The organism is Mycobacteroides chelonae CCUG 47445 (genome assembly GCF_001632805.1).
Classification (GTDB): Bacteria; Actinomycetota; Actinomycetes; order Mycobacteriales; family Mycobacteriaceae; genus Mycobacterium; species Mycobacterium chelonae.
This window is the reverse complement of the sequence record NZ_CP007220.1, coordinates 2755754-3678499: the sequence shown is the minus strand read 5'-3', so window position 1 is coordinate 3678499 and position 922746 is coordinate 2755754. Positions and strand designations below refer to the sequence as shown.

Here is a 922746-nt window from a genome sequence, read left to right as displayed (position 1 = left end):
GGCGGCAGGATTGGTGCGTGTTCTTCGATCTGAGTGTGCGAGATTTCCTGGACCGTGCGGAGCTGGTCTATCCCGACCGCGTCGGGGTAGTCGACGAGCCGGTGCAACCGGCGACCTCCTGGGGCGCGGTGACCTACCGGCAGCTTGCCGAGCGGGCGCGTGGGCAAGCCGCGGCACTTGACGGTCTGGGCGTCGGGCCCGGGGAGCGGGTCGCGATTGTCTCGCAGAACAGTGCGCGACTGCTCACCTCGTTCTTCGGAGTTTCCGGGTGGGGGCGCATCCTGGTACCCGTCAACTTTCGGTTGGCTCCCGCTGAGATCGAGTACATCGTCGAGCACTCACGGGCTTCGGTACTGATAGTGGACCCGGAGGTGCGTGGGCTGCTCGACACCGTGCGCGCCACCCATAACTTCGTGCTGGGAGAGGATGACGCCGCGATATTCGGTGAAATCGGTTCACCGCAGGGGGCCGATCCGAGGCCCTGGTCGTGCACCGAATCAGACACCGCCACTTTGAATTACACCTCAGGAACCACCAGCCGTCCCAAAGGTGTGCAACTCACGCATCGCAACATCTGGATCAACGCAGTCGTTTTCGGGTTGCACGCCACCCTGCGTGACGACGATGTACTGCTGCATACGTTGCCGATGTTCCACTGCAACGGGTGGGGGTGGCCGTATGCGGCGACCGGAATGGGTGGCCGGCATATCGTGCTGCGCAAGGTCGACGGTGACGAGATCTTGCGGCGTATCGCAGAGCATGGGGTCACCGTGATGTGCGCGGCACCAACGGTCGTCGATTCTGTGCTGGACGCCGCGGCCCGTTGGCAGGGGCCCATCCCCGGCCGGGACCGGGTTCGGATCATCGTCGCGGGTGCGCCACCCCCGACGCGCACCATCGAGCGGGTGCGTGCCGAACTCGGCTGGGAGTTCATCCAGATATACGGGCTCACCGAGACCGCACCGCTCATCACGATGAATCGCTTTCGGTCCGAGTGGGCCGATCTCGACGACCACCAGCAGGCTCGCATGCTGGGCCGCGCGGGAGCCCCGGCGATAGGTGTGCGGGTATCGATCGCCGAGGACGGTGAGGTGCTCACCCAGTCGAACACGAATCTTGATGGCTACTGGGATCAGCCAGAGGCGACCACGGAAGCGTTGGCGGGCAATTGGTTTCATACCGGTGATCGCGGATCGATGTCCGACGGGTACCTGAGCATCTCGGACCGCAAGAAGGACATCATCATTACCGGCGGCGAGAACGTGTCCTCCATCGAAGTGGAAGATGCGCTGATATCTCATCCCGGAGTCCGGGAGGCTGCCGTCGTCGGAGTGCCCGACGACAAATGGGGCGAGTTGGTTACCGCGGTCGTGGTGATCTCGGTGACAGATCCGGGGATAGATCCACCCACCGGCCCGGATCTCATCGCGCACTGCCGGGAGAATCTGGCCGGGTACAAATGCCCCAAACGTGTCGAGTTTGTCGATTCTCTGCCCAGAACCGCGACCGGGAAGATTCAGAAGTTCAGGATCCGCCAGCAGCTCGCGTGAGACTAGTTCGCAACTCGCCCCTTTGGTACCCCGGTTTTGTCACGATCTAGTGACACGATGGGCTCTATGAGGCAAAGGATCCTTGTTGTCGACGATGACGCGTCATTGGCAGAGATGCTCACCATCGTGTTGCGCGGGGAGGGCTTCGAGACGGCAGTGGTGAGCGACGGTACTCAGGCGCTCACCGCGGTCCGTGAGCTGCGCCCCGATCTGGTTCTGTTGGATCTCATGCTGCCCGGGATGAATGGCATCGACGTATGCCGGGTGCTGCGTTCCGATTCCGGTGTGCCGATCGTCATGCTGACCGCCAAGACCGACACCGTCGATGTGGTGCTCGGCCTGGAGTCGGGTGCCGACGACTACATCATGAAGCCATTCAAGCCCAAGGAGCTCGTCGCACGTATTCGTGCCCGGTTGCGGCGCAACGACGACGAGCCCGCCGAGCTGCTGAACATCGCGGGCATCGACATCGATGTTCCCGCGCACAAGGTGACGCGTGAGGGCGAGCAGATCTCCCTGACCCCGCTGGAGTTCGACCTACTGGTGGCGCTGGCACGCAAACCGCGCCAGGTGTTTACTCGTGATGTGCTGCTCGAACAGGTGTGGGGCTACCGTCACCCGGCCGATACCCGGCTGGTGAACGTCCACGTGCAGCGGCTGCGGGCGAAGGTCGAGAAGGACCCCGAAAATCCGACCGTGGTGTTGACCGTTCGAGGAGTGGGATATAAGGCCGGACCCCCGTGATCTTCAGCTCGAAGCGGCGCATTCAGCGGCGATCGGCACCACTGGTACGCGGACTGAAGGCACTGAGTCGAGCGGTCGGGTTTACCTGGCGCCGTTCCCTGCAGGTGCGGGTGGTGGTGTCCAATTTGGCGCTGTCCTCCCTCGTCATCCTGATTCTGGGATTCGTCCTCACCAGCCAGGTGACCGACCGCATCCTGGAATCGAAGATTCGGGTCGCGACCGAAGAGATGGAGCGGGCTCGCGTCATCGTCAGCGATGACGTCGGTGGCGAGGAGACACGGTCGCTGCAGAGCAGCCTGGAATTGGCCCGCAACCAGCTGCTGAACGGCAGCAAGGGATCCGAAGGCGGCGGCGCCGGAGCGTTCGATGCGGTCCTTCTGGTGCCTGGCGATGGTCCCCGCGAGGCGACGTCGGCGGGCCCCGCCACTCAGATCCCCGGCCCGCTGCGCGAATTCGTCAAGGCCGGCCAGGTCAGCTACCAGTACTCGATGGTGCACACCGAGAGCTTCTCCGGGAAGGCTCTGGTCATCGGCTCGCCGACCACGTCGAAGGTCACCGCGCTCGAGCTGTACCTGGTCTTCCCGCTGTCGAACGAGGAAAGCACGATTTCGCTGGTGCGCGGCACCATCGTCACCGGCGGGGTGGTGCTGCTGGTGCTGTTGGCGGCGGCCGCGCTGCTGGTCGCGCGCCAGGTGGTGCTGCCGGTGCGGTCGGCCTCGCGCATTGCCGAGCGATTCGCCGAGGGACATCTGTCCGAACGTATGCCGGTGCGCGGTGTCGACGACATGGCACGGCTTGCGGTGTCGTTCAACGACATGGCCGAAAGTCTCTCGCGGGAGATCACCCAGCTGGAAGAGTTCGGAAACCTGCAGCGCCGCTTCACCTCTGACGTCAGCCACGAACTGCGTACGCCATTGACCACGGTGCGCATGGCGGCCGATCTCATCTACGACAACCGTGAGGAGCTCGACCCGGCGCTGCAGCGTTCTGCCGAACTGATGGTCAACGAGCTCGACCGGTTCGAGACGCTGCTGAGTGACCTGCTGGAAATCTCGCGGCACGATGCCGGCGTGGCCGAGCTCGCCGTGGAACAGGTGGATCTGCGCGACACCGTCAAGACCGTGGTGGCTTCGGTCAAGCACCTGGCGGACGAGTTGGACACCGAAGTAGAGCTCGACATGCCCGACAGCGAGATCATCGCCGAGGTGGATCCCCGTCGGGTGGAGCGGATTCTGCGCAACCTTGTCGCCAACGCGATCGACCACAGCGAGCACAAGCCCGTCACCATCCGGATGGCCGCCGATATCGACAGCGTCGCCGTCACCGTGCGCGATCGCGGAGTTGGCCTGCGCCCCGGTGAGGAAAAGCTGGTGTTCAACAGGTTCTGGCGTGCCGACCCATCGCGCAAGCGTCACTCGGGCGGCACCGGGCTGGGGTTGGCGATCAGCGTCGAGGACGCCCGGTTGCATCAGGGTCGCCTGGAGGCGTGGGGCGAACCGGGCAACGGGGCGCTTTTCCGGTTGACGGTGCCGTTGGTCCGTGGGCACAAGGTGACCACGAGCCCGCTTCCGTTGAACCCGACGAGCCGCCCGAGTGTCGGTGCGCGCCGGCCGGTTTCGCGGGGAACTCAGCCGGGGGAACGGGGAATCCAGCCGGGGGAGCAGGAGACCACACCAATGCGTACCTCGGGTGCCAAGGCCGACCACGTGCGGGAGTCGTCCTGATGCGCCGCCGGGTAGCCGCGGTGCTGACCGTGGTGGCACTCGGGCTCACCGGCTGTGCCGGAGTACCGTCCTCGTCCTCGCCGCAGGCCATCGGCACGGTGCAACGGCCATTGCCGCCAGGGATGCCGGCACCCACTCCGGGGATGGAACCCGAGACGGTGCTGCGCGAATTCTTGAAGGCGACCGCAGACCCCTCGAACAGGCATCGCGCGGCGCGCCAGTTCCTCACCGAATCCAGTTCGCGGACGTGGGATGACGCGGGCGATGCGGTGCTGATCGAGTCGCCGTCATTCGCCGACCAGCGCGGCGTCGACCGGTGGACGATCAATGTGCGCGCCAACAAGTTGGGCACGCTGTCCGACATCGGGGTTTTCGAGATGCACCAGGGTGATGTTCAGGATCCCCAGTTCACGCTGGTGAAGGCCAATGGCGAATGGCGGATCGATTCGTTGCCCAACGGGGTATTCCTTGACTGGGGTCAGTTTCAGTCCACCTATCGCCGGTACACGGTGTACTTCGCCGACCCGGCGGGTCGCACGGTCGTGCCCGACCCGCGCTATGTGGCGGTCAACGATCCCGATCTGCTGGCCACCGAGCTCGTGTACAAGCTGCTGTCCGGCCCGCGCCCGGAGCTGGTGGGGGCGGTGCGCAACCACCTGAGCGGTCTGCGGTTGCGCGGCCCGCTGACCCGTGTCGACGGCAGCAGGGTGGACGTGGGACGCGGATACGGCGGCGTGCGCGTGGAGCTGGAGGGCAACCTCACGCCCGATCAGCGGACCCGCCAGTTCCTTGCCGCGCAGGTGATTTGGACGCTCTCGCGGGCCGGTATCGCCGGGCCGTACGTCTTGCAGGTCAACGGTGCTCCCCTGGACGAGCAGTTCGCGGAGGGCTGGAGCACCCAGAACGTCGCGTCGACCGACCCCGGCGCATCGGAGGGTGCGGGGGTGGGCCTCTACGGGTTGTTGAACGGGTCCATGGTGACGGTCGACCGTGATGCTGCGGTGCCGGTGCGCGGATCGTTTGGCCAAGTGGGAAACCAGGTTTCGGCTGCACTCTCACGCAGTGGGCGTCAGATTGCCTCGGTTATCCGGGTGCAGGGCGGAGATGATCCGCAGATGTCGCTCTGGGTGGGCGCCAACGGTGCCAACGGCAGCGAGGCGGTCGGCGGTAAGACGCTGACCCGCCCGACCTGGGCGCTCGACGACGCGGTGTGGACGGTGATCGACGGCGGCCGGGTCGTTCGGATAATCCAGGAAGCCACCACATCGATGGTGGCGGTGCTGCCTGTCGAATCATCCGCGGTGGCGGAGAAGTACAAGGGCCCCATCAGCGAATTGGCCTTGTCCCGCGATGGCACGCGCGCCGCGATGATCATCGATGGCCAGGTGATCCTGGCGACGGTGATACAGACCGACAGCGGCGACTACGCCCTGGCACATCCGCGTCGGTTGGGCTATGGCCTCGGGAACTCCGCGGTATCGCTGGCCTGGCGCACCGGCGACGACATCGCGGTGGCCCGCAACGACGGTTCACATCCGGTGGCGAATGTGAACCTCGACGGAGTGAACTCAGATCTGAACGATCAGAATCTCCTGACACCGGTCTCGACGATCGCGGCCTCGCCGGCGGCGATCTATATCGCCGATGCGCGGGGCGTGCTGCAGCTGACGGGATTGGGTACCCCCGAAGTGCGATGGATCGAGGTACGTCCGCTCATGCTGCCGCAAGCGATTCCGGTGCTGACGGGCTAGTTGTCGGGGATCATCTCCGTGGCGAGCAGCGCCTCGGGAATTCCGAAAGCATCGACCAGTGTGCTCAGATGCGGGCGCAGCTCCTCGCACAGTTGATTGACACCGCGCCTGATGGCCTTCGCGCGTTCGGTCGAGACATGCCGGTGCATCAGGAACCATGACAGGTCCGCTTCGAGCGTGCTGTAGACAAACAGATCGCACAGCTTCTCCAATAGTTCCTGTGCGGACTTGCTGTCGCAGCTGTCGATCGCTTCGATGAAGGCTTCCAGCACCACCCGTTCGGTGTGGGCCGAGCCCACTTTGAGGATGTGGTCCTGTGCGGAGTTGAAGACCTCGAAGGGGTCTTCATCATCAGATTGGGCACGCTGCATCCGGGTGGCCGCGGTGCGCAGCAGGTGATCTTCGCGATTGCGCAGCAGTCGCAGCTGGGTGCCCCTGTTGCTCAAATCGGATTCCTCGACGTCCTCGTCGGAAGAGTCCAGGATGGTCTGGATTACCTGCCGGGCCGCGGAGCGTTCCAGGATCACGTCGCGGGCCATGCCTGCGATAAACCGGGTCCAGCCCACAGCATTGAGACCACGCACATCCTCGGCGTAGGCCGACAGGAGTTCCTTGGCCACCAGTTGGGTGAGCACGGTGTTATCGCCTTCGAAGGTGGTGAACACGTCGATATCGCGGCGCAGAATGGTGAGCTGGTTGGCATCGAGATAGCCGGCCCCACCGCACGCCTCGCGGCACACGGTGATGGTGTTCTGGGCGTGCCAGCTGGTCATCGCCTTCAAACCCGCTGCGGCACTTTCCAGCTGGCGCTGCCGGTCCGCGTCCACCTCGTCGGCGGTCTGCACCTCGTGCAGTTCCTCGGTGAGCTCGTTCTGCGCGAATGCCAGTGCGTACGACCGGGCGATCAGGGGCAGTAGCTTGCGCTGATGCACCAGATAGTCGGCGATGATCACCTCGTCGTCGCTGTCCGGCGTGTCAAACTGCTTGCGTACCAGGGCATACCGCGATGCGATGGTCAGCGCCTTGCGGGCCGCCGCACCGGAGGTCGCGGCGACGCTGACCCGTCCGCGGATGAGTGTGCCCAGCATGGTGAAGAATCGCTTGTTCTCATTCTCGATGGGCGAGGTGTAGGAGCCGTCGGCGTTGACGTCCGCATATTTGTTGAGCAGGTTGGCGCGAGGCACCCGCACGTTGTCGAACACAATGCGCCCGTTGTCGACTCCGGCGAGGCCGCCTTTGTATCCGCAGTCGCTGGTGGTGATGCCGGGCAGATCATTGCCCGCCGCGTCCCGGATGGGTACCACGAAGCAATGCACTCCCCGGCCGGATGCCTCTTCGCCAGGCCCGCCGGTGACGAGCTGAGCGAAAACCGCGGCCACGGTGGCGTGCTCCGCGGCGCCACCAATGTAGTCCTTACGTGCCAGCGAGCCCTCCGAGTTCAGAACGAAGTCGCCGGTCTGGTTGTCGTAGGTGGCGACGGTCTGCAGGGCCTGAACGTTGGAACCATGGCCGGTCTCGGTCATGCCGAAACATCCGAGTACGTCCAGATTGATCAGCGGTACTACGTACTGCTTGTGATGAGTTGCGGTGCCGAGGTTTTCGATGGCACCGCCGAACAAGCCCCATTGCACGCCGGCCTTGACCATGAGTGACAGATCCGCGTAGCCGAGCATCTCGATGCCGACGATCGCGGCTCCGACATCGCCGGTACCTCCGTGTTCCTTGCGGAATCCCGCGTGCGGCAAGCCATGTGGAACCAGCTCGCGCAAGATGCGCAGTGAACGCGTCCGAGCCTCCTCGAGTGTCAGTGAGGGATCAGGTAGCAGATCGGCGCGGTTCAGGTACTCGCGGGCGGCATCACGTATCGGGCCGAATCGGCCGTCGAGCGCAACGCGCAGATTCGAGGTGAGGACTTCGGGATCGGCAGGTGCTGTCCGGGTCTCCATATGTCCGAGCCTAGTCAGATCGATCCGACGGCTTGGCGTTCTATGGCAAACCATTTGCTTATACCGACCAGTGGTCTAACATACCGACCAGCGGTCTATTTGGGCAGTGTGAAAGGAGATCGGGACATGAATACTGCGTCCACCACGGTCGATCCGGCCCTGCGTACCCGCGCATTTGCGCGGGTCATCGGCCCCTTTGTCGCGACGGTCACCGTCATCATCGCCGTGCGCGCGGCAGATCTGCGCTTCCTGGGCGACAGCTTCTTCACAGAGCCGATGTGGTCCTGGCTGTTCGGTGCTCTGCTGCTGTTTTGTGGGCTGATGATCATCGCCTTCCATCAGTTTTGGCGAGGACTCGCGCCGGTGATCATCTCGCTGTTCGGATGGTTCCTTGCCCTGCGCGGATTCGTTCTGTTGGCGTTTCCTCAGCTGATGCAGAAGGGGGTCGATGCCTCGGTGCCCGCAGTCGGCCCGGTCCGTTTCTTCTTCCTGTTTCTCACGGTCGTCGGTGTGTACCTGACCTACGTCGGCTGGGTCAGGAAGCGCTGACGTATGCCGCGTGTGGTGAAGCATCCGGAGGTACGCCGGACCGAATTGCTCGATCTGGCGATGGCCCTCTTCCTGGACCGCGGCTACGGGAAGGTGAGCCTCAACGATCTCATCGCCACCTCCGGGATATCGAAAGGTGCTTTCTACCATTATTTTTCCTCTAAGGAAGCGCTGGTGGCCGCGCTGGCGCAGCGCAGCGCCGACCAAGCATTCGAGGTGCTGAATCCGGTGTTCGCCGGGTCGGGCCTGGGCGCGTTGGAGCAGCTGAACGCCGGACTGCGTGCTAGCTATGAGGTCAAGATGGCGCTGGGTGCACCGGAGAGCATCGCGGCGATGAGGTCGATGCTGCGGCCAGAGAACCAGTCGCTGCTGCGCCGGATCTCGGCGATCTGGGAGGACAAGTTTCGTCCCGTGCTTACCGAGCTGATCACCCGCGGAGTCGCCGAGGGGGTGTTCCAGACATTCGATCCCGAGGGCGTCGGTGACATGATCCAGGGTTTCGCGGCCAACATGGGCGCCACCGTGCAGAGGATCGTGGCCGCGCCGGATGCGCGGGCGCGCGCAGAGGCCATCGATGCGGCGGTCCAGCGTCAGCGGCTCTACGGCATCGCCACCGACCGCATTCTCGGGCTACCCGACGGGACGGTTGAAGTGCTGGACCGCCGTCAGATCGAGAGGCTGGTCGCGGCACTCTAGGGCTGACTACTTGTCGGACCCCGCGCGCACAGTGATCTACATGCTCGATCTGGTGCTGCCACTGAACTGTGGCGGATGTGACGCACCCGCCACCCGGTGGTGTTCGGCCTGCGCGTGTGCGTTCACCGCCGAGCCCGTGGTGGTGACGCCGCGGGTCGATCCGGGCGTACCCGTTCTTTCGCTCGGGCGGTACGCGGGCGCTCGGCGGCAGGCGATTGTGACGATGAAAGAGCGCGGTCGTCGCGATCTCACCGCTCCGCTGGGTGCGGCGTTGGCGCGCGGTGTGGCGCAGCTGCTGTGCTGGCATCTCGTCGAGCAGCCGGTGACATTGGTTCCCGCTCCCACTCGATGGACGTCGGCACGCGGGCGAGGCGGTGATCCGGTGACCGCCTTGGCTGCGGTCGCTACCCGGATTCCGGGCGTGCACCTTGCGTCCCTGCTGCGCATGAGGGTGGGGGCGCGCGATTCGGTCGGACTGTCCATTTCGGCCCGGCAGCACAATGTGTCCGGACGCGTCGCGCTGCGCCGGACCCGGAAACCGGACACGGAATTGGTGCTGGTGGACGATGTCGTGACCACCGGCGCCACCGTTACCGAATCGGTCAGAGTGTTGAAATCGGCGGGATTTCGAGTCGCTGCCGTGCTCACGCTGACGTACGCCTAAAGATCGTATGACGATCTCGAAACGACTCTGGCGAATCGGTGGCAAGGCGAGTGAACACGGACTACCGTCGGGGCCAACAAGCTATGAACGTTCCGCGCTTGGGCGGTCGAACCGCCTACCAACATGGGCGCCTGCGTCCGGTTTGGCGGAGGAGGTGGTCACCAACCCCAACGCCGGCGGGCTGCCGTCTCAGCGTTTTAGGCGACTCCGGCGTACTTCAAACATCAAACATGCGCGTCGCCAACATCTTTAGTCCCTAGCGGATGGGTTAAGCGCAAGCGCACTCTCAGTACCGGAGGTATGAGTTGTCAAGCACATCAAAGGCATCCGTTGCACTCGAGGACGGGGAGCGGACAGCCCAAGCCGATATCGTGGTCAAGGGCCGAAACGTGGAAATCCCCGATCACTTTCGAATCTTTGTGAACGACAAACTGTCCCGTCTGGAACGTTACGACAAAACCGTTTACCTCTTTGATGTAGAACTCGAACACGAACGCAACCGGCGCCAGAAGAAGAGCTGTCAGCGTGTGGAGATCACCGCGCGGGGCCGTGGGCCGGTCGTCCGGGGCGAGGCATGCGCCGACACGTTCCACAGCGCCCTTGAGGCCGCCGCCGCGAAGCTGGAAAGCCGGTTGCGACGAGGCCGCGACCGCCGCAAGGTTCATTACGGAGACAAGACGCCGGTATCGCTTGCCGAGGCCACCAAGGTTCTGCCCGCCGATGCCTTCACGCCACCCGCCGAGGTCAATGGCGCACACAGTCACAACGGAGCCGAGGTCGATGACGGCCACGGCCCGGGCCAGATCGTGCGAACCAAGGATCACCCGGCCAAACCGATGACGGTCGACGACGCGCTCTACGAGATGGAATTGGTCGGTCATGACTTCTTCCTTTTCCACGATGAGACCTCGGGTCGCCCTTCGGTGGTGTACCGCAGGCACGCATACGACTACGGCTTGATACGCCTCGGGGAGTAGTTAGGGCGCGCGGATCACCCGCGCACAGGGCCCCCGCACCCGGATCTGGTGTGGGGGCCCTCTTACGTCGCATACTTCGGTGGTGAGCACCGCACGCCGGAATCTCTGTTCTTTATACGGTGCGATCGCGCTGATCGCCCTGGTTGCGACCTGGTGGCACAACGTTGCGTACATCTTGTCCGGCGGGAAGCTTGTCGATGTCGTGACCAGCGCGTATGCGAATCACGTCGCGGGCTCACTGACCAACGACCTGATGCTGCTCACGATCGCGGCCCTTGTCCTCATGGTTGTCGAGACCCGACGGTTGGGTATCAAGCGCACGTGGGTGTACATCGCGCTCTGCTTCCTCATCGCCATCAGCGTCGCGTTCCCGTTGTTCCTCATTGCACGCGAGCGGCGCCTGGCGGCGCTCGCGAATGGCGCGACCGGCGCTCAAGAGTGACTGCTCGGGGAAGCTGGTGCGGGCGACGCCTACGATGGGACTCGCTGAAGTCTGACTAGTCCTAACGAGTACAGGGGTTATTGACGTGCTGTCGAAGTTGCTGCGCCTTGGTGAAGGTCGCATGGTCAAGCGTCTCAAGGGCGTGGCCGATTACGTCAACACCCTGTCCGACGATGTCGAGAAGCTCTCCGATGCCGAACTGCAGGCCAAGACCGGCGAGTTCAAGGCCCGCCTGGAAAAGGGCGAGACCCTCGACGACCTGATGCCCGAGGCATTCGCGGTCGCGCGCGAGGCGTCCTGGCGCGTGCTGAGCCAGCGACACTTCGATGTGCAGGTCATGGGTGGTGCCGCGCTGCATGCCGGAAACATCGCCGAGATGAAGACCGGTGAAGGCAAGACACTCACCTGTGTGCTGCCCGCGTACCTGAACGCGCTGGCCGGTAAGGGCACGCACGTCGTGACCGTCAACGACTACCTGGCCAAACGTGACTCGGAGTGGATGGGCCGCGTGCACCGCTTCCTGGGGCTGGAGGTGGGCGTGATCCTGTCTCAGATGACGCCGCCGGAACGCCGCGAGGCCTACAACGCCGACATCACCTACGGCACCAACAACGAGTTCGGCTTCGACTACCTGCGCGACAACATGACCCACTCGCTCGACGAGTTGGTGCAGCGCGGACACGCCTTCGCGATCGTCGATGAGGTCGACTCGATCCTCATCGACGAGGCCCGCACCCCGCTGATCATCTCGGGTCCGGCGGACGGCGCCTCCAACTGGTACACCGAGTTCGCGCGGATCGTGCCGCTGATGGACAAGGACACCCACTACGAAGTGGACATCCGCAAGCGCACCATCGGTGTGCACGAGCTGGGTGTGGAATTCGTCGAGGACCAGCTGGGCATCGAGAACCTGTACGAAGCCGCCAACTCGCCGTTGGTGAGCTACCTCAACAACGCCATCAAGGCGAAGGAACTGTTCAACCGGGACAAGGACTACATCGTCCGCGACGGCGAGGTGCTGATCGTCGACGAGTTCACCGGTCGCGTGCTGCTTGGCCGGCGCTACAACGAGGGCATGCACCAGGCCATCGAGGCCAAGGAGCGGGTGGAGATCAAGGCCGAGAACCAGACGCTGGCCACGATCACCCTGCAGAACTACTTCCGCCTCTACGACAAGCTCGCCGGCATGACCGGTACCGCGCAGACCGAGGCGGCCGAGCTGCACGAGATCTACAAACTCGGTGTGGTGTCGATCCCCACGAACCGGCCGATGGTCCGCAAGGACCAGTCCGACCTCATCTACAAGACCGAGGAAGCCAAGTACATCGCCGTCGTCGACGACGTGGTGGAGCGGTACGAGGCCGGCCAGCCCGTCCTGATCGGTACCACGAGTGTTGAGCGCTCCGAATACCTTTCACGGCAGTTCACCAAACGCCGCATTCCGCACAACGTCCTCAACGCCAAGTACCACGAGCAGGAAGCCCGCATCATCGCCGAGGCTGGGCGCCGTGGAGCCATCACGGTGGCCACCAACATGGCCGGTCGAGGCACCGACATTGTGCTGGGCGGTAACCCGGACTTCTTGGCGGACACGCATCTTCGCGAACAGGGCCTGGACCCGGTGGAGACCCCGGACGAGTACCAGGACGCGTGGGACACGACGCTGCAGAAGTTCAAGGACGCCGCCGAGACCGAGGCCAAGGAGGTGCAGGAGGCCGGCGGCCTGTACGTGCTGGGCACCGAGCGCCACGAGTCACGGCGTATCGACAACCAGCTGCGCGGACGTTCCGGACGTCAGGGCGATCCGGGCGAGTCCCGCTTCTACCTCTCGCTGGGTGACGAATTGATGCGGCGCTTCAATGGTGCTGCGCTGGAAACGATCCTGACGCGCATGAACGTCCCCGATGATGTGCCGATCGAAGCCAAGATGGTGACCAGCGCCATCAAGAGCGCGCAGACCCAGGTCGAGCAACAGAACTTCGAGGTCCGCAAGAACGTCCTCAAGTACGACGAGGTGATGAACCAGCAGCGCAAGGTCATCTATGCCGAGCGTCGCCGCATCCTGGAGGGTGAGGATCTGCAGCCGCAGATCGAGGAGATGATCACCGACACCATCGCCGCCTACGTCGACGGTGCCACGGCCGACGGCTATCACGAGGACTGGGACTTCGAAGCGCTGTGGACCGCGCTCAAGACGCTGTACCCGGTGAGCATCAAGCCCGAAGAGCTCATCGCGTCCGACACGTATGGCGAAGCCGACGAGCTGAGCCCTGAGGACCTCAAGGCGGCATTGCTTGATGACGCCAAAAAGGCTTACAAGGCAAGGGAAGCCGAGATCGACGGGCTGGCCGGCGAGGGATCGATGCGCCAGCTGGAGCGCAACATCTTGCTCAGCGTGATCGACCGCAAGTGGCGTGAGCATCTCTACGAGATGGATTACCTCAAGGAGGGCATCGGCCTGCGGGCGATGGCGCAGCGTGATCCGCTGGTGGAGTACCAGCGTGAGGGCTACGACATGTTCACCGCCATGCTCGACGGCCTCAAGGAGGAGTCGGTTGGCTTCCTGTTCAACATCAACGTCGAGGTCCAGCAGCCGGCCGACGGAACCGTCGCTCCGCAGGCGGCGCCGGAAGGGCTAGCCGAGTTCGCTTCCGCCGCAGCGCAAGCAGCGCAAGGCGAGTTGCGTGCCAAGGGGCTTGATGAGTCGACGCCAGAGCTGACGTACTCGGGTCCGGCAGAAGACGGCTCGGCGCAGTCCCGGCATGAAGGCGGCGGCGCCTCTGCCTCGGGCGGCGGCACGCGGCGTGAGCGCAGGGAAGCTGCGCGCAACGCGGGACGCACCTCCAAGCCCACCAAGTCACGCCGCAAGCGTTAGCCGTCGGTACGTACCGGGCATCCCGAGGTGCGGGGTGCCCGGTACGTGTTCGTCCCGGCGGGGGTTTCTCGATGCTTCGCAACGCTGTGACAGTCGGGTGGCCGATCTCGCTGCGTTTGTTCCGGCGATCGCCTACCGCGATGCGGGTTCTTTGGCTGACGCTCGTTGGCGCCGACGGTCCGCGCTGATCAAGGTTGAGCCGCAGCTCAGGCGCGCTTTCGATGGATGCTCGCGTTATGGGTTGCCGCGATGGAGTACGTGCGTTACTGTTCGCTACAGAAAACGATCGCTGCAAGATGTGAACATCTGGTAGTAGGCGGGGCGAGCCTGGCAAAGGTTCTCGGATACCTGCCGACTGGATCGAACTTCTGGGCGATCGGGTAAGTACTTCCACGGCGCGGTGGGGTTTGGCCTCGGTCAAAGGATGCTCTGGAATGGCACATCAAGCCGCAGTGGCGGTGCGTGATAACACCCCGCGCGTATCCGCCCCCCATCCGCATCGCATCGCCGAAGTGCGGGTACTGGCCGCATCGCAACGGCTGGCCGCTGAGATCGGGCTATTACCAACAAAATTCGCTACTTAGGTGTCGCTGAAGGCGTCCGATCGTCCAGCGGATGCCGATCATTGCGAGACGGGCCAAGTCAGAGGAAACGGAAGGGCAGAAAGTAACATGCAGACGACGCGCGATTTCACCGACTACTTCACCACCGTCACCGAATGGGTTGCCCGACAACCGGATCGGATTGCCCTGGGCTACCTGGAAGAAGGTGCCGGCGAACTGGCGGAGTGCGCGTGGACCTATGCCGAACTCGTAAGTCATGCCACTGCGGTGGCCGCACGCCTTCGCGAAGACCTGGAGCTTGGGGACCGTGCCCTGCTGCTGTATCCGCCCGGGCTGCCATTCGTCGCGGCGTTCCTTGGCTGCTTGGCTGCCGGAGTCGTCGCAGTTCCCGCGCCTCTGCCTGATGGTCGTGACAAGGCGCAACACCGTCTTGCCGGAATCATCGCGGACGCGGGCACACGCGTTGTGCTGACGGAGTCGTCGGTTGCGCCACTTATCGCGGGATGGGCCGATGCGCTGCCCACGCCGATCGCGCTCATCGCCACCGATACCATTCAGGTCGAGCTGGGGCGCGAATTCGTCCCGGTGCGGTCGGCGCCTTCCGATACCGCCTTCCTGCAGTACACGTCGGGTTCGACCAATGCCCCGAAGGGTGTGATCGTCACCCACGGGAACCTCGTCCACAACGAGCAGGAACTCGGAGCCCGCATCGAGAGTGACCCGTCGTTCTCGATGCTCAGTTGGTTGCCGCAGTTTCATGACATGGGGCTGATCGGCATGCTGCTCTGGCCGTTATTCTATGGTGGCACTTCGCGTTTCCTGTCACCCGTCACGTTTATCAAGCATCCCATCCAGTGGATCCGGGCCATGTCGAAGTACCGGGCGACCGTCGGAGTGGCACCGAACTTCGCCTTCGACCTGGTGGCACGGCGCTGCACGCAAGAGGCGCTCGAGGGTGTGGACCTGTCGTCCGTACGGTCGTTACTCAACGGATCAGAGCCCGTGCAGTGGGCTTCTATCGAGCGGTTCACCACGCTGCTGGCTCCGTTCGGACTCGCGGAGCATGCGGTCACTCCGGTGTATGGGCTTGCCGAAGCCACGTTATTCGTGACTGGCGACCCGCACGGCACGCCGGTTACCACCGCCGTTGTCGACGGGGAGGCGCTTGCCGAAAATCGGTTGGTGGTCGCGGACGAAGGGGTGCCACGCTCCCGAGTGCTGGTTGCCAGCGGCCGCGTTGGCGGTATCGAAGTTTCGGTCGTCGGAGCCGACGGTGCACCTCTTCCCGACGGTGAAATCGGCGAGATCTGGCTGCGCGGAACGAGTGTGGCTGCTGGGTACTGGAACCTTCCGGAGTTGTCTGCCGAGATATTCGGCGCGACACCGATCGGCGGCACGGGCGGCTGGTTGCGTACCGGGGACCTGGGCACCCTGGTCGATGGCAACCTCTTCATCACCGGTCGCACCAAGGACGTCATTATCGTCAACGGCCGCAATCTCTACGCCCATGACATCGAGGCGGCCGCGCGTGCGGCCGCCCCGGCGCTGGCACGCGGGGTGGGCGCGGCATTCGCGGTTGGCACCCCTGAGCGGCTCGTACTGGTTCACGAGATCCGTCCGGAGAACCTTGGTGATGCCTCTCTTGACGACGTGCTCGCGGCGGTACGCACCGCGATATTCGCCGAATTCGCCACCCCGCTCAGCGATCTGGTGCTGGTGGCCAAGGGGGAGGTAGCCCGTACCACCAGTGGCAAGATCCGTAGAACCCATATGCGAGCCTCCTACGAGAAGGGCCGGATCACGGTGTTTGCGGATCCGCGGCTGGCCTCCGCCGGTGGGGACGTCCGGTGACGACATCGATCACGCTCGTGGCACCGCGACGCTTCGAGATTGTCGACACGGTCGAGGCTGCCCTGGGCGATGCCCGCGACCCCGATAACCCCGCCGGTTTCGCAGTGCTGGCAGCACAGGACCGGGATGATACGTTTCCAGCCGACGCCATCGCGATCCTTGACCGTCTTCGTGTCGCCGAGTACTACGTGCCGGCCGCCGACGGCGGTCGTCTGGCTGACTATCTCGAGGTATCTCAACTCATTCGCGTCCTGGCTCGCCGCAGTGTGACGCTGGCGGTCGCCCATGCCAAGACTTTTCTCGGCGCTGCGACGGCCTGGATCGGTGCGAGCGGCGAGCAGCGCGCCCGCCTCGCCGAGCTGGTTCGGTCGGGAGTACCGGTCAGCTGGGGTCTCACCGAGCGCGAGCATGGCTCGGATCTGCTTGCCGGAGACGTCGCCATAGAGAATGGGAGGCTCTCGGGGGCGAAGTGGCTCATCAACAACGCCACCCGCGGCGGCGCGGTAGTGGCCATCGTCCGAACTTCCGCATCCGGCGGACCCCGGGGGTTCGATCTCGTACTGGTCGATAAGACAGCAGTGTCCGGACTCGGAGCGCGGTCGACATTTCGGCACCTGCCCAAAGAACTCACCCACGGCATCCGCGGTGCCGACATATCCGGTATCGAATTCGACGGCGTGCCGATCGATGACGCCGACATCCTGAGTCAACCCGGGCGCGGCCTGGAGAACGTGATGAAGGCCCTGCAGCTGACGCGCACCCTGTGCTGCAGTCTTTCGGTGGGTGCCGCCGAACGTGGACTGCACACGGCCGTCTCGTTCGCGTCTGAACGAGAACTATACGGACGCAGACTGATTGATCTGCCACAGGCGCGACGGGTACTCACTGACGCCTTCGCCGATCATCTGCTTAACGAGGCGATCACCTGTGCCGCGATCCGTTCGATCCACACCCTGCCCGCCGAATTGTCGCTTCATGCCGCCGCAGCCAAATACCTGGTGCCGACTCGTACAGAGGCGCTGCTGGCCGCGTTGCGCTCGTTCGTCGGGGCGCGGGCTGTACTCGACTCCGATGACCCGAGCGCTCCGTCGTTGAGCCGGGTGGAGCGCGACCATCGCATCGTTTCCCTGTTCGACGGGAACACCGTGGTCAACCTCAGCACCCTGATCACCCAGTTCCCGGTGATCGGCCGGGACGACATGCCCGCCGACTCTGCGGCCGTGATCGCGGCGACACCCGCGGCAGACCTGAGCCGGCTGTCACTCATGAGCCGGTCCGGATCGACGCTGCTGCGTGCGCTTGCCGATGCGGTCATCCAGCTCAACAGCCACGATCTGCCCGACGAGTGCATGCGTACGGCATCGGCGCTCGTCGCCGTCTCGCGGGACATCCTGCGGGAGGCGGCCGATGCGCCACGTAACCCCGCAGAGACGCCGAATGCGAGCTTCGTGCTTGCCGAGCGCCTTGCCGCGGCAATCGCCGGGGCCGCGGCGGTGCATGTCTATCTCGCCTACGCGGGGACCGTCGATTCGCCGTTGTGGCAGTCCGGCCTGTGGCTGCGGCTGGCGCTGCCCCGGGCACTTGCCGGGGCGGATCCCGCGGCTCCGCCGTCCGGACCTGACGGCGACCACGATGCCGCCATTGCCGCACTCGAATTGCTGAATCGCGCAGATAAGGGTTTCAGCGTGCTGGCGAACGTGCTCGATGACGAGGCAGGAGATCGAGTATGACCACGGCGATATCCATTACAGCAACCGATCTGGATGAGGCACTCGGTGATCCCTTCTGCCCTGCCAATCCGTACGGTGCCGCTGCGATTCTGGCGGCGGATGAGCGTGCCGAGCGCGCCTCGGCGACCTATCAGGTGCTCGCTGATCTGGGACTACAGCGCATGTTCGTTCCCGTCGAGCTGGGCGGTGACCTTGTCGACATCCCGTCGCTGGTGCGCGTCCTGGCCCCGGTGTTCGGGCGCGATATGGGACTGGGCCTGGGATTCGGTGTCACCACGCTGATGGCGGCGCTCAATGTGTGGCACAGCGGAGACGATCGGCAGCGGCGCCGGGTCGCGGATCAGATATTGACCGGTGCGCCTCTATCGGTGGCTTATCACGAACTCGACCATGGAAATGACATGGCGGCCAACGAAGTTCGTGCTGATGCGACGGCCGGTGGCTACCGGCTATCGGGATGCAAAGAGGTCATCAACAACGCGGGTCGCGCCAGTACGGCCGTCGTCTTCGCCCGCACCTCGGACCGCCCGGGCAGGAGTCATTCGCTGTTTCTGGCGGACCTCGACAATGTGAGGCGGCTCGATCGATTCCGCACCACGGCGCTGCGAACCGCGCAGCTGGGTGGCCTGGAGTTCACCGACCATCCGGTGGGTGTCGAAGACCGCATCGGCCCCGAGGGGCACGGCATCGAGATCGCACTGAAATCGTTCCAGGTCAGCCGGGTGGTGATGGCAGGTGCAGGTCTGGGCCCGGTAGACGTGGCGCTGCACTTGGCGGCCTCCTTCGCGCGGCAGCGTGTCGTGTACGGCCGTCGTGTCGACCAGATTCCCCATGCCCGTACCAATCTCGCGATCGCGCAGTCACTACTACTGGCGGTAGAGGCTGCCGTGACGACGGCGGCAGGGGGCCTGCACACCTCGCCGCAGCATGCCGGTGCGCAGGCGGCTTCGGTCAAATACGCGGCGCCGCTGTTGCTTGAGTACGCGATGGAACACCTCGCGGTGGTACTGGGTGCGCGGTTCTACCTACGTACGGGACCGTTTGCGCTCTTCGGAAAGCACTACCGGGACTTGGCGCCGGTGGGCATCGGCCACGCCGGCAGCACCTCCTGCTTGCTCGCGCTGCTCCCGCAGGTTCGCCATCTGCTCCAGCCGGGCGTTGCCGACCCTCTTCCAGCAGCCGCCGCACGGCTGCCCCGGTTGGACTTCTCGCAACTCGTTTTGCGCAGTGGCGCACCGGATCCCATCGTGTCGTGGACTCCTGCTGCCACACCGCTACCTATCCCGGGTGTGGGTGACCTCGTCGAAGAACAGGCACGGATCCTGGAACGGTTGCGCGGCGCGGCAGAGGCGATGCCCGCGTCCGCGCTAGGTGTGACCGCACCGCCGGCCGCATTCGACCTGGCCGAGCAGTTCACAAAGCGATTCGTCGTAGCCGCGGCACTGGCGGTACGGGAATCCGGCCGGACGGAGTTCGCGGACGCCTGGGTGCGGATCGCGATCGCAGCTGTCGCGGCGCACCGGCGCGGTCGCGCGGCGATCGATCCCGCAGACGTCGACGTGGTGGTGCAGCGGATCGACCGACACCTCGCCGGCTCGCGCTCGTTATTGCTCGACGGGCATGAGTTGCCTCGCTCGATTCCTGCCCTGTGAGCTGAATTCACCTGAACCGAAACCACACCCAATACCGAACCGAAAGAGGAAACGATGACCGCACCCGCTCTCGACGACTGGTTGGCCGGAAAGATCGCAGGCTACTTGTCGATCACCGTCGATCAGGTAGATCGCGACCGCAGCCTTGCCGACTATGGACTGGATTCGGTATACGCCCTGACGCTCTGCGGTGAAATCGAGGACGAGTTCGGCCTGACGGTCGAGCCGACTCTCGCGTGGGACTATCCGACCGTTGACGCTATGTCCGGGCATTTGGATACCCTGCTGCGCGCAAAGGCTTAGGTGCCATGGAAATCGACGTCACAGGCATAGCCTGCCGATTCCCCGGAGCCGACGGCGTGGATGCCTTCTGGGATCTGCTGCTGCGTGGCCGTAACGGAACCCGTGTTGTTCCTGAAGATCGTTGGTGGGCAGATGATTTCGTGTCCTCTACACCGCCATACGACACAGGGAAGATCAACACGCGTCACGGGGCCTTCATCGACGACCCTGAGCGTTTCGATCACGGGTTCTTCGGGATAGCCCCGAGTGAAGCGGCGGCTGCCGATATTCAGCAACGCTTAGTGCTGCAGGCCGCCTACCACGCGCTCGAGGACGCCGGAGTGGATCCGCAATCGCTCCGGGGTTCGACCACCGGGGTATTCGTCGGTGTGATGTCGAGTGATTGGGGTGCGCTGCATCTGACCGACTATGCCGGGATGACACCGCAGCGTGGTGTCGGCAACGGCTACTGCATGCTGGCTAACCGGGTGTCGTACGCGCTGGACCTGACGGGGCCAAGCATGTCGGTAGACACGGCCTGCTCGTCTTCCCTGACTGCGGTGCATCTCGCGGCCGGCGCGTTGCGGGCCGGTGAATGTGACCTGGCGATCGTGGCCGGAGTCAACCTGATGCTCACGCCGATCCTGTCGATCTTCTACACGCAGGCGGGGTTGTCGGCACCCGACGGACGTTGCCGTCCCTTCGCGAAATCCGGTGGTGGCATAGGTCGCGGCGAGGGTGTGGGCGTGGTCGTGCTGCGCCGATCCGAGGACCGTCCCGTTGACGCCCCGGTGCCGTATGCCACCGTTCAGGGCAGTTTTGTCGGACAGGACGGCCGCAGCAACGGCATCACCGCGCCCACCCGCCGCGGACAGGAAAGGGTGATCGCGGCGGCGCTGCGCAACGCCGGCCGTACCGGTGCGGATCTGCATTTCGTCGAAGCGCACGGCACGGGGACAACCCTGGGCGATCTGATCGAGACACAGGCCCTTGGCGCGACCTGCGGAGACCGCGCAGGCCGGGGTCCGTTGGTGGTCGGATCGGTGAAGGGCAACATCGGGCACACCGAGGGTGCCGCGGGGATCGCCGGATTCATCAAGGCATGCCTTTCGATGCATCACCGTACGGTGCCGCCGAGCCTGTTTGCCGATGACGAGAACCCGGCATTGAATCTCGCCGAGCGCAACCTCAAGCTCGCGGTATCGGCTGAGAAACTGCCTCGCGGAGACCTTCTCGCGGGTGTGAGCAGCTTCGGTCTCGGAGGCACCAATGTGCATGTGATTATCGGGTCGGCGCCGCGAGTGCGACGACCGATCCGGCCCGGGGGCATCGGGGTGCTGACGGTATCAGGTAACAATGCCGCCGCCTTGCGCCGTAATCTCGTCCGACTGGTCGCGGGTTTCGGTGACATCGACCATTGGCCGCGTTATTGCTATTCCACGAATCAGGTTAAATCTGGTGGGACGCAGCGGATAGCGCTGGTGACGCGCGATGGCGCTGACCTTGCTGGAGAAACCGAGTTGGCGCTGCATCGCCTGGCGCGGCGTAGCGAGCGGACCCAGCGCCGACGGCCGCGCATCGCGTTCGTCTACACAGGGCAGGGGTCGCAGTACCGCGAGATGGGCCTGGCGCTGCGCGACCAGCATGCGGGCTACGCCGCCGCGCTGGCTGAAGCCGATGCATTGCTCAAGCCTCACTTTGGCAGCTCGGTGGTGCGGGCGATCGAGATCGGCGAGGACCACCTCGGCAGGTCGCTCGACGACACTGCGGTGGCGCAACCCGCGCTGTTCGCACTGCAGTACGCCCTGACGGCGACATTCGCCGCCCACGGCGTGCGTCCGGATGTGGTGCTGGGGCACAGCGTGGGGGAGATTGCCGCCTGCGCGGCCGCCGGTGTGCTGGATCCCGCGGCAGCTGCGGCGTTGGTTGTCAAGCGCGGTGCCCTGATGGGTGCTCTACCGACCGGTGGCACGATGCTTGCGGCACGGCTTTCGGCACAGGAGGCCGCCGAGTTCGTTTCGGGCCCAGTCGCGTTGGCGGCGGTCAACGGTCCCGAGAGTGTGACGTTCTCGGGACCGGTGGATCGCATCGCGGAAGTCAACGCCAATCTCAGTGAACGAGGAGTGCGCACCCGAGAGCTGATCGTCTCGCATGCGTTCCATTCGCCGGCGATGGAGCCGGTCGCGGGCGAACTCGCCGCGGCGGCGCCGCAGCCGGCCGAGGCGCTGGGGGCTGCGATTGTCATTTCGTCGGTTACTGGTGCCCCGGCGGAGGCGGCCGACTTCACCGGAGACTACTGGCGTACCCAGTTGCGCGGAACTGTCGATTTCCTCGGTGCTGCAAGGGCATTGGCTGAGGTAGGGCCGTCACACATCATCGAGATCGGCCCCCGGGCTACCCTTCTGGGACTGCTAGCGGAGGCCGACCTGGTACCGGAGACTCAGCGCATCGCACCGGTTCCGGGTTCTACCGCAACAGGTCTCGATCTCGCTGACGCGCTCGCGACGCTCTGGCAAGGCGGGGTGGATATCGATTGGCGTCCGCTGTACGCCGAGCACGACCGGGTGATCACTCGCCTGCCCGGGTACGTTTTCGCCGACGAGGAGCGGTTCTTTGCCTCCGCGGCTACCGCTGGACCGGTAGCGCATACCCAAAGCGTTCGTACCACAACGGCTCCCGTGCGCGAAGTCGCCGGGGAGGAGATGCTTGACGGTGAGCTGGAATCGGAGGCGGGACTGGTGCACCGAGCCGTGATCCGGGTCCTCGCCGATGTAGGCGGCCACCGTGAGGAGGCGCTGCACGCTGCCGCCGATCTGCGCGACGATCTCGGCTTCGACTCGGTGCAGGCGATGCAGTTCGCTGACCGCATCGTCAACGAGCTGGACATGCCGCGTCTCGACCCGGTGGCAATCCAGGACAACCTGACCACCATTGCCGATCTCACGAAGCTCGTCGCCGGGACAGCGGGCGTAGCACACCCCGAACGCACCAGCATTGGCATCTGATCGCCGCATCAATATCGCATAGATAAGAGGAGAAATGAGCCGCACGACGTACATTCTCAGCACAGGCACCGCGCTTCCCGGTCCAGCGATCGACAACCGGTCGCTGTGCGAGCGCATCGGTGCGCAGCCGGAATGGATCGATACGTTTGTCGGAACCCGCACAAGGCATTTCGGGATCAATCTTGCAACCGGCGAGCAGACACATTCGCTTGCAGACATGGCCACCAGCGCTGCGCGTCAAGCGCTGAGCCGTGCGGATATCGATCCATCCGAAATCGGTTTCCTGGTGCTCGGCACGGCAACTCCCGACCATCTGATGCCGACCTCGGCCAACCTCGTCGCCGACGCCCTTGGCCTGGACCGGATTCCCACGTTCCAGCTCCAGTCCGGATGCTCTGGTGCGGTGGCAGCGTTCGATGTGGGGAGTCACCTGCTTACCGAGGAGCGCCCGCTGGGCCTGGTGATTGGCGCCGACGCTTGCTACAAGCACCTACCGCTTGACCGTGAGTCCAGTTCGGCGATGCCTCCGTCAGAACTGGTCAACTTTGTGTTGTTTGGCGACGGTGCGGGTGCCGCGGTGCTCTCGCTGGACGACACCGATGCGCAGCTGGGAATCACCGCGCTGGTGAATCGGTTCAGCGGTCTCGGTCGCGATCCTGGTCAGCAGATCGAATGGTTCGGACTGGCTGACCGGCACCTGCAACAACCGGGCTTGAACGAGGACTACAAAGCCATCGAACACTGGGTTCCACTGCTTTCCAAGGATGTACTTACCGATCTGCTCGCCACCGCCGGACTGCAGCGGGAAGATCTCGACTATCTGCTTCCGCCACAGCTCAGCGGAAAGATGACCCAGCGCGTAGTCAAGCAAATGGACATTGCGCCGAACAGTCGCGAGATCACGGTGGTGGCTGATACGGGCAACAACGGAAATGCGTTGCCGTTCTTGCAAATCGACGCACTGAGTCGGGAAGTGCAGCCAGGTGAGCGTGCGGCTGTGGTCGCCATCGAATCCAGCAAGTGGATTGAGGGTGGCATGGTTCTGGAGGGTGTCGCATGAGTGCAGATACCGCCACGGTGTCGCGCGCGGTGGCCTTCCCTGATGTGGTGGCGTCCCTCGTCGAAGCAGGCGATGACGCAGTCGCACGGGCGGGTGCGGCGTTGCGCAGGCTGGTCCTCGACGAGCTCCCGGCGGGAACCCCGACTGCACATGTTGCCGTCGCCGGAACATCGACGCTGGGTCCGGTCAGGGCTCCGCTGCAGGGGGCCTTGGCGGCTCGGGGGGTGGCAGCGACAGTCGAGCTCGGCGACTACGGGCGCATTGTCCCCGAACTGCTCGACCCGGAGAGCCCGCTGGGGAACTCCGACGCCACCATTGTGGTGTTGTTGCCGGACGGTGCCTCGGTATTCGAACGTGTGGCGATTCCCTTTACTTCCGCATCTGTCGAAGAAGCTGTCACCGGATTTGTCGATGAGCTCCTCGCGGCGATCAGGGTCTTCCGTGGGCACTCGTCAACCCCGATTGTCCTTCCGACGCTGCTGCTACCGCCCGAACGTTCGGCGATGCTGCTCGACCTACCAGCCCGCACCCGAATGACGGCTGCGTGGGCGCGCGCGAATCAGCGGCTATTGGAGGCCGGTACCGAGATTTCCGGCCTTGTCGCCGTGGACATGTACCAGTTGGCGGCATTCGCCCCGGCTGCTGCCACCGACCCTCGGATGGCTGCCTACGCGCGTTCACGGTTTACTGATCCACTGTTGCTGGCGTACGCCCGCGAGGTCGCCGCCGTGGTGGCGGCGCAGCTGGGCCGGACCTCCAAATGCCTGGTTCTGGACCTGGACGGCACCACATGGGGCGGTGTGCTCGCCGACGTCGGCCCCCTGGGGGTGATTAGTGGAGATGGCCGTGCAGGAGAGGCTTTCGCCGACTTTCAGGACACGGCACGGCAACTGTCCTCCCAAGGGGTGCTGTTGGCCATCGCCTCTAAGAATGACGACGAACTCGTCAGACAGGCGTTGACCGAGCACTCCGGGGTGCGGCTCGGTATCGAGGATTTCGCGATCATCGTTGCCAACTGGGATCCCAAGCCGGGCAATGTCGCAGGCATTGCGCAGGCTCTCAATATCGGCTTGGACTCGCTGGTATTCGTGGACGACAACGCCTCGGAGCGCGGGTCGGTGCGCGCCGCGTATCCGCAGGTGCGCACCGTCGCTGCCGATCCCGACGATCCCGCGCGGACCGTGCCGGCACTACTGCGCGATGGCTTCTTCACCACCCTTCGGTTGACCGACGATGATCGGGCGCGGCCTCAGCGCTATCGCGCAGAGGCAGAGCGCGTCAGCTTTCGGCAGACCGTGAACGCCGTGGACGACTATCTGGCCGGTTTGCAGACCGAGGTCACCATCGGAGCGGCGGACGCAACCGATATCGACAGGCTCTCGCAGCTCACGCTGCGTACGAATCAGTACAACCTGACCACCCTGCGGCTGGATCCGGCTGCCGTGCAGACGTTCTTGGGGCGGCCGGAGGCCATCGTCAAGACCATCCGGTGCGCCGACCGTTTCGGTGACCACGGCTTGGTGGGTGCGCTGTTCGCCGAGATCCACGACGGCCGGCTGGACATCGTGAACTTCGCGATGTCGTGCCGAGTGCTGGGCCGGGGCGTCGAGTCGGCGGCATTGCACATTGTGCTGGCCGAGGGTGTCCGCCGTGGTGCGCGCGTGGCCTCGGGCACATTCATCCGGACCGCCAAGAACGGTCGGGCCGCCGACTTCTTCCGGAGTTCGGACTTCGCGGTGACCGGCGCCGACGAGACCCAGGAGGTCGGCGGCCAAACCACGTACCTCAGGGACTTGGCCACGCTGCCCGGTCCTATTCCGCATCTGACCGTGACCGTCTTTTGAACTGAAGAGGAAAAGCCATGAACGAGAACGAATTCCATACTGTGGTAGTCGACCAGACCGGTCTTGACATCCAAGTAGCCGACCTGAGCACGCCTCTGGACGAGGTATCCGGCTGGGACTCGGTGTATCTGCTTAAGCTCATCACCGCCCTGGAGCAGCAGACGGGGCGCGCCATGCCGATATCGGCGATGTTGGAGGCCACCAGCCTCGATGCCATCCGCCTGGCGGTTCCCGCGTGAGTACGTCCGTTGTGCCGGTGCCGCCGAGGCGACGGCACACCCTGGCATTCCTGCGGGCGATCACGCCGACCGCCCCGGTGCACTTGTCGACCGATATCGATGTCTCCCTATTGGTGCAGCGTCGTACCGCCGCGCCGCGTCGATACTCCTACGTGACGTACATGATCGCCGCGCTCGGGCAGGCGCTCACCAAACACCCCGAGGCCAACGTCGCGGTGGGCGGATCGTGGTTGGCGCCGCGCCTCGCACAGTACGGCTCGGTCGACGTAAAGCTTGCGCTCGACAAGACCGATGGCGGCGTCCGGCATGTGGCCTCGGCAGTTATACGCGATGTGGCGTCGCTGGACGTGGAGAGAATTCAGGCGCACGTCGACAGGCTCCGCGATACGCCGGCCGCTGAGCTCGACGAGCTGGCCGGGTCGCGTCTACTCGACCGATTGCCAACGTTTTTGGGCACGTGGGCCTTCGCGTTCGCGACGCGGCTGTCCAGGCGTTCGGGCGTATTGGGCACCGTGGCGCTCAGCAGTCTGGGGCATGCCGATGTACACGCCTTCCACTCCGATGGCGGCACCGCGGTGACCATCGGGATGGGGGCGATCGCACCGCGGCCCTTGTGTGTTCCCGACGGTGAGGGGAACTACGTAGTACAGGCGCGCTCCGTACTACCGCTGAGTTTGACGTTCGATCACCGTGCCCTCGATGGTGCGGCGGCAGCTGATGTGCTCACCACACTGGCCGACATTCTCCGAGCCGGAGTCATCCCATGATCGACCAGCTCACCGTTCCGGCCCCGGAATCGTCGATACCCCAAGTGGCTGAAGGGGTATTCGTGGCCCGCGCCGAGGTGGCGCACTGGATGGTGGAGCCCGCCTCGCACCGCTGCCTGACCCGTCTTCTCGATTGCGACTATCCCCGGTGGCGGGATGCCCGATCGGAGGACTTCAGGGCTCGGTTCGCCGCGACGCGGCATTTCGCGAAATCCGTGGTGGCCCGGGTCGCCGACCTGCCGGTGGAAGATATCGAACTGCGCCGCTGCACATCGGGCCGGCCCAGTTTCGTAGTCCGGGGTTCGCGCTGCAGCCGAGTGGTGGATGCGAATCTCTCGCACACCCGCGATTCGGCGGTGATGGCGGTAAGTACACGCGGTCCGGTGGGCGTGGATGTCGAGGCCCAGGACCGAAACCTCGACGAAGGGGACTTCGCAAGGGCGATCTGTCACGACGAGGAATTGGGCGAGTACGAGCGGGCACAGCCCCCCGAGCGCCAGCGGTTGCTGCTCGAACTGTGGACGTGGAAAGAGGCGACCACCAAGGCCTTGGGAACCGGGTTGGGCACGGCATTTCCCTCGCTACGCACGGATATCCGGCGTGGCACCGTCATCGACGACCGCGACCAGACGTGGCGGATCCATGCGCTGAGCGGGGGCGGGTATCGAGTGGCGATAGCGAGAAGGCAGGAGGACTGATGCACGAACTGAGCGAACGGGCCGAGCTGGTACGGCTGCACGGCCGCGCACAGGCCATCCCGTCCAGTGAGATCGACCGAATCCTGCTGAGTATCAACTCCCTCGACGACGGCCCGCACGGGTGGGCCACGGTATGGGCGGGGGCGGCAGACGCGCGACTTGCGCGGGGTGACCAAGCCGGCGCAATGGCACGGCTGAACCTTGCCCGGTTTCCCTTCCCGAGCACGCCCGAGGGGCGTCGCGCACATACACGTTGTGTTGCCATAGCCGCGGATATCGCCGCCGGTCAAGGGATTACGCGACTTGACCTCGGCGACTCGGCCGCGTGGTACCGTCCTGCTCCCGATTCAGTGGACACACCGCGGCTGCTGGTCGTGTGTGGAGGCATCGTAAGCATCAAAGAGCAGTGGTTCTCGCTGTTCGGTCTGGGCCGGCGGCTGGGGTTGGCGGTGCTTCTCACCGAACTGCCCGGCGTGGGGGAGCACGATGCTGCCTATGGCTTGGATGCTCCCGAAAGGTTTGGTGCCCTGCTGGATTCGGCGGCCGTTCGGCAGCCGTTCCAGTCGGCGTTCGCCATGGCTCTGAGCTTCGGCGGCACTGTGGCACTGAAGGCCGCCGCGCGCGACACTCGCATCGGAGGTCTGCTGTCGGTAGGACCACCCATCCGCCACTTCTTCCGGGACTCGACATGGTGGCCGCGGGTGCCGCAGACCACCAAGGACGCGCTCATCGCCACCACGCGAGTCGGTGAGCAGGCGCTCCCGCAGGCGTTGGCACCGCTCGCACTCGAAGACAGCGAGCTTGCCGCCATCGATGTGCCGGTCACTGCGGTGGCGAGCCTGCGGGATGAGATCCTGCCGACCGCGGACCCATTGCTCCTGCGCGCCGCGGTGCCCTCGGCGCGCGTCGTTGCCTACGACGACGTGCATGGATCACCGCATCATCTGCTCGATACGCGGCTGCTGACGCTCGCAGCGTTGGCAGAGTTCAGCTCTTCGCGGCATCCGTTGTTGGCCGGTGCCGCACGATTCGCCACGCAGTTGCGCAGATCTGAAAGGACTCTGGCATGACTCGTCTGCTCTGCTTCCATCACGCTGGTGGCGCCGCAACCGCCTTTCGTTCCTGGTACAACGCCGCAGGCCCGGCACTGGACATCGTCCCGGTGGTGCTCCCGACTACCCGTCCGGTCACAGGCCGCCGCATTCACAGGTCGACGAGCGAATTGATCGATCATCTACTGGCCGAGTATGTGGAGCACTTCCGTGAGCCGTACGTGCTTTATGGCCACAGCATGGGCGGGTTACTCGCCTATCTGACGGCTCGGCGATTGGTGCGGAACTCAGCTCACCCGGCGCCGGCAGCATTGATTGTTGCTGCCAGCTGGTCACCCCGGATGAGGCCGTCGATCGATGTAGATAGCTTGGGAGACCGGGAGTTAGTTCAGCTGCTCAACGCGATTGGCGGGGTGCCTGCGGATCTGGTCAAACGTCCCGAATGGCTGGCACCGATGCTCCCGGTCATACGCGACGATCTGCGGATGTGCGGCCTCTACGAGCACGACCACGCTGATGACATGCTGGACATCCCGGTGCATGTGATCGGCGCCGACGGCGATCGCCTCGTTACACCCGAACAGACCGCGGGGTGGGCGGATCTAGGCGAGCGGGTGAGCATCGAATACCAAGCGGGCGGTCACTTTTTCGATGCCGATCCACTGGCGCTGCGGCTCCGGGTCTTCGCGTTGGCTGCGGTTGCGGCGGGCCAACAAAACATCCGGGCGGTGTCCTGATACCCGATAATCGCCCCTGTAGGTTGCTTTAATGGGGGGCATATGCAAGCCTGTGTTTTATAGCGACGAATCGTTGCAATAAGCATCGAGGGGTGACGATTGGGTGGCTGGATGGACGTTCGTGGAAAGAGGTTGTCGTGACGGCTTTTCCGTATCCGGAGCTCGGTGACGAGAAGGAGTCGGAATACGAGCTATTTCCGATCAACCTGACTCGGATGATGCTGCACACGCATGGACAGACGGTCCCGTACCTGAAATACGCGCTGAGCTTCCGCCACGCCAAGATCACGGCACAGCTGCGTGAGCGTGTCATCATTCGGGTCGGTGCTGTCGCTGGTTGTGATTATCAACTGGTGCAACATAAATCGGAGGCTTTGCGGACCGGAACCACCCCGGAGTTGCTGGCAGGACTGATCGACCCGGAGCGTCGGGAGTTCGGCGATTCATCACTCACTGCGCTGGTCGGGTACGTCGACTCGCTTGTTGCGAATATCGGTGCCGAGGAAAATGCCCTGGCTGAGCTACGAAAGCATTTTCCCGACAACGAAATTGCTGAAATCACCTTATTGGCGGGTACCTACGTGTTGTGCGCCTCGTTCCTCAAATCGCTTGGAGTGCAACCGGATGACGGGCCCGTTAAGTGGTCTGCCGTCGATGCGCACATCAGGGCCGGACGGCTCTGATGGGAGATGACATCGCGGTGCTGGAGAGCTACATCCAGCGATGCTCCAACTGGGGCAGATGGGGCCCGCAGGATCAGCTGGGCACGGTCAATCTCATCACTGAAGCGAAGATCTGCGAAGCCGCAGCGCTGGTGAGGGCGGGAAAGACTATCTCGTTGACGATGGCCTACGACGCCGGTGGACCTCAAAACGGTTATCTGGGAAGGGTCAACCCTCAGCTCTACCAACTCACCTCGGGACCGGGTTACCTCGTTGGCGAGCAGCAACGGGTGGAGACGCAGACATTGACCGAATTGCGGAAAACCACCGGCGAACCCACTGCGGGCTATTACGACGACGTTCTCGTCATGCCCACTCAGTCCGGCACGCAATGGGATGCGCTGTGTCACTTCTTCTGGCGCGGAAAGATGTACAACGGACATCGCGTCGCAGACGCAGGTACTGGTGGAAGTCGGAGCAATGGGGTGCAGAACTACACAGGAAGGATCATCACCCGTGGGGTGTTCGTCGACCTTGCCGAACACTGGGGTGTCGAGACACTCGAGCCTGGTTATGCCATCACCACAGCGGATCTGGACGATTATCTGGCGGCGAAGAACCTAGAGATCCGGTGCGGTGACGCGCTGATCATCCGCACCGGCTTCATGGCTGCCCGGCGCGAGAGCTGGGGTGATTACGCCGGCGGCGCCTCGCCCGGATTGTCGCTACATACCGCTCCATGGCTGCGCGACAACGATATTGCGGCTGTTGCTACTGACACTTGGGGCATCGAGGTGTTGCCGAACGAGATTGACGTATGGCAGCCGCTGCACGTGGTCAGCCTGGTGCACACGGGCCTGGCCTTCGGCGAGATGTTCGATCTCGATGTGCTGTCCGAGGACACCAAAACCGATGGCGTCTACGAGTTCATGTTCGTGGCGTCGCCGCTGCCGCTGACCGGAGCATCGGGTAGTCCGGTGTCTGCGTTGGCAATCAAGTGAGGCGGGCGATCCAGTCAGGGGGATAATAGACCCGCCCGCGCCGCTGTCAGTGTGATCTGCGTGGCGTGGATGATCAGCGCGTCATCGATGGGATCGCCTGTCGTGATCGTGCGGTAGAACAGCGGCGCGCGAAACGTGGTGAGGAGCATATCGACATCGCATTCGGCCGGGAGTTCACCGCGATCGATTGCCTGCCTGACGACGGGAGCGGCGCGCAAAACCTGGTGGTCGAAGTACCGCCGGGTTGCCTCGCGAAGTTGTGCGGACCTGAGACCGGCGGTGAGGACGAGCGCGGCGACCTGGCGTCCGACGCCGTCGTTGAGAACTGTGGCGAGCTCCCGGCCGGTCGAGAGCAGATCCGATTCGATGCTTCCGGTTTCTGGAATGGGGATGGCTTCGAGCGACCACGCGGTGAGGGCCTCTACGAGCAGATCCTCAAGCGTCGGCCAGCGCCGGTAGATGGTGGTCTTGTTGACACCTGCGCGGCAGGCGACGGCTTCCACTGTCAGTTCGGCGTATCCGCGCTCGATCAGCTCGCCGAAGGCGGCATCGAGGATCGCCTCCCGGACTCGCGCGCTGCGGCCACCGGTCCGTACTCCCTGCACAGTCTGCCGATTTGCCATTAATCGCCTCCATAAGTTGCGTTAGTGATCCCGGTATGCAACTCTCAGCTTATGGCAACTAACCGTTGCGATAACAGGGAGGGTGGCATGCGATTCATCTTCGAGACCGACGAGTCGTTCTCGTTCGAGACACTGCGAACGGTCGGATACACGGCCTACGGCGGAGCCGATATCGGCGAGGTCGTCACCACCGCGAAACGGATCACAGTGGGCGATTGGGAGTCGTGGTACGTCGAGTGGCGCGCGCTGGCCGACCGGATTGCCGCGATCGCAGAGGAATGTGCGACAGCCGGGCATGCGGTGAGCGCTAGCACCGCCTATCTGCGTGCGTCCAACTATTACCGAACGGCCGAGTTCTTCCTTCGCGACGATCCGGGAAATGATCCCCGTGTACTGGACACTTCGGCGCGCGCCGTCGAGACGTTCCGCAGTGCACCGGAGATACAGGCGCGGTGGAAGCGGGTGCAGATTCCCTATGAAGGAATCCAATTGGAGGGCTATTACCTCAACGCAAGTGGGGACGACCGGGGGCCGACCTTGCTCGCGCACGGCGGATTCGATTCGACCGTCGAAGAGATGTACTTCGCGGTGGGGGAGGCGGCGCGCCGTTACGGCTGGAACTGCCTGATCTTTGAAGGGCCGGGTCAGGGCGCCGCGCTGCGTGCCGACAAGGTGACGTTCCGTCATGACTGGGAAGCCGTGGTGACCCCCGTGCTGGATTTCGCACTCGGCCTGCCTGGAGTTGACCCCGCCCGAGTCGCGTTATTGGGGATGAGCATGGGCGGATATCTGGCTCCCCGGGCGGCTGCTTTCGAGCCCCGGCTCGCGGCATGTGTTGCTTATGACAGTGTGTTCAAACTGTCGGCGGGAATGCCTAAGACACAGCATGACGAGCACAAGCTGGATTCGGCTCAGCGAGTCGCGGCGGTGGGCAATCTGATAGCACATCGGACCGAGGCCCCGAGTTCGCAGCGGTGGGTGCTCTCAAATGCTTTGTGGGTGTTCGGAGTCAACTCCGCGCAGTCGCTGCTCGACGAGGTTGAGAAGTATGACCTGTCTGATGTCGCCCAGAAGATTTCGTGCCCGACGCTGGTATGTGAGGCGGAGAACGACCAGTTCTTCCATGGGCAGCCTTCGATGCTCTACGACGCCCTCCAATGCCCTAAGACCTATCTGAAGTTCACCGAGGCTGAGGGCGCCGGCGAACATTGCCATGAGGGGGCCTTACTGCTGTTTCATCAACGCATGTTCGACTGGCTCGACGACGCCGTCGGCGCCTGAACATACGCGATCTTCAATCCCGTCGAAAGATATTGTCATGAAGGTATTTCCGTGCCTGAAATTCCTTGTCGAGCGCGTCGGATGAGCCGCCGTTCCGCCGTACGGCGCATCCTGGAGGGTGCCTGGATGCCGTTGGTGTCCATCATCGCGGTTGGCTTCGGCGCAGTCGCGATGTGGAAGGTGCACGATTCATCCTCCCCGCCGCCGGTGTTCACCGTCAACGGACCGCAGGCGCCAGACAGTTTCACGCAGAAACGACTCACCTATCAGGTATTCGGCACTGGCAGTGGAGCAATGCTTTCGTATGTGGACGTCTACGGACATCCGCACCAGGCTGACGGCGCCGATTTGCCATGGTCGCACACTGAGGCGACGACTCTCACCGTTGTCTCCGGGAGTATCTCGGTTCAGGTTCGTGGTGGTGAGGTGGGCTGCCGAATCTTGGTCAATGACGTTGTGCGAGACGAGAAGTTCGACGATCATCAGGACGCTGACGTCACGTGCAGGGTCAAGTCGGTATGAGTAACCATGAGATGCCCACGGGCCCGATATCGGTCAGACGTCCGTTGGTCCCGCGTATGGTCCGCGTCCTTGCGGTGCCGATCATCGTCTTCTGGGCGTTCCTGGCTGTGACGACCAATACCTTTGTGCCGCAGGTTGAAAAAGTGGCCGAGCAACTCGCGGGGCCGATGATTCCCCACTACGCGCCGTCGCAGCATGCCATGCTGCATATCGGCGAAAAGTTCCAGGAATCGACGTCGACGAGCCTGACGATGGTTGTGCTGGAATCGCAGGATCGGGTGCTCGGAGACGAGGATCATCGCTACTACGACGATCTGATGCAACGGTTCAAGGACGATAGCGAGCACGTTCAGTATGTGATGGACCTGTGGGGGAAATCGATCACATCGGCTGGCGCGCAAAGCATCGACGGCAAGTCCACCTATGTGCTGCTGCGTCTGGCCGGTGACATAGGCCAGATGCAGGCCAACGAATCCGTCCGGGCGGTGCGCGGCATTGTCGAGAAGCAGACGCCACCACCTGGTCTCCGGGTCTACGTGAGTGGGCCTGCGCCATTGGCCGGTGACACCCTGGACATCGCGAATTCGAGCCTGAACAACATCACCATCATCACGATCATTCTCATTATCGTGATGCTGTTGCTCGTGTACCGCTCCTTCTCGACGCTGTTGTTGCCGCTGGCCGGTGTGTTGATCGAAATGCTTGTCACCAAAGGTGTCATCGCTACACTCGGGCACCTGGGGTACATCGAGCTGTCTTCGTTCGCCGTCAACATAGTGGTATCGCTGACGCTGGGCGCGGGAACCGATTACGGCATTTTCCTGTTGGGGCGATACCACGAGGCACGGTACGCGGGGCAGAGTCGTGAGGAGGCCTATTACACGGCGTACCGCGGGGTGGCGCCGGTCGTTATCGGATCCGGGTTGACCATCGCGGGGGCCTGCTATTGCCTGAGCTTTGCCCGGCTGAATTACTTCCACACCATGGGGCCCGCGGTTGCCATCGCCATGGTGCTCACCATCGCGGCAGCCCTTACCCTGGTGCCGGCCGTGCTCACCGTCGGGAGCTTGTTCGGATTATTCGACCCGAAGGCAAAAGCCAAGGCGCAGTTGTATCGCCGCATCGGAACCAGTGTGGTGCGCTGGCCGGTGCCGATCTTCGTGGCAAGCAGCATCATCGTCATGGTGGGTGCGGTCTTCGTGCCGACGTACCAGGTCAGTTACGACGACCGTGCCTATCAACCAGCCGGCGCACCGGCTAATCAGGGGTTTGCGGCGGCGGACCGCCATTTTTCCAAGAGCAAGCTCTTCACGGAGATGCTGATGGTCGAGTCCGACCACGATATGCGAAATTCCGCGGACTTCATCTCCCTGGACCGGGTGGCCAAGAGCCTCGTGCGCCTTCCTGGCGTGTCGATGGTGCAGAGCATCACCCGCCCGTTGGGTAGGCCGCTGGAACATGCCACGCTCCCTTATCTTTTCACTACACAGGGGAGTGGCAATGGTCAGCAGCTCCCGTTCACCAAACGGCAGAACGGTAATACCGCGCAGCAAGCCGAGATCATGGGAAACACCATCTTGGTGCTGCGGGACATGATTGACCTCACCCAGAAACTTTCCGATGCGATGCACGCGACGGTCATCACGATGGAGGACATGCAGCAGGTCACCGAGGCGATGGATCAGTACGTTTCGAATCTCGATGACTTCATGCGACCGCTGCGCAACTACTTCTATTGGGAGCCGCACTGCTTTGACATCCCCGCGTGCTGGGCCTTCCGGTCGCTGTTCGACATGCTCGACAGCGTCGACAAACTGGCGGCCGACATCAAGGACGCTGTGGCCCAGCTTGAAATTGTGGACAAGCTTCTGCCGCAGATGGTTTCGCAGCTGAAGGTGATGGCCAACGATATGGAGGGCATCAGGGCGCTGATCATCAACACTTACGGAACCTCCGACCTGCAATCGACGCTGACCACGCAGACATTCGACGACATGATCAATGTGGGTCTCGACTTCGACAAATCCCGCAGCGACGACTTCTTCTACATCCCCAGACAGGGCTTCGAGAACGAAGACGTCAAGACCGGGATGCAACTGCTGATGTCGCCCGACGGTATGGCCGCGCGGTTCATGATCACGCACGAAGGCAACGCGATGGGACCCGAGGGCGTAGAACACGTCGAGCAGTTCCCCGAGGCGGTGGGTCTGGCGTTGAAGGAGACCTCACTGGCGGGTGCCAGGGTCTATGTCGGCGGCGCAGGCTCGAACGACAAGGACATCAAGGAGTACGGCGCATCCGATCTGCTCATTGTGGCGATCGCCGCATTTGTCTTGATCTTCTTGATCATGATGTTCCTGACCCGAAGCTTGATGGCACCCTTTGTGATCATCGGCACGGTGGCGTTTTCTTATAGCGGCGCATTCGGTTTGTCGGTACTTATCTGGCAGCACCTCATTGGCTTGCCGCTGCATTGGCTGGTGCTGCCACTGACATTCATCATCCTGGTTGCGGTGGGGTCGGACTACAACCTGCTTTTGGTGGCCCGATTGAAGGAAGAGACGGGGGCCGGGCTCAACACCGGTCTGATCCGGGCGCTCGGAAGTACCGGTTCGGTGGTGACATCGGCGGGTCTTGTCTTCGCGTTCACGATGTTGGCCATGCTCGCCAGTGACTTGCGCACGATCGGCCAAGTGGGCTCGACGATATGCATCGGATTGCTGCTCGACACCTTGATCGTGCGATCGTTTATTGTCCCGTCACTGGTGCGGCTTTTTGGAACCTGGTTCTGGTGGCCGACAAGGGTTTTCGCCCGCCCGTCACGGCGGCAGAGTGCGGGAGTGCAACGGTGATCTCATATGCAACCCTGACGGTGCTGGCGGCCGTGGTGGAGGTAGTGCTGGTTGGGTGCGTCTTCGTGTACGTAAGGCGTCTACAGCGCCGGCGCACCACACCGATCAGCGAGCGCATCGGAAGCAACGCGGCCGTGCTGACGAAGCTTCGCAAGCGGCGGCCGATGTCGCAAGACGAGTTCGATCATGCACGCCAGGTGATCGCGGATCGAGGCTCACTGTTGGTGTACTCGATCCCCGCGGCGATATTCACCCTCGGGTGCTTCTACGTCGCGGGCAGCCTCGAACAATTACACGGCGCGACGCCTTCGGAACGGACGTTTCTTGGGGTGATTCCCATGATCACGTCCACCAGCCTGACCCTGCGGCTGCTCAAGAATATGCAGTTGAAGAGGCGTCTCAAGAAAGCTGAGTCCGCAACCCCGGCACGATCCCAGACATGAGGTACGTACGGTCGTAATCGGCCGTGCACACTGTCGTTACCGGTGCGGTGGCGCTAGGAATGCGGCCAGATCGGGCGTTCACAATCCCAGACGCATGTGCACTACTATGAACGCAGTACCTAATTCCCCGGGGTTTGATGGGTTGAGGAGTGGGCCATGCCACACGGCGATGACGCCGATCAGGATTCGTTCGCAGATCGCCTCAATCGGCTCTTCGCCGAACGAACCAGCAAGACCGGGGTGGAATTATCTCTCTCGCAGTTTATTTCGGACTTCCGCGACCAGACAGGAGTTACCCTGAGCAAGGGGTACCTTTCCGAACTACGTAATGGGGTGGCGCCTGATCCCCGGCTGGATTTGGTGCGTGCGTTTGCCCGGTATTTCAGCGTGGATCCGAGCTATTTCACGGTGGACTCACCGGCTCGTGCCGAGGAGATTGTCGCGCGGGGGGAGCTGATCGATGCACTGCAGGCCGCCGGGGCTACCGAGTTGGGGTTTCGAGCGGCCGGTCTCAGTGCGTCGTCAATGCGCCATATCGCCCAGATAATCAACAGCGTTCGGTCATTGGAGGGGTTGCCGCCCATCGACTAATGATCTGCGTAATGCCTCCGAAGGGCATTGGGCGCGGCGTAAGGTTCGATAGCGGCTGGCTACTCCCAGCATTCGCTTCAGATCATCTCGATAGGCGGCACGTAGGTCGCCTGTCGGCAGTGCGGTCTCGGTCTGCGGGTGGGGCGATGGCTGATTGCTGGCGCGCGACAGCAACACGCTGACGTCGAGTAGTAGCACGACCACGGCGAGGAGCTGCGTGTTCGTCCGTTCGATCGACCAGTAGTCGCGAAGCTGCAGGGTCGGGACCATGCCTAACGCGGGGAATTCGGCGATGCCGGCGCGGCAGAGTGGGCGAAGCCGCCAATAGTTCCCTATGCCGGTGAGCAGCGTCCAGGCAGTGACCATGAGTTGCACCAACGCAATGCCCATCACGTACATGATCGCGCCCGTTACATGTGCCGTGAGCGGTAACAATTCGAGGTTGGCCGGCGAGAGGTAGGACTGCAATACGCCGAATGCGAAGCGCATCGACGCGAATAATGCGATGAGAAATGAACCGCTGGCAACCAGTACCAATCCGATACGCACCATCGGATTGTGGACTCGTCGAATCTGTGGAACGGTGATGACTATGACCAGAATTTTGGCCGCCAGGATTGATATAGCGTAAGTCGAGGAGTAGATCTTTCCCAGGGGCTGGTCCGCGATATTCACGATATAGTTGTATCCGGGTGGGCCCGGATACAGTTGAACGAAAGTCGAGATCAAGATGGCGCAGGCTGTCATCGAGCTTGCGAGCAGCCACCATAGACTTTTTCTGACATAGTCGGGATTTAGCCAACTGAGTGCGAGAAGAATCGTGGAAAAGCTCCATAAAACGCCAAGTAGGTGCGTTATGAGTGCGAATACATGGTCGATCGCCACCAACTCGGCGGCCCGCGAGATGAAGATCAAGGCAGTGGCCTGATAGAAGAGAAATCCGAGTATTAGCGAGCTACTCAGGATGATCGACGTTCCGGGTTTGTGCCGCTGGCGCAGTACGGGGGCGAGCACCCAGATCCCGCCGGCCAGGAACATCAATGCCGCCGTCTGATATCCGATGAAATGCCAATCGTCAGAGACGGTCAAAGAGGCGCCCCCCGGTTAGGGTGTCGGAGATGCGTCGGGCGGCGGCGTGGGGCCTCGCTGTCGGCGAGCGAGATGATTGCATCCTCATGCGTTGTGCCAGAACATGTGCGAATGTCTCGGCCTGGATCTCAAGCGGTTCGAGTAGTTCTTGTCTGAGCATTAGCCGGCACTGTTCACCCTCGATGGAGTTGTCGCCGGCGGTAGGTGGCGACAGCCGATGCTCGAGGACGATATGCCCGAGCTCATGCAGGACGATGTGGGCTTGATGCGCTACCGAGGTCGACTGTTCGTAGAGGACGAGATCGGCGTGGGGGAGAGCCAGCCACAGACCGAAGACCTCTGTTCCCGCGAAGTCGGTCGCGCGCGATTCGATGGGACGACCACGACGGGCTCCTACTGTCGTAAAGATGTCGGCCAACGTAATGGATTCGCCCGAGGAAATAGTGGCAATGCAGAGGTCATCGCAGATCTTTGCGACATCCCGATGTTGAATTGATTTCACCTAGGGTTCCCCCATTGCTTAAACCATTGAAGTAGGGCTCCGCTTACCCATGGCGGGTCTTCGCGCTGTGGGAAATGGCCGACACCCGGGGTAGTTAGTCTGCTGAACCCGTTTGGGAAGTACTGGTTCATCCCTTCGCTAGCAACCGGTAATACGCAGTTGTCCGAATCGCCGTGCAGGACGAGGGATGGGACCGAAATCGCTGTCGCCTGTGCGATCTGATTTTCGTATGGGTCGTCAATGACCGCACCCCACCCCCAGCGTGCCCGGTAGTAGCTTAATGTCACTTCAAGCCAGTCGCTACTTTGTAACGATGTGAACGTGTCATCGAACTCTTGGTCGGAGAATTTCCAGTTCGGCGACCAGTCGCGCCAGATCAGCTCAACGAGTTCCCGCCGCTCCCGCTGCAACAGATCCGATCCGGCCGGGGTGTTGAGGAGCCATTGATACCAGAACCTCTGTGCCTGGAGGGATGAGAGGGTGGGGCCATGGCCGGCGGGGTGCCAGCCCGCCGAGATCGCGGACAGGCTCACGATTCTGTGAGGTGCGACGATTCCACCAGCGAAGGCCGTACGTGCGCCCCAGTCATGGCCGACCAGATGGAATCGTTCCAACTTCAACTGGTCGCACACCGCGAACAGATCACGCAGCAGATCGCCCAGCCTGCCGGTTCGAGGTGTGTCGGCATATCGGAACTTCGTTTGGCCACTTCCCCGCAGAGATGGCGCGTATACCGGGTATCCGGCAGAAACCAGCGCCGGGATCACATGCGTCCACGTCGCGACGGAGTCTGGCCAGCCATGCAAAAGCACAACCGGTGGCTTGTCTGCGGCCTCCGGGTTGCCGTGCCGCTGTACTTCTACGTCCAGAAGCGCCGTCTGAACCGTCAGAGTGTTACCCATATCCAAATGCTATCCACGCGACGGGAATTGGCAGGCTGAAGATTGAAGGCGTTGGGCAGAACTCTGTTTCAACAGGGCCGGGCGATAGGCGAGAGCGGTCGTCACAAGCACCATGGCGAATGCCGAGGCAACGAGGAGCATTGGCACCAGTAGTTGGTGATCGAACGGCAAACCGCCCAGTAGCGCGATTGCGACAACCATCCCGCTCTGTCGGCTGGTGTTGAGCACCGCGGACCCCACCCCGGAGACGGTATGCGGACTGACATGCATGGCGGCAGCGCTCAGCGATGAGGCAAGCACGCCGGATGCCATGCCGATCAATGATGTCGGCACCATGGCCGGAGCTATCTTCTCAGTGAGTGAAAGTACTGCCGCGGCGATGGCGCCAACGCAACCCACCGCGGCCAGCGCCAAGATCGCCTGTCGACGGTTGTCCGGCGTTACCTTCACGGCAAGTACATTGCCGAGGAGCCAAGCGACGCAGCAAATGGACATGATGTATCCGGCGTGATCGGCGCGGAGACCGTGCCGAACCTGCAGAAAGAGCGCGAGCACCAGCAGTGAGCCGTAGGAGGCGAACTGGTAGAAGCTGCCTGCGCAGACGATCAGCAGATATGGGCGATTACGGGCGAGGGCCGGCGGGATCGTCGGCTCGGCGGACCGCCGTTCGACTTGCCAGAGGGCAGCGGCGGTCAGCAGTGCGGTGCCGACTATCGCGAGAGTTGACACACTCGACCAGCCAAGGCGTCTGCCCTCGATGAGCACACTCGCAACACTGGTAAGAAACACGCACAACAAGAGTTGGGAAATCGGATTGAACCGGCGCGGTTGGTCTGCGGGAGTGTTGGCGATGGTCTGTGTCGCCCGCAGCGCGAACGCACAAATGGGAACGTTGATCAGGAAGAGCCAGCGCCAGCCGGCATATTCGGTAATTAGTCCGCTCAGCAGGGGTGCGGAGGCGATTCCGATACCGCCGACGACGCCCCACGCTCCGATCATTGTTGAGCGCCGCCGGGGATCGGGTACCCCCTTGGTCAGGATTGCAAGCGTCATCGGCACCACGAAGCTTGCGCATATCCCCTGCGCAATGCGCGCGACGATCAGCGTCCCTGCGGTGTCAGCGGCCGCGCAAGCCACCGAGGCGGCCAGGAACGCAAGCATTGACCAGCGATACACCTTGACGGCGCCATAGCGGTCCCCGATCGCGCCGGAAACGAGCAGAAACACGCAGAGCGGAATGGTGTACCCGTCGAGAAACCACTGGCCGACTTCGAGTGTCGCATGGAGTTCCTCGGTCGCGGTCGGTAGCGCGACATTTATCGCAGATGCGTCGAAGGCGACGAGGAAATTTCCGATGCTGGCTCCCACGACGCCCATCATCGACAAGGGTTGTACGCGAGCCCGTTCTGTCACGGTGCGCGTTCCGTGGGTTTGCGCGCAGCGATGTCTGCCGGTAACTGGGAGGCGTAGATACTCCAATGAATGGGCGTCGACACCCCGACGGCACGGCCATATCTCAGGACAGCGCCACTTTGATGTTCCAGTTCCGACGGGCGGCCCTCCAACAGGTCGCGGTGCATTGACGACGTGGTGAGTGGATCAAATGCGTGGAAAACAGCCATCATTGAATCGACATCTTGATGTGAGAGAGCCACGCCGTGCGCCTGTCCGACAGCGAGGACTTCGATCATGGCGTCACGAATCAATGCCGCAGTTTCAGGGGTCGTGGAGGTTACTCCGACAGACTGCCGGGACAGCGCGCCGACGCCGCCGTAGGACGAGATAAGCATGAACTTGCGCCAGAGAGTGACGCGGATGTCCTTGGACAGTGTAACGGATATATGCGCCTCGCGCAGTGCGGCAACGATGGAAATAAGTTCTACTGCAAAGGAATTCGATATCGGGCCGATCTCCAGGTGCGCGTGCGCGCCGAGGCAAGTGACTGCCCAGGGTTCGGTCCGTTTTGCGATAACCACACAGGAACAGCCCAATACGTGTTGCGGCCCTAAAACATTGGCGAGATCATCGGCTGCCTCGATGCCGTTCTGGAGCGGCAGTACCACTGTGTGTGCCCCCACCAGTGGTGCGATGGCGGTCGCTGCCGCACTGACCTGCCACGCCTTGACCGCGACGATTATCAAGTCGGCGGTCGGATCTGTGCGAGCCTCAGCGATATCCGCGACTACTTGAATGCCGCTTACCGCCAAGACGTCGCCACTGGTGGTCAGCTGTAAGTCGGACTGGCCGGCGGCAGTCACGGTAGCCGGCCGGCCAACAACGGTCACGTGATGGCCAGCTTGCGCGAGAACGGCCGAGAAATACAGACCGACGCCCCCCGCGCCGAATACCAGCACTCTCACGACGCGACCTTCGCGTGCGCGCTCCCACGATCTCGCAACACCTCCAATGCGCAGTCTCGGACGTCATCGAGACGGACCATTTCCGTGTAGAAATCCTGGATGGCCCGCGACAGGTGGGCGAATTCGGTTCGTTTACGCAGGTGTAACGCATCCATATGCGTGGCCAGTCGTTCATACACCTGGTCGATGAACGAGTCGTCATCGACAGCACTGGAACCAAATTCGCTTTCAGACAGTATCTGGCGGACATACGTCGGAAAGAGGCCGATCCTGTTCAGAAAGTATTTGACTGAACGGGAAACACCAAGGTAATCAGGGACATTCACGATTCCGGCATTCTCGTTCTCTGTCAGAAATCCGCTCACCGCTCTGAAGGGATCGGGGGCGGTGAGGAAAACATCCTCGGACAACCGTGCCGCGCGACACAGCCCATCGAGGTCCGGTGTGCCCGCAGCGACGTGGATGTTGTTTTCTGCGAATATCGCTGCAATACACTCAATTTCGGCCAGCCCGGAACGATTGCCGACTCCGGCGACGCCGCCCTCAATCATCTGGAATCCATGGAACACCGAAGTCAAAGAGTTCGCGGTGCCCAGCCCCCGGTCGTTGTGTCCGTGCAGATAGAAGGTGATATCCGGGTTATCCCGGACAAGGTTGGCGGCCAGCACTGCTGTGGAGTCGGGCACCAGGGTGCCGACCGAGTCGTTGATGCGGATAAGCGAGATCCCCTGTTGACGGCATCGCTCGATTTGTGTGTTGAGGTGCTCGTACTTCTGCTCGTCGACCGTGATGCTGAACGCATTGAGCAGGCTCGAACGCAGCTTTCCGACCCCAATTGACCGGAGTCTCTCGGCCACGCGCTCAAAAAGTCGTTTTTCTGAATCGATTTCGATCATTCCGATGCTCACATAGATATCGGACAAGTAGCTGCTGGGCAGCTCTCGTTCGAGCTGTTCGCACAGGGGTTCCCAAGTCTTGAGGGTCAGGTTGAAGGAGAATGTCGCGTCGGGGGCGATGGTGCTTTCGAGCTGCTGGGCGTCCAACAAGGCGCGGACAAATGATGCCTCGGTAATCCCTGAGCCCACATCGATGTCGGTGATACCCGCATCGGTAATGGCCCGAATCAACTGGATCTTCTGATCGTCCGTGGCGCCGAAAGGAGCGCGTTCACCCCCCTCGCGCATCGTCTCGTCAGAGATCGCGTCGATGGTGAAGTCGCGATAACGGGGGGTGTGTCCTTGGGGGAAAGTGAGCATGGCATTCCTCGGCACTGACGTGTAGGGGATACTGCCTGTCAACTCTGACGGCAATGAATACGACCGTTCGCTATCGCGAACGCTAGGTGTGGCGGTTGTGGATGTCAAGCGCGGCGAAGTGGCATCCGTCAACTCCTGACAGGGTGTGGCAGGGGTGCCTTGGTGGAGTGCGGGCGTCAGCCGAGCTGTAGCGCAACGACAAGCCAGTTGCCCCGGACTGATCGGATTCGTCCGGCGAATGCCCTGACGCGGCCGCCGCGCTCGAAGGTTCCGAAGATCTCCGCGGAGTCGTCCGTACAACGACGGACCCGAAGCTTGCTGAGCCGGGCCGCGGCGGTGGCCGGAATGCGCGATGAGCGTGCCATCACCGCACCGAGTGGCCCGTCCGTGAGCAGTGGGCGCAGCTGCGCAATGGGCCGGCGCCGGTCCATGACCTCCAGGACGCGGCGCATTGCGGCATCGGCGAATGCGACTGCCTGAGGCGATGGAGATTGTTCGCGCAGATGTGTCTGACGTTCAATGCCCGTCGGCCGGGCCCGCGACTGGTGCAACCTCGCTGGCCGCGGTGCCCGACAGGCCGCCGGCAAGCTGGCCAGCACGGGCGCGGGTTCGTAGTCGGCAACCCGGGTGATATAGCGATGAGACATGTTCCCCTCCAGTGAATGAGCCCCCTCATGTGCTCTGCTGGAGAGATGCAGACCTTGCCGATCATGATTGCACAGCCTGCGTCTTGGGCGCCAGGTAATGTTGGCGCAGCGGCGCCGCTGGATGCGAGTGGCGAGATTCTCTGGGGAAGGCGGCGCGGATCGTGGTGACTCGGTTGTCCGCGCTCGACGCATCGTTCTACTCCCGCGAGGACAGCTCTACCCCGATGCATGTCGGCTCGTTGGCGATCATCCGCAAGCCCCGCGGAGGCTTCACGTATGAGGAGCTTCTCGCGCTGGTGGAGAGCCGATTGCCGCAGGTTCCGCGCTATCGACAGAAGGTCAAGGAGATCGGGTTCGGGCTGGCTCGGCCGGTCTGGCTCGACGACGTCGATTTCGACGTCACCTACCACATCCGTCGCTCGGCACTGCCGTCGCCGGGAAGTGATGGTCAGTTGCAAGACCTGGTGGCGCGCTTGACATCTCGCCCACTGGATCGATCGCGGCCGTTGTGGGAGATGTACCTGGTGGAGGGGTTGTCCAAGAACCGCCTGGCCATCTACACCAAGACGCATCAGGCTCTGGTGGATGGTCAATCCGCACTGGAACTCGGACAGGTCATGTTCGACCGGACCGCCCGCACGCCGGACTTCGGGGAGGACATCTGGGTTCCCGGGCATGAACCGAGTACGAACGAGCTGATCGCCGGCGCGGTGTCGGAATGGTTGGCGCGTCCCGGTGCCCGTCTGGAGGCGGTACGCACCGCGGTCGCCGATGCCGCGTCGCTGACGGGTGAGATCGGTGAGTTGGGGGAGCGGATGGTCAAGGTGGTGCGTACCGCGGCTCGCGGTACCGCACCACGCGGCCCGCTCAACCAGCGCGTGTCGCGCAGCAGGCGGTTCTGCGTGGTAACCACCAAGCTGGCCGACTATCGGCGGGTACGTGCCAAATACGATTGCGATGTCAACGATGTGGTCTTGGCGGTAATCGCTGGGGCGCTGCGTAATTGGCTGATGAGCAGGGGAGAGCCGGTCACCACCGCCTCCACGATCCGCGCAATAGTGCCGATGTCGGTGTACCGGGACGGGGATCTGGATGTCCTCGCCGAGGGGGCCGCCACCACGGAGGTGTCGCCTTTTCTGGTAGATCTACCTGTCGGGGAGGGCAACGCCGTGGTGCGGTTGTCCCAGATCGCGCATGCCACCGAATCGCACTCTGCCGCATTTAGTTTGGTGGATGTGCCGAACATGGCCGCGCTCTCGGGATTCGTGCCGCCGACCCTGCATGCATTGGCGGCCCGCGTTGCGACCACGCTGCCCAATCGGTTGTTCAATCTGTTGGTCACGAATGTTACTGGGCCGCAAGCACCTATGTATCTTGGCGGTGCGCGCTTGGCGGAGATCTACCCGGTACCTCCGTTGCTGCGCAATCAGGTGTTGTCGATCGGGCTGACTTCCTACAACGGCGTTGTGTATTACGGGATCAATGCTGATCGCGACGCGATGCCCGATGCTGACATGCTCCCGGTGTTGATCACCGAGGCGCTCGATGAACTGCTGGAGGCGGCGCAGTAATGCAGGTTTATATCCCGGTGACGCTCGCGATGCTGCGTGAACTGGTGGCCGATGGCGAGCTGTGGCCGGTGAACGGCACCGCGTTCGCGGTGACACCGGCGCTGCGTGAGGCCTACTCCGCAGGTGATGATGAGGAGCTGTCCGAGGTGGCGATGCGCGAAGCGGCGATGGCCTCGCTGCGGCTGCTGGCCAACCATGACGGCGAGGGCCAATTGCCGGCCCGGCGGGCGGTGCTGGTGGCCGACGCCGACGATGCCAAGCTGCGTCCCGACCTGGACGATGCGGTGGTGCGGCTGGCGGGCGCGATACCGATGTCCGCGGTGGTGGCCGCGCACGTCGACCTGGCGCAGGCCGAGTCCGATGTGGTGCGCGCGGCCGAGGTGATCGATGCCGCAGATCTGGGCGATGAGGATGCCGAGCTGGTGGTCGGGGACGCTCAAGACCACGATCTAGCCTGGTATGCGACTCAAGAACTACCGTTCCTGCTCGACCTGCTGTAGGCGCCATGACGTGGCCGATTGGCCTGTTTCCGGCCAGTAACCTACGGTAGCGTAGGTTACGCCTGGCTGGGCATCTCCTTCATCACCGGAAGGTCATTGGCTGTGAAATTGTCTTCCTGGCTCGACGCGTCCGCCTCGGGTGCGCCCAAGTCGCGCCATGCCGCGGTAAACGTCTTGCGTGGCTTGGCTTCTCGCATCACCACCCCGCTGCTGCCGGACGACTATCTGAGTCTGGCCAATCCGCTGTGGTCGGCCCGGGAACTACGCGGCCGCGTGGTCAGCGTGCGCAAGGAGACGAGCGATTCGGCGACCCTGGAGATCAAGCCGGGCTGGGGCTTCCACTTCGACTATCACCCGGGTCAATACGTCGGGATCGGCGTGCTGATCGACGGCCGTTGGCGTTGGCGGTCGTACTCGCTGACATCGGCACCCGTGCATGCCGGTGGTTCGGGGCGCACCATCACCATCACCGTCAAGGCGATGCCTGAGGGATTTCTCTCGACACACCTGGTCAACGGCCTCGAGCCCGGCACGATCGTGCGCCTGGCCGCCCCCCAGGGGAACTTTGTGCTGGACGACCCCGCACCACCGGCGATCTTGTTCCTCACCGCGGGTAGTGGCATCACCCCGATCATGTCGATGCTGCGTACTTTGGTGCGGCGGTCGGCGGCGGCTGAGTTACCCCTGCCGGATGTGGTGCACCTGCACTCGGCGCCCACCGAGGCCGACGTGATGTTCGCCGGTGAGCTCGCCGCGTTCTCCGAGGCGCACCCGTCGTACCACTACCATCTGCGGACGACGAGAACACAGGGACGTCTGGACCTTTCAACACTGGCCTCCGAGGTCCCGGACTGGGCGCAGCGCCAAACGTGGGCGTGCGGTCCGGAAGGCATGCTCGACGACGCGCATCGGGTGTGGGCCGACGCCGATCTTGCCGATCTATTGCACCTGGAGCGATTCGCGGTGTCGCGGGCCGCCCCGCACGGGCAGGGTGGTCTGGTCACCTTCGCGCGCAGCGGTAAGCAGCGCGCGGCCGATGCCGCCACCTCGCTGATGGAGGCCGGGGAGGAAGCCGGGGTGCAAATGCCCTTCGGGTGCCGCATGGGGATCTGTCAGACCTGTGTGGTGTCACTGCTGGAAGGGCACGCGCGCGACCTGCGAAATGGCGCCGAGCACGAGCCGGGATCACGCATTCAGACCTGCGTTTCCGCAGCCTCGGGGGATTGCGTACTCGACGTATGAGGTTAACGGTCTAGTAACCTACGGTGCCGTAGGTTACGCTATCGTAGGCACGAACCGGCGAAGGGAGCTCACGGATGGCGATTTCGGATATCCAGGAATTCGCGCACCTCACCGAGGCTGATGTTGAGGCCCTCGGAAATGAGCTGGACGCGATCCGTCGGGATGTCGAGGAATCGCTCGGAGCCGCCGACGCCCGGTATATCCGTCGCACCATCGCCGCCCAGCGGGCCCTGGAACTGAGTGGGCGCGTGCTGCTGGCCGCGAGCAAGAAGCGGTCTGCCTGGTGGGCCGGAGCGGTGACGCTCGGGGTGGCCAAGATCGTCGAGAACATGGAGATCGGCCACAACGTCATGCACGGGCAGTGGGATTGGATGAACGATCCCGAGATCCACTCCTCCAGCTGGGAGTGGGACATGGTGGACCCGGCCTCGCACTGGAAGCAGACCCACAACTACATCCACCACAAGTACACCAATGTGCTGGGCATGGATGACGATGTGGGCTACGGACTGCTGCGCATCACCCGCGACAAGAAGTGGACGCCGTTCAACCTGGGCAACCTCGTCTACAACACACTGTTGATGCTCCTCTTCGAATGGGGTGTTGGCACACAGCATTTGGAGCTTGGCAAGGTAGCTCAGGGGCGGGCGGACAAGGCGGAATTCCGCGCCAAGCGTGAAGAGGCGCTGGCCAAGATGGGCAAGCAGGTCGCCAAGGACTACGTGGCCTTCCCGGCGCTGAGCGCGCTCTCGCCCGCGGGGAGCTATCGCAAGACGGTCACCGCCAACTTGCTGGCCAACGTGATCCGCAACATCTGGTCGAATGCGGTCATCTTCTGCGGCCATTTCCCGGACGGCGCTGAGAAGTTCACCAAACAAGACCTGGAGAACGAGACGCAGGGCCAGTGGTACCTGCGACAGATGTTGGGCAGCGCCAACTTTGACGCCGGTCCGGCTATGGCCTTCATGAGCGGCAACCTGTGCCACCAGATCGAGCATCATCTGTTCCCGGATCTGCCGAGTAACCGGCTCTCCGCAGTGGCGGTACGAGTGCGCGAGCTGTGCGACAAGTACGACCTGCCGTACACCTCCGGGCCGTTCCTGCTGCAGTACGGCAAGGCGTGGCGCACCATCGCCAAGCTGTCGCTGCCGGACAAGTACCTGAAGTACACCGCGGACAACGCGCCGGAAACGCGCAGCGTCAAGATGTTCGACGAGCTGGAGCCGCGCGAGCGGCGCGGGCTGAAGTCCGCGTTCGCGGCGGTGCGTGAACGCCGAAGGGCGCGTCGCAGCATCAACGCCTGACCAGAAACCTAAAGCCCCCGAACGCGCAATGCGTCGGGGGCTTTTAGGTTGGTAACGGCCGGGAGCTATCCCAGGCCGGATACGGAGAGCCACATGGTGGCCCAGGCGGCGACGCCGCAGGCGAAAATGGCTGCCACATTGGCGATTCTACGGACGTAGCTCGTCATCTCTTAACCCCTGACCCTAGTTGGCTGTTTCCGTCGCAGCCACTGATGGAAACGCTAATCGCCATGTGCTGTTCGCGCGATCCGAGGAGGCCTCCGCAACCAAGAGTTAGGCCGTTGTTAACACAGAAAGCAGCTGTCGCACCGCGATCACTCGTTTCGCGGACGCGCCGGTGAGTTCATCGAGGACGCACTCGGGGTCCGAGGGCGGGCCAAGATGTTGGCAGCCACGCGGGCAGTCCTCGATGGCCTCGGACAGGTCGCTGAATGCGGCGAACACGTCTGCGGGCTTGATGTGGGCCAGGCCGAACGATCTGATGCCCGGGGTGTCGATGACCCAGCCCGACGGATGCAGCGGCAACGCCACCGATTGGGTGGATGTGTGCCGGCCCTTGCCGACACCGGTCACCTCACCCGTGGCGCGATCGGCTTCGGGCACAAGCCGATTGACCAACGTTGACTTACCCACTCCGGAGTGCCCGAGCAGTGCGGTGAGACGGCCGGTCAGCACATCCATGATGGGCTCCAGCGGCGCGTCGCGCCCCGCGACGATGACCTGAATATCGAGATCTGCGAACTGTGCCGCGAACGAATCCGGATCTGTGAGATCGGTTTTGGTGAGAGCCAGGATGGGAATGAGGCCCCCCGCGTACGCCGCGATGAGCGCGCGCTCCACCAGCCCGGTGCGCGGCGGGGGATCGGCAACCGCCACCACGATAAGCAACTGATCGGCGTTGGCGACAAAGACCCGTTCAAACGGATCGGTGTCATCGGCGGTGCGGCGCAACACCGTTCGCCGCTCCTCCAGCCGTACGATGCGTGCCAGCGAGTCGGGTCGGCCGGACAGATCGCCCACCAGGCTGACGGTGTCGCCCACCACGATCGGAGTGCGGCCGAGTTCACGGGCACGCATCGCGGTCACCTGTTCGGTGGGGTCGTCGTTGAGTACACACCCCCAGCGGCCGCGGTCCACGGTGACCACCATCGCCGGCACCGCGTCGGCGTGGTCGGGACGATTCTTGGTGCGAGGCCGCGAGCGTCGGCCCGGCCGGATGCGGGCGTCGGACTCGTCGTACTCGCGTGGGCTCAAGAGGCGCGACCGCCCGATTGAGCGAGCATGTCGGCCCACATTCCGGGGAAGTCGGGCAGCGTCTTGCCGGTGGTGGCGATGTCGTCGACGGAAACTCCGGGCACCTTCAGGCCGACGAGCGCCCCTGCTGTGGCCATCCGGTGATCGGCGTACGAGCCCCAGACGCCGCCGTGCAGATCGGTGGCGACGATCCGCAGCCCGTCTTCGGTCTCCTCGCATTGCCCACCAAGAGCGTTGATCTCATGGGCGAGTGCCCTGAGCCGGTCGGTTTCGTGCCCACGCAGATGCGCGATCCCATGCAGTGTGGAGACACTCCCGGGTGCGGCGAGGGCAGCCAGTGCCGCCACCGTCGGGGTCAGCTCGCCAACCTCGCCAAGGTCCAGATCTACACCGCCATAACCAGTCTGGCCGATGACCTCCAGATGGGAATCCGTCAGTGACGCTGTCTGGGCGAACTGGCGCACCACGTCCTCGATCTGGCGGGCGGGCTGAGTGGATTCTCTGGGCCAACCACTGATGCGCACACTTCCGCCGGTGGCCAATGCCGGCGCGATGAACGCCAGCGCGTTCGACAGGTCAGGCTCGATCACCCAGTGGTGTGCGGGAATTGGCTGCGGATCGATGTGCCAGCGTCCGGGGGTGGAATCATCGACCGCGATACCCGCCTCACGCAGCATCGTCACCGTCATGACCACGTGTGGACCCGACGGCAGCACGTCCGCGGTGTTCACCGCCGTCAGACCTTCGGCGAACGCGGCGCCGGAAAGCAGGAGACCGGAAACGAATTGGGACGATCCGGAGGCGTCGACACCGACCTGGCCGCCGCGGACTTGCCCGGTGCCGGCCACCGTGAACGGCAGGTGCTGCCCGTCAATGCCGACTCCGATGGCGCGCAGCGCGTCCAGCAGCGGAGCAATGGGACGGGCGCGTGCCTGATCGTCACCATCAAAAATGGTGGGGGCGTGGCGAAGTGCTGCCACCGGTGGCAGAAAACGAAGGACTGTTCCGGCAAGACCGCAGTCGACCCTCGAGGTGTCCCCGTCGCCGGTACCGGGGGAGATCGTCAGGTCGGTACCGTCGCCGGCGACGGCAAACCCGAGCGCTCGTAACGCTCCGATCATGAGATCGGTGTCGCGGCTGCGCAACGCGCCGGACACGGTGGAGGTGCCGCCCTCGCGCGCTGCCAGCGCCGCGAGCACGAACGCTCGATTGGTCTGCGATTTCGAGCCGGGCATGGTGATGGTCGCGTTGACGGAACCGTCGATCGTCGGTGCCTGCCAGAGTCCGCTTGTCACCGCCCCATTGTCCCGGACGCATACCTGCGGTGTCGGCCCCGGGTGGCACGATGGCGATATGTGCGGACGGTATGCGGTGACGATCGACCCGGCGCTGCTTGCCGCGGAGATCGACGCAATCGACGAGATAAGCACAGCGAGTCAGGCGTCTGGATCTGCACAGCAGCTTCCCGTCATCCCGAACTACAACGTCGCCCCCACTGATCCGGTGCTCACGGTGGTGGCGCGGCATCGCGAACCCGGCGACGTTCCGACTCGTCGTATTCGCGCCATGCGCTGGGGGTTGGTGCCGACATGGGCCAAGGCGCGCGAAGACGGTCGGCCGCAGGCCAAGGGTGCGCCCCTGATCAATGCCCGGGCGGAGAGCCTCACCACGGCCGCGACCTTCCGCGTGGCCGCGCAATCCAAGCGGTGCCTCGTTCCGATGGACGGCTGGTACGAGTGGCGTAAGCAGGAGGGCACCAAGACGGCCTTCTATATGAATGCCGGCGACGATACGCGATTGTTCGCCGCGGGCTTGTGGTCGGTGTGGAAGCCCGCCGAGGACGCGGCGCCCCTGCTGAGCTGCACGATCGTCACCACCGATGCGGTCGGTCCGCTTCAGGAGATCCATGACCGGATGCCGTTGATGCTGGGTGCTCAATCGTGGGATCGCTGGCTCGACCCCGACCGCGATCTGGACCAGAGCCTTCTGCGGGGGGCCGGGGAGGCAACCCGAATCGACACCCGGCAGGTTTCCTCATTGGTCAACAGTGTCGCGAACAACGGTCCGGAACTACTCGCGCCAGACGACGGATCCCAGCGGGTGGGGGAGCAGATCACCCTGCTGTGACGGATGCGGTCACCGCGTTGGTAAGCCGGACCAGATCATCGGGTGCCACTGCCATCTGCAGCCCGCGCTTGCCCGCGCTGCACAGAATGCGCTCCCAGGTCAGGGCCGACGAATCGATGACGGTGGGTAATGGTTTTCGCTGCCCGAGCGGAGAGATTCCGCCTACCACGTAACCGGAACTGCGCTCGGCCGCCGCCGGATCTGCCATGGTGGCCCTGGGCCGGCCGAGCGCGGCAGCGGCGGCCTTGAGTGAGAGCGTTGCGGGTACCGGGATGACCGCGACCGCCAGATCCGCCCCGCGATCCAGCGAGATCAGCAGTGTCTTGAAGATCTGTTCGGGAACCAATCGGGAACCAGCCAACGCGCGCACCGCCTCATCACCGAACGCGTTCTCTCCGGGCCGGTGTTCATACGGCAACAGTTCATAGTCGACTCCGGCCGCGATCAACGCGGCGACGGCCGGAGTGGCTGCTTTGGCGGCCTTGGAACCCACGATCTGGACAGTAGTGCTCCGGGGCCAGTGAATTTCGAGTTGACAGTCGAGATACTTTGGGAAATACCCCGGCATGCGTCGGTGTTGAGCAGTGTGTCCGCAGAGAGCGGACTATGGTCCTCAACACGGAAGGGGTATTGCAGGTGACAATGGCGTGCCTCGAACGTCCGATGTCGGTGCCGATCCGTATGGTCGGTGTCGCTACCGAAAGGACCGCCGTGACAGACACTGCAGATCCCGTTGATCAGCCGATTCAGGTGGATACCAAGGCGGAAACTGAGGCCGAGCGGGCCGCGCGCTTTCAGCGTGACGCGCTCCCGCTGCTGGATCAGCTCTACGGTGCTGCGCTGCGGATGACACGGAATCCCGCCGACGCGGAGGCCCTGGTGCAGGAGACGATGGTCAAGGCGTACGCCGGGTTCGGGACCTTTAAAGAGGGCACCAATCTCAAGGCCTGGCTGTACCGGATTCTCACGAATACCTACATCAATATCTACCGCAAGAAGCAGCGCCAGCCTGCGGAGTATCCGACCGAGGAGATCACCGACTGGCAGCTGGCCGCGAACGCCGAGCACACCTCCACAGGGCTGCGGTCGGCCGAGATCGAGGCACTTGACGGGCTGCCTGATGACGAAATCAAGCAAGCGTTGAATAAGCTGCCGGAAGAATTCCGGATGGCCGTGTACTACGCGGACGTCGAAGGCTTCCCGTACAAGGAGATCGCCGAGATCATGGATACGCCGATCGGCACGGTGATGTCGCGGTTGCACCGTGGCCGTCGCCAGCTTCGCGAATTGCTGGCCGAAGTGGCCAAGGACCGTGGGTTCCTGCGCAACAATGAGTTGGCGGAGGGCCGGGCATGACCGACGGTGAACTGAAGAACAGTGTGGATACGGGTGGCAACTGCGAGGTATCGGGTTGCGCCGAGGTGATCGCGGAGGTGTGGACCCTCCTCGACGGTGAATGCAGCGCAGAGAACAGTGCGCGGCTGCGGCATCATCTCGAAGAGTGCCCGGGTTGCCTGCAGCACTACGGCATCGAAGAGCAGATCAAAACACTCGTAGCCCGCAAGTGCGGTGGAGAAAAGGCACCTGACGGGCTACGTGAGCGTCTTAAGTTGAAGATCACTCAGACCACGCTCATCGAGCAGCGGGCCGAGAACTCCTAGCGCTAGCTGTTGGGACGCTTGCCGTGGTTGGCGGCGTTGTGCTTACGGCTGCGCTTCTTGCGACCACGCTTGGCCATGGGAATCTCCTTACCGATCAAATGGGTTCCGGGTGTGAGCCCGGCTGACATGCCAGCTGCGCGTGGTGCGCGCCGGTGTGTGTATCCAGTCTCTCATGCCGGGGCGGGTGGTTGAACGCGTGGATCCCGTTCGTGTGGTTCGATAATGAGGACCGGTAACCGGATGTCGACGAGAGCGAGGTGGCGCGCAGGTGGCCGAGGAAGTACACGCCGAGATCGTGGCCAGCGTGCTGGAAGTGCTCGTCAAGAAGGGTGACGCGATCGCCGAAGGCGACACGATCGTCCTCCTGGAATCCATGAAGATGGAGATCCCGGTACTGGCTGAGGTGGCCGGAACCATCGGCGACGTGAGCGTTTCGGTGGGCGACGTCATCCAGGCCGGCGACTTGATCGCCGTCATCGACGACTAGATCGCCACCGGATGTCAACTCTCGGTGATCTGCTTGCCGAGCACACCATGCTTCCCGGTGAAGCGGTCGATCATCTGCACGCCGTGGTCGCCGAGTGGCAGCTGCTGGCTGACCTCTCTTTCGCCGACTATCTGATGTGGGTGCATCGCGACGACGACTCCTTTGTCTGCGTGGCTCAGTGCCGACCCAACACCGCTCCGACCATCATCGACAGCGACGCCGTCGGCACCGTCGCGAAGATCGCGGATGTTCCGTTGGTGGAGGCGGCGTTCGCCTCGGGGGCCATTGAGCGGGAGAGCGATTCGGATCTGACCGAGCACGCCTCCGAGTTGAACGTGGAGGCGGTTCCGGTGCGCTGTGGGGACCGGACCGTGGCCGTGCTGACGCACCAGACCGCGCTGGCCTCCCGACTCAAGAAGGGCGTGCTGGAACGCGCGTATCTGGAGTGTGCGGGCGATCTACTGCTGATGCTCACCGAGGGCACCTTCCCGAACGTGGCCGATCAGGCGATGTCGCGCTCCAGCCCCCGGGTGGGTGACGGGTTCATCAGGCTCGACGTATCCGGTGAGGTCCGATACGCCAGTCCCAATGCCTTGTCGGCGTATCACCGCATGGGATTGGCCAGCGATCTGCAGGGACATGACCTCATGGAGGTCACCAAGCCGCTCATCTCGGACCCCTTTGAAGGTCAAGAGCTCGCGGCGCACATCCGCGACGTGCTGGCTGGCGGGCCGAGTATGCGCATGGAGGTCGACGCACGTGGTGCCGCGGTGCTCATCCGTACCTTGCCGCTTATCGTGCGCGGCACGTCGGTGGGGGCGCTGCTGCTGACCCGTGACGTGACCGAGGTCAAGCGCCGCGACCGGGCACTGCTATCCAAAGACGCCACCATCCGCGAGATCCACCATCGGGTGAAGAACAATCTGCAGACAGTGGCCGCGCTGCTGCGGCTGCAGGCCCGGCGCACACAGAACGAGGAAGCTCGCGAGGCGCTTTTCGAATCGGTACGCCGGGTGTCGTCCATCGCGCTGGTCCACGACGCCCTGTCGATGTCCGTGGACGAGGAAGTCAACCTCGATGAGGTGATCGACCGGATCATGCCGATCATGACCGACGTGGCCACCGTCGACACCAAGGTGCGCGTCTCCCGCGAAGGTGCGCTCGGGGTGCTCGACTCGGACCGCGCGACGCCACTGATCATGGTGATCACCGAGCTGGTGCAGAACGCCATTGAGCACGCCTTCGAAGAGGGTGCGCAGGGTCAGGTGGTCATCAGGGCGGAGCGGTCGGCACGCTGGCTCGATGTCGTCGTGCACGACGACGGGCGGGGACTACCCGAGGGATTCAGTGTGGAGACGTCCGACCGGCTGGGATTGCAGATCGTCAGGACGTTGGTGTCCGCCGAGATTGACGGCTCACTGGACATGCGCAGCGACCCGGAGGGTGGAACAAACGCGGTGCTTAGGGTGCCGCTGGGCCGACGTGCCCGCCTGATGGCCTGAAAGCTTTTGCGCGGCAATCAATCCGGCCCAGAGCAGCAAAGAACCCGGCACCAAATTGTGCCGGGTTCTGCAATGCTGCGGCGTTAGACGGCGCTGCGGGCGCGAGCGCGGGCGTTGCGACGCTTGAGGGCGCGGCGCTCATCCTCGCTGAGGCCACCCCACACTCCGGCGTCCTGGCCTGACTCCAGCGCCCAGGTAAGGCACTCTGTCGTCACCGGACAGCGGTTACAGACGAGCTTTGCGTCAGCGATCTGGGCAAGGGCCGGTCCGCTGTTCCCTACGGGGAAGAACAGTTCCGGATCCTCGTCGCGACAGACCGCCTTATGGCGCCAATCCATAGTTGTGCACTCCTTTTTCATCGCGCGCGCCACAAGCGCACGAGATCAATGTTTTTCGGCTGTTAACGCGTGCGTACCAAATGTTTCTGCACTGTTGCTTCCGATCGTTTCACAAGCTCAGCAGAAGTCAATAGCGTGAGTTAACACGTGGTCAATCTCACTCGGGGGTGGTGTCTGCGGACTCCACATTCGTTTGTACTACACTGATCCGATCTGCGCCTTGAATCTGGCGAGATTCCCTCATTTTCCCAGGTGGCTTAGTGCTACTGGTGAGTAACATCACGGCCCGCCGAGGCTCGACTACGTCAAGTAGTACATCCGATCCGCTCCAGGTGTGACGTAGACCGCGTCGCTGCTGTGAGTCGGCTGTGTCCGGAACGGGCTGTCGCCCAACACTATTGCCTTCCCGGCCGGTCTCAGGAGAGGGCGTCTGCGGGTTTTGCCGGGGCCACCACGTCGAGAACGTCGGGTTCGGCGGTGAAGGTCAGCTCGCTGCGGAACCCGAGGAAATCGCCGTCGACCTGCGTGGCGATTGGTGCTGACGCGCGTATCCGCACCCATGCGACGTCGTCTTCGCGCAGTAGGTGGCTGGCTGCGGGACGGTCCGGGCGGGGTGCGCCCACCATGTGGCGGACCAGACGAAGATTGGCCATTACGTTCATGCTCTTCGATGCGAACACGCCCAAACCGCTCTCGAAACCGGTGCCCGGATTTGTCCAGATGGCGCGCTCGTTGGCGTACGTCCACGGGTTGGAATTGCAGATGAACGCGAAGTGGATGCCCTGCTGCGGCTCCTGGCCGGGCAGTTCGACGGTGAGGGTCGGCTGGTGGCGTGCGCCGCGGAAGAAGCTCAGCACCGCACGTGTCACATACCGTCCGGCCGTGACCTGCTTTCCCTTGTTGCGGTGCGCCTCCATCGCGGCGACCACCTCGCCGTCCAGGCCCATTCCGGCGTTGAAGATGAACCAGCGCTCTCCGCAGTGCCCGAGACCGATCCGGCGCCACCGTCGCTGGTCGCGGCGGTGTGCATCGAGCAGATCGACCACCTGATTGGTGGCCTGCACGGGGTCGGCCGATATGCCCAGCGTTCGGGCGAACACATTGGCCGAGCCGCCGGGTACCACCGCGATGGCGGGCAGCGGCCCGGGCGCGGGATGTCCCGGTTGACCGAGCAGGCCGTTCACCACCTCGCTGACCGTGCCGTCGCCGCCGTGTACGACGATGACCGCCGCCCCGTCGTCGGCTGCGCGGCGGGCCAGCTCGCTGGCGTGGCCGCGGTGGTCTGTGTGCAGAACCTGGAGATGCACTCGACTCTCGAGTGCGTGAGCCAGCAGGTCACGCCCGGCCGCCGTTGTCGAGGTGGCATTGGGATTCACGATGAGGACCGCACGCACGGGGCATGAGCCTAGCGGGACCTTCGTCACGCAAGCTGCCCATCGCCACCGCGAAGTGTCCACCTAGGCTTGTCGGGTGACCACAGCCGTTCCGAATACCGTTCGCCGCGCCGGGACGATTGTTGCCGGTGAAGGTGCCGTGGGACTGGTCATCGCTGTGGTCCTGGTGGTGCGGGCGGCCGGTGGCGCCGACCAGCATCTGGTAAACGGGTACGGCACCGCCGCGTGGTTCGCGGTGTTCGGCACCGCCGTCCTTGCGGCGGGTCTCGCCCTCGCCACGGGGAAACGTTGGGGCAGAGGGATCGCGGTGATGATGCAGCTGCTGCTCCTGCCCGTAGCGTGGTACGCGGCCGTGGGATCGCACCAGCTCGCGCTGGGCGTGCCGATCGCCATCGTCGCCGTGGTGGCGCTGGCGCTGCTGTTCAGTCCCACCGCTCAGATATGGGCCAGCGGTGACGAATCCGGTGCCGACGAATCGGACTAGCGGTCCGAGGCCAGCTGTGCCAAAGCCGGGCCCTGCAGCCGGTAAGTGATCCAGTCCGATTGCGGATTCGCGCCGATCGAGTCGTAGAACTTGATGGACGGTGTATTCCAATCCAGCACAGCCCAATCCAGCCGGGTATAGCCGTTGGCCACGCACTCGGCGGCCAGCGCGGACAACAGGGCCTTCCCCAGGCCGGTGCCGCGCTGTTCGGGCTTGACGTACAGGTCCTCCAGATAGATGCCGTGTTGACCGGTCCAGGTGGAGAAGTTCAGGAACCACACGGCGGTGCCACAGACCACCCCGCCTGCCTCTGCGACATGTGCGAAAAGTGCCGGAGCCGAACCAAATAACGCCTTATGGAGTTGCTCCTGGCTGATGTGGCATTCATCGCGCGCCTTCTCGTATTCCGCCAGATCCTCGATGAGGCCGACGATGGCCGGGACGTCCGCTTCGATGGCACGGCGAATCTGGGTGTCACTCACTGTGGGCTCCTAACCCTGCCAATATGGTCCGGAATTTGACGGTGGTCTCTGACAGTTCGTCCTGGGGATCCGATTCGGCGACCAGGCCGCCGCCCGCGTAGGCGCGGATCGCCGTGCCGTCCGCCGACAGCTCGGCGCAGCGGATCGAGACGGCCCAGCGACCGTCTCCGCTGTTGTCGCACCAGCCGACCGCTCCTGCGTAGAACCCGCGATCACCCTCGATGCGTGCGATCAGGTCGGCCGCCGCCTCGGTGGGGGTACCGCACACCGCCGGAGTGGGGTGTAATGCCATTGCCAAATCAAGTGCGGTGGTGGAACTTTGGCGTAACCGAGCGCTGATGGAGGTGCTCAGATGCCAGAGTGCTGCGGTACGACTCAGCGTCGGCTCCGGTGGGACCTGGACATCGACGCACAACGAGGACAGGTCCGCGCGCAGCTGATCGATCACCACGGAGTGTTCGTGGCGGTTCTTGTGCGAGCCCGCGAGGTTTTCGCCCGTGCGCCGGTCTTGCGATGGATTACTGGACCGAGGGGCCGAACCGGCGAACGGGTGACAGATCACCATGTCTCCGCGGCGTTCCACCAACAGTTCCGGGCTGCAGCCCACCATGGTGTGTCCACGGAACCGCTCACCTGCGGGGGAGAGGTCCACGCAGAAACTGTTGGCATCGGGGTCGTTTCGGATCAGCCGATGGGTCAGCACCAAGGCGTCCACCGGGGCATCGGCCTGCAACTCCAGCACCCGCGCAAGGACCACCTTGGACAGGCCCCCGGCGGTGTCGCGCAGCACCTCGACAGCCTCGGTGACACGTCGCAGATGCTCGGAGGGCTCTGGTATTTGGTGTGTCACATGGATATTCGGCATGGTGCCGTAGAACTCGTGGGGTTGCCCGCGTTCGACTGTCGCCGGAACCGTCAGTGCTGCAGGCCTGGAGGTGTCGAAAGGTAGCGCACCCACCAGCATGCGGTGCCGACCTGCGCGCAGGGCCTCTGCGGCACTCGCGACGTCGTCGTAGGCCCTCTCGCGGCCATACGCATACAACGCGTCGGCCGCCCGGGACATCACGAAATGCGGGTATGCGGGCGAGTCGGTGGCCGTCATGGTCAGCTAGACGGTACCGGGTGCCTGTACCCGGTCAGCCCAAGTGCGGCCACCTGGCGCTGGCCGTGCTCATGCCCGCCCACCGCGATCGAGGCCGTGGCCATGCCCAGCCGGGTGCCCTCTTCCAGCGGCAGGTCGATCCACCTGGTCATGAGGGCGCGCGAGAAGTGGCCATGACCGACCAACAACACGTCGCGTCGGGTGAGCTCGGCGGCGATCTTGGCGATCACCCGGTCGGCGCGCGCCTGCACCTGCGCCACCGACTCGCCGCCGGGGCAGCCATGTGTCCACACCAACCAACCCGGGTCGTTCTCGCGGATCTGCGGGGTGGTCAGGCCCTCGTAGTCGCCGTAGTCCCATTCGGCGAGCTCCTCGTCGGTTGCGTCGATCGTCAGACCCGCCAGTTCGGCGGTCTGGATCGCCCGTCGGCGCGGACTGCTCACCACAACCGGATCATTCAGATCGAGATTGGCCAGCACCTCGCGCGCCGCCACCGCCTGGGCGCGGCCGATTTCCGTGAGATCCAGATCGGTGCGACCGGTATGCCTGCCGATCTTTGACCACTCTGTTTCGCCATGGCGTAGCAACAACATTCGGTTCTGGGGGGCAGACACGCACTTGATTGTGCCGTACCGACTTCCGTCGTGATCGTGTTCGGCATGCCAGTATGTGGACGTGACTCGGGTGCTGGCGGTAGCCAATCAAAAGGGTGGGGTGGCCAAAACCACGACGGTCGCGTCCCTCGGCGCGGCGTTGGCCCAGGCCGGCAAGAAGGTGCTGCTGGTTGACCTCGACCCACAGGGCTGTCTGACGTTCTCGTTGGGGCAGGATCCGGACCGCCTGGGGGTTTCGGTGCACGAGGTGCTGCTGGGGCAGGCCGATATCAAGGAGGCGCTGCTCACCACCGCCGAGGATCTGACGCTGTTACCTGCGAACATCGACCTGGCCGGCGCCGAGGCGATGCTGCTGATGCGTGCGGGACGTGAGTACGCGCTGAAGCGGGCGCTCGAATCTCTGGGGGACGACTTCGATGTGGTGATCATCGACTGCCCCCCGTCCCTGGGCGTGCTGACGCTCAATGGTTTGACGGCGGCCGATTCGGTGATGGTGCCGCTGCAGTGCGAGACCCTGGCGCACCGAGGTGTCGGACAGTTCCTGCGGACGGTGACCGACGTACAGCAGATCACCAACCCCGGGCTAACGCTGTTGGGCGCGCTGCCCACCTTGTATGACTCACGGACCACGCACAGTCGCGATGTGCTGTTGGATGTCGCCGATCGTTACGAGCTGCCGGTGCTCGCGCCGCCGATTCCCCGAACGGTGCGCTTCGCCGAGGCGAGCGCTTCGGGTGCCTCGGTGCTCGCCGGCCGCAAGAACAAGGGCGCGCTGGCCTATCGAGAGCTGGCGCAGAGCCTGGTGAAGCACTGGAAGAGCGGCAAGGCCATGCCGACCTTCACCCCGCCGGTGGACTGAGTCGAGCACTCCGCGCGGGCGAACTAACCCAGTGCGAAGACGCGTGATCCGCGTTGCTCCACCAACGTATTGCCGACCACGGCACTGATGACAGGGCTCTTCTCGTCAGCCGAATCACGTTGCACCGCAATGAATTTCCGGAATTCTCCGGTAGTCATGTTGAAGACGTCGATCCCGCCTTGGACGGGGATCAGTAACTCACCGGCCATGGCCGTGCCCGGCCCCAGTGGCTTCTTGGTGGTGGGCAGGACGAATCGGTAGGCGAGATCGAAGCCGCCCAGCACCAGCACCTGATTGCCCGTCCACCAGGTGACGACGTCGCCGGCCTGGGCGGCGGTGTTGGACTGGACCACCTCGCCCGGCAGGGCCGTCGCGCCGACGCGCATTCCGTGGTCGTCGAAGACCACCAGTTCATTGTGGGTGCCGGGCAGATACACGGCCGATCGGGTGTCCGCGACCGCAAGCACCTTGGCCGCGGAGCCGCGTTCGACGCCGGGCAGCGCCGCCGAGTAGAGCTCCTCGGGCTTGTCGTTGTCTTTCGGTGTGGGCTTTTGCAGCGTCAGCCGCAGGGTGGAGTCCTGCGGGCAGGTTTCCAGCACCGCGAGCACGCTGGACCCGACGGCACCCGATTTCAGCGTGCAGTCCACGCGGGGCTGGCTGTTGGGGTTCAGTGGAGCGACGACTCGCCCGTACTCCAGGGTGCGCACCATGTCCGAACGCCACAGTTCAAGCCGGGTGCTGCCGAGCGCCAACACGTAGGTGCCATCGGTCGACAACGACACCTTCGGGTCGTTGGGGCTGCTGCGCAGCGGGCCTCGGCGGCCGGTCTGTCCGTCGATCATGGTGACCTGGCCGCATCCGCGTGCGTCTCGATAGACGGCCACCGCGTCGTCGATGAAGCCGATCGCGCCGCACAGATCGAGATTGCGGCGCGCGTAAGACCACAGCTGGGCCCCGGTTACCGGGTCATGGGCCACTACTTCGTGTCCGTCGGCGCTGACGACCGCGCCGCCGGCGATGACCGGCCCCTTCGTGGCTCCACTGGTGGCGGACCATAGTTCGCGCACCGAGTCGGGAACCCGGGTAGCACTCATCGGGCGTTTGATGTCCCCGGCTGCGGGATGGCTGACGGTGGCACGGGCGTCGCTGGTCCACCAGATCGTGGCACCGGTAACGGCGACCACGACGGCGATCACCGCCGCAGCAATGATGTCGGCCCGGGTGCGCCGCTCCGGTGCGATCACGCCGTGGCGGTGGTGGCAGCGGCCGCGTTGGGACGACGACGGCGCCGACGACGGCGCGCGGCAGCAGGCTGGTCACCTTCGGCGGTAGCCACTGCCGCGGGCGCTTCGGCGACCGCACCGTCGGCGGGCTCGCCCGCTCGGGTGCGCCGACGGGTGCGGGTGCGCTTGGGCTTGTCGCCTTCGGTGCGCTCGGCCCGGGGCTCACGGCGCTTCGGTCCGCCGGCGAACTTGGGGCCGACCGAACCGGCCACATCGGCGGGGATGTTCAGCTCGGTGAACAAATGCGGTGAGGTGGAATAGGTTTCGTCGGGATCGGGTACGCCGAGGCCGAGTGCCTTGTCGATCAGCTGCCAGCGCGCGATGTCGTCCCAGTCGACAAGGGTGACCGCGATGCCGGTGCGCCCGGCACGACCGGTACGTCCGATGCGGTGCACATAGGTCTTGTCGTCCTCGGGGCACTGGTAGTTGATGACGTGGGTGACATCGTCGATGTCGATGCCGCGGGCGGCCACGTCGGTGGCGACCAGCACGGTGATCTCACCGGAACGGAACGCGGACAGTGCCTTTTCGCGAGCGATCTGACCGAGGTCACCATGTACCGCGCCGACAACGAAACCGCGCTCGGCCAGCTCATCGGAGACCTTCTGGGCGGTGCGCTTGGTGCGGGTGAAGATCATGGTGGCGCCGCGGCCCTCGGCCTGCAGGATGCGGCTGACCAACTCGATCTTGTCCAGCGCGTGTGCCCGGTATACGAACTGCTCGGTCGAGTCGTGCACCGACGACGAGTGGGGGGCCTCGGCCCGGATATGGGTCGGGCGATTCATGAACGTGCGGGCCAGGGTGATGATGGCATCGGGCATGGTGGCCGAGAACAGCATCGACTGCCGCCCCGACTCGGCGGATGGCGCCAGCGCCAGAATGCGCTCGATATCGGGCAGGAAGCCCAGGTCCAGCATCTCGTCGGCCTCGTCGAGCACCAGCATCGCCAGGCCACCCAGTTGCAGGTGACCTTGCTGGGCCAGGTCGAGGAGGCGTCCGGGCGTTCCGACAACGACATCGGCGCCGGCGCGCAGCGACTCGATCTGCGCCTCGTACGGGCGTCCGCCATAGATGGAGACGACGCTGAAGTCGCGGTCACCGGCCGACAGGTACTTGGACGCCTTGATCAGGTCTTCGTAGACCTGGATGCACAGCTCACGGGTCGGCACCACGACCAGGGCGCGGGGCGTGCCGTTGAGCGGCCGGTCCTCGACGCCGGTGGCGATGCGATGCAGCAGCGGGACGCCGAACGCGTAGGTCTTGCCCATACCGGTGCGGGCCTGGCCGATGAGGTCGGAGCCGCCGAGAGCGAGGGGAAGGGTGAGCTCCTGGATGGCGAACGGGTGCTCGATTCCGACCTCGCGTAGGGCGCGAACAATCTCGTCGCGGACCCCGAGCTGGGCAAAGGTGTGTTCGATGTGACTCATGAGGGTGTACGTACCTTTCGTGTTTTCGCTCAGCGCGCACGATCGGTAGGTCGGATTCCTAAGATTCCAAGGGGCCGGGCTCGCGTCTATTGGCGAGGGCAGCACGTGCACGCACATTTCCTGTGGGAGAAATCCCTGGGTGCTTCGTGGTCAGGGCGTTCGTCCTGCGACCATGGTAGCGGGTGAGCTGCGTTTTTCCGATTCGCCGTGGTTTGCCGCGCAGATCGGTGTTCTGCCGTGGGCCCCCGACTAGAGTTCCAGACATGAGTACGGACCTCGATCCTCCCGGCGTCAATCAGCTGTTCGCGGTGATCGCGTACGGCGAGATCGCGGCGTTCTACCGGTTGACCGACGAGTCCAAGATGGCACCCGACCTGGCCAGCAAGATCGCCATCGCCAGCATGGCCGCTTCGCAGATGCGCCACTACGAGGTGCTGCGGGATGCGATGGAGGCCAACGGAGTTGACGTCCTGGCGGCCATGGAGCCGTACGTCAAGACCCTGGAGAACTACCACTCACTGACGCTGCCGCGGACCTGGCTGGAGGCCATGGTGAAGGCGTACATCGGCGACTCGCTGGCGGCCGACTTTTATGGCGAGGTCGTGGCCTCGCTGCCGGGTGAATCGGCGGCGGTTCTCAAGTCGGTGCTGGGCACCACGGGGCATTCGGAATTCGTTATCGCTCAGGTGCGCGAGGCCGTCAAGGACAACCCGCAGCAGCGCAACCGGCTCACCCTCTGGGGGCGGCGGCTGCTGGGTGAGGCCGTGACGCAGGCGCAGCACGTGCTGGCCGGACACGATGAGCTTGCCGAGCTGGTGATGTCCGGTGACGCCGGCTTGGGCAACCTCAACGAGTTCTTCGAGCGGCTACAGAAGGCGCACACCGAGCGGATGGCCGTCCTCGGTCTGGCGTAGTGACGAGATCTACTTGGCGCAGCGCGCGATGATGCTGTTGCTGCTCTGCACCGCCAGTATCTGACTCTCGCTGTTGGTAATCGAGCAGTTGATCTGGCTCGCGAAGCTCGTCGCCGTGATCGAGCCGCCGGTGATACCGGGGCTCGGGGTCACGATCATCGTCCAGGGCAGCGAGGCGCCGAGCACGGTCCGCGTTGTGCCATTGCCATCGGTGTAGGTGATCGTGAGTAGGTCGCCCGGTGTCTGGTTACCCGTCACGTAGTACGCGAATGCCGCGGGGGTGATCGGCCGCTGACCTTCCGGCGGAAGCATCGGGTTGGACGGGGGAGGCTCGGGTGCCGGCGCCTCGGTGGACGGCGCGGTGGACGGAGTCTCCTGCACCGGGGTGCTCGTCACGGTTGTCGTCGAGGGTTGTGTCGATGTCGCCGAGGGCGGCGGCGGGGGTGCGGTGGTGGTCACCGGAGTCAGTGAGGGCACGGGTGTGGTGATGGCGGCGGCCGGCGGCTTGTCTTCGCCACCACTGAGCACGACCGCCGTCGCGATGACGGCGATCGCCAGCACGGCGCCGGCGATGGACGCGACCCATTTCCAGTTTTCGTTGGAACCCGGGGGCCGGTACTCGAAGTCCTCGTCGAGACCTGAGTACTCGCGATACTGCGGGCTTGTCTCGGAGTCGTACGGGTCGTCGTAGGGCTCGTAGTCGCTCGTGTACCGAGAATCTCCGCGATAACCGACCATGATCAGCGCTTCCTCTCAGCCCCATATCAAATGTGAAATCTGATGCTGATGTTACTGCTGTGACTTGCGGACTGGCACGATCATGCGAGGTGTGTCGGCGTGAAGCGCGTCGGCTAACCTCGTCGATACGAGCTCGATGGCGGCTCAACAACTTGGAAAGGTGTCCCCGTGGAGATCAAGATCGGTGTCACAGATAGCCCGCGCGAGCTGGTCATTTCGAGCGATCAGACCCCGGCTGACGTCGAGAAGGTCGTGTCCGCGGCGCTGGCCAAGGAATCGGATGTGCTGAACCTCACCGACCAGAAGGGTCGCAAGTACCTGATCTCGGCGGCCCGGATCGCCTACGTGGAGATCGGCGTTGCCGACGCGCGACGCGTCGGTTTCAGCGGCTAGTCCAGCGGCTGCAGCGGAACGTGTGAGAGCCCGCCCCAGGCAAACCCGACGGTCGCGTTGACCGCGTCGTCCTTGGAGATGGGCTTCTCGTTGTCCAGCCAGTAGCGGGCGCTCACCTGGCTGATCCCGACCAGGCCGACGGCCACCATGCGGGCATGGTGGGGGTCCAGTCCGGAATCGTGGCTGACCAGATCGAAAACCGCGTCGGTGCAGGCGCTGATGGCGCCCTCAACGCGCTCGGTGACCTGTGGGACGCCCACCAGATCGTTTTCGAAGATCAGCCGGTAACCCTGGCTGTCGTGCTCGACGAAATCAAAGAACGCCATCACCGCTGCGCGTAGCCGCTGACGGTTGTCCGTGGTGGTGCGCAACGCCTGTCGCACACTGGAAACCAAATTGTCGGCATGCTTGTGCAGCACCTCGAGGTACAGCTCCAGCTTGCTCGGAAAGTGTTGGTAAAGAACAGGTTTGCTTACGCCCGCACGTTCTGCGATTTCATCCATGCCCGCGGCGTGGTAACCGCGGTCGACGAATATCTCACTGGCAGAGCCCACCAGTTGGCCGCGGCGTTCGTCGCGTGGCAGCCGTCCACCACGCCGAGCATTTCCCTGAGTCGAATCTTGCGTCGCCACCGTCGAGTTCACCGTGCCTCGACGGCCGGCCAGATTCGCAAGATCACGCATGTCCTTATCCTCTGCGCGCACACGACTTAATGATCGCGCACGCCATGTCACTCAAACGGCTATTCAATCCGCCTGAACCCGAACTACAGACAGTACTCCTGGCATCCGGCGGCGTGCCCGAGGCGTGATGGCCTGTCGCTATGCCATCCTTGCCCGGTGACCTACGACCGGCACCAATGGGCGCATAATCGTAGGTCCATGCCAGAAACCATGAGTCGACTCCCCGTGCAGGAGTCCTCCGAACGCTACGAGCCACTGCGCGCCCAGCGCGATCCGCTCGCCGAGGGAAGCGGGCGCATCCGTTCCGATCGGCGCGATCGCGATCGCTGGCGCAAGCAGACCTGGCTCGGCCGTTTCATCTCCACCTATGGATGGCGCGCGTACGCCATCCCGTTGCTGGTCGGGTTGACCGTCTTCGTCGGCTACCAAACCGTCACGCAGCGCGAACCCTCACACGCGGGTACCGGCCCCAACGAGCCCGTCGCCGATCCGCCATCCATTGGCGCGTTGGGTGACGCGATCATCGGTGCTCCACCCAAGGGCCTCACGCAGTTCGACGCGACCCTGCCCACCGGCGTGCTGCCGGAGGGGGAGTCGTTCACCGAGGCCGGCGCCAAGTCCTGGCACGTCGTACCGGGTACGACGCCCCAGATCGGGACGGGTGCGGCGAAGGTGTTCGCATACACCATCGAGGTCGAAGACGGCATCGACACCATGGGCTTCGGTGGTGACGATCTCTTCGCGCGCATGGTGACCGAGACATTGGCCAGCCAGAAGAGCTGGACGCATAACCCGCAGTTCGGGTTTGTCCGGATCGACTCCGGCACACCTGATTTCCGGATCTCACTGACCTCGCCGGCGACGGTGCGCGAGGGCTGCGGCTATGAGATTCAGCTCGAAGCCTCGTGCTACAACCCGCGATACGGCGAAAACGGTGACCGGCGCGTGTTCATCAACGAAGCGCGGTGGGTGCGCGGTGCCGTGCCGTTCCAGGGCGACATCACCTCGTACCGCCAGTACGTCATCAACCACGAAGTCGGACATGCCATCGGTTATCGGGTTCACGAACCGTGTGAGCAGGACCAACAGCTGGCGCCGGTAATGATGCAGCAGACATTCAGCACCAACAACAATGACGCGGCGAAGTTCGACGCGGATTCGATCAAGCCCGACGGTAAGAGCTGCCGCACGAATCCCTGGCCGTATCCGATTCCGTAGCGGCAGTCCCGGCTCGGGAAGGGTTGGCATCCCGATACTGTTGATGCAGCTGTAGCCCTTTCAGACAGCCCTGAGGAATTCGAGTTACAGGAGTCACGGTGCCCACATTGCCGCCGTTGGTACGTCCCGCCGCCGATCTGACCCGCGACGAAGTCGCGCGGTACAGCCGGCATCTGATCATCCCTGACCTGGGCGTCGATGGGCAGAAACGTCTCAAGAACGCCAAGGTGCTCGTCATCGGTGCGGGCGGCCTCGGATCTCCGACACTCTTGTACCTGGCCGCCGCGGGTGTCGGCACCATCGGCATCGTCGAGTTCGACGTTGTGGACGAGTCCAACCTGCAGCGCCAGATCATCCACGGCCAGTCCGATATCGGCCGGTCCAAGGCGCAGAGTGCACGTGACTCGGTGCTGGAGATCAATCCGCTGGTCGAGGTGCGGTTGCATGAGTTGCGCCTGGAACCCGATAACGCGGTGAACCTGTTCTCCCAGTACGACCTGATCCTGGACGGCACCGACAACTTCGCGACGCGCTACCTGGTGAACGATGCCGCGGTGCTCGCACACAAGCCCTACGTGTGGGGCTCGATCTACCGTTTCGAGGGGCAGGTATCTGTTTTCTGGGAAGACGCGCCCGACGGGCTCGGCTTGAACTATCGCGACCTGTACCCCGAGCCGCCGCCTCCGGGCATGGTGCCGTCCTGCGCGGAGGGCGGTGTGCTGGGCATCCTGTGCGCGTCCATCGCCTCGGTGATGGGTACCGAGGCCATCAAGCTGATCACCGGAATCGGTGACTCCTTGCTCGGCAGGCTCATGGTGTATGACGCGCTCGACATGACGTACCGCACCATCAAGATCCGCAAGGATCCGGCCACGCCGAAGATCACCGAGCTCATCGACTACGACGCGTTCTGCGGCGTGATCAGCGACGAGGCTTCGGCTGCGGTCGCAGATTCCACTATTACCCCCCGTGAGCTGCGCGAATTGCTCGACGCCGACAAGAAGGTGGCGCTGATCGACGTGCGCGAGCCGGTCGAATGGGACATCGTTCACATCGACGGTGCCGAGTTGGTGCCCAAGTCGACTCTGGAGTCCGGAGCCGGCCTTGCCAAGCTGCCGCAGGATCGTCAGGCGGTGCTGTACTGCAAGACGGGGATTCGGTCGGCAGAGGCGCTTGTGGCGGTCAAGAAGGCGGGTTTCGCGGACGCGGTACACCTCCAGGGTGGCATCGCCGCCTGGGCCAAACAGGTGGACCCCGACATGGTCATGTACTGATCGATGGGAACCAGCAACAGCCACGTATTGCGGGACCTCCCATCTGTGACTGCCGACACGAACTCCGAGCGAACACAATCCAGTTCATTGCAGGCGGTAACGTATCCCGCGTGACTGTGGACCGCCCACCCGAGCACGTGCTCGCGACTTACGGGCTCAGCGGCGTCAAACCAGTCCAGCTAGGCCCGACATGGGAGGGTGGCTGGCGCTGCGGTGAAGTGGTGTTGTCACTGGTAGCGGATCATGCGCGTGCCGCGTGGTCCGCCAAGGTGCGCGACACCCTGTTCATCGACGGGGTGCGTTTGGCTCGGCCGGTTCGCTCCACCGACGGGCGGTATGTCGTATCGGGTTGGCGTGCGGACACATTCGTTGCGGGCGCGCCCGAGCCCCGGCACGACGAGGTCGTGTCGCTGTCGGTGCGCCTCCATGAGGCCACCTCCAAGCTGGAACGTCCCCGATTCCTCACCCAGCCCCCGGTGGCGCCCTGGGCCGATGTCGACGTATTCATCGCGGCCGATCGTGCGGCCTGGGAAGACCGGCCGCTGCAATCTTGGCCCTCTGCTGCCCGGGTATCGCCCGGTTCGCCCGATGGCCAGCGATCCATCGATCTGATCAATCAATTGGCCAGTCTGCGGCGGCCCACCAAGAGTCCACCGCAGCTGGTCCACGGTGACCTGTATGGCACCGTGCTTTTCGCGGGTGCCGCTGCGCCCGGTATCACCGACATCACCCCCTACTGGCGTCCCGCGTCCTGGGCGGCAGGTGTCGCGGTGGTGGACGCACTGTCCTGGGGAGACGCGGACGACGGTCTTATCGAACGCTGGGCGACCTTGCCGGAGTGGCCGCAGATGCTGTTGCGGGCCTTGATCTTCCGGCTGGCCGTACACGCACTGCACCCCCGTTCGTCGGCACAGTCCTTCCCGGGGCTGGCGCGGACCGCGGCGCTGGTGCGGCTCACGCTGTAACGCACATCACTTTCGAGCCTCCATGTGACGTAGTCGGGGATGCTCACCGTCACATGACAGACTCATGTGAGCGAGATGTGATGGCTCGGTCATCGCCAGCAGCGCCGCTGCAACAAGATTTTTCTACCTTGCTTGCATGGCGAACAACACGGCAGCAGCCCCAATTGCACGGCGCGGACGCTGGATTGAGAACTGGGATCCGGAGGATGTCGCCGCCTGGGAAAACGGCGGTGCGAAAGTGGCGCGGCGCAACCTGATCTGGTCGGTGGTCGCCGAACACGTCGGATTCTCGGTGTGGTCCATCTGGTCGGTGATGGTTCTGTTCATGCCGCAGAACGTGTATCACATCGACGCGGCCGGGAAGTTCTTCCTGGTGGCCATGCCCACCCTGGTCGGTGCCGTGCTGCGGCTGCCGTACACCTTCGCCACCGCGTGGTTCGGCGGGCGTAACTGGACCATCTTCAGCGCCCTGGTGCTGGCGGTGCCGACCTCACTCACCTTGTACTTCATGGCGCACCCGGAGACGTCATACACCACCTTCATGATCGTGGCTGCGGTCGCGGGATTCGGTGGTGGAAACTTCGCCTCCTCGATGACCAACATCAATGCCTTTTACCCGCAACGGTTCAAGGGCTGGGCGCTGGGCCTCAATGCGGGTGGCGGGAACATCGGCGTCCCGGTGATTCAGGTGCTCGGCCTGCTCGTCATCGCCACCGCCGGGAACCGTTCGCCGCACTGGGTGGCGGGTGTCTACCTCGTGCTGATCGCCTTCGCCGCCGTGGGAGCGGCGCTGTTCATGGACAACCTGGCGAACCAGAAGACCGACGGCCGCTCGCTCATCAACGTGATGAAGTACCGGGATTCGTGGATCATCGCCTTCCTGTACATCGGCACCTTCGGTTCCTTCATCGGCTTCAGTTTCGCGTTCGGGCAGGTGCTGCAGCTGAACTTCCTTGCCGGGCTCGCACACAGCGGACTGACCCCGGCCCAGGCCGCGGCGCAGGCATCGCTGCACGCCGCTCAGATCGCGTTCATCGGGCCGCTGCTCGGCTCGCTGGCCCGCCCGTTCGGCGGCTGGCTTTCCGACCGCACGGGTGGCGGCAAGATCTCGCTGTACGCCTTTGTCGCGATGATCTTCGGCGCGGGCATCCTGGTGTCCGCCGGAACCATCGACGACCGCACGGCCGGCGCACCCTCCGGAGCCATCATGACCGCCTATGTCGTGGGCTTCATCGTCCTGTTCGTTGTCTCCGGAATCGGCAATGGCTCGGTGTACAAGATGATTCCGTCGATCTTCGCCGCCAAGGCGCATAGCGCCGGGCTCGACGAAACCTGGTCGCGCACCATGTCGGGTGCCTTGATCGGTGTGGCCGGAGCCATCGGTGCGCTCGGTGGTGTGGCCATCAACCTGGTGCTGCGTGCGTCCTACCTCAGCGCCGCAAAGTCGGCCACCATGGCGTTCTGGGTGTTCCTTGCCTTCTATGTGGTCTGCGCGGCGGTCACCTGGTACGCGTACGTGCGGCGCCCGGTGGGAGTCCCCGCGCCGGTAGTTATCGAGTCCAAAGACGAAGTGGCGGTGTGAAAGTCATGAACAAGAAAGTCGTCGTCATCGGCCATGGAATGGTTGGCCACCGATTTGTCCAGGTGCTTCGCGAGCGTGACGCCACCGATCAGTGGCAGGTCACCGTCCTCGGCGAGGAATCCGACGCCGCGTACGACCGCGTGGCATTGTCCTCGTACATCGAGAGCTGGGACCGGGACTCGCTGGCGCTCACCGGAAACAGCTACGCCGATGACCCCATGGTGACTCTTCATCTCGGCGACCGGGTGGTCGGCATCGACCGGGCCGGGCAGACGGTCACCACCGAAGCCGGCACCGTCCTGGATTACGACGCGCTGGTGATGGCCACCGGTTCATACCCGTTTGTGCCCCCGGTGCCCGGTGGCGACGCCGACGGCTGCTTCGTCTACCGCACCATGGATGATCTGGATGCCATCAAGGCCGTCGCCGACAAGTCGCCGGGTGCTGCGGGTGTCGTCATCGGCGGTGGGCTGCTCGGCTTGGAGGCCGCGAATGCGTTGCGCCTCATGGGGTTGGCCCCGCACGTCGTGGAGCTCAATCCCCGCCTCATGCACCTGCAGGTCGATGAGGGTGGCGGTGCCCTGCTGACCCGGCTGGTCACCGAGCTCGGGCTCACGGTGCACACCAGTGTGTCCACGGCGGCCATCGAGAAGGCAGAAGACGGAACGCTGTCCGTACAGCTGTCGGACGGATCCACGATCGACGCCTCGGTGCTGGTGTTCTCGGCGGGCATCCGGCCGCGTGATGAGCTGGCCCGGGAATGTGGGCTCGAGTTGGCCGAACGCGGAGGCATCTTCACCGATGTCGGCTGCCAGACAAGCGATCTGCACATCTATGCGATCGGTGAAGTAGCCGCCATCGAGGGGCGCTGCTATGGGCTCGTCGCGCCCGGGTACACCACCGCCGAGATTGTCGCGGACCGGCTGCTCGGCGGCACTTCCGAGTTTCCGGGCGCCGATCTGTCCACCAAGCTCAAGTTGCTCGGAGTGGACGTCGCCAGCTTCGGTGATGCCCACGGTGCCTCCGACGGCGCCCTGGAGGTCGTCTTCAATGACGCCACCAAGGGCACCTATGCCAAGCTCGTGGTCTCCGATGATGCGCGAACCCTGTTGGGCGGCATCCTCGTCGGTGACGCCAGCGCCTACGGCACCCTGCGGCCCATGCTGGGCCGGGAGCTGCCGGCAGACCCGGCCGCACTGATCGCGCCCTCGGGTGCAGAGATCGGCGTCGGCGCACTGCCCGATGATGCACAGATCTGCTCGTGCAACGCGGTGACCAAGGGCGCGATCTGCAGCGCCATCTGTGAGGGCGCCACCGATGTGCCCGCCCTCAAGGCGGCCACTTGTGCCGGAACATCCTGCGGTAGCTGCATTCCCATGCTCAAGCAGATCCTGGCCGCTCAGGGTGTCGAGCAGTCCAAGGCGCTGTGCGAGCACTTCGCACAGTCGCGCGCCGAGCTTTTCCAAGTGGTGCAGGTGACGGGGATCCGGACCTTCTCGGAGCTGATCGCCAAGCACGGCACCGGAACCGGCTGCGACATCTGCAAGCCCACGGTCGCGTCCATCTTGGCCTCCACGTCCAGCGACCACATCCTGGAAGGGGAGCAGGCCGCGCTGCAGGACACCAACGACCACTTCCTGGCCAACATGCAGAAGAACGGCACCTATTCGGTGGTGCCGCGTCTGCCGGGCGGCGAAGTGACTCCGGAGAAGCTCATCGTCATCGGCGAAGTGGCCAAGGAATTCGGGCTGTACACCAAGATCACCGGTGGTCAGCGCATCGATCTGTTCGGTGCTCGCGTCGAGCAGCTCCCGCTGATCTGGAAGCGGCTCATCGACGCCGGCATGGAATCCGGGCAGGCTTACGGCAAGTCCCTGCGCACCGTGAAGAGTTGCGTGGGTTCGACGTGGTGCCGGTACGGGGTTCAGGATTCGGTGGGCATGGCCGTCGAACTCGAATTGCGTTACCGCGGTCTGCGTTCCCCGCACAAGCTCAAGATGGGCGTGTCCGGATGTGCCCGCGAATGCGCCGAGGCCCGGGGCAAGGACGTCGGCGTCATTGCCACCGAGAACGGCTGGAACCTCTATGTCGGAGGTAACGGTGGCGCCACCCCGGCGCACGCCAAACTGCTGGCCGGAGATCTGGATTCGGAGACGCTGATCAAATACATCGACCGTTATCTGATGTTCTACATTCGCACCGCGGATCGGCTGCAGCGCACGGCGCCGTGGCAGGAGGCGATCGAGGGTGGCCTCGATCACATCCGGGCAGTGGTGTGCGAGGACTCGCTGGGTATCGCCGATGACCTGGAAGCCGCAATGGCCCGCCACGTTGAGGGCTATTCCGATGAATGGGCGGCCGTCTTGGCCGATGAGGACAAGCTGCGCCGATTCGTGTCGTTCGTGAATGCGCCCGAAGAGCTCGACTCCACCATCGCATTCGACGACAGCGGTCCGCGGAAGATTCCGGTGCTCTTGGGCACTCCGGGATTCAGGTCCGCCACCGAGTCCGCAACGTAGCGAACCGGCGGCGGTAATACCCGGGTAACACAACAGGGGTAGACATGACACAACACAACGAGAAGAAAGGCCGGAGATGACAATTCTGGACGCTCGCCCCCGTCTGAGGCGATACCAGTACGTGTGGTCGACGGTCTGTGCGGTGGACTCGCTCACCCCTGGCCGGGGTGCTGCGGTACTCCTTCCGGATGATGTGCAGGCTGCACTGTTTCTGCTGTCCAATGGAGAGCTGTACGCGGTCGGTAACATCGATCCATACGGTCATGCCGCCGTCATGTCGCGCGGTTTGACCGGTGACCGTGGCGGCGAGCCGACGGTGGCTTCGCCGCTGCTCAAGCAGGTCTTCTCGCTAATAGACGGGCGTTGCCTCGATGATGCGTCGCGCCGGTTGCCAGTCTTCGAGGTGCGGGTGATCAATGGAAACGTCGAAATCGGAATGCTCAGGAGCCGACACCGGAACGCGGTTGCCGCGTAACGAACAAGAGCGTCGGCTCGACGGGTTCACCATCGGTGTCACTGCTGCGCGCCGGTCGGAGGAATTGATCGCACTCCTGGAACGCCGGGGTGCTGCCGTCGTGTACGCCGCGGCCATCCGGATCATCCCGCTCGCGGATGACGCGGAGTTGCGAGAGGCCACTGAACTCGTCATCGCCAACCCGCCCGACGTCACGGTGGCCACCACCGGAATCGGGTTCCGTGGCTGGATCGAAGCCGCCGATGAATGGGGTGTGGCTGAAGGTCTCAAGTCGGCGTTGGAGTCTGGGCGTTTGGTCGCCCGCGGGCCCAAAGCCACTGGGGCGATTCGCCAAGCGGGGCTGCGAGAAGAGTGGTCACCCGCGTCCGAGTCGTCAGCGGAGGTGCTGGATCGGCTCCTGGAAGAGGGTGTCGAGGGTCGGCGCATCGCCGTGCAGCTGCATGGTGCCGCCACCGAGTGGGAGCCCATCGCCGATCTCTGTGAAGCGCTGACAATCGCTGGTGCCCAGGTGATTCGGGTGCCGGTATACCGTTGGGAACCACCGGAGGACCAGCGGCCGATGGACCGCATGATCTCCATGGCCATCAATGCCGAGTTGGACGGGATCAGTTTCACAAGTGCCCCCGCGGTGGCATCAATGCTTGGTCGCGCCAAGGCAACCGGGCGATTGGATGAGCTGCTGTCCGCGCTGCGGGGCAGAGTGGCGCCGCTGTGTGTCGGCCCGGTGACCGCGGCGCCGCTGGAAGTGCTGGGTGTGCAGACAACGCAACCCGAAAGAGCGCGGCTGGGCGCGTTGGCTCGGCACGTTGCCGACGAATTGACCAGGCGTGCACCCCGTTTCCATGCTGGCGGGCATGTTGTCAGTGTGCGCAGCTGCGGGATTGCGGTTGACGGCGAGACGCGTCAGATCTCTCCGGCGGGAATGGCGTTGATGAAACGGCTGATGGTGCGTCCCGGTCAGGTGGTGTCTCGCGAAGATCTGTTGGGTGTCCTGCCCGGCGGCGGAGACGACACCCATGCGGTTGAGACGGCGATGACGCGTCTGCGGTCTGCGCTCGGTGCGCCGAAAGTGATTCAAACAGTGGTCAAGCGGGGTTACCGGCTGGCGATCGATCCGACCATGATTGGGGAATGCCGTGGATGAGTTCGTATTGGTCGCACATGGAACGCGTTCGGCCGCCGGCGTGGAGAACATCGCGGCGCTCGCCGAGGCGGTGTCACTACGCATAGGTGCGGTGCGCACCGCATTCGTCGATGTGCTGGGTCCTACCCCGTCAGAGGTGCTGTCGACGATCGAAGGTCCCGCGGTCTTGGTTCCGGCCTTTCTTGCATCGGGATACCATGTGCACCAAGATATTCCGCAGCATGTTGAGCTGAGTGGACATCCCAGCGTCACGGTGACCCAAACGTTGGGGCCCGATCCGGTGCTGGCCAGGGTGATGGTCGAGCGGCTGCGCGAGGCCGGGTGGCGTCATGGCGATGCGGTGGTGCTGGCGGCGGCGGGGTCTTCCGACCCCCGGGCTCGTCATGAGGTGCACACCGCGGCGAGCATGCTGTCGCACCACACTGGGCCCGTCAGGGTGGGCTATGTCGCCACGGGTGAGCCGCGGGTGCCCGACATGGTCGCAGCAGCGCGCGCGACCGGTCGACGCGTCTTCATCGCGTCGTATCTGTTGGCGCAAGGTCTGTTTCAGGAGCGCCTGGCTGCGTGCGGAGCCGATGGTGTCGCACAACCGTTGGGTGTGCATCCCGAGATTGTGAATCTCCTGGTGGGCCGGTTCGCCTCGGCAACTGCGGTGCCGGGTGCGCTAGAAGCCGTGGCGGACGTCGCGTAGCGCGATTCGTCCGTCCACCGCCAGCACACCCTCGGCCCTCAACAGCTCGAGCTGTCGGGTGCGGATATGAGGTGCGGGGCGACCGCTTGCGCCGATGACACGATGCCAGGGCAGGTCGGCCGAGTCAGTTCGCATGATCCATCCGACGATCCGTGCGCTGGAAAGGCCTGCCGCGTCGGCGACATCGCCGTACGTGGACACCCGACCGGCCGGTATCGATGCGACCAGCGAGCGCACCAGCTCTACTTGTTCTTCGGTGACAGCCGCCATGTTTACTCCAGGTGTGACCGTATCGCGGCGGCGGTTTCGGTAGGTCGTGATTGCGACACCATATGGTCGCAGTCGACATCTATCAGCTCGAACCGGTCACCAAGCTTGGCGGCAAGAGCGTCCAGCAGTCCGCTGGTGACATAGGGCGGTGAGGTGCGGGTAGCTCGCAATAGGCTAACGCGAATGATCTTGTCCGGCAAAGTGATATCGCGTGCCAGCTCGCTCCATGCGGTAACCACGGCGGGCAGGTTCATGCGCCAGCCCCACCGGCCGTTCGGCAATTCGATCAGGTGTTCATCCAGTTCTGCCTCGATGACATGGTCCGGCACGTCCGACCACGCTCCCGTGATCTTGTCCGATTTTGCCTCGGCGCGGTCGGTGTAATCCGGATAGGCCACCATCTGCTCGGCGATCTGACGCATCCAGTCACCGTCCAGTCCGATCGCCGGGTCCAGCAGCACGAGCGACTTCACGAGGTCGGGTCTGCGGGCGGCCAGATGCAACGCGGTGGCGCCGCCGAACGAGTGCGCCACCACCACGACGGGCCCTGATTGCGTTTCGTCGAGCACGGCGGCAACCGCATCGGCATGCGCTTCCAGCGACCATGGCGCGGGCGCGGGGGAGCGCCCGTGGCCCAGTAGGTCCACTGTCAGGGTGGGCACATCGGGGAGGTGCTCGTCGAGAAGCGGCGCCCAGCGCTTGCCGTGCCCGGTGAGGCCGTGCAACGCCACGAGACGCGCGGGTTCATCGGGGCCGTACCGGTGGGTCTTCAGCGTCGGTGTCACCCGCGGAATCCTGCCACGATCCGCGTGCGAACTCTGTGCGGGACACCCAGGTCAGGTCCGGTTGTCAGACCCTCATGCTGTGATCTGCACATGCCGACGCCGACCACCTCCTCCCGATCGTGGGACGGTGCGGCGGCAGATCTGCTGAACCCGGCCCGGCAAGGCCGGTTCGTGGTGGTCGGCGGTAGCGGAACCGGCAAGACGAGCCTGCTGGTAGATATCGTGGCGGCGCGGACCGCCGCGGGTGCGAGCCCAGAGTCCATTCTTGTGCTCACCGGTTCCACCCGGGCCAGCGTCGAGCTGCGCAGTCGGATCTCCGCGGCGGTGTTCGAGCGCCGCGGAACCATCGCCATCCGTGAACCGATGGTTCGCACCGTGCACTCGTATGCCTTCGCCATGCTTGCCGCCCATGCCGCCCGTCAGGGCAATCCGCCGCCGCGTTTGATCACCGCTGCCGAACAGGACAGCATTGTGCGGGACTTGTTGTGCGGCAACGCTGAAGACAATGGCGGGTTGTGGCCTGCCTCGCTACGGCCCGCATTGACGACTGCCGGGTTCGCGACCGGTGTTCGAGATCTCATGGCGCGGTGCACCGAGCGCGGTGTGGACGCCAGAGACCTTCGCGCTCTCGGGCGGCGGCACAACCGCCCGGAGTGGGTCGCGGTTGCCGACCTTGCACGGCAGTATGAGGAGGTCATGCTGCTGCGGTCCTCGGTGGGGATGGCGGCTCCACAGGCCACGGTGCCCGCGCTCGGCGCCGCCGAGTTGGTGGGATCGGCGCTGGAAGCCTTCGCTGTCGAGCCGGGAATCCTTGCCGCCGAACGTGATCGGATCGGCCTTCTTCTCGTGGACGATTCCCAGCATCTTGATCCGCAGGCGGCGCTGTTGGTGCGACTGTTGGCGGGGGGCGCCTCGCTGTCGGTATTCACCGGTGACCCCAATCAAACAGTGTTCGGATTCCGCGGCGCCGACGCCCAGCTGTTGCAGACCGGCGCCGACGACGGGGCCACGACCATCGAACTTCACAGTTCGTATCGCTGCGCGGCGCCGGTCGCCGAACTTGCGAACACGGTGGCGAGTCGGCTGCCCGGAAGCTCGCCTGCCCGCGTGATCGACGGGGCGGAGAGCGCTTCGGGGGCTGCCGTACGTCTTGCCGCCGTGCCCACCGAAACCGCGGAGGCATCGCTGGTTGTCGACCTGCTGCGGCGCTCCCACTTGATCGATGGGGTGCCGTGGTCTCAGATGGCGGTCATCGTCAGGTCGGTGCCGCGCAGTGGCGCGGCACTGCGCCGCGCTCTGCAGTCGGCCGGTGTCCCGGTGCACGCGGAGTCCTACGACGGTCCGGTAGCCGCTGTTCCGGCCGTACATGCGTTGCTGCTGGCGGTGTCCTGCGCGCAGGGCAGTCTGAACGACGAGGACGCGGTGACATTGGTGACCGGTCCGATCGGGCGGGTGGATCCGGTAGCGCTCAGGCGGTTACGTCGCCAACTGTTGCGGGCCGAGGAAGCCGCGGGCGGGGATGGAAACAGCGCTGCGCTGTTGCGTTCGGTTCTGGTCGATGCCGAAGACACGCGCCTCAGCGCGCTCACCGACATCCAGGCCGCACCACTGCGGCGCGTGCGTGCGGTGATCGCCGCTGTGCGCGAGGCCATCACGTCCGATGCGGGCGTCCTCGATGTGCTGTGGGCGGCGTGGATTCGATCGGGTCTGCAACGCCGTTGGGACGGGTTGTCGCAACGCGGAGGTCCGCTGGGCGCGCAAGCAGACCGGGACCTCGATGCGGTGTCCGCACTGTTCGACCTGGCATCCGAACATGTGGCGCGCACACCAGGCATCGGAGTGACGGGATTGATCGACCACATCCGTTCGTTGGCGCTTGCGGGTCAGCGCGCGACGGGCGAGCCTGATGCGGTCTCCATCGTCAGTGCGCACGCTGCCGTGGATCGGCAGTGGGATGTGGTCGCGATCCCCGGTGTGCAAGAGGGGCTGTGGCCGAACACCGCACCACGGGGCGGGGTGCTGCGCACCCAGGAACTGATGGATGTGCTGGCGGGCATTGATCACGCCGCGTATGTCGACGGGGCGGCGGTGGCACTCGCTGAGGAACGCCGGCTGCTGCTGCTGGCCGTGGGCAGGGCGGCTCGCCGGGTTCTCGTCACGGCCGTCGACAACGAGAATGCCGATGTGGGCGGCGGTTCCGCGATGGCCTCCCGTTTTCTCACCGAGCTTATGGTCGCGCATCCGCAATGGGTGATGCCGGAACGTCGCGCGGGAGTGCCGGAGTCCCGGACCTTGACCACCGCTAATCTCGTCGGCGAACTGCGGGCCGTCGTCACCGCATCTGCTGGCACCGTGAGCGATGCCCGTCGTCGCGCGGCGGCGCGTCAGCTGGCTCGCCTCGCGGAGGCCGGTGTTTCCGGCGCAGACCCCGGGTCTTGGTACGGGCTCGCCGATGTCAGTAGCGAGGATCCCCTGTGGCATGCCGAGGACGGCCCGGTCCGCTTGTCACCGTCCAACGTCGAGACGCTGATGGCCTGCCCGCTGCGCTGGCTGCTGGAACGGCATGGCGGCACCGATCTGACCGATCCGCGCCGGGCGCTCGGAACATTGGTGCACGCGCTTGTCGGTGAGTATCCCGCGGATACCGAGGCCATGTACCGCGAGCTCGACAAGGCTTGGGAGTCAATGCCGTTCGAGTCGCAGTGGTACGCGCGTAACGAGCTGCGCCGGCATCATGAACTACTGGAGGCCTTCTCCGCGTGGCGTATGGCAACGCGCGGTGAACTCACCGAAGTCGGTCGAGAGATAGGCGTCGACGGAGTGCTCACGCACGCCGACCATCCGCAGGTGCGGCTGGTCGGTCGCATCGACCGGTTGGAACGTGACGCCGAGGGACGTGCCGTCGTCGTCGATATCAAGACCGGCAAGAGCCCCGCCACCAAGGACGATGCGCAACAGCACGCCCAGCTTGCCACCTATCAGGTCGCCGCTGCCGAAGGTCTCATCGCCGGACAACCCGCGGGTGAGCCCGGCGGTGGCCGATTGGTGTACGTCGCCAAACCGAACCTCGATGACGGGGCCACTCAACGCCATCAGGATCCGTTGACACCTGCCGCTCAGCAGACCTGGCGTGACACCATCCACACCGCCGCGGCCAACACGAAGGGACCGCTGTTCATCGCGCGGGTCAATGACGGATGCGGGCACTGCCCGCTACGCGCATGCTGCCCCGTGCAGGCAGATGGGCAGGCGGTGTGCCAGTCGTGAGCACCTACTCTCCGTCCGAACTATCGAGGGCTTTAGGGCTTTTCGAGCCCACCGACGAGCAGGCCGCCGTCATCGGCGCGCCACCTGGCCCGATGGTGGTCATCGCGGGTGCCGGGGCGGGTAAGACCGAGACGATGGCCGCGCGGGTGGTGTGGTTGGTGGCCAACGGCTATGCCACCCCCGGCCAGGTGCTCGGGTTGACCTTCACGCGCAAGGCCGCGGGCCAGTTGTTGCGCAGGGTCAGATCGCGACTGGCCCGGCTGGCGGGAAGCGGGATCATGGCTCCCGTCAGTGCCGATGAACCCGATCCGGTGATCGCCACGTACCACTCCTATGCGGGAACCCTGCTGCGCGAGCATGGATTGCTGTTGCCCATGGAGCCCAACGCGCGGCTGCTGACGGAAACGCAGTTGTGGCAGTTGGCGTTCCGGATCGTCTGTGACTTCGATGGGGATTTGGATACGGAGAAGACGCCCGGTGCGGTCACCGCTCAGGTGCTCGCGCTTGCCGGTCAGCTGTCCGAGCATCTGGTGGACACCACCGATCTGCTCTCCTCGCACGACGAGCTGGAACAGCTGATTCACACTCTGCCGCCGGGCCCGTACCAGCGGGAGGGCCGCCCGAGCGCCTGGCTGCTGCGTCTGATCCAGACACAGCATGAACGAACGCAACTCGTCGCGATCGTCGCCCAGCTGATAGCGCAGATGCGCGCCCGCGGTGTTCTCGATTTCGGAGCGCAGATGTCGCTGTCGGCTCGTCTGGCCGCCGAACACCCCATCGTCGGACAGACTCAGCGAGATCGTTATCGGGTAGTGCTTCTCGACGAGTACCAGGACACCGGGCATGCTCAGCGCATCCTGCTGTCATCGTTATTCGGGCGCGGCGTCGATCACGAGCTGGCGTTGACGGCGGTGGGTGATCCCATCCAGTCCATCTATGGCTGGCGGGGTGCCTCGGCGACCAACCTGCCCCGATTCACCACCGATTTCCCGCTGCCGGACGGCTCACCGGCGCCCACAAGGGAGCTGCGCACCAGTTGGCGTAACCCGCCCGAGGCTCTGCACCTGGCCAATGCCGTGTCCGAGGAAGCGCGGAGACGTTCGGTGGCGGTGCGGCCGCTGCGCCCCCGCCCGGATGCTACTTCCGGCAACATCGCCTGTGCGCTTTTCGGCGATATCGTCGCCGAACGAGAATGGGTCGCAACAAAACTGGCCTCCGTATACGAGAAGGCGCGTCGCGGCGGGAACCGTCCGCCGTCGTCGGCGGTGCTGGTCCGGCGCAACAGCGATGCCGCCCCGATGGCTGAGGTCCTTGCCGCGCACGGTGTTCCGGTCGAAGTGGTCGGCTTGACGGGTCTGCTCGGTCTTCCTGAGGTTGCCGACACCGTGGCGATGCTCCGTCTTGTCGCGGACCCGACCGCGGGTCCGGCTGCCCTGCGGGTATTGACCGGCCCGCGATGGCGCCTTGGTGCCCACGACCTGGCCGTGTTGTGGCGGCGGGCGATGGGATTCGGTCGTGCCGGCTCCGACATGGCAGGGGAGAATGCCGACATACCGTGTCTGGCCGATGCCATCAGCGATCCCGGTGCTCCCGAACAGTATTCGGCGGAGGGCTGGACGCGCCTGACTGCCTTGCGGCGGGAACTGACCGCATTGCGCACCCGGCTCGGCATGCCACTGACTGACCTGATCTGCGAGGTGCAGCGGGTGTTGGCACTGGATGTCGAGCTCATCGCGGGACAACGCAGCGGTGGCCTGGATCAGCTGCGTGCGTTCACAGATGTGGCCGCCGGATTCGCGGAGGCTGCCGACCAGAGCGACCCGGTGGGCGTGATCGCCGCGTTCCTGCAGTACCTGGATGCGGCATGGGAGGTCGAAAAAGGCTTCGCGCCGGTGGAAGTCGCGAGTAGCCCGGGCCGGGTACAGATTCTTACCGTGCATTCGGCCAAGGGTTTGGAATGGGATGTGGTGGCGGTCCCGCATCTGAGTGCCGGGGTGTTTCCCTCGGGTGTGGCCGCGCCGACCTGGCTGACAAGTGCCACCGAGCTGCCCCCGTTGGTGCGCGGCGACCGCGCCACCCTGGGGGATCGTTTCGGGGTTCCGCAGCTGGACACCGAGGGCATCACGAACCGTAAACAGCTCTCCGACGCCATTGCGCGACACAAGGACAGCCTGGCCACTCGCCGGATCGACGAGGAACGGCGACTGCTGTACGTGGCGGTCACCAGGTCGGCCGAGCAACTCTTCGTCTCGGGACACCATTGGGGCCAGACCGGACTCAAACCCAAGGGTCCGTCCGACTTTCTGGTCGAGCTGCGCGATGTCATCGAAGATGCGATCACCCAGGGCATCCCGTGCGGAACCGTCGAGGAATGGGCCCCCGCGCCTGCGGCAGGCGAGCGCAACCCCATGCTCGATCAGACCGTCGAGGCGCAATGGCCCGCCGACCCGCTGGCGGGCAGGCGCGGCGACATCGAAGCAGGGGCACAGCTGGTGCGCGAGGCACTCGCCGATACCGCCGCGCCGGATGAGGACGAGGATCCCGATGGCTGGGCCGCCGATGTCGACGCTCTATTGCGCGAACGAGAGCAGGCCCATCGTCGTCCGGAACGGACTCTTCCCCAGCATCTTTCGGTGACCAGCCTGGTCGAGCTGCGTCAGGATCCGCAGGCGCTCGCGCGCAGGCTTGCCCGCCCGCGCCCCACACGCCCGGACCTCGAAGCCCGGCGCGGTACCGCCTTTCACTCCTGGGTGCAGCGTCACTACGGCTCGGTACGTCTCATCGATTTCGAAGATCTGCCGGGCGACGGCTACGGGGAGTTCGAAGATGCCGAGGACCTCGCGGCCCTGCAGTCGGCGTTCCTCTCCTCGGAATGGGCGGATCGAACGCCCGTCGATATCGAGGTGCCGTTCGAGATCTTCGTCGCCGGGACCGCCGTCCGCGGCCGGATCGACGCGGTGTTCGGACCCGACAGCAGTACAGACGGAAACTGGACAGTGGTGGACTGGAAGACCGGGCATGAGCCGTCGGGTACCGAGATGGAGGCCGCCGCCCTGCAGCTGGCCGCGTACCGGCACGCCTGGGCGGCGCTGCAGGGCATCGATCCGGCGCGGGTGCGCGCGGTGTTCCACTATGTGCGGACGGGGCGCACGGTGGCGCCCGCGGAACTGCCCGAGCTGCCGCGGGCAACCGAACTCGCGAAGCTGACTTCGGAGGCAACTTCGGTGCCAAGTCGCTAGCCAACGCGAATGACGGGCGCCATGTGAGTAGATTGACACCCGTGCAACCGGCGACTCGGACGCGATCGGCATATGGCCGGTAAGTTTCGCCAGCGGTTCCGTGGCATTGACCAGGCGTTGACCGCACAGCCAGACCATGCTCTCGTCGGTGTGCTGCGTATCCCGCAGAACGCTGCCAGCCCATGGCTGGCCATCGGAAAACGGATCCTCATCGCGGTGGGCACGCTCTTCGCCGCGGTGCTCGTGGTGTACGCGGATCGCAGCGGCTACCGCGATGTTGCATCCACCCCGGAGGAAAGCGATCCGCTCAGCTTCCTCGATTGCTTCTACTACGCAACCGTCTCGCTCTCTACCACCGGCTACGGCGACATCACCCCGTACACGGAGGGCGCGCGGCTGGTGAACATTCTCGTGATCACGCCGCTGCGGCTGCTGTTCCTGATCGTTCTGGTCGGCACCACGGTGGAAGCACTCACCGAACGTTCGCGTCAAGCACTCAAGATCCAGCGATGGAGGTCCCGCGTGCGCAACCACACCGTTGTCGTCGGATACGGCACCAAGGGAAAGACCGCCGTCCAGGCGATGCTCTCCGATGGCGCTACCCCGGCCGAGATCGTGGTCGTCGACGAAGACCAGATGGCCCTGGATTCGGCGGCTGCCGCAGACCTGGTGACGGTGCGTGGCAGCGCCACCAAGTCGGACGTGCTGCGGCTCGCCGGTGTGCAAAACGCCAAGTCGATCATCGTGGCCGCCAACCGGGACGACACCTCGGTGCTGGTCACCCTGACGGCGCGTGAGTTGGCACCCAACGCCAAGATCGTCGCCGCGATCCGCGAGGCAGAGAACGTGCACCTGCTGCGCCAGTCGGGCGCCGACTCGGTGGTGGTCTCCTCGGAAACGGCCGGACGACTGCTCGGCATCGCCACCTCGACACCGCGCGTCGTCGAGATGATCGAGGACCTGCTGACCCCGGAGGCGGGGTTCGCGATCGCGGAACGCGAGGTGGAGCGCAGCGAGGTGGGCGGCTCGCCGCGTCATCTCTCGGACATCGTCCTAGGTGTGGTGCGCGACGGCACCCTGCACCGGGTGGATGCGCCCGAGGTCGATTCCATCGAGGCGTCCGACCGTCTGCTCTACGTCCGCAACGCCGGAGCATGACATGACTTTTCGTCTTCGCAACATCCCCCTGCTGTCGCGCGTCGGGCTCGATCGGGCCGACGAACTGCGTTCCAACCCTGAGGAATTGGCGAAGGGTTGGGCCGAGGCGGGACTGATCACTCTGGACGTGCGGGGCCGGGTGAATATCGTCGATGGGCAGGTGGTTCTCGAAGACGCGGCGCGCGTCGGCGATGTGCCCCCGGAGCATGCGGTGTTTCTCGGGCGCATCCCGGGCGGCCGCCATGTGTGGGCGGTGCGCGCCGAACTTGACGACGACAGTGCGCCCCTGCTGGATTTGCGCCGCTCCGGCCAATTGTTCGATGACACCAGTGCGGCCCTGTTGGCCACCGCGATGGCCATGCTGGCCTGGCACGACAGCGCTGGCTACAGCCCCGTCGACGGATCACCCACCACTCCGGCCAAGGGCGGCTGGGTTCGGGTGAATTCGTCCACCGGCCAGGAAGAATTCCCGCGCACCGACCCCGCCGTCATCTGCCTGGTGCACGACGGCGGTGACCGCGCGGTGCTCGGCCGTCAGAAGTTCTGGCCGGAGCGGATGTTCTCGCTGCTGGCCGGATTCGTCGAGGCGGGCGAATCGCTGGAGGCGTGCGTAGCCCGCGAAATCGCCGAGGAAGTGGGCCTGACCGTCACCGACGTGCAGTACCTGGGCAGCCAGCCATGGCCCTTCCCGCGGTCGATCATGCTGGGTTTCCATGCTCTGGGCGATCCATCGCAGCCGTTCTCGTTCAACGACGGTGAAATCGCCGAAGCAGAGTGGTTCACACGCGATGAGGTGCGGGCCGCGCTGGAAGCGGGGGATTGGACCACCGCGTCCGACTCGCGCCTGATGTTGCCCGGGTCGATTTCCATCGCCCGGGAGATCGTCGAATCCTGGGCTTACGCCTGAACCTTCCGCGCCCAGTGTCGACCTTCGGCACGGGGTACTCGCCTTTCCCGCGAAAAGCCGACATTCGGCCACCTGTGGTTTAGACGCCGAGCTTGGCCTTCACCTGAGCCAGCGACGGATTGGTCAACGCGCTGCCATCAGGGAACTTCACGGTCGGCACGGTCTGGTTTCCGCCGTTGACGTTGGCGACATAGTCGGCTGCGGCCGGGTCCTGCTCGATATCGATCTTGGTGTAGTCGATGCCCGCGGCCTTCAGCTGCGTCTCGAGCCGACGGCAATATCCGCACCACGTGGTGCTGTACATGATGAGGCTGGAGTCGCTCGCTGTAGTCACACCGGCATTCAACGTCATACCCCTGATGGGTGTTCCTCCGGGGTATGTGAGATGTCTCAACGCCGAGAACGGGGTCAGCGACCGGTGTTGTCGGCGGTTGCTGCGAAGATGACCGGGTGGCGCGTTCTCTCCTCGATGGTCTCGACGATGAGCAGCGTGCCGCCGTCACCGCGCCGCGCGGTCCCGTCTGCGTGCTCGCCGGAGCGGGCACCGGTAAGACCCGCACCATCACCCATCGCATCGCTCACCTGGTCGAATCAGGGCATGTCGCTCCCGGTCAGATCCTCGCGGTCACCTTCACCCAACGGGCGGCGGGGGAGATGCGCGGCCGCTTACGCGACTTGGGCGTGGGATCGGCTCAGGCCGTCACGTTCCACGCCGCCGGTCTGCGGCAGCTCCGCTACTTCTGGCCGCAGTTGGTCGGCGATACGCGCTGGGAGCTCATCGACAGCAAGTTCACCATCGTCGCCCAGGCCGCGAACCGCGCCAAGCTGAGTACCAGCACCGACACCGTGCGCGACCTTGCCGGTGAAATCGAGTGGGCCAAGGCCTCTTTGATCAGCCCCGAGGCCTATCCGGCGGCGGCCGCCAAGTTCGCGCGAGATACGCCGGTGCCCGCCGAGCAGGTCGCGAAGGTCTACGCCGGTTACGAGAAGCTCAAGGCCCGGCCCGACGGATCAACCCTGCTCGATTTCGATGACCTGCTGCTGCACACCGCGGCGGCCATCGAGAACTCCGCATCGGTAGCCGACGAGTTCCGGGATCGCTATCGCTGTTTCGTGGTCGACGAGTACCAGGACGTGACCCCACTGCAGCAGCGGGTGCTCGACGCGTGGCTCGGCCCCCGCGATGACCTGACCGTCGTGGGTGACGCCAACCAGACCATCTATTCGTTCACCGGCGCCACCCCGCAGTATCTGCTGGGCTTTTCCCGAAGGTTTCCCGAAGCGACAGTGGTCCGTCTCGAGCGTGACTATCGCTCGACCCCACAAGTGGTTTCGCTTGCCAACCGGTTGATTGCCGCGGCGCAAGGACGGGTGGCGGGCAGCAAGCTGCAACTTATCGGTCAACGGGCCGAAGGGCCGACCCCCAGATTCTCCGAACACGACGACGAGGCCGCCGAGGCGAAGTCCGTGGCGAAATCGATTGCGACACTGTTGGAATCCGGAACCCCGGCATCGGAGATAGCGGTGCTGTATCGCATCAACGCGCAGTCGGAGGTGTACGAGGAGGCGCTCACCGAGGCGGGCATACCGTTCCAGGTGCGTGGTGGCGAAGGGTTCTTCACGCGCCAGGAGGTGCGGCAGGCACTGGTGGCGCTGCAGCGTGCCGCGGAGCGAGATCATGCAGATACTACTGTGCCGCAACAGGTTCGGGAGATTCTGGAGCCGCTGGGTTTGTCGGCAGAGGAGCCGCACGGCGCCCAGGCGCGTGAGCGATGGGAATCACTGCGTGCGCTCGTCGAACTGGCCGAGGAAGAATGTGTCCGCCTACCGGAGCTGGATCTGCCGGGGCTCGTGCGTGAGCTGCGGGTGCGGGCCGAGGCGCGTCACCCACCGACCGTGCAAGGCGTGACGCTTGCCTCGCTGCACGCGGCCAAGGGACTCGAATGGGATGCGGTGTTCCTGGTGGGGCTGGCCGACGGCACCCTGCCCATCTCGCATGCCCTGTCGCGCGCCGGCGATATCGAACCGGTCGAAGAGGAGCGGCGGCTGCTCTACGTCGGGATCACCCGCGCGCGTGTGCATCTGAACCTGAGTTGGGCGCTCGCGCGGGCGGCCGGTGGCCGTAAGTCCCGCAAGCATTCGCGGTTTCTCAACGGAATCGCCCCCACCGCGCAACTCCCGGCCGCCGCTACGCCGAGACGTCGGGGCAGCGGTGCACGCTGCCGAATCTGTAATGCGGCGCTCAGCACTCCGGCGGCGGTAATGCTCCGGCGTTGCGAGAGTTGCCCATCCGATATCGATGAGGAGCTCCTTGTCGCGCTCAAGGATTGGCGGCTCAAGACGGCCAAGGAGATGAAGGTGCCCGCGTTCGTGGTGTTCACCGACAACACCCTGATCGCCATCGCCGAACTTCTTCCGGGGGATGACGCCGCCCTGGTGGCCATTCCCGGAATCGGCGCGCGCAAGCTGGAGCAGTACGGCCCCGACGTACTGCGTTTGGTCCGTGCCAGAGCCTCGTAGTTCCTTGTTCAACACGTGTCTAGCGCGCAGCGCAATCTCGTCCTAGGCTCGCCCCATGGCCGACGATGACCTCCGCGATTTCGAAGCAGGCACCTTCACCCACGAGGGCGAAACCAAGATCGTGTTGAGAAAGGGCAGTGGACCGGCGGTGATCGTCATCGCCGAGATGCCCGGAATCACCCCGAAGGTCGCCAACTTCGCACGCGAGGTGGCCGACATCGGCTGCACCGCCGTCATGCCGCACCTGTTTGGGAATCCCGGGCAGAACACGGACCCCCGTGAAGAGGGATGGTTGCGTACCGCGACCTACATAGCGTCTTCGATGTTCCGCGGCTGCGTCAGCCGTGAATTCACGGTCCTGGCCACCGGAAAGAGCTCCCCGGTGGTGGCGTGGTTGCGGGCCCTGGCTCAGAACGAGCACGAGCGCAACGGCGGTCCCGGGGTCGGCGCCATCGGTATGTGTTTCACCGGGGGATACGCGCTGGCCATGGCGGCCGATGACAGGCTGCTGGCCCCTGTGCTGTCGCAACCGTCGCTGCCGTTCGGGCTCACCAAGTCGCATCGCTACAACATCGACATTTCTCCGGGAGACCTGCAGAAGGTCAAGCATCGCTGTCAGCACGACGGGCTCAAGGTGCTCGGTATGCGCTTCACCTCCGACAAGCTGGTGCCGGCCGAGCGATTCCAGTTCCTCAGGGATGAGCTGGGGGACGCGTTCGTTGCCATCGAATTGCCCGGCGACGTGGCCAATCCCCATTCGCCGATGCCGGCGCATTCGGTGGTCACCGAACATCTCATCGACGAGCCGGGTCAGCCCACGCGCGCGGCCCTGGACCAGGTATTGGACCTGTTCCGCTCCCGACTGCTGATATCTGTGTAACCGGAGGTCCGGAAAAGATGCCAGTTCGGAAAAACTGGTTTTGAAGTATCGCCGCAGGTCAAAAATAACTTGTCAACCAATAGATGACCTTTTACTCTGGGCTTCAGGAATTCGCGAGGATTCCGAACCAGACCTGTTCACGAGTGAGTAGACGGAAGGAGGAGCGATGAACACACCCACCAATTACGGCGACACCTTGTGGCGTGATGCCCATGGTGCCTTTGTCGTATCGCCGCTCGCTCCGCCGTCGCTCCTGACGCATGCCGCCGCTGCCAAGCCGGCGGCTCAGAGCATGTCGGCCGTCGGCATTAAGCACCGCGCCGCCGTCGCCGCAGCCGCGAATGTCGCGTCCGTGAATAGGGGATACATCTAGGTAGCCCCGCAACCGCCTCCCAGGCCACGGACCCGACACCACCGGGATCCGTGGCCACTTTTGTTTGAGCCTCAAAACCTCAGACGTGGTTCCGGATCTCGATCGATAAGACACCGATACGAGACCAGCAGTTTTTCAAGGAACCGAAGAGGAAGCAGGTGAACGGACACATGATGACCGTCGAAGTGGAGGCCCGAAGACTCGCGCTACCGTGCCACGTCGCGGATGGGGACCTGTGGTTCGCGGAAAGTCCCGCGGACTTGGAGCGGGCTAAGACGCTGTGCGCGGACTGCCCGATCCGGTCGCAGTGCCTGGCTGCCGCGCTGGACCGCGCGGAGCCCTGGGGTGTGTGGGGTGGCGAGATCCTGGAGCAGGGCGCCATCGTGGCGCGCAAGCGCCCGCGTGGACGCCCGCGCAAGAACCCGCTGCCGGCCGCAGATCCCGCCGCGGCATGACCCGGCATGTTGCGAATGTCGTCGGACTCGACAACCAATGCTCCCCATCGCCCTGTGGCGGTGGGGAGCATTGTTATCAGGCCGTTTTCGCGTTTGGTTCGAAGAACCCCGGCATCCATTCCTCGGCGATTGCCGCGTAGTTCACGTGCGCGCCGAGCTGCACCAGAACCCCGATCATTCCGCCGAGCGTGCGCAGCAGCATGACGTAACCCGGTGGCACCGTCATCTGACGTGCCAGCTTGAATCGTTCGGTGAATCCCTCGTCCAGGAGATCGGTCGACGCCACCGCGGCCTGCTGGAACCATTCGCGCGTGAAATGGAATTCACCGGAACGCAGCGGATCGACATAGGGCCACAGTGGCCGGATGTAGTCCATCACCTGATCCCCGGATAGCTGGACCTCCGGTGGCATGAATCCGAGCTGCTTGATGAGCCGGATCACCTGCTCCCACTGCTCATCTCGGGCCCAGCACAGCACCTCGCCGAATTCGGGCGGAATGCCCCCGGGGTGCTCGGAGACCGCGCCGAAATCGATGATGCCGAAACGCCCATCGGGCAACAGCATGAAGTTACCCGGATGCGGGTCGGCGTGCACCAAGCCGACCTTTTCCGGTGACTTGACCGTGAATTCGAGCATCAAAGCGCCGGCGGAGTCACGCTCCTCGCGGGTGCCCTCGGAGATGATCTTCGAGAGCCGCCGTCCCTCCATCCACTCGGCGATGATCACCTTGGGTGCGCTCGCGACCACCGCCGGCACGAAGAATTTCGGATCTTCGGCGAAGGCCTTCGCGAATGCGCGCTGGTTGGACGCCTCCTGGCGGTAGTCCAGTTCTGCCTCGATGCGGTCGCTGATCTCCGCGACCAGTCTGTCGATATCTGCTTTGGGCGCAATCTGTTTGGCCAGTGGCGTCATCCGCTGGATCAGCTTGAGATCGGCGCGCAGCGCATCATCGGCGCCCGGGTACTGGATCTTCACGGCCACCTCGCGGCCGTCCTTCCAAATCCCCTTGTGTACCTGGCCGATGCTGGCCGAGGCGACGGGCGTGTCGTCGAAGGACTGGAATCGGTCACGCCACTTGGTGCCCAGCTGTGCATCGAGCACCCGATGCACCTTGGCCGCGGGCAGTGGCGGTGCCTCGCTCTGCAGTTTGACCAGAGCCTCACGGAACGGATCGGCGAACTGCGGCGGTATCGCCGCCTCCATCACCGACAGGGCCTGGCCGACCTTCATGGCGCCGCCCTTGAGTTCACCGAGCACGTTGAACAGTTCGTCGGCGGCCTTCTCCAGGAGTTCGGCATTGACCTCATCGGCCGAGGTTCCGGTCAATCGTTTGCCCACCCCGATGACCGCGCGACCGGCCATACCTGCGGGCAGGCTTGCCAGTTTGGTCATTCGGCTGAGCCCGCCGCGGCGAATATCTGCCATGTCACCTCATATCGTTCCGTGTGGCGTCGTTGCCCCACGTCTTCACGGAATGCTAGCTGTTGCTAGCTGGCAGCAACGGGCTCATCCTCGCGGAAACCGGGAACCCAGTCGCCGATGATCTGCGCGTACGGGACCGTCGCGTCGAGCTGGGCCAAAATGCCTGACAGGCTGCCCAGCACCCGGAACATCATGAGATAGACGGGCGGCAGATCCAGATGCCGGCCGGTCTGGAACTGCGCCCCACGCAGGTCACTGGATTTGGCGGCGACCCGCTGCATCCACTTGCGGCTGAAGTGGAACTCATCGGACTTGAGCGGATCGATGAACGGCTTGAGGTACTCGTCGATCTCCTCCGGTGAGACCTCGGTGCGCGGCGGAATGAATCCCTCCTCGCGCATGAGGGGGATGAGCTCATCCCAGATCCCGTCGCGCTCCAGACGCCAGATGGGGCCCAGGTTCGGAGGGAACCCGCCCTCGTGGGTGGCGACGGCACCGAAGTCCATGACGCCGAGGCGCCCGTCGGGCAGCAGCATGAAGTTTCCGGGGTGGGTGTCTGCGTGCAGCAGTCCACACCGGTACGGGGAGCTGACCGTGAACTTCAGCAGCAGACGGCCGCACTCGTTGCGTTCGTCTTCGGTTCCGCTGCTGATGATTTCGGAGAGCTTGCGGCCCTGCATCCATTCGCTGATAACGACCTTGGGCGCCGAGGCCACGACCGGTGACACATAGAACTCGGGGTCGCCTTTGAAGGCCTTCGCGAAGGCCCGCTGATTAGTGGCCTCGATGCGGTAGTCGAGTTCTTCCTCGGTGCGCTCGATCAGTTCGTCGATGATGCTTTTGACGTCTGCTCCGGGCACGATCTGTTTGAACAGCGATGACAACCGTTGCATGGTTTTCAGGTCCGAGCGGACGGCCTCGTCGGCGCCGGGGTACTGCACCTTGACCGCGACAACGCGCCCGTCGCTCCAGACGGCCTTGTGTACCTGGCCGATGCTGGCTGAGGCGACAGGCTTGTCGTCGAAGGACTGGAAACGTTCACGCCACTTGGTGCCCAGCTGTGCGTCCAGAACGCGGTGGACCTTGTCGGCGGGCAGCGGTGGGGCATCGCTTTGCAGCTTGGTCAGCGCCTCGCGGAAGGGTTCGGCAAAGGCCGGCGGGATGGCGGCCTCGAAAACGGAAAGGGCCTGCCCGAGTTTCATGGCCGCGCCCTTGAGCTCGCCGAGAACCTGGAACAGCTGCTCGGCCGCCTTCTCCATCATCTCGGCGTTGACTTCGTCCTTGGACTTGCCGGTCAAACGTTTTCCGACGCCCAGCGCGGCTCGACCGGCGATGCCTGCCGGTAGGGATGCCAGTTTTGCGGCGCGCGCGGCGCGGCCACGACGGATCTCAGCCATGCGTTACATCATGCCGGGGGCGGCGAGAGTCTGACAACGCAGGTTTTCCATCTCACTTAAGTGGCGGCCGGAGCCTTGCTGTCCTCGTGGAACCCTGGAACCCACTTGTCGATGATGGCGGCGTAGTCGACCGGGGCATCGAGCTGTGCGGCGATACCGATCAGGCCGCCGAGGACCCTGAAGAACATCAGGTAATTCGGCGGCAAGTTCATCTGCCGGCTGGTCTTGAACGACTCGAGGAACTCCTGGCTGCGGAAATCGGTGGCCTTGGCGGTGAGCCGCTGCAGCCACTTGCGGCTGAAGTGGAAGGTCTCGTGGTTGAGCGGCTCGATGTACGGCTCAAGGTAGGAGTTGACCTCTTCGTGAGACACGGAGGTTGCGCTCGGTGGGATGAAACCCTCCGAACGGAGCACCTCGGTGAGCTCTTCCCACTTCTCGTCTCGGGCCAGGCGCAGGATCGGACCGAAGCCCGCGGGCAGACCACCCTCATGCGCGGCGCAGGCGCCGAAGTCCATGATTCCGAACCGGCCGTCTTCGAGCAGCATGAAGTTTCCGGGGTGGGTGTCTGCGTGCAGCAGTCCACACCGATACGGCGAGCTGATGCTGAATTCGAGGAGGAAATGCGCACACTTGCTGCGTTCCTCTTCGGTGCCCTTGGCGATGATTTCCGAGAGCTTCCGGCCCTGCATCCACTCGGTGATGATCACCTTGGGGGACGAGGCCACGACCGAGGGGACGTAGAACTCGGGGTCGTCCTTGAAGGCCTTGACGAAGGTGCGCTGATTGGTGGCCTCGATGCGGTAGTCGAGTTCTTCCTCGGTGCGCTCGATGAGTTCGTCGACGATGGCCTTGATATCGGCACCCGGAGCCACCTGCTTGAACAGGGAAGACAGACGCTGAATGGTCTTGAGGTCCGAGCGGACGGCCTCGTCGGCGCCCGGGTACTGCACCTTGACCGCGACGGTCCGGCCGTCCTTCCAGACGGCCTTGTGTACCTGGCCGATGCTGGCCGAGGCGACGGGCTTGTCGTCGAAGGACTGGAAACGTTCACGCCACTTGGTGCCCAGCTGTGCGTCCAGAACGCGGTGGACCTTGTCGGCGGGCAGCGGTGGGGCATCGCTTTGCAGCTTGGTCAGCGCCTCGCGGTACGGCTCCCCGAACTCGGGGGGAATGGCGGCCTCCATCACCGAGAGCATCTGGCCGATCTTCATGGCCGCGCCCTTGAGCTCGCCGAGAACCTGGAACAGCTGCTCGGCAGCCTTCTCGACGAGTTCGGCGTTCACTTCGTCTTTGGATTTCCCGGCGATCCGTTTACCCACACCGAGCGCGGCACGGCCCGCGATCCCGGCCGGAAGCGATGCGAGTTTTGCGGCGCGTGCGGCGCGGCCACGACGGATCTCTGCCATGTGCACATCATGCCCGGTCGTGATGAAGTTAACAAAAGGTGGGTCTTCGTCAATTTCCGCTGAAATAGGCGCCGCACTGGCACAAGGGATGCGCGGTCCAATGCCGGGCCGTCAACGCATGAGTGGACAGGTCGAGCTCGAGCGTCGCGTTGAGCGTTACCAGTGGCCCCGGCGCCTGTCCGCGAATCGCCGACAGCACTCGGTCGATCTGTGCCAGCGCCACCGCCGCAGTGCCCAGCACGGTGGCCGGCGCGGCGACGCCCACGGTCCCGGTGAGTTGAGCGGCCACCGCGGGCCACTGTTCGTCGCGGTCACGCCGATGGCGGTCGGCGCATTCCAGGCAGCTGGTGATACCAGGCAGAACCATGGGCCCAATGAGACCGGTACCGTCGCGCGCTCGGACGGACAGATGCGGCACCTCGGCATCGGCAAGTGCCCGAAGTAGCCGGGTGTCGGCGATCAGGTCATCGGCGAGTATCGCCAAATCTACGTGTTGCCAAGACTTTCCGTGTGCCGATTGGGTTGAGCGCTGGATACGCGCCGAAGTGTGCCGGAGCGCCTCGGCGAGAGCATCGGACAGTGGACCGCGACCAACGAGTCGGATTACCGGCGAGACGGCCGGGACGGATCGGGTGCGCCGGATGACGGCGCCGGTGTCGACCAATTCCTCCAGCAGCGACCGAATGTCCTCGGTGTCATGAAAGTCCTTGACGCACTGAAGGCCAAGGATCTGACTCCAGGTGAGTTCGTCGGTCAGGGAACGCAGCAGCTGGCGTACCGCAGCGGCGGGCGCGGTGCATGAGGGGCGCACGATCACGGCATGACGCGGCATCCACCCGATCTGGACCCCGTCATCCGGCCTCGGCAGCACCGGACGTGCCGGATCGAGGGTGAAGGTCGGCTCACTGGACATGACCCACTGTGGCATATCCGGCGTGCTCGCCAGGTGGCTGAAAGCCGTTTATCCACAGCCGCATTCGGCCCTTGACCAGCACTGAATGTGTGAGCCGCAGATTTCTCCGGTTTTATTCGGATGTGCCCGGATCGAGCTTCTCGATCTGCGCGATCGGATCGTCGATGGCGTCGGTGTCTCCGCCGACGATGCGATCGATAAAGGCGGCCGGGTTGTCCAGATCGCTCGCATCGGGAATCAGATCCGGATGTGCCCAGATCGCGTCGCGCTTGTCCACACCCACGGCGTCGGTGAGCCTGCGCCACAGGTCTGCTGCCTCACGCAACTTGCGCGGCCGCAGCTCCAGGCCCACCAAGGTGCCGAAGGTCTGCTCGGCCGGGCCGCCCGTCGCGCGGCGGCGCCGCAAGGTCTCGCTGAGGGCCGCGGTCGCGGGTATGCGCTCGCCGAGCGCGTCGGTCACCACGGTTTGTACCCATCCCTCGATCAGCGCCAGCAGGGTTTCCAGGCGCTCCAGGGCCTGCTCCTGTTGCGGCGTGGTCTTCGGCTCGAAAATGCCTTGGGACAGAATCTGTTCCATATCGGACGGGTCGCCCAGCGACGCGGGGTTGAAGCCGCGCGCGGCTTCTTCGATGGCGCTCATGTCGATCGAGATGCCCTTGGCGTACTGCTCAAGGGTGTCCATCAGCCGGATGGTCAGCCAGCCCACGCCGCTGAACAACCGGTGGTGTGCGGCTTCCCGGGCGGCCAGGAAGGTCATGATCTCGCTCTTGGACTGTTCGAGGCCCTCGGAGAACGCCTCGATGGCGACCGGAAGCAGAGCCGCCGTGCCCTTGGGGCCCAATGGCAATCCGATGTCGGTGGAGGTCAGCACCTCTCGGGACAGCTGTCCGAGAGCCTGGCCCAGCTGCGACCCGAAGGCCATGCCGCCCATCTGGGTCATCATGCCCAGCAGCGGACCGGCCATGCCCTGGGCCTCTTCGGGCAGGTTGGCCGCCCACATGCCTGAAATCTGTTCGGCGACAGGGTCGACGAGCCGCTTCCAGTTTTCCAGAGTGTTGTCCACCCAGTCGGTTGCGGTCCAGGCGGCGGTTCGGGTGGCCCCGGCGGGCAGCGCGGTGGCTCCGTCGAGCCAGGTGTCGGCCAGGTGCACCGCATCGGTGATCGCCGATTGGGTGCCCTCGGTGATGGGCGCGACGAATCCGATTGAGCTTGAAGCGAGTTGCCGGGCGATGTCGTAGTTGACCGCGCCCGTGGACTGACCACTGGCCGCACCGGCGGCAGCCCCGCTGAACATCTGTCCCAGCTGGGTGAAGATCTGCCCGAGGTCGGCGGGATTGAATCCACCAGATCCGAAGCCGAACGGGTCCGCGCCCGACGGTCCCGAGCCGGGTCCCGGCCGCGCGCCGTCGCCCGGCTCACGGTCGGGGTCGTCGCCAGCAGCGAATCCAAAGGGGAGGTCGGCCATATCTCCACGGTACCGCTGGTAGACATGGCCGGATCACGCTGTCAGTGAACGCACCCGTTTTGGCGTGGGATCAGGCCAGGAAACGCGCCCGCACCTCCGGAGGCGGCAACGGGCAGGTGTCGTACCGCCCGAACACCCGGTATCGGATTCGGGCGACCAGCCGGTAGAGCGCATCGCGGATGGGCCGCGGGACCAGTGCGATGAGGGAGGCTCTTCGGGTGCTGCCGAGATAGTCGATGATGCGCAGCACGCCGTCGGACCGGATATGAATTCGTTCGGCAGGATCCCCCGGATTGTCGACGATCACGAAGGAATCGACACCGACGAGTTCGGGGTGCCGCGCGATCACCTGCTTGCCGTACTCACTGTCGAGGGCCGCGAAGCGCATCGTTCCGACCTTGTCGTCACGCAGGATCTTCTTCACCGCTCCGTTGCACAGTGCGCACACGCCGTCATACAGCAGGACGGGGGCATGATCGTTCATCGGACCTCCACCATGAGACTACCGACGGGGTCCCGAACAGGGCTTGCCATAGGGTGCAGGCATGAATCGCCGCGTAGCGACGCTGCTGGTCGCGCTGGTCCCGATCATCGCCTTCGCGTTGTTGGTGTCGGTGATCACCGTGCCATTCGTGTCCCTGGGACCGGGCCCGACCTTCAATACCCTCGGCCAGGTCGAGGGTAAGGAGGTGGTCGACATCAAGGGCACCAAGGTCGACCCGGTGTCGGGCCACCTCAACATGACGACGGTCTCCCAGCGCGACGGACTGACATTGGCCGATGCGCTGCGGTTGTGGGCGAGCGGGCGTGAGCAGTTGGTCCCGCGGGACGCGGTGTACCCACCTAATCGGTCCAAGGATCAGGTGGACAAGGAAAACGACCTCGAGTTCAAGAAGTCCGAAGAAAGTGCCGAATTTGCGGCACTCGGATATCTCAAGTACCCGACGGCGGTGACCGTTCTGACCATCAGTGATGACGGACCGTCCAAGGGCAAGCTGCAGGAGAACGACGCGATCACCGCGGTGAACGGGCGACCGGTGGCCAACCTGGAGGAGTTCACCGGAGCGCTCAAGGCGACCAAGCCCGGTGAGGTGGTGACGCTGGACTACAAGCGTAAGAATCCCGAGGGCAGCAGTAAGACGGAACCGGTGAAGATCACGCTCGGCAAGAACGGGGATCGTGACTACGGGTTCCTGGGGGTCGGCGTTGTGCAGGCGCCGTGGGCGCCGTTCACCATTGATTTCAACCTGGCCAATATCGGTGGGCCGTCGGCCGGGCTGATGTTCAGCCTCGCCGTGATCGACAAGCTGACGCCCGGTGAACTCGACGGTGGAAAGTTCGTCGCCGGAACGGGAACCATCGACGCCGAGGGCAAGGTGGGGCCTATCGGTGGAATCACGCACAAGATGCAGGCAGCCAAAGACGCTGGAGCAACGGTGTTCTTGGTGCCGGCGGCCAACTGTGCCGAGGCCAAGACGGACGGTGGGCAGGGGCTCACCATGGTCAAGGTCGGCACCTTGGCCGAAGCGGTTGACGGACTCAACACCCTTGATCGTGGTGGTCAAGCGCCCAGTTGTTAGCGAGCCTCACCACTCTCGATGCTGGCCGATGCCCGCTGTTCTGCGGCTACAGTGGGGCTGAGAATCGAAGCGCGAAAATTGAGCCGTGCTTGAACACTCGACGAGGAGCGTAGCGACGTGGGAATGCGGCCGAATGGGGCTCTGCCACGACTGACCCGACGGAGCCGGCGACTGGTCGCCGCGGCGTTGGTGATCGTGGTGTTGTTGTTGATCGGCCCGCGCCTGGTCGACACCTACATCAATTGGCTGTGGTTCGGTGAGCTCGGATTCCGGGGCGTGTTCACGACTGTGCTGCTGACCCGGCTGGCCTTGTTCCTGATCGTCGGAATCTTGGTCGGTACCGTGGTTTTCGCGGGCTTCGGATTGGCATACCGGGCGCGACCCGTGTTCGTGCCCACCAAGGGGCCAGGCGACGCTCTGGCGCAGTACCGTGCTCTGATCCTGTCGCGGGTGCGGCTTTTCGTCATCGGTGTTCCGGTGCTTATCGGTGTGCTGGCCGGCATTGTGGCCCAAAGCTATTGGATGCCCGTACAGCTGTTCCTGGAGGGTGGGGACTTCGGTATCAAGGATCCGCAGTTCGGCCTGGATCTCGGGTTTTTCGCCTTCGAGCTGCCGTTCTATCGATTCGTGCTGACGTACCTGTTCATCGCGGTCTTCATCGCGCTCATCGTCAATGCCTTGGTGCACTACATCTTTGGCGGCATTCGGCTGTCCGGTCGTTCGGGCACGCTGTCGCGCCCGGCACGCATCCAGCTGGTGACTCTTGCCGGAATTCTGGTGCTGCTCAAGGTCGCCGCCTACTGGCTCGATCGGTACGAACTGCTTTCGCACACGCGAGCCGGTAAGCCGTTCACCGGCGCCGGTTACACCGATATCAACGCGGTGCTGCCGGCCAAGCTCATCCTGCTGGCCATCGCGGTGATCTGTGCGGTCGCGGTGTTCTCGGCGCTGGTGCTCAAGGATCTGCGGATTCCCGCGATCGGCCTGGCGCTGCTGCTGCTGTCCTCGTTGGTGGTCGGTGCCGGATGGCCGCTCATCGTGGAGCAGTTCAGTGTCAAACCCAATGCCGCGCAGAAGGAAAGCGAGTACATCGCGCGCAGCATCAAGGCGACGCGCGATGCCTACGGACTGACCGACGACGTCGTGACCTACCGGGACTACAGCGGTACCGCATCGGCGCCCACCGGTAGCGAGCAACTGGCCAAGCAGGTTGCGGCCGACCGCTCCACGATCGCCAACATCCGCGTCTTGGATCCCAACATCGTGAGCCCGGCCTTCACTCAATTGCAGCAGGGCAAGAACTTCTACGCCTTCCCCGATTCGTTGTCGATTGATCGGTATCAGGACAGGAGCGGCTCGCTGCGCGACTACGTCGTTGCCGCACGCGAACTCGATCCGGCCAAGCTTCGTGATAACCAGCGTGACTGGATCAACCGGCACACCGTCTACACCCACGGCAACGGATTCATCGCCGCCCCGGCCAACACCGTGCGCGGAGTGGCCGACAAGCCGGACGAGAACGGCGGGTACCCGGAGTTCCTGGTGAATGCCGTCGATGACAACGGCAAGGTCCTTTCCGACGGCCCGGCGGCGCTGGCTCAGCCGCGCGTGTACTACGGCCCGATCATCGCCAGCGACACCAACGACTATGCGATCGTCGGCAAGAACGGTGACGATCGTGAGTACGACTACGAGAACAACTCCGGAACCAAGAACAGCACCTACACCGGTACCGGCGGCGTGCCGGTCGGCGGTGCGCTGGCACGGACGGTCTTCGGTCTGAAGTACGCCGAACGGAACTTCCTGTTCTCCAACGTGATCGGGGACAACAGCAAGATCCTGTTCAACCGGGACCCAAGCCGGCGGGTGGAAGCGGTGGCGCCGTGGCTGACGGTCGACAGCGGGACCTACCCGGCGATCGTCGACAAGCGCATGGTCTGGATCGTCGACGGCTACACCACGCTGGACAACTACCCGTACTCGCAGCAGACGTCGTTGTCGGAGGCCACCTTTGACAGCCAGGTCGGCAAGACCGGGGGAGCGCTGCCCAACCAGCAGGTGTCGTACATCCGGAACTCGGTCAAGGCGACGGTGGACGCGTACGACGGCACCGTCACCCTGTATCAGCAGGACGAGAAGGATCCCGTGCTCAAGGCATGGATGAAGATCTTCCCCGGAACGGTCAAGTCCAAGAGTGACATCTCGCCGGACCTCGCGCGCCACCTGCGCTACCCGGAGGATCTTTTCAAGGTGCAGCGGACGCTGCTGGCGCGCTACCACGTCAACGATCCGGTGACCTTCTTCTCCACCAGTGATTTCTGGCAGGTGCCGGATGACCCGAACGCGTCCACCGGTTCGCAGCCGCCGTATTACATCGTGGCCAAAGACATCACGAAGAACGACAATTCGGCCTCATTCCAACTGACAAGTGCGCTGAACCGCTTCCAGCGTGATTTCCTGGCCGCCTATGTCAGTGCCAGTTCCGATCCCGAAACCTACGGGAAGATCACCGTTTTGACGGTTCCCGGAACGGTGCAGGGCCCCAAGCTGGTGAACAATGCGATCACCACCGACAACCAGGTGTCCTCGCATGTCGGCATCATCAAGAATCAGAACATCCTGCGGTGGGGCAACCTGCTGACACTGCCGGTGGCCAACGGTGGATTGTTGTTCGTCGAGCCGCTGTATGCCTCGCCGGGCCAGGGCGATCAGTCCTCGTATCCGCGCCTGATCCGTGTGGGCATGTTCTACAACGGCAAGGTCGGCTACGCGACCACGGTCAGGGATGCTCTGGACATGGTGTTCGGGCCCGGTGCCGGTGCGACGGCCACCGCCCCGGCGGCCGAACCCGGAAATGTGAACACGCCGCCGCCCAGCGGTCAGAACGTTCCGATCGTTCCCCCGGCTGCCGTGCCGCCGGCGGGGTCCTCGGAACTGTCCTCGGCGAAGACCGCCGCGCTGCAGGAGGTTCAGCGGGCCATCAGCGAGGTGAAGGACGCCCAGAAGAGTGGGGACTTCGCCCGGTATGGGCAAGCGCTGAAGAACCTTGACGACGCGATGACGAAGTTCACACAGGCCAAGTAATTTCCGCCGAATGTCGACTTTTCGGGCCAAAGTGCGAGATAGAAGTCCGGAAAGTCGACACTCGGCCGAGGCGTTCGTGGGTGCGTAACTGCAGGCCAGGTAAACGATTTGGTGCCACGCACTGCGCCCGGTAACCTTGTGTTCACCACCGCGGGGTGGAGCAGCTCGGTAGCTCGCTGGGCTCATAACCCAGAGGTCGCAGGTTCAAATCCTGTCCCCGCTACTAGGTAAGACGGCCCTCGGAGTCTGACTCCGGGGGCCGTCTTCATTGGGTGGGCAACACTGTTGGGAACATTAGGGTTGCTAACGAGTATTCGATAGCGGATTGGAAACAGTTGGCGCGGCAGACGGATAGCGCCCGAGTCCCAGCCGAAGTGTTCGTTGCGCTTGTTCGCAGCCTCGAAGCGACTGCAGTTATGCCGCGGACACCGTGTGTAGGTCGCCGACTGCCAGCCAGTTGATCGCCTTCGTTCCCTGCCCCCGTTCGGAAATATCCTTCGCGGACTCTGAACTCGAATTTGGAGGCTGGGGGCTTAGGAGGCGTCCAACCCTGCGGGGCCGATATCGAGACGCCTTCGCTTCCAACTACTGACAAGTCGTTGGGTGCGAGCGTCAGTCACCCAGTACTGGCCTGAGATGTCGCGGAAGTATGCGTAGTAGTCGTAGACAGCTGAGTTGAATTGAAGCTGGGGGTGGTAGGCCACGATCTCGCCAGGGCTGAAATGGAGCTCGCTTCCGTCGTGAAAATTTAGGAGCGTATGTCGATCGTGGTGCGAGAAAGTGTCATTTTCCGGCCATGCGAACATCTTGTTGTGCTTCCAACGCTGAGTCGCCTTCTTGGCGATCTGTCTTCTGGGGCGAGACATGACAAGGAAACCATGATCGAACAGTGGCTTGCCGGACAGATTCATCATCTTTAGTTCGGGCGGGCCATGTTCGTACGGGTGTAGCCAGACCAGCACTGACCCAGCTTGCGCGCGTCGTTCACGCTGACGGTCGAAGACGTAATAGACCACTGCCGCCAGCACTGATAGTCCGGTCAGCAGAGCGCCAGCCCAGTCGGCAACAGTGCCCCACACATCAGGGTCAAGCATCGTGCCCTCCTCGGTGATTCATATCTTGGAGGGAGTATCTCAGTGGTCGAGTCACGCTAGTGGTGTTGTTGTGACTCCGTTGGGCGATTCCGACTTGGCTATGGGTACTGCTCATGAAGCCGAAAGCCGCCTCCTGAAACGAAATCCGCCGTTTACCGGATTGCGAGGCGACGGCAAACCAACTCGCGACGGGGGTCATGACTGTTGCCAGCCGCTGCCGGTCCACAGCACAGTTGCACCTCCAGGCGCCCGAACGAATTCGAACGGCTTGCCGTTGTCGCCGATAGTTATACTCCTACGTTTGTTGTTCACGAGAAGATGCAGATCAACGGTCCATTCGTATGCGCGTTCTCGCTCGTCGCTCCACGGGGCCTCTATTACGTTCATGTAGATTTTGGCGGTGCCTCCACTTGACAGCTTGAACGAAAAATTTGTCGAGTCATCATTCACTGCAACGTATTTAGCGCACGGACCGAATGATGAGAGCTCTATGTCGAGTCTTCGCCTTTCGATACTGGCGCCGCCAACGACCCCACTTACGATGATCCCAGCCGGTATCGAAATTTCGCGGCAGTTGACGGTCACGGCATCGACGATTGCGTCCACTTCTTCCCAGGCCGTAAGCGTGACCTCGACCGAATCCGTTCCAGCAGGGATTCCATCATGGTCAACCGCCCACTGGCGTATTGAGAACGCGTCGCGAACACCCCCTGGGTTGAGACTGTCGGTCGAGCCTGGAACGAACATCGGGCAACCGACTGTGTTGTGCGGGGCGTTCGCGAAGATGATCGCGGGATCGTGTTCGACGTGAATCTGGAGGTCAGGCTGTTTTCTGGCCAGCCGCAATAGCTTTCGTCCATACGGGGTTGCTAATCCGAGCCCGTATCCGACCGCCGGCCCAACTGCGCCTTTGAGCCATGGTTCTACGGTGTCGAGGATGCTCATTGAGTGCCTAACTGTCGCTATCCGTCTATCGGATCGGAAAAGTATCCAGTGGCGTATCCATACAGATCAACTGCTTTGTGGTCGAATAGCGTGGTTTCAAATGCAGAGTCGACTACCGCTAAGTTGGCCACTGTTTGAGTGCCGAACCGGGCGTCGGTTGACCCGGCTGCCTGCATCAGGTGTTGCCATGCATCTCTCGAATGATGGATTTCATCAGAAAAAAGGCTAGCCAACGGAATGAAAGACTGAACGCCGGCGGCGATGCGAGCGCCGATTGGAGTGGGATGGCCGCAGAGTTCGCAATGTCCAGCGTAATCCTTTTGGCGGTATTCGTTATTCTTGTCGCGATATATTACAGATGGTCGCCATGCCGTTCGGCGGTCTTCCTCGGTAGAATTTAGCCAGGCCGCCATACTGTTTACATCCTGTGCAAATCGCCACATGATGAATTCTGCTTCTACGAGCTGCCGTAGAAGCGCAGATGCTGGATAGAGATTGCCATGGTCTGCAAGTTGGTACATGCCGCAGGTAAGCGCAGCGCAAGTGACAGTCATCAGCGATAGCGCTTCTAGAGTGTCTCGCGCAGCGTCGGATAGCTCGTCTTCTAGCGCGGCGGCGTGCAGGACGTTCGCTGCATCGTTCCAATGATTGGCGATCTTGAATGCTGCTTGTCGCCTGGCCTCGCACATGTTGATATCGGCGGCGTACTCCTCGGATGCCGCGTCTGCACCTGCGCGATCCGAGAGTTGAACCGAATCATCCTGTTCAGTAAGCGCCACGCGGAGTTTGGCTACGACTGCGTTCACGTGTGTGTTCTCTAGGTTCGCGATCTCGGTGGCCGCGCCGACGGCCAGGTCTCGTGCTACCAGCGCAACCATGATTGTTCCGGTCGATATGGGGTCTGGCAGCCGTCCGGAAATCAATCCTGAAATGAACTGCGTGACATTGTCGACATCGGTATCTGAAAATTGGGCGTCAACATGATTACGCGCCGAGGCCAAAGCGCTAGCGACAGTGCAGCTGTTGGCGTCGCGCAACTGCCGAGCGAGAATCGTCGCCACATACATCATCGGGTCGGCGCAACTTTCGCAAACATCGACGTCCTTTGCGCTGAGCGCGTCGTCGAAATCGTTCGCAAGGCCTTTAAGGTAAGCCAGCAGCAGATCCACCCCTCGCTTGGCCGCTGGGAGTTGGTCACGTCGCATGGTGGTCCTCTCGGTCGAGTGAGACGATGCTGGCGGCCTGCGACACCTCTCGAAGTAGCGCGTCAGCAGGCGCCGGTGAGGGCCCGGAACTGTATTTTCGCCCGAGTATCTGCCCTGGACGCAGCACCTCTCGGTGGGCGTGAGGTTCTGGCGCCAAACACGGACGGCGTGCACGGCGGCGCTGGTCTGTAACCGGGGTTTCTGATGGCGACTCCTCCGATGAATGCGCCAGCGACCGCACGGACTCTTAGCTTCATTGCCCTAAACCTCCGCGTGATCTTGCTTGTGGTGAGGGGAACCTACTCCCGATCGAGATCGATCACTGTCGTTTCACAGGCCTACGTCTGTACAGGTGGACGGAAGGGATGTCAGGTGTTGATCGTGGCGATTACTGGGACTGCCAAATTCGTTGAAAATTGTTGGAACCGGATTGGCTCTAGTGTCGTCGTATCTAGTGAACGAAAGTTGTGACGATGAAACGCGAGGTGAACCGTGGGCGAGTACAAGTTCGACATCAACGGAATGTCCCAAGATGCTCGACAGGAAGCCGCTGAGGCCGCCCGCACCACTTTGAAGTTCAAGGATGGCTACGGCATGGAGCTCGCAGGGGACATGCTGCGGGCCCGGGACTTGGTCGAGACGCAGATTTCAGCGGTGAGCCGTGAACAACAACTCGCGCTCGGGGACCTGCCCTCTGGACAGGCGGCGGCCCAGCACTACGCACAGCAGCGTGCAGCGGCCGTCGATGCGCTGAAGAAAATCTCCACCCATTACAAGAGTCACGCAGACCACTTCATCGCTACGGAGATGTTGTTTCGCAACACCGAGGAACGCAACGCTGGGCGTATAAACCCGTACAAGGACGGAACGGCGACGGTGAAGTACTGATGATGCGGATGGGCTTAGCGTGCGCGGCGGCGCTTTTGATGGCTGGCTGCTCGACATCGACGGGCATTACGAAGCCGGCGGACAGCACCAGTTCAGTGCCGCCTTCGGCCTCGGCCACCGCGAGTTCGCAACCTCAGGTATCGAGCACATTGACGGCCCCGCATCCGCCGCCGAGCCATTGGAATGACGGCACGAGTTACGACCCGTGCTTTGGCTATTCAGCTGAGCAGATTCGCTCTTGGGGTTTGGATTCGGCGAAGGTGACCGATGTAGGCACTCAGGATCCGCAGTTGCGTGGCTGCCAATGGAAGGGTCTCAGTGGCGGTTGGACGGCGGAATTGACGGTCGCTAACACCAAGGTGTCGGCTTACCTGGATCCTGAGCTGTACACCAATCCTCAGCCCATCACGGTGGCCGGCCTTGACGGAGTGATTTACCAGGGCCGTGTCGCTTCGGTACCTACCTGCACCGTGATCCTGCCGTCGCAACAGGCAACAGTCGCTGTTGTCGTGGTGGTTGTGGATGTCCAGGAAGCCAAAGATGTGCCCGATGCGTGCGCGAAATCCAAGCAGATAGCCACTGCGGTGGCGCCGACTCTTCCGAAGTGAAATGGGGTGTGAGTGATGGCTGATGATGGCTGGCAGGGGATGTCGCATCAGGAGATCGTCTCCAAGCTGACTGGGTTGGGTGTGGAGTCGGCGCGAGCGGAAGCTGACCGATGGACCTCCGTTTATGGGGCCGTGTCTGATTCGGTAGATACAGCGATGAAGGTGCGTAGCAAGCTGCTCGATTCCGAGTCATGGTCGGGTGAGGCTGCGAATTCGGCGTACGACGCGGTGGATCGCACCTACAAGAAGATCGCGGACCCGGATACCGGTTTGGCGGCCGAGGCGGGGAAGCTGAGCCAGGCTGCGGAGCAGGATGGAGAGACGTTGATCGCGGCCAGTCGGGTTCCGAACAGCTATCCGGTGCCGGACAAGAACGCTTCGAAGGACGAGAAGCAGCAGGCTCTCAACGCGATTCGTGCTGCGGCGCAAAGCACGTATACCAACCCGATGTCGACGGACCGTCCCAAGGTGACGGACCCCGATGTGCAGCAGCTGGGGGCGATGCCCGGCGATCAGGGCGGTGGCAACGGTGGCGGGGGAGGCAATAGCGGGGGTGGTTCCGGTGGCGGTACCCAGACCCCGCCCGCCACCGACGGACTGGCCAACAAGGACACCAAGCCGCAGCTGGCCGGCGGTGATGCAAAGCAGGCTGGAGCTGGACAGGGGCAAGGTCAGGGTGGTGGCCAGGGCAGCGGTTCTGGTGGTGGTCAGGGATCGGGATCGGGCGCTGGTTCGGGTTCCGGTGGTGCGGGTTCAGGGTTGGGTTCTGGCTCTGGAGGTTCCGGCCTGCCGATCGGTAGTACGACGGCGGCAGGATTCTCCCCATCGTCAACGGGCACCGGCACAGGCGTCGGCGGGTCCGGTTCAGGTGCTGGCGGGCCTGGCGGGTTGAGTGCGCTTCGCGGCGGTGCGGGTCTGCCGGGCGGTGCCGCTGGCGGCAATGGGTCGGGCATCAACCCTGCGGCGGTGGGTGCTGCCGGTGTGCGTGGTGGTGGCCCGATGGGGATGATGGGCGGCGCTGGCGCGCATGGTCGCGGCGGCAAGGGTGAGGACGATGGTGAGAAGGCGACACCGCAGATTCTGATCAATTACGACAACACCGATGAGTTCTTGGGCGATATGCCAGCAGCTTCACCGGGGGTTATCGGTGACTGGTCTGAGCAGGAGAAGGCCGAGAAGGCGGCACGGGAGCGGGAAGTGCGCCGTTACAAGGCCCTTGGCTGGGACGTGAAATTCGAGTGAAATACGTTGTAGCGCAGACAAATTCCGGTGTTTGGTAGGAGGGTGGGGCGTGGCACTTCAGGTTAATCCCGAAGATGTGAACCGGCATGCGTGGGCGCTGATTGATGCTGTTACCGACTCCCGCGCGGATCATGCGCATGACGTCGACAGTGTTGCCGAGGCCGCTGGCGGATGGATCGGCGAATCGGCGCGAGCATTGAACGAGGCGCAGGGCTCCTGGTCGGAACAGGGCGACGTGCTCCACCGAAACTTGGGCGGGCTGGGTACCTGGATGCAGGAAGCCGCCGGTAAGTTCACCGCGCAGGATCAGCGCAGCCGCGACACCATCGCGAAGACCGATGGGGGACACTGATGGTCAGCGTTGCCGAACTGGAGAAGTGGGATCCCAACGCGCTCGTCCAGTTGTTGGGTGTCATGTTCGGCAAGCACAAGAGACTTGCCAACCTTGGGGACACGCTCGACGGCATCAAACGCTCGCTGGAAGGGTGGGGAGGCGATGCCGCCGATACCTGGCGTCATGAACTCGGTAAGCGCCGCACCGACATTGACGAGCAGCAGAAACAAACTCGTGCGGTAACAGATGCGTTAGAGCCCCTCGTCGACCAAGTCGGTCGCGTCGTGACGGACTTCAAACTGCTCAAAGGTGAGGTCGCGAAATTCGGCTGGCAGATCACGCCCGATGGCAAGGTCGTTGGCGATGTGCACGGCGACCTCATGCTGGAAACGGTCCGGGGCAATAAGGAGACCGAGCTCAAGGGAATTCTGGAGCGCGCCAATGCACTTGACCACGACATCGCTGCGGCAATCCGTCGCGCCGTGGCGCCCACCGGAATGCCGGAGGATCCTCAGCAGCCGCCCACGGACGGTTATACGCCGGTGACTGTTGCAATGCTTATGGAAATCGACCCCAACATCAGCGAGGCGAAGGCCAACGAAGTTGTTGGCCCGCTTAATGACATGATGCGTCAGGGCGGTATGAACACGCCTGTCAGACAGGCTGCTTTCCTATCGCAGGTGGCCATCGAGTCCGATCATTTCGCGACGTACAAGGAGTATGCGTCGGGGGCTGAGTACGAGGGGCGCGAAGACCTCGGGAACACGTCGCCAGGTGATGGTGTGCGATACAAAGGCCGTGGCGCCATTCAGGTCACTGGTAAGTACAACTACCAGAAGATCAGCGATGCTTTCGGCGTGGATTTCGTCAGCAACCCTGAGTTACTGGAAACTCCGCAGTACGCATTTACATCAGCCCTCTGGTATTGGAACACCCACAACGGCAATGCCGTTGCAGACACTGGAAATATCACCAAAATTACCGAGATGGTTAACGGCGGCCATCACGCGCTCGACAGACGCACCGTGGTATTCGACAACGCGATGAGAGTTCTTGGGAAATGAGACAACTGGTACTTCTGGTAGCGCTGGCAGTGGTGGGTTGCTCCAATGCCCCCGAGGCGTCCTCGTCTGCGCCCGCGCAACCACCGGCAGCGGCCTGCGATTCCAAGTACACCCGTGACCAGTTCATCGGCACCTGGCTTGATGATTCGAGCACGATCACTCTCGCCGCGGACGGCTCACTCTTGGCACAAGGGGCACCGGGACATTGGGAATTCACCAGCTGGGACAAAACTCCGCAGGAAGCGCCGTCCGGTCAGGGCAATAAGTGCGTGCTGTGGCTCAAGGAGCCTCCGCTCGATCTCGTGTACTTCCCCCTGAATGTCACTCCCGCGTCCCTTTCGATGAGTTACGTCGGTAGGGGAAACACCATCACCTGGACCAAGCAGGGATCGGACTAGCTTGTGAGCAGGCCGCAGCCGCGATTGGATCCGTCGAGATTGGACTTGGCCGCGGGCCTGTATGACATGGCGGCGTGGCAGCTCGATGTGTTCCTCGATGATGCTGCGGGCTATGGGATTTCGTCCCCGGATGCTGCGAGCCTTCAGGCGCTCACGGATCTGATGCGATGGCAGGCTGACGCGTACCGGCGCTACGCGGTGAAGATGCGCGCCGACGATGAGATGGTCGATGCGTACTTCGCAGGTCGTGTGGTCGCACCGAACACGGCAGCGGCCTTCGAAGCGTCATTAACCCGTGACGAGCATCCACCGCTGCCGGAGCGGTCCAACGGCATCGACTACCAGCTGCTGAGGCCCGTACGGGACCTACTCGAAGAGGCGCACGCAGTTCTCTCTCGCGGCTCCAGACCGGCGATGGCCTACGCGGCCAAACAAGCTGCGGCCCTTTACTCCTGGTGTCACCCGCCCCTGTCGGTGTAACGGTCAGAGTTTCTCCACATAGTTGAAAATCGTTGGAACCGAGTAGCTCTCGGTTGGCGTTGTAGTGGATGTCAGCAGACCTCCGACGACGGGAGTGTTCCATGATCGCCACCTGTCAATCGATGCACTCGTTTCGCGCAGAGTGCGTGCGAACCCCTTTGTTGTAGAGGTCGCGCTCTACCGTCCGGGCCGCTCGGCGACGGGGCGGGCGCAAGCGTCAGCCTGGCGTGCGCTCGTATCTGAGGTCAGATAGGCGTGACGCAGTTCAACATGGAGGCATGCCGACCTCGTTTTGGGGCATACGTGTTGCTGGGCCGCCTAGGAATGTCTCAATTCATACATGTACTTTGTGCTCCACTTTGATCCGGTATGCAACGGTTTTGTGCAACATTAGTGAAGCAGCGGTCGGTCAACTTCGGTCATGTTTCGTCGTGTTCAAGCAGGTAATCATGACTGAAGATCACTAAAGACGATGAAAGAAGATGGGTGTGTGAAACCGTTTCAAACCGCGAACGAATCATGCTAGCCATGCTCCTTTCGGGATGTATAGAAGTTTGCCTGCGGCTGGGTGATAGCCCAGTTGACCTGCTGTGATGATGCTTGCGCGTCGCCCATACTTGTGCTGAGATCAATTGATGACGCCCAAGGCGCTCCGCGGTCGGTTCGGTGTGGTGTCAGGTGGGGCGCTGATGTGTCCATTCGGGTACCGTGCGTGCCCGTTTGGGAACACGTTAGTAAGAATAAATGGAGTTTATGAAAGAAGGAAATTGTTATAGACAGATTCGAAAAGGAGAGAATTCGCTCCAGTATTAAAATAATTGAACAACGAGATTGAGTTATAATTGAATTGTAGTAAGCGGATGGCTCGGTGCGGTAACACCGAGCCATCCTGACCGAATACCACTTGAGAGCAGGTTCCAGTCATGTACGAGGCTACGCCACGTCAATCACGAGACACAATCGGTAAACAGCGTCTACCCGCATGCCTGAGAGCCCTGACGCTGACTCAAGGACGCAAAACCAAGTTGTGGCGCGCACCTCGGTGTCGCTGTGAACTGCAGCGACGCGGCGATAGGGCAAGTCGGACTGTTGGTTTGGGAGATCAACGTACACGGCTTGTACTCGGGGGGTCGGCTGTGTTTCATTTGCGTTGGCCGCATCATTCAGTAGGGGTGGTATGTCAAGGCTTCGACGCTAAAGGTGTGGATCGCATATCGATTCACTTGATTGCGCGTATCGATCATCGACTTGACATCGAACGGCATCAGCTTCGGGTAGATAGCCGGGCGCAGATGTCCGACTCGATTTGTGCACGCGCGACTCTCACGAAACCAGTTGGGGCAGTGATCAGAAGCGTCATGGCATTAAGTGGAGTACTTCCGGCGGCCGCCGCGCGCGGAATCTTGGGCGTGAGGGAGTGCGCAGCCGGCCCGTTAGGTTCTCTGCATGAAATCGACACGTGCCCGCGAAACGGGTCTCTACTGCTCACGACGCCTCAGCTGTGGATCCAGGCCGAGGGCTGTGGCAGTTACGGGCGGGGCCGTGCACATGTGCTTGCGGACAGCCCAGCTGGGTTGTCCAATGATGGAGAGAGGCTCGTCGCAAAGAAGTCGCCGTTAGTGGTGGGCGGATGTCGCGGCGCGATCTTACGGTGCAAATTTATGAGCAGAGATTGACAGAGGCGGGAGGTAGGCGGTGGCCACGGCCAGCGGATGCTCGGCGTGTACCCGAACTGTCCTTCGCTTCTCGTTCGAGCAGACATAGCTTGTCATCACGAGGCGAAGTAGTCGAAGCTGAAGTCGATACTGAAGAACCCAACGGAAGGGAGCCGATGCCGCGGAAAAAGTCGTCCGCACAGGGCGATTTGATCATCCACAATTAGATCAGCGGAGACAACCTCATGGGGCCAAACAGCGGATGGCCCCCTTGGTGCGGGAACACCAAAGAGGGGCCATCCAAACGACCAGTGCTCTTAGAGCAGCCCTCAACGACAGTCCGGGAGACCAGTCAGTGGACGACTTTACGCCAAATGACACAGAAGACACAGACCGTGAACGAGGTGCTGTGCCGAACAGATGGGATGCCGCGCTCGCTGCGTGGGTTAGGAGGCATCCTTCACGTATGTGGTCGGATGAATTGAAGGGTGACGTTGTCTACCTGATCCAACGTGACTTTGAACGAATTCACCCTTCAGCCTCGTAACTTGTTGGCGGCACTGTGTTTTCAGTGCAGAGGTTTGGAGCTGCTCCCACCTGACAGATCATCGTCGATAAACCGGAACCCTTCGGTTTCGGGGACATCGGAGACCGACGAGTGTCGGGTGCCAGCGCCTACCGCCTCGAGTTGCGCAAGCAGGGGTTCGAAGAGACGTATGACCTCATCGGCATTATCTGGGTTCGCGGTCGCGATCATTCTGATCACCTGTGACCTGAGTTCAGCCCTCAATTCCTGTGTTGCCGTCGACTCTTCCTCCATGGCGGCCATGACGGGGTCTTGGGAGGGTGACTGCGGAAGGCCTGCTGTGGAGACAGCGAGAACCGACAGAAGCTCCTTGATGCGTTCGAGGGATGCCGCACGCCGCTCGAAGCCTTCGATGAGTTTCTGCAGGGTTTGTGCGACGTCCTCGAGCGGAACACCTGTCTTGATCATTGGATGGGTCTGGAGTGCGGTAGCAGTCTCAGCCTGAACCGGAACAATCGGTGGCAGCGCAGTCAGCTCCGCAACTTCTTCTGGTGTTCGCTCTGGCGCAGGTTTGCGCTCGATCTCTGCGCGACGTAGAAGGAGTTCGAGTTCGCCGGCTGCATCTTCTCGCCCTGCACTGCGAAGTTGCTTGGGTGTTGCGCTGACTGCATACGCCATGCGCGCGAGCGTCTCTGAAGGAGCTCGCACCGCAACACGGGTCTGAGGATCGACCTGCTGATAGCCCTTCGCGATCTGTCGCCAACGGGCTTCGCTCAGGGCGGCCATTTTGGACGCGCGATTCACTGACAGCCGGGGGGTGAGTTCCCGCCGTAGCCGCTCAATCAGCTCGGCTTCTGGTGGTGGAGCCTCTGCATCCATATCGAACACTGTCCTATGCGTTGCCCTACGAAGTCCAGTCTTCGTAGATTCGTGGGTCTACGTAATGACACGCTTGTCATATCCGAACATTACAGGTGAGCGTAGGTACCGGACAATTATTCGTAGTTGTTGTTGTTTTACGTGTACCTACATAGTACCTTCGAACTATGTCAATCAGTTCGCGAACCCGACACGGAGTCTGGCAAGCGCTTCGGGTCGCTCGATCCAAGGATGGTCAGTCCCTCACCGCGCTCGCAGATGTCGCTGCTATGTCGGTCTCCTACCTCTCAGACCTGGAACGTGGCCGTCAACTACCGAGTGTGGAAGCCGTAAGGAAACTTGCGAGCGCGTTGAATGTTCCGGTCTCGGTACTTGAGAGAGAACGGCGTGTCGACACCAATGGCAACGACATCGCGCTTGTCGAGTTGATCCGCCAGATCGTCCGCGAAGAACTTGCGGAGGGCGCGGCATGAGCACCGACATTCAACTGTTCGAGTTCCGCGACTATCCGGTTCGATTCGCAGTCATCGATGGCGAGCCGCACCCAGTCCTCGCCGACCTGTGCGCAGTGCTCGATATTTCCAATCCCAGGAACGTCGCCGCACGCTTGGCCGATGACCAAAGGGGTGTCGCCCTGGTGGACACCCCTTATGGCAGGCGGTCGATGACCGTCGTCAATGAGTCGGGTATGTATGAGGTGATCTTCCGCTCCGACAAGCCCGAGGCTGTCGAGTTCCGTCGTTTCGTCACGGGTACGGTTCTGCCGCAGATTCGCAAGACTGGTCAGTACGGCACGGCTGCAGTGGTTCCGCTGACTCGTCTGGAGTATGCGCGCAAGCTGGTCGACGCCGAGGAACGCGTCGAGGCCGAATCCCGTGCCCGCATCGAAGCCGAGTTGCGTGCAAGGGAATTGGAGGCGCCAGCGTCTGCCTGGTCACACATGGCCGATGCAACTGGCGACTACGGGGTCGCCGACGCCGCGAAGGTCCTATCGCGTGACCCGAACATCAACATCGGCCGTGACCGTCTCTTCAGGTTCATGGCTGTGAAGGGCTGGATTTACCGCGATCGCGGCACCGCATCCTGGAAGGCCTATCAAACCCAAGTCGACTGCGGACGCCTCGTCGAAAAGCTGAACACCCCGTACCTGCACCAGCCATCGGGGGAGATGCGGGTACCGCCCCCGACTATTCGGATCACGCCGAAAGGACTTGCTGAGCTTCATAAACGGCTCGGGGGAGCCGGTCAGCTTGTGCTGATGGCGGCCAGCGCATGAGCACCGTCGACGCCCGCCGAATGTGCGAGACGGTGACCTCACTCGTGCAACTTTCTCCACAATTCCTGGTGCTCCCGCTCCGCGATAACGCCCTCTTCGAGCTCCCGAAACGCAAAAACGAGGCCAGTCAGAACGTCGTCGACGTCGCAGGCTCCGGCCTCGGCATCTCGTCGGCAGCCAAATATTCCCCGTTGGGGCTTGTTTTCAAGCATTGCGGTGCGATGATTGATCTCACGCTGTGGCGTGCTTGCCCGGTATTCGCTTCGCATGAAGGGCGGCGGTCAAATGGCCGAGATTCAGAGCAATGATGAAGTGCCCGACGAACCTCTACCGCCTCCGCCGAAAACGGTGGTAGAGGTTCCTGCTTGGGTGCCGTGGGGTATAGGCGAGGACATCCGAGCCGACAAGCCCGATGGTTATGAACGCACCCAGCAGCTCTAAACCCTTTGACCCTGACTACATCGCACCCGCTGGCAAGGTCTATCAGTTGATGGTAGCCAGCTTCTTGGCCGCCGAGTTCGATCGGAAGAAGACGCTCGAGGCCAGAGGCGCCACTTTGGTGACATCAAGCGTCTCGCTGCTGACACTGGTGACTGCCCTAACCGTGTTGGTTGCCGGGAAGGACTATGTCTTTCGTGACCATCGTGCGTTCATGGTCTTGCTCGTGGCGCTGGCCGCCTTCATCGCCGCGGGCGCCGTGGGGGTATTTGTGCAGACTTACGGGTTCAAGTTCAGGGTGATGGACGCCGCGACATTGGAAGTCCTTGCAAACCAACCGAACTGGGAGCGGACAGCGGACGATGCGGCGAGGAACTGGGTCCACTGGCAGGTCATGTCAATCTGCACTCTGCGTGAAGGTAACAACACCAAGGCCGCACTGATCGGAATTGGTCTCGGCTTCCAGCTGCTGGCCATAGTTCTGCTGGCGGTATCAGTCGGGATCGAATTGTCCGGTCGGCTCTAGTGCTGGACCAGAGAGAGGGCGCGGCCAGGATCTCGTGGAGCACCTCGGGCGACTTCAAGCGCTGTGTGGCCGAACTCGGCAACTACATCTCCGACCTTGTGGGCCTGTGTAACACCTACCGCGTCGAGACTGCCGGTGGCCCGCCCGGCCATGGCAGCGCTGATTGCATTGTTAGGGCTGGTAAGGCAGCTTGGATGCTATTACCCGAGTCTCAGGAAACCCGTTTCGTTCCAACATTCGCCTAATCGTGGCTTCCACGAGTTGGTGCTTCACGGCTGGCCCTGTGACTACCTCGACGAGCGCTTGGCGTTCGAATGGCATTTCCACATACGGCTTGAACATTGTCGCGCCACCCGTCCGGAACTTCGTATCCACCGCTCGCAGCGGCTCGTAAGGCAAGGCCTTGAACGACTCCCCAAGGCTAGATAGGGCAGTCCTCTGAGAACGGCTCTGCCCGCTGAAGTGCTCGGTGATGGTCAGGCGATGTTCTTGCTCGTCTTCAAACGCTGAGTGCTTCACTAGAGGCAGTCGGTGGATCAACGCGTGGGTCTGCCAGATGCAGTTAGCTACCTTGGTGTTGAAGTGGCGGGCGTCGTCATTCTTTCCGGAACACTGCCGCACCATGTCGAGCAGTCCGTCGACCACGCGGTCTCGGGCTGCGTCGCCATAGTTCACCTTTTGCAGGAACGCATTCCAGCGGAGTTCGATTTCTTTACGCCCGCCGTCCGTACCGATCTCGGTCGCGGTCACGGGCTCCAGGTTCCCGTCCGGGTAGCGGCAATACTGGGGCACCTTGAGTACGCCGATTTTGTCAGAGTCGAAACCAAGTGCAACGCCGCGCCCGTTCGCGCCATAGCGACTCCACTGGCTGATCGCATCTGGCAACTCGGTGAAGCACGCGACGAGAACAGCGTCGTCGAAGGCCATCAAGTCGATAGCGTTCATCAACCGGAGCGCTTCAAGTTGAGCCCTATACGCCTCGGAGTATTCACCTGGTTGTGTAGCGAGCTCTTCGAGTCTTCCGACGAACGGTACCCACGTGTAGACCAGTTCTTCCCAGTCGTTTAGGTACCGAAAGTCGGTGGCCCACAGCTTCGCCGCCTCCACGATTTTTTGGAATGCCTCGATATCCGTGTACTGGTAAACGATGCCCACGTGATGAACCTATCGGTCCGCAGAGACTTCGCTGAATACGGCATCTGGCATGGTCGGCGCTACTCACCGCCCGTTTAGGCCTGTCATTGACTAGTCCGATACGGCCTGTGCTAGCTCAACTCTCGGATATCCCAGAGGTCGCAGGTTCAAATCCTGTCCCCGCTACTAGGTACGCAGGCCAGAGATTCAGTCTCTGGCCTGCGTCATTTTTACTCTGAGATGTTCGGCCACTCTCGCTGCCCGGCTCGGTAGCATCCCTGCGATGGCCATCAAGCTCGATAACGTCGGCATCGCCGTTGAGGATCTCGAAGCCGCTGTCGCGTTTTTCACCGACCTCGGTCTCACAGTCCTCGGTCGCGCCACCGTCAGCGGTGAATGGACCGACACCGCCGTCGGTCTGGACGGCAACCACGCGAACATCGCGATGCTTCAGACGCCAGACGGCCATGGTCGGATCGAACTATTCGAGTACATCCATCCCGAAGCAATCGCGTCGAAGCCCACTCTTCCCAACGACATTGGCATGCATCGCGTCGCGTTCTCGGTCGACGACATCGATGAGGCCATCGAGATAGCCGCCAGGCACGGCTGCCATCCGCTACGCGGTGTCGCCACCTACGAGGACGTCTACAAGCTCACGTACCTTCGCGGTCCCAGCGGCATCCTCGTGATGTTCGCCGAGGAGCTGAAGAAGGGTTGAGGGAGGGTTGACGGGCCGACCCGCCGAGACATGGAACGCCGTGGACTCGGCGGTCTTACTGACGGTCGCAAAGCACCGCTGGCCGCGCGGCGAGCGCTATCCGTGGCAGGTGGCGGTTGAGTCCTGCGTCGCGGCGGTGTTCTCGACCTTGACTTTGCCGTTGACGATCAAGCGGCATGTCGCTTCGGCCCCTGCGGACTGGGCGCTGACGAAGTACGGGGGATCGGTGATGTCGCTGGTAAAGGTCCAGGTCCAGGTGCGCTGAGAGCCGTCGACGGGCTGCTCACGCATATGCCCGAGGCTGTCTCGCCAGGTGATCGCCGTTAACGGGCGATCTGAACTGATGACGTAGAGAACAGTGTCCGGGGGCTGCGGAGTGATGGCGAGTGAAGCGCCGAATGCTGTCGCACCGACCGCAGTGGTGCAGACGGTGATCAGAGTTGCTGCGAGTGCCACGGATCAGCCCTCGTCGCTCTCTGGGGTCGAGACCATGAGCTTCATTGCCCGTCCTTATCTTGTTGTGCTGAGGGCACAGTACGCCCGATCACGTTCACGCCGTGGCGATTTGACGGTCTGAATTCAGAGGAATCGATCCCCGTCGCGCGCCTGGACCCCGGCCGCGAGATGATGGGCACATGGGTCTCATCGCGTTACCAAATGCCGTGCTCTCCGATGCCGATATCGCGGACGCACTGAGCCGCGCGGTCCGGGTGATCAACCCCGTCCTGACCGTGCTGGCGCAGTCCGATCCCTTTGGGCTCAAGGAGCGCACTTACGAGTTGGGCGACGGCGACGGAGTCGTCGACAAGGCACTTGATGCCCTGGCCTGCGCTCTGAACACGGTCACCACCCCGGGCACCCGGGCCTGGGAGCAGCTGGACACGCGCGGAAAGGTGCACTGGTGGGTGCAGCGCGTGGGCGCCGTCAACACCGTATTCGTCGCTTTCCCAGGGATTTTCGGTGCGCTCGCGGCACGGCTGCCCGTGCAGGACCTGCTGGGATTCTCCAACCAGGCCATTGTCCTGGTGGCCATTGCCCGCGAGCTTGGTATCGGTGATCACCAGGAGCAGGTCCGGCTGCTGGCGAAGGTGCTGTGCAACCGCACCCTCACCGACGCGGCGCTGGCCGGTGCCGACGATCAGGACCCGGAGACGCCGCGGAGCTGGTCGCCGTTCGCGCTGGCTCGCACCCTGTGGCACCTGGCGGGCATCCTGCGGGCCATCGGCGATGAGCTGGAAAAACGGCCGCAGCCTAAGCCGATTTTCCGTTATCTGGGAATGCTCCCGGCGGTGGGCAGTGTGGCCGGATATTTCGGCGAGTACGGGGCTCTGCGGCGGGCCGCGAGCGCGGGGGAGAAGAGCATCGCCGCGCAGTCACGACCTGCGTACGCCTAACCGCGTCCTAGTCGCCGAGGTTCTCGTCCAGGTGGGCCCGGACGTTATCCCAGAGGTCCAGAACGTCCACGTTGAGCTTCTCCCAGATTTGGATGATGAGGGGGTCGGCCGCGTCCACGAGCCCCAAAAGTAGGTGCCCCGTGCAGATTTCCGTGTGCCGCCTGCTTGTGGACGCGGTCATCGCCAGCTCAAGTGTCTGCTGGGCGCCCGGAGTAAACGCCATTTTCTCGGTTGGCGGCTCCTGGCCCAACGGCACGATCTGCTGAATGACCCGTGACCCGTTCTCAAAACGGACTCCGGCGGTAGCGAGCAGCCGAGCACCCAGGCCGGTGCCTTCGCCGAGCAGACCCAGCAGGAGGTGTTCTGCTCCGAGATAGTTGTGCTGGCGTTCGCGTGCTTCCTCCTGTGCGATCACGATGACCTGTCGCGAGCGCTCGTTGAACAGATGGAACATGACCCTCCCTATCTCCGGCTCAAGGTACATCTTGCCGGAGCTGGGTTCGGTGATGAGTTACTGTCACGGCATGAGCGCTGTGAAGGTCTTGGCTGGAACCGGTTTCGTGGCAGTCGCACTGCTTTCGGGATGCTCGGGTGTCATCAATCAGGGTGGGGATACCCCATGCAAGGACTTCATCGCCGCCGAGGAGCAGAAGCAGAACGACGCGGTGAGCAAGATGCTCAAGGATCAGCGTGGGCGTGATGCCTCGAATCTGGAGATCTCCGCGACACGTACCTCGGTCACGATGTACTGCAAGACGCTGGGGAACGACAGCAGCAAGATCCGCGAGGCACCTCACATCTAGGTAGGGCCTTTCACGCAGTGTTTGCCTGGCCGCGGATATGCCCGGCTGGGGTTGCGGGCAATCGCCGCGCGCTGCGCTGGGCAATCTGGTCACGGCAGTGACAGGAACCACATCCGTTCCTGGGCAGTGATCCGCGTCATCGGGTACGCTCGCGCGGTGCATGACCGAAAACCCCAGGTAGGACTACCATTATGGTCGCTGATGTAATTAGTTGCGACAAGTTGCTCAGTCACCCGCGCGGGCTGGTGTGGGAACTGATCAGCTCACCCGACATGTACCCGATGTTCTTTACCGGCGTCGGTTCCTGCGAGACCTTGATCGAGAACACCGAGACGGGACCCGATCCCGAATACCTGGTGCTGTCGGCCAAGGCCACGGCCCGCGTTCGGCTGATTCTCAGCAACACCAAGGAAAGTCTGGCTATCGAGGGAGTCGACAACGACGGGCTGATCTCTGTCCGGTTGTTCGAGGAACGTTCGGCGCAGACCCGGGTACGCATCACGGTGTTGCGGGCGGCCTCCGTCTTGCCACCCGGCATCAAGAAGCCGAGCGTGGCGGTAAACCAGTGGTTGATGGATGGGCTGGACAAAATCGACGACTATCTGTCTGGCGCGTCGACTTCCACCGTGTCCAATATGGGTGATAACGGAAATATTCAACTCAGCATCGCCCGGCTGATGGTGGGGGTCGGTGTGGTGCGTATCCCGCGCCCCGACCGCGGGCTTCGCCAGTTGGGTTCACTGGCGCGGTGGGGATTCACTCTTCAGGGCGGATACGCGGCCGCGGCGGCCCGTGCCCCCAAGCAGCTCGCGATCGCCGATGACGCCGGACAGCTGACCTTTGAGCAACTCGACCGGCGCGCCGAGGCGATGGCCACCGGTCTGATGCGCGACGGCATCAACGAAACGTCCAAGATTGGCCTGCTGGCTCGGAACAACATTGCCATGGTCGAGTGCCTCATTGCCTTCGGCATGCTCGGTGTGGACGTGATGCTTCTCAACAACGCATTGGCAGCAACCCAGATCCAGATTGCTGTGGCGCGGAACAATCTCACCAAGGTGTTCGTCGACGACGATCTGGACGAACTCGTACGGTACGTGCCCTGGGAGGTCGAGCTCGTCAGCACCGGTCGGCGCAGTGCCATCAATGGCCGCCGCGGGCTCGATGACTTCGTTGTCGCCGACAAGCCGGGAGTGTTGCCGCCCACCCGTCCCGGCCACCAGGTGGTGCAAACCTCCGGAACGTCGGGAACCCCCAAGGGAGCGTTGCGGCCGACGCCGCGTGGGTTCGCCGTCATTGCCGCGATGCTTTCGCGGATGCCGATGAAGATGAACGAGACCATGCTCATCTCGGCGCCTGTCTTCCATGCCTGGGGACTGGGCTGCCTTCAGATCAGCACCCCGCTGCGGGCGACGGTGATCCTGCAGGAGAAGTTCGATCCGGAAGAATGCCTGCGGGCCATCGCCACCCGTAAGGTGACCACGCTGATTGCCGTCCCCGTGATGTTGCAGCGCATCGTCGATCTGCCCGCCACGGTGCGCCAGAAGTACGACACCTCGAGCCTGCGACTGGTTGCCTGCAGCGGGTCGCCTCTGAATGCCTCACTGGTGCAGCGGTTTACCGAGGCATTCGGTGAAGTGCTCTACAACTTCTACGGATCCACCGAAGTGTCCTGGGCTACCATTGCCGACCCTGCGGACCTTGCGATCGCTCCCACCACGGTGGGGCGGCCGCCGTTGGGCACCACCATCGCGATTCTCGATGCCGACCGGCGCCCGGTGCCTCGCGGCGTGACGGGACGAATCTTCGTCGGCAATGAGATGTTGTTCGACGGATACGTCGCCGATCCCTCTCCGGCCTCGGTCAACGGTCTGCTGGACACCGGCGATCTGGGTCACCTGGATGCCGATGGTCGTCTGTACATCGATGGGCGCGACGACGAGATGATCATCTCCGGCGGTGAAAACGTGTTTCCGCGGCCGGTGGAAGACGCGTTGGCCTTCTTGCCGCAGGTTGCCGACGTTGCCGTCGTCGGGACCTCCGATGACAGCTTCGGTCAGCGGCTGTCGGCGTTCGTCGTGCTGCACAAGGACGCCGGTCTCGACGGAGACATGGTGCGCGCCTTCATCAAGAATCGGCTCAGTAAGTTCCATGTCCCCCGCGATGTGTACTTCGTCAACGCACTGCCCCGTACGTCCACGGGCAAGGTCATCAAGCGACTGTTGCTCGCGGACTGCGCGCGCGATGGGATCAGGCCGGAGTAGTCACTCCTGAACGGGGGAGGCGGTCCACCCGCTCCACCGGGAAACATCGGTCAGCACCATCGGGCCGGCTGGCGGAGCTTCTCGATACTGCCGATACTTGTTGGCCAGCAGGCTGATCCAGGCCGGATCGGGCTTGTCGAGTGTCTGGGCGATGCCATCGGCGCGCGCCCACCACAAGGCCGACCAATCCTCGTCGTAATGGTCCACCAGGAAGCTGACGGCGGGATTCGCGGTGATGTTGCGCAGTCGCTGTAAATCGTTGTGCGACTTCGGCTTGTGATCAACAGCCCAGCAGATGACATCATCGGCGACCGCGAAGGTCACCGGAACCAGATGCGGCACAGCCGATGCGTTCACCGTGGCCAGCCTTGCCACCGTCGCCGTTCGGAAACGGCTCCGTGCATCGGCCGGGTCGAGTCGCACGCCTAGTGCGCGCCCCCGTTGCAGATGTTGGCCAGCACGTGGAAGTTGTTGACGCCGTCGAACAGTAGGCCGCCGACGGCAGTGCCACGGTCGATGATCTCGGGGGAGGAGCGCACCTCGGGGGCAGCCACCAGCCACGTTCCGGAGAGGTCGTAGGCGCCGCTCAGGCCGTCGGCGTAGGCGGTGAGCTGCTGGCGGGGGCCGGGTTCGGTGATGCCGTCCAGGTTGGCGCGCACCCCGTCGTTGACTCGCCCCCACATGTCGCGGGCCTGCCCAATGGCGTCGACCTGACGGTCCAGGCCGGAGTAGGCGGGGTTGTCGCCGCGCAGGTACATCAGGGCCTCGGTGACGATCGGGCCGTTGTTGGCCGGATCATCGACGGCCTTGGACATCTGGTTGATCGCGGCGCAGGTCGATTCGTCCGCGCTGGCCACCGGAAGGCCCGCGCCGAACGGAATGATGGAACAGCTCACCAGGGCAAGCAGACCTGACCGAACCCACATATGTCCTCCACAAGATGATGTATCGCGTCGATAGAAACGGGAGCTTAGCCGCCTTTGCCAGACTTCGCTCAGCTGGCTCACAGAACGCTCGTCGGAACCACTGCGGCCCCTCCGGGTGAATCCCGAAGGGGCCGCAATGGATCTTGATCAGTGCATCACTTGAGTTCTGCGGAGCTCAGCCCCAGCAGGCGGCGGGCCACCACCAGCTGCTGGATCTGCTGGGTGCCCTCGAAGATGTCCAGGATCTTCGAGTCGCGGCCCCACTTCTCCAACAGAGTGCGCTCGGAATAGCCAGTGGTGCCAGCCATTTCGACAGCCTTGAGGGTCACATCGCTACCGACGCGACCGGCCTTGGCCTTGGCCATCGACGCTTCCATCGAGTTGGGAATGTTGTTGTCGGCCTGCCATGCGCTACGCAGGGTCAGCAGGTACGACGACTCCCAGTCGGCCTCCATGCGCAGGAACTCGGCCGCGGCCGCGTGCTGGGCGTGGGCAGGCCGGTCGTAGGAGATCTCGATGCCGGCGTCTTCAAGAATCTTGCGCAGTTCCTCGAGCGAGGCCCGCGAGACTCCCACGGCCATGGCCGCGACGATCGGACGGGTGTTGTCGAAGGTGCTCATCACACCGCCGAAACCCTTTTCGGTGTTGATCTCCGGATCGGACAGGATGTAGTCCTTGGGGATCCGCGCATTGTCGAAGCGGATGACCGCGGTGTCGGATGCCTTGATACCGAGCTTCTCTTCGAGACGCTCGATCGTCACGCCCGGGTGCTCACGCGGAACCAAGAAAGACTTGATGGCCGGACGGCCCTTGGTCTTGTCCAGGGTGGCCCACACCACGATGTGGGTGGCGCGCGAACCGGCGGTGACGAAGATCTTCTCGCCGTTGATGACGTACTCGTCACCATCGAGCTTGGCAGTGGTGGTGACCGCGGCGGAGTCCGAACCGAAGCCGGGCTCGGTGATGGCCATGGCGGCCCACACCTTGCCGAACTTGTCGGCGTCTTCCTTGGTCGTCACGCTCGATACCGCGGCGTTGCCCAGCCCCTGGAAGGGGATGGTCAGCAGCAGGCCGCAGTCGCCCCAGCTCATCTCGAGGGCGTTCAGCAGCGCGGACATGTTGGCGCCGTTGACGTTCTGCTTCTCGGTGTTCTCCTCGGCGCGGAAGGCCTCGGCACCGGCGAAGGCGAACGTGCCCGCGGCGGTGACGCCGGCGAACAGCGTCTCCAGGGTGTCCAGCTCGACCGGGTAGGTGTGCTCGGCCAGGTCGTACTTGCGGGAGATCGGCCGTACCAGCTCGGCAGCGCCCTGGTGCCCCTTCTCCTGAACCGCCTGCAACTTCTTGGGGAGTTCCAAATTGATTGCCATGGAAAGACTTTCGTTTAGTAGAGGTTCGGGGCTTAGAGGACTACGACGCCTTCGGCGACACCGATGGCACGCAGGTTGCGGTACCAGCGTTCCACCGGGTGCTCCTTGGTGAAGCCGTGGCCGCCGAGCAGCTGCACGCCGTCGAGGCCGATCTGCATGCCCTTGTCGGTTGCCAGCTTGCGAGCCAGGGCGGCCTCGCGGATGAACGGCAGGCCCTGCTCGGCGCGGGAAGCACCGCGCAGGGTCACCAGACGAAGGCCGTCGAGCTCGATGGCGATGTTGGCGCACATGAAGGCAACTGCCTGGCGGCGGGCGATGGGCTCGCCGAACGCCTCGCGCTGCTTGACGTAGGGGATCACGTAGTCCAGCACGGCCTGGCCGGTGCCGACCGCCAGGGATGCCCATCCGAGACGAGCCAGTGCGACGGCCTCGGAGTAGTCGGACTCTCCGGCTGCGTCCTCGCCCAGCAGGCCTGCGGCGGGAACCGCGACGTTGTTCAGGTTCAGCCGGCCCAGGGCCGCGCCGCGGATACCCATGCTCGGGTCTTCCTCGACGGTGATGCCCTCGGTGCCGGACTCGACGATGAACAGCGACGGGCGGCCGTTGTAGTTGGCGGCCACGATGAACAGCTCGGCCTGCGCCGCAGCGGGAACCAGCGACTTGACGCCGTTGAGGCGGAAACCGCTGGGGGTGCGGGTGGCGGTGGTCTTCAGGCTGAACGGATCGAACAGTGCCTGCGGCTCGGCGATCACGACAGAGGCCTGCGGCACGTTCTCGCCCGCGAACTCCTTGAGGTAGGTGGCCTGCTGGTCGGCGCTGCCCCAGTTGGTCAGCGCGGAAGCCACACCCGACGGCGCCAGGATCGGCAGTGCCAGACCCAGGTCACCGTATGAGAGGGCTTCGGCGACAAGCGAGTTGGTGACGGTCGAGCGCTGCGAGGCGATGCCGTCGAAATCCTCGGGGATGTTGATGGCGGTGACGCCCAGCTCGGCGACCTTGCTCAGCAGATCGGCGGGGTAGGTCTTGTTCTTGTCCGACTCGTAGGCGGCCGGGCGGATGACCTCGACGGCGAATTCCTTCACCGTGTCGGCGATCATCTTCTGCTCGTCCTCGGGAGTGAGGTCGAAGTAGTCGGCGTTCGCCTTGTCGAGGCGCTTGGGGGCGCCCTTGCTGCCGGTCACCTTCTTGAAGGTGCGGTTGGCAACGCCGAGGGTGGTGAACAAGCCCTTCGTGGTCTCGAAGATGCCCTTGTTGAAGGCTCCGCGCAGGTTGTACTTGTCCAGCAGCTCCGAACCCGCGATCGGGGTCAGCACCGCGATGAGGATGTCGATCGCGCCGCGCTTGTGCTTCTGGAGGCCTACGCCGGTCTCGTGTTTCGCCAGACTCTTGCTCTTGGCGGCCTTCTTCTCGTCGCGCGGGGTCAACGTGTTGGTCATGTCACCAGCCGTTTCTGGGGTCAAAGTGGGGTTCTGCCGGAGTAACTGATCGTTACCTTACTCCGAAGTAAGAACCGTATCTTACTAAGCGGTAAGGTCCGCACAAAACGAGGTGCATGTCACACCGATGAACCCCGCGGCACGCGGGAACTACCGCTGCCGAGCGGCGCTGGGAGTGCGAGAAGACGGGCGCTCAGGACAGGGCGCGCAGTACTTCCTCGTGCAGCAATGCGTTGCTTGCGACGGCGCTACCGCCATGTGGGCCGGGTTCACCGGCCAGATTCGTGAAGGTGCCGCCGGCCTCGCGGACCAGGATGTCCAGCGCGGCCAGGTCCCACAACGAGACCTCGGGCTCGGCCGCGATGTCGACCGCTCCCTCGGCCACCAGGCAGTACGAGAAGAAGTCGCCGTATCCCCGGACCCGCCACACCGCGTCGGTGAAGTCGATGAATCGATCGCGCGTACCGCGGTCGGCCCAGCCCGACAGGCTGGAGAACGACAGGCTGGCCGACGCCAGCTGGTCGACTCCGGAGACACGGATCGGCTCGTCCTGGCCGGACCCGACCCGGCGATGGGCACCGAGCCCGTCCGCCGCCCACCACCGGCGGGACAGCGCCGGGGCACTGATCACCCCGACCACGGGTACGCCGTCTTCAAGCAACGCGATGAGCGTGGCCCAGATGGGGACGCCGCGTGCGAAGTTCTTGGTGCCGTCGATCGGATCGATCACCCATTGCCGACCGCTGAAGGCGGCCTCGCCGCCGTATTCCTCACCCAACACCGAGTCTGCTGGGCGGGATCGATGCAGCAGGGAGCGCAGAACCGACTCCACCGAGGTGTCTGCGTCAGTCACCGGCGTCAGGTCGGGCTTGGTGTCCACCCGCAGATCGAGCGCACCGAACCGCGACGTGGTGATTTCATCGGCTGCATCGGCCAATTCGAGTGCCAGCCGACGATCTTCGCGCAAGGAGACGGTGGGCGTCATGCCTGCAGTCCTACCATGGACGTGTGTGGGAATTCGTGGTGCTACTGCTCATCGGCGGCTCGCTGGCTTTCGTCATCATGCAGATGCGACGCGGCAGGCAGGCGCAATCCGGTACGAACGCAGCGCAAGGCACCCTGTTGGTGACCGGGGTCAGCCCTCGTCCCGAGGGGGCGACGGGTGGGCAGCTGGTTACGATCACCGGTGCGATCAATGGTCCGACGGTCGCCGAATACATCACCTATCGGCAGATCGTGCGAGACGTCAACGATTGGCCGCGCATCGGTGACCTGATTCCGGTGCTGTACTCGCCGAAGAATCCCGAGCGGTGGGATGTGTTGTTAGCCCCGCCGCCTGGCGCCACTGCGCAGCAATATCCGAGCGGGCCGCCATCAATCGAAAACATCGATCCGGTGCCTCCACCGCCGCCACCCGCAACGCCGCCACCACCTCCGGCGCCCTTCGAGCGCCCGTCGTCGACGGAGGATCCGGCCAAGAGGCATGAACCGCCGCCGCGGTACTACGAACCTCCGCCGCTGTAGCTAGGCGGTCTGCTGCAAGAAGTTCGCCAATGCGGCGAGACGGTTCTCGGTCTCGCGCTTGAACATTCGCTCCGCGATGGGCTCGATGATCGCCGGTCTACAGGTGAAGGTCATCGTGTACGTCGCCAGCGACATGTCCTCGCGGTGCTCGGCGGCGAGATCGGTGTCGTCACTGTCGATCGATTCATGACGGAGCCGCCCAGGATCCAGCGCGCGGTACAGACGGCCACCTTGCCAACGTCGGCCTTGCCGCCCTCCACCGATGCGCGGCGTAGCAGGGTGTCCCATTCCAGTCGTCGGCCGTAATCGTGGAGCAGGTCGAACGTCCGCTCGCAGCTGGCGGGCATGACCTGTGACACCACGATGTGGACGGTCACGGATGAGCCTCTTGGGCGAAGACCAATGTCATGGCTCGCCGTGTCGTCCGGTTGCGGCGAGCAGATCGGGCACCGTCTCGAGCTTCACCCGGGGGCGGCCCTGTGGCTCGCCGGTTGCGCGTTCATGCGAATCGATGGTCAGCCAATCGGACTGGGACACGATGTGTGGCTCGTGACCCAAAAGCCATTCCTCCAGGGCGGCGGTATCGGGTGCGGCGCCCAGGTCGGCGGTCGTCAGATCCGCGAGCAGAGTGTCGACTGTCTCCTGCGAGTCACTCTTGTTGGTTCCGATGACGCCGACCGGACCACGTTTGATCCAGCCGACTACATACTCGTTCTCGCGGCCCTCGATGCGTCCCGCGTTGTTGAGGATGACCCCGCGCCGGGAATCGAAGGGCAACCCCGGCACCGGAACTCCGCGATACCCGATGGCGCGCACCACCAAATGGGTTGGTAGCGTCTCGCGTTCACCCGTGTCGTGAGCCGCGACGTACCCGTCTTCATCTACTAATTCGTTGTGGCCCACAGTGATTGATTCCACCTCGGCCTCGCCGTGCAGCTCGATGGGGGAGGTGCGAAACCGGAACACCACTCTGCGATGGCCTTCGGTGCGCGGCCGCTCCGAGAATTTGCGCAAGGTGTCGATGTTGGTGCGAGTGGGCTTGGGTGCGGCCGCCAACTGTTCATCGGTGATGTCGGCCAGGTCGTCGGGGTCCACCACGACGTCGACACCGGGCAGATCGCCCATCTCGCGCAGCTCCAGCGGGGTGAAGGTGGCCTGCAGCGGTCCGCGCCGGCCGATGATCACAACCTCGCGGATCGCGTTGTGGTCCAACGAATCCAGGGCGCGATCGGCGATGTCCGTGGTGTGCAGCGTCTCCGGATCCATGCCCAGAATGCGTGCGACGTCCAGCGCCACGTTGCCATTGCCGACGACCACCGCGCGTGCGCCCGACAGGTCGACCGACACCTTCTGGTACGTGGGATTGGCGTTGTACCAACCCACCACGTCGACGGCGGCGATGCAGCCCGGCAGTTGATCACCCGGGATGCCCAGGGGCTTGTCGGACTGGGCTCCCACCGCGTAGATCACCGCGTCGTAGCGCGACGCCAACTCCTCGGCGGTGATCTGTTCTCCCACTTCGATATTGCCGAAGAACCGGAAGCGCGGGTGCGTTGCCGTCTTCTCGAATACCGCGCTGACCGACTTGATCTTGGGGTGATCCGGTGCAACCCCGGACCGAACCAAACCCCAAGGGGTGGGCAGCATTTCGAGCATGTCGACATGCACGTCGAAATCGGGGTGTTTGAGCAGCGATCCGGCGGCAAAGAAGCCCGAGGGCCCCGCACCGACGATGGCGACGTGAACGGCGCGCACCCTCGTCCATCCTTATCTGCCCGCCAGGGGGCAGCGGCTGTCGTCGGCTATGGGCTGGCCGACAGGGGGCTGGCCGCGGTCCTGTGCGGACGGGTTACCCCACCGATGCTAGCGACGGTTACGAGGGTGCGCGGGTAGACCTGCGGACTAGGCCCGCATTTCGTACACGCCGGACAGCGCCTCGACCCGGTTCCAAATCGCGTCGAAGCGTTCGGAATTGAATACGGGTTCTGAAATCACGTCCTTGGCCCACTGCCGTTGGGTTGCGGTGGCCTCGCGCTTGCCGATCAGATCGACCGCGTACTGCGAGAAATCCCGGTTGAGGATCTCGAAGATCTGGTCGATGAGCTGCTCGTCGGCACCTCGCAGCTTGGCCTGCTCCAGGATCAGACCGCCGTAGACCACCAGGGTGAACAGCTCGCCGATGCTGAGCTGCAGATCCAGTCCGGCGCTCTTGATGGCGTCCTTCTCCGCGGCCACCAAGGTGGCCAGCGCCTCGGCGCGCTCGGTGAAGGCCGCGACATTCGGAATGCCGGCGTTCTCCGCGAACGGCTTGCGCCAATCGTGGAACTGGACCTTGCCCAGACCGCTGGCCGGCCCCTGGTTGAACAGGAACTCGTCGTCGCGGGCTTCCAGCTGCACTCCGGGGACTGCGAGGTCCTGGGAATGGTGCAGGTAGGCGGGCATGAACTTGAGGATCAGTGCCAGGTTGACGGCCACCGTGCCCTCGAGCTTGGGCAGGCCGGCCACGTCGATGCGTGCCGCGGTGGTGTAGGTCTCGGCCTCGAATGCCTTGGCCGACATGACATCCCCCAGCAACGCCAGCACCTTCTCGGCCTCGGTGGTGGCCTTCATCTTGGTGACCGGGTTGAACAGCAGGTAGCGCCGATCCTCGGGGCTGGCGGTGCGGAAGTAATCCACGGCGCGCTCGCTGAACAGCTTCATGCCCATCAACCGGGCGTAGGCGTCGACGAACTCGCGGCGCACATGGTCGAACTTGGTAACCGGGCTGCCGTACAGAATGCGGTTGTGTGCGTGGGTGACCGACTCGTACAGGGCGTGAGTCGACAGGCCGATGCCGCCGAAGCACAGGTTGAACTTGCCGATGTTGACGGTGTTGAGTGCGGCGCTGAAGGCGTCGGCGCCGACGTGCAGGATGTCGTCCTCGCTGACCGGGTACTCGTCGAGTTCGAACTCGGCGACGTACATCTGCGACGGCACGACGTTCTTGATCACCGTGTAGTTGGGGTGCTCGCTGTCGGCGAGGAAGAAGACGTACTGGTCCAGTCCGTCGCGGCCCTCGACCCGGCCGAACACCGACACGATGCGGGCGCAGTTGCCATTGCCGATGTAGTACTTGCGGCCCGATGCCTTGTATCCGCCGCCCTCGACGGGAGTGAGCACCAGGTCGGTGGAGTAGATATCGGCGCCGTGGGCCTGCTCGGACAGGCCGAAGGCCGCGACGGCCCCATCGTCGAGCAGATCGGCAGCGCGCTTGCGCGGGTCGGTGTTGGTGCTCTGCCACACCGGCCCGAGCCCGAGCACGGTCACCTGCCACGGGTACCAGTAGTTCAGGCCGTAGAAGCCGAGGATCTCCGACAGCTTGGCCACCCGGGCGGTGTCCCAGCGCTTGTCGGCGTTCCCGGCGCCATCGGCGGCCGGGGTGAGGAAGGTTGCGAACAGCTTCTCGCTCGCCGCGAAGTCCAGGAAGTCCTGGTAGAAGACCTTATCGACATAGTCTTTGAGCAGGCGCGTCTTGCCGCGATTCTCGAACCAGTCGACAGTGGCCTTCAGGAGTCGGCGTGTTTCGCCGTCGAATTCGGCGAAGTCGTCCTGGGTGGGGTGAAGCAGCTCGGTCTTGGGGGCGATGTTCGTATCCTGACTCACGGTCAGGAACTTACCAGTGCGTCAGTTTGGATAGGGAGGGACGGCGATTTGAACAGCGCGTGCACAACCGTCGGTGGGTCAGTTGGCGTCACGCGCCGTGCGACGGTCCACCCGATCACGTTCGTGGGTGCAGTGCCGGTGGCGCCGTCGTCCTAGCCGGGCCAGCGCCATCAGCGCGAGGTCGTCGGCATCCATCGCGGGGCGGTGTGGCACGTAATCATCGAGCAGGGCCACCTCGACGCCCTGCTTGTCCAGGTCATCGCGAATGCCCGCGGTAAACGTCGAGTCGGCGCTGCGGGGTTGAGTGTGGTGTGAAATCCTTTGTGTTGCTAGCGATCTCACCATGATGACGCCGCCGCGGCCGCGATCGGCGATGCGGTGGCCAAATCGATGGGTGAGGTAGAGCGTGCGCATTCGGTTCAGTACGGGTTCGCCGAAGCGGCTGCTGCCGCTGTCTTCGTCGGTGATGCATACCAGCAGGCCCACGTCGATATCGTCGGTCGCCGCGGCGAGCTCGCCGGTGAAGACGTCGGGCGATGCGGTGCGCACGCTCACGCCCGAGGTCACGGCCAGTGTGTAGGCATCGGCCCGTCCGCCGTGCGCCGCGAGCACCACGTTGATGCCGTTCGCGGCGATATGGCGCGCGAATGCGGTCGCCGTTTCGGTCTCTCCGGCCGCGATAACGGCCCATGGCCCGTACCGTGATCTTGGTAGCGCGGCCAGCTGCCGCCCGAAGGAGTACATGTCGTTCGAGTCCCCCGGGTAGCTAAGTAGTTGAGTACTGTATTTCTTGTTGAAATTCGATATATCAAATTCGACGGAATGATAACAGCCGAATAGTCGGATCGGGGTGGAAATGACGAAGTCCGCACCCGCGGTCGTGCGCGCAACGCAGGTTCTCGATTACCTGGCGGCGCGGCCCGTTCAGCCGCTGTCGATGACGGAGATCGCGGAGGCTGTGGGCGTCAACCCGGCATCGACGCTCGCGATACTTCAGGCGCTCACCGAGGCCGGATACATCGTTCGCCATCCCCGCCACAAGACATATTCGATCGGTCCCTCCTTACTGATCACCGGTCATGCCGCCCGGACGCGATTTGAGATCGCCGACGTCGTGGACGCCGAGGTGAAACAACTCGCCACCGCTTTCGGCACGGCGTGTACGGGTTCGATGATCGCGGGGGAGGACGTCGCGGTGATCGCGTCGTACGGTCGCTCACCCAGCGGTGGCAGCTACCAGGTGGGGCAACGCATTCGGCTCAGCGCGCCGGCGGGCCTGGTGTTCATGGCATGGGCGCCCGATGCGGATGTGCGGCAATGGCTGCTTCGCGCTACTCCGGTGATTACCGACGAGCTCTGGGACGGGATGCAGGCCATGCTGGCCGACATTCGCACGCAAGGATATTTCGCGTCCGTGCACAGTGATCGTGTCGACAAGTTCTACATGCAGTTCGGCGAGGCGGCCCGCCACGGCAGCGTCGGCGAGAAGCGCGACATCATCCAGTCGATGCTCGCCGCTCTGTTGGCCCGCATGGGCGAGCCGATCGACTTCAGTGAGCCACGTCGGATCGGGTTTCTGGGGGCGCCTGTGTTCAACGCCGAGGGAGAGGTCGCCGTGATGCTCAGCGTGCTGGGAACACGCGACAGTCTCACCGAAGCCGAGGTCATCGACGCGGGCAATCGTCTGCGCTACAGCGCCGATCACATCACGTCTATCACCCATGGCAGGCAGGGCGCCAGCACCTAGACATCGGGTCGGAATATTGCGCTCCGTCAGCCCGGTAGCCTGAACAGTTGTGGATCTGGACTGCCAAGCCGACATCGCTGACCTCGACACGACCCTCACCACGGTGGAGCGGGTGCTCGACGTCGACGGCCTGCGTGCCCGGATCAAGACACTCGAAGAAGCCGCCGCCGACCCCAACCTGTGGGATGACCAGGCGCGCGCACAGCAGGTGACGAGCCAGCTCTCGCACGCACAAGGTGAGCTGCGGCGTGTGGAAGCACTGCGGCAACGTCTCGATGATCTGCCGGTGCTCTACGAACTCGCCGAGGAAGGCGATGACCCCTCGGTGGTGGCAGAGGCCGACGCCGACCGCGCCAAACTGCGCGAGGACATCGAAGCCATGGAGGTCCGGACGCTGTTGTCGGGCGAGTACGACGAGCGTGAGGCCGTGGTCACCATCCGGTCCGGCGCAGGTGGTGTGGACGCCGCGGACTGGGCCGAAATGCTCATGCGCATGTACATCCGCTGGGCCGAGGCGCACAAGTATCCCGTCGAGGTTTTCGATACCTCCTACGCCGAAGAGGCTGGTATCAAGAGCGCGACCTTCGCCGTCCATGCGCCCTTCGCCTACGGCACGCTGTCGGTCGAGCAGGGCACGCACCGGTTGGTGCGCATCAGTCCGTTCGACAATCAGAGTCGGCGGCAGACCTCGTTCGCCGATGTCGAGGTGCTGCCGGTGGTGGAGACGACCGACCACATCGACATTCCCGAAGGCGATCTGCGCGTCGATGTGTACCGATCGAGCGGCCCGGGTGGTCAGTCGGTGAACACCACCGACTCGGCGGTGCGCTTGACTCACATCCCGACGGGGATCGTCGTCACCTGCCAGAACGAGAAGTCGCAGCTGCAGAACAAGGTCGCGGCGATGCGCGTGCTGCAGGCCAGGCTGCTGGAGCGTAAGCGGCAGGAGGAGCGTGCCGAGATGGATGCGCTCAAGGGTGATGGCGGCAGTTCATGGGGCACTCAGATGCGTTCCTACGTGCTGCAGCCGTATCAGATGGTCAAGGACCTCCGTACCGAGTACGAGGTAGGTAATCCCGCGGCGGTACTGGACGGCGACATCGACGGATTCATCGAGGCGGGAATTCGGTGGCGCAATAGGCGCGATGACTAGCGCCACCGAGTTCAACGCGGCGAGCCTTCGCCTCCACGAGCGCTGGAACACCCTGTGGTCCAGCGAGGTTGGTCGCTGGCTGCTCGACAGTGGTCTGCAGATCGTCATCGCTGTCCTGGGCGCGATGATCCTCGTGCGCTTCATCAACTGGGGTGCGCACAAGATCACCCGCCGGCTGGACCGTTCGTTCACCCAGAGCGATGCGCTGGTGCGCTCCGAGGCCAGTAAGCACCGCCAGGCACTCGCCTCCGTCGTCTCCTGGATCGTCGTGGTGCTGGTCGTTGTCGTCACCACCGTGCACGTCGTCGGGGTGCTGGGCATTTCGATAGGCGGGCTCGCAGGTCCCGCCGCGGTACTCGGCGGCGCGCTCGGTTTCGGCGCCCAGCGCGTCGTCCAGGACCTATTGAGCGGGTTCTTCCTCATCACCGAAAAGCAGTACGGCTTCGGTGATCTGGTGGAGCTCTACGTGCAGGGACAGACCACCGAATCCCGCGGGACCGTCGAGGAGGTCACCCTGCGGGTGACCAAGTTGCGTTCCAGTGAGGGCGAGGTCATCACCATTCCGAACGGGTTGATCGTCAAGGCGGTCAACTTGTCCAAGGACTGGGCCCGCGCGGTCGTCGATATCCCGGTGCCCACGAGCGTGGACCTGGCCCGGGTCAACGATGTGTTGTACGACGTCTGCCAGCAGGCGCTGGTGGACCGTGATCTGTCGCAGCTGCTGCTCGACGCCCCGTCGCTGATGGGTGTGGAGAGCATCGAGGTGGACCGGGTCAACGTGCGCATGGTGGCGCGGTCGCTGCCCGGTAAGCAGTTCGAGGTGGGACGACGGCTGCGTGCCAAGGTCATCGCGGCGCTGGCCAAGGCGGGCGTGGCGTTGGTGGGGGACAGTCGCCCGGTGGTGCGCACCATGTCGTCGTCGAGCTCCGGCGAGCTCAAACGCGACACCAAGCGCGAGGAGGGCCGCGACGAGGGCGTCGACACCAAACCCCAACCGATCGTGAAGGACGAGGATCTCAAATGAGTGAACCTCGCCAGGAACCGTTCTGGGAAAAGCTCCTGTCTTCGGCAGCCAAGATCCGGGCAAAGGTCAGGATCCGCACCTCGACCGCCGTGCTCATTCTTGCGTTCGTCTCGGCGAGCTGGCTGTACGAGATCAACAAGCCGGAGCCGGCGCCTCCGCAGCCGCCGCCGGGATACACCTGGGTGCCCAAGCCCAGTGTCACCACGACCACGCCGCGACCGGTGCCCAGCACCACGAGGCGTCCGACGACCACGACGGCGCCCACCACGACCACGACGACGGAGCCCACCAACACCATCGTCACGACATTTCCGACGCTGACACCGAGCGGAACGCCGCCGACACCCCCGACGACAACTCCACCTCCGGCGCCCGGATGGTTACCCCCCTGGCTGGTCCCGCCGCAGCTTCCGCCACCGCCGGGTGCACCTCCCGCGACGCCTCCGAGTCCCGCGCCGTAGTGCGCCCTCACGGTCATCACGGGTTTCCCGGCTAGACTGGCGTGCCGTGATCAGCCTCGACAAGGTAACCAAGCTCTACAAATCGTCGGCTCGGCCCGCGTTGGACAACGTGAGCCTCGAGATCGACAAGGGTGAGTTTGTGTTCCTCATCGGACCTTCGGGTTCGGGCAAGTCGACATTCATGCGCCTGCTGCTGGGCGAGGAGCTGCCCACCAAGGGCGAAATCCAGGTTTCCAAGTTCCACGTCAACAAGCTGCGCGGCCGCGAAATCCCGCACCTTCGGCAGACGATTGGCTGTGTTTTCCAGGACTTCCGGCTGCTTCAGCAGAAGACGGTGTACGAGAACGTGGCCTTCGCGCTTGAGGTGATCGGCAAGCAGACCGACATCATCAACCGCATCGTGCCCGAGGTGCTCGAGATGGTGAACCTGACCGGTAAGGCCAGCCGGCTGCCCTCGGAGTTGTCCGGTGGCGAGCAGCAGCGCGTCGGTATCGCGCGCGCGTTCGTCAACCGTCCGCTGGTGCTGCTGGCCGACGAGCCGACCGGAAACCTGGACCCCGAGACCAGTGAGGACATCATGGCGCTGTTGGAGCGGATCAACCGCACCGGCACCACCGTGTTGATGGCGACACATGACCATCACATCGTCGACTCGATGCGTCAACGCGTCATCGAGTTAGAGCTCGGCAAGCTGATCCGCGACGAGCAGCGCGGTGTCTACGGGGTAGATAGGTAAGTGGAATAGAACATGCGTTTTGGATTCCTGTTCAACGAGGTCCTCACCGGCCTGCGTCGCAATGTGACCATGACGGTGGCGATGATCATCACCACCGCGATCGCGATCGGGTTGTTCGGCGGTGGTCTGCTGGTGATATCGCTGGCCAAGAACTCTAAGGCCATCTACCTGGACCGCGTGGAGACGCAGATCTTCCTCACCGAGGACCTGTCGGCCAGCGACACGGACTGCAGCAGTGATATCTGCAAGGGCCTGCGCGACGAGATCGAGAAGCGGTCCGATATCAAGTCGGTGCGTTTCGTGAACCGTGAGGACGCATACGCGGACGCCGAGAAGCGGCTGCCGCAGTTCCGGGACCTGATGAAGGACGTGAGCAAGGACGCGTTCCCGGCCTCGTTCATCGTCAAGCTCAAGAACCCGGAGGCGCACGCAGATTTCGATGAGTCATTCGTCGGCAAGCCCGGCGTGAAGGGCGTGCTCAACCAGAAGGATCTGATCGACCGCTTGTTCGCGGTCCTGAACAGCCTGCGTGATGCGGCGTTCATGATCGCGCTGATTCAGGCTGTCGGTGCGGTTCTGTTGATCGCCAACATGGTTCAGGTTGCCGCGTACACCCGGCGCACCGAGGTGGGCATCATGCGGCTGGTGGGTGCCACCCGTTGGTACACGCAACTGCCGTTCCTGTTGGAGGCGGTGATCGCGGCGCTTGCCGGTGTGGCGCTGGCGGTGATCGGTCTGATCGTGGCCCGGGTGACCATCCTCAACGGCGCGTTGGAACAGTTCATTCAGGCCAACCTGATCGCCCCGATCACCTATGGAGATGTGTTCCTCGCATCGATTCAGATGGCGGCGCTGGGCATTCTGCTGGCCGGCGTGACCGCCTACGTGACCTTGCGTCTGTACGTGCGTAGATAGGTCCTGGCGATGAGCAAGAAACCGACCGACGGGCGCCAGATCATCGCGTCCAATCGCAAGGCGCGGCACAACTATTCGATCCTCGACGTCTATGAGGCCGGGGTGCAGCTGGTGGGTACCGAGGTCAAGACCCTTCGTGAGGGTAAGGCGTCTCTGGTAGACGCCTTCGCCACCATCGATGACGGCGAGGTCTGGCTGCGCGCGTTGCATATCCCGCAGTACGACCACGGAACCTGGACGAACCACGCACCGCTGCGGAACCGGAAGCTGTTGCTGCACAGAGCGCAGATTGATCAGCTGGTCGGCAAGGTCCGCGATGGCAACCTGACGCTGGTGCCGTTGTCGCTGTACTTCCTGGACGGCAAGGTCAAGGTGGAGTTGGCGTTGGCGCGCGGTAAGCAGGCGCACGACAAGCGCCAGGACCTAGCCAAGCGGGACGCCACCCGCGAGATCACCCGCGAATTGGGACGGCGCGCCAAAGGCATGTAACCCGAACGGGTTACGCGGCCACCGCCAAGGCCTTCTCGTGTCTGCGCTGGCGCTCGACGGTGACCAGGTAAAAGGCCCATGCGAACGCGAAACTCGTGAAGAGGCTCGATACGAAGTAAAGCCATGGGCGCCGGATGCCGCGGCGGTACCCGTCGATGATCGTCATCAGCGGCAGCAGAATGACATTGCCGATCGTGTAGTCCTGGCTGGCCGAGCCTGCCGCGGGATTGACGAACATCAGCTTGATGTAGTCGATCCAGCCGGTGATGGGGTTGGACACGTGGTATTCGGCGACGTACCGGATGTTGAAGTACCAGCCCAGTGCGATCGAGGCGATGCCGACGGCGTAGTACACGATTTCGAGCAGCGATAACGCGGAACCCGTTGCGGTCCGGGCGAATATCGGTCGATTCGAGGCGACGATGAGCGCGATGACGGCGATTCCGAGGATCGCGTGCACGATGAGCGACACCATGTCCGGAGCCTGACAGCGTCCTGAAGTTTTGTCAATAGTGACATAACTTGTCTGGGGTGATCCTTGCGGTACCTTTCGAGCATGGTCAGACCGGCCCAGACCGTGCGCAGTGAGCGGACGCGTGCCGCCCTTCGGCAGGCGGCGATCGTGCGCTTTCTCGGTCAGGGCGTGGAGGACACCTCGGTAGAGCAGATCGCCGCGGATGCCGGAGTCTCGCTGCGCACCTTCTACCGCCACTTCGAGTCCAAGCATGACCTGCTCTTCCCGGACTACGACCTCGGTTTGGAATGGTTTCGCAGCGCGCTGGACGCCAGGATTCCCGGCGAGCCCATCCTGGAATCGGTGGAGTCGGCGATCTTCAGTGCGCCTTATGACGTCGACGCGGTGGTCAAGATCGCGACGCTGCGTAACCAGGAGCTCGACCGCGCGCGCATCGTGCGGCACATCCGGCAGGTTGAGGCCGAGTTCGCTGAGGTGATCGAGGAGCATCTTGTTCGCGATGGTAATGGCGACGCCAATCCCGATGTGCGCCTGCGCAATACCGTGACGGCGCGCAGCATTGCGGCGGCAGTCTTCGGCGCCATGGATGCATGGATGCTGGGCGAGAATCGCTCGCCTGAGGAGCTTGCACGGCTCAGTCATACCGCGCTGGACTTCCTGAAGGCGGGACTCGGCGACGCATCCTGAAACTAAGTTTTGTCACTATTGACAAAACTTAGGGGCCATGTCAGCGTGAGGCATGGCGGACTTCGAGGCGATCGTGATCGGGGCGGGGCACAACGGACTTACCGCAGCGGCGAAGCTGCAGCAGTCGGGGCTGCACACCCTGTGCCTCGACGCGAAGTTGTACGCCGGCGGTATGGCCTCGACGGTTGAGCTGTTTGACGGCTACCGATTCGAGATCGCCGGATCCGTCCAGTTTCCGACATCTGCCGTCTTGAGTCGCGATCTCGGGCTCGACACGTTGCCGACCGTCGACCTCGATGTTGTGTCCGTGGCACTCAGGGGGATTGGCGATGAGCCGCTCGTCTACTACAGCGATCCGATGAAGCTGTTGACCCATCTCAACGAGGTGCACGGAGCCGAGGCGGTCAACGGCATGGCGGGGATCATGGCGTGGAGCCAGGCGCCCACGAGGGCATTGGGGCGATTTGAGGTGGGGCAGCCGCCGAAAACATTCGATGAGATGTACGCCTGTGCAACAAATGAATTCGAGCGGGCGAGCATCAACGACATGCTTTTCGGATCGGTCACCGATGTGTTGGACCGCTATTTCCCCGACAAGGAGAAACACGGCGTGCTGCGCGGAATGCTGGCGTTCCTGGCGCTCAACATGACCTACCGCGGTCCGGAAACTCCGGGCAGTGCCGCCGCATTGGCCTTCGGGTTGGCGATGCCGGATGCGACCGCGTTGCAGATGAAAAAGCTCCGCGGCGGGATCGGTGCGTTGACATCGCACCTGCATGAGCTTTTCGTCCGGTATGGCGGTGAAGTGCGCCTGCGCAGCAAGGTGACCCAAATCCTGACATCTGACGGTCGGGTGAGCGGCGTCGGTTTGGAAGATGGCTCGACAATTACCGCGCCGGTCGTAATTTCTTCCGTCGCACCGGATATCACCGTGACAGAGATGTTGGACTCCTCGGTTGTTCCACCCGATCAGCGTGACCGGTTCGCGCGGGTTGATCACCGCGGCAGCTACCTGCAAATGCACTTCGCTCTCGACGCGCTGCCGGAGTTCGCCGCGCCGTATCAAGCCCTGAACGTTCCGGAGATGCAATCAACGGTCGGGATGTACAGCACACCCGAGGAGCTGCAGGCGCAGTGGGAAGACTGTCGACGGGGTGTCGTGCCCGCCGATCCCGCGGTGGTGTTCCAGATTCCGTCCCTGCATGACCCGCAGCTGGCGCCCGAGGGTAAGCACGCGGCCTCGGCGTTCGCGTTGTGGTTCCCCGTGGAGACGGGGCACGCCCGATACGGCGAGATGAAGGTGGAGATGAGGGAGCGGGTGATGGACAAGATCTCCCGGCTGGCACCCAATTTCAAGGACACGGTGCTGCGGCACACCACCTTCACACCCCGTCACATGGGCACCATGTTCGGGGCGCCGGGCGGCGACTACTGCTTCGGGCTGGTGCACGCGGACCAGATCGGCGTCAACAGACCGGGGCCACGCGGATACCGGGGTGATCCCTTACCCGTCGAAGGCCTGTATCTCGGGAGCGCGGGATGTCATGGAGGACCGGCGATTTCCTTCATCCCCGGATACAACGCCGCGCTGGAAGTGTTAGCAGACGCGCGCTAGAAGGCTCGGCTGCCCGCGGGGGAGAGCACGAATCCGTGTGGGCCGTCACCGGTGAAATTGTTGGGCAGTAGGCAGATCGTCTCGCGCTGCTCGCTCACGCCGCAGGTGATCACCTTGTCGGTTCCCTTGAGTCCGTAGGTGATCTTCTGGCCAGAGGTCAGCGGCCGATAGGCGCTGGGGTCCACGGGTGCCGGTCCGGCCGGGGATGCGTCGGGCCGCGCGACGATCTCCTGCTGGCCCAGGTCGGCCATGTGGGTCAGGCTCGCGGTCGGAGTATTGAGCGACACCGCGGCGACGTTCTCGTCACCCGCGACGCCGGGAAGCTTGCCCCAGCAGGTGCCGTCGACTCCGGTGGCGCGGGAGTTCGAGGTGATGCGGCAGCGCAGGCCATCGGGGGTGAGGAACTGCACACCCGTGGTGGCGTACGCCGAATACGTCTCAAAGGCAGTGGGCTCGACCGCCGTGTAGCCGTCAAGGCTGGGTACTGACGGCTCGGCGGACGCCTGAGCAGCGAATACGGTTGCACCCGCCGCAATGGCGGCATAGGTACTCAGCAGCATGCGCATGGCGATGACTCCCCAGGTTTGGCGATTTCCCGCACGTTACCGTGGCGTGGACGGGTAATTCGGTGGCTTCATGGATTTGCGGCGGTACGATGGAGTGTCCCACCGAAGGTCGGTGGGGTGACGGGGCTGAAAGGTTTCGACAGCGAGTCTCGACTTAAGGGAAGCGTGCCGGTGCAGGCAAGAGACCACCGTAAGCGTCATTGCAACCAATTAAGCGCCGATTCTCATCAGCGCGACTACGCACTCGCTGCCTAAGCGACTGCGTGTCTGTCAGACCGGGAGCGCCCTCGGCCCGGACCCTGGCATCAGCTAGAGGGACAAACCTACGGGTTCGGTCGCGGGACCCGTAGGGACATCAAACAGCGACTGGGATCGTCATCTCGGCTTGTTCGCGAGACCGAGAGATCCAAGTAGAGGCATAGCGAACTGCGCACGGAGAAGCCTTAATGAACGGCCGTTGGACCCGGGTTCAATTCCCGGCAGCTCCACAAAAGAAGACCCCCCGAATGCCGGGGGGTCTTCTGCTTGAGGCGGCCGTCAGACCCCGAACGCTCCCGGGTAGACGATCTGGCCGCGCGGCGTTTCGCGCTGCGGGTCTAACGCCAGCGCGAGGAACGTGTCATCGGTGACGTCGAAGCCCGCGCTGACACCGAAGGCGGATGCCGGTGTGAATCCGAATCGTGGGTAGTAGAGGGCATGCCCGAGCACCACGACCAAGTTCTCGCCGAGACTGCGTGCGCGCTCGAGGCCGGCGCGAATGGCCGCCGAACCTGCCCCGGTGCGCTGACACCGTGGCAGCACCGCGCACGGCCCCAGGGCCAGTGCGGGTCCTGCGCCCACGGTGCACCGGGTGAGCAGTGCATGGGCCACGATTTCACCCCCGGTGTCGACACTCACGGTGGACAGACCGTCGATCCATGCCGCCGGATCCGCGCGCAACGCATCAACCAAGTCGGCCTCGTCATGGGCAGGGAAGGCCGCGATATTGACCGCACGTATCGCCGAAACATCCTCGGGAAGCTCGGCGCGGGTGGTCCACGTCGTCACGACAGAAATCCTCTATCCGGAGACTAGTCAGCTACCTTGCGGCACTGATGATTTCAGGCATGCTACGTGTCCGGGGCGGCTCACGCATCCCATTATTTGCCAATCGCCACTAGTTCACTTCGCGGCGCGTTTGCACGCCACCGTGATGTACGCGATCTGGTGGTCAACATCGTGGCTCCACGTGACGCCTCCGCGGGTTCCGGCTCCGTCTCCAACGCCGCCACCGGCCTTGGTCTGGGTGGTGGTATCTGCCCACACCGCCGGGCCAATCCGGGTGCCGACTACCGAGCCGGCGTCCAAGGCGCAGTTGCCGATTCGTTCGTACTGAACTTTATAGCCCTGCGATTGCAGCTGGGCACCGAGTTCGCTGGGTGTCTGTGGGGATTTGGGTCCCGCGGAAGCGGGCGCCGCAGACAGCAATGCGAGCGAAGTACATGCCACTGCCGACAGGCCGAGGGTAGATTTGAACATGCCACACCTTCCTGGAGTGGTTCTGAAGGCGTTGGCGGCGGGAGACTTTGGCGAGACGACCGCCGCCAACGCTTTGGGTGAGATTGCACCGTTACACACAACGGCAGCTGAGCTCCATGCATTCCCCGATGGGTGAGGCCACACTCACATAGCCGTTCTCTGGGGTACGGATGTACTCCAAATATGGCTTGCTGCTTTCAAATCCGACGTTGTCGGCGATGACGAGCGCGCCGGGTGCCAGCTTGTCCTCGAGGAGCTTGAGGATCGGCAGATCGAGGTCCGGCCAGCCGTCGAGCAGCAGAAATTCGATGGGCCCCTCAACCGTCTTCAGCGTCTCGCGGGCGTCGCCCTCCAGGATGGTGATCAGGTCGGACACCCCGGCCTCGGCGAAAGTCGCGCGGGAAGCCGCGATCTTCGTGGTGTTCATCTCGGTGGTGATGATGCGTCCAAATCCGTTATCGCGAACGGCGGCGGCCGAATGCAGGGTCGAGATGCCGTACGACAGGCCGTACTCGACGATCGTCTTCGGCTTGGCCGCGCGGACCAGGCTATAGAGCAGCCGTCCGGCATCGGGCGCGATGGGGACGTAAGTGTTCTGGAACAGCTCGACGCGCTCTTCGACGGACTTTGTGTGGAAGGTGTCCCGGTCGACAGGGGGCGCATCATGCGACGCGTTCTCGAAGAGCCGGTCCACGATCGTGGCGAATTGGGGTTCATGAAGTGTTGTTGTCATGCGTTTTAGAATAGACGCAACGTCTCGTCTAGTCTAGAGTGATGATTCGATGAGTGTTGTGAATGAGACGGCGAAGGCTCGCGAGCCCGATGAAGCGCGCCGTCATTTCGGTAACCGCCATGGCCGCAGCGAGACTGCGCGAGAGGCCGTCATTCACGCTGCTGATGATCTGCTGGTCGCCAAGGGCTATGCCGGAGTCACCATGGAGGGCATCGCCAAGGCTGCGGGCGTGGCCAAGCAGACCGTCTATCGATGGTGGAATTCGAAGGCGGACGTGTTGATGGACGTCTTTCTGGAAGATGCCGCCTTCCAGCTCGATCCGCCAGACCTCGGCAGCCTCGAAGCCGACCTGCGGCACCACTTGGCCGCCACCGCACGATTTCTCACCACCGACGACGCTGGTGCGGTGTTCCGGGCCTTGATCGGCCAGTCGCAGCATGATCCGCAGCTTGCCGACGCGTTCCGCGCCCGCTATCTACGTGAGCAGCAGGCGCGCGATCAGATTCCGATCGCGCGTGCGGTGCGGCGAGGGGAGCTGCCGGCCGATGCGGATGTTGCTGGCCTGGCCGAACGGTTGGTGGCGCCGTTGTACTACCGCGTCATCGTGACGGGTGAGTCTGTCGACGGCGGGTTCGTCGACAGAATTGTCAAAGATTTCTTGCAGCGATCGGAATAGTGTCAGCCCAGTTGACATTGTATCTGGCATGACCGAGACAACGCCCAACGATTTCCACGCCAATGTCATGACCGAGATCCGCGAAACAGGCGGTGCCGGCGGCTTCTTTGCGCAATTCGACATGCTGATCCTGCATACCGTGGGTGCCAAGTCGGGCCAGCCCCGTCAGAACCCGATGGCCTATCAGCCGGGCGGCGAGGGTGGCGAGATCTACGTATTCGCCTCCAACAATGGGCGGGAGAACAGCTCCGGTTGGTACTACAACGCGCTGGCTCACCCGGATCGGGTATCGGTGGAGATCGGCGACAACCACTATCCAGTGGCGGTGCGCGATGTGGTGGGTGAGGAGCGCGACAGGATTTACAGGCTCCAGGCCGAGCGCTTTGAGAACTTCGCCGAGTACGAACGCAAGACCACCCGCGTCATCCCGGTTTTGGGGCTCACCCGGGCGGATTAGCGAGCGGCCCTGGCAAATTCACACCGACCTCACAGTGGAACGTTGAGGGAGGACTCGCCGGAGAGGTCGGTGCGCGCTTGCCCCGTTTTGGCCGGACTGTCCAGAACAATGGTCAACTGTTATGGGCGATCTACACGCTGGGCAGGCGCAGCGCTGGGTGCTGCAGAAGGGCCGGCTGGTCGCCGGTATCGCTGCCGCGTTTGTCATGGCCATCACGGGTTTTGGCTGGGCGGGATACAACACGACAGTCGGGCAGATCATCACCTCGCACGTGTTGCCCGGAGTGCTGACACCTGCCGGGCAGGATCAGAACATCCTGCTCATGGGCCTGGATAGTCGGCTCGACCAAAATGGCCAGCCGCTGCCGCAGGAGATGTACGACGCGCTGCACGCCGGTGACGAGACGTCCGGTGGATACAACGCCAATGTGCTGATTGTGGTTCACATCCCGGGCGATGGTGGCCCCATGACGGCGGTGTCGATCCCGCGTGACGACTACGTGGATTTGGCGGGCTGCCCCGGGTCGGTGTGTAAGGGCAAGGTCAAGCAGGCGTACGGATTCGCCTACCAGCAGGCGCTGGACCGGCAGGCCAGCGGCGGCTCCGATGTGGCGGGCGCCAACGATCTGACCGCGCGTGAGCAGGCCGCCCGCGAGGCGGGACGCAAGGCCCAGATCGACACGGTGAGCAACTTTCTGGGTGTGCCGATCGATCATTTCGTGGAGGTGACCCTTGCCGCGTTCTTCCAGATCGCCAAGGCGGTGCAGCCCATCACCGTGTGCCTGAACCACGACACGATCGACGAGTTCTCCGGGGCCAACTTCCACGAGGGCGTTCAGCAGATCGACGCATCCCAGGCGATGGCCTTTGTCAGGCAACGACGGGACGAAAACGACGGCTCGTTTACGGATATGGACCGCACCAGGCGCCAGCAGGCCTTCCTCGTGTCATTGTTGACCGCGGTTCGTAAGGGCGGGGTGATGTCCAATCCCGCTGCGATACGCAACATCCTGAATGTCGCACACGAGAACGTCGCGATCGACTCCGGGCTCAACCTCGTCGACTTCGCCGCGCGCGCCTCGCAACTGACCAAGAGGCCGATGGCTTTTTACACGCTGCCCATCTCTGACTTCGGCCACGATGCCAACGGTTCGGACGTCAACATCGTCGATCTGCCCACGATCCGGCAGATCGTGCACGACCGCTTCTCCGCCGATATCCCTCCCGCGCCGCCCGCTGCGGCCGCGCCGCCGACGGCGGTTTCTCTGTCGGCGCCCATAGTGCTCAACGTTGTCAATGCGACGGACCGGGACGGGCTGGGTGCAGCGATCGAAGATGCCTTTACCGCGCGGGGATTCACGCGTGGTCGGGCGACGACGGCAGAGTCCATGTCGACCGAGAGCTCGATCATGTACGGCTCAGATGCCCAGGAGGGCGCGCAAGCGCTCGCCGATCAACTGCACCTGCCGATGACGGAATCCGGTGCGGTCGCACCCGGAACGGTCCAGTTGACGGTGGGCTCGCAGTTTCCTGCGGACGACTACATTGCGCACCACAGTGCCGGTAAGAAGGCCGATTCGTCGGCGGAGGCCAATTCCAGCGACGTGATGACCGCAGTGGCCGCAACGGGAACCGGTGTTCAGGCGCCAGCGCCGACCGACTTGAGCCAGATGGGTGCTGACGGCGTCGCGTGCGTCAAGTGAGCTGATCAGCCGTTGCGGAAACGGACATGCAAGGCGTGTACCTCTTCCGCGAGATCCGGCGCCGGACCGTCGGTCTCGATATCGGGGGCCACCGCATTGATCGACAGCGCCGCGACCGGACTTGGGGGCGCACCAAGCGCGGTGAGCCACTGCGTCAGCTGGGCCGAGGAGCTGGCGTACACGATCCGTCCTAGACCGACCCAGGCATGGGCCGCCGAACACATCGGGCAATGCTCACCAGAGGTGTAGACGGTGGATGCCGCGCGCTCGCCTGCTGAAAGGTGTTCGGCGGACCACCGTGCGAGTTCGAACTCGGGATGGCGCGTCGAATCGCCTCCACCGACGCGGTTGCGATCTTCGGTCAGCACGGCGCCATCGGGTCCGGTGAGTAGTGACCCAAACGGTTCGTCGCCCGCGTCGAGGGCCTCGGCGGCCAGTTCGACGCAGCGCCGCAGGTGGCGGATATCGGTGTCGTCCATAGCCTTCTCATCGTAATCAGGGGCAATTACCAGGCATTTTGGCGGAACCTCATAAACTGTACTTATGCCTCTCCCTCCGGGCACGCCCGACCTCGACGTGCTGGACCTGCTGGTGTCCGTTGCCGAGACGGGCAGCCTCGGGGCGGCAGCACGCATGCACGGCATCTCCCAGCCCGCGGCCAGCATGCGAATGCGGGCACTGGAACGCCGTCTGCGGCTGGTGCTGCTGGAGCGAGGTCCCACCGGGTCGCGGCTGACCGACGCCGGACTTGCGGTGGTCGGCCATGCCGCCCCGGTCTTGGCAGCAGCGCGCGAGTTCGTTGCGGGCGTGGCGGCTCTGCATTCCGGTCACACGCCCCGCCTGGTGGTCGCCGCCTCGCGCACCATCGCCGATTACCGGATACCGCTGTGGCTCACGGCACTTCGCGCACGACATGCGGATGTCCCGGTGTCCCTCGAAGTTGGCAATACGCAACAGGTGTGCGAGCTGGTGCGGGCCGGAAGCGCGACCCTGGGATTCATCGAGGGACCGCACGCACCTGCCGGCCTGGCCGGGGAGGTGCTGGGCGCCGACGAGCTGGTCATCGTGGTGGGGCAGGGACACAAGTGGGCGCGGCGCCGCAAGCCGGTGACGCTCCGTGAACTCGCCACCACCCCGCTGCTCATGCGTGAGCCGGGTTCGGGAACCCGCGACACAGTCTGGGAGGTGCTGAGCCAGGTGTGTCAGCCGGCGGCACCGGCGGCGGAGTTGGGTTCAGCAGCCGCGATCAAAGCGGCCGCGGCAACGGGATTGGCACCCGCGGTGATCAGCCGCCTCATCGCGGCACCCGAACTGTTGGCGGGGACGCTGGTCGAGGTGACGCTCGCCGACGGTACCGACTTCACACGCCAGTTTCGGGCGGTGTGGCGACCGGGTGCTGCGCCGACAGGACCGGCACGTGCGTTGGTGGACCTTGCGTCGTCGGACGCCTAGGAGGACAGCGACCGTAAGTATCGGCGGCGGAAGACCCGTTGCGCCAACAGAAGCGCCGGAAACACCAGCCGCCAGAATCCGGATGGTGCGGGCTGCGTCAACGAGCGCAGCGTGAGAAACACCGTCCCGTCGCCGTTCCGGTGCACGATGAATGCTTCCTCGCCCGACACGGGATGGCCCGGCAATGTGCCGTACGCAAAACCGCACCGGTTGTTGGTGTTGGTCACGGCGACAACGCGTACCGGCTCGTGAACGCTGAATGGACCCCATCCGAGGCTGATCTGGAACTCGGTGCCCTCATGCGCAGCGCCCTCCGGATTCACCCGGAACCCGCTGCGGCGCTTGACACCCCAGTTCAGTACCGCTTGCGAAGCCTCTTGCCATGCGTGGTTTCCGTGTCCGACGGGGACGGTCTGCTCGAATCGTCGTAGGGCGGACGGGGTGGCTGGCCAGCCACTTTCGGCCAGGCATGTGGCCCCCGCGGGCTGATACGTCAAAGGCTTTGAGCTCATCGGACCTCGCCGATTCTCCGCGCCGTGATGTCGTCGAAGGTCACTGTCTCTCCGCAACTTTCGCAGGCCGGATGGATATGCAGCACCGACCCGCATTGGTGTTCCCAGACGCTGGGCGGGGGGCCCTGCGTGACGAACCTGTCGCCCCAGTCCATCAAGGCGAACAGCACTGGCCGCAGCGCGCGCCCCGATTCAGTCAGCAGGTATTCATAGCGGGGAGGGCGCTGTTCGTACTGGCGCTTCTCCAGCACGCCCGCGTCCACGAGCTTGCGCAGCCTGGCGGCCAGAATGTCGCGGCTGGCGCCGGTGTTGCGAACGATCTCGTCGAACCGTCGACTGCCCAGCATGATCTCGCGCAGGGCCAGCAGGGTCCAGCGTTCCCCGATCACATCGAGGGCATTCGCGATCGAGCAGTTTCTCATAGTCGTGAAATCCAACTTAGCACGTTATGCACTTGGTCACAGTTAGTTGTGAATTCCAACTGACTGCGCGTATACCGGCAGAAGAGGAGTTCAACGGCGAATTCAGGAGGCAGGGCAATGAGAGACGCAGTGATCGTCGACGCGGTGCGTACACCCGTCGGAAAGGGAAAGCCCGGGGGATCACTCTCGGGCGTGCACCCGGTCGATCTACACGCACACGCCATTCGCGCACTCGTTGAACGTACCGGGATAGACCCGGCTCTCGTAGACGACGTCATCAGTGGTGCGGTCGGGCAGGTAGGGGAGCAGAGTTCCAACACCGCGAGGTGGGCGGCGCTGGCCGCGGGGTTGCCCGAGACCACCCCGGCGGTCACCGTGGATCGGCAATGTGGCAGCAGTCAACAGGCCATTCACTTTGCTGCGCAAGGGGTTATCGCTGGTGCCTACGACGTCGTGATCGCCTCGGGTATCGAGTCGATGAGTCGAGTGCCCATGGGCAGCCAGAGCCTGGGCAAGGACTTTTTCGGCTCGGCGGTTGCCGGTCGCTATCCGGAAGGGCTCGTCCCGCAGGGCATTAGCGCGGAACTGATCGCCAAGAAGTGGAACCTGTCGCGCCAGGATCTGGATGCCTTCGCGGCCGAGAGTCACCGTCGCGCCGCACAGGCCTGGGCCGAGGGGAGATTCGCGCGCGATGTGGTGCCGATCAAGGCCCCCACCGTCGATGGCGAGTTGGTTGAGGTACTCAGCGACGAATCGGTGAGGCCATCGACCACTGTGGACGTCTTGGCGGGGCTCAAACCCGCCTTCCGTAATGAGTTGTGGGAGCAACGCTTCCCGCAGATTGAATGGAAGGTGACGGCGGGTAACTCCTCGCCGATCAACGATGGCGCATCGGCTGTGCTCATCACCTCCAGCGAGACCGCCAAGCGCCTCGGGCTGACTCCGCGGGCCCGCGTGCATTCGGTGGCGGTGGTGGGTGATGATCCGTTGTACATGCTTACGGGAGTCATCCCCGCGACCGCGAAAGTCCTTGACCGCGCAGGTCTATCGGTGGCGGATATCGACGCCTTCGAGGTCAACGAGGCCTTTGCCTCGGTGGTTCTGGCCTGGCAGGCGGAGACCGGCGCAGATCTGTCCAAGGTCAACATCAACGGCGGCGCCACCGCCCTCGGGCATCCGCTGGGGGCCAGCGGCGGGCGGTTGATGACGACGCTGATATCGGTGTTGGAGCAGACCGGCGGACGCTACGGCCTGCAAACCATGTGTGAGGCGGGCGGTTTGGCCAATGCGACCATCATCGAGCGGATCTAGCAGGCTGACGTCAGCGGATTACGGCAGTGTTGTGCGCATCAACATCACGTTGTAGGCCGACCACAGCGACAAGTTGAAGTACAGCTCCTTGCCGGTTGTCCACGGATGCAGGTATGGCGCGTAGGGGCCACCCGGCATCTGTGACTCGGTGACGATGACCTGCGGTGGACTCCACGGGCCCTGCGGTGCCGGGGAAGTCGAGAGCAGCACGTCTCCCTGCTTATCGCCGTACATCACCAGGTACTTCTTGAGGTAGGTGTTGTATTGCGCTGACATCTCACCCACCGGGCCCGAGATGATCGGGGTCGCCGCGTTGGGGTCGCCCGGCACCCAGGAGCCCCGGTCGGTGTTCCAGAACTCATGCTTGGCGGCATCGGGCAGGTTGCCGGGCAACGCGCGTGAGACGAAGCCGGATCCGCTTCGCCCGGAGGGGGTTCCGAAGATGTAGATGTAGCCGTCGTTGCCCTTGACGTATGCGGCCTGCTGAAAGTTCTCATTTCCCGGCGTGAAGGGAACCTGGCTGATGGCGTCGGGGGAGGCCGGACGGATGCTCTGCGGAAAGGTCTTCCAGTTCTGACCGTTGTCGTTGGACACCGCGGTCGCCGAGTAGTTGGTGGTCCATTCCCCGGCGCTGTCCCAGCTCTTGATGGACATGTAGTTCATGTACTGCGTACGTCCGACGGAGATGGCGGCCGTGGGAATGATGCCCCGCTCCTGAGCGGCCCACTTGATGGGCGGGATGATCTGCTTGGAGTAGCCCGGGCGTGACTGTGGAGATCCGGCGTACGGGTTGGAGGTCGACCCGTCCGCCACGGCAAGGCCGCGTGAAAGCGACTTGTCCTGGGTGCGCAGCAGGGTGTTGTACCGCCACTGCTGGCTTCTCATTCCGCAGTATCCGTAGGTATCGCCAAAGGCCATCAGCACCTGGCGGCCGGCGGAATCGCCGTTGTCCCACATGATTCCGAGGTCAGTACCGGAGATGCTGAACTTCTGAAGGGTGTTGGCGCCGGTGTCCACTCCGGTCACCCAGCCAACGACCGAAGTGCTCGGGGAGACGGCGGCCTCGGCGGCCGGACCGACGGCAGGAGCCGCGGGAGCGGGAGCGACGGCTGCGGCCTGTTGATCCTGCAGATTGTTCGGTGAGCCGGGCTCCGGGGGGTTGGGCAGGGCCGGCCGTGCCAGCTCCTGAGCCCAACCCGGCTTCTTCTTGGCGCTCTGTTGAGGCAGGACCTGCTTGAGGATGGCCAGCGGCAGCTTGCCCAGCTCCGGCAGTGGGGCTTTGTCATTGGCGCCAGCGGGTCGGCGGCCGATCGGGGGAGCCTGTCCGGGTATGCCTTCGTCGGGAACCGGAGTGGGCGGCTGCAGACCCGCGGCAGGGCCGGTGCATGGGTCGGCATACGCCATGGGCGCAACATCGATGGCGACGCTTGAGCCGATAACGGCCGAGGTCATCAAAACCACGGAGATTCGGCGACGCCTCGACATGTCAGACCTTCCCGGGGCAGGACGCCATCTCGACGTCAGCAATTGACTCCCGTGACGATAGTGGCCTGTGGGGCCAATGTGGCTATTGGTGCATCGATAGGTATGTTCCCGTGACCAGGCCGAAATCAGCCAGGGCGGCGGCCCCTGATTTTTGGAGACCGTGATCAGTTATCTGTAGCGGAGGGCGTTGCTGCGCTCGAATTACCTGGATTTGCCCAGTTTTCCGGCAACCAGTACGGCGCTTGACGTCGCGGACAGCTATCTTGACTGCCATGGCATCAGGGTCGAAGACGCCCACTGTCCGCGTGAGCACTCCCAATGGAATCGTCGAAGGCTTCGTGCGGGGAGGCGTGCGGCGCTTCCGGTCCATTCCCTACGCTCGCCCGCCGATCGGATTGCTGCGCCTGCGGGCGCCGCAGCCGGCTCTGCCGTGGGACGGGGTGCGTGACTGCACCGAATTCGGCGCAGCGGCACCGCAGCGGCGCCGCTACCGGGTGCTGGGGCCCGGGCGCGTGCAACGGGCCAGCGAGGACTGCCTGACGGTCAACGTCGTCACCCCCGATCGCCCGTCCAACGAACCGCTACCGGTGATGTTCTTCATCTACGGCGGCGGTTACCTCCTGGGTAGCTCGGCCACCCCGCTGTATGACGGTGGCTCCCTGGCTCGGCGCGGGTGCGTGTACGTCTCGGTGAACTACCGGGTGGGGGCACTGGGTGCCCTCGATCTGTCGTCGCTGTCCAACCGCGAACACACCATCGACGGCAATCTGTTTCTGCGCGATGTCGTGCTGGCCCTGCAGTGGGTGCATGACAACATCGCGACCTTCGGCGGTGACCCGGCGAATGTGACGATTTTCGGGGAGAGTGCCGGAGCGCACTGCGTGGAGACGCTGATGGCCACCCCCGCCGCCGGTGGCCTGTTTCACCGCGCGATCTGCCAGAGCACTGCTAGCGGTATGGCGGTGCCCGCCGACTCGGCCGCGCTCTATGCCCAGAAATTCGCCCATATCCTCGGTGCCGCACCGGAAGCGGCCGCGCAGGCGGTGCTGGGGGCGACGCCCGCCGAACTGGGGGCCGCCCTCGACGCATTGATTACCGACATCGTGACGAACATGCCCGGCGGGTCGTTCGCGATCGGCCCGTGCATCGATGGTCACTATCTGCCGCGTCACCCCGTCGAGGCCATGGAACACGGTGAGGCACATCGTGTTCCGTTGATCGTCGGGCACAACGCCGACGAGGCCAAGCTGTTCACGCGGGTGCTCAAGATGATGCCGCTGTCCGAGGAGGCGCTGGAGGGGATGCTGATGCGGGGCGGGCCTGTCCATCGTGACCGCATCGTGGCGGCGTATCCGGGATATCCGGGGCGATCCGCGCGCGTCAAACTCGCCGGCGATATGAATTTCTCGACGGCCGCCTGGCAAATGGCGGAGGCGCATCACCGATACGCGCCGGTGTATTTCTACCGGTACGACTACGCGCCCGGGGCGCTGCGGATGGCCGGAATGGGCGCCACGCATGCCACCGAATTGCTTGCGGTATTCGATAGTTACCGCGGCGCGATGGGCACCGTGATGGCGGGAGCTCTTGGCCAGCGTGATGCGGTGCGAGTCAGCAATGATGTGCAACGGCGCTGGCTTGCTTTCGCGCGCAGTGGAATTCCCGGTGATGGTTGGCCGGTCTACGAGCCGCCGGATCGCGCGGTAATGGTGTTCGACCACGCCACGCGCGTGGAGCCGGACCCGGAGGCGACACGTCGCGCGGCGTGGGAAGGCTTCAGCCTCACCCTCTGATTTGACCATTGTGGCCCAACCGGTTGGTTACCTAGGATGTGCCGATGGCAAAGAAGCCCATCCGCATCAACACCGTCAACGGCACCATCGAAGGATTCACCCGAGGCGGCGTGCATCGCTTCCGTGGGATTCCCTACGCCGAGCCGCCGGTGGGTCCGCTGCGCCTGCGGGCGCCACGGCCGGCCCAGCCGTGGACGGGAGTGCGTAAGTGCCGCACCTGGGGTGCAGCCTCCATTCAGCAGCATCGCTTCGCGATCATCCTGCCCGGCAAGCCGCAGAAGCTCAGCGAGGACTGCCTGACTCTCAACGTGGTGGCCCCCGAGGGGCCCGTCAGTGGGCCATTGCCGGTGATGTTCTTCATCCACGGCGGGGGCTATTTCCTGGGCAGCTCGGCGACCCCGCTGTATGACGGCGCGAGTCTTGCGCGCCGTGGATGTGTGTATGTGTCGGTCAACTACCGCCTGGGTGGGCTCGGCTGCGTGGACCTTTCATCGCTGTCGGACGAGACGCACACCATCGACAGCAACCTGTACCTGCGCGACTTGGTGCTGGCGTTGCAGTGGGTGCGCGACAACATCGGTGCCTTCGGGGGCGATCCCCACAACGTGACGATCTTCGGGGAGAGCGCCGGGTCGCACGCCGTGAACACGCTGCTTGCGGTGCCCTCAGCCGCAGGACTGTTCCACCGGGTGATCTGCCAGAGCACCGCCAGCGGGCTGGTGGTCAGCGCCGAGGATGCTGTGGTGAACGCGCGCCAGTTCGCGAAGTACCTGGGCGCGACCGACTCGAACGCGGCCGAAACAGTTCTCTCCGCGAAGTCGAAGAATCTTGTGAAGGCCCTGTTTCGGCTGATCGGATCCGCCAAACATGTACCAGGTCTGTCGCTGCGGATCGGGCCAAGCATCGACGGCGACGTACTGCCTCTCGATCCCGTTGAGGCCATGGAACGCGGTGAGGCACATCGTGTTCCACTCATCATTGGGTACAACGCCGAAGAGGCCACCCTGTTTACCAAGATCCTCAAGATCCTTCCGATCACACCGGATGCGCTGGAGCACGCGTTGTCCAAGGACGGGCCGGAGTTTGTCCAGCGCATTGTCGGTAGTTACGACGGGTATCCATCGGAGAAGGCGCTTCTACAGCTGGCCGGCGACCTGGCATTCGGCACGGCGGCATGGCGCGTGGCGGAGGCGCACGGTCAGTACGCGCCGACCTACTTCTACCGGTATGACTACGCGACGCGCGCCTTACGCCGCTATGGGCTGGGACCCACCCACGCGATCGAACTCCTCGCGGTCTTCGGTACCTACCGGACCGTCGCCGGGCCCATCCTGGCGGGACGCAGGGACCGCGCCGCCGCGCGGGCCGTCAGCGACGAGATGCAGACGCGTTGGCTGTCATTCGCGCGCACCGGGAGCCCCGGCGACGGCTGGCCCGCCCACACGGTGCCGGAGCGCCAGGTGTTGATCATCGATAATCCGTCCAGGCTAGAGGCCGATCCCGACGGAGATCGGCGCCCGCTGTGGCAGGACGCCACCTCGATCGTCTGATTAAGTGGCGGCGGTACCTTGGGCCCATGATCATTGTGACGAGCAACGACATCCCCGGGTACAAGATCGCCGCGGTGTTCGGCGAGGTCTTCGGTTTGACCGTGCGATCGCGGCACATCGGCTCCAACCTTGCCGCTTCGTTCAAGTCCATTGCGGGCGGTGAGCTCAAGGGCATCACTCAGTTGCTGCACGAGAGTCGTCGCGAGGCACTGTCCCGATTGGCGGCAGAAGCCGAGTCGCGCGGCGCGAATGCGGTGGTCGCGTTCCGATTCGAGACCACCGAGTACGCGAACACGGGCGTCGAGGTGTGTGCCTACGGCACCGCCGTCGGCATTCAGCCACTCCAATAGCGACCGTTCGGTAAGACACGGTTCACTTGATCCGGGCAGAATCAGGCGGGTGAGCAACGCGCGCGCCGGACAGCCGGCCCAGCCGGAAGACCTCATCGACATCGCCCATGTGGTGACCGCGTATTACGCGATAGACCCCGACCCGGGAGACGTGGCGCAGCAGGTCGTCTTCGGGACCTCCGGGCACCGAGGGTCGAGTCTCGACGGCGCCTTCAACGAGGCGCACATCGTCGCTACCACCGAGGCGATCGTCGAGTACCGGGCCTCGCAGGGCACCACCGGCCCACTGTTCATCGGTCGAGACACCCACGCGCTCTCCGAACCCGCGTGGACCAGCGCATTGGAGGTTTTGGCCGCCAATGGTGTTGTAGTGGCTGTGGATTCGCGTGACCGGTACACCCCGACTCCGGCAGTGAGCCATGCCATCCTGCGGCACAACCAGGGCAAGACCACGGGTTTGGCCGACGGGATCGTCGTTACCCCTTCGCATAACCCGCCCCGCGACGGCGGGTTCAAGTACAACCCGCCGCACGGTGGCCCTGCCGATACCGATGCCACTGGGGCGATCGCCGCGCGCGCCAACGAGATTCTGCGTTCGGGCTGGCGCTCGGTGAAGCGAGTACCGCTGGCAGAGGCGCTGAAATCCGTGCAGCGGTATGACTTTCAGCAGACATATGTGGACGACCTCATCAACGTCGTCGATCTCGACGTCATCAAGGGTGCAGGCATCCGGATCGGCGCCGACCCGCTGGGCGGGGCCAGCGTCGATTACTGGGCCGCGATCGCCGAGCGCTGGTCGCTGGACCTGACCGTGGTGAACCCGCTCGTGGACGCCACCTGGCGGTTCATGACCCTGGATCACGACGGCAAGATCCGGATGGACTGCTCCTCGCCCGATGCGATGGCCTCGTTGGTGGCGTCGCGGGACAAGTACCAGATTGCGACGGGAAACGACGCCGATTCGGATCGACACGGCATCGTGACTCCCGATGCGGGACTGATGAACCCCAACCACTATCTGGCGGTGGCCATCGACTACCTGTTCAGCCACCGGGACGGCTGGGCCGCCGAGACCGCCGTGGGTAAGACGCTGGTGAGTTCGTCGATCATCGACCGGGTGGTGGCCGGGCTGAACCGAACGCTGCTTGAGGTTCCTGTCGGATTCAAGTGGTTTGTGGACGGATTGATCGGCGGGACAATCGGTTTCGGTGGCGAGGAGAGCGCCGGAGCATCCTTCCTGCGTCGTAACGGATCGGTGTGGACGACCGACAAGGACGGCATCATCGCCGCCCTGCTGGCCTCGGAGATCCTTGCAGTCACCGGGACCACGCCCTCGCAGCGCTACGGGCAGCTGACCGAGAAGTACGGCGCGCCAACATATGCGCGCGTCGATGCGCCCGCGAGCCGCGAGCAGAAGGCTGTGTTGGGCAAGCTTTCGCCTGAGCAGGTCAGCGCCACCGAACTGGCCGGTGAACCCATCGTCGCCAAGTTGACGAACGCGCCCGGCAATGGGGCGCCGATCGGCGGACTCAAGGTTGTCACCGAAAACGCCTGGTTTGCGGCACGGCCGTCGGGCACTGAGGATGTATACAAGATCTATGCAGAATCTTTCCTGGGTGCAGAGCACTTGCGGCAGGTGCAGGACGCTGCCCGCGAGGTGGTCTCATCGGTGATCGGGTAAGCGACTGTCCCGGTAACGAGGCGGACACCAAACCGCGCCTGCCCTGGGAGATCTGGGTCCTGGTTGTCGCGTGCCTGGTGATCGCGCTGGGGTTTGGCGTGGTGGCGCCCGCACTGCCGCAGTACGCTCGCAGCTTCGGGGTGAGCGTCACGGCGGCGACCGCGGTGGTGAGCTCGTTTGCCGCATTCCGCCTGGTGTTCGCGCCGGCCGCAGGCGCGCTGGTGCAGCGGCTGGGGGAGCGCTGGGTCTACATGTCCGGACTGCTGATCGTCGCGGTATCCACCGGGTGCTGCGCCTTCGTGCATGACTACTGGCAGCTGCTGATATTCCGGTCACTCGGTGGTGTCGGCTCCACCATGTTCACCGTGTCGGCGGCCGCGCTGCTGGTGCGCATCGCGCCCGAAGAGATTCGCGGACGTGCGCAGGGGCTGTACGGGTCGAGCTTCCTGCTCGGGATGGTGGCCGGGCCGGTCCTGGGTAGTGCCGTTGTGGGCCTGAGTCTTTCGGCACCGTTCATCATCTACGCGGCGGCGCTGGTGGCCGTCGCCGTGCTGGTCCACTTCGGGCTGCGGCGCTCCACGCTGCTGGAGGTCGCCGACGAGCATCACGGCACTCCGGTGACACTGAAATCCGCGCTGCATCACCGAACCTTCCTGGCCGCGCTGATGTCGAATTTCAGTGCGGGATGGGCCATCTTCGGAATCCGTGGGGCCTTGCTGCCGCTGTTTGTGATCGAGGCGCTGCATCAGCGCCCGGGCGCCGCCGGACTGGTGTTCGCCGCATTCGCGGCGGGAGACGTGTCCACGGCTTTCCTGGCGGGGTCGTGGTCCGATGACATCGGGCGCAAGCCGCTGGTGGTCGCCGGGCTGGTGGTCTGCGGTTCGACCGTGGTGGCGATGGGCTTCACATCGTCGCTGCCGGCGCTCATCGTGCTGTCGCTCATCGGTGGGATCGGCGCCGGTTTGTATGCGTCGCCGCAGCAGGCCGCCGTGGCCGATGTGGTGGGCAGCCGGGGCCGGGCAGGAACGGCGCTGGCCACCTTCCAGATGACCTCCGATGTCGGGCTGGTGATCGGACCCGTCGTCGCGGGGGTCATCGCCGAGCACACGTCGTACGGATGGGCGTTCGTGGCGGGCGGTGCGATGCCGCTGATCGCGGCCGTGGCGTGGGTGTTCGCACCGGAGACGCTGGGGAGACTTGCGTCACCGCAGGTTAGGAGTATGCAGGAAGTAGCAGAGGATGTCGGCGGTCCTGAGCGCTGAGATTTTGAGAGCCCGTCGCCGTGGTGTAACTTCGTCCGAGCACACAACTAAACATGGGGCTATGGCGCAGCTGGTAGCGCACCACACTGGCAGTGTGGGGGTCAGGGGTTCGAGTCCCCTTAGCTCCACCATAACGGGCTTACGCGAACCCCTGACCGTCACGGTCAGGGCGAGTCGGTCCGCTCTGGGAGAACCACCGCTAAGAGCCTCGGCAACGCCGGGGCTCTTGTGTTTTTTGTAGGGACTGGTAACGCGGTTGTAGCTGGTCTGGCGTCGTGTGACCGCTGTGCAGGCGGGGACCGTGTCATGGATCTCGGCAAAAATGGTGTTGTGGTCGGTGATGGCATCTTCGACTTGTTTGGCGGCCAGGTATGGCAGATCGCAGAGGCCGTCTTGACGGGCGTGGCACAGGAAGTAGCGGTGCGAACTACCCGCCTTACATGCCGTAGAGGTCAAGCAGTTTCAGTGTGACGCCATTGGTCCAGCCGAAGCCGTCTTGCAGCGGGTACTCGCCGCCACCCCCAACCCGCGCGTTGTCTCCCTCGACCACGTACTTCTCGACCAGCTTGTCCTCTGTTGAATAGACCTGCTTCACAGTGTCGAGGAAGCGGACGCCGATTTCTTTGGCAAGTGTGGGCTCTCCATAGCGGCGCAAGCCATCGACCGCGATCCACTGCAGCGGCGCCCAACCGTTGGGTGCGTCCCACTGTTGGCCGGTGGTCGTGGTGGTTGTTACCAGACCGCCGGGTTGCAGCAGCGTGTTGCGTGTTGCGATGGCTGTCATCTTGGCGCGCTCGGGTGACGCAACTCCGGTGAACAATGGATACAGGGCGGCCGCGGTGATCGCATCACGCGGCTGACGCAGCTGCCAGTCGTAGTCGCCGTAGTAACCGTGTTCATTCCAAAGGTAGCGGTTGACTGCACCGGCGCGCTGCTGGGCGCGAGTCGAGAAGTTGGCAGTGCACGAGGTATCGCCCGTGATGGTGCAGCCTTTGGCGATTGTCGTCTCAAGTTGGAACATCAAGCTGTTCAGGTCGATTGGCACGATCGCGGTAGTTCGGATGCTCGCGAGCGTCTTGCCGTCGCCGAGCCAGCGTGAGCTGTAGTCCCAGCCGCTCTCGGCGCCGGCCCGTAGGTCGCGCCACACTTCGTTTGCGGGACGGCCGGGTGCTTCCTCGGCGGTCTTGGTGTCTTCGAGATATGACTCATCACGTCTGGTGTCACTGGCGTCCCAGTAGCGGTTGAGGACAGAGCCGTCGGGCATGGTAACTACATGGCGCGCCGCGGTTCCTGGCGGAGTTTCGCGCTCGCCCTGCATCCAGTACTCGTGCTCCTTGCGCAGCGCTGGCAGGTACTTTCGATAAACGCCATCGCCTTCCGCCTGCGCGGCGAGGTCCACCATGTTCGCGAAGAAGGGCGGTTGGGACCGGCTCGCGTAATACGTGCGATTGCCGTTTGGCACATGACCTATCGTGTTGATGAGGTGTGCGAAATTGTCGAGCATGTCATCGACGAGGTCCTCGCGTCCGGACACCTGCAGGCCGAGCATGGTGGAGTACGTGTCCCAGTAATAGCCCTCCTGGAACCGTCCGCCTGGCACTACATACGGTTTGGGTAGCGCGATCAACGAACTGTTCGGCGGCACCGTGACGCTCGCTCGTGTGAGCCTGGGCCACAGCCAGTCGATGTGTTCGCGCAGCGTCTGGTTCGGCGGTGGTGTGATGTGCTCAGCGGTAGGTGGTGTGAAGTGCTGTTCGGTGAACGCCTTGAGGGAAAAGCCCGGTTCTGCTCTTTGTTGCCGGTATAGCTGGACGATTGAGGCCGGGTCGGTATTCAAAGTTGAATCGACAAAAGTCTTTTGATCTGGGTAAAGCCGTGCGCTCTGCACCGCAACGAAGAGATCTCCAAGGAGTTGATTTGGCGGCTGCGGCAGCACCGTATTCGCGGTCGGCCGCGCCGGCTGTGTATCGGCCCGGTTGTCGCTCTCTGTTAGCGAGACGCAGCCCGTGATGGTCATGCAGGCGGTGACTATCGCAAGGGTTTTGCGAAGCAGTGGTGCAGATTTCGGGTTGGTCAACATGGCTGGTGCGGCCTGCCGTAGATGCAACGTGCGTGTCTCCTATTGTGGTTCTTGGGGTTTAGCCGCAGAGGTGACCTTACGGCTGGACAACCGGAAGAAACTCGACGCCCGCGCGATGTGGGCGCCTGCCTCGGTGGTGCAGCGACTGCGCCGTCCGATATCCAGGTCTAGTGCCGTGGATGCCTCTGCTGTGGCGTGGATAAGAGTTTATACGTAGGCCGGGAGTCATGGTGGCGGTCCTGAAGTTGAAGCCACACGAAGACGGAAGTGGCTGATCGCGATTCGCCGAGGGCCCGAAACATCAGGGGCTTGTGGCCCGATCTCGGGCTCGGATGAACCATATACCCCGTGGGGGTATCATTGGGGTTGGGATCGGCCGCACGCGTTTGGAATGGAGGACTGCAGATGGCACACACCCTTGGTCAACGCGCCATGGCAGGGCTCGCCGATGGGCGGGCACTGCACTACATGCGCGGCGGTGCAGGCCAGCCGACGGTGGTGTTCGAATCGGGTTTGGGGGCTTCTCGGTCGGAGTGGGGTCTGGTGGCGCCCCTTGTTGCACAGCATTTCTCGACCGTGGTCTATGACCGCGCGAATCTGGGCCGTAGTGACCCTGATGCCGCGCCGCGCACCCTGGAGCGCCTGACCAGCGATCTCGGCGAATTGTTGACGGCGCTCGGCCGCGGCCCGTACATCCTGGTGGGCCACAGCTACGGCGGGACGATCGCACTGTCTGCCGCGTTGCAGGATCGGTCACACGTCGCGGGCCTGGTGCTGGTAGATCACTCCGATGAACACGTGAATGTCTGCTGCGGATCCCCGCTTAAACAACTGCGCCGGATCGCAGCGGCGGGTCGCTGGTTCGTCGGCCTGCTGCGCCGTTTGCACCTGGTGACGCTGGCGGTACGCCGTGCCGCGCCGGGGATGCCGGCCGACGTGGTGCACGATCTGGTTGCGGAAGATCTGACCGTTGACGCCGAGGGGGCGGCTGACGCCGAGGAGAGGTTCTTCATCGAGGGACTGCAGAGTCTGCGTCGCCGAGGCCACGACCTGGGTGCTGTGCCCGTGACTGTGATTTCGGGAACCAAGACCACACCGTGGGACCGATCCCTGCGTATGGAATTTCTTAAGGCGCATCGGCTTACGGCGGCGCATCTTCGTGCCCGGCACGTGCTGGCCAGAAAATCCGGACACCTCGTAGTGTTCACCGAACCGCAGCTGATCGCCGACGAGATAGTACGCATCGCTGCGCGTGCCGTGCCCGAATCGGCACAACCGCCCGGACCACGCTAAGTACTATGCACCGAAATATTTGTGGTGCAAGAATATTCGCCCGCCGGACCGCCGCACGGATTCCCAGTGCGGCGGGCCGAGCGTGTGGCCTCGATATCGTCTAAGCGACAAAGACGGCAAGTTGCACCCTGATGTCGACTCCGAAGTCGATGAATCCGCGGACGCGGACTCCGCCATTGTCAGGCACCACATTGTGGACTTGGCAGACGGCGTTGCCCTGGAAGGGCACATCCTGGGCGGTTACTTCCGAAGTGGACACCATGACCACACTGAACGGACTCACGCCCGGAATGGCCAGGCGGGTTCGATACCCACCGTGGGATGTAACGACAAACCGCTTCACGATTGCCTGAACGTCGGCCTCTTGGCTGTTGTCTTCTCCCGCAGCGTCCAACGGCTCGGCCACGGTGTCAGTGAATGCCTTCTCGCTAGTTGTCATTGTTCCTCCATGATTTGATGACGTCGGCGGAAATTGTGCTGGACACAATTCCCAATGGGCCCTTTAAATTTCGGCCCCACGACGACCTCAGGCGTGCGTAGTTGACTACCTGAGTTGAGGAGTGGCTGACGGCGCAGAACACCGAGCGCAGGTTGCGCGTCGGTCAGCCGATCGCAGACTTCCGCGCGGCGATACGTCGCCGGATCTTTTGACGTTCGGCTTCCGACATGCCACCCCACATCCCGTGAGGCTCTTCGATCTCCAGAGCGTAGGTAAGGCAGAGCGTTGTCACGGGGCAGCGTCGACACACCTCTCTGGCGTGCTGTTCCCGGAGTCGTCGTTCAAGGGGGCGTTCGTCGTCATCGGAGTAGAACAGGTCATGGTTGGCGTTTCGGCACGCACCCAGTAGCTGCCATGCGAACCCCGTGCTAAGAGCCGTCGTCTCGGCTACCCGAACGTCTTCCACGCAAATCCTTCCCGCGCATGTCCGCTACCTTTAGCGTTGTTGACGGAAACCTCACACGAATTAGTTGCCTTGATGTGAATTAGACGTTGCACCAATGAAATCAACCCTCAGTCGGTGTCGATTCGCCTCACAGGAGCCCAAAAGTGCACACGCATTGCGTAAAGTGCGGCAGAGTGGGCGTCAGGCGGGGTCGATGACCAGCCTGGTTCCGCTCTGCACTGTGATGTGTTAGCTGAGCTATCCGGGACGTGGAGAGGAAGGGCGTCAGGTGATGACCCCGACAATGCGACGAACTTCAGAACGACGTGGTTACCGTCTGTTCGCGTTGCTCGCACTGATCTGTGCGTTGTGCGCCCCGCCTGTGGCCGCGGCTGACACCGTGCAGATCAGCCCGGCGAATGAACGCCGACTCCAAGAGCTACTGGCCGAGCGAAACCGTATCGGAGCCGAGAACCCGGCGCAGCTGAGTGCCGCAGTATCGGCGCTCTTTCTTCATGTGCCCTACGGTGCCAACACCTTGATTGGATCCGCCTCGGTTCCCGAGCAGTTGGTCGTCGAGCTCACGCGCGTGGACTGCTTTACCTACGCCGACTATGTCGAAGCGTTGAAGCGGTCCGGTAATCGCGCCGACTTCATCGCCCAGCTGACACAGATCCGGTACCGCGGGGGTGAAATCAGTTTCACGCAGCGCCGCCATTTCTTCACCGATTGGGCCGCAGACGCGCCCGCCAATGCCGCCGATGTGACGGCCAGCCTGGGGGCACCCGCGGAACAGGTCGCAAAGATACTCAATCTCAAGGATTCCGGCGGAAACTACCTGCCGGGGCTGCCGACACGGCCACGCACGGTCTTCTACATACCGAGTGCCCGTGTTTCCGATGGCGTCATCGCGAATCTTCATGACGGCGATTACCTCGGTGCCTACGCCACGGCGGGCGGACTCGACGTCACGCACGTCGGAATCTTCCTACGTACGCCGGCCGGGCCGGTGCTGCGCAACGCCTCGTCATTGCGGGCGAACAACCAAGTCGTCGATACGCCGCTGGGGGAGTATCTCGGCACAGTTCCGGGAATTGTCGTACTCCGGTCGACTCGATGAAGCCGCACTGGCGCTTGCTTCCGACTAAGGCACGAGGCCCAAGCCATCGGCCGGCGGAGGTTGCCTACGTGAGGCCGGTGACGAACCGGATTCGGCCCTGAACCGTGATGTGGTAGCTGATTCGGTGGATCACCGCATCGCTGTCGCGGACGGCCAGATCTACCAACAGGCCATCGAACAGGTTTTGGAGCGTCTGCCCAGGTTGCAGTCCGATGCCGGTCCGCGTCCGGAAACGCCAACGGTCAACCGCGAATCCGGCGTCGATCGCCTGATGCCGATCGAAGATCGAACTCAGGGTTGCGAAGGGGATGGCGCTGTCCACCTGGAACCACGGGAAGGCCCCGGCAGGAATAGGAATGTTGTGGCGCGTCGTGATCGCCTTGAAGGCGTCGCTCATGTTCGGGGAGATCAACGCTTGGTTTCGTGACCAATCCACGCTGGTCTGTCCGGGCATGTTGACGATGGCGACGCCATTTGTCTGGAAGACAAAGCGTTGATCGACGATCGACGACGGTTGTTACTCGTTGACCGCAAGCGCCACCGGAGTGAAGAAGTGTGACTGACTTTCGAAGTTCGGGATGAGGACCATGATGCACGCGCCTTTCGTCGCCGGATGAATATCGTTCCAGCGCAGGGCCATTGACTGTTGCGCGGCCAACGTTGGTGATGCGACGGTATGCGTCATCGGAGACCATGAGCGCGAGTAGTGCACTACCCGACTTGTGCGTCCGGTCTCAACTCGAGGCCCACGCCTTCGCGCGGTCCAGCTCATCGAGGCCGAACAGCGCGATCTCACCGGGAACCATCCACCCGAGCACGTGCAAGGTATGCGCTACCCATTCTTTGTCGGTCACCACGGCGATTTTCTTGAAGGACGAATGACGCTGAAAGAGCATCCCGAAGCCCAGCTCCAGGTCTTCGGCGAGCCCGCCGGGGCCGAAGCCTTCGTAGTCACTCGCGATGACTTCCACGATCCGCAGCTCATCGGATTTCAGCGATTGTTCGATGGTTGGCGCGAAATCGCGCAGCTCGTCGCCGGCCAACTTGCCAGATACGCGGAATCCGACCACTCCGTCCGGCATATCAGTCAGTGTTTCGATCACTGCGCCTCCTTGCTCGATCGGCGTATTACTGCCACTGCAAGATGACCACAATCGCGGCCCATCGGGAAGGGGTGAATGCGTTCGATGCCCATGCGGGCACAAACTAGGTAATACTCGTACCCAAAATGACGATCCGTTCGAGAAAATGGGAACTGCACCTTGGGCGGGCAGAGCAGAAGGGTTGTGCATGGGAGCTCTTGAGCCTCAATCGATGTCATTTGCCGACGAGGCGCCCTATCGGGTCGACGCTGTCATCGACTGCCCCACGCCCGTCAGCACCGTCTATGAGGTCTTTAAGGACAACCGCGGTGGCGTGAGGTGGCTGGGTTGGTTCGTCACCAGGGTCGAACCGACCTCAGATCCGGAGTACGGCGTTGGCGCCACTAGAGAGGTGACGTTCCTATGGGGGCTGGGCAAGCTGAAGGAGCGATTCATCGGATGGGAAGAGGATCGCCTGTGGTCATTCACGGCGGTCGGCTTCCGCCCCAAGGTTTTCACTGCGTTTGTGGAGCGTGTCCACTTCGAGGCGGTTGACGAGAACAACTGCCGAATCATCTACCGTATGGGCGCGGACTTCGCTCCGCTGTATCGGCCTTTTGCGCCGCTGGTTCTACGTTTTCTGAATCGGGCGATCGTGCCGACTCTTGAAGGTGCGCGAGACATCGCCGTCGCAGGTGGTCGATAGTTCCAGGGTTCCGCTTCTACTAGGGCACCGGCGCGCGCCGGAATCGAGCTTTGAGCGCCATCGCATGTTTTTCCACCACGAACCAGCTCAGTGCTGCAAGCGGCAGGGTCAGCGCAGTGGCAACCAGGAAGAAGATGAATGGTGGCAGGACGGCGAGTCCTGCGACGGCCAACAGCTGCTGGATGGGGAATGCGTAGATGTAGACGCCATACGACAAGTCGTTGCGCAGGTTGAGTCTCTTGTCATGGATGAGGGCGCCGGACACGATGACCACGTAGGCCAGTGGCAGAGCGCCCATTACTCGATAGTTGGAGGTCAGTCCCGAGAGTGCGAGAATCCCAAGGCATATCGCGACAAGCGACCAGCGTGCGGGCAGGGCATCTCGATACTGGTAGAGCAGCGCTCCGGCCGCGAACATCAGCGCGAACCGTGCCACCATCTGCGGAATTGTCTCCATCGCAAAGACCGGGTACGACAGATACGCTGCGGCACATAGGAATAAGATAAATGCGGTGGGAATGACCCATTTCCGTTTCAGTACGCCTGTCACTCCCAAGGCCGCCACCGCTATGTAGCAGACGAATTCGAAGATGAGCGTCCAGATCGATCCGTTCCAGATACCCGGCCACGGGATGTCACGTGGTGTTCCGTCGATACCGGCGTAGAACACGTTGAGGACGGCGTTGTTGAGGAAGTACTCGTACGGTTCAGAGGAGCCCATCAAGCTCGCCGCCGAACCGCCTTGGATCGCGACGCTGATGGGGGCGATGACGAACGCCGTGATCGCGAGGCATATCCATAAACCGGGGAAGATGCGCAAAGCGCGGGCGATGAAGAAATCGCGCGGACTGGGATGGCGCATCCAGCTTGCGGTGATGAGGAACCCTGACAGTGCGAAGAAGCCGTCGACACCTACCTGTGCCAGTAGCCCTTCATATGAGGGGAACGGCAGACGGTGACCGGTGAGTGGCCACGAATGCCACAAGATGACGGTCGTGGCCAATGCGAGTCGCCACGCGTTCAGCGCGTTTTGTCGAGGATCGAATATTTGTCCGAGAGTCATCTGACCCCCTGCGTAGAGCTAGGTGCGCACCCACAAGGTGGCGTTATCGAACTGTGCGGCGAATGCTTACGCCCGTTGCGCGGCCCCGTGCGACCGGGATGAGCGCACCATACGCCCAATCAAGATCATGGATGACGATTTCACGGCCAGATAATTGGAAAACGCCCATTTTCGACGTGGCCGGTCGGTGTAGGCGAGAATTTGATTGATGAAACAGGTAGAGGTACCCGAGGAGCTGGTCGCCGCCGCCGCGAAGGCGCGGACCGTCGCCGTGCTCACCGGCGCCGGCATGTCCGCCGAAAGCGGGCTGCCCACCTTTCGCGATGCGCAGACCGGACTGTGGTCGAAGTACGACCCGATGACATTGGCGACACCGGAAGCCTGGAACGAAGACCCTGGGCTGGTGTGGGCGTGGTATCAGAATCGGCGCATCCAGCTGATGGCGGTGCAGCCCAACGAAGGTCACCGCGCGTTGGCGCAGTGGGGATCTCGCCGTGACGTCAAGATTGTCACCCAGAACGTGGATGACCTCCATGAACGTGCAGGTAGCGCCGAGGTCACCCATGTTCACGGCAGCCTGCTCAAATCGCATTGCGACACCTGCCGGACAGGATTTGACGTGAGTGTCGCCGTGCCCGAGTCCGAACGGGTTGCACCGCCCGACTGCGGCTGCGGTGGGAAAGTTCGACCGAGCATCGTGTGGTTCGGCGAGATGCTTCCTGAGGTCGAGTTCGGTCACGCCGTTGCGCATGCTCAGAACTGCGAATTGATGTTGCTCGTCGGGACCTCGGGCATTGTGTATCCGGCGGCGGGGCTGCCGCAGCTGGCGCTGAGTCGTGGAGCGACCGTTGTCGAGATCAACCCGCAGGAGACCGATCTTTCGGATCGCGCGGATCTCGTGTGGCGGGCCACCGCAGCCACTGCGCTGCCGGCGCTCGTTGAGGCGTTGGCACTGTCCTAACCCCTGCGGGCAAGCTCCCCGCCGGATTCGCCAACATCCTTGCGTGAGATGCGTTATTTTGGATAACGTATCTTGGAAAGCGGGTATTCACCTCAACGTCGAGCTGAATGTGGATGGAGGCGTGCGTGTTTGAGCAGCCAAGGAATGACATCCGATTCGACGGCCGGGTGGCGATCGTCACCGGTGCGGGTGGAGGGCTTGGGCGCGAATACGCTCTACTGCTCGCCAGTCGCGGCGCCAAGGTCCTCGTCAACGACATCGGATCACCCGACGAACTGTTGGGCACCGGGAGCTCCGATACCCCGGCCGATTCGGTGGTCGCCGAAATTCACGCACTGGGTGGTGAGGCCGTCGCCGACACGAACACCGTCGCCACCGGGGATGGCGGACGGGCCATTGTCGCCGCCGCCTTGGACGCATGGGGACGAGTCGATGTCGTCATCAACAACGCCGGAATCGTCGGCCCGATCAAGACATTCGCCGAACTCACCGACGAGGACGTCGATACCGTGCTCGGTGTTCAGTTGCGCGGCCCGTTCAATGTATTGCGTCCGGCGTGGAAGGCCATGGTGGGCCAGGGATACGGGCGGATACTCAACATCTCCTCTAGCAGCATGTTCGGCCAGGGGGAGGCGTGCACCTATCCGACGGCCAAGGCCGGAATGATCGGGATGACAACCAATCTGGGTCTCGCCGGACCCGCGTACGGCATCAAGGTGAACGCGCTACTCCCGGTCGGGTTCACGCGGATGGTAGAGAACATGCCCGAGCCTGCGCGTAGTTGGCTCCGTGACACCTTCCCGGCGGCAGCCGTGGCCCCGGTCGCGGCCTTCCTGGTATCCGAAGATGTGCCATGTTCCGGTATCAGCTTCAGCGCCGGCGGTGGACGTTTCGCGCGGGTTCTCCTCAGCGAGGCGCACGGGGTGACCTCGGCGGACCTCACCATCGAGGAGGTGCGCGACAGATTTGACGCTGCGATGGAAACTGCTGGCGCCACCCCTCTCGCCAATGTGGGTGATGAACTCGCGCTCTATGCGGCCACGTTGGCCGCGCGATGATGGTTTGGCGCTACGGGACAATGCCGCGACCAATTGTCGCATCAGCCCACAACGGTTGACCTAGCACGGATTCGAACACTTGCCGGGGCCCCTACTGAATCGCGTGGGCTCGAGGACTGTGCCGGACGGTCTGCCGACTCGAAAAGCGCAACGTCACTGATCATATTCGTGATGTGGAGCGTCCGGGCCGGCGCGCACCATCGATACCAAGGACCTGACAAGTCGCATGGGTGAGGTGGTAAACGATGGCCGATTTTCGGACAACGGTGTGCATTGTGGGAGCTGGGCCCGCCGGAATGTTGTTGGGCTTGCTGCTGGCCCGTTCTGGCATAGAAGTAGTTGTACTGGAGCAACATTCAGACTTCATTCGGGACTTTCGCGGCGATACGGTGCATCCATCTACTTTGGAAATCATCGCGGAGCTTGGCCTTTACGATGAATTTGAACGACTATCACACCAGAAGGTCTCGACTGTCGGTGTGGTGCAGGATGGGAAGCGTTTCAACATAGCCGATTTCGGTAAGCTTGCTGTTCGCTTCCCCTACATCGCATTGGTGCCACAGTGGGACTTCCTGTCGCTTCTGGCGCGAGAGGCGAAGCAATACGACAACTTTCGGCTTCTCATGTCAGCTCAGGCGTTGGGTGTGACACGCGATCGCGGTCGTATCACGGGAGTCAGGGTGCGTGACCGTTCGGGAGAATTTCGTATCGAGGCGGCACTTACAGTGGCTGCGGACGGCCGTCATTCGGCACTGCGCAAGGATATCGCGTTTACACCGAAAGATCTTGGGTGTGCCCTCGATGTTGTCTTCTTCAGGATACCCCGACTGGAAACGGATCCCGAAGAGGGAATTTGCGTGCGTCTAGGACGGGGAAAGATCTTCGGAGCTACCGATCGCGGCGAGTACTGGCAGATGTCGTACGAGACAAGTCGCGGTGGTTTCGAAGTGCTTCGGCGTCAAGGGATCGAGGCCTTGCGTGCGGACTTGGCACGGTTGGTGCCGTTCATGGCTGACCGAGTTGACGAGATACGCGGGATGCGAGATGTGAGCGTGTTGCAATGCCGTATCGACCGGCTCCGGCGCTGGCATGTACCCGGGCTGCTTTTTATCGGTGACGCGGCGCACGCCATGTCGCCAGTGGCTGGACTTGGCGTTAACCTCGCCATCCAGGATGCGGTAGCAGCGGCAAACATTCTGTGGCAGCCCATACGACTCACGCAGGCGACTGGTATCGAAATTGACTGTGCCGCCTTGGCGAAGGTTCAGCGCAGACGCTGGGCGCCGACAGTGCTGTCACAGGGACTGCAACGAATGGTTCAGCGGTTCGGTATTGATGGCGCCTTGGGCGGAAGGCAGCAGCCGCGGTTCCCAGAGATCCTCGATCGATTCGAAGTGCTGCAAAAGTCCATGAGCCACGTGATTGGTGTCGGGTTCGGGCCCGAGCACGTTCGCTCTCCGCTGTATACCTGCGCTAGATGAGGAGAATGGTTGTGCTGCAGAAAGTTGTGATCGTTGGCGGTGGTACCGCGGGCTGGATGACGGCGTCGTACCTGAAGGTCGCGTTCGGTGACAGGATCACCGTGACGGTGGTGGAGTCAGCGCGGATCGGGGCAATCGGAGTCGGCGAGGCCACGTTTAGCACGATTCGGCATTTCTTCGATTACCTCGGATTGGAGGAACACGAGTGGATGCCATCATGTTGCGCCACATATAAACTGGGTATCCGTTTTCAGGACTGGCGCAAGCCGGGCCATCATTTCTATCACCCCTTCGAACGCCAGCGGGTCGTAGACGGATTCGGTCTCACCGACTGGTGGCTGGACAATCCGAGGTCCGACAGCTTCGATCGCGATTGCTTTTTGATAGGTACCTTGTGCGACAACGATAAGTCGCCACGTCGCCTCGATGGATCGTTATTCATGGATACCGACGGCGAGCACACCGCATATCGAACGACGCTGTCCGAACAGGACACGCAGTTTCCGTACGCGTATCACTTTGATGCGTCACTGCTGGCGGACTTCCTGCGAGACTTTGCGGTACGTCGTGGTGTCCGCCATGTAGTCGATGACGTAGTGGATGTTCTGCAGGACGATCGCGGCTGGATTAGCGAGGTGCGTACGCGCGCGCATGGCAGCATCGAGGGTGACCTCTTCATCGATTGCACAGGGTTTTCCGGCCTGCTTCTCGGGCGTGCAATGGGGGAGCCCTTTGAGTCGTATCAGGGGAGTCTCCTCAACGATCGGGCGGTAGCCTTGCGCGTCCCGACCGACCAGAACGGCGGGCATCTGCCCCCCTACACGACCGCGACAGCCCAAGACGCTGGGTGGATCTGGAGCATCCCCCTGTTTGACCGAATCGGTACGGGCTATGTCTACGCCGAGGATTACTGCAGCCCCGAGGATGCGGAGCGTGCTCTGCGTGACTTCGTCGGCCCCGCAGCGGAAGGGTTGGAGGCCAATCATATTCGAATGCGTATCGGGCGGAGCCGAAGAAGCTGGGTGGGGAACTGTGTGGCGATCGGGCTGGCCAGCGGGTTCGTTGAACCGCTCGAATCAACCGGGATCTTCTTTATTCAACATGGCATAGAGCAGCTGGTAAAGCACTTTCCTGACGAGAACTGGGAGGAGCGCCTGCGAGACTCCTACAACCGCGTGATCAACCGATGTATGGACGGTGTTCGTGAGTTCCTCGTGCTTCATTACTATCTGGCCGCGCGTGTGGATACGCAGTACTGGCGCGACACGAAATCCGTCCAGCTCCCTACCGCTCTCGCGGAGCGGATCGAGCACTGGCGCAGCAAGTTACCCGACGCTGGATCTGTCTACCCCCACTATCACGGATTCGAGCCGTACTCATACGTCTGCATGTTTGTCGGGCTTGGTGGAATCCCGGCACGGCCGGCGGCGGTTGTGCGATATCTAGATGCGACGCGTGCGCAGCGTGAGTTCGACCTGATTGCGCAACAAGCCTCACGTCTGCGGCATTCATTGCCGACCCACCGCGAGTATCTCGCTCAGATGTACTGAACCGCAAGAGCCGACACTCTCACTCGCCCTGAGGGATCGATTCACTACATACGTGTGGGTTCAAGGTTCTGACACCGCTGGCTCTGCGGTCCAGCACCACTGTGATGTCTGGGCAGACGAGTGGTGTGGAGGCTGCCGCTCCGGACGGAGGATGAGAAGTGTACAAGAAACGAAACCCCGAGGAGTCTTCGCGGATGACATTGGCGCCGAATGAAACACACAGCAAGCAGGGGCCCCTGCGCTCAAGGTGCGTGACCGTTATCGGCGCTGGTGTCGCGGGACTCGTGGCGGCGCATGAGCTGGAACAGCGCGGACACCGTGTTGAGCTTCTCGAGGCGCGCCAGACCGTGGGCGGGCGTTTGCATACGCATAGTTTCTCGTTAGGCCGAAAGGGACCAATCGCCGAACTTGGTGCGATGCGGATCCCAGCCCGGCACTGCCGAACAATGAAGTTGATCGATCAGCTCGGGCTCTCTGATCGAGTACGGCAATTCCGCACCCTATTCTCTGATGATTCCAACTACCTCGCAACGCCCGATGGTCACGCTCGAGTACGGGATGCGTCGCCAGCACTGGTAGCCAAGTTCCTTGCCGATAGTGCTTTAAGACAGCGTTATCCAGATGATGCGGTGTTATGCGCATCATGGCTGGCCGCGAGTGTTAATGCTATTGCACCCGATAGGTTCCGCCATGGTCTTGGCGCGGATCTCAATGTCGAGCTGCTTGAGCTACTGCGGCGCATCGATCTAGCGCCGTTTATCGTCACGCGAAGTGGTATCGAGCGTGTTGATCTCAACCGGTTCTTCGCCAACCATCCAAACTTCGCGTACGGAACCAGACTCAGGCTCTTCTTCGCCGATGTCGTTACCGAAACATCATCGGCACTGTTTCGCTTGGAGGGCGGAATCGATCAGATCGCTGTCCGTCTGTCGGCGCGGTTGCGCGGTCCGATCCACCGGGGGAGCCGGGTTACCGGCCTCCATGTGGTGCGCGACGGGGTGTTTGTAGAGACGCATCGCGGACCAAACACTGAGTTGATCCGGCGCGATTGTGTGTTATGCACGGTGCCCTTCTCCGTTCTGCGCGGAATTCGTTTGTCCGGCATGACCGCAGACAAGATGGCGATCATCCGCGATATGCGTTACTGGGCAGCGACCAAGATAGCTCTGCACTGTCGTGAGGCGTTCTGGGAGCGCGATGGGATAAGCGGCGGAGGTTCCTTCACCGGCGGATTGGTGCGCCAGACCTACTACCCACCGGTCGAGAGCGATCCTCGGCTGGGTGCGACATTACTGGCCAGCTACACAATTGGCCCTGATGCAGACGTGCTGGCGCAGATTCCGACGGAGCAACGCCTTGCAATGGTCCGCACGGAACTCTGCAAGATTCATCCGGAGCTTAGTCAACCAAGCATGGTGTGCGGCAAGGTGATGAGGGCGTGGGGCGACGATCCCCTGAGCATGGGTGCGGCTTCGGTCAGGTGGGGCAAGGATTCAGATACAGCGGAGGAAGAACGGGTGCTGGCGGCAGCACCTCAGGGCGGTCTGTTCTTCGCCGGAGAACACTGCTCGTCCGTCCCTGCCTGGATCGAGGGCGCTGTGGAGTCGGGACTGAATGCCGTGAGCCAGATAGACGCCTACCTGCAGTCGACCGGCGTGGGCGCCATGGTTTGTGACGGAGGCCGTGAGGGGGGTGCGGCGTGACTGCGGCTTCAGAACGGTCTGTCGATGTGTTGATCGTCGGCGGCGGGCCCACAGGACTGGCCATGGGAATGGAACTACGATCGCGCGGTGTCGATTTCGTGATCGTTGAGTCTGGCGACGGTACGGTCACGCATCCGAAAGTGAGTGGCATTGGCCCGCGGTCGATGGAGCTGTTCCGCCGCTGGGGGGTCGCGGAGAAAATCCGCCAATCTGGTTGGCCCGGCGATCATTCACTGGATTGCGCATGGGTCACAAAGATCGGTGGCCATGAGTTGCATCGAGTTCGTGGATTCACTATGGATACACGACCGGACTACGACCACACGCCAGAACCGGACGCGATCTGTCCGCAGCATTGGCTGGCGCCTTTGCTTCATGCTGAGCTCGGCATCGCCCCCGCGGGCCCCATCTTGACACGTACTCGACTCGATAGCTTCGACCAGGACGACGAAAGTGTGCGCGGCCGGGTCACCGACGTCGTGACGGGTGCGCAATCGGAAATCCATGCGCGATATATGGTCGCCTGTGACGGTACTTCTTCATACGTCAGGCATGCGTGCGGTATCCCGGCGCCGGCGTTGCACCGGACAGAGACATTCCGCAACATACTGTTCCGTGCGCCGAAGTTGCGCATGCAGCTGGGGGATGCCGCGGCCGGTTTCTACTACCTGATGATGTCCTCCGCGCTGAGGTTTCCTGTTCGGGCGCTTGACGGTCGAGAACTCTATCGATTGACCGTCGGACTGCAGGGCGACCGGGAGGCGATGGATGATGCAGAAGACTTGGTACGGAGAGCAATTGCGTTCAGCACTCCGGTTGAGGTGTTGTCGGACAACGAATGGCGCCTGGTCCATCGCGTAGCGGAGAGATTCCGTCACGGCAGAGTCTTCTTGGTGGGCGATGCTGCGCACACATTGTCGCCATCAGGCGGTTTCGGCATGAACACCGGAATCTGTGGTGCCGCCGACCTTGGTTGGAAACTAGCCGCGACTTTGGCTGGATGGGCCGGGCCCCACCTACTTGATAGCTATACGGTTGAGCGTAGGCCGGTAGCCCTCAGAGGGGTGGAGGAGGCCAATCGGAATCTTGTCCGGGCGATGAAACGCGAGGTTCCGGATGGACTCGGGGATGATTCGGCACACGGTGAGTGGTTGCGCGCCCGAGTTCGGGATGCGCTCGCTGACAGCGAGTTGGCGCGAGAGTTTGATGCGCCCGATATCCATCTTGGTTTCAGATATGAGAACTCTCCGTTAGTGATTCCAGACTCCGAGGTATGCCCTGCGGTGCACGTATCTTCCGGCGCGCAGGACATGCGGCCCAGCACGCGCCCCGGGTCACGTGCGCCGCACGCCTGGTTGGCGACAGGAGCCTCGACACTGGATCTGTTTGGCAATGGATTCGTACTGCTGTGCTTTGCGGCCTCCGGCCGGATTCGACGGGTGGAAAGAGCGTTCGCAGATAAGGGCGTGCCGTTGAAAGTTATTGCTGAGAGGCAGCAGGACATCGCCGAACTGTATGCGCGACGATTCGTACTTGTCAGACCAGACGGGCACGTCGCCTGGCGGGGTGAACGGCCCCCGGTAAACCCGGAGGAACTTGTCGAACGAGTGCGAGGCTCATACTCGAGATGACTGAAATTGCGGATTATGGTGCGCTGCCATCATTTTCATTGACCGGATGGACTCCCGCCGATATCGCGAACCCGTACCCGGTGTACCGCCGGTACCGTGAGGTGTCAACGGTCCATCGCGGTACCGATGGGACGCATTATCTACTCGGCTACGATGAGGTAGCGAAGGCGCTCTCTAGCAGGAGTTTTGGGCGCCGCACAGCTACTGCGGGTCATTCGGGGACTGGTGGCCTGGTTCCGGCTGAGTGCGTGGCTCTGCGGAGTATGGTGGAGAGCTGGCTGGTGTTTCTCGACCCGCCCCGACATACCGAGCTAAGGTCCGTGCTTGCTGGGCGTTTCTCTCCTGCGGTAGTCGCTGGGTTACGGCAGCGCATCGCCGAGATCGCCGCCTCATTGCTTTCACGTTGCGCCCAGGAGCCGGAATTCGATTTGGTACAGGCATTTTCGGCTCCATTACCGATCTTGGTGATCTCGGAACTGCTGGGCGTGCCAGCATCAGACTGGAAGTGGTTACGAGACAGAGTAAAGGCGATTCAGGCGATAAGCAGCAGTCGAAGGTTCACGAGCGGCGTTGAGGTGTTTCGGCTCGCGGACGCCGCAGCGGCAGAACTCAGTGAGTACTTTGTATCGCAGGCGAGGCAGCGGCGGAGAGCGCCCAGAGACGACTTGGTGTCGTTGATGGCGTCCGACAACGTTCTTTCCTCTGATGAAATCTCCTCCAGTTGTGTACATCTCATGTCAGCAGGACACGAAACGACGACGAATATCCTCGGCAAGGCGGTACTGGCTCTCAGCGCAGATCGGGGGCTGCTCAGCCTGCTGCGGGCATCACAGGGTGTGCCGATCTCTGCCGTCGAGGAGCTGGTTCGATTTGATGGCCCGGTCCAGTCGGTGACCCGCTGGGCGTACCGAGACGTGTGCCTGGCGGGGAGCGACATTGCCCGCGGAACTCGGGTGGTCGCAGTGCTGGGTGCGGCCAATCGGGATCCCGCACGTTTTCCTGAACCGGACGTCCTGCGCCTGGATCGCGGTGCGGGCTGCGGTGTTGGGTTTGGGCACGGAATCCACTACTGCCTCGGTGCAGCACTCGCCCGCGTCGAGATTGAGATCGGCCTCGATCTGTTGCTTGGAGTACTCGGTGATTTCTCTGTCAAAAGGGTGGAGTACCCATGCGACATGGTCTTTCATGGCCCCTCGTCGCTTGTACTCTGCCGCAGCTAGCGTTCGCAATGTTGATCGGCGCGAAGCAGAACTTTGTCGAGATGCCCTAGCACGCGGGTGATCGTTTCCCCGCTGAATGGATTGACTATGGCGGCGATATGCCCGTCTGGACGCACCAGGACGAGCTTTGCGCTCTTGGTAGCCCGATATGCGCGGCAGACTTCGGTTTCGTTCGCGGTAAGTAGATGCGTCTTGACTTCGGCGGCGTATCGAGTCGCCAAGAGGTTCCGCAGGTGGGCGGCTTGAAACGGATCGATAGGTCCGATCAAGAGAATGTGATAGTTCGGTGAGTGCGTAAGTGCCATGACATCGCGGGCCGAGCCTCGGGGACTGGCGAGGTTCGCATAGGGTGCCCGATCGCCGGCGTGAGGGCCCCGGCCGCTGGAGTCCGGGTTATCGATGGCGGTACTAGTTCGGTAGGCAATCCATAGCTGGGAGAACATGTCAAAGAACAACTTGCGCACGGGTGGCAGTCGGCAGACCAGCCCAATAACACGCGTTGCCACGTGCGTCCGCATCCACAACGCCATGGGGCTGGTTGATGTCTCTAGCTTGAATCCGATGTCAGTGCGGGAAAGCACGGCGGCGGCGACCGGGCGACGCTCGGTTTCATACGTTTCCAGGAGCGAAGCCGGCGCCTCGTGGTTGACGACCTGTGCAAGCTTCCACCCGAGGTTCACCGCATCGCCGACCGCAAGATTGAGGCCTTGTCCGCCCGCAGGGTTGTGAATATGGGCGGCGTCGCCCACGAGAAACGAGTTGTCGATACGGAAACTCCTGCTGATGCGGCTGTGAAATCGAAACATGGCTGCCCACAGGATCTTCTGCAACTTCGCATCGACCGAGAAGTAGGACTCAAACCAGTGCCGCAGGTCGTTATCGTCGAGACGTGCGTAGGCGTCGTGTGACAGGTTGTCCGCTTCCGGCCCGCGATGAAAGCCTGGGGGCACTACACCGAAGAGCCGATAGCGCCCGCTCGCCAGTGGAAGCACCCCCACGAATCCGCCACGTGTGAGGTTCAGTCGCATCTTTTGTATACCAAGGTTAACCGCCAAGTCGACGTCAGCGAGAAGTCCCTTCTGCGTGTACGTTTCGCCGCCAAACTCCTGACCGGTAAGACGCCGGATTGTGCTGCTCGCTCCGTCCGCGCCGACGAGCCAACGAGTAGAAGTAGTGCTAGCACCCATGGAGCCCACAATGTTCACACGCACTCCGTCGGCCATTTCAGCGATATCTTCTACCGCACTGCGCCATGAGACATGTATGCCATGCCTGGCGAGCGCGGCGACCAGAAGACGTTCGGTTACGAACTGCTCTAGGGAAAGTGCGTAGGGAAACCTGGTTCGTGCCGCCGTTCCTGCGCCTGCCAAGGGCAACTCGCCTACGTGCCTGCCGTTCTCGTGAATGGCTACATGAGTTATCGGTACCCCGCTGGCAACCGCATGTTCGGCGACTCCGAGACGGTCGAAGTGCTCGAGTGTCCGGGCGTGCACGATGGTTGCGCGAGATTGCTGCACGGGCCCGGGCTTTCGATCGACAATCTGTACCCGCACTCCGTGCTGCGCGAGCAGCAGGGCTGTGCATAGCCCGCTCGGTCCCGCCCCCACGACGAGAACGTCACAATCGTAATCTGTTTCCATAGCTCATTCACCTGCTGAACCTGTTGTCTAGTAAGGGGATTCCTGCGGCATTTGCCAGTATTCCAATGCTTGGCCGGGAGCTCATCCTGCGTGTGAAGCGATACACACCACGCATACGCATAGTTTCTATCGCGATGGCACTCAGCTCAGTGCCGGGTGATGAAGCCGGAAGTACCTTCGCGGTATGACCGCTGGTAACCCCAAGGATTCGATTCCGGATGAGACCCCGTATTTCGATGATCTCGCCGAGATGTACGAGAGCTTCACGGCAGTAAGGGACGCACGTACCAGTCCGATTCGTGCATGGCTCGTCGAACATCTCCCCGCAGGTAAGCGCGCACTCGACGTTGGCTGCGGTACGGGCAACAACTGCGTCATGCTGGCCGAACATTACGACGACGTGGTGGGTGTGGACGTCGCCCAGCGCATGCTCGACTTAGCGGCCGTCAAAGAGAGTCGAGTGCCTATCCGGTACGAATGCCGCAGCGCACTCGAGCTGTCCCCAGATGTTGATGGCCGATTCGATCTAGTGATGTCGGTGAACACGGTGTTCCACATGGGGTCGGCGGCGACGGTGCTACCGCGACTGCGCGAACTCGTAGCGCCCGGTGGACGACTGTTGATTGTGGATGTCACACGTCCCGATAGCGATGCTGACACCGGTGCCGCGTACTCCTATGCCTTCGACAATGCCCGCATCGTGTATGAGGCGTCCGGAAGTGCGGAGCTGGCGGCTTCTGCCCTGCGCATGATGCTGCAACCACGGTGGCTGGAAATGAGATCGGTCATTACGCCGCAAACGGTTTCGGAGTTTCTCCGTGACTACAACGCTGTACTGCCGGGTGTACACATCACGCATGACCTGATACCCACTCTGGTCGCAGCTGCCTGGGACGCTGCCTGAGATCCGGAACGGAGTGCATCGATAATGAGCGTGCTCAACGTGCCGAGAGTGCATTTCGCAGGTGTCGCAGTGACGCGCCTGCCGACCGGGCCGCGTAGCGGGCTGCTCGATCTCGCTACCAACCAACCGCTCACTCTTGACGGTCCGTTTCCACTTGAGCGCCCGGCGCGGGAGTACGACGAGTTACTGGAAGCCAGCGGCAGCCGATTCGATCACTCGGGCGTGTTGAAGGCCGACGGTCCATTTCACACCGTGAAGGGATGGAATTTCGGTGGCAATGGGCATTTTTGGATCGACGCACAAGTGGTTTCCTGCGAGCGGGTGGCGGGTGTGGTGGATACCGATGACTTTCTCGTTGGACGAGACCTGGACTTCTGGGGACACTACTGCGAGTACACGGCGAGTACGGCCAATCGGGCAAGGATCTTCGACGTAGATCCTTCGTCAAACTGGACCACAACACTGATGATTGGCCAGTTGGCCCTGGGACGTCTTGGCCGCTCCCATGATGACGGATATCTGCTGACCGGTGACGTCAATGGATACTGCCCTCCGCGTTGGCAGAACTCCCGGCACGTCGACCAGGTCGGTGGTCATCCACTTGCGCAGTGGCTGCGGCGCTCCGCGTTGTTCCAGTTCGCGATAGGCCGCGACGAGGGTCTGCAATGGCTGGAGGGTGCTGGAGTCTCACCGGCCCTTGCAGCGCTGCGTGAATTGATCGATTCCGATGCGGCAGATGGCATTGTGGTCCAGTTTGCGTTGACCGGAATGGCGGCTCCGATCGCTGCCGACGCACCCGATCGGTGGGGGCTGCGCGGAACAATTGGTCCCTGGCATGCCACGGAGTTGCGTACCTACCCTGCGGGCCGATTACTTGCTCCGCGATCAAGGTACGCCGTTGGCGAGGAAGTGTTGCCTCATATGGCGAGCGTTCGTGTGGCGGACTCAGAGGTGACAATGAACCTGGTTACCGCGATTCCTGCCGTGCGACGACAGGTGCGAGACAGCCAGCCGCCAGTCACCCATGTTGACGAATTGATCGATATGGGGGATCTCGAACTACAGACGGCCGCGGGGGAAGTCATCGCCGTGGTACCGCGGAATGCCTATCTCGACGGCAACTATCACCTGACTTCCGGGATTCTCACTGTTCCGAGGCTTGATAAAGGCTCGGAGAATCCGGACGCCGCGCTGCGATTCGTCGGCGCCGGCCGGGTACTGCTGGAAGAAGCCGAGACGGTGGTGCAGTCAGACGACGCGAGTTTGTTCCTCGAGCATCCGAACTCGCGAACTGGCGAGGACTTCGCCGTCGATGTGTCCATACGTTCGTATTTCAGAGGAGAACCCGCGGCCGCCCGGGCGATAGGCATCCGGCAATTCTTCAATCCACGGGCACTACCCATGGATTCGGCGGCGCAGGCAAGTGGCGTGCGTCCGGAAGAGGTGATGATCGTTGCCCTACGCGGGCCAGGCACGGCCGGGTACACGACGAACGCCACCTTGAGTACAAATGCCCACGGTTTTGGAGTTGTCACGGTGAAAGGCATCCGTGCAGGCACCACGCGGGTATTGCTGCAACCTGAAGGAACGCCACCGCCTGGGGCAGAGAGTGCTTGCGGCGCCTACGACAATGACGACCAACTGGGCTATTGGCCTACCGTGGGCAGTATTTCAATACGGGTGCTCCCAGATCGTTGGTACCTGGACGATTTGCATGACAGCGCCATCAGTTTTGACCTCCTGTACCGAGAAGTGCTCGCGTACTACGAGCTGCTGTACTCGTTCATGCGGACAGACGTACTGAGTCTCGCCGATGAGTTCAAGGTTGAGCCCTACGCCCGGCTCATCTGGCATGTCAGCGATCCGGCACATCGCGACAGAACCTACTTCATGCCGTCGACTCGCGATATAAGTACGCCCCAAATCCGGTTGTTGCAAAGGTATTTCCGCGCATGCGAGGCCAGGCGCCAGACTCCGCCTATCCCTACTCGGCGTCGTACCCCCATTGAGCCGATCACTACACGCAACGAGCTGCATGCCGCTCTGGATCAGGCATTGTCGATTGAACTAGCTGTGATGATCCAGTACCTCTACGCGGCCTACTCGATTCCGACTCAGGACGCTGCGAAACGCTATGTAGAAAAGGGAATTTGGACGGAAGGGCAGCACGCTCTGGCGTGCGGCCTTGGGCCGGAGACGCTGGACAACGGATACCGGGGGCTCCTGATGAATGTGGCCAGGGAGGAGATGATTCACTTCCTGGCCATCAACAACATCCGGCTGGCGGTGGGCCTGCCGTTTCAGGTACCACGGTTGGATTTCGGGCGTCTTAACGGCACGCTCTGGACTCCACTCGACTTGTCTCTCGAACCATTTGGGCTTACTGCAGTAGAGCGGTTCGTGGAACTGGAACGACCACACGAGCTGGTGCCTGGCTTGGTGGGCGATCGACCCACACCGCAAAGGCTGTATCGATACGGCTCATTGAGTGAGCTTTACGCCGCGATTCGTGTCGCGATTCAGCGGATACCGGATGTATTGGTGGCCAAGAAGTATCAAGGTGGGGGAGGGCATCACCTCTTCATGCGTAAGTCGGTCAATGCAATCCACCCGGATTACCAGTTGGAAGTCGACGACGTCGCCAGTGCGATATTCGCGATCGATTTCGTTACCGAACATGGAGAGGGCGGAAAGATCGCGTTGCCGAACGCTGGTGAAGAGTCGCATTTCGAGACATTTCTCGGGATCTCTGCGTCGCTTGCCCAAGAACGCGTGAATATACCACGAGCAGAACGTATTCCATGGACTCCGGCATACCCAGTGCTGCGCAATCCGACGCTGCACAGTGCAGACGCCGCAAGGTGCCATGTCACCAATGCACCCGCGCGGGCAGCGATGACAGCGTTCAACCGTTCCTACCAATTGGCCGCGCAACTCATGGTGCAGCACTTTGGCTACTGTCCTGCAGGCAACTTGCGGCGATCTCCTTTGATGAATTGGGCGTTAGACATAATGGTCACCGTGCTGCGCCCTTTGGGCGAGCTGATTGTCACCCTGCCATCCGGGCTGGCAGGAAAGACCGCAGGGCCATCGTTCGAGCTGGACGGTGACCCGCAGTACATTCCGCGTCCCGAAATCGCGATGGCGTGCATGGCCCGTGAAGCAGATGAAATCGCCACGCTGGCCCGGAGCTGTCCTGGATTAACTGTTGCTGTGCCGGATGTTCTGACCTTCTTAGGGGAACAGTTCCGCGCCTTTGCAAGGGGCCAACACTGATGGATGCGCAACGTCTCCAGAGACTGGAACTCACCCGAGCACAATCCGAGCAGTGGATGGCGGTGGATCCTGCTGACGGGTCTGCAGGCAACGTGGCTCACTGCGTTGAACTCACCGGCCCTGTCGACTTTCTATTGCTCGCGCGGGCATGCAATTTCGAGCTTATGGCATCCGGTGTCGACGTGATCAGATTCTCTGAATACGAGGGCCACCCATACCAATGGTTATCTCGACGACCCAGCAGAGACCCGCTTTGGGTGGACTTGACCGAAGAGGCGGACCCGGTCGCTGCGGCGTATTCGTGGATGCGCAGCGATTACACCGAACCACGCCCTATGATGCGTAATCCGCTCACACTATGGGCGCTGATCAAGGTGGGACCAGATCACTATTTCTGGTACGTGCGGTCCCATCATGCCGTGATAGACGGCTACGGCGGCCTCGCGATCACCGCCCGGATCGCCGACTACTACTCGGCGACGATTCAGGGTAAGGAGCCAGCTCCCTATCGCGGCCTCTCGGTGCCGGAACTCATTACGCTGGAACAGGAATACACGAATTCTGAAGATTTCGGGCGGGACCGTGTCTACTGGGCCGAGCGCACGGCCGAGCTGGAAATCGCAGTACATAGTCGCGAGACAGAGACGCGCAGCACGTTGGAGCACCGTGCAGAGGCCGCGCTTAGTGCAGAACTAGGCGTGAGGCTGGATGCTGTTGCCGAGACGGCGGGCACCAGCATTGCCAGGGTCCTGACGGCTGCGCTCTGCGGATTCGAATCAGTGCTATCAGGCCAGGACACGGGCACAGTGGCGCTTGCGATTGCGGGCCGACGGACCACGGCGCTGAAACTCTCCGGCGGAATGATCTCTAACGCGATACCGATCGGTCTCTACTGCGGGTACCCGGTCACCAGAGATGGTCTGATTGAAGCCGCCGCCTCTGCGGTGTCCAGCAGTCTGCGGCATGCACGGTACCGGTTCGAGGACATAAGACGCGACGCCGGTGCCGTGGGATATGGGAGGAATGCATTCGGGCCCACGGTAAACATACTTTTGGCCGAGAACATCGTGCGGTTGGGCATGGCCATGGGGACGTACGAGATTCTTACCTCGGGGAACACCGAGTACCTGCATTTCGACATCTACCGATCTGGGCCCGACAATCTTCTACGTATCAACCTTATTGGGAACGATGCCTTCTTCACCGCAACAGATATCCGGGAGCGGCTAGGTCGGTGTTTGAGGTACCTGCACGAGTTCTTGAGTGCCCCGGGCGACACCCCACTCGGCAAGATCAACACGCTCGATGATGCGGAACGGCGCCGGATGCTTACCTGGGGTAACGGCGATGAGTTCGTGCAGGCTGCCGTTCTTCCCGCAGAGGCCTCGCTCGCGGAGATCTTCCACAGACGGGTGGCCACTCACCTAGACGAGGTGGTGATCCGCAGCGACGGTACTTCGTGGAGGTACCGAGAATTCGCAAGCCGCGTCAATAGGCTGGCTCGACAGTTGATCGAACTGGGTGTTGGGCCCGAGACCGTCGTGGCGGTTGCGATGGTGCGGTCGGTGGACATATTGGTGAGTATGTACGCGGTGATTGTCGCAGGCGGCGCTTACCTTCCCATCGATCCGGCGTCGCCGGAATCCCGCAATGCACATATCGCAGAGGTGGCCGCGCCGCATCTTGTCCTCACGAGGAGTGATGACCCGCATGCACAAGGGTTGCCGGCATCTGTCCCCGTCATCGCGGTCGACAGGATTGACCTGTCGGAGTTCTCCGATCGTCCTGTCGTCGATGCCGATCGAAGGTGCCCACTTCGGCCAGGCCATATTGCCTACATAATCTTCACCTCTGGTTCGACCGGAAGGCCTAAGGGAGTAATGGTCGATCATGCGGCCATCGCGGCCCATCTGGGATGGATGCAAGCGCGATACCACATGAGTTCCAGTGATGTGGTGTTGCACAAAACCCCTGCCACTTTCGATGTGTCGATTTGGGAGATGTTGTGGCCAATTCTATTTGGAGCGCGGGTAGTGATCGCCGCTCCAGATAGGCATACCGATCATGCCTATCTGGAGGCTCTCATAGGCGCAGAGCAGGTAACGATTGCCCACTTCGTCCCTTCCGTGCTGGAGGTGTTCGCGGCCGAGGCTGAGCTATCGGCCTGTCAGAGCGTGCGGATGATCATCTCGTCGGGTGAAGTGCTGCCGGCAGATCTGGCCAGCCGCATACGCGCGGCCGGTATCGAGATACATAACCTATATGGACCCACGGAAACAACCATTGATGTTACTTCACAACAAGTTTCGGAATCGCATACCGATACGGTACCGATAGGCGCGCCCGTCGCGGGTACCCGGCTCTTCGTCCTGGATGGATGGCTGAGGCCGGTACCGCCAGGAGTGCCGGGTGAACTGTATGTCGCCGGAATCCAGCTTGCGCGTGGCTATGTCAACTGCCCGGAACTGACTGCGCAGCGCTTCGTGGCATGCCCGAACGCTGCGGGGGAGCGCATGTACCGTACCGGCGATGTCGTGCGGTGGGATGCGTCAGGGTGCCTGGAATATTTGGGACGCAAGGATTTTCAGCTGAAGTTACATGGAGTGCGCATTGAACCGGGTGAGATAGAGGCCGTCTTGACGGATCATCCTGCTATCGACCGCGCAGTGGTGATAGCGCATTCGGAGGGGCGAGCAAAAGATCACAGGCTGGTGGGATACGTCGTGGCGTCAGGCGACTTCGGCGTGGCTCACGAGCGCGACACAGTACATCGCTGGCGTGACGTCTACGACGAACTGTATGGCGACCGGGCACAAGATCAGCGGTCCCGACCTGGCTTGGGGGCCGAAGACGACTTCACCGGCTGGACTAGCAGCTACACCGGAGATCCGATCCCGTTGGATCAGATGCGTGAATGGCGTGACCTGACAGTGAACCGTATTCGTGAACTCGGCCCGCGACGAGTATTGGAGATCGGTGTCGGCTCGGGACTGATTTTGTCGAAGATCGCACCCCTGTGTGAGGTCTACTGCGGTTCGGATCTCTCGCCCGTGACTGTGGCCCGCCTCGAGGGGCGGCTGCGTGACGTGAAGGAGGCGTGGACTAGGCGCGTTCACCTTATCGTCGGTGCAGCAGACGAATTGAGTGACTACGCCACCGGACGCTTTGACACCGTCCTACTCAACTCAGTGGTGCAGTACTTCCCCAGTGCGCACTACCTGCGGCGTGTTGTTGATCGGGCCCTGCGGGTACTCGCGCCAGGAGGTGCGCTGTTCATCGGTGATGTACGAAGTTTGAGATATCTGCGGGAACTCGAGACCGGGGTGGAGTTAGCACGGGGAAGTGATGGCGATTCGGGCGATGTAGGTCGGCGCGTGCTGAGGCGATTGTCGAATCAGCGCGAACTGTTGGTGGACCCGCACTTCTTCGCCGAGATCGCGCAGGAGTTCCCTGGCGTTGTCCACGACATTCAGCTCAAGCGGGGCAACTCGATCAACGAACTGACTCGTTACAGATATGACGTAGTTCTGCATAAGATGCCTAAACCGACTGTCTCCGTGAAGAAGACGGCGTGCGTGGAGTTCGTCGATATGGATGCCATCAGGTCGCTACTCCCGGGGCGAGGTGTGGAATGCGTTCGAGTGCAGGCTATTCCGCATCGGGGCCTGTTGACCGAAATCCGGGCAGTCGACGAGATGGCGAAAAATGCGAAAGACCTAGCGACAGTGGGGGATCGTGAGGACGGAGCCGCGTGCGGGCCGTCCGAAGGATTGTTGCCAGAAGATCTCCATGCCGCAGCGGCCGACTGCGGCTACTCGTGTGCGGTCACATGGTCGGCGCGACGCGGCTATATGGAGGCCGTCTTCGTGCAGACGTCCGCGCTGAACGGCAGATGCATTGTCGATGCCTACGTCCCCGGTACTTCGAGCCGGTCTGTTACACCGACGTCGAACAAGCCGATGTCTGGTGTCTTAGCCGAGGCCGTGCGCGAGTTCGCCGCGGCACGGCTGCCCGACTATATGGCGCCGTCGGTGATCGTGGTGCTCGGCGAGTGGCCGTTGACCGCGTCGGGGAAGCTGGATCGTGCCGGGCTGCCCGCTCCGTCGATGGTGCAGAACAGGTACCGCGCTCCCACCTCCGACGCAGAGCGGCTCTTAAGCGGCGTATTTGCTGAAGTGCTCGGAGTGGATCGGGTCGGTATCGACGATGACTTTGTCGCGCTGGGAGGGGACAGCATTCTCTCGACGCAGATCGTGGCGCGGGCGCGCAGGATCTCCATGGTGTTCACATCGCGCGATGTACTCGAGAAGCGCACGGTAAGACGGTTGGTCCAGTTCATCACGAGTGGAGAAACAACCCTTGCCCTGCAGGAAGTCTCCGGCGCAGGCGTGGGTGAGATGGAATTGTCGCCTGCGGCCCAATGGTTGATGGAGTTGGGAGGCAACGGTTGCGGCCGCTTCCATCTCTCCACACTCGTCAGATTGCCCAGAGGTATCGATCGGCACTCGCTCGTGTCAGTGCTCACCGCGGTCATCCAACAACACGCCATGATGCGGGCTCGGTTGTGCCGCAAAGAGGTGGGATCCCAACAGGAATGGCGAATAGTTGCAGGTTCGGCGAGCTCGATAGACGTTGACGCGTTGCTGAGCCGCGTCCGGGTTGAGAGTGGTCAGGGTATTCCGGAAGGCGTCTGGGAGGCGGCGGTAAGCGAGTTGAACCCATTCTTGGGCAACGTACTCCGGGCGGTATGGCTTGACCGCGGACCTGATGGTGAGGGCAGCTTGTTGTTGGTGGCGCATCATCTGGTTTTCGATGGGGTGTCTTCACGGATCGTGCTGGAGGACCTGGCGGCGGCGTGGACCGATATCGAGGCGGGACGACCGCTCGCCCCATCGCCGGGCGGTACTTCGATGCGAACCTGGTTGCACGCCTTGCGTGTCGAGGCGAGTTCCGCATCTCGGGTGGCGGAGCTTGCGATGTGGAAATCGATGCTTGACGGGCCAGATCCGTTGCCGGGGATTCGGGCGCTCGATCCGGCGGTCGACACCACCGCGAAAATCCAGCGGGTGCAAACATTTATTGATGCCGAAACGACTTCGGCAATTCTTGGCCCCGGGCTGGCAGGGAAGAAGACTCAGCTTAGCGATATTTTGATGGCTGCGTTGGCAGTCGCCGTGGCACGGTGGCAGGGCCGAAGAGGCGTGGTGCTGCCGTCGGTACTTCTGCGGCTGATAGGCCACGGTCGTCAGGAGCTAGCGGGGGCGGACCTATCGCGGACGGTGGGGTGGTTTAATTCGATATATCCACTGCGGATTGACCTATCCGGCATTCATTTGGACGAAGATCCAGCAGGTAATCCCGATGTTGCCGCAGCGGTACTGGCCGTGGCTCAGCGGGTGCAAAGTATCCCGGATGGCGGTGTTGGGTATGGGCTACTCCGGTATCTGAACCGAGACACCGCACTGGAGTTGCCTGATGAAATGCCAGGCCGGATCTGCTTCAACTATCTCGGTCAAATACAGACCGACGCAAAGGATGCCGGTGCATGGAAGCCAATCGTCGAGGGGCTGTATGAATCCATGCCAGACCCCGGGCTGCCCGCCGCTGCGGCGCTGGACATCACCGCGGTTGTGATCGACGGTCGGATGATTGGGGATTTCGGATTTCCCACGTTGTTGTTTGAGGTGAGGGAGGTGCAGGAGCTGGCCGAATTGTGGGCTGATGCGTTGTCCAGTTTGGTCGTAACACTGAGTAGTAGGTAACGAAGGGCACGAGCCCTTGTTCTATGAGTTGGCAAGGTGCACAGCTGAGTTGATTACATGGCGCAGTGCCTTCTTAACTTGCTTTAAGCCAGGCCCCTGGTTTTGCGATTACGGTTGATCATGGCCTCTTTCTGTAGGGTGGGGCGGATTGCAGCCTTGTTCTTGTTGATTCGAGTTGACCATGACAAGAGGTTGCGGTGGAGAAGGTTAGATGGAGTTCACAGTCATTGCGGCCGTTGCGTGGTCGCGATGATCACGTAAGGCATATCGTCGAGATACTCGAGGTTGCGGCAAAGACACGGCGCTGCAAGATACTTCTGTTGGAGTCTCCGGTCGGCAGCGGCAAGAGCCGGATACTGCTCGAGTCGATGTTGTTGGCCGACCGCCGCGGCTACGCGGTGATCGATGGTCTTCCAGAAAAGCCTCGCGTCATGAAGTCATCGATGACACGAGCCTGCCAGCTCGAGTCTCAAATCAAGGATCTGCTCAGGCGGGGGCCGGTTTTGGTGGCCGTTGATGATCTCCAATGGGTAGACACCCCGAGCGTGGAAGCGTTGTTGGGTTTGGTTGATAGGTTTGCAGGTGTACCGCTGGTGTGGGAATTTGCGCTCAGGCCAGGAGGTTTGGATGATCTCGGCGGGTACTTCTTCAAGGCGATGAGCCGAGATGGGCGAGCCGAGTGGCTCCAGCCGCTGGGAGCGTTATCTGAGTCGGCGATTGCCGAAGTTGTCGGTGACCTGCTCGATGCGGATCCCAGTCACGATCTGGTGAGATTGTGCGAGTGTTTTGACGCCACTCCGCAGGTCACGGTCCAGCTGATTCAGGGGTTGATAGAGGATGGCGCGATCGAGGTAAATCACGGCGTGGCGAAGCTGAAGCCCGAGAAACCTGATCCTTATGCCGGTGAAACTATAATGGCACCAGCATGTTTGGCATCTCTGGTGTCAGATCGACTTTCTGGGCTGCGGGGAGTAAGTCGAGAGGCGCTGCAAGTGGCTGCCGTTCTGGGCCGAGTCTTCTGTCCGGAAGATTTGTCGGAGATGCTCGGATGTTCTCCGGCGGAGTTGGTGGCTCCCCTGTCGGAGGCCGTGGCCGCTGGTTTGATTGTTGCTCAAGCGGTTGACTTCGCCTTTCCGCATGATCTGATTCGCCGCGCGGTGCTGGGTAGCGTGCCGGCTCCCTTGGTCCCGCTATTGCATCGTCAAGCCGCAGCCATGCTGGTCGAACGAAACGGTGGACACACAGAGAGGTCCGCTGTGCATTTGTTACACGGACACGCGAACGATGCGGAGGCGGCTGGGATCATCGCCCGGATCGCTGAACGGTTGATGTCGGTTGCGCCTGAGTCAGCTGCCACCTTGGCATTGCGCGGAATGGAGAAGGCGCCCAAGGGGAGTCGTGTACACCTAAGGATGGCCGGCATTGCGGTCGTTGGGTTGCTTCGGTCCGGCAGCCTAGCTCGAGCGGCCGAAATCGCTGAGCAGGTCATGCACGACCCGTGGGAGGGGGCAGGCGTAATGGTTGACCGGGTTCGGGCGGGCCTGATCACGGCGATGGCACTGCGCGGAGAGACGGATGGAGCTTTGGTGCTGGCATCGAATTCACAAGGTCTTGCCGATGGTCGTGCTGTACGTCGTACCCAGCTGGTGCGGCTGGCGCTTTCGTTCTTTTCGCAGATCGAGTCTGTCGAGACTACGGCCGAGGGGATCCTGTCCGATTCGGCGTCATGCCCAGCCTCTATGACGATGGCGGCGATGTCGATACGTGCGACGGTGTCCTGGCGTCGGGGCAGGGCTTCCGATGCGCTGCGCGCAATCGAGGAATCGGTTGACCTGTGGCAAAGACAATCTGGGGACTCCTTTGATTCCTACCCGTTGTGGCAGAAGGCGTGGATGCTGCTGCGGATGCAGGAATTGGACGCCGCCGACGGCGCGATCGAGGCCCTGGGCCGGGTTATCGAGTCCAGCAGGACAGAAGTGCTGGTCCCGGTCTATTTGTCGCTGCGTGGATGGTGTCGACTCGCCCGCGGCGATATGGCCGGAGCAGAAGTGGACGGTTCCGATGCGTTGAGCTTGTGTTATCGCTACCGGATGCAACTGCCCGTTCCGTGGCTGCACGCGTTTCTGGCATGGACTGCGCTACGCCGTGGCGAGCTGGGCTTGGCATCCGACTGCGTGCAACGCCTCGACGAGTGTCTCCCGCACAATCAGCAGCATCCGTTGTGGGGGTTGCGCTGCCTGATCCGCGCTCAGGTAAGTGCGGCAGGCGGTGAGCCTGGGACGGCGCTCAGAGCTCTGCTCGACGCTGGTGACAGCCTGGAACTGATAATCGCAGACCCTGCGTCTGCCGCGTGGTGTGTGCGGCTGGCGCGGGGTGTCGGCCACGAATCCTTCGCTCGGGATGTAGTACGGACTTCCCGGATGATCAGCGAGCTGAACCCGGATCAGCCATTTTTGGCGGTGGTGGCGGATCACTGCCGGGCACTGATGGACCGTGATGCCATTATCGTCAAATCCCTTGCGGGCCAGTATATGGACCCGTGGGTCCGCGCTTCGGCGACAGAGGACGTCGGGGTGCTGCTGGCAGAAGTAGACCGCGCGACCGCGGTATCTGAACTCAGTGCCGCGATGGCGGGTTACGTGGAGCTGGGCGCGGACTGGGACGCTGCCCGGGTTCGGCATCGGCTGCGCGACCTCGGTGTCCGACGGCGGCATTGGAGTCACACCACGCGTGCATCCACGGGTTGGGCAAGTCTGACCATTGCCGAGGAGAAAGTGGCGCGGCTAGCCGCTGGCGGTCTCACCAATCGCCAGGTCGCGCGAGAGCTCTTTATCTCTGCCCACACAGTGGGGTTCCATCTGCGCCAGATTTACCGCAAGCTGGAGATTCGGTCGCGGGTAGATCTGGCAAGAATCGCGCCACCTGAAGTGTGCGATGTGCTGGGTGGCGAACGGGGAGAAGGATGATCTGTGATTCACCCTCAGGTGATGGGGTTGCGCGGGGAGGCGCATTTGTTGTCGCAGTTGTCGTGCTCATTGCGGCCGTAGCGTGTGTCTCTTCGGGTCCGCGTTCCGCGAAGCCGACCATTTCCCGTGATGGCTCAATGGTCACCTTCCCTGTCGGGGAAGACGTTCTGCAATTGGATCTCCGCGACCTCAGTGTGAACGGAGCGGCGGAGCTTTCACGGGCGACCGCGACACGTATTGGTGCGCCGAGTGCGGTTCAGATAGACGATCGCGGGTCGGCGAAGTGGAGCTATCCGCACAGCGGATTTACGTTTACCGCGACTGCTCGCGGTGCCGGACTCGTTGTCGATGTGACGAGTGATCGAGATCAGAACCTGGCATGGCCCGTTGCGGGCGCCGATGCCACAGACCTGCAATTGCCTCTCGGGGGCGGCGTGAGCATCCCTATTCACTATCCCACCTGGACCAAACCCGAGGTAGGCATCGTGGGCGACCATCCCATACAGGAACTGGCCATGCCAATCTTGGGCTAATCCTACGTGGGCACCGGGGTTAGCTATGTCGTGCCCACGGATCTGGGCTCGACGCTGACCCTGGACTCCAGCCTGGTGGGCACGGTGTCGCACACATTCAGCAAGAGCCGCGGCACCCAGAACTATGCCGTGTTTATGGCGATTACCGACGGATCGCCCACGGCCGCGGCACGGGATTACCGCACGCTGCTCCAAGTGCAGAACAAGTTCGTCACCCTGGCCGACAAAATTAAGGCCAATCCCGACGTACAAAAGCTCATCGGGGCATTTCACGCGTACACGTGGGCGGGTGGGCGTGAACCTGAAACAGTGCTGCGGCTGCATGCGTTGGGGATACGGCGAATGTGGCTTGGGTATGACGACGATGGGGACCCGGCCATGAACTCCGCAGCCGTTGAGGCAGCGAAAGAAGCTGGGTACCTGGTTGGGCCATATGTGTCCTTTGACAATGCCCAAGACCCAGCGGGGGAGATCGATAATCCCGGGTCGCGATGGCCGGCGGGTATCTATCCCAATGCCTGCGTCCACACCGCAGAAGGAAAGACCGTCAACGGTTTTCAAGACCGCGGCTGCTACCTCAGCTCGCAAGCCCTAGCGCAGATGCCTGACCTCGTGCAGGCGCGGGTTCGCTCGCGCACGGCAAACGGTGCCAACAGCGTCTTCGTGGACGTCGACGCGACCGGTGTGACTTTCGATGACTACACGCCGGGCCACCCGATGACACAAGCCCAAGACCGGCGCAACCGCTTGAAGCGGCTCGACGACATTGGCAAGCGGTATGTGCTGGGTTCGGAAACGGTGGGTTCCTGGGCCACGAGCGCCGTGGCATTCAGTCATGGGTCCAGCACACCCATCATTTCCGCCCTGTGGCCCCTTGAGCGGGACAAAGGAATCTGGGGAGAATATTGGGGGGAAGACGGACCCCAGTTCTTCTTCAGGAAAGTTCAGCTCCCGCCGGTGCTGCACGACACGATGTTCAATCCAAAGTATCGAATTCCGCTATATGAGAGCGTATTTCACGACTCGTTGGTCAGCACTGATAGGTGGGAGCTGCCGTTCAACAAGCTCCCTGCCGAGAAGCGGAGTCGGGCGCTCTTAGCGCTGCTCAATCTGGCCCCACTGATGTACGCCTTGAATACGGACACCCTTGACCGTGAAGGGGCTGATTTAGCGGCCCTGCAGAAGTTCTATTCCACGCTGAGCGACACCGCGGGTACTGAACCCCTGTCCACATTCGAATGGCTCACTGCGGATCGACTCGTGCAGCGGACAGTTTTCGGAGACAGGAAGCTCACCGTCACAGCCAACTTTGGTGATGTGCCCTACGCCGATGTTGCCCCGGGTTGCGTGGCGGCAGAACCGGGTGGTGTCTTCTGTACGTGAACTCACCCGGGGTAGGCGGGCAATACCTTCTCCCAGTTTTCGATGTCGCCGCGCACCGGGCGAAAGAGCGGATGCGGGCGCAGCCGCATGGGACTATCGGTCGCTAGAAGGTCCGGGTTACGTTGCGCCAGTTTGGTGTCCAACAGCCAGCGTTCGTAGGCGAGTTGCCCGCGATGAACGTCGATCAACGGTTCGAACGCGGCCGCAGGAAAACCGATGAGCCCACGGTTGAACCGATATCCGCGTTGGTCGGCCTCATTGGCGAGGCCGACCAGGTAGACGCCAATGGCGGCAACTGGCTGTGCCAACGATGCGAACCGGTCCAGCTGCGGGTGGTTGCGGTATCCGCGGGTGCCTCCCTGCAGAACCTTCTGCGCCAAGAGCGTTTCCCGCCAGCACGCGACCAGCCCCTTGGCATCGAGATTGCACGGATGTAGAGACCACAGTCGCATGCCTTCTCTGTACCTGACATCGGCGATGGCGGCCGCGCAGACACGGTGCTACAGGTTCACCAACTCGCGTGACCGCTGCCAGAGTTCCTCTTGTGCGTGCTGGTTGGAGCGGATCCGGACGGCGGGCAGTACGCCCAGGCCCGGGGTCGACGTGAAGAACTGCCCGCTGATTGTCGCGAGGTTGTCATCGAGCACCAGCCGAATCCCCATCCGGGCTCCCTGGTCGGGGCGCCGCACGAACGGTGTGCGTGCGGCCAGGCCCGCCGCAGCGGTGAGGATGCGGCTGTCCCGAACCAGTCCAGTCGAGACCATGCCCGGGCAGAAGCAGTTGACCGTCACCCCGCTGCCCTCCAGCCGCCGCGCGAGTTCCTGGGTGAACAGGATGTTCATCAACTTGGACTGTCCGTACCGGACCTCGGAGCCAATGGCGTTGTAGGAGCGCGGTTCTGCGAATCGGTCCAAGTTGATGCGCGGCCATGATCGGTGTGCCTCGGATGCGGTGATGACGATGCGCGCGTGATCCGCGGCGATGATCGGCTCCAACAACAGGTTGGTCAGCAGAAATGGTCCGAGGTGGTTGGTCGCCGTCATCAGATCAAAGCCGTCCACGCTGGGCTTGCTCGACAGGGAATGGATGCCGGCGTTGTTCACCAGGGTGTCGATCCGGGGGTGTGTCGCGGCGATCTCGCGGGCCGCTGCCCGCACCGAGTCCAGGTCGGCGAGGTCTGCCTGGATGTACTCCGGTGCGGTGATCGCCCCGTTCTCGGCCGCCAGCTCCCGGATCGTGTCGGCTGCCTTGACGGGGTCGCGCGCCACCAGCGTGAGTAGCGCCCCGCGCCGCACCAGCGCACGGGCAATTTCCTTCCCGATCCCGTTGGTGGCACCGGTGATGACGATCCGGGAACCGGCGATGGGGCGATCTGGATATGTGGCCATGATCCTCCTCGGTGAGTGAACTCGGTGTATTCAGATGCTGACGGTATGTGAATATCGTGAGCATTGCAATGGGTGTGCTGCCGTGTCAAGGACACAGATGCGGAAGAGGGTGGCGCGAACTCGACGTCACGATGCGGCACGGGAGGAACACGGGCCTCATTGGCGCGTGTGTCGGACCGCACGTTCACTCAAGACGGGATCGACCCGTGAGCGTTTTGAATAGTGTTGCTGGACTTTAGATTCCGAAAGTCAGCGTGATCTTCGCGCCCGGTTCAAGATGTGCACCAGCGGCGGGATCTTGCGCGACGATCCGGGATTTCTGTTGGGAATCATCCACGGGGACCTCTTTGGTCGTGACGCTCACTCGACCCAGCTTGCGCAGAACCGGCTTCACGTCGGTCCACTGCAAGCCGACGAGCTGGGGCATGACGCCCGGTTGAATCACCGGAACGGTTGCACTCGATGGGCTTGACGGCCCTTCTGGGGTGGCGGGTGTCGAACACCCTGCGAGCAGCCCCCCGGCAATGCAGATCGCGGCCACCGTTCTCATCGAGCCCCTTCCCAATACTTCTGGCGCAAAAGTCCTTTGGCGAGCTTACCGGTGGGGGTACGCGGAAGGGTGTCGGTGAAGTCAAAGCTGCGGGGAACTTTGTATCGGGCAATGCGTTCGCGCAGGAATTCCGTCAGCTCGGCGGCCAGCGTGTCCTGGTCGGCCGAGGGGTCGGCGGGCTGCACCACGGCCTTGACCGCCTCGCCCATCTCGGAATCGGGCACTCCGATCACCGCAACGTCCAACACCTGGGGGTGTAGTGCCAGGGAGTTCTCGATCTCCTGGGGGTAGATGTTGACGCCGCCGGAGATGATCATGAATGCCTTGCGGTCGGTCAGAAAGAGGAATCCGTCGTCGTCGACGTATCCGATATCGCCCGTCGTCGTCCAGGTATCGTGTTCGGGATGGCAAGCACTGCGGGTCTTTTCGTCGTCATTATGATAGGCGAAGGGTCGTTCCTCGCGTTCGAAGTACACCAGCCCGGCCTCGCCGGTTTGCAGCTCTGTACCTTCCTCATCGCAGATGTGCAGCACGCCCAGCGCCGGGCTGCCGACAGAGCCCGGTCGCTTGAGCCAGTTCTCGCAGTCGATGAATGTGACGCCGTTGCCTTCGGTCGAGGAGTAGTACTCGTAGAGGATCGGCCCCCACCAGTCGATCATCGAATGCTTCACCTGGACCGGGCATGGCGCGGCGGCATGGATCGCGACCTTCAAAGACGAAGTATCGTGCCGCAGCCGGGTTTCCTTGGGCAGCTTCAGCATTCGCACGAACATTGTGGGTACCCATTGGCTGTGGGTGATCCGGTACTTCTCGATGGCCGCCAAGGCGTCATCGGCATCGAAGCGTTCCATCACCACGGCGGTGCCGCCCATCGACTGCACAAAGCCGCAGAACCGCAAGGGTGCGGCGTGATAGATCGGTGCCGGCGACAGGTACACGGTGTCGGCGTCGAATCCGTAGAGATGAGCGAAGAGCATCGCGAACGGATTTGGTTCGTCGACCTGCCGATCCATGAGGGGAACCTTGATGCCTTTGGGGCGTCCGGTGGTTCCCGAGGAATACAGCATGTCCGATCCCGCGGGCTGCGAGGGCAGTGGTTCGTCGGCGGCGCCGGCCAGGGCGTCCTCGTATGAGCCGTACCCGGGTACCTCGCCGCCGAACGCGAGACGCTGCGTGACCGCCGGAATATCGTCGAGAATTGCCACGGCCTGTTCGCGCACACCGGCGGCGACCACGAGTGCTGTTGAACCTGAGTCGTTGACGATGTAGCTGACCTCTGCGGGGGCCAGATGGTGATTGACCGACGTGATGTAGAGGCCCGAACGCAATGCGGCCCAGTACACAACGAACACCTCGGGGACGTTGTCGCTGAGCAATGCCACATGATCGCCCTTGCGCAGTCCGGTGTCATACCAGTACCGGGCCAGCCGCCTGGATTGCTCGTCCAATTGTCCGTAGGTGAGAGTGGCTCCGGAGCCTGCCATGATGACGGCGGGCTTGTCGGGGAACTGGGCGGCGTGGGCACCTGGGTACACGGACGAAGACCTTCCGACGGCGTTGTCTGCGGGCGCCGTCGACTGTACTTGACGGGTGTCAAGTTCGATCCCGGGCCCCGCCTCGATTCAATACGAGCGGATGTCTTGTGAGCCTGGTGGCACGCCACGAAGATTCTGGTCCGTGACCGACGAACAGTCCGGCGCCCCGGCACCTACCGAGGGTCAGCCCACAACCTCCCTCATCGCGCGCATCGGCGTCGACTGGTGGGCAACCATCATCGCCGGTGTGATCGCCCTACTCGCGGTGGCCAATGTGCTGCCCACGATTCCGTGGTGACCCGATGACGTCAAAGACCGAGACGCAGAACGCCGACGAGGCGTACGAAAACCCCGAAGCGAGCTTCACCTCTACGCGGCCACTGGACTACGTTCCGGGCATCTTGCTGCTCATCGGTGTGGGCTTGCTGGGCAAGTACGCGCAGATTTGGTGGAAGGACCTCGCCAAGGCGCAGCACTGGACCGTCCCCGACATCGAATATGTGTTGTGGGCCATCGTGATCGGTCTGTTGATCACCAACACCATCGGGTTGCACCGCATCTTCCGGCCGGGCGTGCAGACATACGAGTTCTGGCTCAAGATCGGCATCGTCGCGCTGGGCGCGCGCTTCGTGCTGGGGGATGTCCTCAAGCTGGGCGGCACCAGCCTGGTGCAGATCCTGATCGACATGACGGTGGCGGGCACCATCATTCTGTTGGCGGCCAAGTGGTTTGGTCTGAGCGGAAAGCTGGGTTCGCTACTGGCGATCGGTACCTCGATCTGCGGGGTGTCGGCCATCATCGCGGCCAAGGGCGCTATCCGTGCGCGCAATTCGGATGTCAGCTATGCCATCGCGTCCATCCTCGCGCTGGGTGCGGTGGCGCTGTTCACCCTTCCGGCGATCGGCCACGGGCTCGGACTCACCGACTACGAGTTCGGCCTTTGGGCGGGCTTGGCCGTCGACAACACCGCAGAGACGGTGGCGACCGGGCGCCTGTACTCCGAGCACGCCGGTGACATTGCGACAGTCGTCAAGTCCACGCGCAACGCGCTCATTGGCTTCGTGGTGCTCGGGTTCGCGTTGTACTGGGCGGCCCGCGGTGAGGCCGAGACCCTCGCACCCGGGATCAAGGCCAAGGCGGCCTTCGTATGGGACAAGTTCCCCAAGTTCGTTCTCGGGTTCCTGGCGGTGTCCACCGTCGTCACCCTTGGATGGCTGACCAAGGGGCAGGTCAACAACCTGGTCAACGTGTCCAAGTGGGCGTTTCTGCTGACCTTCGCCGGAGTCGGACTGAACACCAACTTCCGGGAGATCGCCCGCAGCGGCTGGCGTCCTCTGGTGGTCGCGGTGATCGGTTTGGTTGTGGTAGCGGCGGTGTCACTGGGCCTCGTTCTGCTGACCTCACGGGTGTTCGGCTGGGGAGCGCACGTATAGACCTGTGCCCGCAGAGATCTGGAGGCATCCACGCGCGCGGTGCGTCGTCACGCGCGCGTAACCGGGACGGACTGCGTAGGCAACATTGCGTGAGCATCCTGTGCGTCGATGTCCACAGAAGTCGCTGCCTCAGCAGATGTCGGCGTAATCCCCGTAGATGCGCCCGAATCCGGGGCCGCCGAGTATGAGAACGAGCCTGTTCCACCCCATTCGCGACGAAGTCTGACCTCTGTCGCCGCGGTGTGGCTCGGATTCCCGATGATCCTGACCTGCGCGGTGTTCGGCGGTCTGATCGTCTACTCGGTGGGATTCTGGCGCGGCATGTTGGCGATCGCATTGGGGAACGCGGTGCTGACCGGCTACGTGGGCGCCTTGAGCTACCTGGCCGGCAAGACCGGAAAGAACTTCGCGCTCACCGCGATCGGGACGTTCGGGCGACGCGGATACCGCGTGGTCTGTGCGTTCCTGGCAACCGTGGTGCTCGGCTGGTTCGCGTTTCAGACGGGTCTCACCGGCTCGGTGTTGGCAGGCAGCGCCGGATGGGACGCGCGGTGGACTGCTCTTGCTGCGGGTATCGGCTATGTGGCGGTGACGCTGGTCGGTATCCGGGCGCTATCGCTGATCGGTCTCGTCGCTGCTCCGTTGTATCTGCTGCTCGGCGGAGTGGCAATTGTTCTGGCCCTGCGGAATTCGACGCTATCAGACGCCTTTGGGTACGGCGGGGCAGCGGGCGCGACCGCGATGAGCATGGGAGCCGCGGTGACGTTGGTGGTCGCCTGTTTCATCGATTCGGGGAGCATGACCGCGGACTTCACGCGATGGTCACGCAATGGGCGACAAGGCTTTTGGGCGTCGTTCGCGGCTTTCCCGCTGGGCAACAGCATCGCGATGGTGATCGGCGGCGTGATCGTGGCGCTGGGTGCCGCCCGTGCCCCCGCGACGAACGGTGGGAACTTCCTTGGTGCGCTGATCGATGCGGGTGGCTGGCTGGTGCCGGTATCCATCGCATTCGTCTTCGTCAACCTGGGATCGGTGTGCACGCATTGCCTGTACAACGGCGCGGTGGGGTGGAGCCAGCTCACCGGCCACAAGATGCGATTGCTCGCGGTACTGCTGGGCGCAGTGGGGGTGTTGTCGGCGGTGCTCGGGGTGTGGTCGCATTTCGAGCAGTGGCTGACCCTGTTGGGCGTTGTGGTCCCGCCGATCGGGACCGTGCTGATCCTCGATCAGTTGGTGCTGCCGCGATACGGAATGGGTGTGCGCGAATCGGCCGTTCGGTGGGAATCCTTCGGGGCATGGGCGGCGGGTGCGGTGTCGGCGTTGGCCACGCACCTGTGGGCGCCACAGCTTTCAGATGCTCTCGTGGGCATCGGCACCGCTGCGCTGGTCTATGTCGCGGCGCGGCGCATCGTTCAGCAGGGAGCGGCGGTATGACGCGACAGGTCGATGCGCAACCGTATTCGTGGCCGTTCGACGGTCCCGTGGACCCCGAACACACCGCGGTGCTGTGCATCGACTGGCAGGTCGACTTCTGCGGTCCCGGCGGATACGTCGACACCATGGGTTATGACCTGTCACTCACGCGGGCGGGGCTGGCGCCGACGGCTCGTGTGCTCGGTGCGGCGCGCGCGGCCGGCATGACCGTCATCCATACCCGTGAGGGTCATCGGCCGGACCTGTCCGACCTTCCAGCGAACAAGCGGTGGCGCTCGGCCCGGATCGGCGCGGAGATCGGTGTGGCGGGCCCCTGCGGACGAATCCTGGTGCAGGGGGAGCCGGGGTGGCAGATCGTGCCGGAGGTCGCCCCGCTGCCGGGTGAGCCCGTCATCGACAAACCCGGCAAGGGGGCGTTCTATGCGACCGACCTCGATTTGGTGTTACGCACCCGCGGCATTCGATACATCGTGCTGACGGGCATCACGACAGATGTGTGCGTGCACACCACCATGCGCGAGGCCAACGATCGCGGTTTCGAATGCCTCATCCTGTCGGACTGCACCGGCGCGACCGATCCCGGAAATCACGTGGCCGCGCTCAAGATGGTGACCATGCAGGGCGGGGTGTTCGGTGCGGTTGCCGATTCGAATCAGCTGCTCGCGGCGTTTTAGGCACCGGCAGATCAGGGGGTCTTTACACCCAACGTCACGCGATAGGCGACGATGGAGGGGTGAACTGTCAGGAAGTGCGCGAGCAGCTGTCGGCGTGGGTCGACGGTGAGCAGGCAAGCGTTGCGCGCAAGCGTCTGGATGAGCATGTGCTCTCCTGCGCGTCCTGCCGGGAATGGCTGGGGCTGGCGCGCGGGCTGGAACGTCAGTTCGCCTACGCGCGTTCGGCTCCGACTCACGACCTGACCGGGCAGATTCTGGCTGCCGCTGCTGTCGAACCCCTGACCCGCACGGCCCGTTACGCACACTGGGCCCGTCACAACATCAACCGGTGCGCTTTGGTGCTCATCGGGTTGCTCCAACTGGGAGTGGCCGGTATGCAGGTCGCCGGAATCGACTTCGGGATGGTGTCTTCGCATCACCACGGTGCGATGACCGGAGCTCACCTCATGAACGAATCAACCGCCTGGGTGGTGGCGCTCGGTGTGGCCATGGTGATCGCCGGTGTCCGTCCCGCCGCCGCGGCCGGAATGGCAACGGTGCTGGGCGCATTCGCGCTCGTACTCACCGGATACGTCATCAATGACGCCGTCAATGACCAGGTCACGCTGGCCCGGATCGTCAGTCACTCGCCGGTGCTACTCGGATTGATCTTCGCGCTGCTGGTCCTGCGCGATTACCGCGCGGGTCGTACACCGCCCAATCAGCATCGCGCGGTGTTCCTGGATGAAGTGGCTGCCGGGGAGCGGCATCTGCGCTCCACCGACAACTCAGCCGCCTGAGGCTCCGGCGTGACGGCCGGCCACGAATCCCCACACGAGGTCGATGGCGAGGAACGCCGCCAGTGAGATTCCCAGCAGCGGTGTGAACCAACCGATGGCGATCACCAGCAGGGCAAGGGCCACCAGCTCGAGGGGCTTGAGCGCGAGCAGGCCACCCCGCTTCGGCGGCACCGGCAGGCGCCCGCTTCTGGTCGGGCGTCTGCGCCACCACATCAGGTAGCCGCGGGTAATGACGGTGATTAGCCCAATGACGATGAGCGCCACGAGGATCTGATTCGGGATGCCGAACAGGATGCCCATATGGCCGTCGATCGCCCATTCGGTCGATTTCTGCAGCAGTGACCAGTCGGAGAAGTTACTTCGCCCGGTGATCTGTCCGTTCGAGGGGTTCACCGTGATGGTGTCCAGCTGCGTGGGGAGATCGCGCTTGCGCTCGGCTACCAGCCAGGCCGTATTGGGCTCCGGCGGTGGTGTCATCCACAGCGGGCCGCGCAGCCCGGCCTCGTGCACCGTCTGCAGCACCTTGTCGGCGCCAGCCAGCGGCGTTCCTATCGACATCGGGGCGGCGCCATGATGTTCATGCCCGGTCATGGGCTTGGCGGCCGCCGGATCGAGTTCGGTGGACAGCGCCGGCCGGATGGCCTGGGTGATGTTGCCGATATTGGTGCCGGCGTACCGCGACCAGGTGAGCCCTGTTACCGAAAGCGCCAGCAGCCCAACGATTATCCAGACTCCCACGGCGCCGTGCCAGGTCAATCTGCGTCGGCGTGGGGTGGCATCGCGGTCGGGGAGTGCGACCCTGCTCAGCCGTGCGGTGCGGCGGCGATAGCCGATCCACAGGAACAGGCCGCCGAGGGCCACCACCCACAACCAGCTGGCGGCGAGCTCGCTGTAGTTGCGCCCGAACGCGCCCAGATGCAGGTTCCGGTGAAGTTCGTCGAACCAGGCACGCACCGGCAACCACTCGCCATAGGTGGTCAACGTCCCCCGGATCTGGCCGTTGTACGGGTCGACGAACACGGTGCGTGAGTAGTCCGCAGGCACGTCCTCGGTGGCGAAGACGATCCGCGTGGAGTCATCGGGGCGTGCTGGCGGCCGGATGGACGTCACCGTCCCTGCCGGTTGTGCCGCGGTGGCTGCCGCCACCTGTTGTGAGAGTGGCAGCTGCTGGGACCCCACCGAATCGACTTTGAGTTCATGGCGGTACACGGCGGCGTCGACCTGCCCTACCAGCGCATAGGCGAGCCCAGTGAGCGCTGCGACCAGAAGGAATGGCCCAACGAGGAGCCCCGCATAGAAGTGCAGACGCAGTACGATCGGTGCGAATCGCGCCCACGCGGTGTCGGGCTGGGACTCGCGGGCCTCGGGCCGATCCTCGGTATATGTCACGGGATATTGGTCGGATGAACCGGTTAAAGAGTTCCCGCTGTTCACCTCCGAACGTCTACGACATAGAGTAGGACTCGTGGCCACCGGCACCGACGACGATCAGCTGCTTGAACTTGCGCTGTCCGCCGGTCGTGGCGACCAATCCGCACTCGAATCTCTGGTCAAAGCGACCCAGGCCGATGTATGGCGATTTGTCGCCTACCTGGCCGATACCGGTGTCGCGGACGATCTCACTCAGGAGACCTACCTGAGGGCACTCGGCGCACTCCCGCGCTTCGCCGGACGCTCGACAGTGCGCACCTGGCTGCTGTCGATTGCGCGCCGGGTGGTCGCCGACCATATTCGCCACCTGAAGTCGCGGCCGCGAATTGCGCATGGAGCCGATCTGGAAGAGGCCTCGCTGCGCCGCCCGACGCACCGGTTCGAGGAGTTGGTGGAGCTCAAGGCACTTCTCGCCGCGCTCGACGATGACCGACGTGAGGCATTGGTGCTGACTCAGGTTGTCGGTCTGTCCTATGCCGAAACCGCCGACGTGTGCGGCTGTGCGATCGGCACCATCCGCTCTCGTGTGGCCCGTGCCCGAGACGAGCTGATCGGCTGGGCAGAGCCCGACGATATGACGGGCTAACGCGACAAGCGTTCGGCGATCTCCTGGAGGTTGGCCTCCATTCCCACCCGCCAGTCCTGCAAGCGGCGTGACACGATGCGTGCTTCCTTGTCGGGCATCGCCTCGATGGCGGGCGTCAGTCCCGAAGGGCCTGGACCGAGGCGTCCCCACTGCCGGACGATGATTCCGTCGCTTGCCGGCTCGACCTCGAAACCCCAACTCGCCGCATACGTGCCGCCGTCGGAGAGCACGTTCCACACCCAGCGAGACTCGGGCTCCACTTCGGTGATCACCGAGATGGTTTCCCATTCGCTGCCATCGCCACCGTTGGTGCCCTTGAACCGTGCACCGACCGCAACCTGGTCGGCATCATCGAGCCACTGGACATTGATGAGCTCGCCCGTGCAGTAGGTGGGGAAGGCGATATCGGTGACGAGTGCCCACGCCTCCGCTACGGTCCCCGACATCCGTTGTGACACTTCGATAGTGGGGCAGTCCCGGTATCGCATAGGCTGATCTTACTTATGTGATGGAGGACCGGATGCGTATTGGTGTGACGATCGAGCCGCGACTGCCGGGCGCCGCCGACTTTGCCCGGAGCGCGGAGCAGTTGGGTGTCGCCTCGCTGTGGGTGCCCGAGGTGTGGGGATATGACGCCCTGACGGGGCTTGCCTATCTGGCGGCCCGCACCGAGACCATTGGGCTGGGCACCTTCGTGGTCCAGCTCGGGTCGCGCTCGCCGGCGATGCTGGCGACCTCGGCGCTGAGCATTCAACAGCTTTCCGGTGGTCGCTTCCTCCTGGGCGTGGGCGCCTCCGGACCGCAGGTGATGGAGGGTTGGCATGGTGTGCGCTTCGCCAAGCCGGTCCAGACCACCCGGGAGACCATCGACATTGTGCGGATGGTGGCGCGGGGGGAGCGCCTTCAGTATGAGGGACAGGTGTACACGCTGCCGTTACCGGGGAGCGCTGGAAAACCCTTGCGGCCCTTGGTGGCATCGCAGAATGTGCCCGTGTACATCGCAGCCATGGGTCCGGCGAACCTGGCGCTCACCGGTGAGCTTGCCGACGGCTGGCTCGGTAACTCCTTCATCCCGGAACTCGCCGAGGTATTTCTTGGCCCCATCCGTGACGCGGCGGTGTCGGCCGGGCGGCAGCTGGGCGATATCGATCTGGTGGCGCCGGTTGCTCTTGAGTTCGCTGATACCGCCAGCGATGCTGCTGCCGCGGTCAGGCGTCACGCCGCCGGCTATGCATTCACCATCGGCGCGATGGGGGCTTCCGGGCGAAACTTCTACAACGAGGCATTCACTCGGCTGGGATACGGAGAGGGTGTTCGTGCGGTCGAATCACTCTGGCGCGCGGGCGATCGCGATGCAGCCCGCGATGCCGTCCCCGACGATCTGGGTCGTCTCACGAACCTCGTGGGCACCGACGAGATGATTGGCGAGCGGCTGGAACGCTATCGTGCCGCGGGCATCTCGACTCTGCTAGTCAAGCTCGACACGCCATTCGACGATCAGCTGCGGGCGCTCGATCGCCTCTTCTCTCTGCTCTAGAGCGCCGCTACCGCACTGGTGATCGGGGTAGCGCCCTCGGTGAGGAAGAGGATGTCGTGCACCGCGTTCGGCGCGGTCAGCAGTTCGGCCACCACAGCCGCGACATCGGCGCGGGGAACGGATCCACGCTCGATCGCGCTGGCCGACAATGTAACTGATCCAGTGGGGCTCTCATCGGTGAGCAGGCCGGGGCGCAGGATGGTCCAGTCCAGGGCGCTGCGGACGCGCAGGTCTTCCTCGGCGGCCGTCTTCGCGATCACATAGGCGATCCATGACTTGTCACCCTCGGTGGGCGCGGGCTCACCAGCGCCAAAAGCGCTGATCTGAATGAAGCGGCGTACCCGTGCGCGCTCCGCGGCATCGGCGAGCAGCACGGCGGCGGCACGGTCCACGGTGTCCTTGCGCGCCGCCCCGCTGCCCGGTCCGGCTCCGGCGGCGAAGACGGCGGCGTCCGCTCCGGCCAGCGCATCGGCGACTGTGCTCACGTCGGCCGATTCCAGGTCGAGGAGCAGCGGATCCCCACCCCACGCCCGGATGTCGGCGGCATGGTCGGGATTGCGGATCAGCGCGACTGCGGTGTCGCCGCGCTTCGCCAGTAAGCGGATTAGGTGCGCGGCAATCTGTCCGTGGCCACCGGCGATAACGACTTTCTGCGGCATGGTGTTCCTCTCGTGAGTCCACGACCGATAACTCCGACGGTAGTAGGGGCATTCCCGCTCGACCGGTACCTGGTCGGCCTTCTTGCCTACACTGATGGTGTGCGGAGAAGTGTCGAGAACGCAGCTTGATCCCGGTCACCATCGTCTCCGGATTTCTGGGCGCCGGTAAGACGACACTGCTGAACAACCTGTTGCGTAACACGTTGGGTGTGCGAATCGGCGTGGTGGTCAACGACTTCGGTGCCATCAATATCGATGCCATGCTGGTCGCCGGTCAGGTCGACTCCACCATGACGATGTCCAACGGATGTCTGTGCTGTGCCGCTGATGATGACGAATTGGGCGGCATGCTGACCACTCTCGCGGGCCGCGATATCGACGCCATCGTCATCGAGGCGAGCGGACTGGCCGAACCGTTGCCCTTGGTGCGCATGGTGCTCGCGGCGGCGGCCGACGACCACCGGATCGGCTACGGGGGGCTGGTCACCGTGGTCGACACCGCGCAATACGAGGATGTCGTGGCCCGGCACCCGGAGATCGTGCAGCACCTGTCGCTGGCGGATCTGGTGGTCCTCAACAAGATTGACCTGGCCGATGCCGCGGAGCGCACCCACCTGCGTGCCGTCGTCAAGGAACGCAACCTGCGTGCGTCGATCGTGGAGACCACCGGCGCGGACGTCGATCCCCGACTGCTGTTCGACAAGAAGGACCGCCCGGAGCCGATCGGTCAGCTCTCGCTGGAGGACCTCATTCGCGAGGACCACAGCCACCATGAGCACGCCCACCATCACTACGAGACGGTGGAGTTCGCCACCGAGCGGTCTTTACATCCGCGGCGCCTCATCGAGTTCCTCGACAGTCAGCCCGCCGGTGTGTATCGCATCAAGGGTGTGGTGCGGCTCGGCGACAAGACCCTCGCCGTGCACACCGTGGGCGATCACATCAGCATCGAGAAGATGGCCAGGGCGCCCAGGCGCACGGAGTTCTCGTCGGGGGCGAGTTTGGTGCTCATCGGCACGCACCTGGACGGTGACACCATCACCGAACGCCTGCATGCCCTCGTCGACGATCCGCCGGACCCCGATCCGGAACGGTCGATGCTGGTCCTGGGAAAGTATTTGCGCTAATCAGACGCCACGTCTACTGTTGCTTCTCGTGCTGTACTTCTCCGGTCAACTCGTAGTAGCAACCCGCAGCGGGGTCTGATCCAGACCGACCCCTCGCTGTGGGTCGAAGCTACTACCTGTCGGTCACTTTCCCTTTCGGATGAAAGACCGGACACATGCACTCCTCAACAACAATTTCCGATCCGTCAACGGCTCACGATCCGTTCCTGGACCGCTTCGGCGTCCCACTGCCGCGCGGCCTGCGTGAAGAGGCCGGCGAGATGTCCTGGGCCTCGTTCTGTCAGACCTATGAGCGCAGTGGAGGTTCATTGCGGCTAGGCCAATGGTCGGAAGCAGACGGCATTTACCAGGCGACGCTCGCGATCGGTGAGTGCATCGAATCGTCGACGGCCGCGGCGTGCGGGCCCATGGCGGCCCTGACCGCCATGCTGTCCGAGCGCGGGATACGGATGGAGACGCTCAGCTTCCACCAGCTGCACGACGGCGATCAGACTTTTACCTTTGTGCGTGGCACCAACGGAGCCAGCACCGCCTGGGCAATGGGACGCGCGCATGATGCCATCGCGTCATCGCTCAGGGCGGTCACCGCCTGTGCCAATCGTCTGGCCTGCTGACGCCCCGTCGGGTTAGTGCAAGGGGCGCAGGACGATGGGCATGCCGTCGATCGGCAGCGGCATACCGGCGTAGTCCCACTTGGCTTCGTAGTTGGGATGGGCCAGCTCAAACCGGTAGCGGCGTAACAGCCGGTGCATGACGGCCTTGATCTCCAGCTGGCCGAACACCATGCCGATGCACTTGTGCGCACCCCCGCCGAACGGTGAGAACGCGTACCGGTGCCGTTTGTGCTCGTTGCGCGGTTCGGCGAAACGGTCGGGGTCGAACTTGTCCGGATCGGTCCACAGCTCGGGGAGCCGGTGGTTCATGCCCGGCCAGATGTTGATCATGGTCCCGGCCGGGATGTGGAACCCGAGTAGGTCGGTATCGCGCACCGCGGACCGGATGTTGAACGGCAGCGGCGTCACAAGGCGCAGCGCCTCGTTCATCACCAGGTCGAGGCTCTCCAGCTTCTCCAGCGAGTCGATGTCCAGCGGACCGTCGCCGAGTCGGTCCGACTCTTCCCGAACCCGTTCTTGCCATTCGGGATTCGCGGCCAGGTAGTAAGCCATTGTGGTGGTCGTCGACGTCGTGGTGTCGTGCGCGGCCATCATCAGGAAGATCATGTGGTTGACGATGTCGGTGTCCGTGAAGGCGTCGCCCTCGTCGGTCTCGGCGTGGCACAGCGCCGTCAACATGTCTGCGCCCGAGTCTTTTTGGCGCGCAATGCTGACCCGCTCGGCAAAGTACTCCTCGAGCAGCTTGCGTCCCTGCAACCCCTGCCACCATTTGAACGGGGGCAGACCGAAGCGGAAGATGGCGCCGCCGGCGCGGGTGGTCGCTACAAACGCTTTGTTGACCTTCTCGAGCCGCTCGTGTTGTGAATGTGGCTCGTTGCCCATGAAGACCACCGACGCGACGTCGAGGGTGAGTTCCTTGATGGCCGGGTAGAACAGGAACCTGCTGTCGTTGGTTGGCCACTGGGCGACGATCTCGTTCGCGACTGAGTCGATCTGTTCCACATAGCCGGCCAGACGGCTGCGCAGAAATGCCTGCTGCATGATCAGTCGGTGTTCGCGGTGTTCCTGGAAGTCCAGGAGCATCAGTCCGCGGCTGAAGAATGGTCCGATGACCGGAACCCAGCCTTGCTGGGAGAAGTCTTTGTTCGCATTGCTGAACACCGCCTGGGTGGCGTCGGGACCCAGCGCTGCGACGATCTTGCCGATGGGCGTCTGTGACCAGCTGACCGGGCCGCGCTCCTGGTACATGTTGAGTACCCAGTCGATGCCGCCGCGGAACATCTCGATCATGTGCCCGAGCATCGGCAAGCCCTGGTCGCCCATCACCGGCTTCAGGCCGCTTCCGGGTGGTGGCGGAGCCAGCTCGCTCAGTGGCCAGTCCCGATTGTTGAGGTAATTCTCGACGTATGCCATCCCCGGAAGGGTGTTCATGGTGGGAAGACGTCGTTTGGCCTGGTCGATGAGGTAATCGGTGCTGCTGATCGTCGCCATGGGGCGTGGCTCCTTCGCTCGCGACGAGCACATCGGTGTGCTCCAGATCATCTTCGCCACAGGACTTGACGGGTGTCAAGTTCTGTTCATACGGTATTTCAGTGCAAACTGTGCAGGTGGTCAGTCCAGCGCGTAGTGGCACGCAGACCCGTGGCGATCGCCAGCGGGACGCGATCATGACGGCTGTCGCCGAGCTCATCGCGGAAAACCACAGCTTTGCCGACCTTTCGGTCAGCGCCATCAGTGAGCGGGCCGGGGTCGGCCGGTCCGGGTTCTACTTCTACTTCGACAGCAAGTACTCAGTGCTGGCGCAGATGGTGGGCGATGCGTTCGCTGAACTCGACGAGCTCACCGACTACTTCGCGCCGCGTGGTGAGAAGGAGACGCCCGAACAGTTCGCCAACCGCATGGTGGGCAGCGCCGCCGCGTCCTTCGCGCATAACGACCCGTTGATGAAGGCGTGTCAGGAGGCGCGGATCACCGATCCGACGATCGCCGGTCTGCTCGATGATCTCACCGATGTCGTCATCGAGAAGATCATCAAGATCGCCGAGATCGAGGTGAATGAGCGTGGTGCCCAGCCAATCTCGGATGACCTGCCCGCATTGGTGCGATCGCTGGTGGCACTGACCGCGTCGACTGTGTCGGGCGACAGCTCGTTCGTCGGCCGCAACGTAGACCCCGCGCGGGCGCTCGGGGTTATCGAGACCCTATGGCGTGTCAGCCTTTTGGGGCGCTAACTGTGCCGTCTCTGATCGGCGCCGCAATACCGTGCGGCGAACGCCGTAACCGATTGCGCCCAGGACCGTAAGCGCGCCGAGCCAGGGCAGGAGTAGTCCGAAGAGCAGCAGCACACTGTTACCCGCCGATACGAGCCCGTCCCAGCCGCGCTCGATCTGTCCGAAGAACCCCTGATATTTGGGCGGTGTCGGCGGGAGGCCGACTTCTTCGGCCACGAATGTCACGGTGACCGAGCTGTAGGCGACTTGCTCCCCGAGTTGGTTGCGCTGCGCGCGCAGGCTGTCGAGGTCGGCCTGACGCTTGGACAATTCGGTCTCGGCCTGGATCAGGGCTTCGGTGTCTTTGGAGTCCCGCATGATGACCAGCAGCCTGTCGACGGAGGTTTGCAGGGCAGTGATTCTGGCATCCAGGTCGACCCGTTGGGCGGTCACGTCATCGCTCTTGGTGTCAGCGGACTTAACCTTGCCCAGCTCCTTGAGTTCACGAAGAACACCGTCGAGTTTGGCGGCGGGGATGCGCAGCACGATTGAGGTGCGTGCGCGGGCGGCCCCCGATCCGGCGTCCTCCGAACGGCTCTCCACCCGGCCATTGGCGGATTCGGCGAGGCCGGCCGCTTTGTCGGCAGCCTCGGACGGGCTGGAGACGGTGATGGTCATGGTTCCGGTCTTGACGATGTCTCGTTTGGCCTCGATCGGCGGTCCGTGCTGCGGGGCCTGTTGCATCGAGTCGCGAAGCGGGGCCGCCGGGAGTTGTGTGTAGGTGGGCGCCGCGGTGGCGGGGTAGCCGCCTTCCTGGGGCGCTTCAGACCGGGGGTGCGAGCCTCCCGCGCAGGCCGTCGTGGCCATCAGCACTACTGCAATTGTAGTTGCCCAAGGTAACCAACTACGGCGAGATTGCGTGCTATCAATCGTCATCATTCGAAGGTACCGTTTGCTATTGGACCGCGCAGAAATTCAGGATTGACGGCCGGTACGGTTCAGTAATGGCCTATGAATTCACCGGTAAGCGATGCTTCGTCACTGGGGCCGCCAGCGGGATCGGACGGGCCACCGCGCTGCGTCTGGGGCGCGAGGGCGCCGAGCTGTTTTTGACCGATCGCGCCGCCGACGGACTGGAGTCTGTCGTCGAGGAGATCAAAGCCGCCGGAGGGAAGGTCAGCGCCTACCGGGCGCTCGATATCTCCGACTATGACGCGGTGTCCGCCTTCGCGGCCGATATCCTGGCGACCCACCCGAGCATGGATGTCCTGCTCAACATCGCGGGCATTTCGGTGTGGGGATCGGTGGATCGGCTGTCGCATCAGCAGTGGCGCTCGGTGGTCGATATCAACCTGATGGGACCCATCCACGTCATCGAAAGCTTCGTCCCCGCGATGATCAAGGCCCGTAACGGCGGCCAGATCGTGAACGTGTCGTCGGCGGCCGGGCTGGTGGCCTTGCCATGGCATGCCGCCTACAGCGCCAGCAAGTATGGGCTGCGGGGCGTCTCGGAGGTGCTGCGCTTCGATCTGGCTCGGTACAAGATCGGCGTCACGGTGGTTGTACCCGGGGCGGTCAACACCCCGCTGGTACGCACCGTCGACATCGCCGGAGTGGACCGGGACAACCCCGACGTCAGTAAATGGGTGAACCGATTCGTGGGGCATGCCACCTCACCGGAGAAGGTGGCCGAACGGATCCTGCAGGGTGTCCGCCACAACCGCTACCTCGTCTACACCGGGATCGATATCCGCGCGCTGTATCTGTTCAAGCGCACGTTGTGGTGGCCCTACAGCGTGGCGATGCGGCTTGTGAATCTCGCCTTCACGAACGCGCTGCGGCCCGGACTGCAGAAGGCGGGATCGAATCCGCCGCCGTCAGATTCCTAGCGCCACCAGCTGTCGAACGGTGTGACCGGCACGGTGCGCTTGTGCCGGGTCTGTAGGTACCAGCGTTCGATGCGGTCGGCGGCCTCGACGGTGACTGCCTTGCCTTCCAGGTAGTCGTCGATCTGCGCGTAGGTGACGCCAAGCGCGACCTCGTCGGGCAGTGCGGGTCGGTCATCTTCCAGGTCGGCGGTAGGCACCTTGTGGGAGATGCTCTCCGGCGCCCCGAGGTGGGAAAGAATCTGCGCACCTTGGCGTTTGGTGAGTCCAGTGAGCGGGGTGACGTCGACACCGCCATCGCCGAACTTGGTGAAGAATCCCGTGACCGCCTCGGCGGCGTGGTCGGTGCCGACCACGAGGTGCCGGTGCTGACCGGCGACGGCGTACTGGGCGACCATTCGTTCGCGGGCCTTGATGTTGCCGCGGACGAAGTCGGACGGCGTCTCGCCCAGGGCGTCGGTGACCGCGTTGGAAATAGCGTCAGAGGCGTCTTTGACGTTGATGACGATGGAGCGGTCGGGGTCGATAAACCTCAGGGCCACTTGGGCATCGTGCTCGTCGGCCTGCACCCCGTAGGGCAGGCGCACGGCGATGAACTCTGCCTGAACCCCTTCCAGTCGTGACTCCTGCGCCGCCAACTGGCAGAGCCGCCCGGCCAGGGCACTGTCCTGTCCACCGGAGATGCCGAGCACGAATCCCGCTGTCCCGCTGGCCCTTAGATAGTCCTTGAGGAACCCCACCCGTCGCGACACCTCGGCGGCCGGATCGATCGTGGGGGAGACGTCGAGGGCGGACCGGATCTCTTCGCGAAGGGTGCTCATTGCCCGACTGTAGAACGCTGGGTCAGCGTGCGCACACCTTGCACACCAGGTCCTGCCACGCGTCGCCGAGCTGAGCCAGCGACTGGCCGTTGGTGGTGGTGGCGAAGTGCACGTAGCCGGGATCGATGATCGACATCAGGGCATGGGTCTGTGCGTCGAGGTCGCCGGTGCATTCGAGCTGAGCCAGCAGCATCCGGATGTGTGCGCGGACCAGCAGAGTGGGCGGTGCGTTGTGCCAGGCGTCGGCATCGGCAGTGGTGGCGCGGGCGAGGTCGAGGTGCCGTTCCAGGAAGGCGAGTCGCGCTCGTCCGAACGCGATGAGCCGGGTCAGTGGAGGCGCATCGGGCCCCAGCGGCGGTGGACCGAACATGAATGCCTGCTGCTCGATGTGCTCTTCATGGTCCAGCAGGGCCAGCAGCAGCCCGGTGCGGCTGCCGAATCGGCGAAAGAGGGTGCCCTTGCCGACGCCCGCCGCATTGGCGACGGCATCCATGGACATGTTGTCCGGACCGACATCGTCGAGGATCTGACGTGCGGCTTCCAGGAGGCGAACCCGGTTGCGGGTGGCGACGGCACGCTCCCGGGTGGGATTCTGCGCAAGGTCGACAGAAAGCAGGGGTATTTCTTGACCAGGCATAACACCTCGATACTAGCGCCGGGGAAATATACGGACCGCAGTCCGTATTGTAGAACGTGACAGAGAAGCAGGATGTAGGTGCGACAAACGTGCCGCTCTGATGAAAGGTGTTCCCCATGGCAGAGAAGAACGTGCTGGCAATTGTCGGAAGCCTGCGCAAGGCATCGCTCAATCGGCAGCTCGCCGAAGCCGCCGCCGAGAGCGCACCGGCCGGTGTGAGCGTCAACATCTTCGAGGGCCTCGCCGACCTCCCGCATTACAACGAGGACATTGACGGCGACAACGCCCCCGCATCCGTGGAGTCGCTGCGTGCTGCCGTCGCCGATGCCGATGCGGTCCTGCTGGTCAGCCCGGAGAACAACGGCACCGTCTCCAGTGCGCTGAAGAACGCGCTCGACTGGCTGTCCCGCCCGTTCGGCAGCAGCGTCTTCAAGGGCAAGCCCACCGTGGTGATCGGAACGTCGGCCGGAAGGTACGGCGGTATCTGGGCGATTGACGACACCCGGAAGGTGGCCGCCATCGCGACCGCCAACGTCCTTGATGACATCAAGGTGGCCGTGCCGTCCTCGGCCTTCGATGGCAAGCACCCGCGAGAGCACGCCGAAACGGTCGCCGAGCTGACCAAGGCCCTGGACGCATTGACGTCCGTCAACGACTAATTCGCGAAGACATCACTGGCGGTCATGCCCGGTGCCGTGCCGGGTGTGGCTGCCTTTGTCTTCGGGCCTTGGACGATTCAGCTTCTCGATCCGGCCCAGGTTTCTTTCATTGCCGAGACCGACGCGACGCTGATCGCACAAATCACCAGCAGCATCAGCCCGACAGCCCAGTCGCCCAGAGCGTTCTGCAGCGGGCCGGCGATCAATGGCGGGATGGCACCTCCGAAGACGCCGGCCACGTTGAACGCCACACCGGTTCCGCTATAGCGGGTGCCCACGGGGTATGACTCCGGAAGGAAGCTCGCCATCGGCCCGAAGGCGAGGCCGAACAGCACATAGGTGATCGCCATCGCGGCGAGGTAGGCCCAGAATGGTCCGCTGCTTAACAGGGGAGTGACCAGTAACGTCCACGGAAGTATCAGCCCCATGCCGGTCAATATCACCCGGCGCCGGCCAAATCGATCGCTGAGGATTCCGCCGACCGCAGCGGACACCATGAGCACCACGGCCCCGAGCGCGCCTGCGGTGAGGATGGCCGCGCGGGAGAAGTGCAATTCGGATCGGGCGAATCCGGGGAAGTAGGTGTTGGTCATGAAGGACAGCGTGAAAATGATCAGCATCGTCCCGCAGGTGAGCGCCAGCGTGCGAGGGCTCTCTGTAAGCACATGCCGCAGCGGCGATGTGACCAGTTTGTTTTGAGCCTTCGCGTTCACGAATTCGGGTGTCTCGGCGACGTGGAGCCGGATGTACAGGCCGACTGCCACCAAGAGCCCGCTGGCGATGAAGGGTATGCGCCATCCCCACGACAGGAATGCGGGGCTGTTTTCCCCGACCGTGACACTGACGACGAGGAACACCAGGCTGCTGAGCAATAGCCCTGTCGAGCTGCCGATCGGCACAGCGGTCGCGGCGCGGCCACGATCGCGGCTTGGCGAGTATTCGGAGGACAGTAGCGCCGCCCCGCTCCATTCGCCGCCGACCGCGAGGCCCTGCGCGAGGCGCAGCAAGACGATGGCCGTGGGTGCGGCGGCCCCGATGGAGGCGGCGCCGGGAACCAGACCGACCGCCATGGTGGCGAGCCCCATGGTGATCAGCGTGACCACCAGGGTGCCCTTACGGCTGAAGCGATCTCCGTAGTGACCGAACAGCGCGGCACCGAGTGGGCGTGCCAGAAACGCGGTGCTGAAGGTGGCGATGGAGGCGAAGAGCGCCAGAGAATGGCTGAGATTCGGGAAGAACACCGCGGGGAAGACGAGCGCGGCCGCCGTTCCGTAGATATAGAAGTCGTAGAACTCGATGGCCGACCCGACTGCGCTGGCCATGAACACTCTGCGGGGGCTGATGTGCTGCTGCGCAGGGGACGACGTCATCGCGCGGTGATCCGGCTCAGTTCCATGCGTGGCAGCTTAGGGTGCGCGGACGCCGGGTCCTGACGCTGCGGAACATGGCCGGGATGCTCCGGTCCGGCGAACATGTCGGCGTCCGATCAGACCGGGTACCCGGGTACCACTTCTGCGGATGACTCCGTCGCCGACGTGGGACTCTTCCGCTAGATCGGGATCTGTCCCCAGATTCGTCCACAGAACTCCACAGTTTCCACAGACTCGCCAGGCGAAAAGGTTTGCCCGGCGGTAGTCGATCTGCTAGCCGGTGTCGGTGCCCGGTGGTAGACACCACATATGTTCCAGCCATCTCCGAAGGCCTGGACACGCCATGGTTACGACACGCCGGAATTTCAGGGGTGTCAGGTCTCACGACCAGGGAATTTCACGAATGTTGTTCAGAACATCTTGTATGGGTTCCGATTGTCGGACACTAGGTGTAGTGTCTGGAACACCGAAAGGCCGGGAACCACTCCGGGCCGCCCGGCCCGGATTTTCGCCAGATCTTCTGGCTTATCCCGGCGCTCAGCCACCACGGGCGGCGTGGAATTTTCCCGGGTGCTGGACTGCTGAAAACTTTGTTGAGATGTCTATGATCGATTCGCTGAGGAGCTACGCATGAGCATCACCGTCTACACCAAGCCCGCCTGCGTACAGTGCAACGCGACGTACAAGGCCCTCGACAAGCAGGGCATCGAGTACAACATCGTGGACATCACCGAGGTCCCCGAGGCGCGCGATTACGTGATGGCGCTCGGCTACCTGCAGGCGCCCGTGGTGGTGGCCGGTGACGATCACTGGTCGGGTTTCCGTCCGGACCGCATCAAGGCGCTCGCGGGCGCAGTCGCAGTCTCTGCCTAATAAGTAGTAAGTAGTACGGGAGCCGGGCATGGCCCATCTGGTCTATTTCTCCAGCGTGTCGGAGAACACCCACCGCTTCGTCCAGAAGCTGGGTGTTCCCGCCACCCGGATCCCGCTGCGTGGCGATATCCAGGTCGACGACCCCTACGTCCTGATCCTGCCGACTTACGGCGGCGGGCATCCGGTGCCCAGCCAGGCCGGGGGATACGTCCCCAAGCAAGTCATCAAATTTCTCAACAACGAACACAACCGGTCCCTGATCCGCGGGGTCATCGCGGCCGGCAACACCAATTTCGGCGCGGAGTACTGCTACGCGGGCAAGGTCATCTCAGCCAAGTGTGACGTGCCATATCTGTACCGCTTTGAACTCATGGGCACCGCTGAAGACGTGCAGCAGGTGCTGGCTGGACTCGACGAATTCTGGAAGGACACACCGTGGCGCCAACCGCGACAACTGCAGAACCTGTGACCTCTGCGCACGGCTCGGCTCACGGCGAGCTGGACTATCACGCCCTCAACGCCATGCTCAATCTGTATGACGCAGACGGCAAGATCCAGTTCGACAAGGATGCCGCGGCGGCCCGGCAGTACTTCCTGCAGCACGTCAACCAGAACACGGTCTTCTTCCACAATCAGGACGAAAAGCTCGACTACCTGATCGAGAAGGAGTACTACGAGCGCGAGGTGCTCGACCAGTACTCGCGCAACTTTGTGAAGTCGCTGCTGGATCGGGCCTACGCCAAGAAGTTCCGGTTCCCGACCTTCCTCGGCGCGTTCAAGTACTACACCTCCTACACGCTGAAGACTTTTGACGGAAAGCGCTACCTGGAGCGCTTCGAAGATCGCGTGGTCATGGTGGCGCTGACTCTGGCCTCCGGTGATCTGCAGCTGGCCGAGAAGCTCGTCGACGAGATCATCGACGGACGCTTCCAGCCGGCCACCCCGACGTTCCTCAACTCGGGCAAGAAGCAGCGCGGCGAGCCGGTGTCCTGCTTCCTGCTGCGCATCGAGGACAACATGGAGTCCATCGGGCGTTCCATCAACTCGGCGCTGCAGCTGTCTAAGCGCGGTGGCGGTGTGGCCTTGCTGCTCACCAACATTCGTGAGCATGGTGCACCGATCAAGAACATCGAGAACCAGAGCTCGGGCGTCATCCCGATCATGAAGCTGTTGGAGGACTCGTTTTCCTATGCCAATCAGCTCGGTGCCCGCCAGGGTGCCGGTGCGGTGTACTTGCACGCGCACCACCCGGACATCTACCGCTTCCTGGACACCAAGCGCGAGAACGCCGACGAGAAGATCCGCATCAAGACGCTCTCGCTGGGTGTGGTGATCCCGGACATCACCTTCGAGCTGGCCAAGAAGAACGAGGACATGTACCTGTTCTCGCCTTACGACGTCGAGCGCACCTACGGCGTGCCGTTCGCCGACATCAACGTCACTGAAAAGTATTACGAGATGGTCGATAACGGCCAGATCCGCAAGACGAAGATCAAGGCGCGCGAATTCTTCCAGACCCTCGCCGAGCTGCAGTTCGAGTCGGGTTACCCGTACATCATGTACGAGGACACCGTGAACCGGGCCAACCCGATCGAAGGCAAGATCACCCACTCGAACCTGTGCTCGGAGATCCTGCAGGTGTCGACGCCCTCGCTGTTCAACGACGATCTGTCCTACGCCAAGGTGGGCAAGGACATTTCGTGCAACCTGGGCTCGCTCAACATCGCCAAGACCATGGACTCGCCGGACTTCGCGCAGACCATCGAGGTGTCGATTCGGGCGCTGACCGCGGTATCGGATCAGACGCACATCTGGTCGGTGCCCTCAATCGAGCAGGGCAACAACGATTCTCACGCCATCGGCCTGGGGCAGATGAACTTGCACGGTTACCTGGCGCGTGAACGCATCTTCTACGGCTCCGAAGAGGGCGTGGACTTCACCAACATCTACTTCTACACGGTGCTGTATCACGCGCTGAAGGCGTCGAATCGCATTGCTGTCGAGCGGGGTAGAAGCTTCGGTGGGTTCGAGAAGTCGAAGTACGCCAGCGGCGAGTTCTTCGACAAGTACACCGAGCAGGTGTGGGAGCCGAAGACCGAGAAGGTGCGTCAGCTCTTCGCCGATGCCGGGATTCGCATTCCGGCGCAGGAGGATTGGCTGCGCTTGAAGGAGTCGGTGCAGCAGCACGGCATCTACAACCAGAACCTGCAGGCGGTGCCGCCGACCGGATCGATCTCCTACATCAATCACTCGACGTCGTCGATTCACCCGGTGGCTTCGAAGATCGAGATCCGTAAGGAAGGCAAGATCGGCCGGGCCTACTACCCGGCGCCGTACCTGACCAACGACAACCTGGAGTACTACCAGGACGCGTACGAGATCGGTTACGAGAAGATCATCGACACCTATGCCGCGGCCACACAGCATGTGGACCAGGGCTTGTCGCTGACGCTGTTCTTCAAGGACACCGCCAGCACACGCGACGTGAACAAGGCGCAGATCTACGCATGGCGCAAGGGAATCAAGACGCTGTACTACATCCGGCTACGGCAGATGGCGCTGGAAGGCACCGAAGTCGAGGGCTGCGTGTCCTGCATGCTGTAAAGCACTTTTGGTAAAGAAGCGGGCCAGGGAAAATACTCCCTGGCCCGCTTCTTTATTCAGCGAAGGTCTCATCCGCGCTTGCGCTGGATAGGCAGTTTAGGCCCGCCAGGTGGCACGCACCGGGCACAAGCACACGGCGCGGAGCATGACGAGATATCAGCGCCTCCGAATTGGTGTGGGGCAGTGATGAGTAGGCCCTTTTACTGCATCTGCGAGCTATGCGGTGGGCGTGGGACAACTGGATTCATTCGGACTCCCAATACGTCAGTTGGAACTGCGGAGCGAGGTGCTCTCGTCTTTCGTCTACGCGTTTGCCGCTGCTGAGTCCTTCTCGCGCATCGGCATGTCTCTGCGCGAAGCGTGATGTTTGCTACCCGCGTGGACAGTGACGAGCGAACGGGCGTAGTGTCGTGTCCTTGAGGGGGTTGCGCTGATTCGACGGAGGCGATGTGGCGGGGAATGGTGAGTCGACTGAACAGCTGACAGCGGTGGCGGTAGCCCGCGGTAAGGCTCGTTCCGATGGAACCACACAGAAGTTGCCGGTGCGTGATCTTGAACCCGGACGCACTGCTGGATCTGACCTCGGGCACCGACTGGCAGCTTTCGCTGTTGGGGGTGTCCTGGTGGTTGGTGCGGTGGCTGCGCTGCACCACCTGTACCGCAGCGGTGATAGTGCCGCCGAGCTGATTGGCTGGGCCGGGCTGTTGCTGCTGGCCTTGACCGCGCTTGGTGGTGGGATCAAGCTTGCGATGTGGGGCATCAGGCCAGTAACGGCGGCGCTATCTGACGCGGTGAAAGGGCGCCTGTCCGAGCCGCTGCTGGCTGTCGTGGCGGCTGCTGCGGTAATCGTTGGCGGGTTGGGCATGTGGTGGACGTTCCGTGGTGGGTACGCCATCTGGTGGCAGCACCTCACCGGTGAGAGTCAGTGGTCGTTGTCGTTGGGAATCGGCCAGATGCTGGTGGCGGTTCTTGCCGGTGCTGCATTGTTCACCGGCGGCAGGTATATGACCGGCCTGGCTAAGGAGGCTCTCGCTGACTCGGGTCTGCTCATTGAGCGTGACCGGGCAACCGGCAAGCGCCGCGCACCGGAAGGACTGTGGCATCCGGGCCTGGTGGCCGCCTTGATCGGTGGTGGTTTGGGGTTGGTGCTGCTGACTGCTGGGATTACTCCGCGGTTGTATGTGTGGATCACGGGCCCGGATGTGTTTCCTGCGGTGGCGGCGATTGCGGGCACGTTGGTGTGGGCGGTTGGTTCGAATCTGGGGTGGTGGAAAGGCCTTGTGGGTCTGTGGAAGTGGGCCACGGATGCTTCGCAGAAGGCTGGCGCTGTCGCGGGTGTTGTTGCGGTGTTGATGTTTTCGGCAAGTGGTTTGGGTTTGGGGTGGTTTAGTCCGGCGACGGTGCCGCAGGCGCGGGCGGCGTGTCCGCCGGATTGTGGTGGTCCAGGTGGTAGTGATGGTCCGCCTGGGGGTGGGCAGATGTTTCAGCCGCCCAGTCAGGGTGGGCCGCAGATGCCGGACTATCAGGGCGGTATCAACCAGGCGCCGCTGGATCAGAACAGCGGCATCAGTATCTATAACACTCAGGCACCCTCGGTCAGCAACAATGGTGTGAACGGATCCAGTGGGCAGCAGGGGTCTCAGCAGGGATGGGATCAGCCCGCACACGGTACTCAGATTCCGGATTATCAGAACGCGACGCCGTACACCCAAGGACCAGGTAAGCCGAATCCAGATTTCAACGGCGGACAGGCCAATCCGGGATCGCAAGGCGGCCAACCGAACCAGGGCGGGCAGCAGCCAGCCCAACAACCGCAGCAGGGCGTGCAGCAGGCACCTCAGCAGCAGCAGCCGCCGCAACAAGATGCGGGGCAGCAGCCGAACCAGTCACCGGATCAGCCGGATCAGCAGAAGATCGATGACCTGACGCGTCAGCTGCAGGAGAAGCAGCAGCAGTCCGGTCAGGATCGGCAGCGCATTGATGATCTGACTAAGCAGCTGCAACAGCAGGGACAGCAGAAGCAGAGCGGCAACGAGAAACTCCCCAAAGCGCCGTCCAAGGATAAGAAGCAGGACGACAAAGACCAGCAGGATCAGGACGACCAATCAGGCAATAATGACCTGTCGGCGTTGTTGATGGGGGCGGCGTCCACGCGCCGCCGCAAGCAGGACGACCAGTCTCAGCCCGACCAACAGCAGGAGCAGGGTCCGGACACTCAGGCGCTCGCGCAAGACGGCGCGCAGTTGGGGCAGTCCCTGCCTGGAGATATCTCCAATACCGTCTCCGACAGTGTGAATCTGGGTCAATCGGCGGGATCAGCGGCACAGAACTTCGGGTCCGCTGCCCAAGCTGGGGCTTCGCTCGCGTCGTCGGCGCAGTCCGGTGCAGTCAACCCCATGGACGCTGTTGCGTTGGTACAAGGGGTGTCTGGGGGTATCAGCGATACAGCGGACGCCGTGGGCTCCGGGGCTTCGATTGCCTCGACATGGCTCAATGAGGCCGGGCAGGGCGCACAACTGGCCGCCGACGTGAACCCGCAACTCAAACCTCAGGCCGAGCAGATCCAGCAGCTCACCCAGGCCGGTGGCCAGGTCGCCGACCTCACTGGCCAAGTCGCAGGCGGCATCTCCCAGGTGTCCGGTGTCGTCAACACCGTCTCTAGCCTCGGCGCCTCCGGCATGCCCGACACCTCCGGTGCTACGGATGCGTTGTCGGGGACGGCGACCGCCGTCAACGGACCCACCGACGTCCCCAAACCACCCACACCGCCAACTGTGCCGTCGCAATCGTCATCGAGCGTGCAGGCGCTCGATAGCACCACCACTCAGGCACCCCAGCAGCCGCCTCAACCGTCCAACCCTTCCACACCGAAGACCGCCAACCAGACCTCAACCTCTAAGCCACTCTCACCGCTGGAAGCTTCGGCATTCCCGGCACCGCTGCAGGCCCTGAACACGGCGCAGGCCGCCAGCACACCAACGCCGTCCACGCCGAACCCTGCTGCAGGCAGTATGGCCATGTTGCCTGGCGTTCGGGACACCTGGAAGCCGCCGACACCATCGACATCGCCGAGCGTCTCGATGCCGCTGGACCCCAGCAGTACTGAGGGCAAAGCGCTTTTGGACCACGCACGCCAGTACCTATTGGATCAGAAGCTGCCGCCCGAAACCGTTGATGCCCAGATCAACAAGATGGCTGAGCTTTTGTCGAAGCAAAAGCCGGTTGTTTCTTGGGGGCAGGCACCGACGACTAGGCAGCCAGCACCAGGATTTGCTGATGGGTTCAAGGAGGGCTGGGATGGCCTATTCGAAGGGATACGCGACCTTGGAGGCCAGGGCGAGAAGGGCGTCGATGCGATGCCGGATGCGTGGCGAAGTCTACTTGGGAGACTCGCGGACGGCCCTGTGGGTTCGACTGTTCACAGCGTCGAGCAGATCAAGGATGCGCCCAGCCTTGCATACGGCTTCGGGGTTGAGGCAGGGCAAGCAGCTCCAGTCATAGCCACGCTTCCTTTTGGTGGCGAAGGCGCGGCAGTACGGGCCGCAAGACCTGGTGTGGCGAGCGTCGAGGAGATCGGTGGTTGGCTGAAGCAGATCAATAGTCCCGGAATATCGACGCCAGGGCGTGCAGTGAATTGCGGCAACTGTGCGCTAGCGATTGAACACCGGTTGTCAGGCCACGCGCCTGATGCAACGGCTGGCCTGGGCACACTCTCGATTTCCGAGATGGAGGCGGCGACGGGGTTCAAACAGGTGTCGATGAGCCCGGATCAGATTGCACGGAACCTCATTAAGCAGGGGCCGGGAGCACACACGATCGTTGGGGTAGATCGCGCCAACGGGGTTGCAGGGCACTGGTTTAACGCGTATTACGATGGCCAGAACGTGTGGGCGATAGATGGTCAGGTGGGGAAAATATTTGGTTGGCCGCCTAACATGGATGCGCCAGGGGCCCCGGTCACACACTGGGACATGGGCGTCTTGGCAGGCAAAGGGTGATTAGGGTGAGTAGAGAGCAGCAGATCGCGGTCGGTGCTCAGTGCATGAACATTGGCATCGATGCGGCGGAGCAGACCGCTCAAGACCTTGAGTCTGGTTTGATCTTGATCGAAAGTCCACTGCCTAAAGTTGGTGCCGTGGTGGTCGCTCCCGATCTTTCAACCATGTTCGTACCGCCGTTCAATGACGGCAACGATGCGCTCGAATACTGGCGCAGCGGACAACGTACACCGGTCGAAGAGTTCGCTTTGCTTTGGCAGTTACCCTCGGAAACGGTAGGACGCCACTCCCATGTGGCAACCCGTGACGAGAAACTCAGTGTGGCCGCGGGGCTCCTCAATGGGACCCTTGAAGCAGCAGCTGCCCGGGCAAATGACATGGAAGATGGGATCGTCGTGGTCTCAAGCGAGGCCAGAGGCGCGGGTTCGGTGCTGATCGGCCCGGATCTGTCAACGCTGTTCTTCCCTTCCTATGTGTGGCCACAAGAAGCTGTCGCGCAATGGCGTGGCGGCAGGCGCACACCCAAATCGGTACTGGCCGAGATCTGGTCTGGCCGAACTGGCTAACGCAATGTCAGAGCGCCCGACGCTCATGGCCGCGGAGGGGTAATCCGATGACATCAGGCATCGACAACTGGCGTAACAGTTTCGTGGAGCTTGTTGCGCGAATGGCAGCTTCGCCGGAAGTTCAGATCAGCTACCTACAGGAGCTTGGCGTGGGAACTGATGAACTGGCGCTTGAGTTCGAATCTTTGCTTGTGTCAGAACGGCTTTCGTTAACTGATCAGCAGGGTGTGTACGCGCTCGGCGTGGATCGTCTTCTGATCGCGATGTCAGAGGCCCCGGATGTCGGCCAGTGGTCGTATGAGGGGCTGCAGTTGGATGCTCGATGGGATGAAGTCCGGCTTCTCGCCGCCAAGCTCCTCACTTCGTTGAGGGTCTCTCGATGAGGCCCTGGTCCGGTTTCGGTTGCGGTTACCTTGATGACAGCCACGTACGGAACTCGATGTGTTCACGAAGGCTATTGTTCTGCACCAACAGAATTCCCCGTTGGTCGCCGGTTCCCATATGGCAGAGCGCACTTAGGGGCGGCAAAGGCTGATGCAGTGATGCGAAATTTTCAGTGGTCTAGATCGAGGGGGTCAAGATGAGTCAGGCTGATGATCCTGCCGAGTCGGTTTCGATTTGGCAGTGGCGGTTTGATTTCTATGACCAGTACGGGCGCACAGGCTCCACACCCGAATCTGACGCGGCCTATAAGGCTCTACCTTTTGGTGCCAGGGTAATGCTCGGCTGCAATATATTGGCGTTCTTCTTCGGTCCCATCTACTTCTTCGTTAAGGGTATGTGGCGCAAGGGCTTCACTATCCTGATACTCACGTTGGCGATCGGTACCGTTCTGCTCGCGGTCGATGCGTCCGAGACGATGTATCAGGCCGCCAGCGCTGGACTTGGGGGAGTGCTGATGATGACGGCGAACTACTCCTATTACCTTGACCAGATCAAGGGCAGCCGGTCATGGAACCCGTTTGAGGGCATGAAGTAGCGGAAACGGCCAAGGTGAGAACCGAGGCCTTCGAGCGGCCGATTCTCATTCCGCCACGAAGGCATGTAGTCCCACCGAACCCGACTAATCAACAGAGGCACCGATGACACACGCCGAATCGTCGCCGTCCAAGACGAATCGCCAGGAAGTCTCCAAACTCCTCGGCGCGACCGATCCACGCGATTTGGCCCTCCCCTTGTACGGGGCAACATTTGGTCAGGCGATGACTCGGTTCTTCCGTAGTTACGCCCGCTTCTCTGGTCGAGCGTCGCGCAGCGAGTACTGGTGGGTCATGCTGGCACAAACTGCGGCCGCAGGCCTTCTTGTATGTGGAGTGGCCCTCGGGACAGAGAGCTCGCTTGAGCGTATGGGCGTGACCGTGCTCATCGGATTCATGCTGGTATGGGCGATTCCGGCCTGGGCGCTGATGGTCCGCAGGCTCCACGACGCCGACTTTTCCGGGTGGATGGCGCTCCTAGCGATCTTGCCCTACATCGGATCCCTGATGCCGATTATCTTCGGCTTTCTACCTTCAAAGCCGCGTGGAGAATGTTTCGACCGCCGTTGAAGACAGCCAGCGCTTCGACTATGGCCGCTGCCTTAGCTGCTTGCCAGACCTCATTATCCCGACGTCTCCGCTTGAGTGTTGATGGGTTTCAGAACCACGGGCACGTACCCGGGCGAGGACGTCCGGCGATGTTGGACCGAGATCGGAGTAGAGCATTACCGACGTGCGAATTCTGTCTACTATGTCGATATGACTCAGGGGATTTCGCGCCGCTGGCCCAGGGAGTGGGCTGCGCTCGCCGTTTCTGTCATTGCGGTGACCGTCGCCGCGGGAGTTGGCGGCGCAGCCGCGACGCGCGCTGCGGACACCTATGGGCGCCTGCAACAACCTGGTTGGGCGCCACCGGCCTACCTTTTTGGTCCCGTATGGACGGCGCTGTATGTATTGATGGCGATATCGGCCTGGCTGGTATGGCGGTCAGAGCCATCACAGGAAAACCGTGTGCCGCTGATTGTGTACGGCGTACAGCTCGTCCTGAACATGGCGTGGACACCGCTGTTCTTTGGACTTGGCTGGCGGGGAGTGGCATTCATCGAGATCCTGGTGCTATGGGGATTTGTTGCCGCAACGGTGGTGCTTTTCTGGAACCGAAGCCGTTGGGCCGCAATCTTGTTGCTTCCCTATGTGGCATGGACGACGTTCGCGGCGGTGCTGAATTTCTCGGTGTGGCAGCTGAATAGCTAGTGGTCTTGCCTGGACCGGTAACGGTGCAGCGCGATGTTCCGTTCCTCTGCGTGATCGAGGATGGGTGTCGGGTACCCGCGCGCATGGCCGTCGGGGTGTTTCCAGGGTGTGATGGCCGAGGCTCCGGGCAGGTGCCGTAGTTCCGGGATGTGTCTGCGGATGTATTCGCCGTTCGGGTCGAACTTTTGCGCTTGAGCCGTGGGGTTGAAGACTCGGAAGTACGGCGCCGCATCGGTGCCCGTTCCCGCGACCCATTGCCAGCCGTGTGTGTTGGATGCGCTATCGGCGTCGATGAGATGGTTCATGAAGTGCTTGGCTCCATGTGGCCACCAGATGTGGAGATCCTTGGTGAGGAAGCTCGCGGTGACCATCCGTACTCGGTTATGCATCCACCCTTCGGCAAGTAGTTGCCGCATGCCGGCATCCACCAATGGGTATCCGGTTTCCCCGCGTTGCCAGGCCGTGAAGCCCTCGCCGGGTTCGGTATAGGTCAAATGCGCTAGGGCATCGGTCAAGTCGGCGTGCGCGGATTGCGGCTGGTGGTACAGCACGTCGGCATAGAAGTCTCGCCAGGCGAGCTCCGACCTGAATTTGGCGGCGTCCTGGCCTGTGATGGCTGCCAGGTCGGCAAGCAATGTGCGGGGGTGGATCGCCCCGACTTTGAGGTAGGGCGAGATCTTGGATGTGGCGTCCACGTCGGCGCGGTCACGACCGACGGCATACCCGGTCAGCTCGTGTTTGAGGAAGTGTTCCCACCGCGCGCGGGCCGCACCTTCACCTGCGGGAGGCAAAGTGATGCTGCAGCTTTGGGCGAGCTCGGCGAGTAACGACCGAGCGGGGCCTGATTGTGCGGACTTGGGAGGCTTCGCCCAGGGAGGGCTGGTGTTCAGCTGGGCGGGGCGCGGCCAGTGGTGCTCGCGCCAGGCGCGTTCGAACGCGGTGAACACCCGATACGCAGACCCGTCTGATTTAGTGATTCGGCCCGGCGTCACTGCGTAGGGCGAGCCCGTCTCGATCCAGTCCACACCGATCTTGGCCAGCGCGGCCGATACCGACGTATCTCGGCGCCTGCCGAAGGGGGTCGTCTCCCGGGCCACGTGCACTTCACTTGCGCCGACACGTTCAGCCAGCTCTACCAGGACCTGTTCCGGCGCACCGGAACAGAGGCAGAGCCGTCCATCGAGCTGTTGATCAAGGTCAACAACGCTGGCGGCAAGCCACGCATCCCGCGGGCGTGCTGCGCTACCAAGCAACTGCGGGTCCAGGACAAAGACGGCAAGCACATCACCGCTCGCGGCCGCAGCCCGGAGCGCGGGATTGTCGGCCAACCGCAAGTCGCGGCGGGCCCACCAGATAACGGTCACGAACCGATCGGGCTTCCCAAGAGATGCCCCAGGGCGGGGCCGATATTGTGCGTGCGGAAAACATGCTGACGGTCCAATAGCGTTGCCGGAGAGACACGCTGACTTGCCATCGCGAGTTCATCGGCGCCCTCGCGTCCGAGTAGGAGCGCAGGGCCGAAGGCAGGCACTGGTACGACGGCCGGGCGGTGGACCGCCTGGGCCAGTGCGCGCGTGTAGTCGATGTTGCGAACCACGCCGGGCGCCACGGCGTTAACGGGGCCCGATAGCGAAAGGTCCCACAGGCAGCGATGATAGATGTCCACCAAGTCGTCGATGCCGATCCAGGGCAACCACTGGGTGCCGGAGCCCAGGCGTCCGCCCAAACCGGCCCGGAAGAGCGGGAGCAGAAGCTTGAGCGTTCCGCCGCGTGGTGACTGAACTATGCCGGTGCGGACAGTGACAACGCGGGTCTCGGCACCCTCGCCGGCTAACGCTGCCTGCTCCCAACGAGCCACCACGTTGGAAAGAAAGTCTGCCGTCGGCGGGGGAGGGCTTGTCTCGGTGAGCGTTTCGTCGTCTCGGTTCTTCCCGTAGTACCCCACCGCTGAGGCGCTCACGAAGGTACCGACACCTGCGGATGCGGCGGCTCGGGAAAGCAGGCGCGTGGGCTCGATTCGGCTTGAGGCGATCAGCTCTTTGTGCCGCTGGGTGAAGCGTCCGGCGATGGTGGCACCCGCCAGATGGATAACGGCATCAACGCCCTCGAGCGCGGCCGGGTCGGGATTGTCTGGCTCCCAATTTCGCTCCGTAGGACTCTTCGGCTCTCCGCGGACTAGGCGAATCACGCGGTGTCCACCGGTGCTGAGGAACGCGGTAAGTGCGGTGCCCACTAAGCCGGTTGCGCCGGTAACAGCCACCGTCAAGGCGTTTATTCCGTGGTCGGCGGCCCTCCGATGTGCCGCCAGATCCCAGGTGAGTTGCCGGTGGCGATATGCGATGAGGTCGGCGAGAAGGCGCTCCGGAATGGGAGTTTCGATCGTGTCGCGCACCCGCGTGCTGCTATCGCCGACGGGCTCGAACTCGTGAATATGCCGCCAGGGCAACACACCACTGACCGCCGATCGCAGTCCCGTCGCAACTCCTTCGTCGACGAATCGCCGGCCGGGCAGGAACGCTTTCTGATCGTGCCGGGCGACCCAGCGCAAGCCTCCCGGTAAATCCAATACAGCAGTCCCGTCGCGCAGCGAGGCGGCTTCGGTACGCACCTCGACCGGCGCCCACGGTGCCGCCAAGCGATTGAACGCGCCCGGCCTGGAGTACCAGGCGAACACGTCCTCGACGGACGCGTCGACAATCACCGAGCCACTGATACCCATAAGTCTCCGATCACGGGAAGTCTAGTTCCGCCGTCCTCTGCGTGGTCCCTCAGAAGCCGTCGTCGCCCCGTGTGTGGATGGGGACGGCAATCTCGTTGCGTCGAGCGCACGAGAGTGTCCACGGCGGGTCGTAGAACCAGGCTTGGGGATCGCCCGAGGTCTCTATGTTTTTGTTGCGCAGGGTATTAAGCAGCTCATCGGTTCGTCTGGCGACGGTGGCCACCGATCGGTCACCGCTGAAGCGCAGCACCGCGAGCGTCTCGGCAGGCACTTCGGTGAGCCGGATGCTCTCATCGCCCGGAGTGGGCAGGCTTGCCAGCGTCCATTTCGCCGGCATGTAAAACCGGATTATTGAACCGCCAGTTGGACTTGACAGTTGGCTTACTGGGGCCGTCATGGCGATGGTGTCGTTTTGTTGGGCTACTGGTGCGGTCATGGCGATCTTGGCCTGTCTGTGGTTCTTGCCGAAAATGTAACCCGCAAGGCGGCGAAAACCCTCGCTGCGTGCCCGGTCGTCATCGGCCAAGACGGTGGTTTCTGCCGCGATTCGGCTGCTGTACTGCCTGATCTGCACCGAAGCGGTCAGAGGCCGTGACGAGTACCGCGGTTCTTCGGTCCCCGAACGGATTCCGACGATATTGCCCGCGGCTTTGAGTAGTTCGGCCCCCAGAGTCCACAGCGGCACGATGGCACTCAATTTCTTGCTCCTTTCGACGATCGCTACTTCTCGAGATACGGGATGTGCAGCTTCGGGAGGGTGAATTGGGCGACGTCGATGTAGCCGATGCGGAAGTAGTTCGCACATCCGGTGAGGTACTTCATGTAACGCTCGTAGACAACCTCATCCTGGATGGCGATGGCCTCATCCTTGTGTTCCTTGAGTGCTGCCGCCCACAGGTCCAGGGTCTTGGCGTAGTGCTGCTGCAGTTGGTGTACTCGCGTGCAGGTGAAGCCCGCCCGCTCGGCATGCTCTCGCACCATCTCGATGGTGGGGAGGCGACCGCCAGGGAAGATCTCGGTGATTATGAATTTGATGAAGCGTGCCAGCTCGAAACTCAGCGGCAGACCCTTGGCGGTGATTTCGTTGGGGTGCAACCCGGTGATGGTGTGCAGCAGCATGACGCCGTCGTCAGGCAGCGCGTTGTAGGCGAACCTGAAAAAGTCGTCGTAGCGGTCAAAGCCGAAATGTTCGAATGCGCCGATCGACACGATCCGATCGACCTTGCCGTCGAACTCTTCCCACCCGTGCAGCTGGACGCTCTTTGACCGGGTGCTCGAGGACGCCGCCAAAAGCTTCTCGACGTGCGCCTTCTGATTTTTGCTCAGAGTCAAACCGATGACGTTGACGTCGTACTTTTCCAGTGCGCGATTGAGGGTGGCACCCCAACCGCACCCCACATCCAGCAGCGTCATCCCGGGCTCCAGGTGCAGCTTGCCCAACGCCAGGTCGATCTTGGCGATTTGAGCCTCCTGAAGAGTCATATCGTCGCGTTCGAAGTAGGCGCAGCTATATGTCTGGGTCGGGTCGAGAAAAGGACGGAAGAAATCGTCTGACAGGTCGTAATGAGCCTGAACATCGGCGAAGTGTGGGCGAAGCCGCGGTGAGTCTGACATCTGGGCGGAACCTTTCGTAGGCGGTACGGGGGAACGTCTACCTGCTGGCCTTCCTCCCGCGGGCGCACGGGAAGGGCCGCACTCTGAGGGCATGTCTGTGCGGCTTGGTGATAATTCGGTGCCAAACGTTCTCCGGATGGGTCGGTGGCGCAAAAGCTGGACCGCGCCGAGACGCCGCCCGATGGAGGCAGTACCCATCCGCGGGCAGGTTTACTCCGAATACGGGGTGTGAGTGCAATATCTGGCGCCGACGGGTCACGGTCCGTCGCCGTCATCGGCAGTGGGGTGGCCGGACTAACCGCAGCTCACGTGCTCTCTGCCTACGACCACGTCTCGTTGTACGAGGCCGATGGGCGTTTCGGGGGACACGCCCACACTCAGTTCGTCGATGCGGGCCAAGGCGCGCTGACCGCGGTCGACACCGCGTTCTTGGTGCACAACGACCGGACCTACCCCACACTGTGTCGATTGTTCGACGAACTCGGTATCGCCACCTCTGACACGGATATGTCGATGTCGGTGCGCGATGGCAGCACTGGGCTGGAATACGCGGGTGCAAAGGGCGTGCGCGGCCTCTTTGCTTCGCCCGCGACAGCGAATCCTCGCTATCTGTGGATGCTGGCAGAGATCAAGCGCTTTCATCGCCATGCCCGCCGATTGCTCGCTGCCCCCGATGCAGACGACAATGCCCTGAGTCTCGGGGATTTTGTTCGGCAGCTGGGTTTCTCACAGTTCTTCCTCGACCGCTTCCTGACACCACTGGTGGCCGCCGTGTGGTCGTGCCCGCCCGGGCAGGCCATGGCGTACCCGGCGCAGTACCTGTTCAGGTTCCTGGACCATCACGGCATGCTGTCGGTATTCGGGTCGCCGCAGTGGAAAACAGTGGTAGGGGGCTCGCGCACGTATGTCGACGCGGTGGTGCGCGGCCTACACGAGGCATTCACCGATTCCCCTGTCGCCGAAGTCAGACGGATTTCCGAGGGTGTGGTGGTGACAGCTGCGGGGCATCCGCCGAAGGTGTTTGATGCCGCCGTCGTCGCGACGCATCCCGATCAGGCGCTGGCCCTGCTGGCGCAGTCGACCGCTGCCGAGCGCGCGGTGCTGGGAGCCATTGGTTACGTGAGCAATTCCGCACAACTACATACCGACGAGTCACTGTTACCGCGACATCCCCGTGCCCGTGCGTCGTGGAACTACCTGTGTGGCGGAGGTCCCCAGGGCGTCGTGGTGACGTATGACATCACCCGGTTGATGAGACTGCCCGGTCCGCGCAGGTTTCTGGTCACCCTCGGTGGCGAGCATCTCGTAGACTCCGGGGCGGTGCTTGCCGAAATGACCTACCAGCACCCGGTCTATACGCCGCAATCTGTTGCCGCCCAACGCAGACTGCCAAGTCTCAACGACGGCCGTATCGCGTTCGCCGGTGCGTACCATGGATGGGGTTTCCATGAGGACGGTGCCGCCGCGGGCCTACGTGCCGCACAAGCACTGGGCCGGGACTGGCCGGTCGGTGCGGCCGCCAAGCGCGAGCATCGCGTGGGAGCGCGATGAATTCGGCGACGATGGTTCCCTGCCTGTACCGCACCCGGATCATCCATGTGCGGCGTTCACCGGTGACGCACCGGTTCACCTATCGTGGCTACTGCTGGTACATCGATATCGACAAGCCGCCGCGCCTGCCCTTCGGTCTGCGTGCCTTCGCCAATTTCCAAGCACGGGACCATTTCCGGGGCGATGTTGACGACACACTGCGCCAACGTGTGGATCGATTCTTGGCCGCGCACGGGGTAGAACTGGGCGGCGGTACGGTCACCGCGCTGCTGCAGGCACGGGTGTTGGGTCACGTCTTCAACCCACTGAGCCTGTACTGGTGCCATGATCGCCACGGCAATCTCGCCCACATCATTGCCGAGGTCCATAACACCTATGGCGGACGGCACGCATATCTGCTACCTCCAACCACCAATTCCACAGTGGACAAACAGCTTTACGTATCCCCGTTCAACGGTGTCGACGGGCGATACCGGGTTCGGGCTGCCCGCCCCGGCAACACATTGAACATCAGTATCTCGCTGCAGCGCAGCGGCCAGCAGCCGTTCTTCGCCGCGGTGCACGGCACTCGGCGCCGGGCCGGGGTCGGGGAACTGTTGTGGTTGCAGGCCGTTGCGCCCCTGGCGCCACTAATGGGTGCGCTGGCCATCCGTAAGGAAGGGATCAGGCTGTGGCTGAAAGGGTTACCAGTGGTGAAGCGCACGCCTACACGCGAGAGGGAATGGGTAGCGTGAACGGTCATCTCGACAGCGCCACCCCCGATGCGCGTGAAATCAGAGCGCATCGCCAGCTGGATATCGCACCGGTTCCATCCGGGCCGCTGGCAGCGGCACGAGCGGTAGTAGCCGACAAGCTGCTGCGCCGTGCGGCCGCGCGGCTCCCGGTGCGGGTGGTGTACCCGGACGGGTCCGTCGTAGGGGCAGCAGATACGTCCCTGCCCACCATGAGAGTTCGACGGCCGACGGCACTGGCACGACGTCTGGGTCGATCCGGGTTGATCGGATTCGGCGAGGCCTACACGAACGGAGACTGGGACTGCGACGATCTGGCGGGCTTTCTCACTCCATGGGCGGCATCGATGGGGGAGTTGATTCCCCCCGTCTTGCAACGCTTCCGGCATCTCGCCGTGCCGCGCGTCCCGCAAGCTCAGCGCAACGAGCCACCACAGGCCCAGCGCAATGTTGCGCATCACTATGACCTGTCGAACGACTTTTTCTCCCTGTTCCTGGACGAGACACTGACCTACTCGTGTGCGCTGTTCGACCACATCCCGGGCTCAACGGCGATCCTGGCGGATGCCCAACACCGCAAGATCGACCGCTTGCTGGACCACGCACAGGTAGGTCCCGGCACCCGGGTTCTCGAGATCGGTACGGGTTGGGGGCAATTGTGCTTATCGGCCGCTGCTCGCGGAGCGCACGTGCGGTCGGTCACGTTGTCGAGCGAGCAACAGAAACTGGCTCTGCGGCGGGTAAAAGCTGCCGGGCTATCCGACCGAGTACAGGTAGAGCTGTGCGACTATCGAGATGTTCAAGGCCACTATGACGCCATCGTGTCGATAGAGATGCTCGAAGCGGTCGGGTTCGATTTCTGGACAACATACTTCCAAAACATCGACCGATTGCTCAGACCGGGCGGCCGGCTGGCCCTTCAAACCATCACCATGCCCCACGAGCGGATGCTGGCCAGTCGCAACACCCACACCTGGATACAGAAGTACATTTTCCCGGGCGGCCTGCTTCCCTCGGTGCGGGCAATCACCGAAACGACCACTGATAACACGCATTTGCGGACCATCGAGACAATGTCCCTGCGGCCGCACTACGCCGAAACACTGCGGTTATGGAGTCAGCAGCTCGCGGCCCGGCGCGAGAGCGTGCTGGCGCTGGGATTCGACGACGCGTTCTACCGAATGTGGCAGCTGTATCTGGCCTACTCGGAGGCGGGGTTCCGGTCCGGGTATCTCGATGTCCACCAATGGATTTTCCAGCGAGGTCAACAATGAACTTCTTCACCGTGATGGTGTGCTCGCTGTGCGCTGTCGTGGCCGTGCACAGTGTCACGTTCCTGATCGGCTACCGCATAGGCCGTTACAACGTGGTCGACGTGGCGTGGGGCCTAGGGTTCATCGCGGTGGCCGTGGTGTGCACCGCGTTCGGTGACGGTGACCGGCAGCGCCAAGTTCTGCTGCTCGCGCTCGTCGGGATATGGGGGGGCCGACTCTCGTGGCACATGTGGGTGAAGTCGGCTGGGAAAGGCGAAGATCCGCGGTATCGTGACCTGCTTGGTGGCGACTTCTCGGTGCCGCATGTGTTGCGCAAGATCTTCATCATCCAGGCCGCTGCCACGTGGCTGGTATCCCTGCCCGTCCAACGCTCGGCTGTCGAAGGGCCGACCCCCGAGTCGCTGCGCCCCGTGGTAGCCGTCGGTATCGGGTTATGGCTTCTTGGAATGATTTTCGAAGCGGTGGGTGATTATCAGCTGCGCCGTTTCAAACAGGACCCGGCCAACAAGGGCAAGATCATGGAGCAGGGCCTTTGGGCCTGGACTCGGCACCCGAACTATTTTGGCGATGCCTGCGTGTGGTGGGGGCTGTGGTTGATCACCATCACTGGCTGGCAATCGTTGGCAACGGTGCCTTACCCGGTGCTGATGACCTACTTCCTGGTTTACGCCACCGGAGGCCGCCGCACTGAGAAGGCAATGGCCGGTCGGCCCGGATTCGCCGACTACCAACGCCGGGTCTCATTTATCCTGCCACGTCCCCCGAAACGCCAATCGCCATGAACATTCTCCGCGATGCGTTTAGGCTCACGGGCGTGACTGGCGACCTGGATACCCTCTTGCGTAATGTCGCCGACCGTGATTCCGCGGCATTCGCCGCTCTCTACGATCACACCCGCTCGCGTGTATACGGGCTGGTGCTGCGGGTACTACGGGACCCCGGCTATAGCGAGGAGACAACGCAAGAGATCTACCTACAGATCTGGCGTTCAGCCCAAAGCTATGACCCGACTGCCGGATCGCCTCTGGCCTGGATCATGACCTTGGCTCATCGCCGCGCCATCGATCGTGTGCGTTCGGAGCAATCCGCAGCCGACCGCGAGTCGCGCTATGGCGCCGCCACTATCGAGCGCGCCGCCGACGAGGTCACCGAATCGGTGATCCGTAACGAAGAGCAGCGGCAAGTGACCGAATGCCTCGACACACTCACGGATACACAACGCCAGTGCCTACATCTGGCCTACTATGACGGTTTGACTTATAACCAAGTCTCACAACGGCTTGCCGCTAATCTGGCAACTATCAAGTCTCGTATGCGTGACGCGATCAAGGCGCTGCGCCGATGCCTGGGGACATCATGACCGAACCCAACGACCTCATCACTGCCGCCACCCCATACGCACTGCATGCACTGCCCGACGATGAACGAGACCACATCGATCGTTGGCTGTCAGCCGGAGCGACCGAACAAACGCTGTCTTTTACCCAGGAAGTGCGTGCCACACGGGAAACTATGGCGTCCCTGGCGGCAAGTACCGCGGTCGAACCTCCGGCTCGGCTGCGCCCGCGACTGCTCAAGATTGTGGCCCGGGACATCCAAAGAGATTCCGGGGCAAAAGATATCAACCGCTGGAGAGCGCCCTTGGTCGCGGTTGCGGCCGCCACTGCCATCGGTCTCGCGGCGGCTGGGATCGGCACCATCCTGCGGCCCCCGCCACCATCCGCGCAGCAGGTCTTCACCGCAACCGATGTGCGCACAGTCAGCGGCTCCATCCCGACCGGTGGTACCGTGACGGTCGTCTACTCGCGGCAGAAGAACACGGCGGTGTTGGTGATGAACAATGTCGCACCACCACAACCGGGCACTGTTTACCAAATGTGGCTGATCGGCGACCGCGGGCCGGAGTCGGCGGGAACCATGGACACTCAGGCCGTCGCACCGTCGACCACAGCGGTCATACCCCACCTCAACAACTCCACCGTATTGGCATTCTCTGTCGAGAAGGGCAGCGGTTCGACCTCGCCGACGGGCCCGATCATCGCGCAACTGCCGCTGAACCAGTAGCCGACGAGCCGTTGATCTCTAACGGATCAGCGGGCCTTGTCTGCGCGCAGCGCCTTCACGCGTCGCTGTTCGCGTAGCACCTCTTGGTAGCTCTCGCGTTCGGCGATCAGCCAGGGCGGCTTCTCCTCGAGCAGCTGATCGATCTGCTCGGTGGTCAGCGCGCCCTCGACACCCCCGCGGGTGAGACCGGAAATCGAGACGCCCAGCTTGGCCGCCACCAGGTTCTTCGGGTGCGGCCCATGCTTACGGAGGTCTTTGAGCCACTCGGGCGGGTCCGCCTGCAGGGCGGCCAGCTCGGCGCGGGTGATCGGGTTCTCCTGGAACTCCGCAGGGGTCGCCTGTAAGTACACGTCCAACTTCTTCGCCGCGGTGGCGGGTTTCATGGACTGCGCGTTCGGCCTGCTCATGGCTTCAGCCTATCGGTAGCCTGATGCGGTGACCTCGCCCTCGCTCACTCTCGGGTACGTCCCCGGCGGGACGCCTGCGAAGTGGGCCCGTATCTGGGCAGAGCGTTATCCCGAGGTCCCGCTGCAGTTGCGAGCGGTTGCCGCAGCCGACGCGGCGGACGCGGTGCGGGCCGGCACCGTCGATGTGGCACTGCTACGACCGCCGTCCGATTCAGCCGGGCTGGCGGTGATCCCTCTCTACGAGGAGACAACGGTGGCTGTGGTGCCGGCCGATCACCACCTCAGTGCTGCCGACGCCATCACCGCTGCGGATCTCGATGGCGAGCCGACGCTGGTACCCCTCGACGATGTGCTGAACTGGGACGACGCTCCCGGCAGCCCGGTGGATCATCGACCCGAGACCACTGAGGACGCAATAGAACTCGTTGCGGCGGGGCTGGGCGCGCTCATCGTCCCGCAGTCCTTGGCGCGGCTTTATCACCGTAAGGACCTCACGTACCGTCCGGTCACCGACGCGCCCACGTGTCCGGTGGCGCTTGCCTTTCCGGAGGGCGTGCAGTCGGCGCTGGTCGAGGAGTTCATCGGCATTGTGCGCGGTCGCAAGCCAGGTTCATCGCGGGGGCAGGCCGAACCGGCGCCGAAACGTACCGCCCGAGAAAAGACACTGGCCAAGCAGGCCGCCCGCGCCACTGCGGGAAAGGTCGCCCGCAAGCCGGGGCGAACCGAGCGCGGTCGGCGCTGACACCGAGGAAAGTGGTGTGCGCCGGTTAGGCCGGGGTATGTCGTTTCAGGAACTCAGACACCGCTTCTCGAGCAGCAGGAAGCTCGTCGGTCTCTTTCCATCGTTCGATGAACTGCGCATCCGGTACGGCGTCCACAAGTGCGCGACTGGCGATCGCGGGATGGAACCTGTCGTCACCGTTGAGGACGAGCAACGGAACCCGGATATCCCTTAGTTCCGTGTCGGGCACACTGAAGACTCGATTGTCGTTGATGAACAACGCATTCCAATATTTCTGCCATGCGGTGTCGTCGGCTTCGGGGTGCGTGGACACCAGACCTGTCGACCACTCGTCGAATATCTCCCGAAATGTGGCGAGATTGTCGTCCTGGCCGATGGTCTGAGCCACCACCGCGGCGGTGATCCGTTCGGGGGCGGTGGTGGCGAGTTTGGCGATGAACGAGCCACCGATGCACATGCCCAGGACGTGGAAGCGGTCGATGCCCAGGTGATCAAGCAGGCTCAGCTGGTCGGCCGCGTAGGTCGCCCAGGTCTCCCGGCCGGTGACCGGGGCCGAGGACTGGCCTGCGTTGCGTTGATCCATCGTGATGACGCGGTAGTGAGCGGAGAGTTCTTGGATGGGGTTCCATGCGACGCGTTCCCAGTAGGGAATCGATGAGCGCAGGCCACCGGGCGCAAGCAACAGGATGGGATGTCCCGAGCCCTGTTCCTCGTAGTACAGGCTGGTGTTCTCTGCATCGAAAAAAGGCACGTTACGACTCTACTGATCGTGTCTGTTCGGCGATCGGGGTAACGAGGTAGCCCCGCCGCGCGGGTTGTTGTTCAGTACGTGAACGTGCATGCGTAGTGGCTTGTACGGCGTCGGCACGCGATGACGATCATGTCGCGCGAAACCCGTAGCACCGCATCTGTTCGGTCAATTGAGCGGACTCGGGTCTCGGTACTTACTGGATGCTGGTATGACTGCCGTATGACACCCGATGAGTGGCTAGAGGCGTTGCGATCGGGGATTGCGGCGGTCACCGCCACCCGGCCCGAGCATCTGGACCGGGAAGCGCCGTCCTGTCCCGGCTGGGCAGCACGCGATGTGGTCGCCCATCTCGGCGGAGTGCACCGCTGGGCCGTGGGAGTCGTTATCGGTCAAAAGATTCCGTACACAGATGTCGACCCGGACGCGCCGACGGGGGAGGCCGTCATCGGTTGGTATGCCGACCGCGCAGCCAATCTGGTCTCCGCATTGACCTCGAAAGATCTCGATACCCCCACGAAGTCGCCGTTCGGTGAGCGGCCGGTGCGGTTCTGGTATCGCCGGCAGGCCAACGAGGTGGCGGTGCACCGCTGGGACATCGAGCACGCATACCGGGGCTGGGACGCCGACCCCATCGACGCGACCCTCGCGGCCGATGGCATCAGCGAGTGGTCGGAGCTCTTCACACCCAGGCGTATCGGGCGTGACGGCGGCACCCCGGAGGACCTACTGGGAGCGCGAATACTTCTGCACGCCAACGACGCCGGCGGCTCCTGGCTGTTGCGTGCCGATGCTGACGGCATCGGCATCGTGGACGACGACGCGGAACCGGACGCCACGATTACGGCGTCGACGTCTGACCTACTGCTGGCGCTATGGCACCGGGTTCCATTGTCACACTTGACGGTCGATGGAGATGTGGCTCGTGTCGAGCGGGTGCTAGATCTGGTCCGGATCTAAAACCGCAGGGCTGGAACGGCGCACCAACCACGTGGTGATAGTGGCGATGAGCAGCAGCGCCAGGCCAATCCACAGTGCGTTGAGTCCGATGCGGTGGTAGGTCGCTGCACCCAGGACGGCGCCGACGGTCAGGCCCGCCCAGAGCGTGATGTAGCGCAGCCACACCCACCGAGGGCCGCCGAAGAACGCATCGACGAGTCGCTGCCCGGCCTTGACCACCGTGCCGGTGATGTAGGTGAGGCCCACCTGGACTTCGCCGGAGCGCTGGAAAACCGAGTTCATGGAGCCCATCGCGAGTGCCGTCAGGAGCAGCGCCGCGACGCCCGCGCCTAATTCCTGGGTGATCGCCGCCGCCGCCACGGTGCTTGAGGCAACCGCCAGGACGGCGACCCGTTCATGTTGGCCACTGATGCGTGATGCGACCGCACCGACCATCACCCCGATGAAGAACATGCCGATCAAACCGGCTGCCTTGTACGCGGATTCCCAGTGCTGGGTGGCGGTTGATGCCGCCATCCTGGTCGTGTTCCCGCTCATGAAAGACAGGAAGTACCCGCCCAGATGCACGAACCCAATCGCATCGAGAAACCCCGCGACCGTGGATAGTCCAGTGGCGAGCACCATCTCGCGCCGCCGGATCGACCACACGGCGAATCAGTGCTTGTGACCGGGGCCCTGAGCCCGCTTGTACAAGGCCTTGAGCATGTTGTCGCGGAAGGTCGCGTTGTCCATCAGCTTGATGCCCTTGTCGCACAGCCACGGATTGCCCAGCGCGCGGTGCATGATCCGCCCGCGGCGGTACTCCCGGCCCCAGGCATCGTTCATCCGCTGCTGGTAGTTGGTGAAGTCCTGTGGCCCGGCGTTCTGCAACGCCGCCACCGCACATTCGCCTGCCGCCAAACCGGATTCGAGGGCCTTGGAGATGCCGGCGCCACTGACCGGCTTACCCGCGCCCAGCGCGTCGCCGGCGAACAGCACGCCGGGACGCCAGGGCGGCCACGCGGTGAATCCCATGGGCAGGCGCCAGGCGCGCACACCCTTGTTCTTGCGCAGCTCGGCCAGGTCGGGCAGCTCCCACTCCCTGGGCAGCTTCTTCATGTAGGTATCGAGCACCTGCGCGGCGTTGACGTCCTGCCACTTCTTGTAGCTGTTGACGTACCCGATGCCGATGTTGATGCGTCCGGCGCCGAGTGGGAAAACCCAGCCGTATCCGATCAGCGCGTCGTTGTTGTGGTGCAGCCGCAGGTCGATGTCGAGCATGTTGGAGTCTTCGCGGTTGGCTTCCATCTCGGCCCGGATCGCAATCGCGGTGTATCCCTTGACCTCGGAGTCGAGGTTCATCGCGCGCTTGATGGGGGAGTAGGCGCCGTCGGCGACAATCACCGCGTCGGCCGAGATGGTCTCGCGAGATCCATTCGCGGTTTTGACTTCGATGCCCTTGACCAGGTCGCCGTCGCCGATTGGGGCCACTGCCTCGGTGGACTGGCGCACTTCTACGCCTGCGGACTCGGCGTGCTTGAGCAGCAGGGTGTCCAGCTCAGGGCGGCGCACCACATGTCCGTGATCGGGCATACCGGGACGCTTGGGGAAGGTGAGTTCCCAGACGCTGCCGCTGTCCACGCGCACACCATCGACGCGATGGAACTGGGCGACCTCTTGGGCCAGGCCCATTTTCTGTAGGTAGCTCACCGCGCGGGCGGTCAGACCGTCGCCGCACGGCTTATCCCGCGGGAATTCGGCCTTATCGACGAGAACCACGCTGGCGCCCGTGCGGGCGGCTTGCCAGGCCGCGGATGACCCGGCCGGGCCTCCGCCGACTACCGCAATGTCGTAGTGCTTCTCGCTCACGTACTAAATAGTAAGGGCCGAGAGCGCGTCTATTCGCCGTCGGGCTTGGTCACACCCAGGCTCGAACCCGCACGGTTCTCGTATGCGCTGCGTGCGTTGGTGTCGATATCGAGGAACACGCGATCGGTTCCGGTCTTTTTGCTCATGAACCGGCGGACCTTGGTGGGCAGGGAGTTGACGATCGTGGTGACGGCGCCCAGCGGCTTGGGGACAGTGACCTGCACGCGCGGTTTTTCGATGATGCGCACCACGGCCGCGGCGATGTCTTCGGGTTCGACGGGCTTCTGGGCGCCGGTCGAATCGGTGCCTGCGATCAATTCGGTGTTGGTGAAGGTCGGTAGTACGGCGCTGACCTGCACCCCTTGTGGCTCGAACTCGTCGCTCAGCGCGCGGGACAGACCGACAACACCGAATTTGGACGCGTTGTAGACCGCCATGCCGGGGGCCGCCATCAAACCGGCGACCGAGGCGATGTTGACGATCTGACCGCCACGACGCGCCACCATCTCGGGAAGCGCCAGGCGGCAGCCGTTGATGACGCCGTACAGATTCACCTCCAGCATCGACCGGATCGCACCGTCGCTGGTGGACAGGAACGGTCCGATCGGCATGACACCCGCGTTGTTGATGAGTACGTCGACCGGTCCGCCGGCACCGGCGGCCTCCAGGAAACGCTTGAACGAGGCGGGGTCGGTCACGTCCACGGGATGGGCATCGACGTTTCCTTCTTCTTTGAGGCCTTCGACCGCTGCTCCGAGCGCCTCGACATCACGGTCGCCGATCACCACCCGGGCGCCCCGACGCAGCAGCGCGGTGGCGGTGGCGTAACCGATACCGCGTGCGGCACCGGTAATGGCGATGTTCTTGCCCGTGATTTTGTCCATGACCACGGACTTTACACGTGTCAAGTTTGTGTCACCGGGAATTCTGCCGAATGAGTTCGACACGCTTAACCACAACACGTTGTGTTGCGCCGCGATGTCGGCCCCCAGGGGTAGTGTCTGTTCCACAGTCAGCGAATTCCCGCGAATCTGTTCGACGTTCTCCAGGAGTGGTCTCGTGAGTGAAAAACTGAAGCTGGTCAGCCGTGTCTCGGCGATCAACTGGAATCGGGTTCCCGATGAGAAGGATGCCGAGGTCTGGGACCGGCTCACCGGTAACTTCTGGCTACCCGAAAAGGTGCCGGTGTCCAACGACATCCCGTCGTGGAACACCCTGACCGATCACGAAAAGCAGTTGACCATGCGGGTTTTCACGGGTCTGACGCTGTTGGACACGATTCAGGGCACCGTGGGCGCGGTCAGCCTGATCCCTGATGCGATCACTCCGCACGAGGAAGCGGTGTACACCAACATCGCGTTCATGGAGTCGGTGCACGCCAAGAGCTACAGCTCGATCTTCTCGACGCTGTGCTCGACGCGTGAGATCGATGACGCGTTCCGCTGGTCGGAGGAGAACCCGAACCTGCAACGCAAGGCCGAGATCGTCATGGAGTTCTACCGGGGCGACGAGCCGCTCAAGCGCAAGGTTGCCTCGACCTTGCTGGAGAGCTTCCTGTTCTACTCGGGCTTCTACCTTCCGATGTACTGGTCGAGTCGCGCCAAGCTCACCAACACCGCTGACATGATCCGCCTCATCATTCGTGACGAGGCGGTGCACGGGTACTACATCGGCTACAAGTTCCAGAAGGGTCTGGAGCGCGTCGATGAGGCCACCCGCTCCGAGATCAAGGAGTACACCTACGACCTGCTCTACGAGCTGTACGAGAACGAAACCGATTACACCGAAGACCTTTACGACGAGGTCGGGCTCACCGAGGATGTCAAGAAGTTCCTGCGCTACAACGCCAACAAGGCCCTGATGAACCTGGGTTATGAGGCGCTGTTCCCGCGCGAGGAGACCGACGTGAACCCGGCGATCCTCTCGGCGCTGTCGCCGAATGCCGACGAGAACCACGACTTCTTCTCCGGGTCCGGTTCCTCGTACGTCATTGGCAAGGCCGTGAACACCGAAGACGAGGACTGGGACTTCTAGGCCTGCTGTCGGCGAACAGTCCCTCTGTGGGACTGTTCGCTGAGAACAAATGAACGGCCGGTGAACTGTATTGATGTCACCTCGCGCTGTGAACCTGCTGCGGGGACACTATTACCGTGACGAGCACATCGATTATCGGTTCGATCCTGTCCTGGCTGTCGGCCGGATACCCGGAGGGGGTACCTCCCACGGATCGGTTCCCGCTGCTGGCGCTGCTGCGCCGCACCCTGACCGAGGAGCAGGTCAAGGAAGTGGTCGCCAAGCTGACCGATCCGGCATCGTCCGCGCAGATCGATGGTGTGGTGAGCCAGGATGAGATCGAGAAGTTCATCACCGATGTGACGAAGGATGAGCCGACCGCTCAAGATATTTCGCGAGTCGCCTCGCGCCTGGCGGCCGGTGGCTGGCCGCTCGCCGGCGTGGATTCCACCGCGCTCAACGCGTAACTAGAACGCCCAGTTGCGTTCTGGGCTCAGTACGAATCCGTGTGTACCGCGGAGGTCGTCCACCAAACATGCCGTGGTCTTGGGTGCTGGGGTGGCACACGTCAATGTCGTTTGGCTGCCGTCGTCGTTGTGCACAGTGGCGGCTATCCGGACTTGGCGATTGCCGGGTAGCACTGGGACGCGGGATAAGTCGGGGTTGCCCTGCGATTCGCCCACTGTCGCAGGGGTGCCGTTGTTCCGTGCATAGCTACCCAGATCCAGTTGCGCCGACCCGGAGCCCTTAGGTCCGATGCAGGTCCATTGAAAATACGGGTTCCATCCGGCGCTTTCACACAAAACGCCGTCGGGTGTCGCGAACCGATAGACCTTGACGCTGAAGTACTGCCGGGACTCGACGGTGGGGAGCCCGCTGATCTCGGGGAAGCCCGGGGGCGGGTCGGCGGCAGCGGAACCAGCGCTAACGGTTGTCGCGCACAGCAGTGCGACTGAGGCGCACACACCCAGCCTGACGCTGCTCTTCATACATGGAAATCTACCGCCCGCGTGTTGGTGCCGGTGCTGTGGAACCCGACGACGAGGGAACGGTCGAGGGGCGATCGATAATCGTCGAGAGCGGCCCGCCGATTCGGTACTGGGCACCTCGGTGCTCGTCGGGGAGGCGATCACCCCTGCCCAGTAGCTTGTGACGCAATGTCCCTGGTGCGTACTCGTTTTGGTAGGCACCACGTTCGGTCAGCACCGGGACGACGTACTCGATGAAGTCCTCGAAGGTGCCGGGGGTGATCGCGTAGGCCAGATTGAAGCCGTCGACATCGGTTTCCTCCACCCATTCCTGCAGGGTGTCGGCGACCTCGGTGCCCGAGCCGACGACTCGCGGTCCCATCCCGCCGATCTCGCCCCACTCGGCGATATCGCGCACCTTCCACTCCCTGCCATCGTCGGTGGCGGCCTGGAACGCCGCGACTGCCGACAGGATCGCGTTGGAGTCCACATTTCCGATGGGTTCGTCCAGGCCGTAGCGGGCCAGATCCACGCCCATCCAGCCGGACATGAACACCAGCGCGCCCTCGGCGCTGCCGTAGCTGAGCAGCTCGCGGTGCTTGGCGTGCGCTGCTTCGGAGTTCTCGCCAGTGACCACGGTGGTGAGGTTGAAGATCTTGGCGGAGTAGGGGTCTCGCCCGGCGAGCTCAAGCTCGCGGCGGATGGTGGTCACCGTCTGGCGTAGCAGCTCTTTGGTGGGGGCCGCGGTGAACACGGCCTCGGCGTTCTCGGCGGCGAAGCGCACCCCGCGTGGTGAGGATCCCGCTTGGTAGATCACCGGGGTCCGCTGCGGCGACGGTTCCACCAGGTGCACCCCGGGGACGGTGAAATGTGTTCCCTCATGGCCGATGTGATGCACTTTGTCGGGGTCGGTGAAGACGCCCCGTGCGGCATCGCGAACGACGGCGTCATCCTCCCAGGAGCCCTCCCACAGCTTGTAGAGCACCTCCAGGTACTCGTCGGCGTGGTCGTAGCGGGCATCGTGCGCGGGCTGGTCGGTCTGTCCCATATTGCGCGCCGCGGCGGGCAGATACCCCGTGACCACGTTCCATCCGACCCGGCCTCCGGTGAGGTGATCGAGGGTGGATAGCCTGCGCGCGAAAGGATATGGGTGCTCAAATCCGGTGCCCGTGGTGACTCCGAAACCAAGATGTTCGGTGACGAGGGCCATCGCCGAGACCAGGAGCAGGGGATCGGCGACCGGTATCTGCGCCGCCTGGCGGATGGCGGCCTCATCGCTGGCGTCGTAGATGTCGTAGGTGCCGAGCACATCGGCGATGAACAGTCCGTCGAAGCGGCCGCGCTCGAGGAGCTTGGCCAGATTTGTCCAATAGGACAGGTCCTTGTACCGCCACGACTGGTCGTCGGGGTGCCGCCACAGGCCGGGGGATTGGTGCGCAACACAATTCATATCGAATGCGTTGAAACGGATGACGCGGGTCATCCCCTCAGCATCGGCACCCCGACGACATCAGTCACCGGTTGTACTCGGGATGAAACTTACAAAGTGGCGGTGTCGATGACGAACCGGTACCGCACATCGCTGGCCACGACGCGCTCGTAGGCCTCGTTGATGTAGCTGGCGTCAATGACTTCGATCTCCGACCCGATGCCGTGCTTGGCGCAGAAGTCAAGCATCTCTTGGGTTTCCGGTATGCCGCCGATCAACGAACCGGAAATACTGCGCCGGTTGGTCAGCAGCGGGAAGCCGGGGACCTCGATCGGGTTCTCGGGCAACCCCAATTCGACCAGGGTGCCGTCGACACCCAGCAGGCCCAGGTACTTGCCCATGTCCAGGTTCGAGGACACGGTGTTGAGAATCAGGTCGAAGCTGCTGCGCAGCGACTTGAAGGTGTCCGGGTCGGCGGTGGCGTAGTAGTGGCTGGCGCCCAAACGCAGGCCGTCTTCCATCTTCTTGAGTGACTGGCTCAGCACCGTCACCTCGGCACCCATCGCCTTGCCGAGCTTGACGGCCATATGGCCGAGGCCACCAAGTCCGACGACAGCGACGCGCTTGCCGGGGCCTGCGTTCCAGTGCCGCAACGGAGAGAAAGTGGTGATGCCCGCGCACAGCAGCGGCGCGGCCGCGTCCAGCGGCAGGCTGTCGGGGATGCGCAGCACATAGTTCTCGTCCACGACGATGGCCTGGCTGTACCCGCCCTGGGTCTGGGTGCCGTCACGATCCTTGGCGCCGTAGGTGCCCACCATGCCGCGCTCGCAGAACTGCTCCAGTCCAGCGAGGCAGCTCGAACACTCGCGGCACGAGTTGACGAAACAGCCGACGCCGGCATGATCGCCCGGCTTGAACTTGGTTACCTCGGAGCCGACCTCGGTGATAACACCGGCGATCTCGTGACCTGGGACGATGGGGTAGTTGGCGCGGCCCCACTCGTCGCGGACAGTGTGGATATCGGAGTGACAGATACCGGCGAACTTGATGTCGATAAAGACATCGTGCGGACCAACCTCGCGACGTTCGATTGTGGTGGGGACCAGGGGGTCCTTACCGGAAGTCGCGGCATAAGCCGACACGGAGACCATATATGCATCCTTTTGCGATAGTTAACATTGCTACCGATTAAAAGCCTACTCGGCCCCGCTTATTCCTGTCCGATGGGAGAGAGCGCCCAGCGCCCCTCGCCTATCAGCTCCAATTTCTGGGTGTGATGCTGGTCAACGGTGCTGCGATGGCTGACGCTGACGACGGTGCACTCGGGCACCTCGGTGCGGACAAGGCGGTAGAGCGCGAACTCCAGGCCCTCGTCGAGTGCCGAGGTCGACTCGTCCATGAAGACCACCTTGGGTCTGATGAGAAGGATGCGTGCAAAGGCGACGCGCTGCTGCTCACCGGGGGAGAGCACCTTGATCCAGTCGGACTCCTCGTCGAGGCGGTCGACGAGGTGAGCGAGGGACACCTTTTCCAGGATCTGGCGGAGTTCGTCGTCGGAGAAGGTTCCCGACTCGGCAGGGTAGGAGAGCGCATCACGCAGATTCCCCAGCGGGATATAGGGCAGCTGCGAAATGAACATAGTCTCGTGCTCACCGCCGGGGCGGCTCCAATGGCCATCCGTGTACGGCCACAACTGGGCAAGGGAGCGCAGCAGGGTTGTCTTGCCGCCGCCTGATGATCCCTTGATGACAAGGGCATCGCCCGCGTTGAGCTCCAGGTTCACATCATCGATGAGCGTATCGCCGTTGGGTTTACGGACATACACGTTTTCTAAGGTGACACCCTCATCCTGGGTGCCGGGGTCGAGTGAGGGAAGCTCGCGAGATTGTTCATTGGCCTGGAGCAGACCGTCGAGCCGGTTGACGGTGGCGCGATACGACGCGAATGTGTCATACGCGTTGCGGAAGAAGGACAGGTTGTCGTGCACCTGTCCAAAAGCATTGCTGGACTGGCTCAGCGCACCGTAACTGATCTCTCCGGCCATGAGCCGTGGTCCCTGAAGGACGTAGGCGAAGATCGCGGCGGCCTGGGTGACGCTGAGGTTCCATCCAGTGAAGCTGATGCCTCGGCCTACTAGGCGCCAGTAATTGGCAATGATTCCGTCGAATCGTTGTTTGAGCTGACGCGCTTCGGCGCGCTCACCGCGATAGAAGGCGACGCTCTCCGCGGTATCACGCAGGCGGACAAGCGCATACCGAAACATGGCGTTGAGTCGTTCGTTGAGGAAGTAGAGCCGGATGAGGGGGTGGCCGATCCAGAATGTGATGAGGGTTCCGACGATCACGTATAGGTAGGCGAGCCAGACCATCGCGTAAGGCACCGTGACGCCAAATATGTTCATCGTTCCTGAAAGCTGCCACAGAATAATGGTGAATGAGACTAGTGAGATCACAGATTTCGCGGCGCCGAACGCTAGGTGACCACCCGATGTTTGAAGAGTTTCCGGTGACGCATACATCGCGACAAAGTTGTTGATATCAGCCTGGATTCGTTGATCCGGGTTGTCTATCGTGCTGTCGATGAATCTTGATCGATAGAAAGCGCGTTCGTCCAGCCAATTGGTCGTGATGCGATCAGTGAGCCATACCCGCCATCGAATGATAAAGGCTTGCAAGATGTACACGTCGAGCATCGTTCGAGCCACGTGAATGGTGGCCAGGATGGCGAATATTCGAATGGCGTGCCAGAAAGCGGCGCGGGCCTCGGGCATCCCTGCCTTGTCTTTGGCGAGGGATCCGGAGATCGCCTGGATCGATGCCGCGATGTCGAAGTAGTAGTAAGAGAAGACAACCGTCAGGCGCACGCCAGCTACCACCGATAGCAATAGCACCGCTAGGTAGGTCCAGGTGAGACGTGCTTCACTGCCAGTGAAGAAGCCGCTGCTGATCCTCCAGAACTGGCGACCCCACTGAGTGAGTCTTACCAATAAGAAGGCGACCGCTACAAAGCAGACGAAAGTGAGAGGCCATACCCATGCGATCCAGCTGAGCGATCGCCATACCTCCGTGCCCCAGTCGGTCGCCGTCTTCATCGATCAATGTCCTCCGAATCAGTCACTATCCAGTTGACCGCGGAGTGTACGGGCACAGACTGAGCGCGTCCTGGCAACGCGGTTACGGCGCGGGTACGAACCTCACGAACGGTATGGCGCATCCCACCGCGCGATAGTCATCGACGGAGCCGTCGACCTCAAAACCCATCACACGGCTCAGTCGCTTCGCCAACCGCGGACGCTTCATCGCGTAGTTCGCCATGATCTCTCCACCCTCCTCGGTGGACAGCAAGGTTGCTCGCGCACCGTGAACGCGGCTACCCACCTGAATCGTCACCTCGGGTGTCTTGCGGATGTTCTTGTACCAGTCCGCGGCCGTGCCAAATCCCGACGCGGTGATGATGCTGCCGTCGTCCCTGCGCTCGACCACCTCCAGCGCGGCCTGCCGCGGCCGACCGGAGGAGCGGCCCACATGGGTGACCAACATCAGTCTCTTGCTCACCAGGAATCCGAGGTGGGCCCGGAACAACGTAATGGGGAGGCGCCACAGCAGGCGCTGGAAACCGGTTGGCGGATTAGGTTTTTGGATCTTTCTCACGACACTCTCCCTTCAGCTGGATCGGTTCGGCTCATTGCACGTCCAGCAGGCTTTCGAGTAGTGAAAATGCCTCGGCGGTTTCGATATTGGGATCGACTGAGTGGTGCAGCACCAGGCCGTCCATGAAGGCGATGATCAACGTCGCCATCCCGGCCGCGCGGCGCCGGGTCCACTCGGGGTGACGGATCCGTACATGGTCTGCGATCTCCGCGCGTACCTCTTTGAGCTTGGCGGCCAGCGCCGAACCCAACGCGGAATCGCGGGTCGCCCCGGAGATGAGTTCAACTGCCAGACGCATCGTGTGGTCGTCACTCGCAGTCTGAGGGAGTGCGTCACGCATCGTGCGCAGGGCGGTGCGTGTATCGGGAGCATCGAGAAACATCGTCACCAATGGGCTGATCACCAGTTCACAGGTCTGGCGCGCGACGGCGCAGTGCAGGCCCGGCAGTCCGCCGAAGTGGTAATGGATGACTCCGGGGTTGGTATCCGCACGCGCGGCGACTGCTCGGGTGGTCACCGCCGGCCATCCGCCCTCGCACAGCAGCTCGACCCCGGCTTGCACGAGTTGGGCGCGTCGCCGGCCACCACGCTCCGAATTAGGCCGATCGACCAAGTTGGTCATATGGCCAAATTAGCATGTTCCGCGTGCTACGTGCCAGGGAGCTCGCTCGGCAGGGAGTCTCGGCGTGCGGCCACCGCTACCACGATTGCCAGGATGCCGAAAAGTTCTGGTGTGCTGGGGATCTGGTGCATGACAAGTACACCGATCGCGGTCGCGGAGAGCGGGAGAAGCGCCAGGAGTACCGCGAAATGGCTTCGTCCAGCCCGTCGCAGGATCACCTGATCGAGCCCGTAAGGGATGACGTTGGAGAGCACACCCATCAGGAGTCCCAGGACGAGGATGTGAACGACGGGTACCTGACCGTGGATGCCGGCGATGCCCATAGCCAAGGCCGGGGCGGTCACGATCATGGCGACCGTGAAGCCCACCGCTAGCGAGTCTGCCGGGTTGCCCTGCAGCGCAACACGTTTTCCAAGCACGATGTACCCGGCCCAGAACAACGCGGCCAGTAGTGCGAAGGCCATTCCCACGGGCTCGGCGGAAAGCTGTACATCGGCGATCAGGACCACGCCGACGAGCGCGGCCAGTACCGAGAAGCCGTCTCGAAGGGACCGTGAACCGGCGGCGGCCACGACGATCGGCCCCAGAAATTCGATCGCCACCGCGGTGCCCAACGGCAGCCGGTCGATGGCCAGATAGAACGACATGTTCATCAGCGCGGTGACCACGCCAAAGCCCCCCGCCCACCACAACGCCCGGCCCCGCCAGGCCGAGCCCGCAGGCCGGGCGATGGCGAGGAACACGAGCGCCGCACCACATATCCGCAGCCAGGCCACGCTCACCGGGTCGAGCCAGCGGAACAGGCTGACTCCGGCCGCCGCCCCGATGTACAGGGAGGTGCCGCTGACGAGCATGAGTGCCGGCGCGGTGAGCCGGTGGTGCCCGGGTTCAGTCACCGCGCTGCCAAGAGCGTGCGGACCGCGTCCGCCAGATCTTCTTCGAGCCACGCGGGCAGGGCGGGCATGTGGCGGCGTACTGCGGCATACGGCAAGTCCACCACGGCCCGCGTGAGCCGGTCGCGTGAGCGCGCATCGGTGCGGCCGTAGATGGCCCGCGTCAGATCCCGCACGGAGGTGAACAGTGGCTCGTTCATCTCGTCGAGCGTGGAGCCCGCGTCGGTACCCAGGACGTCGGCACTGCGCAGGGAAAGCAGCAACCGGGCGTCCTCGGGGTATGCACGCGCGAAGGCGGGCACCGAAAGGGCTAGTGCCACGGCAATTTCAACAGGATCGGCGGAGGTGCGTAACGCATGGAGGGCGTGCTGGTGAAAGCGCTCAACCGCACGTAGCCACGTTGCCGACATGATGGCCTCGCGGTTGCCGAAGCGGTGATTGAGCGTCCCCGGTGGTGCACCCGAGGCTTCCGCTATCGCCGCAATGGTCGCGGCGCGGGGGCCGCCGTCGAGCAGCAGTGATCGCACCGCGTCAAGGATGGCATCGCTGGTGTGTTTGCGTTCAGGAGCCATCTGGAATATTCGTCCTAATTCTGGTAAATCTGGAATATGGAACATCTATCCTATATTGACGAGCATGCGATTCGTATCGACGCGCCGCGGGGGCAGGTGTGGGAGAGTTTGCGGCGCTACGTGGACGCGGTCTTACGATCCGCCGAGCGCAATCCGCTCGGCGCTGTGTTGGGCACCCGTCCGCGTGCGGGCTTCGCGGTAGACCGCATCGACCCCGAACAACGTCTGAGTTTAACTGGGCGGCATCGTTTTTCGCGGTACAAACTAGTGTTTGAGCTCGATGACGACTGCGGCGGCACTACCCGTCTGCGCGCGCAGACGTACGCGGACTTTCCCGGGGTGCGCGGCCGGATCTACCGCGCGCTGGTGATCGGCACCCGCGGACACGTGCTGGCGACCAATCACGTGCTGCGCTCCGTGAAACGCCGCGTCGTCGATGCGGGTTCGCGTTGAACTCAGCTACGAATTCAGTTCTCGTCGTGCCGATTCCTCGGCAAGTGCCCGCTGGAAGCTCCGGACGAATCCGACCTGAGTCTTCTTGAGCTGGCGTTCCAGCAGGCCCGGCAACCGGATCTTGAGATCCAGGGAGATGTCGGCGGTCAGCCGGGATTCGGGCTCGTCGGGGATGACGGTGAACCTGCTGATGTTGTGGCGCAGGGTTCTGCTCTCCAGCAGCGTGAGCTGGCAGCCGTCGGGATACCACTCGTACTCGGTCAGGGAGTCGTCGGAGATTCCGAGCGTGGAGCTCACCGTTCGCACCAGCCGTGGTGAGCCGTCGTCGAACGATTCGACGACGGTCATGGTGCTGGTGACCGGTGGCCACGTCGGCAGGTGTGGCCGTAGCCAACTGTCGACGGACTCAACGTCCTTGAGTACCTCAAGGACGGTTTCCGGCCGGGCTGCGACGGTGATGTCTAAGCGTTCCTGGATCACGTTCCATCCTTCCGCGGACTGCGGGGAACGTTAGCCCAATATGGGCCCAAATGGGAGCATTTGCGGCAAGTTGATTGTAAATTACCAGTTCAGAACCGGTACTTAAGGTACGGATACTACCGGTAACGGATAGCTTTACGGGGTGCGCTCAAGGGTGAAAACCCTGATCTCACGTCCGGTGCGGCCCTTGTACGCGGAGTACACCTCGAGCATCGCCTCGAAGCGCCGGTAGTAGTCGTCGCGCTCGGGGCCCTGGACAAGGGTTGCGATCACGTCGAAGGTCTGGCCGGCCAGTGTCACCTTGGCGCGCGGGTCGGCGAGCAGGTTCGTGGTCCAAGCGGGGTGCTTCTCCTGGCCGAAATTACTGCCCACCAGCGCGATTCGGTCACCATCGTGCAGATAAAGCAGCGGAGAGACCCGAGGCTGGCCAGACTTGCGACCCGTCGTGGTCAGCAGCAGCGTCGACAAGCCCAGCGGGCCCAGCACGGTGTATCTGCTGCCGGTGCGCTCCATAACGGCCCGGTCCAGTGGCGTCAGTTTCCGGATGGTCCACGAACCCGGTTTGGTGGCGGCGAACTTGGCCGCGACCCGCGACAGCGCACTGTCCGGATTGCCCCAGCGATTCTCGGGAAAACCCTTATCGCTCATGGGATTATCTCCGCCTTGCGGCCCGCGTTGAACCCGATTCGGGTGTATTCGGCGACCCCGGCCGTGGTGTAAGGGTCGGCGGCGATCAGGGCTTCGGCGTCCTGCGCGCTGATATCGCCGGTGACCAGCACGCCCCCGGTGCCGGCCTCGTTGCGGCCACTGATCAACAGGTTGCCTGCCGCGATCTCGCCATCGAGCCACTCCAGGTGCGCGGGGCGGACAGCGTCCACGACATCGAGCGGTTGGGTATAGGTCAGCTGCAGTACGTGGTACATGCCGGGAGCGTAACGCGTGCAGCGACGGGCGCGGGCCGGGCGACCGGGGATCTAGTTGATGGGTCGGTTGACGAACTGCAAGTCATCGAGAATCCCGCGCGCCGCGACAATTCCATCCCCGGTCTGCCAGATCTCGTTGTTGACCGCGAACACCCGGTGGTCGCGGGTGGCGCCGAGCGCCATCCAGGGCTTGGTGCTGAAAATCCGGGCGGCGCGATCCTTGGCCGACGGGCTGGTGAACGAGACGTAGACGATGTCGCCCTCGGCGGCCGAGAAGTCGTCGGTGTCGATCTCGATGAAGGGGGTATCGCTAAACCGTTGGGTGGCAGGACGATCCAATCCCGCTGTGGCGAGCACCGATGCCGGGAAGTTGTTGGCCCCGTATACCCGCACCGTCTGATCGGTGAACTGGACGATCGAGGCCTGGAAGTGTGCGGTGTCGTTCTCGCGGCCCACCTTCTTGGCGGCGTCGACGAAATCCGACCACAGTTTGTCGGTCTCCGCGGTCCGGCGGGTCGCCTTACCTACCAGCCGGACGTGCTCGGCCAGATCGTGTCCCGACACGATCACGGTGGGAGCGATGGCGCTCAGGTCGAGGTAGGAATTCTGCTCCCCATTGGAGCTCAGGATGAGATCCGGCTTGGCGGCGCCGATCTTGGCCAGGTCTGGAGATGCCATCGGGCCGATCGACGGCAGGTCGTGGACCGTCGTGCCCAGGTATGACGGGGGAGAGGTCGCGCGGTCAGTCAACCCGACCCCGACGATGCGATCCTGCAGCCCGAGCGCACACAGGGTGTCGATGGCGCCGCCGTCAAGGACCACAATCCGCTTGGGGTCTTCGGGTACCTCGGTTTCGCCCTGTGCGTGCCTCACCTCGCGTGGCGCGGCGGGGTCGAGGGCCGCCGGATCCTTGGCGCAGGACTCGTCGGGCTTGCGCTCATTACCCAACACGCCCGCGCCGGCAATCCTCGTCGTACTGGTGACCACGGTGCTCGCGGTCTCGTTGGTGGGTTTCTCGGTACAGCCGGCCACCGTCGCCGCCAGTGCCGCCGATATCACGGCAGCGCCCCAGAACCTCACTGTCTGCACCCGGTTGAACTTACCGCGCGGGGTCGTGAACACGCGGGTAGGACCGCGGCAGGGCCCGGTGACCACGTCCGCGCGGATGGTAATCAACCCTAAGTACGACTCTCTGTAGGACCCGCTCCGCGATCGGGGGTGGCGCGGGCTAGGATTCACCCCAGACATGCAGTCACTGGAACGACTGCGCGCTACGAGGAATCGGAGGAGCCGTGACCGCCGAAGCACCCCCCATTGGTGGATTGCAGGCCAGCCGCCCGTTCCCGCCCCGCACGGGCGCGCGGGGCACTCTGATCTATCGCTTGATCACGACCACCGATCACAAGCTGATCGGCATCATGTACCTGGTCGCGTGCTTCGCGTTCTTCCTCATCGGCGGCTTGATGGCGCTGTTCATGCGCGCCGAGTTGGCCGTGCCGGGTCTGCAGTTCCTGTCCAACGAGCAGTTCAACCAGCTGTTCACCATGCACGGCACCGTGATGCTGCTGTTCTACGCGACGCCCATCGTGTTCGGCTTCGCGAACGTGGTGCTGCCGTTGCAGATCGGCGCCCCCGACGTCGCCTTCCCGCGGTTGAACGCCTTCTCCTTCTGGCTGTTCCTGTTCGGCGCCATGATCGGTATCGCCGGCTTCATCACCCCCGGCGGCGCCGCCGACTTCGGCTGGACCGCCTACACCCCGTTGACCGACGCCATCCACTCGCCGGGTGCCGGTGCTGATCTGTGGATCATGGGTCTGGCCGTCGGTGGTCTGGGCACCATCCTCGGTGCGGTCAACATGATCACCACGGTCGTGTGTATGCGCGCCCCCGGTATGACCATGTTCCGGATGCCGATCTTCACCTGGAACATCCTGGTGACCAGCGTGCTGGTGCTGCTGGCCTTCCCGCTGCTGACAGCGGCGCTGTTCGGTCTGGCGGCCGACCGCCACCTCGGCGCACACGTCTTCGATCCCGCCAACGGCGGTGTCCTGCTGTGGCAGCACCTGTTCTGGTTCTTCGGACACCCCGAGGTGTACATCATCGCGCTGCCGTTCTTCGGCATCGTCTCGGAGATCTTCCCGGTGTTCAGCCGCAAGCCGATCTTCGGTTACACCACGCTGATCTACGCGACGCTCGGTATCGCGGCGCTGTCCATCGCGGTGTGGGCGCACCACATGTACGCCACCGGCGCCGTGCTGCTGCCGTTCTTCTCCTTCATGACGTTCCTGATCGCCGTCCCGACGGGCATCAAGTTCTTCAACTGGATCGGCACCATGTGGAAGGGCCAGCTGACCTTCGAAACCCCGATGATCTTCTCGGTGGGCTTCCTGGTCACCTTCCTCTTCGGTGGTCTGACCGGCGTGCTGCTGGCCATGCCCCCTGTGGACTTCCACGTCACCGACTCGTACTTCGTGATCGCGCACTTCCACTACGTGCTCTTCGGCACCATCGTGTTCGCGACGTACGCCGGTATCTACTTCTGGTTCCCGAAGATGACCGGCCGCCTGCTCGACGAGCGCCTCGGTAAGTTCCACTTCTGGCTGACCTTCATCGGATTCCACTCCACGTTCCTGGTGCAGCACTGGCTGGGTAACCAGGGCATGCCGCGTCGTTACGCCGACTACCTGCCCACCGACGGCTTCACCTTCCTGAACTCGTTCTCGACGGTCGGTGCCTTCATCCTGGGTGCCTCGACCCTGCCGTTCCTGTGGAACGTGTTCAAGAGCTACCGGTACGGCGAGGTTGTCACGGTCGACGACCCGTGGGGCTACGGCAACTCCCTGGAGTGGGCCACCAGCTGCCCGCCGCCGCGGCACAACTTCTCCGAGCTGCCCCGAATCCGTTCGGAGCGCCCGGCATTCGAGCTGCACTACCCGCACATGTCCGAGCGCATGCGCGCTGAGGCACATGTGGGTGGCGGCCATAAATAACGGCCGCGATACGCAGCTGTGAGTGACCGCGTCACGGTTCTGATCACCGTCACCGGGGCCGATAAACCCGGCGTCACCTCGGTGCTGATGGGGGTGCTGTCCCGCCACGGTGTCGAGCTGCTGAATGTCGAACAGGTTGTCATTCGCGGCAGGCTCACGCTCGGTGTCCTCGTCAAGGCACAGGGTCGCAGCGAAGCTGTTGAGGCGCTGCAGGACGAGCTCGAAGAGGCCATGCATACCCTCGGATTCGATGTCGACGTCGAATTCGGTGGGGACAGTTCGGTGATTAAAGATCCGTCGACGCACACCATCGTGGTGCTCGGGAGGCCGGTCACGGCGCGCGCTTTCGGCGCGGTCGCCCGCGGGCTGGCCGGTCTCGGCATCAACATCGACCTCATCCGGGGTATCGCCGACTACCCGGTGACCGGCCTGGAACTGCGCGTCACCGTCCCGCAAGCTCAGCTGACCGATGTCGACCTGCACACCGCGATGGCCCAGGTGGCCGCCGACGAGCCGGTGGATATCGCCGTCGAGCACAGCAGTCTGGACCGGCGGGCCAAGCGGCTCATCGTTTTTGACGTGGATTCGACCCTTGTCCAGGGTGAGGTCATCGAGATGCTGGCCGATCGGGCCGGCGCGCGCGAGCAGGTCGCCGCGATCACCGAGGCCGCTATGCGTGGGGAACTCGACTTCGCCGAGTCGCTGCACCAGCGGGTCGCCACACTCGCCGGGCTTCCCGAGTCGGTACTCGACGATGTCGCCGACGAATTGGTGCTCACGCCGGGCGCGCGTACCACCATCCGGACTCTGCGTCGGCTGGGCTACTCCTGCGGTGTGGTGTCGGGTGGATTCCGTCAGGTGATCGAGCCGCTGGCCCATGAACTGGCCCTGGACTTCGTGGCGGCCAATGTCTTGGAGATCGTCGACGGCAAGCTCACCGGCCGGGTGATCGGGGAGGTGGTTGACCGCCCCGGCAAGGCCAAGGCATTGCGCCAATTCGCCTATGAGGCAGGTGTTCCGCTGGCGCAAACGGTGGCCGTCGGAGACGGTGCGAACGATATCGACATGCTTTCGGCGGCCGGGCTCGGCGTGGCCTTCAACGCCAAACCCGCGCTGCGGAAGGTGGCCGACGCGTCGGTGAGCCAGCCGTATCTGGATGTGGTGCTCTTCATCCTCGGTATCACCCGCGCCGAGATCGAGGCAGCGGATGCCGTCGACGGTGGCGTGCGTCGCGTCGATATCCCGGACGACTAGCCGCTGCCGGATCGGGCCTCAGCCCACCATCGCCGAGTCGGAAAGCGGCAGTGCACCGGTCACGGTGTGCCAGGCCTGGGCCAGCAGCTCCACACCGCGTATCAACTGATCGTCATGCTGGGTGAAGGGCACCCGCACGAATCGTTCCAGCGAGCCGCCGACACCGAACCGCGGGCCGGCGGCGATACGAACCCCGAGGCGCGCGGCAGCGGCGGCGAGTGCGGTACTCATTGGGGCGGGCAACCGGGCCCAGATGCACAGTCCGCCTTCGGCTTCCTGTAGCTCCCAATCGGGGAGCCGACGACGCAGCTCGGCCAATACCAGGGCGCGCCGTGCGCGCAGGGTCGCCCGCTGCACGGCCTCCACCTCGTCCGCGTGTTCCAGAAGCTCGGCGGCGGCCAACTGCTCCAGGATCGGCGTGCCCGTGTCCATGGCGGAGCGCACTGCCGCGAGCCGGGCGACCGTGGTGCGGTCGGCACGGACCCAGCCGACGCGCATGCCGCCCCAGAACGACTTCGACATCGACCCGATGGTGACCACCAGATCGGGCCGGGCCACCAGCGAAGCCATGGGCGCGGGGGTCGAGGCCTCGTGCCAGGCACCGACAAGTGACTCATCGACAACGGTGCGGGTTCGAGTCTGGGATATTATGTCCGCCAACGTCTTTCGCTGCGCAAGCGGCATCGTGAGACCGGTGGGATTGTGGTTGTCCAGCACCAGGTAGGCCAGGTTGGGGGCCGTTTGGCGGATGGTGGTCTCCATGCCGGTCATATCCCAGCCGGATTCGCGCTCGTGGGTGTGCATCGGTACCGGAACCGGGCGCCCGCCACGCTGGGTGATCGCATCGAGTGCGCCGTGGTACGTCGGCTGCTCCACCAGGACCCGGTCGCCGGGCTCCACGAAGGCGCCGAGGAGCAAGGCGATGGCCTGCTGGGCGCCGCAGGTCACCATGATCTGATCCTCGGTAGTAGGCAGCCCGCGTCGTGAGAAGTGCTCGGCGATACGAGGGCGCAGTTCTGGAATGCCCACCAGCTCATGGCCGATTCCCCGAAGATGGGTCGGCAGCTTGGTCAGGGCCACCTGGTAGGCGTCCAGTACCGCGGCCGCCGGCGCTGCGGTCGCCGCGTTTTGCAGATCGATCATCGGGGTTGCCAATCCCGTGGTGGCCGAGGGTGATCGGTCGGGTCCGGGCAGGGCGGTAGTGCTGCGCGCGCCCTGGCGGCCGCGCAGATATCCGCTCTCGCGCAGTTCTGCGTACGCGGCGGTGACGGTGGTGCGGCTGACGTGCAGGGCACTTGCCAATGCTCGTTCGCTGGGGATGCGGGCCCCCAGGGGCAGGCGTCCGTCGATGACGAGAAGCCGGATCGCATCCGCCAACGCTCCGTAGGCGGGTCCGGCAGACCCTGCCGTGCGCCATTGGCCGAGGTGACGGGCCAGGGTGTCTGCAACGACCACACGATCGGACATAAAAGCCAGTGTGACTCAACTGGCTATTGAAAGACAAGCCAGTTGGCTCAGAAAATCATGTGGTGACCGGGAAATGGATTGGATGGAGTGCGCGCGGTACCGCGCTGTTGGTGGGTCTGTATCTGTACGGGGTCTCGATGGCACTGATGGTGCGGGCGGGCCTCGGGCTGGACCCGTGGGACGTGTTCCATCAGGGGCTCTCCCTGCGGACCGGAATGAGCATTGGGCTGGCCTCGGCGGTGACCGGTGTTGTGGTGCTTCTCGCGTGGATTCCGTTGCGCAACAAGCCTGGTGTGGGGACGATCGCCAATATTGTTGTCATCGCCGTCGCCGTTGATTCCACATTGGCCTGGTTGTCCGCGCCCTCGGCGATGGCTGTGCGGGTGGCGTTCCTGGTCGGCGGTGTATTGCTGAACGCGATTGCCACGGTGCTTTATGTCGGCGCTGGGCTGGGCCCGGGGCCTCGTGATGGACTGACAACTGGACTGGTTCATCGCACCGGTCGGTCTGTGCGGCTGATCAGAACCACCATCGAGGTCATCGTGGTGGGGACGGGCTGGCTGCTCGGCGGCAACGTCGGGGTGGGGACCGTGCTCTACGCGCTAGGTATCGGCCCCCTCATTCAGGTGGTGTTGCGGCTGCTGCCACGGCGGCTGCTGGCCGTCAGCGGCTGGGGCGTGGTGTTGAGCACGCAGCGTGAGAACGCCGCGTGCGCGGAGCCGTCGAAATCACCTCAGGATGTGGCGGCTTGACTGTGCCGGTCGAGTGACTCGGCATCGGCAAACAACTGATTGCGAACCGCTTCCGGGAGGTCGAGCAGTTTGGATGTCAACTCGGACACCACTGGGTTCTGGGCGAGTTCAAGGGTGGTCAGATCGGCATCCAGCTCGTCCGCGTAGCCACTATCTGTGAAGTAACGGACATCGATGCGGAAAGCGTGCGCGATGCTCTCCAGTGCCTGCAGTGAAGGGCGTCCTCGCTGCCCATTGCGCAGCTGTGACAGATAAGGCGCCGAGACCACGGTGCCGCCAGTGCGCATGAACACAAGGAATTCGCTGTTGGAGTAGGGGCCGCGGCCCGGTGTATGCAGCACCGCGAACACCCGGTTAAGTCTGGCGACGAATTCCTCTTGCGCTCGGGAGTCCTTGAACGGATAGAGGGCATTGCGGTTGCTCTCAGCCGACGAATCAAGTTTTGATGTGCGACTATCTTCCGGACTGTCCGATCCTTGAATTCGCCGGTTGGCATCGATCAGGCGGCCGAGAGCCGTCGTATCGCGACGCAGCTGAGACTGGAAGGCGTCCACTCGGCGACGCCATGCCTTGAGGTCATCCCATACCCATGATCGATCCTCGCCATGAGCTGCACGTTGCTGAATGCGGCATGCCTCGGCATCGAGCTGTGCGATCAGTCGATGGTTAGCAAGCCCGATGTTGTGCACCGTGTCCAGGTAGGGATCCGGATCAAGATCGTTTGTCATATGGTTGCCTAGAATTCCTTCCGAGCTTGCTGACGTATGGATGAGGATACGCGATAGAGGTCTGGGCGCATGGTCAGGACGGCCCGCGAGATGGCTCCCGCTCGCCGCTTGCCGGGCTCGATGCGGCACGATGGCCCCGTGGCCGAAATTGATCCGGACCTTCTGCTCGATTTCCGCGATGTGCTGCTGCGCCGCAATCGCAAGGTGTTGGTAGGCCCGGTTACCTGGTCGGTCGAGCTTGACGAACGGTGGGTGGTTCTCGGCCCCAACGGTGCCGGGAAGACATCGTTGCTGCGGATCGCGGCGGCCATGGAGCACCCGTCATCGGGGGAGGCCGTGATCCTCGGCGAGCGGTTGGGCCGTGTTGATGTTTCCGAGCTCAAGGCGCGAATCGGACTGAGCTCGGCCGCGCTTGCGCAGCGGATACCGGATGACGAAGTAGTGCGTGATCTGGTGGTATCGGCCGGCTATGCGGTGCTGGGGCGCTGGCGCGAGGAGTACGAGGAGATCGATACGGCGCGCGCCATCGACATGCTTGAGACGCTGGGCGCCGAGCATCTGGCAGAACGCACGTACGGCACGCTCTCCGAGGGAGAGCGCAAGAGGGTGCTCATCGCGCGTGCGCTCATGACCGATCCCGAATTGCTACTCCTCGACGAGCCGGCGGCCGGGCTGGACCTGGGTGGGCGTGAGGAACTTGTGGCGCGGCTGGGTGAGCTCGCGGCTGATCCGGACGCGCCCGCGATGGTTTTGGTGACTCACCACGTGGAGGAGATCCCACCGGGTTTCAGTCACGCGTTGTTGCTGTCCGAGGGAGGGATTGTCGCTCAGGGTCTGTTGGCGGATGTGATGACCAGTGAGAATTTGTCCCGCGCGTTTGGGCAGTCGATCGTGGTTGAGATGATCGATGGGCGTTACTTCGCGCGACGCGCCCGGCCCCGCGCCGCACATTCCAGGAGGCAGTAGTGACATCTACCCCCAACGATCCAGCGCCGCCGAAGCCGGCGGCGACTGTCGTACTCATACGTGACGGCGCCGTCGGTGTCGAGGCCTTTCTGATGCGTCGCGATAACGCCATGGCCTTCGCCGGGGGCATGACGGTCTTCCCGGGCGGCGGGGTGGACTCGCGGGATCTGCGGGCGGATGTGCCGTGGGTGGGCCCGGATGTCACGTGGTGGGCCGAACAATTCGGCGTGACACCCGAGCTGGCATCGGCACTGGTGTGCGCGGCCGCGCGCGAGACCTTCGAGGAATGCGGTGTGTTGTTCGCGGGCACCTCGGATACCTCGATCGTCGAGGACGCGGCGGTCTATCACCAGGCGCGCAAGGATCTGTCGGACAAGTCCCTGTCCTTTGCGGAGTTCCTGCAGCGCGAGGGCTTGCTTCTGCGGGCAGACTTGCTGCGGCCGTGGGCCAACTGGATCACTCCGGAGGCAGAACCGCGTCGCTACGACACCTTCTTCTTCGTCGCGGCATTGCCCTCGGGACAGGATGCCGACGGCGACAACACCGAGGCGGTCGCCTCGGGATGGCAGACCCCCGGGGCCGCGATCTCGGCCTTTACCGAACGGCGCAGTTTCTTGCTTCCGCCGACCTGGTCCCAGCTCGACGCCGTGTCCTCGTCCGGTGCGACGGTCGCGGACGTGCTGGCTTCCGTGCGGGAGATCGCGCCGATCATGCCGATCTTGACCGAGCAGGACGGCCGATGGTTCGTCCAATTCGCCGATGTGGACCGCTACGAGGCGGCCCGGCAGGGCGCCGTGGAGATCCCCGAGGTGACCGGGACGGAGCTGACGTGACCGAACCCGAATTCGTGTCGGTGCGCACCGCGCCCGAATACCCCGGCATCGGCACCATCGCACTGTCGCGTCCGCCCACCAATGCCCTTACCCGCCAGATGTACCGCGAACTGGCGCTGGCTGCGGCCGAGGCGAACGCACGCGAAGACATCCGGGTCGTCATTGTCTACGGCGGGCACGAAATCTTTTGCACTGGCGATGATTTGGATGAACTATCGGAGTTGACCGCCGAGGAGATGTCGCGCAGCGCCGGTGACCGGCAGGCCGCGCTGACCGCGGTGGCGGAGCTGGCCAAACCGACAATCGCCGCCATCACGGGGTACGCCTTGGGTAGCGGCCTGGAGCTGGCACTGGCAGCCGACTGGCGGATCGCCGGGGACAACGCCAAGGTCGGTTCGCCCGAGATCCTGGCGAGCATGATCCCGGGTGGCGGCGGCACGGTGCGGTTGGCGCGCGTTGTGGGGCTGAGCCGGGCCAAGGAAATGGTGTTCAGTGGCCGCCTGGTTGGCGCCAAGGAGGCCCTGCGGATGGGGCTCCTGGACCAGATGGTGGCACCCGACGACGTCTACACCGAGGCGGCAGCGTGGGCCCGGCGCTTTGTCGACGGGCCGCCCGTGGCACTCGCCGCCGCCAAACAGGCCATCGACCACGGCTTCGACAGTCCGTTGGCCGGGGGACTGGACAGGGAACGCGAGCTGTTTTGCCAGGTGTTCGCGACACAGGACCGCGTGGACGGGGTGGCTGCTCAGCTGGAGATCGGCCCAGGGACGGCCCGGTTCAGGGGAGCCTAACCAGGCGTTAGGCTGACGGCCATGACGGAGATTTCGGAGCCGACGACCAAGGCCACTGCGGAGCAGGTCGCTGCTGCTTTTGAGGACAACAAACTCGCCCAGATCCTGTACCACGACTGGGAGGCAGAGACCTACGACGAGAAGTGGTCCATCTCCTATGACCAGCGCTGCATCGACTACGCGCGCGGCCGGTTCGACGCCATCGTGCCCGTCGAGGACCAGCGCGAGCTGCCCTACGACCGTGCCCTGGAGCTGGGCTGTGGCACCGGCTTCTTCTTGCTGAACCTGATGCAGTCGGGTGTCGCGCGCCGTGGCTCGGTCACCGACCTGTCGCCGGGCATGGTCAAGGTCGCCACGCGTACCGGCAAGGAGCTGGGTCTGGACGTCGACGGCCGGGTCGCCGACGCCGAGCGGATTCCTTATGACGACAACACCTTCGATTTGGTGGTGGGCCATGCCGTGCTGCACCACATTCCCGATGTCGAGCTGTCGCTGCGTGAGGTGCTGCGGGTGCTCAAGCCGGGTGGACGGTTCATCTTCGCCGGGGAGCCCACCACGGTCGGCAACCTCTACGCCCGCGCGCTGGCGAATCTGACCTGGAAGGCCACGGTCCAGGCGATGAAGCTGCCCGGACTGGAGAGTTGGCGGCGTCCGCAGGAGGAGCTCGACGAGAACTCGCGCGCTGCCGCCCTCGAATGGGTGGTTGACCTGCACACCTTTGATCCTGCAGACCTGGAGAAGATGGCCACCAACGCCGGGGCTGTCGCGGTGCGAACCGCCAGCGAGGAATTCACGGCCGCCATGCTGGGCTGGCCTGTGCGCACGTTCGAGTCGACGGTGCCGCCCGGCAAGTTGGGCTGGGGCTGGGCGAAGTTCGCGTTCGGCGGTTGGAAGGCGCTCAGCTGGGTCGACGAGAACGTGTGGCGTCACGTGGTGCCGAAGGGCTGGTACTACAACGTGATGATCACAGGGCTCAAGTCCTCCTAATCCCTCGAATTCCCGCCGGTGTTCGAGCCTTCCGACGTTGCATATCTGTCGTCGGAGGCAGGCAGTGCGGATCTCGCACGGGCATCGGCGTACACGTTCTCAGCGGGCACCCTGGTGGCCGATACGGCGGCTCTGCGTACCGAATTCGGTAACCGCGCGGCAGTTTTGGCGCAGACGGTGCAGCTGCGCCGTAAGGCGGCGGCCAAGCTGGGCGATGTACAGGATTGGCTGTTTACCGATGACGCGCTACAGCAGGCGACACCTGCGGCAGTGGCGCGGCATCGCGCCGAGCGGCTGGCCGATCGGGTGGTTCACGATGTCACCTGTTCGGTCGGGGCCGAGCTGGCCGCCCTCGACGGTGTCGCCGCGACGGTCATCGGCAGCGATATCGATCCGGTGCGAACGGCGATGGCACGTCACAACATTGGCAGGCGAGTTCTGATCTGTCAGGCAGATGCGCTGGCACCTTCCAGTCGCGCCGACGTGGTGATTGCCGATCCGGGGCGCCGCTCCGGCGGGCGCCGGCGGTTCGACCCCTCGGCATACTCGCCGCCTCTGGACCTGGTGCTGCGGACATACGCGGATCGCGACCTGGTCGTCAAATGTGCGCCGGGACTGGACTTCACCGATCTACGGGAACAGACCGGATTCGATGGCGAGATCGAGGTTGTTTCCCTTGATGGCGGCGTTCGGGAGGCGTGTCTGTGGTCGGCGGGGTTGGCACGGGCGCGCAGGCGCGCCACGGTGCTCTCGACGGCCGGCGACGGCTTCCAGCTGACAGATGCCGATCCCGATGACTGTGCACTCGCCGAGGCGGGCGAGTGGATCATCGACCCCGATGGTGCGGTGGTGCGTGCGGGCCTGGTGCGGCAATACGCTGCGCGGCATGGGTTGTGGCAGTTGGATCCCCGCATCGCGTACCTGTCGGGGGATTCGGTGCCCGCCGGTGTGCAGGGCTACCGGGTGCTCGACGCGCTGGCGTACAGCGAGAAACGGCTGCGCCAGGCGCTCGCCGCACGAGACTGCGGTTCTGTCGAGATCACCGTGCGCGGGGTAGACGTTGACCCCGCGGTGCTGCGCACCAGGATGAAGTTGCGAGGCGGTGTGGCGCTCTCGGTCGTCATCACCCGGATAGGTAGTGACGCAAGAGTATTCGTCTGTGCGGCTAGGTCCCCGGGCGGAACCCGTACACCTGGCCCTCGCTCAGCGTGACGATCACGCGCTGATCCGGTCCAATCGAGATGCCGACCGGGACTCCGGCGGCATCGGGTAGCGGATAGCGGTTGATGGTGGCTCCGTCCGGGGTGTTGAACACCACCAGCGCCAGGCCCTTGTCTCCGTCCTTGACCACGGCATAACCGACGTTTCCGGCGGCCTGGCTGGATGTCGAGAGCGGAACGAGGTCGTCGCGACGCCAGGCGATTTCACCCTTGCTACCGGAGTCTTTGATGGCCACCAGGGTGGCCTTGTCGCCGGTTCCGGCGATGATGGTTCCGTCCGGTGCGACGGAGGGCGGTGTGACGGCGTTGAATCCCAAGGGCAGCGACCATTTCTGGCTGCCATCGAAGGTATGCATCGCGTGGAGCGAACCCTTGCGGTCATTGATGTAGACCGTTTCGCCATCCTGAGACATCACCGGGGAGCCGATCACGCCTTCGTCAATGATCTTGTTGGCCCACTTGTGTTTCAGGGTGATGTGGCCGTCGGCGTCGTACGTGATTCCCAGCAGCACGGGTACGGGTTTTCCTGGCTGCCACAGCGTGGTGACGATGGTGCCGGTTTCCGGGTCGTAGGCGGGGGAGGCGGATACCGGACATTGCGGTCCGGCCGCTTCGCAGTCACCCAGGCCGCGCCGCGGATCGGTCGGATCGACACCTTCGAGCAGATCCATGGGGGTGCCCACGACCTCACCGCGCTGCGCATTGAAGATCAGTATCTGACCGAGGTGCGTGACGATGAGGAGCCGTCCGGGCTCGACGATCTTGGGTGTGGTGGGTGCGCCGATTACTGGCTTGCGCCACCGGATCCACTGGGTGGGGGGAAACGACACCACGGCGCCGGGCTGGCCCATGTAGATGTTGTTGTAGCCGTCGGCGAGCGGTCCCGACCATGGGCTGCCGGTGATCATCCGGGTGCACCAGCGCTGGCGCGCGGCCTTGTTGTTCTCCCACTCCATGAGCGTGCAACCGGCAGGGGTGTCGGCACTGACCGCGATGAAGTTGTCGATGCCGATTGCCGCGGCACTGCCTATCTGGCCCTTGGTGTTCCGGCTCCACTCCAGGGTCAGTTCGCGAGCGCCCTCGGTGGGCGTGTAGCTGCTGTTGTGCGCGTCGGCGTAGCTTGCGGACCAGCCTGGCGCCGCTTTGATGTTGATCCAGGAATCATCGCCGGAGCATCCGGTAACGGTGAGGAGTGTCGCGAAGACCATGCTCGCGAGTACTCGTGCCCGGGAAAGCACGGTGAGACACTCCTTCCTTAGGGGGCGGTCCGGCCCATCGCAGGGTAGCGTGCGCGCTCTGCCGCGTCCCGTAGGCTGTGCGGCCATGACGACGATGTGGGGCGCTCCCCTGCACAAGCGGTGGCGCGGACAGCGCCTGCGCGACCCGGCACAGGCCAAATTCCTGACCAAGGCCTCACTGCGATGGGTGATCGCGAACAAGGCATACACACCGTGGTACCTGGTGCGGTACTGGCGGCTGCTCAAGTTCAAGCTCTCCAATCCGCACATCGTCACGCGCGGCATGCTGTTCCTGGGCAAGAACGTCGAGATCCACTGCACACCAGAGCTGGCCCGGATGGAGATCGGCCGGTGGGTGCACATCGGCGATGGAAACTCGTTGCGCGCCCACGAGGGGTCACTGCGGCTGGGCGACAAGGTGGTGTTCGGTAAGGACAACGTCGTCAACGCCTACATCGATATCGAGTTCGGTGACTCCGCCCTGATGGCCGACTGGTGCTATGTGTGCGATTTCGACCATCGGATGGAAGACATCACCTATCCGATCAAGGACCAGGGCATCATCAAGTCCCCGGTGCGCATCGGGCCGGATACCTGGATCGCCACCAAGGTGACGATCCTGCGGGACACGATCGTCGGCCGCGGCTGCGTGCTCGGCGCTCACGCCGTGGTCAAGGGTGTCATTCCGGACTACTCGATTGCGGTCGGTGCCCCGGCCCGGGTCGTCAAGAACCGCAAGGTGGCGTGGGACGCCTCGGCCGCGCAACGAGCTCAGCTGGCCGAGGCGCTGGCCGATATCGAACGTAAGAAGGCGGCCGCTAACTCACCGGAGTGAGGGTGAACAGCGGGAACACCCGCGTGGTGCGCTTCGTGTACTCGGCGTAGGGCGGGAAGGCCGCCACGGCACGTTCCCACCAGTTCGCACGCTCGGCGTCGTCCGAGATTTCTTCGGCACGGACGGTCTGCACGTTTTCGCCGTCGCGCAGCTCGAAGACCGGATTGGCACGCAGATTCGCGACCCAGGCGGGGTTCTTCGGTGCGCCGCCGATCGAGCCGACCGCGAGGTACACGCCCTCGTGTTCCACACGCATGAGCGGCGCCTTGCGGATCTGTCCCGATTTCGCGCCGACGGTGTACAAGATCACGACGGGGATGCCCTCTAACGTGGTGCCCTCGACGCCGCCGCTGGATTCGTAGATCTCGATCTGCTCGTCGACCCACTGTGGGTTGGTGGCGATGTATTCGAAGGTGAATTCGTTGGTCACCGTGGCTGCAACACCTGCCGTGGGCGTGCTATTTCACGTCAGCCAGCAGATCCTCGATGCGGTTGTAGCTGATCTGCATGCCCACCTCCATGCCGGACTCGATGTGTCCGTCCCGGTGCTCCTTGCAGCTGTGCTGTACCAAGACCCGCATGGTGGTGACCCCGTCGACCTCGTCCAGGGTGGTGGACACCAGGGCCGAGGCATCGGGCATCCCCTCGTAGACCTCGGTATTGACCAATCGGTGGGGTCTGTCGATCTCGTGGTACTCGCCGTGGAACCCGACCTCCATGTCTGGCGCGGATTCGCACGGTTGGCTGACTACATACCGCCATGTGCCACCTACTCGCAGATCGATATCGCAGACCTGCCAGTGCGCGGTCTCGAATCCCCACCAGCGCTTGACCAGATCGGGCTCGGTGAGCGTTCGAAAGACCAGTGCGGCGGGCGCGTCAAATGATCGGGTGATGAGAATCGTTGTATCCGAGGGAAGTTCGACGGTGGCGCTGCCATACCGACTGCTCATGGGGTTTCCTCCTGTAGTTCGGTGAGTAGGTCGTCGAGCCGGTTGAGACGCTCGTTCCAGGTGCGTTCAAACGCGGTCACCCAGTCGTGGACGGGCCGCAGAGCCGCACCGTTGACCCGATAGAAGCGGTGCCGTCCATGTGAGCGCACCCGCACCAGATCGACGGCGCGGAGCACGCCCAGATGCTTCGACACCTGTGGCTGACCCATCCTGGTCCGCGCCACCAGATCGTTCACCGTGACCTCGCCGGTGCCGATGGCACTGAGAAGGTCGCGACGGCCGGCCTCGGCGATCGCGTTGAACGCATCGGCGGTCGTGGGGGTGCGGGCCATGAAGGAAACATATACCGATATAGGTATATGTCAAGCCCGGAATCCTCGGAATATCAGCGGATTGCGGTACCCTGAGCGCGTCGGCGATGCCGACCGAAATCAGTCATTGCGGGGTAGTGGGAAGCTGAGTATGGACAGGCCGATCAAGACCCGCCGTATCAAGTTTCGCTACCAACCTGGTTCGCTGGATCGTCATTTTGTACAAGGTGACCTGGTGTCTAGCCACATGATGGCGATGCTGTCGGCGGTGTTTCCGGAGGGCGAGGAGTTCTTCATCCGGTCGGTCCGGCGTTACTCGGACCAGATCACCGATCCTGAGCTCAAAAAGCAGGTGGCCGGATTCATCGGCCAGGAGATGACACACGGGCGTGAACATCGCGAACTCAACGAGCGCCTGCAGGAGATGGGCTATCCCACCGCGTTCGTGGAGCGGCTGGCTCGGCGGATTTTCAACTTCCAGACCCGGAATTACCCGCCGATCTACACCTTGGCCGTCACGGCCGCGTTGGAGCATTACACCGCGGTCCTTGCCGAGACCTTGCTGACCGATCAGCGTGCCTTGGACATGCTGGGTGAGGGCGAGGTGCGTTCCATGCTGCTGTGGCATGCCTTCGAGGAAGCCGAGCACCGGTGCGTGACCTTCGATGTGTACCGCGCAGTCGGTGGTAGCGAGCGGCTACGCATCTGGGTGATGCGCCGCACCACCATCGCGTTCATCTACACCACATTCTTCGAGACGGTGATCTCGCTGCTGCGTGATAAGGCCGCCTACAACCCGGTTCGCTTGGTGAAAAGCATTGCGGCGTTGCGGCACTTGCCGTTCCTGAGTCGTGAGGTACGTCGCCGCATCGGCGAGTACAACCGTCCGGGATTCCATCCCAACGACTCCGACAATTCCGAACTGATCGAGAAATGGCATGCCGAGCTCTTCGGGGAGAACGGACAGCTGACCGGCCATCTGCACTAGCCGAGGTGATGGTGGAGCGGGAGATCAGGACCAGACGGATCAGGTTTCGTTATCCGGCCGGTTCCCTGCGCCGTCACTATGTGCAGGACGACCTGGGCATGAGTCATGTGGTGTCGGTGCTTTCGGCGGCCTTCCCCGAGGGGGAGGCGTTCATGATTCGTTCGGTGCGCGCGGTTGCCGACCAGCTGACCGATCCTGTGCTCAAGAAGCAGGTGGCAGGCTTCATCGGGCAGGAAGCCACGCATAGCCGCGAGCACCGCGATCTCAACGAGCGGCTGCAGCAGATGGGTTATCCGACCGCGTTTGTCGACCGGGCGACCCGCAGGGTTCTGGAAACGCGCTCACGCTTCTCGTCTCCCCGGTACTGCCTTGCGATGACAGCCGCGCTGGAGCATTACACCGCGATTCTCGCCGAGACCTTGCTGACAGATCAGCGGGCCTTGGACATGCTGGGTGAGGGAGAGGTGCGTTCCATGCTGCTGTGGCACGCGCTGGAGGAATCTGAGCATCGCACGGTGGCGTTCGACGTCTACCAGGCCATCGGCGGAACCAACCGTATGCGGGTATCCGTCATGTGGTTCACCACATTTGGGTTCTTCACCCTTGCCGCATGTGCGTCGTTCATCTCGCTGTTTCGGGATCGGGACTTCTACAACCCCAGGATCTTCTTTCCGAGTGTTAGCCGGATGTTCCGTTCGCCGTTCTTCTCACGTGAGGTGTTCCGGCGATTGATGTCCTACAGTCGCAAGGATTTTCACCCCGATGAGGTAGACAACACCGAACTCATCGCGAAGTGGAATGCCCTGTTGTTTGGCGAGCAGGGGCAGATCGCCGATCATTTGCACTGACCCTCAGTGTGTCAGGTACCGCGTCAACATGTTGACCAGCTCGTCCTCGAACAGTTGCGTATCGACCGGTCGTGGACCGGCCACCAGACGGTGTACCAGTGACTCGATGGTCGCCACCACCATCCTTGCCGCCATGGCTGTTTCGGCTATCCGGACCTCGGGGTGTGTTGCCAGGAGCGTCTCGGCCGCAGCGACGACGGCATCTTCCGACCGATGCAACAAGGCCAGGAACTCGGGTGGGCGCGGCGCCTCTTCGAAGAGCACCCGGTGCAACCGTGGGTTGTCGCGATGGTTGTCGATGGCTGCCCTGACAAAGACTCGCAGGGTGTCTTCGATCGAATTGGGCAGTCCCGCAGACAGATGCCGCTGGATGAGGGCGAACCCTTCCTCGGTGTGCGCGGTCATCAGCTCGACGAGGATGGAGTCCTTGTTGGGGAAGTACTGATACAGCGAGCCGATCGAGATATCGGCCCGCTCGGCGATGCGATTGGTGGTCCCGGCGGCGTAACCGAAGTCGGCGAAAACGTGAGCAGCCGCGTCGAGGATGCGCCGCCGGGTGGCCCCTGCGCGGTCCTGTCGTGGCTGCTTGCGTGGCTGTAGCCGGGTGTTGAGCATGGTGCTGGCACCTTCCCCAAAAGCGAGTACCGCTTATGTGAGTAATTACTCATAATAGTCATTGACCAGCATATATGGAAGGAAATGAGATGAGGACGGTCTATCTGGAAACTGAACTTCCCACCGATGCCGACCGGGTGTGGAGTGCCATGCGATATGCCGGCACCTTCCTGTATCTGTGCCGTGGATTGTTCGGCATTCCCGCGCTGACGGGGCGCACCGACCCCATGCGGGTGGGCGAGATCGGCACTGCATGGCTGTGGGGGTTGCATCTGATTCCGTTGTACCGACACACCATTCACGTGATCGAGGTCGACGAGAAGACCCGTACCGTGCGCACCAACGAGCGTGGCGGCATTCTGCGCACCTGGAACCACACCCTTCATGTGCAACCCCTCGGGGACGGTCGCTGCCGGTACAGCGATTCCATAGACATCGATGCCGGGCCGCTCACCGGGCTGGCAGCCAGGGGAGCGACGGCCATCTTCCGCTATCGACAGCGGCGCTGGCACAAGCTCGTCGACAAGCACCTGCTGCCGGAGGGGCCGGCCTATACCCGGGTGTGACGGCAAGGGCCTCGGGCCGTGCGGTGTGGCAAACGTCACGGCCTCCATGCCCATTCCCGGGAGGAGTCCGACGTGTTAGCGTTTTAAACACTGTTTAAATCACTGTTCTTGCTCCCCTGGAAAGGAAGTCCAGCCGATGAGACGCGTTTCTTCGATGCGTGGCGCCACCATCCGTTTTGTCAGGGCCGCGGCCGTTGGGGCCGTGGTTCTGCCGGCGCTCGTCGGTATCGCTGGCGGCTCGGCGATGGCGAATGCCTTTTCGCGCCCGGGGCTTCCGGTCGAGTACCTGGAGGTGCCGTCAGCCTCGATGGGGCGCGACATCAAGGTTCAGTTTCAGGGAGGTGGCCCTAAGGCTGTCTATCTCCTTGACGGGCAGCGCGCTCGCGAAGATTTCAGCGGATGGGATATCGAGACCACGGCTTTCGAGGACTACTACCAATCGGGTATCTCGATGGTCATGCCAGTCGGTGGACAATCCAGCAACTACACGGACTGGTACCGCCCCGCTAAAGGCAAAGACGGTGTCTGGACCTACAAATGGGAGACCTTCCTCACCGGTGAGCTGCCGCAATGGCTGGCCGCCAACCGGGGGGTCTCGGCCACGGGGAACGCCATCGTCGGGCTATCGATGGCGGGTCCGTCCGCACTGACCCTGTCGATCTACCACCCGCAGCAGTTCATCTACGCGGGGGCTCTCTCGGCGCCGCTGCACCCGTCGGCCAATAAATGGCAGATCTCCATCTCTATGTCCGACGCCGGCGGGTTCAGCTCGGAAGACATGTGGGGGCCCGAGAGCGACCCCGCCTGGGTTCGCAACGACCCGTACCTCAACATCGATAAGCTGATTGCCAACAACACCCGACTGTGGATCTACTGCGGCAACGCGCAGGCCACCGATCTTGATAAGGACCGCAACGGCTTTGAAAACCTCGCGGGCGGGGTCATCGAGGGGCAGGTCATCGACGCCAACAAGCAATTCGCCGATGCCTATGCTGCGGCGGGTGGCAAGAACGCTCACTTCAGTTTCCCCGATGGCGGTATCCACAACTGGACCTATTGGGGTCAGCAGTTGCGCGCCATGAAGACCGACCTCGTGGGTTACCTGACCGGGTCGTAGGGGCGAGCGCCCATATTGACATTTGACCCAGTTTCGTTAACGTAGCCCACTACACCATTCGGTCTAGTCGGTGGAGGGTTGTCGATGGACACGTTCGACGTGGCGATCGTTGGCGCACGATGCGCTGGCGCCTCGCTCGCCATTCAGCTGGCGCGGCAGGGGCTCTCGGTGTGCTTGCTCGATAAGGCTCGATTCCCCACGGACAAGGCTTCGACGCACCTTTTCACGCCTAGTGGCACAGCAGTTTTGGAGCGTTTGGGTGTGCTCGACGACGTCGTGGATGCAGGGGCGACGCCACTGCGGACCATGCGGTTGCGTAGTAACGACGTGAGCGTCACCACCCGACCCGACCCCGGTGTCATCGGAGTAATGCTTGGTATTCGGCGCGAGACCTTCGACCCGATTCTCCTGGAGCACGTCGCCCGTGCGGGCGCTGAGATCCGTACCGGCTGTCGCGTTGACGGTGTCTTGACCGACAAAGGGCGCGTCGTCGGACTGGAAACACAGAGTGGACCCATCCACGCCGAACTCGTAGTCGGCGCAGACGGACAGCATTCGCGAATCGCCGAACGTGTTGGAGCGCGGGAGTATCTGACCACCCCTGGCTCGTACATGCCGACGTGGTCCTTCTACGAGGGTGCGACCCCTCCGTATGACCTGGTGATGGGTCGGGTCGGGGAGGGGAACGGTATCGCGCTTCCGTTGGATAACGGCATCTACATCGCCATGATGGGTACACCGATGGCCAAGGCCGATGCCTTTCTGGCGGACCGTTACGCGAACTTCGATGCCGCGCTGGCACGTTGGCCCGAGATGGCCGAGGCGGTCGCGGGAGCGACGCGCCGGGGGCCGTTGCGCATCCTGCGGCGCTGGCACGGCTACTTCCGAACGGCTGCAGGCCCCGGCTGGGTGCTGGTGGGCGATGCCGGCCATTTCAAAGACCCGGCGCCTGGACAGGGAATGGCCGATGCGTTCCGCCAGAGCGAGTCCTTGGCGGCTCGCATCGTGGCAGGACTGGGCGGCGACACCATCGACAAAGAATTGTTGGACTGGTGGCGATGGCGCGACCTGGATGCAGTGGAAATGTATTGGGCCGCATCAACTCTAGGTGAGCTGACTAATCCTGCGGCCGTCACGGATGCGGCCTTCCGGACTCTGGGCAAGAGCGATGTGGCTTTGGAGCGGATGCTGCAGGCGATCCTGCCGCGTACCGTCAAGCCGCACAGTTCTCTCCGGTTAAGGGACGTTTCGCGGATGGTCGCGTACATTGCCGCAGCGGTGGCCACGAAGCCAGGCCAGTTGACTCCGACGGCCAAAGCGGCAATATGGCAAGCACGTCAAATCGGGAGGATTGCCGTTGCTTACCCGGGGCATCGGATCGGAGCACGCCGATACCGGCAGCTGCCAGTGCTGTCGTCCGGGCTGAGTAACCCGAAGAGTATCGAGTCGCTACGTTCGGTATCCGAAGCAAGTTAGGCGTGGCAGCTTGGCCGCTAACGCCCCGCGCGATGTTTGAATAACTTGGTGAACCAGGCGGATGCGCGTACGAGGCTGCTGGAGGCGACCGAACAGGTGCTGCTCGAAGACGGTCTGGCGGCGCTATCTGTGCGTCGGGTGACTGGACTGGCCGGTATGAACGTCAATGCCGTCAACTACACGTTCGGAAGCAAGGATGCGCTCTTACGAGCTCTCATGCTGAGGATCATGGAACCTGCCCTTGCGGAGCGGAGTCGCCGCCTCGACGAGGTGATACGGACGCCGGGCCATACGGTCGAAGATCTTGTTGTCGCGTTTCTTTCGCCGCATGTGTCTGCCGACGCGCAGCAGATTGCTTTGTTCATGGAAATAGGGGTCAAACCGGTACTCGAGGGCGATGTGCGGTTTGAACAAACCCGGGAGGACATCGTCCAAGAGGGGATAGGCCGGCTGGTCGCGGCGTTATCGCCATTGCTGCCTGAAGTACCTACAGAGGTCCTAGCTTTCCGCGTAGAAACGATGCTCGGCATGTCCCTCATGCACGCTATGAACAGGGACTATCTCGCCGATAAATATGGTCTGGTGAAAGGGGAGCGCAACCAATACCTCATCGATGATGTGGTGCGCTTCTTCTCTCACGGACTGGCGGCGCCGACACAGCTACATCCGCTCCCTGAGTCTTAGATCCTCTGATTCCCAGAGTGTTTGGCGGCGATACCTTGACCGTAGCCGAACACTGTTGATCCAATGAGCACTTGAGGCGTCCAGGGTGCATCAGGTGGATTTACCCGGCGATGAGCCCGAGGTGTGTCTCGCCCACGTTGGTGATGACCAGACAGGCGAGGGTGCCGACCACGATGCTGAGCACCGCGTTGCGTCGCCAGAGATGCATGCCCACTGTCGTCACCACGCCGACGATGGGCCCGGCGCCGTGTGACGGTCCCGTCAGGTTGATCGTCGAAAGGCAATATACGGCAAGAATGGCGGTGGCGCCCAGTGGAATCCAGCGTCCCAGGTCGGCAGCCAGCTCGCTGTTCTTGATGGCGTTTCGCGCGGCGAAGGGTAGAGCCCGCAAGGCGAAGGTGATCACCACGGCGGAGACCAAAGCCACTGCGATGTAAGCGGGTTCAGGCATGGCCTGCCCGCTCTTCCGCGCCGGAGTGGGTGAGGTAGTGCCGGACGACAAGAGTGGCGGTGTAGCAGCACATGGCCACGAGAATCATCGCGCCAGGGGCGATCGCCAGTGCCGCGAGTGCCGCCACCACCGCGAGCGCGATACCCGGGATATCTGGCCGCAAACGGTAGGTGTCAAGAACGAGCACCAAGAACATGGCGATGAGCACGAAATCCAGCCCCTTCAGTCCGCTGAGGAAGGAGGCTCCGGCGAGACCGCCGGTGGTCGCCCCCGCAACCCATGAAAGGTGCAGACCGCATTGGGTCCACAGAATCCGGCGCGAGCTCAACGCCCGGTGGTCCAGCGCGGTGATCAATGCGTAGGCCTCGTCACATAGCGCGAACATGCTGTACGACTTGCCCAGTCGGCTGGCGACTCGGTCAAGGGGGAATGACATCCCGTAGAAGAGATGGCGGGAATTGACGAGGAATGTCGTCAGCGCTATGGCCGGCACTGATGCGCCCGCGGACAGCATGCCGATCAGGATGAACTCGACCGAGCCTGCGAACAGGACTCCGGAGATGATCGGTGCCAGCCACCAGGGGAGCCCATGAGAGGTGACCACGACGCCTAATCCGATACCGAGGGCAAACAACCCTGCCCAGACAACGCCAGCATGGCTGACTGCTTTGACCAGCTCATCCCGGTGTCGAGGCTGTGGCGGCAGCACCTCCTGATTCATGCAGCAATCATAGAGTGGTATGCGAGCATGATGATTGTGCATATTGCTCATAGGGAGGCTATTACGGCAATATAGATGCATGGACAGGCTTGATCGCGCAATAATCAATGAGCTGCAGGTTAGCGGTCGCCTGACGAATCAGGAGTTGGCTGACCGGGTCGGCCTCACCCCGGCACCGTGCTTGCGACGCGTCCGCCGCTTGGAGGCTGAGGGCGTCATCACCGGCTACACCGCGTTGGTGAATCCGGCGGCACTGGGGCGCGACTTCGAGGTGATCATCTACGCCGATCTCGTGGCCAAAGACCTCGCCACTGTGGCGTCCTTCGAGGAGCGCCTGGTCGCGATGGACGAAGTCGCCGAACTCAGGCGCATGTTCGGTATTCCCGACTACTTCATCCGGGTGCAGACCGCCGACCTCGCGGCCTATGAGCAGTGGTTGAGCATCAAGCTCATGGGCGACCCGGCGATCGCCCGCGTTGACTCGCGGTTGACCATGAAACTCCTCAAATCACGCCGCTGAGTGGACGTGACAATCGCCCTGAAGATGGGTTGAGCCCTGTCAGTGCTCATCCGGTGTTGGCGGAGAGGGGGTTTCATCGGGATCTGTGCTCCATGTGGTCGGGAGCATCGGCGTGGTCCTGGTGCCATCCATCGCACCGGTGTCGTTGCCGACGTTCTCGCGCGCGACGAGCCCGGCCGCGGTGGGTGCGGTGGTGGTCTTTGGGATGGTGCCGGCCAACCCGAGTTGTCCAGTGCCGCGGGTTGACGCGGTGCTTTGGCTTTGCGGGGATCTGGGCGGCTCACCGTAGTCGGCATCAACCGTGACGTTCATGTCCATGTACTGCGGTGCTGGGTCTTTCACTCGCGCACCACGTTTGCGCCGAGCTCGCGACCGGGCAGATGCTGCCGCGGCGGCTGCCGCAGAGACTCCGGAGGCCGGGGCCTGGGCCTTGCTGCCCTCATTGAGGGTTGGTCCGAAACGAATGGCGGGCGGTTCTTCGGGATTCACGGCGACGAGGTATGGCGTAAACGCCGCCGTTGCGGTGGTGGGCGCCGGAGCTGGCGCCGGGGCCGATGGTGCAGGTGCCGTCCCAGTGGGGACCGGAACACCTGTGGGCGCCAACGCGATCGCAGGAAGGGACTCTATGTGTTCGCGCTGTACGGGGGCGGTATTGCGGAGCTCAGGCTGAACTTCATCGGCCGGTGCTTCGACGGCGGGGGGCTGCAGATACTGCCAGGCCGCCAAGATCAGTAGCGGCAGCCACAGTGGTGCGGAGAGCAACGCAGCCCAGAACAACCAAAACACCTGCGCAAAAACCAGGTACGCCATCACACCGAGCATCAGCAGGAACGGCAGCCAGGTGGCCAATGCCGCCCCCGGGTTTCGGATGAAATCTCCGATGATTCGGATCAGCGTGCCCAGCGGGTCGCGGAAGAAATCCATCAGCTGATCGATAACGCTGTTGCTGCTGTCCAGTGCCGAACCGGCTTCCGCGGCTTGGGCCTGTGCTGCGAGCCCGGACATGTCAGCCATGCGCAACATCGCGCCGGCGGGCTCCATGATGGGCGGAGAGGGAGTCGCCGGAGGCGCCGACGCCACCGCGGCACTCGAAACCCCTTGGTAGACACCCATGGTGGTGGCGGCCTGCACCCACATGCGGAGATAGTCGGCCTCGTTGAGTGCGAGGGGGATCGTGTTGATCCCAAAGAAGTTTGTGCCCACCAAGATGCCGTGAATCGTGTGGTTCATGGCCAGTTCGGGCAAGGTCGGCATGGCCGCCAACGCCGTGGTGTAGGCCGCGGCGCCTGCCTCCTGCAGCGCAGCGTTGGAGGCGCTCGCTGCGCTCTGCTGAGTCAGCCAGGCCAAGTAGGGCGTATGGCTGGCCACATATTGGGCGGCGCTGGGTCCCTGCCATGCCCCCGCCGCGGCCGCGCTCAGCAGCTGGGTCAACTCCGTTGCTGCCGTGGCGTACTCGGTTGATAGTGCTTGCCACTGCGCTGCGGAAGCCAGCATCGGGCCTGGGCCCGGGCCTGCGCTGAGCAGTGCCGAATGTACTTCCGGGGGAAACGCCATCCATATGGGCGCCGACATCCCCGCTAGCCCCCGGCGCTCATGTGCTCGGCCTTGCTGGATTCGGGCTGAACTGCCCGTTCCTGATTGCTCAACTTACAGCCTTTCCATGATTTGAAGGCTCGCCCGACAACGCATCAGCGCGAGTAAATTAGCATTGGCTTACCTAATTTGTCGAGACCTCCGGTTGCGGGATTGCCTGGGATGACGAATCGAATCCGTTTGAGCAGTGATCATTACGTCGAGGTGCGCGACGATCAGGCTGCATTCGGCTGGCCGAGCCGGAATCTAGTTGGCGTTTGTGGTGATGCGCCATCCGGTGGTGGATTCTTGTTGGCGCCAGAATTCTGAGAAACGGCCTCCGAGAGAGCTGAGTTCGGTGATGGAGCCTTGTTCGATGATGTGGCCGTTGTCGATGAAGAGCACGTGATCGGCGTTGCGGATTGCGCTGAGCCGGTGGGCGATCATGATTTTGGTGCGGGGGCGTGGGTCGTTGTTGATGGCGTCGGTGATTGCGGTTTCGTTTTCGGTGTCCAGGGCGCTGGTGGCTTCGTCGATGAGCAGGACCGGGGCGGGTTTGATGAGTGCTCGGGCGATGCTGACGCGTTGGCGTTCACCGCCGGATAGTGCGGTGCCGGCTTCGCCGACACGTGACTGTTCGGCATCGGGCAGGCGTTCGATGATCTCGTCGACGCGAGCCAGTGTCATGGCTTGGTGTGTTTCGTGGTCTGTGGCGTTGGGGTGTCCAGCTAGGACGTTGTCGCCGATGGGTGCATCGAAGAGGTACGGATGCTGGAAGACCATGCTGACCAGGGCGCGGCGGCTGGCGGTGTCCATTGTGGCGACATCGGTTCCGTCGATGAGGATTTGGCCGCTTTCTGGTTGTTGCAGCCCGGCGATGAGGGCGAGGATGGTGCTCTTTCCGGATCCAGATGGCCCGATGACGGCGGCGGTGGCACCTGGTTCCAGGATGAAGTTGATGTCGTTGAGGACGTGTTCGCTGGTGCTGTCGTAGCGGAAGGTGACGTTGCGGAATTCGATGCGTGGGGCGGGGGTGTCGGGGGATGCGACGGCGTCTCCGGGCTGATCGGCGGCGTCGGTGGTGATGATGGTGTTGAGACGCTCGAATATGGCGCGCGAGTTTTCGACGGCGCCGGCCAGGCCCGCCAGGACGGTGAATGGTTCCAGGAATCGGACCACGATGACCATGAGTGCGACGGCTTCGGGTGCTCCGATCTCACCGCGCACCGCGAGGGCTGTGGTGGTGCCGGCGAGCAGGATGAGGGTGATCTGGCTGACGATGCTGAACAGCAGCTGACCGGGGATCTGAAAGAGCAAGAGCCGCATGGTCGCACCACGTGCTGTCGCGACGGCTTCGCCGGCCTGGCTGCGGGCGGGGTTCACGCGTCGGCTGGCTCGTAGGGCGGCTTGGGTGCGTGCGAATTCCAGGATGCGTTCGGTCAGTGCACTGTGTGCCTTGGTGTCTGCCTCGTCGGCGGTGCGCACGATGCGGATACTGGCCAGTAGCGCGCCGACTATGAGTGGCAAGGTGATGGCGGCGGCGATGCCGAGTTTGTATGAGACGAAGAACAATCCGATGGTGATGGCTGCCGGTAGTAGTGCTGCGCCGATCAGTGGGGTCAGTAGGTTGGCGATGAATCCGACGAGGTCGGGGCCGCCGGAGGAGATGGCTTGGCGGGCCATGGCGGTGCGTTCGGCGGTGAACCAGCTCAGTGGGATGTGGGTGAGCCGGTCGGCGACTTGGTGTTGTGAGTCGTTGAGCAGGGCGAATCCGATGCGGTAGCCGATGCGGGCCAGCGCGGTGTCCACGATCCAGCCGCCGACGGTGACCGCGGTGAGCACGGCGAGCCAGGGCAGTGCGTCGGTGGGGGTGGTGCTGAACAGGGCGCCGAGCAGCGGCACGAGCAGCAGACAGCCCGCGGCGCGAAGTACTACGGATAGCACTGAGAGTGCGCTGTAGGTGTAGAGGGAGTTGCGGTGTGCGGGTGGGATGAGGCGGATCAGGTGGGTCAGCATCAGATGTTCTCTCCGGCAAGGACGCTCGAGGGTTCTTGCAGGCGTGCGTCCCACAAGCGCCGGTAGCGCCCGTTGTTGGATAGCAGCTGCGTGTGGGTGCCGGTTTCTACGAGGTGGCCCTGGTCCAGGACCACGATCTGGTCGGCGTCGGCGATGGTGTGTAGTCGGTGGGCGATGACGAGCACGGTGCGGTTGTGAACGAGCCGGCCCAGGGCTTGTTGCACCAAATATTCTGATTCGGGGTCGGCGAAGGCGGTGGCTTCGTCCAGGATCAGGATGGGGGTGTCGGCCAGCAGGGCGCGGGCGATGGTGAGGCGTTGTTTTTCGCCGCCGGACAGTTGGGTGTTGGTGTCCAGGACGGTGTCATAGCCGTTGGGTAGCCGCAGGATTCGTTCATGGATCTGTGCGTCGCGGGCGGCGGTGTGGATCTGGGTGTCGGTGGCTTCGGGGCGGGCCAGTGCGATGTTTTCGCGGACGGTTCCGGCGACCAGTTGTACGTCCTGGAACACGAATCCGACTTTGGTGTAGAGCTCATCGGCGCTCAGGGCGCGGATATCGGTGCCATCGATGCAGATAGCGCCGCCGTCGACGTCATGGAAACGTGCTAGCAGGGAAGCCAGCGTCGATTTACCCGAGCCGGACGGACCCACCAGCGCCGTCACAGTTCCCGGCCGCAACCTCAGATCCACACCATGAATAACCGGCACCCCCGGCCGATACCCAAACGTCACCGCATCAAACGACACAGATGAGCCACTATCGGCCGCTGCTTTTGCTTCGGTGATGCTGAGTTCGGTTTCCTCGAGGGCGACGGCGATACGGCGTGTGGCCCCTAGACCACCGCGAACATCGTTCAGTCCGTACGCGATTCCCAGTAGGCGGGTGCCGAACGTGGTGCCGAGCACCAGGAATGGCAGCAGGGTCGTGGGCTCCATGGCCCCCGCGACGACCAACAGCGTTCCGGCCCCGGCGATCAACCACAGGAACGTCGTCGGCCGGGTAACAAGATCCATAAAGGTCTTCCTGCCAATGAACGGCCACTGCCATTCGTTGAGAAAGGTGAGATGCAGGTCGAGCTTGCGTTTGAACGAGGACGCTGAGGCTCCGCCGAAAATGCGGATCACCGGCTGGCCTTCAAGATAGGCGGCCGATTCTCCGCTCATCCGTTCGCTCCAGCGCGAGGCCTCGATCATCTTCGGGCCGCTCTGGAATATCAGCACAGCGGCCGTGACGATGTAGATCAGAATGGGCACCAGTAGCAACAGGGTCAGGCGCCAGTCGACGACGAAGAGGTAGATCAGCACCGCCACCGGCCCCACGACGGCGGCCACCGCATCGGGGATCGCGTGAGTGATCAGATAGTGCAGCGACAGGGTGTCGTCCTGAATCAGCTTCTTGACCGATCCCGAACCGCGTTGCGTGAACCACCCCAACGGAACCCGAGAAAGCTTGTCCAACAACTGGCGCTGGATGCTTGTACTGAATCGGATGTCAACAACGTGCAGCCACAGTGTGAGAGCCATGCCGAGCGCGGCGCCGAGTACCAGCAGTGTCAGGAAGATGAATCCGGTGTGCCATAGCCGGGATTGGTCGGCTCCGGCCAGCAGCTGGCGGGTGAGCTCGACGAGCACCACGAACGGTGCCAGCTCGACCATGGTGATGATCGCTTGCAGCACACCACCGGCGATCATCTGCTTCTTGACCGGCGCCAACAACTCCTTCGCCGCCTGCGAACGCCAGCGACCCCGGGGGATCGCGCTACCGGATACCGGTATGGGGTTGTCGGCCAGTGTTTTTGGTGCGGAGGGAGTGGCCAAGCTGGAGGTCTTGGCGTCCAAAGTCGGCGGAGCCTGGGTGTCTCCGCGGCGGCTGCCCATGGCGCGGCCGAAGGTCCAGTAGGAGGCGGCATGTACGTCGGCTTTGGGGAATCCGAATTGTTCTTTGAGGCGCTTGCGCAGATGTTTGAGCGAGCCCCCCTCCGAGCCGGCCCAGGCGTACCAGTTGGACCAGTCACGGGCCTCGATCGCGCCCGCCAGTGAGGTTTCATCGACGCGGTCCACCCAGTGCAGAACCCGCCGGGGATGCTCGGTCAGCGGGATGAGCTCATCGTCGGGGCTGTGGCGTTCCAGATAGACCTCGACATCCACATCGGCGGGCAGCGCGGCCAGGATGGAGTTGATCGCCGGGATAGACGCCGAATCGCCGATCAGCAGGAATCCGGCCGGAAGATCCTCGGGAACCTCAAAACGTGCTGAGCCGAAAGCCACTACCGGAATGGTCATTCCGGGCTGGGCCGCCCCCGCCCACCGGCAGGCGGGCCCGGCGGGCTCGTGGATCACCACATCGATCGCGAACTCGCCGACCTCGGCATCCGTGGAGACGATCGTGTACGCCCGCTGATGCTCAGTGGCGCCACCCTCGGGATCAGGGAACCAGAACCGCAGCCATTCGGCCGGCGTGTGTAGCAGGTCCTCGAAAAGAGTGGGCGCCGACATCGTCAGCCGCACACAATTCGGTGCAACCTGACTGATATCGACCACAGTGGCTACGTGATCACGCGCCCCAAGCCCGCGCAGCACCGCACCCTGGAAACCTCTACCCATGTTTTGCATCCTCTTTCGTGCTGCTCGCATGCGTGACACACTTAGCTCACCCTAACCAAACGAATTGATATAGGCTAGCCTAGCCAAAGTAAAGATGGGCTAATCTATCTGCGGTGTATGGGTGAATTCTATTCGCTCCGAAGCATTTTCGGCTCTGCGTCCAATGCTGTGCGAACCCGAAGATGCAAAAACCGCTGTGATTATGCGGCTTTAGTGGACAGGGGAGGCATACGAATGTCGTCGTCCCGAGCAGGCAATTCGACCTCGGCAGAGCGTTTGCGGTTGTTGCGGGCAGTGCTGACCGAACGTGGGCTCACGGATGCGTCCTCGAGTGCCCGGAGCACGAACATTCAGGCGCGATCGCGCACGGCAGTGGTTCCGTTGTCTTCGACACAGCGTCGGATGTGGTTCGCACAAGCCCTTTTTCCGGAGGGCACGGCATATAACATGCTGGTCGGCCTACGGATTGATGGTCCACTCGATCTTGATTCGTTGCGCACGAGTGTGATCCGATTGTTCGGTCGGCACGCGATTCTGCGGACTCGCTACACCCATGGCCCCGACGGTGAGCTGATACAGCTGATCGAGCAGACCGGGGATATCGCGCTCTCAGTCGTTGACATCGATGACAAGGCGTCGGCGATGCTGGAGGACGCGATCGCGGCTCTCGCGCGGGAGATCGCTGACCGCCCTTTCGATCTCGCCTCAGACCCTCCGCTGCGCGTCGAGCTTTTGCGTGTCTCAGCGCATGTGCATGTTCTGATTCTGGTACTGCATCACATCGCGGCGGACGAGATCACCTGGGATTTGTTGTTCGCTGACTTATCTGCGCAATACGCCTTCGAGACTGGCCAGACTGGCGCTGCGCCAGCGGCTCCGGGCCTCGAATACGCAGACTATGCGGTGTGGGAGCAACAACGACTGCAGCATGGTCATCTCGACAACCAGCTGAAATATTGGGTTGACCGACTCACCCCGCTACCGCCCACCGTAGGCTTTCCGGCGACGACTCAGTCTCCGGAGTCGCACGCTACGGCCAGCGGGCGATACCGGCATGCGCTGCCAGACAGCACCGTTGCGGGCCTGCGAGATCTAGCGCGAATTCACAAGGCCACGCCCTACACGATTGTACTTGCAGGGTTGGCTACGGTCCTGCATCGATACACAGAGGCAACGGATTTGGTGATTGGGATTCCGGCGCTGGTCCGTGATGCGTCCGAAGTCGAAGGCGTGTGGGGCAATTTCACGAACACCCTTGCACTACGGCTGAACGTCGATGGTCAGACGACCTTCCTGGACTTGCTGGGTCGCGCTCGATCAGCCTTTTTCGAAGCTTACGACAACCGTGACATTCCTTTTGAGACAGTCATCGAAAGAGTGGCGCCGCAACGCACAACGGGCCGCTCACCACTGTTCGAGGTTATGTTCGCGGCAACTCGGCCGGTTACGAGTGAGTTGAGTTTGGCCGGAACGACGACGACCGACCTCGGATTGCCCAACCCGGCACCGATGTTTGACCTCGCCATTGACCTGGTCGACGGAGCGGCGTTGGCCGCTACTTTCCGAACCGACAAATACGCACCGGAATTCATACAGCAAGTCCTGGAGCACCTCGCCACAGTGTTGGCCCATGGGGTGGTGAATCCGGAGTGCAGCGTGCGTGATCTGCCTTTGCTCACCGACCAGCAACGACAGCACATCCTCTGCGACTGGAATGCCACCGGGGACACCCGGCACCTCGTCGATATCCCGCTACACACATTGTTTGAGCGACAGGCGCAACAGAACCCGAATGCCATCGCCGTCGTCACCGAGGATGGTCAGCTTAGTTACGGTGAACTGGATGTGCTTGCCGGGCAGTTGGTCTCGTCGATTCGCTCGCTCGGAATCGGTAGTGGAAGCCTTGTCGGAATCAACATGGACCGGTCGGCGGACCTCGTGGTGGCGCTACTGGCCGTGTTGAAGGCCGGTGCCGCGTTCGTCCCGTTGGAGCCTGCTTGGCCGGCGAGCCGGATAGCGGAGGTGTGTACAAACGCTCGCCTCGCGGCGGTGCTTACCCATGGCGATCCTGCGACGCGACTGCCAAGCCTCGAGATACCAGTGCTGAATCTCGACGAGAAACCATGGGACGCAACTCACCACAACGATCCAGCGCCGGGCGTCCAGATGGCCGAGCTCGCCTATGTCGTCTTCACGTCCGGTTCCACCGGCACTCCGAAGGGGGTGATGGTGACTCATGCCGGAATTTGCAACCGACTGCTGTGGCAAGCCGATGTCCTCGGATTCGGGGTCGACGACGCTGCCCTGCACAAGTCGTCGCTCGGGTTCGACATGGGAATCAACGAGATCTTCCTCCCGCTCGTCTGCGGTGCGGCGGTGGTTCTGCCCAAGGTGGGAGCCGAGTCAGATCCGGCATACTTGCTCGAACTGATCGCACGCACCGGTGTCACGTTCATCGACCTGGTGCCGTCGCTACTTGACCCGATGCTGGACCGGCCCGAGTTCACCGAGGCGACTCGCTCGCTGGCTTCGGTGTGGACGGGTGGAGAGGCGCTGAGCCCAGAGCTTCTCGAGCGGTTCCTAACTCGCTGTGAGATTCCCATGTATCACGGGTACGGGCCCACCGAGGCGACTGTGGCGTGCACATACGAGGTCTACCGGGCCGGCTCATCCAGGCACGGTGTGACCATCGGTACGCCGATTGCCAACAACCAGGCCTTCATCCTCGATAGATTTCTCCGGCCGGTTCCGCCGGGTGTATCCGGAGAGCTGTACATCGGGGGGGTGCAGCTCGCGCGCGGATATGTGGAAGACCCGGCCCGCACCGCCGAGCGGTTTGTCGCCGATCCGGTATCGGGCGCACCCGGCGCTCGCATCTATCGCACCGGGGACAGGGCACGTTTCCTGCCTAACGGCACCATCGAGTTCCTTGGGCGAGTGGACAATCAGTTGAAGATCCGGGGCCGCAGGATCGCGCCGGAAGAGATCGAGAACGCGCTCACCGCACACCCGGCCATCCGTCGCGCGGCAGTCATGGCGCAAGGCGATCGATTGGTTGCGTACTGTGCCTGCGAGGACCCCGCGCTGACCTGGCTGCAGCTGCGTGACTGGTTACGTGCGCGGCTGCCGGAGCACCTAATACCCCCGGCCGGAACCATTCTCGACGCGCTGCCGCAACTGCCGTCAGGGAAGATCGATCGCGCTGCGGTGCAACGAATTCCCGTCGAAGTGAGTGCCGCGATCGTTCCCTACCTCGAGCCGCGGTACGCGATGGAACGTGTGCTGGTTGACTTGTGGCTCGCGGTGCTCAAGGTTCCCCGTATCGGCGTTGACGACAACTTCTTCGACATCGGCGGTCATTCGCTGTTACTGGCTCGCGTTCAAGCCAGGCTTTCGGAGCAGCTTGGGCTTTCGGTATCGCTGCTCGACCTGTACGCACACCCGACCGTCGCGGAGCTCGCCACGTATCTGAACGGCGCGCGCGATCAGGGCGCCAAATCTGAAGTAAGCGGTAGCGGCGGTCTCGTCGCTGCGCGCAGTCGAGCTGAGCGTGGGCGAGATGCCCGCGTGCAGCGCCTATCACAGCAACGACAAAGGCGGTAGATCAAGTCATGCAGCACTCTTCGACATCGGCGGAGCAGCTCCAACGGACATGGTTACGGGGTGGAGCTCTTGACCCCGACGGGCATCCGGCGTTGGTGGTCTTCCCGCATGCTGGTGGTGGAGCCTCGTTCTACCGCTCCTGGTTGATCAACCCGGATTTCTCGGTGCATATCGTGCAATACCCCGGTCGCGAGGACCGGATTTCTGAACAGCTCCCCTCGAGCCTGGGCGCGCTTGCCGACGGCGTGGCCGAGGCGTTACTGACTCTGGGGGATCGGCCGTTGTACTTGTTCGGCCACAGCATGGGTGCGCTGGTCGCCTTCGAGGTCGCGCGTCGGCTGGAGGCAGCTGGCAGGTATCTGCAACTCCGGCTGTGTGTTTCCTCGTACACGGCACCGCATCTCGTCCGCAGTGGCGGACTGCGGGATCTAGACGATGACGCATTTATCGCGTACGGGCGTTCGGCCACAGGTGAGGTGAGCGCCGCAAAGGGGCAGGACAGCGCATTCGACGTAGCGGCGTTACGGGATCTGGTCATCTCCGGCATGCGGGCCGACTTCCGGCTGGTCGAACAATATCGAACTGACCCGGAGCCACCCGTGGATGCACCGATCCTCGCACTCTGGGGCAAGGACGAGGCTATCGATCCCGCTGACATGGATCTTTGGGCGCACGTGACCCGCGGTGGCTACCGGTCGGCAACATTTCCCGGCGGGCACTTCTACCTCGCTGCCGAGCGAGATGCGGTGCTGGAGAACGTGCGTCAGTGGTGCTCGGAACTCGATCACGGCTCAAGCCGGGCGACGGCTGACGGTGATTCGGCAACTGGCGATGACCACGAGGTTCGCGACGACGACGTCGCGGTTATCGGCATCGCTGCCCGGGTGCCCGGCGCCACGAATCTGGATGAGTTCTGGGCGAATCTTTGTGCGGGAGAGGAATCGCTCACGCATTTCACCGATGAGGAACTGCTGTCGGCGGGGGTTTCGCCGGAGGAACTCGGTGATCCGCGGCTGGTTAGGGTTCGGCCGATTCTTGCCGATGTGGCCGACTTCGATCCCAAGTTTTTCGCGTACGCCCCGAGTGAGGCACGCTCGATTGATCCGCAGCAACGACTCTTTCTCGAATGTGCTTGGGAGGCTGTGGAATCGTCCGGCTATGACCTGCAGCGGTACGACGGTTCTGTCGGGGTGTTCGGGGGCAGTGCGGGCTCGACCTATTACCGGGCAAATCTGTCGACCGACTACGGGAACCTCAACGGCACCGAGTATCTGCAGACGGCGCTGGCGACCGAGAACGATTTTCTGGCGCCTCGCGTTTCCTACAAGCTGAATCTGCGCGGCCCCAGCATATCGCTGGGCACCGGTTGCTCTACCTCGCTGGTGGCCATCCACCTTGCGGTGCAAAGCGTTTTGTCGGGTGAGTCCGACATGGCGCTGGCCGGTGGCGCCTCCATCACCTTCCCGCAAACCGCCGGATACGTGGCTACCGAAAGCGGCGCCATCTCTACCTCCGGTCGATGCCGTGCGTTTGATGCGTCCGCCGACGGCACATTGGTCGGTGACGGAGTGGGAGTAATCCTGCTGAAACGCGCGTCGAGCGCTGTCGCAGATGGTGATTCTATTCTGGGCATCATCAGGGGAACCGCCGTCAACAACGACGGCGGGAATAAGGCTGGGTTCGCGGCGCCGAGTGTCAGCGGCCAGGTTGAGGTCATCACCGAGGCGCTGGCCGTCGCCGAGGTTCCGGCCGAGACCGTCGATTACGTGGAGACGCATGGCACCGGGACGCTACTGGGCGATCCGATCGAGATCGCCGCGCTGGACAATGCCTTTCGCCAAGCGGGTGACACGCGGACAGAAGCATGTCGACTGGGCACCCTGAAGCCGAACATCGGACACACCGGGCCTGCCTCGGGCGTCCTGGCCCTCATCAAAGTGATACTGGCGCTGCAACATCGGATGTACCCGCCTGCTGTCAACTTCACGGCCCCCAATCCGCAGATTGAATTCTCGAAGAGCCCTTTTTATGTGGGTACGCGCCTGCGACGCTGGAATGCGCCCGACGGAAAGCCGCGTCGTGCGGGAGTCAGCTCCTACAGCATGGGTGGCACCAATGCTCATGCCGTACTGCAGGAAGCTCCAGTTTCACAGGCGCCCACTGCAGTTCAGGACGGTCCGCACCTGCTTGTGCTCTCGGCGCGAACGGCACCGGCGCTCGAGGCTGCGCGGAAGAACCTGGCGCGGCACCTGGAGCAGCATCCCGAACAAGATCTGGCCGCCGTTGCGGCCACGTTGCGCATCGGACGGCGTGCTTTCAAGCATCGGTTTACCGCAGTCTGTGCGGACTCGACGGAAGCGCGGCAAGTCCTCGAAAGCGCGGGATATGCACCATCTCGCGCCGGGATTGCCTCAGACAAGCCCCGCCCCGTCGTGCTCCTGTTTCCCGGGCAGGGAAGCCAGTTCAGTGGCATGGGTGCGCAGCTCTACGCGACATCACCGGTCTATCGCCGGCACATCGACGAGTGCGCCATCCGCTTTGAGCCGCTGATCGGTGTGGATCTGCGCACGATGCTGTGCGGCGAGGGTGACGAGGCCACCGACGCTGCGCTCATGCAGACCCGCCTGACCCAGCCCGCACTGTTCACGGTTGGGTATGCGCTCACCCAGCTCCTCGGTGAGTGGGGTGTGCAACCCGTGGCCATGCTCGGTCACAGCATCGGTGAACTGGTGGCTGCTTGCGTGGCAGGGGTATTCACGCTGGACGAAGCAGTTCAGCTGGCGGCGCTGCGCGGCGAACTGATTCAGCAGTGTGAGTCCGGTGCCATGGCTGCCGTCGGGGCATCGCTCGATGCCGTCACCGCGATGCTTCCGGTTGGGGTATCGGTTGCGGCGGTCAACGGCCCGGAGCAGGTCGTTGTTGCCGGCAGCGCGGAGGGGATCGAAGCGCTCGTGCAGGAGGCGGCGAGTACCGGCGTGCGCTGCACGCGTTTACCGGTGAATCGGGGTTTCCATTCCGCCCTCGTCGATCCGGCGGTCGGCAGTTTCTCGGCTGCTGTGGCGCGGCTGCGATTGCAACCGCCGCAGGTTCCTTTCATGTCCAATGTCACGGGTACCTGGATCACCGGGGCGCAGGCCACCGACCCCGAGTATTGGGGACGGCAGTTGCGTGAGACGGTGCAGTTCGCCTCCGGCCTGGCGGTGCTGTGTGCCGAGTACCCGGATGCGGTGCTTGTGGAGGCCGGTCCCGGTCACACCTTGCGCGGCATCGTCGCGGCGAATACTCAGGAACCGGAGGTCGTTTCGATGCTCGGGGATCGGACCGGTGACAGTGCGACCGTTGCGATAGCGGCAGCAGGACGCCTGTGGGCCGCTGGTGCTGAGCTGGTGTGGCAGCACTTCGGTGCGCCACAGCCGCGGGTGCCTCTGCCCACATATCCGTTCGAGCGGGAGCGGTTGTGGATGATTCCGCCGAAGCCCGTCGCCAGCCGGCCCGCAAGGCAGGCACCGGCGGCGCCTGCCAAACAGGTGTCGACGGTGACCGAGACGGCCCCCCAGGCCGATGTCTCGCCGACCGTGGCGGTCGAGCAGATCTGGTGTGAGGCACTGGGTGTGGCAAGCGTTGAACCGGACGACAATTTCTTCGACCTGGGAGGCGATTCGCTGATCGCCGCTCGCATCGTGACAGCGATAGGGGAGCGCTGCGGAATCAAGGTATCGGTGGCTGAGCTCTGGGATCAGGGCGCGACTCTTGCCGATCTTGTCGATCTGGTGCAGCGACGCTGTGGCAGCAATACCAATGTGGGAGAACAACGTCAGTGACAGTGGATATGGATACACCGACCACCGAGACAGAGTTTGCCGACATTGCCATCATCGGAATGCAGTGCCGATTTCCCGGCGCCGGCGACGTCAGTGAATACTGGTCGCTACTCACGGAAAAGCGTGAAGGCGCAAGATCTTTGGATGACTTAGCGGATGCGCCGGGGTTAGTGCGCCGCGAGGCCGTCATCGAGGGAATCGAACTATTCGACGCCAAGTTCTTCGGTTACCCGCCGGCCGAGGCCGCGATGATAGATCCGCAGCAACGTCTCTTCCTGGAATGTGCGTACCACGTCTTCGAACAGGCCGGTTATGACACGGATCGATACGATGGACTGGTCGGCGTCTACGCGGGCTCCGGGCAGTCGAACTATCTCATCGCGAACGTCCTTCCGCATCTTGGCCTCAGCCCTTCCTCGGCGGACGCGTTACCCGCGGGGTTTGCCAATTCGCCGGGCTCGCTTCCTGGCCGAGTCTCGTACCATCTCAATCTGACGGGTCCGAGTGTTGCGGTGAGCACCGCCTGCTCGACCTCACTGGTTGCGGTGCATCTGGCGTGCCAGGAACTTCTGGACTATCGATGTGACCTGGCTCTGGCTGGTGGAGTGAGCTTGAACCCCCACCCCGGCAAGGGATACCGGTACACCCCGAACGGACCGCTCTCTCCCGATGGCCGTTGCCGGGCCTTCGACGCCGACGCTGCGGGCATGTTCCCCGGCGACGGCGTGGGAGTTGTTCTGCTCAAGCGCTTGTCTGACGCGCTCGCCGATGGTGACCGAATTCGGGCCGTCATCAAAGGAAGTGCGGTCAACAACGACGGGCGCCACAAGACCGGTTTCACCGCGCCCAGCGCCACCGCGCAGAGTGAAGTCATCCTCGCCGCACATGCGGTTGCCGGAGTGGAGGCGAGTTCGATCGGCATGGTCGAGGCTCACGGAACGGGAACACCGCTCGGTGACCCCATCGAGGTGTCGGCACTGACCAAGGCATTCCGGGAATCCACCGACCAGACCGGATACTGCCTGCTGGGCAGTGCCAAGACAAACATCGGCCATACCGACACCGCGGCCGGAGTAGCAGGACTCATCAAGGCCGCGTTGTCCGTCGAGCATGGTGTAATCCCCGCGAATCTGCATTACACCGCCGAGAATCCGCTGCTCGACCTTGCCAACAGCCCGTTCCGTGTGGCCGTCGACACCGTCGACTGGCCTGCGGGAGACGGACCGCGCCGTGCCGGGGTGAGCGCCTTCGGAATCGGTGGCACCAACGTACATATGGTGCTCGAGCAGGCACCGCGCGATGCTCAACGCGACCCGCTCCCAACCGCGGATCGCTCCGAGTCCTTGCTGGTCCTGTCGGCCGCCACCGCATCGGCATTAGACCAACAGGCCGCGCAATTGGCCGACTATCTGCGTAGCAACAGTGAGATTGATCCAGCAGATGTTGCCGACACCCTGCAATTGGGTCGCCGTACATTACCGTATCGGCGTTCGGTGGTGTGCGGGTCGGCGAAACAGGCGGCATCGCTGCTGACCGCTCCCGCCCAGGCCACTCGCGCGAATGACGGTGCAGTTCCGTTGGTTCTGCTGCTCCCCGGCGGCGGGGCGCAATACGTCGGGATGGGTCACGGTCTCTACGAGACCGAAGAGGTGTTCCGGTCGTCAATCGACGAGTGCGCCCAGATCTTGGCGCAGCATTGCGATATCGACCTGCATAGCCACCTGTTTGGCGACGGTGGGCTCGATGAGCAGCGGCTCGATGTGGTGTTTCCGGCCGTGGTGGCTACCGAGTACGCGCTCGCGACTCAGCTCGCGGCGTGGGGGTTGACACCGAGCGCGATGCTCGGCCATAGCCTGGGCGAGTACGCGGCGGCGTGCCTGTCCGGCGTCATCGACATCGACCAAGTGCTGCCGTTGGTTTCGGCGCGTGGGCGATTGTTCGCCCGAATGGGCGGTGCGACCACGAGCATCCTGCTGTCCGCGGCCGATGTCAGCCCATTGTTGAGTGGCAGGCTTGTTGTATCCGGAATCACCGACGCATCGTCGTGTACGGTCTCCGGACCCACCGCCGAGATCGCGCTACTGGAAGAGGAATTGGAACTGCGCGGCGTCCAATTCCAGCGGGTGCGGGTATCGATGGCGGTGCATTCGCCCGAGTTGGATCCCGTGCTCGGTGAGTTCGCCGACATCTTGGCCGGTGTCACGCTGCGGCCACCGCGTGTGCCGTATCTGTCGAATGTCACGGGCACCTGGATTCAGCCCGAGGAGGCAACCGACCCGGGCTATTGGATCCGGCATAGCCGTGAGCCTGTGCAATTGGCCGCTGGATTCGGCGAATTGGCCGGCCTCCAGGGGGCGGTGCTGCTGGAGGTGGGTCCCGGTCAGACATTGACGCGGCTTGCCCAGCCGCAGGGTGACGCGTCGTTTGCAGCTTTCGCCACGATGCGGCATCGCGACGACCGCCGCAGCGATCGGCGTGCATTGCTTGCCGCTGTGGGCAAGGCCTGGGAGCACGGCATCGACATCGACTGGAGTCTGATATCGGGAGGCCGCCGCCCGGCACGTGTCGAGTTGCCCGGCTATCCGTTCGAGCGACAGCGGTACTGGATCGCAGCGTCTGACGGCGCACAGCCACCCGTCCGGCCGAACATGAGTGTTCCGGTGTGGCGTAGCAGTACACCGATAGCTTCCGCCGCAGAGCCGTCCGCGGCACGATGGCTGGTTCTGGTTGACGAGGATCCCGCCACCGCTCGATTCGCCGAGGAACTTGCCAACACAGTCAGCACTGGTGTTGATCTGCTCGGGCCGGGCCTCACACCGGCTTCGACCGAATACCAGCGCATCGTGTTCCTTACCGGTGCGCACGGAACGCGGCCGGATCGCGAGCGATACGTGCAACTGGCGCGCGCGGTCGATGCCGCCGGTTCGGGTGTGGCGGTGCATGTCTGTGTCGGCAACGCCTTCGACGTCACCGGCGTGGAGGACATCGACGTCAGTCATTGGCTGGCAGTTGGCGCCGCACAATGGTTGCGCCGCAACGGCGTAACGCGCGCCGTCAGCGTGGTGGACATGGACCGGACCGATGCCCAGGCGCTGGTCGCGGAGCTGTCGGTTCCGGATGGCGATCGAACGGTGGCTTATCGCAACGGACGGCGATGGGTCCTCAGCAGTGAGCCGGTCGAAGGGGTGGCCGCAACATGGTCGAGCGCCGCGACAGGATTGCGCGCCGAGCCCATTGATGTTGTGGTGCCGCAAGGTTCGACACAGGTGTCGAACGCGCTGGACGACCTGTGCACCCGGTATATATGCGCGCACCTGCGAAGCGCAGGCGTCGCGATGACTCCCGGAACCGAGTACTCGCGCGACGAGTTGATCGCCCGGCTGGGGGTGATACCGGACTACCACAAGATTGTCGATGCATTCCTGCGCATCTTGAGCGAGGACGGCATCGTCTCCAGCGAGAACGGCCGGCTGCGCGTGCTCGATGTGCCGGCGGTGGCCGATGTGCCCGAACTCGGGCGCTGGTGCGCCGATAATCCCGAGCTGGCGACATGGGCCCAGCTGCTGGACCAATGCATGCGCGGCTACGACCAGGTGCTGCGCGGGCAGATCGCCGGCAATGAGGTTGTGACGCCGAACGGAGATGACCGTCTGTATCGGAGCCTGACCGAACAACGCATCGCGCATAGCGATTTCGCAACGTACCGCGATCTGATCGGGACGACACTTGCCGGACTGGCTGCCAACGCCACCCCGGGGCGGCCACTGCGGATCCTCGAAATCGGCGCCGGCCGTGGCTACCTGACGTGGCCGGTGGTCGACGCGCTGCGCGGCGTGCCGGCAGGCTCGGTCGAGTACCACTTCACCGATATCGGACGCTCGTTTGTGGTGGCCGCCCAGCGGCACGCCGAAGCAGAGGGTCTCGATTTCGTCCGATTCGCCTCTCTCGATATCGTCGACGATCCGGCCGGGCAGAGTCTGCCGCTTGCTGGGTTCGACGTTGTCCTGGCGTTCAACGTGTTGCATGTGGCACCGGATCTGCCGACCGCTATCCGCAACACCGCGGCGTTCACCGCTCCCGGCGGCCTGATGTTCTTGCTGGAAGCCAAGACTGAGGAGCGTTGCGACTCGCTGATCGACCCGCTGTTGACCGGATGGCTCGATTTCGACGACGACGTGCGGACGGATTCACCGTTGGTGGCACCCCAGCAGTGGGCAGCGCTACTCGACACGAACGGATTCACCGGCTCGGCCGTCTACGATTCCGGTCCGGCGGGTGACCATGCGTTGATCGTCGCCGAGCGTCCTGAGCCGGTGCTCGTCCTGGATCCGGACTTCGATCGCGCCGTCGCCATGCTGCGTGAGATCGCGGCGTCCGAACCGTCGGCGCAACGCATGCTGCTCACGAGGCCACGTGAGGACTCCCTCGATGCGGCACTGGCCGAAGGGTATGCGCATGGCACACTCGCCGTTCGGCACCGTGCCGGAGTTGGAGACTGGACCTTTGTCGACACCTCTGCGGACGACGAGATGAACGTTCCACCAGACCGATTCGGTGAGGTGCTCGGTGCGCCCGCGGTACCCACGGTGGTTCTGGGTGGTTCGAGTACGGTGGCGACACGTGCTGAGCAGGAGCCGGCACCGGTGCCGGATACGCCTGCTGCCCCATCGGTGAACGTCTCGTTCAATCACCGCCCGGTGCTGTCGACGGAGTACTGCGCGCCGCGGTCGAAATTGGAGGAAGGTATCGCGGCGATCTGGCAGCGCTTCTTTGGGTACGACCGGATCGGTGTCCATGATCGTTTTCTCGAACTGGGTGGCGAGTCGCTATTGGCCATGCAGATCGCCGCGGAGCAGCGCAATGCGCTAGGGATCGAAATGAGCATGCGTCAATTGCTCGAATCAGTCACCGTGGCGGACGTGGCCGCAGCCGCGACAACACCGTCGGACGAGCCCGAGACGTCCTCGAAACCCGCGCCCCCAGCCCGTCGGGGGCGCGCCGCACTGCGTACTGCAGACGGCGTCATTCTGCTTGAGGGAGCGCGAGAGTGACCACTATCGACTACCTTCCCGCATCCACATCGGGGGAGGAGATCCTCCTCTTCCGGACGTCATTCGCCCAGCAGCGAATGTGGTTCCTGAGTCGACTGGACCCGGACAGCCATTACTACAACGTGCCGATTGTTCTGCATTTTCGCGGTGCGGTACGTCCGGACGCACTGCGACGCGCCCTCGCCGAAATGGTTTCCAGACATGAGATCCTGCGCACAACTTTTGTCGAGGTCGACGGCGAAGTGATGCAGGCGGTGGCCGCTGACACGGTTATTACAGTGCCGCTCAAGGAAATCGATTGTTCCAGTACGCAGTCTGTGCCGCCGATACAGCGTCCCGAGGTGCGCGCGGCAGTCCTCGACCTCGTGTGCGCGCCGTTCGACCTGAGTGCCGGACCGTTGCTGCGGGCGCATCTACTCGACCTGCGGGACGGAGAGTTCCTGTTGGTGGTGGCGATGCATCACATCATCGTCGACGGCTGGTCCATCGGTGTGCTGTGCGACGAGCTGCGCCAGCTGTACGGGGCCGAAGTAACAGGTATTCCAGCGGCACTGCCGCCGCTGGAATACCAGATCGGCGACCTGGCAGAACAAGAGCACGACGTGATGTCCGGGCCCGCGCGTGAGCGCCATCTCGCGTACTGGCGGTCGCAGTTGGCCGGCGAGCTGAGCTCGCCTGCGCTTCCGTTCGATCGAGACAGGCCATTGGACAACGTTTTCCAGGGTGCCACCCTAGACTTCACCTTGTCGCCCTCGGACACGGCAGCGATGGCCGCATTCGGGCGGGATATGGACGTGACCGTCTTTGCGACGCTGCTCGCGGCGTTCTACACACTGTTGTACCGCTACAGCGGCTCAGATGATCAGGTGGTCGGCGCTCCGATGGCGAATCGGGAAGACCACCGGGTCTCGGCGCTCATCGGGCTGTTCGTGAACACAATTCCGTTGCGTGCCAGGATCAATCCCTCCGCCGGGTTCGCGGAGTTGGTCAGCCATGTCCGCGAGGTGACTTTGGGTGCGTACGAGCACCAGGAGCTGCCACTTGAACAGATCATCGACGAGGTCGCTCCTGCGCGTCTTCCCGGACGCAATCCGATGGTCGCCGTGCTGTTCGCGATGCAAAGCCCGCCTCCGGCTGACCTTGATTTCGCGGGAACGCCCGTGTCCTTTGTCGGGGTGCCGACAGGCACCACTCGAGCCGATGTGGAACTGCACTTCTGGCCCCTCGGGGAAAGTATCGGGGTGCAGTTCGTCTATAGCACCGAACTATTCGATGCGGCGACGATGGAGCAAATGCGCGACGACTACACCGCGCTGTTACGCGCGGCGATCGCGTCGCCGCACCTGGCGATCGACTGCCTGCCGCTCGGTGCGCACGAAGCACGTGTGGCTCAGAGCTTGGCGCCGGTGCTTCAGCATGTCGAGAGCTCTGTGGCGGTCGTCGATGGCCACGTGGAGCTTACCCACACCGAATTGCGCAGGACTGCAGTGCGATTGGCTGCGGCGATGTCGGGTGCCCATGGCGGGACGGTTGTGCTCGCGCTCGAACGCGGACCAGACCTCGTGGCGGCGTTGGTAGCGGCGGTATCCGCCGGTGCACGCCGTGTCGCGTGGTTACCCACATCGCTGCCGGCCCCGTACCGGGAGCGCTCGCTGCGGGAGCTGGCCCCCGCATTCGTTGTGGACGATGCCGCCGTGGCGCAACTGGGAACCGGCGACGCCCGCCCTGCCGGTGCGCCCGATTCACTGAACACTGATGCGTCGATAGGGCTTCTGGATAGCTATCTCGCTGGCATTCTCGTCACCTTATTGCACTCTGGCAGTGTCAATCTGGTTGATCCGGAACCGGTTCCGGAGGTAGTACTGACCGCCGACCGCCGACTGGCGCCCCCGGGCGTCTTGGGGGAACTATGCGTCGGGAGACCGGGCGAGGCTGTGCTCCCTACTGGGATTCCGGCACGCATGCGCAGGGACTCCTCGGTGGAGATCGCACATTCTTCTCGTGGACGCGCATGGGACGGTCACCGCTGGGCGGACCTGGCAACTGTCGACGCAGTGCTGATGGAGCACGAATTGATCGACGACTGCGCGGTACTGTCACGCCGAACCATCTCCGGCACCACCGAGTTGGTGGCCTATGTAGCAACTTCCGCACCGATCTCCTCGAGACGGTTGTCGGAATTCGCACGCATCGTGCTGCCACCGTCGCTGGTGCCGCGTGCATTCGTTCCTGTTGCCGCACTGCCGGTGACCACGACCGGAGCGCTCGACATCGCGGCGCTATACCGATTGCCGGTGATCGATGACGAGCTGATTGCCCGGTGGTCGGCGCGGCTACCCGAGGCCACCCAGATCCAGGTTGTGCCCGATATCGCCGACACGCCGCGCATTCTTGTCGGCGATCCAGCGCCACCGCCCAAGCAGGCGCCGCTAGTGTCCGCGGCACAACGCGATGTCCACGAGCTATCCATGCTCGATGGCGGGCCGGCGGTCGTGCCTGTCGTGGCGTCGCTACCCGATGCGCTCGTCCGCGCGGCACGTGATGCGTCCACGACAGAGCTGGTCTTTCTTGACGAATCGGGTGCCGAGCGCACACTGACGTACGCGGCGGTACTCGATGCCGCGCGGCGTGTGCTTGGGGGACTACGGGCCGCGGGACTTGTTCCAGGAGATTTGGCGATTGTTCACCTGTCCCGCAACGACGAGTTTGTGGCGGCGATCTGGGGATGTTTCCTCGGCGGCATCGTGCCGGTGCCGGTGGCCCCGAACGCGGTTGGCGGCGCCGAGAAGGCGGCAACGGCCTGGAGCGCACTCAACCAGCCATTGATCATCAACGTGGCCGGGCAGCCTCCGGTACACCAGGCGGCGCGGGTAGTCCCGATCGGCGATCTTTTGGCACACGACCCAGATGCCGCGCACCATGAGCCCGATCCCGAAGCGGTCGCATTGCTCTTGCTGACCTCTGGTAGCACGGGACAGCCGAAGGGCGTGCAGCTGACGCATCGCAACATCCTGAGCCGCTCGGCGGCGACCGCGCAGACGAATGCGTTCGCCCCGGCGGATATCTCGTTCAACTGGATGCCGCTCGAGCATGTCGGCGGCATCGTCATGTCCCATCTTCAGGATGTGTACGTGTGTTGTCAGCAGGTACACGCTGCCACCTCATGGGTGCTGGCGGATCCACTGCGGTGGCTGACCATCGTTGACCGCTACCGCGTGACCAACACATGGGCCCCCAATTTCGCGTTCGGCCTGATCGCCGATCGGTTCGCGGAGGCGCCTAACGCCGACCGATTCGACCTGACGTGCTTGCGGTTCATTCTCAACGGTGGCGAGGCAATCGTCCCACGCATCGCACGCCGATTCCTGCGCATGCTGGAGCATTCCGGCTTACCGCGCACCGCGATGCGGCCGTCATGGGGGATGTCGGAGACATCGTCGGGTGTGGTTTTCTCCCAGAACTTTTCGGTGGAAACCACCACCGACACCGATGAATTCACCGAACTCGGAAAGCCGATCCACGGCACGCGCATACGTGTCGTCGACATGGACAACACGGCCGTTCCCGTCGGCGATGTTGGGCGAGTGCAGATCAGCGGGCCCACCGTTACGCGCGGATACTATGCCGACCCAGAGCGCACCGGGGAGGCATTCACTGCCGACGGCTGGTTCGACACGGGCGACCTTGGCCGGATTCACGGCGGTGCACTCACGCTCACCGGTCGCGCCAAGGACATCATCATCGTCAACGGCGTGAACTACAGCTGCCACGCGATCGAGTCCGCGGTCGAAGAATCCCCGCTAGTGATCAGCAGCTATGCCGCTGCGATCGCGGTACGGCCGCCGGGCAGCGATACCGACGTTCTGGCGATCGTGTTCAGCCCCCAGTCCGGGGCGGTGGACGAGGAGGTCCTCGCCGATGTCCGTAGCCGCGTGTTGGCGGTGGGCCCAAATCCTGATCTAGTCATTCCCGTTCCGCCGGAGAGTATTCCGAAAACCGATATCGGAAAGATTCAGCGGAGCCTGCTGAGACAACGGTTCGATGACGGTGAGTTCGCCGATATCGTGCGCAGGGTACAGACGTCCAGCGCGTCCGCGAACTCCCTGCCAAACTGGTTCTTCCGTCCGATGTGGCACCGGCGTGACCGACTCCGGCCCAGTGCACCGATTGACGGCGCCGTTTTGATTATCGGCGAATCGGGGAACCTTGGCGCACAATTGGCAGACCGGCTGACCGCGCAGGGCGTTCGCGTGGTGCGTGCCACCGTGGCGGACATCGACGCGGGGTTGAGTTCGGTTTCCGGAACAACAGCAATTCGTACCGTGGTGTACCTCGCCGCACCGCGAGCACAGGGTGATATCGCCGACAGTTCCCCAGAACTATTGCCGGTCGGTGTTTTCGATGTGGTCCGCATAGTCCGAACTGTCTTTGACGAAGAGCGGGGCGATGGAACGCCACCGGCGCTGTATGTCATCGGCAGCGGCATCGAGCAGGTCACCGATACGGACGAGGCCGATCCTGGGCTCGCTCCGATTCCCGTGCTGCTGCGCAGTGCGGTAGCCGAAATGCCTGGGTTACGTGTGCGCTTTGTCGACCTGGATCGCACAGATCAGGCTGCCGGCGCCGACCACGTGGCAGGTGAACTGGGCTACTCCACCAAGGACATTGAGGTTGCCTATCGGGCCGGTGCTCGCTGGGTGAAGGGGCTGGAACGGCTGCCCGATGAGCCCACTGCTGGTGTGGCGATTCCTTCTGGGGGTCTGCACCTGATTAGTGGAGGTCTGGGCGGACTCGCCTATGAGCTGGCCCGGCTGCTGATAGAACGCTTCGGCGCACGGGTGCTACTCGTAGGACACCGCGATCCAGATGAGCGGCAATCCGCGGCTTACCAACGGTTACGCGATATCGCGGGCGACGAGGCGGTCCGGTTCGAGGTCGCCGACGTACGCGATGCCGATCAGGTATGGGACGCGGTCACGTCGGCGGAGGATCGCTGGGGCATCCAGCTGTCTGGCATCTGGCATCTGGCCGGCGCGTATCGCGAGCAACCGTTGGCTACCACGACAGAGTCCGATCTCACGGATATCTCGACGGCGAAGGTTGCCGGAGCTCGCGTCCTGCACCATATTGCCTTGCGCCGAAAAGGTATTCGCTTCGTATCCTTTTCGTCGGTCAACGGATTCTTCGGCGGATCCACCGTCGGCGGGTACTCGGCCGCAAACGCCTATCTGGACGCCTTCACCCTGTACCAGCGCCGCAGCGGTATCAGCGCGCACAGTATTGCGTGGACGATGTGGGACCGCGTGGGGATGTCGGCTCAGGTGGAGCATCTGGAGGGCACCCGGGCCAGTGGATACCGTGTTGTAGGCCGCGTCGAAGCGCTGAACTCGCTGCTGGTTGCGCTCGCCCACGATGTGCCCCACGTGCTGGTCGGTCTGGATGACACCAAGTCGGCGATCCGTGCCCGGTTGAGCGGTGTGGCGCCGGCAGGCCAGGTGCTTGTGGCAGATCTGAAGCAGGCCGCGCCAGAGTTTCCAGATGTGCCAGTACGCGACAGATATGACCGCATCGTGCCCACGCGGGTCCAGTCGGCAGGTGTGGCTCGTCAGTGGGTGGCTGCGCGTGACGACACCGAGCGGCGGGTTTCGGCGATCTGGCGACAGGTGCTCGGATCTGACAGCTTCGGAGTGACCGACAGCTTCTTCGATATCGGAGGGAACTCGGTACTGCTGGCCCTTGCGCAGAGGTTGGTGCAGGAGGAGTTCGGTCGGCCGATAGCCCTTGTCGACTTGTTCCGCTATCCGACGGTGTCGAGCCTGGCGGCGTATCTGTCGAGTAGCGAGATCGATACCGAGCCAAGCAATCCCGAGCCCGGCACGGTGAGCGAATCCAACCCGGGCGTGGGTAGCGACCGCGCCCGGATCCGCAAGGAGGCGCGTCGCCGTCGCCGCGCACCATAGGCACTCAGGTGAGTTCTTACATGTAGTGATTTTTCTTTCTGTACTGATTTGAGGAGTGATGACATGGCACAGGTCGATCTGACTGGTGTAGCCGAGACGGCGATGTGGACGCTGTATACCCGCGCCAACGAAGCGCAACGGCCCGATGGAGTCCTGAAGGATCCACAATGCGTCGAGCTGTTCGAAGCGGTCGACTATCCTTTTGAAAGCAAATTCGGGAAAGACCAGACCGGATTGCACGGCGAGAAATCTCGTCTCTTCGACACCGTGGTGCGTAAGTGGCTGACCGAGAACCCCAGCGGCACAATCGTTGAGCTGGGCGCCGGACTGGAGACTCAGTTTCATCGTCTCGACAACGGAACGGTTTCTTGGGTATGTGTCGATCTCGAAGAAGTGATTGCGGTGCGGGGAGAATTCCTGGCTCCTACCGAACGGTGTCGTTACGTCGCGGCCGATGCTCGCGACGTGTCGTGGTTTGACCAGGTAGGGCCCGGGCCCGTTCTCATCACAGCACAAAGCTTTCTCATGTTCCTCCCCGAAGAGCAGGTGAGACAGCTGCTGGTTGCCATCATCGACAGATTCCCTGGTGTGGAAATCGTTTTCGACACGATCTCGCCGGCCATATCCCAGAAGATGGTCAAGGGTTACCGGCCGACTGAAAACTACGAATTTCCGCCAGCGCCATGGGGAATCAAGCGGGACGACATCGCCCCACTACTGCAGCAATGGCATGGGGGCATTTCAAGCGTCGATGTGCGGAGTTTCGGTGCAGTCCACGGAACCCTGAATGTGCTTAAGCCACTGTTCCTTCGGGTTCCGGCGCTGCGCGCCGTCCTGCCAGTTGTGGCACATCTGAAAACGTAAACCTGGTGCGCGCCACCATCTAGGTCCGCATCCTCCGTGTTGGCAAGGGCTCAAGCCCCTGACCAGCGCTTAAAAGCTAAGGGGTCGTGTAGTGCGTGTCGTGTCGTTTGGGTATCAGGTCTGGGGTTATCGGACTTTGCAGGCGTTGATCGATCTGGGGCATGAGGTGGTGCTGGCGGTTACGCATCCCTCGAGTGAGGAAGCGTATAAGGCGATTTGGTCGGCGCCGGTTGATGAGCTTGCGCGTGAGCACGGTATTCCGGTGCATTTGGCGACGCGGGTGGATGCTGAAACCATCGAATTGGTTAAGGGTGCTGAGCCTGATGTCATTGTGGTCAATAGTTGGTATAACCGGATGCCGGTGGAGCTCTATGATTTCCCGCCGCATGGCACGCTGAATTTTCATGATTCGTTGCTGCCGAAATTTACTGGGTTCTCGCCTGTTTTGTGGTCGTTGATCAGTGGTGAGTCCGAGTTCGGGTTGACGGTGCATCGTATGGATAGCGGTTTGGATACCGGTGACATTTTGGTGCAGCATTCCCTGCCGATCGGTCCGGCTGATACCGGCACCGAGTTGGTGTTGCGGGGGATGGATCTGATTCCGGGGGTTTTGGCTGAGGCGCTGGGTGCGTTGGAGTCCGGTGAGGCGCTGTGGCGGCCGCAGAACAAGGCGGAGCGCACGTACTGCCATAAGCGTTCTGAGCGTGACAGTGCGATTGATTGGGGTTGGCCGGCCGAGGATCTGGAGCGGTTTGTGCGGGCGTTGTCGGATCCGTATCCGCGGGCGTTCACTTTCTATGAGGGCGGGCGTATTGAGGTTTTGGAGGCGCGGATTTCCGAGGCCCGCTATGGCGGTACGCCGGGGCGGGTGATCGTGCAAGAAGAAGGCGGGGTGGTGGTGTGTGGCGCTGATGCCTACCGCGTGGGTAACCGCGGGCTGGTGATCACCCGCATCCGAGACGCCGATGGCAACGAGCACAGCGGCCACGAGTACTTCCGGCGCGGGGGATATCTCAACAGCCACACCTGATCCCCAGGTGCGCGTTCAGAGCAACCCATGTGCCCGCAGATCCGATATGTATTTGGTGATGAGCGCGTGGTCGATATGGGGAATGTCGGCGCTGTCATCGTCGCTTCCGATCTTGTAGTTCTGCACCGCTTTTCGGAACTGATCGGTGGGCGTATCGGCGCCGCGGCGCGGGTGGCCCGGGGTGCGGTAGGCGTCCAGGAGCGGAAGAACCGAGCTGCGCCGTTGGTCGTCCGGCAGACCTCTTAGCGCCGTCTCGAAACGCGACAGCCATTCGTCGTAGTCGTCGATGATGTCGATGGTGTGGCCGTCTTCGACAAGCCAATCCACGAAGGTGTCCACCGAGATGCCATCATCGTGCGGGTTCATCACGTCATATGAACGGAATCCCTCGGAGTTGGCCAGCCCCAGGGTGGTGATCGCCTCCGTGACGAAATCTACTGGCAGGCCCTCGTAATGGGCCCGGGGACGGGAGCCGTCGTCGTCACCTTGATAGAAGCTGCGTGGTGCGATTCCGGTCAGTACCAGGCTCAGGAGCATGCGGGTGAAGGCATCGGTGACGTTGAGCTGACCACCGTACTGGCGGTGGGTGAGGATCATGTCGGAGCGGAAGACACTGACCGGCAGACCACATAGGTCGTACGCCTCCCGTAGCAGCACCTCGCCCGCCCACTTGCTGTTGGCATAGCCGTTGGCGTAGCCCGGGCCGATATGCCGAACGGGGCTGACCGTGCGAATGTCCCCGTCCTCGTCGAAATCGGGCACCGCCATCGCGACCGCCATTGTCGACAGATAGGTCACAGGCTTGATCCGCGTCGTCAGCGCCAGCCGAATAACCTCAGCGGTGCCAAGAACATTGGGGCCGAACAACTGGTTGTAGGGCAGTACGTGGTTCACCAGGGCGGCGGGATGGACAATCTTGTCGACTTCGCGAGCCAACTGCTCCCAGGTCGCGTCGTCAATGCCCAGACGTGGCTGGGTGATATCGGCGGCTATTACTCGCAGGTGCCGCCGGGCCAGCGCGCGGAATTCATCGAGCAGCACCTGATCGGTGTGGCCATACGCGGCCTCGAGGCGAGCCAGGGCGTCGTCGTCATCATCACCGCGGACCAGGCAGATCAGCTGGCCACCGGACTGGGCCAGTCGCTGCAGCCACTCCAGACAGAGGAATCTTCCGAGGTAGCCGTTGGCGCCGGTGAGCAGGACTGTGCCCACCGCGCCGGAGAATCGCTCCAGTTCCGCTGCACTGCTGAGTGTTTCGGCATCAATAAACTTGTCGAGAGTGAGTTCGTTCGCGTTGATGACAGTCACATCTGAGCCGTGCACGCTGGCCGCGGTGGCGGCACCGCTTTCTCTCGCGCCCTCGACGTAGGCGGCGAGCTTGCGCAGATCAGCGGCGGGTCCGGTGATCACGCCGACCGGCACCTCGACGTCGAATAGATCGCGCAGCAGGTTTGAAAAGGTCAACGCCGACAGGGAATCTCCACCGAGATCGATGAAATGGTGGTCCGGACGTACCGCGTCCGAAGACATGCCGAGCAGCGCCTGGGCCGCCTCGGTGACGGTCTCGATGACCGGTCGCTGCCGCGCGGTATCGCGCAGCTGTCGTAGCTCTTGGACGCGGGCTTCGGCGAGGTCGGCATAGAGCTGTTCGAGCCGATCGCCGTAGTACTCGATCATCTTGGGGCGTATCGGTTTACCGACGGCCGCGAGCATGCCGCTCTCGATGCTGAACGGCGTGGTCTCGATGATGAATTCGGCGGGAAGCTCATACGAATGCAGATGACTGGCGCGTGCGGTCCGCTGCAGCGATTCCCGGATCGAGTTCTTCAGGTCGACGGGGTCGGGGTGGGCGCGTAAGGCTTCCTCGGTGGGCACGATCACCGCGAGCAGGTACGCGCGTTCGCTGTTCCCGTAGACAAATATCTGGCGGACCAGCGGTGCACCAACGTACACCGTTTCCAGATTCGCCACCGCGACGAACTCACCCTGGGCAAGTTTGATGACGTTGTTACGCCTATCCACGTATACCAGCTCGTCGGGGGCGATCTCCGCCATCACGTCGCCGGTCCGGTAGTAACCGTCGGCGTCGAAGACCTCGGCGGTGACATCGGGCCGCTTGTAATACCCGGGCGTCGCGGTGGCGCTCTTCACCAGCAATTCGCCACGCGGATGGGGCTTGTCGGTGGTGTAGTACCCGAGTTCGGGGACATCGATGAGTTTGTAGTCGAGCACCGGCGGACGAGAGATCTTGCCGTCCCGGAACACGCCGCCGACCTCGGTGAGGCCATACAGGTCGAGCAGGTGGAAGTTGAGAGAGGATTCCAGGAAGGTCTTCATCTCAGGGGATAACGGTGCCGTCGCGAGCATGCCGGCCACCACGCGCCCACCCAGCACGTCCTCGCGCAGTTCGGCTTTGGCTGTGCGATCGGCCGAGTCGGCCTCGGCGCCCTCGGCGATGAGTGCGTCAACACGTGTCTGGTAATGCTGGAACAGCATGTCGACTACCCGCGGTACCACGCCCATGTGTGTGGGGCGGGCCAGCTGCCAGTCCTCGAAGAGCGTCGATAGATCGCTTTCGGGAACGAAATAGCAGGTGCCGCCGGGGATGAAGGCGGTCAGTAGTCCCACTCGGCCCGCGAGGTGGTTGAGCGGCAGGAAGTTGACGTTGATGATTGGGGTATCCCGGTTGGGGGCCGCGCCCGAGGACCAGAAGCGGGTCACCGTCCACTCGGTGAACATGGCGCCCTTGGGGGCGCCGGTGCTGCCGGAGGTGTACATGATCAGCGCTGTGCGCTGGTCGTCTCCGGCCGTGTACAGCACGGGCTCGGGCAGCCGCCGGCCGTTCGCAATAACCTCCGCAAGCGGCTCGACGACGACCCGCATGCCGGCAGCCTGTAGACGCTCCCTTGCGGCGGCGAGCTTCTCACGATGATCGTCGGTGTCGGGCCGGTAGTCGAACACCACCACCCGCTGCAGATCGGTGAGTCCCAATGCCGCCTCTACCGCCAGGTCCAGACAGTCGGCGCTCGCCGCCACCAGCCGCGGATTGGTCTCCTCCAGCATCATGCGCAGCTGGGTCACCGATGCGTTGTGTTGCAGCGGTATCGACACCGACCCGTTCATGAGAGTGGCAAGGTCCAGGGTGACGTAATCGGGGCTGGAGAAGCCGATGGTGGCCACGAAGTCATCGGTACCAATGCGATTCTCGCCGTGCTGCCACTCGGCGAGAATCGCCGAGATGTTGTCGAGAAGCTGTCCGTAGGTGATGGTTTCGAAGGCGGGCAACAATCGATCAACGGTGCGACCGGTGGCGGGGTCGGCGACCGATTCACGGGACCGGAAGCCCATCACCGGGCGTTCGGCGTAGCCGGTCAGCAGCGCGTGAAGCACCTGTGACAACCGCAGGCCGGGCACCAGCAGAGAATCCATGACCTCCGGGTCCGGCCGTGCGGCCCGGAACTGGGGGTCGGACTCGAACAGCTTCGTCGCCAGGGCCGCCGCATCGGTGTCGTAGTTGGCCTGAATATGGGCGGTCATTAGGGGCCTCTCTACCGGTCCGGCAGCGGACGCTCGACGATTACGCTGCGTCCGAACGGTTCCCGTTCGCGACGCTTGGCCGCCACATATACCTGAGCGGTTTCGTCGGCGACAGTCGCCCAGTCGAAGTCCGCGGTGAGACGTGCGCGCGCCGCTACGGCACGTTCGGCGGCACCGGCCGGGTCATCGAGGGTGCGTTTGACGGCATCCGCGATTCCCGCCACATCGCGCGGCGTGAAGGACAAGCCGGTCGCGCCGTCGATGACGGCCTCGCCGAGCCCGCCGACGTTGGATGTGACAAGGGGAGTGCCAGCGGCGGCAGCCTCGAGCGCCACGATGCCGAATGGCTCGTAGTGGCTGGGCAGCACGATGGCGTCGGCGCGGTGCAGCCACTGCAACAGCCCCTCATGGTCCAGATTGCCCAGGAACTGCACGGACTTGACGACCTTGTGCTTACGCGCCTGCTCGAGGAGCCAATCCTGTTGAGTGCCATCACCGGCGACCGCCAACACGGTTCCGGGGTGCGCGCGCCGGATCTTGGGCAGCGCCGCGATGGCATCGTGGATGCCCTTTTCGTATTCAAGTCGCCCGACGAAAAGCAGCACCGGTGCCGTGCCGTCGGAAGGCAATCGGGGAGCGAACACCCAGCGGGTGACGTCGATGCCATTTCGGATGACGTGAACCTGGGGCAGCTCCGGTCCGAACAGCTCGGTCACTTCATCGAGCATCGAGGCAGAGCACGTGATCAGCGAGTCCGATTCGCGGGCCAGCCACCATTCCACCGAATGCACCTGTCGACTGATGCGTCCCGAGACCCAGCCGCTGTGCCGGCCGGCCTCGGTGGCGTGCAACGTCGATACCAGGGGCACGTCGAAATGCTCGGCGAGGGTGATCGCGGGGTGTGCCACCAGCCAATCGTGGGCGTGGACGACGTCGGGCCGCCAATCGCCGGAACCCTTGAGGCCCAAGGCCAATCCGGCGCGGACCATCGCATGTCCCATGGCCAGAGTCCAGGCCATCATGTCGGTGCCGAAATCGAAATCGTGTGGATCCTCGGCAGCCGCCACCACCCGGACGCCTTCGGACATCTCGTCGGATGTCGGGTGACTCGCCGGATCGGTACCTGATGGGCGCCGGGTGAGTACCACCACGTCATGCCCGGCCGCGGCCAGCTCGGTGGACAGGTGATGCACATGCCGGCCCAGCCCGCCGATGACCACCGGTGGGTACTCCCACGAAACCATCAGAATTCTCATTGATGAGCCTCTCGCGCGACGGTCTTGTTCATCGTGGCAGCCTCCGGGCATCAAGCGCGCCGAACAGCCCGTCCGCACGGTTCCAACCGTCGGCCAAACGGATTGCGGCATCGTGCCGTCCACTGGCCAGTGCCGCGGCGATCTCGCGGGTGGCGTGCGCGTGCAGATGCGCGCGGTAGCGCGCGTAGTCGGCCGCCGAGTCCTTGCTGACCATGAAGGGCCAGTCGCTGGAGACGGTCAGCAGTGCCTCACGCAGGATCTGATCGGCTACCCGATTACGGGTGTGCGGTGCGGGTTGTTCGTTGAGTGCCTTGTCCACCGCGGTGAGGGCGGTGTCGACCACTTCGGTGTTCAGCTGCACCAGATCGGCCACCTTCTCGCCGTTCCACACATGCCAGTCCTTACCGGAACCCCATGAGCTGGCAGGCAAGTCGAAAGGCTTGCCCACGTATCCGCCTTCGCGAGCCTGCTCCAGGGTGCCCACCTGGATTCCGGCCTCGGGCAGGGCGCGAAGCACACGTTCGAGCCACATCGGTCCCTCGTACCACCAATGGCCGAACAGTTCGGTGTCGAACGCCGCGATGACATGCGCGGGCCGCCCGATGCGGTCGGACTCGGCGATCAGGCGCTGGCGCACGGTATCCACGAAGTCACGGACATGGACGTCGATGGCTCCGTCGGCACGCTCGGGGTCGTACGGCGCCTTGGCTTCCGGTGCCACATTGCGTCCGGTAACTCGCGCGGGCTTAAGGCCGGTGTCATGGTCGTAGGTGTGGAAGTCGCGGTAGGCGGCATGGCCGGGATAGCCGGACTTCGGTGACCACACCCGGTAACTGACCGTCAGATCGCGCCCGAACGCCACCACATCTGAGTCGCCCACCGGACGGCCCAGTGAGGTGTCTCCCTGCAGAGATGGCCCGTCCACCATGAAGTGGTTGACCCCTGCGGCCGCGTAACCCTCCTCCATGCCCGGGGCGTAGGCACATTCCGGCGCCCAGATGCCGGTCGGTGCATGCCCGAAACGCTGTGCGGCATCGGCCAATCCCTCGCGCAGGGCGAACTCGCGCAGCCGGGGGTGCAGTAGCGGCTGGAATGGATGGGCGAGGGGACCGCCCAGCAGCTCAATCGCCCTTGCATCGATGAGGCTGCGCAGCGGCCCGCTGCCACCATGTCGCCAGTACTGATCGAACTCATCGAGAGCGTTTGTGGCGCTGCGGTATTCGCGGACCCCGAAGGCGCGCAGCATCTCCGGGCTGGAGGCGGTGCCGGGTTCGGCGTCGGTACTGGTGATGGTGGCGGCCTCGAAGGCGCGCAGTTGCCAATTGGCCAGCCAGCTGTGCAGCCCGGTGAGGCAGTGTGGATCATCCAGCTGCGCGGCCACTACCGGTGTGATGCCGAGAGTGATCAGGTTTTCCCGGCCCTCGGCCGCCAGCGTCCGAAGCGCCTTGAACAACGGGAGGTAGGAGGCCGACCAGGACTGATACAGCCATTCCTCGCCAACCGGCCAGCGCCCGTGGTTGGCAAGCCATGGCAGGTGCGTATGCAGCACCATGGTGAACAGCCCAGGAACCTTCTCCGTCACGGAATCACCGCAATGGCAACCAGATCCAGACTCTGGTCAATGTCGCGTTCCCCCGCGTCGATGATTTCGAAATCCTCGGTGGTCAAACCTGTGATGTCCGCGAGCAGATCCTGTGGCCACGGCGCGCCGGCGACCGCACGCTCGATCTGCGCATCGATGATCGAACCGCCGTATTTGGCGTCGAGCTCGCGAAGCCGTGGTCCGTGAAAGACACCGTAAACACCGTCCACCGAAAAGCCGTTTTCCACAAGGAGTTCGGTGAGTTCGGCGGCATTCAGCTCGCGAGTGTGGAACGGATTCAGCGGGGTATCGCGCCCGGGGGAGAAGGTGATGCGATTCGGTGTGCTGATCAGAAGGGAGCCGCCGGGGCTGAGCACGCGGGCGCACTCGCGGATGAACTGTCCCTGGTCCCACAGGTGCTCGATGACCTGGAAGTTCACCACCACGTCCACCGCACCATCGGTGAGCGGCAGGTCCGCCAGATTTCCGGCACGCATGTCCACGCGCGGATACCGGGCCTTCACATGCGCAATCGCCGACTCGTCGTAATCCAGCCCGATGACGTGCTCGGCCACACCGGCCAGCATGTTGGCGCCGTAGCCCTCGCCGCTGCCCGCCTCGAGCACCCTGCGTTCTGCACACAGGCTGCTGAGCCGCTCGTACACCACTTCATGGCGGCGGAACCAGTAGTTCTCCTCGGCGATCCCGGGCACGGTCCGCTCCCCGGTCAGCGCCAAGGCGTCCGGGTCATCGGCTGATGAGCCGCTTGCGCGAAGAGGGTCAGCCGGGTGCGGGTCGGTCAGGTGCGAGTTCATCGTTTGGCAGGCTATCGGGTGAACGCCGTGTCTTAATACTGGTGGCCCAGATCACAGGCCGGAAACCAGGGGTGAACCGGCTATGGTGTACGGGCGAACTCCGTATATTACCCGTGAGTAACTTTGTTCGCCGGATTAGTCACGAAACGTGACAGTGCGACTGGCGTAGTACGGGTGCGCGCGGAACCACCACGCAGCAGATGGCCAGCACACCGCTGGCAGACAGCGAAGAGGAAGGACGATCGGAGACTTATGACGAACATTGCGGTCCTGATCAAGCAGGTCCCAGACACCTGGTCGGAGCGCAAGCTCACCGACGGTGACTTCACGCTCGACCGGGAAGCCGCCGACGCGGTACTCGACGAGATCAACGAGCGTGCCGTTGAGGAAGCGCTGCTCATCAAGGAGCGCGAGGGTGGCGACTCGGTCGTGACCGTCGTGTCGGCAGGCCCGGAGAAGGCCACCGAGGCCATCCGTAAGGCGCTGTCCATGGGTGCCGACAAGGCAGTCCACCTGCTCGACCCGGGCCTGCACGGGTCCGATGCCATCCAGACCGGCTGGGCCCTGGCCCGTGCGCTGGGTCAGGTCGAGGGTGTCGAGCTGGTTATCGCCGGTAACGAGGCCACCGACGGCCGCTCCGGTGCCATTCCCGCGATCATCGCCGAGTACCTCGGTCTGCCGCAGCTCACGCACCTGCGCAAGCTGACCGTCGAGGGCGGCGTCGTCAAGGGCGAGCGCGAGACCGACGAGGGTGTGTTCGAGGTCGAGGCCACTCTGCCGGCCATCGTCAGCGTCACCGAGAAGATCAACGAGCCCCGCTTCCCCTCCTTCAAGGGCATCATGGCCGCCAAGAAGAAGGAAGTTGCCGTGTTGACCCTGGCCGAGATCGGCGTGGAGGCCGACGAGGTGGGTGTCGCGAACGCCGGTTCGACCGTGCTGTCCTCGACTCCCAAGGCCGCCAAGACCGCGGGCGAGAAGATCACCGACGAGGGCGAAGGCGGCACCAAGGTCGCCGAGTTCCTGGTTGCGCAAAAGATCATCTAAGACTCCCTAAATACAGAAACGAGAAAGCAAAGTTATGGCTGAAGTACTTGTGCTCGTTGAGCATTCAGAGGGTGCGCTCAAGAAGGTAAGCGCCGAACTCATCACCGCCGCCCGCGTTCTGGGCGAGCCCTCGGCCGTGGTGGCCGGTCCGGCAGGTACCGCCGCGCCGCTGATCGACGGTCTCAAGGAGGCCGGCGCCGCCAAGATCTACGTCGCCGAGTCCGACGTCGTCGACAATTACCTGGTGACCCCCAAGGTCGACCTGCTGGCCAGCCTGGCCGAGACCGCCAGCCCCGCCGGCATCCTGATCGCCGCGACCACCGAGGGCAAGGAGGTGGCCGGACGCCTGGCCGCACGCCTGGGCTCGGGCCTGCTGACCGATGTCATCGAGGTGCGTGAGGGCGGCAAGGCCCTGCACTCGATCTTCGGTGGCGCGTTCTCCGTCGAGGCTCAGGCCAACGGCGACGCCCCGGTCATCACCGTGCGTCCGGGTGCCGTCGAGGCCGCGCCGGCCGCCGGTGCGGGCGAGCAGGTTGCCGTTGAGGTGCCCGCGCCTGCCGAGAACGCCACCAAGGTGACCTCGCGTCAGCCGGTGGTCGGTGGAGACCGTCCGGAGCTCACCGAGGCCAGCATCGTCGTGTCCGGCGGTCGTGGTGTCGGTAGCGCCGAGAAGTTCAGCGTCGTCGAGGAGCTCGCCGATTCTCTGGGTGCCGCTGTCGGTGCCTCGCGTGCCGCGGTGGACTCCGGGTACTACCCGGGTCAGTTCCAGGTGGGTCAGACCGGTAAGACCGTGTCGCCGCAGCTGTACGTCGCGCTGGGTATCTCCGGCGCCATCCAGCACCGCGCCGGCATGCAGACCTCGAAGACCATCGTCGCGGTGAACAAGGACGAAGAAGCACCGATCTTCGAGATCGCCGACTTCGGTGTGGTGGGTGACCTGTTCAACGTCGCACCGCAGCTCACTGAGGCCGTGAAGGCTCGCAAGGGCTAAATAACCCCATGGAGCCCTGGAGCCGCCACGCCGGCGACATCCAACCTCAGGGGGCGGCTGACGGTATGCCACTGGACTACCCAGAGCCTCGACCACCGAGTCGAGCGCCCTGGGTAGTCCTTTCGGCGTTTCTGGGCACGGTTGTGCTGGGGTTGGTGATTGGCGTCGTCTCCGTCGGGTCTCAGCGCAACATCGTGGGTTTCGCCGTCATGGCCCCGGGGGAGTCCCCGGTGACACGGACGCCGGTGCCTCCCGCACCGACCTCCGGGGTGATCCCGCCTCCCAACGGGTCCACGGGGCCACTCGGCGGCGCGACGTACGGGCCGGGCGAGAAACTCCAGCCCATCTCGATGCCCTCGTACATAGCGTTCGACTTCAACCTGCCCAAGGGGTGGGGGTGTCTGCACACCGAGAACAAACCGCTGGACAAGCGCATCACGTGCATGGACGAGGCCAACGTTGGTGGAGCGGCCGGCTGGATCGGTTCCAGTCGGTGCGCCGACGGATGCGGTAAGTCGATCCAGGACAAGGTGCGCGCGAAGCTACCGGTCGATGCTCAAGCCTGGAAGCCGATCGACGATGTCACGTCCTACGCCCGGATGACAGGAGCCCTCGGAAACGGCATGCGCGTGGTCCGGATCGCGATGACATGCGCCTTTGCCTCGACCTCCGGCGGATCCCGCGACACATTGGCGGTGGCCATGCTCACCGGTCCACCCGAGACCGAAGACACCCTGCAGAAGATCGCGAACGAACTACGTTCGCGAGTTCCGGCCTAGTGCTCGCCGCGCCCTCAGCGCTGGGGCCGAGACAGCAGATTAAATGGCGGAACGTTTCCCAATCCGGCGCCGAGCTGCGACTGTTGTATGCGAGACGAGAAAGGTAATCGCACAATGAAAATCACAGTTGTTGGTGCCACCGGTCAAATCGGTTCGCGGGTGGTTTCTTTGCTCATCGCCGACGGTCATGAAGTGGTGGCGGCGTCGCTATCCGCTGGCGCGAATGTGTTGACGGGCGACGGTTTGGTGGACGCGCTCACTGGATCGAATGTGGTTGTCGACGTTGTCAATTCTCCGTCTTTCGAGGACGGGCCGGTGATGGATTTCTTCACTGCCGCGGCGCGCAATCTCGTTGATGCGGCGAACCAGACCGGTGTCGGTCATTACGTCACACTCTCCATTGTCGGTGCGGATGGTCTGCCGGACAGTGGGTACATGAGGGCGAAAGTGGCGCAGGAAAACATCATCATCGAATCCGGACTGCCGTACACGATCGTGCGGGCCACTCAGTTCCAGGAGTTCGCAGAGTCCATCACCGAGACACTGGTCGTCGGAGACGAGGTTCGCGTGCCTGACGCCCGTATTCAGCTGATCGCCGCAGACGATGTGTCCGCACAGGTGGCCCAGGCCGCGGAGGCCGAGCCGCGCAACGGCATCATCAATATCGGTGGACCGGAGAAGATTTCGTTCGCCGAGATGGCGCAGGCAGTGCTTGACGCGCGTGGTGACGACAAACCGGTGGTGGTCGACCCGAGTGCTACCTATTTCGGGACGCCTGTGGATGACTTCAGTCTGGTCACCGGCGATGACGGGGTGCTGGCGCGGACGAGATTCGCCGACTGGATCGCCCGCCGGTAATCGCGCTGCGCCGCCGCACCGACTCCGCGCCGCGGTTCGTTGTCACCATGAAGCGCAAACCCGGCGAGTGATGTTGGTGCTGGTCGATGGGGAAGGAACCGCTCACGTGCGGCGGGGAGCGAGTATCGGCGTAGCGTCCGTTAGCTCCCCGTTTGCCTTAGGTATTCACTGGCGCAAGCACGCATTTGGAGTACTGAACGCCGCAATTAACGGATCGTGCATGGACACGACACGCTTCCGATGCCGTTCCGCCGCATAACTCGGCGAATCTCGCAGTCATGAGTACCGCTTCAGTTCTCATCGCCGCAGATCAATCCATCTCAGACGTAGCGGAGGGTGCCGGAGGTGCCCTACCGGGTCCTCGGTACACCCTGCTGCTGTCGAACGATCCCGCCGATATTGATGCCGTACAACGGCTTCGATACGACGTGTTCAGCAGCGAGCCCGGATTCCAGCTCGCGAGCACCCCGGCAGCGTTCGAGGGACGCGACGCCGACCGTTTCGACGAGCACTGCGATCACCTGCTGGTGCGTGAGGACACCTCGGGTGACGTGGTGGGCTGCTACCGGATGCTGCCCCCGCCCGGCGCCATTGCCGCCGGAGGGCTTTACAGCGCAACGGAATTCGATATCAGTGGGCTCGATGCGTTGCGTCCCCAGCTGGTGGAGATGGGACGCGCCGTGGTTCGGGGCGATCACCGCAACGGCGCGGTTGTGCTGCTGATGTGGGCCGGAATTCTGGCCTACCTGGACCGTTGCGACTACACCTACGTCACCGGATGCATCTCGGTTCCCATGCAGGACAACCCCGAACACGCACCCGGCAGCCAGGTGCGTGCCGTGCGCGACTTCGTGATGAAGCGGCACGCCGCCGCGCCGGAACACACGGTGCGCCCCTACAACCCGGTCGTTGTCGACGGGATGGGGCTCGACGACATCAAGCCGCCCGCCAAAGTGCAGGTTCCCGCGCTGATGCGTGGATATCTGCGGCTCGGCGCGAAGGTCCTCGGAGAACCCGCCCACGATCCCGACTTCGGTGTGGCCGACTTCATGGCATTGCTCAACAAGGACGAAGCCGATGTTCGTTATCTCAAACGGCTGAGGTCCGTTGGTGCGGCGTCGGAAATCGGCGCGGCGGCCGGCCAGGAGTAACGATGGCACCCGAATTCGCTCACGCCTGGCTGCCGAAGGCAACCTGTGACGACAGCTGCATGCGGGCCAACACCATCGACGAACCAGGGCGGCTCACGCGGACCCTGCGAACCACGACGCGCATTGCGATGGCGATCACGTTGCTCACCTTTGCGCCGTTGCTGGGAATACCACTGCCCGGGCGGGTGCGCTGGCAGCGCGGATACTGCCGGTTGATGCTGCGCTGCCTGGGCGTCCGCATTTCCGTATCCGGCGGTCCGATCCGCGATATCCGGGGTTCCCTGGTGGTCGCGGGCCATGTGTCCTGGGTCGATGTCTTCGCCATCGGCGCCGTGCTCCCGGGCTCGTTCGTGGCCCGGGCAGATCTGATCGATTGGCCCGGTTTGGGCGTCATCGCCCGGATGATGCGGGTCATCCCGATCGAGCGAGGAAACCTGCGCACCCTGCCGCGGGTGGTTGACACCGTCGCGACCCGTCTTCAGGCCGGTCAGACCGTGGTGGCGTTCCCCGAGGGCACCACCTGGTGCGGTCGCGCGTACGGATCGTTCCGCCCCGCGATGTTCCAGGCCGCCATCGACGCGCGGCGGCCGGTGCAGCCGTTGCGGCTGACGTATCACTACCCCGGCGGCGAGCTGTCGACCGTTCCGGCTTATGTGGGCGAAGACACCCTGATGGCCTCCATTCGCCGCCTCACGGCCACACGGATGACAGTGGCGCATATCCAGGTGGCGGGGCTGCAATTGCCCGGTGAGAGCCGTCGTGATCTGGCCAGTCGCTGCGAGGCGGCCGTTCGCGCCGGTGACCGAACCCCGCAGCTCCACAGCCACCCGGAGCACCCGGAACCGATCGCAGCCTGACGCGATTGGACGAGCCCACCTGGGTGGGACCTATCCTGGATGCGTTATGTCTGCTGCTCGAACCCCAGCTGAAGGTGCGGTCTACCTGGACCATGCCGCAACCACCCCGATGCGCCCCGCCGCCATCGAGGCGATGGCGGCCACCATGGCCCAGACCGGGAACGCCGCCTCGCTGCACGGGTCCGGGCGTGATGCCCGGCGCCGGGTCGAGGAATCGCGGGAGTCGATCGCCGCGGCCCTGGGCGCCCGACCGTCCGAGGTGATCTTCACCGCCGGCGGTACCGAAAGCGACAATCTCGCCATCAAGGGCATCTACTGGGCACGTCGCGATGCCGATGCGCGACGTACTCGCGTCATCGCCGGCGCCGTCGAGCATCATGCGGTCCTCGACGCGGTGCAGTGGCTCGCCGATCACGAGGGAGCTGACGTGACGTGGCTGCCGGTGGATGATGCCGGCACCGTCACGGCCGCGGCACTGCGCGCGGCCCTCGCCGACCACGACGACGTCGCACTCATCACGGTGATGTGGGCCAACAACGAGGTCGGCACCATCAACCCCATTTGCGAGTTGGCTTCCATCGCTGCCGAGTTCGATATTCCGATGCATAGCGATGCCATCGGTGCGGTCGGCCAGCTCGATATCGATTTCGCCCTCAGCGGACTGTCGGCGATGAGTGTGGCCGCACACAAGTTCGGCGGCCCGATGGGGGTCGGTGCACTGCTCCTGCGGCGTGAAACCGCTTGTGTTCCATTGCTTCACGGTGGTGGCCACGAACGTGACATCCGTTCGGGCACGCCCGACACGGCGGCGATCGTGGCGATGTCGACCGCGCTTGTCGAGGCCGTCTCCGAACGGTGTGAGGGTTCCGCGACACTGAAAAAGCTTCGGGACGAGCTGATCGATCAGGTGCTGACCCAGATCGAGGGTTCCGTGCTCAACGGTGCTGTCGGAAACGGCAGATTGCCCGGGAACGCGCATTTCACCTTTGCCGGATGCGAGGGCGATTCGCTGCTGATGTTGCTGGACGCCAACGGCATCGAGTGTTCCACCGGCTCGGCGTGCACGGCGGGGGTCGCGCGGCCCTCGCATGTGCTCATCGAGATGGGTATCGACCCCCAAGCCGCGCGTGGATCGCTGCGATTCAGCTTCGGCCACACCTCCGTGGCCTCGGATGTGGCCCGTGCTGTCGAGGCGCTGCAGGTCGCTGTTCCGCGCGCCCGGGCCGCTGCCCTGGCCAGCGCCGGAGGCCGGTCATGAGGGTGCTGGCCGCCATGAGCGGGGGAGTGGACTCCTCGGTTGCGGCTGCGCGCATGGTGGATGCCGGACACGATGTCGTCGGTGTGCACCTGGCGCTGTCGGCGGCACCCGGCACACTGCGCACCGGATCGCGGGGATGCTGCTCGAAAGAGGATGCCGCCGATGCCCGCCGCGTTGCCGACATGCTCGGAATCCCCTTCTATGTATGGGATTTCGCCGATCGATTCAAAGAAGACGTCATCGACGACTTCGTCGAGGCCTACGCCGAGGGGCGCACCCCCAATCCGTGTGTGAAGTGCAACGAGAAGATCAAGTTCGCGGCGCTGGCCGACCGCGCCATCGCGCTGGGCTTCGATGCCGTGGCCACCGGTCACTACGCGCGGTTGCAGGACGGCAGGCTGCGCCGTGCGGTCGACGCGGACAAGGACCAGTCCTATGTGCTCGGAGTGCTCACACCGCAGCAGCTGGGCCGCGCGCTGTTCCCCGTGGGCGATAGTCCCAAGCCCGATATCCGCGCCGAGGCCGAGCAGCGCGGACTGCTGGTCGCGAACAAGCCCGACAGCCATGACATCTGCTTCATTCCTTCCGGAGACACCCAGGCTTTCCTCGGTGCGCGCATCGGCGTGCGTCGCGGGAATGTGGTGGACGCCGACGGCAGCGTGTTGGCCACCCATGCGGGGGTACACGAGTTCACCATCGGTCAGCGCAAGGGGCTCGGGTTGGTAGGCCCTGCCGCCGACGGCCGTCCCCGATACGTCACATCGATCGATGCCGACACTGCCACCGTTCGAGTGGGAACCGTTGAGGATCTAGAGATTTGGGAATTCGGAGGAGAGCCGGTGGTGTGGACCTCGGGGCAGGTACCGGCCGGGCCCATCGAGTGCCAGGTTCAGGTTCGGGCGCACGGTTCGGTGGTCGACGCGGTTGTCGAACCGGGAGCCGAGCGGATTCAGGTCCGGCTGCGTACCGCCCTGCGCGGTGTGGCGCCCGGGCAGACGGTAGTGCTGTACCGGCCAGACGCCGAGGGTGACGAGGTTCTCGGCAGCGCCGTCATCACCCGGTGATTCACAGTGCGGGCACTAGTCGGGCCTGCACGCGCTCAAGTGTCTCGTTCAGGTGCTGGAGCGAGAGTGCATTGTTTTGCCCGAGATGGATTTGAATCTGATATTCAGGCTGGCGATCTCGCCCGAATATCGGCAGCACGACGAATTCCGTTGTCGAAAGCTCACTTTCAAGGGTCGCGGTTACCGACTGTAGGCTGACGATGGTCATGAGGGTGGTGAGCTGTCGAGCGAGCCGAGACGTTGAGTCGACGGACTCGAGCATCGCTGTCAACCGTTCATGCAGCCCGGGATGATTGTTGTCGAAGCGCCACGCGCCGTAGCCGCGCTCTCGGATGTCGGCGAGTACGTGCACGTGCTGGTCGATGTCCGCGCGTGTCAGCCGCGGTTCGACCTCGCGCAGCCACTGGTCGACGGCCGGTTGGTCGCGCCATGCCATGGCCACCAATCCGAATGGAGGGTCGATGGGAAAGCGCTGCCCGAGGTCGAGTTCGGCATCGCTGGGGTGCCCCACCGCATCGATCACTGAGATGTTCCGTGAACCGATCTTCGACAACGAACATGCCGCGCCGAGCATCTCGTGGAGGAACAGCAATGCGTCGCGGCCCTTGTCTAGCAGCGGGTGCTGCCGCCGTAGGCCGTGAACCACCGGGAGTAGTCCACTCCCTAGGGCGTAACGCCGGTCCTCGCGTCTATGCACCCACCCGCGCTGTTCCAGATCATGCAGTAGCAAAGAGCACGTCGACGTCGTGATCGCACAGGCGCGCGCCAGTTCGGTCAGCGTACTAGCCGATGGTGAATCAGCCAGTGCGGTAATGACATCCACGACTCGTTGCGTGGGTGGCGATTTGACCGTTGACATCGTTTGGTCTCCTCCCTACGATCCCTCCGATTATTTCGAACCTACTCTAAATATTAGGAGGATCGTGATCAAGGTAGGCGTATGGGGGCCGGGATCGATGGGTGTCGTCGCGCTCCGGGCGGTGATTGACCATCGCGACCTGGATCTGGTTGGTGTGGTGGTGCACAGCAATGCGAAGGTCGGCCGGGATGCGGGGGAGCTGTGCGGGGCCGAGGCTGTCGGTGTCGTCGCCACAGCTGACCCGGATTCGCTGGTGAAGAGCGATGCGGATGTGGTGATCTATGCGGCGGCCGCCAATGTGCGCCCGCTGGAGGCCATCGCCGATATGGTCTCGCTTCTGCGTGCGGGCAAGAATGTGGTCTCATGCTCGGTGGTGCCTTTGGTCTATCCCGACGCTGTAGATGACGCACTGACCCAGCCTCTGGCTGACGCTGCGCTGGAGGGTGGATCGTCGTTCTTCACGACAGGAATCGACACAGGGTTCGCGAATGATGTTCTGCCCCTGTCGCTGTCTGGAATTTCGCGATCTATCAGCTCGGTTCGTGTGACCGAGATGTTCAACTACGCCACCTATCCCGATGAGGGCGCGGTCTACGAGATTCTCGGATTTGGAAAACCTCCCGAGTTTGAGGCCTTCGCGGCGGCGCCGGGCATCTTTACGTTCGGGTGGGGCCCGACGGTGCACCAGATTGCTCATGGACTCGGCTGCGAGATCGACAGAATCGAAGAAAGCGTGGAACGGCTCGTGGCCGAAGAATCGTTCGAAACGCCAACCGGCCGTGTAGAAGCGGGAACCGTGGGCGCGATGAGGTCGATCCTCACCGGCCATGTCGAGGGTGGCCGAACTATCGTCGTCGACCATGTCACCCGAATGCATGATGACTTGGCGCCGCATTGGCCGCAGCCACGGATATCCATGGCGCCAAGGGATCTCGGTTTCGGTGGTGCCAGTGGCCGCGGCGTCTATCGTGTCGAGATCAAGGGGTCGCCAGACATTCTCTGCGAGCTCGAGCTGGCCGAAGACCACGACCATGACCTCGGTGCGCGTATTGCCGGTGCCGCGCGCATGGTCAATGCGATTCCGGCCGTCTATGCCGCGAAGCCAGGGTTGTTGTCGGCCTTAGACCTTCCGATCATTACCGGTGTCGGGCTGATGGGTGTCGACCCCGGGCTTTCTCCGGACAGCCGTTGCGTGGGAGGTGAAACGAAATGACAACCAATGACGAGATCGTTCGTGAGTTCTGTGGCCTATGGGCATCGATGGACGTAGAGCAGATGATTACGTTCTTCACCGATGACGCTGTCTACCACAATATTCCGATGGAGCCGGCGGTCGGTAGGGAAGCAATCGCGACCCTCCTGAATGGATGGGCCGCGGTGCTCGATGGCATAGATTTTCAGATCCATCAGCAGGTCTCTGCGGGGAAGGTGGTGATGAACGAACGTACCGACACGATGCGTGTCAACGGTGCGGCGGTGCCGCTACCGGTGATGGGAATCTTCGAGCTCGTCGACGGAAAGATCCGGGTATGGCGTGACTATTTCGATATGGGTGAGATGACGAAGGCGTTCCAGGCGGCGTCCGCCTGACGTCTCAGGAAGCCGACGGAATTCCCGCTGAACGCATGGCGATCGCGATGCGTTCGGCGACATACTGCCGTCCCGGTGCGGTCGGGTGCATCGGAATTCCCTCATCGCCTACGCCGGTACCCGTCATCGACACGTAGCGCTGGAAATCGGATGCGCACACGCTGTGGTCGCTACTGGTCGCCGGGATGACAGGGGTGAACCCCGCCTTCGAGGATTCGGAGACGATCGTGTCGTTGAGCTGACGTTGCAGACCATTAAGGAAGGTGATGGTCTCTTGCGTGTTGATCAGGCCGACCAGACATCCCTTGGCGTCCGGCGGAAGGATGGGCAGGTAGCCCACCGTGAACACGCGCGCGTTCGGGGCCGCCTGACGGATGGCGGCGTACGCGCCCGTGAGTTTCGGACCCACCGAGGCGACGTTGGCGCTGAATTGCGCCTTCTTCTCCGGCGGGCAGCTCAGCGCGAACAGGCAGTCGGTGGCGATCTGCTCGAATCCGGCGTCGTTGCCGCCGATGGAGACGATCGCGACCTTGGTGGCCGGGGACAGTCCCGTGTTCTGCGGGCCGCGTGTGGAGGGTGTGTAGACGTCGGTGGAGAGCGCGCCGACACAGGAGTAGTCGGCGAATGTCATCTGCGGGAATGACGTGGCGACCAGATGCGCGACATTGTCGGTCGCCTGGTTGCAGGCGGTGCCGACCGGGCCGGTGATACCGGCGGCGTTAGAACCCGCCGCCATGAACGAATCTCCGATCGCGACCAACTGGGCGCCTGCCACCGGTTCGGCCGACGCGATCGCAGCGCCGGTGACAGTCGCCGCGAACATCGTGGCGATGCCGAACACCGTCGAGAGCGTCTTGACCGCGCGCATGTATCCCTCTCATCCCCGTCGGCCGGCAGACGGCCCCGTCCAATCGTACTGAACGGGATATCGCCGTTTGCCCATGTCGACGTTACCGAGGGTTACACCTTGGCGGCCATCCGCTCGGCGCGCCTTGCCTGACGCTCCAGGTACTTGGTCTTGACCTCTTCGAAATCGCTGGCGGTCTTCTTGAGGCCGGTGATGATGCGGTGCAGGTCTTCGCGGTACCACTCGCCCTCGCCGTTGATGTCGTCACGCTCGAAGATGCGCCACTTGCGCAGCACCGGCTGGACGACCTCGGCAAGGTGTGATTGCGGGTCGTACACGCCGCCGGTGGCGATGGTGACCGCGTTACGGCGGAAGCCGGGGATCGTGTAGCCGGGCATCGTGAAGTTGTCGAGAACCTTGTGAATCGATTTCACCGCCTGGTTGGGTGCGATCTCGAGACCGGCCTCGACCATGTTGCGGTAGAAGATCATGTGCAGGTTCTCGTCATTGGAGATGTGTTTGAGGAGTTCCTGCGCGATGGGTTCGGCACAGGCGACGCCGGTGTTGCGGTGTGAAACACGGGTGGCCAGCTCTTGAAATGACACATAGGCCACCGAGTCGAACAGGCTGTCGGCGAACATGTGGTCGCCGCCCTGGCGGTTCTGTCCGGGGGAGAACCCGCGGGTCATCTGCTCGACACGCAGCTTCTCCAGTTCCACCGGATCGACGGACCGCGTGACGACGAGATAGTCACGAATCGCGATGCTGTGACGCTGTTCTTCTGCCGTCCACCGGTTCACCCAGGTGCCCCATGGTCCGTCCATGGTGAAGTTCATGGCGATCTCGCGGTGATATGCGGGCAGGTTGTCCTCGGTGAGCAGGTTGGTGACCATGGCAACCTTGGCGAGCTCGGAGAGTTTGCATTGCTCGGGATCCCAGTCCTGCCCGCCCAGTGCCTTGTAGTTCTTGCCCTCGGACCACGGGATGTAGTCGTGCGGGTTCCACTCTTTGAACACGCCGAGGTGGCGATGAGTGTTCTCCTCCACCACGGGTTCGAGCTCGTGGAGGAGCTCGAGGTCGGTGTATTCCTTCTGCGGCACGGTGCGGTCCTCGGATTCGGTCGAGTTATCTGTGTCTGAAAGTGACACTTATATTCGACCGGATGGCCGCGCACCGTCCTAGTGACGAAGGTCCTCTACCTGGGGTTGGAAAGTCCCTCCTCCCACTGGTTCCCGAACCGGACGCCGAGTGCGACCCGACGCGGAAATCGCCGCGAAATCCCGCGTTCGATTGCGGCGGGCGACCGGCAACCGGGACCTGTACTTTCAACGGCTATGAATGGCCTAGTCGACCGGTTCTTCCGGATCTCCGAGCGGCAGTCGACGCTGGGGCGGGAAGTTCGCGGTGGGATCGTCACCTTTTTCGCGATGGCGTACATCGTGGTGCTCAACCCGCTCATTATCGGTGGCGAGCCGGGACGCGCGCACAACGCTGACGTGCTGGGCCATGTGCTGCCGGTGGGTCAGGTGGCGGCGGTAACGGCCCTGGCCGCCGGGGTGATGTCCATACTGTTCGGGTTCATCGCCAACTACCCGTTCGCGCTTGCCGCGGGGCTGGGCATCAACAGTCTGCTCGCGGTGTCCTTTGCGTCGCAGATGAGCTGGCCCGAGGCCATGGGGTTGGTGATTGTCGACGGCCTGGTCATTGTGGCGCTGGGTATCTCAGGTTTCCGCACCGCGGTGTTCCATGCCATTCCCGATGAGCTGAAGGCGGCGATCGCCGCCGGAATCGGATGCTTCATCGCATTCATCGGCTTCGTCGACGCCGGGTTTGTGCGGCGCATCCCCGACGCGGCGAACACCACCGTGCCGGTTGGTTTGGGAATCGACAACTCGGTGGCCACCATCCCGACCCTGATCTTCGCCGCTGGCGTGCTGTTGATGGGAATTCTGGTGGTGTGCAAGGTTCGTGGCGGACTGCTCATCGGCATCGTCGTGATGACGGGGATCTCGATGCTCGCGCAGGCGCTGACCGAACGCGGTGCGCAGCCCGCCGATGCCAAGGGATGGAACCTCACCGTGCCCGCGTGGCCGTCCTCGGCGGGCGGCATGCCGGACCTCAGTCTGCTCGGTCAGGTGGACATGTTCGGCGCATTCACCCGGGTGGGTGTGCTGTCGGCGACGGTGCTGGTGTTCGCGCTGGTGCTCTCGAACTTCTTCGACGCGATGGGAACCATGACCGGTCTGGGTAAGGAGGCCGCTCTGACCGACGAGCACGGCACCCTGCCGGGAATCGGACGCGCGCTATCGGTGGAGGGTGTCGGTGCGGTCGTTGGCGGCGTCTCCTCCTCGTCCTCGAACACCGTGTTCGTGGAGTCTGCCTCCGGTATCGCCGAGGGCGCCCGGACCGGGCTGGCCAATGTGGTGACCGGCCTGCTGTTCCTGGCGGCGATGTTCTTCACCCCGCTGTATTCGGTGGTGCCGCTGGAGGCCGCGGCGCCGGCCCTGGTGGTGGTGGGCGCCATGATGATCGGCCAGCTGCGCAGCATCGACCTCACCCGCTTCGAGTACGCGTTGCCCTGTTTTCTGACCGTCGTGACCATGCCGTTTACCTATTCGATCGCCAATGGCATCGGTGTGGGGTTCATCAGCTGGGTGGTGCTGGCCGTCGTATCAGGGGAGCGCGGGTCCCGGCTTCGCGCCGTGCATCCGCTGCTGTACGTGGTGGCGGGATTGTTCGTCGTCTACTTCGCCAAGGGTCCGATCGAATCTCTCATCACCTAACGTTCTCGGGGTGAACATGTGGGCGAAGGGAACTGGCCTCGGCTCTTGGCCGGGGTTACAGGTGCGAGCCGCGACCGAGATCGTGGTGGCCGAGCTATCGCTGCCTCACCTCGTGGAGCTGCCCGCGCGCGGAGTGGGCGCCGATCTGATCGGCCGGGCCGCGGCACTGCTGGTCGATATCGCCCTTGACGTCTCACCTACCGGTTACCGGACGACCGCCCGGCCCGGCGCGGTGGTCCGGCGCGCGCGAGGATTCCTGGACGAGGACATGGACGCACTCGAAGAGGAGTGGGAGCGTGGCGGGCATCGGGGGAGCGAACGCGCGGTGAAGGTGCAGGGTCCGGGGCCGGTGACGCTCGCCGCACAATTAGAACTCGCCAACGGTCATCGCGCGATCACCGACCCCGGAGCGGTGCGAGACCTGACGGCATCTCTGGCGGAAGGGCTTGCGCAGCATCAAGCCACGCTTTCTCGTCGACTCGGTGTTCCCGTACTGGTGCAGGTCGACGAACCCTCGCTGCCCGCCGCACTGGACGGCAGACTGTCTGGAACCAGCATGTTCTCACCGGTGCATCCCGTCGACACGGCGACGGCGACGGCTCTGTTGGACCAGTGCGCTGCCGCGGTGGGTGGTGAACTGGTGGTGCATTGCTGTGCGGCCGACCCTCCTTGGGAGCTCTTGCGGGGCGCCGATATTCGTGGGGTCGCGGTGGATGCCGCGTACGTGGCGGATGCGCAGGCACTCGATGGGCTGGCTTCGGTGCTGGACACGGGCAAGGTGGCGCTACTCGGTGTGATTCCCTCCCTTCCGCCCGCCGTGCCCATCTCATCGGACGTGCTGGCGACCAGTACCGCGGCGCTCGCCGACAAACTGGGCTTCGGGCGCGCGGTGCTGCGGGATCGCATCGGCATCAGTGCCGGGTGCGGCCTTGCCGGAGCCGATCTCCCGTGGGCGCGCAGGGCAACCGAATTGACGCGCAAGGTCAGCGATCTGATCGATGCCGACCCGGACGCGCTGTGATGGACGTCTACCAGGCCATCGCTACCCGCCGGGACGTACGCGCGGAGTTCACCGGAGAGGTCATCGACGATGCGACGTTGATGAAGCTGCTGCAGGCCGCGCATCGCGCGCCCAGCGTGGGGAACAGCCAGCCCTGGGATTTCGTGGTGGTGCGCGATTCCGAGGTTCTGGAGAACTTCGCGGCCCATGTTGCCGAGCAGCGTGAGCGATTCGCGGACAGCCTCCCCTCAGAGCGGCGAAAGACCTTCGATCCCATCAAGATTGAGGGAATCTGCGAAAGCGGTACCGGGGTGGTGGTCACCTACGATCACGGCCGTGGTGGTCCGCATGTCTTGGGGCGGCACACCATTGCCGATGCGGGCCTGTTTTCGGCGGTGCTCGCGATCCAGAACCTGTGGCTCGCCGCGGTCACCGAAGGGATCGGCGTCGGCTGGGTGTCGTTCTATGAAGAACAGTTCCTGGCCGAATTAATCGGCGCGCCAACGCACATCAGACCGATCGCCTGGTTGTGCGTCGGGCCGGTGCGTGAGTTCGCCGAGCGGCCCGATCTGGAACGATTCGGCTGGCGCAGCGGGCGTCCGTTGGAAGACGCCGTGCACTGGGGCCGCTACCGAGAGACCTAGCGTCCCTTGAAGTCGGGTTCCCGCTTCTCGAAGACCGCACCGATGGCTTCCTGCAAGTCCTCCGACGGCAGGAAGGCGGCGTTCCAGGTGGACACGTACTTGAGGCCGTCGGCAACCACGCTTTCGCGCTCGCGGCCCAGCACGTCTTTGACGCCCTGCACCACCAGCGGGGGGTTGGCCGCGATCTCGGCAGCGGTGGCATGCGCGGCCTCCAGCGTTGCCTCGGGGGTGTCGAACACATCGTTGACGAGACCGATCTTCTCGGCCCGAGCGGCATCGATGTCCTTGCCGGTGAAGGCCAGTTCACGCAGGTGGCCATCACCGATGATCGGTGGAAGACGATGCAGCGAGCCAATATCGGCGACAATCGCGACCTTTGCCTCGCGCACACTGAACTTCGCCTCGGCACTTGCATACCGGATATCGGCGGCCGCGATGAGGTCGACGCCCCCACCGATGCACCAGCCCTGCACCGCGGCGATCACGGGCTTGCGGCAGGCTGCTACGGCGGTCACTGAGGCCTGCAGCCTCCGTATCTCGTCGAGGAACTCGGTGCGCGGCCTGGCCAGCGCCTTATCGGCCAGCAGCGGCATGAAGGTGCCCGCCATCGCGGCCAGGTCCAGCCCGTAACTGAAATGGGAGCCGGCGGCCGCGAGCACGATCGCCCGTATCTCCGGGTCGGCGTCGAGTTCGGTGAAGATCAGCGGCAGTTCCCGCCAGAAATCGGGTCCCATCGCATTGCCCTTACCGGGCCCGATGAGGGTGACCTGGGCGATGTGCCCCGTGGTCTCGACGGTGAAGGCTTTCCAGTCGCTCATGTGCGTGAGCCTACGGGTTCAGGCGGGCAGCAGACCCTTGCGGTCCTCGCGGAGCTGCTTGATCACCGACTGCCAGGACATTGCCCAGGACTGCACGTCGTCTCCGGACTGGCTTGTCATGAAACCGCGAATGATGCCGACGAGCACGGTGCGGTCGCCAACATGGGTGTACACCGGGCCTCCCGAATCGCCCTTGGCGATCACCGGACCGTTAAACCTGAACCAGCCGTTGCCAAGTCGGGTTACCGATCCACACGCATCGCCTGTGGTGAAGCCGGTGCGGCAGACCGGCATTCCAATATCGGGAGTAACCGAGTCATCGCGTTCGAGCCGTTGACCGTTGGCCATGACATCGTTGACGGGCAATCCGTCATCGATCGAGATCGCTTCGTAGTCGATGGTGTATTCGTTCTCGTAGACCGGGCCCTCAGGGGGACGGTTGTCGTGGGCGAGGATCTTGTGTCCTATCGCCGCGAAGTCTCCATTGCGAACGATCCCGTCGCCGTTGACGCAGTGCCCGGCCGTGATGCCCACCCGAAGCCCGGGATCGACGAACCCGAGCGTGCAGCTCAGCGAGCCCTGATAGATGAGCATGCCGGGATACACCAGCGGCGGGTCAGCATGAGCCGACGCGGGGTTGGCTACGGGAAGCGCGCACAACACAGCGACGATGGTCGTTATCCAGAAAAACGGGCGCATGAGGGCTAGGGGACAACCATTCTCGCGGGACCGGACGGGCGGTCATCGGAGGGCGCGGGAGGCAGGACCATCGGCGGCGCCTGCGGATTGGGCGGTGCCTGCGGATTGATGGCCACGGGGCTCGCGACCTCGGGGCGGCTCGCGGCCGCCGCAATGTCATTTCGGATCTGCTGTTGCACCGTGGGCCAGGACAACGCCACGGTGGACTCCCGGCGGGTCTGATTGGCGGTGAAGCGCGCGCTCACGATGCCGACGATGGCGGCGTTGCCGGGAGAGGTGACGGTGTACACGGCACTACCGGAGTCGCCGTGGTCGGCGGGCAGGCCGTCGACGAGGAACCAGCCATTACCGAAACCGGCGATGGCACCGCACGCCTCGCCGGTGGTGATTCCCACCCGGCACACCGCCAGGCCATCGCGGGGAACGACTGCCGGGTCGACCCCGAGCCGCAGCCCGTTGGGCAGCACGTTGTTAATCGGCACGCCCTCGTCGAAGGCGATGCCCTCGTAGTCGATTCGGTAGTCGTCGCGGGACAACGGTCCTTCGGGCTTTATGTTGGACTGGGCCACGGCGAGCTGACCGATGCGCACGCCGTCACTGGTGAACACCGGCCCATTGCCGCCACAGTGACCCGCGGTGACACCCACGCGCGCAGCAGGATCCACGAAGCCAAGGGTGCAGCTCAGTGATTCCTTACCGGGTGGGCGCTGGATGATCTCCATACCTGGATAAATCAGCGGGTCCGCATGTGCGGCAGCCGGGTTCGCGAGGCCAAGACCGCACAACACGATGAGGGCCGCGGCCCACACCGGGAACCGTCCCCGCGGTTCGGTCCGTCGACCGTTGTCGCCGACACTGGTCACGCCGTAGCTCTCTGTCTGCCACGTTCACCGTCAATAAAGCCCCGACCAGTGTTAGGAGAGCACGCGGCACGACTCTCCGTGTCGCTACGAGCCTATGCGAATTGGTGGTGGACTGGCGGGGGAACCGTGCTCAGGTAATGGGTTGCCCTGACAGCCCCTTCTTTTCTGTCTTTGCGATGCGAATGGGCGACAGCGTCCGGGAGGATTGCCAATACTCGCACATCATGCGCTGTTGAAGGTCATGCGCGCAGGATGAGAATTCGCCACTTGTGATGTATGAGGGGTCGCTCGAGTTTGCGCCGCGTGTCGACGAGCGAACGTCGATCCCGTCCGGCGGGACCACAGCTGCCCAGGCGTGCACCGTCCCGCGCGCTCATCGAGTCAGACATCGCTGGTCGGCGGTTCGGCGGGAACGTCTTCCGCCGGCTCGCGGGCGTTCTTGGGTGAGTCCGGTGGCATATCCGCGTGTCCCACCCGGTCGATATCGCTCTTGATCTGACGCCAAATTGCCCGCCAGGAGATCGCCATCGTTGCCCGCTGGCCCGTTGACTTGCTGGTTAGCACTTCGGTGGTAATCCCCACGATTGCCGCGCGGCCAGGCTCGGTGATGGCATAGACCGGACTGCCGGAGTCACCGTGGTCGGCGGGAAGCCCGTCGATGACCAAGAGGCTGTCAGTGGTCTCGAGGATGACCCCGCACGCTTCCCCGGTGGTGACACCGCTACGGCACACCGGCATGCCAATTGCCGGCACGATTTTTGGATTGGATTCCAGGACAAGGCCGTTGGGAAGCACGTTGTTGATTGGTATGTCCTCGTAAAAGGCAATGCCCTCGTAGTCGATGGGGGGTTGCTCGGCGAAGCTCTTGTCCTGCGGGGTGGGCTTGAAGTGTGCGATGTCCGCAGTGCCGACGCGGTTGCCGCTGTCGTCGTAGACTGGCCCGTCTGAGTCGAGTGCGCAATGCCCCGCGGTAAGCCCGATCCGAGCGCCTGGATCGACGAAGCCCAGTGTGCAACTCTGTGTGCCCTGGTTGATTCTCATGCCGGGATACACCAGCGGCGCGTCCGCGTGCGCGGTTGCGGCGGTGGGCACAGTCCATATCAGTGCTGCCGCCACCAGCAGGGCCGACGGAGCCGTCGCCGGTGGGAATCTGCCAGCAATACCGAACATTGGTAACCCCCTGTGTTTCGCCAAGCGCCTCAGTGCCAGTGAAGCAATTTTGACTCTTCTGAGTAATCTATGATCATCCACCCACCAGGTTTTGTCGGTGAGTTAGCAAATTCTCAATGAGATCACCAACTTTGTCAAAAGATCGGCGCCGCTGCAGAGGTGCTGAGCCCTGGCTAACGATCAGGGCCAACCGTCGGACGCTGATCGAGCAACTTGATCAGCCGCTTGGTGGCGATCAATCGGTAGGACGCATCGAGCAGCTCGGCGACCTCATCCCAGTCCACATCGGCGGTGCTGAAGTCGAGCCCCAGCCAGCCGTAGGGCCCCATGTACGCCGGGTAGTAGAAGCGCTCGTCCTGGAGGAGTGCGGGGCGCTCGGAATCATCCACCTTGACCAGCACGGAATACGGGTAGGCGATCATCTCGCCCTTGGCGTCTCCTTTGGCGTTGCCGCCGAACATCGCGAAGATCTTGCCGGCTTTGAAGACGGGCCGGCCCCAGGAGATCTGTTCGGCAGCCTCGGGTAGTGCGAGTGCCAACTGGCGAAGTTCCGTCAGGCCGGGATCGTCCTCGGTGAACATGATGGGATGCGTGCCCATGGGCCCATCGTAGGGTTCGGGGACTGTCGGGCGGGTGGGTTAGCCTGCCGATGTGGATCCTGACGTGCAGCGCCAGTGGCGTGAGCTTGCCGACGAGGTGCGTGGGCACCAGTTCCGCTACTACGTCAAGGACGCCCCGGTCGTCTCCGACGGCGAGTTCGATCGCCTCTTGAAGGAGCTCGAGGCGCTGGAAGCGCAGTATCCCGAGTTGCAGACCCCGGACTCACCCACGCAGCTGGTGGGTGGAGCAGGGTTTGTCACCGAATTCGGATCGGCTGACCACCTGGAGCGAATGCTCAGTCTGGACAACGCATTCAGTTCAGAGGAGTTGACGGCCTGGGATGCCCGCGTGCGCGGCGATATCGGGGAAGAACCGGAATACCTGTGCGAGCTGAAGATCGACGGGGTCGCACTTTCGTTGGTGTATGAGAACGGCGTGCTGGTGCGCGGCGCGACGCGCGGCGATGGCCGCAGCGGCGAGGATGTCACCCTGAACGCCAGGACCATCGAGGATGTACCGGAAAGGCTCACGGCCTCAAAGGAATACCCGATACCCGCACTCTTGGAGGTGCGTGGTGAGGTTTTCTTCCGGCTGGAGGATTTCGAGGCGTTGAATGCCTCGCTGGTGGAGGAGAGCAAGCCGCCGTTCGCCAATCCGCGCAACAGCGCCGCGGGCAGCCTGCGCCAGAAGAACCCGGCCATCACGGCCAGGCGGCGGCTGCGGATGATCTGCCACGGGCTTGGCCGCGCCGAGGGGTTCGCTCCGGAGAGCCTGCATGAGGCTTATTTGGCTTTGGGGCAGTGGGGATTACCTGTCTCTACCCACACCACCAAGGTGCGGGGCATTGCGCAGGTTCAGGAACGCGTCAACTATTGGGCCGAGCATCGCCATGATGTGGAACACGAGATCGACGGACTCGTCGTGAAGGTCGACACGGTGGCGCTGCAACGCCGCCTGGGCAGCACCTCGCGCGCACCGCGCTGGGCCATCGCCTACAAGTACCCGCCCGAGGAGGCGACCACCGAACTGCTCGACATCCGGGTGAGCGTGGGCCGGACCGGACGGGTTACCCCCTTCGCGTACATGACCCCCGTCAAGGTGGCCGGATCCACGGTGTCGTTGGCGACCCTGCACAACGCATCCGAGGTCAAACGCAAGGGCGTGTTGATTGGCGACACTGTGGTGATCCGTAAGGCCGGGGACGTCATCCCGGAAGTTCTGGGTCCGGTCGCCGATCTGCGGAACGGGTCTGAACGCGAATTCGTCATGCCCACAACCTGTCCCGAATGCGGCACCGTACTGGCTCATGAGAAGGAGGGCGACGCCGATATTCGCTGCCCGAATTCGCGAAGCTGCCCGGCCCAGCTGCGTGAGCGGGTATTCCACGTGGCAGGGCGTGGTGCCTTCGATATCGAGGCACTCGGTTATGAGGCGGCCATTGCCCTGCTTTCGGCAGGGGTCATCGAGGATGAGGGAGACCTGTTCAGCCTCACCGCCGAGGACCTGCTGCGCACCGACCTGTTCAAGACCAAGAATGGGTCATTGTCCGCCAACGGAAGTCGGCTGCTGGAGAACCTGGACAAGGCGAAACAGCAACAGCTGTGGCGTGTGTTGGTGGCGCTCTCGATCCGCCACGTCGGTCCGACGGCGGCGCGCGCGCTGGCCACCGAGTTCGGTGAATTGGAAGCCATCGAGGGAGCCTCTGTCGAACAGCTGGCCGCCGTCGAGGGGGTGGGTGCCACGATTGCCGCGGCGGTGGTGGATTGGTTCACCGTCGACTGGCATCGCGCCATCGTCGACAAATGGCGCGCCGCGGGTGTTCGGATGGCCGATGAACGTGATGAGTCGATACCGCGCAATCTCGAAGGCTTGTCGATCGTCGTAACCGGTTCACTCCCAGGGTTTTCGCGTGATGAGGCGAAGGAGGCCATCATCGCCCGGGGCGGCAAGTCCGCGAGTTCGGTGTCCAAGAAGACGGCGTTCGTCGTCGTCGGCGATGCGCCGGGATCCAAGTACGACAAGGCCGTTGAGCTGGGCGTGACCATCCTCGACGAGGACGGCTTCCGGGCATTGCTGGCCGACGGGCCTCCCGCCGACTCAGCGTGAAACTGCCCCTAGGGTTTCGGCGGAACCGACAGATCGAATACTCGTAGGTCGCCGTAATCCTTTGAGGAGAAGTGGGTTTCGACCCACTTCTGGACATCATCGGCCACCCGCTTGGTGTCGCCGTCCTTCTGTGGTTGCGGTTTGTCCTGCTCCTTGTCTTTGTCCTTATCCTTGACGGATTCGGCATAGAACTGGACGGTGCCATCCTGCGTGTAATCGATGAACTGCTGCAGCGTGATGGGGTTGTCGCGGCCGGAGAATCCGCCGATCGCCATCACGGGTGCGTTGGTCTCCAACTGAATGGGAGCGGCGGTGCGGGTGTTGGTCGTCGCCACCGGCCATCTGGCGCCCGAATCCTTGATCAACGCGGCCAGTGCCGGATCCAGCGGCGTGGGTGCCTGGCCGCCGAACTTCTCCTCGTTGGCGATCGCCGGGCCGGACGTCGAGAGCCCCCCGACCTTCGGGGTGGTCACATTGGCGATGGTGAACGCGAGCGAGCCTCCCAATGAAACTGCAAGGGCCAGTCCGGCAATGGCATAGCGCAGGCGCACGTTACGTTCGAGTGCGCTAAGGGCGAGGGCAACGGCCGCGAGGATCCCGCCGATCAGCAGAAGCCAGCGCAGCCAGGGCAGCCAGGTCGGTATGCGCCGCAGTAGTACGAAGGCCATGACGGTGGCACTGAGCGTGAGCGCGCTCAGCCCGAACTTGCCGATGGGCTCGGACCGATGCCGCCACAACAGCACCGTGCCGATGGCCAGCGAACCGGCGATGGCAGGGGCCATGGCCGAGGTGTAGTAGGGGTGGAATTGTTTGGCCATGTAACTGAGGACCACGTAGTTGGACACCATCCAGGTGCCCCACAAAACCAGGCCTGCTCCCGCGGGATGGGTGGTGATGGTGCGCAGGCGGCCCAACCAGCCTGCGGTCTGCGGCGTCCTGCTGACGATGACAAGTCCGAGGATCAGCGCGATGAACGCAGTGGGAAGCAGCCATGCGATGTGATCGGCCTGGGTGTCCTGGAACAGTCGGAAGATGCCCGGGGTGCCCGAGAACGAGGGACCACTTCCCCGGCCGCCGCCCATCCCGTTCGAGTTGTCACCGAGCAGGCGGTCCAGGCCGTTGTAACCAACCGCCAGCGTCCATTCACTGTTGTCGGTGGAGTTGTCGACGTAGGGGCGACTGGCTGCCGGGGTCAGCGCGACGGCGGCCATCCACCAACCCGATGCGGCCAAGAGGGCGCCGGCCGCACCCAGAAGATGCATAAGCGTTGTCTTCCAAGGCCATTTCGTGGACACCAGATAGGCCAGGAGCAGGGCCGGAGCCACGAGTAGACCTTCGAGTGTCTTGCACAGGAACGCGAACCCGATACCGACTCCGGCGAGCGCCAGCCAGCCGGCAGCACTGCGTGAGCGCTCGGAATCGATTGCACGCGTGGTGAAGTATGCGGCCACCACCATGCCAAACACCATGGGTGCGTCGGGATTGGAATGCCGGAACATCACCGAGACCACCGGGATGAGAGCGAACAGGGCCGCCGCGAGCAGGCCGGCACTCGGTCCGGCCTGCCGCCGTACCGTTGCGCGAATCAGTGCGGCGCTGACGATCGCGAGGATGGCCTGCGGGATCAGCATGCTGGCGCTGGAAAAACCAAAGATCCTGGCGGACAATCCCATCAACCACAAACCACCGGCGGGCTTGTCGACCGTCACGTAGTTCTGCGGATCGAAGCTCCCGAAGAACCAAGCCTTCCAGCTTTCACTGCCTGATTGCACGGCCGCCGCATAGAAGGTGTTGGACCACCCGTTGTGGCTGATGTCCCAGAGGTACACCACGGTGATCGTCAACAGAATGGCAGCGAAGATGAGCCGTTCACGAGTCTGGCTCATGGACGCGTCGATGTCAGTCACGCCAGTGAGTGTGCAGGGCGACTCAGGGAATTGGCTGTGCCGTTCCTGTGAACAGGCCGCTATCGCACCAAGGTGGCGACGATCCCCGCCAGATAGCCGAGGCGGGCCACCTCCGAGGGCCGAAACTCCGGGCCGCCGGGACGGCCGAGGACCACGGCGGTGTCGCTGGACCCCAGTGGCGCGGCGGCAAGCGTGGTGTCCATGTCCTTCCACAGCTGCGGCACCCATTCGGCAGCGGTTTCCAGGACCTGGGCCCGGCTCAGCGGTAGCCACGGGGCGGCGGTGGCCTGTGTTTCCGGGGCACCGGCGCTGCCCGCCACCCGAATGAAGCCACTGCCTTCCTGCCGCACCACGGTGCACCAGTTCGCGCGCAGCACGTGTGGGGCCTCCTGGGCGAGCACTTCCAGGCGGGCGGATGACGCGGCGGCGGCCACTCTGTCGATCAGTTCCAGCTCGCGGTGTGCCTCCAGCAGCCCGGTGTGCGGGCGGATGGAATGCACATGCACCCCGTTCAAGGCCTCGGCGGCGGTGATCAACGAGTCGGGCATGGAACCGGGTGGCAGGTCGATGACCAGGTCATCGATGGCATACCCGGGACCGCGCTCGACGACGTCGAGGGACAGGATGTCCGCACCCACCGTGCCGAGCGCGACGGCGACCGATCCCAGACTTCCGGGTCGGTCGGCAAGTTGTAAGCGCAGCAGATAGGACGGCACGTCCAACACTGTGGCACAGGTCAGGTACGGCCGCCCTCTAGGCTATCTAGCCGTGAGCGCCATATCCCGTGACGAGGTCGCGCACCTGGCCAGATTGGCCCGGCTTGCGCTGACCGACGCTGAGCTGGATGGATACGCGGGGCAACTCGACGCGATCCTCGGCCACGTCAGCCAGATCAGTGCCGTGTCCACCGATGAGCTCGACGAGGTCGATGCGACGAGTTCTCCGCTTGATGCGGTAAATGTCACACGCCCGGATGTGATCGCCGACTGCCTGACCCCTGATGAGGCGCTGGCTCAGGCTCCTCGGGTGGCCGAGGGACGTTTCGCGGTTCCGCAGATCCTGGGAGAAGAAGAGTGACCGACCTGATCAGGCAGGATGCAGCATCGCTGGCGACGCTGATTCATTCCGGCGAAGTGTCATCCGTTGAGGTGACGCGTGCGCATCTGGATCAGATCGCCAGTACCGACGAGACCTACCGCGCATTCCTGCACGTGGCGGGGGAGCAGGCCCTTGCCGCCGCCAAGGATGCCGACGACGCCATCGCACGTGGCGATCAGCCCGCATCGGCCCTGGCCGGTGTTCCCTTGGCGCTCAAGGACGTCTTCACCACCCGGGACATGCCGACCACGTGTGGGTCGAAGATTCTGGAGAACTGGGTTCCGCCCTACGACGCGACGGTGACCGCTCGGCTGCGCGAGGCCGGGATCCCGATCCTGGGCAAGACGAACATGGACGAGTTCGCGATGGGCTCCTCCACCGAGAACTCCGCGTACGGCCCCACCCGCAATCCGTGGGACACCGAGCGCGTGCCGGGTGGCTCGGGCGGCGGTAGCGCGGCCGCGCTGGCCGCCTTCCAGGCACCGCTGGCCATCGGTACCGACACCGGCGGCTCCATCCGTCAGCCCGCGGCTCTCACCGCCACCGTCGGGGTCAAGCCCACCTATGGCACCGTGTCGCGGTACGGCCTGGTGGCCTGCGCGTCATCGCTGGATCAGGGTGGACCTTGTGCACGTACGGTTTTGGATACCGCACTGCTGCACCAGGTAATCGCCGGACATGACCCGCGCGACTCCACCTCGGTCGACGAACCGGTCCCCGATGTGGTGGCCGCTGCTCGTGCCGGGGCTGCCGGCGACCTCAAGGGCGTACGCGTCGGTGTGGTCTCACAGTTGCGTGGTGATGGGTACCAGCCGGGTGTGATGGCGTCTTTCGATGCGGCCGTCGAGCGGCTCACCGCGTTGGGTGCCGACGTGGTGGAGGTGTCCTGTCCGCACTTCGAATACGCACTTCCGGCGTACTACCTGATCCTGCCGTCGGAGGTGTCCTCCAACCTGGCTCGGTTCGATGCCATGCGGTACGGGATGCGCGTCGGCGACGACGGAACGCACAGCGCCGAGGAAGTCATGGCGCTCACCCGGGCCGCGGGCTTTGGCCCAGAGGTCAAGCGGCGCATCATGATCGGCACCTATGCGCTATCGGCCGGGTACTACGACGCCTATTACGGCCGGGCACAGAAGGTGCGCACCCTGATCAAGCGCGACCTGGAGCAGGCCTACGAACAGGTTGATGTGCTGGTCACCCCGGCGACGCCCACGACCGCGTTCCGGTTGGGGGAGAAGGTCGACGACCCGCTGGCCATGTACCAGTTCGACCTGTGCACGCTGCCGCTGAATCTGGCCGGCCATTGCGGAATGTCGGTGCCCTCGGGACTATCGGCCGACGACGGGCTGCCGGTGGGTCTGCAGATCATGGCGCCCGCCCTCGCCGACGACCGGCTGTATCGGGTCGGGGCGGCGTATGAGACGGCGCGTGGGCCGCTGCCGTCCGCACTGTAGAGATTCACAGGCAATTAGTAGGGATCCGGCCCTTCCAGGGCAGCAAGAGCTGTCATATTTGCATATATGCATATGATGGCCTGGTGCAGTGGTGCAGTGATCGCCGTCAGCGTGGTGGCAGCGGTGCCGGCGGCGTTGGTGATTTCGCAATCCGTTCCCGCGACGCCGCAGACGAAGATCCAGTGCTCGGTGCAGACCGATACCACCTGCGATCACTCCGGCGATCCTCATCTGACGGCGCGACCGAACCCCGGCAACATGGTGCCGCGGGCGACCATCCCGCAGACAAAGACACGCCCCAGCACAGTCTTGCCGCGAGCGTGACCAGCATGACGAGGATGTCGATACGTCGGATGGCCGCGGCCGGTGCATGCGCGGCCGTTCTGGCTGGAGTGGTGGTGACGAGCCGCATCGAGGCCCCGCAGGCGGTAGTGCAGGTGAAACCGGCCGCGTGCAGCGGATCGACGGAGCCCGACTGTCTCGCTCCCGGCGACAATCACTTGTCATCGGCGCCTGATCCGGGGAACGCGCCACCGCAGGCCACCATCGTGACAACCAGGCCAGGCCCCACGGCAGTGCGCCCGGGGCGGTGACCACCCGCGGCGGGAGCTAGGTTGGCATCCGTGGCAGCGGCGCCGAAGCGAGTGCAAGTCAACAGCGGCATTGTTGAAGGCTTTGTGCGGCGTGGAATGCGCCGTTTCCGGGGAATCCCCTATGCCGAACCGCCGGTAGGGCCGCTGCGGCTTAAGGCGCCGCGTCCCGTGCAGCCCTGGGAGGGCGTCCGGCGCTGCACGAGATTCGGTGCGGTGCCCTACCAGCCCAAGGTGTTCACCCCGCAGAAACGTCGCAGCGAGAACTGTCTGACACTCAACGTGGTGACGCCGGAGGAACTACCCGACGGTCCGTTACCGGTGATGTTCTACATCTACGGCGGTGGGTATTTCCTCGGTGCCAGTGCCTCGCCTCCCTACGAGGGATCGATACTGGCGCGTCGCGGATGCGTCTATGTATCGGCCAACTATCGCGTGGGGGCGCTGGGCGCCTTCGATCTGTCCTCGCTGTCCGATGCCGAGCACGTCATCGAAAGCAACGTGTACCTGCGTGATCTCGTGCTGGCCCTGCAGTGGGTTCGCGACAATGTCCGGGCCTTCGGCGGAGATCCGGACAATGTGACCATCTTCGGCGAGAGTGCCGGCGCCAGCGCCGTCGAGACGCTGATGACCACCCCCGCCGCTGCGGGGTTGTTCCACCGCGCGATCATCCAAAGCACCGCCAGTGGCCTGGCCGCCGGCGCCGACACGATCGCGCATGAGGCCCGGCGATTCGCCGAACTGCTTGGGGCTGGCCCTGATAACGCTGCCGAGACGGTCATGAACGCCTCGCCGCGGCAGCTCCTGCGTGCACAGCGCAAGTTGATCGCCGAGGGTGGATTTCCATTCGGGCCTTCGGTCGATGGCGACTACTTGCCGAGCGCTCCCGTCGATGCCATCGAACGCGGTGATGCGCAACGAGTTCCGCTGATCATCGGAAGTAACGCCGATGAAGCCAGGCTTTTCACCAAGGCCATCAAGGTGATGCCGTTATCCGAAGCCGAACAGCTGGAGATTCTTGCGCGCGGAGGCCCTGGGTATCTCGAGCGGATTGTTGGCGCTTACCCGGGATATCCATCGAAGGAAGCCCGGTTGCGGCTGGCTGGAGACATGTTCTTTACCTCTTCGGTGTGGCGGATCGCCCGGGCGCATCAGCAATTCGCACCGGTTTACGTGTACCAGTTCGACTACGCGCCCTGGCCCGTGCGGGCCGCCGGCCTGAACGGCTCGCATGCCACCGAGTTGCTCGCGGTCTTCGGCAATTACCGTGGTCCGGCCGGACCGCTCTTGGCGGGGAGCTTTACTCATCGTGATGCCTCGCGGGTGGTCGACGATGTGCAAGAGCGCTGGGTGGCGTTCGCGCGCAACGGTGTTCCGAGCGAGGACTGGCCGACATACCGAGGATCGGACTGGCCGGTGATGGTCTTCGACCGCGTGACATGCGTCGAGAAGAACCTCGGCGTCGACCGCCGTGATGTGTGGGCGGGGTTCACGCTGAGCGCCCCGCAGCGTCCACCGAAGGCGTCGTAGCGCTGCCGCCCGGCCATGTCACGGGCATGATGGGGCCTATGCGTATCGGAGTGCTTACCGGTGGCGGCGACTGTCCCGGGCTGAACGCCGTCATCAGGGCGGTCGTACGGACCTGTGCCAACCGCTACGACTCGCAGGTCGTGGGATTTCAGGACGGCTGGCGCGGTCTGTTGGAGAACCGGCGCATCCAGCTGGCCAACGACGACCGCAACGACCGGCTGCTGACCAAGGGCGGCACGGTGCTGGGCACCGCCCGCACCAATCCCGACAAGCTGCGTGCCGGGCTGGACCAGATCAAGCAGACCCTCGACGACAACGGGATCGATGTGCTCATCCCGATCGGTGGGGAGGGCACGCTCACCGCGGCGAGCTGGCTCGCCGACGAGAATGTCCCCGTGGTCGGGGTGCCCAAGACGATCGACAACGACATCGATTGCACCGATGTCACTTTCGGGTTCGATACCGCGCTGACCATCGCTACCGACGCCATCGATCGGTTGCACAGCACAGCCGAATCGCATCAGCGCGTCATGCTGGTGGAAGTGATGGGCAGGCACGCGGGCTGGATCGCCCTGCACTCCGGACTGGCTTCCGGCGCGCACATGACATTGATTCCCGAAGTGCCGTACGACGTGGAAGAGGTGTGTCGACTCATCAAAGGCCGCTTCCAGCGTGGGGATTCGCATTTCATCTGTGTGGTGGCAGAGGGCGCCAAGCCGGCCGAGGGCTCAATGGAGTTACGCGACGGCGGAATTGACGAGTTCGGGCATCAGCGGTTTACCGGAGTGGCGCAGCAGCTGGGTGTGGAAATCGAGAAGCGCATCAACAAGGAGGTGCGCACCACCGTGCTGGGCCATGTGCAGCGCGGCGGCACCCCGACACCGTTCGACAGGGTGCTCGCCACCCGATTCGGAGTGAACGCCGCGGATGCCGCCCATGCCGGTGAGTATGGGGTGATGGTGTCGTTGCGGGGCCAGGACATCGGACGGGTGCCCTTGTCCGAGGCCACCCGTCATCTCAAGCTGGTCCCCAAAAACCGCTACGAGGACGCTGCGGCCTTCTTCGGCTGATCGGGCAGGTTCGCCGAGCGCATACCTGGTGTGGATGATTCACGCGATTCACCTCCGTGCGGTATGCGCTCGACGGAGGGGCCTGTTCGGGACGGCCAGCTCAGCCCTCGGGCGGCAAAGCCGACCTATTAGGATCGCAGCATGACAGAACTGCTGGACTACGACGATGTGCTGACCCGATACGAGCCGGTGCTCGGCATGGAGGTCCACGTCGAACTGTCCACGGCCACCAAGATGTTCTGCGGCTGCCCCACCACATTCGGCGCGGAGCCGAACACCCAGATCTGCCCCGTCTGTCTGGGGCTGCCGGGCTCGTTGCCGGTGGTCAACGAGAAGGCCGTCGAATCGGCCATCCGTATCGGGCTGGCGCTGAACTGTGAGATCGCCCCGTGGGGCCGGTTCGCCCGCAAGAACTACTTCTACCCGGACCAGCCGAAGAACTACCAGATCTCTCAGTACGACGAGCCGATCGCGTTCAACGGGTACCTGGACGTCCCGCTCGAAGACGGCACCACCTGGCGGGTGCAGATCGAGCGCGCCCACATGGAGGAGGACACCGGCAAGCTGACGCATATCGGCAGCGAGACCGGCCGCATCTCCGGGGCCACCGAATCCCTGCTCGACTACAACCGGGCGGGCGTGCCACTTGTCGAGATCGTCACCAAGCCCATCGAGGGCACCGGGGAACGAGCTCCGGAGATCGCCCGCGCCTACGTCACTGCGCTGCGGGACCTGTTGCGCGCGTTGGATGTTTCCGATGTGCGCATGGATCACGGGTCCATGCGCTGCGATGCGAATGTGTCGCTGATGCCCACCGGCGCCGACGAGTTTGGCACCCGTACCGAGACCAAGAACGTCAACTCACTCAAGAGCGTCGAAGTGGCGGTGCGTTACGAGATGCGGCGTCAGGCAGCTGTTCTGGATGCGGGTGAGGACGTCATTCAGGAAACCCGGCACTTCCTGGAGCAGGACGGCTCTACCAGTGCGGGGCGCCGCAAGGAGACGGCCGAGGACTACCGCTACTTCCCAGAGCCCGACCTGGAACCCGTCGCGCCGAGCGGCGAGCTGATCGAGCGCCTACGGGGCACCCTGCCGGAGCTGCCCTGGCTGCGGTTGGGGCGCATCCAGCAGGAATGGGGCGTCTCCGACGAGGTGATGCGCGATCTGGTGAACAACGGCGCCGTCGAACTCGTACAGGCCACCGTCGTCGAGGGGGCCAGCAGCGAGGAAGCGCGCTCGTGGTGGGGCAACTATCTCGTCCAGCAAGCCAATTCGCGTGAGGTCGAGCTGGCTGACCTTCCCATCACGCCAAAGCAGGTGGCCGCTGTTGCCGCGTTGATCAACGACGGCAAGCTGTCCAACAAGTTGGCGCGTCAGGTGGTCGACGGTGTGCTGGCCGGAGAGGGCGAGCCCGAGCAGGTAATGACTGCCCGCGGGTTGACCGTGGTGCGCGACGATTCGGTGATCCAGGCCGCCGTCGATGAGGCATTGGAGGCCAACCCCGATGTCGCGCAGAAGATCCGCGACGGCAAGGTGGCGGCCGCGGGCGCCATCGTCGGTGCGGTGATGAAGGCCACCAGGGGACAGGCCGACGCCGCGCTGGTCAAGGATTTGGTGCTGAAGGCCTGCGGCCAGGCCTAATCACACGCTGACTGTCGACTTCTCGCGGCACAGTGCGAGTGAGTATCGCGAAAAGTCGACAGTCGGCGGGGAATCAGTCCAGGTCGTCGTTGGCGCGGGGGAATCCGCCGCCCTTCGGGAACAGCGGGAACACCACGTCCTCGGTGGGGGTGGCGGTACCGAAGTCCTTGTTGATGGAACCGCCCCAGACATTCCCGTCGGCCGAGAGCTTGAGCGCGCGCACGTGACCGTGCTGCTCTTTCTGGCGGAGCACTTCGGGATCGCCGGTGACCGCGCCGGTCTCCGGGTTCTGGCGCACCACGACAGTGGTCTGGTTGAAGACCAGGTTGACCATCACCGAGCTGTCCAACGCGGCGCAGCCTGCGACCCCGGGTTTATCGGGCCAGGTCCACACCGTCGTGATCTTGCCGTCCTTGGTCAGCTTTTGCAGCCGGTCGCCGACGGGCGAGCGGTCGGTGACGTACAGCGCGCCGTTGGCGGCGTCCACGCACATCGCCCCGCCGTCGCCGAGGCCGCTGATCGCGGTGGTCGGTGCGGCCTGGTCGATGGTGGTCGGCTGCTCGATGCGGATCACCTTGCCGGCCAGAGAGTTCGGATCATTGGCTGCGGCCGGATTACCGCCGGTGCCGGTCTGGACCACCAGTGTGGTGGGGCTGATGAACGCCAGCGATCCGGCATTACCGTTGGGGCCCTTGGGAATTCCAGTGAGAATGTCCTTGGGCACATCACCGTCCGCGATGCGAATCACCCGGTTGTCGGTGGGGGTACTGATGTAGGCGTACATCAGCCGGTCCTGCTGGTATGAGGGGGAAAGCACGATATCGGACAGTCCACCGTCCCCGGACGGGTCGACGGGGATGGTTGTCTTCACCTTCGGCTCGGCGCTCGTCGCGATCTCTTTGACGGCACCCGTCGCCCGCTCGGCGACCAAAGCGGTCTTGCCATCGCTGCCCATGATGAGGCCGCTGGTGGCTTCCAGGCATCCCTGCATCACGCCGTCGGCGGCGCACTGCTTGGGAAACGGCTTACCCGGCAACGGTGGCGGCGGGGTGGTCGTGGTCTGGGCTATCCCGCGGCTGGGAACCTCGGTGAACGGCTGATCCTGGGTGGGATCGAACCGCACGCAACCCGAGAGCAGGGTCACCGTCCCGGCCAGCGCTGCCACCGAACCGACAAACAGTCTTCTCCCCGATGGCTCATTGGTCGGTCCCGTCGCGGGATTTGGCCGGATGTCGCCGGCCCTGCGGCTCCGGCAGCGAATGAGCATGCCCGCAAGATTACGGACCTTACGGCGTTGCTCGCCACATTCAGGCCTCCAATGGACTTACTCTTGGGCCGTGACCGGTCATTCGGACGATCCGCAGGTGTGGCGTAAGCCGCCTGAACTGGTCGACCCTGAAGACGATGTGCCGTCGGCCACCTATGGCGGCGATTTCGAGACCACGGCAATCCCGCATTACCAGGGGGAAAAGCTGACGAGCTCCCACGACGTGAAAGAGGTTGGACCGTTGTACGATCCAGCGCCGCTGCCCTATGCCGAACCTGCCACCACCCAGATATCTTCCGAGGCGGTGCAGGCGCGACATGCCGCGCCGTGGGGCACCCAAGACCCGACGGGCGACCGTCGCGGCACCCAAGATCTTGGACTGCTGTTGTTGCGCGTCGGCGTGGGTGCGGTGCTCATCGCCCACGGATTGCGCAAGGTTTTCGGCTGGTGGGGCGGGACCGGCCTCAATGGTTTCGAATCGACGCTGACTGATCGCGGCTTCAAATACGCCGACATCCTTACTTATGTCGGTGTTACCGCTGAGCTCGGCGCCGGGGTCCTGCTGATTCTCGGTCTGCTGACACCGCTGGCGGGCGCGGCCGGGCTGGCCTTCATGGTCAATGTGCTGCTGTCCGACATGGTGTCCGACAAGGCGAACCGGTACGCGATCTTTTGGCCCGACGGGCACGAGTTCGAGCTGTTGATGATCGTCGCGCTCATCGCGGTGATCCTCGTCGGCCCAGGTCGGTACGGGTTTGACGCCGGAAGGGGCTGGGCTCGCAGGCCATTTGTGGGCTCCTTCGCCGCGCTGCTGCTGGGGCTGGGTGCCGCGGCCGCCATCTGGGTGTTCCTCAACGGAACGAACCCACTCGCCTAGATCACCTCTGTCACGCCGATACGTCCTATTTGGTGTCGCGCACTCGAGAAATGCGGCGTAAACCGTAGTTTCGGTGGCGGATTAGCGCGCCTATGAGCCGCCGGTGTTGTTGCTGAATCCGGTGTGAAACCGAATTTTCATGACGAATTCCGCTCTTGATGGGCGAAATGTCAACGGAAAACGTATTCTGCTCGCAGTCCGCCGAGCGAGGAGACGTGTATGAGCTCAGATAACCCCGTCGAGAGCAAGGGACTCAAGGGCGGAGCGCTGGGCCTGATGTCCAGCATCGTGGTCGGGCTGGCGTCCACGGCGCCCGCATACAGCCTGGCCGCCACCCTGGGGTTGATCGTCGCCAGCGGTGGCGCCCTGCTCGCCGGGGTCAAGGCACCCGCGATCGTGCTGATTTCGTTCATCCCGATGTATCTGATCGCGGTGGCCTACCAGGAGCTGAATAAGGCCGAGCCGGACTGCGGGACCACGTTCACCTGGGCCTCGCGGACCTTCGGGCCGATCGTCGGATGGCTGGGCGGCTGGGGCATCATCGCGGCGGACGTCATCTGTCTGGCCAACCTGGCGCAGGTCGCCGGTGCCTACTCGTTCACCTTCGTCGGCGACCTGGGCTGGTCGTCGGCGGCCGGTTTGGCCGACAGCGTGCTGTGGTCCACGGTGGCGGGGGTCATCTGGATCGTGATCATGACCTACATCTGTTATCGGGGCATCGAGGTATCGGCCCGGCTGCAGTACTGGCTGCTCACTGTCGAAGTGGTGGTGCTGATCGCGTTCGCGATCGTGGCCCTGATCAAGGTCTACACACACAACGCCGAGGACTACTCACTGCTGCCCTCGTTGTCCTGGTTCTGGCCGGGCGGCATGGACTTCAGCACGGTGATCGCTCCGGCGGTACTGACGACGATCTTCATCTACTGGGGCTGGGATACCGCGGTGGCCTGCAACGAGGAGTCCGATGACCCCGGACGCACACCCGGCCGGGCCGCGGTCATCTCGACATTCCTGCTGCTGGCCACCTACGCCCTGGTCAGCGTGGCGGCCGTGGCCTTCGCGGGAGTCGGCACGGAGGGAGTCGGCCTGGGCAATCAAGAGAACGCTGCCGACGTGTTCAAGGCCATCGGGCCCGAGCTTTTCGGCGACAGCTTCCTGGGGCACCTCGGAATGCTGCTGCTCTCGGCGTCGATCCTGACCTCGGCGTCGGCCTGCACACAGACCACGATCCTGCCGACAGCTCGCACCACCCTGTCGATGGGTGTGTACAAGGCGCTACCGGAATCGTTCGCGTCGATTCACCGCAAGTACCTGACGCCGTCGACGTCCACCATTGCGATGGGCGCGATATCGATCGTGTTCTACGTCCTGTTCACCGCAATCAGCACCAACCTGCTGACGGCACTCATCGGGTCGGTCGGATTGATGATCGCCTTCTATTACGGGCTCACCGGCTTCGCGTGTGTGTGGTTCTACCGCAAGACGCTCACCGACAGCTTCCGCGATTTGATGATGCGCGGTGTCATGCCGTTGGCCGGCGGAGTCACCCTGAGCGTGGTCTTCGTGTACGGGCTCATTCAATATGCCAAGCCCGACTGGCTCATCGATGACGCCGGTAACAACGTCACCGTCTTCGGAGTCGGCGCCGTGGCGGTCGTGGGTGTGGGTGCGCTGGTGCTCGGTGTGGTTTTGATGTTGTTATGGCGGGTGGCCGCGCCGCCGTTCTTCCAGGGGGAGACGCTGCCACGGCGCAGCGCCGATCTGGTGCTGGCCCCCGTCGGGGCCACCGCCCACTTTGGACTGCCCGATGCGGTCGAGGCGCAACAGACCGTCATCGCCGGTGATCTGTCTAACCTGCCCGAGGGTGAAGTCGCGGTGAACCCACTGACCGGCGAGGAGTTCACTAAGGATTAGAGCGAGGCCAGCGCCGCCTCGGCTGCCGCGGTGGCGTCGTAGTCGGGGATCCAGTCACCGGCCAGGATCGCGGTGAGCCCGGCGGCCTGCTGCTGGGTGCTGAGATCGGTGGCACGGTAGATCGCGCCCGCTTGGCGTGCGTTCTGCTGAATACGACTTGTGCGGTCACGCCGCAGGGACTCGTACAAGGCCAGCCGCTGGGGGACATCGGCCACCGAAGCGCCCGCGAGAACGGTGGCGAGCACGACCGCGTCCTCGATCGCCATGTTCGCGCCCTGGCCCAGATGCGGGGTTACCGGGTGCGCGGCGTCGCCGAGAAGGGTGATGCGGTCAGTTGACCATCGGCCCAACGACTTTCGATCGTAAAGTCCCCACCGGAAGGTTTCTGGAAGTGCGTCGATAATGGCCGGAACGGGGTGTGCCCAATCCGCGAACTCCGCCGCGAGGGCCCGCACATCACCCGGTGCCGTCCACGATTCCTCGGCATCGAGATCGGTGGCCGTGAAGGCCACGATGTTCAGCAACCGTCCTCGGGAGACCGGATAGATGAGGAAACTGCGCCCAGGGCCGAGCCACATCTGCATCCGCTGGAGGTCGACGGAGTCGTCGAGGCGTTCGACGGGAATCAAACCGCGGTAGGCCATGATGCCCTCGCTGGACAGCTCAACGGGGCCTGCGACCGCCTGCTGCACCGCCGAGTGGATGCCATCGGCACCGACGACGATGTCGGCGTGCTCCTCGGAGCCGTCGGCGAAGACGATGCGGGCCCCGTCGGCGGTTTCGATCACGTCCTGGCAGGGGCGCCCGAGGTGGACGGTCCCGGCGGGTAGTGCGCCCAGCAGCGCCTGCTGTAGTTCGCCGCGGTGTACGGGCAGGGAGGTCACCGGGCGTCCCGGGGTGACCGACGGCCACGCAGGCGGCACCGGGACATCTTCTCCGTGCCAGGTGCTCCACACGGTGCGTTCGATTCGCGTGCCGACCTCCCGTACCCGATCGCCAAGGCCCACGGCATCGAGTGCGCGCTGGCCGTTGTTCGCGACGACGACGCCCGCGCCCACCTCGCGCAGTTCGTGCGCCTTCTCATAGACGATGACGTCGATACCGTTGGCGCGCAACGCCGCTGCTGCGGTGAGCCCACCGATTCCGGCGCCGATGATCGCTACACGCATGTTCGTGTCCTTTCGTTGGCTTCGACAATAATGTTAGCATGCTAACTATTGTTATGCTAACCCTTAGACTGTCGGGGTGCCAGGACAACCGAGCGGAAACAGTGCCCGTGAGATCGAAGAGCTGGTGGCGGCCACGGACGCGCTGTACTTCGCGATGCGCCGGGGACGAACGTCGCCCGCGGGGACGCAGGCGGGTATGAGTCGCTCGCAGCTCGAGCTGCTGGCACCGCTGCTGGACCGGGAATCGATGTCGGTGAGTCAGCTGGCCGGGACGGCGGGAGTGGCGGTGCCGACGGCCACGCGCGCGCTCAAGCAGTTAGAAGAACGGGGTGTGGTCGAACGCACCCGCTCGGCATCGGATGACCGGTTGGTCCTGGTGGGCTTGACCACCGCCGGGCGTACGAGGGTGGTCAACGCGCAGGTGGCCTTTCGGGCACGGCAGCACGCGGTCTTCGCCGAATTGGCGGGTGCCGATCGTCGTGCGATGACCACGAGCCTTACCCGGCTCGCGGCGCTCATCAACGACAACTTGGACGCGCGGCCCTAACGTTTCGCGAAAATAGTTCGGTGCCAGTCCTTTTCGGCGGTACCGGTGATATCGCTCATCACATGCTTGATGGTCAGATACTCCTCAAGGGAGTAGTCGGACATGTCCTTGCCGAAGCCGGACGCGCCGAATCCGCCGTGCGGCATCTCGCTGACGATGGGGATGTGGTCGTTGATCCATACGCAACCCGCCTTGATCTGCCGCGAGGCCCGCTGCGCGCGGTAGACATCGCGCGTCCACGCCGAGGCGGCAAGGCCATAGGCGGTGTCGTTCGCCTGCCGCAGTGCGTCGTCGTCATCGGAGAACGCGCGCACGGTGAGTACCGGACCGAAGATCTCGTCGCGGTAGGCCTCGGATGTCTCCGCGACGTCGGCGATCAGGGTGGGCCGGTAGAAGAATCCCGGCAGATCGGGTGAGCTTGCACCGCTGACGATTCGGCCGCCCTGGGCAGGGGCGCGGTCCACGATGCTCGCAACCCTGGCGCGATGGGGGGCCGAAATCAGCGGTCCGATATCGGTGTTCGGATCCAAGGGATCGCCGACGACGATCTTGTTCATCACCTCGCCGACTCCGGCGACGAAGTCGTCGTACAGATCGCGGGCGACGATCGCCCGGGTCGCGGCCGTGCAGTCCTGGCCGGAGTTGATGATCGCGCCGGCGACCGCGCCCTGAATGGCGGCGTCCAGGTCGGCGTCGTCGAACACCACGAAGGGTGCCTTGCCGCCGAGCTCCAGCTGTGTTCGATGCCCATGAACGGCGGCCGCGGCCATTACCTTCCGGCCCACAGTGGTGGATCCGGTGAAGGTCACCAAATCCACATCGGGGTGGCCCGCGAGGGTGCTGCCCACGTCATCGCCGCGTCCGGTGACGACGTTGAGCACGCCATCGGGCAGCCCGGCCTCGGTGGCCAGGCGTGCCAGCGTGAGTGTGGTCAGCGGTGTCAGCTCGCTGGGCTTGATCACCACCGTGCACCCTGCCGCCAGTGCGGGCAGCACCTTCCACACCGCCATCTGCAGCGGGTAGTTCCACGGGGTGATGGTGGCGACCACCCCGGCGGCCTCGCGCCGGATGCTGGAGGTGTGGTCGGGGGAGTATTCGGCCGTGGCCTTACCGTCCAGATGTCTTGCGGCACCCGCGAAAAACTCGACATTGTCGATGCTGCCGGGCACATCGAACTCCGATGCCAGGCGCACCGGTTTACCCGTCTGGGAGACCTCCTCGGACACCAGCGTGTCGGCTTTGGCCGCCATGGCGGCGGCCAGTTTGGCCAGGACAGCGGCACGGTCGGCGGGGGTTGAGCAGGCCCAGCCGGGCCCCGCGGCCCTGGCTGCCGCCACTGCCGCATCGGCGTCGTCGGGGGTCGCCAGGCTTAGTTCGGCGACGGTTGTCCCGGTCGCGGGGTTGATCACGCGATGCGTATCGCCGCGGGTTGTGACGAGGCGGCCATTGATCCAGCTGCTTGGTGCGCTCACCTGGCCACGGTATCGAAAATCGGTGCTTTAGGCCACGGATTCCATCGTCAATAGTCCGCTCTTAACGGTAATTCGTCGTAAAACATTGCAATAGATGACGGAATCCGTGCACAATCGAGCTCGTGACCAACACGAAACGGCGTCTGTTGCGGGTCGCCGATCCGGGTAACGGCTCGGCAGCATTCCAGCTCGATGAGGCTTCCAAAGCGATTGTCGAGGAGCTTCAGCAGGATGGGCGGCGCCCATACGCGACCATCGGTAAGTCGGTGGGCCTCTCGGAGGCGGCGGTGCGTCAACGGGTCCAACGCATGATCGACGCCGGCGTCATGCAGATCGTGGCGGTCACCGATCCCATGCAGCTGGGGTTCGCGCGCCAGGCCATGATCGGCATCAAATGCTCCGGTGACACCACCGAGGTGGCCGACCGGCTCGCGGAGCTGGAGGCGGTCGACTACGTGGTGCTCACTGCCGGAACCTTCGACGCGATCGTCGAGGTGGTCTGCGAGGACGACGACGACCTGTTGGTTCTGCTGAACAAGCAGATTCGTGCCGTGCCCGGGGTGACCTCCACGGAAACCCTGGTTTATCTGAAACTAGTGAAACAACAATACAATTGGGGTACACGGTGACAACCGTCGATGTAGCACGCGAGATCTCCGGCGACCTGCAGGAAAAGGCGTCCCGCCATCTGTGGGGCCACTTCGCCCGCCACGGTGAGGGCATATCGCCGCCCATCATCACGCGCGGTGAGGGCGTGCGGATCTGGGATGACCGCGGTAAGAGTTATCTCGACGGTCTTTCGGGATTGTTCGTCGTGCAGGCCGGGCACGGCCGCACCGAACTGGCGGAGGCCGCCGCCCGGCAAGCCGAGAAGCTCGCGTTCTTCCCGCTGTGGTCCTACGCCACCCCGACCGCGATCGAGCTGGCCGATCGCATCGCCGGGTACGCCCCGGGCGACCTGAACCGCGTCTTCTTCACCACGGGCGGGGGAGAAGCGGTGGAAAGCGCGTGGAAGCTGGCCAAACAGTTCTTCAAGCTGACCGGTAAACCTGGTAAGCACAAGGTGATTTCGCGCGCCATCGCGTATCACGGAACCCCGCAGGGCGCTCTGGCCATCACCGGTCTGCCGGCGTTCAAGGCACCCTTCGAACCGCTGACCCCGGGCGGGTTCCGCGCACCGAACACCAACTTCTATCGGGCCCCGGAGGCCTACGCCCACGATCCCAAGGCGTTCGGGCGTTACTGTGCCGACCGGATCGCCGAGGCGATCGAATTCGAGGGACCCGACACGGTCGCGGCGGTCTTCCTCGAACCTGTGCAGAACGCGGGCGGTTGCTTCCCGCCCCCGCCGGGCTACTTCGAGCGGGTACGGGAAATCTGCGACGAGTACGACGTGCTGCTGGTGTCCGACGAGGTGATCTGTGCCTTCGGCCGTATCGGATCGATGTTCGCCTGCGAGGATTTCGGGTACCAGCCGGACATCATCACCTGCGCCAAGGGCATGACCTCTGGCTACTCGCCGATCGGGGCGATGATCGCCACGGACCGTCTGTTCGAGCCGTTCAACGACGGTAAAACCACTTTCCCACACGGATATACCTTTGGCGGACATCCTGTTTCGGCGGCGGTGGCTCTTGCCAACCTCGATATTTTCGAACGGGAGGGCCTCAACGATCGGGTGCATGAGAACGCCCCGGTGTTCCGGGCCACCCTGGAGAAACTCCACGACCTGCCGATCGTCGGTGACGTGCGCGGTGAGGGGTACTTCTACGGAATCGAATTGGTCAAGGACAAGACGACCAAGGAGACGTTCAGCGGCGAGGAGAGCGAGCGGCTGCTGCGCGGCTTCCTGTCTGCCGCGCTCTGGGATGCTGGCCTGTACTGTCGCGCCGACGACCGCGGTGACCCGGTGATTCAGCTTGCACCGCCGCTGATTTCGGGGAAGCAGGAGTTCGATGCGATCGAGCAGATCCTGCGCGGGGTGCTCACCGAGGCGTGGGCGCGGTTATAGACATGCGAATTCTCATCGTGGGTGCCGGGGGAGTGGGCAGCGCGGCCGCGTTCATCGCGGCCCGTCGCGAGTTCTTCGAGGCGCTGGTGATCGCGGACTATGACATGGCCCGGGCGCAGGCGGTGGTGGATCGGCTCGGTGATCCACGATTCACGGCGGCGCGCATCGACGCCTCCTCGGCTGACGATGTCGCGGCGCTGTGCCGGGAACATCGAATAACCCACGCCCTCAACGCGGTCGACCCTCGATTCGTGATGAGTGTGTTCGACGGGTGCTTCGCGGCAGGCGTGACCTACCTCGACATGGCGATGAGTTTGTCGCATCGCCATCCGGAAAGACCGTACGAACTGCCCGGGGTGATGCTGGGCGATGAACAGTTCGCCGCGGCCGAAAAATGGGAAGCCGCAGGGCTGTTGGCCCTGGTCGGTATCGGGGTCGAGCCGGGTCTGAGTGACGTGTTCGCGCGGTACGCCGCCGACCATCTGTTCTCCGAGATCGACGAGCTGGGCACTCGCGACGGATCCAATCTCGAGGTGCAGGGATACCGATTCGCGCCGTCCTTCTCGATCTGGACGACCATCGAGGAATGCCTGAATCCGCCCCTGATCTGGGAACGCAACAAGGGGTTCTTCACCACCGAACCGTTCAGCGAACCGGAGGTTTTCGACTTCCCCGGAGGCATCGGCCCCGTCGAATGCGTCAACGTCGAGCACGAGGAAGTGGTGCTCATGCCGCGCTGGGTGAACGCCCGGCGGGTGACATTCAAATACGGCCTCGGCGCCGAATTCATCAACGTGCTGCGCACCCTGCGCCTGGTCGGGCTGGACAGCACCGACCCGGTCAGCGTGCACGCCGACGGCCGCGCCGCCGCGGTCAGTCCTCGTGATGTGGTGGCGGCGTGCCTACCGGACCCGGCCGGGCTGGGGCATCTGATGCGCGGGGCCACCTGTGCGGGTCTGTGGGTGACTGGGACCGGCAAGGACGGCAAGCCCCGCGAGGTCTACCTGCATCACGTCGTCGACAACGAGTGGACGATGGCACGTGACGGTGCGCAATGTGTCGTGTGGCAGACCGCCGTGAACCCGGTGGTGGCCCTGGAACTGCTCGCCGAGGGTGCGTGGAGCGGCACCGGTGTGCTGGGGCCGGAGGCCTTCGACAGCCTCCCGTTCCTGGACCGGCTCAATACCTTCGGTGCGCCGTGGGGCATGCAGGACCGTTTGGCCGCCTAGCGCTGAACCCCTTGGTACGGATTCGGCACCCGGCCATTGCTGGCCGCCGACAGGATCGGCAGCGTCGAGAAGGTGACCGCCGGGAGACGCAGCGAGGTGCCGTCGACGAGTTCCGCGCGTGCCCAGGCGTGCCTGTCGAATCCGAGGCCCTTGACCTCTGTCCACGGCAGCGTCCGGGTGCTTGCCAGCGTTCGTACCTGCACTGATTCGGTGTCGACTGCGGTCCGATACCGGACGATGGCATAGGACATGGCGGCGGGGATCAGCAGCAGCGGTGCGAGGACCGGGATGTACAGGACGAACGTCAGGATGCCGAGCGCCAGGAACCCGGACATGAAATGCGCCATCGGCGACGTCCTGATGACTGTGCGCTTCTCCTCGGTCATCCATCCATTGTCCCCGACGGTGAGGCCAGGGCGAGAATTCGGCCCGGAACTCAGTGGCTTCACGCTCGGCGAAGCCGCCCCTAGCAGGGATTTGACTCGGACCTCCAGAAACGACTACCGTACGCGGTGTGAACAACCCCGCCTTGCTCGTAGTAATCGGTATGCGCGTCGACGCGTAGCCCGAGTCCAAGGCAACTCGCGCACACTCGACGCGCAACCCTCGTACAGCAGACCGCTGGCGGGGGTTTTTTGTTGCCATAGGTTTTCAGTACGGACACAACAAGAGGACAGACCACCATGAGTGCACCTGCAAAGCCCAAGCCGGCTTCTGCTTCTGGGCCGGCCCCAGCAGCAGCTCCGGAAGCGAACACCGTCGCACCCCAGCGCGTCACCGGCGCGCAGTCGGTAGTGCGCTCGCTTGAGGAGCTCGGTGTCGAGGTCATCTTCGGTATTCCCGGCGGTGCGGTGCTGCCCGTGTACGACCCGCTGTACGACTCGGTGAAGGTCCGGCATGTCCTGGTGCGGCACGAGCAGGGTGGCGGGCACGCCGCCAGCGGGTACGCCCACGCCAGCGGCAAGGTCGGCGTCATGATGGCCACCTCTGGCCCGGGTGCCACCAACCTGGTCACCCCGTTGGCCGACGCACAGATGGATTCCATCCCGGTGGTCGCGATCACCGGGCAGGTGGGGCGGGGCCTCATCGGCACCGACGCCTTCCAGGAAGCCGACATCTCCGGCATCACCATGCCGATCACCAAGCACAACTTCCTGGTGAACAACGCCGAGGAAATCCCTCGGGTCATCGCCGAGGCTTTCTACATCGCCCAGAGCGGCCGTCCCGGCGCGGTCCTCGTCGATATCCCCAAGGACGTGCTGCAGGCGCAGACCACGTTCAGCTGGCCGCCGCAGATCTATCTGCCCGGCTATAAGCCCGTCACCAAGCCGCACGGCAAGCAGGTCCGTGAGGCGGTTCGGCTCATCGCCGCCGCCAAGCGCCCGGTGCTGTACGTCGGTGGCGGTGTCATCCGCGCGGACGCATCCCCGGAACTTAAGGAATTGGCCGAACTGACCGGCATCCCCGTCGTCACCACCCTTATGGCGCGCGGTGCATTCCCCGACAGCCACGAGCTGCACATGGGTATGCCCGGGATGCACGGCACCGTCGGCGCGGTGGCAGCACTGCAGCGCAGCGATCTGCTGATCACCCTGGGCGCGCGTTTCGACGACCGCGTCACCGGGCAGCTGGACTCGTTCGCGCCGGACGCCAAGGTGATTCACGCCGATATCGACCCCGCCGAGATCGGTAAGAACCGCCACGCGGATGTGCCGATCGTCGGCGACGTGAAGAACGTCATCTCCGAGCTGACCGAAGCCATCCGGAACGACCGCGCGACCGGTGCGACCACCGATCTGTCCGAGTGGTGGGAGTACCTGTCCGGTATCCGCGCGACCTACCCGCTGGGATACGACGCACAGCACGACGGCAGCCTGGGCCCGGAGTTCGTCATCGAGACGTTGGGCAAGATCGCCGGACCCGACGCGGTCTACGTGGCGGGCGTTGGGCAGCACCAGATGTGGGCGGCACAGTTCGTCAAGTACGAGAACCCGCGTACCTGGCTCAACTCCGGTGGCCTGGGCACCATGGGCTTCGCGGTGCCCGCGGCCATGGGTGCCAAGATGGCGCGCCCCGAGGCCGAGGTGTGGGCCATCGACGGTGACGGCTGCTTCCAGATGACCAACCAGGAGCTGGCCACCTGCGCCATCGAGGGCGTGCCCATCAAGGTGGCGCTCATCAATAACGGCAACCTGGGCATGGTGCGTCAGTGGCAGACGCTGTTCTACGAGCAGCGCTACTCGCAGACCGACTTGGCCACGCACTCGCGCCGCATCCCCGATTTCGTGAAGCTGGCCGAGGCGCTTGGCTGTGTCGGATTGCGTTGCGAGCGTGAAGAGGACGTCGCCAAGGTGATCGAAGAGGCACGGGCCATCAACGATCGCCCGGTGGTCATCGACTTCATCGTCGGTGCCGACGCCCAGGTGTGGCCGATGGTCGCGGCGGGCACCAGCAATGACGAGATCCAGGCGGCGCGGGGCATCCGGCCGCTGTTCGACGATGATGAAACTGCGGAGCAGGAAGGGTCACGATGACCAGCACCCACACTCTGAGCGTTCTGGTCGAGGACCGTCCCGGTGTGCTCGCCCGTGTCGCCGCACTGTTCTCCCGTCGTGGCTTCAACATCGCATCGTTGGCGGTGGGCCCGACGGAGCTCAAAGGTATTTCGCGCATGACGATCGTCGTCACCGTCGACGATTTTCCGCTCGAACAGGTCACCAAGCAGCTCAACAAGCTCATCAACGTGATCAAGATCGTCGAACAGGACGAGGAGAATTCGGTGGCCCGCGAGCTGATGCTCGTCAAGGTGCGCGCCGATGCGACGGTGCGGGCGCAGGTCATCGAGGTGGTGAACCTGTTCCGTGCCAAGGTCGTGGATGTATCGCCGGAGTCGGTGACCATCGAGGCGACGGGCACCCAGTCCAAGCTGGATGCACTGCTGCGGATGCTCGACCCGTACGGTATTCGGGAGATCGTGCAGTCCGGCGTGGTCGCGCTGTCGCGCGGCCCGCGGTCCATCGCCGCCGCCAAGTAAAAGTCATAAAGACGTTAAGAGAAGAAGTAAGAAGGGAAAAGCACTGTGGCAGTTGAGATGTTCTATGACGATGATGCGGACCTCACCCTGATTCAGGGCCGCAAGGTCGGCGTTATCGGGTACGGCAGCCAGGGACACGCGCACTCGCTGAGCCTGCGCGACTCCGGCGTTCAGGTGAAGGTCGGTCTGCGCGAGGGTTCGAAGTCGCGCGACAAGGTCACCGAGCAGGGTCTTGAGGTCGACACTCCCGAAGAGGTCGCCAAGTGGGCCGACGTCATCATGATCCTGGCGCCCGACACCGCGCAGGCCGAGATTTTCTCCAAGGAGATCGAGCCGCACCTCAAGGACGGCGACGCGCTGTTCTTCGGTCACGGCCTGAACATCCACTTCGGTCTGATCAAGCCCCCGGCCAACGTCACCGTTGCCATGGTCGCCCCGAAGGGCCCCGGCCACCTGGTGCGTCGTCAGTTCGTCGATGGCAAGGGTGTGCCCGCGCTCATCGCCGTGCACCAGGACCCCAAGGGTGAGGGCCAGGCCCTCGCGCTGTCCTACGCCAAGGGCATTGGTGGCACCCGCGCCGGCGTCATCAAGACCGACTTCAAGGAAGAGACCGAGACCGACCTGTTCGGTGAGCAGGCCGTGCTCTGCGGTGGCACCGAAGAACTGGTCAAGACCGGATTCGACGTCATGGTCGAGGCCGGATACGCCCCCGAGATGGCGTACTTCGAGGTGCTGCACGAGCTCAAGCTGATCGTCGACCTGATGTACGAGGGCGGCATCGCCCGCATGAACTACTCGGTGTCCGACACCGCGGAGTTCGGTGGGTACCTGTCGGGCCCGCGCGTCATCGACGCTGGCACCAAGCAGCGGATGAAGGACATCCTCACGGACATCCAGGACGGCACCTTCGTCAAGCGCCTCGTCGCCAACGTCGAGGGCGGCAACAAGGAGCTTGAGGGTCTGCGCAAGGAGAACGCCGAGCACCCGATCGAGGTCACCGGCAAGAAGCTGCGCGACCTGATGAGCTGGGTTGACCGGCCCATCACCGAGACCGCTTAGTCTCTGTTTATCTGAACGCAAGGCCCCCGCACTCTTAGGAGTGACGGGGGCTTTTGCGTTTTCCGCGGTCGACGTTCAATAGGAATGGTGTCGATCGAATACGCGACGATCTAGCTTTACACCTCTGTTGATTGATCGGGAAGCCTTGAGACACAAGAACTTTGGTGCTTCATCGTCTCGCGACCCCTCGGGTTCAGTGAAGCGCCTGTCAGGACGTGGTGACGCTGGCATGATTCCTAGACATGGGGTCCATAAGTGACCTACTTCGGGGATTCTTCGGTGGTGGCACGGGGTCGACTCGATACCGTCCGCCTGTCTCAGCGGGTGATGTGTGCCGGTGTGGCAAGGGGACGGTCAAAGTCTCGTGGAGTCAGGAGCACGGCGAGTTTCTTGGCTGCACACGGTTTCGCTACGACCGGAGCGGGTGCAACTATGCCTGGCGGCGCGACGGCACTCGGCTGTGACACTAGCCCTGGTTCTGGAGGTGCGGCGCCGCTCCAACCCTTTGGACTCGAATGCGAGGTCGAGCTTCACACCCCTATATCTAGGGGATATGCTTTCGCCGCGACACGCCGAGCCCCCGGGGTCCGACACTCCAACCACCTGTGAAACCACAACCTTGTCATTTGCGAGACATGTTGTGTTCGGTAGAGATGTCGGACACTAGGTGTAGTGTCTTGATCCAGAGTTGAGATGACGAAACCCTCGTCCGAGGTAAGTCTCCGGCCGAGGGTTTAACGCCTTGATTTGTGCATTTTCTGAGGATGCTCTGAGGGACGTTACACGCAAAGCAGATTCTGGGTCGAAAATCGGCCCGGATAGGGGCTTGTGTTTCCGCTCTCTCAACGGGAAGGCGTCATGCCTGCACCACAACCAAAGGATCCGTTAGACGATCCCATAGCCGAATTTGTCCAGGCCATTGATGATTTCTTGTCGGTGAACCTCAACTTCGACACGCCGACACCAATCGATCGCACTGCCCCCAACAAAACGACGTGGGCTGACATCCAGCGCGCCTGGGAGGACCTCAAGCGGGCACTCCGCAAGGCGCACACTTCGTTGGTCGGCGTGCAGCCGGAGGTCATGGAACGACTCGAAGTCGTCGCCACGAGGGGCACTACCGTCCTGGAACTCACGGAAGACCCGTACATCGTTGGTCCTGTGAGCGATCTCTTGGCGTTGATGGAGGAGATGCGCGCCGTCATCACCAGGCTGGAGTCCACGCTCGGGAAGGCCGCATCCGTGCTAGGGGTCTTGGCCCTGCTTTTCGAAGCAGCCGGACTGAAATCCCGCCTCGATCCACTCAGTTCTCGGATCGCCACCGCGCGGGACAACCTGATCGCCTACAACCTGATGCGCCCGCATCCACCCGAATCCGCGTAACCGTTCGACGTCGACGGCGGCATCACTTCTCTTGGTGGTGCCGCCTTCTCGTGTGTGGATGCCGACTCTCTGTATAGCCGTGTCGAGTCTGCAACGTCCTGTCAGGATCGATCCATGGAACGGATGGCACTCAAACTCTTCGCCGTGTGGACAGAGCTTCAATCACTGATGAAGGACTACACGTTGATGGCACTCGAAGGTGACCAAGCGACTGCGTACGCGGAGCGAGAGAAGTACGCCGACGATTTCATCCTGGGCGAATACAAGAAGATCGTTCGCAACGTCTACGGAGTGGCCTTCCCTCATCTTTTCTCGCAAATCTACAAACGTGCTAAGCAGGTCCGCGACAAGCTCGCTCACATGATCGACATTGACTCGATCGAAGGCTCACAGCCACATCGCGTGTTGAAGATAGTGCGCAGTAACGGATTTGAGTCTTATCAAGAGGGCACCTGGATTCAACGGCGGTACATCGAAGACATTCGAGAAGAGGATCTGGCCTACGCGATTCACGCTATGGAGGAAGCTCTTAGCTGGCTTAACATCATCTACAACCTCGGAGCAAGATTCAAAGAACTCGACCCCGCCGACGATGACGTCTGGGACTTCCATTGGGTTCCATGGTGGGATGGTCGGTGGGGCCCGCCACCGACTCACCCCACTGATGGGTATCGCGCACCGGTTGGGCGGTACCGTCACCACCCAGAACCGCGAGGCGAACGCGCGTACTGGGTCGACAAGCGATTTTGGCACGACTTCACCGACCAAGCGGACGATTAACGTCGCCCTCGGCGACATTTGGAGCGTCTGCGTACGCCCACGCGAACATCTATGTGATGTAGACGCACCGGGCACGCGTAATCGACCTCAGCGCCCGATGCGACACCATCGGGTTGACGTGTGGTTATGCCGGTTTCGGCACCCTGTGCCATAGCTGCGTCGACTCCACATAAACCGGCAGCGCCAAAGCCTCTGCGTGGCAGCCTGGTGGCCCCGGGGGTGCCCCCTGGGGGTGACCAATAGAAGGTCCCCCGACCCAGGAGAAAGGGCTGAGTCGAGGGACCTTCGGTCTTGCTAGGCGACAGTGAGCTTCACGCCTGCGCAGGCCTTGCTGAATCCAGCGCCGAAGCGGATCGTCGCGCGAACGGCAACATTGTCGCTGTTGAAGTAGTAGTCGTTGCGGATAGCGACATTCAGCGATCCGTACGCGCTGAGTGTCATGCGCTTGTCGAACCTCAACCACGGCATACTCGAGTGTGGCCATCCCCAGGCAGGTGGATACTGGAACTCGATGATCACCTCCCACGCGACGTCCGTCGCTTCCCGTCTCGCCGCACCCGTCGTTGTGGGTGCGGCGGCGGTCGCGGGTTGTGCGGCGATCTGGCTCGGAGACCCGACAACGCCTGGGGGAGTGCTTCCGGTGTGTCCGTTCAAGGCGCTCACCGGACTTGACTGTCCCGCGTGCGGTGGCCTGCGGATGGTCTACTCATTGATGCACGGTGACGTGCTGGCGGCACTGCGCTACAACGCGGTTGCCTTGGTGGCATTAGGTTTCCTCGCGGTCTGTTTCGTCGCGTGGACGCGCAGCCGCTGGCGGGGAGCCACTGATTGGAGTCCGCCGTGGCTGCGCGGATGGGTGGCGTCGATCATCCTGGTGGTGTTCGCGGCCTGGTTCGTCATCAGGCTGATTCCGATCGCGCCGTTCACCGCGCTCCGAGTGTGAGGGTCTAGGCGGACTGCTCCATAAGTTCGCGGGCGTTCTCTCCCAACGTAATACCGTCATCGCCGATGAACAGTCTCGAGATCTCGCGCGCCATCGGCTCGAGTGTGAACGGCACAAAGGCAGGCTGCGCCACCCGTAGCAGCAGGGCCAGCACCGGGTCGGCGATGCGGGGAATCCCCAAATGACGCCGCACCTTTGGGGGCACCACCGCAACAGACGGCACGGCGGTGACGAGGGTGATCGCGGCGACCGCAGCCGCCGTCAGTCCACCGAAGCCCCGTGCGTTTCTGATCACCGATAGAGCGAATCGCATGCCACCCGGCACAAAACCCTTCACCATCCGGTATTCGGATTCGATCGAGTCGTAATAGGCCTCCACCTCCTCGGAGGTCACCGGCACCGTGTCGGGGTCGGCTCCCATGAGTTCGGCGAATGTCTTGACTTCCAAGAAGAATTGGTCGCGTTCGGCTTTAGGGAGACGCCGGGGGATAAGACGCCCCGGCGCGGGAGTGTTCTCGTAGATCCGTAGTGCCGCATGCATGATCGTCACATGCGCGAAGAGCACCAGGGCCGGGCCCTGCGCATCGTAGGGCCGGTCGGTGCCGGGAATGACACCCTTCATATTGCGGTGATAGTGACGCAGGTGCGCGGCGAGCGCGTCGGCACTTGCGGTGTCGCCGAAGATGATCGGTATCGGGACGCCGGCGGTGCGCTGGATGCGCTTGACGGTGTCGTCGAAGTCGACCTGATTGCGCTTGCTCTTGGTGAACACCGGATCGTGGTTGATCTCGACGGCCTGCAGCCCCTCATGGCTGCCCTCCAGGAGGGCGGTCACCAGCACGATCATCGGTGCCACCGAGGGATGCAGAAACACCTTCCAGGTCACCGAGCCGGGGCCGAAGTAGCCGTAATCCGGGTGTCCGTCGGGGCCGGTGCGTTGACCGGCGGGAGTGGCACCGTCTCCGCGGCGCCAGATTCGGGCTTTGGCATCACCGCGTGGCGGCATGCCCGCCGAGCGTGATGTTGCGGCGTGTGCAGCTGTGCTTGGCATCGTTGCCTCCCAGGGAGCGGTTCGCTTCCTCCTCATTGGAGACGTTAACAACGTCAGTTGTCAACAGTGGCGCGCGCATCTGTTATCGGAGTGGCTCTCGTGTTGTGATCTCTGCCGATGAAACGCCAGCTACAGGCGGTTTGCATCGATCAGGTCAAGGCCCAGGGCGGTGGCGTCGTGGATGACCGCCTTACCGTCACGGCGGCTGCGTACCAAGCGTGCTTGCCTCAGCGCCGAGGTGTGTTCGGACGCTGATGCGGGGCTGATCCCGAGGTTGCGGGCGATATCACCGGTGGTGTGCTCCGCGGTCAGCACGCGCAGTACCGCGGCTCGGGTCGATCCGAGTATTGCCGCGAGTGGGTCGGATTCAGCACCGACACTGAGGGTCAAATCGATGGGGGCGGGGTACGCCAGGACGACCGGCTGCTCGCCGAGCTCACCGACCAGGGGTGGTCCCGCCCAGAAAACGCTTGGCGTCAACACGATGCCGCGGCCACGCAGCGCGATGGTGGTGCGTTGGGGACTGTCGATCTCAAGGCAGTCGCCATTCCATCGTGCGCCGGGGACAATCTTGCCGAGGGCGGCCCGCACACCGTGGCGCGCCATCACGCGTCCCTGCCGGACGAGTTCAATCTGATGGTTCGCCTGGATGTCGGGCCAGTACGGTTCCAGCACCGCTTTGTAGGCGCCTTTCGTCATGCGCCCCAATGCCACAGTGGCTTCGCGATCACCGGCGATGGCATGCCGGAGATACGGTGGCGCCCCGGCACCTTCGGTGGGGCCGCGCCCGAAGACGGCCAACTCTGCCAGCGCCTGCTGCCGATTCAGCTTTTCGATGGACCGCATACCCTCATCGAAGCTGTCGCCCAGCACGGTGGGCGACAGTGACCACGAAAAGTGGCTCACCACTGTACGTCCCGGTGCTGCCGCGATGGGAAATGCTGCCAGTGCGCGACAACGCCACCGCTCGCCCCACGGTGTGCGAATACCTTGCCGTAGTGCTCGTGTCGCGAACTTCATCTCCAACAAGGGCGCAGGCATGGGCAGAAACCTCGTCAAAGCAAGGTCATTCGCCGTGAAGATGAGTCGCAACACGCTGGCCTACAACCCGCTGCGGACCGCTTTGACGAGCATTTCCACACAATATGCCCATACCTGCCCGCACACCCATGAAATGTCTGCGTGGAACTGTCGGGAACGCAAACTACCTGTGAAACCGCATGGGGATGCTGCGCGGTCCCCGGATGGCGGGGGCATCCCTCCAGCTGACGGGGCCAATCACCTCGGGTCCGCGCGCCAGGATTTCACCGATGGCCACCGTGGTCTCCAGCTTGGCCAACGCCGAGCCCAGGCAATGGTGTGCGCCATATCCGAAGGCCAGCGGCGGGGTGCTCTTGCGGCCCAGCCGGAACTCCGCGGGATCGACGAACACCTGCGGATCGCGGTTTGCGGCGGCAATCGCGATGAGCACCGTCTGGCCCTCCCGGATCATGTGCCCGGCCAGATTGTGGTCCTTGGTCGCAACGCGCGCGGTGCCCTGCACCGGACCGTCGAGCCGGAGCAGTTCGGTAACGACCGCCGGGTCGTCGGGGTCGATCTCGTCGGCCAGCCGAAGGCCGTGGGGGCGTGGGGCAAGCAGACGAAGCATGCTCGCGCCCAGTAGGTTTGCCGTCGTCTCATGACCCGCGATGGCGATCATCAACGCCATGGTCACCACGTCTTCCAGCGACAGGTTGATATCGGATGCGATCAGGCTGAGAAGGTCATCTCCGGGGTGTACGCGGCGGTCCGCGGCCAGCGGCAGAAGTTCGGTAGCGAGGGTCGCGCCCGCGGAGGTGCCGGCGAGGACAGTCTCGACGTCGGCGAAGGCCCCGAGCATCTGGATGATGACCGGCGACTCCTGGCGAAGGACGGCTGACGCCGCATCGTCCAGGCCGAGCCACTCGCCGATGATCGCGATCGGCAACGGCAGGGCGATATCGGTCATGAAGTCGAAAGTTTCTCCAGCTTGCGGATATTCGACGACCTGAGCGGTGATGGATTGCACGCCTTCGCGCAGGCCGGCGATGAACCCCGGGGTGAATACGTCGCGGACGGCGCCCCTGAGCTCGGTGTGGTCGGGTCCGTCGACGAAGAGCATGTTTCTGCCGAAGTCGGACAGGTCGAGGTACTCGGGGGCCGAGGCCCGCATCTGCGGGCTGGCGAGGGGATCGCTCGACCATCCGGTGCCACCCAGTACCTCGCGGGCCGGGTGGTAACCCAGAACCACCCAGGTTCCGGCATTCTCGTCCCAGACCACGTCGCCGCGGGCCCGCAGGTTTTCGTAGTAGCGGTAGGGATCCCTTGAATCCCAGGGAATCCGGGGTGCGATGGGGTTAGCAGTGGTCATGGTGATCCAATCCGAAGGGCAGGCCTCGCTCGCGGACCCATCCGACATGCTGTTTACCTAGCGGGGAAATGGCTTCGGCCACACCATCGAGATCATCGAGCAGCGCGTGCGTGTGCACTGTCGCGTTGAGCGTTGCCGAGAGCGCGCTGATGTTCAGATTGATCCGGGCCAGGAACACCAGATCGCTGGGGATCGACATCTGATGCAGCGTCTGGAAGTTCAGCAGGGAACGGGTCGCGCTGTTCGATATCTCACGGGTGAATGTCACCGGCTGAGGGCCCCGGATGTCCTGCACGGTTGCCCCGAGCCACTGAAAGACATCGTGAGCTGACAGCGAGGAGTCGGCGGCGAAGTATCCGGCATCGACCATCAGCTGGCGTAGGTCTTCGCGGCGTTCCTCGGCGGCCGCGCGAATCATCTGCACGAGCCGATAGCGCAAGGACTCGGGCACCACCTTGATGCAGCCGAAGTCGACAAAACCGACGGACCCGTCCATCCCGAACCGATAGTTGCCCGGATGCGGGTCGGCGTGAAACAGATTCGCGTGCCGAAATGATCCGGTGCTGAAACGCCAGATCGTCTCCACCCAAACATCTTTGAGGTCCTGTTCCGCCCGTTGTGCGGCCATCCAATCCAGGCCGTCCAGATAGGTCATGGTGAGCACCCGATTGCCGGACGCTTCAGATATCACCTCGGGTATCCGGATAAAGGGATGGTCCGCGTAGAGCGCCGCGAAGGCCCTGATATTCGCCGCTTCGTGCCGATAGTCCAACTCCTCGGAGATGCGTGCGGCCACCTCGTCGGCCATGAGTCGATGGTCCAGTTGTGGCCGAGGCCCGGCAATACCTGTTGCGAAGCGCAGGAAAGTGGCCATCAGCTCCGCGTTCGATAGATCGTGCTCGATGGCTTGTGCCACACCGGGATACTGGACCTTGACGGCGACCGGGCGACCATCGTGAAGGGTCGCTCGATGCACCTGGCCGATCGACGCCGCGGCGATCGGATCATCGCTGAATTCGGAGAAGAGTTCTTCGACGGATCTCCCAAGATCTTCTTCGAGGGCCTGGCGCGCCAACAAGGGATGCATGGGCGGTGCGTCAGCCTGCAGGCGCGTCAAGGCGTTTTGATATGGGGAAAGCTGGTTGTAGCCGTGGGATGCGATATCGGCGACCGAGAAGATTTGGCCGGCCTTCATCAGGACGCCCTTGGAGTGTCCGAGTAGTTCGGTGTAGCGCTCGGCGGTGCGTTCGTGGAACCGTTCGACGGCGCCGGTGTCCCCGGCCTTTTCGCGCAGGCCCGCGACGAGTCGCCCGCCTGCGGCTCGGGCGGTGAAGCCGGCCAGCGGCATGGTGCGCCGGATTCGGCCGCGCGGGATGGGATTGTCGCTCACAGCTGGACACCAATCTTTGACGGGTCTCGCGGCTCCAATCCGAACGGCAGCCCGCGCTCCCGCACCCATGCCACATGTCGTACCCCGAGCGCAGTGGTGGGCTCGGCGACACCGGTCATGTCTTCGACGACTGCGCGGGCGTCCACCGTGGCACCCAATTTGGACAGGGTTGACCGCACACCCAGCGGAACCCGGACGAAGTAGATGAGATCGGGCGGCAGCGCGATGCGTGCAGACAGTGAGTTCGGGCTGCTGGTGTCCAGGGTGGCCATATTCCGGTTGACCAGTTGGGCCGTATAGGTAACAGGTTGCGGACCAACAACATCCGGATTGTTCTGGTCCATCCACCGGTGCACTTCATCGGTCGTCATGGTGGATCCGGCGGGTATGAACCCGGCTTCGGTCATGATCGAGTGCAGGTCCCCGATTCTTTTCTGCAGGTTGGCGACGATCATTTGTATCCATGCCAGGCGCAGGCGTTCGGGAATGATCTTCACGGACCCGAAGTCGACGATCCCGATCGATCCGTCGAGGCCGAACCGGTAGTTCCCCGGGTGCAGGTCCGTGTAGAACGCCGAGGCGTGTTGCAGAGGGGAGAGGCTGAATCTCCACAGCGCCTCTCCCCACGTGTCTTTGAGTTCACGGCTGGACTGCTGAGCCTGCGCCCAGCCGATCCCGTCCACGTAGGTCATGGTGAGTACCCGGTCGCTGGATAGCTCCGGCACGGCCTCGGGGACTCGGATGAAGGGATGCCCACGGAACAGCTCGTGGAATGAGGCGATGTTGGCGACCTCGCGGCGATAGTCGAGTTCTTCGGCGATCCGTTCCGAAATGTCTTCGGCCGTCGCGCGCAGGTCAATGGCGACGCTGCGACCGAGCAGGGACAGAAAGGTCCGCAGGAAGGTCGTGACGAGTTCGGTGTTCGCGAGATCTTCCTGAATGGCCTGGGCCACACCGGGATACTGAATCTTGACGGCGACCTTGCGGCCGTCATGAAGGACGGCGAGATGGACCTGGCCTATGGATGCCGACGATATCGGCTCGTCGGTGAACTCGGCGTATGCCTTGTCCACCGACAGCCCGAGCTCGGATTCGATGATCCTCCGCGCCAACGCGGGGTCCATGGGCGGTGACTGGGTCTGCAGCTTGGCCATCGCTCGCTCGTACGGGGAGATGCGTCCATCACCCATCGCACTCGTGTCGATGCTCGAGAAGATCTGGCCGGCCTTCATCAGGACGCCCTTGGAGTGGCCGAGTAGTTCGGTGTAACGCTCGGCGGTCTTTTCATGGAAGCGATCCACGGCGCCGGTGTCTCCGGCCTTCTCGCGCAAGCCTGCGACCAGTCGGCCGCCCGCGGCCCGGGCGGTGAATCCCGCCAGCGGCATCGTGCGCCGGATGCGGCCCCGGGGAACCAGGTCCTCTGTCATGACTACCTCCTACCGGTGAGCCAGAGCAGCTGTTAAAGTACTCACTGAGTGACACTAAGTGATTACTTGGGAGACGTCAATGGTTGAGATTTCCACAAAAGAACGCCTGGTCGCCGAGGCCATGAGGCTCTTTGGCGAGCAGGGGTACAAGGCGACTAGCGTCGCCCAGATCGAGAAGGCGGCCGGTCTTACTCCCGGATCAGGCGGGCTCTATCACCACTTCAAGTCCAAAGAAGCGCTGCTGGAGGCGGGCATCGATCGTCAGCTCGATCGCCGGCGCGCGATGCGTGACATTCGCGCGCTATTTGGTGGACTCGGTGACCTGCGTAACGAACTCACCATGATGGGTCGCTACCTGCTGACCGTGCTCGATGAGGAGTCGCAGCTGCTGCAGATCGCATCGAGTGTTCCGGCCGGTCACCTGGCCCGGCTCGATACCGCCTATGCCGCACTCTTCGATGGCCTCTACGCCGAGCTCACCGACTGGGTGCATGGCTGGGCCCCGGACATGGGCAAGGCGCAAGCGGAATCGATTGGGGCGCTGGGCGTCAACGCACTTTTGGGCAAGCGTGCGACCAGTACGGTTTTTCGGGCGCCGACCGCCGCCATCGCCGACGAGGACTACATCGCGGAATGGACGGCTGTACTGGCTACCAGGATCGAATCGCTGCGCTAGTCTCCGCCGGTGGCCATGACACCGGAGACCGTGCCCGTTGAGTCTGCGGTACCGCGCAGCCGGATCGTCGTCGCCTCCATGGTGGGTACAAGTATCGAGTTCTTCGACTTCTACATCTATGCCACCGCGGCGGTGCTGGTGTTCCCAACGTTGTTCTTTCCCAAGGGGGATGACACCGCGGCGCTGCTGTCGTCGTTCGCGACGTTCGGGTTGGCTTTCGTTGCCCGCCCCGTCGGCTCCATGGTGTTCGGGCATTTCGGCGATCGGATCGGCCGTAAGGCCACCCTCGTCGGATCGCTGATGACCATGGGGGTCGCGACCTTCGCGATCGGGCTGCTGCCGACCTTCGATGCCGTCGGCTACTGGGCGCCCGCGCTGCTCTCACTGTTGCGCTTTTGCCAGGGTCTGGGATTGGGCGGGGAGTGGTCGGGGGCCGCACTGCTGGCGACCGAAACCGCCGAAGAGGGGAAGCGGGGCTGGGCGGCGATGTGGCCACAGCTGGGCGCCCCGATTGGATTCTTCTTCGCCAACGGCACCTTCCTGCTGCTGATGCTCGTCATGGGCTTCGACGCCAAGACGGCTACGGCCAACCATGCGTTCCTGTCCTGGGGTTGGCGAGTCCCATTCCTGGCCAGCGCAGTCATTGTGGTTGTCGGCCTTTATGTCCGGCTCAAACTCACCGAGACGCCCGTCTTCACCCAGGCGATCGCCGAGGGCAAGAAGGTGCGCGCGCCGCTGGCCGAGGTGGCCAAGACCTCGTGGCGCCAGCTGGTGATCGGAACGTTCGTCATGCTGGCGACGTACACGATCTTCTACGTCGTGACGACCTGGGCAGCGTCCTACGGAACGGGGAAGGTAGTCGACAAGTCCGGGGTCAAGCTCGCGATCAGTTACGTCGATTTCCTACAGATGCAGCTGATTTCGGTGCTGTTCCTCGCGGCGTGCGTGCCGATATCCGGACGGCTGGCCGACAGGTATGGCCGCAGGCCGGTGCTGCTGACGTTCACCGCCGGGATCATCGTGTTCGGGCTCTCATTCGGCTGGTTCCTCGACCCCTCGACGGTGAACAAACCGATGATGTTGGTGTTCTTGAGTGTTGGAATGGCATTGATGGGTTTTTCCTTTGGGCCGATGAGCGCCCTGCTGCCCGAGCTGTTCCCCACGAATGTGCGCTACACCGGGTCTGGGATCGCGTACAACTTCGCCTCTATCATCGGAGCCGCCGTCGCGCCGTTCATCGCCACCTGGCTGGTGCACGACTTCGGCGTCGCATGGGTAGGGGTCTACCTATCGGTCGCCGGTGTGTTGACATTCGGCGCATTGCTCGTCGCGCGCGAGACCCGGGGGGTGGATCTCGCCGAGGTCTGATTCAGCTGCCCAAGTCGATCGAGGGGAAGTAGATGACCTGCCCCACGGAGAGCTGATCGGGGTTTTCGATGAGGTTGGCCGCCGCCACCATCTGGACCGCGATCTGTGTCCGTGCGGTGTTGTAGTCGCCGTAGTTCTGCTGCGCCAGCTTCCAGAGCGTGTCGCCGGAGACAACGGTGTGGCGCCGGTTGAGCCGAGGCTGGATCAGCACGGAGCCGGGTTCGGGGTTGTCACCGCTGAGCTGATTGGCGATGGCAATCACGATCCAGAGCGTCCAATCGCCGTACCAGCGGTCCGCGAGCACCTGCAGCGTCTCGCCCGGCATCACGGTGTGATGTCCCACGTTGGCGAGGTCCGGCATCAGCAGCCATTCGCCGACAATCAGGTCGCGCTGCGATACACCGCTGGGGCTCTCGAACACCCCGCTCATCGAGAAGCTGCCGTAGAAATGTTCGGCGATTGTGCCCTTGGTGTCGCCCGCCTTGACCTGGTACCGATAGGTGACATACGGGATTTCAAGTTCCTGCCCCACCTCGATGAGATCAGGATCGGACAGATCGTTGACCACCGCGATCACCCGGTAGCGGCGTCCGTCGCCGTAGAACATTTCGGACAGTTTCCACAGGCTGTCACCACTGCGGACCGTGTAGGGGCCGCTGACAGGTAGTACATGTGTTTCGGTCATGCCCATAGCGTCATCTGGGCGTGCGTCCTGGGTCGCGAGTAGTGCGCTACTCGATATGACGGACCGCGACCGCGGTTGTCGGCGACTGTGATGTCCGCCGCTTAGGGCGGCACACTAGGCTATGGCGACGTGAGCGAACGTCCAGTCGTGCTGATTGCCGACAAACTTGCCCAGTCGACCGTCGAAGCACTTGGTGATGGTGTGGAGGTGCGCTGGGTCGACGGCCCGGATCGTCCCGCACTGCTGGCCGCGGTACCCGACGCTGACGCGCTGTTGGTGCGGTCGGCGACCACCGTGGACGCCGAGGTACTGGCAGCCGGCACCAAGCTCAAAATCGTCGCGCGTGCCGGCGTCGGCCTCGACAACGTCGACGTCAAGGCCGCAACCGCCCGTGGTGTCCTGGTGGTCAACGCACCCACCTCGAACATCCACAGCGCCGCCGAGCACGCCGTCACCCTGCTGCTGTCCGCCGCGCGGCAGATCCCGGCCGCCGACGCCTCGCTCAAGGCGCACACCTGGAAGCGTTCGTCGTTCAACGGCACAGAGATCTTCGGCAAGACCGTCGGTGTGGTGGGTCTGGGCCGCATCGGCCAGCTGTTCGCGCAACGCCTTGCCGCGTTCGGGACGCACATCGTCGCCTACGACCCCTACGTCTCGGCCGCTCGCGCCGCCCAGCTCGGCATCGAGCTGCTGACCCTCGACGAACTTTTGGGTCGGGCAGATTTCATCTCGGTGCATCTGCCCAAGACCCCGGAGACCGCGGGTCTGATCGGCAAGGAGGCGCTCGCCAAGACCAAGCCGGGCGTCATCATCGTCAACGCCGCACGCGGTGGGCTTATCGACGAGGCCGCCCTGGCTGACGCGATCCGCAGCGGTCACGTCCGCGGCGCCGGGCTTGACGTGTTCTCCACCGAGCCGTGCACCGACAGTCCGCTTTTCGAGCTCGACCAGGTTGTGGTGACCCCGCACCTGGGCGCCTCGACCAGCGAGGCCCAGGACCGCGCCGGTACCGATGTGGCGGCAAGCGTGAAGTTGGCCCTGGCAGGCGAATTCGTACCCGACGCCGTCAACGTCGGTGGGGGAGTCGTCAGCGAAGAGGTCGCGCCGTGGCTTGAGGTTGTCCGCAAGCTTGGTGTGCTCATCGGGGCCGTCTCCGAGCAGTTGCCCACCTCGCTGTCGGTCGACGTCCGTGGCGAACTGGCCTCCGAAGACGTTGCGGTGCTGAAGCTTTCCGCGCTGCGCGGACTCTTCTCGTCGGTGATCGAGGACCAGGTGACCTTCGTGAACGCTCCGTCGATCGCTGAGGAGCGTGGCGTGAGTGCGGAGATCAGCACGGCCACCGAGAGCCCCAACCACCGCAGCGTTGTCGACGTGCGCGCCGTGTACGCCGATGGTTCGGTCATCAATGTGGCGGGCACTCTGTCCGGCCCGCAGCAGGTACAGAAGATCGTCCAGATCAACGGACGCAACTTCGACCTGCGTGCCGAGGGCGAAAACCTGGTCATCAACTACGCCGACGTGCCCGGTGCCCTCGGCAAGATCGGCACCGTGCTGGGTTCGGCCGACGTCAACATCCAGGCCGCGCAGCTGAGCCAGGACGCTTCGGGCGAGGCGGCCACCATCATCCTGCGTATCGATCGCAGCGCCCCGGATGCCGTACTCGACGAAATCCGCGCTGCCGTCGGTGCGACAACCCTTGAGTTGGTTGATCTTTCATGACAAAGCTCGCGATCATCGCCGGCGATGGCATTGGCCCCGAGGTCATCGGCGAGGCTGTGAAGGTGCTCGACGCGGTACTGCCCGGTGTCGAGAAGACCGAATACGACCTGGGTGCCCGCAGGTACCTGGCCACCGGTGAACTCATGCCCGATTCGGTGCTCGACGAGCTGCGCGGACACGACGCCATTCTGCTTGGCGCCATTGGTGATCCCTCGGTGCAGAGCGGAGTGCTGGAGCGCGGTCTGCTGCTGCACACCCGATTCGCACTCGATCACCACATCAACCTGCGCCCCGCCAAGCTGTATCCGGGCGTGACGGGTCCGCTGGCGGGTAACCCGGTCATCGACCTGGTGGTAGTGCGCGAGGGCACCGAGGGGCCGTACACCGGTAACGGCGGCGCCATCCGCGTGGAGACCCCGCACGAGGTCGCCACCGAGGTCAGTCTCAACACCCGCTTCGGAGTCGAGCGTGTGGTGCGCAACGCGTTCCAGCGCGCCGAGGCCCGCAGCAAGAACCTGACGCTCGTGCACAAGAACAACGTGCTCAAGTACGCCGGTTCACTGTGGACGCGGACCGTCGACGAAGTCGCCACCGAGCATCCGGACGTGCAGGTGTCCTACCAGCACATCGACGCCGCCACCATCCACATGGTCACCGATCCGGGCCGGTTCGACGTCATTGTCACCGACAACCTGTTCGGCGACATCATCACCGACCTGACGGCCGCCGTCACCGGTGGAATCGGTTTGGCTGCAAGCGGAAACATCGACGGTTCGGGCAAGAACCCTTCGATGTTCGAGCCGGTGCACGGCAGTGCGCCCGATATCGCGGGGCAGGGGATCGCCGATCCCACCGCCGCTGTGGTGTCGGTGGCCCTGCTGCTGGATCACCTTGGCGAGAAGGAAGCCTCGGCGCGTGTGGAGAAGGCTGTCGAACAGCACCTGGCCACTCGGGGCGCGGAGAAGCTGTCCACCTCGGCCACCGGCGATCGGATCGCCAGCTTCCTGTAGTCCTGACCGAGTGCGAGCCTCACGCGGAAATCCAGTCGGAAAATCGCGTCAGGCTCGCATTCGGCGTTATTGGGCGGGTTTCTCCAGCTTCACCGGCACCAAACCGACAGCGGCCAAAGGGAACAACGCACACACGGCGAAGGCTGCGGAGAATCCCACCGCCGTGGCGATCGCCCCGAAAACCGGCGGTGCCACGGCGGCGGCCAGCAGCTGGCCGGTGTTCTGTGCGCCCAGGGCGCGGCCGCTCCAGAACGGTCCCGCGATTTCCGCGATCGATGTGTACGCCAGACCGTTGTCGGACACCGTGATCACCGACGCCACCAGCATGACGACGACGCTGATGGACCAGTCCAGTTGATTGGTGAGAGCCAATAGCGCCATGGCGGCTGACGCGGCCACCGCGATGGCCCGGATCGGGCGCATACGTGAACCCCAACGATCAGACCACATTCCGGCGGCAACCCGGCCGAGCGCGCCGGCCAGCTGCGCCACCGTCACCATGATGCTGGCCGCGCCGATGCTCCACCCTCTGTCGGTCACCAGCCACACCAGGGTGAAGGTCCACACGACCACCTGGGGAACCACCAGCAGCACCGACACCGCGTGGATCAGCCACAGCACCCGCGAACCGCGATAGGGGTTGGACAGGTGTTCCTCGGGTGCTTCCGAGCGCGGTGGTCGCGGCGGGTCGATGATGCCCACCAGGCAGATCGCCGAGGACACTGCGCACACGGCCGCCGGGAAGATCAATGCCGTTGCCACACTGTGGCTTTCCGCGATGCGGGGGATCACCAGGGCGCCCAGCGCAACTCCGAGTGGTTGCGCCATCTGGCGGATGCCCATCACCGTGCCCCGCTGGCTCGGTGGGAACCACCCCACCACCACGCGCCCGCTGGCCGAGTTGCACGCTGCCGCAGACGCCCCGCCCAACAGTAGGAAGACGCCCGTGAGCACCAACGACGGTGCCTCGGCTGCGGCGAACGCGGCCAGGGCGGTCAGCGCCAGACCGCTTACCAACGCGATCCGCTCACCGAATCTGTCGATGAGCGCGCCCCATGCGATGAGTGTCAGCACCATCCCGAAGCTGGGCATCGCCGACAGCAGCCCCGCGTTGGCGAGATCCAGGCCGCGTTCGGTGTGTAAGGCGGGGATGAGAAATGCCACACCGTTGATGAAGACATTGGCGGCGGCGGTGGACCCCAGGGAAATGGCCAGCATTGCCCAACGGCGTGCTGTACCAACCTCATCAACACGAACCATGAGTGCCATGGTTCCACATCTATCTCAAATTGTTGAACTACTATCCCAATATATGGGATTTGCTAACTGGCCGTCGCGAGCTTGTCGTGCTGCCGGTAGGTGCGATCGCCCCCGGTCTGCGCCATGCCGCGCGAGACGATCTGACGCCGCGCAAAGTGACCGAATTCCTCACTGATGCGGGTCATACCTGGCAACACGTTGCGGCGTTCGAAGAACCAATTGACCACCGACGTCCCCAGCACCGCGGCCTGCATCGACTTGCTGTCGATAAGCCCCAGGTGATCGGCATGTGTCTTGCCGAGGATGAGGCGGCTGTAGGACGAAAGATAGGCGCGGGAAAGCCGCATGAACGCGGGTTCGTCCGGCATGGACCGGTGTAGCGCCTGCGTCAGCGAGTATGAGTCCTCGTCGGGCAGGAACTCGGTATCGGCCTCCAGCCAGAACAACCGCCAGGTGTCCTCCTCGCTGGTGGGTACGAGTTCGGGGTGAATTCCCATGAGCTGCCCGACATATCGCCAGAAATGGAAGACCGCCTCGCGCTCAGTGTCCGAGAAACTCATGCCCATGGCCTGGCATCCCGCCAGATTGGCCAGCGAGAAGAGCATCAGCGTCCCCGCCAGCTGGATCTGGTTGATCGGGGTGTCCCAGTTCTCGTAGTCCCAGTCATCGCGCCGGTTCATGGCGCCGCGAACCAGCGCGTGCATGAGACGGACTCGAGACACTCCCTTGAAACCGGTGGCGAATCGCTCGAGTCCACCGGGAGAGGTGACATCGATGAGCCATTGCGCCGTCTCGTGCAGCCGGCGCGGGGCCGCGGCCTGCAGATTCAGATTGCCGGTACCGACCAGGGGTTTGTCGGCGCGGGACGAGAGATAGCCCCCGGTGAGGGCTAGGCCGGGCAGTGCCAGGCCCAGGCCCACCACTCCGGTGCGCATGCTGACCCGCGCGGCCAGCTCAAGCTTCGCGTCGTCGAGCCAATACGGCCGGGCATCGACCTGTGTGAAGAACGCGACGAGTTCCTCGGGGGGATTGTCGACCGATTCGATGCCGGACTCCAATGCCATCTCGAACATCCGTCGCCCCTGGCCTGCCGGGAAACGCGCGAACATCGCGACCACTGCATCGGCGAGTGGGTCGCCGACGTGTGCGTACTGACGGAAGGTCTCCCGCTGCTCAGCGGTCGCGCGGATGTCCCGTCCGGCCAGGAAGCGCGTGAACACGTTGAACGGGAACTCGCGAAGCTGCGGCGGGTTGGGGAGCTTCTGCCAGCTCGAAGCCATGAATGAGGTCCTTTCCTCGTTGAACGGGCCATCTGGTGACGATTCTCACCATCTGGTGAGAATCATCACCAGAAAATGCCGTGAGGTCAAGGACCAAAGTGCGACAATCGGCGGATGCCATCCCGGACCTATGGCGGTGCCACTTCCGGTGAGCGACGCGCACGACGACGCGCGGCGCTCCTGGACGCCGCGTTGGATCTGGTCGCCGGTGGCGGCGTGAAGGGGCTGACGGTGCGCGGCGTATGTGCCGAGGCCCGGCTCAACGATCGGTATTTCTACGAGAGCTTCCGCAGCACCGATGAGTTGGTGCTCGCGATGCTCGATGAACAGATGCTGGCGGGATCGGCCGCCATCATCGAGGCCATCGCGAAGAGCTCGACGTCGAAGGATCCGGTGGTACGTACCCGTGCGGCCATCGGTAGCGGCTTGCGATTTCTCACCGCCGACCCGCGTCGGGGCAGGCTGCTGGTGGAATCGCAGGCCACCGAGGGGTTGGCGGCCCGCCGCCGCGATCTGGTCAAGACGCTGGCACAGGTGATGGCCGATCAGGGCCGCGTGCTGCTTCCCGCCGACGATGCGCTGGACCCCGATCTGGACCTGGCCACCTTCACCCTGGTGTCCGGCGGACTGGACTTGGTCACCACGTGGTTTCGTGGGGAACTCGATATCACCCATGACCGGTTGGAGGACTTTCTGGTGGCGTTGGTCACTCGCGCCAACATCCGGGAGGACCAACGTGAGGATGCCGAGGAAGGTGCAAAGCCCGGCAACTAGGCTCATGTAAATGCGCCTAGGACGTATTGCCAGCCCAGATGGTGTCGCCTTCGTCAGTATCGAGGGAGATGACGGCACCGAGACCGCCCGGGAGATCGCCGAGCATCCCTTCGGGACGCCCACTTTCACCGGGCGCCAGTGGCCGCTCGCCGACGTCAGGCTGCTGGCGCCGATTCTGGCCAGCAAGGTGGTGGCCATGGGCAAGAACTACGCCGCCCATGCCGCCGAGATGGGTGGTGCCCCACCGGAGTCGCCGGTGATCTTCATCAAGCCCAACACCTCGATCATTGGTCCGGGTCTGCCGATTCAGCTGCCGCCCAGCGCATCCGAGGTCCACCACGAGGGAGAGTTGGCGATCGTGATCGGCCGGCCGTGCAAGGACGTCCCCGCCTCCCGGGCGGCCGAGGTCATTCTGGGGTACACGATCGGCAACGACGTCTCCGCGCGCGATCACCAGCGTGCCGACGGGCAGTGGACACGAGCCAAGGGCCACGACACGTTCTGCCCGCTGGGGCCGTGGATTGTCACTGATCTTGATCCCTCGGATCTGGCCATCCGCACCGAGGTCAATGGCGAAGTCCGGCAGAGCAGCCGAACCTCGTTGCTATTGCACGATGTCGGCACGATCGTGGAGTGGGTGTCGGCAGTGATGACCCTGCTGCCCGGCGACGTGATCCTTACCGGAACACCCGAGGGCGTCGGCCCCATCGTCGACGGAGATACCGTGAGCGTCACCATCGAAGGTATCGGCACCTTGTCCAATCCTGTTGTGCGGAAGGCGAAGTAACAATGAGTGACACCACTGGATCTAGCAAGGTCCGGGTACGTTTCTGCCCTTCGCCGACCGGTACCCCGCATGTCGGATTGATTCGGACCGCGCTGTTCAACTGGGCCTATGCGCGACACTGCGGAGGCGACTTCGTATTCCGTATCGAGGACACCGATGCGGGCCGCGACAGCGAGGAGAGCTATCTGGCGATCCTGGACGCCCTGCGGTGGCTAGGCCTGGACTGGGACGAGGGGCCCGAGATCGGTGGGCCGTACGCGCCGTACCGGCAGTCGCAGCGCAAGGAGCTGCACCTCGAGGTGGTGCGCAAGCTGCTGGCGGCGGGGGAGGCCTACGAGTCGTTCTCCACGCCGGAGGAAGTGGAGGCGCGCCATCTGGCCGCGGGCCGCAATCCAAAGCTCGGATACGACAATTACGACCGCGACCTCACCGATGAGCAGCGTGCGGCGTTCCACGCGGAAGGTCGCAACCCTGTTGTCCGACTGCGGATGCCCGATCACGACATCACCTGGAACGACCTGGTGCGTGGGGAGACCACGTTCGCCGCGGGTGTGGTGCCCGACTTCGCGCTGACCCGTGGTAACGGAGATCCGTTGTACACGTTGGTGAACCCCGTCGACGACGCGTTGATGAAAATCACTCACGTGCTGCGCGGTGAGGATCTGCTGCCGTCGACACCGCGCCAGATCGCCCTGTATGAGGCCATGATCCGGATCGGAGTCGCCGACTCGATACCGGTGTTCGCGCACCTGCCGTCGGTGCTCGGCGAGGGCACCAAGAAGCTGTCCAAGCGCGATCCGCAGTCCAACCTGTTCCTGCACCGCGACCGCGGGTTCATCCCCGAGGGGCTGCTGAATTACCTTGCCCTGCTGGGATGGTCGATAGCCGACGATCACGACATCTTCAGCCTGTCGGAGATGGTCGCCGCCTTCGACGTCGCCAACGTCAACTCGAATCCGGCGCGATTCGATCAGAAGAAGGCCGACGCCATCAACGCCGAGCACATCCGGCTGTTGGCCCCGGAGGAGTTCGTGGCACGGCTGCAGACCTTCTTTGCCGCCCATGGGTACGAGCTCGGATTGGAGGACAGCGCTTTCGCGGTGGCGGCAGATCTGGTGCAGACGCGGGTTGTGGTGCTGGGCGACGCCTGGGGGCTGCTGAAGTTCCTCAACGACGATGTCTATGCCATCGATCCGGGATCGGCCCGTAAGGAACTGGGGGAGGGCTCGCTGCCGGTGCTGGATGCGGCGATCGGTGCGCTGGAGTCCGTCGACGCCTGGACCACACTTGCGATCGAAGAGGCGCTCAAGGGCGCGCTCATCGAGGGGCTCGAACTCAAACCCCGGAAGGCGTTCGGGCCGCTGCGTGTCGCCGTCACCGGTGCGACGGTGAGCCCGCCGCTGTTCGAATCTATGGAATTGCTGGGTTCCGAACGCACCCTGCAGCGGCTGCGAAACGCTCGGACCTGGGAAAATGAGGTAGAGGGCCAAACCGATTCGGGTTAATCGCCCTTGGTTTGGTAGTCTGCTCGTCGGCTCCAAAGTCCGCTGTCAGCGCGCTGACCTGCGGTTCTGCGAGGCCAATGGGGTATGGTGTAATTGGCAACACAGCGGTTTCTGGTACCGCCATTCTAGGTTCGAGTCCTGGTACCCCAGCGCAAATCATTTGCACGACAAGTGATTTGGTGTGATGCATACCGGTGAGCTAGACTGTCAAGTCTGCGCGCCACGCGCGTTGCACGGAAATGTTCTAGCCCCCGTCGTCTAGCGGCCTAGGACGCCGCCCTCTCACGGCGGTAGCGTGGGTTCGAATCCCATCGGGGGTACCAGCTCTTTTCTGAAACTAGCGCCAGCTCTCGGCGCGGTAATCACCCAACATCCGCAATGCCTCCTCGGTCAGCTCCGGATGACGATGACGCAGGGTCCAGATCACAAATTTGCGTGCTTGATGCGCGCCGGTCTTCGCGACGTCCACCTCGATGTCGAGGGTCTCGGCGCACAATTCACGGATCCGGTCGCCCTGCTCTCCGGTCACCTCGCCGGAACCGAGGTGGTGGACCAGCGCATCGCTCAATGGTCGCTTGATCTTCTTATGACGTAGACCCTCACGGAAGGAGTCGAACGCCTCGCGCGCGAGCCGGCCCACCGCCGTGCCTACTGCTGCGGCGCCGTCGACCCACCCACAGGCATTGCGGGCATGTCGAGCTTGCGGTGATCCCAGGACCGAATGCGGGTAGGGCGCACCCGCACCGCGATGCGCTTGTTGAGCATCGTCTCGACAAATGGCTTCATTTCTTCGGTGTACGGGGCGGTGTACCGCTCGAAGACGCTGATGCCCACCTGGAAAAGCTTGTCCGGGTCCTCGACGATCTCTGCCTGGCCCTCGATCGCCACGCCGCGCAGAGTGTCGTAGGTGAGTCCGTCCTCGATGAGGCATGTGATGGTGGGGTTGCGCTTGAGGTTGACCACCTTCTGCGACTTGGCCTTGGTCTCGAACCACAGCTCGCCGTCGATCACCGCGTACCACATGGCCACCAGGTGCGGCTGTCCGTCGGCGCCGATGGTCGCCATGGTGGTGTTGCGTGAGTTGTTGATGAACGCGGTGATCTCTTCGTCAGACATGACGATCTGCGAGCGCTGATTGGTTCCCATCTTCGGAGCTTAAAGCCGGGCTGTTATCGCCTCTGATGCGGCCACGAGATCGGCGGCCCAGCGAGCGCCTGGCCGCCGGCCCATCCGATCGATGGGGCCGGAAACCGATATCGCCGCAACGACATTGCCATGCCGGTCGCGAACGGGCGCCGACACACTGGCGACTCCCGCCTCCCGTTCGGCGGCGCTTTGTGCCCAACCGCGCTTGCGTACATCGGCAAGAGCACGCTCGGTGAATGTCGCTCCGGGCAGCACCGCGGCCTGGGTGGCGGTGTCGCTGTGGGCAAGCAGAACTTTGGCGCCCGACCCGGCGGACATGGGCAGGCGTGATCCGACCGGCACGGTATCGCGAAGCCCCGCTGGTGGTTCGAGTGCCGCCACGCAGATGCGGACGGTGCCTTCCCGGCGGTAGAGCTGCACGCTCTCGCCGGTGATCTCACGCAGTTTCGGCAGCACCTGGGTGCTGGCGCTGAGCAGCGGATCGTTGACATGTGCGGCGAGCTCGGTCAGCCCGGCGCCGAGCTGCCATTGCCCATCACCGTCACGGGACAGGAGTCGGTGGACTTCCAGCCCTGCTGCCAGCCGGTGGGCTGTGGCCCGGGGGAGCCCGGTGCGCTCGCACAATTCCGCCAGCCCGCAGGGGGAGTCGCCGATGGCCGTCAGGACCTGCACCGCTTTGTCGAGGACGCCGATACCGCTATGCTGTCTCACGGAACGATACTAGCGTTCCAAATAATGAGACGCAATGAGCACGGAGCCAATGATGACTAGTGTCCAACAGCCCCGGACCCTGGCAGAGAAGGTCTGGGACTCCCACGTAGTGGTACGCGGAACCGGTGAGGGTGAGGCCCGAGAGCCAGACCTCATCTATATCGATCTCCATTTGGTGCACGAGGTGACCAGCCCACAGGCCTTCGACGGCCTGCGGCTCGCCGGGCGCCAGGTGCGCCGGCCGGATCTGACGATCGCGACCGAAGACCACAATGTGCCGACGATTGACATCGACAAGCCGATCGCCGATCCGGTGTCGCGCACTCAGGTGGAAACGCTGCGGCGCAACTGCCAGGAATTCGGCATCCGCCTGCACCCGATGGGAGACGCCGAACAGGGCATCGTGCACGTGGTCGGTCCGCAGCTGGGCTTGACCCAGCCGGGCACCACAGTCGTGTGCGGCGACAGCCATACCTCTACACATGGGGCATTTGGCGCACTGGCGATGGGTATCGGGACCTCCGAGGTCGAGCACGTGATGGCCACGCAGACCTTGCCACTGAGGCCCTTTCGGACCATGGCCATCAACATCGACGGCCCCCTGCCGACGGGCGTCACCAGCAAGGACGTCATTTTGGCGGTGATCGCCAAGATTGGCACCGGCGGCGGCCAGGGCTATGTCCTGGAGTACCGCGGGCAGGCCGTCGAAGAGATGTCGATGGAGGCCCGAATGACTATGTGCAATATGTCCATTGAGGCAGGTGCGCGGGCGGGCATGGTCGCGCCCGACGAGACGACATATGCGTATCTGAAGGGTCGTCCGCACGCCCCCGAGGGGGAGCTGTGGGATGCCGCTGTGGCCGAATGGGACTCGCTGCGCACGGACGATGGCGCTCAGTTCGACGCCGAAGTGCACATCGAGGCCAGTACTTTGACGCCTTTCGTCACCTGGGGCACCAATCCGGGACAGGGAGTGCCCCTGAGCGCGGACGTGCCTGATCCGGAGCTGATGGCCGATGAGGAGGAGCGGCTGGCGGCCGAGAAGGCGCTGACCTATATGGATCTCACCCCGGGTACCCCGATGCGTGAGATCCCGGTGGACACCGTGTTCGTGGGGTCCTGCACCAACGGGCGGATCGAGGATCTGCGCGCTGTGGCCGACGTACTGCGGGACCAGAAGGTGGCCGAGGGGGTCACCATGCTCATTGTTCCCGGCTCGATGCGGGTGCGTGCGCAGGCCGAATCCGAGGGACTGGGTGAGATTTTCACGGCCGCGGGCGCTCAATGGCGCCAGGCGGGGTGTTCTATGTGTCTGGGGATGAACCCTGACCAGTTGTCTCCCGGGCAGCGGTGCGCGTCGACCTCGAACCGGAATTTCGAGGGCCGCCAGGGTAAGGGCGGCCGAACCCACTTGGTGTCACCGGCCGTCGCCGCGGCCACGGCGGTGCGGGGAAAGCTCTCATCGCCAGCTGATTTGGCAAAATCCGTAAAATAGGCACCTGCCAAAAGGCACAGAGAGGAAATAGTGGAGGCATTCGACACTCACACCGGAATTGGTGTGCCGCTGCGTCGTTCTAACGTCGATACCGATCAGATCATCCCGGCGGTGTACCTCAAGCGTGTCACCCGAACGGGTTTCGAGGACGGTCTCTTCGCCGGTTGGCGTGCCGATCCCTCGTTCATTCTGAATCAGGAGCCGTTCAACCGGGGCAGCGTGCTTGTCGCCGGGCCCGATTTCGGCACCGGATCGTCCCGCGAGCACGCCGTGTGGGCCTTGATGGACTACGGATTTCGAGTAGTACTGTCGTCCCGTTTCGGAGACATCTTCCGGGGCAACGCCGGTAAGGCCGGTCTGGTCGCCGGACTGGTGGATCAGTCCAACATCGAGCTGCTGTGGAAACTGATCGAGCAGAATCCCGGTTTGGAACTCACTGTGAATCTTGACGATCGGACAGTGACCGCCGGAACGGCGGTGGTGCCGTTTGAGATTGACGACTACACCAGGTGGCGGCTGCTCGAAGGACTGGACGATATAGGCCTTACGCTGCGAAAAGTCGACGAAATCGAAGCTTTCGAGGCATCCCGGCCGGAGTTCAAACCCCGTACTTTGGAGCCCTCCGAGTAGCTGATTGGGCGCCCTTGGGGGCCAAGGGCATTCCTTTTAGGTCGGCAAAAGGCTTAGAGAATTTTGCCGAAATTACGCGTGGCACTTGGAAATCAGGTGCAGTTGGGTTTACCGTGTTCGAAGTCGGTTCAAAGTGGACCACTGGCTTCGGAGGGTTTTACATGAACAAAGCAGAGCTCATCGACGTTCTGACACAGAAATTGGGCTCGGATCGCCGGCAAGCCACCGCCGCGGTGGAGCACGTCGTCGACACCATCGTTCGCACCGTGCATAAGGGTGAGAGCGTGACCATCACCGGTTTTGGCGTTTTCGAGCAGCGTCGCCGCGCCGCACGTGTCGCCCGCAACCCGCGTACCGGTGAGACCGTCAAGGTGAAGCCGACGTCGGTTCCGACGTTCCGTCCCGGTGCACAGTTCAAGGCGGTTGTCTCTGGCTCGCAGAAGCTTCCGGCCGACGGTCCCGCTGTGAAGCGTGGCTCCACCGCCGCCCCGGCGAAGCGTGCCGCCGCCAAGAAGGCAGCCCCGGCCAAGAAGGCTCCCGCCAAGAAGGCCGCCCCGGTCAAGAAGGCTGCTCCCGCCAAGAAGGCGCCCGTGAAGAAGGCAGTCGCCGTTAAGAAGGCTGCTCCCGTCAAGAAGGCCGTGACCAAGGCTCCTGCCAAGAAGGCTGCGACCAAGGCTCCCGCCAAGAAGGCTCCCGCCAAGAAGGCTCCGGCCAAGAAGGGCCGCAAGTAGTTTCAAGACAACATCGGGTCCCACCTCAGGGTGGGGCCCGATGTTGCTTTTGGGGGCAGTGTTGGCGGCTAGCCGCCGGTAGGCAGCGGGCTGTCCAGATGGTCTGCGGCCAGCAGTTTCTGGCCATGCATCGACAGCACCCACATGCTGCCCTTACGGTTACGTGACTTATCGGGGCGGACACCGTCGCGATCTGCCCACCATTGGATGAGATCTGGGATGACCCGTCCCTGAGTGCATACCACCCTGATGCCGTCCGATCCGGCGATTTCGAGAATCCTGCGATGTGCACGCTTTCGATCAGCCCAGTAGGCCTCTTCACTGAGTGCGGGCTCGCTATAGATCACCGTGTTCAGTTCTTCGGCAAGCGGTTCGACGGTCTGCCGGCAGCGCAATCGATCGGCAGCGTGAATGGCGCTAGCGCCGAATGCGAGTAATTGACTGGTAAGCGCTTCGGCCTGGGCGCGGCCTTTCTTGTCCAACGGACGCAGCGTGTCATCGCCGGAATAGCGTTCCTTTCGCCCCGCTTTTCCGTGGCGCACAATGATCAATGTCCGAGTGTCAATTTCGTGCTTTGCGAGATTTCGCAGCACTTTCCGATCAACGGCGTAGCTGACCGTTTTGATCGCCCGCGCCACCGACAGCCACTGAATCTCATCGACTTCATTGTTGGCTTCAAACTTCCCGTCCAAAGCTTGTGCCGCCCAATATCTGACGCGTTTGGTTCCCTGGGCCACCGGGTAACTCACCGATGGCAATCGTCTGCCGAGCCGGGCGCTGAATCCGGTCTCCTCGGCGATCTCACGGACGGCAGCGATGGCCGCCGTCTCACCGGGGTCGAGCTTGCCCTTCGGCAATGACCAATCGTCGTACCGTGGTCTGTGCACCAGCGCCACTTCGATGGCTCCGGCAGTGTCTTCCTTGTACCGCCAGAGTGCGGCTCCGGCAGCAAGGACCGCAGCACCGGTCCGCGTCGTCGGATCGGGCACGAAAGCTCCTTCGGGGGAGAGTTGTTCAGCCGGAAGAACCTGGGCTAGCTCAGGTATGCGAGCGGTGCCGTTTCATCATTTCGACCTGATGGTCGCGCACCTCCTCGCCGTCCGCAGGCGAGGCCAACCACTGACCATCGGACTGCAGCTCCCAGCAGCGGGTCCGGGAGTCCAACGCGGAGGTGAACATATCGTCGAGCTGTGCGGTGAGCTTCGGATCGGTGACGCGTGCAAGCACCTCGACCCGTCGGTCCAGATTACGATGCATCATGTCGGCGCTGCCGATCCAGAATTCATCGATGGCGTTGAAGTGAATGATGCGCGAATGTTCAAGGAACCGGCCGAGAATGGATCGCACCGTGACGTTGCCGGAGAACTCCGGAACGCCAGGTCGCAACGCGCAGATCCCGCGCACCACCACCTCGACGGGAACACCGGCCTGCGATGCCCGGTACAGCGCATCGATGACCTGCTCGTCCACCAACGCGTTCATTTTCATTCGGATGCGAGCATCCTGCCCGGCCCGATGAGCTGCGATCTCCTGGTCGATGCGGTCGATGATCCCCGCGCGAATTCCGTGCGGTGCCACTAACAGGTTGCGGTAGGACACCTTCCGTGAATACCCGGTGAGCGAGTTGAACAGGTCGGTGAGGTCCGCGCCGATCTCCGGCGCGCTGGTCAGCAGGCCGACGTCCTCATAGAGCCGGGCGGTTTTCGGGTTGTAGTTTCCGGTACCGATATGGCAGTACCGGCGGATGGCGGACCCCTCGCGGCGCACTACCAGTGCGGTCTTGCAATGCGTCTTCAGGCCGATCAAGCCGTAGACCACGTGCACGCCGGCATCTTCCAGGGCTCGGGCCCACTTGATATTGGCCTGCTCGTCGAAGCGCGCCTTGATCTCGACGAGGGCGACCACCTGCTTACCGGCCTCGGCGGCGTCGATAAGCGAATTGACGATGGGCGAGTCGCCGGAGGTGCGGTACAGCGTCTGTTTGATGGCCAGGACCTGTGGGTCGGCCGCCGCCTGCTCGATAAACCGTTGCACGCTGGTGGAAAACGAGTCGTAGGGATGATGAACAAGCACATCACCGTCGCGCAGGGTGGAGAAGATGCTCTTGGGGGTCTCGCCCTGACCGAACGCGGGGTGGGTTGCCGGGACGAACGTGGGGTCCTTGAGCGCGGGACGGTCCACGCCATAAACCTGCCACAAGCAGGACAAGTCGAGCAGGCCTGGTACCTGCACCACATCACCGGGATTCACATCCAGCTCGCGCAAGAGCAGCTCGAGCATGTGCTCGGTCATATCGTCGGCGACCTCGAGCCGAACCGGTGAGCCGAACCGGCGACGAGCCAACTCACGTTCCAGTGCCTGCAGAAGATCTTCGTCCCGGTCTTCCTCGACCTCGAAATCCGCGTTCCGTGTGATGCGGAATGCATGGTGCTCCACGACTTCCAGACCCGGGAACAGCGCCGACAGATGCGCGGCGATGAGTTCTTCCATGGGAAGGAAGCGGGCGGTGTGGGCCGCCTGCGCGGCCTCGGCGCCCTCCGGACTGCGCAGCCTGACGAATCGATCGACGTTGTCAGGCACCTTGATTCGGGCGAAGTGCTGGCCACCTGTCTCGGGAACCTGGACGGTGATCGCGAGATTCAGGCTCAGGCCCGATATATAAGGGAACGGATGCGCCGGGTCGACGGCCAATGGGGTCAGCACCGGAAAGACCTGGTCGGTGAAATACGAGGAAAGGTAACTGCGCTCGTTCTCCGACAGGTCCGCCCAGGTGACGACGAAAATGCCGTTCTCGGCGAGTTCGGGCCGTACCGACTCGCTGAATACCCGGGCGTGCTGGACGGAGATCTCCTGCGTGCGCTCACCAATCAGTTTCAACTGCTCACGCGGCGACAGGCCGTCGGCCGAACGCACCGACAGGCCGGTCTCGTCGCGGCGTTTCAGGCCGGCGACGCGGACCATGTAGAACTCGTCCAGATTGGACGCGAAGATCGCCAGGAACTTGGCGCGCTCCAGGATGGGCAGTGATTCGTCGGCGGCCAGGGCGAGCACGCGCGTGTTGAAGTCCAGCCACGAGAGCTCCCGGTTGAGATACCGATCTTCGGGCAGCTCCTCACCCGACGCGATCGTGGTTGCGGCCGGGGGAACGCTGGGTGTGGTCACCCTTGTGATCATAGGGTTATCGGCCCGACTCAGAGCGGCAGCGCTGCCCCCAGTTCGCGGGCCGCGCTCAGATCTTCCGGGGTGTCCACATCACAGCGCAAGCCGGGCCAATCGCCAGTGAGTTCGACGGCCCCCGAATCCCGGTGTCGCCGTGCCGAATCGATTCCGAACAGCGGATTCAGCTCGCCATCGGTGCTGAACAGCGCCGCCGTGCCGGTGCCGTGCCGGTCGGCGACGAAGCTGCGCGAATGGCTGCGGGCCGCCTCCATCGCGGCCGCGAATTCCTGAGCCGTCACCGCAGGAAGGTCGGCCTGCAACACAACAAGATTCGGAGAAGCCGCCCGCAGCTGGGTCGCGGCGCTGCGCAACGCGTTGTTCAGCGGGTCGGGGTGGCCCTCAGGGGTGTCATCGAAGATGAACCGGGCCCCGGCCTCGCCGGCCGCCGCCTTGGCCGCGGGATCGGGGCTGATCACCGCCACGGTTGGGGCGGCGGAGAAGGCCACCGAGATGGCGTGCGTCAGCATGCCCAGCACCAACCGTTCCCGCTCAGGTGCGGGCAGCGACGGCGCCAGGCGGCTCTTCGCGGTCGCCAAGTTCTTGACCGCGATGATCACGCCGAAGTCCGTGCCAGCCTGTCTGCCCACGTACTCCATGGTGCCAGCCCCGACTAGGGTGTCTGCCATGGCCACGGCTGCGGTGATGGGTGCTGGTTCCTGGGGGACCGCGTTGGGCAAGGTGCTTGCCGACGCCGGACACGATGTGCGGTTGTGGGCACGCCGATCCGAACTAGCCGATGAGATCAATGCGACGCACCGGAACTCGGTGTACCTCAGCGATGTGGATCTGCCCGCGTCGATAGTCGCCACGGGAGTGGCCGAAGAGGCCCTGCAGGGCGCCGACCTGGTGCTGTTGGCAGTACCGTCGCAGTCTCTGCGCGCCAACCTGACCCCTTGGGCCGACCTCATCGAACCCGGATCCTCGGTGGTGAGCCTGGCCAAGGGCATCGAGGTCGGCACGCTCATGCGGATGAGTCAGGTCGTCACTCAGGTGCTGGGCACCGATCCGAGCCGGGTTGCCGTGCTGACCGGCCCGAATCTGGCCAGCGAGATCGCGGCGGGCCAGCCCGCCGCCACCGTCATCGGGTGCACCGACTCGACCAGGGCCGTGGCCCTGCAGCGCGCCTTCTCCACGCGTTACTTCCGCCCGTACACCAACGCCGATGTCGTCGGCTGCGAGGTGGGGGGTGCGTGCAAGAACGTGATCGCCCTGAGCTGCGGCATGGCCGCCGGAGTCGGGTTGGGGGAGAACACGATAGCCACCATCATCACGCGCGGTCTGGCCGAGATCACCCGGCTGGGGCTGGCACTGGGCGCCAGCCACACCACGCTTGCGGGTCTGGCGGGGGTCGGCGACCTGGTGGCCACCTGCACCTCGACGCATTCGCGAAACCGGACCTTCGGCATGCGGCTGGGCAGCGGTGAGACGCTGCAGGAGGCACGTAACGCCGCCGGCGGTAGGGTCGCGGAGGGAGTCACCTCCTGTGAGTCCATCTTGGCGTTGGCATCGAGCTATGACGTCGAGATGCCGCTCACCGAAGCTGTTCATGGCGTCTGTCATCGCGGACTGAGCGTCACCGATGCCGTCGCCCAGTTGTTAGGGCGCAGTACCAAACCGGAGTAAACACATGCCAGAGCCAGGGATATCGACCCGGGCCGTTGTGGCCGCCACCGCCGAACCTGTTGCCGGGCAACCTTTTCTCGCGGGGCCGGTGTTCGCCTCCGCTTATCACCTGCCGGTGCCCGAGGATGATTCTCTGGACACGTACGGGCGTGCGTCCAATCCCAGTTGGCGACAATGGGAATCGGGTCTGGCGGCGCTGGAGCGCGCCGATAACGCGCTCGTGTTCGGCTCGGGCATGGGGGCGATCGCCTCGACGTTACGTGCGCTGGTTCGCCCCGGCCAGACGCTGGTGGTCCCGGAGGACGGTTATTATCAGACGCGGCGCTATGCCACGGAAAACCTTGCAGCGCTGGGTATTAACGTAATCGCTGCCAAGTCGGATGAGATCGTGGCCGCCGCTGCGCAGGCCGATGTGGTGGTGGCGGAGACCCCCTCCAACCCGCGCCTGGATGTGGTGGACCTGACCCTGCTGGCCCGTGAGACACACGCACACGGTGGAGTGCTGGTCGTGGACAACACCACAGCCACCCCGATGGGCCAGCTGCCGCTGGAGTTGGGCGCCGACCTGGTGGTCGCGAGCGCGACGAAGGCGCTTTCCGGTCACAGTGACCTGATCGCCGGGTACGTCGCGGGGTCGCGTGAGGATCTGCTGTCGGCCGTCTTACAGGAACGATCGCGCGCCGGGGCGATCCTGGGCCCGTTCGAGGCCTGGCTGGGAGCGCGCAGCCTCGCGACCGCCGGGTTACGGTTCGAACGCCAGTGCCAGAACGCTCTTGCACTGGCGACGATGCTGGGTGAGCACCCCAATGTGGTGTCGGTGCGGTACCCCGGGCTTGCGGGCGATCCCTCCCATCCCGTGGCGTCCGCTCAGATGAGCAGGTTCGGCTCCCTCGTCTCGATCGAACTGGCCAGTGCCGACGCCGTGCATGCGCTGGTGCGTGCCAGCGAGCTATTGGCCGCCTCGACGAGTTTTGGTGGCGTGCACACCTCGGTGGATCGCCGGGCGCGCTGGGGTGACGCGGTTCCAGACGGATTCGCGCGGATCTCCCTGGGCATCGAGGACACCGACGATCTGCTGGCCGACATTGAGACCGCGCTCGCAGCCGGTACGGTCTGACACTGTGAACGACTCCCGGATCAAGGTCGCGCTCGTGTTCGGCGGACGCAGTAGTGAGCACGCGATTTCCTGCGTGTCCGCCGGCAGCGTTCTGCGCAACCTCGACCAGGACGCGTACGAGGTGGTGGCGGTCGGTGTCACCCCCGAAGGTGGCTGGGTGCTGACCGATGGCGACCCGGCGCAGCTGGCGATCAGCGACCGCACGCTGCCGCAGGTCACCGACGCTTCCGGTACCGAGCTGTTGCTCGCCACCGATCCGCGTCGCGCGGGCCAATTGGTCAACGTTGATTCGAGCGCCGCAGGACAGGTGCTGGCCTCCGTGGACGTGGTGTTCCCGGTGCTGCACGGTCCCTACGGCGAGGACGGCACCATTCAGGGTCTGCTGGAGCTGGCCGGGGTGCCCTATGTGGGCGCGGGCGTGCTGGCGAGCGCGGCCGGTATGGACAAGGAATTCACCAAGAAACTGCTGGCCGCTGAGGGACTCCCCATCGGCAAGTACGTCGTGATCCGTCCGCGTGATGCCACGCTGACCGCGGATCAGCGCGAGGACCTGGGACTGCCGGTGTTCGTCAAGCCTGCCCGGGCGGGATCGTCATTCGGTGTCTCCCGCGTCACCGCGTGGGAGGAACTGCCTGCCGCGATTGACCATGCGCGCCAGTTCGACCCCAAGGTGATCGTCGAGGCCGCCATCGTCGGACGCGAACTCGAGTGCGGGGTGCTGGAGTTCCCCGACGGAGACATCCGTGGCAGCGTGCTTGGTGAGATTCGGGTCGAGGGCGTCTATGAGGCTGAGACGGGTGCGGCCGCTTTCTATGACTTCGAGACCAAATACCTGGATGACACCGCCGAATTGGACGTGCCTGCCAAGGTTGACGACGAGGTGAGCGATCAAATCCGCGAGCTGGCGGTGGCGGCGTTCCGGGCGATCGATTGCCAGGGTCTGGCCCGGGTGGACTTCTTCCTCACCGAGGACGGCCCGCTGATCAACGAGATCAACACCATGCCCGGATTCACCACGATTTCGATGTACCCCCGGATGTGGGCGGCCACCGGTGTCGACTACCCGGCACTCCTGGATGCGATGGTGCGCACCGCGCTGGCGCGGGGAACTGGCCTGCGCTGATTCAGCGGGGTAGTGGCAGCGGATCGGGTTTGACAGCCGGTAGTGCCTTTCCGATGGCGTCGGACATCTCGACCAACGGCTCCGTACCTGAACCATCGGGCATGGTCACGGCGATGTAGACGCCGCGATCCACCGCGAACCAGGTGGTGATTCCCACCGCGGCATCGGTGACTCGAAACCATTGCACCCCGTTGATCTGCTCGACCGAGGTGCCAACGGTGAATTCGGCCGGTCGGTCCACACCGCAACGTGCGACCACCGAATCCTGACCCCGGCGCCACGCGGCCGCCGCGGGTGGTTTGGGCTCGACGACCTGCACCCGCTTCCAGTCGCCCGCCATGCCGTCCGGATATGCCTTGGTCATATCCACGCAGAGTGGTGAATTAGCCTGAGGTGCAGGGATATTGGTGATAGCCATGGGTTTCTTATCGTCCTGGAACTGTGCGAACTTCAGGACACCGAAGAGAACGGCCAAGGCTGCGACCGCGCCGAAAATGGCGATACCGATGAGGAGCTTGCGGGGCGGGCCGTCTTCGGATTGCACGGGCCTACACTAACCGAGTGCCAAATCTGGGCGATACCGGCGAGTTCGGCGTGATCAGCCGGCTCACAGCGGGTCGTGTGCCCGGCGCCGACGTCCAGCTCGGCCCGGGTGACGACGCCGCCGTGGTCCGTGCGCCGGATAGCAGAGTTCTGGTGTCGACGGATATGTTGGTGCAGGACAGACATTTTCGCCTCGACTGGTCGTCGTCATCGGATATCGGCCGAAAAGCGGTGGCGCAGAACGCTGCAGATATCGAGGCCATGGGGGGACGGGTCACGGCCTTTGTGGTCGCGGTGGGTGCGCCCGCCGAAACCGACATCGCGTTCCTGGACCAGCTCAACGACGGAATTTGGGCCGAAGCGGCGCGGGTGCAGGCATCGATCGCGGGCGGAGATCTGGTGGCTTCGCGCCAGCTGGTGATTTCGGTGACCGCGCTCGGCGACCTGCAGGGGCGTGCACCGGTGACCCGCGGCGGGGCCGCCGTGGGAGACACGGTTGCCCTCTGTGGTGCGCTGGGCACCTCGGCGGCGGGACTCCGCTTGTGGCAGGACGGTATTGACAAGTTCCCGGAGCTCCGCGCGGTACACCTGGTCCCGTCACCACCGTATGGGCAGGGTGCGGTGGCGGCGCGGGCCGGAGCGACGGCCATGACGGATGTCTCCGACGGTCTGTTGGCCGATCTGGGACATATCGCGGAATCCAGCGCGGTCCGCGTCGACCTGAGCTCATCGAACATGGAGCCGTATCTGGTGCCGCTCGCGGGCGCCTCGGGGCTACTCGGTGCCGACCCGTGGGAATGGATCTTGACCGGCGGCGAGGACCACGCCCTGGTCGCGACCTTTCCCGATGAGGTCCCCGCGGGCTGGATACCTATCGGTCAGGTGACGGCGGGGCAAACGGGCGTGACGGTTGACGGCGCACCCTGGACTCGGGCAACCGGGTGGGATTCTTTTCGGCTAAGTTGACTCTCCGTGACCGCCCGACCTCTCACCGAGCTGGTTGATCCCGGCTGGGCCGATGCACTGGGACCCGTTGCCGATCAGGTGACCAAGATGGGGGAGTTCCTGCGCGACGAGAACTCCTCGGGCCGCGGATACCTCCCCACCGGGGCAAACGTGCTGCGCGCGTTCACCTATCCGTTGGCCGATGTCCGGGTCCTCATCGTCGGACAGGACCCCTACCCGACGCCCGGGCATGCGATGGGTCTGAGTTTCTCGGTGGCCGACGATGTACGACCGGTGCCGCGCAGCCTGGCCAACATCTTCGATGAGTACCAGAGCGATCTCGGTCTGCCCAAGCCGGCCAACGGCGACCTGACGCCATGGTCACAGCAGGGGGTGATGCTGCTGAACAGGGTGCTGACGGTGCAGCCGAGCACCCCGGCCTCGCATCGCGGCAAGGGCTGGGAGATGGTGACCGAATGCGCGATCAGGGCGCTGGTCGCGCGGAACACACCGTTGGTCGCCATTCTGTGGGGGCGTGACGCGGCGACACTCAAGCCGATGCTGGGCTCGAGCGTGCCCACCATCGAATCGGTACATCCCTCACCGCTGTCCGCCTCGCGCGGATTCTTCGGCTCCAAACCGTTCAGCCGGGCCAACGAACTGCTCGCCGGATTGGGCGCCCAACCGATCGATTGGCGGCTGCCGTAATGCGTTGGTCTACGGGTGCATTGACCGCCGTGGGTGGCCTGACGGCGGTCTTGGCGACCGGCGGAACCGCGCTGCGTACTCCGGCGGTAGTCGACCGGCTCAACGCCTGGGCGGTGCGCCACCTCACCGCAGAGCAACGGGCGGACCCGTACTCGGCGATCTTGCCGACGCCGATCGACGGTGACGACTTCTACAGCGACCCGGGCGACCTGAGCCTGCTGGCACCCGGCGAGGTCATTCGCGCCGATACGGTTTCGCCCCGGCTTCCGCTGCGCAAGGCCACCATGCAGCGGATCATGGTGCGCTCCACCGATACCTCGGGTAATGCCGTCCCCGTGACCGCGGCATTGATCGAGCCGGACCGCCCGTGGCACGGACCCGGTTCACGTCCGGTGGTGGTACGCAATCAGGCGATCAACTCCCTGGGGCTCAAGTTCACGCCGTCGTATCGTTTGGCGCACCTTTGGTATCGGGACAATCCGCCGATGTTCCCTTTCCTGTCCGCGCAGAACTACGCCGTGCTGTTCCCGGATCACGAAGGCCCCCGGATGTCGTATGCGGCCGGGAAGATGGCAGGGCACGCGGTACTGGACTCGGTACGCGGAATGCTCTCGGAACGGCCCGATCTCGCCGATTCGCCGATCGTCATGCACGGATACAGCGGTGGGGCCATCGCCACGGTGTGGGCCGCACAGCTGCAGCCGTCCTATGCGCCCGAGCTGCGCATCGCGGCCGCGGCGGCGGGAGGGACCCCCACTGATTACGCGCTGTTGCACGGCAGCATGAACCGAGGTGTCGGGGCAGGGCTCTTCGCCGCCGCCACCATCGGCCAGGCTCGCGAATTCCCGGAATTGGCGACGATTTTCGGGGATTTTGCGCTCTACTGTGCGATCCGCGCCAAGAATTTGCCTCAGCCACCGCTGGCCGCCGCGGGTCTGCTGCGATTCGACCTGGACCTGCTCTCGGCGATCGAGGCGCCGTTCGAATCGGAGCTGGGGCAACACGTTATCCGCGCAAACCGGCCCGGCGATCTGACCCCGACGATGCCGGTGCTGCTGTATCACGGCTCGCGCAGTAAGGCGGTCGGCGATCTGTTCATTCCCGAAGAGGGAGCTCTGGCGTTGCGCGACACCTGGCGCGCCAACGGTGCCGACGTGGACTACTGGGCACTGCCCGGTGAGCACATCACCGCGGACATGCTCGCGATCCCGTGGGTTGTGAGCTGGATTCGAAAGAAACTGCAGGGCTAAGAACGGCTCGCGAGGTCAGGGCCAGACAGGCTTGCGCTTGCCCACGAAGGCGTCGACACCCTCGATACCCGTCGGGCTGACCGAGGCCTCGGCGATGCTGGCCTGTTCCAGGTCCAGCTGTGCGTCCAGGGTGTTGCTCGCGCTCAGGCGCAGGAGCCGACGGATGCGGTTCTGAGCCTCACGCGGACCGGCTGCCAGCTTCTCGGCGGCGGCCACGGCCGTGTTCTGCACCTCGTCGTCGGCGACGACGCGGCTGAGCAGCCCGATGGAGAGCGCTTCGGGCGCCTCGACAACACGATCGGTCAGCAGAATGTCGGCGGCGCGGGCCTTGCCGACGACGCGGGGCAGCGCCCAGGACATGCCACCGTCAGAGGAATATCCGATGCCCGGGTACGCGGCACGCAGCTTGGTCGACTCGCCACCGATGGCGATATCGGCCAGTAGAACCAAGCTCAGCCCGCCACCGGCAGCCCACCCGTGCACGGAGGCCACCACCGGACGATCGGCGGCGTCTACCGCACGCACGAAGGCATGCAGCCGACCTGCGAGGTCGTTGAGCTTGGCTGCTCGGTCTTCGGCACCGGCGAAATCGCGCACGTTACCGCCGGCGCAGAAATTCGGTCCGCTACTGGTCAGCAGGATGGCGCCCACCTCGGCGGGCAGATTCTGCAAGACCGGAACCGCAGCGTCTACTCCTGCGAAGTCCAGCGAGGTACCAGCCGCCGTGGTGGCGATGGTGATGTGCAGAACGCCGTTGTGAACGGCGACGTAGTCAGACGACACGGTGGTCACGCCGCTTACGCGCCGCGGACGACCTTGCCGGCCTTGATGCAGGAGGTGCAGGCGTTGACGCGCTGCTTGTTGCCACCGGGGGAGGTGACGGCGTGAACCGTCTGGATGTTCGGGTTCCAGCGACGGTTGGTACGCCGGTGCGAGTGCGAAACCGACTTGCCGAAGCCGGGTCCCTTGCCGCACACGTCGCAGACGGCAGCCATAGTGAAACTCCTCAAACTCGCGATTCCGGCCAACGACCTGTTCAGTCAGGGTGGCCCACAACCCTGCAAGAATAGCTTGACCGGCCCGTGAACACCAAAATGGGCATAGATGAGCTCTTCGGGGGAAGACCGTCAGACACTGTCAGCATCGGTAGATAGGCTTTCCCACATGCAGCTCTCGGTATTGGACAGCGCTGCGCTGCTCAATTGGGCGCGCGCCTCCGTCGAGGGGTTGATCACCCGCAGTGACGAGATCAACCGGCTGAATGTGTTTCCGGTCGCCGATGCCGACACCGGCACAAACATGCTGTTCACCATGCGTTCGGCGGTGAACGCCGCCGAGGCGCTGGGAGATGGCGCCACGGTCGCACAGGTTGCCGCGGCGCTGGCCCGGGGCGCAGTCCACGGTGCCCGCGGTAACTCGGGGGTCATCCTGTCGCAGATTGTGCGGGGGATCGCCGATGCCGCCGCCGATCAGGACGCCATCGGCGCCGAGGTGTTGCGTCGGGCGCTGCGACAGGCCTCGCAGTTCGTGATCGCCTCGATGAGCACTCCCGTCGAGGGCACCATCGTGTCGGTCTTGGCTGCTGCCGCCCAGGCGGCGGACCGCGTCGCCGATGGTGTGTGTGCCGATGATCTGGTGGGCCTTGTCAGCACCGCCGCCGATGCCGCGGTGGCGGCCCTGGAGAAGACGCCCAAGCAGCTCGACATCCTCGCCGATAACGGTGTGGTCGATGCCGGCGCTCGAGGTCTTGTCGTCATCCTCGACGCCCTGGTGTCGGTGGTGGCCGGGGAACTGCCCACTCGCCGCGAGTACAGCCCGTCACCACCGAAGAACGCACCTTCACAGGTGTGGGTGGCGGGGCCTGGCCGTGGTTCGGGTGGACTGAACCTGGACCCTCCACGGGAACTGCCGCCCGAGTTCGAGGTGATGTACCTGTTGTCCGGCTGTGATGAGCTGCAGATCGCTGACCTACGAACGCAGCTCGACGGGATGGGCGATTCCATCGCCATCGCCGGAGACGGCGACATGGGCTATTCGGTGCACGCGCACGTGAATGACGCGGGGGCCGCCATCGAGGCCGGGATGAAATTCGGGACGCCGCAGTCTATCCAGATCTCATCGTTGCGCGGTGATGTGGGCGGGGGGCACCACGATGGACGGCACCGGCATCGCCGGGTACTGGCGCTGGCCGAAGGTGACGGCGCGGCCACGCTCTTCTCCAGCGAGGGTGCGCAGGTGCTGCGCGTCGATGAACCTCCCGCGAGTGCCAAACGTCTCCTCGACGCGGTCGTCGACAGCGGTGCGCATCAGATCATGGTGCTGCCCAACGGATTGATGGCCGCCGAGGAATTGGTGGCGGTCTGTGCGGCGGCACGCGGATGGGGGATCACGGTCATCCCGTTGCCCTCGGCGTCCATGGCGCAGGGGTTGGCGGCATTGGCGGTGCACGATCCAGAGCGGATCGCTGTTGACGACAGCTACACCATGGCGCGTGCTGCCGGGGCCACCCGATTCGGGCTGGTGCGGGTGGCCACCGAGCGCGCTCTCACCTGGTCGGGAACCTGTGAGCCGGGAGATGCGATGGGCATCATCGGCGATGAGGTACTGGTCTTGAACCACGAAGTGGCTAATGCCACAAAGGCTTTGGTGAGCATCATGTTGTCCTCTGGTGGAGAGCTGGTGACGATCCTGCTGTCGGACCAGGTGGATGAGTCCCTTGCCGAGGCGCTGATCGAGCACACCCGATCGCACCATGGCGGTGTCGAGGTGATGATCTACCGCACCGGGCAACACACCGATGTCGTTCACATCGGCGTGGAGTGACAGGGTATAGATGGCGCAACTTTCCGATCGTCTCGATCATGTATTGGGACACAAGGCATCCGATGTTCTCGACGCCGAATTCGGCCTACTGACAGTCGAGGATCTACTCCATCACTACCCGCGCCGGTACAGCACCGACTTCAGCCTGCGCGACGAGCAGGACGGCGAGCGGGCCAAACCCGGTGAGCACACCACGCTGGTGGGGTTCATCACCTCGGCGGAGCTGAAGAGCATGCGCAACCGCAAGGGACAATTTCTCTCGGTCATGCTGGGGAGCGCGCCACATGCCGTGCAGGCCACCTTTTTTCATCCGCACAAGGTGAAACGTGATCTTGAGGTGGGCAACCGGGTGATGCTCTCCGGAGCGGTCGGGGAGTTCCGGGGTAAACCCCAGCTGACTCATCCCGACTATCTGGTGCTGGAAACCGCGCTCGGTGAGAGCACCACCACGACGCGGGGGAGTACCGCGCTACGCGGTATCGCCGGAAGCGCGCGGGATGCGTCCACGGCCATTTCGGCATTCCAGCGCAATGTGTTTCCCATTTATCCCGCAACCAAGAATCTGGAAAGCTGGGACATCTACCGCTGTATCGACCAGGTGCTGGCGCAGCTCGACCCGGTGCCCGAGGCGCTGCCCGAGGCTGTTTTGGCAGAGCACAGCCTGATGTCCCTCGATGAAGCCCTGCGCAAGATTCACATGTCGGAGGACGCCGCCGAACAGAAGCAGGCGCGCAGGCGTCTGGCATTCGACGAAGCGCTGGGTCTGCAGCTGGCGCTTGCCATCCGGCGCGGCAGCGATCTCGGGTCGGCAGGTCCGCCGATGCCGGCCGCCGAAAACAAGTTGCGGGATGACCTACTGAGTCAATTGCCTTTCGAGCTCACCGAGGGACAACAGCAGGTTGTCGCCGAGATCGGTGTCGATCTTACCGGGGTCAAGCCAATGAACCGGCTGCTACAGGGTGAGGTGGGCTCGGGTAAGACGATCGTCGCGCTGCTCGCGATGATGCAGGCGATCGACGCCGGGTACCAGTGCGCCCTCTTGGCGCCTACCGAGGTGCTCGCGGTTCAACACGCCCGGTCGCTGCGTGCGATGCTCGGATCGTTGGCCACCGCAGGCGAGTTGGGGGCTCCCGACGACGCGACCAGCATCGCGCTGTTGACCGGCTCGATGTCACCGGCGCTCAAGAAGCAGATCAAGGCCGACGTGGCGACCGGACTGGCCGGCATCGTCATCGGAACCCATGCGTTGTTGCAGGACTCGGTGGATTTCCACAATCTGGGTCTGGTGGTCGTCGATGAACAGCACCGGTTTGGTGTTGAGCAGCGGGATCGGTTGCGGGCCAAGGCTCCCGAGGGCATTGTGCCGCACCTGCTGGTGATGACGGCCACTCCGATCCCGCGCACGGTGGCGCTCACCGTGTTCGGCGATCTGGAAACTTCGACACTGCGGGAGCTGCCACGCGGGCGCCAGCCCATCACCACCACCGCGGTGTTCACCCGCGAGAAGCCGGGCTGGCTGGCGCGCGGCTGGGAACGGATCGCCGAGGAAGTGGCTGCCGGGCGGCAGGCCTATGTGGTGGCCTCGCGGATCGATGCCGATGACAAGGACAGCGGCCCGGACGAGGCCGAGGAGAAACGCCCACCGCCCGTCCCCGTCACCGAGTTGTACGAGACCATTCGCGGCTCGCTGCTTCCGGGGCTGCGCATCGGACTGCTGCACGGCCGGCTGCCATCGGAGCAGAAGGATGCTGTCATGACGGCATTCAACGCGGGTGAGCTCGATGTTCTGGTCTGTACCACCGTGATCGAGGTCGGTGTGGACGTCCCCAATGCCACCGTGATGCTGATCATGGATGCGGATCGGTTCGGTATCAGCCAGTTGCACCAGTTGCGCGGTCGTGTGGGCCGTGGCGGCAACAAGGGTCTGTGCCTTTTGGTAAGCCCTTGCAGCCCAGGAGGTTCGGCGGGTCGGCGGCTGCGCGCGGTGCAGGACACTCTCGATGGATTCACCCTGGCCGAGCTGGACCTGGAGGAGCGCCGCGAGGGCGATGTGCTGGGGCGCGACCAATCCGGCCGCGCGGTGAATCTGCGGTTGCTTTCGCTGATGGATCATCGCGACATGATTGAAACCGCCCGGGATATGGCGGTGCGGGCGTGCGCCGAGGATCCCGAATTGACCAGCCAACCGGCGCTGGCGGGTATGGCGCGGCGCTTCCTGATCGCCGACCAGATCGAGTACCTGGACAAGTCGTGAGGAATCGCACCGTTCTCGTCGTCGCTATCGCGGCGGCGATCGCAGTGGTGGTGGCGTATCAGGTATCGGCCCGGTATCGGCTGCAGCGCGCCAATGCTGTTGCCGGGCAATCGAATATTCCGACTCTGGCTCCGGGTGTCGATCCACTGGCCGGGGTATTGGTGGTGCCCAAGAGGGTGCGCGGCAAGGACTATCAGCGCGTTGAGTTCGGCGACGCGTGGTCCGATGACACCGATGCCCCGGGCGGTCACAACGGCTGCGACACGCGCAACGACATCCTGAACCGCGATCTGGCGGACAAGACCTTCGTGTACACCAGCAGATGCCCCAATGCAGTCGGTGCCGGAATGCTGCACGATCCCTACACAGGAGCAATGGTGGGCTTCGCCCGTGGCCCGAAGAGCGGTGAAGCCGTCCAGATCGATCACATTGTTCCCTTGGCGTACGCATGGGACATGGGTGCACGTGAGTGGCAACCCTCCATGCGTTGGCGTTTTGCCAATGACCCCGCCAATCTCATCGCCGTGCAGGGCCAGGCGAACAAGGACAAGGGCGATCAGCCGCCCGCGAACTGGATGCCGCCTAACAAAGCATTCTGGTGCCAGTACTCCATGCAATTCGCGGAAGTAGTTCGTGGATACCATCTTTCGCTCGATGAGCGTTCAGCCAAGGCCATCCGTGAGGCAGCGCAGACCTGTCCACAACCGTTGAATCTGTGGTAGACAGGGACTGAAGCCCGAACAGGTGGTGGTCGTTAATGAAGAGAGTTCGGTGGGGCTGGTTACTTGCCATTGTGGTCATGTGCGCCCTCATTAGTTCGCCCGTCGGTATGCCGTCCGCGGCAGCTGCGGCGTGTCCCGACGTTGAGATCGTCTTCGCACGAGGCACTTTTGAGCCGCCTGGCGTCGGTGGGACCGGCGAAGCGTTCGTGTCCGCGCTGCGCGCACGGACCAAGGGCAAGTCGGTGGAGGTCTATCCCGTCGAGTATCCGGCGTCCCTGGCCTTTGCGACTGCGGCCGAAGGTGTGATCGACGCGAGCAATCGGGTCAAAGACGTTGCCGCGCGGTGTCCCAACACCAAGATCGTGATGGGCGGATTCTCGCAGGGTGCGGCGGTCGTCGCCTACACCACCGCCGACGCGGTGCCCCCGGGGTTCGAGCTGCCGGAGGGGATCACCGGGCCGATGCCACCCGAGGTCGCCGACCACGTGGCGGCGGTAGCGCTGTTTGGTAAGCCGTCCACGGGATTCCTGCAGCGCATCGATAACACGGCTCCGCCGATCAACATCGGGCACCTGTACGCGGACAAGACGGTCGACATGTGCGTCCCCGAGGACCCGATCTGCTCTGCGGACGGCAGCGACAACGCCGCCCACGGTTCGTACGGAGACAACGGGATGACCAACCAGGCTGCCGACTTCGCAGCGCGGCAGATCGCCTCGACGGCGGAGTCGGCCAGCGCTTCTCGATGAGTTCGATCGTCGCGCGATCACGGCGATATTGGATGCTCCTGGCGCCAGGGTGAATTCATCCAGTTCGCGCGACTTCGACTCCGGTGTCGTTCGGTCGTGGTCCAGCGTCAGCGCATCAAGTCAACTCTGCCGAATATGAGACGATCATGTCGCATATGCGATACCGCTAATCGCGGAGCAACCGGGAGGGCCAATGGCTGTGAGTCGTGACAGCTTGTTACATGCGGCGGCCGTCTTCTTGGGGAGACAGCCCGCGGCGACGATGGATGAGATCGCAGCGGCAGTAGGAGTGAGTCGCGCGACGCTTCATCGGCATTTTGTAGGCCGAGCCGCATTGATAGAGGCATTGACCGTGCTGGCGATGACCAATATGGAGTCGGCGTTGGCCGGAGCGCAGTTGACTGAGGGTTCGGCGACCGATGCCTTGGAGCGGCTGGTCCGGGCCTGTGAGCCGATAGCGGACCAACTGGTTCTTATATATGCCCAGTATCAGAATCTGGATCTTCCCGAGACCCTTGATGGCTTTTCAGGTGTTGAAGGTCAGATCACCGCGTTGTTTGCGCGGGGGCAAAAGGGCGGTCAGTTCCGTACCGATTTGACGGCGGTGTGGCTTACCGAAGCCTTCTTCAGCTTGGTCGCCGGGGCGGCCTGGGCTATCCAGAGTGGAAGGGTCGCTCGCCGCGACTTCTCCCACATGATTACCAGTTTGATTCTGCAGGGCGTGAACATTCCGTGAGGCTTCAGCAACCTCTCTGAGGGGCCCTCATTGGCCTCAGTCCTGTTTAGCGTTGTGGGCAGGTTTGTGGTGCCGGCGGACCGCCATGCGCTGCCAGGAACCGTTGTTGTGCACAGAAGGAATCGTAGAGGGGTTGTATGTGGCCCTGTCCGGGCAAGACGAGGTCGTCAATTTCTGATCCTTGCCGACGGAGACTATCGATAAGTTTTAGTGTGCCGGCAGTGGGGACGATGGTGTCGGCGTCCCCGGTAATGATCAAAACGGGACCATTAGTGGGCCCGTTGTCCGGATTTCCATATACTCCCAGACGTTTACTTAACTCTGCAATTGTTCGGGAGTCATGAATAAAGATATCCGCTCCAGGCAGATTTCTTGTGTTATTCAGTAGGTCCGCTAGGCACGTACTGTTTCGCACCTTGTCGACGACTTTCTGTCCTTGCGGCGATAAAATCTCCTCCAGATGTATGTTTTGATCAGCGGCGGCGGCGCCGATCAAGACAAAGAGGTCCAGAGCTGGAGCAAAGGGGTCGGTGTCGGTCCCATCAATCACCGCCTGAAGCGCCGTCTCCGCCGAGTTGCCCGGGGCGATCGCGATCACGGCCTTAAGACCGCTGGGCCGCTGGCCCTTGTCGCCTGCACGTGTGGCGGACAGTGCTGCCGCCCCACCCTGTGAGTGTCCGATAACGAACCAATTCTCAGACAAATGGGGATAGATTTTCCGGACGGCCGGAACAATATCGGCCACGGCATTACCCTGGTCGATGGCGCCCATGTACGTATGGTCACCGGGTGTGCCTAAACCGATGTAATCGGTGGCCGCGACCGCGTATCCCGCATTCAATAACGACTTCACGTACTCCCCGTTGAATTCGCCACCCAACGTGGGGGAGTGGGAGGGTGCGCAGCGGTCCGCGATGCCCACCGTTCCGTGCGCCCAGGAAATCAGCGGCCAACCTCCGGCGGGTGCTTCCCCGTGTGGTATCAGCAAAGCTCCACTGACAACAACATCATGTCCCTGCGAATTCACTGAGCGATAGAGAAGGGTTATCCGATTCGACGCCCCCAGGCTCATATCTGCGCCCTGGCCTGCCGAGGCGACTAAATCGCCACGATTGCCGTCGGGCAAATGGGACGGTACGTCGTAGGTGCCCTGAGAATCCGTAGTCACCTGAAAATTCATCTGCGCCCGGTCCGGTGGCGATTGAGATGAGGCACACCCGACCAAGGCTCCAGTCAAGATCGCCACTCCGGCGACTGCGCCCCATATCCGGTCAAAATCCCTGGACACCACAACCACTCCTTACGCGGGCGCGTCTCGCCCATGCCTGCGCCATGTTCGACTCAAATGATACATAAATGTCTCACCGATGGGAGATCCTCCCTGCGCTGCAAACTTCTGCGAAGACGTCGTTTCCCGGCGCACGAGTCCGCCGGCGGCGACCTGAATCGCATACTGGTCAAGGATCTTTCACTGTGCTGCCCGGCAGATCGCCTCGACGGCGGAGTCGGCTAGCGCTTCTCGATGAGTTCGATCGTCGCCTCGATCACGGCGATATCGGATGCCCCCGGCACCAGGATGAATTCGTCGAGCCCGGCCTCGTGTGCTCCGTCGAGGGTGCGGTTCAGTGCATCGGCGTCGAAATTGGTCAACGTTTTCGGAACATTCTCGGCGATCTGCGGTCCGAAGATGGCCAGGTAGTCACTGGTGAACTGTTTGAGTTCGGACTCGGCGTCGGGGATGCCCAGCGTGTAGAAGCAGCCACTTGAGAGCAGGGGCGGTTCGGCGTGCCCGGTTTCCTGCCATGCCGCCCGCGCCGCCCCTGCCGAGTAGGCAAGCTCCGCAGGCGCGCCGGAGACACTGAACCCGGTGATGCCGTCGGCCCATTGTGCCGCGCGGGCCAGCGATTTCGGGCCGATCGCGGCGGCAACGATGGGCGGACCACCGGCCTGAACGGGGGCGGGTCCCACGGGGTCTGCGCCCTCGAACGGGGGCTCTCCCCGCCACAGCCGCCGCAGCTCTGCGACCTGGTCGTCGAGGCGCTGATGGCGTCGGTCAAAGGACGCGTCCAGCGAGCGGTAATCGTGTTCGCGGCCACCGACGCCTACCCCCAAGGTGAACCGGCCGGCGGACAACACATCCAGCGTCGCCGCCTGTTTGGCGACCAGTGGCACCGGATGTGCCGGCAGCACAGACACATTCGCGAGTATCCGGATTCGCTCGGTGACCGCCGCCGCAGCCGCGAGTGTCACCCACATGTCTTGGTTGTGATACGAGATTCGTTCGCCCGAGGAAATCGTGGAGAAGGGCCCCTCGTCGGCGAGGCGCGCCCAGGTGATCGTCGACTCGCGGGTGTACTCCCGGCACATAAAGGGCAGGGCAATGCCGATATCCATACCGGCAGCCTAGGAGCACTCGCTACGGTTACGGCGTGAGCCTGTTACGTGACCTCGCCCTGCGTGTCAGCACCGCCGCGACACCGCATATCCCGATGCCCGTTCGACGGGCGGCGGCAGGCCGCCAGGTGATCATCGACGGCAACATTCTGGACCCGTCGACCCAGCTGCTGCTGCGCGGCATGGCGCTGCTGGGCGAGGGGGAGATCACCAAGGGTGAGGACGTCGAGGACAGCCGCGCGAACATTCGTAAGCAGTCGGCGTTGCTGTCCTTCAGCACCCCCGTCGGGCAGGTGCGCAACTTCTCCATTCCGGGCCCAGCCGGTCCTATCCCGGTCCGGCATTACCGGCCGGTTGTCGAGGACACGGGTGCGGTGCTGGTGTTCTTCCACGGCGGTGGCTGGGTGATCGGGGACCTGGAGACACACGACCAGGCGTGCCGGCAGACCTGTCGCGACGCGGGTGTCTCGGTGCTCTCCGTGGACTATCGGCTGGCTCCCGAACATCCAGCACCCGCGGCGGCCCAGGACTGCCTGGCGGCCTATCTGTGGGCTGTCGAGCATGCCGGTGAGCTGGGCGCCACCTCGGACAGGGTCGCGGTGGGCGGCGACAGCGCCGGCGGCAACCTGGCCGCCGTCGTTTCGCAACAGGCGCGCGATACCGGGGCGCAACTGCCGCTGCTGCAATTCCTGATCTATCCAGCCGTCGACTTCACCGTGCGCAGACCATCACGCGATCTCTTCGCCGAGGGCTTCTTCCTCACGAAGGCGGCCATGGACATGTTCGAAGGTCACTATCTCGGCGGGTCCGATGTCGAGAAGACCGACCCCCAAGTGTCACCGATTCTGGCCGCGGACCTTTCGGGACTGCCCCCGGCGCTCATCACGACGGCGGGCTTCGACCCGCTGCGCGATGAGGGCAACGAGTTCGCGGCGAAGCTTCGGGCCGCCGGAGTGCCGGTGGACCTGCGGGTACAGGGTTCGCTGATACACGGTTTCTACAACATGGCCCGGCTGCGCGGTGCGCCTGCGGCCGCGGTGGACGAGCTGACGTCGGCCTTGCGCGCACATCTGTCTCGCTAATTCTGCCCGGTAGGCTGTTCGCGTGGCCAAACCGAAGCAACCTCCTAGCTACGACCTCAAGAAGGCGGAGCAGCGCCGAAGCCAGCTGATTCAAATCGCACTCACGGCGATCGTCGTGCTGTTCGCCGCGGGGCTGGTCGGTTTCATCGTCGTCAAGAACAAGAAGGACCCGGGCCCACCCGCTCCGCCCGCAGGTGAGGTGAAGGCAGTCGAGGTGGTCACCCCCGGCCCCGCCAAGCTCGTCACCAAGGAGGGAACCACCGAGCCCAAGGTGGTCCTGACCCTGATCGAGGATCCGATCTGCCCCGCCTGTGCCATGTTCGAGCAGGAGTTCGGGCCTACCGTCAAGAAGCTCATCGACACCGGCGCGGTGCGCGCGGACTACGACATGGTCGGGATCCTGGATGTGCCCCGGCTCAAGCGCGACTACTCGTCGCGGGCATCGGCGGCGGCGTACTGCGTGGCCGACCAGTCCCCGGAGCTGTTCCTCAAGTACCACTCAGCGCTCTACGACCCGAACAATCAGCCCGATGAGGTCAACGCCAAGACCTGGCACGACGACAAGTGGCTGACCGACCTCGCCAAGAGTGTGGGCGCGTCGGATTCGGTCTCCAAGTGCATCAAGGACAAGAAGTACATCAACATGGTCAAGGAGCTGGGTCCGAAGCTCAACATCCAGGCCACACCTACCATTCGGATCAACGGCAAGGACTGGGAAATCGGGAAGGGCACGACCCCCGCTGACCTGGTTAAGGCCGTCACGGACATCACCGGACCCGTTCCGGGCCTGCCGTGACCCTTCGTCCCGCGACCGCCTGGTACGTCCTCGTCGCCGGGGTGGCCGGACTGGCCGCCGCGCTGGCGTTGACCGTTGAGAAGATCGAGATCCTCATCGATCCGACGTACGTTCCGTCCTGCAGCCTGAATCCGATCATTTCGTGTGGTTCGGTGATGACGACCGAACAGGCCTCGGCCTTCGGGTTCCCCAACTCGCTCATCGGCATCGTGGCGTTCACGGTGGTGCTGGTGACGGGAGTCCTGTCGGTCGCCAAGGTGGAGCTGCCGCGCTGGTACTGGGGCGGTCTGGCCATCGGCACGTTACTCGGGGCGATCTTCGTCCACTGGTTGATATTCCAGAGCCTGTACCGGATCGGCGCGTTGTGCCCGTACTGCATGGTGGTCTGGTCGGTGACGATTCCGCTGTTTGTCGTGAGTACTTCGATTGCTTTGCGGCCCTTGGGATCTCAGCGCTGGGCCAGAATTCTGCATCAGTGGCGATGGTCGCTGGTGGCGTTCTGGTTCGCCGCGGTGATCCTCGCAATTGTCGAGCGATTCTGGGATTACTGGATCACACTCGTCTGAACCGATTTGTGAAGTTCAGCGGACGCGCGTTCGCTGAATCCTCACGGTACGGTCTGTGACTATGTTCTCGAAGGTTCTTGTCGCCAACCGCGGTGAGATTGCGATCCGGGCATTTCGTGCCGCCTACGAACTAGGTGCCGAAACCGTCGCTGTCTACCCATATGAAGACCGCAACTCGGGTCATCGGCTGAAGGCCGATGAGGCCTATCAGATCGGTGAGAAGGGCCATCCGGTCCGCGCCTATCTGTCGGTTTCCGAAGTGGTCAAGGCCGCCAAGAATGCCGGCGCCGACGCGATCTACCCCGGGTACGGATTCCTCTCCGAGAATCCCGATCTGGCCGCGGCGTGCGCCAAGGCCGGTATCACCTTCGTGGGACCTCCCGCGGACGTGCTGGAGCTGACGGGTAACAAGGCGCGGGCGATCGCGGCGGCGCGCGAGGCGGGGCTGCCGGTGCTGTCCTCCTCAGAGCCCTCGGCCTCGGTCGAGGAGCTGCTGACGGCCTCCGAGTCGATGGAGTTCCCGGTGTTCGTCAAAGCGGTCGCCGGCGGCGGCGGCCGAGGCATGCGCCGGGTCGCGGAACGAGAGCAGCTGCGCGAGGCGATCGAGGCGGCGAGCCGGGAGGCCGAGTCGGCCTTCGGAGACCCGACGGTGTTCCTGGAGCAGGCCGTCATCAACCCCCGGCACATCGAGGTGCAGATCCTCGCGGACACTGCGGGCAACGTCATCCACCTCTATGAGCGCGACTGTAGTGTGCAGCGGCGTCACCAGAAGGTCATCGAGCTGGCCCCCGCACCCAACCTGCCCGCAGAGCTGCGCGAGAAGATCTGTTCGGACGCTGTCGCTTTCGCGCGACACATTGGATACAGCTGCGCTGGCACCGTCGAGTTCCTGCTCGATGAGCGTGGTCGCCATGTCTTCATCGAGATGAACCCCCGGATTCAGGTAGAGCACACGGTGACCGAGGAGATCACCGATGTCGACCTGGTGGCGAGCCAGCTGCGCATCGCGTCCGGCGAGACTCTCGACGATCTCGGTCTGCACCAGGAGACATTGGCAGCGCCACGGGGATTCGCCTTGCAATGCCGCATCACCACCGAAGACCCGGCCAACGGTTTCCGTCCCGACACCGGCCGCATCACGGCCTACCGCAGCCCGGGCGGTGCGGGTATCCGCCTCGACGGTGGCACAACCCTCGGCGCCGAGGTGGGCGCGCACTTCGACTCGATGCTGGTGAAGCTGACTTGCCGTGGGCGGGACTTTCAGACTGCGGTGGCGCGTGCGCGCCGCGCCGTCGCTGAATTCCGCATCCGCGGCGTCGCCACGAATATCCCGTTCCTGCAGGCAGTTCTCGACGATCCGGACTTCCGGGCGGGGCATGTCACCACCTCATTCATCGAGGAGCGCCCGCAGCTGCTGACGGCCCGATCCTCGGCCGACCGCGGCACGAAGATCCTGAACTACCTGGCCGATATCACCGTCAACAAGCCTCATGGGGCCAAGCCCTCGAAGGTGTACCCGCACGACAAATTGCCGGCGATCGATCTGTCGGTGCCGCCGCCGGACGGGTCGCGTCAGCGGCTGTTGGCCCTGGGGCCCGAGGGGTTCGCGAAGGCGCTGCGGGAGCAGAAGGCGGTTGGTCTGACCGACACCACCTTCCGTGACGCGCACCAGTCGCTGCTGGCCACCCGGGTGCGCACCACGGGTCTACTGGCGGTCGCTCCGTACGTGGCGCGGCTTACCCCCGAGTTGCTCTCGATCGAGGCCTGGGGTGGCGCGACTTACGATGTGGCGCTTCGCTTCTTGAAGGAGGATCCGTGGGAGCGGCTTGCCGAGCTGCGTGAGGCTGTCCCCAACATCTGCCTGCAGATGTTGTTGCGCGGCCGGAACACCGTGGGGTACACGCCGTATCCAGAGACGGTGACCAAGGCCTTCATTCGTGAGGCGACCGCGACCGGCGTCGATATCTACCGAATCTTCGATGCGCTCAACAACATCGAGGCGATGCGCCCGGCGATCGACGCCGTGCGCGAGGTCGGGGGCTCGATCGCCGAGGTGGCCATGTGTTACACCGGCGACCTGTCCAACCCCGGTGAAAACCTCTACACGCTGGACTACTACCTCAAGCTCGCCGAGCAGATCGTCGATGCGGGTGCGCATGTGCTCGCGATCAAGGACATGGCGGGCCTGCTGCGTCCGCCCGCGGCCGCCACCCTCGTGACGGCGCTGCGGTCCCGGTTCGACCTGCCGGTGCATGTGCACACGCATGACACCGCGGGTGGGCAGCTGGCCACCTATCTGGCGGCATGGCAGGCGGGCGCCGATGCGGTGGACGGAGCGGCCGCGCCCATGGCCGGAACCACCAGTCAGCCGTCGCTGTCGGCGATTGTGGCAGCAGCCGCGCATAGCGAATACGACACCGGAGTGTCCCTGACCGCGGTGTGTGACCTGGAACCGTATTGGGAGGCGTTGCGAAAGGTCTACGCCCCCTTCGAATCAGGGCTCCCGTCGCCGACTGGCCGGGTGTACACGCACGAGATTCCCGGTGGGCAGCTCTCGAACCTGCGCCAGCAGGCCATCGCCCTGGGGCTGGGCGACCAGTTCGAGGAGATCGAGGCACGATATGCCGCTGCCGACCGGATGCTCGGGCGTCTGGTCAAGGTGACGCCGTCCTCGAAGGTGGTCGGCGATCTGGCGCTGGCGTTGGTGGGTACCGGCGTGAGTGCCGATGAATTCGCTTCGGATCCTGGTCGTTTCGATATTCCCGAGTCGGTCATCGGGTTCCTGCGCGGCGAACTCGGCGATCCGCCCGGTGGTTGGCCCGAGCCGTTCCGGACTCGCGCGCTCGAAGGTCGCGGTCCGGCTCGTGCGGAGGTTGAGCTCACAGCCGATGACGAGGCTGCGCTCGATGGTGACAGCGCGACCCGGCGGGCGGCGTTGAATCGCCTGCTGTTTCCCGGTCCGACCAAGGAGTTCCTGGCCCACCGCGAGCAGTACGGCGACACGTCGCGGCTTTCGGCGAACCAGTTTTTCTACGGCCTGCGGTACGGCGAGGAGCACCGCGTCAAGCTGGAGAAGGGCGTCGAGCTGCTGATAGGCATCGAGGCGATTTCCGATGCCGACGAGCGCGGTATGCGGACCGTCATGTGCATCCTCAACGGTCAGCTACGCCCCGTGCAGGTGCGCGACCGGAGCATCGACAGCGCGGTAGCCAGTGCGGAGAAGGCCGATCGGTCCAATGCCGACCATGTGCCTGCGCCCTTTGCGGGTGTGGTGACCCTCAATGTGGTGTCGGGCCAGGAGGTTGCGGCGGGCGAGACCATCGGCACCATCGAGGCCATGAAGATGGAGGCCTCGATCACTGCGCCCAAGGCGGGAACGGTTGCACGGGTGGCGCTGACCGAGACCTCTCAGGTCGAGGGTGGGGACCTGCTGGTGGTGATCAGCTGACCCGGATCATCGCCGGTGCCGCGGGTGGACGCCGGATCGCGGTGCCGCCGAAGGGAACCCGACCAACGACGGATCGGGTACGGGAGGCGCTGTTCAGCATGCTGGAGGCGCGCCTCGACTTCGACGGAATCGTGGTTCTTGATCTGTTCGCGGGCTCCGGCGCGCTGGGCCTGGAGGCGCTGTCGCGCGGTGCCGAACATGTGACGTTCGTGGAGTCGAACGCTGCCGCGTCGAAGGTGATCTCGGCCAATATCGCGACGGTGAACCTGCCGGGTACCGAGCTGCGGCAGGCCGCGGTATCGACGTTCCTGTCGACATCACCCAGTCGCGCCTACGATCTGGTTCTTGCCGATCCGCCGTATTCGGTTTCTGCCGAGGAGGTTTCAGCTCTGTTGTCGCGCCTGACGGATCACTGGGTGAGTGACGATGCCCTCGTCGTGCTCGAGCGCGACGCCTCAGGGCCCGAAGCGGTGTGGCCGGACGGCTGGGAGGTGTCCTCGCGCAAGTACGGAGGGACACGGCTCGAGCTGGGATCTCTGTAACTGTCCAGGTAATCCACAGCGCACGTTTACCTATCGAGCGCACACTTCTGGCCATGACCCCGCTGCAGCGATACATCGCCGAAGAGATCGCCACGGACCATGTCGAGGGGCTATTGACGCGGCGAGAGGCCATCCGACGGCTGGCGCTCCTGGGTGTCGGTGCCACCGCTGCCAGCGCGCTGATCGCGGCCTGCGGTAGCGAGAACACACCGGACAACACTTCCGCCGCGACTGCGACGCCGGTCGCCACGTCGCCGCCGCCCGGTGCGGACAAGGTGGTCGCGACCGAGCCGATCACCTGGAGCGGACCCAACAGCACGCTGCAGGGGGCGTGGGCACCGGCGGCGCAGTCGCGTGGCTCGGTACTGGTGATTCACGAGAACAAGGGCCTCAACGACTGGGTTGGTTCGGTCGCGGGACGTCTTGCGGGCGTGGGCTATTCGTCCCTGGCGATCGACCTGCTGTCGGAGGAGGGCGGTACGTCGACGTTCAAAGACCCGGCCGAGGCAACGGCGGCGCTGGGCAAGGCTCCCGCGGAGCGCTTCGTCGCGGACCTGAAGTCCGGTGTGGACGAGATTCTCCGCCGGGTTCCCGACAAACCCGCCGGTGTGGTCGGATTCTGCTTCGGCGGCGGCCTGGTATGGCAGCTTCTGGCTGCGGGGGAGCCAAGATTGGCCGCGGCTGCCCCGTTCTACGGGCCGCTTCCGGACAACCCTGACTTTTCGCGGTCCAAAGCGGCGGTCCTCGCGTTTTACGGTGAACTCGACAAGCGGGTCACCTCGTCGAAGGACGAGGCGGCGGCGGCGTTACAGCGGGCAGGGCTGGTGCACGACATCGTCGTCGAGCCCGGTGCAGACCATGCCTTTTTCAACGACAGCGGTCCCCGCTACAACCCCGGTGCGGCGTCAGATGCCTGGCGGCGTCTGACCACCTGGTTCGGTCAGCACATCGGCTGATGGGCGCTTAGTCTTGCTCACTATGTGGTGTAGAGCGGTAGTGGTGGCGGTGGCATCCGGTGCGATATCGGTCGCCGCCGCCGGTTTCGCACTGGCCGACGACGGAGACGCTCCGGCACCGGCTGCGCCGGAGCCTTCCGCGTCGTCGCCTGTCGCGAACCTGCTGCCCGGAGGCGCGAAGGCTCCGGTCAGCCCATCAGTGGCTAACGATGCCTTGTCCGCCGGTCTGCCGGCTCCGGTCGCGGGCCTGGGAGCGCCGGGCGGTCCATTGTCGGCCGAAGGCCCGCTGTTATCTCCCAACGGTCCGCTGTCGGCCAACGGTCCGCTGACGGCGTCGGGCGGTCCGCTGGCGACCGATGGTCCTGTGCTGTCGCCGACCAGCCCGGTGTCACCGCTCAATGAGATTTGCGGGTCCGGAAACCTGCTGAAGTCGGTGACCGACAGATTCGCCGGAGTCATTCCAGACAGCACATTGACGTCCATGCAGAACCAGCACCCGGTCGGCACGGGCAAGTGCCCCGCGACTCCGCCCGCGGATGATCAGGCCCCGGCCGTTGATCAACCCGGGAATTAGTCGCTCGGGTATTGCCAATCAAGCTGCTTAACAATTGCCCGCACCTTCCTTGATTCGGTCTGCTCCGAAACCATCCGTACCTCCCTTGATTTTGAGTGGCGCCGGGAGCATCATCATTTCTTAATGTGAGCTGAGTCACAGCGATGGTGGAGCTAGTCAAGTAACGGGTGTCGGCAGCGCAAGGAGTTTGACGTGGTGGTGCGGGGTATCAAGGCATTCAAGAAAATCATGCAAACGACATTCGATCCGGAGCTGGTAATCCCGGAAGACATCAGAGTGACAGAACTTACCGGGGATAACAGTCTGCGACGGAAAGATCTTTGTCAGCATCCGATTCCTGCCGATTCCCTGATATGGAAGTATTGGGGGCGTCTTGACGTCATGTATTTCGGTAGTGGGGTATTGGGTCCTATTGCGGGCGCATGGCCGCAGATGGCGAGGGGTACCGCCGGTTCGGTTCTTTTCACTGGTGACAGTTCTTTCCGTGCGCGTGCCGCGATATATAAGAAACGGCGTCAGCAATCCCGTGAGTACATTTATGGATCGGTATACGACGCTCCGGAAGATGCGAAGAAATACGGGCTAAAGACCCGCAACATGCACAAGTCTGTCAAAGGCGCGCTACAGGACGGCACGTTTCATGCTTTGAATGCGGAAACATTCTATTTCGCGCATGTCACCTTCTTTTATCACCACATGCTACTGGTAATCGAGCGACTGCATTTCGGCGGGGCCATGCCGCGCGCGATAAAAGAGCAGATATTTGAGGAATCCAAGGAGTGGTACAGCATATGGGGGGTCGACGATAGTTCTCAGCCGGACACGTACGAAGATTTCGAACGGTATTTGGGAAACATCGAGCGCAACTATCTGGTGAACTCGCAGGTAACTCAGGCCATGTTGGAACAGTTCATGGAGCGCCGGATGGCGCCGCGGTGGTGGCCACCGGTCATGAAGAAATTTGTGTGGCCCTGGCTGGTGGGTCGGCGGCAAGTCGTTCTCGGTAGTTATCCGCCCCATGTGCGGGAGCTGTTCAATGTGGAGTGGACTCCCGAGGACGAGGAGATGCTGCGCCGCTTTACGGCTATGTTCCGGCGGCTCTACGCCGTTCTCGAGCGTGTCCTTCCACTGAAGTTCTTCTACTTGCCGATTGCCGTGGGAGGCTTCGAGCGGGAAGGGATCGATCCACGCAACATCACCCTGGAGTCTGCGCGGCAAGCACTCCGGGAGAATCGCGCCCGCCGCGCTGTGCCGGAAAATGCACCAGCAGATGAGGCGAATGGGATGGTGGCCTCCAGCTGAAGCCCGGCCGCTCAGCTAATCTTCGAGGGTGGGGCCAAAAGGGTGGACATCGCTGAGCGCAATCGTCGCCGTCCTCGTGCTCGGGCTGTCGTTTCTGTTCGGTCAGGCCTACTGGAGTACGCGCGTGATTATGGGAAATCCCGAACCCGCGCATGATCTGCCCGCCTACGCCGAACTTCTGGTGCCGGTGCATGCCGAACGTGCGGGTCAGCTGCCTCGTCCCGAGAATGCTGCCAAGTGGAGCGTGGACGGTATCAAGCTGCCCGAAGGGCATCTGATCATCAGTCCGGCGGGCCGTTCGCTGGCGTGGGTGAGCAATGCTGCGGTGGTTGACATCCAATCGCTCTGGTTGCGGTTGGCGGGCCGTTTCGATCGAACGGGGCTGTGGCCCTTGGCATCCCGTGGGCTGAGTGGGGATTTGCGTCGGCCATGGTCGGATGCCGAAGACCTTCGGCACCTTGTCGAGCCCGCCGATGTTGACGCCGTCGACGCGAAATCTTTTCTTGTGAAGGAGGTTTCGTCTGCCAATGCTGCGGCTGTCGACGTACCGGTTATGCCCATCACGCTCGAGCAGCGCACTCAGCCGCCCCAGCGTGCACTCCCGTTGACCGCAGATCACCTGGAGCAGGGCTCGCTGCTGATTCTGGTGCCGACGGCACGTCCGGCCGACGCGCTCAATGCGTTGGGATGGACACACGGCGTGAACTACGACCTCTCCGAGGTGGCGCTGGCGGCGGTTCTTCGGTCCTGGGAAGACCGGTTCGGCGCGGTGCTCACGAGCGTGGACTTCGACGCCATCGATGTAGAAGTGACCCGACCGCCGGGCGCCGATATCTCGGTACCGGTCGGCTACGAGCACTACGGGTTCTGTCCCGACAACATCGATCAGGGCGCGGGCACCTTGAGCGCCTATGCCCGCCAGATCAGTGGTGCACGAACCTGGAAGTTTTGGTGGGACTAGCGCACTGGCCGAACTAGTCTGAATCGGATCTTCGGCCGGGGTAGACGGGAGGCGCGCATGCGTTACGGGGGCGTTGTCATGGTGGGTGGCGCGTTATCGGCCGTCGTGTGTCTTGCCGGCTGTTCGTCGGGCGGAGGCCTGCGGCATGACTCGCCGGTGAACACTCCGGTGCCGAGCACGGCACGTAGTGGCCAGGCGGCCGGTCCACGTGTTGTTGTCGACGGTGTCGTGAGATCGGTTGAGAATCGGGTCGAATGCGTTACCGCGGCCGATATGACCTTCGTGAACGTCGGTAGCGAGAGTGATGCGATTGCCGCCACGCTGGCAGCGGGCGATAACCCAACGCTGAAGAGTTTGACCCTGGGAATCATCGATGGCCACCCGGTGATGTACAACTCGGGACATGGTGCGACCGAGCCGACGGTGACCAAGTCCGGGCAGTCCTACAAGATTTCCGGCACCGCCACGGCCGGTTTGAGCACACCCGCGACCTTCGAACTTGAGTTCACCTGCCCGGCCAGGAGATAACAGAATCATGGTGAGTCTGTAACGCACCGCACGAATCGCCCCGCCACCGTTGCCGAGGAAATACCCTTAGTGCCATGACTACAAGTGTCGGGCAGGACCTCGTCAAGCACCTCTGGAAGACAGCGGTGGTATCAGGAGTTTTGGCGGTAATCGTTGGCGCCGTGGTGCTGATATGGCCTCAGATCACCGTGCTGGTCGCCGCATACGCTTTTGGCGCATACCTATTGATATCCGGTATTGCTCAGGTCGTTTTCGCCTTCACGCTGCCGGTGTCGTCGGCCGGGATGAGGGTTCTGTTGTTCCTGACCGGCGTGATCTCGTTCGTCCTCGGTGTGTTGTGCTTCAAGGACGAGCTCAATTCGATTCTGCTGCTGGCCATCTGGATTGGTGTCGGCTGGATCGCCCAGGGCATTGCGGGCACCATCACGGCCGTCGGTGACAAGGAACTTCCCGGGCGGGGCTGGCAGATCTTCAGCGGAATCGTCTCGACAATCGCGGGCATCGTGCTCATCGTCTACCCGATCAGCTCGATCTTGACCCTGACGCTGGTCGTCGGTATCTGGCTCATCGTGATCGGCGTGCTGCAAATCGGTAGCGGTATCGGCATTCGCTCGGCCACTAAATCGTCCGCATGACGGGAGCTGTCTGCCCCGGCTCGTTCGATCCAGTGACCCTCGGGCATCTGGATGTTTTCGAACGGGCCGCGGCGCAGTTCGACGAGGTCATCGTCGCGGTGTTGATCAACCCCAATAAAGCGGGCATGTTCACCATCGACGAGCGCATCGAGATGATCCGCGAGGCCACCACCGATCTGCCCAATCTGCGCGTCGAATCGGGGCAGGGTCTGCTGGTGGACTTCGTGAGAGCGCGGGGTCTGGGTGCGATCGTCAAGGGGTTACGTACCGGTACCGACTTCGAATACGAACTTCAGATGGCTCAGATGAACAAACACATCGCCGGTGTGGACACCTTCTTCGTCGCTACCGCCCCGGCGTATTCGTTCGTGTCGTCCTCGCTTGCCAAGGAGGTGGCGACGTACGGGGGAGATGTCTCGGCGTTGCTGCCTCCTTCTGTTCATCAACGACTTCTCGGGAAACTGCGTGGCCAGGCACAATAGAAAACAGGCCGCGCAGAAATAGCCGACACACCGGTCAGCTAGCACGGTCACAGCAGTCACACCAGGCACACTGGTAACAGTGGAAACTCGCGTGAAGGGTGTAGCCGTGTACCGAGTATTTGAAGCGCTCGACGAGCTGGGCGCCATTGTTGAAGAAGCGCGCGGCGTTCCGATGACCGCCGGATGCGTCGTGCCCCGCGGCGATGTCCTGGAGCTGATCGACGACATCAAGGACGCCATTCCCGGCGAGCTCGATGATGCCCAGGATGTTCTGGATGCCCGCGATTCGTTGCTGCGGGAGGCCAAGGAGCATCACGAGACGGTGATCGGCCAGTCGAACGCGGATGCTGAGCAGACACTCAGCCATGCGCGCAACGAGGCCGACCGGCTACTGGCCGACGCCAAGTCGCAGGCCGATCGCATGGTTGCCGAGGCGCGTAACCACGCTGAGCAGACCGTCGGTGAGGCGCGTGACGAAGCGGCCCGCACGCTGGCCAACGCCAAGCGTGAGCAGGAGAGCACCGTTGCCCGGGCCAAGGCGGAGGCAGATCGCCTGGTCGATTCGGGTAACGCGTCCTATGACAAGGCCGTGCAGGAAGGCATCAAGGAGCAGCAGCGCCTCGTGGCCCAGACGGAAGTTGTGCAGGCGGCCAACGCCGAGTCCACCCGACTGATCGATGCGGCCCACGCCGAAGCCGACCGACTGCGTGGCGAATGCGACATCTACGTGGACAACAAGCTGGCCGAGTTCGAGGACTACCTCAACGGCACGCTGCGCTCGGTGGGCCGTGGCCGTCACCAGCTGCGCACCGGCGCTGGTACCCACGACTACGTGCAGCGTTAAGATTGGGTCCATGCCGGGACCTTTCGTTCTTGATGTCCTGGCCCTCGGGCTCGGGCGGCGTCCTGGGTCGATGCAGGAGATCGAGCGCACCATCGCCAGCCCGGTGCGCATCGGCAACGACCTGATCGCGATCCCCGAGGGCGCGGACGTGGATATGGATCTACGTGTCGAAGCGGTTTCGGAGGGCGTTCTCGTCACCGGAACCATCGCCGGAGACCTCGCGGGGGAATGCTCACGCTGCCTGGAGCCGATCACGGGCCATGCGGATGCCTACCTCACCGAGCTCTTCGCGTACCCGGATAGCGAGACCGAGGCGACCACCGAGGAAGACGAGATACACCGGGTTATCGACGGCCTCGTCGACCTTGAACAGACCATCGTCGATGCCATCGTGCCCGACCTGGAACTGGCGCCGCTGTGCCGGCCCGATTGCCCGGGCCTCTGCCCCGACTGCGGCATCGTGATGGCGACCGCCGAAGCCGGTCACCATCACGACAAGATCGATCCGCGTTGGGCCAAACTCGCCAATTTCGGTGACGACCAGTGAGCCCTGCCCCAGAGAATCGGTACGAGGATCTGCGCGCGGCGATTGGGGTAAGGGTCGGTGACGATCTCCTGACGCTGGCGCTCACACACCGCAGCTATGCGTACGAGAACGGTGGCCTGCCCACGAACGAGCGGCTGGAGTTTCTCGGGGATGCCGTGCTTGGCCTGACGATCACCGAGACGCTGTATCACAGTCATCCCGACCGCTCGGAGGGCGATTTGGCGAAATTGCGAGCCAGCATCGTCAATACCCAGGCCCTCGCCGGAGTGGCACGCGGCCTGACCGGCGACGGTTTGGGCGCGCACCTGTTTCTCGGCAAGGGCGAGGAGAACACCGGCGGCCGCAACAAGTCGAGCATTCTTGCCGACGGCATGGAGTCGATCCTGGGTGCGGTCTATGTGGAGCATGGGCTCGAGGTCGCGCGCGCAGTCGTGCTGCGATTGTTCGGCCAGCTCCTGGAGACCGCGCCCAAGCTCGGTGCCGGTCTGGACTGGAAGACCAGCCTGCAGGAACTGACCGCGGAAAAGGGTTGGGGTGCACCGTCGTATGCGGTTACCTCGACCGGACCCGATCATGACAAGGAATTCACCGCCACCGTGATGGTCAACGACGCCGCGCACGGCGTGGGCGTCGGCCGGTCCAAGAAGGAAGCCGAACAGCGGGCGGCCTCGGAGGCCTGGAACGGCATCAACGGGTCAAGTGCCTGAGCTTCCCGAGGTGGAGGTGGTCCGCCGTGGGCTGCACCATCACCTCGTCGGAAAGACCATCGCATCCGCGTCTGTGCACCATGACCGGGCCGTGCGCAGGCAGCCCGGCGGCGCCGTCGAGCTGGCGGGACTGCTTGCCGGACAACAGATCAGCGGTACCGGTCGCCGGGGCAAGTATCTGTGGTTGACGCTGGGCGAGGGACAGGCGCTGGTGGTCCATCTCGGGATGAGCGGCCAGATGCTCATCGGACCCATTTCCCGGCCGCAGCATTTGCGTATTGCCGCGATACTCGATGACGGATCGGTGTTGAGCTTCGTCGATCAGCGCACCTTTGGCGGTTGGATGGTGACCGATGTCGTCACCGTCGATGGAAGCGAGCTCCCGGAGCCGGTCGCCCATATCGCGCGGGATCCGCTCGATGAACGATTCGACGTGTCGGCTGTGGTTACCCGGCTGCGCGGTAAGCACACCGAAATCAAACGGGCGCTGCTCGATCAGACCGTGGTGTCCGGCGTCGGCAACATCTATGCCGACGAGGCCCTCTGGCAGGCGCGCGTGCACGGCCGGCGCCTCACCGATGGCATGACGCGCGCCAAGCTCACCGAGGTGCTCGACAGTGCCGCCGGCGTCATGCGTCTGGCACTCGCACAGGGCGGTACCTCGTTCGACGATCTGTATGTGAACGTGAACGGCGAATCCGGCTACTTCGAACGCTCTTTGGAGGCGTACGGACGCGAGGGTGAGCCATGCCGCCGCTGCGGGCGCGCCATGCGCCGGGAGGCTTTCATGAACCGGTCGTCGTACTTCTGCCCGGGCTGTCAACGGCTGGTTGAACCCCGTTAATAGCGCGTCAAGAGGCCCGATGCGCCCGTCAGGGACGCGTAAAGAACGCAGGTAGTGCCCTTAACCGGGATCATGATTCCTGCGTGGTTGATTTCTGGTACCTGGTCCTGATCGTCGCGGGCTTCGCCTTGTGCGTCGCCGTCGTACGCGGATTGCAGGCGCGATGACCATCGACGTCATCACCAACATTGTGCTGATTATCGTGTCGGCCGCGCTCGTCGTGTATCTGGTGGTCGCACTGCTCGACCCGGAAAGGTTCTAACGGTGAATTCCGCTCTGGCGGCCGGTCTTCAGATCGGCTTCGTCATTCTGGTGCTCGCTATCGCGTACGTCCCCTTGGGGGACTACATGGCGCGCGTTTTCACGGGCCCGCATTCTCTGCGCGCGAGCGGCCCATCAACCGTCAAGCATTCGCTTGTCGAGCGCGTGATCTACCGCGTGGGCCGGGTGGATCCGGAGACCGAGCAGACATGGGTGGGATACACCCTGTCGCTGCTGGGATTTTCGTTCGCGAGTGTGCTCTTCCTCTATCTGCTGCAACGTATCCAGGGTGTGTTACCGCTTTCTGGCGACCTGGGCGCGGTGAGCCCTGCGGTGGCCTTCAACACCGCGGTCTCCTTCGTGACGAACACCAACTGGCAGTCGTACACACCCGAGACCACCATGACCAACCTGACCCAGATGGTTGGACTGGCCGTGCAGAACTTTGTCTCCGCGGCTGTCGGGCTGGCAGTCGCGGTGGCACTGATTCGCGGCATCGTGCGAACCACGGCCGGGGGAGAACTCGGCAATTTCTGGGTTGACCTGGTGCGGGGAAGCCTGCGGATCCTGCTGCCAATCTCATTTGTGGTCGCACTGATCTTGTTGTCCCAGGGCACCATTCAGTCGCTATACACGCATTTCGAGGCGACAGCGCTCGACGGCACAGCGCAACACATCGCGCTTGCCCCGGTCGCCTCGCAGGAGGCCATCAAGGAAGTCGGAACCAACGGCGGCGGCATTCTGGCCGCGAACTCGGCGCACCCCTTCGAGAACCCGACGCCGCTGACCAACATCGTCGAGATCCTCGCCATCCTCATCGTCCCGGTGTGCCTGACCCGCACCTACTCGACGATGGTGGGCGACAAGCGCCAGGGCCTGACCGTCCTGTCCGTAATGGCCACCCTTTTCGGCGGCATGCTGGCATTTGTCACCTGGGCGGAGTCGACTCCGCGCGGCATCGCCGCGCAGGCGGCCGGTGCCATGATGGAAGGCAAGGAGGTCAGGTTCGGCATTCCCGCGACCAGCTTGTTCGCGGTGGCGACTACCGGAACCTCCACGGGCGCCGTAGATGCCGCCCATGACAGCTTCACCGCCGCCGGCGGGGGAGCACTGATCTTGAACATGCTGTTCGGCGAGATCGCGCCGGGCGGTGTCGGCACCGGCCTCTACGGGATTCTGGTGCTGGCCATCATCGCGGTGTTCGTCGGTGGGCTGCTGGTGGGCCGCACACCGAAATTCCTGGGCAAGAAGATCGGACGACGCGAGATCACCATGGCGGCGCTGTCCGTGCTGGTCATGCCGGCCCTCGTACTTATCGGCACAGGCATCTCGGTGGCTCTGTCCACGACTCCCGGATATCAAGGCAACAGCGGAGATCCGGGCAGCGCGCAGTCCATCCACGGGTTCTCTGAGGTGTTGTACGCCTACGCCTCGGCCGCCAACAACAACGGCAGCGCCTTTGGTGGTCTCACGGTGACCAGCCACTGGTTCCAGGCATCCCTTGGCGTGGCGATGTTGTTGGGCCGCTTCCTGCCCATCATCTTCACGCTGGCGCTGGCCGGATCGCTTGCCACTCAGCAGAAGACACCGGTGTCAGCCGGAACTCTGCACACCCACGGCCCCATGTTCGCCGGATTGCATACCGGCACCGTTCTTTTGGTGGCCGCACTCACCTTCTTCCCGGCCCTGGCGCTGGGACCGATCGCCGAGGCTGTCCTATAGTGTCCAAGACCAGTAAGAGCACAGTCGGTACCGGAGTCTTCGACCCCACCCAGTTGGTCAAGGCGCTTCCGCTTGCGGTGCGCAAGCTGGATCCGCGGCATATGGCCCGCAACCCGGTGATGTTCGTGGTGACCGTCGGATCGGTGGCCACCACCGTGCTCGCCGCGCTGCATCCGTCGATCTTCGCGTGGGCCATCACCGCCTGGTTATGGTTCACCGTGGTGTTCGCTAACCTCGCCGAGGCTGTCGCCGAGGGACGCGGAAAGGCGCAGGCGGCGAGCCTGCGAGAGGTCAAGCGTGACACCGTGGCCCGCAAGTTGGTGCGTGCCGACGATAGCGTTGACGGCACGGAGACCGAGGAAGAGGTAGCCGGCAGTTCGCTGCGTCCGGGCGACCGTGTGGTCGTCGAAGCCGGACAGGTGATTCCGGGCGACGGTGACGTAGTGGAGGGCATCGCAACGGTAGACGAGTCGGCCATCACCGGTGAATCAGCGCCTGTGGTCCGCGAATCCGGCGGTGACCGGTGCGCCGTCACCGGAGGTACCACCGTGCTGTCGGACCGGATCGTCGTACAGATCACGGCGGCACCCGGCGAGTCCTTCGTCGATCGGATGATCGCCCTCGTAGAGGGCGCCGCGCGTCAGAAGACACCTAACGAGATCGCGCTCAACATCCTGTTGGCCTCGCTCACCATCATCTTCCTGCTGGCGGTCGTCGCGCTTGGTCCGATGGGCAATTACGGCGGAGAGCAACAGGATCCGATCAAGCTCATCGCATTGCTCGTCTGTTTGATCCCTACCACCATCGGCGCCCTGATGTCGGCGATCGGTATCGCGGGCATGGATCGGCTGGTGCAGCACAACGTGCTGGCCAAGTCGGGGCGCGCGGTCGAGGCGGCCGGTGATATCGACGTCCTGCTGATGGACAAGACCGGCACTATCACCTTCGGTAACCGGCAAGCCACCGAATTCATTGTGGCGCAAGGCATCACGCACGAAGCCCTCGCCCAGGCCGCGCGGGCCTCGAGCCTTGCCGACGAGACCCCCGAGGGTCGCAGCATTGTGGAACTGGCCGCCGGTGGGAGCGAACCCACGGGGAAAGTAAGCGATGAGGGCTCGCAAGAGGGCGAGTTTGTGGCCTTCACCGCGGCCACCCGGATGAGCGGTTTGGATACCACCGACGGCAAGCAGATCCGCAAGGGCGCCGCCGATGCGGTGTTCACCTGGGTGGCAAGCCTATCCGGTGTTCAGGAGGATGACCCTGCGGTGGTCGCGGTCCGCAAGGTCGCAGATCAGGTGGCCAGCGAGGGCGGCACCCCGTTGGTGGTGGCCGATTATGACGGCACCGAGACTCGGCTGCTGGGCGTGATTCGGCTCTCCGACGTCGTCAAACCCGGCATGGCCGAACGCTTCGCCCAGATGCGAGCCATGGGAATACGCACCGTCATGGTGACCGGTGATAACCCGTTGACCGCCAAGCAGATCGCCGCCGAGGCCGGTGTGGACGACTACGTCGCGGAGGCCACCCCGGAGGACAAGCTGGAGCTGCTGCGCCGGGAGCAGAAGGCCGGGCGGCTCGTCGCGATGACCGGTGACGGCACCAACGACGCCCCGGCGCTGGCGCAGGCGGACGTGGGTGTGGCCATGAACACCGGGACTTCGGCCGCCAAGGAAGCCGGGAACATGGTGGACCTGGACTCCGATCCCACCAAGCTCATCGACGTGGTGGCCATCGGCAAGCAGTTGCTGATCACCCGGGGCGCGCTGACCACTTTCTCGCTGGCCAATGACCTCGCGAAGTACTTCGCGATCCTGCCCGCGTTGTTCAGCGGCATCTACCCGCAGCTGGGTGAGCTCAACATCATGCGACTGGCCACTCCGCAGTCGGCGATCCTCTCTGCCGTCATCTTCAACGCCCTGGTGATCATCGCGCTGGTGCCGTTGGCGCTCAAGGGTGTTCGTTACCGGCCGGTGGGCGCGGGGGAGTTGTTGCGGCGAAATCTGTTGATCTACGGGCTTGGCGGCGTGATCGTTCCGTTCGTGGGGATCTGGCTGATCGATCTGGTTGTGCGTTTCATACCGGGAATTGGGTGAGTTGGTAATGACGAAGATCTCCATCGCGTGGCTGCGGCAGTGTGTGGCAGGCCTGGTCGTGCTGCTGTCGCTCACCGTGGTACTCGGTGTCGCGTACCCGGCCGCAGTGTGGCTATTCGGTCGCATCGATTCCAGATCCGCGGAGGGCTCACCCCTTACGGACCGTAACGGCTGTGTCGTCGGATCCGCACTCATCGGGGTAGACCCACAAGCCTCCGGCCCGGACCCCTACTTCCACACTCGGGCCAGTGGCGATCCCGCCGCCGGAGTGCCTTCCAACCAGGGACCGAACAGTGAGAAGCTGAAGACGGATATCGATACTCGCCGAGCCGCCATCGCCCGGCGCGAGAGCGTTGATCCCGCACGGATTCCCGCCGACGCAGTGACCGGTTCCGGTTCGAGTCTGGACCCCGATATCAGCCCGGAGTATGCGGCGCTGCAGATACCGCGGGTGGCTGCAGCCACCGGCGTGGGCGCGGCGCGGCTCGCGGAGTTGGTACAAGCACACACGTCTTCCCGGCAATGGGGCATTCTGGGAGAGCCGCGCGTCAACGTCCCCACACTGAACGTGGCACTGGGCCTGACCGGCCCACCCTGCCGATGAAGGAGAGACGGTGCCTGACGGTCTTCGCGCACGCGGGACTTTGCGGATCTACCTGGGGGCCGCACCCGGTGTAGGAAAGACCTACGCCATGCTCAACGAGGCACACCGCCGGGCCGGACGTGGCACCGATGTGGTCGCGGCAACGGTAGAAACGCATGGTCGCTCCAAGACCGCGGAGATGCTCGACGGCTTAGAGCTCATTCCGCCCAAGGAGACGACCTACCGCGGCACGCTCATGCACGAGCTGGATGTCGATGCGGTGCTGGCCCGCAAGCCGGCGCTGGTACTCATCGACGAGATGGCGCACACCAATGCGCCGGGTAGCCGGAATCCGAAGCGCTGGCAGGATATCGACGAGATCCTGGACGCCGGGATCGATGTGCTGACCACCATCAACGTGCAGCACCTGGAAAGCCTGAACGACGTTGTCGAACAGATCACCGGAATCGTGCAGCGCGAGACCGTCCCCGATGCTGTGGTGCGACGTGCCGAGCAGGTTGAGCTCGTGGACATCACGCCGGAGGCATTGCGGCGCAGGATGGTTCACGGCAATGTTTATGCGCCGGAAAAGGTGGGATCGGCGCTGAGTAACTACTTCCGGACAGGCAATCTGACGGCGCTGCGTGAGCTGGCGCTGCTGTGGCTCGCCGATCAGGTGGACGCCGCGCTTGCCAAATACCGTTCGGATAACAGGATCACCAAGACCTGGGAGGCACGTGAGCGCGTAGTCGTCGCGGTCACGGGCGGTCCTGAATCGGAGACCCTGGTGCGGCGGGCAAGCCGTATCGCCGCCAAGTCGAGCGCCGAACTCCTGGTAGTCCACGTGGTGCGGGGCGACGGACTGGTCGGGGCATCGACGGCGGTCATGGCGCGGGTACGCCGACTGGCCAACGATATTGGGGCCTCGGTGCAGACCGTCACCGGAGACGATGTACCGCAAACGCTGCTCGACTTCGCCCGCGGTGTCAACGCCACCCAGTTGGTGTTGGGTACCTCACGGCGTTCGCGATGGGCCAGGATCTTCGACGAAGGGGTGGCCGCGGCGGTCATCCGAGACTCGGGTGCCATCGACGTGCACATGGTGACGCATGGGCACGCCGGGCCGGTGAGGCTGCGCAGTGGGTCCATGCCGCAGGAGGGACGCAAGCGCCTGATCATCAACTGGCTGGCGGCGATCCTGGTGCCGCCGGCCACCGCGTTGTTCATTCATTTCTTCGACTCCGCGCTCGGGGTCGGCAGCAAAAGCGCGTTGTTTCTCATTGCCGTGCTGGCCGTTTCATTGCTCGGCGGTGTGTCGACCGCGCTGGTGTCGGCCGTCATCTCCGGGCTGCTACTCAACTATCTGTTCGTTTCTCCGCGCTACAGCTTCACCATCGGCGAGACCGACAACGCACTGACCATCCTGATGATCATGGTGACCGCCGTCGCGGTCGCGGCGCTCGTCGACGCGGCCGCCACGCGCGCTCGGCAGGCTCGGCGGGCCGCGCGTGAAGCCGAGCTGCTGGCGCTCTTCGCCGGTGGCGTCCTGGTGAATTCGGATCTCTCGGCCCTTCTAGAGCGGGTACGCACCACCTACAACCAGACCGCGGTGAGTCTGCTGTGCGCGGAGGGACCGGCCGTGGCGAGTGTCGGGGAGCACCCGCCCACACGGGAGTCCGAAGCCGACTCGGTGTTCCGGGTCGACGATGGCGCGTACGCATTGGCGCTCAATGGGCCGCCGGTGCCCTCCGCCGACGCGCGGGTGCTGCAGGTGGTCGCCGGAACGGCGGTCGGTTTGGTTCGTTCGGCGCGGCTGGCCGAAGAAGCGTCGCAGGCCTCTGCCCTTGCCGAGGCCGACCGGTTGCGGCGGGCACTGTTGTCTGCGGTGAGCCATGACTTGCGTACGCCGCTCGCCGCGGTCAAGGCCGCCGTGTCGAGCCTGCGCAGTCCGGACATCGAGTTCTCGCCGGAGGACACCGCCGAACTACTTGCCACCGTGGAGGAGTCGACCGATCAACTGACGGCGCTGGTGGGCAATCTGCTGGACTCGTCGCGGCTGGCGGCGGGGGTCGTCAAACCCCGTGCGGTGCCGGTGTACGTCGAGGAAATCGCCCATCGAGCCCTTCTGGGTGCCACCGAGAACGATCGCAAACGGGTACATCTGGACCTGAACGGTGCGGTGGTTCGGGCAGACCCGGGCCTGCTGGAACGTGTATTGGCCAACCTTGTCGACAATGCGCTGCGATACTCACAGGCAGAGGTGCTGGTCAGCTACGAGGAGGTAGAGGACCGCACGCTGGTGATCGTCGCCGACCACGGGAAAGGGCTGGAGGCGTCCAAACGCGGTGCCGCCTTCGATGCGTTCCAGCGGCTCGGCGATCGTGACAACACAGTGGGTGTGGGGCTGGGACTTTCGGTGGTGAGGGGTTTCGTGGAAGCGATGGAGGGCACGGTGAACGCGACCGATACGGCAGGCGGCGGTCTGACCATGATCGTTGACCTACCGAGTGTCGGAGTGCTGCGATGACACGGGTGCTGGTGGTTGACGACGAACCGCAGATCCTGCGCGCCTTGCGGATCAATCTGTCGGCGCGTGGCTATGAGGTGGTGACGGCCTCCTCGGGGGCGGGTGCTCTGCGCGCGGCCGCCGAGACCCAGCCCGAGGTGGTCATTCTGGATCTCGGGTTGCCGGATATGGATGGCACCGAGGTGCTCGCCGGGCTGCGCGGCTGGACCGAGGTTCCGGTGATCGTGCTTTCGGCACGTACCGACTCGGCAGACAAGGTGGAGGCACTCGATGCGGGTGCCGACGACTATGTGACCAAACCTTTTGGCATGGACGAATTCCTGGCCCGTCTGCGGGCGGCGGTGCGCCGCGGCACACCGGACAGTGCCGAGCCGGTGGTCCGCACCGAAACATTCGACGTGGATCTTTCGTCGCACAAGGTGATTCGCGATGGCAGGGAAGTGCATCTGACGCCTACCGAATGGTCGATGCTGGCGGTGCTGGTGCGTAACCGCGGAAAACTTGTCGGGCAAAAGGAGCTGCTCCACGAGGTCTGGGGCCCGGCGTACAGCTCCGAAACTCATTATCTACGTGTGTATCTGGCGCAGCTACGACGCAAACTGGAGATCGATCCGGCGCATCCGAAACACCTGCTCACCGAGGCGGGGATGGGGTACCGCTTCCAGGAGTGACAGGTCAGAAGGGTGGGCGGCCCAGATCGATCTGTTGAACGTCGGGATCGCAACCCGGACGGTACTTGGGCACCAACTGACCGTAGGTGGCCCGGAAATTGTCGGCACCGACCTTCTCAACGGTTTCCGGTGAGGCCAGCAGAAGATAGATACCCATCGGAGTGATCCGTTTGGTGAAGCAGGTATCGACCACCGTGAAGGTCTGCCGCATGGCGGACGTCGGCACGATCTTGGGATCGCCGGGCGGGATGTACACCAGCTCCTCGATGCGAGGCGCCCACGAACCAGACAACAACTGCGCCCGTACCTCGCTGTACGGACGCAGCAAGAGTGACTCTAGCGCGACTATGGGTTCCGCCGCGGCAGTTGGCGCCGAGAAAAATGAGGCGCAGAAAGCCATCGCGGCCGTGATGGCGGCGATTACATAGCATTGCGGGCGTGACGTCATTATGGGTAGAGCGTACGGGCAATCGGCGCTACACGGGACATAGCTCCCGGGGTGCCGAAGTGCTGATCGGATCAGAGACTGTCGACGGGGTGTTCACCCCCGGTGAGCTGCTCAAGATCGCGCTTGCGGCCTGTAGCGGGATGTCCAGCGACCAGCCCCTGGCCCGCCGCCTGGGCGAGGACTACCAGGTGCGCATCGACGTCAGCGGCCCGGCCGATCGGGAGCAGGAGCGCTACCCGGTGCTCGACGAGAAGATGGTCATCGATCTCAGCGCGCTCACACCCGAGGAACGCGCGCGGGTACTGACCGTCGTGGAACGTGCCGTCGACCAGGTCTGCACGGTGGGGCGCACCTTGAAAGCCGGAGCCGAGGTGAACTTCAGTATTGAGTCCTGAGGTCCGCCTTGACGCCTGGGTGCACGGACATGTCCAGGGAGTCGGGTTCCGCTGGTGGGTGCGATCCCGCGCCCTTGAACTCGGCCTGACCGGATATGCCGCGAACGCACGCGACGGCCGGGTACACGTCGTCGCGCAAGGGGACAAGGCCGAGTGTGAACAGCTGCTTGCCAAGTTGAACAGCGGTGAAACGCCAGGTCGCGTAGATCTTGTGGTGGATAGCTGGCAGCAGCCCGGCGAGCCTGTTTCCGGGTTTAGCGAGCGTTAGCGCCAAGACCGGTATTCTGGCCCGCTGTGCACCTCAAGAGTCTGACGCTGAAGGGCTTCAAGTCCTTTGCTTCGCCGACGACTCTGCGTCTGGAGCCGGGTATCACCTGCGTCGTCGGCCCTAATGGTTCGGGTAAGTCCAATGTTGTGGATGCCCTGTCCTGGGTGATGGGCGAACAGGGCGCCAAGGCCCTGCGCGGCGGCAAGATGGAAGACGTCATTTTCGCGGGGACGTCGACCCGCGCACCGTTGGGCCGTGCCGAAGTGACCCTGACGATCGACAACTCTGACCATGCGCTGCCGATCGAATACTCCGAGGTGTCGATCACCCGTCGGATGTTCCGGGACGGCGCCGGTGAGTACGAGATCAACGGCCAGAGCTGCCGGCTGATGGACGTCCAGGAGCTGCTGTCCGACTCGGGCATCGGCCGGGAAATGCACGTCATCGTTGGGCAGGGGCGCCTGTCGCAGATCCTGGAATCGCGACCGGAGGATCGTCGCGCCTTCATCGAGGAAGCGGCCGGTGTGCTCAAGCACCGTAAGCGCAAGGAAAAGGCGGTTCGGAAGCTTGAGTCGATGGCCGCCAACTTGGCCCGGCTCACCGACCTCACCACCGAGTTACGTCGTCAACTCAAACCCCTTGGCCGCCAAGCGGAAGTCGCGCGCCGCGCCGCCACAGTGCAGGCCGATCTGCGCGATGCACGTCTGCGTCTGGCCGCCGATGACCTGGTGACTCGCCGGGCGGACTTCGACGGAACCAACGATGCCGAGACGGCGCTGCGCAAGCAACACGCGGAGATCAGCGAGAAGCTCGACGTGGCCACCGCCCTGCTGACCGAGCACGAGACGGCGTTGAGCGAACTCATGCCGCAGGCCGAGCTGGCGCAACAGACCTGGTTCCGGCTCTCGGCGCTCGCCGAACGGGTCAGCGCCACGGTCCGGATCGCGGGCGAGCGGGCCAGCCACCTCGATGAAGTCGTCACTGCGCCGACCGGCCCGGATCCTGAAGAGCTGGAGGCCCAGGCGGAGCGCGTGGCCGAGCAGGAACGACTGCTGATCGCGCAGCTGGAAACGGTCACCGAGCAGCTGACCACCGCGAAGGCCGAGTTGTCGGCCAAGGAGGCTGCCGTCGCGCAGGCGCAGCGCCAACACCTGGCCGCTGTCGCTGCCGAGGCGGACCGCCGTGAGGGCCTGGCCCGGCTTACCGGTCAGGTCGACACGATGCGTACGCGACTGGAATCGATTGACGGTCAGGCGCAGCGACTCACCGATGCGATCGGGGAGGCGACGGTGCGCGGCGAGGTCGCACAGACCGAGTTCGACACGGTCAAGGCGCGGGTGGCCGAGCTGGACCAGGGCGAGGTCGGACTGGACGAGCACCACGAGCGCTCGGTCTCGGCGTTGTCGATCGCCAATGAACGCGTGGCAGAGCTGCAGTCGGCCGAACGGCAGGCCGAACGGCAGATCGCCTCGCTCAAGGCGCGTATCGACGCGCTGGCCATTGGCCTGGAACGCAAGGACGGCTCGGCCTGGCTCGCCGAGAATTGCAGTGGTGCAGGAATTTTCGGATCTATCGCGCAGCTGGTCAAGGTGCGACCCGGTTATCAGGGTGCCATCGCGACCGCGATGGGCCCGGCCGCGGACGCGGTGGCCGCCGAGAATCCCGCTGCGGCGCAGGCGGCGGTGGCCGCACTGAAGGCCTCCGACGGCGGACGAGCAGCGATTGTGTTCGGCGACTGGCCCGCACACACGCACACACGTCCGGCGATCGCTCTGCCGTCCGGGGCACACTGGGCGGCCGATCTGGTGGAGGCGCCCGAGCGGCTGGCCACGGCGGTGTCGGCAATGCTGGCCTCGGTGGTGGTCGTCGATGAGCTGGGCGCCGCCATCGAAGTGGTGCTGGCCAACCCATTGCTGCGGGCTGTGACCATCGACGGCGACCGGGTGGGCGCCGGATGGGTTGCCGGCGGCTCCGACAAGAAGCAGAGCACGCTGGAGGTCCAGGCCGCCATCGAGGCTGCGGGGGAAGAGCTGCGGTCCACCGAGACTCAGGTGGGCGAGATTTCCGCCGCGTTGGCCGGCGCGCTGGCGGAGCAGACCGCCCGTCAGGACACTGCCGAGCAGGCCCTGGCCGCTCTCAATGAATCCGATGCGGCCATCTCCGCGGTGTATGAGCAGCTGGGCCGGGTCGGTCAAGACGTGCGTGTTGCCTCCGATGAGGTGAAAAAGCTCACCCTGCAACGTGATCAGCTCGAACTGGGCCGCGCCAAGACGATGGAGGAGCTGGCCGAGGTCGAGTCGCGGTTGCGCAATGCCGAAGAGGCGCCCAACCTGTTCGATGACGAGCCGATTGACCGCGACGACATGGCCATCGAACTGGAAGAGGCGCGTTCGGTTGAGATCGAGGCGCGCCTGGCGGTACGTACCTCCGAGGAGCGGGTGAATTCCGTTCGCGGTAAATCTGATTCGTTGCGCCGTGCCGCGACGGCCGAGCGTGAGGCGCGTGTGCGGGCCGAGCGGGCGGCGGCCAGCCGGATGCGGGCGGCCGCGGTCGCGGCCGCGGTGGCCGAGTCGGGACGGTTGGTTGCGGCTCGCCTCGAACACGTGGTCGCCGCGGCGTCCGCGCGTCGGGACTTGCTCGGCGCGACCCGCGCGCAGCACACCGCCGCGATGGGTGCGGTGCGCGACGAGGTCCGCGAACATACGCAAGGCCTGGCGCGTCTGACCGATGCGCTGCATCGCGATGAAGTTGCCAAGGCCCAAGCGGCCCTGCGTATCGAGCAGCTCTCTGAGCAGGTTCTCGAACAGTTCGGTATGGCCGCCGACGACCTCATCGCTGAGTACGGTCCGCATGTCGAGTTGCCGCCCTCGCAGCAGGAACTAGACGAATACGAGCAGGCCCGCGAGCGCGGTGAGCAGGTGAACGCGCCGCAGCCCATGCCGTTCGATCGGGACACTCAGGAGCGCCGCGCCAAGCGTGCGGAGAAGGATCTACGCGAGCTTGGCAAGGTGAATCCTCTTGCTCTGGAAGAGTTCGCGGCCCTGGAGGAGCGTTACAACTTCCTGTCCACACAGCTCGAGGATGTCAAGGCGGCCCGCAAGGATCTACTCGACGTCGTCGCCGACGTCGACGCGCGCATTCTGCAGGTCTTCACCGAGGCGTACGCCGATGTGGAGCACGAGTTCAAGGGCGTGTTCTCGTCGTTGTTCCCCGGCGGTGAAGGCCGGTTGGTGCTCACCGACCCCAATGACATGCTCACCACCGGTATCGAAGTGGAGGCGCGCCCCCCGGGTAAGAAGGTCAAGCGCCTGTCACTGCTCTCCGGTGGTGAGAAGTCGCTGACCGCGGTCGCCATGCTGGTGGCGATCTTCCGCGCGCGGCCCTCGCCCTTCTATGTGATGGACGAGGTCGAAGCCGCGCTCGACGACGTCAACCTGCAGCGCCTGATCGGCCTGTTCGAGCAGCTGCGTGAGAAGTCGCAGCTCATCGTGATCACTCACCAGAAGCCGACGATGGAGGTCGCGGACGCGCTCTACGGCGTCAGCATGCGTGATGACGGCATCACGCAGGTGGTCTCGCAGCGCATGCGCGGCCTAGAGACCCAGCTCGCGAGCCAAAACACCTAGCGTCTCAGCACGTTTGGCGGGGTCGCCCAGTACCTGGATGGCCACCTGGGTGGCGCCGGCGTCCCGATGTTCCTGGAGCCGGGCCGCGATCTGTTCGGGGGTGCCGTAAGCGATGAGGGCATCCACCAGCTTGTCGCTCCCGGGTTTGACCAGGTCTTCCTTGCTGCCCGCGAAACGCTCCAGCATGGTCAGATAGTTGGTCAGGCCGAGGTACATGTCCAGGGCCTGGCGGCCGAGGGCGCGGGCCTCATCGGCATCGGTGGTCAGTACCACCTTCTGTTCCGGCACGATGATCGCGCCGGGCCCCAGAAGCTCACGCGCCCAACGGGTATGCGATGGCGTTGTGAGATATGGGTGAGCCAGCGCGGAGCGGTCCGCGGCGAGTTTGAGCGACTTCTCGGCCAGCGCGGCGAGCGCCCGGCCTTCCTTGGGAACACCGACTTCGTCGAGAACATTGAGGTAGTCGACGAGACCGGTGTACGGCTTGTAGGCAACGCCGCTATCAATTTCCGGGTGGCCAGCGCCAATGCCCAGAATGAACCGCCCGGGATGAGCGGCCTGGATGCGCTGCCACGATTGGCCGGTTTCCCGGGCGGGCGCCGACCAGATGTTCACGATCGCGGTCACGATCCGGATCCGCTCGGTGGCGGAGAGCAGTGGATCTACCCACGGTAAATCGGCGGGAGGCGAGCCGCCCAGCCACGCGGTATCAAAGCCAAGATTCTCGACCGCCCGCAGCAGGTCGGCATCGACCGTCGCGTAGTGAGTGAAGAATCCGTACGGGGCGAACTCCGGTGTGGTCACCTCACGGCGAACGCACGCGTGCGCCTTGAGTATTCCCTGCGGCTACTTATCGGAGCCGCAGGAGCAGTTGGCCCCACACTGACAGTTGGTGCAGGTGCAGTTCGGGTTGTCGCAGCTCGAAGAGGTCTCGGGCGCGACGGTCTCATTGCTAGTCATGCATATGATGCTACGCCCGGTGAGCTATTCCTTCGCAGTATTACGCCACCAAATGGCCGCGCCGACCGCCACCAGCCCGAGGATGAACAACCACGGCCAGGCACCGTGCAGATACACCCAGCCTGAGATTGTGCGCTGAATCTTCCCGGCCGCGTTGATGATCGGGTCGTCGGGGTTGCCGTTGGCGTGGAACAGCCTGACCTCGTAGCTGCCGTAATAGCCCACGTAGGCGCCGACCACCAGAAGGATGGCGCCGCTGATCCGATTCAGATAGGGCAATGCGCGCCGCATGGCGTTCAGCAGCACCGTGCTTGCCAACGCGGTGGACACCGCCAGCGTGCCCACCACGAGGGTGATACCGGAGGCGTATGCCAGATAGACCATGACACCGTCGAACAGGGAGCCGCTTTCAAAGGTGGTACTGGTGACTGCCAGGAAGGGGCCGATGGTGCAGGACAACGAGGCCACCGCGTATCCCACGCCGTAGCCGAACATGGAGCCCAGCCGGGTGGTGGGGGCGTTCGCATCCAGCACCTTGGGCATAAGCGCGATGATGTCGCGGCCGGACAACAGCCACAGGCCGAGGATCACCAGGCCGATTCCGAAGACCACCGTCACAAACGGCAGATATCGCTGCACCACGGACGCCACCGACACCGTCAACAACCCGAAAACGGTGAAGACCGCGACGAACCCGGCCGCCATCACCACGGTGGCGATGACCGCGCGAGCCAACGCGCGCGACTTCCCGATGTCGGCACCGGGTCCGCGTACCACGAGGGCGAGATAGACCGGCAGTAACGCGAATCCGCACGGGTTGAGCGCGGCGATCAGCCCGGCTGTGAAGGCGAGTGAGGTCAGGTCAGTGCCTTCACCCGGTCGCTGAGCTCCTGTTCGGACATCGACGATGTCGGGTTGTTCACAAAGTCCGAGGTCCCGTTGGAGTTGATGAACAGGTAGGCCGGCTGCCAGGGCACACCGAACTGCCGCCACAACGAACCGTCGGCGTCGTTGAGGTTGGTGAAGTGAAGGTTGTAGCGGGAAATGAATCCCTCCATTTCTCCCACCGAACCGCGGCCGGAGATGCCGACGAAGGTGACGCGGGGATTAGCCGCCGATACCGCGCTCACATGCGGTCCCTCGCCGTTGCAGAATGGGCAATAGGCGGCCCAGAACCACAGCACGACCGGCTTGCCCTTGAGGCTGGCACCGTTGAAGGGCGCGCCCGAGACGGTGGTGCCGGTGAAATCGAGCAGGGAGTCGGCTCGCGCCACGGGCGCCCGCACGATGCCGGCCGATATCAACAACACTGCGACGGCGACCGCCAGGGTCCGCGCCACGGCCCGAAACTTATTACGTCCCCCGAATTGGATATTCATGCCAAGAACCTCCTGGGACCCAAAACACAGCCAACACGGTGTGACTCCCGCAGTGTATGACGGGTCTGGCCTGTTTAGCGGGGGCTTGAGCGGGGACGCAGTGAAACTCGCCGCAGCTGGGCGATCGTGTTGACATCGGCGCAGTGCATGGCGATGCGCAGCTCGTCGAGGAATTGTTCGAGCCAGGCGATCACTGCCTGCGGCGATTGCACCGCCGGTGCCAAGAGAGGGAGCGCGACAGACACGACGCTCGCGCCCAGCGCGATCGCCTTGGCAGCGTCCATCCCGGTGCGTATGCCGCCCGAGCCGACGAGAGGCAGGTGCGGCAGCTCGGCATGCACCTCGACGAGCGCATCGGCTGTCGGGATACCCCATTCGGCGAGCTCGGGGGAGGTGATGGCGCCGAACCTGACGAACTGTTCCACCCGGGCCCAGGACGTGCCGCCCGCGCCGGCGACATCAATGGCCGCAAGACGGCATCCGCTGAGGCGGCGTGCTGCGGCGCCACTGATGCCATGGCCGACCTCCTTGAGGAGCACCGGAAACTCGACCGCGTGAGTCAGCTCGGCGAGCCGATACACCTGGCCGGTGAAATCGGTGTCGCCGTCGGGCTGCACGGCCTCCTGCAGCGGATTGGTGTGCACCGCCAGCGCGTCCGCCCCCACCCGCTGTACCAGGTCGTTGAGCTGCGCGGCGGCCGCGGTGTTGCCGAGCTGTGCCAGCCCGATGTTGCCGATCAGGAGGATGTCGGGTGCTACCTCGCGCACCGCGAACGTCGCGGCGCTGTCAGGGTCGACCAGCATCACCCGTTGCGAACCCAGCATCATGCCGATGCCCAGCTCTTGGGCGGCAGCCGCGAGGTTGCGATTGATGGTGGCCGAAAGTTTCGCGCCGCCGGTCATCGCTCCGATGAGGACGGGAGCGGCCAATCGCTTGCCCAGAAACTCGGTGGACAGGTCAACCCCGGCGAGGCTGGAATTGGGCAACGCCATATACGGCAGGTCGAGTCGTTCCAGTCCCGTGGTTCGGGTGACGTACTGCACTGGATCGCTCAGGCAGGCGTCAATGTGGCGCTTCTTGCGTTCCTGTAACAATGCCCTGGTGCCTTTTGAAGTGTGGATCGCCATTGCGATCGTCGCCGTCGTGGTTTTTGCCGCATTGGTTTTCGGACTGGTGCGTTACCGCTCCCGTCGTATCAGCCTGACACGTTCCGACACAAACGCGGGGATCACCGAGGGTGCCACACCGGCCGACCGTTCCGGCGGATACAGCGCCGGGTCCACCATCACCTTCAGTGAGGGCGGAGCGCAGACAACTCCCGTGCCCAGTGTGGGTGATGACGCCGAAGTTCCGCGGGACGCGCCGCGGCGCACCATCTCCAATGTCCAGCTGCCTGAACCCGCAGCTGAACCGGAACCGCTGCCCGAGCCGGTCACGGAGCCGGAACCGGAACCTACTCCCGAACCCGAGCCCGCAGCTGAGGCCGAACCGGAACCAGAGCCCGACCCCGCGCCAGTGCTCGATGAGATCGCGCCGGTGGCAGGACGCCTCGATCGATTGCGGGGACGGCTGGCCAGTTCGCAGAATGCTGTGGGCCGGGGCCTGCTGGGCCTGCTGGGGGCGGGTGACCTCGACGAGGAATCGTGGGAGGAGGTCGAGGACACCCTGCTGATCGCCGACTTGGGCACCGCGGTTACCACGTCGATCGTGGACAGACTGCGCAGCGAGATGGCCGCGCGCAGCGTACGCACCGAGGCACAGGCGCGGACTCTGCTGCGCGAGGTGCTCATCGATGAGTTGCAGCCCGACCTCGACCGGTCGATCAAGGCGCTGCCGCACAACGACAAACCCTCGGTGCTGCTCATCGTCGGGGTGAACGGCACGGGCAAGACCACCACCGTCGGCAAGCTGGCCCGGGTGCTGGTCGCCGACGGACGCCGGGTGGTGCTCGGGGCCGCGGATACCTTCCGTGCCGCAGCGGCCGACCAGTTGCAGGCCTGGGGGCAGCGGGTGGGTGCTCAGGTGGTGCGGGGTGCCGAGGGGGCCGATCCCGCCTCGGTCGCCTTCGACGCCGTCGACGCCGGGATCCGCGAAGGTGCCGATGTGGTGGTGATCGATACCGCCGGACGACTGCACACAAAGACCGGACTCATGGATGAGCTGGGCAAGATCAAACGCGTCGTGGAACGGCGTGCCGAGGTCGATGAGGTGCTGCTGGTTCTCGACTCCACGATTGGGCAGAACGGCTTAGCGCAGGCCCGGGTGTTCGCTGACGTGGTAGACATCACCGGGGTGGCGCTCACCAAACTCGACGGAACGGCCAAGGGCGGCATTGTTTTTCACGTGCAGCGTGAACTTGGCGTGCCGGTGAAGCTGGTTGGCCTGGGGGAGGGCCCCGACGATCTGGCCCCATTCGAGCCCCCGGCCTTCGTCGACGCGCTGTTGGGGTAGTACCGGGGTTTGGCCGCTGAGCGCGAGTCTCACGCGGTTTCCGGGCCCGATTTTCGCGTCACACTCGCACTCGGCGTGAGTGTCGGGAACCGGTAACAGACGCGAAACACACGCGCGCTCTCTCGGAAACATCCGCTGCGCACTCTGCATGGGCAGAGTTCAAGCTTCAAGATCCCCGAGAGGAATGCCGCTAGTGGATGGTTTCCCGATAATGGGTGTCCCGAATACCGGAGACACTGCGTGGATGCTGGCCAGCGCCGCGCTGGTGTTATTGATGACACCCGGCCTGGCCTTCTTCTACGGCGGCATGGTCCGCGCGAAGAACGTGCTCAACATGATCATGATGAGCATCAGTGCGATGGGCCTGGTGACGGTGCTCTGGGTGCTCTATGGGTACTCGCTGGCTTTCGGCAACGATGTCTCGGGGCTGTTCGGTAACCCGGCGCAGTTCTTCGGACTCAAGGGCCTCATCGGTGGTAATGCTGCCGAGGCTGTGATCGCCGATCCGGCTAATGGGATCGAGGCGGCCGAGGTCGTCAACATCCCGCTGGTAGGAACTATCCCCGCGACGGTGTTTGTGGCCTTTCAGTTGATGTTCGCCATCATCACGGTTGCCCTGATTTCCGGTGCGGTGGCCGATCGGTTGAAGTTCGGATCCTGGCTGTTGTTCGCGGGTCTGTGGGTCACGATCGTGTACTTCCCGGTCGCTCACTGGGTTTTCGCATTCGATGGCGCGGCCGCCGAGAAGGGTGGATGGATTGCCAACCAGCTCAAGGCAATTGACTTCGCCGGTGGTACCGCGGTGCATATCAATGCCGGTACCGCCGGCCTGGTGCTGGCGCTGATACTCGGTAAGCGCAAGGGCTGGCCGGGCACGCCGATGCGACCGCACAACCTGCCGTTCGTCATGCTCGGCGCCGGTCTGCTGTGGTTCGGCTGGTATGGGTTCAACGCCGGTTCGGCGACGAGCTCCAATGGTTTGGCTGGCTCGACTTTTGTGACCACCACCGTGGCCACCGCCGCGGCGATGCTGGGCTGGTTGCTCACCGAGCGCATTCGGGACGGGCATGCCACCTCGCTGGGTGCGGCGTCGGGAATCGTGGCGGGCCTGGTGGCCATCACACCGTCCTGCTCTTCGGTGAATGTGGCTGGCGCCCTTGCCATTGGCGTCATCGCCGGCATCCTGTGCGCGCTCGCCGTCGGCCTGAAGTACAAGCTAGGATTCGATGACTCGTTGGATGTTGTCGGTGTGCACTTGGTCGGTGGAATCGTCGGCACGTTGCTCATCGGTTTGTTCGCCGCGCCCGAGACCGGTGCGGCCGTGGCCGGTCTGTTCTACGGCGGCGGACTAGAACAGTTGTGGCGCCAAGCCCTTGGCGCCGGGGCGGTTCTGCTCTATTCGGCAATAGGCACCGCTATCGTTGCATTCATCGTGAAGTACACCATTGGCCTGCGCATCAGCGACGAGGGAGAGGCGGCGGGAGCCGACGAATCCCAACACGCTGAAGGTGCATACGACTTTGTCGCACTGGGAAGTGGTTCGGTCATCGGCCGCCACAGCAGCGGCAGGGAGGAATGAGGGACATGAAGCTGGTCACCGCGATCGTCAAACCGTTCACGCTGGAAGATGTCAAGACTGGCCTGGAGCAGGCGGGCATCCTCGGCATGACGGTCAGCGAGGTGCAGGGCTACGGCCGGCAGAAGGGCCACACCGAGGTGTACCGCGGTGCTGAGTACTCGGTGGACTTCGTGCCGAAGGTTCGTGTCGAGGTAGTGGTAGACGACAGCGCTGTCGACAAGGTGGTGGAGGTCATTGTGACCGCCGCACGCACCGGCAAGATCGGCGACGGCAAGGTCTGGGTGAGCCCCGTTGACTCGGTGGTGCGGGTGCGCACCGGCGAGCGGGGCGCCGATGCCCTCTAACACTTAGGACGGTAATCACATGGGCGCCGCAACGGACCTCGTGGCCGCCAGGGCGCAGCTGCTCGGTGATAGCGGCCGGCTGAATGCCGGCGCGATTCGCGAGGCGATGACCGACCTCAATGAGCTTTGGCTGACAACCAAGGCCGCTGAGGTCGGCATCACCGACTCCAGTGGATTCGCCATCGTGGCACTCGGTGGACTCGGCCGCCGCGAGATGCTGCCGCACTCGGATTTGGATCTGGTGCTGCTGCACGACGAGAACATCTCGACGGAGACTCTCAGTGAGGTCGCGGACGGCCTGTGGTACCCGTTGTGGGACGCCAATATTCGGCTCGACCACAGTGTCCGCACGGTGGCCGACACCCTGCACGTCGCCGGACAGGAGATGTCGGCGGCATTGGCGCTGCTCGATGCCAGGCATATCGCCGGGGACGCGCAGTTGTCCAGCCTGATGATCGGGGGCGTACGCCAGCAATGGCGTTCGCAGATCCGGACACGACTCGACGAGTTGATCGAGTACACGCAGGCACGTTGGCGGCGCAGCGGCGAGATCGCCCACCGGGCCGAACCTGATCTGAAGTCAGGCCGTGGCGGTCTGCGCGATGTTCAGCTACTTCGGGCGCTGGCCATCGCCCAGCTCACCGATAGCGGGCTGGCGAAGTCGTTCGACGGTGCGCACTCGGTCATCCTGGATGTGCGCACCGAACTGCATCGGGTCGCCGGACGGGAGCGCGATCAACTGCTGGCTCAGTTCGCTGACGAGATCGGCGCGGCGCTGCGTATCGGCGATCGGTTCGATCTGGCCAGAATGCTGTCCGACGCCGCCCGCACCATCAGCTACTCGGTAGATGTAGGGCTGCGGACAGCCAGTAATTCGATTCCTCGACGGGGCATTTCGGCCCTGCGGCGCACGGTTCGGCGTCCGCTAGACGAGGGTGTGGTGGAGCATGCCGGGGAGGTGGTGCTGGCCCGCGATGCTCGTCCCGAGCGCGACCCGTCGCTGATCCTGCGGGTGGCGGCGGCATCGGCGACCACCGGACTGCCGATCTCCTCGTCCACGTTGAGTCGTCTTGCCGAATCGGCACCGGAGCTTCGTGCGCCGTGGCCACGGGAGGCGCTGAAGGATTTGTTGGTGCTCCTGGAGGCCGGTCCGCACGCGGTCGCCACCATCGAGGCGCTGGACCGAACAGGGTTGTGGGGCAGGCTCTTCCCTGAATGGGGGCCTGTGCGGGATCTGCCGCCACGCGACATCGTGCATATCTGGACGGTCGACAGGCATCTTGTCGAAACGGTCGCGCAGGCGAGCGCCTTCACCACCAGGGTCCCTCGCCCTGATCTGCTGGTTCTCGGTGCACTGGTGCACGACATCGGCAAGGGGCGCGGCGGTGATCACAGCGTTGTCGGGGCGGATCTGGCCGTGCAGATCGGTACCCGGCTGGGGCTGTGGCCGTCCGATGTGGACTTGCTGTCCAGGATCGTGCGTTATCACCTGCTGCTGCCCAACACCGCCACTCGGCGCGATCTTGGCGACCCGGAAACCATTGACACCGTGGTCAATACACTCGGGGGCGATCTGCTGCTGCTGGAGCTGTTGCAGCAGCTTGCCGAGGCGGACTCGCTGGCCACCGGTCCAGGGGTGTGGGGCGACTGGAAGGCGTCGCTGATCGGGGAGTTGGTGCGCAAATGCCGGATGGTGATGCGTGGTGAACCGCTGCCCGAACCCGATCCCATTGATCCGGAACTGCTTTCGCTGGCGGCCGACGGTGGGGTTCAGGTGCGCCTGGTTCCTGCGGGGTCGCCACACATGTACACCGTGAGCATGATCGCGCCCGATCAGCGCGGGCTGCTCTACAAGGCCGCCGGGGTGCTGTCGCTGAATTCGTTGCGGGTGTTCTCGGCCTCGGTGGCCAGCCACGCCGGCTCAGCTATTAACACCTTCGAGGTGTCGCCGCGGTTCGGTTCGCCTCCGGCGGCGGGGCTGCTGCGCCAGCAGCTGATCTCCGCTATCGACGGCGATACCGACATCATCGCCACGCTCGATGAGCGCGAACGCGAGTCCGCGCAGTTCTCAACCGGCCTCGTTGGGGATGCGACACCCGCGGTTCCCACCAATTACGTGCCGGCGCCACCGCGCATCCGCTGGTTCGAGCCCGCCGGGAATCTCGACCAGCAGATTGTGGAGATCCGTACCTCCGACGCCCCAGGGCTGCTGGCGCGCATCACCGCGACCTTGGAGCGACACGGCGTGGACATCGCATGGGCCAGGGTCAACACCCTCGGATCTTCGGTGGTCGACACCTTCTGCCTCAGCACCGGTCCTGAGCAGGCAGTGTTGGAGGCAGCCATCGCCTCGGTGTTGCCTGCGGCCGCACCCGAGCCGAAGAAGGCCGCCAGCTAGTCACCCATCGCCGACACGTCGTCTCATGGCGGACACGTGCGATACGAAACCGCCGCCATGCGGCGTGTCGGCGGTGCTACAGCGTCGATATCCTCGCCAGCTAGGCTGGTCGACGTGTTTGAATCGCTGTCTGACCGGTTGACCGACGCCCTTGCTGGCCTACGGGGTAAGGGACGTCTGTCCGACGCCGATATCGACGCGACCTGCCGGACCATCCGGCTGGCGCTGCTGGAAGCCGATGTCGCGCTGCCCGTGGTGCGTACCTTCATCGGGCGCATCAAGGAACGTGCCAAGGGTGCCGAGGTTTCCGGTGCGCTGAACCCGGCGCAGCAGGTCGTCAAGATCGTCAACGAAGAGCTCATCGGCATTCTGGGTGGGGAAACCCGTCAGCTGGCGTTCGCCAAGACTCCGCCGACCGTGATCATGCTTGCCGGTCTGCAAGGTGCCGGTAAGACGACCCTCGCCGGCAAGCTGGCCAAATGGCTTAAAGGACAAGGCCATACCCCGCTTCTGGTGGCCTGCGACCTGCAGCGCCCAGGTGCGGTGAACCAGCTTCAGGTGGTTGGTGAACGCGCCGGGGTTTCCGTCTTCGCCCCGCATCCGGGCACCTCGACCGGCGGCCTGGAGGTCGGCTCGCTGGTCGGCGACCCGGTTGCGGTGGCCCGAGACGGCCTGGCCCATGCCAAGGCTCAACACTTCGATGTGGTGCTCGTCGACACCGCCGGCCGTCTCGGTATCGACGCCGAGCTGATGGACCAGGCCGCCCGGATCCGCGAAGCCGTCGATCCCGACGAGGTGCTGTTCGTCCTCGACGCCATGATCGGTCAGGACGCAGTGAGTACCGCTGAAGCCTTCCGTGCGGGTGTCGGATTCACCGGTGTCGTCCTGACCAAGCTCGACGGTGACGCCCGTGGTGGTGCCGCACTCTCGGTACGCGAGATCACCGGCACCCCGATCCTGTTCGCGTCGACCGGCGAGAAGCTTGAGGACTTCGATGTCTTCCACCCGGACCGGATGGCGAGCCGCATCCTGGGCATGGGTGACCTGCTGTCCCTCATCGAACAGGCCGAACAGCATTTCGACGCCGAACAGTCTTTGGCTGCGGCCGAGAAGATCACCTCCGGAGAACTCACGCTCGAGGACTTCCTGGAGCAGATGCTCGCGATCCGCAAGATGGGGCCCATCGGCAACCTGTTGGGCATGCTGCCGGGTGCCGGCCAGATGAAGGACGCGCTGGCCGCCGTCGATGACAAACAACTCGACCGGGTGCAGGCCATCATTCGCGGTATGACCCCTGCCGAACGAAGCGACCCGAAGATCATCAACGCGTCCCGGCGGCTGCGGATCGCCAACGGTTCGGGCGTGACGGTCTCGGAGGTCAACCAGCTGGTGGACCGTTTCTTCGAGGCACGCAAGATGATGTCGTCGATGGCGGGCCGTATGGGTATGGGCGCCATCAACCGCAAGAGCAATCGCAAGGGCGGTAAGAACACCAAGAAGGGCAAGAAGGGCTCGCGGGGCCCGACGCAGCCGAAGATCCGGGGCGGATTCCCCGGTATGCCGCCGGGTATGCCGGCCGGATTCCCAGATCTTTCCGGGATGCCAGAGGGGCTCGGCGAGCTGCCTCCCGGTCTGGCCGATATCGACATCTCGAAGCTGAAGTTCCCCAAGAACTGAGCCGATGCTCGCACACCTGCGGGGACGAACTCTTCCCTCGGAAGAGCCCATCGATCTGTGGGTGCACGACGGCGTCATAAGCCGGGAACCGATCTCAGGTGCCGACACCGTCTTCGACGGCGGCTGGCTGCTGCCCGGGCTTGTCGATGCGCATTGCCATGTTGGCGTCGGGCCGCATGGTCCGACCTCGCTGGAAGAAGCGGTCGCACAGGCCGAGGCCGAGCGTGACGTGGGTGCACTGCTGTTGCGTGATGCCGGATCTCCGGTGGACACTCGCGGCTTCGATGAGCGAGAGGACCTGCCGCGGATCATCCGCGCGGGCAGGCACCTGGCCAAACCCAAGCGCTACATCCCCGGGTTGCCCATCGATATCGAGGACGAGTCGCAACTTCCGGAAGCCATTGTCCTCCAGGCGCGTTGGGGTGACGGCTGGGTGAAACTGGTGGGGGACTGGATCGACCGCTCCGTCGGCGACCTCGCCCCGCTGTGGTCCGATGCGATTCTCGAGCAGGCCATCGCTGTCGCACACGCCAACGGTGCGCGCGTTACCGCACACGTTTTCGGTGAAGATGCGCTGCCCGGCTTGATCCGGGCCGGGATCGACTGCATAGAGCATGGCACCGGACTCACCGATGACACCATCGCCCTGATGGTCGAGCACGGTACCGCGCTGGTTCCGACCGTCATAAACATCGAGAACTTCCCGGGAATCGCCGACTCCGCAACGAAATACCCGGTCTACGCCCAGCACATGCGCGCTCTCTACGCGGGTCTGCACACCACCGTCGGGAACGCGTATGACGCCGGAATCCCGATCTACGCGGGTACCGACGCCGGCGGCGGGATCGCACACGGGCGCATCTCCGATGAGGTGGCCGCGCTCACGCGCATCGGCATGGACCCCACCGATGCGCTGGGTGCGGCGTCATGGCGGGCCCGGGACTGGCTGGGACGGCCGGGGCTTGAGCATGGTGCGCCCGCCGATGTGGTCGGGTATCACCAGGACCCCCGCGTGGGGCCGCAGGTGCTCTCGCGGCCGGACCTCATCATGCTGCGCGGGCAGATTCGTTAGAGTTCGGCCATGCGTTTTGCCGTGGCGGTGATGATGAGCCTAGGGCTGGCGGTTGCGGTCCCGGCAACCGCTCAGGCGGACACCCTCTGCGGGGAATTCAACACAATGGACGACGCCGGAAAGCTGGCGGCGGTTCAGGAGGCGGCCGCGGGCGGCAATGCGGTGGCCCAGATCTCGCCGAAAGACGCTGTCGCGCTGGCGGTTGCCATGTGCCGGGTGCGGGTGGGCGAAACTGTGCTTCAGGTGCTCAATTCCAAGGTCTAGAGGGAGCCGACGGTGACCTGGCCGTCGTTGGCAAAACCCCAGTCGAACAGGCTCGCGGCCTGATCCCAGTAGGTTGGGCCGCCCTCGTGCACCAGGCCGTACATCATCACCACGACCAGGCGCTTACCGTCGCGTTCGGCGGCTACCACGTAGGTCTTGCGAGCGATGTCGGTGAAGCCCGTCTTACCGCCGATCACTCCCGGATAGCGGTACATCAGCTCGTTCTGGTTGTGCAGCACGCGGCCGGGGAAGTCGGCGGCCGGCTGGCGGGTGATCTCCGCGAATACCGGATTGGCCAGTGCCGCACGGAAAATCACGGCCAGATCGTGCGGGGTGGAGCGCATGTCCATGCCTGGCGCGTCCAGTCCGGAGGGGGAAGCGGTGTGCGTCCCGGTTGCCCCGAGTGCCGCTGCCTTCGCGTTCATCTTCTCGACCGCCGCCTCACGGCCGCCCAGCATGTGAGCGAGGGTGTTGGCGGCGTCGTTACCGGATTCCAGCAGCGCGCCCTCGAGTAGGTCGTGGGTTGTGTAGACCTGTCCCGCCTTGATGCCCACACAGTTGCATTCGGCATGGGAGTCGGCGGCATCGGCCACCACGGTGGCATCCAGTGGCAGCTCGTCGAGTGCGACCAGGGCCAGCAGGACCTTGATGGTGCTCGCGGGTGCATGCGACGCGTAGGGATCGCGGGCGGCGAGGATCTGGCCGGAGTCCAGATCGGCCACCAGCCATGCCTGCGCCGGGCCCTCAGGTGGTGGTGCCGCGGTATCCGCGCGAGCGACACCGGGAACCGTAAGGGCCAAGAGCAGGGCGCTGAGCACTGCGAACGCGCGGTAACGACGGGATAGCGGCAGGGAGGACATCGGCTCCGACACTAGCGCGGAGGGTATCGGGAACATAACCGGACCGCAGTCCGTTTATGGAGTCATGACTAATCACGTGCAGTTTGGATTGGACACGTTCGCCGACGTTCCCGCGGGTATGACCAACCCGGAAGCGATCCGGGCTGTGGTCGAGGAAGGCGTGCGCGCCGATGAGGTTGGTGTCGACATCTTCGCCATCGGGGAGCATCACCGCACCGAGTTCGTGGGGGAGTCCCCGGAGATGATGCTGTCCGCGATCGCGGCGCGTACCGAGCGGGTCACCCTCGCGACCGCCGTGACGGTGCTCAGTACTGACGATCCGGTGCGGGTGTATCAGCGGTTCGCGACCCTCGACGGAATCTCCAATGGCCGTGCCGAGGTCGTGCTTGGCCGGGGGTCGTTCACGGATTCCTTCCCGTTGTTCGGATACGACCTGGCGGAGTACGACGAACTCTTCGAGGAGAAGTTCGATCTCATGGCCAAGCTGCTGCCGGGAGACCCGGTGACCTGGTCGGGGAAGCTGCGCGCCGGGTTGGACAACGTCGAGGTGTATCCCAAGACGGAGAACGGTTTGCGGGCGTGGGTGGGCGTGGGCGGATCGCCGGAGTCGGTGGTTCGCAGCGTGCGGTACCGCATACCCATGATCCTGGCGATCATCGGTGGTGACCCCATGCGATTCGAGCCGTACGTCGACCTCTACCGGCGGGCTCAAGATCAGCTCGGTGTCACCGAGCCGATGCCGCTCGGCATTCACAGCCCGGGGCATATCGCAGAATCCGATGAGGAGGCGATCGCACAGTATTGGCCCGGATTCCGGGAATTGCGCACCACGATCGGGCGTGAGCGTGGCTGGCCGGCGCCGCGGTACGAGGAGTACCTGGCCGAGGTGAAGTCGGGATCGCTGTATGTCGGTTCACCCGACACGGTGGCGGCCAAGATGGCCAAAACCATTCGTGGTCTCGGTGCCGACCGGTTCAGCCTGGTGTACCAGGCGGCGCAGCCGGGGCTGGGCATGCAAAACGTCGAGCTGTATGGCACCGAGGTCATTCCCCGGGTGCGGGACCTGCTGGCTGCGGACGAGGCCGGCGCGGCCTAAGCGAAGTTGTAGGTGGCCAACGCCTTGGCCACCACCTGCCCGGTGCCGTCGGACACGGTGACCTCGATATTCGACAGACGCTTACCGCGGCGGACCACCTGGCCCACCGCGGTAAGGTCGGCGGCCTCGGCCGCCGAGACGTAGTTGACCGTCAATGAAGCCGTTGAGCCGCCGAACTTTTCGGGCACGACGTCGTCGGCCCACGCCGCCGCCATGGCCGCGGTATCGGCGAGGGTCGCGATCGCGCCGCCGTGCACGGTGTGGCCCATGGTGGCCAGCTCGGGCCGGAAAGGCATGCTCAGCACGGCGCGATCGTTGCCGATCTCGGCCAACACGATTCCCAGGTGCTGGCACAGCGGGGAGTACGGGACGAATTGCGTGATGATTTCGGTCCGAGTGGGCATGCTCACAAGTTATGACATCCGCCTGGACCATCGACGAAGTTTCCGACCGCCTGCAGATCCAGCAGCTCCTGGTCGACTACGCGACCGCCATCGACACCCGCCAGTTCGACGACCTGGACGAGGTGTTCACCAACGATGCGTATATCGACTATCGCGCGATGGGTGGGGTGGACGGCGAGTATCCCGACGTCAAGGCGTGGCTGGCGCAGGTGCTGCCGGCATTCCCGATGTATGCGCACATGCTGGGAAACGTGTCGATCAGTTTCGACGACGAAGAGCGCAGCTCGGCCACCGTGCGCAGCCTGTGTTTCAACCCGATGGTTCCGGGCGGCGACACCGAACAGGTGCTTTTTCTGGGACTTTGGTACGACGACGCGGTAGTGCGGACACGGCACGGCTGGCGCCTGACACGGCGCGTCGAGACGAAGTGCTTCAATCGGCTGGTCTAGTCCGGCCTGGTAGGGAACCTGAGTAGTATCCTACGGTGGCATTGAGAACCGCCCGTATAGCGTTGGCGACCTTTGCCGTCATAACGTTGGGATACCTGACGGTGTTGGCTGGATGGCCCGGGATACGTGATTCGGTACCGGCGCCGTTTCGCTGGTTTGGCGCACCGGATTCGGCGTCCACCATCGCTCTCGTGGTCGTGACTCTGGTGGCATTGGGTCTGGCGCTGACGCGCCGTCGGGCGGGGGCTACCGGGGTTCCGGTGGCAATTGCCGCGATCCTGGCGGTGCTCACGCTGGTCCTCGGATTCGCCTCATACGCACGGTGTCACGACGACAGTCATCCGGCGTTCTTCACCCCCCTGCTTTGGGCAGTCGAACTGGTCAAGGGCGGGGACCCCGCTGGCTCTCTCGACGGCGGCCCGTGCCCCGTTCCCATGCCGGCCGCACTGCACATCGCGCGGGTGTCGGCAATGGCAGTCGTGGTGATGTCGGTGGCCGGAGTTGCAGTGGCGCTGTTCCAGGCGCGGCTGCATCGGCTGCGCGTCCGTTTCGCTCGATCGCTCACGGTGATCGTGGGACTCGACGACGATGCCGAACCAATGGTCGCTGCCATCAAACGCTCCATGCGGCGACGTAGTTCCCTCGTTGTGATCACCGACAATCCGGATCGCGACTGCGTGCGCCGCGCCCGCACTGCGGGAGCGGCCATAATGACGCTGGATCTCACCCAAACCGCGCCGCTTGCCGCGCTGGACATCTGGAACAAGCTCGACCGCCTCTACCTGCTGGCGGCCGACCCGTCCACCAATCTGTGGTGGCTCGGCGCCATCAGTGCGCGCGGAGGCGACCACTTGCGCATTCCGCTCGTTGTGCGCATTGACGACCCGTGGCAGGCATCCGCTTGGCGTGCACAGCATTTCGGTGGTGTCCACCATCGATGGGCTGCCGACACCGTCGGAATCTACGAGGTGACGGCGCGGAGGCTCCTTGACCGGGTGATGGCCGCACGCGCGGTCCGAGAGGTGCTGGTATGCGGGTCATCCCAACTGACCACCGCACTCTGCAGCGACATGCTGCAGCGACGTCTCGAACAGCGCTACAGCGGACGTGGTGAACCGACGACATGCACAGTGATCGCCCCGAACGCATCAGATTACCTGCGCGACAATGAGTTTGCCGCGACACAGCTCGGGCATCCGGCGCAGGCCGGCGGCCTGATCGCAGTCGACGAAGAGCCCACCGTAGACGCGCTGCTGCAGCGCCTGCAGGCAGGTGATGCGGAATCGACCGCGGTGATTCTCGTCGATTCCAGCCTGGACGTCAGTGCCGCGACCCGGATCGCGGCACGCCTCCCGAACACCATCGTTCATGCCTGGGACCCGCGAGCCGATGCCAGCGGGGAACGCACCGCACTGTTGGGCCGCCTCTACACCTACCGGTTGAGCCTCGATCTGCCGGGCGGGCAAGCGCACGACGCGTGGGAACGGGCCGCCGAGCTGATCCATAATCGGTACGTCCGCGACAACGAGCGGACCGGTCCCACCGCGCGTCCGTGGGGACAGCTCGACGAGTTCTATCGCGAGTCGAACCGGCGGCAGGTGCGCAACGCATTATGGATGGTGGAAAAGATCGGCGGGCATACCTGGAATACCTGGGGCAGCCCACCCGATGAAGCATCGGCCCCGGCACTGCATCAGCTGGAACCTGCAGAATGTTTGCGCCGTATGGGTTTCGAATTGCCCACCGCCATCGCCATGGCACGCTCCGAACACGAGGATTGGTGCCGCTACTACCGCAAGCACGGGTGGCGGGTCGGACCCCGCCACGACGCGGGGAAGGTCCACGACAAGCTCGTCGACTGGGCGCAGATCGAGGTGGACCCGGAACGGCTCGACGCCGCGCTGGGCAGCCTGGCGGCCACCCTGACAAAGCTGCGCGAGCTGGGCTACCGGTCAGCGCCCGCGACTGAGGACACCGGCTGGGCGGAGTTCCGCCGCGCCGGTGAGGTGCTGGCCCGGCAGCGTCCTACCGCGTGGACATGGACCGCGCAGGACGGCTCAACCATGCGTGCCGAGGCGGGCGACTGGTCCGTTCGTGAGAAGCATCCCAGCACCGATGCCACGGAATGGTCTGTGCGGGATGACATTTTCTGCGCTACCCATGAACACGTCGCGGGCCGCAGGTGGCGTCGGCGCGGTTCGGTACTCGCACGGCCGGCGCGCACCGGTGAGACAGTCGAGTCGCTGGAGGGTAGCGTCACCGCATCCGAGGGCGCGTGGATTGTGCAAGGCGATCACGGAGACATTTGGGTGGTGCCCGGCGACGAGTTCGCCCGGCGATATGTGCGAATCTCTAGCTAGCTCTCGGGGATCGGCAGATCCGGGCAGCCGACAACGTACTCGATATCCGGCGATACCCACCGTTTCCATTGGGCGCGGCTCATGTTCGAAGAAAGCTTGTCGCACAACAGATCCCGCCACCGTGGTGGGCCGGGCCACTGCCAGACCCACTTTTCCTGGCTTGCGAAAATCTTGGTGCCGTCGCCAGAAATCGCGACGGCGAAGTTGTAGTAGCCATCGGGAATTTTCAATGCCTCGCCGAGCGACTGACCGCTGGCCACGTCCCAGATCCGTGCCTCGGTAAATTTGGCGGACGGAGGGTCAGAGCCGGAGACGAGCAGCTGTCCGTCGGAGCTGAACACCAACGTTCGAATCGTCCCGTTGAGGCCGGTGAGCGGCTCTCCCACCATCTGATGTGTCTGCGCATCCCAGATCGAGATTGTTTGATCCATACCACCGGAGGCCAAGAGTCGGCCATTGGGACTAAAGGTAAGTGCCGTGATATTGCCGCCGCCCCAAGGATCACCGATCCGTTTCCCGGTGACCACGTCCCAGGCCTGCATATTGTGGACGTTCGCAGCGACGAGTTGGCGGTCGTCTGGGCTGAATCGAAACGCGGCGACATCCTTTTCAAGGGCGTCGAATTTTTCCACGCCGTCGAACTTCACGTCGATCCGTTTGCCGGTGTCGGCGTCATAAACGGTGATGAAGCGCTCAGCATCCGTTTTGGCGCCTAACGCGTACACGTCGGTAGCGAACCGGGTCCCGTCGGAGCTGATCGCAATCTTCCGGCCGTCCATCTCGTCGGTGCTGGAGACAAGCCGGCCTGTCTGCAGATCCCATACCTGCGCCCGGTAGCGAGACTTGCCTGCATAAGCGATCGCCGCTGCGCGGCGGCCGTCGGGTGTCATGGCCAAGCTGATGGCTTGGTCCAGCTTGGTTACTTGGTCACTCTCGAGGTTCCAGACGGCAGAGGTTCCAAGGTGGTCTCTCTGACCGCCGGGTGCTAGCCCGGTCGTGTACTTCGGCCGATCAGCAGGGGCAGTCAGCGGCCCGCCGAGGTGGTCGTCGGCGTCGGCGCGCCAAATCCGGATGGTCCCGTCGGAGCCCACAGAGACGATCTGGCTGCCGTTGGGAGTAAACGTGAGGTGCCCCTGCGCTTGGCCTTTCATTGGTGTACCGACCAATGAGCCTGTTTCGGCATCCCAGACATGGACGTCATTCCCGATACTCGCGGCGATGCGTTTTCCGTCCGGGCTGTAAGCCGCATGGCCTAGTACCTGGTGGGTGTCGCTGGTCGTCGGGGTCCCGATGGGGGCACCGGTGAACGCGTCCCATTGCCGGATGGCTTGGCTGTCGCTCGTTGCGAACCTGCTGCCGTCCGGGCTGAATTCCGCACCCAACACACTGAGCTTGCGGGTGGGATCCGAGCTGCGGGGATCGGGAATGGTGATCGTTTCACCGATCTGCTTGCCGCTGTCAACCTCCCAGATCCGGCTTGTGTCGTCCCCATCGGTAATGACGACGCGGTGCCCGTCCGGACTCAGCGCCAGGCTAAGCACAATGCTGGTCTGCTCGGGAAAGGTGTTGATTGTCTTCCCGGTATCGGCATTCCACACCTCGACTCGGTAGATCGGCGGACGACCGGCCTGCTCGTTCCAGCGGATCGCGGCGATCCGGGTGCCGTCGGCACTCAAATCGGCCCACCGCCCCTCAAACTGCCGGATCATGGTGTCGGTGTCGAGGTCCCACAGCCCGATCTTTGACGAATTCATGTCCGAAGGATTCAGGGTGAAGGACAGCAGACGCTTCCCGTCGGCGCTGAGCCCGCTGACTATCCCTGCCGCTTGGCCGGTGAGTTCGGATACTTGCTGTCCGGTGGTGATATCCCAGACGCGGATGACCGGTTCGTCCATGCTGCCGGTGATGATGCGTTGGCCATCCGGGGTAACCCGTACCCCCTTGGGCTCCTGGGGGGTACGGATGATTTTCTGCAGGGGCGCGGTGGCTTGGAGTCCGGTCAGCATTCCACCGCGTGCGGCCTCCGGGGCCAAGCGTGCGGCGATTGTCAGTTCTTGCAGTGCCCGGTCATCTGGCCCGCCGCGGACTCGCTTGAAGATTGCGTCGGCATCAGTGGCCAGGCGCAGCGCGACCGCGTCATTGCGCTGGCGGATGGCTTCACGGCGTTGGGTGAATGCGATGCCAGCCGTAACGACCGACAGAATGGTCAAGATTGCCAGTCCGGCGATGGCGAGGCGTCGGAATCTGCGGAAGCGTTGTTGTTCGCGGAGGTCGTCGGAGGCGAGTTCGTATTTGGGTTTGCCGTGGATGGGTGCGGCGATGTCGGTGAGTTTGTCGCGGAATACGGGGTTTTGGATATCCCACGGATTGTCTTGGGAAACATCGATATAGACGGGTTCGGTGCCGAGGGCGTCGGGGACGGCCAGGGCCGGTGGTGATGCGGTGGAATTGTCGGGGTCAAAGCGGCCGTGGCTGTCGTCCCAGATGAGGGTGCCGTCGGCCATGACGAGGATGAGGTTGGTGCGTCCGCGGTGCGTGAGCCAGTAGTCGATTTCTTTGTTGACCCATTCCGAGCCTGCGGAGTTCGGGGAGAGCACCACGACCAGGTAGCGGGATTTGTCCAGGGCCTCAGTGAGTTTGGCCCACAGGCTGGGGCTGGCGGCGAGATCAGTTTTGTCCCGGAACACCCGCAGGGCGTGTAGTCGTCCTAGTTTTCGGCCGATGCTGTGTAGGCCTTTTTGGATGCCTTCGGCCACCGGGGTATCGGCGCGGCTGTAGGACAGGAACGCGTCGTAGTCATACGGGCCGGGCTCAGGAACAGGCAGCTGTGCCGCGTACGCAGGATCCTCAGGTTCGGTCATGGTTACTCCGGTACCGGCAGACCCGGGCAGCCGACAACATAGTCGATATCCGGCGATACCCATTGCTTCCATTGCTTACGGCTCATGTTCGAGGAAAGCTTGTCGCACAACAGATCCAGCCACTTAGCCGGACCGGGCCACCGCCAGACCCTGCTCTTGTTGCGGGTAAGTTCACTGGCGAAGATGCCGGTGTTATCAGGCGAGAATCCCACATCCAACACCTGGCTGGCAGTAGGTGAGAGCGGTCCGCCAATCTGCTGGCCGCTTTCCACTTCCCAGATGCGTACCTCGCTATCGGTGTCGCTGTGTGCACCCGAGGCGAGCAGCTCCCCGTCGGAGCTGAACGCCAAGGAGTAAATGACGTTGGCGTGGCCGGTGAGTGGCTCTCCCACCAGCCGGCGACTTTGCGCGCCCCAGATCCAGATGGTATTGCCCCCTGCTGAGGCCAGCAGTCGGCCGTCCGGACTGAACGCCAGCGCGTTCACGGTGTTGTTAACATTCCAGGGATCGCCGATCAGCTGCCCGGTTTCGGCATCCCACACCCGGATCTGTCCAGAGGTGTCGCCGGCGAAGAGCTGTCGACCGTTAGGGCTGAACCGCACGGCGGAGGTTGTTCCGTCCAGCCCACTGAACTCCCCATCGATGGGATTCCCGGTGTCAGCGTCATACATGCTGATGTAGCGGCCACCGTGCTTTTCGGCATCCGATTTGGATCTGGCGAGGGCGACCCGAGTTCCGTCCGGACTAATCGCAATCCGGTTGTAGCTCGTTTTGTCGTCGGCGCTGAAGACAATATCTCCGGTGTGCAGGTCCCAGACCTGGACCTTATTGAACTTGAGTGTCGCGGCCCGGCGACCGTCGGGCGTGATCGCCACTTTGCCGGCTGTTATCGAGTCCGCCAGATTCGTCACGCGGTTGTCCATGACGTTCCAGACAGCGAGTGGGCTCGAGATGTGATCTACATAGCCGCCAGGCATCATCCCGACCACGTGGATCGGGTACTCGCTTTCCGGGAGGTGCACGGCGGGCGCAGCCGTCGGGCCGCCGAGTCGGCTGTCGGCATCTGCGCGCCAGATACGGATTGTCTTGTCGTTGCTGGTCGAGACGATCTGTTCGCCATTCGAGGTGAAGGCGAGTCCAATGACGGAACCGAGGTGGCCGGTAAGTGGTGCACCAACAGGGATGCCGGTTTCGGCATCCCAAATACGGACTGCGAAGTCGCCCTCGCCGCCCGCGGCGATGCGGGTTCCGTCCGGGCTGTACCTCACTTGGAATACCTGTCCGGTGTGGCCGACCAGCGGGGGGCCGATGGGGGCTCCGCTGAACGCGTCCCACTGCCGAACGGTGTTATCGCTGAAGCCCACGGCGAACCTGCTGCCGTCCGGACTGAATGCCGGGCCAGCACTTAAGTTCCGATAAGCTTCGTCGATTGCGATCGTGTCACCAATCTGTTGGCCGTTGTCGGCATTCCAGATCTGCATGGCGTAACCCAGGCCGACATTGCTGGTTGTGACGATGCGGTGGCCGTCGGGGCTCAGCGCCAGGTTGCGCGGGCTGTCGGATTGCTCGGGAAATGGGCCGATTTGCGTGCCCGTATCGACATCCCACACCCCGATTCGCCAGATCGGTCTTTTGTCCGGTCCAGGCCGGGCCGTAATGCCGGCCACGCGGGTTCCGTCAGCGTTCACCGCTGTCTGTATCCCGGCCATGAACTCTCGGATCATGGTGCTGTTCTGCACGTCCCATACCCTGAGCATTGACAGTGAATCTACTGTGAGCAGACGCTTTCCGTCGGGCGTGAGCCCGACGACCTCCACGGCGGTTTTAGGGGTGCCGGCAAGCTCGGATACCTGTCGTCCTGTGGCCGCATCCCAGATGCGAATAACCGACTGCGTGCCGCCGGTAAAGATGCGGCCGCGGTCTGCAGTGACTGTCGGAGTGGTAGGTGCACGTGGCGTTCCGATGATTTTCTGCAGGGCCACGGTGGATTGGACTCCGCTGAGCATGCCGCCGCGTGCGGTCACCGGGGCGAGTCGTGCCGCGACGGTCAATTCCTGTAGCGCACGCTCATCGCCCCCGCCGCGCGCCCGTTTGAAGATGGCGTCGGCGTCGGTGGCGAGACGCAGTGCGACCGCCTCGTTGCGCTGGCGGATGGCTTCGGAGCGTTGTTGTTGGGCTTCCTGTTGTTTGACGAATGCGATGCCGGCGGCGGCGATTGCGATGACGAGGAGTATCGCTAGTGCGGTGATGGCGAGTCGTCGGAATCTGCGGAATCGTTGTTGTTCGCGCAGGTCTTCGGAGGCGAGTTCGTATTTGGGTTTGCCGTGGATGGGGGCGGCGATGTCGGTGAGTTTGTCTCGGAAGACGGGGTTTTGGATGTCCCAGGGGTTGTCTTGGGAGACGTCGATGTAGATGGGTTCGGTGCCCAGGGCGTCGGGGGTGGCCAGGGCTGGTGGTGCTGCGGTGGAGTTTTGCGGGTTGAAGGCTCCGTGGGTGTCGTCCCAGATGAGGGTGCCGTCGGCCATGACGAGGACGAGGTTGTTGCGTCCGCGGTGCGCCAACCAGTAGTCGATCTCTTTGTTAACCCACTCGGAGCTTGCCGAGTTGGGGGAGAGCACCACGACGAGGTAGCGGGATTTGTCCAGCGCCTCAGTCAGTTTGGCCCACAGGCTGGGGCTCGCGGCGAGGTCGGTTTTGTCGCGGAACACGCGCAGGGCGTGTAGTCGGCCGAGTTTTCGGCCGATGCTGTGTAGGCCTTTCTGGATGCCTTCTGCTACGGCGGTATCGGCACGGCTGTAGGACAAGAACGCGTCATAGTCGTATCCGCCAGGCGCGGTCAGCGGCAGCTCCGCGGCATATGCAGGATCCTCAGGCTTGGTCATGGTTACTCCGGTACCGGTAGGTTCGGGCAGCCCACCACATACTCGATGTCCGGGGATACCCATTGTCTCCATTGTTCACGGCTCATGTTCGCGGAAAGCTTGTCGCACAACAGTTCCGGCCACCGGGCCGGACCCGGCCACTGCCAGACCCTGCTTCCTTTCTTGGTAGCTCCACTGGCGAAGATATTGGTGCTGTCAGAGGAAAATGCCACGCGGAACAGAAACGTATAACCGTCGACGACGGGCAGCGGTTCACCGATCTGCTGACCGCTCGCCACATCCCAGATCCGCACCTCGCCCCTTTTATAGTCTTTGCTGCCGGTCGCACCCGAGACGAGGAGCCGACTATCGGAGCTGAACGCCAGGCTCGAAGGCGGATCGTTGTGGCCGTTGAGCGGCTTTCCTGCCAACCGGTGAGTTTGTGTATCCCAGATCCATATCGTTCCGCGGCCTGCCGAGGCGAGCAGCCGGCCATCCGGACTGAACGCCAGCGCCCCTTGGACGTTGAGGTCGCCGTTCCAGGGATCGCCGATCTGTTGCCCGGTTGCGGCATCCCACTCCCGGAGTGCCCCTTTCGAATTTACGGCGACGAGCTGGCGACCGTCGGGGCTGAACCGAAGTGCGGTGATCGTTCCATCTAGGCCGTCGAACTTGGTGTCGATCTGTTTTCCGGTGTCGGCGTCATACAGGTTGATGAGGCGACCGCCGCGCTTTTCGACAGACGAGCTGGACGCGCCGGTGACGACCCGGGACCCGTCCGGGCTGACGGCAGTTGCGGAGCGGATATTCGTGTCGTCATCGATACTGGAGATCGGTTTGCCGGTGTGCAGGTCCCAGACCTGCAGCTTGTTGAGTGACAACACAGCGGCTCGGCGGCCGTCGGGTGTCATAGCCAATTGCAGATCCATGGAGAACTCCCAGTGGGGCACGTTCTCGCGGAAGTCGGTCACGCGGCCGTCTTCGAGGTTCCAGACGGCAGCCGATCGCGAGATGTCTGTTGTCTCGCCGCCGGGGACCACGCCGACGACTGGAGTGCCTTCCGGCAGGTTGCCGGCCGGGGCGGATATCGGGCCGCCGAGCGGAGTGTCTCCATCTGCGCGCCAGATCTGAATTGTCTTATCGTCGCTGGTCGAGACGATCTGTTTGCTGTCCGCCGTGAAGGTGAGCCCGGTGATCGCATCCAGGTGGCCCGTGAACGGCGTGCCAACCGGGGCGCCGGTTTCGGTATCCCATACCCGTACGGTGTTGTCGCCTGTCCCGCCCGAGGCGATACGGGTTCCGTCGGGGCTGTAGGTCGCCACGAACACGGTGCCGGTGTGGCCGGCCATCGGGGTACTGAGGGGGCGCCGGTGAATGCGTCCCACTGTCGCACGGTGCCCTCGCTGAGGCCCATGACAAACCTTCGGCCGTCCGGGCTGAATTCCGGGCTGTGCACGCCGATGTTGCTGCCGTCCGAGCTGCTGGGACTGGGGATTGCGATCGTTTCACCGATCTGCTCGCGGCTGTCGACATCAAAGATCCGGGTTGCGTCGTTCCCGTCCACAACGACGATGCGGCGCCCGTCTGGGCTCAGTGCCAGCTCGCGTATGGAGTCGGATTGCTCGGGAAACATGCTGACCGGCTCCCCGGTGGCGGCGTCCCACACCCCGAGTCGATAGATCAGCTTCTTGTGGTCTGGCCCCCATCGTGCGTCGACGGCGGCCACCCGGGCGCCGTCGGCACTCATCACCGCGTCGCCCGCCAGCTCGGCCTTGAGCTGCCGAATTATGGTGCTGGTGTCGAGATCCCACAGCCTGACCACGCCAGCCGAGTCCTCGGAGATCAGGCGCTTTCCGTCGGGGCCGAGCCCGACGACCCACAAACCCGTCTTGGGCGTGCCGGTCAGTTCGGATACTTGCTGTCCGGTGGCGGCATCCCAGATGCGGATAACCGGCTCCTCTTTGCTGCCGGTGACGAGGCGTTTGCCATCCGGGGTGACTTTCGGCGCGACGAGGCCGCGGGAGGTGCGGATGGTTTTCTGCAGGATGGCAGTGTTTTGGAGCCCGGTGAGCATTCCGCCGCGTGCGGCCACCGGTCCCAGGCGTGCGGCCACGGTCAGTTCCTGTAGCGCTTGGTCATAGGTTCCACCGCGCACCCGTTTGAAGATGGCATCGGCGTCGGCTACCAGGCCCCGCGCGACCGCATCATTGCGTTGATGGATGGCTTCGTTTCGTTGTTGTTGGGCTTCGCGGCGTTGGATGAAGGCTACTGATGCGGCGGCAATGGCGATGACTAGCAGGAGGGCTAGTGCGGTGATGGCGAGGCGTCGGAATCTGCGGAAGCGTTGTTGTTCTCGGAGGTCGTCGGAGGCGAGTTCGTATTTGGGTTTGCCGTGGATGGGGGCGGCGATGTCGGTGAGTTTGTCTCGGAAGACGGGGTTTTGGATGTCCCAGGGGTTGTCTTGGGAGACGTCGATGTAGATGGGTTCGGTGCCCAGGGCGTCGGGGGTGGCCAGGGCTGGTGGTGCTGCGGTGGAGTTTTGCGGGTTGAAGGCTCCGTGGGTGTCGTCCCAGATGAGGGTGCCGTCGGCCATGACGAGGACGAGGTTGTTGCGTCCGCGGTGCGCCAACCAGTAGTCGATCTCTTTGTTAACCCACTCGGAGCTTGCCGAGTTGGGGGAGAGCACCACGACGAGGTAGCGGGATTTGTCCAGCGCCTCAGTCAGTTTGGCCCACAGGCTGGGGCTCGCGGCGAGGTCGGTTTTGTCGCGGAACACGCGCAGGGCGTGTAGTCGGCCGAGTTTTCGGCCGATGCTGTGTAGGCCTTTCTGGATGCCTTCTGCTACGGCGGTATCGGCGCGGCTGTAGGACAGGAACGCGTCATAGTCGTATCCGCCGGGCTCGGTCAGCGGCAGCTCCGCCGCGTACGCAGGATCCTCCGGTTCGGTCGTCTCGGCACGGTTGTCCATAGTCTGTCCCCCCACTTGCAGCGTTTGTCGTGATAGTAGACAAAGGGGAGCCCGGGTGGCGGACGATTTGGCCTGGTAGGGCGTGTTCTGGCACAATGGCAAACCGTCCGTTGTGCTGGCCATGGCCAGCTGCGGTCAGACCCACGCGAGGCAAAACCGGATCGTGCATGTCCGCACGCATCGCCGAATTGCCGCGTGATACCTCAAGGAGAAGTTGTAGTCATGGCTGTCAAGATCAAGCTCACCCGCCTCGGGAAGATCCGCAACCCGCAGTACCGCATCCAGATCGCCGATGCGCGCACGCGCCGCGAAGGCCGCGCCATCGAGGTGATCGGCCGGTACCACCCGAAGGAAGAGCCCAGCCTCATCGAGATCGATTCCGAGCGTGCGCAGTACTGGCTGTCCGTCGGCGCGCAGCCGACCGATCCGGTGCTGGCCCTGCTGAAGATCACCGGTGACTGGCAGAAGTTCAAGGGCCTGCCCGGCGCCGAGGGCACCCTGAAGGTCAAGGAGCCCAAGCCCAGCAAGCTGGAGCTGTTCAACGCCGCTCTGGCCGAGGCCGACGGCGCCCCCACGGGTGAGGCCATCCAGCAGAAAAAGAAGAAGGCCCCGAAGAAGGCCGAGCAGGACGAGGCCGCCGAGGCCCCGGCCGCGGAAGCCGCCGAGGCTCCGGCCGAATCTGCTGACGCCGCAAGCGAATAGGACCTCAGATGAGTTCTGTGGTGGTCGACGCCGTCGAGCATCTGGTACGAGGAATCGTCGATAACCCCGACGATGTCCGCGTTGACCTGGTGACGAACCGTCGCGGCCGCACCGTAGAGGTTCACGTCCACCCCGACGATCTCGGAAAGGTGATCGGTCGGGGCGGGCGTACCGCCACCGCGCTGCGCACCCTGGTCGCGGGTGTGGGTGGCCGCGGCATCCGGGTCGACGTGGTGGACACCGACCGGTAGCTCCGATGGAGCTTGTGGTCGGGCGTATCGCCAAGGCGCACGGCGTCACCGGCGAGTTGTCGGTCGAAATCCGCACCGACGATCCAGACGAGCGTTTTGCCGTCGGCTCGGTGCTGACTGGGCGGCTGCCTCGGGGCGGCGGTAATCGTGAATTCACCGTCGAATCGGTGCGTGAGCACACCGGAAGGCTGCTGATCAGACTTTCCGGAGTGGCCGACCGTGACGCGGCAGACGCTTTGCGTGGCACCCTTTTCACGGTTGAGGCCGGCGAGCTTCCTCCCCTTCAAGATCCGGACGAGTTCTACGATCATCAGCTCGAAGGACTTGCGGTGCGGACCCGGGAGGGTGCGATGGTCGGAACCGTTTCCGAGGTGCTGCACACTCCGGGCGGCGAGCTGCTTTCGGTGAAACCTCACAACAGGGACCAGCGCGGCGAGATTCTGGTGCCGTTTGTCTCCGCGATCGTCACATCGATCTCCTTGGCAGACAAGGCAATCGAGATAGATCCCCCCGAAGGTCTGTTGGACCTGTCGTGAGCATTCCGGCATGAAAATAGACGTCGTCACGATCTTCCCGGACTATCTGCAGCCGGTGCGGCAGTCTCTGCCGGGCAAGGCTATCGAGGCCGGGCTTGTCGATGTCGCGGTGCATGATCTGCGGCGCTGGACGCACGACGTGCACAAGTCGGTCGATGATTCGCCCTACGGCGGTGGTCCCGGCATGGTGATGAAGCCAACGGTCTGGGGTGATGCCCTGGACGAGATCTGCACGCCGGAAACGCTTCTGCTGGTGCCAACGCCCGCCGGATACCCCTTCACACAGGAGAGTGCCCGCCAATGGGCCACCGAAGACCATCTGGTGATCGCGTGTGGACGCTACGAGGGAATCGACCAGCGAGTTGCCGATGACGCTGCGACCCGGATGCGGGTGCGCGAAGTATCGATCGGCGATTACGTGCTCAATGGCGGCGAGGTCGCCGCGTTGGTAATCATCGAGGCGGTACTGCGGCTGATTCCCGGGGTGCTGGGCAATGCGCTTTCCGCGCAAGAAGACTCACACTCCGACGGGCTCTTGGAAGGGCCGTCCTACACCAGACCGCCGAGTTGGCGGGGGATCGATGTGCCGCCGGTGTTGCTCTCAGGTGATCACGCCAAGATTGCGGCCTGGCGGGCCGAGCAGTCGCGTCAGCGGACGGCGCAGCGTCGCCCGGATCTACTCGGCTTCGATTCGTCCACCGGGGAACATGGTGGAGACGGCCTGAGTTAGCGTGTTGCGCGCCGTCACGTCGTTGGCGGTCTGCAGGGACGACACCACCACGATGAATCGACGGTCGGGACCGACCACGCCGGTCGACAGATGCATCCACGCCGACCCGACACAGCACATCCAGCCCTGCTTCACCGCGACGGGCTCGCCGGGGATTCCGTCCGGGATTCCGAAACGCTGGGGGTAGCCGTCGATGCCGTTGGGCGTCGAACGGGCCAAGTCGTCGACGATGATGTTCGCGCGCTCGGGCGGCAGGCCACCGGTGCCGGAAAGCAGCATGTCGTAGTACTGCACCAGGTCGTTGGCAGTGCTGATGGTGTTCCACCACATCCCGTCGGAGGGCACGGTGGTGGAGGGCAGCCCGTATCGCGCGGCGACCCGGGTGATGATCGAGTTTCCGCCCCCGCGCTGCCAGAAGATCTCGGCTGCGCTGTCATCGGAGGACTGCAGCATCCGGTCGAAAGAGGCGCGATCTGCGGGAGTCAGGGTGACGTCGCCGGTCGATTCCCGCATCAGCAGGTCGTCGGCGATGAACAGCTTGGCCACCGAGGCGATGGCAATGGTGCTGTTGTTGCCGTTGGAGACCACGGCACCGGAGGCGCGGTCCTTGATGACCGCGGTGAGTACGGCGCCGGCACTCTTGGCCTGGGTGGTTGCTGCGATGGTGCGCTCGGGCAGGGTCTCGAAGGATGGGGGGCTTTCCACCTCGAAGACCGGCGCAGGCTCGGCGGGGGCACTGACAACTGCCAGCACCGGGGTAGCCGGGTCGCTGCGCACCGATGCCACACATCCAGAGGTCAGGGCGGTCACTGCAGTGAGCGTTAAGCCCGCAAACAGGTGATGGCCGCGCATAACCTAGACCCCCTCTGCGGTCGGACTCTGAATTGTTACCTATGTGACAGGTGTTCCGGTCACGGTAGCTTACCGGTACTGTCTGGATAGCCGCTGCCCAAGGGGTGCTCGGGTGGGCGATTTCACTGAAAGGGCCCCTGTCTGGCACAATCGGGTAGCTGTCTGCTGCCGCTTGGCCACAAGTCAGACAGAACTACGCAACTACTGATCGGCGCAGGTGCATACCCCGTATGCGACCCGGCCGCGCGATTGAGTCGAGAGACCAAGAGGGAAGTACACCGATGAACACGCTGGACTTTGTCGACCAGGCGTCGCTGCGCCAGGATGTGCCCGACTTCCGCCCCGGTGACACCGTCAACGTGCACGTCAAGGTGATCGAGGGCTCCAAGGAGCGCATCCAGGTCTTCAAGGGTGCCGTGCTGCGTCGCTCCGGTGGTGGCGTGAGTGCCACCTTCACGGTCCGCAAGGAAAGCTACGGCGTCGGCGTCGAGCGCACCTTCCCGGTGCACTCGCCGAACATCGACCACATCGAGATCGTCACCCGTGGTGCGGTCCGTCGCGCGAAGCTGTACTACCTGCGTGAGCTGCGCGGCAAGAAGGCCAAGATCAAGGAGAAGCGCTGACCGAGTCGGCGCTTTCGTGACAGCACCGGTGTCCGGGGAATCAGGGCCGTCTGAAACGTCCGCGCAGACTACTGCCGACGCTCCCGAAACCGAACCAGCCGCTGAGGCATCATCCGCAGCATCGTCGAACGACGAAGACAGCGGCTCCGGCATGCTCAAAGAGGTCGGCGTCCTCCTGCTGATCGCTCTGGTCCTGTACTGCATCACACAGAATTTCATCGCCCGGCCGTATCTCATTCCGTCGGAGTCGATGGAGCCGACCTTGCACGGCTGCCGTGGTTGCACCGGTGACCGGATCATGGTCGACAAGGTGGTGTTCCGGTTCACCGATCCGGAGCCCGGCGACGTTGTGGTGTTCAAAGGCCCGCCCGAGTGGAACGGCAACTACCGATCGATCCGGTCGGACAACACCGCCGTCCGGTACCTGCAGAACGCGCTGTCGTTCATCGGCGTGGTACCGCCGGATGAGAACGATCTGGTGAAACGTGTCATCGCCACCGGCGGGCAGACCGTGCAATGCCGCTGGGATACGGGCCTGACGGTCGACGGCAAGAAGCTCAACGAACCGTATCTGGATCCGGAAACCATCGGTCCCGGTAGCGACATCGACCCCACCAACGCCTGCTGGAGTTTCCAGTTCGGGCCCGTCAAGGTGCCAGAAGGCAAGCTGTGGATGATGGGGGACAACCGGACGCACAGCGGCGACTCGCGCGCACACTGCCAGAGCCTCGAACGTGATGCCGGCCCGGCGATGGATGAGCGTCAGCGCGTCTATTGCACGGGCGACCCGAACATCGGCACTGTGCCGGTGGACAACGTCATCGGCAAGGCGCGTTTCATCGCATGGCCGCCCGGACGGTGGGGCGGCGTCGCATCGGTGAACCCCCAGACCTAGTTCTCGCGGTATGAGTACCAGCTGGCCGCCGCGGACGGTGATTCGCAAAGCATCCGGATTGCGGACCCTCGAATTGACCCTGGACAGAGTGGGTTTGGGGCCTGTCGCCGGTGTGGACGAGGCCGGACGTGGAGCCTGTGCGGGTCCGTTGGTGATCGCCGCGTGCGTGCTTGGCCCAAACCAACGGAAGAGCCTTGCCGCGCTCAATGACTCCAAGAAGCTCAGCGAGAAGATGCGCGAGACGCTGTTTCCCCTCATCTGTCGGTATGCCGAGGCGTATCACGTGGTGTCGGTGCCGGCCGAAGAAGTGGACCGGATCGGCGTGCACGTGGCCAACATCGAGGGAATGCGGCGCGCGGTAGCCGGTCTGGGCGTCAAGCCGGGATATGTATTGACGGACGGATTCCGGGTGCCGGGACTGCCGGTGCCCTCGCTGCCGGTCATCGGTGGCGACGCCTCGGCGGCATGTATCGCCGCGGCCAGCGTGCTGGCGAAGGTCAGCCGGGATCGAGTGATGGTGGCCATGGATTCCGATCACCCAGGGTACGGATTCGCGGTGCACAAGGGCTACAGCACGGCCGTCCATACCGAGGCGCTGCGGCGTCTGGGACCGTCAGTTCAGCATCGACAGTCGTTCGTGAACGTGCGCAATGCGGCGCAGGGAAGTTCACAGGGGGGATAATGGAAAGTCTATGAGCGCTGAAGACCTCGAAAAGTATGAAACCGAGATGGAACTCTCGCTGTATCGCGAGTACAAGGACATCGTCGGGCAGTTCAGCTACGTGGTGGAGACCGAGCGACGGTTTTACCTGGCCAATAGCGTCGAGGTGATTCCACGGAACACCGACTCCGAGGTGTACTTCGAGTTGCGCCTTTCTGACGCGTGGGTGTGGGACCTGTTCCGGCCGGCGCGCTTCGTCAAACACGTGCGCGTGATCACCTTCAAGGACGTCAACATCGAAGAGGTCGACAAGCCAGAACTGCGCCTACCGGAGTAGATCTCCGATAGGCGCAGTTCTGTTCGGCCGTACGTGCTCTACGGGATGCTGACGCAACCCACGTTGTCGACGCATCCGCCGCCGCCACCCGGGCCGCCGTGGCCGCCGCCGACGCCGGGGATATGGCCCCCGCCGCCCTCGGGTCCGCCGCCTCCGGTCGGACCGCCCGGGATACTGCCGCTCCCGCCGCCGGGTCCGCCGCCTCCGGTCGGACCGCCGGGGATGGCGCCGGATCCGCCCTCGGGACCTCCGCTACCGGTCGGGCCGGGTGCCGGGGTGCCTTCCGGTGCACCGCTGGGCGCAGGAACGGTCGTGGTGGTTGTGGTTGTTGTGGTCGTCGTGCTGGTGCTCGTCGGGCCACTGTCGGTGCTCGTGCTACACCCGGCCAGAGCCGCGCCAATAACGATGGCGAATCCGGCAAAAACCTTGGTGGGCTTGACTGTTGGCATTCTCATGTGATGCTCCCGGTTAGAGGTGTGGGGCTTCTTTGATCTTGCTGTTCTCGTTGCCCAACGTCTTGCAGTAGGCCAAGGCGGAGTTCCGTGCTGCGGTGGACTGCAGACCACTGGGGTCTTGTTGGTTTTCGTCCTTGAGCATCTTGATGACGGCCTCATTTTGCGTGGCCTCGTCCTGGGTGAGGTATTCCTTGCAGGTGGTGTCACCACCTTGATTGATCACACTGGAACAGCCCGCCAGCGAGATGGCCGCGACCATACCGGCGGCCACCGCGAGTTTCTTCGAAATGGACGGAATCACTAGGGCCCCTTCTGTTGTGGACTGCTGGGATCTGTTGCTACTCATCGCCTGCCGCTGACGAGGCGCACGAGGAACAAGAGAATGCAGGCGCCCGCGAGTGCAGTGACGAATGTCAGAATCCAGCCGAAGCCGTAGGTGCCGACGTTGAGCAGGCTCAGCAAGAATCCGCCCAGCAGCCCGCCCACGATCCCCACCACGATGTTGAGCAGGAGCCCTTGCTGGGCGTCGGTGCCCATGATCTTGCTGGCCACCCATCCGGCGAGGCCGCCGATCACGATCCATGCGATCCAGCCGATGCCAAAGCCGAGGTGAGCTGCCGCAACATCAGCGGCCAGAGGTGAAATCATGTGTGGTTTCCTGGTTCTCGTGGGAGTGGAGCGGGCTGCTGTGCGGTGTGTTGCTACTTCTCGGCGTCTTCGCGTGCCTGATGCACCGCAGCCTCGGCGCGGGCCTTCTCAGCCTCGGCTTCCTTGGTGGCTACCTCACGCTGAGCTTCGGCCTTGTCCTGCTGCGCCTGACCTTCGCGCTCCAGCGACTCGTCATCGGTGAGCTTGCCGAAGGCTTCCTTGGCCTTGCCCTTGACGTCTTCGACGACGCCCTTGATCCCGGCCTCAAGACCGCTGTCCTTGTTGTCATCGCTCATCTGTCGCTCCTTTTCAGTGCGTGCGCGGTGCAACCGCTCGATGTCGCCTCGTCGTGAGGCGACCAAATCCACCGTAGCAAGGGTTGTGTACTACGTAAACTACTTTGTAAACAAATAGCCGCTGGCCAGCTGTTTAGCTAGCAGAGGTACCGTCGTGGAGGACGGCAAAGCCGCCACGGGATCGCCGTCATAGCCCGAACCCCGAAATGCACGGTGGGAGTGACCGACGCAGTGGACGAGACGGACAACCGAACAGGTGCAGGCACCCCGGAGGGGCGCCGCCCACGATCGCTGACTCGTGCGGAAATCCTCGATACCGCGATCGCGCTGGTGGACCGCGATGGGTTGGATCAGCTGACGATGCGGCGGCTCGGTTCTGCCTGCGGTGTCGAAGCGATGGCCCTCTACCGCCACGTCCATGGCCGCCAGGACCTACTCGGCGGCATTGTGGACCACTTGGTCGAAAAGCTGTACGACGATCAACTCGCTGCCCGACGGCAGGAAGACGGTTGGCAGGACTATCTCGTCCGGCTCGCGCATGGCGTGCGGGCGATTGCCATCGATCACCCTCACCTGTTTCCGACGTTGGCGACCCGGCCACCGGAGGCCCCATGGGTTCGGCCGCCGCTGCGGAGCATGAAGTGGATGGAGACCTTCTTGGACACACTGATCTCCTACGGCTTCGACGACCGGGGAGCAGTGACCGCCTACCGCGCGTACACCACCTTCCTGCTGGGCCAGCTGCTCCTGGAGGTTTCAGCACGAGGCGTCTCGCTGAGTCCGGTGGAAGACGAGCTGCCCGAGAAGACGCTGCGGAGCCTTTCGAACTACCCGAATCTGCAGCGGATGCAGCAACAGCTCAGTGAAGACCACAGCGCGACAGAGTTCGAAGAGGCGCTCGAATCGCTACTTGATCGGCTCGAGGGCAACGCTCCGCGCTAGACCGCGGTCATGGTTTGCTTGGCGCTGCCCCTCCGGACCTGACAGATTTTGGCCGACTGTGATGGGAATTACTCGCCAGCAGGCCATCGTACGAGTTGCGGATCTCTTGGGCGTGTCCCATGCTCGGCCGATGGGTATTTTGCTGATGAGGGCGATGGCGATGTGCACGCGCACGCCGAGGCCGCCGCAGAGCTGATCGTCAGGGGCATGCTGCCCTGACGGGGGCGCCCATTCACAGGCATTCCTCCGTATAGTCAAGGCAATTGACATGGAGGATTCGACGCAGGAGGCGATATGGCACGCCCGCTCCACGAGTTACAGGTCGTTCGCACCGAACAAGTGACTCCGCACATCACCCGGGTGGTGCTTGGCGGTAACGGATTCGACGGTTTCGAGGCCAACGCGGATACCGACAGCTACGCCAAGCTGATATTCCTTCCCGAGGGTCACGAAGGGCCGGGTCCGCGGGACATCGATCAGGCGCGCGACATGCAGGCCACGGTGCGCACGTACACCATCCGTTCCGTAGATGCCGACCGTCGCGAGATCGCGATCGACTTTGTGGTGCACGGCGACGCTGGGGTGGCGGGCCCGTGGGCTGCACGGGCCACGCCAGGTGACAAGCTGTATCTCACCGACTCGCATGGCGCCTACTCACCAGATCCCGCCGCTGACTGGCATCTGCTCGCCGGCGATGAATCGGCCGTCCCGGCGATCACCGTCGCGCTGCAAGCACTTCCAGAGGGCGCCCGCGCCAAGGTGTTCATCGAGGTGGCCGGCCCGCAGGATGAGATCGCCTTCGAGACCCGCGGCGATGTCGAGATTGTCTGGGTTCACCGGGGCGCTGGTGCCGACGAGGTCGACGAGAGCCTGGCGGGGGACAACGCCCCGTTAGTGGCGGCGGTGCGCTCGGCGGAGTGGCTGCCCGGACAGGTGCAGGTATTCATCCACGGTGAGGCCCAGACCGTCATGCACAACCTGCGGCCGTACATACGCAAGGAACGTGGGGTCGCACCGAAGTGGGCCGCCTCGATTTCGGGCTATTGGCGCCGTGGGCGAACCGAGGAGACTTTCCGCGTGTGGAAGCAGGAGCTAGCGGCCGCCGAAGCTACCGTGAGGGAGTGACTCCGCAGCTGACCGCGATTCTCGACGAGTTCGCCGAGCATCTGGCGCTGGAGCGCGGACGGTCGGTACACACCCAACGGGCCTATCGTGGCGATCTCACCTCGTTGTTTGATCACTTGTCGGCGACCAATCCGCAGGCATCCCTGGCCGATCTGTCATTGCCGGTGTTGCGGTCATGGCTCGGCGCTCAAGCGCGGCAGGGTGCGGCGCGGTCTACGGTCGCGCGGCGTACTTCGGCGGTGAAGATTTTCACCGCGTGGGCGACCCGTCGCGGATTGATGAAGACGGATCCTGCGATTCGTCTACAACAGCCCAAATCTCGCCGCACCCTCCCTGCGGTGCTACGACAAGACCAGGCCGTGGCGGCGATGGAAGCCGCGCATTCGGGTGCCGAGCAAGATGATCCGATGGCACTGCGGGATCGGCTGATCGTGGAGATGCTCTATGCCACCGGGATTCGGGTCAGTGAGCTTTGCGGTTTGGATGTGGACGATATCGATAGGTCGCGAAAGGTGTTGCGCGTCTTGGGTAAGGGCGACAAGGAGCGCACCGTGCCGTTTGGAGGTCCCGCCGCCGATGCGCTGACGGCGTGGCTGGAGCGCGGTCGGGCGGATCTCGCCAACTCGGGCTCAGGTGCCGCGCTGCTCCTGGGTGCGCGTGGCCGGCGTATCGATCCGCGTCAGGTTCGCACCGTGGTGCATCAGACCATGTCCGCCGTGCCCGGCGCCCCCGATATCGGCCCGCACGGTCTGCGGCACAGTGCCGCAACGCATCTGCTGGAAGGCGGTGCGGACTTGCGTGTTGTTCAGGAACTCCTCGGGCACTCCACGCTGGCCACCACCCAGCTGTACACCCACGTCACCGTGGCGCGTCTACGAGCCGTCCACGATCAGGCGCACCCGAGGGCGTGATGTCGTGAGGCACTCAGGTGTCGTGCCCGTGTTTCCGTCGGCATGCCCGGGCGGGATTGACGCGACTGGCCCACTGTTGCCGCCGGGTATGGCGGGTTCTTGCCTCCAGACTCGCCTTTTCTTGCCGTGATTGCTTGCGCATCATGCGTTCCACTTCGCGCTGGTAATAGCTCATCGACCCGCCATTACCACCGGCCGCCCACAGGGCCACCACCACCAGGAACAGAAGTACTGCGGCGAACCCGGCTCCCGAAAGCACGGCCGTTACCCGCGGTTCCAAGCGTGCGGTGTGACAATGCTGAGCTGCAGCGGGCCGAGGTTCAATTCGCACCTGTGGTCATCGAGATATCTTGTGCCTAAGCGCATCTCGACAGAGGTGTGGGTTACACCGGTTGATGAAAGACTGCGCCACCGCATGTGTTGCTCACCTGCCTTGGTATTGAGCGGAGTCCGCGCACGTCATCGCGGCGCACCTACGAGCTGTGCATGATTCAGCGGGCCTGGGGGTGCCGTGCCCTGTCGGCCCGCGTCGCGGCTAGCGGCCCTGTCGTGTACCACCACTGGCCACCAGAACCAGCGGCCCAGCAGGGTCGCGATGGCGGGCACGAGGAACGATCGCACGATCAGGGTGTCCATCAGCAGCCCGAGTCCGACCGCCGTACCGAGCTGGGCGATGTTGCGCGCCGGCGCAACGATCATCGCGAACATGGTGAAACCGAAGACCAGGCCCGCGGTTGTCACCACCCCGCCGGTGTTGGCCATAGAGCGGATGACACCTGTCTTGATGCCCGCGTGTATCTCTTCCCGGAACCGTGCCACCAGCAGCATGTTGTAATCGGCGCCGACGGCGACAAGGAACACGAATGACAGTGGCGCCACCGACCAATGCAGCGGGATCCCGACGAGGTCCTGCCAGACGAACACGGTGACGCCCAGCGCCGAGACGTAGGACAGCGCGACAGTCCCGATGACCACCATCGCGGCGACGAGGCTGCGCAGCAGGATCAGTATCACGCAGAACACGAAGGCGAACGCGGCCACGGCGCTGGTGATGAAGTCCTCACGTGTGAAGGCCTCGATGTTCAGCAGGGTGCCGCCCGGCCCGCCGATACTCACCGTGCTGCCTGCCAACGATGTGCTCTTGATGGACTGCAGTGCCGTCGGAATGATCTCGGAGCTCAGGTCCATGGCCTCCTGGCTGAACCCCTCCTTTTCCGGAGTGACGACCATCCGGGTCACCTTGCCGTCGGGGGAGAAGAAGTACGGCATAGCGCTTTTGAAGAGTGGATTCTCGAAGGCCTGCGTGGGTATGAAGAAGGAGTTACTCGGGTCGCCTGCCGTGAAGCTCTTGCTGAGGTCATCGGTGAACTGAGTGATCTCGGTGACCTGAGGCAGCAGAACCTGCAGGGTGCTCTGCAGTGGTGCGATAACCGCGTTGACCTGGGTGATGAAGTCCTTGAGTCCTGGCAACTGCGCACCGAGTGCCGGCAAGGTCTGTGCCAGCGTGCCGGTTCCGTTCACCAGATTGCCGACAAGCCCGTCGAAACGGTGCAGATCGTCGAAGAGGGAGAACCCGGTGAGGGCGGCCTGGCAATAGTCGTTATCGCGGCAGTTCGGGATCCCGCCGATGAAGTCCTCGGCGGGTTTGGCCGTCCCGCGCAACGAGTCGACCTTCTGCACCACGGCGGCCAGGCTGGTGCGTAATTCCGTTGCACCTGAATGTATCTGGGTCGCACCGACGGTGCCGGTGCGCAGCGCTTGCTCCAGGCCCCGCACCGTCAGCGAAAGTTGGCCCACCCGGCCGCTGAGGGCGGTCAGGTCCTCGATGCGCTGCGTCAGCAGTTTGGTCATCTGGGTCAGCCGCCCACCGACATAACCGGCCTGCGCGGGCAGTGTCCCCAGTTCCAAGGGGGCCGCCAGCGGCCGGGTGATGCCCTGCACGTTGCTGATGCCGGGGATGTTCAGTACGGCATTGCTCATTTTCGCCAGGGCGATCAGATCCGCGGAGTTGCGCATGTCGTGGTCTGCTTCCACGATGAAGACGCTGGGGGACATGATATTTGGCGGTAGATGGCGGTCCGAGGCGGCGAAGCCGACGTTCGCGGGGGAGTCACTGGGCTGGGCCTGCCGCTCGTTGTAACTGGGCTGGAACCCGGGCACTGCCAGAAATGCGATCGCGAGCACGGCCAAGCTGCCTGCCAACACCGGCCCGGGCCAGCGCACCACGTACGTGGCGATGCGCCGCCACCGGCGTTGCGACTTCTCCTCGCGCGGCTCGAAGAATCCGAATCTGCTGCCGGCAGCCAGTGCGGCGGGCGCGAGTGTCAGCGCGGCGGCGAGGGTGACCACCACCGCAACCGTGCAGGGCAGCCCCGACGTACTGAAGATGGCCAGGCGGGTGAAGACCATGCAGGCTGTCGCCCCGGCAACGGTGAGCCCCGAGGCGATAATGATGTGTTGCACCCCCGCCAGTGCCGTGTAGTAGGCCTCGACCGGGTCTTCACCGGCTCGCCGTGCCTCCTGGTATCTGCCCAAAAGGAAAATGCCGTAATCGATTCCGGCGCCCAGCACGATCACCGCCAGTAGTGCCGAGGCGAAAATCGACACGCCGATGATTTGGTGTTGGCCCAGGAACGCGACGATGGGCCGGCCGACGGCAAGCCCCGCTCCCGCGACGAGCAGTGGCAGCGCGATGGTGATCGGCGAGCGGTACACCACCAACAAGATGAGGCCCACCAGCCCCGCACATGCGATCAGCAGGATCAGGATCGAGTCGTTGATCGACACCAGCTCGTCGTTCACCACCGCAGACGGACCCGTTAGATGCGCGGTGATTCCCTTGGGCGGCGGGTACTGGGCGATGAGTTCGCGGATCTTCGCGGTCGATTCCATGGCCAGGGCAGTCCCCATGTTGCCCTTGAGGTTGATCAGGACGTATGCGGCCTTCCCGTCGGCACTTTCGTTGGCAGGCGCGAACTGCGGATCGGACCACAGATCCATGGAGGAGTTGACGTGCTTCTTGTCCTGGTTGATCCGATCGAGGATCGACGAGTAGTACTGGTGCGCCTCGGCGCCCAGCGGAGCTTCGCCCTCGAGGAGGAGATAGACAAAGTTGTTGGTACCGGCACCGCCGAAGTAATCGCCCATCTTCGAGATCGCCTGCACGGAGGCGGCGTCATCGGGCAGAAACGAGCGGGCGTGCTGTTTGATCACCGTTTCCAGCTGGGGCACAGCGAGATTGAGAATGCCGGCCGCGCCAAGCCACACCACCAGGATAGGTATGGAGAACCGGTAGAGCAGCCGCGCCAGCAGCGGTCGTCCCGGTGCGGGTGCCACGTCGGCGGGACCGGCCCACAACTTGTCCCATACCTGTACGCGAAACTTGTCCACGAGATTCACGCCACCGCCACCTGACAGGAGACGGCCGATGCGTTGGCCGCGCTTTGGTCACGTGTGAGCCCGTCGATCGTGATGCGACAAGACATCTGCCCCGAACTGGCTTGCGCGACGAGTCCCGCTGGGACGACAAGTTGTTTGGCGTGCAGGGTGGTCTGCCAGGGGAGCGTGCCCGACACTTCGCGTACGGCGCCGTCGACGTCCAAGTAGGACGCCGTGATTGCGCTGCCTGCGGGCCCGTCGAGCCGGTACTCGACGACCTTGTCCCGCGGCTTGCCGATGACTGGAGGCTTGGCCGAATGGCCGATGGCAGGGTCAGGAATGTCGCTGAGCCGCAGATGGGCTATGTAGGCCCCGGCGATACAGAGGACCGCCGTCGATACCAGATACACCCACGCGCCACGCATTCCAGCTCCTCATTGATCCGGTTGGTGAGCGTTGACGTTAACTGGCCGATTGTTAATTTAACAGTTGGTCATATGAACATCACACCGATCGGTCTACTGTGATGCCGCGCACATGAATACTCGGCACGGGAAGGCTCGAGGCTGGTACAAGGGACTGGTGACACGGGCAGGTACCAAGGGCATGCCCCGCGCCGAGCGGGAGCAGCAGATCCTCGATGCCGCGTGCCAGGAGTTCGGCCGCAGCGGATACGCGGGCATGTCCCTGGCGGCGGTGGCATCGGCGGTCGGTGTATCCAAGCCCATGGTGCTGGCGTATTTCGGGTCCAAGGAGCAGCTCTACATCGCGTGCGTGCAGCGCGCCGGAGCGATCGTCGGTGACCACATCGCTGCGGCAATGGAAGCGGCCCCGCCCACACTCGCGTTGCCACGGGCAGTGCTGCAGGCGATCTTTCAGGCGTTGGCACCCCGCCCATCCGATTGGCTGGTGATTTGGGATCAGACGCTGCCTGAGGACAGTGATGCACTGGCGGCTGCCCGGATCGCCAGAATGCGTCTCGCTGCCCTGGCCGGCCAGGGCGTGGCCGCGGTGGGAAGTGCGGCCACCGAGCTGCGCGATCCACAGGACATCGGTGTGCTCACGCAGGGCTGGATGGGGATGGTCGGCGCCATGATCACCTGGTGGATCCGGCACCCAGACCAGAGCGCAGAGCAGATGGCCGAGCGCGCCAGCCGACTGATCACGATCATCGCCAGTGCCGGGATATCCGAGGCGGAGTCGCCCGACGGGGTCGCCACGCCCCGCCCGGGCAAGCCCGTGCGGGGGTCCGGTTCCGGGCAGCCACTCAACGCGGCATTCGACCTTTTCGGTCGCCGTTGGGCCATTCTGGCGCTCTGGGAGCTGCGGTCCGGGTCAAAGACTTTCTCTGAGCTCAGGCAGCATATGAGCGACGTCGGGGAGGTATCGAGCGGCGTCCTCACCACACGCCTGAGCGAGCTGACCGCCGCCCACATCGTGCGCAGCCAGGACGGGCAGTACTCGCTGACGGCGGTGGGCAAGGCGTTGCTCGTCGCGCTGGCCCCGCTGGAATTGTGGGCAAGGGCCTGGTCGAAATCGGTCCGATGATTAGAGTTCCAAGCATGCGCGCCGGAATTCTGGTGGCGGCCACTACCGCCGTCGTAGGTCTCGGACTCGTGGCACCGGGAACGGCGACCGCTGATGTGTACCCGCCGTGGTGGGTGTGCATGGCCAACGGTGGTGAGATGCGCGCGTTCTACCAAGTGGTCACCGAACAGGACGCACTCGACAGATTCCATGACGCGGTCACCAGGCTGTCGCAGGCCACTGGAAAGCCCGCGCACGTCGACATCTGTCAGCCCGCCTGAAGCGGTTTGAGCCGTAGCGGCGTAGCGGCCAACAGTCCCAGCGGATCCAGGTAGTTCGCCGCCGAAGCAGGCCCGCGCAGCGCGCCCCAGTGCAAACAGGCCGCACCATCGCAGCCGGGATGTCCGGGCCGTAGTGTCCCGATGACCGATCCCTCGCTCACGCGCTGGCCAGGCTTGACCAGCGGGGTAATCGGCTCGTAGGTGGTGCGCAGGCCGCCGACGTGTTCTATCGAGACCAGCGTCCTACCGGCGAGAGATCCGGCGTACACCACGATGCCCGGCCCGGCCGCGGCCACCCGCTGATCGGGGAAGCCGGCCAAATCGACCCCGCGATGGCCCCGGTTCCAACGCTCCCGCGGCTTGTCGAAGTGCCGGGTTACCGCAGGTCGAGGACGTAGCGGCCAGCCGAAACGATCACCCGTGTCACCCGGTGCGGTGGTGGCCACGGGGGAGGCGGTCAGCGCCACGGCCAGGATCAGTCCAGGACAGCCGACCCTTCTGAACCTCACGACATCATCGTGACCGGACGATTGTGGTGGAGGAAAGAGCCATTTCGGCCCTGTGGACAACCTCCGGGGTCTGCGCCCGATGCTTCGGTGCGTGGCGAAAAGCACTCGTCGCAGCATGTAAACTCATGACCGCAACTCGCCTAGCGGGTTGACTTCGCGCGTCTGTACACGAACTCGTGACCAGCATGCCGGGCGGTCCCATCCAGGGTTTCCTTCGGGAATCGAGGAATGGGTTCCGGCATCAGCAGACGCTAGGGCCCAGGATCACCCGATCCCGGGCGACAACCGACAAAAGGAACCATGGACTCATGGCTGTAGTAACTATGAAGCAGCTGCTTGATAGCGGCGCGCACTTCGGGCACCAGACCCGTCGTTGGAACCCCAAGATGAAGCGGTTCATCTTCACCGACCGCAACGGCATCTACATCATCGACTTGCAGCAGACGCTGACCTACATCGACAAGGCGTACGAGTTCGTCAAGGAGACCGTCGCCCACGGTGGGTCGGTCATGTTCGTCGGCACCAAGAAGCAGGCTCAGGAGCCCATCGCCGAAGAGGCGACTCGCGTTGGCATGCCTTACGTCAACCAGCGCTGGCTGGGCGGCATGCTCACCAACTTCTCCACTGTTCACAAGCGTCTGCAGCGCCTCAAGGAGCTGGAGTCGATGGAGCAGACCGGTGGCTTCGAGGGACGCACCAAGAAGGAAATCCTCATGCTCACGCGTGAGAAGAACAAGCTTGAGCGCAGCCTCGGCGGTATCCGGGACATGCAGAAGGTGCCGTCGGCGATCTTCGTGGTGGACACCAACAAGGAGCACCTCGCCGTAGCCGAGGCCCGCAAGCTGAACATCCCGATCATCGCGATCCTGGACACCAACTGCGATCCCGATGTCGTCGACTACCCGATCCCGGGCAACGATGACGCGATCCGCAGCGCCGCGCTGCTCACCAAGGTCGTCGCTTCCGCGATCGCCGAGGGCCTGCAGGCCCGCTCCGGCCTGGCCGGTGGCGACGAGAAGCCAGAGGCCGCCGAGCCGCTTGCCGAGTGGGAGCAGGAACTGCTTGCCTCCGCTGTCGCAACCACCGACGACGGTGCTGCGCCCGCGGCCGAGACCACCGAAACCACAACCGAGGAAGGCTAAATGGCGAATTTCACAGCCGCCGATGTGAAGCGGCTCCGGGAACTGACCGGTGCCGGAATGCTCGACTGCAAGAACGCCCTGGCCGAGTCCGACGGTGATTTCGACAAGGCCGTCGAGGTGCTGCGCATCAAGGGTGCCAAGGACGTCGGCAAGCGTGCCGAGCGCGCCACCGCCGAGGGCCTGGTTGTCGCGCGTGACGGCGCACTTGTCGAGCTGAACTCCGAGACCGACTTCGTTGCCAAGAACGCCGAGTTCCAGGGCCTGGCCGACGCCATCGTCGGTGCGGCCGCTGCCGGCAAGATCGGCGAGGTCGACGCCCTCCTGGCCGCCAAGGTCGAGGACGGCCGGACCGTTGAGCAGGCGATCGCCGACCTGGCCGCCAAGATCGGCGAGAAGTTGGAGCTGCGCCGGGTGGCGTACTTCGATGGAACTGTCGAGGCATACCTGCACAAGCGCGCCGCGGACCTGCCGCCGGCCGTGGGCGTGCTGGTCGAGTACACCGGTTCGGACGAGGGTGCCGCGCACTCTGTGGCGCTGCAGATCGCCGCGCTCAAGGCCAAGTACCTGACGCGCGAAGACGTTCCGGCCGACGTGGTCGAGAATGAGCGTCGCATCGCCGAGGAGACCGCCAAGGCCGAGGGCAAGCCCGAGGCTGCGTTGCCCAAGATCGTCGAGGGGCGCGTGACTGGCTACTACAAGGATGTCGTGCTGCTGGATCAGCCGTCGGTGTCCGACAACAAGAAGTCCGTCAAGGCTCTGCTTGACGAGGCCGGTGTCACCGTGACCCGCTTTGCGCGGTTCGAGGTCGGCCAAGCGTAGGTTTCTCAAAACAATTCGGCCCCGCCAGGATTCGTTCCTGTGCGGGGCCGAACTGTTTGTGCGCTAGCCTCGGGCAATGCCAGCTGTCGGGCGCGATGCCAACCGGTACGCCAAAGGCGTAGCCAAGCGTCAGGAGATTCTCGCCGCGGCGTTGAGGGTGTTGGAGCGCGACGGGGAAGCCGGTGCCTCGATGCGTGTCATCGCCAAGGAGGCCAACATCAGCCTGGCCGGGCTCATGCACTACTTCCCGACGCGCGATGTGATCCTCACCGAGATCCAGCGCGATGCCGATGCCAGATTTGAACATTGGTATGGCAATTCGGACACCGAGATCGACCCCGGCGAGGTGCTCGCACAAGCGATGCTCGACAAGGCGAGTAAGCCCGGCTCCGGGACGGTGTATCTCTCACTGGCGGCCGCCGCGGCCGTTGACCCGGGCCATCCTGCCGGTGCTTACCTGCGGGAGAGGTACGAGAGGATGCGCACGCTCATCGCCGAGTACGTGCGAGGGCGCCAAGCCGCCGGTGAGGTTCCCGAGCATGTCGATGCTGAATTCGCGGCGGCGGCGCTGATCGCAGCCGCGGACGGCATTCAGATCCAGTGGATGTCGGATCCATCGATCGACATGGGCAGCCACATGCGGCGGGTGTGGGAGCGGCTACTCGCCTAGAAAACCATACAGTGTATGGTTTTAGCATGAAATGGATCGTCTCCGTAGTGGCATCGGCAGTCGTCGTGGCATTGGGATTGGCTGCTTGCAGCCCGCGGCAGGAGAGTTCGAAGGACGACTCCGCCTGGGATCGCGGGTTCTACTGGGGTACTGCAACTGCGGGCTACCAGGTGGAGGGAAGTGCTCCTGACAGCAATTGGCGACGCTATGTCGATCGCACCGCCGGTAAGCCGGTAGAGCCCGGGGCTGATCCATTAGGGGCTGGCCCGGTCGACCCGTACCGGCAGGCCGATGATTTCCGCCATCGATACGCCGAAGACATCGCCAATGCTCATGCCATGGGCGTCAATACATTTCGATTTGGGCTGGAGTGGTCGCGGGTGATGCCCGAGCCGGGCAAATGGGACGAGAAGGAACTGGCGTACTACGACTCCATCGTCGCGACGCTACGCGAGAACGGCATGACCCCGATGATCACGCTCATGCACTGGGTGTACCCGGGCTGGGTCGCCGATCGCGGCGGCTTCATGAACAACATCGCGGCGTTCGAAGACTTCGCCAAGGCAATCACCAAACGCTATGCCGGACAAGGGGTGCTGTGGGTCAGCATCAACGAGCCGCTGGCTTTCGGGGCGATGGAGGTGCGCACCGGCGCGATCAAACCCGATCAGTTCGAGGGCTTCCTGGATCGTCTTGCGCAGGGTCATCGTGCGGTGTACCGGGCCGCGCACGACGCCGACCCCAAGGCCAAGGTGACCACCAATGAGGCCTACATCCCCCCGGATGTGTTGGCGCAGTTCGCAGGTTTTGGGGTGAAGGGTCTCGAGGGCTCGTTCTTCGACCGGGTCACCGGCAGCCTGGATTACCTGGGCTTCGACTACTACACCGGCACCGCCTTGGACAATCCGGCCTCGGCGCAGAGCATGGCCGCACGCTGGAACATCAAGTTGCAGCCCGAGGACATCTATTACGTGTCGCGGCATTACGCGCAGCGATACCCCGGACTGCCGATCTACATCGTCGAGAACGGCATGGTCACCGATAACGGAAAGCCGCGCTCTGACGGCGTGACCCGGTCGCAGTACTTGGGCGACACCGTCTTCTGGCTGCAGCGGGCCAAGGCCGACGGCATCCCGATCATCGGGTACAACTACTGGTCGTTGGTCGACAACTACGAATGGGGAAGTTACCGGCCACGTTTCGGCCTATACACCGTCGACGCACTGGGTGATCCGGCACTGAAGCGGGTGCCCACCGATGCGGTCCAGACCTACACCCAGATCACCCGGGATGCGGGCACCGCGGCCGGCTATCGCCCGGTGATCCCGGCGGCGAAATGCTCGACGACGGTAGGGCAGGACAGCTGCGCGCCACTTGACCCGAACGGGCCGACGGTGCCGCTGCGCTAACGGCCGAGCAGGAAGTCGCGCTCGGGGTCGTCCGGGGGCACCGCGGGATCGCCGTCGACGATGAGGTCGGCGCGCACCGTGGTGGGATCGCGGCGGAAGTGCGCGTCCTCCTCGTTGAGCCACAATCGCCAGAACTCGCGGAGCTCCTCGCCATCGCGAACCTCCGCCCGGCGCCTACGGGTCAGTTGGTCGGTCTGCACCCAGATCAGCGAACTCAACCAGCGGGCGGCGGCTGCGCGGCCCGAGCCGACGCCCTCGAGAATCAGCACCGACGGCGGCGCGCACTGCTCCGGTGGGCCGAACTCTCGGGTCGTCCAGTCGTAGCGGCGGTACCGCGCCAGGTTGCCGTGCGCCCAGGGCGCGAGAATCTGCTCCTCGAACCGCGGCCACCACCCGAAGAACGTCTCCCAGGACGCGAAGTCGTCGGTGTGCAGCAGCACCGTAGACGGGGTTGTCGCCGAGACCGCTGTGCGTAGTCGTGCAGCAAAGGTGCTCTTACCGGCGGCACCTCTGCCGTCGATGGCCACGACACGCACATCGCCGCAGTGTGGCTCGCTCTCGTTGATGATCGTGGCCAGCCACGCGAAGCTTCGCAGTGGTGCCGGTGTCGCCATGGCGCGAGCTTACTGGTGCTCGGCTAGCCTGTTGCGGTGGACTGGACAGAGCTAATCGGCAGCCTGGCCGGTGTACTGTTCGTCATCCTCGCTGTCCGCCAGAATATTTGGACCTTCCCGGTCGCGATCGTCAGCTCGCTGTTCTACATCGTGGTCTTTAGCCGGCAGACCCTGTACGCCGATGCGGCCCTGCAGGTCATGTTCATTGCGCTGGCCGCTCAGGGCTGGTACCTGTGGCTACGGGGCAGCCCGGATCGGCATGGTGTGGTGGTACGGCGGACGCCACAGTGGGCGTGGCTGCCGTTGGCGTTCTCCCTAGCCGTCCTGGTGGCGGGACTGTATGCGTTCCTGATCACGTTCACCGATTCCAATGCCCCTCAGCTTGATTCGGTGATCACCGGGCTCAGTATCGTCTCCCAATTCATGATGAACCGAAAATGGATCGAGAATTGGGCACTCTGGATCATCACCGACACGTTCTCCGTAGGTGTCTATCTGTTCAAGGGGTTGAACCTGACGGCAGGTCTTTATGCGTTTCTCAGCGTGATGGCCGCGGTCGGGCTATGGAGCTGGCGCAAAGAGTTGCGGAGGGAGACGACCGCCGACTCGGTATGAACACCGTGCTCCTTCCAACATATATCGGACAGGGGGCCTTGCGGCAAGGCCCCGGTCATACCGCACAATCGCTGGCCGAACGTCAGATGCCATGAATGAGAACGGAAACGGGGAAGTCCAGTTGACGACATACGAGGAAGAACTGGAATCCGAGCGGGAGTACATCGCTGGGCTCTATGTGCGGCTCGACGCCGAACGTGCGCGCGTTAAGGGGCGATACCGCAGCACCCTGCGAGCGCCCGTCGATCAGCAGAACGGCGCGGCAATGGTCGAGCGCGACGACGAGGTGCGCGCACTGGCCAGTCAGGCACAACGCTTGGACGTCGCCGACGACGGACTGTGCTTCGGTCGGCTGGATGCAGTGTCTGGAGAGCGCTCCTACGTCGGACGCATCGGTCTTCTGGACGAGACGAACGACTACGAACCACTGTTGATCGATTGGCGGGCTCCGGCAGCGCAGGCCTTCTACATAGCCACCGGGGCCAACCCGGAAAACACTCGGCGTCGGCGCCAATTTCGGACTCGGGGACGTCACGTCGATGCGTTCTCCGACGAAATCCTCGGTCGTCCCGATGGTGAAGACCGCGACGGCGAGCGCGGGAGCATGAGTGATGCGGCGCTGCTCGCAGCCGTCAACGCACCGCGCGGCAACGGCATGCGCGACATCGTGGCGACGATCCAGGCCGAGCAGGACCGGATCATCCGGCTCGATCATCCCGGTGTGCTGGTCATCGAGGGCGGTCCCGGCACGGGCAAAACCGTCGTGGCGCTGCACCGCGTCGCCTACCTGCTGTACACCCAGCGCAAGCGGATGGAACGCCACGGTGTGTTAGTTGTCGGTCCGAATGCGGCCTTCCTCAGCCATATTTCGCGGGTCCTGCCGTCGTTGGGTGAGACCAACGTGGTGTTCACGACGGCGGGAGATCTGCTGCCCGGTCTGAAGGTGACGGCGGAGGACGGAGCGGAAGCCGCGCGGCTCAAGGGCTCGCTGCAGATTCTCGATGTGCTCGCGGCTGCGGTCGCGGACCGGCAGCGGACCCCCGTGGAACCACTGCGCATCCAGCTCACCGATGTCTCGGTGCGCATCGATGCCGATATCGCGCAGTGGGCCATCGAGGAGGCGCGTGCGAGCAGGCTCCCGCACAACGAGGCGCGGACGGTCTTCACCGACGTACTGACGTGGGCGATTACCGAGCGGGCGATCCCACGCATCGGCAAGGGGTGGCTCACACGCGAGGATCGCAAGGCCTGGGAGCACCTGCGCGCGGAGCTGCTGGATGAACTCGGGGATCACGAGGGATTCGCCGCCGCGCTCGATGAGCTATGGCCGATGCTGACGCCGGAGATGCTCTTGTCGGAGCTGTACACCTCACCGGAGCGGCTGCGCGCTGCCGGTGCGGATCCGGCACTGGCACGCCCTGTCGGTGACGCATGGACGGTTTCAGACGTACCCCTGCTCGATGAGCTTGTCGACCTGGTGGGCCGCGATAAGGCCGCGGAGGAGGCGGCTGAACAGGAGCGCAGGGCCGAGGCCGAGTACGCGGCCGGGGTGCTGGACCTGATGACCGGCCGCGAAGACATGATGGACGACGAAGACCACCTCTTCGCCACCGATCTGCTCGGCGCCGAGGACCTCGCGGAACGATTCACCGAACGTGACACCCGCGACCTGGTCGAACGCGCGTCGGCAGACCGGGACTGGACGTACGGGCACATCGTGATCGACGAGGCGCAGGAGCTGTCCGAAATGGACTGGCGAGTCTTGATGCGCCGGTGTCCAAGCCGCTCGTTCACGGTGGTCGGCGACCTGGCTCAACGCCGATCGGTGGCCGGTGCCACCTCCTGGGACGCGATTCTGGCCCCGTATGTGCCGGGACGCTGGCTGTACCGGTCGTTATCGGTGAACTACCGCACCCCGGCCGAGATCATGGCCGTCGCCGCGGCGCTACTTGCCGAGTTCGCACCGGGCGTCCAGCCGCCCGAATCCGTCCGCTCCTGTGGCGTGCGCCCCTGGTCAAGGCATCTCACCGAGGGCGAATTATCAAAAGCCATCGAGGAATTCACGCGTGACGAAGATTCTCGGGAGGGCACCAGTGTGGTGATCGGGCCACCCGGCGTACCCGGCACGGTGCCCGCCTCCGAGACCAAGGGGCTGGAGTTCGACGCCGTGCTGGTTGTGGAGCCGGAACGGATTCTGGCGGATGGGCCGCGAGGTGCGGCCGAACTCTATGTGGCGCTCACCCGCGCCACACAGCGCCTGGGTGTGCTGCACATGGCGCCGTTGCCGCAAGCTCTCGTCGGCCTCACCGAAACCACAGTCGGCCCCGGCGCGGTTCGCCGGGTCGTGCCAACGAGCGTCGCCCAATAGGGCAGGATAGACACCGCCGTCGCGGCCTTCTGATGAGCCGCTTGCGCGATGAGCGGAAGCAGCGGGCCCGATGGCTGAGTTTTGTGCACCGGCTTTGTCGAACCCGTACCGAGGAGGCGTGATGACTCGCGATGTGAGCCGCACCGGATATAAGCGGGTGCTGCTCAAGCTCGGCGGCGAGATGTTCGGCGGGGGAGCTGTCGGTCTTGACCCGGATGTTGTCCACAGAGTGGCCAGCCAAATTGCCGAGGTGGTCCGCAGCGGTGCCGAGGTGGCGGTTGTCATCGGCGGTGGCAACTTCTTCCGCGGTGCGCAGCTGCAGCAGCGCGGGATGGAACGGACGCGCTCGGACTACATGGGCATGCTCGGTACTGTCATGAATAGCCTTGCGCTGCAAGACTTCCTGGAAAAGGAAGGCATTGTCACGCGCGTGCAGACGGCCATCACCATGGGACAAGTCGCCGAACCGTACATTCCGCTGCGGGCCAGGAGGCATCTGGAGAAGGGTCGCGTTGTCATCTTCGGTGCCGGCATGGGATTGCCGTATTTCTCCACCGATACCACCGCGGCACAGCGCGCGCTGGAGATCGGCGCCGAGGTAGTGCTGATGGCCAAGGCGGTCGATGGCATCTTCACCGATGACCCGCGCGCCAATCCTGACGCCGAGTTCCTGCCGGAGATCACGCACCGTGAGGTCATTGATCGCGGACTGCAGGTCGCCGATGCCACCGCGTTCAGCCTCTGTATGGACAATCGGATGCCAATCTTGGTGTTCAACCTGCTTACCGAAGGCAATATCGCCAGGGCGGTCGCAGGTGAGAAGATCGGAACGCTGGTAACACCATGATGAGCCGCTTGCGCGAAGATCATCAGACCCGATGGGAGATCAATCGTGATTGACGAGGTTCTTCTCGACGCCGAGGAGAAGATGGAAAAGGCCGTGTCGGTCGCCCGCGATGACTTCGCGACGATTCGCACGGGCCGTGCCAACCCTGGAATGTTTCAGCGGGTTGTCATCGACTACTACGGCACAATCACCCCCATCACGCAGATCGCCGGCATCAACGTGCCCGAGGCTCGCCTGGTGGTCATCAAGCCGTACGAGGCCAATCAGCTCAAGGCCATCGAGGAGGCGATCCGCAACTCGGACCTGGGTCTGAACCCGAGCAACGACGGCAGCATCATTCGCGTTGCCATTCCGCAGCTCACCGAGGAACGTCGTCGCGAGCTCGTCAAGCAGGCCAAGGGCAAGGGCGAGGACGCCAAGGTGACCCTGCGCAACATCCGGCGTAAGGCCAATGACGAACTGAACCGGATCAAGAAGGACGGCGAGGCCGGCGAGGACGAAGTGGGCCGCGCAGAAAAGGATCTGGACAAGACCACCTCCCAGTACGTGACTCAGATCGATGAGTTGGTGAAGCACAAAGAAGGCGAGTTACTGGAGGTCTAGGGCCCCCGGTAATGACGACCATGGGAGATACCGACGCGGCTCCGGCCCCCGGCAACAGCCCTGCACCCCCTTCGGGGACGAAGTCCCGGGCCGGACGCAACTTGCCGGCGGCTATCGGCGTCGGTGCTGTTCTCGCCGCCATGATCATTTTCTCGCTGCTGTACCAGAAGGAGATCTGGGTCGGCATCATCTCGGTTTTCCTTGGAATCGCGATGTGGGAGGTGACCAAGCGGCTGCGCCAGGCCGATATCTCGGTGCCGTTCATCCCGCTCTTCGTCGGTGGGCAGGCCATGATCTGGCTGACCTGGCCGTGGGGAACCGCCGGAGCGTTGGGTGCGTTTGGCGCTACGGTCGTGGTCTGCATGATCTGGCGCCTGGTCGGGCACGGGCTGAACCAGCAGCCGGTGAACTATCTGCGCGATGTCGCCATCACGGTGTTCGTCGCCGCGTGGATCCCGCTGTTCGCGTCCTTCGGCGCGCTTCTGGTCTACCCGGAAAATGGTGCTGAGCAGGTCTTCTGCCTCATGCTCGGGGTCACCTTCTCCGATATCGGTGGGTACGCGGCCGGTGTGCTGTTCGGTAAGCATCCGATGGCACCCGCAATCAGTCCCAAGAAGTCTTGGGAGGGCCTGGCGGGCTCGCTCCTGGTGGGCACGACCGCGTCGACCCTGGCGGTCACCTTCCTGCTGGGACACCATCCCTTTGTCGGTGTCGCACTGGGCATCATGCTCGTCATCACGGGAACGCTCGGCGACTTGGTCGAGTCCCAGGTCAAGCGCGACTTGGGCATCAAGGACATGGGTACGCTGCTGCCCGGACACGGCGGCATCATGGACCGTCTGGACTCGTTGCTGCCCTCCGCGGTGGCCACCTGGATTGTGTTGACGCTCTTTATCTAGGTTGTGCTCGACGCGGCTGCGCTTCGGTACAGCACCGTTTGATAAATCCCGCTGACGGTCACGGCGGTCAAGACTGCGACCGCGACCCAAAGGCCACCGCACAGTCCGAGGAGGCCGGCGAGCACTCCTTGGCCCACTGCGGCGGCGGCGAAAAGCAAAGCCGCACCCGGCAGTACCAGCACGAGGGCGAAGATACGAAGACCCACCTGGGCTAGGACATTCTTGGCCAGCATGCGCCGCAGGGCGCTCTTGGAGGCCTTGACGGCATCCGTGGTGTGGGCGTCTTGCAAAACTATTGTCGGAAGCACCTGGAATGAGACTGCGCGCCAGACGAGATCGAGAAAACGTCCGATAAAGAGAACGTGCACGAGGCTCCCGACGTATAGGAGATTCTCGTCGATGACACCGATGCCCCAGGTGACGGCCGCATCGATGAGAACCCAGGGGATCAGCCGCCTGCGGTAGCGGGCTGCCGTCCGGAAACCGTTGGCGAAGATCGGCTTTCGATCCTCCAGTGCGGCGTCCACCTGTGTCATGAGGGCCGTGAGCCAGAACATCACGAGGTACCACAAGATGAGGTAGTCGATAGTCAGCGCGGCACGGACGAACTGCGGCGCTGTCTTGTCGATGCCCGGCGGTAGTAGAAGTCCGAGGGTTATCAAGACCACGATGAAGAGCGCGGCGTTGATTCCGGCGGCGACGGGGAAGAGTGCGAGCGTCTTGTGGCGGCGCAGGAGGCGTATCGATGTCTTGAAAATGCCCCACGATGTTGACAGCGCGTTGGAAGAGGCCACACCGAATCCCCTGACACTTAAGTTACCCTCGGTACATTAAGTTACCAGTGTGACACCTGAGGTGTAAGGAAGAGTGACACGCGCCACCTGAACCCGAGATGGCGCAGGCGGCCGTGCCGGTGTGTCTACCGGGTCTTGAGCGCCTGACGCAGGTCTACTCCGGCGAACGGTCCCGGCACATGGCCATCAACGGTGAACCGATACAGGGCGGTCTGAAAGATCCCGGTGAGTGCGGCTCCGATGATGGAGCCCGCCAGGATCCACAGCGCACCGAGTGCCGCGAGCACGCCCGTCACCGCGGTGACATTCGCGGCGACTCCCAGATAGATCAACCCGGCCCCGGGCAGCGTCAGCATTGCCGTGAAAAAGTTCAGGCCCACGACGCCAACGACGTTCTGGCCCCAGGCGTTCTTGAGCGTTTCCTTGGTCTTCTTGACGGCGTCGATCGCGCCGAGATTCTGCAGCACGATCGTGGGCAGCACCTGGAAGGAAACCACCCGCCAGGCGACGTCCAGTAATCGTCCGACGAACGGCACCCGCTCCTCGATGGCGCTGATGATCCACGAGACGACACCGGTGATAAGAACCCAGGGGAGCAGGCGTCCGCCGCGCTGGGCTGCTGCCGATATCCCCCCGGCGACGCTCGGGTCCCCACCCTCCAGCGCGATGTTCGCCTGCGAGATGAGCGCCGCCTGCCAGAACGTCGCGACGTACATCAACACGAAGTACCCGACGGCGAAGACCGGGTAAAAGAGCGGCGGCACCGAATCGCCGGTCGTCGCGGGCAGTAGCAGGACGCCGAGGGTCACCATTCCGATGAGCACAAGCAACGCGGTGAGCCCGGACAAAATCGGGAAGAAGACGAGCTCCTTGCGTGAGCTCAGCACCTTCGCGGATGTCTTGAAGATTTGCCACGACGTCGACAGCGTGCTGGTGACGGCCATCAGATTTCCCCCTGGTCATTGACGGATCAATGAGGCTCAAGATACCAGTGCAGTAGCTACCCGCACGGGTGGCTGGTTTGATGGACACATGTCTCGTCGTGACGTTCAGATCCCGACACCCGACGGGCAATGCCCCGGCACTGTTCACCTACCGGACCAGCCCGGCCCCGCTGTCATCCTCTACCCCGATGCCGGTGGTGCCCGCGAGGTCATGCGCGAGATGGGAGACCGCCTCGCAGGGCTCGGATACGTCGCACTGGTGCCCGACGTCTACTACCGCGAAGGTGATTGGAAACCATTCGATCTGGCGACAGCGTTCGGTGACCCGCAGGAGCGTGGCCGCCTCTTCGCGACGATGGCCACGCTCACTCCTGAGCGCATCGACGCCGACGCGGCGGCCTTTCTGGATTTCCTCAGCAGGCAGCCCGAGGTCACGGGCGACACGGTAGGTCTGACCGGATACTGCATGGGAGGGCGGATCTCGTTGCGAGTAGCGGCGACTCACGCTCCCCGGGTGGGCGCCGCCGCGTCATTCCACGGTGGCAACCTGGCCAAGGCCGACGACCCGAATAGTCCGCACCACCTCGCCGACCGGATCACCGGTGTCGTGCTGGTTGCCGCCGCAGAGCAAGACGCCTCCTTTCCTCCCGAGCAGGAGCAGCTCCTGGCGCAGGTGCTGACCGAAGCCGGGGTGCGACACACCATCGAGATATATCCCGCTCGGCACGGCTTCGCTGTCACGGACAACGCCACCTACGACGAGGCGGCGGCCGAACGGCATTGGCGAGCCCTCGAAGAGCTCTACGGCTCACACCTGGGGGTCTAATGCTCTTCGAGCCCAGGCTGCGGGCCGGAATTCACGATGGCACCATTTCGGTGGCTTACCGGCGCTGGAAGCGCCCACAGGTGAAGATCGGTGGTCGTTACCGCGTCGGCTCGGATCGCATTCGTTCCATGACCGAGTTCGATTTCATCGAGGTCGATGCTGTCGATGAGATCACGGCGCGCGACATCGACGATGCCGACGCGCTACTAGCCGGTTATCCCTCAGCCGCGGCAGCGCGAAGCGATGTCGGTGCGAGCGGAAACGATCCTTTGTACCGCTTGGCGTTTCGGAAGATAGCGATGGCCGATCCGCGTGCGGAGCTGGCCTCCGCGGTGGCGCTCTCGGATGCCGACATCGCCACTATCGACGCGCGATTGAATCGGATGGACCGCAGCGCCGCGCCGGGACCGTGGACTCGCGAGGTGCTGCGGGAGATCGCCCAGCGGCCGCAGGTGCGTGCCAAAGACCTCGAATCTTGCTCCCGCTGGCCCGATTTAGCGACGTTCAAGGTGCACGTGCGCAAACTCAAGAACCTGGGTCTGACCCTGAGTCTGCCGGTGGGCTATCGGCTCTCGCCGCGCGGTGAGGAGTATCTGGCCCGGGCGCTGAGCTAGCAGCTGAATTCCCGGCCGCTGCCGTCCGATGGGGTGATCTCCTTCAAGCAACCGAAGGGCTCGACCCCGGCATCACTGACCCGAATGGCGGACTTGGTTTTGGTGTTCGCGCAGAACAATCCGGAAGTCTCACTGCGGCAAGCGAAGTCCCCGAACGTCAGGCGGCCGCCGTAGTCGAGTGGGTTTCCGTCGCCGCTTTGGAAGGGACCTGGGTCGCCGTGGAGCCCGCCCACGGTGACCTGCTGGCCATTGAAATCTGTCCATCCGCCGACCCAGTTGCCCTCGGTGCCGGCGGGCCGCTTTGGCGGATTCGTGAGGTTGACCAGGCAGGACAGTGTGCCGGGCTCGATGTTGCTCGTCATGCATCGCGTCTTGCCCGACGGAGTCTTGAACGCGACATTTTCCCCGAGATCGGTCTTCTGGCCGTCCTGGCTGGTCGCCGAGTGAAAGTTGGTGGCATTCACCGGCGCTCCCTTGGAAATCCACTGCGCCACAGCGTCGTATGGCGTACCGGCGACGGGCTCCGGCAATTCGATGGGAGTCGTCGTGGTGGTGGTCGTCGTGGGGGCCTTGCTTGTGGTGCTGCTTGACGTTGGTGTGCTGGATGAGGGAGTGGTCGGAGAGACCGAGGCTCCCTTCGAGCATCCTGCGACCAGGAGCGCCGCTCCCAGCATGATCAGACCGCCGTGTAACAGGGCACGCATGCAGCCAGGCTAGCTGGCTGCCACCGACTGACGGGTAGGCGCGGCGGCCGCCACCTCGATTGCGGGATTCTTCTCAGCTGCGGCGGGTCTGCTGGCACGGGCGTTCAGCCAGCAGGCCAGTGCGCCGAGCACTAGCCCGATACCGATGCCGACGTCTACACGCTGGCCGAGAATCGCCCATGACAACAGTCCTGCGACGGCAGGGATGACGCAGAACAGCATGGCCACCGCGGAAGCACCGAACCGGCTCACCGCGTGGACGTACGTGGAGATGCCGAGTACCGCGCTGAACACCACCATGGCGCACACCGCCCAGGTGGCCTTCCATGGGTCATGTACGGCAGTGGGCGTCAGCAGGGCCAACACGCCGGCGGGCACCAGCCCGGCGACGTTCTGGATGGTGCAGTTGACCCGGAAATCCACACCAGCGCAGAAACGCTGCTGGTACACGCCCCCTGCGGCCAGGCCGAGCAGCGCGATCAAGAGCAGCACCAGCACCGTGTCGACGCCGCCCGTCGCGAGCAGTCGGCTGGCGCAGGCGGCCAGCACGGCGACGATGCCGAGCACCAGGGCAAGGACTCGCCATGCGTTGAGCCGCTCACCCAGAAACAGGGCTGCGAGCACCGCGGTGACAACAGGATTCATGGAAATGACGACCGCGCCCAGGACTGCGGGCGCGCCATGTTCGAGGGCCTCGTACAACGCGCAGAACTGCACCGCCTGCATCAACAGGCCGGTAATGACGACGTGTCCGAGTTTGCGACCCGTTGGCCAGGTCGCCTTGGCCAATAGGGCCCAGGCGGCGACGATCAGACCGGCGAAGGTGAAACGGGCGACCAGCACCAGCATGGGTGTCATGGCGGACACCGCGAGCGCGCCAACGGGGTAGCCCAGTGCGTAGAGGAATGTCAGCATCGACGCGAACCACATCGGCATCTTCTGCATGCCTGCCATGGTCGCCGGTCTCGACTGCCGATGTCCAACGATAATTACTGATCAGAATCAATCATGAATCATTATCAATCGATACGCGGAGCCCGGTGTGAAGCGTGTGATCGGCCGACATGGAGAAATATTGATCAAGAATTGTGATCGGACTACGGTGGCAATATGGCGAGTTCGACACTCGATATCGCACCGTTGCGGTCGCTGGTGGCGGTGGCGGATTGCGGGGGATTCCACCGGGCTGCGGCCGTGCTGCATCTGACCCAATCCGCAGTCAGTCAACATGTGCGCAAGCTGGAGGCCGCGGTCGGAGAGCCGGTGGTCCGGCGTTCGGGGCGCGGGGTGGTGTTCACCGATAAGGGTGCGCAGCTGCTGGCGCATGCCCGTCGCATCCTTGCCGCGCACGACAGCGCGGTCGACGATCTGATCGCCGGGCAAGAACGCACCCTGATTCTGGGGGTCACCGAGCACGGCGCGGATTTGATACTGCCCAGCATCACCACTGCGCTGCGCAGTCATCTCCCGGACTGGTCAGTGCGGGTGCGGTTTGATCGCAACCTTTATCTCGCCGAATCCGTGGACCGGGGGAGCATGGATCTGGCGGTCATCCTCGACGGTTCGGGCCTGGATCGGGCCAACGCGGTGGGCACCGTTCGGCTGCAGTGGGTAGCCGCACGTGGCTACAAGGCGAGTTCTGTCGAGCCCCTGCAGGTCGTGACTTTCACCGAACCGTGCACGCTGCGTGCGCCCATGTTCAGCGCGCTGCACACGCTGGGACGCCAGTACCAGATTGTGGGGGAATCACCGGATTTATCCGGGTTGTACGCGGGTCTGCGGTCCGGGTTGGGAATGGCGCTGCTGCCCATCATCGGGTGGCTGCCCGACGGCATCGCCCCGGTCGAGGCCATGCCCGCGGCGAACCTGGCGACTCTATCGGTCGTTGGCCGCCGCGGGCTTGAACCCGGCGTGTATGCCGCGGTGGAAGGGGCTGCACGCGAGGCGCTTTCGGGCGCCGCCGCGGCGATCGCCTAGGTTACTTCTGCGGCGGCCGTGCGCTGAGCCCGCAGCACCGTATCGGCGATATCGAACTCCTCATCGTCTCGCGTAAATGTGCGGTTGCGCGACTCGGCGACGAGGACGCTCCACAGGTCCGGGTCGAGCGTGTCGGCGATGTCCTCGGCGGTGAAGTACCAGTCGGGCAGGTCCGGCCGCCCGATCGCCGCCTGCATGTCCGACGGATGGTGCCCGACGATCAGCAAGGTGCCACCCGGTGCCACTGCTGCGGCCAGCGCGGCGAACACCGGCTCGCGCAGCTTTGTCGGCAGGTGCATGAAATGCGATGTCACCAAATCGAATCGACGACTCGGCTGCCATGTTGTCAGGTCGGCCTGCATCCAGGTGATCCTGTTGGCGAGTTCAGGGTCGGCTCTGGTGGCATTGTCGGCGGCACGAAGCAAGGCGGTCTCGGCGAAATCCATTCCGATGACCTGCCAGCCCTTCTGAGCCAGCCAGATCGCGTCACCGCCCTCGCCGCAGCCGGCGTCGAGCGCGGTCCGTGGCGGCAGTGACGAAACCTCATTGACCAGTTGTGGATTGGCGTTCCCGCTCCATAGTGCGTCGTGCGACCGGTAAAACTCATCCCACGACTTCTCGTCGGACGGCGGGTTATGGTGATCACGCATGTTGTAACTCCTGGGCGTCGGCGACCGCGAGGTCGGCGTTGATGGTTGCGGCGACCTCGGTTCCGGCCGCCGCCGATGTGATGACCTGTGCCTTGATATCGGTGACGTTTCCGGCGGCGTAGATCCCCGGCACCGCAGTGGCTCCCCTGGTGACCGGCAGGTATGTCCCCAACAGATGGTCTCCGAGCCGCATTTCCTGCGCCGTGAGGTGAACCGGCGCCAACATGTCGATGCGCGCCGACACCACCGTCGCGACGACCAGCGCATCACACGGAAGCGCGGCGCCGGTTCCCAGCTCTACTGCGGTGAGCGAATCATCGCTGATTCGCAGTCGTGCGACCGGGCCGTCCACGACGCTGATGTCCCGGCGAGCCAGCTGCGCCGCATCCTCGGGTGATAGCGGAAAATCGTTGTGCCGCAACAGAGTGACATTATCGCTGAGCTGGCGGAAGAGTAGCGCGTGGTGCACCGCTAGTGGGCCGGTGCCCAGCACGGCGATGGCGCGATCGCGCACCTCCCAGCCATGGCAGTAGGCGCAGTGCAGGACGTCACGGCCCCAACGCTCGGCCAGGCCCTCGACATCGGGTAGTTCATCCACCACTCCGGTGGCCACCAGGACGCGGCGGGCTTGCACCGTCGAGGTCGTGCCGTCTGGCCAATCCACCGCCACGTCGAAATGTTTGTCCGCGTGGGACACCGAGGTGGAGCGTGCGTCGTGGAGGGCCGTGCCGTACCGTGCCGCCTCGTCACGCCCGATACCGAACAGCTCGGACGGCGGAGTCGACTCGCGTCCGAGGTAGTTGTGCACCCGGTCCGCCGGTGCGATGCGTGGGTGGTGATCGTCGATCACGACCACCGACCGCCGGGATCGGGCGAGGGTGATGGCCGCCGACAGGCCCGCGGCACCGCCACCGATGATGGCTACGTCCCAGAGTTTGTTCATGTCACCACTATTGGGGCCAATCTGCGAAACACGCAAGCTTTCTTGCCAAAGCAGCAATTTGGCCGCCATCATGGTTGGTATGGACGATCAGAATCAGCGGTTAGAGGCCGTACTTGATGCGTTGGGGCCCCGGCTGCGGGCGCTGCGCCTGCATCGTCAGGTCACCCTGGCGCAGTTGTCCGACACGACGGGTATTTCCGAGAGCACCTTGTCGCGCCTGGAATCCGGTCAGCGGCGCCCCACTTTGGAGCTCCTACTGCTGTTGGCAGAGGCGCACCAGGTGCCGCTCGACGAGCTGGTGAACGCACCGGCCACGGGTGACCCGCGCATCCACCCCAAGCCGTTCAAACGACATGGGTCGGTCTATCTGCCGCTGTCACGTCGGCCCGGTGGGGTGCAGTGCTACAAGCAGATCATCCCGCCACATTCGCCGAAGGGCGAACCGAACCTGAAGGTCCATGAGGGCTATGAGTGGATGTACGTGCTCTCCGGAAAAGTCCGCTTACTGCTCGGCGAGCTGGACCTTATTCTGCCCGCGGGTGAGGCCGCCGAGTTCGATACGCATATCCCGCATTGGTTCGGCAATCCAACCGATAAACCGGTCGAGGTATTGCACATTTTCGGCCCCCAGGGAGAGCGAATGCATGTGCGGGCACGTTCCGGTTCGGGGAACTAGCGCGAGCCTGGGATACTAAGTGGGTTATGTCTGCCGATAAAGGGTCCCTGCCGCTGGTTTTCGACGCGCCGCGTCGGGCCATGCCGCCGCGTCACCTGGCGGATATGACGGCCGAGCAGACGCGTGAGGCTGTGACCGCATTGGGGCTTCCGGCGTTTCGTGCCAAGCAGATCGCCAACCAATACTACGGACGGCTGGTGGGCGACCCCGCGGCAATGACGGACCTTCCAGCAGGTGCGCGCGATGGCGTGGGCGAGGCGCTGTTTCCCCGGCTGCTTCATCCGCTGCGCCAGGTGGCCTGCGATTCCGGGGATACTCGAAAGACCTTGTGGCGCTTACACGACGGCAGCACCGTCGAGTCCGTACTCATGCGCTACACCGACCGCAACACGCTGTGCATCTCTTCGCAGGCCGGGTGCGGGATGGCCTGCCCGTTCTGCGCCACCGGCCAGGGTGGACTGACGCGCAACCTCTCGGCCGCCGAGATCCTGGAGCAGGTTCGCGATGCCGCGGCCACATTGCGCGACGGCGAGCTGCCGGGCGGGCCCGGCCGGTTGTCGAACATCGTCTTCATGGGCATGGGTGAGCCCCTGGCCAATTACAACCGGGTGCTCACGGTGCTGCGCAAGATCACCGCGCCGCCCCCCGACGGATTCGGTATTTCGCAGCGTGGTGTCACGGTCTCGACAGTGGGGCTGGCGCCGGCCATTCGCAAACTTGCCGACGAGGGACTAGGGGTCACTCTGGCGGTGTCGTTGCACTGCCCGGACGACGAGCTGCGCGACACCCTGGTGCCCGTCAATACCCGGTGGGCCATCAGCGAGGTGCTCGATGCCGCGCGGTACTACGCCGATATCACCGGACGGCGGGTGTCCATCGAATACGCGCTCATCCGCGATGTGAACGATCAGCCCTGGCGCGCTGACATGCTCGGCAAGAAGCTGCGAAAAGCTTTGGGCCAGTTGGTTCATGTGAACCTGATTCCGCTGAATCCGACGCCGGGCAGTCAATGGGATGCCAGCCCGAAGCCCGTCGAGCGTGAGTTCGTGCGACGCGTACGTGAGCAGGGTGTTTCCTGCACGGTGCGTGATACCCGAGGTCGCGAGATTGCCGCCGCATGCGGCCAATTGGCCGCGTCCGAGCGCTAGCTAGCGGATACGTCCCGAGCGGCGACCGAAGTAGTCGTTCGCGGTGAAGGCCAGCACGATGAGGGCGAAACCGACACAGAAGATGTCCTCCACCTTGCCCACGTGATTGCCCTTGAGGAGCACCAGCAAGAAGGCCGCGATGGCAAGACCCAGGATGTGGAAGATGCGGGGGTTTTGGCCCGAGAGCCCACGCCCGAACGCTGCGGACGGCACGTCCTCGACATCGACTCCGTCGTGCTTGACAACCTCAGTCGTGGCCACCGCCAGCCCTCCAAATCTCAGACGTCTACTACAGCCCATAGTGTGCCACGCCCATCAGCTCCCGGGTAAGCACACCCCGTGCGAAGGGAAAATGTCGAACTGCGCCGTCCGGTGGGAGTCGCGGGCTAGCCCAGGCCGCACAATATGTAGGTGACACGTAGTTCAGAGGTTTGTCGGGTGTTGCTGCTCGGCAGCACCGGATCCATCGGCACCCAGGCGCTCGAGGTCATCGCCGCCAACCCCGAGCGCTTCGAGGTCGTCGGCCTGGCCGCGGGCGGCGGCAACATCGATCTGCTGCGACAGCAGATCGACGACACCGGCGTCACCAACGTCGCGGTAGCCGATAAGCATGCCGCCGAACGCCTCGACCTACCCGTGCTGAGTGGGCCTGGTGCCGTCACTGAGCTGGTGGAGAACACCGAGGCCGACGTGGTGCTCAATGCGCTCGTCGGAGCTTTGGGTCTGCGTCCGACACTGGCCGCGCTGAAGACAGGGGCACGGCTGGCGCTGGCCAACAAGGAGTCTCTGGTGGCCGGTGGGCCGCTGGTCACCAAGGCGGCGGCTCCCGGCCAGATCGTTCCCGTCGACTCCGAGCACTCCGCGCTGGCGCAATGCCTGCGCGGCGGCACCCGTGGCGAGGTGGCACAGCTGATCCTGACCGCATCCGGCGGCCCGTTCCGGGGCTGGAGCACCCAGCAGCTCGAAGACGTCACGCCGGAGCAGGCCGGAGCGCACCCCACCTGGTCGATGGGGCCGATGAACACCCTCAACTCGGCCTCGCTGGTCAACAAGGGACTGGAACTCATCGAGACCCACCTACTGTTCGACGTGCCGTACCAGCAGATCGGTGTCGTAGTTCACCCGCAGTCGATCGTGCACTCGATGGTGACATTCACCGATGGGTCGACCCTGGCGCAGGCCAGTCCGCCTGACATGAAACTGCCCATTGCCCTGGCGCTGGGGTGGCCGGACCGGGTAAATGCCGCAGCCACGGCCTGCGATTTCAGCACCGCGTCTACCTGGGAGTTTGAGCCACTGGATGCGCAGGTGTTTCCCGCCGTCGACCTGGCCCGGAGCGCCGGAGAGGCGGGGGGATGCATGACCGCCGTCTACAACGCCGCCAACGAAACCGCGGCCGCTGCCTTCCTGGCCGGACGTATCGGATTCAGGTCGATCGTGCGAACAATTGCCGATGTGCTTGATGCCGCAGGCCAATGGGAGGGAACCTCGGGAGAACCCGCTACCGTTGACGATGTACTCGACGCGCAGCACTGGGCTGACCAGCGGGCTGCGCAATTGATCTTGGCGGAGGAAAATCGAACCTGATGGCTGCGTACGCGATCGGAATTGCGTTGTTCGCGCTGGCGATCTTGGTATCGGTGGCGCTGCACGAGTGTGGGCACATGTGGGTGGCGCAGGCCACCGGCATGAAGGTGCGTCGCTACTTCGTCGGATTCGGGCCGACATTGTGGTCCACCAAGCGCAAGAGCAACCGCGGTGCCAACGACATCATCGAGTACGGCTTCAAGGCCGTCCCACTCGGTGGCTTCTGTGATATCGCGGGCATGACCTCGGTGGAACAGCTCACTCCCGAGGAATCCGACCGTGCCATGTACAAGCAGAAGGTCTGGAAACGGGTGGCGGTGCTGTTCGCCGGACCGGCCATGAACTTCCTCATCGGCATCGTGGTCTTCTACGGCGTCGTCCTGTTCTGGGGTCTACCCGACAACAACGCGCCCACACACCCGGAGATCAAGCAGACGAGCTGCGTGGCGGCGCAAAAGAGTGCCGATCCCAAGGACATGGCGACGTGCACCGGGGAAGGGCCAGCGGCGCTCGGGGGCCTGCGCGAGGGTGACCAGGTGCTCGCCGTCGCAGGCAAGCAGCTCAGCACATCCAGCGACATGGTCACCGCGATCCGGGAGCTGCGCGGTCCGCAGGTCTTCGAGATCATCCGCGACGGCAAGCAGCAATCGCTCCTCGTCAACGTCGCCGAGACACAGCGCTGGGATGAGAAGGCAGGCAAGCTCATCTCGGTGGGTGCCGTCGGTGCCTCGCTGGGCACCTACGTGCCGCAGAAGCACTACAACCCATTGACGGCGGTTCCCGCTACCGGAAACCTCATCGGGACCGTTGCCGTCGAAACCGTAAAGGCCATCGGAAAGATCCCCACCAAGGTCGGCGCCCTCTGGGACTCCATCACCGGCAGCGAGCGGGCGATGGACACTCCGATGAGCATCGTCGGTGCGAGCCGCATGGGCGGCGAGACGGTCGAGCACGACATGTGGATCATGTTCTGGATACTGTTGGCGCAGCTCAACTTTGCGCTCGGTGCCATCAATTTGTTGCCGTTGCTGCCGTTCGACGGAGGGCACATCGCGGTGGCCACCTACGAGAAGCTCCGCAACATGGTCCGGTCGGCGCGCGGGCTCGCGGCAGGAGCTCCCGTCAACTACATGAAGTTAATGCCGGCGACATATCTCGTTTTGGTGGTGGTGGTCGGCTACATGCTGCTGACGATCACCGCCGACATCGTCAACCCGATTAGACTTTTTCAGTAGCGATCCAAACGGAGGATCACATGACCAGCCTGGGCATTCCGAGTGCACCGCCGCCGACACTGTCGCCGCGGCGCAAGACACGTCAGCTCATGGTCGGAAACGTCGGGGTGGGCAGCGACTCGCCGGTGTCGGTCCAGTCGATGTGCACCACCAAGACCCACGACGTGAACTCGACCCTGCAGCAGATCGCCGAGCTGACCGCCTCCGGCTGCGACATCGTGCGCGTCGCCTGTCCGCGGCAGGAGGACGCCGATGCGCTCTCCGAGATCGCCCGTAAGAGCAAGATCCCGGTCATCGCCGATATTCACTTCCAGCCCAAGTACATCTTCGCGGCGATCGACGCCGGTTGTGCGGCGGTGCGCGTGAATCCGGGGAACATCAAAGAGTTCGACGGCCGCGTCAAGGAGGTCGCCAAGGCCGCCGGTGACGCCGGGATCCCGATCCGCATCGGCGTGAACGCGGGCTCGCTCGATCCGCGCATTCTGGGCAAGTACGGCAAGGCGACACCAGAGGCACTCGTCGAGTCGGCGCTATGGGAGGCCGGCCTGTTCGAAGAGCACGGCTTCGGAGACATCAAGATCAGCGTGAAGCACAACGACCCGGTGATCATGGTCGCTGCCTATGAATTGCTCGCCTCGCAATGCGATTACCCGCTCCACCTCGGTGTCACCGAGGCCGGCCCGGCATTCCAGGGCACCATCAAGTCGGCCGTCGCCTTCGGTGCGCTGTTGTCCAAGGGCATCGGCGACACCATCCGGGTGTCCCTCTCGGCGCCGCCCGCCGAGGAAATCAAGGTGGGCAACCAGATCCTGGAATCGCTCAATCTGCGTCCGCGGAAGCTGGAGATCGTGTCTTGCCCGTCCTGTGGCCGCGCGCAGGTGGATGTCTACACCCTGGCCAACGCAGTTTCCGCCGGGCTTGAGGGTATGGAGGTGCCACTGCGCGTCGCGGTCATGGGATGCGTCGTGAACGGACCGGGTGAGGCTCGCGAGGCCGACCTGGGGGTGGCATCCGGAAACGGCAAGGGACAGATCTTCGTGAAGGGCGAGGTCATCAAGACCGTGCCGGAGGCGCTGATCGTCGAGACACTCATCGATGAGGCCATGCGCCTGGCCGAGGAGATGGGCACCGAGATCGGAACCGACGGAACTCCTCCTGGCCAGCCGGTCGTGACCGTAAGCTGAACATAGCTCGGCGTAACGGGACACACGGGAGCGATTGCCGATGACGACAACACTGCCGGCGCACGGAGCGCCCGGAGCGTCGTCGTCCGATGCCGTTCGCGTCCTCGGACTATCGGATACCGAGGCGGTGCGTGCGGTCTTGGACGCCGACCCGGTGGCTTCCTGCATGCTCGCCGCACGCGTCGAGGCTCGCGGCGCCGATCCCACGGCCATCGGTGGCGAGATCTGGTCCACGGGAGCGTTGACGGATTCCCTGTGCTTCGTCGGGACCACGATCATTCCTCTGGCAGGCGGTCCCGAGGCCACTCGGTTGTTTGCCGAACGCGCCATTGAGCAGCACCGGATCTGTCCCTCCCTGGTCGGCCCGGCCGATGTGGTGCTCGACATGTGGGGCCATCTCGATCCGGTCTGGGGCCCCGCGCGCGAAGTCCGCGCCTGCCAGCCCCTGCTGGCGATGCTCGACGCGCCGACATGTGCCGTCGACTCCGCGGTACGGCAGGTGCGCGCCGAGGAACTCGACCAGTATTTGAACGCTTCGATCCAGATGTTCATCGGCGAGATGGGTGTCGATCCGCGCAACGGTGATGGCGGCCGTGGGTACCGGCGGCGGGTGGCCGGCCTTATCGAGGCGGGCAGGGCGTGGGCACGTTTCGAGGATGGGCGGGTCATCTTCAAAGCGGAGATCGGATCGCAATCGCGGTGCGTGAGCCAGATCCAGGGCGTATGGGTTGACCCGGAGTTCCGTGGCCGCGGACTCGGCACTGCCGGGGTGGCCGCCGTGGCGGCAGCGGTCCATCGCAGCAGCCGCATCCCCAGCCTGTACGTGAACAGCTTCAATGAAGTGGCCCGTGCGTCCTATGCCCGGGCAGGATTTACGCGCATCGGCACATTCGCGACCGTTCTCGTTAGCTGATTCTGGCGAGCTAGTGCTCGCTACGTCCGTGCGCCTGCGGGGTTTTGGAGGCTCACGGCCATAACATCGACCCGATGTTCAGACGTGTGTGGTCCCTGCCGTTGTTCGGCACCGCCCTGTTGGTGGCCGGCGCGGTCGCGTGCACCCCGCGCCCCGACGGGCCCGGCCCGGTCGCAGAGAAGTTCTTCGAGGCGCTGGCCAACGGTGACACCGCCTCGGCGGCGAAGATGACCGATGACCCCGATGGCGCGAAAGTGGGTTTGGATCAAGCTTTCTCGGGCTTACAGGCAACCTCATTCAAGGCCGCCGTGAACGGATCGCAATACACTCAGGACACCGGTAGCGCCGACGCGACGTACGTCTGGCAATTGCCCAGAAAGCGCACCTGGACCTATAGCGGGCGCCTGGAGATGCTGCGTACCGCGGGCAGTTGGCAGGTCCGCTGGGCGCCGAGCGACCTGCACCCCAAACTCGGTGAGCGCCAATCGCTCTCGCTGCGGACCGATCCAGCCAAGCGGGCAACCGTCAACGAGTCGGGCGGTACGACGGTGCTGGCGCCGGCCAACCTGTACAAGATCTCCTTCGACGCGTCGCAGGCCGGTAAATCGCTGATGAGCACCGCCACCGCGCTGGCCGATGCCATCCGCCCCTACGACGACCAGATCAACGCTGCCTCCCTGGCTGAGCAGGCGAGCGCCCAAACCTCGCCGATGAATCTCATCACGCTGCGCAAGGACGATTGGGACAAGGTTTCCATCGCGCTGGAGACGCGGCCAGGGGCATTGCGACCCGGCGTGGTGATGACACAGATCGCCGATCTGCTGCCTACCGATGATCGCTTCGCACCCGATATCGTCGCGCAGGTCAAGAAGGCAGTACTCGATGAGCTCGATGGTGAGGCCGGCTGGCGGGTGGTCAGTGTCAACCAGAACGGTGTTGACACCGCGGTGCTCAACGAGGTGAAACCCAATCCGGCGCCGTCGAAGACGATCAGCCTGGATCGTGCCGTGCAGAACGCGGCGCAGAACGCAGTCAACACCCGCGGTCAAAAGGCCATGATGGTGGTGATCAAGCCGTCGACAGGGGAGATCCTGGCGGTCGCGCAGAACGCCGCTGCCAATGCCGACGGGCCACTGGCCACCACGGGTCTGTTTCCGCCCGGATCGACATTCAAGATCATCACCGCGGGTGCTGCGCTCGAGCGTGGGATGGCTACTCCGGACACCCTGGTGGGCTGCCCAAAGCGAGTCACCATCGGAGACCGCAGTATCCCCAACTACAACGAGTTCGATCTCGGCACGGTGCCCATGTGGCGGGCCTTCGCGAATTCGTGCAACACAACCTTCGCCAAACTGGCCAGTGAGATGCCGTTGGACGGTTTGACCGTCGCCGCTTCGCAATTCGGCATCGGTCCGGACTACGACGTCGCGGGGATCCCCACCATCTCCGGAAACGTGCCGCCCACCGTGAACCTGACTGAACGCACCGAGGATGGTTTCGGACAGGGCAAGGTGCTGGTCACGCCGTTCGGCATGGCGCTGGCTGCGGCAACCGTCGCCAATGGAAAAACGCCTGTACCGCAGCTGATCTCGGGCCAGACCACCGGAATCACCGGTGAGCGTCCGCCGGTGACGTCCACAATGATCGACGGCCTGCGCGGCATGATGCGCGAGACCGTGCTCAGCGGTACCGCGATGGACCTCAAGGGCGAGGGTTCGGTCTACGGGAAGACCGGTGAGGCCGAGTTCCCGGGCGGTTCGCACGCCTGGTTCGCCGGGTATCGCGGCGACATGGCCTTCGCCACGCTGGTCGTCGGGGGCGGCGGCTCGGAAGCCGCTGTGCGGGCCACCCGGGTCATGTTCCAGTCCCTACCGCCGGACTACCTGGCCTAGTCGGCGCTTGGCGCCAGCACGCAGAATTCGTTGCCCTCGGGATCGCCGAGCACAATCCAGCTTGATTGGCCCTGGCCGATGTCAATTCTGGTAGCGCCATGTGCCAGAAATCGGTCCACCGCAGCCTGCTGGTCGGCACCACGAAAGTCCAGGTGCAACCGGTTCTTGGCCACCTTCCGGTCGGGGGTCCCCAGGAAGAACAAGGACGGCGGATGTCGGTCGGGCTGGAACACCTCGACGGCCCCGTCATCGTCGATCGCGTACGGCCACTCCAGCGCGTCGGCCCACCAACGGCCGAGTGTGGCCGCATCATGGCAGTCGATCACAATCGCTTCTAATGTGAGTCCGGCGGACAGCCCCATGAAGCCGATTGTGCTCGCTGTCGCTAACGTTCCGCCAGGCGATTACGAACTACCATGTAGTAAAACAGCATCCAGGGAGGATCGAGAGCTTGCGCAGAGCATTTCGGAGTGTGCTTGTGGTGACCGGGCTCGCCAGCCTCCTGATGAACGTGGCCATCACCACACCAGCGACCCTCGGCCAGGCAATGGCCGCATCCCCTCGGGGGGTGGCGTCCGTCTCACCCACACCGGGTCAGACGGTGGGGGTGGCCATGCCGGTGACGGTTCATTTCGCGGCCCCTGTCGCCGATCGGCCCGCCGCGGAGCGTTCCATCAATTTCTCCGCGTCGAAGGTTCCGGCCGGGACATTCAGCTGGGTGGACGATGCGACGGTTCGTTTCACTCCTCGTGAATATTGGCCCGCGCACTCGTCGATCACGGTGTCCGTGAACGGCGTGAGCGGTATGAAGTACAAGTTCCAGACCGGCTCGGAGGTACTGGGCATCGCCAGCATCAGCGCGCACACGTTCACGGTCAAGATCGACGGCACGGTCATGCGTGAAATGCCCGCATCGATGGGAAAGCCCAAGCACCCCACGCCGGTCGGCTCGTTCACCGCCCTGGAGAAGCAGAGTCCGGTAGTCATGGATTCGCGGACCATCGGTATTCCGCTGAATGATCCGGAGGGCTACAAGCTGACCGTGTATTACGCGGTGCGGGTCACCTGGGGTGGAGTCTATGTGCACAGTGCCCCGTGGTCGACGGGAGCGCAGGGTAATTCGAACGTCAGCCACGGCTGCATCAACCTGAGTCCCGACAACGCGGCCTGGTACTACAACACCGTCGGTATCGGCGACCCCATCGTCATCAACGCGTAGCGGTCTCGGCAGGCCCCGCTACGCTGCCTTCATGACTGTTCGTGCCGCATTGCGTCCGGGAACGCTGTCTCCCGAGCGCCAGGTTCCCGTGTCGATCGACCGCCCCGAGTACGTGGGCAAGTCCAAGGTCGCGGAAGCCATCGGGGAGCCGTACGTCCAGACACCCGAGGTCGTCGACAAGATGCGCGTCGCCGGCAGGATCGCGGCGCAGGCGCTGGCGCTTGCCGGTGAGGCCGTGGCCCCCGGGGTCACCACCGACGAGCTGGACCGGATCGCCCACGACTACATGGTTTCCCAGGGTGCTTACCCGTCAACGCTGGGGTACAAGGGATTCCCCAAGTCGTGCTGCACGTCGCTCAACGAGATCATCTGCCACGGGATACCGGACTCGACCGTGATCGAGGACGGCGACATCGTCAACATCGACGTCACCGCCTACATCGACGGCGTGCACGGAGACACCAATGCCACCTTCCTGGCCGGGAATGTCTCCGAGGAACACCGCCTCCTGGTAGACCGCACCCGGGAGGCAACCATGCGGGCCATCAATGCCGTCAAGCCGGGCCGGGCACTCAGCGTCGTCGGACGGGTGATCGAGGCCTACGCAAAGCGTTTCGGTTACAACGTGGTTCGCTCCTTCACCGGGCACGGTGTGGGCCCCACGTTCCACAACGGACTCATCGTGCCGCACTACGACGACCCCGATCTGGACATCGTCATCGAGCCGGGCATGACGTTCACCATCGAACCGATGATCAACCTCGGATCGCTGGACTATGAGATCTGGGATGACACCTGGACCGTGGCGACCACTGATAAGCAATGGACCGCGCAGTTCGAGCACACCATGGTGGTCACCGACGACGGAGTAGAGATTCTGACACTGCCATGACCGGCGCCGTGTCTGGCGCGCTGCTGGTAGGGGGCGTCAGCTCCGATGCCGGTAAGAGTCTGGTGGTCACCGGCCTGTGTCGGCTACTGGCCCGCAAGGGGATTCGTGTCGCGCCGTTCAAGGCGCAAAACATGTCCAACAACTCCGTGGTGACGATGGACGGGGGAGAGATCGGACGCGCGCAGGCATTGCAGGCACGCGCCTGCGGGCTGGAACCTTCCGTCCGATTCAATCCGGTACTCCTCAAGCCCGGCAGCGACCGGACTTCGCAGCTGGTGGTACGCGGGCAGGCGACAGGGAACGTCAGCGCGCGTTCCTACATCGAGCATCGCGAGGAACTGCGGCAGGTCGTTGCCGCGGAATTATGTTCGCTGCGTGCGGAATTCGATGTGGTTATCTGCGAGGGTGCCGGCTCGGTCGCCGAAATCAACCTGCGAGCCACCGATATCGCCAACATGGGGCTGGCGCAGGCAGCGGGCCTGCCGGTGGTGCTGGTCGGTGATATCGACCGGGGCGGTGTGCTGGCCCACCTGTTCGGATCGGTGGGCGTGCTCGAGCCCGCGGATCAACGACTCGTCGCCGGATTCATCGTCAACAAGTTCCGCGGTGATCGCACACTGCTGGATCCGGGGCTGGAGCAGCTCGCCGCGCTGACCGGTCGAACCACCTACGGTGTGCTGCCCTACGACGACCAATTATGGCTTGATGCAGAGGATTCGGTTTCTGTGGTGGCGTCGGCTCAGGTGGGCCGCCCCGCCACACCGATCGGGCGGGAGTGGCTTCGGGTGGCCGCGGTGCGCCTGCCCCGAATCTCCAACTCGACCGATATCGAGGCCATCGCCTGCGAGCCCGGGGTGATCGTGCGGTGGGTGGCGCATCCCGCCGACATCGCCGATGCCGATGTAGTGGTCCTTCCCGGCACCAAGTCCACCGTTGCCGATCTTGCCTGGATGCGAGGCAATGGGATCGCCGATGCGGTTGTCGCACACGCCCGTTCGGGCGGCCCGGTGCTGGGCATTTGTGGTGGGTTCCAGATGCTTGCCACCACGATCGACGATCGCGTCGAGTCGGGTGCCGGTGCGGTCAGCGGCTTGGGTCTGCTCGATATCGACATCGCCTTCCAACCGGTTAAGACACTGCGGCACTGGCGGTCTCCGGGGTTGACTGGCTATGAGATCCACCACGGAACGGTCACCCGCTCGGCGGTGTCGCCGTGGCTGACTGAGCATCACGAGGGCGCTGCCCATGGTGCGGTCCGGGGCACCCATTGGCATGGACTGCTGGACAACGACGATTTCCGGCGCACATGGCTCACCGAGGCGGCGTCCGCCGCCGGACGCTCGGGATTCACCGTCGCGGCGGATACCAACGTCGCGGACCGCCGCGCGGCCCAACTGGACAGATTGGCCGATCTCATCGACACCCACATCGACGTCGATGCGCTGGCAGCCGTGTGGCGAGAAGCCGGCCGTCCGGGATCAGACCGGTCGTATCCGGTAATCGAGCACAGTCGGTGATTGGGGCGCGAGTCGAATAGCCTGTGCGGGTGCACCGGGGCTTCAGGAACATCACAGCTATCGCAGCATTCACACTGGCGCTTGTGGGCTGCACCCAGACGGTGCCGGGTACCGCCACATGGCCGGGGGCGCGTATCGCGCAGTCGCTCCTGACGGCCGATGAGCTGCCGCAGGGCGCCAAGTACGACAGGGTTGTCGCCGATCTGGGGCCCGTGACGGTCAACAACCAGCAGGTAATCGGTGCGATGCCCTCGAATCCGCAAGGATGCGCGGACGGTTTGTCGCCCCGTTTGGCCAATGCGGGTAGAGCAGGCCCCGAGAACACCGCGCGATACATCGCGCGGTTCAACGGCGCGAACATCATCGTCAGCCTGTTGCGCGACACCATCGACCTGACCAACGTGCAAGCGGTGGCGACCCGGTGCGCCAAGTACGAGGTGTTCTTCGACAAGAACTCGCCCGGGACACCGATGATCACCGATCCGGTGTCAGGCGGACCTGTCGGTGTCCTCGTCTACAAGCAAACAATGATCATGCCCAAGGGCACGACTTCGCGGTACATGGCTTTCGCGAATGTCCGGGGCGTGGCGATGGTGGCGACATCCTTCGACCTGCGCGATCCGTCGGTCAAGGCAGTCGCGACCATGCCCCATACCTTCCTGGACATCGTGGCGAAACAGGTCGACAAGATCGAACGCACCTGACGGCTCTGGGTGAAAGTTTCCTGAAAGGGCTGGTTAAAAGCCCAACCGGAACGGTCGTACTCAGGTAGCGTGCGCCCATGCCCAAGGTCTTCGCGCAAGCGGCTCATCTATGAGTCCGCCGCCCGAGCTTCGCCCCCCGCGCCCAGGGCCTCCACCTGCGCGTGACGGTGAATTGCACCAGGTCGTCACGATTGACGGCCGAACGGTGCAGGTCAACGTTTCGGGGCCGGATAAGGGAACCACCGTCGTCATGCTGGCCGCGGCCGGGCATTTCGCGCTCAGTTATCGCTCGGTATGCGAGCGGCTGCACACCGCGGGGCTGCGCACCGCGGTGATCGGCCACGACCCACATCTTCATGCCAAGGCCATCACCGGAGTGCTCGACGACATCGGCGTCAAAGTTGCGCTCCTGGTAGGAGATCGTGCCGGCGGCGAGCTGGCCTGGGATCTGGCTGCTAGCAAACTCGACAGGTTTATTGGTCTCGTGGCGATCGACCGCGGACACCCGCGGGTGGCCGACCGTGCCGGGCTGATCCGGGACAAGCACTGCCCGCCGGTGGAGATCAACACCACCGTGTTGGTCACCTCGGACGCGACCCGTGCCATCGCCCGCGCCAGCCAGCGTTTCGTCTACGGCGACTATCGGATTGTCGAACTGATGGGCCGCCGATCGGCGACTCGTGACCTCACTCCGGAACTGGCGGCCGAGGTGGTCCTGCGCAGCAGCTCCTGGTGAGCTAGCTGCCCGCCTCGTACCAGTCCAGCCAGGAGTTCAGCTCCCGGTAGGCCCGTAGGCGTGGTTCCGCGACCGACAAGAACACATCGTGTTTGGCATCGGGGATCGGGATGACCCGTTGATGGTTACCGATGCATCCCGCCCATCGCGCGATTTGCTGAACATCCAGGACCGCATCACCGTGTAGTGCCGCCGCCGGGCTGATGTCGCCCGGGAGGCTGCGATCCGAGCGCAGGATCACGTTGGGTACCCCGACGTCCAGGCCGCGATGTAGTTCTGCGTGCCCACGCCGGATCGCACTGATCCACCCGAACCGCACCGGAAATCCGCCGACCGGCTTCCATTCCAGGTTGTAGTCGAACTCACCGTGGAAATCCTTGTGCAGGCTCGCTCCGTACGCGCCTTCGTGCGGAAGCGGGATCGCCTGTTTGGCGCGGAACCTCGAAATCGCGTTGACGGCCGCGGTGGTGCCGCCGCTGCGGAGGAGGGGACGACCCTGAAGATCCAGCCAGGGGCTGTTGAGGATGAGACCCGAGACATCGCCCAGGCCGGCGGCCACCCGTAGACGGTTGAGCCACAGCGAGACGATCAGCCCGCCGGCGGAGTGCCCGTACACGAGCAGCGGTGCACCCGCGCAGTGTCCGGTGATGATGTTCACCGCGGCGTTGAGCTCGACGTCGTAGAGCGATAGATCGCTGATGTAGTGCGGGGTTTGGTGAGCGCGCCGGGAACGCCCGCATTTACGCAAGTCGAGTGCGAAGAAGCGATAGCCGCGGGCCGAGAAATGTTCGGCAAGCTCGGTGTGGAAGAAGTAGTCGGTATATCCGTGCACCATCAGCACCGCGCGCCCGCTATCCGGCTGAATTTCCGGCCGCACCAGTGTGGCGGTAATTACACCTTCGCCGTCAGGGTCAATGCCCAGTTCAATGGTCTTTCGAAGGTAGCCATCGAGGACATCGGATTCCCATGTCACGGGCATAGCCTAGTTGAAGGAATGACTGAATTACCCGCGCGATAACCTGTGTGTACTCCCCGGTAGTGGCGAAGCGTTGCCACTCCATCAGATTCGAAAAGGACAGTGAACCGGTGTCAAAAGCGCAGGTGGAGCAGACAGACGTTGCCCTGATTGGGTCAGGGATCATGAGCGCGACGCTCAGCGCCTTGCTGCGATTGGTCGAACCGGACCTGTCGATCACCGTGATCGAGCGCCTTGATGCGGCCGCCAGCGAAAGCAGCGACCCGTGGAACAACGCGGGTACCGGGCACTCGGCGCTCTGCGAGCTCAACTACACGCCGCAGAAGGCAGATGGCTCGATCGACATCACCAAGGCCATCACCGTCAACGAGCAGTTCCAGGTGTCGCGCCAGTTCTGGGCCTACGCCGTCGAGAATGGCGTGCTGCCTGACGTCCGCGGATTCCTCAACCCCATCCCGCATGTGAGCTACGTGCACGGAGCCGACAAGGTCGAGTTCCTCCGTAAGCGCCACGAGGCGTTGGTCGGCAACCCGTTGTTCGCGAAGATGGAATTCATCAACGACGACGACGAGTTCGCGCGCCGTCTGCCGCTCATGGCCGCCGGACGCGATTTCTCCGATCCGGTGGGGTTGAACTGGAGCCAGGACGGCACCGATGTCGACTTCGGTGAGCTGTCAAAGCAGCTGGTGGGCTTCGGAGTTCGTACTGGTACCAACGCGATTTTCGGTGTCGAGGTCCGCAACATCAGCCGTGAGAGCGACGGCGGATGGCTTCTCAAGCTGGTCAACGGCCGTACGGGCGAGAAGCGCAAGCTCAAGGCCAAGTTCGTGTTCGTCGGCGCCGGTGGTGGGGCTCTGGGTCTGCTGCAGAAGGCCGGAATCCCGGAAGCTAAGGGCTTCGGCGGATTCCCGGTGAGTGGCGCCTTTTTGCGCACCAACAACACCGATCTCACCGAGGGACACAAGGCCAAGGTGTACGGCTTCCCGCCGCTCGGTGCACCGCCGATGTCCGCGCCGCACCTGGATACCCGCGTGATCAACGGCAAGGAATGGCTGCTTTTCGGACCGTTCGCCGGGTGGTCGCCCAAGTTCCTGAAGATGGGCAAGATCACCGATTTGCCCTCGACCGTGAAGCCCAACAACCTGGCGTCGATGATCGGTGTGGGTCTGACTGAGTTCGGTCTGGTGAACTTCCTGCTGAGCCAGCTGCGTCTGACACCGGACGATCGAATCGACATGCTGCGCGAATTCGCGCCCAAGGCACAGCGTTCCGACTGGGAGCTGATCACCGCCGGGCAGCGCGTACAGGTTATTCGGCCGGCCAAGGGCAAGGGTGGTGCGCTCGAATTCGGCACTATGGTGCTCAATTCGGCCGACGGAAGCATCGCCGGCCTACTCGGGGCGTCGCCGGGTGCATCCACCGCGGTACCCGCCATGCTCGACGTCATGCAGCGTTGTTTCCCTGACCGGTTCGCGAACTGGATGCCCAAACTCAAGGAAATGATTCCGTCGCTCGGTATCAGCCTGTCGGACGAGCCGTCACTGTTCGGTGAGGTATGGGACTGGGGGACACAGGTTCTCGGCCTGGAGCAGTGAGTACGGGGTGGTCCTGGTCGGCTGACCTGGACGCCGCGACGCTCTATGGATTGCTGCGGTTGCGTGCCGAAGCATTCATCGTCGGCCAGAACTGCGCCTATCAGGATCTCGACGGCCGCGATCTCGAACCCGAGACCCGGCATTTCTGGATCAAGAACGAGCACGGCGATGTCGTCAGCGGCCTGCGCCTGCTTGCGGATCCCGGCGGATCGGGTTACTGGATCGGACGGGTGTGCACGGCGGCCGAGGAGCGTGGCCGCGGACACGCGGCGCGCCTGGTCCGTGCGGTACTGACAGAGATCGACGGCGCACGCTGTCGTCTGAATGCGCAGGCACACCTGAAGGACATGTATGGCAAGCTGGGATTCGTGGTCTCCGGTGATGAATTCCTCGAGGACGAGATTCCGCATGTGCCCATGACCTGGATGGCCGGAAATGGCTAGCACCACAGACGTTCCGGGGTATCCGCTCAGTGCGATAGTCGGGCACGACCAGTTGCGGCTGGCACTCGTGCTCTCCGCGGTACGCCCCGATATCGGTGGAGTGCTCATTCGTGGAGAGAAGGGCACCGCCAAGTCAACGGCGGTCCGTGCGTTGACGTCAGTGCTGCGAACAGTCGATGGTGCGCGTCTGGTCGAGTTACCGATCGGCGCGACAGAGGATCGGGTGGTCGGATCCCTCGACCTGCAAAAGGTCTTGCGCGATGGCGAACACGCTTTCTCCCCAGGGCTTCTGGCGCGTGCCGACGGCGGCGTGCTGTACGTGGACGAGGTCAACCTGCTGCACGACCATCTAGTTGACGTGATCCTCGATGCGGCGGCGATGGGCCGGGTGCATGTCGAGCGTGACGGCGTATCCCATTCTTACGATGCGCGATTCGTATTGATCGGCACCATGAATCCCGAAGAAGGAGAGCTGCGTCCACAGCTGCTCGACCGTTTCGGATTCGCGGTCGATGTACATGCCTCTCGCGATGTGGCGGTGCGCGCCGAGGTCATCCGTAGGCGCCTTGCGTACGAGGCTGACCCGGCCGGGTTCGTGACGCGGTACGCATCCGAGGAAGCCGAGCTGGCGGCGCGGATTGCCGATGCCCGGCGCCTGCTGCCGCGAGTCGTCCTGCCCGACGCCGAACTACAGCGTGTCGCGGCATTGTGCGCGGCCTTCGATGTGGACGGGATGCGTGCCGATCTGGTGGTGGCGCGCGCCGCCGTTGCTCATGCCGCATGGCGTGGTGCCGAGGTGGTCGGTGAGCCCGATATCAGGGTGGCCGCCGAGTTGGCGCTGCCGCACAGGCGGCGCCGGGACCCGTTCGACGAACCCGGCCTGGATCCCGAACAGCTTGACCAGGCGATGCGCGATAGCGCGCCGCCGCAGGATCACGGTGCAGGCAACGACGATCCGGATCCCGATCCAGACGGCCCCGGTGGCGGCACGCCGGAACCTTCCGCAAACCCGCCCAAAACCGATGATTCACAGCAGGGTTCGTCGTCGGCACCGGCTCCCCCACGGCAGAGCCCGGCACCTTCTGCGACCTTTCGCGCCAAGACGTTTCGAGTGCCCGGCGTCGGTATGGGAGCCCCGGGACGACGCTCGGCCGCACGCAACCGCACCGGCAAGGTCATCGCCCCGAGCTCCGATGAGGGATTCGGGGTACACGTAATCGGCACGCTGATGTCCGCGGCAGGCCGGGTGACCGAACCCGGCAGACTGCCCAAGCCGGTGCTGTCCGATCTGCAGTGGGCCATCAGGGAAGGCCGCGAAGGCAATCTGGTGATTTTCGTAGTCGATGCTTCCGGGTCGATGGCGGCACGTCAGAAGATGTCGGCGGTCAGTGGTGCCACCTTGTCGCTGCTGCGCGATGCGTATCAGCGACGCGACAAGGTTGCGGTCATCACTTTCCGCGGTCAGCAAGCGGCCATGCTGCTGGCGCCGACGAGCTCGACGCATATCGCGGGGCGCAAGCTGCAGCAGTTCGATACCGGCGGTAAAACACCGCTGGCACAAGGACTTTTAGCGGCTCGCGATCTGGTGGCCCGCGAGCGTGGCCGCGATCCGCACCGCCGTGCGCTGGTGGTGGTGCTCACCGACGGCCGCGCTACCGGCGGGCCTGATCCGTTGGGCCGGACGCGTCGAGCCGCGGGGATGTTGCGCGCCGAACAGGTTGCGTGTGTGGTGATCGATTGCGAGACATCTTTCGTAAGAATGGATCTGGCAGTCACGCTGGCCCAGCAGCTTGATGCGCCGGTGATCCAGTTGGATCATCTGAACGCTGACCGGCTTGCCGGCGTGGTGCGCGGCGCCACCGCCGCCGCGTGAGATAGCGGAGGGGTCTAATGCCACAGGGACAACCGCTGGTGGTGCCCGAGGACGGGCTCACCACCAAGGCGCGACGGAACGCACCGATACTGGCTGTGCACACGGGTGCCGGAAAAGGTAAGTCCACCGCCGCTTTTGGTATGGCGTTGCGGGCCTGGCATCACGGTGCAGACGTCGCTGTGTTCCAGTTCGTCAAGAGTGCGAAGTGGCGGGTCGGCGAGGAGTCGGTCTTCGGTGAGCTCGGTAAGCTGCACGACGAGCACGGGATCGGCGGCTCGGTGCAATGGCACAAGATGGGTTCGGGGTGGTCCTGGTCGCGTAAGTCGGGTACTGAGACCGACCACGCCGCCGATGCGGCCGCCGGATGGGCCGAGATCGCGCGGCGGCTGGCCGCGGAGGAACACGGCTTTTACGTGCTCGACGAGTTCACCTACCCGCTCAAGTGGGGGTGGGTGGATCTGGACGAAGTTGTCGAAGTGCTTCGTTCCCGGCCTGGCACGCAGCATGTGGTCATCACCGGACGCGACGCGCCACAACAACTTCTGGATGCCGCCGATCTGGTGACCGAGATGACGAAGATCAAGCATCCGATGGACCAGGGCCGCAAGGGCCAACGCGGTATCGAATGGTAGAGCGTGGGGTCCGCTAGCGTTCCCGCGGTCGTGATTGCCGCTCCCTCCTCGGGAAGCGGGAAGACCACGGTGGCCACGGGTTTGATGGGCGCGTTGCGGCGGGCCGGGCACGTGGTGGCGCCGTTCAAGGTGGGGCCGGACTACATCGATCCCGGATATCACAGCCTGGCGACCGGTAAGCCGGGCCGCAACCTCGACAGCGTGCTGGTGGGTTCGGAGTTGATCGGCCCGTTGTTCCGCCACGGCGCGCTCGGTGCGGATATCGCCGTGGTGGAAGGCGTCATGGGCCTCTTCGATGGGCGGATCGCCGACGAGAAGGGCTCAACGGCCGAGATTGCCGGCCTGCTTAACGCGCCGGTGGTCTTGGTAGTGGATGTCAAGGGACACAGCCAGAGTCTGGCGGCGCTGTTGCACGGATTCGTGGTGTACGCCGCGGAGGCGGGAGTCAGGATCGCTGGCGTGATTCTCAATCGGGTGGGGTCGGCACGGCATCGGGCGATCCTCACGGCGGCAGTCGAGCGTGCCGGACTATCAGTACTGGGTGCGTTGCCGCGTACCGAGAAGTTGTCGGTTCCTTCGCGCCACCTGGGACTGGTGACGGCTGTCGAACACGGCCAGGCGGCCCTCGATGCGGTGGACGCGATGACCCACTTGGTCGCCGAACATGTGGACCTGCCCGCGATCGTCGCTGCCGCGCGTAGCGACGTGGCGACGGGTGCGTGGGATCCGGTGGACGTTGTCGGTGCCCCGGTGGTCGGCGGGCCGGTGGTCGCGTTGGCGGCCGGTCATGCGTTCACGTTCGGATATGCCGAGCATCGTGAGCTGTTGGCCGCGGCGGGTGCGGTGGTAGCCGAGTTCGACCCGCGCCGTGACGCCCTGCCCGACGAGACCTCCGCCCTGGTGCTCCCGGGTGGATTCCCGGAACAGTTCGCCACCGATCTGTCGTCCAATGAGCCACTGCGTCAACAGGTCCGTGAGATGTCCGGACCGATACACGCCGAATGCGCCGGCCTCACCTACCTGTGCAACGACCTTGACGGGGCTCCGATGTGTGGCGTGATCGACGCGCATGCCCGCTTCACCGACTCGCTTACCCTCGGATACCGCGAGGCGGTGTCGATCACCGGCTCCACCCTCTTTGATGAGGGAGAACGGTTGAGCGGGCACGAGTTTCATCGCACCACGGTCGACTACCGCGACGACACCCGGCAGCCCGCCTGGGCCTGGAGTGCTGCCGGCGGCATCCGCCGCGAAGGGGTGGTGGCGGGAGCAGGGCGCATTCACGCCTCGTATCTACACACGCATCCAGCGGCGAACGCCGGCGCGGTGGCGAGATTTGTGTCACGAGCGATGATGGAGGGGCGTAGACCGCGACTTTGAGCCGAGGGGCCTGGTGGCAGATCCTGCAGAAGGCAGAGATCTGACCTCAGGGCTATTCGCCCTATCAGGGGCTGATGTATGGCCCAGGGATCGCGCGGAAGACCTCGGGTGTCGCTGTCCCGCTCCCATTCCTTATCGGGCCACTCGGGATGCTCTATTCGACGGTCAGCAGTGGGCCGGTCGCGCTCGCGTGGATCCTGTGGTTCTTCATCTGGATCGGCGGCATGATCTGGGCGTACACGGCCGCCGAAGAACACAATTGTCGAACTACGCCTCCGTGCCGCGACGCATCTGCTTAGTCATAGCAGTAGAAACAGCTGCGACAGAAGGTATTTCGATAACAAGGGGCCTTGAGCCCGGAGCTGCGAATATTTTGCCTGGTACCATCGTCGGCATGTCAGGTCGCGGGGTGCCCAAGCACAGGCTGTGCTCCGCAGTCGTATTGGCAATTCTGTGCTTGTTGGTCGGGGGCGCTTGCTTGTTGCCCGGCGATAGTTCGCATATAGCAAATGCGGCAACCCCGATGTCGTTGTATGACACTGCTGAGGTTCATCATTGGGAACCGGTGCAGCATGGCATGGCCGTCACTCGTGCTCGCCACGGGCTGGTTGTACAGCCGGTCTGGCTGCCACTCGCCGTGTCGACCTTTGCGCTTGGCGGCGCGGCGCTGCTGGTTCTGCTGATGTCACGGCGTAGTGCATTATTTTCGCTTGCCTCGGATAGTGCTGGGTGGCAACGACTTCTGTATTTGGGGATCAATCGGCGCTGAGGGAACGCTAGGTCGGCAATTGTTGCCGTCTCTCGTGTATCAAACCCTTCACTAGCCGTGCAACGCCCGTCATCGGTGTGCGTGGACGGCTCCGTATCTGTCGATTGGACCGGTTCTTGTGGTGACTTCTGCCTATGTCTATAGGCCTTCTTTGTTCGTGAACGTGGACCGCGATGTGCGGGAGTCTGGCTCTCCTCTCCTCGTGGCGTACCGCCTGCCTATGGAATGGCGGCTTTCATGATTGCCCGCCTCGTCAGCACAGGCTTCTTCATGGCTGCGTGTGCACTTACAGATGTGGCCCCGGCCGTCGCCGAGCCAATAGATATGGCGTCGCAGCAATATTCGAGGACCACCCGAGACGGATGGCATCTGGAGATACGGTTGGAAAACGAGCGTGTGAACTCCGTGCCCAACCTGGCGGCGGCCGCGAACTCACGTGAGGCATTCATTACGCTCTCGGGTACGGCCACCGCGACCGGTGGCAGCAACCCCATCACCGACAGCCTCTTCCTCATCGGCTACCAGCTGGGTTGCCAGTCCGATGTGTCATCGGGATTGCAGATCGGTGGATCCGCCGGTGTCGCACCGTCAGTGAATGTCGGTGTCCTTCCTCTGCAAACAGTGGGAGTCGGGGGCAGCGCTGGCGTCAGTGGATTTGTGCAAACCGTGGTGCAACCGGGTGTCATTGTGAACCTGCCGCTGGGCAATATGGTTCTGTCGCGGGGCAATACCGGAGCGTTGGATCTGGATAACGTTCATGTGAAGGCCGACGCCTGTGGCGGAGATGTCACCGTGCGGTCCTTTGCCTCGTTGCGTGTGTCCACCGAGACCGGTCACACCGAATTCGCCATCTACGGCGACCCGATCAAGATCTGATGATGAAATTCTTCTGTGCCGCAGTATTTTTGACATGTTCGTTGTGTGGAGCACCGGTGGCCGGCACAGATCCGCTGCCGATAAACCCGATGCCCGCGGTGCCGGTAGCAGTGCCTGGGGGAGTGCCCAATAATCATGCGGCCCTCCCATCGCAACCGTCCTTTGGGCTATCGCCTCCACCGCAGCGCGGTACTCAAATAACGGCCGGGCTCGGCGCGGGAAATACCGCTCGAATCGGTGCCGGAATGACCTCCGGGCAGTTGGAGGACCCAGGTGGGGTAAGGGAAGTAACGGCACCATGATTCGGGCGTGTTGTGTGACAACGATTTTCATCGGGCTCGCCGTTGGGGTCACTACACCGGCAGCGGCGGAGCCACCGTCGCCTCACCCTGCTCCGTATGGTCCGGTTGTCGCTCCAGGGCAGTTGCCTGCGTTGAATATGTCGCGGGGGACTCGGTTGCCGTCCTCGATGTCGGGGGTGCGTGGGCCGCAAATGTCCGGTGGCGTAGACGGGGCCGGACCATCCGGCGGTGTCAAGGTGAGCGCTGGATTCGGAGACGGGTACCGCGCTCCGGACTAATTTGAATCGCGAACATGGCAAAGCGCCTCTCTGCGCAGATACTCAGCGGCTGGTCTTGGCGTTAGGAGTGCGTTCTGGCGACATCGGCGTGCCAGTCCGCCGAGTGTCTGCCATACTTGGCGATAATGAAAACCGTTATCATCATGACGCAACGGGCCACCTCAAGGGCTGATCGAGAGTAGGTTTCGTTAAGAAGCCACGGTGCGTGATGAAGCGTGACTCAAATACTTTGAGCGGAAGGGTGGTTGGCTGATGGTATGGCACGTAGTACTAGCGAAGGCCGCATCGACGGTAGTAACCGGTGCGGTGGGAGTCGCCGCTTATGAGGTTGCGCGCAAGGCCGCCGCCAAGGTTCCCGTCCGTGACGCCAGTGTCACCGTCGCGTCCTGGGGGCTGCGCGGTGTGCGCAAGGCCGAGGAAGGCGCCGAACGTGCGCGACTGGCGATCGGTGATGTCGTCGCGGAGGCTCGCGAACGCATCGGGGAAGAGGCCCCGCCGCCCGTGGTAGGAGAATCCGGTCACGACCACGAGCACTGAGCCGCACATGGTCACTGTCGTATCTGACGCGGCCGGACGCCTGCGTGCCATCGCGACTGAGTTGAGCGGCGATGTGCGGCGTGCCGTGCTGATCGAGGACACGCTGCTGCATGTACAGGGAGTCCGTGCCGTACACGCGTATCCGCGCACGGCCGCGGTGGTGGTGTGGTACTCGAAGGCAAGTGGTTCGGCCGAGGACATCCTCGATGCGCTGGCGCGCGCCCTCGAGGCTCCGGTGCCGGAAACGCTGACGCGAGAACCGCATTCGTCCGATGTGCGCAACGCCGACGTGGTGCGCATGGGTGTGGGCGGTGCGGCCCTGGTGGTGCTCGGACTTCGTCGATATCCCCTGCGACGGCCGCCGCTGCTGGGACCGACCAGTCGCTTGTTGGCAACGGCGGTCACGATTTTCAGCGGATACCCGTTCCTGCGGGGAGCGCTTGCCGCATTGCGCAGCGGCAGATCGGCAGGCACGGATCTATTGGTGTCCGCGGCCACCGTGGCCAGCCTGGTGCTGCGCGAGAACGTGGTCGCACTGACGGTGTTGTGGCTGCTCAACATTGGAGAGTATCTGCAGGATCTGACGCTCCGGCGCACCCGTCGCGCCATCGCGGATCTGCTGTCGGGCAGTCAGGACACCTCGTGGGTCCGTCTCAGGGATGGCACCGAGGTCCAGGTCTCTACCGATTCACTGGCGGTCGGCGACGAGGTGGTGGTGCACGAGCAGGTGGCCATTCCGGTGGACGGCGACGTCGTGGAGGGTGACGCAATCGTCGACCAGTCGGCCATCACCGGCGAAACCCTTCCGGTCAGTGTTGCCGCCGGGGGACGCGTGCATGCCGGATCGGTCGTCATGCGCGGTCGCATCGTTGTGCGGGCCGCGGCGGTGGGAGGACAGACGATCATCGGCCGGATCATCACCCGGGTGGAGCAGGCGCAACGCGATCGCGCGCCGATTCAGACTGTCGGCGAAAACTTCTCGCGGCGATTCGTGCCGGCCTCGTTCCTGCTATCCCTGGGCACCCTGGTGGTGACCAGGGATGTGCGGCGGGCCATGACGATGCTCTTGGTGGCCTGCCCGTGTGCGGTGGGCCTGTCTACCCCAACCGCGATCAGTGCCGCGATCGGCAACGGGGCGCGCAGGGGAATCCTGGTCAAGGGCGGGTCACATCTGGAACTGGCCGGCAGGGTTGACGCATTCGTGTTCGACAAGACCGGAACGCTGACCATCGGACGTCCGGTGGTGACGAACATCGTTGCCTTCGAAGAGGGCTGGGAACCCGAGCAGGTGCTCGCGTACGCGGCAAGCTCGGAGATTCACGCGCGGCATCCATTGGGAGAGGCCGTTATTCGCTCGACCGAGGAACGTCACATCGCAATCCCGCCACACGAAGAGTGCGAAGTACTCGTTGGCCTGGGGATGCGTACCCGGGCCGATGGGCGGACCCTGCTGCTGGGCAGCCCCGCACTGCTGACCAAGGAGAGCGTCCGGGTGACTCCGGAAGCCGACGAGTGGGTAGCCAAGCTCCGCCGCCGCGCCGAGACTCCGCTTCTGCTGGCGGTCGACGGTGTACTCGTCGGACTGATCAGCTTGCGCGACGAGATCCGCCCCGAGGCCGCCGAGGTGCTGCAGGCGCTGCGGTCTTCGGGTGTGAAACGGGTGGTCATGCTGACCGGTGATCATGCGGAGACGGCGCGTGCGGTGGCCGAGGAGCTGGGTATCGCGGAGTGGCAGGCCGAGGTGCTGCCCGAGGACAAACTCCAGGCTGTGAGTCGGCTCCGTAGCGACGGGCATTTTGTCGCGATGGTCGGTGATGGGGTCAACGACGCGCCGGCGCTGGCAGCGGCCGATATCGGAATCGCCATGGGACTCAACGGGACCGATGTGGCTGTGGAAACCGCTGATGTTGCCCTCTCCAGTGACGATCTGCGCAAGCTACTCGATGTACGGGGTCTGGGCAGCCGGGCCGTGACCGTCATCCGGCAGAACTACGCCATGTCTATTGCCGTCAACGCGATCGGGCTGGTGATCGGGGCCGGGGGCGCGCTCTCGCCGGTGCTGGCCGCAATTCTGCACAACGCGTCCTCGGTCGCGGTGGTCACCAATAGTTCGCGTCTTATCGGCTATGAACTCGACAATCGCCGCGCACTCGCGTCGGTGCAACATCGGCCCGCGCCGTCAGCCCTGTCTGCAATGGAGACGTGAGATTCCAGCAGAAGAGGCTGTGTCAGAGGAAATTTCGGGAATCAGGACCGATCCACGGGAGCTTGCACCAGGGGGAGAATCACGTCGTCAACCATGCGGCGCATGTACGTCTCGTCGATGACGGTTCGCTTGAGAGCCGCCGTCAGGCTGAGCCCCAGCGGGATGTCGTAGACGAGTGATAGATCACGATCCCGCGCAATCTCGCCGCGTTCCACGGCTCGGGCGAACACGATCTCCATTCGCTTCTGAGTCTGCGATGCCAACAGATCATCCAATGCCTCCGCCAACGTGGAATCGTTGACGGCTTCGGCGATGATCCCCGCCAGTAGGTTGCCGGTGAGGATACTGCTTTCTTCTAAATCGCTGTAATCCCGTGCCTCGTAGAGAGCATGCAAGTCTGCGCGCAAGCTCCCGGCGTCCGGGACGTCATCGAGTTTCCCCAGTGAGGGCCGTCCGTGCAGGATGGCATCGGCGGTGAGGGCCGCCTTGGAGGACCATCGCCGGTAGATGGCGGCCTTGCCGACCCCGGCGCGCGCGGCGATCTCGTCCATGCTCATCGCGTCGTAACCGTGTTCGGCGAGCACAACGAATGCCGCCTCCAGGATCGCGAGGTCCAAGGATCTGTTCAGACGTCCGGGTGTTCTTTGCCGTTGAATGGCAGTGTTTTTCGTCATCGGGTCCGTGCCGGAGTGTATTCGCGGAGGTTGAGCGGCCACCAGAACCAGCGGCCCAGCAGCGCCGCGATGGCCGGAGTCATGAAGGACCGCACGATCAGGGTGTCGAACAACAACCCGAGGCCGATTGTCGTTCCGAGCTGCCCGACGATGCGCAGGTCGCTAACGACCATGGCGCACATGGTGAATGCGAACACCAGGCCCGCATTCGTCACCACCTTGCCGCTGCCGCCCATGGCCCGGATGAAACCCGTCTTGAGTCCGCCATGGAGCTCTTCCTTGAATCGTGCGATGAGCAGCAGGTTGTAATCCGAGCCCACGGCCAACAGGATGATGACCGACAACGGGACCGCGAACCAGTGCAGATCCATACCCAGCAGGTCCTGCCAAATCAGGACCGAGACCCCGATTGATGCGCCGAGTGAGATCGCTACCGTGCCGACGATGACCAGGGCCGCGACCACACTGCCGGTCACCAACAGCATGATGATGAAGATCAAGCACAGTGATGCGATGCCCGCGAGAATGAGGTCATACTTGGCCCCTTCCTGTAGGTCTTTGTTCGCCGCGGCGGTCCCGCCCAGGTAGACCTTGGCGTTTTCGAGCGGGGTGCCCTTGATCGAATCGGCCACCGCCTCTTTGATATTGCCGACGGTTGCGATCCCTTCCACCGAAGCCGGATTGCCTTGATGGGAGACGGTCATCCGGACGGCCTTCCCGTCGGGGGACAGGAACATCTTCAGGCCGCGCTTGAAATCCGGATTGTCGAACACCTCGGGCGGCAGGTAGAACGAGTCGTCGTTCTTGGCTTCATCGAAGTACTTGCCCATCAGGGTGGAGTTTTTGGTGCTCTCATCCATCTGATTCATGATCCCGGACATGGTGCTGTGCATGGTCAGCAATGTGCCGTGCATGGACTTCATGATGGCAATCATGGGTGGGAACTCGGCGAGCATGCGGGGCATCAGGACATCGACTTTGTCCATGTTCACCAGCATGCCGTCCATGTCTTCGACCATCGCATCGACGCCGTCGAGAGCATCGAACACCGTCCGGCTGGCCCAGCAGATCGGAATGTCGGCGCAGTGCTTCTCCCAGTAGAAGTAGTTGCGAATCGGCCTGAAAAAGTCGTCGAAAGTTGCCATCAGGTCACGCATGTCGTGCATCCGGCCTTGCATGACCTTCATCTGGCCGGTCATGTCGTGCATGATGCCGGTGAGCTCGCGCATCATGTCGTAGACGCGTTCCATGGTGCCGATCAAGGTCCCCATTTGATCGGCCATGGTCAGCATGTCCGCCATGCGGTCCTTCATGTACTTCATGTTCTGGATCTGGCCGGCGCCCTGGAGGCCGATCTGGAACGGTATCGAACTGTGCTCGATGGGTGTGCCCAGCGGCCGGGTGATCGCCTGCACTCGGCCGACGCCACGGGCATGGAACGCCGTCTTGGCAATTCGGTCGATGACCAGCATGTCCGAGGGATTTCGCATGTCATGGTCGGCCTCGATCATGAGCATTTCGGGGTTCATCCGGGCCGGCGAGAAGTGTCGTTCCGCTGCCGCGTAACCAACTTTCGAGGGCACGTTAACGGGCATGTACTGTCGGTCGTCGTAACCGGGGGTGTAACCGGGCAGGGTGAGTAGTCCGATGAGTGCAATCCCCAGTGTCACAATCAGAATCGGTCCCGGCCAGCGCACCACCGCTGCCCCGATGCGCCGCCAACTGCGTTCATCGTGTTTGCGTTTGGGCTCGAACAGCCCGAAGCGGCTGCCTAACGCCAGTACCGCGGGAGCCAGGGTGAGGGCTGCGGCGACGATGACGAGAATGACCAGCGCGCAGGGCACACCCATGGAACGAAACAGCGGCAGACGTGTCAGGCTGAGGCACAGGGTAGCGCCGACAATGGTCAGCCCAGATCCCAAGATGACATGTGAAACACCGGAATACGCGGTATAGAAGGCGGCCTCTCGATCCTGGCCGGATTGCCGCGCTTCGTGATAACGACCTAGCAGGAAGATTACATAGTCGGTACCCGCGGCGATGCCCAGCATCGTGACCATGCTCACGGCATAGGTCGAGAGGCCAATGACATTGAGATTGCCCAATGTTGCGACGACACCCTGCCCCGCCATCAGCTCGACTCCGACGATCACCAGCGCCACGAACATGGTGATCACGGATCGGTACACGAAGAGCAGCATCACGACGACGACGCCCACCGCTATCAGAGTCGTCTTCTGCATGCTCTTGTTGCCGGCCGTTCCGGTGTCCGCGCTTGCAGCGGTTCCTCCGGTGACGTAGGCCTGCACTCCGTCGGGGCCGGGTGTCTCGGCGATGATCTTGCGAACGGCATCCACGGATTCATTCGCCAAGGTGGTTCCCTGGTCTCCGGCCAGGTTCACCTGGACATAGGCGGCTTTCCCGTCGGCGCTCTGAGCGCCCGATGCGGTTAGCGGATCTCCCCAGTAGTCGGAGATGTGTTGGACGTGGGTCGGATCGGCCTTGAGCTTCTTGATGATCTCGTCGTAGAAACGGTGCGCCTCGTCGGCCAGTTCTTGCTTCCCCTCCAACACGATCATGACGGAGCTGTCGGAGTCGAACTCCCCGAAGACCTTTCCGGTGTGCATCATCGCGATCATCGACGGAGCGTCCTTGGGGGACATCGATACCGAATGTGCCTTACCCACTTCATCAAGGGAGGGTGTGACGACATTGAGGATGATGGCGATACCCAGCCAGAAGAGGATGATCGGGATCGACAGGGCCCGGATGATCCGTGCGATTCGCGGGGGGCGCGCGACGTGGTCGCCGCTGCCGTGCCTCATGCGGACTTCACCAGGCAGTAGATGTAGGCGTTGTGTTCGTTGGAGACTCGCTCTACTTTCACCTCGCCATTGACGATGATCCGGCAACCGATTGTGTTGCCGTTGCCCTGGGCCACGATGTTCCCACTCAACGACGGCAAGATCGAGACGATCTTGAACGACCATGGCAGCTGCACGGCGTCGACGCGCGTCGGCTGCGCATCCTCGTTGAAGTAGTTCACATCTGCCATAGCCCCGGGTTCTCCAAATACTTCATATACGAGTGTTTTTGGGTTGTATGGGACGGCATCTTTGGCGTTGTTGTCGGCAGAGGAGGCGAAGGAATCGGCACCGAAAATCCCGCGTACCCGTAACACTGCGAATCCGCCGACCGCGAGCACCGCGGCGATGAGCAGCGGCATCCACACCCGTCTTATGACGCGAAGCATCCCAAACTCCTTTGCGTTCAATGGAATTAGCAGATGATTGGCGGGCTTATGTTGTGGAACTGCCGCAGTTGGTCGAGACGGGCATCTTTGCCCTACACGGAACTGGAGTTCCGCATGATGGTCGGGACGGTACCGCAGTTCCGTTCGGGGCGCGACACGAGTGAGCTAACTATGGCGACCTTTGGGGCGCCATGATTTTCCGTTGCCCGCTCGGACCCCGCGCCGCGGTCGCGTCGCGCCTTGTCACGAGCGTTTCTGCCCGACGCCGGTGGATGCCCGGCCACCTCACCAGTCACAAAACTAATGGCAAGTATGCATCGATTTCTGCCCAAAGCTCGCCTGGATCTTGATTGATAGGGGAAGCGATGAATTTAGGCTCACGGTGAGTAAATTGCATAAATATTTCATAGAGAAGGTCGGGTTAAATGTTCTCGAAATGCTGGCGTATGGCAACACTTGATAGCCTCTATGTTGTGGCATTTAGGCAGCTAGATGGAGTGTTGACCGGCTTTAATGGCAAACAATTATGAGCATGAAAATATTTGTGAATTTCTTGTTTCCCGACTATCAATGGGCTGTTAATGGGGAACGGGGTAGGGGTCTAAAAGTAGTCAATGTGCGATGTCTTCTCACAGTTTCGGCCGAGGCGCTGTGATCCTGATCTCCCGAGTCGCGAATTCCTTTCGCGCACCCTATCTTTAGCCTTGTCGGGTTCTACTGCTAGTTGTCTCCGGTTCTACCAACAGGCAGATTGTCGTGCGCGAGGAGGACGTAGCAAGATGAAAAACGCGTCTGTGACCCCAGTTGCAGTTATCGGGTTGGGGTGCCGGCTTCCGGGTGGGATCGAGTCGCCCGAACAGTTCTGGGAGGCGCTGCTGCGCGGTGAGGACTTCGTTACTGAGGTGCCCCCTGCGCGCTGGGACCTGAGTGAGTACTACGACCCCGAGTCCGGCGTGCCCGGCAAGTCGCCTTCCAAGTGGGGGGCCTTCCTGGATGACGTTGGCGGCTTCGATGCGGACTTTTTCAGCATCAACGAGCGTGAGGCCGTCTCGATCGATCCTCAGCATCGTGTTTTGCTCGAAACATCTTGGCAGGCAGTGGAACATGCGGGACTCAATCCGCGGACCCTTGCTGGCTCGCAGACCGGAGTGTTCGTGGGAGTGACCCACAACGACTATCAGTTGGTGGCCGCGGACGCGGCGGATCTCGGAGGTCCCTACGGATTCGCGGGTACAAACTTCTGCATGGCGTCGGGGCGCATCTCTTACGCCCTGGGTGTGCATGGGCCGTCATTGACGGTCGACGCCGGGTGTGCAGCGGGATTGGCGACTGTGCATATGGGATGTCAGAGCCTGGCGGCGGGCGAAAGTGATCTCGTGCTCGCCGGCGGTGTCAACCTGGTCTTGGAACCCCGCAGGTATGTCGGTGCCTCGCAGCAGCGCATGCTCTCTCCGACCGGGCGCTGCCACACATTCACCGGCGAGGCAGACGGTTTCGTGATGTCTGAGGGCTGCGTCATGATTCTGCTGAAGCGGCTGGACGATGCGGTGCGAGACGGGGACCGGATTCTGGCGATCGTGCGGGGCACGGCGTCGAATCAGGATGGGCGCACAGTGAATCAGTCAACTCCGTCCTCGGACGCGCAGGCGGCCGCATGCCGTACCGCACTGGCGGCTGCCGGTGTGGACGCCAGCACCGTCGGACTCATCGAGGCGCACGGTACGGGCACACCCGTGGGTGATCCCATCGAGTACACGGGTCTGGCGCAGGTCTATGGAGTCGAGGGACCCTGCGCCGTGGGGTCGGTGAAGACCAACTTTGGGCACACGATGTCGGCGGCCGGTGCGCTGGGACTGATGAAGATCATTCTCGCGGTGGAGCATGGCGTGATTCCGCCAAACCTGCATTTCACCGGGATTCCCAACAAGCTTGCCGGTGTCACAACGAACCTTTTTGTGCCGCAATCGGTTATCCCATGGCCCGAGAACATCGAGGGCCCGCGGCGCGCCGGGGTATCGGCATACGGAATGTCAGGTTCCAACGTCCACGCTGTGGTGGAACAGGCTCCGCCCGCCGTGTCTGCGGAAACCAGCGTGGAATCGCCCCTGGGATCGCAGCTGATTTTCCCGGTGTCTTCGACGTCTGCCGACGAGTTGCGCCGGACTGCGGGCAGATTGGCCGACTGGCTCTCTGAAGGTGCCGATGTCCCGATCGGGGACGTGGGATACACCCTGGCACGTCGCAGGGCGCACCGGCCGGTGCGCACCACCGTGGTGGCCAACGACGTCAACGAACTAGTGGCCGGGCTCCGCGAGGTTGCCGGTGACGAGGCCCCATATCAGGCGGCGGTTGCCGAGGATGACCGCGGCCCGGTCTGGCTCTTCTCCGGTCAAGGTTCGCAATGGGCGGCCATGGGTGCCGAATTGCTTGGTAAGGAACCGGTATTCGCCGCGACCATCGCCCGCCTCGAGCCACTGATCCAGGCGGAGTCCGGATTCTCGGTGAGCGAGGCTATCTCGGCGCCGGAGACGGTCACGGGTATCGACCGGGTTCAGCCGACGTTGTTCGCCATGCAGGTGTCATTGGCTGCCGCCATGGCTTCGTACGGGGTGAAGCCCGGAGCGGTCATCGGGCATTCGATGGGCGAGGTGGCAGCCGCGGTTGTCTCTGAGGCCCTGTCGTTGGAAGACGGTGTCAAGGTGATCTGCCGTCGTTCGAAGTTGATGCTGCATATCTCGGGAGCCGGCGCCATGGCTTCCGTCGACCTGCCGGCTCAGCAGGTGGTCGCGGAACTGGCCGATCGGGAGATCGACGATGTGGTCCTGGCGGTGGTCGCGTCGCCGCAGTCGACGGTTGTCGGCGGTGCTACCGAGACAGTGCGTCAGCTCATCGCGGAGTGGTCCGATCGCGGATTGATGGCCCGTGAGGTGGCCGTCGACGTTGCGTCGCACTCACCGCAGGTGGACCCGATTCTGGACGATCTTGCCGATGCCCTCGAAGATCTTTCACCGCGGACACCCGTTGTCCCGCTGTATTCTTCGGTCTCCTTCGACCCGCGCGAAAAGCCTGTCATGGATGCGGATTACTGGGTGGACAACCTGCGTCACACGGTACGGTTCGCGGCGGCAGTGCAAGCGGCGCTGGACGACGGGTACCGCGTTTTCGGTGAGCTGGCACCACACCCGTTGCTGGTGTACCCCGCCGAACAGACCGCACGCAGCCTCGACATCCCCATGGTGGCCCTTGCCGGTATGCGCCGCGAGCAGGAGCTGCCGCATGGGCTTCGCGACTTTGTGGGAGACGTCTATACGGCCGGTGGCGCGGTGGACTTCTCGGTGCTCTACCCAGCGGGCGCCCTCGTGGACGTGCCGCTGCCGAGCTGGACCCGCCAGTCGTACCTGTTGGATCTTTCCGCGCAGGCGCAGGGCCAGAGCAGCCATACCGTTGCCGTCCACCCGCTGCTCGGCGCATATGTGCGACTCACCGAGGAACCTGTACGCCACATCTGGCAGGCCGATGTTGGCACCGAGGCGCAGCCCTGGATCGCGGACCATCAGGTTCGCCATGTGGCGGTGTACCCGGGCGCTGCATACTGTGAGATGGCGCTGTCGGCCTCTGCTGCCGTATTCGGTGAAGGTTCAGTGGTACAGGACATTTCGTTCGAACAGCTGCTGACCTTGGGGGAGGCGACGCCGATATCGGCTACGGCCACGGCGAAGTCTGCCGATGTACTCGAGTTCGTGGTGGATACTCACGACGAAGGTGAGACAGTCAAGCGCGCCACAGCGGTCTTGGGTAGCGGTGACGAGGCCGATGTTCCCGTGGCTTACGACCTAGCCGCGCTACGGGCGGAGCACCCGCACAGCGCGACGGGCGACGAGTTACGAGAGTCGTTCGACGAGCGGGGAGTGCAGTACGGCCCGGCCTTCCAGGGCTTGGTCTCCGCGTACCACGGCGACGAGTCTGTCAGGTCGGTGCTGGCGGAAGTGGCACTGCCTCGGGATGTTCGGGCACAACAGGGCAGTTACATCGTCCACCCCGCGCTCCTGGACGCGTGCTTCCAATCTGTCATCGCGCTGCCGGATGTTCAGGCGGCCAGCAAGAACGCGCTGCCGCTTCCCAAGGGTGTACGCAGTCTGCACGCCTACGAATCCGCGCGTTCCACGCAGTACTGCTACACCCGGGTGACCAAGGTGATTGGCAACGAGGTGGAAGCCGATATCGATCTGTTGGACGGGAACGGCGCCGTGCTGGTTGCCGTGCGGGGCTTCCGATTCGGTACCGGCGCCTCCGACGACGAGCAGCGCGATCAGCTGCTCAACAACCGCCTGCTTGCCATCGAATGGCAGCAGCAGCGGTTGCCCGAGGAAGTATCGGGCGGGCCGCGCCGGTGGCTGCTGGTCAGCACCGGTGAAACCGTGGACCCGTGGGCGTCGGAGCTGATCGATGCGCTGAAACTGCGCAACAGTGAGGTGGCACTGATTCAGTGGCGGCCAGACACCGATCGTGTTGCGGCACTGAAGCTTCTGTACGACCAGCTGGAGGCCGGCGGATTTGACGGTGTGCTGGTCGTCACCGCACCCGGGGCCGCCGCAGGTGCGGACAGGGTGGCCCTGCAAGGAGCCGATCAGGTTCGGCATCTGGTGCGGATAACTCGAGAGTTGGTTGACCTGCCGGGCGAGCCGCCACGGCTGTACGTGGTGACTCGCAACGCTCAGACGGTTGTCGACGGCGACGTGACCAACCTGGAACAGGCCGGATTGCGGGGGCTGGTGCGTGTTATCGGCGCCGAATATCCACACCTGCGTGTCACACACATCGATGTGGACGGCCACACCGCCGCCCAGAACGTGGCGGGCGAGTTGGCTTCCGGGTCGGAAGAGGACGAGACCGCATGGCGCGACGACCACTGGTACCGGGCTCGCCTGAACCTGGGTCCGCTCGGCCCCGACGACTGGCGCAGCACCGTTGCGACACCGGACAATGAGGGTGTGCGGTTCGAAGTCCGCACGCCGGGCGACCTGCAGTCACTCGGGTTCGTCGCCTTTGATCGGGTGGCCCCCGGGCCGGGACAGATCGAAGTCTCGGTCACGGCCACCAGCATCAACTTCGCCGACGTGCTGAACGTATACGGCCGATACTCGAGTTTCGAAGGCCGGCAGGAGCTTGGTGTCGATTTCGCGGGCGTGGTGACGGCTATCGGTGAGGGCGTGACCCAGCATCAGGTGGGTGACCGCGTGGGCGGCATGACGCCGACCGGCGCCTGGAGAAGCTTCGTCGTGGTCGATGCCAACCTTGCCGCGACGCTCCCGGCCGAGGTGCCCGATAGGGAGGCAGCAGCCGTCCCGGGCGCTCATGTCACCGCCTGGTACGGGCTCCATGAACTCGCCAGGATCTCCGCGGAGGACAAGGTGTTGATCCACTCCGGTACCGGTGGTGTGGGTCAGGCAGCGATTGCCATCGCCCGTGCCGCGGGGGCCGAGATCTACGCCACCGCGGGCAGCGAAGAGCGGCGAGAATTGTTGCGCAGCTGGGGTATCAAGCACGTATACGACTCGCGGAGTACAGAATTCGCAGACCTGATCCGTCGCGACACCGACGGCTACGGCGTGGACATCGTGCTCAACTCGCTCACCGGCGCCGCGCAACGGGCCGGAGTGGAACTGCTGACCTTCGGTGGCCGCTTCATCGAGATCGGCAAGCGCGACATCTACGGCGACACCCGGCTGGGGCTGTTTCCCTTCCGGCGGAACCTGTCGTTCCACGCCGTCGACCTTGTCCTGGTATCGAAGACACGGCCACAAGCGATCTACCGCACCCTGACAGCGCTGTACGGGCAGATGGCAGAGGGCGTGCTGCCGTTGCCGGAGATCTCGTCCTCTCCATTGCAGGACGCCGCCGAGTCGATCCGTGTGATGGGTGCTGCGGGACATACCGGAAAGCTCGTTCTGGACCTGCCCAAGGCGGGCGAGGTCGACGCGGTGATCCCGGCGTCGCATGCGCCTGCGTTCCGCCGGGAGGGTGCGTACGTGATCACCGGTGGCCTCGGCGGGCTGGGCTTGTTCCTGGCTAAGAAGCTGGCGGCTGCCGGGGTCGGCCGGATCATCCTCAACGGTCGCAGCGCTCCGAAGCCCGAGGCTGTGGACGCCATTGAGCAGATCCGGCTCGCCGGCATCGAAATCGATGTGGTGCTTGGCGATATCGCCGAACCGGAGACGTCACAACGTCTGGTGGCGGCAGCCACGGAGACCGGGAAGCCAGTGCGCGGCGTGCTGCATGCCGCGGCCCTGGTGCACGATGCCACGCTCGCCAACATCACCGACGAACTGATCGACCGTGGAGACTGGCGGCCCAAGGTGCATGGCGCCTGGAATCTGCACGAGGCCACCGCGGAGCAACCGCTGGACTGGTTCTGCTCGTTCTCCTCGATCGCTGCGCTGGTGGGCTCTCCGGGGCAGGGTGCCTACGCGGCGGCCAACAGCTGGCTGGACGGATTCACGCACTGGCGACGTGCCCAGGGCTTACCGGCAACCGTCATCGCCTGGGGTGCCTGGTCGGAGATCGGGCAGGGCACGCACCTGGCGAACTCGGATGCGGCGATCCTGCCGGACGAGGGTGCCTACGCCTTCGACACCGTGCTTCGGCACAACCGGGCGTACACCGCCTACGCGCCGATGGCAGGCATATCGTGGCTGGCCGACTTTGTCGAACGCAGTCCGTTTGCCCAGGCATTCCGTGATGCGGGTCAATCTCAAACGGAGACAAACAAGTTCCTCGATGAGCTCAAGGCGCTGCCGCGTGAGGAGTGGCCGACCCGACTCCGGAAACTGGTCGCCGAGCAGGTGGGTCTGGTGCTCCGGCGATCGATCGATCCCGACCGATCCCTTCCGGACTACGGCCTGGACTCGTTGGGCAACCTCGAAATTCGTACCCGTATCCAAGCGGACACCGGCGTCCGTATCGGTCCGGCTGATGTATCGACAGTGCGGTCTTTGGCGTCGCATCTGTACGACAAGTTGGCCGATCAGGAATCCGAAGTCGCTTCGTCTTAAGGGGATTGAAATGCGTGGTGGACCAGTAACGGTGTCGTTGACCGACAAGTGGGAGCCGTCTGCGGGATCGGTGATCACGTGGCAGCCTTCGCCGGCGTCGTACGCGAAGGCCCTTGAAGCGCCGGTGAGTGAGATCCCCCCGAGCTTCATGCAGGTGCAGCATCTCCGCACATATCTGCGGCAGGCGGCCAAGGGTCTGGACTTCTCGCGAGTACTCGTCTTCACCTTGGATATGCCGGGGCGGTGCGACAAGAGGGCCATGGGTCATGTGATCAATGCCCACCTGAGGAGACACGACACGTATCGGAGCTGGTTCTCGCTCGACGATGAGCAGAACATCGTTCGGCGCACCATCGCCGACCCGGCCGACGTGGAGTTCGTCCAGGTCAAGTTGGGTGAGATGACCTCCGACGAGGTGCGGGAGATGGTGGTTTCGGAAACCCCGGATCCGTTCCGGTGGGACTGCTTCCGTTTCGGAATCGTCCAGAGTTCAGGACATTTCACCTTCTACTTCAGCGTGGACCATCTGCACCTGGATGCGACCTTCGCGCGGCTGCTGATCATGGAGATCCTCATGGGATACAAGGCCCTGGTTCAGGGCGGTGCCCCCATCGAGCTTCCGCCGGCAGGCAGCTACGGCGACTACTGCATCCGTCAGCATGAGTTCCTTTCCGGGTTGACCCACGATTCCGAACCTGTCCGCGAGTGGATTCAATTCGCCGAGAGCAGTGGCGGGAGCCTCCCGGATTTCCCACTGCCACTGGGCGATCACGGAGTGCCATGCGGCACCTCGATCATCACCGAGCAACTGCTCGATGAGCAGCAGGCGCTTACATTCGAGTCGATCTGTGTCGATTCGGGTGCGCGGTTCATCGGTGGGGTGATCGCAGCTCTCGGATTCGCTGAACGTGAATTGACCGGTACCGATACCTATTACGGAATCACCCCGAGCGACGCCCGCGATGAGGCGGACATGTTTACGACGGGCTGGTTCACCGGGCTTGTGCCCATATCTGCGCCCGTTGACGGGACCTTTACCGCCGCCGCGGTGGCGGCACAGGAATCCTTTGACCGCGGTAGGCAGCTGGTGAACGTTCCGTTCTATCGGGTCCTGGAACTGGCGCCGGAATTGAGCTGGCCCCGGCCGTACCACCCGATGATCAACTTCTTCGACGGTGGCGCTCCGCCACTTTCGCAGTTGTTCACCAACCCGCTGCTCGTCAGCAATCCCATCGGTCTCTACGCGGAGAGCAAGTCGGTGTATCAGCTGACGATCTTCATCTCGCGATTCCCGACGGAGACCACGCTGATGATCGCGTACCCGGACAACCCCATCGCACGGGAGTCGATCACCCGTTACGTAGACCTGGTGAAGTCCACATTCGCTCGGGTCTGCCAGCAGAATGACGTTGTGCCCGCGCGGTAGTCATGTGGACCATCGTTTTGTTGATGGCACTTGGAGTGAGCGTTGAGCCGACCCGGTTGGGATTAACCGTCCTGATGCTGAACAGGCCGAGGCCGCTGCTGCAGCTGTTCGTATTCCTGTGCGGCGCCTTCGTCATGGGGTTGAGCCTGGGGCTGACATTGCTGTTCGTGCTGCGGGTATCGCCGATGGGGCAGTCAGACGTGTCTGGGCCCTATATCCAAGTCGGGCTTGGTGTGCTCGCGTTGGTGGTGGCGGCAGCGCTGGCCATTACGGCTTCGGTTCAGCGCCCTCCCGCTGCGCCGCGTGCCCCGCGAACGGGATTCGCGGACAAGATTGCGAGGCGGGTACGCGGTTTCCTGCAAAACAACTCGCTGTGGGTGGCGGGGGTGAGCGGCCTGGGAATTGCCTTGCCCTCAGCGGACTTTCTTGCGGTGATCGCACTCATCCATGCCTCGGGCGCCACCCAGCCCGTCCAGTCCATGGCATTGCTTTTCTTCAACGCGGTGGCCTTCTCGATGGTGGGGCTGCCGCTACTGAGTTATGCCGCGATGCCCGGGCGGACATACGAGATGGTGACGGCCTTGCACACCTGGGTTCGGTCACGCCGACGGATCGATGTCGCGCTGATTGTCGCAGTCCTCGGTCTGATCATTCTCATTCTGGGGACGATCGGCATTCTGCGGGCGTGATGCCGCTGAGTTCCAGTTGTGGTGGGGGTATCCATTCAGTGGTGCCGTCGGGATGTTTTCGGGTGGTCCAGCCGTGGCTCAGGAGTCGGTGGTGTGGTGGGCAGGCGAGGGTGAGGTTGTCGATGTCGGTGTCTCCGCCGTCGGCCCATTCGGTGATGTGGTGGACTTCGCAGAGGTATCCGGGCACTGTGCAGTCGGGGTGGGTGCAGCCACGGTCGCGGGCATGCAGCACGAGGCGCTGATCTGACGAAGCGATCCGCTTCGTTCGGCCGAGATACAGGGGTCGGCCGTCGTCATCGAAAATGCTCAGGTAGTGGTGGGCATGCCTGGCCATGCGGATCAGATCGCGCATCGGCAACCGGGTGCCGGCGCCGGTGATCGCGATCCCGGCCCTCTCTTCCAATTCCGCCAGCGTGGTGGTGACCACGACGGTGACGGGTAGGCCGTGGTGGGACCCCAGTTCCCCCGAGGCCAAGGCGGCGCGCAGGCAGGTGCGGAAGGCGTCGTGGTTGCGTTGCGCATCGCTGCGAGTGTCATGGTCGACCGCGTCTGGCACGGGTTCACCATCGACCACAGGGCTTCGATCGCTCGGGTTGCACATGCCGGGGGCGGCGAGTTTGGCGAGCACCGCATCGAGGTAGGCGCGGGTTTCTGGATCCAGTAGTCCCGTGATTGGGGACATGCCATCAAAACCCTGCTGCCCAATCGTCACCCCGCGACGGCGGGCTCTATCCGCATCGGAGAACTCTCCATCTGGATTCAACAGGGCCATCATGCGTTCAGCACCCACGCGCAGTTGTTCGGGCCGAAACCGTGCCGCCATGTCGGCCAGTTGTTGTTCGGCGGCCTCGCGGGTCGGGCCGTCCACCACCACCGGCAACCGGTCAAAAAAGCTGCGGATGATCCGGACGTGTTCCTCACCGATATCGCCGCGCCCCAGGGCGCCAGCCACATTCGGCAACTGCGGTGCCAGCACCTCACCGGTGATTGCCCGGCGCGGGGCGAGCTGCTCGGCATCGGCGATGCGGCGCCGGGCCGCTCCCTTACTGATATGCAGCCGCCGCGACATGACGTCCGCGTGCGAGGTACCACCCAACTGCAACGGTGAGGCTTGGGTGATCACCTTCGGAATCAAGCCCCCACACCGGGCCGACAACCGGCGCTGCACCACTTCCAGGCGCGCCATGATCGTCAACGCCTCGACGGCGGTCAGCTCATCGATCGACTCAGCACAGAAGGCATCAACCGCCGCCTCCAACACCTCGATCGAACCCATGTTCGAATGATAGTGATCCCCACCGACAAGATCTCCCGGTTTGGGACACAAGAAACCATTGGGGCAAAAGGGATTCCGGGTCGGGTGTCAGCCTAGCGTCAGTGCCAGAACGACGACACTAATCAGCACGGCCGCAGCGACCACATCACGCCATCCCGGATAGATCGGGTGCGCCGAGATCCGTCCCGCGCCTCCTCGTGCGGTTATCGCGTCACCCATCTCGGTGGCGCGGCGCAGCGAGACGACCATCGCTGCGGTACACAGATCGACGACTTCCGCACGCCGCGAGGGCTTCTCCGGTTGCGGTGGTTGAAGCCTGCGCGCGGCCGCCAACAGTCGGAATTCCTCGGACAGCATCGGAAACATTCGGAACGCCAGGGAAATGGTGATTGCCCAATCGTCGACGGGCACCCGCAAGATGCGCAGGGGACGACACAAAAGTGCCACCGCGGGAGCGATATCGGCGACCTGTGTCGTCCACGAGATCACCGCGCCGAGCCCGATCAGAACCAGCCCCAACGACGTGACGCGCAGGAAATCCAGGAAGCCGCCCATGCCGATGGTGACCGGTCCGAACGTCAACTCGGGCGCGCCACCGTTCACGATCGTGAACAAGCTGCCCGCCACCACAAGCAGACCCACCCACCGCGGGACGGACGGGACACATCTGGGGGAGATGCCGGCAAGTCCCGCCGTCACGAGGATCAGCAGCGCGACAAGTCCGATCGCGGTCCATGACGGCATGACGGTCAGCAACACCGATATCGCCAGCACGGCTAGGAGTTTGGTGCCGGCCCACAGTGCATGGATGGGCGACGGCCCGGGAACGGGCCGCATCAGCATCAATGGACGTCGTTGGCTCATCCGGCGTTCACCAACTCACCCTGTTCCAGACGGATGGTGCGGGGACACAATGGAGCGAGGCTGTCGGTGTCGTGGGAGATCACGACGACGGCTTGACCACCGTTGCGGATGCGTACCAGCAGATCGATGAGATCGGCTTGGGCATCAACGTCCAGACCCGCCAGCGGCTCATCGAGAATCAGCAGGCGCGGCGAGCGGGCAAGCAGTCCGGCCAGGGCGACTCGCCGTAGCTGCCCGCCACTGAGCCGATCGATAAGCACCCCACCGATACTCGGGTCCAGGCTGACCGAGGCCAGCGCGCGATCAATACTCGCGGTATCGGCGACCGAGTACCCGGCGAGTGCGGCCACCGCGGCACCTGCATTCCCCCGGAGCAGCTGTAGTCGTGCGGCCTGGAAGCACAACGCGACCGCGCCAACCTGTTCGGCGGTGGGGCGGCCATCGAGAAGACATTGGCCCGCTGACGGTTCCAGGAGGCCCGCCATGATCCACGCCAGGGTGGACTTGCCGGAGCCGTTGCCGCCGCAGAGCAGTATCCCGTCGCCGGAACGAACCTGCAGTGAAACATCGCGCAGCACCGGTTGTGACCACGGCGTACCGGCCGCATAGTCGAACGAGACTCCTTGCACGTCGAGAATCGTTTCCCGACCGATAGATTCGGTAGGGGATGGGCGTTCTGCGCCTTCCTGACCTTCTCGTACCTCAATACCGCCCAGTGCCACCACACGATCGGCGGCGTCGGCCTCCTGCGGGTAGTGGGTGATGTGCACCAGTCCCAGACGGTGATGGGTGGTGAGTCCGTCGAGCACATTGATGAGCGTCTGCCGACCGTCGTGGTCGACCATGGTGGTCACCTCATCGGCGATGAGCAGCGCGGGTTCGCGCGCCAGCGCCGACGCGACCGCCAGCCGCTGCAGTTCTCCGCCGGACAGACCCGCGGTGTCCCGGTCGCTCATCGCACCCAGGCCCACCTCGTCGAGCAGACCGTCGATGTCGATATCGCGATCGTGCGGCAGCCCCCACACGATGTCGTCGGCCACACGCAATCCCAACACCTGGCTCTCCGGATGTTGCAGGACCAACGCGGTCCCGCCCACCTGGCCCAGGCCCACGCCGCCGGGACGCTCGATGGTGCCGGTGGTCGGAGGAACGCCCGCGAGAAGACGCATGAGGGTGGACTTGCCGGAGCCGTTGGCTCCGGTCACCGCGATGTGCTCGCCGACATCGACGCGCATGCTCACTCCGGACAGGGCATCCCGGTCGGCTCCGGCGTACCGATACCCCGCGCCAGTGAGAACGGTCGGCAGCGGATTGGGCGGGGTGCTCTCGTGTGCCGCGGGCAGCATTCCCACCGAGGACAGGTCGGTGACTTCTTCAAGTCTGCGCAGCACCGGGGTGAGTACCCGCCATCCGAACGATGTTCCGAAGATGACGATGAGCCACACCGAGACCCCGAAGAACCACGGCCAGTGCACGATCCAGCCCTGCACGGCGTGATCCAATCCCGTTGCGGCGCGGCCGAGCAGCGGCACGCCACTCAACAGCGTCGCGAACCCGCCGACGTTGGCGGACACCGCGCCCAGGACAACCTCGCGCAGATTCCTCAAGGCCGCGAACACCCCGACACAGAAGGAGGAGACCAATACACCCCACAGCGCGGCGACAGCCAACATTGTTGCCGCGCCGCGATTCCGGCGCCGCACCTGACCGGCGATCGCACCCATGTACGCACATGTGAGCGCCGAGACCAGCCCGCCGAATCCCGCGATCAGAAAGCTGATGAGGCCGGCGGCGACACATGCGGCCAACGCCACCCGGATGCGATGCCGGTAACACAGCACTCCCATCGGGACCGCTCCCAACCAGGCGAACACCACTGCGCCGGGCAGCACGATAGAGACCACAGCGATCGCCCCCATGAGGGCAGCAGTCATCGCGGCCTGGGCCAACTCCGCTGGTTGCATACGATTCGGTTGCACTGGGACCGATTAGAGCACGGCTAACCCAGCCGCGTGATTCACGTCCACGTAAACTCGCGCGGTGACTCATGACGCCTACCTCGTCGGCCTCCGCCTCACCGGACGCAAGGTCGTGGTCGTCGGCGCCGGATCCGTCGCGCAGCGGCGTCTCGGGCTGCTGATCGCCAGCGGTGCCGATGTCCACGTGATCGCGCCCAGCGCCACGCCGGCCGTTGAAGGCATGGCCTCGATCACCCTCAGTCTGCGGCCGTACCAGGACGGCGATCTCGAGGATGCTTGGTACGCCATCGCCTGCACCGATGACCCAGCCGTCAACGCCGCGGTGGTGTCGGAAGCCGAACGACGTCATATCTTCTGCGTCCGGGCCGATTCCGCCCGGGAGGGTACCGCGGTCACCCCCGCCTCCTTCAATCACGACGGCATCGCCGTCGGTGTCTTGACCGGTGGACAACACAAGCGATCGGCGGCGCTGCGATCGGCCATCCACGAGGCGCTGCAGCGTGGGCTCATCACCGAGACCGCGGACGTGAAGCCCGAAGGCGTCGCGCTTGTCGGCGGGGGACCGGGTGATCCTGATCTCATTACCGTTCGCGGACGCAGGCTCCTCGCGCAGGCCGATGTGGTCGTCGCCGACCGACTCGCGCCCGCCGAGCTTCTTGCCGATCTGGGGCCCCATGTCGAGGTCATTGATGCCGCCAAGATCCCCTATGGCCGCGCGATGGCCCAGCAGGAGATCAACCGGGTACTCATCGAACGGGCGCAGGAAGGCAAGTTTGTCGTCCGTCTCAAGGGCGGTGACCCATTCGTTTTCGCCCGCGGCTACGAGGAAGTCCTGGCCTGCGCCGAAGCGGGTGTGCCGGTGACCGTGGTACCCGGTGTGACCAGCGCGATCTCCGTTCCCGCGGCGGCCGGTGTGCCGGTCACGCATCGCGCGGTCAACCACGAGTTCGTGGTCGTCAGCGGACACGTCGCACCCGGACATCCGGAATCGTTAGTGAATTGGGACGCGCTTGCTGCCCTGAAGGGGACCATCGTGTTGCTGATGGCCGTCGAGCGCATCGAGCAGTTTGCGAAGGTCCTCATCGAGGGTGGCCGACCTGCGGATACCCCCGTGCTGGTGGTGCAACACGGCACCACTGACGAGCAACGCGTGCTGCGCGCGGACCTTGCTACTGCGCCCGAACGAATTCGCTCGCAGGGCATCAGGCCGCCCGCGATCATCGTGATCGGCCCCGTTGCTGCGTATGGCGCCTCTTCGTGACCTAAGGGCACGTTAAGAGGACGGTAAGGTGTCCTGCATGCCTGCCCTCAGCGTCGAGCAGCTCACTCAAAAGGCGCGAGAACTCCTGCCGTCCCGGCACTACTTGTATGCCGTCATCGCGATCGCCGGTATGCAGTTTCTGGCCACCATGGACGGCACCATAGCGGTGGTCACGCTGCCCAAGATTCAGGCTGAGCTGCACCTCAACGATGCCACCCGAAGCTGGGTCATCACCGCGTACATGTTGTCCTTTGGTGGACTGATGTTGCTCGGTGGACGCCTTGGCGACACCTTCGGCCGTAAGCGCGTCTTCATCGGCGGCATCGCATTGTTCACCCTTGCCTCCATCGGGGTGGGCCTCGCGCAAGAGGACATCGGTCTGGCCGTTTTCCGTCTCATCCAGGGAGTGGGCGCGGCGGTAGCCTCGCCGACAGCGCTGGCGTTGGTCGCGACCACCTTCCCCAAGGGGCCGCTGCGCACCGCGGCGGTCGCGGTGTTCGGTGCCATGACGGGGGTGGGCTCCATCGCCGGACTGATTGTCGGCGGTGCGTTGGCCGAGGTGTCCTGGCGACTGGCGTTCCTTATCAATGTGCCCGCCGGGGCACTGATGATCTACCTAGCCGTGCGATCACTGACCGAGACCGAACGTGAACCGATGAAGCTGGACGTCACGGGATCGGTGTTGGCGACCGTCGGCTGTACCGCTGCGGTGTTCGGCTTCACCCAGGGGCCCGACCGCGGATGGGACTCGCCCTACACGATCGTGTCGCTGGCCGTCGCCGCCGTGCTCCTGATCGCCTTCCTGCTCGTGGAACGCACCGCGGAAAACCCGGTGCTGCCGCTCAGCCTGTTCAAGGACCGCAACAGGGTTGCCACCTTCGCGGCGATCTTCCTGGCCGGCGGCGTGCTGTTCACGCTGACCATCACCATCGGCCTGTACATGCAGGATCTGATGAAATACAGCCCGCTGCGCACCGGAATCTCCGCCATTCCATTCGTTGTCGGCATGGGAATCGGCTTGGCTTTGTCGTCCCAACTTGTCACGCGAATGGCACCCCGGGTGCTGATCCTGTGCGGTGGAGTCGTGGTGTTCGCCGCGATGCTCTACGGCTCGACGATCGACCGGACCATCGCCTACTTCCCGAACTTCTCCATGGCCATCTTCGTTGGCGGGCTCGGCATCGGCACCATCGTGGTGCCGGTGATCCTTTCGGCCATCACCGGGGTGGATGCCGACCGCATCGGGCCGCTATCGGCGATCTCCCTCATGCTGCAAAACCTTGGCGGCCCAATCGTTCTGGTGATCATCCAGGCGATCATCACCTCGCGCACGCTCTACCTGGGCGGCGCCAAGGGGCCGGTGCAGAACATGAACCAGGCGCAGTTGCACGCCCTCGATCACGGTTACACCTACGGCCTGCTGTGGATCGCCGGGACCGCTGTGCTGGTCGGGGTGGCGGCGCTGTTCATCAGCTACACCGCAGCCGACGTCGCGCACGCACAGAAGGCACAGACCGCGCACGATCAGGGTCTGGACGAAGAACAGCCGGTCTAGCAGTCCTGCGGGGTGTAGTCCCCGGCGCGGAACAGCAGCCCGTTGGTGATGGGGATGCCGTCATTGACGGTGATGTGACACGACATGCGGAAGATGCTCGGAGGTCCGGCCGCGGTCACCCGAAGAACTGGCGGTGCTCCGTTGAGCTTGACCGTGCGTTCCCAGTAGTACCCGGCGAACGTATGTCCCGACTCTTCGCGGAGCTGATTGCCGTCTTGGTAGGAGACGGTGAAGTCGGCATTGCCGATTCCGATCGCCGACAACGAGTACTTGACCGTGGCCGGGGCGGCATCGGCCGGTGCCGCGACTCCCAAACCGAACATCGCCACCGCCGGAACGATCGCCCACGCACGCATGCGCTCGATGCTAGCCGGAGGCAGCGACAGCGCGCCGATATGCTGTGCAACCGTAACTGACGGTCTTCGCCCGAGAGGCTCAACGAAAAACATGGTCTTCGCCCGAGAGGCTCATCAATGATCACCCGGCTCTCCGAGCTATTCGTACGCACCCTGCGCGACGACCCGGCGGACGCCGAGGTTCCCAGCCACAAGCTGCTCATCCGCGCGGGCTATGTGCGCCCTATTGCCCCGGGTGTCTACAGCTGGCTGCCGCTCGGTCTTCGGGTGCTTCGCAAGATCGAGAACATCGTCCGCGAAGAGATGAACGCCATTGGCGGTCAGGAGATCCTGCTGCCCGCTCTGCTTCCGCGCGCACCCTACGAGACCACCAACCGGTGGACCGAGTACGGCGACTCGCTGTTCCGGCTCAAGGACCGCCGCGACAACGACATGATGCTCGGCCCCACTCACGAGGAGTTGTTCGCACTCACCGTGAAGGGGGAGTACAGCTCCTACAAGGATTTTCCGGTCATCCTCTACCAGGTTCAGACCAAGTACCGGGACGAGGCGCGTCCCCGCGCGGGCATCCTGCGCGGTCGCGAATTCGTGATGAAGGACTCGTACTCCTTTGATACCTCCGATGACGGCCTCAAGACGGCCTACCACGCACACCGCGAGGCGTACCAGCGGATCTTCGGCAGGCTGGGCCTGGACTACGTGATTGTCGCGGCCACTTCGGGAGCCATGGGTGGTAGCGCGTCCGAGGAGTTCCTGGCTGAAAGCCCCACCGGGGAAGACACTTTCGTGCGGTGCGTGGAATCCGGTTATGCCGCCAACGTCGAGGCCGTGATCACCCCGGCTCCGTCCGCGCGGTCTGTGGAGGGCCTTCCTGAGGCCGTCGTGTACGAGACGGGCGATACCCCGACCATCGCGACGCTGGTGGATTGGGCGAATTCGGCTGATCTCGGCGGGACCGTCACGGCGGCCGACACCCTCAAGAACATCCTGCTGAAGGTGCGTCAGCCCGGTGGCGAGTGGGAGCTGCTGGCCGTCGGAGTGCCCGGGGACCGCGAGGTCGATGACAAGCGGCTCGGTGCCGCGCTGGAGCCTGCCGAATACGAGCTGCTCGGTGATGCGGACTTCGCCAAGCACCCCTTCCTGGTGCGCGGCTACATCGGACCGAAGGGATTGATCGCCAACGGTGTTCGCTACCTCGTCGATCCGCGGGTCGTGGAGGGCACCAGCTGGATCACCGGCGCCGACGAGCCCGGAAAGCATGTGGTTAACCTCGTCGCGGGCCGTGACTTCACCCCTGACGGCACCATCGAGGCCGCCGAGGTTCGTGATGGCGATCCCTCACCCGATGGCGCAGGTCAGCTGGTGTCGGCACGCGGAATCGAGATCGGCCACATCTTCCAGTTGGGCCGCAAGTACACCGACGCGTTCACCGTGGACGTACTCGGGGAGAACGGCAAGCCCGTGCGGCTCACTCAGGGTTCTTACGGTATCGGCGTCTCGCGGCTGGTGGCCGTGGTCGCCGAGCAGCAGCACGACGAGCTTGGACTGCGATGGCCTGCCGCGGTATCGCCGTTCGATGTGCACGTGGTCATCGCGAACAAGGACGAGGCCGCGCGGGCCGGCGCCGAAGCGCTGGCCGCCGATCTGGATCGGCTGGGTCATCAGGTGCTGCTCGACGATCGGACGGCTTCACCGGGTGTGAAGTTCAAGGACGCCGAGCTGCTCGGCGTGCCCTGGATTGTGGTGATCGGCCGCGGTTGGGCCGACGGCACCATCGAGCTGCGCAACCGATTCACCGGAGAGGCGCAGTCCATTGCGGCGGCCGATGCAGTGACGTCCGTCACGGCGGCGATTCGGTAGGCGATATTGTAATAGTCATGCCGTCCTTCAAGCTCGCCCCGCTGGTCGAAAGTGATTTCAACACAAGCGATTTCGTGTACACGTTCTCCACGCCCCTGCCCAAGGATGCGGCAACGGTGTGGGCCGAACTCAATGGCGAAAGCCCGCTGCATTGGTGCAAGGCGATCAACAAGATCAGCTGGACTTCGCCGGCGCCGCATGGCGTGGGTTCCACCCGCACCGCCAGGCTCGCGCTCCCCGGTGCGGCAGTGCACGAGCGGTTCATCGTGTGGGAGGAGAGCCCCGAGCGGTATCGCAACGCGTTCACCGTCGAGACGGCGACTTTTCCGGGCACCAAGCGCTTCGGCGAGCTTTATGAGGTGGTGGGCACCGCGACGGGATCGTTGTTCACCTGGAGCTTCTTCATCGAGCCCTCGCTCGGGTTCACCCGCCACCTCAAGCCGGTGATCCGTCGTGGGTTGTCGGGACTGATCAGCGACACCCAGAAGCACTTCGCTTAGTTTTCGTTCCCTCCGGGGAACGCGACACTGGCAGGCGTGATGTCGGAGGCCACCCGCCACCGCGCCGTGCGAATCGCGCTTTCGGTGAGCATTCGCACCGCGAATCCGCGATCGTCACCGTTGTCGGCCTGCTCGGCGACTGCCCGCCAGCGCGCCGCGGTGTCCGCCTCGAGCTGCAGCGCCAGCTTCGTGGCATCGGCGGGGTTCGTCACCGGGAACGGGATCTTGTAACCGGCGGCGGCCACCGGTGCGGGCACGGAGCGGGCACGCAATTTGGCGATGCACTCCTCGCGGCACTGTCGGTGCTCGATCAGGCACTCGGTGACCAGCCAGTTGTTGTCGGGCACCGAGTGCGCGGACACCAGTCCGTACGCGTAGATGGCCGCGTGCTCGTTGGCCAGGGCATCAGCCAACGCGGTGTCGTCGGACGACGAGGCCGGCTGCGGGGTGGGCTCGGTTGTGGTCATGGCAGATCGACCTCGGCTGCCGAGGCGCATGCCGCGCTGATCGAGGCCAGCAGGCCTGCGCGGTATCCGCTGTATTTGGTGGCCAGGTCCATCGCCGATCGCGATGAGTCCTTGAGTTGGGACTTGACCTGATCGACCTGCGGAGGTGATACCGGTGCGGTGGTAGTGCTGGAAGTCGGTGCGTTCGTGGTCGCCCCCGGGACGCGCGCGAGCTCCTTGGTCAGCGCGACGCCGTGCGCGCGGCGGATTGTCGCCACAGCCATCAATGCGGCTGCCGCATCTGGATTGGCGGTGGCCGCCGCGGACGCCGATGCCGCATCGCGCTGCGCAAGGTCGATCTGCGTGAGCAGGTCGTCCACCTCGGGTTTGGTGTCGGGTGCCTGCTGGCACGCGGCGGCCACGACGGCGACGCCGAGTGCGGCCCCGCCGATCAACAGGTCGCGGCGCGACAGGCTTCTGGGCATTCGCCCATCCTGCCAGTGCGCGCGGTTGGCGCATGACAGCCCTCGCCGGGCGTAAGGTGGAGTGCTGGTCAGGACGAGAGTCCGACTAGTGTGTGCAAGCTGAACCGCCCGACAACTCAAGATGAGGAGCCACAATCGCCATGGGGCTGCCATCCGATGACCAGGTGATCGAGCTGCTGGGTCCCGAGTTCTCCCGGCCAGGCGTCGAGATCGAGAGCGTCGTCGTCAACGAAGCCACGGTTCCCGCCCGCATCACCGTGGTGGTCGACTCGGATTCTCCCGTGGACTTGGACGCGGTCGCCGCACTGAGCCGGACCGCATCGGGACTCTTGGACGAGGCGGACACCGGCTGGGAGGCATACGACCTGGAGATCACCACGCCCGGCGTCGACCGGCCGTTGACCACTCCCACGCATTTTCGACGCGCACATGGTCGGCTGGCGCAGATTCGCCTCACCGATGGTGAAGACCTACTCGGCCGCATCGGCATCGCGAACGATGACGGGATACAGGTGGTGCTGCGTAAGCCCGTCAAGGGCACCGGCTGGACCGTGCGTGATCTTGCGTTCTCCGATATCGAGAGCGCGGTGGTGCAGGTGGAGTTCACGACACCCAACCCGCAAGAACTCAATCTGGCTGGGGCAGCCGAAACTGGAGGTGGCGCATGAATATCGATCCCGCGGCGGTAAACCTGATGGCTGCCGATAAGGGCATCACGGTTGACGAGGCGATTGACATCATCAAGTCGGCGCTCCTGACGGCCTACCGGCATACCGACGGCCACGAACCCAATGCGCGTATCGAACTCGATCGCAAGACGGGTGTCGTCCGCGTGCTGGCTCGCGAGACCGACGAGGACGGCAATCTCATCACCGAGTGGGATGCCACGCCAGAAGGATTCGGCCGCATCGCGGCCACCACCGCGCGGCAGGTGTTCCAGCAGGGTGTGCGCGATGCGGAGAACGAGCACAAGTTCGGCGAGTTCTCCACGCGTGAGGGCGAGATTGTCGGCGGTGTGATCCAGCGCGACGCCCGGGCCAACGCGCGTGGTCTTGTCGTGGTTCGCATGGGCAGTGAGACGAAGGGCTCCGAAGGTGTGATCCCGGCGGCCGAACAAGTACCGGGCGAGGAGTATCGCCACGGAGATCGGTTGCGCTGCTACGTCGTCGGAGTGTCTCGCGGTGCGCGTGAGCCGTTGATCACCTTGTCCAGGACGCACCCGAATCTGGTACGTAAGCTGTTCTCGCTCGAGGTCCCGGAGATCAGCGACGGTTCCGTGGAGATTGTCGCGGTGGCCCGCGAGGCGGGGCACCGGTCCAAGATCGCGGTGGCTTCGAAGGTGTCCGGACTCAACGCCAAGGGGGCCTGCATCGGCCCCATGGGCCAGCGCGTGCGCAATGTGATGAGCGAGCTTGCCGGCGAGAAGATCGACATCATCGATTACGACCCGGATCCCGCGCGGTTTGTCGCGAATGCGCTCTCGCCCGCCAAGGTGGTGTCGGTATCGGTCATCGATGAGGCGGGTAAGGCTGCGCGCGTGATCGTCCCCGACTTCCAGCTTTCTCTGGCCATCGGCAAAGAAGGGCAGAACGCAAGGCTTGCCGCGCGTCTGACCGGATGGCGCATCGACATCAGAAGTGATGCAGACGCCGAAAACTAGCGGCAGTAGTACTCAGTAGCCCGTAGGTACTGACCAAAGTCCCTATCGGCACATAACTTGCATCTCATATACAAGTTATGTGCAACTAACGCGATTCACCGACCTGGGTCTGCGCATCGTCATGCGGCTGGCCAATGCAGGGCCGGGCGTTCAGCTGCACACCGATGATCTTGCCGCCCAACTCTGTGTGTCCTATACGCACGCCACGAAAGTTGTTGCCCGACTTTCGGAAATGGGTGCGATCGAGTCCACGCGCGGACGCCACGGGGGAGTGTGCATCACGCAGGGCGGGCTCGACCGTCGGGTCGGATCATTGGCCCGGAAGTTGGAGCGCGACGGCGAGGTCATCGACTGCGAGGGAGGGGTGCCCTGCCCCCTTCGGCACAACTGTCGCCTGCGCGACGCGCTTCGCTCGGCGCAAGAGGCATTCTTCGCCGAGCTCGATCAGTGGACTGTGGCCGAAATCGCCCGTCCAACAATGGAAAGGAAGTAGTCACGTGCTATCAGCAGAGTCGCTGGCAGTCATCCGTCAAACTCTCCCCGCGGTTGCCGGGGCCATTGACGAGATCACACCGTTGTTCTACTCCAAGATGTTCGCGGCGCACCCCGAACTGCTTCGTGATCTGTTCAACCGTGGCAACCAGGCGGCGGGGGAGCAGCCGAAGGCGCTGGCTGCGTCGATCGCGTCATTCGCCGGGATGGTGTTGGAAGGCAATGGTGCCCAATACGATTCGGTGCTGGACAGGATCGCGCACAAGCATGCCTCGCTGGGAATTGTCGCCGAGCAGTATCCGATCGTCTACGAGCACCTGTTCGCCGCGATCGCCGAAGTGTTGGGGGACGCGGTGACCGAAGAGGTCGCGGCGGCCTGGAGCGAGTTCTACTGGCTCATGGCCAATGAGTTGATTGCGCGCGAGAAGGCCCTGTACGGCGCTGCGGGGGTTGCGCCGGGCGATGTGTGGCGGCAGGTTGTGGTGGTACGCCGCCAGCTTGAATCGGCGGATGTGGCCGGGTTCGAGTTACGCGCGGTGTTCGGAGAACTGCCGAGCTTCCTTCCAGGGCAGTACATATCGGTGCAAGTTACCTTGCCGGACGGGGCCAGGCAGATTCGTCAATACAGTTTGTCCCGGGGCGCTCATGAGGGTGGCTGGCGTATTGCCGTCAAACGAATCAGCGCTGGCGGCACCCCTGCGGGTGAGGTGTCGAACTTCATCTACGACAACATCTTCGAGGGGCAACAGCTGCGGGTCTCGGTGCCCATGGGCGAGTTCACTCTCGACGATTCGGCGGATCCGCTGGTCCTGGTTTCCGCCGGTATCGGCTGCACGCCGATCATGGGGATGCTGCAAGAGCTCGTGGCCACCCAATCGCCGCGAGAGGTTGTGGTCCTGCACGCCGATCAGTCGGCGGCCGCCCACGCCTACCGGCACGAGTTGGCGGATCTGGTGGGCCGACTGCCCGCCGGCCAACTGCACACGTGGTACGAACGGGCACATGTGGAGCACCCCGAGCACGGTGTCGGCCGTATGAGCCTGCATCGACTGCCACTGAACCGACTGTCCACGGTGTTCGTCTGCGGCCCGCGGCCGTTCATGTCGGCCATCAATGACGATCTGGTGTCTCTGGGGATTCCGCAGGAGCAGATCAATCACGAGCTGTTTGGGCCCTTGGCGTCGGCTATGTCATGACACGCATCGACGTCGTGGTGGCAGCACTGGCCGCATTCTGGTTGGGCTTGGTGGTGGCGATCTCGTTCATCGAGGCGCCACTGAAATTCAGGGCGCCGGGCGTCACCGTTCAGATAGGGCTTGGGATAGGCCGTCTGGTGTTCGGTGCGCTGAACGCGGTGGAGGGTGTGGTGGCCTCGGCCCTGGTGTTACTGGTGGTGGCCGGTGATCTCTCTGCGGCCACCATCGCCGCGGTTCTTGCCACATGTGCCTGTCTGGCGGTTCAGCTGGTGGTTGTGCGGCCGGCCATGATGAGACGAACCAATGCGATTCGCGACGGAGTCGAGTACGCCGGGCGCAGCCGCCTGCACCTGGCGTATGTCGCGGTCGAGTGCATCAAGACACTTGCGTTGATCGGTGTCGTGGTGCTCGTCGTGGCGGGGGCTCGGTGACCGGAATACAGCCGTGTCATTCGAGGCTGTGGCCCGATTCATAAATAAGGTGTCGCGGACGGTAGACTAAGCCGTGATCCAGCGCGAGACTTCGGCGTTCGCACATGCCCCGACCGGTAAACCGGTACGGACATGCGTCGGCTGTCGGGGACGAGAGTTGGCTGCAGATCTGCTTCGTGTGGTTGCTGCGGATGATCGGCATGTTGTTGTCGATACCCGCCGCAGGCTGCCCGGCCGAGGTGCGTGGTTGCACAGGTCGGCGCAGTGTTATCACCTGGCGGTGAAACGGCGTGCTTTCGCTCGAGCGCTGCGGATCGGCGGAACCCCGGATACCTCCGTGGTCTTCGAACATGTTGAGCAATACCAAGAGATTGGCAACGACAAACAATGAGCACACCGTGAAGCGTCGATGATGATCGTCCATCACAGCTAACACGAGGCACGGCGCCTGAAGCCGCTGCCTCGCAGACAGGAGAGCAGTGGCAGGCAAGGCCCGGGTACACGAGTTAGCTAAAGAACTCGGTGTGACCAGTAAAGAAGTTCTCGCCCGACTGAGCGATCAGGGCGAATTTGTGAAGTCCGCGTCCTCGACGGTGGAAGCCCCCGTCGCGCGGCGACTTCGTGAGGCATTCGGCGGCGGCGATAAGCCCGCCGCGTCCAATGGTGCGCCTGCCGAGGCGGCGGCACCGAAGAAGGCCGGTCCCAAGCCCGGAGCCCCCAAGCCGGCCCCGAAGAAGGTCGCTGAGCCGGTTGTCGAGGCGCCCCCAGCGCCGGAGCCTCCGGCCGCACCGGTGCCCGCACCCGCACCCGCTGCGCCCGCGGCTCCCAAGCCGAGCGCCGCGCCGGCACCCGCTGCGGAAGCAGCCGCTCCCGCACCTGCCGCGCCGGCACCCCGGCCGGGCGCCACGCCCGGCCCCAAGCCCGGTGCTCCTCGAGTACCGCGCGTCGGCAACAACCCGTTCTCTTCGGCACAACCGGTCGAACGTCCGGCTGTGCCGCGGCCGCAAGCGCCGCGTCCCGGAGCTCCTCGCCCCGGGGGAGCTTCCCCGAGCAACATGCCACCGCGACCGTCGCCCGGATCCATGGGTCCGCGTCCGCCGCGTCCCGGCGGTGGTCCCCGTCCCGGTGGCGGACGTCCCGGTGGTCCCGGTGGCGGACGTCCGGGCGGTCCCGGTGGTGGCGGCGGCGGTAACTACCGCGGCGGCGGTGCCGGTGGCGGCGCTCCCGCTGGTGGTCCTCCCGGCGCCGGTGCCGGCGGTTTCCGCGGTCGCCCCGGTGGTGGCGGCGGAGGTGGCCGTCCTGGTCAGCGCGGTGGCGCGGCTGGTGCGTTCGGCCGTCCCGGCGGTGCCCCGAAGCGCGGTCGCAAGTCGAAGCGGGCAAAACGCGCCGAGTACGAGAACATGCAGGCGCCGGTCGTCGGTGGTGTGCGGTTGCCCCATGGCAACGGCGAGGTCATCCGGCTCGCTCGCGGTGCTTCGCTGAGCGACTTCGCGGAGAAGATCGATGCCAACCCGGCCTCGCTGGTGCAGGCGCTGTTCAACCTCGGCGAGATGGTGACCGCCACCCAATCTGTGGGTGACGAGACCCTCGAGCTGCTGGGCAGCGAGATGAACTACAACGTTCAGGTCGTCAGCCCCGAGGACGAGGACCGTGAACTGCTGCAGTCCTTCGACCTCACCTACGGCGAGGACGAGGGCGGCGAAGAGGACCTCGAGGTCCGCCCGCCGGTCGTCACCGTCATGGGTCACGTCGACCACGGCAAGACCCGCCTGCTCGACACCATCCGGCAGGCCAACGTCCGTGAGGGCGAGGCCGGTGGCATCACCCAGCACATCGGTGCCTACCAGGTCCTCACCCAGCTGGACGGCAACGAGCGACTAGTTACCTTCATCGACACCCCGGGTCACGAGGCGTTCACCGCCATGCGTGCCCGTGGCGCCAAGGCCACCGATATCGCGATCCTGGTGGTCGCTGCCGATGACGGCGTCATGCCGCAGACGGTGGAAGCCATCAACCACGCCCAGGCGGCCGACGTGCCGATCGTGGTCGCGGTCAACAAGATCGACAAGGAAGGTGCCGACCCGGCCAAGATCCGGGCGCAGCTCACCGAGTACAACCTGGTGGCCGAGGACTTCGGTGGCGACACCATGTTCGTGGACATCTCCGCCAAGCAGGGCACCAACATCGATGCGCTGCTGGAGGCGGTCCTGCTGACCGCCGACGCGGCGCTGGACCTGCGGGCCAACCCCGATATGGAGGCCCAGGGTGTGGCTATCGAGGCGCACCTGGACCGCGGTCGCGGTCCGGTGGCCACGGTGCTCATCCAGCGCGGCACCCTGCGGGTCGGCGACTCGATCGTCGCCGGAGACGCATACGGTCGTGTGCGCCGCATGGTGGACGAGCATGGCGAAGACGTCGAAGAGGCACTGCCGTCACGTCCGGTTCAGGTCATCGGCTTCACCTCGGTGCCCGGTGCCGGCGACAACCTGCTTGTCGTCGACGAAGATCGCATCGCCCGGCAGATCGCCGACCGTCGCAGTGCGCGCAAGCGCAACGCGTTGGCTGCTCGTAGCCGCAAGCGGATCAGCCTGGACGACCTGGATGCCGCGCTGAAGGAAACCAGCCAGCTGAACCTGATCCTGAAGGGCGACAACGCAGGTACGGTCGAAGCCCTGGAAGAGGCGCTACTCGGTATCGCGATCGACGACGAGGTGCAGCTGCGGGTCATCGACCGTGGTGTCGGTGGTGTCACCGAAACCAACGTCAACCTGGCCTCGGCCTCCGATGCCATCATCATCGGCTTCAATGTGCGGGCCGAGGGCAAGGCGACAGAGCTGGCCAACCGCGAGGGTGTCGACATTCGGTACTACTCGGTGATCTACCAGGCCATCGACGAGATCGAGAGCGCGCTCAAGGGCATGCTCAAGCCGGTCTACGAAGAGGTCGAGCTGGGTCGCGCCGAGATTCGTGCGATGTTCCGGTCTTCCAAGGTCGGCAACATCGCCGGTTGCCTGGTCACCTCGGGCATTATTCGTCGCAATGCCAAGGCACGACTGTTGCGCGACAACATCGTGGTTGCCGAGACGGTCACCATCTCTTCGCTGCGGCGCGAGAAGGATGACGTTGTCGAGGTCCGCGACGGTTACGAGTGCGGTCTGACGCTGACCTATAACGACATCAAGGAAGGCGACGTCATCGAGGCGTACGAACTCCGCGAGAAGGAACGGGTCTAACGTGGCCGATCCGGCTCGCGCGCGGCGACTGGCCAAGAGGATCGGAGCCATCGTCGCCTCGGCGATCGAGTACGAAATCAAGGACCCGAGGCTGACGATGGTCACGGTCACCGATACCCGGGTGACCAACGATCTTCACGATGCGACCGTGTACTACACCGTGATGGGGCAGACTCTGTCCGACGAGCCGGATCTCGCCGGCGCGGCGGCTGCGCTAGAAAAGGCAAAGGGTGTGCTTCGAACCAAGGTGGGTGCCGGGACCGGAGTGAGGTTCACGCCCACCCTGACCTTCGTGCTCGACACGATGGCCGATTCCGCCCGTCACATGGAGGAACTGCTGGACCGGACGCGCGCGGCCGATGCCGCGCTCGCCGAGGTCCGCCAGGGAGCCGTCCATGCCGGTGACGCCGATCCCTATAAGGCGTCTCCCGACGAGGAATCTGCACCCGACGAGGACGATGAGCGCCGTCCCGATTGAGACGGGTGCCGTGGGGGCACGCGTAGACGTAGAGGGTGCGGTGGAGCTCCTGGCCAAGGCCAGGAGAGTGGTGATCATCTGCCACGTGCATCCCGACGCCGATACCGTGGGCAGCGGGTTGGCTCTTGGTCAGGTGCTGGTGGCCAAGGGTGTCGATGTTCAGGTGAGTTTCGGGGCGCCGGCAACACCTCCGGAGTCGGTGGGAACGCTGCCGGGTGCGGAGCTACTGGTCCCACCGCACGAGCTGCGTCGCGACCCCGATCTGGTGGTCACGGTCGACAGCCCGAGCGTGCGGCGGCTAGGTCAACTCAGCGAGCTGGTCGAGGGTCCCGCCCCGGTGTTGGTCATCGATCACCACGTGTCCAATGAGCTCTTCGGTACGGCGAATTACGTTGACATCGAGGCTGATTCGACCACGATGATGGTGGCGCGGCTGCTCGATGCGTGGCGGGTGGACATCACCCCCGAGATGGCCCATTGTCTGTACGCCGGTCTGGTCACCGACAGTGGATCCTTCCGTTGGGCTACCGCGCAGGGGCACCGGTTGGCCGCGCGGCTGTTGGACTTGGGTGCTGACGGTGTGAACATCACCCGTACGTTCATGGACTCACATCCGTTTGTGTGGTTGCCGATCTTGTCGCGTGTATTGGGCACCGCGGAGCTGATTCCCGATGCCGTCGGGGGCGCGGGATTGGTGTATGCCGTTGTTACCCACGATGTCTGGTCTTGCGCGCGCACCGAGGAAGTCGAGTCGATCGTCGATATCGTCCGCACCACCACCGAGGCCGAGGTTGCGGTGGTGTTCAAGGAGATCGAGCCGGACCATTGGTCGATATCGATGCGGGCTCGCTCTGCGGTGGACCTGTCCGCGGTAGCGGGCACCTTCGGTGGCGGTGGACATCGGCTGGCCGCCGGGTTCTCGGCGACCGGCCCGGTCGACGAGGTGGTGGCGGCGCTGGTTCGCGCCCTTGACTGACGCCACCGGCACGGCCGGCATGTCCGGGCTGGCCCGCCGGATCATTGCTTTGGCGGTACCCGCGCTGGGAGTGCTGGCGGCCGAACCGCTGTATCTACTTTTCGATATCGCCATGGTCGGTCGGCTGGGCGCGGTGCCGTTGGCGGGCTTGGCCGTCGGGGGACTGGTGCTTTCTCTTGTCGGGACGCAACTGACCTTCCTGTCGTACGGCACCACCGCCCGCGCCGCACGGCGATTCGGCTCTGGTGATCGTCCCGGTGCGGTTCATGAGGGAGTACAGGCAACCTGGCTGGCGCTCATCATCGGGGCCGCCGTGGTGCTCGTGGTGAATGTGGTGGCCTCGCCGGTGGTCCGGGTTATCGCTGCGGCGCCCGATGTAGCGGCTCAAGGCCTCACGTGGGTGCGTATCGCGATCTTCGCGGCGCCCGCGATCCTGATCTCACTCGCCGGCAACGGGTGGATGCGGGGAGTGCAGAACACAGTCAGGCCGTTGCGCTATGTGATTGTCGGCTTTGCGGTTTCGGCAGTGCTGTGCCCGGTACTGATCTACGGGTTGCTGAGTGCGCCCCGGATGGGTTTGGCGGGGTCTGCCGTAGCCAATCTGGTGGGGCAGTGGCTGGCCGCGATCCTCTTCTTACGCGCCCTGCACGCCGAGCACGTTCACCTTCGGATGGATCCGCCGGTGTTGCGTGCGCAGCTGGTGCTGGCGCGTGATCTGCTGGTGCGAAGTCTGGCGTTTCAGGCCTGCTTCATCAGTGCCGCGGCGGTGGCCGCGCGGTTCGGGGCGGCAGCATTGGCGGCGCACCAGGTGGTCCTGCAGATGTGGAGTTTTCTTGCGCTGGTTCTTGATTCGCTTGCCATCGCGGCACAAACCCTTGTCGGCGCCGCGCTGGGAGCCGGTCTGGTGCCGCAGGCCAAGTCTGTGGCGCGAAGGGTGACGGTGTTCTCGCTGGGCTTCGCGGTGGTGTTGGCGGCCCTTCTGGCGCTCGGTGCGTCGGTGTTGCCGGGGCTGTTCACCTCCGATGCCGCGGTGCTGCATCAGATGCGGGTGCCGTGGTGGTTCCTGGTGTGCCAGTTGCCGATTTCGGGTGTGGTGTTCGCGCTGGACGGAGTGCTGCTGGGTGCTGCCGATGCCCGGTTCATGCGCAACGCCACCATGATCAGCGCATTGTGTGGGTTTCTGCCGCTGGTGTGGTTGTCGCTGGCGTACGGGTGGGGACTGGCCGGAATCTGGTCCGGCCTTACCCTTTTTCTGGTGTTGCGGCTGATGTTGGTTGGTTGGCGCGCAGTGTCCGGACGGTGGGCGGTGCCGGGTTCCGGCTCGTGATCACTGCGTCGGTGGGTACTGCGGATACTGCGGCTGCAGATATCCGGCCGGTGGCGGTGGATATGCCGACGGTGGGTAGCTCTGGTAAACCGGAGGCTGTGCAGCCAAACGTCGAATCTGTCTGATCTGCCCCATGTTTCCGAAGATCGCGATCCAGTTCATGACGAGTATGGACAGAAAGCTCCACCATCCGGCTGCCAGGTTATGGGTCTGCGCATCGCGGTAGGCGGCCTCGCACTGCTCAAGTGTGCCGGTGATCGTGTAGGACCGGGTGCTGAACATGATCAGCATCCCGGTGTGTTTGGTGAGCCGCACCTGGAAGTACCTGGGTGCTGCGGTCGGATACTGCTGTGGATACGACATGAACTCTCCCCCTGATCGTGTAGCTCACCCGATGATATCCGGGGTTTGCCAGGCCGCATCTATGTGATCCAGGTCACTTGCGGGGTATTCTGGGAAACGTTGGATGAGGAGGTGTTTCGAAATGAACCTTGATCGATTTGCCGTGTGGACCGGCTACTTCCTCGGGCTGGTGTCGGTCACGATCACCGCACTGGGGCTGGCGGCGTTGGCCTCCGGACACCACGGCTGGGGAATGGTCGCGGCCATCGCGTTACTCGTCACCGCAGGGCTCGGATTCGCGGTAGTCGGCGGCACGGTGCACCACGATCACAAAGTCCACAAGGAGGCGCCGCACCTGATGTAGGGGTTGAAAGATCGCCGCGATAGATGCTCCTAGAATGTAGCCTTACCTAAGTTAGGTCCATGGATCGATCGAACGGAGCCACTCGCGCCGATGAACAGTCCCACCGGTTATCGAATCGGGCGAGAGATCACCGATGTGGCTGCCGAGGTCGTCGATGCGGGTCCTCCGCCACTGCCCTCATTTGAGGGCACCCGCTACGGACTGCGGACGGTGAATCCTGATAGTGCCGACCCGGACATGCTCAGCGAGTGGTTTGCTCGTCCACATCTGCTCAAGACATGGGAGCAGCCGTGGTCGGCCGCGCAGTGGCGCGAAGATTCCTCATATCGACTAGCCGGGCATTACTCGCTGCCTTGCATCCTCTCGGTAGATGGCGTCGAGGCAGGCTATGTGGAGATGTACCGATCTGCCCGGGATGAGATTGCCCGGATCTACGACGTTCATCCGCACGACACGGGTTTTCACATAGCGACTGCTGCCACCGAGCATCTCGGTCGGGGCGTTATTTCGGAGTGGATCCGGCTACTCCCGTTCGCCGTGTTCCAGGCCGATCCTGCATGTCGCCGGATGATGGGGGACCCAGCGGTCGACAATCCGTCGATTCTCAAGGTGCTCGCCCGCCTCGGGTGGACGGCGATGGGTGAGTTCGATATTCGGCCGGACCGCCGGATTGCGCTGTACCGCTTCGACCGCTAGGCGTTCTGGCTGCGCCCGCGCGCCATGATCGCGGCGCGACGTTCCTCGACACCCTCGGCGATGGAGTTCTGCTCGATCCACCGATGCGCGTCGTCCAGGGCCACCTGTAGGCCGTTGCCGACAAGCTCGGCCTCGATGCGCCGGTAGGAGGCCAGCAGTTCACGTACCGCGGGCTGGTTGTTCCCGGCGATGGTCGCGGCGAGCCGCTTGGCCGCCGGCAGCAGTTCCTCGTGGGCAACCACCTCGGTGACCAGGCCCGTTCGTAACGCGTCCTCGGCCGAGAGGTAGTCGCCGGTGAGGCTCATACGCCGTGCCAGGCCACGTCCGACCGACAGTGGCAGCAGCGTGGTCAGCCCCCAGGTGGGCAGGATGCCAACGCGCGCATGGGTATCGGCGAAACGAGCCTTTTCGGACGCGATCAGGATGTCGCACGCCAATGCCAGCTCCAGGCCACCGGTGACGGCGGCTCCATTGATGGCGCCGATGACGGGCTTGGACAGCTCCGGCCACCACGGATCCAGGGTGTCGGCCCGATCACCGCTGCCCAACTCCTTGAGGTCGACACCCGCGCAGAACACCGGGTCGGCGGCGGTCAGGATCATCACGTCGATGTTGTCGTCGGCGTCGGCGGCGGTGACGGCCCTGACGATCTCGTCGCCGAGCGCCTTGCTCAGCGCATTGCGGGCCTGCGGACGGTTGAGCGTGATGGTGCAGATCCGGTTTTCGGTCTGCGTCAAGAGAATTTGTTCGGTCATGCGTCGATAACCTCCTTGGCGATACGTTCGGCGTGGACGGCGCGGCCTCCGAAGAGTGCCGAATTGCTGACGGCCCGTTTGTAATACAGGTGGGCCGGGTGTTCCCAGGTAAATCCGATGCCGCCATGGCTCTGAATGGCCTTGGCGGTTACCTCTACCGCTCCCGCGGACGCTACCTGCTGGGCAATGCTCGTGGCCAGCGCAGGGTCGTCAAGGCTCGGGTCGTCATGTGACCATGCCGCATGATAGGCGGCGCCACGCACATTCCCGGCCGCTGCTGCCATGTCGGCAAGACGGTGCTTGACGGCCTGGAACGACCCGATGATCCGTCCGAACTGAATTCGGGACTTGGCGTATTCGGTTGTCACATCCAGCATGTGGGCCGCGATACCGGCCTGTTCAGCCGCCAGCGCAGTGGCGGCGACGTCCAGCGCGTGCGATACGGCCGAGGTGCCGTTCCCGACTTCGCCGATCACCCGGGCGGGAGTCGAGTCGAAGTGGATGTTGGCCTGGCGTCGGGTCAGATCCAGAGTGGCCAGGGCATGTCGATCAACGCTCGGCGCGTTCCCATCGACCGCGAAAAGGGTTGGACCCGAGTCGGTGTCAGCCAGCACCAGAATCACGTCAGCGGTGGCACCGTCTGGAACATGCTCGGCATCGCCGGTGAGCTTCCATCCGTCGTCATCGGATTCAGCGGACACTGTGACGGCATCGGCCAGCCGGGTGCGCCCCCCGGCCAGCGTGATCGTCTTGTCGCCGGAGGCCAATGCGGGTACCCATTCGGCAAGGGCGTCTCCGTCGCCACTGGCCACCAGTGCGGCGGCGCCCAGCGCTGCGCTCGATATCCACGGTAGGCAAGCGAGCGCTCGTCCCAATTCCTCTGCGACGATGGATAATTCGATTATGCCCAGGCCCCCGCCGCCATATTCTTCGGGCAGGCTCAGCCCCACGACACCCAGCTCGGATCCGAGGGCGCGCCAGGCGTCAAGGTCGATGGTGCCGGCATCGGCGATCTGGCGTACGTGCTCGGGTGTCCAGACCCGTTCGCACCAACTACGCACCAGCGAACGCAGGTCACCGTGCTCTTCGGTGAACTCGAATTCAGCCACGGGGCACCTCTTTCCATGCTTTGTCGGTGTCGACCCGGATATCGCCCGGTAGCCCGAGAACGCGTTCCCCGATGATGTTGCGCATCACGTCGGAGGTGCCGCCCTCGATGGTGTTGGCCTTGGACCGCAGGAAGGCCCACATGGTGTCGGCACGGCGGTCCTCCTCGACGACGCGCCGCATGTCGTAGGAGGCGTACAGGGTCGCCTCGATGCCTAGCAGTTCGACACAGAAGTCGTAGATCTGCTGGTTGAGCTCCGCGCCCATCAGCTTGCCGATCGACCCCTCCGGACCCATCGGCGCATCGCCCTGGGCGGCGATTCTCATCTGGGTGCCGTAGCGGTTTCCCTCCGAGCGCACGAACAGGTTTGTCAGCTTGGCCCGCAGCTCGGGGGTGTGTAGGTCGGGGCGTTGCTTCCACAGATTCAGTGCATTGCCGATCGATCCGCCGGCGCGACCGTGGTCGAACGCCCCGCCCAGCGCGCTGCGCTCGTTCATCAGCGTTGTCATCGAGACTCGCCAGCCGTCGCCCTCGTTGCCCAGCCGATGTGCATCCGGGATGCGGACATCGGTGAGGTACACCTCGTTGAACTCGGCATCGCCGGTCATTTGGCGCAGCGGACGGACCTCGACGCCCGGATCGGTCATATCGACCACGAAATAGGTCAGGCCGCGGTGCTTGGGCACGTCGGGATTGCTGCGAGCCACCAGCAGCGCCCAGCGTGCCTGATGGGCGCCAGAGGTCCACACCTTCTGGCCGTTGATGACCCATTCGTCGCCGTCGCGTATCGCGCGGGTGGCCAGGCCCGCCAGGTCGGAACCGGCGCCGGGCTCGCTGAACAGCTGACACCAGAGCTCCTCACCGGTGAACAGCGGACGCAGAATCTGCTGGGTCAGCTCGGGTTGCCCGTGTGCGAGCACCGTGGGTGCCGCCATGCCGTAGCCGATCACGTTGATAAACAACGGGTCTGGCATGCCCGCCGCGCGCAGGATGGTGTCGGAGACGGACTGGAGCGCAGGAGGCGCGTCGAGGCCGCCCAGGCCGACCGGGAACTGAACCCAGGCCAGGCCCGCGTCGTAGACGGCGCCCAGCAGCTCGGTAACAGGGGTAGAAGCGGGGGGATGGCTGGCGAGAACCTCGTGCGCGGCGGCGGCGATGCGTTCGCGTAGCGCGCTAGACGGCTCCGATGACGTCACTGGCATGACTTACGTATACACGCGCATGTGAACTAACCGGTGGGTGGGGCATGGCGTCATCGGAATTGTCTTTCTACTGTCGTAGGTATGTGCAGGAACATCACCGAACTACGCGGGTTGGAACCTGCCGCGACCGACCAGGAGATCGAGGCGGCGGCGCGGCAGTACATCCGCAAGATCAGCGGGATTCAGAAGACCTCCGATGTCAATCGGGAAGCGTTCGAGCATGCGGTGGCGGAGGTGACGGCCACGACGATGCGGCTGCTCGCCGTGCTGCCTGCGCGGCGTCAGCCGCCCAAGACGGTGCCCCCGTTGCGGCGACCCGAGGTACAGGCACGCATCGCGGCGCGCGGCTGACCGATCTGATCTCAGAACTTGTAGGCGGGCGCGAGAATGTTTGCGACCCGGCGGTTTTCCACGAGGCAACCGGGGCCGTCGGGGGAGTACTTCTGCGATGCGTAGTACAGCGACTGTTGGACCACGCCATAGCTGGTCTTGAAGGTGATCATGCAGGACACCCACCACTGGTTGTTCCAGTCTGTGGGTTTCATGATGTTGTACTCGGCCGCGCGGTGACCCTGAATGGTTGTCTCCACGCCGTCGGCCGGCAGTGAGTCCTCATACGTGCGCCACACGACGGCCTCGACGGCCAACTGATAGTTGTTGCGCGAGTCGTACCGGCAGCGCAGCCCCTCTTCGGGCGCGGGTGGCGTCTGGTCAAGCCCCGCGGCGGCGATGACCGAGCTGGGGATCTCATAGCAGGGATCAAAGGGACGCGGATCGGTGACCGGGACAACCGGCCATTTGATCGTGGTGGTGGCGGCCCCCGTGCTCGCGGGGCCGGTCATGGGTGCCGTGGAGAACCGCAGCTGGAACGGTGCGCTGGCGGTGTGCTCCGAGGGTGCGGTACGCCAGACCACGAGGCCGCCCAGCGTCAGCGCCATCAGGGCGACGCAGAATCCAGCTCGGACTATGCCTGCCCGTTGGGCCATGCGAATTCACCTCAATCTGATCGGCCGCGGTGCGCCGAAGTCTAGCCGCGTGTCTGGCTATCTCATACGGAACACCGAAAACACTAGAACACGTTCTAGTCCGGGAGTATCGTGACGCCATGGCACGAATTGGGAATTATGCGGATGACGATGTGGCCGGCTGGTTGATGGGTTCGCCCGAGATGGCGCCCGGCTTCGCCGGATTTTCAGACGCGGTCTACAACCGCAGCCGGCTTCCGATCGGGGTACGAGAGCTCGCACGTATGGCGGTGGCCTTCGCGAATGAATGCTCCGTGTGCCAGAACACCCGATTCGTTCAGAGCGGAGAGCTGGACGCCGACTTCTATGCGGACGCCGACCAGTGGCGCACGTCGCCGCGATACAGCGACGCCGAGCGGATCGCCGCCGAATTCGCGCATCGCTTCGCGACCGATCATGTCGGATTACGTGAGGACGACGAGTTCTGGGCGCGAGCCCACGAGCACCTCGATGACGGGCTCTTGACGGACTTGGCGCTGTCCTGCGCGTTCTGGGTGGGAAGCGGACGTGCGTTGCGAGTTCTCGACGTGGGACAGAGTTGCAAGATAAACCTGTAGGTACATTGGCCGGATGACGCAGGAACGGGAGCCCCGGCTGTGGGCGATCAGCGACCTGCATGTCGGGCAGTCGGCCAACAAGTCTGTTCTCGAGGAGCTGCATCCGGCCTCACCTGAGGACTGGCTGATCGTCGCCGGTGATGTGGCCGAGCGCAGTGATGACATCCGGGGCGCGCTGGATCTGTTGCGGCGCAGGTTCGCCAAGGTGATCTGGGTGCCGGGTAACCATGAACTATGGACGACCGCGCGTGATCCCATGCAGATCTTCGGGCAGTCTCGCTATGACTATCTGGTCAATATGTGCGATGAGATGGGGGTCGTCACTCCCGAGCATCCGTACCCGGTGTGGGTGGAACAAGGTGGTCCCGCGACCATCGTGCCGATGTTCGTGTTGTACGACTACACGTTTCTGCCGGAGGGGGCCAACTCGAAGGCCGAGGGGCTCAAGATCGCCCGCGATCGCAATGTTGTGGCGACCGACGAGTTCCTGCTCTCCAGTGAGCCTTTCGCAACGCGCGATGCGTGGTGCCGGGATCGGTTGCGGTACACCAGGAAGCGGCTGGAAGATCTGGATTGGATGACGCCGACGGTCCTGGTGAACCATTTTCCCCTGGTGCGTGAACCCTGTGATGCGCTGTTCTATCCGGAGTTTTCGTTGTGGTGCGGAACTACCGAGACCGCGGACTGGCATACCCGATACAACGCGGTGTGCTCGGTGTACGGACATCTGCACATCCCGCGGACCACCTGGTATGACGACGTCCGGTTCGAGGAGGTATCGGTTGGCTATCCGCGGGAATGGGCGCAGCGCAAACCGTATTCGTGGCTCAGACAGATTCTTCCCGCCCCGCACTATCCACCCGGATACCTCAACGAGTTCGGCGGTCATTTTGAGATCACCGAACAGATGAGGGTGTCGGCCAAGCGATTCCGTGAACGGCTTGCCAAGGAGCGCGCCAGTGACTGATGAGTTGATCGCCTCGGTGGTTCCCGATGTGCTGTCCTCGGCCGAGTTGTATGAGGATCCACCGGGGTTGACACCGCTGCCGGAGGAGGAACCGCTGATTGCCAAGTCGGTGGCCAAGCGGCGCAATGAATTCATTACCGTGCGGTACTGCGCGCGGCAGGCCTTATCCGTCCTTGGCGTACCCGAGGTCCCGATCCTCAAGGGAGACAAGGGGCAGCCATTGTGGCCCCACGGCGTGGTGGGCAGCATGACGCATACCGAGGGATTTCGCGGTGCGGTGGTGGGCCGCGTGGGCGAAGTGCGTTCGGTGGGGATCGACGCCGAACCGCATGACGTCTTGCCCAACGGCGTGCTCAAGTCGATCACCCTTCCGATTGAACGCGATGAACTCGCCGCCCTACCCGAGGGCACGCATTGGGATCGATTGCTGTTCTGCGCCAAGGAGACGACGTACAAGGCGTGGTTCCCGCTGACAACGCGGTGGCTCGGCTTCGAGGACGCCCACATCACGCTCGACCCGGACGGGACCTTCACCTCTCGAATCCTGGTGGACGGTAAGGCCAACGACGGCAGCGTCCTCTCGACGTTCGACGGCCGGTGGATCATCGACAAGGGTCTGATCTTGACCGCCATCGTGGTGCCGTGACCGATCCCTTGAGCCGTGCGGGCCTCGTGATTGTCGACAAGCCCGCCGGAATGACGAGCCATGACGTGGTATCGCGTTGCCGGAGGCTGTTTTCCACGCGCAAGGTCGGGCATGCCGGCACTCTCGATCCGATGGCCACGGGGGTACTGGTCATCGGCATTGAACGAGCCACCAAGATCATGGGACTGCTGACGTTGACCACCAAGTCGTATGCGGCCACCATCCGTTTTGGGCAGAACACCAGCACCGATGACGCCGAAGGTGAGGTGCTGCAAACTGTTTCGGCCTCCCATCTGACCGACACGGATATCGAGGCGGCCGTGGCCCGGCTGCGCGGGGACATCGAACAGGTGCCATCCTCGGTGAGCGCTATCAAAGTGGACGGGCAGCGCGCGTACAAGCTCGCGCGCGAGGGGCAGTCCGTCGAGCTGGCGGCCAGGCCCGTGCGCGTCTCGCAGTTCGATGTGTTGGCGGTGCGGCGGCCGGGCGATGGCTCTGTCGATGTGGATGTGGAGGTCGACTGCTCCTCGGGGACCTACATTCGGGCACTGGCCCGCGATGCGGGGGCCGCGCTGGGTGTGGGTGGGCATCTGACAGCATTGCGGCGCACCAGGGTTGGTGATTTCTCGTTGGAGCGGGCGCGGACTCTCGAAGAGCTTGCCGACGATGCGACGTTGACGCTGGATCTGGACACTGCCTGCCGGGATGGATTCCCTCGACGTGACTTGGATGCGGCGGAGGTCGATTCGGTGCGCAATGGGCGTCCGTTATCGGCTGTCGGCATCGAGGGTACTTACGCGGCGGTGGATGCCGATAATCGCGTCATCGCGTTGTTGGCCGATAAGGGTTCTCGCACCACGTCGGTGGTGGTGCTGCGTCCGGCGAATCTGTAGCGGTCAGTCGGTCGGGCGGATCCACCGGCTTGGCGGGTGCAATTCCCTGGGCATCCACATCAGCGGCTGTCGGTCGGCGAAATGCGGATCGAGCTCGGGGTTCCCGGGGAATCGGCCCTCGCCATCGGGCCAGAGGATCTGCAGGTACCGCACACGGTTGGTCCGGTTGAACCACAGCCCGAACCCGAACTCGTTGTCATACCAACTCGGATCGATGGGCGAGAGCTTGACCTGGTAGTCGTCCACCGCGGGCAGGGCCAGCACATCATCGAACGCCTCGCCGACCTGCAGTGCCCGCCCTTCCTGTGCCTGCTTGGCGACCGCGTTCAGAGCACGCTGCATCATGGTGATGTCGTTGACCCCGTAGATCGCCAGCTCGGGCAGACGCATGGTGTGCCACAGTCCCACGGTGTAGGCAAACGGTGGGCTTTCCTCCGCCGAAGTGGGGCCGATTCCCAGTGCACTCCAACCGTATTCGGTGACGCTGCCGATGATGTCGCGATCGCTGTCGTTGTAGTCATGGCGGTCGCCGTAGTCGACACACAGGAGGCACTCACACGCCGCGTGGTCGGTCATTTCAGTCGAGTACGACCCAAATCGATTGAGCTGCCGGGTTTCCCAGCTCCAGCTTCTTTTCCCCGCTGTCTGGGCCCGCGCTGTCAATGGACACCGAGATGGTTCCCGCGAAGTCCCGTCGTTCGTCGACCGTCACCCGGGCATCCAATGCCACACCGACCGTGTCGAAGTAGCGCAGCATTTCAGGATCTGAGTCGGAGATTCGTGCGACTACGCCGGTGTCACCGTTGGCGCAGTCCGACAGCTGGCGAGCCGGGGGAGTGGGTACCTGCCCGTCGGGGCCGGGAATCGGATCGCCGTGTGGATCGCGCTGCGGGTGACCGAGCTTCGCGTCGATCTTGGCCAGCAGCAGATCCGAGACAGCGTGCTCGAGTACCTCGGCCTCGTCGTGTACCTCGTCCCATCCGTAGCCGAGCTCGTTGACCAGATATGTCTCCAGCAGCCGATGCCGGCGGACCATGAGCACCGCGGCCTTGCGGCCCTGGCTCGTCAACGTCACGGCGCCGTACTTCTCGTGATCCACCAGACCTTGGTCGGCCAGCTTGCGGATCGACTCGGAGGCGGTGCTCGCCGACACGCCCATGCGTTCGGCCAGCATCTTGGTGCTTACCTTCTCGCGCGACCACTCCTGCGCGGTCCAGATCACCTTGAGGTAGTCCTGGGCAACCGTCGTCAGGTCGGTGTCGGCGGATCCGGCGGGTCGGTCGGATCGAGTGGGGCTCACGATGCTTAGCCTAACCAGGCGCCGAGGGATGCTCAGCCCAACCAGGCGCCGCGTCCCGAAAGCCAAGTCGGCCTTCTCGCATCTTCCGAAGTAGGCTTTATGCCGTGCAACGCTGGCGCGGGCAAGACGAAATCCCGTCCGATTGGGGTCGGTGCGTTCTGACGATCGGCGTATTCGACGGTGTACACCGAGGTCACGCCGAACTGATCGGGCGCGCGGTGAAGGCGGCGCGCGAGCTCAATCTCAAGAGCGTCCTGATGACCTTCGATCCTCACCCGATGGAAGTGGTGTTCCCGGGAACCCATCCGGCCCAGCTCACAACCCTGACTCGGCGCGCCGAACTGGCCGAGGAGCTGGGTGTCGATGTCTTCCTGGTGGTGCCGTTCACCCCTGAATTCATGAAACTCTCGCCCGAGCGATACGTGCACGAACTGCTGGTCGAGCGTCTGCACGTGGCCGAGGTGGTGGTCGGGGAGAACTTCACCTTCGGCAAGAAAGCCGCCGGGAATGTCCACATGCTCAAGAAGGCAGGCGAGCGATTCGGCTTCAAGGTCGACGCTGTCTCTCTCGTCACCGAGCATGCGGTCACGTTCTCCTCGACGTACATCAGATCCTGCGTCGACGCCGGCGACATGGTGGCGGCTACCGAAGCACTGGGCCGTCCCCACCGCGTCGAAGGCGTTGTGGTCCGCGGCGACGGGCGCGGGCGGGAACTGGGCTTCCCGACGGCCAACGTGGCGCCGCCGATGTTCGCCGCCATCCCCGCCGACGGGGTGTATGCGGCCTGGTTCACGCTGCTCGGGCATGGTCCCACCATGGGAACCGTCGTGCCGGGTGAGCGTTATCAAGCGGCCGTCTCGGTGGGCAGCAACCCCACGTTCTCCGGCAAGGCCCGTACCGTCGAGGCGTTCATCATGGACACCGCGGCGGACCTCTACGGCCAGCATGTCGCGGTGGATTTCGTGGCGCGGGTCCGCAGCATGGAGAAGTTCGATTCGGTCGACGCACTCGTGGACGAGATGGGGCGCGATGCCCAGAAAGCTCGCACGATTTTGGCGCGAGGCTAGCCCGCCGGTACACTCCAACACCGGTGTGAGCTGCAGTTCGCGGTGGCCCACCAGAAACATTCGACGCGAACCCCAGTGATGGAGAAGCTTGCCGTGGCATTGACTACCGAGCAGAAGAAAGAAATCCTCACCCAGTACGGGCTGCACGAGACCGACACCGGTTCTCCTGAGGCCCAGGTCGCGATGCTGACCAAGCGCATCGTCGATCTGACTGAGCACCTCAAGACTCACAAGCACGACCACCACAGCCGTCGTGGTCTGCTGCTGCTGGTCGGCCGTCGTCGCCGGCTGCTCAAGTACATCGCCAAGGTCGACGTCGCGCGCTACCGCTCGCTGATCGAGCGCCTGGGTCTGCGCCGCTGACTTTGTCTTCTCCTCGGCTGGGTCGTTCTGGAATCCGAGGCGCGGTATCTGTCGCTCTTGTCGTTGTCGGTGCGGTCCTGTTGTCGGCGTGTTCGATGGCAGCCGCCACCGATGGCCTGGCCGTCGGTGACTGCGTCAATCTCAGCGGCACCGATCAGCACGCCAAGCTGGTGAAAGAACCGTGCGGCAGTCCTCAGTCCAATTTCAAGGTCTTCGCCAAGACGGCGACCGATGCGGACTGTCCGCGTGACGCCGACTCCTCGTATTACGCCAAGCGCGGTTTCGGTCGCAAGAGTCAAGCTCTGTGCCTGGACATCGACTGGGTAGTCGGCAGCTGCATGAGCGTCCCCGACAAATGGGACGGTGACCCGGTGCGGGTTGACTGCAACGACGTCAATGCTCAGAACAAGAAACGCGTCACCCAAGTCCTGCAGGAAGTCTCGACTGCCGACGAATGCATCACTGGGCTTGGCTACCCGTACGTCGATCGCAACTTCACCGTATGCGTGGAGGAACTGCCCTGATCAAGGTGCATGGCCGCAAACGCCGCAGGTGATAGGGTGTCTGGGTTGTCATGCTGGTCCCGCCGGGTAACGGGCGGTCTTCGGTAGTGGCTGCCGGGTTCGACGCTTGTGCTCAACGATTTCCCGGCCGCTTCGATCGAACGGCCGTGGCCGATCACCTTCCGGGTCCACTTCGCGCTGGTACGTCCGCGCGCTGACCGCGTGATGGCACGCATGCCCAATGCAGCCACGTGCTGCTCACTGAGAATGTATGAGAGGTATTCCAGAACTTATGTCTGTTACAGAAATTGAAGAAGGCGTTTTCGAGTCCACCGCGACCATCGACAACGGGACCTTCGGCACCCGCACCATTCGGTTCGAGACCGGGCGGCTGGCCCAGCAGGCCGCCGGCTCCGTCGTCGCCTACCTGGATGACGAGACCATGCTGCTGTCGGCCACGACCGCCAGCAAGAGCCCCAAGGATCATTTCGACTTCTTCCCGCTGACCATTGACGTCGAGGAGCGGATGTATGCCGCGGGCCGGATTCCCGGCTCCTTCTTCCGCCGTGAGGGACGTCCCTCCACCGACGCCATCCTGACGTGTCGTCTCATCGACCGGCCGCTGCGCCCGACCTTCGTCAGCGGGCTGCGCAACGAAATCCAGGTCGTGGTGACGGTGCTGAGCCTGAACCCCGCCGACCTGTACGACGTGCTGGCCATCAACGCCGCCTCGGCGTCCACGCAGATCGCCGGGCTGCCCTTCACCGGCCCCGTCGGCGGCGTCCGGGTGGCCCTGATCGACGGCCAGTGGGTTGCGTTCCCGACGATCGAGCAGCTGGAGACGGCCGTGTTCGACATGGTCGTCGCCGGCCGTAAGACCGCCGACGATGTCGCCATCATGATGGTCGAGGCCGAGGCCACCGACAACGTCATCGCGCTTGTGGAAGGCGGAGCAGGCGCTCCCACCGAAGCCGTCGTCGCCGAGGGTCTTGAGGCCGCCAAGCCGTTCATCGCCGCGCTGTGCACCGCGCAGCAGGAGCTGGCCGAGAAGGCCGCCAAGCCCGTCGGCGAGTACCCCCTGTTCCCCGACTACCAGGACGACGCGTTCGCCGCCGTCGCTGCCGTGGCCACCGAGCCGCTGTCACAGGCGCTGTCCATCGCGGGCAAGGCCGAGCGCGACGAGAAGACCGATGAAATCAAGGTCGAGGTTCTAGGCCGTCTGCAGGAGGGCTTCGATGGCCGCGAGAAGGAGATCGGCGCGGCATTCCGTTCGCTCACCAAGAAGCTGGTGCGCCAGCGCATCCTGAAGGACCAGTTCCGCATCGACGGCCGCGGTGTCACCGACATCCGCGCGCTGTCCGCCGAGGTCGCTGTGATCCCGCGAGCACACGGCAGCGCGCTCTTCGAGCGTGGCGAGACCCAGATCATGGGCGTCACCACCCTCGACATGGTCAAGATGGCCCAGCAGATCGACTCGCTGGGGCCGGAGACCTCGAAGCGCTACATGCACCACTACAACTTCCCGCCGTTCTCCACCGGTGAGACCGGCCGCGTCGGCTCGCCCAAGCGTCGCGAGATCGGCCACGGTGCGCTCGCCGAGCGTGCGCTCATGCCGGTGCTGCCGAGCGTCGAGGAGTTCCCGTACGCCATCCGTCAGGTATCGGAAGCGTTGGGCTCCAACGGATCCACCTCGATGGGTTCGGTCTGCGCCTCGACGCTGTCGCTGCTGAATGCCGGTGTGCCGCTGAAGGCTCCCGTCGCCGGTATCGCCATGGGCCTGGTGTCCGATGACATCGAACTGGCCGACGGCACCACCGAGCGTCGCTTTGTTGCGCTCACCGACATCCTGGGCGCCGAAGATGCCTTCGGCGACATGGACTTCAAGGTCGCCGGCACCAAGGACTTCGTCACGGCTCTGCAGCTCGACACCAAGCTCGACGGCATCCCGTCGCAGGTGCTGGCCGCCGCGCTGTCGCAGGCCAAGGACGCTCGCGCCACCATCCTCGAGGTGATGGCAGAGGCCATCGACGCACCCGACGAGATGAGCCCGTACGCGCCGCGCATCACGACGATCAAGGTGCCGGTCGACAAGATCGGTGAGGTGATCGGGCCCAAGGGCAAGATGATCAACTCGATCACCGAGGAGACCGGCGCCAGCATCTCCATCGAGGATGATGGCACCGTCTTCGTGGGCGCCTCCAACGGCGAGGCGGCGCAGGCCGCGATCGACAAGATCAACGCCATCGCCAACCCGCAGTTGCCCAAGATCGGTGAGCGTTTCCTCGGAACCGTGGTCAAGACAACTGATTTCGGTGCGTTCGTGTCGCTGCTTCCGGGCCGTGACGGACTGGTGCACATCAGCAAGCTCGGCAAGGGCAAGCGGATCGCCAAGGTCGAGGACGTGGTCAAGGTCGGCGACAAGATTCAGGTCGAGATCGCCGACATCGACAACCGCGGCAAGATCTCGCTGGTCCCCGTCGGCGACGACGAGGCCGCGGATGCTTCCGCCGACAGTAACGGTGCGGCCGAGGCCAAGCCGGCAGATGCCGTCGCGGAGTAGCGTTCCGAGCGCCGTACGTCGCACGGTCCTTCCGGGTGGTCTCCGAGTAGTCACCGAGGCAATGCCCTCGGTGCGCTCGGCGTCCGTCGGCGTGTGGGTCGACGTCGGCTCGCGCGATGAGGGGCGCAGTGTCGCCGGTGCGGCACACTTCCTCGAACACCTGCTTTTCAAGTCGACGCCCACCCGGTCGGCGGCCGATATCGCACAGTCGATTGACGCCGTCGGCGGTGAGCTGAACGCGTTCACCGCACGCGAGCAGACCTGCTACTACGCACACGTGCTGGACTCCGATCTGGAGCTGGCGATCGACCTGGTGGCTGATGTGGTGCTGCGCGGGCGATGCGCCAGTGAGGATGTCGAGGTCGAGCGCGATGTGGTGCTCGAAGAAATCGCGATGCGCGACGATGACCCCGAGGATCTGTTGGGGGAGGCGTTCCTCGGGGCTCTGTTCGGAGATCATCCGATAGGCCGCAGTGTGCTCGGCTGCTCGGAATCCATATCGACGATGACGCGGTCCCAGCTGCATTCGTTTCACGTCCGCCGGTATCGGCCCGAGCGCATGGTGTTGGCCGTGGCCGGGAACATCGAGCACGATCGCGTAGTGCGCTTGGCGCGCAAGTACTTCAAGTCGCATCTGGATTCTTCGGTGAAGACGGTGGCGCCCCGTAAGGGGAGCGGTCGAGTCACCGCAACACCGGGTCTGGAACTGGTGTCGCGGGACGGCGAGCAGGTACACCTGTCGCTGGGCGTGCGTACCCCCGGACGTGGCTGGCAGTACCGCTGGGCGTTGTCGGTGCTCAACAGCGCGTTGGGTGGTGGGCTCAGTTCCCGCCTGTTCCAAGAGATTCGCGAGCAGCGTGGACTGGTGTACGCGGTCTACTCGACGGTGGACACCTTCTCCGATACCGGAGCGTTGTCGGTGTACGCGGGCTGCTCACCGGAGCGCTTCGATGAGGTGGCCAAGGTGACCTCGCAGGTATTGGGGTCGGTCGTCGAGGGCGGATTCACCGCGGCGGAGATTGAGCGGGCCAAGGGTGCGCTGTCCGGCGGGCTTGTTCTGGGGCTTGAGGATTCGGCGTCTCGCATGAACAGAATGGGCCGCAGCGAACTGAACAACGGTAAGCACCGCACGATTTCGGCGACCCTGGACAAGATCGAGGCGGTGACGGTCGACGAAGTCAATGGCATCGCCCGGCAGTTGCTCAGCGGCCGAGCCGGTGCGGCTGTAGTCGGTCCGTATCGGTCCAAGCGGACGCTGCCGCGCGCACTGCGAACGATGATCGAATCTGCAAGCTAGGTGCGCGTCGGCAAGATATTCTCTTACTGATGGTCGCCAACGCGATCCAGCGCGTCAGAGAACTGGCGGCTGGCAGATACACAGGGATCGCGACCGCGATAATTCTGTTGTCGTGGTTGGGTTTCGCGTTCCTACCGCAGCACGCCACCGCCCACAAGCAAGCGCCCATGGCCGAGCATATGCACGGTATGGATCACGCGAACATGGCACCGATGGCCACGCCGGTGGTGCATCAGCCCGCATTGTGGGTCGCCATCGTCTCCTGGATTGTCATGACCATCGCGATGATGGGACCGGCCACACTTCCCGCGGTCCGGTACGTCGAGCAGAGCGTGCCACGGGGCCGTGGGCGTGCGCTGGTTCTCTATGCGGCGGTCTGGCTCGCAATGTGGACGGTGGTCGGGCTGATCATCACCCTGGCGCTCCCTGCCGCCGCCAACGTCAACCGGTGGTGGTTGTTCGCGGGCGTGCTCCTGCTGACGGCGATGTGGCAGCTCGCTCCGATGAAGTGCCGGGCGCTCGGCGAATGTCACCGCTCGACACCATTGCCCCCGGACGGCTGGTCGGCGGCCAAGGGCCTCATGCGATTCGGAGCAACCAGCGGGTGGGCGTGCATCCGTTCCTGCTGGGCGATGATGCTGACGATGGCCGTCGCGCCCTCGGCGCACCTGGCGTGGATGGTGGGATTGACCGCCGCTGTCACCTGGGAGCGATTCACCCGGTATCCGCGCCGCACGGCATGGCTTCTTGCGGGCCTGTTCGTCGTCGCGGCTGCTGCGGTCGGGGTTTTCGCCATCCAATAGGGTTCGGGCATGGACATCAACGGCAGCGTCGCCATCGTCACCGGAGCCGGTTCGGGAATCGGACAGGCCCTCGCCTGGGGTCTTGCGGATGACGGAGCCAGGGTTGTGGCGGCGGACATCGATGCCGATGCCGTGGCAGCCACTGCCGCGGCGCGGGCGGGCCGCATCATCGGACAGCGTGCCGACGCCAGCTCGAGCGCCGATATCGAGGCCCTCATCGCCTTGGCGGAGAAGGAATTTGGCCCCGTCGATCTCTATGCGGCCAACGCAGGCATTGGCTGTGGTCTGGGACTGGATATCGGCGAGGCCGCTTGGGACCTCGCCTTCGATGTGAATCTGCGCGCACATATCCGGGCGGCAACCTTGCTGACGCCGAAATGGGTGGAGCGCGGGCGCGGCTATTTTGTGTCGGTCGCTTCTGCTGCCGGGCTGCTCACCCAGCTCGGTTCACCGGCCTATTCGGTGACCAAGCACGCGGCCGTCGGTTTTGCCGAATGGTTGTCGATCACGTATGGCGACAAGGGGATCGGGGTGAGCTGTCTATGCCCGATGGGGGTGAAGACCCCCTTGCTTGACGGTCTCACGCAATCCGATGATCCCGCGACCAAGGTGGCCGGTAGCTCGATCACGGCCGCCGGGGCGGTACTGCAACCCGAGGCCGTCGCACGGATCACGCTGGATGCGGTACGTGCCGAGACCTTCCTGGTGCTGCCGCATCCACAGGTGCTCGACATGTACCGGCAGAAGGGCGCCGATTACGACCGGTGGATTGCCGGTATGCGTCGCTACCAGGGCGTACTCGAAGAGCAGGTCAAGTCCTCGTAGTCAGAACACCCGTGCGAATGTGTGATGCAAATCACACATCCATGATTCGTGTGACTAACTCAGCTCTTGTCGTATCGCACCCTCGGCCTGCTAGCGTTGACGTAAGTTAGCAATTCGTCAACGAAGATGAGGGTGGTAACCGCGCACATGGCAGTCGATAACCCTGTTGACGTAGTGGTCGTCGGAGCCGGGATGGCCGGACTGGGGATGGCCGCTCGATTGCGCCAGGCCCGGGTGGAAAGCTTGCTGGTTCTCGAGCAAGCGCCCGAGGTCGGCGGCTACTGGCGGCGCAGCACATTCGCTTCCGCGGCCGGCGACGAGTTGGCGGTGCAGCAGTCGTACGCGTTTTCACCCAACACCTCCGCCCGTTCGGTGTGGGCCACCCGCGACAATGTCCTGTCCTATCACCGTGACCTCATCGCGCGGCATAACCTCGAGCCGGTGCTGCGACTGCGGCATCGGGTGACGGCGCTTGCGTACGAACCCGCGAAGGCCACCTGGCGGATCACGGTGGCGGGTAAGAAATCGATCTTCGCGCGGCGCGTCATCGTCGCGGTTGGCGCCGGAACATCACCGTTGCCACCACATCTCGACGGCATCGAGCAGTTCGACGGCCCCATGCTGAATACGGCGGACTGGGACCCGGACTTCGATTTCACCGGCCGTAATGTGGCCGTGATCGCAGCGGGGGCCAGCGCGGTGCATGTGGTGCCCGAACTGGTCAAGAAGGCGGCACGGGTGCGGGTGTTTCAGCGCACTCCGGACTGGGTGCTGCCGCGCTGGGGCGGAGAATCGTCGAGCACGGCGGGGCGGCTGCTTTCGCGTGCATCGGGATCCATTGCGGGACGGGTGGCTAGCCGTTCGCATGAGGCGCTGCGCCGGGGTTTGGTGTGGCGGGGAATGGGCACCCGGTTCGTCGAGGCGGTGGCCGAGAATCATCTCAACCGCAATGTGAAGGATCCTTGGTTGCGCCGCAACCTGCTTCCGGCCTATCGTGTGGGCAGCCGCCGGGTTCTTTTCTCCGATGATTTCTATTCGGCTCTGCAACAAGACAATTGCAAGTTGGTTCCGTGGCCTGTCACCGGAGTGAGCGCCATTGGAGTGCGATCGGCCGATGCCATGACTCACAAGGCCGACTGCCTGGTCTTCGCGCTCGATACTCCCGAGGTGCTGATCGAAGCACCGTTCGCCATCAAGGGGGTGGACGGCTCCACGCTGGACGAGCAATGGGGTTCCCAGCCGAAGGCCTTCCGCGGCGTGAACGTGCCCGGATTCCCCAATCTGTTCCTGCTCACCGGCCCCGGTTCCGGTTCCAACGCGTTGGCGGGCCTGTCGCATATCGAAGCGCAAATCGATTATGTGGCAGCGTCATTGGCCCTGGTTGATTCGTTGGCATTCGTCTCCATCGAGGTGCGCCGAGAGCCCCTGGAGCGTGAGCAGGCGCGCGCGATACGGCGATTCGATCGAACCACCTGGCGCGATGGTGCGTTCCGCTGGTACAAGCCCACTGAAACCGTCGGTAGCGAGCTTTTCCCTGGTACGACAAGCGAATTCCGGCGTGCGCTAGCCGATCTGGATGCCGCCGACTACAAGATTCTTACCCAGCAGGAACTCGTTTCCGCCAATACGACGAAGTTAGGGGTAGCCCAATGACCGCAGTGCTCCCGGACGAGCTGACCAGAGAGAACACCAAGGACATCTCGAAGAACGACGAGTTCTTCGAGAATGTGCTGGTCAAGATCAAGGCCAGGCAGTGGACCCTGGCGGACTTTGACTGGGGCAAGCCCGGGGCCGAGACCATCAACCCGGAGCAGTTCGACGACCTCAAGCAGTTCATGTCGGACCTGGTGTGGATCGAGCACATCGGTGGCCGGATGATGGGCACGCTGGGTATTACTGCGCCCAGCGACACGCTGCGGGAGATCTACAGCTACTTCCATGCCGAGGAGCAGCGGCACGCCAATGCCGAGATCGCGCTGATGCGCCGGTGGGGCATGCTTGAGGAGGGCGAAGTTCCGCCGCAGTCCGGCGATATCAAGGCGCTGTTGCAGGCGCTGCGCGGGTTCGACAACCTCGGTGACCGCCGACTGCCATTCGTCTACATGGCCACTGTCATCCCGTTCTTCGAGGTCGGGCTCGACGGCGCCGTCCTGAAATTCTTGTCCGGCGAGGTCGAGGATCCGCTGTTCCATGAGGTGTTCGCCAAGATCAACTCCGACGAATCACGCCATTTGGCAATTGGTTTCGCGGTCATGGACATGCTGGGTACCCGCAAGTTCTCCCGGATGCTGGTAGAGGATGTGGCGCCGCTACTCAAGCCGGTGACGATCGTGCGCGCGGTTGGCTTGGCCAACCCGCATGTCATCCGCTTCGCGGGCTTTCTGACGCGGGTGGGTGACGCGATGCGAAACATGGGTATCGACACGATTCTGATTCAGCGTGCATTCGACCGCTATGCCGAATCAGGTGGTCGCAAGAGCAGCAATGCCAGCCGGTTGCCTGTCTTCCGGGTGCTGCGTTACCCCATCGTCAACAGCACCTACTTCACCGACTTCGATCATCCGCTGCATAAGGTGGGGCGTGCGGTGAACAAGTTCAACGACAAAGTGCCGTATCGCAAGAAGATCAAGACACCGACGTGGACCAACGACCTCACCGCGGAGACCGCGGTGTAGGACGTACCTGACCGGCAGAGGAGGGGCTCTGAAGGACCAGATGCACATGAAGTCCTTTATTCCGGTCTTGTTCGTCCGCGACGTCTCCGCGAGCGCGGAGTACTTGAGAACGACACTCGGATTCGCAGTCGACTTTCTCCACGGCACACCGCCGTTCTACGGCGCTGTGTCGCGAGACCAGGTGTGCCTGCACCTACGCTTTGTTCGCCGACCGAACTTCGCCGACCTTGCGGCCTCGGAAAACTCCTTGATCCTGGGTGGGATCGAAGTGCCAGACGTCTGGCCGCTGTTCGACGAATTCAGTGACCGTGGCGCGCTGATCGCCCAGGCCCCGACCAAACAACCCTGGGGTGGAACGGATTTCCATGTCCGTGACCTGGACGGCAACGTGATCTCGTTTGTCAGCTACGAACAGGGCGAGCTGCGCTAGACGAGAACCTTTGCGGGATCGGTGAAGAGCAGCCCGAGATCCTCGGCGACGTGCGCATTCAGCAGGGCACCCTCGTGCGTCGAGAGCCCCTTGGCCAGTGCGGCATCCTGTCGGCAGGCCTGCTGCCAGCCCTTGTCCGCGAGCGCCAAGACGTACGGCATGGTGGCGTTGGTCAAGGCGAAGGTGGATGTGCGGGGCACGGCGCCGGGCATGTTCGCCACGCAGTAGAACACGCTGTCATGCACCGAATAGGTCGGCTCGTCGTGTGTGGTGGGCCGGGAGTCCGCGAAGCAACCGCCCTGGTCGATGGCGATGTCCACGAGCACCGAGCCCGGCTTCATCTGAGCGACAAGCGAATTCGATACGAGCTTAGGTGCCTTGGCGCCAGGAATGAGCACCGCGCCGATCACCAGGTCGGCCCGCTTGACGGCCCCCTCCAGGTCCATGGTGGACGAGTAGCGGGTGCGGATCGTGCCGCCGAATTCGGCATCCAGTTCGCGCAGCTTGTTGAGGTTCACATCGAAAACCGTGACATGAGCACCCATTCCGGCGGCGATCCGCGCGGCGTTGTATCCGGCGACACCACCACCGATGACGACCACGTCGGCGGGGCCGACGCCCGGAACGCCCCCCATCACCACACCGCGGCCGCCCACCGGGGTCATCAGATGGTAGGCCCCGACCTGCGCGGAGAGCCGCCCCGCCACCTCACTCATCGGGGCCAGCAGGGGGAGTGCACCGTCGGCGGTTTGCACGGTCTCGTAAGCGATCGATGTGGTTTCCGACTTCAGCAGCGCCTCGGTGCAGGGCAGGGATGCGGCCAGGTGCAGGTAGGTGAAGAGAGTCTGTCCCCGACGCATCAGGGAGTACTCGGGCTCGATCGGTTCCTTGACCTTGAGGAGCAGATCGGCTTCGGCCCAGACCTGTTCAGCACCGTTGATGACCTGCGCGCCAGCGGCTTTGAAATCTACATCGGATATCGAAGAGCCTTCACCCGCGCCGGCCTGGATGATCACCTCGTGGCCACGGCGGGTCAGCTCGGCCACACCGGCCGGGGTAGTAGCTACGCGGAACTCGTTGTTCTTGATTTCGGTAGGGATGCCTACACGCATGATGCTCTCCTGTTTCGGAACTAAGTCTCGTGTTCAAGTGTGAAGAAGCGTCGGTAAAGGCGCAATAATTATGTGGAAGATTCGGTACATTCCATAAATGACCGCGAAATCACCGGAATCTCGGTACGACATGCCAACCGCGCCGAATGATGTTCGGCGCGTGGATCTTGATGACGTCGACCGCCGCATTCTGAGGGAACTGCATGACGATGCACGTATACCCAACAGTGCGCTTGCCGAGGCCGTGGGGATCGCGGCATCGACGTGTCACGGGCGGGTGCGGCGCCTGCAAGAAACCGGGGTGATCCGTGGATTCTTCACCGATGTCGACCCGGCCGCCGTCGGACGGCCTCTGCAAGCCATGATTTCGGTGAGTCTGCAGGCCAACGCGCGCGGAAAGATCCGTACTTTCATCCGGGACATACGTCAGCTGCCACAGGTCATCGACGTGTACTTCCTGGCGGGTGCCGACGACTACATCCTGCACGTGGCGGCCCGCGACACCGAGGACCTCAGGTCCTTCGTGGTTGAGAAACTCAACGCACAGCCCGATGTCGCGGGCACGCAGACGTCATTGATCTTCGAGCACCTACGTGGGGGAGCCCCTTTGTAGGCGTCGCCGCTCAGCTGGTTGCCGGCGCCGGGTCCTCGACGATGTCGTTCGTGTTGCCGTCCTGGCCCACGATCCCGTTCTCATCCACCTCGTAGACGTGCGCTTCGGCGATGTTGAAGAACGTGCCGACCACGCGAACCCGCCCGGACACCACGGCCCCGGCCAGAATCGGGTGGTGGATAAGACGTTCCACCTGGATCGCCACATTCACGACACCGAGCTGGTCGACTTCGTTGAACCCGTGTGCCTCTGCGCTGGTGCGTGCAGGGTGGTGTTCCTGGAAGGCGATGAGGCTGTCGCGGGCATAGTCGAGCCAGCGTCCCACCGGAGTGGTCGGTGCTTCGGTCGACTCGGACAGCAGTGCCTTCATCGCGCCGCATGAGGAATGCCCGCACACCACAACCGAACTCACGTTCAGCTGGTTGATGGCGAAGTCCAGGGATGCGTCCACCGAGCCATCGGCTGGATCGGTGGGCACCACATTTCCGACATTGCGGATCGTGAACAGGTCGCCCGGTCCACTGGCCGTGATGACATTGGGCAGGATGCGCGAATCGCCACAGGTGAGGAAGAGTGCATCGGGATCCTGGTAGTCGGCCAGTTCGGACACATGCGGTCGCAGCGCACCCGAGCCGCGGCTGTTGTACTCGTTGATGCCATCGATGATCGATGCGCCCACGCCGTTGTCGTCGCTGCGTCGCCACGACCGCCACGGAACCAGACCGACAGCGCGCGAAACGAAATGCCGCTGTGGCCGGGTGGTGTGGGCGTGGTGCAGCTTGGCGTGTGAGGACTCGACGATCATCACGGTGCCGCCGGCAGCCTCATGAGCACGCTTCCAGTCGGAGATGGCCTCCGAGATGGCGTGGTCGACGTAGTCGGCGTTGATGGCCAGCGTGACATGCGCGCCGGGGGGAACCGTGCTGAGGGTCTTGGTCAGCCGGGGCAGCGACAGGAAGCTCAGGGTGCCGTCGAGCTCGACATGCCACTGCCGCGATCCCTCGGTGCCGAACGGGCGGGCGTCCATGTGTGCCCGCATGACCCGGCCCACCAAGATGCCGATGGCCACCACGAGTCCGATGCCCACGCCTTCGAGCAGGTTGAGGAACACCACGGACACGATGGTCACCGCGTAGACCGCCAGATCGCCTGTGCGCCAAGCCAGCTTCATGTGGGCCAACTTGACCAACTGGACGCCGATGATGATCAGCAGACCGGCCAGGGCGGCCTTGGGAATGAGCTGCACCACGCTGCTGAACAGCGAGGCGAACAACAACACCCACACACCGTGCAGGATCGATGAGGCACGAGTCTTGGCGCCCGCGGCCACGTTGGTCGAGCTGCGCACGATCACGCCGGTGATAGGCAAGCCGCCCAGGAAGCCCGAGGCCACGTTGGCGCTGCCCTGACCGATCATCTCGCGATCGAAGTTGGTGCGCGGACCGGTATGCAGTTTATCGACGGCGACCGCGGACAACAGCGACTCGACACTCGCGATCAAGGCGATGGTCAGCACGCCCAAAAGCACTCCGGCCCAGTCTCCGTCGGCCGGACCGATCAGGGTCGGGAAACTGATCGCGTCAAAGAAGTCGCCCGACAGGGAGATCCGCTCGGCCGGGGAGTTGGTCAGGACCGCGAAGGCGGTCGCGACCACGATTGCCACCAGGGCGCCGGGGATCATGCGAATCTTGGGCGGCAGCTTTGGCCAGAGCAGCAAGATCGCAATGACCATGACGCCGATGATCACATCGGGCAGATGGTGATTCAGGATCCCCTGGGGCAGCGCCTTCAGGTTCTGCCACGCGGAGCTTCGCGATGAGCCGCCCATGAGAACGTGGACCTGTTGCAAAGCGATGGTCACACCGATGCCGGCGAGCATGGCGTGCACCACGACCGGCGCGATGGCCAGTGCGGCGCGGGCGATCCGGCTCAGGCCGAACAGGATCTGCAGCAAGCCCGCACCAATGGTGATCAGGCAGGTCATCTGCCAGCCGAACTTGTTGATGATCTCGGCCACCACCACGGTCAGGCCGGCGGCCGGACCGCTGACCTGCAGTGGTGATCCGCCAATGGCACCGGCGACAATGCCACCGACCACAGCAGCGATCAGACCCGCCATCAGCGGGGCGCCGGAGGCGATCGCGATACCCAGAGAAAGTGGCAGCGCGACGAGGAAAACGACGAGGGAGGCGGGGAGGTCGTGCCGCAGATTCTGCAGTAACGACGGCTTCGAAGCCTGCTCGGTGACGGAAGTCGTCATGACAGTAAGCCCTATCGGGAAGAGGGGTCGCTGCAGCTGCGACTAGATGCGCGTGCGCGACAGAGTGGATAGATGGGTGGGTGAGACGCGTATGGCGGCTTCTTTGCCGTCACGGCGACTGCTCAGCGTCGATCTATTCCAATGGTGATAAGGCGTTGTCGTCCCAAATTGTCGGGTGCTCGTGAGAAAACGAACCCCCGCGACACCAAGAGCGCCAAGAGAGTGGCGCCCAACAGTGCTGTCATCACGAACGCGGCCGGAACGGGTATCGAGCCAGGTTGCTGGCGGATCCGTGTAGCGGTCGCGCTGACAGGACTCTTGACGTGCTCGTGGACTTCCTCGGGCAGCAGGTTCGATGCTGGCGAAGTTCCGATGATGGCTGCTCGCCATCCGAACATCTGCCCATGTGTGGCAGGGCCAAGGAAGCACAGGGCCGCAAGAAGAGCGATCGCGACGCCCCCTGCGCGCATGTATCGCTTGCGGCCCGACATGGGCTTCAGAGTACCAGTGTGGGCCTCAAACTGGAGGTATCGCAGCTAGAGATATGTTTCTGAGAGGAACCTGAGAGCGTTGCGTGACCCCGGCAAATGGTTGCCAGAGTCGTGACTACCGTCACAGTTGGTTGCTCGACTGGGCAAAATTACACTCGATTGCCCGATCGAAAAAAGCCTCAACCAGGAGTTGACATCATCGCCTGGCAAATCGATCGACCGATAGACGTAGCGTAGCTCGGGTAGACGCCCGGTGTCGTCCTGGTGAACTTTCCTTGGTGCGGCAACATCGCCATTGACCGGGCGGATGACTGTGTCGCTCTTAGTCGGGCGTCATCTGTGCCCTCTCGGCACCGGGGATTAGGGTGACCGGCGTGACTAATATCGCGACCGGAGTGCTCGGAGCGCAGGGCAAGGTTGGCCAGGCCATGTGTCAGGCCGTTGAGGCCGCCGGGGATCTTGACCTGGTGGCCGCCGTCGACAAAGACGACCCGCTGGAGGCGCTTACCGCGGCCCGCGTCGTCATCGACTTCACCCATCCCGATGTCGTCATGGACAATCTGAAGTTCTTGATAAGCAACGGTATTCACGCCGTTGTCGGTACTACGGGTTTCACCGACGAACGCTTGGATCAGGTGCGGGCCTGGCTGGCCGATAGCCCGGGCACGGCGGTGCTTATCGCTCCGAACTTCGCGATCGGCGCCGTTCTGTCGATGAAGTTCGCGCAGCAGGCTGCCCGATTCTTCGAGTCGGTCGAGGTCATCGAGCTGCACCACCCCAACAAGGCAGACGCCCCCTCCGGGACAGCGATGCGAACGGCACGTTTGATCGCCGAGGCGCGCAAGGGATTGCCGCCGAGCCCCGATGCCACCAGCACGGGGATCGAGGGGGCGCGTGGCGCCGATGTCGACGGGGTGCGGGTCCACGCGGTGCGAGTCGCCGGACTCGTCGCCCATCAGGAAGTGTTGTTCGGAACCACCGGCGAGACATTGACCATCCGCCACGACAGCATCGACCGGTCGTCGTTCGCGCCGGGCGTGCTGCTGGCCGTGCGCAATGTCGCCGCGCGGCCTGGCCTCACGATCGGCATCGAGCCCCTGCTGGAGCTGTAGTGTCCGCCGCAGCCCGGGTCAAGATCCTCATCGCGTTCATGTGCGCGGCGATGGTCGGGTACTTCCTGATCCTGGGCCGTATGGGCGTCACATTGATCGGCACCGGGAAACCGGCGGCGATCGGCCTGGGTCTTGCCGTGCTGATCCTTCCGTTCATCGGACTATGGGCGATGGTCGCCACTCTGCGCGCGGGCTTCGCACATCAACGGCTCGCGAGTCTGGCCTCCGAGTTGGGGCGCGATCTCGACGTGAGTGCTCTGCGCAGGACGCCGTCGGGACGTGTCAATCGTGAGGACGCCGACGCTCTCTTCGCGACGGTCAAAGCAGAGGTTGAGGCCGAACCCGACGACTGGGTGGGGTGGTATCGGCTGGCTCGCGCATATGACTATGCGGGGGATCGGGGTCGCGCCCGCGAGACGATGCGCACCGCCGTGCAGATGCAGCAGGACGCGGCCGGATGAGTCGTCTGCTGATCGTTCACCACACGCCGTCGCCGGCCACGCGAGAACTGCTGGAAGCGGTGTTGGCGGGCGTGAAGGACCCTGAGATCTCCGGAGTTGAGGTCGTGATCAGGCCCGCTCTTGCCGCCACGATTACCGACATGCTGGATGCTGACGGCTACCTGTTTGGCACCACCGCGAATTTCGGATACATGTCCGGCGCCCTCAAGCATTTCTTCGACACCGTCTACTACCCGAGTCTGGATCATGTCGCCACACGTCCCTACGGACTATGGGTGCACGGCAACAACGACACAATCGGCGCGGTGTCCGCGGTGGACAGGATCGCGACCGGGCTCGCACTGGAGAAAGCAGCCGACGCGCTCGAGGTGGTCGGGCCGATCGACGCATCCGTGCGCGAGCAGGCCTATAACCTTGGCGGCACGCTCGCCGCGATCTTGATGCAATGAGGAGACTGGTATGCCCGGACTTGCCGAACTTGCCCTGGGGGCAGCACCCATTGCCGGTGGCGCACTGCTCGGGGCAGTCGCGGGCAATCTGAAACCGCCGGACATCCGGGGTTTGATCGCCAAGGATCTCGACCTGCTCGACCGCATCCCCGAGGAACAGACAGAACGACGCGCGGCGTTCCAGCGCATGATCGATCAGCGGATCGATGATCTCGTTGTCAGTAGTGATCGCGGCCGATCGCTGCGCGAGGCCGCGCTGTCGTACGGCGGTGGCTGGCGTGACGTTCTCGTGTTCGTCGGCGCTGTTCTGTTCACCGTGATCTGGTGGAACGTCGAGCACACCCGGAGCAACTGGCTGGTCATGTTCCTGGTCATGCTGGCGCTGACGCTGGTGGCCGGTTTCTACGCGCTGCGCTCGATATTGCGTTCGCTGCATGGACTGGGCGGCAGGTTGAGCCACCGGTCCCGGGGTTCGTCATAACGGACTCTGATAATTCAGTGGCAAATTCGAATCTGTCATATTCGACATAGTCTGTTATATCGGATTTCAGAGATTACGCGAAGTTAATCGAATGGAATCTCTGGTGGCGCCAGGCATCCACGCACTGGACATAGATTGTGGCTTATCTATTCAGTCCACATGAAATCGGAAACAACTTTGAACGCCACGATACCCGCGACCGATACTGTCGATATTCACCGGATGCTCTCGGTGGCAGAATCGGAATTGAACCATCTGCGCAAGTACACAACCATTTGGTATGTGGCCTGGTTGCGGGGCGATCTGGATATATCCGCACTGCGTGCGGCGGCGACGGCTTTGCAGCACAAGCATCCGTTCCTCGCGGCCCGAGTCGACCCGGTCGGCCGACGTTTTCGGGTAACCACCGAGCCTGTGGGTGACGCTGTGGTGGCCCTGCGGACTGAGCCGCTGGCCGATGTCGCGACACTTCCGGTGTTGTCGCTCGACGACGGAACCTTCGCGATCCTGGTCCATCCCAGGGAAGCAGGTCACGCCGTCGCGGTGGGAGTAGATCATTCGATCGCCGATGCGCGCCTGAGCTATGTCTACTTCTACGAACTGTGGGAGCTCTATACCCAGATCGTGACGGCCGGGGAGATTCCACATCCACAGCGCCAGCCGATTCCTGTGGCGCCGGAGTACGCAATGGAGAGCCGGGGGCTTGTGCGCACCACTCTCCCGGACAAGCATTGGTTCGGCGCTACGTCCTGGGGTGGCCGACAGCAGGAATCCACCGCCGTCTCAGCCCCCGTGCTGGGGTGGAAGCAGCGCTTCGATCCGGAGATCTCCGCCGCATTGCGGACCGCGGCGCGGCAACGTCAGACCACCGTGAACACACTCATCACGGGTGTGATCGCGCTCGCGGAACGCGCGTTGATCTCCGTGGACGCCGACGAGCCGGTGAACCTCGGCTTCGAATCGCTCGTGGACTATCGCCGCCATCTGACGCCACCCGCCGAACTCGGCGAGATCGCCAACGGAATCATGATCGCGCGCAGTCAGGTAATGGTCCGCAGGAATGACGACCCCGTGCAGATCGGCGCTGAGGTGGCGCGTCAAATTCATGAGGACATCGACACGGGTTTTCTTGTGCAAAGCGTCCATCACATCGCCGATGGCGTTTTGACGGGCGGTTATGGACCATTCATCCGTATTACCAACCCCGGTGTACTGCCCATCCCGCCCTTGCCGCAGGACGTGATCCTGGAAGACTTTGACGCCCAGCTGACCACGCCACCGGCCACCATCGCGGGCGGAGTGCCCGCGCCGCAGGCGTCCCGTTACGAGGTCTACTCGATCGGCGATGAGTTCACCATCGTGTGTAAATTTCCCGCCGCGTCGCTTACCGACGACCAGGCGGCCGCGCTGCGCACAGATATCGTCGCGCGGGTCCACGGGCTCGCGATCCGATAAAGGGCGCTGCGCTCTCTGTGCGTCGGAGGCCGGGGATCGTCATGGCCGCAACGTAAGCTAGCTGCGTGCCGGTTCCCACTCCTTACGAGGATCTGTTGCGTCTCGTGCTCGACCAGGGCACGCCGAAGTCGGATCGCACCGGCACCGGTACCCGCAGCGTCTTCGGCCACCAGCTGCGCTACCGACTGGACGAGGGCTTCCCCCTGATCACCACCAAGCGAGTCCACCTGAAGTCGGTGATCTACGAGCTGCTGTGGTTCCTGCGCGGCGAATCCAATGTCCGTTGGCTCCAAGAGCGCGGGGTCACCATCTGGGATGAGTGGGCATCGGAGACGGGGGAGCTGGGTCCGGTGTACGGGGTGCAGTGGCGATCGTGGCCCACCCCCTCGGGCGAGCACATCGACCAGATCAGTGCCGCGCTCGACCTGCTGCGCACCGATCCCGATTCGCGCCGCAACATCGTCTCGGCCTGGAACGTGGGCGAGATCCCGCAGATGGCGTTGCCGCCGTGTCACGCGTTCTTTCAGTTCTATGTCGCGGACGGCAAGCTGAGCTGTCAGCTGTATCAGCGCAGTGCCGATTTGTTTCTCGGCGTTCCGTTCAACATCGCCAGCTATGCGCTGCTCACCCACATGATGGCGGCGCAGGCAGGGCTCGGCGTGGGCGACTTCGTATGGACCGGCGGCGACTGCCATATCTACGACAACCACATCGAGCAGGTCACCGAACAGCTCAGTCGCGATCCCTATCCGTATCCCCGGCTTGTTCTGGCGCAGCGTGATTCGATATTCGATTACGAGTACGAAGATGTCACGGTCGAGAACTATCAGCACCACCCGGCCATCAAGGCGCCTGTCGCGGTATGACGGGGACCATCGGGCTGATCTGGGCACAATCCCGTGACGGCGTCATCGGTGCGGATGGCGCCATACCGTGGCGGCTACCGGAAGATCAAGCGCGCTTCAAGCGAATCACTATGGGACACACGGTGATCATGGGCCGCAAGACCTGGGAATCACTGCCCTCCAGTGTCCGGCCGTTGCCGGGACGGCCCAATATTGTGTTGACCCGCGATGCGTTGTTCGAACCGGACGGAGCGTTGGCTGTCGGCTGTGCGGACGCTGCGCTGGCTGCCTCCGATGAGGCGCCGTGGGTCATTGGAGGCGGCGAGATCTACCGGCTTTTCCTGCCGTTGGCGCAGCGATGCGAGGTGACGGTGGTGGACGCCGATGTGCCGGGCGATGCCCTCGCACCGGAGCTCGACGAGAGCTGGTTGCTGGAGGGAAATGATTGGCAGACAAGTGAATCCGGGTTGCGATACCAGTTCCTGAGTTACCGGAAGGTCGACGTGTGAGGCATGCGCTCCTCCGAGTGGTCATTGTGATGACCGCCGCGGTGCTGGCGCTTACCGGCTGCACACGCGTCGTTGACGGAACCGGGTCGGCCCCCGCCGCCGCCGCGGGCTGGGGCAGTAGCCAAGGTGCCGGTGTGACGGTGGGCGGTGCGGGGGATGTCGCAGCGGGGATTACGGTGTTCGTCGACTTCCAATGCCCGTTTTGTCAGCGATTCGAAGCCGACTACGGCGAGGAGATCACGAAATACGTCACCGAGGGGCGCCTGCAGGTGACCTATAGACCGGTGAGCTTTCTGGACCCGATCTCGGCCAGCGGTGACTACTCATCGCGGGCGTCGGCCGCGTTGTTCCTGATCGACAGGGCGGGTGCGGCCGATGCCGTGATTCTGGGCTTCATTGGGGAGATGTTCCGGAGGCAACCGGTCGAAGGCGTGGGGAACCTCACCAATCTGCAGATCAGCGAGATCGCTGCCGGTGCCGGAGTGACGGGCGATGTCCTGCACGAGATTTCGTCACTTCAGGTCACCGATACCGATCGGCAGCGGACGGCGGGCAATGAGCAGCAGCTGACCGACCACGGTCTGGGCGGTGTCCCTGGTGTCATCGACAGTTCAGGGGAGATGGTCGACCCTTCCGACGCCGATTGGTTGGCCCGCCTCGTGGGAGCCCGGTGAGCCGGTCAGGGTTGAGCATCGTGCAGGCGCGTCGCATCGCGATTGCGGCGCAGGGCTTCACCGACGTGCCAGCGACCCCGGTCACCCGTGCTCACTTGCGTAAGCTCATCTCCAGAATTCAGGTACTACAACTGGATTCGGTATCCGTGGCAGTGCGTGCCCACTATGCCCCGGTGTTCAGCAGGCTCGGGCCCTACGACCGCTCACTTCTTGATGACGCTGCCTGGAGCCACAGCGCGCGTACGCCTCGGCTGCTCATTGAGTATTGGGCGCATGAGGCGGCGCTGATGTCCATTCAGGACTGGCCGTTGATGCGTTGGCGCATGCGCGAGTACCGGCATGGGCGATGGGCGCGAAAGTTCGTCGAGGAGAACCCGGGCCTTGTTGATGAGGTGCTGGCCGCGGTGGCCGAACTCGGGCCGTGTACCGCCGGGCAGATCGAGGCATACCTGGAGCGGGAAGCGCCGAGCCGCAAGGGCCCATGGTGGGATCGCAGTGAGACTAAGTGGATCGCGGAAGCCTTATTCTCTTCGGGCGAGCTGACCACCGACAAGCGCGTCGGGTTCTCGCGGCATTATCAGCTGGCGCACAAGGTGATTCCTGCTGACATCTACCAACGCGAAATCTCCGATGAGGAGGCCGTGCTGGAACTCGCACGCCGCGCGGTGCGTGCGCTGGGCGTGGGAACCGAGGCCGATATCCGTGACTACTTCCGGCTCTCGGCGGGGCAGATCAAACCGGCACTGACCGCGCTCGTCGAGGCGGGGGAAGTCGAGAGGGTGGCCGTCGACGGCTGGAGCGCACCAGCGTATCTGGCTGCCGGGCAGACGATTCCACGTGCCGACCGAGGTACGGCGTTGCTGTGCCCGTTCGACCCGCTGATCTTCTTCCGTCCCAGGGTCGAGCGACTCTTCGACTTTCACTATCGCATCGAGATCTACACGCCGGCACCCAAGCGGCAGTACGGCTACTACGTCTGGCCGTTTCTGCTCGACGGGCATTTGGTCGGCAGGGTCGATCTGAAGGCTGACCGTGCGGCCGGGACGCTCAATGTCATCGGCGCGTTCGCCGAGCAGGGACAGGACCCGGCGCGCATCGCCGGGCCGCTTGCCGAGCAGCTGATCGGTATGGCGTCATGGTTGGGTCTGGGTTCCGTCGCGGTCGGCAGGCGCGGCGACTTGGTCAGGGCGCTGGGCGGCGCGCTTCGAACGACACGGTGATCAGGTCGGCGACCTTCAGCGATCCCATCGCCATCGAGAACGGTTTCACCTGGTACGCCCGCTGCGATATCTCCGTAGTGAGGCGCAGCAGCTGGTCGTCGCCGTCATCGGTGACCGCGAGGTCCAGGTCGACACTCTGTGTGACCCCATGGATCGTCAGCGGACCATGCATGCCGTAGTTCGCGGCTGTTCTGGTGATCGTCTCCGCGCGAAACTCGATGAGGGGAAAACGTTTGGCGTTCAGAGTCTTCAGCGCATTGGATCGCACGATGATCTTCTCGGGTGCCGACAGTGGTGTCAGTCCGCCTTCGCCGCTCTCGACCTGCAACGAGTCCACCTCGACGATGACACTGGCCGATGACGGCCGTTCATCGGGTCCCTCGACTGAGACGGTCCACGTCCCCATGGCGAGCGTCAATCGGTGCCCCATCCGTGCTGCGGGTCCGGTGACGCCGGTGTGCAGGATGAGGGTGCCGTTCTCGGGTCCAAGCGTCCAGGAGCTCACGGGGCCGATCGTAGGGGTGTCATCTATCGCGCTGGCTGGGAGCCGGTCGGCAACGGTTTGCGCCACTGATCGGCGTGCACCTCGATCCTTGTCTTTCCCGAGCCGGACCACGATGTGTTCAGGCCGAAATGCTGCGCCAACTGTACAATTCGCCGGCCGACGAAAGTATCGGTGCGTGCGTGTACCTCGGCCTGCGCGTCCGGGTCGTTCCGGTGATACGCCTCCAGTAGCGCTGCCGGTAACTCGGGGTGAGCACGAAACGCGCTGAACCCCAGATAAAGAGTCGGATCGTCAGAGGCAAGGCGCAGCGCATCTTGTTCGTGGAAATACGTGTACGCCCACTGGTGGTAGTGATACCAATCGGGTGAGTTGGGATTGACGGTGCGCTCGAAGTCGATCTCAGAGGTGGCGCAGGTTGTGCAGCAGGCGAAGCACATACGCGCGAGGATGCCCTCGGATTCCAGCTGAGTGAAGGTGTACTGAAGTCGGCCATAGTCGCCGGTATCGGCCCATGCCGCCTGTTCGGCCAGCCGTTCGTTCCACATCTCGTGGACCAGTGCGGCGGCCTCCTCGGGGTCGATCTGTCCGGAATCGTCCACCCATTCGGCGACGGATTCTTCGACCTCGTCCCGCGACCAGAACCCGGCTACGAGGTACGGGCGGATGAACGCCTGCAGCTCAGCCCGATCGCCAGTTTGCCATTCAAGGATGCGCACATGTCAAAGCTAGCGGTGTGAGTTGCGGAATGCATGCTGAGATGGCGGCGGGAGCGTTCTTGGTGACTGACCGGCCGCGACCGCCGATAGGGTGTTGCGCGTGGCTGAGATCGTGCCGCTGCGCGTGCAGCTGATAGCTAAGACCGACTTCATCGCACCGGAAGACATCGACTGGAGCACCGACGCCGATGGCGGCCCGGCACTCGTCGAATTCGCCGGCCGGGCCTGTTACCAGAGCTGGTCCAAGCCCAACCCGCGCACCGCCACCAATGAGAGCTACCTGCGTCACGTCATCGAAGTGGGGCACCTGTCGCTGTTGGAGCACGCGACGGTCACCTTTTACATCACCGGTATCTCCCGGTCCTGTACGCACGAACTGATCCGGCACCGGCACTTCTCGTACTCACAGCTTTCCCAGCGGTTCGTGCCCGAAGCGGACTCCAATGTGGTGCTGCCGCCCGCGGTCGCGGACGACCCGGAGCTGGTCGAGCTGGTTCGCAAGGCCACCGATGCGAGCCGTGCTGCCTATGTCGAACTGCTGGACAAGCTGGAATCCAAGCTTGCCGACGTTCCCAATGCCGTGCTGCGGCGTAAGCAGGCACGACAGGCGGCCCGGTCTGTGCTGCCCAACGCCACCGAAACCCGCATCGTCGTCACCGGTAACTACCGGGCGTGGCGACACTTCATCGCGATGCGCGCCAGCGAGCATGCCGACGTGGAGATTCGTCGGCTCGCAATCGCTTGTCTGCGCCAACTCACCGACCTGGCGCCGTCGATCTTTGGTGACTTCGACATCGCGACCCTGGCCGACGGTACGGAGGTCGCGATCTCTCCGCTGGTCTACGAGGGATAGAACCGAGGGATACAACACAGCCGCCGGGGGATAACCGCTTGGTCGAGGCGGGTATTCTCATGCCGTGACAGCAGGTGAAACAGTGGCGCGGCTCGGCACCGTGCTCACCGCGATGGTGACTCCTTTCGATGCCGATGGCGCCCTTGACGTCGACACCGCGGTCCGGTTGGCCGCGCATCTGGTCGACGCCGGGTGCGATGGCCTCGTGCTCTCCGGCACCACCGGAGAGTCTCCCGTGACGTCCGACGCCGAGAAGCTGACCCTGCTGCGTGAGGTGGTGGCCGCGGTGGGCGACCGCGCGCGCATCATCGCCGGGTCCGGCACTTACGACACCGCGCACAGCATCAAGCTCTCCCGTGAGTGTGAGGCCGCCGGAGCCGATGGCCTGCTCGTGGTCACCCCCTACTACTCGCGGCCCTCGCAGGCAGGGCTGCTTGCCCACTTCACCGCGGTCGCGGATGCGGTGAACGTCCCGGTCATCTTGTACGACATCCCACCGCGCTCGGTCATCCCCATCGACTTCCACGTCATCCGTGAGCTGGCGGCACATCCGAACATCGTGGCTGTCAAGGATGCCAAGGGCGATCTGCATGGCGGTGCCCAGATCATCGCGGGTACCGATCTCGTCTACTACTCGGGCGACGACCCCCTGAACCTGCCCTGGTTGTCGGTGGGAGCGGTCGGATTCGTCAGTGTCATATCGCATTTTGTTGCCGGACCGTTGCGTGAGCTGCTGGTTGCCTACAACGCCGGCGACGTGGAAACAGCCCGCAAGCTCAATGCGCAGATCGCGCCTGTGACCGAGGCGTGCCGACGACTGGGAGCTGTGGGAGCAGTGAAGGCCGGGCTTCGGTTGCAGGGCATCGATGTTGGCGATCCCCGCCTGCCCAACGTTCCGCCGAGCCCGGAGCAGATCGAGGGATTGGCCGCGGATATGCGCGCTGCCGGGGTGCTGTAGGTGCCGATAACGCCACCCGAAGATCTGCGTGCGCCCGGTCCGCTCGCCGATGGCGCATTGCGCGTCACCGCGCTCGGCGGTATCAGCGAGATCGGCCGCAATATGACGGTTTTCGAGCTGCGTGGGCGCCTCCTCATCATCGACTGTGGAGTGCTTTTCCCCGGCCATGACGAGCCCGGCGTGGACCTGATCCTTCCGGACATCCGGCATATCGAAGATCGTCTCGATGATGTCGAGGCGCTGGTCTTGACCCATGCGCACGAGGATCACATCGGAGCCATCCCTTTCCTGCTCAAGATGCGCCCCGATATCCCAGTGGTGGGTTCGGCTTTCACGCTCGCGTTGGTCGAGGCCAAGTGCCGCGAGCACCGCATCACCCCTCGGTTTATCAAGGTGGCGGAGGGCGAGCGGTCCACTCACGGCGCCTTTGAATGCGAGTACTTCGCGGTCAACCACTCGATTCCCGACGCACTCGCCATCGCCGTACACACCGAGGCCGGGACCATCTTGCACACCGGCGATATCAAGCTTGATCCGCTGCCTCCGGACCGCCGTCCCACCGACCTGCCCGGGCTATCCGGATTGGGTGATCGGGGTGTCGACCTGTTCCTCGTCGACTCCACGAACTCCGAGGTGCCGGGAGTAGGTCCATCGGAGAGCGAGATCGCTCCCACCCTGAACCGGCTCATCGAGACCGCGCGCGGCCGGGTGATCATTGCGTGTTTCGCCAGCAATGTGGCACGGGTGCAACAGATCATCGATGCCTCGGTGGCGCACGGACGCCGTGTCGCGCTCGTGGGCCGATCGATGGTGCGCAACATGGGTATCGCCCGCGATCTGGGCTTTCTCGACGTCGAGGACCGCGACCTGATTAATGTAGAGGCCGCGAACGAGCTTGCACCGCAACGCGTTGTGATGGTTACCACCGGCACACAGGGTGAGCCGATGGCTGCGCTCTCACGTATGGCTCGTGGCGATCATCGCCAAATCACCCTGACTCCTGACGATTTGGTCATCTTGTCGTCATCGCTGGTGCCGGGCAATGAGGAAGCCGTCTACGGCATCATTGACTCGCTTGCGAAGGTGGGCACTCGGGTTGTGACAAACACCCATGCGCGGGTGCATGTTTCGGGACATGCCTATGCCGGGGAGCTGCTCTACCTCTACAACGCGGTACGCCCGCGCAATGTCATGCCGGTGCACGGCACCTGGCGGCATCTGCGTGCCAATGCCGAACTTGCGGTCAAGACCGGTGTCGATGAAGACCGGATCGTGTTGGCGGAAAACGGCGTAAGCGTCGACCTGCACAACGAGCGGGCGCGCATTGCGGGACGGATTCCGGTGGGCAAGATGTTTGTCCACGGCCTGGTCGATGGTGACGTGTCAGATGCCACCGTCGGCGAGCGCCTGGTTTTGAGCAATGGCGGATTCATCGCGGTCACTGTCGTGGTGCGTAGCAACGGGCGCCTGGTCGGCAGGCCGGAGCTGTTCTCGCGCGGATTCTCCGATGACGCCAAGGCCCTGGACCCGGTGACCGAGATGGTGATCACCGAGTTGAATTCACTTGCCGAACAGTCGGTCACCGATACCGGCCGCATCGCGCAGTCGGTGCGGCGTGTGGTTGGCAAATGGGTCGGCGAGACCTACCGCCGCCAGCCCATGATCGTACCGACCGTGTTGACGGTCGACTAAGACTTTTCCGCGAGCACGGTCCGTTCGAGTTCGGTGGTCGAGAGCCTGCGTCCCGCGGGTGCCAGATAACGCGTCTGGAATTCGGGGCCACTGACATCCTCGAGCACTCGCCAGCCGTACTCGGCGAGCAGTGGCGCCACCGCGCCGGGGGAGAGACCGAACATCCATACCTGGCTGCGCATCCGAAAACGTTTGTACAGCATGGTGTTTCCGTACAGGTTCGAACCGTCCATGAAATCGCGTTGCACGTAGGTGAAGGCGAGGCGACTGCCTGTTGCGGCGGTGCTCAGATAGTCGAGCGTCGCTCGAACCGCGGGCTCGGAAAGGTATTGCGTGACGCCCTCCCAGATGAAGAAGGTGCGTGAGGCGCGATCGTGCCCGGCCCGCAGCAGTGCGTCGGACAGATTGTCATGCTGGAAGTGGACGGCCACCAGGTGGACCGACGGCGGTAGAACACCGACCGCCTGCTGGATCGCGCGTCGCTTGGCCACGATGTTCACTGGCTGATCGACCTCGAAGACCGGTATCGATGAGGTTCGGGACAGTCGGCATCCCCGGCTGTCCATTCCCGCACCCAAATTGACGACCGCTTCCGCAATGCCTGCCCACGAGGCCAACTGGTCATCGATGTAACGCTTACGGCACACGAAGATTGACCAGGCGCCTTGGCCGCTTCTCTCCGCCAGCGTGATCAACAGGTTTCGCAGCGTCGTCCATGTGGTGGCACGGACGAACCACCGCAACCCGGTGGGCAGGATTCGGGCCGCCAGGTCGTCGTCGACGATCCGGGACCCGGGCGGCTCGTGCTGCTCGATAGCTGCGATAGCCATGGGGCCGTATGCGGTTTGTGCCGCGGGGTTTCTCCGTGCCATGTTTAGCGCCTGTTGGTGAACCCGGCATCGACGGGGAGTGCGACGCCGGTGACGTACCGCGCATCCTCGGACACCAGCCACGCCACCGCGTTGGCCATGTCCTCGGCGGGCATGAGGACCACCGGTAAGGCATGGCCGGTATCGGACATGCCTTCGGGCGCGCCGTTGGCGAACAGCTCTTCTGTCACCGGGTTCACCAGCATGGGGGTCGCGACACCGCCCGGGTGAATCGTGTTCACCCGGATACTGTGTGGCGCAAGCATGTTCGCATAGGACCGCATGAGCCCGACCAGCCCGTGTTTGGCGGCGGTATAGGCCAGCCCTCCGGGGGTATTCATCACCATGCCGGTCAGGCCGGCCACCGAGCTGGTCAGCACGATCGATCCGCCCGCGCCGCGCTCGACCATCGACGGCCGGGCCACCTCGATCGTGTGATACACCCCGGTGAGGTTGACGTCGAGCACGTCGGTCCAGCCGTCCTCGCCGCTTTCGGGAGTGAGGGTGGCGATACCGGCGTTCGCAATCACGATGTCGACCGGTCCGAGGGCCTCGACACCGGCGTCGAAGGCGCTTTGCAACGCCTGCCGGTCACGCACATCGGCTTCGTGTGCCGAGATGGCGCGCCCCAGGGCATCGACCTCCTTGACCGTGAGGTCGAGGTCCTCCGCGGTGGCCATCGGGTACTCCACGGAAGGTATCTGTGCGCAGATGTCCACCGCGATGACGTTGGCTCCCTCGGATGCCAGCTTGATGGCGTGGGCGCGGCCCTGGCCGCGGGCCGCGCCGGTGATAAACGCGACCTTGCCATCCAGCTTGCCCATATCAGTGGGTCAGATCGCCCTTGGCCGGATCACCTGCGGGAAGCGCTTCGGCGACAACGATTTCCGGCGCCTGACTGAGTAGTGGCCCCACCTTGCCGAACATCGCGGTGACGGCCGGCGCCTTCCCATGCTCTGCGAGTGCTTCGTTGCTCGCCCACGACTCGACGAAGACGAAGCGATCGTGTGCCTCGTGCAGAGAGTAGAGATTGCAGCCCGCCTCGTCGTGAACCTGGGGGATGGTCTCCAGGAGTGCGGCACGAACCTCGTCGCGCTTGTCGGGCTGGGGATACAGGAACGCCACCACAGTGGGCATGGAACACCTCTCGTCGTTGGGAGTGGATCGAATTCCACCGTACCGAAGCCAGCTGGGGCGGCCAGCGGTCGATACGCTGTGGGGGATATCGAGGGAGGGATATGACCGATCACGACCTGGCGAGCGGGCCGCCCATCCGAACCGAGGTTGTCCTCACCGAAGAGGGACGCGGCAAACTTGCAAAGGGCGCGCTTCAGACGGTCGCACGGTCCCGGGGCGTCTGGATTCTGCTCGTCGGGGCCGTGTTGTACGTCGCGTTCTTCTTTGTGTTTGTGGCGGCTGGCGCCGGTGTGGTGATCCTGATCGTGGTGATTGCGGCGGCGGCGCTGATCGCGTCGAGAATCCGTTCTCGTACCCGGCTGTCCATGCAGGCGATACCTGTCGGGACGGTGCAGCGTGCCGAGTTCGGGGCGTCAGAGTTCACGTTCTGGGTACTGCGCCCAACGACGAATGCCTTACTCGGACAATCATTTCTGACCACTCGGCTGATGGTCTTACGGGACTACGCCGAGATCAAGAACATCGTGGTGAACGACAACGCCGTGGGGGTCTTGTTTTCCGCGCGGCCAGGAATGCGTGAAGCCTTCCCCCGCGAACTCTTTCCCGACCAGGCCCTGGCGCTGATGTCCCGCTACACCAAGGTCAGCGGGACGTGGTCGCCTCCGCAGGCACCAGTGAGTTGATCCAGACCGAGTACTCATCGAGCGCGGCGTTGAGACGCTTGCGGTCCACCTGGGTGCCGATCTGCTGGGCGCCGACCAGAATGCTGAATCCGATGCGGGCCAGTGTGTCCGCCCGGACCGGATCGAAGCCGGCTTCGATGTAGCTCTTTGTCAGATGCTTGTGCCGAATCTGGTCGACCCGTTGCATGGCGGCGGCGACATAGCGGTCGGTGGCGGCCCATGCACGAATCGCCTTTTCGGCTTCGTGATCCGCGTCGCGGGCCGTCTGCTCCAACACCGCGAGCCGCTCACGGGGATCGGTCACTGCGTCGACACGCTGGCGTTGCGCGGGGGTGACCTCGTTTTCCCAGTGGTCGATGACGGCCTTGTAGAACTCCGCGCCGCTGCCGAAGTGGTGGTACAGGGAGCCGGTGGTGACGCTCAGGCGGCGGCACACCCCTGTCGTCGTCAATGCGGTCTTCCCGCCCTGAGCGAGCAGCTCGAACGCCGCCCTGAAGTAGTCCAGCTGCGATACCCGTTCCGTCATACCCCTAACCATAGACTAGTCTATTGACCGCAACCATAGATCGATCTATGGTTGCGGCTATGACCATCGAACAGCAATTTCGCGCCATAGTCGCCCGCGATACTCCGCCTTCGTTCGACGAACTGGACTCGCTTTATGAGAATGCCGTCCCGCTCCAGGTTGCGGACGTCCTCGGGGACTGGCGGGGTGGCGTCTTTGGGCTAGGGCACGCCGTCGAGGCGCAGCTCGCTTCCGTCCATTGGGTGGGAAAGTTCTTCGGCTCTGCGGATGACGTCGCACCGATTGTGTGTGCCGATGCGTCCGGACGACGATTCGTCAACGACCTGTTCGGTGGGGCAAGACTGCGCGACGTCGAGTATCGGGGTTCCTCCACGGCCACCATGCAGTACCTCGATCAACCCATGGCCGATCACTTTCGGGGTGTCTCGAATGACATTCTCATCGGCGCGATGGAGCGCACAGGTGGTTCCAAGCCGGGGTATTTCTATCTCGAGCGGCTGCCGGCCGGGGCATCTCCACGACGCCTGGAGTTTCGCTCGCACCAACCACCCGTGTCCGTGCGAGCCGCGGTGTTGCGTGAACCTGCCGGCCGTTACTCGCTGGAGACCGCAGAGATCGAATCGCCAGGTCCGGATGAGGTTCTGGTGCGCTTGGAGGCCAGCGGCATCTGCCATTCCGACATAGTCGTCGGTGGCAGCGCAACCTCCGCTCAGTTGCCCATGGTGCTGGGCCACGAGGGTGCCGGCACTGTCGAGGCCATCGGAGATGCAGTGGTCGATATCGCGGTCGGTGACCGAGTGGTGATGAGTTTCAACTGGTGTGGCGCGTGCACCAACTGTAATCGTGGGCGAATGGCCTACTGCGCTAACTCCGGCTCCCTCAATCTGAGCGGTTTACGCATGGACGGCACCGCAGGCATGCGAGGCATGGGAGGCGCCATTCGCGCACGTTTCTGCGGTCAGTCATCCTTCGCGACGTACGCACTAGCCGCTGCTCACACAGTGGTACCGGTGCGGGCCGATGTTCCCGTCGAGCTGCTTGCGCCACTGGGGTGCGGGGTGCAGACGGGAGCCGGGACCGTGCTCAATGCGCTGCGGCCAGAGCCGGGATCGTCCATTGCAGTCTTTGCCACCGGATCGGTCGGCCTGTCGGCGGTAATGGCCGCCAAACTTGCCGGATGCGCGCGGATCGTGGCAGTGGACCCGATGCCGCAGCGCCGTGCCCTGGCACTGGAGCTCGGCGCGACCGCTGCGGTAGCTCCCGAGGAGGTGAAGACGACGACCGCTGGGGGCGTTGACTATTCCGTGGATTGCATCGGCAAACCCGGGGTACTCCGGGCGGCCATCGCGAGCCTTGCCTCGCCCGGAGTGTGCGCCACCATAGGCCTGCAGGGGGCCTCTGTGCCGATCGAGCTGGATCAGTCGAAAATGGTGGTGCGCGGGCAGACGTTGCGCGGTGTCACCGAGGGCGATGCGGTGCCCCGCACCTTCATCCCGCGGCTCATCGACCATTACCTTGCAGGCGCGTTCCCCATCGACAGGTTGGTCACCACCTACCCCTTCGAGAAAATCAACGATGCGGTGGACGCGAGTCGGCGCGGTGACGCTGTCAAGGCGGTACTGCAGTTTTAGTCCGTGGTCGTTAGGCGCCGACGCGCGGGGCGTGCGGCACCGGGCATCCGGCCGGTGTCGCCGCCGTGGCGTCGTGGTGGGTGTAGGACGTATCCCGCATTCCACCGAGCCTGGCCAGTGCCTGATTGATCACCGTCGCGGACCACCACAACAGTTCGCCATTGCGTTGTTGTGCACGCCGTTCAGCGCCCGGCAGCCTGTCCGTGAGCCGCCGCATCTGGACGTTGGCGTGCACCGCGAGGCCGGTCAGCGTGGTCCACGGTTGGAGGCGGGCGTCGCGCAGGGGAGTAGCGCGCACAAGCGCCCGCACAAGATCCTCGCCGCCGTAATAGGCGGCGACACCCAGAACCGGGGTGAAGACCATTCGGCCGATCCGCCCGGCAATTCCCTTGTCCACGAAGCCGAATGCCGCAGTCATCATGACGTCGGTCCATTCCGAGGGGCCGCCGGCGTAGGCGACCATGTAGTCCATCGTCTCCATGCCCTCGGCCACGGATTTCGGGATCAGCTCCTCGGCGACGCCGAATACGTAGGCGATGTATGCCCAATACATCACGGCTGCTTCCAGATCGGCCATGCTGCGGGTGCGCCCGTGCTGATGGTCGATCAGTGGCGGGATGAGCCCGAAGGTCATCGCGGCACCCATCATCATCGAATTGGAGATCGGGTTGCCGTGGTGGGCGAACTGTTCGTCGCCCCAGGAGCGTCGCAGCCCCGCGCGCACTTGTGCGTGCATCAGCCGAACCAGGACAGTGTCCTTGAAAGGTTGTGAAAAGCGTTCCAGGGCTCCGCGATAGGTCATCTTGCGGAACCACGCGGTGGTCTCCAGATTTCTCCGCAGGGTGTCGTTGACGAATCTTCCGGTCGCTCCGGTTGCGTATGCGACCTCATCGCCCACAAAGGTGCCGAAGGTGTCGCCGAACCCCATGCCGAACTTGGCCGCCAAGGAGGAGTTGTTCCATAGCTGGCGGCCCCGCTCCCAGAGTGCGGGGTCGTACCACGGGGGTGGATTATCGAGCTGCGCGAACAACGCGACAAATTCTGCCGGCGGGTTTTCTATCGATTCGATGCCGTGGTCAAGGGCCCGGGTCAGCATCGCCCGCCCCTGACGCGCGGGCATCTTCCGGATGCGGTCCACGACCGCATCCATCAGCTCGTCGCCCTGCCAGAGGTGATCGGCGAGCAGCCGGGTACGCGCCGTTTCCCTGGGAATCTCGTGGAAGTCCATCCACGGCGCGAGGATGTCTCTGCGAGATTGGGTCCACATCGCATCGAAGCGCAGCCGGGCGGGTGCGGGGCGCAGGTTCATGCCTGCCCGCCAGTAGTAGTCATTGGGATGCGTGCTGACCGGCGATAGGGCGCCATTGCCACTCATGGGGAAAGGCTAGCGAGCGCACGGGCATGTTGGCAACACTCATTGTCAAGTGTCTGGCCGGTTTTCCCGCGCCGGATCGACGGCGTCAATACAATCGGCCTCGCTATTTTGCTGACTCAGTAACCACGAATATCGGGAGGGCTTGGAATGCGGCTGCTGACTCGGATGGTGGCACTCATCGCGCTGGCGCTGGGACTTACTGCCGGATCGCTGGCCTTCGCGATGGCTGATCCAGACATCCCCGGGGACCCGAATCCCTATCCCGACGTCAATAACGCCTCCAAGTTCAAACAGGCCGACTTCGAACAGTTCTTGCGTGATGACACCGACGGAGCGTGGTTTTCGACGCCACGTGGGTTGACGTGTGCCATCTGGATCGACGGAAGCTTCGGCTGCAACGGCTCATTCCCCGGGGCGCCGGCCGGTACGAACCAAGTCGCCTGGTTCCCGGGCGATTGGCGTGCTCATTTCGACATCACCAATGACGCGCTGTTCACTCCGGCGACGCGTCCGCCGGTACTCACGCCCGGTAACTACTTCAACTACCGTGCCGTCAAATGCGCAGTCACCAAGGATCAGGGCGTTTACTGCTTCCGGGGTCACTCGGCGAGCAGCTTCAATGGCGATCAGTTCTATATCGGGGCGAATCAGTCCTGGCTGGGCGAGACCAAGCCGCGTCCCGAGCGCTGAGCCGGGTTTCGTAGGTCACGAGACCGTCTCGGGGCGGCCTCGCGTAGGTGACAAAACATTTGCTTACTAGCGGTTTTAGCCGTGTTGCAGATGGTGCAGATGTGGCTGTTGCGACTAGGCTGTCGCCATGGCGAGTAAGACTGTCAGCCGTTCGCGTGGCCGGAACACCAAATCGGGACCCCGGTCGCGTAACACCGCGCCGACCCGTCGTCCGGCACCGCGTCGGCGTAATCAGCGTCGTAACCAGCATTGGACGACGCCGCTGGTGGCATTGGGCCGAGGGGCGCGTAGCGGGTGGCATGCCTGCGCCCATGGCGTGGGGACGCTGTTCCGGTCCGTGGGCAGGGCTCACGACATCGAACACGGTCACCGGCGCGATGGTGTCGCGCTGGCGTTGCTGGGCCTGGCGTTCGTGGTGGGCGCGAGCTCATGGTTCCACGCCGCCAAGCCGGTAGGCGGCTGGATCGACGATGTCTTCCGCGCGGTCGTGGGATCCGGTGTTGCGCTGGTGCCAATCATCGCAGTCGTCATCGCCGTGTTCCTGATGCGCACCGAGCCGAACCCGGAGGAGCGTCCGCGCCTGCTACTGGGCTTCGCCATGGTCGCGCTGCCGATCCTGGGTCTGTGGCATCTGTTCGCAGGTTCCCCCGATTCCCCAGAGGGGCGAGCGGACGCGGGAGGATTCGTAGGCTTCGTGATCGGCGGGCCCCTCGCGCAAGGCCTCACCGCGTGGATCGCCGCGCCGCTGCTCGTGATGGCGATCGTCTTCGGGGTGCTGCTGCTGACCGGCACCACGATCCGCGACATCCCGGACACCCTTCGGAACATGTTCTCGCCCAGGGACTACGACGAATGGGACGAGGAGTGGGACGACGAGGACTACGTAGAGGACTACGAACCCGAAGACGACTACGAGGCGACGCGTGAATTCACGCGCGGTGCCACCCCGATGGACAACTACCCGCTTGAGGAAGAGGCGGCGGCCCCGGAGCCGCCCGCCGCCCCGGCTCCCAAGCCGGCGCCCGTGGTCAAGTCGACCAAGAAGTCCAAGCCGAAACCACAGATGCCCGTTGTCGATCGGGTGGTCGAGGGCCCCTACGTGCTGCCCTCGCTCGATCTGCTCATCGCGGGAGATCCCCCGAAGGAAAGCAGCGCGGCGAACGACGACATGATCGCCGCGATCACCGGAGTGCTCGAACAATTCAAGGTCGACGCGGCGGTCACCGGTTTCAACCGTGGTCCCACCGTCACGCGCTACGAGGTTGAGCTCGGCCCCGGCGTCAAGGTGGAGAAAATCACCGCCCTGCAACGCAATATCGCGTATGCGGTGGCCACCGACAGCGTGCGCTTGCTCGCGCCGATCCCCGGTAAGTCGGCGGTCGGCATCGAGGTGCCGAATACCGATCGGGAGATGGTGCGACTGGCCGATGTGCTGACCGCACCCGAAACCCGCACGGATCACCATCCGCTGTTGATCGGCCTGGGCAAGGACATCGAGGGCGACTTCATTTCCGCCAACCTGGCCAAGATGCCGCACTTGCTGGTTGCCGGTTCCACCGGTTCGGGTAAGTCGAGCTTCGTCAACTCGATGCTCGTCTCACTGCTGGCCCGCGCCACTCCGGAGGAGGTCAGGATGATCCTGATCGACCCGAAGATGGTGGAACTGACACCCTACGAAGGTATTCCGCACCTGATCACCCCGATCATCACCTCGCCGAAGAAGGCTGCGGCCGCCCTGGCCTGGCTGGTCGAGGAGATGGAGCAGCGATACCAGGACATGCAGGCCAGCCGGGTGCGGCACATCAACGACTTCAACGCGAAGGTGCGCTCCGGCGAGATCACCACCCCGCTGGGCAGCCAGCGTGAGTACCGTCCGTACCCCTTCATTCTCGCCGTCGTCGACGAGTTGGCCGACCTCATGATGACCGCGCCTCGTGACGTCGAGGACGCCATCGTCCGCATCACCCAGAAGGCGCGCGCGGCCGGTATCCACCTGGTGCTGGCCACCCAGCGTCCGTCGGTGGACGTGGTCACCGGTCTGATCAAGACGAATGTGCCTTCGCGGCTTGCCTTTGCGACGTCATCGCTGACGGACAGCCGTGTCATCCTGGACCAACCCGGTGCCGAGAAGCTCATCGGTATGGGTGACGGGCTGTTCCTGCCGATGGGCGCCGGGCGGCCAATTCGCATGCAGGGCGCCTTCATCACCGACGAGGAGATCAGCGCGGTGGTGTCGGCGGCCAAGGAACAGGCCGAGCCCGACTATACCGAGGGTGTCACCGCGACCAAGGTCGGTGGCGGTCCCGGTAAAGAAGACGTCGACCCCGACATCGGCGACGACATGGACGCCTTCTTGCAGGCCGTCGAGCTCGTGGTGTCGAGTCAGTTCGGCTCGACCTCGATGCTGCAGCGCAAGCTGCGGGTCGGTTTCGCCAAGGCGGGTCGCCTCATGGACCTAATGGAGACGCGCGGAATCGTCGGCCCCAGTGAGGGATCCAAGGCGCGCGAGGTCATGGTGAAACCCGAGGATCTCGGCAGTGTGATGGCGTCGATCCGCGGCGGCGGGGGAGCCGACGAGGAAGAAGAAGACGACGGCGCGGTGCCCGAAGACTTCTAAGCGTTCTCGTCGCGCCGCAGTGCGATGGCGTCGCCTACATCGAAGGATGTGAATCCCTCGGGGGCGGCGATCTCCACGATCGGCTCGTCGCGGTTGTCCCATTCCAGACGCAAGGCCGTGCTCATCACCGCATGCATTTCATACATGGCCGTGATGTAGGTGAGTTCCAGGATCTCTTCATCGGAGAGGTGGGCCTTCAACGCGGCGAAGATCCCGTCGGGCACCCGGCCCCCGTCGAGAACCAGGCAGTCCGTGTAGGCCAGCACGGCTCGCTGCGCTGCGGTGAAGCAATCGGCGGTACTCCACGACGGGATCGCGGCGATCATCTCCTCGGACATACCCACCATGCGGCACGACTTGCAATGCTGGGAGAACACAAACTGGCTGCGGCGCGCCCAGCCGGCGCGGGTTTGACCAAGCTCACGCAGAACGGGGTCCAGCTTGCGATCGGGACTGCGGTAGAACGCGAAACCCTGAACCGAGTGCTTCAGCGCCTCGGGCACGAGCGCGAAGACCGTCCACCAGTCACCCGGTGTGCCTGTGGTGGTGCCGGGATCGGAGACCGGATCGCGATCACCGAAGATCTGGTCGTACATCCGATGGACAAGGCGGTCGTCGGTTTCGGCACGGGACACCTGGCGCAGTCGTGGCATGCCTCGATCATGGCCGACGATCGCGCCGAGAATGCCCGATGCGCAGAAATCAGAGGTGGGCGAGCATGCGAGTGTTGCCCAGCGTGTTCGGCTTCACGTAGCTCAGGTCGAGGAACTCGGCCACACCGGTGTCGTAGGACCGGCACATCTCCTCGTAGACCTCGGCCGTCACCGGGGTGCCATCGATCTCGCGGAATCCGTGTTTGGTGAAGAAGTCGACTTCGAAGGTCAGCACGAAGACTCTTTTGAGTTCAAGTTCCCTGGCGACATCGAGCAGGCGGCTGACAATCGCGTGCCCAACCCCCGAGCCCTTGAGCCGGGGGTGCACCGCGATGGTGCGTACCTCACCGAGATCGGACCACAGCACATGCAGGGCGCCACAGCCCACGACGTCCCCGTCGAACTCGGCCACCCAGAACTCCTGAACTGCCTCGTACAGCGTCACAAGGTTCTTTTCCAGCAGGATGCGCCCGGCATAGACGTCGACGAGCGCCTTGATAGCGGGCACATCGGAGGTACGGGCACGACGAACGGTCACCGCGGGAGCCGTGTTAGTCGAGATGCCGGATGTACCTTCAGCGCTCATGCGTGAACAGTAGCTAGCCCTAGAACAGATAGGGTGTTTGACGTGCCGATGCCACCGGAAACCCAGCCTGATTCCGAGGCTTCGGCTGCGCCGGTGCCGGTGGTGAACATTGCCAACATCCTGACAGTGCTGCGCATTCTGCTCGTACCGGTGTTCATCGCTGTCCTGTTCACCGCGGGTGGGCACGAATCCTCCTGGCGCATCGCTGCTTTCGGGGTGTTCGCGCTGGCCATCGCCACCGACCGCTACGACGGCGTGCTGGCCCGCCGGTACGGCCTGGTCACCCCGTTCGGCCAGCTTGCCGACCCGATCGCCGACAAGGCGCTCGTCGGTGCGGCACTGGTAGGGCTCAGCGTGCTCGGAGATCTTGCGTGGTGGGTTACCGCGGTCATCCTGGTGCGCGAGATCGGGATCACGGTGCTGCGTTTCTCGGTGCTCCGCCATGGGGTGATCCCGGCCAATCGTGGCGGCAAGCTCAAGACCATGGTGCAGTCCCTGGCGATCGCCGGGTATCTGCTGCCGCTGACCGGTCATTGGCACACCGCCGCTGCGGTCCTGATGGGGCTGGCGGTGGCTCTCACCCTCATAACCGGCATCGACTACCTGGTGCAGGCGCTGCGGCCTCGGCCCAAATCCGCATCGTCGTAGCCCGCGCGCTGTTAATAGTAGAAATTTTCTGCTATTAACCATCCGGGCAACATTGCAGATCTTGATTGCAGGGTGTGTGGAGAATTGTGTGCCACGATAGATCCTGAGGACAGTTCGGCTCTCTGCAGGTCGTGTCTCCATGTCGCGGTACAGACATCCCATCTGGAGGCACCCGGTCAGGCAGTGGGCACACCGATGAGTTTGACTGGTAAATGATGGAATCGGACACTGAGCGCGATATAGAAGAAGTCATCCCGGCCCGGGCTGCTTATGCCGGTGAACATGTCCGACGCAACGTCATCCTTGATGCCTTGCTTGAAGCGCCGGCGCCGATGAGCGTCCAGATGCTTGCCGAGCAGGTAGGCCTGCATGTTACGACCGTGCGTTTTCACCTCGCGAAGCTGATCTCCTCGGGTGCCGTCAATGTCGTACCTGGCAGCAGCTCGGGGCGAGGCCGGCCACCGGCACACTACGAGGCGGCCCCGCGCTCGCGGCTTTTCACCTTCCTACCTCTCCTTCTTGATCAGTTCGGTAGTACAGAGGCGGCACGCGAACAGCTCGCAGCAAATGCCGGGAGAATCTGGGCGCGGAACCATTCCGCCCACATCCTTCAGATTGACGTACCGGACCCGGCCAGCGTGGCGCTCGAGATCCTCAGCCAGCTCGGATTCCGCGTATCCACGGTCACCAGTATCTTCGGCGAGCACGAGCTAAAGATCTGCTCGTGCCCGCTGCGCGAGATTGCTCTCACACATCCGGAAATTGCCAGCGGAATACAGCGCGGTGCCATCGAGGAGGCACTTGCCTTGACCTCACCGGCGCTCGCGTCCCAGTACTCGGTGTCAATCGTGCCCGATGCGCTCAACGGTGAGTGCGAAGTGATGGTGCGTCTGGTACCCGCATCCCGGAATGGCGGAGGGGGCGCCGGCCCCCCTCCGGCAGAGTGTCAGGTAAGGCTTCCCTTAATTAATTTATAGCATTATATTGCTCCAATGGGCCTCGCCTCGGTGGAGCAATTGGTTAGGAGCGGGGCCGCGAAGGTCGGCTCTGTGCCGATACGTAGCGCCACAACGACCGGTCGCAGTGTGATCCTGGCCGCCCAGGTGCTCAGGTACACCGCGACCGATGCACTGTCAGGGCGGCTGCCGTTCAGCGAACTCATCGTTCAGGCCTGGCTTTTGTTGAAGGTGACGGCCGTGCCGGCGATATTGATGGCGATCCCTTTCGGCGGCATGGTGGCTGTGCAGATCTCAGGCCTCGTCAACCAAGTCGGAGCCAATTCATTGGTGGGGTCGGTCACGGGTGTGGCCGTGCTGCGGCAGGGGGCGCCACTGACAGCCGGCCTGCTGATGGGCGGTGCTGCCGCCGCCGCGATCGCGTCTGACTTCGGGGCCAGAGCGATTCGCGAGGAACTCGATGCCTTGCGGTCGCTGGGAATTGACCCTGTGCAACGACTTGTGGTGCCGCGCGTTCTGGCGTTGCTGCTGGTCACGCCGATTCTGGTCGTGATCATCATCGCGATGGGTGTTGGGGCGGCATTCGTGATTGCGACCGCGTTCAATGGCGTGACACCAGGAAGTTTTTGGTTGTCCTTCGGGTCGTTTACCAAGGTGATCGATCTTTGGTTCACCCTCGGCAAGGGCTTCATTTTTGCCGCGATTGTGGGGGTGGTCTCCTGCCAGCGAGGCATGGAGGCCAAGGGCGGTCCGCGGGGTGTTGCCGATGCCGTGAACGCCGCGGTGGTCCTGAATGTGATCTGCATTGTGGCGGTCAATCTTGCGATCACTCAGTTGCAGACGATGTTCTTCCCGATGGTGGTGGCGTAGATGGCCGGCCAGCCGCAGCATCGTCTCGACGCGCTACCCGCGCGACGTGTCGGCATCGGACACAAAATCCCGATGGCGCTGCTCGAGCCTTTCCGCGCCACCGGGCAGTGGGTGACGTTTATTGCACAGACGGTGTGGTTGCTTCCGGTTACGGTGCGTTTGTACCGGCGTGAGACGTTACGGGTGATGAACAACCTGGCGTGGGGCCGGGGTTCGGTCATTGTCGATGGCGGCGTGATCAGTGTGCTTGCGGTACTTGGCATCGCGGTCGGTGGCATGGCAGCGATCGAGGCATTCTCCATCATGAATCTGATGGGGCTTGGGGCACTCGCCGGCATCATCGGCGGGTGGGGGAATGTCCGTGAGATGGCTCCGCTGGTCGCTGGAGTGGCGTTCGCTTCTCAGGCGGGTTGCCGGATGACCGCGGAGATCGGCTCCATGCGGATCGCGGAGGAAATCGACGCCACCGAAGCCATGGGACTGAGGTCGATCCCGTTTGTGGTCGGTACCCGCCTCATCGGTGGATTGATGTGTGTCGTACCGGGATATCTGCTGGCGCTGGTGGTCAGTTTCGTGACGTGTGACATCGTGATTCGCGTTTTCTACGGCCAGCCGGGCGGCACCTACAATCACTACTTCGTCGAGTTTCTCACCCCGCATGATATCGGTGCCTCGCTGATAAAAGCGGCCACCTACTGCACCGCGGTGACGATAATTCATTGCTACTACGGCTATTTCGCCTCCGGAGGGCCCGTAGGTGTCGGGGAGTCATCGGGCCGGGCTATCCGCGCCAGCCTGGTGACCATCTTGGTGTTAGACCTGGCGACCACCATCATGCTGTGGGGCCTGCGACCCGAATTCGTGTTCAAGGCGTAGGGGGCCACCGTGTTGTTTCGCATGTCAGCAGAGGCTGAAGCGCGCAGGCTGAGCATCATCGGTCTTGCGGTCGCCTTGTGTATTGCCGCACTGGCGCTGTGTGTTGCCTTCAACCCGTGGGCAGATCGGCCGGCGAACCGCCTATCTATCGTGATTGACCTGCCGTACGTCGGTGAGGGGGTGACGGCGGGGGCCCCCATGATGATGCACGGCGTAACTGTCGGAAATGTCGCCGGCGTGTCGACCGTCGCCAATGACAGGGTCCGGCTCGATGTCGACCTGGAGGCCGGCCCCACCGCGGGATTGACGGACACGATGGGCGTGGACTTCCGTCCCGCCAACTACTTTGGCGTAACCGGTATCAATTTGATCGCGGGCCAAGGTGGTAAGCCATTGCACAACGGGGTGCACATCACCGCCACGCCGCAAGGAAACTTCACGCTACAGGCGCTGCTGTACCGAGCGGGCGAGATCACCAACGGTCTGGTGACCCCGCAGCTTGTTGACGTGATTAACCGGGCCACGCGCTACACCGATGGACTCAATCCTCTGATCGAGTCTGTGATCACGGCGGCCCGTGCGGTCGCGGCAGTCCAGACAGTCAGCACCGAGCAGCTGCTGAGAAACACGGCGGGAATCAGTGTGGCATTCCCGGGGTTCGTGGAGGCGGCAACCGTTGCAGGTTACGGCTTCAATCAGCGCTCGGGTTTTGTGAAGTTCAACGTTTCCGCGGCGAACGCGATGCCCGGGCAAGCTGTTGTCCCGGTCGTGGCCGAACCCGGAATGCCTGTCACCGAAGAATTTTGGAACAAACGAGCCCTGCCGTCCATTGATCTACTCGCAAAGGGGTTCTTCGGGGCTGTCGGAAAGCTGTTGTCATCACACACCGGCGAGTTGCTTCCGGTGGTCAACGTGATCCGGACTCTCACTGACACGGTGCCCGGTTTGGTGACACCCGCGGGCCTCAGCGACACCCTGGTGGAACTGCGGACACGTTTCGAGAAGCTGTATGGGGGATCACCGGAACAGCGCGCGTTGCAGGTCCATATCGTGCTCGATCAGATACCTGGTGTGCAGGCTCCGATTAGTGCGATGGGTGGCCCATGATCAAACCCAAGGCTGCACTGTGGCGTTTCATGGTCAGCGGTGCCATTGGGGCCGTGCTGCTGATCTTGATCATCAACGTGCTGCGGCAACCTGTATCCAGTGAAACACGTTCCTATACAGCAGAATTCACTGATGCGTCCGGCCTGCGTCTGGATGCGGATGTTCGCTTTCGTGGGGTGCGTGTGGGCAAGGTCAAGGACATACGGCTGGCACGCAAGGAGGGGCAGAGTATCGCTGAGGTAGAGCTGAGCCTGGACAAGCGCTATGCCGTGGTGTCCAAGACTCGGCTGGCGATCAAGTTCCAATCACTGACCGGGCTGCGCTATCTCGATCTCGCTGATCCCGTCGAGGAGGGGCCCGATGAGAGCGTGGTGACGCGAATTCCGTTGAGCATGACTCATTCTTCGTTCGACGTCACCACCTTGTTCAACGGGTTGCAACCGGTATTGGCGACCTTGAGCCCCAGCGATATTGACAACTTTACGGACAATGTCGCTTCGTTTATGGACGGCAACGGTACTGGTCTTGGACCGATGCTGGACAGCGTCCGAAAACTGACCCAGTTCGTGGCCGATCGACAGCAGGTCATCGCAACTTTGATGCGCAACCTCAGCGCGATCGCGGAAACGTTCGGTGGGCATTCCAGAGATCTGCTACAGATCCTGGACTGGGTAAATCGGCCGGTGGACAACGCGCTCGCGGTGATCGACGAGTTCCGGAAGTCGGAGTTGTACGGGCCGGAGTTCACGTCCGTGACCGTTCAGCTGCTGGCCAATGCCGGATTCACCCCAGGCAAAGCAGACATGGACAAGGGGATTGACCGGGCGATCACGGTGTTTGACGACTACAGCGATGCGTTCAAACGCGTACCGGTGATCTGGGACAACGTCGAGCCGCCCGCGCCTCCCGGGACCCCGGTGCCGTGCTCACATGGACGGGCGCAATTACCTGAATCGATGGACGTACTACTGAACGGTCAACGGGTGATCCTGTGCAATCGCTGAAGAAGCTCGCAAATCCGACGATGGTCGGCCTGCTTGCGCTAGGCATGGTCGCGATGGTGGCACTGGCCGCCGGCATCATCTATGTCAACCCACTCAATCATCGGCCGGTGGTTTTCTACACAGACGACGCCGCATCGGTGCGGCTAGGCGACAGTGTGCGCATCGCCGGCATCACCGTCGGAAAGGTGGACAGCCTCGCGATTGAGCCGAACCAGGTTCAGGTACGCCTGAGCGTGTCGAAGGACGCCTTTGTCGGCGATCAGTCACAAGTTCAGGTTCGGATGCTCACGGTGATCGGTGGCTACTACGTGAACCTGGTGTCGCTGGGCGACAAACCGCTGGGGCAGAAGGCTATTCCGCTGGAACGGGTGACCATGCCCTACAACCTGATGAAAGCACTGGCCGGTGCCACCAAGATCACCGAAAACGTCAATCCGACGCCGATCCGTGAATCACTGGACAAGATTCAGGCCGGCCTGAACGGAACCAACGTGGAGACGCTATCGGCGGTTGTCAACGCAGGCAATGCTCTGACGGAGACGATCGATAAGCAGCGGGGGCAGATCTCACAGATCCTCGATTTGTCGGACGAATACATCGAGTCACTCTCCGGCTACCGCGACAAGCTTAAGGATCTCATCCTGAAAATTTCGATCATGGAGCAGACACTTGTGCTGTACGGCAAGGGATTCGCTGGCGCTCTGAAAGGCATGGGCGACATCTCGGATGCGATCCTGGCTCCCACCGGCAAATTCTGGGTCAACCACCGTGAGGAGTTCATCCAGAAAGTTCGCGAATGGCAGAACCGGGTTCGTCGGTGGGTCGATAACAACAGCAGACTCGTCCCTCGACTGCGCCGGGTGCGTGACAAGCTCGAGCGCGTCCTGGACGCGCAGAACGCACGTCCAGAGCTGCTCGCCACCGATTTGTGCATACCGATGTCCGGAAGCAGCTGCTGATGAATGCGATCGCGGTTCGTCGAACTCTCCGTTGCATGGTGGCCGCCACGATGGCGGTCGTGGCCATCGGAGCCAACTCGTCATGCGCACCGCTAGCTCGGCATGAAGCCTCCTACTGTGCGTTCATGCCTGACGCGATCGGGCTCTATGTAGGTAACCCTGTTACTCAGATGGGTTACCGCATAGGCAAAATCGTCTCGATCCAGCCAGGTCCCAGCCATGTCCGCGTCGGCTTCTCCGTAACCGGAGGACGCGAATTCCCCGGCGACGTCACGGCGGTCATCCGGTCCACCTCAATCCTCGCGGATCGCTCGCTGGAACTGGTCGGCAACTACGCCGGAGGGTCCCGGCTCAACGCCGCCAGTTGTATCCCGCTCAATCGGTCTGTGTCACCGAAGTCGTTGTCGGAGATCATTGGGTCGGCGGACAGCTTCCTCAGCGCCATCAACTCCAGCGGCTCGGAGAACATCGCAGACACAGTTCGTGGGTTAGATCAATTGGCACACAACAATGGAGCAGGGTTCGGCCACTTGCTGACCGTGTCGTCCGACTTGCTCGATGGCCCCGATCGACAGATCAGCAACATCGGCTCGATCGTTCGGAACACCGCGCAGCTGACATCAGCGTTGGAAGACATCACAGGGCCGATGAAGGAGATTCTGCTGGATGCGCCGACCACGACCGTAGACATCGTGACTGCGCTGGACGGCGCGACTCGGCTGGTCGGTGCGGACGCCATCGGAAAGGTTGGTCCACTTATGGAGTTGGTCGCCACACTGGAATCCAGACTCGGGGACGAAACGCAGATCACATTGGACAGAGTGAGCAACGCCCTCCGAAAAATCAGCCCGCACGCCAACGCCCTTGCCGGCTTGTTCAATGGGGTGCCCTGGTGGATCAACACCGCGGCAAATCACTTTAACGCCAAACAGTTCGGCACGTTCAACATCGCTTACCGACCCCCGCTGTTCCGCGTTGCCACCCACGACAAGCTGGCGCTCTGCGGCGCGATGAATGCGTCGATGCCCGGCAGCTGTGCGGACGTCAACGGCCAGCCCTACGCCGTTGACGTTGCGCTGCTGCAGTACGTGCTGCAGCAGGCGAGCCACTCATGAGCCCCCGTCAAATCCGGACAGTGGTTACCGGAGCCGCGACAGCCATGCTGGTCGTTTCTTGTTCGTCGTTATCGGTGAATGCGATACCCCAGCCAGGTGGTAACCATCGCGGCGGCTATGACATCGTTCTGGAATTTGCCAGTGTCCTGAATCTGCCGAATCGTGCGAAAGTGGTCCAAGACGGCGCCACGGTGGGGGTGGTCACCAGGGTCGATCTCAGAAGCAATCACGTTGATGTGACATCGCAGATCGATCCCGGCATCAACATACCGGCGAATGTTAGTGCCACACTGCAGCAATCAACGGTGCTCGGTGATACCTATGTTGCGCTCGAACGTCTCCGGTCAGGTGAGGGGGCGCCACCGGTCACCGCTGGCGGACGAATCCCTTTGGCGCAAACAGTGTCTCCGCCGCAGCTTGAGGACACGTTGGCGAACATGGCGAACTTCGTTGGCAGTGGAGCGATCCAGCGGGTGCAGGACACGATCATCGGCATCAACCGTGTGACCCCGTCGAATCGAGAAGACCTGCGCAACCTGGTGAGCCGGGTTGCGGTGGACCTGGCGGACCTTTCCAACAACGTGGATATGGTCGACAAATGGCTTGACGGCGTATCGAGAACTACCGATGTGATGAGCCGCAACCTGCCTACATACAGGTACTGGTTCTCGCCGGAAGGCATGCTGGGATTCGACCGGTCGACAGTGGTCGCAAGCTACATCGGCACCGTACTTCCGTCGGTCGGGAGTATTTACAGCGGAGGGTTCTGGTTGGTTCCGTTACTTAGGTCGCTGAGCAATGCGGTTGGGGCGGTTCAACAGAGCAAATGGAGCTTCGAAGACGAAGCGCCTAAATGGCGAAAGTTGTTCATCGAGGACTTCTTTCCCGTCGATAAGTACCCCGCAATCAACATCACCTCGATATCCGGGCCCGACGGGCGCGAAATGATTGGCAACGTACAGGATGTGCTGCGCATACTGGGAGCAGCGCCATGAGAGTCGCCAAGAACATACTGTCCTTCGCAATGTTCGCGATGATTATCGCGGTCGCGCTTACATACATCGGGTCGTTCGGTATCCGGCTGGGGTTACCGAAGAATCGCATCAATCTCACGATGGACGTACCGGATAGCGAAGGTGTGGTGGTTGGCTCCAGCGTGCTGCTGCGCGGTGTGGCCATTGGCAAGGTGACCGGTGTTTCGACCTCGGTGAGCAATGCCACCATCGATTTCTATCTCGACCCCGGGCAGCACGTTCCCGTCGACAGTGATGTGCGTCTGGATAATTTTTCTGCGCTCGGTGAAGCCTACGTCGGCTTTCGGCCGCGGTCCGATGACGGCCCTGTGCTGACGGACGGTCAGCGCATCGCGGCGCAGGCGGTAACCGTGCCGCCCTCGATCTCACAACTTGTCGCCACGGTGGTCCGCATACTCAACCAGATGGATCCTGTGCAGCTCAAAAGGATCCTGAATGAAGCGGACGCTTCCTTGCCGGATCCAGGCCGCGTGCTACCCAACCTATCGCGCGCGAGTTTGCTTACCCGAAACATGATGATGAGCATGGACGGAAAAGGGCAGGAACTTCTTGGCAATCTTCAAAATCTGCTGCGTAATGCCGACTGGGTTGGCCCCACTTTGGCAGAAATCGGGCCGCCGTTGCGGGCTGTAGGGGATGGAATATCGGGCGCATTTACCGCCATGATGAATGTTGTCGCCTGGAACAATCCGCACAACGTTCAGCTGTTTCAAAAGTTCCTCGCGCGCCTCCAAAACTTTCTGGACACGCGGGCGCCTGATCTCAAAGTTATTGGTAATGCACTACTTCCGCAGTTCCAGGGAATCGGGGGAGCGTTGATGAACTTCGACACGGCACAAATCCTGAGTAACGCATTATCAGGCATACCGGAAGACGGCGCGATCACGCTTCGTGTATCCATGCCCGACCGCTAGGCCGAGGCCACTCCCATAACCCGAGAGGAAGTTTCATGTCAGTTGTCGATACCGAACCCGAAAGCACGCCTGTGACGGAGAGTCATGACCGGGCTCAGCCAGACGATCCGCCTGCCGATCCGCCTGCCGATCCGCCTGCCGATGTGACTGCCGCAGGCGGTCGTGCGAGTCTGTCGGCTAAGCAGCCACGACAGGTGTCCTTCACACTGCGCAGCGTGATCATCGCGGTCGTGATCCTCCTGCTGACCGGCGTTGCGGTTGCGCTTGGCTGGCTGTATGCCGGTGCGCAGCAGAAGTTGGACGAGCAGGCCGTGGGTGCCGGCAATAGAGTGCGGGCCGAAGAGATCGCTACTGGCTATGCCACGAATGCCGCAGATATGGATTACCAGGACTTCAAGGCGTGGAAAGTCAAGCTGGTCAACGGAACTTCCCCAGATCTGAAGGAGAAGCTGACAAAGGCTGCTGACTCGATGGAGCAGATTCTGGCGCCTTTGCATTGGAAGTCGACGGCCAAGCCTTTGGCTGCAAAGGTTCGCTCGGACGCCGGTGGGATATTCACCGTCGATGCGTTCGTCAGCGTGCTCACCAAGACGATGCAGGCGCCCGAGGGGCTGCAGTCCACTGCTACGTACAGCATCACGATCGACAGCAACAACGACTGGCAGATCACCGACGTTGGTGGTATCGACTCTGCTCTTGGCAAATAGCCTCGGTAGCATGATGATTCGCATCTGGAGTAGCCGGTTGATGGTGGTTGTAGTCGCGACACTGATTTGTTCGGGGGAGGTTCTGACGGCGGCAGCCAGTGCTGATCCGGGTGGCGGCTACGACCCAGTTGCCCACTTCGACCAGCCGCAGCGGCTGCCGGTGATGACTCCGGTGGCCAGCAATTGGCAACCGCAGTTTCCGTTTCCGTTCGATCAGACGAGGCGATACGTGACGTCTGTGGATGTCAACGCGGTACGAGAGATGTGTCAGTGGTTCGACGCTCAATACGATGCCGTGAAACATCAAATCGAGGGACTCAACGACAGTTTGGTCCGCAACAACGGCCATTACGATGCTCCCGGCGTCCAGGAGCAGGCGGATATCGTCATCGCCAACATTGACCAGTCAGTGGATTTCCTGGCTCCGCGGGCACAGGCACTCACCCAGAGCTATGACCACGCGGGTGATATGTATTTCCCTATATACCAAGGGGATAGCTTCTTCGGTCTGTGGCAGCAATTGTCCAATGTCGGTAACGGCATCAAGGCACGTCAACCGACCTGGTTCACGGGACCGTCGTACCACCGGGTCATGCACTGGGGAAGCAAGATCCATCGTTCCCATGCCTGCAGCTGAGTACCACCATCGCACGCGAACGACGAGGAGATGCGTATGTCGACAGTGGAGCCCCGTAGCGGGCGCCGTGACTCAAGACAGGGGCCCGTCATCGTAGTTGTCGCTTCGTTAATGATCTTTAGTGCCGCAACTATTTTCGCTGTGCCGGCCATCGCAGAACCCGGAGCCGAAGTGACGCAGGCTGTCGTCGATGCACGCGGCGGCACCTCGTGTGCACCGCTGCGCCACAACCCGGCCGTAGAGCACGCCGCCGACATCATCAACCGGTCCACCTACTCGTATCTCAACCACACCGCCGAGAATGTTCCGGCCGACGAACCGCACCAGAAGGCGATTGTGAGGGACCTTGGTATCGAGGCGACCAGGACGGCATCGTTTCAGGGCGCGGGTCACAATGTGGCCGATGCCACCAAGGGGATGTTGTTGGAAGGACGTGACGCTTTCCCCGATTGCGCCTACACCGATTTCGGCGTCAGCAGCCTCTACGAAGAACAGTCGGACTTCACCCTTGTCGCGGTTGTTTTGGTAGCGACATGAACCCTGCGAGGACCATGACGCGTTTCCTCGTGGCGGCGGTGTGTGGCGTAACAGTGTTCATGCCGATGGCTCCGCCTGAGGCCTGGGCAGATGATCCCGTCGTCTATGAAGTCCTGTCCGACAGCGTTCAGGTTGCGAACATCGAGTATCAGGCCGTAACCGGCCGGGCAGCTGTCGTGAGCGTGGCACTGCCATGGCGCACTGACGCAATGGTGCGCTCCGTTCGTGGCGCGCCACCGGACGGCAGCCAGCTGCGGGCGGATTGGCGACCCGCCGCCGCGGTTGGCCGGTGGGTGACCGTACGGATCGTCTACCAGGGAAAGGTCGTCTGCCAGAACACGATGGACGTTGGGAATGCCGCATGTTATGGCATCACTCCGCGGATCACGTAGGACGCCATGATGATTCGGGACCGAGATATTGAGAACGATGTCGTGATAGACGATCCGCGTACGGAGTGTGGGCTATGAGACATCGCTGTGCTGCAGTGGCCGCTCTGAGTTTGATTCTTTTCGCGGCAGGTCCGGTCGCGACGGCTCGCTCCGAGCCACCGCCACCGGAGGCCACCTCAGACCCATTCCCCGATATTCGGTACTACGACGAGCTCAACGCCAACGATTTCGCTCAGCCTGGTGGGGTGTGGTTCATCGGGCCGGCCGGACAGAACTGCGGGATTTGGGGCCGTGGCAGCTTCGGCTGCTCCGGCGTGATTCCGGGAGCCCCGGCGGGGACCAACCACATCGGCTGGATCGATGGTGACCGGGCGGTGCACTACGACTGGTCCATGGCCGTCAGATTCCCTGCTGTGGAGGCAGGACAGCCGCTGCCGGCGCGCAGCAAGATCAGCCATCAGGGCACAACCTGCGCAGTAACCCCGGATAACCGAACCTACTGCGAGCGTGGTCCGATGCGTTTCGTCATAGAGCCCACCAGGACCTGGCTGTCGGCCGCATGGACGGATTTGAGCTGGATGGAACTGGGACCGGCTTCGTGTAGCCCACCCGGTGGTGGGCGCTGTTACCGGTGAATCAGGGCCGCATAAAGGGCGGCGTTGAGGCGTCTGTCACTCAAATTTCCGGGAACCTCCGCGTGCGCGGCAACGTTGAGCAAGGCAGACTCAACTACTACGCGGTATGGACGCCGACGTTCAGGACGCAAAGGAGAGACACATGGCGTTGTTGCTTCGAGAGGCCATCGGCGACACCCTGCGGAACGCTCGATCCGGGCAGGGGAGAACGTTGCGTGAGGTGTCGGACTCGGCACGTGTCAGCCTGGGATATCTGTCCGAGGTGGAACGTGGCCGTAAGGAAGCCTCCAGTGAGCTGCTGGCCGCGATCTGCGGCGCGCTCGATGTCCCGCTGTCGGAGGTGTTATCCGAGGTCAGCGCAAGACTGGCGCATCGCGAGGCTGCCGTCGCGGCTTCGCAGCCCGCAGTGACGACAGCGGCCGGCTCACTCAGTGGGATCGATGTCGCGACCAAGGTTGTCATTCCGCAGGTTCGCGCAATGGCGGCCGCCTAACTTACTGTGGCGGTCGCATTGTTTTGCGCCCCGTAGGGGGTGTGGGGATCGGCATGCAACAGATAAGTTGGGACCCACGCAGTCGTAGGTGGCGACGACTACCGGCATCCAAGCAGAAGGCGGATCGATCTCATGGCTAACCCGTTCGTCAAGGCGTGGAAGTACCTGATGGCACTGTTCAACGCGAAGATTGACGAGAACGCAGACCCCAAGGTGCAGATTCAGCAGGCCATCGAGGAGGCCCAGCGGAACCACCAGGCGCTCTCGCAGCAGGCCGCGTCGGTGATCGGGAATCAGCGCCAGCTGGAGATGCGCCTCAACCGTCAGCTGGCCGATGTCGAGAAACTTCAGGTCAATGTTCGTCAGGCGCTGACCTTGGCCGATCAGGCCACTGGTTCGGGAGATGCATCTAAGGCGACCGAGTACAATAACGCGGCCGAGGCGTTCGCCGCCCAGTTGGTTACCGCCGAGCAGAGCGTCGAGGACCTCAAGGCGCTGCACGATCAGGCGCTTGCCGCCGCGGCCCAGGCCAAGAAGGCCGTCGAGCAGAACGCGATGATGCTGCAGCAGCGGATCGCCGAGCGGACCAAGCTGCTGAGCCAGCTGGAGCAGGCAAAGATGCAGGAGCAGGTCTCCGCCTCGCTTCGGTCGATGAGCGAGCTTGCCGCCCCCGGCAACACCCCGAGCCTGGACGAGGTGCGCGACAAGATCGAGCGCCGCTACGCCAACGCCCTTGGTCAGGCCGAGCTGGCGCAGAACTCGGTACAGGGCCGCATGATCGAGGTACAGCAGGCCAGCGTGCAGATGGCCGGACATTCGCGTCTGGAGCAGATCCGCGCCTCCATGAAGGGTGAGGCCCTGCCCACCGGTGGCACCGCGACCCCGGCGCCGGCGGCGGCACCAGAGCAGGCTAATCCCGCTAACCCGCTGGGCCAGCAGTAGTTTTCTCTCTTCTTTCGCTTCAATCCGCCGAGTGGGGACGCAGCCGCGCCCACTCGGCGGATTTGTCGCATGGACAATTCGTCCTCGGCGACCGCCGAATTTTCGGGCACAATGTGAACATGACACCCCAGCCACCCCGTCGCACCGCGGTGCAAGGAGGCTGGGAGCAGCTGCTGCGCCGTGTGGTCAACAACGTCAACGATCTGGGCGAGGAACTCGCCGCACGAATGCGGGTGATGTCCGACAAACGCGAGAAACTGCTGCGGAAGCGTCTACGAGCCAAGCGGTGGAGTATCCGCTGGGCGCTGGCCTGCGCTGCCGGGCTGCTTGTCACGACGGTGCTCGCGACGACCGGCGCACCCCCCTGGCTGCTGATCATCCCGGCGCTGCTCACCGCCGGTTGTGCGATTCCGGCCACGTATCTGTTTGTGCGGTATCGGTACCTCAAGGCTGAGCCGTTGCCGCCGCCGCGGCCCGGAGTGGAACGACGGCTGCCGCCAATAGGTTCGATGGCGCGTCCGCCCATGGCGGCGCTGGATGCCGCCGAGCGCTCGCTGTTCTCTCTTCTCGGAGTGGTGGAGCGCGGCAACATGATTCCCGACAGCGAGGGGCGGCAGATTCTTGCTGCGGCCAATCAGGCTGCGTATGTGATGGCCGCGACCGCCAAGGAAGTGGTATCCATGGAGCGCGCCGCTGTCGCGGCACCACACACCCGTGAGTATCTGCAACCGACCATTAGTGCGTTCACTGCGCAACTCGACACTGGTGTGCGTCAATACAACGAGTTGGTCACCGCGGCAGCGCAGTTGGTGTCGGCCGGAAATGGCGGGGCGGTCCTCGCCTCGCCGATGTCACGCGGTCCGCTTCTCGATGACCTGGTGTCGGCAACCGACCGGCTCACCGGGTGGGCGGGTGCCCTCGACGAACTTGGCCAGCTGTCAGGGTAATCCCCGATCTTTCCCTGATCTTCGCGTTCCGGGGTTCCTCAGGTGCCGATCCGACTGCCAGGCTTGCTCTATCGCAGTCGAGAGAACGGTGGGTACCGGTGTTGTGGAAGATCATTGGCGTGCTGCTGGTCGTGTGGCTGGCGTTTCTGGTCGTGGGCGCCATCTTCAAGCTCGTGGTACCGATGCTGGTGGCCGGTGTGGTGATTCTCGGGGGCGTCATGCTGTACCGCGCGGTCACCGACGCGGACAAATCCCGGCTGCCCTAGAGTCGCGGACGTACAGACGGGAAAACTATCCCCAGCAGGCCCCTCAGGAAACCGAGAGTGACGTTGAGAACGTCGCCGTAGTCACGCCAGAGCGTGATCTTTCCATCATCCGAGTGCTCGGTGACTCCGACGACCCAGAATCCGATGTGTAGCGGGCCCACGATGATCACGTCGGTGCGCTCGGTCATCACGGTGTTTCCGGTGGCGGTGATTCGGTGAATCTTGACGCCAAATCCTGCCCCGGGCCAGTTCGTGGCGGATAACACGCGCAACACAGCCTTGCGCCCACGCACTGCGGGCAGGCCCACATTCTCCCATCGGACATCGTCGGCGAGGACGGACTCGAGCACTGCCAAATCGCCTAGACCGGCAGCGCTCCAAAGGGTTTCGACGGCGGCGGTGGGGTCGGTTCTTGCCAGAATGTCGGTCACCAGCCAACGCTAGCGAGCACCGTCGTGGGGGAGAAGGGGCGTGATCAGATATCGGGGTGTGACCCCAGGTCCGGTCAGCGGATTCGTACGACGGTTTTCAGAACCGCGCCCGCAGCGACGGCACCACGATGCCGATGAGGCCCCGCAGGAAAGCGCGAGATACCGCCGCGAAGTCGAAGTAATCGCGCCACAGGGTGATGGTGTCGCGCTCGCTCACCTCGAAGACACCGCACACCCAGAACTGTGTGCGTAAGGGGCCGAAGCTGAGGGCGTCGTAGCGCTCGTTCATCACGGTGTAGCCGTTGGTGGTGGTGCGCTGAACATCGACCTCGAAACCGAACGACGTGTTCTCCAGCGCCCCGAACAATCGAAGTACAGCCTGTTTGCCGCGGATGGTGGGGAGCCCGACATTCTGATAGACGATGTTCTCGTCCAATACGTCTCGTGCGAAGTCGATGTCGTCGTTCTGTACGGCCTCGAGAAATCGGGTGACAATCGCTCCGGGGTCCAGTCTGGTGGGCGATCCCGCGGTAACCATGAGACTAATTTATGTTAGATAATCTCAGTGCGCCAGAGTCGGTCGCAGTGCGGGAATGGCGATACCGAGCAGGCCGCGCGCGAAGCCAACCGTGATGTTCAGGACATCCGCATAGTCGCGCCACAGGGCGATGGTGCCGCGCGGCGTCACTTCGAACACTCCGCAGACCCAGAATCCGACGTGCAGGCGACCGACGATGAGGACGTCGGTGCGCTCGGTCATCACCGTATTGCCGGTGGCGGTGATCCGGTGAATCTTCACATCGAAACCAACGCCGGGGAGGTTGAGCCCGGACAAGGCACGCATCACCGACGATCGCCCGCGAATCGCAGGCAGGCCGACGTTTTCCCAGCTGACGTTCTCATCCAGGACGGTGTCGATGGACGCCAGATCGCCGAGCCGCATGGCGTCCCAGAGACCCTCGACGATCTCCGTGGGGTTGATGGTGGTGAGAGTGTCCGTCATGCGCCCGACGCTAGCGGCTGTCGAAGGCTTTGGATAGGGGGCTGAACCAGACTTAGAAGCGCGGCCGCAGGGCGGGGATGGCGATGCCGACCAGGCCGCGCACCGTGGCCTTGAACATGTCGAACATGTCGAAGTAGTCGCGCCACAGGGTGATCTTTCCGTCGTCCGACACCTCGAAGACTCCGCATACCCAGAACTGCAGACGAAGTGGTCCGATGACGATGGCGTCGTGGCGCTCGTTCATCACACTGTTCCCGTTGGTGGTGGTGCGGTGGATTTGTACTTCGAATCCGAACTGCGGCTTGGTGAGTGGTTCGAAGACCTTGAGAGTCGCGCGCCGGCCATAGATGGTGGGCAGACCTACGTTCTGATAGACGAGGTCCTCGGCCAGCGCCGATCCCGCGAAGTCGATGTCCTCGGTTTGCAGGGATTCCAGGAATCGGGTGACGGTCTCGGCTGGAGTCAACGTGGAAGGAGCCAGCGTGGCGTCAGTCATGCGTTTCAACCTAGCCCGAATCGCTGTGGCAGGGTAGGGCGGTGCGTGTTGCCGTGGTCGCCGGTCCGGATCCCGGGCATGCCTTTCCCGCCATCGCGTTGTGCCTGAAATTCGGGGCGGCCGGGCACGACCCCGTGTTGTTGACGGGAACGCGCTGGCTCGATCAGGCCCGTGCCGCCGGACTCGAGTCGGTAGAGCTTCTGGGACTGCAGCCCCGGGTTGCCGATGACGACGCAGACGCGGGCGCCAAGATCCATCAGCGGGCGGTCCATATGGCGTTGGCCAATCTCGATCAGTTGGGGCAACTGGCGCCGGATCTCATCGTTTCCGATGTGATCACCGCCTGCGGAGGCATGGCCGGTGAGTTGCTCGGTGTGCCGTGGGTGGAACTCAACCCGCATCCGCTGTACCTGCCGTCAAAAGGATTGCCGCCATTGGGAAGTGGGCTGGCTCCTGGTGAGGGCTTGCGTGGCAGGCTGCGTGACGGGTTGATGCGTCGGTTGACGCAAAGGTCGATCGATGAAGGCTTGCGGCAGCGCTCGCAGGCGCGGGTAGAGATCGGATTGCCCGCCCGCGACCCCGGACCCGTCCGACGGCTGATCGCGACATTGCCCGCGCTGGAAGTGCCGCGTCCCGATTGGCCGGATGAGGCGGTCCTGGTGGGCCCCCTGCATTGGGAGCCCACCGACGCTGCGCTGCAGCCGCCGTTGGGTACGGGACCGGTGGTGGTGATCGCACCGTCGACGGCCTTCACCGGAGCTGAAGGGATGACCGAACTGGCGGTACGGGCTTTGGATTCAGTGGGCGCGCGCGTGGTTGTGTCCGCGCTGGATCCGCCTGCGTCGGGCCTGCCTTCGTGGGCGATTGCCGGGCTGGCGCGTCAGGATCTTTTGCTCGCCGGTGCCGATTTGGCCATTTGCGGTGGGGGACACGGCTTTCTGAGCAAGGCATTGCTGGCCGGGGTGCCTGCGGTGGTTGTTCCTGGCGGCGGCGACCAGTGGGAGTTGGCGAATCGTGTTGTGCGGCAAGGTAGTGCTGAGCTGGTGCGACCGCTGACCTGCGAGGCTATGTCGGCGGCGATCGGCAAGGTGCTGGGTGAGCGGCGCTACACCGAGGCAGCGCGCCGGGCTGCTGCCGGCGCCGCGGACGTCACAGATCCGGTACGGGTGTGCCAGGACGTGGTGGCGGCCCTAAGGTGACCGTGTGCGTCTGACGGAGTTTCATGAGCTTGTCACCGGTCGATTCGGTCGGGTCTACGGCTCGTCGGTACTGGTCGACCATGTGTTGACCGCCCTCGGTGGACGGACGGCGTCGCAGGCAGTCGAAGACGGGGTGGAGCCGCGGGATGTGTGGCGGGCGCTATGTGCCGATTTCGATGTCCCACGCGATCAGTGGTGATGACTCGATGACACGCCGCATCGGCGCGCCTGCTTGATTCGAACAGATGTTCGCCTTACTCTGATTGCAGTCGAAGAGACGATCCGTGCAGGTAGATCGCTTGTCGGTGGGGTCGGTTAGCGTCCACCTCAACCGATCGGCCACCGAATCGGACCGATCTTCGAACACCGAGACGAAATGGAGAACACCATGGCGCAGGCACCGGATCGCGAGAAGGCGCTTGAACTCGCGCTCGCACAAATCGACAAGAGCTTCGGTAAGGGCTCGGTCATGCGGCTGGGTGACGAGGTGCGTCAGCCCATCTCCGTGATCCCGACCGGATCCATCGCGCTGGATGTGGCGCTTGGTATCGGTGGCCTGCCTCGTGGCCGCGTGGTCGAGATCTATGGACCGGAATCCTCGGGTAAGACCACCGTCGCGCTGCACGCGGTCGCCAACGCGCAAGCCGCCGGCGGTATCGCTGCGTTCATCGACGCCGAGCATGCGCTCGACCCCGAATACGCCAAGAAGCTCGGTGTCGATACCGACTCGCTGCTCGTCTCTCAGCCGGATACCGGTGAGCAGGCTCTAGAAATCGCCGACATGCTGGTGCGCTCCGGCGCCATCTCTCTTATCGTGATCGACTCGGTGGCGGCCTTGGTGCCTCGTGCCGAAATCGAGGGTGAGATGGGTGACAGCCATGTCGGTCTGCAGGCTCGTCTGATGAGCCAGGCCCTGCGCAAGATGACCGGTGCACTCAACAACTCGGGTACCACCGCGATCTTCATCAACCAGCTCCGCGAGAAGATCGGTGTGATGTTTGGTTCGCCCGAAACCACCACCGGTGGTAAGGCTTTGAAGTTCTACTCGTCGGTGCGTCTTGATGTGCGCCGTATCGAGACCCTCAAGGACGGCACCGATGCGGTGGGTAACCGCACTCGCGTCAAGGTGGTCAAGAACAAGGTGTCGCCGCCGTTCAAGCAGGCCGAGTTCGACATCCTCTACGGCAAGGGCATCTCCAAGGAGGGGTCGCTCATCGACATGGGCGTGGAGCAGGGCTTCATCCGCAAGTCCGGTTCCTGGTTCACCTACGAGGGTGAGCAGTTGGGTCAGGGCAAGGAAAATGCCCGCAACTTCCTGTTGGAGAACGTCGATGTCGCCAACGAGATCGAGAAGAAGATCAAGGAAAAGCTTGGTATCGGAGCGGTGCTGACCGATGACGAAGTCGTCCCGGCCCCAGTCGATTTCTGATTCTCGTTCCAGGGAATCCCTAGACGAACTGCGAGCCCGGGTCGCGTCGGTCCCCGAAGCCCCGACGCGTGAACCGGTTGACTCGCGGGACGAGCAGGCGTGGTCATATTGCCTTCGCCTGTTGACAAGTCGCGCGCGTACCCGCGCCGAGTTGACCGAAAGGCTCACTCGGCGCGGGTACCCCGATGAGGTTTCCACGCGAATCATGCAACGGTTGGCGACCGCCGGCCTGATCAATGACGCCGACTTTGCCACTCAATGGGTGCAGTCCCGGCATACCTACGCAGGAAAAGGCAAGCGTGCCTTGGCCGCGGAGCTTCGGACCAAGGGAGTGTCGGCCGAGAATGCGGCCGCGGCCCTTGCGCAGATCGACGGGGACGCCGAGCGGTCACGTGCGGCACAGCTTGTCGCCAAAAAACTCCGGTCAGAAAATCTCGACGACGGGGGTATCAAAGCCGCGCGGCGATTGGTCGCCATGCTGGCGCGCCGCGGATACGGCCAATCCATGGCCTATGACGTGGTGAAGAACGCCCTTGCTTCCGAACAAGACCGACGCGACGTCGGCTAGTGGCGCGCGCAGACTGCTTATAGACCGAATGGACGTGCCGGGGCCTCGGGCGGTGGGTTGCCTTCGTCTGGCGCGTTGGATCTCATGCTCATCGACGCTTCGGCCGACGGCGACTGCACGCCCGGCAGGCACGGGACCTGGCGGGAGATCGTCTTGAATGGGCCGATCTCGGTGTCTTCATTGAGCATGGGGAGCGGACCACAGTTCCCCTTGAAGTGCGCGTCCATGGTGAACGGAGTCGGGTTCACGCAGGTGAGATTCATTCCAACCGGTGTCGCGACCTGCAGGCAATCGAAGTTCAACGGAGCTCCGTAGGCCACCGGCGCACCCGTGAGTGCAGCCCCTGCGCACGCCGCTCCGAAAACGGCGGACACGCCAACGGCCAATACGATGTTTCGCATGAGGGTTATGGTAACGAAGTGATACCTGTTACGTAATACTCCGATTGTGATAGTTGAGTAAGAATCGGTCCTGTGATGCAGCTGTGAAGGCTATTTAGGTGTTCTTGGCGTAATGCCGTGCGGCCTTCGCCCTGTTTCCGCAGGTCGCCATGGAATGCCACCGGCGTGCGCCGTTCTTGGATGTGTCATAGAAGAACAGAACGCAGTGTGGGTGAGCGCATTGCTTGATCCGATCGGGGGAGTCGGATAGCAGGGTCAATAGGTTGTCGGCCGCCAGCCAACCCGGAAGCCAATGCGATTCGGGCACCTCGGCGGTGTTCACCGGCCCGTCGGGAGTCAGTGAGCGGCGGATCGCGCCGTGGGAGAGCACCGCGTTGATCTCGTCGCCCTGATCATCCTTCACCGCGTGATAAATGGCGTCGCGCGCAAAGAGCAACGCCTCCTGGGTCTTCTCGTTGGCGGTGCATCGATCATGAAGATTGTTGGTACGCAGCCAGATTCGTACGCCATCAAGAGTGCTGAGCAGATCCTGCAGTCCGTCGCCGCTCATCCACCGGGTGTTCAACAGGTCCAGTGCGAGCGGTTCGCCGAGATGGGGACGTGGATCGGACATGGCCTGAGGCTAGCCGCCTCCTCTCTGGGGGAGTGTGTCGCATGAATTCTAACCGATAAAACTTGATAGATGGTTGACACTGGGATGCTTCGCACTTACGGTCTAACCGGTAACGCAATTTTATTGGTTAGAGAGGATCTCTTATGGGCACTGTCATCGCGCCTCGTGTGGCCACCGGTCATATCGGATTGAACGTCAGTGATCTGGAGCGGTCGGTCGCGTTCTATCGGCAGGCGTTCGGATTCGAGCAACTTGCGGCCAACGAGGACGGCGCACAGCGGTTCGCCTTCCTCGGATTTGATGACGGACCCGTGCTCACCCTCTGGGAGCAAAGCAACGGGGAATTCTCGGCGGCCACACCGGGCTTGCACCATTTGTCGTTCCAAGTGGATTCGGTGCAGCAGGTGCGTGAGGTGGAGGCGGTCTTGAAGGAACTGTCGACGATTTTCGTGCATGAGGGCGTGGTGGCGCACCAGGAGGGCGCATCCTCGGATGGAATCTTCTTCACCGACCCCGATGGGATTCGTCTCGAGGTATTCGCGTCGGCGGGCGTCGAGCAGCATGCGGCGCCAGCCGGCGACGCGCCGACATGCGGATTCTTCTGAGATGACGTACCACTTCGGCGAGCTTGCCGTACAGCGCCGAATGGGGCAGTACGACAGCGCTATTCGAGTCGGGCGGATCATTTCGGCGCAGATACCGGAGGTTGCGGCGGCCTTTCTGGCCGCTCAGCCCCTGGTCTTCGTGTCGGCACGCGATGACGCTGGCCGGATGTGGGCGAGCCAGATCGTCGGGCCACCGGGTTTCGCGCATGCCACCGATGCCCAGACCATCGCGATTGACGGTGTGCCGGACCCCGGCGACCCGCTGGCCGAGCCACTGCAATCGGAGCGCAAGATCGGCATGATCGCGTTGCAGCCGCAGCGCCGGCGCCGGATGCGTGTGAACGGCACCGCCGCGCCGTCGGGGCGGGGTCTTATCGTCACCACCGATCAGGTGTATTCGAACTGCCCCAAGTACATCGCGCGACGCGATGTACTTGGGATCGGTCCGGGGCTGCCCGGAGAGCCGCGCCACGCGACTGCCCTGAACGACGAACAGCAGCAATTGATCTCTGCAACGGATACCTTCATCATCGGCACCGCCGATAAGGAAGGCAATGCCGACGCATCACACCGAGGGGGCAATTCAGGGTTCCTGCGGGTGCTCTCACCACACGAGCTGCGGTGGCCCGATTACTTCGGCAACTCCATGTTCATGACGCTGGGGAACCTGCACGTCGATCCCCGGTGCGGTCTGCTGATCCCGAACTGGCGCAACGGATCAACCCTGCAGCTCACGGGAACCGCACGCCTCAACTGGGATGAGGGCACCTTCGCCCCCGGTGCTCAGTGCTCCGTCGACTTCACCATCGACGAGGTCGTCGAAACCGCCAACTCCAGCCCCTTACGGTGGGGTGAACCCGATCCCTCGCCCGCCAACCCACCTCTCTGACAAAGAAAGACACATCATGCGTCCACCGCTGCCGCCGTTCGACCTCGAATCTGCTCACCAGAAAGTCAGGGCCGCCGAGAATGCCTGGAACACACGTGATCCCGAGATCGTCGCCACCGCCTACACCGAAGATTCGGTATGGCGAAACCGCGACGAGTTCATCACCGGACACGCTGAAATTGTCGCCTTCCTGACCCGTAAATGGGCCAGGGAGAACGGGTACGCGCTGCGCAAGGAGCTGTGGGGATTCCGGGAGAACCGGATGGCGGTGCGCTTTCAATACGAATGGCACGACGAGGCCGGGCAGTGGTGGCGCAGCTATGGCAACGAGTTGTGGGAGTTCACCGCAGAAGGGCTGATGTCACGGCGAGAGGCCAGCATCAACGACACCCCGATCGCCGAGACGGAACGTCGCATCTTCGGTCCGCGCCCGGCTGGTGACGAGTCTCCACTGCCGATCCGGTAGTTACTCCCCGTAATCCCGGCGTAGATCCTGATGGGCGGGATCCACGCCGCGGGTCTCCAACAGGTCCTTGGTGACCAATCCCGGCTCGGGCTGTGCGTGCGGAACCTCTAAGAGGCTCTTCTTCTTTCGGCCTTCACGCAGCTGCCGCTCGATGTTGGTGGCCAGCGACGAGAGCGCGAAGTTGATGATGATCATGATGATCGCCACCACGACGAGCGCCGGCAGATAGTTTCCGTAGTACGACGCCGACCGGATGCCCGAACGCACCACCTCGATGTAACCGAAGGCATAGCCCAGCGCGGAGTCTTTCAGCGCGATGACCATCTGAGAGATCAGTGCGGGCAGCATTGCGGCGATCGATTGAGGGAGCAGGATCAGTCGCATCATCTGTGACTTGCGCATGCCCAGCGCCACCGCGGCCTCGGACTGCCCCTTGGGAAGCGATTGAATGCCCGAGCGCAGGATCTCGGCGATGACCGAGCCGTTGTAGAGGGACAGCCCCGTCACCACGGCAGCGAACGCCAGGTATTCGGACGGGAACACTGCCTGCTGCCCGTACAGGTAGTACGAGAACACCATCAGAATGAGCACGGGGATCGCCCGGAAGAACTCGACGAGGGCGCTGGAAATCCAGCGCACCGTCCGGTGCTCGGAGAGCCGGCCGATGCCGAGCACCGCGCCGAGGACCAGCGCGAAAATGATCGACAGCGCCGCCGCGCTGATGGTGCCCACCAGGCCGGGCAGGATGTAGGTCGTCCACGTGTCGGGCTGCAGGAAGGGCGACCACTTTTCGGCGGTCAGCTGCTCATTGGCGATAAGTGTCCAGATCACCCACGCGCCGACGGCGACCACCAGCGCGGTGAACACGACGGCGATGATCCGATTGACCGCCCTGGCCTTTGGGCCGGGCGCGTCGTACATGACGGTGGCGTTGCCGGTCATCGCTTCACCGCCAATCGCTTTGCGAAGTATCCGAAGGTCAGTCCGATCGTCAACGTGATCACCATGTATCCCGCCGCGATGATGAGGAAGATCCAGACGATCTGATCGGCGAACAGCTCGATCTCCGACCGCATCAGCAGGGCCGCCTCGGCCACCCCGATCGCCGAGGCGATCGAGGTGTTTTTCACCAGCGCGATCAGCACGCTGCCCATGGGGGCCAGGACCGACCGCATGGCCTGCGGTAACACGATGAGCGTCAAGACCTTCCAGAACGGCAATCCGAGGGACCGGGCTGCCTCGGCCTGGCCCAACGGAACGGTGTTGAAGCCGGAGCGCAGCGTCTCGCATACGAAAGTTGCCGTGTACAAAGAGAAGCCGAGAACAGACAGCCAGAAGTTGTTGTTCCTGATGAAGTTGGAGTTCTCGGGCGCCAGCGCGATGCCGAGGTTCTGGTATAGCCCCACCGAACAGAACAAGATGATCAGGGTCAGCGGGGTATTGCGGACCAGGTTGACGTACCAGGTGCCGAAGATTCGCATGATCGGCACCGGTGAGACCCGGCATTCGGCCAGCAGTGTGCCCCACACCAGGGCGCCTATCGCAGAAAAGAACGTCAGCTTGAGCGTCGTCCAGAACGCCGGCCATAGCTGCGGCCCCATGTTCGCCCACAGCGCGTTCATGCGGCCTCACACGCCTTGTCGGCGACGGGCTTCACACCGGTGATCTTCTCGACCGCAGCCGGTGAGGGATCGGGCCGCAGCGCGTAGGTGCCGCCGGTCGCGCGCTTCTCCCAATCATCGATAGTGCTGTCGCCGAGAGCTTCCCGCAGATCGGCATCCCAGGTTCCGCTGGCGATCATCTTGTCGAGTGCGCGGTCGATGGCCTCGATGGCTGCGGTATCGCCCTTGGCCAGACCGATCCCGTACACCTCCCTGGAGAACGGGTCACCGTTTTTCTTCTGTTTCTTGGGTTTCCCGATGCACAACGGCTTGCTCAGCTCGTAGTTCATCTGAATCAGCTTGAACTCACCTTCGTACCGCTTGGCGTACCCGGCCAGGATGGTCTCGTCGGTGGTGAGTGCATCGACCTTGCCCCGCCGCAGTGCTTCTACGCACGAGGAGTACGAATCGAACTCCTGCAGCTGTGTGCCGGCCAGCAGATTCTTGACGTTCTGTGCGGGCGTCGATCCGGACACCGAACACAGCTTCTTGCCCCGGTTGAGGTCGTCCAATGTGGTCAGCGAGTCATCGGCCTTGCGTACCAGGAGCCCTTGGTAGGTAATGAGATAGGGGCCCGCGAACGACACCTTCTGCGCGCGGCTGTAGTTGATCGAGTAACTCCCCGCGATCATGTCCACCGTGCCGTTGTCGATGAGCTGCTCGCGCTGCGCCGACGGCGTCTCATACCAGCGGATGGCCGGGTGCTTGACGCCGAGCTCATCGGCGATGGCGTTGACGACGTACTCGGAGATCTTGACGTCGAATCCGCTCATCTTTTTGTCGGGGTGCTGCAAGCCCACCCCGGGCTGATCGAATTTCGTACCGAGGATGACGGTTCCGCCCCGGATCGATCCAAGCAGCTGACGTGGCTCGGTACTGCCGCAGGAACTGACGAGGGTGGTCACCAAGGCAACTGCCGCCACCAGCGCGGTGTGCCGTCGCATCAGTGCTTGAGCTTCTTCGCGTAAGCGGCCGATCAATGGCCGAGGATCTTTCCGAGGAAGTCCTTGGCGCGTTCGGACTTGGGATTGGTGAAGAAGCTTTCCGGGTCCGTGTCTTCGACGATGGCACCGTCGGCCATGAAGATGATGCGGTCTGCGGCCTTGCGGGCGAATCCCATTTCATGGGTCACCACCAGCATGGTCATGCCCTCTTTGGCCAGCGACACCATGACATCGAGAACCTCGTTGACCATCTCGGGGTCCAGCGCGGAGGTGGGCTCATCGAACAGCATGACCTTGGGGCCCATGGCCAGCGATCTGGCGATCGCGACGCGTTGCTGCTGCCCGCCGGACAGCTGTGCCGGGTACTTGTCCTTCTGACTGGCGATGCCCACGCGTTCCAGCAGCTCGATGGCGTGCTTGCGCGCAGATTCCTTGTCCTTCTTGCGCACCTTCATGGGCGCGAGCGTCACGTTGTCGAGAATTGTCTTGTGTGAGAAGAGGTTGAAGGACTGGAAGACCATCCCTACCTCCGCGCGCAGGTTGGCCAGCGCGCGTCCCTCTTCGGGAAGGGCCTTGCCGTCGATTCGGATGGTGCCGGTGTCGATGGGTTCGAGGCGATTGATGGTGCGACACAAGGTCGACTTGCCCGAGCCGGAAGGCCCGAGGATGACAACGACCTGACCGCGTGGGATTTCCAGGGTGATGTCCTTGAGGACGTGCAAGTCGCCGAAGTGCTTGTCGACGTGCTCAAGGGAGATCATCGGGATGCTTGTTGCGGGGGCGTTTTCCCCGCTCGTTGAGGTGTCGGTGCTCACCGGCATGGTCAGACAATACGGGTTCCCCACACTTCTGCAGCGTGGAACGCAGGGGTCCGCCAATCGAACGACCCGCGATCCGGCACCTCGCCTGACCGGTGTCAGCAAACATCTGCAATACTGAGTCCATGCGGACGCGACGGCGGCCTTCCGTCGAAGGCCCGCGAATCAAGGCGTTCGCAAGAGTTCTCGCATCTGTTCTGTTCATCGCATCTTTTTTGATTGCGGTGATTAACGGGGCAACTACCTGGGGTTGGATCGCGGCGAGTTTCGGGCTGGTATGCGGATTGTTTCTGCTGCCCAGCTCGCTAATGCGTTTGGTCACGCCATCGGGGCAGGTGACCGTCGATGCGGGGCGGCATCTGCGCGACAGCGAGATTCTCGAGCGGCCCCGGCCGCGGCGAGATATCTCCTTTGCGGTCGTCGCCGCACTGATCGTGATGGTCGTCGTGCTCGGTGTTCTCGAAGCATCCGCCGCGCCCGGGCACCCGGAGTCGTGGATATGGGCCGGCTGGTGGATGTGGATAGGTGTGAACGCCGTCTGCAGCATCGACGATTGGTGGCAGGGCTGGCATGTTCCGGAGCGCGGGGTGCGATGAAGCCACGGTGGCGGGTGGCGTTCGACCTCGCTGCGGGGGTGTGTTGGCTGGTGGCGTTCGCCGTCGCGGTCGTATACGGCGCATCATGGTGGCGCTGGATAGTCGCCGTCATCGCGCTGATCGCGGGAGCCTCCACGGTGCTCAACTGGCACGAGATTCTTCGCAGACCCATCCGACCCGAATCGGAATGCCCTCGCTCGGCGGCGTTCTGGTGGGTCATGGGCCTGTATCTGTTTGGCGTCTTCTTCCTGGCGTTGCCCAGCCTGGTGGCCAACACGACGGACAGCATGAATTGGGTGTACCTGGGGTTCTGTCTCTACGGGGTCCAGCAGTACTCCTGCGACGCCGATGAATGGTGGCGGAACCGCCGCACATCGGCGCGAGAAACGGCCTGAACGCGGGCACGTACCATAAGTCCGTGACCAGTACCGTGACTTCCGATCAATCGGCGGTCCGGACGTACCAGGTCCGCACCTACGGCTGCCAGATGAATGTGCACGACTCCGAGCGGGTGTCGGGCCTCCTGGATGCGGCCGGATACGTCAAGGCGCCCGACGGCACCGACGCCGACATCGTCATCTTCAATACCTGCGCGGTGCGCGAGAACGCCGACAACAAGCTGTACGGAAACATCAGCCACTTGGCGCCCCGTAAGGCCGCCAACCCGAACATGCAGATCGCTGTCGGCGGCTGCCTCGCACAGAAGGATCGCGAGGGCATGCTCAAGAAGGCGCCGTGGGTCGACGTCGTCTTCGGTACCCACAACATCGGTTCGTTACCTACCTTGCTGGAACGCGCGCGCCACAACAACGAAGCCCAGGTTGAGATCGTCGAGGCCCTCGAGCACTTTCCCTCCGCGCTGCCCGCTACGCGCGAATCGGCCTACGCGGCCTGGGTGTCGATCTCGGTGGGCTGCAACAACACCTGCACCTTCTGCATCGTGCCCTCGTTGCGGGGCAAAGAGATCGACCGTCGTCCCGGTGACATCCTCGCCGAGGTGCAGGCTCTGGTGGACCAGGGTGTGTTGGAGGTGACGTTGCTAGGGCAGAACGTCAACGCCTACGGCATCAACTTCGCCGATCCCGACATCGCACGTGACCGTGGCGCTTTCGCCGACCTGCTGCGTGCCTGTGGCCGCATCGAGGGGCTAGAACGGGTGCGTTTCACCTCGCCCCACCCGGCTGAATTCACCGACGACGTCATCGAGGCCATGGCGCAGACACCCAATGTGTGTCCGCAGCTGCATATGCCGCTGCAGTCCGGTTCTGACCGCATCCTGAAGGCAATGCGCCGTTCTTACCGCTCCGAGCGCTTCCTGTCGATCATCGACAAGGTGCGAGCGGTCATGCCGGACGCCGCGATCACCACCGACATCATCGTCGGCTTCCCCGGGGAGACCGAAGAAGACTTCGAGCAGACACTCGAGGTCGTGCGTCGGGCACGTTTTTCCAGCGCGTTCACGTTCCAGTACTCGATCAGGCCGGGCACCCCGGCTGCCGATCTTCCCGATCAGCTGCCGAAAGCCGTTGTGCAGGAACGCTATGACCGGCTCATCCTGTTGCAGGAGTCCATCACACTGGAAGAGAATCAAAAGCAGATCGGTCGACAGATCGAGGTGCTGATCGCCACCGGGGAAGGGCGCAAGGATGGTGCTACCGCGCGGATGAGCGGGCGCGCCCGCGACGGCCGGCTGGTGCACTTCCGCCCGCAGGGACACATCGACGGGGAAATGCGTCCCGGAGACATCATCACCGTCGACGTGACCGGCGCGGCACCGCATCACCTGATCGCCGACGGGGGAGTGCTCAGTCATCGGCGCACGCAGGCGGGTGATGCGCACGAAACCGGCAAGAAGCCGTCAACATCAGGAATTGGCTTGGGCATGCCGGCCATTGGAGTCCCGAAGGCGGCAGAGCAGATTGAGGTTGCAGGGTGCGGGCTATGAGTGACGCGGAATCCGGAAAAGAAGACGCCGAATTCGAGGAGTTCCGCAGAGACATCGATGCGGCCGAGAAGAAGGTGGCCGGTGAGATTGATCCGGGCGCCCGCGCCATGGTGGTGGCCGTCCTGGTTTTTGCCTTGCTGCTGACCTTCGTATTGCCGCATACCGGACACGCCAGAGGGTTTGACGTTCTGGTCAACGGCGCGATCGCAGACCAGGAATCGGTGCGGGTGCCGTCCAGGATCTTCGTCTGGCTTGCCATGGTCTTCGGCGTCGGGTTTTCCATGCTGGCGCTACTGACACGCCGCTGGGTGCTGTCCTGGATCGCACTGGCAGGCTCGTTTGTCGCCAGTGTGATTGGCATGCTTGCGATTTGGACCCGTCAGACCGCCGGAGCCGGACATCCCGGTCCGGGGATCGGTTTGGTGGTCGCCTGGATCGCCGTCATCCTGTTGACCTTCCACTGGGCGCGTGTGGTGTGGTCGCGTACCGCCGTGCAGCTGGCGGCCGAGCAGCAGCGCCGCGAGGCCGCCAAGCGCGATCAGCGCACCTTCCTCGATGACGCTTTTGAGGACGACGAGGGCGCGCAGTAACTAGCGCGAGCGGCTCTTGACTGCCGCCACCGCCGCATCGGCCCATTCCTGCCACTGCTTGGCGCTGGCACGGGCCTTCTCGGCATCCTTGGCTTTGCCCGCAGCCTCCGCCTTGGCGGCCTGCTCCTCGAACTGGCGTGCGCGATCGCGGAACTGCTCGGCACGGGCTTCTGCCTCGGGGTCGCCCCAGCCGGACTCGCCGGCCTCGCGCACCTTCTTCTCGACCGCGCGCAGCCGCCGTTCCAGATCGGTCTGCTGCTCGCGCGGCACCTTTCCGATGGCATCCCATTTGTCACCGATGGCTCGCAGCGCCGCCCGGGCAGCATCCACGTCGGTCTCCGGATCGATCTTCTCGGCCTCCACCAGCAACGCCCGCTTGGCGTCGGCATTGGCCACGAATTCGGCATCGCGGGAAGCGGACTCGGCATTGCGCGCCGAGAAGAACTTGTCCTGAGCCGCCTTGAAGCGGTGCCACAGGTTGTCGTCGGTCTCCCGGGGCGCCCGACCGGCAGCCTTCCAGTCATTCAGCAGGTTCCGGAACGCGGCCGCGGTGGCACCCCAGTCGGTGGAATCCGAGAGTGCCTCGGCCTGCTTGCACAGGTCTTCCTTCTTCTCCCGTGCCCCGGCGCGTTCGCGATCGAGCTCGGCGAAGTGTGCGCCGCGCCTGCGGTTGAACGTCTCGCGTGCCGTCGAGTAACGCTTCCACAGAGCGTCGTCCGTCTTGCGGTCGACGCCGTGGATGGACTTCCACTCGTCGAGAATGACGCGGATCCGGTCACCGGCAGCTTTCCACTGGGTGGAGTTGGTCGCCAGCTCCTCGGCTTCGGCGGCAAGCTCCTCCTTGCGGGAGATGCTCGCTGAACGCGCCTCATCGCGCTGTGCGCGCGCCGCCGCGGCCTGGGTGTCTGCGGACTCCACGAGCGCCGACAGCCGTGCCGAGAGCGAGTCCACATCGCCGAGGACAGCGGCGGTGGGCAGCGTCTGCGCCAAGTGCTCGGCAGCGGTCTTGATCTTGCGTGCGTCGCCGGAACCCGAGCCGAGCCGCAGTTCCAGCAGCTGGATCTCCGTCTCCAGGTCTTCGAATCGGCGGCCGAAATGTGAGTACGCCGCGTCGGCATCCCCGGCCTGCCATGACCCGATCTGACGCTCGCCGGCGGAGGTGATCAGCCAGACGGTGCCGTCGTCATCTACGCGGCCGAACTTGTGCGGGTCACCGTGGTGAGCGGCAGGGGCGGGCGCCGATGCCGCGGGACGCCGCGGCATCGGATGAGGTTTCGGCCCCGGCCGGGGGGCGGGGGCAACGCTCTCGTGCTGTGTCGAGAGTTCCGGCTGGGTCTGATCGGACATGAAACCTCTTCCTACAATTGTTGCCGCGCAACACGGCGCCCTAAGCTCACTACACCGTTCATTCAAACAGGTGTCATCGCCGCACGGGCGAACATATGCCAGATGATTCCGCAAGGAGGCCGCGATGTCCCAGGCGGATATCGCGTCGGCACTCGCCGTCGGAGCCGCCGCGGCTGTCGCGTTCGGCGATGTCATCCACCAGCGCACCGCTCACGCCGTGCCCGCCGATGATATCGGCGCGTTGGGTCCCATCACCACGTTATTGCGGCATTGGCCCTGGTGGCTGGGCACGCTGATCAGCCTGGTGGGCTTCGGGCTGCAGGCTGCCGCGCTCGGTGTGGGCTCGGTTGTGCTGGTGCAGACGATCATGGTTTCCTCGTTGCTGTTCGCGCTGGTCATCGAGTCGCGGTGGGCCAAACGCAGGGTTACCGGATACCAGTGGGGAGCCGCGATTCTGCTTGCCGGCGCCATCTCCGTGGTGGTGTCGGTGGGCAACCCGGTGGCCGGCATGCCACATGCCACACCGCAGTTGTGGATACAGGTTGCCGCCGTCATCGGACCCGTCACGCTGCTGTGTCTGGAGGGCGCTCGGCGGTGGCCCGGGCCGCGTCGGGCGGTGCTGCTGGCGGTGGCGTCGGGGATCATGTGGGGACTGATGGCCGTTCTCACCAAAGGTGTTGTCGATTCGCTTGGCCACGGCATCGTCAGCCTGTTGATCAACCCAGAGAGCTACGCGCTGGCGGCCGTGGGCATTACCGGGGTGGCGCTCCAGCAGTCCGCCTTCCACGCCGGGACCTTGGTGGCCTCGCTACCCACGATGACGGTGACCGAGCCCGTGGTCGCCTCGTTGCTGGGCATCTTGGTACTGGGTGAATCGTTTCGCACCAATACCTTTGGCGCCATGATGCTCGTGTTCGCAGTGGTGATCATGGTTGCTGCGACGGCGGCACTGGCGCGCAGCGAGGCGGTCCTGCAGGCGCGGGTCAGTGAAACGACCGGAAATACGCCACCGACGACCCCGAAGGTTTCCTAACGCCGTGGCTCTTTCGATAGCGATCTGCCCGTCGACCCCGCTGCTGGTGCCTGAGCTGGGCGGAGCGGCTGCCCAGGAAACCGCCGAGCTGCGCGAGGCCGCCATCATCGCGGTGCGAAGTCTGCCCACACGGTGGATAGCTATTGGGGCAGGGGACGGACGGTATGGCAGCGAAGTATCGGGCACATTCGCCGGATACGGGGTTGACGTGCATGTTTCGCTGTCTTCGACGATCTCCGGACCCATCCAACTCCCACTGCCGGTGCTCATCGCCGGATGGCTGCGGGCGCAGGTGCCAGCCGCTGCGGTGGAGGCGCGACTGGTCTCGGGCATGGATGGCGCCGCCATCGGGCGGGCATTGCGCGACGAGATCCGCGCGATGCCGACGCCTCCGGGTGTGCTCGTCATCGCCGACGGCGCCAACACCCTCACCGACAAGGCGCCCGGGGGATACCGGCCCGAGTCCGGTGCCGCGCAGCAGGACCTTGTCGATGCGCTCACCCAGGGGGACACGGCCGCGTTGCACCGCGTATCGGATGTCATCACCGGGGGCTCCGCCTACCGGGTGCTTGGCGGATTGGTGGGGTCGGATCAGGTCCAAGCTCAGTGTCTCTACCAGGGCTCCCCGTACGGGGTCGGGTACTTCGCGGGCACCTGGCAGGTGTCGTGATGCGGCCCATTGCGGTCATCGGCCCCACGGCTACAGGCAAGTCGGCACTCGCATTGGATATCGCCGAGCGACTGGGTGGCGAGATCGTCAACGCCGACGCCATGCAGCTGTACCGCGGCATGGATATCGGCACGGCCAAGGTGCCTACGGCCGACCGCAGGGGCATTCCCCATCACATGCTCGATGTGCTCGAGGTGACCGAGACCGCCACCGTCGCGACCTATCAGCAGGAGGCCGTCGCGGCCATCGACACTTTGTTGGCGAGCGGGCATGTGCCCGTGATCGTCGGCGGATCGATGATGTACATCCAAGCGTTGCTTGATGATTGGGCGTTTCCGGCGACCGATGCTCAGGTGCGGGCCCGCTGGGAGCAGCGGCTGGCGGAGATCGGAGTCGCTGCGCTGCACGCCGAACTCGCCGTGCGCGACCCGGCGGCGGCGGCCATCATCTTGCCCACCGACGGGCGCCGCACGGTGCGGGCACTGGAGGTGATCGAGCTCACCGGGCAGCCGTTCGCGGCGTCGGCACCCACCATCGGGGCCCCGCGCTGGGACACCCTGATCGTCGGATTGGACTGGGAGACCTCGAAACTCGATGAGCGGATCGCGCGGCGTACCGACCTGATGTTCGAGCAGGGGTTTGTCGCCGAGGTCGAGCAGCTGCTCGACGCCGGATTGCGCGAGGGCGTGACCGCGTCACGGGCCATCGGATATGCCCAGGTGATCGCGGCTTTGGACGCCGGGGGAGGCTCCGATGATCTGTCGCAGGCGCGGGAACTGACGTTCATCGGCACCCGGCGCTACGTGCGTCGTCAGCGATCGTGGTTCGGTCGCGATCACCGCATCATGTGGCTCGCGGGCGACGGCGGCGATGCAGCGGCACTCTGCGGCGAAATTGAGTCGCGGTGGCGCCTATCCTCGAATACGTGAAGTTCACCAAGGGCCACGGCACCCAGAACGACTTCGTGGTGTTGCCCGACATCCACACCAAGCGGGATCTGACGGTGGCCGCCGTCCAGGCGTTATGCGATCGGCAACGCGGCCTGGGCGCCGATGGCGTGCTGCGCGTGACCACCGTGGGCGCTGCCCTCGAGGGTGGGGTGCTGGAGGAGAAGCCTGCCGGAGTGAGCAGCGAAGACTGGTTCATGGACTACCGCAATGCGGACGGTTCCGTCGCGGAGATGTGCGGTAACGGCGTGCGGGTATTCGCGCACTACCTGCGTTCGGTGGGGCTGGAACACCGGGACGAGTTCGTGGTCGCATCCCTTGCCGGGCCCCGGCCGGTACGTATCAACTCCTGGAGCCAGCTCACGGCCGATGTGACCGTCGACATGGGGCCGGTGAAGGAATTCGGCGCCGGCGAGGCAAGTGTTGGCGGTCGGCGGTTCTCCGGACTGGCCATCGACGTGGGCAATCCGCATCTGGCGTGTGTGGACCCGGATCTGACCGTTGAGGATCTCCGCATGCTCGACGTGGGTGCCCAGGTCAGCTTTGACGAGGTCCTGTTCCCCGACGGGGTGAACATCGAGGTGCTCACGGCCCCCGTGAACGGCACGGACGCTGCCGTCGGTGCGGTGCACATGCGGGTCCACGAGCGCGGTGTCGGTGAGACACGTTCCTGCGGAACGGGAACCGTGGCGGCCGCCTATGCGGCGCTGCGTCATCTCGGGCAGTCGACCGGCGAGATCGTCGTCAACATCCCGGGCGGACAGGTTCGGGTGACGGTCACCGCCGAGTCCAGCTTCCTGCGTGGGCCTTCGATGCTGTTGGCCGACGGCGAGATTTCCGACGAATGGTGGGGCGGCATTGGCTCCTGCGGATAATTCGGATGCGATCGATGAGCCACCGGTGGGAGCATCGGTGCGCGACGAGCGACTCGCGCGAAGAGTAGACAGCAGAGACATGAATTCGACGTCCTATCAGACACCCACCGATGGCGAACTCGCCCTCGAAGACCGCGCGGCACTCAAACGTGTGGCGGGGCTCTCCACCGAACTTGCCGACGTCACCGAGGTCGAGTACCGGCAGCTGCGCCTGGAACGGGTTGTGCTGGTGGGTGTCTGGACCGACGGGACCTCCCAGGAGGCCGACGCCAGCATGGCCGAACTCGCCGCGCTGGCCGAAACCGCAGGATCCGAGGTGCTCGAAGGTCTGATTCAACGTCGCCAAAAGCCTGATCCGGCAACGTATATCGGCTCTGGCAAGGCGATAGAGCTACGGGAGATCGTACTGGCCACCGGTGCCGACACCGTGATCTGCGACGGCGAGCTCAGCCCGGCGCAGCTGGTGGCCCTGGAGAAAGCGGTGAAGGTCAAGGTCATCGATCGCACCGCGCTGATTCTGGATATCTTCGCCCAACACGCCACCAGCCGCGAAGGCAAGGCGCAGGTGTCTTTGGCACAGATGGAATACATGCTGCCGCGACTGCGCGGCTGGGGTGAATCCATGTCTCGTCAGGCCGGTGGTCGCGCCGGAGGTGCCGGTGGCGGCGTGGGTACCCGCGGCCCCGGTGAGACGAAGATCGAGACCGATCGGCGCCGAATCCGTGAGCGCATGTCCAGGCTGCGTCGCGAGATCCGCGACATGAAGAAGGTGCGTGACACCAAGCGCAGCCGTCGGCTCGAAAGCGATGTGCCCTCGATCGCCATTGTCGGTTACACCAATGCCGGTAAGTCGAGCCTGCTGAATGCGATCACCGGAGCCGGGGTGCTGGTCCAGGACGCACTGTTCGCAACACTCGAACCGACAACGCGCCGCGGAACGTTCGACGACGGACGCGAATTCGTCATCACGGACACCGTCGGTTTCGTACGGCACCTACCCACCCAGTTGGTCGAGGCGTTCCGGTCCACTCTGGAGGAGGTGGCCGACGCCGACCTGCTTGTCCATGTGGTGGACGGCTCGGACGTGGCGCCGCTGGCCCAGATCGAAGCGGTGCGTGCGGTCATCAGCGACGTCGTCGCGGATCACGATTCGTCGGCGGCACCGGAGCTGTTGGTGATCAACAAGATCGACGCGGCCAGTGATCTTGCCCTGGCGCAGTTGCGTCGTGCGCTGCCCAAGGCGCTGTTCGTGTCGGCGCACACCGGCGACGGCGTTGCCACGCTGCGCGAGGCGCTCGCCGAGACGGTGCCCCGTGGAGATGTGCCCGTCGACGTGGTGGTCCCTTATGAGCGTGGTGATCTGGTGGCCCGGATCCATACCGACGGGCATGTGCAATCCACCGAGCACCTCGCGGCCGGCACACGGGTGATCGCGAGAGTGCCGCAGGCGCTGGCCGCCAGCCTGCTGGAACTGAAGTAGCGGTTCTAGTCGCGCTCGACAAGACGCGGCGGGATGTACGCACGCACGGGCGGCGGTGTGCCCTCGAACCGTTCGATCTGCACGAGCACGTGCTGACCGGTGCAGCCCTGAGCCAGCGACGAGGTGCCTGCGTCGTCGGTGAGTACGTTCGGGTTCCCGTGTGCGCAGGGCGAATCGGGGTCGGCCGGATCGATCGGATCGAACCATGCCCCGGTGGACAGCTGCACCACGTGGCGCCGCAAGCCCTCGTCGAGAACAGCGCCCGCCAGGCAGGTGCCCCGGTCGTTGAACACCCGCACCACGTCACCATCGGCGATACCGCGTTCGGTGGCGTCGGTCGGGTGTATGCGGATGGGTTCGCGTCCCCGAACCTTCGAGCGTTGGCTAGTGCCACCGAAATCGAGCTGGCTGTGCAGCCGCGTGCGGGGCTGGTTGGCGATGAGGTGTAGCGGGAAGCTTTGGGCGCGTTCTCCGTTCAGCCATTCGGTGGGCTCGTACCACTGTGGGTGGCCACCGCAGTCGGCGTATCCGAATCCGTCGATGGTTTCCGAGAAGATCTCGATGCGCCCGCTCGGGGTGTGCAGCGGGTGCGTGTCCGGGTTGTCCCGGAAATCGGACAGCAGAGTCAGGCCCGGATCGGTGGGCAGCTGCAGGTAGCCGCGCTCCCAGAACTCATCGAAAGATGGCACCGGGAAGTCCCGGGCCCCGGCCCATTCGGTGTACAGGTGGCGAAGCCACTGTGCGGCGGTGCGTCCCTCCGTGAATTGCCCGCCGAACCCGAGCCTGTCGGCCAGAGCCGAGAACGTCGTGTAGTCGTCGCGAGAGTTGGCGTATGGCGGCGCTGCGGCCTTCATGGCCACCAGCAGTGGGTCATTGCGGCTCCCGGAGAAGTCGTCGCGTTCCAGGCTGGTGGTGGACGGCACCACGATATCGGCGTGCTTGGCCATTGCCGTCCACACCGGATCGTGCACCACGACGGTGTCGACGCGCGCCAGGCCGCGGCGCAGCCGCGGCAGGTTCTGATGATGGTGGAATGGGTTGCCGCCTGCCCAGTAGACGCATTTGATGTCCGGCAGCGTGAGCGTTTGACCGTTGTAGGCCAGCGTCTCACCGGGCCGCAGGAGCAGCTCGCTGATGGCTGCCACCGGAATGAATGTCGTCACCGGGTTTGGCCCCTGCGGGAAGGTGGGCAGTGGGCAGTTGATCGGGGCCAGTCCGGCCTCGTTCATCGATCCATAACCGTGGCCGAAACCGCCTCCGGGAACACCGATCTGACCGAGCATGGCGGCCAGGGTGAGCCCCATCCAGGGCGCCTGCTCGCCGTGGCGTACTCGCTGTAGCGACCAGCTGACCGTGACCAGGGTGCGTCCGGCGGCCATGCGCCGTGCCAGTGTCCGCAGCTCGTCGGCTTCCAGATCGCTGATGCTCGCGGCCCATTCCGGGCTCTTGGGCACACCGTCGTCGAGGCCCAGCAGATAGCGTTCGAACCGCTCGTAGCCGGTGCAATAAGTGCTCAGGAACGTCAGGTCTGCGAGCCCCTCCACGGCCAGCACATGGGCCAGCGCGAGCATGACCGCGACATCGGTGCCGGGAACGGGCGCATGCCATTCGCATTCGCCGTCGATGTCATCGCGCAACGGACTGAACGAGACGATGCGGCCACCGCGGGCGCGGAACTTGTCGAGGGCGGCACGTGCCGGATGTGCGGTGGTGCCGCCATGGTTGACACCGGTGTTCTTCAAGGCGATTCCGCCGAATGACACCAACAGATCGGTGTTCTCGACGATGACATCCCATGACGTCGACCTCTTGAAGAGCCCATCGTGGGTGCCGACCACGTGCGGCATGATGACGCCGGTGGCGCCCAGGCTGTACGAATGGCGCGAAAAGGTGTACCCGCCGAGCAGTTTCAGGAACCGGTGCACCTGACTCTGAGCGTGATGGAATCGTCCCGCGCTGGCCCAGCCGTACGAGCCGCCGTAGATGGCTTCATTGCCGTGGGTATCGACGATGCGTCGTAGCTCATCGGCCAGTAGTTCGGTGAGCTCATCCCAGGACACCTCCACGTACTCGTCCGAGCCGCGGGCGGTACTGGGGCCGGGCCCGTCCCGCAGCCAGCCGCGCCGCACCGACGGCGCGGTTACCCGGGCCTGGTGGCGGATCGAACCGGGAATGTTCTGCAGCAGCGGGGAAGGGTCCAGATCCGTCGGGATGGGTGTGACACCGATCACTTCGCCGTCGCGGACCTCGGGCGTGAATGCACCCCAGTGGGTATGTGAAAGCGCCAGCCTGGTCACCCCAATCAGCCTAGGCTTTCTGTCCGTCGAAACCGGGTAGGCGAGTACCAACCGACCAGTGGGTTGGTATACATTCTGCCAAGTACGTAAATCCAAACCGGAAGGTGATCATGGCCGGCGCCGTTAAGTTCAAACGCACCATCTTCGAACCCGAGCACGAACTGTTCCGCGAGTCGTTCAAGACCTTCCTGGAACGGCATGCAGAGCCTTACCGGGAGGAGTGGGACGAGAACAAGATCGTCGACCGCTCGCTGTGGGTCGAGGCCGGCAAGCAGGGCTTTTTGGGCACTGACATGCCCGAGGAGTTCGGCGGCGGCGGACTCGTGGATTTCCGCTACAACGCCATCATCGGTGAAGAGATCACCAAGGCCCGTCAGTCGGGTATCGGCTTCACCCTGCACAACGATGTCGCGGGCCCGTACTTCAGGGATCTGGCCAACGACGAGCAGAAGGCCCGCTGGTTCCCGGGATTCTGTTCCGGTGAGCTGATCACGGCCATCGCCATGACCGAGCCGGGCACCGGTAGTGACCTGCAGGGCATCAAGACCCGCGCGGTCAAGGACGGCGATCATTACATTCTCAATGGCGCGAAGACCTTCATCACCAACGGCATCAATGCCGACCTGGTGATCGTGGTCGCACAGACCGACCCCGAGAAGGGTGCGCTGGGCTTCAGCCTCATCGTCGTAGAGCGCGGCATGGAGGGCTTTGAGCGCGGCCGCAAGCTCGACAAGATGGGCCTGGACGCGCAGGACACCGCTGAGCTGTCCTTCACCGATGTCCGGGTGCCCGCCGCCAACCTGCTGGGTGAAGAGGGCCAGGGCTTCGTTTACCTGATGCAGAACCTGCCGCAGGAGCGCATGTCGATCGCCGTCGTGGCCGCGGCTGCCATGGAAACCATGCTTGAGGCGACCATCGAGTACACGACCGAGCGCAAGGCGTTCGGCAAGCCGATCAAGAGCTTCCAGAACAGCCGCTTCCTGCTCGCCGAGCTCGCGACCGATGCCACGGTGATCCGGATCATGGTCGATGAGTTCATCACCTTGCTCAACAAGAAGGAGCTGACCGTCGAGCAGGCCGCGATGGCCAAGTGGTACAGCACCGAGAAGCAGGTTCACCTGATCGACCGCTGCCTGCAGCTGCACGGTGGTTACGGCTTCATGCGTGAATACCCGGTGGCACGTGCCTACATGGACTCTCGTATCCAGACGATCTATGGCGGAACCACCGAGATCATGAAGGAGATCATCGGGCGTTCGCTCTAGTCGCGGATGCGTATTCGTGACGCCACGGCCGCCGACGCGGCCGCGTGCGCAGCGATCTATGCGCCGTATGTCACCGACACGGCTATTTCGTTCGAGGAGGTGCCGCCGTCGGATGTCGTTCTTGCCGAACGCATCCAGACGGCGGCTCACCGCCATGCCTGGCTAGTCGCTGAGGACGCCGGAGAGATTCTCGGGTATGCCTATGCGGTGCCGTGGAAGTCGCGCACGGCCTATCAGTGGGCTTGCGAAGTGAGCGTGTATGTCGATGGTGCGCGCCGGCAGCGCGGAGCGGGTCGTCAGTTGTACGCGGCTCTGTTGGAGCGGTTGCGCTCCCTCGGCTATCGCACGGTGCTGGCCGTTGTCGTAGTGCCTAATCTGGCGAGCGAAAAACTACACCTGGCAATGGGATTCGAACAGGTGGCGCTGTATCGACGCATCGGTTACAAGCTGGGTAGCTGGCACGACGTGGCACACTTCCAGCTCTTCTTAACGTCCAGCGACGATGCTTCTGCGCCCGGGCCGCCGCCCGGGTCGGCCTAGACTTTGCGGATGACGGTGACGACCTTGCCGAGGATGGCGGCGTCGTTGCCGGGGATGGGCTCGAACAGCGGGTTGTGCGGCATCAGCCACACCTGACCCGTCGTCCGCTTGAATGTCTTGACGGTCGCCTCACCATCGATCATCGCTGCCACGATGTCGCCGTTGTCGGCGACGTTCTGCTGGCGGACCACCACCCAGTCGCCATCGCAGATCGCGGCGTCGATCATCGATTCGCCGACGACCTTGAGCAGGAACAGCGATCCCTCGCCGACGAGTTCGCGGGGGAGCGGGAACACATCCTCAACGGCCTCCTCGGCCAGGATGGGGCCACCGGCGGCGATCCGCCCCAGCACGGGCACGAACGTGGGCTCCGGCAGATCGCCCGAGCCCACCACGTCGGTGGTGGCCGATGGGGAGTGGGAATCATCGATTCCCCGAACATCAACGGCGCGTGGACGATTCGGATCACGCCGCAGGAAGCCCTTCTGTTCGAGGGTGCGTAGTTGATGGGCGACCGACGACGTCGAGGTAAGCCCGACGGCGTCTCCGATTTCGCGGATGCTCGGGGGGTAGCCCCGTTCATTCACCGATGCGCGGATGACCTCCAGGATGGTCCGCTGGCGCTCGGTCAGTGAACCGGTGGCGGGTCCCTTGCTGGGTGTATCGCTCATGGGCCCGAATCTAGACCTGTCGACGACATTTATCAAACATGTGTTCGATGCGTGTCGTCAAAGGTGGCCGGCGGCTCGATCAAATGGAGTGTCGGCGCTGGTCAGGGCCGCTTGTCGGTGGCGGATGCTACAAATCGATCACATGTTCGGACATCGAACACATGATCGAGTACATTCGAACATAAGAGCGAACGGGCTTACCGATCGACAGGACAGGAAGGGCATACAGATGAGCACAAACGTTCTCACCACGCCGCGTCTTCGCACCGCCGAGCACGCATCACGCGAGTGCGCCCCGCAGGCGCGCGCGTACAGCGCCCAATATCCGCTCACCCAGCGCCGGGCGCTGCCGGTGCGCACCGTCGCCTACCGGAGGCCTTCCGGCCGGCCAGTTGCCTACCGGGGTAACGGCATCCGAGTCTCGTCGGTGCCGCATCGGGTGCATCGTCGGAGCCCGGTGAGCCTTAAGGCCACCATCGTTGTCTCGGTGGGTGCCGCCGTGGCCACCATGTGGCTGTTGATGCTCGGCCAGGTCAGCGCCGCCGGAATCGGGGGAGTTGACGTGCCCGACCGCGTGGCGGTTGTCCAGGTCGCGCCCGGAGAGACCCTGGCTGATGTGGCCTCGCGTGTCGCACCGGGCGCGCCGCGCTCGGCGGTGGTGTCCAAGATCCGTGAACTCAATGAACTCGATTCGGCGACAGTGCAAGCCGGTCAGACACTTGTTTCTCCGGTCGGCTGATCGGCGAACGGGCGTGACCTTCGAACGTGCGGGAGCACGGGTATCCTCGACACCGGTCTGGGCGCGTTGCGCTGTGCGTCAGCTCACCCAGCCCAACGACTTGGAGTCCAGAACCGGCGAAGGAGCAGTAATGCACTGTCCGTTCTGCCGGCATCCAGACTCGCGTGTGGTCGATTCCCGTGAGGCGGATGAGGGTCAGGCGATACGGCGACGTCGATCGTGCCCGGAGTGCGGCCGTCGTTTCACCACCGTCGAGACCGCTGTGCTCGCTGTTGTGAAGCGCAGCGGTGTCACCGAGCCGTTCAGTCGCGACAAGGTCATCAAGGGCGTACGCCGTGCCTGTCAGGGTCGCGACGTCGACGACGACGCGCTGAATCTGCTTGCTCAGCAAGTCGAGGATGCCGTCAGGGCCGCCGGATCCCCGGAAATCCCCAGCAATGAGGTGGGCCTGGCCATCCTTGGCCCGCTTCGCGACCTGGACGAGGTCGCGTACCTGCGTTTCGCCTCGGTGTATCGCGGATTCAGCTCCGCCGAGGACTTCGAACGCGAGATCGCCGCATTGCGCGCGCACCGGGACGCGCCGACAGGGTCCTAGACCCAGATGGCGGTGCCGTGCGTCACTAGTCCAACGTCAGTGACTGATCGGCGACGACATGGCCACCGATAGTCACCCAGCCCTCCGGGCTCCATTGCGTGAGAATCTGTGAACCCTTGCCCTGATTGACGATCAGATCACGGCTCAACAGGTCGGTCATCCGTGCCGCCACCGAACCAGTTGCTTCGTCCTCGTTGACGCCCAGGTCGAACGCGAACACCCGCGATCGCACCAGACTCGCGTTACGGTCCTGCCACGCCCACACGCAGTGCAGTAACTCGTCGGCGTAGTCGGAGGGATCGGCAGCATCCACATCGCTGGGGGAGTCCAGCTCGTGGAAATCGGTCTCGGGTGACCACTCGGATCGGGCGCGTATCCACGTGCGGTCGTCGTAGCTCACCTGGAGCACGCCCGCGGGAACTTGGAGGGTGTTGACCGGTGTCCCGCGTTCACGCAGCCACCACGCCAATCCGACTGTCGGATGTCCGGCGAAGGGCAGCTCGGCGGCCGGGGTGAATATCCGCAGATGTGCGGTGTTCGATCCTTCGGCGGGAAGATCGACGAAAACTGTTTCGCTGAAACCCAACCGGGTGGCGACCTCCTGGCGTGCCGACGCTGCGACGTCGGCGCCATTGACGATCCCCAGGGGATTACCGAAGTTGCCTGTCTCGTCGGTGAATACGCGAACAACCGCGACATCAACACTCATGCGTCGACTCTACGTCGCGCGCGCGCCGCGCACCGGGGATACCCCGTGAACTGCGCAATCTTCCGGTACCGCTTCAGCTCTCGTGGCTAGGTGGCGCTGCGCTCGTCGGTGCCCATGGCGTCGAGCACCGCCATCCGGGTCCGTGCGGCCCCACTGATCGTGTGCTCGGTGATGCCGGTGCGCAACAGTCGGCGCAACTCATTCTCGTCGTATTCGGCGGGCTCGGTGGAGGCGATGAATTGGCGAACGATGCTGATGAAACGATCGGGGTCGTCGTGGAAGGGGAAATGCCCGGAGTGCTCGAAGATCTCTAGTGTCGAGCCGGGCATGGCCGCATGGGCGAAATGTCCGTGGCTAACCGGGATCACTAGGTCGTCGCTACCCCAAATCAACTGCACGGGAACGGACTCGGTCAAATAACATCGGTCCAGCATGGTGACCACCTGGCCGCGCCAATCCACCACGGCGCGCAACGTCCGGGTGAACGCGGCCGAGGCCCGGGGCTCGGGCAGGTCGGCGAGAACCCGCAGGACGTCGGGGATGTCGCGGCCCATTCCGGCCCGTCCCAACGTCGCGCCGGCTATTGCGCCGGTCAGCCGGATCATCGGCATGGCCAGCGGTAGTCTGAGCAGGCCGATCGCATCTCCGATGACGGGCATTGACGCACAACGCAATACGATGTTGACGTCTTTGGTCACCCCGCCCGGCGCGACCAGGATCAGGCGCTCTACCAGGTGGGGGAACTGGTAGGTGAACTGCATCGCAACGCCGCCGCCCAGCGAATGCCCGACGACGGTGACCCTTTCGATGTCCAGCACGGCCAGCAAGTCCCGCATGCCATTGGCGTAGGCCGCCACCGAGTAGTCGGCGCGTGGTTTATCCGACTGGCCGTGCCCCAGCAGATCCGGGGCGATCACAGTGAAATGCTCGGCGAGCTGCGCGTGCACGCTGTCCCATGTCGCGGAGTTGTCGCCGATACCGTGGATGAGCAGGAGTGCGGGTCCCGATCCCGCGATTCGAAAGGCGCGCCGGTACCCGTGGATGGTGCGGAACGCCATCCGCGGACGCGTCGATGCGTCGGTGGCCGATTCGGCATTGTCGCCGACATCAGCACCCTCGGTGTGCTCAGTATCCGGCACTGGATGCAGGAGCCGCGGCGGAGGATTCATGTCAAGTATTTTGACCCTTCGCCGCAAATTTGGCGCGGCGAGCGGACAACAGGCTTAGAGAACAGGCCCATCGCCGGACGGATCCTCGCCGAACTTGGCCTGTTCAGCGAGGAAACGCTCGAACTCTCCGGCCAGTTCGTCACCGCTGGGAAGCTCCTCGTCCCGTGCCAGCAACGAGCGATTCTCCTGCGCCGCGACGAAGGCGTCGTACTGGCGTTCCAGTGCCTGGACCACCTGAGCGACCTCTTCGCTGCCTTCCACCTGCTCGTTGATCTGGTTGCGCACCTTGCCGGCTGCCTCGGTAAGCGCCTGCAGATCCAGATCCAGATCGCCGGTCCTGGCGACTTCTTCCAGCAGGCGTTGCGAGGCCTCCGGGTAGTCGGTCTGTGCCAGGTAATGGGGAACGTGGACGGCGAAGCCGACCACATCGTGGCCGTGCTGGGCCAGACGGAACTCCAGCAGGTTGGAGGCGCTGCCCGGGACCTGGACCTCGTCGATCCAGCCCGGGTGCTCGTCGAGGGTCTTGCGGTCGTTTCCGTGTGCGGTCAGGGTGATCGGGCGGGTATGCGGTACCGCCATCGGAATCGCGCCCAGTCCAATGGTCTTGCGTACGCCGAGTTGATCGGCCAGCAGCCGGATCGCGGTGACGAAACGCTCCCACTTCAGATCTGGCTCAAGCCCGGCCAGCAGCAGGAACGGTGTGCCCTTGGTGTCTTTGAGCGCATACAGGTTGAGTTCGGGCGTGGCGTACTCGGTGAAGTGATCGCTCTTGAACGTCATCACCGGACGGCGAGACCGGTAGTCGAGCAGATCGTCGATGGCGAATGACGCGACCAACTCGCTTTCGAGCGTGTCACGCAGATGGGCGGCCGCCAGTTTCACGGCGTGACCGGAGTCGGAGAAGCCCTGCAACGCATGCACCAGAACCGGACCGCGCCCATCGGCGGATGCCAGCTGTGGGCCCGGGAATTCCAGCTCGTACATGCCACTCTGATCGGGTCTGTACGGCTGCTGCTCCCCGTCGTTACTGCTTGTCATGATTCGCCTCCCTTCGCGTCCTCGTCCCACCAGTGTCCCTTACCGGCAGGCAAACGGCGAATGTACCTATGGCCTCAACGGCCCAGGCGGGATGCAAATTCCGGATGCGGGCGGCATTCGCCCAGCGCGAAATCCTTCAGGCCTTGAACTGGTTGAGCGCGCGGATCTTGTTCATCACGTCGAGTGCCGCGACCTTGTAGGCCTCGGAGAACGTCGGGTAGTTGAAAACCGCGTCGACCAGGTATTCGACGGTGCCGCCGCAGCCCATCACCGCCTGTCCGATGTGGACCAGGTCGGTGGCATCGGAGCCGAAGATGTGCACGCCGAGCAGCCTGAGGTCCTCGGTGGAGACCAGCAGCTTGAGCATTCCGTAGGAATCTCCGGCGATCTGACCGCGCGCCAGCTCGCGATAACGCGAGACACCCACCTCGTAGGGAATCGCGTTCTTGGTGAGTTCAACTTCGGTGGCGCCCACATAGGACACTTCGGGGATCGAATAGATGCCGATCGGTTGCAGATCGGTCATGCCTTTGGAGGGCTCGCCAAACGCGTGGTAGGCCGCGAGGCGGCCCTGATCCATCGACGTGGCCGCCAGCGCGGGGAAGCCGATCACATCACCCACCGCGTAGATGTGGTCGACCTTGGTCTGAAAGTTCGCGTCAACCCAGATCCGGCCACGGTTGTCGGCCTCCAGCCCGGCCCGGGCGAGGTCGAGCTGATCTGTCTGCCCCTGTCGTCCCGCGGAGTACATCACGGTATCCGCGGGGATCTGTTTGCCGCTGGCCAATGTGGTCATGGTGCCCGAATCATTGACGTCGACGGCGGTGACCTCCTCGCCGAAACGGAAGGTCACGGCCAAGTCGCGCAGGTGAAAGCGAAGGGCCTCAACGACTTCGGGATCGCAGAAGTCCAGCATCGAGTCGCGTTTCTCCACCACGGTCACCTTGGTGCCCAGGGCGGCGAACATGGAGGCGTACTCGATTCCGATGACGCCCGCGCCGACCACCACCATGGATCCGGGGATGAAGCGCAGATCCAGGATGCCGTCCGAATCCAGGACGCGGCGTTCGTCGAACGCCACACCGGCGGGCCGGGCGGGCTTGGTGCCGGTGGCCAGCACGACGTACTCGGCATGCAGTGTGGTGCGCTCGCCCCGGGAGGGCTCTTCCACTACGACGGTGTGCTCATCGGCGAACCGTCCGATGCCGCTGATCAGGTCGATCCGATTGCGCAGGAGCTGGGAACGCACCACCTCGATTTCCTTACGGATGACGTGTTCGGTGCGGGCCAGCAGATCTTCGGGAGTGATGTTCGCTTTCACCCGGTAGCTCGCGCCATAGAGCTCGCGCTGGTTCATGCCGGTCAGGTAGAGGACGGCCTCACGCAGTGTCTTGGACGGAATGGTTCCGGTGTTGGTGCAAACACCGCCGAGCATGTTGTCGCGTTCGACCACGGCCACCGACTTGCCCAGCTTGGCCGCGGCGATGGCGGCCTTCTGGCCGCCGGGGCCCGATCCGATCACGACAAGGTCGTAGGTGGGGGTTTCTGCTGCCGTGGATGAGCCGCTTGCGCGAAGACCGTTGGTCATGGGTGTACTCAATACGCCGATTCGTCTAACCGTGCATGCCGTCCGTGTCACGGTGACATGAACAGTTGTCCCTACCGAATCTCGCGCGCGCCTCCGGGGGCCCGGGCCGTGCCGATGGCAGCATGTGACCGTGACGGCATCGCGGCTGGTAGCGACGATGGTCGTGGCTGGATGCTGCGCCGCGACATCGCCCGCATGCACGCGGGCAATCGACGGAACGCCCATGGAGTCATCCGCTGGCGCATCGTCCCCGTTGACCACCACCACCGCACCACTGCGGGCACCGGCAGGCCCGGTGGGGGCCCTCCTGCTGGCGCCGACGGACTTCCCGCATCAATATCCAGCCACCACGCTGGATCCTGGTGCCGCCGGTCTGGCGCTGCGCGACATCCGGGGCGTGCCCGATGCGGCTACCGTCGCCCCCACCACATGCACACCGGAACCCGTTCCCGCAGTGCCGCAGGACGCGGCGGTGGCGGTGGGCACCAACGAGTCCGACAATTCGACCATCACGGTGGCGGTACTTCGCGTGCCGCAACCGCTTGCCACCTACAAGACCCAACTGGAACGCTGTACTTCGTATACCTTCACCGACCCGGACCAGGTCACGAGCACGGTGACGGCCTCTCAGGCCGTGGCTCCGCCCATCAACGCCGATGATTCGGTGGCGGTCAACCAAACGGTGTCGCCGTCCGGGGCAGGCAACGGCACACAAACCACCCTGTCGCTCATCGCGCAGATTGCCGATGTTCGAATCCAGGCCACCTACATGACTTTTCAGGGCACCGAGCCCGATGCGGTGCTCCTGGATCAGGCCTTCACCGCGGCTGTACTCAAGGTGCACGACAGCTTCCACTGACATCCGGCTACCGGAGTGACCGTATCCCGTGGGGTGCGATGGAACGGCCCAGATGCTCGATCTTGGCGACGAAGGGCGATGTCATCGCCCGCACGAGCGTGCCGTAGCCGATACCGAAGGCGATCTCGTCTCCGACAACCGCCTGGTGATCACCGAGGTCGACCACCAGATGGTCGCTGCTCATCCCGAGGACCATGATGCCCTCGGGTGGCTGCAGGCCATCCGGGTCCACGTCCTGGCGGCCGAGGGCCAGGATTGCCTGGCGCACAGTCGCACTGCCGGTGCGGGCCGGTGCTTCGCCGAATGCCGCCTGAGCACGATGCCCCCAGGGTTGAGCGGGTTTCATCGCGACCTCGATGACTTCTGCACTCAAGGTGAAGGCATTCGTGTGCAGGCCGGGGATCGGTGTTCGGTACAGCGGGTCGACGCCGAGAAGAATGGCTTCACCGAGCCGGAGTTCGTCGATCCGGCCGACGTCGTGTGTGTGCAGCGCCCAGTTCAGGTTCGCAGAGTTGCCGCCTGAGACAACCTCGAGCGAGATCCCGTGCAGTGCCTCGATGTGGTTCGCGAGCTCCGTAAGGATGCCCATGTTCCGGTCGTCGGGCACGACGCCGCTCTGACAAGCGAGGTTGGCACCGAGCCCGGCGAGCCGCAACGAGGAGTGGCCAAGAACGGCCCGCGCAGCTTCGGGGGCGTCGTCCAGCGCGATGCCCTCACGCAGGTCGCCCAGTTCAACCATGAGCACGACGGCATGTACCCGGTTCTGTTGGGACGCGGCCTTATCGAGCGCAGCCAGGACGACGGCCTCGGTGTTCAGACTGACATCGGCGATGTCAACGATCTGTGCCACTTGGCTGAGCATGGGTGAGCGGATCAACGTGCGTAGCGGTAGGCAGTCGAGGCCGGCCAGCCGAGCGAGGTTCGGTATCCGTGAGTCACCGAGTCCGCGGGCGCCGCCGCGCAGCATCGCCGCACCGACACCCGGCGAGCCCAACACTGCCTTGGTGATGCCGGTGACCCGGATGCCCACCCCGGTAAGCCGATCAACCAGGATCCGCGTGTTCTGCTCGACCTTGTCGAGATCGGTCTCGAGCCGAAGTGTCACACTGGGGTGGTCGCGTTGGCTTTCCCAGCGAGGACAGGGAAAGCCGACAGCACCATCTCGACCAGCTCCGAAGCGGGGCGTGTCAGCGGGTCGGTAACCGGGAGGCCGAGCTCCGAATGATGCTCGGAGATCGCATCGTTCAGCTCGTCGCCGGTCATTTCCTCGTGGTTGATCGTGACCCCGATGACGCGAGTATCGGCGAACGCCTCGATCAGTGCGATCTCGCTGGCTGCGGTCGGCATCGGCACCATGGGGAAGTCGCCGAGCACCTTACGTTTTGGTGCGTGCTGCACGATCACGCCGGCCGGGCGGCTGCCCCGCAGGATGTGGGCCGACGTGATGTACGCGGGGTGGCTCAGCGCGCCCTGGCCCTCGACCACGATCACGTCAGGGTCTTCACCCTCGGACGCGGCGACGACCTGGTGCTCGACTTCACCCGAGCAGAACTGGGGGACCAGCGCGTCCAGCGCCACGCCGTACTTCCCGCCCTGGATCAGGGTGGTCTGACCGGTGCCGACCATGACCGCCCTGATGCCGCGTGCATTCAATGCTTGGACCAGCAAGGTGGCGGTGGTGCGTTTCCCGATCGCCCCGTCCGTACCCAGGATCGCGATTCTTGGGCAGGTGATGTCGAAGATCCGGCCGGAGAACAGGTGTAGGTCGCGCTTGGACTTCGGTTGGCGTACATCGGTGATGGTGACTCGGGCGATCACAGCTGCTGCTACGAATTCGGCATCGTCGTTGAGGAACTCGTGCAGGCCGTTGATGATGTGCATCCCGCGGGCGATGCCGTCTAGCAGTACGAGCCGCTGCTCGTTCGACAGTAGGCCGTCGGCAGGCGCCAGCCCACAGATCAGGTAGTCGGGTACGCGGCCTGCGTGAGCGACGGACTCGGCCAGCGATGCCAGCACCGGGATACCGTTCGCCGTGCCGTCGAGGAGTTTTCCGGCATCGACTCCGGCCCGGAGGCTGTCGATGACACTGAGGATCTCGTACTTCTCCGAGTGCCGCACTAGGCCGTTGGCGGTCTTGCCGTCCTGCTCACCGAATTGTCCCTCGCAGTAGACGATCGCGGTGGAGCCAACAGGCATTGGGAAGGGAGCCGCGGGAAGGATGCCTTCGCTGCGTTCGGAGGCACCGAGAAAGGGGGTACCGCTTGTGAGTGACGACATGGAATCCTCTGAGAAGTCTCAGAGGAGGCGACGGGATCGAGGTGAGGCGGTAAGCCCAACATCCAGCGAGTGGTCTGCCCTGAGGGTCGGCAAGATTACCGACGCCTTGATGCTACCCGATCGGCAATGACGGCCCTGTTTTCGGCGGTGGCCCTGGGTACGTTGTCCACAATCGCGGCGGCATCCACAGGTTCCCGGCGGCGCTGTCACAACGTGAGGTCGCCGTGGCGGCATTGACGGTCCTGGCTGTCACGGTGCGGACATGACATCACTGATTCCCGGACCACTCGGTCGTCCCGACTTTCGATTGAATCGGCCCTCTGCACTGATCGCCGCGTTACCGGCGATGTTGGGGTTCATTCCGGAAGATTCCCTTGTCGTGGTCACACTCGCCGGTGGGCTCATCGAAGCGATACTGCGTAGGGATCTGCACGACCTGGACGGCACCGACTACGCGGCATTCGAGGTGTTAGCAGAGGTATTGGGCCCGGGGCCAGCCGATGCGGTGATCGCAGTGGTCATCAGCGCGGACATGGACGAGCACGAGGCCGGTGACATCATCCGGCGACTAGCGAAACATTTGGAACGTCAGGGTATTTCGTTAATCGCCGGCCATACGGTAGACCGTGTCGGGCCCCAGGGCTGGTGGCGGTGCTATGACGGATGCGGCGCAGGCGGGCCCGTCGACGATCCGGAATGCTCGCCGCTGACCGCGGCGGCGGTACTGGCCGGCAGGACCGTGCATCGCCGCAGGGAGGATCTCGTGGCGCTGATCGCGCCCACCGACACCGCGCGCACCTGCGCGCTGGCGGTTTCCTTGCGGCGGCCGTCTCAGGGACAGGGCGACGGGGCCGTGGTGGACCGGCGTGCCGTCAATCGAGTGATGCGGGCGGCGTGCCAAACAGCGGAACTCCGCTCACTGTCCAACCGTGAGCTGCTGGCGATAGCTCGCTCCCTGACGGTCGTGCGGGTTCGAGACACGCTGTGTGCCTTGGCTGTCGGTGTGCTGTCCGACGATGTGGAACGGTTGTGGCTGGCGCTGAGTCGATTGCTCCCGGACCCCTGGCGTGCGGAAGCGTTGGTGTTGTTGGGATTTAGTGCCTATGTGCGCGGCGACGGTCCACTGGCTGGTGTCGCGCTGGATGCCGCGCTGACGGCCCGGCCGGACCATCGTCTGGGACAGCTCCTGATGTCGGCGCTGCACTCCGGTATGCGCCCCGATGAGATTCGTGCGCTGGCCGATACCGGCTTCCGGCTGGCTCACGAGCTGGGAATCAGCCTGCCGCCCAGGCAAGTCCGACCTGTGAGCTAGACCTTCTCCACCATGACGGCGTGCGCCATCTCATGCGGCAGCTCGACACTTTCATGGCCGGGAATGACGATGATGACGCCCTCGGAGGAGGACTCCACGGTGACGCGCGCATTCGGCACGATGCCAGCGTCCTTAAGGCGCGTCAGCAGATCGGTATCGGCCTGCACGTGTTCGGCCAGGCGGCGCACCACCACGGCAACCTGTGAGCCCCCGGCAATCTCGGTGAGCCGCACGGCGCTCGCATTCTCGGACCGGTCAGGGGCGACACCCAGCTCGGAGAGACCGGGAATGGGGTTACCGAACGGGGAAGTGGTCGGGTTGTTGAGCACGGTGAGCAGTCGGCGCTCGACATCCTCGCTCATCACATGTTCCCAACGGCAAGCCTCGGCGTGCACGTCTTCCCAGGGCAGCCCGATGATGTCGACCAGCAGGCACTCGGCCAGCCGGTGCTTGCGCATCACCGAGACCGCCAGTGCGCGGCCCTTGTCGGTGAGTTCCAAGTGGCGGTCGCCGGCGACGTTCAGCAGGCCGTCGCGTTCCATCCGCGCCACCGTCTGGCTCACGGTCGGGCCGCTCTGCTCGAGCCTTTCGGCAATGCGGGCACGCAGCGGCACCACGCCCTCTTCTTCGAGGTCGTAGATCGTTCGCAGATACATTTCTGTCGTATCGACAAGATCGTTCACCACTCGCCCCTTACGGTCGTGCTTAGTCTACCGATCTACAACGCAAATCGGGGCGCTGCGCTTCCAGAACGCAGCGCCCCGAGGGCAGGGTAGTAGGTCAACTAGCTCGCGTACGAACGCAGGCGTTCTGCGCGGTCGCCGTGGCGCAGCTTCGTCATGACTTCACGCTCGATCTGACGCACCCGCTCGCGAGACAGTCCGAACAGCTTGCCGATCTGGTCGAGTGTGCGGGCCTGTCCGTCATCGAGTCCGTACCGAAGCCGGATGACCTGCTGCTCACGCTCGTCGAGAGTGGCCAGCACGCTGCGCACGTCCGAGTGCAGTAGCTCGGCGATGACGGCGTTCTCCGCCGACATGGCCTCGGTGTCCTCGATAAAGTCGCCAAGCGGCGCTTCTTCGTCGGTACCAACCGGCATGTCCAGGCTTACCGGATCCCGGCTGTGGTCCAGCAGATCCCCGATCTTCTCCACGGGAATGCCGGACTCCTCGGCCAGTTCCTCGTCGCTGGCCTCGCGGCCAAGCCGCTGGTGCAGCTCACGCTTGATGCGAGCCAGCTTGTTCACCTGCTCCACCAGGTGCACTGGCAGGCGGATGGTGCGGCTCTGATCGGCCATGCCGCGGGTGATGGCCTGACGGATCCACCAGGTGGCGTAGGTCGAGAACTTGAACCCCTTGGCGTAGTCGAACTTCTCCATAGCGCGGATCAAGCCCAGGTTGCCCTCCTGGATGAGGTCCAGCAGCGGCATTCCGCGTCCGGTGTAGCGCTTGGCCAGCGACACCACCAGCCGCAGGTTGGCCTCCAGCAGGTGGCTGCGCGCGGCGCTACCTTCCCGCACGATGGCTGCCAGATCCTTCTTGCGGGCCTCGCCGAGGCGTTTCTTGGTGTCCAGAAGGTGCTGGGCGTACAGCCCCGCCTCGATCCGTTTTGCCAGCTCGACTTCGTCCTCCGCCGTGAGCAGAGCAGTCTTGCCGATGCCGTTCAAATACACCCGCACGAGGTCGGCGGCTGGACTTTGGGTGTCCAGATCGTCGGACTCAGTAGTACGGGCCGGACGGGTCGTGGCGTTTGCCATCGCTGCCTCCTAGTTGATCCGTAGGTCTCATGAGTTGCAACGCCCGGGTGGCCCAGAAAGTTCCTGAGGTTCCCAAATGGCGCCGTCACTGACCTGCGGATTTCGAGTTAGCAGCTGAGAATGTCCTGAGAATTGACATAGCTGTCCCTAAGACGGGCCAGCGGAGCCTTCCGGAGGGGTGCGCGGTTGCGGCGGAGGCGCGGGATCAATCGCTCGGCGTTCCGCCGTGGGAAACAGCGAGTGCCGATGTTCCTGGGGCCCGTATCGCCGCGGTTCCTCGGCCTTGCGGGCCGGACGGTCGTTGGCGATGAGCACCGCCATCCAGGGCAGTGGGATCGATGCCGCCAAGATCGCCAGCGAGATCCATCCGTTGTGCCACACGCTGTAGGCCCAGGCGGCGCCCAGTAGTGCCGGGATCCGGAACGCCATCAGCGTCAAATAGCGGCGTACCCGGGCGCGGTGTTGTTCTTCGACCGAGACCGCGGCCGCTGTGATGAGTACAGGGTGGCCGTCGTCATCGAACGACAGCTCTTTTCTCATATCTCCAGGATGTCACAATGTAGGGATGGACACGCAGACGCTCGAGCGTCCGGACACCACCGTCGACGAGAGCACCGACAGTGACAGGCCGAAGGTCTTTCACTACGTCAAGAAGGACAAGATCGTGGAGAGCGCGGTCATGGGAAACCATGTGGTCGCCCTGTGCGGTGAGGTTTTTCCGGTCACCAAGTCGGCCAAACCCGGCTCACCGGTGTGCCCCGACTGCAAGCGCATCTACGAAATGATGAAGAAGGACTAGCAGCCTTCAGGGGCTTTCTCCGGAGCCGCCTCGTCGGGGCTGCTCGGGGCGGTGTTGCCGCCGTTTTGGGGGCTCAGCCATTCCCGCAGCTGCCGGGCGTGGGTGGCCCCGGCCGGCCAGTTCTCCTCGATCGCGGCATTCAGCTCGGCGCCCAGTACGATCGCGAATCCCAGCATGAACGCGAACAGCAAGAACGCGATGGGGGTCGCCAGCGCGCCGTAGGTGTATCCGGTGCGGGTGATCCAGTTCAGGTAGAACCGCAGCCCCAGGCTGGCGATCACGAAGAACGTCACCGCCAGCAGCGCACCGATCCACAGCCGGTGCGAAGGAAGAGGCCGCGGTAGGGATACCCGGTACAGCAGCGTCACCAGGGCCACCAGTGCGATGCCGAAGAGCGGGAAGTAGCCGTAACGCAGCACCGCATTCCACGAGTCGGGTACCACCTCGGCGATCCGTTTGGGTCCGAGGGCGATCACCGGCAAGGTCACCACCGCCATCGCCAGCGCGGCGACGTACAGGCCCAGCGCAAAGAACCGCTGGCGCACGGGATGGCGCAGGGGTGTCTGGTCGTGCGCCTCCACCACGGAGTCCACAAAGCTAGATATCGCCGAGGACCCTGCCCACAGTGAGATGACGAATCCGATGGAGACCACCTCGCCGCGCCCGTCGCGCATGATGTCGACGATGGTGGGCTCGATGATCTCGGTGACCACGCTCTTGCTGAAAACACTGTTGGCCACCCGCAGGATTCGCTCCTGGATCTCGGGCAGCGTGTCCGGTCCGAACAGCGGCCCGACGAACGTCAGACTCCCCAGGATCCCCAAAAGAAGCGGCGGTAGTGACAACACCTGCCAGAAGGCGGCCTGCGCCGACTGCGCGAAAATCGAGTCGTCCCAACTCTTTACGGCCGTGCGGCGCATTACGTGCAAGACGTCTCGACCGAACGAGAAATGGCGTGGCTTATCACTCATGGCCACACCAGCATTCCTGATGGGATGGTCAGCAGTACTTACCGGGGGTGAAACCGCGGTGACTAATCCTCGTCCGGACCGCTGATGTACAGCACAGCCGACATCGCACTCAGCTTCTCGGAGTGCTCATTGGCGTGGTGCTGGCAAAAGAGCAGCTGCGCTCCCGACGGGAGTGTGGCGCGGACTCGAGCAGCCGCACCGCAACGATCGCAGCGGTCAGCCTTCGTCAGCTCTGGACTGGTCAGAGTTGCGTTCATGGCTCCTCCGTATCTCTCCTGAGCTTTGCGGTCCGGTGAACCGCTCGGCGCCTATGTATGTACTTTGTCAGACGTTTGGGGGGTTTCGGTTGTTCCCCGCGTGTGTCCGGTGTGTCGCGGCTCACGTCGAGGGCGTTACAGCGTTGAGGCAGGCTGGTGTGATGCAGTCGATGCCGCCGGGTGAACCCGAACTCGTTCACATCTGTTCCGTCGAGGAGTGGGCGTTGGCGGGTGAACAGGGGGAGCATCGCCCCACGTCACTGGCCGAAACGGGATTTGTTCATCTTTCCGAGCCGTACCAGGTTCACCTTCCGGCCAACCGCTTGTATCGCGGAAGGTGTGATCTGGTCGTATTGTCTGTTGCCCTGAATCTGCTGGACTCTCCGGTACGTTGGGAACCGGGCGTGCCGAGCGACCCCGAATCGATGCTGTTCCCTCATCTATACGGACCGCTGCCGATCGCCGCAGTTACTTCCGTGGCGAACTTCCGGCCGGGATCGGATGGCTTTTTTGAGCCGCTGGCACCTAAGCACTTCCTAAGCTATCAACGTGGTAGCTAGACTGGCGTAGTTCGTCGGTCTTGAGATAAGGGGGTAACCGCGGTGGCCTCTTCAAATCACCCGCTTAAGACCGTGCTGGCCGATGAGCCCGCGGTTGGCGCCTCGTGGCGTCCAGAGCTTGCTGCGATGTTCAACCAGGGGGCCGTCACCGACGACGCCCTGAGCCTCGCCTTCACCGAGATCGTCGCCGAGAACTTTCGCCCCGGAGCGCTGCCCGTCGAACTGACGCGCCTTCGTGAGGCGGGCACCGTCGTCGTGCCGCACGGCGTGTCATTGGGTCTTGCCGGAGCCGATCTGCCAGACGCCAAGCGCGTCAAGCACCTGGCCGCCCTCGCCGCGGAGCTCAATGCTCCGATGGTCAGCGAGCATGTCGCGTTCGTGCGGGCAGGCTTCGAAAGTGGAGGCCAGCACGGCGTCCTAGAGGCGGGGCACCTGGTGGCTCCGCCGCGCACCACATTGGCTTTGGATGTGTTGGTGGACAACGTTTCCCGAGTGCAAGACGACCTCGGTGTGCCGTTGGCGCTGGAGAATGTGGCGACCACCTTGCAGTGGCCCGAGAACGAGCTGAGCGAGCCCGACTACCTGCGGGAACTATCCCGGCGCACCGGCTGTTGGCTGGTGCTCGACGTGCCCAACCTGTATGCGACGGCGGTGGCCTCGGGCACTGATCCCATCGCGATGCTGCGCCGTTTCCCGATCGAGCGTGTCGCGTACGTGCACATCGCCGGTGGCCGGTTCGAGGGCGATCTGTACTGGGATACCCACTCCGACACGATCATCGATCCGGTGGCCGATCTGCTCACCGAGTTCGTGGTGCTCACCTCGGGCCGCGGCCTGGGCGTGCTGATCGAACGCGATGGATCGATCGACGAAGCCAGCGTGAGCGCCGACCTTTCGGTGGTCCGCCAGGCGATCAAGGCCGGTGTTGTTCATGCTTGACAACCGCGAGGTCTTGCGGCGTCGTCAACTGTCGGTGCTGTCGGACCTGCTTGCCGGTAATGCCCCGTCGGGTTTCGACGAGTACACGGCGCTGACCGCCGGTGTGCAGCTGCGGAGTAAGCGGCGTTTCGACGTCGCCAACGCGGTGCCGTGGCTTGCTGAACTGCCCAACTGGGAGTACGAATTCGAGCAGTACGCGCGCCTGCACTCCATGCGGTGCTGCGTGCTGTGTGACGCCAAAGAGTTCCGCACATACAGCTACGAACTGCCGCGTCTGCGCGACTGGATGATGGACCGCGAGGTCGCCGAGGGGCTTCGCCGGATCGCCCTAGTGCGTCGTGGTGGTCGGCGGGAGCTTCAGATCGCATTTGGAAAGAAGCTGCGTTACTTCGCATTACGGCCGGAGCGGGCTGAGGCATGATGACCGCTGTCATCGTCATAGTGACGGTGGCAGCGCTGCTGGTCGTCGGGCTGGGATTCCTGGTGGTGACCAATTCGGGTAGTCGGCCGCGAAACGACCCTGATGCCCCGGATCATCAACAGACCGGATACTCGGGCGCCAGTTACGGGCCGGATGCCGGGAGCTAGCCAGTAATGCTGGACGCGTGCAGGTTTCGCACCGTCGGTGAAGATTGCACCTGTTGTGGATCCGGATAGGTTCCGAGTAGGCGGTCTGCGGTTCCCGAGCTGGTGACGGTAAACCAGTAGTTCTCATTCTTGAAGTGGTGGTACCGGTGGTTTCGCCAGACCGCGCGATAGATCGCGTGGCGGGGTTTGTAGTCGGTATGGACGAGGTAGTGCGTCCACTCGTAGAACACCAGGAACAACGCCACTGTGAGTGCGAAGGTGAGCCCAAGTCCCGTGCGCGGGAACGCAAAGAGTGCGGCCAGGGTCAATCCGATGATCACCACGACCAGACTTGGCCAGGGGATGAACACCAGCGGGATGTCCCGCGGATCCTGATGATGCAGGCGGTGATCACGGGCGAGCCGCGAGTCGATTTTCACCGGCCCCACCGAGCGCGGGCGCCAGTGCAGGATTCCTACGTGGATGAGCCACTCGGCGATAGGCGAGATCGCTACCAGCACAACGGGTGTGATGGCATCGGCGATTGTCCAGTCACCGACGGCGAGTCGCGCACCGAGTAGAGCGGCGGACCATACGACAAGCATCCAGGGGGTGGGGTGCTTGACGAATTCGACAAGGGCATCGCGCAGAGTCATCGACTTACGTGCGGCACGGGTCATTTCTGGTTCTCCGATTCGTCCATGAGTTCCTCCAGGAGTTCGTCAAAGGCCTTGGTGCCCAAGGCAAGCATTGCAACGGCGGCCTCTTGCGCGGCGTCTGGATTTTGTGTGGCGATGGCATCGGCGAGCGCGCGGTAGTGGCCGATGTCGCCGACTTCGGCGGCCATCACGTTGACGAGCACATCCAGCGCCCGCACATAAGAGTCGCGCATGGTGTTGAACACCAGCCGGAAAGCAATCGAGTCGGCGGTATCGATGACTAGCTCCCAGAACCCGAGTGCTTGCCACATTCGTTGTAGCGGATCGTTTTCCGCTTCCAGGTCGGCGGTCATTGTGCGCAGCTGATCTGCGACGCCGGGATTCTGGTGAGATCGTTGTGCGGCCAAGCGTGCCACCTGGGGGCCGATGATGGCCCGGGCCTCGATGACGCTCGCGAGTGTGCGGCGATCCACATCTCCGCCGTAGGCGAGCAGTAGTGGTAGCACGTCGAAGCCGGCGTCGCTGCGGTAATCCCGGATCACCGTGGACCCGCCCTGGCGGATGTGAATCAGGCCCGAGCGCTCCAGTCGGCCCAGCGCTTCGCGGACCGCTGTGCGAGACACTCCGAGGGCTTCGGCGAGGGCGCGCTCGCTGGGCAACGTGTCACCCGGGGTGCGGTCACCGGTGAGGACCTGCGCCGCGAGCTGGCTGAATATCTCATCGGGTATCGACTGCCGGGCGATCGGCTGCAGTGCCATGCCGTCACGGTAGCACCGCGATTGGTAAGAGGTCTAGTGGTCTGACCAATTTAATGTGATGGCATCGGCCTCGATCTCGACCAGCAGCGCTGGATCGATGAGCGCCGACACCTCGACCATGGTGGCTGCCGGGCAGATATCGCCGAAAAACTCGCCGTGGGCCAAACCGACCTCACGCCACCGCCCGATATCGGTGACGAAGATGCGGGTGCGTATGACATCGCCCAGGGTGGCGCCCGCTTGGCTAAGTGCCGACTCGATTCGGCGCAGCGCCTCGCGGGTCTGTTCGGCGATGTCGTCACCGCCGACGGGCGCTTGGCCCTGACGTGCCGCCGTGGTGCCGGCGACGGCGACGTGCGGGCCGACCCGCACCGCACGCGAGTAGCCGACGGCTGCTTCCCATTCGCCGCCTGACGAAATGTTCACGCGTTCCATGGCGGCAGCGTAAGCGGCGGGGAATACCGGCGGCGATCGATTAATTGCACTGCGATGTGACCGGACGCATACGCATCGGAATTCAGCTGCGGCCCGCAAAGGCGCAGAACTACAAACAGTGGCGCGACGCCGTGCTGCGCGCCGAAGACAAGGGAGTGGACGTCATCTTCGGCTATGACCACTTCCATTGGCCCGCAGGAACCCTCAGCAGCGAGGGAGTGGTGCTCGACGAGGTACAGCCCGACGTCAACAACTTCGAGGGCTGGACCGCCCTGGGGTCATGGGCCGAGGTCACCTCGCGGGCGGAGATAGGGCTGCTCGTGACGGGAGTGGGCTACCGCAATCCCGATCTGCTGGCCGATATGGCCCGCACCGTCGATCACATCAGCGACGGTCGGCTGATTCTCGGGGTCGGCGCCGGCTGGTACGAAAGGGACTACACCACCTACGGATATGAGTTCGGTACGGCGGGTTCTCGATTCGATCTGTTCGAGGAGAGTCTGGAACGCATCGAGAACCGGTTGGGTCAGTTGCTGCCGTCGCCCGTGCGTCCCATCCCGATCTTGATAGGTGGTGGGGGAGAGAAGCGCACCATTCCACTGGTGGCCCGGCACGCCCACATCTGGCACGCGTTCGCCGATGTGGACACCTACCGGCGAAAGAACGACATCCTGATCGCCGAGGCCGAACGAATCGGACGTGACCACAATGAAATCGAACGCTCGACCAGCTGGGGGCTGGACCCCGCACGCGGGTTGACGGCCGCGGAGGCCGACGCCTATGCCGAGGTGGGTGCAAGGCTGTTCACCGTGGGCATCGACGCCGACAACGATTACGACCTCTCGGTACTCGATGCCCCGCTGGCCTGGCGCGATTCACGCTCCTAGCGGTTGAATCAGGTAGTGCTCGCCGATCTCCAGCGGGGTGGGTACATCTGCGGTCACCACGGTGGGCGCGGCGGCAGGTGGGAGCCGATTCTCGGGGCGCCACGTGACATCGGAGGGCACCAGGATGAACAGGCCGTCATGATCGCCCACCGGGCCGAAGCCCGGCGCGGGTTCACCGAACGGCAGCAGACCCAGTGTGTCGCGCAGAAGCCGCTGAGTCTCCAGCACATCGGATACCCCGAAGCCGACCTCGCTGAGTGAACGGATATCGCCGACGCCGAATGGACGATCGATGCGGTTGTCGAGGATGTTGCGTTCGATGAGTTCGAGGACGGCGTTGTCGGGGCCGGCGAAGTAGATGCTGCGGGCCTGCCAATGGGGCGCGCAGTCGAATTCGTCATGCCATTGGTTGTCGGTCTGTAAGGGGACCCGTGCCGAGAGCCACTCCTTGGCGGCAGGCAGGCTCCCCGCAGGGATTGTGAAGGCGATGTGATGCGCGCCGTGATATGCCCTACCCGGAACCATCGTCAGGGTGCTGCTCCCGATGCGGACCGTGGCGCGGTTCCCGTCGAGTTGTACCGGCAATTCCAGGGTTTCGGCATAGAAACGTGCGGCCGAGACTACGTCGGTGGCGGTGATCTGTACATCGCGAATCTTCATGACGCCACGCTATGGCCTCATGTTCACTTGAGATCAAGCGAGCGGTTGGAGATCACCCAGAATCGTCGGCAAGAACTCCGCCACCGTGGGATGGATGTGCACGGTGCGCTGAAGTTGTCGTGCGGGCACCCCGTATTGCATGGTGTCGAGCAGGCAGTGCACCACCTCGTCGCCGCCCACCCCGAGGATGGTTGCGCCCAGGATGAGATCGGTGTCGGCATCGACCAAAACCTGCATATAGCCGTCGGTTTCGCCCTTTTCGAGGGCGCGGCCGACCTGACTCATCGGCTTGCGGCCGACGAGTACGGAGTGTCCCGAAGTGCGCGCCTGCGTCTCGGTCATGCCGACGCGCCCCAGCGGCGGATCGGTGTACAGGGCATAGCAGGGCAGTCTGTCGGTGACCCGTCGCGGATCGTCGTCGAGCAGATTCGCGGCCACGATCTCGAAGTCGTTGTATGAGGTGTGTGTGAACGCCCCGCGGCCGTTGCAGTCGCCCAGGGCCCAGATGCCCGGCACGTTGGTGCGCAGCTGGTCGTCGACCGTGATGTATCCACGATCGTCGGTGATGACGCCGGCGTTCTCCAGACCCAAGTCGTCGGTGTTGGGCCGGCGCCCGACCGCGACAAGCACATGAGAGCCGACCACTTCGGGCGCGCCCTGTGTGCAGTCGACGCCGACCCCGACTCCATTGTTCGTGCGGGACAGGCTGATACAGGAGGCGTTGAGCCGGAAGGAGATTCCCTCACGCTCCAGGACTTCCTGGATGATCGCCGAGGCGTCGGGGTCTTCACGTTCCACGAGCCGTGGCCCGCGGTGCACCACGGTGACCTGGCTGCCGAACCGGCGATAGATCTGCGCGAATTCCAGCCCGACATAGCTGCCGCCAATGACGACGAGATGTTCGGGGATGCCGTCGTATTCGATGAGTGAGCTGTTGGTCAACAGCGGAACATCGTCGACACCGGGCCAGTCCGGCACGACCGCCCGGCCGCCGACATTCAGAAACACCTTGTCGGCGGAGATGATTTCGTCGCCGACGGCGAGCTCGGTGGGGGAGATGAAGCGTGCGTGCTCGTGGTAGATAGTGCAGCCCAGATCCTTGAGCCACTTCTCACCGCCATTGCGGGACGGCAGGATCACCGAATCCTTGCGTTCGCGCACGCGGGCCATGTCCATGCTCACCGCGCCATCGACGACCACGCCCCACCGCGCGGCATCGCGTGCCATATGGGCGGCATGCGCGCTGGCGACGAGCGCCTTGGTGGGGCGACAGCCGGTGTTCACGCAGGTGCCGCCGAATAGATGGCGTTCCACGATCGCCACCGTCATCCCCGCGCTGCGTAGGCGGGCGGCCAAGGACGGGCCGGCCTGGCCGGCGCCCACGACGACGGCGTCAAAATGTGTGCTCACGTGGCGAGCACCAGGGTGATCGCCACGGCCGCCGCAACCGTGATCGCATCCTCGGTCAGGGCGGCGGGCAGGTCCTTACCGAAGGCTTCGGCCAGCTTGCCCCGAGCCCAGGCCCCGCCCAGGGTGCCGACCACCGCACCGATGGCGCCGAGCACCAGACCGATGATGAGTCCGGGAGAGGTGCCGCCCGCCAGGGTGCCGAGGACCGCCCCGTAGAAGGCGCCCAGCACCACCCGTGCCGCGAACGCGGGCGGCGCCTTGCGGCTCGGCGTCTTGGGCAGCTTGTCGTTGACGATCTCGCCGACGGCCAGCACCGTGGCGATGATGGCGACGATCAGGCTCGCCAAGAACGATGCCCAGGTACCCTCCACCAGAAGACATTTGGCGAATGCTGCCCAGCTCAAAACGGCAAGTGGCGTCATCGCGCGCAGGCCCGCGACGATACCGATGAGAAGTGCAGCTACATACAAACCGGTCATGAGGTCTCCCGATGCGTTTGGCTGGAGCTTGATGCGCTAGAGCGTAGACCCGCAGGGTGGCTTTTGCGTCAGAACAGTGTCGGGTCGTCGAAACCCGGGGCGTGTTCGAGTCTGAGTAGTTCGCGCTTGGTGACGACACCGCCGTAGGCGGAGAAGCCATGCAGGCTGTGATCGGCGGCGAGCACACGATGGCAGGGGACAAGTAACGGAATCGGATTGCGGCCCAATGACTGTCCGACGGCCTGTGCTGCGCCAGGTGCACCGACGGCTGCCGCCACCTCACCGTAGCTGCGGGTCGAGCCGGGGCCGATGGCCCTTGTCACCGCGTAGACCTCGCGATCGAAATCGGTGATGCCGTCAAGGTCCAGTTGAACCCACTGCAGGTCGTCGTCCTCACCGTCAAGGACTCGCGTCAGGCCGTCGATCGCCTCGGCCACGAAGGGCGGCGGCGTAAGTTCGCTCCCCGGGGGACGCCGGATCCTGGCCAGGGTGGCCGCATCGTCATTCTCGGGCAGCTGCAACGCGACGATGCCGTTGTCGCTCCACGCGATGGCGCAGGCGCCAATGGCGGTGTCGAAGAAGCAATGGCCGACAGTGCTCACGCTGCCCAGTATGGCCGGACCCACCGACACCAAGCCCTAGAGTTATGACCTCGAGTCAAATCAGGCTGCTCGTTGACGGCAAGGTCGTGTCTGGAGTCACTCATGCAGATAGCATCCGCACCGATGTCAGAGAATAGTCGCCCCTTAGAAGTCACGTCTGATACAGACTTGCCGAAGTCCGTGTACCACTACACGGACATAGTTGGTCTGCACGGTATTTGGGAGAGCGGACAGCTCTGGGCCACCGGTTCTCGCTTCCTAAACGACACTTCAGAACTCAAGCTTGGTGTCTTAGTTGTCCGGGGGACGGTGGCGCGTCGTCAGGCTGAGCTTGCGCAGGAGAATCTCGACAATCTGAAACGTGCTTTGGAGGAGGGAGAACCTCCAATGGTTAGTGACATCATCGACGCCTCGAAATCTGCAAATAGGGCAGAAATAGCAGAGTTGGACGAAATTAGCCTCGCCACCAAAGAGGCTGAAAGATATATGCACTGCCATATCGCGTGCCTATCAGAAAAGCGGGACCAGCTAAGTCAGTGGCGTGGATATGCGCGAGAGGGTTACTGCATCGGATTCAATACGCAGATGCTCCTGGAAAGTCTTGGAGAAAACAGAGTTATGCGGAGGGTGCATTACCCCGCGGATGGTGATGAGCGCATAAATGTTGACGAAAACGAAAATCGCTATGAAGCATATGCAAATGAAGTTGTTAACTATGCGAAATCCCTCCGCCAGCGATTACTTCCGTTCGTTGCGGACTGTGACGACGAGCTACGCCGGTGGATGCTATCCAAAGATCTGACTGTGCACGCCGCCTTTCTGAAAGATGGGAGCTTCCGAGAAGAATGCGAAGTCCGAATCGTCGAAGTCAACGGCAAGCCAGATACGTTCACCCCGCATCGATACGGAATGGTGCCGCAGATTTTCATCCCGATTCCGGATGGCTGTATCGAGTCGATAACTATAGGTCCCACGGCCCACAAAGAACTCAAACTTCTTTCTTTGTTTGATTACACGCGAGCAGTACGTTTTAAGAAGCGTGATGGTATGGCCCCTGATAGCGAAATTGCACCCGATATCTGGAATTCCACGATTCCGTTCCGTGATTGGTGAAGCACACCAACGCCCTTCGTCTCGATCCTGGGTATCCGTGAGTAATACTTCGGTGTCGGATGGCATGAAAGTTCTCATCGAGCTAATGTTGAGAATCAATGTGCGAAGTTGGAGGCCCACAGTGAACTGGCCAGTTCGAGTAGTGTTAGTCAGGCTCCCTGCAATACTGGTTACGTGGAGACTCCCGGTAATATCTGGAACCTGCGTACGGAAGAAGAGATTCGGGGTGCCGCCGAGAGCGGGCTTCTCGAGGAGACGCATTACCTCGATCTGAAACGAGAAGTTGCGAAGGGGGACAGCGCCAACAAGGGGCTCGCGAAGGACATCGCAGCGTTCGCGCTCGACGGTGGGACGATCCTCATCGGCGTTGATGAGGACACAGTGCCGCCGTCACTGCACCCCAATGACTTGAGTGGTCTACCTGAACGTGTAGAGCAGATCGCGCGCCTGAAAGTGGATGAACCGGTAATGCTCTCCGCGACGTGCATCCCATCGGCTGAAGATTCAGGGCGTGGTTATCTTGTTGTGCATGTTCCGCCATCACCTCGCGCCCCGCACATGGCTGATGGCCGCTACTACGGTCGCGGGGACAAGACCAACCGGCAATTACCCAATGCTGAAGTGGTGCGACTTCATGAAATGCGAGTCGCTGAGCAGGACGACATCCTTCTCAAAGCGCGCAACGCGATGCTTGCTGAGGCATCGGGCGCGACAACCGATTCGGATCTGATGATGGTCCGGGCCGAGCCAGTGGGCGCGCGCTCGGAGTTCCTAGTCCCCTTGAGCGATGACCAAAACTGGGAAAAGACGGTTCTGAGGCTGACAACCGGAGCTGCAATCCCCGAAATTCAGAATTTCGCGCCGACCCTTCGTCGTCCGAGCACATTTCTCCGCCGCGCGGGAGGGGTGTCCTGCTCTGTCGGCATGTTCGGCGGAGAGCGGTTCGTTGGCGGGGGCGATGCTGCGGAGCTTGTCTTCAATGAATCCGGGACCATCGCACTGATGTTGGAAAGAACTGTTGTGTCGCCCAATCCGAGCATCACTGTCGCATTCGAGACCATGATCATCGGTCATATCGATCTATTGGTTCGCCTATTGCGTTTGATTGCAGATGAATTCAACTTTCATGGCTCCTGGAGAATTGCACTTGTCGTGTGGGGTTTGAATGACGTCGGCTCTTACACCTTGTACGAACGGTCTGGGCTCGGCAGAGGCCAGCGGTACACCGCACCGAACTACGATCGCGTGACGACGGTTTCGCTGCTTGAGTTGCAGTGCCGACCACTAGCCATTGTTGGAGAGCTGGTTTCGCCGTTGCTGCGCAGCTTGGGGAGCCACGGAGTATGGAGACCGTACTTGACGGATGAAGCGGCCGTGGACTAAGCGAGGCTTGGCAGCGTTGTTCGGAGACTGGCTCTCATCGTCACGCTCGGGAGTTGTAATGCTGCAAGGCTCTTGGCGTCCACGCTGCCCAGTATGGCCGGACCCACCGACAAGGTTGTTGTCGCCGGTGGGTCCGCGCCGTGGGGTGTCGCGACCGTCAGTCCAGCGCGCGCCGCAGCTCCGCGATCGCGGCAGCCTTTTCCTCGGCGCTGAGATCGGGATCGCTCGTGACGATCTCGATCTTGTGCTCGATGAACGCGCGCTCATCCGCCCTTTCCCGGTGCCGGCGGCTGAGTTCTTCGAACTCCTGCCGCCGGTCGGCGATGGGCCCGGTACCGGGAGGGGGAGGTGATCCGTTATCACTCATGATCAGCTGCTCCTGCTCGATCAACTCTTCACCACGAAAGAGTAATTCGGGTCCAGGAACAGTGGCGAGAATCCATGTCCGTCATTGCGAATCGTCGAGTCGGCTGCGCGCAGCAGCGCCCATTGGCCCCAGGTTCCGGCCGCATCGCGGCCCACCAGCATCGTGTTGAGGAATCCCAGCCAGCGAGTATTGGTGTAACTGTTCTGGAACGTCTCGACGATCGGTCCCCAGCTGCCCACCCAGCCGGAGGTCTGTTCGGCGGTCGTGGATTGATAGTCGAAGCGGTACACCAGATCCCAACGGTTGGCCGCACGGTTGTGCAGCAGCACCTCGTTGCGCCACCGGTTCGGTGCGATTTCGAACGATTGATTCCAGACGAGCAGGGTCTGCAGACCCCAGCCGTGCGACGAGGTGCTGCGCAGGTACGCCGTCAGGTTCGCGAACGGAATGTCGGTCTGCCAGTGATCCGACCGTGCCCAGTCGAACACCTTGAAGCGGGCGATGTCCTGCGCGTGATAGGAAACGAACGCCTCGACGCCCTTTTGTGCCCGGTTGGTGGCGGTCAGATACAGGTAGTCGGCGACGTTTCCACCGGGCTGGTGCGGGCAGACGATCTCGTAGTAGAACGAGGTACCGCGGGCGAAGCGGGTACGAAAGCTGTTCGTGTAGAACATGCCGTAGCCGACACCGCCCGGAGGTGGGGTTATCCCCGCAGCTAGTTCGGCGATGTCCGCCACTCCGGCAGCCTCGGCCAGTGTTTCCTCGGCCTCGCGGCGGGTGGCCGCCGAAAGCTTCGGATGTGATTGCAGCACAGCCAGCTTCGATGCCAGGAAGGCTCGTTCTGCGTACGGGTCCTTGGCGGTCTCGGCAGTCAGCTTGCGAAACTTGCTGCGCCGGTCGGCGACCTCGCCGTCCAGGGGCGCCGGCGCGGTCACTTCCTTCTCCAGTGTTGCGGTCATGGTGTGTCCTTCGATTCCAGCCCGATGACTGTCACCGGGGTGGCACCATGCTGTGCGAGTGGGCATCCGCTCGACATGCGTAGCGGGCTACTCCATTCGCGCTTCGATCTGTGCGGGTCTGGTTGTGGGCTGTGCTATTTGGGTGCGGGAGCGATGTCCTCGCCGGGCGTGTCCGCCAGCGCCCCTTGGGATTCGGCACCCGCTGCGATCTCGCTGAGATCTCCCGAGGCTTCGGCAGGGGTGAGTGTGGCCTTGCGCCACGTGTACGCGACCAGTGCCACCCAGGCGATGACAATCGCCAGGTAAATGGGTGCACGCACCGAGTCGGGAGTGTCGAAGTACCGCAGCAGGGTGCGGGCGTTGGTGAGCACCAGGATGCCGCCGACTGCGGTGCCTAGCACCACCGAGTTGACGCGCGAGACGAGCCAGGCCGCGATGGGCGCGGCGATCACACCGCCCAGGGCCAGCCCGGCGATCACGATCAGGTTGTTGAAGAACTCGGAGCCGAGGCCGAACAGGAATCCGATGCTCGCCGAGACGGCAACGATGAATTCCGATGCGCTCACCGAGCCGATCACCGTGCGGGGTGCGGCCTTCCCGCTAGTGAGCAAGGTGCTTGTGGTGATGGGCCCCCAGCCGCCGCCACCGGAGGCGTCGATGAATCCGCCGAACAGACCCAACGGGGCCAGGAACCTCGCCGAGAACGGCGTCGTCGGCGCGTAGTTGCCACGCGGCGGGTTCGTGCTGAATCGGTAGATGAGGTAGACGCCGATGGCCAGCAGAATCCCCGCCGTGATCGGGGCTGCGGATTCTGTGGACAACCGTGACAGCACGGTCGCACCGAGGAACGCGCCGATGCCGCCGGGTACGCCCAGCCGCAGCAGGACTCGCTTGTCGACATTGCCGAACCGCCAGTGCGAAACACCTGACGCGAGGGTGGTGGCGACCTCCGCGAAATGTACGGCGGCGCTCGCATGGGCAGCACCGACTCCGGTGAACACCAGCAGGGTCGTCGCCGTGACCCCGAACGCCATCCCGAGCGTTCCGTCGACGATCTGGGCGCCAAGACCCACAAGGGTAAAGATGAGAAGTTTGATCACGAGACGGGCTCCTCGCGGATATTTGTGCGTCTAGCAGGAGTTTCGACAGTAGAGGTGACAGGTTCCGAATTCGCCAGTTGTTCTTACCGTGATCGAAACCTGTGACTGTGCTGTCAGCCCACTGTGAGACCCGTAGGTCCCGTCCCCGCGCAGAGCGGAAAGGACCTAGTCCAGGTAGTCGCGCAGCACCTGTGAACGGCTCGGGTGGCGCAGCTTCGACATGGTCTTGGACTCAATCTGCCGGATGCGCTCACGGGTCACCCCGTACACCTGACCGATCTCGTCGAGCGTGCGCGGCTGGCCGTCGGTGAGACCGAACCGCAGACGCACCACGCCGGCCTCACGTTCGGAAAGCGTCTCCAGCACCGACTGCAGCTGATCCTGCAGCAGGGTGAAGGACACCGCGTCCACCGCGACCACGGCTTCGGAATCCTCGATGAAGTCGCCGAGCTGCGAGTCGCCCTCGTCGCCGATGGTCTGGTCCAGCGAGATGGGCTCACGCGCGTACTGCTGGATCTCCAGCACCTTCTCGGGCGTGATGTCCATTTCCTTGGCCAGCTCTTCGGGTGTGGGCTCGCGGCCCAGGTCCTGGAGCAGCTCACGCTGAATGCGGCCGAGCTTGTTGATGACCTCGACCATGTGCACCGGGATACGGATGGTGCGGGCCTGGTCGGCCATCGCGCGGGTGATGGCCTGACGGATCCACCAGGTCGCGTACGTCGAGAACTTGTAACCCTTTGTGTAGTCGAACTTCTCGACCGCGCGGATCAGACCCAGGTTGCCTTCCTGGATGAGGTCCAGGAACGCCATGCCGCGACCGGTGTAGCGCTTGGCCAGCGAAACCACCAGGCGCAGGTTGGCCTCCAGCAGATGGTTCTTGGCGCGATCGCCGTCACGGCAGATCCAGGACATGTCACGGCGCTGTGCGGCCGGAAGCTTCTCGCCCTTTTCGGTCAGCTCGGTGACGATCTGGGTGGCGTAAAGGCCTGCCTCGATCCGCTTGGCCAGCTCAACTTCCTCTTCGGCGTTGAGCAGGGCCACCTTGCCGATCTGCTTGAGGTAGGCGCGCACCGAGTCCGCAGAAGCGGTGAGCTCGGCGTCCTTACGGGCCTGGCGCAGCGCCTCGGATTCTTCCTCGTCCCAGACGAAATCGCCTGAGGCCTTGTCCTTCTCGGAGGGCTCGTCACCTTCGGCCTCAGCCTCAGCCTCGGGCTCGGGATCGGCGGCAACCTCGGCGAGGTCCGCCTCGATGTCCACGTCGTCGGCGAGGTCGGGGTCCAGATCCTCGCCGGGCTCGATGTCGGCGTCCTCGGGGCTGCCCTGCGGCTCGAGGGAGGGATCGACTGCCTTGGCCGCGGCCTTCTTGGCGGGTGCTGCCTTCTTCGCGGGCGCGGCCTTCTTGGCGGGGGCCTTGGTCGCAGCCTTCGCGGGCGCCTTCTTGGCCGGTGCCTTCTTGGCCGGTGCCTTGACGGCAGCCTTCACCGGTGCCTTCTTGGCCGCTTCGGTTTCCGGAGCTGCTGCTTTCGTGGCTGCCACTGACGCCCTTTCCTGGCTGCTTCGTCGACGAGCATGGGCATGCAAAATCGAGAATTCGGCTGTCTGCTTGATGTTCGCCGCGAACGTGGGGGACCCGCGTGCGGCTAGGTGTTACATCGCTGTCTGCCATTGTAACGACAACACCGCAGAACCTGTGAAAAAGCTAAGGTGAAACGCCAGCGTGTGCCGCCATCGCCGCGCCGACGATTCCCGCCGTGTTCTGCAGAGCGGCGGCCACCACCGGGGTGCGATTGGTCAGCAGCGGCACCCATTTGTCGGCCTTACGGCTAATGCCCCCACCCACGATGAACAGGTCGGGCCACAGTGCGTTCTCCACCGCCTCCAAGACCTTGGTGACCTCGGGCGCCCACTGCTTGTAGCTCCAGTCGTTCTTTTCCTTGACCGACGACGCGGCACGATGCTCGGCCTCCATGCCGCCGACCTCGATGTGTCCGAACTCGGTGTTGGGCAACAGGATTCCATTGTGCAAGACCGCGGATCCGATCCCGGTTCCGAACGTCAAGAGCACGACGACGCCCGACTGATCCTTGCCCGCGCCGTACCGATCCTCGGCGAGCCCGGCGGCATCGGCGTCATTGAGCACGGCAACGGTTTGGCCACCCAATTCGGCGCTGATGATGTCGTGGACGTTGACGCCCAGCCATGATTTGTCGACGTTCGCGGCGGTGCGTGCCTCGCCATGCACGATCACACCCGGGTAGGTCACACCGACGGGTCCGGTCCACGAGAAATCACGCACGACTGTGGCGATGGTCTCTGCGACGGCCTTCGGCGTGGCGGGCTGGGGAGTCGGGTACTTCACCCGCTCGCCGATCATCTCGCCGGTTGTCAGGTCCACGATCGCGCCCTTGATGCCGCTGCCGCCGACGTCGATTCCGAAACCGCGCTGCTCGGACGTGCCGGCTCCCGTCGCGGGTGCGGCCAGTCCGGATTCGGTGGCGGTCATCGGCGCTCCTTGGTTCTGGGTCTATCTGGTTCGCGGATCGGGCCGCGAACACAGCCGGAATGCACGGAATGCGAGTGACACCCTAATGCCCCGGGGGACGCCGCGCGTGTTGCTCGCGCCTGTGCTGCGATAGACGCGTGGGAATCGAAGCGGGAGCGCTGCGTTCGGTGGCGGTACGGCTGGCCTCGGAGGCCGCCGAATTCGTGCGGCATCGTCGGGGAAGCGCCGATTGGGCGTCCTCCGTACGGACCAAGACCTCCGATACCGATCCGGTGACCCTGGTGGACACAGACTGTGAACGGCTGCTGCGCCGCCGGCTATCGGCGTTGCGCCCCGATGACTCCATCCTGGGCGAGGAGGACGGCGAGACAGGCGGTTCGTCGCTGGAGGCCGGCGCGGGGCACGTGCGCTGGGTGATCGACCCGATCGACGGGACGGTGAACTTCGTTTACGGCATTCCTGCCTACGCCGTGTCGGTGGCCGCACAGGTCGACGGAGTGACGGTGGCGGCTGCGGTGGCCGATATCGCGGCCGATCGCGTCTTCTCGGCGGCGTCAGGCCACGGTGCCACGGTGCGTGAGGCCAATGGCCTGCAGTGGCCGTTGGAGTGCAATCCGATCCGGGAGACGCGGCTTGCCCTGGTGGCCACGGGCTTCGCGTATTCGGCGGTGCGGCGAGAACGTCAGGCACAGCTGGTCGCCCAGGTGTTGCCCAAAGTGCGTGACGTGCGGCGGATCGGGTCTGCAGCGCTGGATCTGTGTGCGGTGGCCGAGGGCCGTGTCGATGCCCAGTACGAACATGGGCTGGGACCGTGGGACTGGGCGGGAGGCGCCCTCATCGCACGTGAGGCCGGCGCCGTGCTGGTGTTGCCGGGCAAGGATGCGGTGAGCGCCGACGGCGCCCTCATCTCGGCCGCGGCCCCTGGAATCGCCGAGGAGTTCGGTCAGCTCCTCGCCGATATCGGCGCGATGGCTCCGATTCCCGGCTAGCAGGTGCTCTGGCGAGCCCGGGTGATGAGGTCGGAGTTGGCCTGGTTACCGGACTTGAGGCTGTTGAGCGCCGAGGTGACCGCATTGCCTGAGGCAAGCTCGGTGAACTCACTGCCAAGGGCGAGATCCACCGAGTTGTCGGATCGGTTGTCTTCGATGAATTCCACACACGGCGCGACTAGCGAAAGCGTCAGCGCGTTGGCGTACCCGGACTCCCCGAATCGGATCTGTCCGACGCAGTTCAGGCGGGATCCGCTGGGGTAGAACGGGTCGTTATCGGCGGTCGGTGAGGGGAATCCCAGGTCGCGCAGCGTGGCGGATACGTCCCCGGCCTGACCGGCCTGGCCGTTGGCGTTGAGGACACGCGCCTTGACGTCGTTGAGCATGGCGGGGCTGGTTCCTGACAGCGCGGACCGCGACACCGGCTTACCGATGGTCCCGGAGCCGGGTTCGGTCTGTTGAGCGGGCGGGTTACATGCCGTCGCCTCTTTGACCGGCGCTTCCCGGGTGAGCGCCGAGGCCCAGACGAACACGGTGACGACCAGGAGCGCTATCCCTACGCATAGGGCTGGCAAATAGTTCCGGCGGCGGAACGGGCGCCCGTATTTGTCTACCGAGGTGCCCTCGGTGATGTCTGCGACCACGGATGGCACTCTAGGCCAGCGGACTTCCAGGCGACAGACGACGAAATAGACCGGGCGTCCACTACCGTGTGATGCAAATCACACAAAGAACCGACGAGATCCGGGCACTAATAGTTTGTGATGTCCGTTTCAGCCTGGTACAAAGCCTTGCTGCGCCTATGCAGAAGCTTGATGACGAGATGTTGATAAGGGGATGGACGCATGGCTACCGACTACGACGCTCCGAGGCGATCCGACGCCGACGATGTGTCAGAGGACTCGTTAGAGGAGCTCAAGGCTCGTCGTAACGAAGCACAGTCGGCGGTGGTCGATGTCGATGAGGCGGAAACCGCCGAATCGTTCGAGCTACCAGGTGCCGACCTGTCCGGCGAGGAACTTTCGGTTCGGGTTATCCCGAAGCAGGCCGACGAGTTCACGTGTTCGAGCTGCTTCCTGGTGCACCACCGCAGCCGGCTGGCCAGTGAGAAGAACGGCCAGCTGATCTGCACCGACTGCGCGGCCTGAGGTTCGGCGCTAGTCGCGGCTCAGTCGCGTACTAGCTCCGCAGGGCCGCCAGTACCCGATCGGGGTGGCGGCTGCTCACCAGCCAGTAGGGGGTGGGATCGTCGGCATCGTCGAGTACCACCAAAACCAGCGGGCCGATCCATGCGCGGTGCACGACGAAGGCCGCCGGATCGAGTTGGCGGCCGAGCGCCGCACTTTTCGCGCTGGCCGGGATAGCCGCCGACTTGGCGATGACGCTGACCGGTAAGTGGGCCGAGCCCGCGCGGAGCTCGGGTGCTCCGTCCGGGCCCGTCGTCACCTCTATGCGGATTCTGCTGAACCACAACAAGACTCCCGCGACAATCGCGAACAGGATCGGGTACGGCACCCAGGTGGGCAGCTGCCGCATGCTCTGGTTGATCTCGAGCGCGAGCAGCGTTGCCGCGCCGAAGCCGGGCAGCGCCCACCACCATGGAACCCAGAGCCGCTCGGAGTAGCGGATGGGTGGCGCGTCGCTGGGGGAGTCCGTCACGCGGCCAAGGGTAGTCTGGGCGATCGTGCCCACACCTACGAGATTGGCCATCGTTCGCCTGGACCGCGAACTGCCTCTGCCCTCCCGCGCGCATGCCGATGATGCGGGAGTAGATCTCTATAGCGCCGAAGACGTCGTGATCGAACCCGGTCGCCGGGCGCTGGTGGGCACTGGTATCGCCGTGGCTATCCCATCCGGGATGGTCGGGTTGGTGCACCCCCGTTCGGGTCTGGCTGCGCGCGTGGGTCTTTCGATCGTTAACAGTCCCGGCACCATTGACGCCGGGTACCGTGGCGAGGTGAAGCTCAGCCTGATCAACCTGGACCCCGAGGCCCCTATCGTCATTGCCCGTGGCGACCGGATCGCCCAGTTGCTGGTTCAGCAGGTCGAGCTACCGGAGCTGGTTGAAGTGGATTCTTTTGACGAGGCCGGTCTGGCGGTGACCACCCGTGGCACGGGTGGTCACGGGTCCAGCGGCGGACATGCGAGTTTGTGATGGCTTTACACCGTAGTGGTGGTCTCAACGACCTGGACGATTCGGCCGACGCCTCCGCATCGGGTTCGGACGAATCGTTCGACGGCCCATACGAGATCGAGGATTTCGACAGCCCTGAAGACGCCGGGGTTGGACGCCTGGACCTGGGTTCGGTACTCATCCCGGTGCCCGAGGCCGGCCAGATTCAGGTCGAACTGACCGCCGCGGGCACCCCCGGCGCGGTTTTCGTGCTCACGCCCAACGGGCGCTATTCGGTGGCCGCGTACGCCGCACCGAAATCCGCGGGTCTGTGGCGCGAGATCGCGGGTGAGTTGGCTGAATCGCTCCGCAAGGAGGCCGCCGAGGTCTCCATCGCCGATGGTCCGTGGGGCCGGGAGGTCGTCGGAGTCGCCGAGGGAGGCTCCGTGCGCTTCATTGGCGTCGACGGATACCGATGGATGATCCGCTGCGTGCTGCAGGGTCCTGCCGAGACCTTTGACGCACTGGCCCAGGAGGCCCGCGACGCGGTGGCCGATACCGTCGTCCGTCGCGATGACAGCCCGTACCCCGTGCGGACCCCGCTGCCGGTCGCGCTACCCGAACCGATGCTGGAGCAGCTGCAGGCGGCGCAGGCACAGGCGATGGCCCAGGCCGAAGCCGAGACCGTCGCTCAGGAGCCCGCACCGCAGGACGATCCGACGCCGGCGGCCCGCCGCAGCGTCTCGGGATCGGCCATGCAGCAGCTGCGGTCCACGATCACCGGCGGCTAGTCGGGATCGAACCGGAACACCGACAACGTTCCGGCCAGCGCCTCGAACTCATCCGGAGTGCCGTGGCGCACCAGTCCGGCGTTTTTCGCGAACCGCACGCCCACGGGCACCTTCACGGCGAATACCCGCAGCGCACGCCGCGCTACCTCGGGCGGCACGCTGATGATCCTGACGTGCTGGACACGGTGCCGCCGGGTGAGGGTTCCTGAGCCGGCCGCCGCGGCATTACGCGGCCAATCCGAGCCCGGATAGCCCCCGACCGCGTAGAGGTGACCGTCCATGTCGAACGGTGTGATGGGTGTGGGACGGGGACGGCCCGTCGTACGCCCGGGCACGGTCAGCACCATCGCCGGGCCGGTCGGGATGCCGATGCGGTGAAATGCCCGCACCACCTTGTTCATCGGTTTGAGCCACCGCGGCGGGATGCTGGTCATGGTTGTCACCGGTTCTGCGGTGCGGACTCGGTGCGCGTGAATTCGGCCCGGAATCTGTCGGCCCAGGCGGCGAAGGTCTCTGCGGGACGCCCGAGTATCCGGTTCACCTCCCGCGTGACCACCGCCGGCACCGTGACCGTGGCGGCCTGCATCGCCAGGTACGCGTCGGCGAACTCGGTCGCAAACCCCAGGCCCGCGAAGTGCCGGCGCACGAGATCGTCGGGAACCTGCAGGTACTCCAACGGCCGATGCAGAACATCCCCGAGTACCGCGACGAGGTCGGTGTTAGTGAATGCCTGCGGACCGGTCAGCGGAATGCGTTGCCCGACGAGGTCGTCTGTGAGCAGCGCGTGCGCGGCGATTTCGGAGATGTCGCGGTCCGCGATCGGGGCGCTTGAGGCGGACGCATGCGGTCCGCGGACCAGGTTGCCCGCTGTGAGCTGGCCCGCCCACATCCCGAGAAAATTCGACGCAAAGATGGTTGGGCGCAAGCTCACCCACTCCACTCCGGAATCGACGGCGTACTGTTCCACCTCCTTGTTTCGGTCGCCACGGAACCGTGACGGTTGCCGGGAGAAGTCGTCGTCGCAGTTGATCGCCGAGAGGGCAACCAGGCGGGTAACTCCTTCGCGTACAGCCTGATCCACAAAATCGGCGAGATCTTCCCCTAAAGCCCGGGAGTTCAGGAAGACGGCGGTGGCTCCGCTGATACCGGCGCGCGCCGACTCGATGGTTTTCACCTGCGGAGAGAAGTTCGCGTGCTCGGGGTGTCGGGTGACGGCGCGCACCTCGGCGCCGGCTCTTACCAGTAGGTCCACCAGCGGGCGCCCCACATTGCCTGTTGCGCCGGTGACGAGAATTGTCATGTCGGATACTCCAATTCGGGAGGTTCGGATGGCTCTGCATGTTTTGGCCAAAGCGGCCACATGAGTAGGACGGGACGCGAGCGCGGAAAGTTACGTGAGTTACCCGGTTGGCTTGGTAACTTTCCGGGCCGCGGAATCGTCGTAGTGGCATGAGTTCCTCGTCCACGCACGACGCGCTGGTGGCTGCGGCCTGGCGCGAGCATTACCCCTACCTGGTCAATCTCGCCTATCAGATGCTCGGAGATGTCGGCGACGCCGAGGACTGCGTCCAAGAGGCGTTCGTGCGGCTCGCCCGCGCGGATGAGACGCAGATCGACGAGCCGCGTGCGTGGTTATCGGTGGTGACCGGTCGGTTGTGCCTGGACCAGCTGCGTTCGGCACGCATGCGCCGCGAGCAGACGGGCATCGCATCGATAGTGGAATCCGGTGCACCGCTGTATTTTTCGGCGACCGCAGATCCGGTCGACAGGGTCACTCTGGACGACGAGGTACGAGGTGCCCTCTGGGAAGTATTACGAGCGCTCAGTCCCGGCGAGCGGGTCGCGTTCGTCTTGCATGACGTATTCGGAGTGCCGTTCGAGGAGATCGCTTCCACGGTGGGCCGCCCGGTGGGCACGTGCCGTCAGCTTGCCCGGCGCGCCCGGGCCAGATTCCAGCAGTCCCCATCGCGTACCGGTGATGTCGCCGGTGCTGAGCACCGGGAGCTGATCGAAAAGTTCGTGACCGCCTGCGCCAATGGCGATCTGACCGGACTGATGGAGGTGCTGGATTCCAGCGTCTGGGGGATCGGCACCATCATCGGAGACCCCGCACCGGCGCCGCAGGTCAACCACGGACGCACCGATGTCTCCACGAATCTGCTCATGTACCTGGGCCACGGCGCCACCCTGGTGGGCGGGCCGTTCGGGCAACCGGTTCTGCTGGCCTTCATGCAGCGCAAGCTTTTCGCGGTCGTCACCTTGACGGTGCGCGACGGCCTAGTGCTCAAGATCGAGGCCACGGCCGACCCGGCGGCACGAGGACTCTGACTCAAATATCGCTCAGTGCACCGACGCAGGCCTGCCCCAGGCAGGACGGGTCCGCGCCCAGCTGATCGAGGGCGAACGTGCGCAGTGCCCCCCGCGGTGCCCAGGACGCCCAGTCCTGGCCGACCGCAAGCGGATGTATCGGATCATCGGTGGCCGCTGCCACTGCCAGCGGCACCACCAATCCACGGATGTCGTCGGCAGTCGGGTTCACAAAGCCCGACACCGCATCCATGGCGTTGGGCAGGCCGGGCCATTGGGCGGCCCATGAGCGGGCGAGCTCAGCGCCCAGCCAGGCAGGGCTGCTGGCCTGCATCGCGGCTGTCACCGCTGCCAATCCGTCGGCGCGCAGCGATTCCGCCGTGACCCGGGCAGACACCGAAGCCGGCGAGTTTTCCGGCTTGCCCGTCCACGCGGGCATCGCTGCCAGCACCGCCACCGTGGCCCCGGGGTTCTGCAGCGCCCACGTCAGCGCCACGGCGGTGCCGATGGACATCCCGCCGACAACGATCGGGCCTTTGCGGGCTGCCTGATCGAGTGCCCGCAGGTAGCCGTTGACCAGGTCATTCGGCTCCGGACGTACCGCGATCAGGGCGGCGCCCGCATCGCTGAGCGCGGGGCCGAACGCCCTGGTGATGAAGTCGTCGTCGGAGCCCGTGCCGGGCATGAGAACCGCCGTGTGGCCCTCCAGTTCGGGGGATGGGCCGTGTGCGGCGAGACCGTTGGTGGGCGTCACGCACCTGATCTTGCCCGGTGTGCGGGACACCCCGGGGGCCGCCTGGCATCGGGGCGTGCAAAGGTCTACCGTGGCGGTTGCACCGATGAGCCGCTTGCGCCAAAGAGGCTCCACGAGCGATCACACGATCGGGCATGTTGAGAGGCCAGGACGAGAAGTGGCTACCACAGGCGGTTATCTGCGTCGACTAACTCGTCGGCTGACAGAGGACCTGGAGCAAGTAGACGCCGAGAAAATCGGTGACGACGCCGCCGCCACCGGTGCTCAGCGCGTCATCGATTGTCAGCGCGGCCAAGAGGTCACCATGTGTGGAACGTTGCGCACAGTGGAAACCAACTCCAAGGGCTGCGTGGCCGGCGTAAAGGCCGAGCTATTCGACGGCACCGACACCGTGACGCTGGTCTGGCTGGGTCAGCGCCGCATTCCGGGTATCGAGTCGGGTCGCACCCTGCTGGTGCGCGGTCGGCTCGGCAAGCTCGAGAACGGCGGCAAGGTGATTCACAACCCGTACTACGAGATTCAGCGCTAAGTGCCGGAAACCCCATCGCACGAGCCTCAGGAAGGCTCGGCTGATTCCGACGCGCAGGAGGGCCCGCATCTGAGGATCAGCGTGCCCGGGACCAAGCCCGAGGAGCCGGGAAGCTCGCCGCTGCACGAAATGTGGCATCAGGCCGGGGGTTGGCAGGGAATCGTCTACTCGTCGATTCCGGTCATCGTTTTCGTAGTCGCGGTCAGCGTGTCCTCGCTGATGCCCGCGATCGTTTCGGCCCTGGTCGCCGCGACCCTGATCCTGATTTGGCGCTTGATCCGGCGCGAGTCGCTACAACCGGCGTTCTCCGGGTTTATCAGCGTTGGTATCAGCGCGCTGATCGCCTACCTTCTCGGAGAAGCGAAGGGCTACTTCCTCATTGGGATCTGGGCCAACTTCTTCTGGGGCACCGTCTTCCTGGTGTCGGTCATCATTCGCCGACCGATCGTCGGCTATGCGTACAGCTGGGCGACCGGCGGCGACATGTCATGGCGCGCCAACCGGCGCATCGTGATGGCCTTCGATATCGCCACGGTGTCCTGGATCGTGCTGTTCGCCACCCGATTTGTGGTGCAGCAGTGGCTGTATCTCGCGGGTAACACAGCCTGGCTGGGCGGCACCAAGATCGCAATGGGCTGGCCATTGACGGCCGTCGGGGCGTTGATCACCCTGCTGGTGATCCGCTACGTACGCCGCCACACCGACAACGCGCTCGAGGAATCCCCGAGCGGCCTCTAACCGAGCACGACGCGGTGGAGCTCGTCCTCGATATCCGCGGTGGCGACCAGGATCAGCTCATCGCCGCCTTCGAGGGGCTCATCGGGCTGTACCGGAATAACCCGTGACCCGCGCAGAATCGCCACCAGCACCGCGTCGCGGGGGAGTTCCAGTTTTCGCACCGGCTTACCGGCCCACGGGGTGTCATCGGGGAGGGTGATTTCCACCAGATTGGCCTGGCCGCGCCGGAACTCCATGAGGCGCACCACGTCACCCACGGCGACGGCCTCCTCGACGAGGGAGGCCAGCATGCGCGGGGTGGATACCGCGACATCGACGCCCCAGGCATCGTCGAAGAGCCACTCGTTGCGTGGATCGTTCACGCGGGCCACGACGCGCGGTACCGCGAACTCGGTCTTGGCCAGCAGGCTCAGCACCAGGTTGGCCTTGTCATCACCGGTCGCGGCGATCACCACATCAAAGGTGTGCAGCTCTTCGGCTTCCAGCAGGCTGATCTCGCAGGCGTCACCGAGCCGCCAATGGGCCTCGGGTACCGCCTCGGGGTCGATGTGCTCGGGGTTGCGTTCCAGCAGGGTGACCTCATGCCGGCTCTCGATGAGTTCGCGCGCGATGGAGCGCCCGACGGCGCCTGCGCCTCCGATAGCGACCTTCATCGGGCACCCCCGTGGTCATCGTCGGCATCCTCGCCCGGTGGCTGCGCCGCGATCGCCATCGCCTCGGCGGCGCGCCCCGACACCGCAGAGACGTACACCTCGTCGCTGTCCTGGATGACTGTCTTGGCGTCGGGCAGCAGGCCCGTGCCGAACCGGATGATGAAGGCCGCCCGCGCACCGGTGGCAGTCTCCAGCGCCGTGATGCGCTTACCGATCCATTCTTCGTGCAGAGCCAGTTCGGTAACCACGACCGAACCAGACGGATCACGCCACTTGGTGGTGTCGCTTTCCCTGGTGAGGGCGTGCAGCAGACGATCGGTCGTCCACGGCACGGTGGCGACGGTGGGGATGCCCAGCCGCTCGTAGACGGCGGCACGCTTGGCGTCGTAGATACGGGCCACCACACGCTCGACGCCGAAGGTCTCACGGGCCGCCCGGGCCGAGATGATGTTCGAGTTGTCACCGGAGGAGACCGCGGCGAAGGCCTGTGCCCGCTCGATCCCTGCCCGTAATAGAACGTCGCGATCAAAACCCATGCCGACGATGCGTTCGCCGGTGAATTCGGGGCTGAGCCGGTTGAAGGCGGAGGCTTCCTTGTCGATGATCGCCACCTCGTGGCCGATTCTGGCCAGGCCTCCGGCCAGCGCGGCGCCTACGCGCCCGCAGCCCATCACCACTACTCGCACCGGAAGACCTTTCTGGGTAGGCGTTCGTCTTAGTACCAGTCGCAATACTGAACGCCGCGTCACGGCACCCGACACAGCGATGTCAAGTGAGACCGTACCGCGATTGCTCGCGTGGCCTAATGTTGGCGTTCGTGTCTACGCTTTCCAAGCTGTCGACGGCGGCTCGGCGCCTGGTAATCGGCCGACCGTTTCGTAGCGACAGCCTTGGCCATACCCTGCTGCCGAAGCGCATCGCGCTACCGGTTTTCGCCTCCGACGCGCTGTCCTCGGTGGCGTACGCGCCCGAGGAAATCTTCCTGGTGCTGTCGGTCGCGGGGATGTCCGCCTATGCGATGACGCCGTGGATCGGGCTCGCGGTCGCCGCCGTCATGATGGTGGTGGTGGCGAGTTACCGGCAGAACGTGCACGCCTACCCGTCCGGTGGTGGTGACTATGAGGTGGTCACCACCAATCTGGGGCCTACCGCGGGCCTGACAGTCGGCAGCGCCCTACTGGTGGATTACGTGTTGACCGTTGCCGTTTCCATGTCCTCGGCGATGTCGAACATCGGTTCGGCCATTCCGCTTGTCGCGCAGCACAAGGTCACTTTCGCAGTGGTCGCCATCGTGATCCTGATGTCGATGAATCTGCGCGGAGTCCGCGAATCAGGCGCCGCGTTCGCGATTCCCACGTACGCCTTCATGGTCAGCATGTACCTCATGTTGGGCTGGGGGCTGTTCCAGATCTACGTACTCGGCACCCCGCTGAAGGCGGAGTCGGCCTCCTTCGAGATGCATGGCGAAGGCAGCGGCATCCTGGGCTTCGCGCTGGTGTTCCTTGTCGCGCGGGCTTTCTCGTCGGGTTGCGCGGCATTGACGGGTGTGGAAGCGATCAGTAACGGCGTGCCCGCCTTCCGGAAACCCAAGTCACGCAACGCGGCCACGACGCTGTTGCTCCTCGGCGGCATCGCCATCACCCTTTTTATGGGCATCATCCTGCTGGCCGAGCGCACCGGAGCCAAGATCGCCGAGGACCCCGCCACGCAATTGGTGGGTGCGCCCGCCAACTACCACCAGAAGACCCTGGTCGCCCAGCTGGCCGAGGCGGTGTTCGGTGACTTCCGGATCGGCTTCCTGTTCATCACCGTGGTGACGGCGCTCATCTTGGTGCTGGCCGCCAACACCGCGTTCAACGGTTTCCCGGTGCTCGGATCGATTTTGGCGCAGGACCGTTACCTGCCGCGCCAGCTGCACACGCGCGGTGACCGGCTGGCATTCTCCAACGGCATCATCTTCTTGTCGGCCGTCGCCATCCTGTTCGTGGTGGCGTTCAAGGCGGAGGTGACCGCCCTCATCCAGCTCTACATCGTCGGTGTCTTCGTGTCCTTCACGCTCAGTCAAATTGGCATGGTGCGGCACTGGACCCGGTTGCTCAAGACCGAGACCGACCCGGCGGTGCGCGGTAAGATGATCCGCTCGCGCATCATCAACACCATCGGTTTCATCATGACCGGGGCAGTGCTGCTGGTCGTCCTGGTCACCAAATTCCTTGCCGGAGCGTGGATCGCGATCCTGGCGATGGGTCTGCTGTTCGTGCTCATGAAGATGATCCACAAGCACTACAACACGGTGGCGCGCGAGCTGGACAATCACGAGGGTGAGGTGGTGCTGCCCAGCCGCACCCATGCCGTCGTCCTCGTCTCCAAGGTGCATCAGCCCACGCTGCGCGCCCTGGCCTACGCGCGGGCCACCCGCCCCGACGCACTGGAAGCGGTCACCGTCAGCGTCGATGACCGAGACACCCGCGAGCTCGTCAGGGATTGGGAGACAAGCGATATCAGCACCCCGCTGAAGGTGATCGCGTCCCCATACCGAGAAATCACCCGGCCGATCCTCGACTACGTCAAGCGCATCAGCAAGGAAGCGCCGCGCACGGTTGTCTGCATCTTCATCCCCGAGTATGTGGTGGGGCACTGGTGGGAGCAGGTGCTGCACAACCAAAGTGCGCTGCGACTCAAGGGACGCCTGCTGTTCGTCCCCAATGTGATGGTCACATCCGTTCCGTGGCAGCTTGACTCGTCCGAACGTCGCCGCGAACTCGACAGGCAGTCCGCACCCGGCGACTCGCGGCGAGGGTTCGACTCCTAGATGGCGATCGGCGAAATTCTCGAAGTCCAGACCGGCGGGCCGGCCAACGGGGGCAGCGTGGTGGCCCGGCACGACGGGCGCGTCATCTTCGTCAGATACGCGTTACCGGGCGAGCGGGTACGTGTCCAGATCACCGATGACCGGCAGGCCAGCTTCTGGCATGGCGCCGCCATAGAGGTCCTCGACCCGTCACCGCACCGCATCGACCCGATATGCCCCATCGCGCACGGTAGTGGCGAATCTGGTTGCTGTGACCTGTCTTTCGTCGACCCGGCGTATCTGCGTGAACTCAAGGGCGATGTGGTGAGCCAGCAGCTGGCGCGCCTGGGCAAGTACGAGTGGCAGGGCGCGGCCGAACAGCTGGGAGATGGAGATTCCACCGGGTGGCGTACTCGGGTGCGCTTGGATGTAAATGCCCTGGGCCAACCCGGTTTTCACCGGTATCACAGTGACGAACTGGTGACCGACCTGCGCTGTGCCCAGGTAGTGCCGGGATTGCTCGACGGGCTCGATGAACCGGCTCTCGGTGCGGAGGGGCCGCTGCACGCGGTGATGGATGATCAGGGGCGCCGGCATGTTCTGCGTGGACGTTCGGTGGTCGAGGGTGAAGACGTAGCGGTCCAGAAAGTGGGGGACCGGCACTGGTTGGTGCCGGTAACGGCTTTCTGGCAAGCGCACCGCGACGCGGCGAACACCTACAGCCGGCTGGTCTCCGAGTGGGCCGAGCTGGAACCGGGCATGACCGCCTGGGATTTGTACGGTGGCGTCGGGGTTTTCGCCGCGGCACTGGGAGAAGGGGTGGGAACCAAGGGGCGTGTGGTCAGCGTCGACACCTCCCGGCCGGCATTCCGCAGCGCCAAGAATGCCCTGGGAGACCTGCGACAGGTCAGCATGATCTGCGGATCGGTACGTCACGCCCTGCGTGACCTGGGTAAGGCCGATGTCGCCGTGCTGGACCCGCCCCGGGCGGGTGCCGGCCGTGATGTCATCGGGCGAATTGCCGAGGCGGGCGTACCAAGGGTTATCCATATCGGTTGTGAGGCAGCGGCATTCGCGCGCGATGTGGGCTTGTACCTGGAACGTGGATATCGGGTGCGTGAGCTGCGGCTCTTCGATGCGTTCCCACTGACGCACCACATCGAAAGCTTTGCGCTGCTCACCCGATGAGACAGCGGCAGGCGTAAAGATCTTATAAAGTAGGGCCCTAGGTGTGCCGGGAAGTCTGGTCGGCGGAACTTTGCCCTGCCACAAGGAACGGACACCGAGCCATGCGCCTGCGCCAACGCGTCTTCACCCGCGGATCGTGGGCGGAGTCCTCTCGTGCCGCGGAGATCCTGCGCAAGGAAACCGTCGGTGGTGTGCTGCTGGTCGTGGCCGCGGTGACCGCACTGCTGTGGGCCAACTCGCCGTGGAGCTCCTGGTACTACCGGCTGGGGGCCATCACAGTCGGGCCGGAGCGCTTGCACCTGAATCTCACCTTGGCGGGCTGGGCGACCGACGGGCTGTTGGCCATCTTCTTCTTCGTCGTGGGCGTCGAACTCAAACGCGAGTTCGTGGCGGGCGATCTGCGCGACCCGGGACGAGCCGCGTTGCCGATCGTCGCGGCGGTCGGCGGCATGCTCGTTCCTGCCGCCATCTATCTTGCGGTCAACGCATCCGGTGGTGGCGAGGCCATGCGTGGCTGGGCGATACCGACGGCCACCGATATCGCCTTCGCGCTCGCTGTGCTCGCCGTGATTTCTACCCATCTGCCCTCGGCGCTGCGCACCTTCTTGCTCACCCTGGCGGTGGTTGACGACCTGCTGGCCGTCATCGTCATCGCGGTGTTCTACACCGATGAGCTGCACTGGGCGCCGCTGGGCCTGGCGCTCATCCCGCTCGCGCTGTTCGGGGTGGCGGTGCAGCGCCGTCGCCGGGAATGGTGGCTGCTGGTACCGCTGGCGCTGACGACCTGGGCACTGGTACACGCCTCGGGGGTGCACGCGACGGTGGCGGGTGTGCTTCTGGGATTCACCGTTCCCGTCCTCAGGCGTGATGGCCGTACCGACGTACACGGGATGGCCGAGCGATTCGAGCATCGGATGCGACCGGTGTCCGCGGGTGTGGCGGTGCCGGTGTTCGCATTCTTCGCCGCGGGTGTCACCCTGGGCGGGTTCGCCGGTCTGTGGCAGGCGCTGCTGGATCCGGTGGCGCTGGGCGTGGTGCTGGGCCTGCTGGTGGGTAAACCGATTGGCATCTTCCTCACCACCTACCTGCTGGCGCGATTCACCCGTGCCAATCTCGACGACGACCTCAGCTGGCTCGACATCGCCGGCGTGGCGCTGCTGGCGGGCATCGGCTTCACGGTGTCGCTGCTCATCGGCGAGCTGGCGTTCGGCACCGGGTTGGCTGCCGAGCACGTCAAGGTCGGAGTACTAGCCGGATCGTTGACCTCGGCGGCAGTTGCCTCCGTGGTGCTGCGGCTGCGTAACCGCGCGTATCGGCGGATCGAGGCCAAGGAGACCCTTGACGCAGATCACGATGGAGTGCCCGATGTTTTTGGCTCCGCTCCAAGCGACCGAATCTGAATCGCTGCGTAGACTGACCTGATGCTTGACGACATCAGAGGACCGGGTGACCTGCAGGGTCTCTCGAAGCGAGAGCTGGACTTACTCGCCGACGAGATCCGTGAGTTCCTGATCCATAAGGTCGCCGCGACCGGCGGCCACCTTGGACCCAACCTGGGCGTCGTCGAGCTGACTCTGGCCCTGCATCGTGTCTTCGAGTCCCCGTATGACCCGATTGTCTTCGACACCGGTCATCAGGCGTACGTGCACAAGATCCTCACCGGGCGTTCCGGCGACTTCGACACGCTGCGGCAGAAGGACGGCTTGTCCGGATATCCCTCGCGCGCCGAAAGCGAACACGACTGGGTGGAATCCAGCCACGCCTCGACCGCGCTGTCGTACGCCGATGGACTCGCGAAGGCATTCGAGCTGACCGGCCAACGCCGCCGGCATGTGGTCGCGGTGGTCGGCGACGGCGCGCTCACCGGCGGCATGTGCTGGGAGGCCCTGAACAACATCGCCGCCGCTGCGCATCGGCGCATCATCATCGTCGTCAACGACAATGGGCGCAGCTATGCGCCGACCATCGGTGGGCTCGCCTCGCACCTGGCCGGGCTGCGGCTCACCCCCTCATACGAGAAGGTGCTCGACGAGAGTAAGAAGCTGCTGCGCGGCATGCCGGTGGTCGGACCGCTGGCGTACGCCTTGATGCACAGCCTCAAGGTGGGGGTCAAGGACGCGGTGTCGCCGCAGGTGATGTTCACCGATCTGGGCATCAAATACGTTGGGCCCGTTGATGGCCACGACGAGCACGCGGTAGAGGACGCGTTGCGCCGTGCCCGTGGCTACGGTGGCCCGGTCATCGTGCACGTGATCACTCGCAAGGGGATGGGGTACGCGCCGGCCGAGGACGACGAGGCCGAGCAGATGCATTCCACCGGCATCATCGACCCGAAGACGGGCCGCTCCATCAAGGCGTCGGCGCCGGGCTGGACATCGGTGTTCTCCGACTCGCTCATCGAGGTGGCCAGCGAGCACCGCAACATCGTGGCCATCACCGCAGCCATGCCGGGCCCGACCGGGCTCAGCAAGTTCGGTGAGCGTTTTCCCGACCGGCTGTTCGACGTCGGTATCGCCGAGCAGCACGCCGTCACCTCCGCGGCCGGGCTCGCGATGGGCGGCCTGCACCCGGTGGTCGCGATCTATTCCACCTTCCTGAACCGTGCGTTCGATCAGGTGATGATGGACGTTGCACTGCACAAGCTTCCGGTGACGTTCGTACTGGACCGGGCCGGTATCACGGGAAGCGACGGGGCCAGCCACAACGGCATGTGGGACCTGTCGATCCTGAACGTGGTGCCCGGGATGCGGGTCGCGGCGCCGCGTGATGCGTCGCGGCTGCGTGAGGAGCTGACCGAGGCGCTGGCGGTCGATGACGGACCGACCGCGCTGCGGTTCCCGAAAGGCGAAGTCGGGGAGGATATCCCGGCGGTCGAGCGGCGCGATGGTGTCGACATATTGGCGCGGCCGCTCAGCGGATTGCATGCCGATGTGCTGTTGGTGGCGGTCGGCTCGTTCGCCTCGACGGCGTTGGCGACGGCCGAGAGGCTTGGTAAGCAGGGGATTGGCGTGACCGTCGTCGATCCGCGCTGGGTGCTTCCGGTGCCCGGCCATGTGATCGAGCTGGCTCGCCAGCACCGGTTGGTGGTGACCCTGGAGGACAGCGGCGTGCACGGCGGAGCGGGTAGCGCGGTGACGGCGGCGATGCAGGATGCCGATGTCGACATTCCGGCCCGGAACATTGGTGTGCCGCAACAGTTCCTGGATCACGCATCGCGCGGACAGGTTCTTGAGCAGCTCGGTTTGACCGACCAGCACATCGCCCGCAAGATCACCGGTTGGGTGGCCGCGATGAGCCGCGAGATCGGGGAGAGCACCGTGAACCCGGCCACGCAGCAGGTCGACTAACTCTGAGTCCCGCCTTTCGGCGCGTTCTGCGAGCTATCGAGATTCTGTCAAATGTGCTTGCCGGTCTTCTTGATGGCGTCTATCGCATCGGCCGTGTACAACGCCGGGTCGAGGTAGAGCTGGTACTCGTAAACATCGTTGCCGTTCTTTCTCCTTGCGGTGACACCGACGATTAGTCCCGCGAGGCCGACTCCCATGCCTAGAAACTCCTTATCGTCGTCGCGTTTGGTCGAGTTTGTGATCCAGCGCTGAACATCTTCTGGTCGGAATCCCCAGCGGTAGATCCCAGAGCGCAGCTCGGCGTGGGCATCCTCGATAGTGGCTGGCGCGCTGAACCAAACGATGAGGTCAAGTGTGTCTGCTAGATCGGTGGATGCGAACGTTATGTTCTGTGTGACAACGTTCTCCTCGGCGGAGGGCCCCAAGAAGGTGAATGTGAGTTCGGCGCCGCCGGGGGTGCCAATCATCGGCTCGCTTTTTGAACCCGCGAGTCCCACGGCTTGTCTGGTGAGTTCCCGGTTTCTTAAGTCAAACCGGGCGTGTTTACTGCGTTCGATTTCGGCGATACCGGCCTCGGTAAGCAGTGAAAATCCCTGGTCATTGACAGTAGGTCCGGTCACTTCTTTCCCTTCTCGGATCCAGCCAGCGCAACCACTGACCAGCATCGTTGTGATGAGTAGGAGGCACTGCAACTTCCTCATCGGTGGATCTCAACTTTCCAGCCGTCGATGAAGCGCTTCACGATGTCATCGATTTGGTTGCCAAGCCGCTGACTTTCCATGCGTTGATTAAAGTTCGACTCAATGATTTGGCGCGCGAGGTCCGGATTGTCACGCAGCAGGTTCTGATAAGCGGGCAGGGTGTCCTGAGTGATGAGGTTCCAGCGTTGGTCGGCGTACGAGATGTTTCCGTTGGGGAATGGTGTCTTCACTTCGATCGAGCCGGGGCCCGGCGGGTCGAATTTGAATGTCTCCGGGAACAATTCGGCGTATGAATGCGCACCCGGTATCGATGGGGCTCCCAGCATGGTCATACCCCAAGTGACCACGCCGCCTGTGCCCGGATGGTTGCGCATGCGGTCGTAGTCATCGGCGATTATGTCCCACTGCTCACGATGTAGAAGTTGCGTGTTTCCCTTGGCAATGAGCTCTGGATTCCCTGTTGCTGCTCCATCGGCGATTTCATGCCAGGCTTTTTGGGTGGGCGGGTCCAACAAACCTGCTCTGAACAATCTGTCCGTCTCGGCGGTGCCGCCGTTCAGATACGCCTCATGCATGGCGGCTTGGTCCATGAAGATTTCCTTCTGCATGGACAGCAGGGTTGTTTGGTAGAACTGCAGCTCGCTTGCAGGCATGTTCGCGAGCTGGTGGATTCTATCTTTGATCTGGTCCGGAATCCCTGGGATGTTCGGGAGGTTCGCTTCTATCTGCTTAGCCACTTGCTGCATTTGATCTAAGTCGTAGAACGCCCCGGCGAAGGACGGGCCGATCATGTTGGCCATGCCCGCCCACTGAAGCTCCGGATGGTCTAGGAACAACTTGCCGTAGTACTCGTACACCTTGCGGATGGTGTCCGCATTCGCTTGGGCGCCCTTGGAAGGATCCCATGTCGACGGGTCAATTCCCGCCGCTTCTAACGCCTCTCGTTGCCAGTATCCCTGAAGGAAATTCTTATACATGGGGTCGTTGGGGTCCAGTTGTCCCGCATCGAATGCGGCATCGAGGATTGGTTTGGCCGCATCCGGATGCTCCTTCATCCACTCCTGGAACTCTGCGGATTTGACGATCTGGGCGACTTCCTCCCGCGACTTTCCTTGCAGGGAAGGAGGTTCGTAGTCATCACCCTGGGCCTCGTCTTTTGACCAAGCCTTGATCTCGTCGAACTTGGCATCGAGGTCGAAGGACACGGCTTCGTCCGCCTCGACGAGTTTGTGCCGTCCGTCCTCAACGAGTGCTTGATGATGATCGCGGCGTGCGGGCGCGTTCTTGTCATTGGCCTGCGCCGCTGACAGGGAAACCTTCCACGCATCGGAAACCTCGAACTGCTCGTGTAGCGCGTCATCCACGCGGGCCAAAGCCACGTTGCGGGCATCGCCCATGCGGGTCGCCCCCGCCCGTAACGACGCGACACCGGCATCAATCGCCTTGGCGATCCGCATGCCCATTGAGTGTTCTTTTTGTGCGGCCGCCAGACGGGCGTCGGCCTCCTTGCCACTGCCTCGGCTGTGCTCTTCCTCGGCTTCGCGCAGGGCCTTATCGAGTTGGCCTTCGTAGCTGGTGTTTCCGTTTTCGAGTCCGGTGGCTAACTTGTCCAGAAACGACGGGTCCCATGCGCGCGCTTGCGAAACGGTAAGGCTCATCGTTGTGCTGCCCCGCGTATTGCCGCGGTGTTGGCACCTTCCAAGCTTTCGAAGTTGGCGGCGTTTGCACGTGTGGTCGTGGCCATTGATTGCAGTTTCTTCGCGGTGCCTTCGTACGCCTCTCGTACGGGTTGTGTCGTCGCTGCTGCCGTTACACCAGCTTTACTGCCTGGGAGGGCGCCGGTGGCGCCGGAAGCGTCGTACTGCCCAGCGATGTAGGTGATGTTGCCGGCGATCTCATCGAACCGTGTTGCCAGATCGCGCAAGCTCTCCGGGTTCGTGCGCAGAGTCATGGGTGTTCTCCTGGCCGGGACATAAGTCGTTGATTACTTACTACGACGGGCCCCGGGGTTATTTGGTTCCATGAAAGTTCGGAGCTGTGCACATCGACGAGCCTGGCGTGAATCGCCTGCTCAGTCGGTCAGCGCTTCGGTCAGTATCGGCACGGTCAGTGCCCGCTGCCATGGGCGGGCGCCGTGGCCGGCGAGTAGTTCCTCGACGTCTCCGTTGCCGTCCCAGTCCCAGCAGAGCCGCCGCACGATTTCCGGGGTGACGATGTTTTCCACGGGTACCGAGATCTGCTCGGAGAGCGCCGACAGGGCCGTGCGCGCGGCTTCCAGGCGGGCGTAGGCCTCGGGCTTGCGTCGCGACCACCGCGATACCGGCGGTGGACCGGTGGTGGGTTCATTGACCGGCGGCGGGGCGTCTGCGTTGCGTGCCTTCGCCAGCGCTGCGAGCCATCGGTCGGCCTGCTGTTTCTGCCGGGGGCCGCCGAAGACCGGGAGAGCGATCAGTTCGTTGCGTGTCTTCGGATCTGCCATGGCAGCTTCCACGATTGCCGAATCGGGCAGCGTACGTCCGGGGGCCACATCGCGTGCCCGGGCCAGTTCGTCACGGCTGAGCCATAATTCGCGTACCGCCGCCAACTGTCCGGGCTTGCGAATCTTGTGGATTCCGGAGGTGCGACGCCAGTTGTCCCGTCGGGTCGCCGAGGCCGGTGTGTGGGCCAGGTACTCGAATTCCTGCCGGGCCCACTCGGTCTTGTCTTGTTCGGCCAGAACCTCTGCGATCTTCTCGCGTAGCTCGACGAGCACCTCGACGTCCAGCGCCGCGTAGTTGAGCCAATCGTCCGGTAGCGGACGTTTAGACCAGTCGGCGGCGCCATGTCCCTTGGCCAGACCCAGTCCCAGCAGTCGATGGACCATCGCGGCCAGGTTCACCTTCTCGAAACCGGCCAGCCGCCCGGCTAATTCGGTGTCATAGAGCGACGGCGGTCTCATTTCCAGTTCGGCCAGGCAGGGCAGATCCTGGTCGGCGGCGTGCAAGATCCACTCGTCGGCACCCAGCACCTCGACGATTGGCCCGAGTGCGTCCGGAACGTTGGTCGGATCCAGCAGCACGGTTCCGGCTCCGCGGCGGCGTATCTGGATCAGGTAGGCCCGGTTGGAGTACCGGAATCCCGAGGCCCGCTCCGCGTCGACCGCAAATGCGCCCGTCCCGGATGCCAAACGTTTAGCCGCCATACGGATCTCATCCGTTGAGGCGGTGATCGGCGGCACCCCTTCGGCGGGGCGAAGCAGTGGTGTCGGTTCGGGAAGCTCGGAGTCGGTGTCCATATCTGAGTCAGCAGCGTAGGCGCTAAGCGCGGTGGCGCGACCCCAGGTCGGTCACACCTACCGGTGGTAGGCCCGCCGCATGCTCCAGCACCTCGCAAAATGCTTCGACGTGGGTTTCGATATCGGTGCCGGTGGCGGTCCAGGACGCCCGCAGCTCCAACTGATGGGCGCGCCCCGGGCCGGCGATATCGCCATAGCGGACCGAGGTGGTTGCGGTCACGGTTCCACCCAGCGCCGTCAGATCCGTGGTGCGGGTGTTCAGGGCATCCACGAGCCAGCTCCACGCAACTTCCGGCAGCAACGGGTCCACAGCCTCGGTGGCGTCCAGATCGGCCTGGATGTAGGCGACCAGCCGCATCGTGCCGTTCCACGCCTCATCACCCTCCGGGTCGTGCAGCAGGATTAGCCTGCCAAACGCATCACCTTCGGATTGTTCGGGCACGTTATCGGTGTCGAGGTGCTTGATTTCCGCGCCGAGCGCATAGCTGAACGGAGCCAATCGCTGCGGGGGACGAATAGTGCCCAGCTCGATCTCCGGACGCACGGTCACGGAGTTCATCGCGTCGACCGCCGCGCGGAACGGGGCTGGTTCGGCAGACGTCACAGCAATGGACGGTAGCGCGCTGGGCCGACATGCTCCCGCAGGCGCGCCGTGCAAGGTTGCCATGGCAGCATGGGCAGTGATGACCGGATTGAATGAAGATCGCGCGACGCAGGCAAAAACCCGTCGTGAGCTGCCGCTTTCTCCCTATCTGGCGGCTGCCGCTGGAAGAGCCCCCAGCCGCCCCCCGGTGTGGTTCATGCGGCAGGCCGGGCGTTCGCTGCCCGAGTACCGCGCGGTGCGCGCCGACCACGCCATGCTGGACGCTTGTTTTAATCCTGAACTGGTTTGCGAGATCACGCTGCAGCCGATCCGCCGGCACCAGGTAGATGCCGCCATCTTGTTCTCCGACATCGTGGTCCCGCTCAAGGCGGCCGGGATCGATCTGGACATCGTTCCCGATGTGGGTCCCGTGATCGCCAACCCGGTGCGCACCACCGCCGATGTGGCGAAGCTGCCGCGCCTGGAACCCGGACAGGTCGAGGCCGTCAGTGACGCCGTGCGACTGCTGGTCGCCGAGCTGGGTGCGACCCCATTGATCGGTTTTGCCGGTGCGCCCTTCACGCTGGCCTCCTATCTGGTCGAGGGCGGCCCGAGTCGCCACCATCAGCGCACCAAGGCGCTGCTACAGGGCGATCCGCAGACCTGGCATGCGTTGATGACCGCGTTGACCGATGTCACCATCGCGTTCCTGCGTGCACAGCTCGACGCCGGTGTGGACGCGCTGCAGCTGTTCGACTCGTGGGCCGGCGCGTTGTCGCTGGCCGACTACCGCTCGGCCGTGTTGCCGCACAGCACAAGGATTTTCGATGAATTCGCCCATGAGGGCGTGCCCATGACGCACTTCGGAGTGGGCACCGCCGAGCTATTGGGCGCCATGGGAGAGGCCGGCGCCAGTGTGGTCGGTGTGGACTGGCGCACCCCACTGGATGTGGCGGCGGGTCGGGTCGGCGCTGGAAAAGCCTTGCAGGGCAACCTTGATCCAGCGGTACTGCTGGCCGGGTGGCCCGTGGTGGAGCGCGAGGTGCGCCGGATCGTCGCTGAGGGTCGCCAGGCAGTGGCCGACGGTGCCGCCGGACATATCTTCAATCTGGGACACGGCGTGCTGCCGGATACCGATCCGGTAGTCCTCACCGATGCGGTGGCGCTGGTGCATTCGTTGTGACCTCAGCGGCGCGGTCGTCTTCACCCTCCATTGCCGTTGTGGGGGGCGGTATTTCGGGGCTGACGGCGGCATATCGGCTGCGGTGCGAACTCGGAGATGGTCCGCGCATCACCGTGTACGACCCCGCCGAGCAGCTGGGTGGAATCCTTCGCACCATCACCCTGGGTGAGCACCGGGTCGATATCGGCGCCGAGGCATTCATCACCCGGCGCCCCGAGGTACTGGATCTCCTGGATGAACTGGGCCTGGCCGACCGCCGGATCGATACCACCGGTGCGCGGCCGCTCATTTACGCCGGCGGCAGTCTGCACCCGCTGCCCGCGCGCACGGTGAACGGCATCCCGGCCTCGGGGTCCTCGGTGGTCGGCCTCGTCGACGAGGAGACCGTGGCGCGCATCGACAGCGAGCCTGAGCGCGATATGCACTGGACTGTGGGAGCCGATCCCACCGTTGCCGATCTGGTCTCGTTGCGATTCGGGCCGCAGGTGGTCGCGCGGCTCGTCGACCCCCTGCTCGGTGGCGTGTACGCGGGTTCGGCCGCGACGACCGGCCTGCGGACGGCCGCGCCCGGGATAGCCCGGGCCCTCGACGAGGGGGCGGGCAGCCTGCTGGTCGCTGCCCGCCAAGCATTGCCGCCAATATCGGCCACCGGCATCTTCGGTGCCATCGACGGCGGCTACGCGGTGCTGGTGGAAGCACTCTGGCGCCGCGCCCGCGCCGAACACCGGCGGCTCGCGGTGACCGGCATCGCGCGTGACGGTGAGAGTTGGGCGGTCACCGGCGACGGCGCATCCGAGCACGCGGACGTGGTCATTGTCGCGGTGCCCGCGCCTCGCGCCGCGGACATCCTCGATGCGGTGGCACCCGAATCAGCGGAGGCTGCGCGCGCCGTGCCGGTGGCGTCCTCGGTGGTCGTGGCAATGACGTTGCCCGGCGATGCCCCCATTCCGGCCAACTCGGGCGTGCTCGTCGCATCCGGAGAAGCCCTACACACCAAGGCTTTGACGTTCTCGACCGGTAAATGGGGAATGCGCGGACGAAGCACCCAGGTGGTGCGTTTGTCCTACGGCCGTTTCGGCGACACCGTGGCGCGAGCCACCAGCGACGAGCAGCTGCTGCACTGGGCCGTCACCGACCTCGAAACCGTGCTGGGCGCGTCGGTGACGCCCATCGATACGGCACTGGCCCGATGGATCGACGCCATGCCGCAGTACGGACCCGGCCACGCCGACGTCGCCGACGTCATCCGCGGCGGGTTGCCGCCGGGGATCGCCGTGGCCGGCTCGTACCTGGATGGCATCGGAGTACCGGCTTGTGTGTCCTCCGCCTCTCGAGCGGCACAGGACAGCGTGGCACGATGGGGGCATGGCTAGCCTCGATTTCGACACCCTCAACTCGACCATTCGCTACCTGATGTTCTCGGTGTTCCAGGTGCGCGAAGGAGGGTTGGGCGAGGACCGCGACGGTGCCGCCGACGAGGTGGCCACCCTGATCAAACGGCATGAGGACGATGGTGTCGTGGTTCGTGGCATCTACGACGTGGCAGGCCTGCGCGCCGACGCCGACTTCATGATCTGGTCGCACGCCGAGTCCATCGAGAAGCTGCAGGCGCTGTACAGCGATTTCCGCCGCACCACCGCCCTGGGCCGGGCCAGCACCCCGGTATGGAGCAATGCGGCCCTGCACCGGCCCGCCGAGTTCAACAAGAGCCACATCCCGGCGTTTCTCGCGGGGGAGGAGCCCGGCGCCTACATCTGCGTGTATCCCTTTGTGCGCTCCTACGATTGGTACCTGCTGCCCGATGAGGAGCGGCGCAAGATGCTCGCCGATCACGGTATCGCCGCGCGTGCCTACAAGGATGTGCGTGCCAACACCGTGCCCGCCTTCGCACTCGGCGACTACGAGTGGCTGCTGGCCTTCGAGGCACCCGAGCTGTATCGCATCGTCGACCTGATGCGCGACCTGCGTGCCACCGAGGCACGGTTGCATGTGCGCGAGGAGACGCCGTTCTTCACCGGCCCGCGGGTCTCCGCCGAGGAACTCGTCGCCCGCCTGCCCTAGACCATTTCGCCGAGACCGAGGTTATGGCGAATTTGTGCGAGACGAAACCGCCCCAACCTAGGTTTCGGCGGGCTGCAGGCGCAGCGAGATGGAGTTGATGCAGTAGCGCTGATCGGTGGGCGTGGGATATCCCTCGCCCTCGAATACGTGCCCCAGGTGGCTGTGGCAGTTGGCGCACAGCACCTCGACGCGACGCATGCCCAGCGACTTGTCCGGCTTCAGGATCACCGCGTCCGAGTTGGTCGGGTCGAAGAACGACGGCCAGCCGCAATGGGATTCGAACTTCTCGGTGCTGCGGAATAGTTCGGCCCCGCATGCTCGGCAGGCGTACACGCCCTCGGTCTTGGTGTCGGTGTATTCACCGACGAAAGGGCGTTCGGTGCCGGCGCGGCGCAGCACCGCGAACTCGTCAGGAGTCAGCCGCTCCCGCCACTGCTCGTCGGTCAGATTCACCTTCGGGTCGTTCGATGTCGTCATCGTCCGCTGACTCCTTAGTGCCTATCGCCGCGCTCATCCAGTCTGGATCTAGCCCGCTATCCAGTGTGCCAGCGGCCTTGGCATCCCGATACCGAAGCACCAGCACCATCATTACGACGATCAGCAGCAAGCACCATCCGTAGGTGATCTTCAGATATTCCAGGGCGCGGCCCGTGGTGGGCCAATGCACCAGCAGCCAGCGGTCCATGGAGAAGAACCCGTAGATCGCCAGCCAGGCCGGCCAGTTCCGCAACACCGAATTGGGCAGCACGATCGTCATCACGAACGGGAACAGCGCCATCGAGTAGTAGCCCTGCCCCAGCCCCAGCAACAGGAACGAGGCCGTCAGCACCACACCACCGGTGGTCAGCGCCCAGAACCTGGGGTCGCGGCGGCGGTAGTACTTGTAGAGGAGCCACACACTCACCAGGGCGATCAGTAGGAACGCGACGCGCAGCAGGGCGGTCAAGGGTGCGGGAAGCCCGTAGTACACCGCGTTTCCGGCAATGGAGCTGTTGAAGTAATCGCGGGTTTCACCCAGGTATTTCACGGTGCGCCGCAAGTAGTCCCAACCGTCGACGATCCTGACCTTGTGCGGGCCGAACATCGCTACCGCGTTGAAGAACGCGGGGATGCCGATAGCAGCCACGAACACCCGCCACTGCCGGTTGAGTAGCGGCAACAACAACAGCGGTAACAGCAGCGGTTTGATCACCAGTGTCAGCCCGATCGCGACACCGGCCAGCCAATCGGACTTCGCGTTCCCATTCAGTAGCCAGCGGAAGAACAGCACCTCGAGCAGCAGCATGACGCCGTTGATGTTGGTGAAAACCAGTGTGTTGGTGACACTCTCGGTGCAGAACATGGCCAGTAGTAGCGCAGGCGCGGCCACGGAGGCCAGCGTGAAGTTGAACAGCCGCAGCAGGAAGTAGGCCGCGATCACGATGGCGACGGCGTTGATGCTGATGAACCAGTACCGCGACGCGTCAACGGGCAGATATCCGAACGGGGAGAGCAGCAGTGTGCCGCCGGGTGGATAGATGTAATGCGGATCGACGTAGCTGAAGTTCTCGTTGTACACCGGCTGGTGTCGTTTGAAGGCGATGACGGCCCGGTATACCGGCCCGAAGTCGTCGGTGATGTAGCCGTTGGTGCCCAGCACGTAGGCGCGGTGAATGATCGACATGATCGCGACGGGCCACAGCACCGACCGCAGGATCGTCGCGACCGATGGCGGTGCGGTCGGAGGTTTCAACGAATTCTTGAAGCCCGAAATGAACGTATCGACTGACACCACGCAGGCACCGTACCTTGAGCGCCCAGTGCAGTTCCGGCAAGTACGACTAGGCCGGGCAGAACGTGTCGGTCTCGGGGAGCTTTCCGTCGTTGAGATATGCCAGGGCGGGCGGCTGTGCGCATCCGGTGTAGACAATCGCGCCGTGGCCGATGCCCTGCCACATGACGCGCTTGCTGGCCGCCTTGGCGTTGATGATCACCGCGGCGGTCGCCGAGACGCCCTCGCTGCCGGAGATCGGGTCGTGTTGCCCGCCCAGGATGAGCACGTTGATCTTCAGGTCCTGCGGAGGGTTCGGCTTGGATCCGCTGGGCCATTGCAGGCAGTTCACCAGTTCGAGGGCGGACGTGCGCCCGAACAGCGGGTACTGCTTGCCCCAGGCCACCACCAGCTCGCGTACCCGGTCGGGGGTGGGCCGTGCCAGCGAGTCACTGCACGAGTTCACGAACTGCCCGTCGGAATCGCGCAGCGCGTTGGCCCGGTCCACCAGCGGGGTGAGCGCGCCGCTATCGGGGCCGCGCGCTGCGTTCAGCGCATTCGCGAGGTTCTGCACGACGGCGGTGCCGTCGCCGACCGGATATGCCAACGCGGTGGTGATCGCCCTGACAACCGTCGCCCGCGACCACGGCAGTCCGCCGTTCTGAGCGCGGTTCAGCAGGTCGCCGACGGCACCCGCGGGATCGGGTCCCAGTGGGCAGTTGTTCGCCACACACTGGGCCGCGAATGCGTCGAATGCCGATTGCTGGCCCTTGAGTCGCTGCTCGGCGGCGGCCTCGGCGGTGATGTCGGCGGCCACCGGCGAGTCGAGCATCAGCCGGGCGACCTTGTTGGGATGGGATCCCGCGTACGCCAGTGCGACTCGGGCACCGCTGCCGATGCCGAGGAGCGCCAGGTTGGGCACATCCCATTGGGCGCGGAGCGCCTCCAGGTCTTCTGCGGCGTGCGCGTCGTTGTAGGCGGAGTCGCCGGGGGAGATGGTGTCGGTGCAGTTGGTGGTCGCCGTCTCGACGATCTTGCCCAGACTCGCTACCGGATCGTCTCCGCCACGGTTTTGCGCCAAGTCCCGCATATCCCGCAGATCCCAGGTGTCACGGCATGTGATGGCGTCGGATCGTCCGATACCGCGGCGATCGACCGCGACGACGGGACGTTGCTTGAGCACCTGTGCACCGGGGCCATTGAGCCATGTCGCCAGCTGCACCGAGGAGGGGAGATCCGAGCCGGTGGTGAACACCAGGGGGCCCGCGTCGGCAGGTGTCTGCGAGGTCTTGGCACGCACCGCGCCCAGGGTCACGCTGCCCGGTGCGCCGTTGATCGGATCCAGCGGGGCCTTGTACTCGGCGCATTCGAGCGTGAATGTCGGCGACGTGGTGATGTTGGCGCTGCCGAGCACCTCACGGGTGCAGTCCTGCCAGGACAGGTCGACCTTCGGCTTGTCGATGGACGGCGGGCCGTCCGGCGGCGCTGTGGTGGCGGGGCCGACATTTCCGTGGCCCTCGTCCATGGCGAAATGCGGTCCCGCCGAGGGGCCGGGAGCACACCCAGCCAGTATCACGGCAACCGCCATCGCCCCCGTCAGCCGTGCACGCATGCCGACCACAGTATCGGGTGAATGTTCCTCAAGCCCGGACGTGCCGCGTGAAGAGGTAGCCGTCCGCATCTGCGAGCAGCAACACCCGCCGCCACGACGTGAGTACCTCGGTGGGGCTGGACACGATCCGGGCCCCACCGCCACCGACCGTGGTGGGCGCCACCGTCAGGCACAGCTCGTCGACGAGCTCGGCCGCGAGCAGGGTGCCGAGCAGTGATGGACCGCCCTCACACAGCACCCGGGACAGACCGCGACGGTGCAGCTCCGCCAACGCGGCGCGCAGGTCGACCTTCCCGGCATGCTCGGCAACGAGGACCTGCGCACCGGACACGCGGGAGGCGACGTTCGCTGCTCCGGACGCTGTGGTCACCACGATGGGCGCGATCTCCGACTCGGTGAACAGGGGAGTGCTTGGGTCCACCGTTCCCGAACCCGTGACCACGGCAATCACCGGAACCTCCCCCTGCCCGCGGGCCTGGCGGCGCTGGCGCAGGCCGACCGGCAGATGCGCGCCGTGATACCGCTCGGCCCGCACGGTGCCCGCCCCGACGAGAATCACATCGGCGTTGGCGCGCATGGCCGCGAACACCGCGCGATCGCCGTCGCCGCCCAGTCCGCCGGACAATCCGGTCATCGTCGCCGCGCCGTCCAGGCTGCCAATCATGTTGGCGCGCACGCAAAGTGCATTGCCGTCGGGGTAGTCGTACAGGTCTGCCAGCTCGCTGGGATCCGCGGGCGCACCGGTGGTCAGCTGTGTGAGCTGTATCCCAGCCGGGCCCCGAATCACCTGTTCACCGTCACTGTCGGCCACAAGAAGATCTCAACACGCCGTTACGCTGCCCGTGTGACTGATCCGCAATCCGGTGCCGCATTGACCCTCCAGCACCTTGCTGACCGGCACCCCACCGTCTCCAACGAGCGGCTGATTGCCCAGCTGGTGCCGCCTCCGACGTTCACTTCGGTGAGTTTCGACTCGTACCGGCCCGACCCCAACGAGCCGACGCAGGCCGCAGCGGTGGAATCGTGCCGCGCTTTCGCCCAGGAGGCGACGACCCGCCGTGCGGGTAAGAAGAAGCTGTTCGGCAAGCGCGAGGTGCTGCCCGGGGTCGGGATCTATCTCGACGGCGGGTTCGGTGTCGGTAAGACGCACCTCTTGGCGTCCATCTATCACACCGTTCCCGGCCCCAAGGCGTTTGCGAGCTTCGGGGAATTGACACAGGTAGCGGGCGTTTTCGGCTTCCTGGAGTGCATCGAGCTGCTGTCGGACTACACGGTGGTGTGCATCGATGAGTTCGAGCTGGATGACCCGGGCAACACCACGCTGGTGTCGCGGCTGCTCTCGGAGCTGGTGGCGCGCGGCGTGTCGATCGCCGCGACCTCCAACACGCTGCCCGAGCAGCTCGGTGAGGGTCGGTTCGCGGCACAGGACTTCCTGCGTGAGATCAACACGCTGTCGGCGATCTTCAACACGGTGCGGGTCGAGGGGCCCGATTACCGGCACCGCGACCTACCGCCGGCTCCCGAGCCCCACACCGATGACGAGCTTCGTGAGCTGGCGGCATCCATCGACGGTGCCACTTTCGACCAGTTCGACGATCTGTGCCGGCACCTGGCGAGCATGCATCCGTCGCGGTATCTGACGCTGATCGAAGGGGTGACAGCGGTGTTCATCGCGGGCGTGGAGCAGGTGCACGATCAGGCGGTGGCGCTACGGATCGTCGCCCTGACGGACCGTCTGTACGACGCGGGCATTCCGGTCGAGGCCTCGGGGGCGAAGCTGGACACGATCTTCGATGACGAGATGGTGGCCGGCGGTTTCCGCAAGAAGTACCTGCGTGCCACCTCGCGGCTATTGGCGCTCAGCGCGGCGCCGCTACCGAGTTCTCTATGACCCGCTGCATCACGTAGTCCTTCTCCAGACGCTCACCCACCTGGAATGTTTTGGTACCGCTGCGGTTGAAGCCGTGTTTGGCGTAAAAGCGCTGCGCGCGTTCATTTTCCTGGTTGACGCCCAGCCAGACTCCCGTCGCGCCGCGCGCGGCGGCTTCGGTAAGTGCCGCGTCCATCAGCGCGCCCGCCACACCGGCCTGATGGAATTCGGGCAGCACATACATCTTGGAGAGCTGCATCGCGGGCCGCAGGGTGACGGCCCGCTGCACGTCGGGATCCTCGGCGACGCCGTCCACGAGCATCGCGTACCCGACGATGACGTCGTTCTCGCGTGCTGCCAGTACCCGATGTTCTCGGATGTACTCGTCGAAGTTGCTCGTGCTGAGATTGGCCGCGATGAATGCCGCGATGTCCTCCGGGGTCGAGGAGGGGGGACAGGCGAGCGGGAAGGTGCGGGCGGCGACGGCCGCGACTTCAGCGCTGTCGGCAGCCGTCGCGGTGCTGACCTGAATCGGCATGACCGGCACGCTACCTATACTTGGCGCGGTTCCGAGACTGCGACCCATGTTGATGACCAACCCTGAGGAGCACCATATGACGCGGCGCGTGACGGCCTTCGGCGAGATTCGTGACGCCGTGGTGGGGCAGGGCCTGCGCACACTCGCCCGCACCACCCCCTGGGTGGAAACCGAGCTGGTGGGTATCGCACAGGTGGTCAAGCCCGGGGATGTGTGTCTGGACGTGGGTGCGGCTGCCGGTTTCTACACGGCGGAGCTGGCGCGCCTGGTGGGTGCCGATGGTCTGGTGTACAGCCTGGAGCCGCTGCGGTTCGCCCATGCCACCTCGTCGGCGGCCCTGGGTCTACGCAGTGCGCAGAACGTGCGCCGGCATGCCGTGGCGCTGGGGACCAATCCAGGTGAACAGGTCATGAGCGTTCCGCTGCGCAACGGCAAGCCCATTACCGGCCGGTCCTTCGTCGATGCCGGGGCCGACGGGCTGGGCTCAAACGCCGAGTTCGATGAGCACATCCGAGTGGTTGTCGACACCGAGACGTTCGACGGGTTCTGTGACCGGCTGAGCATCAAGCGGATCGATTTCGTGAAGATCGATGTCGAGGGCGCCGAACTTGACGTTCTGGTCAGCGGCGAGAAGACCCTTGAGCGCACCCGACCGGCGATGATGCTGGAGGTCGAGGATCGCCACATGGAGCGGTTCGGGCGCACCGCCGAGGACATTGTCGCGTGGTTCACGGCGCGGGATTACCGGATGTCGGTGTGGAGCGCCGACTCTTGGCGGCCGGTGGACAAGGTCACCGAGACCTTCCGGAATTACCTGTTCCAGCCCCGCTGAGCAGCTCGCGCGCGGTGTATCAGAGGTCCCACTGGGCCAGGTGAACCTGGGTTTGAGACGACCGCAGCACGATGTGGCGTACCGGTCCGCGATAAACATCCCAGTACACCGCTCCGCTCACGGTCGAACCCTGCGGGGCGTTGCGCAGCGCGTAGTTCAGATCGTCAGGCTCATCGGTGCGTTGCGGCTCGTAGGCATCGCCCGTCTCCGGTGAGATGCCGCCGAGCTTGAGTGCCATCAGCAACGCGTACGCGTTGGGCACCTTGGTCGGACGGATGGTGACGTACGCCTTCCAGATGATGCCGCGCGGGGGAGCCATTCCGGCAGGAACCCCGGTGGGTTCGATGTTGTGCACGGTGACATCGGCGCCGATGGTGCCGTAATCGAAATGCAGTGTCTCGCCGATGTGCCCGATGGGCGCCACGCGCTCGGGTTGCGCAGTCGCGGTTGGCGCCCAGGCCATGGCTATGGCGGCGAGAACGGCGAGGAGCTGGAGGGCGGGGCGTAGACGCACCCAGCGATCTTGGCACACGCCGTGCCGGGGACGGTGCCACATGGCTCTTCCGTATTCGCCCGGTAGGAGGTCGCCGAGGACCTACCATGTCCTGATTGGAGCGGTCCGCCAAGCCGGAGGGGACGTGAGGATGCGCGTATTGGTCACGGGCGGTACCGGATTCGTGGGCGGGTGGACGGCGAAGGCTATTGCCGATGCCGGGCATCAGGTCCGTTTTCTGGTGCGCAAGGAAGCCCGGTTGCACACCACGGTGGCGACGCTGGGGGTCGATGTATCCGACTACACCGTCGGCGACATCACCGACCGGGAGTCGGTCGAGACCGCGCTCGACGGGTGCGATGCGGTGCTGCACAGCGCGGCCATGGTCAGCACCGATCCCACCGAAGCCGACCGGATGATGGCCATCAATCTGGAGGGCACCCAGAACGTTCTTGGCACGGCTGTTGATCGTGGTCTGGACCCGATAGTGCACGTTTCGAGCATCACTGCGTTGTTCCGGCCGGGTCTGCGGACGTTCGAGGCCGACCTGCCCGCCGCGGGAGGCAGCGACGGATACGGGCAGTCCAAGGCGCGGGTCGAGCTGTACGTGCGCGAGCTGCAGGCCTCTGGCGCACCGGTGACCATCACCTACCCGGGCATGGTGCTCGGACCTCCCGCCGGGGATCAGTTCGGTGAGGCGGCCGAGGGCGTGCGCTGGGCACTGTTGATGAGGTCGGTCCCGGGACGCAGTGCGGCGTGGTTGGTGGTCGACGTCCGAGATCTGGCCGCCTTGCATGCCGCTCTGCTGGAGACCGGGCACGGCCCGCGGCGCTACACCGCGGGGGGTCATCGGCTGGAGGTGGACGAGTTGGTGAATCTGTTGACCGAGGCGGCGGGCAGTACGGTGCTGGCCGTTCCGGTGCCTGACTCCGTGCTGCGCGTGGCGGGAACGGTGATGGATCAGGTCGGCCGATATGTGCCGCTGGGTACCCCGATGACCGAGGCAGGCATGCAGTACTACACACAGATGCCCGCGTCCGACGACTCGCCCAGTGAGCGCGAACTCGGGATAACCTACCGCGATCCGGGAGAAACTTTGGCAGACACCATCATTGCGTTGCGTGGACAGAAGGCGACCTCGAAGTTGTTTGGCTTATGGCCCTTCTCCGAATAGAGCGCACCAGCGCGCTGTCCGTGGCTGAAGCGTTCGCGCGCATCACCGACTGGCCACGGCATAGCGAGCACATCCCGCTGACAACGGTGTCGGTGACCAGCGATCCGCCGGCGCGGGTCGGCACCACGTTCGTGGGGCGAACAGGGTTAGGGGCCATAGGTTTTGACGACCCGATGACAGTTACCCGATGGGAGCCGCCGCGCTCGGGGAGTCCCGGTCGTTGCCGATTGGAGAAGACGGGGAGCCTGATCCTGGGGTGGGCCGAGATCGAGGTGCATGCCCAGGGCGGCGGTGCACGTGTGGTTTGGACCGAGGATGTGAATGTTCGAGGTCTGCCCCGGGTCTTCGACCGATTGGCGAAGATAGGCGGGCAGTGGATGTTCGGCCGCGCGATCGACCGATTGCTGCGCTAGCGCGCGGCGCGCCACTTGGCGATGGCGGTACCGATCTCCGTGACGGGTGGCTCGCCGTAGATCCACTCGCGGGCGATGCGATGCCAGTTGCCGGTGACATTGAGCTGTCCGAGTACGCCGAAGGTGTAGAAATCCGCACGGCGAGAGAAGATGTGCTCGGGAGGCAGGTTTTGGCGGCGCATGCCGGAGAACTCGCTGGAACGCGGGTCGACCGCGAGAATCATTGCGCTGGAAGCAATTTCTGGGGTAATGGTCATCTCCTCGTCGACGAGGTTCCATCCCGAAGCCGCGTGGCAGTACTCCAGACAGTCCTGTGGGCTGACGTCTGCATGCGGGTCGATGATCCCGCGCGACACCATCGCTTCATACATGTCCTCGGCGCGGCCTTCGGTGGCGGCGCGCATGATGTGCCGTTCGAAGTCAACGTGTTCGGGGTTCATCCGGTTGTACAGACCGAAGTCCACGAATCCGATGGTGCCGTCGGCCGACCGCAGGATGTTCCCCGGGTGCGGGTCGCCACAGAAGTCATTGTCCTGGAACAGCGATCCGATATAAAACCGGAAAATCAGCTCACCGATCCGGTTGCGCTCATCCTCGGGGAGTGTCTGCATGACAGGGAACGACTGGCCGTCCAGGAACTCCGTCACGAGAACCTGTGATGTGCACATCTCGGATACACAGTCGGGGATCACGATGAAGGGGTGTCCGCGATAGCGTTCGGCGATCTCGTGTTGCGTGCGTGCCTCCCGCAGGTAATCGAGTTCGCTTTCCAAATTCATGGAGATCTCTTCCATGAAGGCCGAATTCGACAGCGTCGGTACCGCTTTGCGCCAGAATTTGGTAAAGAGTGCCAGATTCTGCATGTCCGCGCGTACCGCGTCGTCCACGCCGGGGTACTTGACCTTCACCGCGACCTCGCGGCCATCGTGCAGGACTGCTCGGTATACCTGGCCGATGGAGGCGGCGGCGACCGGAGTCTCGTCGAAATCGCGGAAGCTCTTGTTCAGCTTCCCCAGATTGGACTCGATGATCGGCAGCATCACCGTGAACGGTTCGCGTGGAGCCTGATCGCGCAGTCGCGCCAATTTCTGCCGGAAGCGTTCGCGATGAGCCTCAGGCACCATGTCCACTTCCAGCATCGAAAGCAGCTGGCCGAGCTTCATCGCCGAACCTTTGAGGCTGCCCAGCACGGTTACGAGCTGATCGGCTGCCTGCAGGGTGGATCGTTCCGCGAGTAGCGCGCGCGCCTTTTCGGATCGCCCGATCATGGAGATGCGATTGCTTGCGGTACGCACCGCCTGTCCGGCCGCCAGCTTGCCCAGTGCACGGCCGCGGGTGATGCGTGCCAGGGGGATCCCGTCGGTCATGCGGTGCCGCCGCGTGTGCTGGTGAACGCCAGGTGTAGCGGCTGGTCCGGATCAAGCGTCAGCCCGTTGAACTCGGCGATCGACGCGGCCAGTCCGGATAGCACCGTGGTCAGGTACTCGACGAACCTCTCGATGGGCATTGGTTCGGCACGTTGCTGATTGGGGCCCAGGAACCATTCGGTGGCGGTGCCGATGGCGCCCGCGGCAGAGGTGACCGCCAGGTCGGCGTCGTCGATGTCCACCGTCTCGTCATCGATCGCATTCGACAGTATCTCCGCGATGTCGTGCGTCATCTGCTGCGCGGTCTCCACCAGACGCTCGGTGCCGTCACTGGAATTGACGAAATGACCGTGCACGATGAAGCGCAACACATTCGGGTGATCAGAAATCATGCGGGCGTACTCGTTGGCGCCGTGCTCAACCAACTCGCGAGCCGAGTCGGTCATCAGATTGATCCGATCCATGGCCGCGTTCCACACCATGTCCTGCACGCGTTCCAATACGGCACTGTGCAGGTCGGCCTTGTCTTCGAAATACCGGTACAGCTTGGGTTTGGCGACTCCTGCCTCTCGGGCGATGTCGTCCATGCTGACGGTGGAGCCGTTCGCGTCGATGGCACGAAACGCGGCGTCTAACAACTCTTCTCGGGCAACCTTGCGGCGGTCGCCACGCCGGGCGGCGACGGGGCCGACTTTCGACGCGATGGCTGTACTCACACTCTCCACGCCTCTCATCACCAGTGATGGTACGTGTGCCTGGCCCGTGGTTTGCCGGTTCGGGCGACACACGCGTGCTGCCTATTGTGCTCACGCGGTTCGGTATGGATACTACCAGTAGTACTCAGAGTACTAATATGAATCGCCAGGTCAGACGTCAATGGAGACGTCTCAGGAAGGAGTTCCGTCATGGCTGTTGTCGAGCAGGGCCGGCGAGGTGTCGCGGCGCGCGAGTTGCCCAAGGTGCGCCGGATGAACTTCCGGTTCGGTGATCCGGCCCCCATGAAGAAGCACTACGTCGAGGGCGACATCGTCTTCAGTCACTTGGTGTCGCTCCTTTCCGGCGCGTTTCCTCCCGGCGAGGAATCCTTCATCAGGTCCGTGCGTAACTACGCCGACCAGATCACCGACCCGGTGTTGAAGAAGCGGGTAGCGGGCTTCATCGGGCAGGAGGCCATGCACGGCCGCGAACATCGCAAGCTCAACGAGCAGATCATCGACATGGGCTACCCCTTGGTCCGGATCATGAATTTCGAGGAGGGCAGCCGACGCGAGAAGTTCCTCATCGCGCTGGAGAAACGTGCACCCAAGATCGCGCATCTGGCCATGACGGCGGCCGCCGAGCATTACACGGCGGTGCTTGCCCAGCGGGTGCTCTCCAGTGCTGAGCTGCAAGAGATTCCGATGTCCGCCGAGGTGCACCATCTGCTGAACTGGCATGCCATGGAGGAGATGGAGCACAAGTCCGTGGCCTTCGATGTCTATCGCTCGGTGGGTGGCCCGGAGTCAGTGCGCATTGGTGTGATGTCGCTGATTTGGGCGGGCACGCTGCCCTTGATGACGCTGGCCGTCCTGGCATCGATCCTCACCGATCCGAGCGGATGGAAGCCGCTGGCGGTGCTGCGGCAGACCATCGATGTGTACCGAGGCCCGCTGGTCAAGGGTTTGATGCGCGATATCGCTGAGTACATGCGGCCTGGATTTCATCCGGACGATGTGGACACCGAGGAGCTGCTCGAAAAGTGGCAGGGAATCCTTTTCGGTTCCGAGGGTGAGCTGAATGATCGACTGCCGGGCCGTCGCGCGGTGGGCCAGTGACAGCCGAAGCCATCCGAGTCGCTAGTAGCGATGCCACCGGGAACACCGTCCTGGAGGTCGAAATCTACGGCAGCACACACATTCTGGACTGGCCACCGGGTAAGAAGCTGCTCGACGTGTTGTTGGATGCGGGCATCGACGCGCCGTACGTGTGTCGCGAATCCGCCTGCGCCACCTGCATGTGTTCGGTGCAATCGGGCAAGACGCGGATGCTGATGAACGAGTCTCTCATCGACAGCGAGGTGGCCGAGGGGTTCACGCTGGCGTGCCAGACGCTCCCGGAATCCGATCGGGTACACATCTTTTTCGATGCGTGAGCAAGATCCTCGTGCGTTGTGGCGCACCCGTGAAGGCGCAGCCGGGCCTTCACGGGTGGGCATGAATCAGCAGGGATAAGCTGAGGATCTGCTGATCGGATGAGGTGGATCGACTATGGCGACATTTGACCTGCTGGTGCGCGGGGGCCTGGTGTTCGACGGGACGGGTGCGCCCGGCCAAGTGCTGGACGTTGGGGTGCGCGGCGGCACAGTGGTAGCCATGGCACCGGATCTGTCCAGTGCCGAGGCCGACGAGGTCATCGATGCCCAGGGCAAGTGGGTCATTCCCGGCATGGTCGACGTGCACACCCACTACGACGCCGAGGTGCTGGTCAGCCCGGGACTGGGCGAATCGGTGCGGCACGGTGTCACCTCCGTCATCTACGGCAACTGCTCGATGTCCGCGGTGTACGCCGACCCCGAAGATGTCGCAGATCTATTCGCCCGGGTGGAGGCCCTGCCGTGGGACGCTGTTCACTCGGCGCTCAAGGAGCACAAGGATTGGGACGGGCCACGCGGGTACCGCAAGTTCATCGAGTCACTTCCGTTGGGCGCCAATGTCGCAACGCTGATCGGACACTCTGATATCCGTGCCGCGGTCATGGGACTTGCGCGGGCAACCGACTACGACGAGCGCCCCACATCCGAGGAACTGGCGCGGATGCGCACCATGGTGAGCGATGCGCTCGACGCGGGTTTCGTCGGCTTGTCCACCGACCGGCTGCGGTTCTCCAAGCTGGAGGGCACTCGGTTCGCCGGTCGACAATTGCCGTCTACCTATGCGACCTGGCGTGAGTACGGCGCACTGTATGACGTGGTGCGCCGGCGTGGCGCCGTGGTGCAGTCGAATCTCGACGTGGAGAAGCGGCCCGAGACCGTCATGCACTTCCTGCTCAGTGGTGCCCGCCCGTGGCGTCGCTCGCTCAAGACAACCCTGCTGGCGGCCTTCGACCTGAAAAGCAACAGGTCGGTGATCAAGCTTCTCAAGGCGGCCACCGGTGGCCTCAACCCGCTGCTGCGCTCCCGGGTGAACTTCCAGCTCCTGGCGGTGCCCTTCCATTTGTATTCCGACGGTATGGATTTGGTGATCTTTGAGGAGTTCGCCTCGGGCACGGCGGCATTGGATATCCGTGATCAGCTCCAGCGCGTCGACCTGATCAAGGATGAGGGATATCGTCGCCGGTTCCGCAAGGAGATGGCCCAGAAGTACGGAGTGGTGGCCTGGAACCGCGACATGTACGACACCGAGATCGTCGGATGCCCCGATGAATCTGTGGTGGGCAAGTCGTTCGGTCAGGTGGCCGATGCGCGCGGGGTCCAGCCCGTGGACGCCTTCCTGGACCTGGTGTCCGAGTACCCCGGAAAGGTGCGCTGGCATACCACGATCGCCAATGACCGAACCGATGTGCTCAACGAGGCCATCAAGTACCGCCATTTCCAGCTGGGTAACAACGACTCCGGGGCGCACCTGCGCAATATGTCCTTCTACAACGCGGGGCTGCGGTTACTCAAGCGCGTCAAAGAGGCGCGCGAGGCAGGTAAGCCGTTCATGCCGTTGGAGGCCGCGGTGCATCGGCTCACCGGCGAGCTCGGCGAATGGTATGGATTGGACGCGGGGTGCCTGCGTATCGGCGACACCGCCGATATCGCGGTGATTGACCCTGCGGGCCTTGATGATTCGCTGGAGGATTACCACGAGCAGTACATGGAGGAGTTCGGGGTGTCCCGGCAGGTGTGCCGCAACGACAAGGCCATCGCGGCCACGGTTGTCGGTGGCCAGCGGGTGTACTCCTATGGCACCTTCGTCGAGGGCTTCGGCAGTACGGTCAAGGCGGGCAGGTTCCTCGCCACGAGCTAGCCGAGCCAGCCCATGTTCTTCCCGAACGTCTGGGCGGCGGGGGATAGCGAACCCAGCTCGCTGCTGCGCTGCACGTAACCCTGGATCGCCGTCATGAACTGCATGGGGTTGTAGACGTCTTCCTCGTTGGCCCACTGGTAGTCGCCTGCGTAGCGAAAGATGCTGATATTTGTTGCTTCCCAGATACTTCCGTCGCCCGGGTCCCTCATCCGGTTGACCAGCTCGCAGATGACCCAGCCGTGATCCTCGTCGACGACGTGCCAGTTGGAGAAGTAGTGCGGCATCTCAGCCCCGGGGAACTCCGACATGGTTTGGACCATGGACTCGCGGATGGCCTCCCGGCCCTCGAAGGTGCCATAGGTCGGTTCGATGTAGCTGGCGTCCTCGGCGAAAAGATCCGCATACTTGGCCCACTCGCCCTTGGGGCCTATCTCATCGACCACCCGAAGGTGATGGTCGAACATGCTCTGCAGCTCGTCGCGTGACCACTGTCCCATGGCGGGACCCTAACACCACCGTTCATTCCGAATCCGGGCTTTCGGCGGTATCAAATCGGAATTGAAAGCGGCGCACAGAAATTCGTGCGGCTACAGCAGTCCGAGCTGCCGCAGATCCGTGGCGTACTTGACGATGAGCTCCCGGGTGAGGTGGGGAATATCGGTGTTCTGGGAGGTCTGGACGCCCTCGCGGAATCTGATCGCGGGGAGGAATGCGCCGTTGTGTGCGTGCTGCGGATACCGGTACGCGTGCAGTAGTGGCAGCAGGGAGTGCTGCTTTTGTTTTTCGGGCAGGCCGCGGATGGCGGTGTCGAAGCGGTCGAACCAGTCGCCGTAGTTGTCGATGCGCTGGATGGGATATCCGGCGTCGATGAGCCAGTCGACGAAGTTGTCCAGCGAGATACCGTCAGAATGCGGGTTCACGGAGTCGTACGTGTGGAAGCTTTCGGAAGCGGCGACCGTGATGCCGAGGCAGGTAATGGCCGACGCCGTGAAATCGGCGGGCAGCCCGTCATAGTGGGCAAGTGGGCGTTCGCCCGTTGCCTGTGGCTGGTAGAAGGAGCCGGGTGCGATGCCGGTGGCGATCAGGCTCAGGATGAGGCGGGTGAATTGGTCGGGGACGTTGAGCTGGCCGGTGTAGTGGCTGTGGGCCAGGATCATGTCGGAGCGGAACACCGCGACGGGCAGGCCGCACAGGTCGTGCGCCTCCCGCAGCAGCACCTCACCGGCCCACTTGGCATTGCCGTACCCGTTGGCGTATCCCTCGTCGAGGGGCCTGATCGCACTGATGGTGCGGATGTCAGAGTCCTCGTCGAATACCTTGGGGTCCACCGAGATCGCCACGGCGACGGTGGACAGGTATGTGACGGGTTTGATTTTGGTGGTCAGTGCCAGTTTGATGATTTCCGCGGTGCCAACGACATTCGGGCCGAACAGCTGGTTGTAGGGCAGCACGTGGTTCACCAGGGCTGCGGGGTGCACGATGACGTCCACGGTGTCGGCCAGGCGTTGCCAGGTGTCGGCGTCCAGTCCCAGGTTCGGGTCACCGATATCGCCGGCGAGCACCTCCAGGTGCTTGTCGGCCAGTGTGCGGAAATGCGTCAGCAGTCCGGCGTCGCCACTATCGAACGCCTCCTCCAGGCGCTGGTAGGCGGCGTCGGAGTCCTTGCCGCGGATGACAGCGATGAGCTTGCCGCCGGTTTTATCCAGGCGCTCAAGCCATTCCAACGCTAGGAACCGTCCTAGGTAGCCATTGGCTCCGGTCAGTAACACGGTCTGCGGGGTCCCCGTCGCTCTCGGGAGTGTGGGGGCGGCGCGCAGGGTGGCCTCGTCGATGAACTTGTCCAGAGTCAGGTCGGCGGCACGGATTTCGGTGTGCCCGGCGCCGTGCACCGTGTCGGCGGTGGGCCGGAGTGATCCCGATTCACGGTGCTTTTCGATGATGCTCGCGATGGCCGCCACATCGTTGGCGGCACTGACGATGACTCCGACGGGAACCTCGACACCGAAGATGTCCCGCAGTAGATCCGAGAAGGACAGCGCCGAAAGAGAATCGCCGCCGAGGTCGATGAAGTGCGAGTCCGGGCCCACCTCGGCTACGGATAGGCCCAGCAGTGCTGTGACCGCACGTTGCACGGTCTCAAGGACCGGCTTGCCCTCGTGTCCGGCGGCGTGAAGTGCTTGTAGTTCGAGCGCCTGGGCACTCGCGATATCGGAATACAGCTGTTCCAGACGGGCGCCGTACTTCTCGTGCAACTTCGGCCGGGCCAGCTTGGCGATACCGGTCAATAGGCCGTTGGCGGCGGTGAACGGTTCGGTCTCCACCAGGAAGTCGCGCGGTACCTCGTATGGCTGCAGCTGGGCTTCGCGGGCGACCTGCTGTAGCGACTCGGCAATCAGGCGTTTGAGTAGTTCGTCATCTCCATGGCTTTGGTCGAAGGCCTCGGCGGTGGGTACCACCACGGCCAGCAGGTAGGACCGTTCGCTACTTCCGTAGACACAAATCTGTTGCACCAGTGGACTGTTGGCGTACTCGGCTTCGAGGTTGGCGATCGCGACGAACTCGCCTTGCGACAGCTTGATCACGTTGTTGCGCCGGTCCACGATCTGGATCTTGTCGGGTTCCAGCTCGGCGACAATATCCCCGGTCTTGTAGTAACCGTCCGGGTCGAACACATCGGCGGTGACGTCGGGACGCTTGAAATAGCCGCCGAACACTGACTCGGCTTTCACCAGCAGCTCACCTCGCGGGTGCGGCTTGTCGGTGGAGAAGTAGCCCAGCTCGGGCACATCGACGAGCTTGTAGTCGATGACGGGGGGACGTTGGATGCGTCCGTTCCGGACGATGACTCCGGCCTCGGTGGAGCCGTAGCCGTCGGTGATGCGGGCGTCCAGGCAGGATTCGATGAATGCCGCCAGTTCTTCGGATAGTGGTGCTGATCCGCAGACGATTGTCAAAACGCGTCCGCCGAAAAGGTTTTCACGGATATCGTTCTTGACTTCGGCATCGAGGGTGGCCAGGTCGGCCGCGGAGTCCAGCCCCGCACGGCGTTCGACTTCGTTGCGGTATCGCTGAAAGAGCATGTCGCACACGCGGGGAACGAGCGTCACCACCGTGGGCCGGGTGAGGGTGATGTCTTCGAACAGGGTGGACATATCGCTGGATGCCGCGAAGTACGCAAGACCACCACAGGCCAGGGCCGTGACCAGGCTGCCGCGTCCCATCACATGGCTCATCGGCATGAAGTTGAGGTTGATCAACGGAATCTCGGCCTTGGAGCTCAGGGTGTCGGCCCTCAGCCATGGTTTGGCGACCATCTTCTCGGTGTACGTCGCGCCCTTGGGGGTGCCCGTGCTTCCAGAGGTATAGATCACCAGCGCCAACGGGTCGGTGCCGTCCTCGGCGGTGAACAACGGCGCCTCGGGAAGGGCACGACCGTGCCCGATCACCGCGGACATCACCTCGACCGAGATCGGTAGGCCGGCCTCGGCTATCCGATGTTGCGCCGACTCGACACTGTCGCGCTGCGCATCGACACCGGGGTGGTAATCGAAGACCGTGATATGCCGCAGCGACGGCGTGACGAGCGCTGATTCTATTGCCGCATCGAGTAACTCGGCGCTCACCGCCAGTACCGAAGGCTCTGATTCGGCGAGGATTGCGGTCCAGTTCGATGCGGCCGCGCTGGTCTGCAGCGGTACCGCCACCGCGCCAAGATGGATGCACGCGAGATCGACTGCGGTGTAGTCGACGCTCGTGAAGCCGAGCATCGCGACGAAGTCGCCCGCGCGCACCGGAGTGCTCGGGTCGTGATGCCACGCCGAAGCCAGTGCGCGGGCCATGCCCCACAGTTCCCCGTAGGTGATGGTCTCGAACTCAGGTAGGGGACGAAGTGCCGACCGACCTGTCTCATCGGTGATGAGTTCCTGAACCCGGTGCCCGAGGGCCGGCCGATCGGCGTATCCATCCATGATGGTGGCGACTACCTGGGCGAGCCGCAGACCGGGCGCGGCGACCGCGGCGTCTACCGCAGTATCGGGTTTGGCGGCCCGGAACTGTGGATCCTCGGTGAAGAGCCGCCTGACACGGTCAACCAACCGCTGACGACGTGCTTCCTTGGTATTGGCAGCGGTGGCTTCGATCGTCATATCGGGCAGCTTACGAAACCCTGGATTCTGTAAGTGCGCGGGCTCACCTGGACCTACAGGAGCCCGAGCTGTTCCAGGTCCGTGGCGTACTTGACGATCAACTGCTGCGACAGATGCGGAATGTCCGTGGTGCCGTCTTGCCCGACCGGACCGATTCCGGCGGCTTGCACCGCGTGCTGGAAACGCTTGGCCGGAACCACGCCGTGGTCGTCGGCGCCGGAGGGCTGCTCGAACGCGTGCAGTAGTGGCAGCAGGGAGTGCTGCTTTTGTTTTTCGGGCAGGCCGCGGATGGCGGTGTCGAAGCGGTCGAACCAGTCGCCGTAGTTGTCGATGCGCTGGATGGGATATCCGGCGTCGATGAGCCAGTCGACGAAGTTGTCCAGCGAGATACCGTCAGAATGCGGATTGACGCAGTCGTAGGTCACATACGCCTCCGGGCCCTCCGGCACCTGAGTGCCCAGCGTGGTGATCGCCTCGGCGGTGAAGTCACCCGGTAGCCCGTCATAGTGGGCGCGTGGGCGTTCGCCCGTTGCCTGTGCTTGGTAGAAGGAGCCGGGTGCGATGCCGGTGGCGATCAGGCTCAGGATGAGGCGGGTGAACTGGTCGGGGACGTTGAGCTGGCCGGTGTAGTGGCTGTGGGCCAGGATCATGTCGGAGCGGAACACCGCGACGGGCAGGCCGCACAGGTCGTGCGCCTCCCGCAGCAGCACCTCACCGGCCCACTTGCTGTTGCCGTATCCGTTTGCATACAGCTCGTCAACGGGTCGCACCGCGCTGATGAGCCGGATGTCGGACTCTTCATCGAAGGTGCTCGGATCGACGTACGCCGCGACCGCCACCGTCGACAGATACGTGACGGGTTTGATCTTGGTGGTCAGTGCCAGTTTGATGATTTCCGCGGTACCAACGACATTCGGTCCAAACAGTTGCCGGTAGGGCAGCACGTGGTTCACCAGGGCTGCGGGGTGCACGATGACGTCCACGGTGTCCGCCAGGCGTTGCCAGGTGTCGGCGTCCAGTCCCAGGTTCGGGTCACCGATATCGCCGGCGAGCACCTCCAGGTGCTTGTCGGCCAGTGCGCGGAAATGCGTCAGCAGTCCGGCGTCGCCGGTGTCGAACGCTTCTTCCAGGCGGTGGTAGGCGGCCTGGGCATCTTTGCCGCGAACGATGACGATCAGCTTTCCGTCTGTTTTATCCAGGCGCTCAAGCCATTCCAACGCCAGATAGTGGCCCAGGTAACCGTTCGAGCCGGTGAGTAGCACGGTCTGCGGGGTCCCCGTCGACCTCGGGAGTGCGGGGGCGGCACGCAGAGTGGCCTCGTCGATGAACTTGTCCAGGGTCAGGTCGGCGGCACGGATCTCGGTGTGCCCGGCACCGTGCACCGTGTCGGCGGTGGGCCGGGTACCGCCTGAATGACGTTGCTCGTCAATGAATTGCGCGACACCGCCGAGGTCGTTGGCCGCGCTGACGATGACACCGACGGGAACCTCGACACCGAAGATGTCTCGCAGTAGATCCGAGAAGGACAGAGCCGAGAGCGAATCGCCACCCAGATCGGTGAAATGTGCGTACGCGGCGAGCTCGGCCGACGAGACGCCGAGCAAGGCCTGCGCGGCCTTGAGCACCGTCTCCAGCGCGGGCTTGTCGGGATCGACGCTGTGCAGCGCGCGCAGCTCGGCGGCCTGCTGTTCGGCGATGTCGGCGTACATCTGTTCCAGACGATCGCCGTAGTGCGCCTTGAGGTTCGGGCGAGCCAGCTTGGCGATACCGGTCAGCAGTCCGTTGCCCTGGGTGAACGGTTGCGGCTCGATGATGAAGTCGCGCGGGATCTCGTAGGACTGCAACTGCAGCTCTCTGGCGATGTCCTGCAGGGATTCGGCGATGGTCGCCTTGAGTGCCGTCTCGTCACCCTTGGCGGCGGCGACGGCCTGAGGTGTCGGTACGACGACCGCCAGCAGGTAGGACCGCTCGCTGCTGCCGTACACGTAGATCTGATGCACCACTGGACTGTTGGCGTACTCGGCTTCCAGTGTCGCGACCGCGACGAACTCGCCCTGGGACAGCTTGAGAACGTTGTTGCGGCGATCGACGATCCGGATGTTGTCATGCGCGAGCTCGGTGACGATATCGCCGGTCATGTAGAAACCGTTCTCGTCGAAGACGCCCGCGGTTACCTCGGGGCGCTTGTAGTACCCGAGGAACATGCCGTCCGTCTTCAGCAGCAGCTCGCCCCGTGGATGCGGCTGGTCGGTGGAGAAGTAGCCCAGCTCGGGCACATCGACGAGCTTGTACTCGATGACCGGGGGCCGCTGCACAATTCCATCGCGGAACACCATGCCGGCCTCGGTGGATCCATAACCGTCGGTCAGATGAAGCTCGAAACAGGACTCGATGAACTCGCCGAGTTCATCGGACAGTGGCGCCGAGCCCACCATGACCGCCAGCACGCGGCCACCGAAGAGGCTGTCGCGGATCTCGGCCTTGACCTCTGCGGCCACCGTGTTGGCATCGGCAGTGTGAGCACCGGCCAGCCGACGGTCCACCTCAGTCTGGAACCGCTGGAAGACCATGTCGCAGACACGGGGGACCAGGGCAAGAGCTGTGGGACGAATCAGCTCCATGTCTTCGAAAAGTGTTGACATGTCGCTGGATGCGGCGAAGTACCCGAGGCCACCGGTGGACAGAGTGGAGGTGAGTGTTCCGCGGCCCATGATGTGGCTCATCGGCATGAAGTTCAGGCCGATCATGGGCAGGTTTTCGGTCCCGGCCATGACGTCTTCGCGAATCCACCAGCGGCGCACGATGTTTTCACTATGCATGGCGCCCTTCGGGGCCCCGGTGCTGCCGGAGGTGTAAATGAGCAGTGCCAGCGGATCGTCGCCGGGGGAAGGCGCGTAGAGCGGTGCCGCAGGAAGGTCCGCGCCGCGGGCGATCACCGCATCGAGCGTTTCGATGGCGACACCGGTGCCCGCAAGCCGGGCGCCGGCGGCGTCGAAGGCCTCACGTTGCGCATCGACTTCAGGGGTGTAGTCGAACACCACGACCTGTTTGATCGAGGGGGTCGCGAGTACGGATTCCAGTGCAACGCCGATCAATTCGACACTGACGGCGAGGGTGTTGGGTTCGGCCTCGGCCAGGATGGTGGTCCACTGTGAAGCCGGCGCGCTGGTCTGCAGCGGCACCGCCACCCCGCCCAGAATCATGATCGCCAGATCCAGCACGGTGTAGTCGATGCTGGTGAATCCGAGGGTCGCCACCAGATCGCCGCCCTTGACCGGGTGGGCTGTGTCATGGTGCCACGACGCGGCGACGGATGTTGTCCGGGACCATAATTCACCGTATGTGGTGGTTTCGAAACGGGGGAGCAGACGCTGGATGGTCCGGCCGTCATGGTCGGTGACCAGTTCACGTGCCCGCTCGCCCAGCGCGGGGCGCGCGGCGTATCCGGTCATCAATGTCGCGATGGCTTCGGAGAGGTGCAGACCGGGGCGCAACACCTGCTGGGCGACCGCGGGGTCGGGCAGGGTGTCGCGGAATTGGGGATCGCTCTCGCGCAGATTCTCGATACGACGGGTCAGCTGCTCCAGCTGCAGGTCGGTGTCGTTGTTCACGGTCATGGGCAGCCTCACATCAACAGAGTGTTCTTAGGAAGTCTAAAAAGTAGATTACCTAAACTAACGATATATCCAGATATGGTATTCCTCACAATCGTCCGCCAAGGTCGGGGACGCAAACTCGTCAGATGAGTTGACCGTGAGGCGGTTGCGCAGGAAGTGTGCGATGCGTGGCATAACCGTGCGCGACCTGCAGGGAAGTTGGCGTGGTGGCGCGGATGGTGGTTGCTGCTAGGGAAATGTGCGGAGGCGACTACCTAGCGCGCGGTACGGGTGAACTCCACGATGTCGCGCCACCGGCTTCCGGTAGCCGAGGCGAAGTCGAAGCCCTCTGGTTCGGCCAGGGCCCGCAGCTCGGAGATGCCGAGGCGATCGGGGTCGAGGAAGATTTCCTGGAAGATCAGCCGCCCGCCGGGTTTGAGTGCCTTGTGCAGTGAGCGGATGCACGCCGTCTTGTCGGGGACTTCGCCGATCACGCTGGCGAGGAACGCAACGTCAAAAGACTTGTCCGGGAAAGGAAGTCCATTGCTGGCATCGCCCGAGTGAAATTCCGCGTTCCGGTACCCGGCCCGGTCGAGTTTGTGTTTGACCTTGTCGAGCATCTCGGACTGTATGTCGAACAGGTCGAGGTGGCCGGCGGGGAGTCGCGGGGCTATCTGAACACTGAAGATCCCCGGACCAGGGCCGATCTCCAGCACCCGTTCGTCGCCCCGTAGTGCCAGCCGCTCGGCCACGGCTGCCGGATTGACGAACTTGCGATGAATCGGATTGTCGAGAATGAATGCCGCCTGGTGCGGAAACGGAAAGTCGCCAACCCGGCGTACCTGGCGTACCACGGTGTCCATCCATGTCGTAGGCATGAACTAAGGGTACCCTTACCTGGGTCGCGATGGGGCTCTCGCTAGTGGTGGCCACCACCACTACTGCTGCCACTACTACTGCCACCGCCGTATCCGCCACCGCTGCCGCCGCCCGCACTGGGTGCTTGCGTCGGAGTGCTGTAGGTCGGTGCCTCCCGTGTGGGCGCTTCGCGGGTGGGTGCCACGGTTTCAGGGGCCGATGCGCGCGACGGCTGTGTTTCGCGCTCGACGGGTGTCTGCTTCGCCGGCGCCTCGGCGGTTGGCTGCGGGGCGGGTTCTGTCGTCCGCGGGGCAGGTGCCTCGGACGATGGCGCTTCGTACGTCGGCGTGCTGCGTTGCTTGGTGGGCTCAGGCGCGGCGGACGGTTCGGCCGTCGCCGATGGTGGAGGTGTCGAGACCGTTTCACGTGGCGTAGACGTCGCCGGTGTCTCGTGGGTCGGAGTGGCCGGCGTGCTCGCCGGCGCGGAGGTCTCGTCCTTCGGGGTGGTGGGTGCCGGAGCCACAGATGTGGTGGAGGGGGCCGGTGCACTGGTCGTGGCGCCGCCCGGAGGCCCCGATGTCGGCGTCGGTTCGTGTGACGGTTCGGTGGAGGGTGCCGGGCTCGTCGTACCGGAGGTCGCACGCGGCTCCGAGGAGGGTGCAGGAGTCAGGGGCGGGACCGTAGGCAGCGACGGGGGAGTGAAGTCCTCGGGTACCAGCTTGGGTGGTGCGGTAGGTGCGGGCACCGTCAGTACCGGTGGAGCGGAAGGCTTTACGTCGACGGGTGATGTCGATGTCGGTGACTTCTCGGGAGCCGGAGCCGGGGCTGCGAGCTCCTTACTGAAGTTTCGGACCGACTTGGTCGAGAGGTCCTTGATGAGATCTTGCGACGGGCGGGCGGACTTGTCCTCGGTCAGGAATTGCGCCAGGGACGCATCGAGGTTCACCACGGGTTCGGCCAGGGCCGGGCGATCGGTGATGCGGGCAACGGGCGACCAGTCACGCTCCAAGGGGTTGTCCCAGCCGCGATTGAGATTCCAATCGCGGTACTCAGCGGGGTTGATTCCATGGGACTGGTCCCAGAGATTGCGGCTGTACACCGGGTTGGTGTTCTGGAATTTCCAGTCGTAGTACTGCCGATACGGGTGGTACCTGTCGTACCAGGCCTGGTCGCGAGGGTCGTCGTCGCGGAACTGGCCCCACTCGTTGCGCCCGTCACGATCGCGACCGTCACGGTTGTAGCCCGACCAGTTGTAGCCATCCCAGTTGTAGCCCGCTCGGTCATAGCCCCACCGGTCATAGCCCCACCGGTCATAACCCCAACGGTCGAACCCCATGAAGTCGTATCCGTATCGGTTGAAGCCGGATAGCCCCCAGTTGAACCAGTCCAGGACGTTGTATCCGTACAGCAGCGACCACGACGGGTCGTAGCCGCCCAGATCGAGCAGGTTGGGCGTCAGGGGTGGGGCGACGGGAGCCGGCCAGTCGGCGACGGGATCGACCGGAATCCCGGGAGGCGGCGGAGTGGAGTAAGACTGCGGCGCATTGGGAACGGGTGCGCTCGCTGCGGCCGCATATCCCCAGCTCGGCGGCGATGATGCCGGTGCGGCGGGTCCCACGTTGGCGGCCAGATTCGCGTCGGTGTTCACCTCCGGAGGCGCGGGCAGTGCGGGAAGCTGCTGGGCCTGCTCGGGGGTGTACTGGCGTAGCTGCTGCGTCAGTTGCAGATAGAGGTTCTGCAGAGTGGTGCGCTCATTGGAGGCGGAGATGAATTCCAATCCCTGTTTGGCCTCGTTGAGCGAGGTTCGGGCTTCGGTGAGTTGATCGGGCGAGGGTTGCTTGCCGGTGCTCAGGATGTCCTGAGCGTTCTTGAGTGGGGCGACCACGGCACGTATCGCGACGTCTTGGGAGTGGCCGGTAAAGACGGTTTTGTTCAACGCCCACAGTGAATCGCCGGGCTCGGCGCCGTAGGCCGCGCCCATAAGCACCGCGACAAGCAGGCCGATCAGTGTCCCGAAGGCCGCCGCGCGCAGCTGCGGCTCGCCGGGCACGTACTTGCCCCACCGGTCGTCCGGTTCGGGATGTTCCTCGGGGTTCTCCCAAGCCCGCATCGCCGTGTCCTCGACGGGAGGCGGAACAATCGTCATGTCAACCCTCTGCACTACCGGCGTCCCTGTCACGTCGGGCAGGGACAACTATCAGCACTAATAGATACCGAACTCTAGGTATTCCATCGCCAGGGTAGTCATGGTCGTTACCGATTCTCAGTAGTACTGCATGTCTGCCGTCAGCGATGTTGGGACGCAATCAGTCTCGGTACATCGCCCACAGGGTGGGGCCGTCGGACACCGGTTTGATCTCATCGACGACCTTGAATCCGAAGCGTTCGTAGAGCGGGTTGTTGCGGATGTTCGAGCTCTCCAGATACGCGGGCCCCTCGAGCTGGTCGATCTGGTGTTTGAGGAGTTCGGACCCAATGCCTTTGCCGGGGATGGCGGCGCCGATGGTCGCCAGATACCAGTGCGGGTGTGTGGGACGGACGGCGGCAGCGGCACGCGCCAGGGCAACACCACGCACCACGCCCAGCCGGATCGCTCCGAGTAGCAGCGGGATGGCCCGCATCCGCTGTGCGGCGGGCGGCTCCCAGCTCGGCGGATCCCAATGGGCGGCTCCGACCGCCACGCCGTCTTCGTAGAGCAGGTACTCGCCCTGACCGGAGCCGTGCAGCGCCAGTGAGATGCCACGGAAGATGGCCACGTCTCGTCGGGGATCGGAGTTCACCCATCGGACCACGGGATCCTCTGCGAATGCCGTGGCGATCACGCGGTGGGCAACGGCTTCATTGGTGGAGTCGATGTCTCGGATCTCGCGGGTCATATGTGTTCTACGAGCCCGGGGCGCTGAAGGTTCCCGATTAGGTGTCGGTGTGACGCATCACGAGGGCGGCCGCGAGCGCGGTGGCGACCAGGAGCAGCGTCGACACCCCGGCGACCGCATGGATTCCATCCGTCCATCCGGTTCTGGCGAGCTCGGCCGCGGCGGCGCCGGCCTCGCCGCCGAGATCCTTGGCGCGCGCCATGGCCTGCCCGAGTGTCTCGTGCATGTGGGTGCGTGCGGCGAAGATCGCCGAGGCGAGGGCGCCGAACAGCGCGAGCCCGAAGGCGGTCCCGAGCTCAAAGCTCATCTCCGAGATTCCCGTGGCCTGCCCGGCGCGCTCGGTCGGGGCGGCATTCAGCGCCACCGCCGAAACGAAGGTGAACATAACGCCGGCTCCGGCGCCGACGATCACCGTTGCCGCGATATAGACGCCGACCGGCCCGTGGGGGCCCAGCGCGAGCAGTACCGCGTTGCCCACGGCCATGGCCAGCAGAGACGTCACGAATGTCCAACGCTCACCGAGTAGCCGTTCGATGCGTGCGGCGTCCATCGAGAAGTAGGCGACGGTCAGCGCCATCGGCAGTCCCAGGAACGCGGCGGCCAGCACGTCGAAACCGAGCACCGACTGCAGGTAGAGCCCGGTGAGGTAGGTGGTCGCACCGAAGGTGGCCATCGCGGCGATGGTGCCGACGATTGCCACGGTGAAGGTCCGATTGCGGAACAAGTCGAGTGCCAACAGCGGATGCGGATTCCGCATCTGCTGGCGGACGAATGCCGCGAGCGTCAGTACGCCGATAGCTCCGGTGATCGCCACCACAGGCGAAAAGCCATGTGTGGCCATGGCTTTCACGGCGTAGACAAAGGTCATGATGCCGACCATGGACAATGCGACGCCGGCGAGGTCGAACGGCTCCAGCACCGGGTTTCGGTATTCGGGGATGAGTGCGTTCGCGGTGAGCAGGAGCACGATCAGCACCGGGACGTTGATGAGGAACACCGAGCCCCACCAGTAGTGATGCAACAGCAGGCCACCGATGACGGGGCCGACCGCCGCACCGAAGGAGAACGCTGCGGCCCAGATGCCGACCGCGAGCGCCTTCTGGCGCGCATTGGGGAACATGACACCGATGAGCGCCAGGCTGGCGGGTAGCAGGGTGGCTCCGCCGACACCCATCAGGGCGCGGGCCGCGATCAGGGTCAGCGGTGTGGGTGCGAACGCCGCGATCACCGATGCGAGACCAAAAAGCGTCGCCCCCCACAGCATGAGGCGCCGCCGGCCCCACCGGTCACCCAGATTGCCCATGGTGATCAGCAGACCTGCGAGCAGGAATCCGTACACGTCCAGGATCCAGAGCTGCTCGGCCGCGGTCGGGTTGAGTGACTCGGACAGCCGTGGCATCGCCAGGAACAGCACCGAGACATCCATGGAGACCAGGAAGACCGGCAGTAGCAGGGTCGCGAGCCCGAACCAGGTACGGCGTCCAGCGCGGGCGCCTTCGGGCGTCGCGTTTTCGGTCGCTGTGCTCTTGCAGCTGGTCATGGGGTATCGCTCCGGATGATATTTGTGTGCGTACGGCGTACGCAGTAGACTGGGTACACTGTACGCAAATTGACGAAGGTGGTCAATCGAGTTATGACAGGAGTGCCGTGACCGATCCGCGTCTAACGCTGGAATCGATTGTTGCCCAGGCTATTACGATCGCCGACTCGGATGGCTTGGCCGGTGTCTCCATGCGCAAGATCGCCGATGCCCTCGGAGTGGGGGCGATGTCGCTGTACCGTCACGTGGCCGACAAGGATGCGCTGCTGGTCGAGATGACCGCTGAGGTCACCCGGCGATTCGCCTATCCCCAAGAGATGATGGGCGACCCGGACTGGCGTACACGGGTACGCGTCGCCGTCGAGTACGACTTCAATCTGTACAGCACTCACCCTTGGGTGCTGTTGGCGTACGCGGTGCCGCGCAACGGCATGCAACCCGAAACTCTGGTGTGCTTCGACTGGTTACTGGAGACCTTCAGCCACCTCGGGGTCCCCGTACCCGAGGCGGCGGAATTGGCGTTTCAGGTGTGGAGCTATTCGCAAGGCGTCGGCCTGGGTGCGGTCGGCGGGCAGCTTGTCTCCCCGGGTGCCCGCACCGACTTTTCGGGTTTGTCGGAACTGATCGATGGCAACGTCGGTGTACCGGAGTCCCCGCGACTGGCCGCGCTGGTGGGGGTGGGTGACCTGCCGCAGGTGACCAATCCGCGCGAGGTGATCGTCAAGGGCGTCGAGATCCTGTGCGACGGCATTGCCCGGCGCTACGCGTCCCTATAGATAACCGGCGATGATCGCCGCTTCCTCACGCAGCTGGGCGGCTGCCTCGGCCTGGCCGAGCACGTCGTAGCGTGCGGCTTCGGTGGCCCGGTCTTCGATCTGCGCGTGCAGAATCGCGCGAACATCCGCGGGGGAGAGCACCTTACGGGCCGCCTCCGCTGATCCGAGACCGCTTGCCGCGCTGGCGATATGAGTGTTGTTCTGCACTGTCTGTGTGGCACCGTCCACCGACTCGGCGTTGTCGATCGCGGCGATCGCCGTCCGTAGTGCGCTGACGGCCAGGCTGTCGCGGGTCTTCATCGCTACGGAGAGATCTGCGCGCATGGTTGAGCGCAGCACGAAGGGGTCGTGGTTCGATGTCATGAGGTCTGGAGCCTATGGGGTGGCGAACGGTATCGGCCACCGAATAACCGGCGGCGCCACTGTGGTCAGACGAGGCCGACGCCGTCCTCGTACTCCACGATGTCGACTGTCGAGACCGCGCCATCGGGCATCGCCAGGATCCATCGTTCACCCGAAGCGGTGCTGGGATCCTCGATATCGAAGAGCACCCGCTGGCGCAGTTCACGGGCGATGGCCTGCGCCACCGCCTCGTGAGACCGAGTCACGGGCACGTCGGGCGCCGCGATGATGCACAGCCCCATCCTGAATCCATCCGTGTACTCGGTGATCTGAACATATCCCTGCGGGTCATCGATGGTGTGGCCGTCTGACTCCAGTGCGCATCCGCTTGCCCTGGCGCAAGCCGCCACCACCGCCGCCTCAGAGGCGGCTCGCTCCACGAAAAAGTTCATGTAGCTCGGGTCGTTCACGGTTAGTGCCCGAGGTCAGGCGTCGTCATCGCGTGGCTCGTCATCGGAGTTGTTGCGCCACTCCGAAAATCGGCGGCGTACGTCGCTGGCGACGTCGGTGACCCCTTGTCCGACGACATTCACGACGCCATCGAGGGTGGAGCCGAAGTTGCGTAGTGCGGAGATCAGCGGATCAGTCGATGAATCGAAATTTTCTTTGTATGACCTTGCCGCGGAACGGAAATCAGAACCCAAGTCGGACTGTACGTCGTCTTCGCGCCGCGGGTAGTTTCCGCCGAGTATCGCGCCATATTCGCCGCGGTCGATCCACTTACTCAGTTCGGCGGCCCGCAGCACCGAGAAGGGGTGCGATTGCAATTCCAGGTTGAGCAATTTGAGCACGCCGTCACGCATGTCCCCGGTGCGTTCGTACTCGGCGGCCTGCGCCAGGAAGCGCTGCGTATCCATCTCGTCGAGGCGTGACCCGCCGGCCAGCTTCATCTCCACGCGGATCGCGGTATCCACGTCTTGCCCGCAGAGCATTCCGGCGCGGTCGCCGGAGAGCTCGGACTTGCGCTGCCATTCCATGAGCGCGGCGACGACGGCGCGCAGCGCCCACCCGCCGATCGGCATCCAGCCGAGATTCCCGGCCAGCCGCATCAGGTGCAGCAGCATCGTGCGATACACGGCATGCCCGGACAATGCGTGCCCGAGTTCGTGGCCGACGACGAAGCGCAGCTCCTGCTCATTCATCAGGTCCAATAGGCCGGAGGTGAGCACGATGAACGGTCGGTCCATCCCGATGGTGAACGCGTTGGCGTACGGCCCTTGAATGACATACAGCTCGGGGATTTCGGGGGCGTCGAGGATGCGGGCGCAATCATTGAGGGTGTCATTGAGCGAGCTGAACTGACGGTCGTCGACGCGGATGGCGGTGGCCAGGTACATCAGCCGATGCTGGCGTTCGCGCAACAGTGCGGCCAGCGCCTTGAGGACGGTGTCGAAGCCCTTAAGGCTGCGCAATGTTTGCAGAGCGGCCCGGTCCGCAGGGTGCTCCCAGGCGCGGGTGCTAATTCCGGGAAACTCGATATAGGTACGAGTGGGCAGATCGGACATGGCATTCAACCTATCTGGTTACCTTATTAAGCGCGCGGATCCGGCGACATCAGGATATGCGGCAGCTGTTAGCGGATACCGCGCAGGCAACGCTGGTGCCGATGTCATGTGTCCCCCCGAAATGCTTCTTGTTAGGTCAGACGATTGCGCATTCGTTTTGGTTCCCGCCAGGCCTATCCGTTCCTGCTCCGCAGCTCCTTCTGGTACCACTCCGACTTACTTCTCACCGCGTCCATCAACGTCGGGTACTGGCCGATCCCGTTGGGTCCGTCACCGCCAAGCTCGAAGACGGTGCCGGGTTCGTCACTGAAGTATGAGTGGGCAACGGCGATGGTCATGACGTAATCGTCCTCAGTGCCGAGGACGGGAATCAGTTGGTTGAAGGAATGGGCGCCGAAGTATTCGGGAGTCAGCGACGCGCCTTCGATGTACGCCTTCATGCCCTCCCAGTTCTTCGAGCCGGGCATCGAGTCCGCAAATGAGAACAAGTCATCGAAGCCGCAGAAAGAGCGCAGGCCGTTGGAGACCTGGAGCAGCTCCCGGTGATCGGCGTCGAGGTACAGGCCTCGCTGGCGTTCCTGTGCGCGGATGTCTTTGCGTGTTGCCGGCTGGAGCGGGCCGGGAAGGTCGTACACCGGGTCCTTGTCGTGCAGGGCCTTCTGCTGGTCGGCGAGCATCGCCACGAGTGAGGACCATTGGTCGTGCCGGGCTGAGCTACTGGGGGACACGCACGCGCACAAGAGTGCGGAGATGAGAAAAACTGTCGCGCTGAATCGCATACGGCCCCCAGAGCTCGCACTTAGCGCAAACGATAGCAAACATATGTCCTGAGCGCGGCTGTTATGGGTGCAGGACTGTACGTGACCAGACGGTCACGTTGGTGCGGCGCTGCTAGGGTCCTATTCGATGCCCACACCGCCCACATTCGTCTCCGCGATTCCCCGGTCGGTGGTACTTCGGCTTGTGCCGTTGGCTGGGTTCATCCGGTTCGCAGTGGTGGGCGCGTTGACGTTCGTCCTTACTACTGGTCTGTACTTCGCGCTGGAAGCTTCTGTACTGCAAACCAAGCCAGTGACCGCGTTGACGTTAGCCACCATGGTGGCGACGGTGGTGTCGTATGTGCTCAACCGGGAGTGGTCGTTCGCCGAACGTCGTGGGAGGGCGGCGCATCACGAGGCGTTCCTGTTTTTCGGAATCAGTGCAGTGGCGGTGGGAATCAACCAGATCCCCTTGGCGCTGTCGCGTTATGCGCTCCATCTGCAGGTTCCTCATGTGCAGCCGGTGACGGAGCACGTTGCCGACTTCGTCAGCGGGTCACTGATCGGCACATTGCTTGCAACGGCATTTAGGTGGTGGGCGTTCCGGAAATGGGTTTTTCCCGAACTGCAAGGCGCCGTAAATAATTCGTCGTCCTCGGCCAGCTCCGAGTTCGGCGCTACTGAACCGATCACGTCAGTGTCGTAGGGGAGCGGCGCTCCATTTTCTCGTCTGCGGTTAGTGGCCCGAGCCCATCTTGACAACAGGCGGTGCCAACCTGATCATTGGCCAGGAGTTGACAGGTGTCAGCTACTGCGGTGCGAGTAGTTGGAGAGGTCGTATGCGGGCGGTCAGGCGCATGATCAATGTTCTTACGAAGCCGGTCGGGCTCAACTACCCGTGGACTCCTTCTCTGGCCGAGCGGGTGAGCGGTCGGACGGTGTTGATCACCGGCGCCTCCAGCGGGATCGGGCGGCGACTGGCGGAAAGGGTCGCAGAGGCCGGGGCGATTGCGATTGTCACCGCACGCCGGGCCGGCGAGCTCGACGACGTCGTGCTGGGAATCACCGCGCGGGGCGGTGCCGCGCACGCCGTTTGCGGCGATTTGTCGACCGGTGACGGTGCGGGAGCGGTGGCCACCGAGGTGCTCGAACGCTTTGGTGCGCCGGATATCTTGGTGTTGAACGCGGGGCGGTCGATCATGCGGTCGCTCGCGGAGTCCGAACACCGGCTGCATGACTACGAGCGGACCGTGGCGATCAACTACCTCGGTGGTGTGGGCCTGGTGCTGCGTCTGATGCCGGGCATGCGCGCCCGTGGCTCAGGGCATATCGTGCACAGCTCGTCGATCGGCGTGCTGGGTAACCTCCCCGAATTCTCCGCCTATGTCGGATCGAAAGCGGCCATGGACGCGGTGCTGCGCATCGCAGGCATCGAAAGCCGAGCCGACGGAGTCCGGGTCACTAACATCCACCTACCGCTTGTCGCGACGGACATGATCGCTCCGACCGACTGGAGTCAATATGCGTCGCTGACTTTGGAGGAGGGGGTCGACATGGTCGTCGATGCGATCCGGCGGCAGAGCCGCGAGGTCAACAACCCGCTGGGCACCTTGTACCGGGATTCGTATCGAATCCTCCCCGGGATCGTCAGCCGGGTGCAGAGCGATTACTACCGTTGGTATTCCGGCCGTGGCGGGGGTGCGGATACTCCTGCGGAAGTGATATCGGGCCCGTTGGCGGTAGACCCCAACTGAGTCCTTCGCGTCGATATACTCGCCGACTTATGGACAGCGCGCCTACGACCCTCTCGGTGCCGAGCGGGCCTGCTGAGCAGCCGGGTGTGGACGCACCTGCCCACCCCGACAAGCTGGACGCCTCGCTGCTGCGGATCGCCGGCATATGCGGTCTGGCGAGCGTGATGGCCTTCTTGGACAGCACGGCCGTCACTGTTGCCCAACGCACGTTCGTCACCCAGTTCGGGGCCAGTCAGGCGATGGTCTCCTGGACCATCGCCGGTTACATGCTTGCCTTCGCGACGGTGATCCCGATGAGCGGTTGGGCAGCCGACAGATACGGCACCAAGCGGCTGTTCCTGGGCGCGGTCCTGGTGTTCACGATTGGCTCACTGCTGTGCGCGGTAGCGCCGAATATCTTGCTGCTCATCATTTTCCGTGTCATTCAGGGCGTAGGTGGCGGCATGTTGATGCCGTTGAGCTTCATGATCCTGACCCGAGAGGCGGGCCCGAAGCGCCTTGGCCGCGTTGTCGCGATAGGGGCGGTTCCCTTCTTGCTCGGCCCGATCGGTGGGCCCATCCTGGGCGGATGGCTGATCGGCACCTATGGCTGGGAATGGATCTTCCTGATCAATCTGCCGATCGGATTGAGCGCTTTTGTATTGGCGGCGCTCATGTTCCCGAAAGACCGTCCCGAGCCCTCCGAGAAGCTCGATGTCGTCGGAGCGCTGCTGCTCTCACCTGGCGTGGCCACGTTGCTTGCCGGAATGTTGGCGATACCCGGCCGTGACAGCCTCGCCGACCCGCATGTCCTGCTACCCATAACTATCGGTGCCGCATTGATTTTCGCCTTCGTGGTGCACACCAGAAACCGTGCGTCGCACCCACTCATCGACCTGGGGTTGTTCGAAAACCCGGTGGTGCGGTGGGCCAACATCACCCAGTTCGCCTTCGCCGCCACATTTGTCGGGGCCGGGCTGCTTGTGCCGAGCTACTTTCAGGTGGCTCTGCATCAGACGCCGATGCAGTCCGGGATGTCCATGGTGGCCATGGGAATCGGTCTCGTACTGACTGTGCCGCTGGCAGGGGTGTTCATGGACAAGCGCGGCCCGGGCACGATCGTCTTGATCGGGCTGCCCCTGATCGCGGTGGGCCTGGGGGTATTCACGTACGGAGTCGCGCGGCCCGAGGGCCACTCAGCGATATTGCTGATCGGATTACTGATCATGGGGATGGGTGTTGGCTGCACATCGACACCGCTTTCGGCGGCGTGCGTCCAGTCACTGGCGCCGGCGCGGGTGGCACGGGGTACCACGCTGCTGAGCGTCAACGACCAGGTAGGGGGGTCGGTTGGGGCCGCGTTGATGGCAATGCTGTTGACCACTCAGTTCAATCGTGTCGGAGGTGGAATTGAGCTGGATCCGATGGCGGTATCGGGTGGCGAAACCAATACCCCTGGAATGGCGGCTGGCTCGCCGGTGAACTCGCATTCAGATTTTGCGAGTGATGCATCTCAATTGCTCTCACACGCGTACACAACGGTATTTCTTGTCGCCGTCGCATTAGCGGCCGTCACCGTCATCCCGGCGATCTTTCTACCGCGGGCAGTGGTGGTAAATATCAACCCCTAAGGTGTGCGGCGCTTCTTGTTCACCCGCGGGCAATTGGGCGGCCAGCGACGGGGTGCTAGGGTCCTTGCGCGGCTTAGGGAAGGCTTGCATAACCTGAGAAAACCCTTAAGCTGATCTGCCAGTGGTGTTCAATTGTGGGCTCAAGCCCCTGACCAGCGCTTAAAAGCTAAGGGGTCGTGTAATGCGCGTCGTGTCGTTTGGGTATCAGGTCTGGGGTTACCGGACTTTGCAGGCGTTGATCGATCTGGGGCATGAGGTGGTGCTTGCGGTCACGCATCCCTCTAGCGAGGAAGCGTATAGGGCGATTTGGTCGGCGCCGGTTGATGAGCTTGCGCGTGAGCACGGTATTCCGGTGCATGTCACCACGCGGGTTGATGCTGAAACCATCGAATTGGTTAAGGGCGCCGAGCCCGATGTCATTGTGGTCAATAGTTGGTACAACCGGATGCCGGTGGAACTTTATGATTTCCCGCCGCATGGCACGTTGAATTTTCATGATTCGTTGCTGCCGAAATTCACGGGGTTCTCGCCTGTGTTGTGGTCGTTGATCAGTGGTGAGTCTGAGTTCGGGTTGACGGTGCATCGGATGGATAGCGGTTTGGATACCGGTGACATTCTGGTGCAGCACTCCCTGCCGATCGGTCCGGCTGATACGGGCACCGAGTTGGTGTTGCGGGGGATGGATCTGATTCCGGGGGTGTTGGCTGAGGCGCTGGGTGCGCTGGAGTCCGGGGAGGCGCTGTGGCGTCCGCAGAACAAGGCCGAGCGAACCTACTGCCATAAGCGTTCGGAGCGTGACAGCGCGATCGATTGGAGTTGGCCGGCCGAGGATCTGGAGCGGTTTGTGCGGGCGTTGTCGGATCCGTATCCGCGGGCGTTCACCTTCTATGACGGCGGGCGTATCGAGGTGTTGGAGGCGCGGATTTCCGAGGCGCGTTATGGCGGTACGCCGGGGCGGGTGATCGTGCAGGAAGAAGGTGGCGTGGTGGTGTGTGGCGCTGATGCCTACCGCGTGGGTAACCGCGGGCTGGTGATCACCCGCATCCGAGACGCCGACGGCAACGAGCACAGCGGCCACGAGTACTTCCGGCGCGGGGGATATCTCAACAGCAACACCTGACCCCCAGGCGGTAGAACCGGTGCTGCTCGGCAGGCTCGCAGCGCCGTCGCGCTCAGATCGTGATGATGAGGAAAATCGATGCAAACCAACCCCTTTGACGATGACAATGGCAGTTTTCTCGTTCTGGTCAACGACCAGGAGCAGCACAGCCTTTGGCCGTCCTTCGCCGATGCGCCGGCGGGCTGGCGCGTGGTCTACGGCGACGCGGGCCGCGCGGCATGTCTTGAATACATCGACGAACACTGGCCCGATATCCGGCCGAAGGACCTGCGCCAACGACTCGCGTAGAGGACGTGTCCGCCCAGCGCGACAAGTCATCTCAACGCTGACATTTCAGACGCCAGTTTGCAGGCCCAAGTAGGGAGTTCGTCGTCCTCATGCTCAATTTCGGAACGCAGACAGAAGTTCTCGGACCCCTGACAGCCGCGCAACGGTCGATATGGGTTGCCCAACAACTGCGGCCCGAGGTTCCCTACAATTTCGCCGGATTTGTCACGATCGACCATGACGTAGACGCCGAAAGGCTCATGGTCGCCTGCGAATCGATGGCCGCGCGATTCGGCACTCCCTGTGCGCGGCTGGCCGTTGAGGACGGTGAACCGGTCTTTGTGGTGGACCGTTCGTTCCCGCAGACCATGCATTGCATCGATCTGCGGGCCGAACCCGATGCCGTGGCAGCCGCTCGTCGTTGGATGGACCAGGAATACCGCCGGCCCATCGACTTACTCAGTGAACGGCTCACGCATTTCACCTTATTGCGGATTGCCGACGATCTGTCGTACTTCTACATGCGTACCCATCACGTTCTCCTGGATGGGTACGCCACCAACAATCTGCTGAGGCATATCGCTGATGTGTACTCGGGATCGGTCGCACCGCAGACCGATGTCGATTTCTCGGAGTTCTCCGTGATTCGCGACGCCGACCAGAAGTATCAGCAGTCCGCGCGCAGCGATGCGGATTTCGAGTACTGGAAGAAGGTCTTGGCCGAGCCCGTGGAGACGGCCGACCTTGCGGGCATGGAACGTGTGGTCACGCCGCGCCACCCCCAGGTGCGCGAATTGGTCTGCGACGAGCTGTTGTCGCAGAACGGACTTGGCCAGATCGAGGTAGCCAGAGTCATCGCAACGCTGGCCACCTTCATCGCGAAAACAACGGGACGCCAGAATGTTTCGCTGTCGCTGCCGGTGTCGGGGCGCACGACGGCGGCGCTGAAAAGATGCGGTGGCATGGTGTCCAACCTGGTGCCGTTGTCCGTCACCGTCGATGCCGCGCACACCATCGGAGCGCTCGACGACCAGGTCGCCAGAGCCGTCGTGGGCGCGTTGCGGCACCAACAGTTCCGGCGCTGGCCGGAGCTGGTGGCCGATGCGGGTCGCCGCGACACCAACATTGAGTTCGGTCAGGTCATCAACGTCTTCGATTTCGCGGATGTGTTCTTCTTCGGGCCGTCGGAGGCGGTGGTCAATGTGCTGACCACTTTCCCGGTCCAGGACATCGCCATCAACATCTATCCGCGACCGGGTGGTGGCACCTCACGCATCCAGTTCGCGTGGAACCCTGACAGGTACACGACCGCCGAGATCGACAGGCACATAAACCGTTTGGAATCACTCCTGGGGCGTCTGCTGGGTGCCGACCCCACGGTGGTGGTGGGTGAGCTGCCGCTGCTGGACCAGCGGGAGCACGATCTGGTGCTGTCACAGTGGTCCGGTGCGGGAGTGCAGGCGCAGGTTGGGGTGGCGCCGCAATTGCTGGCGGCGGCAGCAGCCAGCAGGCCGGATGCAGTGGCCGTGGTCGACGGCGCCCGGGAGCTTACCTACCGCGAACTCGATGAATGGTCGACGCGGTGGGCGCGGGTGTTGATCGAGAACGGGGTCGGCCCGGAACGTGCGGTGGGTGTGGCGATGGATCGCTGCGCCGACCTGGTGGTGGTGTGGTGGGCCGTGGCCAAGGCCGGCGGCGTATACGTGCCGGTGGACAACGCTCATCCGGTCGAGCGGATCGCCACGGTGCTGGATTCGGTGGCAGCGGTGTGCGTTGTGACCCGTGGCACCGATGAGGTTTCCGGGGCTGGCGCGCGCCCCGTGCTGCGTATCGACGGCTACGACGTGTCCGGGCAGTCGTCCGAACCCATCACCGATGCCGATCGGTCAGCGGCGCTGCGGGCCGGGAACACCGCGTACGTGATTTTCACATCGGGCTCCACCGGTACCCCCAAGGGCGTGGCCGTTGGTCACGCGGGGTTGCCGGGAGTTGCTGCAGCACAATGCGATCTGCTGAAACTGGGCGGCGATGCGCGGGTGCTGATGGTGGCTTCGCCGACATTCGACGCCTCGGTCTTCGAGATGGTGTGGGCAGTGGGTGCGGGTGCAGCGCTGGTGGTGGCACCGCGTGACGTCTACGCCGCAGACGCGTTGACTGAGTTTTTGCAGGCACAGCACGTCACTGCCGCGGTGTTGACCCCGACGGTGTTGTCATCGCTGGACCGGACGCGGTTGTCGGCGGTACGCACGGTGGTCACCGCGGGTGAGGACTGCCCGCGTGAGCTGGTGGACGCGTGGGCGCCTGATCGGCGGTTGATCAACGCGTACGGCCCCAGCGAGGCGACCATCTGGGCAACCTCCGCACCGACGACAGCCGGGCAGCCGGTCGATATTGGTGCCCCGATTCCGGGCATGCAAACCCTGGTGCTGGACGCGGGGCTGAACGCGGCGCCCATCGGCGTGGTGGGCGAGCTGTATCTAGCTGGTCCGGCACTCGCATCCGGCTATGTGGGCCGCGCGGTGTTGACGGCGGAACGGTTCGTGGCCAACCCGTACGGTCCGGCCGGGCAGAGGATGTATCGCACGGGGGACCTGGTGCGCTGGAACGCCGATGGCGCGTTGCAGTACATGGGCCGGGCGGACGAGCAGGTCAAGATCCGCGGTAACCGCATCGAACTCGGCGAAGTACAAGCAGTACTCGCCGATGTACACGGCGTGGAGCAGGCCGTGGTGACCGTTCGCCAGGACCGTCCCGGCGATCGGCGCCTGGTGGGCTACGTCACCGGCGCCATCGATCCCGCCCAGGCCCGCGCGGCGCTCGGTGATCGGTTGCCGGCCTACATGATTCCGTCCGCGATCATTGTTCTGGATGCGCTTCCGCTCACCCCCAACGGCAAGCTCGACATCCGGGCACTGCCGGCGCCCGAACTCGCGGCCGGCGAGTACCGAGCACCATCGGATGACGTCGAGCTGACGCTCGCTGCCATCTACGCACAGGTCCTCGGGCTCCCGCGGGTCGGCGTGGACGATTCGTTCTTCGATCTCGGCGGAGACAGCATCATGTCGATGCAGGTGGTGTCGCGTGCACGAGCTGCCGGGGTGCTGTGCCGACCGCGCGATGTGTTCGTCGAGCAGACCGTGGCACGGCTGGCCCGCGTGGCCACTCTGGTCACCGGCGATGAGGATGCGGCCGATGACGGGGTGGGCGAGGTGCTCGCGACGCCGGTCATGCGATGGCTGCAGGGTGTGCAGGGCGAAACCGGCCACTTCAATCAGACAATGGTCGTGTCGGTCCCGGCCGCGGTGACCGAAAACGATGTGGCGGTGGTGCTGCAAGCGCTACTTGACCACCACGCGATGTTGCGGCTGCGTGCCGAGGACACCGGTGCGGGAGGGTGGTCGCTGAGCGTCGCCGAGGCGGGGGCGGTGGACGCGCGCGACTGCCTGCGTTGCGTGGACGCCTTGTCCGACGAGGCATTGTTGCAGGCCCGAGACCGACTGAACCCGGCCACCGGGACGATGCTGAGCGCACTGTGGGTGCGCTCCACAGCGCAACTGGCATTGGTCGTGCACCACCTCGCCGTGGACGGCGTTTCTTGGCGAATCCTGCTGGAAGACATCAACATCGGTTGGGCTCAGCATCACGCCGGGCAACCGGTGGCTCTACCGTCGACCGGCACCTCCTTCGCCCGGTGGGCGGCGCTGATCGATCAGCACGCGCGCACCACCGAGGTGGCTGGGCATGCCGAGGCCTGGACGCGGGTGCAGACGACCCCTGCGCTGCTGCCTGCCGTGCAGCCGGAGGTTGACACCTACGCCACCGCACACACGATGTCGGTGTCTGTGGACGCCGACACCACTCGCATCTTGCTGGGTGAGGCCCCTGCGGCGTTCCACGCCGGGGTGGGCGACATCTTGTTGATCGCGTTCGGGCTGGCGGTCGCGCAGCTGACGGGCAACACCGGAGCGACGGTCGGTATCGACGTGGAAGGCCATGGGCGCCAGGAGGACTTGGATCCCAGTGTGACCGCACGGGTCGATCTGTCGCGCACGGTCGGGTGGTTCACCAGTAAATACCCGGTGGCCCTGAGCCTCGGCAGGCTGGACTGGGCGCAGGTGAGCGCCGGCGATCCCGCGTTGGGTGCGGTGCTCAAGGCAGCCAAGGAGCAGCTGCGTGCGCTGCCCGACGGCATCACCTACGGTCTGCTGCGATACCTGAACCCCGAGGTGGATCTCGCTGGGGCAGAACCGGTTATCGGGTTCAACTACCTGGGGAGGCTGGGCGGCGTCGGCGATCAGGGCGGTGAATTGTGGCTGCCGAGCCCAGACGCTGTCGCTGCGGCCGCGGTGACCGCTGCCGTGCCGCTGGCATTGGCTCATACCGTGACCCTGAACGCGGGTGTTTGGGAAACGGGCACCGGCACCGAGCCTCATCTGCAGGCCAACTGGACCTGGGCGTCCTCGATGGACGATGCGCAGATCGGCCGGTTGAGCCAGCTCTGGATCGAGGCGCTGACAGGCATCTGCGCACATGTGCGTTGCGGCGGAGGGGGATTGACGCCGACAGATATCCTGCCCGCATCCCTCACTCAACATCAGATCGACGAGCTGGGGCGCCAGCACCGAGTTGCCGATGTGCTGCCGCTGACGCCGCTGCAGCAGGGGCTGCTCTTCCATGCCACCGCCCATGCCAACAGCGATGATGTGTATGCGGTGCAACTGGACCTCACTCTCGCGGGGGCGCTCGATGCGCAGGGGCTGCGCGACGCGGTGGATACGGTCATCGCCCGACACCCCAACCTCGCGGCCCGCTTCCACCCTCAGTTCGACCCGCCGGTGCAGAGCATCCCCGCCGATCCTGAAACTCCTTGGCAGTACATAGAACTCGGCGGCATCGATATCGACGACCAGATCGAGCAGGTGTGTGCGGCCGAACGCGCAGCGGTCTGCGACCTGACCAGCCCGCCCCTGTTCCGGGTGGCGTTGATCCGGATCGGACACGACCAACACCGCTTTGTGCTCACCAGCCACCACAGCGTGCTCGACGGCTGGTCGTTGCCCATCCTGTTGCAAGAGGTCTTCGCGACTCTGGGCGGGCACGCGCTGCCGCCGGCCGTCCCGTACCGCAGGTTCGTGACATGGCTGACCGAACAGGATCATGACGCCGCGCTCGCCGCTTGGCAGGACGCGCTGGCCGGGTTCGAGACACCAGCGCTGGTGGGCCCGTCGCACAAGCTGGGATCGGGGCGCCGCGAGACTCAATCACTGCGACTGTCCGAGCCGGCCACGCGCGCACTGACCGACCTTGCACGCACACATCACACCACCGTCAACACCGTCCTGCAGGCAGGCTGGGCGCAGCTGCTGGTCTGGTTGACCGGTCAGCACGACGTGGCATTCGGGGCCGCCGTCTCTGGCCGTCCTGCCGAGGTGGCAGGCGCGGAATCGATGGTGGGCCTGTTGATCAACACGGTCCCGGTGCGCGCACGCATTACCGCGACCACCACCACCGCCGGGCTGCTGGAGCAGCTGCAGAGCCTGTCCAATCGCACCCTGGACCACCAACACGTCGCGCTTCCCGAGATTCACCGCGTCACCGGGCAGGACCAGCTCTTCGACACCTTGTTCGTCTACGAGAACTACCCGATCGACCCGGCGGCATTCGAGACGATCTTGGGGACAGGCGAATTGGCCATCGCGGGGTTCTCCAGCCGGGAAGCCACCCACTACCCGCTGGCGCTACAGGTGACACCCGGTCGGGAACTGGCGCTGACCATCGAACATGACACCGAAGTGTTCGATGCCGAGAGCGCCGAGGTCTTGGTTCGTCGACTCGAACTCGTCTTGGCGGCAATGGCCGCAGATCCATCGCAGAGATTGTCCGCGGTGGACGTGCTGGGAGCCGACGAGCGTGAACGTCTGGATGCGATGGGCAACCGGGCGGTGCTGCTCCGCCCGGCGACGGGGACGTCGATTCCGGCGTTGTTCGCGGGGCAGGTGGCGCGGACCACCGATGCGGCCGCGCTAACCTGCAGAGGCCGGTCGTGGACGTACGGTGAGGTTGATCGGGATTCGAATCGACTGGCGCACTATCTGATTGGCTTAGGTGCCGGCCCGGGCCGGTGCGTTGCGGTGATGTTCCCGCGCTCGGCGCAGGGCATCATCGCGATCTTGGCGGTGCTCAAGACCGGGGCGGCATACGTGCCGATTGACCCGGCGGTGCCCGATGCCCGGATCGATTTCGTAATCGGTGATGCGGGGCCGGTGGCCGTGGTCACCACTGCCGAATTGGCGAGCCGGTTCGCGGCGCAGAATGTCGTGGTTGTCGACGTCGATGACCCGGTGATCGGCGAACAGTCCGATGCATCGCTGCCGTCGCCCGCCTCTGACGACGTCGCGCATGTCATCTACACCTCGGGCACGACGGGTATTCCCAAGGGAGTGGCGACAACTCACCACAACGTCACGCAGTTGCTGGAGTCGTTGCACGTCGGTTTGCCGTCGGCGCCGGGGCAGGTGTGGTCTCAGTGGTACTCGTACGCCTTTGATGCCTCGGTGGAAGAGATCTGGGGTGCGCTGTTCCACGGTTCGCGGCTACTGGTCATACCGGAGTCGATCGGTCCGGATGAGTTCCAGGCCTTGCTGATTGACGAACATGTCACGGTGCTGCACCAGACCCCGTCGGCGGTGTCGGCGTTGTCCGTGGAGGCACTCGATTCGGTAGCACTGGTGGTGGCCGCCGAGGCATGTTCGGCCGAGCTGGTGGATCGTTGGGCACCAGGGCGAGTGATGACGAACGCCTACGGGCCTACCGAGACCACGATGTGCGTGACGGTCAGCAAGCCGTTGGCCGCGGGTTCTGGGACGCCGACGATCGGTGGCCCGGTGCCCGGAGCCGCACTGTTTGTGCTCGATGCCTGGCTGCGGCCGGTGCCGGTCGGTGTGGTCGGCGAGTTGTATGTGTCGGGGCTCGGTCTTGGACTCGGTTATGTGAGCCGGTCGTCGTTGACCGCCTCGCGGTTTGTGGCGTGCCCGTTCGTTGGCCCGGGCCAAGAAGGGCTCCGTATGTACCGCACTGGCGATTTGGTGCGGTGGCGTGCCGACGGAAACCTGCAGTACCTGGGTCGCGCTGATGCGCAGGTCAAGATTCGTGGCTATCGCATCGAACTCGGCGAGATCCAGGCGGCCCTTGCCGACGTCGTGGGCGTCGACCAGGCGGTGGTGATTGTGCGCGAGGATCGGCCGGGCGATAAGCGTCTGGTCGGTTACGTCACCGAGTCGGTAGCCGGACTGGTCGATACCGCCGGCGCGCGTGTGGTGCTGGGTGAGCGCCTGCCGCCGTACATGGTGCCGGCCGCGATCGTGGCGGTAGACGCCTTGCCGTTGACGGTCAATGGAAAACTCGACACCCGCGCCCTGCCGGAGCCGCAGTATCAGGAAACCCAATACCGGGCCCCGTCCAACGCAGTCGAGGAGATCCTGGCCGATATTTATGCGCAGGTGCTCGGTCTGGTACGCGTGGGCGTCGACGATTCGTTCTTCGATCTAGGCGGGGACTCCCTGTCGGCCATGCGTTTGATCGCGGCCATCAACAAGTCGATGAACACGCACCTGACCGTGCGCGCTCTTTTCGACACCCCCACCATCGCCCAGCTGGCTCCGGGTCTGCGCACCGAATCGGGCGGCCGCGCGCCGTTGGTGTCGGTACCGCGTCCCGCGGTCGTTCCGCTGTCGTTCTCGCAGCGGCGGTTGTGGTTCCTTGACCAATTGCATGGCGCCTCACCGGTATACAACATGGCGGTCGCGCTGCGGCTGAGCGGGCAGCTGGACCTGGATGCATTGGGTGCGGCATTGTCCGATGTGGTGAGCCGCCACGAATCGCTGCGCACCGTGTTCCGCGATGAGGAGGGCGTGCCGTACCAGCAGGTGCTGCCACCCGAGAGCGTGGAATTCGGCTGGGATGTCGTCGACGCCAGCACATGGCTGCCCGCGCAGCTGGACGACGCGATCGGCGCCGCGGCGCGCCACACCTTTGATCTCGCAGCCGAGATCCCGCTGTATGCACAGCTTTTCACGGTTTCCGATGACGAGCACGTGCTTGTGGCCACGGTGCATCACATCGCCGCCGACGGCTGGTCGGTGGCGCCGCTCATGCGCGACCTGACCGTGGCCTATGCCAGCCGGTGCGGGGGACATGCACCCGACTGGGCGCCGTTGCCGGTGCAGTATGCCGATTACACGCTGTGGCAACGGGATCAGCTGGGCGATCTCGAAGACAGCGAGAGCGCCATCGCCACCCAGGTCGCCTATTGGCAGGATGTGCTGGCCGGGATGCCCGAACATCTCGCGCTGCCCACCGACCGGCCCTACCCGGCGGTCGCCGATTACCGCGGCGCCAGTGTGGATCTGGACTGGCCGGAGGAACTGCAGCAGGGAGTGCGTGCATTGGCACGTGCGCACGGAGCGACCAGCTTCATGGTGATTCAGGCGGCCTTGGCGGTGCTGCTGTCGAAGATCGGTGCCACCTCCGATGTGGCGGTGGGGTTCGCGGTCGCCGGGCGTGATGAGCCGGCGCTCGACGAGCTGGTCGGTTTCTTCGTCAACACGTTGGTGCTGCGGGTCGACGCCGGGGGTGACCCCACGTTCGCGGATCTGCTGACGCAGGTCCGCGCTCGCAGTTTGGGTGCGCTCGAACACCAGGACGTGCCCTTCGAGGTCTTGGTGGAGCGGCTCAACCCCATCCGGTCCCGCAGTAGTCATCCACTTGTTCAGGTCGGGTTGACCTGGCAGAACCTTCCCGGGCAGGACGCCGCCGCGTTGTCACTGGGCGACCTGCGGATTACGCAAATACCGGTGCATACCAACACCGCTCGCATGGACCTGACGTTCTCTCTGGGTGAGCGTTTCACCGACACCGGCGCACCCGCCGGAATCGGTGGTGCGGTCGAGTTCCGCACCGACGTCTTCGATGTGGAGAGTGTGCAGTCGCTGATGGCACGGCTGCGGCGGGTGCTTGAGGCTGTCGCGGCAGATCCTTCGCAGCGGTTGTCGGCGGTAGATGTGCTCGATGCCGCCGAAGGCGCCCGGCTCGATGAGCTGGGCAACCGCGCGGTGCTCTCTGCTCCGGTAACACCGACGTCGATACCGGAACTGTTCGCAGCGCAGGTGGTTCGCAATCCAGCGGCGACCGCGATGAGATGCGGGCAGCGGTCGTGGACCTACCGCGAGCTCGACGATGAATCGAATCGTTTGGCGCACCTGCTCGTTGAGCACGGTGCGGGACCGGGTCGGTGCGTGGCGTTGCTCTCCGAACGCCGTGGTGAGGCGATCGTCGCGATTCTGTCGGTACTCAAGAGCGGGGCGGCGTATCTGCCGATCGCTCCGGCAGTTCCCGATTCGCGCATCGAATTCATGATCAACGATGCACGTCCGATCGCTGCGATAACCAGTGCGGCACTGCGCTCACGTCTGGACGGGTACACGCTGCCGATCATCGACGTCGGTGACTCCGCAGTGAACACCCAGCCCGGCACCGCCCTGGCGGGGCCGGCCCCCGATGACATCGCGCACATCGTGTACACCTCGGGTACCACCGGTATTCCCAAGGGCGTGGCGACAACTCACCACAACGTGACGCAAGTCCTGGGGTATGAGCACCTTGGCGTGCCGTCGGGGCCGGGGCAGGTGTGGTCTCAGTGGTACTCGTATGCCTTTGATGCCTCGGTGGAAGAGATCTGGGGTCCGCTCCTGCACGGTGGCAGCCTCGTGGTGGTACCCGAATCGTTGGTCCCGGAAGACTTCCAGGAATTCCTGGTTACGGAGCGCGTCACGGTCTTGCACCAAACGCCGTCCGCGGCGGCGGCGCTGTCGCCGGAGGCGCTGGAGGGCATGGCCCTGGTGGTGGCTGCCGAAGCATGCTCTGCGGAGATGGTGGACCGGTGGGCGCCCGGACGGTTGATGGTCAATGCCTACGGCCCCACCGAGTCCACACTATGCGTGACAGTGAGTCCGCCCCTGGCCGCTGGCTCAGGCACACCGGCGATCGGTGTGCCGGTCGCCGGCGCGGCGTTGTTCGTGCTGGACACCTCGATGCGACGGGTTCCGATAGGGGTGGTCGGGGAGCTGTATATCGCGGGCCACGGGCTGGGGGCCGGTTATCTGCACCGGTCCGGGCTAACCGCATCGCGTTTTGTGGCATGCCCATTCGCGGGCCAAGAAGGACTCCGCATGTATCGCACCGGGGATTTGGTGCGGTGGGGTACCGACGGGCAACTGCACTACATGGGGCGTGCCGATGATCAGGTGAAGATCCGCGGTTATCGCATCGAGCTCGGCGAGATCCAAACCGCGCTCGCCGATCTCGAGGGCGTCGAGCAGGCAGTGGTGATCGTGCGTGAGGACCGTCCGGGCGATAAGCGACTGGTCGGATACGTCACCGGGACCGTCGAGCCGGCCCAGGCACGAGCCGCGCTGGCCGAACGGATACCGGCCTACATGGTTCCCGCGGCGATCGTGGCCATCGACGCTTTGCCGTTGACGGTCAACGGAAAGCTCGACACCCGTGCGTTGCCGGAGCCGCAGTATCAGGAAACCCAGTACCGGGCCCCGTCCAATCCGGTCGAGGAAGCCCTGGCAGGCCTGTATGCGGACGTGCTGGGTCTGGAGCGGGTGGGCGTCGACGACTCGTTCTTCGATCTGGGTGGCGACTCTCTCTCCGCGATGCGCCTGATCGCCGCCATCAACAAGTCGATGAACACGCACTTGACGGTGCGTGCGCTCTTCGACACCCCCACGGTGAGCAGCCTGAGCGGACAGCTGGACAAGCATGCCAGTGACCCCCGCTATGTGGCCGTGCACGGCTCCGAGGTCGCCGAGGTACGTGCCGCGGACCTGACGCTGGACAAGTTCATCGACGCGGAAACCCTCAGCACTGCAACGACACTGCCGAAGCCCAGCGGGGAGGCGCGCACTGTCCTGCTGACCGGGGCGACGGGCTTCCTCGGTCGCTACCTGGTGCTGCAATGGCTCGAAAAGCTGGAATTGCTTGACGGCAAGCTGATCTGCTTGGTACGGGCCTCATCCGATGAGGAGGCCCGCCGTCGCCTGGAACAGATCTTCGACAGCGGCGACCCGGAACTGTTGCGGCACTTCCATGAACTGGCCGAAGATCATTTGGAGGTCATCGCCGGTGACAAGGGTGAAGCAGACCTCGGTTTGGCCGAGCAGACCTGGCAGCGGCTGGCCGATACCGTTGACGTGATCGTCGATTCGGCGGCCGTCGTCAGTGGCGCGCTGTCCTATGGCGAGTTGTTCGGGCCCAACGTGGCCGGTACCGCGGAGCTGATCCGGCTGGCGATCACCACGAAGCTGAAGATGTTCACGTTCGTGTCGACGGCCAATGTGGGTGATCCGGTCAAACGGGTGGCTTTCACCGAGGACGCCGATATCCGTGACATCTGCGCCACGCGTGCCATCAAGGACACGTATGCCAACGGCTACGGCAGCAGTAAGTGGGCCGGCGAGGTGCTGCTGCGAGATGCTCATGACCTGTGTGGATTGCCGATCGGGGTCTTCCGCTGCGACATGATCCTGGCCGACACCACCTATGCGGGACAGCTGAACTCATCGGATGTGTTCAGCAAGATGATCCTGAGCATTGTGACCACCGGCCTGGCGCCCAAGTCGTTCTACCGCCTTGACGCAGAAGGCAATCGGAGGCGTGCGCACTTCGACGGGCTGCCCGTGGAATTCGTCGCCGAGGCAATCACCACCTTGGGTGTTCAAGTGGTTGACGGGTTCCAGACCTATCACGTGATGAACCCGCACGATGACGGCATCGGTCTCGACGAGTACATCGACTGGTTGATCGAGGCCGGGTACCCCATCGAGCGCGTCGACGATTTCCAGGACTGGTTGCAGCGGTTCGGGACAGGATTGCACGCGCTGCCCGAGAAGCACCGGCGAAACTCGGTGCTGCAGATGTATCTGACGCTGGTGCAGGATCCCGAGCGGGTCAGTCCCATCGTGCCGACTACAGGTTCATTCGCCCCAGCCGATCGGTTCCGTGCCGCAGTGCAGGAAGCCAAGATTGGCTCCGAGAGAGACATTCCTCAGGTCGGGGCGCCGAACATCGTCAAGTACGTCACCGATATGGAGTTACTCGGGATGCTCTAGGCGTCAACCGGCTGCAGTAACTTTCGCACTACTTCGATATCACTGTCGGAATTGCGAAGGATCTGTCCTCGCTTGGTCTCGAAGTCCGAGGCGCTGATGACAACCAGCCTCAAGCCATACTGAGGCAACAGCTCTCGGCGGCGCTGGTCGTACCGCTTACGCTGTTCTCCGCGATGTACACCGGACACAGTGAGTCTGTCGGGCTTGTCGAAATGTGCCACCGGTTCGTCGTGCTGGCGCTCGTTGTATTCGACCACCAGGGCTAGAGGTTCCCAGTAGCCGTCCACCGGCAGTCGAGCTGCACGTCCAGTCTTGGGTGAGACGTCGCCTCGTAGCCAGTCGAAGCGATGTTCGCGACTTGCCGACAGACCTAGGACGGCGTCGCACAGGTCTATTACGTAGTGCTGATCTTTGCGGCCGTATGGCATGTCAGGGATTGTCTTCGGGCGTTGCTCTACGCGTCTACTGGCTGCTGTTCGGCTGCTGGCCCGATGAATTCGAGACCGGCGTTGATCGCGGGACGATGCCGCAGGATTCGGAAGTGCGCCAGGCGCCCGAGTCCCTTCGTCGCCATGAAACGTGCACCGGGCCATGACTGCGCCAGACGCTCGCTCGACGCGTACGGTGTGTCCGGGTCGTCGGGGTCGTGGATCAGCAGCAGCGGGGGATGCCCGGCGGTCGCAGCGACGCGGACCAACTCGGTTTCGGGCAGCGTCATCTCGATGCGGCGCTCGAGCTGGCGCTGCAATCCGGCGCGTATCCGCTTGCCGAAGCCATGGCGTGCGGCGAACAGGTCGAGATAGAGGGGGAAATCGCCCATCGGTGCCAGGTACACCAAGCGGCCCACCGATGCGCCATAGGAGGCCGCGAAGGTGGTCGCGTTGGCCCCCAGGGAGTGGGCCACCACCGCGTGGGCGGGCCCGTGCTCCTTGATGACGGCCGCCACCGCGTGCGCGCACTCGATAAGCGTGGTGCGCCCCGGTGCGAGCGCGCCCCCAGCGGACTCGCTATGGCTGGGCAGGTCGAAGGCGATGACGCGGTAACCGGCCTGCAGCAGCGGCTTGATGAAGATCCCCAGATGCGTGCGCTGCCCGCCCCAGCCGTGGACCAGGTAGACCGTCGGCCCCTCGCCCCATGACTCACCCGCAATCCGGTGCCCGTCCCAATGGGCCTCCAGCGGCTCGCCGGGGGGTACACCGGGCGGCATGCGCAGACTCGATTCGATGACCGGCGGGGTGCACCACAGCTCGACCGCCCAGCGGGATCCGATGGCCGGTGCGAAGCGCTCCAACCACCAGAAAGCTCTGCGTATCCGGTCGGACACCGGGGGTTGGACACCGGAGCCCTCCACGTCGAGGGCGGCCCCCGCGTCCTTGGTGGGTGCGGAATCCGTCTTCTCTCGTTCGGTCACGTCGAAGGAGTCTATTGACGTCCGCAAGAGCTGTGCCAGGCGCGGACCGATCACGGGCCCTGCAGGGAGGCCCGCCCCGCGCTCGTGAGGTCACCGAAGAGACGCAGGCGCGCCAGCCCACCGTCGGGGTAGATGTCCAGGCGCACGTCGGTGACGGGCTGCTGGCTCTCCAGCAGGAAACGGTGCCGGGTGTCGGGCTGTAGTGAGGTGCGTGGCAGCAGCGGAACCCAATCACCCTGGGCGGTCCGGCCTTGCAGACCCGCCGCACCGGGACTGTTGCCCACGAAATACGAGGTGTCGATCTCAGCCAGGCGCAGTACCCCTTCACCGGCGAGCCGCACCTGCACCCAGTCGTTGGCATCGTCGCGGCGGCGTGCGGTTTCCCATCCGTCGCCCATCACCCGGGCAACGCCGGGGAACAACAGATTCTGCGGTGAGCTGTAGAAGCGGTTGGAGCAATCGGTCACCAGACCGCCGTTCTCGATGGCGGCCAGGTCGAACTGCCCGGCGTCAAGGAATCGCGGGTCGGGCCGGCCATGGCCATGCACGCGCAATCGGGCGACTCCGCCGTCCGGGTGCATGGTCAACCGCACATGTGTCCACCGTTGTGTGGAGTGGACGTCGAAGACGTTGCGGCTGTCTCCGTAGACCTTGGTGCGCCCGATAATGCTGTGCCAGTGAGTATTCCGCGCGATATCGTCGGCGGGCGGGTACCCCTCGATCTCGGCGGCATCGACCGATATCTCCGGCGGGTAGTTGCCCTTGAACCACGCGGTGTCGACGACGATGCCCGCGATCACACCGGGGACGCCCAGCCGGACGATGGCGGAGTCGTGGCCGGGCTCGTCCGCAGGGTCGCGCCGGCGCCGCGTCTCCCACCCGTCGTACACCTGTCCCTTGTGCCCGAAGGTCGCGGGCCGGTAGTCGGCGGGCCCGGGCTTGATCAGGTTCTCCTTCTCCGCGAAGAGGTCGTCGTTGGCCCAGATCACCGCGCCGCCGAGCGGCCGCAGCGCCAGATCAGGCAGCATCGTGAAATCTGGCAGCCCGGTGGGTGTATTGCCGGTCATTGCTGGTCGGTATCTCCTGTTGTGGTGCGTTGCACGAGTTGGTCCAGTACCGCCCGGTCGCATCCGGGTGCGATGGCGACCACGTCGTCGGGGGAATAGGCGCCGCAGTCCAGACCACGCAGAACCCCGGCCGCCAAGGCCTGCGCCGTCGCCGGTTCATCGATGACACCGCCGCCCTGCCGTTGCAGGTAGGCGACGATGCGCGGGCCGGCCACCGCGAGCGCGCGCCGGTGAAATCCATAGGTCGCCAGCCAGCGGGTGACTAGATGTCCCGGGTGCATGTCCCAGCCCTGCCAATAGCCGCGGTCGAGCGCGCGGGTGACCAGCCGGTGATGTCTGGTGAGTGCCGACCGCTGCTGTTCGAGGGTGCCGTCGGGGATCACCTGGGTGGAGCCGTCGCATACCCACACTCCGGTCTGCGCGGCGGCGGCGAGCATCACCGCCTTGGCATGATCGGCCACGGGATGTTCCAGTGACTGATGCTCGGCGGCGATCCCGCATGCCGCGCTGTAGTCATAGGTTCCGTAATGCAAAGCGGTGAGGCGCCCCTGCCCAAGATGGATGGCCTTGGCCAGCGTGGCGGTGCCGTCGGCGCCCAGCACTGCTTGCGGGCTTTCGATCTGAAGCTCGAAACGCAGTGAACCATGGGGTAATCCGTGTACCCGCTCGAGTTCGTCGAACAAACGCAGGGCCGCCTCGACCTGAGCCAGCGCACGGAATTTCGGGATGGTGGTGACGAATCCGCGCGGCACGCCCGATGCGCCGTCCAGCACCAGTTCCAATGTGCGCACGCTGCGCCGCAGGTGTAGGGAGGTTAGGCCCTTGATCCGGATGCCCAGTACCGCAGGAGGATTCGCCTCGATCGACAGTGCACGCAAGGTGCGTCCCGCCTTGCGTGCGTCCGCGTCCTCGGTGCTGTCTTCGCGCCAGCCGTAGCCATCCTCGAAGTCCACCCGCAGGTCCTGGACGGGGGAGGAGGCAAGCCGTTCTGAGACGCGGGGCAGGACGCCCTGTGTGTCGAGTGCCGTGAGCACATCCTCGTGGCGCCCGAGGAGTTCGAGTGCGGATTCACCCCACTGCGCGGTGGTCTGCACGCCGGCCAGCGCCGCGCTGACGTACGCGGTGTGGATCGGTTGTGGTTCACTGCGGCCATCGGGGTAGGAAGACGCCAGCTCGGCGTCCAGACCAGCCACCAGCGCTGCGATGGGAGCCAGCCAGTCGGGACCATCGGCCTCTGGTGGATGGGACGTAGAAGCCGCTGACACGGGTCCCATGCTCGCAGACTCGCTGCGGCGGCGCTCAGGCGTGTGCAGCTGAGGATTCCTCCTCGGGCTCGTCGGCGACCTGTTCACCGGCGAGAACCGCGCGCATGCGGTCCTTGTCGAGTTGGCCTTCCCAGTTGGCCACCACCATCGTGGCCACGCAGTTACCCAGCAGATTCACCGACACGCGCATCGAGTCCATGATCCGGTCGGCGCCCAGCAGTAGCGCCACGGCGGCCACCGGGATGGCGCCGTGGCCAATCGCCGCGACGGTGGCCGAGAGTGCCAGGAACGATGAACCCGGCACGCCGGCCATGCCTTTGGAGGTGAGCATCAGCACCAGCACGGCGGTGATCTGTTCTCCGAGGGTCAGGTCGACCCCGAGTGCCTGCGCGAGGAACAGCACACAGATCGACAGGTACAGGGTGGCTCCGTCGAGATTGAAGGAGTAACCGGTGGGAATGACCAATCCGGTGGTCGTCTTGGAACAGCCCGCGTAATTGAGCTTGGTCATGATGCGCGGCAGCACCACTTCGGTGGATGCGGTTCCGAGAGCAAGGAAGAGCTCGTCCTTGATGTAGACGACGAATTTCCAGAGATTCACTCCCGCGAAAATCCGCGTGATCACCGCCAGGACTCCGATGAACAGCAGCGCCGCCGCGTAACAGGCCGCGATGAGCTTGCCGTAGCTGCCCAGCGAGCCGATGCCGTATTGACCCACGATGTAGGCCATCGCGCCGAGCGCTCCCAGCGGCGCCAGCCGCATGATCCATCCGATGATGGTGAAGAAGATGTGGCTGAGGTGGTCGATGAACTCGAGGACCACCGGTGGCCCCGATTCGCCGAACTTGGCCAGCGCCAGTCCGAACAGCACCGCGAAGAACAGCACCTGCAGCAGCGCGTTCTCGGCGAAGGCCGACACGATCGAGGAGGGGATGATGCCGAGCAGGAACTCGACGGTATGGGGCAGCTCACCGTTGTTGGTCTTCTTCGCGATGGCATCGGCCCCCGTCGCCAGAGTGCCCGCGTCGATGTGAAATCCCGCTCCCGGTTTGGCCAGATTGCCCACCAGCAGGCCGAACACCAGCGCAAATGTGGTGACCGCCTCGAAGTAGATCAGGGCCTTGACGCCGATCCTGCCGACGGACTTGAGGTCGCCGACATGGGCGATCCCGAGCACCACCGTGCAGAAGATGATCGGGGCGATCAGCATCTTGATCAGCTTGATGAAACCGTCCGCCAGGGGGTGCAGATCAGCGCCGACCTCCGGCCACAGCCACCCGATAAGTACGCCCGCGATGATCGCCACCAGAAGCTGCACGAACAGCGATCGGTACCAGGGCGGCTTGTTCGCCAGGCGCACCATCTCACTGGCGGGTGTCTCGATGGCGGTCGACATGTGCGCGACCGTAACGACGGCCTGTTTATCGGATGTGAACACGGTATTCAGCCCGTATTACGCACGGTGCGCCCGTGCGGTTCGATAGACGTATGCAACCGGATACCGGCACGGGCCTCGTCATCGGCGCGGTGCTCGCGGCCGGTGCCGGAAGCCGCTACGGCACGCCGAAGATCCTTGCCGAGAACGGGCGCTGGCTCGAACTGGCCGTCGCAGCACTGGATCGGGGCGGTTGCGACGAGATCTATGTGACGCAAGGCGCTGCGTCGGCCGAGATACCTTTGCCCGCACGGGGTATCGACGTCGCGCGGTGGCGCGGCGGCGTGTCGGAATCGGTGCGGGCGGTGCTGGAAGTTGTGCACCCGCGCACAGATGTGGCCGGAGTTCTCATTCATCTGGTGGACCTGCCATCGGTGGGGCGGCCAGTAGTCAGGGCGGTGCTGCACGCCAGTGAGCGCCGCCGATCGGCACTGGTCCGCGCGACATTCGGCGGTCGGCCGGGTCATCCGGTGTACATCGGCTCGGAGCATTTCGGCCGGTTGTCGAGCGCGCTGGCGGGCGACCGGGGAGCCGGGCCATACCTGGCCGCACGCGGCGATGTGATCGAGGTGCCGTGCGCGCATCTCGGCGAGGGTTGCGACCACGATTACCGGCCGTAAATCAGATGCCGCGGCGTGTATCGCATGCCGAGGAGATAGACGGCGAAACCGATACCCGCGCCCACGAACCAGGTAAAGGCGGCCAGATACGCGCTGCCCCAGATCACCGTCGCAATGGCCACCGCGGCACCGACCACCGTCGCGGTCACCGCGACCGGGTTGATACCGCCGCGGTAGTAATACGCCCCCGACGGCGACAGCGTGAACAGATCGTCCACGATGACCGTGCGGCCCCGCACCAGATAGAAGTCGGCGATCAGGACTCCGAAGAGTGGGCCGATCACGGCGCCGAGAATGTCGAGCGTGTAGTGGATGGTGTTGGGGTTGTTGTAGAGATTCCAGGGCGTGATCAGGATCGAGCCGACCGCCGCGATCATCCCGCCGGCACGCCAGCTGATCCGTGTCGGGGCCAGATTGGAGAAATCGAAAGCGGGCGAGACGAAGTTGGCCACGATGTTGATCCCGATGGTGGCGATCGCGAAGGTGAGCACGCCCAGCACCGCCGCGGTGGTGTTGTTGATCTTGTCCACGATCAGCACCGGGTCGGTGATGATGGCGCCGTCCTCGCCGCGTCCGATGACCGTTGCGCCGGCCGACACCGTGCACACCGCCAACACGGCGAAGAACAGGAAGTTCAACGGCAATCCCAGGAAATTGCCGCGTTTGACCTCGTCGAAGGTGCGGCCATATCGGGAGAAGTCACCGAAATTGAGCATGGGACCCGAGAAGTACGACACCACCAGTGCGATCGCGCTGAGCACCGTCGCCGCTGCGGCGAACCCCGTTTTCGGCGGGCCCGACGCCAAGCCGAAATGCACGTTTTCCCAACCGGCCGCGACGACGAGATAGAGCGCAAGTGCCAGCATCACCGCGTACACCGCGGGCCCGCAGAAGTCGATGAATTTACGTATCGCCTCCATGCCGTTCCAGAAGACTGCGGCCTGCAGTACCCACATCAGCAGGAAGCCGCCCCAGCCAAGGAAAGACAGACCCAGAAAGCCATACTCGTCGGCATTGGCGTAGCGGCCCAGCGAGGGCTCGAACTTCACCGCCAGAAGCACGAAGGCCGTTGATGCCAAATAGGTTTGAATGCCATACCAGGCCACGGCGATGAGTCCGCGGATCACGGCCGGAAGATTGGCGCCGCGCACTCCGAACGCGATGCGCGTGGTCACCGGGTAGGGCACCCCGGTCTGTTGCGAAGGGCGCGCCACCAGGTTGCACAGCCAGTACACCGCCACGATGCCGACCAGCAGTGCGAGCAGCACCTGCGATGCTGAGATTCCCAGCGCGAAAAGACTTCCCGCGAAGACGTAGCCGCCGACACTGTGTACATCGGACATCCAGAACGCAAAGAAGTTGTAGCTGGTCCAATTCTGAGTCCGCAGCGGTGCCAGGTCGCCATTGGTCAACGCCGGGTCATAGCCGGGCTTGATCACACTTTCCCCGGCAGCACCGTGTCCGCCGGTCGGGGCGATGGCCTCAGCCGTGAGTGTGCCGCTCACACAACCTCCTCCGAATGTCGACCAGCCAGGAAAGCTGGTGACACCCGAAACTAAGCGGCCGGTGTTGCCACCGTGTTGCGCGGAAACAATATTTTCCCGGATCAGAATCGATCCACCGGAACGTGATTCGATGCGGTGAATCGGGCCGCCTACTATCGTGCGCACGATGGCTCATAACGAGGCTGGACAGGCGGCACCCCGCGACATGGTGGGTTACGGGCGCACGCCGCCACACCCGCGCTGGCCCGGCGAGGCGCGGATCGCGGTGCAGTTCGTGCTCAACTACGAAGAGGGCGCGGAAAACAACGTCCTGGATGGCTCGGCGGGGTCGGAGACGTTTCTCTCGGAGATGGTCCCGGCCGAGGCATTCCCCAACCGGCACATGAGCATGGAATCGCTGTACGAATACGGCTCACGGGCCGGTCTCTGGCGCGTCTTGAGGGTCTTCGAGCGCCGTGGCCTGCCGCTGACCGTCTTCGCGGTGGCGCAGGCGTTGCAGCGCAATCCGGAGGCGGTGGCCGCGTTCGGTGAGCTTGGGCACGAGATTGCCTGTCACGGGCTGCGCTGGCAGTCCTATCAGTTGGTGTCGCCGGATATCGAACGTGAGCACATGGCGCAGGCGGTTCAGATCGTGCGCGATCTCACTGGCGCTGCGCCTCTGGGGTGGTACACGGGGCGAGACTCCCCACAGACCCGGCAGCTAGTGGTCGAGCACGGGGGGTTCACCTACGACTCCGACTCGTACGCCGACGATCTGCCGTACTGGGTTCGGGTGCCCGCTCACGGCGGTGTGATCGACCACCTGGTGGTGCCCTACACCCTGGACACGAATGACATGCGGTTCGCCTCACCGGCCGGATTCCCCAGTGGGGAACAATTTTTCACCCATCTGCGTGATGCCTTCGATTGTCTGTACGCCGAGGGGGAGGCGGGCAGCCCGAAGATGCTGTCGGTGGGTTTACATTGCCGGCTGGTGGGCCGGCCGGCGCGCACGGTTGCGCTCGAGCGGTTTCTCGACCACGTACAAGCTCATGAGGGGGTGTGGATCGCCAGACGACTCGACATCGCCGAGCATTGGCGCCGGATTCACCCCGCCGGTATCGACCCGAACGAATCCAATAGTCCGGCATAGGGTTTGACCGGAGGTGCGGCGAACTCGCCGTGCCCGGATTTACGCAGGCCCATCGACACCAACGATTGCACCAGGTTCACCGCGGCCGCCACGCCATCGATTACCGGGAGTCCGATCTCCGCCGAGATATCCCGGCACAGCCCGGCCATTCCCGCGCAGCCCAGCACGATCACCTCGCTGCCGTCGTCGCGGGCCGCGCGGCGGCATAGTTCTATGAGAATGTCCTTGGTCTGGGGATTGGTTTCCAAGTCCAGCACCGCGATATCGCAACCGTGCACGCCCCGGCAGAAACGTGACATCCCATAGCGTTCGGCCAGATCCCAGGCGCGCCCGGCGGTGCGTTCCAGCGTGGTGACCACACTGAACCCCCGGCCCAGGTGACTGGCCATGTGCATGGCGGCCTCGGCGATACCGAGCACCGGGCCGGTGGCAAGTTCCCGGGCGGCATCGAGGCCGGGATCGCCGAAGCATGCGAGTACATACCCGTCGGCGCCTTCGATTTCGGCGCGGCGGATTTCGGCCAGCACACCGGGCACACTCAACGCCTCGTCGTAATGGCTCTCTATCGATACCGGCCCCATCGCCGGGTTGACGGCGGTGATGCTGGTTCCCGGCCAGGCCGCCGATTCGGCCACCGCCCCGATGGCCTTCGTCATGGCCTCGGTGGTATTGGGATTGATGACGCGTATCCGCATGGCCCACAGGGTACGTCGCCCGCGTAGGGTGCGGGGTGTGGCGTTGTCACAACGCACCGCGTCATGAAACGTTCGCGTTAACTCTGTGTCGCCAGCGATGGCGGCCCGGCGCGTGCGCTGCGAAGATCGGGTGTGAGACGACGGCGATGGAGGGCGAATGTCACGTACGTTCCGCTACCGGAGGCTGATCAACGAGCTGCGCGCCAATCGGTCCGGGCATGACCAGACGAGTGTGCTCGACGGGCTGCGGCGGGCCATCCTGGACGGTGCCGCGCCGCCGGGCTCGATGATCCCCATCAACGAGGTGGCCGACACGTACCAGATCAGCCCGATCCCGGTGCGGGAAGCACTCAAGACCCTTGTCGCCGAAGGACTTGTCAATCATCGGGCCAATGGCGGATACCGGGTGGCTCAGCTCACGCTGCCGGAACTTCGTGAGATCTATTTCACCCGAGGCGTTCTCGAGCGTGCCGCGCTGGCACAGGCCGCGGCGCTGGCTACCTCGGAGGACCTGGATCGAGCGCTGGCCGAACACGAGCTGCTGCAACAGGCGACCGTCGAGGGTGATGCACGGGCCTTTCACCTGCATTCCCGGCGTTTTCACCGCGCCCTGGTGACCCCTTGCGGTATGCATCGCCTGTTGCACATGTTCGAGGCCACGTGGAATCTGACCGAGCCGTTTCAGGTGATGCGGACGGTATCGGCGTCGGATCAACTGCAGCTGCATGCCGACCATGAGGCGATGATCACAGCGGTGGCAAGGCGCGATACCGAGGCCCTGCTCGCAGTGGCGAGCACGCATCACGACCGCTTGGAGTCGGCGATAGTCTCTGCCGCAGGGCAATTGGATGTGATCGTCGATACGTAGCGGATTGACCGGTCGGCAAAATATAGACACCCGGCAACCTGGCCGCAACACGCTCGCTCTAGCGTCGCTTGCGCGGCCGGCGGGTGCGCACCGAGACCAGGGAGGTTCCGCGATGAGGAGAGTCCATCCCGTCGATGAGGTGCCGTCCGCGGGCAAGCTCGTCACGCTGGGCATTCAACATGTGATCGCGTTTTATGCCGGCGCGGTGCTGGTGCCGCTGCTCATCGCGCGCGCCATCGACCTGGACGCCGAGGCGCTGACCATGCTGATCACCGCCGACCTGTTCACCTGCGGCATCGCCTCCATTTTGCAGGCGGTCGGGTTCTGGAAGATCGGTGTGCGACTGCCGCTGCTGCAAGGGGTTACCTTCGCCACCCTGGCCCCGGTGATCAAGATCGCCAATGACCACGGCGGAGGCCGGGTCGGGCTGCTCACCGTCTACGGCGCCGTCATCGCCGCGGGTGCCTTCACCTTCCTCATCGCGCCGTTCTTCGCCCGCCTCATCCGCTTTTTCCCGCCGATCGTGACCGGTTCGGTCATCACGATCATCGGGGTATCGCTGCTGCCGGTGGGCATCGGCGACGCCGTCCGCAACCCGCACAGCCCGGTGGCCGCGCACGATCCCGGCAACGGGCGCTGGCTGATGTACGCGGTGGGCACCATCGTGCTGATCGTGTTGATGCAGAGGTTCTTTCGTGGCTTCTGGAGCACCATCGCGGTATTGCTCGGGTTGATCGCCGGTACCGCCATTGCCTGGCTCGCCGGTGATACCGATTTCACCCGGGTGGGCGAGGCGGGCTGGGTCGGATTCACCTCGCCGTTCGCCTTCGGCGCACCGCGTTTCGACGTCATCGCGGTGGTGTCCCTGATCGTGGTGTTGATGGTGACCGCCGTCGAATCCACTGGGGCGGTCTTCGCGACCGCCGAGATCGTCGGCAAGCGGGTGCGCGGGGCGGATATCGCGGCCACCGTCCGCGCCGACGGCATCGCCACCATGATCGGCGGCACCTTCAACTCCTTCCCGTACACGGCGTTCTCGGAGAACGTCGGTCTGGTGCGCCTGACCGGGGTCAAGAGTCGTTGGGTAGTAGCGGCCGCCGGGGTCATCATGATGGTGTTGGGCGTGCTGCCCAAGACCGCCAAGGTCGTGGAGTCCATCCCCGCCCCGGTGCTGGGCGGGGCCGCGATGACACTGTTCGCGACGGTGGCTGTGGTCGGCATCCAGACACTCGGCAAGGTCGACTTCAACGACCACCGCAACCTGATCATCGCCAGTACCTCACTGGCCATGGGGATGTACGTACAGTTCTCCCAGTCATCGGGCCCGTCGACCGTGCTGGATCGCGGACGTGAGGTTCAGGTTCCCGCGTTGCCGGGAATCGACCAGGCAGTGCCGGGACTGCTGCAGATCCCGTTCAGCACCGGTATCACCATGGGCGCTATCACCGCGATCGCCTTGAATCTGTTGTTCTTCCACACCGGCAGCCGGGGTATTGCGGTGGCGGGCGGCGGCGCCATCCGGCTCGCACAGGTCAACGAGATGACGTTGGAAGAGTTCCGTCGCACCTTCGGCGCACTGGTCCAAGACGTGCACTGGGTTGTCGATTGTGCCTACCGCCAGCGTCCCTTCGCCGACGCACACGATCTACGCAGCGCCTTCCAGGAGGCGATGCTCACCGGTAGCGATGAGGAACAGCTTGAACTCATCAGATCGTTCCCCGATTTGGGCGCCGAGGACGAAGCTGGAGAGATGACGGCCGTCGACCACACCATTTTGCAGACTCTCGACGAGGGCGAGCTGAACAACGTGGTGAGCCTGGCCAATGCCTATCGCGAGCATTTCGGTTTTCCACTGGTGATCTGCGCGCGTGAGACCGAGCGCTATGAGCGGGTGCTGCGCAATGGGTGGAGCCGCATGGAGAACTCCACGACCAGCGAGCGGTCGTTCGCCCTCATCGAGATCGCCAAGATCGCCAATTACCGGTTCGATGATCTGGTGGCCGACGCCAACCCCATCACGACGGCCCGCTTCGGGCGCTTCGAGGACTTCCATGCGGCGCGTTGATTGGCGGGGGATCGAGAGTTTCAACGAGCTCAGCGACGGCCAGGCGATCCACTGGCTCTACGAGTGCTGCGCGTCGCGGATATGGGCAGTGCGGGTCGCTGCAGGCCGGCCATTCCGCGATGAGGACGCGCTGTACCACCGGGCAGATCTGATTTTGGCCGAGCTGACCGACGCGGATGTGGACGAGGCGCTCGACGGGCACCCACGGATCGGGGAGCGGGCCGATAATGCGGCGTCGCGCCGCGAGCAGTCGGGAGTCACCGGTGCTGACGCCGCGGTACTGGAGCGTCTGCGGGAATGCAATGCCGAGTATGAGGAGCGGTTCGGCTACGTGTACCTGGTCTTTGCGAATGGTAGGCCTGCCGAGGAGCTACTGGCGATCCTTCAGGAGCGGCTCAAGAACGACCCGCAGCACGAGCGCCGGGTGATGAGAATGGAATTGGGAAAGATCAATCGCAGCCGCCTGGAGCGGATGCTGGGTCCGGCGGGCAGGCATGCCGATGAGATCGAGACGGAAGGTGGATTGTGACGGGTTTGAGTACCCATGTGCTGGACGCGGTATCCGGGCGACCGGCGCGGGGCGTGCCCGTGACGCTTCTGGACGGCACGGGCACCGAGCTTGCCAACGGCACAACAGATTCCGATGGCAGGATCGCCGACCTTACTAGTGCGGTGCTGGCCGCTGGGCGGTACCGGTTGGTGTTCGACACCGGCACCTGGTTCACCGACAACGGGATCGAGGGTTTCTACCCGGAAGTGATCATCAGTTTCCAGGCGGACGGTGGTGGGCATCTGCATGTCCCGTTGCTGCTGAGCCCGTACGCCTACTCCACCTATCGCGGCAGCTGAGAAAGGAAACGCACCAGTGGCAATCGTCCTCGGAGGCAATCAGTACGGCAAGGCCGAGAATCGGGTAGTCAGGATCTATCGCGACAGCCCGCGTCATGAGATCAAGGACCTCAACGTCGGCAGCGCGCTGCGTGGGGATTTCGCCGCGGCCTACACAGACGGCGATCAGCGCAAGGTGCTGCCCACCGACAGTCAGAAGCAGACCATCTATGCCTACGCCAAGGAGAAGGGCATAGAGACCATCGAGCGATACGGCCTGGACTTGGCGCATCACTTTGTGGACGAGTACGAACCGGTGACCGGTGCGCGGATTGAGATCGATGAATATGCCTGGGAGAGAGTCGTTGTCGACGGGCGCGAGCATGACCACAGCTGGGTTCGCAAGGGGCAGGAGGTGCGTACCGCGGAGATCACCGTCGACGGTGTGGGTGCGGCGCAGCGGAGCTGGGTGATCGGTGGTCTCAAAGACCTGGTTGTGCTGAAGTCGACGGGTTCGGAGTTTCACGATTTTCTTGAGGACAAGTACACGATTCTGCAGCCCACCAGTGACCGGGTGATGGCCACCTCGCTGGTGGCCAAATGGCGCTTTGTCGGTACCGATGTCGACTGGGATGAGACGTATCTGGGGGTCAAGCGGATCATTCTGGAGCGCTTCGCCACTGTGCATTCGCTGGCCTTGCAGCAGACGCTGTACGAGATCGGCAAGGCGATCCTGGAGGCGTATCCGCTGATCGCCGAGGTTCGGCTCTCGGCGCCTAACAAGCACCACTTCGTGTATGACCTGTCACCGTTCGGGCTGGAGAACCCCAACGAGGTTTTCCACGCAGACGACCGTCCGTACGGGCTCATCCAGGCCATCGTGACCCGCGACGACGCTCCGGAGGCCGGGCCGGCCTGGGACCCGCATCTGGCCTGGCTGGTCTAGCAGTCGCGGTCGAGGTAGCCGGTGATGTCGCGCCCACGCACCCGCACCGAGCTGATGGCCGGTTCGCGTAGCCCCATCAGCAGCCGGAACAGCAGCTGTTCGGTGGCCAACTGCTCATCGTCAGACCGGACGCCACGGAAGAGGGTGTCGGCTAACGGTTCCCATCGGTGTGGATCGATGATCAGGAAGTCTGCGTCCTTGCCTTCGTCCAAGTTGCCAAACGTTTCCTCGCGGTCCAGCGCGCGGGCCCCGGCAAGGGTGGCGGTGAACAACAGCTCGGCGGGATGCAGGGACACCGCGGCCGACGCCGGTTCGGACATATGGACTTTGAAGCAGTCGTTCAGTACACGCGTCATCAGCCATTCATCGCCACCGCCCACATCGGTGCCCAGAGCGATGGTGACTCCGCTCTCGACGGTCCGGCGCCACGGCATGGTCCCGGAGCCCAGGAACAGTTGTGAGGTAGGGCAATGCGCTATGGAGGAGCCGGTTTCGGCCATGCGTGCCAGTTCGGCATCCTGGCAATGCACGGCGTGCGCCAGGATGCTCCTGCGGCCCAACAGGGTTGAGCCGCCCTTGCGAGAGCCGGGCAGGAAATGACCGTCATAGGTATCCAGATAGCTGCTCACCCCGAACGTGGAGAGAGTGACGTCCACCTCACCGGTGCCGGGCCGGGCGTTCTCGTTGAGGTGCGAATGGAAGTAGACACCGCTGCCGCGCACCCCGTCGTACAGCTCGCCAAGCGCGGCGAGGGTATCGGGCGTGACAGACAGCGAGAACCGGGGCACCAGCGCCACGTCGGTGAGCGGGCTGCCATGCCAGCGCTCGATTTCGTCGGCACAGAGCTGGATTGCGCGCTCGGTGGTGGTGAGCAGCGGCGCGGCACTGTCGGGCCCGGTGGTCTGCACGCCGCGTCCGCTGACCATCCGCAGGCCCGCGGTGCGTGTCGCCGTGAACAAGGCGGCCTGCGCGTCGGGGAATGCCGAGCCCATCACCATCGCGGCCGTGGTACCGACGGCGATGCGGCGCCGGCAAAAGGTTTCGGCGGTGTGCTGGGCGAGCACCGGATCGGCCAAACGGGCCTCTGCCGGAAAGATGCAGCGCTGCAGCCACTCCAGCAGTTGGCCGCCGCCATAAGAATCGGTGCAGTAGGTCTGCGGGAAGTGCATGTGGGTGTCGACGAAGCCCGGGAGCAGGAAACCGGGGCGATGATCGCGCACCGGCCACGCGGAATATGCCTGCGGCAGTTCGGTATAGGTGCCGCAGTACGCGATCACACCGTCGGAGCTGACCGCCAGCACGCCATCGGGGATCGACTGCAGGTGCGCGGCGGCATCGGCGACACCGGGGGAGCCCGCGATGTGGAAGATATGCCCGCGGTAGACGGTGGCGGCAATCGGGTCCATCGCACCATAGTGCACATCGCACGTCGGGTCCGCAGCCCAAGGGTCACCGGCAGGTCCCGCCGATGAGTCCAATTACGTTGATCGAGAACGTTTTCGTGGCCACCGTGGATCGCGACGGTCGTGAGCTCGACAGTGCGACCGTGGTCATCGAGGGCAACCTGATCGCCGCGATACTGCACGCCGGTCAGCAGAACCCGTGGCAGGCACTGCCCGGCATCGAACGTGTGGATGGCCGTGGCTGTCTGCTCACACCCGGGCTGGTCAACACACACCACCACCTCTATCAGTGGATCACCCGCGGGCTTGCCGCCGATCACACTCTCTTCCAATGGCTCAGCGCCCTCTATCCGGTGTGGGCGGGTATCGACGCCGATGGTCTGCATGTGGCGGCGCAGGGTGCGTTGAGCTGGCTGGCGTTGTCAGGATGCACCACCACCACCGATCACCACTACGTGTTTCCCTCGGGCGCAGGCGATCTGCTGGAAGCCGAGATCGAGGCGGCGCGGGAGGTCGGCCTGCGGTTCGACCCGACCCGCGGGTCGATGGACCTGGGGCAGTCGGCCGGCGGCCTGCCGCCCGACGACCTGGTGGAGTCGATCGACACCGCCCTGGAGGCCAGCGCCGCGGCCGTCGAGCGCTGGCATGACCCCGCACCCGGATCGATGGTGCGCATCGGGCTGGCCCCCTGCTCGCCGTTCTCGGTGACAGCCGAGCTGTTGCGGCAGACGGCGGTGTTGGCCCGCGAGCACGGTGTCCGGATGCACACCCATCTGGCCGAGACCCAGGATGAAACCGACTACTGTGCCGAGCGGTTTGGCTGCAGCCCCTTGGACTACATGGACGAGCTGGGCTGGCTGGGGCCCGATGTGTGGTTCGCGCACGGTATTCACCTCGACGATGCGGCCATCGCCCGGCTGGCAGGCACGGGGACCGGTATCGCGCATTGCCCGACGTCCAACGGGCGCCTGGGTGCCGGTATCGCCCGTACCCGGGAGCTGCTGGCGGCCGGGGTACCGGTGGGTCTGGGTGTGGACGGCGCTGCTTCCAATGAGTCGGGGCGGCTGCTGGAGGAGGCGCACCAGGCGCTGCTGTTCGCCCGCGCGGTCGGAGGGCCTACGGCACTGAGCACACGTACCGCGCTGGAGCTGGCGACGTTAGGCGGAGCCCGCCTCCTTGGCCGTGCCGACGAGATCGGTTCTATCGAGGTCGGTAAGTACGCCGACCTGGTGCTGTGGGACCTGCGCACGCTGGGACACAGCGGCATCGATGATCCGGTGGCCGCATTGGTGCTGGGTGAGGTACCACCGGTGAAATGCTCGTGGGTGGGCGGCCAACCCGTCGTCAGGGACGGGCAGATGCTGACGGTGGACACCGATCGGATCGCGGCCGCGGTGCAGGCGGCGCATCATGGATTGATGGGCAGGGTGCGCTGATGGATCTGCACACCGTCGACTCGGTGCTGATTCCGCGGGACCGCGCTGATCTGGGCGGTCTCGGGATGCAGGACGGCGTGCTGGCGGGCGGCACCTGGCTGATGAGTCAGCCACAACCTGGGCTGCGGCGTTTAGTCGACCTTGCCGGTATGCGCTGGCCGGACCTGGTGGTGACCGAAGAGGGCCTGCAGGTCGCTGCCACCTGCAGCATCGAACGACTCGTCACTGCCTCATATCCCTCCGACTGGCAGGCCACCGCCCTTTTCGGGCAGTGCGCGCGTGCCCTGCTGGCCTCCTTCAAGATCTGGCGCGCCGCGACAGTCGGCGGCAACGTATGTCTGGGTCTGCCCGCGGGCGCGATGATCTCGCTGTGCGCTGCCCTGGATGCCGAGCTGCTCATCTGGCGCCGCGACGGAACCGACGAACGGTGCGCCGTTACCGACTTCGTGACCGATATCAACACGACGGTATTGCGTACCGGTGATGTATTGCGTGCCATCACCTTTCCCGCCGCAGCGCTTACGCAACCGACAACGCTGCGCAAGGTCGCGTACTCCGAGCTGGGGCGCTCCGGTGCATTGGTGACCGGGCGCCTGGACGGCCGCGACATCGTGCTCGGGGTCTCGGCCGCAACGCGTAGGCCATTCGTGCTGCGGGCTCCCGCCGAAACGGAAAGTGTCGCGCGGGCTGTGGCGGCCATCCCGGGCGCGCAGTTCCATACCGATGCGCATGGCACCGCGGACTGGCGGCGTGCGGTCACCGTTCAACTGGCCCGCGAGGTCGCTGATGAGCTGACCGGAGGCCGCCCGTGAAGGTCAACGGTCACATCATCGACACCAGCCCCCGACCCGGGCAGTGCCTGCGTACCTTCCTGCGCGAGCACGGCCACACCGAGGTCAAAAAGGGTTGCGACGCCGGTGATTGCGGTGCCTGCACGGTACTGGTGGACGGGGCATCGCAACATTCGTGCATCGTGCCCGCGCATCGCGTCACCGATGCCGAGATCCTCACCGTGCGTGGCCTCGGGGACGAACAGGGCCTGCATCCCATGCAGCACGGCTTCATCGGACATGCGGGATTCCAGTGCGGATTTTGCACCGCGGGAATGGTCTTGACGGCGGCCACGCTCACCGAGGACCAGACCGAAGATCTGGGAAATACGTTGAAAGGCAACCTGTGCCGGTGCACCGGTTACCGGCCTATTCGCGCGGCCATCTGCGGTGCGGCACCCCCGCAAGGGAGTGTCAGTGCCCCTGCAGCGGCGAGGGTGGTGACCGGCACCGAGCCGTACACCATGGACCAGCTGCCCGCCGGGGTTGGACATATTGCGGTCCTGGGCAGCCCGCACCCGTCGGCCCGTATCACCCAGATCGACATCCAGAAGGCCCGCGACGTGCCGGGGGTGCGCGCGGTGCTGTGTTATCGCGACGACCCAGGTGTGCCGTTCTCCACCGCACGCCATCACGAGCGCACCGACGACCCCGACGACACACTGATTTTCGACCGTGTGCTGCGTTTCGCGGGACAGCGCGTCGCCGCGGTGGTGGCGGACTCGCCGACCATCGCGCACCGGGCGCTCGAGTACATCGACATCGAGTACGAGGTACTGCCGGCGATCTTCGATCCAGAGCTGGCGCAGCAGCCCGGCGCACACATGGTGCATGGGGATAAGGGGTCCGGTGCCAGGATCGCCGATCCCGCACGCAATCTGGTCGCCGAGGTGCACGGTGAGGTCGGTGATGTCGAGGCCGCGGTGACCCGGGCCAGGGAATCGGGGGCGGTGGTCAGCGGCAGCTGGCAGACGGCGCGGGTGCAGCACGTGCACCTGGAAACCCACGGCGCGGTGGGCTGGCAGGACGAGCGCGGGCGGTATGTGCTGCGTACCAGCAGTCAGGTCCCGTTCCTGGTGCGCGACGAGCTGTGTCATGTTTTCGGCCTTGCACGCGAACAGGTTCGGGTGTTCGCACCGCGCGTCGGTGGCGGGTTCGGCGCCAAACAGGAGATGCTCACCGAGGATTTGGTGCTGCTGGCGGTGCGTGTCACCGGGGCACCTGCGGTTTATGAGTTCAGCCGCACCGACCAGTTCACCATCGCGCCGTGCCGCCACCCCATGCGGGTGAATGTGACCGCCGCGGCCGGACCCGACGGGGTGCTGACCGCGCTGGCGGTCGACGTGCTCTCCGATGCCGGGGCCTACGGCAACCACAGCGTCGGGGTGATGTTCCACGGCTGTAACGAGTCGATGGCCCAATACCGCTGCGCCAACAAGCGCGTCGACGCGCAAGCTGTTTACACCAACAACATTCCGTCCGGTGCGTTCCGTGGCTACGGGCTGGGGCAGGTGCTGTTCGGTATCGAATCGGCACTCGACGAGCTGGCACGTGAACTCGGCATCGACCCGTTCGAGTTCCGGCGCCGCAACGCCATCGTCCCGGGAGACCCGTTTGTCAGCTGGGAAGTCGAGGAAGACGACCTGGAGTTCGGTAGTTACGGGCTGGACCAGTGTCTGGACCTCGCGCAGGACGCGCTGGCTCGCGGCGGCGCCGATCCGGCGCGTAACGGATCGACCCTGTCTGCGGAGTGGAAGGTAGGGGAGGGCATGGCGATCGCCATGATCGCGACCGTGCCGCCGCGTGGGCATGTGGCCGATGCGCGCGCCGAGCTGGACGCGCAAGGGCGCTACCGGATTACCGTGGGTTCTGCCGAATTCGGCAACGGCACCACCACTGTGCACGCGCAGCTCGCGGCTGCGGTACTGGGATGCGTACCGGCCCAGGTCGACATTCACCAGGCCGACACCGACGGGGTGGGCCACGACACGGGTGCCTTCGGCTCGGCCGGCACCACCGTCGCGGGTCTGGCCGTGCACCGTGCGGCGGAGCTATTGCGCGACAGAATCATCCGGTTTGCCGCGGCGAAGTTGGCGGTACCGGAATCGCGGTGCGTGTTGGGACCCGACGGCGTGCGGACCGGCGGGGAGCTGCTGGGGCTGGTCGATATCGCGGGCTCGGCGCCGCAGCCGTTGGCCGCACTGGGCCGCCATGAGGGCACGCCCCGGTCGGTCGCCTTCAACGTCCAGGCATTCCGCGTCGGTGTGCATCCGGGCACCGGCACCGTGCGCATCCTGCAATCGATACAGGCCGCCGACGCGGGGGTGGTCATCAACCCACAGCAGTGCCGCGGCCAGGTGGAAGGCGGTGTGGCACAGGCCATCGGTTCTGCGCTCTACGAAGAGATCCTGGTGCAGGACGGCTTTGTCAGCACCACGGCGCTGCGCAACTATCACATTCCGCGACTGGTGGATCTGCCCGATACCGAGGTCTACTTCGCCGACACCTATGACGCGTTGGGGCCGCTGGGAGCCAAGTCGATGAGCGAGTCCCCGTACAACCCGGTGGCCCCCGCGCTGGCCAACGCGATCCGTGACGCCGTCGGGGTTCGGATGCACCGTCTGCCGATGAACGCGGCACGCGTGTGGCAGGCCATCAACGCATCCGGTGCGGGAGCGTCCTCATGAAGAACGTGCTGGGTGATCTGATCGATCTGCTCGAGGGCGGTGGCGCTGTCGCCTTGGCCCGCGTCGTGGAGGTCAGCGGCGCTGCTCCGCGTGAACCCGGTGCGGCGATGCTCGTGACGGCCGATTCGGCGGTCATCGGATCGCTGTCCGGTGGATGTGTGGAGGCTGCGGTCATCGAGACCGCACGTGACGTGCTGGCGACCGGGCTGTGTGTCAGTGAGCGGTTTGGTGTCGACGACGGTATGGCTCCCGGACTCACCTGCGGCGGTGAGATCGAAGTCGTCACCGAACGTGTGGACTCCGACAAAGTGCCACTGCTGCGCCGGTTGCGTGCGCTGATCGAGGCGGGGGAGCCGGTGGGGTTGGTGAGCACGCTGTCGGGGACTCCGGATTGGGCCCTGGTGCGGCCGGGCGAGTCGGCGCCGTGGCCGCAGATCGACGGCAACATCGCGTCGTTGGTGCGGGCGGGGCACAGCGCGGTGGCGGGTGCCGATCGCTGTGAGCCCGATCAATCCGCGCGGCCGCGTGTGTTTGTGCAGGCGTTCGGAGCACCGCCGCGGATGATTCTGGCAGGCGCCAACGCCTTCGTGCGGGCTTTGAGCCACACGGGAAGCCAACTGGGTTACCGGGTGACGGTGGTCGATGCGCGCGAGGTGTTCGCGACGCCGGCACAGTTCCCGCACGCCCATGAGGTGGTGGTCGACTGGCCGCACCGATACCTGCGCGCCGAAGTAGCGGCCGGGCGCGTCGACGGGCGCACCGTGGTGTGCGTGCTCACCCACGACCCGAAGTTCGATGTGCCGATGCTGGCGGCGGCACTGACGACAGCATCGGTGGCATTCGTCGGCGCGCTGGGCTCACGCCGCACCCACATCGAGCGGGTCGCCCGCCTGCGTGAGGAAGGCGTCACCGACGATCAGCTGCGGCGCTTACACAGCCCGCTGGGCCTGGACCTCAATGCCCGCACGCCGGAGGAGACCGCGATATCCATTGCAGCGCAAATCATCGCGGAGACGTCGGGAGGATCAGGGCGGGCCCTGAGCGACACCGAAGGGCCGATTCACCGGTGAGGACTACCGGCTAGGCGGCGCGCCTGGCCAGCCGTTCCCGGTGCCATCTACTCCGCGCAGAGTGGTGCGCCGAGAATCCCTCGTTGGGATGTGTCCCCAGTCGACCGTTGGGTTTGTCGAACTGAACGAACACGTCGAGATCCTCTGGGGACAAACTGAAATCGAAGATCTGAAGATTCTCCGCCAGTCGGCTCGGCGAGCAGGTCTTGGGAATCACCACATGTCCCAATTCGATATGCCAACGCAGGATGAGCTGCGCGGGGGTCTTGTTGTGTTTTGCGGCCAGCGCGGCCAGTGGGGAGTCCTCGGTGGTGCCGATTCCCTGGGCCAGCGGGCTCCAGGCCTCGGTGACGATTTCCCGATCGGAGTTGAACTGCCGCAACTTTCGCTGCTGGAAGTACGGGTGTAACTCCACCTGGTTGATCACCGGTAGTACGCCGGTCGCATCGACGATGGCGTGAACGTGCTCGGGCTCGAAATTGGATACTCCGATGGCACGGATGCCGCCGGACAAGTAGAGCTGCACGATCTGCTGCCAGGCAGTCACATACTGCCCGTGATCCGGTGCAGGCCAATGGATCAGGAATAGATCCACGTAATCGGTGCCCAGCATCTCGAGGCTGCGGGCGAAAGCGCCCGCCACATCAGAGAAATCGTCTACCCACAACTTCGTGGTGATGAAGACGTCTTCGCGTGGTATGCCCGAACGGGCGATGCCCAGACCGACTCCTCGCTCATTGCCATATCTGGTGGCGGTGTCGATATGTCGATATCCGGCGTCAAGTGCTTGCCGGACAATGGTTTCCGCTTCGACATCGGGGATTGCGGCGACGCCGAGCCCGAGCTGCGGGATGTCCACACCATTGTGGAAACGAACTTTCGGGACAGTGCATGGTTGCATGACGGACTCCAATCACTCTGCGGCTGAAGGAGCAGTGGAATTGATACCCGGGAGCGACACGTCCTTGTGACAGTTGAAACTGTAGAACTGTCAGTTGAATTCGGCATCTATGACGCTGCTCACAAAATCGCTGTGAACTTGCTGAAATCGCTGAACAGCAAGGGGTTTCGGTGTCCGCACGACTATTCGATTTACACGATCCTTACGTCGCGAGTGTCGCGATTGGTCCCTGTGCGATGGCAGAAACGAGCGCAGGAGGGGCTTATGCGGTGGCGTTGGCTTTGACCAGGCGGGCCACGGATTGGGCTTTGTCACTCGTGGCGTCGGTGCGTCCGCGTACCGATACGTCGATGATGTACTGCGATGTCTGGATGGCAGCTCGTTGCGTCTGGCGTGGCGCCAGATGCTGCGGGCCGGTCGATTCGGTGACAATCGCATGCACAAAATCTGATGAAATGCGATCCTCTGCAACATTTTTGATTTCCACATTGGTTACCGCACCGGTCCCGGTGCCTCTTGTGGTGAACGGCGTGTCCTGGCAATGCCGCCAGCTGGCCTCCAGGCTGGTGAACCAGGTTCTCGCGCTGCCTGGGGAATCCAGCTCAACAATCTGGATCTCTATCGTCGTGCCCGAACCAGTTCCCCGGATTTTCCAGCGTGTAGACCACTGCTGCTGTATGGCCTGACGTACCGGAGCTTCGGCGAATGTGGTGCCCCAACTGGGTGAGGCAACGCCGAGGCACTCGACAGAACTTGTGCGGGTATCCGCGCTGTGGGCATTGGCTGCCGCGAGGTCGAGCCTTTCGACGCGTGCATCCGAATGGAGCCGGAGCGCCAATAGTGAAGACATCTGGGCATCATCGGGCAGGATCTCGGCCGCGGAACCAACGTGTCCTTGACCCACATTCGCGGCGCCGGGAACCACACACCCGGCCAACAACCCGCCCGCGATGAACAGGCCAGTCAGCTGCACTCGTAGAGCTTGCACCAGCAATTTCTAGTGCGGAAAAGACAGATGGTCAAGCCGCAAAAATCGCCAGATTCTTAGTGCTTCAGCTACCGCTAGGGCGAGAAAGTGAATGCCTACTTCATCCAGGTCCAATGAGAAATGAACACCCGACGGCGAACTGTTCGCAGGTCAACCCAGCGACGAGGTGGGCGCTCTGTGGTTAATGGGATCTGAACTACCGGTTGACGGGTCAGGGGTGGTGGCTCACGCTTATGCCATGTCTGGAATGAGTGAGCAGGCATTGGTGGCGGCGGTCCAGCAGCGGCTGATGGCGATGTACTCGTGGTTGTCGCCCGAACACGTCTCGGCTGTGGTGCAGGGTGCGCACGCACAGTTCGTCGATTGCCGGGTGCGTGAGTTTGTGCCGTTGCTGGTCGAGCGACGCGCCCGCGCGGAGTTGGCGACGGCGAGTTCGTCGAGTGCGGTGACGGCCGAGGGGGCTACCGCGCGTCTCGCGTAGTGGGGTACCGGTGATGCAGGCCGTCGATGAGCCGGTGGGCCTCATAGAGGTCTCTGCGCATGGCGGCGGCCCGGCGGTGGTGATGCCGGTGGGTTGAGCTGTGCTGCGGGGTATGTCGGATGAGGCGCTCGGTCTTGGCCATGTTTTGTGACACTTCGTTGACATGCTCGTAGAGCGATACCAGGAGTGTCCGGGCCTGTGCCACAGAGGCATCCTCAGTCACGTGCGCATTTTTACATCTGATCACTCACGTGTACAGCTACCTGCTAGGCCCGGCGAAAGTGCTTCAACTGCCTGTTGAATGGCCAGTATGGGATGGGCGATCGTGCAGTCTTTTGACCTGGAGAAAAACTGTGGTGCGCGATACTGGGATTGAACCAGTGACCTCTTCCGTGTCAGGGAAGCGCTCTCCCGCTGAGCTAATCGCGCGGGTCTTTATGGAGGTGGAGACGGGAATCGAACCCGTGTGCACGGCTTTGCAGGCCGTTGCCTCACCACTCGGCCACTCCACCGCTAGGGATGCCTGTCTACCCCTTCGAGCGGATGACGGGATTCGAACCCGCGACCCTCACCTTGGCAAGGTGATGCGCTACCAACTGCGCTACATCCGCGCGCAACGGATGAGATCGTCACCCGGTGCGAGTTGAAACAGTAGTCGAACGGAAGGTTTATTCACAAATCCCTTGCGTGCGCGGCCCGTCGGCGGCCGGACTGCGGTGTTTACGGCGTCTCGTGCTAGCCTTTCACCTCGGTTGATCAGCCATCAACGATCAACATTGCGGTCTCGTAGCTCAGTGGAAGAGCACTCGCCTCACACGCGAGGGGTCGCTGGTTCGAACCCAGCCGGGACCACTCCTTGTCTTCGCAGATCAGAGGGCTAATCACCCACATTCCTGACCCTTTTGGGCTATCCAGGGGCTATGTCGGGTTCTTTGCTGGGGTTGCTGCCGACGCATCCTTCACCTACACCCGCCCTGGCGTCGTCCGGGTTGCATCGCTCCGCCAACGGGTGCCAGAAGGCACCAACGCGGCTCGGCTAGCGCAGTAGGGGAGAGGCGCGTCACATCGAAGCCCATTAATGGCCTTTAGGCACCAATTACGTTAATCTCATTGGTGGGAAACGGAACCCATGCACCAGGGCGCGGTGCGCTGAGAATAAAAAGGTTTCGTTTTATGTCTATTCCCACACGGTATTTATCTACCGCCGAAGCTGCCGAATATATCGGCGTATCCAAGAACACCCTTCGGAGCTACGTCACAAAGAAGATAATCCCCGCACATCGCGTCGGAACGCGGCTGTTGAAATTTGACAGAATGGAATTAGACGAGATTATCAAGAGTCTTGGCCGCTGATAATTTCGGCGATTTCCTTCAGTAGCGTCATCCATGCCGCGTACGATCATGGCTCACGTGAGTTGGCTTCCGGCAGAGGGGGATCTATGGCACGAGATTGCAAGATCGGGCGACGAACCATAGGAGCAACGACCACAGGGCTGGTCGTTGCGATAGCACTATGGATGACGGGCTGGGGATGCGGGTTGTGGTACCGCGCGGTACTGCTCACATCTGGAGCATGGTCAGCCATCGCAGCGTGGGCGACATTTGCGGTGGCGATCATTGCGGCGTTCGTTGCGTATGGCCAGGTCAAGGTCGCGCGACAGACACGTGAGGAGCAGGCTCAGCCGAACGTTGTGGCTTACACCGAATCGACTCCTCACCATATGCAATTTCTCGATATTGTCATACGAAATTTCGGCACGACACCCGCATACAATGTAGTCGTAGATGTCAATCCTGAAATTCGTCAATCTCCGGATTATGAAGGGGAAAGGCCTACTTCGATTCAATTCCGCGAGATCAAAACTTTAGCGCCAGGTCAAGAGGTGCGCACACTTTGGGATTACGCGGTTCAGCGCGAAAAATACATAAAGGATCTTCGACAGAAGTACGAACGACGTTTATTGGCGCCTATTGAGTTTCGAGAATTGGAACTAGTATCACGACACGAGGTAGTTGTTCGGTACGAAGATAGTCATCATCGAAAATACGAGATGCCCTCGGTGCTCGATTTTGATATGTTAAGGGATACTCAATTTATTGAGACGCTCGGTGTGCACGACCTAACGAAACGAATAACCAAACAGACTGAACAAATCAAGAAAATTGCCGATACTCTCGGCAATTTCTCCCAGGAGCATAAAGGTATTTGGGTCTATCCGTCTGATGCTGACGGCGAACGTCAATACTGGATCGACCATCGCCAGAGAGTGCGTGAGCAGAACACGAAGACAATGCAACGCATCCGCGAGGCACAAGCGCGGAGCGCAGCGCGTTCCCAGGATGAACCAGATTCGTAGAACATCTCGCGCGCATCGTTCACCGGCTACCGCGTATAGTCGCTCTAGCAGCGGTTTGGGCCGCTGTATCAACGTGAGGGGGTGCGTGGTGTCCGGGTTGAGCGTCGATGCTGACGGCCTACGGCTGGCGGGGGCTCGTAGTGAAAGTCTTGCCGCCGACTTGGCTGGGCCAAGCGCCGCCGCTAGTGGATCGAGTAGCGATCCGACTGTAGGTGCAGTGCAAGCAGTTTCAGCGCTCATTGACGCCGCCCGTGCCGACCACACGGCCTATCTGTCGGGACGTGCGCAAACGCTGGCCTCGGAAGCCTCGGCGTATGAGAACACCGACAAGGGCAGCGCTGGCAAAATCAATGGGTCGGCCTGATGGCGGCTATTGCCCCGGCTTCTATGCCGACAAAATCTGAGATATTGAATTGGTCCACAACTCATTTGGATGACGCGGCTACGCAGTGGGAAAAGGCCGCGGGACAATCTGAGACGGCCTTTTCGCAGCATGTAGCGAATATTTCCGCACCGGGTGGCACTGATTGGACCGGCAAGGCTGCCACGTCGGCGTATGACGACGCGCGCGAGGCGCAAGACACAGTGCGGGTACAGGCGTCGATCTATCGGGAATGCGCGTCCATCGCGCGCCGTGGGGCCGGGGACATCCGGGGAGCCAAAGAAGCCACCATGAACGCCATACAGGAGGCCGAGGGCAAAGGGTATGCCGTCTCCGAGGACTTGCGGGCCACCGACACCCACCAGGGCGGATCGGATAGCCAGCGTGCCACACGCAAGGCCGAGGCGCAGCAACTCACCGAGTTTATGCGTTGGCACGCAAAGGGTTTGGCGTCTACCGCCGCGAAGGTGGCGAGTGAACTCCAAGGCGAGGCTGCGGGGTTGCAGGGTCGCAAGCTCACCGGCGGTGGGGCGCAGATGCTAGGCAACGAAAAATTCAGTCAGGACAGAATTCCGGGCGGTTTGCAATTTCCTCCGGGGCTGTCGGAAGAGCGGAAAAAGGCAATCATCTACGCCGAGGCTTTCGCCGATGGCTATAACGGCGATTATCGGCAATATGAACAAGACTGCACGAATTTCGTTTCGCAAGCGTTGAGAGCCGGTGGATTTAAAGACGTTGGGGACGGCTTGGACGATTGGCATCACGGCGACCCTGATGATTGGTACTACAATAACAACACTTTAAATCCCAAAAATGTCGAGTCTGAGACTTGGTACAACGCGGCCGCGAACCACGACTATTTCACTCAGCATTCAGGACTGGGAGAAACAAAAGGTGTCGTACCAACTCCGGGGCCAACCGGGTATGACCCGTTGGCTCCCTCTAAAGCTGGCTTGACTCCGGGCGATTTGATTTACTACAGAACCAACGAGGGGAAAATTGATCACGTTGCAATGTACGTGGGCAATATGAACGGTGTCGATGTGGTTGATCAACATGCCGACCCGAGGAATGTTCACGATGATTGGTGGCCGAATACCGATGATTTTTGGGGCGGGCCTGCACAAGTCGAATTTGTACACGTGAAATATCCGGGTGAATAGAATTGAACAAAACACGTAAGCTGCGATGGGCACTAGGCGCATTGGCCGCGATCATCCTTTCAGTCGTGGTGGGTGCGGTCATCTTTTTCTTTTTCATTCCTGAGGATGACCCAACTTCTCTGAAAACGTTCCCTGCCGATCAGCAACAGAAAAAGGCGCGACTAATAGTCGATGGCCTGAACACACATGACGTATCAAAGGTTTATGTGGTGCGCGGAAACAACACGACGGACGCAAGAGAAATAGCCGCGCAGAGGCAACAAGACGAGACCGTGCGGGCAGCCATGCCAGCCGCAGGGTGTCAATATGTCCTTAAATCAGTGGACGATAAAGGTGAGCAGGGCACAAAAATAATTGCAGGACTCACAAAAGAACATAGAGTATGGCGTCTAGAGTTAAACGTGGAAGAACAATGTCCGGCACACCCGTTACAATCACGTACGCTCGACTTGGACTTCATTCAATTTATGGCGCACTGGACGCCTGTTTCCTTCGCGAATTAGCGGAATGTGAAACGTCGCCGGGGAGCACAGTCGGAGGCGGAGGACTCCGCTTAATGCTCGACCCGGCGACGCGGGTGTCCGATAGAGAAGGGCATCCCTCTACCGAGCACGCTTTCGGCCAGCAGTCGGCGTAGGGCGCGTGATCGTGGCGCTACCGGCTAGATCGATCCGGATACCTCCTACCGCGTACGCCGCCGACGCTGACACCCCGGCCCGGCTCTTGCTCAGGGTGCGATTGACATTCACCGAGCCGGGAACGGTGGCCTTACGCACCGCCGACCGGGCCGTCTTAGACCCCACAGCCACACCAATCCCAGCCCCGAGAGCTGCACCGGTCACCTTTGTGCCTGCGCTGGCGAATCGGCCTATCCGATCCCGTTTGTACGTGCGTCGCTTCATGGCCGGTCCTGTCATCGTGGAGCGTTGTCGGGGTACAGACCGGGCGGGCCGTCTGCAATGCCGGTGCGGTCGGTGGTCGCTGGCGAGCGACCAGGAGAGCGCCTGGGACATTCCCCCGGCATGTAGGTGAACTCACTGGCCAACCCCGCCTTGGCGGGTATGACCCCGGTAGGTAGGGGGCCGGTGTAGTCCACCGGCACGTATCCCGAATCATGTTGTGCCACAACGCACCACCTAGACCGGAATGAGCGCGGTCGGTGCGGTGTAGGTGCTGCCAGCGGTCACCTGCAAACACACTGCCGCGCCACGTTGACGCACACCGACACCGAAACTGCGCTGGTAGAACGCATCAATGAGCGGATAGCCGGCGAAATTGCCGGGGATGGTTCGCAACCCCTGATAAGCGGTGTTCGGCAGCTCTCGCATGCCAACCACGTTGCGCTCGGAGTTTGGGCCACCGGAAGCGACAATAGCGACGTATCCCGCTGGCACGAAGGAGGTTTCGAGCAGCCAGGCGGGGCCGTACGAACCAAGTACCTCACGACCGTAGTACTCACCAGAAATAGGCTGGCCGACGATATTCTCCGGCTGGAGGTAGGGCGGGGCTTTCACAGATGGAATAAACGAGTGACGAGCAAGTGGCCCTCCGGAACGTGACTCGACGCCCTGGCGCCAAGTCTGAATCAGTTCTGATTCAACAGGATTGGCGATTATTAGCAGCTGAGACGACGAATCTAGACCGTACCCCTTGACGCGAATCAGGTTGAGGGCGTCCTCAATGTCCTGCGAATCAATGGTGGCGTTCTGCGTCGGCAGATAGTGGTTGGTATTGCTGGGGAACTGATTCCCCAAATACGGTGGGGGAGTTACGCCGTCAGTGCCGGTGTACAAACCGAACACGCGCGCGCCGAACTCTTGTGTGCCTTCGGTGGGGTCGAATAGGCGACGAAGGATCGTCCCGGTGACTAGTTTGTTGTCGGACTCCATCACGCCGTTGATTACCGCATCGACTTGGCGACGGTCGGCGCTGCGCAGGAATTTCCACGTGAACGCGGTGCGCAGGTCGTAGTCGTCAAAGGTGTAGCCCAGAAGCAGCGCGTCAGCGGGGGTACCGGCAGATTTCGGTAAACCATGCTCTGTCGCACGCTCAAAAGAAGAGCTGCCGATACTCTGCGGGACTACGTCGGATGCATTGGTCGTTTTAAACGATAGCAATGACGCGATGGTTGTGCGTTCCTCATTGTAGAGCGAAAATGCAGTAATTAATTCTTCCCAGACAGCATTAATATCTGTGCCATCTGCAAGGGAATTAACGAGTACGTCACCACCAGATTGAATACCTTGACGAGCCATTTTAAAAACCTCAAATCATTCTTTACGATTTTCCATCGCGTAATTGAACATACGCGCGGTTCCGTTGACCTCAGAGTACGCCGAGAATGCCGGATTCCAACGGCACGGATAAATATCTGAGCAGGCATATTTCTAGATGGGAAACTATTCCTTACATATACGACAGGGCTAGTGGTGGTTGTGCGAGGTATCGCGGAATATTGACGACTTGAGAGGGTTGTACGTGGCGTGTCGCCAGGGACTATCTTCTCGGTATTTCCCAAAAAAGAAAACTAGGCAGCGATTCGGCAATTGATTTCCCTATAAATAGCGACCCCAATCGCTTCGGGGAGCGAACAAGAACTTAAATAGCTTCTTATCTGCTCCCTGAACTGGGGTTATTGCCCTATTGGAAGGTGGCGCAAGTTCTGTCAAGGCTATTTCCTGGTTAGCTATTGCGTGACGATAGTCGGGTCGCTAGCGTTGGGAATGACAGTAGTACCCGAGCCTTCCTCGGGTTATTTATCTCATAGGAATGAAAGCCAATTATGACTAAGACTAATGGGGCACTTTTATCTCCACATAATGTGAATCTACTGCCAGAGGATCAAATCTGGCTCGACGCGCAGAGGTTTTCGCATGTGCCAACGCATAATCGCCGCGCAGCCGTCGCATTTCTCAACGACGTACTGGGAATCCCGTACAAGAATGGCGCAGTCTTCCGTGCATTTGATGATCGCGAAATCCCCACTGCGTTAGTAAGTGGCGCAGCGTTGGCGAGTCCTCATGACATTGCAAAGTGGGCGCTCGCGAAGAAATACCGTCATCTGACACAAGCCGGATAACCCCGAATCAAACGACTAGAAAGGCAACCTGAAATGAGCATCACACATGAGGCCGTCATTGCAGCGGCGAATAAAGTGGACCAGCGACTGTATAAGAATGGGGTACTGACACCAGGGCGGTTAGAGAAGCTAGCTGGGTTGCTAGAATTCCCAGACAAGCTAGCCTACCAATTACGCACGTTGAAATCTGTATGGTTTCCGTCACCGGCTACGACAGCCGCAAGCGACGGGGCGCTACAAACAAATAGATTCATCAAGAACTACACGGCGGATTTTGGACGGAGATTTCCACGTTTCGCCCCCGCCCAAATCATCTACGGAAAGCACGCTGACAATAGTGTTGTTGCATCGATGGTAGATAGGGCAGTCGAAAAAAGTCATAGAGAATACTTTATGTCGGGTGGTGAGTTAGTACCGCCGACAGGAAAGTATCTCAATCTTGAGCGGGTAAAAGCGGACGATAAAAGTGCATTGATAGCGGGAAAGATGACCTTCGATCAGATCATAGAAAAATGTGACCGCGACGATTACGAACATTATCACCCACACGTAAGAACGGCGATCGGATATGCGTTGGTGGCGCAATACCCACAATACCGCTGGCTCATTCAAAAACAAGACGATTTAGATATCGTTCGAGAGTTAATGAACTACGCCATTATCGGTGCACAAAACAGCAACGTTCACGGCGGTAATGTTGGACCCGGTTGCGATTGGCCGTTATCGCCGGGGTGCAACGGGCGGTTTAGCCAAACGGTACACGTGATCCCTTTTCCACGACTAAGTGAGCTTGCGGTTTTCTGCAAGGTTTGTTCGTCCTGCTGGGACGACTACGTAGCCAAGTATCAAATTTCAGGTGGATATTCGTCGGGATTATCGGCTGGTTGATCCGGCCCATTTAACCGAACAAAAATCTATCCGAATTGTGCGCAAAAAACAGAGCCATCCTCGCCAACGGGGGGTTTGTTGAGGATGGCTCTGTTAGGTATTTGAAAGGCATACCAGAATCCATGGTAACGCAATCCGCCGACAACGGCCAGACCAAGAAACTCACCCGACGCAAAACTAGCAGGCCCGCCACACAGACCGCCTCGGCGGGGTCCTTGCCTGACGTGGCGGGACTGCCCCTTGCCGACGCGGCCCGCGCTTACGGCTCTGCGGGTCTGGCGGTGTTACCGGTGAACCCGGCTAGACCGAAGAATCCCGGCAGCTACGTAGGTAGGGGATGGCCCGACAAATCCAGCTCCGATGCCGAGCAGATCACCGCATGGTGGCAGCGGTGGCCGAACGCCTCTATCGCCATACACACCGGCAAGAGCGGCCTAGTGGCGTTCGATCTGGATATTGACGTACTACCTGATGAGCTGGCGTGGATGCGCGACGGCCTGTTTCAGGCCACTCGCACCTGTGGGGAGCGCGGCCACTACGTATTCGCCACTGCCGACACGTTCGTATCCGGCCACCTCGCCCTGATCAGCGGAACCGTCGTCGGTGAGGTCAGGTCCGGCAACTCGGTGATCGTCGCCGCGCCATCCCCGCACCACAAGGCCAAGACCGAGGGCGGTCAATACCGCTGGCACCGCCCTGGCGTTATCCCTGCACTACCGGAGGCCGCGCACACCTACCTCCGCACCAGCGCACAGCGGCTATCGGCCCAACACCAGGGCGCGGCGGAGCCGATTACCGACGAGACGGTGCGCCAGTTCCTCGCGCAGGCCACCGGAAATAGCCGGCCAAAGGCTTTGGCCGCGCTGGCGCGCAAGGTGTCAGCAGCGCGAGCCGGAACCCGTGATGAAGTCCGCAACGCGCTGCGCATCGCCGCTGGGGAGGCGCGCATCGGTCTGTACCCGTTCGCGGATGCTGTAGACGAAATCGAAAGTGCGGCGAGGGATTCCTATACCGAACGCGGCGACGATTTCGACGCCCATATCGGGCCGCACGAATACAACCGCCTGGTCGTCAACGGCGTGAAATTCGCGCTGTCGAGGCCGATAGAGGATCTGCGCGCCGAGGCCAACCGCCAATTCGGTACCGACCACCGCGACGGCAGAGGCATGTTCGAGAACCTGGATCTGATTCTATCGACGCGATCCTCCAAAATGGTTGCTGGGCAACCTAATACCGCTGTTGAAATGCAGCTTCGGGAGCGTTTTTCGCTGGAATCGGCATTTGAACTGTCCCAACCGGTTCCGCCGATGCGTTGGCTGGTACGTAACGTTTGGCCCGAAAATTCGGCGGGAGTCCTTGCAGGAGAAAAGAAAACGTTCAAATCGTGGAATCTGCAAGCTTTGGCACTAGCGGTCTCGTCCGGTCTTCCTTACTTCGGGTACGACGATTTCGCGGTGCCCAATGCGGCTCCGGTGCTGTATCTGGCCGGTGAGGGTGGCCGCGACGCTTTCGCGAACCGGCACCAGGTGATTGCCGCCCGGTACGGGATCGGTGAGGCCGACTTGCCCGGTCTGCCGTTCGGGGCGATGTTCGACACCGCCGAGCTGACCGACGCCGAGCTGACCGACGCGCTGGCGCGGCACCTGGACCAGATGCAACCGGCGTTGGTGATCGTGGACCCGCTTTACGCCTACCACCCGTCTGGGGTCGATACCGCCAATCTGTACGTGCGCGGTCAGATGCTCGCGAAGGTGCGCGAGTTGATCGAACCGTACGCCGCTTTAGTCATTGGGGACCACTTTAAAAAGCGCAGCAAAAATACCGGTGGAACTGGCAGTGGCGCAATGGATCTGGATGACATCTCTATGTCGGGTATCAGTCAGTGGGCCGATAGTTGGGGATTGCAGTGCCACCGCGACCCACCCGATATCACGACCAACAACTACTTTCTGCAAGTCGAGTTTTCGACGCGGCGCGGCGGGGGCTGTCGTTATGACATTGATTGGACGTTAAATCGCGATTCAAATCCTGATCTGGTGGCGTGGGAAAGCTGCACGTGGAATGTTGTGCCGTCCTACAGTGCCGCCACAGCGATGCTCACCCGTCAGGGCCGCGCAGCGAGTGTAGTTGGAGGACGGCACCGCGAGGTAATGGAGGCGCTGAGCCGGTACGTCGAGCGTGACGACCTTGAGTCAGCAGAGCGGGGCAAGAAGGCCGTCGTGGACCAGTACAAGAACCTGACCGGCGCGCATGGGAAGCGTTTCACCCGTGCTGAGTGTGATGAGGCGCTGGCATCACTGGTGGCGCAGGGGTTTGTTTCCGTGCGCAAGGAAAGCCGTCGAGACGAACACATATCGGTGCGGCCATACCGGCAGACCGACACCGATTCCGAGTTAGTTCCCATCCCGAGCGGCGGTACCGATAGGCGTGAAGGAGAGGCAGATGGTGGTTCAGCCGACGACGTTTAGAACGTCCCGGGACTGTCCCAGAACGTCCCGGGAAATCGCCAGCAAACAGTGTCCCGAACGTCCCGGACGTCCCGTCCCCCTATGGGGGCGGGACCGGGACTCGGGAAGCTGGAAGCAAACTCGGGACACGGGCCGTCAGCGAGCAGGAAATTTAGAGAACGGAAATTATTCGATGGTTTTTCAGAGAAAAACAGTGCCTGCTCAGATGGCGGCATTAGACGGTATTTGTCCGATCTGCGAGAAAGAATCTTATCTGGTTTCCAGGCTGGACAGATTCTTCCATGTTGATGGATCGGAAAACCAGAGCTGTTGGCGCGCCCTGCTTAAAGGAGGCTGGAATGTATAGCCCCGCCGTCCAGCCCGTCGTGCTCCGAAAATGCGGAGCGTGTGAAGACGTGATTTTGGATGAACAAGATACGAGCCATCGGGCCAAGGATTTAACCGATCATTTTGTGATCCTGGGATTAGGGCACGGATACGTGTTCAGGAAATACTTGTGCAGAGAATGCTATTCCAAGGTGTGCGACTGTCTGGGGTTAGACAAGGGTAATCCGTGGGTGAAAAATGCTGAATTTGTGGGGGAGATTGAAGAAGCTTTTGACGACGAAGATTTAGAAGATTTGGAGGACAACGAAAATGAGTGATATTAACGACACTGAAAATACTTCCGAAGTCAGCGAAGAAAATACCGGCGAAGATCCATCGTCAAAATCACGCATCGTCAAGTGGTCTGAGCAGTGGTGGGCCACGAAAGCTAAACCGGGAGTACGTCGTTGCAAAGCACACCGTAAGAATGGAAACCGCTGTCAACGTGCGGCGATCAACGGCGCGAACGTATGTCCCACCCATGGAGGCAGAGCCCCACAAGTGCAGGCAGCCGCACGTAGACGACTGGCCGAGGCTACCGACCACATGGCCCGCGAGCTGCTGAAGATGGCCGTAGACCCTAATGTGAACGACGCCGTGAAGCTCAAGGCGATGACCGAGGCGCTGGATCGAGGCGGCGTGACCACGAAATCGACTGCGACAGTGGAGATTACGGCCAAGCCGTACGAAGAGGTGTTTGACTCTGTCGAGGTCAGCGGGGGCACACGTGCCGATTACCGCAGGTCACGCGGCCTTGCTGATGATTCTGATACCCCACCCGCCTTGGCGTACGGTGCTGATGACATGGCCGCGATATCCGGTTCTGATTCCTTTTTGCCAATTGACGTGGAATTTTCCAACGACGAATCAACCAATGTCAGATCGCAGGCGCAGCCAATGAGCCACGATGACGCTCAGCGCCAGCCGTACGCGACGCTGGCCGGTCAGACGGGGCCGTTCCGCGCCGACCGTGAGGGCGTAGTCACCACGCCTAATCGCTACGACGAACCAACTACCGGCTGTCAGTCGCTAGAGGACGCGTTGGAAGCTCAAGCCCAGATGTACCGAAACGCCGCCGCCACGCGCGGTCTACCGCCAGGGCGAACAGCCCGTGGATAGCCCATTTACGCGATTTGAGTTGGGGAAAGTGGCCCCTATCTGCCGATACGGTCAGGTCTCCCGGCTGGTATCTGACCTGCCGGTTGGAGATCTTGCCTGGAGAGCTTTGATTTTTTCTGCATAGAGTCGGTCGGCTTTCATCGGCGGAAGGTGCAGATTTAGCCAGACGACACTAATGAAAATCGCGAAAGAGCTGACCGTAATCACGAGTTGGGCAATCGGCAGCAGTATGCCCTTGTCAGAAAAGTAGCCGAACAGTCCTAGCCCTAATCCAGTCATCAGGCCTAGTGCTGCCCATACGTGAATTCGTTTGTCCCACTTGTGAGTTGGCGTTATGACTGACTCCAGCGCCCTCAGCTCTCGTAACATCGCGATTTCTAAGGCATTATTTGGGTTGAGTTCTGGAGGATAGTTTTTATGCAGCTCAGTGAGGTTCTTTAGCCGCTCGATTCTGCGGCCCACCGTGTTTGTCAGTGCGAAGATGCCCGCGATGATTGCGGCCAACAGCGGAACCGATGCTAGAAGGATCTGTATCCAGACGGGTGGCTGAGTCGTCATGGCGTCATTGCACCATGTAGTACCGACATTCAGGTGGTGGCTAAGGCAGATAGTTGGTCAGCTATCTCGACAGCGCGGCCTGAGACCTGCCCCTGATAGCGCAGTGAGGCGGTTTGGGTGCTGTGCCCTAGTCGGGCCATGGTCTCGGGCAGATTGGCCACACGAGCGGTCTGGTGGCCTGCGAAGTGGCGCATGTCGTGCAGGCGCATCCCGGTTACCCCGGCACTGGCACATGCGAGCCGGAACGCATCACGCACTACCCGATCGGATACGTGGCACCCACCTCGCACCGGCACGAACAACAGCGCGTCAGGGGCAGCTCCGACGTAGGTATCGAGATGTTGGGCGATGTCGTCCCGGATGTGTGGCGGCACAACAACCGTGCGGCCTTTGCCTGACTTCGGGGTGCTGACGACGCAGCGGTCAGTGGGGTTGTCGGTGCTGCGATGTGTCACACCACGCGCAACGGCAATGATCTCACATCCGACGCCAATATCCTTGCGGCGCAACTCAATTATCTCACCGAACCGCAAACCGCACCACGCCGAAATCAACACCAGCGCTTTGAATTTCGTTTCTATCTTGCTTGCGACGACGGACATTTGAGCGATGTCGGGCACCACGGGTTCGCGCGTGCGTTTGGTGGCGGTTGCGCCGTCGATCATGCACGGGTTGCGTTCTAGGAGTTCGTCTTTCACAGACGTATCGCATATCGCATGCAACAGTTGATATGCGTGTGCGCGATACGTGGGTTTGTCCTTCAGCGTTTTGGCGTACCAGGATCGCACCATCGCTGGCCGGAGATTATTGACGACGACATTTCCGAGCGCGGGGGAGATGTGCTTTTCGAGCAGATTGTTGTAGTGGATTTTCGTGCGCGGCTTTAGATTTCGTTGTTCAATCCAGCGTTTTCCATACTGCTCCAGCGTCTCACGATTAACTTCCGTGGCCAGGTTCAGACGTTCGGACGGGCTGAGCCAGACCAATTGTGTGCCGGAACTACCAACGGGCGGCAGCGATGAAATAGCGTTTTGGATTGCCCGGCGCTCCTGGGTGAGCCATTCCTCGGCGTCGATTTTGAACTCGAAAGTTGTTGGTGCGAAATGACGTACGTTGTCCGGGCCTATATAGCTTGCCTGAAAACGCCCTGATGATCGCTTGCGTATCCAGCCCCAACCGCGATGTCCTTTTCTTCCGGCCATGATGTCCGATCCCTTTCCGGTGCGGGTAAAGCGCTCGCATTTCCGTGACGGGAATGCGGAAGAATCTACTTGATTTCTTACCAGCCGGGGAATCTTACGAACTGCGGCGTTTGCTAGTTTGGGCTATCCGTGGGCTGTGCCAAGCAGTATAGCGCTGGTATCTGTTGGTACGTACTGTTACTTCAAATCTGATGGAAAGTGCTGTTAGACAGGCATATTGCCAGGTCATTGGCAGTAGCCCAAAAGGTCGTCGCGGCTAATTCGAACCCAGCCGGGACCACCAGTTAGAAGTACTTTCTCGCCGATCAGGTGCGTGTAATACGGGGGAGTTCTAGGGCAAGCGGGACGCGCAGTCGAGGTTCTCCAGACCGCAGGGTTGAGTGCTGATGCGCCGATGGTGACATCGTCGGGCGCCGGCACACCGACATCGGCGACCCGCACAATCACGGGCTCGTCGATGGTCGTGGTCGTCGCTACTACGTCTCCGCTTAGTACTGCGCGCGGACTACGCAACTTCGTTGTCCCCTCGGGGTGGCAAGCCTCGTAAGGCGCCTTGGGGCCGTAGATGATTCGGCAGTGCGGACCTAGTTTCGGTGCATGGATTGCCGCCCCGCAGTGGCAGGTCCACGCGTGGCGCCCGACCTGGGTGAATCCCACCCATGGAGTCAATGCCACCCGACAGCGCTGGCCAGATGCGCCCATAGACCGCCGCAGGCCGATGAGACTTCTCGCGATTAGTTGACGCGCCGAACAGCTGGTGACGGCGTCGCCACGTACGGCAAAACCTCGGACATCAAGTGGCCGCTGATTCAGTAGTTGTGGCAGTTGTTGACAGCTCTGCCTACCGGTCCAGAAGACGAGTCCATGATGTCGTCGCTGATGCCCGTCCACTGTTGGTGGCCAAGGGTCTGTTCGAACGCATTCAACTGCTGTTGACGCTGACCTATGGGGGCAGCCAGAACCCCGGCAAGCCCGATCCGCAGCTCATTCTCCAGTTTTGGATCGCGACTGATCTTCCGCCAGATCAAGGGATCATTTTGCTGCAACGACGACATGACCTGCTGCTCAGAGCATGTGGTGGTGTTCAAATCGTCGGCATATGCCTGCCCTGCCATCGCAATGGCAAGACAGGAGAGTCCTGCCGCCATGCCCAAACGCAAAAGCCCCCGGCCGCCCTTGCTCATTCCATTCATGCCCAGCAGCTTAGAAATATTCCGATTCGAGCGCGGCGAGTTGCCAGTATGCGTAGCGGCCAATGGATAGGTGACGCGATATCACGTGCTGACGATGGAGATCGCCCCTTTTGGGACAGTTGAGAAGTGCCTCGTGCGCGATGTCGAGGACGCCGCCGCGCTGAAGGTCGATGCGGACCGGGAATTCATCGGCCCCGCCCCGAAACCACAGCCAGCCGAGACCCAAAGCAACCCCAGCAGTGGTTGCTGCCTCAAGTTGAAGATTTCTGTCCGGCAGTCAATCCAGGCCCTGGCATAGCTACGAATAGTCAGTGAATGACGCGACGAGGCGGCGGTCTGCCGCGACAAGGGGTCAGGACTTGATCATGGTTCAGAGTGCAAGGGTTGTGGCCGCAAGTTTGGCGACGGTGTCGGGAAGCTAGGACCAAACACATGTCGAACCGATACGACCTCGTCATTGTTGGTGGTGGTCCGTCGGGCTCTGCCGCGGCGTGGCAGGCCGCGCGAACCGGCGCACGTGTGGTGGTGCTTGACAAGGCCGCTTTCCCGCGGGATAAACCGTGCGGTGACGGTTTGACCGCACGCGCCGTCAGCTATCTGCAGGGCATGGGGCTCGCCGAGCAGCTCGCCTCGTTCCATCGCGTGAACCGGGTCACTGTGCACAGTCCCAGCACGTGGAGTCTGTCTTTTCCGCGGCGACCCGGCATGCCCGATTACGGTCTTACCGCAAGTCGAAGTGAACTCGATGCCCTCCTGCTCAAGCATGCGGAGTGTGCAGGCGCCGAAATCCGCCAGGATACCGAGGTCGCCGGGCCAGAACTGGCCGCCGACGGCCAGGTGGTGGGGGTCGTACTCAAGGGCGGCGAGAAGGTTTATGGCAGCGCCGTAATCGCAGCCGATGGCGCGTACTCCCCGATCAAGCGGGCACTCAAACTTGATTCGCGGTGCAAGGGCTACTCGGCAATCGCTATCCGCGCCGAGATGCACGCCAAACGTCCGGACAGTGACAGTCTCGACATCTTTCTCAAGCTCCTTTTTCGGGGCGATCAACTGCCAGGGTATGGCTGGGTGTTCCCAATGGGCAACGGCGCCTTGAACATCGGGCTGGGATATCTCAACAGCTACCGGAACTGGCACTCCATTAACGCAACCCAGTTCTTCGACGAGTTCCTGCGAACGCTGCCCTCTGAGTGGGACCTACCACTGATCGCGGACCTCAAGAGAAACAAGAGCGTGCAGGCCTGGCGACTGCCGATGGGCTTCACTGCATGGCCTCCCTGGCGGCCTGGCGTGCTGTTTACAGGGGACGCACTCGGTGCCGGGAAGCCAGCGTCAGGAGCTGGTATTTCGAAAGCCCTCGAGTCCGGCTTAGCGGCCGGCGAGTGCGCCATCGAGGCGCTCACAAACGGTGGTCCGAACGACTTCACAAATTATGGGCAGCGTATGGAAACCGCGTGGGGGCGGGAATATCGCCGCGGTCGTTACATGCACAAATTGGTGGGTCACCCATATCTCGCGCAAGCGGGTGTGAAGCTGGTCGACAACGCCACGTTCCGCGATCGGATGCTCAAGGCGATGTACAAGAAGTCCCAAGGCCCGCGGCACACGTACGACTGAACAGCGCGTTCTCCTTCGCGTGTGGCCGATTCGGTTGCGGGAACAGGACTTCCGCAGAGACCCATGCGAGGAGCCGAAAGAAGCACAGATCCACCGTGTTCCGCCGAGCAGATAGAGAGGTGATTGGGTGGCCACTCCTATTTTCTCGAATAAGCCACACCCTGTATCGCCTGGCGAAAGGCTTTCTAAGACAGTTTCCGGCAAAATAGTGCCCTCTCTCGGGCGCCGTATTCAGGTAATTGAGGGCGCCATCTGTCTTCTGGCTGCTGTAGGAGACCGCGGAGTCTCCTACAGCAGCGTCGACGCGGCCGCGAATGTTCCGCGGGGCACTACCTCGAATCACTTCAGAACACGTGATGCGTTGATCCTGGGGGTATGCGACGAAATCGAGTCCCGGCGACAGTGCTTCTGGAAGGATCTCAACTTTTGTACGGCGTATTTCACGGTGGACACGCTCGCTGAACTACTCACCCAATACCTCGTTACCGTCACCACCGAAGGAACCGCACAAAATGTTCTCGCGCGTGCTCACACGGCGATTATCGGCGCATCGCAACATTGCTCTCAGCTGCAGGACATAACGGCCCGCACCCAGCAGGTCCAGCTCCGCCGAATACACGCCTGGATGTGCCAAATCCACCCCGGAACACCTGAACTAGACGCCCAGATCATCACCGATTACATGTCCGGCTCAGTCAGCCAGCAGCTCTTGGCTCCCAGGGAGGTGTTCCAACCCGAACCGGGCATAACCGCATTGCTGAACAGTCTTAACCCGCCCAGTTAGGGCAAGGGAAGACTGCCTTTGCGGCCAGATGCCGCTTGACTAGCGCTGGTCCAGCTCGGCCAAGAACTCATCGATGGCCGGCCACGTCTCGTTGACACCAGCCGACAGCGCCACCAGTCCGAGGTGACTCGCCTCCACCGTGGTGAACCGAACGTCCGCAGACTTGAGCATCGTCATGCCGTGATGCACACACTGCCACGGTGCGATGGCATCACGGTGGCTGCCGAACAGCTGGATCGGCGACGTCAGAGCCGTCAGATCGAGGGTGTAGCCGGCCACGTTGACCACGCCCGCCGCGATCTCATCGTGATAGATGAATCGGCCCCACATCTGCGAGACGGCCCGTCCTGGATAGCCGGGGAAGGCATCCTGAAACCGGTCGATCACTTCAGCCTTGGCCAAGGCTTCGGTGTTGTCCAGATTGTTCAGGAGGAACCAGGGCCGCTTGATTTCTCGGTCCCATGAGGTCGCGCGGTAGGCGGCCTGTACCACCGGTGCGGGAATACCGCCGAGCGCTCGTAACACCGTGGTGACGGCGTAGCCGTTGGTGCGTTTGGTGATTCGGCGTGCCTCGGGATATCCGGGGATTTGTCCGTAGTCCAGCGGGGTGCCGATGGCGACGATCGAGCGGATCGGCAATTCGCGGTCGGCCGCGGCGGTCAAAAGGCTCAGGGTGCCGCCCAGGCTCCACCCAATCAGGTCCAGCTCGGACTTCCCGGAATCGATAAGCACGCGCTCGATGGCCTGCGGAATGATGTCGGCAAAGAAGGCCTCCAGGCCCAGATGCCTATCAGCCCAGCCGATCTCACCGTAGTCGACGACGTAGGGCGTGCGGCCCTGCTCGACCAGGTGCGCCACCAGCGACTGACCGGGTGCGAGGTCATAGCATGTCGCAGACGCTGCCAGTGGCGGAACCAACAGGACTGGGACAGCGCTGGACTCACGCGGATCGTCCGCACCGTAACGGCGCAACTGGCGATGTGGCTCGTCGAACAGTGCGACATGGCTGGTCGTTGTGGGTGGGCGCACCCCGTCGCCGAGAGTGAGGGCGAACAGGTTCCTCGCTGAGACCGGAATCGAGACCATAGTGAGTTCGTGTGCTCCTTCTTGCCGGCATTGCCCGGCTTATCCATTAGCTCTGGAAAAGGCTTTCAGTAGACCGGCCGGATTTACAACGGTTTGTGGGATGCACGACACCTGGGTGCACGGCCGCGACCACGCCAGGTTGTCTTCGCGTGAGGGCGGCCGTGCCACTCTGGGGATCGCGTGTTGCCATACTTTCTTCGGTCGGGATGAACTGAAGCACGATAGGGGATACATGGGTGCGTTCACCGGCACCGGAGGAGTCACGAGCGCGTTGGCTCTCGGTGACCTAACACGGTGGTGGAGCTCGCCGTCACGCTACGACCAGATGATGGGCTACTTCTCGACGCGCTCCATGCGTGTGGCGCTGCGTGCTGCCGTCGGCGGATGCGCCGGCGCACTGGCCCTCATCCCACTGGCGATGGAGTTTTCGCCGATGGGGCCGCGTACTGGTGTATGGCGTTGGCTCGACATTCTGGCGAGCCTGCTCGCGTTTTTCTGGATGCTGCGCTGGTGGTTAGGGCCGCTGCCGAAGGAATCCGAATCTGTGGTGTTTTCGGTTACTTCGGTTGCCTCGGTGTGCATAGCCTGCTTTGCGGACTCCGACAGGGGCACCGGCATGCACGGCCTTATCTCCTTGTCTCTGATGGCGATCTACATATGTTCCTTCCACGGCGCTCGGCTCATCGTTCTGTACTTGCTTACATCTCTGGCCACACTGACCTTCCTCGCGATTGCGATTGATCTGCAGCAGGGTTGGGCCGTGGCCATGGCAGATTCGGTGGTCACCGCGACGCTGCTGGTTGGTGTGCCGCCGATCATCCATTTCGCACAGTTGGCGCTCACCAGCGACGCCAGGGCGGCCGGGATTGACCCGCTCACCGGGCTGCACAACCGGCGAGGATTCGATGATCAGTCGACGATCCTGGCCCAGGCGGCACGCGCTGAGCGGTCCGAGCTGAGCATCGTCATGATCGACATCGACCGGTTCAAACAGATCAACGATCGGTTCGGGCACGGTGTCGGCGATCAGGTGATCGCCGATGTGGGCTCCCACATCAAGGCGATCTCCGGCAGCGCCGCCGTAGTTGGGCGCGTTGGCGGCGAGGAGTTCTGTGTCGCGCTACTCGGGCCCGCCTCGCAGGCGCGAGCGGTCGCCGACCAGATCCGGGCGGGTTCGGAATCGCTGGATGGCATGGTTACGGTCACGGTCAGTGTCGGGCTTGCCACCAGCGCGCTGCCGTCGAATGCCGATCCGGACAACCTCATTGGGCAATTGATCGCCGATGCCGATCACGCGATGTACTCCGCCAAGCGGCAGGGCGGTAACCGGCTTGAGGTCTGGAGCGTCGCCGGATAGGGCTGCGCCGCTATCCGACACCGGCTGTCGCCCCTGCGGGCTGAGAGAACGCGCGCAGCATGGCGGGGAAGGCCAGGCGTTCCAGCATGCGTGTCTCGGCCAGCTCAGGCTCGACGTAGAACTGTGCGGCCACGCCTTCACGCAGGGCAGTGGCAAGCCGGGCGATGAGCTCGGCATCGATGACCAGTTCCCGCTTCGCGATCGTCATCAGTTCGTTGATGATGCCGGCGGCCTCGCGTCGCAGCCGTGCGTCGTGCTCGGCCAGCACCACCGCGGCGCTCGGCTCACGGATCGCGTACAGCGTGAACTCCATGCTGATGAGATACCAGCGGCGTTGCGCAGGGCCCTTGTCGTCGATGGTGGAGATGAAGGTGCTGATGGGGTCGGGGCTCGTGCGGCATTCTTCCAGCGCTGCCCGCAGCGCGGCGATCAGTTGGTCGCTGCTGGCATCGAACAGGGTGAAGAAGAGTTCGTCCTTGCCCGTGAAGTTCGAGTAGAACGCGCCTCGCGTGAATCCTGCCTTTTCGCAGATGTTTTCGATGCTTGCGCCGTGGAATCCGCGGTCGGCGAACACATCGAGTGCTGCCTCCATCAGGCGGGTGCGGGTCTGTTCGCGTCGGCGCGTCGAACCGGTCGGCATGGGCGCCCCTTCTGTGGTGTGAGCCGTGAGGCGTAGTTTAGATACAGATACGTATCCTACAGTGAGAGCGCGCAAAATAGCTGGTGAATCGATGAAATGCTTGTAGGGCGATTCGGGACCGTCAGCCATCTGGTTCACCTGGAATAGAACACTATTGGCTTCACACTCTTCGGACGCTGCTCCTCTTGACGGGTTTTCCGCGGCGGGGGTAGCTTGTGATCATCAGATACAGATATGTATTGAAAGGTGAGTACATGACCTCCGGAGATGTTGTGATGGACGAAGGGTTGTCCGCGTACATGGTCGGTTCCGCCGATGCCGTCCCGGCGAGTCCGGTACCGGAGGTGACGGTCGAGCAGGAGCGTGATCGTCGACTGCGCGAGTTGGCGGCCGCCTTCCGGATCTTCGGGGCGTTCGGCTTCTCCGAAGGGGTGGCGGGGCATATCACCGTCCGCGACCCGGAGTTCCCCGACACGTTTTGGGTGAATCCCTTCGGTATGAACTTCCGGCACATCACGGTGTCCGATCTGATCCAGGTCGATCACGACGGCAACGTGATCACCGGCAGCCGGCCGGTGAACAGGGCGGCGTTCTGCATTCACTCCGAGGTGCACAAGGCCAGGCCCGATGTGATCGCTGCGGCGCACGCGCACTCGATACATGGCAAGGCGTTCTCATCGCTGGGGCAGCCGCTATTGCCCATCACGCAGGATGCATGCGCCTTCTACGAAGACCACGCGGTGTACACCGACTACCGCGGTGTGGTCAGCGACCTCGAGGAAGGCCGGGCGATCGGATCCGCGCTCGGGTCCACCAAGGCGGTGATCTTGCAGAATCACGGGCTGCTTACCGTGGGCCACTCGGTGGCGGAGGCCGCCTGGTGGTTCATCACGATGGAACGCTCCTGCCAGGCGCAGCTGCTCGCCATGGCCGCCGGTGAACCTCGATCGATCGACCATGACACCGCCGTCTCGGTCTACAACCAGATCGGCACCCCGGTCGCCGGATGGTTCCAGTTCCAGCCGCTCTGGGACGACGTGATCAGGACGGCCCCCGAGGCCCTCCGATGAGGCCCGGAATCGAGGGCAGCTGCATATGAGTACCACGGTCGAGGAAGCCAGAAAGCTCAACGACACCGCGCTGACCATCGACATGCACACCCACGGTCTGAGCATTGTGCCGAGATGGCTGCGCACGTTGGGCGCCAAGACGATAGACATGCAGTCCGAACCGTTGTCGCAGCTGCCGAAGGGCAAGGTGAACCTCGCTATCGTCACCGCGGTCGGGGACGCATTGCTGGGTACCGCATGGCGACTGCGCTCACCATGGAATGGCGTGAAGGCTCAGCTGGAGCTGGCCCGGGCCGAGGCCTCCGCGGCGGGTATCGCGGTGGTGGAGACCGTAGAGCAGATCGAAGCAGGAGACACCGCCACAGTCATGCTCGGTGTCGAAGGCGCCGATGTCGTGGGAGCACAACCGGATCGGTTGATCGAGCTTCACCGCATGGGAGTGCGCGTGTTGGGTCTGGTGCACTACGCGGACAACGCCCTCGGAACGATCGGTACGTCGGTGACCGGGAGCAGGGGCAGCCGGGCAGTGCGGGCCGGACGATACTCCTCGGGCCTGACCGCCCTCGGTAAAGAGGTTGTGGCAGAAGCCAACCGGCTGGGCATGCTGATAGATCTTGCGCATGCCGATGCGGCGACCACCTTGGCCGTCTGTGATCAGACTTCCGCCCCGGTGGTCAGTTCGCACACCGGGGCATTGGCGGTCCATGAATTTCCGCGCTACATCAGCGACGAGGAGGCGCGTGCGATATCCGCCACCGGCGGCCTCATCGGATTGTGGCCGATGGGGTTTCGTGGCGTCGGCATGCGCGACCTGGATGAGTTCGCCCGGCACGCCTCGCACCTGGCAGAGCTGGTCGGTCCCGAGCACCTCTGCATTGGCACGGATATGAACGGCATACCCCGGTATGTCCCGGGGTTCGACGGGCCCACTGGATTTCCGTCGCTTATCGACGCACTATTGCGGACCGGCTTCGATGCGTCCGGGGCAGCCGGGGTTCTCGGCGGTAACGCCCTGCGCGTTCTGAAAGAAACCCTTCCCGGTCCGTCCGGGAGCGGACCTACCTCATAACCGTCTTATTCATTGGTTGGTAAAGGAGTTCGGATGGCCAAGGCTCAGATTGAAACCGGCGCGGCACCCGATCCCGTCGGCGCCTACTCGCAAGCCGTACGCATTGGTGACACTCTGCAGGTGTCCGGGCAAGTGGGGATCAATGCTCAGACCCGATCCCTGGCCGGAGAGACCGTCTACGCGCAGACCGTCCAGACATTGCGCAACATCGAGGCGATCTTGACTGCGGCTGGAGCCGATTTCGATGACGTGCTGATGCTGCGGGTATTCCTTCACACCCCAGAAGGATTCGCCGAGCTGAACAAGGCGTTCGAGGACACCATCAGCAAGCCCTACCCGGCGCGGACAACCCTTTTCGGTGGGCTCCCGCCCGGGCTGCTGGTGGAGATAGATGCGCTCGCGAAGCTTTCCGGGACAGAGGATTAACCATGCGCATTCATCACCTGAACTGTGGCACGATGGCGCCCGTCGGGAAACGGCTCATGGAAGGCGCGGGAGCACCCTGGCAGCGCGGCCGGCTGATTTGCCATTGTCTGCTCGTCGACACCGGAACGCGGCTGCTGCTTGTCGACACCGGATTCGGCCTGCGCGATATCGCCGATCCGGTGGCCAGGATCGGCCGTCCCCTCAAGCTTCTGCTCAACCCTCGGTTCGCCGAATCGGAGGCAGCGGTGCGCCAGGTGCAGGCACTCGGTTATGACCCTGCCGATGTCACCGACATCGTGCTCACCCATCACGACCACGATCACGTCGGCGGAGTCGACGACTTTCCCAATGCGCGTTTGCATGTGCACGCGATCGAAGCAGAATCCATACGCGCGCAGCTGACACTTCACGACAAGGTGCGCTACAGCGGGCAGCCCGAACTCATGGGACGTAGAGAGGGAGACCGCTGGTCCGAGTATTCGATCGGTGGCGATCAGTGGTTCAGCTTCCGCGCCGTGCGGCAACTCCACGGTCTGCCGGAGGAGATCGCGATCATTCCGCTTCCGGGGCATAGCCGCGGTCATGTCGGCGTGGTGATCGACACCGGTGGCATCGGGCGCCCGCGGTGGCTCGTGCACGCGGGTGATGCCTTCATGCACCCCGATGAAATGCTCACAGATCCGCGATGCCCATTGGTGTTCAAGGTGTTTCAGAGCCTGGTGCAGGCCGATGCCACCTCGCGCCTGTACAACGCGCAACAGCTACGTGAGCTGGCCACGCGCGACGATGTGGAGGTCATCAACTCGCACAATCCGTACTATTGGGACCGTGCCCGCGCGACCGCGCAGAGCGTTGAGGTTGGAGCCCAATGAGAATCGCTGTCGCGGGAGCCGGAAGCATCGGCTGTTATGTGGGCGGCAGGCTGCAGGCCGCCGGGCATGACTTGGTGTACATCGGCCGCGCCGCCCTAGGCGAGTCGATCACCGAGCGTGGTCTCGCTCTTTCGGACTATCTGGGTTGGTCGGCGTCGATTCCCGGAGACAAATGCGTGTTCTCCGAAGACATCGATGCGGTGCGCGCCGCCGATGTGGTGCTGGTGACAGTGAAATCGGCCGCGACCGCGGAGATGGCGGCGTCGCTGGCCGACAGGCTGCGCCCCGGAGCTGTGGTGGTCAGTCTGCAGAACGGGATACGCAACCCCACCGAGATATCGCGATACGTCACGCAGCACCGCGTGATCACCGGAATGGTCGGCTTCAACGTCGCGCAGGTCGGGCCGACGCACTTTCATCAGGGCACACAGGGAAAGTTGTCGATCTCTACGGGTGCGGAGTCCCTGGCACAGGCACTGACCGAGAGCGGATTGCCTACCGCCGTGCGTGAGGACATGTCGGCGGTGCAGTGGGGAAAGCTCGTGGTCAACCTCAACAATGCGGTCAACGCACTCTCGGGCTTGCCGCTGAAAGCCGAACTGGGACAGCGAGACTACCGTCTGGTGCTGGCCGCCGCGCAACGCGAGGCACTGGGGCTGCTGCGCCGCGGTAACCAGGCAGTGGTCAGTCCTCTTGCGGCGCCGCTCGCGTTCATGCCCTGGGTGCTGCGGATGCCGGACGTCGTGTTCGCCCGGGTGGCCCGGCAGATGGTCGAGATTGACCCTCAGGCGCGCTCGTCCATGCTGGACGACCTCACCCGTGGCAGGCCGACCGAAATCGACTACATCAACGGGGAAGTGGTCGAGCTTGCCAAGAAGCTCGGCGTCAGTGCGCCGGTCAACGCCGCGCTCGTCAACCTGATCCACCAGGCAACCGCATCCGGTGAGAAGTGGTCGGGGCCAGAACTGCGCCGCGAAATCGACGATCGGACAGCGGCGCATGTGACGACCATCCGGGGGAAATAGACCGCGATGTGACCACGGCGCGAAACATCGAGACCGCATAGGCGCTGTCAGGGGGTTTGGGCCGATCGACTTGGTTTCCAATCGACTTCCAACCTGTCGTCTATAGCGTAAGTAGTCGCGATCGCGGCGATTCGGCGTCGAAAGGTCAGGTGAGGTTATGCGAACCAGCGTTGTTGTGGTTGCGGCAGTCTTCTTAGCGGCAGGCACGTCCGGATGCCAGGCAACAATCAAGCCCGACGGAGCGGCCAAGTCTGTGACCGACATGGTTTCCGGCAAGACGGGATTCACGCCGACAGATGTGACGTGCCCGTCGGGAATGAAAGCCAAGGTTGGCGTCGAGTTCGATTGCCGATTCACCGGCCCCGAAGGGCCTTACACGGCACATATGCGTGTCACCAAGGTCGATGGCGAGAACGTTGAGTTCGCGATCGACTCCAAGCGCGGGTGACCGACACATGGCCTTGGGCCCTGTCGGATCCGATTGTCGCGTACCCGGCTAAACGTAACGGCGGCAATCGGTTTACCGTCTAGCAGGTTAACGCTCCGTAAGCAGCATGGATCTGCTTTCGCGATCGCGTTTCCTGCGCCAGGATGGCCGCATGGCTGAGATCGACCTCTCGCTGTTGGACGTTCCACGAACCGGGCCCATCACAGATCCCGAGGCCTACCTGCGTGCCGCGATCGCCTGGCATTTCGGCGAGGACACCGGGTCGGCGTTCTGGCTGCGCACCGCGCAGACTCTGAACTTCGACCCGTTGACCGACGTGAAGGTTTTCGAGGACCTTCGGCTGTTTCCGAACCTGGTCAACGAACTGCGCGTTGCACCCGTCGAAGACCTCATCCCGCGCGGCTATGGAACCCCGGTGCCGGTGCCCAAGATCTTCGAATCCGGTGGCACCACCGGCGCACCCAAACGCACGGCGCAACTACCCGATTGGGTTGAGCAGGTCACGCAATGGCAGGTCGAGGACTTCACCGCCGGCGGCTTCGTGGCAGGACAGGGTCTGTTGTTCCTCATGCCCAGTGGCCCGCACGGGGTCGGTCATTTCTCGCGTGCGGTCAGCGAGCGGCTGGGTTCGGTGTTCTATCCGGTGGATCTCGATCCACGGTGGGTCAAGAAACTCGCCGCACGCAACGCCACGGCCGAAGTGTCTGGTTATGTTGAGCACGTTCTGGAGCAGGCGCGGTTCGTGCTGCAGACCCAGAACGTGGCGAATCTGCACACCAGCCCGCCGCTGCTGGGCGCCATCGCCCGCGACGACGCCACGGTGGACCTGGTCAACCAGAAGATCCGCTACATACTGATCAGCGGCGCCCACGTAGACCTGGACACTCTCGATCTGCTCCGTGAGATCTTCCCGACGGCCGAGATCGCGATGGCGTTCGGCAGCACAATGATCTTGTCCCAGGCGAGGACTCGCGTTGACGGGGACACTTTTGTTTTCGATCCGCGGTCACCCTACGTCGTGTTCTGGGTGATTGATCCCGACACGGGGGAGTGTGTGCCCTACGGTGAGCGCGGCCAGGTGGTGATGAATCACATTAGCAAGGGCATGTTCATTCCCCACAACCTCGAACGCGACACCGCGATCCGAATGAAGGGCCCGGGCAATCAGATTGGTGATTCCGTCAGTGAGGTGGTCCCGGTCGCCAGCTTTGAGGGCGAGCCGGTGATCGAGGGCGTTTACTGATCGTGATTGCACTTGACGCCCTTGGCCCCGGTGGCGAGTACCGCACCCGAAACCGTGAGGTGATCACCGATGTGGCCGGAGCCCCGGTCGCCGAGCTGAGCATTGTGCCCCCGCTGTATGTGAGCCGCAGCATCCGTGCGCAGCGCAAGGTCAAGTCCTTCCCCTGTGATCGGTGTAACGCCGCGCTGGCAGACGCTGCCGCGATCTTCGTTGACGCGCACCTCGGCGGCCTCGGCTTTGAGCAATACGTCGGGGTGGTCAGCCGGGTGTCGGGGCTACCGATCGCGATTGCGCGGACCAGTGCGCTTGGTGTCGCAGACGCGGTACGGGGCGCCGCTGATTCGGTGGTGCCTGCCCGCCCGATGGGTGCGGCCATCGACTGGCGCGACGAGCGCACCCGGCGAGGAAGCGCGGTGTGGGCGCGCCGCGGTGAGGTGCTCGCCGTGCACGCGTCGGGAAACAGCCCTGGTGTGCACAGCACGTGGGCGCAGGCACTGGCGCTGGGTTATCGAGTGGCCATTCGTCCATCGCGGCGTGAACCTTTCACCGGACACCGGCTTATCAATGCCTTACGCCAGGCCGGATTTCGGCCCGAAGATGCCCTCTATCTACCCACCGACCATGTAGGCGCGGCTGAGATCATCGCCGCCGCCGACCTCGCCGTCGTCTACGGCGGACAAGACGTCGTAGACGGCTATGCCGACGACCCGACAGTGCTGACGAACGGGCCGGGCCGCACCAAGATCCTGATCACCGCCGAACAGGACTGGCGCGACTACCTTGACGTCATCGTCGAGTCGATCAGCGGGCAGGGTGGGATGGCCTGCACCAACGCCACCGCCGTTCTCTACGAGGGCGATCCGCGACCGCTGGCGGAAGCGATCGCCGCCAGGCTGACGACGATCCCGGCGCTTCCGATCACCGATGAACGCGCCGCGCTACCGGCTCAGCCTGTTGCGGCGGCCAGGCGCTATGCCGAGCACCTGGCGACCGTATCTCAGGGCACCACAGCGCTGCTGGGCGCCGAGCAGGTGGTCGCAGACCTCGGCGACGGCTCAGCGGTACTGCGACCGGCAGTACACCTGCTGGCACGACCCGACATCAGCCCACTCAACACGGAGCTGGCGTTCCCATGCGTGTGGGTCTCACCGTGGACACGCGCCGACGGCCTTGCCCCGCTGCGGCATTCCTTGGTGATCAACGCGATTACCAAGGACGAGCAGCTGATCGATGATCTGCTCAACGAGCCGACGGTGGCCAACGTGTACAGCGGCAGGCATCTCACGTCGTACGCGGCGCTGGACGTCCCACACGACGGATTTCTCGCGGACTTCTTGATGCGCACCAAGGGCATCATCCGCGACTGATGTCAGGGTTGAGGTGCCCAGGGGCCGTGGCCGCCAACCGACTCGACGCGGATGCGGGTGAGATACCCCTCGGGAGAGCCGGGCGGCGGGAAGTGCTCGTCGGAGCCCAGCAGGGCGATGGCCAGCTGGCTGAGCAGCTCGGGTGCGCCGCCTTCTACGACCCGAGCGGAACCGGTCACGGACAGGTACTCGCGCTGCTGTCCGGGCTGGCTGGGCGCCAGGATGGTCACGGCAACGTGGGGATCGCGCCGGATGTTGCGCAGCTTCTTGTAGTTGCCGGACAGATGAGCGGCCACCAGCTCGTCGCCCTCGGGTGTGGATTGCAAGGCAACCCACACCACGGACACCTGTGGGGTGCCGTCGGCATTGATGGTGACGAGTGTGGCATCAGCACCCGCCCCGATGAGTGCGCGCGCGGCGTCATGGAGTTCCATGTGTGGTAGCTACCTCTGTGCCGATGATTTCATTCCCGCACGGTGTCAATGTGCAGGAAAAAACCGCGCGATGGCGGGGCGCAGGCGCGAGACCTCGAAGTCGTCGATGGGCAGCGCGAGCTGCTCAAGAACCAGCCCGTTGACGGCGGTGAGCAGGTCGGCGGCAGCTGCCTCCGGACTGCTCACGCCGGCTCCGCGCAGCTCCTGGGCGAAGGCGGCGCGCTGGGTGGTGCCCCATTCGTCAAGGGTGGCCCGCAGGCTGGGGCGGCGAGCGACCTCGAGGAAGAATTCGTAGCGGGCGATTGCCGCGTCGCGGTCATCGGACAGGGTCTCGGTGACATAGCGGGCCAGCCGGTCGATGCGTTCGGAGATCTTCGCGTCGGGCAGCTCGGTGAACAGCGCCCGCACTTCTTCGATCTGCCGGGTGGCCAAGCGCCGCAGCGCTTCCTCCAGGAGCTGATCGAGGGTGCCGAAGTAGTAGCGGGCGATTCCATGAGTTGTCCCCGCCTCGGCGGCGACCGCCCGGTGCGTCACCGCGCGCGCACCCTCACGTGCCAGTAGACGGATCGCGGCATCCAAAAGCGACTCTCGGCGGGCAGCGCCCCGGGCCATGCGTGGCTCGCGCACCGGAGACGTCATGGGCGTCATCGTACTGGCGCACATTTCCTTAAACTTCTCCATTTGGAGAAAATAAGGGATACGGTGGCGCCTATCGACGAACGGCGGGAGGCCTCAATGACCAACACACTCATTACCGGCGCACTGGTGCGCACCTTCGACCCGGCCATCCCCGAGGCTGACGCGCTGGTGCTTTCGGACGGGCGCGTTGTCGCCGTGGGAGATCGGCGGGAGATGGACGATGCGGCCGGAACCGGTGCGCACCGCGTCGATGCCGAAGGCGCCGTAGTACTGCCCGGTCTGATCGACACCCACCCGCATGTCATGCATTTCGGGATGCTCTCCGGTGGACTGGTAGATCTGACCGATGCTGTCGATCACGCGGACATCGTAGCCAGAATCCGCGCGAAGGCCGCGGAAACCGAGCCGGGTGAATGGATCATGTGTACCCCGGTGGGCGAGCCGCACTACTTCATTCGCCGTTCGGAGCGCGACCTGGCCGAGCGGCATCTGCCCGATCGATGGATCCTGGACACCGCCACCGACGCGCATCCGGTGCTGATTCAGGCCTGGGCGCCGCGCATGCCGAATGTGGTGGCCTTCAACAGTGCTGGCCTGCGCACCGTGGGCCTGAGCGCACTCATCCCGGACCGGGTATGTGACGTCGAGATCGAGAAGAACGAGGCCGGTGATCTGACCGGGATCCTGCGCGGACCCGTCACCAACTACTACACCTACGACCCCTTTTGGGGACAGATCCTGACCAAGCTGCCGCGCCCGAGCCTGGAGAACGCCGTCTCCGGAACCCTCGCGGAAATGAGTCGCTATACCGCGCAAGGAATTACCAGCGTGTACGAGGGGCACGCCATGGAACCCGAACACGTGGCGCTGTACCGGCATTTACGCGCGACCAACGCGCTGAGCATGCGGGTGCTGGCGACTCTGGATGTCGAGTCCGTCATCTTCTATCCGTTTGATCCGCTGCCGCAGCACGAGTTCAGCGCCAGACTGCGCGAACTCGCCAGCCAGGCAGTCGATCTGGAGGACGACATGCTGCGCCTCAACGGGCTCACGATGAGTCCGGGCGGCCCATGCTTCTCTGGATACTTCGCGACCTACGAACCGTGCGCCGACCCCTTTGGGCGCCCCACGAGGGGCAAGCGCTTCCTGTCGCTGGACAAGGAGGAAGCATTTGTGCGGTTCTGTGCCACCGAGGGGATCCGTGCGAATCTGTGCCTGGGTGCGTTCCGAGAGCACGACGATTTCCTCGACATCGCCGAACGTGTTGTGCGCGAACACGATTTCCGTGACCAGCACTGGATTCTGCAGCACGCCATGACCATCACACCCAAGCAGGCTCAGCGATACGCGGATCTGGGATTTCAGGTGACCACCAGTGCGGGCTTCGCGTGGGGAAAGGGCGCCATGTATGGCGATCGCATCGGTCGGCACGTGTGGCAAGACCTGGAGCCGCTGCAGCGGTTGATCGACACCGGGCTTGATCTGGCCGGCGGCTCGGACTGGGGTCCGAAGAATCCGTGGGAGCAGATCGAGCTGGCCCAGACGCACCGTTTCGCAGGCAGCGACCATCGCAACGACGGGCCCGACCAGAAGATCTCGAGGCTCGAGGCACTGAAGATGTGGACGACGGGTGCAGCCGCGGTGCTGGGCTGGCCCGAAATCGGCTCACTGACAGCGGGCAACTATGCGGACGTGATCATCGCCGACCGAGATCCGCTGACCTGTCCGCTCGACGAGCTACGCGGCACGCGGGTGCTGCGGACCTACCTCGGCGGCGAGACGGTATACGACAGTGGCGAGTTGACTTCGCCGGCCGCACAATCGCAGGCGGTGCACTCGTGAGCTCGGCAGACAAAGTGCTCGACCGTGTCGACAGTCTTCGCGATGAGCTGCTCGACACACTTACCCACGCCATCGCGCTGCGCAGCGTGAATCCGACCTACCCCGACCAGGACTATGACGACCTGGTGGGCGGCGAATCCGATGTGGCGCGCCTGCTGGCCGGCGTCTACCGGCAGGGCGGAGCCGAAACGGAGCTTTTCGGCGAGGTGACCGGACGAGACAATGTGGTCGGTGTGCTTCGGGGTAGCGGGGGAGGGCGATCGCTGATCTTCAACGGCCACCTCGATGTCGTGCCCGCCAACGACTCCGACGAATGGACTCATGATCCGTTCTCGGGATTTATTGATGAGACCCACGTGTGGGGACGTGGCTCGGTGGACATGAAGAGCGGATTGGTGGCACAGGCTTTCGCTGCCAGGGCATTACGAGAATCAGGTGTGCAGCTGCGGGGCGATCTGATCCTGCAGGGCGTGGTCGGCGAAGAGAACTTCGAACATCACCTGGGTACCTCGGCCGTGCTTGCCCGCGGCTACAGCGCCGACGGTGCGATCATCGCCGAGCCCACCGGGGCGCGACGTCCTCTGACCGTCATGCCGGCTACCCCCGGCGTGCTCGTCATGCGCATCACCGTCAGCGGCCGCTCCGGTCACGCGTCGGCTCGTTCCCTGATGCGCCTCCAAGCGACCAACGCTCCAGATGCCGAACCCGTTGCGGTCAGCGCTATTGATGCCGCGCTGTCGATTCACGCGGCGCTGTGCGGGCTGGAAGTCCAGTGGGAGCAGACACGTACCGACCCACTCTTTGAGCGCGGGCAGTTCACCATCGGTCTGGACGTGATCGACGGGGGTGCCCGCAGTGGCCGCAATGTCGCCTTCATCCCTGACGAAACCGTGCTGGACTACGCGGTCTTCTACCCGCCCGCGGCCGACCTGGCCGACATCCAGGCCGAGATCCTCGAGACGGTGGCCGCCGTTGTCACGGCAGATCCCTGGCTGCGGCGTGAGCCTCCGCGCGTCGAATGGCCGATGCACTATCCGGGCGGGCGAACGGACAAGTGCGACCCGTTCTGCCAAACCGTGATCGCCGCACGCGAAGAGGCTGCCGCCGGGTCCACATTCAGTGGGCCCCCGGAGGTCCGACCATTCCCCACGGCAACCGATCTCACCTGGTTCACCGCTGCGGGGATTCCCGCTGTCGGCATGGGCCCGGGTGCGTTGGCCATGGCACACGCGGTGGACGAGCGCTGTGCGATCGACGAAATAGTCTGTGCCACCAAGGCCTACGCACTGGCCGCGATGCGTTGGTGCGGTGTGCAATGACCGAGACGGCCCAAAATACGCCGGTCGCCCCGTACATGGCGGTCGGGTTGTCGACCATTGTCCACGGCATCGGTAGACGAGACGACATCGCGCGCAACCTGGACAACATCGAGGAGGCCATCCATGCCGCGGTCTCGATTGTGGGCATCAACCTGCCGGTGAAGCTGGTCGCCCTCGCCGAGGGCGCGCTGACCGGCTTTACCGACGAGGTCTTCAACCTTCCGCATATCCGCAGTGCTCGTGAGCTTTTCATTGACATTCCGGGGCCGGAGACAGATCGCCTGGCCGCGCTGGCCCGGATGTATGAGACGTACATCATCGTGCAGTGCAAGGCCCGCTGGCCCGAGATCATCGCAGACCGATTCTTCAACGTCATGGTGGTGATCGCGCCCGACGGTGAGATCGTGCATCGAGCGGCCAAGAATCACGTCTGGTGCCGTGAGCACTCGTGTACCCCGCATGACGTGTACGACCGATGGGTACAGCTGTTCGGCGATGGGATCGATGCCTTTTATCCGGTGCTGCGTACCCCGGACATCGGCGCTATCGGCACGCTGTGTTGCAGCGACGGTGAGTATCCGGAGGCAGTGCGGGCTTTGGCATTCAATGGCGCCGAGGTGGTGTATCGGCCCAGCGAGGCGGTGCCGATGACAGCGGCCGGTTCGGACGCCGGCGGTACCTGGCTACTGCAGAACAGGGCACACGCGCACTTCAACGGTCTGTACATGGTGTGTCCCAACTCCGGACCCGTCTACTCCACACCGGCCACCGAGCATCCGGTCGACATCGCGGGCGGCAACGGTCACATTGTCGACTACTACGGGCAGGTGATCGGGCAGGCGTCTTCGGGGGCGAATGCGATTATCGCGGCGCCGGTGGATGTCGAGGCTCTGCGCCAGTTTCGCGCCATGAATTTGAACTCGAATTGGCTCAAAGATATCCGGACAGAGCTGTTTCGGCGTATGTACGACCGGTCGATCCACCCGGCCAATCTGTGGCTGCACCGTGAGCCGGGGCGCCACGCCGAGGTGGACGATATCTATCGATCCAACATCGCCAGGCTTGTTGACGCGGGAACGTATACCGAACCGGCTCATCGGTTTCCGGGCGCTCGTCATCTGCCGGGGCCCGGAGATGGCGATATGGACGCGGTCCTGGCGAACTGGTCGCCGTAGCACGGCGGGCACCGTCCCGAAATCGTTTACTGCAGAACGGTTGTGGTGTTCGTGCCGTAGGGGACCTGCGGGTTGGTGCCCAGCGGAGTGCGCGGGTTGGCGCCCTCATGGGTGGGCTCGTGAAATCCTCGGTCGTACAGGTTGGTGCCGGGCTGAGTGCAGGCCCCGCCGACCCGCGGTGCGCTGCCCGCGCACGCCGTCCGGCAGCTGTGGTTGTACGGCGTCTCGCCGGCCGAACACACCGGGAGGTCCGCGGCCGCCACGGGGGCGATGAACATCGCGGCCGAGGCACCCAGGGCTCCGGCGAATAGCGCGATGCCAGCGGGCAGGGAAACCATGAGGTTCAGAGCTCCTAAAAAAGCATGAATCGAAGTTGAACAAAAGGTTACACATCATAACGATTCGAATACTCAGAAGGTTTGCTGAGAAGTGCCCCTGTCGGTTTTTTAGTATCAAAAACCCAAGATATGCCCGTCTATTCGGCACGCCGGAATGTAGCTGCGTCCATCAGCCAGCTAACATGTAGGTTACCGGGGGAGGGTTATATGTGTGGCAACTGCTCGGCGGCGCTCACAGCGCGCGTAGGTAGCGCTGAGTTACCACACGTTGTAGCTGCTTGACCACCAGATTGCCCACCCGGACCCACCAGTACGACGGCCTGGAGAATGCGGTTATCTCGACGGAGACAACGTCATTGGATGGATCAAAGCGCACGATGAAGACCTCTTCGCCGGTTTCTGGGTGTCCGCGAAGCGTCCCGTATGCGAAACCGCGCCGATTCGGCTCGTCCACCACGTACACGATGCGGCACAGCGCCCAGAACGGCCACAGCCGCGTCATCACGTTCACGCCGACGGCGGCCTCCGGTGCCGACGTCTGAACCGGCAGCCCGATCCCACGTTGGATACCGAATTGCATGAGGCTTGCGGCAGCCTCGTCGAACCGCGCCCTACCCTTTCCGATCTGCCGAGATTCGCGCACATGGTGATATCCGGCGGGTAACTCGGTGGCCGTCGCGCCGATCTCGGAGTAGGTGAACGGGAGCTGGCTCAGCCGTGCAATATCCACCCCAATAACGTAGGGGAGTATGACCACCGAGGAAGCAGTAACAGCGCATGAGGGTGGCGGGTTCAATCCGCCCGACCCCACCCTCAAGGGCGGCCCCGACTACGGCCGTTTCATCGATGCACTGCGGACTCTGCAGGATCGCGCTCGCGCCGCCCTGCCACCCGATGAGGTGATCACCAATCTGGCCAACCAGCTCGAGGCCATGAACGAGCTGCTGGACCCGTACGAGGTTTCGGAGTGGGACTCGCCCTCGGGCCGTCGCACCGATCTTCCGCTGCGTGGAAACATCCTGCTGGTCCCGATGACAATCGATAGCTTCGACGACGGAGTGCTCACCGGCACAGCCACTTTCGGGCGCTACCACCTGGGCCGAAACGGGGCGGTGCATGGCGGATGTCTCGGCCTGCTCTTCGACACGATCATCGGCACCGGCACGATGCTGCTCACGGACCTGCGCAAGCTGCGTACCGCGTACCTGAACATCAACTACCGCAAGGTCACGCCGATCGAGAAGGAGCTGCAGTTCGACTGCACCCTGGACCGCGTCGAGGGCCGCAAGGTGTACCTGACCAGCAGATTGCTCGACGGCGACGATGTGCTCGCCGAGGCCGACGCTTTGTTTGTGAAGCTCAATCCCGGTCAGCCGTGAGCGGCCGTACCCGTCGGTGGGCCCGATGGCGCGACGGGGTGCGGGACCGTCCGGCATTGAACGTCTTCTACCGCATGGCGGTTGCGATCATCGGTCTGGCAGTGCTGGGTGCGGGCATCATTGCGATCCCCTATCCGGGGCCCGGCTGGGCGATCGTCTTCCTCGGCCTGGCGATTCTTGCCTCAGAGTTCTCTTGGGCAAGAAAGCTTCTCCACGCAGTCAGGGCCCGGTACGACAGGTTCATGGCCTGGTTTTCCACTCAACCTCAGTGGCTGCGGGGGATCGGGGTGCTGTTCACCGCGGCGTTGGTGGTGGTCACGCTGTGGGTGTTGGGTGCGGTCGGCTGGGTCGCCGCGCTGGTCGGAATCGAGGCGAACTGGCTGAAGAGCCCGCTAGGGCTTGGCAGCTGACCTGCGCCGCACCCGATCGATGACGGTCGCCCACAGCACCTTCGAGCCCGCCACGACCTCCGCGCCGGCATCGCGTGCCGAGATCATGCCCTTCATCATCAGCACCGCATCTGCCTTGTTGCGGGTCGAGGCCTTGCTGATGTGGCCGGTATCGAATGGCGGCCGCGGGTCGTACTCGATGCACAGCTGAGTGGCCTCGGCGCGCGGCTGTCCGGCGATCTCGCCGACGAGCCACAGACCAAGATCGAGCCCTGCGGACACCCCTGCGGCGGTAATCACCTTGCCGTCGCGGACGATTCGCTTGTCCCGCTGGGGATTGGCCCCAAAGGTCGTGAGCACCCGCTGCCCGGCCCAATGGCAGGTGGCGTCCTTGCCCTGCAAGATCCCGGCGGCGCCGAGAATGAGCGACCCGCTACATACCGATGCGGTCCACGTCGTGCCCAGGTGAACCTTCCGCAGCCAGGTGAGAACGCCGTCGTCGGCGGCGGTGCTCATGGTGGCCGGTATCGAGCCGCCGATCAGGACGATGTCCGGTGCCGGGGTCTCCTCGAAGGAATGCGTCGCGCCGACCACCAGGACACCGCTATCGGTCACTATCGGCCCCGGCTCGTGCCAGACGAATCGAAACTCGGCATCGGGCAGCCCCCTCAGCATTTCGTAGGGGCCTATCGCGTCGAGCGCCGTCATGCCCGGGTACGCCAGGATCGCTATCTGCATGGTTGCCATGGTTGTCGACCGATCACGGCGGCAGAAGTGGCCAGATAGACAGCATCCAACGAGATATTGCCAACAACGAGTTACGCTCGCCGTATGCATTCCGTTACGGCGGGCTGTTCGGGCGAGCCCCACTCGGTGCCCTTGGGTCGCTCGGGCGAGCCTCACTCGGTGCTCGTCCTCGCCCTTCCCGACACCATCGGGTTCGACCTGGCGACCGCTGTGGAGGTGTTTCGCCGCGTGCACCTTGCCGACGGCACCCGGCCCTACCGGGTGCGGGTGTGCGGAACGGCACCCGTCGTCTCTGCCGGACCGTTCGGTATCGCCACAGACCTTGGGCTTGAGGCTCTTTCGGGCGCTGACACGATCGTGGTGCCCGCGCGCAACGACGTGACCGCGCCCACGCCCGACGGCGTCATCGAGGCACTGCAGGCCGCGTACGCCCGCGGTGCGCGCATCGCGTCCATCTGCGCCGGAGCCTTCACGCTGGCCGAGGCCGGAATTCTGGACGGCAAGCGTGCCACCACGCACTGGCTAGCCGCTGATCTGTTTCGGAAGATGTATCCGGAAGTGCGCCTGGACGCCGATGTGCTGTACGTGGACGAGGGGCAGGTGCTCACGTCCGCCGGTGCCTCGGCAGGGCTCGATCTGTGTCTACACATGATCACGTGCGATCACGGCACGGCGGTGGCTTCCGAGGCGGCGCGGATGGCCGTGGCGCCGCTGCACCGGGACGGCGGTCAGGCCCAATACGTCATCCGGAACCGTCAGCGCACCGAGGCGGGTCTCGGCGAGATGCTGGCGTGGATTGAGCACAACGCCCATCGAGAACTTTCTCTGGAGGACCTCGCGGTCCAGGCATCCACCAGCGTGCGCAGCCTCAACCGGCGGTTTCGGGCCGAAACGGGGCAGACGCCGATGCAGTGGCTCACCGGCGTGCGGGTCCGTCATGCCCAGCAGCTGCTGGAATGTTCGGCGGACTCGGTGGAGTGGATCGGGCGCGAGGTGGGGTTCGGTTCACCTGCGAATTTCCGGGAGCAGTTCCGCCGGCTCACCGGGGTCTCCCCGCTCGCTTACCGGAATACCTTCCGGGCACGATCGGCCTGAGCGGTCTCGGTGCCCATCGGCTGGGAAGGCGCTGGTGCGGACCGATAGCATGAGTTCGCAAACCCCCCGTCTCTGAAGTGGAGAACTGCTGATGACTGCGCCCAACCCGTCTTCCCCTGTGCCCCCTATCCGGGTGCCGGCCGGGACGACGGCGGGGACCGCGGTACGCGAGGCAGGTCTGCCGGGCAAGGGCGAGGACGCCATCGTCGTCGTCCGTGTGGATGGTGCGTTGAAAGATCTGTCCTGGACTCCGGAGGTCGACACCGAGGTAGAGCCGGTTGCGGCCAACACCGAGGATGGACGCAGCGTCATCCGGCACTCGGCCGCCCACGTGCTGGCGCAGGCAGTGCAGGACCTGTTCCCGAAGGCCAAGCTTGGTATCGGTCCGCCGATTACCGATGGCTTCTACTACGACTTCGGGATCGATCACGCCTTCACCCCCGAGGACCTGGCTGCCCTCGAAAAGAAGATGAAGCAGATCATCAAGGAGGGGCAACGCTTTTCGCGCCGGGTGTACGGCTCGGTGGAGGATGCGCAGGCAGAATTGGCCAACGAGCCGTTCAAGCTGGAGCTTGTCTCCGATAAGTCGGGCGCCGACGATCCCGAGGTGATGGAGGTCGGCGGCGACGAGCTGTCCGCCTACGACAACCTGAATCCTCGTACCGGGGAACGGGAATGGTTCGACCTGTGTCGCGGCCCGCACATTCCCACCACCAAACACATCCCGGCGTTCCGGCTCACTCGCAGCTCCGCCGCCTACTGGCGCGGCAATCAGGCTAACGCCAGCATGCAGCGCGTCTACGGCACCGCCTGGGAGTCGCAGGAAGCGCTCGACAAGCACCTCGAACTGCTGGAAGAGGCGTTGCGGCGCGACCACCGCAAGCTCGGTGTGGAGCTCGATCTGTTCAGCTTCCCCGACGAAATCGGTTCCGGTCTGCCGGTTTTCCACCCCAAGGGTGGCATCATCCGCAAGGAACTGGAGGACTACTCGCGCGCCAAGCACACCGCCGCCGGGTACGAATTCGTCAACACTCCGCACATCACCAAGGAAAACCTGTATCAGACCTCCGGGCACCTGGACTGGTACTCCGACGGCATGTTCCCTCCGATGCACATCGACGCCGAACTCAATGACGACGGCACCGTGCGCAAGCCGGGGCAGAACTACTACCTCAAGCCCATGAACTGCCCGATGCACCATCTGATCTACCGGGCACGGGGCCGTTCGTACCGTGAATTGCCGTTGCGGCTCTTCGAATTCGGATCGGTCTACCGATACGAGAAATCCGGTGTGGTGCACGGTCTGACCCGGGTGCGGGGCATGACGCAGGACGACGCACACATCTACACCACCCGTGAGCAGATGCATGAGGAGCTGACGTCCCTGCTGCGGTTCGTGCTGGATCTGTTGTCCGATTACGGGCTCGACGACTTCTACCTTGAGCTGTCGACCAAGGACGAGACGAAATTCGTTGGATCCGATGAGGACTGGGAGCAAGCGACCAAGACCCTGGAGCAGGTGGCGCTCGATTCCGGGCTGCAGCTGGTCCCGGATCCGGGTGGCGCGGCGTTCTACGGTCCCAAGATCTCGGTGCAGGCCAAGGACGCGTTGGGGCGGTCCTGGCAGATGTCGACCATCCAGCTCGACTTCAACATGCCGGAGCGATTTGAACTGGAGTACACCGCTGCCGACGGAACCCGCCAGCGTCCGGTGCTCATCCACCGCGCACTGTTTGGCTCTATCGAGCGGTTCTTCGGTGTGCTCACCGAGCACTACGCGGGTGCCTTCCCGGCCTGGCTATCGCCGGTGCAGGCTGTCGGTATCCCGATCGCCGACGCCCACGCGCCGTACCTGAGCGACATTGTCTCGCAGCTCAAATCGCAGGGCATCCGTGCAGAGATCGATGTCAGCGATGATCGTATGAACAAGAAGATCGTCAACCACACCAACCAGCGCGTGCCGTTCTTGCTGCTGGCCGGCGATCGTGATGTGGAGGCGGGTGCGGTGAGCTTCCGCTTCCGCGACCGTACTCAGGTGAACGGAGTGCCCCGTGATGAGGCCGTGGCCGCCATCATCGATTGGGTGAACAGACACGAGAATGTTTCTCCGACCGCCGAATTGATGAAGCTGGGGTCCCGTGACTGACGAGGACTCGACCATCACCGACCGGGGAGTGGGCGACCCCGATCACCTGCAGCGGCTCTGGACCCCGCACCGGATGACCTACCTGGTGGAGGCGGTGAAGTCGAGTGGGGCGGAGTCCGCTCCGTTCACCGACATTCCCGAGATGGCCGACGAAGACGGTCTGGTGGTGGCGCGCGGGGAGCATGTGTACGCGGTGCTCAACTTGTATCCGTACAACCCGGGACATCTCATGGTGGTTCCGTATCGGCAGGTCGCCGAGCTCGAGGACCTCACCGAGAATGAGAGCCGCGAACTGATGGCGTTCACCCAGAAGGCGATTCGGGTGATCAAGAAGGTATCTCGCCCGCACGGTTTCAACGTGGGACTCAACCTGGGCACAGCGGCAGGTGGGTCGCTGGCCGAGCACTTGCATCAGCATGTGGTGCCGCGCTGGGGCGGCGACGCCAACTTCATCACCATTATCGGTGACTCCAAGGTGCTGCCGCAGCTACTGCGGGACACCCGCCAGCTACTCGCCAGCGCCTGGGAGCAGCTGCCATGAGCGGCTTCCTGTCCCGGGAGACTTTCGCGAAGATCATCAACCCGCTTGCCAGTGCGGTGCTGCGCGCGGGATTCACCCCGGACACCGTCACCATCTTCGGGACCGCTGCGACGGTCGTCGCCGCGCTCACCTTGTTCCCGACGGGCCATCTGTTCTGGGGTGGCATGGCGGTCTGGCTGTTCACCATGTTCGACATGCTTGACGGAGCGATGGCGCGGGCCCGTGGTGGTGGCACCAGATTCGGCGCGGTGCTGGATGCCACGTGTGATCGTGTGGCCGATGGCGCGGTGTTCGCCGGGCTGCTGTGGTGGGCGGCATTCGGTTGGGGATCAACATCTTTGGTCGTCGCCACATTGATCTGCATGATCACCTCGCAGGTGATCTCGTACGTGAAGGCACGGGCCGAGGCCTCCGGACTACGTGCCGACGGCGGGCTGATCGAGCGCCCGGAACGGCTCATCATCGTGCTTGCCGGAGCGATCTTCAGCGGTGGGTTCGGGTTACCGGAACCGCTGCATGTGGCGATGTGGGTGCTGGCGATCGCGAGCCTGGTGACGGTGGCGCAGCGCATGCACGCGGTGCGCACATCTCCCGGAGCACTCGATCTGCTGCCCAATTCCGATGCAGGACAGGACACCGCGGAGACGAATCAGTCATGAGTGTGTGGGGCGAACGCGCTGCCGACTGGGGGTACGCCGCCGGCTGGAATCTGACGCAGGTGACGCCAGATCTGCTTGCCCGCGCCATCTTCGATGTCGGTGCCATGGTGGGTGCCCGTAACGGTGGACCCGAGCAGCTGCGCAAGAACCTGGCCCGGGTGCTTGGCGTGCATCCGCGTGAGGTGCCCGACCGGCTGATGATCGACTCGATGCGTTCCTATGCCCGGTACTGGCGTGAAGCGTTCCGGCTGCCCTCGCAGAACATGGAACGGCTCGCCGGTCGTTTGGACAGCAGTGCGTTCGGGCGTCGAAACATCGACGCGTCCCAGGATTGTGGACGGGGCACCATCATCGCCCTGCCGCACAGCGGAAACTGGGACATGGCGGGGGTGTGGTTGGCCCAAACCTATGGGACGTTCACCACGGTGGCCGAGCGTCTGAAACCCGAGTCGCTGTACCGCCGGTTCCTGGACTACCGGGAAACCCTTGGCTTCGAGGTGCTCGCGTCCAGCGGCGACTCCACCGGGCCGTACGAGACGCTGGCAACGCGCCTACGGGAAAATCGCGTCGTCTGCCTCATGGCCGATCGCGATTTGAGCCGCAGTGGCGTCCCCGTCGACTTCTTCGGCGCAGAGGCGCGGATGCCCGCGGGGCCGGCCCGGCTGGCGATCGACACCGGAGCACGCCTGCTGCCGGCACACTGCTGGTTCGAGCCGCACGGTCAATGGGGGGTGCGGATCCAAGAGCCCATCGATACGTCGTCAGGCGATGTTGCGGTGGTCATCCAGGCGCTCGCTGACGAGTTCGCCGCCAATATCGCCGAGCGCCCGGCGGATTGGCATATGTTGCAGCCGCTCTGGCTCGACGATCTGTCCGAAGAGCGTCGCACCCGTTTGCAGACCTCGCCGGCCCAACCGGCGTCGGAGAACCATCCCGCGCCCGTCCGGGAACCGGAGACTGACGGTCGGGCGGCCCCCCGGGAGACTGATCCCGTTGGTGGGCAGGCGTAATGCGCATCGGGATGGTCTGCCCGTACTCCTTTGATGTACCGGGTGGCGTCCAGTCCCATGTGGTGCAGTTGGCGGAGGTCATGCGGGACCGCGGACACCACGTCAGCCTGCTCGCACCGTCCTCATCGGACGTAGAGCTGCCCGAGTTCGTGGTGTCCGGCGGCAAGGCCGTCCCCATTCCGTACAACGGTTCGGTGGCGCGGCTGCGGTTCGGCCCGGCCACCTATGCCAAGACCCGGCGCTGGCTGGTCGACGGCGACTTCGATGTGTTGCACCTGCATGAACCCAACGCGCCAAGTCTGTCCATGCTGGCGCTTATGGTGGCCGAGGGCCCGATCGTCGCTACCTTCCACACGTCTACGACGAAGTCGTTGACGCTGAGCGTCTTTCAGGCGGTGTTGCGCCCGTGGCACGAAAAGATCGTCGGCCGGATCGCGGTCTCCGAGTTGGCCCGGCGCTGGCAGATGGAGGCACTCGGATCCGACGCGGTCGAGATTCCCAACGGCGTCGATGTCCGGTCCTTTTCCGGGGCGCCGATGCTGGAGGGCTACCCGCGGGCAGGTAAGACGGTGCTTTTCCTGGGCCGCTATGACGAGCCACGCAAGGGCATGGACGTATTGATGGGGGCGCTGCCGAAGATCGCGGCCAGCTTCTCCGATGTGGAGATCCTGATTGTTGGTCGTGGAGATGAGGCCGAACTCCGCACGCAGGCAGGGCCATTGGCCAAGCATCTGCGCTTCCTCGGGCAGGTGGACGATGCCACCAAGGCCTCGGCCATGCGCAGTGCGGACGTCTACTGCGCCCCCAATATCGGCGGCGAGAGCTTCGGCATCGTGTTGGTGGAGGCGATGGCGGCGGGTACCGCGGTAGTGGCCAGCTCGCTGGACGCCTTCCGCCGGGTGCTCCTGGACGGCTCGGCGGGCCGGTTGACACCCACAGGTGATGCGGATGCCTTGGCGGCGGCCATCATCGACGTGCTCGGTGACGATGAGGCCCGCGCAGAGCTGGTGGCGGCAGGCACCGAGGCGGTGCAGCGGTACGACTGGTCGGTGGTCGCGCAGCAGATCATGCTCGTCTACGAGACCGTCACCGCTTCCGGGGCGCGTGTGAAGGTCGACAGTTGGTGACCTTCTCGGCGTTGACCGTCATCGTCATCGCCCTCATCGGCACGCTGGTCGCGCTGGGCCTGCTGTGGGCCTATCTGGTGGCCAACCGGCTGGACCGCCTGCATGTGCGCAGCGACCTGTCCTGGCAAGCCCTCGATGCCGCGTTGGCGCGCCGCGCCGTCGTCGCGCGGGCGGTAGGAGATGCGCTCAAGGACGACCAACTGATCAAACTCGCCGCGAAAGCCGAGCGGGCCGAACGTGACCGGCGCGAGTACGCGGAGAACCAGTTGGCCTCGGCGTTGTCCACCGTGGACTCCGAGCGGCTGCGCCCCGCGCTGGTGGCCGAGCTCGCGGACGCCGAGACGCGGGTGCTGATCGCGCGGCGCTTCCACAACGACGCCGTGCGCGACACCCTGGCCCTGCGGGTGCGCCGACCGGTGCGCTGGTTGCGTCTGGGCGGAACCGCGCCGATGCCAACATATTTCGAAATCATCGACCGCCAGGGTGCGGGTACCGAAGACCCGGCCCTGGCCAACTTCCGTACCTCGGCGCGGATCATCCTGCTCGATGAGGATGGCCGGGTGCTGCTGCTGCGCGGCTTCGATCCCGCCGCCCCCAGCCCGGCGGTGCATTGGTGGTTCACCGTGGGCGGACAGACGTTGCCGGGGGAGAAGCTGTGCGATGGCGCGGTGCGCGAGCTGGTCGAGGAGACCGGCTTATCGGTTCCCTCCGGACGCCTCGTAGGCCCGCTGTGGCGTCGGGTGGCCGTCTTCGACTTCAACGGAACCACCATTCGCTCCGAGGAATTGTTCTTCGTGCACCGGACCAAGAGGTTCGAACCGGCGACGGACGGCCGCACGAATTTGGAGCAGCGCTACATCACCGGGCACCGCTGGTGCGACGCCGGCGAGATCGCCGCGCTCGCGGCCTCGGGAGAGCAAGTTTTCCCGAATCAGCTGGGAGAGCTGCTCGGAGAGGCCGCCACTGCCGCAGATGCGGTGGCCGCCGGTGGGCGCCGCGACCCGATCCTCATCGGGTGAGCCCGGTCACCGCACCTCCCGGGACAAAATCGCTGGTGTGGCCGCATTAGACTGGTGGCAGAAACCGACATCCAGGAGCCCTCAGTTGACTAGCACGACCAACGGAACGTCCCCCGAGACCGGAACCGGCACCGCGCGCGTCAAGCGCGGCATGGCCGAGATGCTCAAGGGCGGCGTCATCATGGACGTCGTTACGCCGGAACAGGCGAAGATCGCCGAAGATGCCGGTGCTGTCGCTGTCATGGCGCTGGAGCGGGTGCCCGCGGACATTCGCGCCCAGGGCGGCGTGTCCCGCATGAGCGATCCGGACATGATCGACGGCATCATCAGCACCGTCAGCATTCCGGTCATGGCCAAGGCCCGCATCGGGCATTTCGTCGAGGCGCAGATCCTGCAGAGCCTGGGCGTGGACTACATCGACGAGTCGGAGGTGCTGACCCCGGCCGACTACACCAACCACATCGACAAGTGGAAGTTCACCGTGCCGTTCGTGTGTGGCGCCACCAACCTGGGCGAGGCGCTGCGCCGCATCACCGAGGGGGCGGCCATGATCCGTTCCAAGGGTGAGGCCGGTACCGGTGACGTGTCCAACGCGACGACTCACATGCGCAAGATCGGTGGCGAGATCCGTCGGCTCACTTCGTTCTCCGAGGATGAGTTGTACGTTGCCGCAAAGGAACTGCAGGCACCGTATGACCTTGTGGTCGAGGTTGCTCGCGCCGGCAAGCTGCCGGTCACGCTGTTCACCGCCGGTGGCATCGCGACACCTGCCGATGCCGCGATGATGATGCAGCTGGGCGCCGAGGGTGTGTTCGTCGGATCCGGAATCTTTAAGTCCGGCAACCCCGAGCAGCGCGCCGCGGCGATCGTGAAGGCCACCACCTTCTACGACGATCCGGACGTGCTGGCCAAGGTGTCGCGCGGACTGGGTGAAGCGATGGTCGGCATCAACGTGGAGGACATCGCGCAGCCGCATCGGCTCGCCGAGCGCGGCTGGTAAAACCATCTGATGGCCGATATCGAAGAGATCCTGACGCTCGAGCAGCTCGAAAAGGACATCTTCCGAGGCAACGTCACCCCGAGCAGCCTGCGCCGCACCTTCGGCGGCCAGGTTGCGGGGCAATCGTTGGTCTCGGCCGTCCGCACCGTCGAGCCGCAGTACCTGGTGCATTCCCTGCACGGATACTTCCTGCGGCCCGGAAATCCCAACGAGCCCACTGTGTTTCTCGTTGATCGGGTACGCGACGGCCGCTCGTTCAGCACCCGTCGGGTCACCGCGATCCAGGACGGGCAGGCGATCTTCAGCATGTCGGCCTCCTTCCAGACGCTGGACACCGGCATCGAGCATCAGGATCTGATGCCGCCCGTCCCGACGCCCGAAGACCTGCCCGATGTGCAGGATGCGGAGGGGTCGTTCAGCCACGACCTCTTCCGGCAGTTCGCTGAATGGGACATCCGGATCGTCCCCGACGAGCTGATGGACCGGAACCCGCGGCTGGCCGCGCAGCAGCGGGTGTGGTTCCGCTGCCGCAAGCAGCTTCCGGATGATCCGGTGCTGCACATCTGCGCGCTGGCCTACATGAGCGATCTGACGCTGCTGAGTTCTTCCAAGGTGCCGCACCGGGACGCGGTACTGCAGACCGCATCCCTGGATCATGCGCTGTGGTTCCTGCGTCCATTCCGTGCCGATGAATGGCTGCTGTACGACGAGACGTCGCCGTCGGCCGGATACGGGCGGGCGCTGACTCAGGGCCGGATCTTCGATCGCGAGGGCCGGATGGTCGCGGCGGTGGTACAGGAGGGATTGACCCGGTACGAGCGCAACCCCGACGAGGCGTCGATCGCCAAGGGGAACATGGCGTGAGCCCGTTGATCGGCGTGCTGGCATTGCAGGGCGATGTCAGGGAACATGTTGCTGCTCTGGAAGATTCGGGTGCAGACGCGCTTGGCGTGCGCCGTCCCGACGAACTCTCCAAGGTGGACGGGCTGGTCATTCCCGGCGGGGAGTCGACCACCATGAGCAACTTACTGCGCGTGTTCGAACTGCTGGACCCGCTCACCGAGCGTCTGCGTGGTGGTCTGCCGGTGTACGGGTCCTGCGCGGGCATGATCCTGCTGGCCAGCGAGATACTCGATACCCGCCCGGATGCGGTGGCGCTGGGAGCGATCGATATGACGGTGCGGCGCAACGCCTTCGGGCGCCAGGTGGACTCGTTCGAGGGTGATCTGGATTTCGTGGGGCTCGATGGCGGGCTGCACGCGGTGTTCATCAGGGCGCCGTGGGTGGAGCGGGTCGGCACAGACGTCGAGGTGCTGGCCACCGCGCAGGGGCATCCGGTCGCGGTGCGGCAGGGCAGTGCGTTGGCGACGTCGTTTCACCCCGAGGTCACCGGGGACCGGCGAGTGCACCAATTGTTCGTCGACATGGTGCGCGCTTCCTAGGTGTCATCGACCGCATACCAGGTGCGGCCGTAGCGCCCGATTTTTCGGCGTGCGGTATGCGCTCGACGCGGTGGTTACCAGCGCAGCATGGGCATCGGGCGCAGCGGATGCTTCAGCGTCCACTGTCCGGCCGTCCGCAATAAGAATCCGTGAAAACCGCCGTATGGCAGTGCCTCCACGACCTCGCGTACATCGGAGCGTTCCAGACCGGTCCAGGCGTAGAGCCCGCGGAACGCATCGACCCGATCACCCAAGCGGAACATCTCGACCCACAGATCGTCCGCTGACCTCAGCTTGTGGTGATCGGCCACCATCGCCTTGACCCGGCCGACGTCGGTGATACCGAACTCCGGCGCCAGCTGCTCGGCCAGTGCCACCGAGGGATCCAGGTAGTCCCAGGTCCCTGCCGTCCAGATGCCGATATCGTGCGTGGCCCACGCCAGCGCGATGTCGGGCGGGGCTTGCGTCATGCCGAGAAGACGGAGCTGGTAGTTCATGCCCCGGTACAGGTGATTGCGGTAATCGGTGAGGCTGTCTCCGACGGTTGACGCGTATCGGTCCAGGACAGTGTCGACAATCGGGTCGGCTACCAGGACAGTCATGTGATTCACCCTAGGTGCGCGAGTACACTCGGGCAGCGCAGAAGTGCGACAGAACCTAGAGAAAGTAGTACAGGGGTACATGAGCGGCCATTCCAAGTGGGCCACCACCAAGCATCAGAAGGCCGTCAAAGACGCGCGCCGTGGCAAAGAGTTCGCCAAGCTGATCAAGAACATCGAGGTCGCCGCGCGTACCGGCGGCGGTGATCCGTCTGGTAACCCGACGCTCTACGACGCCATCCAGAAGGCTAAGAAGACCTCGGTACCCAACGACAACATCGAGCGGGCGCGCAAGCGCGGCGCCGGCGAAGAGGCTGGCGGTGCCGACTGGCAGACCATCATGTACGAGGGCTATGGCCCCAACGGCGTCGCGGTGCTCATCGAGTGCCTGAGTGACAACCGCAACCGCGCTGCCGGTGAGGTTCGGGTCGCGATGACGCGTAACGGCGGCAGCATGGCGGATCCGGGTTCGGTGTCGTACCTGTTCTCCCGCAAGGGCGTTGTGACGCTGGAGAAGAACGGCCTGTCCGAGGACGACGTGCTCACGGCCGTGCTGGAGGCGGGCGCCGAGGAGGTCAACGACCTCGGCGAGACCTTCGAAGTCATCTCCGAGCCCACTGACTTGATCGCGGTCCGTCAGTCACTGCAAGAGGCCGGGATCGACTACGAGTCGGCGGAGGCCAGCTTCCAGCCGTCGATGAGCGTGCCCGTCGACGTCGACACCGCCCGCAAGGTGTTCAAGCTAGTCGACGCGCTGGAAGACAGCGACGACGTGCAGAACGTCTACACCAACGTGGATTTGTCCGACGAGGTGCTCGCCGCGCTCGACGAAGACTGACCTGCAGCCCAGAACGCCAGGGTCACGACCGCGGTGGTGACCAGGACGGCACCGATGGTGTCGGTGAAGTAGTGATACCCGCAGGCGACCTGCCCGAGTAGTCCGAGCATGCTGACGATCGCGGCGGCGATGTACGCCCAAAGGGCTCCGCCGGCGACCAGCACCAGCATCCCCGTCACGGCCACCACGAAGGTGGTGTGGCCGCTGGGATAAGCGAGGTATCCGCCCTTCTCGCGGCCGACGAGCATCTTGGTGGCCTGGGTGGTCCAGTTCGCGATGAAGGGGCAGACGAGAACAACTGTCGCGACCCGCCAGCGCCGCCGATACAGCTCGAACCCGACGCACACCACGAGCACCGGAACCAAGAACACCCAATCGGTGAAGAACAGCAGCCAGCGTGGCTGCACCCCGAACGCGACCTGGGTCGCATCGAAAAACCACCTGTCAAGCGGCGTTGAACCCTTCCCGACGGAGAACCCGAGCACCAGCATCAAGATCACGCCGAGGGGAGGCCACCACTGAACCGTTTTCTCGCTGGGCAGTTTTCCGACAGACACTCCGACGACAGTAATCGGACCCAGACGGCGGGCCCGAATCGTGCCGATGGCCGGGAATCAAATGTCACTGGACGGCGTTACTGTGACGTCAACAACTGTTGGTCAACATCTGTTGACTTGAATGTCAAGCAGGCGTACATATAAGACATCCACGAGTGAGGGGAGGCCGGTCATGGCCACACAAGCAGTCGCCCCGGCGCCTGAAACGACATCCCTGTGGCGCACTGCGCGCGCGGTTCTCGCGCTGCCGGTCACCGTGACGGTTCTGATTCCGCTGGTGATCCTCTACGGGTCCGGTATCCAGGTGCCGTCGTGGATGTCGGATCAGATGTCGATGACGGCGACGGTGATCGGGACCCTGCTGGTGGCCGCCGGCCTGTTCCTGGTGGCGCGCACCGTCATGCTCTTTCATCAGACCGGCAAGGGTTCCCTGGCGCCCTTCGATCCGCCGGTGCGTCTCGTCGTGCGCGGCCCGTACCGCCACATGCGCAACCCCATGATCACCGGCGTCATCGCCATCCTGTTGGGTGAAGCGTTCGCGGTGAACTCCGTTGGTTTGCTGATCTACGCGGCCGCTTTCGTGGCCATCAACGCGATCTACTTCCCGCTGGTCGAGGAGCGCGGCCTGTTGCGGCGATTCGGCCGCGACTACGCCGAGTATGCGCAGCACGTACCGCGGTGGCTGCCGCGGCTGCGCCCGTGGACGCAGCCCGAGGGCGCGCGCTAAGGCGCCTCGCAATCGCAGTCGCAGTCCAGGTAGGCCTGGATGGTCGGTGCGATGAGGTCGATGATCTGTTCGTGCGTCATCGCGGGCACGTTTCCGAGTCGGATGACGTAACGGCACATCGCCAAACCGATCATTTGGGTACCGATCAGCGCCGCGCGTTCCATGGCCCGATCCGCGGTCAATGATTCGATGACCGGAACCATCTGGCAGCTGAAAATCTCCTCCATGCGTGCCCGTGCGGACTCGTGGGACACCGCGGCCCGAAGCAACGCGACCATGGTGTCGTCGGCTTCCCATTGGGTGAGGAAGTGCTGGACCATGCTCGCTCCGAGCTGATCGCGCGGAATCTCAGCTAGATCGTCGGGAAAATGTATGTCGAAGTTGGCCGCAGCGGTGAACAGCTTGGCCTTGTTGCCGTAGTACCGCATGACCAGGGATGGGTCGATGCCCGCGGTTGCCGCGATAGCCCGTATGGTTGCCTTCTCGTAGCCGACGCCCGCGAAGTGTTCCTGGGCGGCCTCGAGGATGGCCGCGCGAGTGGCGTCCGATCGCCGAGGTTCGGTAGACATGCGCTGAGCTTAGGCCAACGGATGTTGACATTTGCAGAGCCCTCGCGTGTTGCTATGCGGAATGGGCGAGCTCTCTCGATATGCTATCGAACAACTGTTCTACGGCGAGAGGGCTGGCGCGTGCGAGTGATGGGAGTCGACCCGGGACTCACCCGGTGTGGTCTGTCCATGGTCGAGGCCTCCTCGGGTCGCAAGGTGGTGGCCCTGGATGTCGACGTCGTGCGCACCCCGGCCAATCAGCCTCTCCCGCAACGGCTTTTGGCGATCAGCGAGGTCGTAGAGCATTGGATGGACACCCACCGTCCCGACGTGGTGGCCATCGAGCGCGTCTTCGCTCAGCAGAACGTGTCGACCGTGATGGGTACCGCCCAGGCGGGCGGAATAGTTGCGCTCAGTGCCGCAAAGCGGGGTATCGAGGTGTATTTCCACACCCCGTCGGAGGTCAAGGCGGCCGTCACCGGCAACGGCCGGGCAGATAAATCCCAGGTGACCGCGATGATCACACGCATCCTGCAGCTGCAGACGGCGCCGAAGCCCGCCGACGCGGCCGACGCCCTGGCCCTGGCAATCTGTCACTGCTGGCGTGCGCCCATGCTGGCGAGAATGGCGAAAGCGGAGGCCGCCGCCGAAGAGCAGCGGAAAGCCTTCGCGGCCCGGATGAAGGCGGTAGCCCGATGATTGCTTCGGTCAATGGCGAGGTCATCGACATCGCGCTCGATCACGTGGTAATCGAGGCCGCTGGCGTCGGATACCGCGTCAACGCCACCCCCGCCACACTGTCGACGCTACGGCGCGGCGCCCAGGTGCGGCTGATCACGGCGATGATCGTGCGCGAGGACTCGATGACGTTGTACGGCTTCACCGATACCGATGCGCGCGACCTGTTCCTGACGCTGCTCGGGGTCTCCGGTGTGGGGCCCAAGATCGCGATGGCCACGCTCGCGGTCTACGACGCGTCGGCCCTGCGCCAGGCGCTGGCCGATGGCGATGTCAATGCGCTGACCCGGGTGCCCGGGATCGGCAAGCGCGGCGCCGAGCGCATGGTGCTCGAGCTGCGCGAGAAGGTGGCGGCAGCCCCCGGTGGCACTACCGAGCTGGGCCGGGGTACCGCATCCCTGGTGCGCACCCAGGTCGTCGAGGCGCTCATCGGCCTCGGATTCGCCGCCAAACAAGCCGAACAGGCCACCGATACCGTTCTGGCTCAAGACAATTCCGAGGGAGACACCTCGACCGTGCTGCGGTCGGCGCTGACATTGCTGGGTAAAACACGGTGAGCCGCTTCGACGAGCTTGACGGCGCGGAGGACGACTTCGACGCCGGTCCCGAGATGTCAGGAGCGCTCACGGTCGGTGAGAACGACATCGACGCCGGACTTCGGCCCAAGTCGCTGCGGGAGTTCATCGGCCAGCCGCGCGTGCGTGAGCAACTGGATCTAGTGCTGTCCGGTGCGAAGAATCGCGGTGGTACTCCCGATCACATACTGCTATCCGGGCCGCCTGGGCTGGGGAAGACCTCGCTGGCGATGATCATCGCCGCCGAACTGGGGTCCTCGTTGCGGGTCACCTCGGGCCCGGCGCTGGAGCGGGCGGGTGACCTGGCGGCGATGCTGAGCAATCTCGTCGAAAACGATGTGCTCTTCATCGACGAGATTCACCGCATCGCCCGGCCCGCCGAGGAAATGCTGTACCTGGCGATGGAGGACTTCCGGGTCGACATTGTCGTCGGCAAGGGTCCCGGCGCTACCTCAATTCCTCTGGAGGTGGCGCCCTTCACGTTGGTCGGCGCGACAACCCGTTCGGGATCTCTGACCGGGCCGCTGCGGGATCGCTTCGGATTCACGGCGCACATGGACTTCTACGAGTCCGAAGAGCTCGAGCTGGTGCTGGCCCGATCGGCGGGAATCCTCGGCATTGAGTTGGGAGTCGACGCGGGCGTGGAGATCGCCCGGCGTTCGCGCGGCACCCCGCGCATCGCCAACCGATTGTTGCGCCGGGTCCGTGACTATGCGGAAGTGCGTGCCGACGGCGTCATCACCGTGGACGTCGCGAAGTCTGCTCTAGAGGTCTACGACGTCGACGAACTCGGGCTGGATCGCCTGGACCGGGCCGTGCTTTCCGCGCTGACCCGCAGCTTCGGCGGCGGGCCGGTGGGCTTGTCGACCTTGGCGGTGGCCGTCGGGGAGGAGTCGACGACCGTCGAAGAGGTATGCGAGCCGTTTCTGGTGCGTGCCGGGATGCTCGCGCGAACGCCGCGCGGGCGGGTGGCCACGGCGTTGGCGTGGACGCACCTGGGTCTTACCCCGCCGCCGCAAGTGCTGGGGCAGGCCGGGCTGTTCGATTGAGAGGACGCTTGAGTCCAGGACGCGCAGGTCCGGGGTTCGCGTCAATTCCACAGAGTCGGATGGCACACTGGTGACTTGTCGCGTGCTTGTTTCACGCAGACCCTGCCTGACCTCGTGAAGACCCAACGGAAAGAATCCCGAAAGCCGCCATGGAATCGATCATCGTCTTTTTGCCGCTCATCCTCGTTATGGGCGCGTTCCTCTTCTTCGCGAACCGGCGGCAGCGCAAAGCTCTGGACGCCACCATCGAGCTGCACGAGTCGCTGGCGATCGGTGATCGGGTGCACACCACCTCCGGCCTGCAGGGCACCATCGCCGCCGTCACCGACGACACCGTGGACCTGGAAATTGCGCCGGGTGTCGTGACGCGCTGGATGAAGCTCGCGATCCGCGACAAGATCGTCGACGAGGCCGAGGACGCCGATGACACCGCTGGCGAGGCGTCGCGCGACGTCGAGAGCTCCGGGGTCGAGCTGACCAAGGAGTAACGGCTCCGCCGCTACTCAACCCTGAAAGCCTCCCGACCCGCCCTCGACAAGCAAGGAGACCGGACACGTGGCCTCGCCATCGGCCCCTGTGCACCCCGCGCGTTATCTAGCTGCCTTCCTGGTATTGCTGATTGGCGCTTACCTGCTGGTGTTCCTGACCGGCGACAAGCACGCCAAACCCAAGCTCGGTATCGACCTGCAGGGCGGAACCCGCGTCACGCTGACGGCGCGCACCCCTGACGGTTCCAAGCCGACCAAGGAAGCACTGACGCAGGCGCAGCAGATCATCAACGCGCGCGTCAACGGACTCGGCGTCTCCGGGTCCGAGGTCATCATCGATGGCGACAACCTCGTCATCACGGTGCCGGGTAATGACGGCAGCGAGGCCCGCAACCTCGGTCAGACCGCCAAGCTCTACATTCGGCCCGTCATTCAGATGGTGCCGGCGCAGCCCAGGGAGAATCCCCAGGCCGGGGCCCCACAGGGCGGTCAGCCGGGCGGCGCTGGCCAGGAGGCGACACCACCGGAGCCCGGTGGTGGGAAGCCCGCACCCGCGGCGCCTTCTCCGAAACCGCAGCCGCGTCCGTACCCGGCGCAAACCACCACGATGCCGCCACCTCCGCCGCCCGCACCGGCGACGCAGCCCGCGACGCCGAATGCCACAACGTCTCCGGCCGCTCCTCCCGCCGATCTGCCGCCCAAGCCGGGAAGCGGTGAGGAACGCAAGCAGCTGATCGACTTCGAGAAGCAGATCAGACAGAGCGAGGATCCGCGGATCCAGATGCTGGCCCTCCAGGTCCAGTCCTCGCGCTGCTTCGACCCCGATGACCCGCTCGCGGGCAACGACGATCCGAACCTTCCCTTGGTCACCTGCGGTGACGACAGCCAGGGCGGCAAGGCCGCCTACCTGCTGGACAAGTCGATCATCAGCGGGGAAGAGATCAAGGACGCCAGTTCTGGACTCGACCAGCAGCGCGGCATCTACGTGGTGAGCATGGAATTCAAGCCCACCGGCGCGAAGATCTGGGCGGACTACACCTCTGCGCATTGGCAGCAGGGCACCCAAACGGCATTCACGTTGGACTCCAAGGTGATCAGTGCTCCGGCCATCCGCGAACCCATCCCGGGCGGCAAGACCGAAATCAGCGGGCAGTTCACGTCCGACTCGGCCAAGCAGCTCGCCGCGGCGCTCAAGTACGGCTCACTGCCACTGTCGTTTGAATCGTCCGATGCCGAAACCGTTTCGGCCACACTCGGATTGACCTCGCTCAGGGCCGGACTGATCGCGGGCGCCATCGGATTGGCGATCGTGCTGCTGTACTCACTGATCTATTACCGGGTGCTCGGCGTCCTGACCGCGCTGTCCCTCGTCGCCTCCGGCGCCATGGTGTTCGCCATCCTGGTCCTGCTGGGCCGGTACATCTCGTACACCCTGGACCTGGCCGGCATCGCCGGTTTGATCATCGGCATCGGTACCACCGCCGACTCCTTCGTGGTGTTCTTCGAGCGCATCAAAGATGAGATACGAGAAGGGCGTTCCTACCGTTCGGCGGTGCCGCGCGGTTGGGCTCGTGCCCGTAAGACGATCCTGTCGGGTAACGCGGTGACCCTGCTGGCCGCCGTGGTGCTCTACGCGCTCGCCATCGGGCAGGTGAAGGGCTTCGCGTTCACCCTGGGCCTCACCACCATCCTCGATGTCGTGGTGGTGTTCCTGGTGACGTGGCCGCTTGTCTACCTGTCCTCCAAGTCCGCGACCCTGTCCAAGCCCGTGTACAACGGGCTTGGCGCGGTCCAGCAGATTGCCCGCGAACGTAAGGCGGCGGCACACGCATGAGCACCAGCAACGACACCGTGAGCAACGGCAACGGGACCGAAAAGGACGTCGTGGACGGCACGGAGAAGGCCACCGCAACGGATGCTAAGTCCAGCGCAGTGGAAACCATCACTGCGGCACCAGAACACGGGTTCTTCTATCGCCTGTACACCGGAACCGGTGCCGTCGACGTCGTGGGCAAGCGCACCCTGTGGTTCGCGATCAGTGGCGCGTTCATGGTGATCGCGATCTTGTCGATCGCGATCAAGGGATTCGTCTTCGGTATCGACTTCGAGGGCGGCACCAAGGTGTCGTTCCCGAAGGGCGAGGCCACCGTCCAGCAGACCGAGGACGTCTTCAGTCAAACACTGGGCCGCGACGCCGAATCGATCGTCGTCACCGGAACCGGTGACTCGGCCTCCATTCAGATTCGCACCGAGACACTCGACAACGAGGAATCGGCGAAGCTCCACAAGGCGCTCTTCGACCGGTTCGCGCCCAAGGGATCTGACGGCAAGCCGTCCATCAACGCCATCAGCGATTCGGCCGTATCGGAGACGTGGGGAGGGCAGATCACCAACAAGGCGCTGTGGGCGCTGGGTGTGTTCCTGGTGCTGTCCGGTATCTACATCGCCGTACGTTACGAGCGCTACATGGCCATTGCCGCACTGGCCGCGCTGGTGTTCGACCTGCTGGTCACCGCGGGTGTGTACTCGCTGGTGGGCTTCGAGGTCACCCCGGCGACAGTGATCGGTCTGCTCACGATCCTCGGATTCTCCTTGTACGACACCGTGATCGTGTTCGACAAGGTCGAGGAAAATACGCACGGATTCCAGCACACGTCGCGGCGCACCTTCGCCGAACACGCCAACCTGGCCGTGAACCAGACCTTCATGCGCTCCATCAACACCAGCCTCATCTCGGTGATCCCGGTGCTCTCGCTCATCGTGGTGGCCATCTGGCTGCTGGGTGTGGGCACTCTGAAAGACCTTGCGCTGGTTCAGCTTGTCGGCATCCTGGTGGGCACGTATTCGTCCATCTTCTTCGCGACCCCACTGTTGGTGGCATTGCGTGAGCGCACCGAGCTGGTGGCGAGCCACACCAAGAAGGTGCTGAGCCGCCGCAAGCCGGACGCCGCGCCCCTTGCCGATACCGGCTCGGGAACCAAGACGGTCAAGGCAGCGGCATCGGCTACCTCCGACACCTCGACGACCACGGTGCGACCCGCGAAACCCAGGCCCGGCGCCCGCCCTCAAGGTAAGCGGAACGTACGGCGGCACTGATGGATTCACGCAGTCCAGCACGGACCGGGGCAAGACGGATCGCTCGAATCGGCGCCATCGCGACCACGGTGCTACTCGCGGCGGGGTTGCTGACCTCGTGTTGGACCTCGGCGGCTAAAACGCTCGACTACGCCGTCGATGGCCGCCTCACGACGTACAACGTCAACAGTGTCGCGGGGAATGCCTCGGCGGGAGCGCAGGCCTTCAATCGAGTGCTCACCGGGTTCGGCTTCCACGGACCGGACGGTCAGGTGATCGCTGACCACGATTTCGGCAGCGTCGAGGTCGTCGGCCGCATTCCGTTGGTGCTCGACTACACCATCAACGAAAAGGCCGTCTACTCCGACGGCAAGCCGGTGACCTGTGAAGACATGGTGCTGTCCTGGTTCGCGCAATCCGGCAGGCTGCCCGACTTCGATGCGGCAAGCACCGCGGGATACGCCGACATCTCCACGGTGGATTGCAAGCCCGGGCAGAAGACCGCCCGGGTGACCTTCGCGCCGGATCGAGCCTTCACCGACTGGACCCAGCTGTTCGCCGCCACCACGATGTTGCCGTGGCATGTGATCGCCGACAAGCTCGGCGGGGGCGTGGACCTGATTGGCGCCATCTCCGCCAATGACATTCCGACACTGCAGAAGATCGCCGAGTTCTGGAACAACCAGTGGAATCTCGGCTCCGATCTGGACCTCTCGAAGTTCCCCTCGTCGGGGCCCTACAAGCTCGACGGATACAACGACGACGGTTCGGTTGTGCTTGTCGCCAACGACAAGTGGTGGGGGAGCCCGCCGGTGACCAAGCGGGTCACGGTGTGGCCCAGCGGGATCGACGTGCAAAAGCGGCTGTCCGACGGTGATCTCGAGGTTGTCGACGTCGCGGCCGGATCAGCCGGGACGCTCACCGCACCTGACGGGTTCGCGCGTACCGAGGAACCCGGTTCCGGTGTGGAACAACTCATCTTCGGCGCCGGGGGATCGGTCGGAGCTCCCGACCTGCGCCGCGCGGTCGCGCTGTGCACGCCGCGTGATGCCATCGCGGGAATCGCCGGGGTGCCGGTGATGAATGCGCGACTGGATACCAGCATCGGGGACTCGTTCGCCTCGGTGGAGGCCGCCGCCGAAGCGGGACGGTTCATGCGTTCGGACCCCGTCGCGGCCCGTGCTGCCGCGGCCAATCGTCCGCTGACAGTCCGGGTGGGGTACCAGGCGCCCAACCCGCGCCGCGCGGCCATCGTGTCCGCCATGGCGCAGGCCTGCGAACCCGCCGGAATCACCGTGCAGGACGTCAGCTCGCCCGAGATCACCCCACAGTCGTTGCGGAACAATCAGATTGATGCGCTGCTCAGCTCCATCGGCGGAGCCCCCGGAAGTGGGTCGACGGGTTCGTGGCTCATGGATGCGTACGCCCTGCGTTCCCGCGAGGGGAAGAACCCGGCGAACTACGCCAACGGCCAGATCGACGGCATCATCGCTGCCTTGGCGGTGACCACCAACGCCAGGGATCAGAGCAGGTTGCTCGCCGATGCTTCGGCGATTCTGTGGAATGACCTGCCGACACTGCCGCTGTACCGGCAACCGCGCGTGCTGATCGCCCCCAAGACGATGTACGCCGCCACCCCGAGCGTCACCCGATGGGGTACCGGCTGGAACATGGATCGTTGGGTGCTGCCCGCGTGACCTCGGCCGACGCCGTGACGGCGCTCATCGACGGGCTGACCCGGAAGGTCGCCGACTTCCCCGAACCCGGGGTCCAGTTCAAGGATCTGACGCCGTTGTTCGCCGACGCCGATGGCCTCTCACAGGTCACCGATGCGTTGGCGCAGGCGGCCTCGGGTGCCACGCTCATCGCCGGTATCGACGCCCGGGGCTTCCTCCTCGGCGCGGCCGTGGCGATCCGCCTCGGGGTGGGCGTCCTGGCGGTGCGCAAGGCCGGAAAGTTGCCACCTCCGGTGCATTCCCAAACCTATGAACTCGAGTACGGCACCGCGGCGCTGGAGATTCCCGCTGACGGGGTGGACCTGACCGGCCACCGCGTGGCGATCATCGACGATGTGCTGGCCACCGGGGGCACGCTCGCGGCGACGGTGAAGCTCTTGAGCACCGCGGGAGCAGAGGTCGTCAGCGCCGGTGTTGTTCTGGAACTCGCTGATCTGGGCGGCCGTGCGGTCGTGGCGCCGCTGCCATTAACTGCGCTCCGTGTGATCTGAGCGTTAATCTAGGCGGTAGGAGGTGAACCGTGGCTGACGAGCAAGCGCCCAGCGAGAATCAGGTCGCGGTCGAATCCCTGCCTGTCGTGAGCGATCCAGCCACACCGACCTCGGATTCGCTGCGGGTCAGCGGCACCATGAGTGCGTCGCGCCGGGTGCGGGCCCGGCTGGCCCGCCGGATGACAGCCCAGCGTGGCGCCGTCAGCCCGGTCCTGGAACCACTGCTTGCCGTCCATCGCGAGTTCTACCCCAAGGCCGACCGTTCGGTGCTGCAGCGCGCGTATGAGGTGGCAGAGAGCCGGCACGCCGAACAGTTCCGCAAGTCGGGCGATCCCTACATCACCCACCCGATCGCTGTGGCCAACATCCTGGCGGAGCTGGGTATGGACACCACCACATTGGTCGCCGCGATCCTGCACGACACCGTCGAGGACACCGGCTACAGCCTGGAGCAGCTGACCACCGAATTCGGCACCGAAGTCGCCCACCTGGTCGACGGCGTGACCAAGCTCGACAAAGTGGTGCTGGGCAACGCGGCCGAGGGCGAAACCATCCGCAAGATGATCATCGCGATGGCGCGCGACCCCCGGGTGCTGGTGATCAAGGTCGCCGACCGGCTGCACAACATGCGCACCATGCGGTTCCTGCCGCCGGAGAAGCAGGCGCGCAAGGCCCGCGAGACGCTCGAAGTCATTGCGCCACTGGCGCATCGCCTGGGTATGGCAACGGTCAAGTGGGAGCTCGAAGATCTGTCCTTCGCGATTCTGCACCCCAAGAAGTACGAGGAGATCGTGCGGCTGGTCGCCGACCGGGCACCGTCGCGCGACACGTATCTGGCCAAGGTACGCGCGGAAATCGTTGCCACGCTGAATGGTTCGCGAATCAGCGCCACCGTTGAGGGGCGCCCCAAGCATTACTGGTCGATCTATCAGAAGATGATCGTCAAGGGCCGTGACTTCGACGATATCCACGACCTGGTGGGTGTCCGGATTCTGTGCGACGAGATCCGTGACTGCTACGCCGCGGTCGGCGTGGTGCACTCCCTGTGGCAGCCGATGGCGGGCCGGTTCAAGGATTACATCGCCCAGCCGCGTTTCGGTGTCTACCAGTCCCTGCACACCACTGTCGTGGGCCCCGAAGGGAAGCCGCTGGAGGTGCAGATCCGTACCCGCGATATGCACCGCACCGCCGAATACGGCATTGCCGCGCACTGGCGGTACAAGGAAGCCAAGGGCCGCAACGCGGTACCGCAGTCTCACGCAGCCGCCGAGATCGACGATATGGCGTGGATGCGTCAGCTACTCGACTGGCAGCGTGAGGCCGCCGACCCGGGCGAGTTCCTGGAATCGTTGCGCTACGACCTGGCGGTGCAGGAGATATTCGTCTTCACCCCCAAGGGTGATGTCATCACCTTGCCCGCCGGATCGACCCCCGTCGACTTCGCGTACGCGGTGCACACCGAAGTGGGGCATCGCTGCATCGGCGCACGGGTCAACGGACGGCTGGTGGCGCTGGAGCGCAAGCTCGAAAACGGGGAAGTGGTGGAGGTCTTCACCTCCAAGGCCGCCAACGCCGGTCCCTCACGTGACTGGCAGACCTTTGTGGTGTCGCCGCGCGCGAAGGCGAAGATCCGGCAGTGGTTCGCCAAGGAGCGCCGCGAAGAGGCGCTCGAGGCCGGTAAGGACGCCATCGCGCGTGAGGTGCGCCGTGGTGGACTTCCGTTGCAGCGTTTGGTTAATGGCGAGGGCATGGCCTCGCTGGCCCGCGAGCTGCGTTACCAGGACACCTCGCAGCTCTACACCGCGGTGGGCGAGGGGCACGTGTCGGCGCGGCATGTCGTGCAGCGCCTGGTCGCTCAGCTCGGTGGTGTGGACAGCGCCGAGGAAGAGCTGGCCGAGCGGTCCACACCGTCGACCATGCCCATTCGGCAGCGGCGTTCCGATGATGTGGGCGTGGCCGTGCCGGGCGCACCGGGTGTGCTGACCAAGCTCGCGAAATGCTGCACCCCGGTACCCGGGGATCAGATCCTCGGATTCGTCACGCGCGGCGGGGGAGTCAGCGTGCACCGCACCGACTGCACCAACGCCGAATCTCTGCAGCAGCAATCGGAACGGATCATCGAAGTGAATTGGGCGCCGTCGGCGTCCTCGGTCTTCCTGGTGGCCATCCAGGTAGAGGCGCTGGACCGGCACCGGTTGCTCTCCGATGTGACGCGTGCCCTGGCCGATGAACGGGTGAACATCCTGTCAGCCTCGGTGACCACCTCGAATGATCGCGTGGCCATCAGTCGATTCACTTTTGAGATGGGCGATCCCAAGCATCTGGGACACGTTCTCAATGTGGTGCGCAACGTCGAGGGCGTCTATGACGTCTATCGGGTGACGTCGGCAGCTTAACCCCGGTCCACCGGCGGCGTCAGGCGGCTAGGCGCCGAATGCCTTGAGCGCGATCCGGGTGGCCGCGGCGATGGTCGGCTTCCCCTGAGTGGACTTCGGATCCTCGGGGACCGTGAGCACCGCGACGACAATCGGCGCACGGCCGGTCGGCCAGATCACCGCGATGTCGTTGGTCTCGCCCTTGAATCCGCTGCCGGTCTTGTCGCCGACCGTCCAGCCGGTCGGGACTCCAGCCCGAATGGACTGGTCGCCGGTGGTGTTGCGCTTCAACCAGTCGGTGAGCAGATCGCGTCCCTGCGCGTCCAGCCCCTCGTCGAGCACCAGTCTGCGCAGATTGGTCACCAGCTGCTGAGGGGTCGAGGTGTCCAGATCACCGTCCGGGATATTCAGCTGATCTTCGGTGCGATCCATGCGAGAGACGTTGTCGCCCAGGCTTCGAACAAACTTCTCCGTCTGCTTGGGACCGCCGAGCTGGGCGATCAACAGGTTGGCGCCGGTGTTGTCGCTGTAGCGGAGGGTCGCATCGCACAGTTCGGAGACGGTCATGCCCTCGGCCACATGCTGGGACGTGACCGGTGCCCACTCCAAGAGGTCGGACTGCGTGTACTGAATCCGCTTGTCCAGCAGCCCCGGTTCACTCAGGCGGCGGTGCAAGATGGCCGACACGATGAAGGTCTTCACCGTCGAGCACATCAGGAAGCGTTCATTGGCCCGGTGGCCCAGGGTGGCGCCCGATCCGGTGTCCAACGCGTACACGCCGACGCGCCCACCGAAATCCTTTTCGAGGGAGGCGAGTTCGGTCGGCGAGGTTGGCTTGTCCTCGCTTCGTGAACAACCAACGGCCACCAGACCGACTGCCGACAATCCACCGACGAGTGCTGTGCGACGCGAGATCATGTCAGTCGAGCTGCAGATCGATGATCTTCACCTCTTGCGCCGGTGCGCCATCGCTCGCGCCACGTGATCCGGGTTTGATCCCGTTCTTGGCGATCTTCGCGAGCGTGTCCATACCGGTCTTGTCGATGGTGCCGAACACGGTGTACTGCGGCGGCAGCTTCGAATCCTTGTAGACCATGAAGAACTGGCTGCCGTTGGTCCCTGGTCCCGCATTGGCCATCGCCAACGTGCCGGCGGGATAGACGACGGCCTGCTGGGCGGCCGGGTCGTCGGCCTTGTACGCGGTGGTTGGGTATTCGTTGTCGAATTCGTATCCCGGACCACCTGAGCCGGTGCCCTTGGGGTCACCGCACTGCAGCACCGAAAGGCCGCCGCTGGTGATCCGGTGGCAGATGGTGTTGTCGAAGTATCCACCCTGCGCCAGGCTGGCGAAGCTGTTCACCGTGCACGGGGCCTTGGCGTTGTCCAGGACCAGGCCGATGTTGCCCTGGCTGGTCTTCACGCTGGCGGTGAGCGTCGGCGGGTCGGTCGGGATCTTGCCGGACCGCGGCATCTGCTTCTCGATGGTCTTGGCGGGCGCGTCGGCCGGCCGGTACTGGCAGTTGGCGCCCACTTCAGCGGACGGTACGAACTTCGGAAGTGCCGGGCCGGTGACGGGAGGCTCGTCGGGCGTCGGCAACGAAGACGTGGGTGGCACATCGACCGTGGAGACCGGGGTGGTGGAGGTGTCCAGAGCCGTATCGGTCTTATCGCTCTTGCTGATGGCCAGCCACGCGGTGATGGCCACCGCGACGACGACGGCGACGACCGCGGCACCGCTGATTGCCCAGATCCGCTGCTTACGGGCGCGCTCTGCACGGTTCTCCAGCTGTCGCTCCAGCTTGCGCTTGGCAGTCTGGCGTCGCTGCTCGTTGGTCGGCACCGGGTTCTCCTTTAGGGCTTCCGTTGAAGAATTTGGGTCGCCAGAGAGTGTGCCAGCCACACCTGAGAGATGGGGCAGGACCCGCCGCCTAAGCTGGTCGGGTGCTGATCACCGGTTTTCCCGCGGGCATGTTCGCCACGAACTGCTATATCGTGGCGCCCCACGAGGGCGGCCCCGCCGTCATCGTCGACCCCGGCCAGGAGGCGATCCCTGGTGTCAAGGAGATCCTCGCCGAGCGCGATCTCACCCCTGAGGCGGTGTTGCTCACCCATGGGCATCTGGACCACACCTGGACCGCGCAGCCGCTCGCCGATGAGTACGGGATTCCCGTTTACATCCACCCCGACGACCGCGTGATGCTCGCCGACCCGCTCGCCGGCATCGGTCCGGGGCTGGCTCAGTTCATCCAGGGCATGGAGTTCACCGAGCCCAAGGAACTTGTCGAGATCGGTGACGGGGACAAGCTCGAGCTCGCCGGGATCACGCTCACCGTCGACCACACGCCGGGGCACACCCGTGGTTCTGTGGTGTTCGGCATCGAGGTCGACAGTGACAACGGACCCATCGACGTGGTGTTCAGCGGCGACACCCTCTTCCAGATGTCGATCGGGCGCACCGATCTGCCCGGTGGGAATCACCAGCAGCTGCTCGATTCGATTGCGGCCAAGCTGCTCACCCGTGACGACTCCACCGTTGTGCTGCCGGGGCACGGTAACGCCACCAGCATCGGCGATGAGCGCCGCGCCAACCCGTTCCTCGAGGGAATCCAGTGAGCGAGAAAACTTTTAGTGCCCCCAAGGGCATTCCGGATTATGTGCCGCCGGACTCCGCGCAGTTCCTGGCGGTCCGTGACGGGCTGCTGGAGCAGGCGCGGCTGGCCGGATACGGCTACATCGAGCTGCCCGTGTTCGAGGACACGGGGCTGTTCGCGCGTGGGGTGGGCGAGTCCACCGACGTGGTGAGTAAGGAGATGTACACCTTCGCCGACCGTGGCGATCGGTCGGTGACCTTGCGTCCGGAGGGCACGGCCTCGGTGATGCGTGCGGTGATCGAGCATGGCCTGGATCGTGGCCAGCTTCCCATGAAACTGCGTTACGCCGGCCCCTTTTTCCGGTACGAGCGACCGCAGGCCGGCCGCTACCGTCAGCTGCAGCAGGTCGGTGTGGAAGCCATCGGCGTCGACGATCCGGCCCTGGACGCCGAGGTGATCGCCATCGCCGACGCCGGGTATCGCTCCCTGGGCCTGACCGGCTTCCGGTTGGAGATCAGCTCGCTGGGCGACGCCTCCTGCCGCCCGCAGTATCGAGAGTTGTTGCAGGAATTCCTCTTCGGCTTGGATCTGGACGACGCGACGCGAGAGCGGGCCCGTATCAATCCCATTCGGGTGCTCGACGACAAGCGCCCCGAGGTGCGGGAGATGACGGCCGATGCGCCACTGATGCTCGACCACCTCTCCGAGGAGTCCAAGGCGCATTTCGATCAGGTTCTGGGCCATTTGGATGCGTTGGGCGTGCAATACGTGGTGAACCCCCGGCTGGTGCGCGGTCTTGACTACTACACCAAAACCACGTTCGAGTTCGTGCATGACGGTCTTGGTGCGCAATCCGGAATCGGTGGCGGTGGGCGCTACGACGGACTGATGGCGCAGCTTGGTGGACAGTCGTTGTCGGGTATCGGATTTGGGCTCGGCGTGGACCGAACCCTGCTGGCTCTGCAGGCCGAGGGTGTGACGGTGGGAGATAGCGGACGCTGCGAGGTGTTCTGCGTGCCCCTGGGGCAGGACGCCAAATCGGCGCTCGTCAAGGTGGCGGCGCAATTGCGCGTCGCGGGTATCCGCACCGATATCGCGTACGGCGACCGCGGGCTCAAGGGAGCGATGCGTGGCGCGGACCGCTCCGGAGCCTCGATTGCGCTGGTCGCTGGGGATCGGGAAATCGGTGAGGGAAACATCGAGCTCAAGACGCTGGCGGACGGAGTTCAGCGGCCCGTGCCGATCGGTTCGATTGTCGACGAAGTAACGGCGCGGCTAGCATCGCGGATATGACACGTATGGGACGTATCACAACAGCTCTGCTCGCCACGGCCGGTACCGCAACGTTGACGCTGTCGTCGATGGCCTTGGCCCCGATGGCGGAGGCGGCACCGCACCAGGTGAAGTATGTGATCAGCTCCGATCGTGACTTCCTGTCGCAGACCCTTGTGCTGCAGAACGAGCCGCCGAGCGCGTCGGCGTATGACTCGGAGTCGAGCAAGTATCTGGTGCGTGCCTCGACCCGCATCGCACCCGATGCTCCATTCGTCGTGGAGACCACGCTGAACGATCCGACTCAGTGGGCATATGTGAGCGCGAGCGCGGCGGCCAAGGCCGTCACCGGCGCACCCGTCTTCCACTGTGAGGTGTACGTGGATGGCGCCCTGGCCACCCAGGCCGATGGCGAAACCGCCGTCACCTGCTCGCTGCGCAAGTGGTAACCCGCTAGCCGGCGAATACGTAGACCCAGGCTGTCGCTCCGGAGCGTAGCGGCACCGAAATGCGTTGGTAGTCATCGACTTCGTACTCATCTGCGGCAGCCAGCTGCTCTGCGGTAATCGAGAAAACCGTGCCAGGGACCTGCGCGGCGGAATCAGCCGACGGTCGCAGGATGGGGTGGCGGTCGCTGCCGCTGGTCGCGATGACATGCGCGTCGGTGATGGTCACGTAGTCCAGATCGAATCCCACGATGGCATCGGCATGTCCGTCCAGTTCCCGCCCGAACGTGGTGCGTTGGACCTCGGCCTGCTGCAGGGTGCCATAGGAGAACAGGAGTTCGGTTGCGGTATCCGTCACGCGGTTAGTCAACCAGGGCATCACGCAGAGCGCATCTGGGTGTTCAGCCGCTGAGGTGCACGACGCCGTCGGGGCCTATCCGCCAGCCGGGGTTATGGGCGATTTCCCAGATCAGTCCGTTGGGGTCCTGAATGTGAGCGTGGAACACGCCGCCGAATTGCCCGGGCTGGGGTGGCTTGAGTACCGTGCCGCCGGCCGCTGCCATAGTGCCCGAGAGTGCGGTCACGTCCTCGGGAGAATCGACGTTGTGGGCCAAAGTGATACCGGAGACTCGCGAATGGTCACCGGGCGCGGCGAGATCTTCGTTGAACTTGTCTGCCAGAAAAAAGCCCAGCAGCTGTCCCGGCGCCGACTGGTAGAAGACGATCTCGCCTTCCACGTCGAGTAGCGGAGTCCAGCCCAACGCGCCATAGAAATGTCGGGTCGCGTCCAGATCCGTTGCGGCAATAGTGACAAAGTGCAACTGCTGCTTCATGAAACCCAGCCTAGTTTTGTGTTCTGACACGGCCAGGGGATTGACAGCGGTATCGAACATATGTTCGCATTGGAGTATGCGGTGGGACGGTCAGACGCTGGCGGCCGACGACGGTGCACTCCCTGGCTTGGAGCGTATCGGTCTGGTGCGCAGCGTCCGTACGCCCGAGTTCGAGGGCATCACCTTTCATGAGGTGTTGTGTAAGTCCGCGCTCAACAAGGTGCCTGCGGTATCGATGCTGCCGTTTCGGTTTACTGTCAACGCGTTTCGCGGATGCGCGCATGCCTGTCGCTACTGTTTCGCGCGTCCGACCCACGAATATCTGGAGTTGGACAGCGGTGCCGACTTTGACAGTCAGATCATCGTGAAGACCAATCTGGTGCCGGTGCTCAGGAAGGAGCTGGGGCGAAAGTCCTGGAATCGTGAGACGGTCGCACTCGGTACCAATACCGATCCCTATCAACGGGCCGAGGGGCGCTATCAGCTGATGCCGGGAGTTATTGCAGCGCTGGCAGATTCGGGAACGCCGGTGTCGATCCTCACCAAGGGCACCCTGTTGCGCAGGGATCTGCCGCTGCTTGCCGAGGCGGCCCAGCAGGTCCCAGTGAGCCTGGGAATATCGCTGGCCATCGGTGACGAGACGCTGCACCACGAGGTTGAACCTGGGGTGCCGACGCCGCAGGCGCGGCTGTCGCTGATCGCCGCGGCGCGTGAGGCCGGGTTTGAACCGCACGTGATGGTGGCGCCGGTGCTCCCGTTCCTCACTGACACGGCGGAGCATCTCGATGACCTATTGGGCCGCATCGCCGATGCCGGTGCCGCTGGTGTCACGGTGTTTCCACTGCACTTGCGCGGGACGACACGCGGCTGGTTCATGTCGTGGGTATCGCAAGCGCACCCCGAGCTCGTCGGTCGATACCGGGAGCTGTATCGCAAGGGTGCGTACGTACCCGCCGAGTACCGGGCGTGGCTGCGTGAGCGTGTCGGGCCATTGGTGCGTAAATACGGGCTGGCATCGCATCGCGAGGAAATCCCAACGAGGCCAACGAAATTGATGCCCGCGCTAGAGCCCACACTGTTCTGACCGCCCCGCCGCAGGGCGGCGGGACTAGTTCAGGTTGTCGGCGTTGAAGGTGTCGCAGGTGCGAAAGTCGCCGGTGTTGTACCCCTGGGTAAACCACCGCTGACGCTGCTCGGATGAGCCATGCGACCACGCCTCGGGGTTGACCCGCCCCGTGGCCCGCTTCTGGATCCGGTCATCGCCCACGGAGGACGCCGCCGACAATGCATCCCGAATGTCTTGCTCCGTCAAGGGTTTCAGGAACGGAACGCCGCTGCCTTCCTGGACCGTGGTCGAGGCATGCTTTGCCCAGACGCCGGCGTAGCAGTCGGCCTGCAACTCGGTGCACACGCCGCCACCTGCTTGCCCCTCGGCGCAACGGTGGTTCTTACCCAGTACGCCGAACAGGTTCTGTACGTGATGCCCGAACTCGTGCGCCACCACGTACTCCTGGGCCAACGGGCCACCGCTGGATCCGAACTGGTCCACCAGCACCTGGAAGAAGCTGGTATCGAAGTACGCGGTTTGGTCGGCGGGGCAGTAGAAGGGGCCAACCTCCGTGGAGGCGGCGCCGCACCCGGTGTTCACCTGACCGCTGAACAGCTTCACGCCCGGCCGTGGGTACTTGGGGCCGAGGATCTGCGTCCACACGGCATCCACCGAGTTCCCGGTGGCGATGATGCGGCAGTCCAACGACTTGTTCGCGTCGGCGCCGGTCTTGCAGTGGCTGAAGTCCTGCGTCTGCTCCTGCGCGGGGCCTGCCTGCTGCTGGCCTTGTTGTTGCAGAACCTGGCTCGGGTCGCCGCCGAGCAGCAACACCACCACCGCGATGAGCAACCCGCCGACGCCACCGCCGATGGCCATCTTGGGGCCGCGCCCCATGCCGCCACCCGAGGTGGTGCTGGTGTCGATCTGCATGCCTTCGTTGAAGGTCATTGGTCTGTCACTCCCGTGTCGTAGCTCTGCCACTCAGCAATCGGCTGCTGCCGGCTGCCGATACCTTTGCATACTCCACAGACGCACGTACCGCTACATGGCGAAGAGTTCATGTCGGGTCCGGGACTTTCCGGCGGGGCCATCGGCTCTGTCACGCTCTTCCGCATTACGATTCGATGCGTGGCCGTTGACGTCGCCCTGCCGACCGTCGTGCGCACGCCGTTGGGGGACCTGCGCGGAACCACCGAAGGCGGTGTTTCGGTCTGGCGCGGGGTGCCGTACGCGCGTCAGCCGGTCGAGCAGCTCCGATTCCTGGCACCTGTCCCATTGGAACCCTGGGACGGCGTACGTGATGCCATCGAGCACGCGCCATTGCCTCCGCAAGGAAAATCGTTCGTGGGCGCCGGCCGGGACGATCCCAAGATTCGCGGCGAAGACTGCCTGACCGTCACGGTCTGGTCGCCGGACATCCACGCAAACCTGCCCGTCATGGTGTGGATTCCGGGGGGAGCCTTTGTGTTCGGCGCCGGGCAGCTGGAGCTGTACAGCGGGGCGCGGCTCGCCGCCAACGGCAACGTCGTCGTCGTCAACGTCACCTACCGGATCGGAGCCCTGGGCGGGCTGGAACTCAGTGCCCTGGGTGAAGGTTTCGACGACAACCTGGCGCTGCGTGATCAAATCGCGGCGCTGACGTGGGTGCGTGACAACATCGCGGCGTTCGGCGGCGACCCCGACCGCGTCACGATCTTCGGCGAGTCGGCCGGGGCGACATCGGTGCTGGCACTGCTGGCGAGTCCGGCGGCAGGGGGTCTGTTCGGGCGTGCCATCGCGCAGAGCCCGGCGTTGCCGCTGATTGCCGACAAGGCCCTGCGGGATCGGCGTGCACATCGATATCTGGAACTGCTCGACGTGACAGATCCCAGCCGGCTCAAGGTCCTGCCGCAACGGGAGCTGCGTCGGGGTGCGGCCAAGTTGCAGATCGAGAGCGCGACCGAGACTCCGGTCCTCGGCTACGGGCTGACGCACGGTACCGATCTGCTGCCGCATCACCCGGTTGAGGCGGCGCGACGCGGCGAGGTGCACCAGGTACCCCTCATCATCGGGTCCAACAGTCACGAGGCGTCGATGTTCGCGCGCGTAAAACCGCCGATGCTGCCCACCACGGAGCCGACCGTCAACGGTTATTTCAACCGGATAGGCCCGGAGTATCAAGACGCGATCATTGCCGCGTACCCGCAGTATCCGAGCCGTGCGGCGCTGGTGGCGGTGGGTTCCGATGCCATGTTCGCCGCGCCCATGTGGGCCTTCGCAGATGCCTATAGCGCCTTTGTCGACACCTATATGTACAGGTTCGATCACACGGCATGGGGTTTACGTCTCCTGGGCCTGGGGGCCACCCACGGCAGCGAAATCGTGCATGTGCACCACAGCTACGGCTCCTTCGTCGGGATGCTGCTGAGCCCACTGGGCGCACGGATGATGCCCTCAGTCGGGCGCCGCATGCAGCGAGCCTGGCTGGATTTCGCCACCGGGGGCAGCCCCGACGACTGGCCGCTCTACGGTGCGGACGGCAGGCGCACCCGAATCATCCGGTCACGTTCCGACGTCACGATCGAAGATCCTGACTCGGTGCGCCGTATCGCCTGGGCTCAGGTGCACTGAGTCTCGACACGGCGCCCCGACAAGGCAACGAACGCGGGCCGCTAGGCTCAAACGTCTAACACTGGCCTTTTTGTACAACAAGCACTGTCGAAGGGATCTTTTGTGCTGCGCACTCACGACGCGGGGACGTTGCGGGAGTCGGACGCCGGACAGCGTGTGACGCTTGCCGGCTGGGTGGCTCGACGGCGCGACCACGGCGGCGTCATCTTCATCGATCTGCGTGATGCCTCCGGCGTGTCTCAGGTGGTGTTCCGTGACGACGCGGTGCTCGAACAGGCGCATCGTTTGCGCGCGGAATTCTGTGTCGAGGTCACCGGCGTGGTCGAGGTCCGGCCCGAGGGCAACGCCAACGCCGAGATTCCGACCGGCCAGATCGAGGTCAACGCCGCCGAGCTGATCGTGCTCAACGAAAGTGCGCCGCTGCCGTTCCAGCTGGACGAGACCGCAGGTGAGGAGGCGCGCCTGAAGTATCGCTATCTGGACCTGCGCCGTGAGGGGCCGGGTAACGCAATCAGGTTGCGCTCCAAGGCAAACGCTTCGGCACGTAATGTGCTGGCACGCCACGATTTCGTCGAGGTGGAAACTCCCACGCTGACGCGCTCAACCCCAGAAGGCGCGCGCGACTTCCTGGTGCCGGCCCGTCTGCAGCCGGGCAGTTTCTACGCGCTTCCGCAGAGCCCGCAGCTGTTCAAGCAGCTGCTCATGGTCGCGGGCCTGGAGCGGTACTACCAGATTGCGCGCTGCTACCGGGATGAGGACTTCCGGGCAGACCGCCAGCCCGAGTTCACCCAGCTCGATATTGAGATGAGCTTCGTGGACCAGGACGATGTCATCACGCTCGCCGAGGAGATCCTGGTCGCGCTGTGGGACCTGATCGGCTATCACGTGCCGACCCCGATCGCCCGCATCACCTACGCGGAAGCGATGCGTCGTTACGGCAGCGACAAGCCGGATCTGCGATTCGGACTGGAGCTGGTGGAATGCACGGAGTACTTCTCCGACACCAGCTTCCGGGTGTTCCAGGCGCCCTATGTGGGTGCGGTGGTGATGCCCGGGGGCGCGGATCAGCCGCGCCGCACCCTGGACGGCTGGCAGGAGTTCGCCAAGCAGCGCGGACACAAGGGTCTGGCCTACGTTCTGGTGGGGGAGGACGGCGCCCTCGGTGGCCCCGTCGCCAAGAACCTGACCGACGCCGAACGGGACGGGCTGGCGGCCCACGTCGGCGCAAAACCGGGTGACTGCATCTTCTTCTCTGCCGGCGGCGTCAAGTCGTCGCGTGCCTTGTTGGGCTCGGTGCGCGGCGAGGTCGCGCAGCGTCTCGGATTGATCGATCCGGATGCGTGGGCTTTCACCTGGGTGGTCGACGCCCCCCTGTTCGAGCCCGCAGACGACGCGACAGCGGCCGGTGACGTGGCCGTTGGCTCGGGCGCCTGGACCGCGGTACACCACGCCTTCACCTCTCCGAAGCCGGAGTCGGAGAACACCTTCGATACCGACCCGGGATCGGCCCTGGCCTACGCCTACGACATCGTGTGCAACGGACACGAGATCGGTGGCGGATCGATTCGTATCCATCGCCGCGATATCCAGGAACGCGTCTTCCAGGTGATGGGCATCAGCAATGAGGATGCCCAAGAGAAGTTCGGCTTCCTGCTGGACGCCTTCGCCTTCGGTGCACCGCCACACGGCGGCATCGCCTTCGGCTGGGATCGGGTGACCGCGTTGTTGGCGGGTACACCCTCGATTCGCGAAGTCATCGCCTTCCCGAAGTCCGGTGGTGGTGTCGATCCACTCACCGATGCTCCGGCACCGATCACGGCCGCACAGCGCAAAGAATCGGGAATCGACGCAAAACCGGAGAAGGCGGAGAAGCCCGGAAAGCCTGCGGACGCGTAGCCCGTCGTGCTGCACGTTCGGGTCATCGCACCCGCCGATCTCTCAGACCAGGTGGTGGAGTTCCTCTCCACCACCACGGGAGTCGCTCATATCGTGCGGGTGCCCAAGGCGGCCATCGCCCCGGCCGGCGATGTGATCACGGCCGATGTGGCTCGCGAGACCGCCAACGATGTGCTGGACGGACTTAAGTCGATCGATATCGACAAACGGGGATCGATCACCGCCGAAGTGCTCGACACGGTGATCTCGCAGACCGCCTATGAGGCAGAGGACGACGCCGAAGGTGACCCCGCCGACGCAGTCATCTGGGATGAGCTGATTGGGCGCACGCGCGAAGAATCCACCCTCAACCTGACCTTTCTGGCCTTCTTGTGTCTCGCCTGCCTGATCGCTGCGGTCGGCGTGGTCACCGATTCGCCGGTCACCATCGTCGGTGCTATGGTGGTCGGCCCGGAGTTCGGTCCACTTGCCGCGCTGGCGGTTTCGATTGTGCGGCGGAATTGGTCGCTTGCCCGCCGGTCGCTGCTTGCATTGGTGGTGGGATTCCCCGTGGCGATGGCGGTGACTGCCGTCGGGGCGCTGGCCGCCGAGGGCGCTGGGTGGGTGACCTTGAAGAGCGTGCGTGAACTGCAGCAGGTCGACTTCATATTCCAGGTGGGGCCGTTCTCACTGGTGGTCGCGTTGTTGGCGGGCGCGGCCGGCATGCTCTCGTTGATGTCGGCGAAATCGGCCGCGCTGGTGGGTGTCTTCATCTCGGTGACCACCGTGCCCGCCGCGGGTTTCGCGGTGGTGGCAGCGACCGTGGGGGAATGGGAGATCGCGGGGCTGTCCGCCCTGCAACTGGCGGTCAACCTCTTCGGCATCGTCCTGGCCGGGGTGCTGGTGCTGCTGGTGCGGCCCCGCGGGTTGCGCTAGGCGATAGCGCCGATATCGGAGACCCGCTGATCGAATTCCTGATCGGGGTCGCCGTGAGCAAGCGCGGGATCTCCGTACTCGTGGGGCCGTGAGACGAAGACGGTACCCATACCGATCGCTCGTGCGGCACGCAGATCGTACGGGTGTGCGGCCACCATCGCCGCCTCGTGGGGCTGTATGCCGAGGTAACGGAGCGCGCGGCGGTATACCGCCGGGTCCGGTTTGAAGCTGCCAAACACTTCTGCGGTGAGCACCGCGTCCCACGAAATATCCAGGCGTTTAAACAGATTCACCATGGTAGCCATGTCGGTGTTGGACAGCGTGGCGACGACGGTCTGCGAACGCAGACCTGCCAGCCCGGTGGGTACGTCCGGCCAGGGAACGAGGCGCTGCCAGCCCGATGCGACTGCCTCAGCAGTCGCGGAGTCAGGGCGCCGCAGCCCGAATCTCTCACAGACGTCGGCGAAGCCGTGCGCATACAGATCCTGTACCCGCGTCCAGCCATCTACCGACTGTGCCAGGTTGGCGACGCGGTCGAAATAGTCTGCGCGCCAGGCACGGGTGAACGCGGCGGCATCGATGTCGGGGTCGTACTCGGCAACCGCGCGCGACACCGGCTCAAAGAAGTCCAGCAGCGTGCCCTGCACATCGAACAGGTATGCCTTGTACCGCAATGTGACTCCGTTCAGTAGGTGCTCTTGGGTGGGTCGGTGCGGGTGATGCCGGCGACCTCGATGGCGGGAATCGACGACGGGCCGCGATAGCTCTGTCCGCCGGGTACGGTCCCGGTCACCGAGATCCAGGTGTTTTCGGGAAGCGTCGATGCCGATGCGGCAGCGGGGCCGGTCATGTGCAGCCGGGCCAACTGGGCGTCGGCGGCACAACAGACGATGACTATCTTGGCCAGGTCGGTGCGTTCACCGTCTTTGAAGGTGAAGCCGGTGACAGTGATTGTGCGCCCGCTCAATGTGTCCGAGGAACCTGCCGCGATGCGCATCAGAATCTCTGGCAGCGGCACCGACGGTGCATCGCCGGGTGGCAGTGGGGGAAATGCCCGCCGGGGCGTGTTGACCGAGGCGGAGATGTTGGCCGGCGCGATCGATCGAGCGCTCAGGGCCGGGGGCACGATGAAGATCAGCAGGACGATTGGTAACACCAGAAACCATGTGGCGCCGTGCTTGTGGCTGTGCTCCCCGTGACCGTCATGGTTGTGATCATGGTCGGTGTGGCCGCGGCGCACATCGCGGATGATCGCAGCTAGACCTAGTCCGATCACGATGACCGCCGAAGAGGCGAGCCACGGCAGCAGCCCGGGTTTGACGTAGCGCGTAAAGGTTCCGGTCACCGCGATCATGGCCACACTGACCCCCAACAGGATCAGCAGGGTGTTCTCCGTATCGCGCCTCATGAGGTTCCCAGCACAGCCAGTCCGACGGATGTCGCGACGACGGTAGCCACCACGAATGTCACCGGTGCGAACCGGGCCGCGAACGCTCGCCCGAACACCCCCGACTGCATCGCGATCAGCTTCACGTCGACGGCCGGTCCTACCACGAGGAACACCAAGCGCGGGATCAGCGGCATCATCGTGATGCTGGCGGCGACGAAGGCGTCGGCTTCCGAGCACAACGCCAGCACCACGGCCAGCAGCGCCATGGTCACCACGCCGACGACAAGGTTTCCCGCCAGATGCTCGAACACCCAGGGCGGTACCAGCACGTGCAAGGCCGCCGCGGCCACCGCCCCGATCGCCAGGTACGAGGCCGCCTGCAGAAAGTCGTGTCGCGCCGCCTCGGTGAATGTCGTCCAGCGGGAGCCGGATCCGGCGTGGGCTGCGGGCAGCTTGCGGGTGACCCAGCTGTCGCGCCCCCACCGCGACCACACCATGCCCATGATCACCGCGGTGAGCAGTGAGGCCATCGCGCGCGCCAGCACCATCTTCGGCTGGCCGGGGAACGCGACCGCGGTAGCGACCAGCACCACGGGGTTGATCGCCGGCGCCGACAACATAAAGGTCAGTGCGGCGGCTCCGACCGATCCCGGCCCGTACAGCCGGCGTGCCACCGGCACCGATCCGCATTCGCAGCCGGGCAGCGCAGCGCCGCCAACTCCTGCCACCGCCACCGCGGCAACGGACCGGTTTGGCAGCCACCGCGCCAGACGTTCCGGGGTGACGAACGTCGCGACGAGCCCGCTCACGATCACCCCGAGTGCAAGGAAGGGGACGGCCTGGACGAACACCCCACAGAACACCGTTCCAGCGGTCGCCAGCTTCTCGTTGGCGTCGACGATCCCGCGTAACCGGCTGGCAGCCAGGGCCATCAGGATCAGAGCCACCACCAAGACCTCGGTCGAGCCGAACCAACGTCGTTCCCGGGAGGCGGCCACCGTCATCCAGTCATCCTGACAGTGCAACCTGAGAACCCGGCGCAGCGGTGGCACTCTGGTGGGGTGACTGATGACACACCCTTCAACGAGCAGCCCACCGCGGTGATCAATGAATTCAATGACGGCGTAACCCAGGAATTCCGTGCCAACGGCGGACAGGTCGGCGGTCAATTCGCCGGCGTTCCGATCCTGCTGCTGACCAACACCGGCGCCAAGAGCGGAAATACGCGTCTGAATCCGCTGGCCTACTTCGACATCGACGGCAAGATCTACGTCGTCGGTTCCTTCGGCGGTGCGGACAAGGATCCCGCATGGGTGCATAACCTGCGCGCACATCCACATGCGCATATCGACATCGGAACTGACGGTTACGACGTGGTGGCCCATGAGCTTTCACTCAGCGAGCGCGATGCGCTGTATCCGAAGGTTGTTGAGCAGGTTCCCGTGTTCGCGGACTATCAGGAGAAGACCGACCGGGCAATTCCGATCTTTGAACTGCGACGTCACTAACCGGAAGGGTCGCCGATGAGCTACCGGTAGAGCGTCTGCGCGGCCTCTGCGGGCCTGCGGGTTGGCAGTGCGCCGATTCGCAGGCCATGCGGGTGAGGCCAGGTTATGGTGGGATCAGCCGATGGGCATCAAGGTGGCGCTGGAGCATCGGACCAGCTACGCATTCGACAGACTCGTGCAGGTGCATCCGCACGAGATTCGGTTGCGCCCCGCGCCGCACACCCGCACACCGATCGAGGCGTACTCGTTGCGTATCGCCCCCGATGATCACTTCATCAACTGGCAACAGGATGCCTTCGGGAATTTCCTTGCCCGCGTGGTCTTTCCGAACCGGACCCGTCGACTGTCGATCACGGTGGGGCTCATCGCCGACCTGAAATCGGTTAATCCGTTCGACTTCTTCATCGAAGAGTGGGCCGAACGCATCGGTTTCGCCTACCCGCCCGCGTTGGCCGCCGACCTGGAGCCTTATCTCAAGCCGGTGGACGAGTCCATTCCCGGCTCGGGGCCCGGTGAGCTGGTCCGCGCGTGGGTGGCCAATTTCACGATGGCGCCCGACACACGCATCATCGACTATCTCGTCACCATCAATCAGGCGCTGTGCTCGGATGTCGGCTACGCCGTGCGCTTGGAGCCCGGGGTCCAGAGCCCCGACACCACGCTGGCGGTGGGTATCGGTTCCTGCCGTGACACTGCCTGGTTACTGGTATCGATTCTGCGGCAGAAGGGTCTTGCCGCTCGCTTCGTGTCCGGGTACCTGGTCCAGCTGACGTCGGATATCGCCGCCATCGACGGGCCTTCAGGTCCGGTGGCCGACTTCACCGATCTGCACGCCTGGGCTGAGGTCTACATCCCCGGCGCGGGGTGGGTCGGTCTGGACCCCACATCGGGACTGCTGGCGGGGGAAGGGCACATACCGCTCTCGGCGACTCCGCATCCGTCGACATCGGCCGCAATCTCCGGCGCCACCGACGTGTGTGAGTCCACGCTCGATTTCTCCAACACGGTGACCCGTGTGCATGAGGATCCCCGAGTCACGCTGCCCTACACGGCATCGGCGTGGGAGGCCGTCACCGCGCTGGGTGCGGAGATCGACGTCCGGCTTGACAGCGCAGGGGTGGGGTTGACGATGGGCGGAGAGCCGACCTTCGTCTCGGTCGATGACCAGGTTGCCGAGGAATGGAACACCGCGGCCGATGGACCTCACAAGCGGGTCCGTGCCTCAGATCTGACTGCACGCCTGAAATCGCTGTGGGCCCCAAACGGTTTGGTACAGCGCAGTCAGGGAAAGTGGTATCCGGGTGAGCCCTTGCCGCGGTGGCAGATCGGCTTGTACTGGCGGCGCGACGGCCAGCCGCTGTGGTCTGACCCCGATCTGCTGGCCGACCCGTGGGCCGAGGACCGGCAATGGTCCACGCCCGAAGGTGCCGACCGTGCGTTGTTACTCGCGCTGGCCGGCGATCTCGGGCTGCCCGAGAGTCAGGTGCGCGCGGCATACGAGGACCCGTTGACCCGATTGGCAGCGTCGGTTCGCCGTCCGGCGGGAGATCCGGTACCAACGGCTGATGACCTAGCGCCGCAGGAGGATTCGGCGGAACGGCGTTCGGGGCTGCTGGCACGCCTGGACGAACAAGTGACCCGGCCGGCCGCGCATCTGCTGCCACTGCACCGCGGGGAGGACGGCAGCGGCTGGGAAAGCGCCGACTGGCAACTGCGGCGCGGCCGGATCGTGCTGACGGAGGGACGGTCTCCGGCAGGTCTGCGGCTCCCACTGGCCGCCATCTCCTGGAAGCCGGCCCCACACTCGGCCGAGGCTGATCCGCTCAGCGCTGCAGCCGAACTCGATGCACAACGATCCGGAAACGCCGCCGTAGTACCCGCGGACGGTGTACCCACCACGGCCATGGTTGCCGAGATTCGGGACGGGCTGCTGTACCTGTTCCTACCGCCCCTGGAGAGCCTCGACGATTTCGTCGATCTCATTACCCGCATCGAAGCGGCAGCCACCTGCCCACTGGTGATCGAGGGGTATGGGCCGCCGCCGGACCCTCGGCTCGAAGCGATGAGCGTGACTCCCGACCCCGGGGTCATCGAGGTCAATGTGACCCCCACCGGGAGCTTCGCCGAGCAGTCCCACCAGCTCGAGGTGTTGTACGAGGAGGCACGGAAAGCGCGGCTGACCACCGAATCGTTCGACACCGACGGCACCCACACCGGGACCGGAGGGGGTAACCACATCACGCTGGGGGGCCGGACCCCGGCGACGTCGCCGTTGTTGCGGCGGCCCGATCTGCTGGTCTCGCTGCTGACCTACTGGCAGCATCACCCCGCGTTGTCGTATCTATTCTCGGGACGATTCGTCGGCACCACCTCGCAGGCCCCGCGTGTTGACGAGGGGCGCGAAGAGGCGCTGTACGAGTTGGAGATCGCCTTCGCGGAGATCGAGAGATTGACGACGTCGCCTGACCCCGACCGCTCTGCGGACGCCGCGCCGTGGCATGTGGACAGGGCGCTGCGGCACCTACTCACCGACATCACCGGGAACACCCATCGTGCGGAGTTCTGCATCGACAAGCTGTACAGCCCCGACAGTGCGCGCGGGCGTCTGGGCCTGTTGGAGCTGCGGGGATTCGAGATGCCTCCGCATTTCCAGATGGCGATGGTCCAGTCTCTGTTGGTGCGCGCGCTGGTCGCCAAGTTCTGGGAACAACCCCTGCGGGCGCCGCTGATACGACACGGCGCAAACCTTCATGGCCGTTACTTGTTGCCACACTTCATCATTCACGATATCGCCCAGGTTGCCGCCGATCTGCGCGCGCACGGCATAGCTTTCGAGACCAGCTGGCTCGATCCTTTCACCGAGTTCCGGTTCCCACGGATCGGCACCGCGGTGTTCGACGGTATCGAGGTTGAACTGCGCGGGGCCATCGAACCGTGGCGGGTGCTGGGGGAGGAGGCGACCGCAGGGGGCACCGCGCGCTACGTGGATTCCTCCATCGAACGGGTGCAGGTGCGGGTCATCGGCGCCGACCGATCCCGGTACGTCATCACCTGCAACGGTCAGCCCATCCCACTGCTCTCGACGGCAAACCCCGATGTGCAGGTGGCCGGAGTCCGTTATCGGGCCTGGCAGCCGCCCAGCGCTCTGCACCCGAGCATCACCGTCGATGACCCGCTGCGATTCGAGCTCATCGACACCGCTAACGCCCTGTCGCGTGGAGGCTGTACGTACCACGTATCGCACCCGGGCGGCCGTGCGTATGACGATCCTCCGGTCAATGCGGTGGCGGCCGAAGCACGCCGCGGTCGGCGTTTCGATGCCACCGGTTACACCACCGGTCGTGTCGATTTGTCAGACTTGCGCGAGAAACAAGCCCGCATGTCCACCGATGCGGTCGCGCCCGGCATCCTGGATTTACGCCGTGCGAGGACGGTGGGACGCAGGTGAGAGAGCGGAACAGGAAGGAAGGTAGCGACGGTGGCAGCACCTGCTTCGGGGGCTCCCGCCGGACCCGGCTACCCGTTGACCGATAACCCGCTGATCGCGCAGTACCGCAGCGCTCGCGCCCAGGGAGCACTGTTCGAGGTCGGACGGCGGGGCAGTCAGGCAGGGTACGACGAGTTCCTGGCGCCCGACGGCGACGTCCGCCCGGCCTGGACCGACTTGGCCGACGCCATCGCGCAACGCGGCCGTCCTGGTTTGGACCGTCTGCTGGATCGTGTCCGCACTCTGGTCGACAGTGACGGCATCACCTACATGGATCCCCGGCGCGTCCCGGGATCTGTGTCCGGGCCCGATGCGCCCACCCATCCGGTGCCGTGGCGTCTGGATGGGCTTCCGCTGTTGCTCGACCCCGCCGACTGGAACGTGCTGGAGGTTGGTCTCACCCAGCGGGCCACGCTGCTGGACGCCGTTCTCAGCGACCTCTACGGGCCTCAGGAACTGATCAGTTCCGGCGCGTTGCCTCCGCAGCTGCTCTTCGCCCATCCCGGTTACGTGCGTGCCGCCCACGGCATGGCCCTGCCCGGTAGGCATCAGCTCTTTCTGCTCGGATGCGATATCGGCCGCACGGGCGCCGGAGACTTCCGGGTGAACGCCGACTGGACGCAGGCGCCCTCGGGTGCCGGGTATGCGATGGCGGATCGCCGTGTGGTCGCCCACGCCGCTCCCGACCTCTACGAGAAGGTTGCGCCAAGGCCGACCTCATCCTTCGCGCAGGCGCTGCGCCTGGCGCTCATCGATGTCGCTCCCGAATCGGTCGAGGATCCGACGGTGGTCGTGCTCAGCCCAGGCATCCACTCCGAGACATCATTCGACCAGGCCTACCTCGCGTCGGTACTGGGTTTTCCGATGGTCGAGTCCGCGGATCTGGTGGTACGCGACGGCAAGCTCTGGATGAGGTCACTGGGCACCCTGCGCCGCGTGGACGTGGTGCTGCGCCGTGTCGACGCCGGCTACTCCGATCCGCTGGACCTGCGGGCAGACTCGCGTCTGGGGGTCGTCGGCCTGGTCGAGGTGCTGCGCCGGGGTGCGGTCACCGTCGTCAACTCGCTGGGTAGCGGGATACTGGAAAACCCGGGCCTGGCCCGTTTCCTGCCGGAATTGTCCTATCGCCTGCTTGACGAGCCGCTCGCGTTGTCGGGCGTCCAGACCTGGTGGGGCGGCGTCGATGCGGAGCGATCGCACCTGCTCGCGAACCTGGGCACGCTGTTGGTCAAATCAACAGTGTCGGACGAGGTCTATACCGGACCGTTGCAGTCCTCGGAGACATTGCAGACATTGCGGGCACGTATCGAAGCGGCCCCCTGGCGCTGGGTCGGTCAGGAACTTCCCGAACTCTCGGTGGCCCCCACCTACCTGCGGCCGGGAGCCCTCACCGCGGCACCGATCGGCATGCGGCTGTTCACCGTTGCGCAGCGCGGTGGGTACGCGCCGATGATCGGTGGTCTCGGTTATGTCGCCGCTTCGGGATATTCGGGATCGACACTTAACAGCCTTGCCGCCAAAGATATCTGGGTCCAGCAGCCGGATCGCGATCAGACCGAGCGGGCACTGACCGTCGCGCCGCTGGATCTGCCCGCCGGGCGATTGGCGGGCGCCGACGCGGTCAGCTCGCCGCGCGTGTTGTCCGATCTATTCTGGCTCGGGCGATACGGAGAGCGTGCCGAGAATCTCGTTCGGCTGTTGTCTGTCACCCGGGAACGGTTCCACGAGTATCGGTATCGGCAGTTCATGGAGGCCAGTGAATGCGTCCCGGTGTTGCTCAAGGCGCTCGGTGACATCACCGGCACCGACACCGGATCCGAAGATTTGGGAACCCAATTGTGGTCGCTGACGGTGGACAAGGAACGGGTCGGTTCCCTGGCCCAATCGGTGGAGCGCCTCGGCCTGGCCGCTCGTGCGGTTCGCGACCAGATGTCCAACGACACCTGGATGGTGCTCGGTGGCATGGACCGGGCCATTGCCGCGGCGGCGGCCGAGTACGACGACAGCACGCGTTCGGGAGGCAACTCCACCCGCGCCGATGACACGGTGCTCGCCGCCACCCAAACGCAAGTATTGGCAGGGCTTCTCGCGCTATCCGGCCTGGCGGCGGAGTCGACGGTTCACGACATCGGCTGGACGATCATGGATATCGGAAAGCGCATCGAGCGTGGCCTCGGCCTGACGGCGCTGTTGCGTTCCACGCTCACTACGGTCCGCGGCCGCGCAGCCGACCAGTCGGTCACTGAATCCACGCTGGTGGCGTGCGAGTCCTCGGTGATGTACCGTCGCCGCACCCGCGGCAAGATCAGCCTGGAGGCGGTCGCGGACCTGCTGCTGTTCGATGCTGTGAACCCGAGATCGCTTCTGTATCAGGTGGAATCGCTGCGCACCGACCTTAAGTCGCTGCCGAGTGCCTCGGGAACCTCGCGTCCCGAGCGGCTAGTGGAGGATCTGGTGACGCAGTTGCGGCGGATCGATCCGGCCGATCTGGATACCGCCGGTGAGGATGGACAGCGCGATACGCTCGCTGAAACTCTCGACAACGTGCATCAGGCATTGCGCGAGTTGTCCACCGTGGTCACCAGGACACACTTGTCCATGCCGACCGGGATGCAGCCACTGTGGGGACCCGACACGACACGGAGGCTGCCGTGACCGACGGTCTTGACCCAAGCGGCTCAGCGGTGGTCCGGTATCAGGTAACGCACCGCACCCTGTACCAATACTCCGACGATGTCACAAGCTCCTATGGCCGTGGCTATCTCACGCCGCGTGACACCGATTGGCAGCGTTGCGAATCGAACGAGCTGATCGTCGAACCGGAACCCTCTGACAGTTCCACCGGTAGAGACCTCTACGGGAACCTCAGTTCGTACTTCCACGTCACCACGCCACACCGCGAGCTCAGCGTGACTGCCCGGTCCATCGTCGACGTCAGTGCCCCGTCGCCACCCGGCGCGGGGTGGGAGCAGGCATGGGAGCTGGCCCGTCCGGCATACGCGGAATCGTCGGGGGCGGGTGCGCTGGCCACCGAGTTCGTGCTGGATTTGGTGCCTCCAGAGATCACCGAAGACGTAGAGGCCTACGCCGCAGTGAGTTTCACGACGGGACGGCCGCTCGGGGAGGCCGTCGTGGACTTGATGGGCCGCATCTATCGCGATTTCCAGTACCGGTCGGGATCCACCACCATTTCCACCAAGGTCAGCGAGGTGCTGGCCGCGGGGGAAGGCGTCTGTCAGGATTTCGCGCGCATGGCGGTGACCGCGCTGCGCACCCAGGGACTCGCGGCACGTTACGTATCGGGGTACCTGGCGACGAATCCGCCGCCGGGACAGCCCCGCCTCGTCGGCGCCGACGCCACCCATGCCTGGGCGGCGGTGTGGGTTCCGCCCGACGGATGGGTCGCGTTCGACCCGACGAATGACACCGTCGCTGACGAGCGGTACGTCACCGTCGCGTGGGGTCGCGATTACGCCGACGTACCGCCTCTGCGCGGCATCATCTACACCGACTCCGAAAGCAGCACGATCAAAGTGTCGGTGGACGTCGCACCGTGTGAGGAGAGCCCCGCGCATGCGTGACTTCATCTGCCCACAGTGCGGTCAGCATCTGGCGTTCGAAAACTCGGTGTGCCTGTCCTGTGGCAGTCATGTCGGGTTTTCGCTCCAGGACAAGGCGCTGTTGGTTATCGCCAACGACGACGGACCCGGTTTCGTCGACTCCTATGATCACCGCCTGTGTGCGAACCTGCATGTGGCCGAATGCAATTGGCTGGTGTCCGGCACAGGGTCGGGCACGTTATGCGCGTCCTGTGAGCTCACGCGCACCCGGCCCAACGACTCTGACAGCACAGCCCTGCCTGCGTTCGCGGAGGCGGAGAAGGCCAAGCGCCGGCTCATCGCCGAACTCGCAGAGCTGCGGCTACCGGTGACGGGGCGTGATGTCGACACCGAGTTCGGGCTGGCCTTCGATCTGCTTTCCAGTGAGCAGGAACCGGTGATGACGGGACATCACAACGGAGTGATCACCCTGGATCTGGCCGAGGGCGATGACGTGCATCGCGAGCAGCTTCGCATTTCCATGGATGAGCCGTATCGCACCCTGCTCGGACATTTCCGTCACGAGATCGGGCATTACTTCTACTACCGGCTCGTCGGGGAATCTGCGGACTATGCCGAGAGATTCCGTGCGCTGTTCGGTGATGCGGATGCCGACTACCAGGCCGCACTGGACCGCCACTATCAGCAAGGTGTGCCCGAGGGGTGGGAGGCGAATTTCGTCTCCTCCTATGCGACCATGCATCCCGCCGAGGACTGGGCGGAGACCTTCGCGCACTATCTGCATATCCGTGACACGTTGGACACCGCCGCTTCCTTCGCGCTGGCGCCGGCGGGCGGCACCTTCGATCGCCGGGTTTTGGGGCCCAGCGGATTCGACACCATTATCGAGATGTGGCTGCCCCTGGCCTGGTCGCTCAACATGGTCAACCGCTCCATGGGGCGCGATGACCTGTATCCCTTCGTGCTGCCCGGTCCGGTGCTCGAGAAGATGCGTCTGATCCACGAGGTGGTCATGGCGGCCGGGGATGCTGCCGCGTAACTACCCGCCGGGGGTGGCAAATACGAAGAGTGCCATGAACGCCACGTTGATGAAAAAGGTGGCTTCCACGAGGCTCACGGTAATGAAAAATGGTGTGAATAGACGGTTCTGAGATTCAGGCTGGCGCGCCACTCCGGCAATGAGCTGTGCTCCAGCCATGCCGTCACCGATACCGGCGCCGATCGCGCCGCCCGCGAGCGTTATCGCTCCGGCCAGTAGTGCGTTGCCCATGAGTAGATCAGTAGCCATGAAGTGCACCTTTCATCGTTGTGGCGTCCAACATCGCAGCGATGATCATCACCGCTGACCCGATACCGTCCTCATCGTTAATCAGTCGCGAGAGACGTTGGGCTTCTTGGCGATACCGTGATTCAGTAATCGCCTGCGTAATCGATGCCGAGAGCTCGTCGGCTCGAAGCGACACGCGCGGTAGCGGACTGGTGGCTGCACCGGCTTGAGACAGCCGTGCGGCCCAGAAGGGTTGGTCCATGATGCCGGGCACGGGAACCGAGGGGACACCGGCGCGCAGTGCGGCTGCGGCGGTGCCGGCGCCGCAGTGGTGGACGACAGCGGCCATTCGCGGAAACAGCCAGGCGTGCGGAACATCGTCGATGGTGAGGATGTCATTGCCCAGACCGGCAAGTCCGGCCCATCCGCGTTGCACGACCGCTCGGACCCCGGCGGCATGTGTCGCGGCGGCAATGATCTCCGAGAGTTCTGGCCCCCGGGATGTGGCGGTACTGCCGAAACCGAGAAAGACGGGAGCGGGTCCCTTCTTCAGAAATTCGTCCAGCTCTGTTGGCGGTAGCCAGGTTTCGTCACTGGCAGGCCACCAGTAGCCGGTCTGGTGCCAGTGATCGCGCCAATCACGGGGACGTGTGACGACATGCCGGCTGTATCCGTGCACGATGGGCCAGCTGTTGGCTCGGACCCCCTGATATCGACGCCGCGACGCGGGGGCAAGTCCGAGGTGGTGGCGCAGATCGTTGATGAGCGGGGTGTAGATCCGTTCACCCGACTGGGCAAGGCGCCATACCAACCGATTCCCGTACCCGCCGAACGAACGGATGGTGAGCGGTGGGGGTGCAAATTCTGTAGTGGGGCAAGCTGGTTGGAGTGCAAGTCCTGCGCTGGGTATGCCCAGGGCCTCGGCAACGTGATACCCCAGCAGAGTGCCCACCGGGCCCTCTGCCAGCAGGAGATCGGCATCGTGCGCGGTGCTGGCCATCGCCTCGCCGACTCCCACAAGTCCGGCGCGCATCTCAGCGAGAGCCGCGCCCGAAGGGCGCATCCGGGCGCCGTCCACGAGTGCCTGACCGTGTTGGGAGTCCCGCGTTGCTGTCTCGGTATCACCGGGCAACGGCCGAAATTCCAGGCCAGAGGCGCGCACCAGCTGTGCGTAGGGATGTTGCGCGGCAATGACCACATGCGCAGATAGGCTGTCGCGCAGTCGAGTTCCCAGCCCGGTCAGCGGTGCGACGTCTCCGCGGGTGCCATACGCGGAGATCACGATCGTCGTCATCGCACTGCACCTACGGCTTTGGTGAACATGTCGACTAGTTGCTCCCCGTATCCGATCGCGTCGTAGTCCGCGTCGCGGCCCAACTCCCATACGGCGCCATCCAGGGCGGCTCGTAAGGCGTTCTTCATGAACCGGGGTGATACCCGTTGGAACTCGCCGGTCGCGATGCCGTCGACGAAGATCGCCTCGGGATCCATGGCGGCGAACTCTGCGGGCGGCGCTGTGCCGGAGGCGGCCTGGTCGAATCGGAGGCCGTCGGCGCTGCGATAACCGGTGATGATCTCCAACAGGGCTATCGCGGCTACCCGATTGCTCACGATGAACGCGATGTTGGCTCTGATGTAGGCGGCGAGGCGTGCGGTCGCGGTGGACTCTGTGTGTACGGCAGGCACGATTGCGGTGGCCGCCTGGGTAAAGACATCGACCATCACGGATTCGATGACCTCGGTTTTCGACGTGAAGTGGTACAGCACCGCGCTCTTGGCCACCCCCACGTGCTCGGCGATTTTCGCCAGCGATGTCTGCGGATATCCGACACCGGCGAGTACCTCGATGGCCCCGGCCACTATCTGTGCTCGTCGGGCCCGTTCGGTGAACGTCAACGTCTCTTCAGACCGCATGGTCTTAAATTAGACCGATCGGTCAGAACACGCAAGGGTGATACCCATCGCGTTGATCGGCAAATGCGTGGAGGTGAATACCGGGAGGAATGTGTGCCGCCCCACAGTCTTATAAAGACGAGGTAAGGTGAAGCGGTAATGACGACACTATTGGCAGACCCCGTCGCGCAGGTTATCGCCACAGCCGAGGAGTTGCTCTCCAAGCGCGCGGGGGCAACCGTCACGTTGGCTGAACCCGAGGATCTCGGTGGCAGCGGGCCTGCGATCGTCCTTCGGGTCCGCGCGGTGCAGAACCCTTTCGCGTTGCCCAAGTCCATGGTGATCAAGCAGGTCCCCGAAGGGGGATCCGAGGCCGCCGTGCTCCGTGAGGTGGTGTCGTATCAGTTCGCAAACTCGTTGACGGCCAAGCATCGGCCCGGCCCCGAGCTGGTTGCCTACTCCATTGCCGAACGGCTCATCGTGCTTACCGATCTAGGTTCTGCGCCGACCATGTCAGAGCTACTGGCGGAGCGTAATCGTGCTGCGATCAACCATGCGCTGATGGCGTGGGCGCAAGCCCTAGGGCGGATGCACGTAGCCACTGTGGGGCGTGAAGGTGACTTTGCTGCGCTGCTCAGGCGCATCGATGTGAAGAAGACAGATGTCGACCCGTCGCAGCAGCGCATCGGTGGGGCGGAGACCATCGACCCACTGCAGCAGATCCTGAGAAGCGAGTACGCCCTCGAAGTGCCGCCTGCACTGATTTCTCGTTTACAGCAAACAGCTGAGCTTTTCGGAAAGGGCGGCGTTCGCGCCTTCAGCCCCTCCGAGGTCGCCCCCGACAACATCCTCGTCACCGAACATGGTGTCCGGATTCTTGACTACGAATGGGGCGGATTCCGCGACATCGTGCTGGACATCGCCCACGCACTCACCGTCTACCCGGAGTTCCTCGGTGCCGCCGAACGTGAGGAAGTCGCCGAGCTCGATGATGCGATGACCGAAGCGTGGCGCTCCGACGTGGTGTCGATCGCTCCCGGGCTGGCCGATGACGAGACGCTCGCGCGGCGCGTCCTGGATGCGCGACTGATGTGGGTGTGGCTGGCCACTCACGAGTACTTCACCATCGACGTCGATCTCGACGACGAGACTGTGGCCTTCGGGAATCCCGCGCCCACCCATGCCGCGCTGCTGGGGCGATGGGTAGCGCTACATGCGGCCGCTGAGCGTGTGGGCGACCCCATTGTCGCCGGTCATGCCACCGACGTTATCGCGGCGCTGCGCGGCGAATCACTCATGGAGGACTGAGTTCTCCGGGTTTCTGTCTGGACGTAGCCGACATGCCATGTCTTGCTGGGTGCGTCGAGGATTGTTATTTTCTGCGGATGCATAGTCGGCGGGGTTTAGGCATACCCCGTTTCGGCGTGCTTGCACGCCGGTCGAGAAACGCAGAGATCGGAACCGCCGTCGATGGAGTGTTCGCTGTTGCACCGGCAGGCACATCCTCGCTGATGACGCTCGTCGAGATGTGGGGACTGCAGCGCGGCAGACCAATTGCGATCGAGGACGGGCGGTTGCCCGTCGGGGTTTTTGGGCAGTGGTTGTCCTTCCCGGACCGGGACGTGCTAAAGGTCCGATCAGAGGAGTTGTCGCGAGAGCGGACTATTGCTCATGAACTCGGTCATATGGTCCTAGGTCACCGTGGGCGGGCGATCACCGAGTACGCGATAGCGCACATGGAGGCTGCCTCGGTAGATCTGGTGGCCTTCATGCTGCAGCGATCGTGTGACGAAACCCGCGCGTGGCCCGATGAGGAAATCGATGCAGAATGTTTCGCGGGTCTGGTCTTACGCCGTCTGGAACGAGCGGGTGCGGCCGGGGAGTCGTCTCGGCGACGCATTGACGACATGTTCTGCTGAATGGTTCTGGCGCTTGGCTATTGAACTGGGTTCCTCGGCATAAATGCATCGGCGAGGACCTGGATCCACTCGGTATTCGTCAGCTCTGGTGGCGCGTGAAGCCATGCGGTGCTCATGCCTGATGGCGATTGTCCCTGGATCCAATCAATAACTGCCTGTATATGTTTCGTGCGATTTTCAGGGGGTGAAGAAGCCTCACGCGGCAGATCGCGGTACTGCGCGAGCAGGCTTAGGCCATCCTGAATTTGGTCAATCCATTCCGGTGGCACCGCCGTTAGGCCCACCCCGAACTGCCGCGGCGGAGCCAGCCCCGGGAATAATTCGATCAATGCATCACGTAAGGGCTGAAGTCGGCGCAGCGTGTGGCGCACTTGGCGGTGCAATGCCGCCGGGGGCCACGTCAGGGCCGAAATGGCAAGTGCAGCACCTGCCGTAATGGCGCTCGTTTGCACGGTTAGCCCACACCATGCCGGAGGTGAATATCCATTCCACTGGAACAGCTCGGCGCAGATTCCGCGAGTTACGACCGCAATCGCGACCGCGCCGCCGGCGGCTCCAAGCAAGCCCAGGCCTATGCCGGCCGGCGTGTGGTCCATCCGCCGCATCGCGAGTAGGGCGAGATGGGCTAACACGGCGGCGGCAAAGATGTGGCCGATGAGAGTGGCTGCTAAAAGGCTGAGTGAGTCGCGGCGTGGCTCAGTCAGGTAGGTGAAGAAGTCACTCCCGCCCGGTGTTGATTCCGTCGAAACGGTCAACGCTGCAACGGCTACGAACGTAATCGTCGCTCCCGCAACGAGTCTCTGGATCTTCTTGCGACGAACCGGGCGATCGGCCTGACCGCATGCCTCAAAGACAAGTACCCATGCGCTTGCCGACGCTACGACACCGATCCCTCCCGCGGCATGAAAGGCTTGTAGTTTCGGCGATAACGCCGCCCAAATTGGCTCGATATCACACAGTGCCCACGGCCAGATGGATACTGCAAAAATCGCGCTTGCCGCTAATGCAAGCGACGGTCTACCTGTCCACCATCGCCACCCGCGGTACAGAACAGCTGGTGCGGCAAAGGCAAGGACCAGAAGCTCCACCGCTTGGCAGTGATCCCAAAACCAGCGCATAGCCATCTCGTGCACTATGAGTCAGCAAATGAAGAATGTCCATCGAAAGTTGCCTTCGAACGGTGTACGCCACGCGACTTGCTGGTGCTCTCCACCGTCCGCCCGCCGGTCGAAAAACGCCGATTCGGTGGTGGCCACCCGCACCCACACGCATGCGGTCCCGGTCACGGTCTAATCACGCGGGCGCGTCGTAACGCGATGGGATCTCGACACATTCCTACGATCGCCGGGTGGCTGATCGCTATGGCACCGACATCTTGTCCAACAACCCGCACGCTCCGCGGCGTCCGCAATCGACCGAGGTCGCGGCGATAAAGGGTTTGGTCGTGGAGGATGCCCAGACGGGTTTTGTGGGCGCGGTGGTGCGCATCGAGTACGGCCGGATGGACCTGGAAGACCGGCACGGACGAGTTCGTGGCTTCCCGGTAGGCCCGGGATACCTCATCGACGGTAAACCGGTGATCCTCAAGGAGCCGTTGCGGCACACCCCTACCAAGGAAACCCGGAGCGCGTCGGGATCGGTTGCCGTTCACGGCCTCAAGGCGCGCACGGCGTTGGCCAGCCGGATCTATGTCGAGGGCCGTCACGACGCCGAACTCGTCGAACAGGTGTGGGGTCATGACCTGCGCGTCGAAGGTGTGGTCGTCGAGTATCTGGGAGGGGTCGATGACTTGGCCGCCATCGTGAAGGAGTTCCAGCCGGGACCGGGCCGCCGACTCGGAGTTCTGGTCGACCACCTCGTGAAGGGGTCGAAGGAGTCACGTATCGCCGAAACGGTGCAAAAGGGTCCCTATGGCGAGCACACCCTGGTGGTGGGGCATCCGTTCGTTGACATCTGGCAGGCGGTCAAACCCGCTCGGATTGGGCTGCATGCCTGGCCCACCGTGCCGCGGGACATCGAGTGGAAGCACGGCATCTGCCAGGCGCTTGGCTGGCCGCACGGCAGCCAGACCGAGATCGCCGAGGCCTGGCGCCGGATTCGCGGCAAGGTGCGCACCTGGACCGACCTGGAGCCCGCCCTGATCGGCCGTGTTGAGGAACTGATCGATTTCGTCACCCAACCGGCGGGCTGAAGCCGTCGGCCCGACGTGGTAAGCCTGAGACGTGTCAGACAGCCTGTTCGACGTGCCCGGGGGCGCTTTCGAGTCGGCCCCGGCGGATGCCGGGGTGCCGCCCAACGCGCCCCTGGCCGTCCGGATGCGTCCCGCCGCGCTCGATGAAGTGGTGGGACAGGGGCACCTGCTCAAACAGGGTTCGCCGTTGCGTCGCCTCGTCGACGGCTCGGGTGCTGCCTCGGTCATCCTGTATGGACCTCCGGGTACGGGGAAAACCACTCTCGCATCCTTGATTTCGGGTGCCACCGGGCGCCGGTTCGAGGCGCTGTCCGCATTGTCCGCCGGAGTCAAAGAGGTGCGGGCCGTCATCGACGATGCCCGCCGCGCGGCCGTTCACGGCCGTCAGACGGTGCTTTTCATCGACGAGGTGCACCGGTTCTCCAAGACGCAGCAAGACGCGCTGCTTGCGGCTGTGGAGAACCGAGTGGTGCTGTTGGTGGCCGCCACCACCGAGAATCCCTCTTTTTCCGTAGTGGCGCCGCTGCTCTCGCGCTCGCTGATCCTTCAGCTGCAGCCATTGGGCGACAACGATATTCGAGAAGTACTCACGCGTGCGATCGCCGATGAGCGCGGGCTCGGCAGTGCGGTAGCCGTGGATCCCGAGGCGCTGAGTCTGCTGGCGCAGCTCGCCGCGGGCGACGCACGACGCGCTCTGACTGCCCTCGAGGTCGCGGCGGAGACTGCGGGAGGAGCGGGCGGCACCGTGACCGTCGAGGTGGTGGAGCAGTCGGTGGACCGCGCTGCCGTGCGCTACGACCGTGACGGCGATCAGCACTACGACGTGGTGAGTGCCTTCATCAAATCGATCCGCGGGTCCGATGTGGATGCCGCGCTGCACTATCTGGCGCGGATGCTGATCGCGGGGGAGGACCCGCGCTTCATCGCCCGGCGACTGATGATCCTGGCCAGCGAGGACGTCGGGATGGCCGATCCCACCGCATTGCCGGTGGCGGTGGCGGCGGCGCAGACGGTGCAACTGATCGGGATGCCGGAGGCGCAGCTGACGCTGACTCACGCCACCATTCACCTCGCCACCGCGCCCAAGTCGGGTGCGGTGCCCGCGGCCCTGGGGGCGGCGATGGGCGACATCCGCGCGGGCAAGGCCGGGCTGGTGCCGCCTCATCTGCGTGACGGCCATTACAGCGGGGCGGCCAAACTCGGCAATGCCGTCGGCTACCTGTACCCGCATAACGACCGCGACGGGGTGGTGGCACAGCAGTATCCGCCCGATGAGTTGGTCGGTACCGATTACTACCAGCCCACCGATCACGGCACCGAGCGTGACATCGGATCACGGCTGGACAAGCTGCGCGCCATCATCCGGCGTGGGCTGAAAAGGCCCTGAGTTCTGATCGAGTGTGCGGATTCTGTCGGTTCTGGCCAGAAAATCGACACAAATCGCACACTCGGCATACTGAAGGCATGGCGTTACGTATGCGTGTGGCCGCGGGCGGGCTACTGGCATCGCTCGCAGTGATGGCAGCGCCCGCCGTGGCGTGGGCAGACCCCGAACCCGAACCGGGGCCCGACCCGATCCTCGAAGATCCAGGCCCGCCGCCACCCGCACCGGTTGATCCGTGGGTGGAGCAGTACGGCCGCGATGTGGGCGCTGGCGCCGCCGGTAATGCCGCCGAGGCGGGAGCCGGCATCTTGTTGAGCCCGTTCCTGGGGCCGTTCACCGGGCTGGCAACCGCGCCGATCGGCGGAGCCGTCGACAGCTCGATCCGCGACGCTCCGTACGGCTAGCGCCGGACCGCGATTGCTATGAGGCAAGCCGGAGCCTGTCTGTCCATGTGGAGGGACTGTTCACGGTTAGCTCGGTGAATTGTGACGGAGCAGATACCTGGTGGCGGTACCTGGTGACCTTGGCGTATACCGGCGGTAGGTGGACACACCGGTAGGGTGGTCCGGTCAGATTCCCCAGCTACACGCAAGGACGACATGCAGACACACGAGATCCGGAAGCGATTCCTGGACCACTTCGTGAAGGCCGGTCACACCGAGGTACCGAGCGCTTCGGTGATTCTCGACGACCCCAACCTGCTGTTCGTCAACGCCGGCATGGTCCAGTTCGTGCCGTTCTTCCTGGGGCAGCGCACGCCGCCGTACAACACGGCCACCAGTGTCCAGAAGTGCATTCGCACGCCGGACATCGATGAGGTGGGCATCACCACCCGGCACAACACCTTCTTCCAGATGGCCGGAAACTTCTCCTTCGGCGACTACTTCAAGAGCGAGGCGATCCGGCTTGCCTGGACACTGCTGACCAACCCGCTGTCCGAGGGGGGTTACGGCTTCGACCCGGAGAGGCTGTGGGCCACCGTCTATCTCGACGACGACGAGGCCATCGGGCTGTGGCAGGACATCGCCGGGCTGCCGCTGGACCGGATCCAGCGCCGCGGCATGGCCGACAACTACTGGTCCATGGGCATCCCCGGTCCCTGCGGTCCGTGCTCGGAGATCTACTACGACCGTGGCCCCGAGTACGGCATCGAAGGTGGCCCGGAGGCGAACGAGGACCGCTACATCGAGATCTGGAATCTCGTGTTCATGCAGAACGAGCGCGGCGAGGGGACCTCCAAGACCGACTTCGAGATACTCGGCCCACTGCCGCGTCAGAACATCGACACCGGCATGGGTGTCGAGCGCATCGCGTGTCTATTGCAGGGTGTCGACAACGTCTACGAAACCGACCTGGTGCGCCCCGTCATCGACTGTGTGGCAGCAGTTGCCCCGCGCGGGTATGGGCAGGGCAGTCACGAGGACGACGTGCGCTACCGCGTCATCGGCGACCACGCCCGCACGGCGGCGATCATCATCGGCGACGGGGTCAGCCCCGGCAATGAAGGCCGCGGCTATGTGCTGCGCCGCCTGCTGCGCCGGATCATCCGCTCCACCAAGTTGCTTGGCGTCGAAAAGCCCATGATGGGTGAGCTGATGGCCGTGGTGCGTGACGAGATGGGCCCGTCGTACCCCGAGCTGGTGACCGACTTCGAACGCATCAGCAGAATCGCCGTTGCCGAGGAGACCGCGTTCAACCGGACCCTGGCCTCGGGTTCGAAGCTGTTCGAGGATGCCGCGGACAAGACGAAAACGGCAGGAAAAAGCACACTTTCGGGTAGCGACGCGTTCACCCTGCATGACACTTACGGGTTCCCCATCGAGCTCACCCTCGAAATGGCCGCCGAGGCCGGGCTTTCGGTGGACGAGAACGGCTTCCGTGAGCTGATGAATGAGCAGCGGCAACGCGCCAAGGCCGACGCCGCTGCGCGCAAGCATGCCCACGCAGACCTGACGGCATACCGCGAACTCGTGGACGCGGGGCCCACGGAATTCACCGGATTCGACGAATTAGATTCGCAGGCAACGATTCTGGGCATCTTCGTCGACGGCGCCCGGGTGCCGGTCGCCTCGGCGGGCGCCGAGGCGGAAATCGTGTTGGACCGCACCCCGCTCTACGCGGAATCGGGCGGCCAGATCGCCGACATCGGATCCATTCGCGGCGACGGGACGAACGCAACATCGCAGGCGAAGGTCTCCGATGTCCAGAAGATCGCCAAAACCCTCTTCGTACACAAGGTCACGGTGGAATCCGGTGAGTTCGTCGAGGGTGATCAGGTGGTGGCCTCGGTGGATCCGCAGTGGCGCCACGGCGCCACTCAGGGCCACTCGGGCACGCACATGGTGCACGCCGCGCTGCGGCAAGTACTGGGGCCCAATGCCGTTCAGGCGGGCTCGCTGAACCGGCCCGGATACCTGCGTTTCGACTTCAGCTGGCAGGGCGCGCTCTCGGAGGCACAGCGGCAAGAGGTCGAGGACGTGGCCAACAAGGCGGTCGAGGCCAACTATCCCGTCAACACCTTCATCACTGATCTGGACAAGGCCAAGGCCATGGGAGCGATGGCGCTGTTCGGCGAGAACTACGGAGACAACGTGCGCGTTGTCGACATCGGCGGCCCGTTCTCGCTCGAATTGTGCGGTGGGACTCACGTGGCCAACTCCTCCCAGATCGGACCCGTGACGCTGCTGGGAGAGTCTTCGGTGGGCTCGGGCGTGCGCCGGGTGGAGGCCTATGTCGGCCTGGACGCGTTCCGCTACCTCTCGAAGGAACGTGCCTTGATGGCCGCGCTGTCCTCAAGCCTGAAGGTGCCCTCCGAGGAGGTTCCCGGCCGGGTCGCGACTCTGGTGGAGCGCCTGAAGGTGGCCGAAAAGGAGTTGGAGCAAACACGTTTGGCCTCGGTAAAGGCCTCCATCTCGACGTTGGTGGACAACGCGGAACGCCTGAGCACGTCGGCCGGCACCGTCACCGTGGTGGCGCACCGGCTGCCCGACGGGACCGGCGCGGGTGACCTGCGCAGTCTGATCGGAGACATTCGGGGCCGGCTCGGCAGTGACCCCGCCGTGGTCGCGCTGATCGCAGCCGGCGAGGGCTCGGTGCCCTTCGTGGTGTCGGTCAACCAGGCCGCTCAAGATGCGGGGCTGCGTGCCAACGACCTCGTGGGTGCCATCGGATCGGCCGTGGACGGACGAGGCGGCGGTAAGTCCGACACGGCACAGGGGTCCGGTAAGGACTCCTCCGGCATTGACGCGGCACTGCGGGCGCTGCGTGAACAGATCCGCCAGGCCTGAACCGAGTGCCCGATAGCGAAGCTCCTGCCCCTGATCGTCCAGGCCCGGACGATCCGGGCCGCGGCCGTCGTCTCGGCGTGGATGTGGGCACCGTCAGAATAGGAGTCGCATCGTGCGACCCCGACGGAATTCTTGCCACCCCGGTCGAAACGGTCGCGCGGGATAATAAGGAAGACAGTGATTTTCGCCGCATCGTGGAATTGGTCGAGGAGCTGAGCGTGGTAGAGGTCGTTGTCGGCCTGCCACGCAACCTGCGCGAAGGTACGGGGGCCTCGGCGCGCGATGCCGCAGGGTTCGCCCGGGAGCTGAGCGAGCGAATCGCGCCCGTGCCGGTGCGCTTAGTAGACGAGCGTTTCACTACTACTACCGCCCAGCGTTCCCTGCGTGAGGCAGGAGTACGGTCTCGTCAGCAGCGCGGCATCATCGACCAGGCGGCAGCGGTGGCCATTCTGCAGGATTGGCTTGAGCAGCGTCGCCGGTGCGGCAGTGAAGGGGGCACGCGTTGAGCGACTGGCGCGATTGGGACGATCGCCAGGAGCCCGACGACGACTGGGGAGGCGGTCGCCGGGCCGTCCCGGTGGCGGTGGGTCCGCGTCCTCGCGAGACCCGTCGTGAGCGGGCGCGCCGCAGGGCTGCGGCGCGGCGTCGCCGTAACGCCGGACTGGCGGGTCTGGCGCTGGTTGTCATCATCACCGTCGCTGCCGTTGTCGGCGGAGCAAAGCTGTGGGACAGCCTCTTCGGTGCCGACGCCCCCGTCACCGACTACTCGGGCTCCGGGGTCAAGGACTTCGTGTTCGAGGTGCATCGCGGCGACACCACCAAGGTCATCGGACAGCGGCTGAAGGACGAGGGAGTGGTGGCCACTCCGAGTGCGTTCACTGATGCCGCGCAAGGCAATCAGGCCATCGCCGCGATCCAGCCCGGCTTCTACAAGCTGCGCACCAAGATTCCCGGCAAGGACGCCGTCGCGCGTCTGGCCGAACAAGACAACCGGGTCGGTCTGCTCGTCATCCCGGAGGGCCGTCAGCTCGATGACGTCTCCGCGGTGGCCAATGGCGCCGTTACCGAGGGCATCTTCACCCTCATCGCGCGTGCTTCGTGTGTGGACCTGGACGGGGACAAGCATTGCGTGGCCGCTTCGGACTTACGGCAGGCCGCCACGACGGCCTCGCAGGCCGAGCTGTCGGTCCCGCAGTGGGCGTCCAACGGAGTCAATGCCGTGCGCGACGACCACCGCCGCCTCGAGGGACTGATCGCCGCTGGGCGGTGGGACTTCGACCCGATGGCCGAGCCGGAGCAGATTCTGGCCTCCCTCATCCGTGAGAGCAGCGACCAGTACCAGCAGCTGGGGTTGCTGCAGGCCGATGCGGCCGGGTTGTCGCCCTATGAAGTGCTGGTGGTGGCCTCGCTGCTGCAGCGGGAGGCCAAACCGCGCGACTTCGCGAAGGTGGCGCGGGTGGTCTACAACCGGCTGGCCAAGCATCAGAAGCTGGAATTCGACTCCACGGTGAACTACCCGTTGGACCGCCAAGAAGTCGCGACGACCGATGACGACCGCGAGCGCAAGACGCTCTGGAATACCTATGTGTCGCAGGGGCTCCCGGCTACCCCGATTTCTTCGCCGAGCCCCGAGGCGCTTCAGGCGGCCGAGCATCCGGAGCCGGGGGACTGGCTGTACTTCGTCACGATCGACGCCGAGGGCACCACGTTGTTCACCGCCGACTACAACGAGCATTTGGCCAACATCGAGCTGGCCAAGAAGAACGGCATTCTGGACAGTGCGCGATGAGCCTCCCCGGCGTAGAGCATGAGCACGGCTGAGGTTCGCCGCGCCGCGGTGCTCGGCTCACCGATAGGGCATTCCCGCTCGCCCGATTTACATCTGGCCGCCTATCGCGCACTGGGGCTGACCGGCTGGACATACGAACGCATCGAGTGCACGGCTGAGCAGCTGCCCGACGTGGTGGGAGGCGCCGGGCCCGATTGGGTGGGTTTCTCGGTGACCATGCCCGGCAAGTTCGCCGCCCTGGAATCGGCGTCGAGTTGCACCGAACGTGCGCGGCTGATCGGTGCCGCCAACACCCTGGTGCGTACCGATGACGGTTGGCATGCCGACAACACCGACGTCGATGGCGTATCCGGGGCACTGCGCGGCGCGGGAATCGAACCCGCGGAGCGGGCAGCCGTGATCGTCGGCGCCGGCGGTACCGCGCGGCCGGCCATCGTGGCGCTGGCGGCAATGGGTATCAAGTCCCTGACGGTGGTGGCCCGGGATGCGACCCGCGCGCACGGAGCTCTGGAGCTGGCGCAGCGAGTGGGCCTGCCGGCCTCCGTGATTGGTTTCGAGGACGCCGCCCTGTCCTCGGTGTGCGCATCGTCCGGCGTGCTGGTGAGCACCGTGCCGGCGGAGGCGGCGGCACCCTATTCGGATTCCCTGGCCGCGGCCCCGGCGATTCTCGACGTTATCTATCACCCGTGGCCCACCGAACTGGCAGCCACGGCACACGATCGGGGAGCAGCGGTCGCCGGCGGTTTGGAGATGCTGCTCAACCAGGCGTTCACCCAGGTAGAGCTGTTCACCGGGCAGCCCGCACCACGTGCGGCGATGGCCGCCGCCCTGCGCTGAGCACCCGGTAATCCGGCGTTGCCGGCGGCTGGCCGTCGGGCAGATTCAGACTCACGAGTAGATGCGACCTGCGGGAATCAAATTTATGGGACTTTTGGTCCCATCAGATGTTGCATGGGATGCCGCGTCCCAGTAAATTGGTGGGTAATTCGAGGAGGAAGCAATGCCGCTTTACACCGTCCCCGGGCCGAGCGACTTCGACGCGGAGTACCTGCAAACCCTGCACACGCTGTCCGAAGGTTCGGTGCGTCTGCACTTCGATCCCTTCACGGACATCGACTGGGACGCGCCCGATTACCAGATCGACCGCAACGACCCCCGCTGGGTGCTGAACCCCGAGCTGGACACGCTCGGCGCCACGCAGTGGTACCGGGATCTGCCCCTCGACCGTCAAATCGAGATCGGCCGCTGGCGGCTGGCCAACAGCGTCAAGGTTGGGCTCGCCTTCGAGAGCATTCTGATCCGCGGCATGATGCAGTACCTCATGAAGCTGCCGAACGGCTCGCCTGAGTTCCGCTACTGCCTCCACGAGATGACCGAGGAGTGCAACCACATCCAGATGTTCCAGGAGCTCGTCAACCGCATCGGTGACGACGTCCCGGGCATGCGCAAGTGGTTCCGCAGGCTCTCGCCGATAATCGGCGTGGCAGGCGGTTGGGCCCATGTGGTCCTCTTCATCGGCATCCTCGGCGGCGAAGAGCCCATCGATCACTACCAGAAGTCGTTGATCCGCAAGGACGTCGACCTGCCGCCGGCCGTCCGGCGCACCATGGAAATCCACGTGGCCGAAGAGGCGCGGCACATCTCCTTCGCCGGTGAGTTCCTGCGCGTCCACATGCCGCTGATGAGTGCGCGCAAACGCGCACTGTGCACCCTGCTGTTCCCGGTCGTCATGAAGCTGCTGGCCAACGAGATCATGATTCCGCCACGGACCTTCGCCGCCGAGTTCGGCATCCCGCGTGAGGTTTTCAAGCAGGCCTTCTGGCGCAGCGAGCACGCGCGTCACACGCTTGCCGAGTACTTCGGAGACATGCGCAAGCTCACCGAGGACATCGGAATGCGGCCGTGGTGGGTGCGCCCGCTGTGGAAGGTGCTGCATATCGATGGCCGTCCGTCGCGATACCGGAGCGAGCCCGACCGCTCGCCCGTGGGCACGCCTCTAGCGGTTGGCGCCTGACAGTTCGGCGATAGCCGCCATCAGTTCGGTCTGCGGGTCCAGGGACACGCCCATCGAACGCCCGGCCCCGTCCAGCACGTACCAGACGTAGTTCGCCAGATCCTCGACGATCTCGGTGCGACTGCGCACGGGGTCGTTTTCCCGCAACCATCGGGAGAGGGTCCCCTCGACCATCGTCACCACCGCGTAGGTGACCGATTCGAAGGGGCTGTAGTCGATCCCGAGTAGCTCGGTGATCGGAATCAGGACCCCGCGGACACGCTGCTCCATGCGCACCTTGACCGTACTGACCGCATCGACGGCGGGATCCTCGTCGGTGGTGCCGGAGCCCATGAACTCGTAGCGATGGGGGTAATCGGTCATCCAATCCAGCACCGCGCGAATGGTTCTGGTGGCAATGTCGTTGATGGAACCTCTGGTGACATCGAGCTGCGACGAGATTGTCGTATCGAAGTCCTCCATCAGATACGAACGAATGCGCCGATCGAGGTCCTCGCGCCCCTCGAACTGCCGGTACACCACAGACTTGGCCAGCTCGGCCCGTTTGGCGATCGACTGCACGGGAATCTCGGTGCCGGGCGGCGTTTCGTCGAGCAGTGCTACGGCCGACTCCACGATGCGGGTCTGGCGGGCGGAGTTGTGCCGTTCCCAACGTGCCTCATGCCCAGTGAGCGAGCGTTCCTTGGCATTGGTATCCGGCACCGCCCGATTCTATCGACCCACCTCCGGCTTGGATGCCACACAGAAGATTCGGCGGAATCCAAACGGAGTCACCTCGCCGGAGCGCGGATAAGCCTGGCGCAGCAGTCCGGCGTACTCGGACTCGAACTCGGCGAATTCGGCGGCCGACAGTGCCGACACGACGGGTCTCAGCCCCGTGCCATGCACCCATCGCAGCACCGGATCCTCGCCCGCCAGCAGGTGCACGTATGTGGTTTCCCAGGCGTCCGGAACCAGACCGGCGGAAATAGCCAGGCGCGCATAACCTTCGGCGCCGTCCGTGCTCTCGGTTCCACGCAGCACACCGTCCAATCGCGATAGCCATCGTGGCGATTCGGCCACCTGGCGCATCAGCGCATGCGAGGGTGCGCCGAAGTTGCCCGGAACCTGAAAGGCCAGATATCCACCCGGATTGAGTTGCTCAGCCCATGCGGAGATGAGCTCGCGGTGCTGTGGAAGCCATTGCAAGGCCGCATTGGTGAACAGCACGTCTACGCCATCGGCCCGAAAGTCCGCGATATCGCCTTGCTCCAGACGCAGATTGGCGGGCAAATCAGCGGGTGCGGTGGCCAGCAGCTCGGCGGAGGAATCCAGTCCCAGCACCGATGCGCCTGGCCACCGGCGGGCCAATTCGACGGTCAAGATTCCACTGGCGCAACCCAAGTCAACGACAGTGCGCGGAGCCGAGGCCGGTATCCGGGACAGCAGTTCGTAGAACGGGCGACTGCGTTCATCTCCGAAGCGGCTGTATTCCTGCGGGCTCCACAATGTCTTCGTCACTACTCCGAATCTAGCCGCGCGGCGCTACATTCCCCACATGATTTACGGGGTGGGGGCGGCGGTGCTGTGCTGGATGGCGGCGCTGTCATATTTCGACATCAGGTACCGAAGGCTGCCGAACTGGCTCACGCTGCCCGCGGCCGCCGGGATCGTCGTGGTGGCGATGTTCGACCGCAATCCACCGATGCTGGTCGGCGCGGTGGCGTTGGCGATCGTGTACCTGGCCGCGCATCTGCTCTCGCCACGTGCGATGGGGGCCGGGGACGTGAAGCTCGCCTTCGGGACGGGGGGATTGTCGGGGGCGTTCGGATTGGACACGTGGTTTCTGGCAGCGATCGGTGCGCCGCTGTTGACCGGCCTGATCGGTGTGCTGCTCATAGCGTGCGGGCGCCGGGGAGTGGCGGTTCCGCACGGACCGTCAATGTGTCTGGCCACGGCGTTAGCGACCGGGCTGACGGTCCTCGTACCGGGCATCTGACAAAGAACCATCCACTGTCCCGATCGATTTGGAAGACCGACCTGCCCGCATGGGACAATGGTGCACGTGTTGCGCTGGATCACGGCAGGTGAATCGCATGGACGCGCGTTGGTCGCGGTACTGGAAGGCATGGTCGCCGGTGTCGAACTGACATCGGAGGACATCGGTAGGCAGCTGGCGCGTCGCCGCCTGGGCTACGGCCGGGGTGCGCGGATGGCTTTCGAGGCCGATCAGGTCACCATGCTCGGCGGCGTGCGCCACGGACTGACCTTGGGCGGCCCGGTTGCCATCGAGGTCGGCAACACCGAATGGCCCAAGTGGGAGACCGTGATGTCTCCGGACCCCGTGGACCCCGCCGAGTTGGAGAACATCGCGCGCAACGCGCCGCTGACCCGCCCCCGTCCCGGGCACGCCGACTACGCGGGCATGCTCAAGTACGGATTCGATGACGCGCGCCCGGTGCTCGAGCGGGCCAGTGCGCGCGAGACCGCGGCGCGTGTGGCGGTGGGCACCCTTGCCAAGGCTTTCCTGAAGCAGGCCCTGGGAGTCGATGTCATCTCGCACGTCATCTCCATCGGCGACTCCGAGCCCTACGAAGGTCCGGTTCCGGGCGCCGCCGACCTGGATGCCATCGACGCCAGCCCGGTGCGGGCATTTGGCGAGCAGGCTCAGTCTTCGATGATCAGCGAGATCGAGGCCGCCAAGAAGGACGGCGACACCCTCGGTGGCGTGGTCGAGGTAGTGGTCGCCGGTCTGCCCGTGGGACTCGGTTCGTTCATCAGTGGACACGACCGGCTGGACAGCCAACTGGCGGCAGCGATCATGGGTATCCAGGCGATCAAGGGCGTGGAGATCGGTGACGGTTTCACCACCGCGCGCCGACGGGGCAGCGCCGCGCACGACGAGATTTACCCCGGCCCCGACGGCATCCTGCGCTCCACCAATCGCGCCGGCGGGCTGGAAGGTGGCATGACCAACGGTCAGCCGCTGCGGGTGCGGGCGGCGATGAAGCCCATCTCCACCGTGCCGCGGGCGTTGGCGACCGTGGACATGTCCACCGGCGACGAGGCGGTCGCGATTCACCAGCGCTCCGACGTGTGCGCGGTCCCGGCCGCTGGCGTGGTCGCCGAGGCGATGGTTGCGCTGGTGGTTGCCCGTGCCGCACTGGAAAAGTTCGGTGGAGACTCGCTGTCCGAGACGAAGACCAACGTCGGCGCGTACCTGGACGCGGTGGCGCAGCGGGAGCCACGCCAAGAGTCTTCCGATGAGCAGCTTGCGCGAAGAGCGGCTAACACAGCGGGATGAGCCCCAAAGCCGTCCTTGTCGGACTGCCCGGATCGGGTAAGTCCACCATCGGCCGTCGCCTGGCAAAAGCGTTGAACGTCAACGTCTATGACACCGACATCGGCATCGAGGCGCAGGCCGGCCGCACCATCGCCGACATCTTCGCCACCGATGGGGAGCCGGAATTCCGGCGTATCGAAGAATCGGTGATTCGGCAGGCGCTTGATCAGCAGGACGGGGTGGTCTCGCTCGGCGGTGGCGCCGTGCTCACTCCAGGCGTCCGGGAAGCACTCACGGGGCATACCGTGGTGTACCTGGAAATCAGTGCCGCGGAAGGAATCCGACGCACCGGAGGAAGCGTGGTGCGTCCGCTGCTGGCTGGGCCGGACCGCGCCGAGAAGTACCACGCCCTCATCTCGCAGCGAGTTCCGCTGTACCGAGAGGTCGCCACCATCAAGGTCAACACCGACAGGCGAAATCCCGGCGCAGTGGTCCGGACCATCGTGTCCCGGTTGGAGAACCCAGAGGCTGGCACCACAGCTTCCTCACGGCGGCGACGCCCCCGACGACGTCCCCGATCGCGGCGCCGTACCTCCGGTACTCCCGCGGCAACCAAGAGCGATACCCCCGGAACCGAAACTAAAGGAAGAGCCGACAATGACTAGCGCCGAGCCGACGACGATCACCGTCGAGGTGAACCCGCCCTACCCGGTTATCGTGGGAACGGGTCTACTGGGTGAGTTGGTGGGCGCGCTCAAGGGCTCCGACAAGGTGGCGATACTGCATCAGCCCACCCTCGCGGCGACCGCCGAGGAAATTCGGAAGACCCTGGCCGACACCGGAATCGATGCGCATCGGGTCGAGATTCCCGACGCCGAGGCGGGCAAGGATCTGGCCGTGCTCGGATTCATCTGGGAGGTACTGGGCCGCATCGGCATCGGGCGCAAAGACGCCGTCGTCAGCCTGGGGGGAGGGGCCGCCACCGACACCGCCGGCTTCGCCGCCGCCACCTGGTTACGCGGCGTGAAGGTGGTGCACGTACCCACCACGCTGCTCGCGATGGTCGATGCCGCGGTCGGCGGCAAGACGGGCATCAACACCGAGGCGGGTAAAAACCTCGTCGGCGCATTCCATCAGCCGGGGGCGGTGCTGGTGGACCTGGCGACGCTCGACTCGTTGCCGCGCAACGAAATCGTCGCCGGTATGGCCGAAGTGGTGAAGGCAGGATTCATCGCCGACCCGGTCATCCTTGAGCTCATCGAGGCCGACCCGGAGGCCGCGATCGATCCGTCGAAGCCGGTGCTGCGCGAGCTCATCGAACGTTCCATCGCGGTCAAGGCCAAGGTGGTGGCCGCCGACGAGAAGGAAGCCGAGCTACGCGAGATCCTCAACTACGGTCACACCCTCGGTCATGCCATCGAGCGACGTGAGCGGTACCGGTGGCGCCACGGCGCTGCCGTGTCGGTCGGTCTGGTATTCGCAGCCGAACTGGGGCGCTTGGCCGGACGTCTGGACGACGAGACCGCCGATCGCCACGCGCGGGTGCTCTCGGCGCTCGGATTGCCGACACGTTATGACGCCGACGCGCTGGGACAGCTCGTCGAATCGATGCAGGGCGATAAGAAGACCCGCTCGGGCATACTGCGATTCGTGGTGCTTGACGGGTTGGCCAAGCCGGGACGACTGGAAGGCCCCGACCCGTCACTGCTGGCCGCCGCGTACTCGGTGGTGGCAGGTCCGACCACTGGTGAGGGAGTGATGTTGTGACGATCCAGGTTCTCAACGGCCCCAATCTTGGCCGCCTTGGTAAGCGGGAGGCCGCCGTCTACGGCAGCGTCACCTATGAGGAGCTGGTGTCATTCGTCCAGGCCGAAGCGGACTCGTTGGGTGTGGATGTCCAGGTGCGGCAGACCGACAGCGAAGCCGAATTGCTCGGCTGGATTCACGATGCCGCCGACGCCAAGGATCCGGTGATCCTGAATGCGGGCGCATTCACCCACACATCGGTTGCACTACGGGATGCGTGTGCCGAATTGACGGCCGGATTGATCGAGGTGCATATCTCGAATGTGTATGCACGCGAAGAGTTTCGGCACAAGTCGTACCTCAGTGCGTTGGCCACCGGGGTGATTGTCGGGCTCGGCGTGCAGGGATACCTGCTGGCGCTGCGCTACTTCGTGACGTCCACTTCGTCCTGAACCGCCTGGAACACGTCGGTATCCGACTGCTGCAGCGCGGCGTGCTCCTTTTCCTTGCGGTCCACTAGCAGTCGGCCCGCGAATACGCCGACCATGGCGGGTCCGAACACCAGCAGCGCCACGAATGCCGCGGTGGTGGTGAGCTCGGCCAGGATGCCCGCCGCGTAGATCCCCTCGTTGAACAGGCTGATCAGCCAGATCACCAGGCCGCTGACCGCCCCGGCGAAGATGCCACCCAGCAGCCACCACATGGCCAGATCTTCACGGCGGTCCGGATCGGGGTTGCGCCGGGCATCGCCGCGGCCGTCGGTGATCGCCCAGACCACCACCGCTGCGACGAACACCAGAACCAGCGTGATGTTGATGAGGGTGCCGTGGGTCTCCCAGACACTGATGGCCAGGCCCTGTATCACGCGGACCAGCACCATAAAGACGGCGAAGACGGCGCCACGGGTAAGCCATTGCGCGGTCATGGAACGTGTTCCAGCTTCGGGCATGGGCCCAGCGTATCGCGGTACCGTCGACACCTATGACGACCGTCCTCAGCCATATCGATCGCCGGGAACGACTGCGTGAGGGACTGCGCGCCGACGGACTCGATGCGCTTCTGATCACCGACCTGGTCAACATTCGCTATCTGACGGGTTTCACGGGGTCCGCCGCAGCGCTTTGGGTGGCCGCGGGCGACGGAGCGGATGAGAAGGCGACCGTGTTGTGCACCGATGGCCGCTACCGCACCCAAGCCGCCGCGCAGGTTCCGGATCTGCGCGCGCTGATCGACCGTGGCTACGGCGCGGCGCTGATCGCGTCGGCCGCCGCCGGGCGCGCGGGATTCGAAAGCCACGTGGTCACCGTCGACGGATTCGACAAATTGAGTGCGGCGGCCGGGGACGTCGAGCTGATCCGGGCTCCGAACCGGGTGGAGAAACTCCGGGAAGTGAAGGATGAATCCGAGGTACTCCTCCTCGAAAGAGCCTGCGCTGCAGCAGATACCGCGTTATCTGCCTTGATCGAGACGGGCGGGATCCGGCCTGGGCGCACTGAGCGTGATGTCGCCCGCGACCTGGAGAACCTCATGTGTGAACACGGAGCCGACGGCGCGTCGTTCGAGACCATCGTCGCGGCCGGCTCGCATTCGGCGATACCGCACCACCGACCCACCGACGCGGTGCTGGCCACCGGCGACTTCGTAAAGATCGACTTCGGTGCACTGGTCGCCGGATATCACTCGGACATGACCCGCACCCTGGTGCTGGGATCGGTGTCGCCGTGGCAGCAGGAGATCTACGAACTGGTGCTGGTCGCACAGGCGGCCGGACGGGAGGCCCTGGCACCCGGAGCATCGCTGAAGGGTGTGGACGCCGCGGCCCGCGATGTCATCGCCGCCGCCGGATACGGACAGAACTTCGGTCACGGTCTCGGCCACGGTGTGGGGTTGCAGATCCACGAAGCACCGGGTATCGGTGCCGGCGCCACCGGTACACTGCTTGCTGGCTCGGCGGTGACAGTCGAGCCAGGGGTCTACCTGCCCGACCGGGGCGGAGTCCGGATCGAGGACACGCTCGTGGTGCGGCCCGATGGGCCGGAGCTATTGACCCGGTTCCCCAAGGAACTCACCGTCATTAATTGAGTAGTACTGAACAGTTACGCAAGGAGATAGACGACTGTGGCTTCAACCGCCGATTTCAAGAACGGCCTGGTGCTCAACATCGATGGTCAGCTGTGGCAGATCACCGAGTTCCAGCACGTGAAGCCCGGTAAGGGACCGGCGTTCGTGCGCACCAAGCTCAAGAACGTGCTGTCGGGCAAGGTCGTCGATAAGACCTTCAACGCGGGTGTGAAGGTCGAGACCGCGACCGTCGACCGGCGCGACACCACCTACCTGTACCGCGACGGCGACTCGTTCGTGTTCATGGACAGCCAGGATTACGAGCAGCATCACCTCACTCCCGAGCTGGTCGGCGACGCACACCGGTTCCTGCTGGAGAGCATGACCGTGCAGGTCGCGTTCAACGAGGGCGCGCCGCTGTACATCGAGCTGCCGGTGTCGGTCGAGCTGGTGGTGACGCACACCGAGCCGGGCCTGCAGGGTGATCGTTCCAGCGCGGGCACCAAGCCGGCGACGATGGAAACCGGCGCCGAGATCCAGGTGCCGTTGTTCATCAACACCGGTGACCGCCTCAAGGTCGACACGCGCGACGCCAGCTACCTCGGCCGCGTGAATGGCTGATAGCGGTTCGACCGGCCGCGCCTCCGCCAAGGGCGGCCGCCGCAAGGCGCGTAAGCGGGCAGTGGACCTGCTGTTCGAGGCCGAGGCGCGGGATATGACGGCAGCCGCGGTGGCCGATGAGCGTCGCGGCCTGGCGGAGGCGAAGCCCGACGTGGAGCCGCTGAACCCCTACACGGTGACGGTCGCGCACGGTGTCACCGAGCACGCCACGCACATCGACGAGCTGATCTCCTCGCATCTGCAGGGCTGGACGCTGGCCAGGCTGCCCGCGGTGGACCGCGCGATTATGCGCGTCGCGGTGTGGGAGCTGCTCCATGCCGAGGACGTGCCCGAGGTAGTGGCTGTCGACGAAGCGGTCGAGCTGGCCAAACAGCTTTCCACCGACGAGTCACCGGCGTTCGTGAACGGCGTGCTGGGTCAGCTCATGCTGGTGACCCCGCACATCCGGGGTGGCTCGGCTTCCAGCTCCGCGGAATAGGTCAGTCGAGGCGTATCTCGAACACGGGGATCACCCGGTCCGTCAGAGTCTCGTACTCGGCGAATCCGGGTGCACGCTGTTTGACGATGGCGAACACTCGATCACGCTCGGCGCGGGGGAGTTCGACGGCCGTGGCCTTTGTTTTCGGGTTGGCGCCGATCTCTACGGCGACATCGGGGTTGGCGCGCACATTGGCTACCCAGGCGGGGTTGTTGGGACGTCCAGCGGCCGAGCCCACGATGTAGGCCTTGCCGTCGATATCGAAGTAGGCCAACGGGTTCACGCGTTCGGCGCCCGATTTGGCTCCGGTGCTCGTCAAGAGCATGAGCGGAAAACCCTCGAATTGGCCGCCGACCTTGCCGCCGTTGGCGCGGAACTCGGCGATGTTGGCCTCGTTGAATGATTGCTCGCTGCCCGATGGTTCGGTCATGGTCGCCTCGATTCTCTCGGTGATGTCGCGAGCCTATCGGCCGGTCCTGGGTGCGATCCGGGCAGCAACATGGATGGTAGGCACGTACCTCGACTCAAATATGTTGAGATGCGCTAGTCGGGGTGTTCTGCCACTATTAGCTGTGTGGGAGCCTGGGGTGCTGGACCGTTTGACAACGATGACGCTGCCGACTTCCTGGGGGATCTCAGGCAGAGCGATGATATCGAGCTTCAACTGGCGCGATGCTTGCGTCTGGCGAATGCTGACTACCTCGAGGCGCCAGAGGGGTCAACGGTGGTCGCTGCCGCTGCGGTGATTGCCATCCGATGTTCAGGCCAGGTCGATATGCGTGTGGGGCAGTGGTCGGAAGCGGTGGCCGACATTGTCATAAAGCAAACTCAAGCATATGCGCTTGCGGTGCTGGCGCGCGGCGCGATCGCCCGGGTACAGGCTTCGGGCAGTGAGCTCGCCGATCTGTGGACCGATGCGGATCCAGCCGAGTGGGTGGCCGAGGTGACAGCCATCGAGCGTTCACTGCGCGATGTCGAGGGCGATGGGTACCAGGACTGGGCACCGTATCCGGACCTCACCAACGCCGCGACCGTCGGACTCCGGGACCCGAAGGTGGCGCTCGATGCGCTGCGGGCGGTGGTGGACATCTCGGAGGTGTCTGCCTTCGTTCTGGATCGTGAACCAGCTGAGCAGTCGGAAGGTCTGTGGCAGGAGGTGGCGCTGACCGACGGCCGCAGGCTTGTGATGTGGCACGGCGAGGACAAGTCCGGACTGCTCGGATCATCGGAGTTCACCTCATCGATCCGGGTGATTCCGCTGGGCGCGATCACCGACCGTCAGCTGAAGACGACGTATCAACAGCTGGGTGCGGAGCGCTCGCTGCTCGCCGTCGAATTGTGGCTCTCGACGGTGACTCCAGAAAAGAGTCGCGCGGTCTCGATCTCGGAAACCGAGTGGGAAGTGCAGGATTTCTACTTCGCCAAGTCGATCGTGGACGGCGGTCTCGCGCAGATGGAGCGGCTTCTTCAATTCGGACGGGCGGTGGCACAACGTGTTTGACAGAGATGCCGACTGGGCGGCAATCCCGCATTTGGGTGCTGCGATTGGCGTTTTCACGCCGCATGCCTGGATGGCGATCGATCAACTACGCCGGGTGGTCGACGTAGCGCAGGTGGGCACCTTCCTGCTGAACCGAGGCTGCGAGCATGGGTCGTGGGGTGAGAAGTGGTGGTACGAGATTGCGCTGGTCGACAGCGGGCGGCTCATTCTCTGGTTCGTTAGGGAAGGGCACTGCGCGGGGCATGAGGAGCGGCCCCCGCATCCCACGATATCGGTGACCCTGCGCACCATCCCGCTGTCCGAAATCACCGATAAGTCCTTGAAGGTCGACTACGACGTCGCTCCGGATGGTGCCGTGACCATGACGACGGTTGACCTGACGCTGTACACCTCGACTACTACGCGTACCGTCAAGGCTTCGCTGGAGGAATACCGGCACAGCATCGAGAACTTCCAGTTCTCAAAGTACTCCAGTCATGGTGTGGCACAGATGAATCGACTCATCGATTTCGCGCACGCGCTGTCCCGGGAGATGCACTGATCAAATGTCAGGCACATTGACACGCGCCGCCGGATTCGGCATCCTGGGTCCATGACCGAGAACCTGCAAGACATGTTCGAATCCTCGTATCGCGGTGAGGCACCCGAGCAACTCGCCGCTCGGCCGCCGTGGAGCATCGGGCAGCCGCAGCCCGAAATCCTGACACTCATCGAGCAGGGCAAGGTGCACGGCGACGTGTTGGATGCCGGGTGCGGGGAGGCCGCGACCGCTCTGTACCTCGCCGAGCGAGGCCATGCGGCCGTCGGCCTGGACGCCGCGCCCACGGCGATCGAGCTGGCCAAGGGTTACGCGGCCGAGCGCGGCCTCACCAATGTCACCTTTGACGTCGCCGACATCTCGAATTTCACGGGGTACGACGGGCGCTTCGGGACGATCATCGACTCGACGCTGTTCCATTCGATGCCCGTCGCCTTGCGTGAGGGATATCAGCAGTCGATCGTGCGTGCCGCGGCACCGGGCGCCACGTACATCGTGCTGGTTTTCGACAAGGCGGGCTTTCCCCCGGATATCGACGGGCCCTATCCCGTCACCGAACCCGAGCTGCGCGCGATCGTGTCCAAGTTCTGGACCATCGACGACATCAGCCCGGCACGGCTGTACGCCAACGGCGAGGGATTCAAGGACGGCGCGGCACAGGGCTTCGCCGAAGTCCGCGAAGAGCCCAACGGCCGAGTCTCGATGGCGGGCTGGCTGCTACAGGCACACCTGGACTGACCCGGCGCTCACAGTGCGGCGTAGACGGCCTGCGCGAACTGAATGTGCAACAGCTGTAGACGCAGGGTAGATGTGCTCGCCAACGCGGCTTTGGGGTCCAGGTCGGGCATCCGCCACTGCGGCAAGAACATGAGGATCGCATCGGCCTTCGGATCGGCGTGCCACCATGTGCCGAACGCGCCAGGCCAGCCGAAGGTCCCGGCGCCGCCGGGGCCGAACAATGCGGCCGCATTCGGATCCAGGACGACCGACAAGCCCAGGCCGAAGCCGCGTCCGGTCCAGTACGGCAGGCCGAATGCCGGCAGCTCCCGCTGAGCGGGCGTGAGCCGGTTGGCGCGCAGGGCCGCCGTCGACTCCGGGGAGAGAATGCGTACCCCGTCGGCCTCGCCGCCACCCAGCAGTGCCCGCGCAAAGGTCAGGTAGTCGCCTGCGGTACTAGCCAGCGCACCGCCGCCACGACACAGCGCGGGGGCCGAAGTGGGCATCGAGGTGAGATAGCCACGATCGGCCGCCACGACCTGGTCGTGCTCGTCGAGGCCATACAGGCGTGCCAGTCGTCCGGCCTTGTGTTCGGGAACGAAGAAGTCGGTATCTGACATGCGCAGCGGATCCAGGATTCGTTGACGCAGCAGCTCGTTGAGTGGCTGCCCGGCCGCGCGCGCGATTAGTAACCCGAGGACATCGGTGGAATGGCTGTAGTGGAAACGCTCTCCGGGCGGGTACACCAGCGGCAGCGCGGCGATGGCCGCTATCCATGCGTCGGGCTCACTGAACGTCGCCGTGTGCAGCGGCTGATAGGCCTTCGCGATAGCTCCGGTCGCGATGAAGTCGTACGTCAGACCGCTGCGGTGGGTCAGCAGATCCTCGACCGTGATGGTGCGGGGCGCGCGAAACGTGTCATCCAATGGCCCGCCCGGATCTTTGAGCACCCGCATATCGGCGAACTCCGGCAGCCATGTGGTGATCGGGTCGCTCAAGCGGATCGTGCCGTCGTCGACGAGGGCCATGGCTGCTGCGCTGATGACGGGCTTGGTCATGGACGCGATGCGGAAAATGGTGTTCTCGGCCATGGACAGGCCTGCCTCGACATCGCGGTAGCCGGTCGCGGCTAGGTGTTTGAGCTGCCCACCCTGCCACACCAGCGTCACCGCTCCGGCCAGGATGCGGTCATTGACCGCCGCCCGGATCGGGGCAAGGGCGGCGTCGAAGGCGGAGTCGGGCTGGGGCATAACTCCATCCTGTCAGCCGAGGCCGGTGGGCGCCCGGATGCTAAGCTCCCTGGCGATAAGTGACATCCTTTAACGATCCGTCCAGTGAGGCGGAGAAGGAGGTCTCGCGTAAGCGTGGGCGCATTACCAGAAGGACGCGAACTGTTGTCCGCCGCAGATGTCGGCAGGACCATCTCGCGTATCGCGCATCAAATCATCGAGAAGACCGCTCTTTCCGATTCCAGTGACGCGCCCCGCGTCGTGCTGGTCGGTATCCCGACACGCGGCGCGACCCTGGCCAAACGATTGGCCGCCCACATCACCGAGTTCTCCGGTGTCGAGGTGCCCGCCGGATTCCTGGACATCACGCTCTACCGCGACGACTTGCGCAACAAACCCCACCGACCGCTGGAACGCACCTCCATTCCCGAAGGTGGGGTCGATGGTGCGCTGGTGGTGCTCGTCGACGACGTGTTGTTCTCGGGCCGCACCGTGCGCTCGGCGCTCGACGCGCTGCGGGATCTGGGCCGGCCGCGTGCGGTGCAGCTGGCGGTGCTGGTTGATCGCGGGCACCGTGAACTGCCGCTGCGCGCCGATTACGTCGGCAAGAACGTGCCGACCGCACGCTCCGAAGACGTCAAGGTGCTGCTGGCCGAACACGACGGCTGCGACGCCGTGGTCATCAACAGCGCGCAGGGGGAGGCCTCGTGAAGCATCTGCTGTCGGCTGCCGACCTGACCCGCGACGAGGCGACCGCGATCCTCGACGACGCCGACCGGTTTCTGCAGGCTCTGGCGGGACGCGAGGTGAAAAAGCTGCCCACCCTGCGCGGGCGCACCATCATCACCATGTTCTATGAGAACTCCACGCGGACAAGGGTTTCCTTCGAAGTGGCGGGGAAGTGGATGAGTGCGGACGTGATCAACGTCAGCGCATCCGGTTCCTCGGTGGCCAAGGGTGAGTCGCTGCGCGACACCGCCCTGACCTTGCGTGCGATCGGCGCTGACGCGTTGATCGTCCGCCACCCGGCCTCCGGAGTCGCCGCGCAGCTTGCGCAGTGGACGTCAGAAGGACTGGCCGACGGACCCGCTGTGGTCAATGCCGGCGACGGTACCCACGAACATCCGACACAGGCACTGCTTGACGCGCTCACCATTCGCCAGCGGCTGGGCGGTCTGGAAGGTCGCCGCGTCGTGATCGTCGGGGACATCCTGCACAGTCGGGTCGCTCGCTCGAACGCTCTGCTGCTCAACACGTTCGGTGCCGAGGTGGTGCTGGTAGCTCCACCTACGCTGCTGCCCGTCGGCGTCGAGACGTGGCCGGTGACGGTCAGTCATGATTTGGATGCCGAGCTACCGGGTGCCGACGCGGTGCTGATGCTGCGGGTGCAGGCCGAACGTATGACCGGTGGCTTCTTCCCCTCGGCGCGCGAGTATTCGGTGCTGTACGGGTTGTCCGAGGCCCGGCAGCGGCTGCTCTCCGAACACGCGGTGGTGCTGCATCCGGGCCCGATGCTGCGCGGTATGGAAATCGCGTCCTCCGTGGCTGATTCTTCGCAATCAGCTGTTCTGCAACAGGTATCGAATGGAGTGCATATCCGCATGGCCGTGCTGTTCCACCTGCTGGTCGGGTCCTCCGATAGCTCCGAGGCGGTGCCCGCATGAGTGTCCTGATCAAGGGGGTACTGCTGTACGGGGAGGGCGAGCAGGTCGACGTCCTCATCGAAGACGGCCAGATCACCCGCATCGAGGCCGGTATCGGAGCGGGTATCGAGACGGAAGTCGACACCGCCATCGAGGCGCCGGGGCAGGTGCTGCTGCCGGGATTCGTCGATCTACACACGCATCTGCGCGAACCGGGGCGTGAAGACACCGAGACCATCGACTCGGGCTCGGCGGCAGCGGCTTTGGGTGGGTACACCGCCGTCTTCGCGATGGCCAACACGAACCCGGTTGCGGACAGCCCCGTGGTAACCGATCACGTGTGGCAGCGCGGCCAGCAGGTCGGATTGGTCGACGTACATCCGGTGGGCGCCGTCACGGTAGGGCTGGAAGGCAAGCAGCTCACCGAGATGGCGATGATGGCGCGGGGCGCGGGCCGGGTGCGGATGTTCTCCGATGACGGCAAATGCGTGCATGATCCGCTGATCATGCGGCGCGCTCTCGAGTACGCCAAGGGCTTGGGCGTGCTCATCGCACAACATGCCGAGGAACCGCGGCTCACTGTCGGATCGGTGGCGCATGAGGGGGCCCACGCGGCCAAGTTGGGCCTGACCGGATGGCCCCGCGCAGCTGAGGAATCCATCGTCGCGCGGGATGCCATCTTGTCCCGTGACAGCGGCGCTCCGGTGCACATCTGTCACGCGTCCACCGCCGGCACCGTCGAGTTGCTCAAATGGGCCAAGGGGCAAGGTATTTCCATCACCGCCGAGGTGACACCGCACCATCTGCTGCTCGATGACGGCCGGCTGGCCTCCTATGACGGCGTGTATCGGGTAAATCCGCCGCTGCGGGAGTCGACCGATGCTCAGGCATTGCGTCAGGCCCTCGCCGACGGGGTGATCGACTGTGTGGCAACCGATCACGCACCGCACGCCGATCACGAGAAATGCTGCGAGTTCGCGGCGGCCCGCCCCGGAATGCTCGGGTTGGAGACTGCGCTGTCGGTGGTCGTGGAGACCATGGTGAAAACAGGATTGCTGACTTGGCGCGATATCGCCAGAGTGATGAGTGAGCGGCCGGCGCAGATCGTCGGTCTGCCCGATCAGGGGCGTCCGTTGGCAGTCGGCGAGCCCGCCAACCTGACGATCGTTGACCCCGACGCCACCTGGACCGTCAGTGGCGACGGATTGGCCAGCAAGTCGGCCAACACCCCATTCGAATCGATGACGTTGCCTGCCATCGTGACCGCGACGCTGCTGCGCGGCCGCATCACCGCACGGGACGGCAAGGTGACCCAGTGAACCACGGCGACTTCATCGGTGCCCTCATCATGGCGGGCGCCTCGCTCACCTTGACTGTGCTGCTCGCCCGCCTGATGTGGCGCGGCTGGCGCGCACGCGGCCAACGTCAGATCGACACCGTGGGGGAACTGCCCGTGGTGCCCGCCGAGCGCGGCGACATCGTCATCGATCCCGCGGACGGCCTCTACGTCGGCAGCACCATCGCGCCGGACTGGCAGGACCGAATCGCGGTGGGCGACTTGGGCTACCGCGCGAACGCCACCTTGACCAGATACACGGGCGGGATCCTGCTGGAACGCAGCGGCACCGCGGACATCTGGATCCCCGCCGATGTCATCACCGAGATCCGTACGGCAAAGGCGCTGGCGGGCAAGGTGCTCACCCACGAAGGAATTCTTGCGATCCGGTGGCGGCTGCCCTCGGGCACCGAGATCGACACCGGATTTTTGGCACGACCGCGAAGCGAATATCAGGAATGGAAGCAGGCGTCATGAGTGACAAGGCGGTGCTCGTTCTCGAAGACGGGCGGGTGTTCACCGGTAAGCCGTTCGGGGCGGTGGGTGAAACTCTCGGCGAGGCGGTGTTCTGCACGGCCATGTCGGGTTACCAAGAAACCCTGACCGACCCGAGCTATCACCGGCAGATCGTGGTGGCGACAGCGCCGCAGATCGGCAATACCGGATGGAACGACGAGGACGACGAGAGCCGCGGCGGAAAGATCTGGGTCGCCGGATACGCGGTGCGCGACCCCTCGAACCGGGTCTCGAATTGGCGTGCCACAGGGTCCCTGGATGATGCCCTCAAGGGACAGCACATCGTCGGTATCGCCGGAATCGACACCCGGGCGGTCGTCCGTCACCTGCGTACCCGCGGGTCCATGAAGGCGGGCATCTTCAGCGGGACAGTTGCCGACGCGCCCACCGACTTCCTGCTGTCGCGGGTCAACGGCCAGCCCTCGATGCTGGGTGCTGACCTGGCAGGAGAGGTGAGCACCGACGACACCTACATCGTGGAACCCGATGGCGCGCATCGGTTCACCGTGGCCGCTCTGGACCTGGGGATCAAGACCAACACCCCACGCAACTTCACGCAACGCGGTATCCGCGTACAGGTGGTGCCCTCGTCCATCAGCCCGGACGAGCTGCTCGCACTGGCGCCAGACGGCGTGTTCCTGTCCAACGGGCCGGGGGACCCGGCCACCGCGGATCACGTGGTGGCGGTGACACAGGCGGTGCTGCAACAGAAAATCCCGCTGTTCGGCATCTGCTTCGGTAATCAGCTGCTGGGCCGGGCATTGGGCAGGTCCACCTACAAGATGACCTTCGGGCATCGCGGCATCAACATCCCGGTCATCGATCACGCGACGGGCCGGGTCGCGATCACCGCGCAGAACCACGGCTTCGCCCTCGAAGGTGAGGCGGGTGAGCAGTTCGATACGCCGTTCGGGCGCGCCGAGGTAAGCCACACCTGCGCCAACGATGGCACGGTGGAAGGGATCCGGCTGTTGGACGGATCGGCTTTCTCGGTGCAGTACCACCCGGAGGCGGCGGCGGGACCTCATGACGCCGAGTACCTCTTTGACCAGTTCGTCACGGCACTTGAGAATCGGGGTAATCGCTGATGCCACGTCGCACAGACCTCAACCACATCCTGGTCATCGGTTCTGGCCCTATCGTGATCGGCCAGGCCTGCGAGTTCGACTACTCGGGCACCCAGGCCTGCCGTGTGCTGCGGTCAGAGGGGCTACAGGTCAGCCTCGTCAACTCGAACCCGGCGACGATCATGACCGACCCGGAGTACGCCGACAACACCTACGTCGAGCCGATCACCGCTGAGTTTGTCGAGAAAGTCCTTGCCGCACAGGCGGAGAAGGGCAACAAGATCGACGCGCTGCTGCCCACGCTGGGCGGCCAGACCGCGTTGAACACCGCGGTCGCGCTCTACGAGAACGGTGCACTCGACCGGTACAACGTGGAGCTCATCGGCGCTAACTTCGAGGCAATCCAGCGCGGCGAGGACAGGCAGCGGTTCAAGGACATCGTCGCGAAGGTCGGCGGCGAGTCGGCGAAGTCCCGCGTCTGTTTCACCATGGACGAGGTCCGCGATACCGTTGCCGACCTCGGATTGCCGGTCGTGGTACGCCCATCCTTCACCATGGGTGGCTTGGGCTCCGGCATGGCCTACACCCCCGAGGATGTCGAGCGGATGGCGGGCGAGGGACTCTCGGCGTCGCCATCGGCGAATGTGCTGATCGAGGAATCCATCTACGGTTGGAAGGAATTCGAGCTCGAGCTGATGCGCGACAGCCGCGACAACGTGGTGGTCGTGTGCTCGATCGAGAACGTCGATCCGATGGGCGTGCACACCGGAGACTCGGTGACGGTGGCTCCGGCGATGACGCTGACCGACCGTGAGTATCAGAAGATGCGTGACCTCGGCATCGCGATCCTGCGCGAGGTCGGGGTGGACACGGGCGGCTGCAACATCCAGTTCGCCATCAACCCGCGCGATGGTCGCCTTATCGTCATCGAGATGAACCCGCGCGTATCGCGCTCCAGTGCTTTGGCTTCCAAGGCAACCGGATTCCCCATCGCCAAGATCGCGGCCAAGCTGGCGATCGGGTACACGCTCGACGAGATCGTCAACGACATCACCAAGGAGACTCCGGCCTGTTTCGAGCCGACTCTGGACTACGTCGTCGTCAAGGCGCCCCGATTCGCCTTCGAGAAGTTCCCCGGTGCCGACGCCACCTTGACCACCACCATGAAATCGGTGGGCGAGGCGATGTCCTTGGGGCGCAACTTCGCTGAGGCGCTCGGGAAGGTCATGCGCTCGCTGGAGACGTCCGCGGCGGGCTTCTGGACCGACAACGCGAAACCCATCGAGGACCTGGACACGTTCCTGCAGGAGCTGCGGGTGCCGCGTGACGGGCGGCTCTACGGCATCGAGCACGCGTTGGGTGCCGGTGTCTCCGTTGAGCAGGTGGCCGAGATCACCGGCGTCGACCCGTGGTTCGTTGAAGAGATCGCGCAGATTCACCAGCTCGGTACCGAGTTGCGTGAGGCGCCGATTCTTGACGAGGAACTGCTGCGCAGGGCCAAGCACTACGGGCTCTCGGATCGCCAGATCGCGGCACTGCGACCGGAATTGGCGGGGGAGGACGGGGTGCGGTCGTTGCGCCACCGGATGGGAATCCGGCCGGTGTACAAGACGGTCGACACCTGCGCCGCCGAATTCGAGGCCAAGACCCCGTACCACTATTCGAGCTACGAGCTGGATCCGGCCGCGGAGTCTGAGGTGGCCCCGCAGACCGAGCGGCCCAAGGTGCTCATCCTCGGGTCGGGCCCCAACCGCATCGGTCAGGGTATCGAGTTCGACTACAGCTGCGTGCACGCGGCAACCACGTTGTCGCAGGCCGGATTCGAGACCATCATGGTCAACTGCAACCCGGAAACGGTGTCCACCGACTACGACACCGCCGACCGCCTGTACTTCGAGCCGCTCACGTTCGAGGATGTGCTGGAGGTGTTCCACGCCGAAAATGAGTCCGGCCGAGGTGGACCGGGTGTTGTCGGTGTGATCGTGCAGCTCGGCGGACAGACCCCGTTGGGGCTGGCGAAACGTTTGGCCGATGCGGGCGTGCCGGTGGTGGGCACCAGCCCGGCGGCCATCGATCGCGCCGAGGACCGCGGCGTGTTCGGGGATCTGCTGGTATCGGCCGGTCTGCCGGCGCCACGATTCGGCACCGCGACGACCTTCGAGCAGGCCAGGCAGATCGCCTCCGATATCGGCTACCCGGTACTGGTGCGACCGTCCTACGTGCTGGGTGGACGGGGCATGGAGATCGTCTACGACGAGGACACCCTGCACGGCTACATCACGCGGGCCACCCAGCTCTCACCCGAACACCCCGTGCTGGTCGACCGCTTCCTCGAGGATGCCATCGAGATCGATGTCGACGCGTTGTGCGATGGCACCGAGGTTTACCTCGGCGGCGTCATGGAGCACATCGAGGAGGCTGGTATTCACTCCGGCGACTCGGCGTGCGCACTACCGCCGGTAACCCTGGGCCGCAGCGATATCGAAAAGGTTCGCAACGCCACCGAGGCCATCGCGCATGGAATCGGAGTGGTCGGCCTGCTCAATGTGCAGTACGCGCTCAAGGACGATGTGCTGTACGTCCTGGAGGCGAACCCACGTGCGAGCCGAACGGTTCCGTTCGTGTCGAAGGCCACCGCGGTTCCGTTGGCCAAGGCGTGCTCCCGGATCATGCTGGGCGCCACCATTGCCGGTCTGCGCGAGGAAGGACTGCTGCCCGCTGACGGTGACGGCGCCACCCTGCCACCGGGTGCTCCGGTAGCGGTCAAGGAGGCCGTGCTGCCGTTCCACCGTTTCCGCAAGGCGGATGGCAGCCAGGTGGATTCCCTGCTCGGGCCGGAGATGAAGTCCACCGGTGAGGTCATGGGCATCGACGCCGATTTCGGTAGCGCATTCGCGAAGAGTCAGACCGCCGCATACGGGTCGTTGCCGAAGGAGGGCACGATCTTCGTCTCGGTGGCCAACCGTGACAAGCGCTCTCTGGTGTTCCCGGTGAAGCGACTGGCCGATCTCGGATTCAAGGTGCTCGCGACCGAAGGTACGGCAGAAATGCTGCGCCGTAACGGGATACCGTGCGAAGAGGTGCGCAAGCACTATCAGGGCGCCGAGGACGGATTGCCCCCTCGGTCCTCGGTCGACGTCATCAAGGCCGGTGAGGTCGCGATGGTCATCAACACCCCGTACGGGAACTCCGGCCCCCGTGTCGACGGATACGAGATCCGTTCGGCCGCGGTGTCGATGAACATTCCGTGCATCACCACGGTGCAGGGCGCGTCGGCCGCGGTGCAGGGGATCGAGGCGGGTATCCGTGGGGATATCGGCGTGCGGTCGCTGCAGGAACTCCACGCGGGCTTGCGATGAGCCGCTTGCGCGAAGAGCGGTGGGTCCGGTGACGTTCGGCGCACGGCTGCAGGCGGCCACCGCGTCCCGTGGCCCGCTGTGCGTGGGCATCGATCCGCATCCTGAGCTGCTACGCGCCTGGGGGCTGGACGCCGACGCGTCGGGTCTGGCCCGGTTCAGCGATATCTGTGTGGAGGCCTTCGCCGAGGTGGCGATCGTCAAGCCGCAGGTGGCGTTCTTCGAAACCTATGGTGCTGCAGGGTATGCGGTGCTGGAACGGACCATCGCGGGGCTCCGCGAGGCTGGTGTGCTGTTGCTGGCCGATGCCAAGCGCGGGGACATCGGATCAACGATGGCCGCGTATGCACAGGCTTGGCTGGGCGATTCACCGTTGAGCTCTGATGCGGTCACTGCCTCGCCGTATCTGGGCTTTGGATCATTGTCTCCGCTGCTGGACCTGGCGCGTGAACGTGACCGTGGCGTCTTTGTCCTTGCCGCGACCTCCAATCCCGAGGCGCCACCGGTGCAGCGGGCGCTCGCCGGGGAGCTGACCGTCGCACAGGCGATGGTGGACCAGGTGGCCGCGCTGAACGCCAAGGAGGCCGGTCCGGGATCTGTGGGTGTCGTGGTCGGGGTCACCGTCACCGATCCGCCGGATCTGTCGTCGATCGGCGGCCCTGTTCTTGTGCCGGGGCTCGGGGCACAGGGCGGTAAGCCCGAGGATCTGCGTGGCTTGGGTGGGGCTCCGGGATCGCTATTGTTACCGGCGGTCTCGCGTGAGGTGCTGCGCGAGGGGCCCGACGTCGCGGCGCTGCGTGCGGCCGTGTCGAGGCTGCGGGACAGCGTCGCCTATCTGCGTGCCGAATGAGCAAGCGAGAATTGATTCTCTGAAGTATTCGCGTTGCTGTGCAACGGTTTTCGGCAAAGTGCGCGTGCGGCCGCCAGTGGTATCAGTGACGCCACGACAACCCAGCGTCCGATGGGTGTGAACCCGCCCCAGAGCGGATTGATCACATAGATCCGGGTGTAGACGAGCGTCAGTATCGCGCCGATCAGCACCAGGACACCGACCGCGATATCGCGTCTCGTGCTCATCGAGGGCACCGGACGGTCCCACCACGGCAGCGCACGACGTTCTGTGGCCCGCAGTGGGACGAAGAACACGGCCACGATGGCGCAGACGATGACCAGCCGCAGTACGTTCCCAGGCCAGTACCAGGCGTCGCGAGGGCTTACCAGTCCGATGCGAAGGGCCAGGTAAACCCCGTAGGACAGCAGGAACGTCACCACCCAATGCCATAGGTAGATCGTCATGCTGCCGCTATTGCAGACCTGGAGGAACGTCCATGTCCGCACCCCCTGCAGCCAGCGGTTGATGGCCGGGGCGAAAGCGATGACCAGCATGCATTCGAGAATGGCGCTGACCGCGAGCAGCAGAGTCGGCGGCATGTTGGCGATCAGCCCGGACGGATAGGGCCCCAGGATGGCCAATGCGACGGTGACACCCAATGCGACGGCCGCGGCCGCCATGGCGACCCGGCGGGGGACCAGGGCGCGCTGATAGGCGATACCCAATGCGGCGGGTACCAACCACATGAAGATCATGTTGATCCAACCCGTCATCACCCAGGTATCGGTGACCACGCTGATGGTGTCCACCAGGGCTGTGAGCAGGCACATCGTCGCGATGAACCAGCCCAGTTGGCGTCCGGTGCGAATGCGGGCCAGCCACGGCATGAACGCAAGTGTCAGCAGATACGCGCCGACGTACCAAAGCAGCTCGATATGTCGCATCTCGAGATACAGGAGTTGTCTGGAATTGCCCATGGTGATGCGCAGCAAGGTGGTCACCAGTGCGACGAAGACGAGGAAGTAGAACACCGGGCGAAAAAGCCGCGTCGTCCGGCTCATCAGAAACTGCCCCCAGGACCTGCCGGATTCCCAGGAATGGAGATTTGCTGCCGCACCCGCAAAAAAGAACAGGGGCATCAACGGGATCAGCCAGAATAGCCAATGCACGTTGTAATTCGCGGACATGGCTGGTTTGCCCTTGACGATAGTGGGGCTGCCCGCGAGGACGTGATAGGCCACGACGGTGGCCAGTGACACGAGCCTCACGGCATCCAATACCCGATCACGCTCACGTGATGGGCGCGTGGAATCACCCATATGGCGCACCCTACCCAGCAACTGCTGTGCCTTGCTAAACAACTTCCCGGGCGCCTGCTCGCCGGCATTCTCACCTGCGCCTCTTCAACTGAACGTTGACGGGTCGCGACACGCGCAACACGAGATTCACACAAGATTTTCAGTTTGCCCTCATGGCAATCACGGTTTGCTTGTCTCCGGTTCAGGTACAAGAATCGGCGGTGTTGTCAACTCTGCGTGAAACATACTGTGCGGCAATATCATTCAATCTTGACCTGCAGAAATGCCGGGTCGGAACGCATGGAAGCGATGGTTGCTCGGCAGGATCGCCTGCGGCCCCTCTAGCAGGCGATTTTCCCCGAGATGAGGGGGGTGGGGTTCACATATGTCGGTTGGCGTGGGTACGGTCGCTGTCGCTGGCTGGTTGTTTTCCAGCCGATCAGAAAAACCGACGAGTTTCGTATGAGACGGAGGAATCGTGGCCCTTCCACAGTTGACTGACGAGCAGCGTGCCGCCGCGTTGGCGAAGGCGGCTGCCGCCCGCCGCGCCCGGGCCGAGCTCAAGGAGAAGCTCAAGAAAGGCGGCACCAATCTCAAGCAGGTGCTCAAGGACGCCGAGACCGACGAGGTCCTCGGCAAGATGAAGGTTTCCGCACTGCTGGAAGCCCTGCCCAAGGTCGGCAAGGTCAAGGCGCAGGAGATCATGACCGAGCTGGAGATCGCCCCGACCCGCCGTCTGCGTGGCCTCGGCGACCGTCAGCGCAAGGCGCTGCTGGAGCGGTTCGACTTCTCCTGATCTTCTCCAGATGACAGCTTCGACGAGGGGCCGGGTAGTAGTCCTATCCGGCCCCTCAGCCGTCGGTAAGTCCACCGTGGTGCATCGGTTACGCGATGACGTGGATGGTCTTTTCTTCAGCGTCTCCGCCACCACCAGGGCCCCGAGGCCCGGTGAGGTGGACGGCGTGGACTATCACTTCGTCACCACGGAGGAGTTCCAGCGGCTCATTGACACCGGTGCGCTGCTGGAATGGGCCGATATTCACGGCGGCTTGCAGCGTTCAGGAACCCCTGCGGCGCCTGTTCACGAGGCGATGGAGGCCGGCCGGCCGACCCTCATCGAGGTCGATCTGGCCGGTGCCCGCGCCATCAAGGCGGTACTTCCGCAGGCGCTGACCGTCTTCCTGTCGCCACCGAGCTGGGATGCGCTGGTGCAGCGGCTTACCGGCCGGGGCACCGAATCGGAGGCCGTGATCGCCCGGCGATTGGAAACCGCCGAGGTCGAAATGGCGGCTCAAAGCGACTTTGATGTCGTCGTCGTCAATGACCAGTTGGAAAATGCCTGCGCACAGTTGGTATCGTTATTGGTCGGACGTTAATCGGCAGCGCATGAACAAAGACTGCGAATACCGCGCCCGCCATATTCAGCGCCATATACCTATCCAGGAGATTTCTTAGTGAGCACCTCCCAGACTGACGTCATCGTCGAACCGGGCACCGAAAGCTACGACGCCGCGCTCGACACGCCGCTGGGTATCACCAACCCGCCGATCGACGAGCTGCTGGCGCGGGCTTCGAGCAAGTACGCGCTCGTGATCTACGCAGCCAAGCGTGCACGCCAGATCAACGACTACTACAACCAGCTGGGCGATGGCATCCTCGAGTACGTGGGGCCGCTGGTCGAGCCGGGTCTGCAGGAGAAGCCGCTGTCGATCGCGCTGCGCGAGATCCACGGCGACCTGCTTGAGCACACCGAAGGCGAGTAGAAGCTGCGATGAGCGGCTCGCGCGAAGAGCATCGGGCCTGAGGTCCGGCTGTGTCGCGGATCATCGTCGGAGTAGGCGGGGGAATCGCCGCGTACAAGGCCTGCACTGTGGTGCGCCAACTCGCGGAGGCCGGACACAGCGTCCGGGTCGTACCGACCGAGTCGGCCCTGCAGTTCGTGGGTGCCGCCACCTTTGAGGCGCTCTCGGGTGAGCCGGCGCGAACCGGGGTGTTCGACGATGTTCCGCAGGTCCCGCATGTGCGGCTCGGGCAGGACGCAGACCTTGTCGTGGTCGCTCCTGCCACTGCCGATCTTTTGGCCCGCGCGGCCACTGGCCGTGCCGACGATCTACTGACCGCAACCCTGCTGACCGCGCGTTGTCCGGTCCTGTTCGCGCCCGCGATGCACACGGAGATGTGGCAGCACCCCGCAACGCAGCAGAATGTGGCGACATTGCGGAGCCATGGGGCTGTGGTCTTAGAGCCCGCGTCAGGACGCCTTACCGGCGCGGACACCGGTCCGGGCCGCCTTCCCGAGGCCCAGGAAATCACGGCCCTGGCCCAGCTGCTGCTGGCGCGAGCCGATGCTCTCCCGCACGATCTGGCAGGTGTGCGCGTCCTGGTCACGGCCGGTGGCACCCGGGAGCCTCTGGATCCCGTGCGCTTTATCGGAAACCGCAGTTCCGGTAAGCAGGGATACGCGATCGCGCGGGTGGCCGCACAGCGCGGCGCCGAGGTCACGCTCATCGCGGGCCATACCGTCGGGTTGCCCGACCCGGCCGGAGTCGACGTCGTGCACATCAGCTCTGCCGCGCAATTACAAGATGCGGTGACCAAACACGCGCCGGCGGCCGAGGTGTTGATCATGGCGGCCGCCGTGGCCGATTTCCGGCCCGCGCACGTTGCGACCAGCAAGATCAAAAAGAGCCACGGCGCTGACGGTGAGAATCCCGTCGATGCGCCCATCGAGTTACTGCGTAACGCCGACGTGTTGGCGGGGGTGGTCCGTGCGCGCTCAGACGGACAGCTGCCCAGGATGCGGGCCATCGTCGGGTTTGCGGCCGAAACCGGTGACGCCAACGGCGACGTACTGTTCCACGCCCGCGCCAAGCTGACGCGCAAGGGCTGTGATCTGTTGGTAGTCAACGCAGTTGGCGAGGGGCGAGCCTTTGAGGTGGATAGCAACGATGGATGGCTGCTGTCCGCTCAACCTGGTGGTGAGATCGCCGAAGTCGTGTTGGAGCACGGCACCAAAGTTCTGATGGCAAGCCGTATTGTGGATGCCGTCGCCGGACTTTGTCAGTGAACCTGACAACCCGGCATGGCCTCGATATCAAATCGTCGGCCATAATGATTAGGACACGTAACGATCTGAAAGGGGCTGCGCGGTGAGCTCAGCGGGACGGCTTTTCACCAGTGAATCGGTGACCGAAGGGCACCCGGACAAGATCTGTGATGCCATCAGCGACTCGATTCTCGACGCGCTGCTCGCACAGGACCCCAAGTCCCGGGTCGCGGTGGAGACGCTGGTGACCACCGGTCAGGTCCACGTCGCCGGCGAGGTCACCACCTCCGCCTACGCCGACATCCCCAAGATCGTGCGCGATCGCGTGCTGGAGATCGGGTACGACTCGTCGTCCAAGGGCTTCGACGGGCACTCCTGCGGTGTGAACATCGCCATCGGTGCTCAGTCTCCCGATATCGCGCAGGGCGTCGACACCGCTCACGAGGCCCGTGTGGAGGGTGCTGCTGATCCCCTCGACGCCCAGGGCGCTGGAGACCAGGGTCTGATGTTCGGGTATGCCATCAACGACACTCCCGAGCTCATGCCGTTGCCCATCGCGCTGGCGCACCGCCTCGCGCGGCGTCTGACCGAAGTCCGCAAGGACGGCCTGCTGCCGTACCTGCGCCCCGACGGCAAGACCCAGGTCACCATCGAGTACGACGGCCACAAGGCCGTGCGGCTGGATACCGTTGTGCTCTCGACGCAGCATGCTGCGGACATCGACCTGGAAAACCTGCTCACTCCGGATATCCGCGAGAAGGTCGTCAACACGGTTCTGGACGAGCTTGAGCAGGAATCGCTGGACATCTCCGACTACCGGCTGCTGGTCAACCCGACCGGAAAGTTCGTGCTGGGTGGTCCGATGGGTGACGCCGGCCTGACCGGCCGCAAGATCATCGTCGACACCTACGGCGGCTGGGCCCGCCACGGCGGCGGTGCGTTCTCCGGTAAGGACCCGTCAAAGGTGGACCGGTCGGCTGCGTACGCCATGCGCTGGGTCGCCAAGAACGTGGTGGCTGCCGGGCTGGCGGATCGCGTCGAGGTGCAGGTCGCCTACGCCATCGGCAAGGCCGCCCCGGTGGGCCTGTTCGTCGACACCTTCGGCACCAACAAGGTCGACCAGGCCAAGATCCAGAAGGCCATCAACGAGGTATTCGATCTGCGTCCGGGTGCGATCATCCGCGATCTGGATCTGCTGCGACCGATCTACGCGCAGACTGCCGCATACGGCCACTTCGGCCGCACCGACATCGACCTGCCGTGGGAGCGCACCGATCGGGTCGATGCGCTCAAGTCCGCCATCTAGCCTCTTCACAAAAAGCGCCGGGCGTGAACATTGCTCACACCCGGCGCTTTTTGTCGTCGCTGCACTCATAGGAGGTAGGGGAGCAGCGCTTTTCGCTCGGCCGGATAGTCGGTGAACTTCTCCTGATACCAGCGGTGGGTGGCCAATGCGCGTGGGATCAGATTGCCGGCCGTGATCAACAGGATGACGACGCCGGGGAGAGCCCAGGTGAGCAGGGCGAAGCCGGACCAGGCGATCAGCTCGCCCAGATATGCCGGACTGGTGACGAATCGGAAGCCGCCGCCGAACGGGATGCGATACTCGGCGCCGCCGGGGTTCTTCTTGTCGCGCAGGTTTCGCACGATCGACTCCGAACTGAGTAGCAGAGTGAAGCCGCACAGATAGACGGCCAGGCCGAGTAGGAATCGTGGGTCGTGCAGCCAGGCACGGTTGTACTGCCCGAAGAAGTCGTGGCTGAAAAGGGTTCCGTTGAGGTATCCGTGCATCGACGTGACGAGCATGCCCATGACCACCACCGAGACGTTGAACGTACTGCGCTTGCCGGGTACCTGGCGGATGGCGAGCGGGAAGTACCAGCCGCGGTTGGCGTAGTGCAGCAGCCATATTCCGGCGAGAACCACTGACGTGGGCTCGAAACGAGCAGGTCCGGTCAGATAGCAGACGAGAAACACCGCGGTCGCCGGAATCTCCATCAGCCACCAGCCGAGTTTCGGGTTCAGATTGAGGCCGAGCTTCGTCGTCGAGAATCGCCCGTACGAGCTCTGGGCGAAAAGACCTCCGATGATCACGAACGCCGCGAAACAGAAGGCCGCCGTCAGCACGGTGTCGTACGTGGTGTTGCCGGTGTACCAGTGCATGGCCATTCCCTCGGTGAGCGGGCGGCATCGCCCGGATGTGTGCCGCAAAACTGTAACGTGTTCTACCACGCGTGCACCTTGCCCGGCGCGAGCGGCCAACCGCCGGGGTGCGTGCCGGTGTTGTGCGGATTGGCGCGCGCGCCGGGCAAGGTGCGCATAGAGTCTGTCAATGACGGTGATCAGAGCCGCACTGACGCAAGCGACTTGGACTGGCGACAAGGAATCGATGCTGGCCAAGCATGAGCGTTTTGTCGCCGAGGCGGCGTCCGCTGGCGCCCAGGTGATCTGCTTCCAGGAGCTCTTCTACGGCCCCTACTTCGGGATCGTGCAGGATAAGAAGTACTACGAATACGCCGAGTCGGTGCCCGGTCCGGTCACTGAGCGGTTCGCGGCGCTCGCCAGGGAACACCACATGGTCATGGTGCTACCGGTGTACGAGGAGGAGCGTCCGGGAGTTCTCTACAACACCGCTGCGGTCATCGACGCCGACGGCACCTACCTGGGAAAATACCGTAAGCATCACATTCCTCACCTTGATCGTTTTTGGGAGAAGTTCTACTTCCGGCCCGGAAATCTCGGGTACCCGGTGTTCGACACCGCGGTGGGAAAGATCGGTGTCTACATCTGTTACGACCGACATTTCCCGGAGGGCTGGCGTAATTACGGGCTGGCCGGAGCCGAGCTGGTCTTCAACCCTTCAGCCACCAAACCTGGACTGTCCAATAGGCTTTGGGAACTGGAGCAGCCCGCCGCGGCGGCGGCCAACCAATACTTCGTCGGTGCCAACAACCGGATAGGAACCGAGAACGGCGAATTCGGGGATCAGGCCGTGACGTTCTACGGCAGTTCCTACTTCGTCGACCCGCGCGGTAACTATGTCGGTGAGATCGCTTCAGAGAGTGCCGAAGAGATCGTGATTCGGGATCTGGACCTGTCCGTGGTCCGTGAGGTGCGGGGGGACTGGCAGTTCTATCGGGATCGCAGACCGGACACCTACGACCCGATCGTCGCTCCGTAGGAGGCCGGCGATGGCTACGATCCTGATCAGGGGCGGCACCGTGGTAACCGCGACAGGTCGCGGTGCCGCAGATGTTCTGGTTGATGGCGAGAAGATCGCGGCGGTCCTACTGCCCGGCAGCACGCTGCTCGGTGTGGATCTGGCCAACGCCGTCGACATCGTGGTCGAGGCCGCCGGTAAGTACGTGATTCCCGGTGGCATCGATGCCCACACCCATATGTCGATGCCCTTCGGTGGTACCACGGCCTCGGACGACTTCGAGACCGGGACGCGTGCCGCGGCCTGGGGCGGCACCACCACCATCATCGATTTCGCCGTGCAGAAGTACGGTGAGCGGCTTGAAGATTCGCTGCAAACCTGGCACGAGATGGCGGCGGGTCAGTGTGCGGTGGACTATTCCTTTCATCAGATTGTGGGCGACGTCAACGATGCCTCGTTGGCGGCGCTGCATCGGTTGGCTGACGAGGGCATCACCAGCTACAAGATGTTCATGGCGTATCCGGGGGTCTTTTACAGTGACGACGCGCAGATATTGCGCGCCATGCAGGTGGGCGCAGACACCGGGCTGATGACCATGATGCATGCCGAGAATGGCCCCGCCATAGATGTTTTGGTGGCTCAATTACTTGCGGCCGGCAAGACGGATCCGTACTACCACGGCATCGCCCGGGCCTGGCAGCTGGAGGAGGAGGCCACGCACCGCGCCATCATGCTGTCCAATCTGACCGGTGCGCCCCTATACGTCGTACACGTCTCGGCCAAGCAGGCCGTCGCGCAGTTGGCCGCCGCACGTGATGCCGGCCAAAACGTGTACGGGGAGACCTGCCCGCAGTATTTGTACCTGTCTCTGGAGGACAACCTGGGTGCGCCCGGGTTTGAGGGAGCCAAGTGGGTTTGTTCGACCCCGCTGCGGTCCAAGCGCGAACACCACCAGGACGAGATGTGGCGCGCGCTGCGCACCAACGACATCCAGATGGTCTCCACGGACCATTGTCCGTTCTGCATGAAGGGGCAGAAGGACATGGGCCTGGGTGACTTCTCGAAGATCCCCAACGGGATTGGCTCGATTGAGCACCGGATGGATCTGCTGTACCAGGGCGTCGTAGATGGCCGGATCACTCTGGAGCGGTGGGTCGAGATCACCTCGACGACCCCGGCACGAATGTTCGGGCTGTATGGCCGCAAGGGAGTGGTCGCGCCGGGTGCCGACGCGGACATCGTTGTCTACGATCCTCGCGGACACACCTCGATCGGGTTGGGCAAGACCCATCACATGAACATGGACCACTCGGCGTGGGAGGGATATGAGATCGACGGGCACGTCGACACAGTGCTCTCCCGCGGGAAGGTGATCGTCGACGGCGACGAGTATCTGGGCGGTAAGGGGGACGGTGCTTTCGTGCGCCGCGACCTGTGTCAATACCTCATCTGAGGTCGGTCGATAGAGAGGGCCTGCGATGGACTTCGGGGTTGTCTTGCAATGTGATCCACCGGCGGCGCGGACCGTACAGCTGGCGAAACTCGCAGAGGCGCATGGCTTCACCCATCTGTGGACCTTCGATTCGCACCTGTTGTGGCAGGAGCCCTACGTGCTCTACAGCCAGATCCTGCATGAAACCACGCGGATTGTGGTGGGCCCCATGGTCACCAACCCGGCGACGCGGGACTGGACCGTCACCGCGTCGCTGTACGCCACCCTGAACGACCTGTATGGGAACCGTACGATATGCGGAATCGGCCGTGGCGATTCGGCGGTGCGGGTGACTGGCGGCGCGCCCACGACGTTGACCACACTGCGCGAGTCAATCCACGTCATCAGGGAGCTCGCAAACTCGCGGCCCGTCGAATACCACGGTGCCACCATGCAATTCCCGTGGAGTCGAGGATCTGAACTTCAGGTCTGGGTCGCGGCATACGGCCCCAAGGCGCTCGCCCTGACCGGTGAGGTAGCCGACGGGTTCATCCTGCAGCTGGCCGATATCGACATCGCACGGTGGATGATCGGGGCGGTGCGTGATGCCGCCGCGGCGGCCGGACGTGACCCGGCGGACGTGCGGATCTGCGTGGCCGCACCCATGTATGTGGGATCGGACTGGACGCATATGCGCGAGCAATGCCGATGGTTCGGCGGAATGGTGGGCAATCACGTCGCCGACATCGTGGCCAGGTATGGATCCAACGGTCAAGTGCCACAGTCTCTTACCGACTACATCAGCGGGCGCCAGGGATACGACTACAACCAGCACGGCCGGGCCGGGAATACTCACGCGGAGTTCGTGAGCGATGACATCGTCGATCGCTTCTGCGTGCTCGGCACCGCGGCGGATCACATCGCAAAGTTGTTGGAGCTCAAGGCGCTGGGGGTGGACCAATTCGCCGGATATCTGCAGCACGACAACAAGGAGGAGACACTGCGGGTGTACGGAGAGACGATTATTCCCGCTCTGTCCCAACACATCACGGCGAAGAGCTGATGACCACAACAGAGGGAGAGCTCGCGCCGGTATTGGCACCCGGCAGGCTGAGTAACGAAGACCTGGCGCCCACGACGGCCGGGCAGGCCACCTGGCGCACCTGGGACATCTTCTGCCTCTGGATGACCTCGGCGCACAGTCTTGGCAGCTATGGATTCGCCGTGGGCATGCTCGCGCTGGGGCTGACAGGCTGGCAGACCATGCTTGCGCTGTTCACCGGGGTACTGGTGCTCTGGGGCGGAAGCAACCTGATCGGGATCGCCGGCCAACGGCTGGGGGTGCCCTTCCCGGTTTTCGCGCGCGCCACCTTCGGAGTCTTCGGCGCCAACGTGCCGGCACTGCTACGGGGACTGGTAGCCATCTTCTGGTACGGAATCCAGACCTATCTGGCATCCACGGCGGTCATCGTGCTGCTGTTGCGGCTGGATCCCGGGCTACGGTCCTGGACCGAGCCGACGTTCCTGGGTTTACACGCATTGGGATGGGCCGCGTTCCTGACGCTGTGGACCGTGCAGCTGGTGATCCTCAACTACGGCATGGAGATCGTTCGGAAGGCATCCGATGTGGCGGGGCCGGCCGTCTGGATCGGGATGATCGCGCTGGCGATATGGATGCTTGCCAGTGTGGGCTGGAGCATTGACTTCGGTGCGCGCGTGGGCCCGCCGCTGGCACCGGGGCCCACGGTGCTGGCCTTCGCCGGCGTCGCATTCCTGATGGTCGCGTTCATGGCAGGCCCCCTGGTCAATTACGCGGACTTCGCACGCTTTGCCCCGAGCAGGCGGGCGATCCTGCGGGGAAACGCACTGGGGATCCCGCTCAACGAAACTGCCTTCGTGGTGATCTCGATCGTCATATCGCTTGCCGCGCTGAAGAAGTACGGCAGTGCGATGACTGACCCCGTGGAGTTGGTCGCCGATATCGACTCCGACGCCATCGTGGTGGTCGCGGCGATTCTCTTCGCCATCGCCACCGTCGGCATCAACGTGGTGCTCAACTTCGTGTCCCCGTCCTACGACATCTCCAATGTCGCACCGAAATACATTTCGTTTCGTACCGGGGGCATCATCACCGCGGTCCTGTCGGTCGTGGTGCTTCCCTGGAAGATCTGGGGGAACGAGGCCGCCATCGTGTACTTCCTCGGCGGGGTCGGCGCGCTCATGGGTCCGGTGTTCGGAATTCTCGTGGTGGACTACTACCTGCTGCGTCGCCAGCGTACGAACACCGCCGACCTGTACTCCGAGTCCACCGAGGGCACCTATTACTACACCCGCGGGTTCAATCCCGCGGCGCTGATCGCACTGAGTGTTTCCGGTGCGGTGGCGGTCGCCATCGCGCTCGCTCCGTCGGCACAGAGCCTGACGGCACTTTCGTGGCCGGCCGGAGCGCTGTTGGGGGGCGCGCTGATGTACGCGTTGAGCCGGGGAGCGGGCCGGCTAGCCGTGCAACGCCCTCCTGAGGGCGGCCAGTGAACGGTCGCGCTCTTCGGTAGCGGCGGGCACGATATCGGCGTAGCCCAGGTAGCCGTGGATCAGGGTGGGGGCGTTGTGCAGCTCCACCGGCACGCCGGCCCCGCTGAGCAGCTCGGCGTACGTGGCGCCGTCATCGCGCAGGGGATCGAACTGCGCGGTCCCGATGAACGCCGGGGCCAACCCCTCGAAGCTCTCTGCGCGTGCCGGGACCAGCGTCGGACCCGCGGTGGCCGGATTGGTGTCCCCGAGATACCACTTGCTCAATCCCGCGACCGCCTTCGTGTCCAGGACGGGTGCCTCGGCATTCTCGATCATCGACGGCAGCGTCACGTCGAAGGTGGTGGCCGGGTACCACAGCACCTGGAAGGCCAGCGGAATGCCGTTATCGCGGGCCAGCTGAGCCAGCACCGCGGACAGGTTTCCACCGGCGGAATCGCCGCCCACAGCAAGACGATCCGGATCCCCGCCGATCTCTGCGGCGTGTTGGTGTACCCATTGCAGCGCGGCCCAGCAGTCTTCGACCGCCGCCGGGTAGGGATGCTCCGGTGCCAGTCGATAGTCCACCGACACCACCACGGCGTCGGCCTGCACGGCCGCGGCGCGGCCGACCGCGTCGTGGGTATCGAGGTCGCCGATCACCCAGCCACCCCCATGGATCAGCACAAACACCGGGTGCACTCCGTCCGCGGACGGAGAGTAGATACGTACCGGTATCTCACCCGCGGGGCCCGGGATGGTGCGGTCCTCTACCTTGGCCACCTCGATCCACGGCGGGCGCGCCGTGGCGATCGCGCGATACGCGTCCCGGGAAGCCTGCGGCCCGTCCGGCGAAACGAGCTGAATCGGAACAGCTTCCAGGATCTTGAGGATGATCGGGTCGATGCCGGTTTCGGTGGCGGTCATGCCGTCACTGTAACGGGTGCTGACCTGCGAGTCGGGGGCGTCTGCTAGAACCACCAGGTGACTGCGACGCGGGTGGTGGCCGAGCACGAGCCGGTTGCTCGGGTCCTGCCGCTGCTCACCGTGCCGCATCTCGATCGTGAGTTCGACTATTTGGTGTCCGCGGAGCAATCCGACGACGCCCAGCCCGGAGTGCGGGTGCGGGTGCGGTTCCATGGCCGGCTGGTCGACGCGATCCTGCTGGAACGCCGTTCCGAAAGCGATCACGCGGGCAAGCTCGGGTGGCTGGACCGCGTCGTATCACCGACGCGGGTGCTGACGCCGGATGTGCGCAGGCTCGTTGACGCGGTGGCGGCCCGATATGCGGGAACCCGCGCCGACGTGTTGCGACTCGCCCTGCCGCCACGCCATGCGCGGGCGGAGAAGGAAACTCGCCCGGCGGCCGCCGATGACTTCGAGCCCCCAGCGGTCGACGGCTCGCGCTGGGCTCGTTACCAGCGTGGCGAGCGTTTTCTCGAGGCACTGTCGCAGGGCCGCGCCGCACGCGCGGTGTGGCAGGCGCTGCCCGGTGAGGCCTGGTGTACTCGCCTCGCCGAGGCGGCGGTGGCCGCATCCGGCACCGGCAGGGGAGTGCTGGCAGTCGTCCCGGATCAGCGCGATATCGATGCGTTGTCCGCCGAGTGTGTGAAACATATTGGGGCACCGCGTGTTATCGCGCTTTCGGCGGAACTCGGACCTGCGGAGCGGTATCGGCGCTGGCTGGCGGTACTGCGTGGAGATGCGACCGTGGTGATCGGTACCAGAGCCGCGGTGTTCGCCCCGGTGGCCAATTTGGGTCTGGTGATGGTGTGGGACGACGGCGACGACAATCTCGCCGAACCCCGTTCGCCCTATCCGCACGCCCGCGAGGTGGCCATGCTGCGCGCACATCAGCTGCGATGCGCGGCGGTGATCGGTGGGTACGCGCGCACCGCTGAATCGCAGGCACTGGTGGAGAGCCGCTGGGCACACGACCTGGTGGCGGCCCGTCCTGTGGTGCGCAGGGCCTGCGCGCGGATCAGTGCTCTCGACGACAGCGGGTACGCGCAGGAACGCGATCCGGCGGCCCGTTCGGCGCGGCTTCCCATGGTGGCGCTGACGGCCGCGCGCGATGCGTTGAAGCGCGGGCACTCGGTGCTCGTGCAGGTGCCCCGACGTGGCTACGTTCCGGCGTTGGCCTGCACACGGTGCCGCACTGTCGCGCGGTGTCGTCACTGCACCGGCCCTCTGGCTTTGGAAGGGCCAGGCGGCCCCTCCAACAATGTCAGCCCCAGCTGCCGATGGTGCGGACGCGTAGATGCTGACCTGCATTGCGTCCGCTGCGGCTCCAGTGCGGTTCGGGCCGTGGTGGTGGGTGCCCGCAGAACGGCCGAGGAACTGGGCAGGGCACTGCCAGGGTTTCCGGTGGTGACCTCCGGTGGCGGCGAGGTACACACCACGGTCACCGGACCGCCGAGCCTGGTGGTGTGCACGCCGGGGGCAGAGCCCATGACACCCAACGGTTATGGCGCGGCGTTGCTCTTGGACGCATGGGCCCTGCTGGGGCGCCAGGACCTACGTGCCGCGGAAGACACGTTGCGGAAGTGGATGGCAGCCGCGGCGTTGGTGCGCGGACACGAAGAAGGTGGCGCCGTGGTCGTGGTCGCGGACTCCACACTGCCCACGGTGCAGGCACTCATCCGGTGGGACCCGGTGGGGCATGCCGCCGGCGAATTGGCCGCGCGCGCAGAGGTTGGGCTACCGCCGCAGGCGCACATCGCGGCCATCGATGGGCCCGCCGCAGCGGTGGCTGCCCTGGTTGACACCGCGGAACTGCCCGACGGCGCCGAACTGTTGGGACCGGTTGATCTTCCGGTGGGAGCGCGCCGGCCGGCCGGGATATCCGATGGTGTCGAAGTGGTGCGCATGCTCGTACGCGTGCCGCGCGCAGCCGGGTTGGAGATGGCCGCGGCTTTGCGCCGTGGAGTGGCAACGCTGAGCGCCCGGCGCGACGCGGAACCTGTCAGAGTGCAGATCGACCCGCTGCATGTGGGCTAATCGGGCGAACCTCAGGTGTTAGCGGCGACGAGCGCGGGGCCGGCGCTGATGCCCTGGGCGAAGGTCTCGACGATATAGCCGATGAGATCGTCCCGACTAAGAGTCCGCGAGGCGCTCCACCAGTTGATCGTCATGAGCACACCGCCCACCGCGAGCCGCGACCAGATCGGCGCCAGCTGTCGCATGTGATCGCCGGGGAACTCGGCCTGCAAATGTTCCTCGGTGACCTGCGCGATGAGGTCGAACACTCCGTGATCGAGCCGCTCCTGCGCGGTGAGGTCGCGATCGAGCGCGATGTACAGCTCCGGTTCCGCGGTGATCCAGTCGATGACGATGTCGGCAAATGCCCGGGTCTGGTCGCGTATATCGCCGACCATGCTGTCTCGCCACGAACCGGAGATCAGCCGATCGGCGTGCCGGCGACTCAACGCCCGCAGCATGTCCGCCTTGGTGGGAAAGATTGCATAGCAGGCGGACCGGGCGAATCCGGCCTCCCGGGCAACCTCGGCGATGGAGACGGTGCCTCCCGTGTTACGAATCGCGCGCTCCGCGGCGTCAAGTAGTTCTTCTGCTCGCAGTTTGCGATCATACGGAGCGCCACTCGGCCGGCCTCGTCCTCTGGTAGCCATCGAAATCATGGTATCGGATGTATCCAGACTTAGTGTCGCTCTGCTCGGCGAACCATGTGCACGGTTCTGGGGGTGGCCGACGCGCCTGGGATTCGATGTGGACGGTGCATCCTTCCTAGACTGGCTCGGTGCGCATAGTGTTCGCCGGTACTCCGGCCCCGGCGTTGCCGTCTCTGCGAAGGCTGCTGGCCTCCCGTCACGAGGTGGTCGCGGTACTGACGCGGCCCGACGCCCGTGCGGGCAGGGGACGGGCCGCGGCCGCGTCGCCGGTGGCCGAGCTGGCCCGTGAGCATGGGCTGCCTGTACTCACACCGTCGCGGCCCAACGACGAGGAATTCGTCAGTGAGCTCACCGAACTCGCTCCGGACTGCTGCGCGGTGGTTGCCTACGGCGCCCTGCTGAAGCCCGAACTGCTCGCCGTGCCTACTCACGGCTGGGTGAACCTGCATTTCTCGCTGTTGCCCGCGTGGCGCGGTGCCGCACCCGTGCAGGCATCCATCGCGGCCGGGGATGAGATAACAGGTGCCACGACATTTCTCATCGAGCCCGCGCTGGATAGCGGGCCCGTCTATGGAGTGGTCACCGAACGGATCACCGCCGGTGATACTGCCGGTGCGCTGCTGGGTCGGCTCGCCGAATCCGGTGCGGGGCTTCTGGAATCGACAATGGACGGGATCGAAGACGGGGCACTGGTGGCCGTGCCGCAGCCGGCCGACGGAGTGAGCGTCGCACCGAAGATCACGGTGGAGCAGGCACGCATCCGATGGGAGCTTCCTGCCCACGCGATAGATCGCCACATCCGCGCCATGACACCCGAACCCGGTGCCTGGACCACCATCGGGGACATTCGTATCAAGGTTGGACCGGTGAGAATAGATGTGGATGTGCACGCCGAGGAACTACCACCCGGAGCCTTCGCGGTCCGCAAGCGTGACGTGCTGGTGGGCACCGGCACCGCACCGATCGCGCTCGACGAGGTGCAACCCCAAGGTAAGAAGCTGATGAACGCCGTCGATTGGGCGCGCGGCGCCCGGCTGGACGCGGAGGTGCGCGCACTGTGACTACCCGCCCGCCACGCCGACGGCCCAACCAGGATGCGCGCCCGAAAGAGCGTGCACGCCAGAAGCTTGATCCGGCACGTCAGGCCGCGCTCGACGTACTACGCGCGGTATCGCGCCAGGATGCGTATGCCAATCTGGCCCTGCCCGCGCTGCTGCGTGAACGTGGCATCACCGGGCGCGACGCCGCCTTCGCTACCGAACTCACCTATGGAACGTCCAGGGCCCGTGGTCTTCTCGATGCGGTCATCGCGTCGGCCGCGGGCCGCACGATCGACCAGGTTGACGAGGGGCTGCGTGATCCCTTGCGGCTGGGGGCCTACCAGCTACTGCGCACCCGCGTGGAACCACACGCGGCACTGTCCACCACGGTGGATGCCGTGGCCGTCGAATTCGACCAGGGCAGAGCCGGTTTCGTGAATGCGGTGCTGCGGACGATCTCGCGCCGCGGCGAGCAGGAATGGGTCGATGAACTGGCCCCACCGGAATCGGACAGGATAGGCCGACTCGCCTTCGCGACCGCCCACCCACGATGGATCGCTCAGGCGTTCTCCGATGCACTTGGCCCTGCGGCAGGCGAGCTTGCCGATGTGCTCGCCAGCGATGATGAGCGTCCCGTGGTTCACCTCGCCGCACGTCCCGGGCACATCGACGCGGTCACGCTGGCCGACGAGGTGGGCGGCACCGTCGGCCGATACTCGCCCTATGCCGTGTACCTGCCCGGCGGAAATCCGGGTCGGGTCGACTCGGTCCGCGACGGCCTGGCGCAGGTGCAGGACGAAGGCAGTCAGCTGGTCGCGCGCGCGACCGCGTTGGCGTCGCTGGACGGAACCGACGAGCAATGGCTTGACCTGTGCGCGGGCCCTGGCGGCAAGACCGCGCTGCTGGGCGCACTGGCGGCAGAGCGTGGAGCGCACGTCACGGCGATCGAGGTCGCTGCCCATCGTGCCGAGTTGGTGGCCGCAGCCACGAAATCCCTGCCGGTGACGGTGCTCACGACGGACGGGCGCGAAAGCGGTTTGGTGCCCGGGTCCTTCGACCGCGTGCTGGTCGACGCCCCGTGCACGGGACTGGGCGCGTTGCGCCGCCGCCCGGAAGCCCGCTGGCGCCGTCAACCGGGCGATATCCCGGCGCTGGTCAAGTTGCAACGCGAATTGCTTTCCAGTGCCATCGAATTGACCCGACCGGGCGGCATCGTCGTGTACAGCACCTGTTCGCCGCACCTGGCCGAAACGGTGGGTGTGGTCTCCGATGCGGTGCGCCGCCACCCGGTGACGGCCGAGGACGCCCGTGCGGTGTTCCCCGGTGTGGACAGACTCGGCGATACCGATGCGGTGCAGTTGTGGCCGCACCGGCACGGCACCGATGCCATGTTCACCGCCCTCCTGCGTAAACACGCATGATCCGGCACATAAGCTGAACGGCATGTCTCACCGCGCTCCCATGATCGCCCCGTCGATCCTGTCCGCCGATTTCGCACGTCTCGCCGATGAGATGGCGGCAGTGGAAGGTGCCGACTGGCTCCATGTGGACGTCATGGATGGGCACTTCGTCCCCAATCTGACACTGGGTCTCCCAGTCGTCGACAGCCTGCTGGCGGCAACCGATATCCCAATCGACTGCCATCTGATGATTGACAATCCTGACCGGTGGGCGCCCGGATACGCCGAGGCGGGGGCGCACAATGTGACCTTTCACGCCGAGGCCACAGACAATCCCGTCGCCGTCGCCCGTGACATTCGGGCGGCGGGCGCCAAGGCCGGTCTCAGCATCAAGCCAGGTACACCTCTGGATCCATATCTGGAGGTGCTCAAGGACTTTGACACGCTGCTGGTGATGTCGGTGGAGCCGGGATTCGGCGGACAATCCTTTATCGCGGGCGTGCTCGACAAGGTGCGCGCGGTGCGTAAGCTCGTCGACTCCGGCGAGCTGACGGTGCTCGTGGAGATTGACGGCGGCATCAATGCCGACACCATCGAGCAGGCCGCCGAGGCCGGCGTCGACTGTTTCGTGGCTGGTTCGGCCGTTTACGGGGCGCAAGACCCCCAAGCGGCGGTGCGGGCTTTGCGTGAGCAAGCCGCCAGGGCGGCAGCACATTTGGCCCGCTGATATGACCAAACCGATTGGCCTCGACGCCGCCATGGATCTGGCGATCCGGGCCGCCGAGGAAGTCAAGGGCAGTACCTATCCAAACCCGCCCGTCGGTGCGGTGATCCTGGATGCGGCGGGGGTGGTTGCCGGGGTCGGTGGTACCCGCCCGCCCGGACAGGAACATGCCGAGGTGGTGGCGCTGCGCCAGGCCGGTGACGCAGCGGCAGGCGGTACCGCCGTCGTGACCCTGGAGCCGTGCAATCACCAGGGAAGAACCGGCCCCTGCGTGGATGCGCTTGCCGCTGCGGGTATTTCACGTGTCGTCTACGCCGTCGCCGATCCAAATCCACAGGCGGCCGGGGGAGCGGAGCGCTTGCATGCGCTGGGTATCGACGTCATCGATGGCGTGGGCACAGAGCTGGTCTCGGCAGGAACGCTGCGCGAATGGTTGTACAAACAACGTACCGGGCGTCCCCATGTCACCTGGAAGTACGGCGCCAGTGTCGACGGGCGCAGCGCCGCCAATGACGGCACCAGTCAGTGGATCACCAGCGAGCAGTCCCGCGCCGACGTGCACCGGCGCCGCGCGTTCGCCGATGCCGTTCTCGTGGGTACTGGCACCGTCTTCGCCGACGATCCACAGCTCACTGCGCGCACGCCCGAGAACGTGTTGTTTCCCCACCAGCCGCTGCGCGTCGTCATCGGCATGCGCGAGGTCTCCTCGGATGCAAAAGTATTGAACGACGACTCGCACACCATGGTGATCCGCACCCACGACCCGGCCGAGGTGCTTGCGGCGCTGGCGGACCGAACCGACGTCTTCCTGGAGGGTGGACCGACGTTGGCCGGGGCCTTCCTGCGTGCCGGTCTGGTGGACCGAATCCTGGCCTACCTCGCCCCAATGCTGTTGGGTGGCAACGTCCCCGCCGTGGAGGACGTGGGCGTCACCACCCTGTCACGCGCGCTGCACTGGGAGTACGACCAGATCGAACGCATGGGACCCGACGTGCTACTGAGCCTCGTTCCCCGCCTTGCGGTGTGAACCGATGAACAGCGCGATCACCGCGCCGATCACACAGACGATTGCCGTGATCGCGAACATCTCGCTGTACATCTCGCTGTAGGCGGTGATGCTGCGGTTCAGGAGCCGCATTTGTAGCTCCATGAAATTCGGCTTTCCGGTCGGCTTGGGTTCCTTGGCGGCCAGCGCATCGAAGTTCTGGTAGAAGCGGTGAATACCCCAACCGCCGAGGGCAGCCATGCCGATGAGCATGCCCGTCATTCGAGCCACCACCACGAGGGCCGAGGCGATGCCGTGCTGAGCGGCGGGCACAACGCGGAGAGCCGCGGATGACAGCGGTCCGATCACCAGGCCCAGACCCACACCGGCGACCACCAGGTCGGTGTCGAGCCGGGGCAGCGTGAAGAGCCCGAAGTTGTGCACGGCATCCAACACATCTACCGGCCAACCGGAGATCAGGTAGTACCCGAACGCGGCGATGAGCAGGCCGACGACGGCGATGATCCGATCGCCGAATCGGGTCGCGAGCCAGCCACCGATCACCGCCCCGATCGGCAGTGCGACAAGGAAGCGGGACAACAGGAAGACCGCGTCGGCCTTGTTCATCTGCAGCACTCCCTGCCCGAGCAGCTCGATGTTGACCAGTGTCACCATCAACGCCGCACCGGCGGCCAGGGACGCGGCCAACGCCGCGAAGAACGGGCCGAACCGCACGCCTTCTGGCTTGATCAGCCGGGTTTTGGCCCGCGATTCCCAGAGGATGAACGCCAGGAATGCGACCCCAGATCCGATCAGAACCGGCAGGGCCCACTCGGGTAGTGCCGAGACTTTCGGATCGGGGCTGTACAAGCCCACCACCAGCAGCGCCAATGCGGCGGCCAGCAGTGCGCCCCCGACGACGTCCACCTTCGGCCGATTCGGGTCGTGCTGGTGTGCGGGCACGCTGAACTGGACCAACACGATGGCGATGATCGCCAACGGCACGTTGACCCAGAAGATGGCGGTCCAGTGGCCGAACAGCCATACACACAGCACGCCGTACAGGGGGCCGAGCACGCTGCCCAGTTCCTGGGCGGCACCGATACCGCCGAGAACGGTCGCGCGATTGCGTTGCGCCCACAGATCGGCGCCCAGAGCCAGCGTGACTGGAAGCAGCGCGCCACTGGCCACACCCTGAATGATGCGGCCCGTGACCAGCATCGTCAGGTCGGTAGACAGCGCCGTGACGACCGAACCGATCGCGAAGCCCGCCAGCGCCAGCTGCAGGATGAGACGACGGCCGAATCGGTCGGAGGCCTGTCCCAGCAGCGGCATTGCGGCGATATATCCGAGTAGGTAACCCGTGACGATCGGAGTGACCTGCTGGATGTTGTTCAGCGCGATGCCGACGGTAGTCATGATGTCGGTGAAGACACTGACTACGACGTAGGTGTCCAGGGCGCCCAGGAGCACCGCCAGGCTTCCGGCGCCGATGGCGATGCTGCGATGCCGCAGGGGTAGGGAGGTACCGGGCTCCTCCGTCGCTGTGTGCGTCACAGGGCGGGCTTGTCGACCGTGACCGGCTTGCCCCAGTCGGACAACGACATCTCGATGGTGTTACCCGGCGAGGTGTCGACGCTGATCTTGGTCAGCAGGTGCTTGTCGTCCTTCTGGATCCACGCCTTGGCCGGAATGTCGGCGGTGAGCGTGGTGCCGCCGGTGAAGGTGTTCAAGGCGTCCTTGTTCATCGTTCCGGTCACGAGAACCGAATCGACACCGTCGACGGTCTCGACCTTTTGGGACTTGGCATCGGTGATGTTGGCCAGCAGGTTGGCCAGCCCCTTGTTGGGGTCGAGAATCAGCCCGATGTCGTAGATGTCCTTGACCGGTCCCATGCTGGAGTACGCGCTGCCGAGCTGCGCGAACAGCTCGCCGTCGACCACGACGAACGGCAGTTCCAGCCCCCCGGTCTTGGCGGTGCCCTTGGCGGCCACGGCGGGTGTGGTGGTCAGATCGCCGGTCAGGTCCGACAGCTTGAGGGTCGGCTTGTCGCCGGTGACCTTGAGCACGATGTGCGTGCTGGTCTGGGTCTTGGTGGTGGCCGCCGATTCGCTGAGCAGCGTGGCGGCCTCGGGCAGGCTGGGATCGGCCTTCTCGGTCTTGGAGCAGCCGGCCAGGGCGATGGCGGCGACGGCTACGGGGATAAGGGCGAGTCGGATGCGGTTGCGCATGGGACCGATCGTAGAGGCTGACCGCGACCACTGGGAGGCTCGCGACACGACGATGTTGCTGGCGATGAAATTGACACCCCAGCAATCCGACGCCCTGCTCATTTGCAGGGCGGGATTGTCAACCGAGGGCTGGTTGTGGTGAAAAACGTGAGCAGAGCACTGGCATGTGGCATGTCCACGGTCGCCGCTGCCGCCGGCATTCTCGTTGCTTCACCTGCGCTTTCATTCGCCGATCCAGCCTCGGAAACTCCGCCCAAGATTGTCGCTTTCCCGGGCATGTCGATTGTCCAGGGGGATAGCCGTTGCACGCTCGGCTATGTCGATCCGATATCGCGAATCGGTCTGACGGCGGGACATTGCAACGCCACCGGAGCGGTCACCGATCTGGGAGGGAACCGTGTCGGCGAGGTGCTGCTGATGAGCCGGAACCTGCCAACAGGCGGAGCGATCGGCCCCGGCGACGTCGTCTCGGACTATGAGGGCATCACGTTCGCGCCCGGGGTCGAGCTGAGCAGCAACCTGCCCAACGGGGTTGCGCTGCGCATGACCCAGAACGCGGGCCCCGAACCCGGGCTCCCGGTGTGCCTGATGGGCTCGGTGTCGGGCGAGACGTGCGGCAAGGTCGATGCGATCAACAACGGCTGGTTCACCATGACGGATGTCGGTGGGCAACATGGTGATTCGGGTGGTCCGGTGTACACCATCACCCAGCCCGGCCAGGCATTGCTGGTCGGCATCTACTCGCTGCGGTGGGGTGGAAAGCCCGCGGCCATGTCCTGGTCGGCGATATCCGCACAGATGCAGTCGCAGTTGGTGGCGCAGATCCCGGCTGCCGGGCCGGGTAACGGCGGTCCACCGCTGCCTGCCATGCCCACCCCGCCGCCGGTCGACGCGGTGCCCGCCGCGGCCTAGGCTTCGCCGGCTCATTTCGCGTTCGTACAGGGCGCATTGCGTTTTCTATTCTGGTACTGTGGCGCCGTTCTGGGGCCATTATTAAATTTGCTGAGCCTTCAGAAATTCCACAATGTCAACCATTGTGATCACACTGAATTTTGGAAGGTAGACATGAAGCGCATTGCCATTGCTCTCGCAGCCGTCGCGATAGCCATGGGGACTGTAGGGTGCTCCGCGAGCGACGATCGTGGGGGAAACATCGTGCGTATCGGCACCACAGAGGCGGGTAAAGACTCGTGGGACGTCTTTGTCGAGGAAGCAGGGAAGGCGGGAATCAAACTCGTCACCACCAACTTCACCGACTACAGCCAGCCCAATGTGGCACTCACTCAAAAACAGATCGATGTGAATCTATTCCAGCACCTTCGTTTCCTGGGTGAATACAACGTTGCCGATAACGCGAATCTTGCGCCGGTCGGTGCCACCTATATCGTGCCGCTCGGACTCTATTCGCAGAAGCACAAGCTGATTGCGGACATTCCACAAGGCGGACAGATCGCGATTCCCAACGACCCGCCCAACCAGGCGCGCGCGCTGTTCGTGTTGAAGGCGGCCGGGCTCATCGCGCTCAAGGGTGGTCGGACGACACCGAGTGTGGCCGATATAGACAGGGGTGCCTCCAGGGTCACCGTGACGCTGGTGGACGCGGCGCAGACCGCGTTGTCTCTCAAGTCGACCGACGGCGCCGTCATCAACAACACCTATCTGGCGCAGTCGAATATCGACCCCAAGAGCGCGCTCTACGCCGATGACCCGGCCAGTCCGGGCGCCGAGCCGTACATCAACGTCATCGTTGCGCGCGATGAGGAGAAGGACAATCCGACCTATCAGAAACTCGTCGATGTCTTCCATTCCCCGGCCGTCACCGAGGCATACGCCAAGGAGAGCAAGGGAACTCAATTGACCGTGACAAAGAGTGGCCAGGACTGCGCGTCCATTCTGGCGAGGATCGAGCAGCAGATCCGCGCCGAGAAATGACGGGAGCGGCGCCGCTCATCCGGTTCGAGAACGTCAGCAAGACGTTTCGGGTGGGCAAGAAGACCGTCACCGCCGTCGATGATGTATCGCTCGACATCGACGCGGGCGACGTGTTCGCCATGATCGGTTACTCGGGGGCGGGGAAGAGCACCCTGGTACGTCTCATCAACGGACTGGAGCGACCCAGCTCTGGTCGCGTGGTGGTGGACGGAGCCGAGGTGAGTGCCCTCGGGGAGCGCGAATTGCGCAGTCTGCGTACCGATGTGGGCATGATCTTTCAGCAGTTCAATCTCTTTCGGTCCCGGACCGTGGCGGGAAACATCGCCTACCCGCTGCGGGTGGCCGGGTGGACGGCCGAGAAGCGCGCCGCGCGAGTCGCCGAGCTGCTGGAGTTTGTCGGCTTGGGTGAGAAGGCCAAGAGCTATCCGGATCAGCTTTCCGGTGGGCAGAAACAACGTGTCGGGATTGCGCGTGCACTCGCGACATCGCCATCGATCCTGTTGGCCGACGAGGCCACCAGCGCTTTGGATCCCGAGACCACCGGCGATGTGCTGCAACTGCTGCGCACGGTGAACGACGAGTTCGGAGTCACCATCGTGGTGATCACTCATGAGATGGACGTGGTGCGTACGGTCGCCGATCGTGTCGCGGTGCTCGCCGATGGCAGGGTCGTCGAGTCCGGGACAGTCTTCGATGTTTTCTCGGCGCCGCAGAGTGAGGCGGGTAAACGCTTTGTCGGCACGGTTCTGCAGAACACGCCGAGTGCCGCAGATGTCGCACGAATAGCTCAGCGGCATAAGGGAAGCATCGTCTCGGTGGAGATCAGCGAGGGCGTCCAGATAGGACCGGCGCTGGCGCGTGCCACCGAGCTTGGGGTGCGTTTCGAGGTGGTCTACGGAGGTATCACTACTCTTCAGTCGCGCTCCTTCGGAAACCTCACGCTCGATCTTGAGGGTCCTGATAGTCAAGTGGCACAGGTTATTTCGGACTTGTCCTCGGTAACGACCATCCAGCAGGTGAGGCGATGACGACGAATTGGGAGCGGTTGCGCCCGCAATTGTTCGAGGCCTTTGGCGACACCCTGTACATGGTGTCGATCACCCTCGTAGTGGGCGGCGTGATCGGTCTGGGCTTGGGAGTGCTGCTGTACACCACCAGATCCGGTGGGCTGCTGCAGAACCGGGTGTTGCATACGCTGCTCAACGTAGTGGTGAACATCGTCCGGCCCATACCGTTCGTGGTGCTGATTGCCGCACTCGGACCGATCACACTTGGGGTGGTGGGGACAACCATCGGCACCACGGCGGTGGTGTTCGTGATGATCGTCGCGGCGTCCTTCGCGATTGCGCGCATCGTCGAACAGAACCTGGTGACCATCGAGCCCGGGGTCATCGAGGCGGCGCGTGCCGTTGGTGCCGGGCCGCTGCGGATCATCGTGACGCTGTTGGTGACGGAAGCGCTCGGACCGTTGATTCTCGGCTACACCTTTGTGCTCATCGGGATTGTGGACATGTCCGCGATGGCAGGATTGGTGGGCGGTGGCGGTTTGGGCGACTTCGCGATCGTGCAGGGATATCAGCGTTTCAACTGGCAGGTGACGATCGTGTCGACCGTCATCATCATCGCGCTGGTCCAGGCGGCGCAGTTCTTTGGAAACTATCTGGCGCGCAAGGCGCTTCGGCGATAGTTACGCGGGAGGTGTCGGCACGGCGGGCGCAGGTGCGGGCGGTGCACCCGGTGCGGGCGGCGCCCCCGGCGCAGGAGCAGCGCCCTCGGGCGCCTCGGGTGGGGTCCAGTGCCACTGTTCGGGGGCGGGCGCCTGCGAGTCGTCGCCCAATCCGGGAATGCGCGTTCCGGGAGGCGGGGCGGTGCCGGGCAGCGGCTGGTTGAGTGATTCCTTGGTTCCGCGGCCCACGATGCCGCCTCGCCACTGACCGTCCTGAACGCCCCGAACGAGCCTGCCCAGGTAGTCACCGCCGGAGATATCGGCGTTCTCTTCTCCGGGGTTGACCCCGTAGATCTCGCCCTTGCCGGGCTCGGCGGGCTTCAGGTTCTGCGGCAACAGGTACTGGTTGTTCAGCGCCCTGGTGTTCGGGGTGACAACGGGAGTCTCGACACCCGGTGCCGCTGGTGCTGCCGGTGCCGGATTCTGGCCGATCAGATTGGGATTGCCCACGATCGCCAGGTTGGTGGGTATGCCACCGGGGCCCTGTTCGGTGCCGGAGAGGGCGAGCGGATTACCGATCTGCGACGGCGGTGGCGGCTCCGGAGGGCCGGGAGGTGCCGCGGGGGCGGGCGCCGGGGCCGGCTCCGGTTCCCCGGGATCGGCGCCAGCGGTTGCCGCGGAGGAGAGCAGTGCACTAGCGGCAAGAGCCGCAGCCACCCCGATCTTCACGATGGACGGACGATCGGGGTTTCTCATGGCTGCGTCTCCTGTGCGCTGGACTTGATCGGACGGTCTGAACTAGACGGTCTTCGTGACGCCGTAGTAGGCGACGATATCGTCGTTGTCCTTGGACGAGCTGGTCAGCACGGCATACGAACGCAGGAACGACTGGCCGATGCAACCGTCGATCTTGATGTGCACGTCCTTGAGGGTGATGCGTACTTCGCTGCCCTTGTACTTCTTCTTGTCGACCGAGACGTTGATGACCTCACCGGGCTGGGGGTGCACCTCGATCTGGCCCTGAATGGGCAAGCCGAGGCTGCCGATGCCGCCGGTAGTCAGACCGACGTTCAGACCGATGGAGCCATTCAGCTTGACGGTGTTCAGGCTGATGCCGCAGCCGATCTGGTAGCCGGCTTCCAGCGTGCCGCCGGACAGCTTGGTGCTGCCGCCGCCCTTTGCCGAGCCGGTGAACGTGCCACCGGCGAGGTATTCGCGCGATGAGGTGGCGGTAGTCAGCGGTGGAATAGGCAGCTGGGTCTCATCCTTGGCGCCGACCGTCAGGGTCCAGCCGTCAGGGGTCTTGACGATGCCCGGATCTTCGGAGCCGACGACACCGTTGTCCGGCGGCGGACCGTCGGCGGGTGGCGGTGGGGCGTCAGCGACGGGCTGTACGGGTGGTGGGTCATCAGTGGGGTCCGCCAAAGCGAACGGAGCCGACGCCGCGAGCGCGCACACGGCAGTCAGGGTGACGAGACTCTTGAGCATGGGAATGGGGCCTCTCGTGGTCTTTTGTGGTGGGACGGCTGAGTGAGTTTCGGTCATCAACGTCAGACGGCCTTGGTGACACCCATGTAGGTGACCACGTCATCGGTGTTTTCGGTCGAGCTGGTGAAGGTTGCATACGAGCGGATGAAGGACTGTCCGACGCAGCCGTCGATCTTGATGCGGAAGCCGGTGATAGTGGTGCGTGAGGTGGTGCCCTCGAAGGACTTCTTGTTGACAGGGACGATAGTCACCGTGCCGGGCCTCAGGCCGACCTTGATCTGGCCGACCACACCGGCGCTGGCGGAAGGGACACCCGCCATGCTGATGGAGGGCTGGAGGCTGACACCACCCATCAGCTCCACGGGGCCACCGGTGATACCGCAGCCGATCTGGTAGCCGGCCTCCAACGTTCCACCGGCCAGCTTGGTCTTGCCGGAGCCCTTGACACCACCGATGAACGTGCCGCCCACCAGATACTCGCGGGAGGACAGCGCCGTCGTGAGGGGCGCCACTGGCAGGATGGTTTCATCCTTGGCGGCGACGGCCAGGATCCAGCCGTCTGGGGTGGATAGGGTGCCCGGCTCTGCCGACTGCAAGAAGCCATCGTCGACGGGCGGGGGAGGTGGCGCATCGGCCACCGGCTGCACGGGCGCCGGATCATCACCAGGTTCGGCCAGGGCGAGGGGCGCCGTCGCGGCGAGCGCGCATACAGCAGTCAGAGTGACAAGACTTTTCAGCATGGTGCGGTGGCGCCTCTCATTGTGTGGTGATGTCCATGACTTCTGTGAGGAAGCTGTCCCGACGAATGTTCAGGGTGCCGGATTGCTAAACGGTTAATGGACGGACAACAGTTATCGCCCAATGTCTATCCATTTCGTACGTCGGTACACACCGTTCCAACCGCGATGATTTGAAACGCGAAAAGCCTTCTGCCTCGGCGATTGTGACGAAAACCACTGGTGTCGTTACCGGTTCACGGCGATCGTTTGGGACTACCCCGTAGGGGTACCCAGCACACTTTTCAACGGCCAGTCGAATTTCGCGCCGTATAACGGTTGTTCAACTTTCGTTCACACTTGTGACAATTCCGCAACTCACCATCGAATATCGGTGCCGCCCTAACGCGACGTCTTATGGAATTCCCGGTACGGTCACGGCACCAGAGAATCTGGAGAGGAATCGATGAGGTCACTACATCTGTGTCGCAAGGCGCTCGTGCCCACGCTGGTTGCGATCGGTATGGGGCTGGCGGTTGTCCCGTCGGCGTATGCGGAGCCCGATCAGCCGGATCCTTCGGAACAACCCGCTCAGCAGACTGTTGTAGCGCCCGGGCCCGCCATCGCGTCCGCGCCGGCACCTACCTCCGATAGCGCCACTCCGGCGGCCATCGAGGCGTGCGCCAAATTCGCGACGGCACTCGATTACGCGGCCACCAACTACTCCGATTTTGCCGACAACCTGGCCGGTATGGAGGGCAACTACAGCGACACGTATGTCTCGTCCAGCAATGGCACGGGACGAGCCGCGCTCCGTGAGGCTGCATCTTTCGCCAATGAGGCGGCAAATACCCCGGAGCTTGACCCGGCGATCGCCGATCCGATGCGTTCGTGGGCGACGAACGCCAACAAGCTCATGATCCTCATGGGCGTCCGGGCACCGGTCGATGGTGTCAATGGGAAGGCCAACGACCTGAACACCGACGCGCACAACGTTCAGATGGCCTGCGCACTGGCGGGGACGCACGCTTAGCCCGGCGCGTTCGTCCTAGTCTGGTTCCATGTTCACTGGAATCGTTGAAGAGCTTGGCGAGGTCCTGGGCAGGGAGGATCTCGGCGACTCTGCCCGCCTCACTGTGCTCGGCCCGCTGGTTGTCGAAGACGCGAAACACGGCGATTCGATAGCTGTTAACGGCGTCTGCCTGACGGTGGTCGAGGTGCGCCCCGGAGGGGTCTTCACCACCGACGTCATGGGGGAAACGCTGTCGCGCTCGAGTCTGGACAAGATCGGAACCGGCACGAAGGTCAATCTTGAGCGCGCGGCCGCGGTCAACAGCCGGCTCGGCGGGCACATTGTTCAGGGGCATGTCGACGGCACCGGGAACGTGCTCGCCCGCACTCCGTCGGAGAACTGGGAAGTGGTGCGCGTCTCACTGCCCGCGCAGGTGGCCAGATACGTCGTCGAAAAGGGCTCGATCACCGTGGACGGGGTCTCACTGACGGTGTCGGCGCTGGGGCCGGATTGGTTCGAGGTGTCCCTGATTCCCACCACATTGGGTTTGACGACGCTCGGATCTGCCGAGGTGGGGACGCCGGTGAACCTCGAAGTGGATGTCATCGCCAAATACGTGGAACGCCTGCTCGAGCACCGTTCCTAGCTCCCCGGTTCCGCTGAGTGAACAGCGCTCGAATCGTTCGATTCGCGGTGGTTCATAATTAACATGCCCACACGCCCCTAACGAGAGTGGTCCCCATGACCAGGTTGGACAGCATCGAACGCGCTGTCGCCGATATCGCCGCCGGTAAGGCCATCGTCGTCGTCGACGATGAGGATCGGGAGAACGAAGGCGATCTGATTTTCGCCGCGGAAAAGGCCACCCCGGAGTTGGTGGCGTTCATGGTGCGATACACGTCGGGCTACCTCTGCGTGCCGCTGGCCGGAGAAGACTGTGATCGCCTCGGACTGTTACCTCAATACGCGGTGAATCAGGACAAGCACGGCACCGCATACACGGTCACCGTCGATGCGAAAAATGGTATCGGGACCGGGATTTCGGCGTCCGATCGCGCGGCCACGATGAGGCTGCTGGCCGATGCGACGAGCGCGCCCGATGACTTCACCAAGCCGGGTCACGTTGTTCCGTTGCGCGCCAAGGATGGTGGGGTGCTGCGGCGTCCGGGCCACACCGAGGCCTCGGTGGATCTGGCGAAGCTGGCGGGGCTACGGCCCGCCGCGGTGATCTGCGAGATCGTCAGCCAAAAAGACGAGGGCGCGATGGCCCAAACCGAGGAACTGCGGGTCTTCGCCGACGAACACAACCTTGCCCTGGTATCGATCGCGGACCTGATCGAGTGGCGGCGCAAGCACGAGAAGCATGTGGAGCGGATCGCGGAGGCGCGGATTCCCACTCAGCACGGAGAGTTCCGCGCGGTGGGCTACACGAGCATTTACGACGACGTCGAGCATGTGGCACTGGTGCTGGGCGATATTTCCGGGCCCGAAGGCGACGGCAATGATGTGTTGGTGCGGGTGCACTCTGAGTGTTTGACCGGCGACGTATTCGGTTCTCGCCGTTGTGATTGCGGTCCGCAGCTGGACGCGGCAATGGAGATGGTGGCCAAGGAGGGGCGGGGCATCGTGCTCTACATGCGCGGCCATGAGGGGCGCGGTATCGGCTTGATGCACAAGCTGCAGGCCTACCAATTGCAGGACGCCGGCGAGGACACCGTGGATGCGAACCTCAAGCTCGGTTTGCCTGCCGACGCGCGTGACTACGGTTTGGGCGCGCAGATTTTGGTAGACCTCGGGGTGAAGTCCATGCGGCTGCTGACCAACAATCCCGCCAAGCGCGTGGGGTTGGACGGGTACGGCCTGCACATCATCGAACGGGTGCCCCTGCCGGTGCGCGCCAACTCGGAGAACATTCGATACCTGCGCACCAAGCGGGACCGGATGGGGCATGACCTGGCTGATCTTGACGATCACCCTGAGGCCGACGGCGCGTGAGCGGCGAGGGCATCCCGTCACTGAAGGTCGGTGACGCATCGAGTCTCAGCTTGGCGATAGTGGCCAGCACCTGGCATGACCAGATCTGCACGGCGCTGCTGGAAGGTGCCAAGCGGGTTGCAGCCGACGCGGGGATCGATCGTCCGACCGTGGTCCGGGTTCTGGGTGCCATCGAGATTCCCGTCGTGGCGCAGGCGCTGGCCCGTACCCATGACGCCGTCGTTGCGCTCGGGGTCGTAATTCAGGGCGAGACACCGCATTTCAACTACGTGTGCGATGCGGTGACCACCGGGCTGACCCGTGTATCCCTGGATACCAGCACACCGGTGGCCAACGGGGTGCTGACCGTGAACAACGAGCAGCAGGCCCTCGACCGTGCCGGTCTACCGGAGTCCTCCGAAGACAAGGGTGCCCAGGCGGCGGCGGCCGCGCTCGACACTGCGCTGACACTGCGTCGGCTCCGTCAGCCGTGGACTGAGGCGTGACCGAATCGCCACGGGACGGCGCGTGGGAACTCGTCCTCAAACCGCATCTATCTCCGTACTTCGTGTACGCCGCTGCCTTCATCATCGCGGCCGCACATGTCGCGGTGGGGGTGCTGCTCAAGATCTCGCCCAATAGCGGGGTGATCTTCAAGACCTCCGACCAGATCGGTATCGCGTTGGTGGGCTTTGTCATCGCGGGTGTGGTCCTCATGTTCGCGCGCCCGCGGGTACGTGCCGGTGTGGTGGGTATCGAGGTACGTAATGTGCTGGGTCCCAAACTCATCCCGTGGTCCGAGGTAGTCGGAGTCTCATTTCCCGCCGGTGCGCAGTGGGCACGGCTGGACCTGGACGACTATGAATACGAGCCGTTGATGGCGATTCAGGCCATCGACAAACAGCGCGCCGTCGACGCGATGGACGCACTGCGCGGGCTGGTGGTCAAGTACACGGAGCCGTCAACGGCCTAGCCAGTCATGAGCGGGCCGGCCGGCCATCTCACTCAGTTTCCGGTTCTGGCGGCGATGTCCACGTATCGTGTCAATATCGACCGTGCCTGCGAATATGGCCAGGGCAGAGAGCTTGGAGAACGTGGCGACTACGAGAACTACCGCGCGCCGCGGGGGTGTTCGGGCGTCGCTGGCGTCCGTACGTAACGCCCACGACCTGTTTGTGGCGGGCCAGGTAGACGGTTCGTATCTGGAATCAATACCGCTGCCGCGCCTCGTCACCGAAAGCTGGCAGCGGAGTTTGGCGACCGGCGTCGATCCCGACCGTGGTCCCGGCGAGGCGGCCGCCGCGCGGAGCCTGACCGAGCTACGCAGCAGTCATCCGCTGGCTGGCGCGCTGCCCGTCATCCGTCGCCTGCTCGTGGACCACGCCACGGACTCGGGCGTACTTGTCGGAGTGACCGCTGCTGACGGCGCACTGCTGTGGGTCGAGGGCGACGCCGGTGCGAGCCGCAAGGCGGCGTCGATGAACTTTGTGCCCGGTGCCGACTGGAGCGAGCGGGCCGTGGGCACGAACGCCCCGGGTACCGCCCTTGCCCTGGATCGGGAGGTGCAGATCCGTGGCAGCGAACATTTCTGCAGGTTGGTCCGGCCATGGTCGTGCACCGCGGTGCCGATACACGACCCGCTGACCGGCGAGCCCCTGGGAAGCATCGATCTCACCGGCGGTTCGGCCGTTGCATCGGCCCAGACTCTGGCCTTGGTGCGTGCGACGGCAGTCGCCGTCGAGCATTTCATCGCCCTGAACTACCCGCAGCGCGGCCAGTCGGAAAGTGGTGTCGAACCGCGTCTGACACTGCTCGGCGCGGACCGCCCGATTTTGCATACCGACGGAGGACAGCACCGGCTGTCCGGTCGTCATGCCGAGATCATGGCGCTATTGCTGCGCCACCCGGAGGGTCTGAGCGCCGACCATCTGGCGATACTGCTCGACGAAAATGATCTCGACGTCGTCACTATCCGCGCCGAGATGTCCCGATTGCGGCGCATCGTCGGTGATGAGTTGATCGGGTCCCGCCCCTACCGGCTGCTCGAACATGTGGAAAGCGATATGGGTGATGTCTTCGCCGCGCTTCGATCCGGTGATGTAGCCAGGGCGATGGACCACTACTCGGGCCAGCTGTTGCCCCGCTCGGCAGCGCCGGCCGTTGCGCGGCTGCGCCTGGAGCTGAGCACCAGCCTTCGCGGCGCCGTACTTGCCGACGGTGATCTGCAGCTGCTGCGCCGTTGGCTCGACCTGCCGGAGGCTCGCGATGACCGCCAGGGATGGCAGGCGTTGCACGATCATCATGGTGCGGGCGCTGTCGGCCGCTCCGCGGCGCGCGGCCATCTCATTGCGCTGGACTCCGATCTCGCCTGAGCACCGCCCCTGTTGGCCGAAAGTTGCAACCGTGCTGCAACGGGCCAAAACCTACCTTCAGTGATCACCGACACATGTGATGTCTTGAAGGTAGGAGAACGCCGTGACTGTTTACGCCCGCCCGGGTGCGCCGGGATCGCTGATGACTTTCGCATCCCGCTACGAAAATTTCATTGGTGGGCAATGGGTTCCCCCGGCCGAGGGCCGATACTTCGAGAATCGCACGCCGGTGACCGGGGAGGTGTTCTGCGAGATACCGCGTTCCGGCGAGGCCGATGTGGAGAACGCTCTCGATGCCGCACACGCCGCGGCCCCCGGCTGGGGCAAGACCTCGCCTGCGGATCGGGCGCTCATCCTCAACAGGATTGCCGACCGGATGGAATCCAACCTGGAGTCCATCGCCGTTGCCGAGTCGTGGGACAACGGCAAGCCCATCCGGGAGACCCTGAACGCAGATATCCCGTTGGCCATCGATCATTTCCGGTACTTCGCCGGTGTCCTTCGGGCGCAAGAGGGTTCACTCTCGCAGATCGACGAGGACACGGTCGCCTACCACTTTCACGAGCCTCTCGGCGTGGTCGGGCAGATCATCCCGTGGAACTTCCCGCTGCTGATGGCGAGTTGGAAACTCGCCCCGGCCATCGCCGCGGGCAACACGGTGGTACTCAAGCCTGCCGAACAAACCCCCGCGTCGATCCTGTACCTGTTCTCTCTTATCGGTGATCTTCTGCCTCCCGGTGTGGTGAACATCGTCAACGGGTTCGGGGTGGAGGCGGGCAAGCCACTGGCATCCAGCAGCCGGATCGCCAAGATCGCGTTCACCGGCGAAACCAGCACCGGCCGACTGATCATGCAGTACGCCAGCCAGAACCTGATCCCGGTCACGCTGGAGCTCGGCGGCAAGAGTCCCAACCTCTTCTTCTCCGACGTGATGGTCGCCGGTGACGACTTCCAGGACAAGGCCCTGGAAGGGTTCACGATGTTCGCGTTCAACCAGGGTGAGGTGTGCACCTGCCCGTCGCGGAGCCTGATACAGGCCGACATCTTCGATGAGTTCCTGGAACTGGCCGCCATTCGCACCAAGGCCATCCGCCAGGGTGACCCGCTGGACACCGAGACGATGATGGGGGCACAGGCCTCCCACGAGCAGCTGGAAAAGATCATGTCGTACATCGACATCGGCAAATCCGAAGGGGCACGGTTGGTTACCGGCGGTGACCGGGCCGACCTCGGCGGCGATCTGTCGGGCGGTTACTACGTGACACCCACGGTCTTCGCCGGCACGAACTCGATGCGGATCTTCCAGGAGGAGATCTTCGGGCCGGTGCTGGCCGTGACCTCCTTCGCGGACTACGACGACGCCATCGCCATCGCGAACGACACTCCGTACGGGCTGGGTGCCGGAGTGTGGAGTCGCAACGGCAACATCGCCTATCGCGCCGGGCGTGACATCAAGGCCGGCCGGGTGTGGACCAACTGCTACCACCAGTATCCCGCGCATGCCGCCTTCGGCGGCTACAAACGGTCGGGTATCGGCCGCGAGAACCACAAGATGATGCTGGATCACTACCAACAGACCAAGAACCTGTTGGTGTCCTACAGCTCCAAGGCCCAGGGCTTCTTCTGAGCAACGCCACCGGCGACATCACCCGAAAGCGAAGTCATTCAACTGAATTGATCTGTGGAGAGCAAGGAAACGATATGGCGACCACCAAGCACGGCCTCGTCGAGGAGCATCTGGAAAGCGCGGACTATCTGCGCAAGCGCCAACTCAAATCGGGGAGCGCGGGGTGGCTGCTGCTGGCCGGCCTTGGCGTGAGTTACGTGGTGTCCGGCGATTATTCGGGCTGGAACTTCGGCCTCGGCCAAGGTGGTTTCGGGGGGTTGGCCATCGCCACGGTGGTGATCGCCGGTATGTACCTGGCACTGGTGCTGGGGATGGCCGAACTTTCCTCGGCGCTGCCGACGGCGGGCGGCGGTTACACCTTCGCGCGCCGCGCGCTCGGCCCATGGGGCGGATTTGCCACGGGTACAGCGATTCTCATCGAGTACTCGATCGCTCCGGCCGCCATCGCCACTTTCATCGGCGCGTATGTCCAATCGCTGGGTCTGTTCGGCATCACCAACGGATGGTGGGTCTATCTGGCCGCTTATGCGTTGTTCATCGGGATCCACCTGTCCGGGGTTGGCGAGGCGCTCAAGGTGATGTTCGTGATCACCGCGATCGCCTTGGTGGGCCTGCTGATCTTCGCGGTTGCCGCGGCCGGCCAGTTCGACGTTCACAATCTCACCAACATCGCGGTAGATGCGGGTGCGGCCGGGTCCTCCAGCTTCCTGCCACACGGATACCTGGGCATTTGGGCGGCCATCCCGTTCGCGATCTGGTTCTTTCTGGCTGTCGAGGGTGTTCCGCTGGCAGCGGAGGAGACGGCCAATCCGGAACGCAATGTGCCGAGGGGGATTATCGCGGCGATTGGCGTGCTGTTGGTGACCTGTACGATCGCACTGGTGCTGACCACGGGCGCCGGTGGCGCGGAACAGATGTCGGATTCGGGCAATCCGCTGGTCGAGGCGCTCGGTCATGGCACTGCCGCCAAGCTGGTCAACTACATCGGCTTGGCCGGACTCATCGCCAGTTTCTTCTCGATTATCTACGCATACTCACGGCAGCTGTTCGCGCTCTCCCGCGCGGGCTATCTCCCGACGGTGCTGTCGGTGACCAATTCGCGGAAGGCGCCCACGTTGGCGCTGATCGTCCCCGGACTTATCGGGTTCGCACTGTCGTTGACGGGGCATGGCGACCTGCTTCTCAACATGGCGGTCTTCGGTGCGGCCCTGAGCTATGTGCTGATGATGGTCAGCCACATCGTGCTTCGCGTGCGCGAGCCCGCCATGCCGCGGCCGTACCGTACCCCGGGTGGTGTGGCCACCACCGGCTTTGCTTTGGCCATCGCGGTGCTGGCGGTCATCGCGACCTTCCTGGTCAACCCGGTGGCTGCGGGCTTGTGCCTGGCGGTGTTCGCGGCATTCATGGTCTATTTCGCGCTGTACAGCCGCCACCGTCTGGTGGCGAATTCGCCCGACGAGGAGTTCGCGATGCTGGCGGAGGCTGAAAGCGAGCTCACGTGAAATACCGGCAACAGGTCGCGGGGGTCAGCTACGCGTTCGACGGGCTGGTGGACGTGATGGCCAAGGCGACCCCACTGCGATCGGGTGACCAACTGGCCGGCTGCGCGGCGGATTCTGATGCCGAACGGGCAGCCGCCGCATGGGTTCTCGCGGACCTGCCGCTCGACACATTTCTCAACGAAGCGGTGGTGCCCTACGAAACCGACGAGGTTACCCGGCTGATCATTGACAGTCACGATCGTGGCGCCTACTCGGGCATCGCGCATCTGACGGTCGGCGGCTTTCGGGATTGGTTGCTGCAGAGTGCCTCCCGCGACGACGGCGCTCAGCGCATCGCTGCCGTGTCTGCCGGGGTAACCCCGGAGATGGCGGCGGCAGTCAGCAAGATCATGCGCAATCAAGACCTGGTGGCGGTCGGGGCGGCGATGCGGGTGAGTGCGGCCTTCCGCACCACGGTCGGTGGAGTGGGGACGCTGGCCACCCGGCTGCAGCCGAATCACCCCACCGATGATCCCCGGGGTGTCGCCGCGGCCGTGCTCGATGGGCTGCTTCTGGGGTGCGGTGACGCGGTGATCGGTATCAACCCGGCGACCGATTCGCCGGAAGCCACCTCGGATCTGCTTCATCTGCTGGACTCCATCAGATCGCGCTACGACATTCCGACCCAGTCATGCGTCCTGTCGCACATCACCACCACCATCGGATTGATCGAGCGGGGCGCGCCGGTTGATCTGACGTTCCAATCGATCGCCGGGACCGAGGGCGCCAATTCTGCTTTCGGAGTGAATATTGCGCTGCTGCGTGAAGGCCGCGATGCGACCCGGGCGCTGCGGCGCGGGACCGTCGGTGACAACGTCATGTATCTCGAAACCGGGCAGGGTTCGGCGTTGAGCTCCCACGCCCACCTGGGCACCGGCGGTAAACCTGTCGATCAGCAGACCCTCGAGACGCGTGCCTACGCGGTGGCCCGCGATCTGCAACCGTTCTTGGTCAACACCGTCGTCGGATTCATCGGGCCGGAATACCTCTACGACGGTAAGCAGATAATCCGCGCCGGATTGGAGGATCACTTCTGCGGCAAGCTGCTTGGTCTGCCGATGGGTGTCGACGTCTGCTACACCAACCACGCAGAGGCCGACCAGAATGACATGGACACACTGCTGATCCTGCTTGCCGCTGCCGGGGTGGCATTCGTCATCACTGTTCCCGGCGCCGACGATGTCATGCTCGGCTACCAGAGTCTGTCGTTTCATGATGTCCTGCAGGCGCGCCGGACGTTGGGCTTGCGTCCGGCACCCGAGTTCGAACAATGGCTGCGTGCCATCGGAATGATCGACGAAGCCGGCGCTCTCACCCCCTTTGACGTGACGAGCTCGCCGCTGCGTGCGCTGACGGCATCGGGTGCCTGATGACGACAGGTGATGTGGCCCGCCAAAAGTTTTGGAAAGAGCTGCGGGTGAACACCCAGGCCCGGATCGGTCTGGACCGGGCGGGCAATGCGCTGCACACGCGGGATGTGTTGGACTTGGCTGCCGCACACGCGGCCGCCCGTGATGCGGTCCACGTGCCCCTGGACACCGAGCGTCTCACCGCCGAAGTCGGTGGTATCGGATTGGGGACACCCACGGTGGTCACCAGCCAAGTGAGTTCGCGCGCAGAGTATTTACGCAGACCCGACCTCGGGCGGTTGCCGGCGGACTTATCGTCGGTGCCGCGGGAAGGGGCCGATATCGGATTCGTGCTTGCCGATGGACTGTCGCCCACGGCCCTCATGCGCCACGGCGTCCCGCTGCTGTGCGAGCTCGTCCTTCAGCTCGGAGTTTCCTACAGCTTGGCCGCGCCCGTGATCGCTACGCAGGCCCGGGTGGCGCTCGGCGATCACATCGCCGCGCAGGGGCGGTACCGAACGCTGATTGTCATCATCGGCGAGCGGCCCGGCCTCAGCGTTGTCGACAGTCTCGGCATCTATCTCACGCATTTGCCGCGTCCGGGTTGTACCGATGCTGACCGCAATTGCATTTCCAACATCCACCCGCCGGACGGGCTCAGCTACCGGGAGGCCGCGCACATCGCGGCGAGTCTGGTCGGTGGTGCGCGCCGGTTGGGCCGTTCCGGCGTGTCACTCAAGGACACTTCGCGTGCCGGCGCGATTGACGGGGCCGGACAGAGCGAGTTGCGCTGATCTGGGTGCTTACCCCGTGTCACCCATGACGAGGCCCTCGCGGCGTGGATCCGCACCGCCGATCCATCCCTGGCCTCGTCGCACCAGCGCCGACAGCCCACTGGACTGATCGGCGATGTCGACAGTGTGTCCGCGACTGCGCAGCCCTTGGACCAGTGGATCATCGGAGCCGTTGTTGTGCGCGTCGATGTTGGGGTGTTCTCCACCGACATTTGTCTTACGTGAGTTATTGGCGCCGAAGTCCACCATGGAAACCGCCTGTTGCGGGTCGAGCCCCCAATCCAAAATGCCGACAAGGGTTTTCACCACGAATTGGATGATCACCGCACCGCCCGGAGAACCCAGCGCCAGCAGCAGGGCGCCACGCTTGCCGGACTCCGCGCGTTCGAAGACCAGGGTGGGGGCCATGGAGCTGCGCGGCCGCTTTCCCGGCTGTAGCCGGTTGGCAATGGGAAGCCCGTCCTTGCCCACGGGCTCGGCGGAGAAGTCGGTGAGCTGGTTATTGAGGATGAAGCCGTCGACCATGTGGAAGGAGCCGAATGCGGATTCCACTGTGGTGGTGAGTGATGCGGCGTTGCCTTGCCTATCGACGACGGTCACCTGGCTGGTGCCGTGTTCGGGAGTGGACACCGCGGCAGAGGCGGGAACGTTGAATTCGCCGGGCCTGGCGGTGCCCATCGTCTTCTCGCCGGAGATCAGCCTGGCACGTGCGGTGAGGTAGGCCGGGTTGAGCAGGGTGTTGGGCGAATTACCCGGCAGTGCCACGAAATCGGTGTCGGCGACGTACTTGTCGCGATCGGCGTAGGCCAGCCGCTCGGCCTCCGCGATGTAGTGCACTCCGTCTACCGTCGGTCTGCCGCCGTCCAGGTCGGCGTCGGTGGGGCGGTAGGAGGCCATCGGAAAGTTCTGCAGGATGCCCAGGGTGGCGGCGACAGCGATTCCACCCGAGGATGGCGCTGGCATGCCGCAGATTTCGTGATCGCGGTATGTGGTGCAGAGGGGTTCACGGCGCTTGGCCGTGTACCCGGAGAGATCGGCCGTCGTCATCAGGCTTGGGGTGCGACCGGACGAGGTGTCTGCTGCCGCCGCGACGATGTCCTCGGCGATGGCACCCCGGTAGAAGGCGTCAGGTCCGTCGGTGGCCACCGCGCCGAGGCTTTTCGCGTAGGCAGGATTGGTCAGCTTGGTCCCCGCGGACTTCGCTGATCCGTCGGGGTTGAGAAAGTACGTGCCCGCCTCGGGGTCGATGGCAAGACCGGCCGCCGAGTCGCTGATGGCGGCGGCGAGGCGCGGGCTGATCTCGAAACCTTCGTCGGCCAATTGAACTGCCGGAGTGAACAAATCGCGCCATGAAACGGTGCCGTGCGCGGTATGGGCGTCGTGGAGTAGACGAAGGATGCCGGGAACGCCGATGGAGCGTCCCGATGATCGGGCATCGGGCATGGGCTTGGCTCTGTTGGCATCATCGATCCAGCGCAGATAGTTTTCGGTCGCGGCCGCGGGAGCCACCTCTCGGCCGTCGTATGCCTCGACGGCACCCGTTTTGGCGTCGTAGTAGACGAGGAAACCTCCGCCACCGATCCCGGAGGATTGCGGCTCGACGAGCCCGAGGACGGCTTGTGCGGTGATCAATGCGTCCGCCGCGGAGCCGCCGTCGCGTAGCATCCGACAGGCCGCCTGGGTGGCCAGCGGGTTGGCCGTCGCGACGGCAAAGCTAGCAGTGCGAACGGCCGTCATGCCCGTGCGATAGCCGGTCGCGACCTCAGGGTTGGTGGAGATATCGCGTTCCCCGGAGGGACCCGCGGTGGCGGTGTTCATGACGGGAACGCCATTGGTGACGATGCTGCACGGCTCGGATCCGGCGCCCGGACGCATTGCGTGGTCGGTCGAGCAGCCCACCGTCACGAGTGCGGCGAGGGCGAGGACGGCTAGCGGTCGTGGTGGAATCCTCACAGTTCCATCACGTTAGCGGCTACCGGGTGAGATCCACCGGGTGGTAGGAGAAACCGATTTCGACCGGCGTGTTGGTGAGTTCAGAACTCCGGGCGGACAGCACCGACTGGCCATCGGGATCGATCGTGACGGTCAGCGGGATCGCGGTGCCCTTGCTGTTGGTTACTGCCGGGGATGCGAACATCCCCACCAGCAGTGGCGGCTGATCCGGACCGGCAGCATCGGATTCGATCAGCAGCGTGGTGTCATGACGCACCCAGTGTGTGCCCGCGGGAAGCGCGAGGTGCAGGTTGTAATCGAACGAGTCGGAAGGATTCTTCTTCACGATGGTGAAGTATTCGCCGCCGTCGACAAGGGGGGTCACCGTGAAGTCGGTGTCGGCAGACCGATAGGTCGCCTCTCCGTCGGGGCCCCATTCGGCGGGCATGAGGGGAGCGCTGTCGGGCAGGTGGATTGTCAGCAGCTCGCCGGGTTTACCGGTCCTGACCTTGATGCCCTCCTGCGCAAAGACGGGAAGTATCGCTGTGCGGGTGGCGGCTTCAGAATTCGGTGCGGGTGCCGGGGTGTCGGGATCGGCCGCGGCGATCGCGGGTGACAAGGCGATCCCGCTCATCGTCAGCAATGCGGTGGCCAGGGAACTAATGCCGAACTTCATTCAATTCGTCCTTCTGTGTCAGCACGCCAGCGTGACGTGGGCGACCTTGGTGGAGACTGGAACTGATGTCGGCCTGTTGCGCATATCACGCGCGCTGGCGACGTTGGAAACCGGCGATTGCTGATTAACGGATTGGACGGTGCAGTTATCTGGATGACCGGATCCGATTCTCGTCACGGTGACGCGATAGCCGCTGGCCTGCAGGCTGTTGATCACCGCATCGGCGTCGTTCGACGGTCGGGCGTGCGCGTGAATCGCCGTCGCCAGAGAAAAGCTGGAAGCCGCTACGAGCAGGACGGGTATGAATCCACCAGGCAATCTACGCACCGTCATAAAGCCCTCACCTTGTAGTTGATTCTCTTTTCAGGCTAGCCGATCACACGCGCCGCGTCTGGAAGCCCGTGATTCTGAGCTGCGTTAAGTGCGGGGCCCAGCCTGGTCGGGTGCGGATATGTGCCGGGTTGTCGCATGAACAGCAATCCAACGATTGAGCCTGACCAAGTAAACAGCTACCCATCAATGGGTTAACAACGTTAGCTCGATGCTACTGTTGTTTATGCGAATAGCCGTGGCGAAGGTGATGTCTGGATATGTGTCGTCGATGCTTATCGGGGGTGTATTTCTTTGTAATATTGCTCACGCAGACCCAAGTGCTGAACCGCCCGACTGCTCGGCTGCTGACTTAGCGGGGATTGTGGCGGGGGTTTCCGCCTCGGAATCGGTCTATCTGCACACGCACCCTGACGTGAATGACTTCTTGTCCGGTTTGAAGGGCAAAAATGCTAAGGAAATTCGTACTGAACTGCGGCAGTACATGAGCTCACACCCGGATGTAAAACAAGATCTTCAGGATATTCGTCGGCCACTCACCGATTTCAAGAGCAGGTGTAGTGCCGAGTCGCTTGAAACAGTCGGCGATTCGGAATAGGGGGCAATGGCGATGCGCAGCGTTGCATTTATCACTGGCCTCCTGAAGCGAGGATCCATCATCGGAATGGCGGCATTGGCGTTGTTTGCCACGGCAAGTCTGAACGTTGCGCACGCGGACATTCCGCCGTGCGCCCCGCACGAAGACCCCGAGCACTATCGATGCAAGATCTACACGGACGATCCATTTGGCGTGTGGGAGTCCGAGGTTGAGCAGGAGCTGCTGGGGATTCCTTGGTCCGACCACTGACGGGCCGGGCCGGACGTGCTCTGCTCGCCAGGGTTAGTCGGACTCCGCGACTAGCCTGGATACGTGCCTGATCCCTCGACCTATCGACCGGCTCCCGGCTCGATACCCGTCGAGCCGGGGGTCTATCGATTCCGTGATCCGCACGGACGGGTCATCTACGTGGGCAAGGCCAAGAGCCTTCGTAGCCGGCTCACCTCGTACTTCGCCGATGTCGCCAGTCTGCATCGGCGTACCCGGCAGATGGTCACCACTGCCGGCAGCGTGGAGTGGACCGTGGTGGGCACCGAGGTCGAAGCGCTGCAGCTCGAGTACAACTGGATCAAGGAATTCGATCCGCGCTTCAATGTGCGCTACCGCGACGACAAGTCGTATCCGGTGCTCGCCGTCACGCTCAACGAGGAGTACCCGCGGCTGTTCGTCTATCGCGGGCCTCGCCGTAAGGGCGTGCGCTACTTCGGCCCGTACTCGCATGCATGGGCGATCAGGGAGACGCTCGACCTGCTTACCCGGGTTTTCCCGGCCCGCACCTGCTCTAACGGAGTGTTCAAGCGGCACAAACAGATTGACCGCCCATGCCTGCTGGGATACATCGAGAAATGTTCGGCGCCCTGCATCGGGCGGGTGAGCGCCGAAGAGCACCGGGAGATCGTTCTCGATTTCTGCGACTTCCTCTCTGGCAAGACGGATCGTCTGGCCCGGGACATGGAACGTGAAATGAACCACGCGGCTAAGGAACTCAATTTCGAGCGGGCGGCACGGCTGCGCGACAACATTTCCGCCTTGCAGCGTGCACTGGAGCGACAGACTGTTGTGTTCGGAGATGGCACCGACGCCGATGTGGTGGCCTTCGCCGACGACGAGCTGGAAGCCGCGGTGCAGGTGTTCCATGTGCGTGGTGGGCGGGTTCGCGGCCAACGTGGCTGGATTGTCGAAAAGTCGGGGGACCCGGGCGATTCCGATCTTGAGGGACTCGTCGAACAGTTCCTCACTCAGTTTTACGGCGACCAGGCCGATCTCGCGTATGTCGCCGACACGGATGCCGACGTGGCTCCGGTGCCGCGTGAGGTTCTCGTGCCGGTGCTGCCGCGTGATGCCGAGGGCATGACCTCCTGGTTGACCGGCCTACGGGGTTCCCGGGTCTCGTTGCGGGTACCGCAGCGCGGCGACAAAAAGGCGCTCGCCGAGACGGTGGAGCGCAATGCCAAAGAGGCCCTGTCGCAGCACAAGCTCAAGCGCGCAGGCGATCTCACCACAAGGTCGGCGGCGTTGCAGGAGCTTCAGGATGCGCTCGGCCTGGAGCAGGCGCCGCTGCGCATCGAGTGCATCGACATCAGCCATGTCCAGGGCACCGACGTGGTGGCCTCGCTGGTGGTCTTCGAGGACGGGCTGTCCCGCCGGTCGGACTACCGCCACTACAGCATCAGGGAGGCTGCCGGGGATGGGCGCTCCGACGACGTCGGCTCCATTGCGGAGGTGACGCGGCGCCGATTCGCCCGGCACGTGCAGGACCAGCAGGTTCACGGTGACGGTGGTCCGGGGTTGGATGTCGCCGGTGTTGCGGCTCCGGAAGGCAGGTCGAGGAAGTTCGCCTATCCGCCCAACCTTTTCGTCGTCGACGGTGGTGCGCCCCAGGTCAACGCGGCCGCTGCCGAACTGAGCGAGTTGGGTGTCACCGATGTCGCGGTGATCGGCTTGGCCAAGCGCCTCGAGGAGGTGTGGGTGCCGGGTGAGCCGGATCCGGTGATCCTGCCGAGGACAAGTGAGGCGTTGTATCTACTGCAGCGCGTTCGCGACGAAGCGCACCGATTCGCCATCACCTTCCATCGCAGCAAGAGGTCCCGGCGGATGACCGCTTCGGTGCTCGATGGCATACCGGGCCTGGGGGAGGCACGCCGGGCCGCGCTCGTCTTGCACTTCGGTTCGGTGGCGCAGCTCAAGAAGGCCAGCGTCGAGGAGATCACCGCCGTGCCGGGCATCGGCGCGGCCACCGCACTGGCGGTACGTGAGGCACTCGTCGGTCCAAGCAATTCGGGGGCGACTTCCGGTGCAATCGAAGCAACACTGCCCGCCATGGTCGAAAATGGAGTCGATGACAATCGATCCCCTTAACCTGGCCAGCGGACCCGCGAACGCCGATATCGACGTCGTCCTGGTCACGGGCCTATCGGGCGCGGGACGCGGCACCACCGCCAAGGTGCTCGAAGACCTGGGATGGTATGTCGCCGATAACCTGCCGCCCGAATTGATCACCCGGATGGTGGACCTGGGTCTTGCCGCGGGTTCACGCATCACGCAGCTGGCGGTGGTGATGGATGTCCGCTCCCGGGGCTTCACCGGCGATCTGGAATCGGTGCGTGCCGACCTGGCCACCCGGGGGATCAGCCCACGTGTGCTTTTCCTGGAGGCCTCCGACGAGAGCCTGGTGCGCCGCTACGAACAGAACCGGCGCAGTCACCCGCTGCAGGGCGGTCAGACCCTTGCCGAGGGTATCGCCGCCGAACGCGCGTTGCTCTCACCCATCCGGGCCTCGGCGGATCTGGTCATCGACACCTCGTCGTTGCCCGTGCCCGCACTACGTGCCGCTATCGAGCGTGCCTTCAGCACCGAAACAGTCGCACATCTGAGCGTCACCGTGGAATCTTTCGGATTCAAATATGGGCTACCGATGGATGCCGATATGGTCGTCGACGTCCGATTTCTACCGAACCCACACTGGGTTGACGAGCTGCGACCGCATACCGGTCAGCATCCGTCGGTGAGCCAGTACGTATTGAGCCAACCCGGCGCGGACGAGTTCCTGGACACCTACCATCGGCTGCTGAACCTCGTCATCGACGGTTACCGGCGAGAGGGAAAGCGCTACATGACAATCGCGGTCGGCTGTACCGGCGGTAAGCATCGCAGTGTCGCGATCACCGAGGCACTGGCCGCATCCTTTGCCCCCGATGAAGACCTGTCGGTGCGGGTACTGCACCGCGACCTGGGGCGCGAATGAACCCCGGTATCGACCAGCCGTTCACGCGCCGCGAACCCCGGATCGTTGCCCTCGGTGGTGGCCACGGTCTGTACGCCACGCTCTCGGCGGCACGACGGCTTACCCACGACATCACCGCCGTGGTGACAGTGTCCGACGACGGCGGCTCGTCCGGGCGAATTCGTTCCGAGCTCGGGATCGTGCCACCCGGCGATCTGCGCATGGCGTTGGCGGCGCTCGCCTCCGACAGCCCGCGCGGGCGCATGTGGGCCACGGCCATCCAGCACCGGCTGGGCGGCAACGGCGGGTTGGCGGGGCACCCGATCGGCAACCTGATCCTGGCCGGGCTCACCGACATGCTCGCAGATCCGGTCTCCGCGCTCGACGAGATGGGCCGCATGCTCGGCATCACCGGGCGGGTGCTGCCGATGTGCCCGATTCCGTTACAGATCGAGGCCGACGTATCCGGTCTGGAGTCCGACCCGCGGATGAGCCGGGTGATCCGCGGGCAGGTGGCGCTGGCGACCACCCCCGGCAAGGTGCGCCGCGTCCGCATGCATCCGGGCAACCCCCCGGCCACCCGGCAGGCCGTGGAGGCCATCATGGCCGCCGACCTGGTGGTTTTAGGGCCCGGGTCCTGGTTCACCAGTGTCATCCCACACGTCCTGGTGCCCGAACTTTTCGCTGCTTTGCAGCAGACCCAGGCTCGCAAGGCCCTGATCTTGAATCTGGCACCGGAGCCGGGGGAGACGGCGGGCTTTTCCGCGGAGCGTCATTTGCACGTACTCTCGCAACACGCGCCAGAGTTCGGTGTGCATGACATCGTCGTCGAATCCGCATCCGCAGATGACACCGAACGCGACCACTTGACCAGGGCAGCCGCCTTGTTCAATGCGCACGTTCAATTCGCTGACGTCTCGCGCCCTGGTACACATTTACATGACCCTGCGAAACTGTCTGCGGTCTTGGATCGAGTACGAACGGGTAGCGCGGCCGCGGCCGCGGGAACAGATGCCGAATCCACGGTGCGCCTGGCAGCGGGGGGCGGGAGCACGCAGCATGGAATTCAGAGAGGGGACACCCCGTGGCGATGACCGCCGAGGTCAAAGACGAACTGAGCCGCCTGGTGGTGACTCAGGTCAGTAGCCGCCGCGCCGAGGTCGCGTCGCTGCTGCGGTTCGCCGGCGGACTGCATATCGTCAGCGGCCGGGTTGTCGTCGAGGCAGAAGTCGACCAGGGCAGCATCGCGCGGCGTCTCCGCAAGGACATCTTCGATCTGTACGGCTATAACGCCGTGGTGCACGTGTTGTCCGCGGGCGGTATCCGCAAGACCACTCGTTATGTGGTCCGCGTCGCCAAGGACGGAGAAGCGTTGGCGCGGCAGACCGGTCTGCTCGATCTGCGGGGCCGCCCGGTGCGCGGGCTGCCCGCACAGGTAGTCGGCGGCAGCGTGGCCGATGCCGAGGCCGCCTGGCGTGGCGCGTTCCTGGCACACGGCTCGCTGACAGAACCCGGCCGGTCATCGGCGCTGGAGGTCAGCTGCCCGGGGCCGGAGGCCGCGCTGGCCCTGGTGGGTGCGGCCCGACGGCTCGGCGTGAGCGCCAAGGCGCGTGAGGTACGGGGCAGTGATCGGGTGGTGGTTCGCGATGGCGAGGCCATCGGTGCCCTGCTCACCCGGATGGGCGCGCAGGACACCCGACTGACGTGGGAAGAACGCCGGATGCGCCGCGAAGTGCGGGCGACGGCGAACAGGCTCGCGAATTTCGACGACGCGAACCTGCGCAGGTCCGCGCGTGCTGCGGTTGCTGCGGCTGCGCGCGTGGAGCGTGCCCTGGAAATCCTCGGCGACACGGTGCCCGACCACCTCGCGGCCGCCGGAAAGCTGCGCGTTGAGCACCGGCAGGCCTCACTTGAGGAGCTGGGCCGCCTCGCCGATCCAGTGATGACCAAAGATGCTGTCGCGGGCCGTATTCGGCGATTGCTCTCGATGGCCGACCGTAAGGCCAAGACCGACGGCATCCCCGATACCGAGTCCGCGGTGACCCCGGAGCTGCTCGAAGAGGCGTAGCAAGTCGCCTCACGCCGAGTGAAAACCGATGGCGAATTGTCGGAGTGCTTTCGTACCCTGAATCGGTGGACTTCGATAAGCAGGTGAAAACCGAAGGGGTCCTTGGGGAAATGCCCGAGGACTCTTCGGGCGAAGAGCCACATCATCAGAGTGCCGGTCTTCCGCGCGCGCTGCGTCCACTGCGGCATCGCGACTATCGACTGCTGACTTTGGGCCTAGCGGTGACCCTGCTGGGCAATGGCATGTGGACGGTGGCGCTCGTCTGGCAGGTCATCCGAATGGGGCTCGGGCCGGCGCAGGTCGCCATCGTCGGCACCACCTTCAGTGTGGGTCTGCTGATCAGCGTGCTGCCCGCGGGTGTCGCCGCGGATCGACTGCCCAAGTTGTGGGTGATGCGGTGCTCGCTGGCCTTGCAGACGGTGCTGATGTTCACCACTGCGACGCTCGCGCTGACCGGTGCCGCCCATATCTGGCATCTGGCGCTCAACTCACTGTTGTTCGGGATCGCCGAGGGCTTCTACATCCCGGCCTACACCGCGTTGTTGCCGAGTTTGTTGCCCGCCGATGAGCTGTTGGCGGCCAACGGAATCGAAGGTGTGCTGCGGCCCGTGATGCAGCTCGCGGCCGGTCCCGCCGTCAGTGCCGCCATCGTCAGTGTGTGGTCACCCGGTGGGGCGTTCCTCTTGGAGGGTGCGCTGGTGGCGGCGGGTCTGGGCTGTCTGCTGCTGGTTCGGCACACCCACGAGCCGGTGGCCGTGCCCGACGTACGTCAGCACCCCGTGCGCCGTGCGCTGGCCGATTTGGCGGAGGGGTTCCGCTACATGGTGCGCACCACGTGGTTCTTCGCCACGCTGCTGTTCGCGATCGGTTATGTGCTGGTGGTCGTCGGGCCCATCGAGATTCTGCTTCCGTTCGTCATCCGGGACCACGGCGGAGACCCTGGCACACATGCCACGGTGCTGGCGTTGTTCGGTCTGGCCGGCGCCGCCGGGTCCTTCATCGTGTCGTCACTGCCCCTGGCCCGTCGGTACCTGACGGTGATGATCCTGATGTGGGGAGCGGGGTCCTTGCCGCTGCTGCTCATCGGGTTCACCGGACGTGTCTGGATGATCGCCCTCGCCATGATCATCGTGGGCGGCACTATGCAGGCGGCCAACGTCATCTGGGGCACTCTGATGCAGCGTCGCGTACCCGAGGAGATGCTCGGCCGCGCGGCGAGCATGGACTTCTTCGTGTCCCTCGTCGGCCTGCCCGCCTCGTTCGCACTCGTGGTTCCGGTCGCGCACATCATCGGCAACACCACGGTGTTCGTCATCGCTGGCGTGGCGCCGCTGGTGTTGGCGGTCATCGCCCACATCCTCGCGCGACTGGGCCGGGACGAAATGGCTCACCCCCTGGGCTAATGTGAGTGCCGATAACGGGTACACCACAGATCAAACAGACAAAGAGGGAGCGCTACGTGACTGTCCGGGTAGGCGTAAACGGGTTTGGCCGGATCGGCCGGAACTTCTTTCGGGCACTGGACGCGCAGAAGGCTCAAGGGATCAACACCGACATCGAGATTGTCGCGGTCAACGACCTGACCGATAACGCCACCCTGGCCCACCTGCTGAAATTCGACTCCATTCTGGGGCGGCTGCCGTACGACGTCAGCCTGGAGGGCGACGACACCATCGTGGTCGGCGACCACAAGATCAAGGCCCTCGAGGTGCGCGAAGG

General features: G+C 63.9%; 888 protein-coding genes, 8 tRNA genes, 1 other RNA gene and 7 pseudogenes (1 of these 904 running past the window's edge). 572 read left to right on the top strand and 332 right to left on the bottom strand.

Translation table 11 applies throughout. From position 1 onward, the window contains the following. Positions 1-17: 17 nt before the first annotated feature. The 4 genes from BB28_RS17995 to lpqB are packed head-to-tail and all read left to right on the top strand — an operon-like array spanning position 18 to position 5769. Positions 18-1550, top strand: coding sequence for an AMP-binding protein (locus BB28_RS17995; RefSeq protein ID WP_046255950.1), 1533 nt, complete (start codon positions 18-20; stop codon positions 1548-1550). Positions 1551-1607: 57 nt separating this feature from the next. Continuing rightward, positions 1608-2294 (top strand): two-component system response regulator MtrA, encoded by a 687-nt coding sequence (mtrA, locus tag BB28_RS17990; RefSeq protein WP_014850711.1) that lies wholly within the window; start codon positions 1608-1610, stop codon positions 2292-2294. Further along, positions 2291-4018 (top strand): MtrAB system histidine kinase MtrB, encoded by a 1728-nt coding sequence (gene mtrB / locus BB28_RS17985; protein ID WP_046254498.1) that lies wholly within the window; start codon positions 2291-2293, stop codon positions 4016-4018. Before mtrA ends, mtrB begins: the two co-directional genes overlap by 4 nt. Beyond that, positions 4015-5769, top strand: coding sequence for an MtrAB system accessory lipoprotein LpqB (gene lpqB / locus BB28_RS17980; protein WP_081252403.1), 1755 nt, complete (start codon positions 4015-4017; stop codon positions 5767-5769). The genes mtrB and lpqB overlap by 4 nt, the downstream gene beginning before the upstream one ends. On the opposite strand, the gene BB28_RS17975 is transcribed toward lpqB, so the two are convergent. Beyond that, positions 5766-7715, bottom strand: coding sequence for an acyl-CoA dehydrogenase family protein (locus BB28_RS17975; RefSeq protein ID WP_046254496.1), 1950 nt, complete (start codon positions 7713-7715; stop codon positions 5766-5768). The genes lpqB and BB28_RS17975 overlap by 4 nt on opposite strands. Positions 7716-7841: 126 nt before the next feature. Between BB28_RS17975 and BB28_RS17970 the strand changes: the two genes are divergently transcribed. From BB28_RS17970 to BB28_RS17875, 21 genes are all read left to right on the top strand, one after another. Then, the gene (locus BB28_RS17970; RefSeq protein ID WP_046254495.1) at positions 7842-8264 is read left to right on the top strand and encodes a hypothetical protein; all 423 of its coding nucleotides are present in this window, start codon (positions 7842-7844) and stop codon (positions 8262-8264) included. A gap of 3 nt (positions 8265-8267) precedes the next feature. After that, positions 8268-8960 (top strand): TetR/AcrR family transcriptional regulator, encoded by a 693-nt coding sequence (locus tag BB28_RS17965; RefSeq protein ID WP_046254494.1) that lies wholly within the window; start codon positions 8268-8270, stop codon positions 8958-8960. A gap of 40 nt (positions 8961-9000) precedes the next feature. Continuing rightward, complete coding sequence (locus BB28_RS17960) at positions 9001-9624, top strand: ComF family protein (protein ID WP_046255949.1); 624 nt, start codon at positions 9001-9003, stop codon at positions 9622-9624. Between the two features lie 305 nt (positions 9625-9929). Continuing rightward, positions 9930-10601, top strand: coding sequence for a ribosome hibernation-promoting factor, HPF/YfiA family (gene hpf, locus BB28_RS17955; protein ID WP_046254493.1), 672 nt, complete (start codon positions 9930-9932; stop codon positions 10599-10601). 82 nt (positions 10602-10683) lie between these two features. Beyond that, positions 10684-11043: a DUF2834 domain-containing protein gene (locus BB28_RS17950; RefSeq protein WP_046254492.1), complete on the top strand. Its 360-nt coding sequence runs from the start codon at positions 10684-10686 to the stop codon at positions 11041-11043. Positions 11044-11128: 85 nt separating this feature from the next. After that, the gene (secA, locus tag BB28_RS17945) at positions 11129-13918 is read left to right on the top strand and encodes a preprotein translocase subunit SecA (protein WP_046254491.1); all 2790 of its coding nucleotides are present in this window, start codon (positions 11129-11131) and stop codon (positions 13916-13918) included. Between the two features lie 434 nt (positions 13919-14352). Beyond that, a complete protein-coding gene (locus BB28_RS25140; RefSeq protein ID WP_157889444.1) occupies positions 14353-14502 on the top strand; it encodes a hypothetical protein in 150 nt (49 codons plus the stop codon). Positions 14503-14589: 87 nt separating this feature from the next. Continuing rightward, positions 14590-16332 carry a fatty acyl-AMP ligase gene (locus tag BB28_RS17940; protein WP_046254490.1) on the top strand — a complete coding sequence of 581 codons (1743 nt, stop codon included), beginning with the start codon at positions 14590-14592 and terminating at the stop codon, positions 16330-16332. Then, positions 16329-18062 carry an acyl-CoA dehydrogenase family protein gene (locus tag BB28_RS17935; RefSeq protein WP_046254489.1) on the top strand — a complete coding sequence of 578 codons (1734 nt, stop codon included), beginning with the start codon at positions 16329-16331 and terminating at the stop codon, positions 18060-18062. The genes BB28_RS17940 and BB28_RS17935 overlap by 4 nt, the downstream gene beginning before the upstream one ends. Then, positions 18059-19714, top strand: a complete 1656-nt coding sequence (locus tag BB28_RS17930) for an acyl-CoA dehydrogenase family protein (protein WP_046254488.1) — start codon at positions 18059-18061, stop codon at positions 19712-19714. Before BB28_RS17935 ends, BB28_RS17930 begins: the two co-directional genes overlap by 4 nt. A 54-nt stretch (positions 19715-19768) precedes the next feature. Next, entirely contained in the window at positions 19769-20017 is a 249-nt protein-coding gene (locus tag BB28_RS17925; RefSeq protein WP_046254487.1) for an acyl carrier protein, read from the top strand. Positions 20018-20022: 5 nt separating this feature from the next. Further along, positions 20023-23001 (top strand): type I polyketide synthase, encoded by a 2979-nt coding sequence (locus tag BB28_RS17920; RefSeq protein WP_046254486.1) that lies wholly within the window; start codon positions 20023-20025, stop codon positions 22999-23001. 34 nt (positions 23002-23035) lie between these two features. Next, a complete protein-coding gene (locus BB28_RS17915; RefSeq protein WP_046254485.1) occupies positions 23036-24061 on the top strand; it encodes a 3-oxoacyl-ACP synthase III family protein in 1026 nt (341 codons plus the stop codon). After that, positions 24058-25905: an HAD-IIIC family phosphatase gene (locus BB28_RS17910; protein WP_046254484.1), complete on the top strand. Its 1848-nt coding sequence runs from the start codon at positions 24058-24060 to the stop codon at positions 25903-25905. Before BB28_RS17915 ends, BB28_RS17910 begins: the two co-directional genes overlap by 4 nt. 17 nt (positions 25906-25922) lie before the next feature. Further along, entirely contained in the window at positions 25923-26144 is a 222-nt protein-coding gene (locus tag BB28_RS17905; protein WP_046254483.1) for an acyl carrier protein, read from the top strand. Then, entirely contained in the window at positions 26141-26911 is a 771-nt protein-coding gene (locus BB28_RS17900; RefSeq protein WP_046254482.1) for a 2-oxo acid dehydrogenase subunit E2, read from the top strand. Before BB28_RS17905 ends, BB28_RS17900 begins: the two co-directional genes overlap by 4 nt. Continuing rightward, complete coding sequence (locus tag BB28_RS17895) at positions 26908-27609, top strand: 4'-phosphopantetheinyl transferase family protein (protein WP_046254481.1); 702 nt, start codon at positions 26908-26910, stop codon at positions 27607-27609. The genes BB28_RS17900 and BB28_RS17895 overlap by 4 nt, the downstream gene beginning before the upstream one ends. Beyond that, positions 27609-28679 (top strand): alpha/beta fold hydrolase, encoded by a 1071-nt coding sequence (locus tag BB28_RS17890; protein ID WP_046254480.1) that lies wholly within the window; start codon positions 27609-27611, stop codon positions 28677-28679. Before BB28_RS17895 ends, BB28_RS17890 begins: the two co-directional genes overlap by 1 nt. Further along, complete coding sequence (locus BB28_RS17885) at positions 28676-29398, top strand: thioesterase II family protein (RefSeq protein ID WP_046254479.1); 723 nt, start codon at positions 28676-28678, stop codon at positions 29396-29398. Before BB28_RS17890 ends, BB28_RS17885 begins: the two co-directional genes overlap by 4 nt. A gap of 137 nt (positions 29399-29535) precedes the next feature. After that, positions 29536-30081 (top strand): carboxymuconolactone decarboxylase family protein, encoded by a 546-nt coding sequence (locus BB28_RS17880; protein ID WP_046255948.1) that lies wholly within the window; start codon positions 29536-29538, stop codon positions 30079-30081. After that, a complete protein-coding gene (locus BB28_RS17875; protein ID WP_046254478.1) occupies positions 30081-31061 on the top strand; it encodes a cyclase family protein in 981 nt (326 codons plus the stop codon). Before BB28_RS17880 ends, BB28_RS17875 begins: the two co-directional genes overlap by 1 nt. Positions 31062-31075: 14 nt before the next feature. On the opposite strand, the gene BB28_RS17870 is transcribed toward BB28_RS17875, so the two are convergent. Further along, on the bottom strand, positions 31076-31684 hold the full coding sequence (locus BB28_RS17870) for a TetR/AcrR family transcriptional regulator (protein ID WP_046254477.1): 609 nt from the start codon (positions 31682-31684) through the stop codon (positions 31076-31078). An 87-nt stretch (positions 31685-31771) separates the two neighbouring features. Between BB28_RS17870 and BB28_RS17865 the strand changes: the two genes are divergently transcribed. The 5 genes from BB28_RS17865 (at position 31772) to BB28_RS17845 (ending at position 37373) form a co-directional block, all read left to right on the top strand. Beyond that, positions 31772-32965, top strand: coding sequence for an alpha/beta hydrolase family protein (locus BB28_RS17865; protein WP_046254476.1), 1194 nt, complete (start codon positions 31772-31774; stop codon positions 32963-32965). A gap of 81 nt (positions 32966-33046) precedes the next feature. Then, the gene (locus BB28_RS17860) at positions 33047-33487 is read left to right on the top strand and encodes an MmpS family transport accessory protein (protein WP_046254475.1); all 441 of its coding nucleotides are present in this window, start codon (positions 33047-33049) and stop codon (positions 33485-33487) included. Continuing rightward, the gene (locus BB28_RS17855; RefSeq protein WP_075874159.1) at positions 33484-36339 is read left to right on the top strand and encodes an MMPL/RND family transporter; all 2856 of its coding nucleotides are present in this window, start codon (positions 33484-33486) and stop codon (positions 36337-36339) included. Before BB28_RS17860 ends, BB28_RS17855 begins: the two co-directional genes overlap by 4 nt. Then, on the top strand, positions 36336-36782 hold the full coding sequence (locus tag BB28_RS17850; protein WP_046254473.1) for a hypothetical protein: 447 nt from the start codon (positions 36336-36338) through the stop codon (positions 36780-36782). The genes BB28_RS17855 and BB28_RS17850 overlap by 4 nt, the downstream gene beginning before the upstream one ends. Positions 36783-36938: 156 nt before the next feature. Further along, positions 36939-37373, top strand: coding sequence for a hypothetical protein (locus tag BB28_RS17845; protein WP_046254472.1), 435 nt, complete (start codon positions 36939-36941; stop codon positions 37371-37373). Here BB28_RS17845 and BB28_RS17840 read toward each other — a convergent pair. From BB28_RS17840 to BB28_RS17810, 7 genes are all read right to left on the bottom strand, one after another. Beyond that, positions 37344-38462 carry a hypothetical protein gene (locus BB28_RS17840; RefSeq protein ID WP_046254471.1) on the bottom strand — a complete coding sequence of 373 codons (1119 nt, stop codon included), beginning with the start codon at positions 38460-38462 and terminating at the stop codon, positions 37344-37346. The genes BB28_RS17845 and BB28_RS17840 overlap by 30 nt on opposite strands. Then, a complete protein-coding gene (locus tag BB28_RS25735) occupies positions 38449-38964 on the bottom strand; it encodes a hypothetical protein (protein ID WP_046254470.1) in 516 nt (171 codons plus the stop codon). The genes BB28_RS17840 and BB28_RS25735 overlap by 14 nt, the downstream gene beginning before the upstream one ends. Continuing rightward, on the bottom strand, positions 38961-39866 hold the full coding sequence (locus tag BB28_RS17830) for an alpha/beta fold hydrolase (RefSeq protein ID WP_046254469.1): 906 nt from the start codon (positions 39864-39866) through the stop codon (positions 38961-38963). Before BB28_RS17830 ends, BB28_RS25735 begins: the two co-directional genes overlap by 4 nt. A 9-nt stretch (positions 39867-39875) precedes the next feature. Continuing rightward, on the bottom strand, positions 39876-41279 hold the full coding sequence (locus BB28_RS17825; RefSeq protein ID WP_046254468.1) for an MFS transporter: 1404 nt from the start codon (positions 41277-41279) through the stop codon (positions 39876-39878). Then, the gene (locus BB28_RS17820) at positions 41276-42220 is read right to left on the bottom strand and encodes a ketopantoate reductase family protein (protein WP_046254467.1); all 945 of its coding nucleotides are present in this window, start codon (positions 42218-42220) and stop codon (positions 41276-41278) included. The genes BB28_RS17825 and BB28_RS17820 overlap by 4 nt, the downstream gene beginning before the upstream one ends. Before the next feature lie 2 nt (positions 42221-42222). Further along, positions 42223-43482 (bottom strand): beta/alpha barrel domain-containing protein, encoded by a 1260-nt coding sequence (locus tag BB28_RS17815; RefSeq protein WP_046254466.1) that lies wholly within the window; start codon positions 43480-43482, stop codon positions 42223-42225. 176 nt (positions 43483-43658) lie between these two features. After that, positions 43659-44129, bottom strand: a complete 471-nt coding sequence (locus BB28_RS17810) for an Rv3235 family protein (protein WP_046254465.1) — start codon at positions 44127-44129, stop codon at positions 43659-43661. A gap of 161 nt (positions 44130-44290) precedes the next feature. Here BB28_RS17810 and BB28_RS17805 point away from each other — a divergent pair, with 161 nt between their 5' ends. The 4 genes from BB28_RS17805 (at position 44291) to BB28_RS17790 (ending at position 48746) form a co-directional block, all read left to right on the top strand. Next, the gene (locus BB28_RS17805) at positions 44291-45700 is read left to right on the top strand and encodes a WS/DGAT/MGAT family O-acyltransferase (RefSeq protein WP_046254464.1); all 1410 of its coding nucleotides are present in this window, start codon (positions 44291-44293) and stop codon (positions 45698-45700) included. Then, entirely contained in the window at positions 45700-46200 is a 501-nt protein-coding gene (locus BB28_RS17800; RefSeq protein WP_046254463.1) for a DUF6912 family protein, read from the top strand. The genes BB28_RS17805 and BB28_RS17800 overlap by 1 nt, the downstream gene beginning before the upstream one ends. 102 nt (positions 46201-46302) lie before the next feature. Continuing rightward, positions 46303-47442: a ferredoxin reductase gene (locus BB28_RS17795; protein ID WP_046254462.1), complete on the top strand. Its 1140-nt coding sequence runs from the start codon at positions 46303-46305 to the stop codon at positions 47440-47442. A gap of 74 nt (positions 47443-47516) precedes the next feature. Next, positions 47517-48746, top strand: coding sequence for a fatty acid desaturase family protein (locus BB28_RS17790; protein WP_046254461.1), 1230 nt, complete (start codon positions 47517-47519; stop codon positions 48744-48746). Between the two features lie 273 nt (positions 48747-49019). On the opposite strand, the gene rsgA is transcribed toward BB28_RS17790, so the two are convergent. Both rsgA and aroA read right to left on the bottom strand, forming a co-directional pair. Next, positions 49020-50000, bottom strand: a complete 981-nt coding sequence (rsgA, locus tag BB28_RS17785) for a ribosome small subunit-dependent GTPase A (RefSeq protein WP_046254460.1) — start codon at positions 49998-50000, stop codon at positions 49020-49022. Continuing rightward, positions 49997-51295, bottom strand: coding sequence for a 3-phosphoshikimate 1-carboxyvinyltransferase (aroA, locus tag BB28_RS17780; protein WP_046254459.1), 1299 nt, complete (start codon positions 51293-51295; stop codon positions 49997-49999). The genes rsgA and aroA overlap by 4 nt, the downstream gene beginning before the upstream one ends. A gap of 58 nt (positions 51296-51353) precedes the next feature. On the opposite strand from aroA, the gene BB28_RS17775 reads away from it, so the two are divergent. After that, entirely contained in the window at positions 51354-52127 is a 774-nt protein-coding gene (locus tag BB28_RS17775) for an SOS response-associated peptidase (protein ID WP_046254458.1), read from the top strand. On the opposite strand, the gene BB28_RS17770 is transcribed toward BB28_RS17775, so the two are convergent. Further along, complete coding sequence (locus BB28_RS17770; protein ID WP_046254457.1) at positions 52114-52620, bottom strand: aminoacyl-tRNA deacylase; 507 nt, start codon at positions 52618-52620, stop codon at positions 52114-52116. The two genes, BB28_RS17775 and BB28_RS17770, sit on opposite strands and share 14 nt — an antisense overlap. A gap of 149 nt (positions 52621-52769) precedes the next feature. Here BB28_RS17770 and BB28_RS17765 point away from each other — a divergent pair, with 149 nt between their 5' ends. Next, on the top strand, positions 52770-53483 hold the full coding sequence (locus tag BB28_RS17765) for a sigma-70 family RNA polymerase sigma factor (protein ID WP_046255947.1): 714 nt from the start codon (positions 52770-52772) through the stop codon (positions 53481-53483). Continuing rightward, the gene (gene rsrA, locus BB28_RS17760) at positions 53480-53788 is read left to right on the top strand and encodes a mycothiol system anti-sigma-R factor (RefSeq protein ID WP_046254456.1); all 309 of its coding nucleotides are present in this window, start codon (positions 53480-53482) and stop codon (positions 53786-53788) included. The genes BB28_RS17765 and rsrA overlap by 4 nt, the downstream gene beginning before the upstream one ends. A gap of 2 nt (positions 53789-53790) precedes the next feature. On the opposite strand, the gene BB28_RS25845 is transcribed toward rsrA, so the two are convergent. Both BB28_RS25845 and BB28_RS25730 read right to left on the bottom strand, forming a co-directional pair. Continuing rightward, positions 53791-53865 carry a 50S ribosomal protein bL37 gene (locus BB28_RS25845; RefSeq protein WP_085988129.1) on the bottom strand — a complete coding sequence of 25 codons (75 nt, stop codon included), beginning with the start codon at positions 53863-53865 and terminating at the stop codon, positions 53791-53793. Positions 53866-53882: 17 nt separating this feature from the next. Then, positions 53883-54074: a hypothetical protein gene (locus BB28_RS25730; RefSeq protein ID WP_075874160.1), complete on the bottom strand. Its 192-nt coding sequence runs from the start codon at positions 54072-54074 to the stop codon at positions 53883-53885. Here BB28_RS25730 and BB28_RS17755 point away from each other — a divergent pair. Continuing rightward, positions 54057-54275 (top strand): biotin/lipoyl-binding carrier protein, encoded by a 219-nt coding sequence (locus tag BB28_RS17755; protein WP_005056341.1) that lies wholly within the window; start codon positions 54057-54059, stop codon positions 54273-54275. The genes BB28_RS25730 and BB28_RS17755 overlap by 18 nt on opposite strands. Before the next feature lie 11 nt (positions 54276-54286). Continuing rightward, on the top strand, positions 54287-55777 hold the full coding sequence (locus BB28_RS17750; RefSeq protein WP_046254455.1) for a sensor histidine kinase: 1491 nt from the start codon (positions 54287-54289) through the stop codon (positions 55775-55777). A gap of 83 nt (positions 55778-55860) precedes the next feature. On the opposite strand, the gene BB28_RS17745 is transcribed toward BB28_RS17750, so the two are convergent. After that, the gene (locus BB28_RS17745) at positions 55861-56115 is read right to left on the bottom strand and encodes a WhiB family transcriptional regulator (protein ID WP_005056343.1); all 255 of its coding nucleotides are present in this window, start codon (positions 56113-56115) and stop codon (positions 55861-55863) included. Positions 56116-56531: 416 nt separating this feature from the next. Then, entirely contained in the window at positions 56532-57509 is a 978-nt protein-coding gene (locus BB28_RS17740) for a diacylglycerol/lipid kinase family protein (protein ID WP_046254454.1), read from the bottom strand. A 76-nt stretch (positions 57510-57585) separates the two neighbouring features. Here BB28_RS17740 and BB28_RS17735 point away from each other — a divergent pair, with 76 nt between their 5' ends. Next, positions 57586-57993, top strand: a complete 408-nt coding sequence (locus tag BB28_RS17735) for a hypothetical protein (protein WP_046254453.1) — start codon at positions 57586-57588, stop codon at positions 57991-57993. Here the strand turns inward: BB28_RS17735 and BB28_RS17730 are convergent. From BB28_RS17730 to BB28_RS17720, 3 genes are read right to left on the bottom strand one after another with little or no spacing between them, the layout of a single operon-like run. Further along, positions 57990-58475 carry a GNAT family N-acetyltransferase gene (locus tag BB28_RS17730; protein ID WP_046254452.1) on the bottom strand — a complete coding sequence of 162 codons (486 nt, stop codon included), beginning with the start codon at positions 58473-58475 and terminating at the stop codon, positions 57990-57992. The two genes, BB28_RS17735 and BB28_RS17730, sit on opposite strands and share 4 nt — an antisense overlap. Next, on the bottom strand, positions 58468-59577 hold the full coding sequence (locus BB28_RS17725) for an isochorismate synthase (protein ID WP_046254451.1): 1110 nt from the start codon (positions 59575-59577) through the stop codon (positions 58468-58470). Before BB28_RS17725 ends, BB28_RS17730 begins: the two co-directional genes overlap by 8 nt. 2 nt (positions 59578-59579) lie before the next feature. Then, positions 59580-60191, bottom strand: a complete 612-nt coding sequence (locus tag BB28_RS17720; RefSeq protein WP_046255946.1) for an acid phosphatase — start codon at positions 60189-60191, stop codon at positions 59580-59582. Positions 60192-60252: 61 nt separating this feature from the next. On the opposite strand from BB28_RS17720, the gene BB28_RS17715 reads away from it, so the two are divergent. Then, the gene (locus tag BB28_RS17715; RefSeq protein WP_030096939.1) at positions 60253-61050 is read left to right on the top strand and encodes a ParA family protein; all 798 of its coding nucleotides are present in this window, start codon (positions 60253-60255) and stop codon (positions 61048-61050) included. 23 nt (positions 61051-61073) lie between these two features. On the opposite strand, the gene BB28_RS17710 is transcribed toward BB28_RS17715, so the two are convergent. Together BB28_RS17710 and BB28_RS17705 are read right to left on the bottom strand one after the other, a co-directional pair. After that, positions 61074-62294, bottom strand: a complete 1221-nt coding sequence (locus tag BB28_RS17710) for an Rv3212 family protein (protein ID WP_046254450.1) — start codon at positions 62292-62294, stop codon at positions 61074-61076. Further along, on the bottom strand, positions 62291-63760 hold the full coding sequence (locus BB28_RS17705) for a DEAD/DEAH box helicase (RefSeq protein WP_046254449.1): 1470 nt from the start codon (positions 63758-63760) through the stop codon (positions 62291-62293). Before BB28_RS17705 ends, BB28_RS17710 begins: the two co-directional genes overlap by 4 nt. Before the next feature lie 263 nt (positions 63761-64023). Here BB28_RS17705 and BB28_RS17700 point away from each other — a divergent pair, with 263 nt between their 5' ends. Continuing rightward, on the top strand, positions 64024-64674 hold the full coding sequence (locus BB28_RS17700) for a ferritin-like fold-containing protein (RefSeq protein ID WP_030096942.1): 651 nt from the start codon (positions 64024-64026) through the stop codon (positions 64672-64674). Positions 64675-64683: 9 nt separating this feature from the next. On the opposite strand, the gene BB28_RS17695 is transcribed toward BB28_RS17700, so the two are convergent. After that, positions 64684-65412, bottom strand: a complete 729-nt coding sequence (locus BB28_RS17695) for an MmpS family transport accessory protein (protein ID WP_046254448.1) — start codon at positions 65410-65412, stop codon at positions 64684-64686. A gap of 168 nt (positions 65413-65580) precedes the next feature. Here BB28_RS17695 and BB28_RS17690 point away from each other — a divergent pair, with 168 nt between their 5' ends. Continuing rightward, positions 65581-65805 (top strand): DUF3107 domain-containing protein, encoded by a 225-nt coding sequence (locus BB28_RS17690; protein WP_030096944.1) that lies wholly within the window; start codon positions 65581-65583, stop codon positions 65803-65805. Here the strand turns inward: BB28_RS17690 and BB28_RS17685 are convergent. Continuing rightward, a complete protein-coding gene (locus tag BB28_RS17685; RefSeq protein ID WP_046255945.1) occupies positions 65802-66488 on the bottom strand; it encodes an HTH-type transcriptional activator FasR in 687 nt (228 codons plus the stop codon). The two genes, BB28_RS17690 and BB28_RS17685, sit on opposite strands and share 4 nt — an antisense overlap. Before the next feature lie 198 nt (positions 66489-66686). Here BB28_RS17685 and BB28_RS17680 point away from each other — a divergent pair, with 198 nt between their 5' ends. The 8 genes from BB28_RS17680 to BB28_RS17645 all read left to right on the top strand — a co-directional run bounded on the left by BB28_RS17680 (position 66687) and on the right by BB28_RS17645 (position 76356). Further along, positions 66687-67706 (top strand): DUF3152 domain-containing protein, encoded by a 1020-nt coding sequence (locus BB28_RS17680; RefSeq protein WP_044105209.1) that lies wholly within the window; start codon positions 66687-66689, stop codon positions 67704-67706. A gap of 107 nt (positions 67707-67813) precedes the next feature. Beyond that, positions 67814-68980: an adenylyltransferase/sulfurtransferase MoeZ gene (moeZ, locus tag BB28_RS17675; protein WP_191985276.1), complete on the top strand. Its 1167-nt coding sequence runs from the start codon at positions 67814-67816 to the stop codon at positions 68978-68980. Positions 68981-69090: 110 nt separating this feature from the next. Then, a complete protein-coding gene (locus tag BB28_RS17670; protein ID WP_030096948.1) occupies positions 69091-69945 on the top strand; it encodes a TIGR02569 family protein in 855 nt (284 codons plus the stop codon). A 136-nt stretch (positions 69946-70081) separates the two neighbouring features. Continuing rightward, positions 70082-71527, top strand: a complete 1446-nt coding sequence (locus BB28_RS17665; protein ID WP_046254446.1) for a nitrate/nitrite transporter — start codon at positions 70082-70084, stop codon at positions 71525-71527. A gap of 5 nt (positions 71528-71532) precedes the next feature. Then, positions 71533-74046 (top strand): nitrite reductase large subunit NirB, encoded by a 2514-nt coding sequence (gene nirB / locus BB28_RS17660; protein WP_046254445.1) that lies wholly within the window; start codon positions 71533-71535, stop codon positions 74044-74046. 121 nt (positions 74047-74167) lie between these two features. Continuing rightward, complete coding sequence (gene nirD, locus BB28_RS17655) at positions 74168-74521, top strand: nitrite reductase small subunit NirD (protein ID WP_046254444.1); 354 nt, start codon at positions 74168-74170, stop codon at positions 74519-74521. Further along, on the top strand, positions 74511-75665 hold the full coding sequence (locus BB28_RS17650) for a uroporphyrinogen-III synthase (protein WP_046254443.1): 1155 nt from the start codon (positions 74511-74513) through the stop codon (positions 75663-75665). The genes nirD and BB28_RS17650 overlap by 11 nt, the downstream gene beginning before the upstream one ends. Beyond that, positions 75658-76356 (top strand): sirohydrochlorin chelatase, encoded by a 699-nt coding sequence (locus tag BB28_RS17645; RefSeq protein WP_046254442.1) that lies wholly within the window; start codon positions 75658-75660, stop codon positions 76354-76356. The genes BB28_RS17650 and BB28_RS17645 overlap by 8 nt, the downstream gene beginning before the upstream one ends. Here BB28_RS17645 and BB28_RS17640 read toward each other — a convergent pair. Further along, on the bottom strand, positions 76330-76626 hold the full coding sequence (locus BB28_RS17640) for an MGMT family protein (protein ID WP_046254441.1): 297 nt from the start codon (positions 76624-76626) through the stop codon (positions 76330-76332). The two genes, BB28_RS17645 and BB28_RS17640, sit on opposite strands and share 27 nt — an antisense overlap. A gap of 2 nt (positions 76627-76628) precedes the next feature. Beyond that, complete coding sequence (locus BB28_RS17635; RefSeq protein WP_046254440.1) at positions 76629-77411, bottom strand: alpha/beta fold hydrolase; 783 nt, start codon at positions 77409-77411, stop codon at positions 76629-76631. 90 nt (positions 77412-77501) lie between these two features. Between BB28_RS17635 and BB28_RS17630 the strand changes: the two genes are divergently transcribed. From BB28_RS17630 to nudC, 4 genes are all read left to right on the top strand, one after another. After that, complete coding sequence (locus BB28_RS17630; protein WP_046254439.1) at positions 77502-80678, top strand: ATP-dependent helicase; 3177 nt, start codon at positions 77502-77504, stop codon at positions 80676-80678. Beyond that, complete coding sequence (locus BB28_RS17625; RefSeq protein ID WP_046255944.1) at positions 80675-83917, top strand: ATP-dependent helicase; 3243 nt, start codon at positions 80675-80677, stop codon at positions 83915-83917. The genes BB28_RS17630 and BB28_RS17625 overlap by 4 nt, the downstream gene beginning before the upstream one ends. A gap of 72 nt (positions 83918-83989) precedes the next feature. After that, positions 83990-85075: a potassium channel family protein gene (locus BB28_RS17620; protein WP_030096957.1), complete on the top strand. Its 1086-nt coding sequence runs from the start codon at positions 83990-83992 to the stop codon at positions 85073-85075. A 1-nt stretch (position 85076) separates the two neighbouring features. Then, on the top strand, positions 85077-85982 hold the full coding sequence (gene nudC, locus BB28_RS17615; RefSeq protein ID WP_046254438.1) for an NAD(+) diphosphatase: 906 nt from the start codon (positions 85077-85079) through the stop codon (positions 85980-85982). A gap of 79 nt (positions 85983-86061) precedes the next feature. On the opposite strand, the gene BB28_RS17610 is transcribed toward nudC, so the two are convergent. Next, on the bottom strand, positions 86062-86334 hold the full coding sequence (locus tag BB28_RS17610) for a mycoredoxin (RefSeq protein WP_046254437.1): 273 nt from the start codon (positions 86332-86334) through the stop codon (positions 86062-86064). A gap of 98 nt (positions 86335-86432) precedes the next feature. Between BB28_RS17610 and BB28_RS17605 the strand changes: the two genes are divergently transcribed. The 4 genes from BB28_RS17605 to BB28_RS17590 all read left to right on the top strand — a co-directional run bounded on the left by BB28_RS17605 (position 86433) and on the right by BB28_RS17590 (position 90210). Continuing rightward, positions 86433-88502: an ATP-dependent DNA helicase UvrD2 gene (locus BB28_RS17605; protein WP_046254436.1), complete on the top strand. Its 2070-nt coding sequence runs from the start codon at positions 86433-86435 to the stop codon at positions 88500-88502. Positions 88503-88557: 55 nt separating this feature from the next. Next, positions 88558-89382 carry a dienelactone hydrolase family protein gene (locus BB28_RS17600; RefSeq protein ID WP_046254435.1) on the top strand — a complete coding sequence of 275 codons (825 nt, stop codon included), beginning with the start codon at positions 88558-88560 and terminating at the stop codon, positions 89380-89382. A gap of 166 nt (positions 89383-89548) precedes the next feature. Then, positions 89549-89755, top strand: a complete 207-nt coding sequence (locus BB28_RS17595) for a hypothetical protein (protein ID WP_046254434.1) — start codon at positions 89549-89551, stop codon at positions 89753-89755. A 170-nt stretch (positions 89756-89925) separates the two neighbouring features. Further along, entirely contained in the window at positions 89926-90210 is a 285-nt protein-coding gene (locus BB28_RS17590) for a WhiB family transcriptional regulator (RefSeq protein WP_081252287.1), read from the top strand. Positions 90211-90286: 76 nt separating this feature from the next. Here BB28_RS17590 and BB28_RS17585 read toward each other — a convergent pair whose 3' ends face one another. From BB28_RS17585 to BB28_RS17560, 6 genes are all read right to left on the bottom strand, one after another. Next, complete coding sequence (locus BB28_RS17585) at positions 90287-91636, bottom strand: ABC1 kinase family protein (RefSeq protein WP_046254433.1); 1350 nt, start codon at positions 91634-91636, stop codon at positions 90287-90289. A gap of 62 nt (positions 91637-91698) precedes the next feature. Next, positions 91699-93030, bottom strand: a complete 1332-nt coding sequence (locus BB28_RS17580) for an ABC1 kinase family protein (protein WP_030096965.1) — start codon at positions 93028-93030, stop codon at positions 91699-91701. A 56-nt stretch (positions 93031-93086) separates the two neighbouring features. Further along, positions 93087-94436 (bottom strand): ABC1 kinase family protein, encoded by a 1350-nt coding sequence (locus BB28_RS17575; protein WP_030096966.1) that lies wholly within the window; start codon positions 94434-94436, stop codon positions 93087-93089. A 49-nt stretch (positions 94437-94485) separates the two neighbouring features. Then, a complete protein-coding gene (locus BB28_RS17570) occupies positions 94486-95364 on the bottom strand; it encodes a hypothetical protein (protein ID WP_046254432.1) in 879 nt (292 codons plus the stop codon). Between the two features lie 97 nt (positions 95365-95461). Next, the gene (locus BB28_RS17565; protein ID WP_046254431.1) at positions 95462-96814 is read right to left on the bottom strand and encodes a zinc-dependent metalloprotease; all 1353 of its coding nucleotides are present in this window, start codon (positions 96812-96814) and stop codon (positions 95462-95464) included. Between the two features lie 70 nt (positions 96815-96884). Continuing rightward, positions 96885-97298 carry a thiol-disulfide oxidoreductase DCC family protein gene (locus tag BB28_RS17560; protein WP_046254430.1) on the bottom strand — a complete coding sequence of 138 codons (414 nt, stop codon included), beginning with the start codon at positions 97296-97298 and terminating at the stop codon, positions 96885-96887. Positions 97299-97359: 61 nt separating this feature from the next. Here BB28_RS17560 and BB28_RS17555 point away from each other — a divergent pair, with 61 nt between their 5' ends. The 3 genes from BB28_RS17555 (at position 97360) to BB28_RS17545 (ending at position 101701) form a co-directional block, all read left to right on the top strand. Continuing rightward, positions 97360-98394 (top strand): YlbL family protein, encoded by a 1035-nt coding sequence (locus BB28_RS17555; protein ID WP_046254429.1) that lies wholly within the window; start codon positions 97360-97362, stop codon positions 98392-98394. Between the two features lie 117 nt (positions 98395-98511). After that, complete coding sequence (locus BB28_RS17550; protein WP_046254428.1) at positions 98512-101478, top strand: UPF0182 family protein; 2967 nt, start codon at positions 98512-98514, stop codon at positions 101476-101478. Between the two features lie 149 nt (positions 101479-101627). Then, a tRNA-Met gene (locus BB28_RS17545) sits at positions 101628-101701 on the top strand. Positions 101702-102011: 310 nt separating this feature from the next. Here BB28_RS17545 and BB28_RS17540 read toward each other — a convergent pair. From BB28_RS17540 to BB28_RS17530, 3 genes are all read right to left on the bottom strand, one after another. Next, positions 102012-102572: a hypothetical protein gene (locus BB28_RS17540; protein ID WP_046254427.1), complete on the bottom strand. Its 561-nt coding sequence runs from the start codon at positions 102570-102572 to the stop codon at positions 102012-102014. Positions 102573-102767: 195 nt separating this feature from the next. Next, entirely contained in the window at positions 102768-103517 is a 750-nt protein-coding gene (locus BB28_RS17535; protein WP_046254426.1) for a hypothetical protein, read from the bottom strand. Between the two features lie 17 nt (positions 103518-103534). Continuing rightward, the gene (locus BB28_RS17530) at positions 103535-104686 is read right to left on the bottom strand and encodes a hypothetical protein (protein ID WP_046254425.1); all 1152 of its coding nucleotides are present in this window, start codon (positions 104684-104686) and stop codon (positions 103535-103537) included. A 528-nt stretch (positions 104687-105214) separates the two neighbouring features. Between BB28_RS17530 and BB28_RS17525 the strand changes: the two genes are divergently transcribed. Genes BB28_RS17525 through BB28_RS17495 form a run of 7 tightly spaced genes read left to right on the top strand, consistent with a single transcriptional unit; the run spans position 105215 to position 109736 of the window. Further along, positions 105215-105610, top strand: coding sequence for a hypothetical protein (locus BB28_RS17525; protein ID WP_046254424.1), 396 nt, complete (start codon positions 105215-105217; stop codon positions 105608-105610). Beyond that, the gene (locus tag BB28_RS24690) at positions 105610-106218 is read left to right on the top strand and encodes a DUF3558 family protein (RefSeq protein WP_052740278.1); all 609 of its coding nucleotides are present in this window, start codon (positions 105610-105612) and stop codon (positions 106216-106218) included. Before BB28_RS17525 ends, BB28_RS24690 begins: the two co-directional genes overlap by 1 nt. A 15-nt stretch (positions 106219-106233) precedes the next feature. Beyond that, positions 106234-107460: a hypothetical protein gene (locus tag BB28_RS17515; RefSeq protein ID WP_046254422.1), complete on the top strand. Its 1227-nt coding sequence runs from the start codon at positions 106234-106236 to the stop codon at positions 107458-107460. 49 nt (positions 107461-107509) lie between these two features. Beyond that, on the top strand, positions 107510-107812 hold the full coding sequence (locus BB28_RS17510) for a WXG100 family type VII secretion target (RefSeq protein WP_046254421.1): 303 nt from the start codon (positions 107510-107512) through the stop codon (positions 107810-107812). After that, on the top strand, positions 107812-108858 hold the full coding sequence (locus BB28_RS17505; protein ID WP_052740276.1) for a glycoside hydrolase family 19 protein: 1047 nt from the start codon (positions 107812-107814) through the stop codon (positions 108856-108858). The genes BB28_RS17510 and BB28_RS17505 overlap by 1 nt, the downstream gene beginning before the upstream one ends. Continuing rightward, positions 108855-109256: a hypothetical protein gene (locus BB28_RS17500; RefSeq protein ID WP_046254420.1), complete on the top strand. Its 402-nt coding sequence runs from the start codon at positions 108855-108857 to the stop codon at positions 109254-109256. The genes BB28_RS17505 and BB28_RS17500 overlap by 4 nt, the downstream gene beginning before the upstream one ends. A gap of 3 nt (positions 109257-109259) precedes the next feature. Next, a complete protein-coding gene (locus BB28_RS17495) occupies positions 109260-109736 on the top strand; it encodes a hypothetical protein (RefSeq protein ID WP_046254419.1) in 477 nt (158 codons plus the stop codon). A 2223-nt stretch (positions 109737-111959) separates the two neighbouring features. Here the strand turns inward: BB28_RS17495 and BB28_RS17490 are convergent. Then, positions 111960-112796 carry a hypothetical protein gene (locus BB28_RS17490; protein WP_052740274.1) on the bottom strand — a complete coding sequence of 279 codons (837 nt, stop codon included), beginning with the start codon at positions 112794-112796 and terminating at the stop codon, positions 111960-111962. Between the two features lie 167 nt (positions 112797-112963). Here BB28_RS17490 and BB28_RS17485 point away from each other — a divergent pair, with 167 nt between their 5' ends. From BB28_RS17485 to BB28_RS17475, 4 genes are all read left to right on the top strand, one after another. Beyond that, positions 112964-113269, top strand: coding sequence for a helix-turn-helix domain-containing protein (locus tag BB28_RS17485; RefSeq protein WP_070941289.1), 306 nt, complete (start codon positions 112964-112966; stop codon positions 113267-113269). Beyond that, on the top strand, positions 113266-114072 hold the full coding sequence (locus BB28_RS17480; protein WP_046254418.1) for a phage antirepressor: 807 nt from the start codon (positions 113266-113268) through the stop codon (positions 114070-114072). Before BB28_RS17485 ends, BB28_RS17480 begins: the two co-directional genes overlap by 4 nt. Then, a complete protein-coding gene (locus BB28_RS25130) occupies positions 114069-114380 on the top strand; it encodes a hypothetical protein (protein ID WP_126315426.1) in 312 nt (103 codons plus the stop codon). The genes BB28_RS17480 and BB28_RS25130 overlap by 4 nt, the downstream gene beginning before the upstream one ends. Before the next feature lie 110 nt (positions 114381-114490). Continuing rightward, positions 114491-115036, top strand: coding sequence for a hypothetical protein (locus BB28_RS17475; protein WP_064393531.1), 546 nt, complete (start codon positions 114491-114493; stop codon positions 115034-115036). A 171-nt stretch (positions 115037-115207) separates the two neighbouring features. On the opposite strand, the gene BB28_RS17470 is transcribed toward BB28_RS17475, so the two are convergent. After that, positions 115208-116191, bottom strand: coding sequence for a DUF2971 domain-containing protein (locus BB28_RS17470; RefSeq protein ID WP_046254415.1), 984 nt, complete (start codon positions 116189-116191; stop codon positions 115208-115210). Between the two features lie 262 nt (positions 116192-116453). On the opposite strand from BB28_RS17470, the gene BB28_RS17465 reads away from it, so the two are divergent. After that, positions 116454-116891, top strand: coding sequence for a VOC family protein (locus BB28_RS17465; RefSeq protein ID WP_046254414.1), 438 nt, complete (start codon positions 116454-116456; stop codon positions 116889-116891). Between the two features lie 96 nt (positions 116892-116987). Here BB28_RS17465 and BB28_RS17460 read toward each other — a convergent pair whose 3' ends face one another. Continuing rightward, on the bottom strand, positions 116988-117347 hold the full coding sequence (locus BB28_RS17460) for an MmpS family transport accessory protein (protein ID WP_046254413.1): 360 nt from the start codon (positions 117345-117347) through the stop codon (positions 116988-116990). Positions 117348-117478: 131 nt separating this feature from the next. On the opposite strand from BB28_RS17460, the gene BB28_RS17455 reads away from it, so the two are divergent. Further along, positions 117479-118285, top strand: a complete 807-nt coding sequence (locus tag BB28_RS17455; RefSeq protein WP_081252285.1) for a hypothetical protein — start codon at positions 117479-117481, stop codon at positions 118283-118285. Between the two features lie 7 nt (positions 118286-118292). On the opposite strand, the gene BB28_RS17450 is transcribed toward BB28_RS17455, so the two are convergent. Next, complete coding sequence (locus BB28_RS17450) at positions 118293-118739, bottom strand: Clp protease N-terminal domain-containing protein (protein WP_030096975.1); 447 nt, start codon at positions 118737-118739, stop codon at positions 118293-118295. A 52-nt stretch (positions 118740-118791) separates the two neighbouring features. Here BB28_RS17450 and BB28_RS17445 point away from each other — a divergent pair, with 52 nt between their 5' ends. Continuing rightward, positions 118792-119088, top strand: coding sequence for a hypothetical protein (locus tag BB28_RS17445; RefSeq protein ID WP_030096976.1), 297 nt, complete (start codon positions 118792-118794; stop codon positions 119086-119088). A 191-nt stretch (positions 119089-119279) separates the two neighbouring features. Then, the gene (locus tag BB28_RS17440; protein WP_046254411.1) at positions 119280-121352 is read left to right on the top strand and encodes an AMP-binding protein; all 2073 of its coding nucleotides are present in this window, start codon (positions 119280-119282) and stop codon (positions 121350-121352) included. On the opposite strand, the gene BB28_RS17435 is transcribed toward BB28_RS17440, so the two are convergent. The 5 genes from BB28_RS17435 to hisN form a co-directional block, all read right to left on the bottom strand. Beyond that, positions 121353-121775: a TIGR03668 family PPOX class F420-dependent oxidoreductase gene (locus BB28_RS17435; RefSeq protein WP_046254410.1), complete on the bottom strand. Its 423-nt coding sequence runs from the start codon at positions 121773-121775 to the stop codon at positions 121353-121355. Between the two features lie 2 nt (positions 121776-121777). After that, positions 121778-122278 carry a hypothetical protein gene (locus BB28_RS17430; protein ID WP_046254409.1) on the bottom strand — a complete coding sequence of 167 codons (501 nt, stop codon included), beginning with the start codon at positions 122276-122278 and terminating at the stop codon, positions 121778-121780. Positions 122279-122433: 155 nt separating this feature from the next. Next, the gene (locus BB28_RS17425) at positions 122434-123645 is read right to left on the bottom strand and encodes an acyl-CoA dehydrogenase family protein (RefSeq protein WP_030096980.1); all 1212 of its coding nucleotides are present in this window, start codon (positions 123643-123645) and stop codon (positions 122434-122436) included. A 32-nt stretch (positions 123646-123677) separates the two neighbouring features. Further along, a complete protein-coding gene (locus tag BB28_RS17420; protein WP_046254408.1) occupies positions 123678-125081 on the bottom strand; it encodes an acyl-CoA dehydrogenase family protein in 1404 nt (467 codons plus the stop codon). Between the two features lie 193 nt (positions 125082-125274). Then, positions 125275-126066 carry a histidinol-phosphatase gene (gene hisN, locus BB28_RS17415; protein WP_046254407.1) on the bottom strand — a complete coding sequence of 264 codons (792 nt, stop codon included), beginning with the start codon at positions 126064-126066 and terminating at the stop codon, positions 125275-125277. A 23-nt stretch (positions 126067-126089) separates the two neighbouring features. Here hisN and BB28_RS17410 point away from each other — a divergent pair, with 23 nt between their 5' ends. Continuing rightward, positions 126090-126605 (top strand): hypothetical protein, encoded by a 516-nt coding sequence (locus BB28_RS17410; protein WP_046254406.1) that lies wholly within the window; start codon positions 126090-126092, stop codon positions 126603-126605. On the opposite strand, the gene BB28_RS17405 is transcribed toward BB28_RS17410, so the two are convergent. The 4 genes from BB28_RS17405 to BB28_RS17390 form a co-directional block, all read right to left on the bottom strand. Beyond that, the gene (locus BB28_RS17405) at positions 126606-126893 is read right to left on the bottom strand and encodes a hypothetical protein (protein WP_046254405.1); all 288 of its coding nucleotides are present in this window, start codon (positions 126891-126893) and stop codon (positions 126606-126608) included. Between the two features lie 117 nt (positions 126894-127010). After that, positions 127011-128360: an FAD-dependent oxidoreductase gene (locus BB28_RS17400; protein ID WP_046254404.1), complete on the bottom strand. Its 1350-nt coding sequence runs from the start codon at positions 128358-128360 to the stop codon at positions 127011-127013. Between the two features lie 147 nt (positions 128361-128507). Further along, positions 128508-130247, bottom strand: a complete 1740-nt coding sequence (locus BB28_RS17395; RefSeq protein ID WP_046254403.1) for an acyl-CoA dehydrogenase family protein — start codon at positions 130245-130247, stop codon at positions 128508-128510. Positions 130248-130325: 78 nt separating this feature from the next. Continuing rightward, positions 130326-130991: an SDR family oxidoreductase gene (locus BB28_RS17390; protein WP_046254402.1), complete on the bottom strand. Its 666-nt coding sequence runs from the start codon at positions 130989-130991 to the stop codon at positions 130326-130328. Between the two features lie 112 nt (positions 130992-131103). Here BB28_RS17390 and BB28_RS17385 point away from each other — a divergent pair, with 112 nt between their 5' ends. From BB28_RS17385 to BB28_RS17375, 3 genes are read left to right on the top strand one after another with little or no spacing between them, the layout of a single operon-like run. Then, entirely contained in the window at positions 131104-131994 is an 891-nt protein-coding gene (locus BB28_RS17385) for an IclR family transcriptional regulator (RefSeq protein WP_046255939.1), read from the top strand. A 49-nt stretch (positions 131995-132043) separates the two neighbouring features. Continuing rightward, positions 132044-133147 carry a peptide chain release factor 2 gene (prfB, locus tag BB28_RS17380; RefSeq protein ID WP_030096989.1) on the top strand — a complete coding sequence of 368 codons (1104 nt, stop codon included), beginning with the start codon at positions 132044-132046 and terminating at the stop codon, positions 133145-133147. Continuing rightward, complete coding sequence (locus tag BB28_RS17375) at positions 133140-134171, top strand: mechanosensitive ion channel family protein (RefSeq protein ID WP_046254401.1); 1032 nt, start codon at positions 133140-133142, stop codon at positions 134169-134171. Before prfB ends, BB28_RS17375 begins: the two co-directional genes overlap by 8 nt. On the opposite strand, the gene BB28_RS25270 is transcribed toward BB28_RS17375, so the two are convergent. Continuing rightward, on the bottom strand, positions 134164-134649 hold the full coding sequence (locus BB28_RS25270) for a hypothetical protein (RefSeq protein ID WP_064393529.1): 486 nt from the start codon (positions 134647-134649) through the stop codon (positions 134164-134166). The two genes, BB28_RS17375 and BB28_RS25270, sit on opposite strands and share 8 nt — an antisense overlap. A 29-nt stretch (positions 134650-134678) precedes the next feature. On the opposite strand from BB28_RS25270, the gene ftsE reads away from it, so the two are divergent. Genes ftsE through smpB form a run of 3 tightly spaced genes read left to right on the top strand, consistent with a single transcriptional unit; the run spans position 134679 to position 136772 of the window. Beyond that, positions 134679-135368, top strand: coding sequence for a cell division ATP-binding protein FtsE (gene ftsE, locus BB28_RS17365; protein WP_046254400.1), 690 nt, complete (start codon positions 134679-134681; stop codon positions 135366-135368). 12 nt (positions 135369-135380) lie between these two features. Next, positions 135381-136283, top strand: a complete 903-nt coding sequence (gene ftsX / locus BB28_RS17360) for a permease-like cell division protein FtsX (protein ID WP_046254399.1) — start codon at positions 135381-135383, stop codon at positions 136281-136283. 9 nt (positions 136284-136292) lie between these two features. Next, positions 136293-136772, top strand: a complete 480-nt coding sequence (gene smpB, locus BB28_RS17355; RefSeq protein ID WP_030096994.1) for an SsrA-binding protein SmpB — start codon at positions 136293-136295, stop codon at positions 136770-136772. 10 nt (positions 136773-136782) lie between these two features. Here smpB and BB28_RS17350 read toward each other — a convergent pair whose 3' ends face one another. After that, complete coding sequence (locus BB28_RS17350; RefSeq protein ID WP_046254398.1) at positions 136783-137247, bottom strand: DUF2834 domain-containing protein; 465 nt, start codon at positions 137245-137247, stop codon at positions 136783-136785. 81 nt (positions 137248-137328) lie between these two features. On the opposite strand from BB28_RS17350, the gene BB28_RS17345 reads away from it, so the two are divergent. Together BB28_RS17345 and BB28_RS17340 are read left to right on the top strand one after the other, a co-directional pair. Then, the gene (locus BB28_RS17345) at positions 137329-137934 is read left to right on the top strand and encodes a TetR/AcrR family transcriptional regulator (RefSeq protein WP_046254397.1); all 606 of its coding nucleotides are present in this window, start codon (positions 137329-137331) and stop codon (positions 137932-137934) included. Positions 137935-137986: 52 nt separating this feature from the next. Further along, positions 137987-139549 (top strand): phytoene desaturase family protein, encoded by a 1563-nt coding sequence (locus tag BB28_RS17340; protein ID WP_046254396.1) that lies wholly within the window; start codon positions 137987-137989, stop codon positions 139547-139549. On the opposite strand, the gene BB28_RS17335 is transcribed toward BB28_RS17340, so the two are convergent. After that, positions 139546-140115, bottom strand: a complete 570-nt coding sequence (locus tag BB28_RS17335; protein WP_046254395.1) for a hypothetical protein — start codon at positions 140113-140115, stop codon at positions 139546-139548. The two genes, BB28_RS17340 and BB28_RS17335, sit on opposite strands and share 4 nt — an antisense overlap. Before the next feature lie 122 nt (positions 140116-140237). Here BB28_RS17335 and ssrA point away from each other — a divergent pair. After that, positions 140238-140606: a transfer-messenger RNA gene (gene ssrA / locus BB28_RS17330) on the top strand. A 46-nt stretch (positions 140607-140652) separates the two neighbouring features. On the opposite strand, the gene BB28_RS17325 is transcribed toward ssrA, so the two are convergent. The 3 genes from BB28_RS17325 to BB28_RS17315 form a co-directional block, all read right to left on the bottom strand. Then, positions 140653-141162 (bottom strand): GNAT family N-acetyltransferase, encoded by a 510-nt coding sequence (locus BB28_RS17325; RefSeq protein ID WP_046254394.1) that lies wholly within the window; start codon positions 141160-141162, stop codon positions 140653-140655. Positions 141163-141276: 114 nt separating this feature from the next. Beyond that, positions 141277-141633: a hypothetical protein gene (locus BB28_RS17320; RefSeq protein WP_044105227.1), complete on the bottom strand. Its 357-nt coding sequence runs from the start codon at positions 141631-141633 to the stop codon at positions 141277-141279. 91 nt (positions 141634-141724) lie between these two features. After that, on the bottom strand, positions 141725-142366 hold the full coding sequence (locus BB28_RS17315) for an O-methyltransferase (protein ID WP_046254393.1): 642 nt from the start codon (positions 142364-142366) through the stop codon (positions 141725-141727). A gap of 49 nt (positions 142367-142415) precedes the next feature. Here BB28_RS17315 and BB28_RS17310 point away from each other — a divergent pair, with 49 nt between their 5' ends. From BB28_RS17310 to BB28_RS17300, 3 genes are all read left to right on the top strand, one after another. Beyond that, the gene (locus BB28_RS17310; RefSeq protein ID WP_109550507.1) at positions 142416-143042 is read left to right on the top strand and encodes a TetR/AcrR family transcriptional regulator; all 627 of its coding nucleotides are present in this window, start codon (positions 142416-142418) and stop codon (positions 143040-143042) included. Between the two features lie 28 nt (positions 143043-143070). Continuing rightward, on the top strand, positions 143071-143499 hold the full coding sequence (locus BB28_RS17305) for a nitroreductase family deazaflavin-dependent oxidoreductase (protein WP_046254391.1): 429 nt from the start codon (positions 143071-143073) through the stop codon (positions 143497-143499). A gap of 121 nt (positions 143500-143620) precedes the next feature. Continuing rightward, on the top strand, positions 143621-145201 hold the full coding sequence (locus BB28_RS17300; RefSeq protein ID WP_046254390.1) for an LCP family protein: 1581 nt from the start codon (positions 143621-143623) through the stop codon (positions 145199-145201). 5 nt (positions 145202-145206) lie between these two features. Here the strand turns inward: BB28_RS17300 and BB28_RS17295 are convergent, their stop codons facing one another. Further along, positions 145207-145680 (bottom strand): nucleoside deaminase, encoded by a 474-nt coding sequence (locus BB28_RS17295; protein WP_046254389.1) that lies wholly within the window; start codon positions 145678-145680, stop codon positions 145207-145209. Between the two features lie 64 nt (positions 145681-145744). Between BB28_RS17295 and BB28_RS17290 the strand changes: the two genes are divergently transcribed. After that, positions 145745-146653: a LysR family transcriptional regulator gene (locus BB28_RS17290; RefSeq protein WP_046254388.1), complete on the top strand. Its 909-nt coding sequence runs from the start codon at positions 145745-145747 to the stop codon at positions 146651-146653. On the opposite strand, the gene BB28_RS17285 is transcribed toward BB28_RS17290, so the two are convergent. Then, complete coding sequence (locus BB28_RS17285; RefSeq protein ID WP_046254387.1) at positions 146650-147165, bottom strand: DUF1990 family protein; 516 nt, start codon at positions 147163-147165, stop codon at positions 146650-146652. The genes BB28_RS17290 and BB28_RS17285 overlap by 4 nt on opposite strands. Further along, positions 147162-147587: a winged helix-turn-helix transcriptional regulator gene (locus BB28_RS17280; RefSeq protein ID WP_046254386.1), complete on the bottom strand. Its 426-nt coding sequence runs from the start codon at positions 147585-147587 to the stop codon at positions 147162-147164. Before BB28_RS17280 ends, BB28_RS17285 begins: the two co-directional genes overlap by 4 nt. 117 nt (positions 147588-147704) lie before the next feature. Here BB28_RS17280 and BB28_RS17275 point away from each other — a divergent pair, with 117 nt between their 5' ends. Continuing rightward, on the top strand, positions 147705-148898 hold the full coding sequence (locus tag BB28_RS17275; RefSeq protein ID WP_046254385.1) for a thiolase family protein: 1194 nt from the start codon (positions 147705-147707) through the stop codon (positions 148896-148898). Positions 148899-148916: 18 nt separating this feature from the next. Here the strand turns inward: BB28_RS17275 and BB28_RS17270 are convergent, their stop codons facing one another. Next, entirely contained in the window at positions 148917-150383 is a 1467-nt protein-coding gene (locus BB28_RS17270) for a DUF4185 domain-containing protein (protein ID WP_046254384.1), read from the bottom strand. Between the two features lie 272 nt (positions 150384-150655). Here BB28_RS17270 and BB28_RS17265 point away from each other — a divergent pair, with 272 nt between their 5' ends. The 6 genes from BB28_RS17265 to BB28_RS17240 all read left to right on the top strand — a co-directional run bounded on the left by BB28_RS17265 (position 150656) and on the right by BB28_RS17240 (position 157150). Further along, positions 150656-152176, top strand: a complete 1521-nt coding sequence (locus tag BB28_RS17265; RefSeq protein WP_046254383.1) for a carboxylesterase/lipase family protein — start codon at positions 150656-150658, stop codon at positions 152174-152176. Positions 152177-152220: 44 nt separating this feature from the next. Further along, entirely contained in the window at positions 152221-153726 is a 1506-nt protein-coding gene (locus tag BB28_RS17260; protein WP_046255937.1) for a carboxylesterase/lipase family protein, read from the top strand. A gap of 26 nt (positions 153727-153752) precedes the next feature. Next, on the top strand, positions 153753-154076 hold the full coding sequence (locus BB28_RS17255; RefSeq protein ID WP_030097012.1) for a YbjQ family protein: 324 nt from the start codon (positions 153753-153755) through the stop codon (positions 154074-154076). A 49-nt stretch (positions 154077-154125) separates the two neighbouring features. Continuing rightward, positions 154126-155757: a phosphoglucomutase (alpha-D-glucose-1,6-bisphosphate-dependent) gene (gene pgm / locus BB28_RS17250; protein WP_046254382.1), complete on the top strand. Its 1632-nt coding sequence runs from the start codon at positions 154126-154128 to the stop codon at positions 155755-155757. Next, a complete protein-coding gene (locus BB28_RS17245) occupies positions 155742-157019 on the top strand; it encodes an MFS transporter (RefSeq protein ID WP_046254381.1) in 1278 nt (425 codons plus the stop codon). The genes pgm and BB28_RS17245 overlap by 16 nt, the downstream gene beginning before the upstream one ends. A gap of 55 nt (positions 157020-157074) precedes the next feature. Beyond that, a tRNA-Ala gene (locus BB28_RS17240) sits at positions 157075-157150 on the top strand. Positions 157151-157455: 305 nt separating this feature from the next. Here the strand turns inward: BB28_RS17240 and treA are convergent. Beyond that, positions 157456-159099 carry an alpha,alpha-trehalase TreA gene (gene treA / locus BB28_RS17235; protein WP_046254380.1) on the bottom strand — a complete coding sequence of 548 codons (1644 nt, stop codon included), beginning with the start codon at positions 159097-159099 and terminating at the stop codon, positions 157456-157458. Between the two features lie 405 nt (positions 159100-159504). Here treA and BB28_RS17230 point away from each other — a divergent pair, with 405 nt between their 5' ends. After that, the gene (locus tag BB28_RS17230; protein ID WP_046254379.1) at positions 159505-160392 is read left to right on the top strand and encodes an alpha/beta fold hydrolase; all 888 of its coding nucleotides are present in this window, start codon (positions 159505-159507) and stop codon (positions 160390-160392) included. Positions 160393-160492: 100 nt separating this feature from the next. Here BB28_RS17230 and BB28_RS17225 read toward each other — a convergent pair whose 3' ends face one another. Continuing rightward, on the bottom strand, positions 160493-160831 hold the full coding sequence (locus tag BB28_RS17225; RefSeq protein ID WP_046254378.1) for a hypothetical protein: 339 nt from the start codon (positions 160829-160831) through the stop codon (positions 160493-160495). 163 nt (positions 160832-160994) lie between these two features. Next, a complete protein-coding gene (locus tag BB28_RS24680) occupies positions 160995-161297 on the bottom strand; it encodes a WhiB family transcriptional regulator (protein ID WP_046254377.1) in 303 nt (100 codons plus the stop codon). A 271-nt stretch (positions 161298-161568) separates the two neighbouring features. Between BB28_RS24680 and BB28_RS17215 the strand changes: the two genes are divergently transcribed. After that, positions 161569-162396, top strand: coding sequence for an N-acetylmuramoyl-L-alanine amidase-like domain-containing protein (locus tag BB28_RS17215; RefSeq protein ID WP_046254376.1), 828 nt, complete (start codon positions 161569-161571; stop codon positions 162394-162396). 64 nt (positions 162397-162460) lie between these two features. Here BB28_RS17215 and BB28_RS17210 read toward each other — a convergent pair. Then, positions 162461-162985 (bottom strand): annotated as a pseudogene (locus BB28_RS17210) (hypothetical protein). 145 nt (positions 162986-163130) lie between these two features. Continuing rightward, complete coding sequence (locus tag BB28_RS17205) at positions 163131-163499, bottom strand: SpoIIAA family protein (RefSeq protein ID WP_030097035.1); 369 nt, start codon at positions 163497-163499, stop codon at positions 163131-163133. Between the two features lie 211 nt (positions 163500-163710). Between BB28_RS17205 and BB28_RS25120 the strand changes: the two genes are divergently transcribed. Further along, positions 163711-164184 (top strand): SRPBCC family protein, encoded by a 474-nt coding sequence (locus tag BB28_RS25120; protein WP_052740272.1) that lies wholly within the window; start codon positions 163711-163713, stop codon positions 164182-164184. A 19-nt stretch (positions 164185-164203) separates the two neighbouring features. On the opposite strand, the gene BB28_RS17195 is transcribed toward BB28_RS25120, so the two are convergent. Next, positions 164204-165247: an acyltransferase family protein gene (locus tag BB28_RS17195; RefSeq protein ID WP_046254375.1), complete on the bottom strand. Its 1044-nt coding sequence runs from the start codon at positions 165245-165247 to the stop codon at positions 164204-164206. A 208-nt stretch (positions 165248-165455) separates the two neighbouring features. Here BB28_RS17195 and BB28_RS17190 point away from each other — a divergent pair, with 208 nt between their 5' ends. The 7 genes from BB28_RS17190 to BB28_RS17160 all read left to right on the top strand — a co-directional run bounded on the left by BB28_RS17190 (position 165456) and on the right by BB28_RS17160 (position 174851). Then, complete coding sequence (locus BB28_RS17190) at positions 165456-166208, top strand: SIR2 family NAD-dependent protein deacylase (protein ID WP_046254374.1); 753 nt, start codon at positions 165456-165458, stop codon at positions 166206-166208. A gap of 167 nt (positions 166209-166375) precedes the next feature. Next, positions 166376-167266, top strand: a complete 891-nt coding sequence (locus BB28_RS17185) for an SDR family NAD(P)-dependent oxidoreductase (RefSeq protein WP_225422053.1) — start codon at positions 166376-166378, stop codon at positions 167264-167266. A 245-nt stretch (positions 167267-167511) separates the two neighbouring features. Further along, complete coding sequence (locus BB28_RS17180; RefSeq protein WP_046254372.1) at positions 167512-168747, top strand: FAD-dependent oxidoreductase; 1236 nt, start codon at positions 167512-167514, stop codon at positions 168745-168747. 11 nt (positions 168748-168758) lie between these two features. Continuing rightward, a complete protein-coding gene (locus BB28_RS17175; protein ID WP_201257824.1) occupies positions 168759-170297 on the top strand; it encodes a tryptophan halogenase family protein in 1539 nt (512 codons plus the stop codon). A 194-nt stretch (positions 170298-170491) separates the two neighbouring features. Continuing rightward, on the top strand, positions 170492-172000 hold the full coding sequence (locus BB28_RS17170) for a flavin monoamine oxidase family protein (protein WP_075874163.1): 1509 nt from the start codon (positions 170492-170494) through the stop codon (positions 171998-172000). Next, the gene (locus tag BB28_RS17165) at positions 171997-173631 is read left to right on the top strand and encodes an FAD-dependent monooxygenase (protein WP_046254371.1); all 1635 of its coding nucleotides are present in this window, start codon (positions 171997-171999) and stop codon (positions 173629-173631) included. The genes BB28_RS17170 and BB28_RS17165 overlap by 4 nt, the downstream gene beginning before the upstream one ends. A gap of 263 nt (positions 173632-173894) precedes the next feature. Next, on the top strand, positions 173895-174851 hold the full coding sequence (locus BB28_RS17160; RefSeq protein WP_201257823.1) for a cytochrome P450: 957 nt from the start codon (positions 173895-173897) through the stop codon (positions 174849-174851). Here the strand turns inward: BB28_RS17160 and BB28_RS17155 are convergent. Further along, the gene (locus BB28_RS17155; protein ID WP_075874164.1) at positions 174848-176491 is read right to left on the bottom strand and encodes an FAD-dependent monooxygenase; all 1644 of its coding nucleotides are present in this window, start codon (positions 176489-176491) and stop codon (positions 174848-174850) included. The two genes, BB28_RS17160 and BB28_RS17155, sit on opposite strands and share 4 nt — an antisense overlap. Before the next feature lie 184 nt (positions 176492-176675). Here BB28_RS17155 and BB28_RS17150 point away from each other — a divergent pair, with 184 nt between their 5' ends. The 6 genes from BB28_RS17150 to BB28_RS17125 all read left to right on the top strand — a co-directional run bounded on the left by BB28_RS17150 (position 176676) and on the right by BB28_RS17125 (position 191315). Next, positions 176676-177395, top strand: a complete 720-nt coding sequence (locus BB28_RS17150) for a class I SAM-dependent methyltransferase (RefSeq protein ID WP_052740267.1) — start codon at positions 176676-176678, stop codon at positions 177393-177395. A 69-nt stretch (positions 177396-177464) separates the two neighbouring features. Then, a complete protein-coding gene (locus BB28_RS17145; RefSeq protein ID WP_157889442.1) occupies positions 177465-180671 on the top strand; it encodes a ferritin-like domain-containing protein in 3207 nt (1068 codons plus the stop codon). Then, positions 180671-186433, top strand: a complete 5763-nt coding sequence (locus tag BB28_RS17140; RefSeq protein ID WP_075874165.1) for a non-ribosomal peptide synthetase — start codon at positions 180671-180673, stop codon at positions 186431-186433. The genes BB28_RS17145 and BB28_RS17140 overlap by 1 nt, the downstream gene beginning before the upstream one ends. A gap of 320 nt (positions 186434-186753) precedes the next feature. Continuing rightward, positions 186754-189399: a LuxR C-terminal-related transcriptional regulator gene (locus tag BB28_RS17135; protein WP_126315424.1), complete on the top strand. Its 2646-nt coding sequence runs from the start codon at positions 186754-186756 to the stop codon at positions 189397-189399. Between the two features lie 137 nt (positions 189400-189536). Further along, positions 189537-189932 carry a hypothetical protein gene (locus tag BB28_RS17130; RefSeq protein ID WP_052740264.1) on the top strand — a complete coding sequence of 132 codons (396 nt, stop codon included), beginning with the start codon at positions 189537-189539 and terminating at the stop codon, positions 189930-189932. A 30-nt stretch (positions 189933-189962) separates the two neighbouring features. Further along, a complete protein-coding gene (locus tag BB28_RS17125) occupies positions 189963-191315 on the top strand; it encodes a glycoside hydrolase (RefSeq protein WP_126315422.1) in 1353 nt (450 codons plus the stop codon). Positions 191316-191317: 2 nt separating this feature from the next. On the opposite strand, the gene BB28_RS17120 is transcribed toward BB28_RS17125, so the two are convergent. The 4 genes from BB28_RS17120 to BB28_RS17105 form a co-directional block, all read right to left on the bottom strand. Beyond that, positions 191318-191767, bottom strand: coding sequence for a pyrimidine dimer DNA glycosylase/endonuclease V (locus BB28_RS17120; RefSeq protein WP_046254366.1), 450 nt, complete (start codon positions 191765-191767; stop codon positions 191318-191320). A gap of 48 nt (positions 191768-191815) precedes the next feature. Further along, positions 191816-192703, bottom strand: a complete 888-nt coding sequence (locus BB28_RS17115) for an SDR family NAD(P)-dependent oxidoreductase (RefSeq protein ID WP_046254365.1) — start codon at positions 192701-192703, stop codon at positions 191816-191818. Between the two features lie 235 nt (positions 192704-192938). Continuing rightward, positions 192939-193130 (bottom strand): PASTA domain-containing protein, encoded by a 192-nt coding sequence (locus tag BB28_RS25265; protein WP_046254364.1) that lies wholly within the window; start codon positions 193128-193130, stop codon positions 192939-192941. Positions 193131-193249: 119 nt separating this feature from the next. Further along, the gene (locus tag BB28_RS17105; RefSeq protein ID WP_046254363.1) at positions 193250-194788 is read right to left on the bottom strand and encodes an acyl-CoA synthetase; all 1539 of its coding nucleotides are present in this window, start codon (positions 194786-194788) and stop codon (positions 193250-193252) included. 142 nt (positions 194789-194930) lie between these two features. Between BB28_RS17105 and BB28_RS25375 the strand changes: the two genes are divergently transcribed. The 5 genes from BB28_RS25375 to BB28_RS17085 all read left to right on the top strand — a co-directional run bounded on the left by BB28_RS25375 (position 194931) and on the right by BB28_RS17085 (position 199108). Then, positions 194931-195086, top strand: coding sequence for a hypothetical protein (locus tag BB28_RS25375; protein ID WP_046254362.1), 156 nt, complete (start codon positions 194931-194933; stop codon positions 195084-195086). A gap of 4 nt (positions 195087-195090) precedes the next feature. Continuing rightward, a complete protein-coding gene (locus BB28_RS17100; RefSeq protein ID WP_046254361.1) occupies positions 195091-196221 on the top strand; it encodes a YeiH family protein in 1131 nt (376 codons plus the stop codon). Positions 196222-196329: 108 nt separating this feature from the next. Next, positions 196330-197655, top strand: coding sequence for a cytosine permease (locus tag BB28_RS17095; RefSeq protein WP_046254360.1), 1326 nt, complete (start codon positions 196330-196332; stop codon positions 197653-197655). Continuing rightward, positions 197652-198329, top strand: coding sequence for a biuret amidohydrolase (gene biuH, locus BB28_RS17090; RefSeq protein ID WP_046254359.1), 678 nt, complete (start codon positions 197652-197654; stop codon positions 198327-198329). The genes BB28_RS17095 and biuH overlap by 4 nt, the downstream gene beginning before the upstream one ends. Before the next feature lie 59 nt (positions 198330-198388). Then, positions 198389-199108 (top strand): DUF2275 domain-containing protein, encoded by a 720-nt coding sequence (locus BB28_RS17085; protein WP_046254358.1) that lies wholly within the window; start codon positions 198389-198391, stop codon positions 199106-199108. Here BB28_RS17085 and BB28_RS17080 read toward each other — a convergent pair. Further along, positions 199097-200497 carry a PepSY-associated TM helix domain-containing protein gene (locus tag BB28_RS17080; protein ID WP_046254357.1) on the bottom strand — a complete coding sequence of 467 codons (1401 nt, stop codon included), beginning with the start codon at positions 200495-200497 and terminating at the stop codon, positions 199097-199099. The two genes, BB28_RS17085 and BB28_RS17080, sit on opposite strands and share 12 nt — an antisense overlap. Positions 200498-200573: 76 nt before the next feature. On the opposite strand from BB28_RS17080, the gene sigC reads away from it, so the two are divergent. Then, positions 200574-201125 carry an RNA polymerase sigma factor SigC gene (sigC, locus tag BB28_RS17075; protein ID WP_030097060.1) on the top strand — a complete coding sequence of 184 codons (552 nt, stop codon included), beginning with the start codon at positions 200574-200576 and terminating at the stop codon, positions 201123-201125. Here sigC and BB28_RS17070 read toward each other — a convergent pair. Continuing rightward, positions 201122-201613 carry an SRPBCC family protein gene (locus BB28_RS17070; protein WP_046254356.1) on the bottom strand — a complete coding sequence of 164 codons (492 nt, stop codon included), beginning with the start codon at positions 201611-201613 and terminating at the stop codon, positions 201122-201124. The two genes, sigC and BB28_RS17070, sit on opposite strands and share 4 nt — an antisense overlap. 32 nt (positions 201614-201645) lie before the next feature. Here BB28_RS17070 and BB28_RS17065 point away from each other — a divergent pair, with 32 nt between their 5' ends. Continuing rightward, a complete protein-coding gene (locus BB28_RS17065; protein ID WP_046255932.1) occupies positions 201646-202662 on the top strand; it encodes an LLM class flavin-dependent oxidoreductase in 1017 nt (338 codons plus the stop codon). On the opposite strand, the gene BB28_RS17060 is transcribed toward BB28_RS17065, so the two are convergent. After that, positions 202659-203321, bottom strand: a complete 663-nt coding sequence (locus BB28_RS17060; RefSeq protein WP_046254355.1) for an NAD(P)H-binding protein — start codon at positions 203319-203321, stop codon at positions 202659-202661. The two genes, BB28_RS17065 and BB28_RS17060, sit on opposite strands and share 4 nt — an antisense overlap. A gap of 125 nt (positions 203322-203446) precedes the next feature. On the opposite strand from BB28_RS17060, the gene BB28_RS17055 reads away from it, so the two are divergent. After that, complete coding sequence (locus BB28_RS17055; RefSeq protein WP_046254354.1) at positions 203447-204448, top strand: CobW family GTP-binding protein; 1002 nt, start codon at positions 203447-203449, stop codon at positions 204446-204448. Between the two features lie 155 nt (positions 204449-204603). Then, on the top strand, positions 204604-205062 hold the full coding sequence (locus BB28_RS17050) for a 2-isopropylmalate synthase (RefSeq protein WP_046254353.1): 459 nt from the start codon (positions 204604-204606) through the stop codon (positions 205060-205062). A gap of 12 nt (positions 205063-205074) precedes the next feature. Here the strand turns inward: BB28_RS17050 and BB28_RS17045 are convergent, their stop codons facing one another. Continuing rightward, on the bottom strand, positions 205075-206553 hold the full coding sequence (locus BB28_RS17045) for a cytochrome P450 (RefSeq protein WP_046254352.1): 1479 nt from the start codon (positions 206551-206553) through the stop codon (positions 205075-205077). A gap of 116 nt (positions 206554-206669) precedes the next feature. On the opposite strand from BB28_RS17045, the gene BB28_RS17040 reads away from it, so the two are divergent. Continuing rightward, positions 206670-207293 (top strand): TetR/AcrR family transcriptional regulator, encoded by a 624-nt coding sequence (locus BB28_RS17040; protein WP_030097069.1) that lies wholly within the window; start codon positions 206670-206672, stop codon positions 207291-207293. Here the strand turns inward: BB28_RS17040 and BB28_RS17035 are convergent. Then, positions 207264-208139, bottom strand: coding sequence for a DUF4349 domain-containing protein (locus BB28_RS17035; protein WP_046255931.1), 876 nt, complete (start codon positions 208137-208139; stop codon positions 207264-207266). The genes BB28_RS17040 and BB28_RS17035 overlap by 30 nt on opposite strands. Before the next feature lie 137 nt (positions 208140-208276). Here BB28_RS17035 and BB28_RS17030 point away from each other — a divergent pair, with 137 nt between their 5' ends. Then, positions 208277-209161, top strand: coding sequence for an SDR family oxidoreductase (locus tag BB28_RS17030; RefSeq protein ID WP_046254351.1), 885 nt, complete (start codon positions 208277-208279; stop codon positions 209159-209161). Here the strand turns inward: BB28_RS17030 and nadE are convergent. After that, positions 209158-209979 (bottom strand): ammonia-dependent NAD(+) synthetase, encoded by an 822-nt coding sequence (gene nadE, locus BB28_RS17025; protein ID WP_046254350.1) that lies wholly within the window; start codon positions 209977-209979, stop codon positions 209158-209160. The two genes, BB28_RS17030 and nadE, sit on opposite strands and share 4 nt — an antisense overlap. Positions 209980-210001: 22 nt before the next feature. Beyond that, positions 210002-210616, bottom strand: a complete 615-nt coding sequence (locus BB28_RS17020) for a TetR/AcrR family transcriptional regulator (protein ID WP_046254349.1) — start codon at positions 210614-210616, stop codon at positions 210002-210004. A 131-nt stretch (positions 210617-210747) separates the two neighbouring features. On the opposite strand from BB28_RS17020, the gene BB28_RS17015 reads away from it, so the two are divergent. Then, a complete protein-coding gene (locus tag BB28_RS17015; RefSeq protein WP_046255930.1) occupies positions 210748-211275 on the top strand; it encodes an NAD(P)H-dependent oxidoreductase in 528 nt (175 codons plus the stop codon). A gap of 77 nt (positions 211276-211352) precedes the next feature. Here the strand turns inward: BB28_RS17015 and BB28_RS17010 are convergent, their stop codons facing one another. Then, on the bottom strand, positions 211353-212645 hold the full coding sequence (locus tag BB28_RS17010; protein WP_046254348.1) for an MFS transporter: 1293 nt from the start codon (positions 212643-212645) through the stop codon (positions 211353-211355). Positions 212646-213275: 630 nt separating this feature from the next. On the opposite strand from BB28_RS17010, the gene BB28_RS17005 reads away from it, so the two are divergent. The 9 genes from BB28_RS17005 (at position 213276) to BB28_RS16965 (ending at position 222917) form a co-directional block, all read left to right on the top strand. Then, the gene (locus tag BB28_RS17005; RefSeq protein WP_046254347.1) at positions 213276-213518 is read left to right on the top strand and encodes a redoxin NrdH; all 243 of its coding nucleotides are present in this window, start codon (positions 213276-213278) and stop codon (positions 213516-213518) included. Positions 213519-213546: 28 nt separating this feature from the next. Beyond that, complete coding sequence (gene nrdI / locus BB28_RS17000) at positions 213547-213987, top strand: class Ib ribonucleoside-diphosphate reductase assembly flavoprotein NrdI (protein WP_046254346.1); 441 nt, start codon at positions 213547-213549, stop codon at positions 213985-213987. Between the two features lie 53 nt (positions 213988-214040). Continuing rightward, positions 214041-216122: a class 1b ribonucleoside-diphosphate reductase subunit alpha gene (nrdE, locus tag BB28_RS16995; RefSeq protein WP_046255929.1), complete on the top strand. Its 2082-nt coding sequence runs from the start codon at positions 214041-214043 to the stop codon at positions 216120-216122. A gap of 536 nt (positions 216123-216658) precedes the next feature. Continuing rightward, positions 216659-220120 carry a toxin glutamine deamidase domain-containing protein gene (locus tag BB28_RS24665; RefSeq protein ID WP_419952943.1) on the top strand — a complete coding sequence of 1154 codons (3462 nt, stop codon included), beginning with the start codon at positions 216659-216661 and terminating at the stop codon, positions 220118-220120. A 5-nt stretch (positions 220121-220125) separates the two neighbouring features. Beyond that, the gene (locus BB28_RS16985; protein ID WP_046254345.1) at positions 220126-220686 is read left to right on the top strand and encodes a hypothetical protein; all 561 of its coding nucleotides are present in this window, start codon (positions 220126-220128) and stop codon (positions 220684-220686) included. Between the two features lie 47 nt (positions 220687-220733). Beyond that, on the top strand, positions 220734-221069 hold the full coding sequence (locus tag BB28_RS16980; RefSeq protein WP_046254344.1) for a hypothetical protein: 336 nt from the start codon (positions 220734-220736) through the stop codon (positions 221067-221069). A 197-nt stretch (positions 221070-221266) separates the two neighbouring features. Then, positions 221267-221665 carry a DUF2628 domain-containing protein gene (locus BB28_RS16975; protein WP_046254343.1) on the top strand — a complete coding sequence of 133 codons (399 nt, stop codon included), beginning with the start codon at positions 221267-221269 and terminating at the stop codon, positions 221663-221665. A gap of 103 nt (positions 221666-221768) precedes the next feature. Beyond that, entirely contained in the window at positions 221769-222233 is a 465-nt protein-coding gene (locus tag BB28_RS16970) for a DUF805 domain-containing protein (protein WP_046254342.1), read from the top strand. 189 nt (positions 222234-222422) lie between these two features. Further along, positions 222423-222917 carry a TspO/MBR family protein gene (locus BB28_RS16965; RefSeq protein ID WP_046255927.1) on the top strand — a complete coding sequence of 165 codons (495 nt, stop codon included), beginning with the start codon at positions 222423-222425 and terminating at the stop codon, positions 222915-222917. On the opposite strand, the gene BB28_RS16960 is transcribed toward BB28_RS16965, so the two are convergent. The 4 genes from BB28_RS16960 to BB28_RS16945 are packed head-to-tail and all read right to left on the bottom strand — an operon-like array spanning position 222914 to position 227250. Continuing rightward, the gene (locus BB28_RS16960; protein WP_046254341.1) at positions 222914-224281 is read right to left on the bottom strand and encodes a cryptochrome/photolyase family protein; all 1368 of its coding nucleotides are present in this window, start codon (positions 224279-224281) and stop codon (positions 222914-222916) included. The two genes, BB28_RS16965 and BB28_RS16960, sit on opposite strands and share 4 nt — an antisense overlap. Next, positions 224278-225636 carry a TIGR01777 family oxidoreductase gene (locus BB28_RS16955; RefSeq protein ID WP_046254340.1) on the bottom strand — a complete coding sequence of 453 codons (1359 nt, stop codon included), beginning with the start codon at positions 225634-225636 and terminating at the stop codon, positions 224278-224280. Before BB28_RS16955 ends, BB28_RS16960 begins: the two co-directional genes overlap by 4 nt. Positions 225637-225685: 49 nt before the next feature. Further along, positions 225686-226333 carry an SOUL family heme-binding protein gene (locus tag BB28_RS16950; protein ID WP_046254339.1) on the bottom strand — a complete coding sequence of 216 codons (648 nt, stop codon included), beginning with the start codon at positions 226331-226333 and terminating at the stop codon, positions 225686-225688. A 23-nt stretch (positions 226334-226356) separates the two neighbouring features. Beyond that, complete coding sequence (locus BB28_RS16945; RefSeq protein WP_046254338.1) at positions 226357-227250, bottom strand: cyclopropane mycolic acid synthase family methyltransferase; 894 nt, start codon at positions 227248-227250, stop codon at positions 226357-226359. A gap of 237 nt (positions 227251-227487) precedes the next feature. Here BB28_RS16945 and BB28_RS16940 point away from each other — a divergent pair, with 237 nt between their 5' ends. From BB28_RS16940 to BB28_RS16915, 6 genes are read left to right on the top strand one after another with little or no spacing between them, the layout of a single operon-like run. Beyond that, positions 227488-228801 (top strand): NAD(P)/FAD-dependent oxidoreductase, encoded by a 1314-nt coding sequence (locus BB28_RS16940; RefSeq protein WP_419894528.1) that lies wholly within the window; start codon positions 227488-227490, stop codon positions 228799-228801. Continuing rightward, the gene (locus BB28_RS16935; RefSeq protein WP_046254336.1) at positions 228798-229535 is read left to right on the top strand and encodes a DUF1365 domain-containing protein; all 738 of its coding nucleotides are present in this window, start codon (positions 228798-228800) and stop codon (positions 229533-229535) included. The genes BB28_RS16940 and BB28_RS16935 overlap by 4 nt, the downstream gene beginning before the upstream one ends. Continuing rightward, positions 229532-230806, top strand: a complete 1275-nt coding sequence (locus BB28_RS16930; protein WP_046255926.1) for a class I SAM-dependent methyltransferase — start codon at positions 229532-229534, stop codon at positions 230804-230806. Before BB28_RS16935 ends, BB28_RS16930 begins: the two co-directional genes overlap by 4 nt. Then, positions 230803-231588 carry a DUF1295 domain-containing protein gene (locus tag BB28_RS16925; protein WP_046254335.1) on the top strand — a complete coding sequence of 262 codons (786 nt, stop codon included), beginning with the start codon at positions 230803-230805 and terminating at the stop codon, positions 231586-231588. The genes BB28_RS16930 and BB28_RS16925 overlap by 4 nt, the downstream gene beginning before the upstream one ends. Continuing rightward, positions 231585-232166, top strand: coding sequence for a sigma-70 family RNA polymerase sigma factor (locus tag BB28_RS16920; protein WP_046254334.1), 582 nt, complete (start codon positions 231585-231587; stop codon positions 232164-232166). Before BB28_RS16925 ends, BB28_RS16920 begins: the two co-directional genes overlap by 4 nt. Next, positions 232163-232870, top strand: a complete 708-nt coding sequence (locus tag BB28_RS16915) for an anti-sigma factor (RefSeq protein WP_046254333.1) — start codon at positions 232163-232165, stop codon at positions 232868-232870. Before BB28_RS16920 ends, BB28_RS16915 begins: the two co-directional genes overlap by 4 nt. A gap of 26 nt (positions 232871-232896) precedes the next feature. Here BB28_RS16915 and BB28_RS16910 read toward each other — a convergent pair whose 3' ends face one another. Then, the gene (locus BB28_RS16910; RefSeq protein ID WP_030097092.1) at positions 232897-233277 is read right to left on the bottom strand and encodes a DUF5997 family protein; all 381 of its coding nucleotides are present in this window, start codon (positions 233275-233277) and stop codon (positions 232897-232899) included. A gap of 28 nt (positions 233278-233305) precedes the next feature. Here BB28_RS16910 and BB28_RS16905 point away from each other — a divergent pair, with 28 nt between their 5' ends. After that, on the top strand, positions 233306-234019 hold the full coding sequence (locus BB28_RS16905) for a LysR family substrate-binding domain-containing protein (RefSeq protein WP_046254332.1): 714 nt from the start codon (positions 233306-233308) through the stop codon (positions 234017-234019). A gap of 25 nt (positions 234020-234044) precedes the next feature. On the opposite strand, the gene BB28_RS16900 is transcribed toward BB28_RS16905, so the two are convergent. Then, the gene (locus BB28_RS16900) at positions 234045-234770 is read right to left on the bottom strand and encodes an alpha/beta fold hydrolase (protein ID WP_046254331.1); all 726 of its coding nucleotides are present in this window, start codon (positions 234768-234770) and stop codon (positions 234045-234047) included. Positions 234771-234989: 219 nt separating this feature from the next. Here BB28_RS16900 and BB28_RS16895 point away from each other — a divergent pair, with 219 nt between their 5' ends. Then, on the top strand, positions 234990-235727 hold the full coding sequence (locus BB28_RS16895; RefSeq protein ID WP_046254330.1) for a maleylpyruvate isomerase family mycothiol-dependent enzyme: 738 nt from the start codon (positions 234990-234992) through the stop codon (positions 235725-235727). Here BB28_RS16895 and BB28_RS16890 read toward each other — a convergent pair. Genes BB28_RS16890 through BB28_RS16880 form a run of 3 tightly spaced genes read right to left on the bottom strand, consistent with a single transcriptional unit; the run spans position 235707 to position 238459 of the window. Continuing rightward, complete coding sequence (locus BB28_RS16890; RefSeq protein ID WP_046255925.1) at positions 235707-236351, bottom strand: YoaK family protein; 645 nt, start codon at positions 236349-236351, stop codon at positions 235707-235709. The two genes, BB28_RS16895 and BB28_RS16890, sit on opposite strands and share 21 nt — an antisense overlap. A gap of 30 nt (positions 236352-236381) precedes the next feature. Then, positions 236382-237575, bottom strand: a complete 1194-nt coding sequence (locus tag BB28_RS16885; RefSeq protein ID WP_046254329.1) for a geranylgeranyl reductase family protein — start codon at positions 237573-237575, stop codon at positions 236382-236384. A gap of 29 nt (positions 237576-237604) precedes the next feature. Then, positions 237605-238459 (bottom strand): SDR family oxidoreductase, encoded by an 855-nt coding sequence (locus tag BB28_RS16880; RefSeq protein WP_046255924.1) that lies wholly within the window; start codon positions 238457-238459, stop codon positions 237605-237607. A gap of 187 nt (positions 238460-238646) precedes the next feature. Between BB28_RS16880 and nrdF the strand changes: the two genes are divergently transcribed. After that, entirely contained in the window at positions 238647-239609 is a 963-nt protein-coding gene (gene nrdF / locus BB28_RS16875) for a class 1b ribonucleoside-diphosphate reductase subunit beta (RefSeq protein WP_046255923.1), read from the top strand. Positions 239610-239725: 116 nt separating this feature from the next. Next, positions 239726-240055 (top strand): DUF3349 domain-containing protein, encoded by a 330-nt coding sequence (locus BB28_RS16870; RefSeq protein WP_046254328.1) that lies wholly within the window; start codon positions 239726-239728, stop codon positions 240053-240055. Here BB28_RS16870 and BB28_RS16865 read toward each other — a convergent pair whose 3' ends face one another. The 8 genes from BB28_RS16865 to BB28_RS16830 all read right to left on the bottom strand — a co-directional run bounded on the left by BB28_RS16865 (position 240056) and on the right by BB28_RS16830 (position 247722). Further along, positions 240056-240577: a hypothetical protein gene (locus tag BB28_RS16865; protein ID WP_046254327.1), complete on the bottom strand. Its 522-nt coding sequence runs from the start codon at positions 240575-240577 to the stop codon at positions 240056-240058. 10 nt (positions 240578-240587) lie between these two features. Beyond that, positions 240588-242039: an LLM class flavin-dependent oxidoreductase gene (locus tag BB28_RS16860; RefSeq protein ID WP_046254326.1), complete on the bottom strand. Its 1452-nt coding sequence runs from the start codon at positions 242037-242039 to the stop codon at positions 240588-240590. A gap of 56 nt (positions 242040-242095) precedes the next feature. Further along, complete coding sequence (locus BB28_RS16855; protein WP_046254325.1) at positions 242096-243136, bottom strand: NAD(P)-dependent alcohol dehydrogenase; 1041 nt, start codon at positions 243134-243136, stop codon at positions 242096-242098. 59 nt (positions 243137-243195) lie between these two features. Continuing rightward, positions 243196-245076, bottom strand: a complete 1881-nt coding sequence (locus BB28_RS16850; RefSeq protein WP_046254324.1) for an ABC transporter ATP-binding protein/permease — start codon at positions 245074-245076, stop codon at positions 243196-243198. A gap of 82 nt (positions 245077-245158) precedes the next feature. Next, positions 245159-245635 carry a nitroreductase family deazaflavin-dependent oxidoreductase gene (locus BB28_RS16845; RefSeq protein WP_046254323.1) on the bottom strand — a complete coding sequence of 159 codons (477 nt, stop codon included), beginning with the start codon at positions 245633-245635 and terminating at the stop codon, positions 245159-245161. A 31-nt stretch (positions 245636-245666) separates the two neighbouring features. After that, entirely contained in the window at positions 245667-246257 is a 591-nt protein-coding gene (locus BB28_RS16840) for a TetR/AcrR family transcriptional regulator (protein ID WP_046254322.1), read from the bottom strand. Between the two features lie 26 nt (positions 246258-246283). After that, on the bottom strand, positions 246284-247111 hold the full coding sequence (locus BB28_RS16835) for an EamA family transporter (protein WP_419894527.1): 828 nt from the start codon (positions 247109-247111) through the stop codon (positions 246284-246286). A 38-nt stretch (positions 247112-247149) separates the two neighbouring features. After that, the gene (locus BB28_RS16830) at positions 247150-247722 is read right to left on the bottom strand and encodes a TetR/AcrR family transcriptional regulator (protein ID WP_046254320.1); all 573 of its coding nucleotides are present in this window, start codon (positions 247720-247722) and stop codon (positions 247150-247152) included. Positions 247723-247758: 36 nt separating this feature from the next. Between BB28_RS16830 and BB28_RS16825 the strand changes: the two genes are divergently transcribed. Continuing rightward, on the top strand, positions 247759-248175 hold the full coding sequence (locus BB28_RS16825) for a hypothetical protein (RefSeq protein ID WP_046254319.1): 417 nt from the start codon (positions 247759-247761) through the stop codon (positions 248173-248175). Between the two features lie 6 nt (positions 248176-248181). On the opposite strand, the gene BB28_RS16820 is transcribed toward BB28_RS16825, so the two are convergent. From BB28_RS16820 to BB28_RS16805, 4 genes are all read right to left on the bottom strand, one after another. After that, entirely contained in the window at positions 248182-248655 is a 474-nt protein-coding gene (locus BB28_RS16820) for an SRPBCC family protein (RefSeq protein WP_046254318.1), read from the bottom strand. A gap of 135 nt (positions 248656-248790) precedes the next feature. Then, entirely contained in the window at positions 248791-249303 is a 513-nt protein-coding gene (locus BB28_RS16815; RefSeq protein WP_030097111.1) for a nitroreductase/quinone reductase family protein, read from the bottom strand. Then, positions 249300-249578, bottom strand: a complete 279-nt coding sequence (locus tag BB28_RS16810) for a YciI family protein (RefSeq protein WP_030097112.1) — start codon at positions 249576-249578, stop codon at positions 249300-249302. The genes BB28_RS16815 and BB28_RS16810 overlap by 4 nt, the downstream gene beginning before the upstream one ends. Positions 249579-249629: 51 nt before the next feature. Next, positions 249630-250700 (bottom strand): ABC transporter substrate-binding protein, encoded by a 1071-nt coding sequence (locus BB28_RS16805; protein ID WP_225421946.1) that lies wholly within the window; start codon positions 250698-250700, stop codon positions 249630-249632. Between the two features lie 170 nt (positions 250701-250870). Here BB28_RS16805 and ctaD point away from each other — a divergent pair, with 170 nt between their 5' ends. Both ctaD and serB read left to right on the top strand, forming a co-directional pair. Continuing rightward, positions 250871-252568: an aa3-type cytochrome oxidase subunit I gene (ctaD, locus tag BB28_RS16800; protein ID WP_030097114.1), complete on the top strand. Its 1698-nt coding sequence runs from the start codon at positions 250871-250873 to the stop codon at positions 252566-252568. 18 nt (positions 252569-252586) lie between these two features. Further along, the gene (gene serB, locus BB28_RS16795) at positions 252587-253822 is read left to right on the top strand and encodes a phosphoserine phosphatase SerB (protein WP_046254317.1); all 1236 of its coding nucleotides are present in this window, start codon (positions 252587-252589) and stop codon (positions 253820-253822) included. An 18-nt stretch (positions 253823-253840) separates the two neighbouring features. Here the strand turns inward: serB and yczR are convergent, their stop codons facing one another. After that, positions 253841-255289 carry a MocR-like transcription factor YczR gene (gene yczR, locus BB28_RS16790; protein ID WP_046254316.1) on the bottom strand — a complete coding sequence of 483 codons (1449 nt, stop codon included), beginning with the start codon at positions 255287-255289 and terminating at the stop codon, positions 253841-253843. Between the two features lie 62 nt (positions 255290-255351). Between yczR and yczE the strand changes: the two genes are divergently transcribed. Next, positions 255352-256041, top strand: coding sequence for a membrane protein YczE (gene yczE / locus BB28_RS16785; RefSeq protein ID WP_046255921.1), 690 nt, complete (start codon positions 255352-255354; stop codon positions 256039-256041). Here yczE and BB28_RS16780 read toward each other — a convergent pair. Beyond that, positions 256023-256769, bottom strand: coding sequence for a helix-turn-helix transcriptional regulator (locus BB28_RS16780; protein ID WP_046254315.1), 747 nt, complete (start codon positions 256767-256769; stop codon positions 256023-256025). The two genes, yczE and BB28_RS16780, sit on opposite strands and share 19 nt — an antisense overlap. Before the next feature lie 120 nt (positions 256770-256889). Between BB28_RS16780 and BB28_RS16775 the strand changes: the two genes are divergently transcribed. From BB28_RS16775 to BB28_RS16755, 5 genes are read left to right on the top strand one after another with little or no spacing between them, the layout of a single operon-like run. Continuing rightward, positions 256890-257735: an ABC transporter ATP-binding protein gene (locus tag BB28_RS16775; protein WP_046254314.1), complete on the top strand. Its 846-nt coding sequence runs from the start codon at positions 256890-256892 to the stop codon at positions 257733-257735. Further along, positions 257735-258568, top strand: a complete 834-nt coding sequence (locus tag BB28_RS16770) for an NUDIX hydrolase (protein ID WP_046254313.1) — start codon at positions 257735-257737, stop codon at positions 258566-258568. Before BB28_RS16775 ends, BB28_RS16770 begins: the two co-directional genes overlap by 1 nt. Next, entirely contained in the window at positions 258565-259359 is a 795-nt protein-coding gene (locus BB28_RS16765) for an enoyl-CoA hydratase (RefSeq protein WP_046254312.1), read from the top strand. Before BB28_RS16770 ends, BB28_RS16765 begins: the two co-directional genes overlap by 4 nt. Positions 259360-259380: 21 nt before the next feature. Next, the gene (locus tag BB28_RS16760) at positions 259381-260346 is read left to right on the top strand and encodes a class I SAM-dependent methyltransferase (RefSeq protein WP_046254311.1); all 966 of its coding nucleotides are present in this window, start codon (positions 259381-259383) and stop codon (positions 260344-260346) included. Between the two features lie 18 nt (positions 260347-260364). Continuing rightward, positions 260365-261558 carry a THUMP-like domain-containing protein gene (locus BB28_RS16755; RefSeq protein WP_046254310.1) on the top strand — a complete coding sequence of 398 codons (1194 nt, stop codon included), beginning with the start codon at positions 260365-260367 and terminating at the stop codon, positions 261556-261558. Here the strand turns inward: BB28_RS16755 and BB28_RS16750 are convergent. Continuing rightward, the gene (locus tag BB28_RS16750; protein WP_046254309.1) at positions 261512-262804 is read right to left on the bottom strand and encodes an outer membrane protein assembly factor BamB; all 1293 of its coding nucleotides are present in this window, start codon (positions 262802-262804) and stop codon (positions 261512-261514) included. The genes BB28_RS16755 and BB28_RS16750 overlap by 47 nt on opposite strands. A gap of 85 nt (positions 262805-262889) precedes the next feature. Here BB28_RS16750 and BB28_RS16745 point away from each other — a divergent pair, with 85 nt between their 5' ends. Next, positions 262890-263639: an acyltransferase gene (locus BB28_RS16745; protein ID WP_046254308.1), complete on the top strand. Its 750-nt coding sequence runs from the start codon at positions 262890-262892 to the stop codon at positions 263637-263639. Here BB28_RS16745 and BB28_RS16740 read toward each other — a convergent pair. From BB28_RS16740 to BB28_RS16730, 3 genes are read right to left on the bottom strand one after another with little or no spacing between them, the layout of a single operon-like run. Next, on the bottom strand, positions 263623-264069 hold the full coding sequence (locus BB28_RS16740; protein ID WP_046254307.1) for a nitroreductase family deazaflavin-dependent oxidoreductase: 447 nt from the start codon (positions 264067-264069) through the stop codon (positions 263623-263625). The genes BB28_RS16745 and BB28_RS16740 overlap by 17 nt on opposite strands. A 28-nt stretch (positions 264070-264097) precedes the next feature. Further along, positions 264098-264592 (bottom strand): SRPBCC family protein, encoded by a 495-nt coding sequence (locus tag BB28_RS16735; RefSeq protein ID WP_046254306.1) that lies wholly within the window; start codon positions 264590-264592, stop codon positions 264098-264100. Continuing rightward, on the bottom strand, positions 264589-264924 hold the full coding sequence (locus BB28_RS16730) for an ArsR/SmtB family transcription factor (RefSeq protein WP_030097128.1): 336 nt from the start codon (positions 264922-264924) through the stop codon (positions 264589-264591). The genes BB28_RS16735 and BB28_RS16730 overlap by 4 nt, the downstream gene beginning before the upstream one ends. Positions 264925-265054: 130 nt before the next feature. On the opposite strand from BB28_RS16730, the gene BB28_RS16725 reads away from it, so the two are divergent. Together BB28_RS16725 and BB28_RS16720 are read left to right on the top strand one after the other, a co-directional pair. Further along, positions 265055-265891: a metal-dependent hydrolase gene (locus BB28_RS16725; protein WP_030097129.1), complete on the top strand. Its 837-nt coding sequence runs from the start codon at positions 265055-265057 to the stop codon at positions 265889-265891. A gap of 11 nt (positions 265892-265902) precedes the next feature. Further along, positions 265903-266739: a metal-dependent hydrolase gene (locus BB28_RS16720; RefSeq protein ID WP_046255920.1), complete on the top strand. Its 837-nt coding sequence runs from the start codon at positions 265903-265905 to the stop codon at positions 266737-266739. A 3-nt stretch (positions 266740-266742) separates the two neighbouring features. On the opposite strand, the gene BB28_RS16715 is transcribed toward BB28_RS16720, so the two are convergent. Then, complete coding sequence (locus tag BB28_RS16715; protein ID WP_046254305.1) at positions 266743-267354, bottom strand: TetR/AcrR family transcriptional regulator; 612 nt, start codon at positions 267352-267354, stop codon at positions 266743-266745. An 89-nt stretch (positions 267355-267443) separates the two neighbouring features. On the opposite strand from BB28_RS16715, the gene BB28_RS16710 reads away from it, so the two are divergent. The 4 genes from BB28_RS16710 to BB28_RS16695 all read left to right on the top strand — a co-directional run bounded on the left by BB28_RS16710 (position 267444) and on the right by BB28_RS16695 (position 271197). Then, complete coding sequence (locus tag BB28_RS16710; protein WP_046255919.1) at positions 267444-267920, top strand: hypothetical protein; 477 nt, start codon at positions 267444-267446, stop codon at positions 267918-267920. A 136-nt stretch (positions 267921-268056) separates the two neighbouring features. Beyond that, on the top strand, positions 268057-269037 hold the full coding sequence (locus tag BB28_RS16705; RefSeq protein ID WP_046254304.1) for an esterase family protein: 981 nt from the start codon (positions 268057-268059) through the stop codon (positions 269035-269037). A gap of 84 nt (positions 269038-269121) precedes the next feature. Next, positions 269122-270513 (top strand): NAD(P)/FAD-dependent oxidoreductase, encoded by a 1392-nt coding sequence (locus BB28_RS16700; protein ID WP_052740261.1) that lies wholly within the window; start codon positions 269122-269124, stop codon positions 270511-270513. A 48-nt stretch (positions 270514-270561) separates the two neighbouring features. Continuing rightward, positions 270562-271197 (top strand): TetR/AcrR family transcriptional regulator, encoded by a 636-nt coding sequence (locus BB28_RS16695; RefSeq protein WP_052740260.1) that lies wholly within the window; start codon positions 270562-270564, stop codon positions 271195-271197. Positions 271198-271297: 100 nt separating this feature from the next. Here the strand turns inward: BB28_RS16695 and BB28_RS16690 are convergent, their stop codons facing one another. Next, on the bottom strand, positions 271298-271648 hold the full coding sequence (locus tag BB28_RS16690; RefSeq protein WP_046254302.1) for a branched-chain amino acid transporter permease: 351 nt from the start codon (positions 271646-271648) through the stop codon (positions 271298-271300). Continuing rightward, positions 271641-272369: an AzlC family ABC transporter permease gene (locus tag BB28_RS16685; protein ID WP_046254301.1), complete on the bottom strand. Its 729-nt coding sequence runs from the start codon at positions 272367-272369 to the stop codon at positions 271641-271643. Before BB28_RS16685 ends, BB28_RS16690 begins: the two co-directional genes overlap by 8 nt. A gap of 79 nt (positions 272370-272448) precedes the next feature. Here BB28_RS16685 and BB28_RS16680 point away from each other — a divergent pair, with 79 nt between their 5' ends. Then, the gene (locus tag BB28_RS16680) at positions 272449-272889 is read left to right on the top strand and encodes an Lrp/AsnC family transcriptional regulator (RefSeq protein ID WP_046254300.1); all 441 of its coding nucleotides are present in this window, start codon (positions 272449-272451) and stop codon (positions 272887-272889) included. 39 nt (positions 272890-272928) lie between these two features. On the opposite strand, the gene BB28_RS16675 is transcribed toward BB28_RS16680, so the two are convergent. The 4 genes and pseudogenes from BB28_RS16675 to BB28_RS25840 all read right to left on the bottom strand — a co-directional run. Further along, positions 272929-274461 (bottom strand): PPE domain-containing protein, encoded by a 1533-nt coding sequence (locus BB28_RS16675; protein ID WP_046254299.1) that lies wholly within the window; start codon positions 274459-274461, stop codon positions 272929-272931. A gap of 267 nt (positions 274462-274728) precedes the next feature. Further along, on the bottom strand, positions 274729-276477 hold the full coding sequence (locus BB28_RS16670) for an ABC transporter ATP-binding protein (RefSeq protein ID WP_064393526.1): 1749 nt from the start codon (positions 276475-276477) through the stop codon (positions 274729-274731). Further along, positions 276477-278228, bottom strand: a pseudogene (locus BB28_RS16665) (ABC transporter ATP-binding protein); the annotation flags it as partial. The pseudogene BB28_RS16665 and the gene BB28_RS16670, both read right to left, overlap by 1 nt. 98 nt (positions 278229-278326) lie before the next feature. Next, positions 278327-279080 (bottom strand): annotated as a pseudogene (locus tag BB28_RS25840) (siderophore-interacting protein); the annotation flags it as partial. Positions 279081-279314: 234 nt separating this feature from the next. Between BB28_RS25840 and BB28_RS16660 the strand changes: the two are divergent. The 6 genes from BB28_RS16660 to BB28_RS16635 all read left to right on the top strand — a co-directional run bounded on the left by BB28_RS16660 (position 279315) and on the right by BB28_RS16635 (position 299409). Next, positions 279315-282683, top strand: a complete 3369-nt coding sequence (locus BB28_RS16660) for a non-ribosomal peptide synthetase (RefSeq protein WP_075874274.1) — start codon at positions 279315-279317, stop codon at positions 282681-282683. A gap of 8 nt (positions 282684-282691) precedes the next feature. Beyond that, positions 282692-286504 (top strand): type I polyketide synthase, encoded by a 3813-nt coding sequence (locus BB28_RS16655; protein WP_046254296.1) that lies wholly within the window; start codon positions 282692-282694, stop codon positions 286502-286504. Further along, the gene (locus BB28_RS16650; RefSeq protein ID WP_052740257.1) at positions 286501-291555 is read left to right on the top strand and encodes a type I polyketide synthase; all 5055 of its coding nucleotides are present in this window, start codon (positions 286501-286503) and stop codon (positions 291553-291555) included. The genes BB28_RS16655 and BB28_RS16650 overlap by 4 nt, the downstream gene beginning before the upstream one ends. Next, entirely contained in the window at positions 291552-297515 is a 5964-nt protein-coding gene (locus tag BB28_RS16645) for an SDR family NAD(P)-dependent oxidoreductase (RefSeq protein ID WP_046254295.1), read from the top strand. Before BB28_RS16650 ends, BB28_RS16645 begins: the two co-directional genes overlap by 4 nt. Positions 297516-297578: 63 nt before the next feature. Next, on the top strand, positions 297579-298379 hold the full coding sequence (locus BB28_RS16640; protein ID WP_046254294.1) for a class I SAM-dependent methyltransferase: 801 nt from the start codon (positions 297579-297581) through the stop codon (positions 298377-298379). A 91-nt stretch (positions 298380-298470) separates the two neighbouring features. Continuing rightward, the gene (locus tag BB28_RS16635; protein WP_046254293.1) at positions 298471-299409 is read left to right on the top strand and encodes a methionyl-tRNA formyltransferase; all 939 of its coding nucleotides are present in this window, start codon (positions 298471-298473) and stop codon (positions 299407-299409) included. A 15-nt stretch (positions 299410-299424) separates the two neighbouring features. On the opposite strand, the gene car (BB28_RS16630) is transcribed toward BB28_RS16635, so the two are convergent. From car (BB28_RS16630) to BB28_RS16615, 4 genes are read right to left on the bottom strand one after another with little or no spacing between them, the layout of a single operon-like run. Further along, positions 299425-302946, bottom strand: a complete 3522-nt coding sequence (gene car / locus BB28_RS16630; RefSeq protein WP_046254292.1) for a carboxylic acid reductase — start codon at positions 302944-302946, stop codon at positions 299425-299427. An 11-nt stretch (positions 302947-302957) separates the two neighbouring features. Next, the gene (locus BB28_RS16625; RefSeq protein WP_030094161.1) at positions 302958-304202 is read right to left on the bottom strand and encodes a glycosyltransferase family 4 protein; all 1245 of its coding nucleotides are present in this window, start codon (positions 304200-304202) and stop codon (positions 302958-302960) included. 28 nt (positions 304203-304230) lie between these two features. Further along, positions 304231-305784, bottom strand: a complete 1554-nt coding sequence (locus BB28_RS16620; RefSeq protein WP_057968168.1) for a 1,4-alpha-glucan branching protein domain-containing protein — start codon at positions 305782-305784, stop codon at positions 304231-304233. Further along, the gene (locus BB28_RS16615) at positions 305781-306599 is read right to left on the bottom strand and encodes a class I SAM-dependent methyltransferase (protein ID WP_046254291.1); all 819 of its coding nucleotides are present in this window, start codon (positions 306597-306599) and stop codon (positions 305781-305783) included. Before BB28_RS16615 ends, BB28_RS16620 begins: the two co-directional genes overlap by 4 nt. Before the next feature lie 252 nt (positions 306600-306851). Here BB28_RS16615 and BB28_RS16610 point away from each other — a divergent pair, with 252 nt between their 5' ends. From BB28_RS16610 to mnmA, 8 genes are all read left to right on the top strand, one after another. Next, positions 306852-307643: an electron transfer flavoprotein subunit beta/FixA family protein gene (locus BB28_RS16610; protein WP_005056735.1), complete on the top strand. Its 792-nt coding sequence runs from the start codon at positions 306852-306854 to the stop codon at positions 307641-307643. Positions 307644-307677: 34 nt separating this feature from the next. Continuing rightward, a complete protein-coding gene (locus tag BB28_RS16605) occupies positions 307678-308634 on the top strand; it encodes an electron transfer flavoprotein subunit alpha/FixB family protein (protein ID WP_030094158.1) in 957 nt (318 codons plus the stop codon). Positions 308635-308642: 8 nt separating this feature from the next. Beyond that, a complete protein-coding gene (locus BB28_RS25105) occupies positions 308643-309413 on the top strand; it encodes a hypothetical protein (protein WP_126315418.1) in 771 nt (256 codons plus the stop codon). Positions 309414-309527: 114 nt separating this feature from the next. Next, a complete protein-coding gene (locus BB28_RS16590) occupies positions 309528-310271 on the top strand; it encodes an SDR family oxidoreductase (protein ID WP_046254289.1) in 744 nt (247 codons plus the stop codon). Positions 310272-310549: 278 nt separating this feature from the next. After that, positions 310550-311422 carry a GNAT family N-acetyltransferase gene (locus BB28_RS16585; protein ID WP_046254288.1) on the top strand — a complete coding sequence of 291 codons (873 nt, stop codon included), beginning with the start codon at positions 310550-310552 and terminating at the stop codon, positions 311420-311422. A gap of 2 nt (positions 311423-311424) precedes the next feature. After that, positions 311425-312279 carry a lysophospholipid acyltransferase family protein gene (locus tag BB28_RS16580; RefSeq protein WP_046254287.1) on the top strand — a complete coding sequence of 285 codons (855 nt, stop codon included), beginning with the start codon at positions 311425-311427 and terminating at the stop codon, positions 312277-312279. A gap of 46 nt (positions 312280-312325) precedes the next feature. Further along, on the top strand, positions 312326-313537 hold the full coding sequence (locus BB28_RS16575; RefSeq protein ID WP_046254286.1) for a cysteine desulfurase family protein: 1212 nt from the start codon (positions 312326-312328) through the stop codon (positions 313535-313537). Further along, positions 313534-314601 (top strand): tRNA 2-thiouridine(34) synthase MnmA, encoded by a 1068-nt coding sequence (gene mnmA / locus BB28_RS16570; RefSeq protein WP_046254285.1) that lies wholly within the window; start codon positions 313534-313536, stop codon positions 314599-314601. Before BB28_RS16575 ends, mnmA begins: the two co-directional genes overlap by 4 nt. 1 nt (position 314602) lies before the next feature. Here the strand turns inward: mnmA and BB28_RS16565 are convergent, their stop codons facing one another. Continuing rightward, entirely contained in the window at positions 314603-315460 is an 858-nt protein-coding gene (locus tag BB28_RS16565) for a helix-turn-helix domain-containing protein (protein ID WP_046254284.1), read from the bottom strand. A 64-nt stretch (positions 315461-315524) separates the two neighbouring features. Here BB28_RS16565 and BB28_RS16560 point away from each other — a divergent pair, with 64 nt between their 5' ends. After that, the gene (locus BB28_RS16560; RefSeq protein WP_075874273.1) at positions 315525-316673 is read left to right on the top strand and encodes an NAD(P)H-dependent amine dehydrogenase family protein; all 1149 of its coding nucleotides are present in this window, start codon (positions 315525-315527) and stop codon (positions 316671-316673) included. Further along, positions 316670-317050: a limonene-1,2-epoxide hydrolase family protein gene (locus BB28_RS16555; RefSeq protein WP_046254283.1), complete on the top strand. Its 381-nt coding sequence runs from the start codon at positions 316670-316672 to the stop codon at positions 317048-317050. Before BB28_RS16560 ends, BB28_RS16555 begins: the two co-directional genes overlap by 4 nt. A 4-nt stretch (positions 317051-317054) precedes the next feature. Here BB28_RS16555 and BB28_RS16550 read toward each other — a convergent pair whose 3' ends face one another. Both BB28_RS16550 and BB28_RS16545 read right to left on the bottom strand, forming a co-directional pair. Continuing rightward, complete coding sequence (locus BB28_RS16550) at positions 317055-317918, bottom strand: SGNH/GDSL hydrolase family protein (protein WP_046254282.1); 864 nt, start codon at positions 317916-317918, stop codon at positions 317055-317057. Between the two features lie 92 nt (positions 317919-318010). Next, the gene (locus tag BB28_RS16545) at positions 318011-318997 is read right to left on the bottom strand and encodes an acyl-ACP desaturase (protein ID WP_046255913.1); all 987 of its coding nucleotides are present in this window, start codon (positions 318995-318997) and stop codon (positions 318011-318013) included. A 234-nt stretch (positions 318998-319231) separates the two neighbouring features. Here BB28_RS16545 and BB28_RS16540 point away from each other — a divergent pair, with 234 nt between their 5' ends. The 3 genes from BB28_RS16540 to bluB are packed head-to-tail and all read left to right on the top strand — an operon-like array spanning position 319232 to position 322324. Then, a complete protein-coding gene (locus tag BB28_RS16540) occupies positions 319232-320680 on the top strand; it encodes an NCS2 family permease (RefSeq protein ID WP_046254281.1) in 1449 nt (482 codons plus the stop codon). Between the two features lie 16 nt (positions 320681-320696). Beyond that, positions 320697-321701 (top strand): uroporphyrinogen decarboxylase/cobalamine-independent methonine synthase family protein, encoded by a 1005-nt coding sequence (locus tag BB28_RS16535; protein ID WP_064393522.1) that lies wholly within the window; start codon positions 320697-320699, stop codon positions 321699-321701. Further along, complete coding sequence (gene bluB, locus BB28_RS16530) at positions 321701-322324, top strand: 5,6-dimethylbenzimidazole synthase (RefSeq protein WP_046254279.1); 624 nt, start codon at positions 321701-321703, stop codon at positions 322322-322324. The genes BB28_RS16535 and bluB overlap by 1 nt, the downstream gene beginning before the upstream one ends. Here bluB and BB28_RS16525 read toward each other — a convergent pair. The 5 genes from BB28_RS16525 to BB28_RS16505 all read right to left on the bottom strand — a co-directional run bounded on the left by BB28_RS16525 (position 322321) and on the right by BB28_RS16505 (position 326473). Then, positions 322321-323142 (bottom strand): crotonase/enoyl-CoA hydratase family protein, encoded by an 822-nt coding sequence (locus BB28_RS16525; protein ID WP_046254278.1) that lies wholly within the window; start codon positions 323140-323142, stop codon positions 322321-322323. The two genes, bluB and BB28_RS16525, sit on opposite strands and share 4 nt — an antisense overlap. A gap of 18 nt (positions 323143-323160) precedes the next feature. Continuing rightward, on the bottom strand, positions 323161-323841 hold the full coding sequence (locus BB28_RS16520; RefSeq protein WP_046254277.1) for an Rv1815 family serine proteinase: 681 nt from the start codon (positions 323839-323841) through the stop codon (positions 323161-323163). Positions 323842-323846: 5 nt separating this feature from the next. Continuing rightward, the gene (locus BB28_RS16515; protein WP_046254276.1) at positions 323847-324704 is read right to left on the bottom strand and encodes an Rv1815 family serine proteinase; all 858 of its coding nucleotides are present in this window, start codon (positions 324702-324704) and stop codon (positions 323847-323849) included. A gap of 381 nt (positions 324705-325085) precedes the next feature. Then, positions 325086-325874, bottom strand: coding sequence for an Rv1815 family serine proteinase (locus tag BB28_RS16510; RefSeq protein WP_046254275.1), 789 nt, complete (start codon positions 325872-325874; stop codon positions 325086-325088). Positions 325875-326047: 173 nt separating this feature from the next. Next, complete coding sequence (locus tag BB28_RS16505) at positions 326048-326473, bottom strand: MmcQ/YjbR family DNA-binding protein (protein WP_046254274.1); 426 nt, start codon at positions 326471-326473, stop codon at positions 326048-326050. Positions 326474-326525: 52 nt separating this feature from the next. Here BB28_RS16505 and ligA point away from each other — a divergent pair, with 52 nt between their 5' ends. Then, on the top strand, positions 326526-328580 hold the full coding sequence (gene ligA / locus BB28_RS16500; RefSeq protein ID WP_046254273.1) for an NAD-dependent DNA ligase LigA: 2055 nt from the start codon (positions 326526-326528) through the stop codon (positions 328578-328580). An 8-nt stretch (positions 328581-328588) separates the two neighbouring features. On the opposite strand, the gene BB28_RS16495 is transcribed toward ligA, so the two are convergent. After that, positions 328589-330466 (bottom strand): ArnT family glycosyltransferase, encoded by a 1878-nt coding sequence (locus tag BB28_RS16495; protein WP_046255912.1) that lies wholly within the window; start codon positions 330464-330466, stop codon positions 328589-328591. A gap of 80 nt (positions 330467-330546) precedes the next feature. After that, entirely contained in the window at positions 330547-331212 is a 666-nt protein-coding gene (locus tag BB28_RS16490; protein ID WP_030094136.1) for an ACT domain-containing protein, read from the bottom strand. A gap of 43 nt (positions 331213-331255) precedes the next feature. On the opposite strand from BB28_RS16490, the gene gatC reads away from it, so the two are divergent. The 7 genes from gatC (at position 331256) to gatB (ending at position 337873) form a co-directional block, all read left to right on the top strand. Next, the gene (gene gatC / locus BB28_RS16485; RefSeq protein ID WP_030094135.1) at positions 331256-331564 is read left to right on the top strand and encodes an Asp-tRNA(Asn)/Glu-tRNA(Gln) amidotransferase subunit GatC; all 309 of its coding nucleotides are present in this window, start codon (positions 331256-331258) and stop codon (positions 331562-331564) included. Continuing rightward, entirely contained in the window at positions 331561-333042 is a 1482-nt protein-coding gene (gene gatA, locus BB28_RS16480; RefSeq protein WP_046254272.1) for an Asp-tRNA(Asn)/Glu-tRNA(Gln) amidotransferase subunit GatA, read from the top strand. The genes gatC and gatA overlap by 4 nt, the downstream gene beginning before the upstream one ends. Before the next feature lie 96 nt (positions 333043-333138). Further along, positions 333139-333366, top strand: a complete 228-nt coding sequence (locus BB28_RS16475; protein WP_225421945.1) for a hypothetical protein — start codon at positions 333139-333141, stop codon at positions 333364-333366. A 14-nt stretch (positions 333367-333380) separates the two neighbouring features. Further along, positions 333381-333635, top strand: coding sequence for a hypothetical protein (locus BB28_RS16470; protein ID WP_126315415.1), 255 nt, complete (start codon positions 333381-333383; stop codon positions 333633-333635). 30 nt (positions 333636-333665) lie between these two features. Continuing rightward, positions 333666-335162, top strand: coding sequence for a carboxylesterase/lipase family protein (locus tag BB28_RS16465; protein WP_046254271.1), 1497 nt, complete (start codon positions 333666-333668; stop codon positions 335160-335162). A 38-nt stretch (positions 335163-335200) separates the two neighbouring features. After that, a complete protein-coding gene (locus BB28_RS16460) occupies positions 335201-336232 on the top strand; it encodes an ATP-dependent 6-phosphofructokinase (protein ID WP_030094131.1) in 1032 nt (343 codons plus the stop codon). Positions 336233-336373: 141 nt separating this feature from the next. After that, positions 336374-337873 carry an Asp-tRNA(Asn)/Glu-tRNA(Gln) amidotransferase subunit GatB gene (gatB, locus tag BB28_RS16455; protein ID WP_046254270.1) on the top strand — a complete coding sequence of 500 codons (1500 nt, stop codon included), beginning with the start codon at positions 336374-336376 and terminating at the stop codon, positions 337871-337873. 73 nt (positions 337874-337946) lie between these two features. On the opposite strand, the gene BB28_RS16450 is transcribed toward gatB, so the two are convergent. Continuing rightward, positions 337947-339140 (bottom strand): PQQ-dependent sugar dehydrogenase, encoded by a 1194-nt coding sequence (locus BB28_RS16450; protein ID WP_075874272.1) that lies wholly within the window; start codon positions 339138-339140, stop codon positions 337947-337949. A gap of 70 nt (positions 339141-339210) precedes the next feature. Here BB28_RS16450 and BB28_RS16445 point away from each other — a divergent pair, with 70 nt between their 5' ends. Both BB28_RS16445 and BB28_RS16440 read left to right on the top strand, forming a co-directional pair. Further along, positions 339211-340017 carry a DoxX family protein gene (locus BB28_RS16445; protein ID WP_030094128.1) on the top strand — a complete coding sequence of 269 codons (807 nt, stop codon included), beginning with the start codon at positions 339211-339213 and terminating at the stop codon, positions 340015-340017. A 219-nt stretch (positions 340018-340236) separates the two neighbouring features. Further along, complete coding sequence (locus tag BB28_RS16440; RefSeq protein WP_046254269.1) at positions 340237-341931, top strand: APC family permease; 1695 nt, start codon at positions 340237-340239, stop codon at positions 341929-341931. Here the strand turns inward: BB28_RS16440 and BB28_RS16435 are convergent. Continuing rightward, on the bottom strand, positions 341928-343100 hold the full coding sequence (locus BB28_RS16435) for an FAD-dependent monooxygenase (protein WP_046254268.1): 1173 nt from the start codon (positions 343098-343100) through the stop codon (positions 341928-341930). The two genes, BB28_RS16440 and BB28_RS16435, sit on opposite strands and share 4 nt — an antisense overlap. Positions 343101-343176: 76 nt before the next feature. On the opposite strand from BB28_RS16435, the gene BB28_RS16430 reads away from it, so the two are divergent. Then, on the top strand, positions 343177-343647 hold the full coding sequence (locus BB28_RS16430) for a MarR family winged helix-turn-helix transcriptional regulator (RefSeq protein ID WP_064393521.1): 471 nt from the start codon (positions 343177-343179) through the stop codon (positions 343645-343647). Here BB28_RS16430 and BB28_RS16425 read toward each other — a convergent pair. Beyond that, complete coding sequence (locus tag BB28_RS16425) at positions 343644-345119, bottom strand: gamma-aminobutyraldehyde dehydrogenase (RefSeq protein WP_046254267.1); 1476 nt, start codon at positions 345117-345119, stop codon at positions 343644-343646. The genes BB28_RS16430 and BB28_RS16425 overlap by 4 nt on opposite strands. Before the next feature lie 122 nt (positions 345120-345241). Between BB28_RS16425 and BB28_RS16420 the strand changes: the two genes are divergently transcribed. Genes BB28_RS16420 through BB28_RS16410 form a run of 3 tightly spaced genes read left to right on the top strand, consistent with a single transcriptional unit; the run spans position 345242 to position 348359 of the window. Then, positions 345242-345748 (top strand): Lrp/AsnC family transcriptional regulator, encoded by a 507-nt coding sequence (locus BB28_RS16420; protein WP_030094123.1) that lies wholly within the window; start codon positions 345242-345244, stop codon positions 345746-345748. Then, positions 345745-347130, top strand: coding sequence for an aspartate aminotransferase family protein (locus BB28_RS16415; RefSeq protein WP_046254266.1), 1386 nt, complete (start codon positions 345745-345747; stop codon positions 347128-347130). Before BB28_RS16420 ends, BB28_RS16415 begins: the two co-directional genes overlap by 4 nt. A gap of 2 nt (positions 347131-347132) precedes the next feature. Further along, entirely contained in the window at positions 347133-348359 is a 1227-nt protein-coding gene (locus BB28_RS16410; RefSeq protein WP_046254265.1) for a saccharopine dehydrogenase family protein, read from the top strand. Here BB28_RS16410 and BB28_RS16405 read toward each other — a convergent pair. After that, complete coding sequence (locus BB28_RS16405; protein ID WP_046254264.1) at positions 348356-348745, bottom strand: PH domain-containing protein; 390 nt, start codon at positions 348743-348745, stop codon at positions 348356-348358. The genes BB28_RS16410 and BB28_RS16405 overlap by 4 nt on opposite strands. 297 nt (positions 348746-349042) lie before the next feature. On the opposite strand from BB28_RS16405, the gene BB28_RS16400 reads away from it, so the two are divergent. From BB28_RS16400 to BB28_RS16380, 5 genes are all read left to right on the top strand, one after another. Continuing rightward, positions 349043-350893: an acetolactate synthase large subunit gene (locus BB28_RS16400; protein ID WP_030094119.1), complete on the top strand. Its 1851-nt coding sequence runs from the start codon at positions 349043-349045 to the stop codon at positions 350891-350893. Further along, positions 350890-351393, top strand: coding sequence for an acetolactate synthase small subunit (gene ilvN / locus BB28_RS16395; RefSeq protein ID WP_030094118.1), 504 nt, complete (start codon positions 350890-350892; stop codon positions 351391-351393). The genes BB28_RS16400 and ilvN overlap by 4 nt, the downstream gene beginning before the upstream one ends. Before the next feature lie 57 nt (positions 351394-351450). Then, on the top strand, positions 351451-352452 hold the full coding sequence (gene ilvC / locus BB28_RS16390; RefSeq protein WP_030094117.1) for a ketol-acid reductoisomerase: 1002 nt from the start codon (positions 351451-351453) through the stop codon (positions 352450-352452). Between the two features lie 858 nt (positions 352453-353310). Beyond that, complete coding sequence (locus BB28_RS16385; protein ID WP_046255908.1) at positions 353311-353835, top strand: hypothetical protein; 525 nt, start codon at positions 353311-353313, stop codon at positions 353833-353835. A gap of 114 nt (positions 353836-353949) precedes the next feature. Continuing rightward, positions 353950-354615 carry a hypothetical protein gene (locus BB28_RS16380; protein ID WP_046254263.1) on the top strand — a complete coding sequence of 222 codons (666 nt, stop codon included), beginning with the start codon at positions 353950-353952 and terminating at the stop codon, positions 354613-354615. Between the two features lie 294 nt (positions 354616-354909). On the opposite strand, the gene BB28_RS25100 is transcribed toward BB28_RS16380, so the two are convergent. After that, positions 354910-355056 (bottom strand): hypothetical protein, encoded by a 147-nt coding sequence (locus BB28_RS25100; RefSeq protein WP_157889441.1) that lies wholly within the window; start codon positions 355054-355056, stop codon positions 354910-354912. A 70-nt stretch (positions 355057-355126) separates the two neighbouring features. Between BB28_RS25100 and BB28_RS16375 the strand changes: the two genes are divergently transcribed. Further along, entirely contained in the window at positions 355127-355558 is a 432-nt protein-coding gene (locus BB28_RS16375; protein ID WP_046255907.1) for a DUF2752 domain-containing protein, read from the top strand. Positions 355559-355562: 4 nt separating this feature from the next. On the opposite strand, the gene BB28_RS16370 is transcribed toward BB28_RS16375, so the two are convergent. The 5 genes from BB28_RS16370 to BB28_RS16350 form a co-directional block, all read right to left on the bottom strand. Then, a complete protein-coding gene (locus BB28_RS16370) occupies positions 355563-356609 on the bottom strand; it encodes an oxygenase MpaB family protein (RefSeq protein WP_046254262.1) in 1047 nt (348 codons plus the stop codon). Between the two features lie 129 nt (positions 356610-356738). Beyond that, positions 356739-357704: an ArsR/SmtB family transcription factor gene (locus BB28_RS16365; RefSeq protein WP_046254261.1), complete on the bottom strand. Its 966-nt coding sequence runs from the start codon at positions 357702-357704 to the stop codon at positions 356739-356741. A 109-nt stretch (positions 357705-357813) separates the two neighbouring features. After that, positions 357814-358998 (bottom strand): cytochrome P450, encoded by a 1185-nt coding sequence (locus BB28_RS16360; protein ID WP_046254260.1) that lies wholly within the window; start codon positions 358996-358998, stop codon positions 357814-357816. Next, positions 358985-360388 carry an ABC1 kinase family protein gene (locus tag BB28_RS16355; protein ID WP_046254259.1) on the bottom strand — a complete coding sequence of 468 codons (1404 nt, stop codon included), beginning with the start codon at positions 360386-360388 and terminating at the stop codon, positions 358985-358987. Before BB28_RS16355 ends, BB28_RS16360 begins: the two co-directional genes overlap by 14 nt. Beyond that, a complete protein-coding gene (locus tag BB28_RS16350) occupies positions 360385-361815 on the bottom strand; it encodes an ABC1 kinase family protein (protein WP_046254258.1) in 1431 nt (476 codons plus the stop codon). The genes BB28_RS16355 and BB28_RS16350 overlap by 4 nt, the downstream gene beginning before the upstream one ends. Positions 361816-361894: 79 nt before the next feature. On the opposite strand from BB28_RS16350, the gene BB28_RS16345 reads away from it, so the two are divergent. Beyond that, entirely contained in the window at positions 361895-362491 is a 597-nt protein-coding gene (locus tag BB28_RS16345) for a TetR/AcrR family transcriptional regulator (RefSeq protein WP_046254257.1), read from the top strand. 15 nt (positions 362492-362506) lie between these two features. Further along, positions 362507-363859, top strand: coding sequence for an MFS transporter (locus BB28_RS16340; RefSeq protein WP_046254256.1), 1353 nt, complete (start codon positions 362507-362509; stop codon positions 363857-363859). Between the two features lies 1 nt (position 363860). Here the strand turns inward: BB28_RS16340 and BB28_RS16335 are convergent, their stop codons facing one another. Further along, positions 363861-364544, bottom strand: a complete 684-nt coding sequence (locus BB28_RS16335) for a LysM peptidoglycan-binding domain-containing protein (RefSeq protein ID WP_225421944.1) — start codon at positions 364542-364544, stop codon at positions 363861-363863. A gap of 147 nt (positions 364545-364691) precedes the next feature. Here BB28_RS16335 and serA point away from each other — a divergent pair, with 147 nt between their 5' ends. Both serA and BB28_RS16325 read left to right on the top strand, forming a co-directional pair. Continuing rightward, positions 364692-366263: a phosphoglycerate dehydrogenase gene (gene serA / locus BB28_RS16330; RefSeq protein ID WP_109550713.1), complete on the top strand. Its 1572-nt coding sequence runs from the start codon at positions 364692-364694 to the stop codon at positions 366261-366263. After that, positions 366260-367273, top strand: a complete 1014-nt coding sequence (locus BB28_RS16325) for a 3-isopropylmalate dehydrogenase (protein ID WP_046254253.1) — start codon at positions 366260-366262, stop codon at positions 367271-367273. The genes serA and BB28_RS16325 overlap by 4 nt, the downstream gene beginning before the upstream one ends. Before the next feature lie 66 nt (positions 367274-367339). Here the strand turns inward: BB28_RS16325 and BB28_RS16320 are convergent, their stop codons facing one another. Both BB28_RS16320 and BB28_RS16315 read right to left on the bottom strand, forming a co-directional pair. Next, positions 367340-368542 (bottom strand): MFS transporter, encoded by a 1203-nt coding sequence (locus tag BB28_RS16320; RefSeq protein ID WP_046254252.1) that lies wholly within the window; start codon positions 368540-368542, stop codon positions 367340-367342. Positions 368543-368595: 53 nt separating this feature from the next. Next, positions 368596-369813 carry an oxygenase MpaB family protein gene (locus BB28_RS16315; RefSeq protein WP_046254251.1) on the bottom strand — a complete coding sequence of 406 codons (1218 nt, stop codon included), beginning with the start codon at positions 369811-369813 and terminating at the stop codon, positions 368596-368598. A 114-nt stretch (positions 369814-369927) separates the two neighbouring features. Between BB28_RS16315 and BB28_RS16310 the strand changes: the two genes are divergently transcribed. The 5 genes from BB28_RS16310 to BB28_RS16290 all read left to right on the top strand — a co-directional run bounded on the left by BB28_RS16310 (position 369928) and on the right by BB28_RS16290 (position 373202). Continuing rightward, positions 369928-370587, top strand: a complete 660-nt coding sequence (locus tag BB28_RS16310) for a TetR/AcrR family transcriptional regulator (protein WP_030094103.1) — start codon at positions 369928-369930, stop codon at positions 370585-370587. Between the two features lie 10 nt (positions 370588-370597). Beyond that, positions 370598-371374 carry a fumarylacetoacetate hydrolase family protein gene (locus tag BB28_RS16305; RefSeq protein WP_046254250.1) on the top strand — a complete coding sequence of 259 codons (777 nt, stop codon included), beginning with the start codon at positions 370598-370600 and terminating at the stop codon, positions 371372-371374. A gap of 2 nt (positions 371375-371376) precedes the next feature. Further along, positions 371377-372879, top strand: a complete 1503-nt coding sequence (gltX, locus tag BB28_RS16300) for a glutamate--tRNA ligase (protein ID WP_046254249.1) — start codon at positions 371377-371379, stop codon at positions 372877-372879. A 78-nt stretch (positions 372880-372957) separates the two neighbouring features. Then, positions 372958-373029, top strand: a tRNA-Gln gene (locus BB28_RS16295). Positions 373030-373126: 97 nt separating this feature from the next. Further along, positions 373127-373202: transfer RNA gene (locus tag BB28_RS16290), tRNA-Glu, on the top strand. A 14-nt stretch (positions 373203-373216) separates the two neighbouring features. Here the strand turns inward: BB28_RS16290 and BB28_RS16285 are convergent. The 3 genes from BB28_RS16285 to BB28_RS16275 are packed head-to-tail and all read right to left on the bottom strand — an operon-like array spanning position 373217 to position 374736. Beyond that, complete coding sequence (locus tag BB28_RS16285; protein ID WP_046254248.1) at positions 373217-373519, bottom strand: hypothetical protein; 303 nt, start codon at positions 373517-373519, stop codon at positions 373217-373219. An 8-nt stretch (positions 373520-373527) separates the two neighbouring features. After that, positions 373528-374025, bottom strand: coding sequence for a pyridoxamine 5'-phosphate oxidase family protein (locus BB28_RS16280; RefSeq protein WP_046254247.1), 498 nt, complete (start codon positions 374023-374025; stop codon positions 373528-373530). A gap of 9 nt (positions 374026-374034) precedes the next feature. Beyond that, on the bottom strand, positions 374035-374736 hold the full coding sequence (locus tag BB28_RS16275; RefSeq protein WP_030094098.1) for an IclR family transcriptional regulator: 702 nt from the start codon (positions 374734-374736) through the stop codon (positions 374035-374037). A gap of 49 nt (positions 374737-374785) precedes the next feature. Here BB28_RS16275 and leuC point away from each other — a divergent pair, with 49 nt between their 5' ends. The 3 genes from leuC (at position 374786) to BB28_RS16260 (ending at position 377592) form a co-directional block, all read left to right on the top strand. Continuing rightward, complete coding sequence (gene leuC / locus BB28_RS16270) at positions 374786-376231, top strand: 3-isopropylmalate dehydratase large subunit (protein WP_191985275.1); 1446 nt, start codon at positions 374786-374788, stop codon at positions 376229-376231. A gap of 30 nt (positions 376232-376261) precedes the next feature. After that, positions 376262-376861 (top strand): 3-isopropylmalate dehydratase small subunit, encoded by a 600-nt coding sequence (gene leuD, locus BB28_RS16265; protein ID WP_046254246.1) that lies wholly within the window; start codon positions 376262-376264, stop codon positions 376859-376861. 161 nt (positions 376862-377022) lie between these two features. Then, the gene (locus BB28_RS16260; RefSeq protein WP_064393603.1) at positions 377023-377592 is read left to right on the top strand and encodes an HU family DNA-binding protein; all 570 of its coding nucleotides are present in this window, start codon (positions 377023-377025) and stop codon (positions 377590-377592) included. A 68-nt stretch (positions 377593-377660) separates the two neighbouring features. Here BB28_RS16260 and mutT1 read toward each other — a convergent pair whose 3' ends face one another. Genes mutT1 through cofC form a run of 3 tightly spaced genes read right to left on the bottom strand, consistent with a single transcriptional unit; the run spans position 377661 to position 381407 of the window. Beyond that, the gene (gene mutT1, locus BB28_RS16255; protein ID WP_046254244.1) at positions 377661-378581 is read right to left on the bottom strand and encodes an 8-oxo-(d)GTP phosphatase MutT1; all 921 of its coding nucleotides are present in this window, start codon (positions 378579-378581) and stop codon (positions 377661-377663) included. 49 nt (positions 378582-378630) lie between these two features. After that, positions 378631-380787, bottom strand: a complete 2157-nt coding sequence (locus tag BB28_RS16250; protein WP_263854233.1) for an RNA degradosome polyphosphate kinase — start codon at positions 380785-380787, stop codon at positions 378631-378633. After that, a complete protein-coding gene (cofC, locus tag BB28_RS16245) occupies positions 380784-381407 on the bottom strand; it encodes a 2-phospho-L-lactate guanylyltransferase (RefSeq protein WP_046255905.1) in 624 nt (207 codons plus the stop codon). The genes BB28_RS16250 and cofC overlap by 4 nt, the downstream gene beginning before the upstream one ends. Positions 381408-381453: 46 nt before the next feature. Between cofC and BB28_RS16240 the strand changes: the two genes are divergently transcribed. The 3 genes from BB28_RS16240 to BB28_RS16230 are packed head-to-tail and all read left to right on the top strand — an operon-like array spanning position 381454 to position 384674. Further along, positions 381454-382434, top strand: coding sequence for an NAD(P)H-dependent glycerol-3-phosphate dehydrogenase (locus tag BB28_RS16240; RefSeq protein ID WP_030094091.1), 981 nt, complete (start codon positions 381454-381456; stop codon positions 382432-382434). Between the two features lie 4 nt (positions 382435-382438). Continuing rightward, entirely contained in the window at positions 382439-383551 is a 1113-nt protein-coding gene (locus tag BB28_RS16235; protein WP_046254242.1) for a cystathionine gamma-lyase, read from the top strand. 4 nt (positions 383552-383555) lie between these two features. After that, the gene (locus tag BB28_RS16230) at positions 383556-384674 is read left to right on the top strand and encodes a D-alanine--D-alanine ligase family protein (protein ID WP_046254241.1); all 1119 of its coding nucleotides are present in this window, start codon (positions 383556-383558) and stop codon (positions 384672-384674) included. A 1-nt stretch (position 384675) separates the two neighbouring features. Here the strand turns inward: BB28_RS16230 and BB28_RS16225 are convergent, their stop codons facing one another. Beyond that, a complete protein-coding gene (locus tag BB28_RS16225; RefSeq protein ID WP_046254240.1) occupies positions 384676-385218 on the bottom strand; it encodes a DUF3515 domain-containing protein in 543 nt (180 codons plus the stop codon). Positions 385219-385235: 17 nt separating this feature from the next. Between BB28_RS16225 and BB28_RS16220 the strand changes: the two genes are divergently transcribed. Genes BB28_RS16220 through BB28_RS16210 form a run of 3 tightly spaced genes read left to right on the top strand, consistent with a single transcriptional unit; the run spans position 385236 to position 388120 of the window. Next, the gene (locus tag BB28_RS16220; RefSeq protein WP_046254239.1) at positions 385236-386183 is read left to right on the top strand and encodes a thiamine-phosphate kinase; all 948 of its coding nucleotides are present in this window, start codon (positions 385236-385238) and stop codon (positions 386181-386183) included. A gap of 6 nt (positions 386184-386189) precedes the next feature. Beyond that, positions 386190-386870: a uracil-DNA glycosylase gene (locus BB28_RS16215; protein WP_046254238.1), complete on the top strand. Its 681-nt coding sequence runs from the start codon at positions 386190-386192 to the stop codon at positions 386868-386870. Further along, positions 386870-388120 (top strand): lipase family protein, encoded by a 1251-nt coding sequence (locus tag BB28_RS16210; protein WP_046254237.1) that lies wholly within the window; start codon positions 386870-386872, stop codon positions 388118-388120. The genes BB28_RS16215 and BB28_RS16210 overlap by 1 nt, the downstream gene beginning before the upstream one ends. A 15-nt stretch (positions 388121-388135) precedes the next feature. Here the strand turns inward: BB28_RS16210 and BB28_RS16205 are convergent, their stop codons facing one another. Both BB28_RS16205 and rpmB read right to left on the bottom strand, forming a co-directional pair. Beyond that, the gene (locus BB28_RS16205; RefSeq protein WP_046255904.1) at positions 388136-388903 is read right to left on the bottom strand and encodes an enoyl-CoA hydratase/isomerase family protein; all 768 of its coding nucleotides are present in this window, start codon (positions 388901-388903) and stop codon (positions 388136-388138) included. Positions 388904-388917: 14 nt separating this feature from the next. After that, entirely contained in the window at positions 388918-389115 is a 198-nt protein-coding gene (gene rpmB, locus BB28_RS16200) for a 50S ribosomal protein L28 (protein ID WP_005056915.1), read from the bottom strand. A gap of 169 nt (positions 389116-389284) precedes the next feature. Here rpmB and BB28_RS16195 point away from each other — a divergent pair, with 169 nt between their 5' ends. The 5 genes from BB28_RS16195 to BB28_RS16175 all read left to right on the top strand — a co-directional run bounded on the left by BB28_RS16195 (position 389285) and on the right by BB28_RS16175 (position 395404). Beyond that, positions 389285-390943 carry a DAK2 domain-containing protein gene (locus BB28_RS16195; RefSeq protein WP_046254236.1) on the top strand — a complete coding sequence of 553 codons (1659 nt, stop codon included), beginning with the start codon at positions 389285-389287 and terminating at the stop codon, positions 390941-390943. Positions 390944-390953: 10 nt separating this feature from the next. After that, positions 390954-393197 carry an ATP-dependent DNA helicase RecG gene (recG, locus tag BB28_RS16190; RefSeq protein WP_046254235.1) on the top strand — a complete coding sequence of 748 codons (2244 nt, stop codon included), beginning with the start codon at positions 390954-390956 and terminating at the stop codon, positions 393195-393197. Then, a complete protein-coding gene (locus BB28_RS16185) occupies positions 393194-393919 on the top strand; it encodes an HNH endonuclease family protein (RefSeq protein ID WP_046254234.1) in 726 nt (241 codons plus the stop codon). The genes recG and BB28_RS16185 overlap by 4 nt, the downstream gene beginning before the upstream one ends. A gap of 35 nt (positions 393920-393954) precedes the next feature. Then, on the top strand, positions 393955-394668 hold the full coding sequence (locus BB28_RS16180) for a cutinase family protein (protein WP_046254233.1): 714 nt from the start codon (positions 393955-393957) through the stop codon (positions 394666-394668). A gap of 193 nt (positions 394669-394861) precedes the next feature. Beyond that, positions 394862-395404 carry a TetR/AcrR family transcriptional regulator gene (locus BB28_RS16175; protein ID WP_046254232.1) on the top strand — a complete coding sequence of 181 codons (543 nt, stop codon included), beginning with the start codon at positions 394862-394864 and terminating at the stop codon, positions 395402-395404. A gap of 46 nt (positions 395405-395450) precedes the next feature. On the opposite strand, the gene BB28_RS16170 is transcribed toward BB28_RS16175, so the two are convergent. Both BB28_RS16170 and BB28_RS16165 read right to left on the bottom strand, forming a co-directional pair. Next, a complete protein-coding gene (locus BB28_RS16170; protein ID WP_075874271.1) occupies positions 395451-396584 on the bottom strand; it encodes an alpha/beta hydrolase family protein in 1134 nt (377 codons plus the stop codon). A gap of 329 nt (positions 396585-396913) precedes the next feature. Further along, entirely contained in the window at positions 396914-397798 is an 885-nt protein-coding gene (locus tag BB28_RS16165) for an LLM class flavin-dependent oxidoreductase (protein WP_046254230.1), read from the bottom strand. A 35-nt stretch (positions 397799-397833) separates the two neighbouring features. Between BB28_RS16165 and BB28_RS16160 the strand changes: the two genes are divergently transcribed. From BB28_RS16160 to BB28_RS16055, 22 genes are all read left to right on the top strand, one after another. Beyond that, positions 397834-398880 (top strand): alpha/beta hydrolase, encoded by a 1047-nt coding sequence (locus BB28_RS16160; protein ID WP_046254229.1) that lies wholly within the window; start codon positions 397834-397836, stop codon positions 398878-398880. A 22-nt stretch (positions 398881-398902) separates the two neighbouring features. Continuing rightward, the gene (locus BB28_RS16155) at positions 398903-399676 is read left to right on the top strand and encodes a DsbA family protein (RefSeq protein WP_046254228.1); all 774 of its coding nucleotides are present in this window, start codon (positions 398903-398905) and stop codon (positions 399674-399676) included. Then, positions 399673-400242, top strand: coding sequence for a vitamin K epoxide reductase family protein (locus tag BB28_RS16150; RefSeq protein WP_046254227.1), 570 nt, complete (start codon positions 399673-399675; stop codon positions 400240-400242). The genes BB28_RS16155 and BB28_RS16150 overlap by 4 nt, the downstream gene beginning before the upstream one ends. A 61-nt stretch (positions 400243-400303) precedes the next feature. Beyond that, on the top strand, positions 400304-403690 hold the full coding sequence (locus tag BB28_RS16145; protein WP_046254226.1) for a pyruvate carboxylase: 3387 nt from the start codon (positions 400304-400306) through the stop codon (positions 403688-403690). Further along, positions 403687-404232, top strand: a complete 546-nt coding sequence (gene rsmD, locus BB28_RS16140; protein WP_046255903.1) for a 16S rRNA (guanine(966)-N(2))-methyltransferase RsmD — start codon at positions 403687-403689, stop codon at positions 404230-404232. Before BB28_RS16145 ends, rsmD begins: the two co-directional genes overlap by 4 nt. Before the next feature lie 53 nt (positions 404233-404285). After that, entirely contained in the window at positions 404286-405188 is a 903-nt protein-coding gene (locus tag BB28_RS16135) for a dienelactone hydrolase family protein (RefSeq protein ID WP_046254225.1), read from the top strand. A 40-nt stretch (positions 405189-405228) separates the two neighbouring features. Then, positions 405229-405762 carry a hypothetical protein gene (locus BB28_RS16130; protein WP_046254224.1) on the top strand — a complete coding sequence of 178 codons (534 nt, stop codon included), beginning with the start codon at positions 405229-405231 and terminating at the stop codon, positions 405760-405762. Positions 405763-405990: 228 nt separating this feature from the next. After that, on the top strand, positions 405991-407064 hold the full coding sequence (locus tag BB28_RS16125) for an oxygenase MpaB family protein (RefSeq protein ID WP_081252399.1): 1074 nt from the start codon (positions 405991-405993) through the stop codon (positions 407062-407064). Between the two features lie 61 nt (positions 407065-407125). Further along, positions 407126-408025, top strand: a complete 900-nt coding sequence (locus BB28_RS16120; RefSeq protein WP_046255902.1) for a DUF4253 domain-containing protein — start codon at positions 407126-407128, stop codon at positions 408023-408025. A gap of 57 nt (positions 408026-408082) precedes the next feature. After that, the gene (locus BB28_RS16115) at positions 408083-408553 is read left to right on the top strand and encodes a lipoprotein LpqH (protein WP_046254222.1); all 471 of its coding nucleotides are present in this window, start codon (positions 408083-408085) and stop codon (positions 408551-408553) included. 74 nt (positions 408554-408627) lie between these two features. Further along, positions 408628-409188, top strand: coding sequence for an HdeD family acid-resistance protein (locus BB28_RS16110; protein ID WP_046254221.1), 561 nt, complete (start codon positions 408628-408630; stop codon positions 409186-409188). Next, positions 409185-409670 (top strand): pantetheine-phosphate adenylyltransferase, encoded by a 486-nt coding sequence (coaD, locus tag BB28_RS16105; RefSeq protein ID WP_046254220.1) that lies wholly within the window; start codon positions 409185-409187, stop codon positions 409668-409670. Before BB28_RS16110 ends, coaD begins: the two co-directional genes overlap by 4 nt. Positions 409671-409776: 106 nt before the next feature. Further along, complete coding sequence (gene sepIVA, locus BB28_RS16100; protein WP_046255901.1) at positions 409777-410514, top strand: cell division protein SepIVA; 738 nt, start codon at positions 409777-409779, stop codon at positions 410512-410514. A 10-nt stretch (positions 410515-410524) separates the two neighbouring features. After that, on the top strand, positions 410525-411061 hold the full coding sequence (locus BB28_RS16095; protein ID WP_109550710.1) for a YceD family protein: 537 nt from the start codon (positions 410525-410527) through the stop codon (positions 411059-411061). Beyond that, entirely contained in the window at positions 411058-411768 is a 711-nt protein-coding gene (gene rnc, locus BB28_RS16090; RefSeq protein ID WP_046254218.1) for a ribonuclease III, read from the top strand. The genes BB28_RS16095 and rnc overlap by 4 nt, the downstream gene beginning before the upstream one ends. After that, positions 411761-412612: a bifunctional DNA-formamidopyrimidine glycosylase/DNA-(apurinic or apyrimidinic site) lyase gene (gene mutM / locus BB28_RS16085; protein ID WP_046254217.1), complete on the top strand. Its 852-nt coding sequence runs from the start codon at positions 411761-411763 to the stop codon at positions 412610-412612. Before rnc ends, mutM begins: the two co-directional genes overlap by 8 nt. A gap of 163 nt (positions 412613-412775) precedes the next feature. Further along, on the top strand, positions 412776-412874 hold the full coding sequence (kdpF, locus tag BB28_RS16080; protein WP_064393519.1) for a K(+)-transporting ATPase subunit F: 99 nt from the start codon (positions 412776-412778) through the stop codon (positions 412872-412874). A 2-nt stretch (positions 412875-412876) separates the two neighbouring features. Further along, a complete protein-coding gene (gene kdpA / locus BB28_RS16075) occupies positions 412877-414595 on the top strand; it encodes a potassium-transporting ATPase subunit KdpA (RefSeq protein ID WP_046254216.1) in 1719 nt (572 codons plus the stop codon). Next, a complete protein-coding gene (gene kdpB / locus BB28_RS16070) occupies positions 414595-416688 on the top strand; it encodes a potassium-transporting ATPase subunit KdpB (RefSeq protein ID WP_081252280.1) in 2094 nt (697 codons plus the stop codon). Before kdpA ends, kdpB begins: the two co-directional genes overlap by 1 nt. A gap of 7 nt (positions 416689-416695) precedes the next feature. Further along, positions 416696-417292 carry a potassium-transporting ATPase subunit C gene (locus BB28_RS16065; RefSeq protein WP_046254214.1) on the top strand — a complete coding sequence of 199 codons (597 nt, stop codon included), beginning with the start codon at positions 416696-416698 and terminating at the stop codon, positions 417290-417292. Between the two features lie 10 nt (positions 417293-417302). Beyond that, positions 417303-419798, top strand: a complete 2496-nt coding sequence (locus tag BB28_RS16060) for a sensor histidine kinase (RefSeq protein WP_046254213.1) — start codon at positions 417303-417305, stop codon at positions 419796-419798. Beyond that, positions 419795-420469: a response regulator gene (locus tag BB28_RS16055; protein ID WP_030094058.1), complete on the top strand. Its 675-nt coding sequence runs from the start codon at positions 419795-419797 to the stop codon at positions 420467-420469. Before BB28_RS16060 ends, BB28_RS16055 begins: the two co-directional genes overlap by 4 nt. Before the next feature lie 4 nt (positions 420470-420473). Here the strand turns inward: BB28_RS16055 and BB28_RS16050 are convergent, their stop codons facing one another. Then, entirely contained in the window at positions 420474-420917 is a 444-nt protein-coding gene (locus BB28_RS16050) for a hypothetical protein (protein ID WP_030094057.1), read from the bottom strand. Between BB28_RS16050 and BB28_RS16045 the strand changes: the two genes are divergently transcribed. The 3 genes from BB28_RS16045 to smc are packed head-to-tail and all read left to right on the top strand — an operon-like array spanning position 420908 to position 425206. Next, the gene (locus tag BB28_RS16045; RefSeq protein WP_044103998.1) at positions 420908-421312 is read left to right on the top strand and encodes an OsmC family protein; all 405 of its coding nucleotides are present in this window, start codon (positions 420908-420910) and stop codon (positions 421310-421312) included. The genes BB28_RS16050 and BB28_RS16045 overlap by 10 nt on opposite strands. Beyond that, entirely contained in the window at positions 421302-421580 is a 279-nt protein-coding gene (locus BB28_RS24660) for an acylphosphatase (RefSeq protein WP_044103997.1), read from the top strand. Before BB28_RS16045 ends, BB28_RS24660 begins: the two co-directional genes overlap by 11 nt. 26 nt (positions 421581-421606) lie before the next feature. Next, positions 421607-425206, top strand: a complete 3600-nt coding sequence (smc, locus tag BB28_RS16035; protein ID WP_046254212.1) for a chromosome segregation protein SMC — start codon at positions 421607-421609, stop codon at positions 425204-425206. Here smc and BB28_RS16030 read toward each other — a convergent pair. The 4 genes from BB28_RS16030 to fni all read right to left on the bottom strand — a co-directional run bounded on the left by BB28_RS16030 (position 425174) and on the right by fni (position 428588). After that, positions 425174-426010, bottom strand: a complete 837-nt coding sequence (locus tag BB28_RS16030; protein ID WP_046254211.1) for a TIGR03620 family F420-dependent LLM class oxidoreductase — start codon at positions 426008-426010, stop codon at positions 425174-425176. The two genes, smc and BB28_RS16030, sit on opposite strands and share 33 nt — an antisense overlap. Before the next feature lie 180 nt (positions 426011-426190). Next, entirely contained in the window at positions 426191-427075 is an 885-nt protein-coding gene (locus BB28_RS16025; protein WP_191985274.1) for a cytochrome c biogenesis CcdA family protein, read from the bottom strand. After that, positions 427024-427545 carry a protein disulfide oxidoreductase gene (locus BB28_RS16020; RefSeq protein WP_046254210.1) on the bottom strand — a complete coding sequence of 174 codons (522 nt, stop codon included), beginning with the start codon at positions 427543-427545 and terminating at the stop codon, positions 427024-427026. The genes BB28_RS16025 and BB28_RS16020 overlap by 52 nt, the downstream gene beginning before the upstream one ends. Before the next feature lie 74 nt (positions 427546-427619). Next, positions 427620-428588, bottom strand: a complete 969-nt coding sequence (gene fni, locus BB28_RS16015) for a type 2 isopentenyl-diphosphate Delta-isomerase (RefSeq protein ID WP_046254209.1) — start codon at positions 428586-428588, stop codon at positions 427620-427622. A 22-nt stretch (positions 428589-428610) separates the two neighbouring features. Here fni and ftsY point away from each other — a divergent pair, with 22 nt between their 5' ends. The 7 genes from ftsY to BB28_RS15980 all read left to right on the top strand — a co-directional run bounded on the left by ftsY (position 428611) and on the right by BB28_RS15980 (position 437330). Beyond that, positions 428611-429996 carry a signal recognition particle-docking protein FtsY gene (gene ftsY, locus BB28_RS16010; protein ID WP_075874270.1) on the top strand — a complete coding sequence of 462 codons (1386 nt, stop codon included), beginning with the start codon at positions 428611-428613 and terminating at the stop codon, positions 429994-429996. Positions 429997-430207: 211 nt separating this feature from the next. Then, positions 430208-431575 (top strand): ammonium transporter, encoded by a 1368-nt coding sequence (locus BB28_RS16005; RefSeq protein ID WP_046254208.1) that lies wholly within the window; start codon positions 430208-430210, stop codon positions 431573-431575. A 5-nt stretch (positions 431576-431580) separates the two neighbouring features. Continuing rightward, positions 431581-431919: a P-II family nitrogen regulator gene (locus BB28_RS16000; RefSeq protein ID WP_005056967.1), complete on the top strand. Its 339-nt coding sequence runs from the start codon at positions 431581-431583 to the stop codon at positions 431917-431919. Positions 431920-431938: 19 nt separating this feature from the next. Next, positions 431939-434317 (top strand): [protein-PII] uridylyltransferase, encoded by a 2379-nt coding sequence (locus BB28_RS15995; RefSeq protein WP_046254207.1) that lies wholly within the window; start codon positions 431939-431941, stop codon positions 434315-434317. Between the two features lie 114 nt (positions 434318-434431). Then, positions 434432-435994, top strand: a complete 1563-nt coding sequence (gene ffh, locus BB28_RS15990) for a signal recognition particle protein (protein ID WP_046254206.1) — start codon at positions 434432-434434, stop codon at positions 435992-435994. A 4-nt stretch (positions 435995-435998) separates the two neighbouring features. After that, positions 435999-437066 carry an amidohydrolase family protein gene (locus tag BB28_RS15985; RefSeq protein ID WP_046254205.1) on the top strand — a complete coding sequence of 356 codons (1068 nt, stop codon included), beginning with the start codon at positions 435999-436001 and terminating at the stop codon, positions 437064-437066. A gap of 9 nt (positions 437067-437075) precedes the next feature. Next, the gene (locus BB28_RS15980) at positions 437076-437330 is read left to right on the top strand and encodes a hypothetical protein (protein ID WP_030094043.1); all 255 of its coding nucleotides are present in this window, start codon (positions 437076-437078) and stop codon (positions 437328-437330) included. On the opposite strand, the gene BB28_RS15975 is transcribed toward BB28_RS15980, so the two are convergent. Continuing rightward, complete coding sequence (locus BB28_RS15975; protein ID WP_109365276.1) at positions 437327-438202, bottom strand: D-alanyl-D-alanine carboxypeptidase family protein; 876 nt, start codon at positions 438200-438202, stop codon at positions 437327-437329. The two genes, BB28_RS15980 and BB28_RS15975, sit on opposite strands and share 4 nt — an antisense overlap. A gap of 64 nt (positions 438203-438266) precedes the next feature. Here BB28_RS15975 and BB28_RS15970 point away from each other — a divergent pair, with 64 nt between their 5' ends. Continuing rightward, positions 438267-439286: an LLM class flavin-dependent oxidoreductase gene (locus BB28_RS15970; RefSeq protein WP_046255898.1), complete on the top strand. Its 1020-nt coding sequence runs from the start codon at positions 438267-438269 to the stop codon at positions 439284-439286. On the opposite strand, the gene BB28_RS15965 is transcribed toward BB28_RS15970, so the two are convergent. Next, positions 439283-439690, bottom strand: coding sequence for a PaaI family thioesterase (locus BB28_RS15965; protein WP_046254204.1), 408 nt, complete (start codon positions 439688-439690; stop codon positions 439283-439285). The genes BB28_RS15970 and BB28_RS15965 overlap by 4 nt on opposite strands. Positions 439691-439701: 11 nt before the next feature. Between BB28_RS15965 and BB28_RS15960 the strand changes: the two genes are divergently transcribed. Beyond that, positions 439702-440139, top strand: a complete 438-nt coding sequence (locus tag BB28_RS15960; RefSeq protein ID WP_030094039.1) for a nuclear transport factor 2 family protein — start codon at positions 439702-439704, stop codon at positions 440137-440139. A gap of 35 nt (positions 440140-440174) precedes the next feature. Then, on the top strand, positions 440175-442499 hold the full coding sequence (locus BB28_RS15955; RefSeq protein ID WP_046254203.1) for a hypothetical protein: 2325 nt from the start codon (positions 440175-440177) through the stop codon (positions 442497-442499). Here the strand turns inward: BB28_RS15955 and BB28_RS15950 are convergent. The 5 genes and pseudogenes from BB28_RS15950 to BB28_RS25830 all read right to left on the bottom strand — a co-directional run. Continuing rightward, positions 442496-445360: a TIR domain-containing protein gene (locus BB28_RS15950; protein ID WP_046254202.1), complete on the bottom strand. Its 2865-nt coding sequence runs from the start codon at positions 445358-445360 to the stop codon at positions 442496-442498. The two genes, BB28_RS15955 and BB28_RS15950, sit on opposite strands and share 4 nt — an antisense overlap. 2 nt (positions 445361-445362) lie before the next feature. After that, positions 445363-448242 carry a TIR domain-containing protein gene (locus tag BB28_RS15945; RefSeq protein ID WP_046254201.1) on the bottom strand — a complete coding sequence of 960 codons (2880 nt, stop codon included), beginning with the start codon at positions 448240-448242 and terminating at the stop codon, positions 445363-445365. Positions 448243-448244: 2 nt separating this feature from the next. Beyond that, positions 448245-449192: a WD40 repeat domain-containing protein gene (locus BB28_RS15940; protein ID WP_046254200.1), complete on the bottom strand. Its 948-nt coding sequence runs from the start codon at positions 449190-449192 to the stop codon at positions 448245-448247. A 201-nt stretch (positions 449193-449393) separates the two neighbouring features. Then, positions 449394-449570 (bottom strand): annotated as a pseudogene (locus BB28_RS25835) (WD40 repeat domain-containing protein); the annotation flags it as partial. A 1247-nt stretch (positions 449571-450817) separates the two neighbouring features. After that, a pseudogene (locus tag BB28_RS25830) lies at positions 450818-451189 on the bottom strand (toll/interleukin-1 receptor domain-containing protein); the annotation flags it as partial. Between the two features lie 222 nt (positions 451190-451411). Here BB28_RS25830 and rpsP point away from each other — a divergent pair. Genes rpsP through trmD form a run of 4 tightly spaced genes read left to right on the top strand, consistent with a single transcriptional unit; the run spans position 451412 to position 453408 of the window. Then, a complete protein-coding gene (gene rpsP / locus BB28_RS15930) occupies positions 451412-451891 on the top strand; it encodes a 30S ribosomal protein S16 (protein WP_030094038.1) in 480 nt (159 codons plus the stop codon). 8 nt (positions 451892-451899) lie between these two features. Further along, positions 451900-452142 carry an RNA-binding protein gene (locus BB28_RS15925; RefSeq protein ID WP_005081564.1) on the top strand — a complete coding sequence of 81 codons (243 nt, stop codon included), beginning with the start codon at positions 451900-451902 and terminating at the stop codon, positions 452140-452142. A 5-nt stretch (positions 452143-452147) separates the two neighbouring features. Continuing rightward, positions 452148-452678: a ribosome maturation factor RimM gene (rimM, locus tag BB28_RS15920; protein ID WP_046254198.1), complete on the top strand. Its 531-nt coding sequence runs from the start codon at positions 452148-452150 to the stop codon at positions 452676-452678. Positions 452679-452688: 10 nt separating this feature from the next. Then, on the top strand, positions 452689-453408 hold the full coding sequence (trmD, locus tag BB28_RS15915; protein ID WP_046254197.1) for a tRNA (guanosine(37)-N1)-methyltransferase TrmD: 720 nt from the start codon (positions 452689-452691) through the stop codon (positions 453406-453408). Here trmD and BB28_RS15910 read toward each other — a convergent pair. Beyond that, a complete protein-coding gene (locus tag BB28_RS15910; RefSeq protein WP_046254196.1) occupies positions 453355-454260 on the bottom strand; it encodes a serine hydrolase in 906 nt (301 codons plus the stop codon). The two genes, trmD and BB28_RS15910, sit on opposite strands and share 54 nt — an antisense overlap. A 281-nt stretch (positions 454261-454541) precedes the next feature. Here BB28_RS15910 and rplS point away from each other — a divergent pair, with 281 nt between their 5' ends. The 4 genes from rplS to BB28_RS15890 are packed head-to-tail and all read left to right on the top strand — an operon-like array spanning position 454542 to position 456776. Then, complete coding sequence (gene rplS, locus BB28_RS15905; protein ID WP_030094034.1) at positions 454542-454883, top strand: 50S ribosomal protein L19; 342 nt, start codon at positions 454542-454544, stop codon at positions 454881-454883. 16 nt (positions 454884-454899) lie between these two features. Next, entirely contained in the window at positions 454900-455778 is an 879-nt protein-coding gene (lepB, locus tag BB28_RS15900; protein ID WP_046254195.1) for a signal peptidase I, read from the top strand. A gap of 10 nt (positions 455779-455788) precedes the next feature. Continuing rightward, positions 455789-456460: a ribonuclease HII gene (locus BB28_RS15895; protein WP_046254194.1), complete on the top strand. Its 672-nt coding sequence runs from the start codon at positions 455789-455791 to the stop codon at positions 456458-456460. Positions 456461-456470: 10 nt separating this feature from the next. Beyond that, a complete protein-coding gene (locus BB28_RS15890) occupies positions 456471-456776 on the top strand; it encodes a DUF2469 domain-containing protein (protein ID WP_005056986.1) in 306 nt (101 codons plus the stop codon). A gap of 38 nt (positions 456777-456814) precedes the next feature. On the opposite strand, the gene BB28_RS15885 is transcribed toward BB28_RS15890, so the two are convergent. The 4 genes from BB28_RS15885 to mbp1 are packed head-to-tail and all read right to left on the bottom strand — an operon-like array spanning position 456815 to position 458175. Further along, entirely contained in the window at positions 456815-457231 is a 417-nt protein-coding gene (locus BB28_RS15885; RefSeq protein WP_046254193.1) for a hypothetical protein, read from the bottom strand. A 13-nt stretch (positions 457232-457244) separates the two neighbouring features. Then, a complete protein-coding gene (locus BB28_RS15880) occupies positions 457245-457532 on the bottom strand; it encodes a hypothetical protein (RefSeq protein WP_075874268.1) in 288 nt (95 codons plus the stop codon). 41 nt (positions 457533-457573) lie between these two features. Next, positions 457574-457879: a GlsB/YeaQ/YmgE family stress response membrane protein gene (locus tag BB28_RS15875; RefSeq protein ID WP_030094029.1), complete on the bottom strand. Its 306-nt coding sequence runs from the start codon at positions 457877-457879 to the stop codon at positions 457574-457576. A 53-nt stretch (positions 457880-457932) separates the two neighbouring features. Beyond that, positions 457933-458175, bottom strand: coding sequence for a microaggregate-binding protein 1 (mbp1, locus tag BB28_RS15870; RefSeq protein ID WP_046255897.1), 243 nt, complete (start codon positions 458173-458175; stop codon positions 457933-457935). A 231-nt stretch (positions 458176-458406) separates the two neighbouring features. On the opposite strand from mbp1, the gene BB28_RS15865 reads away from it, so the two are divergent. The 3 genes from BB28_RS15865 to BB28_RS15855 all read left to right on the top strand — a co-directional run bounded on the left by BB28_RS15865 (position 458407) and on the right by BB28_RS15855 (position 461153). After that, positions 458407-459117 (top strand): TetR/AcrR family transcriptional regulator, encoded by a 711-nt coding sequence (locus BB28_RS15865; RefSeq protein WP_044104081.1) that lies wholly within the window; start codon positions 458407-458409, stop codon positions 459115-459117. A 294-nt stretch (positions 459118-459411) separates the two neighbouring features. After that, a complete protein-coding gene (locus BB28_RS15860; RefSeq protein WP_046254191.1) occupies positions 459412-460242 on the top strand; it encodes a siderophore-interacting protein in 831 nt (276 codons plus the stop codon). Then, positions 460239-461153 (top strand): tyrosine recombinase XerC, encoded by a 915-nt coding sequence (locus BB28_RS15855; protein WP_101312521.1) that lies wholly within the window; start codon positions 460239-460241, stop codon positions 461151-461153. Before BB28_RS15860 ends, BB28_RS15855 begins: the two co-directional genes overlap by 4 nt. Before the next feature lie 13 nt (positions 461154-461166). On the opposite strand, the gene BB28_RS24655 is transcribed toward BB28_RS15855, so the two are convergent. From BB28_RS24655 to BB28_RS15845, 3 genes are all read right to left on the bottom strand, one after another. Next, a complete protein-coding gene (locus BB28_RS24655; RefSeq protein ID WP_046254190.1) occupies positions 461167-461412 on the bottom strand; it encodes a hypothetical protein in 246 nt (81 codons plus the stop codon). Between the two features lie 200 nt (positions 461413-461612). Beyond that, complete coding sequence (locus BB28_RS15850) at positions 461613-464552, bottom strand: MMPL/RND family transporter (RefSeq protein ID WP_046254189.1); 2940 nt, start codon at positions 464550-464552, stop codon at positions 461613-461615. Continuing rightward, the gene (locus tag BB28_RS15845; RefSeq protein WP_046254188.1) at positions 464549-464956 is read right to left on the bottom strand and encodes an MmpS family transport accessory protein; all 408 of its coding nucleotides are present in this window, start codon (positions 464954-464956) and stop codon (positions 464549-464551) included. The genes BB28_RS15850 and BB28_RS15845 overlap by 4 nt, the downstream gene beginning before the upstream one ends. Positions 464957-465113: 157 nt before the next feature. Here BB28_RS15845 and BB28_RS15840 point away from each other — a divergent pair, with 157 nt between their 5' ends. Next, entirely contained in the window at positions 465114-466079 is a 966-nt protein-coding gene (locus BB28_RS15840; protein WP_046255895.1) for a TetR family transcriptional regulator, read from the top strand. A 14-nt stretch (positions 466080-466093) separates the two neighbouring features. Next, positions 466094-466339 (top strand): hypothetical protein, encoded by a 246-nt coding sequence (locus BB28_RS15835; RefSeq protein WP_046254187.1) that lies wholly within the window; start codon positions 466094-466096, stop codon positions 466337-466339. Here BB28_RS15835 and BB28_RS15830 read toward each other — a convergent pair. After that, entirely contained in the window at positions 466327-466785 is a 459-nt protein-coding gene (locus BB28_RS15830; protein WP_075874286.1) for a M23 family metallopeptidase, read from the bottom strand. The two genes, BB28_RS15835 and BB28_RS15830, sit on opposite strands and share 13 nt — an antisense overlap. 371 nt (positions 466786-467156) lie before the next feature. On the opposite strand from BB28_RS15830, the gene rpsB reads away from it, so the two are divergent. The 4 genes from rpsB to BB28_RS15810 all read left to right on the top strand — a co-directional run bounded on the left by rpsB (position 467157) and on the right by BB28_RS15810 (position 470888). Continuing rightward, positions 467157-467990 (top strand): 30S ribosomal protein S2, encoded by an 834-nt coding sequence (gene rpsB / locus BB28_RS15825; RefSeq protein WP_030094010.1) that lies wholly within the window; start codon positions 467157-467159, stop codon positions 467988-467990. Continuing rightward, positions 467991-468809: a translation elongation factor Ts gene (gene tsf, locus BB28_RS15820; RefSeq protein WP_046254186.1), complete on the top strand. Its 819-nt coding sequence runs from the start codon at positions 467991-467993 to the stop codon at positions 468807-468809. 76 nt (positions 468810-468885) lie between these two features. Then, on the top strand, positions 468886-469479 hold the full coding sequence (locus tag BB28_RS15815) for a TetR/AcrR family transcriptional regulator (RefSeq protein ID WP_046254185.1): 594 nt from the start codon (positions 468886-468888) through the stop codon (positions 469477-469479). A 26-nt stretch (positions 469480-469505) separates the two neighbouring features. Continuing rightward, a complete protein-coding gene (locus tag BB28_RS15810; protein WP_046254184.1) occupies positions 469506-470888 on the top strand; it encodes a family 1 glycosylhydrolase in 1383 nt (460 codons plus the stop codon). Here BB28_RS15810 and BB28_RS15805 read toward each other — a convergent pair. Next, positions 470885-471502 (bottom strand): uridine kinase family protein, encoded by a 618-nt coding sequence (locus BB28_RS15805; protein WP_046254183.1) that lies wholly within the window; start codon positions 471500-471502, stop codon positions 470885-470887. The genes BB28_RS15810 and BB28_RS15805 overlap by 4 nt on opposite strands. Positions 471503-471538: 36 nt before the next feature. Between BB28_RS15805 and pnuC the strand changes: the two genes are divergently transcribed. From pnuC to BB28_RS15780, 5 genes are all read left to right on the top strand, one after another. After that, positions 471539-472117 (top strand): nicotinamide riboside transporter PnuC, encoded by a 579-nt coding sequence (gene pnuC, locus BB28_RS15800; RefSeq protein ID WP_046254182.1) that lies wholly within the window; start codon positions 471539-471541, stop codon positions 472115-472117. Positions 472118-472208: 91 nt separating this feature from the next. Next, positions 472209-474485 (top strand): RNA polymerase recycling motor ATPase HelR, encoded by a 2277-nt coding sequence (helR, locus tag BB28_RS15795; protein WP_046254181.1) that lies wholly within the window; start codon positions 472209-472211, stop codon positions 474483-474485. A gap of 121 nt (positions 474486-474606) precedes the next feature. After that, positions 474607-475332 carry a UMP kinase gene (gene pyrH / locus BB28_RS15790; RefSeq protein WP_030094003.1) on the top strand — a complete coding sequence of 242 codons (726 nt, stop codon included), beginning with the start codon at positions 474607-474609 and terminating at the stop codon, positions 475330-475332. 45 nt (positions 475333-475377) lie between these two features. After that, on the top strand, positions 475378-475935 hold the full coding sequence (gene frr / locus BB28_RS15785; protein WP_030094002.1) for a ribosome recycling factor: 558 nt from the start codon (positions 475378-475380) through the stop codon (positions 475933-475935). Positions 475936-475955: 20 nt separating this feature from the next. Continuing rightward, entirely contained in the window at positions 475956-476834 is an 879-nt protein-coding gene (locus BB28_RS15780; RefSeq protein ID WP_078322223.1) for a phosphatidate cytidylyltransferase, read from the top strand. Here BB28_RS15780 and BB28_RS15775 read toward each other — a convergent pair. Together BB28_RS15775 and BB28_RS15770 are read right to left on the bottom strand one after the other, a co-directional pair. Next, positions 476831-477628 carry a hypothetical protein gene (locus BB28_RS15775; protein WP_046254179.1) on the bottom strand — a complete coding sequence of 266 codons (798 nt, stop codon included), beginning with the start codon at positions 477626-477628 and terminating at the stop codon, positions 476831-476833. The genes BB28_RS15780 and BB28_RS15775 overlap by 4 nt on opposite strands. Before the next feature lie 125 nt (positions 477629-477753). Beyond that, positions 477754-478572, bottom strand: coding sequence for a DUF6159 family protein (locus tag BB28_RS15770; protein WP_046254178.1), 819 nt, complete (start codon positions 478570-478572; stop codon positions 477754-477756). A gap of 88 nt (positions 478573-478660) precedes the next feature. Between BB28_RS15770 and BB28_RS15765 the strand changes: the two genes are divergently transcribed. Both BB28_RS15765 and BB28_RS15760 read left to right on the top strand, forming a co-directional pair. Further along, positions 478661-479398: a dienelactone hydrolase family protein gene (locus BB28_RS15765; protein WP_046254177.1), complete on the top strand. Its 738-nt coding sequence runs from the start codon at positions 478661-478663 to the stop codon at positions 479396-479398. After that, entirely contained in the window at positions 479398-480012 is a 615-nt protein-coding gene (locus BB28_RS15760; RefSeq protein WP_046254176.1) for an ASCH domain-containing protein, read from the top strand. The genes BB28_RS15765 and BB28_RS15760 overlap by 1 nt, the downstream gene beginning before the upstream one ends. Here BB28_RS15760 and BB28_RS15755 read toward each other — a convergent pair. Further along, positions 480009-480716, bottom strand: a complete 708-nt coding sequence (locus BB28_RS15755; RefSeq protein ID WP_052740252.1) for a hypothetical protein — start codon at positions 480714-480716, stop codon at positions 480009-480011. The two genes, BB28_RS15760 and BB28_RS15755, sit on opposite strands and share 4 nt — an antisense overlap. 9 nt (positions 480717-480725) lie before the next feature. After that, positions 480726-481661: a DMT family transporter gene (locus BB28_RS15750; RefSeq protein ID WP_046255892.1), complete on the bottom strand. Its 936-nt coding sequence runs from the start codon at positions 481659-481661 to the stop codon at positions 480726-480728. A 165-nt stretch (positions 481662-481826) separates the two neighbouring features. Between BB28_RS15750 and BB28_RS15745 the strand changes: the two genes are divergently transcribed. Then, complete coding sequence (locus BB28_RS15745) at positions 481827-482693, top strand: LysR family transcriptional regulator (protein WP_046254175.1); 867 nt, start codon at positions 481827-481829, stop codon at positions 482691-482693. On the opposite strand, the gene BB28_RS15740 is transcribed toward BB28_RS15745, so the two are convergent. Continuing rightward, the gene (locus tag BB28_RS15740) at positions 482690-483343 is read right to left on the bottom strand and encodes a class I SAM-dependent methyltransferase (protein ID WP_046254174.1); all 654 of its coding nucleotides are present in this window, start codon (positions 483341-483343) and stop codon (positions 482690-482692) included. The two genes, BB28_RS15745 and BB28_RS15740, sit on opposite strands and share 4 nt — an antisense overlap. Beyond that, entirely contained in the window at positions 483336-484286 is a 951-nt protein-coding gene (locus BB28_RS15735; RefSeq protein WP_046255891.1) for an NAD(P)/FAD-dependent oxidoreductase, read from the bottom strand. The genes BB28_RS15740 and BB28_RS15735 overlap by 8 nt, the downstream gene beginning before the upstream one ends. A gap of 70 nt (positions 484287-484356) precedes the next feature. Between BB28_RS15735 and BB28_RS15730 the strand changes: the two genes are divergently transcribed. Together BB28_RS15730 and rlmN are read left to right on the top strand one after the other, a co-directional pair. Next, positions 484357-484962 (top strand): helix-turn-helix domain-containing protein, encoded by a 606-nt coding sequence (locus BB28_RS15730; RefSeq protein ID WP_030093991.1) that lies wholly within the window; start codon positions 484357-484359, stop codon positions 484960-484962. Positions 484963-484988: 26 nt separating this feature from the next. Continuing rightward, positions 484989-486110, top strand: a complete 1122-nt coding sequence (rlmN, locus tag BB28_RS15725) for a dual-specificity RNA methyltransferase RlmN (protein WP_046254173.1) — start codon at positions 484989-484991, stop codon at positions 486108-486110. Here the strand turns inward: rlmN and BB28_RS15720 are convergent, their stop codons facing one another. Then, entirely contained in the window at positions 486111-486371 is a 261-nt protein-coding gene (locus BB28_RS15720; RefSeq protein WP_046254172.1) for a DUF2631 domain-containing protein, read from the bottom strand. It abuts the gene before it with no gap. Between the two features lie 150 nt (positions 486372-486521). Between BB28_RS15720 and dxr the strand changes: the two genes are divergently transcribed. The 5 genes from dxr (at position 486522) to BB28_RS15695 (ending at position 492921) form a co-directional block, all read left to right on the top strand. Next, positions 486522-487697: a 1-deoxy-D-xylulose-5-phosphate reductoisomerase gene (gene dxr / locus BB28_RS15715; RefSeq protein WP_046254171.1), complete on the top strand. Its 1176-nt coding sequence runs from the start codon at positions 486522-486524 to the stop codon at positions 487695-487697. Beyond that, a complete protein-coding gene (locus BB28_RS15710) occupies positions 487697-488932 on the top strand; it encodes a M50 family metallopeptidase (RefSeq protein WP_046254170.1) in 1236 nt (411 codons plus the stop codon). The genes dxr and BB28_RS15710 overlap by 1 nt, the downstream gene beginning before the upstream one ends. 20 nt (positions 488933-488952) lie before the next feature. Next, positions 488953-490116 (top strand): flavodoxin-dependent (E)-4-hydroxy-3-methylbut-2-enyl-diphosphate synthase, encoded by a 1164-nt coding sequence (gene ispG / locus BB28_RS15705; RefSeq protein ID WP_046254169.1) that lies wholly within the window; start codon positions 488953-488955, stop codon positions 490114-490116. A gap of 40 nt (positions 490117-490156) precedes the next feature. After that, the gene (locus tag BB28_RS15700) at positions 490157-491029 is read left to right on the top strand and encodes a GNAT family N-acetyltransferase (RefSeq protein ID WP_044103990.1); all 873 of its coding nucleotides are present in this window, start codon (positions 490157-490159) and stop codon (positions 491027-491029) included. 74 nt (positions 491030-491103) lie between these two features. Continuing rightward, positions 491104-492921, top strand: coding sequence for a penicillin-binding transpeptidase domain-containing protein (locus BB28_RS15695; protein WP_046254168.1), 1818 nt, complete (start codon positions 491104-491106; stop codon positions 492919-492921). Here the strand turns inward: BB28_RS15695 and BB28_RS15690 are convergent. Next, complete coding sequence (locus tag BB28_RS15690; protein WP_046254167.1) at positions 492918-493283, bottom strand: VOC family protein; 366 nt, start codon at positions 493281-493283, stop codon at positions 492918-492920. The two genes, BB28_RS15695 and BB28_RS15690, sit on opposite strands and share 4 nt — an antisense overlap. Before the next feature lie 116 nt (positions 493284-493399). Between BB28_RS15690 and BB28_RS15685 the strand changes: the two genes are divergently transcribed. From BB28_RS15685 to BB28_RS15665, 5 genes are all read left to right on the top strand, one after another. After that, positions 493400-494140, top strand: coding sequence for a L,D-transpeptidase (locus tag BB28_RS15685; RefSeq protein WP_046255890.1), 741 nt, complete (start codon positions 493400-493402; stop codon positions 494138-494140). Positions 494141-494171: 31 nt separating this feature from the next. Further along, positions 494172-495032 carry a type I methionyl aminopeptidase gene (gene map, locus BB28_RS15680; RefSeq protein ID WP_046254166.1) on the top strand — a complete coding sequence of 287 codons (861 nt, stop codon included), beginning with the start codon at positions 494172-494174 and terminating at the stop codon, positions 495030-495032. Further along, positions 495029-496549: a cobyric acid synthase gene (locus BB28_RS15675; RefSeq protein ID WP_046254165.1), complete on the top strand. Its 1521-nt coding sequence runs from the start codon at positions 495029-495031 to the stop codon at positions 496547-496549. Before map ends, BB28_RS15675 begins: the two co-directional genes overlap by 4 nt. 83 nt (positions 496550-496632) lie before the next feature. Then, a complete protein-coding gene (locus tag BB28_RS15670; RefSeq protein WP_064393601.1) occupies positions 496633-497253 on the top strand; it encodes a hypothetical protein in 621 nt (206 codons plus the stop codon). Positions 497254-497362: 109 nt separating this feature from the next. Further along, positions 497363-497989: an alpha/beta fold hydrolase gene (locus BB28_RS15665; protein ID WP_078285373.1), complete on the top strand. Its 627-nt coding sequence runs from the start codon at positions 497363-497365 to the stop codon at positions 497987-497989. A gap of 1 nt (position 497990) precedes the next feature. Here the strand turns inward: BB28_RS15665 and BB28_RS15660 are convergent, their stop codons facing one another. Beyond that, positions 497991-498968 (bottom strand): alpha/beta hydrolase, encoded by a 978-nt coding sequence (locus tag BB28_RS15660; RefSeq protein WP_046254164.1) that lies wholly within the window; start codon positions 498966-498968, stop codon positions 497991-497993. 107 nt (positions 498969-499075) lie between these two features. On the opposite strand from BB28_RS15660, the gene mqo reads away from it, so the two are divergent. The 11 genes from mqo to BB28_RS15615 all read left to right on the top strand — a co-directional run bounded on the left by mqo (position 499076) and on the right by BB28_RS15615 (position 509856). Beyond that, entirely contained in the window at positions 499076-500560 is a 1485-nt protein-coding gene (gene mqo / locus BB28_RS15655; RefSeq protein WP_046255888.1) for a malate dehydrogenase (quinone), read from the top strand. Further along, entirely contained in the window at positions 500557-501003 is a 447-nt protein-coding gene (locus BB28_RS15650) for a GNAT family N-acetyltransferase (RefSeq protein ID WP_046254163.1), read from the top strand. Before mqo ends, BB28_RS15650 begins: the two co-directional genes overlap by 4 nt. Next, on the top strand, positions 500996-502876 hold the full coding sequence (locus tag BB28_RS15645) for a VWA domain-containing protein (protein WP_046254162.1): 1881 nt from the start codon (positions 500996-500998) through the stop codon (positions 502874-502876). The genes BB28_RS15650 and BB28_RS15645 overlap by 8 nt, the downstream gene beginning before the upstream one ends. Before the next feature lie 17 nt (positions 502877-502893). Next, a complete protein-coding gene (gene cobO / locus BB28_RS15640; RefSeq protein WP_046254161.1) occupies positions 502894-503508 on the top strand; it encodes a cob(I)yrinic acid a,c-diamide adenosyltransferase in 615 nt (204 codons plus the stop codon). 3 nt (positions 503509-503511) lie between these two features. Continuing rightward, a complete protein-coding gene (locus tag BB28_RS15635; RefSeq protein WP_109550703.1) occupies positions 503512-504888 on the top strand; it encodes a cobyrinic acid a,c-diamide synthase CobB in 1377 nt (458 codons plus the stop codon). Positions 504889-505369: 481 nt separating this feature from the next. After that, a complete protein-coding gene (locus BB28_RS25725; RefSeq protein WP_046255886.1) occupies positions 505370-505657 on the top strand; it encodes a hypothetical protein in 288 nt (95 codons plus the stop codon). A 237-nt stretch (positions 505658-505894) separates the two neighbouring features. Further along, complete coding sequence (locus BB28_RS15625) at positions 505895-506533, top strand: MspA family porin (RefSeq protein WP_046255885.1); 639 nt, start codon at positions 505895-505897, stop codon at positions 506531-506533. A 2-nt stretch (positions 506534-506535) separates the two neighbouring features. Beyond that, positions 506536-506835 carry a hypothetical protein gene (locus tag BB28_RS25585; RefSeq protein WP_046255884.1) on the top strand — a complete coding sequence of 100 codons (300 nt, stop codon included), beginning with the start codon at positions 506536-506538 and terminating at the stop codon, positions 506833-506835. Continuing rightward, positions 506832-507113 carry a hypothetical protein gene (locus BB28_RS25360; protein WP_046254160.1) on the top strand — a complete coding sequence of 94 codons (282 nt, stop codon included), beginning with the start codon at positions 506832-506834 and terminating at the stop codon, positions 507111-507113. The genes BB28_RS25585 and BB28_RS25360 overlap by 4 nt, the downstream gene beginning before the upstream one ends. Positions 507114-507365: 252 nt before the next feature. Beyond that, on the top strand, positions 507366-507650 hold the full coding sequence (locus BB28_RS15620) for a DUF1490 family protein (RefSeq protein WP_046254159.1): 285 nt from the start codon (positions 507366-507368) through the stop codon (positions 507648-507650). 7 nt (positions 507651-507657) lie between these two features. Then, positions 507658-509856 (top strand): heavy metal translocating P-type ATPase, encoded by a 2199-nt coding sequence (locus tag BB28_RS15615; protein ID WP_046254158.1) that lies wholly within the window; start codon positions 507658-507660, stop codon positions 509854-509856. Positions 509857-509897: 41 nt separating this feature from the next. On the opposite strand, the gene BB28_RS15610 is transcribed toward BB28_RS15615, so the two are convergent. From BB28_RS15610 to BB28_RS15600, 3 genes are read right to left on the bottom strand one after another with little or no spacing between them, the layout of a single operon-like run. Then, the gene (locus BB28_RS15610) at positions 509898-510530 is read right to left on the bottom strand and encodes a TetR/AcrR family transcriptional regulator (RefSeq protein WP_046254157.1); all 633 of its coding nucleotides are present in this window, start codon (positions 510528-510530) and stop codon (positions 509898-509900) included. Beyond that, entirely contained in the window at positions 510527-513355 is a 2829-nt protein-coding gene (locus BB28_RS15605) for an MMPL/RND family transporter (protein WP_046254156.1), read from the bottom strand. Before BB28_RS15605 ends, BB28_RS15610 begins: the two co-directional genes overlap by 4 nt. Further along, positions 513352-513783: an MmpS family transport accessory protein gene (locus BB28_RS15600; protein WP_046254155.1), complete on the bottom strand. Its 432-nt coding sequence runs from the start codon at positions 513781-513783 to the stop codon at positions 513352-513354. Before BB28_RS15600 ends, BB28_RS15605 begins: the two co-directional genes overlap by 4 nt. A 779-nt stretch (positions 513784-514562) precedes the next feature. Here BB28_RS15600 and pks2 point away from each other — a divergent pair. Genes pks2 through BB28_RS15585 form a run of 3 tightly spaced genes read left to right on the top strand, consistent with a single transcriptional unit; the run spans position 514563 to position 522950 of the window. Beyond that, positions 514563-520835: a sulfolipid-1 biosynthesis phthioceranic/hydroxyphthioceranic acid synthase gene (gene pks2, locus BB28_RS15595; protein WP_046254154.1), complete on the top strand. Its 6273-nt coding sequence runs from the start codon at positions 514563-514565 to the stop codon at positions 520833-520835. Positions 520836-520845: 10 nt separating this feature from the next. After that, the gene (locus BB28_RS15590; RefSeq protein ID WP_046254153.1) at positions 520846-522261 is read left to right on the top strand and encodes a condensation domain-containing protein; all 1416 of its coding nucleotides are present in this window, start codon (positions 520846-520848) and stop codon (positions 522259-522261) included. A gap of 2 nt (positions 522262-522263) precedes the next feature. Next, on the top strand, positions 522264-522950 hold the full coding sequence (locus tag BB28_RS15585; protein ID WP_046254152.1) for a GAP family protein: 687 nt from the start codon (positions 522264-522266) through the stop codon (positions 522948-522950). Here BB28_RS15585 and BB28_RS15580 read toward each other — a convergent pair. The 3 genes from BB28_RS15580 to BB28_RS15570 form a co-directional block, all read right to left on the bottom strand. Continuing rightward, positions 522916-524226: an HNH endonuclease signature motif containing protein gene (locus BB28_RS15580; RefSeq protein WP_046254151.1), complete on the bottom strand. Its 1311-nt coding sequence runs from the start codon at positions 524224-524226 to the stop codon at positions 522916-522918. The genes BB28_RS15585 and BB28_RS15580 overlap by 35 nt on opposite strands. Before the next feature lie 87 nt (positions 524227-524313). Continuing rightward, positions 524314-525090 carry an energy-coupling factor transporter transmembrane component T family protein gene (locus BB28_RS15575; protein WP_046254150.1) on the bottom strand — a complete coding sequence of 259 codons (777 nt, stop codon included), beginning with the start codon at positions 525088-525090 and terminating at the stop codon, positions 524314-524316. Then, positions 525087-527054, bottom strand: coding sequence for an ABC transporter ATP-binding protein (locus tag BB28_RS15570; RefSeq protein WP_046254149.1), 1968 nt, complete (start codon positions 527052-527054; stop codon positions 525087-525089). The genes BB28_RS15575 and BB28_RS15570 overlap by 4 nt, the downstream gene beginning before the upstream one ends. Positions 527055-527130: 76 nt before the next feature. Here BB28_RS15570 and cobA point away from each other — a divergent pair, with 76 nt between their 5' ends. Together cobA and BB28_RS15560 are read left to right on the top strand one after the other, a co-directional pair. Further along, positions 527131-528330: a uroporphyrinogen-III C-methyltransferase gene (gene cobA, locus BB28_RS15565; RefSeq protein ID WP_046254148.1), complete on the top strand. Its 1200-nt coding sequence runs from the start codon at positions 527131-527133 to the stop codon at positions 528328-528330. Positions 528331-528367: 37 nt separating this feature from the next. Then, on the top strand, positions 528368-529885 hold the full coding sequence (locus tag BB28_RS15560; protein ID WP_046254147.1) for an MFS transporter: 1518 nt from the start codon (positions 528368-528370) through the stop codon (positions 529883-529885). Here the strand turns inward: BB28_RS15560 and BB28_RS15555 are convergent. Then, a complete protein-coding gene (locus tag BB28_RS15555) occupies positions 529882-530241 on the bottom strand; it encodes a hypothetical protein (RefSeq protein ID WP_046254146.1) in 360 nt (119 codons plus the stop codon). The two genes, BB28_RS15560 and BB28_RS15555, sit on opposite strands and share 4 nt — an antisense overlap. A gap of 117 nt (positions 530242-530358) precedes the next feature. On the opposite strand from BB28_RS15555, the gene BB28_RS15550 reads away from it, so the two are divergent. Beyond that, on the top strand, positions 530359-532101 hold the full coding sequence (locus tag BB28_RS15550; RefSeq protein WP_046254145.1) for a proline--tRNA ligase: 1743 nt from the start codon (positions 530359-530361) through the stop codon (positions 532099-532101). Positions 532102-532112: 11 nt separating this feature from the next. Next, the gene (locus BB28_RS15545; RefSeq protein WP_046255883.1) at positions 532113-532601 is read left to right on the top strand and encodes an SRPBCC family protein; all 489 of its coding nucleotides are present in this window, start codon (positions 532113-532115) and stop codon (positions 532599-532601) included. Here BB28_RS15545 and BB28_RS15540 read toward each other — a convergent pair. Beyond that, positions 532598-533068: a ferritin-like domain-containing protein gene (locus tag BB28_RS15540; protein WP_046254144.1), complete on the bottom strand. Its 471-nt coding sequence runs from the start codon at positions 533066-533068 to the stop codon at positions 532598-532600. The two genes, BB28_RS15545 and BB28_RS15540, sit on opposite strands and share 4 nt — an antisense overlap. Beyond that, entirely contained in the window at positions 533065-533532 is a 468-nt protein-coding gene (locus tag BB28_RS15535) for a hypothetical protein (RefSeq protein ID WP_046254143.1), read from the bottom strand. The genes BB28_RS15540 and BB28_RS15535 overlap by 4 nt, the downstream gene beginning before the upstream one ends. 140 nt (positions 533533-533672) lie before the next feature. Between BB28_RS15535 and rimP the strand changes: the two genes are divergently transcribed. The 10 genes from rimP to BB28_RS15485 all read left to right on the top strand — a co-directional run bounded on the left by rimP (position 533673) and on the right by BB28_RS15485 (position 543325). Next, positions 533673-534200 carry a ribosome maturation factor RimP gene (rimP, locus tag BB28_RS15530; RefSeq protein ID WP_046254142.1) on the top strand — a complete coding sequence of 176 codons (528 nt, stop codon included), beginning with the start codon at positions 533673-533675 and terminating at the stop codon, positions 534198-534200. Further along, positions 534197-535192: a transcription termination factor NusA gene (nusA, locus tag BB28_RS15525; RefSeq protein ID WP_030093948.1), complete on the top strand. Its 996-nt coding sequence runs from the start codon at positions 534197-534199 to the stop codon at positions 535190-535192. Before rimP ends, nusA begins: the two co-directional genes overlap by 4 nt. Before the next feature lie 79 nt (positions 535193-535271). Beyond that, on the top strand, positions 535272-535685 hold the full coding sequence (locus tag BB28_RS15520) for an RrF2 family transcriptional regulator (RefSeq protein ID WP_046254141.1): 414 nt from the start codon (positions 535272-535274) through the stop codon (positions 535683-535685). Between the two features lie 4 nt (positions 535686-535689). Beyond that, positions 535690-536880 carry a globin domain-containing protein gene (locus BB28_RS15515; protein WP_046254140.1) on the top strand — a complete coding sequence of 397 codons (1191 nt, stop codon included), beginning with the start codon at positions 535690-535692 and terminating at the stop codon, positions 536878-536880. Beyond that, complete coding sequence (locus BB28_RS15510; RefSeq protein ID WP_046254139.1) at positions 536877-537311, top strand: hypothetical protein; 435 nt, start codon at positions 536877-536879, stop codon at positions 537309-537311. Before BB28_RS15515 ends, BB28_RS15510 begins: the two co-directional genes overlap by 4 nt. Positions 537312-537384: 73 nt before the next feature. Beyond that, on the top strand, positions 537385-537702 hold the full coding sequence (locus BB28_RS24640; protein WP_075874266.1) for a YlxR family protein: 318 nt from the start codon (positions 537385-537387) through the stop codon (positions 537700-537702). Positions 537703-537790: 88 nt separating this feature from the next. Then, a complete protein-coding gene (infB, locus tag BB28_RS15500; RefSeq protein ID WP_046254138.1) occupies positions 537791-540544 on the top strand; it encodes a translation initiation factor IF-2 in 2754 nt (917 codons plus the stop codon). A 1-nt stretch (position 540545) separates the two neighbouring features. Beyond that, complete coding sequence (gene rbfA / locus BB28_RS15495; protein ID WP_030093943.1) at positions 540546-541022, top strand: 30S ribosome-binding factor RbfA; 477 nt, start codon at positions 540546-540548, stop codon at positions 541020-541022. Next, positions 541003-541998, top strand: a complete 996-nt coding sequence (locus tag BB28_RS15490; protein ID WP_046254137.1) for a DHH family phosphoesterase — start codon at positions 541003-541005, stop codon at positions 541996-541998. The genes rbfA and BB28_RS15490 overlap by 20 nt, the downstream gene beginning before the upstream one ends. Positions 541999-542017: 19 nt before the next feature. Next, positions 542018-543325: an MATE family efflux transporter gene (locus BB28_RS15485; protein WP_046254136.1), complete on the top strand. Its 1308-nt coding sequence runs from the start codon at positions 542018-542020 to the stop codon at positions 543323-543325. Here the strand turns inward: BB28_RS15485 and BB28_RS15480 are convergent, their stop codons facing one another. Beyond that, the gene (locus BB28_RS15480; RefSeq protein WP_046254135.1) at positions 543326-543688 is read right to left on the bottom strand and encodes a hypothetical protein; all 363 of its coding nucleotides are present in this window, start codon (positions 543686-543688) and stop codon (positions 543326-543328) included. Between the two features lie 121 nt (positions 543689-543809). Between BB28_RS15480 and BB28_RS15475 the strand changes: the two genes are divergently transcribed. Both BB28_RS15475 and BB28_RS15470 read left to right on the top strand, forming a co-directional pair. Next, positions 543810-544031, top strand: coding sequence for a membrane protein (locus tag BB28_RS15475; RefSeq protein ID WP_046254134.1), 222 nt, complete (start codon positions 543810-543812; stop codon positions 544029-544031). A 90-nt stretch (positions 544032-544121) separates the two neighbouring features. Then, positions 544122-544727, top strand: coding sequence for a GNAT family N-acetyltransferase (locus BB28_RS15470; protein ID WP_046254133.1), 606 nt, complete (start codon positions 544122-544124; stop codon positions 544725-544727). Here the strand turns inward: BB28_RS15470 and BB28_RS15465 are convergent. Genes BB28_RS15465 through BB28_RS15455 form a run of 3 tightly spaced genes read right to left on the bottom strand, consistent with a single transcriptional unit; the run spans position 544724 to position 547792 of the window. Then, on the bottom strand, positions 544724-545482 hold the full coding sequence (locus tag BB28_RS15465; RefSeq protein WP_046254132.1) for an enoyl-CoA hydratase: 759 nt from the start codon (positions 545480-545482) through the stop codon (positions 544724-544726). The two genes, BB28_RS15470 and BB28_RS15465, sit on opposite strands and share 4 nt — an antisense overlap. Continuing rightward, positions 545479-546633, bottom strand: a complete 1155-nt coding sequence (locus BB28_RS15460) for an acyl-CoA dehydrogenase family protein (RefSeq protein ID WP_046254131.1) — start codon at positions 546631-546633, stop codon at positions 545479-545481. The genes BB28_RS15465 and BB28_RS15460 overlap by 4 nt, the downstream gene beginning before the upstream one ends. After that, positions 546584-547792, bottom strand: coding sequence for an acyl-CoA dehydrogenase family protein (locus tag BB28_RS15455; protein WP_046254130.1), 1209 nt, complete (start codon positions 547790-547792; stop codon positions 546584-546586). Before BB28_RS15455 ends, BB28_RS15460 begins: the two co-directional genes overlap by 50 nt. An 81-nt stretch (positions 547793-547873) precedes the next feature. On the opposite strand from BB28_RS15455, the gene BB28_RS15450 reads away from it, so the two are divergent. Further along, complete coding sequence (locus BB28_RS15450; protein WP_046254129.1) at positions 547874-548143, top strand: DUF2277 domain-containing protein; 270 nt, start codon at positions 547874-547876, stop codon at positions 548141-548143. Positions 548144-548154: 11 nt separating this feature from the next. Here BB28_RS15450 and BB28_RS15445 read toward each other — a convergent pair whose 3' ends face one another. After that, the gene (locus tag BB28_RS15445) at positions 548155-548778 is read right to left on the bottom strand and encodes a DUF3558 family protein (protein WP_046254128.1); all 624 of its coding nucleotides are present in this window, start codon (positions 548776-548778) and stop codon (positions 548155-548157) included. A gap of 119 nt (positions 548779-548897) precedes the next feature. On the opposite strand from BB28_RS15445, the gene BB28_RS15440 reads away from it, so the two are divergent. Genes BB28_RS15440 through truB form a run of 4 tightly spaced genes read left to right on the top strand, consistent with a single transcriptional unit; the run spans position 548898 to position 551880 of the window. Next, entirely contained in the window at positions 548898-549374 is a 477-nt protein-coding gene (locus BB28_RS15440; protein WP_057966146.1) for a carboxymuconolactone decarboxylase family protein, read from the top strand. Between the two features lie 13 nt (positions 549375-549387). Beyond that, positions 549388-550341, top strand: coding sequence for a metallophosphoesterase family protein (locus BB28_RS15435; RefSeq protein ID WP_030093932.1), 954 nt, complete (start codon positions 549388-549390; stop codon positions 550339-550341). Between the two features lie 4 nt (positions 550342-550345). Then, complete coding sequence (gene pptT, locus BB28_RS15430; protein ID WP_109550735.1) at positions 550346-550987, top strand: 4'-phosphopantetheinyl transferase PptT; 642 nt, start codon at positions 550346-550348, stop codon at positions 550985-550987. Then, positions 550984-551880 carry a tRNA pseudouridine(55) synthase TruB gene (gene truB / locus BB28_RS15425; RefSeq protein ID WP_075874265.1) on the top strand — a complete coding sequence of 299 codons (897 nt, stop codon included), beginning with the start codon at positions 550984-550986 and terminating at the stop codon, positions 551878-551880. Before pptT ends, truB begins: the two co-directional genes overlap by 4 nt. A gap of 3 nt (positions 551881-551883) precedes the next feature. Here the strand turns inward: truB and BB28_RS15420 are convergent, their stop codons facing one another. Both BB28_RS15420 and mntR read right to left on the bottom strand, forming a co-directional pair. Then, entirely contained in the window at positions 551884-552456 is a 573-nt protein-coding gene (locus tag BB28_RS15420; protein ID WP_046254125.1) for a DUF4262 domain-containing protein, read from the bottom strand. A gap of 1 nt (position 552457) precedes the next feature. Continuing rightward, positions 552458-553180, bottom strand: coding sequence for a manganese-binding transcriptional regulator MntR (gene mntR, locus BB28_RS15415; RefSeq protein ID WP_030093924.1), 723 nt, complete (start codon positions 553178-553180; stop codon positions 552458-552460). 104 nt (positions 553181-553284) lie between these two features. Here mntR and BB28_RS15410 point away from each other — a divergent pair, with 104 nt between their 5' ends. The 10 genes from BB28_RS15410 (at position 553285) to BB28_RS15365 (ending at position 563703) form a co-directional block, all read left to right on the top strand. Continuing rightward, entirely contained in the window at positions 553285-554247 is a 963-nt protein-coding gene (locus BB28_RS15410) for a bifunctional riboflavin kinase/FAD synthetase (protein WP_030093923.1), read from the top strand. 93 nt (positions 554248-554340) lie between these two features. Then, positions 554341-554610 (top strand): 30S ribosomal protein S15, encoded by a 270-nt coding sequence (gene rpsO / locus BB28_RS15405; RefSeq protein WP_030093922.1) that lies wholly within the window; start codon positions 554341-554343, stop codon positions 554608-554610. Between the two features lie 17 nt (positions 554611-554627). After that, on the top strand, positions 554628-555134 hold the full coding sequence (lppU, locus tag BB28_RS15400; RefSeq protein ID WP_046255880.1) for an LppU family putative lipoprotein: 507 nt from the start codon (positions 554628-554630) through the stop codon (positions 555132-555134). Positions 555135-555405: 271 nt separating this feature from the next. Next, on the top strand, positions 555406-557673 hold the full coding sequence (locus BB28_RS15395; protein WP_046254124.1) for a polyribonucleotide nucleotidyltransferase: 2268 nt from the start codon (positions 555406-555408) through the stop codon (positions 557671-557673). Further along, positions 557657-558970 (top strand): M16 family metallopeptidase, encoded by a 1314-nt coding sequence (locus BB28_RS15390; RefSeq protein WP_075874263.1) that lies wholly within the window; start codon positions 557657-557659, stop codon positions 558968-558970. Before BB28_RS15395 ends, BB28_RS15390 begins: the two co-directional genes overlap by 17 nt. A gap of 29 nt (positions 558971-558999) precedes the next feature. Further along, the gene (locus tag BB28_RS15385) at positions 559000-559773 is read left to right on the top strand and encodes a copper chaperone (RefSeq protein WP_081252275.1); all 774 of its coding nucleotides are present in this window, start codon (positions 559000-559002) and stop codon (positions 559771-559773) included. Between the two features lie 9 nt (positions 559774-559782). Further along, a complete protein-coding gene (locus BB28_RS15380) occupies positions 559783-560598 on the top strand; it encodes an SDR family oxidoreductase (RefSeq protein ID WP_046254122.1) in 816 nt (271 codons plus the stop codon). Between the two features lie 132 nt (positions 560599-560730). After that, the gene (locus BB28_RS15375; RefSeq protein ID WP_046255878.1) at positions 560731-562251 is read left to right on the top strand and encodes a flavin-containing monooxygenase; all 1521 of its coding nucleotides are present in this window, start codon (positions 560731-560733) and stop codon (positions 562249-562251) included. Then, positions 562248-563273 (top strand): hypothetical protein, encoded by a 1026-nt coding sequence (locus BB28_RS15370; protein ID WP_046254121.1) that lies wholly within the window; start codon positions 562248-562250, stop codon positions 563271-563273. The genes BB28_RS15375 and BB28_RS15370 overlap by 4 nt, the downstream gene beginning before the upstream one ends. A gap of 46 nt (positions 563274-563319) precedes the next feature. Further along, on the top strand, positions 563320-563703 hold the full coding sequence (locus tag BB28_RS15365; protein ID WP_052740250.1) for a VOC family protein: 384 nt from the start codon (positions 563320-563322) through the stop codon (positions 563701-563703). Here BB28_RS15365 and ald read toward each other — a convergent pair. Then, positions 563700-564815, bottom strand: coding sequence for an alanine dehydrogenase (ald, locus tag BB28_RS15360; protein WP_046254119.1), 1116 nt, complete (start codon positions 564813-564815; stop codon positions 563700-563702). The two genes, BB28_RS15365 and ald, sit on opposite strands and share 4 nt — an antisense overlap. A gap of 97 nt (positions 564816-564912) precedes the next feature. Between ald and aldR the strand changes: the two genes are divergently transcribed. After that, positions 564913-565428 (top strand): HTH-type transcriptional regulator AldR, encoded by a 516-nt coding sequence (gene aldR, locus BB28_RS15355; protein ID WP_046254118.1) that lies wholly within the window; start codon positions 564913-564915, stop codon positions 565426-565428. Between the two features lie 10 nt (positions 565429-565438). On the opposite strand, the gene BB28_RS15350 is transcribed toward aldR, so the two are convergent. Both BB28_RS15350 and BB28_RS25580 read right to left on the bottom strand, forming a co-directional pair. Next, positions 565439-567688, bottom strand: coding sequence for a SulP family inorganic anion transporter (locus BB28_RS15350; protein ID WP_046254117.1), 2250 nt, complete (start codon positions 567686-567688; stop codon positions 565439-565441). 122 nt (positions 567689-567810) lie between these two features. Beyond that, complete coding sequence (locus BB28_RS25580; RefSeq protein ID WP_044104072.1) at positions 567811-568086, bottom strand: hypothetical protein; 276 nt, start codon at positions 568084-568086, stop codon at positions 567811-567813. Positions 568087-568562: 476 nt separating this feature from the next. On the opposite strand from BB28_RS25580, the gene dapB reads away from it, so the two are divergent. From dapB to BB28_RS15300, 9 genes are all read left to right on the top strand, one after another. Then, a complete protein-coding gene (gene dapB, locus BB28_RS15340) occupies positions 568563-569291 on the top strand; it encodes a 4-hydroxy-tetrahydrodipicolinate reductase (RefSeq protein ID WP_162269720.1) in 729 nt (242 codons plus the stop codon). After that, positions 569291-569752, top strand: coding sequence for a hypothetical protein (locus tag BB28_RS15335; protein ID WP_046254116.1), 462 nt, complete (start codon positions 569291-569293; stop codon positions 569750-569752). Before dapB ends, BB28_RS15335 begins: the two co-directional genes overlap by 1 nt. Beyond that, positions 569749-570201 carry a flavodoxin family protein gene (locus BB28_RS15330; protein ID WP_046254115.1) on the top strand — a complete coding sequence of 151 codons (453 nt, stop codon included), beginning with the start codon at positions 569749-569751 and terminating at the stop codon, positions 570199-570201. The genes BB28_RS15335 and BB28_RS15330 overlap by 4 nt, the downstream gene beginning before the upstream one ends. Before the next feature lie 10 nt (positions 570202-570211). Continuing rightward, complete coding sequence (locus tag BB28_RS15325) at positions 570212-570682, top strand: hypothetical protein (protein WP_046254114.1); 471 nt, start codon at positions 570212-570214, stop codon at positions 570680-570682. 159 nt (positions 570683-570841) lie between these two features. Next, complete coding sequence (locus BB28_RS15320) at positions 570842-572137, top strand: phthiocerol/phthiodiolone dimycocerosyl transferase family protein (RefSeq protein WP_418038012.1); 1296 nt, start codon at positions 570842-570844, stop codon at positions 572135-572137. Positions 572138-572202: 65 nt separating this feature from the next. Continuing rightward, positions 572203-573003, top strand: coding sequence for a thymidylate synthase (locus BB28_RS15315; protein WP_030093885.1), 801 nt, complete (start codon positions 572203-572205; stop codon positions 573001-573003). Beyond that, a complete protein-coding gene (locus BB28_RS15310) occupies positions 573000-573491 on the top strand; it encodes a dihydrofolate reductase (protein ID WP_046254113.1) in 492 nt (163 codons plus the stop codon). Before BB28_RS15315 ends, BB28_RS15310 begins: the two co-directional genes overlap by 4 nt. Before the next feature lie 29 nt (positions 573492-573520). Beyond that, positions 573521-574165, top strand: a complete 645-nt coding sequence (locus BB28_RS15305; protein ID WP_046255875.1) for a DsbA family protein — start codon at positions 573521-573523, stop codon at positions 574163-574165. Beyond that, the gene (locus tag BB28_RS15300) at positions 574162-575385 is read left to right on the top strand and encodes a winged helix-turn-helix domain-containing protein (protein WP_109550700.1); all 1224 of its coding nucleotides are present in this window, start codon (positions 574162-574164) and stop codon (positions 575383-575385) included. The genes BB28_RS15305 and BB28_RS15300 overlap by 4 nt, the downstream gene beginning before the upstream one ends. On the opposite strand, the gene BB28_RS15295 is transcribed toward BB28_RS15300, so the two are convergent. Then, a complete protein-coding gene (locus BB28_RS15295) occupies positions 575348-575890 on the bottom strand; it encodes a YceI family protein (protein WP_046254112.1) in 543 nt (180 codons plus the stop codon). The two genes, BB28_RS15300 and BB28_RS15295, sit on opposite strands and share 38 nt — an antisense overlap. A gap of 23 nt (positions 575891-575913) precedes the next feature. After that, complete coding sequence (locus BB28_RS15290) at positions 575914-576606, bottom strand: DUF6891 domain-containing protein (protein ID WP_052740248.1); 693 nt, start codon at positions 576604-576606, stop codon at positions 575914-575916. A 100-nt stretch (positions 576607-576706) separates the two neighbouring features. Between BB28_RS15290 and thyX the strand changes: the two genes are divergently transcribed. The 3 genes from thyX (at position 576707) to BB28_RS15275 (ending at position 580109) form a co-directional block, all read left to right on the top strand. Then, on the top strand, positions 576707-577459 hold the full coding sequence (gene thyX, locus BB28_RS15285; protein ID WP_030093879.1) for an FAD-dependent thymidylate synthase: 753 nt from the start codon (positions 576707-576709) through the stop codon (positions 577457-577459). Between the two features lie 82 nt (positions 577460-577541). Next, complete coding sequence (gene dapA, locus BB28_RS15280; protein WP_075874262.1) at positions 577542-578417, top strand: 4-hydroxy-tetrahydrodipicolinate synthase; 876 nt, start codon at positions 577542-577544, stop codon at positions 578415-578417. Continuing rightward, positions 578418-580109: a ribonuclease J gene (locus BB28_RS15275; RefSeq protein ID WP_046254111.1), complete on the top strand. Its 1692-nt coding sequence runs from the start codon at positions 578418-578420 to the stop codon at positions 580107-580109. Here the strand turns inward: BB28_RS15275 and BB28_RS15270 are convergent. Genes BB28_RS15270 through BB28_RS15260 form a run of 3 tightly spaced genes read right to left on the bottom strand, consistent with a single transcriptional unit; the run spans position 580106 to position 582115 of the window. After that, complete coding sequence (locus BB28_RS15270) at positions 580106-580981, bottom strand: SAM-dependent methyltransferase (RefSeq protein ID WP_046254110.1); 876 nt, start codon at positions 580979-580981, stop codon at positions 580106-580108. The two genes, BB28_RS15275 and BB28_RS15270, sit on opposite strands and share 4 nt — an antisense overlap. A gap of 2 nt (positions 580982-580983) precedes the next feature. Beyond that, positions 580984-581802, bottom strand: coding sequence for a mycofactocin-coupled SDR family oxidoreductase (locus BB28_RS15265; protein WP_046254109.1), 819 nt, complete (start codon positions 581800-581802; stop codon positions 580984-580986). A 1-nt stretch (position 581803) separates the two neighbouring features. Then, entirely contained in the window at positions 581804-582115 is a 312-nt protein-coding gene (locus tag BB28_RS15260; RefSeq protein ID WP_030093874.1) for a putative quinol monooxygenase, read from the bottom strand. 101 nt (positions 582116-582216) lie between these two features. Here BB28_RS15260 and BB28_RS15255 point away from each other — a divergent pair, with 101 nt between their 5' ends. Beyond that, a complete protein-coding gene (locus BB28_RS15255; protein WP_046254108.1) occupies positions 582217-582798 on the top strand; it encodes a hypothetical protein in 582 nt (193 codons plus the stop codon). On the opposite strand, the gene BB28_RS15250 is transcribed toward BB28_RS15255, so the two are convergent. Further along, complete coding sequence (locus BB28_RS15250) at positions 582758-583324, bottom strand: TetR/AcrR family transcriptional regulator (RefSeq protein WP_046254107.1); 567 nt, start codon at positions 583322-583324, stop codon at positions 582758-582760. The two genes, BB28_RS15255 and BB28_RS15250, sit on opposite strands and share 41 nt — an antisense overlap. Positions 583325-583383: 59 nt before the next feature. On the opposite strand from BB28_RS15250, the gene BB28_RS15245 reads away from it, so the two are divergent. Then, positions 583384-584955 (top strand): alcohol dehydrogenase catalytic domain-containing protein, encoded by a 1572-nt coding sequence (locus BB28_RS15245; protein ID WP_161581975.1) that lies wholly within the window; start codon positions 583384-583386, stop codon positions 584953-584955. A gap of 10 nt (positions 584956-584965) precedes the next feature. On the opposite strand, the gene BB28_RS15240 is transcribed toward BB28_RS15245, so the two are convergent. Continuing rightward, positions 584966-586330 carry an oxygenase MpaB family protein gene (locus BB28_RS15240; protein WP_046254106.1) on the bottom strand — a complete coding sequence of 455 codons (1365 nt, stop codon included), beginning with the start codon at positions 586328-586330 and terminating at the stop codon, positions 584966-584968. A gap of 147 nt (positions 586331-586477) precedes the next feature. Between BB28_RS15240 and BB28_RS15235 the strand changes: the two genes are divergently transcribed. Both BB28_RS15235 and BB28_RS15230 read left to right on the top strand, forming a co-directional pair. Next, positions 586478-587020 carry a hypothetical protein gene (locus BB28_RS15235; RefSeq protein WP_046254105.1) on the top strand — a complete coding sequence of 181 codons (543 nt, stop codon included), beginning with the start codon at positions 586478-586480 and terminating at the stop codon, positions 587018-587020. Positions 587021-587147: 127 nt separating this feature from the next. After that, a complete protein-coding gene (locus BB28_RS15230; RefSeq protein WP_046254104.1) occupies positions 587148-589637 on the top strand; it encodes an FtsK/SpoIIIE family DNA translocase in 2490 nt (829 codons plus the stop codon). On the opposite strand, the gene BB28_RS15225 is transcribed toward BB28_RS15230, so the two are convergent. Together BB28_RS15225 and BB28_RS15220 are read right to left on the bottom strand one after the other, a co-directional pair. Further along, entirely contained in the window at positions 589634-590290 is a 657-nt protein-coding gene (locus BB28_RS15225; RefSeq protein WP_030093867.1) for a carboxymuconolactone decarboxylase family protein, read from the bottom strand. The two genes, BB28_RS15230 and BB28_RS15225, sit on opposite strands and share 4 nt — an antisense overlap. A gap of 49 nt (positions 590291-590339) precedes the next feature. Beyond that, positions 590340-590876 carry an amino-acid N-acetyltransferase gene (locus BB28_RS15220; protein ID WP_046254103.1) on the bottom strand — a complete coding sequence of 179 codons (537 nt, stop codon included), beginning with the start codon at positions 590874-590876 and terminating at the stop codon, positions 590340-590342. Positions 590877-590918: 42 nt separating this feature from the next. Between BB28_RS15220 and pgsA (BB28_RS15215) the strand changes: the two genes are divergently transcribed. The 19 genes from pgsA (BB28_RS15215) (at position 590919) to BB28_RS25095 (ending at position 605915) form a co-directional block, all read left to right on the top strand. Beyond that, on the top strand, positions 590919-591524 hold the full coding sequence (pgsA, locus tag BB28_RS15215; RefSeq protein WP_052740247.1) for a CDP-diacylglycerol--glycerol-3-phosphate 3-phosphatidyltransferase: 606 nt from the start codon (positions 590919-590921) through the stop codon (positions 591522-591524). Positions 591525-591736: 212 nt separating this feature from the next. Beyond that, positions 591737-592501 (top strand): helix-turn-helix transcriptional regulator, encoded by a 765-nt coding sequence (locus tag BB28_RS15205; RefSeq protein WP_109550699.1) that lies wholly within the window; start codon positions 591737-591739, stop codon positions 592499-592501. 15 nt (positions 592502-592516) lie between these two features. Further along, positions 592517-593350 (top strand): MlaE family ABC transporter permease, encoded by an 834-nt coding sequence (locus BB28_RS15200; protein ID WP_078313544.1) that lies wholly within the window; start codon positions 592517-592519, stop codon positions 593348-593350. 72 nt (positions 593351-593422) lie between these two features. Further along, positions 593423-594226 (top strand): MlaE family ABC transporter permease, encoded by an 804-nt coding sequence (locus tag BB28_RS15195; RefSeq protein WP_046255869.1) that lies wholly within the window; start codon positions 593423-593425, stop codon positions 594224-594226. A 21-nt stretch (positions 594227-594247) separates the two neighbouring features. Next, the gene (locus tag BB28_RS15190) at positions 594248-595333 is read left to right on the top strand and encodes an MlaD family protein (RefSeq protein ID WP_046254101.1); all 1086 of its coding nucleotides are present in this window, start codon (positions 594248-594250) and stop codon (positions 595331-595333) included. Continuing rightward, complete coding sequence (locus BB28_RS15185; RefSeq protein WP_046254100.1) at positions 595330-596337, top strand: MlaD family protein; 1008 nt, start codon at positions 595330-595332, stop codon at positions 596335-596337. The genes BB28_RS15190 and BB28_RS15185 overlap by 4 nt, the downstream gene beginning before the upstream one ends. 20 nt (positions 596338-596357) lie before the next feature. Continuing rightward, entirely contained in the window at positions 596358-597296 is a 939-nt protein-coding gene (locus BB28_RS15180; RefSeq protein WP_109550732.1) for an MlaD family protein, read from the top strand. Further along, on the top strand, positions 597266-598411 hold the full coding sequence (locus tag BB28_RS15175; protein WP_419894504.1) for an MlaD family protein: 1146 nt from the start codon (positions 597266-597268) through the stop codon (positions 598409-598411). Before BB28_RS15180 ends, BB28_RS15175 begins: the two co-directional genes overlap by 31 nt. Positions 598412-598455: 44 nt before the next feature. Beyond that, on the top strand, positions 598456-599406 hold the full coding sequence (locus BB28_RS15170) for an MlaD family protein (protein ID WP_046254099.1): 951 nt from the start codon (positions 598456-598458) through the stop codon (positions 599404-599406). Continuing rightward, the gene (locus BB28_RS15165; protein WP_046254098.1) at positions 599403-600359 is read left to right on the top strand and encodes an MlaD family protein; all 957 of its coding nucleotides are present in this window, start codon (positions 599403-599405) and stop codon (positions 600357-600359) included. The genes BB28_RS15170 and BB28_RS15165 overlap by 4 nt, the downstream gene beginning before the upstream one ends. A gap of 35 nt (positions 600360-600394) precedes the next feature. Then, positions 600395-601066, top strand: a complete 672-nt coding sequence (locus BB28_RS15160; RefSeq protein WP_225421943.1) for a hypothetical protein — start codon at positions 600395-600397, stop codon at positions 601064-601066. A gap of 40 nt (positions 601067-601106) precedes the next feature. Further along, a complete protein-coding gene (locus BB28_RS15155) occupies positions 601107-601703 on the top strand; it encodes a hypothetical protein (protein WP_046255865.1) in 597 nt (198 codons plus the stop codon). Between the two features lie 141 nt (positions 601704-601844). Further along, entirely contained in the window at positions 601845-602240 is a 396-nt protein-coding gene (locus BB28_RS15150) for a hypothetical protein (protein WP_225421941.1), read from the top strand. Positions 602241-602254: 14 nt separating this feature from the next. Then, entirely contained in the window at positions 602255-602632 is a 378-nt protein-coding gene (locus BB28_RS15145) for a hypothetical protein (protein ID WP_419894503.1), read from the top strand. A 74-nt stretch (positions 602633-602706) separates the two neighbouring features. After that, positions 602707-603267, top strand: a complete 561-nt coding sequence (locus tag BB28_RS15140; RefSeq protein WP_046254096.1) for a hypothetical protein — start codon at positions 602707-602709, stop codon at positions 603265-603267. 142 nt (positions 603268-603409) lie between these two features. After that, the gene (clgR, locus tag BB28_RS15135; RefSeq protein ID WP_046255863.1) at positions 603410-603760 is read left to right on the top strand and encodes a transcriptional regulator ClgR; all 351 of its coding nucleotides are present in this window, start codon (positions 603410-603412) and stop codon (positions 603758-603760) included. A 132-nt stretch (positions 603761-603892) separates the two neighbouring features. After that, on the top strand, positions 603893-604702 hold the full coding sequence (pspA, locus tag BB28_RS15130; RefSeq protein ID WP_046254095.1) for a phage shock protein PspA: 810 nt from the start codon (positions 603893-603895) through the stop codon (positions 604700-604702). 119 nt (positions 604703-604821) lie between these two features. Continuing rightward, a complete protein-coding gene (gene pspM, locus BB28_RS15125) occupies positions 604822-605649 on the top strand; it encodes a phage shock envelope stress response protein PspM (protein WP_044103971.1) in 828 nt (275 codons plus the stop codon). Between the two features lie 98 nt (positions 605650-605747). Continuing rightward, positions 605748-605915 (top strand): hypothetical protein, encoded by a 168-nt coding sequence (locus BB28_RS25095; protein WP_044103970.1) that lies wholly within the window; start codon positions 605748-605750, stop codon positions 605913-605915. On the opposite strand, the gene BB28_RS15120 is transcribed toward BB28_RS25095, so the two are convergent. From BB28_RS15120 to BB28_RS15105, 4 genes are all read right to left on the bottom strand, one after another. After that, a complete protein-coding gene (locus BB28_RS15120) occupies positions 605912-606346 on the bottom strand; it encodes a limonene-1,2-epoxide hydrolase family protein (RefSeq protein WP_046254094.1) in 435 nt (144 codons plus the stop codon). The two genes, BB28_RS25095 and BB28_RS15120, sit on opposite strands and share 4 nt — an antisense overlap. 97 nt (positions 606347-606443) lie before the next feature. Further along, complete coding sequence (locus tag BB28_RS15115) at positions 606444-606884, bottom strand: limonene-1,2-epoxide hydrolase family protein (RefSeq protein ID WP_046254093.1); 441 nt, start codon at positions 606882-606884, stop codon at positions 606444-606446. A gap of 24 nt (positions 606885-606908) precedes the next feature. Then, a complete protein-coding gene (locus BB28_RS15110) occupies positions 606909-607349 on the bottom strand; it encodes a limonene-1,2-epoxide hydrolase family protein (protein ID WP_046254092.1) in 441 nt (146 codons plus the stop codon). A gap of 52 nt (positions 607350-607401) precedes the next feature. Continuing rightward, complete coding sequence (locus BB28_RS15105; RefSeq protein WP_046254091.1) at positions 607402-607845, bottom strand: limonene-1,2-epoxide hydrolase family protein; 444 nt, start codon at positions 607843-607845, stop codon at positions 607402-607404. Between the two features lie 41 nt (positions 607846-607886). Between BB28_RS15105 and BB28_RS15100 the strand changes: the two genes are divergently transcribed. From BB28_RS15100 to recX, 4 genes are all read left to right on the top strand, one after another. After that, positions 607887-609044: a glycosyltransferase gene (locus BB28_RS15100; protein WP_046254090.1), complete on the top strand. Its 1158-nt coding sequence runs from the start codon at positions 607887-607889 to the stop codon at positions 609042-609044. Between the two features lie 4 nt (positions 609045-609048). After that, the gene (locus tag BB28_RS15095; RefSeq protein ID WP_030093842.1) at positions 609049-609243 is read left to right on the top strand and encodes a DUF3046 domain-containing protein; all 195 of its coding nucleotides are present in this window, start codon (positions 609049-609051) and stop codon (positions 609241-609243) included. Between the two features lie 189 nt (positions 609244-609432). Continuing rightward, positions 609433-610473, top strand: a complete 1041-nt coding sequence (recA, locus tag BB28_RS15090; protein ID WP_046255862.1) for a recombinase RecA — start codon at positions 609433-609435, stop codon at positions 610471-610473. Beyond that, on the top strand, positions 610439-611041 hold the full coding sequence (gene recX, locus BB28_RS24635; RefSeq protein ID WP_075874261.1) for a recombination regulator RecX: 603 nt from the start codon (positions 610439-610441) through the stop codon (positions 611039-611041). The genes recA and recX overlap by 35 nt, the downstream gene beginning before the upstream one ends. Positions 611042-611058: 17 nt before the next feature. Here recX and BB28_RS15080 read toward each other — a convergent pair whose 3' ends face one another. Then, positions 611059-611442 (bottom strand): hypothetical protein, encoded by a 384-nt coding sequence (locus BB28_RS15080; RefSeq protein WP_046254088.1) that lies wholly within the window; start codon positions 611440-611442, stop codon positions 611059-611061. A 94-nt stretch (positions 611443-611536) separates the two neighbouring features. Next, positions 611537-612055, bottom strand: a complete 519-nt coding sequence (locus BB28_RS15075; RefSeq protein ID WP_046254087.1) for a CGNR zinc finger domain-containing protein — start codon at positions 612053-612055, stop codon at positions 611537-611539. A 143-nt stretch (positions 612056-612198) separates the two neighbouring features. Between BB28_RS15075 and BB28_RS15070 the strand changes: the two genes are divergently transcribed. Genes BB28_RS15070 through BB28_RS15060 form a run of 3 tightly spaced genes read left to right on the top strand, consistent with a single transcriptional unit; the run spans position 612199 to position 614015 of the window. After that, positions 612199-612660, top strand: a complete 462-nt coding sequence (locus tag BB28_RS15070) for a VOC family protein (RefSeq protein WP_046254086.1) — start codon at positions 612199-612201, stop codon at positions 612658-612660. 1 nt (position 612661) lies between these two features. Next, positions 612662-613549, top strand: a complete 888-nt coding sequence (locus tag BB28_RS15065; RefSeq protein ID WP_046254085.1) for a pyridoxamine 5'-phosphate oxidase family protein — start codon at positions 612662-612664, stop codon at positions 613547-613549. Positions 613550-613562: 13 nt separating this feature from the next. Beyond that, the gene (locus BB28_RS15060) at positions 613563-614015 is read left to right on the top strand and encodes a nuclear transport factor 2 family protein (RefSeq protein WP_046255861.1); all 453 of its coding nucleotides are present in this window, start codon (positions 613563-613565) and stop codon (positions 614013-614015) included. On the opposite strand, the gene BB28_RS15055 is transcribed toward BB28_RS15060, so the two are convergent. Genes BB28_RS15055 through gluA form a run of 4 tightly spaced genes read right to left on the bottom strand, consistent with a single transcriptional unit; the run spans position 614016 to position 617381 of the window. Then, complete coding sequence (locus BB28_RS15055; protein WP_081252273.1) at positions 614016-614957, bottom strand: amino acid ABC transporter permease; 942 nt, start codon at positions 614955-614957, stop codon at positions 614016-614018. It lies immediately after the preceding gene. Further along, positions 614954-615637 (bottom strand): amino acid ABC transporter permease, encoded by a 684-nt coding sequence (locus BB28_RS15050; protein WP_030093830.1) that lies wholly within the window; start codon positions 615635-615637, stop codon positions 614954-614956. The genes BB28_RS15055 and BB28_RS15050 overlap by 4 nt, the downstream gene beginning before the upstream one ends. After that, the gene (locus tag BB28_RS15045) at positions 615634-616653 is read right to left on the bottom strand and encodes a glutamate ABC transporter substrate-binding protein (RefSeq protein WP_052740386.1); all 1020 of its coding nucleotides are present in this window, start codon (positions 616651-616653) and stop codon (positions 615634-615636) included. The genes BB28_RS15050 and BB28_RS15045 overlap by 4 nt, the downstream gene beginning before the upstream one ends. Next, positions 616653-617381 (bottom strand): glutamate ABC transporter ATP-binding protein GluA, encoded by a 729-nt coding sequence (gene gluA, locus BB28_RS15040; protein WP_030093828.1) that lies wholly within the window; start codon positions 617379-617381, stop codon positions 616653-616655. Before gluA ends, BB28_RS15045 begins: the two co-directional genes overlap by 1 nt. 182 nt (positions 617382-617563) lie before the next feature. Here gluA and BB28_RS15030 point away from each other — a divergent pair, with 182 nt between their 5' ends. Genes BB28_RS15030 through BB28_RS15015 form a run of 4 tightly spaced genes read left to right on the top strand, consistent with a single transcriptional unit; the run spans position 617564 to position 620569 of the window. Next, positions 617564-618034 carry a hypothetical protein gene (locus tag BB28_RS15030; RefSeq protein WP_046254083.1) on the top strand — a complete coding sequence of 157 codons (471 nt, stop codon included), beginning with the start codon at positions 617564-617566 and terminating at the stop codon, positions 618032-618034. Then, positions 618031-618429: a hypothetical protein gene (locus BB28_RS15025; RefSeq protein ID WP_046254082.1), complete on the top strand. Its 399-nt coding sequence runs from the start codon at positions 618031-618033 to the stop codon at positions 618427-618429. Before BB28_RS15030 ends, BB28_RS15025 begins: the two co-directional genes overlap by 4 nt. A gap of 23 nt (positions 618430-618452) precedes the next feature. After that, entirely contained in the window at positions 618453-619979 is a 1527-nt protein-coding gene (miaB, locus tag BB28_RS15020; RefSeq protein WP_046255858.1) for a tRNA (N6-isopentenyl adenosine(37)-C2)-methylthiotransferase MiaB, read from the top strand. Then, positions 619976-620569 carry an Rv2732c family membrane protein gene (locus BB28_RS15015; protein WP_046254081.1) on the top strand — a complete coding sequence of 198 codons (594 nt, stop codon included), beginning with the start codon at positions 619976-619978 and terminating at the stop codon, positions 620567-620569. Before miaB ends, BB28_RS15015 begins: the two co-directional genes overlap by 4 nt. On the opposite strand, the gene BB28_RS15010 is transcribed toward BB28_RS15015, so the two are convergent. After that, complete coding sequence (locus tag BB28_RS15010) at positions 620570-621916, bottom strand: DUF349 domain-containing protein (RefSeq protein WP_046254080.1); 1347 nt, start codon at positions 621914-621916, stop codon at positions 620570-620572. It abuts the gene before it with no gap. 124 nt (positions 621917-622040) lie between these two features. Between BB28_RS15010 and BB28_RS15005 the strand changes: the two genes are divergently transcribed. The 5 genes from BB28_RS15005 (at position 622041) to hflX (ending at position 626921) form a co-directional block, all read left to right on the top strand. Next, positions 622041-622949, top strand: a complete 909-nt coding sequence (locus BB28_RS15005; RefSeq protein WP_046254079.1) for a DMT family transporter — start codon at positions 622041-622043, stop codon at positions 622947-622949. A 4-nt stretch (positions 622950-622953) separates the two neighbouring features. Beyond that, positions 622954-623619 carry a class III extradiol ring-cleavage dioxygenase family protein gene (locus BB28_RS15000; protein ID WP_046254078.1) on the top strand — a complete coding sequence of 222 codons (666 nt, stop codon included), beginning with the start codon at positions 622954-622956 and terminating at the stop codon, positions 623617-623619. Continuing rightward, complete coding sequence (miaA, locus tag BB28_RS14995) at positions 623619-624548, top strand: tRNA (adenosine(37)-N6)-dimethylallyltransferase MiaA (RefSeq protein WP_046254077.1); 930 nt, start codon at positions 623619-623621, stop codon at positions 624546-624548. Before BB28_RS15000 ends, miaA begins: the two co-directional genes overlap by 1 nt. Then, a complete protein-coding gene (gene dapF / locus BB28_RS14990; protein WP_046254076.1) occupies positions 624545-625441 on the top strand; it encodes a diaminopimelate epimerase in 897 nt (298 codons plus the stop codon). Before miaA ends, dapF begins: the two co-directional genes overlap by 4 nt. A 79-nt stretch (positions 625442-625520) precedes the next feature. Then, a complete protein-coding gene (gene hflX, locus BB28_RS14985) occupies positions 625521-626921 on the top strand; it encodes a GTPase HflX (protein ID WP_046254075.1) in 1401 nt (466 codons plus the stop codon). 5 nt (positions 626922-626926) lie between these two features. On the opposite strand, the gene BB28_RS14980 is transcribed toward hflX, so the two are convergent. Further along, positions 626927-629218: a molybdopterin-dependent oxidoreductase gene (locus BB28_RS14980; RefSeq protein WP_046254074.1), complete on the bottom strand. Its 2292-nt coding sequence runs from the start codon at positions 629216-629218 to the stop codon at positions 626927-626929. A gap of 110 nt (positions 629219-629328) precedes the next feature. Here BB28_RS14980 and BB28_RS14975 point away from each other — a divergent pair, with 110 nt between their 5' ends. Next, a complete protein-coding gene (locus tag BB28_RS14975; RefSeq protein ID WP_046255857.1) occupies positions 629329-630483 on the top strand; it encodes an acyl-CoA dehydrogenase family protein in 1155 nt (384 codons plus the stop codon). A 6-nt stretch (positions 630484-630489) separates the two neighbouring features. Next, positions 630490-631023 (top strand): GNAT family N-acetyltransferase, encoded by a 534-nt coding sequence (locus BB28_RS14970; protein ID WP_046254073.1) that lies wholly within the window; start codon positions 630490-630492, stop codon positions 631021-631023. On the opposite strand, the gene lexA is transcribed toward BB28_RS14970, so the two are convergent. Next, on the bottom strand, positions 631020-631694 hold the full coding sequence (lexA, locus tag BB28_RS14965; RefSeq protein ID WP_046254072.1) for a transcriptional repressor LexA: 675 nt from the start codon (positions 631692-631694) through the stop codon (positions 631020-631022). The genes BB28_RS14970 and lexA overlap by 4 nt on opposite strands. Before the next feature lie 229 nt (positions 631695-631923). Between lexA and BB28_RS14960 the strand changes: the two genes are divergently transcribed. Next, complete coding sequence (locus BB28_RS14960; RefSeq protein ID WP_046254071.1) at positions 631924-632433, top strand: LysM peptidoglycan-binding domain-containing protein; 510 nt, start codon at positions 631924-631926, stop codon at positions 632431-632433. A 130-nt stretch (positions 632434-632563) separates the two neighbouring features. Continuing rightward, complete coding sequence (nrdR, locus tag BB28_RS14955; protein ID WP_030093814.1) at positions 632564-633028, top strand: transcriptional regulator NrdR; 465 nt, start codon at positions 632564-632566, stop codon at positions 633026-633028. A gap of 25 nt (positions 633029-633053) precedes the next feature. Here nrdR and BB28_RS14950 read toward each other — a convergent pair whose 3' ends face one another. From BB28_RS14950 to sthA, 4 genes are all read right to left on the bottom strand, one after another. Then, the gene (locus tag BB28_RS14950) at positions 633054-633737 is read right to left on the bottom strand and encodes a PhzF family phenazine biosynthesis protein (RefSeq protein ID WP_046254070.1); all 684 of its coding nucleotides are present in this window, start codon (positions 633735-633737) and stop codon (positions 633054-633056) included. Between the two features lie 86 nt (positions 633738-633823). Next, positions 633824-634906, bottom strand: a complete 1083-nt coding sequence (locus BB28_RS14945) for an alpha/beta fold hydrolase (protein ID WP_109550697.1) — start codon at positions 634904-634906, stop codon at positions 633824-633826. Between the two features lie 54 nt (positions 634907-634960). Continuing rightward, positions 634961-635944 (bottom strand): proteasome assembly chaperone family protein, encoded by a 984-nt coding sequence (locus tag BB28_RS14940; protein WP_046254069.1) that lies wholly within the window; start codon positions 635942-635944, stop codon positions 634961-634963. Between the two features lie 136 nt (positions 635945-636080). Further along, positions 636081-637532: a Si-specific NAD(P)(+) transhydrogenase gene (sthA, locus tag BB28_RS14935; RefSeq protein WP_046254068.1), complete on the bottom strand. Its 1452-nt coding sequence runs from the start codon at positions 637530-637532 to the stop codon at positions 636081-636083. 124 nt (positions 637533-637656) lie between these two features. Between sthA and BB28_RS14930 the strand changes: the two genes are divergently transcribed. Further along, a complete protein-coding gene (locus BB28_RS14930) occupies positions 637657-638391 on the top strand; it encodes a hypothetical protein (protein ID WP_052740245.1) in 735 nt (244 codons plus the stop codon). A 7-nt stretch (positions 638392-638398) separates the two neighbouring features. Here BB28_RS14930 and BB28_RS14925 read toward each other — a convergent pair whose 3' ends face one another. Beyond that, positions 638399-639496 carry an alanine/ornithine racemase family PLP-dependent enzyme gene (locus tag BB28_RS14925; protein WP_046254067.1) on the bottom strand — a complete coding sequence of 366 codons (1098 nt, stop codon included), beginning with the start codon at positions 639494-639496 and terminating at the stop codon, positions 638399-638401. Next, on the bottom strand, positions 639493-640668 hold the full coding sequence (locus BB28_RS14920) for an N-acetyltransferase DgcN family protein (protein ID WP_191985235.1): 1176 nt from the start codon (positions 640666-640668) through the stop codon (positions 639493-639495). The genes BB28_RS14925 and BB28_RS14920 overlap by 4 nt, the downstream gene beginning before the upstream one ends. A 262-nt stretch (positions 640669-640930) precedes the next feature. Between BB28_RS14920 and BB28_RS14915 the strand changes: the two genes are divergently transcribed. Then, positions 640931-641980 carry a DUF4192 domain-containing protein gene (locus BB28_RS14915; protein ID WP_046254065.1) on the top strand — a complete coding sequence of 350 codons (1050 nt, stop codon included), beginning with the start codon at positions 640931-640933 and terminating at the stop codon, positions 641978-641980. On the opposite strand, the gene BB28_RS14910 is transcribed toward BB28_RS14915, so the two are convergent. The 3 genes from BB28_RS14910 to BB28_RS14900 form a co-directional block, all read right to left on the bottom strand. Beyond that, on the bottom strand, positions 641977-642663 hold the full coding sequence (locus BB28_RS14910) for an iron-dependent transcriptional repressor DtxR (protein ID WP_030093805.1): 687 nt from the start codon (positions 642661-642663) through the stop codon (positions 641977-641979). The genes BB28_RS14915 and BB28_RS14910 overlap by 4 nt on opposite strands. Before the next feature lie 101 nt (positions 642664-642764). Beyond that, positions 642765-643736: a sigma-70 family RNA polymerase sigma factor gene (locus BB28_RS14905; RefSeq protein WP_046254064.1), complete on the bottom strand. Its 972-nt coding sequence runs from the start codon at positions 643734-643736 to the stop codon at positions 642765-642767. Positions 643737-643883: 147 nt separating this feature from the next. Further along, entirely contained in the window at positions 643884-644276 is a 393-nt protein-coding gene (locus BB28_RS14900) for a DUF3099 domain-containing protein (RefSeq protein WP_030093803.1), read from the bottom strand. 25 nt (positions 644277-644301) lie between these two features. Between BB28_RS14900 and BB28_RS14895 the strand changes: the two genes are divergently transcribed. After that, positions 644302-644535 carry a DUF3039 domain-containing protein gene (locus BB28_RS14895; protein WP_030093802.1) on the top strand — a complete coding sequence of 78 codons (234 nt, stop codon included), beginning with the start codon at positions 644302-644304 and terminating at the stop codon, positions 644533-644535. Here the strand turns inward: BB28_RS14895 and BB28_RS14890 are convergent. Together BB28_RS14890 and BB28_RS14885 are read right to left on the bottom strand one after the other, a co-directional pair. Then, positions 644532-645506: a YihY/virulence factor BrkB family protein gene (locus BB28_RS14890; protein WP_046254063.1), complete on the bottom strand. Its 975-nt coding sequence runs from the start codon at positions 645504-645506 to the stop codon at positions 644532-644534. The genes BB28_RS14895 and BB28_RS14890 overlap by 4 nt on opposite strands. Positions 645507-645568: 62 nt before the next feature. Continuing rightward, a complete protein-coding gene (locus tag BB28_RS14885; protein ID WP_030093800.1) occupies positions 645569-645763 on the bottom strand; it encodes a DUF7455 domain-containing protein in 195 nt (64 codons plus the stop codon). 170 nt (positions 645764-645933) lie between these two features. On the opposite strand from BB28_RS14885, the gene BB28_RS14880 reads away from it, so the two are divergent. From BB28_RS14880 to BB28_RS25090, 4 genes are read left to right on the top strand one after another with little or no spacing between them, the layout of a single operon-like run. Beyond that, entirely contained in the window at positions 645934-646323 is a 390-nt protein-coding gene (locus tag BB28_RS14880; RefSeq protein ID WP_419894526.1) for a DUF952 domain-containing protein, read from the top strand. A 42-nt stretch (positions 646324-646365) separates the two neighbouring features. Then, a complete protein-coding gene (locus tag BB28_RS14875; protein WP_046254061.1) occupies positions 646366-647262 on the top strand; it encodes a multinuclear nonheme iron-dependent oxidase in 897 nt (298 codons plus the stop codon). After that, entirely contained in the window at positions 647255-647683 is a 429-nt protein-coding gene (locus BB28_RS14870; RefSeq protein WP_030093797.1) for an SCO6045 C-terminal-like domain-containing protein, read from the top strand. Before BB28_RS14875 ends, BB28_RS14870 begins: the two co-directional genes overlap by 8 nt. Continuing rightward, positions 647680-647850: a hypothetical protein gene (locus tag BB28_RS25090; RefSeq protein ID WP_157889440.1), complete on the top strand. Its 171-nt coding sequence runs from the start codon at positions 647680-647682 to the stop codon at positions 647848-647850. Before BB28_RS14870 ends, BB28_RS25090 begins: the two co-directional genes overlap by 4 nt. On the opposite strand, the gene BB28_RS14865 is transcribed toward BB28_RS25090, so the two are convergent. The 3 genes from BB28_RS14865 to BB28_RS14855 are packed head-to-tail and all read right to left on the bottom strand — an operon-like array spanning position 647847 to position 649681. Continuing rightward, positions 647847-648509 (bottom strand): sterol desaturase family protein, encoded by a 663-nt coding sequence (locus tag BB28_RS14865; protein ID WP_046254059.1) that lies wholly within the window; start codon positions 648507-648509, stop codon positions 647847-647849. The two genes, BB28_RS25090 and BB28_RS14865, sit on opposite strands and share 4 nt — an antisense overlap. Next, on the bottom strand, positions 648506-649246 hold the full coding sequence (locus BB28_RS14860) for a FadR/GntR family transcriptional regulator (RefSeq protein WP_046254058.1): 741 nt from the start codon (positions 649244-649246) through the stop codon (positions 648506-648508). The genes BB28_RS14865 and BB28_RS14860 overlap by 4 nt, the downstream gene beginning before the upstream one ends. Positions 649247-649279: 33 nt before the next feature. After that, positions 649280-649681 carry a RidA family protein gene (locus BB28_RS14855; RefSeq protein WP_046254057.1) on the bottom strand — a complete coding sequence of 134 codons (402 nt, stop codon included), beginning with the start codon at positions 649679-649681 and terminating at the stop codon, positions 649280-649282. Positions 649682-649737: 56 nt separating this feature from the next. Between BB28_RS14855 and BB28_RS14850 the strand changes: the two genes are divergently transcribed. Then, the gene (locus BB28_RS14850; protein WP_046254056.1) at positions 649738-650568 is read left to right on the top strand and encodes an LLM class F420-dependent oxidoreductase; all 831 of its coding nucleotides are present in this window, start codon (positions 649738-649740) and stop codon (positions 650566-650568) included. Here BB28_RS14850 and BB28_RS14845 read toward each other — a convergent pair. The 4 genes from BB28_RS14845 to BB28_RS14830 all read right to left on the bottom strand — a co-directional run bounded on the left by BB28_RS14845 (position 650557) and on the right by BB28_RS14830 (position 653743). Beyond that, positions 650557-651228: a VOC family protein gene (locus BB28_RS14845; protein WP_046254055.1), complete on the bottom strand. Its 672-nt coding sequence runs from the start codon at positions 651226-651228 to the stop codon at positions 650557-650559. The genes BB28_RS14850 and BB28_RS14845 overlap by 12 nt on opposite strands. 33 nt (positions 651229-651261) lie before the next feature. Then, positions 651262-652638, bottom strand: a complete 1377-nt coding sequence (locus BB28_RS14840; RefSeq protein ID WP_046254054.1) for an FAD-containing oxidoreductase — start codon at positions 652636-652638, stop codon at positions 651262-651264. Continuing rightward, complete coding sequence (locus BB28_RS14835; protein WP_046254053.1) at positions 652635-653117, bottom strand: membrane protein; 483 nt, start codon at positions 653115-653117, stop codon at positions 652635-652637. The genes BB28_RS14840 and BB28_RS14835 overlap by 4 nt, the downstream gene beginning before the upstream one ends. 68 nt (positions 653118-653185) lie before the next feature. Further along, complete coding sequence (locus BB28_RS14830) at positions 653186-653743, bottom strand: methylated-DNA--[protein]-cysteine S-methyltransferase (protein WP_046255854.1); 558 nt, start codon at positions 653741-653743, stop codon at positions 653186-653188. Between the two features lie 99 nt (positions 653744-653842). Here BB28_RS14830 and BB28_RS14825 point away from each other — a divergent pair, with 99 nt between their 5' ends. Continuing rightward, complete coding sequence (locus BB28_RS14825; RefSeq protein WP_064393514.1) at positions 653843-654832, top strand: DUF2971 domain-containing protein; 990 nt, start codon at positions 653843-653845, stop codon at positions 654830-654832. Between the two features lie 174 nt (positions 654833-655006). After that, positions 655007-656215, top strand: a complete 1209-nt coding sequence (locus BB28_RS14820) for an AlbA family DNA-binding domain-containing protein (protein WP_046254051.1) — start codon at positions 655007-655009, stop codon at positions 656213-656215. Positions 656216-656372: 157 nt separating this feature from the next. Here BB28_RS14820 and BB28_RS14815 read toward each other — a convergent pair whose 3' ends face one another. From BB28_RS14815 to ppgK, 5 genes are all read right to left on the bottom strand, one after another. Beyond that, positions 656373-656582: a hypothetical protein gene (locus tag BB28_RS14815; protein ID WP_046255853.1), complete on the bottom strand. Its 210-nt coding sequence runs from the start codon at positions 656580-656582 to the stop codon at positions 656373-656375. Between the two features lie 20 nt (positions 656583-656602). Continuing rightward, positions 656603-657541, bottom strand: coding sequence for a hypothetical protein (locus BB28_RS14810; protein ID WP_030093787.1), 939 nt, complete (start codon positions 657539-657541; stop codon positions 656603-656605). A gap of 134 nt (positions 657542-657675) precedes the next feature. Further along, a complete protein-coding gene (locus BB28_RS14805) occupies positions 657676-658641 on the bottom strand; it encodes a sulfite exporter TauE/SafE family protein (RefSeq protein ID WP_046254050.1) in 966 nt (321 codons plus the stop codon). Between the two features lie 165 nt (positions 658642-658806). Then, positions 658807-660249, bottom strand: coding sequence for an RNA polymerase sigma factor (locus BB28_RS14800; RefSeq protein WP_418039948.1), 1443 nt, complete (start codon positions 660247-660249; stop codon positions 658807-658809). A 91-nt stretch (positions 660250-660340) separates the two neighbouring features. Beyond that, positions 660341-661144, bottom strand: coding sequence for a polyphosphate--glucose phosphotransferase (ppgK, locus tag BB28_RS14795; RefSeq protein ID WP_046254048.1), 804 nt, complete (start codon positions 661142-661144; stop codon positions 660341-660343). A gap of 158 nt (positions 661145-661302) precedes the next feature. Here ppgK and BB28_RS14790 point away from each other — a divergent pair, with 158 nt between their 5' ends. Next, complete coding sequence (locus tag BB28_RS14790; RefSeq protein ID WP_046255852.1) at positions 661303-662133, top strand: inositol monophosphatase family protein; 831 nt, start codon at positions 661303-661305, stop codon at positions 662131-662133. Here BB28_RS14790 and cei read toward each other — a convergent pair. After that, entirely contained in the window at positions 662130-662777 is a 648-nt protein-coding gene (gene cei / locus BB28_RS14785) for an envelope integrity protein Cei (RefSeq protein WP_046255851.1), read from the bottom strand. The two genes, BB28_RS14790 and cei, sit on opposite strands and share 4 nt — an antisense overlap. A 201-nt stretch (positions 662778-662978) precedes the next feature. On the opposite strand from cei, the gene BB28_RS14780 reads away from it, so the two are divergent. Beyond that, positions 662979-663281, top strand: a complete 303-nt coding sequence (locus BB28_RS14780) for a DUF4193 domain-containing protein (protein WP_005057245.1) — start codon at positions 662979-662981, stop codon at positions 663279-663281. Between the two features lie 31 nt (positions 663282-663312). Here the strand turns inward: BB28_RS14780 and BB28_RS14775 are convergent, their stop codons facing one another. Next, a complete protein-coding gene (locus BB28_RS14775) occupies positions 663313-663825 on the bottom strand; it encodes a DUF3093 domain-containing protein (RefSeq protein ID WP_075874281.1) in 513 nt (170 codons plus the stop codon). On the opposite strand from BB28_RS14775, the gene dut reads away from it, so the two are divergent. Then, positions 663818-664288, top strand: a complete 471-nt coding sequence (dut, locus tag BB28_RS14770; protein ID WP_165690402.1) for a dUTP diphosphatase — start codon at positions 663818-663820, stop codon at positions 664286-664288. The genes BB28_RS14775 and dut overlap by 8 nt on opposite strands. Then, positions 664288-665037 carry a DUF3710 domain-containing protein gene (locus tag BB28_RS14765; RefSeq protein WP_046254046.1) on the top strand — a complete coding sequence of 250 codons (750 nt, stop codon included), beginning with the start codon at positions 664288-664290 and terminating at the stop codon, positions 665035-665037. The genes dut and BB28_RS14765 overlap by 1 nt, the downstream gene beginning before the upstream one ends. Here BB28_RS14765 and BB28_RS14760 read toward each other — a convergent pair. Both BB28_RS14760 and BB28_RS14755 read right to left on the bottom strand, forming a co-directional pair. Then, positions 665034-665438 (bottom strand): PNPOx family protein, encoded by a 405-nt coding sequence (locus BB28_RS14760; protein ID WP_081252395.1) that lies wholly within the window; start codon positions 665436-665438, stop codon positions 665034-665036. The two genes, BB28_RS14765 and BB28_RS14760, sit on opposite strands and share 4 nt — an antisense overlap. Before the next feature lie 38 nt (positions 665439-665476). Further along, complete coding sequence (locus tag BB28_RS14755; protein WP_046254045.1) at positions 665477-666337, bottom strand: NmrA family NAD(P)-binding protein; 861 nt, start codon at positions 666335-666337, stop codon at positions 665477-665479. A gap of 149 nt (positions 666338-666486) precedes the next feature. Here BB28_RS14755 and sigI point away from each other — a divergent pair, with 149 nt between their 5' ends. Beyond that, positions 666487-667365: an RNA polymerase sigma factor SigI gene (gene sigI, locus BB28_RS14750; protein WP_046254044.1), complete on the top strand. Its 879-nt coding sequence runs from the start codon at positions 666487-666489 to the stop codon at positions 667363-667365. A 1-nt stretch (position 667366) separates the two neighbouring features. Here the strand turns inward: sigI and BB28_RS14745 are convergent, their stop codons facing one another. Next, the gene (locus tag BB28_RS14745; RefSeq protein ID WP_046255848.1) at positions 667367-668029 is read right to left on the bottom strand and encodes an alpha/beta hydrolase; all 663 of its coding nucleotides are present in this window, start codon (positions 668027-668029) and stop codon (positions 667367-667369) included. A 226-nt stretch (positions 668030-668255) separates the two neighbouring features. Here BB28_RS14745 and BB28_RS14740 point away from each other — a divergent pair, with 226 nt between their 5' ends. Then, positions 668256-668627 (top strand): OB-fold nucleic acid binding domain-containing protein, encoded by a 372-nt coding sequence (locus BB28_RS14740; RefSeq protein WP_030093774.1) that lies wholly within the window; start codon positions 668256-668258, stop codon positions 668625-668627. Continuing rightward, complete coding sequence (locus BB28_RS14735) at positions 668628-669365, top strand: DUF3159 domain-containing protein (RefSeq protein ID WP_046254043.1); 738 nt, start codon at positions 668628-668630, stop codon at positions 669363-669365. On the opposite strand, the gene BB28_RS14730 is transcribed toward BB28_RS14735, so the two are convergent. Both BB28_RS14730 and BB28_RS14725 read right to left on the bottom strand, forming a co-directional pair. Then, a complete protein-coding gene (locus BB28_RS14730; protein WP_030093772.1) occupies positions 669362-670018 on the bottom strand; it encodes a potassium channel family protein in 657 nt (218 codons plus the stop codon). The two genes, BB28_RS14735 and BB28_RS14730, sit on opposite strands and share 4 nt — an antisense overlap. Then, complete coding sequence (locus BB28_RS14725; RefSeq protein WP_030093771.1) at positions 670015-670704, bottom strand: potassium channel family protein; 690 nt, start codon at positions 670702-670704, stop codon at positions 670015-670017. Before BB28_RS14725 ends, BB28_RS14730 begins: the two co-directional genes overlap by 4 nt. Positions 670705-670835: 131 nt before the next feature. Between BB28_RS14725 and BB28_RS14720 the strand changes: the two genes are divergently transcribed. From BB28_RS14720 to dxs, 4 genes are all read left to right on the top strand, one after another. After that, on the top strand, positions 670836-672830 hold the full coding sequence (locus BB28_RS14720) for an APC family permease (protein WP_030093770.1): 1995 nt from the start codon (positions 670836-670838) through the stop codon (positions 672828-672830). Next, positions 672831-673997 (top strand): class I SAM-dependent RNA methyltransferase, encoded by a 1167-nt coding sequence (locus BB28_RS14715; protein WP_046254042.1) that lies wholly within the window; start codon positions 672831-672833, stop codon positions 673995-673997. Positions 673998-674098: 101 nt separating this feature from the next. After that, the gene (gene nhaA, locus BB28_RS14710; protein WP_046254041.1) at positions 674099-675397 is read left to right on the top strand and encodes a Na+/H+ antiporter NhaA; all 1299 of its coding nucleotides are present in this window, start codon (positions 674099-674101) and stop codon (positions 675395-675397) included. A gap of 21 nt (positions 675398-675418) precedes the next feature. After that, on the top strand, positions 675419-677344 hold the full coding sequence (dxs, locus tag BB28_RS14705; RefSeq protein ID WP_046254040.1) for a 1-deoxy-D-xylulose-5-phosphate synthase: 1926 nt from the start codon (positions 675419-675421) through the stop codon (positions 677342-677344). A 47-nt stretch (positions 677345-677391) separates the two neighbouring features. Here dxs and BB28_RS14700 read toward each other — a convergent pair whose 3' ends face one another. The 5 genes from BB28_RS14700 to BB28_RS14680 form a co-directional block, all read right to left on the bottom strand. Then, complete coding sequence (locus BB28_RS14700; RefSeq protein WP_046254039.1) at positions 677392-678045, bottom strand: hypothetical protein; 654 nt, start codon at positions 678043-678045, stop codon at positions 677392-677394. Further along, on the bottom strand, positions 678042-679703 hold the full coding sequence (locus BB28_RS14695) for a hypothetical protein (protein WP_052740243.1): 1662 nt from the start codon (positions 679701-679703) through the stop codon (positions 678042-678044). The genes BB28_RS14700 and BB28_RS14695 overlap by 4 nt, the downstream gene beginning before the upstream one ends. Beyond that, positions 679700-679996, bottom strand: a complete 297-nt coding sequence (locus BB28_RS14690; RefSeq protein WP_046254038.1) for a hypothetical protein — start codon at positions 679994-679996, stop codon at positions 679700-679702. Before BB28_RS14690 ends, BB28_RS14695 begins: the two co-directional genes overlap by 4 nt. A gap of 120 nt (positions 679997-680116) precedes the next feature. Beyond that, the gene (locus tag BB28_RS14685) at positions 680117-681319 is read right to left on the bottom strand and encodes an HRDC domain-containing protein (protein ID WP_046254037.1); all 1203 of its coding nucleotides are present in this window, start codon (positions 681317-681319) and stop codon (positions 680117-680119) included. 22 nt (positions 681320-681341) lie between these two features. Then, on the bottom strand, positions 681342-681878 hold the full coding sequence (locus tag BB28_RS14680) for a DUF3000 domain-containing protein (RefSeq protein WP_030093765.1): 537 nt from the start codon (positions 681876-681878) through the stop codon (positions 681342-681344). A gap of 106 nt (positions 681879-681984) precedes the next feature. Here BB28_RS14680 and hemE point away from each other — a divergent pair, with 106 nt between their 5' ends. Genes hemE through hemQ form a run of 3 tightly spaced genes read left to right on the top strand, consistent with a single transcriptional unit; the run spans position 681985 to position 685146 of the window. Next, positions 681985-683085, top strand: coding sequence for a uroporphyrinogen decarboxylase (gene hemE, locus BB28_RS14675; protein WP_162269703.1), 1101 nt, complete (start codon positions 681985-681987; stop codon positions 683083-683085). Continuing rightward, positions 683082-684458: a protoporphyrinogen oxidase gene (locus tag BB28_RS14670; RefSeq protein ID WP_046254036.1), complete on the top strand. Its 1377-nt coding sequence runs from the start codon at positions 683082-683084 to the stop codon at positions 684456-684458. The genes hemE and BB28_RS14670 overlap by 4 nt, the downstream gene beginning before the upstream one ends. Beyond that, positions 684451-685146, top strand: a complete 696-nt coding sequence (gene hemQ, locus BB28_RS14665) for a hydrogen peroxide-dependent heme synthase (protein ID WP_030093762.1) — start codon at positions 684451-684453, stop codon at positions 685144-685146. Before BB28_RS14670 ends, hemQ begins: the two co-directional genes overlap by 8 nt. Before the next feature lie 57 nt (positions 685147-685203). Here the strand turns inward: hemQ and msrB are convergent, their stop codons facing one another. Genes msrB through BB28_RS14645 form a run of 4 tightly spaced genes read right to left on the bottom strand, consistent with a single transcriptional unit; the run spans position 685204 to position 689319 of the window. Continuing rightward, entirely contained in the window at positions 685204-685599 is a 396-nt protein-coding gene (gene msrB, locus BB28_RS14660) for a peptide-methionine (R)-S-oxide reductase MsrB (protein ID WP_191985273.1), read from the bottom strand. Beyond that, on the bottom strand, positions 685556-686920 hold the full coding sequence (locus BB28_RS14655) for a glycosyltransferase family 87 protein (protein ID WP_046254034.1): 1365 nt from the start codon (positions 686918-686920) through the stop codon (positions 685556-685558). Before BB28_RS14655 ends, msrB begins: the two co-directional genes overlap by 44 nt. Positions 686921-686966: 46 nt before the next feature. After that, positions 686967-688508: an alpha/beta hydrolase gene (locus tag BB28_RS14650; protein WP_046255845.1), complete on the bottom strand. Its 1542-nt coding sequence runs from the start codon at positions 688506-688508 to the stop codon at positions 686967-686969. Positions 688509-688536: 28 nt separating this feature from the next. Continuing rightward, the gene (locus BB28_RS14645) at positions 688537-689319 is read right to left on the bottom strand and encodes a pyrimidine reductase family protein (protein WP_046254033.1); all 783 of its coding nucleotides are present in this window, start codon (positions 689317-689319) and stop codon (positions 688537-688539) included. Positions 689320-689352: 33 nt separating this feature from the next. Between BB28_RS14645 and zapE the strand changes: the two genes are divergently transcribed. Beyond that, positions 689353-690399 (top strand): cell division protein ZapE, encoded by a 1047-nt coding sequence (zapE, locus tag BB28_RS14640; RefSeq protein ID WP_046254032.1) that lies wholly within the window; start codon positions 689353-689355, stop codon positions 690397-690399. Here zapE and BB28_RS14635 read toward each other — a convergent pair. Continuing rightward, positions 690368-690916: a GNAT family N-acetyltransferase gene (locus tag BB28_RS14635; RefSeq protein WP_046254031.1), complete on the bottom strand. Its 549-nt coding sequence runs from the start codon at positions 690914-690916 to the stop codon at positions 690368-690370. The genes zapE and BB28_RS14635 overlap by 32 nt on opposite strands. 76 nt (positions 690917-690992) lie before the next feature. Here BB28_RS14635 and BB28_RS14630 point away from each other — a divergent pair, with 76 nt between their 5' ends. After that, the gene (locus BB28_RS14630; protein WP_030093755.1) at positions 690993-691748 is read left to right on the top strand and encodes an FkbM family methyltransferase; all 756 of its coding nucleotides are present in this window, start codon (positions 690993-690995) and stop codon (positions 691746-691748) included. A gap of 19 nt (positions 691749-691767) precedes the next feature. Here BB28_RS14630 and BB28_RS14625 read toward each other — a convergent pair whose 3' ends face one another. Then, complete coding sequence (locus BB28_RS14625; protein ID WP_109550693.1) at positions 691768-692262, bottom strand: DUF1942 domain-containing protein; 495 nt, start codon at positions 692260-692262, stop codon at positions 691768-691770. A 130-nt stretch (positions 692263-692392) separates the two neighbouring features. Between BB28_RS14625 and BB28_RS14620 the strand changes: the two genes are divergently transcribed. Next, on the top strand, positions 692393-693415 hold the full coding sequence (locus BB28_RS14620) for an SDR family NAD(P)-dependent oxidoreductase (RefSeq protein ID WP_046254029.1): 1023 nt from the start codon (positions 692393-692395) through the stop codon (positions 693413-693415). Beyond that, entirely contained in the window at positions 693397-693828 is a 432-nt protein-coding gene (locus BB28_RS14615; protein ID WP_046254028.1) for an SRPBCC family protein, read from the top strand. Before BB28_RS14620 ends, BB28_RS14615 begins: the two co-directional genes overlap by 19 nt. Here BB28_RS14615 and BB28_RS14610 read toward each other — a convergent pair. Continuing rightward, positions 693825-695195, bottom strand: coding sequence for an ABC1 kinase family protein (locus BB28_RS14610; RefSeq protein WP_046254027.1), 1371 nt, complete (start codon positions 695193-695195; stop codon positions 693825-693827). The genes BB28_RS14615 and BB28_RS14610 overlap by 4 nt on opposite strands. Continuing rightward, the gene (locus BB28_RS14605; protein WP_046254026.1) at positions 695192-695920 is read right to left on the bottom strand and encodes a TetR/AcrR family transcriptional regulator; all 729 of its coding nucleotides are present in this window, start codon (positions 695918-695920) and stop codon (positions 695192-695194) included. The genes BB28_RS14610 and BB28_RS14605 overlap by 4 nt, the downstream gene beginning before the upstream one ends. A gap of 180 nt (positions 695921-696100) precedes the next feature. Between BB28_RS14605 and BB28_RS14600 the strand changes: the two genes are divergently transcribed. The 3 genes from BB28_RS14600 (at position 696101) to BB28_RS14590 (ending at position 699184) form a co-directional block, all read left to right on the top strand. Further along, complete coding sequence (locus BB28_RS14600; protein ID WP_046254025.1) at positions 696101-697009, top strand: metal-dependent hydrolase; 909 nt, start codon at positions 696101-696103, stop codon at positions 697007-697009. Beyond that, the gene (locus tag BB28_RS14595; RefSeq protein WP_046254024.1) at positions 697006-697326 is read left to right on the top strand and encodes a 2Fe-2S iron-sulfur cluster-binding protein; all 321 of its coding nucleotides are present in this window, start codon (positions 697006-697008) and stop codon (positions 697324-697326) included. Before BB28_RS14600 ends, BB28_RS14595 begins: the two co-directional genes overlap by 4 nt. A 115-nt stretch (positions 697327-697441) precedes the next feature. Beyond that, the gene (locus BB28_RS14590) at positions 697442-699184 is read left to right on the top strand and encodes an N-acyl-D-amino-acid deacylase family protein (protein WP_046254023.1); all 1743 of its coding nucleotides are present in this window, start codon (positions 697442-697444) and stop codon (positions 699182-699184) included. On the opposite strand, the gene BB28_RS14585 is transcribed toward BB28_RS14590, so the two are convergent. The 7 genes from BB28_RS14585 to BB28_RS14555 form a co-directional block, all read right to left on the bottom strand. Further along, a complete protein-coding gene (locus tag BB28_RS14585) occupies positions 699181-699681 on the bottom strand; it encodes a nuclear transport factor 2 family protein (protein ID WP_046254022.1) in 501 nt (166 codons plus the stop codon). The genes BB28_RS14590 and BB28_RS14585 overlap by 4 nt on opposite strands. 90 nt (positions 699682-699771) lie before the next feature. Continuing rightward, positions 699772-703329, bottom strand: a complete 3558-nt coding sequence (car, locus tag BB28_RS14580; protein ID WP_046254021.1) for a carboxylic acid reductase — start codon at positions 703327-703329, stop codon at positions 699772-699774. A 53-nt stretch (positions 703330-703382) separates the two neighbouring features. Next, positions 703383-706946 (bottom strand): carboxylic acid reductase, encoded by a 3564-nt coding sequence (gene car / locus BB28_RS14575; protein WP_046254020.1) that lies wholly within the window; start codon positions 706944-706946, stop codon positions 703383-703385. Between the two features lie 254 nt (positions 706947-707200). Beyond that, on the bottom strand, positions 707201-707788 hold the full coding sequence (locus tag BB28_RS14570; RefSeq protein WP_046254019.1) for a class I SAM-dependent methyltransferase: 588 nt from the start codon (positions 707786-707788) through the stop codon (positions 707201-707203). Between the two features lie 56 nt (positions 707789-707844). After that, on the bottom strand, positions 707845-709929 hold the full coding sequence (locus BB28_RS14565) for a hypothetical protein (RefSeq protein WP_046254018.1): 2085 nt from the start codon (positions 709927-709929) through the stop codon (positions 707845-707847). Between the two features lie 160 nt (positions 709930-710089). Then, entirely contained in the window at positions 710090-710659 is a 570-nt protein-coding gene (locus BB28_RS14560) for a GNAT family N-acetyltransferase (RefSeq protein WP_030093739.1), read from the bottom strand. A 37-nt stretch (positions 710660-710696) separates the two neighbouring features. Further along, the gene (locus BB28_RS14555; protein ID WP_046254017.1) at positions 710697-712199 is read right to left on the bottom strand and encodes an MFS transporter; all 1503 of its coding nucleotides are present in this window, start codon (positions 712197-712199) and stop codon (positions 710697-710699) included. 107 nt (positions 712200-712306) lie between these two features. Between BB28_RS14555 and BB28_RS14550 the strand changes: the two genes are divergently transcribed. Next, positions 712307-712975 carry a TetR/AcrR family transcriptional regulator gene (locus BB28_RS14550; protein WP_064393513.1) on the top strand — a complete coding sequence of 223 codons (669 nt, stop codon included), beginning with the start codon at positions 712307-712309 and terminating at the stop codon, positions 712973-712975. Here BB28_RS14550 and BB28_RS14545 read toward each other — a convergent pair. The 4 genes from BB28_RS14545 to BB28_RS14530 form a co-directional block, all read right to left on the bottom strand. Beyond that, positions 712970-713338: a GatB/YqeY domain-containing protein gene (locus tag BB28_RS14545; RefSeq protein WP_046254016.1), complete on the bottom strand. Its 369-nt coding sequence runs from the start codon at positions 713336-713338 to the stop codon at positions 712970-712972. The two genes, BB28_RS14550 and BB28_RS14545, sit on opposite strands and share 6 nt — an antisense overlap. A 65-nt stretch (positions 713339-713403) precedes the next feature. Then, complete coding sequence (locus BB28_RS14540; protein ID WP_126315412.1) at positions 713404-713787, bottom strand: hypothetical protein; 384 nt, start codon at positions 713785-713787, stop codon at positions 713404-713406. 15 nt (positions 713788-713802) lie between these two features. Further along, positions 713803-714882, bottom strand: coding sequence for a M48 family metallopeptidase (locus BB28_RS14535; RefSeq protein ID WP_046254014.1), 1080 nt, complete (start codon positions 714880-714882; stop codon positions 713803-713805). 173 nt (positions 714883-715055) lie between these two features. After that, positions 715056-715565: an SMI1/KNR4 family protein gene (locus BB28_RS14530; RefSeq protein WP_191985234.1), complete on the bottom strand. Its 510-nt coding sequence runs from the start codon at positions 715563-715565 to the stop codon at positions 715056-715058. Positions 715566-715788: 223 nt separating this feature from the next. Between BB28_RS14530 and BB28_RS14525 the strand changes: the two genes are divergently transcribed. The 6 genes from BB28_RS14525 to BB28_RS14500 all read left to right on the top strand — a co-directional run bounded on the left by BB28_RS14525 (position 715789) and on the right by BB28_RS14500 (position 732564). Beyond that, the gene (locus tag BB28_RS14525; RefSeq protein ID WP_046254012.1) at positions 715789-716346 is read left to right on the top strand and encodes a GtrA family protein; all 558 of its coding nucleotides are present in this window, start codon (positions 715789-715791) and stop codon (positions 716344-716346) included. 133 nt (positions 716347-716479) lie between these two features. Then, positions 716480-717394: an SDR family NAD(P)-dependent oxidoreductase gene (locus BB28_RS14520; RefSeq protein ID WP_046254011.1), complete on the top strand. Its 915-nt coding sequence runs from the start codon at positions 716480-716482 to the stop codon at positions 717392-717394. A gap of 29 nt (positions 717395-717423) precedes the next feature. Further along, positions 717424-719004 carry a DHA2 family efflux MFS transporter permease subunit gene (locus BB28_RS14515; RefSeq protein ID WP_046254010.1) on the top strand — a complete coding sequence of 527 codons (1581 nt, stop codon included), beginning with the start codon at positions 717424-717426 and terminating at the stop codon, positions 719002-719004. Between the two features lie 181 nt (positions 719005-719185). Continuing rightward, a complete protein-coding gene (locus BB28_RS14510) occupies positions 719186-720124 on the top strand; it encodes a methionyl-tRNA formyltransferase (protein WP_046254009.1) in 939 nt (312 codons plus the stop codon). A 78-nt stretch (positions 720125-720202) separates the two neighbouring features. Continuing rightward, positions 720203-720412: an MbtH family protein gene (locus BB28_RS14505; protein WP_030093729.1), complete on the top strand. Its 210-nt coding sequence runs from the start codon at positions 720203-720205 to the stop codon at positions 720410-720412. 89 nt (positions 720413-720501) lie between these two features. Then, a complete protein-coding gene (locus BB28_RS14500; protein ID WP_052740241.1) occupies positions 720502-732564 on the top strand; it encodes a non-ribosomal peptide synthetase in 12063 nt (4020 codons plus the stop codon). Here BB28_RS14500 and BB28_RS14495 read toward each other — a convergent pair. Genes BB28_RS14495 through dctA form a run of 5 tightly spaced genes read right to left on the bottom strand, consistent with a single transcriptional unit; the run spans position 732561 to position 737703 of the window. After that, on the bottom strand, positions 732561-732992 hold the full coding sequence (locus tag BB28_RS14495) for a hypothetical protein (RefSeq protein ID WP_046254008.1): 432 nt from the start codon (positions 732990-732992) through the stop codon (positions 732561-732563). The two genes, BB28_RS14500 and BB28_RS14495, sit on opposite strands and share 4 nt — an antisense overlap. A gap of 26 nt (positions 732993-733018) precedes the next feature. After that, the gene (locus tag BB28_RS14490) at positions 733019-733975 is read right to left on the bottom strand and encodes an alpha/beta fold hydrolase (RefSeq protein ID WP_109550725.1); all 957 of its coding nucleotides are present in this window, start codon (positions 733973-733975) and stop codon (positions 733019-733021) included. Positions 733976-734025: 50 nt separating this feature from the next. Beyond that, positions 734026-735042, bottom strand: a complete 1017-nt coding sequence (alc, locus tag BB28_RS14485) for an allantoicase (protein WP_046254006.1) — start codon at positions 735040-735042, stop codon at positions 734026-734028. Beyond that, positions 735039-736316, bottom strand: coding sequence for a DUF6986 family protein (locus BB28_RS14480; protein ID WP_081252271.1), 1278 nt, complete (start codon positions 736314-736316; stop codon positions 735039-735041). Before BB28_RS14480 ends, alc begins: the two co-directional genes overlap by 4 nt. Before the next feature lie 25 nt (positions 736317-736341). Beyond that, positions 736342-737703 carry a C4-dicarboxylate transporter DctA gene (gene dctA / locus BB28_RS14475; RefSeq protein ID WP_046254005.1) on the bottom strand — a complete coding sequence of 454 codons (1362 nt, stop codon included), beginning with the start codon at positions 737701-737703 and terminating at the stop codon, positions 736342-736344. A 92-nt stretch (positions 737704-737795) separates the two neighbouring features. Here dctA and BB28_RS14470 point away from each other — a divergent pair, with 92 nt between their 5' ends. After that, positions 737796-738362 carry a nucleotidyltransferase family protein gene (locus tag BB28_RS14470; protein WP_046254004.1) on the top strand — a complete coding sequence of 189 codons (567 nt, stop codon included), beginning with the start codon at positions 737796-737798 and terminating at the stop codon, positions 738360-738362. Here BB28_RS14470 and BB28_RS14465 read toward each other — a convergent pair. After that, positions 738350-740032 (bottom strand): NCS1 family nucleobase:cation symporter-1, encoded by a 1683-nt coding sequence (locus tag BB28_RS14465; RefSeq protein ID WP_046254003.1) that lies wholly within the window; start codon positions 740030-740032, stop codon positions 738350-738352. The genes BB28_RS14470 and BB28_RS14465 overlap by 13 nt on opposite strands. Position 740033: 1 nt before the next feature. On the opposite strand from BB28_RS14465, the gene puuE reads away from it, so the two are divergent. Then, on the top strand, positions 740034-740999 hold the full coding sequence (gene puuE, locus BB28_RS14460; protein WP_081252270.1) for an allantoinase PuuE: 966 nt from the start codon (positions 740034-740036) through the stop codon (positions 740997-740999). Here puuE and BB28_RS14455 read toward each other — a convergent pair. Then, positions 740954-741694: an aspartate/glutamate racemase family protein gene (locus BB28_RS14455; RefSeq protein WP_046254002.1), complete on the bottom strand. Its 741-nt coding sequence runs from the start codon at positions 741692-741694 to the stop codon at positions 740954-740956. The genes puuE and BB28_RS14455 overlap by 46 nt on opposite strands. 157 nt (positions 741695-741851) lie before the next feature. Here BB28_RS14455 and BB28_RS14450 point away from each other — a divergent pair, with 157 nt between their 5' ends. From BB28_RS14450 to pucL, 5 genes are all read left to right on the top strand, one after another. Beyond that, positions 741852-742562, top strand: coding sequence for a GntR family transcriptional regulator (locus BB28_RS14450; protein WP_030093719.1), 711 nt, complete (start codon positions 741852-741854; stop codon positions 742560-742562). Positions 742563-742674: 112 nt separating this feature from the next. Next, positions 742675-744627, top strand: a complete 1953-nt coding sequence (locus BB28_RS14445) for a solute carrier family 23 protein (RefSeq protein WP_046254001.1) — start codon at positions 742675-742677, stop codon at positions 744625-744627. Next, positions 744614-745156 (top strand): 2-oxo-4-hydroxy-4-carboxy-5-ureidoimidazoline decarboxylase, encoded by a 543-nt coding sequence (gene uraD, locus BB28_RS14440; RefSeq protein ID WP_046254000.1) that lies wholly within the window; start codon positions 744614-744616, stop codon positions 745154-745156. Before BB28_RS14445 ends, uraD begins: the two co-directional genes overlap by 14 nt. Further along, positions 745153-745476: a hydroxyisourate hydrolase gene (uraH, locus tag BB28_RS14435; protein ID WP_046253999.1), complete on the top strand. Its 324-nt coding sequence runs from the start codon at positions 745153-745155 to the stop codon at positions 745474-745476. Before uraD ends, uraH begins: the two co-directional genes overlap by 4 nt. 16 nt (positions 745477-745492) lie before the next feature. Next, on the top strand, positions 745493-746401 hold the full coding sequence (gene pucL, locus BB28_RS14430) for a factor-independent urate hydroxylase (RefSeq protein WP_046253998.1): 909 nt from the start codon (positions 745493-745495) through the stop codon (positions 746399-746401). Here pucL and BB28_RS14425 read toward each other — a convergent pair. Then, positions 746398-747807, bottom strand: coding sequence for an amidohydrolase family protein (locus tag BB28_RS14425; RefSeq protein ID WP_046253997.1), 1410 nt, complete (start codon positions 747805-747807; stop codon positions 746398-746400). The genes pucL and BB28_RS14425 overlap by 4 nt on opposite strands. A 62-nt stretch (positions 747808-747869) precedes the next feature. Here BB28_RS14425 and BB28_RS14420 point away from each other — a divergent pair, with 62 nt between their 5' ends. From BB28_RS14420 to BB28_RS14405, 4 genes are read left to right on the top strand one after another with little or no spacing between them, the layout of a single operon-like run. Beyond that, on the top strand, positions 747870-749240 hold the full coding sequence (locus BB28_RS14420; RefSeq protein ID WP_046253996.1) for an 8-oxoguanine deaminase: 1371 nt from the start codon (positions 747870-747872) through the stop codon (positions 749238-749240). Next, entirely contained in the window at positions 749240-750052 is an 813-nt protein-coding gene (locus BB28_RS14415; protein WP_046253995.1) for an FAD binding domain-containing protein, read from the top strand. Before BB28_RS14420 ends, BB28_RS14415 begins: the two co-directional genes overlap by 1 nt. Next, positions 750049-752757: a molybdopterin-dependent oxidoreductase gene (locus BB28_RS14410; RefSeq protein ID WP_046253994.1), complete on the top strand. Its 2709-nt coding sequence runs from the start codon at positions 750049-750051 to the stop codon at positions 752755-752757. Before BB28_RS14415 ends, BB28_RS14410 begins: the two co-directional genes overlap by 4 nt. Continuing rightward, complete coding sequence (locus BB28_RS14405; protein ID WP_046253993.1) at positions 752754-753827, top strand: XdhC family protein; 1074 nt, start codon at positions 752754-752756, stop codon at positions 753825-753827. Before BB28_RS14410 ends, BB28_RS14405 begins: the two co-directional genes overlap by 4 nt. 10 nt (positions 753828-753837) lie before the next feature. Here the strand turns inward: BB28_RS14405 and BB28_RS14400 are convergent, their stop codons facing one another. Next, positions 753838-754728 (bottom strand): aldo/keto reductase, encoded by an 891-nt coding sequence (locus tag BB28_RS14400; RefSeq protein ID WP_046253992.1) that lies wholly within the window; start codon positions 754726-754728, stop codon positions 753838-753840. A 262-nt stretch (positions 754729-754990) separates the two neighbouring features. Beyond that, positions 754991-755716: a sensor domain-containing protein gene (locus BB28_RS14395; RefSeq protein ID WP_126315409.1), complete on the bottom strand. Its 726-nt coding sequence runs from the start codon at positions 755714-755716 to the stop codon at positions 754991-754993. 238 nt (positions 755717-755954) lie between these two features. Here BB28_RS14395 and BB28_RS14390 point away from each other — a divergent pair, with 238 nt between their 5' ends. Then, the gene (locus BB28_RS14390; RefSeq protein ID WP_046253990.1) at positions 755955-756197 is read left to right on the top strand and encodes a three-helix bundle dimerization domain-containing protein; all 243 of its coding nucleotides are present in this window, start codon (positions 755955-755957) and stop codon (positions 756195-756197) included. On the opposite strand, the gene BB28_RS14385 is transcribed toward BB28_RS14390, so the two are convergent. From BB28_RS14385 to BB28_RS14370, 4 genes are all read right to left on the bottom strand, one after another. Next, positions 756178-756420: a hypothetical protein gene (locus BB28_RS14385; protein WP_225421940.1), complete on the bottom strand. Its 243-nt coding sequence runs from the start codon at positions 756418-756420 to the stop codon at positions 756178-756180. The genes BB28_RS14390 and BB28_RS14385 overlap by 20 nt on opposite strands. 131 nt (positions 756421-756551) lie before the next feature. Next, positions 756552-756626, bottom strand: a tRNA-Val gene (locus tag BB28_RS14380). 9 nt (positions 756627-756635) lie between these two features. Then, positions 756636-756709, bottom strand: a tRNA-Cys gene (locus BB28_RS14375). Between the two features lie 26 nt (positions 756710-756735). Further along, a tRNA-Gly gene (locus BB28_RS14370) sits at positions 756736-756808 on the bottom strand. Between the two features lie 169 nt (positions 756809-756977). Between BB28_RS14370 and BB28_RS14365 the strand changes: the two genes are divergently transcribed. The 6 genes from BB28_RS14365 (at position 756978) to BB28_RS25080 (ending at position 760602) form a co-directional block, all read left to right on the top strand. Continuing rightward, positions 756978-757049 (top strand) — tRNA-Val (locus tag BB28_RS14365). A gap of 321 nt (positions 757050-757370) precedes the next feature. Continuing rightward, positions 757371-757550, top strand: a complete 180-nt coding sequence (locus BB28_RS25825; RefSeq protein WP_075874259.1) for a helix-turn-helix domain-containing protein — start codon at positions 757371-757373, stop codon at positions 757548-757550. A gap of 164 nt (positions 757551-757714) precedes the next feature. Beyond that, positions 757715-758554: a hypothetical protein gene (locus BB28_RS25085; protein WP_126315407.1), complete on the top strand. Its 840-nt coding sequence runs from the start codon at positions 757715-757717 to the stop codon at positions 758552-758554. A 217-nt stretch (positions 758555-758771) separates the two neighbouring features. Continuing rightward, positions 758772-758918, top strand: coding sequence for a hypothetical protein (locus tag BB28_RS25355; RefSeq protein ID WP_165673944.1), 147 nt, complete (start codon positions 758772-758774; stop codon positions 758916-758918). Continuing rightward, positions 758918-760099 carry an amidase domain-containing protein gene (locus tag BB28_RS14355; protein ID WP_046253988.1) on the top strand — a complete coding sequence of 394 codons (1182 nt, stop codon included), beginning with the start codon at positions 758918-758920 and terminating at the stop codon, positions 760097-760099. The genes BB28_RS25355 and BB28_RS14355 overlap by 1 nt, the downstream gene beginning before the upstream one ends. 65 nt (positions 760100-760164) lie before the next feature. Then, entirely contained in the window at positions 760165-760602 is a 438-nt protein-coding gene (locus tag BB28_RS25080; protein WP_126315405.1) for a hypothetical protein, read from the top strand. Between the two features lie 633 nt (positions 760603-761235). On the opposite strand, the gene BB28_RS14350 is transcribed toward BB28_RS25080, so the two are convergent. Beyond that, entirely contained in the window at positions 761236-762354 is a 1119-nt protein-coding gene (locus BB28_RS14350; protein ID WP_046253986.1) for a hypothetical protein, read from the bottom strand. Positions 762355-763211: 857 nt separating this feature from the next. On the opposite strand from BB28_RS14350, the gene BB28_RS25575 reads away from it, so the two are divergent. From BB28_RS25575 to BB28_RS14335, 4 genes are all read left to right on the top strand, one after another. After that, a complete protein-coding gene (locus BB28_RS25575) occupies positions 763212-764066 on the top strand; it encodes a hypothetical protein (RefSeq protein WP_225421939.1) in 855 nt (284 codons plus the stop codon). 122 nt (positions 764067-764188) lie between these two features. Then, a complete protein-coding gene (locus BB28_RS14345) occupies positions 764189-766534 on the top strand; it encodes an AAA family ATPase (RefSeq protein WP_046253985.1) in 2346 nt (781 codons plus the stop codon). Positions 766535-766872: 338 nt separating this feature from the next. Next, on the top strand, positions 766873-767178 hold the full coding sequence (locus BB28_RS14340) for a hypothetical protein (protein WP_085230550.1): 306 nt from the start codon (positions 766873-766875) through the stop codon (positions 767176-767178). Beyond that, the gene (locus BB28_RS14335; protein ID WP_046253983.1) at positions 767171-768019 is read left to right on the top strand and encodes a hypothetical protein; all 849 of its coding nucleotides are present in this window, start codon (positions 767171-767173) and stop codon (positions 768017-768019) included. The genes BB28_RS14340 and BB28_RS14335 overlap by 8 nt, the downstream gene beginning before the upstream one ends. Before the next feature lie 51 nt (positions 768020-768070). Here BB28_RS14335 and BB28_RS14330 read toward each other — a convergent pair whose 3' ends face one another. From BB28_RS14330 to BB28_RS14320, 3 genes are all read right to left on the bottom strand, one after another. Continuing rightward, the gene (locus BB28_RS14330) at positions 768071-768577 is read right to left on the bottom strand and encodes a hypothetical protein (RefSeq protein WP_046253982.1); all 507 of its coding nucleotides are present in this window, start codon (positions 768575-768577) and stop codon (positions 768071-768073) included. 29 nt (positions 768578-768606) lie between these two features. Further along, positions 768607-769779, bottom strand: coding sequence for a site-specific integrase (locus tag BB28_RS14325; RefSeq protein ID WP_046253981.1), 1173 nt, complete (start codon positions 769777-769779; stop codon positions 768607-768609). A gap of 809 nt (positions 769780-770588) precedes the next feature. After that, complete coding sequence (locus tag BB28_RS14320; protein WP_126315402.1) at positions 770589-770972, bottom strand: hypothetical protein; 384 nt, start codon at positions 770970-770972, stop codon at positions 770589-770591. 133 nt (positions 770973-771105) lie between these two features. On the opposite strand from BB28_RS14320, the gene BB28_RS14315 reads away from it, so the two are divergent. The 3 genes from BB28_RS14315 to BB28_RS14305 all read left to right on the top strand — a co-directional run bounded on the left by BB28_RS14315 (position 771106) and on the right by BB28_RS14305 (position 773373). After that, complete coding sequence (locus BB28_RS14315; RefSeq protein WP_157889439.1) at positions 771106-771270, top strand: hypothetical protein; 165 nt, start codon at positions 771106-771108, stop codon at positions 771268-771270. A 134-nt stretch (positions 771271-771404) separates the two neighbouring features. After that, on the top strand, positions 771405-772589 hold the full coding sequence (locus BB28_RS14310) for a geranylgeranyl reductase family protein (RefSeq protein WP_046253978.1): 1185 nt from the start codon (positions 771405-771407) through the stop codon (positions 772587-772589). 127 nt (positions 772590-772716) lie between these two features. After that, entirely contained in the window at positions 772717-773373 is a 657-nt protein-coding gene (locus BB28_RS14305; protein WP_126315401.1) for a TetR/AcrR family transcriptional regulator, read from the top strand. A 39-nt stretch (positions 773374-773412) separates the two neighbouring features. Here the strand turns inward: BB28_RS14305 and BB28_RS14300 are convergent, their stop codons facing one another. Beyond that, positions 773413-774459, bottom strand: a complete 1047-nt coding sequence (locus BB28_RS14300; protein WP_046253976.1) for an alpha/beta fold hydrolase — start codon at positions 774457-774459, stop codon at positions 773413-773415. Between the two features lie 232 nt (positions 774460-774691). On the opposite strand from BB28_RS14300, the gene BB28_RS14295 reads away from it, so the two are divergent. Further along, positions 774692-775816, top strand: coding sequence for a GGDEF domain-containing protein (locus BB28_RS14295; protein ID WP_046253975.1), 1125 nt, complete (start codon positions 774692-774694; stop codon positions 775814-775816). Between the two features lie 10 nt (positions 775817-775826). Here the strand turns inward: BB28_RS14295 and BB28_RS14290 are convergent, their stop codons facing one another. Further along, on the bottom strand, positions 775827-776456 hold the full coding sequence (locus tag BB28_RS14290; protein ID WP_046253974.1) for a TetR/AcrR family transcriptional regulator: 630 nt from the start codon (positions 776454-776456) through the stop codon (positions 775827-775829). 254 nt (positions 776457-776710) lie between these two features. Here BB28_RS14290 and BB28_RS14285 point away from each other — a divergent pair, with 254 nt between their 5' ends. From BB28_RS14285 to BB28_RS14250, 8 genes are all read left to right on the top strand, one after another. Then, on the top strand, positions 776711-777526 hold the full coding sequence (locus BB28_RS14285; RefSeq protein ID WP_052740239.1) for a class II aldolase/adducin family protein: 816 nt from the start codon (positions 776711-776713) through the stop codon (positions 777524-777526). A 25-nt stretch (positions 777527-777551) separates the two neighbouring features. Next, positions 777552-778595: a dipeptidase gene (locus BB28_RS14280; protein WP_046253973.1), complete on the top strand. Its 1044-nt coding sequence runs from the start codon at positions 777552-777554 to the stop codon at positions 778593-778595. 33 nt (positions 778596-778628) lie between these two features. Then, a complete protein-coding gene (locus BB28_RS14275; protein ID WP_046253972.1) occupies positions 778629-779021 on the top strand; it encodes a RidA family protein in 393 nt (130 codons plus the stop codon). A 2-nt stretch (positions 779022-779023) separates the two neighbouring features. Next, positions 779024-779893, top strand: coding sequence for an MBL fold metallo-hydrolase (locus tag BB28_RS14270; RefSeq protein WP_046253971.1), 870 nt, complete (start codon positions 779024-779026; stop codon positions 779891-779893). Beyond that, on the top strand, positions 779890-780918 hold the full coding sequence (locus BB28_RS14265; protein ID WP_046253970.1) for a 2-dehydropantoate 2-reductase: 1029 nt from the start codon (positions 779890-779892) through the stop codon (positions 780916-780918). The genes BB28_RS14270 and BB28_RS14265 overlap by 4 nt, the downstream gene beginning before the upstream one ends. A 157-nt stretch (positions 780919-781075) precedes the next feature. Further along, on the top strand, positions 781076-781366 hold the full coding sequence (locus BB28_RS14260) for a DUF4333 domain-containing protein (RefSeq protein WP_046253969.1): 291 nt from the start codon (positions 781076-781078) through the stop codon (positions 781364-781366). 151 nt (positions 781367-781517) lie between these two features. Beyond that, a complete protein-coding gene (locus BB28_RS14255) occupies positions 781518-782609 on the top strand; it encodes a phenazine antibiotic biosynthesis protein (RefSeq protein WP_046255839.1) in 1092 nt (363 codons plus the stop codon). 2 nt (positions 782610-782611) lie between these two features. Next, positions 782612-783976, top strand: coding sequence for an aldehyde dehydrogenase family protein (locus tag BB28_RS14250; protein ID WP_046253968.1), 1365 nt, complete (start codon positions 782612-782614; stop codon positions 783974-783976). Positions 783977-783978: 2 nt separating this feature from the next. Here the strand turns inward: BB28_RS14250 and BB28_RS14245 are convergent, their stop codons facing one another. Together BB28_RS14245 and BB28_RS14240 are read right to left on the bottom strand one after the other, a co-directional pair. Further along, positions 783979-784410, bottom strand: coding sequence for a PPOX class F420-dependent oxidoreductase (locus BB28_RS14245; protein ID WP_046253967.1), 432 nt, complete (start codon positions 784408-784410; stop codon positions 783979-783981). A gap of 45 nt (positions 784411-784455) precedes the next feature. Continuing rightward, positions 784456-785049: a TetR/AcrR family transcriptional regulator gene (locus BB28_RS14240; protein ID WP_064393512.1), complete on the bottom strand. Its 594-nt coding sequence runs from the start codon at positions 785047-785049 to the stop codon at positions 784456-784458. A gap of 96 nt (positions 785050-785145) precedes the next feature. Here BB28_RS14240 and BB28_RS14235 point away from each other — a divergent pair, with 96 nt between their 5' ends. The 4 genes and pseudogenes from BB28_RS14235 to BB28_RS25570 all read left to right on the top strand — a co-directional run bounded on the left by BB28_RS14235 (position 785146) and on the right by BB28_RS25570 (position 789385). Continuing rightward, positions 785146-786891, top strand: coding sequence for an amidohydrolase (locus tag BB28_RS14235; protein WP_046253966.1), 1746 nt, complete (start codon positions 785146-785148; stop codon positions 786889-786891). Then, on the top strand, positions 786888-788210 hold the full coding sequence (locus tag BB28_RS14230) for a M20 family metallopeptidase (RefSeq protein WP_046253965.1): 1323 nt from the start codon (positions 786888-786890) through the stop codon (positions 788208-788210). Before BB28_RS14235 ends, BB28_RS14230 begins: the two co-directional genes overlap by 4 nt. Beyond that, positions 788207-789103 (top strand): annotated as a pseudogene (locus BB28_RS14225) (nitrilase-related carbon-nitrogen hydrolase); the annotation flags it as partial. The gene BB28_RS14230 and the pseudogene BB28_RS14225, both read left to right, overlap by 4 nt. Positions 789104-789202: 99 nt before the next feature. Continuing rightward, the gene (locus tag BB28_RS25570) at positions 789203-789385 is read left to right on the top strand and encodes a hypothetical protein (protein WP_030093635.1); all 183 of its coding nucleotides are present in this window, start codon (positions 789203-789205) and stop codon (positions 789383-789385) included. A gap of 26 nt (positions 789386-789411) precedes the next feature. Here BB28_RS25570 and BB28_RS14220 read toward each other — a convergent pair whose 3' ends face one another. Beyond that, the gene (locus tag BB28_RS14220; protein WP_046253964.1) at positions 789412-789723 is read right to left on the bottom strand and encodes a hypothetical protein; all 312 of its coding nucleotides are present in this window, start codon (positions 789721-789723) and stop codon (positions 789412-789414) included. 232 nt (positions 789724-789955) lie between these two features. Next, positions 789956-790453: a DUF1990 family protein gene (locus BB28_RS14215; RefSeq protein ID WP_046253963.1), complete on the bottom strand. Its 498-nt coding sequence runs from the start codon at positions 790451-790453 to the stop codon at positions 789956-789958. Between the two features lie 19 nt (positions 790454-790472). On the opposite strand from BB28_RS14215, the gene BB28_RS25565 reads away from it, so the two are divergent. After that, complete coding sequence (locus BB28_RS25565) at positions 790473-791102, top strand: PaaI family thioesterase (RefSeq protein ID WP_046253962.1); 630 nt, start codon at positions 790473-790475, stop codon at positions 791100-791102. After that, positions 791099-791512, top strand: a complete 414-nt coding sequence (locus BB28_RS25560; protein WP_046253961.1) for a TIGR02611 family protein — start codon at positions 791099-791101, stop codon at positions 791510-791512. Before BB28_RS25565 ends, BB28_RS25560 begins: the two co-directional genes overlap by 4 nt. On the opposite strand, the gene BB28_RS14200 is transcribed toward BB28_RS25560, so the two are convergent. Further along, on the bottom strand, positions 791495-792229 hold the full coding sequence (locus tag BB28_RS14200) for a DJ-1/PfpI family protein (RefSeq protein ID WP_046255836.1): 735 nt from the start codon (positions 792227-792229) through the stop codon (positions 791495-791497). The genes BB28_RS25560 and BB28_RS14200 overlap by 18 nt on opposite strands. Positions 792230-792322: 93 nt before the next feature. Here BB28_RS14200 and BB28_RS14195 point away from each other — a divergent pair, with 93 nt between their 5' ends. The 10 genes from BB28_RS14195 to pdxT all read left to right on the top strand — a co-directional run bounded on the left by BB28_RS14195 (position 792323) and on the right by pdxT (position 802277). Continuing rightward, positions 792323-793333 carry a GlxA family transcriptional regulator gene (locus tag BB28_RS14195; RefSeq protein ID WP_081252265.1) on the top strand — a complete coding sequence of 337 codons (1011 nt, stop codon included), beginning with the start codon at positions 792323-792325 and terminating at the stop codon, positions 793331-793333. Between the two features lie 91 nt (positions 793334-793424). Next, positions 793425-795479 carry a threonine--tRNA ligase gene (gene thrS / locus BB28_RS14190; RefSeq protein WP_046253960.1) on the top strand — a complete coding sequence of 685 codons (2055 nt, stop codon included), beginning with the start codon at positions 793425-793427 and terminating at the stop codon, positions 795477-795479. Beyond that, positions 795472-796020, top strand: coding sequence for an ATP adenylyltransferase (locus BB28_RS14185; protein ID WP_030093627.1), 549 nt, complete (start codon positions 795472-795474; stop codon positions 796018-796020). Before thrS ends, BB28_RS14185 begins: the two co-directional genes overlap by 8 nt. Continuing rightward, on the top strand, positions 796017-796679 hold the full coding sequence (pgsA, locus tag BB28_RS14180; protein WP_046253959.1) for a phosphatidylinositol phosphate synthase: 663 nt from the start codon (positions 796017-796019) through the stop codon (positions 796677-796679). The genes BB28_RS14185 and pgsA (BB28_RS14180) overlap by 4 nt, the downstream gene beginning before the upstream one ends. Then, positions 796676-797689 carry a phosphatidylinositol mannoside acyltransferase gene (locus BB28_RS14175; RefSeq protein ID WP_046253958.1) on the top strand — a complete coding sequence of 338 codons (1014 nt, stop codon included), beginning with the start codon at positions 796676-796678 and terminating at the stop codon, positions 797687-797689. Before pgsA (BB28_RS14180) ends, BB28_RS14175 begins: the two co-directional genes overlap by 4 nt. After that, entirely contained in the window at positions 797689-798816 is a 1128-nt protein-coding gene (locus tag BB28_RS14170; RefSeq protein ID WP_046253957.1) for a glycosyltransferase family 4 protein, read from the top strand. Before BB28_RS14175 ends, BB28_RS14170 begins: the two co-directional genes overlap by 1 nt. Further along, positions 798813-799835 carry an NUDIX hydrolase gene (locus BB28_RS14165; RefSeq protein ID WP_046253956.1) on the top strand — a complete coding sequence of 341 codons (1023 nt, stop codon included), beginning with the start codon at positions 798813-798815 and terminating at the stop codon, positions 799833-799835. The genes BB28_RS14170 and BB28_RS14165 overlap by 4 nt, the downstream gene beginning before the upstream one ends. 85 nt (positions 799836-799920) lie before the next feature. Beyond that, complete coding sequence (gene pdxS, locus BB28_RS14160; RefSeq protein WP_064393598.1) at positions 799921-800835, top strand: pyridoxal 5'-phosphate synthase lyase subunit PdxS; 915 nt, start codon at positions 799921-799923, stop codon at positions 800833-800835. A 9-nt stretch (positions 800836-800844) separates the two neighbouring features. Beyond that, positions 800845-801699, top strand: a complete 855-nt coding sequence (locus tag BB28_RS14155) for an acyl-CoA thioesterase (protein ID WP_046253955.1) — start codon at positions 800845-800847, stop codon at positions 801697-801699. An 8-nt stretch (positions 801700-801707) separates the two neighbouring features. Next, entirely contained in the window at positions 801708-802277 is a 570-nt protein-coding gene (gene pdxT / locus BB28_RS14150) for a pyridoxal 5'-phosphate synthase glutaminase subunit PdxT (protein ID WP_046255833.1), read from the top strand. Positions 802278-802351: 74 nt separating this feature from the next. On the opposite strand, the gene BB28_RS14145 is transcribed toward pdxT, so the two are convergent. Beyond that, positions 802352-802879, bottom strand: a complete 528-nt coding sequence (locus BB28_RS14145) for a hypothetical protein (RefSeq protein WP_046253954.1) — start codon at positions 802877-802879, stop codon at positions 802352-802354. Positions 802880-802958: 79 nt separating this feature from the next. Between BB28_RS14145 and BB28_RS14140 the strand changes: the two genes are divergently transcribed. Further along, positions 802959-803714 (top strand): YebC/PmpR family DNA-binding transcriptional regulator, encoded by a 756-nt coding sequence (locus tag BB28_RS14140; protein ID WP_046253953.1) that lies wholly within the window; start codon positions 802959-802961, stop codon positions 803712-803714. Here BB28_RS14140 and BB28_RS14135 read toward each other — a convergent pair. After that, on the bottom strand, positions 803660-804271 hold the full coding sequence (locus BB28_RS14135; protein WP_109550689.1) for a phosphatase PAP2 family protein: 612 nt from the start codon (positions 804269-804271) through the stop codon (positions 803660-803662). The two genes, BB28_RS14140 and BB28_RS14135, sit on opposite strands and share 55 nt — an antisense overlap. 172 nt (positions 804272-804443) lie before the next feature. Here BB28_RS14135 and BB28_RS14130 point away from each other — a divergent pair. Then, positions 804444-804905, top strand: a pseudogene (locus BB28_RS14130) (methyltransferase family protein); the annotation flags it as partial. A gap of 89 nt (positions 804906-804994) precedes the next feature. Here the strand turns inward: BB28_RS14130 and BB28_RS14125 are convergent. Continuing rightward, positions 804995-805567: a TetR/AcrR family transcriptional regulator gene (locus BB28_RS14125; RefSeq protein WP_046253951.1), complete on the bottom strand. Its 573-nt coding sequence runs from the start codon at positions 805565-805567 to the stop codon at positions 804995-804997. A gap of 120 nt (positions 805568-805687) precedes the next feature. Here BB28_RS14125 and ruvC point away from each other — a divergent pair, with 120 nt between their 5' ends. The 9 genes from ruvC to BB28_RS14080 all read left to right on the top strand — a co-directional run bounded on the left by ruvC (position 805688) and on the right by BB28_RS14080 (position 816094). Further along, positions 805688-806245 (top strand): crossover junction endodeoxyribonuclease RuvC, encoded by a 558-nt coding sequence (gene ruvC, locus BB28_RS14120; RefSeq protein ID WP_044103943.1) that lies wholly within the window; start codon positions 805688-805690, stop codon positions 806243-806245. Continuing rightward, positions 806242-806841: a Holliday junction branch migration protein RuvA gene (ruvA, locus tag BB28_RS14115; protein ID WP_046253950.1), complete on the top strand. Its 600-nt coding sequence runs from the start codon at positions 806242-806244 to the stop codon at positions 806839-806841. The genes ruvC and ruvA overlap by 4 nt, the downstream gene beginning before the upstream one ends. Positions 806842-806894: 53 nt before the next feature. After that, positions 806895-807908 carry a Holliday junction branch migration DNA helicase RuvB gene (gene ruvB, locus BB28_RS14110; RefSeq protein ID WP_162269719.1) on the top strand — a complete coding sequence of 338 codons (1014 nt, stop codon included), beginning with the start codon at positions 806895-806897 and terminating at the stop codon, positions 807906-807908. A gap of 149 nt (positions 807909-808057) precedes the next feature. Continuing rightward, positions 808058-808396: a preprotein translocase subunit YajC gene (yajC, locus tag BB28_RS14105; protein ID WP_030093611.1), complete on the top strand. Its 339-nt coding sequence runs from the start codon at positions 808058-808060 to the stop codon at positions 808394-808396. Between the two features lie 67 nt (positions 808397-808463). Continuing rightward, entirely contained in the window at positions 808464-810230 is a 1767-nt protein-coding gene (secD, locus tag BB28_RS14100; RefSeq protein WP_046253948.1) for a protein translocase subunit SecD, read from the top strand. Further along, positions 810227-811492, top strand: a complete 1266-nt coding sequence (secF, locus tag BB28_RS14095; RefSeq protein WP_046253947.1) for a protein translocase subunit SecF — start codon at positions 810227-810229, stop codon at positions 811490-811492. Before secD ends, secF begins: the two co-directional genes overlap by 4 nt. Beyond that, positions 811492-813168, top strand: a complete 1677-nt coding sequence (locus BB28_RS14090; protein WP_046253946.1) for an ABC transporter substrate-binding protein — start codon at positions 811492-811494, stop codon at positions 813166-813168. The genes secF and BB28_RS14090 overlap by 1 nt, the downstream gene beginning before the upstream one ends. After that, positions 813165-813698 carry an adenine phosphoribosyltransferase gene (locus BB28_RS14085; RefSeq protein ID WP_046253945.1) on the top strand — a complete coding sequence of 178 codons (534 nt, stop codon included), beginning with the start codon at positions 813165-813167 and terminating at the stop codon, positions 813696-813698. The genes BB28_RS14090 and BB28_RS14085 overlap by 4 nt, the downstream gene beginning before the upstream one ends. 29 nt (positions 813699-813727) lie before the next feature. Beyond that, complete coding sequence (locus BB28_RS14080; RefSeq protein ID WP_030093606.1) at positions 813728-816094, top strand: RelA/SpoT family protein; 2367 nt, start codon at positions 813728-813730, stop codon at positions 816092-816094. Between the two features lie 27 nt (positions 816095-816121). Here the strand turns inward: BB28_RS14080 and blaMAB are convergent, their stop codons facing one another. Together blaMAB and BB28_RS14070 are read right to left on the bottom strand one after the other, a co-directional pair. Continuing rightward, positions 816122-816991 carry an MAB family class A beta-lactamase gene (blaMAB, locus tag BB28_RS14075; protein WP_046253944.1) on the bottom strand — a complete coding sequence of 290 codons (870 nt, stop codon included), beginning with the start codon at positions 816989-816991 and terminating at the stop codon, positions 816122-816124. A 1-nt stretch (position 816992) separates the two neighbouring features. Then, on the bottom strand, positions 816993-817913 hold the full coding sequence (locus tag BB28_RS14070; RefSeq protein ID WP_046253943.1) for a peptidylprolyl isomerase: 921 nt from the start codon (positions 817911-817913) through the stop codon (positions 816993-816995). A 101-nt stretch (positions 817914-818014) separates the two neighbouring features. Here BB28_RS14070 and BB28_RS14065 point away from each other — a divergent pair, with 101 nt between their 5' ends. Genes BB28_RS14065 through BB28_RS14055 form a run of 3 tightly spaced genes read left to right on the top strand, consistent with a single transcriptional unit; the run spans position 818015 to position 820385 of the window. Further along, positions 818015-818686 carry an MBL fold metallo-hydrolase gene (locus tag BB28_RS14065; RefSeq protein WP_046253942.1) on the top strand — a complete coding sequence of 224 codons (672 nt, stop codon included), beginning with the start codon at positions 818015-818017 and terminating at the stop codon, positions 818684-818686. Next, entirely contained in the window at positions 818683-819957 is a 1275-nt protein-coding gene (hisS, locus tag BB28_RS14060) for a histidine--tRNA ligase (RefSeq protein ID WP_046253941.1), read from the top strand. Before BB28_RS14065 ends, hisS begins: the two co-directional genes overlap by 4 nt. Positions 819958-819962: 5 nt before the next feature. Further along, on the top strand, positions 819963-820385 hold the full coding sequence (locus BB28_RS14055) for a hypothetical protein (protein WP_046255831.1): 423 nt from the start codon (positions 819963-819965) through the stop codon (positions 820383-820385). 4 nt (positions 820386-820389) lie between these two features. Here BB28_RS14055 and BB28_RS14050 read toward each other — a convergent pair whose 3' ends face one another. Further along, a complete protein-coding gene (locus tag BB28_RS14050) occupies positions 820390-820740 on the bottom strand; it encodes a gamma-glutamylcyclotransferase family protein (RefSeq protein ID WP_046253940.1) in 351 nt (116 codons plus the stop codon). Positions 820741-820783: 43 nt separating this feature from the next. Further along, positions 820784-821215 carry a VOC family protein gene (locus BB28_RS14045; protein WP_046255830.1) on the bottom strand — a complete coding sequence of 144 codons (432 nt, stop codon included), beginning with the start codon at positions 821213-821215 and terminating at the stop codon, positions 820784-820786. Between the two features lie 76 nt (positions 821216-821291). Here BB28_RS14045 and BB28_RS14040 point away from each other — a divergent pair, with 76 nt between their 5' ends. After that, positions 821292-822299, top strand: a complete 1008-nt coding sequence (locus BB28_RS14040) for an Rv2578c family radical SAM protein (RefSeq protein WP_046253939.1) — start codon at positions 821292-821294, stop codon at positions 822297-822299. A gap of 24 nt (positions 822300-822323) precedes the next feature. On the opposite strand, the gene ypfJ is transcribed toward BB28_RS14040, so the two are convergent. Beyond that, positions 822324-823211: a KPN_02809 family neutral zinc metallopeptidase gene (ypfJ, locus tag BB28_RS14035; RefSeq protein ID WP_046253938.1), complete on the bottom strand. Its 888-nt coding sequence runs from the start codon at positions 823209-823211 to the stop codon at positions 822324-822326. Between the two features lie 111 nt (positions 823212-823322). On the opposite strand from ypfJ, the gene BB28_RS14030 reads away from it, so the two are divergent. The 3 genes from BB28_RS14030 to BB28_RS14020 all read left to right on the top strand — a co-directional run bounded on the left by BB28_RS14030 (position 823323) and on the right by BB28_RS14020 (position 827684). Next, positions 823323-824873 carry a carboxylesterase/lipase family protein gene (locus BB28_RS14030; protein WP_225421938.1) on the top strand — a complete coding sequence of 517 codons (1551 nt, stop codon included), beginning with the start codon at positions 823323-823325 and terminating at the stop codon, positions 824871-824873. A gap of 102 nt (positions 824874-824975) precedes the next feature. Further along, complete coding sequence (gene aspS, locus BB28_RS14025) at positions 824976-826769, top strand: aspartate--tRNA ligase (RefSeq protein ID WP_046253937.1); 1794 nt, start codon at positions 824976-824978, stop codon at positions 826767-826769. 6 nt (positions 826770-826775) lie between these two features. Then, entirely contained in the window at positions 826776-827684 is a 909-nt protein-coding gene (locus tag BB28_RS14020) for a DUF389 domain-containing protein (protein WP_046253936.1), read from the top strand. Here the strand turns inward: BB28_RS14020 and BB28_RS14015 are convergent. From BB28_RS14015 to BB28_RS14005, 3 genes are read right to left on the bottom strand one after another with little or no spacing between them, the layout of a single operon-like run. Beyond that, the gene (locus BB28_RS14015; RefSeq protein ID WP_046253935.1) at positions 827681-828358 is read right to left on the bottom strand and encodes a haloacid dehalogenase type II; all 678 of its coding nucleotides are present in this window, start codon (positions 828356-828358) and stop codon (positions 827681-827683) included. The two genes, BB28_RS14020 and BB28_RS14015, sit on opposite strands and share 4 nt — an antisense overlap. Positions 828359-828369: 11 nt before the next feature. Beyond that, a complete protein-coding gene (locus BB28_RS14010) occupies positions 828370-829092 on the bottom strand; it encodes a TIGR03943 family putative permease subunit (protein WP_046253934.1) in 723 nt (240 codons plus the stop codon). Further along, on the bottom strand, positions 829089-830078 hold the full coding sequence (locus tag BB28_RS14005) for a permease (RefSeq protein WP_064393510.1): 990 nt from the start codon (positions 830076-830078) through the stop codon (positions 829089-829091). Before BB28_RS14005 ends, BB28_RS14010 begins: the two co-directional genes overlap by 4 nt. A 57-nt stretch (positions 830079-830135) precedes the next feature. Here BB28_RS14005 and BB28_RS14000 point away from each other — a divergent pair, with 57 nt between their 5' ends. The 5 genes from BB28_RS14000 to BB28_RS13980 all read left to right on the top strand — a co-directional run bounded on the left by BB28_RS14000 (position 830136) and on the right by BB28_RS13980 (position 838668). After that, a complete protein-coding gene (locus BB28_RS14000; RefSeq protein ID WP_046253932.1) occupies positions 830136-830582 on the top strand; it encodes a nitroreductase family deazaflavin-dependent oxidoreductase in 447 nt (148 codons plus the stop codon). Positions 830583-830703: 121 nt separating this feature from the next. Beyond that, entirely contained in the window at positions 830704-834030 is a 3327-nt protein-coding gene (locus tag BB28_RS13995; RefSeq protein WP_046253931.1) for a transglutaminase family protein, read from the top strand. A 90-nt stretch (positions 834031-834120) separates the two neighbouring features. Then, positions 834121-836724 carry a circularly permuted type 2 ATP-grasp protein gene (locus BB28_RS13990; RefSeq protein ID WP_052740381.1) on the top strand — a complete coding sequence of 868 codons (2604 nt, stop codon included), beginning with the start codon at positions 834121-834123 and terminating at the stop codon, positions 836722-836724. Continuing rightward, the gene (locus BB28_RS13985; protein WP_046255828.1) at positions 836721-837650 is read left to right on the top strand and encodes a transglutaminase family protein; all 930 of its coding nucleotides are present in this window, start codon (positions 836721-836723) and stop codon (positions 837648-837650) included. Before BB28_RS13990 ends, BB28_RS13985 begins: the two co-directional genes overlap by 4 nt. Further along, the gene (locus tag BB28_RS13980; RefSeq protein WP_046253929.1) at positions 837643-838668 is read left to right on the top strand and encodes a zinc-binding metallopeptidase family protein; all 1026 of its coding nucleotides are present in this window, start codon (positions 837643-837645) and stop codon (positions 838666-838668) included. Before BB28_RS13985 ends, BB28_RS13980 begins: the two co-directional genes overlap by 8 nt. Here the strand turns inward: BB28_RS13980 and BB28_RS13975 are convergent, their stop codons facing one another. From BB28_RS13975 to BB28_RS13965, 3 genes are read right to left on the bottom strand one after another with little or no spacing between them, the layout of a single operon-like run. Then, positions 838669-838917: a F0F1 ATP synthase subunit C gene (locus tag BB28_RS13975; RefSeq protein WP_046253928.1), complete on the bottom strand. Its 249-nt coding sequence runs from the start codon at positions 838915-838917 to the stop codon at positions 838669-838671. It abuts the gene before it with no gap. Then, positions 838907-840190 carry a glycosyltransferase gene (locus tag BB28_RS13970; protein WP_046253927.1) on the bottom strand — a complete coding sequence of 428 codons (1284 nt, stop codon included), beginning with the start codon at positions 840188-840190 and terminating at the stop codon, positions 838907-838909. Before BB28_RS13970 ends, BB28_RS13975 begins: the two co-directional genes overlap by 11 nt. Then, positions 840187-840810 (bottom strand): TetR/AcrR family transcriptional regulator, encoded by a 624-nt coding sequence (locus BB28_RS13965; RefSeq protein WP_046253926.1) that lies wholly within the window; start codon positions 840808-840810, stop codon positions 840187-840189. Before BB28_RS13965 ends, BB28_RS13970 begins: the two co-directional genes overlap by 4 nt. A gap of 138 nt (positions 840811-840948) precedes the next feature. Here BB28_RS13965 and BB28_RS13960 point away from each other — a divergent pair, with 138 nt between their 5' ends. Beyond that, positions 840949-842097 carry a kinase gene (locus BB28_RS13960; protein ID WP_046253925.1) on the top strand — a complete coding sequence of 383 codons (1149 nt, stop codon included), beginning with the start codon at positions 840949-840951 and terminating at the stop codon, positions 842095-842097. A gap of 203 nt (positions 842098-842300) precedes the next feature. Continuing rightward, a complete protein-coding gene (locus BB28_RS13955) occupies positions 842301-842708 on the top strand; it encodes a hypothetical protein (RefSeq protein ID WP_052740236.1) in 408 nt (135 codons plus the stop codon). 17 nt (positions 842709-842725) lie between these two features. Here the strand turns inward: BB28_RS13955 and BB28_RS13950 are convergent, their stop codons facing one another. Continuing rightward, positions 842726-843832 (bottom strand): hypothetical protein, encoded by a 1107-nt coding sequence (locus BB28_RS13950; protein ID WP_126315400.1) that lies wholly within the window; start codon positions 843830-843832, stop codon positions 842726-842728. A 224-nt stretch (positions 843833-844056) separates the two neighbouring features. On the opposite strand from BB28_RS13950, the gene BB28_RS13945 reads away from it, so the two are divergent. From BB28_RS13945 to BB28_RS13910, 8 genes are all read left to right on the top strand, one after another. Beyond that, the gene (locus BB28_RS13945) at positions 844057-844899 is read left to right on the top strand and encodes a DUF3097 domain-containing protein (protein ID WP_046253923.1); all 843 of its coding nucleotides are present in this window, start codon (positions 844057-844059) and stop codon (positions 844897-844899) included. A gap of 31 nt (positions 844900-844930) precedes the next feature. Further along, on the top strand, positions 844931-846286 hold the full coding sequence (locus tag BB28_RS13940) for a replication-associated recombination protein A (RefSeq protein ID WP_046253922.1): 1356 nt from the start codon (positions 844931-844933) through the stop codon (positions 846284-846286). Between the two features lie 77 nt (positions 846287-846363). Then, positions 846364-846687 (top strand): hypothetical protein, encoded by a 324-nt coding sequence (locus BB28_RS13935; protein WP_046253921.1) that lies wholly within the window; start codon positions 846364-846366, stop codon positions 846685-846687. A gap of 195 nt (positions 846688-846882) precedes the next feature. Then, on the top strand, positions 846883-849570 hold the full coding sequence (gene alaS / locus BB28_RS13930) for an alanine--tRNA ligase (RefSeq protein ID WP_046253920.1): 2688 nt from the start codon (positions 846883-846885) through the stop codon (positions 849568-849570). A gap of 5 nt (positions 849571-849575) precedes the next feature. Next, a complete protein-coding gene (gene ruvX, locus BB28_RS13925) occupies positions 849576-850076 on the top strand; it encodes a Holliday junction resolvase RuvX (protein WP_030093572.1) in 501 nt (166 codons plus the stop codon). After that, positions 850073-851359, top strand: coding sequence for an endolytic transglycosylase MltG (gene mltG, locus BB28_RS13920; RefSeq protein WP_046253919.1), 1287 nt, complete (start codon positions 850073-850075; stop codon positions 851357-851359). Before ruvX ends, mltG begins: the two co-directional genes overlap by 4 nt. Positions 851360-851377: 18 nt before the next feature. After that, positions 851378-852196, top strand: a complete 819-nt coding sequence (locus BB28_RS13915; RefSeq protein ID WP_046253918.1) for a shikimate dehydrogenase — start codon at positions 851378-851380, stop codon at positions 852194-852196. 163 nt (positions 852197-852359) lie between these two features. Further along, positions 852360-853373, top strand: coding sequence for an AurF N-oxygenase family protein (locus tag BB28_RS13910; protein ID WP_046253917.1), 1014 nt, complete (start codon positions 852360-852362; stop codon positions 853371-853373). On the opposite strand, the gene BB28_RS13905 is transcribed toward BB28_RS13910, so the two are convergent. Both BB28_RS13905 and BB28_RS13900 read right to left on the bottom strand, forming a co-directional pair. Next, positions 853356-854075: a TetR/AcrR family transcriptional regulator gene (locus tag BB28_RS13905; protein WP_046253916.1), complete on the bottom strand. Its 720-nt coding sequence runs from the start codon at positions 854073-854075 to the stop codon at positions 853356-853358. The genes BB28_RS13910 and BB28_RS13905 overlap by 18 nt on opposite strands. 9 nt (positions 854076-854084) lie before the next feature. Continuing rightward, on the bottom strand, positions 854085-854873 hold the full coding sequence (locus tag BB28_RS13900) for a methyltransferase domain-containing protein (protein WP_046253915.1): 789 nt from the start codon (positions 854871-854873) through the stop codon (positions 854085-854087). A gap of 37 nt (positions 854874-854910) precedes the next feature. Between BB28_RS13900 and BB28_RS13895 the strand changes: the two genes are divergently transcribed. The 5 genes from BB28_RS13895 to aroQ all read left to right on the top strand — a co-directional run bounded on the left by BB28_RS13895 (position 854911) and on the right by aroQ (position 858833). After that, complete coding sequence (locus BB28_RS13895) at positions 854911-855351, top strand: prepilin peptidase (protein WP_046253914.1); 441 nt, start codon at positions 854911-854913, stop codon at positions 855349-855351. 66 nt (positions 855352-855417) lie between these two features. Then, positions 855418-856656: a chorismate synthase gene (gene aroC, locus BB28_RS13890; RefSeq protein WP_046255826.1), complete on the top strand. Its 1239-nt coding sequence runs from the start codon at positions 855418-855420 to the stop codon at positions 856654-856656. Continuing rightward, positions 856653-857300, top strand: coding sequence for a shikimate kinase (locus tag BB28_RS13885; RefSeq protein WP_046253913.1), 648 nt, complete (start codon positions 856653-856655; stop codon positions 857298-857300). The genes aroC and BB28_RS13885 overlap by 4 nt, the downstream gene beginning before the upstream one ends. Further along, on the top strand, positions 857293-858402 hold the full coding sequence (gene aroB, locus BB28_RS13880) for a 3-dehydroquinate synthase (protein WP_030093563.1): 1110 nt from the start codon (positions 857293-857295) through the stop codon (positions 858400-858402). Before BB28_RS13885 ends, aroB begins: the two co-directional genes overlap by 8 nt. After that, complete coding sequence (gene aroQ, locus BB28_RS13875; protein WP_046253912.1) at positions 858399-858833, top strand: type II 3-dehydroquinate dehydratase; 435 nt, start codon at positions 858399-858401, stop codon at positions 858831-858833. Before aroB ends, aroQ begins: the two co-directional genes overlap by 4 nt. Here aroQ and BB28_RS13870 read toward each other — a convergent pair. Continuing rightward, positions 858806-859330 (bottom strand): B-4DMT family transporter, encoded by a 525-nt coding sequence (locus BB28_RS13870; RefSeq protein ID WP_191985233.1) that lies wholly within the window; start codon positions 859328-859330, stop codon positions 858806-858808. The two genes, aroQ and BB28_RS13870, sit on opposite strands and share 28 nt — an antisense overlap. Positions 859331-859362: 32 nt before the next feature. Between BB28_RS13870 and BB28_RS13865 the strand changes: the two genes are divergently transcribed. Genes BB28_RS13865 through nusB form a run of 3 tightly spaced genes read left to right on the top strand, consistent with a single transcriptional unit; the run spans position 859363 to position 861541 of the window. Then, entirely contained in the window at positions 859363-860463 is a 1101-nt protein-coding gene (locus BB28_RS13865; protein WP_046253911.1) for a M24 family metallopeptidase, read from the top strand. A 36-nt stretch (positions 860464-860499) separates the two neighbouring features. After that, on the top strand, positions 860500-861063 hold the full coding sequence (efp, locus tag BB28_RS13860; RefSeq protein ID WP_030093559.1) for an elongation factor P: 564 nt from the start codon (positions 860500-860502) through the stop codon (positions 861061-861063). After that, positions 861056-861541, top strand: coding sequence for a transcription antitermination factor NusB (gene nusB, locus BB28_RS13855; RefSeq protein WP_046253910.1), 486 nt, complete (start codon positions 861056-861058; stop codon positions 861539-861541). The genes efp and nusB overlap by 8 nt, the downstream gene beginning before the upstream one ends. A gap of 1 nt (position 861542) precedes the next feature. Here the strand turns inward: nusB and BB28_RS13850 are convergent, their stop codons facing one another. Beyond that, positions 861543-861971, bottom strand: coding sequence for a nitroreductase family deazaflavin-dependent oxidoreductase (locus BB28_RS13850; protein ID WP_046253909.1), 429 nt, complete (start codon positions 861969-861971; stop codon positions 861543-861545). Between the two features lie 144 nt (positions 861972-862115). On the opposite strand from BB28_RS13850, the gene BB28_RS24605 reads away from it, so the two are divergent. Genes BB28_RS24605 through BB28_RS13835 form a run of 3 tightly spaced genes read left to right on the top strand, consistent with a single transcriptional unit; the run spans position 862116 to position 864318 of the window. Further along, positions 862116-863042, top strand: coding sequence for a DUF4259 domain-containing protein (locus BB28_RS24605; protein WP_052740234.1), 927 nt, complete (start codon positions 862116-862118; stop codon positions 863040-863042). Further along, positions 863035-863583 (top strand): hypothetical protein, encoded by a 549-nt coding sequence (locus BB28_RS13840; RefSeq protein WP_064393509.1) that lies wholly within the window; start codon positions 863035-863037, stop codon positions 863581-863583. Before BB28_RS24605 ends, BB28_RS13840 begins: the two co-directional genes overlap by 8 nt. Positions 863584-863634: 51 nt before the next feature. Further along, complete coding sequence (locus tag BB28_RS13835; protein WP_046253907.1) at positions 863635-864318, top strand: class I SAM-dependent methyltransferase; 684 nt, start codon at positions 863635-863637, stop codon at positions 864316-864318. An 8-nt stretch (positions 864319-864326) separates the two neighbouring features. Here BB28_RS13835 and BB28_RS13830 read toward each other — a convergent pair whose 3' ends face one another. Beyond that, positions 864327-865547, bottom strand: a complete 1221-nt coding sequence (locus BB28_RS13830) for a serine hydrolase domain-containing protein (protein ID WP_046253906.1) — start codon at positions 865545-865547, stop codon at positions 864327-864329. Between the two features lie 141 nt (positions 865548-865688). On the opposite strand from BB28_RS13830, the gene pyrR reads away from it, so the two are divergent. From pyrR to pyrF, 7 genes are read left to right on the top strand one after another with little or no spacing between them, the layout of a single operon-like run. After that, on the top strand, positions 865689-866237 hold the full coding sequence (gene pyrR / locus BB28_RS13825) for a bifunctional pyr operon transcriptional regulator/uracil phosphoribosyltransferase PyrR (protein WP_030093552.1): 549 nt from the start codon (positions 865689-865691) through the stop codon (positions 866235-866237). Further along, positions 866234-867190, top strand: coding sequence for an aspartate carbamoyltransferase catalytic subunit (locus BB28_RS13820; protein ID WP_046253905.1), 957 nt, complete (start codon positions 866234-866236; stop codon positions 867188-867190). The genes pyrR and BB28_RS13820 overlap by 4 nt, the downstream gene beginning before the upstream one ends. Next, the gene (locus BB28_RS13815; protein WP_046253904.1) at positions 867187-868488 is read left to right on the top strand and encodes a dihydroorotase; all 1302 of its coding nucleotides are present in this window, start codon (positions 867187-867189) and stop codon (positions 868486-868488) included. The genes BB28_RS13820 and BB28_RS13815 overlap by 4 nt, the downstream gene beginning before the upstream one ends. After that, a complete protein-coding gene (locus BB28_RS13810) occupies positions 868485-868982 on the top strand; it encodes a PH-like domain-containing protein (protein WP_046253903.1) in 498 nt (165 codons plus the stop codon). Before BB28_RS13815 ends, BB28_RS13810 begins: the two co-directional genes overlap by 4 nt. Continuing rightward, on the top strand, positions 868964-870109 hold the full coding sequence (carA, locus tag BB28_RS13805) for a glutamine-hydrolyzing carbamoyl-phosphate synthase small subunit (protein WP_418038687.1): 1146 nt from the start codon (positions 868964-868966) through the stop codon (positions 870107-870109). Before BB28_RS13810 ends, carA begins: the two co-directional genes overlap by 19 nt. Then, the gene (carB, locus tag BB28_RS13800) at positions 870109-873447 is read left to right on the top strand and encodes a carbamoyl-phosphate synthase large subunit (protein WP_046253902.1); all 3339 of its coding nucleotides are present in this window, start codon (positions 870109-870111) and stop codon (positions 873445-873447) included. Before carA ends, carB begins: the two co-directional genes overlap by 1 nt. A gap of 19 nt (positions 873448-873466) precedes the next feature. Then, positions 873467-874294, top strand: coding sequence for an orotidine-5'-phosphate decarboxylase (pyrF, locus tag BB28_RS13795; RefSeq protein WP_046253901.1), 828 nt, complete (start codon positions 873467-873469; stop codon positions 874292-874294). On the opposite strand, the gene BB28_RS13790 is transcribed toward pyrF, so the two are convergent. After that, entirely contained in the window at positions 874276-875595 is a 1320-nt protein-coding gene (locus BB28_RS13790; protein WP_046253900.1) for an acyltransferase family protein, read from the bottom strand. The genes pyrF and BB28_RS13790 overlap by 19 nt on opposite strands. A gap of 457 nt (positions 875596-876052) precedes the next feature. Between BB28_RS13790 and mihF the strand changes: the two genes are divergently transcribed. The 5 genes from mihF to metK all read left to right on the top strand — a co-directional run bounded on the left by mihF (position 876053) and on the right by metK (position 879926). After that, entirely contained in the window at positions 876053-876370 is a 318-nt protein-coding gene (gene mihF, locus BB28_RS13785; protein ID WP_030093544.1) for an integration host factor, actinobacterial type, read from the top strand. Positions 876371-876380: 10 nt separating this feature from the next. Further along, positions 876381-876950, top strand: a complete 570-nt coding sequence (gene gmk / locus BB28_RS13780; protein ID WP_046253899.1) for a guanylate kinase — start codon at positions 876381-876383, stop codon at positions 876948-876950. Between the two features lie 78 nt (positions 876951-877028). Further along, on the top strand, positions 877029-877337 hold the full coding sequence (gene rpoZ, locus BB28_RS13775) for a DNA-directed RNA polymerase subunit omega (RefSeq protein WP_030093542.1): 309 nt from the start codon (positions 877029-877031) through the stop codon (positions 877335-877337). A 50-nt stretch (positions 877338-877387) separates the two neighbouring features. Beyond that, entirely contained in the window at positions 877388-878641 is a 1254-nt protein-coding gene (gene coaBC / locus BB28_RS13770; protein WP_046253898.1) for a bifunctional phosphopantothenoylcysteine decarboxylase/phosphopantothenate--cysteine ligase CoaBC, read from the top strand. A gap of 82 nt (positions 878642-878723) precedes the next feature. Continuing rightward, complete coding sequence (gene metK, locus BB28_RS13765; RefSeq protein WP_046253897.1) at positions 878724-879926, top strand: methionine adenosyltransferase; 1203 nt, start codon at positions 878724-878726, stop codon at positions 879924-879926. A 65-nt stretch (positions 879927-879991) separates the two neighbouring features. Here the strand turns inward: metK and BB28_RS13760 are convergent, their stop codons facing one another. Beyond that, complete coding sequence (locus BB28_RS13760) at positions 879992-880783, bottom strand: phosphatidylethanolamine N-methyltransferase family domain-containing protein (RefSeq protein WP_046255822.1); 792 nt, start codon at positions 880781-880783, stop codon at positions 879992-879994. Between the two features lie 169 nt (positions 880784-880952). Between BB28_RS13760 and BB28_RS13755 the strand changes: the two genes are divergently transcribed. Genes BB28_RS13755 through BB28_RS13740 form a run of 4 tightly spaced genes read left to right on the top strand, consistent with a single transcriptional unit; the run spans position 880953 to position 885744 of the window. Next, the gene (locus BB28_RS13755) at positions 880953-881801 is read left to right on the top strand and encodes a nitrilase-related carbon-nitrogen hydrolase (protein WP_046253896.1); all 849 of its coding nucleotides are present in this window, start codon (positions 880953-880955) and stop codon (positions 881799-881801) included. 10 nt (positions 881802-881811) lie between these two features. Then, complete coding sequence (gene hydA, locus BB28_RS13750; protein ID WP_046253895.1) at positions 881812-883233, top strand: dihydropyrimidinase; 1422 nt, start codon at positions 881812-881814, stop codon at positions 883231-883233. A 25-nt stretch (positions 883234-883258) separates the two neighbouring features. Then, positions 883259-884275: a TIGR03842 family LLM class F420-dependent oxidoreductase gene (locus BB28_RS13745; RefSeq protein ID WP_046253894.1), complete on the top strand. Its 1017-nt coding sequence runs from the start codon at positions 883259-883261 to the stop codon at positions 884273-884275. Beyond that, positions 884275-885744, top strand: coding sequence for an NCS1 family nucleobase:cation symporter-1 (locus BB28_RS13740; RefSeq protein ID WP_046253893.1), 1470 nt, complete (start codon positions 884275-884277; stop codon positions 885742-885744). The genes BB28_RS13745 and BB28_RS13740 overlap by 1 nt, the downstream gene beginning before the upstream one ends. On the opposite strand, the gene BB28_RS13735 is transcribed toward BB28_RS13740, so the two are convergent. Further along, positions 885709-886647, bottom strand: a complete 939-nt coding sequence (locus BB28_RS13735) for an alpha/beta hydrolase (RefSeq protein WP_046255821.1) — start codon at positions 886645-886647, stop codon at positions 885709-885711. The genes BB28_RS13740 and BB28_RS13735 overlap by 36 nt on opposite strands. 57 nt (positions 886648-886704) lie before the next feature. Between BB28_RS13735 and BB28_RS13730 the strand changes: the two genes are divergently transcribed. Next, a complete protein-coding gene (locus tag BB28_RS13730; RefSeq protein WP_046253892.1) occupies positions 886705-888720 on the top strand; it encodes a primosomal protein N' in 2016 nt (671 codons plus the stop codon). An 11-nt stretch (positions 888721-888731) separates the two neighbouring features. On the opposite strand, the gene BB28_RS13725 is transcribed toward BB28_RS13730, so the two are convergent. Beyond that, positions 888732-889298, bottom strand: a complete 567-nt coding sequence (locus BB28_RS13725) for a TetR/AcrR family transcriptional regulator (RefSeq protein WP_046255820.1) — start codon at positions 889296-889298, stop codon at positions 888732-888734. 179 nt (positions 889299-889477) lie between these two features. Between BB28_RS13725 and fmt the strand changes: the two genes are divergently transcribed. The 4 genes from fmt to ribD are packed head-to-tail and all read left to right on the top strand — an operon-like array spanning position 889478 to position 893540. Then, positions 889478-890410: a methionyl-tRNA formyltransferase gene (gene fmt / locus BB28_RS13720; RefSeq protein ID WP_046253891.1), complete on the top strand. Its 933-nt coding sequence runs from the start codon at positions 889478-889480 to the stop codon at positions 890408-890410. Beyond that, positions 890407-891810: an RsmB/NOP family class I SAM-dependent RNA methyltransferase gene (locus tag BB28_RS13715; RefSeq protein WP_046253890.1), complete on the top strand. Its 1404-nt coding sequence runs from the start codon at positions 890407-890409 to the stop codon at positions 891808-891810. The genes fmt and BB28_RS13715 overlap by 4 nt, the downstream gene beginning before the upstream one ends. Before the next feature lie 22 nt (positions 891811-891832). Beyond that, entirely contained in the window at positions 891833-892516 is a 684-nt protein-coding gene (rpe, locus tag BB28_RS13710; protein ID WP_109550686.1) for a ribulose-phosphate 3-epimerase, read from the top strand. Between the two features lies 1 nt (position 892517). Then, positions 892518-893540 (top strand): bifunctional diaminohydroxyphosphoribosylaminopyrimidine deaminase/5-amino-6-(5-phosphoribosylamino)uracil reductase RibD, encoded by a 1023-nt coding sequence (ribD, locus tag BB28_RS13705; protein ID WP_046253888.1) that lies wholly within the window; start codon positions 892518-892520, stop codon positions 893538-893540. On the opposite strand, the gene BB28_RS13700 is transcribed toward ribD, so the two are convergent. Continuing rightward, entirely contained in the window at positions 893508-895055 is a 1548-nt protein-coding gene (locus BB28_RS13700) for an MFS transporter (RefSeq protein WP_046253887.1), read from the bottom strand. The genes ribD and BB28_RS13700 overlap by 33 nt on opposite strands. Next, a complete protein-coding gene (locus BB28_RS13695; protein ID WP_046253886.1) occupies positions 895052-895729 on the bottom strand; it encodes an LppX_LprAFG lipoprotein in 678 nt (225 codons plus the stop codon). The genes BB28_RS13700 and BB28_RS13695 overlap by 4 nt, the downstream gene beginning before the upstream one ends. Positions 895730-895900: 171 nt before the next feature. On the opposite strand from BB28_RS13695, the gene BB28_RS13690 reads away from it, so the two are divergent. The 4 genes from BB28_RS13690 (at position 895901) to BB28_RS13675 (ending at position 899348) form a co-directional block, all read left to right on the top strand. After that, positions 895901-896641 carry an Rv1815 family serine proteinase gene (locus BB28_RS13690; protein WP_030093525.1) on the top strand — a complete coding sequence of 247 codons (741 nt, stop codon included), beginning with the start codon at positions 895901-895903 and terminating at the stop codon, positions 896639-896641. 153 nt (positions 896642-896794) lie between these two features. Then, positions 896795-897661 carry a MetQ/NlpA family ABC transporter substrate-binding protein gene (locus BB28_RS13685; protein ID WP_046253885.1) on the top strand — a complete coding sequence of 289 codons (867 nt, stop codon included), beginning with the start codon at positions 896795-896797 and terminating at the stop codon, positions 897659-897661. Then, positions 897658-898689, top strand: coding sequence for a methionine ABC transporter ATP-binding protein (locus BB28_RS13680; RefSeq protein WP_046253884.1), 1032 nt, complete (start codon positions 897658-897660; stop codon positions 898687-898689). The genes BB28_RS13685 and BB28_RS13680 overlap by 4 nt, the downstream gene beginning before the upstream one ends. Then, a complete protein-coding gene (locus tag BB28_RS13675; protein WP_046253883.1) occupies positions 898686-899348 on the top strand; it encodes a methionine ABC transporter permease in 663 nt (220 codons plus the stop codon). Before BB28_RS13680 ends, BB28_RS13675 begins: the two co-directional genes overlap by 4 nt. Here the strand turns inward: BB28_RS13675 and BB28_RS13670 are convergent, their stop codons facing one another. From BB28_RS13670 to BB28_RS13660, 3 genes are all read right to left on the bottom strand, one after another. Next, positions 899349-900083 (bottom strand): hypothetical protein, encoded by a 735-nt coding sequence (locus tag BB28_RS13670; RefSeq protein WP_046253882.1) that lies wholly within the window; start codon positions 900081-900083, stop codon positions 899349-899351. A gap of 42 nt (positions 900084-900125) precedes the next feature. Further along, positions 900126-900815: an MspA family porin gene (locus tag BB28_RS13665; RefSeq protein ID WP_046253881.1), complete on the bottom strand. Its 690-nt coding sequence runs from the start codon at positions 900813-900815 to the stop codon at positions 900126-900128. Positions 900816-900877: 62 nt separating this feature from the next. Further along, a complete protein-coding gene (locus BB28_RS13660) occupies positions 900878-901555 on the bottom strand; it encodes an MspA family porin (RefSeq protein ID WP_046253880.1) in 678 nt (225 codons plus the stop codon). Between the two features lie 442 nt (positions 901556-901997). Between BB28_RS13660 and BB28_RS13655 the strand changes: the two genes are divergently transcribed. The 10 genes from BB28_RS13655 (at position 901998) to eutC (ending at position 912200) form a co-directional block, all read left to right on the top strand. Next, the gene (locus BB28_RS13655; RefSeq protein WP_046253879.1) at positions 901998-902564 is read left to right on the top strand and encodes a hypothetical protein; all 567 of its coding nucleotides are present in this window, start codon (positions 901998-902000) and stop codon (positions 902562-902564) included. A 28-nt stretch (positions 902565-902592) separates the two neighbouring features. Next, positions 902593-903189, top strand: a complete 597-nt coding sequence (locus BB28_RS13650) for a riboflavin synthase (RefSeq protein WP_046253878.1) — start codon at positions 902593-902595, stop codon at positions 903187-903189. 95 nt (positions 903190-903284) lie between these two features. Then, positions 903285-904538 carry a bifunctional 3,4-dihydroxy-2-butanone-4-phosphate synthase/GTP cyclohydrolase II gene (locus BB28_RS13645; RefSeq protein WP_030093516.1) on the top strand — a complete coding sequence of 418 codons (1254 nt, stop codon included), beginning with the start codon at positions 903285-903287 and terminating at the stop codon, positions 904536-904538. Continuing rightward, on the top strand, positions 904535-905023 hold the full coding sequence (ribH, locus tag BB28_RS13640) for a 6,7-dimethyl-8-ribityllumazine synthase (RefSeq protein WP_030093515.1): 489 nt from the start codon (positions 904535-904537) through the stop codon (positions 905021-905023). The genes BB28_RS13645 and ribH overlap by 4 nt, the downstream gene beginning before the upstream one ends. Then, a complete protein-coding gene (locus BB28_RS13635) occupies positions 905020-905490 on the top strand; it encodes a PH domain-containing protein (RefSeq protein ID WP_046253877.1) in 471 nt (156 codons plus the stop codon). The genes ribH and BB28_RS13635 overlap by 4 nt, the downstream gene beginning before the upstream one ends. A gap of 121 nt (positions 905491-905611) precedes the next feature. Next, positions 905612-906889, top strand: coding sequence for a sigma-54-dependent transcriptional regulator family protein (locus BB28_RS13630; protein WP_046255819.1), 1278 nt, complete (start codon positions 905612-905614; stop codon positions 906887-906889). A 103-nt stretch (positions 906890-906992) separates the two neighbouring features. Then, positions 906993-908516 carry an aldehyde dehydrogenase gene (gene adh / locus BB28_RS13625; protein ID WP_046253876.1) on the top strand — a complete coding sequence of 508 codons (1524 nt, stop codon included), beginning with the start codon at positions 906993-906995 and terminating at the stop codon, positions 908514-908516. Between the two features lie 74 nt (positions 908517-908590). After that, entirely contained in the window at positions 908591-910018 is a 1428-nt protein-coding gene (gene eat, locus BB28_RS13620) for an ethanolamine permease (protein WP_046253875.1), read from the top strand. Further along, on the top strand, positions 910015-911427 hold the full coding sequence (locus BB28_RS13615; RefSeq protein WP_046253874.1) for an ethanolamine ammonia-lyase subunit EutB: 1413 nt from the start codon (positions 910015-910017) through the stop codon (positions 911425-911427). Before eat ends, BB28_RS13615 begins: the two co-directional genes overlap by 4 nt. After that, the gene (eutC, locus tag BB28_RS13610; RefSeq protein WP_046253873.1) at positions 911427-912200 is read left to right on the top strand and encodes an ethanolamine ammonia-lyase subunit EutC; all 774 of its coding nucleotides are present in this window, start codon (positions 911427-911429) and stop codon (positions 912198-912200) included. Before BB28_RS13615 ends, eutC begins: the two co-directional genes overlap by 1 nt. A gap of 9 nt (positions 912201-912209) precedes the next feature. Here eutC and BB28_RS13605 read toward each other — a convergent pair whose 3' ends face one another. The 3 genes from BB28_RS13605 to BB28_RS13595 are packed head-to-tail and all read right to left on the bottom strand — an operon-like array spanning position 912210 to position 915141. Next, entirely contained in the window at positions 912210-914153 is a 1944-nt protein-coding gene (locus tag BB28_RS13605; protein WP_109550683.1) for a gamma-glutamyltransferase family protein, read from the bottom strand. Positions 914154-914172: 19 nt separating this feature from the next. After that, on the bottom strand, positions 914173-914808 hold the full coding sequence (locus BB28_RS13600) for a hypothetical protein (protein ID WP_046253871.1): 636 nt from the start codon (positions 914806-914808) through the stop codon (positions 914173-914175). Positions 914809-914826: 18 nt separating this feature from the next. After that, the gene (locus BB28_RS13595) at positions 914827-915141 is read right to left on the bottom strand and encodes a hypothetical protein (RefSeq protein WP_046253870.1); all 315 of its coding nucleotides are present in this window, start codon (positions 915139-915141) and stop codon (positions 914827-914829) included. 268 nt (positions 915142-915409) lie between these two features. Between BB28_RS13595 and BB28_RS13590 the strand changes: the two genes are divergently transcribed. The 8 genes from BB28_RS13590 to gap all read left to right on the top strand — a co-directional run. Then, a complete protein-coding gene (locus BB28_RS13590; protein ID WP_046255818.1) occupies positions 915410-915736 on the top strand; it encodes a hemophore-related protein in 327 nt (108 codons plus the stop codon). 12 nt (positions 915737-915748) lie between these two features. Next, on the top strand, positions 915749-915985 hold the full coding sequence (locus BB28_RS13585; RefSeq protein ID WP_101312343.1) for a hypothetical protein: 237 nt from the start codon (positions 915749-915751) through the stop codon (positions 915983-915985). Between the two features lie 63 nt (positions 915986-916048). Further along, entirely contained in the window at positions 916049-918094 is a 2046-nt protein-coding gene (gene uvrC, locus BB28_RS13580; protein WP_046253869.1) for an excinuclease ABC subunit UvrC, read from the top strand. Continuing rightward, positions 918066-918980: an RNase adapter RapZ gene (gene rapZ / locus BB28_RS13575; protein ID WP_046253868.1), complete on the top strand. Its 915-nt coding sequence runs from the start codon at positions 918066-918068 to the stop codon at positions 918978-918980. Before uvrC ends, rapZ begins: the two co-directional genes overlap by 29 nt. Further along, positions 918977-920053 (top strand): gluconeogenesis factor YvcK family protein, encoded by a 1077-nt coding sequence (locus BB28_RS13570; protein ID WP_046253867.1) that lies wholly within the window; start codon positions 918977-918979, stop codon positions 920051-920053. The genes rapZ and BB28_RS13570 overlap by 4 nt, the downstream gene beginning before the upstream one ends. Beyond that, positions 920050-921027 (top strand): DNA-binding protein WhiA, encoded by a 978-nt coding sequence (gene whiA / locus BB28_RS13565; protein WP_030093500.1) that lies wholly within the window; start codon positions 920050-920052, stop codon positions 921025-921027. The genes BB28_RS13570 and whiA overlap by 4 nt, the downstream gene beginning before the upstream one ends. Before the next feature lie 179 nt (positions 921028-921206). Continuing rightward, positions 921207-922430 carry an MFS transporter gene (locus BB28_RS13560; protein ID WP_046255817.1) on the top strand — a complete coding sequence of 408 codons (1224 nt, stop codon included), beginning with the start codon at positions 921207-921209 and terminating at the stop codon, positions 922428-922430. A gap of 56 nt (positions 922431-922486) precedes the next feature. Next, positions 922487-922746, top strand: partial view of a type I glyceraldehyde-3-phosphate dehydrogenase gene (gene gap / locus BB28_RS13555; RefSeq protein WP_030093498.1) — the start only. The gene runs 763 nt beyond the window's last position; the window shows 260 of its 1023 coding nt (coding positions 1-260); the start codon lies at positions 922487-922489; its stop codon lies beyond the right edge, outside the window.

What these genes read in the sequence shown, in the direction of transcription:
- mtrA (WP_014850711.1), top strand. Translation starts at nt 1,608, where the DNA reads ATGGGCTCTATGAGGCAAAGGATCCTTGTTGTCGACGATGACGCGTCA.
- BB28_RS17975 (WP_046254496.1), bottom strand. Translation starts at nt 7,715, where the DNA reads ATGGAGACCCGGACAGCACCTGCCGATCCCGAAGTCCTCACCTCGAAT.
- BB28_RS17970 (WP_046254495.1), top strand. Translation starts at nt 7,842, where the DNA reads ATGAATACTGCGTCCACCACGGTCGATCCGGCCCTGCGTACCCGCGCA.
- BB28_RS17965 (WP_046254494.1), top strand. Translation starts at nt 8,268, where the DNA reads ATGCCGCGTGTGGTGAAGCATCCGGAGGTACGCCGGACCGAATTGCTC.
- BB28_RS17960 (WP_046255949.1), top strand. Translation starts at nt 9,001, where the DNA reads ATGCTCGATCTGGTGCTGCCACTGAACTGTGGCGGATGTGACGCACCC.
- BB28_RS25140 (WP_157889444.1), top strand. Translation starts at nt 14,353, where the DNA reads ATGGCACATCAAGCCGCAGTGGCGGTGCGTGATAACACCCCGCGCGTA.
- BB28_RS17940 (WP_046254490.1), top strand. Translation starts at nt 14,590, where the DNA reads ATGCAGACGACGCGCGATTTCACCGACTACTTCACCACCGTCACCGAA.
- BB28_RS17930 (WP_046254488.1), top strand. Translation starts at nt 18,059, where the DNA reads ATGACCACGGCGATATCCATTACAGCAACCGATCTGGATGAGGCACTC.
- BB28_RS17925 (WP_046254487.1), top strand. Translation starts at nt 19,769, where the DNA reads ATGACCGCACCCGCTCTCGACGACTGGTTGGCCGGAAAGATCGCAGGC.
- BB28_RS17920 (WP_046254486.1), top strand. Translation starts at nt 20,023, where the DNA reads ATGGAAATCGACGTCACAGGCATAGCCTGCCGATTCCCCGGAGCCGAC.
- BB28_RS17915 (WP_046254485.1), top strand. Translation starts at nt 23,036, where the DNA reads ATGAGCCGCACGACGTACATTCTCAGCACAGGCACCGCGCTTCCCGGT.
- BB28_RS17910 (WP_046254484.1), top strand. Translation starts at nt 24,058, where the DNA reads ATGAGTGCAGATACCGCCACGGTGTCGCGCGCGGTGGCCTTCCCTGAT.
- BB28_RS17905 (WP_046254483.1), top strand. Translation starts at nt 25,923, where the DNA reads ATGAACGAGAACGAATTCCATACTGTGGTAGTCGACCAGACCGGTCTT.
- BB28_RS17895 (WP_046254481.1), top strand. Translation starts at nt 26,908, where the DNA reads ATGATCGACCAGCTCACCGTTCCGGCCCCGGAATCGTCGATACCCCAA.
- BB28_RS17890 (WP_046254480.1), top strand. Translation starts at nt 27,609, where the DNA reads ATGCACGAACTGAGCGAACGGGCCGAGCTGGTACGGCTGCACGGCCGC.
- BB28_RS17885 (WP_046254479.1), top strand. Translation starts at nt 28,676, where the DNA reads ATGACTCGTCTGCTCTGCTTCCATCACGCTGGTGGCGCCGCAACCGCC.
- BB28_RS17875 (WP_046254478.1), top strand. Translation starts at nt 30,081, where the DNA reads ATGGGAGATGACATCGCGGTGCTGGAGAGCTACATCCAGCGATGCTCC.
- BB28_RS17870 (WP_046254477.1), bottom strand. Translation starts at nt 31,684, where the DNA reads ATGGCAAATCGGCAGACTGTGCAGGGAGTACGGACCGGTGGCCGCAGC.
- BB28_RS17865 (WP_046254476.1), top strand. Translation starts at nt 31,772, where the DNA reads ATGCGATTCATCTTCGAGACCGACGAGTCGTTCTCGTTCGAGACACTG.
- BB28_RS17860 (WP_046254475.1), top strand. Translation starts at nt 33,047, where the DNA reads ATGAGCCGCCGTTCCGCCGTACGGCGCATCCTGGAGGGTGCCTGGATG.
- BB28_RS17855 (WP_075874159.1), top strand. Translation starts at nt 33,484, where the DNA reads ATGAGTAACCATGAGATGCCCACGGGCCCGATATCGGTCAGACGTCCG.
- BB28_RS17845 (WP_046254472.1), top strand. Translation starts at nt 36,939, where the DNA reads ATGCCACACGGCGATGACGCCGATCAGGATTCGTTCGCAGATCGCCTC.
- BB28_RS17830 (WP_046254469.1), bottom strand. Translation starts at nt 39,866, where the DNA reads ATGGGTAACACTCTGACGGTTCAGACGGCGCTTCTGGACGTAGAAGTA.
- BB28_RS17815 (WP_046254466.1), bottom strand. Translation starts at nt 43,482, where the DNA reads ATGCTCACTTTCCCCCAAGGACACACCCCCCGTTATCGCGACTTCACC.
- BB28_RS17810 (WP_046254465.1), bottom strand. Translation starts at nt 44,129, where the DNA reads ATGTCTCATCGCTATATCACCCGGGTTGCCGACTACGAACCCGCGCCC.
- BB28_RS17800 (WP_046254463.1), top strand. Translation starts at nt 45,700, where the DNA reads ATGCAGGTTTATATCCCGGTGACGCTCGCGATGCTGCGTGAACTGGTG.
- BB28_RS17790 (WP_046254461.1), top strand. Translation starts at nt 47,517, where the DNA reads ATGGCGATTTCGGATATCCAGGAATTCGCGCACCTCACCGAGGCTGAT.
- BB28_RS17775 (WP_046254458.1), top strand. Translation starts at nt 51,354, where the DNA reads ATGTGCGGACGGTATGCGGTGACGATCGACCCGGCGCTGCTTGCCGCG.
- BB28_RS17765 (WP_046255947.1), top strand. Translation starts at nt 52,770, where the DNA reads ATGGCGTGCCTCGAACGTCCGATGTCGGTGCCGATCCGTATGGTCGGT.
- rsrA (WP_046254456.1), top strand. Translation starts at nt 53,480, where the DNA reads ATGACCGACGGTGAACTGAAGAACAGTGTGGATACGGGTGGCAACTGC.
- BB28_RS17750 (WP_046254455.1), top strand. Translation starts at nt 54,287, where the DNA reads ATGTCAACTCTCGGTGATCTGCTTGCCGAGCACACCATGCTTCCCGGT.
- BB28_RS17745 (WP_005056343.1), bottom strand. Translation starts at nt 56,115, where the DNA reads ATGGATTGGCGCCATAAGGCGGTCTGTCGCGACGAGGATCCGGAACTG.
- BB28_RS17725 (WP_046254451.1), bottom strand. Translation starts at nt 59,577, where the DNA reads ATGACGGCCACCGACTCGCCCGCATACCCGCATTTCGTGATGTCCCGG.
- BB28_RS17705 (WP_046254449.1), bottom strand. Translation starts at nt 63,760, where the DNA reads ATGAGTCACATCGAACACACCTTTGCCCAGCTCGGGGTCCGCGACGAG.
- BB28_RS17700 (WP_030096942.1), top strand. Translation starts at nt 64,024, where the DNA reads ATGAGTACGGACCTCGATCCTCCCGGCGTCAATCAGCTGTTCGCGGTG.
- BB28_RS17695 (WP_046254448.1), bottom strand. Translation starts at nt 65,412, where the DNA reads ATGGTCGGTTATCGCGGAGATTCTCGGTACACGAGCGACTACGAGCCC.
- BB28_RS17685 (WP_046255945.1), bottom strand. Translation starts at nt 66,488, where the DNA reads ATGCGTGATCTTGCGAATCTGGCCGGCCGTCGAGGCACGGTGAACTCG.
- BB28_RS17680 (WP_044105209.1), top strand. Translation starts at nt 66,687, where the DNA reads ATGCCAGAAACCATGAGTCGACTCCCCGTGCAGGAGTCCTCCGAACGC.
- BB28_RS17665 (WP_046254446.1), top strand. Translation starts at nt 70,082, where the DNA reads ATGGCGAACAACACGGCAGCAGCCCCAATTGCACGGCGCGGACGCTGG.
- nirB (WP_046254445.1), top strand. Translation starts at nt 71,533, where the DNA reads ATGAACAAGAAAGTCGTCGTCATCGGCCATGGAATGGTTGGCCACCGA.
- BB28_RS17640 (WP_046254441.1), bottom strand. Translation starts at nt 76,626, where the DNA reads ATGGCGGCTGTCACCGAAGAACAAGTAGAGCTGGTGCGCTCGCTGGTC.
- BB28_RS17630 (WP_046254439.1), top strand. Translation starts at nt 77,502, where the DNA reads ATGCCGACGCCGACCACCTCCTCCCGATCGTGGGACGGTGCGGCGGCA.
- BB28_RS17620 (WP_030096957.1), top strand. Translation starts at nt 83,990, where the DNA reads ATGGCCGGTAAGTTTCGCCAGCGGTTCCGTGGCATTGACCAGGCGTTG.
- nudC (WP_046254438.1), top strand. Translation starts at nt 85,077, where the DNA reads ATGACTTTTCGTCTTCGCAACATCCCCCTGCTGTCGCGCGTCGGGCTC.
- BB28_RS17610 (WP_046254437.1), bottom strand. Translation starts at nt 86,334, where the DNA reads ATGACGTTGAATGCCGGTGTGACTACAGCGAGCGACTCCAGCCTCATC.
- BB28_RS17600 (WP_046254435.1), top strand. Translation starts at nt 88,558, where the DNA reads ATGGCCGACGATGACCTCCGCGATTTCGAAGCAGGCACCTTCACCCAC.
- BB28_RS17595 (WP_046254434.1), top strand. Translation starts at nt 89,549, where the DNA reads ATGAACACACCCACCAATTACGGCGACACCTTGTGGCGTGATGCCCAT.
- BB28_RS17590 (WP_081252287.1), top strand. Translation starts at nt 89,926, where the DNA reads ATGATGACCGTCGAAGTGGAGGCCCGAAGACTCGCGCTACCGTGCCAC.
- BB28_RS17585 (WP_046254433.1), bottom strand. Translation starts at nt 91,636, where the DNA reads ATGGCAGATATTCGCCGCGGCGGGCTCAGCCGAATGACCAAACTGGCA.
- BB28_RS17580 (WP_030096965.1), bottom strand. Translation starts at nt 93,030, where the DNA reads ATGGCTGAGATCCGTCGTGGCCGCGCCGCGCGCGCCGCAAAACTGGCA.
- BB28_RS17575 (WP_030096966.1), bottom strand. Translation starts at nt 94,436, where the DNA reads ATGGCAGAGATCCGTCGTGGCCGCGCCGCACGCGCCGCAAAACTCGCA.
- BB28_RS17570 (WP_046254432.1), bottom strand. Translation starts at nt 95,364, where the DNA reads ATGCCACAGTGGGTCATGTCCAGTGAGCCGACCTTCACCCTCGATCCG.
- BB28_RS17565 (WP_046254431.1), bottom strand. Translation starts at nt 96,814, where the DNA reads ATGGCCGACCTCCCCTTTGGATTCGCTGCTGGCGACGACCCCGACCGT.
- BB28_RS17560 (WP_046254430.1), bottom strand. Translation starts at nt 97,298, where the DNA reads ATGAACGATCATGCCCCCGTCCTGCTGTATGACGGCGTGTGCGCACTG.
- BB28_RS17555 (WP_046254429.1), top strand. Translation starts at nt 97,360, where the DNA reads ATGAATCGCCGCGTAGCGACGCTGCTGGTCGCGCTGGTCCCGATCATC.
- BB28_RS17540 (WP_046254427.1), bottom strand. Translation starts at nt 102,572, where the DNA reads ATGCTTGACCCTGATGTGTGGGGCACTGTTGCCGACTGGGCTGGCGCT.
- BB28_RS17535 (WP_046254426.1), bottom strand. Translation starts at nt 103,517, where the DNA reads ATGAGCATCCTCGACACCGTAGAACCATGGCTCAAAGGCGCAGTTGGG.
- BB28_RS24690 (WP_052740278.1), top strand. Translation starts at nt 105,610, where the DNA reads ATGATGCGGATGGGCTTAGCGTGCGCGGCGGCGCTTTTGATGGCTGGC.
- BB28_RS17515 (WP_046254422.1), top strand. Translation starts at nt 106,234, where the DNA reads ATGGCTGATGATGGCTGGCAGGGGATGTCGCATCAGGAGATCGTCTCC.
- BB28_RS17505 (WP_052740276.1), top strand. Translation starts at nt 107,812, where the DNA reads ATGGTCAGCGTTGCCGAACTGGAGAAGTGGGATCCCAACGCGCTCGTC.
- BB28_RS17500 (WP_046254420.1), top strand. Translation starts at nt 108,855, where the DNA reads ATGAGACAACTGGTACTTCTGGTAGCGCTGGCAGTGGTGGGTTGCTCC.
- BB28_RS17490 (WP_052740274.1), bottom strand. Translation starts at nt 112,796, where the DNA reads ATGGATGCAGAGGCTCCACCACCAGAAGCCGAGCTGATTGAGCGGCTA.
- BB28_RS17485 (WP_070941289.1), top strand. Translation starts at nt 112,964, where the DNA reads ATGTCAATCAGTTCGCGAACCCGACACGGAGTCTGGCAAGCGCTTCGG.
- BB28_RS17480 (WP_046254418.1), top strand. Translation starts at nt 113,266, where the DNA reads ATGAGCACCGACATTCAACTGTTCGAGTTCCGCGACTATCCGGTTCGA.
- BB28_RS25130 (WP_126315426.1), top strand. Translation starts at nt 114,069, where the DNA reads ATGAGCACCGTCGACGCCCGCCGAATGTGCGAGACGGTGACCTCACTC.
- BB28_RS17475 (WP_064393531.1), top strand. Translation starts at nt 114,491, where the DNA reads ATGAACGCACCCAGCAGCTCTAAACCCTTTGACCCTGACTACATCGCA.
- BB28_RS17465 (WP_046254414.1), top strand. Translation starts at nt 116,454, where the DNA reads ATGGCCATCAAGCTCGATAACGTCGGCATCGCCGTTGAGGATCTCGAA.
- BB28_RS17450 (WP_030096975.1), bottom strand. Translation starts at nt 118,739, where the DNA reads ATGTTCCATCTGTTCAACGAGCGCTCGCGACAGGTCATCGTGATCGCA.
- BB28_RS17445 (WP_030096976.1), top strand. Translation starts at nt 118,792, where the DNA reads ATGAGTTACTGTCACGGCATGAGCGCTGTGAAGGTCTTGGCTGGAACC.
- BB28_RS17440 (WP_046254411.1), top strand. Translation starts at nt 119,280, where the DNA reads ATGGTCGCTGATGTAATTAGTTGCGACAAGTTGCTCAGTCACCCGCGC.
- BB28_RS17430 (WP_046254409.1), bottom strand. Translation starts at nt 122,278, where the DNA reads ATGTGGGTTCGGTCAGGTCTGCTTGCCCTGGTGAGCTGTTCCATCATT.
- BB28_RS17425 (WP_030096980.1), bottom strand. Translation starts at nt 123,645, where the DNA reads ATGGCAATCAATTTGGAACTCCCCAAGAAGTTGCAGGCGGTTCAGGAG.
- BB28_RS17420 (WP_046254408.1), bottom strand. Translation starts at nt 125,081, where the DNA reads ATGACCAACACGTTGACCCCGCGCGACGAGAAGAAGGCCGCCAAGAGC.
- hisN (WP_046254407.1), bottom strand. Translation starts at nt 126,066, where the DNA reads ATGACGCCCACCGTCTCCTTGCGCGAAGATCGTCGGCTGGCACTCGAA.
- BB28_RS17405 (WP_046254405.1), bottom strand. Translation starts at nt 126,893, where the DNA reads ATGGGACACCCTGCTACGCCGCGCATCGGTGGAGGGCGGCAAGGCCGA.
- BB28_RS17390 (WP_046254402.1), bottom strand. Translation starts at nt 130,991, where the DNA reads ATGTACTCCTTCGGGCGGCAGCTGGCCGCGCTACCAAGATCACGGTAC.
- BB28_RS17385 (WP_046255939.1), top strand. Translation starts at nt 131,104, where the DNA reads ATGACGAAGTCCGCACCCGCGGTCGTGCGCGCAACGCAGGTTCTCGAT.
- BB28_RS17375 (WP_046254401.1), top strand. Translation starts at nt 133,140, where the DNA reads ATGACTAGCGCCACCGAGTTCAACGCGGCGAGCCTTCGCCTCCACGAG.
- BB28_RS25270 (WP_064393529.1), bottom strand. Translation starts at nt 134,649, where the DNA reads ATGACCGTGAGGGCGCACTACGGCGCGGGACTCGGAGGCGTCGCGGGA.
- ftsX (WP_046254399.1), top strand. Translation starts at nt 135,381, where the DNA reads ATGCGTTTTGGATTCCTGTTCAACGAGGTCCTCACCGGCCTGCGTCGC.
- smpB (WP_030096994.1), top strand. Translation starts at nt 136,293, where the DNA reads ATGAGCAAGAAACCGACCGACGGGCGCCAGATCATCGCGTCCAATCGC.
- BB28_RS17350 (WP_046254398.1), bottom strand. Translation starts at nt 137,247, where the DNA reads ATGGTGTCGCTCATCGTGCACGCGATCCTCGGAATCGCCGTCATCGCG.
- BB28_RS17345 (WP_046254397.1), top strand. Translation starts at nt 137,329, where the DNA reads ATGGTCAGACCGGCCCAGACCGTGCGCAGTGAGCGGACGCGTGCCGCC.
- BB28_RS17340 (WP_046254396.1), top strand. Translation starts at nt 137,987, where the DNA reads ATGGCGGACTTCGAGGCGATCGTGATCGGGGCGGGGCACAACGGACTT.
- BB28_RS17335 (WP_046254395.1), bottom strand. Translation starts at nt 140,115, where the DNA reads ATGCGCATGCTGCTGAGTACCTATGCCGCCATTGCGGCGGGTGCAACC.
- BB28_RS17320 (WP_044105227.1), bottom strand. Translation starts at nt 141,633, where the DNA reads ATGTTCAAATCTACCCTCGGCCTGTCGGCAGTGGCATGTACTTCGCTC.
- BB28_RS17315 (WP_046254393.1), bottom strand. Translation starts at nt 142,366, where the DNA reads ATGACAACAACACTTCATGAACCCCAATTCGCCACGATCGTGGACCGG.
- BB28_RS17310 (WP_109550507.1), top strand. Translation starts at nt 142,416, where the DNA reads ATGAGTGTTGTGAATGAGACGGCGAAGGCTCGCGAGCCCGATGAAGCG.
- BB28_RS17305 (WP_046254391.1), top strand. Translation starts at nt 143,071, where the DNA reads ATGACCGAGACAACGCCCAACGATTTCCACGCCAATGTCATGACCGAG.
- BB28_RS17300 (WP_046254390.1), top strand. Translation starts at nt 143,621, where the DNA reads ATGGGCGATCTACACGCTGGGCAGGCGCAGCGCTGGGTGCTGCAGAAG.
- BB28_RS17295 (WP_046254389.1), bottom strand. Translation starts at nt 145,680, where the DNA reads ATGGACGACACCGATATCCGCCACCTGCGGCGCTGCGTCGAACTGGCC.
- BB28_RS17290 (WP_046254388.1), top strand. Translation starts at nt 145,745, where the DNA reads ATGCCTCTCCCTCCGGGCACGCCCGACCTCGACGTGCTGGACCTGCTG.
- BB28_RS17285 (WP_046254387.1), bottom strand. Translation starts at nt 147,165, where the DNA reads ATGAGCTCAAAGCCTTTGACGTATCAGCCCGCGGGGGCCACATGCCTG.
- BB28_RS17280 (WP_046254386.1), bottom strand. Translation starts at nt 147,587, where the DNA reads ATGAGAAACTGCTCGATCGCGAATGCCCTCGATGTGATCGGGGAACGC.
- BB28_RS17275 (WP_046254385.1), top strand. Translation starts at nt 147,705, where the DNA reads ATGAGAGACGCAGTGATCGTCGACGCGGTGCGTACACCCGTCGGAAAG.
- BB28_RS17270 (WP_046254384.1), bottom strand. Translation starts at nt 150,383, where the DNA reads ATGTCGAGGCGTCGCCGAATCTCCGTGGTTTTGATGACCTCGGCCGTT.
- BB28_RS17265 (WP_046254383.1), top strand. Translation starts at nt 150,656, where the DNA reads ATGGCATCAGGGTCGAAGACGCCCACTGTCCGCGTGAGCACTCCCAAT.
- BB28_RS17260 (WP_046255937.1), top strand. Translation starts at nt 152,221, where the DNA reads ATGGCAAAGAAGCCCATCCGCATCAACACCGTCAACGGCACCATCGAA.
- BB28_RS17255 (WP_030097012.1), top strand. Translation starts at nt 153,753, where the DNA reads ATGATCATTGTGACGAGCAACGACATCCCCGGGTACAAGATCGCCGCG.
- treA (WP_046254380.1), bottom strand. Translation starts at nt 159,099, where the DNA reads ATGTTGACCAACCCGAAATCTGCACCACTGCTTCGCAAAACCCTTGCG.
- BB28_RS17230 (WP_046254379.1), top strand. Translation starts at nt 159,505, where the DNA reads ATGGCACACACCCTTGGTCAACGCGCCATGGCAGGGCTCGCCGATGGG.
- BB28_RS17225 (WP_046254378.1), bottom strand. Translation starts at nt 160,831, where the DNA reads ATGACAACTAGCGAGAAGGCATTCACTGACACCGTGGCCGAGCCGTTG.
- BB28_RS17215 (WP_046254376.1), top strand. Translation starts at nt 161,569, where the DNA reads ATGACCCCGACAATGCGACGAACTTCAGAACGACGTGGTTACCGTCTG.
- BB28_RS25120 (WP_052740272.1), top strand. Translation starts at nt 163,711, where the DNA reads ATGTCATTTGCCGACGAGGCGCCCTATCGGGTCGACGCTGTCATCGAC.
- BB28_RS17195 (WP_046254375.1), bottom strand. Translation starts at nt 165,247, where the DNA reads ATGACTCTCGGACAAATATTCGATCCTCGACAAAACGCGCTGAACGCG.
- BB28_RS17190 (WP_046254374.1), top strand. Translation starts at nt 165,456, where the DNA reads ATGAAACAGGTAGAGGTACCCGAGGAGCTGGTCGCCGCCGCCGCGAAG.
- BB28_RS17180 (WP_046254372.1), top strand. Translation starts at nt 167,512, where the DNA reads ATGGCCGATTTTCGGACAACGGTGTGCATTGTGGGAGCTGGGCCCGCC.
- BB28_RS17170 (WP_075874163.1), top strand. Translation starts at nt 170,492, where the DNA reads ATGACATTGGCGCCGAATGAAACACACAGCAAGCAGGGGCCCCTGCGC.
- BB28_RS17160 (WP_201257823.1), top strand. Translation starts at nt 173,895, where the DNA reads ATGGTGGAGAGCTGGCTGGTGTTTCTCGACCCGCCCCGACATACCGAG.
- BB28_RS17155 (WP_075874164.1), bottom strand. Translation starts at nt 176,491, where the DNA reads ATGGAAACAGATTACGATTGTGACGTTCTCGTCGTGGGGGCGGGACCG.
- BB28_RS17150 (WP_052740267.1), top strand. Translation starts at nt 176,676, where the DNA reads ATGACCGCTGGTAACCCCAAGGATTCGATTCCGGATGAGACCCCGTAT.
- BB28_RS17140 (WP_075874165.1), top strand. Translation starts at nt 180,671, where the DNA reads ATGGATGCGCAACGTCTCCAGAGACTGGAACTCACCCGAGCACAATCC.
- BB28_RS17130 (WP_052740264.1), top strand. Translation starts at nt 189,537, where the DNA reads ATGGTCACCTTCCCTGTCGGGGAAGACGTTCTGCAATTGGATCTCCGC.
- BB28_RS17120 (WP_046254366.1), bottom strand. Translation starts at nt 191,767, where the DNA reads ATGCGACTGTGGTCTCTACATCCGTGCAATCTCGATGCCAAGGGGCTG.
- BB28_RS17115 (WP_046254365.1), bottom strand. Translation starts at nt 192,703, where the DNA reads ATGGCCACATATCCAGATCGCCCCATCGCCGGTTCCCGGATCGTCATC.
- BB28_RS25265 (WP_046254364.1), bottom strand. Translation starts at nt 193,130, where the DNA reads ATGCCCCAGCTCGTCGGCTTGCAGTGGACCGACGTGAAGCCGGTTCTG.
- BB28_RS17100 (WP_046254361.1), top strand. Translation starts at nt 195,091, where the DNA reads ATGACGTCAAAGACCGAGACGCAGAACGCCGACGAGGCGTACGAAAAC.
- BB28_RS17095 (WP_046254360.1), top strand. Translation starts at nt 196,330, where the DNA reads ATGTCCACAGAAGTCGCTGCCTCAGCAGATGTCGGCGTAATCCCCGTA.
- biuH (WP_046254359.1), top strand. Translation starts at nt 197,652, where the DNA reads ATGACGCGACAGGTCGATGCGCAACCGTATTCGTGGCCGTTCGACGGT.
- BB28_RS17070 (WP_046254356.1), bottom strand. Translation starts at nt 201,613, where the DNA reads ATGCGATACCGGGACTGCCCCACTATCGAAGTGTCACAACGGATGTCG.
- BB28_RS17065 (WP_046255932.1), top strand. Translation starts at nt 201,646, where the DNA reads ATGCGTATTGGTGTGACGATCGAGCCGCGACTGCCGGGCGCCGCCGAC.
- BB28_RS17060 (WP_046254355.1), bottom strand. Translation starts at nt 203,321, where the DNA reads ATGCCGCAGAAAGTCGTTATCGCCGGTGGCCACGGACAGATTGCCGCG.
- BB28_RS17050 (WP_046254353.1), top strand. Translation starts at nt 204,604, where the DNA reads ATGCACTCCTCAACAACAATTTCCGATCCGTCAACGGCTCACGATCCG.
- BB28_RS17045 (WP_046254352.1), bottom strand. Translation starts at nt 206,553, where the DNA reads ATGGCGACGATCAGCAGCACCGATTACCTCATCGACCAGGCCAAACGA.
- BB28_RS17035 (WP_046255931.1), bottom strand. Translation starts at nt 208,139, where the DNA reads ATGGCCACGACGGCCTGCGCGGGAGGCTCGCACCCCCGGTCTGAAGCG.
- BB28_RS17030 (WP_046254351.1), top strand. Translation starts at nt 208,277, where the DNA reads ATGGCCTATGAATTCACCGGTAAGCGATGCTTCGTCACTGGGGCCGCC.
- nadE (WP_046254350.1), bottom strand. Translation starts at nt 209,979, where the DNA reads ATGAGCACCCTTCGCGAAGAGATCCGGTCCGCCCTCGACGTCTCCCCC.
- BB28_RS17020 (WP_046254349.1), bottom strand. Translation starts at nt 210,616, where the DNA reads ATGCCTGGTCAAGAAATACCCCTGCTTTCTGTCGACCTTGCGCAGAAT.
- BB28_RS17010 (WP_046254348.1), bottom strand. Translation starts at nt 212,645, where the DNA reads ATGACGTCGTCCCCTGCGCAGCAGCACATCAGCCCCCGCAGAGTGTTC.
- BB28_RS17005 (WP_046254347.1), top strand. Translation starts at nt 213,276, where the DNA reads ATGAGCATCACCGTCTACACCAAGCCCGCCTGCGTACAGTGCAACGCG.
- nrdI (WP_046254346.1), top strand. Translation starts at nt 213,547, where the DNA reads ATGGCCCATCTGGTCTATTTCTCCAGCGTGTCGGAGAACACCCACCGC.
- nrdE (WP_046255929.1), top strand. Translation starts at nt 214,041, where the DNA reads ATGCTCAATCTGTATGACGCAGACGGCAAGATCCAGTTCGACAAGGAT.
- BB28_RS16980 (WP_046254344.1), top strand. Translation starts at nt 220,734, where the DNA reads ATGACATCAGGCATCGACAACTGGCGTAACAGTTTCGTGGAGCTTGTT.
- BB28_RS16975 (WP_046254343.1), top strand. Translation starts at nt 221,267, where the DNA reads ATGAGTCAGGCTGATGATCCTGCCGAGTCGGTTTCGATTTGGCAGTGG.
- BB28_RS16970 (WP_046254342.1), top strand. Translation starts at nt 221,769, where the DNA reads ATGACACACGCCGAATCGTCGCCGTCCAAGACGAATCGCCAGGAAGTC.
- BB28_RS16965 (WP_046255927.1), top strand. Translation starts at nt 222,423, where the DNA reads ATGACTCAGGGGATTTCGCGCCGCTGGCCCAGGGAGTGGGCTGCGCTC.
- BB28_RS16955 (WP_046254340.1), bottom strand. Translation starts at nt 225,636, where the DNA reads ATGGGTATCAGTGGCTCGGTGATTGTCGACGCGTCCGTCGAGGACGTG.
- BB28_RS16945 (WP_046254338.1), bottom strand. Translation starts at nt 227,250, where the DNA reads ATGTCAGACTCACCGCGGCTTCGCCCACACTTCGCCGATGTTCAGGCT.
- BB28_RS16935 (WP_046254336.1), top strand. Translation starts at nt 228,798, where the DNA reads ATGAATTCGGCGACGATGGTTCCCTGCCTGTACCGCACCCGGATCATC.
- BB28_RS16925 (WP_046254335.1), top strand. Translation starts at nt 230,803, where the DNA reads ATGAACTTCTTCACCGTGATGGTGTGCTCGCTGTGCGCTGTCGTGGCC.
- BB28_RS16920 (WP_046254334.1), top strand. Translation starts at nt 231,585, where the DNA reads ATGAACATTCTCCGCGATGCGTTTAGGCTCACGGGCGTGACTGGCGAC.
- BB28_RS16915 (WP_046254333.1), top strand. Translation starts at nt 232,163, where the DNA reads ATGACCGAACCCAACGACCTCATCACTGCCGCCACCCCATACGCACTG.
- BB28_RS16910 (WP_030097092.1), bottom strand. Translation starts at nt 233,277, where the DNA reads ATGAGCAGGCCGAACGCGCAGTCCATGAAACCCGCCACCGCGGCGAAG.
- BB28_RS16895 (WP_046254330.1), top strand. Translation starts at nt 234,990, where the DNA reads ATGACACCCGATGAGTGGCTAGAGGCGTTGCGATCGGGGATTGCGGCG.
- BB28_RS16890 (WP_046255925.1), bottom strand. Translation starts at nt 236,351, where the DNA reads ATGGTGCTCGCCACTGGACTATCCACGGTCGCGGGGTTTCTCGATGCG.
- BB28_RS16880 (WP_046255924.1), bottom strand. Translation starts at nt 238,459, where the DNA reads ATGGACAAAATCACGGGCAAGAACATCGCCATTACCGGTGCCGCACGC.
- BB28_RS16865 (WP_046254327.1), bottom strand. Translation starts at nt 240,577, where the DNA reads ATGAAGAGCAGCGTCAGGCTGGGTGTGTGCGCCTCAGTCGCACTGCTG.
- BB28_RS16860 (WP_046254326.1), bottom strand. Translation starts at nt 242,039, where the DNA reads ATGACCCGCGTCATCCGTTTCAACGCATTCGATATGAATTGTGTTGCG.
- BB28_RS16855 (WP_046254325.1), bottom strand. Translation starts at nt 243,136, where the DNA reads ATGGTCTCCGTGTCGGCTTATGCCGCGACTTCCGGTAAGGACCCCCTG.
- BB28_RS16850 (WP_046254324.1), bottom strand. Translation starts at nt 245,076, where the DNA reads ATGAAGACGGCGACCGACTGGGGCACGGAGGTATGGCGATCGCTCAGC.
- BB28_RS16840 (WP_046254322.1), bottom strand. Translation starts at nt 246,257, where the DNA reads ATGACCAACTTGGTCGATCGGCCTAATTCGGAGCGTGGTGGCCGGCGA.
- BB28_RS16835 (WP_419894527.1), bottom strand. Translation starts at nt 247,111, where the DNA reads ATGCTCGTCAGCGGCACCTCCCTGTACATCGGGGCGGCGGCCGGAGTC.
- BB28_RS16830 (WP_046254320.1), bottom strand. Translation starts at nt 247,722, where the DNA reads ATGGCTCCTGAACGCAAACACACCAGCGATGCCATCCTTGACGCGGTG.
- BB28_RS16825 (WP_046254319.1), top strand. Translation starts at nt 247,759, where the DNA reads ATGGAACATCTATCCTATATTGACGAGCATGCGATTCGTATCGACGCG.
- BB28_RS16815 (WP_030097111.1), bottom strand. Translation starts at nt 249,303, where the DNA reads ATGAGCGATAAGGGTTTTCCCGAGAATCGCTGGGGCAATCCGGACAGT.
- BB28_RS16810 (WP_030097112.1), bottom strand. Translation starts at nt 249,578, where the DNA reads ATGTACCACGTACTGCAGCTGACCTATACCCAACCGCTCGATGTCGTG.
- yczR (WP_046254316.1), bottom strand. Translation starts at nt 255,289, where the DNA reads ATGTCCGATCGTGTGGTCGTTGCAGACACCCTGGCCCGTCACCTCGGC.
- BB28_RS16780 (WP_046254315.1), bottom strand. Translation starts at nt 256,769, where the DNA reads ATGACAAACGATCTTGATCCGGATCCCTACCTGGACACGGTGCACAAC.
- BB28_RS16775 (WP_046254314.1), top strand. Translation starts at nt 256,890, where the DNA reads ATGCGGCACGATGGCCCCGTGGCCGAAATTGATCCGGACCTTCTGCTC.
- BB28_RS16760 (WP_046254311.1), top strand. Translation starts at nt 259,381, where the DNA reads ATGACGGAGATTTCGGAGCCGACGACCAAGGCCACTGCGGAGCAGGTC.
- BB28_RS16745 (WP_046254308.1), top strand. Translation starts at nt 262,890, where the DNA reads ATGACGACGATGTGGGGCGCTCCCCTGCACAAGCGGTGGCGCGGACAG.
- BB28_RS16735 (WP_046254306.1), bottom strand. Translation starts at nt 264,592, where the DNA reads ATGAGCAGTCGGTATGGCAGCGCCACCGTCGAACTTCCCTCGGATACA.
- BB28_RS16730 (WP_030097128.1), bottom strand. Translation starts at nt 264,924, where the DNA reads ATGGCCCGCACCCCCACGACCGCCGATGCGTTCAACGCGATCGCCGAG.
- BB28_RS16725 (WP_030097129.1), top strand. Translation starts at nt 265,055, where the DNA reads ATGGACAGGCCGATCAAGACCCGCCGTATCAAGTTTCGCTACCAACCT.
- BB28_RS16715 (WP_046254305.1), bottom strand. Translation starts at nt 267,354, where the DNA reads ATGCTCAACACCCGGCTACAGCCACGCAAGCAGCCACGACAGGACCGC.
- BB28_RS16710 (WP_046255919.1), top strand. Translation starts at nt 267,444, where the DNA reads ATGAGGACGGTCTATCTGGAAACTGAACTTCCCACCGATGCCGACCGG.
- BB28_RS16705 (WP_046254304.1), top strand. Translation starts at nt 268,057, where the DNA reads ATGAGACGCGTTTCTTCGATGCGTGGCGCCACCATCCGTTTTGTCAGG.
- BB28_RS16700 (WP_052740261.1), top strand. Translation starts at nt 269,122, where the DNA reads ATGGACACGTTCGACGTGGCGATCGTTGGCGCACGATGCGCTGGCGCC.
- BB28_RS16690 (WP_046254302.1), bottom strand. Translation starts at nt 271,648, where the DNA reads ATGCCTGAACCCGCTTACATCGCAGTGGCTTTGGTCTCCGCCGTGGTG.
- BB28_RS16685 (WP_046254301.1), bottom strand. Translation starts at nt 272,369, where the DNA reads ATGAATCAGGAGGTGCTGCCGCCACAGCCTCGACACCGGGATGAGCTG.
- BB28_RS16680 (WP_046254300.1), top strand. Translation starts at nt 272,449, where the DNA reads ATGGACAGGCTTGATCGCGCAATAATCAATGAGCTGCAGGTTAGCGGT.
- BB28_RS16675 (WP_046254299.1), bottom strand. Translation starts at nt 274,461, where the DNA reads ATGTCGGCGCCCATATGGATGGCGTTTCCCCCGGAAGTACATTCGGCA.
- BB28_RS16670 (WP_064393526.1), bottom strand. Translation starts at nt 276,477, where the DNA reads ATGCTGACCCACCTGATCCGCCTCATCCCACCCGCACACCGCAACTCC.
- BB28_RS16660 (WP_075874274.1), top strand. Translation starts at nt 279,315, where the DNA reads ATGTCGTCGTCCCGAGCAGGCAATTCGACCTCGGCAGAGCGTTTGCGG.
- BB28_RS16655 (WP_046254296.1), top strand. Translation starts at nt 282,692, where the DNA reads ATGCAGCACTCTTCGACATCGGCGGAGCAGCTCCAACGGACATGGTTA.
- BB28_RS16640 (WP_046254294.1), top strand. Translation starts at nt 297,579, where the DNA reads ATGGCACAGGTCGATCTGACTGGTGTAGCCGAGACGGCGATGTGGACG.
- car (WP_046254292.1), bottom strand. Translation starts at nt 302,946, where the DNA reads ATGACCGCCCATATTCAGGCCAACTACGACACCGATGCGGCGGCCCTG.
- BB28_RS16625 (WP_030094161.1), bottom strand. Translation starts at nt 304,202, where the DNA reads ATGAGAATTCTGATGGTTTCGTGGGAGTACCCACCGGTGGTCATCGGC.
- BB28_RS16615 (WP_046254291.1), bottom strand. Translation starts at nt 306,599, where the DNA reads ATGAACTCGCACCTGACCGACCCGCACCCGGCTGACCCTCTTCGCGCA.
- BB28_RS16610 (WP_005056735.1), top strand. Translation starts at nt 306,852, where the DNA reads ATGACGAACATTGCGGTCCTGATCAAGCAGGTCCCAGACACCTGGTCG.
- BB28_RS16605 (WP_030094158.1), top strand. Translation starts at nt 307,678, where the DNA reads ATGGCTGAAGTACTTGTGCTCGTTGAGCATTCAGAGGGTGCGCTCAAG.
- BB28_RS25105 (WP_126315418.1), top strand. Translation starts at nt 308,643, where the DNA reads ATGGAGCCCTGGAGCCGCCACGCCGGCGACATCCAACCTCAGGGGGCG.
- BB28_RS16590 (WP_046254289.1), top strand. Translation starts at nt 309,528, where the DNA reads ATGAAAATCACAGTTGTTGGTGCCACCGGTCAAATCGGTTCGCGGGTG.
- BB28_RS16585 (WP_046254288.1), top strand. Translation starts at nt 310,550, where the DNA reads ATGAGTACCGCTTCAGTTCTCATCGCCGCAGATCAATCCATCTCAGAC.
- BB28_RS16580 (WP_046254287.1), top strand. Translation starts at nt 311,425, where the DNA reads ATGGCACCCGAATTCGCTCACGCCTGGCTGCCGAAGGCAACCTGTGAC.
- BB28_RS16575 (WP_046254286.1), top strand. Translation starts at nt 312,326, where the DNA reads ATGTCTGCTGCTCGAACCCCAGCTGAAGGTGCGGTCTACCTGGACCAT.
- mnmA (WP_046254285.1), top strand. Translation starts at nt 313,534, where the DNA reads ATGAGGGTGCTGGCCGCCATGAGCGGGGGAGTGGACTCCTCGGTTGCG.
- BB28_RS16565 (WP_046254284.1), bottom strand. Translation starts at nt 315,460, where the DNA reads ATGTCAACGGTCAAATCGCCACCCACGCAACGAGTCGTGGATGTCATT.
- BB28_RS16555 (WP_046254283.1), top strand. Translation starts at nt 316,670, where the DNA reads ATGACAACCAATGACGAGATCGTTCGTGAGTTCTGTGGCCTATGGGCA.
- BB28_RS16550 (WP_046254282.1), bottom strand. Translation starts at nt 317,918, where the DNA reads ATGCGCGCGGTCAAGACGCTCTCGACGGTGTTCGGCATCGCCACGATG.
- BB28_RS16540 (WP_046254281.1), top strand. Translation starts at nt 319,232, where the DNA reads ATGAATGGCCTAGTCGACCGGTTCTTCCGGATCTCCGAGCGGCAGTCG.
- BB28_RS16535 (WP_064393522.1), top strand. Translation starts at nt 320,697, where the DNA reads ATGTGGGCGAAGGGAACTGGCCTCGGCTCTTGGCCGGGGTTACAGGTG.
- bluB (WP_046254279.1), top strand. Translation starts at nt 321,701, where the DNA reads ATGGACGTCTACCAGGCCATCGCTACCCGCCGGGACGTACGCGCGGAG.
- BB28_RS16525 (WP_046254278.1), bottom strand. Translation starts at nt 323,142, where the DNA reads ATGAGCGACTGGAAAGCCTTCACCGTCGAGACCACGGGGCACATCGCC.
- BB28_RS16520 (WP_046254277.1), bottom strand. Translation starts at nt 323,841, where the DNA reads ATGCGCCCGTTTTTCTGGATAACGACCATCGTCGCTGTGTTGTGCGCG.
- BB28_RS16510 (WP_046254275.1), bottom strand. Translation starts at nt 325,874, where the DNA reads ATGTTCGGTATTGCTGGCAGATTCCCACCGGCGACGGCTCCGTCGGCC.
- BB28_RS16505 (WP_046254274.1), bottom strand. Translation starts at nt 326,473, where the DNA reads ATGGGCACGCATCCCATCATGTTCACCGAGGACGATCCCGGCCTGACG.
- BB28_RS16495 (WP_046255912.1), bottom strand. Translation starts at nt 330,466, where the DNA reads ATGAGCCAGACTCGTGAACGGCTCATCTTCGCTGCCATTCTGTTGACG.
- BB28_RS16470 (WP_126315415.1), top strand. Translation starts at nt 333,381, where the DNA reads ATGTCGATACGTCGGATGGCCGCGGCCGGTGCATGCGCGGCCGTTCTG.
- BB28_RS16460 (WP_030094131.1), top strand. Translation starts at nt 335,201, where the DNA reads ATGCGTATCGGAGTGCTTACCGGTGGCGGCGACTGTCCCGGGCTGAAC.
- gatB (WP_046254270.1), top strand. Translation starts at nt 336,374, where the DNA reads ATGACAGAACTGCTGGACTACGACGATGTGCTGACCCGATACGAGCCG.
- BB28_RS16450 (WP_075874272.1), bottom strand. Translation starts at nt 339,140, where the DNA reads ATGCTCATTCGCTGCCGGAGCCGCAGGGCCGGCGACATCCGGCCAAAT.
- BB28_RS16440 (WP_046254269.1), top strand. Translation starts at nt 340,237, where the DNA reads ATGAGCTCAGATAACCCCGTCGAGAGCAAGGGACTCAAGGGCGGAGCG.
- BB28_RS16435 (WP_046254268.1), bottom strand. Translation starts at nt 343,100, where the DNA reads ATGCGTGTAGCGATCATCGGCGCCGGAATCGGTGGGCTCACCGCAGCA.
- BB28_RS16410 (WP_046254265.1), top strand. Translation starts at nt 347,133, where the DNA reads ATGCGAATTCTCATCGTGGGTGCCGGGGGAGTGGGCAGCGCGGCCGCG.
- BB28_RS16405 (WP_046254264.1), bottom strand. Translation starts at nt 348,745, where the DNA reads ATGACCGAGGAGAAGCGCACAGTCATCAGGACGTCGCCGATGGCGCAT.
- BB28_RS16400 (WP_030094119.1), top strand. Translation starts at nt 349,043, where the DNA reads ATGAGTGCACCTGCAAAGCCCAAGCCGGCTTCTGCTTCTGGGCCGGCC.
- ilvN (WP_030094118.1), top strand. Translation starts at nt 350,890, where the DNA reads ATGACCAGCACCCACACTCTGAGCGTTCTGGTCGAGGACCGTCCCGGT.
- ilvC (WP_030094117.1), top strand. Translation starts at nt 351,451, where the DNA reads ATGTTCTATGACGATGATGCGGACCTCACCCTGATTCAGGGCCGCAAG.
- BB28_RS16385 (WP_046255908.1), top strand. Translation starts at nt 353,311, where the DNA reads ATGCCTGCACCACAACCAAAGGATCCGTTAGACGATCCCATAGCCGAA.
- BB28_RS16380 (WP_046254263.1), top strand. Translation starts at nt 353,950, where the DNA reads ATGGAACGGATGGCACTCAAACTCTTCGCCGTGTGGACAGAGCTTCAA.
- BB28_RS25100 (WP_157889441.1), bottom strand. Translation starts at nt 355,056, where the DNA reads ATGACACTCAGCGCGTACGGATCGCTGAATGTCGCTATCCGCAACGAC.
- BB28_RS16375 (WP_046255907.1), top strand. Translation starts at nt 355,127, where the DNA reads ATGATCACCTCCCACGCGACGTCCGTCGCTTCCCGTCTCGCCGCACCC.
- BB28_RS16370 (WP_046254262.1), bottom strand. Translation starts at nt 356,609, where the DNA reads ATGCCAAGCACAGCTGCACACGCCGCAACATCACGCTCGGCGGGCATG.
- BB28_RS16360 (WP_046254260.1), bottom strand. Translation starts at nt 358,998, where the DNA reads ATGACCACTGCTAACCCCATCGCACCCCGGATTCCCTGGGATTCAAGG.
- BB28_RS16350 (WP_046254258.1), bottom strand. Translation starts at nt 361,815, where the DNA reads ATGACAGAGGACCTGGTTCCCCGGGGCCGCATCCGGCGCACGATGCCG.
- BB28_RS16345 (WP_046254257.1), top strand. Translation starts at nt 361,895, where the DNA reads ATGGTTGAGATTTCCACAAAAGAACGCCTGGTCGCCGAGGCCATGAGG.
- BB28_RS16340 (WP_046254256.1), top strand. Translation starts at nt 362,507, where the DNA reads ATGACACCGGAGACCGTGCCCGTTGAGTCTGCGGTACCGCGCAGCCGG.
- BB28_RS16335 (WP_225421944.1), bottom strand. Translation starts at nt 364,544, where the DNA reads ATGACCGAAACACATGTACTACCTGTCAGCGGCCCCTACACGGTCCGC.
- BB28_RS16325 (WP_046254253.1), top strand. Translation starts at nt 366,260, where the DNA reads ATGACAAAGCTCGCGATCATCGCCGGCGATGGCATTGGCCCCGAGGTC.
- BB28_RS16320 (WP_046254252.1), bottom strand. Translation starts at nt 368,542, where the DNA reads ATGGCACTCATGGTTCGTGTTGATGAGGTTGGTACAGCACGCCGTTGG.
- BB28_RS16315 (WP_046254251.1), bottom strand. Translation starts at nt 369,813, where the DNA reads ATGGCTTCGAGCTGGCAGAAGCTCCCCAACCCGCCGCAGCTTCGCGAG.
- BB28_RS16310 (WP_030094103.1), top strand. Translation starts at nt 369,928, where the DNA reads ATGCCATCCCGGACCTATGGCGGTGCCACTTCCGGTGAGCGACGCGCA.
- BB28_RS16305 (WP_046254250.1), top strand. Translation starts at nt 370,598, where the DNA reads ATGCGCCTAGGACGTATTGCCAGCCCAGATGGTGTCGCCTTCGTCAGT.
- gltX (WP_046254249.1), top strand. Translation starts at nt 371,377, where the DNA reads ATGAGTGACACCACTGGATCTAGCAAGGTCCGGGTACGTTTCTGCCCT.
- BB28_RS16280 (WP_046254247.1), bottom strand. Translation starts at nt 374,025, where the DNA reads ATGGGAACCAATCAGCGCTCGCAGATCGTCATGTCTGACGAAGAGATC.
- leuC (WP_191985275.1), top strand. Translation starts at nt 374,786, where the DNA reads ATGATGACTAGTGTCCAACAGCCCCGGACCCTGGCAGAGAAGGTCTGG.
- BB28_RS16260 (WP_064393603.1), top strand. Translation starts at nt 377,023, where the DNA reads ATGAACAAAGCAGAGCTCATCGACGTTCTGACACAGAAATTGGGCTCG.
- cofC (WP_046255905.1), bottom strand. Translation starts at nt 381,407, where the DNA reads ATGGAGTACGTGGGCAGACAGGCTGGCACGGACTTCGGCGTGATCATC.
- BB28_RS16240 (WP_030094091.1), top strand. Translation starts at nt 381,454, where the DNA reads ATGGGTGCTGGTTCCTGGGGGACCGCGTTGGGCAAGGTGCTTGCCGAC.
- BB28_RS16235 (WP_046254242.1), top strand. Translation starts at nt 382,439, where the DNA reads ATGCCAGAGCCAGGGATATCGACCCGGGCCGTTGTGGCCGCCACCGCC.
- BB28_RS16210 (WP_046254237.1), top strand. Translation starts at nt 386,870, where the DNA reads ATGCGTTGGTCTACGGGTGCATTGACCGCCGTGGGTGGCCTGACGGCG.
- rpmB (WP_005056915.1), bottom strand. Translation starts at nt 389,115, where the DNA reads ATGGCTGCCGTCTGCGACGTGTGCGGCAAGGGACCCGGCTTCGGCAAG.
- BB28_RS16195 (WP_046254236.1), top strand. Translation starts at nt 389,285, where the DNA reads ATGCAGCTCTCGGTATTGGACAGCGCTGCGCTGCTCAATTGGGCGCGC.
- recG (WP_046254235.1), top strand. Translation starts at nt 390,954, where the DNA reads ATGGCGCAACTTTCCGATCGTCTCGATCATGTATTGGGACACAAGGCA.
- BB28_RS16180 (WP_046254233.1), top strand. Translation starts at nt 393,955, where the DNA reads ATGAAGAGAGTTCGGTGGGGCTGGTTACTTGCCATTGTGGTCATGTGC.
- BB28_RS16175 (WP_046254232.1), top strand. Translation starts at nt 394,862, where the DNA reads ATGGCTGTGAGTCGTGACAGCTTGTTACATGCGGCGGCCGTCTTCTTG.
- BB28_RS16170 (WP_075874271.1), bottom strand. Translation starts at nt 396,584, where the DNA reads ATGAATTTTCAGGTGACTACGGATTCTCAGGGCACCTACGACGTACCG.
- BB28_RS16165 (WP_046254230.1), bottom strand. Translation starts at nt 397,798, where the DNA reads ATGGATATCGGCATTGCCCTGCCCTTTATGTGCCGGGAGTACACCCGC.
- BB28_RS16145 (WP_046254226.1), top strand. Translation starts at nt 400,304, where the DNA reads ATGTTCTCGAAGGTTCTTGTCGCCAACCGCGGTGAGATTGCGATCCGG.
- BB28_RS16135 (WP_046254225.1), top strand. Translation starts at nt 404,286, where the DNA reads ATGACCCCGCTGCAGCGATACATCGCCGAAGAGATCGCCACGGACCAT.
- BB28_RS16125 (WP_081252399.1), top strand. Translation starts at nt 405,991, where the DNA reads ATGCAAACGACATTCGATCCGGAGCTGGTAATCCCGGAAGACATCAGA.
- BB28_RS16115 (WP_046254222.1), top strand. Translation starts at nt 408,083, where the DNA reads ATGCGTTACGGGGGCGTTGTCATGGTGGGTGGCGCGTTATCGGCCGTC.
- BB28_RS16110 (WP_046254221.1), top strand. Translation starts at nt 408,628, where the DNA reads ATGACTACAAGTGTCGGGCAGGACCTCGTCAAGCACCTCTGGAAGACA.
- coaD (WP_046254220.1), top strand. Translation starts at nt 409,185, where the DNA reads ATGACGGGAGCTGTCTGCCCCGGCTCGTTCGATCCAGTGACCCTCGGG.
- BB28_RS16095 (WP_109550710.1), top strand. Translation starts at nt 410,525, where the DNA reads ATGCCGGGACCTTTCGTTCTTGATGTCCTGGCCCTCGGGCTCGGGCGG.
- kdpF (WP_064393519.1), top strand. Translation starts at nt 412,776, where the DNA reads ATGACCATCGACGTCATCACCAACATTGTGCTGATTATCGTGTCGGCC.
- BB28_RS16065 (WP_046254214.1), top strand. Translation starts at nt 416,696, where the DNA reads ATGACGAAGATCTCCATCGCGTGGCTGCGGCAGTGTGTGGCAGGCCTG.
- BB28_RS16055 (WP_030094058.1), top strand. Translation starts at nt 419,795, where the DNA reads ATGACACGGGTGCTGGTGGTTGACGACGAACCGCAGATCCTGCGCGCC.
- BB28_RS16050 (WP_030094057.1), bottom strand. Translation starts at nt 420,917, where the DNA reads ATGACGTCACGCCCGCAATGCTATGTAATCGCCGCCATCACGGCCGCG.
- BB28_RS16020 (WP_046254210.1), bottom strand. Translation starts at nt 427,545, where the DNA reads ATGAATATCCAATTCGGGGGACGTAATAAGTTTCGGGCCGTGGCGCGG.
- ftsY (WP_075874270.1), top strand. Translation starts at nt 428,611, where the DNA reads ATGTGGCGCTTCTTGCGTTCCTGTAACAATGCCCTGGTGCCTTTTGAA.
- BB28_RS16005 (WP_046254208.1), top strand. Translation starts at nt 430,208, where the DNA reads ATGGGTGTCCCGAATACCGGAGACACTGCGTGGATGCTGGCCAGCGCC.
- BB28_RS16000 (WP_005056967.1), top strand. Translation starts at nt 431,581, where the DNA reads ATGAAGCTGGTCACCGCGATCGTCAAACCGTTCACGCTGGAAGATGTC.
- BB28_RS15995 (WP_046254207.1), top strand. Translation starts at nt 431,939, where the DNA reads ATGGGCGCCGCAACGGACCTCGTGGCCGCCAGGGCGCAGCTGCTCGGT.
- BB28_RS15985 (WP_046254205.1), top strand. Translation starts at nt 435,999, where the DNA reads ATGCTCGCACACCTGCGGGGACGAACTCTTCCCTCGGAAGAGCCCATC.
- BB28_RS15980 (WP_030094043.1), top strand. Translation starts at nt 437,076, where the DNA reads ATGCGTTTTGCCGTGGCGGTGATGATGAGCCTAGGGCTGGCGGTTGCG.
- BB28_RS15965 (WP_046254204.1), bottom strand. Translation starts at nt 439,690, where the DNA reads ATGCCCACTCGGACCGAAATCATCACGCAATTCGTCCCGTACTCCCCG.
- BB28_RS15960 (WP_030094039.1), top strand. Translation starts at nt 439,702, where the DNA reads ATGACATCCGCCTGGACCATCGACGAAGTTTCCGACCGCCTGCAGATC.
- BB28_RS15950 (WP_046254202.1), bottom strand. Translation starts at nt 445,360, where the DNA reads ATGACCGAACCTGAGGATCCTGCGTACGCGGCACAGCTGCCTGTTCCT.
- BB28_RS15945 (WP_046254201.1), bottom strand. Translation starts at nt 448,242, where the DNA reads ATGACCAAGCCTGAGGATCCTGCATATGCCGCGGAGCTGCCGCTGACC.
- rpsP (WP_030094038.1), top strand. Translation starts at nt 451,412, where the DNA reads ATGGCTGTCAAGATCAAGCTCACCCGCCTCGGGAAGATCCGCAACCCG.
- BB28_RS15925 (WP_005081564.1), top strand. Translation starts at nt 451,900, where the DNA reads ATGAGTTCTGTGGTGGTCGACGCCGTCGAGCATCTGGTACGAGGAATC.
- rimM (WP_046254198.1), top strand. Translation starts at nt 452,148, where the DNA reads ATGGAGCTTGTGGTCGGGCGTATCGCCAAGGCGCACGGCGTCACCGGC.
- trmD (WP_046254197.1), top strand. Translation starts at nt 452,689, where the DNA reads ATGAAAATAGACGTCGTCACGATCTTCCCGGACTATCTGCAGCCGGTG.
- BB28_RS15910 (WP_046254196.1), bottom strand. Translation starts at nt 454,260, where the DNA reads ATGCGCGGCCATCACCTGTTTGCGGGCTTAACGCTCACTGCAGTGACC.
- rplS (WP_030094034.1), top strand. Translation starts at nt 454,542, where the DNA reads ATGAACACGCTGGACTTTGTCGACCAGGCGTCGCTGCGCCAGGATGTG.
- BB28_RS15895 (WP_046254194.1), top strand. Translation starts at nt 455,789, where the DNA reads ATGAGTACCAGCTGGCCGCCGCGGACGGTGATTCGCAAAGCATCCGGA.
- BB28_RS15890 (WP_005056986.1), top strand. Translation starts at nt 456,471, where the DNA reads ATGAGCGCTGAAGACCTCGAAAAGTATGAAACCGAGATGGAACTCTCG.
- BB28_RS15885 (WP_046254193.1), bottom strand. Translation starts at nt 457,231, where the DNA reads ATGAGAATGCCAACAGTCAAGCCCACCAAGGTTTTTGCCGGATTCGCC.
- BB28_RS15875 (WP_030094029.1), bottom strand. Translation starts at nt 457,879, where the DNA reads ATGATTTCACCTCTGGCCGCTGATGTTGCGGCAGCTCACCTCGGCTTT.
- mbp1 (WP_046255897.1), bottom strand. Translation starts at nt 458,175, where the DNA reads ATGAGCGATGACAACAAGGACAGCGGTCTTGAGGCCGGGATCAAGGGC.
- BB28_RS15860 (WP_046254191.1), top strand. Translation starts at nt 459,412, where the DNA reads ATGGCACGCCCGCTCCACGAGTTACAGGTCGTTCGCACCGAACAAGTG.
- BB28_RS15845 (WP_046254188.1), bottom strand. Translation starts at nt 464,956, where the DNA reads ATGCGTGGCGCGTGGGTGTATCTGGTATCGACGGCGGTCCTCTGTATC.
- BB28_RS15835 (WP_046254187.1), top strand. Translation starts at nt 466,094, where the DNA reads ATGCGCGCCGGAATTCTGGTGGCGGCCACTACCGCCGTCGTAGGTCTC.
- rpsB (WP_030094010.1), top strand. Translation starts at nt 467,157, where the DNA reads ATGGCTGTAGTAACTATGAAGCAGCTGCTTGATAGCGGCGCGCACTTC.
- tsf (WP_046254186.1), top strand. Translation starts at nt 467,991, where the DNA reads ATGGCGAATTTCACAGCCGCCGATGTGAAGCGGCTCCGGGAACTGACC.
- BB28_RS15815 (WP_046254185.1), top strand. Translation starts at nt 468,886, where the DNA reads ATGCCAGCTGTCGGGCGCGATGCCAACCGGTACGCCAAAGGCGTAGCC.
- BB28_RS15810 (WP_046254184.1), top strand. Translation starts at nt 469,506, where the DNA reads ATGAAATGGATCGTCTCCGTAGTGGCATCGGCAGTCGTCGTGGCATTG.
- BB28_RS15805 (WP_046254183.1), bottom strand. Translation starts at nt 471,502, where the DNA reads ATGGCGACACCGGCACCACTGCGAAGCTTCGCGTGGCTGGCCACGATC.
- helR (WP_046254181.1), top strand. Translation starts at nt 472,209, where the DNA reads ATGAATGAGAACGGAAACGGGGAAGTCCAGTTGACGACATACGAGGAA.
- pyrH (WP_030094003.1), top strand. Translation starts at nt 474,607, where the DNA reads ATGACTCGCGATGTGAGCCGCACCGGATATAAGCGGGTGCTGCTCAAG.
- BB28_RS15780 (WP_078322223.1), top strand. Translation starts at nt 475,956, where the DNA reads ATGGGAGATACCGACGCGGCTCCGGCCCCCGGCAACAGCCCTGCACCC.
- BB28_RS15770 (WP_046254178.1), bottom strand. Translation starts at nt 478,572, where the DNA reads ATGGCCGTCACCAGCACGCTGTCGACGTCGTGGCAAATCTTCAAGACA.
- BB28_RS15765 (WP_046254177.1), top strand. Translation starts at nt 478,661, where the DNA reads ATGTCTCGTCGTGACGTTCAGATCCCGACACCCGACGGGCAATGCCCC.
- BB28_RS15760 (WP_046254176.1), top strand. Translation starts at nt 479,398, where the DNA reads ATGCTCTTCGAGCCCAGGCTGCGGGCCGGAATTCACGATGGCACCATT.
- BB28_RS15755 (WP_052740252.1), bottom strand. Translation starts at nt 480,716, where the DNA reads ATGCGTGCCCTGTTACACGGCGGTCTGATCATGCTGGGAGCGGCGCTC.
- BB28_RS15750 (WP_046255892.1), bottom strand. Translation starts at nt 481,661, where the DNA reads ATGCAGAAGATGCCGATGTGGTTCGCGTCGATGCTGACATTCCTCTAC.
- BB28_RS15745 (WP_046254175.1), top strand. Translation starts at nt 481,827, where the DNA reads ATGGCGAGTTCGACACTCGATATCGCACCGTTGCGGTCGCTGGTGGCG.
- BB28_RS15740 (WP_046254174.1), bottom strand. Translation starts at nt 483,343, where the DNA reads ATGCGTGATCACCATAACCCGCCGTCCGACGAGAAGTCGTGGGATGAG.
- BB28_RS15735 (WP_046255891.1), bottom strand. Translation starts at nt 484,286, where the DNA reads ATGAACAAACTCTGGGACGTAGCCATCATCGGTGGCGGTGCCGCGGGC.
- BB28_RS15730 (WP_030093991.1), top strand. Translation starts at nt 484,357, where the DNA reads ATGGTTGGTATGGACGATCAGAATCAGCGGTTAGAGGCCGTACTTGAT.
- rlmN (WP_046254173.1), top strand. Translation starts at nt 484,989, where the DNA reads ATGTCTGCCGATAAAGGGTCCCTGCCGCTGGTTTTCGACGCGCCGCGT.
- BB28_RS15710 (WP_046254170.1), top strand. Translation starts at nt 487,697, where the DNA reads ATGGCTGCGTACGCGATCGGAATTGCGTTGTTCGCGCTGGCGATCTTG.
- ispG (WP_046254169.1), top strand. Translation starts at nt 488,953, where the DNA reads ATGACCAGCCTGGGCATTCCGAGTGCACCGCCGCCGACACTGTCGCCG.
- BB28_RS15700 (WP_044103990.1), top strand. Translation starts at nt 490,157, where the DNA reads ATGACGACAACACTGCCGGCGCACGGAGCGCCCGGAGCGTCGTCGTCC.
- BB28_RS15695 (WP_046254168.1), top strand. Translation starts at nt 491,104, where the DNA reads ATGTTCAGACGTGTGTGGTCCCTGCCGTTGTTCGGCACCGCCCTGTTG.
- BB28_RS15690 (WP_046254167.1), bottom strand. Translation starts at nt 493,283, where the DNA reads ATGGGGCTGTCCGCCGGACTCACATTAGAAGCGATTGTGATCGACTGC.
- map (WP_046254166.1), top strand. Translation starts at nt 494,172, where the DNA reads ATGACTGTTCGTGCCGCATTGCGTCCGGGAACGCTGTCTCCCGAGCGC.
- BB28_RS15675 (WP_046254165.1), top strand. Translation starts at nt 495,029, where the DNA reads ATGACCGGCGCCGTGTCTGGCGCGCTGCTGGTAGGGGGCGTCAGCTCC.
- BB28_RS15665 (WP_078285373.1), top strand. Translation starts at nt 497,363, where the DNA reads ATGAGTCCGCCGCCCGAGCTTCGCCCCCCGCGCCCAGGGCCTCCACCT.
- BB28_RS15660 (WP_046254164.1), bottom strand. Translation starts at nt 498,968, where the DNA reads ATGCCCGTGACATGGGAATCCGATGTCCTCGATGGCTACCTTCGAAAG.
- BB28_RS15645 (WP_046254162.1), top strand. Translation starts at nt 500,996, where the DNA reads ATGGCTAGCACCACAGACGTTCCGGGGTATCCGCTCAGTGCGATAGTC.
- cobO (WP_046254161.1), top strand. Translation starts at nt 502,894, where the DNA reads ATGCCACAGGGACAACCGCTGGTGGTGCCCGAGGACGGGCTCACCACC.
- BB28_RS15625 (WP_046255885.1), top strand. Translation starts at nt 505,895, where the DNA reads ATGATTGCCCGCCTCGTCAGCACAGGCTTCTTCATGGCTGCGTGTGCA.
- BB28_RS25585 (WP_046255884.1), top strand. Translation starts at nt 506,536, where the DNA reads ATGAAATTCTTCTGTGCCGCAGTATTTTTGACATGTTCGTTGTGTGGA.
- BB28_RS25360 (WP_046254160.1), top strand. Translation starts at nt 506,832, where the DNA reads ATGATTCGGGCGTGTTGTGTGACAACGATTTTCATCGGGCTCGCCGTT.
- BB28_RS15620 (WP_046254159.1), top strand. Translation starts at nt 507,366, where the DNA reads ATGGTATGGCACGTAGTACTAGCGAAGGCCGCATCGACGGTAGTAACC.
- BB28_RS15615 (WP_046254158.1), top strand. Translation starts at nt 507,658, where the DNA reads ATGGTCACTGTCGTATCTGACGCGGCCGGACGCCTGCGTGCCATCGCG.
- BB28_RS15610 (WP_046254157.1), bottom strand. Translation starts at nt 510,530, where the DNA reads ATGACGAAAAACACTGCCATTCAACGGCAAAGAACACCCGGACGTCTG.
- BB28_RS15605 (WP_046254156.1), bottom strand. Translation starts at nt 513,355, where the DNA reads ATGAGGCACGGCAGCGGCGACCACGTCGCGCGCCCCCCGCGAATCGCA.
- BB28_RS15600 (WP_046254155.1), bottom strand. Translation starts at nt 513,783, where the DNA reads ATGCTTCGCGTCATAAGACGGGTGTGGATGCCGCTGCTCATCGCCGCG.
- pks2 (WP_046254154.1), top strand. Translation starts at nt 514,563, where the DNA reads ATGAAAAACGCGTCTGTGACCCCAGTTGCAGTTATCGGGTTGGGGTGC.
- BB28_RS15590 (WP_046254153.1), top strand. Translation starts at nt 520,846, where the DNA reads ATGCGTGGTGGACCAGTAACGGTGTCGTTGACCGACAAGTGGGAGCCG.
- BB28_RS15585 (WP_046254152.1), top strand. Translation starts at nt 522,264, where the DNA reads ATGTGGACCATCGTTTTGTTGATGGCACTTGGAGTGAGCGTTGAGCCG.
- BB28_RS15580 (WP_046254151.1), bottom strand. Translation starts at nt 524,226, where the DNA reads ATGGGTTCGATCGAGGTGTTGGAGGCGGCGGTTGATGCCTTCTGTGCT.
- BB28_RS15575 (WP_046254150.1), bottom strand. Translation starts at nt 525,090, where the DNA reads ATGAGCCAACGACGTCCATTGATGCTGATGCGGCCCGTTCCCGGGCCG.
- BB28_RS15570 (WP_046254149.1), bottom strand. Translation starts at nt 527,054, where the DNA reads ATGCAACCAGCGGAGTTGGCCCAGGCCGCGATGACTGCTGCCCTCATG.
- BB28_RS15560 (WP_046254147.1), top strand. Translation starts at nt 528,368, where the DNA reads ATGCCTGCCCTCAGCGTCGAGCAGCTCACTCAAAAGGCGCGAGAACTC.
- BB28_RS15555 (WP_046254146.1), bottom strand. Translation starts at nt 530,241, where the DNA reads ATGCGTGCGTGGGCGATCGTTCCGGCGGTGGCGATGTTCGGTTTGGGA.
- BB28_RS15550 (WP_046254145.1), top strand. Translation starts at nt 530,359, where the DNA reads ATGATCACCCGGCTCTCCGAGCTATTCGTACGCACCCTGCGCGACGAC.
- BB28_RS15540 (WP_046254144.1), bottom strand. Translation starts at nt 533,068, where the DNA reads ATGACCACAACCGAGCCCACCCCGCAGCCGGCCTCGTCGTCCGACGAC.
- BB28_RS15535 (WP_046254143.1), bottom strand. Translation starts at nt 533,532, where the DNA reads ATGCCCAGAAGCCTGTCGCGCCGCGACCTGTTGATCGGCGGGGCCGCA.
- rimP (WP_046254142.1), top strand. Translation starts at nt 533,673, where the DNA reads ATGGGGCTGCCATCCGATGACCAGGTGATCGAGCTGCTGGGTCCCGAG.
- nusA (WP_030093948.1), top strand. Translation starts at nt 534,197, where the DNA reads ATGAATATCGATCCCGCGGCGGTAAACCTGATGGCTGCCGATAAGGGC.
- BB28_RS15510 (WP_046254139.1), top strand. Translation starts at nt 536,877, where the DNA reads ATGACACGCATCGACGTCGTGGTGGCAGCACTGGCCGCATTCTGGTTG.
- BB28_RS15490 (WP_046254137.1), top strand. Translation starts at nt 541,003, where the DNA reads ATGAGCGCCGTCCCGATTGAGACGGGTGCCGTGGGGGCACGCGTAGAC.
- BB28_RS15485 (WP_046254136.1), top strand. Translation starts at nt 542,018, where the DNA reads ATGTCCGGGCTGGCCCGCCGGATCATTGCTTTGGCGGTACCCGCGCTG.
- BB28_RS15480 (WP_046254135.1), bottom strand. Translation starts at nt 543,688, where the DNA reads ATGTCGTATCCACAGCAGTATCCGACCGCAGCACCCAGGTACTTCCAG.
- BB28_RS15475 (WP_046254134.1), top strand. Translation starts at nt 543,810, where the DNA reads ATGAACCTTGATCGATTTGCCGTGTGGACCGGCTACTTCCTCGGGCTG.
- BB28_RS15470 (WP_046254133.1), top strand. Translation starts at nt 544,122, where the DNA reads ATGAACAGTCCCACCGGTTATCGAATCGGGCGAGAGATCACCGATGTG.
- BB28_RS15465 (WP_046254132.1), bottom strand. Translation starts at nt 545,482, where the DNA reads ATGACCGAACAAATTCTCTTGACGCAGACCGAAAACCGGATCTGCACC.
- BB28_RS15455 (WP_046254130.1), bottom strand. Translation starts at nt 547,792, where the DNA reads ATGCCAGTGACGTCATCGGAGCCGTCTAGCGCGCTACGCGAACGCATC.
- BB28_RS15450 (WP_046254129.1), top strand. Translation starts at nt 547,874, where the DNA reads ATGTGCAGGAACATCACCGAACTACGCGGGTTGGAACCTGCCGCGACC.
- BB28_RS15445 (WP_046254128.1), bottom strand. Translation starts at nt 548,778, where the DNA reads ATGGCCCAACGGGCAGGCATAGTCCGAGCTGGATTCTGCGTCGCCCTG.
- BB28_RS15440 (WP_057966146.1), top strand. Translation starts at nt 548,898, where the DNA reads ATGGCACGAATTGGGAATTATGCGGATGACGATGTGGCCGGCTGGTTG.
- BB28_RS15435 (WP_030093932.1), top strand. Translation starts at nt 549,388, where the DNA reads ATGACGCAGGAACGGGAGCCCCGGCTGTGGGCGATCAGCGACCTGCAT.
- BB28_RS15420 (WP_046254125.1), bottom strand. Translation starts at nt 552,456, where the DNA reads ATGACCGACCACGCGGCGTGTGAGTGCCTCCTGTGTGTCGACTACGGC.
- BB28_RS15395 (WP_046254124.1), top strand. Translation starts at nt 555,406, where the DNA reads ATGTCTGTTACAGAAATTGAAGAAGGCGTTTTCGAGTCCACCGCGACC.
- BB28_RS15390 (WP_075874263.1), top strand. Translation starts at nt 557,657, where the DNA reads ATGCCGTCGCGGAGTAGCGTTCCGAGCGCCGTACGTCGCACGGTCCTT.
- BB28_RS15385 (WP_081252275.1), top strand. Translation starts at nt 559,000, where the DNA reads ATGGTCGCCAACGCGATCCAGCGCGTCAGAGAACTGGCGGCTGGCAGA.
- BB28_RS15380 (WP_046254122.1), top strand. Translation starts at nt 559,783, where the DNA reads ATGGACATCAACGGCAGCGTCGCCATCGTCACCGGAGCCGGTTCGGGA.
- BB28_RS15370 (WP_046254121.1), top strand. Translation starts at nt 562,248, where the DNA reads ATGACCGCAGTGCTCCCGGACGAGCTGACCAGAGAGAACACCAAGGAC.
- BB28_RS15365 (WP_052740250.1), top strand. Translation starts at nt 563,320, where the DNA reads ATGAAGTCCTTTATTCCGGTCTTGTTCGTCCGCGACGTCTCCGCGAGC.
- ald (WP_046254119.1), bottom strand. Translation starts at nt 564,815, where the DNA reads ATGCGTGTAGGCATCCCTACCGAAATCAAGAACAACGAGTTCCGCGTA.
- aldR (WP_046254118.1), top strand. Translation starts at nt 564,913, where the DNA reads ATGACCGCGAAATCACCGGAATCTCGGTACGACATGCCAACCGCGCCG.
- BB28_RS15350 (WP_046254117.1), bottom strand. Translation starts at nt 567,688, where the DNA reads ATGACGACTTCCGTCACCGAGCAGGCTTCGAAGCCGTCGTTACTGCAG.
- BB28_RS25580 (WP_044104072.1), bottom strand. Translation starts at nt 568,086, where the DNA reads ATGTTCGGATGGCGAGCAGCCATCATCGGAACTTCGCCAGCATCGAAC.
- BB28_RS15330 (WP_046254115.1), top strand. Translation starts at nt 569,749, where the DNA reads ATGAGTCGTCTGCTGATCGTTCACCACACGCCGTCGCCGGCCACGCGA.
- BB28_RS15325 (WP_046254114.1), top strand. Translation starts at nt 570,212, where the DNA reads ATGCCCGGACTTGCCGAACTTGCCCTGGGGGCAGCACCCATTGCCGGT.
- BB28_RS15320 (WP_418038012.1), top strand. Translation starts at nt 570,842, where the DNA reads ATGAAATCGGAAACAACTTTGAACGCCACGATACCCGCGACCGATACT.
- BB28_RS15310 (WP_046254113.1), top strand. Translation starts at nt 573,000, where the DNA reads ATGACGGGGACCATCGGGCTGATCTGGGCACAATCCCGTGACGGCGTC.
- BB28_RS15305 (WP_046255875.1), top strand. Translation starts at nt 573,521, where the DNA reads ATGACCGCCGCGGTGCTGGCGCTTACCGGCTGCACACGCGTCGTTGAC.
- BB28_RS15270 (WP_046254110.1), bottom strand. Translation starts at nt 580,981, where the DNA reads ATGGCACGGAGAAACCCCGCGGCACAAACCGCATACGGCCCCATGGCT.
- BB28_RS15265 (WP_046254109.1), bottom strand. Translation starts at nt 581,802, where the DNA reads ATGGGCAAGCTGGATGGCAAGGTCGCGTTTATCACCGGCGCGGCCCGC.
- BB28_RS15260 (WP_030093874.1), bottom strand. Translation starts at nt 582,115, where the DNA reads ATGCCCACTGTGGTGGCGTTCCTGTATCCCCAGCCCGACAAGCGCGAC.
- BB28_RS15255 (WP_046254108.1), top strand. Translation starts at nt 582,217, where the DNA reads ATGACCGATCACGACCTGGCGAGCGGGCCGCCCATCCGAACCGAGGTT.
- BB28_RS15250 (WP_046254107.1), bottom strand. Translation starts at nt 583,324, where the DNA reads ATGACGGAACGGGTATCGCAGCTGGACTACTTCAGGGCGGCGTTCGAG.
- BB28_RS15245 (WP_161581975.1), top strand. Translation starts at nt 583,384, where the DNA reads ATGACCATCGAACAGCAATTTCGCGCCATAGTCGCCCGCGATACTCCG.
- BB28_RS15240 (WP_046254106.1), bottom strand. Translation starts at nt 586,330, where the DNA reads ATGAGTGGCAATGGCGCCCTATCGCCGGTCAGCACGCATCCCAATGAC.
- BB28_RS15235 (WP_046254105.1), top strand. Translation starts at nt 586,478, where the DNA reads ATGCGGCTGCTGACTCGGATGGTGGCACTCATCGCGCTGGCGCTGGGA.
- BB28_RS15230 (WP_046254104.1), top strand. Translation starts at nt 587,148, where the DNA reads ATGGCGAGTAAGACTGTCAGCCGTTCGCGTGGCCGGAACACCAAATCG.
- BB28_RS15225 (WP_030093867.1), bottom strand. Translation starts at nt 590,290, where the DNA reads ATGCCACGACTGCGCCAGGTGTCCCGTGCCGAAACCGACGACCGCCTT.
- BB28_RS15220 (WP_046254103.1), bottom strand. Translation starts at nt 590,876, where the DNA reads ATGAGCGCTGAAGGTACATCCGGCATCTCGACTAACACGGCTCCCGCG.
- BB28_RS15205 (WP_109550699.1), top strand. Translation starts at nt 591,737, where the DNA reads ATGATGGAATCGGACACTGAGCGCGATATAGAAGAAGTCATCCCGGCC.
- BB28_RS15200 (WP_078313544.1), top strand. Translation starts at nt 592,517, where the DNA reads ATGGGCCTCGCCTCGGTGGAGCAATTGGTTAGGAGCGGGGCCGCGAAG.
- BB28_RS15195 (WP_046255869.1), top strand. Translation starts at nt 593,423, where the DNA reads ATGGCGCTGCTCGAGCCTTTCCGCGCCACCGGGCAGTGGGTGACGTTT.
- BB28_RS15190 (WP_046254101.1), top strand. Translation starts at nt 594,248, where the DNA reads ATGTCAGCAGAGGCTGAAGCGCGCAGGCTGAGCATCATCGGTCTTGCG.
- BB28_RS15185 (WP_046254100.1), top strand. Translation starts at nt 595,330, where the DNA reads ATGATCAAACCCAAGGCTGCACTGTGGCGTTTCATGGTCAGCGGTGCC.
- BB28_RS15180 (WP_109550732.1), top strand. Translation starts at nt 596,358, where the DNA reads ATGGTCGGCCTGCTTGCGCTAGGCATGGTCGCGATGGTGGCACTGGCC.
- BB28_RS15170 (WP_046254099.1), top strand. Translation starts at nt 598,456, where the DNA reads ATGCTGGTCGTTTCTTGTTCGTCGTTATCGGTGAATGCGATACCCCAG.
- BB28_RS15165 (WP_046254098.1), top strand. Translation starts at nt 599,403, where the DNA reads ATGAGAGTCGCCAAGAACATACTGTCCTTCGCAATGTTCGCGATGATT.
- BB28_RS15160 (WP_225421943.1), top strand. Translation starts at nt 600,395, where the DNA reads ATGTCAGTTGTCGATACCGAACCCGAAAGCACGCCTGTGACGGAGAGT.
- BB28_RS15155 (WP_046255865.1), top strand. Translation starts at nt 601,107, where the DNA reads ATGGTGGTTGTAGTCGCGACACTGATTTGTTCGGGGGAGGTTCTGACG.
- BB28_RS15145 (WP_419894503.1), top strand. Translation starts at nt 602,255, where the DNA reads ATGACGCGTTTCCTCGTGGCGGCGGTGTGTGGCGTAACAGTGTTCATG.
- BB28_RS15140 (WP_046254096.1), top strand. Translation starts at nt 602,707, where the DNA reads ATGAGACATCGCTGTGCTGCAGTGGCCGCTCTGAGTTTGATTCTTTTC.
- clgR (WP_046255863.1), top strand. Translation starts at nt 603,410, where the DNA reads ATGGCGTTGTTGCTTCGAGAGGCCATCGGCGACACCCTGCGGAACGCT.
- pspA (WP_046254095.1), top strand. Translation starts at nt 603,893, where the DNA reads ATGGCTAACCCGTTCGTCAAGGCGTGGAAGTACCTGATGGCACTGTTC.
- pspM (WP_044103971.1), top strand. Translation starts at nt 604,822, where the DNA reads ATGACACCCCAGCCACCCCGTCGCACCGCGGTGCAAGGAGGCTGGGAG.
- BB28_RS15115 (WP_046254093.1), bottom strand. Translation starts at nt 606,884, where the DNA reads ATGGTTACCGCGGGATCGCCCACCAGACTGGACCCCGGAGCGATTGTC.
- BB28_RS15110 (WP_046254092.1), bottom strand. Translation starts at nt 607,349, where the DNA reads ATGACGGACACTCTCACCACCATCAACCCCACGGAGATCGTCGAGGGT.
- BB28_RS15105 (WP_046254091.1), bottom strand. Translation starts at nt 607,845, where the DNA reads ATGACTGACGCCACGCTGGCTCCTTCCACGTTGACTCCAGCCGAGACC.
- recA (WP_046255862.1), top strand. Translation starts at nt 609,433, where the DNA reads ATGGCGCAGGCACCGGATCGCGAGAAGGCGCTTGAACTCGCGCTCGCA.
- recX (WP_075874261.1), top strand. Translation starts at nt 610,439, where the DNA reads ATGACGAAGTCGTCCCGGCCCCAGTCGATTTCTGATTCTCGTTCCAGG.
- BB28_RS15080 (WP_046254088.1), bottom strand. Translation starts at nt 611,442, where the DNA reads ATGCGAAACATCGTATTGGCCGTTGGCGTGTCCGCCGTTTTCGGAGCG.
- BB28_RS15075 (WP_046254087.1), bottom strand. Translation starts at nt 612,055, where the DNA reads ATGTCCGATCCACGTCCCCATCTCGGCGAACCGCTCGCACTGGACCTG.
- BB28_RS15070 (WP_046254086.1), top strand. Translation starts at nt 612,199, where the DNA reads ATGGGCACTGTCATCGCGCCTCGTGTGGCCACCGGTCATATCGGATTG.
- BB28_RS15065 (WP_046254085.1), top strand. Translation starts at nt 612,662, where the DNA reads ATGACGTACCACTTCGGCGAGCTTGCCGTACAGCGCCGAATGGGGCAG.
- BB28_RS15055 (WP_081252273.1), bottom strand. Translation starts at nt 614,957, where the DNA reads ATGACCGGCAACGCCACCGTCATGTACGACGCGCCCGGCCCAAAGGCC.
- BB28_RS15050 (WP_030093830.1), bottom strand. Translation starts at nt 615,637, where the DNA reads ATGAACGCGCTGTGGGCGAACATGGGGCCGCAGCTATGGCCGGCGTTC.
- gluA (WP_030093828.1), bottom strand. Translation starts at nt 617,381, where the DNA reads ATGATCTCCCTTGAGCACGTCGACAAGCACTTCGGCGACTTGCACGTC.
- BB28_RS15030 (WP_046254083.1), top strand. Translation starts at nt 617,564, where the DNA reads ATGCGGACGCGACGGCGGCCTTCCGTCGAAGGCCCGCGAATCAAGGCG.
- BB28_RS15025 (WP_046254082.1), top strand. Translation starts at nt 618,031, where the DNA reads ATGAAGCCACGGTGGCGGGTGGCGTTCGACCTCGCTGCGGGGGTGTGT.
- BB28_RS15015 (WP_046254081.1), top strand. Translation starts at nt 619,976, where the DNA reads ATGAGTGACGCGGAATCCGGAAAAGAAGACGCCGAATTCGAGGAGTTC.
- BB28_RS15010 (WP_046254080.1), bottom strand. Translation starts at nt 621,916, where the DNA reads ATGTCCGATCAGACCCAGCCGGAACTCTCGACACAGCACGAGAGCGTT.
- BB28_RS15005 (WP_046254079.1), top strand. Translation starts at nt 622,041, where the DNA reads ATGTCCCAGGCGGATATCGCGTCGGCACTCGCCGTCGGAGCCGCCGCG.
- miaA (WP_046254077.1), top strand. Translation starts at nt 623,619, where the DNA reads ATGCGGCCCATTGCGGTCATCGGCCCCACGGCTACAGGCAAGTCGGCA.
- hflX (WP_046254075.1), top strand. Translation starts at nt 625,521, where the DNA reads ATGAATTCGACGTCCTATCAGACACCCACCGATGGCGAACTCGCCCTC.
- BB28_RS14975 (WP_046255857.1), top strand. Translation starts at nt 629,329, where the DNA reads ATGGCCGGCGCCGTTAAGTTCAAACGCACCATCTTCGAACCCGAGCAC.
- BB28_RS14970 (WP_046254073.1), top strand. Translation starts at nt 630,490, where the DNA reads ATGCGTATTCGTGACGCCACGGCCGCCGACGCGGCCGCGTGCGCAGCG.
- lexA (WP_046254072.1), bottom strand. Translation starts at nt 631,694, where the DNA reads ATGAGCGATACACCCAGCAAGGGACCCGCCACCGGTTCACTGACCGAG.
- BB28_RS14960 (WP_046254071.1), top strand. Translation starts at nt 631,924, where the DNA reads ATGAGCACAAACGTTCTCACCACGCCGCGTCTTCGCACCGCCGAGCAC.
- nrdR (WP_030093814.1), top strand. Translation starts at nt 632,564, where the DNA reads ATGCACTGTCCGTTCTGCCGGCATCCAGACTCGCGTGTGGTCGATTCC.
- BB28_RS14950 (WP_046254070.1), bottom strand. Translation starts at nt 633,737, where the DNA reads ATGAGTGTTGATGTCGCGGTTGTTCGCGTATTCACCGACGAGACAGGC.
- BB28_RS14945 (WP_109550697.1), bottom strand. Translation starts at nt 634,906, where the DNA reads ATGAATCCTCCGCCGCGGCTCCTGCATCCAGTGCCGGATACTGAGCAC.
- BB28_RS14940 (WP_046254069.1), bottom strand. Translation starts at nt 635,944, where the DNA reads ATGACAAGCAGTAACGACGGGGAGCAGCAGCCGTACAGACCCGATCAG.
- sthA (WP_046254068.1), bottom strand. Translation starts at nt 637,532, where the DNA reads ATGACCAACGGTCTTCGCGCAAGCGGCTCATCCACGGCAGCAGAAACC.
- BB28_RS14920 (WP_191985235.1), bottom strand. Translation starts at nt 640,668, where the DNA reads ATGTCGTCACTCACAAGCGGTACCCCCTTTCTCGGTGCCTCCGAACGC.
- BB28_RS14915 (WP_046254065.1), top strand. Translation starts at nt 640,931, where the DNA reads ATGACATCACTGATTCCCGGACCACTCGGTCGTCCCGACTTTCGATTG.
- BB28_RS14905 (WP_046254064.1), bottom strand. Translation starts at nt 643,736, where the DNA reads ATGGCAAACGCCACGACCCGTCCGGCCCGTACTACTGAGTCCGACGAT.
- BB28_RS14900 (WP_030093803.1), bottom strand. Translation starts at nt 644,276, where the DNA reads ATGAGAAAAGAGCTGTCGTTCGATGACGACGGCCACCCTGTACTCATC.
- BB28_RS14895 (WP_030093802.1), top strand. Translation starts at nt 644,302, where the DNA reads ATGGACACGCAGACGCTCGAGCGTCCGGACACCACCGTCGACGAGAGC.
- BB28_RS14890 (WP_046254063.1), bottom strand. Translation starts at nt 645,506, where the DNA reads ATGAGTGATAAGCCACGCCATTTCTCGTTCGGTCGAGACGTCTTGCAC.
- BB28_RS14885 (WP_030093800.1), bottom strand. Translation starts at nt 645,763, where the DNA reads ATGAACGCAACTCTGACCAGTCCAGAGCTGACGAAGGCTGACCGCTGC.
- BB28_RS14880 (WP_419894526.1), top strand. Translation starts at nt 645,934, where the DNA reads ATGCCGCCGGGTGAACCCGAACTCGTTCACATCTGTTCCGTCGAGGAG.
- BB28_RS14870 (WP_030093797.1), top strand. Translation starts at nt 647,255, where the DNA reads ATGCTTGACAACCGCGAGGTCTTGCGGCGTCGTCAACTGTCGGTGCTG.
- BB28_RS25090 (WP_157889440.1), top strand. Translation starts at nt 647,680, where the DNA reads ATGATGACCGCTGTCATCGTCATAGTGACGGTGGCAGCGCTGCTGGTC.
- BB28_RS14865 (WP_046254059.1), bottom strand. Translation starts at nt 648,509, where the DNA reads ATGACCCGTGCCGCACGTAAGTCGATGACTCTGCGCGATGCCCTTGTC.
- BB28_RS14860 (WP_046254058.1), bottom strand. Translation starts at nt 649,246, where the DNA reads ATGGCACTGCAGCCGATCGCCCGGCAGTCGATACCCGATGAGATATTC.
- BB28_RS14855 (WP_046254057.1), bottom strand. Translation starts at nt 649,681, where the DNA reads ATGGAACGCGTGAACATTTCGTCAGGCGGCGAATGGGAAGCAGCCGTC.
- BB28_RS14845 (WP_046254055.1), bottom strand. Translation starts at nt 651,228, where the DNA reads ATGAAGATTCGCGATGTACAGATCACCGCCACCGACGTAGTCTCGGCC.
- BB28_RS14835 (WP_046254053.1), bottom strand. Translation starts at nt 653,117, where the DNA reads ATGACCGGTTTGTATGTAGCTGCACTTCTCATCGGTATCGTCGCGGGC.
- BB28_RS14825 (WP_064393514.1), top strand. Translation starts at nt 653,843, where the DNA reads ATGTCAGAGAATAGTCGCCCCTTAGAAGTCACGTCTGATACAGACTTG.
- BB28_RS14815 (WP_046255853.1), bottom strand. Translation starts at nt 656,582, where the DNA reads ATGAGTGATAACGGATCACCTCCCCCTCCCGGTACCGGGCCCATCGCC.
- BB28_RS14810 (WP_030093787.1), bottom strand. Translation starts at nt 657,541, where the DNA reads ATGACCGCAACACTGGAGAAGGAAGTGACCGCGCCGGCGCCCCTGGAC.
- ppgK (WP_046254048.1), bottom strand. Translation starts at nt 661,144, where the DNA reads ATGACCGCCACCGAATCCGGACTGGCCGCACCCGCGACGGGAGCCGGC.
- BB28_RS14780 (WP_005057245.1), top strand. Translation starts at nt 662,979, where the DNA reads ATGGCTACCGACTACGACGCTCCGAGGCGATCCGACGCCGACGATGTG.
- BB28_RS14765 (WP_046254046.1), top strand. Translation starts at nt 664,288, where the DNA reads ATGGCTTTACACCGTAGTGGTGGTCTCAACGACCTGGACGATTCGGCC.
- BB28_RS14760 (WP_081252395.1), bottom strand. Translation starts at nt 665,438, where the DNA reads ATGAACAAGGTGGTGCGGGCATTTCACCGCATCGGCATCCCGACCGGC.
- BB28_RS14755 (WP_046254045.1), bottom strand. Translation starts at nt 666,337, where the DNA reads ATGACAATTCTCGTCACCGGCGCAACAGGCAATGTGGGGCGCCCGCTG.
- sigI (WP_046254044.1), top strand. Translation starts at nt 666,487, where the DNA reads ATGAGTTCCTCGTCCACGCACGACGCGCTGGTGGCTGCGGCCTGGCGC.
- BB28_RS14745 (WP_046255848.1), bottom strand. Translation starts at nt 668,029, where the DNA reads ATGCCCGGCACGGGCTCCGACGACGACTTCATCACCAGGGCGTTCGGC.
- BB28_RS14730 (WP_030093772.1), bottom strand. Translation starts at nt 670,018, where the DNA reads ATGAAGGTCGCTATCGGAGGCGCAGGCGCCGTCGGGCGCTCCATCGCG.
- BB28_RS14715 (WP_046254042.1), top strand. Translation starts at nt 672,831, where the DNA reads ATGGCGATCGGCGAAATTCTCGAAGTCCAGACCGGCGGGCCGGCCAAC.
- nhaA (WP_046254041.1), top strand. Translation starts at nt 674,099, where the DNA reads ATGCGCCTGCGCCAACGCGTCTTCACCCGCGGATCGTGGGCGGAGTCC.
- dxs (WP_046254040.1), top strand. Translation starts at nt 675,419, where the DNA reads ATGCTTGACGACATCAGAGGACCGGGTGACCTGCAGGGTCTCTCGAAG.
- BB28_RS14700 (WP_046254039.1), bottom strand. Translation starts at nt 678,045, where the DNA reads ATGAGGAAGTTGCAGTGCCTCCTACTCATCACAACGATGCTGGTCAGT.
- BB28_RS14695 (WP_052740243.1), bottom strand. Translation starts at nt 679,703, where the DNA reads ATGAGCCTTACCGTTTCGCAAGCGCGCGCATGGGACCCGTCGTTTCTG.
- BB28_RS14690 (WP_046254038.1), bottom strand. Translation starts at nt 679,996, where the DNA reads ATGACTCTGCGCACGAACCCGGAGAGCTTGCGCGATCTGGCAACACGG.
- BB28_RS14685 (WP_046254037.1), bottom strand. Translation starts at nt 681,319, where the DNA reads ATGGACACCGACTCCGAGCTTCCCGAACCGACACCACTGCTTCGCCCC.
- BB28_RS14680 (WP_030093765.1), bottom strand. Translation starts at nt 681,878, where the DNA reads ATGAACTCCGTGACCGTGCGTCCGGAGATCGAGCTGGGCACTATTCGT.
- hemE (WP_162269703.1), top strand. Translation starts at nt 681,985, where the DNA reads ATGGCAGCATGGGCAGTGATGACCGGATTGAATGAAGATCGCGCGACG.
- hemQ (WP_030093762.1), top strand. Translation starts at nt 684,451, where the DNA reads ATGGCTAGCCTCGATTTCGACACCCTCAACTCGACCATTCGCTACCTG.
- BB28_RS14650 (WP_046255845.1), bottom strand. Translation starts at nt 688,508, where the DNA reads ATGCGTGCACGGCTGACGGGGGCGATGGCGGTTGCCGTGATACTGGCT.
- BB28_RS14635 (WP_046254031.1), bottom strand. Translation starts at nt 690,916, where the DNA reads ATGCCGATTCAGGTCAGCACCGCGACGGCTGCCGACAGCGCTGAAGTC.
- BB28_RS14630 (WP_030093755.1), top strand. Translation starts at nt 690,993, where the DNA reads ATGACGCGGCGCGTGACGGCCTTCGGCGAGATTCGTGACGCCGTGGTG.
- BB28_RS14620 (WP_046254029.1), top strand. Translation starts at nt 692,393, where the DNA reads ATGCGCGTATTGGTCACGGGCGGTACCGGATTCGTGGGCGGGTGGACG.
- BB28_RS14615 (WP_046254028.1), top strand. Translation starts at nt 693,397, where the DNA reads ATGGCCCTTCTCCGAATAGAGCGCACCAGCGCGCTGTCCGTGGCTGAA.
- BB28_RS14610 (WP_046254027.1), bottom strand. Translation starts at nt 695,195, where the DNA reads ATGACCGACGGGATCCCCCTGGCACGCATCACCCGCGGCCGTGCACTG.
- BB28_RS14600 (WP_046254025.1), top strand. Translation starts at nt 696,101, where the DNA reads ATGGCTGTTGTCGAGCAGGGCCGGCGAGGTGTCGCGGCGCGCGAGTTG.
- BB28_RS14590 (WP_046254023.1), top strand. Translation starts at nt 697,442, where the DNA reads ATGGCGACATTTGACCTGCTGGTGCGCGGGGGCCTGGTGTTCGACGGG.
- BB28_RS14585 (WP_046254022.1), bottom strand. Translation starts at nt 699,681, where the DNA reads ATGGGACAGTGGTCACGCGACGAGCTGCAGAGCATGTTCGACCATCAC.
- car (WP_046254021.1), bottom strand. Translation starts at nt 703,329, where the DNA reads ATGACGATCGAAGCCACCGCTGCCAATACCAAGGAAGCACGTCGTCAG.
- car (WP_046254020.1), bottom strand. Translation starts at nt 706,946, where the DNA reads ATGACCGTGAACAACGACACCGACCTGCAGCTGGAGCAGCTGACCCGT.
- BB28_RS14570 (WP_046254019.1), bottom strand. Translation starts at nt 707,788, where the DNA reads ATGGACACCGTGGTACGCCAGGTACGCCGGGTTGGCGACTTTCCGTTT.
- BB28_RS14565 (WP_046254018.1), bottom strand. Translation starts at nt 709,929, where the DNA reads ATGACGATTGTTCCGCCTCCCGTCGAGGACACGGCGATGCGGGCTTGG.
- BB28_RS14560 (WP_030093739.1), bottom strand. Translation starts at nt 710,659, where the DNA reads ATGACCCGCGAGATCCGAGACATCGACTCCACCAATGAAGCCGTTGCC.
- BB28_RS14555 (WP_046254017.1), bottom strand. Translation starts at nt 712,199, where the DNA reads ATGACCAGCTGCAAGAGCACAGCGACCGAAAACGCGACGCCCGAAGGC.
- BB28_RS14545 (WP_046254016.1), bottom strand. Translation starts at nt 713,338, where the DNA reads ATGACATCGAACCACGACCCCTTCGTGCTGCGCTCAACCATGCGCGCA.
- BB28_RS14535 (WP_046254014.1), bottom strand. Translation starts at nt 714,882, where the DNA reads ATGTCCGATCTGCCCACTCGTACCTATATCGAGTTTCCCGGAATTAGC.
- BB28_RS14525 (WP_046254012.1), top strand. Translation starts at nt 715,789, where the DNA reads ATGCCCACACCGCCCACATTCGTCTCCGCGATTCCCCGGTCGGTGGTA.
- BB28_RS14520 (WP_046254011.1), top strand. Translation starts at nt 716,480, where the DNA reads ATGCGGGCGGTCAGGCGCATGATCAATGTTCTTACGAAGCCGGTCGGG.
- BB28_RS14515 (WP_046254010.1), top strand. Translation starts at nt 717,424, where the DNA reads ATGGACAGCGCGCCTACGACCCTCTCGGTGCCGAGCGGGCCTGCTGAG.
- BB28_RS14510 (WP_046254009.1), top strand. Translation starts at nt 719,186, where the DNA reads ATGCGCGTCGTGTCGTTTGGGTATCAGGTCTGGGGTTACCGGACTTTG.
- BB28_RS14505 (WP_030093729.1), top strand. Translation starts at nt 720,203, where the DNA reads ATGCAAACCAACCCCTTTGACGATGACAATGGCAGTTTTCTCGTTCTG.
- BB28_RS14500 (WP_052740241.1), top strand. Translation starts at nt 720,502, where the DNA reads ATGCTCAATTTCGGAACGCAGACAGAAGTTCTCGGACCCCTGACAGCC.
- BB28_RS14495 (WP_046254008.1), bottom strand. Translation starts at nt 732,992, where the DNA reads ATGCCATACGGCCGCAAAGATCAGCACTACGTAATAGACCTGTGCGAC.
- alc (WP_046254006.1), bottom strand. Translation starts at nt 735,042, where the DNA reads ATGACCGGCAATACACCCACCGGGCTGCCAGATTTCACGATGCTGCCT.
- BB28_RS14480 (WP_081252271.1), bottom strand. Translation starts at nt 736,316, where the DNA reads ATGGGACCCGTGTCAGCGGCTTCTACGTCCCATCCACCAGAGGCCGAT.
- dctA (WP_046254005.1), bottom strand. Translation starts at nt 737,703, where the DNA reads ATGTCGACCGCCATCGAGACACCCGCCAGTGAGATGGTGCGCCTGGCG.
- BB28_RS14470 (WP_046254004.1), top strand. Translation starts at nt 737,796, where the DNA reads ATGCAACCGGATACCGGCACGGGCCTCGTCATCGGCGCGGTGCTCGCG.
- puuE (WP_081252270.1), top strand. Translation starts at nt 740,034, where the DNA reads ATGGCTCATAACGAGGCTGGACAGGCGGCACCCCGCGACATGGTGGGT.
- BB28_RS14455 (WP_046254002.1), bottom strand. Translation starts at nt 741,694, where the DNA reads ATGCGGATACGCGTCATCAATCCCAATACCACCGAGGCCATGACGAAG.
- BB28_RS14450 (WP_030093719.1), top strand. Translation starts at nt 741,852, where the DNA reads ATGTCACGTACGTTCCGCTACCGGAGGCTGATCAACGAGCTGCGCGCC.
- BB28_RS14445 (WP_046254001.1), top strand. Translation starts at nt 742,675, where the DNA reads ATGAGGAGAGTCCATCCCGTCGATGAGGTGCCGTCCGCGGGCAAGCTC.
- uraD (WP_046254000.1), top strand. Translation starts at nt 744,614, where the DNA reads ATGCGGCGCGTTGATTGGCGGGGGATCGAGAGTTTCAACGAGCTCAGC.
- BB28_RS14425 (WP_046253997.1), bottom strand. Translation starts at nt 747,807, where the DNA reads ATGGACCCGATTGCCGCCACCGTCTACCGCGGGCATATCTTCCACATC.
- BB28_RS14420 (WP_046253996.1), top strand. Translation starts at nt 747,870, where the DNA reads ATGAGTCCAATTACGTTGATCGAGAACGTTTTCGTGGCCACCGTGGAT.
- BB28_RS14415 (WP_046253995.1), top strand. Translation starts at nt 749,240, where the DNA reads ATGGATCTGCACACCGTCGACTCGGTGCTGATTCCGCGGGACCGCGCT.
- BB28_RS14405 (WP_046253993.1), top strand. Translation starts at nt 752,754, where the DNA reads ATGAAGAACGTGCTGGGTGATCTGATCGATCTGCTCGAGGGCGGTGGC.
- BB28_RS14400 (WP_046253992.1), bottom strand. Translation starts at nt 754,728, where the DNA reads ATGCAACCATGCACTGTCCCGAAAGTTCGTTTCCACAATGGTGTGGAC.
- BB28_RS14390 (WP_046253990.1), top strand. Translation starts at nt 755,955, where the DNA reads ATGTCTGGAATGAGTGAGCAGGCATTGGTGGCGGCGGTCCAGCAGCGG.
- BB28_RS25825 (WP_075874259.1), top strand. Translation starts at nt 757,371, where the DNA reads ATGTCTATTCCCACACGGTATTTATCTACCGCCGAAGCTGCCGAATAT.
- BB28_RS25085 (WP_126315407.1), top strand. Translation starts at nt 757,715, where the DNA reads ATGACGGGCTGGGGATGCGGGTTGTGGTACCGCGCGGTACTGCTCACA.
- BB28_RS14355 (WP_046253988.1), top strand. Translation starts at nt 758,918, where the DNA reads ATGGCGGCTATTGCCCCGGCTTCTATGCCGACAAAATCTGAGATATTG.
- BB28_RS14350 (WP_046253986.1), bottom strand. Translation starts at nt 762,354, where the DNA reads ATGGCTCGTCAAGGTATTCAATCTGGTGGTGACGTACTCGTTAATTCC.
- BB28_RS25575 (WP_225421939.1), top strand. Translation starts at nt 763,212, where the DNA reads ATGAGCATCACACATGAGGCCGTCATTGCAGCGGCGAATAAAGTGGAC.
- BB28_RS14345 (WP_046253985.1), top strand. Translation starts at nt 764,189, where the DNA reads ATGGTAACGCAATCCGCCGACAACGGCCAGACCAAGAAACTCACCCGA.
- BB28_RS14340 (WP_085230550.1), top strand. Translation starts at nt 766,873, where the DNA reads ATGTATAGCCCCGCCGTCCAGCCCGTCGTGCTCCGAAAATGCGGAGCG.
- BB28_RS14335 (WP_046253983.1), top strand. Translation starts at nt 767,171, where the DNA reads ATGAGTGATATTAACGACACTGAAAATACTTCCGAAGTCAGCGAAGAA.
- BB28_RS14330 (WP_046253982.1), bottom strand. Translation starts at nt 768,577, where the DNA reads ATGACGACTCAGCCACCCGTCTGGATACAGATCCTTCTAGCATCGGTT.
- BB28_RS14325 (WP_046253981.1), bottom strand. Translation starts at nt 769,779, where the DNA reads ATGGCCGGAAGAAAAGGACATCGCGGTTGGGGCTGGATACGCAAGCGA.
- BB28_RS14320 (WP_126315402.1), bottom strand. Translation starts at nt 770,972, where the DNA reads ATGAATGGAATGAGCAAGGGCGGCCGGGGGCTTTTGCGTTTGGGCATG.
- BB28_RS14310 (WP_046253978.1), top strand. Translation starts at nt 771,405, where the DNA reads ATGTCGAACCGATACGACCTCGTCATTGTTGGTGGTGGTCCGTCGGGC.
- BB28_RS14300 (WP_046253976.1), bottom strand. Translation starts at nt 774,459, where the DNA reads ATGGTCTCGATTCCGGTCTCAGCGAGGAACCTGTTCGCCCTCACTCTC.
- BB28_RS14295 (WP_046253975.1), top strand. Translation starts at nt 774,692, where the DNA reads ATGGGTGCGTTCACCGGCACCGGAGGAGTCACGAGCGCGTTGGCTCTC.
- BB28_RS14290 (WP_046253974.1), bottom strand. Translation starts at nt 776,456, where the DNA reads ATGCCGACCGGTTCGACGCGCCGACGCGAACAGACCCGCACCCGCCTG.
- BB28_RS14285 (WP_052740239.1), top strand. Translation starts at nt 776,711, where the DNA reads ATGACCTCCGGAGATGTTGTGATGGACGAAGGGTTGTCCGCGTACATG.
- BB28_RS14280 (WP_046253973.1), top strand. Translation starts at nt 777,552, where the DNA reads ATGAGTACCACGGTCGAGGAAGCCAGAAAGCTCAACGACACCGCGCTG.
- BB28_RS14275 (WP_046253972.1), top strand. Translation starts at nt 778,629, where the DNA reads ATGGCCAAGGCTCAGATTGAAACCGGCGCGGCACCCGATCCCGTCGGC.
- BB28_RS14270 (WP_046253971.1), top strand. Translation starts at nt 779,024, where the DNA reads ATGCGCATTCATCACCTGAACTGTGGCACGATGGCGCCCGTCGGGAAA.
- BB28_RS14265 (WP_046253970.1), top strand. Translation starts at nt 779,890, where the DNA reads ATGAGAATCGCTGTCGCGGGAGCCGGAAGCATCGGCTGTTATGTGGGC.
- BB28_RS14260 (WP_046253969.1), top strand. Translation starts at nt 781,076, where the DNA reads ATGCGAACCAGCGTTGTTGTGGTTGCGGCAGTCTTCTTAGCGGCAGGC.
- BB28_RS14255 (WP_046255839.1), top strand. Translation starts at nt 781,518, where the DNA reads ATGGCTGAGATCGACCTCTCGCTGTTGGACGTTCCACGAACCGGGCCC.
- BB28_RS14245 (WP_046253967.1), bottom strand. Translation starts at nt 784,410, where the DNA reads ATGGAACTCCATGACGCCGCGCGCGCACTCATCGGGGCGGGTGCTGAT.
- BB28_RS14240 (WP_064393512.1), bottom strand. Translation starts at nt 785,049, where the DNA reads ATGACGTCTCCGGTGCGCGAGCCACGCATGGCCCGGGGCGCTGCCCGC.
- BB28_RS14235 (WP_046253966.1), top strand. Translation starts at nt 785,146, where the DNA reads ATGACCAACACACTCATTACCGGCGCACTGGTGCGCACCTTCGACCCG.
- BB28_RS14220 (WP_046253964.1), bottom strand. Translation starts at nt 789,723, where the DNA reads ATGGTTTCCCTGCCCGCTGGCATCGCGCTATTCGCCGGAGCCCTGGGT.
- BB28_RS25565 (WP_046253962.1), top strand. Translation starts at nt 790,473, where the DNA reads ATGACCACCGAGGAAGCAGTAACAGCGCATGAGGGTGGCGGGTTCAAT.
- BB28_RS14200 (WP_046255836.1), bottom strand. Translation starts at nt 792,229, where the DNA reads ATGCAGATAGCGATCCTGGCGTACCCGGGCATGACGGCGCTCGACGCG.
- BB28_RS14195 (WP_081252265.1), top strand. Translation starts at nt 792,323, where the DNA reads ATGCATTCCGTTACGGCGGGCTGTTCGGGCGAGCCCCACTCGGTGCCC.
- thrS (WP_046253960.1), top strand. Translation starts at nt 793,425, where the DNA reads ATGACTGCGCCCAACCCGTCTTCCCCTGTGCCCCCTATCCGGGTGCCG.
- pgsA (WP_046253959.1), top strand. Translation starts at nt 796,017, where the DNA reads ATGAGCGGCTTCCTGTCCCGGGAGACTTTCGCGAAGATCATCAACCCG.
- BB28_RS14175 (WP_046253958.1), top strand. Translation starts at nt 796,676, where the DNA reads ATGAGTGTGTGGGGCGAACGCGCTGCCGACTGGGGGTACGCCGCCGGC.
- BB28_RS14170 (WP_046253957.1), top strand. Translation starts at nt 797,689, where the DNA reads ATGCGCATCGGGATGGTCTGCCCGTACTCCTTTGATGTACCGGGTGGC.
- BB28_RS14155 (WP_046253955.1), top strand. Translation starts at nt 800,845, where the DNA reads ATGGCCGATATCGAAGAGATCCTGACGCTCGAGCAGCTCGAAAAGGAC.
- BB28_RS14145 (WP_046253954.1), bottom strand. Translation starts at nt 802,879, where the DNA reads ATGACTGTCCTGGTAGCCGACCCGATTGTCGACACTGTCCTGGACCGA.
- BB28_RS14140 (WP_046253953.1), top strand. Translation starts at nt 802,959, where the DNA reads ATGAGCGGCCATTCCAAGTGGGCCACCACCAAGCATCAGAAGGCCGTC.
- BB28_RS14125 (WP_046253951.1), bottom strand. Translation starts at nt 805,567, where the DNA reads ATGTCTACCGAACCTCGGCGATCGGACGCCACTCGCGCGGCCATCCTC.
- ruvA (WP_046253950.1), top strand. Translation starts at nt 806,242, where the DNA reads ATGATTGCTTCGGTCAATGGCGAGGTCATCGACATCGCGCTCGATCAC.
- ruvB (WP_162269719.1), top strand. Translation starts at nt 806,895, where the DNA reads ATGTCAGGAGCGCTCACGGTCGGTGAGAACGACATCGACGCCGGACTT.
- yajC (WP_030093611.1), top strand. Translation starts at nt 808,058, where the DNA reads ATGGAATCGATCATCGTCTTTTTGCCGCTCATCCTCGTTATGGGCGCG.
- secF (WP_046253947.1), top strand. Translation starts at nt 810,227, where the DNA reads ATGAGCACCAGCAACGACACCGTGAGCAACGGCAACGGGACCGAAAAG.
- BB28_RS14090 (WP_046253946.1), top strand. Translation starts at nt 811,492, where the DNA reads ATGGATTCACGCAGTCCAGCACGGACCGGGGCAAGACGGATCGCTCGA.
- blaMAB (WP_046253944.1), bottom strand. Translation starts at nt 816,991, where the DNA reads ATGATCTCGCGTCGCACAGCACTCGTCGGTGGATTGTCGGCAGTCGGT.
- BB28_RS14055 (WP_046255831.1), top strand. Translation starts at nt 819,963, where the DNA reads ATGGGACGTATCACAACAGCTCTGCTCGCCACGGCCGGTACCGCAACG.
- BB28_RS14045 (WP_046255830.1), bottom strand. Translation starts at nt 821,215, where the DNA reads ATGAAGCAGCAGTTGCACTTTGTCACTATTGCCGCAACGGATCTGGAC.
- BB28_RS14040 (WP_046253939.1), top strand. Translation starts at nt 821,292, where the DNA reads ATGCGGTGGGACGGTCAGACGCTGGCGGCCGACGACGGTGCACTCCCT.
- ypfJ (WP_046253938.1), bottom strand. Translation starts at nt 823,211, where the DNA reads ATGACCTTCAACGAAGGCATGCAGATCGACACCAGCACCACCTCGGGT.
- BB28_RS14030 (WP_225421938.1), top strand. Translation starts at nt 823,323, where the DNA reads ATGTCGGGTCCGGGACTTTCCGGCGGGGCCATCGGCTCTGTCACGCTC.
- BB28_RS14010 (WP_046253934.1), bottom strand. Translation starts at nt 829,092, where the DNA reads ATGAGGCGCGATACGGAGAACACCCTGCTGATCCTGTTGGGGGTCAGT.
- BB28_RS14005 (WP_064393510.1), bottom strand. Translation starts at nt 830,078, where the DNA reads ATGACGGTGGCCGCCTCCCGGGAACGACGTTGGTTCGGCTCGACCGAG.
- BB28_RS13995 (WP_046253931.1), top strand. Translation starts at nt 830,704, where the DNA reads ATGGGCATCAAGGTGGCGCTGGAGCATCGGACCAGCTACGCATTCGAC.
- BB28_RS13980 (WP_046253929.1), top strand. Translation starts at nt 837,643, where the DNA reads ATGCGTGACTTCATCTGCCCACAGTGCGGTCAGCATCTGGCGTTCGAA.
- BB28_RS13975 (WP_046253928.1), bottom strand. Translation starts at nt 838,917, where the DNA reads ATGGCTACTGATCTACTCATGGGCAACGCACTACTGGCCGGAGCGATA.
- BB28_RS13970 (WP_046253927.1), bottom strand. Translation starts at nt 840,190, where the DNA reads ATGACGACGATCGTGATCTCCGCGTATGGCACCCGCGGAGACGTCGCA.
- BB28_RS13965 (WP_046253926.1), bottom strand. Translation starts at nt 840,810, where the DNA reads ATGCGGTCTGAAGAGACGTTGACGTTCACCGAACGGGCCCGACGAGCA.
- BB28_RS13960 (WP_046253925.1), top strand. Translation starts at nt 840,949, where the DNA reads ATGACGACACTATTGGCAGACCCCGTCGCGCAGGTTATCGCCACAGCC.
- BB28_RS13955 (WP_052740236.1), top strand. Translation starts at nt 842,301, where the DNA reads ATGACGCTCGTCGAGATGTGGGGACTGCAGCGCGGCAGACCAATTGCG.
- BB28_RS13950 (WP_126315400.1), bottom strand. Translation starts at nt 843,832, where the DNA reads ATGGCTATGCGCTGGTTTTGGGATCACTGCCAAGCGGTGGAGCTTCTG.
- BB28_RS13935 (WP_046253921.1), top strand. Translation starts at nt 846,364, where the DNA reads ATGGCGTTACGTATGCGTGTGGCCGCGGGCGGGCTACTGGCATCGCTC.
- alaS (WP_046253920.1), top strand. Translation starts at nt 846,883, where the DNA reads ATGCAGACACACGAGATCCGGAAGCGATTCCTGGACCACTTCGTGAAG.
- BB28_RS13915 (WP_046253918.1), top strand. Translation starts at nt 851,378, where the DNA reads ATGAGCACGGCTGAGGTTCGCCGCGCCGCGGTGCTCGGCTCACCGATA.
- BB28_RS13910 (WP_046253917.1), top strand. Translation starts at nt 852,360, where the DNA reads ATGCCGCTTTACACCGTCCCCGGGCCGAGCGACTTCGACGCGGAGTAC.
- BB28_RS13895 (WP_046253914.1), top strand. Translation starts at nt 854,911, where the DNA reads ATGATTTACGGGGTGGGGGCGGCGGTGCTGTGCTGGATGGCGGCGCTG.
- BB28_RS13885 (WP_046253913.1), top strand. Translation starts at nt 856,653, where the DNA reads ATGAGCCCCAAAGCCGTCCTTGTCGGACTGCCCGGATCGGGTAAGTCC.
- aroB (WP_030093563.1), top strand. Translation starts at nt 857,293, where the DNA reads ATGACTAGCGCCGAGCCGACGACGATCACCGTCGAGGTGAACCCGCCC.
- BB28_RS13870 (WP_191985233.1), bottom strand. Translation starts at nt 859,330, where the DNA reads ATGCCCGAAGCTGGAACACGTTCCATGACCGCGCAATGGCTTACCCGT.
- BB28_RS13865 (WP_046253911.1), top strand. Translation starts at nt 859,363, where the DNA reads ATGACGACCGTCCTCAGCCATATCGATCGCCGGGAACGACTGCGTGAG.
- nusB (WP_046253910.1), top strand. Translation starts at nt 861,056, where the DNA reads ATGGCTGATAGCGGTTCGACCGGCCGCGCCTCCGCCAAGGGCGGCCGC.
- BB28_RS13850 (WP_046253909.1), bottom strand. Translation starts at nt 861,971, where the DNA reads ATGACCGAACCATCGGGCAGCGAGCAATCATTCAACGAGGCCAACATC.
- BB28_RS13835 (WP_046253907.1), top strand. Translation starts at nt 863,635, where the DNA reads ATGACCGAGAACCTGCAAGACATGTTCGAATCCTCGTATCGCGGTGAG.
- BB28_RS13830 (WP_046253906.1), bottom strand. Translation starts at nt 865,547, where the DNA reads ATGCCCCAGCCCGACTCCGCCTTCGACGCCGCCCTTGCCCCGATCCGG.
- BB28_RS13815 (WP_046253904.1), top strand. Translation starts at nt 867,187, where the DNA reads ATGAGTGTCCTGATCAAGGGGGTACTGCTGTACGGGGAGGGCGAGCAG.
- carA (WP_418038687.1), top strand. Translation starts at nt 868,964, where the DNA reads ATGGAAGCAGGCGTCATGAGTGACAAGGCGGTGCTCGTTCTCGAAGAC.
- carB (WP_046253902.1), top strand. Translation starts at nt 870,109, where the DNA reads ATGCCACGTCGCACAGACCTCAACCACATCCTGGTCATCGGTTCTGGC.
- BB28_RS13790 (WP_046253900.1), bottom strand. Translation starts at nt 875,595, where the DNA reads ATGGGTGATTCCACGCGCCCATCACGTGAGCGTGATCGGGTATTGGAT.
- gmk (WP_046253899.1), top strand. Translation starts at nt 876,381, where the DNA reads ATGACAGCTTCGACGAGGGGCCGGGTAGTAGTCCTATCCGGCCCCTCA.
- BB28_RS13760 (WP_046255822.1), bottom strand. Translation starts at nt 880,783, where the DNA reads ATGCACTGGTACACCGGCAACACCACGTACGACACCGTGCTGACGGCG.
- BB28_RS13755 (WP_046253896.1), top strand. Translation starts at nt 880,953, where the DNA reads ATGACGGTGATCAGAGCCGCACTGACGCAAGCGACTTGGACTGGCGAC.
- hydA (WP_046253895.1), top strand. Translation starts at nt 881,812, where the DNA reads ATGGCTACGATCCTGATCAGGGGCGGCACCGTGGTAACCGCGACAGGT.
- BB28_RS13745 (WP_046253894.1), top strand. Translation starts at nt 883,259, where the DNA reads ATGGACTTCGGGGTTGTCTTGCAATGTGATCCACCGGCGGCGCGGACC.
- BB28_RS13740 (WP_046253893.1), top strand. Translation starts at nt 884,275, where the DNA reads ATGACCACAACAGAGGGAGAGCTCGCGCCGGTATTGGCACCCGGCAGG.
- BB28_RS13735 (WP_046255821.1), bottom strand. Translation starts at nt 886,647, where the DNA reads ATGACCGCCACCGAAACCGGCATCGACCCGATCATCCTCAAGATCCTG.
- rpe (WP_109550686.1), top strand. Translation starts at nt 891,833, where the DNA reads ATGTCTCACCGCGCTCCCATGATCGCCCCGTCGATCCTGTCCGCCGAT.
- ribD (WP_046253888.1), top strand. Translation starts at nt 892,518, where the DNA reads ATGACCAAACCGATTGGCCTCGACGCCGCCATGGATCTGGCGATCCGG.
- BB28_RS13695 (WP_046253886.1), bottom strand. Translation starts at nt 895,729, where the DNA reads ATGCGCAACCGCATCCGACTCGCCCTTATCCCCGTAGCCGTCGCCGCC.
- BB28_RS13690 (WP_030093525.1), top strand. Translation starts at nt 895,901, where the DNA reads ATGTCCACGGTCGCCGCTGCCGCCGGCATTCTCGTTGCTTCACCTGCG.
- BB28_RS13685 (WP_046253885.1), top strand. Translation starts at nt 896,795, where the DNA reads ATGAAGCGCATTGCCATTGCTCTCGCAGCCGTCGCGATAGCCATGGGG.
- BB28_RS13680 (WP_046253884.1), top strand. Translation starts at nt 897,658, where the DNA reads ATGACGGGAGCGGCGCCGCTCATCCGGTTCGAGAACGTCAGCAAGACG.
- BB28_RS13675 (WP_046253883.1), top strand. Translation starts at nt 898,686, where the DNA reads ATGACGACGAATTGGGAGCGGTTGCGCCCGCAATTGTTCGAGGCCTTT.
- BB28_RS13670 (WP_046253882.1), bottom strand. Translation starts at nt 900,083, where the DNA reads ATGAGAAACCCCGATCGTCCGTCCATCGTGAAGATCGGGGTGGCTGCG.
- BB28_RS13665 (WP_046253881.1), bottom strand. Translation starts at nt 900,815, where the DNA reads ATGCTCAAGAGTCTCGTCACCCTGACTGCCGTGTGCGCGCTCGCGGCG.
- BB28_RS13660 (WP_046253880.1), bottom strand. Translation starts at nt 901,555, where the DNA reads ATGCTGAAAAGTCTTGTCACTCTGACTGCTGTATGCGCGCTCGCCGCG.
- BB28_RS13655 (WP_046253879.1), top strand. Translation starts at nt 901,998, where the DNA reads ATGAGGTCACTACATCTGTGTCGCAAGGCGCTCGTGCCCACGCTGGTT.
- BB28_RS13650 (WP_046253878.1), top strand. Translation starts at nt 902,593, where the DNA reads ATGTTCACTGGAATCGTTGAAGAGCTTGGCGAGGTCCTGGGCAGGGAG.
- BB28_RS13645 (WP_030093516.1), top strand. Translation starts at nt 903,285, where the DNA reads ATGACCAGGTTGGACAGCATCGAACGCGCTGTCGCCGATATCGCCGCC.
- eat (WP_046253875.1), top strand. Translation starts at nt 908,591, where the DNA reads ATGGCGACCACCAAGCACGGCCTCGTCGAGGAGCATCTGGAAAGCGCG.
- eutC (WP_046253873.1), top strand. Translation starts at nt 911,427, where the DNA reads ATGACGACAGGTGATGTGGCCCGCCAAAAGTTTTGGAAAGAGCTGCGG.
- BB28_RS13600 (WP_046253871.1), bottom strand. Translation starts at nt 914,808, where the DNA reads ATGAAGTTCGGCATTAGTTCCCTGGCCACCGCATTGCTGACGATGAGC.
- BB28_RS13595 (WP_046253870.1), bottom strand. Translation starts at nt 915,141, where the DNA reads ATGACGGTGCGTAGATTGCCTGGTGGATTCATACCCGTCCTGCTCGTA.
- BB28_RS13590 (WP_046255818.1), top strand. Translation starts at nt 915,410, where the DNA reads ATGCTTATCGGGGGTGTATTTCTTTGTAATATTGCTCACGCAGACCCA.
- BB28_RS13585 (WP_101312343.1), top strand. Translation starts at nt 915,749, where the DNA reads ATGCGCAGCGTTGCATTTATCACTGGCCTCCTGAAGCGAGGATCCATC.
- rapZ (WP_046253868.1), top strand. Translation starts at nt 918,066, where the DNA reads ATGGAGTCGATGACAATCGATCCCCTTAACCTGGCCAGCGGACCCGCG.
- BB28_RS13570 (WP_046253867.1), top strand. Translation starts at nt 918,977, where the DNA reads ATGAACCCCGGTATCGACCAGCCGTTCACGCGCCGCGAACCCCGGATC.
- whiA (WP_030093500.1), top strand. Translation starts at nt 920,050, where the DNA reads ATGACCGCCGAGGTCAAAGACGAACTGAGCCGCCTGGTGGTGACTCAG.